Raw genomic sequence first — 922,746 nt, forward strand, 5'->3', positions numbered from 1 at the left:
TACCAGGATCCGATAAATCCTGATTACAAAAGCGCGCTTTCCTTTTTTGTAATCAGGGTTTTTTTGTTTGTCTGCACCCTGTATCAAAAGTGAAAGCGATGATATACAGAAGGGATGTTAGACATGAACTGGAGAGTATATTTATTAGCCGTTTCTACTTTTGCGGTTGGATTAGTTGAGCTTGTGGTTGGTGGCATTCTGCCAAGTCTTGCAGAGGATTTGAATGTGTCTCTTGCAACAGCCGGACAGCTCATTACGGTATTTGCGATTGTGTATGCCATTTCAGCACCCGTGCTGCTGACTGCGACAGCCAAAATCGAACGAAAGCGCCTTTACTTAATCGCGTTATTGGTGTTTACAATAGGAAATGTGTTCACTTATTTTAGTTCGACCTTTGCCCTTGTCATGATATCTAGGGTGTTGATTGCGATGAGTACAGCGCTTGTGGTGGTGTTGTCTTTGACGATCACTGCCAAATTGGTGGAACCAGCGCATCGTGCGAAAGCATTAGGGCTGATTTTTATTGGTATTAGCTCCTCACTTGTTCTCGGTGTACCGATCGGTATTTTTATTACAGAGAGCTTTGGCTGGAGAGTGATGTTTTTAGGAATCAGTATTCTTTCTGCCATATCGATGGTGCTGATCTATTTTCTATTGGAAAAAATGCCTGTTGAAAAAGTGACGCCTCTTAGAGAGCAGATTCGTTCTTTAGGGCATCCGAAAATTTTTAGTGCACACTTGATCAGTTTGTTTATGCTTGCAGGCCATTATATGCTTTATTCTTATTTCACTCCATTTCTGATGGAAGTTCTGCATATGACCCCGTTTTTGATTAGTATTTGTTATTTGATCTTCGGACTTGCGTCTATAGGCGGGAATGGGTTTGGCGGCTGGCTCAGTGACAAACTGGGTTCAGGAAAAGCCATTTTGCTTGTGACTATGGCGTTTGCGATCGTCATGTTTATCCTTCCTTATACAGCGGGGGTGTTCGCGCTCTTTATGGTCATGGTTGTCCTTTGGGGAGCGCTCAGCTGGGCACTGACGCCTGCTTTGCAGAGTTATTTGATTCAAACAGATCCTGTCACGTCTGATATTCAGCAGAGCTTAAATACATCTGCCTTGCAAATCGGCATTTCGATTGGATCTGCGGTTGGCGGAGTCATGTTTACGATGACCGGTTCCTCTGTTGATCTGGCTAAATTCGGTGCTGTGTTTGTACTGATTGCCTTTAGCTGTGCGGTGATTTCGCTGAAGAGACCGCCGCTTTATATGGATCGTCAGCATCATGCTGAATAGCTGCCTATCTTTAGGCAGCTTCAGCGTGTAGACAAACCCTCGCATTCGTTGTCAGTTCTGCGCTCTGGTGCTCACGAATGTCAAATTCGCTCCGCTCCGATGCTCGTCCTTCCTAGACTGCAAAGGTTTTCTATCACGCTGAAATGAAAACAAAGAGCTAAAATAAAGATCATTTTAGCCCTTTTTCAACAATCTGTAGCTGCCTATCTTTAGGCAGCTTTTTTATGTTCATTTCAAATTCACAAGAAAAGTACCTTTCTATTCAAAGACGGCCATTTCACCGATTGGTTGGAAGCCGGCACGTTGATAAATATTTTTGCCGTCTGCTGATGCTTGTAAGATGACACATTTTTGTTTATTCTCTGTCTTGGTCAAAAGGTAATGAAACATGTCACTGCCAAGTCCTTTGCCGCGGTGTTCTGCCCTTGTTATGACATCATAAATACCGTAGCTGTCGTTTGTCTCGAATAATAAGCCTGTTGTGACCGGCTTATGGTGTTCATATCCCACGAACATGCGAGCTTTTGAGTGTAATTTTTTAATCGAAAAACGCTGGAAATAATCTTCTAAGGCGGCGGCCTCAGTCGATCCTTTGAATAGTTCAATAAAGATATGTGTGTAATCAAATAGTGTCTGCTCATCAAGTACTTCCTTGATTGTAAGTGATGAGGATGTGACTGGATCAATGTCACCTGTATGCTCAAGCATCATGATGGTATTGCGTTCGACCTCTTGAAGGTGATAGTCCTTTAATAAATCAGCCCAATCAGGATGGAGTAAACGGTGATCGACCCATGTGCTGAAGATGAGTTTCTGTGACCGCATGTGTTCAATGGCAGCTTTCACTTTTTTTGGATCTTGGATTTGAGCTGATGTCGGTAAGAGCAAATTGAACGTGTCAGTCGATATTTGAGTATTGGATAGAACGAAATCGTCCGATGCAAGGAAGGTTCCGTTCACAGCAGAGGAAAACAGATGTATCTTTTCTTCTAATTGGCGAATGGCCATTAGTTGTTCAGGTTTCATTTAGCTCACCTTTTCATTATGATAAATTGGATGACATCCCCATGATTATAGCATGTGACAGGATGAGGAGAATCTAGTATAAAAGTACATATACAATTTTAAGGTCTGATGGCCTATTATTTTACTAACAACCACATTTCTTTTGACTCCTTTCTTCATTATTAGTACCATTTTATTAACCAGTTAAGAGTGGAGGTTCAGATGGAAACAAAAGAGCAGATTGTATTAAAAGCGATTCAAGATCTGATTATGCATAGGGAAAAGAGACGGAATGATCCAACAGATCCACTGATTACCACGACTGATACACTCAAACAAGAATGGACACTCACACAGCTTCACATTTTATCGATGATTCAAGCCAATCCAAACGAATCAAACAATACATTTCTATCTCAACAACTAAAACTATCAAAGCCAGCTATTACAAAGGCTGTGAAAAAACTAATTGAAAAAGGCATGGTGGACTATTGCCACCGGCAGGGTGATAAGAAATCTGTCTATTATTCTTTGACAGAGGAAGGCAAGCAATTGGCAGCGCTTCATGACGAGCTGCATGAAAAAGCAGTCACGTCCTATTTAGAATTTCTTCAGCAGTTTCATGAGGATGAATTACAAGTAATTGAACGCTTCTTAAAAGCTTGGAAAGAAAAGATATAGATAAAAAACCGAAACCATCGTAAAAAGGAGATGGTTTCGGTTTTTTATGGTAAAATTAACATATATTGATGTTATTTGAAACCATGAAGAAAGGGAGGGAGCTCATTGGAGAAAGAAATGATAGAAAATTATAAAAAATACGTATTCATCATGCCATTTGTGGGATTGTTTGTCAGCGTGCTATTATTTGTTTATTTTTTTGGTATTGCAGGACCTGGAGAACCAATTTGGGCTGCTGCTTTGTATTGTGCTCTGCCCTTTTTGGTGAATACGATATGTTTCTTGCCTGTATGTATTTATTTTAAAGTCAGCAAAAAAAGTGAGGAACATACATGATTGTCGTCAGTGCTTGTCTTGCTGGATTGAAGGTTCGTTATAATGGCAGCCATCGATTAGATCAGCGAATTGAGGAGCTTGTTCAGGAGGGAAAGGCGGTCACAGTTTGTCCTGAGCTGCTTGGCGGCCTTTCCACGCCAAGGCCTCCCGCAGAAATCATTGGCGGAGACGGACATGATGTATTACAGGGCCTCGCCTCCGTGATTGATGTACATGGAAATGATGTCACGGAGATGTATGTAAAAGGTGCGAAAATGGCGCTGGAACAGATTCAGTCTCTGAAAGCGAAGGCGGTTGTGTTAAAAGAGTACAGCCCCTCCTGCGGCAGCCGGATGATTTATCGCGGAGATTTTAACGGGGGGACAAAAGCTGGGGATGGAGTGACATCCGCCTTGCTCAAACAGCACGGGATTCAGGTATTTTCTGAGGAGGATGATTGGACTTCGCTGTTTTTATAGGTGTGCTGAGAATAGGAAGGAGGAGTTAGGTTGAAAAAGTGGATGATTGGTTTAGTCGTCATTATTTTATTAGGAATTGGTATTTATTTTCTGATCAATGCAAAAACATACTCTTTTGATGATGTGGCCTCAATTGATCAAAACAAGGTGACTTCGATTCAAATTGAGCATGATAATGAGCGTGTTATGGTGGAAAAGAAAGCGGATATTCAAAAGTTACTCAAGGAATTTTCGGGTATGAAATTAAAGAAAACGAATGAAACTAAAAAAACTTCAAAAGAGTCTTATTGGATCAGAGTGTATGAGAATGAAAAGGAAACATATGGTCTGACTTTTTACGATCAAACATTTTTAGAAACATATGATTTTTCTAAAACAAAAGATCAAACCAGCGAATATCAAATCGTTGACACCAATCAAGTTGATATAGGAAAATATATCAAATAGCTCAGCCAGAATGTCATGCATGATCAATCGAAAATTCGGGTATAGTGCTTGGTAGTTAAAAATGAAGCGGAGGTTTGTTTGATGAGTGGATTAACAGATACAGTCACATTAGCAAACGGAGTGAAAATGCCGAAGCTAGGCTTTGGTGTATGGCAGGTAAAAGATGGGGATGAGGCTGTAAATGCCGTCAAAGACGCTCTTGAAGCGGGCTACCGCAGCATTGATACAGCAGCCGCCTATCAAAATGAAGAAGGGGTAGGCAAAGCCATTCAGCAATCAGGTATCTCGCGCGATGATCTATTCATTACGACAAAGGTCTGGAATAATGATCAAGGCTATGAATCAACACTCGAAGCCTTTGAAACAAGTATGAACAAGCTGGGATTAGATGTATTAGATCTTTATTTAATTCATTGGCCAGTTGAAGGCAAATATAAAGAAACATGGAAAGCGCTAGAGAAACTATATAAGGATGGACGCGTTCGAGCGATCGGAGTGTGTAATTTCCATCAGCATCATTTAGAGGATTTATTGGAAGAGGCAGAAGTTGTGCCAATGGTGAATCAAATCGAGCTGCATCCGAAGCTGACGCAGGAGCCTTTACGAGACTACTGCAAATCGAAAGGAATTCATGTAGAGGCGTGGTCGCCATTAGGCAGCGGGAAGCTTCTAAACCATCCTGTTCTCCAGGATATCGCGAAAAAACATGACAAGTCAGTAGCGCAAGTGATTCTTCGCTGGGACTTGCAGCATGGCATTATCACCATTCCAAAATCTGTGACGAAGAGCCGAATCATCGAAAACACACAAGTCTTCGATTTCGAGCTGTCCGCACGTGAGATGGGTGTCATTGATCAGCTCAATGAAGATGAGCGCACAGGTCCAGATCCAGATAACTTTGATTTTTAATCGAAGGAAAAGCACAGGTGCGATGCCTGTGCTTTTTTATTTCCCTCATCTTTAGACAGATTTTTGGGGGTGATAGGTCTCAATGATTTGAATGGCGTCAACAATCTGTTCTTTAGAATAGTCCCCAATTAAACAAAAGGTTTCATCTTTACGTGCCGCATGGTTTGCTACCGTAAGTGCCGCTTCTTCCAGTTGAGTTGTCATACCAAGATCGCGCATATTTCTAGGTAATCCGAGAGTTTGGTAGAGTTCAAGTAATTCCTCAACCTCGGACATTCGGTTTTCTGCGGCAAGCTGGACGAGGATGCCATAAGCTACTTTTTGTCCATGTAACACATGATGCGTTTCTTCAATAAATGTCAATCCATTATGAACGGCATGGGCTCCTGCCATTCTTCCATAGCGTCCCCCATAGCCGCCGACTGTTCCTGCTAACGTAATAATCGTATCTGTCACATCTGCGAATGCTTGTGAAAGCTGACCTGTTTTTAAGCTGTTGACAGCTTCTTCACTATGAGAAAGAAGAATGTCTCGAACATATACCGCCTGCTTTAGTGCTGCATGTACCATGAGCGGCAAGGCGCCTTTTGTGTTACGAATAATCGCTTCTGCTTCATACCATTTTGCCAGCGTATCACCAATTCCGCTTTGAAAGTAGGAAAGAGGAGAGGAAAGCAAAAAAGTATGATCAATTAAGGTGAGGTAGCTGGATCGTTTATGATAATCAACTCTCATGAAATTTCCTTTGTCATCATAAATGACGCTGAGAGGTGTAGACGCAGCACATGTGCCGGGAATCGTTGGCACCATCATGACTTCGATTTGAAGAACGTCTGCAACTGATTTTGCGGTATCTAAAATCGTTCCGCCCCCGATGCCGATGATCACATCTGACCCGTTAAGCTCTTCTGCGATCTGTGTGACCGCATTAGGCGAACTGTATCCTTTGTGCTGAATGAAAGGCCACTCGGACGGCAGCTTTGTGTATTGTGAAAAAGCTTGGTATGAATCATATCCTGTCACTACAGCAGGTGACTGAAAAGGAGAAACAAGGGATTCAAGTTCATGATAGATTCCCTTTTGAGAAATAAATTGGTTAGGGCCGCTTCTGACAATATCTTCTGGCTGGATCATGGATCATTGCTCCTTTACACATCATATTGTTCATAAATCATCTCATTTTACAGAAAGTTCTGTCAAATAGTCAAATATATGAGAAGAAAGGCCCTTCCGTTTTATGGAATTAAGCCGCCGACATTGCCTTTAGGTATGTATTTCCTGTATGATAAAGAATGGTATGTTTTGATTAAATTTAAGAGGTGTTTATATAGATGGAAAAACAATATCGCGTTTTACTTTACTATCAATATGTCCCCATTGAGGACCCAGAGACGTTTACAGCAGAGCATTTAGCATTCTGTAAGGAGCTTGGTTTGTTAGGCCGTATCCTCGTATCAGCAGAAGGCTTGAACGGAACGGTTTCTGGAACTATTGAGCAAACGGACAAGTACATGCAAGCGTTAAAAGAAGATCCGCGCTTTGCGTCTATGCCGATCAAAATTGACGAAGCGGATGGTCATGCGTTTAAAAAAATGCACGTCCGTCATCGGAATGAACTAGTGAACCTCAGCCTTGAGGATGATGTGAATCCGTTGGAATTAACGGGGAAACATCTTAGCCCGGTTGAATTTTACGAGCAAATGCAATCACCTGATACTGTTGTGATTGATGCGCGTAATGATTACGAGTTTGATGTTGGTCACTTCAGAGGGGCAGTTCGTCCTGATATTGAGACATTCCGTGAATTACCTGAGTGGATTCGTGACAATAAAGAGATTCTTGAAGGCAAAAAAATCCTGACTTATTGCACAGGCGGCGTACGCTGTGAGAAGTTTTCAGGCTGGTTAAAGCGTGAAGGCTTTGAAGATGTCTCTCAGCTTGACGGCGGAATTGTCACTTACGGAAAAGACCCAGAAGTACAAGGGAAGCTATGGGACGGTCAATGCTATGTGTTTGATAATCGCTTAACAGTACCAGTGAATCAAACAGAGCATGTGGTTGTCGGAAAAGATTTCTTCACTGGTGAGCCTTGCGAGCGTTATGTGAACTGTGCGAACCCTGCATGTAACCGTAAGATGATTGCCACTGAAGAGAGTGAGCATAAGTATATGCGCAGCTGCAGTCATGAATGCCGCACAAGCGAACGGAACCTGTATGTGAAACAGCACAATTTATCTGAAGAAGAAGTTCAAGAAAGACTAGCTGTTATTGAAAAAGAACAAGCGATTTCACAAGGATAGAGGGAACCCCCCTTTATCCTTTTTTTCTTTACATGGCGTGGGTTAGAAGGGAGAGGAAGTCATTTCCTCTATCTTTTTTGTTTTGTTTTTTTCAAAATAAGGGTAAAGGTAGTTATTCAGTCTAATAGATTGAACAGGTGAAAAAGCGCTTTCTTTTGAAATAAGCATGTTCGACTATTTCAGAAAATGAAGAATTGAGAGATAATATAACAGGCGAAAAAAATGAACAAGGGTAAATGTTTATTAGAAGAAATATTTGCCAGTAAAATGAAAAGTGAGCTGCTTTGAAAGAAAGACGCTTGCTTGACACATGCTCTGTATTTTAATCGAAAGGTGTTATGAACATGAATCATTTGCATCGTAGGATGGGAACTTTCGCTTTAATGATGGTAGGTCTTGGCTCAATCATTGGTTCAGGATGGCTCTTCGGTGCTTGGCGTGCGGCTCAAATCGCCGGTCCTGCTGCTATTTTATCCTGGTTGATTGGGATGGTTGTGATTTTATTTATCGCTTTGTCTTATAGTGAACTCGGTTCGATGTTTCCAGAGGCAGGCGGAATGGTGAAATATACGCAATATTCACACGGATCTTTTATTGGGTTTATTGCAGCTTGGGCGAACTGGATCGCCATTGTCTCCGTGATACCAGTGGAGGCGGTTGCTTCCGTCCAGTACATGAGCTCATGGCCTTGGGAGTGGGCAAAGTGGACATCTCATTTGGTTACAAAAGGGGTATTGACGACAGAAGGTCTTATGGTTGCCAGTGTGCTGCTTGTGATTTACTTTCTGCTTAATTATTGGACAGTTGGGTTATTTTCAAAAGCAAATACATTCATTACCGTGTTTAAAATTGTCATTCCAGGATTAACAATTGGTGCGCTCTTATTCGTAGGTTTTCATAGTGAGAATTTTACTTCTGGAACAAGTATTGCCCCTAACGGCTGGGCGAGTGTGCTGACAGCTGTTGCGACATCTGGGATTGTGTTTGCCTTCAATGGCTTCCAAAGCCCGATTAACATGGCCGGTGAGGCAAAAAATCCAGGCCGGTCGATTCCAATTGCCATTGTCGGATCGATTTTCATTGCAACTGTGATTTATGTCCTTTTACAAGTCGCCTTTATCGGTGCTGTTGATCCATCTATGATCGTGAATGGATGGGGTCATTTGAATTTCAACTCGCCATTTGCGGACCTTGCCATTGCGCTTGGTATTAACTGGCTTGTTCTGATTTTATATGCGGATGCGTTTGTGTCGCCTTCTGGTACAGGAATTACGTATACGGCAACGACGTCTCGTATGATTTATGGAATGGAAAAAAACAAATACATGCCAAGTGTGCTTGGCCGTCTGCACCCTATTTACGGCGTGCCTCGTCCAGCAATGTTTTTTAACTTAGCCGTATCGTTTATCTTTCTGTTTTTATTTAGAGGCTGGGGTGTACTTGCAGAAATTATCTCTGTCGCTACACTCATTTCGTATCTGACTGGACCAGTGACCGTCATGACGCTGAGAAAGACAGGGACAGATTTATATCGACCGCTCCGAATAAAAGGACTCAGCATCATTGCTCCTCTCGGTTTTGTCTTTGCCTCATTGACGCTGTATTGGGCAAGATGGCCGTTAACAGGTCAGGTGCTGTTCATTATTCTCATTGGTCTTCCTATCTATTTTTACTATCAAGCAAAAGCGAAGTGGAAAGGCTTCGGCCGCAACTTTAAGGCGGGTGCTTGGATGGTTGTGTACCTGCTTGTGATGATGACGATTTCCTGTCTTGGCAGTGATAAATTCGGCGGTTATAACATCATTCATTATGGCTGGGACATGGCACTGATTACGGTGGTAGCTCTGCTATTTTATATGTGGGCACTCAAAAGTGGATATGAAACAGAGTTTTTAGAGGATGCGAAAAAAATCAATGATGAGCTGCGTGCTTCTCAGAAAGAAGCTGCAGCAACCAAAGAATAAAGAAACGGCTGCCTGAACACTCGGGGCAGCCGTTTTTATTTGGAGGAAAGGTGCATCACATGCCGTTTCAGCCAAGTGGTGACGCCGCGCAAAACGGCCGCTGTGACAAGTGAAATGAGCACATATCTCCAAAGCTGGCCTAAGCCTTGTCCACTCAGCCAGAATACGATGCCTAGAATGATGAGGGTAAACATGAGCAAGAATAAAAATGATGCAGACCAGAAAAAAGATTTCACAGAAGGTCACCTCCTCAGGAGTATTGTATGCAGGCAATTGAAGGAACAGACCAGCTATGAAAGGGTAGAATCATGGTGAAATCTATTGCAAAAGTCAGATAAAAGCACCAAGTGATTTGACAGTTGTGTTAAGATGAGAGCATATTTTGAGTGAAGATTGTGGTTTATAGACGGAGGTGTTTGGGGTTGCAGATACAAAAGGTTCTAAACAATAATGTCATTAGTGTCATAGATGAACATGGAAAAGAAATCGTTGTCATGGGCAGAGGCATCGCTTTCCAGCGACGTCCCGGGGACCCGGTGGACGAATCGTTGATTGATAAAGTCTTCCGCTTGGAGGATCATTCCGTTCACGAGCGGATGAAAATGCTGCTTCAAGAGGTTCCGTATGATGTGGTCAAGGTGACCGAGGAAATGATCCAATATGCACATACAAAGCTGAACCGAAGATTAAACGAAAGTCTGCATGTTTCGCTGGCAGACCATATTCATTACGCCATCGAACGGCTGAAGAAAAATCATCTGATTGAGAATTCGCTTATTTGGGAGATTAAACGCTTATACAAAGATGAATTTCTTGTGGCAAAGGACTGTCTTGAGATGATTGAAGAGCGCCTTCATATTGAACTGCCTGAGGATGAAGCGGGTTTTATTGCCATGCATATCATTAACGCAGAGCTCAATGAGGATATGAATACGACGGTCAATATCACAAAGGAAGTCAATGCCATTCTCACCATTGTGAAATATCACCTCAACATGGAATTTGATGAGGACTCACTCAACTTCTATCGTTTTCTCACGCATTTGCGCTTTTTCGTCCAGCGTCTGATCAATGAAACACTCCTTGTCAGCGAAGATCAGGACTTATATCAGCTCATCAAAGTGAAATATCCGAAAGCATACGATTGCGCAAAGAAAATCGCAGAATATGTCTATCAAACCTATCACCGGGATCTCACATCAGAGGAGATGCTGTATCTATCAATTCATTTGAATCGACTGATCAAACGAGAAAAATAAAGATAGATTTTAAAAGAAAGCGTTGACATGAGAAAAGGTGAGTGGTACTATTTGCTCATAAACATAAAAGAATACGGTTTCACAATGATCGTCTTAGAGGATTGTGACTGTTCGGCAGGCAAAACCTAAACGTTCACTGAAAAAGCGCAACAGCAAGCTGCGACTTTTTTTGGTGCCCGTTTAGGTTTTTATTTTGCCCAAAAACGTATTTTTTTGAAAAAAAGGGGGTTTTTGCATGAGTTATCGTCAATTAGCAGAAGACATTATTAAACACATTGGTACAGAGAAAAACGTTCATTCATTGGTGCATTGCGCCACAAGGCTTCGTTTCACCTTAAATGACAGATCAAAAGCAGATAAAGCGGCCATTGAAAAATTAAATGGCGTCGTTACCGTTATGGAAAGCGGCGGCCAATTTCAAGTGGTCATTGGCAATACCGTACCAGAGGTTTATCGAGAAATTGGAGAGTTTACGAATCTATTAGAGGATTCCGCTGCTTCATCTGCAAAATCAGGTGAAGAGAGCACAAGCCTTTTCGGGAAATTCGTCGACATTGTATCGGGGATTTTCACACCACTTCTCGGTGTCATGGCGGGTGCAGGTATTTTAAAAGGTCTCTTAGGCATCTGTATCAATGCGAAATGGTTATCTCCTGAAGATACGTCGTATCAAATTTTATTTGCTGCATCTGACAGCTTGTTCTACTTCCTGCCATTATTGCTCGCATTCACTTCTGCTAGGAAGTTTAAAGCGAATCCGTTTGTCGCTGTGACGATAGCAGGTGCACTGATTTACCCAACCATTCAAGAATTGTCAAAAGGCGGCGGAGATGTGACATTCTTCGGGATTCCAGTCGTCTTAATGTCTTATACATCTACGGTCATCCCAATCATTTTGGCAGTGTTTGTCATGGGATATATCGAACGTTTCTTTAACAAAGTCATTCATGAAAGTGTCAAAAACTTTATTACTCCACTGATTTTGCTTGTCACGGTTGTTCCGCTGACACTCATCGTATTTGGACCATTTGGTGTGTATGCAGGGAATGGCATTGCAGCTGTTTTGCTGAAAGTATTCTCCTTTAGTCCTACACTTGCAGGTGCTTTAATTGCGATGGCTTGGCAGATTCTTGTCATCTTCGGTATCCACTGGGGACTTGTGCCAGTGATTTTAAATAATATCGCAGTCCATGGGAAAGATCATATCAAGCCGGCCACTGCGCCAGCTGTATTCTCACAAGCCGGTGCTTCAATCGGTGTTATGCTGAAAACAAAGAATAAAAAACTGAAATCACTGGCTGGATCAACAGCAGTTTCTGCTGTGTTTGGGATCACAGAGCCAGCTGTATACGGGGTCACGCTTCGTTTGAAAAAACCATTTATTGCAGCCGTTATCTCTGCTGGGGTCGGCGGTGCGATTATCGGTTATTCACAAAGTATTGCAATTGCGTCAGGCCTTCCAAGTTTACTGACACTGCCGATTTTCTACGGTCAAGGATTTACAGGGTTTATCATCGGAATTTCGGTCTCGTTTGTCCTTTCGATCATCTTAACTTATTTGATTGGATTTAAAGATCCAGTAGATGAAGATGAAACGCCGGCCGCTTCTGCACCGGTAATTGAAAACGAACATGGGGTCAAAGCCGCTCATGTGAAAAGTCCTTTAAAGGGCGAGGTCATCAAGCTGGAGGAAGTGCAGGATAAAGCATTCTCATCTGGTGCACTAGGAAAGGGCGCAGCCATCATTCCATCAGAAGGCAAGCTGTTTGCACCAGTATCAGGAGTCGTGACAACGGTGTTCCCAACAGGCCATGCGTATGGTCTAACTTCTGAAAGCGGAGCAGAAGTACTCATTCACATTGGACTGGATACCGTACAATTAGGTGGAAAGCATTTTACCCCGAAGGTTGTTCAGGGGCAAACCATCACAGAAGGCGAACTGCTTGCTGAGTTTGACATAGAAGCCATCCAAGCAGCCGGCTTGTCCGTCACAACACCAGTGATTATTACCAATTCAGGTGAGTTTAGCGATATCATTGAAACAGAAGAGAAACAAATCACACCAGGGCAATCATTTTTACATCTAGTTTAATCAAAAGGAGGAAGAAATCATGAGATATTCAACACTAGCATCATTTCCAAAAGACTTTTTCTGGGGCGGATCTACTTCCGCCTATCAGGTAGAAGGTGCGTGGAACGAGGATGGCAAGGGGCCTTCTGTCATTGACATGAGAGCAAGTTATCCTGAAGGGACAACGGATTTTAAAGTCGCAAGCGATCACTATCACCGTTATAAAGAGGATGTGAAGATGTTTGCGGAAATGGGCTTGAAGGCTTATCGCTTTTCCATTGCGTGGACACGGATCATTCCAGATGGAGATGGGGAGATCAATCAAAAGGGGATTGAATTCTATCATTCACTCATCGATGAATTGCGCCGCTATGGCATTGAACCAATCGTGACAATGTATCATTTTGATCTGCCTCATGCGCTTCAAGTAAAGGGCGGGTGGTCTAACCGCGGGACAGTGGATGCGTTTGAACGCTATGCAGAGGTGCTATTCAAGGAGTATGGTCAGAAGGTAAAATATTGGCTGACCATTAATGAACAAAACATGATGATCTTACATGGATCAGCGCTCGGTACACTTGATCCAAATTTAGAAAATCCGAAAAAAGAACTGTATCAGCAGAATCATCATATGCTCGTTGCACAGGCAAAAGCCATGACGCTTTGTCATCAAATGCTGCCTGAAGCGAAAATTGGACCAGCGCCAAACATCGCGCTCATTTATCCGGCTTCTCCAAAGCCTGAAGATGTGCTTGCTGCGGCGAATTACAATGCGATCCGAAACTGGCTTTATCTTGATATGGCGGTGTTCGGCCGTTATAACAACCTCGCTTGGGCGTACATGAAAGAAAAAGACATTCTTCCTGTCATCGAAGAGGGAGATATGGATATATTGAAAAGCGCGAAGCCAGACTTCATTGCCTTTAACTACTACACTTCTCAAACGGTTGAAGCGAGTAAAGGAGATGGCAACGACGAATTTGCACGCGGCGGAGATCAGCATTTGAAATCCGGTGAAGATGGCGTCTACAAAGGCGGCAACAACCCATTCTTAAGCAAAAATGCGTTTGGCTGGGAGATTGATCCTGTCGGCTTCCGTTCAACGATGCGCGAGATTTATGACCGCTATCAGCTGCCGCTTATTATCACGGAAAACGGATTGGGTGCTTTCGACAAGTTAGAAGAAGATGGTTCAATCCAAGATGATTATCGAATTGATTATTTAGAAAAACATATCGAACAAATCAAATGGGCGATCACAGACGGCGTCGAGGTATTCGGATACTGCCCATGGTCAGCCATCGACTTAATCAGCACACACCAAGGATGCTCCAAGCGCTACGGGTTCATCTACGTCAATCGCGACGAATTTGACCTAAAAGATCTCAAAAGAATTCGCAAAAAGAGCTCTTATTGGTATGAAACATTGATTCAGCAAAATGGAGAGAACATCGGGAAGTAAATGATGAAAAAGCCAATCACCTTATGCGGGTGGCTGGCTTTTTTTCTGTTCACTTTATTGGCAAGATCATATTGTTCGAGTTGTTCTAACATGTTAGTCTGATGATATATTGTAAAAATTGGATAAAAATCCATTATCAGAAAGGGGCTGTTTATATGATGACGATTTTTTTTATGTTCTTCACATTGTTTTTGATTTTTTATGGTTTGAATTATATAGGACAGAAATTAATTGCGAAGGAATATCCAATGAACCATGGATTGATTGTGACGCTGTCAGCTGTGGAAGGTATTCTTGTTTTCGTCATTGTTGGTGTGAATGCGAAATTTCCGTTTTTATTTACAGTACTTATGTCTGTTCACATCTAACTCTCTACTATTATTATACCCCGAATTTAATGAAATTTATAGACTGTTTCTCGCCCAGATCAGGCCGTATACTGTTATACGCAAGTCAAAAACGATAAGGGGTGTGGCTGTATGAATGACAAGCAAAAGGTGTTAGATCCTGGGCCGTTTTTTCATGGGACAAAAGCGGAATTGAAGATTGGAGATCTGCTTGAACCGCTTTATTTATCCAATTATCAGGATAAAAAATCGAACCATATCTATTTCACCGGAACACTAAACGCGGCCAAATGGGGTGCTGAATTAGCTAGGTCTGATGCGAAAGAAAGAATTTATATTGTAGAACCGTTAGGCGATTTTGAAAATGATCCAAATGTGACTGACAAAAGATTTCCCGGCAACCCAACACGTTCTTATCGATCGAAATCTCCGTTGAAAATAGTCGCAGAATTAGGTTCATGGGAAAGACATTCCGATGAAGAAATCAATCATATGCTGAGCTCCTTAAAAAAATTAAGTGAAGAAGGAAAAAATGTCATCTACGATTGATGATGTATATCTAAATAAAAAGGCCGCCTCATGAACTGGGCGGCCTTTTGTTTGATCTTATTGGAACAACGCATCCATCAGCTCATCAAATGTGTTGGCTTGCTTGAGGGAGTGAATGCGGTCTGGATTGTCTAGTAAATCGACGGCCTGTTCAAAGAATTGGTTCATACAGGCAGCGTCATCCTTATGAATCGCTAATAAAAAGACAAGTGAAACTTGGTCGCCCTGCCAGTCAATTGGCTGTTTTAAGTGTGCGATGGCTACAGAGGAGGTGCCTTCATTTGTGATAAGCGGATGCGGCATTGCAATACCGCTGCCAAGATAGGTAGACGACATTTGCTCACGCTCAAACACCGAGGGCCGAAAAGAAGACGATACTAGCTGATGCGCCTCTAAACGGCTGCATAATATATCTAATACCTCATCCTTGCTGCTTAGATCAGCATTCATGAAAGTCAATCGCTCTTGAAAAAACGCCATCAGCTCTTTTGAGGGTGCCCCGTGTCCATTTAATAAATGAATGACTTCATTCACACGCTGTATATCATGATGTTCAAAAAAGGCGCTGACCTGAATGACTGGTTTCCCCTTTGATGCGAGTGGAACGGTTGTGATGATGACGTCACACGGCAAAGAGGTGCTCATGAGATAATCCTGATAGGAATAGAGCTCAACGATGTCAAGCTCGTGCTGAAAGGCTGCCTTCAATTTAATTTCAAGCAGTCTGGCCGTCCCTAGTCCAGACCCGCATACGATAATAGCTTTCTTTTTTTGCGAGGTGTCGAGCTGACTTCTTTCAAATGAAGCAGCGATATGCAAGGCAACATATGCGGCCTCGTCTTCATTTGGCGTACGCACCAGCTGTAAGGCATTCAGTCCGCTGACAGCCAAATCAAACGGGTAAGGATAGGACGCTTTGATCTCATGCAAAAGCGGATTTTGTAATGATACGCCATATTGGATGCGATTTAATAGCGGCTTCATATGAAGCATCAAGTCTTGCTGCAGGATGCTGTCATCAGCAAAACGATGGCCGCTTGTTTTTTCAATGTGCTGTAGAAAGACTGTAACCGCCTGTTGAACTTCCACTGTCGTCTGATGCTGGGCGGCTTCTTTCCACGTTTGGTTCGCCAATAGATGCATGACTAAGTAATCTGTTTCATCCTCTGATAAGGTCACATAAAAAGTGTCACTCACCTGCTGTATGATTTTTTGTGCAATTCTCATCAAAACTGGTGATCTTTGTGTGCGGACGGTACTGGCGGATATCCGCTGGTTTTTTCGTGTTTGCTGAATCGCAATGGCTAAGTGAATGACTAAATTTTTTAAGGCAATGTCTTTAATGAGCAATGACTCTTGATGCAGGTTCGTCAACACAATAGATCGAATGGTTTCAAGAGATATATCAGGAAAATGGAGCTGCTCCCGCTCGGTGATATGAGAGAGAGCAGGCTCTTCTTCAAGAAGTAAGTCTGCATAGCACGTTCTTTTTTGCAGCTCATCTCCTTCAATCTTTAAGCCAAATCCAGGCTTTGACACAAGGGTCATGCCGTAACGGGCTAACATCTCTCGTCCTTTTTTTAAATCACTGCTGACCGTCATGCGGCTGATAAACAGTTCTTCAGCCAGCTGGTCAATTTTTAAGTAATCTGATTGAAGCAGCAGCTTTCTCATCATAAATCGTACACGCTCTTCTGGCATGACGGGGACAAGAGAGCGGGCAGGAAGCTTTTGCTGATGTAGCCAAAGCAGGAAAGCGTCTTGGTCACTCGTTAAAAGAGTATATCCCTTTCCGCGGATCGTTTTAATCATAGCGCCAGCTTCCTTTAAATACTCATTTGCCTCCTTGATTAAATTGCGAATAGAGCGGTCAGATAAGCGAAAAGAGGCAGTGAGCTCCTCCAGCTTCACGAACCCCTTTGTTTCAAATAGCCGCTGAATCAGCTGATAGGTTCGAGGATCTGCCGTCATCATCATTGCGCGGCTCCTTGCACCTGTAAGGCATCAGTTCCAAGAGCGATGGCGCCCATTAAACCAGATAATCCATCAAAGGATGGTTTTGTGATAATTTCATGTAAAGGCTTTGGCAGCTGCAAATAGCCGCGAAGCCGCTTGTCTGTTTCATCAAGAATAAGCGGCAGCATAGCCGGCTGTTTCATCACGCCTCCACCTAGAATGATGCGTTCTGGTGAAAGGGTTAGCAGCAGGTTAGCAGTCATTTGCCCGAGATAGTAAGCATGAAGTGACCAAGCAGGATGATCCTCTGGCAGCATGGGTGCCAGTGTATGATAGCGTCCTTCTATGGCAGGTCCAGATGCCAGTCCCTCTAAACAGTCATGATGTATAGGGCAGCAGCCTCCGTAAGTGTCATGAGGATGCCGCTGAACGGTGATATGACCCATTTCTGGATGCAGCAATCCGTGAATCAGGCGATGTTCAATATAGGCACCGCCGCCTATTCCAGTCCCAACAGTAATATAGACCAAGGAGGCAGGCTTTTCTGCTTCAGTTGAAAAACGGGCTTCTCCGAGTGCTGCACAGTTTACATCGGTATCAAGCTTCATCGGGAGCCCGAGGGCTTGTTTTAAGGTAGAGAGGAAAGGGAATTGGCGCCAGGCTGTTTTTGGTGTGTCTAAAATCGTCCCATAGCTTGGGCTTTGCTCTTTCACATCGACAGGTCCGAATGCCCCAATTCCAATGGCATCGACACGATGCTTTGTAAAGTAATCGATCACTTGCCGGCATGTTTCATCTGGATTCCCTGTTGCAAAGGAAGTCATGTGTTCAATCGTTCCGTCTGTAGTTCCGTAGCCGCAGACAAATTTCGTTCCGCCTGCTTCAATGCCTCCAATTCGCATGATCAATGCCCTCCATTAAAGAGGGGCGGAATCCATTGGATCCCGCCCCTACATGTTCATTTTTTCTTTACAATGTAGGTTTGTACCTGACAAGGTGTAAGCGGTTCAATGTGTAATGATCCATGTTGTGCTTTGAGTATATGTCCTTCAGGTGTTTCTCCTAAATTCGCTGTTTCTCCGTGTTGTAGAGATGAACTATTGATTGAAGCGGCTGTTTGACGCGTTAAATATGGATTGAAGAGACGAATGACAATGCCTGTTCCGTGCTCTTCTTTTTTCAGAGCGCTTAGAATGGCTCCATCTGTCTCGATGTCAAGCAGGCTATAAGTAGATTGTAAGTCTTCTTTTTCATCTCGGAAAGAGAAAATTAAACGACCGTTTAAAAAGTCTGCCCGCTCGTAGCATTGAACAGGTGTGGTATACCGTTTGGCAAGCTGCGCTAGGTGTCCCTCGCTGACTGCATCCTTGCTATAGTGCATACCAAATGTGAATGACAGTGCACCTTGCAGCTGAGCGTCAGGCGTATCCACAATTTTTTCCCCAGATGCGCGTCCTGGACGGTAAAGAAGGTTTTCTTTCCCCATTTTCCCGAAACAGCGGAAGAGCGTATATGCAATCGTTGTATAGCCTTCTCCTGTGATCTGATATTCTCTCACGCAGTCGGTCAACAGAGCGGCACCATATGCTTCATCACGAAGTGCAGCAAAGGATTGCATCGGTTCAATGGTGATCGGTTTTTCTTCCCAATGTTCATTGTTCCACCATTCAAGCTCTTGCGTCAGCTCTGTTGGGCGTTCAATGGTACCAAACTGTTGATCGCTCAGTGATACGTTTGATGCGATGCCTGTATCAAAAAGAACGCGCAGGCGATGGTCCAATGCATGGTTATCGACATTTACATGAAAACGGATGACAGCATCGTCTTTGTTTAATGCCACCTTCGCTGTGATCGGAAGTGAAGTCGCAGCCAATTGCTGAGAGCGCGCCTCTAGGTCGTAAGGGACAGTGAGCTGAAGCTTGATGGTCAGCTCTTGCTGCAGGCCGCTTTTAGCCACTGAGATGTCTGCTGATGAAAGATCCTTGGATGACACATACAGGTCCTCACGAGGGGGTGAATAGTTGTAGGAATCCCCATCATCTCCGTTGTCTTCAAAGATCATTTGCTCAGAGAATGTCCGGCCAGTTTGCTTATCTGTGATGTCCAGTGATCCGTTGTCATTTGCCGCAATGCGGTAATACGTATTTTCAATCACTCGTCCTTCAGTTTGTTCCCATGCCGATTCGCTTGATTCATCGAAGACCATGCTGACCTGTGTATAACCAACTGATGGTAAGTCGATGGCTTCAATCAGCAGAACGGCTTTCCATACTTGCTTTGGCATGTACACTTCTTTACTTGGGTTAAGAGAAATTTGCTGTGCCAGCACATAATCTGTGACATCGGTTTTGCTTTTCACTGTGTACTGAAGCGTTCGTCCATTTGCATCCTTTAGCATAAATGGACGTTCCGTGATAAAGGTTTCGACTTCAATGACTTCAGAACGCTTTGAAGGCAGGGTATTGAACAAGGTGAATGTGATTTCTTGCTCTGCTTGCAGTCGAATAGCGATGAGACGCATGTGCAAGTCCACAAGATTCTCGGCGATTTCCTTTGCCTGCTTGTAGCGGAAGAAGACGTCTTGATTCGTCGTGTCACTATTACAGCCGCCAATGCTGTCATGCGCTGCATTTTCAAACATGAGGTACCAAATATCACGAACCGTATCATGCGGATAGTCGTGTCCAAGCGAATAGCTGATCGTGAGGATGGGCTCCATCACATTCACGAGATAGTTTTCAATTTGGTTGTTTAAGATTTTTAAATCCGCTCGTGTTGAAAAGATAGATTTATGAATCCGCATATGCTTCGCATGAATGAGCTCTCCGTGTAATGTCTCGAAAGATGTCCGCTCTTTTTTTACTGCTGCAATATAATCTTCTAAGCTGCTGATTTGATAGTGATGCTCGTCAAGTTCATTGGCTTTTTCTAATAAGTCAGGCAGGTTTTTACGGATGGGTGCTTGGTCAAAACCGTTCGGGAAATAGACATTCTTTGTGGTTGCCTTTGCTTGCAGCGCACCAATCTTTTCAGATAAAAAGGCTTGTAAGTCCTCATCCTTCTCAGGGATATTTCCACCGTAGTAGTAGCCGAATGGCAGATTCACAGCAAAGACTTCACTGCCGTCAGCACCGCGCCAATTGAATTCAGTATGGTTCGTCATATGGTCAGAAACGCCGCGCCAAAATGCCGTATCGACAATGCCGAAGCCGCGATAAATTTGAGGCATTTGTGCGGATTGACCGAAGGAATCAGGGACATAGCCGACTTTCATCACGTGGCCGAACTGCTGACAGCGTTCAATCCCATATTGCAGGTTCCGCACAATCGATTCACCTGAAATGACGAGCTGGTCGGTTTGGGTATACCATGGGCCGATGATGAGACGTTTCGCTGTGACAAGCTTTTTGATTCGATTCTCATCCTCTGGACGCCATTTCAAATAATCATCTAATAAGGAAGCTTGGGCATCGAGCATGAAGTAATGGAACCTTTCATCTGTTTCAAGGGTATCTAAGATGTCCATTACGCTTTTCATTAAGTAAATACGGGAGCGGGAGGTGGTGAAATACCATTCCCTGTCCCAGTGAGTATGTGGAATCACATGTACATTGACAGTCATTGATAAACGACACCTTTCTTCGTTCAAATTATCCTTCTAGCACAAGGTCAAAATCGTCTTCTTCTTTCTGCTTCTGATCATGTTCCGGCGTTTTTGGCTCTTTTTTCTCAGAGAAATTCACAAGCAGGTTGGCGCCAATACCGATGACGAGTGCGCCAGTAAGGGCTCCGATTAAATAAGCCCACCAGTTTCCGACTGAGAAGAAGCCGTATAGCCCGCCAATTGGCGGCATGATGTCATGAACTCCTAATAATGCAGCGACCCCGCTTCCAGCAGCACATGCGACAACATTGAGCGGAATCAATTTCAAAGGATTGACGAGGGTAAAAGGGATCGCCCCTTCCGTAATACCGATAATCCCCATGACAAGGCCGCCTCGTCCGGCTTCTCTAAAGGTTGGGGAGAAGTTGCGTTTTCGAATCAATGTCGCAAGCCCGTATCCAAGCGGTGGAATGACAATCGCAATATTGACGAGAATGGCAGGGAGGTAGACACCTGATAGGAAGAGGGCGTTACCAGCCATCCACGCTGATTTATTCACCGGTCCGCCAAGATCGAATCCAATCATCGCCCCTAAAATGAGAGCGAGCGCGAGTGTGCTTGTTCCATCAGCGACCATACCTTTGATCCATTCAATTAATGCCGTGTTCAAAGCACCTAATGGTCCGCCCAGCAGAACTGACATAAGAAGCCCGGTTAAGCCAACGGTAATGAGCGGCAGGATGAGCAGAGGGACGAGCCCGGCTGCAGAGCCTTGAATTTGAATTTTTCTTTTCACAAAAAGAGCAACATATCCTGCGAAGAAGCCTGCAATGACGGCACCAATAAATCCAGCATTAGTTGAGCTGGCGAGGGCACCGCCGATAAAACCGGCTGCAAGGCCTGATTTATCCGCTATGGAATAGGCGATAAATCCAGCAAGCAGGACGTTCATTAAGCCAATACCTGTCCAGCCGACCTGCTCCATTAAATAGGCGCCGTGCAGTATGCCGCCAGCTTCCTTATAGGGGTTTAAATCTGAAACGCCAAACCCTAATCCGACCAGTTTTGCTAAACCAACGATAAGTGAGGCGCCGATGATTACAGGAAGAATATAAGAAATACCGGTCATAAGATGGCCTTCAATGACTTTTAATTTTGCTTTCATTTTGCTTTGCTCCTTTCTATATGGCATTGCTCATGTTTATTGAGATTCAGACTTTTTCTTTTCAACAAGTTCTACAGCTTTGGTGATAATTTGCTCGGCATTTTTTAAGGCACGTCCGATCTCGACACGTACAGTGGGTATGCCTGAGAAGCGTTCCGCATCGTTGATATGCTGATTTGAGGCAATGATGCAGAGGTCTGCCTTCTGCGCTTCCTCTGCTGTAATGCCGTTCACCTGTCCCATAATCCCCTGCTGTTCGATTTTGATCTCGTGTCCGAGCTGTTTACCTGCATTTTCTAACGCTTTGGCTGCCATTGGAGTATGAGCTAACCCTGCTGGACATGAAGTGACACCGACAATTTTCATTGTGTAATCCCCTCTTTCAATTGTTGTTCAATGACGTCGTAATAGTAATCAGCTGTTTGACCTGGTTGAATCTTCTCGATAAAAGCAGGTTCCATTAGACTGGTCGCAATACCTGACAGTAATTTCAGATGTGTGACATTAGCTTCTTCTAGTGGAACGAGCAGTGTAAATAAATAGCTTGTGGGCAAATCGTCGAAGCTTCCCCATTCAATGGGTTGTTCAAGTTCTAAAAAAAGAAGTGAAGCCGTTTGTACAGCGGAGCTTTTTGTATGTGGAATGGCGAAGCCTTGCTGAAGTCCTGTTGAGACTTCGTCTTCGCGTGTCAACAAATCTGCTAATAGCCCCGCCTGATTGTTTGTAATCTGAAGGTCTTCAGCTTTCTCGGAAATGTATTGTAAAATCTCATTCTTTGATCGTCCGTTTACTTGTGTGAAAACATGATCTTTTTGGAACAAGCTGATCCCTTCTCTCTTGTTTGTTAAGCGCTTACAAGTTGATTGTAATGTACTTTTCCGCATGGTTAAATAGCATCATTTTCCGTTTGAAATGGCAAAAAGTTTATGAAGCTATCCGTCTTGCTGACTGAATATCTCAAATCCTAGCTTAAAACGAGTTTAATTATGTAAAAAACAGATTCTACTAAATGTATTTCTGTGATATTCTTCCAAGGTATCATAAAAGATAAGGGGGTCTTTTCATGTTCAAAAAGCAGGTCAAATCCTGTGTGATCGTACTCATGGCCATCATTCTATGTATGGCAGCATTACCTGGATACGAGGCAGCAGCTGCCACTCATGGAACAAGTGTCAATGAAGCCATTGGGTTAAAAAATGGTGAAGTCATCTCAGGTACATTACAGAATGAAAAGGAAGAGTCGTGGTATCAAATCACGCCATCTGCACAAGAGGTGGCAAAACATACCCACATGCAAATTTCTGTGAAAAGTAAACAAGTGCTGTCCGTATCGGTCTATCCAAGTAAGGACAGAGCGATGAAGGATGACACATATTCAAGATATCGCGTGGACACAGCAAGCGGAGAGACAGAGATCAACTTCCCGCATGCATGGTCAGGTCCCTATTATGTCAAAGTGCTCTACTTAGGGTCGGAGGAAGACAGCCGTGATGAGGAAGAGGATGCGGCATATACAATCGGATATAAAGGAGCTAACCTTCCGCCTTCTGAACCTGTTTTTCCTGAAGAAGATGAGCCTGAAATCATCATTATTGAGAAAAAATACGGGCGTGAAATTCTTCAATCGATTCGTACAATTGAAGATAAACGATTCAATGAAACGGCAGAAGGTCAAAAGCTTTCACGTCTGCTCCAAAAGACAAAGCCGTTTCTCAAATCAAAGCTCATCAAACATCAAAAAGAGCAGCAAAAGGTATACAACCATCTGCTCACATTAAAAACACTGCTAAATGACGTAGAGAAAAATGGTGCATTTAGCGGTCATGTCGTAACAAAAAAAGAACAACAGGCGATCGGCTCCCTTTTTGATATGCTCAAAGAAGCAAGTCCGGCATATTTAAAAAAGGAATTAGAAGCCGTCAGTCAAAAAATGGGCATCGATCAGCTTGAAGGAAAATCAGCCGGTTATGTATTAGAGAAACAAAAGCTTGTAAAAGAAGAGAAGGTTAAAACGAATAAGATCATTTTTAAATTAAAGGATGGCCAAACACTTCAATCTGCGAAAAAGAAAATGAAAAGCTACGGCATCCAAGAAAACCGTGTGACCTCACAGTCAGTTAGTCCTTTATTCAAAGGAATGTATGTCTATGATGTGCCAGCAGGGCAAGAATCAGCTGGAAAGACACTAAAAGCAGGCAAAGCGGTCATCAAAAGCACGGCAAGAAAGCTTTCCAGCATGCCGAATGTTGAATTTGCAGAGCCTGTTCAAACCTATCGTGCGCTAAGCAGCGACGCGCAGTATGGTTATCAGTGGCCGTTGAAAAACAGTGCGCAAAACAGCGGGAAAAAAGGCGCTGACGTCAAATTTGAACAAATGAATACACTGATTGGCACAAGCAAAATGAAGCAGACATTAATTGCTGTTGTGGATACAGGTGTAGACAGCCGTTTGACAGATTTAAACGGGACTGTTCGTACAGACTTAGGTGCGAATCTCATTGGACGAAACAAAGATGCGATTGATGACAATGGACACGGTACGCATGTGGCAGGCATCATTGCCGCAAAATCCGATAATCATTACTCAATGGCAGGCCTTAACCAACATACGGGCATCATTCCGGTGAAGGTGCTGGATGCCTATGGCTTTGGCGATACAGAGCATATTGCACTTGGGATCAAACATGCAGTGGACAAAGGCGCAAAGGTGATCAACATGAGCCTTGGCGGCTATTACAGCAGAGTGATTGAATATGCAATGAATTATGCTGCACAAAGAAATGTACTAGTGGTCGTGGCAAGTGGAAATGATGGCGTACCAGAAATGGGCTACCCTGCGACGTCAAAATACGCAATGGCGGTTGGCGCAAGCAACCGTATGGATATTGCCGCTGAGTTTTCAAGCTATGGCAAAGGACTGAGCATGTCAGCACCAGGGTCGGATATTCCGAGCCTCATGCCTGATGGGAATGTCTCATACCTGAGCGGGACATCAATGGCGACACCATATGTAGCAGCAGCAGCAGGGTTACTGCTTTCTAAAAATCCATCCTTAAAGCCAAATCAAGTGAGAAATCTTTTGCAAAGTACAGCAGATGACATCTCATTTAAATCGATTGATGGAAAAGACGACGTTTTCTATGATGAAAACGAGGAGCCAATTGTCGATCCGAAAATCCCAGGAATTGATTGGATGACAGGACATGGCAGACTGAATGCATTTGCTGCATTAAGTGCTGTCGAATTGAATGCATCAGTGAACAAAGTGGAAGATCAGCATCAAAAGGTGACAGGTAAAGCAAAAGCCGGTGCTGCTATTTCTGTGTATAGAGGCAAAACGCTGCTTGGAAAAGGCACAGCAGGCAAAAAAGGAACCTTTAGTGTGAAGATTAAGCATCAGAACAAAAACAAGGTCCTTCACATTAAAATGTCAAAAGGAAAGGCCGCTACGACGCTCAAAACCGTCGTGAAAAAAGGCAAAGCACCAGCTAAACCGAAAGTGAGCAAAGTAACCATTAAAAGTAAAGCGGTCAAAGGGACTGCGGGTGCAGGCTTGACCATTAAAGTGAAAAACAAATCAAAGAAAGTCATCAAAACAGTCAAAACCAATGGCAAGGGCGCATTTACTGCCCAAATCAAGCCGCAAAAAGCCAAAACAGTTTTGTATGTGACCGCATCAGATGTGAGAAAAAGAGAAAGCAAAGCGGTAAAAGTGGTTGTGAAAAAATAAAAAAAGGACTTCCCTTTCTAAAAAAAGGGAAGTTTTTTTGTTTTTAACTGGAAAAATACCAATTAATGTCGATAGTAAAATAGTAGGAAAAAAAAGGAGGATTTATCGATGAAAAAAATCATGTTTGCTTTCGTTCTATCATTGCTTCTCGTATTCCCAACCTTTGCACATGCAGAGGAAACTGGAGCAGTACCAGCATCTGTAGAAGTAACAAGTGTCACAGCAGCCGATAGTGGAATAGTGAATTACGGCTATGGCAATAAATATCGCGTGGGTTCTTATTATCCAGCTACGTTTAAGGGGACACTCAAAGATGCAAGCGGAAACCTCATGCCTAATCAGCCGATCAAGCTTTATTTTGAAGCAGCCATCAAATCTTATGCTCAAACAGCGACAGGCACAACAGACGAGAATGGACAGTTTTCACTAACGTTTCAAGTTCCTGCAGGTGCAGGCTACCAATCATACAATAATGCAGGCTGGTCAACACATTACTACGATATCGTTCCAGTGACGTTCACGTCAAACGACATCAAACTATCTTCAAATGTCACAAGTGTGTACCATTTGGCATATACATCACGTTATTAATCTCATAGAAAAAAGGATGTCATCAGGTGACATCCTTTTCTTTTTGTTAGCAAACCTGCTGGGCGGCAACCGAATGAGTCGATAAACAAACACTCATCAGCCGTTATTCCCAGATTCGATCGAGCGTTTAACTTTTCATCTTGAGCTTTGATAGATAAGAACTTTCACACTTGAACTTTGATCCTTGAACGTTCAGCTTTGAGCTTTTATCAAGGATCATCCTAAGATGATCATCAGATGAGGAGGGAATGACCTTTCCCTCGGAGGTGTTTAGTCCTATCGATTTTCGGCTCACTAACAAAATCAATTAATCAATCTGTATTTTCGTTAGTGTATTGCTTTCAGACAAAGAAAAATCAACTTCCATTTGGAAATCTTCAATTTCTTTCGAAAGCTGTTCAATTTTCACTCGAAGGCGAAGCGGATCGATGATCACCGCCTCATTTTCAGCTAGAAAAGACTTCACGATCTCTTGGTTGGTGGCTGCTTGTGTCTTTCCATCTTTCCCAAACAAGGTCTCTAGATGCTGATCAAGTCTCATTTTCACATCTTCATTCGTTTGTTCAGCTTTGTCGACGCTCTTTGTACACCTGTTTCATTTTCCGTAAATAACGAATATCGTAGTCTATCGACGTCTTTCGTTCAATCGCCTCTGCCACCGTCATACGGACACCCGCCACATCAATCATTGTGGTTGCATTTGATACAACGATGGCTGATTTGATGGCATTCCGGCGTTTGATTAAAGCTCGAATCGATTGATCATCAGCCTTTGCCTTTTTTTCAATCTCTTCTTGATTCTGAAATCCGTGCTGTATATGTTTGCCGATCATCAATCCACCGAGTACGGCTTCATCAACGGTTCGGTTGATTCTTTTATCTAACATTTTCAGTTCACTTAATGCTCTTGTAATGGTCATTTCCATATTCACGACAACTCCCTTGGTTCATCCTGAAATCATAGATTCCTATCATATACCAAAGTGTGCTTCTTTTACTAGCGATATCCTTTTTTGTCAGATGAAAAAACCCTGATGTTTATACACCAGGGTTTTCGCGTTTTTTCTGAATCCAAGCTGTCACGTAATAGGCAGCATAGCAGAGCGCAATGAAAGGAATGCCGCAGATGAGGGCAATCCGCTGATTTGGATCAAAGGCAATGCCGATAACAGATGCAAGACATAGGAGGAAGGCTGCAATCGGAACTACTGGATAGAGCGGTGTTCGAAAGGATAAATCATGAAGCTGTCCGCCTTCCTGTAAAAATCTTTTCCGAAACATAAACTGTGAGGCAGCAATCCCCATCCATACGACCACAACGGCCAGTCCAGAGATTGACACAAGGACAAGGTATACCGTTTCTGGTGCGATCACGCTCGATAGCAAAGAAAGAATACCACCGATCATACTTAAAATGAGTGCATTCAAAGGAATGCCTTTTGACGTCAGCTTCGCCAGTTTTTTAGGAAGTGTCCGTTCCTCAGAAAGCGACCAAAGCATACGAGATGATGCGTATAATCCTGAGTTTGCGGCAGATAAGATCGCGGTCAGGATGACAAAATTCATGAAATCTGCGGCATAAGGAATCCCGATACGATCAAATACCACGACAAATGGGCTTTTGATCACCCCGGCTTCTTCTACTGGAATCAAGCCAGCCAACACAACAATCGTTCCAACGAAAAACAGGACGAGACGCAGGACGGTTGTGCGAATTGCTCTTGGAATGGTCTCGTCAGGATTGACGCTTTCACCCGCAGCAATCCCAATCAACTCCGTACCTGAAAAAGCAAAGTTGACCGCAAGCATCGTCATTAAAATTGGTAAAAAGCCGTTTGGGAAAAGTCCGCCTTCGCCAGTGAAATTAGAAAAGAACGGAGCGGCCTCACCGCCCTTTAATGGGATCAAACCAAACATGGCAGCTCCGCCAAGAATAATAAAGAGAATAATAGCCATCACTTTAATACTGGAAAACCAAAACTCTGATTCTGCAAAAAACTTGACTGTAAATGCATTCAGTAAAAAGATGAGAAGAGCAAAAACACCACTCCACATCCAAACTGAAGTGTCTGGAAACCAGCGCTGCATTAATAGTCCTGCGGCTGTAAATTCCGAACCGAGTGCCACTGTCCATGTCAGCCAGTATAGCCAAGCAACCGTATAGCCTGTACCAGGTCCAATGTATTTTGTTGCATACGTATGAAAAGCCCCTGTGACCGGCATTGCGACAGACAGCTCACCTAAACAAAGCATCACGAGGTAGACAATTAAAGCTCCCACAAGATAGGCAAGAATGGTTCCCGCAGGTCCGGCCTGATTGATGGTATACCCCGAGCTTAAAAAGAGCCCTGTTCCAATGACGCCGCCTAGAGAAAGCATGAACAGGTGTCGGCTCGTCATTTTTCGTTGATATTGTTGTGACTGATCTTTTGCTTGTTCCATGTCTTCCCGCCCTTTTGCTTAGAAGTATGTGTGATGATTCATGATGCTATGATGTGGTTCGTTTTAAGATGTCATTGATATCTTCTGGGGTCGTCCGGCAGCAGCCGCCGATGATATGCGCGCCGTCTTTGTACCATTGATGCGCACATTCCCCAAAAGTAAGATGAGACGTATCTCCGTTCCATACTTTTTCTTCAGGATCATATATTTCACCTGAGTTTGGATATACCACAATCGGTTTGCTCGTTCCCTTTTTCATTTCTTGAATGAGAGAAGTAATAAATTGCGGCGGCGTACAGTTCACGCCGACGGCAGCGATTTGTTCATAAGGCTCAAGCGCCTGTACACATTCTCGTATGGAATCACCTTCACTAATGTGCAGGCCATCCTTTGCGCTGAATGTGATCCAAGCAGATGTCCCGCTGAATTCATCTTGCAGCAGCTTTGCAATGGCAGTTGCTTCAATCAGACTAGGAATCGTTTCACATGCAAGAATATCTGCACCCGCTTCTACTAATGCCTGAATTCTTGGTCTGTGGAAATCAATGAGCGCCTGCTCAGAGAGTCCGTAATTTCCCTTATATTCTGAACCATCAGACAAATAAGCGCCGAATGGCCCCACAGATCCAGCGACAAATGGTTTTGTCCGTCCTTCACGACGCGCTTCATCCTGCCAAAAAAGATCGCGTGCATCTTTCGCTAGAGTGACAGAGCGTTTCATGAGTTCAATCGCTTCTTCTTTTGTATAGCCTTTTTCAGCAAAACCTTCAATCGTTGTTTGGTAGCTGGCGGTTGTTGCGCAGTCAGCACCTGCTTGGAAGTAGTCCAAGTGTACTTGCTGAATCAATTGTGGCTGTTCAATAAGTATTTTGGCTGACCATAAACGATCGTTTAAGTTACAGCCCTTTCGTTCAAGCTCTGTTGCTAATGCACCGTCTAAAATCAAAGGTGCGTGAGCCTGTAAACGGCTTTGAATAGGATTCATCGGAATCAAACAGCCTCCTTTTTAGATCGGAAATAATGGATATGATATGAGGCAGTAGTTTAAATGACTAAAGTGTTTTTGTCAAGGAGAGGAAAAAGCATCGTAGGGCGGAAAAACCCTGAAAACATGCGAGTTTTGATGCATAAAAATGCAGTCAAAATAATAGAAAACCAAGTCATTGACAGCCTCTAAAAAGAGATATATATTATGGAAAGATTGATTTCAGAAAGCTTCATCAAAAGGCGCCGTCTTTTGATTTTTATGTTGTCCAACGACTGTCTTCTTTCGTGCAGAAAGAGGGTTTTTTATATGCTTAAAAAAGGAGGAAAGAAGAAATTGAAAAAATGTGTAAAAGATATAGCGATGATTCTAGTTGGTTCTTTTTTATTTGCCGCAGCAGTGAACATGTTTGTCATTCCGCTTGAATTTGGTGAAGGCGGCGTCACGGGGCTGTCCATTATTTTTTATTATTTGTTTGAAATAGCACCGTGGCTGACGAACCTCGTGTTTAATGCCATCTTACTGCTTGTCGGCTATAAGTATTTAGACAAGAAGACCACGATTTATACTGTGGTTGCCGTCGCAAGTAACTCTCTATTTTTGCACCTGACCACAACATGGGTCGTGAATGTTCATGAATTGATCATTGGAGCGATTTTTGCAGGAATTATCATCGGAATTGGGATTGGTCTTGTGCTCAGAGCAGGTGGAACAACGGCGGGTTCTGCCATTCTCGGAAGAATTGCGAACAAGTATTTAGACTGGAACGTGAGTTATGCCATCTTGTTCTTTGATCTGATCGTTGTATTTGCTTCCTATTTTATTATTGGTGCGGAAAAATTAATGTTTACCATTGTGATGCTGTACGTGGCGACAAAGGTGATGGACTTCGTGATAGAAGGACTTAACACGAAAAAGGCAGTGACGATTATTTCTTCATGCAAAGATGATATTGCGGAAGAAATCAATCACACCTTAGATCGAGGCGTAACGATTTTAAACGGACGCGGTCATTATTCAAAGGAATCGAAGGAAATTCTTTACGCGGTCATTCAAAAGCAGGAGCTCATGCGCCTTAAGAAAATTATTAAGAAAATAGATCGAGACGCATTCGTTGTTGTCCATGACGTACGCGATGTGTTCGGAGAAGGATTTGTGAATATATAAAAATGAAAAGACCCTAAAAAGGGTCTTTTTTTTTATTCTCCATACCTCTTGTCACACAATACTATGTAATGTATAGTATAAATAGTTAGGAGTTGTAAACATGAATGCACAATTAAAAAAAGGATTACTGGAATTTTGTGTACTGGCGGTATTAAAGAAAGGCGATTCCTATGGTTATCAAATCATTAAAGATATGTCCCATTGTATTGAGATTTCAGAATCGACATTGTATCCGATTTTAAAGCGTTTAGAGCAAAACAATTATGTGGAGACCTATTCTCAGGAACATAACAGTCGATTAAGAAAATACTACCGCATGACAGAAAGCGGGCGGGAGCATATGGCGCAGTTTTTAGAGGAATGGGATCAGGTGATGGCGATTTACGACTTTATTTCTGGAGGACAGGGCAATGAATAAAAAAGAATTTTTGAGCAGCCTAAAGAAGCATCTGCATCTTCTAGGCGAAAAAGACAGTGATCGGTTTATCGAATACTACGATGAAATGATTGAGGATTATCAGGAAGATGGCTATAGTGAACAGGAAGCGGTTCAGCAAGTCGGGCAGCCTGCTTTGATCGCTGAAGGGATTATGAAGGAACAAGGTATAAAAACCGTTCAGGTGCCGACGTTTGGAGAAAAAGCGACGAGACTCTCCATTCTCATTTTAGGCTTTCCGTTATGGGGCAGTATTCTAGCAACAGTCTTCCTGCTGATTCTTTCTGTGTATATGGTGATTTGGTGCATTCCACTCGTGACAGGTGCATTGACGCTTACTGGTCTGCTCGGCGGTTTTTGGAGCATCATTGGTTCTCCATTTATTTTTCAGGACGGTTTGCATGTGTTGGTGACGCAGATTGGCGTTGGTATTCTTCTATTAGGTGTCGGATTATTAAGCGGCATAGCCACGGCGTATTTGACAAAGCTATTTGTGCAAATGACTATTCAAACCACTAAGGCATTCATGGGAATGTTTAAAAAGAAGGTCGTGAGAGTATGAACGTGAATGATTTAAAAAAGCAATGCATCAAATGGGGAATCATCTTCACCGTTGCCGGAGGAATTGTCATGACAATTGGTTTTGGACTATCAGGCTTTGATTTAGATGCATATTACAACAATGACCAGAGTAACGTGTTCCGCACCATCAATTGGAGCAAGCCATAATAAATGAAAAAACCCGCTTATGCGGGTCTTTTTTTCGCTCGGGCCACAAAGAAGAAATAACAGCAAAGTGCGCCTAGATCACAAAGCATAATGATCAGACCCATTGGAAAGGCTGTTTGGCTTCCGGCTAGTCCGACAAGAGGTGTCATGCAGGCGCCTAGCAGCATTTGCGCCACACCGATCAGTGCAGCTGCACTTCCTGCATGCGCTCCGTGATGCTGCATCGCAAGAGACGGGGCAGAGGTGCCGACAATTCCAACGCTTGAGACAACAAAAAACAGCGGAATCAGAATACCGTACAATCCTGCATCAATTGAGATCATGAAAAATAAAGTGACTCCCCCTAATGCAGCTGTCAGCAATCCAATGCGAAGGACTTTCTCTTCACCAATTTTCGCAGCAACTCGGGCAAATACTTGTCCAGCCGTGATGATCCCAAGACTATTTACCGCAAAGGCCGCACTAAATCCTTGTGGAGAAAGGTTGAAAATATCTTGAAGCACAAACGGTGAACCAGAAATATAGGCAAACATCGCTGCGAAGACTAGACCTTGTGATAGGGCATATCCAACAAAGAGACGATCGCTCGCTAGAATTTTCATCGCACCTAGGATCTGTTTGAAGCCCCCAGTCTGTCTGCGTTCCGCAGGTAAGCTTTCTTTCAATGAAAACATTGATCTTAGGAGCATTAGCGCTCCGAGGATTCCTAGAAGAACAAACACACCCTGCCACGTCGTGAACCGTAACATTTGTCCGCCCACGATAGGTGCCGCTGCCGGAGCAACCCCATTGACTAACATCAGCAATGCAAAGAATTTCGTCATTTCTGATCCTTCATAATGATCTCGTACGATGGCTCGTGCAATGACAATGCCAGCTGAACCAGCAAGTCCTTGAATCAATCTAAGAAGAATGAACGTCCAAATCGATGTGATCACTGTACAAAGAAGGGATGCCGCAATAAAGATGATCAACCCAATCATCAGCGGTTTTCTTCTGCCGATCGTATCGCTGATCGGACCTGCAATCAGCTGGCCAAGCGCCAGTCCAATGAGACAAGCCATCAGACTGAATTGAGACAACGCCGTGCTTGCTTCAAAGTCACGGGCGATATTAGGTAAAGCAGGTAAATACATATCCATTGCCAGCGGAGCAAGGGCGGTTAAAGATCCGAGCAATGCGGCAAGGAGAAATCGATTTTTTTTCGATTCTTGGGGATAAGATAAAGAACTCATATGATGACAACACTCCTCGTATACTTCCTCAACACAGCATAATGAATCAAGCGTTCCTTTTCAATGAAAATTTTTCAAAGATGATTTCGTGCAAAATGATTGATCTTTCGAATGAGACTCTTTACATTGAATGAGTAGAGAAAAGAGTAAGGTGATCGCATGCAGTGATTGCATGATACGTATATCCATTAATAGAGAGCAGGAGGTGCTGACATGAAGCAGCAAGAGCTGATCATTCGTCAAGCAGTCAAAGAAGATCATGAGGCTATCACACGCGTGCTGATCAAATCCTATGCACAGTATGAGCCTCAATTTACAGAGGAAGGCTGGCAAAATTATTCTGCCGCGCTTGCAGCAGCTGTAGATAATCCGAACATGGAGCTGATGCTTGTGGCGGAGCTTGGCGGCAAAGTCGTAGGGACGCTTCAAATGTTCCGCTCATCAGAGCAAGCGTATGATAAACCCGAAATGGGCATTACATCAGCCATCGTCCGGTTTTTAGGAGTAGATCCCGATGTGAGGGGAAAAGGCATTGCAGAGTCATTGCTGCGTAAAAGTATTGAACTGACGCAATCATGGGGCGAAAATGTCCTGTATCTTCATACATCTGATAAAATGCAGGCCGCCATTCGCTTATATGAACGAATGGGCTTTGAGCGTGCGCTTGATAAAGAATTTGTGAACCAAAATGGTACACATGTCAAGAGCTATCAATATGTGATCAAGAAAGAACAGCCGGCAGGTTCATCAAATCACGCGTAATAAAAGGAAGAGCAAGTCCTGCACGGGCAGCTCTTCCTTTTTTCAATTTACGCCCACAGTGCCAGCGCCCAATATGATACCCCCCAGGATATTAAACCGAACATGACAAAGAATTTTAACATGCGCTCATAAGGAGACAGCTTTCGTTCTCTCTTCGTTTTCACCAGCTGCCAATAAAGGACATAGCCGCAAATCATGAGGATGATTTGTCCAAGCTGTGTAAAGTTTTCAAGAATCGTGATTCCGTTCATTTCTTTCACCTCATCATAGGGCTTCCATAAGTAAATGAGGCAATCCTTTATTTCTTCAGAAAAAATCGGTGTATACTGGAAAGAAACGAGATGTTTAGAGGGAGTTGTGACATGTTGTTTTCGCTGCATGCGGATCGTTGGGATGAAGTCATCGAGAGAAAAATCAAATACGATCAGAAAGTTGTGGAACATACCTGTCAGCTGTTAGATGCACAGGGACAGCAGGCTGTGCTGTTTCACAAGATTGAAGACCCATTTACGATGAGGGCAGGTGCTGGTTTTCTGACCATTCCAAAAGCGAGCTATACGACCGCCTATTATTGGAAGGATCGTCCTTATAACATATATTTCTGGAGAGATGATCAAGGAAAGGAACTAGGATCTTATTTGAATATGGTGGGAGATACACAGTTCAACGGGCAGCTGGTCATGTTTGAAGACCTCATTATTGATCTTCTCGTTCTTCCGAATGGTGATGTCTTTGTGCTGGATGAAGATGAATTGCCGGAGAGTTTAACGGATTTTGAGAACGGCGCAGTACGGCGGGCATTAGAAGGCGTGACGGCTTCGTTAGAAAGCATTCTCGATCAAGTGAGGGCAGATGCCGAAGGGAAATATCATCACAGCTTGTTTGAGCCGATGTTGAGATAGAAAAAACGATTCCTCGCTGAAAGGAATCGTTTTTTTCTGTTAGACCTTAATACGGTTTAATCGTTTTTGTAAATTGGTTTTTGTTTTGGAGGCTTTTAGCTGTTTGACAGCGCTTTGAGCCGCTGCTTTTGTTTTCTTTGTTCGTTTGGCTTCCGCTTTTTTGACCTTTTGTTTAGCATCTGTCACTTTCTTTTGATAAGCGACTTGTTTTTTTACTTTGTCAAGCCGGTTTTGCAGGCTTGTTTTTTCTTTGCCTTTGTTTAGTTTTTTGATGGCCGTTTGAGCACTTTTAATAGCGCTCTGTGTTTTGTTCTTTTCGGCTGCTTTGACCTTTGCACGTGCCGAGCGGATATCAATGGCTGCTTGGACTTTCTTCACCCGTTCTGTGAGTGCTGTTTTTTGCTTGCTTGCAGTGAGCCGGCCAATTCTCGTTTTGGCTTGATTGACATCTGCCTGCTTTTTAGATGTTTCGGCTTTTTTGACAGCACTTGCCGCAGCCTTTAAAAAGGTGGATTGCGTCACATATTGCACGCGGCCATAGCCGAATTGCGGATCCTTCCCTTTTGCACCAAGATCCACTGTATAGCTGCGCAATAAAGTGCGAAGCTGTGCATTTGTTTTCTTCGGATGAAGCTGCTTTAACAGTGCCAGCATTCCTGTGACATGCGGTGCAGCTTGTGATGTCCCCGTTGCATACCAATATTCATTTTTTAAATAAGTGCTGATGACGTTCTCGCCAGGGGCAGAAAATTCAATCCCTTTCCCTGTATTCGAGATAGACGCAAGTTTGTCTTTGTCAGTCGTTGCAGAAACGGCAATGACACTATTGTAAGCGGCAGGGTAGCTAATATGATTCTTTTTTCCATCATTTCCGCTTGCAGCAACCACGAGCAGTCCTTTTTTATAGGCTTCATCTACTGCTGAACGCAAGATGGGGATATTGTCTTCAAAGCCTAAACTTAAATTAATAATGTCCATCTTGTTGGTAATCGCCCAATCGATGCCTCGAAGCAGACTATACAGGTCGCCTTCTCCCTTTTTATCTAACACTTTCACAGCATACAGCTTCACACCAGAAGCAACGCCGACTGTTCCATAATCATTATTAAGCGCACCAATCGTGCCGGCGACATGTGTGCCATGTCCTTCATCATCTTTATAAGAGGATGTGTAGTTCACGAATGATTTACCGCCTGATACCTTTAAATCCTCGTGTGAGAAAATGCCAGTATCTAAAACGGCTACTTTTACATTTTTACCAGTGACGCCTTCTTTTATTGCTTGCTTGATATTTAGTTTTTGCAGATTGTAAGATTTTTGTACCAATGCATCCTGATTAGTAGCAGCGGCTGTTTTCTTCACAGTAGAAGCCGCGAGTTTAACCTTTACGTTTTTTGAGACGTAAGCGATGTTTGGGTCTTTTTTGAGTGAGGTGACCGCTTGTTCATCTGCTGTCACAGCGACAGCGGGAAGATGTATGTACTGTGCGTTCACTTTCTCACTTTCCTCAATCGCTGTTTGTTTTCCTTTTTGATTTTTATAGACGATGATGACATCTGTTTCTTTTGGCGGTGCAGCTGCCTGCGAATGGAAGGGCAAAGCAGTTGTCAACGCAAGAAGAAACGCAATGACGATAAGTAATTTCCTTTTCAATGCGTGGCTCCTCTCATCCGATGACCTCGGTCTTTTTTTCTCTATTATATCGGAGAAAGCAGAGGGATGGGATAGTAGAATTGTCGTCTTGTTCAGAAAGTTATTTTTACAAGTAACCTGAAATTGAAATTCATAGAATTCTAGTAGACAATAGAGACATCATGATAAGAGAAAGAAGGACATGCTGATGAACGTAAAAGAGTATATGACGTATGATGCGGCTGGCTTGGCAGCACTTGTGCAGAATAAGCAGGTAAAGCCCGAGGAGCTTATGCAGGCTGCATTTGATAGATTGAATGAGGTCAATCCAGAACTAAACGCTGTGATACGGACGAGACAAGAACAAGTTTTAAAAAACATCAAGGAGTTACATGAGTATCAGCCATTTGCTGGTGTTCCGTTTGTGCTGAAAAATATATCGCAAGGGATTAAAAATGAACCGCTGACAGCAGGAGCTTTGCTGTTAAAGGATGTAAAAGCAAATTCGGATTCGCACTTTGTTGATCGGTTGAAGCAGGCTGGTTTTCTCATGATCGGACATACAAATACACCGGAATTCGGTTTAAGAAATGTGACAGAGCCTGCGTTACATGGTCCAACGAGAAATCCTTGGAATACAGACTATTCTCCGGGAGGCTCAAGCGGCGGGACAGCAGCAGCTGTTGCAAGCGGCATTGTACCTGCTGGCGGAGCAAGTGATGGCGGTGGTTCCATCCGGATCCCAGCATCCTTTACCGGTTTGTTCGGCCTTAAGCCCACGCGGGGAAGAACGCCGGTAGGCCCAGGCGCAGGAAGGCAGTGGCAAGGGGCTTCCATCGACTTTACACTCACAAAAACAGTACGGGACAGTGCAGCCCTTCTTGATCTACTTCAAGTCATTCAACCTGAAGCTGCTTTCCAAACTCCGTTATACGATGGCAGTTACCAAGAGGATCTGGCGAAACGTACATCTTCTATGCGAATTGCTTACAGCGTAGAATCTCCAGTTGGCACGAAGGTCAGTGAGGAGGCGAAGCGGGCGGTTCAGCAGACAGTGAAATGGTTGAGTGAGCAGGGTCATCAAGTAGAAGAAGCCAAGCCAGAAATTGATGGGGTTCATCTCATGCAGCAATATTACGTGATGAACAGCGGAGAAATGTCTGCGTTATTCACTTCCTTGGCTCGTTCGTTAGGGCGTCCAGTAAAGCCGGAGGAAACGGACATCGTGGCATGGGTGCTGGCGGAGGCTGGCAAGAATGTGACCGCTGCTGCTTATACAGAAAGTCTTGATGCGTGGGATCGGGCTGCTGCACAAATGGCATCATTTCATCAAACCTACGATCTCTATGTGACACCAGCTACTGCCTATTCAGCTCCAAAGGTAGGTGAGCTTATGCATTCAGATCAGGAAACAGCCGCACTTTTACGTGTGTCATCCCTTTCAATGCAAGCACAGCAGGATCTTATTTATGACATGTTCCTCAAGAGCTTGACCTACACCCCATTTACACAGCTTGCCAACTTAACAGGTCAGCCATCAATGAGTGTTCCTGTTCATCTGACTAGCGCGGGCATGCCTTTAGGGGTACAGGTGACAGCACCTAAAGGAAAAGAGGACTGGCTGCTCAGGCTTGCGGCGGAAATGGAGACATCCTCGATTTGGAAAGGAACTAGTCAATTAAATCGATAACGCATGATAAGCGACTTTGGTCTATGGAGGGAAAAGAGTGTCACACGTGAGTACGAAGGACAAAATCATTCAAACGGCAGCACTTCTTTTACGTAAACAGGGATACCATGCGACAGGATTGAATCAAATTATCAGAGAGAGCGGCACACCTAAAGGCTCTCTTTATTATTACTTTCCAAATGGAAAAGAAGAGCTGGCTATTGCATCTGTTGAACACATTAGTCAAAAGGTCATTAATCAAATTGAAGAAGGCTTTGCCTATTCGGATGACCTATATATCGCCATCGATCGTTTTATGACAAAGATCATTCGAGGATTTATGGAGAAAGAAAGTGAAAGAGGGATTCCAATTGTCTTGCTGGCGGCAGAGTCCAAGCCTGAAAACGCGCAGCTTCATGCTGCATGCAAACAAGAAATGATCCGCTGGCAGGAGCTTGTAAAAGAAAAGCTAATGAACAGCGGGTATGAAGAAAACAAAGCAGAAGAGCTGGCTTCTCTTCTTCACTCAATGGTCATCGGGGGTTTATCGATGACCACTGCACTCAAACAAACGACCCCTTTAGAACACGTAAAAAGTTACCTTAGACACTTATTTATGCGAGAAGAGTAAAATCTCTCGCATATTGTCTATCTATTATATCAATTGGTCTATATAATATAGATAGTCAATTTGTCATGAGGAGTGATGGGATGTCGGAGCAACCGCAATCGATGAAGCAATCCGAAGGTACCTCTTTTTATACCGTGTCTGGTTCCGGAAAGCTGTATGGGCTGGAGAATCAGCTTGTTCATATGCTGGCAGAAGCAAATCAAACGAATCAGCTGTTTGAGCTTGCCTTAATCACAGGTAGGAAAGGAGCATATTTCCCGCTGCACTGTCATGAGCACTTATTTGAAACCATTTTTGTGCTGGAAGGAAAGCTTGAAGTGATGCTGGACGGTAAAAAATACATGGCCACAGCCTTTGATTATATTCATATCCCGCCCAAAACGATTCATGGCTACAGAATGCATAGTCATAAAACAAGATTTATTTCATATACGCTGGGCGGAAAAATGACAGATGTCTATCAGCAAATTGGAAAGAGGCTTTTTCAGAATGAATGGTCTATGACTCATCATGCTTTCGATGCAGCCAGTTTTCAGCAGGCTGAAAAAGAAAGCGATATCATCCTGATGCATGGAATCAGAGAACTGTCTAATACAACGAGGCCCTCCGTTTTATTTCATAGTCAGCTTCCTCACGAGGTACAGCCTTATGTATTAGAGGCTGGTGAAGGGAAGCAATACATCATTGATGGCCAGATTCATGAGCTGATTGCAACAGTAGAAACAACAGGAGGCGGATTCAGTCATTTTGTGGTTGAAGGAGCGAAGGAGAAATATTTCCCGCCGCATTATCATCAAGTTCATACAGAAGCAATCTATTGTGTTGAAGGGAAGATGAACCTTCATTTGAACGGAGAGGATATTTGCTTGATGCCGGGTGACTTTGCCTATATCCCGCCGGATACGATTCACTCTTATGAATTTGTGTCTCATTCAAATAAAATGTTGGTTTTGCTGCTTCCAGGAGAAATTGAGCAGGTGTATGAACAGTTTGAAGAATCTCCAAGCCCAAGTATATGTCCTTATTTTATTCAAGAAGGGAACTTCATGTTCGATCGGGAGACTTCAACTCAATATGATTTGTTTTTTGTCGAAAAAGATTAACTGTGTAACGCGTTACACAACATCATGAGTCTGTCGAAACAATCGACAGGCTTTTTTTGTTTTTTGCCACCTCCACATAAATTGCTCATTTGATGAATGAACCATTCATTCAAGGTGAAGCTATGTAAAGATGATTTGAGCTAAAGGAGGAAGTGCATGTGAGAGCTGTTACTTATCAAGGGAAAAATAGCATTGCAGTGAAGAAAGTAGATGCACCGTCGATTCAAGATCGGGAAGATGTGATCATACGTATTACATCAACAGCAATTTGTGGATCAGATTTACATTTGTATCAGGGGAATTTCCCGCTTCCAATCGGCTATGTAATTGGGCATGAACCAATGGGGATTGTGGAGGAAGTTGGCCCGGATGTCACAGCCGTAAAAAAGGGAGACCGTGTCGTCATTCCATTTACAGTTGCATGTGGTAAATGCCAATATTGCGATCATCACTTAGAAAGCCAATGTGACAACTCAAACCCGCACTACGATTCGGGTGGGCTTTTTGGCTATAGTGAGAAATATGGGAACTATCCCGGAGGACAGGCAGAGTATTTACGTGTACCTTTTGGCAACTACACCCCGTTTAAGATTCCAGAGGATTGTGAGCTGGAGGATGAACAATTGCTCTTCTTATCAGATGTCCTGCCAACCGCCTATTGGAGCGTAGAGCACGCAGGTGTGAAAAAAGGCGATACGGTCATCGTGCTAGGCTGTGGTCCTGTTGGGTTAATGGCGCAGCAATTTGCTTGGCAAAAAGGGGCAGAACGTGTGATTGCCGTCGATTACATTGATTACCGCCTGCGGCATGCAAAACGAATGAGCGGCGTGGAGGTCTTTGATTTTACAGAAGATCCCGACATGGGAGAAACGTTAAAGGAGCTCACCAAGGGCGGAGCCGATGTTGTGATTGATTGTGTGGGAATGGACGGAAAGAAGTCGCCGCTTGAAAAAATTGAGCAAAAACTCAAGCTGCAAGGCGGAACGATCGGACCCATTCAAATTGCCACAAAAGCCGTTCGCAAATGTGGAACAGTGCAGATGACGGGTGTGTACGGCGGCCTGTACAACATGTTTCCATTAGGCGCTTTTTTCGCAAGAAACGTCACCCTGAAAATGGGCCAAGCCCCGGCGAGAGGATACATGTCAAAGCTCTATCAAAAAGTGACAAGCGGTGAAATTGATCCTAGAGCGATTATTACTCACAAATTGCCATTAGATGAAGCTGCTCATGCGTACCACATCTTCAATGACAAACAGGATGATTGTATAAAGGTCGTTTTAAAGCCATAAAAAAAGAAGACAAAGAGCTTTTAGCCCTTTGTCAAAAATCTAAAGGCTTAGGAGTATTCCTAAGCCTTTAATGTGTGCTCGTCCATCATTTTTTCGATTAATTCAAAAAATGTTTTTTTATCTTCTTCTGAAAGGTGGTTGAACAATTGATTCACAAGCAGCTGACGATTGTCGATCATTTGTTTAGCAATTTGTTCACCCGATTCAGAGAGTTCAATCCACACAGTACGGCGGTCATTATTATTTCGAGAGCGGATGATCAGTCCTTCGTCTTCTAAGTGATTGAGAGCGGTTGTTGTTGCAGAGGGAGATAATGAAACTTCCTGCAGAATATTTTTCACAGTACATGATTGATGGCGGTAGATGATACGTAAAATAAACCCTTTAACATTCGTGACGTTTTTCGGAATATTTTCTTCATCTATTTGTTTCGTCGCTTTTAAATACTTTGTCAGTGCATGGTCTAACAAACTTGCCTCTAGCTCGAAATGTTGCATTCTCCATACCTCTTTTCCTATTGCATTCGCATTTCCGATCAATTACTAGGTCTATCTTATCATAATAATCATCATGATTTAAACCAAAATGGAAGACGGCTATAAAATTACCTATATTATCAATTAATATAAAGAACAATTCCAAAATGAAATGATTTTACTTTCAGCTGTTTTTATTTTAGAATGTGAATGAGATAAAATCTGCCAACCCAATTCGCTGGAAATTGGCTATTGGAAATCAAACGTTTGGAGATGAAGATATTGAATACTTTACAGGCATTACTCAACGACAGAATGGAACGCTCTTCACAAATTGAGGCGGTAACTGGCGGAGGGGTGTCTTATACATTTGAAGAATATGCAAAACGCATCGACCAGCTTGCTCATTACTTACATCAAAAAGGGATTCGAAAAGGTGACCGCGTTTGCTTTATTTGTCAAAACCATCATCACTTTTCAACGATTATGCTGGCAGCCATTAAAGTAGGTGCAGTCGCAGTTCCGCTTAGCTGGCAGCTTACTTCTTTTGAGCTGGAAGGTATTTTGAAAAAAGCAGAGCCAAAGGCTTTATTTTTTGACCGAGAATTCCGTGACATGATTGCTGCGGTGAATGTGTCTTTAGACAACTGTCTCATGGTGGAATCTGGTGTAAATGCGAAAACAACGCAGCTGTTTGAAGACATATTGGCTTCAAATGATGGCAGTGATCTTGCGGAAGAGGTAACAGAAGAGGATCTAGCGATGATCTTATTTACCTCTGGGACAACGGGGAATCCAAAAGGCTGTATGGTCGGACATGGACGAATCTATCAATTTTTAACAAGACGCGGGAATCGAGGATTTGACTTGAAAGGGAAACGGTACTTGGCAAGTCACCCTCTCTATCATATGAGTTCAATTAATCATCTGATCGCCGCTGCCATTGAGGGGTATACGCTAGTTTTCTTACATGATGCAACACCGAAGCGCATTTTAGAAACGATCGAAAAAGAAAGAATAACGTTCATGATGGCTTTCCCATCAGCTTATACGTACATGCTGGAAGAAATGAAACGCGGTTCGTATGACCTTTCATCCTTTGAAATTGCGATTTCTGGCGGTACGAAGGTGCCGGTCCGTTTGATTAAGGACTACAAAGAAGCAGGCATTCAGATGATGCATGGCTACGGAAGCACGGAAGCATGGGTTGTCAGTGCGTGGCATCCTGCGATGGGCGAGGATAAAATGGGCTCTGCTGGTAAAGTGGATCCAGATGTAGAAGTGAAAATCGTTCATCCTGAGACTGAGGAAACACTGCCAGCTGGAGAAATTGGCGAAGTCGTCATGAGAAGCCCATTTTATTTCTTAGGCTATTATCATCAGCCTGATGCTACTGCGAAGGTGCTCAAAGATGGCTGGTTCCATATGGGAGATGCAGGCTATCTAGATAAAGACGGGTTTCTATTTATCACAGGCAGATACAAAGATGTGATTTTATACGGTGGGGATAATATCTATCCTGATCAAGTAGAAGAAGTCATTGAACAAATTCCAGGTGTGATTGAATCAGCTGTCATCGGGGTGCCGGACGAATTGTATGGTGAAGTGCCAAGTGCATATATCGTAAAAGACGAATCCGCCGATTTCTGCGAAGAAGATGTGGTGAACTATTGTCAGGAACGTTTGGCAGATTACAAAGTGCCATCCATTCATTTCATCAGTGAGCTGCCAAAAAACAAGCTTGGTAAAATCATGAAGAAAGATTTACGTGAATTGGTTGTGAATGCTTAGTACCTATTCTGCTATAATGAAATTTGAATGATTTTTTGTTTTTCTAACGTTTTGGAGGGAAAGGGTTTGCGATATATTCTTCGTAAGAAACACATTCACGATTTGTTGGAACAGAGCAGACAGCAAAAGGTAAAGAAAACGCTGGGCGGGCTCGATCTCACGCTTCTTGGTATAGGGGCAGTGATTGGTACAGGGGTTATGGTGTTAACTGGTATTACAGCGGCTAAAGATGCAGGACCGGCTGTCATTTTCTCCTTTGCGATTGCAGCCATTGTGTGCAGTTTGGCAGCACTTTGTTATGCAGAAATGGCTTCAGCGCTTCCTGTATTCGGCAGTGCGTACATTTATTCATATACGACCATGGGCGAGCTTGTAGGCCATTTAATGGGATGGACCTTATTATCTGTCTATATGCTGACTGCTTCAGCTGTTGCCAGCGGCTGGTCGAGTTATTTCAACAGCCTGCTCGAGGGATTTGGAATTTCGATTCCGCATCAATTTTTAGCGGGGCCGGAGCAAGGCGGATATATGAATCTGCCGGCGATTATCATTGCTTTACTGATTGCGTGGATCTTATCTAGAGGAACGAAGGAAAGTAAAAAATTTAATAATATCATGGTGTTTGTGAAACTCGGTATTATTGTTCTTTTCATTGTAGTAGGCGGCTTTTATGTACAGCCATCCAATTGGCAGCCGTTTATGCCGTTTGGCGCAGAAGGTGTCATTGCCGGTGCTGCTGCTGTGTTTTTTGCCTTTTTAGGGTTTGATGCAATTTCTGCTTCAGCAGAAGAGGTGAAAAATCCGCAGCGGAACCTGCCAATTGGGATCATAGGTTCATTACTTATTTGTACGATCATTTACATTGTCGTTTGTTTGGTCATGACAGGCATGGTGCACTATACACAGCTGAATGTCACAGAGGCTATGTCATATGTTCTGCAAAGTGTACATCAAAATAGTGTGGCTGGTATTATTTCGGTTGGTGCGGTCATTGGATTGATGGCTGTGATTTTCGCCAATAATTATGCGGCAACTCGAATTGCCTATGCGATGGGCCGAGACGGACTTTTGCCTAAAGTGTTTTCAAAAACAAACAAAAGTGATACGCCTGTTGCTAGCATATGGATGATTGGCGGAATGACAGCTGTTATTTCAGGCTTTATTGATTTGAAGGATCTGTCCAACTTAGCGAATATCGGTGCGTTATTAACGTTTGCCATGGTCAGTTTATCTGTGCTTATTTTGAGAAAGACACATCAGCAGCTTGAGAGGGGCTTCAGGGTTCCTTTTGTGCCGGTTTTGCCGATTATATCAATGGGCTGCTGCTTGTTCCTTATGCTCAACTTACCAGGCCGGACATGGCTTTACTTTGGGGTTTGGCTGTTAATCGGTGTCGTCATGTATGCAGCGTATTCAAACAAACATAGTGAATTAGCGAAATCTTCATGAGAAAAAGGTGCAAATCCGTTGACGATTTGTGCCTTTTTTCATACGATTTGGGATAAGCTATAAAAGAGATGGACGGAACAAGAGGAGGATGAGGGATATGATAAGTGTTAGTCCTTATATTGTTGTAGAAGATGTGAAAGAATCTCTTCAATATTATCAAGGGATTTTTGGTGGGGATATTCAGATCTTAAATGAACACCAGGACCGTGTCCTGCATGCTGAATTGCATCTTGGGGAATCACTGCTTCATTTTTCAGATACATTTGGACGCACGCCAAAGCCAGAGAATCTCAGATTGATCATGCAGTTCGACAATGAAGAAGAACTAAAGGCTGTCTATGAAGCGCTGGAAGCTGATGGAGATGTACTGGTCGAATTACAGGATACCTTCTTTGGCGCACTTCACGGACAAGTACAGGATCGGAAAAATGGGTTGATCTGGGTTCTGAATTATATGAAATAGACGAAGACCTTCACGAGTGTGAAGTTTCAGCGTGTAGACAAACCCTCGCATTCGGTGTCAGGTCTGCGCTCCGGTGCTCACGAATGTCCAATTCGCTCCGCTCCGGTACTCGCCCTTCCTAGACTGCAAAGGTTTTCTATCACGCTGAAAAGAAGACAAAGGGCTAAAATCAAGATCATTTTAGCCCTTTGTCAACAATCTGTACCTTCACGAGTGTGAAGGTTTTTTTGTGAGTGTTTTTATTTTCTGAAAAATGGAAAATATGCTATGTTGGAAGAATAAGGACAAGGAGAAGGGTGGCAAAGGAATGGAACAAATTGAGTTTCAATCAATCCAAACAAATGGTGTAACACTTCATACAGCAATGGCTGGACCGGAAAATGGCCCGCTGCTTGTGCTGCTCCACGGGTTTCCTGAGTTTTGGTACGGCTGGAAAAATCAAATCATCCCCTTGGCTGAGGCAGGCTATCGTGTTGTTGTTCCTGATCAAAGAGGCTACCATCTAAGTGACAAGCCAGAAGGAGTCGAATCCTACGTATTAGATAAACTGAGAGATGATATTGTGGGTTTGATCAAGACGCTGAGCCCGAACCAAAAGGCGATTGTCGGCGGACATGACTGGGGCGGAGCTGTTGCTTGGCATTTGGCTTCAACCCGTTCTCAATATGTCGAGAAATTAATCATTGTCAATATGCCGCATCCGCGGGTGATGATGAGGGTTCTTCCTTTTTATCCGCCGCAGTGGAAGAAAAGCTCCTATATCGCTTTTTTTCAGCTTCCGAATGTTCCAGAGGCAGCACTTCAAGAAAATCACTTTCAAAAGCTGGATGAAGCCATTGGGCTGACGGCAAGACCACATTTGTTCACGAAGGAAGATGTCTCAAGCTACAAGCTCGCTTGGACGCAGCCAGGCGCCTTGACCTCAATGCTGAATTGGTATCGAGCCATCAAAAAAGGCGGCTTTGAAAAGCCGATTTCCAAACGAATTCTCGTCCCTGTTCGCATGATCTGGGGGATGGAGGACAAATTTTTAAGCAGAAAGCTGGCGAAGGAAACGATCAAGATCTGTCCAAATGGCCAGCTGATCTTTGTCGACGATGCTTCTCATTGGATCAATCATGAGAAACCAGAGGTCGTCAACAAACTTATACTTGAATTTTTGACATAAAGAAAAAAGCTCTGATCAGTTGACCAGAGCTTTTTTGATTTATCCGATTTGATTCTTTTTCAATGTAGCAGGTTCGTCGTCCCAGCATTCAATTTTCTCATTGTTTGGAACGGCATTTTTATAGAAAACAGGATCTTTGCCTTCTTTTTTCTGTCTCGTGTAGTCCTTCAGTGCTGCGAAGGCGACCTTAGACAGCATGGTAATGGCGATGAGGTTGACGATGACCATGAGTCCCATAAATATGTCAGCTAGTCCCCAAACAAGATCAACTTTAGCAATAGAGCCAAACAAAACCATTCCTATAACAGCAACGCGGTATACGTTTAGCCACATTTTATTAGCTCCAAGGAATTCAATGTTCGTTTCCCCATAGTAATAGTTACCGATTAATGTACTGAACGCGAATAGGAAAATCATGATGGCAAGGAAGCCGGAGGCCCATGGTCCAATATGCTGACTAAGAGAAGCCTGCGTTAATTCAATTCCTTGCAGGTTTGTTGTTTTATACGCATCAGAAAACAGAACAAGGAAGGCAGTGCTTGTACAAATAATTAACGTATCTGTTAACACGCCGAATGCTTGGATTAATCCTTGTTTAACAGGGTGGCTGGTGACAGCTGTTGCTGCTGCGTTAGGTGCACTACCCATACCGGCTTCATTTGAGAAAAGACCGCGTTTAATTCCTTGTAATAAGGCACCGCCTAGCGTACCGCCAGCGAACTGTTCAAACCCGAAGGCGTGTTTCACAATCGTGCTGATGACACCAGGAAGTTCCGTGATATTTGTGACAATGACAAAGAACGCAATTCCGATATAAGCTACCGCAAGCACAACGACAATGTATTCAGAAGCCTTTGCGATCGCTTGGATCCCTTTGAAAATGATCGCTGCAAAAATGACAGCCATCACAATACCGACGGTTAAACGGTCTAAACCAAAGGAGTTTTTAAAAGCGACAGTGATCGTATTTGATTGAACCGCATTAAAGACGATTCCAAAAGAAATCGTAATCAGGATCGCAAATAAAATCCCCATCCAGCGCTTGTTTAACCCTTTTTCCATGTAATAAGCAGGTCCACCGCGGAAGCCTGTTTTGTCTTTTACTTTATATACTTGAGCTAGTGTACTTTCAACGAAACTTGAGGCAGATCCAATAATGGCTACGATCCACATCCAAAAAATTGCGCCAGGGCCGCCAATGGCAATAGCGATAGCAATCCCTGTGATATTCCCTGTCCCTACACGTGCTGCCATACTGATGGCAAATGCTTGGAACGGTGATATTCCCTCTTTTTCTTTTCTTCCTTCCTTCAGGACACGCAACATTTCTTTGATCATTCTTACTTGCAGGAAGCGTGTTCTATATGTGAAGTACACCCCAACACCAAGTAACAGAGCAATCACAATATAAGTCCAAATAAAATCATTTGTATGTGTTAAATAAGATAGCAAAGCTTTTTCGTTCATAACATCACCTCTTCGAATTCATCACTGTTCTTTTTAAAAAATACTGAGATCCCACTCTTTGGCGAGCTTTTTCAGCATCATGACACCGGTAATACTATTTCCGCAATCGTCAATGGCGGGACCGTAAATGCCAATTCCACAGCCTGTCTGAAACGGGAACTCTCTTCTTGCGCTTGGCGGAACGCAAGCCATAATGCCTCCAGACACACCACTTTTGGCTGGAACGCCTACGAAAGCAGCAAAATTCCCAGACGCATTATACATGCCGCATGTCAGCATCAATGCCTTTGTTAGTCTGGCGATATCCTTTGGGATGACTTGGACTTGTTTAAAGGGATGGTAGCCATCACTTGATATAATCAGTCCAATCAAGGCGATGTCCTCTGTTGTGACCTCGATGGAACATTGCTTTAAATACACTTCTAACGTGTCCTCGACATCCGATTCTAAATAATTGGTTTCCTTTAAATAATAAGCAAGTGCCCGATTTCGATGTGCAGTTGCCCATTCTGATTGATAAACCTCTTCATTAACAGAAGGACGCTTACCTATTAAGTTTTCGATTAAATCGAAAATATATGCTAGCTTTTCTGTAGAAGTCTTTCCGGGAAGGATGGAGGATACGGTAATAGCTCCAGCATTAATCATTGGATTAAAGGGCTTCCCTGGTTTGTGCATCTCAAGACGGTAGATGGAATTAAATGCATCACCAGTTGGCTCTACATCTACCCGATCCAAGACGTAAGGTACGCCTCTTCCTAAACAGGCAGCTATAAAGCTGATGACTTTTGAGATACTTTGCAGGGTAAAGGGAACGTCCCAATCACCATATCGTACAGATGATCCATCTGGGCCTATCACGCTGATACCAAGTTGAGAGGAATTCACTTTTCCAAGTGCTGGAATGTAGCCAGCATTCTGCCCGTTTGTGTAATACGGACGTATTTCTTCTGCCCATTGATCAACAGAAGACTGGCATGCGTGTTGTGTATTTTTAGAAATTGCTGTTTTCATACGATTCCTCCAATCAAAAATCAAAAAGTACCCTATTGAATTGGCGGATGACAAAAAATGCGATCAAATAGGCACGAAAACATGTTACACATCTTCAAAGAACTTGTCATGCGCTGCTTGCACCACTCCTTTACACCTAAATATATGTACAAATGAAGGCATTGTCGGCGGAAAAACAAAAAGGGTTTTTAGTGAAAATTCAGAAAACGCTTACATATAGTTTCACTAAAATTGTTCATTCAATTTATCTTGGAAACTACACAATCTGACGTAAATCTACAGAAAAACTTACAAATAAAAATCAGTCTGTCGATTATTGTCGTCAATGCTCAAAACACTGAATAGCTGAAAGGTCACCTTGCTGCCCCGGAGAATAGTCATAAAAAAGGGTTTTGAGGATAAAAGGAGCAGTGAAAATTATTTTTTTGTACATTGTGGAGAAAAGAGACTCCTTGTATACTGTGGCTATGCAAACAGGGGAAGGGATGTCAGTCATTTGAGTTTAAATCAGCTTGTCAAAAAGGACGCATTCATTTTAATTTTTATGATGGTCATTGTGCCGCTTGCAGGAGAGCTGAAGTTTTATCCTGTGAATGAGACGTTTCGCATCAGCTTTGGCGCACCTGCGTTTTTCTTTTGCTTATTACTCTTAAGAAAATCTAGACCGCTATTGCCGGGATTTTTAACAGGCGCAGCTATTGTGCTTTTTCGGGTAGGCTTAGATTTGATTCAGCAGAATGCTGATCTAGCTTCTTCATTTTATCAGCAATTCCCAAGCTTCTTTTTCTATTTCACTTATGCTTTCCTGTTTTTTGCTGTCCGTACAGGACGCTTTAAACAGCGCTCTATTTTCATTGGGATCATCGGTTTGATGATCGAATTAGTTGCTGATTTTGTCGAGCTGTTTGTACAATTTTTAGTGTTTGATACAACGATGACCTTATCAAAGCTGAGCGATATGTTCCTCATTGCGTTTGCTCACAGCTTTGTGGTGATCAGTTTTTTTAATATGATGAAGCTGTATGAGGCGCAATCAAGAGAAAAGCAGATCATGAAACAAAATGAGCATATGATGATGGTCATATCGAATTTATACGAAGAAACGGTGCATTTAAAGAAAACGTTAAAACATACAGAGCATATTACACAGGAATCATACCGGCTTTACCGTCTGCTGCATGAACACGAAGCAGGGAAAAAATTGAGTCAGGAGCTGTTAAAGCTTGCAGGAGAAATTCATGAAGTGAAAAAGGATAATCAGCGTATTTATGCTGGGCTTTCAAAGCTGATTTCGAAGGAAAATATGCAAGACTATATGAAGGCGGAAGAGCTCGTTCAAATTGTGATCCGCATTCAAGAGAAGTATGCTCTATCTCTTGGGAAAAACATCTCCTTTACATCTGATATAAAGGGCATTCATCTGCATGATTATCATGTGTTTATTTTCTTATCGCTGATTAATAATTTAATGGCCAATGCAGTCGAAGCAATAAAAGATACCGGGATGATCTCACTCGAATTGAAAGGAAGTCATGATAAAATAGAGATTCGGATTGAAGATGATGGACCAGGGATTCCTAAAAAAATGAGAGAGATTGTGTTTGATCCAGGGTATACCTCCAAATTTGATGCATTTGGAACACCGTCTACTGGGATTGGCTTATCCTATGTGAGAGAGCTGGTACAAGAGCTTGGCGGTCATATTCAAATCGAACCAAAAGAAACAAAAGGTACAGCATTTCTGCTTGTCCTTCCTATACAAAATTTAATACAGAGAGGGTGAGTGTATGCGATTCTTCATTGCAGATGATGATCGTGCAATACGCTCGATTTTAGGTCAAATCATTGAGGATGAGGATTTGGGAGAGGTCGTAGATGAAGCGGGTGACGGAGTTGGATTAGAGGCACATTCACTGAACCTCAAGAAAGTAGACATCCTTTTGATTGATCTTTTAATGCCTGCTAGAGATGGCATTCAAACCATCCGCCATATCCACCCTGAATTCAAAGGCAAGGTCATTATGATTTCCCAAGTAGAGGCGAAAGAGATGATGGCAGAAGCCTATGAACTAGGGATTGAATATTATATCCATAAGCCTGTCAATCGCATTGAAATCGTCAGTGTGATTCGAAAAGTCATGGAGCGTATCAAGCTGGAAAAATCGATTTACGATATACAAGCTTCTCTTCGCCACGTGCTGCCATTAGAGCCTGTGATTTCTCAAGGTGCGGGCGCTGAGGCGAAGAGAAGGACGATGAAAGAAGCTGGGGAGTTCCTCTTATCTGAGCTGGGAATTGTCGGCGAGAGCGGCTCTAAAGATTTACTGGAGATACTCATCTACTTACATGAAACACAGTCAGCCAATTCTCATGAGGTCAATTTCCCGCCGCTAAAGCAGCTGTTTATCAAAACAGCAGAAAGAAAACTGGCTCATGATGCAACCGATGTAGAGGTGATGCGGGAAGTGAAAGCGGCGGAGCAGCGGATTAGACGAGCTATTCATCATTCCTTGAATCATTTTGCCTCACTAGGATTAACAGATTTCTCAAATCCTAAGTTTGAGCACTACGCGTCGAAGTTTTTCGATTTTACCGATGTCAGCCAAAGAATGAAAGAAATGCAGAAGACATCTTCTCCCGCAGGATCGACGGGCAGAGTCAATACAAAGAAATTCGTACAAATTTTTTATTTTGAGGCAAAGCAGTTATTCGAAGGAATGAGCTGAGGAAAATCTGTTGGTATGATTGGAGAAAATAAACAGAGGAAGTCTGTCTTTCCTATGATCTATCGTGATCTTCAGGTGTTTTTATAATTTAACTGATCATTCTGATTTTTCTTTTTTCTTGAAAATGAAACCCTCCTGTGCAATCGTTTGTTAAAATAGTGAGGTTAGACTAGAATGTCGGAGGTTTTATTTTGGGGAAAATTAAACGAAATGCGCTCTGCCCTTGCGGAAGCGGAAAAAAATATAAACATTGCTGTGGTCAAAAATCAGGCGGAGAACAAACGTCTGAGCTTGTGTTTAAGGAAGCTGTACAAGTCCAAAAGGATTTAATGAATTATGCTTTTTCTAAGCATCAAAGAGCGATCAATCAATTCATTAATGAGTTTTCTTTCCTTGCAGATATGGATAAAGAAACGCAACAAATCTCAGTTTTCCATTTGAGTGTATGGGGCATCTTCTTCCGTCCATTAACTGATCAGAAAGAGAACATTTTCCAAGAATTCCTGACGAAGAAGGCAGAGGATATTACCCGTCCGAAAACAAGACAAGTGGTCCAGTCTTGGACAGACATGGAGCCATCATTGCTTTTATTAAATGAAAAAACGGACGAGTCTCTTTACTTTGAGAATATGATAACAGCGGAGAAGGTTGAAGTAGATGTAAAACCTGATCAAACGGTACTGCCTGAAAAGGGAAGTCTCGTGCTTGGTTTTCCTGTTCAATTTGAAGAAAAGGCAGAGTTTTTCATTCAATATACGATGTTTGCGAAAGAGTTTACAGATACTCTTCTTCTTCAGGTCCGCCAGCTTGTTGACGCATATGAAGCAAATGGAGGAGCGCGCAGCACATTTATGAGAGAATCATTCCCTGATGTGCTGAAGTGTATGTTTGCGAAGCAAGAAGTAGAAGAATCAGAGACACCTGTTCAAACAGAAGGCGATGCAGGTCTATCGGCAGATCGTATGGACTGGGCAAGTGACGTCCAGCTGGAAACTGCTAAGCTGATTGAAGACGGAATGAAGGAGCACGGTGACCAAAGCCTGACAGATGGTGCTTTAACGGTTTGGAAAGCCTACTGTGATCAGAAATCACCTGTGATCCGTAAAGCAGCGTCATTTGCTGCCGGAATCGAATACTACATTCATTCACTTGCAAGCGATGCCCCGCTATCTCAAGCACAAGTAGCGAAAAAGTATGGTATTAGTGCGTCGACTGTATCGAGCCGTTTTAAAGATATCGAAAAAGCGGTGAAAGAAGAGCAAGAGGCGACAGTATAATCTAAAAAAAGACGCGGCACCTTCAGAGGCCAGCGTCTTTTTTTAGATTATCTCGTTTTAATAAAACCACTCATGTACTGCTCAGTATTATAATCGTTGAGGTCAATTTTCCATTGACCCTCCCCATTACGTTTCATTTTCACTTCATATTCAGCTGGGCTTGAAACGGGAGGAAGTTTTTCGAATTCAGATGCGTACATGTTTAAGCTTTTTTTATACAATTCTTCTTTAGAACGGATTTTCCCGTTGTAAAACTCGTCTCTTTGCTTGTCTAGCTTGTCTTTTAAGTTAGAAGCATCAATGCCTGTTACTTGAGCGACAACCTTTGCTTCGTCATCAGAGATGGTTTTCACACTTGTTTCTACTTTCGCTTTATCCTTCATGGTGTTTTGAATGCGTTTGTACATCGACAGAATATCTCGGTCACTCACTTCATTTCCGTATATTCCTGCACTTCTTTTGAAGTCCTTTACAAACATCTCATGGTATTTATTGACGACATCCGATTGGTTGTCACCCGTTAAATCTGCGAATTCATCGTTCTTTTTATCAAAAACAATAATATCGGTATAAGCGGATAACGCTTTTGCTGGGTTATCCAGCTTTTTTGCTGAATCGAGTATTTTGTTTCCATCTAGGTCGATTTGGATGGAATCACTGTTTTTCTTGATGCTGTCCTGATAAACAAACTGATATTTTTTCCCTTTGTCTACTAGGAAATAAAGTGCTCCTGAAAGTGACTTGCCTTTGTTCAATGAACCAAGGTCAAGACGGTCTTTGCTGCCGTAGAATTTTAAATCAGATACTTTGGCATCGTCCTGATAAAGGGAGAAGTCAGAGTTATATAATGAAAGGGCTTTGTCACCTTTATTTGTGATCGTCAGATTGACTTTTAGTACCAATTCATTGTCTCTCAGGGTAGTTGTTGAGTCTTCTGGTAACGTATATTCGTAGCTATTAACTTTTACCTCTGCTGTTTTCGTTGACTTTTGATCAGCGTCGGTTGATTTGGCTGAGCTCTGGCAGGCTGCAGAGATGATCATCACGAATGAAATCATGAGGAGTGCACTTATTTTTTTAAGATTCACAGTTGATGCTCCTTTGCTTTTCTTTCGTCATTTCATTCCCGCTATCTGACTAAGAAAAAAGAAACAGATAGAATGGTATATTCGGGTGTTAAAGGGGAAAATATCCTAATGACGATTTGCACTATTCATTCTATCGAAATTCATTCATGATGAGGAATAGGTTTTAGTCCCTATTTTTGATCATTTTTAACACAATCACCTATAAAATAAGGAATTAAATAAGCACAATATACTAGTTAATAAGTATTGATTTATAGATTTATTTTAGGTTTTAAATGTTTTTTGTATAAAAATCTTGAAGTGAAGGTAGTTTTTATTTCACGAGGCGGTGCCGGATGGCGAAGACGACAGCCTGTGTACGGTCTTGTGCATTGAGCTTTTGTAAAATACGGTGCACATGCGTTTTTACCGTACTTTTGCTGATAAATAATTGATCAGCAATGTCTTCATTCTTTAAGCCATAGGCCATTTGCTGTAATACATCGCGTTCACGTTCTGTGAATGATTCGTGAAGCAGATGAGTGTGATGTGTATCATTTGCCTGCTGAAGAGCTCGTGCCATCATGTGCTCAGAGGCTGCCGTTCGAAAGACAGATTCACCAGCAAAGGCGGTGCGGATGGCCTCAATTAATTCCTCAGGCATTGTATCCTTCAGCAAATAACCGACTGCCCCTGCACGAATTCCGTCAAAGACGTATTCTTCCGTATCAAAGGTCGTGAGAATCACAACTTTTACATCTAGATGCTTTTTTAAAATGTGCTCTGTTGCTGTGATGCCATCCATTCCAGGCATTTGTACATCCATCAGCAGTACGTCTGGAGTGTTGGTCGAGCAAAGCGTAACCGCCTCCTGACCGTCTGACGCCTCCCATATGACGTTAATATCCTCTTGAGCGCTTGCAATATAACGAAATCCTTGGCGGATCAGCGGCTGATCATCAATAATGCCAATCTTAATAGGGTTTGTCATGCCTTGGAGTCCTCCTTGATAGGAATTTGAATATGAATACAGAAGCCGTGCGGCTCGCGTATGGACGTCTTGAGGGAACCGCCTGCTGCGTCACACCGTGCCTTCATGCCTGACAGCCCAAAGCCAAATGAAAGATCTTTTTCGCTGGTCAAATATCCATCGTCTTCAATGTTCATCATCAGCTCATGCTGGTGGTTATATAGTGTAATGGTCATCGCGGTCGCCTTGGCATGGCGAATTGTATTGGTGATGGCTTCTTGTAAAATGCGGTAAAGCAGTTCAGAAACGGAGAGCGGCCATTTTTTATACGTAAGCTGCTCTGTATGAAAGTGAATGTCAAGCTCACCCGATATCTCTCCTTGCTTGATGAGGCTGCGAAGTCCGGCAAGTCCGAGACCTGCATCATCTGACGCCATATGATGAACCACAGAACGAACCTCGGTGAGACAATTTTTGGAAATATTGATCAGCTCCTGAAACGTCTGCTCCATCTGCTCTGGTTCTTCCTGCTTTAAACGGTAGGGCAAAGACTGCAGCTGGACAATCATCGAGGTTAATTGGTGTCCGATGCTGTCATGCAGGTCACGTGCAATTCTGCTTCGCTCCTCCAGCACTGCAAATTGGAGAGATTGAACGGTCGCTTCTTCAAGCTCCATATGCGCCTTTTTCAATTGTTCATGGGCTTCTGATAATTCCTTGTGAACCAATTGCAATTCTCCGAAGTGTTCTTCCTTTAATTCCTGTTCACGCCGCCGCATTCTAGAAATCAAAACAAGTGTATACACAAGCAGCTGGAATAGCGGGAGAGTGATCACCGTGTTCCAAGAAAAATCGTTTACATAATAGCTGATCCCACTGGTGAAAAAGATGATAGCAAATAGATAGGGATGATGCGCCTCTGAAAAACGAAAAGCGATAAAGCCGATCATAAAAAAGGTCAGCCCAATACTGTCTTGAATCTGACCTGTTACCAGCCACAAGAGTTGTGTCAGAATCCACATTAAGAAAAGCATAGAAAATTGCTTCTTAGGTGACAGCTTGCTTTTTGGAAAAAGACAAAGGAGAAACACCAAATAGACGAAGGTTCGAAACACCAATTCGCCTATTGAAAGGGGCTCATACATTTGAATATACATATAGATCAATACAAGGCCTAATACGAATTTTCGCCTTATTTGACCTAAAAGCTTGAGTGGCTGCTGAAGGTTCATATCAAAAACTCCTGTCTGTCAGTTAATAGCAGCAGATGCCTTGATGTTCATATATTTTTTTAAAAGAATAAAACGTAATCCGATCATACTGCCGATTGGAAGGAATGTCAGGCCATTTGCGAAAATAATCAGGGAATGACCGCCATCCTGTACAATTGAACCTACTGTCATCCGGATAAGGATGATTCCAATGAAAAAAAGTGTTCCATAGAGTGAGCTGGCGGCGGTGATACGCCCCGACTGTTGATCATATGTTACTTTGTATAGTTTACCTCTCCATAGCCCGATTGCAAAACCTGTGAGTGCAAAGACAATCATTGCAAGCAGGCTCATCGCCGTAATTTCAATATGCTGGGTAAAGGAATAAGAGAGTGTGCCTAATAAAATGAGCGGTCCTATGAGAAGCCTGATGGGGCGGATTTCTTTTTCCTTGCCTGTTCTTAAAAGCAGAATAATCATAATGATGACAATTTGAATGGTCATGACAAGATCTCCTTTTCGTTTTAGTCTATCTTCATCATACGCATCTTCTATTTTCGCCGCGTCCACCTGCAGGTTGATTTTAGAGAGCGGTATACTTGAATGTTGGAAATGATTCGTGGGAAAATAAGGATGATTATGTAGATAAGGGAGATGAGCTTTTGAAAAAGGTAACGCTTGGACGAACTGATTTGCAGGTAAATCCGATAGGGCTTGGTACGAATGCAGTAGGTGGACATAATTTATTCCCGAATCTTAGTGAGGATGCTGGACGGGAGCTTGTGGAGACGGCTCTTGATCAAGGTGTCAATTTCTTAGATTCTGCTTTTATTTATGGGCTGGGCCGTTCAGAGGAATTAATCGGTGAGATCATTGCCAAAAGAGGCGGCAGAGAAAAGCTTGTCCTTGCGACAAAAGGAGCTCATAAGGAAGTAAACGGGCAAATTGAACTTGATAACAGCCGTGATTTCTTAAGAGAGCAGGTTGAAAATAGCCTGAAACGACTGCAAACTGATTATATTGACTTGTACTATATGCATTTCCCGGATGGACGCACGCCGCTCGAAGAAGTAGCAGGCACATTAAAGGAATTGAAGGATGAAGGGAAAATCAGGGCAATCGGTGCATCAAACCTTGATTTTGAACAGCTTCAAGCCTTTAACCGAGATGGCTACTTAGACGTGCTTCAATCGGAGTATTCTCTGCTGAAACGTCAGGCAGAGCAGGATCTTCTTCCATACTGTGTCGAGCATGGGATTTCCTTTATTCCTTATTTCCCATTGGCATCAGGCTTGTTGACTGGGAAATTTACAAAAGATGCGACATTTGATGATATTCGAGCAAAGGACCCGCTTTTCCAAGGCGATGCTTTCCTTTCAAATCTCGAAAAAGTAGACAAGCTGAAAGCCATTGCTCAATCAAAGAATGCAGAAACAGCACACGTCGCACTCGCTTGGCTCTTAGCGCAGGATGGCATTGATGCTATTATTCCAGGGGCAAAACGAGCAGACCAAGTGCTGCAAAATCTAAAAACAAACGATGTTCAATTAACAGAAGAGGAAATCAATCAAATCGATAAGATCTTCTCTTAACACTAAAAAAAGGTGCAGCTATGCACCTTTTTTTATGACATGGTGAGAGGGATTTTGATGACGAGCCGCAAATTTGGAGAACGGTAAGTGAAATCAAGTGTACCGTCTGCCTTTTCAACAAGCTGTTGAATGATATACGTCCCCATGCCTTGATGATCGCCGCCTTTTGTCGAGCGGCCAAAAGTTTTGAACAAATGATCTAGCACGTGTTTTTCCATACCTTTTGTGCTGTTTTCACAATGGATTAAAAATAGCCCGCTCCGAATAGAAGTCGTGACCGAAATGCTTCCCTCTTTTCCGGCTTGCTTCGCTTCAATCGCTGCATCTAGAGCATTATCAAGCAGGTTGCCAGTAAAACTAACCTGATCCGCCTTTGAAAAAGGAAGCGATGAAAAGGGTGCTTGAAGGTCTAGTGAAAGTGCAATGTCCTCTTTCTCAGCCCGCTCCAAAAAGGAGTGTAGGGTAGAGGCCAAATAAGCATTTTCGCCTTTCATCCATGGGAAATGTTTGACGTATTGCTGAATCAAATCTTTGATCTCACGCTCGTCGTTCGACGAAGAAAAGGCATTTAAATGTCTGGCTGTTTCATGATGTTTACTGCGCATCTCAAGAAGTAATTCGTTGGTTCTTGATTCTGCTTTTATGAGCTCTTGAAGCCGTCCATTTAACTGTTTTTCTGTCTGCATCACCTTCAATGAGAGGATATCAACTGTCACCATCATGATGAGCGCCAAAAGATAGGTCAGCCCATTCGGTTGCGTTACAAACAGCAAAAGACCTGCGCAGGTGATGAGTAGAAAAGCGCCTAATATCACATCACCACTCGTATGAGGCAAAAATCTTTTGTACATGAAAAATGTATAAACACACATCGCGCAAAAGGTAAGAAGCCACAACACAATGGATGTTAACGGCAGAAAGGCTTCAGCAGCTGCATGAAACGCAAGACCTAACCATATGAGGGCATAAATGCGAAATCCAAGATAGAAAGCGTTCACGTTCGTTCTCCTTAAAAATAGTATTTCTTAAAGAATTCTAATTGCTGCTTGGTCATCATGGCTTTTTTATCTGTACCTTCAAAAGACACGATATACGAATTTTTAGCATACGCCGAGAAATTCTTAATGTAATGAATATTGATGATAAACGATCGGTGGGATCGGATAAAATCCTTTTCAGCCAGATCGCCCTTTAACTCGTTTAATGTCTGATAGGTCTGAATATCTCCTGTCGTTGTCACGATAGTTGTTGAGCGGCCCGTTCGTTCAACAAAAATGACATCCTTTTTCTGCAGCACATGAATATCTGACTGCTGTTTAATGAGAAGCCGTCCATGAATGCTTTTCTCCTGCTTGGTGGACATATAACGCTCTAAAGATTTCGCAATTCGATCAGCTTGGTAGGGCTTCATAATATAATCATGTACATTCAAATCAAACGCATGGACCGCATATCCACTGTTTCCTGTCACAAAGACCACATCGACATTCAGTGCGTGAGAGTGAATGAGGTCCGCTAATTCATAGCCGGACATTCCAGGCATTTCAATGTCAGCAAACAACAGATCAATGTCTCCTTTTTTGACCTTCTCATATGCATCCTCTGCTGACTGCGTGACAAAGACAATGTCCACAGCCTCCATCCTGCCTACAATGGCGTGCAGCTTTTCTAAATCTACTCGGTAATCATCGACGAGACCTACTTTTATCATAAAAATCACCTATGACTATTCTTATTATTTGTCTATTTTACCATTTGTTTTTTTGAAATAGATCATTTCAAGACAGAAAAAGGACGTTTCGCGACATTTTTATATCAGGCAGGCATTATTTTTTCTATCATAGACTTAGAAAGTAAAGTTGAAAGGGGCGAACCAAATGATTACTCTCAGCGATTGCAGCTGCTGGTTTAAAGATAAGAAAAAAGTCGTGAAAGCGATGAAACACATGACGTTCTCCGTGAAGGAAGGGGAAGTCGTTGGCATCCTAGGAGAAAATGGTGCAGGAAAAACGACATTATTGCGCGCCGTAGCCACATTATTAGAGCCTACACACGGAACAGTCACTGTCGCAGGCTTTGATACAGTGAAAGAAGCAACAGAAGTGAAAAAACGAATTGGTGTCTTGTTTGGCGGAGAGACGGGGCTTTACGACCGTTTGACGGCAAGAGAAAACCTTGAATACTTTGGCAAATTATATGGCTTAGATCAGCATGAAATCAAAGCAAGAATAGAGGATTTGGCAAAGCGTTTTGGAATGAGACAATATATGGATCGCAAGGTGAAAGGATTCTCAAGAGGAATGAAACAAAAGGTGGCGATTGCCAGAACGTTAATTCATGATCCTGACATTATCTTATTTGATGAGCCGACAACAGGCTTAGATATCACGTCGAGTAATATTTTCAGAGATTTTATTCATCAGCTCAAACAGCAAAATAAAACGATCCTCTTTTCAAGCCACATCATGGAAGAAGTCAGCCAGCTTTGCGACAGTGTGATGATGATTCATCAAGGAGAGCTTGTGTACAAAGGGACACTTCCAGAATTATATGCACAGGAACAAAGTGAAGACTTGAACTATATCTTTATGTCGAAGCTCGCTAGGGGGATTTCATAATGTGGAAAACCGTCTTTTTAAAAGAAATGACAGATGCGCTGAGGGATCGAAAAACGTTGCTCTTAACTGTACTGATTCCTCTTTTGACGATGCTTGGGCTGGTGTTCTTTTATGAAAGCATGATTGCAGATCCAGGGGATAAAGCCTATACAGTCGCCATCAATGAACAGCTTCCAGCGGAAATGAACCAAATGATCAAAGAGGTCAAAAACCTAAACCTTGAAACATTTGATGATCCGCAGCAAGCCGTCAAGGATGGTAAGGCAAATGCTTACCTGGAAATGCCGAAAGAAGCAGGTGATATGCTCAAGCATCAAAAGCCATTCGCCATTAAAATTCATGGATATACGACAGATGATGATTCGGTGATCACGGTTCAAATGCTGCAATCATTGCTGGAGCAGTATCAAAACCAAGTAGTCGAGAAGCGTTTAGCAGCGGATCAAATCGACACGTCCGTTATTCATCCATTTGAAGTGCAATCCGTTGATGTAGAAGAAGGTGATGAAGGGGAAAATGGAGTGACCGCTATGCTGTTGTCGATTCTCCTTCCGATGATTTTGGTAACCTCCGTCATCTCAGGAGCTTTGCCGGCTGCGCTTGATATTGTAGCAGGTGAAAAAGACCGAAAATCAATTGAAGCCTTATTCCTGACACCGGCCAGCAGACTCCAGATTCTCATCGGAAAATGGCTCGCTGTCTCCATGTTCGGTATTTTAAGTGGGATTGTGGCGATCGGGATGCTGCTTCTATCCACTTTGCTCTTTACAGAAAAGCTGAAGCAAGCTCTGAACTTTGGTGATCAAATGTGGAGCATTATCGGCGTCATGTTTGCGGCGCTTATCATCTTCTCCTTCATGGTATCCATGATTGAATTACTGCTCAGTGTGATGTCGGGCTCAGTCAAAGAAGCGCAGTCGTACATGTCCATGATCATTACACTAGGTGTGCTCCCAATGTTCTTTACCATGAGAGCAGGTGCTACGCAGCTAGATACGTATTACTTTGCCATCCCATTCCTTAATATTCATGCGCTGTGTAAGCAATTGATGTTTGGGATCATTGATCCAATGTCCATCGCCCTGACACTCGGCTCCTCGGCACTGGCAGTCGTCATCCTGTTTGTCATCGTCAGAAGCTTGTTTATGAAAGAGAAATGGATGCTTGCGAAATAAAGAAAAACTTGCAGATATGTTCTGCAAGTTTTTTTATATTCAGAGATTCATATAAAAGAGGCTCGCGATAGCATGATGGAAGAGGAAATGATATAATTATCATAATTTTGCCAAATAAAGAAATTCGGGTAGGTCTTATCAAACAGATGACGATGATGTGTTAGGACTATGTAATATATATGCTCAGCAAACACACCATTTTGAAGCCTTTATTTTGGGAAACAGGGTAGGTTTATTAGAATTAAGAAATGCAATAGACAAGGCTTTAGAAACCGGTAGTTCTACTGCAACGTTATTCCCTTCTGATTATGAGGGATATGATGTCTATATTGCTTTAGTAGACGATGAGCAAAGGTTTGAAAAATTAACAACTCCTTATATAGAGGAATACGCACAAGAGGAAGATGCGGTTGATCCAATTGAGATCATTAAAGAATATGAAGCTGAAAAGAGGAATTCATCTTTATAAAATGTTCGCGATATGAAAAAAGCTCGATCTCACTATATTAGCAGCCATTACTATATTTATGGTGGATATCCAGTGGGTGTGGCTGGCGATTTTCTTGCTTTCTTGTCTGTATTTCGGAATCAAATATAGGAAACAACCGAATTAAATTAAGAAAAAACCCCCGGGATCGGGGGTTTTCCTTTAGTTCTTGATGAATTTCTCAACTAAAGAGCTTGTTTTGTAATCGTTCAAATCAAGTTTCCATTGGTCGATATCATTTTTCTTCATGTTGACTTCTACTGTTTCTTCAGAAGATGATGGTCCTAATTTTTTAAACTCATCTGGGTAAATCGAAAGTAAGTATTTTTGCGCTTCATCATAAGAAGCTGAACGGTTTTTGCTGTAGAACTCAGTCGCTTTCTCTTTCAAACGATCGACAAGCGGACTTGCATCGATTGGTGTAAGAGTGACAGTCACGACAGCTTTATCACCACTGATCGCTTTTGTTTTGGTTGATACTTTTGATTTTTCAGCTAATGTTTCTTTCACTGCTTTTAAAAGCTTATCAAGGTTTTCGTCCTTCGCTGAGCTAGAAGAAATACCAGAAGAAGTGATATAGCCTTGCTTGAATGATTTATCAAATTCGTTCACAACAGTTGATTTGTTATCACCTGTTAGTTTTTCGAAATCGTCGTTTTTCTTACCAAAAATCATTACATCAATATAAGAAGAAAGAGCTTTTGCAGATGCTTGAAGTGTATCTGCTTTTTTCATTAAGTCTTTACCTTTAATATCGAACTCTAGTGTTTTGTCATCTTTTTTAGAACCACTGCCTGGCTCTGTGTACACAAGCTGATAGTCTTTTTCTTTATCAACAACAAAGAAAAGACCGCCTTTTGTGACTTTGTCTGCATTTAAAGAGCTTGAAGATAATACTTCGTTGTAGTCATCTGGAGAGATCGTAGATACCTGTGCGTCATCTTGGTAAAGCGTGAAGTTGCTTTTATCAACATTGAGAGGCTCTTTGCTGATATTTTTTACAGATACATTCACTTTTAGTACATACTGATCATCCTGTACAGATGTATCGTATTGAGGTGGTAATGTGTACTCAGCACTTTCTACCTTTACCTCTGCTGCATCAAGAGATTTTTTGGTATCGTTTTCTTTCGCAGCTGTTTTGTCTTTTCCACCACTACAAGCAGCAGCGACAACAGTGACACACAAGATCAGAAGAAACAGGGATAATTTCTTTTTAAACATGGCGTGTTTTCCTCCTCGGGTTTATGGTGAATTTCATTGAAAAGCTGTAGTTCATATCATTCTTTTTGCACAAAAAGAAAAATACTGTATGTTTTTTACTGTAGAATGAAGCGAAAGTACTGTCAATACCTCAGTGCGTTTCAGAGGTTGATTGGCTTCAAGTAGTAAAAATGACACTAAGTTGAGAGGAGAAACTTGTAATTTATTATTTGATATCTCCTGTAGAAACTCAACATTTTATATTTTAAGGTTTTGAGTCGGATTATTGAATAGGTTCAAATGACTGTTTTTGAAGATGATGTCGCAATTAGAAGGATTTTTATGACTTGTAAATGAGTATATAGTAATGAATATTTCTTCCTGTTATGTATATGGTCACTTGGTTTGAGTGTTGTTGGCAGCGAGACACATGTCCAGCAAATTTAGACAGGCTGCCGACACTGAACATGCTTTTTCATGTAAAAATGGCAGTCATCTACACAGAAACACTACATAAAATAAAAGAGAAACGAACTGGAGGTGGATATATGGCAGTGGTAAGAGCGACAAGCTCTGATATTGATTTAATGGCCAGACTGCTGAGAGCAGAGGCAGAAGGTGAAGGGAGGCGAGGGATGCTGCTCGTAGGAAACGTGGGCATCAATCGTTTGCGTGCCAACTGCTCTGACTTTAAAGGGCTGCGTACGATTCCACAAATGATTTATCAGGAGCATGCATTCGAAGCGGTCACGCATGGTTACTTTTATCAACGAGCACGAGAAACGGAAAAAACACTTGCGCGGAGAAATATTAACGGAGAACGTTTTTGGCCGGCAAAATTCAGCCTTTGGTATTTTAAACCGCCTGGCGATTGTCCGGCGACTTGGTACAATCAGCCGTTTGTGGCAAGGTATAAGTCGCATTGCTTTTATCAGCCAACCGCCGAAACGTGTGAAAATGTCTATAATACCTTTTAGCTTGATGAAACGCACAATCCTCTTAGAGTACGAATACAGAGGGTTGTGTTTTTGTTTTTTCCAAAATGGGTAACCATTGTGTATCAACAAGATGAAGCACGTGAATGGAGGAAATAAAGATGTATCAAGATTTAAAAGGGAAAACAGCCATTGTCACAGGCTCTTCAAAAGGAATTGGACAAGCGATCGCATTGCGGTTTGGACAAGAGGAAATGAATGTGGTTGTGAACTATAAAGGCGATGAAGATGGAGCTGAAGAGACCGTACAAGCCATTCAGAAGCACGGAGGTGGGGCGGTGAAAGTACACGCAGATGTCTCCAAAGAGGAAGGCATCCAAGCCATCATGGATACAGCACTGGAGCATTTCGGTACAGTAGATGTATTCGTCAATAATTCAGGCTTCAACGGCGAAGAAGCGCTGCCGCATGAGATGACGCTGGAGCAATGGCAAAACGTCATCGATGTGAACATAACAGGTGCATTTTTAGGCGCAAAGGCTGCGCTCGCCTATATGATGGAGCATGACATCAAAGGGTCTATTTTAAACATTTCCAGTGTCCATCAGGAAATTCCGCGCCCATTCAACGTTCATTATTCCACTTCAAAGGGCGGAATGAATATGATGACGAAGACGCTGGCTCTTGATTATGCCGAAGCAGGTATTCGAATCAACGCGATTGCGCCGGGTACCATGGCAACCGAATCGAATGATGATTTACAGGATGAATTGAAAAAACAAAAGCAGCTTGAGAAAATTCCGATGAGAACCTTTGGTGAACCGAAGGAGATTGGGTCCGCTGCTGCATTCCTCGTTTCTAAGGAAGCGGCATATATCACAGGCACCACCTTATTTGTGGATGGCGGAATGACACTTTATCCTTCTCAAATTAATGATTAATCCAAAAAACATCCGCCTGTTCATCCGGCGGATGTTTTTTGTCCGTAGCGTTGTGCGGCTTTGGCTGTTTTGCCGAGCAGCATCGGATACTTGCTCAGGAAGGAGATACATGGCACCATGAGCAGCAATGTGCCGATCGTATAAAAAAGTGTCCAAGAGAGCTGTGCTGTATCAGCAATATTGATACCAAGTCCATAAAAAACAAATGCTTTCATGATATCGATGCCGGCAAACTGCAAGACAAGAATGACAATAGAATTTCGCCCTAGATACGTCAAAATAGGGGAAGTTTTCAATTTAAAGCTTAAATAAATCACGGCAGCTGAACCGAGTAGAGCACATGCATAGAAAATAAAGAGATCACCGTAGTCGTTGACGCGCATATCGATCCGTGAATTAAAGCTCTGCATGTAAGCCGTCAGCACAAGCAGACCTGTACATAACAGAAGGGTTGGATCTGTTTTTAATTCCACAAACCATTGCTTTGCTAAAAATCCAATTGAATAAAACACAACAGCCGTCAAGGCGACATTGGCGTTCCAAGGAAGACTTTGATCTAAAAGCAAGGTAGAGGCATATCCAGCACCTCCGCAAAGAACAGTCAGCAAGATCACGGCGGTTTTTCCTTTTGAAAGACGATGCATAAAGAAAAATAAAATTTCCACTAAAAAGAGCGTTGTTAAAAACCAAATCGCTGGATTATGTGTGAGTCTTGCTTCATCTGCATTGGATATGAAAATACCTGTAAACGGAACGAAGGGATCAATATCCGTTTGTCCCTTGAATGCGAAGAAGCGGGTAACGGAGAACCAAAATACATACGTAATGATGGAGAAATAGAGATAGGGCAAGAGTAAGCTTTTGGCTTTTTTCTGAATAAATGACAGAGCAGGGGATGAGGATGATCGAAACATCATGCCTGATAGTAAAAAGAAAAGCGGCATATGAAAAGAGTAAATGAATTGCTTGAGCGAATCTGGAATAGGCACATGCGCCATGACCACGAGCAGAATGCCAATTCCTTTAGCTGCATCTACCCAATCGAGTCTCTTTTTCATGTCTGTCATCTCCTTCTTTCTCAGCGGCGTAAACCGGTCATTGAATATGTACCTCTACTATATAAAAGGTACACCTCTTATGCGTTTACAGTTCGCTAACGATTAGAAGACACATTTGCGATCAGATGACAGACGGAAGGATTTTGACATCTTGATGTTACATTTCCCATTTTTTATGACAATGTAAAAAAGAAGCCTGGAAAGCTGGCTTCAAAATAATTCTGCTATTCTCTTGAAGGAACGTTGTTTTTCAATCGGATCAAAGGAATTGTTCAGAATCATGATGTCATCCGTTTGGTAGCGGTCCATCAAGATCTGTAATTGCTCTTTCACCGTTTCCTTCGAGCCGACAATCATCCTCTGGCGGTTTTGCAGCACTTTTTTCTTTTCCTGTGTGGTGTAGTGATAGGCATTTGCTTCTTCTATAGAAGGAACGCGGCTGTCCAGTCCTTTTTCAACACGCAGCAGCCATAAATCTGTACTGCTGGCGATCCTGTCTGCTTCTTCATCGGTTTCACCGCAGATGACAAAGATGGCAAACATAGATTGTGGCTGGCTGGAAAAGACGGATGGAGAAAAGTGTGATCGATACGTCTCAAATGCTTGTGTGCCGCGTGCAGGATGGATAAAGTGGCCAAAAATATAGTTGATTCCAAGCTCCGCCGCCTGCATGGCACTATTTTCTCCCAGCCCAAGCAGCCAAACCGGCGGATGAGCATCAACAAGCGGAGCAGCTTTCACGCCTGCATGCGGATGGCCAGAAGGCAGGCTGTCTGATAAGTAAAAAAGAAGGTCCTTCAGCTGGCGGTCAAACTGAGACAGGTCTTTATGCACGCCGTCCGTCAAAGCGAGTCTCGTCCTTTCAATCCCGCCCGGAGATTTGCCGACACCAATCTCAATCCGTCCAGGATAAAGGGCTTCAAGCTGCCGCGTGACCTCTGCTACTTTAAAAGGACTGTACTGAGGAAGTAAAATGCCGCCAGATCCGGTACGCAAGGTCGATGTATGAGCCGCAATATGAGCCATTAATATTTCAGGCGCTGTACTAGCGAGCCCTCTTGTGCTGTGGTGTTCAGCAAACCAATAGCGCTCATATCCAAGCGTTTCAGCCAGCTGAGCCAGCTGCGTTGTGTGAATCAATGTCTCCTGCGCTGTCTGACCTTTAGGAATGGCGACTTGATCTAATATATGAAGTGATGGCATCATCAACATCCTTTCATCAACATGCTGAATATAAGTATAAAGAAATCCATAGGTGGAAGGAAACGAAAGGGTTTATCCTTTTATCCTTTGCTTTTATCTTTTCTATATCGACATATGAAACCACATCAATACACTCCTTATCAGCAAGAGCTGTTCATCGGGAACTTTCGACAATGTTTCACATGAAACACTTCATTAACGACATGAACCATTTCCAATGTGCATCTTTCGTTAAAAAAATATAAAGTGTTTGAAACCTATCTTGAACATAGATCGTATATACTAGTAAATAGAAAAAAGAGTAAGAGGCTCCAATGTCATTTCATGAATTTTGTCGAATTTTCATGTATGATGATTTTAATAGGGTCCATCGCTTAATAAATAGATTTTTATTATGCTGGAGGAGTGATTGATTTGGCGATTACATTAGAAAAAGGTCAACGTATTGATTTAACAAAAGGGAAAACAGGGCTAACGAATATTCTTGTTGGACTTGGCTGGGACCCTGTATCAAAAGGCGGCGGATTTTTAGGGAAGCTGTTTGGCGGCGGAGGCGGCGCTGATGTTGACTGTGATGCTTCAGTGCTCATGCTGAAAAATGATAAGTTTACGGAAAATAAAGATTTGATTTATTTTGGCAACCTAAAAAGCAAATGCGGCAGTGTGGAGCATACAGGTGACAACCTGACTGGTGAAGGAGACGGAGATGATGAACAAGTCCTCGTCAACTTGAGCAAGGTGCCGGGTAATGTGAATAAATTGGTGTTTGTCGTCAACATTTATGATGCCCTTAGAAGAAACCAACACTTTGGTATGATTCAAAATGCTTACATTCGCATCGTTGATCGTTCAAACAATCAAGAATTAGTGAAATATAATTTAAAAGATGACTATGCAGGAAAAACTTCGTTAATCGTCGGAGAACTTTATCGCCACGAGAATGAGTGGAAGTTTGCGGCGCTTGGAAATGGTACAAATGATGCGAAGCTTGCCGATATTACGAGAAACTATATTTAAACAGAAGGGAGAGGTTCCTAGTGGGAATTTCTTTAGCGAAAGGTCAAAAAATTGATTTAACAAAAACGAATCCGGGTTTAACAAAAGTAGTCGTCGGTCTTGGCTGGGACGTCAATAAGTATGACGGCGGACATGACTTTGATCTAGACGCAAGTGTATTCCTTTTAGATGCGGCAGGTAAAGCAAGCTCTCCATCTGACTTTGTCTTTTACAACCAAACAACTGGCGGAGGCGGAAGTGTCGTACATACAGGCGATAACCGCACTGGCGAAGGGGACGGAGATGACGAGCAGGTCAATGTTGACCTTGCAGCTGTACCAGCAAGTATTGAGAAGATTTCATTTGTCATTACGATTCATGATGCAGAAGCACGCAGTCAAAATTTCGGACAAGTGTCTAACGCATATGTACGTATTTTAAATGCAGCATCGAATGAAGAACTCATTCGCTACGATTTGGCGGAGGATTTCTCAATTGAGACAGCCATTATTGTAGGTGAATTATACCGTCATGGCGGGGAATGGAAATTCTCAGCTGTCGGATCAGGCTATCAAGGCGGTCTTGCCCGCATTGCAACGGACTTTGGCTTAGATATCGGATAACGATAACTTCCTATTTTCAAAGACAGGAGAGATACGAATATGGCGATTCAGCTTTCAAAAGGACAACGTGTCGATTTAACCAAAACCAACCCAGGGCTGACGAAAGTGATGATCGGTCTTGGCTGGGATACGAATAAATATTCTGGCGGAGCCGAATTTGATTTGGACGCTTCGGCTTTCTTGGTGGATGCAAACAATCGTTGTCAGCAAGATACAGATTTTGTGTTCTATAATAACCTTCAGCATCCGAGCGGCAGTGTCACTCATACAGGTGATAACCGGACGGGTGAAGGAGATGGAGACGACGAGCAAATTCTCGTTGATTTCTCGAAAATTCCTGCTAACATTGATCGTATCGGAATTACAGTTACGATCCATGATGCAGAGGCGCGCAGCCAAAATTTTGGACAAGTCTCTAATGCATTTGTTCGTGTTGTAAATGAAGAGGGCGGGGAAGAATTGATTCGCTTCGATTTAGGCGAAGACTTCTCAATTGAAACAGCTGTTGTGGTATGTGAATTGTACCGACACGGAAGTGATTGGAAGTTTAACGCGATCGGAAGCGGATTCTCTGGCGGACTTGCAGCTCTTTGTCAAAATTATGGGTTAGAAGTGTAAATAAGAGAAACAAATCAATTCAAGAGGTGCTGTCAAAAGCTCATATGAGGGCCTTTCCTAAGTGAGAAAGAAACAGCGATCAAGAATAGCAGCAGGCGAAAGCCTGCTGATGCTTCTACACTTATAGGAGGAAAACCAGTTGGACATTTTGAAACATATGTTGGATACATATGCCTCGTTTTTTGATTGGCATATGTGGGCAGAGGTATTAACAGACCCTGTCTCTTGGGGGCTTATTGGGACGCTTGTCGTGCTTGAAGGATTGTTATCTGCAGATAACGCACTTGTATTAGCTGTAATGGTGAAACATTTACCAGAAAAGCAGCGTAAAAAGGCATTAACCTACGGATTAATTGGCGCTTATTTCTTCCGTTTTCTATTCATTGGCGTAGGAATGCTGCTTATTAAGTTCTGGTGGATTAAGGTCCTCGGAGCTGCTTACTTAGCATGGCTTGTTATTAAGCACTTCTGGTTAGGTGACGGCGATGATGAAGCGAAGGAACTGAAAAAAGAAGGCTGGATGGTTCGTGTCTTTGGTGTGTTCTGGGCAACCGTTATTTCTGTTGAAATTATGGACCTTGCCTTCTCGGTTGATAGTATTCTTGCAGCATTCGCTGTATCTGAGGAAGTATGGATTCTACTATTAGGCGGAATGCTTGGAATTCTCATGATGCGTACAGTCGCGCAGTTATTCCTTGTTCTCATTGACCGTATTCCAGAGCTCGAGAATACAGCGTTTATTCTCATCGGGATCATTGCGATCAAAATGGGCTTGAGTGCTGCTCACATTGAAATCCCGCATCTTGTATTCTTTGCGATTATTATCCTAGCATTTATCGGAACGTTTATTGTTCATAAAATCAATAAGAAGAAACATCAAGAAGTGACAAACGAAGCTGCGGCTTCAAAAGAAGAATAGGACGATCAAAAAGGAATGGAGTTGATTAGCGGCTCCATCCTTTTTTGAATCATCAAGTCATTTGTTCGATTTCTCTCAACAACAGGAGGTGGCACAGCATGCGGTATTTTGAGTTTTTATCAGAGGCGAGGCAGCGCGATATTTTTTTCAAACGGCCGGGGGCGATGCATTTGATGACGCCAAGGCACGTACTTGCGCATGCATTAGGTGCTACTTTGTATATGCCTGCGACAAGACAGGATATAGCAGACATGCTGCTGTCGCAGAAATATGAAGCGCTTTGCTCTGTTGTATTTTGTTTAGAGGATGCCATCGGTGATCAAGAAGTGGAAATGGCTGAACAGAATCTAGTGGTACAACTCGCCAAACTGTCGGACAAATTAACGCATACACCTGAAATGGCTGAACAAATGCCGCTTTTATTTATCCGGGTTCGTTCGCCGAAGCAGCTGCTCAAAATGGCAGCTTTGCTTGGTTCATCTCTTCGTTTATTGACGGGTTTTGTATTTCCAAAGTGTTCTATTCATAATGCGAAGGATTATTTGGACAGCTTGAAACAGGCGTCCGCACAAACGAAGACAACGCTGTACGGTATGCCCATTTTGGAAACACCCGATTTATTAGAAAAAGAAACAAGATATACGGTGCTGTCTGAGTTAAAGCAGATCATGCTGAATGATGAAGAATATATTTTGAATATTCGTATTGGGGCAACGGATCTTTGCGGCCTATATGGCATTCGCCGTGATCGCGACACCACCATTTATGAAATCAGATTGATTGCTGATTTGATCACAGATATTATCAATTATTTTGGCCGTTCCTTTGTTGTATCAGGTGCTGTATGGGAGCATTTTGGCTCTGCGCGAAAGGAACAAAAACCATTCATCCGTGCGCTTTCTAAGGGCGGTGAGCTGTCCTTATCTGAATTCGATGACGTACAAGGTTTACTCAAAGAGACAAGACTCGATGTAGCCAACGGCATACATGGAAAGACAGTGATCCATCCAACACATCTCAAGCCAGTGCAAAGCATGTACGTTGTGACAAAGGAAGAGTACTTGGATGCATTAAGCATTCTGGAACATGCTGACGGTACAGTTGGCGTGATGAAGAGTGCCTTTTCTAATAAGATGAATGAAACGAAGCCCCATTACAGGTGGGCAGAGCACATATTAATTAAGTCAGACATTTACGGGGTGTTTCATGAAAATAGAAGCTATATCGACATACTCACAGAATCAGAAGCGGCATACGCTGAACATCTTGGAACATATGGAGGTTGAGCTTGACCTCAAAGAAGGTGCGCTCCAGCTGGAAAAAGAGCATCTTTTTGAGATGGCGGCAAGGGTGAACAAAAAAAGAGCCTTTTTATTCGTTAGTAAGGTGCTTGGAAAGCATATTCCTGTTCATCCAGTAAAACCGCTTCTTGTCTCGGGTCTTTTAGCGATGGCATATGCCAAAGCGCAAACGGGAAAGACGCCCCCGCACCAAGATCTTATCGTCGAGGCACTCAAGACGGATGATCACACGGTGTTAACGGCAGCCTATGAAACACTCAAAGAAGAAAAGCTTTCAGCTGGCAATGTGCCTGTCGTCATCGGCTTTGCGGAAACGGCAACAGCCCTTGGACATGGTGTGTATGATGTGATAGAAGGCGCATCATACATTCATACGACACGTGAACAGCTGCTGGGTCTTGATCCGTCATTGGTATTTGAAGAAGAACATTCGCATGCAACAGATCAGCTTTGTTATGCAGACGAAGCATTACTTCGCACAGACCGCCCCATCGTGTTAGTAGATGATGAAGTCACGACAGGCCGTACAAATATCAACATCATTCGTGACCTTCATGCAAAGTACCCGAGGCATTCTTATACCATTCTTTCCATTTTGGACTGGCGGACGGAGGAGCATGAGAAAGCCATGTGCCAGCTTGAAGAAGAGCTTGGAATTCACATTACATCATTGTCTTTATTAAAAGGGCAGATGATTTTTCGAGGCAAAACGCTCGATGAGCCAGCTTATTCGTATGAGATTGCGGAGCAAGAGAATCAGCCAAGTCTCTCTTTTCACTCTCTTCAATCTTTCTTTAAGCAAGTGCCGTATTCATTTTCTCATGCAGCGAATTCGGCGGGTCATTCGCCATATATACATGAAACGGGCCGTTTTGGTTTAAAGGCAGCAGATACGGAAGCGCTCGACCAAGCAGCTGCTGAAGCGGGATTGAGGCTGCGGCAGGAACGCAAAGGAAAACAAACACTCTGCTTAGGGACAGGTGAGCTGATGTATGTGCCGATGAGACTGTCTGCACACATGGGGCAAGGTGTTCTCTTTCATTCAACAACGAGAAGTCCTATTCACCCAGTCGAAAAGGATGGATACGCTGTCCAAAATGGGTTTACCTTTATGAATCCAGAGGATGCCCGAATTCAGCACTACGTGTACAACATTCCAAAAGGTGAATATGATGATGTATTTCTCTTTTTTGAGAAAAAGGTTTCTCAGGAGGCATTGCTTCCGCTTGTTCACTTATTTGCTGAGCGGCATGTGAAGCATGTGCATATTGTGACTTTATCAGACGAGGTGAAGGTGAATGGCTAATGTGTATACAAAGATGGGGAGCTATCCAGAGCAGGATGTAACCTTCTTACTCAAAGATTTATCCTCTATTGAGATGGAGAAAAGTACAGAAGAGCGGGAGCGTTCAATTCAGAGCGGTGCACATTATTCAGAAATGCTGCCAATTGAGTACAAACCAACGGCATCTTATATGACTTTATTCTATCAATCTCTTGAAGAAAGTAAGGAAAAGGTAGCAGAAGCAGTAGCTGTTGTAGCAGAACAGATTGTGAAGAAGCGAGGCTTCCAAACCGTGCTTTGCAGTTTGGCGCGTGCGGGGACACCGATCGGGGTGCTGATCAAACGATATATTCGAAAGACGTATGGTGTCGATCTGCCTCATTACAGCATCTCTATTATTCGCGACCGCGGAATAGACGAGAATGCACTGCATTATATGCTGAAAGAACATCCAGGTTTTGAAATTGCTTTTATCGATGGATGGACTGGAAAAGGTGCGATTTCGAAAGAGCTCCAAAAAGCTGTTTTTGATTTTGAAAAAAAGTATGGTGTACGTCTCTCGAGTGAGCTGGCTGTGCTGGCAGACCCCGGCTATTGTACACATGTATACGGAACGAGAGAGGACTTTCTCATTCCAAGTGCCTGCCTGAATTCGACGGTGTCTGGACTTGTCAGTCGTACGGTACTAAACAACCGCTGGATCAATGCCGATGATTTCCATGGGGCAAAGTATTATAAAGAGCTGCTCGATGAGGATGTGTCCAATCTGTATGTGGATACGATTGAAGAAGCATTTTCCAGCCTTGAACCAAATGTACAAGAGAAAGCAGAAACCATCCTTACGCAGGGGACGCCGGCAGATTGGCGGGGAATGGCATCCATTGAAGCAATCGGTCAGGAGTTTCAAATTGAAAATACCCATTTGATTAAGCCGGGTGTTGGTGAGACGACCCGCGTGCTGCTTAGAAGAATCCCGTGGAAAATCTTAATTCAGCCTGGATCTCAGGAGAAGCTGAAGCATATTTTGCTTTTGGCTGAGGACAGAGGTGTTCCTGTCATTGAATATGCCAATATGTCCTACACGTGCTGTGGATTAATTCGTCCGCTGGAGCAAACGTCATGAAGACATATGCATTTGCCAGTGATTTAGACCGGACGCTGATTTACTCACATCGAGTGCTTGAGCAGTATGCGTATGAAGGAGAGTACGATTTAGTTGAGGTGCTGGACGAACGGCCGCTTTCCTATATGTCTGTTAAAACGAAAAAATCTTTGCAGACGATTCATCAATCAGGCTGGTTCATTCCAGTGACGACAAGAACAACTGCACAGTATGAACGAATCACTTTCTTTGAGCAAGAGCTTAAACCGGAGTATGCTGTCACAACAAACGGGGGCTGTATTCTTCATCATGGCAAGCCGCTTGAGGATTGGCAGGCCATTGTTGATGAGAGACTTAGGGAGTGTATGCCAGTCAGAGAGATGCTGAGGGCGATCTCCGAGCTTCCAGTTGCGGCATGGGTGAAGCGTACCCGTACAGCAGAGGGAAGATTCCTTTATTTGATTATGAAAGAGGAGTATCTATCTCACATTCCGCTTGCTGAATTGAAGCTGTGGGGCGAGAAGAGAGGCTGGCAGGTTTCTCTTCAGGGACGGAAGCTTTATTTTATTCCCCAGCCGCTTAATAAGTGGGATGCTGTTGCTTTTCTAAAGGACAGGCTGCAGCTAGAATACGTCTATGGTGCGGGTGATTCCCTGTTAGATGCGAGGCTCATTCGTCAGTCAGATATGGGCTTTGCCCCAAGACATGGAGAAGTTCTCGGCTTTCATCCAGAACTTGAGCCGACAGCAGCATCTGGCATGGCCGCAGCAGATGAAATCACCGCTTGTGTCATCAAGCATATGATGAACGTAAAAAAGCCTTCGATTCGATAGCAGAAGTAGAAGGCTGAATGATATGATAGTAGTAGCTTTCGAGAAAATATAGGAGAAAGGAAGGAGCGGCGTGAGTTATAAAGAAATCAATGTCACCCATACACGGGCGGAGCAGGAAGCCTGGAAAAACGTGCTGAAAAAGCCGCTCCCTGAAAGAGACGGTTATGTAAAGGACGAGCATACGTTGTCCTTGCCGCGTCTCGCCGCCCGGGTCCTTGGAACTCCGCATGATGCAACCGATTATTTTATTTATTTACATGAATTATACGAAACAGACGGCATGCATATTTTAAGTGAAACACTCAATCGCCATATTGAGCCGGAGCATTTTCAAGCACTGCAGCGTATTCATTTGATTAACCAAGAAGAAAAGGGATTGTCCGTAAATCGCTTTGTGGCTTTTTTAGATGGTGAACAGCTGATTGTACGCCATCCAAACCCTGTGATGAACCGGCATATCCGTCTTTCATTGATCAAGGTGTTTGAGCATTTCAAGCAGCTGCACGAGGGTGGATTTCAGCATCCTGATTTCCGCCGGGTCCTGCTGGATGTTGTGAAGTTTTCAAATAATCATCTAGGTCCATGGCTGAAGGAAGTCAATATCGAAGAAAAAATGCCGGCTGTTATTTGGTATGGAGAGGCGAATAAAAGTCAGCTTTATTTTCTTTACTATGTCATGCTGATTGGCTGTGATGTTGTCCTATTTCATCCAGAAGGCAAGGATTCGTTCCGCGAATTAGATCCAGAAGAAAAGCTGACTTTTATTGATCAGTACCCGGGAACTTCAAAGCTTGAGCCGTTCCCTGCTGAAAAGCCTGAGAGGAAATCAACGGTGGCGTACCGCTCGACAAGAGAGCTTGAAGAGGTGCTTCACACGGAAGATTCAATGCTCTATAAGCCGTGGCAATTCAGAGATCATACTCCTCATTCCATTACACTCAAGACCACGTATGATGAGCTGTTTTTAATTGCAAAGGAACGATCCTTTATCCGCCCCAATTTCAAAGCAGACCGGGACACGATACAGATTCCAAATCTCTTTGCGAAAATGATGGGTGTCACACGAGACAAGCGTGAATACTGGGATCGCATTCACACGTTAATGGAAGGGAAAGAGACGAAGACCATTCGCCATTTTCCTTTTACGAAAGAAGTGACATCGAATTATCAATTTCATTATCAGCATGCACTTTCTTCTGCTGGAGAGATTGATCCTGACTTATTAATGAAAAGCAATGTGTGGCAGTTTTCTCATCTATATGAGGGTACGCAGCGTGCGATTGCAGAGGCGATATCTCGAATCTGTCAGCATCCGAAGCTATTAAAAGAAGGCAATGAAACCGAATTAGATGTCCGTATTTATTTATTCAAGCAGGTTCTGCATTTAAGCCAGGATCTCATTGAACTGATTCAAACCTTTGATTACGCACAAACCGTACCGAAAGTGATTTTATACCATACGGAATATAATGGTGAGCTGACTCGCTCTGATGCGGCCGCCCTGATTTTCCTAAATGAAATGGGTGTGGATCTCTTCGTATATCATCCGGCGGGATATCAGTGTATCGAACGGTATATCGATGACCAATTATTTGATACCCATTGGCTTGATGAGATGGTCATGAACCAGGAGTTTAAAGAGCCGTCCATCGTTAGAAAGTTATTTCAATCCATTAAAAACCGATAAGGAGATCAAAGCTTATGACAAATACAAACGGAAATGACATCATTTCAATTGATAAAGAGGAAATCACGATTGAGAAGGCAGACGATATTCGCGTTCAGCTTCGAAATGAACCAGAAGTGCAAAATATTGCGAGACAGATCGATGCGAAAAATCAGCTTGAACTTCTTGAATACGGAAAACAGCCGGCCGTTGAAATCTCTAAGTTCTCTGATCGTATCCTTTCAATGATGCGTTCAACAAGTGTCACTGACTCAGGAACAATGCTGACGCAGCTTGGCAAGATTATGGATCGCTTTGATAAAAATGATTTTGACGAACCGAAGGGTGGTTTGTTGTCAAAAATCTTTAAGCGCGGCGGCAGCATGATCGAAAAGATTTTTAGTAAATATCAAACCCTCGGTGCAGAGATTGAAAAAATTAATGTAGAAATTAGTAAATATAAAGATGAAATGACCAAATCGACTGTGACGCTTGAAGAAATGTATGAGCATAACATTCAATACTATATGGAGCTTGAAAAGTATGTCGTGGCCGGTCAAATGAAAATCGAAGAATTAAAGCAATTGGTTCCTTCATATGAAGAAAAAGCAGCTAGTGGAAACCAGCTTGCGCAGATGGAGCTTGATACGCTTCGTAATGGCATTCAAGCGCTTGAAGAGCGTGTGTATGACCTTGATATGGCAAGAATGGTGGCGCTTCAAACAGCACCGCAAATCCGTTTGCTTCAGCGCGGGAATACGAAATTAATCGGGAAGATCAACTCTGCCTTCATCATCACGATTCCAATTTTCAAAAATGGGATCATTCAAGCTGTTACAGCGAAGAGACAAAAGCTTGTGGCTGATTCTATGAGTGAGCTGGATAGAAGAACAAATGAAATGCTGAAACGAAATGCTGAAAACATTTCAAGTCAAAGTGTGGAGATTGCCAAATTATCTGGCCGTCCAAGCATCGACATTGAAACGATCGAATCTTCCTTTAATACAATTGTACAAGGGATGAAAGAGACGAAACAGATCGAAGAAGAGAACAAGCGATTACGCGAAGATGGAACAAAACGTATGCTTGAGCTTCAAGATAATATTAAGCGGGCTGCCCTGGAGTCCTAAAAAAACAAGCTGTCTGTAACTAAAGTTGCAGGCAGTTTTTTTATGAATTTAAATAAAATTTGAGAAAAAAGGTTTTTATGTGACCATTTTCGGGTAAATCCTGTTCAGGGGAATGGTTCGCCCATGATTCAAAAAACCGCTATAACGAGGATTCGACTTATTTTTTAGCATAATTAGGAATTTCCAGTAAAATATTGTCTGATGAGAGGAAATACCCCGTAAAATATGTAGTTTATGAAGCATTCTATAGGATTTACGAGTAATACGGCGTATAAACTCTAATGACCAGACCTCTATATGGAATTCATACATATTGTGGGGAAATAAGCGAATTCTAAAGATTGTTCGCATCATAACGCTTATGTTACGGTTATAAAGATGCTAATTTGGAGGGAAAATATGAATTCTGAAGAGAGAAATATCAAAATCAAGATAAATAATGTATCTAAAATTTTCGGTAAAAATGCTAAAAAAGCATCTCAAATGCTTGAAAAAGGGAAAACAAAAAGAGAAATCCTAAAAGAGACCGGCGCAACTGTTGGTGTCAATCGAGCAAATTTTGATGTTTATGACGGCGAGATATTTGTCATCATGGGGCTATCAGGGAGCGGAAAGTCCACACTTGTGCGGATGCTAAACAGGTTAATCGAACCAACCTCCGGTGAAATATATATTGATGGGGATATGATAACAAATATGTCAAAGGATCAATTGCGTGAAGTCAGACGGAAAAAGATCAGCATGGTTTTCCAAAACTTCGCATTGTTCCCGCACCGTACAATTCTTGAGAACACAGAGTATGGTCTTGAATTGCAAGGTGTAGATAAAGAAGAGCGCAGATCAAAAGCGCTTGAATCTTTAAAGCTTGTTGGACTTGAAGGCTTTGAAGAGCAATACCCAAATCAATTAAGTGGTGGTATGCAGCAGCGTGTTGGATTGGCACGTGCGTTAGCAAATGACCCTGACATTTTATTAATGGATGAAGCATTCAGCGCACTAGATCCATTAATTCGTAAAGATATGCAGGATGAATTGCTTGAGCTTCATACATCTGTAGGAAAAACGATCATTTTCATTACCCATGATTTAGATGAAGCGCTTCGTATTGGTGACCGCATTGTACTCATGAAGGACGGAAATATCGTTCAAATCGGAACACCAGAAGAAATTCTGATGAACCCATCGAATGAATATGTTGAACGCTTCGTTGAAGATGTTGACCTTTCTAAAGTATTAACCGCTGGTCATATTATGAAACGTGCAGAAACAGTTCAGATCGATAAAGGGGCACGTGTTGCGCTTACGCTCATGAAAAACCTTGGGATTTCGTCTATCTATGCAGTAGATAAGAAAAAGCATTTATTAGGTGTTATTTCTGCACAAGCAGCGAAAAAAGCAGCAGAAACGGGAGCGTCGCTTGAAACTGTTCTTGATAAAGAATTTACCACAGTATTGGAATCAACGTATTTAACAGAAATCTTTGATGCAGTGTCTGATGCGGCAAACATTCCAATTGCAGTTGTAGATGAGAAAAACAGAATGAAGGGCATTGTGGTCAGAGGTGCATTGATTGGTGCATTATCAGGTAATGATGAATATATCAACATGTCTTCTAACAAGCTAGAGGAAATTAAGACACAAGAGCCTTCTGCACAGGAGGTAGAATAAGATGTTTAGTATGAGTGATTTACCTAGAATTCCGTTCGCGGATTATATCGATCGATTTGTTGACTGGTTAACATTAACGTTTGGTGGTTTCTTTGATGGCATCACAAATGGATTAGCTGGAACAGTAAATGGAATTGTAGCTGCACTTGGCGTCATTCCATCCATTATTTTAACCCTTATCTTTGCCGGCATTGCTTGGTGGATCAGTACAAGAGGAGTTGCTCTTTTCACACTTATTGGATTTTTACTGATCGACTATTTAGGCTACTGGCATCCAATGCTTCAAACACTTGCGCTCGTTCTGACCGCTGTGGTCATTTCTATCGTGATCGGGGTTCCGATCGGTATTTGGGCATCACAGAAGGAAACTGTGCGTAAAATTGTGACACCTATTTTAGATTTAATGCAGACAATGCCTGCATTCGTTTATCTATTACCAGCGATCTTTTTCTTTAACATTGGGGTTGTTCCTGGGGTTGTGGCATCGGTTATTTTCTCCATGCCGCCAACGATTCGTATGACCATTCTCGGTATTAAACAAGTACCAGCGGATTTAATTGAAGCAACTGAAGCTTTTGGTTCAACGACATTCCAGCGTTTATTCAAAGTTCAGCTTCCACTTGCAACAAAAACCATCTTAGCTGGTATTAACCAAAGTATCATGCTGGCTCTATCCATGGTCGTTATTGCGGCAATGGTAGGTGCACCAGGACTTGGTTCAGAAGTATATAGTGCGGTAACGCAGCTGAAAACAGGTATTGGTTTTGAAGCAGGTATTGCCATTGTTATTGTGGCGATTACACTCGACCGTATTACACAAAATATTAAAACGAAAAAAACCAGGGGGAATGCTTAATGTGGAAAAAGTCTCTCTACATTGGGATGACCGCCCTGCTCGTCTTTTTACTAGCCGCTTGCGGTGCACAATCGGATTCAAATGCAAGTGCAGCACAGCAGGTCAATAAAACGATTATTGGGATTGATCCGGGTTCAGGTATTATGGCTCTAACCGATCAGGCCAAAAAGGATTATGGCTTAGAGGATTGGACGGTTGTGTCTGCATCAAGTGCAGCCATGACGGCAACGCTCAAAAAATCATACGACCGTAAAAAACCAATCATTATCACTGGCTGGAATCCACACTGGATGTTTTCCCGCTATGATTTAAAATATTTAGATGATCCAAAAAAATCTTACGGTGAAGCGGAAGAAATTCATACGATTTCACGTAAAGGCTTTGCGAAGGATCAGCCGGAAGCAGCTAAAATGCTTAGTCAGTTTAAATGGTCTCAAGATGACATGGGCGAAGTCATGATTGATATCCAAGATGGTGTGAAACCAAAGGATGCCGCCTTAAAATATGTGAAAAAACATAAAGACCAAGTAGCGAAATGGACAAAAGGCGTGAAAAAGTCGAATGGTGGAAAAGTGAATCTTGCCTACGTTGCATGGGATAGTGAGATTGCAAGTACCAATGTTGCAGCAGAAGTATTGCGTGAACTCGGGTTTAAAGTAACTTTGACTCAGGTTGAAGCAGGTCCGATGTGGACAGCAATTGCAACCGGAAGTGCGGATGCATCATTATCCGCTTGGCTGCCAAATACGCATAAAACGTATGCAGCGAAGTTTAAAGGAAAATATGATGACCTTGGTACAAGTATGAAAGGTCTTCGAATGGGGCTAGTTGTCCCGACATATATGAAGAACGTAAACTCCATTGAGGATTTGAAAAAATAGTCAATGATGTAGTGGTTCCCTTATAATAGAAGGGAGCATGTTGAAAAAGCAGTCTGCTCAAAAAGCGGCTGCTTTTTTCTTATATAGAAGGATGGAGTTGTCGGGCGATGGATAAGTCAATCATGATTTTTCTGCATGGTGGAGGAGTAAGCAGCTGGATGTGGCAGGAGCAGGTTGAAATATTGAAAAATACGTATGAATGCTTTGCCCCTGATCTCATTGGACACGGGACAAGAGCAAAAGAACAGATATTTTCAATGAATGAAAGCACCCGTGAAGTCATCTCATGGATCAAGGAAAACGCGAATGGCCGTCAAGTGATTCTGATTGGATTTTCTTTAGGTGCGCAGATTGCCGTTGATGTGTTATCAAGAGAGCCGGATATCGTAGACATAGCAGTTATAAATAGCGCTCTTGTAATGCCTTTGCCATGGCTCCACTTCATGGTCAGGCCCCTTTTGCCAGTGACGTATCCATTATTAAAGAAAGATTGGTTTATTCAGCTCCAAGCCGAAAAGATGGGGCTCCCGCAACATGTACTGCATCATTATGCGGCGGAATCGAAACATCTGCAAAAGAAAACCCTTCTTACGATGTTTCAGGAAAACCTCCATTACAAGCTCCCAGACACGTTTCAGCAAGCGAAGGCACGCATTCTTGTCACAGTGGGAGAAAAAGAAAAAGGCATCATGAAACGGTCAGCAAAAAAAATAACGAATTCACATCCGAAGGCAACAGGCGTCGTTGTTCCCGGTATTGGGCATACATTTACTTTTGAAAAGAAAGAACTTTTTACAGAAATGGTCATAAGCTTTATAGAGGCACGTGCATTACCAGTCGAATTAAAGGAAATCCAGTAGCTGCGCCAATCAATAAGTGAAGACGAGCATAAAAGGGGCGCCGGTCTCTTAGAATCTGTATGATATAGGTATAAAACGCTTACAGTTTGTGTGTCCTAGAAGGAGGAGCTATGAGTAAAAACTATATCATATTCGGTGCAAGTCAAGGGTTAGGAGATGCTTTTGTAAAAGGTCTTCCATCAAGTGGAGATACAGTCTGGATTGTGTCGCGAAGTGAACCAAGCAGTTTGAATATAGATGACGGTGTACATAGAATTTGGCTGAAAATCGACTTATCAAGCCAAACACATATCCCTTATATGCTCGAAGCACTTGAGAACAAGACGATTGATGTACTCATCTATAACGTCGGTTTATGGGAAAAACGAGGCTTTGAAGACGATTATTCCTTTGATCACGATCAGCCAGAGGATATTGCACATTTAATCAATGTGAATGTCACCTCAACCATTACGTACATCCAGGCACTGCTTCCTCACGTAAGGAAATCGGAGAATGGAAAAATCATCGTCATTGGCTCAACGGCGGGTCTCGATCATACGAACCTGCTGCAGGTCTCGTTTGTTGCATCTAAATTTGGCCTGCGCGGAATTGTGAATGCACTGAGAGAGCATGTGAGGAAAGATAAAATATCCGTCACCTGTATCAATCCAGGAGAACTTGCGGCGGAGGTTCCGTATGAAGATGGAGCCGAAAAGGCCATCACTCTTTATGATGAAACGAGAATCCCTGTTCAGGATATTGTGGAGCTTGCGAGATGTGTGATTCATTTATCAAGGGTATCTTGCGTGAAAGAAATCAACGTTCCAGCCATGGCAGATCTGAATGCGTAATATAAAGCAGACCACCCGCCCTGAAGAGAAGGCGGGTGGCTTTTTCATTTATGATGAATGCTGCTGGAGTGTTTGATAGACAGCCTCGGTCAAAATTTCAATGCCAGTAAAGATAGCAGAGCGGTCGAAGGTCATATACGGATGATGAAGACCGGGCTTTAAATCACAGCCTAAACCGAGCATCGTGGATTTGATATGGGGAAGCTTTGCTGCGTAAAAGTGAAAGTCCTCTCCACCTGTTGTGACGATCGGGGGATCAAGCTGCTCTTTACCTAAAACCTGTTCAATTGCATGAGACATGATCTGGACAGCTTCTTCATTTAAGGTGGCGGCAGGCAGACGATGGTCTGTTGAAAGTGTAATGGAAGCGCCAAAGGCATCTGCTACAGAATGAACCGCTCTTTCAATTTCTTTTTCTAGTTCATCCATCACTTCGTTTGTTTGTGCCCGTACATCTAATGTAAAAGAGGCTTTGCCTGGGATGATGTTTGAGCTGCCCCCGCCAGCATGTAAATTGGTCATTTTGACAGAATGCGCGACTCTTGGATCGACATGGATATGCGCGAGTCTCTGCACGAGGGTTGAAGCCACTTCTATGACGTTGACGCCAAGGTGTGGACGTGCACCGTGCGCTTCCTCGCCAATAATGGTGCCGACGTAATGATTACTTGATCCGTGCAATATAGCAGGAGCGCAGCGTCCGTTTAATGTTTCTTGGATTGGGCGCACATGTACGCCATATAAGTAATCGACATCTGCGAGCACACCTTTTTCAATCATTTTCAGCGCACCGCCGCCTCTTTCCTCGGCAGGCTGAAAGATGAAACGGATCGTGCCGTTCGGGCGTTCTTTTTCCTTTAATGCCATGAAGGTGCCGAGAGCCATTGTCATGTGTGCATCGTGGCCGCATGAATGATTGGCTTGAAACTCACCATCTACTTCCTGCCAAAGTGCATCAATATCAGCTCTCACAGCGACCACTGGTGCGCCTTCTCCAATTTCACCGATCACCCCTGTACAGTCGTCAAATGTTTGAGTTTTGCAGCCCAATTTTTTCAATATATCTTCAATATAAGCAGTCGTTTCTGTTTCTTCCCAGCTGATTTCTGGATGGGCATGCAAGTGTTCAAAGATGTCTGTCACGGTTTGTTTCATTTCGTTTGTCAAAGTTGTCATGAGAAGCCTCCTTGCTGACAGATAATCTGTCAAAACATTATTTTAGTGAAATAATATTGATCTTAAATATCAACAGTGTTTATAATATAACACATCATTTGATTATTCTGAAAATTAAGTGAAATTCCGATCGGGACAAAGGGGTTTTGACACATGAAAACAGCGACAGTATCAGCACCAGAGAAACAAAAACGAAAACTTCAAATGCCGGATGCGTATGTTCTCTTATTTATGATTGCACTGATTTGTACAATAGCAACGTATTTTGTACCAGCGGGTGAGTTTGACCGAAAGACATCTGGGGAGATCACAACAGCCGTTCCTGGCAGCTATCACCGTATTGATCAATCACCAGTGAGTCCAGTTGGCTTTTTCACAGCGATACAAGAAGGAATGGTAGGGTCCTCTTCTATTATTTTTCTGATTCTATTTACGGGCGGAACCATTGCCATTTTGGAGAAGACAGGTGCTATTAACGGGATGATTCACCATGTCATCAGCCGGTTTCAAACGAAGCAATTATTGTTTATTTGTATTGTTGGGGGATTATTTTCAGTCCTTGGAACGACCGGAATTGTCGTGAATTCTGTCATTGGGTTTATTCCAATCGGCATCATTGTGGCACGATCCTTGAAATGGGATGCTGTAGCAGGAGCCGCTGTCATATACATCGGCTGTTATGCAGGGTTTAACGCAACGATTTTATCTCCATCTCCATTAGGTTTATCACAAACAATTGCAGAGCTGCCGATCTTTTCTGGCATCGGCCTGCGTGTCATTATTTATCTTTGTTTTCTTATTTCTAGTATTGTGTACATCTATTTATATACAAGACGTCTGAAGAATAAAGAAAAGGGAAGCATTCTTGGCGATCAATGGTTTCCTGCTAAGGGGCTTGGCGGAGCCGATGCGGAATCTGTGGACAAGCCTGCATTTACTGGCAGACATAAGCTGATTTTAGCGGTGTGCGGATTGTCACTTGGAGGTTTCTTATATGGCGCACTTCAGCTTGGCTGGACCGATAAGGAAATGGCGGGTGTGTTCATTTTTATGGCTATCATCGCTGGACTGCTCGGCGGATTAGCTGCCAATGATATTGCGAAAACGTTTATTATCGGATGCCAAAGCCTTGTATACGGCGCACTTATTGTTGGGATGGCACGCTGTATTTCGGTCATTTTAGAAAACGGGAAGCTGCTTGATACAGTGGTCAATGGCTTGGCGAGTATGCTGACAGGCTTTAGTCCCATCGCTGGTGCGATCGGGATGTATATTGCGAGTGCGCTTCTTCACTTTTTGATTTCATCAGGATCAGGAGAAGCCGTTGTCTTTATCCCAATTCTTGCGCCGCTCGCTGATTTAATGGGCATCACAAGACAGGTAGCTGTAGAAGCGGTAATGCTTGGTGAAGGGGTGGTCAACTGTATCAATCCGACTTCCGGTGTGTTGATGGCTGTGCTTGCTGCAAGTGGTATTCCTTATGTAAAGTGGCTGCGTTTTATGGTGCCGCTTGCCCTCATTTGGTTTGTCATCGGTCTTGTATTTATTTGTATCGGGGTCATGATCAACTGGGGACCTTATTAAATATGTAGGAAGCTGCCGACGAGCGTTTGGCAGCTTTTTTCTTGTGGAAATATGTATGGAGCGGGCGCTTTGAAAGCACAATAAATGTGTTCACAAATTCGCTACATATTTTTTTTGAGCAGCCCTCTTGCAAAAGTTTGTGAAATGTTGCACAATAAGAATGTGAAATACTTCACATAAGAAAAACAGCCTAGTTTTACTCAGGAGGATGAGATAAATGACAAACGAAAAAGTAAACAAAGTAGCCCTTATTGGAGCAGGTTTCGTCGGCAGCAGTTATGCCTTTACATTAATAAATCAAGCAATCACAGATGAATTGGTTGTCATCGATTTGAATCAAGACAAAGCAATGGGTGACGTGATGGATTTAAACCACGGAAAAGCATTTGCGCCGCATCCTGTGAATACATGGTATGGAGATTATGAGGATTGTAAGGATGCAGATATCGTCTGTATCTGTGCTGGTGCAAACCAAAAGCCAGGTGAAACAAGACTTGACCTTGTTGAGAAAAATTTAAATATATTTAAAGGCATTGTAGAAAACGTGATGAAAAGTGGATTCGACGGTATTTTCTTAGTGGCCACAAACCCAGTCGATATTTTGACATATGCGACTTGGAAATTCAGTGGTCTTCCAAAAGAACGAGTGATTGGCAGTGGTACGACGCTTGATACGGCAAGATTTAGATACATGCTCAGTGAGTACTTTGACGCAGCGGCACACAACGTGCATGCGTACATCATTGGCGAGCATGGAGATACAGAGCTTGCTGTTTGGAGTCATGCGAATATTGGAAGTGTGCCGATTACAGAATTAATGAAGAGAAATGATCAATACAAACAAGAAGACTTAGATGAAATCATGGAAAATGTCCGTCATGCCGCTTACCAAATCATTGAGAAAAAAGGCGCCACTTACTACGGCGTAGCAATGAGTTTAGCCCGCATTACAAGAGCGATCCTGCACAATGAAAACAGCATTTTAACTGTCAGCACTTACTTAGATGGAGAGTACGGAGCAGAAGATGTCTACATTGGTGTACCTGCCCTTGTGAATCGAAATGGCGCAACAGAAGTAATGGAGCTTGCATTGAACGACACGGAGAAAGAAAAATTTGCACACAGTGTGAATGTGTTAAAAGAGATTTTGGCTCCTCATTTTTAATCAATCAAAAGCAACCTATCTGAGCAGAAAAGGATGAATCACTATGTGGCAGCAAATATATGATCCGTTTGGTAATGAATTCGTCAGTGCATTGGTGGCAATGCTCCCAATCTTGTTTTTCCTTCTTGCATTAACCGTTTTTAAGCTAAAAGGTGTTTTAGCCGCTTGTTTTACCTTAATCGTCAGTTTTGTAACAGCTGTTTTCTTCTTTCATATGCCAGTTGAAAAGGCATTATCTGCTGTGCTGCTCGGTATATCTAATGGGCTGTGGCCGATTGGATATATCGTCATCATGGCGGTATGGCTCTATAAAATTGCCGTGAAATCTGGTAAGTTCGATGTCATTCGATCTAGTATTGCAGGAATTTCTCAAGATCAACGTCTTCAGCTCTTATTAATTGGTTTTAGCTTTAACGCATTTTTAGAGGGAGCTGCTGGGTTTGGTGTACCGATTGCGATCAGTGCCGCTCTCTTAACAGAGCTTGGGTTTAAACCGCTGAAAGCTGCGATGCTCTGCTTAATTGCCAATGCTGCGTCTGGTGCATTTGGTGCTGTAGGCATTCCAGTGATTACAGGGGCGCAAATGGGCAATATGACGCCGCTTGCGTTATCTCAAACCCTTGTATATACGATCCCGTTTATTTCATTCTGTATTCCGTTCCTCCTCATTCTGATTGTAGATGGATTCAAAGGAATCAAAGAAACGCTGCCAGCCTTGCTTGTTGTGAGTGGAACCTATGCCATTTTGCAAGCTGTCACAATGGTGACGATGGGACCTGAGCTTGCCAATATTATTTCTGCCTTGGCAAGTATGGGAGTTTTAGCTTTATTCCTTCGGAAATGGCAGCCAAAACACATTTATCGTGAAGAAGGAGCGCCAGATATTGAACAAAAACAAACGTATCGCGGCGTTGAAATACTGAAAGCATGGTCTCCGTTCTATATTTTAACTGCTGTTATTACAGTATGGAGTCTGCCGGCATTTAAAGCATTGTTTGCTGTAGGAGGACCGCTTAACTGGACGACCATTTTAGTGAAAATGCCCTTTTTACATCAGCAAATTGTGAAATTACCACCAATTGCCCAAACGGAAACACCAATTGATGCGATCTTTAAAATTGATGTCATCAGTGCAACGGGTACTGCCATTCTGATTGCGGTCATGCTGACAGGGCTGTTTAGCAGACATATTACATTAACAGAAGGCGCTGTCTGCTTAAAAGCAGCGGTGAAAGAGCTTTGGGTTCCTGTTCTTACTATTTGTTTTGTCATGGGCTTTGCCAACCTGGCAAACTTTGCTGGACTAAGTTCAGCCATTGGACTTGCTCTTGCCAAAACAGGCGATTTGTTCCCGCTTGTCAGCCCGGTGCTTGGCTGGATCGGCGTGTTTATTACGGGATCTGTCGTGAGTAACAACGCCTTATTCGGTAACCTTCAAGCGGTCACTGCTTCTCAAATCGGCTCACAAGCAGGTTTGTTAATTGGGGCGAATACGACCGGTGGTGTGATGGCGAAATTAATTTCTCCACAATCTATCGCTATCGCTACAGCAGCTGTTGGAGAAACAGGGAAAGAATCTGAGCTCTTCAAAAAAACCGTGAAGTACAGTTTCATTCTGCTCGGTATTGTATGTATATGGACATTCATTCTTGCTCAATTTGTATAGGTTGATAGACTAAAAAAGACTGAGAGAAATCTCAGTCTTTTTCTTTATGTAGATTCTCTTGTCACGAGCCGGGTAGGCAGCTGGATATGTTCACGCTGCAATGGTTTTTGGTCTTGCAGGAGTGCGATCATTTGCTGTACAGACCGCTGGCCAAGCTCTACGATCGGTATGTCAATCGTGGTGATCGTTGGAGCTGTCACCTCACATATGTCTTGGTTGTCATAGCCGATGACCGCTAGATCCTTGGGGATTTGATAGCCATATGAAATGGCCTGTTTAATGAGCCCAGCTGCGACTTGATCATTGCCGGTGAAAATGGCATCAGGTTCTTCCTTCATGTGATGGATGACCTCCATTAAGCGAAAGCCGTCTTCAATGGTAAAAGCCTCTCCAAACAGCCAATCGTCTTGCAGCGGCAAACCGTGAGCAGAGAGTGCATCAAGATAGCCCTGTTTCCTTTGCTTCTGCGCTTCACTGCTTTCTGTATCAAAACAAAACCCAATCGATTTTCGCCCCGACCGAATCAAATAGTCCACCGCTTTATAGGCGGCTTCCCGTTCATCGTATCCAATAATCGGGATGTTTGCTGTTTGATGATATTCATTTGCCATGACAATGGGGCCGTTTGTTAAAAATGGCTCGATCTTTTCCCACTGATTTTCTAATGCCCCTAATATGACCCCATCTACTTCTTTTCTTTTTAATAATTGAAGCCCTTCAAGCTCCAATGCTTCTTGATAAAACGTCTGAAGCACGATGGCTTTATATCCTTGATCAAGGGCTTCTTTTGAAATGCCTTTAATCAATTGTGCAAAAAAAGGATGATCCACAGCTGGAACAGACACAGCAATGGTCTTTGTCTGATGTGACCTTAGTGTGCGGGCTGCTGAACTTGGTGTATATTCCATTTCTTTCATCACCTGTAAAATGAGCTGCCGCTTTTCTTCTGACACATATGGGTGATGGTTTAGCACTCTGGAAACGGTGGTGGTTGAAACCCCGCAGCGTTTGGCAATTTCATAAATTGTACACATATTAACAAATCCTTTACACAAAGTTATTGTTCTGAAATCGATAACATCATTTACAATGTGAAACAAGTTAAATATTAACAAAAGGAATTGATTAATTGGAGGGAATGGAATGCAAATATTGACGAAGATATCAGGTAAAAGCAAGGATTATCTTCCTTTGCTGGATATGATCAATCAAGGTGTTCAAGTAAAGGCCGATTCAGTTGAAAAGCATCTAGCAAATGAAAAGCTGGTGACGTTCCTTGAGCAAGATATAGAGCGCACAGGTTTGGAAAAAATTCTCTTCCATTATAAACAAAATAAGGAAAAAAAGATACCGTTTCTGCCAGTTGACAAACTGATTTCAGAAGATGAAATCGATGATATTATGCAGGTGCTGAAGGAAGTATTGAGCTCTGGCCGTTTTACTTCAGGGCCATATATTCCGACGTTTGAAAAGGCGATTGCTGAGTACTTAGGGAAAAAATATGTCATTGCCACGTCAAGTGGAACAGATGCATTGATGATCAGTCTCATATCAGCAGGCGTCCATCCAGGAGACGAGGTGATTTTGCCGGCAAACAGCTTTGCTGCAACAGAAAATGCAGTGCTCGCCATTGGGGCTGTTCCGGTTTATGCCGATATTGATCCTGAAACCTACTGCCTCTCACCGAGTGAAATAGAGAAGCATATCACAGATAAAACGGTATGCATTCTACCGGTTCATTTATATGGAAAGCAAGCGGATATGAAGGAGATTTCGGCGATTGCGAAACAGCATGGGCTGAAAATCATTGAAGACGGCTGTCAAGCGATTGGCAGCAGCGGCCTTGGCGCTTATGGAGATGGACTTGTTCTCAGCTTTAATCCATACAAAAACCTTGGGGTCTGCGGAAAGGCAGGAGCCATCGCTACAAATGATGAGGCCCTAGCGGAAAAATGCATGGAGATCAGCTATCACGGCTTTGAAGCTGGAAAGAAAAATGTCAAACGCAGTGACTACGGCTTTAATTCGAAAATTGATAATTTGCAGGCAGCGATCGGACTTGAACGAATGAAGTATTTAGGATTGCAAAACTTTAAACGTTTTTATTTAGCCAAGCGGTACATTGACCAGCTGCAACCGCTTGAGGATGAAGGATACATGAAGCTTCCGAAGCTGACGGATGATCATGTCTGGCATCTATTCCCGATCAGAGTGCTGAAGGGAGACCGCGATGAACTGGCAGCGAAATTGCTGGAAATGGGCATAGAGACAGATGTCTATTACCCGGTTCTATCGCATCAGCATCAAACAAATCTTGTTTCTCAAAAATATAGACAAACGACACTTCCACACACGGAAAAAGCAGCACAGCAATTACTTCATTTGCCGCTTTATCCAGGAATGCCGCTGCAAGATCAGGAGAAGGTCATCGAGGGGGTTCAACATGTTATCAAGTCTTCCATTCAATAAAAAACTGCTGAATCAGCCGAAGAATCCGCAGTGGATCGTCTTCTGTGACTTTGATGAAACGTATTATTCTCACGGAATGACAGAGGAGCAGAGAGAGGATATCAAGCGGCTGGAAGCCTTTGTAGCAGAAAAGAGTGAAACGGGACAGCTCTTGCTGGGCTGGGTGACGGGAAGCAGTCTCGATTCTGTCACGAGCAAAATGGAAAAAGGCGGTTTTCATCAATTCCCGCATTTCATTGCGTCGAACTTAGGGACTGAGATTGTATATACGTCGGATGCTCATTTTGGACAGCCGGATGCAGAGTGGATGAAGAGGCTGGATGCGCAGGGCTTTTCAGATGAAAAAATCGAAGACATCCTGAAAACTATCCGAGAAAAGGGAATTTCCCTTAGGCCGCAAACGCAGCTGGGCAGCTCAGGGTATAAGAAGAATTTCTATTATCAGGAGCAGGATGAGCGGACGGATCTTCATCATCTATCATTTATCCAAACACTGGCTAAAGAGCGAGGCGTGGCGGTCAACATCAACAAATGCAACCCGCTTGCAGGAGATCCTGAGGATTGCTATGATGTCGATTTTTTACCAGTCGGAACAGGGAAGGATGAAATTGTACGTTTTATGCTGAACCAATATGATTTATCGAAAGATCAAGGATTTGCCTTTGGTGATAGTGGGAACGATTTGCGGATGCTTCAATCCGTCACACACGGTTTCCTTGTCCAAAATGCGACAGCCGAAGCCAAACGGCACCATCACCAAATTTGTCATCATGGGTATGCAAAAGGAATCTATGAAACACTGAAAACAGTGATGTATAAACATGAGGAGGCACATTCATGAAGAAAATTGGAATTGTTGGAGCAGGGAATATTGCAAAAGCACATGCAAGAGCATTATCAACGATCAAAGGTGCAGAATTATCCGGTGTCTATGATTTGCATGAGTCGGTCGCACAGGGATTCATTAAACAGTACGGCGGACGTGTGTATTCAAGTATCGAGACACTGGCAGATGCATCTGATGGGTTGATCATTGCTTCTCCTAATTTTTGTCACAAGGACCATGCCCTTCAGTCGCTAAGAGCAGGACAGCCGATTTTATGTGAAAAACCGATGGCTGTGTCGCTGAAGGAAGCGAAGGAAATGGTGGAGACAGCCAAACAGTTCCAAGTTCAAGCCAGTATGGGCTTTAACTATCGTTATTTATCCTTTGTGAATATATTGAAAAACTTGATTGCTAACGGTGAATTAGGCCGCATTTTAACTGTTAGAACTCATTTTAAGAAAAACAGTGCCCTTAGAAGAAAGACATTTTCATGGAGAGACAGCGGCGAAAGTCTGCGTACGAGCGGTGCACTAGGGGATCTTGGCATTCATTTGATTGATATGCTGTGGTACTTATTTGGCAGTGAAATGAAGAAAGAATCACTTAACACCAAGATGCTGACACATGTAAAGGAAAAAGAAGAGAAAAAGGTTCAGGTGGATGATCATACCGAAATTTTCGGGCAGATGGAGAATCAAGTGTTCTTTCATTTGGTGACATCCAAAAGCACGCAGCCTGAGGAATGTGGATTTAGTGTAGAAGTCGTTGGACATGACAAGGTATTCAAATACCATACGAACATGAAAAACGAATATGAGATCAGTGATGGATTGTGTGTGGAGCGTCATCAAATGCCGCAAACTTTGCTGACAGATCCGCCAAATGAATTTTACGGATGGTCCGATACATTCCGCGATCAGCTGATGCATTGGGTGAATACTGATCCATACCCATCTCATATGAAGGTCGCTGATTTTGAAGATGGTTATCGCGCGCAGGCTGCGCTCAATACATGCTTTGAGAGGGAAGAGGCAGTCGTCTCTGCCCAGGCATATTAAAGAGGTGGAGCGGAGGATGTGATGACTCCGCTCCTTTTTAGAGGAAGTGAAAAGATGAAAAAGGTATTTTATTTTGGCTGTGTCTTTTATTTTTTTATTGGGACCATTCATGTGTTTTTTGGCAGCTTAACGCCTTATTTGCTGTCGAGTTACGATAAAGGCCCCGGGGAATTATCATCTTTAATTTTTTTTCAGTTTATTGGTTTTTTGACAGGCGTTCTGTTATCCCCCATTCTAGTGAGAAAAAAAGGCTATGGCGCTGTGCTGACCATGGGTCTTTTGCTGATGATCGGCTCACTTCTGCTGGGGCTATTGGTGCCGGGCTGGACAACGCTTGTGCTGGCAGGTTTTTTTCTTGGGAGCGGCGCAGGCAGTCTTGAGACAACAGCTGGTGCATATGTCATTTCGATGGCAAATAGTGCAAAGCGAATCAGTATCATGGAGGTCTTTTTTGGATTAGGTGCGCTGTTATTCCCGCTAGTGATTCTGCTGACTGTCACAGAACAGACATGGCAGTATGTGTTTTTATTTCAGGTGGGTGCGCTGACATTTTTCCTTATGCTTTGGCTTGTTTTTATGAACAAACTGCCTCACGGACAGATGGATGCTCCTTCCTCAGAAGGGACGAGGAAACCGTCCTTGCTTGTTGATCGAAATAATCGAATGATTGTGGTGATCATGATTTGCTTTGCCTTTTTCTACGCAGGGATTGAAACGAACTTTGCGAATTTTTTGCCGTCGATCATGCTGGAAAAAGGGGGAGAAAATTGGGGCCTCTTTGCGGTCTCTACTTTCTGGACAGCGATCGTCATTGGCAGAACCGTAATTGCGAGAAAAGCCGATCAGCTGCATCCGCTGCGTTTTTTAAAGCTAAGCGCATCTCTGATGATTCTGCTGCTTGTGATATTCGCTCTGACAACCCACATCACCGCGCAGTTGATTCTCATCTTTTTCATCGGCCTTTGCGCAGCGGGCATGTTCCCAATCGCACTGACAGCATCTGCCTTAATGATTGAAAATGCCATCGATGAGGCGACGAGTTATTTTATTGCAGCCGCAAGCTTAGGCGGAGCCTGCTTGTCCTTTTTGATTGGATTTAGTCTGGAATGGGCAGGAGCGGCAAGTGCCGTCTTTGTATTTGCCTTCTTAGCTGTTCTTCTGTTTGCAGCTGCGATTCAAATGAATCGTTCTAAGAAAAAAGAAACAATACACGCGCAGCAGTCGGCACTGAAAGCAGACCGCTAAGCATCCGCCTGAAATGATGACAAAGGACTTGTACTAAAACGCAGAAAGTTTGAATAACATGTACAAGTCAGCATCAAAAGGAGGACGTCTATGTGGCGGTGTTTTTTGGTTATATATTTTTAGGGTTGTCACTTTCAGCGCCTGTTGGGCCAGTCAATGCAGCCCAAATCGACAGAGGGATTAAAAGTGGATTTTGGCATGCGTGGATTTTTGGTGTAGGGGCTATGGCTGCGGATATTGTCTATATGCTTCTCATCTATTTTGGTGTCGCCCAGCTTTTGACTGCACCTCTTGTAAAAACCTTTTTGTGGCTGTTCGGCTTTTTCGTTTTGACCTATACCGGCATTGAAAGTCTGCGTAAAATCAATTTGCAGGAGAGTCCGAAAAAAGACAGCGAAAACACATCAATTGGCAAATCGTTTATGACCGGATTTTTCATTTCTCTTTCTAATCCGCTCAGTATTTTGTTTTGGCTTGGCATCTATGGCAGCATCTTAGCCAATACGATCGAAAAGTATGGAGCTTCCCAAATGCTCATGTACAGTATGGCTATTTTTATCGGCATGCTGATCTGGGATTTCAGTATGGCGCTGCTTGCTAGTTCGTTTAGGCGTTATTTAAGTGAACGTGTTTTACATGGCTTATCCGTTCTTGCAGGTCTATCTTTACTTGGTTTCGGCGCCTATTTTGGGTATCAGGGGATCATGGCGTTGATTGGGTAGAAAACAGACTGACACATTCAGTCTGTTTCAGCGTGTAGACAAACCCTCGCATTCTTTGTCAGGTCTGCGCTCCGGTGCTCACGAATGTCAAATTCGCTCTGCTCCGATGCTCGCTCTTCCTAGACTGCAAAGGTTTTCTATCACGCTGAATAGAAGACAAAGGGCTAAAATAAAGATCATTTTAGTCCTTTGTCAATAATCTGAAGCAGACTGACACATTCAGTCTGTTTTTTTGTAAGGATTGACAGACATAACACATTCTTGAATAATGGTGGAATATTAAATGGTTTGAAGGAGCTTCTGCTATGCGTATGTTTTTGCCAGTATTCAACTATGTGTGTATGCTGATTTTATCAGTCATCACAGCAACATTCGTTTATACGTTTTTATTCATGCCGCCTGAAGTGGGCTTTAGTTATGTGGAGATGACCAGCCTGTTCATTTTGTCAGCTTATGTCATTTTTGCTGCACCGATTCAGTTTGTTTTACACCGGCATCCTAAGAGGTTTCGAAGCCGTGACTTACTGATTTATTTTATTGCGGCATGGCTGGTTTGTTCGGCTTTGGCTTTATGGATTGATTATGGGCTTGTTGTGTTCATGAGCTATAAAGTCTATCTGTTTAGCTTCTGCGCAGCCCTTATTTATTGGGTGCTGGATTCCGTTTTTTTGATGAATAATCGATCGTAGGTATGGCGAAAGGCTCTCTATTAACTTACACTAGTCTGATCATACATAATAGAATTAAAGAAACAAATACCTGCTCAATTTGAATAGAAACCCCATTTTGTCATGCGCTAGGAAAGTCGTGGAAGGACAGTCACCACAGCCATTTGCACCTCATAGGCTATGGAGAAGACGCTAAAACGAGGTGTAAAGAAATGGCCCAGCTGTATGCAAAAAGTTGCCTTGATCAAAATCTACGATCACTAGAAGAATGGAAGCAGGATGCTTTCACACGATTTGGCAAGATGGTAGGAGATGAAGCCGATACATTCCCATGTGTACCCGGAAGACAGGGATTTTTTCTCGATCATTTACGCTATGGGTTTGTCGGCGACCCTAGGAAAGAGGAAGCGGTTGATGAATTAGCCCAGCTGCTGAGAGAATATCAAGGCTGTGCGAAAGAAACCGGTCAATATGCTTCATTTATCTGTTTTTTTGAAACACCGCAGGACTTACAGGAAAGTTCGCTTGAAGAGTTTGAGCAGCAGTTTTGGTCGCTGCTTCAGCGGCTGCATCATAAAGATGAAGAACCGTGGCCTGAGGAGATCCCATTAGATACTCATCATCATGAGTGGGAGTATTGCTTCCATGGTGAGGCGTATTTTATTTTGTGTTCCACACCTGCTCATAAGCTCAGAAAAAGCCGCCACTTCCCTTATCTCTTGATGGCATTTCAGCCTAGGTGGGTGTTTGAGAAAATGAATGGATCGACCAAGTTTGGACAAAAAATGAGCCAGCTCGTTCGCAAGCGGCTCAAAGCATATGATGAGGTCAGTGTTCATCCATCATTAAAATGGTACGGGGATCCGACCAATCATGAATGGAAGCAATACTTTCTCCCAGATGAAGAGGCGGAGAAACCAGCCTCCGCCAAATGTCCATTTACTGCATTAAAAAACATGATGAAATTATGATGCGGTCTGATCCTGCTTCCACTTTTTCCTCATAAATAGCACCATGATGGCAATCACTGCAATGATCCCAAGGCTGATAAAAAAGCCAGGTCGTCCGCTTGCCTCCGTTAATGTGCCTGATACAGCGGCTCCAATTAAGAGCAGCGCAAGAATCATTTCGCACGTTTGGCGGGTGGATGGCTTGGATAGCTTTTTACTTGAGAACAGAATAAAAATCCATGTGTACAGCAGGGTAAGACCGGCTGCTGTTGTGAGATGCTCGTAGATGTGTTTGGACAAAAAGAGTGCAAGCAAAATCGAGACAATTAAGCCAGCAGCAGTTAAGATAATCGAAGACCATCTCACATGCGATGGATCTTTTTGTTTAAAACAAGCAGGTGCATCTTGATGCTCTGACATTGTGCCGAGCAGCGTTGTGACCGCATAGAGAGAGGCAACCAATGTCGAAAAACCAGCAATAATGAAAATGCCATTAAAGATATGAAGAAAGATCGATAAATGAAACGGCTCTAATGAAGTAATAAATGGACTGCTGTTCTCATTAAAGGCTGTCACTGGGACAAGCAAGAGAGCAAGTCCGATTGAGACGATATAGATGACTGCTAGAATGATCAGCATGACACGTCCAGCTTTTGCCGCATCCTTCGGGTCCTTTAAATGAACCGCCATCAGCCCCATGACTTCAATTCCCCCAAATGCATAAAATGCGTAAATCAATCCATTCCAAAGACCAAGCGGACCAAGAGGCATCCATTCGTGATCCTTGTTAGGCAGATGAAGGGTCGGTTTATGTTCTGTCAAAATGCCGAATAACACAAGCACTGCAAGAATCATAAACAGAAAAATCGCCGCTGTCTTCAGTACCGCAAGAACATTTTCTGTCTTTTGAAAAGAAGAAAGCCCAATGATAATCACAAGAAGGGCAAGAGCGGAATAAATTGCAGAAAACACCCAAAGCGGAACAGAAGGAAACCAGTGGCGGGTAAATAGAGAAATGGCGGTTAACTGACTTCCTGTAATCAGCATTTCTGCAAACCAATACACCCAGCCATTGCTAAACCCTGCCCAGCGTCCGTATGCTTTACGAGCATAGGAACAAAATGACCCTTTATCAGGATTATCAGCTGTCATCGCAGCTAAATGTTTAAAGACGAGATACGTTCCCACTGCAGCAAGCAAAAAGGAGATGCAGACGGAATAACCGGATTTTGTAATGGCGATGCTGGAACCAAGGAAGAACCCAGTGCCAATTGTACAGCCGACTCCGATGAGAGAAAGCTGCCACCAAGATAAAGATTGTTCTTCTTTCAATGCAAGTGCAACACCTTTCTGTTTCAATGACATTAGCTTGTGACCGCCTCTTTTTTTTATACATGATCAAGGGGACATTTTGGGCATACTGTCATGGAAAGGAGTGCATGTGATGAACGGAGAACACGTCATTTTACCAAAGGGAAGACTCGGCTTTCGTTTAGGAAAAGGCCAATGTATGCGAGTGGTTGATGTCGAAGGCCAGCAAGTAGCAGATGTGATGGCCTATCATGAAAAAGATTTTTATGAAAAATTTGACCAAGGTGCGACGATGGACAGTTTGTTCTCGTCTAAAGTGAAAAAAGGCGATAAGCTTTATTCTAATTTATATAAACCGATGTTTACGATCATTGAAGATACAGTAGAATGCCATGATTTATACATGCCCGCCTGCCGGCAAGAGATGTATCAGCTTTTATACGGCCGGACGCACTTAGAGGTCATGCATACATGCTACGACAATTTGCGGACTGCCTTTGAGCCCTTTGGGATTCCAAAGGAGGATATGTACTATCCTTTTAATGCCTTTATGAATACAGTCATTGATGAAAAAGGAAAGCTGTCTGTCGAGCTGCCAAAATCGCTGCCCGGTGACTACATTCGCCTGCGGGCTGAAATGGACCTCATTGTGGCCGTGTCTGCATGTCCTGCTGATATTGGGAAGTGTAATGGATCAAGCTGTACATCCATACGAGTAGAAATCGATTAAAAAAGAAAAGGACCAGTCCATAAAGACGTGGTCTTTTTCACTTGTGAATGTTTGATCATCTAAGAAATAGGGGAACGTCTAACAAAATGTTCTTGATGAAAACATGGTATAATGAAGATTCAAAAAACGTTATTAAATCAATGAATTGTGAGTAAAACCTGTTCTCTTCATGTAGAGGATGCTTAGGAGGAAAAGTGTATGAGTTTGCAGAAAAAGATCAGCCAAGAGTTGCATGTGCAGCCCTCAATTGACCCAAAGCAGGAGATCGAAAAACGGGTTGGATTTCTAAAAGAGTACTTGAAAAAAACTGGGGCAAAAGGATTTGTTCTCGGTATTAGCGGCGGGCAGGATTCAACGCTTGCCGGACGTCTTGCACAGCTTGCTGTCAGTGAGCTTCGTCAAGAAGGAAAAGAGGATGCGGTCTTTATTGCGGTACGCCTTCCGCATGGTGTGCAGCAGGATGAAGATGATGCACAGCTCGCCCTATCATTTATTCAGCCAGACAAGTCGTGGAAATATGATATTGCACCTGCCGTGTCAGCATTCAGTGATCAATATCAAAAGGAAACGAACGGCCCATTGTCTGACTTTAATAAAGGAAATGTCAAAGCTCGCATGAGAATGATCGCGCAATATGCTGTCGGTGGTGAGGAAGGATTGCTTGTCATCGGTACAGATCATGCAGCTGAAGCAGTAACCGGCTTCTTCACGAAGTATGGTGATGGCGGTGCAGATGTTCTCCCGCTCACAGGTTTGACAAAACGCCAAGGACGGGCGCTTTTAGAAGCGCTAGAAGCACCGGAACGCCTGTATTTAAAGAAACCAACAGCCGATCTGCTGGATGATAAACCTCAGCAAACGGATGAAACAGAACTCGGCATTACGTACAATGAAATTGATGATTACTTAGAAGGAAAATCAGTCTCAGATCAAGCAGCAGAAGCGATTGAAAAGCGTTATGTTCAATCAGAGCATAAACGCCAAGTACCTGCTTCCATGTTTGATGACTGGTGGAAATAAAAAGAAACCTCTCCGATGATGGAGAGGTTTTTTTATGTCGAATTTCAAGTGGATTTGACAAAATAACCAAAAATTCATTAAATTAGTAGAACGATATACTTAAGTCCATTTAACTAAATATCGATTTTTTTGATCAAAAAAAGCAAACATAATTAGTTCGATTCACTTAATTTCACTTCTATTGACAGTATTTTCAGAAAAAATAATTGACGAACAAAAAGAATGCGCTTACAATGAAACCACATTCCGAAAAGTGAAATTAGATTCCACTGAATGGAATAAAGGGGTGATTCACCTCCAAATAAGAAGCTAAAGGAATGATTCACACAATGAAAAATCGAAGTGCACTGGAAATTTACAAAGAGGGAGGCGCATGGTGGGAGACTGAGATTAGTCATATTCAAAAAAATTCAATTGAACTACGAGGGTATCCGATTGAAGAACTGATTGGTGAATTGTCGTATCCACAAATGCTCTATTTACTGCTTGTTGGTGAATTATTGGATGATTCAAAAGCAGCTCTTTTTGAAAGTGTTCTTGTCGCAGGTGCGGACCATGGACCAAGAGCGCCATCTATTGCAGCAGCTAGAATGGCGGTGACTTGCGGCATTTCGTTTAATTCCTCTGTTGCAACAGGGGTGAATCTATTAGGTGACATTCATGGCGGAGCCGGAGAGAAGGCCATGCGTATGTTATACGAGGCCAAAGCGGTCTACGATGATCAAAAGGATATACAGGCTGCGGCAAAGCAAGTGTGTCAAACATGGTTAAATCGCAAGGAAAAAATCCCGGGAATCGGCCATCAGCTTCATGATGATGATCCGAGGGTGAGACGTCTATATGAGCTGAGTCACACACATGTCCAGCAAGGTCTTATCAGTGGCACATATTTAAGGTTAGCCGAAGCGATTAGACATGAGCTTGAACAACTGAAAGGGAAGAAAATCACGATGAATATAGATGGTGTATCTGCTGCCATCCAATGTGAATTAAACATTCCAGCAGAAGCAGCAAAAGGCATTTTTTCCTTATCCAGAGGAATGGGCATCGTGGCGCATGCATATGAGGAGCTCACAAAGGGAGCCCTCGTGAAAGGACCTTGTCCGAATGAAGAAAGATTGGTTCGTTATGCAGGACATGGAACGCGGCACTTGAAGGAGGGAGAAAAAATTTGAGTGGTTTAAAAGCGTTGTCATATATAAACGGCGAGTGGCTGGATACCGGTCGTGTGAAAACAGATATCATCAATCCTTACTCAGGAGAAAGGATCGGTACATCTTATCTCGCCTCATCAGAGGACATAGAACAGGCACTTTCTATTGCGCAGCAGGCTAAAAAACAAATAGCGGGAATATCGGCAATCGAACGCTCAAAGCTTCTAACAAAAGCAGCCGCCTTGCTTGAAGAACAAAAAGACCATTTTGCAAAACTGATTTCGCTAGAATTAGGCAAACCGCTTAAAAATACAAGAGATGAAGTTTCGCGATCAATCGAGACACTGGCACAGTCGGCGGAAGAAGCGAATCGATTAATAGGTGAGACCATTCCTGGCAATGTATCATCACGCGGACAGGGAGCAATGGCCATGACATTTAAAGTACCAGTCGGAGTTGTGCTGGCGATTACCCCTTTTAATGCACCGCTCAACTTAATTTGCCACAAAGTCGGTCCGGCCTTTGCGGGAGGGAATGTCATCATTTTGAAGCCCGCACCGCAAACATCAGCTGTTGCCACAGCGTTTGTCGAACTCCTTCTCGAAGCAGGGTTTCCTGAGGCTGGTTTGCAGCTTGTGATTGGCGGGGTCGAGGCCGGGAAACAGTTAGTCACTGATGAAAGAACGAATCTCATCTCTTTTACCGGCGGGGCTGCCGGAGGCGAACACATTACAACCTCTGCGGGATTGAAAAAGGTACTGCTCGAACTCGGAGGGAATGGCGCGACGATTGTTCATCACGATGCAGATATTGAACAAGCCGCATCCATGTGTGCCAAAACAGGCTTTAGTAATTCCGGTCAAAGCTGTATTTCTGTTCAAAGAATTTATGTCCATCAGCAAATGATGCCGTCGTTTACTGAGGTATTAAAACAAAAAGTAGAGCAGCTTGTCGTTGGAGATCCGCTGTCCAGCGAGAGTGATATCGGCTGTATGGTTGATGTCCAGGCGGCAAAGCGTGTTGAGGCATGGATACAAGAGGCAGAGAGCATGGGTGCCCAGATTTTATGCGGGGGGAAAAGAAATGGAGCGAGCATCACACCGGCTATTTTGCTAAACCCTCCGAAACAGGCCAAGGTCGTCTGTGAGGAAGTGTTCGGCCCAGTTGTCAGCATTCTCCCTTATGAGGAGCTGGAGGAGGCAATTAAAGAAGCAAATGATAGCCGATATGGTTTGCAGGCAGGGATCTTTACGAATCAGCTGGATGTGGCGTTGCACGCAGCAAAAGAGCTTGAAACTGGCGGGGTTGTCATCAATGGGACATCGAATTTTAGACTGGATCATTGGCCTTATGGCGGGATTAAGCGAAGTGGCCTTGGAAGAGAAGGTCCGCGTTTCGCCATTGAGGAGATGACCGAAACCAAAATGGTCGTGCTTCCACAGGGTCTGTGAAAGGGGCGTTTGGATGTGAATGCATTTCAGCAAAAGGTAAAAAGTGTGCAGGCAGGCGGTCAGCCAATGATTTGTACGCCGCTCATCGGACAAACAAAGGAAGAATTATTTCATGAGGTCGAGGTGTTAACTGAGAAAAATCCTGATGTGATAGAGTGGCGGGCGGATTTTTTTCATCACCTTCATGACAAGGAACAAGTGATAGAAACCCTTAAGGGAATGGTAGAAAAGGCAAAGGGTATCCCATTTTTATTCACGATTCGCTCTGAAAAGGAGGGCGGCGAAAGTATATCACTCTCAGAAACTGAGAAGGTTTCTCTGCTTGCCGAGCTTTGTTCCACTCAGCTTGTGGACGCCGTTGATTATGAATTGATGCATGATGTGACACATATACAGCAAGTCAGTCAGGCGGCTAAAAGAAATGGGGTCACCTTGATTGTGTCGTATCACGATTTCGAGTGTACCCCTGAGATAGATCGCCTCGTGCAGCTATTCGTCAATGCAGAATCAGTCGGCGCCGACATCGCAAAGATCGCAGTGATGCCGTATTCCTATGACGATGCATTAACACTGCTCTCGGCGACCAGCCATGCGAAAAAGCAGCTGTCAATTCCCGTTATTTCAATGGCAATGGGGGAATACGGGGCTTTTACAAGAATGATTGGCGGACTTTTTGGATCTGTCATGACCTTTGCTGTAGGGAAAGAAAGCTCAGCTCCCGGGCAAGTGGCGATACAGGATTTGAACAATGTTCTATCTATTGTGTTTTCAAAGAATAAGTGAGTAGCAGATTCATAGCTGCACCGAGAGAGGAGAGAAACATGAAGAAGAATATTTCTACACAGGTTATTCAGTACTTAGAAAATCGGGGAGTCGAGCATATTTTCGGTCTCTGCGGTCATACGAATATTGCTTTTTTATCAGCGCTTGAAAAAAGCTCGATTCAATTTGTCAATGTCAGGCATGAACAGATAGCGGCACATGCAGCTGATGGTTATGCGCGGGCAAAGAAACAGACGGCTGTTGTTCTCAGTCATCTAGGACCCGGACTCACCAATGCGGCAACAGGGGTAGCGAATGCAGCACTTGATTCCATTCCAATGGTTGTCATTGCAGGAGATGTCCCAAGTCATTATTACGGAAAGCACCCACATCAAGAGATCAATCTTCATTCCGATGCCTCTCAATACGAAATTTACCGGCCGTTTGTGAAAAGAGCATGGCGAGTCGATATTCCAGAATTATTTCCAGAGATTTTATCAAAAGCATTTCAGTTAGCTGAAAGCGGCCGTCCTGGCCCGGTGCTTATTTCTGTTCCAATGGATGTTTTCTCAAAGGACCTAGATGTGTCCTTGTTTGAACAAATCAACCATCATACACACACCATTGAAAAACCTTCTATTGATGATCAAACGGCCAATCGGATATTGGATCGATTGCTGCAGGCAGAAAGACCGCTCTTATATGTAGGGGGAGGCATTATATTAGCTGATGCAGCTGAAGAATTAAAGGCATTTTCTGACCATCTGAGTATCCCTGTCGCCCATTCTTTGATGGGGAAAGGAGCCATGCCGGATGATCATCCAATGACTCTTGGAATGACAGGGTTTTGGGGGACAAAATTTATCAATGATCAGTGCAAAGAAGCAGATTATATATTGGCTTTAGGCACCCGTTTTGCTGAAGCTGATGCGAGCTCGTGGGAATCAGATTATACGTTCCGCTTCCCATCAACCAAGCTCATTCATATTGACATTGACCCGAATGAAATTGGACGTAACTATCCTGTTGAAATTGGAGCAGTAGCCGATCTTAAGCAAGCCTTGACTGTACTCAATCGAGTGGCGAGAGAGAGACTGCCAAAAGGGCTGGATCGTCCTGAATTGAAAAAGGAAATTGCGTTATATCGTAAGGATTTTCAGGCTAGCAATCTGACGAATGTTCAAGATGAATCCTTCCCAATGAAGCCGCAGCGTATTTTGCAGGAAGTACGGGAAGTATTGCCGCCAGATGCCTTTATTACAACGGATGTTGGCTGGAACAAAAATGGGGTCGGACAGCAATTTCCTGTGCTCACGCCAGGTACCATTTTAACGCCAGGCGGCTTTGCAACGATGGGATTTGGAGCACCTGCCGCACTTGGGGCAAAGATTGCCCAGCCTGACCGTGTTGTTGTGTCACTCGTTGGAGACGGCGGCTTCGGTCAAAATCCATCCGTTCTTGCAACAGCAGTTGAAGAGAACATTCCTGTTGTGTGGATTGTGATGAATAACAGTGCATTTGGAACAATAGCCGGTTTGCAAATGGCGCACTATGAAACGACGTACGGCACTGTTTTCAGAAAAGGTGGAGAAAGCTATTCACCGGATTTTGCTGCCGTTGCGAGAGGTTATGGGATGAAGGGGATTAAAATCACCTCTGCTTCTGAATTCAAAGAAGCTTTAGCTGAAGCCATTGCTTCTCAGGAGCCTTGCGTTATTGATGTAGCGATGAAAAATGATCCTGTTCCTACGGATGGACATTGGAATATTAATGACATTTATTCACCAAATTCAAAGCGCTCACATGTCAGCGTGAATTAAACAGAACGAGGGAGGAATTAACAATGAAAATTAAAGTATTGAATCCGTTTCAAGATGGGAACCCATTATGGTTAGGCTTAGATCGTCCAGAGGAGCAAATGATTCGAAAGGTATTTCAAACCATTACACCAGATACTGTTGGATCAGAGCATATGATGGCGGGTCTCACCATTTTTGAACCGGGGGAAGCAAGTTCAGTGCACAATCACCCGGGTTCAGAGGAATTTGATTATGTGATTAAAGGATCTGGCGAAGTCATTTGTGATGGAGAAAGGCAGTCCTTTAAACAAAATGATTTCATGTTCATTCCAGACGGTGTTCCGCACCAGCATGTCAATACAGGAGATGAACCTTTATGGCTCATTTGGCTCTACACACCGCAAGGGCAGCTTCCAAAGGATTAAAAACCTGCACCGGTAAGCTCTCCTTTTGAATCATCAGGGCTTTCCGGGTCAATCAGAAAGATGAAAAGGGCTAAAATTAGGAATGATTTTAGCCCTTCATCACTTGAATGAAAGGGAGTCAAGCAATGAATATGAATACACCGCTCGAAGGAATAAAAATATTAGACGTCTCTACGATGATTGCTGCACCCTATGGCGCGGTGCTTCTAGGGGATTTTGGCGCAGAGGTCATCAAGGTCGAGATTCCTGGCAAAGGCGATACGCTGCGGCACGTCGGCCCTTTTGCAGATGGGGAACCACTTAGATGGTCAGGTCTCTCGCGGAATAAGAAATCCCTTACACTGGATCTGCACAAAGGCGAAGCAAAGGACATTTTTAAAAAGCTTGCGGGTCAGGTCGATGTGCTGATTGAAAATTTCCGCCCTGGAACACTGGAAAAATGGGGCGTTGGGTACGATGTGTTAAAAGAAATCAACCCTCGTTTAATTATGATTCGTGTATCGGGTTATGGTCAAACGGGCCCGTTTAAGGACAAAGCCGGATTTGGAACACCAGCGACGGCGTTTAGCGGCTTTACATATATTCAAGGGTTTCCAGACCGGCATCCAGTCAGCCCTTCCTTTTCTCTCACTGATTATATTGCTGGCATCTACGTGGCGTTTGCTACTGTGACAGCGATGTATTACAGGGATACATACCCAGAAGGAACTGGGCAAATGGTGGATTTGGCCCTCTATGAATCTGTGTTTCGTATGTTAGAGTTTTTGGTTGCAGAATATGACAAGCTTGGGAAGGTGCGTGAGCGTTCACCGGGGCTGAGCGGACATTCAAGCCCTGCCGGTACCTATGAGACAAAGGATGGTCATTATTTGGTTCTTGTGACGAGTACAGATTCGACCTTCAATCGATTGGCAGAGGCGATGAATCGATTAGATTTACTAGAGAATGAAAAATTTGCGGTCAATGCATCCAGGCTGAAGCATAACAAAGAAATGGATGCGATCGTTTCGCAATGGATCGCGTCGAAAACAAGGGATGACGTATTAGAAATTTTAGATACACATGGCGTACCTGTGAGCCCAATCTTAAGTATTCGAGATATTTTTGAGCATCCACAATTTAAAGCACGAGAGAATATCGTCGAGGTGCATCACCCTCGTCTTGGAAAAGTGAAGGTGCCTGGGATCATTCCGAAGTTTGAAAAAACACCTGGAAGTATCCGTCACATTGCACCTGATTTAGGCGAACATAATTATGAGATTTTAACAAATATGCTTGGCTTAACAGAAGAAGAGTGTAAGCAGTTAGAAGAAAAAGGGGTAATTTAATACGCTCAACCGAACCGCACGCTGCGGAAACAAAGGAGGATGGTTATGAAAGTGCATTCAGAACTGAAGGGGAATGAATTGCAGCCCGTATATGTGAAACCAACGAAAGCCCGTTTTGGCATATTGATTCTGTTGTTTTTTATTACCGCTATTAATTATATTGATCGAGCCAGTGTATCCATTGTTGCTCCTGCGATTCAATCTTCATTGCAATTAAATCCTGCCTTATTAGGCTTGATTTTTTCGGCATTTAGCTGGACATATACAGCGATGCAAATACCAGGCGGTTTTATTCTCGATAAATTTGGCTCAAAGGTAACGTATGGGATATCACTCGTTACTTGGTCTATTTTCACAGGCTTACAGGCGTTTGCGAACAGCTTTGCCTTTTTATTCGGCTGCCGTTTGTTTATTGGGATTACAGAATCTCCCGCTTTTCCTGCAAATAACCGTATTGTTACCACATGGTTTCCAAGGCGGGAACGGGCTTTTGCAACAGGTGTTTATACTGCTGGAGAGTATGTGGGTCTTGCCTTTGCGACACCTCTTCTTTTTTGGATCATGACGACTTTCGATTGGAGAACCGTCTTTATTACGGCAGGTGCGCTCGGTATCATATTTGCTTTCTTTTGGTACAAGTATTATCACGAACCGAAAGAGCATCCGAAGATAAATGAAGATGAGTTAGAATTAATCCGGCAAGGCGATGGGCTGACAGTCGCATCACAGGAGAAGCTGAAATGGGCGGACTTTGCCGCCCTTCTAAAATATCGTAAATTGATCGGGCTTTATATTGGGCAATTCTCTGTTGCGTCTACCCTTTTTTTCTTTTTAACGTGGTTTCCGACCTATTTGGCAGAGGCGAAAAATATGGCGTTTCTCAAGGTAGGTTTTGCTGCTTCTCTTCCTTACATTGCTGCATTCTTTGGCGTCTTGTTTGGAGGTTATGTGTCTGATTGGCTGCTTAAAAAAGGCGTATCAGTGAATGTAGCGAGAAAGCTGCCAGTAGTGGTTGGCTTGCTGATGACGAGTACCATTGTTTTAGCAAACTTTACAACAAATATCCCGCTTGTGCTGACCATTTTATCCATCGCTTCATTTGCGCAAGGACTGTCTAATATCTCTTGGACGATGCTGTCTGAGGTGGCACCGCGGGAAATGGTTGGGCTGGCTGGCGGCGTATTTAACTTTTTTGCTAATTTAGCTGGGATCATCACTCCGCTGATTATCGGATTCATCGTGTCGGCGACAGGCTCTTACAATGGAGGAATTTTATTCGTCAGTTTAGTCGCTTTAGGCGGGGCATTGTCGTACATCTTTATCGTAGGTAAAATTGAACGTATTCAATTAAAACCATAGTGAGAAAGCAAAAGAGAACTCAAGGGTGAGTTCTCTTTTTTATGTATAAAAGATAACGGTGATGATCGCTGCACATGCGATGCCCATGCTGATATAAAGGCTGGCAAACCATATATTCCAGCGAGTGATACGGTAAGGGTTGATCTTCATCAAATCAGCCAATAAGGAGACAGAAACATTAAAAGGGCTAAACATAACAGTTGATGTGCCAGCAACGATCAGCATGATTGCGATCGGAAGAGCAGGCAGCTCATGGATGACTGGCGCCATCATGCTGACTAACAAAGCAAGCGAGACGAGCGGGTGAAAACCGCAAAGGGCGGTGATCAGAAAATACAACCCAATGACACAATAAACCCAAATGGCATGGTCTGATATACTGACAATAAATGCTTGAATCGGCTGCATACTGTTTGTCGCAAGGAGCATATCGACAAAGAAGCCTGCACTTAAAAATAGACACATATAGTTGGAGAGCTGACGGGTTCTTTCTTTCCAATGAGGCACAGAGACAGCGATATATTGTTTTCTTTTTTTGATAATAGAAGAGAATAATAGAGCAAATGGAATAATCGTCAGTACTACAGCGAATAAATAGCCTTTCCCAATCCATGCATCGACAAGTGAGACGACTGTCATAAAACCTAGCAGCATGAAAGCGAGCTGAAGGGTTTTTCGCTTAATTCGATGAGGATTGGCGTTTGTTTCTGAAGACTGAATGATGTTTGGTAATCGTTTGCTTTGACGAGAAAAAAGCAACCAATCTATCGCCAGCACGACGACCATTAAACCAAAAGTAATAGGTGCAATTTGATAATATTTTAGTTTGGTTGCATCAATGGTGACGCTTACCAGCACTTCAACAGGACTCCAGCTTAAACATAATGCATATGACCTCAAGAGGTTGCGTGTATAAAGATGTTGTTTCACTTGTTCTTTTAGAGATTCGAGCGACGGTTTGAGCGATGTATATAGTAAAGGAATCGTCGCGATATTTAAAAACATGCCGAGAATATGAGTGACAAATGAACTCTTGCGATAAAGCTGGTTTGAGCTCGTTGTATGCAGTGTGAGCAGTTTATTTAATTGTGTATCGAAATGTCCAACATGTATGAGAGAATGAATAAAAGGCAGCATGAAAAAGAGAGAAAGCAAGCCCAGCATGGAATGAAAGTGAAGAAAAAACGTATGTAATGGCTGGCCGGATAAGAAGAATAAGAACAACCCAATGATGAGAAATACAGCACCTGTTTTCAAATAAAGCCCATTTGCTTTCTTAAAAGAAATGGTGAGCGAGGCAGCGGCCAGCAGACCAACAAAATAGGAGAGTATAGGAGCAGGAAATAGTTGATGAACAATATATAGACTGATAAGAAGTGTAAAAACGAGCAGGTACATTCAAATATCTCCTCCATCAAATATCTTCAAGTGATTTTATTCCGACTGGTGGAATTTGTTTTCTTTTAGTGGAACGTTTAAAATGGATTATAGCAAAATCGATCGTTGATGTCGATAAGAAATCAAAGGGGAAAAGGAGAAAATGAACATGGCTGATAAAAAGTCAAAAGAAGAATCAGGACTGCGTACAGTTCAGCGTGCTTTGGATATTCTGTATTGTTTTAGTGAAGAACGTCAAGAGCTGACGCTAACGGATATTTCAAAAGAGATGAATTTAGCAATGTCTACGACAACGAGACTGCTCAAGGCGCTTGAAATGAATCATTTTGTGGAGAAGAATCAAGAAACAATGAAATACCGATTGGGTCAAAGGCTTTATCTCCTCGGATACATTGCAGGAAAGTCCATTAAATTGAGAGAACTGGCTAAACCACTCATGTACTTACTTCGTGATGAAACAAAGGAAACCGTCAACCTGTATGTGCTGGATTCAACAAGCAGGGTTTGTATCGAACAAGCGGAAGGGCTGCAATCGATTCGCCATCTTGTCAAGATTGGTGAGAAGCTGCCATTGTACGCAGGTGCAGGCGGAAAGGTATTATTGGCATTTCAAAGTGAAGAATTTCAACAAAAAGTATTAGCGTCTGAGGCTGATCATGTGAAGAGAGATGACTGGCAAGAGGAACGTAAACATATTCTTGACACGTATACTTCTTGCAGTATCGATGAACGAGAGGTAGGATCTGCGGCAGTAGCGGCACCAGTCTTTAACATTCATGGGGAAGTGAAGGCTTGTTTATCCATATCTGGTCCAACCCATCGGTTTACTGAAGAAGTCATTCCTAAGCTGCAGCAAAAAGTGAAAGAACAGGCACAGAGGCTTTCTGAACAGCTCGGCTACGTCGTCAAACACAATTTTTAAGATTGCCTATCTTTTCGCGCTCCATTTATCATATAATAGAAACATTATGTAGCATTCCTTGTCGTAGGGAGGACGTGTCACGACCATGAAAATCAATAGAGAAATTCCTGTAAGACAGCGGAATATTGTCCTCATTGGCTTTATGGGTGTTGGGAAAACAACCATTGGGCAGCTGGTTGCCAAAAAGCTATATAGAGATTTTATTGATGTCGATCAGGAGATTGAGAAAAAGTACAACATGACGATTCCAGAGATGTTTCAGCAAAAAGGAGAAGCATTCTTCAGGCAGGCTGAAAAGGATTATATCGTCGATTTATGTGAACATACACAGCTCAAGATCGTCTCCCTTGGAGGCGGTGCATTCAAACAGGAAGAAATCAAACGCGCCTGCTTGAAGCATTGTACCGTTCTTTTCCTTGACTTGTCTTGGGAGAATTGGAAGCAGCGGCTTGATATTTTAATTGAAAACCGCCCTGTTCTCCACAACCGGACGCTTGATGAGATGAAAGAGCTGTTTGAAGAGCGCCGGGAGATTTATTCTCTTCATAATTCAAGAGTGGAAACAGATCATTTAGAGGCTGAGGAAGTCGCCAATTATATTGTGGACACACTCAAGCTTGGCTGGGATTTATATTCGAAATAAAAAAAGTCTACCGTTTAGGGTAGACTTTTTTTATTTATACGTCCATGTTTGATGACGGATCCAAAAAAAGAAGAGAAAAGATGCTGGTCCTCGTAGATATGATGATGTTTTGACAGTGAAAATGTTTTTATCCTTTATTTGGTTGGGAAAAAGATGATTATACTTCAATCGCTCATGATTGTATATGGGTTAAAATAGTTAATTATATTGGCTTTTAAGGTGGTTTTTGCTTTTAAATTTCTTGTTTTTTATATTTTTCTGCCTGTTTTGGAGTACAATTGGTGAGCACTAAAAAATCCTTCAATCGTTCAATAAGAACGATTGAAGGATTTTTTTCATTTTATGCTGCAACTCTATCCGAAGCAATTTTTATTGAATCACTGTTACTTCCCACATCAAAAGTTGAAAAGGACAGAACGAACACTAGTTAACACTGCTACTGCGAATATAACCCGACTGAGTTTCATTAATAATCTCCCCTTTTTTAATTTTGTTTCTTGCTTCAACGCCAACATATAATATTCACTCAAGCGTTTGAAATCCTGTTTCTGATGAAAAAACTGCGCCACTTCAATAGCATAGTTCTCTAATTCCCCAGATACCAATCATCGGTACCTAGAGTAATATCATATGGAATTGATACATTCAGCTGCTCGATCAGATTGTATACTACTTGACCTACTAAATCACCAACATAAGGTGCTACAACATCCTTGAAGGTGTTTTTTAGTTCAAATGTTAAGTTTTACATAAATGAAAATGGTGATGGAAGCTGATGAACATTTAGGGAAAACTGATCTATCAGATATGATTGCAGAGGCTGAATTGGCAGACAAACACAAAAAAATGTTAGATGTGTTTCTTGCTGATGTTACATGGTCGTTTAAAAACAAGCTGCTAAATCTTTATATTAACAGGTGATGCGATTTAACGTATGTGTCAACGGTACCGGAAAAATGTGAGGATAAGGAGTTGACATATTCAGCGCCACCCAAACCCTCTTGGCATTGAACAAACAACCGTTTGTTCCTGCCTACCGGCGAGGGAGCCCCCGATAATTTTGGGGATGGGGGTTAGATTTTCAATAATATCATTGTTTTTAATTCTAATTTTCTAAATATAAACATAACAGTACATTAACAATAAATATAAGGGGGCGATGGTATGTATTTACCTTATTATTATTATTTACCTAGAAGTTATGAGCCCTGGATTAATCAATATCAACAACACTTCGTGTATTATCCACTTATTCCTTATAATCATTATTATCCATTATCAAATGATTCTCTAGGTAATGAAAGACAAACTTTATATTTACAAGTGCCTGATGAGGTTGAACAAGCTCCAGAAGCTGTCCCGCCAAATTTTAATATCCAGAAGGACTTACCTTGGAACACAATACAAAGTCAAATAAAATCGCAGTATATCGATTATGCAGGGACTATCCAATGTCAAATAATGAATAATTCAGTGAGGTGTGTTTTGTTTTCTGTTCCCAATATTCCAGAATTTAAAATAGGCACGTGCACAAAAACAATTACTAGAAAATTTCTTGGACAGAAAATAAAGATAAAGGTGAGTTATTGGTGTTTACAAAGACGTAAAAGTAAATTTGTTATGTACATTCAGGTTGGAACCAGAGGCATACCTTCTTTAAATTTAAAAAAACGAATACAAGAATGTATAATGCAAACAAAGAAAAGTGCAGAAAATGCAGCCTATAGTACATTTCTAACAAAGTTGCCATTAGGACTTCAAGTAGCTGCATCCGAAGCAATATCAGCTGCCTTATCTGCAGCAATATCAACTTTTAAAACATGTATGATAGGAATCGCAACTGACCTCGAGAAAATTTTAGAGGATGTTCAAAATGTAGAGTATTATCGTAATTTAATTAAAAATCTTAAATTATCATTTCCTTATGAACAGATTGATCGTACTAATTGGGAACCATTCAATTGGCGGTTACCTTCTTATGCTCTTTAATAGAAGTAGGGTTGACTTTTTATGAGTTTGATTGATGAAAAATTTAGGGTTTAATGTAGGTGAAGTTTAAGCAGAGATTGTATTGTTTGTTGGTTGTCGAAGGCGAACGAATAAAAGGGTTGGCTGAATATCGTTACACATTCTACAATATTTTGCCATGACGTTCGAATGACTAGCTTAAAACCCTTATTTCAAGAATTCCACAATTAAATGGATTACACACCACGACATCTTCAAATATAGTGAAGAACTTCAAAAAGACAATCTAAAACACTCATACATAAATAAGGTATGTCTTATGTAACAGGCATCTTTGATTTGGCAATTGAAGAAAATCTTTTATCAGAACACCCAACGAAAAAATTAAAAAACCTAAGTGATATACGAAGAAAATATTAAATTTTGGACACCAGAACAGTTTCAAAAATTTATCACAATATTTGATGACAATAAATACAAAGATTTTTTCAAGAAAACATAAATATACTAATGAAATAAAAATAAATAAAACATTAACAAAAACAAAGCAAGGAAATGATTTCATAATCACGTCTTCCAAAACCTCAAGTTCATATAGAAGCATTGTAGTTAATAAAAAATTATATCTTTACTCAAAGAGTGGAAAGTTCAACAAAAAGAAGAATTAGAGAAATTCGGTATTGAGCAAACAGACAAAACAAGAATTTCAAATTCAATCATAGAACATCAGACAGAACCTATTTAAGTGAATTCATAAAGCACGCATGCGAAAAATACAATCTGGATATCCCACCAATTAATATTCATGCACTTAAACATTCGCATGTCTCTTTGCTCATTAATAGTGGAGAAGACATCTATATTATTTCACAGCGTTTAGGACACAAGAGTACCAGCAAAACTTATGATATATATGGACACCTTTTCCCCAATCGACAAAAAGAACTTGCAAACCGCTAGATGACCTATTTTAATTTCGACCTTGTATCCAGTAACTTTTAGTAAGTGAAGTAAAAAGGAGTATATGCAAGTTTTACAAAAGAGAAATGGCTCATGAAACCCTCATATTTCAAGGCTCATGGGTCATTCGTTGAAATTAACCATCAATCGTTTCATGTGGAAACGAAATATATTCTCATTTTCTTTTTTGAGAAAATAAAATAGTATCTAAATACCTGAAATTTATCCGACACGTATGAGGGTGATTGGAACAGCATTTGCTACAGCGTGGCTTAGGCTGGCCTCAGCGATCGCTCCTATTATGATAGGTTTTATTTTAGAGGTAAGCGGTGTTTCAACTATTTTTATTCTTTTTGCAAGTGTGACGGTAGTGGGAGCAATTCTTGCTTTTAAAATGATAGAAACGCGCGAGAAAGTATTAGAGGATATTGCGCCGTAAGTTACGCGTGCAGTGAAGAACTTATTCCAAAGAGGGTAGGTTCTTTTTTTATTCAGAGGATCTAAAATGCCTCACCTATTTTCGTTCATTTATCATATAATAGAAACATGATCTAGCACTCCTTGTCGTAAGGAGAGATGTGTCACGAACATGAAAAGCAATACCTGTGAGACAGTGAAGATTAAAAAAGTCTACCGACAATGGTAGACTTTTTCTATAAGGTCAATTCTTGATTCCCTGAATCAGTGCAGCTTTTAAACAGAAAGAAATGGGCTGATGGTGTGCATCGAATTGAAGCTGAAACAGCTGCTTTGTGTCAGGGTCTGCGGCTTGAAGGTGGGAAACGATCTCCTTTTGAATATTCTCTGGCGTGCGTCCGCGTATAATCCAGTCCTGATAATCAATATGCAGATCCCAGTAACGAATCTCTTTCTGAGTCAATTGGTTGTCATCGAAAAGCTCTTTCCATTCTGATAATGAGCTTTCCCGCACATGAGAAGGGTCTCTCAGTCTATTTAAGTGATTAATAAATGAATCCTGTGCAGGGTTTTCAGGTGCATAATGGTCGACGAGCAGAAATTGGCCGCCTTTTTTTAAGACTCGGCTGATTTCAGACATGGCTGCCGGAAGGTTTGGAAAGTGGTGAGCAGCAAATCGGCACGTCACTAAATCAAATGATTCATCAGAGAAGGGCAATGCTTCTGCGGCTGCCTGCTCAAAAGTAATGTGGTTCAGGTGGCGTTCTTCCGCAAGTGCTGCTGCAACCTCGATCATTTTTTGCGTGACATCAATGCCGATCCCTTTAGAGATAACGTCTGAAAAGGAAAAAACGGTATGTCCTGCCGCGCAGCCAATATCAAGTAAATGCTCATGTCCCTTCGCATGTGCTGTTGTTTTCATCCATTCCAGCTCTTCTCCGGCTGCAAATATAGGTGAATCTCGATAGTTCTCGGCATTTTGTGAAAATTGGTTCTCGGCTTTAGCATATGGATTCATTTCTTTTCCCCCTTTGTGGTCTCTTTATCGTAGAATTCCTTCTGTTATTTGTCTAAGACATAAAAGATATGACACGGATAGTTAAAACCTATGAGGTGATGAAAGTGGATATACGAATGATGGAATATGTCATTGAAGTGTACCGGCAGCAAAGCTTTACAAAAGCAGCGGATCAACTTCATATTGCACAGCCTTCTTTAAGCCAGCAAATGAAGAAGCTGGAAGAGGAATTAGACACACCGCTATTTATTCGAAAGTATGGACAAGTAACGCCTACACCTCAAGGGAGACGATTCATTAAAAGGGCTGAGAATATTTTGAAGGAAAGAGATGATTTGCTGCGTGAAATGGGAGAAGCAGCTTATGAAATCGGGAAAGAGCTGAACATTGGAGCGCCAGCAGTGACTGGGGGATATGTCTTGCCCGGCTTATTAAAAACTTTTTGTCAAACGTATCCTCATGTCGACGTTCAATTGATAGAAGATTCACCTCGTGAGCTCGAAAAACTTCTATTGGCCGGAAAACTGGATTTGGCCATTTTATCTATGCCTGTCGAGCATGAATCATTGAAAACGAAACAAATGCTGACAGAGCCGCTCCTTCTTGCAGTTCCACAAGCTGCTCAGCCTTGGTTATCAGAGGGATTGAACGAGATCATCAAGCAAGCAGGGCAAAAAGAAATGGTTCCCTTTCAACTTCTTGAAGGTATCCCATTTATTATGCTGAAAGAGGGATACGGTTTTCGGCAAGTGGTCACGGAGCTGTGCCGTCATCACGGTTTTCAGCCAAAAGCGGCTTTTGAAACAAGTCATATTCAAACAGCACAGGCATTGGTCAAAAACGAACTAGGGGTGACCGTTGTGCCGAAAATGGTAATACAAGAGGATAGGAACGGGGTCATTTATTTACAAATTGATTCATGCCCCACCCGCACACTTGTGTTTGCATATGTGGAAGAAAGGTATTTAACGAAAGCCGCTCAAGCCTTCATGGACCTTTATCAGAACCAAGGGAAAGCTTAAACAAACGTTTAATTAAACGCAAACAGCAGGGGAGCACCCTGCTTTAAGATTGGTGACAAAGGGCTAAAATGATCTTGGTTTTAGCCCTTTGTCTTCTTTTCAGCGTGATAGAAAACCTTTGCAGTCTAGAAAGGGCGAGCAGCGGAGCGGAGCGAATTTGACATTCGTGAGCACCGGAGCGCAGACCTGACACCGAATGCGAGGGTTTGTCTACACGCTGAAAGCAGGGGAGCACCCTGCTTTTTAATATAAGTCGAGACGCTGATCCGTCATAACCGGAATTTGCTGTCTGACTTCATCCACTAGCTGAAGATCAATTTCCGCATAATAAATATCTTCGTCATCGTTTGTTTCAAGCAGGATACGACCGAGTGGATCAATTACCATAGAGTGTCCAGGGAATTCCGTGTCTCTGCTTGTGCCTGTTCTGTTAACAGCAATCATAAATGACTGGTTTTCAATCGCTCTTGCGATGAGCAGGCTGCGCCAATGGTCCACTCTTGCTGACGGCCATTGCGCCGTATTGACGAGCACCTTCGCTCCTTTGTTCACAAGTGTTCTGGAAAGCTGCGGGAAGCGGAGATCATAGCAAATCATCGCACCAATCGTTACACCTTCACCATAGTCAAATAAACCAAGCTGATCACCAGCGGTTAAATAGTTATGCTCATCCATTAAGCGGAATAAATGAATTTTATCATAATCTAACAAAAGCTCACCTTGGCGGTTAAAGACATACATCGTGTTGGTGATATTTTCATCTTCTGTTCGCTTATTTAATACACTGCCTGCGATGAGATACACTTGATGCTTGTGGGCAAAGGAGGAGAAGAGCTGTTTTGTGCGTTCACCGTTTACATCCGCAAGCTGATCGGCTTGTTCAAGGGCGTAGCCGGTATTCCACATTTCGGGTAAAATGATCAAATCAGGCTGCTCGCGAACCGCTTCTTCTAAAAACGATGCTGCTTTTTTAAAATTCACTTCAGGTTCTCCAATTTGTACGTCCATTTGGACAAGGGCGATTTTCATACGAGTTCCTCCTTTATTTGCTATATGTCATGTGAAAATCATGAATGTATGTAATGGTTTATTTTAGTCTTCAAGGCCAGTTTCTTTATCATAAAGGTTTCCATCATCTTTGCCAATAGAAATGTCAGAAGGTTTTGTTAAATGGCTTTCTCACTCAAGAAATCGGTGTTATGATACATATAATGAATAAAACAAAGGGGGATACTCGGATATGCAATTGTACGATTTACCACTTGAAGAGCTAAAAAAATATAAACCAAAGAAAACAGCACGCCCTGATTTCTCAGATTTTTGGAAGAAATCACTCGAAGAACTGCGCCAAGTGGAGGCAAAGCCAATACTTGAACCTTATGACTATCCAGTGAAAGGTGTCAAGGTGTACCGCCTGACGTATCAAAGCTTTGGACATTCTAAAATTGAAGGATTTTATGCTGTACCTGATCTAACTGGCCCGCATCCAGCGCTCGTTCGTTTTCATGGCTATAATGCCAGCTATGACGGCGGCATTCACGACATCGTCAACTGGGCGCTCCACGGCTATGCCACATTTGGTATGCTCGTCCGCGGTCAAGGCGGCAGTGAAGATCAGACAGTGACACCAGGCGGTCACGCTTTGGGGTGGATGACAAAAGGCATTTTATCAAAAGAGACCTACTATTATCGCGGTGTTTATTTAGATGCGGTTCGTGCACTCGAAGTCATTCAGTCCTTCCCTGAAGTGGATAAACACCGGATCGGCGTAATTGGTGGAAGCCAGGGAGGCGCATTAGCGGTAGCAGCTGCAGCCCTTTCAGATATTCCGAAGGTCGTCGCGGCAGATTACCCTTATTTATCAAACTTTGAGCGTGCAGTGGATGCGGCATTGGAGCAGCCTTATTTAGAAATCAATTCGTACTTTCGGAGAAATAGTGACCCGGAAGTGGAAGAAAAGGCATTTGAGACATTAAGCTATTTTGACTTAATTAATTTAGCTGGATGGGTCAAACAGCCAACATTGATGGCGATCGGTCTGATTGACAAAATTACCCCGCCATCTACTGTGTTTGCGGCATACAACCATTTAGAAACAGATAAAGACCTTAAGGTATACCGCTATTTTGGACACGAGTTTATCCCGGCTTTTCAAACAGAGAAGCTCTCCTTCTTACAAAAGCACTTGCTCAAATAAAAGAACAAAGAGGCCGCTCTAGGAGGGCCTCTTTTTTAATAACTCGTATTCTGTCTCGTTTTTTCATCAGGTACTAACGCGGTGATAATAAGGGCAAGAGCTGTGATGATATGCAGGATGAATCCAAGTATCGGAATCCAGGCGAGGCAGGATGTGATAATCCCAATGATGCTACCAATCATTGGTCCTTGGTCTCGCTTCGATAAGACGAGTGTGATAATATGCAGAATAAGCATGACCATGAGCGGTGAATAGCCATTGCTAATAATAAATAGTCCTCCGATGACAGGGATGGCAAGACAGGCTTCAAAAATTCCGGTGATCCATTTCATGATGCGAGATATAGACATGAGATCCAACTCCTTTTTCATATATGTCTTATTCGTATTTTACCAAAACGTGAAGAAGTCATGCAGATTTCTATAGAAAGAGTTGATGGATGATGAGAGAGAGAATCAAGGAAGAGCTGAAAATCATCGAAGAAACGTATGACGTGAAAATTTGCCTCGCGGTCGAATCAGGCAGCAGAGCATGGGGATTCCCCTCGACTGATAGTGATTACGATGTTCGTTTTTTATATGTTCCTCGAAAAGAATGGTATTGGGCAATGGAAGAACATCGTGATGTCATTGAACGGCCGATTGATGATGTGCTTGATATCAGCGGCTGGGAGCTTAGAAAGGCACTTCGCTTATTCAATAAATCGAATCCGTCCATCATGGAATGGCTGTCGTCTGACATCATCTATGCTGAATCCTTCTCTTTGGCAAAGCAGCTAAGAGAATTAAAGGATCGAGCGTTTTATCCTGCCGCATTGATGTATCATTACCTCAATATGGCGAAGCGGAATGAAAGCCGGCATTTACGAGGAGAGCAGGTGCGAATCAAGAAGTATTTCTATGTGCTTCGTCCGCTGCTTGCCTGTCAGTGGATTGAACGATACAGGACGGTTCCGCCGATGGACTTTCATAAACTGCTCGAAGAACTAGTGGAGGAAGGTCCGCTTTTAGCGGAAATCCATGAGCTGCTCAAACGTAAAATGGACGGAGAAGAAATGGATGTAGAGAACCGCCTCGCTTATGTCCATCCATTTATCGACAAAGAGCTCGCGCGATTTGATGAATTGGTGAAAAGCTACAATCAGCCGAAAGACAACCTGATGCAAGAATTAAATGAGCTGCTGCAGTCTACCCTTGATGAGGTGTGGGCGTAAGCAGGGAAGAGCCAGCCGGATCGCGGCAGGCTCTTTTTTATCTCTTATTGTGATAAAACCACAAAAAAAGTCAGAATTTTTGTCATCTTCAAATATTGTAGCGGACAGCTTATGAGCTTTACAATAAAGACATAGCTTACAAAGAGTGGGAGGTGCCCTTTATGGAGTCGGTCACAAGAAATTTCTTCTTGTTTTTGTCAAAGAGCAGTCTCTTGAACCATATTGCTCGTAATTGGGGAAGTGCTGTTGCATCTAAGAAAATCATCGGAGGGAAGGACTTTGAGAGTGCCATCCCTGTTATCAAGCGATTAAATGACCAAGGAATGGCTGTGACAGTTGATCACCTTGGTGAGTTTGTCACAAAGGCAGAGATTGCCAATGAACGGACGACTGAGTGTATTCAAACCATTCAGCGGATTGCAGAGGCGGGACTCAATTCCCACGTGTCACTCAAAATGACATCACTTGGCCTGGATATTGACGATGACCTTGTGTATCGCAATATGAAACGTATTTTAGATACGGCAGAGAAGCACCGTATCATGGTGACAATCGATATGGAGGATGAACAGCGCTGTCAAAAAACGCTGGACATTTTTAAAGAGATGAAATCTCAATATGAGTATGTCAGTACGGTCTTGCAGGCGTATTTGTACAGAACAGAAAAGGATCTTGATGACCTAAACAAGCTGAAGCCATTTTTAAGACTTGTAAAGGGTGCCTATAAGGAATCTGCCGAAGTGGCGTATCCAAACAAAAAAGACGTCGATCAGAATTATCAAAAGCTGATCGAAAAGCAATTGCTCTCAGGAAACTATACAGCCATTGCGACACATGACAATCGAATGATTGAGTTCACGAAAAATATTGTGAAAAAACACAATATACAGACAAGTCAGTTCGAATTTCAAATGCTGTACGGCATGAGATCAGAAACGCAGCAGGCACTTGTGAAAGAAGGCTATCAAATGAGGGTCTATACTCCGTATGGACGAGAGTGGTATGGCTACTATATGAGACGTCTTGCAGAACGGCCGGCAAACATTGCCTTTGCTCTAAAAGGGATGACGAGAAAATAATTTGAAACGGGAGCGTGACAAACATGACAACACCTTACAAGCATGAACCATTCACGGATTTTAGCCAGGAAGAAAACCGCAAAGCGTTTGAACAAGCATTAGCTAAAGTAACAGAATCACTTGGTCAAACCTATCCGCTCGTGATCAATGGAGAAAGAATTGAAACGAAAGACAAGATTGTTTCGATCAATCCAGCGAAAAAGGATGAAGTGGTTGGAACCGTATCAAAGGCTGGGAAGGAAGAGGCAGAACAAGCGGTTCAAGCAGCAGCGAAAGCATTCGAAACATGGCGCTACACATCTCCAGAAGAAAGAGCTGGCGTATTATTCAGAGCTGCGGCAAGCATTCGCCGTAAAAAGCATGAGTATTCAGCCCTTCTTGTCAAAGAAGCAGGTAAGCCTTGGAATGAAGCGGATGCAGATACAGCAGAAGCGATTGACTTCCTAGAATATTATGCCCGTCAAATGCTGGAGCTGGCGAAAGGCAAACCAGTGAACAGCCGCGAAGGCGAACGCAATCAATATGTATACACACCAACTGGCGTGACGCTCGTGATTCCGCCGTGGAACTTCTTGTTTGCGATCATGGCAGGAACAACAGTAGCGCCAATCGTCACTGGGAATACAGTTGTTTTAAAACCAGCGAGTGCGACGCCTGTCATTGCAGCCCGTTTTGTGGAGGAGCTTGAGCAAGCCGGTCTTCCAAAGGGTGTTGTCAACTTTGTACCAGGAAGCGGAGCAGAGGTCGGGGATTACTTAGTAGATCATCCGAAAACAAGCCTGATTACATTCACTGGATCAAGAGAAGTAGGGACACGTATCTTTGAACGCGCGGCAAAAGTGCAGCCAGGCCAGCAGCATTTAAAACGTGTCATTGCTGAAATGGGCGGTAAGGATACAGTGGTTGTTGATGAGGATGCAGATGTTGAATTAGCGGCTAATGCCATTTTCACATCAGCCTTCGGGTTTTCAGGTCAGAAATGTTCAGCTGGATCTCGGGCTGTCGTTCACGAGAAGCTGTATGACCAAGTGGTTGAGCGAGTGAAGGAAATCACAGAAACGAAAACAACAGCCAATCCACTTTCTGCGGATGTTTACATGGGACCTGTCATTGATCAAGCGTCCTTTGACAAGATCACGGATTATATCGAGGTTGGCAAACAGGAAGGCCGCTTAGTCACTGGCGGAACGAGTGATGATTCGGAAGGATACTTTATCCACCCGACCATTTTTGCAGATCTTGAGCCAACTTCCCGTTTAATGCAAGAAGAAATCTTTGGACCAGTCTTGGCTTTCTCGAAAGTCTCTAGCTTTGATGAGGCACTTGAGGTAGCCAACAACACAGAATACGGTTTAACAGGTGCTGTCATTACGAATAATCGTGATCACATCAAGCGTGCGAAGCAGGAGTTCCATGTAGGGAACCTTTACTTTAACCGTAACTGCACAGGTGCCATCGTTGGTTACCACCCATTCGGCGGCTTCAAAATGTCAGGAACGGATTCAAAAGCAGGCGGTCCAGATTACCTAGCTCTGCACATGCAGGCAAAAACGATTAGTGAAATGTTTTAATATGGAAAAAGCATGAACCTGCACTGACGGGTTCATGCTTTTTTTGCCTGCTTGCGACTTGTTTCTATACAAATCTGACTGGAAAGAAGTATGATAAATGTATCACTTAATCAGGGAGCAATCGGGATGGAAGAGATATTAGAAAAGCTTCATACATTTTTTGATGTCGATAAATTAATTGCATTTATTAGCGGATATTTAAAAAAACCAGTCATTTTAGAAAGCACAGAGTGTCAGCTCCTTGCTTATAATTCTTACAGCATTCAGCAGTTTGACCCAGTCAATCAGCAAACGATTTTCTCCAAGGAATGTCCGGGGTCTGTGGTCGATTGGTTAAAGAAAACAGGGGTAATTGAGCGGCTTCACAAGGAGTCAAAGCCTTTTTATGTGAGCGGCCATGACGAGCTCGGATTTAATCGGCGGGTGGCTGTGAGCGCCAAGCATAAACAAGAGGTAGTAGGCTTTATTTGGGTGCAGGACATTGAGGACTCCCTCTCTCAGGAGGAGCTGCAATTTTTACACGAAGCGTCCTTTCAGGTTGGAAAAGTGATTTATAAGAATAAGAAACAGCTTGAGAAAAAGGAAGGCAAGATTGAAGAGTTTTTCAAAAAGGTCATGGATGATCATTTTTATACAGAAGAAGAGCTGAAATGGGAGGCTGAGAACTTAAGCATTCCTCTGCCAGCCGTATTTACCGTCATGGTCGTGCACGCTGCCGATAACAAAAGTGAGACGGCAGAAGATGTGAAGGATGTCATTCGAACGTATTTGCAGCTAGAGGATAAGGTGAATCACGTCTATTCGGTTCAAGCAGATATCGTCGTCATATTAGGCAGCCTGTCAGACCGGCACTCACCGAAAGCGACTGCGGCTGATGTCATCGCACATCTGCAATCAAAAACGCATGCACATCCTTCCCCTTTGTATATTGGGATGGGAAGAGAGTATCGTGATGTCATGAAAATGAGTACAAGCCGATTTGAAGCGATAGAGGTCGTCAAGGCAGTAAAAATTGTCGGAGGACAAGAACTGATTCCATATGATTACGAGAATCTGGGGGTCTTCCGGTTTTTAGATTCCATTTACAGCCATCAAAAAAAGAAAAACGACTTCAATCCAGATTTGTTACGCTTGAAGGAAAAAGACCGCGAGAGTCAAACCTCGTTTTTAAAAACGCTGGAAGTCTACTTATTGAATAACTGCAAGCTAAAGCCAGCAGCGGAGCAGTTGTTTATTCATCAAAATACATTAAACTATCGAATGAAACAAATTTTTGACATGACTTCGATCGACTTAAGTCATTTTAGCCAGAGATGTGAGTTATTTATTGAATTGATGCTGATGAAAAAAGATCAATAATGATGATGGAATCCGCAGGTCCACGGGATCACCTGCGGGTTTTCATGTGACATGCGAAAATGGCATACAACTGATGCATTTCGTTGTATGATAGATAAAGATTTTATGAGAAAAGTGAAAGGGGGGCCACCTTTGGGATCAGTCACCTTAGCCATTTTGATTTTCATCTTGACCCTCGTCCTTGTCATTTGGCAGCCAGGACGTGTCACCATAGGATGGTCAGCATGTGGAGGCGCCATTCTTGCACTTGCCTTTGGCGTCGTTCATCTGGGCGATGTGTGGGAAGTCACGCAAATTGTATGGAACGCCACATTTGCCTTTATTGGCATTATTATCATATCGTTAATTTTAGATGAGATCGGCTTTTTTGAATGGGCTGCACTGCATATGGCAAAAGCCGCAAGAGGCAACGGTGTCCGCATGTTTATTTATTTAACATTGCTAGGCGCTGTTGTGGCTGCTTTTTTTGCCAACGATGGAGCGGCATTGATTTTGACCCCAATCGTTTTATCTGTGGTGAGAGCGTTGAAGCTGGATGAGCGCATGGTGCTTCCTTTTGTGATGGCAAGCGGCTTTATTGCAGATACAACTTCTTTGCCATTTGTCATTAGTAACCTGGTCAATATCGTATCAGCCGACTATTTTCATATTGGTTTTCTAGAATATACAGCGAATATGTTCGTGCCAAACCTTGTGTCGCTTGGAGCGAGCATGCTGGTTCTGTATGTGTTTTACCGAAAGCTTATTCCAAAAACCTACGATCTGTCTCAGGCAAAGGAACCGGCATCAGCTATTCGAGATATCCGTATGTTCCGTTTGTCTTGGTATGTGCTCGGCTGTCTGCTTGTGGGTTATTTTGCGGGGGAGCTGATCGGTATTCCAGTGTCCATCATCGTAGGCGGAATTGCCCTTGCTTTCTTGTGGCTGGCGAGAAGAAGTCCGCAAGTGGCGACAAAGCGGGTGATCAAAGAAGCGCCGTGGTCCATTGTGTTTTTCTCGATCGGCATGTATGTCGTCGTATATGGACTGAAAAATGTCGGTCTTACAGAAATATTGGCGGCATGGATCCAGCAAGGGGCATCACATGGCTTGCTTGCAGGAACGATGTTTATGGGCGTGCTTGCCGCAGTGCTGTCCTCTGTGATGAACAATCTGCCGACCGTTTTAATTGATGCGATTGCGATTGGACATACAGATACAGCAGGTGTCATGAGAGACGGACTGATTTATGCCAATGTCATCGGCTCCAACCTTGGACCGAAAATGACCCCAATCGGCTCATTGGCGACATTGCTGTGGCTTCATGTCTTAAAGAAAAAAGGCGTCCATATCTCTTGGGGAGCGTACATGAAAGCCGGAATCATCCTGACCATTCCAACCTTGATTCTCACTTTACTCGGGTTATATGTATGGTTATGGCTCATTCATTAAAAAGAAAAAAGAGCAGATCTCATGGATCTGCTCTTTTTTTTGCTACAGATATTTCGCATAGCGTTTTTCTAAAAAGTCCTGAAGCAATGAGACGACACTGCAAATGCCCCAGTAAATGAGTGCGACCAAAATATACATGGTCATATAATCGAATTCTCGTCCGCCTACAATTTTTGCTTGCTGGAAGAGCTCTGGTACAGTAATCATCGCTGCCAGTGAGGAAGCTTTGATCAAATCGAGCATGACATTGGTCAATGGCGGCAGGGCGATGCGGACGGATTGAGGCAAAATGACACCACGCATCGTTTGCCAATAGCTGAGACCTAATGATTTAGCGGCTTCCACCTGTCCACTTGGAACAGAGGAGAGGGCTGCCCGGTTAATTTCTGCAATATAGGCAGCACTATTAAAGCTGAACCCAATAATGGCGGCAGTGACCGCTGTGAACTCAATGCCGATATAGGGGAATCCAAAATAGAGAATAAACAAAATCACCAGAATGGGCACGCCTCGCATGAATGAGATATACAGCCGTGCAGGCAGCCGAAGAATCCAAGAATTCGCCATTCTGGCAAGAGCGATAAAAAAGCCAAGAATGGTACCAAAAAACATGCTCACAAAGGAAATGAGCAGCGTCAGCCAGATGCCTTTCATAACAAATGGAAATGACGCCTTTGCCAGTGCAGGATTAAATATATATTCTAAATGAATATCTCCCACGATTGCGGCTCCTTATTTGGAAATGTCGACATCTTCGACATCAGCATCAATTTTCTTAGAGACGTCTGCATGATTAAAGAATTTCTCAGAAACCTTTTTCATTGTTCCGTCTTTTTTCATGTCGCCTAATACACGATTTAATTCTTTTTGAAGCTCTTTGTTGTCCTTCTTCATAACAAAACCTTGTTCATTCGGCATGTACTTCAAGTCAGGGTGAATCGTAATATTTAATTTAGGAAATGCAGCAAGAGCCAGTGTCTGCAAGTAATAATCATTTAGAATGACATCAGTACGGCCGTTTGCAACATCCTTTAAGTATTGCTCGTTTGTCGCATTGTCATAAATGACTTCCTTTGCACCGTACTTACGAGCGACATCCATGTAAATCGTTGTGGCAGCCCCTGCTGCTTTCTTTCCTTTTAAATCTTTTAAAGTTTTAATGCCAGATAAATCATCTTTCCGTACGATAGCCGTTCCGTAGGAATATTTATAAGGGGTTGAAAAGGCAAACTTGTCTTTTCTGTCATCTGTGATGTCGATATCATTTGCAGCGGCATCCACTTGACCAGAATTAATGGCGCTCAGCATCCCATCATAGCCCATTTCTTTAAATTCTACTTTCACATCAAGACGTTTAAACGCTTCTTTGACGACTTCTACTTCATAGCCAGTTAATTGATCCTTGCCATTAGAAGTATCATGATAAGAAGTTGGATAAAGGGTGCCTGAAGTTGCAACCACGATTTTCCCTTTCTTTTTAATCTCATCCCACTTTGTGTCTTCAGATTGAGATGAGCCTGATTGACTGCAAGCAGACATGGTAAGGATGAAAGCAGATACAACAAGCATGATCCATATAGGTTTTTTATGATAAAAACGACTCATTTAAGAATCCTCCTCTATTTTTTATACAAAACAAAACATAGCACGCTTTTTCTGTAAGGACAACGTTTTCAGAAGAAAAGTGAAAAAGTAAGAATATTATAAGCAATTTGCGTGTTGATATAATGTATAAAAAAGGAAAGTGAGCGCAAAATAAAGGCGAATAAAGGAGGGAACAACAATGATGAAAAAAATAAGTAGTTTGATCATCTTGTCGATGATGCTGTTATTTGGTTTTCATATAGAAACGGCTCATGGAGAAACACCTCAAATGGAAAAGCGCCCGGTGACACATCAAGTGAAATTAACAGCAGAACAACAAAAACAAATTGAAATCCTTGAGCAGCAAATTCTTTCTAAGCGAAAAGAAGTCATTGAGAAATATGTACAGTACGGCGTGTTAACAAAGGAACAAGGCACACACATCACGAAACGAATGGATGAGCATTACACTCATTTGAAAAAGAACGGATTTGTTCCATTGCTGAAAAAACCACAGCACCATCGCCCATGATAATGATGAAACCGGCAGCGAAGTGCCGGTTTTTTATTGTTGATCAGAAGGTGAGACTTTCCCCATCTTGAGGGACAGAAATGGCTTGATCTGCATGATGCTCTTGAATGTAAGCCTCTAAAGCAGCTCTTGTTAACAAGCAATGATTCACAGCTTCAAGATGACAGGCGACAATTTGAGCTTTTGGCTGAGAACGGTGAATGTCTAGAATCTCTTCCTTGGTCATTGTAATCGGATCGCCTTCTAAAAATTGAGCAGCCCCGCTATTGACCACAATGACGTCTGGCTTGCATGTATTCACAACCTCTTTCGGTTCATCACACCAAACGGTATCACCTGCAATATAAAGGGTAGGTTCATCAGGGTGAGAGAAAACAAAACCGCTCACCTGACCCATCCGCTTCGCCGTTTCTCCCGTCCCATGCTGTCCGCCTGTACGTTTAATATGAACGCCGCAAATGTCCATTTCATCTTCAATGCATGTGACATGCTGAAATCCAGCTTCTTCAACTTCTTTTCGATCCTTCTCCGATTGAGTATAAATTGGCCCATCTTGAGCTAATTTTCTTTTGGCCTCGTCGTCAAAGTGGTCCACATGTAAATGAGTGAGTAAGACAGCATCTGGGTGTAACAGACTGTCTAAATCTATATTTACAGGAAGCTCCACAATAGGATTGTTCAAATGTTGATTGGCTGTATGAGGGAACGGTGGATATGTTCCTTTTGCTGCTAAAAAGGGATCGATTAAAAAAGTTGAATGACCATAGTGAAGGTATAAAGTAGCATTGCGAATGAGTGTAATTTTCATAAAAAGGCCTCCTTTTTTTCTCATTAAGTTTACAGTATATTAAAAGAGTTCTATGTGACAGAGGATCATGAAAGTCTTTCATCGGAAGGGCTTGATTTTTGAAAGAGGTGAGCCAATGCTAGACCAAACAGATATGAATATTTTAAAAGAACTATCAAAGAACAGCCGATTAACGATGAAAGCTCTAGGTGAAAAAGTTCATTTAACCGGCCAAGCTGTTGCAAATCGGGTGTTAAAGCTAGAAGAAGAAGGCGTGATTGAAGCATATACCATTTCAATTGATTGGCAGACACAAAAGACGATTCAAACCTTTTTGCAGCTGTATACCCGTAATCATCATCATGAACCACTTCTGTCGTTTCTTTATAAAAGGGAAGAAATCAAGAATTTGTACAAAATAAGTGGTGAAGGCTGTTATATGGCTGAAGGACATTTCTCCAGTCATGATGAACTTGATCAGTTTTTAACGGAGCTGACGAATTACGCAAATTACAAACTGTCTATTGCGGTTAAACGTCTCATTCATCAGTAATAGAAGAGACGCAGGAGGAAAAGGAACGATGCAAAAATTAATCGAAAATCAAGCTGGGCCGATGACAAAGGAAAGAATCAAAGCAGACTTGGTTCAACTTGGTGTGAAAAAGGGCATGATTTTATGTGTTCACTCATCTTTATCATCAATCGGCTGGGTAAACGGAGGCGCTGTAGCCGTCATACAAGCATTGATGGAAACCTTAACAGAAGAGGGGACACTGATTATGCCGGCACAAACGTTAGAGCTTTCTGATCCCGCCGATTGGATCGATCCGCCTGTTCCTTACTCATGGTGGAAATCGATCAAAGAAACAATGCCTGCATTTGACCCAGCTTACACGACGCCATCAGCAATGGGAAAGGTGGCAGAAACATTTTGGAAATACCCAGGTGTGGCGAGAAGCAATCATCCCAATTTTTCATTCACAGCCTGGGGGAAAAGAAAACATGAAATTCTGAAACACCATGCGCTTTCCTTTGGATTAGGAGAGCATTCGCCTCTTGGCCGCATGTATGATCTTCATGCTCAAGTGCTGCTGCTTGGTGCATCATTTGAGAGCATGACAGCTTTTCATCTAGCTGAATACCGAATTCCTCAGCAGGACCTCATGACAAGAGGAGCCCCTATTTTAGAGAATGGATGGAGGGTATGGAAAGAGTACCAAGATATCATCACAAGAGAAGAACTATTTGAACAGATTGGCCGTGATTTTCTGCAATCAGGAGGCATCCATCAGCACAATCAAGTTGGACTTGCCAGTTCATATTTACTGCCCATGAGAGAATCGGTAGACTATGCGGAAAAGTGGCTTGATCTATACGATCAGTCGTAATCTACACTGTTTGGAAATTTACATAATAAACGTCTTGATCAGGCTGCTGTGAGGTGTAGCAGGTAAGCTGATAGTTTCCTTTTGGAATGGAGAAAGACAGCACATGGGCCATGACGCTTGTGATATAAACTTGATCATTTGTAAGCGTAAAGGGAACTGTTATAGCTCTATCAACCGAGACTTGGGGCTCATCGCTATTTAATGTCACAATAATAGACGCCTTTCCATTATTGATTCCTTCAAAGGAAACTCCTTGATCTCCTGTTGCAAATCCTTGAAGAATGTCCTCATCTGTCCAATCAATAACAGGTGGTGTTTCGCTTCCGGTGTATACCGTGATTTGGTGGTAGGAGATAGATAGGGAATAGGCTTGATTTAAGTGATTCATATAAAAAACTCCTTTATTTAAGAATTTTTGTTGGAACGTGAATGGTTGAAAGAGTGATTCTTGAGGAGAAAGTTAGGCAGCAAGACGATTGTCGCCGTCTTGCGCTATTTGGTGTGGGATCTAGATGTGAAATTGCGAGACCATTGCTTTTAAATCTCCTGCTAAATGGGCAAGCGCTTCTGATGAAGCTGTTACTTCTTCCATTGCAGCAAATTGTTCTTCTGTTAAACCGGCTACTTGCTGTGAATGTTCACTCGTTCGTTTCACGCCTTCTGTAATAGACGCAAAAGACTGTTTCGCATCGTTTGTATAAGCTGCGATTTTTTGTGATGCACTTGATAAATGTTTAATGCCATTCGCCATTTCTCTCATCGACTGCTGGATATCATGAAATGATTCCTCTGTATGAGAGATAAGGACAGCCCCTTGAGCCGCTTCCTCTCTTACTCGTTTGATGGCATTCGTCGAATGAGTCATCTCTTTTTGTATTTCAGAAATGAGATGGGAAATCATGTTTGATGATGCTTGAGATTCTTCTGCGAGCTTTCTCACTTCGTCTGCGACAACAGCAAATCCTTTTCCGTGCTCACCTGCCCGTGCTGCTTCAATTGCTGCATTAAGAGCTAGCAGGTTTGTCTGGCTGGCGATATCTGTAATGACTTTGGAAATATGATCGATTTCAGCTGAACGTGTTTCCAATGCTTGAATCGCTGTACCATTTTCTTCAATTGATTTGGCAATAGACGTCATTTGTGAATGAACTTCACCGATATTGTGTACACCTTTTTGGGCCACTTCTTGTGCGGAGTGACTTCTTGAAGCCATTTGTCCTGCATTTTCAGTGATGTTTGCCAGCTCGTTTGATACTTGAATCATTTTGTGCTCACTAGCTGTCATTTGAGCGGACTGTTCTTCTGAAGATTGTGCCACTTCTTGAATCGTGTAGGTGATTTTTTCTGATGCTGCACTCGTTTCTTCTGCGCTAGCTGACAGCTGCTCAGAGGATGTGGCCACTAATTCAGACGTGTTCATGACATTTAGAATGGTTTGATTTAGTTTTTCACGCATCTTATTGAAATGGCCAGCCAGATCAGACAATTCATCACCAGCAGTATCCGTCACATTGATGGTTAAATCACCTTCGCCTGCACTCTTAATGGCAGAAGCCATATGCTTGAGACGTGCCTGAATCCGCTTAGTGAAAATAGAAATAATGATGACCGAAACGATCAGACTTAACAAAAGGACGATGACAAATTGTATATAGAATGACTGAAGCATTTGTGAAATCATGCTTTGGTTGGCGCCAGTATAAAAAATACCAATTGTTTCGCCTGCTTCATTTTTGATCGGCATATAAGCCGTTTGATAGTCTTTCCCGGCAACATTTGCTGTGCCGTAATAGTTTTCTCCTTTATCTAAAACAGTGGTCTTCACTTCAGGAGAGACTTCTGTACCTACAGCTCGTTTCCCGTTTAACATGACATTCGTAGCAACGCGGGTATTTCCTTGAAAAATCGTGATGGTATCACCGGTATATTCGGCTAATTGGTCAACCAATGTGTCATGATCATTGATTTGCGTATTTCCTTTGAATAGCTTATCCTCTTTAATCTGCCACGAGCCTTCTACTTTTTCATTCAGGTAGGCGTAGCCTAGTTTTAAATCACCTTTTGCTTTTTCAGTTGCCATTTGCTTGATGTTTTCTGTCATCTCGCGATTCACCACATAACCAACAACTGCGGAAAAGATGATGAGGACACTTAAAAAGATCAGCAAAATTTTGGCACCGAGCCTCAGTTTTCCCTTTTTCTTCATGCTTTTTAACTCCTTTAGGTATAAGGTAGGGTATCCCTCCTTAAGGATTATCGGCATGAAAAAAGTGTTTAAAATACCTGCATGCAGTCATGTGAAAATTTTTTTAATATAGAAAAGGGAAAGGCTGCTAATCGATGATAAATTGGATTCTTGTGCCGTCTGGATCATCCGATAATTGATGACTTACCCACGAGCCTGCGCCTCTATTATCAGAAGGGTGTACATATTTGACAGAAGCTCCTGTGCCTCCTTCTTTGCACATCGCCATTGGCCATTCGTCACGATCATACCCGCGCTTTGTTGGAACGCCATGTAATGATCGATCCCTCTGCTCATCACTATTTTTACGGTCAATTGTACAAATAGACGAATGACCTTCATCAATGGCTTCTTCTATGTGCTTGGCTGTTTCGGGATAGCGGTCTGATGGAAAATGAATCGTTTTGTCATAAGATGAATTCGCTGTCTCTTGTTTCCCTTGCTCCAGCTGGATATAGCCTGTTGCTACACCAATAACAATCAATAAAAGCAAGAGAATCATTTTAAGAAGTTTCATAGGTGCTGGCTCTCTTTCTTGTTTGCGTATTTTGTAAACAGAAGTATAGCAGAATTACTTACCAATTTCCCCTGGTTTTGAAAAAACGCCTTTTAAAATTCAAAAAACAGATTTTACAAGATTTCATGCTTTTCATTTTTGTAGAAATTCATAAAAATTTTAATTTTGTAGATCATAAAACGAATATGCTCATTCAAAATGGCTTTATCACTGCTTTTTGAGCTAATTTCAAGAATTTAACACACAGAAATTTCAAAAAAATAAAATTGACTAGACCGATCTGCTTTAATAATATGGAGTCAAATATCAAAAAATGTCGTAATTTATCAAAATATGATTCTAATTACATTGTAGGAGGGAAGTACAAATGGCGGATGTCTCATACCGGCTCGGAATAGACATAGGCGGAACATTTACTGATTTATCGTTGATAAATGAAGCAACAGGGGAGCTGACTGAACTCAAGACACCCACAGTGACTGATGACCCAGCCCAAGGAATTATCAATGGGTTAAATCTTCTAAAAAAAAGAGGTGTTGATTTATCCAACATTCAATACCTCGTTCACGGAATGACAATTGGTCTTAATACATTATTGCAGCGAAAAGGAGCAGGTTTAGCCCTTTTTGTGACAGAAGGATTTCAAGATATATTGTCACTTCAACGTTTACGACTACCCATTCCTTATGACTTCAATTCTCGTTTGCCAGAACCATTGATACCACGGAAGCATGTATATCCAATCTCTGAAAGGTTGATACACGATGGTACGATCAAAAAACCTCTCCATCTGCAGCAGTTAGATGATGCAGTCCAGCATGCTATATCTAAAAAGCTAGCAGGTATCGTCATTTCTTTTTTACATAGTTATCAAAACCCAGTTCATGAATTACAGGCAAAAGCCTATATCAATCATCATTATCCACAGTTAGAAGTCCTTACCTCATCTGAATTATGGCCTCAAATGAGGGAATACGAGCGTACAGTGATGTCTGTTGTTAATTTGTACATTCAACCAAAGGTGAAACAGTATTTGCAAACACTGAAAAGTCGTTTGAAGGAAGAAGGTGTACCAATTTCTCCATACATTACACAATCAAATGGTGGTTTAATGGATGCAGAAAGTGCGGCAACCTCGCCTGTGAAGACTCTCTTTTCTGGTCCGGCAGCCGGTGTCATCGGTGCGGCTAGAATTGCAGCATCATCTATTGAACCCAACCTGATCACTTTTGATGTTGGGGGGACGAGTGCAGATATCTCGATTATTCAAAATGGACAGCCTACAATGGCGCAATCGAATCAGCTTTCAGGCTTCCCAATTATTCTTCCATCTGTTGCGATGTATTCAATAGGAGCAGGAGGAGGTTCGGTAGCATGGATTGATCAGGGCGGACTTCTAAAAGCGGGGCCAGAATCAGTTGGCTCAAACCCGGGACCAGCTTCGTATGGAAAGGGAGAAAAAGCAGCTTTAACTGATGCGTTTCTCATATGCGGTTACCTCAATCAAGAACGTTTTGCCGGAGGACATTTACAATTACAGTTGTCTGCGGCGAAAAAGGCTTTTCAGCCAATTGCTGATCAGCTCAACAAAACGGTTGAAGAAGCGGCTGACCAGCTCATTCAAGTAGCCGTAGCCAATATGTACACAGAATTAAGCAATGTGATGGAGCAGCAAGGGTTTGACCCTAGAGATTTTAGTTTGCTGGCGTTTGGCGGAGCAGGGCCGGTTGTGGCGAATTTCCTTGCGAGAGAAATTCATGCGAAAAATGTGGTTGTTCCTCCAAGTCCGGGTACATTATGTGCGTTAGGTGCTCTGACTGCTGACTTTATTCATGATGCGGTGCTGTCGAAGAAAATATGCTTACAAGACTATTCGATCAACCAACTAAAACAAGATTATGAGAAGCTGTCGCGAAAAGCGACTGATTGGGTCAGCCAGCAAAACATTCAGCATATCAATCAGACATCCATTCTATTATTAGCAGACGCACGTTATCAGGGACAGGCATTTGAGATTGAACTGCCATTATCGATTGATTGGCTAAAGCAGGAACAAAATATACACCAACTCATTGAAGCCTTTCACAAATTGCATCAGCGTCAATATGGTCATAGGGATGATCAGGCAAAAATCGAATTTACTCATTTACGCGTTCGAGTCATAGGCGAGACGCCTCCGCTGCCTTTTTCACCTGTTGATGAAAGCAGCGGACAGTCTTTGAAACCATATGAATATAGACGAATTTTTATTGAAGAAAAAGAATACGAAGCATCGGTTTATAACCGGGATACTCTGTCAGTAGGTTCTATTGTAAATGGGCCTGCCGTTATTGAGCAGGATGATACAACAACATTAATTTTGCCAAACTGGGCAGGCAGCATTGATCCATCAGGTAACTTAGTGATTTCAAAGGAGGCGGCTTTACATGAGAACTGACCCAGCAAAGCTTGAGATGATGCGCAGTTATTTTAATGCGATTGCATCAGGTATGGGGCATGTCATTGAACGGACGTCATTTACGACCTTCGTCAAAGAATCTGCTGACTTTGCGACAGCATTAGCCACGCCATCTGGAGATTTCTTTGTTTATCCGAAGACAGTAGGTGTGACGATCTTTTTAGGGCTGAGTCTAAAAAAAGCGATTGAAGAAAGCGGGCCGATGCAGCCAGGAGACATTATCATCACTAATGATCCTTATACGACAGACGGTTTGGCGACTCACCTTCCAGATGTCCATATCATTAAGCCGATTTTTGTAGATGGTGAAATCGTAAGCTATGCTTGGTCTTTTGTTCATGTCAGTGATGTGGGTGGGCTTGTGCCTTCGAGTATTTCACCGACAGCAACGGATGTTCATCAAGAAGGATTAAGAATTCCGCCAGTGAAAATTTATGAAGGCGGGAAAGAGAATCAAGTCGTACGTACCTTTTTAAGAGCGAACAGCCGCGCTAGTCATCTAAATGATGGTGATATTAATGCGATGATTGCAGCAGTTAATACAGCAGATATTCGGTTAAAAGAAATGATTGAGAAATTTGGAAAATACGAAGTGAAACAAGGAATGATAGACTTGCTGAAGCAAGCTGAGGATCGTGCTGGAAAGGTCATTGAAGCTATACCGGATGGAACGAGTGAATTTGCTGATTATTTAGATGATGATATGATCTCAGACGTCCCTATTCGGTTGAAAATCAAGCTAACGATCAAAGGGAAACGGCTGACGCTCGATTTTTCTGAGTGTGACCCGCAAGTGAAAACAGCCTTTAACCTCGTTACCAATGGTCAGAAGCATTCCTTTCTTTATCAAGGATTGATTAATTACATCATTAGTAAGGATCCTTTTATACCGATTAATGGTGGAATAACGTATCCAATTGACGTGATCTCTCCTAAAGGAACGCTGGTGCATCCAGAATACCCGGCTTCTGTCGGGATTCGTCATTCGATTACGATGAGGCTGTACAATGTCGTGCTAGGCGCCATTGGTAAGCTGTTACCTGAAGCGGTGCCGGCAGCAGGTGCAGGTCAATCTGCCATTGTGGTTCTCTCAGTACCTGATGATCAAACGGGTGGCAGGAAAATGTCCGTTGTCGAACCATTAGGCGGAGGCGGCGGTGCTCAAAATGGTACTGATGGAGTGGACGGTATTGATCATTCGTCAGGCTTTTTGAAGAATACCCCAATTGAGAGTTTGGAACAGCATATTGATATTCATGTTCACCGATATGAACTTCTGCCGAATACAGGTGGAGCTGGTGAAAATCGAGGCGGACATGCGATTGGTTTAAAATTTGAAATGATGAAGCCTGAATCAATGGTGACAGCACGAGGAATGGAACGGATGAAGTTTCAGCCTTGGGGATTAATGGGCGGCCGAGCAGGATCGGTTGGTGAGGTCAAGCTGACCACGGCTAATGGTGAGAAACAAGACCAGCCCAAAATAGATGTTCTGCGACTTGAAAAAGGCGATATCGTTCAATTGATTTCACCAAGTGGAGGCGGCTGGGGGAATCCATTTGCCCGAAAGAAAGAAAAAGTCCTTCAGGAAGTGGAAGCAGGTCTATTAAGTGAAGAGAGAGCGCTGCAGCAATATGGTGTGAAAGTATATTTAGACCAAAATAAATGGAAGATTGATGAGGAGCAGACGAGCAGGGTGCGAGAAAAGGTTGATGTTTCTGCATCTACTGACGTGTGGGATTTCGGAGAACAAAGAGCAGCTTATGAGAAAGTATGGACGGACGAAGCCAGCAGTGAGCTGGCCGTTCAGCTTCGTTCCTATCCGGCTAACGAACGTACGCACTATAAACATGCAGTTCATCAACATTTCAGTCATAGAAATGAGCCGTTAACAAAGGAAGATATTACTCAAGCACTTTGTCAATTGAATGGACAAAAAGGGGGAAATAAATCATGAATAGAAGATTAATTGCTATTTTTGCAGGTATCCTATCAATCGTTGTACTGCTGGCCGCTTGTGGTGGAAATGGAAAGGATCAAGGCAAACAGCAGCAGACTGTGATTGTTGGCGTATATGGAGGCGATTGGGAAAAGAATATCAAACCAATCCTCGAAAAGTTTGAAAAAGATACAGGAATTAAAGTGCAAACCGTCTCTGGGGCGGATTCTGAATGGTTTACAAAATTAAAAGCGTCAAATGGAAAAAATCCACCATATGACTTACTAATCTTACAGCCCGATACGATTCAAAGAGGTATCGCAGCAAACGTTCTTGCGCCTATCGATGAAGATCAAGCGACGAACGTCAAAAAACTTTACCGTTCTGTCCAAAAGAAGCTTACTGTGAATGGAAAACAATATGCAGCAGGCTTTAGTATGGGGCAGCTTGGAATTGCTTATAGAAAAGACCTCGTCAAGCAGGAACCAAACAGCTGGACTGACCTATGGAGCAGTCAGCTGAAAGGGAAGGTAGCCATTTCATCTCCGACTTATTCAGCCGGTTTGCAATTTTTCTCTGCACTTGTTCATGCGCAAGGGGGGACAGAATCAAATCCTAAGGATATTGATAAAGCATTTAAAAGTCTCGCGCAGTTAAAAGGTCATGTAGCTGCTTTTCCAGATAACCCAGGATCGATTCAAACTTTGTTAGAACGTGGGGATGTCTCGGCTGTTCCATATTGGGACGGGCGAGTATTTGCACTTGAAGAAGAAGGAATGGATATTGGTTTCTCATATCCGAAGGAAGGCGCTGTTGCAGCTGTTGCGAGCTGGGCTTTAACGAAGGGAAATCAGCACGAAGAAGCGGCATACAAACTATTAAACTACTTGAGCGGAAAAGAAGCTCAGGAAGCTTTTTCGGAAAAATCTTATTATGGCATGTCGAATTCTGATGTGAAATACAATGACAAGATTAAGGGGAAAGTGAAAGTTGGAGAAAATTATTACAGCAAGCTGACTTGGGTAGATTATGAAACAGCGACCTCTGAGCTTGGCAATTGGACAAATCGATGGAACGAAGTATTAGGCGGAGGAAAATAGGTGATCGCATGAGTGGAATTCATTTAGAACACATCAGTCAGCACTTCGGTGAGCAAATTGCTCTCAACGATGTCAGTCTTACGGTGAATGAGGGAGAGTTTTTCTCCCTTCTTGGTCCTAGCGGCTGCGGAAAATCAACGTTATTAAACATCATTGGCGGTTTTTTAGAACCAACAAAAGGTGTCGTCTATATTGGTGATCAGGATGTGACAGCTTTGCCGCCTTACCAAAGAAAAACAGGTATGGTCTTTCAAAGCTATGCACTTTTTCCGCATCTGACTGTATTTGATAATGTGGCGTACGGGCTAAAGGTTCAAAAGAAAAAGAAGGCGGAAATCAAAGAGAAGGTGATGGAAAGCTTGTCTCTTGTTCAATTAGAGGCATTTGCGAAACGGATGCCCCACCAATTAAGCGGTGGTCAACAGCAGCGGGTAGCGATTGCAAGAGCGCTGGCGATTCAGCCATCTGTTCTCCTTCTTGATGAACCGCTCAGCAACCTAGATGCCAAACTAAGAAAAAACATGCAGACAGAGCTGCGAAATATTCAAAGGAATGTCGGGATTACAACCATTCTTGTGACACATGATCAAGAGGAAGCCTTAAGTCTTTCTGATCGGGTTGGAATTTTAGGAGAGGGAAGAATTCAGCAGATTGGGACGCCTTTAGAGGTGTACCGCCAGCCAAACAATCGATTTGTAGCTGAATTCATCGGACAGGTGAACATCTTTGAGGCTGTGTACAATGAAGCTGATGCGGCATTTACAGTTCCGCATGTAACCCATTCAAACGGTCAGCATCTTCAGCTGCAGGCTGCGGAACATCAAGAGAAGAGGGAGAAGCAACTGCTTATGCTGCGTCCTGAAAGAATCAGCATCTCTTCTGAGCGGGAGGAAGTAAAGCCGAACCATGTATCAGGCGTGCTGTCAGATGTGAGTTATATTGGGCATTCATTACGTTTGGTTGTGGGACTTGATCATGGTGAAATCATTGTCCATGCTTCTGATGCGGCATTTCCCGAGCTGCCTAAAGTTGGAGAAACCGTCCATATCTATTGGCAGCCTGAAGATATCGTTTTCTTAGATTCGAAGGTGCATACGTGATGCGAATCAAGAAAAAGAATCAACGATTTCATTGGTTTATGCTGCTGCCAGCCTGTTTGTTTCTTGTTGTATTTTTACTTGCTCCTCTGGTGATGATGCTCGTTCTCAGTTTTCGCGATGTCGATTCGATGATGAATACATTACAAACGTATAGCTTTTCTCAATATATTCATGTGTTCACGACAGATGCATATGTAAAGGCGATTGGAAGTACTGTGTGGGTGGCTTTGCAGACAACGGTGATTTGTTTATTGATGGCATACCCCGCAGCATACGTGCTCGTCAAAGCACCTAATCCGCGTCTGCGGGCATTTTTCTATATCCTACTTGTGTCGCCGCTTTTGACAAGTGTTGTGATTCGGACATTTGCATGGATTGTTCTTCTTTCGCAAAATGGTCTGATCAATGGCATGTTACTAGATTTACATGTAATTGAGAAGCCGCTCTCGATGCTGTGGAATATGAATGCGGTCATTATTGCCTATGTCCAAGTTATGCTGCCATTTGCAGTACTGCCGATCGCAACAAGCTTAACCGATATGGATCGTCACTTAAGACCGGCTTCTATGAGTCTTGGAGCTGGCCGGATTCGAACCTTTTTTCATGTCACCTTACCACTGACCATCCCAGGCATGGTGACTGGCGCGATCATCGTCTTCTCACTGGCAGCAGGAAGTTATATCACCCCGCTGTTAGTCGGCGGACGGATGCAGCCGCTGCTGCCGCTGTCAATTTATCAGCAGGTCATGCAGGTGTATAATCTGCCTCTTGCTGCAGCTATGTCCTTTACATTATTGGTTTGTGTGCTTGTGGTAGTCAGTCTATTAAGCTATTTATTGAAGCGTTGGGAGGCGAGGATGCATGCGTAAAAAGTCAATAGGTGACCGCTTGCTTTCCATCCTGATTTGGACTGCTGGGTCATTGGTTTATCTTTTTTTAACCATACCTGTTCTTGTGATCGTCCTATCTGCTTTTAGTCCAAATGCCTTTCCTGAATTTCCACCGACTTCGTTCTCTGTTCGCTGGTTTCATGAGGTCGTGTCAAATCCAGAATGGATGGAATCTCTTCGGATCAGTGTGATTCTGCTGTTCATCGTGACGCCTCTCACGGTTCTTTTAGGGACAATGGCTTCGTATGCTTTAGCAAGGCTTTCCTTTAAGGGAAAGGAGGCTGTCCAAGCTTTCATTCTGTCACCTCTCATGATTCCTCAGGTGGTGTTAGGGATTGCGATGCTTTACTTGTTTACGGCTATGGGCTTTACAGGGTCTTTGTGGGCGCTCGTCATTGGTCACGTCATCATTGGTTTTCCCTATGTGGTTCGAACGGTAGGCGTGAGTGTTTCGAATTTAGATCCGCGGCTTGAGCTGGCTTCAATGAATCTTGGCGCAGGACCCATTCGCACGTTTTTTCGAGTCACATTGCCTTTGATTAAGCCGGGAATCATTGCAGGCGGGGTGTTTTCAGCTGTGACGTCATTTGGGGAAATATCGATCAGTTTGTTCGTTTCCTCTCCTCAAACCATTACAATCCCCGTCAGGACCTTTAATTACATTGAGCAGACCTTTGATCCGAGTGTCAATGCGATATCTGTCATATTTATTATCATTTCTATCATTGCGCTGCTCATTATTGAGAAAACGATTGGTCTGTCTAAGGTGATGTAAATATAATGAAGAAACAAGGAGTTGTCATTTGAAATGACAGCTCTTTTTTTGTTGTTTTTACAGTAAAAAAAATTCATTTTTTTAGGGAATATAGTTCTTAAGATTTAAGAATTTGCGGGGAACGCAAGGAGACCTCTATCCTACATTTTCGGTCATATTTTCAAAATTTAAGGGAAAATATGAAATTTTTGCGGTATTTAGTCGATTATTTTCGGTTGAACGCAACTATTATTAGTTATTTTCGGTAAATATCGTCAATTCTCACAGGATCCCTTCGGTATAACGCATGAATCTTTACACCCATTTTTCGGTGAAAAAAACAATATTTTCATATAAAGTGGACGTAAATAGAAAATATCTAAAAGAAAAGAAGAAAAAGGCAAATCTATGGAAACATAGAGACGCAAAGCCATGTCCTAAGGTAAATGATTCTTTTTTTGCTAAGGTCGGCAGGCTACCGAATGAAAATGGGAGTCCCTCCGTTTTATTCGGGGTGGGCTCCTTTTCTGTTAAACCGTCTATTTTAATGAAATAGACTTGGTTCTTTTGATATAGAGGGTGCAGGGTGAAATTGGTGGAGAAAACATAGAAGAGGCGGAGGATGAGAATGAATACAGTTTATTACCCCTTAACACATGCGCAAAAGCGAGTATTCTACACGGAAAGATTTTATCCAGGTACAAGTATTTCTAATTTGGGTGGATTCGCCAGGTTGAGATCAGCATCTGGTCTCGATCCTTCTTTGGTCGTCGATGTGCTTCAAGCGTACATTCGACAAACTGACTCTCTTCGTCTGAGGCTCGTGTATCGAGATGAAGAGGAGGAGCCTGTTCAATATATCAAACCTTATGAAAAACAGCCGATTCGCATGGAAAAGGGCTGGAGTGTAGAGGAGGTAAGGGCTTGGGCAAACGAGCAGATTCGTGAGCCAATGCCATTGATTGACAGCCCCTTGATTGAATTTACGGTGTTTCAAATCAGTGATCAAGAGTGCTGGCTGTTCTGTAAAGCACATCATATTGTCGCGGATGGTATTTCCATCATTTTAATGGGAAATCGCATTATTGACTTATATCATGACATGCTGCAAGGAGTAGACATCTCGCCAGTTGAGGAGATTTCCTTCGTTGATCACATCATGAGTGAGCAGACCTATGAATCTTCTAAACGTTTTCAAAAAGACCAAGCTTTTTGGAATGAGCAATTTGCTCATATTCCAGACTTCGCATCGTTAAAACCGCATAAGGGATACGAGATGAGTTTACATGCGGAGCGATTTTCAGGGGATGTTCCAGATTCTTTAAAAGAGAAGCTTCGTGTCTTTTGTGAAGAGCAGAAAGTCAGCATGCTTTCAATGTTTATGTCCACTGTCTATATTTACTTACATCGTTTTAGCGGTATGGAAGATGTCGTTCTTGGAACCTTTATGGGCAACCGGACGAATGCCAAAGAAAAAAAGATGATTGGGATGTTTGTATCCACGATTCCAATGCGTGCATCTGTTCAAGGGTCGCAATCGTTTCTTGATTTCGTAAAGCAGGTCATGGCGGATCAAATGAAGATCTTACGTCACCAAAAGTACCCTTACAATCTGCTCATGAATGATTTGCGGGAAAGAGAAGGGTTTACAGGACGCCTTTTTGATATTTCTTTAGAGTATCAGGTGATGCAGTGGCAGAAAAAAGAGAATCTGTCGTTCATTACTGAACCGATTTTTAGCGGGAGCGGAATGAATGATATTTCAATACATGTGAAAGACCGCTGGGATACTGATACATTGACCATTGATTTGGATTACCGTACAGATGTATTCACAGAAGAAGAAATGAGTAAGATGTTTGATCGATTCTTGATATTACTAGAAGCGGCCGTCTCTCAGCCTGATCAGCTGATCGGGACACTGCCTTTACTTTCAGCAGGTGAACAAAAGGAGCTGCTGCAATTATCTGAAGGAGAATCGTTTGAAAGGCCAGCAGCAAAACCGGTTCATCACATGTTTGATGAGACAGCCCACAAATATGCAGACCGGACAGCCGTTGTAGCAGAAAATGGAACAATTACTTATGGAGAGCTGCAACAACAGGCAGAAAAGCTGGCTCGTTTTTTACAAATGAAAGGTATCTCACGTGATGTGCCTGTTGCTGTTTTGATGGAGCGGAAGACAGATGCCATGGTAGCAGTCTTCGGCATACTAAAGGCTGGCGGGGCATATGTACCAATTGATCCGGCATTACCTGAGGAGCGCATTCAATTTATTGTGGAGGATTCAGGTGCTTCTATTGTGTTAACAGATGAATCTTTCATTCAAGAGTACCCAGCCCTCTCGGAAAAATTAATCGTGCAGCAGCAAATATTATTAGATGGTGGACAGCTGCCTGAGCTCGTAGAACAGACGGCGCCGGATGATTTAGCCTACATGATTTATACATCGGGTACGACTGGAAAGCCGAAGGGCGTCATGATTGAGCATCTTCAGCTTCATCATTTGGTCCATGCTTTGCATCATGAGATTTATCAAGGGGCGAATGAGCTACAAATGGCGCTTCTAGCCCCATTCCATTTCGATGCATCAGTCAAACAAATCTTTGCTGCCCTTTTATTTGGACATACGCTTCATATCATCCCGCGAGAAACGACGAGAAATGGCATGCAGCTAGCGGCTTATTACAGAAAAAATCAAATTGAAGCGGCAGATGGAACACCGGCGCATGTACAGCTTTTACTTGCTGCGGATTTGGACGGGATGTCATTGACGCACATGCTGATTGGGGGAGAAGCGCTGCCTGCGAAAGCAGCACGTTCACTCATCGAAGCAGTTCGTATGAGTCAGCCTGATTTTACTCTGTGGAATGTGTATGGTCCAACTGAGACGTGTGTGGATGCGGCGGTGCATCGTCTAGATCTCAGTGAGTTGAGTGAACCAACTGAACAGCGCTATGTGTCGATTGGAAAACCGCTTGGTCATCATCGTGTTTATATTTTAAATGAACATGATCAATTACAGCTGCATGGGGCTGCTGGAGAACTGTGCATTGCCGGTATAGGTGTTGGGCGAGGCTATGTGAATCAGCCTGAATTGACGGAGAAGGTATTCACGGCAGACCCGTTTTCTCCGCATGAGCGGATGTATCGAACAGGGGATCTAGTCAGATGGCTTCCAGATGGCACGGTTGATTATCTTGGCAGAATGGACGATCAAGTGAAAATAAGGGGTTACCGCATAGAAACAGGCGAGATTGAAGCGGTAATGGAGCAGGTAGATGGAGTTGATAAAGCTGTCGTGCTAGTGGTTGATGAAGCGGATGGGGAAAAGGCGTTAAGTGCTTACTATCAAGCTCGTCAAAAAGGTGTGTCTGTTGACATGCTGCAAGCGGCTATCAAACATCAGCTTCCAGCTTACATGATGCCGCTTTATTTCAAAGAACTCGATGCTTTTCCACTCACAGTCAGCGGCAAAGTCGACCGTCGTGCACTTGCTGCGTTAAAAGGTGATAGAGCGGTTCATGCTGTTTATACGGCACCTAGAAACGATATAGAAACGAAGCTTGTTCATTTGTGGGAAGACATTCTTGATCAAGAGAAGATCGGTGTATATGATTCTTTCTTCGATCGAGGCGGGCATTCGCTCAAAGCGATGACCGTACTTACACAGGTTCAGCGAGACTTGCAAGTGGAGGTGCCGCTGTCCGTTTTATTTGAACAGCAGACGATTGCTGCTTTGGCTGCTTATATTGAGCAGGCAGAAAAGTCTTCTGAAACGGTGATACCAAAAGCGCCGGCTGCTGATCATTATCCATTGTCGCCTCCACAGCAGCGCGTCTACATGGTGAGTCAATTGGAGCAAAGCACTGCATATCATATGCCTGCTGTTGTGAGGTTAAAAGGAACTCTGCAGCTTGAGAAGCTGACTGAAGCCTTTGACAGACTGATCACACGTCATGATATGCTGCGTACTTCTTTTCATACGATAAAAGGTGTTCCTCGTCAGCGGATAGCATCATCAGTGTCCTTTCAAATAGAACAGCTGACAGGCGGTACGATGGAAGAAAACATGCAGCAATTTGTCAGACCTTTTGATCTTGAGTGTGCGCCGCTTCTTCGAATTGGTTTGCAGTCATTGCATGATCAGGAGCATTTGCTCTTTTTCGATATGCATCATCTGATTTCAGATGGTCTTTCGATCGATTTAATGCTGCGTGAGCTGTCAGATGCTTACGAGGGCTTGGTTAAAGCACCATTGAAGCTTCAATATCAAGATTATGCTGTTTGGCAGCAGCACCAAGGCTTTCAAAAAGAAGAGGCATTTTGGCTGCAAGAATTTTCGGGCGATATTCCGGCTTTACAGCTGCTGACCGATTATCAGCGACCAGCTGTCCAGTCTTTCGCAGGGGATCGTGTCATCAAAGAAATAGATGAAGTGTTAAAGAATCAATTACAGGAGCTTGCAGCAAACCATCACACGACACTGTATACAGTCTTGCTTTCTGCTTACTATACATTGCTTGCCAAATATACAGGTCAAAAGGAATTCGTGGTCGGAACACCGGCTTCAGGGCGTGTGCATACAGATTTGAATGACATGATCGGTATGTTTGTCCAGACACTTGCTTTGCGGTCGGAGGTAGATCCGAATGGAACCATGTCTCAGCTGATTGAGCAAGTAAAGAAAAAGACAATGCAGGCATTTGAGCATCAGCAATATCCATTTGAACGGCTGCTTGAAAAGCTGAATGTGCCAAGAGATTTTAGCCGTCATCCATTGTTTGACACCGTCTTTACACTCGCGCCGGATCATGGAGCAGCCCAGCATATTGGAGACATGCTGGTCGAGGTTGAAGAAACCAATTTCCATATTGCGAAATTTGATTTAACACTGCAAGCGATGGAGTCAGATCAAGGTTTATCCTTTGTACTTGATTACAGTACGGCGCTATTTAAACGAAGTACGGCAGAGCAGATGATGAAACATTATGTTTATCTGCTGGAGCAGATGGTTCAAGCGCCGCAGGAAGCTATTCAATCCTATCGATTACTGTCTGAACAAGAAGCAGAAGCTCAGTTAAATAGGTGGAATCCGTTACCTTCGCCTTATCCAGCAGAAGAAACCATTGTGACGCAGTTTGAAAAACAGGTGCAGCAGCATGGTCATCAGCCTGCATTGCAATGTGAAGATGTGGTTCTTTCTTATCAAGAGCTGAATGACCGAGTGAATCAGCTGGCTCATTATTTGCGTGAAAATGGTTTTGAAAAAGGAATGAAAGCGGCCTTATTCTTTGAACGTTCCAATGAAATGGTGCTCTCTGTTTTGGCTGTGCTTAAGGCTGGCGGTGTCTATGTACCAATTGACCCCGATTTCCCTGATGAGCGCGTGAAGCACTTTTTAACAGACAGCGGTGCACAATTCTTACTGACACATCAAGTGCTGCGCCATTGCTCGGTGCTCACTGCATTTGAGGGAACCATTATAGAAACAGAAGATCAAGCGATTGCTCAGCAGTCAGACAGCCCTATAGATGCTCATATTTTACCTGAGGACTTGGCGAATTTGACCTATACATCAGGTACAACCGGTAAGCCTAAAGGAAATATGGTGACACACCGGAACATTTTGAGAACGGTGAAGCAATCGAATTATCTCACCATTCATCCTGAAGACACAGTGATGAGCCTCTCAAACTATGTATTTGATGCCTTTATGTTTGATGTGTTTGGTGCATTATTAAACGGAGCGAAACTCATTGTTCTGCCAAAGGATCATATTTTAAACATGAATGAGCTTTCTGGAGCGATTGAGAAGGAAAAAGTCAGTATTTTAATGATCACGACAGCTCTTTTTCACTTACTCATCGATATGAAAAAAGACAGCCTGAAAAACGTAAGAAAAGTGCTGTTTGGCGGAGAACGTGCTTCTGTGCCTCATGTAGTGACTGCACTTGAGACAGTTGGGAAAGACAAGCTTGTTCATATGTACGGACCTTCTGAGAGCACAATTTTCACCACATATTATCCTGTGAATCATATTGAGAAGCAGGCGTTATCCATCCCAATCGGAAAGCCAGTGAGTCAAACGGCTGTTTATATTGTAGATGAGTTTGGACATGTTCAGCCGCCGGGTGTGGCGGGAGAGCTATGTGTCGCTGGTGATGGACTGGTGAAAGGATATTATAAGCAGCCAGTATTAACAAACGAAAAGTTTGTCAACAATCCTTTCCGCCCTGAAGAAACCATGTATAAAACGGGCGATCTTGCGCGCTGGCTGCCGAATGGAGATATTGAATTCATTGGACGGATCGATCATCAAGTGAAGATTCGCGGACAGCGTATCGAGCTTGGGGAAATTGAACACCAGCTGCTGCGGCATCCTCAGGTGAAGGAAGCTGTCGTCATTGCTGCTCCGAATGACACGTTATGTGCGTATTTCACAGCAAAAGGATCTGTCTCATTAACTGATTTGCGCGAGCAAGCAGGACGTGAACTGCCTGTATATATGATGCCGGCATTTTTCATGCAATTAGACGAGCTTCCTTTGACGAATAATGGCAAGGTCGATAGGCGGGCGCTGCCGGCACCTGATCTCAGTGAGCAGGGGGCAAATGAATACACCTCTCCTCAAACAGAAACAGAGCGTCTGCTGGCGAACATTTGGGAGGAAGTTCTTGAAGTGCCGCGAATCGGCAGGCATGATCATTTCTTTGAATGCGGAGGCCATTCGCTGCGCGGCATGAAAATGCTAAACAGGCTGTATGAAGAGATGCAGGTGGAGCTCACTTTGAAGTCTTTATTTGAATCCCCAACATTAGAAGCGTTCGCCCTTGCAGTTGATCAAGCGGATCAAACGGAGATCAAGCGAGTAGAAGTTGCCAAAGAGGCGGCCTATTATCCAGTGACATCTGCTCAGAAAAGACTGTTTGTTTTGGAGAAAATGACTGATGCGGAGCAAAGCTATCATATGCCGGCTGCCTTAAAGCTAGAAGGCGTCTTTGATGAAAAACGATTTGAAAAGGCAATTGATCAGCTAGTCCAACGTCATGAAGCTTTCCGAACGAGCTTTGATTTTGTTGAGAATGAACCTGTTCAACGTATTGAAACAAATGTCTCTATAGACATTGAAAAAATTGAACAGAACGGCCGAGACATACAGGAATTAATGAATGACTTTATCAGGCCATTTGATGTAGAAAAAGCGCCTTTACTCAGAATAGGGCTAGTTTCCGTTTCCGTAAATGTCCATTATTTACTGATTGATATGCATCATATCATTTCAGATGGTGCGTCTGTTGGCATTTTAATTGAGGAGCTATCAGCCTTGTATCGGGGAGACAAACTAGAGGAATTACCTGTTCAATATAAGGATTATGCAGTTTGGTCAAAAAGTGAGGCATCTGCTGCGCAAAAAGCAGCTGAAGAGGCATTCTGGCTGGATCAATTAGAAGGGGAACTGCCTGTACTGGCACTGCCGGAAGACCTGCCAAGGCCAAAAGTGCAAACATTCGCAGGAGATCGTGTCTCATTTACAATCGAAGGTTCGCTTAAAGCGAAATTGGACGAACTCGTTAGAGCGCTCAACAGTACGACCTATACAGTCCTGCTTGCTGGCTACAGTATTCTTTTAAGCAAGCTTTCAAGACAAGAGGATATCATCGTTGGTTCTCCGGTTGTTGGCAGAACCCATCCTGATATTCAATCTGTGATCGGCATGTTTGTGAACACGCTGGCACTTAGAACAAGACCAGCAGGACATCAGACAGCTGCTGAATTTGCGTCAAATGTGCATCAGCTTGTGTTAGAGGCAAACGAGCATCAGCTGTACCCATTTGAAGAATTGGTAGATCAGGTGCAAACGGTTCGAGATACAAGCCGCCATCCAATTTTTGACGTGGTATTCTCAATGGAAAATGCGGATATTCGTGATTTATCAATGGATGGGCTTCACATTGTTCCACAGCCATTCGAAGAGAAGATCGCCAAATTTGATTTGACCTTAACTGGAAACGAAACCGCAGATCAAATTGAGCTCGTGTTTGATTTTAATTGTTCTATCTTTCAAAAGACGTCAATTGAAAAGTGGAAAGAATATTTCCTTCATTTGCTGGAACAAATGGTGTCAGCACCAGATCAATCGTTAGATCAAATGCGATTATTGTCACCACAGCAGCAGCAAAAACAGCTGAACGAATGGTCAGGACCTATCCTAGACGTCCCATCAAATCAAACCGTTCATGCCCTGATTAAGGCTAAGGCGCTTGAAGCACCGCACCAAAAAGCAGCGGTCTTCTGCGGAACGAGCTGGACGTATGATGAGCTGAACCATCGGGCGAATGTAGTCGCTTCAAGACTCATCGCAAACGGCACAAAATCAGGAGACCGCGTCGGCATTCTCACCCGCCCATCTCTTGATATGACAGCCGCTGTCCTTGGTGTCCTCAAGGCAGGTGCGGCATTTGTTCCAATTGATGCAGACTATCCAGCGCAGCGTATTGCCTACATGCTGGAAGACTGCGGGGCAGAGGTACTTCTAATGCAAAAAGGACTCACTGCACCATCTTCATTTACAGGTCATGTGTTGTTCATAGAAGATGCGGTAGAAGGAGAAGCTCACGAGATTCAGGTTCATATCAAACCAACGGATCTCGCTTATATGATTTACACCTCTGGGACGACGGGACAGCCGAAGGGTGTCATGGTTGAGCACCAGTCCCTTGTGAATCTTGCATTCTGGCACAATGATGCGTTCCAAGTGACGAAAGACGATCGAACTGCGAAATATGCCGGCTTTGGCTTTGACGCCTCCATTTGGGAGATGTTCCCGACGTGGATCGCCGGCGCAGAGCTGCACATTATCGACGAAGCGATTCGTCTCGATATGATCAAGCTCAATGCTTATTTCAATGAAAAAGGCATCACCATTGCCTTCCTGCCGACCCAGCTATGCGAGCAGTTTATGTCAATGGACAACCATTCTCTGCGTTATTTACTAACAGGCGGAGATAAGCTGAAACAGGTAAAGCCTGTTCCATACAAACTCGTGAATAACTACGGTCCGACTGAAAATACAGTCGTAGCGACAAGCGGAGTCATCGATCCAGAACAAGGCACGATTCCGATTGGAACAGCGATTGCCAATACACGTTTTTACATCATGGGTTCTTTATACGACCTGTCGCCGCCAGGCGTACCCGGTGAGCTCGTCATTGCAGGAAAAGGACTGGCAAGAGGCTACTGGAATCTTCCGGAAGAAACCGACAAACGATTTGTCCCAGATCCATTTTATCCAGGCGAGCGCATGTACCGCACAGGGGATTTAGTGAAATGGACAGAGGATGGCGAGCTGATCTATCTCGGCAGAATAGACCATCAGGTCAATATCCGCGGCTTCCGGATTGAACTGTCAGAAATTGAAGCGCAGCTCCTGACGCTGGATTCGGTCAAAGAAGCCGTCGTGACAACGGTCAAAGATGCGGGTGATCACGACGCCCTTGCCGCTTACGTAATCACGAAGAACGATACAGATACAGAGAACTTAAAAGAAAGTCTAAAACGCACGTTACCAGAATACATGGTGCCATCATGGATCATAAAACTAGACCAATTTCCAATGACGGCCAATGGAAAAGTCGATCTCAAAGCATTGCCAGCACCTGATATCGAAGCGAATCAAACGGTATACGAAACACCAAGAGACGAAGTGGAAACACTGCTTTGTTGCATTTGGGAAGATGTCCTTGGCGTCAGCCGAGTCGGCATTCACGATCACTTCTTCTTCCTTGGCGGAGATTCCATTAAAGGCATCCAAATGGCAAGCAGACTCACGCAAGCGGGCTGGAAGCTCGATATGAAACTTTTATTCCAGTACCCAACGATTGCGGAGCTGCGCCCATATATCGAGGAAGCTGATCAAATGACAGCTGACCAATCACCTGTCGAAGGAGAAGTCATTTTAACACCGATTCAACGCTGGTTCTTTGAACGAAACTTTACGAATCAGCACCATTGGAACCAATCGATGATGCTTCATGCGCCAAATGGTTTAAATGAGAAAAACGTTCAGCAAGTACTGGAACAGCTCATGATTCATCATGATGCCTTGCGAATGGTGTATCCGCTCGAAGAAGGGCGCGTCATCCAGCGTCATCGAGGAATCGAGGAAAATAATGTGGCAATTGATGTGGTGGAAGTAAAAGGAGAGCTGTCACAGCAAATCCAGCAGGTAGAAAAGCTGGCAAATGAAGTGCAGGCGAGTATATCGCTAGCAGACGGGCCTTTAGTGAGACCTGCCATTTTCCGAACGGATCAAGGGGATCATTTATTGCTGGCTGTACACCATCTTGTCATTGATGGTGTGTCATGGCGCATTTTCCTTGAAGATTTCATGGCTCTTTATGAACAGTCGAAGCGCGGGGAAACTCTTACCCTTCCTGAAAAAACACACTCCTTCCAAGAATATGCCCAGAAGCTGACTGAATACGCTGTGTCAGATGAGCTGCTATCGGAAAGAGATTATTGGAAAAAGGTGCTTGCGCATTCCGTTCCTCCACTTCAAAAGGATCATGTCACGGAGGATCAACGAATGCTTCATACACATACCATTCGTTTTACATTGTCTGAAGAGGAAACACGCAGTCTGTTGACGGATGTACATGAAGCCTATCAAACAGAAATCAATGATATTTTGCTGACGGCATTAGGGTTGTCCATGAAAGAGTGGACAGGTGAAGACAGGCACTTTATTCATCTTGAAGGACACGGGAGAGAGGACATCCTCCCTGCGGTCAATGTATCACGGACCATCGGATGGTTTACTAGTATGTATCCTGTGTTATTGGATATGTCGCATGCAGACGATCTTTCTTATCAGATCAAGTATTTAAAAGAGGAACTCAGACACATTCCGAACAAGGGCATCGGCTATGGCGTTTTAAAATACTTAACACCTGACAAGATGAAGGACGATATCGATTTTCAAGTCACACCAGATATCAGCTTTAACTATCTTGGTCAGTTTGATGAACAGATCGGCGGCGGTGAATTGAGGCGTTCTCCATGGCATGCAGGACAATCGCTGAGCCCTGAATCTGAGAAACCTCATGCGCTGGATATTGTTGGTTTCGTAGAACAAGCAATGCTCCATGTGACGATTTCCTATCATCACCTTGAATTCGAAGAACGTACGATCGAACAGTTCAAGGAACTCTTAGAAAAGAATGTGAAGGCACTGATCTCACATTGTCTATCACAGGATGAGAGTCAGATCACACCTAGTGATGTGGGGGATGAGGATCTCACCATGGACGAACTTGAAAAGCTAATGGATCTATTTTAAGCAAAAATGAAGAGGTGGACTTATGAGCAAGCAGAAAATTCAAAAGGTATATCCTTTAACACCAATGCAAGAGGGCATGCTGTATCATGCCATGCTAGACCCTAATTCCTCCTCTTATTTCACACAGCTTGAGCTTGGAATAAGCGGAGATTTTGATCTCGATCTTTTTGAAAAGAGTCTCAATGAACTCGTACGGACATATGACATTCTGCGTACAGCCTTTGTTTATCAGCAATTACAAAAGCCTCGTCAGGTTGTACTGGCTGAACGTCATTTAAATGTGTATAGAGAAGATCTATCTCATCTGAATCATCAAGAGCAGAAAAAGGTATTGGATCAATATAAAAAGCAAGTGAGAAAGCAAGGATTTCACTTAACGAATGATCTGTTGTTGAAAGTCGCTGTTTTTCAATTAAATGAAACAAACTGGCACCTGATTTGGAGCAACCATCACATTATTATGGATGGTTGGTCCATGGGTGTGTTGATGAAAAAACTGTTTCATTACTATGAATCTTATCGGAACGGCCGAACACCGGATCGCTCACAAGGTAAGCCTTATGCGGACTATATCCAGTGGCTTGGAAAGCAAAACAAACAAGAAGCGGAAGACTATTGGACGGAGCGGCTGGATGGTGCTGTTCAGCACCAAGGGCTGCTGCAGCAAAAAGAAGCGAACGGACAATATGACCATCAGGAATGGACGTTTACATGGGACGCTCAAACCGTACAAGCCATTCAAGATGCGGCAAGACAATGCCAAGTGACAGCACCGAACCTTTTTCAGGCTGTCTGGTCCGTTCTTTTAGGCACCTATCATGCAGCAGATGATGTCACATTCGGAACAGTCGTATCAGGCAGACCTCCAAGTGTGTCTGGGATTGAGCGCATGGCAGGGCTGTTTATCAATACGATACCTGTTCGGGTGACATTGGATCAGGAGCAGACTTTCAAACAGCTGTTTCAAACGGTTCAACAGCATGCACTGGAAGCGGAAAACTATGACTTTATGCCGCTTTATGACATTCAGCAGAAAACGGCTGCTGGAGGAAAACTCTTTGATCATTTGGTTGGGTTTGAAAACTATCCTTTAGATCAGGAGCTGTCCGGTGACACCATGTCTGCACGTCTCGGTTTTGCCATTGATGTAAAGGACGGATTTGAACAAACGAATTTCGATCTCAACGTCCTTGTCTATCCTGGTGAAACGTGGACATTGAAATTCAAATACAATGCGATGGCTTTTGAAGAAAAGATCATTGAAAACATATCCAAACATCTGACCAACCTCATGAAGCAAATCATTCACAATCCTGACGTACGTCTTCATGAAGTGACATGTATTACAGAAGAAGAAAAGCAGCAGATTGAAGCATGGAACCAGACGGAGCGAGATTATCCGAAGCATCTGTCCATTCCTGAGCTGCTCGATGAACGTATCAAGGCGCAGCCTGACCATCCGGCATTAGTCGAAGGCGAGCGAACATTCACATACGAAGAGCTTGGACAGGAAATCCGTCGTTTAGCGAGCAGCCTTGTAGAAAACGGCGTTCAGCGGGGGGATGCTGTCGCGGTATATATGAACCGATCAGCAGATGCGGTGATCTCTATTTTGGCCATTTTACATGCAGGGGCTGCTTATGTACCGATTGATCCAGCTCAGCCTGAGGAGAGAATCCGTTGGATGCTTGAAGACAGCGGCGTATCCGTTTTGCTCTATGCTGACAGCCAGCCGCCAGTTGATGAAAGCATCAAAGCTGTTTGTGTGACCGGCTTGTCTCATCACTCACAAGCGGAGTTATCAGTCGAGACGTCTCCATCTCAATTGGCATATATCATGTTCACATCGGGATCAACTGGACGGCCAAAAGGAGTTCAAATTGAGCATCAGCATATTGTGAGGTTAGCATGCTCTCAGGAAAAAATAGGCTTGAACACGTCGGATCGTATGGCGCATACAGGAGCTGTCAGCTTTGATGCGATTACCCTTGAAATCTTCACTACGCTTCTGAATGGGGCGACGCTTTATCCTGTTGACCGTGATACTTTATTGGATATTCACCGATTCGAACAATTTATCCAAACACATCAGATCACAGCGCTCTTTTTAACGACTGGTTTATTTAATCAGCTCGCTCAGCAGCGGCCGCAAATGTTCAAAGGGTTAAAAACATTATTCACCGGCGGTGATGTGATCAATGTAAAAAGTGCGGAGCTTGTGAAAAAGCATCATCCGTCAATTACCTTGCTGAATGTCTATGGCCCAACTGAAAATACAACCATCTCGACCATTTACGAAGTAAGAGGAGATGAAGCGGGCCCGATCCCAATTGGTCAGCCGATCAATCATACGTCAGCTTATATTTTAGATGACTATCAAAGACTTCAGCCAATTGGAGCCCCAGGAGAGCTGTATGTGGGCGGGGATGGTGTTTCAAGAGGGTACATCAAACGTCCAGATTTGACTGATCAAGTATTCATGGCAGATCCTTTTAAGCCGTCAGGACGGATGTATCGAACGGGGGACTTGGCTAGATATGGTGCAGATGGTCAGATTGAATTCCTCGGCCGTGCCGATGATCAGGTGAAAATTCGTGGCTTCCGTATTGAGCTTGGTGAAATTGAATCAGTGCTTCACCAAGAAGCGGGGATAGATGAAGCAGTTGTACTTGTTCAGCAGCTTTCTTCAGATGAAAAGGAAATCATCGCTTACTTCACAGGGTCACTGACAGAAGAAGAGGTACGAGATGTATTCAATCAAAAACTGCCAGCTTATATGGTGCCGCACCATGTGATGAAGCTGGATACCTTTGCGCTGACATCGAACGGGAAGGTAGATCGAAAAGCTTTACCTAAGCCTGACGAAGTGCATCGCGAGGAGATCAAAATCATTCTGCCTGAGACTGAGACAGAAAAGGCACTCGCTGACATTTGGGAGGAGCTTCTTGGGAAAACGGTTGGGGTAGACGAGCATTTCTTCATGGCTGGCGGGCACTCGCTCAAAGCGATGATGATGTCTGCAAAGGTTCAAGAAGTGCTTCAAAAGGAAGTGCCGATTCAAGTGATTTTCGAGAAGCCGACGATTCGCTCATTAGCGGCTTACATCGATCAGGATGGTCAAGAAGAAGCCGGACATCCTATTTTGCCAGCAGAGCAGGCGGACGAATATCCGGTATCACCAGCTCAGCGCCGTTTATATATTTTGCAGACACTTGAACCTGACAGCACGAATTATCATATTCCGATCGTCTTAACGCTTGAAGGAACACTCGAATATCAGCGGCTCAAATCAGCATTTAATCAGTTAATCCAAACACATGAAATCTTAAGAACGAGCTTTCATATGAACGGGGAAGACATTGTCCAAAGGGTGCATGAATGGACTGAATTTGACCTTCCTGTTCATCACATCAAGGAAGAAGAGGCGGAGGCATTTCTTACTGAACGTCAATTGCCATTTGATTTAACAGCAGCACCCCTTTTGCGAGCTCAGCTGCTGAAGGTCAGTGAGAACCGTCATCTTCTCGTCTTGGAAGCACATCATCTCATTACAGATGGCAGCTCCATGAAGACATTCATTCAAGATTTGGCGAAGGCCTACGATGGAGAAGCTCTTGCTGAACGAGCCCTTCATTATAAAGATTACGCTGTCTGGCAGCTAAGTGAAGAAGAAACGGAGAAACAGAAGGAGCATGAAGCGTATTGGCTGAAGCAATTTGAAGGAGATTTACCGGTTTTAGAGCTGCCAACTGATTATCCGCGTCCAGCGGAACGTGATTTTACTGGAGAACGATTCATGTTTGGCTGTGATCAAGCAACGACTCAGCGCATTCATGAACTGCTTCAGAAAACCGATACGACCATGTATATGTTCTTGTTATCTGCCTTTCAAGTGCTTCTTGCCTCCTATAGCGGGCAGGAAGATATCATTGTGGGTTCGCCTGTCGCTGGACGGACACACCCTGATATCCAGGACATGCCGGGGATGTTTATCAACACCATTGCGATGCGCGGAAAACCAGAACAAACCAAAACATTTTTACAGCTGCTTGAAGAAATAAAAGAAACAAGTGTTGACGCTTTTGCATATCAAAGCTATCCGCTCGAAGAGTTAATTGCACATCTTCCATTAGACCGTGATACAACTCGGAGCCCGCTTTTTAGCGTGTCATTTAACATGCAGAACATGGAGGTACCGGCGCTAAAGCTCGGCGATCTGCACATTTCGCCTTATGCCATTCAGCATCACTCGGTCAAATTTGATCTATCTTTAGAAGCATTTGAACGCGAGGGAGCATTAAAGCTGAGCTTTGACTATGCAGCGGCGTTATTTAAAGAAGAGACCGTCCGCAGGTTCGGAACTCACCTCCTGGCGATTATTCGTGAGGCGGTTCGTCATCCAGAGGAACAGATCGGCTTGCTCCATATACTAGATCAGCATGAACAAATAGAGCGTCTGGAGAAAAAAACCGAAGGGCAGACGAATCGTCATGAGCCATTCCATGTCCAATTTTCGCGTCAGGCGAAGGAAACACCGGATGCTATCGCCATCATGGATGATAAAAGAAAACTCACCTACCGCGAGCTTGAGGATATGTCATATGCACTTAGCTGTGAGCTTAAAAAACGAGGCGTAGAGAAAGAACAAACTGTGGCACTGATTCTTGACCGCTCTGTCTATGTCATCGTCTCTATGCTCGGTGTGATGAAAGCAGGAGGAGCGTTTGTTCCGATTGATCCAGCCTTTCCGGCTGAACGAATCCGCTACACATTAGAGGATTCAGGTGCACAAGTCATCGTGACAAATGAGTCTCTAGCAGATTCCTATCAAAATCATAAATCGATTCAAGTGGTGCAGGTTGAACAAGCAGTGCATCAAAGCCATCCACTAGAATTGCCGGAAGTATCGGTTGATCAGCTTGCTTATGTGATTTACACATCTGGGACAACGGGGAAGCCGAAGGGTGTACAGCTCACGCATCGTAATCTATCACACTATGTCAGCTGGCTGATAAATGAGGTGACATTGCAGGAATGTGATCGGACGGCACTGCTTTCTTCTTATGCATATGATCTTGGTTACACAAGCATTTTCCCTGTTTTAAAAGCAGGGGGGACACTCTATGTTCCTCGTGAAGACGTGTATACAGACCCTGTACGTCTGATGCGGTTGATTGATGAAAAAGAGCTGACTTATATCAAAATGACACCATCCTTATTTCATATGATGGCAGATTCTAAGGAACATTCATTTGACGCTTTACGTCTGGTGGTACTTGGAGGAGAACCGGTGATCCCTGAGGATGTTGAGACATTTATGATGCAGCATCCATGCGTGGCAGTCATGAACCATTACGGTCCGACTGAGACAACCATTGGTACAGTGACTAAGCTGATCACAACGCAAGAGCTGGACGCTTTGAAGGAACGATCTTTGATCGGGCAGCCAATTGCTCACACAAGAGCGCTCGTATGCAATCAGCAGCAGCGCCTTGTCCCTTATGGCGCGCCGGGAGAGCTTTATATATCTGGAGAAGGCGTGTCGAGAGGATATTTGAATCAGCCTGAATTAACAGCGGAACGTTTTCTTGAAAATCCATATGATCCTCAAGAGAGAATGTATCGCACAGGGGATTTGGTCAGACAGCATGCAAATGGAGATATTGAGTTTCTTGGACGAGTCGACGATCAAGTGAAAATCCGCGGCTATCGCATTGAGAAACAGGAAATTGAGCATGCCGCACGTGCACTGGCATCTATTCAAGAAGTCTATGTAAAAGTCCTGCACCTGTCCGGGTTGCCGGAGCTTGCACTCTATTACACAGCGCCTGAACACATTGGAACACTGACGTTTAGAGAAAATCTTGCGGAGACACTGCCGGATTATATGATTCCAACGTATTTTGTGAAAGTCGATCACATTCCACTCACCCAAAACGGAAAGGTGGATGCGAAGTCTCTGCCGCTTCCGCATGAGGTGCATATGAACCGTACGGCGCATGTGGCACCAGAAACGGAACTTGAGCGGGCGCTGTGTGACATTTGGTCAGAAGTTCTTGGAGTTGAACAAATGGGCGTTCTTGACCATTTCTTTGAATTGGGAGGTCATTCCCTCAAGGGCATGGTGCTCATTTCGAAGGTGCAAGCGAAGCTGAACAAGCATGTGCCGCTCAAAGTCCTTTTTGAAAAGCCAACCATACGGGCGATGGCAGCCTACTTGGAAGAAACGGATTCTTCAGTGGTGACATCCATTCAGCCGGCGGAAAAGCAAGATTTCTATCCTGTCTCTTCTGCTCAAAAGCGTATGTATGTCCTGCAGCAGCTGCATCCAGAAGCAGTCACTTATCATATGCCAGCCGTTTTAATGATGGAAGGCAGTCTTGATGTAAAGCAGCTGGAAGCAGCGCTTCAAGCCTTGATCGACAGACATGAATCACTTCGGACAGCCTTTGTAGAAATTGACGGCGTACCCGTTCAAAAGGTCTATCGCCAAGTACCGTTTACATTAGAGGTTGATGAAATAGAAGGCGATCAGGAGCAGTCTGTCGTCGAGTCATTCATTACACCATTCTCATTACATCAAGCACCATTAATGAGGGCAAAAGTGGCGAAGCTTTCTGATGAGAAATATGTATTCATGATGGATATGCACCATATCATTGCAGATGGTGTCACACGCAGTCTGCTCATTCAAGAACTCGCAGAGCTGTATGAGAAAAAGACGTTACCGCCAGTTCAGCTGCATTACAAGGATTTTGCAGTATGGCAGCAGGAAGAAAAGCAGCAGGCGCTGCTTGAGAAACAGCGGCAGTATTGGCTGGAGCAATATGCACAGCCGCCGGAAGACTTAGCACTGCCCCTTGATTTTCCGCGTCCTCAAGTTCAGTCATTTGAAGGAGGGCGAGTCGATAGATGGTTGCCTGCTGAAAAGGTGCAGTCCATCAAAACGCTCATGGCGGAAAAAGGTGTGAGCTTGAACATGGTGATGCAAACGGCATTTGCCATTTTCCTTTCCAAATTAACTGGGCAGACAGATATCGTCATAGGCGCTGTGACCGCAGGACGTACGCATGCTTCAATCGAGCGGGTTCCAGGCATGTTTGTCAATACACTGGCTCTTCGAAACGAAGTGCAGCCAGAAGAAACAACAGCGCAGCTGCTTGAAAAAATGAAAGATCGCAGCCTGTCAGCCTATGAACATCAAGAATTCCCGTTTGAGGAATTGGTGGCTCAGTTAGATCTTCCGAAAGACACGAGCCGCAATCCATTGTTTAGTGTCATGCTGACAACAGATGACCGTGACCTGACGTTACCGGATTTGAATGGACTCAAGCTGTCGCAAAAGCAGCAAGATACCGTTCATGCAAAATTTGATATAACGCTCGGTGTATTTGAAGAAAATGACCAAGTGGGCTTGCGCTTTGAGTATGCGGCGGCCCTGTTTAAAAAGAGCACCATTCAGCGCTGGAGCATGTATATTGAAAAAATCATAGACGATATGCTGGCTAAGCTGAATCAGCCAATTTCAGCGCTATCTCTCATAACTGAAGAGGAAAAACGAGAGCTGATCAATAAATGGTCAGGACCACACCTCAACGTTCCGTTAGATCAAACCGTTCATGCCTTGATTGAGGCTAAGGCACAAGAAGCACCGCACCAAAAAGCAGTGGTCTTCTGCGGAACGAGCTGGACGTATAAAGAGCTGAACAGCCGGGCGAATGTAGTCGCTTCAAGACTTATCGCAAACGGCACAAAACCAGGAGACCGCGTCGGTATTCTCACCCGCCCATCTCTTGATATGACAGCCGCTGTCCTTGGTGTCCTCAAGGCAGGTGCGGCATTTGTTCCGATTGATGCAGATTATCCAGCGCAGCGCATTGCGTACATGCTGGAAGACTGCGGGGCAGAGGTACTTCTAATGCAAAAAGGACTCACTGCACCACCTTCATTTACAGGTCATGTGTTGTTCATAGAAGATGCGGTAGAAGGAGAAGCTCACGAGATTCAGGTTCATGTGAGGCCAACAGATCTCGCTTATATGATTTACACGTCCGGGACGACAGGACAGCCGAAGGGTGTCATGGTCGAGCACCAGTCCCTTATGAATCTTGCATTTTGGCACAATGATGCGTTCCAAGTGACGAAAGACGATCGAACTGCGAAATATGCCGGCTTTGGCTTTGACGCTTCCATTTGGGAGATGTTCCCGACGTGGATCGCCGGCGCAGAGCTGCACATTATCGACGAAGCGATTCGCCTCGATATGATCAAGCTCAATGCTTATTTCAATGAAAAAGGCATCACCATTGCCTTCCTGCCGACCCAGCTATGCGAGCAGTTTATGTCAATGGACAACCATTCTCTGCGTTATTTACTAACAGGCGGAGATAAGCTGAAACAGGTAAAGCCTGTTCCATACAAACTCGTGAATAACTACGGTCCGACTGAAAATACAGTCGTAGCGACAAGCGGAGTCATCGATCCAGAACAAGGCACGATTCCGATTGGAACAGCGATTGCCAATACACGTTTTTACATCATGGGTTCTTTATACGACCTGTCGCCGCCAGGCGTACCCGGTGAGCTCGTCATTGCAGGAAAAGGACTGGCAAGAGGCTACTGGAATCTTCCGGAAGAAACCGACAAACGATTTGTCCCAGATCCATTTTATCCAGGCGAGCGCATGTACCGCACAGGCGATCTAGTGAAATGGACAGAGGATGGCGAGCTGATCTATCTCGGCAGAATAGACCATCAGGTCAATATCCGCGGTTTCCGTATTGAGCTGTCAGAAATTGAAGCGCAGCTTTTGACGCTGGATTCGGTGAAAGAAGCGGTCGTGACAACGGTCAAAGATGCGGGTGATCAGGACGCCCTTACCGCTTACGTGATCACGGAGAACGATACAGAGGACTTAAAAGAAAGCCTGAAACGCACACTGCCTGAATACATGGTGCCAGCATGGATCATAAAGCTAGACCGATTTCCAATGACGGCCAATGGAAAAGTCGATCTCAAAGCATTGCCAGCACCTGATATCGAAGCGAATCAAACGGTATACGAAGCACCAAGAGACGAAGTGGAAACACTGCTTTGCGGCATTTGGGAAGATGTCCTTGGCGTCAGCCAAGTCGGCATTCACGATCACTTCTTCTTCCTTGGCGGAGATTCCATTAAAGGCATCCAAATGGCAAGCAGACTCACGCAAGCGGGCTGGAAACTCGATATGAAACTTCTATTCCAGTACCCAACGATTGCGGAGCTGCGCCCATATATCGAGGAAGCTGATCAAATGACAGCTGACCAATCACCTGTCGAAGGAGAAGCCATTTTAACACCGATTCAACGCTGGTTCTTTCAACGAGCATTCAGCGATCAGCACCATTGGAATCTCTCGATGATGCTTCATGCACCAAATGGATTTGACCTTTCCATTACAGAACAAGTCATGAAAAAACTGCTTTCACATCATGATGCACTGCGTATGGTATACAAGCAGGAACATGGCGGCATCCTGCAATACAACCAGCGGGAGCTCATGGAACCGCTGGCGATTATTTCTCATGATGTCTCAAAAGAGCACGACGTGAAAAAGGCTATTTCCACATATTCCAATGAGTATCAGCGTCAGCTGAACCTCGAAACAGGTCCGTTAATGAAAGTGATTTGTTTCCATGCAGAAGATGGCGATCATTTACTCATCGTGACACACCATTTAGTCATTGACGGTGTCTCATGCCGGATTTTACTAGAGGACTTTATGTCTCTATATCAGCAGGCAGTTCAGGGACAAAAGCTTGTCCTGCCGCTGAAAACTCATTCCTTTAAAGAATGGGCAGAGGCCATTGAACGTTATGCACAGTCACAGCCTTTAAAAAGTCAGCAGGAGTATTGGGCAGAAATTGAAAGCAAACCATTAACCGCATTACCTGTTGATCATAAAGTGACGAAAAGAAAAGTTGCCGAAACCAAATCGGTTCAAATGCAGCTGACAGAAACAGAAACTGAGCGTCTTTTGACCGATATTCATCTGCCGTACACAACGGAAATGAACGATATTCTTTTATGTGCTCTCGGTCTTGCTGTTCAAGAGTGGACAGGTGAGTCCCATGTACATGTGCAGCTTGAAGGTCATGGTAGAGAGGATATTTTATCAGGGCTGGATGTCTCTCGCACAATTGGCTGGTTTACGAGTATGTATCCAGTTGTTCTTGAAGCGAAGCCGGATCAGACCATAGCTGATGCTATTAAAGGAACGAAAGAAATGCTGCGGCGTGTGCCAAATAAAGGAATCGGCTATGGGATCTTAAAATACATGACAGCCGCTGAACCGTCAGGGCAGCACGTACATCCTGAAATCAGCTTGAACTATCTTGGACAGATTGATCAGGAAGTGACGACAGAACTCTTTGGACCGTCGACTTATGATATGGGACGACAGGCAAGCCCTGATTCGGAAGCTGTTTATAAGCTGAACCTTAGTGGTCTTGTTCAACAAAATCGATTCATTTTATCTTGTTCCTATTGTGCACGTGAATATGAAGAACAGACGATACAGCAGTTCATGGCATTGTTGAAGGGGAAAATTCAATCCATCATCACCCATTGCTTAGCGCAGCAAGAACGGGAATTTACGCCAAGTGACTTCTCTGCGGCTGACCTTGAAATGGATGAAATGGACGACATTTTTGACATGCTTGAGGAGAAATTGACTTAACAACACGAGATGAATCATAAAAAAGGAAGGGAGGATGAAATAGATGAGTCAATTTAAAAGGGATCAAGTTCAAGACATGTATTATCTGTCACCGATGCAAGAAGGAATGCTGTTTCATACCCTCCATCATCAAGAAAAGGGCTTTTATGTAGAGCAAATGGATATGAACGTTAAGGGCACACTGCGTTATGACTTACTTGAGAAAAGCATGAATATCATCGTGGAGCGGTACGATATTTTTCGTACCGTGTTTCTCCACGAAAAAGTAAAGCGCCCTGTCCAAGTTGTACTAAAAGAACGTCCTTTTACACTTGATGTTGTGGACTTGCAAGATCTTTCTGAAGACGAACAGCTTGAACGTATAGATAAATTCAAACAACAGGATCAGCTGAGAGGATTTGACCTCTCGAAGGATTCTCTCATGCGGGCGTCTGTTTTCCAAACGGGCCCTGCCAGCTATCGCTGGATATGGAGCTATCATCATATCCTTCTGGATGGCTGGTGCTTTGGACTTGTGGTGCAGGAGTTATTTGCGATTTATCATGCACTTTTACATGACGTCCCTTACAAGTTAGCGCCGGTCAAACCATATAAAGAATATATAAAGTGGCTGGAAAAACAAGATAAGCAAGCATCACTTCAATATTGGCAGCAATCATTAGCGGGGTTTGATGGACAATCGACCTTTAAAGAGCAGCGGAAACAGACGAATGAACATGAATTAGGCGAAATTGAATGGTCCATGAGCAAAGAAGAAACGGCCGCTTTATCAGAGTTAGCGCTGCAGCAAAATGCGACGTTAAGCAGTGCGCTTCAATCAGTCTGGTCGGTTCTGCTGAGCAGGTATCAGCGGTCAAATGATGTGCTGTTTGGAACAGTTGTGTCAGGACGTCCGGCAGATTTGGCTGGCGTTGACAGGATGGTTGGCTTGTTCATCAATGTCATCCCAAGAAGAATTCAGCTGACAGATCACATGACATTTCGTGCGCTCCTGTCAGAAACACAGCAGCAGTCTCTTGCAGCCGAGCCGCACCAATATATTCCGATTTATGATATTCAAGCAAAGACAGGTCAGCAGCAGCTCATTGATCATATTGTCGTGTTTGAAAATGTCCCAGCTGCAAAGAAGGACGAGCAAGAGGCACGGTTAGGGTTCACGGTGGAGGACATGAATGTCTATGAAAAATCAAACTATGATCTCAATCTGCTCGCATCGCCTGGAGAAGAATTACTATTGAAGCTTGCCTTTAACCAAAGAGCGTTTGATCCTCAATTTGTTCACACGTTAAAGGAACAGCTCAGCCTATTGATCAATGAGGCGGTCAAGCATCCCGATCAATCGGTTCATACACTCCCATTCGTCACAAAACAGGAAAAACAGCTGATTCTTGAGGAATGGAATGCACCTGAGCTTGAGCATGACCAGCTGTATTTATCGAAATGGTTTGAGCATAATGTCCGCAAACAGCCAAATGCAGTGGCGCTATCAGCAGAAGAGCAGACGATGACATATGCCGAGCTGAATGAACAGGCCAATCGATTGGCAAGGCATTTGCAGAAAAATGGAGCCGAACATCAAACGGTCATCGCCATTTTAGCCGATCGAACGCCTGAACTCATTGTCAGTCTGCTTGCTGTTTTAAAAGCAGGCGCAGCCTATGTGCCAATTGATCCTGATTATCCAGAAAGCCGCATTCAATACATGCTTAAAGACAGCGGAGCAACGCATCTTCTGACTCACTCATCCTTTATTGGTCAGGCGAAGGGACTCGCGTTTGATGGCACGTATCTGTTTGCAGATGATCAGGAGATTTCACTAATGAGCTCAGAGAATCTGCCGCTGGAAGCAGGTTTACACGATACGGCATATATCATGTATACATCAGGCACAACAGGTCAGCCAAAAGGCATCATGACAACCCATTCCAATATTGCCCGGGTGGTCAAAAATACGAACTACTTAACCATTTCAGAAACAGATACACTGCTGTCGCTATCCAACAGCGTATTTGATGGCTTTACCTTTGATGTATATGGGGCACTTTTAAACGGAGCAAAACTTGTCCTGCCGAAAAAAGACACCATTTTAGATATGCACGAACTGACGGAGCTGATTAAAAGAGAAAGCATTTCTGTCATGTTTGTTCCAACTGCTTTATTTAATCTTCTCGTTGATGAAGAAACTGATTGGATGCGCAGTGTGCGCAAGGTGCTGTTCGGAGGGGAACGTGCATCTGTACAGCATGTGAGAAAAGCCTTTGATGTCATGGGGAAAGGCAGACTAATCAATGTCTACGGTCCAACTGAATCAACGGTTTTCGCCACCTATTATCCTGTAGATGAAGCTCCGCCGATCGAAGCTTATTCTATTCCAATCGGAAAGCCGATTAACCAAACGGGTGCTTATATATTGAGCCAGCAAGGACAGCTTCAGCCGATTGGAATGGTCGGAGAACTTTGTCTCAGCGGCAAAGGACTTGCGAAGGGATATTTGAACCGTCCTGATCTGACAAAAGAAGCCTTTATCACACATCCATTTGCTGCGGGAGAAAGGCTGTATCGTACGGGTGATTTGGCTTATTTTCGAGCAGACGGTCTGATTGAGTATGCAGGCAGAGTGGACGATCAGGTGAAAATTCGCGGACACCGAATTGAGCTGACAGAAATTGAAGCCCACCTTCTCATGCATCCAGGCGTAAAGCAAGCTGCCCTTATAACGGATCAGCATGGCTCGTCGCAGCATACAAGACTGCTCGCCTATATGACGTGTGAGGATGAGTGGAAGGACAAAGTGGATGTGATCAAGTCAGGGCTGAAGGAGAAACTTCCGGCATACATGCAGCCTCATGAGCTGATCAGACTTGAGAAAATGCCGCTGACACCAAATGGAAAAGTTGATAAACGTCAGCTGCCAAAGCCAGAGGCGCCTCAAGGAAACCGCCATGTGAAGCTTCCGGCCAATGAGGTAGAACAAAAGCTGCTTGTCATGTGGCGTGAAGTGCTTGAACGAGATGATATCAGTACAGATGACCATTTCTTTGAGATTGGCGGACATTCTTTAAAAGCGATGTCGCTTTTATCAAAGGTGTCGAAGGAATTCGATGTTCAGGTGCCTATTCACTTGCTGTTTGAGACGCCGACAATTGAAGCCATCAGCCGTTATATTCAACAGCAGGATCATGAAGCTGCCGGCTATCTTGTATTCAATGAATCTCAAACTTCAACAGTCTTTGCTCTTCCGCCATTACCTGGCTACGGCTTTATCTATCAGGAAGCCGCCAAAACGCTTGATAGCGTTCGTTTGATCGCCTTTGACTTTATTGAAGCTGATCACCGCATGACGCAATACGTTCAGCATATTCAGCACCTTCAGCCTGAAGGACCGCTGACTTTGATGGGCTACTCTGGCGGCTGCTATCTGGCCTTTGAGCTCGTTCAATCGCTTGAACAAGCAGGACGGACGGTGGAAAAGGTCATTATGATCGATTCCTATAAGAAAATTGGAGAAAGTGATTTAGAAGGACGATCCATCGATGACGATATCGCAGCGATTGTCCATCAATCAAAGCAAAGTGAACTTGCCCAAGAAGAGCTTGTTCAAGAAGCGCTTGCTCAAAAAACGAGGGCCTATTATGAAACATTTGTTAAGGGGGTGAATCAAGGAAAGATACAAGCAGATATTGATTTCATCCAATCAGAAGAGCAAATTGAGATTCCAGATTGGATGGATCATTGGGAAGAAGCGACGACCGGTGCTTATCGCTATTATCAAGGCTACGGTGAGCACGCTGACATGTTCAAAAACAAAGAATGTGCAGCTCAAAATGCCCAGCTGATCCAAAAGATAATTAATCAAAAAAATAGAGAAGCCGTTTTGTAAACTTTAGTTCAGGCAGGGGTGCATATTGGCAGCCCTGCCTGTCAAAAAAGGAAAGGAACTCATATGAAACCATCAATTATGAACGAACCAAATGTACATGAAACAATGGATACGATTTTACAAGATGTACAGAGAACCATTTTACAAACCAACGAAATCGAACGCTTCGCTGTTTTTTCTCGTGAAAAAACCATTCGACCGCGGCCATATCACCTCTCTCATTTATTTCTCGACAATCACATGGAGCAGGAGGCCGCAGCTGAATCGATACAGACGCAAACGGCTTCCCCTGCTTTAGCGGACATGCCGCCCGCCCTTTCCTATGGAGGGGATCTAGATGTTAACGCAGGAGCCCAAACCTTACAGGACGCCTTAACAGAGGCGGCAAAAACGACAAATGGTCTGACTTATATCGTCAATAGTAAGAATGAACTCACGCAATCCTACGCGCAGTTAAAGGAGGACGCTGAGCGGGTTCTGACAGGTTTGAGGGCATTAGGACTTGAACCGGGTGATCCTGTGTTCTTTCAGTTTTCATCCAATCATGCGATGGTAACAGCCTTTTGGGCGTGTGTGTTAGGCGGATTTGTTCCAACACTAGTGTCCGCTGCACCGACCTATCGGGAAATGAATGCCTCCGTGAAGAAACTTCATCATGCGTGGCACCTGCTGGAGCATCCGCTCATTTTAACAGATGACTCGCTGATTGATGAGGTGCAAGGCTTAGCTTTATTGTGGCATACAGACAAGTTACGTGTTGCAGCCGTTGAGCCGATGCTTTCTTTAGAAAGAGATATAGAAACTTATCCCGCGTCACCGGATGATTCAGTCTTTTTTATCTTAACGTCTGGAAGTACAGGGATGCCCAAATGCGTAGAACATTCTCATCGAAGCGTGCTGGCGAATGTCAAAGGAACAGTGGCAGCCAATGGGTTTACACAAGAGGATGTGTCGTTAGACTGGATGCCTTTAGATCATATTGGCGGTATTGTGATGTTTCACCTAGTCAATGTGTACACGGGCTGTGAGCAGGTTCGGGCAAGAACAGATGATTTTATCGCTCAGCCGCTGCGCTGGCTTGACTGGATGGACCGCTACCGTGCAACGAAAACATGGGCGCCTAACTTCGCATTTGCGATGATCAATGATTATGAGAAAGACATTTCGTCAGGATCTTGGGATCTTTCTGCTATGACTTGTATGATCAATGGGGCAGAAGCGGTCGTACCGAAGACGATTCACCGATTTTTACACTTGCTGGCTCCGCACGGCTTAAAGGGAGACGTCATTAGACCGGCATTCGGCATGTCTGAAATCTCTTCAGCCGTTGTCTTCTCTTTTGCGATAGAGCGGGGAGATGAAAGCAGCGGGGTTCTAACCTTTGAGGAAACATCACTCACAGAGCAGCTAAGACCAGCGGAGGCACGTGAGACAGGAACCGTCAGCTTTACAGAGCTGGGAAGACCGATTCCGGGTATCACGATTCGTATCGTGAATCATCAGCATGAGCTTCTTCCCGAAGATCATATTGGCAGTGTGCAAATTAAAGGGCCGACGACAATGAAGGGCTATTACAAGAATGACGAAGCGAATCAAGAAGTCTTTCAAACAGACGGCTGGTTTCACACGGGGGATTTAGGTTTTCTGCACGAAGGAAGGCTGACATTAACCGGAAGAGAAAAAGACATGATCATCATCAACGGGAAAAATTATCACAACTATGAAATAGAAGTCATTGCAGAGGAAGTACCCGGCGTCGAAACGAGCTTTGTAGCGGCCTGTTCCGCCCGGATGGAAGCATCTGCATCCGACGAGCTGATTCTCTTTTTTACACCGAAGCTGTATGAACCTTCTTATATCATGAGGGCAAGTCAGGATATTAAATCCCATATTGCGACAAAAATGGGGCTGTCTGCATCGCGTGTGATTCCTGTCCAGAAGCATGCCTTTCCGAAAACAAGCTCTGGAAAAATAGAAAGGGCACAGCTCAAGAAGCGATGGCAGGAAGGCGAATTTGATGAAATCATCAAGGAGCTGGACATTAGACTTGAAAATGAACACACCTTGCCTGATTGGAGTTTACAAAAGGAGTGGACACCTGCTCCGCTTCATGAAGCTGAAAAACAAACAGCAGGGAACATGGTGATCTTTGCAGACACATTAGGGCTGGCAGATCAATTAAAATCCCTTTCAAGCAATGAACAAACGTATATTACGGTTGAACCGGGTCAAGCATTCACACAACTCACACATACACACTTCATCATCCACCCGAATCGGCCGTCTGACTACGAACAACTCTTTGAGACACTCCGTTCGTATGGCGTTTCGGTGAAACAAATCATTCACCTTTGGAACTACACAACTCAAGAAGACACACTTCATGCAGCGTTGGCAAAAGAAGCACAGAAAACTGGCAGCATGAGTGCCTTATATGTAACAAAAGCGATCGCTGCCTATGAGGAGCCGGTAGAGATCACCTTTGTCTCTGCTCATGCGATGAACTTGCCGGAAGATCAAACACATGATGTGGAGAAAGCAACGACAGCAGGACTGATGACAGCTGTTCAGCATGAATGGCCATTTATCAAGGTGCGGTGTCTTGATTTTTCTCTGACAGAACCCGATGCTGGCCGTTCTCATGCATCATCGATCATGACAGAGCTCACACATGACACAAGCCATCATATCGCCGCTTATCGCGAAGGTGTTCGTTATACTCCTCTTTTAACACCGCTTCATCTAGAAAAAGAACAAAGGGTGAAGAAACCGCCATTTGAATCTTCCGGGCTTTATGTGATGACAGGCGGGCTTGGCGGCATTGGACGAATGCTGAGTGAGCACCTGCTGACATCCTATCAAGCGCATCTTGTGCTGGTTGGAAGAAAGGCGCGAGAGGCTTTATCTGCGGAGCAGCATGACGTATTGATTTCACTTGAGAATCTAGCGGAAAAGCGCGGCGGCACCGTTCTTTATGAAAAAGTAGACATTACTGACGCAAAAGCCATTGAAGCCCTGATTTCAAAACAGGAGACGGCTTTAGGCAAAAGGCTGCATGGCGTTATTCATTTCGCTGGCATTATTCAAGAAGAGCTGCTTCGTGACATGACGTCTGTTTCATTACATGCGATGTACGAAGCGAAGGTATATGGCACGATTTCGCTTCATGAAGCAGCCTCTAAACGGCACAATGTCTTATTCCTTTCCAGCTCGTCAGCTCGAACGTTAAAGGGCGGTATGACCGTTGGCGCTTATTGCGCGGCCAATGAGTTCGTTGAACAATTTGCTCATTATCAGAGGCTGACATCTATTGTAAAGCCGTATTGCTTTAGCTTTAGCATGTGGGATGAGACCGGAATGAGTGAAGGCTCAATGATCAAAGGCATGCTAAAAGAAAGAGGTTATTTCCCGATTCCAAAACGGGCGGGCATTCAAACAATGCTGGCATGCTTGATGACAGATGCTCCTCTCATTTATATCGGGCTGGATCGGTCGAAGCAGGAAATTCAAGAGATGATACAAGGGGAAATACAAACAGAGCAGGCCGTATATGTCTTTTTCAAAACCGATCAAACAAAGGCTTTTGAAGAAAGGCTGTATCAATCCATTTATACGTGTATACAGTCTCGTCTCTCTGGTGAATGTTCCGTCCATCTATATCCTGAAGAATACTGGAAAGAAACAGAGGATGGGATGCCGGACGAAGTGTATTTCAATGAATTAATAGAGGAAAGTGGACATGATTCAGAGGACAGAGCACCTCAAACTAAGACGGAGAAACTTTTGGCACATATTTGGTCCGAACTGCTTGATGTCTCAAACATCAGCTGTGGTGATCATTTCTTTTTACTCGGAGGTCATTCGCTCAAGGCAACGCAAATGCTGTCTGCTGTTAGACAGAAAACGGGATTTGACGTGCCGCTCGCTGTTCTTTTTGAGCATACGAGACTTGGAGAGTTAGCCGACTGGATTGATTCACATGCCAAAGCCGATGAAGCGATTCCGATACGGAAAATAGAAAAGGGTCAGGAGCTTCCGATGTCCTATGCTCAGCAAAGACAGTGGTTTCTCTATCAATTACAGCCTGATCTGCCATTATACAATAATACGATTTCCTTTCGGATGAATGGACCTTTAGATGTAAAGGTGCTTCAGCGCAGCCTGCAGCAAATGGTGCAAAGGCATGAATCACTCAGAACATCCTTTGCAATGAACGGCGATGAACCGGTACAGATCATACATGAGCATATGACTCTTCCAGCGCTTGAGGTTGTCGATGTATCAGATCTTTCATCACAGGAAGAAAAAGAACAAAAAGCGGCTGAGTGGGCGAAAAAAGAAGCGGGCACACCTTTCCGCTTAGAGCATGATGCACTTTTTCGCGCGAAACTAATTCGGCTGTCAGACACAGATCATTTGCTGCTGATGTCCATTCACCACATCGTGTCAGATGGCTGGTCGATTGGCATTGCCGCAAAGGAGCTGTCCGAGTGGTATACAGCGATGATCGAAGGGAGGGAGCCTGATCTCTCACCGCTGCCGATTCAATATGCAGATTACGCACTTTGGCAGAAGGAGTATTTGACGGGAGAAACGCTTCAGAAGCAGCTTTCCTATTGGAAGGAGCAATTTGCGGTACCTGTGGAAGAGTTGATGCTGCCGTATGACTACACGCGTCCGGCCGTTCAATCCTATAGGGGAAAAACGAAAAAATACCGCTTGTCGAAGCCGCTGTCTGACCAGCTGGTTGCTCTTTCTAAAAATACAGACAGCACCCTTTATATGACATTACTTTCGGCTTTCTCTACCTTGCTGCATCGATTGTCTTCACAGGATGAGTTTGTCATTGGATCCGTCATTGCCGGGAGAAATCGGACGGAGATGGAGCAGCTCATCGGATTTTTCGTGAATACACTGGCACTTCGGATTGATCATAGCGGCAATCCAGCTTTCACAGAGCTATTAGAGCGAGTGAAGGAAACAACAATGGGCGCCTATGCGCATCAGGATGTGCCGTTTGAGATGGTGGTAGATGAGCTGAATATTGTACGTGAGGCTGGCAAGCAGCCGCTGTTTCAGGTCATGTTTGTTCTGCAAAACCTGCCCCTTGAAGCTTCTCCGATGGGCGAGGCGACATCCGTTTTAGCCATTGAAGATAACGATACGGCTAAATTTGATCTATCCCTGTTTGTTTTTGAAGGGGCGGAGGGTCTTCAAGTAAAACTGGAGTATGATGCAGACTTATTTTCTGACGACACGATGGATCGGTTCCTTCGTTACTACGAGCAGCTGCTTGCGTGTATTTGTGAAAATCCAGCACAGCCAATCAGACAAATGAATTACCTGCCAGAGAAAGAGAGGGATCAGCTGCTTTATGAATGGAGCGGCAGCACAGAACAACCAGCAGGCCCGCTTCTCATCACAGAACGGTTTGAAGCGCAGGTGAAAAAAACACCTCATGCGATCGCCCTCGAATCTGGGGAAAAACAGTGGACGTATCAGGAGTTACAAGAGAAAGTCGACCGGCTTGCTGCTTATCTGCAGCAGCGAGGAGTGAAGCCGCATGAACCAGTAGGGCTTCTAATTGACAGGTCGCCTGAAATGATTTTTGGGGTGCTGGCGATTGTGAAAGCAGGCGGGGCCTACGTCCCAATTGATCCTGAATATCCAGATGCACGCATTGATTATATGCTGAGGGATACAGGTATTCAGCTGTTACTGACAAAAAATGAATGGCTGAAACAAGTCTCGATCAGTCAATCCGAGCTCATTTGTCTTGATCAGGGGTATGAAGAGTTTTTATCAGAGGCAGAACTCAAGTCTGCTGCTTTAAAACCTAATGGACTCGCTTATATCAATTACACATCAGGATCAACCGGTCAGCCAAAAGGAGTTTTAATTCCGCATCAAGCGGTCATCCGGCTTGTATGTGAAACAGATTATGTCACCCTTAATGAACAAACGCGTATTTTGCAAATCGCGAGCTTTTCCTTTGATGCCTTTACGTATGAAATATGGGGAGCCCTGCTCAACGGCGGAAGGCTGATACTGACCGATCGAAATACGATCTTATCAATGGATACACTGGCTGACACGCTGACATCTTACAAGATCACAACAGGATTTCTGACAGTACCGCTGTTTAACCGATTAACAGAGGAACATCCAGAAGCTTTATCTGGATTCGATGCATTATTGGTCGGTGGTGATGCTTTGTCAGCTGCTCATATCCGTAAAGCGCTGCCGTATCTGCCTGAAGGCCTATTAAACGGCTATGGACCAACTGAGAATACGACGTTCTCCTGTGTGCATCACATTCGGGCAGTGGATGAGGGGCAGACCTCGGTTCCTATCGGTCAGCCAATTGCGTATTCACAGGCCTATGTACTAGACGACCAGCTGCAGCCGGTTCCGCAAGGTGTCATTGGAGAGATCTACGTAGGCGGTACAGGGCTCGCACTCGGATACCTTGGAGATGAAGAAAAAACATCGCAATCATTTATCCCGCATCCTTTCCAAGAAGGAGCGCGTTTATATAAAACAGGCGATATGGGCCGCTGGCTGCCAAACGGCATCATCGACTGCCTTGGAAGAATCGACCATCAAGTAAAAATTCGCGGACACCGCGTCGAATGCGGAGAAATTGAAGCCGCCATGCTGCGCTTTGAAGACATCATAGAATGTGCGGTCATTCCGCATCAGCATGAGAGTGGTCACAAGCGATTGATCGGTTATTTTGTCCAAAAGGGCAGCATGACCACGCAAGACATTCGTTATCAATTAAAAGAAATACTGCCAGATTATATGGTGCCAAGCCTATTAATAGAGCTGGAGGAACTCCCGCTCACGGCAAATGGCAAGGTAGACCAAAAACGTCTCCCGCCGCCAGAGTGGAGACAGGAAGAAGTGGACATACCGGCTGACAGGGCACTCAGTGAGGAAGAACGCTTACTGGAAAAAGTGTGGACTCAGCTGCTCGGTACGCCTTCGATTGGCGTACATGATAACTACTTTGAGCTTGGCGGGGATTCGATTATTGTCATACAAATGGTGGCGCGCTTAGCACAGGAAGGCTACGTCATTCAGCCGAGAGATGTATTTGAAAAACAGACGATTTCACAGCTGGCACTCGCTATGAAAAGGTCAGATGCTGCTGCGTTCTATGATCAGTCGCCTGTCACAGGAGATGTTCGTCTGCTTCCAATCCAATCATGGTTCTTTGAGCAATCAATGACAAACCAAGATTATTGGAATTTATCAGCGCATATGGAATTCAAGCAATCTATACAGCTAAAGCAGCTGACACAGGTTCTCTCAAAAATTGTCGATCATCACGATATGCTGAGAGCGATGTATACAAAAACAGCAGATGGATCATGGATTCAAACCATTCGTGCGCCTGGCATCACCCCTTGTGTCACCTTTTTTGATTTGACGAGTGTTTCTCATGAGGAAGCGCTGGAACAAATCCGCATGGAGACCGCCGCTTGTCAAGAAACGTTGTCATTAGAGCGGGGAGAAGTCATCAAAGCCATTCTTTTTCACACAAGTGATGGTACGTCTGAACTCTTTATCGCTGCCCATCATCTTGTGATGGATGGAATCTCATGGCGCATCATACAGGAAGACCTATTAAATGGACTGAAGCAGCTTGCGGCAGGGCAGGAAATCGCGCTTGCAAAGAAAACTGCGTCCTATCAGCAGTGGGCAGATGCTCTTTATGAATACGCACAAACCGATCAATTACAAGAGCAGGTTCCTTTTTGGCAAAAGATCACGAGCCAAGAGGAAGAGGGTTCTCCTTTTCAAACACCTGCACTTTTCAATATAGAAGAACATGCAGAGATTTTGTCTATTCAATTGACGAAGGATCAAACAGATATTTTACTAAGGCAGGCATCACAAGCGTACCGAACAGAGGTAAACGATTTACTCTTATCCGGACTCACGCAAGCCGTTGGAAAGCCGCTGCTCATAACGTTAGAAGGGCACGGACGCGAGGATTTATTTGAACAGATGGATTTGTCACGAACAGTCGGATGGTTTACAAGCTCTTATCCTATTTTTATTCCTTTTATTCAAACCGATATTGAGAGACAAATCAAAGATGTTAAAGAAACCTTAAGAGCTGTGCCGCAAAAGGGAATCGGCTATGGCTTGCTTCAATACATGACAGCATCTCGTTTACTCAAAAAGGCAGCGCCGCAGATGAGCTTTAATTATCTTGGACAGTTAGATCAAATATACGGTGAAGCACATCTTTATTTAGCAGATGAACGAAATGGACTTGTACATGATCCAAAAGCAGAAAGACAGCATTTGATCGATGTGTACGGATATGTTGTGAACGGTCAGCTTCAGATGAATTTTATGATCCATCGTGAACTGCTTCAGTATGAAGAGGTGCGCCTGTTACCTGAACGGTTCAAAGAAAAAATGAAGGATATTCTGACGCATTGTGTAGAGACAAAAGGCGGCTTTACGCCATCTGATTTTCCAATGGTTCAGCTGACGCAAAAGCAAATCGATGAGCTTCCAGATGGTGTAGTGGATGTGTATCCACTATCTCCAATGCAGCAAGGGATGCTGTTTCATGCATTATTAGATCAAGCGTCACAGGCGTATTTTGGTCAAGTGCATATGACACTCGAAGGCTTAACGGACGGCGCAGCCTATGAAAAGGCATGGAATCTGCTAGTAGAGCGTCATTCGATTTTGCGGACAACATTTGCTTGGGAAGGGCTAAAGGAGCCTGTTCAGTTGATTCAATTAGAAGGAAGTATTCAGCTCACTCAGCACGATGTGCGCCACCTGAGTGAAACGGATCAGAAGGAAGCCATTCAGCAATATTTGCAAACAGATCGGTCAAAGGATTTCAAACTAGAAAATACGGATGAACCGCTGATTCGTATTGCTTTATTCCATCGTGATGAAAACACATGCACGTTTGTTTTTAGCTTTCATCATATTTTAATTGATGGCTGGAGCTTGTTCAGTTTTATTGAAGAATCCTTTTCTTTGTATCGCTCTCTTGTGGATGAACGGGAGGTGGATCTTCCTGCTGTACGTCCATATAAAGATTTTATCGAGTGGCTGCAAAAGCAGGATCAAGAGAAGGCGCTAGAGTTCTGGAAAGGTTATATGTCAGGAGTAGAGGAGGCTACACCGCTTCCAGGAGACGGCGGGCATGCTTCGGATCAAGAAGCAGGTGTTGATCAGCTAAGTATCAAACTAACGCCCGAGATGCAGCAGAAACTCGAAGAGATGACAGGCACGCAGAAGGTGACAATGAGCACCCTGATTCAAACAGCGTGGGGGCTGCTTTTGCATCTTCATTCAGGGTCAGAGGATGTTGTATTCGGAGTGACAGTATCAGGACGGCCGGCGGACTTACCACAGGTTGAAAGCATGACAGGGCTCTTTATTAACACATTGCCGCTCCGTTTGCCGATCACGCCAGAGTGGACCATTTCCAAGCTGCTGGCACATACGCAGGAAACAGTTTTTCAGATGCGGGAATTCGAATATACCGTACTGCCGGATATTCAGCAGCTGACCCACATCCCGAATGGAGATTCATTGTTTAACAGTATTGTCGTGTTTGAAAACTATCCGATTGAATCTATCGAGCCATACGGCGTACGCATTTTAGACATTGCGAGTCATGAAGAAACGAACTATGACCTGACCCTTGTGGCAGTTCCGGGGGAGACGCTGGAGCTGCGGGTCACATACCGCTTCAATCAATATACAGAAAAGCAAATACAATCGCTGATGCAGCAGCTGATCCACACACTTGAAGCCATGACAGAACAAATGGAGACACCCCTCTCTTCCTTCACGATCGTCACGAATGAAGAAAAAGAGCGGATGATCACCGATTGGGCGAAAAATGCACAAGTCAGCGTGCTGTACCCAGATCAAGAAGAGGTCTATTCAGGTGTGCATGATCCTTCCTGTGAAACGGAAATATATGTCCTGAGCGAAGCGCATCAGCTCATGCCGGTAGGATTTCCTGGAGATATTTTTATCGGCGCAAAGGACATCAAAGCATTTTGCGGGGAGCTTGCCGATTGGATGGAGACGCATAAAATTCCGCATCCATTCAAACATCAAACTGGTGAATACCTCTATCCGACAGGGGATGTCGGCGTTTGGACTGAAGAAAACAAGATTCAGATTTTGGATTGGATGTAGGAGGAGAAGAAACGATGTTAGTGAGTAGACGAAAAGGACATGCAGCAAATCATATCGTCAGAATCAACGGAAAACGAATGGATCTCAAAGCATTAGAGCAAGTCATGATGCTTCATTTTCCGCTTAAGGAATGTGCAATCATTCCGAAGAAAAATCAAGAAGGCAGTCTATCGCTTGTGCTATTTGCACAGGCGAAGGACCCTTCGCTGACAAGAGAGGATCTGATGAAAGGTCCGCTTCATCCTCATGAAGTGCCAGCCGCTCTCGTCTTATTACCTTCTTTGCCAAAGACAGAAAGTGGAGCAGTCGACAAAGAGGCACTGCTTTCAATTGAAATCATAGATCAAGAGGAATTAAGAAAGATAGAAGAGCGCACCAAAGCTATAGATGGTGTAGAGGAAGCGGCTGCTTTCATTGAAAGTCAGCCAGAAAAACGAACGCCCTATCACTTAGATGATCTGTTTCCTGATCGACAGCGTACCCAAGGGAATGTACCGCTTTCGAAAAGTGAAGCGAGCGAAACAAAACCATCATCTGTCCATGAGAAGCCGCCCGCACTTGTGTATGGCGGAGATGTGATCAAAAAACCAGGCACACCTGTCACACTGACAGAGGTGCTGATTCGATCAGCCTTTATGTCACCAGACCGCGGGGTGACCTATATGAAAGAAGACGGGCGTACGTTGACCCAAACCTATCCTGAATTACTAACAAGCGCTGAACGGGTTCTGTGCGGTTTAAGGGCAGCAGGACTGACAAACGGTGATCAAGTGTTACTTCAATTGAAAGATCATCAAGATTTTATCACGGTATTCTGGGGCTGTATTCTCGGAGGAATCATTCCGACCCCGGTCTCTGTGCCTCCTGTTTATGATGAAATGAATCAAGGTGTGAATAAGCTGAAGGGCGTGTTTCAGCTGCAAAATGAACCTTTCATTATTACGAATGAAGCAAGTGCTGAGGACATTGCTGGGCTGCGCGAGACATTTGAAGCAAAGGTCATGCCTATCTTAACAATTGAAGCATTGCTGGCGTATGAACCAGATGAACAGCATTATGAGCCGGAGCCGGATGAGCCTGTGCTGCAGCTCCTGTCTTCAGGAAGTACGGGTGTTCCAAAGTGTATCCGTCATCATCATCAAAGCATTTTATCTAGAATTATTGCTTTTGAGCAGGTAAACGGCTTTACACATGAGGATGTGTCGCTTAACTGGATGCCGCTTGATCATGTTGGTGGAATTGTCATGTTTCATGTACATGACGTCTACCTTGGCTGCCAGCAGATTAGTCCATCCATCGATCAATTTATCGAGCGGCCGATGGTGTGGCTGGATTGGGTAGAAACCTACGGTGTCACAAGAACATGGGCACCAAACTTTGCTTTTGCCATGATGAATGAATATGAGGACGACATTCGTAAGGGGTGCTGGGACCTGTCTACTCTGACTTATATCATGAATGCAGCCGAAGCGGTTGTTCCGAAAGTCACGCAGCGCTTCATGCATATCATGGGGCAGCATGGATTAAGCCGTCATGCGATGGTACCTGCTTACGGTATGTCAGAAACATCCTCAGCCATTGTTCAGTCAAAGAAATTTATGCGGAACAGTGAACAGGATGGACAGCTGACGATTGATCAGACCTCGTTAACAAGTGAGATCGAATATGTGACGCACGATCATCCGAACAAGATGACGTTTACAGAAGTCGGCACGCCGATTCCTTCTGTATGGATTCGAATTGTAGATGAGCATCACGAGGTGCTGCCAGAAGATCAGGTTGGGCGCTTGCAAGTGAAGAGTCCAACAATTATGATGGGCTACTATCAAAATGAAGAAGCCAATCAAGAAGTTTTTGCGGAAAACGGCTGGTTTCACACAGGGGATTTAGGTTTTATTCATGAAGGGCGTCTCGTTCTGACAGGTCGAGAAAAAGACATCATTGTTATCAACGGCGCTAACTATTTGAATTACGAAATTGAAGCGGTTGTAGAAGAGGTGGACGGGGTCGAAGTCACCTTTGCCGCTGCGTACGGCATTTATAATCCCGAATCAAGCAATGACACGCTTGCCGTCTTTTTTGTCTCACAAAGGGATTCAATAGAGGAACAAATCGCGATAATTCAACAGATAAGAGAGGCTATCATTCGAAAAATCGGCATAGAGCCCGATCACATCATTCCGGTGAAAAAAGACCAATTTCCAAAAACGGAGAGTGGGAAAATCCAGCGTGCCCAGTTAGGCGCAGCACTAAAAGATGGAGCATTCCGTGACATTGAACAGGCACTGGATCTTGCTTCTGAAAATGAACAAACACTCCCAGACTGGTTTTTCAAACGCATTTGGGCTAAGGAGCATATCGGTCCAACTCAGCCTTTTGCTGACCATGTTCTCGTTTTCGAGGATGAAAAAGGACTTTATCAATCGCTTTACGCACAATTTGAGCAAAAGAAACAGCCATATATTTCTGTGAGAAAAGGGCATGAATTTTTGCGTCTGTCCAAAGGGATGTACCAGATAAATCCGAGAATCAAGGGGGATTACGTCAGGCTCGTTGCCGCACTTGAAGCAGATGAACTAAAGACCGGGCGCATGCTCCATCTGTGGAATGTGTCAGGCAAAGAAGACATCGTGGATCCTGCGCAGTTCAAAGAGCTGCATGCCAGCACGGGTCAATCCATTTTGTACTTGTATCAAGCATTGCGACAAGCAAATAAAGAGCCCATCCGTCTTGTCGTTGTGACAAAAGGCGGTCAATTTGTGAAGCCTGGAGACGATCTTCATGTGGAGAAAACGACGCTTGTCGGTCTGCTAAAAACCATTCCGCAAGAATGGGAAGGAGCAGAGGTGTCTCATCTTGATATTGAAGCGGAGGATGTAGAACAGGATGCCAAGCATATTGCGGAAGAATTGTCTGCGATTCATATAAAAGCAGAGGTTTCTTACCGAAATGGGGACAGATTCGTACCAAAGCTGGAAAAAGTCAATATGATTGAAGCGCCTCAAACAGGAGGATTTTTAGAATATGAAGGTCTTTATTTATTGACTGGAGGACTTGGCGGAATTGGGTTTGAGCTGTCTAAGCAGATGCTCCAATTTGGCTTAAAGCTCGTATTGATTGGACGGACATCTCTGGAAGACAGCTTGGAAAAGAAAGAAGCCTTCTCACAGCTAAAAGATGTTGGTGACGTCATTTATATCCAAGCAGATGTGACCAACTTACGTGACGTCGAACAGGCGATTTATCAAGCAGAAAAGCATTTTGGACAATCGATCCGGGGTGTGCTGCATTTGGCCGGTGCTGGTAATGTGTCTGAGCATTTTCAGCAGGCGGACAAGTATACACTGGCTCATACGTCAGAAGAGGATTTCACAAAAGAAATGTCAGGGAAAGCAGACGGGGCATGGGTCCTGCAGGAAGCCTTTAAGTATGATCCGACAGTACCGTTTGTCTTTTTTGGATCGGTCAATGGCTTTTTTGGCGGCACAACATTTGGGGCATACTCTGCGGCCAACAGCTTTTTAGATGGACTCGCGCACGCTCTCACCTTTCAAGAAGGAAGACGAGCAATCTCTTTGAACTTCAGTATGTGGGATAATCTCGGTTTGTCTAAGGGGCATACCGGAGCAGCTCTCACCGTTCGCAAGGGATTTCAATTGATTGGAAAGAAACAAGGTCTCCATTCATTATGTTTAGGTGTCCGGCTCAATGAAGCGCATCTATTTATTGGTCTGGACGGAGCAAACCCAGACATCGCCGGGTATCTTCAGCCAGCTCCAATACCGGTCTTTGAGAAAAAGCTTTTTTACACCGTTCAGCCTGGCAAAGAAGTGCATGTTGAAGAGATCACGAGCGCCGCAGCAGGCAAATGGGACATTCAGCAAGTACAGGAAATACCGAAAAAACAAGATGGCTTTATTGATCATGAAGCCCTCAAACTGAATCATCACAAAAATGGACAAAGTCTTGAAAAGCAATTACCAGAAACGAAGACAGAGCAGGTTCTTGCCGCCATATGGCAGGACATTTTAGATGTAGATCGCGTGTACAAAGAGGATCAATTCTTCGACCTTGGCGGACATTCACTAAAAGCGACTCAAACCATTTCCCGGATCAATCATGAATTTTCAATGAAGGCGCCTTTAAAAATATTATTTGAAAGCAAACATCTGGCACATCTGGCGCAAATGGTTGATGACATCAAAGGGGCGCCAGCCGTTCAGGAGGCTGAAATTCCAAAGCTTGAAAAGCAAACAAGCTATGAATTGTCTCATGCCCAGAAGCGTATTTGGTTCTTATCCACATTAGAAAAGAGCCATCATTACAATATATTAGGTGCTTGGAAGCTGACAGGACCATTACACATTCAAGCATTAACAAAAGCGATTGGTCTTTTAACAAAACGGCATGAAGCACTTCGGGCAGTATTTAAATCACTTGGCGGCAAGCCGGTTCAACTCATTCGTGAAGACCTTCCGCCATCTGTGACAGTGGCCAATTTCTCGTTATTTAATGAAAAAACAAGAGCGAGAAGACTCAAGCAGCTCATTCAGCAAGAGGCAGAACGTGTCTATGATTTAGAAAGAGGGCCTCTTGCGCAGTGGACGATAGTAGATATGGGCAAGGAGGAGTATTATCTCCTTTGCGCGCAGCACCACATCATTTCAGATGCATGGTCACTCAGCCTGCTCATTCAGGAATTAGAAGTGGCATATGACGCACTGCTTGCAGATGAAACGCCGCAGCTCCCAGCCTTAGAAATCGAATGGACAGACTATGTACATTGGGAGAATGAACAATTAAAGCATCATCAAAAAGACCAAACCTATTGGCTCAATACGTTACAAGGTGAACTTCCAGTGCTGGAGCTGCCGTTTGACCGTCCTCGTCCGCCGGTTCAAACATTTAACGGTGCTACAGAGCAAATTGTACTGGATGAACCGCTTATCCGACGCTTGCAGGCTTTGTCCAAAAAGCAGGGCACGACCTTGTTCATGACGATGCTGTCCGCGTACTACGTCCTGCTTCACAAGCTGTCCGGACAGACGGATATCATCATTGGATCGCCTATCGCGGGCCGGGATGCCAAGCAATCAGAGAAGCTTGTTGGGATGTTTGTGAATACACTTGCGCTGAGACAGGACGTCTCAACAGCAGAGACGTTCGCTGATCTCTTGGAAAACGTGAAAGAGATGACGTTAAAAGCCTTTGAACATCAGCATTATCCATTTGATAAGCTTGTCGATGACCTTTCGTTAGATCGAGATTTAAGCCGGTCACCTATTTTTCAGGCGGCTATGGGGTATGTCACCGATTCGCTCGATGTAAACCTTAAAGGGCTGACAAGTGAACATGTGATGGTCCATCATACAGTATCTAAATTTGATCTCACCCTTCATATATTTGAACAGGAAGAGCAGCTGTCGATTCATGTGGAATACAATACGGATTTATTTGATCAAGAGACCATTCATCGTTATATGAACTATTATCTCCATGTGCTAGATGGCATGACGGCACAGCCTGAGCGTACATTTGCTGATTATTGCTTAATGGACAAAGTGGAACAGGCGGCCATGATTCTAGGAAAAAATCAAACAGATACGCCATATCCAAAGCGGACGCTTCAAGAATTGTTTGAAGAACAGGTGAAGCGTGATCCTTATCGTATTGCCTTGTCCTATATGGATGAACACATGACGTATGAAGCCTTGGATAAGAAGGCGACAAAGCTTGCTGCTTACTTGCAGTCAAAAGGAATTGGACCAGGCTCCCTTGTCCCGATGCTATTTGATCGCTCCTTTGACATGATTGTGTCGGTACTAGGAATCATCAAATCTGGTGCTGCATATGTTCCGATGTCACCTGAATATCCTGATGCACGCATCCGTCTCATCGTTCGTGATACGCAAAGCGATGTGATCATCACTCAGTCTCATCTTGCAGATCGTCTAGTAGGCTTTACAGGTACAAGGATTATCATGGACAAGCCAATACGAGAAACAAATGCAGTGTATCAAAGAGAATCATCGATTATAGGTGAAGACCAGATCGCCTATGTCAATTACACATCAGGATCAACAGGTACACCAAAAGGCGTGATGCTCCCTCATGCAGGAGTTATCCGCTTAGTGAGAGAAACAAACTATATCAAGCTCGGTCCAGATGACAAAATGCTACAGCTCTCAAACTATGCTTTTGATGCCTTTACATTTGAATTATGGGGAATGCTGCTGAATGGCGGTCAGCTGATTCTGCTCCCAAAATATGCAGCACTGAATATGGAAGAATTAACGCAATTCATCAAAACGTATCAAGTGACAGCCAACTGTCTGCCAACCGCATTATTTAATCGACTGGTGGAGCACGATCCAAAAAGTGTGGCAGGCTACCGCACATTACTCGTTGGCGGGGAAGCCATGTCTAGTGAGCATGCACGAAAGGCACTGCCGCATATGGAAGGTGTGCTTGTCAATGCTTACGGTCCAACAGAAAACACGACATTAGCCACAACACATCAAGTCACACACGTGCCAGCAGGCGCAAAATCAGTTCCAATTGGTGTGCCGGTGTCGAACTCAACTGTTGTCATACTGGACGATGCGCTCAATCCAGTACCAGCAGGCGTCAAAGGAGAAATTTATATCGGCGGAACCGGCCTTGCGAAAGGCTACCTTCATGATCCAGAGCAGACAAAGGAGCGGTTTATTGACAATCCTTTTCCTGAACTAAAGGGAGACAAGCTGTATCGTTCAGGCGACCTTGGTACATGGCGGTCAGATGGCACCATTGAATATCTTGGCCGAAAAGATCACCTGGTGAAAATTAGAGGCTACCGAATTGAATGCGGAGAAATTGAGACAGCCCTGCTCAAGCATCCACAAATCAAAGAATGTACAGTCATCGCCAAAACGTATGGCAGCTCAAAACGGCTGGCGGCCTACCTTGTGACAAACGGAGAAAACCCTGTTCCGGGCTGGAAAGCCTTTTTGCAGGAAAGCCTGCCAGGCTATATGATTCCAAGTTACTTTGTCGTACTGGATGAAATGCCGGTGACAACGAACGGGAAGGTTGATCAAAAAGCGCTGCCAGAGCCAACAGAAACAATGTCCCTTTCCCATGATGACGACAAACCTGTCACCGAAACGGAGGAGCGGATTGTCGCCGCTTTCAAGGAAGTGCTTGGTGTGAAGCAAGTGGGTATGCATGATTCCTTCTTTGATCTGGGCGGCGATTCCATTATGAGTATTCAGGCTGTGGCCAAATTAAAAGAAAAAGGTGTTCGTGTTGATCCAAAATGGATTTTCATGCACCCGTCGCCTGCGCAATTAGCCGCACATTTGGACGCAGTGCCAGAAGCCGCTGAGAACGTCGAAAGGTCTCCGAAGGACTACGTGATCGAACTGAAAAAAGGCGATCCAGCCGAACCGAGAATATTCTTTGCGCCGCCTGCTGGTGGAACGGTGATGGGCTATATTGATGTTGCTAAGCTCATGACACATCAAGGTGCTGTGTATGCCTTGCAGTCTCCTGGCCTATATGAGGATGAAGAGCCGCAATTCCTCCATTACACGGAGCTTGTAACCCTTTTTATTGAAGCTATTGAGACGTTCTACCGTCCGGGCATTGACTATCTCGCAGGCCATTCAATGGGCGGGCATCTTGCCTACGGAATGAATCAGCGGCTCTGCCATGCAGGGAAAGCACCGAAAGGGCTCATCATTTTAGATACGGTGCCAGTGCTAAGAGATGAGGCAGATCAGGCACTTCATGCCGATATGAACGAAGAAGAAGTGAAAATGCTCGCGCTTGTCCTTGGAATGGGGAATCTGGTCGGCATTCAGCCAGAAGCTTTACAAGGATTGACCTTCCAAGAAGTAAAGCAGAAAATTCTCAAAGAGGCAGAAAAGGATGAAGTTGTTCATCAATTCATGAATGATCAATATTTAGATAAATATTTGCAAATGCAAACGCATAATACGATCATGTCACAAGCCATTGAATTAGAAAAAGAACCATTCCCTGTGCCATTTTATATTGTCCAAAGCAGTGATCACGCAAGCGATTTCCAGAAGAAGTTCGCAGACTGGGAGGCTTATACGAAAGAGTCGTGCTCGTATTACCACATCAAAGGCGACCATGTCACCATGATGAAAAGACCGCAGGCAGATGAACTTGCACGGATTCTTCAAACGATTATAAAGGGGTAAAGACGTATGAATCAGTTATTGAAAACCTTTGAAAAAAAATCAGATCTCATTCAGCTTATTTGTTTTCCTTTTGCCGGCGGATATTCTGCCTCATACCGTCCGCTCTTTGAACAGCTAAAAGACGTGGCCGAAATCACAGCAGCAGAGCCCCCAGGGCACGGCACCAATCTCATGCCGCTTGAATCAAGCATTGACCGGCTGGCAGAGCTGTACAAAGAAGGACTCACGAACAAATTGAACCGCCCATTTATTCTGTTCGGACATTCAATGGGTGGGCTTGTGGTATACAGACTAACCCAGCTGCTAGAAAAGGAAGGAATTTATCCTGCAGCAGTGGTGATCTCAGCCATTCAGCCTCCGCAAACAAAACGGCAGATGCTGACGCATTTATCCAACGAAGCATTTGTACAGCATATTGCCGAAATGGGCGGGATTCCAAAGGAATTACTAGAGAACAAACCAATGATGGATTACTTTACACCGTCCTTGCGTGCAGACTACCGGGCACTGGAAACCTTCCAGCACACAGATCAATCGATCATCGACACACCTGTTTATTTATTCAATGGGAAGCAAGATGAGAAATGCATGCAGGATGCAAGCGGCTGGCTAAAATGGGCAAAAACCATCGAGCGCACTAATTTCGATGGAGGCCACATGTATATCAACACACACCTTGAGCAATTTGCAGAAGAGATGAGACATGTCATTGAGCTTACAGCCAAGCAGCAATTGATTAGACATTAAAAAGAAAGCGGCCCTCTTTAATGAGGCCGCTTTTACTTATGAATGCTGTTTCTTCACCACATTCCCGCCAATCACCCCGCCAATGACCAGCACCCCTCCGATGAGATGATACCAATCAATCGTTTCGTGTAAAATGAGAACCCCGGCGGCGACCGTGATAAACGCGGATAAATTGTTAAAGATGCTGACCTTTGCTGCTTCTAGCTGTGAGAGTGCATAGTTTGATAAATATGCGGTAAGAAGAGATGAAAGAATACCTAAAAAGAGCATCGACCATACAAAGGATGCTTCTGTAAATGGACTGAAAAACTCCGGCAATGACCCATTGATCGAATGCCGGGTAAGCGCGGCGGCATTGAAAAAGACAAAGCCAAAGAAGGTCATCACAAAGGTGAGTTCGATCACATGGAATCGTTTTGTAATCACTCTGGCAAAAACACTATATGCACTGGATGACAGGGCTGAAAGTAAAATCAGCACATAGCCGATGAAGTGAGAATGCTTGACATCAATTCCCTTCATGACAAAGAGAAGCATCACCCCGCACACAGAAAGAAAGGTAAACAGCACTTGTATCCAAGTCGCACGTTCCTTTAAAAACCAGGCTGCAAGCAGCATTGTCAGAATGGGAATCGTCGCTTGAATGATGCCAGCCTCTGAAGAAGATGTATACATCAATCCCCACACTTGAAAAGCAAAGAACAAAACAGGATAAAGCAAGGAAAACGGTACGATATAAATGAGATCACGCCATTGAATGGATATGCGATACTTTTTTCGTAGAAACGGATACAGCAATAGAGCGGCAGCAAAAGAAACGGTAAAGCGGTGTGCCAATAAATCGATTGGGTTTGCTGATTCTAATGCTATTTTGACAAACAAAAAGGAAAAACCAATGATAGACGCGTATGCGATCGCGGCAGCATACGCTTTTTGTTTTGACATATTCATAACGTGACTCCTTATATGAGCATGCATGCTTCAAATGAATTGACCGGTTCTGTTCTTCTATCGTAATCGGATCATCTAACGTGTACAATAAGAGAACATGATATCTGAACCGGTACAAGGAGGAAAAGGTTTGAGGAAATATGATCAGCTTGTCTTGAGCTTAAAAGAAAAAATGGATTCTGGTGAGTACAGTGCTGGGATGAAAATTCCATCCATTCGCCACTTAGCGGCTCAATATGCAGTGAGTAAAAGCACTGTCATCAAGGCGCTGGATACATTGGAGCGTGAACATCTGCTGTATTCTGTAGAAAGAAGCGGTTATTATGTCGTGAAAACGAAGCAGCGAGCAGACAAGCAGGACGGCACATGGATTGATTTTGCTTCATCTGCACCTGATCCCGTTGTGTTTCCATATGTCGATTTCCAGCACTGCATCAACCAAGCGATCGATTTATATCAAAATGACTTATTTATTTACGGCACAGCCAACGGCTTACCATCACTGCTGCCAGTCATTTCAAAGCGATTAATGGATTATCAAGTGTTTGCTCATCCAGAACAGATCGTCATGACCTCTGGTATTCAGCTCGCTTTATCCATTTTAAGCACCATTCCTTTTCCAAATGGAAAACAAACCATACTAGTCGAACAGCCGGGTTATCACTTATATCTCCAATATTTAGAGAAAAATCAATTGCCTGTGCGCGGAATTCAGCGGACGGAAAAAGGGATCGATCTTATCGAATTAGAGCATATCTTTCGAGAAGAGGAGATTCGTTTTTTCTATACGATGCCAAGATTTCAAAACCCGCTTGGAACGAGTTTATCAAAACGAGAAAAAAGAGCGATTGTAGCCCTTGCTGAGAAATATGATGTCTACATTGTTGAGGATGATTATATAGCAGATTTAGAATTCGACACAAAAAGAGACCCGATCTACTCGTACGATCAGGCTGGAAAGGTCATTTATTTGAAAAGCTTTTCTAAAATCATTTTTCCGGGGCTGCGAACAGGAGCGGTCGTCTTACCTGAAGAACTGATTCGGCCTTTTAGCGAACACAAACGGCTGATTGATATCGACAGCTCCATGCTGTCCCAGGCAGCCTTAGAAATATATTTAAAAAGCGGGATGTTTGAGCGGCATAGAGACAGGATGCGGGCGACCTATCGAAACCGCTCCAAGCAGCTTGTGGCAAGTTTAAAAAATGATCAGAGCGCTTATCAGCTGGGAGAACAGGAGCCGGCTACCCATACACATGTACGTGTCGACCGGTCGATTCCCATGAACCAGCTCATTCAGCAGCTGAAAAAGGCATCTGTTTCCATTCAGCCAATTGACCGCCATTACCTGCAGTCCTATCAAAAGGACCCCATTCTTCAGCTGAACATCTGGCAGGTGAAAGAAGAGCAGATCACACGTGGAGTCGATCTATTAAAGACGGTATTTCAGCAAAGCAAGCGTTATTAAAGGCGGGACAGGACATCACTGCAAGTGAGCCTCTCAACGCTTTCAGCCGCAGCAGACTTTCGTGTGCATACCGCCATTTGGTAGGCAGGGTCAAGTGAGTATGTTTGAACAAAGCAAGGCGCTTCATGATCAGGTAATGTTAACGCAGCCTGTCCATCCTCTGACAGACGGGCTGTAAAGGACGAAAGCCCATAGGATAATCCTTTTCCAGTCAGCTTGATAAAGGCCTCCTTCATTGACCAAAGATGAAAGAAATAGGCTTCCTGCCGTTCTGCCGGCTGTGAGAGTAAATCCTGATACTCATCCGCTGAAAAAAATCGTTTGGCAATCGCCAGATCAATAGGCTTGATTTCCTCAATATCAATGCCCACAGGTGCATCATCTACTGCGCAAACGACCCAATCGCCAGAGTGAGAAAGATTAAAATGAAAAGAAGAAAGCTGCCGGACGACAGGTTTGCCATTGCCCTCTGTTTCAAAAACGATCTGGTCCATAGGCAGCTCGTACATATCATGGATCGTTTGACGAACCAGCACTTCACCTAACAAGGTTCTTCTTGCATCGATCAAAAAACGAAAGCGTTCAGCGGCAGCACGCTTTTCAGCTGAAACAAAGGGTTTCAGACGATCTATTTGTTGTCGTGCATCAATTTCATCTAAGTGTTGTAATTGAATAGCAAATATCTTCATAACAAACCTCTAATTTTTTACATTGATTGTACCATTGGAGAGCGGCGTGCAAAAGGGTCCATTAACGATTTACGATGTGAACACCATTCGGATCAGTTGTATCAACTCCATCAACATCCGTCATGATCACGTCAAGCAGGGAAAGCCGTTCTCCTTTTTGCCAGTGAATGGGCTGATGCAAAGGTGATAGCAGCTGATCGACTTTAGGTGTCTGTGACAAATCAGGAACAGCAATTGTCATAGCATGCAGCGCATCGGTTCCAGTTTCAATGACATCTGTACGGCGCTGTAATTCAAGCCTTAAACGAAGAGGTGTCGAAAGAAACGTTCTCCGTTCCCCAGCTTGGATTGGCCAGTTTAGTTCTTTAGCTTGTGCAAGCAGTTGATCATATTCTTCGTCTGAGACAAGAAAGCCGATGTGATCAAAAAGGACTTTTTTGCTATAGCCAAATGTGATATTGATCTGTCCTTTTCTCATTTCGATGATTCGAAAAGTCGGCTGCTCTTCTCTAAAATCATCCCATGTCAGCGGGGGATGATAGGCGCCATCCTTTGTGAAACGGCCTTTAACCTCAAAGCCTAGCGAACGATATGTTTGTTCTGTCTCTTCAACAAATGGTGTCCAGTAATGATAGTGGAAAAGCTGCATAGGTCTCATCTCCAGTATGTGAATATTCTGTTTATTTATTTTAGCACAAGAAAAGCCATTCTAATTATAGAATGGCTTGCTTTCATCTTGTAAGGGTTTGAACAGGTTTTTCTGCTGTTTTTGTAATGAGCAGCTGCAGGAGCCGTGTTGATTGCGGCAAGGAGAAACGAAGGACAAGACCTGTGAAGATCGCAGTCAAAATCGTTCCAATGCCAATCGGTCCACCGAGCATCCATGCAAACAAAAGCACTGTTAACTCAATGCCATTTCGAACCCACTGTACGTTCAGCCCCGTTTTCGCTGAGATGAGCAGCATTAATGAGTCCCGTGGCCCAGCGCCAAGATTGGCTGAAACATAAATGCCAACGCCATATCCAGAAACAACAACACCTGTAATAAATATATATAAGGCCGGAAAATAACCGTGTGGCGCAGGTAATATCGCATTAAAGAAATCAATAAACACGCCAATCAGCACCATGTTCAGTAATGCGCCGACCTTTGGAAATGATTTCGTAAAAACAGAAGTCAGTGTCACAATGAGTGCACCAATAATGATGGACCACTGTCCAATCGTGAGTCCAAAATGCTGAAACAGTCCGTAGTGGAAAGCGTCCCAAGGACCAATCCCAAGGATCTTCCCTTTCACTGTCAGCGATAGTCCAAAAGCTAGTACGATCAATCCAACAAAATAAAAAAACCAACGTAAAAGATGTTCCCGCTTCAAAAGCTTTCCCTTCTTTCTTAAACACTCGATTTCCATCGTAACATACTCTCACCCCCCTTTAAATGGCTTTGCTCAATTGTAATCGCTTACTTCAAAAAAAGAATTTTGTCGAATTGTAAGGGTCAAAACATCAAAACAGGCAGCAAGACTTTCGGATTGTTTTTTTTAGCAAAAGAAGCCATTAATTTCCGCATTTTAAGAGAAAAAGAAAATAATTCAATATATTTTCCCAAAAAAATAATCTGCACCAATTAAAGAATAATTATCTTTAAATAGAAGAGATTGTATATAAATTATGTCATTAGACCTGTTTGGAGGAAAAGGAAAATGCGGAGGTATACGATAAAAAAGGGCATTTTATTGGAAAAAACATAGGTGAATCAAACATCGAGAAGTGTATGTTACTAAATGACTATTTTTGTCGAAAATAGTCATTTAGTCATGTTGAGGCATTTGAAATGTTACTGATATTCTTTACCAAAGTGTGGGAGGTGAACTGGTACATACCATTACGATATGAAGCGAGAAAAAGGGGAGGTCAAAGAATGAACTTATTAAAAAGAACGAGTCAATTATTTCTTATATTGGTGCTGATCGTTGGAAATCTATTAACGGTCTCACCAGCTGTTACGAAAGCCGCTGGGACGGTTGTTGTCAATAACACGGATTCTTATATTATTGGGAGTAGGCCACTGGTTCTTCAGCAGCTCGATGGAAATAATCCAACAAATGTAAAAGCTAGTGTAGAGGTGAAAGGAATCGATATGGGTGCAGTGAATGGTGTTGCTGTAAGTGATCGAGAAAATGTTGTGTATGCAACTGCAAATAGCACGACCCCTACTCTATATAAAATAAATGCGACATCAGGGCAAGCAGAGAGCGTAACCCAATTACCAGAAGGTGCTTCTAATGCCGTTGTGTATCAAGATAAATATATCTATTCTTATGCTTCTAATGGTGAGTATTTCCTTGGAACATACGATTTAGCTACGGGTCAAAAATCGTCTAAAAAAATTGTCGGATATGACATCGGGTCTGGCGTTGGCGGAGATCTTGTCGTTGATAAGGACGGCTATCTTTGGTTCGCATCAAATGGCAGTGGGGCCATTGCGCAAATGAACCCTGATACAGCAGAAGTCATTCGTGTCATTCCGATTAAAAATGCAGATGGTAAAACGATTGACGGAGGCGTTCGGGGGATTAGCTTTTTGCCCAATGGACAAATGCTATTACAGTCAGGATTAAATGACTCCATTGGCCATTCCACTCTTTTTACACTTGATGCGAAAACATTAAGTACAACATATATGGGCACTGTAGGTGATTCATTATCTTACGATTTAGCTTCGCGGGTTAAGCCAGAATTTGATCCATATCCTCCAGAGCTTGAATCGGAAAAATCAGTTGTTTTACAGAAAAAAGCAGAGGGCAACACAGATGAGAAGCATCCAGAAGTAGGCGACACGTTACTTTATACAATTAAAGCAAAAAATACCGTGCAATATGGTATTGTCAAAAATCTGATCGTATCAGATAAACTGCCAAGCAGCTTAACGTATGTTTCAGGGTCTCTTAAGGTGGATGGAACGAGCGTAACAGATGCAAAAGATCAAGACAAAGGTGATTATACAAACGGCACTGTTTCAGGTCAAATAGGTGACGTGAAAGATACCGATTGGCACACAGTGACATTTGAAGCGACGGTAGGCAAAGGTCAGGCAGGCAAAGATATTCAAAATACCGCGAATGTCAAAGGGGAAAACACACCTCCGGATGAACCAACAACAAACATAGAAATTTACCCGCGTGATCCAAAACTTGAATCAAAAAAATCAGCGGTCTTGCAGAAAAAAGCAGAAGGGAATACAGATGAGAAACATCCAGAAGTAGGCGACACATTACTGTATACCATTCAAGCCCGTAATGCGATTGAAGACAGCGTCATTGAAGATCTTGTGATTTCTGATAAGTTACCTCAAGGGTTATCATATGTACCAAATTCACTTCAGGTAGATGGAAATCCAGTCACAGATGTAAAAGATGATGACAACGGGGATATGACAGACGGAACTGTCACTGGGACGTTCGGTGAAGTGAAAGATGCGAAATGGCATACAGTGACGTTTGAAGTGTCGGTTGACAAAGGTCAGGCAGGCAAAGATATTCAAAATACAGCTAATGTCACAAGCGGCAACACACCGCCAGACGAGCCGACAACAAAAACAGAAATCTATCCGCGTAACCCAAAGCTGACTTCTGAAAAATCAGCAGTTTTACAGAAAAAAGCAGAAGGTAACAAAGATGAGAAACACCCAGAAGTAGGCGATACCCTGCTTTATACAATTAAAACAAAGAATACGATAGAAGACAGTCTCGTTGAAAACTTAGTGATCTCAGATGAACTGCCGGAAGGATTGGCATATGTACCGAATTCACTTCAGGTGAATGGAGATGCAGTCACAGACGCAAAGGATGACGATAACGGAGACTTTACAAACGGAACCATCTCAGGACAATTTGGAGACATTAAGGATACAGATTGGCATACCGTGACGTTTGAAGTGACGGTTGAAAAAGGACAATCAGGCAAAGACATTCAAAATACAGCCAATGTCACAGGCGGCAACACACCGCCAGATAAGCCGACAACAAAAACAGAAATCTATCCGCGTGATCCAAAGCTTGAATCAGAAAAATCAGCGGTTTTGCAGAAAAAAGCAGAAGGTAACAAAGATGAGAAACACCCAGAAGTAGGCGATACCCTGCTTTATACAATTAAAACAAAAAACACGGTAGAAGACAGTCTTGTTGAAAATCTAGTGATTTCAGATCAATTACCAAAAGGGTTGAAGTATGTCACCGGGTCCCTTCAAATTGATGGGGAATCTGTCACAGATGTGAAAGACGACGATAGCGGTGACTACACAGATGGAAAGGTTACAGGTTCTTTTGGTGATGTGAAGGACACGGACTGGCATACTGTGACGTTTGAAGTGACAGTTGAAAAGGGACAGGCTGGTCAAGACATTCAAAACACAGCTGAAGTAACTGGCGAAAACACGCCGCCAGATGATCCAACAACGAAAACAGAAATTTATCCTCGTGAACCAAAACTAGCATCTGAAAAGGCTGCAAGTATTCAGAAAAAGGCAGAAGGCAACAAAGATAAAAAGACACCACAGGTAGGCGATACCCTTCTTTATACAATCAAAACAAAGAATCTTGAAGAAGACAGCATCGTCAACAATCTTGTGATTTTCGATGAACTGCCAGAAGGTCTTGAATACGTCGAAGGATCATTAAAAGTAGATGGACAAGCCGTCACAGATGCAAAAGATGACGACAAGGGAGACTACACAAAAGGTACGGTGACCGGTCAATTTGGCGATATCAAAGATACGGACTGGCATACAGTGACCTTTGAAGCGAAGGTCGCTAAAGGCCAATCAGGTAAAAGCATTCAAAACACAGCCAAAGTAACAGGCGATAATACACCGCCAGACGAACCAACAACCGAAACACACATTGATCCAAGAGATCCAAAGCTTGAATCAGAAAAAACATCAGAAATCTCTCAAAAAGCAGAAGGCAATACCGATGAAAAAGAAGTACAAGTAGGCGACACCCTTCTTTACACGATCAAAACAAAAAATAATGTAGAAGACAGTGTCATCAAAGACTTAGTGATCGCAGATAAACTGCCAGAAGGTCTTGAATATGTTGAAGGGTCGTTAAAAGTAGATGGACAAGCTGCCACAGATGCAAAAGATGACGATAACGGAGATTACACAAAAGGCACAGTCACCGGTCAATTTGGCGATATCAAAGATACGGACTGGCATACAGTGACCTTTGAAGCGAAGGCTGCCAAAGGATCTGAAGGGAAAACCATTCAAAATATCGGAGTCGTGAAGGGTGAGAATGTAGATGAGCCAGACAAACCTGAAAACTCAACGACAGTAGAACCACCAAATGTGCCAGAAGTCCCAGCAAATCCAGATCAACCTTCTGAGCCACAACAGGATACACCTGGTCATCATCTTCCGAATACTGCAACAGCAATGTACAACCTTTTACTAGCAGGATTTGCCCTTGTATTAATAGGTGCATCCCTTATTGTATGGAAAAGAAGAAAAAGAAACGGATAATCGTCCATGGTTCAAAAAATCATCTCAACTCTATTGATTACAGCAGGTATTTGTCTTGTGATCATAGGATATATAAGGATCGTTGATGGACAAAGGCAAGTAGATCAATCTTTCCAGTCTGCACAAGCAGCCATTCAGCAAAAGGGGGAAACGGATTCCCCTTTTGTTCCAAAGGCTGGTGAAACCATTGGACTCTTACACATTCCAAAGTTAAACGCTGAGTTACCAATTGTAGAAGGAACAGAAGCAGAGGACTTGGCAAAGGGTGTTGGTCATTATCATGAGAGCAATTTACCAAATGGGCAGGGACAAATCGTTTTATCTGGGCATCGTGATACTGTGTTTAGACGAACAGGAGAACTTGTGAAAGGGGATCAACTCGTCATTGAGCTTTCATACGGTCGGTTTACCTATGAAATTGAGAAAACAAAGATTGTAAAAAAAGATGATCAAAGTATTATTACACTACAACAGGAAAAGGAAGAACTTGTCCTGACAACATGCTATCCTTTTTCTTTCATTGGTCCTGCACCAAACAGATATATCATATATGGAAAGCGTGTTTAAGCACTGGATCAGCCTGCAACTTATCCTTTCACTAACCGATTAAAGTACTTCATTCCTTGATAAAGAGGGAATTGCCTATATCTAGAGATGCAGGAGGGGGGTCAATTTGTTAAATCAAGACTATGTAAGATATATAGATAACTTTGGAAGAATTGTTCTTCCGACAGATATAAGAAAACGGCTAAAAATTCTTCCGCAAGATTTTATGGAGATTTATCGAGAAGAAGACCAAATTGTGATGAAGCCATATTGGCAGGATAAACCTTGTATCGTCACAGGGGAAGTGACAAACTCCAATAAGGTGCTATCCGGCGGGGTGGTCATCAGTCCAGAGGGAGCGAGACTGCTCCTGCAAGATTTACTGGCGCTACGCCTGCAAAAAGAGATATAAAAAAAGGCTGTTCTCACCACGTGAGAACAGCCTTTTTTCATCATACTGGATTCAAAATCCGGTTTAAGAATTGTTTTGTTCGTTCTTCCTTTGGTCGTTTGAAGATTTCCTCTGGAGGACCTTGTTCGACGATGACGCCGCCATCAATAAAAATCACTTCGTCTGCTACTTCTTGGGCAAACTTGATTTCATGTGTGACAACCGCCATGGTCCAGCCTTCCTTCGCTAGATCCTTCATGACCTTTAAGACTTCTCCGACAAGCTCAGGGTCAAGCGCAGAGGTAGGTTCATCAAAAAGCATGAGCTCTGGCTGAATGGCAAGTGCACGGGCAATCCCGACACGCTGCTTTTGACCGCCTGAGAGCTGGAATGGATACAGATCCTTTTTATCTTCCAGACCGACCTTTTGCAAGAGCTGAATGGCTTCTTTTCGAACCGTTTCCTTTGGACGGCGCTGCACTTGGACAGGGCCTTCCATCACATTTTCAAGCACTGTACGGTGAGGAAACAGGTGATAATCCTGAAACACCATTCCTGATTTCCGGCGTAGCTTCAGCAGATCAGCTGATTTATTTTTTTTCGAAAAATCAATCGAGAAATCATCGAAGGTAAAGGAGCCGCCATTTGGTATTTCAAGTGCATTTAAACAGCGAAGCATCGTTGTTTTTCCTGAACCAGATGGACCGAGGATGGCCACAACCTGCCCTTTGTTGATCGAAAAATCAATCGACTTTAAAATCTCATTTTCACCAAAGGATTTCTTTAAGCCTTTGACTGTTAGCATGTCGTTCCCTCCTTACCTTGCGACATATCGATCAAGTCGTTTTTCAATTTGATGCTGAACGAGCGATAGAATGAAGCAGAATACCCAATAGATGAGGGCTGCTTCCATATAAATAAACAAGATCTGATCCAAGTTCGCCGCAGCAATCTCCTGTGATTTACGGAACATCTCTGCCACGAGAATTTGGGAGGCAAGGGATGTATCCTTCACCAAACTAATGAATGAATTAGAAAGCGGTGGAATCGATACACGTACAGCCTGCGGTAAAATCACGCGGACGAGCGTTTTGCGATGTGTCATCCCAATGGAATAACCTGCTTCCCATTGTCCTTTTGGAACAGACAGGACGGATGCACGGATAATTTCCGACGCATACGCACCTACGTTTAAAGAAAAAGCAATAATGGCACTTGGATATGGATCCAGTGTGATATTAAATGTCGGAAAGAAATAGAAAATAATAAACAATTGCACAAAAAGCGGCGTTCCGCGAACGGCCGACACATAGATGGAGAAAATCCATCTGAGGGCTTTCATTTTAGACATTCTAGCAAGAGCTGTCACAAGCGCGATAAAAATACCAATAATAAAGGCAATGATGGCGAGGGGAATTGTATAATAAATTCCCTGCATCACCATTGGCCAAAAAGATTGCTGAAGAAGATCCCAAGGAATGACGACTCCTAGGATGTTATTTTGTAACATCTTCACCAAACCATTTCTTAGAAATCTTAGCGAGTGTACCGTCTTTTTTCATTTCTTTTAATGCGCCATTCACCTTGTCAACGACTTCGCCGCTGCCTTTTCTGAATGCGAAATACGTTTCTTGAGGATCTCCTGTTTCAAATGCAACTTTTAGGTTTTTGTTACCGCTTGTTTTCAAGTAATTCAATACAGCCAATTTGTCATTGAACGTCAGATCAGCACGTCCTTGCTGAATCAATTGAATGGATTGTGCAAGACCTTCAACGCCTTCAATCTTAGCGCCAGCATCTGTTGCTAGTTTATTGTAGTTACTTGTTAATGATTGTGCTGCTTTTTTGCCTTTCACATCAGATAGTTTCTTGATGTCGTTGTTATCTGATTTTGTCACAACAATAGCTTGAGATGTCGTATATTTATCAGAGAAATCGTATTGATTTTCACGTCCAGTTTTCCCAACTTGGTTCGCTACCACGTCAAAACGTTTTGCATTCAGTCCAGCAAACATACTGTCCCATTGTGTTTCTTTGAATTCAGGTTTTAAGTCAAGACGTTTTGCTACTTCTGTGATGACTTCTACATCATAGCCAGTTAATTTATCTGTCTTTTTGTCATGGAAGGTGAAAGGAGCATAAGTACCCTCTGTTCCGATGGTTAATACACCTTTATCCTGAATGGATTTCCAAAGGTCTCCTGATTCCTTAGACCCAGATTGTTTATTCGCGTTGTCGCTTGCACCAGATCCACATGCCGTGATCAATGCAACACAAGCGCCTAACATAATGGCAAAGAACATTTTTTTCATTTTATTCCCCACTTTTCTTGTTGGTATTTACAACATATGATCTTACAGAGAAGCAACCTAAAAGTAAAGCATTTGAAACTAGCTTGAGCGAATCTCACCAACTTTATGCCCTCAAACGGTCGAACGGACAAACGATAGAACTATACCCAAGTTAAAAGGTGAATAAAACCATACACAAGTTCAAGATGATTAAGATGATTTGATTGGTGGAACGTTAGATAAACGATTCGGGTAAAATATGCTATGATCATCCCAACGAAATTTTCCAATCGATTCAATTGACTTCTAAGAAACAAAAGGGAAGTGTGAACATTTGCATACATCGAAACAAAAACCTGTCATGATCTTAATACACGAAATATACGGAATAAATGATCATATGAAGAGTATGATCCATTATTTCGACAAAGCTGGATTTGAGGTTTATTGTCCTCATTTATTGGGACAGGCGAAGCACTTCCCTTATGTCAGTGAAAATGAGGCTTACGACTACTTTATGAATAAAGTTGGTTTTGATAAGCCGGTAAAGAGTGTACTGAATCTGGCAAAAGAGTTAAAGACGAAGAATGCCGCGATAGATATATTTCTGCTGGGTTTTAGTGTGGGGGCAACAATTGCCTGGCGATGCAGCCAAAATGATCAGCTGTTTAGAGGAGTTATTGGATTTTATGGTTCAAGGATCAGAGATGACGTCGATCTTGCGCCCGCCTGCAAAACGCTGTTATTTTTCCCGGAGATCGAAGCATCCTTTCATCCCAGGGAGATTGCGAGTGTTTTGGAGAAAAAGAAAAAGCTTTGCGTGACAATAGTAGAGGGAGAGCATGGATTCGCCAATCCTTATTCTGCGGCTTTTCACGCTGAATCTAAAAATCGCTGCTTTCAGGAAATAGATGAATTTATCAAAGTGTGTTTGCTAAAAGCAGAATGACTTGTGACAAAAGTGATCATAAGAACTGTCTAAAATGAGACTTGAAAAGAATGAAACGAAACCAGTGTGCAACGATAAAGTTTCATGCTGGTTTTTTTGTGCAATATTTTAGATATATGGCATCCTATCAAATGGTTTGATCCACCACATAGTTGTGCGAACATTACTAAAATAAAGACTTCGAGACAGTGACCATAGAAGGAAGCATATTTATTATAAAAGATGTATAATTAGTAGGTTGTTTTGAAAATGGAATGAATCACATGGAGACATGTTTTGATAACAGAGCATCTTAGAAGAAGGAGGGCATCATTGTGGATGTTGGACAAAATCAGCCTGAACAATTGAAAAGGGCGATGACCTCCCGCCATTTATTTATGATTTCACTTGGCGGTGTCATTGGGACAGGCTTTTTCTTAGGAACGGGCTATACGATTGGACAAGCAGGGCCGGTCGGAGCCGTTCTTTCATATATTGTGGGCGGATTGATCATGTATTTAACCATGCTGTGTCTTGGGGAGCTGTCTGTTGCACTTCCTGTGTCGGGGTCGTTTCATACGTATGCGACGAAATTTGTCAGCCCGGCAGCGGGTTTTGCTGTCGGCTGGATTTATTGGCTCGGCTGGGCAGCAACGGTTGCCCTTGAGTTCTTATCAGCAGGGCAGCTGATGAGGCGCTGGCTCCCGCAAGTGGATGTGTGGATTTGGTGTCTCGTATTCGGACTCTGTCTTTTCTTATTAAATGCCCGGTCAGCGAAAGCGTTCGGGGAGTCGGAATTTTTCTTTTCTACCATTAAGATTATTGCAATTTTACTCTTTATTGGTGTAGGCGGAGCGGCGATGTTTGGGTTTATTGATACAACGAGCGGTGAACCCGCCCCTTACTTCAGCCATTTTGTGAATGACGGGCTGTTTCCAAATGGCCTGCTTGCTGTTGTGGTTACGATGATCACAGTGAATTTTTCATTTCAAGGAACAGAGCTGATCGGGATTGCGGCAGGAGAAAGTGAAAACCCTGAGAAAACCGTTCCCCGTTCGATCCATCAGACCGTATGGCGTACACTTGTCTTTTTCGTCTTATCTATTTTTGTTTTAGCGGGTATGGTGCCTTGGAAGGAAGCTAGTGTGCTGCAAAGCCCATTTGTTACTGTGTTTGAGAGAACGGGCATTCCTTTTGCGGCAGACATCATGAACTTTGTCATTATCATTGCTTTATTATCTGTTGCGAACTCTGGCTTGTATGCATCAACAAGAATGCTGTATTCCTTATCGAAGGAAGGAATGGCAGGAAAAGCATTTAGACGCGTCAATCAGCGCGGTATTCCGATGAATGCCTTACTGCTCACCTTCCTATTTACAGGGATTTCGCTGTTATCCGGCTTCTTTGCAGAGAAAACGGTATTTGCCTGGATCGTGTCCATTGCCGGCATGAGTGCCCAGACAGGCTGGATCACGATTACATTATCGCAGCTGCTTTTCCGTAGAAAATACTTGAAAGCAGGCGGAAAGCTGGAAAACTTAAAATTTAAAACGCCTCTTTATCCGGTGCTGCCGATCATTGCAATTACACTGAATACCATCGTATTGGTCAGTCTTGCCTTTGATCAAGAGCAGCGCATCGGGCTATATGTCGGCGTACCGCTTATGATCATTGGATATGTTGTCTATCACCGCTATGTGAAAAAGCATCAGGCACAAAGTGAGCCGCTGAAGCTGCAAATCAATGGAGATGACGAGATCCGGTTTTAAACCATCAAAAAGAAGCCAACCCAATCGGGAGGCTTCTTTTTTTGATTCAATGAACGCCTTTCATCGCTTTCTTAATCACTGGTGTCAGTAATAGCATCACACCGCATAAAACGATGGCAAGGAATCCGATGATACCGAAATAGACGGTTTCCGGCACTTTATCAAACAGTTTGACTACTTGCGCATTGATCGCCTGTGCCATTGCATTTGAAAGGAACCAAAGGCTCATCGTTTGCGCTGAGAAGGCAGCAGGGGCCAGCTTTGTTGTCGCTGACAGTCCAACTGGTGATAAGCAGAGCTCTCCGATCACGACGAGGAAGAAGCTCAAAACGAGCCATAATGGGCTCACAAGTGTGTTCGGACCGGACATGTATGCAGGAATGATCATGATGATGAAGGATAACCCTGCAAACAAAAGACCGAGTGAGAACTTAATCGGGGTAGACGGCTGTTTCTTCCCAAGTCTGACCCATAACCAAGCAAACACTGGAGACAGCAGCACAATAAAGATTGGGTTCAATGATTGGAACCATGAAGACGCTAGTGTCATCCCAAGGAAATTCAAGTTTGTTCGTTGATCTGCATATGTCGCTAAAATGTTTGAGCCCTGCTCTTGAATCGCCCAGAACATCACGGCAGCAAGGAACAATGGAATATAAGCGAGAACCCTGGATTGCTCCACTGCGCTCGTCTTTTTACTGAAATACATGACAATGAAATAAACAATCGGAATGAGTACACCAAGGGCACTGACAAACCAAGTGAATAGATTAATTGTGAGTGCGCCTGTTTGAATGCCAATGACAGCAAAAATCGCAAGCAAAATCACAACCAATGAACCGTAAATTTTGAAGTTCTTACGTTCGGCAGCTGATAATGGATTGGTCACATAAGTGCCGGCAAGACCAAGGTTCGGTTTTTTTGTGACGACAAATGTAATGAGTCCAACAAGCATCCCAACGGCAGCGAGTGAGAACCCGAGGTGGAAATTCACTTTTTGACCGAGTGTTCCGACAATTAATGGGGAGATAAAGCCACCCATGTTGATCCCCATGTAGAAAATACTAAATCCAGAGTCCCTGCGCGGGTCTGTTTTTGTATACAGGTCGCCAACAATGTTTGAAACGTTTGGCTTGAGAAGACCTGTCCCGATAATAATCAGTCCCATACTAATAAAGAGCGCTGTTGCTCCGCTTGGCAAAGCCAAAATCACGTGGCCAAGCATAATGAAAACTCCGCCATAAAAGACCGTACTGGATGATCCAAATACCCGGTCGGCGAGCCATCCGCCAATCACTCCTGACATATAGACAAGCGCACCGTAGACAGACATGATCGAATTGGCTGTCGTCTGGTCAAAGCCTAGACCGCCTTTTGTCACCTCTGTGTACATATAATAAATAAGCAGTGCACGCATGCCATAATAGGAGAAACGCTCCCAAAATTCAGTGAAAAACAGGGTGTAAAGTCCTTTAGGATGTCCAAAAAACCCTTTTTGAGGAACACTTTTAACAATTTTATCGTGGTCAATTGTAGACATGGCATAGATCCTTTCTTAAAAAAAGAGATATGAGAAAAATGATATTCTTGTATAGTTCTTGTGTCAATATAAAACTATTCTAAAACAGGAAAATGTTAGTTCAATAGGCGTAAAGACTCAAAAAATTAAAAAATTCATTGAAGTAAAAATTATCGGAAAGTTATTCCTGAAGAATTTATTTAAAATTTGAAGCAATGTACAAGCAAACCTTTGACACATGCATAGGATGACGAGAGAACATGTGTGAAAAGGAGTGATTTAGGTTGGGGGAATTGAATGAAGCTGATCTAAAAAAACCTGTTGTCAATGTACTAGATTTTGGCGTAATTGCTGACGGGAAAACGGATTGCACAGCTAAGCTCAATGAATGTTTAGAGTGGACAAAAGCACAGGGGTATTCCCATGTCTGGCTGCCGAGCGGCACGTATTTAATCGATGCGGTGTACAGAGGTGATTCATTTTTTCCTTTTCGAGGTGCGGGTATACGGGTGCCAAGTCATATATGCATTGAGATGGCGTCAGACGCTGTAATAAAGGTAAAATCAAATGATTCATGGGGGTATGCAGCCTTTTATATAGGAAAGGTTCAGCATGTGACCATCCGAGGCGGGCGTATTGAAGGGGATCGTCATGAGCATGTATACAAGCCGCTCCCCGCTGAACGAAGAACCCATGAATGGGGCTTTGGGATATGTATTGAAGGTGCCTCACATGTGGAGGTGAATCATGTCCAAATAAAAAATTGTACGGGAGACGGCATCATTGTCAGTCCCCATGGTTTATTGACAGAGGGTGAACCTTACTCTCCTGCTTCATCTATTGATATTTCTGGCTGCACCATCACAGATTCGAGACGAAACAATATTTCGATTACAGGCTGTGATGGGGTTATTGTGGAGGACTGTCTCTTGGAAAGAGCAGGAGTAAATGGGGTCGAGCCAAGAATGGGTATTGATATTGAAGGCTATGGAGAAAATGCCGTTAATATGGAGGAGCCTTTGAATATTCAGATTCGCAACAACATCGTCAGAGGAGGTGCTGCAAGCTCCATCTATAACTTTAACGGCTATGGTGTGATCATTGAAGGCAATCATACAGATAGCAGTATCTCCTATGGCTTCTCCACCGAAACGATCATTGCCAACAATTTGATTCGTGCAGTAGGAGGAGGTGTGACAAAAGCAGGGATTACGAGCTTAGGCGTCTCACTTGGCCAAACGGAAAACAATGTGATGATTATTGGCAATATGATTGAGGGGTTTGAAAAAGGAATTGATGTGAGAGGAGACAGCGTTCACATTACAGGCAATAAGATTAGTCTTTTTGAAGATGCGGCTGTGTCCGTTTATATGGCGAATCGTATTCTAATAGAAGGAAACCATATTGAATCAGGAACGAATACCGGAAAAAGAAGCGCCTCGCTGCGTATCTATCAATCGGATAGTGTCGTCTTTTCAAACAATACGGTCTACTCTGTTATCGATGCGGCCGTGGTGAGAGGAACGAATATTCTCATCCAGCACAATCAATTCAAAGAATTCAGCAGAGGAATCTGGGTGCAGGAAGGGGAAGCTGGGCTCAACGGCAACCACTTTATTCAAGAAGGACACCCGGAGCTAGATTCTTCGTATACGATCAGTGTCACAGGAAATGCAAAGGCTTTCATCTGGCAAAATCGCTTTAAGCACTATCAAAACTACGCTGTATACAGCAGCACGACGGGGGCATTGGAAATTAAAGATAATTCCTTTGAAGAAACATCCTTATATGTGGTGATGTATATTAAAAATGGTTCGCCACAAATTGGAGATAACCGTTTCTATTTAAATCGATCGATCGGACAGCCGACGGCGATCTTTATTGACCAGGCCGCCTCAGCCCGTGTGCTGCGCAATAACATCATCAATATTTCTCCTCAAAAAGCAATTGCCGTCCGCACCGCCAATTCCACTCATTCTGTCATCGCTCACAACATGCTGGAGCGTAGTCAACTGGTGACACATACCACAGACAGGCTCATCGGAAATATTGAGATTGATACACCGTCATGAGTGTTTGAAATCCCTTATTTTGGAGGTTCAGAAGGCGGTTGACAATCCTGTAAAAAGGGCATATAGTAATAATTATTTTTCATTTTTCGCAACATTTGCCCTTTTTTTTATTAATAAAACCGATTAATTCAATCAGAAAAATGTATCTAAGGACTTCGGTTTGATACATTTAGGATATAGAAAGGATGAAGAACAAGTGTTACAGCCGAAAAGGAAGCTCAAGCTAGGCGTATTCATCGCAGGAACTGGACATCACGTTGCCTCTTGGAGACATCCGAATGCAGTACCAGACGCAGCCATGAATCTAGATTATTTTAAACAATTAGCGAAAAAGGCAGAGGAAGGAAAGCTGGATTTGCTCTTTTTAGCCGACAGTTTATCCATTAATCAAACCTCTCATCCGAACGTATTAACAAGATTTGAACCGCTCACGCTGCTTTCATCTATTGCTGAGTCTACTTCAACCATTGGTTTAGCAGCAACAGCTTCCACTACATACAGTGAGCCTTTCCATATTGCAAGGCAGTTTGCCTCCCTTGATCATTTATCAGGCGGAAGAGCGGCATGGAATGTGGTCACATCTTCTATTGAAGAAACAGCGAAAAATTTTAGCGGAGAAGAGCATTTAGCACACCATAAACGATATGAGCGGGCAGAAGAGTTCGTCGAGGTCGTCAAAGGTCTCTGGGATTCTTGGGAGGAAGACGCCCTTGTCAGAAACAAGGAAACGGGAGAATTCTTCGAATCTAGTAAGCTTCATGAGCTCCAGCACAAAGGTGAGTTCTTCTCAGTAAGAGGTCCTCTCAACGTATCACGCACGCCGCAAGGGCAGCCCGTGATCATTCAAGCAGGATCTTCTGAAGATGGCCAAAAGCTTGCAGCAAAAACAGCAGAGCTCATTTTCACTGCACAAAACGATCTCGACAAAGCGAAGGAATTTTATCAAAGCTTGAAGGGGAAAGTAGAGGCTGCTGGCCGTGCTAGAGAGGACGTCAGCATCATGCCGGGTATCTTTCCGATCATTGCTGATACAGAGGAAGAAGCCCAAGCGAAATATGAAGAATTACAGGAGCTGATTGTTCCTGAGATTGGACTGAGCATTCTGCAAAATTACTTAGGCGGAATTGATCTGTCTCAGTATCCTTTAGACGGACCGCTTCCAGAGATTGATCCAAGCACAACAAATGCGGTGAAAAGCCGTTTTGATCTCGTGATGAATATGGCGAGAAAGGATAACCTGACCATTCGCCAGCTTTATCAATCGGTTGCCGGCTCACGCGGTCATAATATTTTCATTGGAACGCCGCAGCAGCTGGCAGATGTGATGGAAACATGGCTTCGTGAAGAAGCAGCAGACGGCTTTAATGTCATGCCGCCGCTCTTGCCAGAAGGGCTGGATGTGTTCGTAGACCGCGTCGTCCCAATCCTTCAGGAACGAGGCTTATTCAAAACCGATTACACAGGACAAACCTTACGAGAAAATCTTGGATTAACAGAGCCAAAAAATCGCTACACGACATAAGGGTGAGGTGACTAACGTTGGGATACACGTTTCGTCTGGCAACAGAGGCAGATATAGAGGCGCTGCTTGAACTGACAACAAGAGCATACGAGCCAATTCGTGAGCTAGGCATCCAGTTCCAAGCAGCACATGCTGATTTCGCTCTCGTTCAGAAAAATGTACAAAAGAATCTTTGCTATGTGATGGAAGAAAACGGAGAGCTTCTATCCACCTTATCACTCCGTATGCCTTGGGGAGAGCAGCCAGGACCGTTCGGCGTCCCTCATATCTGGTGGTTTGCCTCAGAACCAGCCGCCAAAAAAGGCACAGGCTCAGCCTTGCTGGAATGGGTGGAAACCGAAGTGCTAAGGGATACACTGAAGGTGCCGTACGTGTCGCTCGGTACAGCTGATAAGCATCCATGGCTGATAGAGATGTATGAGCGTAAAGGCTATGTCAGAGCAGGAGAAAAAGATTTAGGCAAAGGTCATATCACGGTTTATTTCAAAAAACAATTAAGATCAGATATCACACAACCATAAGAGGAAGAAGGGTTTACAAACATGAAAAACAAAAAGTGGCTAGTCGTTCTATTTGCAGCAATGCTGGCAGTTTTAGCAGCTTGCGGCGGCAATCAGAGTGAAGGCAAAGACGAAAAAGTGTTAAAAGTAGGCGCTACAGGACAAAGCTATCCGTTTGCTTATAAAGACAATGGCAAGCTTGTCGGATTCGATGTTGAAGTAACAGAAGCCATTGCGAAAAAGCTTGGCTACAAACTAGACTGGCAGCTGAGTGAATTCAGCGGACTGATGGGACAGCTGACGTCTGGTAAGCTCGATACAGTGTCAAACCAAGTTGCCATCACAGACGAGCGTAAACAAACATTTAACTTTACAGATACGTACGCTTACGCAGGAACACAAATCATCGTGAAAAAAGACAACAACGACATCAAAGGTCTTGACGATTTAAAAGGAAAAACAGTGGCGGCGGTTCTTGGCTCTAACCATGCTAAAAACTTAGAGAGCAAAGACCCTGACAAGAAAATTAAGATTAAAACATATGAAACGCAAGACGGCGTATTAAATGAAGTGGCAAATGGCCGCGTAGATGCTTATGTCAACGGACGCAGTGTATTACTTGCTCAAATTGAAAAAACAGGTCTGCCGCTGAAAATCGTAGGCAACCCAATTGTGTATGAAGAAGTAGGCTATCCATTTGCGAAAGATAAAAAGCATGACAAACTAAGAGAAGAATTTAACAAAGCCATCAAAGAATTAAGAGAAGACGGGACACTTAAGAAATTGTCTGAGAAATATTTCAAAGACGATGTGACAGTGCCAATTAAAAAATAACGACAGCGGCGGTGAAGAGCAGACATGAACAAAATTGATTGGCAGTATATGGTGACGGTGTTTCCGACATTGCTTCAATACTTGCCGATAACGATCTTCATGGCGATTGTCTCCATGGTATTTGCCATTATCATTGGTGTGGTATTCGCTCTCATTACGAAAAACCGGATACCTGTTTTATACCAATTTGCCAAGCTGTATATTTCTTTCTTCAGAGCGGTTCCAACCTTGGTTCAGCTCTTTCTCATTTATTTTGGTCTCCCGCAGCTATTCCCTGCGATGACCTCAATGGATGCTTTAACAGCGGTCATTATCGGATTAAGTATTAAGAACTCAGCATACTTAGCAGAAATTTTCAGAGCGGCTCTGAACTCAGTGGATGAAGGGCAGCTTGAGGCATGCTTATCTGTCGGTATGACAAGATGGCAGTCTTACGTTAGAATTATTTTCCCGCAGGCCATTAGAAATGCAATTCCAGCGACGGGGAATACCTTTATCGGTCTTTTAAAAGAAACATCTCTTGCCTTTACGATTGGTGTGGCAGAAATGTTTGCACAAGGGAAGATGATTGCATCGGCGAACTATAAATACTTTGAAACCTATTTAGCCGTAGGGATCGTGTATTGGGTGATGACGATCATTTATAGCTTCCTGCAGGACCTGTTTGAACGAAAAATCAGCAAACCTTACCGGAATTAAGGAGGTGTGGACATGATCAAGCTCACCAATTTGAAGAAATCATTCGGCGACCTTGTCGTCTTAGACGGAATCAATCTCGACGTGAAAAAAGGGCAGGTTGTGGCCATTATCGGACCTTCTGGCTCCGGTAAATCCACCTTGCTGCGCTGTTTAAATTTATTAGAAACACCAGATGAAGGCACGATTGAAATTGGCGATGCAAGGCTCGATGCGTCCAAATTTTCACGTAAAGAAGCCCATCACCTGCGTCAACAAACGGCCATGGTGTTTCAAAACTATAATTTATTTAAAAACAAGACAGCACTGCAAAACATAACAGAATCATTGCTTGTGACGAAAAAAATGACGAAGCAGCAGGCGAATGAAATCGGTATGAAACTGCTGAAGCAGGTAGGGTTAGAGCAAAAGGCTGACAGCTATCCAGTCACGTTATCTGGCGGACAGCAGCAGCGGATTGGGATTGCCCGCGCGTTAGCGGTTGATCCACATGCGATTTTGCTGGATGAACCAACATCAGCGCTTGATCCAGAGCTTGTCTCAGGTGTGCTTCAAGTCATTAAATCCATTGCGATTCAAGAAACAACAATGATTATCGTCACACATGAAATGGCGTTTGCAAGAGAAGTGGCAGACCATGTGATTTTCATGGCGGATGGTCATATTATTGAGCAGGGGACGCCAACTGAGCTATTTGATGAAACAAAGAATGAACGAACGAAACGATTTATCCAAAAAGAAGCAGCGGCTGAAGAAGCATAAGCTGCTTTTTATTCTTTAGAGGGGTGAGTGTCTAGTGAAATCAATAGGAAATGAAGCTTTAAACAAACGTTTGATCAACATTCGCCGAGCGCTTCATGAGCATCCAGAGCTGGCGTTTGAAGAATATGAAACGACAAAGAAACTGCGCCACTGGTTAGAAGAGGAAGGAATCACTGTACTTGATATCCCAGCCCTTCGAACAGGCGTTGTCTGTGAAATCAAAGGAGAACAAGAGGGGCCGACAATTGCTTTGAGAGCCGATATTGATGCACTTCCGATTGAAGAGGCATCTGGTGAACCATTTTCTTCAAAGGTACCGGGTAAAATGCATGCATGCGGTCATGATTTCCATACAGCTTCTATTTTTGGTGCGGCTCTTTTATTAAAAGAGCGGAAACACGAGATCAAAGGAACGGTCCGTATTTTGTTCCAGCCGGCTGAGGAAGTTGCTCAAGGGGCGAAACACGTCATAGAGGCAGGCGTTTTAGATGGAGTCGATGCAATTTTCGGTATGCACAACAAACCTGACCTGCCAGTTGGCACGATTGGCATTAGAGAAAAAGCATTGATGGCGAGTGTGGACCGGTTTGAAATCGATATTAAAGGAACGGGTGGCCACGCCGGTATTCCAAATCACACGGTAGACCCCATTGCCATCAGCGGGCAGATCACAAGCGCCCTTCAGCAAATCGTCAGCCGCCGCATCAGCTCCTTGCATCATGCGGTTGTCAGTATCACACGCATCCAAGGCGGTACATCATGGAATGTCATACCCGACCGTGTTGAGATGGAAGGAACCGTTCGGACCTTTGAGCCTGAAGTAAGAGCGATGATTCCGGAGCTTATGAAACAAATCGTCAGCGGGATTGCAGAAGGTTTTGGAGCAGAGGCTGAAGTGAGATGGCATCCTTATTTGCCTTCTGTCATGAATGATGAGCGTCTGACAAAGGTGGTTGAAGAAACGGCTGGCTCGCTTGACTTACATGTTGTGCAGGCAGAGCAGTCACCGGGCGGAGAAGATTTTGCCCTTTATCAAGAACGCATTCCAGGATTTTTTGTATGGATGGGGACTAGTGGAACGAGGGAGTGGCATCACCCTGCGTTTACATTAAATGAAGACGCACTTCCAGTTTCCGCTGCCTTCTTTGCTGAGCTTGCCGTTCGGGCATTGGAGTCTCGATCATGGAATTAACAAAACAACTGGCAGAAGCAGTGCTTTCTGCTGATCCGCTTCAAGATGAACGGGCCATTCAAATGGCGAGAAATGCACTGTTAGACGCTGCGGCATCAGCGCTTGCTGCGAAAGAGGATGAAGGGATTCAGAAGCTGATGCAGCTTGTTGAACAGGAAGGCGGAACCGCTCAGATTCCTGTCATTGGACAAGGAAAGAAGGTGAGCCGCCAATCCGCAGCGATGCTGAACGGCTACCTCATCCATGCCCTTGATTATGATGATGTGCACTCAGATGTGAGAGGACATCCAAGTGCGGTCATCATTCCGGCGCTGCTATCACAGCTGACAGACGGCAAAGGGTATGGCGAGCGGTTTTTAGCTGCCTATATCACTGGTGTTGAAGTGATGGCAAGACTTGGCGAATCCATCGGCAAGGCGCATTATGAGCGGGGCTGGCATAATACAGGAACACTCGGAGCCATTGCGGCAGTATGCGCGATTGGTTATTTGAAACAAGTCACACGAGAAGAACTGATGAAAGCAATCGGCTTTGCCGGAGCGCAATCAGCCGGAATGCGGAAGCAATTTGGCTCTGATATGAAACCATTACAAGCCGGCTTAGCTGCTAAAACAGCCGTTTGGTCTATGGACTTAGCTTGTTCAGGTTTTGGCGGGAATGACTCGGTTCTTGATGGCGCACTTGGTTTCTTTTCACTCTATGGAGATCTGGAACTTGCGGAAAGCCGTTTACCAGAGGGCTATGGTTCTACATGGCGTATCGTTTCACCGGGGCTGTGGTTCAAAGTATATCCATTCTGCTCAGCAGCCCACCATGCAGCAGATGCGATCCAATCTTTAACGAAAGAGCGGGCTTTCTTGCCGGAGCAGGTGAAACAGATCGATGTCATATTCCCGCCAGGCGGAGATGCAGCGCTTATTGAGCAGACGCCTTTGACTGGAGAAGAAGGACGTTTCAGTGTCGAATACGTCATCGCACTGGCAGTGTTTGGACAGACGCTTACGCTGGATGCCTTTACGAAAAAAACCATTCCATCAGACATGCGGACATGGATGAAGCGGGTAAGCAGAGGATATGATCAAACGATTGTACCTCATTCCGATGCTGTTCCAAAAGGCCGCTTTACGATTGTGAAGCTCACCTTATCTGACGGCACCACCATCAGCAAACGTGTTGATGTTCCGCAGGGAGCACCCGGACACGCGCTATCGACAGATGATATCATGAAAAAATTAAACAGTGTGACAGACGATTCTCATGCCCAGCTTATGCGGCAGGCAGTAGAAGAGGGAAACGATTCTTCCTTTTTGCAGCTTTTGGTATGATCACGAATGAGGCTCATCCATTGAGATGAGCCTTTCTTTATGGAGTCACAAAATCACAACTTATTCATTCTTGGTAAACGTCAATCCAATATGAGCAAGTGCCTGTGGTAAGTCTTTCCGGATGGTGATGTCTTTAAACGATATATTGGATTGAATCGCACTTAAAGCAAGGTCTTGCTTAATGCCCGTTAAAACTGCCGAAATTCCTAAAAGTCTCAGTGTTTGTGCATAGCTGACCAAATATTGAATGCTTTGTTCATTCAGGCTTTTAGTTCCCGATACATCAATGACCAAATGAGAGAGCGACAGCCTGTAGCTTTCCTGTAAAATGGTTTCCAAAATATGCTGAGCACGTGTCTCTTCGATATCACCAAGCAGAGGAAGCACGGCGACAGCATCAACAACAGGTACGATCGGTACAGACAATTGCTTAATCTGCCGGTTAGCACGGTCTAGTTCGAGAACGTAGCTTAATAAAGAAGCCATCGTTTCAAACATATATACATGCTCTTCTGTGAACTGCTTCGGCCTCAAATCAAGTCCGCAAATCGTCCCGTAGTTCGTCCCATCTGTAAAATCAATGGGAACCCCAATAAACGAGCCGCTTTGAAGGTGTTTCGTGACCTCTAAGTATTTAGAACGGTCATCCCTCGAAATGTCAGGGATCACAAGTGTATCCTGATGATCGACCGCCAGCTTGCAAAATGTTTTTTCATAAGGAAGTTCTTCTCCTTCTTCAAGAAGCTGCTCGTCATGATTTAGCACCTTTACAATCTGATTGGTGTTTTGATCATTTTTAGCAATAAACAGTGTATTCACATCAATGAATTGACTCATCATGTTTAAAATACTAGTAGAAGCATCATGAAAATTGCGAAACTGTTTTAATAGTTGTTGACGAGGCATTGTTTTAGGACTCCTTGTAGCTCCGAACATAGGCCGGAACGTGTAGTTGATTTGTCTCTATCATACAAAATCAAATAAGAAATAGATACACTTTAATGCGCAAAAACACTCTGATCGTCGAGATGAAAAAGACTGCCGATCCAAAGATCTGGCAGTCTGCTGATTAAAGAGAGACAGGGACAGTAGACATGGAGAAAAATTCCTCATACAAGGCTTGGACAGCTTCTTTTTCTTGCGCCGCTTTGACGCCAAACATCATGCTGACCTCTGAAGAGCCTTGATTGATCATTTCAATATTGACCTTCGCTTTTGACAGCGCCTTTGCCGCTCTTGCTGTTGTGCCAACATTATGACGCATCGCTTCTCCTACAACCATAATCAGCGAGAGATTTCGCTCTAAAACGACCTCATCTGCATCAAGCACGAACTTCAAGCGGTCTAGCAGCTCCTCTTCAATATGCTGCTCCTCCAGCTGATCCTGTCGTAAAATAATGGTCATATCATCAATGCCAGAAGGTACGTGCTCATACGTAAGCCCGTATTCCTCTAATGTTTGCAGCACCTTACGTCCAAAACCGACTTCTCTGTTCATCAAATATTTACTAATGTAAATGCTGCAAAATCCATTGTCTGAGGCAATTCCAACAACAGGTCCATTTGTATGATCCCGCTGATTTACGATTTTTGTCCCTTTTGCCGACGGGTTGTTGGTGTTTTTAATCTGAACTGGAATACCTGCACGGAAGGCAGGAATAAGTGCTTCATCATGGAACACAGAAAAACCAGCATAGGACAGCTCGCGCATTTCCCGGTATGTCAGCTCTGTAATCTCTTTCGGTTCATGAACGATTGTTGGATTGACGGCATAGACAGCATCGACATCTGTAAAGTTTTCATATACATCTGCCTTCAGGCCATTCGCCAAAATGGAGCCGGTAATATCGGAGCCGCTTCGCGAAAAGGTGACGATGTCTCCCGCTAGACTAAAGCCAAAAAAGCCAGGGAATATAATAATGCCAGAGCGCTCTCTTAATTTGTACAAATGATCATAAGACTCCGGCAGGACTTGCGCTTGGCCAGGCTCATCGCTCACGAACAAACCAGCTTCCTTTGGATTCACATAATGAGCTTCCACACCCTGGTGGCAGAAATAGGCGGCAATGAGCTTAGCGTTATTGTCTTCACCGCTTGCTTTAATGGCATCAAGATAGCACTCAGGGCGGGATGAATCAGCCTGTAATAATGTGTCTAGATCTTGCCTGATCGTATCGATAATGTCTTGACCTAATCCGAGTTCATCCGCTATTGAGGCATACCTCTCGATGACTGCTTCCTTTAAATCATGTGCTTCGCCTAAACGTAAATATTGTTCACCGCAGCTAATTAATAGATCGGTGACCTTCGTATCCGTTGAATGCCGTTTTCCTGGTGCGGAAACAACGACTGCTTTTCGAGCTGGCTCTGCTGTTACAATGTCAAATACCTTTTGCAGCTGCTTGCCAGATGCAAGTGAACTGCCACCAAATTTAACGACCTTCAATGCATACATCTCCTATAGTAAAAATTTTCCCACAAATTGAATAGTTCCTATTATCAACTCTTTTCCTTAAATTATCAAGGTTTTTCTTTACTAGAAATACAAATGTGTTTTCAGAGAGGACGATATTGTATGAGTATATGAAAAAAGAGCCGGCCATATGCCGAGCTCTTTTTCTTATGAAGAAGACGAGGAGGAAGATAGCTCCTGCTTCATCACTTTATTCTCACGTTTTTTTTCCTTTAAGAAAAAAGAGAGGACGAGTCCAATGACCGCAATCAGACCAGAAATGAAGAATGACGTATTCATTCCATGAACGGCCGATTTTAATGGATTGGCCAATTCTGCATTTGCAGCAGAGGTGCTCATGATGGAAACAAGCACAGCCGTTCCAATGGAACCGCCTATTTGTCTCATCGTGTTATTCATCGCTGTCCCATGAGGGATCAAATGAGGCGGTAAAGAGTTAATACCTGCGGTTGTCAACGGCATCATGATCATCCCAACCCCAATTAAGCGAAGCGTGTAGGCGACCGTAATGAGGGCGATTGATGAATCAAGGGTGAGCAGCATAAACGGCAGGGTGGTAACGGTGAGTATCGTAAAACCGCCTAATGCCAGCCCTTTTCCGCCGACTTTATCAAAAATCCGTCCAATAATCGGTGACAGGAGTCCCATGAAGAGAGCACCTGGCAGTAAGATAAGCCCTGTATCAAGTGCAGACAGCCCTCTGACATTCTGCGTATAAAGCGGCAGAATCGTCTCTGTACCAATCAATAAAGCAAAGACAAGCATCCCAAGGAAGGTTGTTAAGCTAAAGATCGCAAATTTAAATACACCAAACTCAAGCATCGGTCTTGTTAAGTTCGACTGGCGCAGGATAAAGAAGAACAAGCTCACAGCGCCGACAATCAGCGAAATGAGAACAGTCGCACTCGTCCATCCATACGTGCCGACACTAGAAAATCCGTAAAGCAGCCCGCCGAAACCGAACGATGACAAGATGACAGATAAGACATCAATACGTGTCTCTCTTTGCTGCGTCACATTTTTCATTAAGAAGAAAGCAAGAATGAGATCAATGATACCGATTGGCAGAACAATATAGAACAAGAACTTCCAGCTGAAGGAGTCAACAATCCAGCCGCCAAGTGTTGGCCCAAGTGCAGGTGCGAACGAAATGACAAGTCCGACCATGCCCATTGCCTGCCCGCGTTTTTCTTTCGGGAAAATGGTTAAAAAGATCGTTTGCATCAGCGGCATTAAAATCCCTGCACCGGCTGCCTGCACGATACGCGCAGCAAGTAACACCGGGAAATTTGTTGCAAATGAAGCAAGAATTGTACCGGCTGTAAAGATGCTAAGTGCCGTTAAAACTAAAGAACGGCTTGAAAATTTCTCAATGAGGAAAGCCGTAATGGGGATGAGAATCCCGTTTGTCAGCATAAAGGCTGTTGTAAGCCACTGTCCTTTGCTGACCTCAATATTGAAATCTTCCATGATATGCGGGATCGCTGGAATGAGAAGCGTTTGGTTTAAAATCGCGACGAATGCCCCAACGAGGAAAATCCCAACAATCACAGATCGATTATACGATGTAGTTGATTGGTTCATGTTATCCCTTCTTTATCTATAAAATGATGTTTTTCAGCTGTGACACGTTTTGTGATAAAACGCTGTTTTTGCCTAAATAATCGAGCAGTGAGCTGACTAAAAAGGTTCTCGGTTCATCCTTTGATAATTCTTGATTGAGTAGCTCATACGCAGAGAGGAGATCGTCTTTTTCTTCTCCGTTTGACAGTGCGTGAAGCTCTTGTTTGATCTTCGTTAAGTACGAGATGACAAGTTTTTCTTCATCATATCCGTCCTGTGAGGAAAACAAATAAGATTCCATAAGCTGATCTGTTAACACAGGCTCAATTGAGCAAGGTTTTTTTGATACACGGTCCATCACACCGATAATCATCTCGGCAGCATTTTCTAATTTGATGTTCTTGTGCTCAATCGCCAGCATTAAGATGAATTCTCTCATTAATCCATTGAGAACAATCACGAGATCCCAGACATAAGGAGCGACGGATTCACCATATGTGCTCAAAATAATGTCTCTGTGCCGCTGCATGATAATGGAGCGTGTCTCGCGTAAGTGTTTAATGACAATAGGCGAATGCTGAGAAAAAGCTTCAAAGGACAGCATGTTCAAAAATTTATGATTCTCTTTAAACTCTTCAAGCTCAAGCTTGATCTTCTTTGTGAATTTTTCCTTTTTGGACAGCGTCGTTTCTGAATGAATGATGCGGGAAATCTCTCTCATTTTGCGCTGATTGTATTTAATCAGTTCTAGTAGAAGAGCTTCCTTTGAATCAAACAGTTTATAAATAGACGCTTTTGATATTTTACAGGCATCGGCAATTGACTGCATGGAGACACTCATATAGCCTTTTTGAGAAAATAATTTCTTTGAAACCCGCAAAATCTCTTCTTGCTTTTCGTTCATCTTCATAAGTCCTTTCCGAATCGGCAAAACCATAGGGTCACAATGGAAACCGAGTGGTCACTTTTGCTATGATAACAAAACCAATGCCCTAAGACAAGAAAATGAACTTAAAAAAATACCCGTCTGCATGACAGGTATTTTATCCTTCCGCATGTGCGGTATATATTTTTGTTTTGCCGTGAAGTTCGATGACCAAAATGTCTTTCTTCAAAGCAGTCTCATTACTCATAGACGTTTGTGAAGCCATATCGTTACTTGACTAGTCAGCTTCAGGTGAATGAATTGTATGTTGGCACAAAATACGATACATTTATTGTATGACGAATCCAAACCATCCAAACAAAGAAGATATGAGACTGATTTCTGTGCTGCACGCATTGGCTGATCCAATCCGGTTAGAAATTGTCCGCTGCTTAGCAGAGGCGGGGGAGAGGACATGCGGCACGTATGAGATGAATATTGCCAAATCCACGCTTTCCCATCACTTCAAAGTGCTGAGGGAGGCAGGCGTCGTGAAAGTGAGAATTGACGGGAAGCACCGTTACTATTCTTTAAGAAAAGAAGACATCGAGACCGCTTTTCCTGGACTCATGTCATCGATTCTAGCTATAGATAAAAAGCGGTGGTAAGCCAGCTGTCTGTGAAGGGCAGCTGGCTGTTTTATTTCCCGAAAATGGCGTCATACAGCCGTTTCACTGCCGGCTGAATATCCTCTTGCTTCATATGTGAGAAGCCGAGGACGAGCGGAACAAAGCCTGGCTGATGCCCCGGCAATTGCTCATCAAGGGTAAAGCGATCCATTCCGTACATTTTCAGCTTTCTTTCTTTCGCTCGCTGTAAAATCTCATGCTGCGTTCGATTTGAGCGAAACTCTGCAATAAAATGAAGCCCGGCATTTTCTCCAATAATCCGCACATTGTCAGCAAAAACCGTATTGAGCTCTTCAATGAGCTGCTTCCGTTTTTCCTCATATAAACCATTCATTCGTTTAATATGCCGTTGATACGCCCCATCTTTTATAAAATGAAGAAGGGTGTATTGTGTAAAAAGATTAGCTGTTTGAATGAAAAAATGCTGTTCCTCCTTATAGCGTCTCAATAAATGCTGAGGCAGCACCATATAGCTTAGCCGCAAGCCGGGCAGCAATGATTTTGAAAAGGTGCCCATATAAATGACTTTGTCATATCGGTCAAGACTTTGCAGCGCCGGAATGCTGTCTGTGCCATATTTAAATTCACTGTCATAATCATCCTCAATGATATAACGATCTGGCTGATCGGCTGCCCAGTTTAACAGCTGAATGCGCCGGGAAATCGGCATAATCACCCCTGTTGGAAATTGATGTGAAGGGGTAATGATCAACACATTCGGCTGTTTTTTTAGAATGTCGCTCATCCGCACACCTTTTTGGTCAATGCCAATCGTTTCAATTTGGTGATGATTGTTTTTCAGCATTTGATAGAGCCGGCGGTAGCCAGGGTTTTCTAGCCCGTATACTTGATCGGCCGGAAGAATGCTTGATAACGAATGGATCAGTGACTGTGTGCCTGCACTTAAAATGAGCTGTTCTGGATAGCATTTGACTCCTCGCGCAAGTCCGATCAGCCGGGCAATCGTTTCCCTCAGCTCATACACACCTTGTGGATGCGGAAGCTCACCGAAGGCATCTTGGTGGAGATGGATCGCCTTTTGTTCACTTTTCAGCCAGCTTTTAAATGGAAAGTTCGCTGTATCGACGGAGATATGTGAAAAGGAATACCAGTCGTCTCGTGCAATCGGTTCTTCCTTTAAATCTACAGGAAGAGAAGAGGGTTTTAGCTGACCAGATTTATGAAACGTTTCTAGTGATTCCACGAAAAACCCTTTGCGTTCAACCGAATATAAATATCCCTCGGCAAGCAGCTGCTGATAGGCGCCATTCACTGAATTAACGCTGACGTTTAATGTATCGGCTAACTCTCGTTTGGACGGTAATTGATCATGCGGCTGAAGGTTGCGGTTTAAGATTTCCCCTTTAATTTTCGTATAAATTTGATGATAAATATATCCGTTTTGCCCTGTTTGATCTAGTTGAATTGTCAGCATCTCATCATTCCATCCTCTCTGATACCATGAAAAAAATGATATTGGTACTTTCTATCATACCAAAAAATATTCAGAATAATAAAAAAGGATATAAAGGGGATGGATGACAATGAGTCAAACGACAACAAACCGTTTTTCAACTGAAGAATGGCAGGGGAAAAGAGATCAATACGTCGCAAGAGGCGTGAGTAATGGCAACCGTCATCTTGCAGCGAAAGGGAAAGGAGCCGAGCTGTTCGATATTGATGGGAACCGATTTATCGATTTTGCAGGCGCCATTGGCACATTAAACGTAGGACATTCACATCCAAAGGTCGTGGAAGCGGTCAAAGCACAGGCAGAGAGCCTGATTCACCCAGGATTCAACGTGATGATGTACGAATCGTATATCGAATTGGCAGAGAAGCTGTGCCATCTCACACCAGGGGATCATGATAAGAAAGCCATTTTTCTTAATTCAGGTGCAGAAGCTGTTGAAAATGCGGTGAAAATTGCACGTAAATATACGAAAAGACAGGCCGTTGTGTCGTTCACAAGAGGTTTTCACGGCAGAACGAATATGACAATGAGCATGACGAGCAAGGTTAAGCCGTATAAATTTGGGTTCGGGCCATTTGCATCTGAGGTGTACCAAGCACCGTATCCTTATTACTATCAAAAACCTGAAGGATTAAGCGATGCTGCTTACGACGAGTACATCATTGATCAATTCAATCAATTTTTCGTCGCAGCCGTTGCACCAGAAACCGTTGCTTGTGTGGTCATGGAACCAGTCCAAGGGGAGGGCGGATTCATTGTGCCATCGAAGCGCTTCGTTCAGCATGTCGCTTCCTTCTGTCAGCAGCACGGGATTGTCTTTGTTGCAGATGAAATCCAAACCGGTTTTGCAAGAACAGGGAAATACTTTGCGATTGAGCACTTTGATGTGGTGCCGGACTTAATCACTGTGTCAAAATCTCTTGCAGCTGGCTTACCGCTGAGCGGTGTCGTTGGCAGAAAAGAACTGCTTGATGCGGCAGATCCAGGGGAGCTTGGGGGAACATATGCAGGAAGTCCGTTAGGCTGTGTAGCTGCACTGGCTGTCCTTGATATCATTGAAACAGAACAACTGAATCAACGATCTGAACATATTGGACAAGTCATTGAGGACAAAGCCAATGAATGGAGAACAGCGTATCCATTCATTGGAGAAGTCCGCCGGTTAGGGGCAATGGCGGCAATTGAAATTGTGGAAGATCAAACAACGCGTACACCAGATAAGAAAAGAGCCGCAGCGATTGCAGCATATGCAAATGAGCACGGGCTGCTTCTTTTAACGGCAGGGATTAATGGGAATATCATTCGCTTCTTAACACCACTTGTCATCACAGATGAGCTGCTTCACGAAGGACTAGGGATCATCGAGGACGCCTTCAAAGCACGCTAAACAACAAAGGGGGATGGTTGTATGCAAAAACAACAAATGGCAAAAACCATGTCGCAGTCTGACGTACTGTTTTTGTCCATTGGTGCAATGCTTGGCTGGGGCTGGGTTGTACTTTCGGGAGATTGGATTTTAACAGCTGGATTTTTAGGCAGTGTGATTGCTTTCGTTATAGGCGGTATTCTCGTCATCTTTATCGGACTTACGTATGCTGAGCTTTCGTCTGCGATTCCAGAGACAGGCGGAGGGCTCGTTTTTGTCCAGCGGGCATTTGGGATGAAAGCAGCGTTCGTCTCAGCATGGGGCGTATTGTTTGGTTATGTGTCTGTGATTACGTTTGAAGCTGTCGCCTTGCCGACCGTCATTGATTATGTGATTCCAACACAGCATGCTGGCTTCTTATGGAATATAGGGGGATGGGACGTTTATTTCACGTGGGTATTGATTGGATCTGGCGGTGCATTGTTTTTAACAGCGCTGAATTACATTGGGGCGAAGCCTGCTGCCATTTTTCAGTCCGTGTTCACAGTGGCTATTATTCTGACAGGTTTTCTCCTTTTAGGCGGCGCAACATTTAATGGAGATTTTGCAAACCTTGAGCCGATGTTTCAAGGCGGGGTTGGCGGTCTTATGGCGGTGTTAGTCATGATTCCCTTTTTATTCGTTGGGTTTGATGTCATTCCGCAAGTAGCGGCGGAGATTAACGCACCAAAAAAAATCATTGGGAGAATCTTGATTATTTCCATCGTGAGTGCGGTCATTTTTTATCTGCTTATTGTTTTTGGGGTAGCTGCTGGAATGTCAAAGGGACAGCTTGAAGCCTCTTCATTAGCAACAGCAGATGCGATGGTTCAGCTTCTCGGTCATCAAGCGTTTGGAACAGTGCTGGTTATTGGCGGTGTAGCAGGGATTGTGACGAGCTGGAATGCTTTTATTATCGGTGCAAGCCGTATTTTATATGCTATGGCGGAAAGAGGTATGATTTCCAAATGGTTTGCGTATATTCATCCAAAGTATAAAACACCGACAAATGCCATTTTATTTCTTGGGGCTTTGGCTTTTTTCGCTCCATTACTAGGGCGCCCTGCCCTCGTATGGATTGTCAATGCGGGCGGTGTCGGAATCATCGTCGGGTACTTAATCGTGTCCATTGCCTTTATGAGACTTCGGAAAACAGAACCTGAGCTGGAGCGTCCATATCGCATAAAATATTGGCGGATGACAGGTGTTTTAGCTATCGGACTGAGTCTTCTTTTCCTTTCATTTTACTTTCCAGGAATGCCGGCCTCCTTATCTTGGCCAGCTGAATGGATATTGCTTTTAGGTTGGGTACTCATTGGGTATATACTATATGTAATGAATCCAAGAACGAAGGAGACGATAGAGCATGACAAACGAACTCAAAGTGTATAATCCTGCAACAGGAGAAGAAATTGCTTCAGTTGCTCAGCATACAAAAGAACAGATCCAAGACGCAATTTCCCGCTCACATAAAGCATTCAAATCATGGGCAAAAACGTCAGCACATGAACGTGCCAATATCATTCGCAAGTGGTTTGATCTGATGATTGAGCATAAAGAGAGGCTTGCGAAAATCATCACAGAAGAAAACGGAAAGCCATATCAAGAAGCATTAGGAGAAATCGTCTATGCGGCTGGTTATATTGAATGGTACGCAGAAGAAGCAAAGCGAATCTACGGCAGAACCATCCCGTCACATACGACGAACAAACGCCTTTTCGTCACAAAACAGCCAGTTGGTCCTGTTGCTGCCATTACTCCGTGGAATTTCCCTGCGGCGATGATTACGAGAAAGGCAGCTCCTGCGCTTGCAGCAGGCTGTACGTTTATTGTAAAACCTGCTGAAGACACACCGCTGACAGCTATAGAACTAGTAAAATTAGGTCATGAAGCCGGCATTCCAGAGGATGCACTGCAATGGGTTGTGGGAGATGGCAAAGAAGTGGGTGAAATCTTCACAGATAGTCCATTGATTCGAAAAATCACGTTTACAGGCTCAACGCCCGTCGGGAAGCACCTGATCAAAAACAGTGCCAGTACAGTCAAACACGTATCAATGGAGCTTGGCGGTCATGCTCCGCTCATCGTAGACAAGGATGCGAATCTTGAACTAGCTGTCAAACAAGCAGTGGCATCTAAGTTTCGGAACGCAGGGCAAACCTGTGTCTGTGCCAACCGCTTAATTGTGCATGAAGACATTCATGAAGCATTTGCGCAAAGATTCAGCAAAGAAGTAGAAAAGCTGAAAGTAGGAAATGGCTTTGAAGAAGGCACATCCATCGGTCCAATTATCAACAAGCGCGGTTTTGATAAAATTGTCGGCCAAATTCAAGATGCAGTGGATAAAGGGGCGAAAGTTCTTGTAGGCGGCGATACGCATTTCGACGATGACAAATCATATTATTTTGTCCAGCCAACGGTTCTTACACATGTGGACCCTTCGATGAACATTATGCATGAAGAGACCTTTGGTCCAGTGGCACCTATTACGACATTCAAAACGTTAGACGAGGCAATTGAATTAGCCAACGATACACCTTTTGGCCTTGCAGCTTATTTCTTTACAGAAAATTATCGGAACGGACTCTACATTTCAGAACATCTCGATTATGGGATCATTGGCTGGAATGATGGCGGTCCATCGGCTGTCCAAGCACCTTTTGGCGGTATGAAAGAGAGCGGAATTGGCCGAGAAGGCGGCATCGAAGGGATCGAGCCTTATTTAGAAACAAAATATGTATCCATTGGTTTAGAAGAATAAACGTGAAAAAGACTGTCAGAGGAATCTCGGCAGTCTTTTTTATGTTATACAGCAGGCGGGAAAAGCTGATCCACCGTTTCTTTCGTTTCTTTCAAAATTTCATGTATGTAATCTGCAGATGCCTGCTCCATGCTGCTGAACAAAAGCCGTTCGACAGGCTGAACGCCAATAAAATTGAAGACTTCAGTATCGGTTGTCATGTGATGGGAGGAGGTGGAAATCTTATTGGAATTAAGAAAAGTCCTCGGTGCATCGTGGGTGTTGATAATGACACCTTTTTTGTGCCGAAGCAGATTTTCAATCTCTCCATCCTCACTGATCTGATAAGCAAAACCTTCAGAAAAGACGCGTTCTACATATCCTTTTAGCATAGCCGGCAAGCCTGTCCACCATATTGGAAAAATAAACGTCAGCACATCCGCTTGCTGAATCAGCGTCTGCTCTCTTTGAATAGCGATTGGGACATCACCGCATTTGATGGCAGCCTTTTCTGCAATGGTAAGCTCTGGCGAAAAACCTAGGGCATAGACATCACGAACAGTCACTTTATGACCATTGTTCAATAGAGTGCTCACAACAAGATCTAATAAGGTTTGATTTAAGCTTTGCTGGGGATGAGCAAATATGATTACATGGTTCATCTCATAGCCTCCTATGTGGTCATCTGTCTCATTATGTCACGCAGCTTTATCCTATTCAATCCTATATTGGTAATAACAAGTTGGGAAAATGGAAAATAATTGATCTTCATAAAAGTAAACAGTGCGATTTGTACATGTGTAAAGGAAGAAAAAGCGATCGTTTCTAAGAAAACGATCGCTCATACACTTTTATTTCTTTCTAAAAGCAAGTCCAAGTGCAATCAGTGCCACGACTAGAGCAGCAATGGACAGACCAAGGACAAGTGGTGAGGAAGAAGCAGTGGCTGTTTCAGAGGCCTTTTCTTCTTTTGGTTTTTCCTGGCCATGTGAATCCGTTACAGTATTAGATGCCACAATGTTTGTAATGGAATGAGGTTTATCAGCATCTTTATCGCCAGTCCATTCAACGACTGTTCCATCCTTATAATATTGATACGCATCCCAAGCAGCTTCACCTGCTTTTTCAGGGTTTTTCGCTACAAAAACGAATTGCTGGAATTGTCCAGCAAGCACACCTTTACCTGTTGCTACCCAAGTCACTCTTGTTACCTTGCCATCTTTCTCTTCAGTTGATGTTTTCCAGCCAGGTACTGGCTCATATTGCTGGAATTCTACGCCTTTAGGAATTGTCACGACAACCTTAGTCGTCGGGCTGTCACTCTCAGAAGGAACCTTTAATGTATAGGTCTCCCAAGCATTTGTCGCAGATGTATCAGGCTTGACTGTTACGTGCGCACTCACAGGAATTGCCAATAAAAATGAAGCGAGAAGCATTGGTAATAAAGCTTTAACGTATTTTTTCATATGTGATAACTCCTTTTAGTTTCTTCTAATAAATGTGGTATCGATATTCTTAAAAGAACCAGTTAACGCATGGATTTCAATTTTCCATGTGCCTTTTTCATTTAATAAGAGATTTTCAGCAGAGAAATGCCCATTTTTTAATCGTTTCAGCTGAAATTCACTCGGTGTCTCATCACCGAATAAAGCCACCTTATGGATCTTGGCTGTTACAGATTGAATATCAGTGATCGTTTCGCCATTCTTCTTTGTAAATGCCACTTCGAATGAGTTTTTCCCCGGGGCATTCGGAGTAATGCTCAAGGACACAATATCACGATGCTCGACCTGATTTGCGCCAAAGAAGGGCTCTGGTGCAGGCGGAGGAGGGCTCGGAATATTGGTAAAGACAGCCGTTAATAACAAAATGGCGATCCCGATCATCCATTCAGCTCGTAAGGAAATGCTGCGTTTCTGCTTCTTTTCCCATCTCAGCATCAAGTAATGCATAAGCCCAAGAAGGCCCATGATGATAAATAAACCAAGCTTGATTAAAAAGGTGCGTCCGTATGCTGATTGGAAAAGAGCGTCAAACGATTGCAAAATAAAGATCGCATTCACAAATCCTGAAAACACAATAAGTCCAACAGAGAGCAGTGCCCAAGGATGAAATGCTGCTAGCGTACTCCGTATGAGCGGCTCATCTTCATTTGGCAGTTTCTTTATCAATAGAAGGACAATGGCTGTTAAACCACCGACCCAAATCGAAGCAGAGATGAGATGGATGAAATCAAGTGATGTTGTGAGTATTTTATTGTCTGTTGCGGCTGGATGTCCGATTTGTGCCTTCAGCCAAAGAAGCACTATGAAGAGAAGCAGTGGAAACAGCCAAACTCGAAAAGAAGAGAAATCCCCTTTTCTCACCGCCACAATCGTCCAGATGGTGAGAAGAACAAATGACGCCATAAGCATCATCCACAGACTACCGCCAGAAGTGGACGCAATCGTTTCTTGTAAAAGCGAAGGCTGAAATGCCCCCCAAAAGGACACGTCTGCCGCTGATTTTGTCTGAATCGGCAGCTGGAACACAAGTGCTCCGCCCATCATGATCAATGACACGGTCAAAAGCCGCTTCATTCGTTTCTCCAATACAGGTGAAATCGTATTCTTAAACCAAAGCAGTCCAAACAAAACTGTCCCAAGGAATAAGCTGAATGACGTATAAAGAGAGGCTTTATCAATAGTTGAAGCCATATCTATGGATTCATCCGTTTGGCCTTGCTCTAATTGGTCAAAACCGCCATCCGCTTTTCCAATACTAAACGGAATCATGCCAGAGACGGAGTGTCCGTCCGCTGATACCGCATTCCACTGAATGGTGTAAATCCCTTTTGGTAAATTCTTTTTTAAAGCTGCTTCCATGATCTTTTGATCTTTAATGACCGTATCTCCTTTATCCACACGATCACCTTTTGCATTTAGCACCTTAATGGCATGAAAGCCGCTTTCAATTCCTTCACTAAATGTGATCGAGACTGAAGGAGGCTGCTGATCCAGCTCTTCATTTGCCGCTGGGTTCGAGCTCACGACGTATGCGTGAGCAAATGCTTCCTTTGGAATGAAAAAAGCGAACATGACCATAAGAAGCAGAAGCCACTTACTATTTTTAAACAAGGTGAATAACCGCCTTTCTACCTATGAAAATGTCTCATGTATCAGAAAGAAAGCGGCAGTAAACTGTGAGTCACAGAAAAAACCGCTCTTCCTATTGTACCGCCCTCTTTAAAAGGTAAACGAAACAAACAGCAAGATGGTTCACTTTTTCTGTGTCATGTCTGCGCAGACATTTCTTAATTGAATAGGTTTGATCAATTATAAGCCTATTCGATTTAAGAAGAGGAAACAAGAAGAGACCATTTGAAAGTTGTGAAATTCCCATGAATTTTGTTTCAAAACAACGGCAGATCAACCTTTTCGCCCCTTTTGTATTGGGATCTGAAGGTATTTTCACATCATTTTTCAATTTTGTCACACACTATGTGACAAAGTGACATTTAGTTTCAATTGAAGAGAAAGTGAAAGCGTTTTACGATAGGCATAAGGGCTTCACTGAATCTTGTTCTTATATCTTTTGACCTATAAAGCCCTAAATAAAGGGAGAGAAGAAAGGAGTTTTCATAGATGCAGGAAAAAAGCGGATTTCGAGTAAAAGTACAGCGCTTTGGAAGCTATTTAAGCGGTATGATCATGCCGAATATTGGAGCGTTTATCGCTTGGGGACTCATCACCGCATTATTCATTCCAAGTGGTTATTTTCCAAATGAACAATTAAATACACTTGTTGGTCCAATGATCAACTACTTGCTGCCGCTCTTAATCGGTTACACAGGCGGGAAGCTCGTATATGACCATCGAGGCGGGGTAATCGGTGCAACCGCTACGATTGGGGTTATTGTCGGTTCGGACATCCCAATGTTTTTAGGCGCAATGATCATGGGACCGCTTGGCGGTTATCTCATTAAGAAAATCGACCAGCTGTTTAAAGACCGAATCAAATCAGGTTTTGAAATGCTGATTAATAACTTTAGTGCAGGTATTCTAGGTGCCATTTTAGTCGCCATTGCTTTCTACGCCATCGGTCCAGTGGTACTAGGCCTGAATAAAGCCCTTGCGGCAGGTGTAGATATCATTGTCAATGCACATTTACTTCCGCTGGCAAGTATTTTCATTGAACCAGCGAAAGTATTGTTCTTAAACAATGCAATTAACCAAGGAATTTTAGGTCCATTAGGGGTGGAGCAAGCGGCGAAGACAGGCCAGTCCGTTCTGTTCTTGCTTGAAACTAACCCAGGACCAGGTCTAGGTGTTCTTCTAGCCTACATGTTCTTTGGGAGAGGGACTGCAAAGCAGTCTGCACCGGGTGCGATTGTCATTCAATTTTTAGGGGGAATCCATGAGATTTACTTCCCATACATCTTAATGAAGCCAAAGCTCATTTTGGCGGTTATTGCTGGGGGAGCAAGCGGCGTTCTGACCTTTACACTGTTAAATGCAGGCTTAAAGGCTGTGCCGTCACCAGGAAGTATTATCGCTCTTATGCTCATGTCACCAAAAGGCGGCCACCTTGCCGTTCTAGCAGGTGTTGTCGTGGCAGCGGTCGTATCATTCCTTGTCGCTTCTGTCATTTTGAAAGCGTCTAAAGCAGTGGACGAAGACTTAACAGCAGCAACTGAAAAAATGCAAGACATGAAAGGCAAGAAAAGTGCAGCAGCAGCTGCTCTTACAGCACAAAAAGAAGGTGCTGAAGCAAGCGAGCAAGCAGCATCTCCAGATGAAATCAATCCAGATAACGTGAACAAAATCATCTTTGCCTGTGATGCAGGAATGGGCTCAAGTGCGATGGGTGCGTCCGTTTTAAAGAATAAAGTCAAAAAGGCAGAGCTAGATATTGATGTAACAAATACATCCATCAGCAACATCCCAGATGATGCCGATGTGGTCTTTACTCATAAAGATTTAACAGATAGAGCCAAGGCAAAACTGCCAGGAGCTGTGCATATCTCAGTTGATAATTTCTTAAACAGCCCGAAATACGATGAGCTGATTGAGAAATTGAAAAAATAACATGACGAAACGGGTTGAGTCCAATTTTTCCTAATTGAACTCCCCGTTTTGGTTGTTTTCTGATTTTCCATTCTAAAAAAGGTGTGTGATCTTTCATGAAACAAGTACTTTCAAAAGACAATATTTTTCTAAACGAACAAGCGGGCTCTAAAGAAGAAGCCATTAAAAAAGCAGGCGAAGTCTTAGTGGCAAACGGTTATGTCACAAGTGATTATGTGGACAAAATGTTTGAAAGAGAAAATATTTCTTCTACATTTATGGGCAACGGAATTGCCATTCCTCATGGAACAGAGGATGCGAAAGGGGCTGTCCTTCATTCAGGAATTTCCATTATCCAAATTCCTGATGGCGTTGAATATGGCGAGGGGAATATTGCCAAAGTTGTATTTGGTATAGCTGGTAAAAACAATGAGCATCTCGATATTCTTTCTCAAATTGCGATTGTCTGTTCAGAGGAAGAAAACGTAGAGCGTATCATTCATGCAAAGGATCAGGATGAACTGATCGCCATCTTTAACGAGGTGAACTAACATGAAGGCACTTCATTTTGGAGCAGGCAATATTGGCAGAGGATTTATCGGATCTTTGTTAAAAGCATCAGGCTTTGAGCTCGTTTTTACCGATGTAAATGAAGCGGTGATCAACGAGCTGAATGAAAAAGGAGAATACACGGTTGAGCTCGCAGCATCAGGGCAGCAGCAAGAAGTAGTCGGTCCAGTGTCCGCTATCAATTCCGCAAAAGATCCAGCTGCATTAACTGAGGCAGTTGCAACAGCTGACCTCATTACAACAGCTGTTGGACCAGCTGTTTTGAACATCATTGCTTCATCGATTGCTGAAGGTTTAAAACAGAAAAAGCCTGATCATATCATCAACATTGTGGCGTGTGAAAATATGATTGGCGGCAGCTCTCATTTAAAGGAAGCTGTTTTCTCTCATTTAACAGCTGATGAACAAGAAGCGCTGTCACACACAGTTGGTTTTCCAAACGCTGCGGTTGACCGCATTGTCCCCATTCAGCACCATGAGGACATTTTGAAAGTATCAGTCGAGCCATTTTTCGAGTGGGTCATTGATGAGACAGGCTTTATTGGAGACGTTCCACAGATCGATGGAGCGACCTTTGTACAAGATTTGACGCCTTATATTGAGCGTAAGCTCTTTACTGTCAACACAGGACATGCACTAGCTGCTTATGTCGGGTACGAGAAAGGCGTTCAAACGATTAAAGAAGCTGTCGATACACCAGAGATTCGTCAAGTGGTCGAAGGTGCACTACACGAAACGGGCAGTTATTTAATCGACACCTATGGCTTTCAAAAAGAAGAACATGATGCGTATATTCAAAAAATCATCAAACGATTTGAAAATGCCTTTATCTCTGATGAAGTCACGCGCGTCGCACGTTCTCCGCTTAGAAAGCTTGGAGCAAATGACCGTTTAATCGGTCCAGCGAAAAAAATCAGACAGCCACAGTATTTAATTAAAGGCATTGTGGCAGCTTTGGCTTACGACTTTACTGAAGACGAAGAAGCTGTTCGTCTGCAGGCATTAAGAAAAGAAAAAGGCATTGAAGGTGTGCTGGAAGAGGTATGTGGACTCTCACCATCAGACGATCTTTATCAAGCCATTCTGAAAGAAACAGCTCGATAATGAGAAAAAATCCCTTTCCAACGTGCGAAAGGGATTTTTTCTATGACTTTTTTAATACTTTTCCCTGCTTGACGATATATAAAGTAAGGGGGAATTTGTACATGAAAAAGAAAGCGTTTGCGTCAAGAAGTGTCTTTTTTCAATTAATGTCTGCCATTATCGTAATCACGATTTTAACGGGCGGACTAGTTGGAACAACGGGGTATTTGTTAGCGAAACATGTCTTAATTGATGCAGGGAAAGCAGATTTAAAGCACATCGTCAGCGGAGCGATGGCCACACTTGAACAGTTGAATGACCGTGTGGAGAAAAAAGAACTGACGCTTGAGCAGGCGCAAGAACAAGCCCGGCTTTACTTGAGCGGGCCCAAAAATGACAACGGGAAGGGATACCAATCTCAAAAATCAGATTTTATCTATAAAAATAAAGGCTATCTGATCGCTTATGGCACTGACTATTCTACCCAGGTTCATCCTGTCAACGACATCGGCGTCATTCCAGATAACACGACCAATCGTCAAAAAATGGTCGCTGGCGCCAATGCAAAAGGTGAGGATGCACACTATGTGACCTATATGGATAAGGACGATGCAACGGGCGAAGAAAAAGAAAAGCTCGCCTATATGAGCCAGTTTACACCGTGGAATTGGAGTGTAGGTATCGCTGTTTTCCAGGACGAATTTTATAAAGAATTAGAGCAGATGAAGCTCTATATTATTCTCATTACAGCGGGTGTCGCCCTTCTGAGTCTAGGCGTCTTTTATTTAGCTGCTCGAGGAAAAGTCAGACTGCTGAAGCAAGTCACTGCTGCTTCAAAGGAAATTGCGGCGGGGAATATTGAACGCACGAGTTTAAAGGAAACAACGGATGAAATCGGACAGCTGGCAAAAGGCTTTAACCATATGTCAGGAGAGCTCAGAACACTGGTGAGCGGTTTACAGGAAACGAGCAGTCAGCTTGTTGAATCAGCGACAGATTTATCGGCGATATCTGAAGAAACCTCAGCCAGCAGTGAAGAAATTGGACGAGCCATCGGAGACATTTCGACTGGAACACTTCATCAAGCATCTGATCTTGAAGAAGCCAATCAACAAATGACCCAGTTTAATCAATCGATTGAGAATGTCAAAGAACAGAGTGATCAAATTAAACGGATTTCCGACCAATCGAGTCAATCATCACAGCAGGGCCAGCAAATCGTACAGCAATTAAAACAATCGAATGAACAATCGATTCAGGCTTCTCAAGGCATTAGAGCAGGAATCGAGCAGTTAAGTACAAAAGTACAGGATATCTCTCAAATCACAGATACGATTGAGAGCATTTCAAATGAGACGAATTTACTGGCACTTAATGCAAGTATTGAGGCAGCACGTGCAGGAGAGCATGGCAAAGGCTTCTCAGTTGTGGCGAGTGAAGTGCGGAATTTAGCTGAACAGACAAAACAATCAGCCGTTCAAATTCAGCAAATGATTCAAGGCATTAAAGAAGAAACGACGGCAACAGCCGGCATCATGTCGAGCACAATGGATCGTTTTGCCGAGCTGGATGAAGCGGTGCATAAAACAGAACATGAATTCAATGCCATCTCTACATTGATTTCACAAACCATCGTTGAAACAAACGCGATGGCAAAAGAGCTGAATACACTGCTGGAGCAAAACGACCTCATCACAAAAGCCATGCACGGCGCAGCACATGTTTCTCAAGAAAATGCGGCGGCGATCGAGGAAATCACTGCATCCACAGACGAACAAGTGACAGCCATCTCTAATGTGGCAAAAGCAGCAGAAAGACTTAATGAGCTTAGCATGCGATTGAATCAGGACATTGCGCGTTATCGTCTGTAAATCAAAGAGGACCGGATGATTTCCGGTCCTGTTGATTAAGAAGATTTTTTAATAATGATAAATGTTATAACAGAAGAGATTATGGAAATAACAGTGTAACAAACTACCCAAAATAAAAAAGAGAAGTTTCCTTCTGCTAAAGTAAACCAAAACACCAAACTTAAGACAAGAGAAACAAGAGGAGAAATCCATATGTTTCTAAAGATACGTGTACCTAATATTCCAATTAGAATCGACAATATTGGCAAGACGAAAATAATTAATAGAACAATAGATCCCACTAGGTTATCCCCCTTATTACTGAATTAATTCAAGTCGTCCCGTTTCCCAATCTTTTTTTGAGTGAATATCGATGGAATTAGTTAATGTTCCCTTCTTTAAATTATATATATCTACATGTCCTATCACATTTTGTTTTTTTTGAGTAGGATACTTGAAAAACGCATACATATTATCTTTAGAGTATTGAATGTTTTGGAGATATTGTTCTTCTTTTGTATCTTTCATAACAAAAGATTTTATTAACTTAAAATTTTTATCATAGATTAATACTTTGCCCTCAGAGGATGGGATAGCAATATTACCATCATGGAGTAATTCAATTTGTGTTGGAGAAAAAGATTTTTGATTAATTGTAATTTCTTTTTTTATTTTTAAATTAGACTTATTAATTAATAAAATTTTAGATTCTTCATTTTGGTTAACCGTATCGGTTAGGGCTAAAGCTATTGTATCAGAGTCTAACTCTTTAAATGCATCTTTTTCGTTACCTTCAATAAAATAAATCTGTTTATTTGGAATACGTTTATCCAAAATAATTTTATTGTTATTTGGATCAAGAACTTTTATGGATAAGTATTCATCGTCATAGTTGGAAAGTATATAAAATTTCCCATCTATTAACCTTGCAGAGTTGAGCATCCCCTTTAACTTTATATGTTGTTTTTTATCATCGTTGTTGTCTGTCCAATAAATAAATTCGCTCTCATACCCTTTATCTGTATAACCGATATTTATATCTTTAAAAACGTATGAGTTGCTAGCATTAATAAAGAAAGATCCTTCATCTTCTGTTGTTTTTGACATACTTTTTAAATTACCTTCTTTTAGTGAACCTGATTTTTTGTTTATGGTAAAATAATCATTACTTCGACTGCTATTAAAATAAATATTATCCTTGCTTTGTGTGCTGGATATAATACTATAACCAGAATTCAATAAACTATCTTTTATACTATTTCCTTTACTATCAAAGTAAATTATTTCAGTACCGGATTTTAATGTATTGGACAGAGAAATAATAAATGATGTATCCTTCATTTTGGTGAATTTTTTCTCTTTTGGGTTATTTTCTGAATTATTGGCTGTACAAGCTGATAAAATTAAAATAACAAATATACTTAAAAAGATACGTTTACTAAACATTTATAGACATCTCCTTAAAGACTAAAACAACCGTATAAGAAATACGATTGTTTTGAGTTAATTATTTTATTTGTTATGTTTAAAAATCTTAGTATTATTTGACTTTACAAGTTCCATTGGAGTGACAATAGTATCCCATTTGATATTATCAATATCTATGCCTTGATTCTTCCATGCTCTCCATGCAAGCTGTGAACAATAGAAACTTTTAGTAGTGTTTTTGTTTAAAAAATTCCAGTTATAAGGTTTTTTATTTGATGCTTGTTTTTCTGCATATTTAGCTGCTCCAATATATTTAGCGTTAGAAGAACCTTTAACCCATAAACCATAAACTTTTTTCTTCGTATTCCATGTATTCGGGTATTTTCTCACACCATCTTGCTTCTTTGGGCTATAACTTTTAGCCCAAGATTCTACAGTATTTGAGCTGTTTTGGGCTACAATTGCTGCATGTCCAACTCCTATTGAGGCGCTTCCAGAGTTAATTTCATAACTAACTAATACATCTCCCTTTGTGCCCATAGATTTTTTAGTAGACAAAGCAGATATTTTATTTTTCTCTACTTTATATTTAGGATAAAGTTTGTCAATTTGTCCTGAAGTTTCAAGCTGTTTGAACTCTTTTTGATCTTTTTTGTATAATTCGTCCCCTTTAGTTTCAGCGAATTTTCGATCATCTTTAGCGGTCTTAATTAATTCAGTAATTTCTTTATCGCTCATTCCTGATATTTTGTGTTGTTTTATTGCCTCTTTTTCTAAAGAATTTGATTCTGCAGCAAAAGATTGCTGAGAAAACCCAATACCAGTAATTAAAAGTGTAGAACATAAAACAGTTTTAAACGTTTGTTTATTTATCATACTAAAATCTCCCTTCAAATTTATAAGTAAAATATACAATAAAAAAACTGCTCTTTAAACCCATATTTTCAATTTTAAGGTTATTTTAAGGTTTATTTTTACTTATATATTTTGAAAGACTTTAAGTATGATTTACACATATTTGTGTAGAGTGCAAAGAAAGTGAGAAGCTTAGACAATAACAAAATTTCTTTTCATTCCACATTGGTAGTTAGTGCTAGTCTCATTTAGGAAGGTATCTATCGTTACTCTTGAATACATCACTTATTGTTACTATGAAAAGCACTGCAAATCACAATCATTGAGCAAACACCGGCGAAAAAAGCATGTTTTTTTCTCATTCTGATTCACTCCCTTCAAAGCCCATTAGGAGACCGCATCACATATTTCAATGAAATGACCATCAGGATCAGACACATAAGCGACCGTTTGACCCCATGGTTTTTTTGCAGGTTCATTGATGATCGAAACCCCTTTTTCCTTCATTGATGCAATCGTTTGCTCCACATCATCCACAACAAAGCCAATTTCAAACGTGTGAGACGCTTGATTTGCTTCAGGGACAGGCAATCCGAGTGCTTCTTTGACATCTTGGCGTGAATTAATCGATAACGTCACGTCTCCAGTGTCAAACTCAACATAGGATTCAACCCTCAATTTTATTGGGAAACCAAGTACTTGCTGATAGAAATGAATACTCGACTCCACATCGTTTACATATAAAATGGTATATTTCATTTTCATGTGAAAAACTCCTCTCTTCATATACGTGTCAAAAACGGAAAGGTTTCCCACTCATTGTACCATATAGGATATAAGGTGTATTTCGTGCCAAAAAAATCAAAATATTTAGCTCGATAGTCTTGAAAAACAAAAAGTGGTGACATATGATAAAATTGTAAAATTAGAAAAAATAGGGGGATCTTACATGTTGAAAAAAATCATGGTGGCTGTCTTGTCTTTAGGTCTTTTACTAAGCTTTACACAAGTCGACACCCACACAGCAGATGCAAAGACAGTGAAGTACAAAAACTGTAAAGCGCTGAACAAGGTATATAAAGGCGGCGTAGCAAAAAGCAAAAACACGAAAAACAAAGGCGGAAAAACAAAGTACAAGCCATATGTATCAAAAGCACTTTATCAAAAAAACATGAAGCTTGACCGCGACAAAGACGGCATTGCGTGTGAACGCTAAGCACATGTGAAAAGACCTGTAATAAGGTCTTTTTTCTATGGGATCAAACTCGTCCCTTTGTGCCAGCTTCCTCTTTATATTAAAATAAAGATAGTTTCAAAAATCGATACAAAGTGAGGTACTCAATTTGTCAACACAAGCTCATAAGAAAGACATCCGATTGATTGCCATTGATATGGATGGCACGCTGTTAAACAGTGAGCACATCATTCCAGAGGAAAATAAACAAGCCATTAAAGAAGCTGAAGCAAAAGGGGTCCATGTGGTCATTAGCACAGGGCGGACACTGATGACATGCCGAGAGCTGGTTGAGCCGCTCAAGTTATCGTCTTACCTCGTGACAGCAAACGGAAGTGAAATCTGGGATTCAAATTTTCAGCTGATCGAACGAGATCTGCTGCATCCTGATCACGTCCAAATGATGTGGGATTTAAAAAATAGGTACGAAACCGATTACTGGGCTTCGACTGTGGATAAGGTGTGGAGAGGTGAATTCCCTGAACGGATTCATGACCATGAATGGCTGAAATTTGGCTTTGATATTCATGATGATGACGTTCGTGAGGAAGTACTCAATACATTGAAAACAAATAAGCACCTAGAGATCACAAACTCAAGTCCAACGAATATCGAAGTGAATGCAGCCGGCATTAACAAAGCGGCAGCTCTTGCAAAAGTAGCAGAACGCATTGGCTGTACGATGGACAACGTCATGTCACTTGGCGACAGCCTCAATGATATGGCCATGATTCAAGAAGCCGGATTAGGCATTGCGATGGGAAATGCCCAGGAAGTGGTGAAAGAGGCGGCTGATTGGATTACGGCTCCTAACACAGAACACGGTGTTGCAAAAGCCATCCAACATTGGGTGCTGTCTAAATAAGGTGCACTTCATTACAAGAAAAAGTGAGAGGACTTTGCCTCTCGCTTTTTTTGTTTTCTCCTAGTTCGAATGTTATGTTTTCTGCCAATTTCATGTGCAGTCTATCCAAAGTTGGTATAATCAATATAAATTCGAATATTCGGACTTTATATTCCGTATTTCGGAACAACAAGGAGGGATTCTATGTATCAAGTGGATATCAACTGTGATTTGGGAGAAAGCTTTGGTCAATACACAATCGGTGCAGACGAACAAATCTTAGAATATGTCACCTCAGCCAACATTGCTTGCGGTTTTCATGCAGGAGATCCAACGGTCATGAGAAAGACAGTTAGAATGGCACTGGATAAAGGGGTTAAAATTGGTGCGCATCCGGGTTTGCAAGATTTGGCCGGCTTTGGCAGACGTCCAATGGCTATCTCCGCAGAGGAAGCCTATGATCTTGTCATCTATCAAATTGGCGCTCTATCAGCCTTTCTCAAGGCCGAGGGCGGCACGATGCAGCATGTCAAACCACACGGCGCCCTCTACAACATGGCAGCTGAAAATACTGAATTATCTGAATCAATTGCGCAGGCTGTGTATGATGTGGATCCAAACCTTGTGTTATTTGGTCTGTCAGGCAGTGAACTTGCGTTAGCAGGTGAACGAATAGGTCTGCAAGTGGCACATGAAGTGTTTTCTGATCGGACGTATCAAACAGATGGGACGCTGACATCCCGCCGCGAACCACATGCACTCATTGAAGAGGATGAACGGGCCGTCCAGCAGGTTGTTCGTATGGTGCGAGAAAGCAGGGTTCGTACAGTTCAAGGAGAAGATATCGAGCTCAAAGCAGATACGGTCTGCATTCACGGAGACGGCAGCCATGCGCTTCAATTTGCAAAAACCATTACAGCGAAGCTAAAAGAAGCCGGGATTCATCTCAAGGCCTTTCAATAAAAATCGTCATCAAAGGGGGAAACAGCATGAAAACAGAGAAAGTCAAACAAATGAAGGCACCAAAGGGGAATCGGTCTATGCTGATGGGCGCTGCCTTTTTAATGGCGACGTCCGCGATCGGACCGGGATTTTTAACACAAACAACCGTCTTCACACAGCAGCTTGCGGCTAGCTTTGGGTTTGTCATTTTGATCTCAATTTTATTAGATATTTTTGCACAAACAAATGTATGGCGCATCATTGCCGTTTCAGAAAAACGAGGTCAGGATATAGCGAATATGGTGCTCCCGGGTCTCGGGTATGTGCTGGCCTTTTTGATTGTCATTGGAGGACTTGCCTTTAACATCGGAAATATCGCTGGAGCTGGTCTCGGTTTTCAGGTGATCTTCGGTGTCGATCCGCGAATCGGCGCAGGGATCAGTGCTGTGATTGCCATTCTCATCTTTGTGATCAAAGAGGCTGGGAAAGCGATGGACCGTTTTACGCAGGCAGCAGGCTTTGTCATGATTGGCCTGATGCTGTACGTGGCGATTTCAACAGCGCCGCCAGTTGGAGAAGCAGCCGTGAGAACATTTGTCCCAGAGACGATTGATATTTTATCCATTGTGACACTTGTGGGCGGAACGGTAGGCGGCTATATCGTCTTTGCTGGCGGGCATCGCTTGCTGGATGCAGGTATTAAGGGGAAGGAAGCACTGCCGCAAGTGACGAAAAGCTCTATTTTCGGTGTGTTAATTACATCTGTCATGCGTGTGGCACTCTTTCTTGCCACATTAGGAGTTGTCTCAAAAGGCTTGCAGATAGATCCATCCAACCCGCCTGCCTCTGTTTTTCAATTAGCTTCAGGAAATATCGGATATAAAATGTTCGGGATTATTATGTGGGCTGCGGCGATTACATCCGTCATTGGAGCAGCATACACATCTGTTTCTTTCTTCAAAACCTTCTCACCAAAAATTGAGCAAAACCAGCGTGGTATCATCATTGGCTTTATTGCCCTCTCGACCCTTTGTTTTATTACGATCGGAAGACCAGTGAACATCTTGATATTAGTTGGAGCGATCAATGCATTGATTTTGCCGCTCGCCCTTGGCACATTACTCGTTGCGGCGTATAAGAAAGACATTGTCGGAGATTATCGGCATCCATTCTTTTTGACAGTGACTGGTGCATTTGTTGTGGTCATTATGGCGATGATGGGCGGCTATACCATCATTAATGAAATCCCGAAACTATGGAGTTGATTCAGATGAATACTTATCAAACATATGAGCCATCACAGATGAGAGAATTGATTCGCGAAAAAAAGATCACAGGACCAACGGCTGGCTTTGCAGAGGGGTTTGCTCAAGCCAATTTAATGATTGTCAAAAAGGAACTTGCCTTTGATTTTCTATTATTTTGTCAGCGGAATCCGGCTGCGTGTCCCTTGCTTGATGTACTGGACCCAGGTGATCCAGTGCCAAGACGGTCGGCGCCTCAAGCGGATATTCGTTCGGACTTTCCTAAGTACCGTATTTACCGAAAAGGGATTCTTGAAGAAGAGGTGACAGATATCACTGCTTATTGGGAGGATGATATGGTTGCCTTTCTCATTGGATGCAGTTTTACGTTTGAGCACGCGCTTATGCTAAATGACATTCCTGTCCGCCATATCGAAGACGGTCATAACGTACCCATGTATCAAACAAATATAGCTTGTGAAAAAGCAGGAGTCTTTCATGGCCCGATGGTGGTCAGCATGAGACCCATTCCGGCGCATCAAGTCACAAGAAGTGTTCAAGTGACATCTCGATTTCCATCAGTGCATGGGGGCCCGATCCATATAGGGGACCCAGCGATGATTGGCATTTCCGATGTAGATCAGCCTGACTTTGGAGAACCATCTGTGATCAAAGAAGGAGAAGTCCCGGTGTTTTGGGCATGTGGTGTGACGCCGCAAGCCATTGTCATGCATACAAAACCCGATATTGGATTACTCATGCACCTGGGCATATGTTCATCACAGATCGAAGAGATCAAAAGCTCGGCGTACTGTAGAAAGAGAGGTGTTCTCAAGTGGCTTTTTCAACGATAAAAGATTCCATCACCTACCACCCGCTGGGAGATGCAGCGATCGTCATCCAAGCTGGAGCTGACATACGTGAGGAGATTCATGCACGTGTTGAGCAGCTGTTTGCATGTATTGAACAGCACCCATTTGAAGGATATGTAGAAGCGGTTCAAGCCTTTACTAATGTGACTGTTTTCTACGAGCCTTATACCGTTCATCAATCGGCCCAGCTTCAAACACATGACCTGTCTCCATATGAATGGGTCAAAGGCTACATTGAACAACTTCTTGAAGACAAATGGCAGGAGGGAGTTCAGGTAAAGCGCCGCATCGTTGACATTCCAGTCTGTTACGGAGGAGCGCTGGGTCCTGATTTAGAAGAGGTTGCCCGTATCAATGGTTTAACGCCAGAGGAAGTCGTGCGTATTCACACTGCGGGCACGTACCTTGTCTATATGATTGGATTTGCCCCAGGGTTTCCGTTTTTAGGCGGGCTGTCTGAAAAGATCGCAGCACCACGCAGAGAAACACCAAGAATGTCCATTCCAAAAGGCTCTGTTGGTATTGCAGGAAAGCAGACAGGCGTTTATCCAATTTCTACACCCGGGGGTTGGCAGCTCATTGGACAAACCCCGCTGCCGCTTTTTCGCCCAGACGATGAAATTCCGAGTCTATTGAAAGCAGGGGACGAGGTCAGATTTGTCCAAATGTCTGAAAAGGAATTTTTCAGCATGAAGGAGGCAGAATGTTGAGTATTCATGTCATCAAGCCAGGGATGTACACAACCATTCAAGATAAAGGGCGTCAAGGCTATCAAAAGTATGGCGTCTTAACGAGCGGCGGCATGGATCCGCTCTCACTTAGAATCGCCAACATTCTCACCGGCAACCAAGAAAACGAAGCCGTGCTGGAAGTCACGTTGATGGGGCCGGGGCCTGTGCTCACATGTGAGAAGGATCAGCTCATTGCAGTCACTGGTGCTGATGTTGAGATTGATATTGATGGAGAGCGGGCACCATTATGGAAGCCGCTCTTTGTTCGATCAGGAAGCACGATTACCTTTGGTCTTTGTAAGAGAGGCTGCCGCGTTTATCTTGCTGTGGCAGGTGGATTTGATGTGGCACCAGTCATGCAGAGCAAAAGCACTTATGTCAGAGCAGGAATCGGTGGACTGAAAGGACGACCGCTTGAAAAAGGCGACATTCTGCCTGTTGGAGAGCCGTCTATCGTAGCGGATCATTTGTTTGATAGGCTGAAAAATAAAGTGAAACAGGCGGGATACGGCGCACCCGATTGGACAGTGAGTCATGATCATTTTTTGCCGCTGCTGAAATCGCCAGTGATTCGCGTGCTGGCAGGCAGGCATCTTTCTTTTTTTCAAGAAACATCTCAAACCGCTTTTTTTGAGCAGCCTTATCAGGTCACACCCCAATCAGATCGTATGGGCTGCCGGCTGAAGGGGGAGCCGGTTCATTTAAAAGAAAAGCTGGAATTGATCTCAGAAGCTGTCGCCTTTGGATCTATTCAAATTCCACCCGATGGCCAGCCGATTATTCTGCTGGCAGATCGGCAGACGACAGGCGGATACCCGCGTATTGGAGAAGTAGCAACTGTTGATCTGCCGCTTATTGCACAGGCGATGCCTGGGGCAAAGCTGTATTTTGAACAAATAGATCACCGGGATGCAGAGCAGGCGTTATTTAAGCAAGAAGCCGAACTGAGGGAGCTGGCCGCAAGAATCAAGCTGGAAGCATTCTCGTTTAGAAAAGGTGAAGAAGATGCAAAACACAAATAAAACGGTTGTGAAATCAATGGAGATTTTGCGGCTGTTTATCGCTCACGATCAATTAACATTAAATGAAATGATCGAGCTTTCCGGTATGCCGAAAACATCTGTTCATCGTATGGCGAGCTCTTTAGCTGATATGGGGCTGTTAGAAAAGCAAGAAACGGGTGTTTATCGATTAGGCTTGATGTTCCTTGAATACGGTCAGCTTGTGGCGGACCGCCTTGATATTCGAAGGATTGCAAGACCATTTATGGAAAGCTTACGGGATGAAGTAGGAGAAGCTGTACAGCTCATTGTTCGTGAAGGCGACGAAGCCATTTACGTGGAAAAGATTGAAGGTACGCAGCCTGTTCGTCTCTACACCGCCGTCGGCAGACGGTCCCCCCTATATGCGGGTGCCTGTGCGAGAAGTATTCTCTCTTTTTTACCAGAGAGCGAGAGACTTGCCTATATTGACTCAATCGAGCTGGGGAAGATCGGAATTGGGACCATCACAGATAAAGAGGTCCTAAGAAACATGCTGGAAGAATCAAATGCACGGGGATATACGCTAAGCTATTCTGAGCTTGAAAACTATACAGCTGCGATTGGAGCCCCAATTTTCAATCATCTGGGGGAAGTGGCAGCAGGTATTAGCATTGCAGGATTTGAAGCAGGATATCAAAAAGAACGCTTACCTTACTTAATTAAACAGGTGAAAAAAGCCGCCAGTGATATTTCGAGGGAATTAGGATTTTCATCTGAACAAATAAAAAGCCAATGACCGTAAAGATCATTGGCTTTTTGCGTGCAGTTATTAGAAAGTTTTTCCTAAAGCTTTCGCACGTTCGATTGCATCTGCTTTAATTTGCTCTGCTTTCGCAGGCTCAGCATTGTGGCCTTCAACGATAAGACCTTCGAAAGAAGGAATTCCGAAGAAGCTAGCGATTGTACCAAGGTAACGGTGACCTGCTTCAAGTTCAGCAGCAGGACCTTCAGAGTAGTATCCGCCACGTGCTTGGATGTGAAGAGCTTTTTTGTCTGTTAATAATCCAACAGGACCTTGCTCAGTGTATTTGAATGTTTTACCAGCTACAGCAACAGAGTCGATGTATGCTTTAAGAACTGGTGGGAATGAGAAGTTCCAAAGTGGTGAAACAAATACATATTTGTCAGCAGAAACGAATTGATCACTTAATTCGTTTAGACGAGCAACTTTCGCTTGCTCTTCAGCTGAAAGTGTATCGAAACCAGCGCCAGATTGAAGTTTGCCCCAGCCAGCGAATACATCTGCATCAATGTGAGGGATGTTTTCTTTGTACAAATCGATATGTACAACCTCGTCACTTGGATTTGCTTCCTTATAAGATTCGATAAATGCCTTAGCAGTAGCCATACTGTAAGAAACTGTTTCATCATGCGGATGTGCAGTGATGTATAAAACTTTTGCCATGTTCATTCAATCCTTTCTGTTTCGGTTATTTTTTTAGCGTATCCCAATGATACACTGAATATGTGGCATCTTTAATCATATTGGAATGCTATGAAAAAGATGTAACAAGCACAGTTACATGAAAACTGATATTTTCATTGTAATCACAATGTAGTTTGAAGTCAAGGTATAAAGTCTCGAAATCAAGATAAAAAGTTTGTAAATTTTTCTGGAACGCGTAAACACGCAGTTTTCAGCGTAAAAAGCCTACTCTTATTGAACAAAAAATCGTTCGATATCGCAAGTAAAGAGTTTGTAAAGGCACTGCATCTCAAAAATAGATGGATGCCCCTAAGTCATCTGCTACAAGCAACTGTTCTCCGAATTCGTATATATAAGAGAAGGCAGGAGAGAGTGAGGGATAAGAGTGGGACGATCCTATGTTGCGATTGGAGATTCCTTAACAGTTGGGGTGGGGGCACGTTTATTTGGCGGAGGATTTGTTCAGCGATTTTGGTGGATGCTTGAAAAAAAGACACATGCACCGGTCGAGCTGTCCGTATTTGCAAAATCAGGGTTAACGACTGATCAGATTTTACAGCTCTTCAAACGGTCAGAGGTGAGACGTGCGATTGCAGCAGCAAACATCATCACCATCACAGGCTGTGGGAATGACCTTGTTCAAGCTGTTCAGCAGTATGAAGAAGGTGAAGATGAAAAGAAACTGCTGCAAGCAGTCATACATTGTCAGGCGAATTTTAGCAAGATGATTCAAGAAATTGCTCAGATCAAAAAAGGGCAGCATCAGCCTTACTACGTATATTTCATGAATTTATATAATCCATTTCCGCAAATACCAATAGCCGGGCGGTGGCTTCAGCAATATAATCAACAACTTCGTTTGCTTGCTGCGAATCCGCATGTAGAAGTTGTGGATGTGTACCGAGCGTTTGAAGGGCATGAAAGAGCCTACTTATCGATTGATCAATTTCATCCGAATCCTAAGGGGTATGAAGCAATGGCAGAAGCATTGTTTAAGGTATACTGTAAACAGCTGTAATCCGTGGGATTGCAGTTTTTTTCATCCTTTTCAATATATGACGGTTTCGATATGATAAAAGAAACGAAGGCGAAAGAGGTGTGGAGGCATGGAGGAGATTAGTGCATATTTTCAAGAGATGACTGGAACGGCTTATGAAGTGGGAAAACAGCAGGCTGTCTGGCTTAAGGAGAACCCGCTGCTAAAGACACAATATATTCGGACAGAACCGGTAACACAACAGGCTGTGAAAGAAACGAAGCAGCTGATCCGTCCCTTTCTTCCTCAATTAGATGAAGAGTTTGCTGGGTTTTGTGATGAAATGCAATTAGATGAGCGTTATTTGACCTTTTTCTATTCATCTCATCTTCAGCCAGGCTGTTCCCACTGTGTGAGGCAGGGGAATATGGCGGCAGGTCAACAAACGGTCATGCTTCGTAACTATGATTTCTCCCCGATTTTTGATGATATGCGTCTTGTGACGACACATGTAAAAGGCTCGGCATATCATACAGGCTCGTCGCTGCTCTTGTTTGGCAGATCTGATGGGATGAATGAGCATGGTCTTTCTGTAACTTTCTCTGCTTGCGGTCCGCCGGTTGGCAATGAACCCGGTTTAAAGCCCCCAGCAGTCGCCGGTTTGCAGGTGTATCATGTGATTCGCTCTGTTCTGGAAACCTATCAAACGGTCGAGGAAGCCATTCGCTCTATCGAGGAAATGCCCGTTGCCTCAAATGTTCACATCATGCTTGCGGATCGAAAAGGAGAGGCGGCTGTGATTGAAATCATTGATGGTCAAAAAAGAGTGAGAAGACCGGAGAGAGGTTATATTGCGGCAACAAATCATCCGGTAGCTGATCAAACAGCAAAAGGGATGACCAAACATCATTCTGTGGTCAGATACGATATGTTAATGGAAGCGTTAAAAGAACAACGATCAAGTGATTCTCTTGTGAAACTGTTCCAGACAGAATATCCTGATGGTCTGGCTGTGCACAATTATGAGGAGCTGTTTGGAACGATGCGAACCGTCATGTTCCGTCCAGAAGAAGGCACAATCGATTATTGCTTTGGCTCTCCAGTATACAATCCGACTTATTCTTTAAAAGCGGGGGGTTCACTGCCTTTTCAAGAACAAAAGGTTCAATTTCATCAAAAGGATTATGGACCGTCATTTTGGAGAAGTGTCTGATGATCCCTTGTTTATATTTTGTCATAGCCGCTGTGCCAAAGTCAGATCAACTAAAGATTGCAATGCTCGTTGAAAGCGTTTTATATTAAGGTGTGACAATAGACCTATTTATACAGAAGGAGGCATTTCATGTACATAACGGCACGAGAACAGAAAGTCATTAAATACATCATTCAGCAAAATCGTTATGTCACCATTCGTGAGATAGCCGATTCTGTTCAGGTAAGTACTAGAACGATCCATAGAGAACTAAAATCCATTAAACCAATATTGAAAGATTATCAACTTTCATTAGATAAACAGCCGGGGAAAGGCTTGAAGGCAGTCGGCGAACAGGAGGATAAACAGCGGCTTCTTGCTCATATGTCAAATGAGGATCAAATCGAATATAGCTCAGATGAACGAAAGCTCTTAATTCTATGTGCGCTGCTTGAAGCGAAGGAACCGGTGAAATTATACACACTCGCAGCTGACTTGCAGGTAACAAATGCGACGATCAGCTATGATTTAGATGAACTGACGGAGTGGATTGCTCCATACGGTTTGCAGCTTATCCGCAAGCGCGGGTACGGCATTGAATTAAAAGGGCCGGAGGAAGCAAAACGAAAAATTGTCGGCAATCTCATTGTTGACCGGCTCGACATTCAATTGTTTTTAGAAACGATTGAAATGAATATCAAACATCGAACGAAAGCAACGGAAAAGGTGTTTGGCGTTGTCAGCAGAGGACAGCTGCTTAAGGTAGAAAGGCTGCTCTTTCATTTGAAAGATCGACTGTCACTCTCCTTATCTGATAGTGCCTATATTGCACTTGTTGTTCACTTAACCTATGCTATCGAACGTATTCAGCTTGGGGAAACCATTCGAATGGAAGAGGAGGAGCTGCTGGAATTAAAGCGGACGAAGGAATTTGAATCATCACTTCGAATGGCAAGAGCGCTTGAACGCATGTTTAATGTGGAGATCCCTGAAGCGGAGGTCGGATATATGACCATCCACCTTCGCAGCGCAAATCGCAGCTTTCAGACTGAATACCGTATTGATGAAATTGAGCTGGATATAGCGCTGAGAACGAAAAAGCTCATTGATTTTATTTCAAATAAAACCGGCTATCATCTCAATGAAAATGATTCATTGTATGAGGGGCTCGTGTCTCATCTTGAGCCTGCCATGAACCGTCTAAAGGAAAAGATGAGAATCTATAATCCGCTCACACAACAAATTAAAAAAGACTACTTTTTGCTGTTTATGGCGATTGAAGAAGGAGTCGAGCGTTTCTTTCCAGAGATTGAATTTCCAGAGGATGAAATTGCCTTTCTTGTGCTTCACTTTGGCTCAGTGCTTGAAATCAAAAAAGAAGAAACAAAAATTCATGCGCTGGTTGTTTGCTCAAGCGGGATTGGTTCCTCGAAAATGCTCGCCTCCCGGTTGAAAAAAGAATTGCCGGAGATCGCCAAATTCGATCTATCCTCTTTGATGGAGCTAAAGGAAATCGATGCATCGAGCTATGACATGATTGTCTCGACCGTTCCGATCCCATATGAGCATATCGATTACATCATGGTCAGCCCGCTTTTAAACGAGGATGATGCTATGCGTGTGAAGGCTCATATTAAACGGAAGATTCCTTATATCATCGAGAAAAAAAGAATAAAAGAACCTCCCGAAGAATTGGCGCAAGAAACCGTTGATATGATGGCGGTGGCAGAGCAGGTGACGAATTATATGTTTGTGATTCGCAGCATCCTGTCCCATTTTACCATCGAAAAAAGAGAGACGATGCCGCAGCATGATGAAACCATTAGGCAGCTGCTTCGTCAGCTTGAAGAGGAAGGATTTATCATACATGCAGATGATGTGGCGGGCGGCCTTTTGGAACGTGAACAGCAAGGCGGCTTAGGCATACCTGGCACTGAATTTGCTCTTTACCATTTAAAGCATACATTCATCAAGGAACCAATCTTTCATATTTATGATCTTGATCAGGCATACGAGGTTAAAAGCATGGATGGCGGGCAGCAGCAGATGTCAAGAATGCTCATGATGCTGGCGCCGCAAGAGCTTGGCAAGGAAGGGTCAGAAATGTTTAGTCTGATCAGTTCATCCATCATTGAAAGTGAAGAAAGCATGGCGCTTTATGGACAAGGAACAAAGGAAAACATTGAACAGAAATTACATCAGCTTTTCTATCAATTTGTCAAAGAGGCAAAGTGGTAAGAAAAAGGCCGAGAGCTTATTCGCTTCTCGGCTTTTTTGCTGTGACACAGACAGCAAGGGTAGGGCGAATTTCTTCATACTCAATAGAAAATTCGTCAAACCCTGCAAACTGCAAGTCATTTAATATGTTTTCACCCATCTCTTTTGTCCGATTGGCGTCAGCTCCTTTTTCTCTTGGCTGCATCACAATAGCGAGTGTCCCGCCTGGTTTTAAGGTGTGATAAAGATTGAGTAAGCCCGTTTTTGGATCATCCCAAATCGTAAAATTGTTAACAGACAGTACTTTGTCATACTGCTCTCCGGGAAGACGTGTTTTCTCGATTTTGCCGACATACAGACGAACCTGTTTGTCTTTTGCCCGTTTGCTGACGCGGGACTGTGCTTGCTCCTGCATGGTGGAAGAAGCATCCAGCCCATCAATGTGAAGGTCTTGATAATGCTTGAGCATATGTTTGATACTGTAGCCGGGTCCATAGCCAATTTCCAGAATGTTTTCACCATCTGTCAAATCTAAGTGGCGGATGGCCCACTGATTCAATGCTTTATTTTCATTTGCCATAATGAGTCCAGCAATGCTTCCGAGCCAGCCTTTTGGTCTGCTAAAGGTTTTCGAAATAGTAGACAGCATGTGAGAACGCTCCTTTTTGATGATCATGTAACCGATTTTTCCCCTCTTCAAACATGCTGATTTTCGGGAACACATCAATACAGCTTCATGATGTTTGAGTGAAAAAATGAGGTGGTAATGAAAGGATACATCAACAAATCAAGGAGGAGCTTACACATGGATTTACGTGATTATTTAACAAATGGCATTCCGCGCCAAACGCAGGATCAGCAGCCAGGCAGTGAAAGAGAAATGAATCCAGCGCCGATCTTTGAGGATGAATCATATCAAGGTTCTGGCAAGCTAAAAGGAAAAGTGGCACTGATTACAGGTGGAGATAGTGGAATTGGACGGGCAGTATCTGTTGCCTATGCAAAGGAAGGTGCACATGTTGCCATTGTGTATTTAAATGAACATGAGGATGCAGAGGATACGCAAAAACGTGTAGAACAAGAAGGCGTCAAATGCTTAACGATTGCAGGAGATGTCGGTGACGAAGCCTTTTGTGAGAAAGCAGTAGAAAAAACAGTTGAAGCCTTTGGTCAATTAGACATTTTAGTAAATAATGCGGCTGAACAGCATCCGCAAGAACGTATTCAAGATATTTCGAGTGAACAGCTTCACCAAACCTTTAGAACCAACTTCTATTCCTATTTCTATTTTACGAAAAAGGCATTGGATTATTTAAAACCGGGAAGCTCCATTATTAACACAACATCCATTAACCCATATAGAGGTAACCCAGTGCTGATTGATTATACGGCAACAAAAGGAGCCATTAACGGCTTTACGCGTTCTATGGCACAATCGCTTGTGAAAGATGGGATTCGAGTGAACGGTGTAGCGCCAGGTCCAATTTGGACGCCGCTCATTCCATCTACATTTGATGAAGACAGTGTGGAAAGCTTCGGAGCAGAAACTCCGATGGGAAGACCAGGACAGCCTGTTGAGCATGTCGGCTGCTTTGTACTGCTGGCTTCTGACGAATCGTCTTATATGACAGGACAGACACTTCATGTCAATGGCGGTTCCTTTATGAATACATGATCTACCGCGGCACCGCCCAGCTTTGATTGGGCGGTGTTTTTAGTATTTCTTGCGATTTTTCTGCACAGATATGACAGACCATACGATTATGCCTACAACAACTGCCGCAATGACAAGTGAGCTCAAATGAAACATCGTTTCATGATGCATGTTCAATTTCTCCCTTCATTGAACCTGTTTTTTATAGCATCAGCCAGAAGGTCTCTTTTTATGAAAAACACATTTCTTTGTTTAATGAATGGGCTGTCGTGGAAACCTACGTATACGGATGAAATTTTGAAGGAGTGAAACGATATGTCTCAAGGAGAATTAAAACAAAAGGTATTAAACCTGTTAGATGAACAAAAGGTGGGAACACTAGCGACTGTTGAACAGGATAAGCCGCATACCCGCTATATGACTTTTTTCCATGAAGGGCTGACGTTATATACACCAACGAGTAAAGAAACACATAAAGCAGAAGAAATTGAAAAAAACCCGAATGTTCATATTCTCATTGGATATTCAGGCGAAGGATTCGGTGATACGTATGCAGAGATTGCAGGCACCGCAGCATTAACCGACGATCCGGAACTGATTGACCGTCTTTGGTCTGATGAGATGGAGAAATGGTTTAAAGGAAAAGATGACCCAAATCTAGTGATCCTGAAGATTGACCCAGCCTCCATTCGTTATATGAATGAAGGAAGCCGTACACCAGCAGAATTATCACTTTAACACTTGCGCAAGCAGGGGGAATGTGTTATAGTTTGATATTAAGTGTTGAAATAAGCAAATAAATAAAGAAAGTAAACTTTCTTTTTTCTATGACATAATGAGAAGCAATAGAGCTTCTACTTGATAAGAACGAGACGCTGTCAAAGCGAACAAACTTATTCTTTTCCTTCTGCCACCGCCCCCCTATAAGAGCGGAAGAATGGAAAAAAGACGTTTTGATTTACAATTCACACTGGCACGGCTTCGGAGCCGTAAGGACGAATGAGAGGTAGGGCTTTCGTTGTCTTGTTATCCAGAACTTCCATGGCGTTTACTTTCAAACGTAGGTTCACTCGGAACACATATGACACACTGATATGATCGAATCTTAATTCATACACTCCGTAACGGAGATTAAACATTGATTATTTATTTGCATGAAAAGAGTAAGGAAAAGGCTGCCATCTATTTGGCAGCCTTTTTCATTAGGTCAAACAATAGAACCCCGAAACCAATGAGCACAAGAAAAGGAAAAACAAAGGTCGCAACCATTCGCATAGCGTCCGCCCCAAAAGGGTTTGACACTAAAAGCAGGCCGATAAATGCACAAATAATCAGAGTGAATAAAGCGAGCTTCATGATCATTTACTTTGTCCTTTTTTCTGATACCGCCAAATCCGCTCAATAAAAAAGAACATGACCGCAAACAAAATAGAAAACATGAACATATCCAGCAGTGTCACGCCTCTATTTGGATGCACAAGACCAAACCAAATGAATTGAAGAACAAAAGAGATCGCAAAATATAGAATCAATTTTTTCATCATTTTCCTCTTTTCACTTATTTTTTTGCCTCTTAAGCCACATCAGCCAAATGATGAAGGAACCAATCACACATGAGAGCAATGTGACAGGCGGCAAGGTGTGCCAGCTAGTCAGCCCCTTTACAAAACACATATAAAAAAAGAAAATGGAAATGGATACGAGTACCCATTGCTTGAACCAGCGAGGGACACGCAGCCAAGCCGCTAGAATGATTGATGATAGCTTATCCAATGAGATAACTCCTTTTTTGAATCTGATTGGATTTTATCGTAAACAACAAAGTTTGTAAAATATGGATTTCAGAGGCTTTGATGGTATTCTTCTAGCATGAAACATTTTCGCTGTACTGACGTATAAGTTTAAGGAACCTCATGAAAGGAAGCGATCAAGTGAAAAGAATACCAATCATCTTCCTCAGATATATTGTCTTCTTTATTCCAGCGATCATTCTTAGTGTCTTGGTGTGGAACCATTACCAAGATGATTTGTCAGATGGGAAAGTAACAGAGTATGACGTCAAAGGAATGTTTACATTTGATGAAGGAAAACGAGTGGTGAGTGCTGTATCAAAAGACCAGCAGCTCCATTTTGCAATGTATGATCCTCAATCAGGAAAAAGAATTAGTGAATGGACCACAGAAAGTGATACGTTTCATGAAATGCTACCATCCATTCAAGGAAACAATCTCTTACTGACTTTAAAAAATAAAGACGGGCAGCTGTTGATCGAGAAACTAACACCAAGCGGAGAAAAGAAAAAGCTCGTTCAAAATACCCTGCAGATTCCCTCATTTCTAAAAACGAATACATACCAATGGAATGGACGGCTCGTATTTACAGGAGAAATGGATGGTGCCGCTGCAGTCATCGGTGAGCTGAAGGATGGTCAGTTTCATGTGCACAATCTAAACGATCTAAAGCTGCCAGCAAGACCCGTTTCTATCGATGTCGTCATGAATTCCTTTAGAGGGCAGACGCCAATTCCTATGTTTGAATTGGCTTTGAAAAATGACCAGAAGGCGTATGTCAGCGGAATCTCAAACGAGAAGCAACAGCTTGGGGTTTATGTCTCCAAAAACGCTGAACCGTTCAGTCTCATTGAAGATAAAGTGGAGCAGCAGCTGGAGAAAACAATCGGGACATCACAAAACTTTGCAGTCGCTGTCGAATCTAACTATCCAAAAAGGGCAAGGAAAGTGAATGCAGAGGGAAGGCTTGGGGAAGTCGTTCCAACACCAAAGCCGATTTATCAAACCTTTATTTACCAGCTTAATGAAGAAGAAGTTCTTCTTGCAGGCTCTACAGCAAAGGACGAAGCAAAAGGCAATCTGACAGGTTATATATATAACCATCGCACGAATAAGGCGACGTCTGCCAGCAAGCTTTTGCAGTCGTTTTCATATGAATCTTTACAAAGAGAAGGGCTCTCTTTCAATAAAAATGTGAAGAGCGACTGGCTCTATTATTCATTCGAAAATCAATTAACGGGTGCATTTGAGACGAAAAGCAAAGAGCTAAAGGAATTTCCTTTGCAAAAGGTCATCTCAATTGAAAACGCCAGTCCGGCCCACCAAACGTCTGTTGATACCTTTACGCAATATGTTATGAAGGGCGGACCGCTCATTCTTAACTGGGCGATATGGATCTTGATCCCGCTATTATTATTTGTGCTAGCGATCTTCCTGCCGCCGATTTTGAGACTGGTGAGGAGAAACAAGATAAAGGACAGTGTCACATTAGAAGCCAATATTGTGTCTGTTAAAGAAACGGGCACCTACATTAACGAACAGCCAGTTGTCAGCATGCGGCTTCAATTTGAATATGAAGGGCAGCGCATAGAAAAGACGGTTAAAACGGTTGTATCCTACACCCAGATACCACAGCCGGGACAGCGTATTGTCATTCACTATGATCCAAAGAAGAAAAAAGCGATGCTCTTAAAAGAGGGTGACTTCTCGCAGCCAAGCGAGCCAAAGTTTATCAAAGGCGCTGTTTTAAGAAACATAGAATCATATGGAACTGTAGGACGAGGCACCGTCTTATCACTCACATTTGAATTAGATCAGAAAACGTATATCATTCCGATGATTCAAGCCGCCGGTTTTGAATTTAGAACAGGAGAAAAAGCCGATCTTGTCGATATCAACGGCCAGCTCAAAATGGCATCCTATGGCCATGAAGTGCGGAATCGATCGGGGAAAGATGTGACGTTAACAGGAACGATTCAGCGTGTGAAGCAATATCCAGTGGCCATCCATGAACAAAAGCCTATTCAGCTTGATGTGTCGGTTTCAAACGGCGATGAGTCCATCACAAAAACGGTCAGCCAATTCATCCCTGATCATATGCAGGTCACAGCCGGCACTCAAATCACGATCCAGACAAAAAAAGAAGAGCTGGATAGAGAAATGGGTCTCATGCAAGAGAAACAAGGAAGTGCAAAAGTGACCAATGTTGAATTTGCTAGCGTCATCGGCAATCTGCCGTTAGCAATCATTCAGGTTGAGAGAAATGGCATGATGTATGAAGTGAAACAGCCAATCGATCCAATCACTAGCGTCTTGCCTGGTGATGAATTATGGGTGGCGTATCACGACATGACGCGTCAAGCAGCCATTGTGAAATATGCATCGATATAAAAAAGCGTTCCCCAGCGTGAAAAAAAGGGCTAAAACGAATGTCGTTTTAGCCCTTTTTGATTAAGCTTTTGTATCATATTGGCGGAGCACCTTATCGTAGGCGAAGTTACCGAAAGGAATGAAAGCCGCAAAAAAACCAGCGATGGACCATTTCAAATGCCAGCGAACTTTAAAAGTCACATATGCCAAAACGAGCATATAGATGACAAACAATGCGCCATGAAGAGAGCCTACAATAGTGACTGCCATCGGAATATCCGCAAAATATTTTAGAGGCATGGCAATTAAAAGAAGGGTTAAAAGAGACATACCCTCAATAAAACCCGCCTGTCGAAGACGGCTAATACTTGTATGCATATACAAATCCTCCTGTATAAAAGCTAGTTTCTCATCTTCTAATATAAACGAAAGATCGTCTGGACATGCTAAAATCTACGAAAAATTCAAAATATGTTCATGGAATGCTTAAAAAATGGGAAAAGCCCTTTATTCTTTGTTTGTTTTAGAGAGTACTTGCTTTAAGTGCATAACATCATGTAATAAGTGCTCTGTCATTGCTTGAACCGCTTCTATGGAGCGGCGCTCTTTTATTTCAGAATAGATGGCTGTATGCTCTCTTTGAATGGTTTCAGCACGAGCCCCGCCGCTAAAATGGAAGATGCGGCAATAGTGAATGAGTGCATTCACGTGATTCAATTGTTTGGATAAGCGGTCATTGTGACTCGCCAAAATGATTTTTTGGTGAAAGGCTTCATGTAACTGGACGATCTCTTTAGATGGCAGCTGCTGCTTGATCGCTTCGTCCGCCTGCGTGAGAACCTGCTCAATTTCATCCATTTCTCTTTGCGAGGCTTCCTTACAGGCAAGCTCAACAGCAAGTGTTTCTAAAGCCACCCGAATTTGATAAAGCTCCTCGACATCTTTTTCTGTTAACGTATAGACGGAATAGCCTGATCGATGATCTGCGATTAAGAGCTCGTCTTTTTCTAACAGCCTCATCGCCTCTCTTACCGGTGATCGGCTTACGCCAAATTGTTTGGCAAGCTGTGTTTCATTGATGCGCTCTCCTGGCTGAAACTGGCCATCAAATATCATTTGCTTCAGCTGTTCATAAAATTGCATGTGATACGGTGCTGGTCTTTCCATCCCGAATGAATTCATCCCATCATTCCCTCTTTTATTCATCATCTTTTGTCTCATGTTATCCAAGTTTTTCCCTCTAGGCAAGCCTGCATCGAAAAGTCAATATCGTACAATCCAAGAGAAAAAGGGTGTGCTACACTAATGATCAGTTCAGTGAAAAGAGGGATCAACATGAACACACAAGAGGAACGAACTGTACATTTTGATCAAGACTTGCAAATAGAGGCGTATCGCTTTCATGGCATCATGCAAAAGTTCCCGAATCATTTTCATACATATTATGTGATTGGATTTATTGAAGACGGTCAAAGACGTTTGATCTGCCAAAATCAAGAATACATCATTGAAAAGGGTGATATTCTTCTTTTCAATCCGTATGATAATCACGCATGTGAACAAATTGATCACAGGACACTCGATTATCGCTGCTTAAATATTGAAGCTGAGGTGCTGGAAAAAATCTTTCAGCACAAGCCGCATTTTAAAGCCCCTGTGTTTTCAAAAAGTGAACGAACAAAGCCGTTATATGATCTACATCAAATGATCACAGAAGAAGCGCCTGCTTTGAATAAACAGGAAACCTTCTATTTCTTGATGAAACAATTGATTGAAGCCTATGCTGATACATCAGGGGAAAAAGTATCAGCCGCACATGCCAACGAACAAAAAGTCCAAGACGTACAGCAATATATCGAAACACACCTCACGGAAAATATCTCGTTAGATGACTTAGGTGAGCTTGTGTCCATGAACAAATATTCATTGCTGCGTGCTTTTACAAAGTTCAGAGGGATTACACCGTACCGTTATTTACAGACAGTCAGAGTGAACTATGCGAAGGAACTTCTCGCCCAAGGAGTGAAGCCTGTAGATGCGGCTGCTGCCGCTGGATTTTCTGATCAAAGTCATTTCAGTCATTTCTTTTCAGAATTTATTGGGCTCACGCCAGGGCAGTATCAGCAAATTTTTGTAAAGCAGGTAACAGCTGATGAAAAATAAACAGCTGCTTGGTCATTTAGCGGCCATGTTCACCATTTTTTTATGGGGATCCACCTTTATCTCTACCAAAATATTATTAACGGCTTTTTCTCCAACAGAGATTTTATTTTTCCGTTTTTTTATAGGGTACTTGGCTCTGGTGATCATCTATCCAGTCACCATGAAGGTGCGAAATAAAAAGCATGAAGGGATGTTTGCGCTGGCAGGTTTATGCGGTGTGGTCTTATATTACTTTTTAGAAAATGTCGCACTTACTTATACGTTCGCTTCGAATGCAGGTGTCATCAGCTCCGTTGTCCCATTCTTCTCTTTTCTATTGGCTTATTTTTTATTAAAAGATGAGCCGCTGCACAGCCGGTTTTTCATAGGCTTTTTCATCGCAATGACGGGAATCGTGCTGATCAGCATGAATGGAATGGCGACGTTTCAATTGAATCCACTCGGTGATGCGTTAGCATTAACGGCCACTATCGTCTGGGCATTCTATTCCATTTTATCGAAGATGATCAACCAATATGGCTACCATATCATTCAGGTAACAAGGCGTGTCTTCTTTTACGGACTGCTATGGATGATTCCACTGATCTGGCATTTTAAAATTCGTTTAGACTGGGAACGGTTGACGAATCCATCGTTTGCCTTCCACTTGCTGTTTTTAGGCCTTTTCGCATCTGCGATTTGTTTTCTGACATGGAGCTTTTCTGTGAAAACGCTCGGTGTGGTGAAATCGAGTGTGTATATTTATGGAGTGCCCATTATTACGATGGTCATTTCAATGATCGTTCTTCACGAGAGATTGACCTTCATGTCTGCGCTTGGAACGGTACTGACCTTAGGAGGTTTGCTGCTTTCAGATAAAAAAAGTGCGGGAAGAAAGAAACAGAAGCCCCGTGTGCTGATGCAGGATAAAAAGGCGCTTTGATCAAAAAAGCGTCTTTTGTCCATTGTAAGAACAGACACTCTCTAGTAAACTCGAATTAAATGGTCGACGGTCGACCGATGACGAAGGGGGAAAAATCAATGAAGCATGTTTCAATTGCAGCAATTCCAGGAGACGGGGTTGGAAAGGAAGTTGTGCCTGAAGCCATCCGAGTTTTGAAAGCGATATCAGATGTGCATGGCGGGCTGTCTTTCACCTTTCAGGATTTTCCGTGGAGCTGTGAATATTATTTAGAGCATGGCGAAATGATGCCAAAGGATGGATTGGAACAACTGAAAGCCTTTGACAGCATTTTCTTAGGGGCAGTCGGAGATGCCAATTTAGTGCCGGATCATGTATCGCTTTGGGGATTGCTGATTAAAATTAGACGTGAATTTGAGCAGGTGATTAACGTTAGACCTGCAAAACAGCTGAGCGGTATTCGCTCCCCGCTTGCTCAGCCAAAGGATTTCGATCTTCTTGTTGTAAGAGAAAACGGTGAAGGCGAATATAGTGAAATCGGAGGCCGCATCTATCAAGGGGAAGATCAGCTTGCCATTCAAAATGCTGTTTTCTCCAGAAAAGGGACAGATAGAGCCATGCGCTTTGCTTTTCAATTAGCAGAAAAAAGACGAAAGCATGTGACAAGTGCAACCAAATCGAATGGAATTGTTCATACAATGCCATTTTGGGATGAAGTGTTTCAAGACGTAGCAAAGGATTATCCAGAGGTGACAGCAGACTCGCAGCACATTGATGCGCTCTCAGCCTTCTTTGTGACAAGACCAGAGAAATTCGATGTGATTGTTGCCAGCAATTTATTTGGCGATATTTTAACTGATCTTGGGGCTGCGATTATGGGAAGTATTGGCGTGGCGCCTGCCGCCAACATCAATGTAAATGGCAAATATCCATCCATGTTTGAGCCTGTACACGGATCAGCCCCAGACATTGCAGGGAAAGGAATTGCCAACCCAATCGGTCAAATTTGGACCGCTAAACTCATGCTTGATCATTTCGGAGAGGAAGAACTAGGTACACACCTGCTCGAAATCATCGAGTCAGTCACAGCAGACGGCTTTTTAACGGCAGACATCGGCGGGGCTTATCAAACACAAGAAATCACAAACGAAATTATCACGCGTTTGAAGAAATAATCCGTTATTAGAACCGCATCTCCACGTCTGCTATAATAAAAGGATGGATAGAAGAAAGAGATGTGAAATCTAGTGTCAAAAACAGTTGTATTAGCAGAGAAACCTTCAGTAGGACGTGACTTAGCGCGTGTACTGAAGTGTCATAAAAAAGGAAATGGTTTTTTAGAAGGAGATCAATACATTGTCACGTGGGCCCTTGGCCATTTGGTCACACTGGCTGATCCAGAAGGCTACGGAAAAGAATTTCAATCCTGGCGTTTAGAGGATTTGCCGATCATTCCAGAGCCGCTCAAGCTTGTCGTCATGAAAAAGACAGGAAAACAATTCCAAGCAGTAAAAGCACAGCTTGCAAGAAAAGATGTAAAAGACATTGTCATCGCAACAGATGCTGGACGTGAAGGGGAGCTTGTCGCAAGATGGATTCTTGAAAAAGCGCATGTGAAAAAGCCGCTAAAACGACTATGGATCTCATCTGTTACGGACAAAGCCATTCAAGAAGGCTTCAAACGACTAAAAGACGGCAGAGAATATGATAATCTGTACCGCTCAGCGGTTGCACGTGCTGAGGCAGACTGGATTGTAGGGATCAACGCAACAAGAGCGCTGACGACCAAGTTCAATGCGCAGCTTTCCTGCGGACGGGTACAAACACCAACGATTGCCATGATCGCCAAACGAGAAGAAGACATTCAGCAATTCCAGCCGAAGCCGTTTTATGGAATGACTGCACAAGTAGATGGACTTACCTTGACGTGGCAGGATGCCAAAACAAAGCAAAACCGCACATTCCAAGAGAATGTCATAAAAGAGCGCTTGGCAGGCTGCAAAGGAAAACCAGCAGTGATCGATGCATTGAAAAAAACAGCGAAAAAAGCTTTTGCTCCAGGGCTGTACGACCTCACTGAATTGCAGCGTGATGCGCATAAACGCTACGGCTTCTCAGCGAAAGAAACATTATCTACGCTTCAACGGTTGTATGAGCAGCATAAGCTTGTAACATATCCGCGTACAGATTCACGATTTATTTCAGCGGATATCGTTCCTACATTAAAAGATCGATTAAAAGGAATGAATGTCAGACCGTACGCTCAGCATGTGAACCGCATTTTACAATCAGGCGTGAAAGCACACAAAGGCTTTGTCAACGATGCAAAAGTGTCAGATCACCATGCGATCATTCCAACCGAGGAAGAACTGTATCCTGGTGCATTAAGTGATAAAGAGCGTAAATTATATGATCTGATTGCCAAACGATTCCTTGCTGTACTCATGAATCCTTTTGAATACGAGGAAACAACGGTGATCGCCAAAATAGGCAGTGAAACATTCACAGCAAAAGGAAAAACTGTGCAATCAGCCGGCTGGAAAGCTGTGTACGATGAATCCTATGAAGACGAGGAATCAGCCGAAGCAGATCAGCATCTGCCGGTACTTTCCGAAGGGCAATCACTTGAAGTACGCCAGCTGAAAGAAACAAAAGGAGAAACGAAACCTCCTGCTCGTTTTAATGAAGCAACCCTGCTATCTGCTATGGAGAACCCAGCTGCATTTATGCAGAATCAGGAAAAGGATTTAGTGAAAACCCTTGGTGAAACAGGCGGACTAGGGACAGTGGCCACAAGAGCCGATATCATTGAAAAACTGTTTAACAGTTTCTTAATTGAGAAAAAGGGCAAAGACATTTTCATCACATCGAAAGGGAAGCAGCTGCTCTCCTTAGTGCCTGAAGACTTAAAGTCTCCTGCGTTAACAGCGGAATGGGAACAAAAGCTTTCTAAAATCGCAAAAGGACAGCTGAAGGCTTCTCAATTCATGAGTGAAATGAAGTCCTATGCAAAACAAGCCGTATCTGAAATCAAACAAACGAACCAAACCTTTAAGCATGACAATGTCACTGGCACCCATTGTCCGGACTGCGGAAAACTGATGCTGAAAGTAAATGGAAAACATGGCACAATGCTCGTGTGCCAAGACCGAGAATGCGGCCACCGTAAAAATGTGGCGAAGAAAACAAACGCACGCTGCCCGAACTGTCATAAAAAGCTCGAGCTGCGCGGAGAAGGCGATGGCAAAATCTTTGCTTGTGTGTGCGGCCATAGAGAAAAACTGTCTGTTTTCGAAAAACGCAAATCACAATCCAATCAAAAGAAAGCCAGTAAGCACGATGTGTCTAAATATATGAAGAAACAAAAGAAAGTGGAAGAACCAATCAATAACGCACTGGCTGAGCAATTAAAGAAATTAAAATTAGATCAATAGTATTATAAAAACCCATGCGGAAACGCATGGGTTTTCCAATGTAATCAAGCATATCGACATATTGTTTTTCTGAAAATGGGAATGTCTATGCGAAAAGACTCGTAATTTGGTATAAAATATTTATTTAAATTTAAACAGAAACAATCTATAATAAATCGTTAGAATGCTAAGAGAACGGGAGTTGAAAGGGGACACGAATGGATACACCCATACATCGCATAGGTATTGTTTTACTCATTGTCATTCTACTAGGTGGATGTACCTGGAAGCAGCAGACGGAATCAGCTTATCCAGTATCACCACAGCCAGTATTGCCCGGAGAATATTTTATTACTCATCACCTCATGACAGATCAAGGCTTGATCCGCACTTCATTTGCAGAGCAGCACATCTACTTATCCGAATCGCTGGGGCTTTGGATGGATTATCTTGTTCGAAAAAAAGACCAAAATTCGTTTGACCAACAATTTGGTGTCCTGCAAGATGAATTTTTACTAGACCATCATCTTCTCAGCTGGCAAATCGAATCTGATCAAAAAAGTAAGGCTAATGCTCTAGTTGATGATTTACGGGTAGTGGCGGCACTTCAAAAGGCAGATCGTTTATGGAAGAATGCAGCGTATCAAACAACAGCAAAAGAAATCGCACAAGCGTTAAAAGACAAAAATATGTATAGAGGCATCTTGTCCGATTATTATGATGCATCAACAAATCGAACTTCACACACAATCACACTCTCATATTTAGACCCAAAAGCAATCAAAGAATTGGAATCCCTCAAAATATTCACGAAACAAATGACGAGTAACCAATTGGCCATTCTAAAACAAGCACCGAGAAAAAAAGGATTCTTTCCTAAATCCTATGACATAAAGAAAAAAGCCTATTCATTTGATCGAGAAATCAATATGATTGATCAACTCTATACGGCTCTACATGCCGATCGTGCAAAGGTGAATACGTCCGCGATCATGAAATGGCTTAAAACGACTTTTACAAAAGAAGGAAAATTGTACGGTAGATATAAACTGAGCACATTGCAGCCAGCAGTGACGTATGAATCGCCTTCTGTATATGCGCTGGTCATCTTGTATGCTCTTAAACAAAACGAACCGGAATTCGCAAAAGAGGTGTATGACCGCATGAAAGAATTACAAATTCAAGATCCTCTCAAGGATTATTATGGAGGGTACATGAACGAAAAAGACACACACTCATTTGACAATTTATTGCCTCTCATTGCAGAAAGGGAGCTTTTTAATGAATCGGTTATTCAGTAATACGTATCGTTTATATTATTCTCTGCTCCTCACGTTTGCAGGTCTTATTTTGTTTATGGGCTACCTTGGCGTACATGATGCAGAGAGCTTTTTGATGATCACACTGACTTTTGTCGTGTTAGGATGCGGGATTTTATTTGGCATCTTACCAGCATTAATTTTTACCTTGCTGATGTTGTTCTTTATAGGAAGTGCTATGTTCTTTACAGAGCTTGGCCACACAACCCCCTTCTTTACCAATCAAACATTGCAAGATGTGGTGATTTGGGGCGCAGCCCTCCTCTTTTTCGCGATTTCAGCAGGAAGCTTGCATGAGCGGATTAAGACGATGCGGCAAACCATTGAACAACAAAAGCAGGCTATGAAACAATTTGTGGCGATTGACTCCACCACTGGATTTGACAATGCAGAACGGATGAGGCTGGAATTGTCTGAGGAAATGAAACGGGCAGAACGCTACAAACAGCCATTCGTATTTATCCTTCTTCACATTCATTATGCAGCAGAATTCAAATCGTTATATGGAGAAAAAGAAATGCAGCACCTATTTCAGCAATTAAGTAACAAGATTCGCGAAAGTGTCAGAGAAACCGATAAGAAATTTCGATTATCTGAAGAACGAATAGGCCTGCTGCTTACTCACACACCAGAAGAAAATGTCTCTGTCGTCCTTGAGAAGCTAAAGGATAAATTGAAAAAGCATGTGCTGTTAAACGGCCGTGAAGTCACCTTGACATTTCATGTCTGTCATTTAACAAGCAGTTCGGATTATCGCACGCCAGAACAATTTTTAGAAGAACTAGAAAAAGAGATGATGATGAATGAACTTTAATTCTTTGATGAAATGCTGCTTGATGATTGCTCTCTTTTTGATTCTTTCGTTTCAATACATGGCTTCAGCCGACGCTCTTGCCAAGCCAGATACCCTGATCGTTTATTCAACAGATTCAGGAGAAGCGACTCCAGCAGTGCATATGCTGGATCTACTCGCTGGACATTTTTCAAAACAGACGACGATTGTATCTGATGAACATTTGGCTGAAAAGAAGATCAGCGAATTTCAGCAAGTCATCTATCTAGGGGAAATAAAGAGAACCTTACCAAAACAGACCATTCGTGTAATGAACGAAGCACAGAAGATCATAGCCATTGGATACAATGCGGAACAGCTGCGCCCATTTTCCGCGCTTACTTTTCACAAACAAGATCACACGAGTCAAATCAAATATACAGATGATAAAGCATACCGTCAGCTAGAGAAAAGGATCAGTGCGTTAACGGTTCAAGGGGCAGACTTGCAAAGGGAATTTCTATTGAAAAAACATAAAGCTGATCTTCCATTTGTGATTCAAACAAAGGAAGGTGCCGCCTATATTGGAATCCTAAATGTCGTGCAGCACAGCGAGCTTCTTGCAGAAGTGCTAGAAAAACGCCTTCCTTCTTCTAATCAACTGACCACAAAATACTTAAGGCTTGGGAACATCAGTCCTGTCACTGACGAAAAGAAGCTGCTTGAGCTTGGACAATACGTATCCACTCAGCATATTCCGTTTCTAATAGCGGTAACCCCTGTTTGGGTGGATCGAACAACAGGCGATGAAGTGACACTGAGTGACCGCCCGAAGCTTGTAAAAGTGTTAAAACAATTGCAAAGCGATGGAGCCAGCATCATTCTCCATGGATTTAGCCGTACGTATCGCACGGAGGATTCTGGTCAGGACTTTGAGTTCTGGGATGCAAAGAATGATCAGTCCATTACGTCAAATGACCCTAAAAAAGCTGAGAAGAAGCAAAGTGAAAGCCATTTTTCGAATGAAAAAGACTTCCATGCTTATACGAGATCGAATCAGCAGCAAGAAACCATCTATACAGAAGAAAAACTGACAAAAGGCATTGAGTTTCTTGCGCAGCAAGGTCTCTATCCACTGGCATTCGAGGTGCCGCATGATGCCATATCTCAACAAGGCTACGAAGTGATATCAAGGCATGTGTCCAGTCTGTTTGGACAGGTACAGCTGTCGGATCATACTTGGAAAACAGCCGGTGCTCCGCCGCTCGTGACGAAACCCGACATGCTTCATGGCATGACTTTATATCCTCAGCAATCAGTAGAGCCAGCGTCTGACGAAGAAGGTTCAAATATTTTAACAGAACAAAAGATTCAATCCATCCAGCATCTTCAATCAGCCGCAATCGGGCTGTCCTATGATGTGGAATCCGGAATAGCTGGATTGCAGAATCTGATGACGCAGATGGATGCAATTCCTTCTAGTGAATGGCTGGATTTAAAGAAAACAAAACAGACAGTCCAAACACCACATGTACAGATCAAAACATCAGGGGATGGACATATTCATGTAGAACAATCCAATAGAGCGGAAACCACAACAGTTAAACGAAGCGGCATGGAAAATATGCTGCGAATTCTCACCGTCGTGGTGATGCTGTTTATTGCGGCATTTGCTTTTTACACATTGTATTTAAGACTGACAATGAAAAAACGTATTTTTAAGGAGAGAAAATTAGGTGGCTGATGTCTTATTTTATCTTTCATTAATACTGATTTGGATCATGCTCCTATACCACATGTTTCTCATGCAGGGCGGCTTTCAGCACTACCTGACCTACGAAAAAGTGCTGCCTGAATGGACGAAACAAGGGAAAGAACTGCCGACCGTCAGCATTCTGATTCCTGCTCATAATGAAGAAGTTGTCATTCGGCAAACGCTAAAAGCAATGGTCCAGCTATCCTATCCTAAACATCTCCTTGAAATCATTGTGATTAATGACAATTCCTCCGATGGCACAGGGGACATCGTGCAGTCATTCAGTGAGCAATATGATCATGTCCATATGATTGAAACGAAACCGCCATTTGCAGGAAAGGGAAAATCAACTGCACTGAATGAAGGCTTAAAGGCTTCAACAGGAGAAGTCATCTGCGTATACGATGCAGATAACATGCCTGAACAAAAGGCCGTCTATCATTTGGTTCTTGGTTTATTGAATGACCCAAAGGCAGGCGCTGTTGTCGGGAAATTCAGGGTCATCAATGCAGCCAAAAATCTGCTGACCAAATTTATTAATATTGAGACCATCTGCTTTCAATGGATGGCGCAAGGCGGAAGATGGAAGTGGTTTGGCATTGCGACAATACCGGGCACCAACTTCGCCATCCGCCGGCACATTTTAGAAGAGCTTGGCGGCTGGGATGTTCATGCGTTGGCTGAAGACACCGAATTAACGATCCGTGTCTATAACCTTGGCTATGTCATTCGATTTTTCCCAGCTGCGATTACATGGGAACAAGAGCCTGAGACATGGAAGGTCTGGTGGCGGCAAAGAACGCGCTGGGCTCGAGGCAATCAATATGTTGTCCTCAAATTTTTAAAGCAGTTTATGAAGCTGAAACGAAAACGAATGATTTTTGATTTGTTTTATTTCTTCTTTACGTATTTCTTATTTTTCTTCGGTGTCCTGCTCTCAAATGGCATCTTTATCGTGAACCTATTTGTTGACCTTCACTTATCTGTAGGGGCTGTTGCACTGATCCTGTGGGGATTGGCCTTCTTCCTCTTTCTAACAGAAGTGATGATTACACTAAGTATTGAGAAAACAGAGCTCACCAAACAAAATATACTCATTGTGGCGCTCATGTACTTCACTTATTCTCAAGTATGGATTGCGCTAGTCGTGTACTCCTTATGTGTAGAGGCAAAGAGCCGTTTATTCAAACAAGAAGTGAAATGGTACAAAACTGAGCGTTACGATCAACAACAAAAGAAAAGCGGGTGACAAATTGAAATCGGTAAAATGGATGATTTTTATATTGATGATATCCCTTGCCATTCAGCCTTTTTTCATGGCGGGTCAAGCAATGGCGCAATCAAATCGAGTACAAGTGAAAGATGACTGGATTCGCTCATCTAAAGGAAGTCAAACGGAAACGCAAGCATTATCAGAAGATGTAGTAACCTTGTATGGACAAGAAGACCGCACTGAATTTTCCTATCAAATAGAGAGAGGAAAAGTTGAGTCTAGCAACCTTACATTAAATATAGAGGCTTCACCATTACTTATTTCGCCATCTTCGTTCACAGTCATGATTGATGGAGAGATTGAAAAGACCATTCCCGTATCAGGGAAAAATCAAAAGAAATCAATTCAAATCAAATTGAACAAAGCGCAATTGAAAAAAGGTTCTCATCAAATTCAGCTCACATTTTATGGCGTGTTAAAAGAAGGTGTGTGTATCAACCAAGAGACACCTGCCAATTGGCTGAAAGTATATCCTGAAAGTGAGCTGGATTTCAAAGGAACTCAAACGAAAGACGTGACGTTAGACAGCTTCCCTTCATTTTTCATTCAAACAGGTGATCAGAAAGAACAAACAGATATTGTGATACCAAATTCACCGGAAGCAGCTGAATTAGAAGCGGCTATGAAAGTATACCGGACGTTGAAAAACAAAGACCGCCAAGCAGACCTCAAACTCGTCCAAGAAAAGGACCTCAAGCAAATTGCTCATCCAACCATTGCTGTGGGAGCAAAAGGAAACTGGGATGGACGAGTGAAATCGATCGAGCAAGCTGCGAAAATGAAAACAGCAAGCAATCAGCTCACATTAGCGGTGAGAACCTTGACAGGAAAGAAAAAAGAACAGCCCATTTTATTTGTCACTGCTAAGCAGCCAAAAACAATTGCTGAAAAAATCAATGTCCTGACTCAACCAGAACTGACAGGTCAGCTCACTGGGACAGATTTACTCCTTCAAAAGGTTACTGTTAAAACATCAAAACCATCTCATCAAATTCGTTTAAAAGATTTTGGTGGTGATGATGTCACGGTTGGAACCAAAAAGACGGCATCTGATCATTACTATTATCCAAAGGCATTGATCGCTCATCAAAAATCAGGAGCTAAACTAAATCTATCATTTAAAAAATCTGATACAGCGAACAAAGCGGAACGCTTAACAGTCATGATCAATAACGAACCGCACGACGTACCGTTAACAAAACTAGGAAACAAAGATGAGAATGGATTCTATCATGTGTCAATTCCAGTAGATTCACAAGTACTCCAAAAGAACGAATATATTGATTTGCAATTTGTTACTACAGGCTTTAAAAACATGGAAGCCTGCAGACATACGGATGAAGAAGGCTGGATTTACATTGATAAGAACAGCTCTCTTCAAATACCAGAAGGGACGACTAGTGATACACCGGATTTAGCTGCATGGCCGCTTCCTTTCACATCAAAAACGCAGCAAGGAAAAACATTGATCATCATGCCAGATCAAATCAAGCAAGAAACGATCAATCAAATGGCGATGCTGACAGAATCATTTAGTCAGCCGGAAGCTGCCCAATATCATTTGATCGAAGCTTCAAATGTGACAAATGATCAATTGAAAGATCACTCTCTCATTTTCATCGGGGGCATTCAAACGTTCTCTCTTTTAAAAGAAAAGGCAGACGATCTCATCGTTCCAGTGAAAAAGGATCAGTATGATGTATCCTCCTTTGGCATGATCAATGAAACGACTGCTCGTATTGTATGGACGCAGCCATCTGTATGGAATAAAGAACAAACAATGACCGTCTTTTCCGGAATGAATGCAGCTGACGCTGATCTTTCACATGAAGTGATTCATTTCCTGCAAACAAATACGGAAACGGCAACAGTTGCAATCGAGAGCAAAAACAAAGACATGTTCTCTAATCATCAAACGGTCAGCAGCACAACAAATGATCTCCCAAAAGATGAAAAGCAAGGCATCAATGATTCTTGGATTTACTTTGCATGTATCGCTGCACTGATTATTTTTGTGGTCGTGATGATTATTTATTTCGTGCGAAAAAACCGCAAAAAGACTGATTGATAAACGATCAAAAGACCTTGAAAAAATGTCTTTACTTTGGTGTTAAACGGGAGTATGATCTCTTTTATAAAAGACCAATCGCTGAATCATTTCGATGAGCGGGGGAACCATTGGTGGTGCAGGACACCACGTGGGGTGAATCCTTTTTAGGTAGGGCAAAGTCTCATGCGCCCGAATCCGTCAGCTAACCTCGTAAGCGTTAAAGAGAGCAAAGACCAACCTGTGATCTAAACAATAGACGCAGGGGCATTCTATTGCCTCTGTGTCTTTTTGGCGATCCATCTTTTGTAACTTAAATCGTTTGACACTAAAGGAGCGGGCATCACATGTACAGTTTGATGAAGCGTATTTTAATTGGGAAACCATTAAAATCACAGGCAGCAGGAGAACAAAAACTATCAAAAATCAAAGCGTTGGCATTATTGTCATCAGACGCATTGTCATCCGTTGCATACGGTACAGAACAAATCTTGATAGTTCTTTCAGTCGTTAGTGCAGCAGCATTTTGGTACTCACTCCCGATTGCAGGTTGTGTATTAATTCTTTTAATGGCGTTAATTCTATCTTACCGCCAGATTATTTATGCTTATCCAGAAGGCGGCGGAGCCTATGTCGTCTCTAGCAGAAACTTAGGTGAAAAACCAGGACTGGTCGCAGGCGGATCATTGCTTGTAGATTATATTTTGACTGTAGCAGTGAGCATATCAGCGGGTACCGATGCCGTCACATCGGCTTTTCCGGCACTATATCCATATCATGTGCTGATTTCAATTGTATTGGTCATCTTGATCATGGTGCTTAACCTTCGTGGATTGACAGAATCGGCATCTATTTTGGCTTATCCCGTGTACTTGTTTGTCATATCACTCCTAATATTAATTGGAGTCGGCGGTTTTAAATTATTAACAGGAGGCGTTCCTCCAGCGCCTGAGCATACAGCGATAGGCACGCATGTACCTGGCATTACATTGTTTCTTTTATTAAAAGCATTTTCGTCTGGCTGTTCTGCACTGACTGGGGTAGAAGCCATTTCAAATACCATTCCATCCTTTAAAAAACCAGCTGCACAAAATGCAGCGAGAACATTATTGATGATGGGTGGATTACTAGCTGTATTATTTGTTGGCGTGACATTGCTTGCGTTTGGTTTTGGCATCTCACCAAAGCCAGAAGAAACGGTTGTATCACAAATTGCATCAGATACATTTGGACGTACATTTTTCTATTATGTCATTCAAGCTGTCACAGCTTTAATCTTGATATTAGCGGCAAACACAGGCTTTTCCGCCTTTCCTTTATTGGCGGTCAACTTAGCAAAGGATAAATATATGCCGCGCATGTTTACTGTAAGAGGGGATCGACTCGGTTATTCTAATGGCATTATCTTTTTAGGTGTAGCTTCTATGCTGCTCATTTGGTTGTTTGATGGGAAAACGGAACACCTCATTCCGCTATATGCTGTAGGTGTATTTATTCCATTTACGTTGTCACAGACCGGTATGTGTGTGAAGTGGATTCGTGAAAAACCGCAGGGCTGGAAAACGAAAATGCCGATCAATATAGTCGGAGCACTGATTTCTTTCACCGTTCTCATGATTCTCATTTTGACCAAGTTCCATCTTGTATGGCCAGTATTTGTTTTCATGCCAATTGTGCTATTGATCTTTCATTCCATTAAAAAGCATTATCTGTCTGTTGGAGAACAACTGCGTTTAATGAATGAAACAGAGCCTGTTGAGATTAAAGGAAATGTGGTCATCGTGCCAATTGCCGGTGTAACACGTGTCGTCGAGCAATCTGTTCAATATGCAAAATCCTTATCAGATCAAGTCATAGCAGTTCATGTATCCTTTGATAAAGAAAAAGATAAGAAAATTGAAGCGGATTGGGAAAAACTGAACAGCGGTGTGCGGCTTGTGATATTGCATTCGTCTTATCGAAGTCTTATTCATCCGCTTGATAAATTTCTTGAAACGGTTGAGGCAAAAGCAAATGCGCATCAATATAAAGTGATGGTGCTCGTGCCTCAATTTATCCCGAAAAAAAGATGGCATACGATCTTGCATAACCAATCTGCCTTTTTATTAAGGTTCCGTCTATTATGGAAACGGGATATTGTGGTCGCCACCCTTCCATATCATTTTAAAAAGTAGCAGCAAGTTGAAACGTTTGATCAAAAGGGTGCGGTGGTATGGAGTAAGAAAAAAGGAGTTTTCTCACATGCCGCAAAGAACCGCAGGAAAAGAAGTAACAGCGCTACTGGAAGAGTGGGGCGTAAAACATATTTATGGAATGCCCGGCGACAGCATAAACGAATTGATTGAAGAGCTTAGGCATGAATCAAGCCAAATACAATTTATACAAACGAGACATGAAGAAGTGGCGGCACTCTCAGCGGCGGCTGATGCCAAACTAACAGGTAAGCTCGGTGTCTGCTTATCCATCGCTGGACCGGGTGCTGTCCACTTATTAAATGGACTATACGATGCAAAAGCAGATGGCGCACCCGTTTTAGCAATTGCAGGGCAGGTTGCGTCGAATGAAGTAGGAAGAGACACATTCCAAGAAATCAAATTAGAGCGGATGTTTGACGACGTCGCTGTCTTTAATCAGCAGGTACAAACAGCAGAAGCTTTGCCTGATTTATTGAATCAAGCCATTAAAGCAGCTTATACCCATAAAGGGGTGGCTGTTCTCACCGTATCAGATGACTTATTTTCTCAAAAAATTAAGCGTAAGCCAGTTTATACATCTCCTCTTTATGTTGAGGGAGAGGTACGGCCAAAGAAAGATCAACTGCTAAAGGCAACACAGCTAATTAACAATGCGAAGAAGCCGATCATCTTAGCAGGTAAAGGATTACGAAATGCAAAAGAAGAGCTTCTTTCATTTGCAGAAAAGGCTGCTGCACCTATCGTCATCACACTTCCTGCAAAAGGGGTTGTGCCAGACAGGCATCCATACTTTTTAGGAAACCTAGGTCAAATTGGAACGAAGCCAGCTTATGAAGCAATGGAAGAGTGTGACCTCTTAATTATGCTTGGAACTTCCTTTCCATATAGAGACTACTTACCAGAGGACACACCTGCCATTCAACTGGATATTAAACCAGATCAAATCGGTAAAAGATATCCAGTAGACGTAGGAATCGTGAGTGACAGCAAGAGTGGTTTGCAGGAACTGACCTCCTACATTGAATATAAAGAGCAGCGTGGTTTCCTTGAAGCTTGTACAGAGCATATGATGAAATGGCGGGAAGAAATGGATAAGGAAAAATCCGTTGCCACATCACCGCTTAAACCGCAGCAAGTCATTGCTAGACTAGAAGAAGCAGTTGAAGACGACGCCATTCTTTCTGTTGATGTAGGGAATGTGACCGTATGGATGGCACGCCATTTTGAAATGAAACAGCAGGATTTCATCATATCCAGCTGGCTTGCCACAATGGGCTGTGGTTTGCCTGGAGCGATCTCTGCTAAGTTAAATGAACCGAATCGTCAAGCGGTTGCTGTCTGTGGCGATGGTGGCTTCACAATGGTCATGCAAGACTTTGTGACAGCGGTAAAATATAAACTGCCGATCGTTGTTGTGATCTTAAACAACAACAACCTTGGAATGATCGAATATGAACAACAGGTAAAAGGAAACATCAATTATGGTATAGAGCTGGAAGATATTGATTTTGCTAAGTTCGCAGAAGCATGCGGCGGCAAAGGAATTTCCGTGTCATCACATGAAGAACTAGCTCCAGCCTTTAGTGCAGCCCTTCAATCAGATAAACCCGTCATTATTGATGTTGCTGTCACCAATGAACCGCCGTTACCTGGGAAAATTACGTACACACAAGCAGCTGGTTTTAGTAAATACTTACTGAAAAAATTCTTCGAAAAAGGCGAGCTGGATATCCCTCCACTCAAGAAAAGTTTAAAACGCTTTTTCTAAACAAAATGTAGTCGGTCCTCTCAAAAGAGGACTGACTTTTTTTAATGAAAGGAAAAAACATTTCAATTATCACTTGTTTTATTTCCTCTAAAAATATATGGAAATTATTTTTGTAACTTAAAGCCTATTTTTCCAATTCGCTGAGAAAGGTAAAATAGACTTTATGATCAATAATGGAGGGAGTGACTTCTTCTGGGCAAGATACTTGATGCAAAAGCACTAACCAGTGCCATGGACACAAGGGCAAAACACTACCAGGAACTCCGCGAACAAATGGTAGATTTAAAAAAGGCATTACAAGGTGTTGCCAACCTCGGTGATGATTTCACTGGGAAAGGAGCCGATAATATTAAAAGTTTCTATAAAGAGCTCGCTGGAAATGTAGACATGTTTATCAGCTTCATTGATAAGCAAAAAGCCTTTCATGAAGGTGTTTCTGGGACACTGGATGATACGAGCTTTGGCGGCGATACCTTTGTAGAAGAACACTTTTTAGACAACGCAGTACATATGGGCATCAAGAATGCTAAAAGCATTGTGAAGGATCAAAAAAAGGCACTCAAAACGATTTTTCAAGACATTGATGACCTCATTTCTCTAGAGGTATTTGATAGCCAAACCTTTGATGAAAAAATAGAAGATGCGGAAGATGAACGAAAAAAGACGGTCAAAGAACTAAGAGAGCTTGATCAAAATTTAAAAGATGAATATGCTTTGTCAGAGACGGAACAGCAAGCTACAATGGCATTGTATGCTGAAATGATCAATGCGACAAATGACGGAAAAGCGATTTCGCCTATGAATTTTGATAAGAAAGCGTATCAAAATAGCGAAATCTACAAGGCAAAGAGCGATATTGAGAAGCAAACTTCTGAATATCTGAAAATCAAAAAAGAACAAGAAGAAGCCCGCAAGATCGCAAAGGAACAAGAAGCCCTCGCCAACCGTCCTTGGTATGAAAAAGCCCTCGATTATGGTGGAAACATCGTGAATGAACTGACTGGCGTGAACGATGCAAAACGTGCCGCAACAGGCGTTGATCCAATCACAGGCGAGGAACTCACCGCAGGACAGCGAGTCGCGGCAGGCGGCATGGCAGCGGCAGGTTACATCCCAATCGTCGGCTGGGCAGGCCGCATTTTCAAAGGCGGAAAAGCCGTCTATAAAACGACCCAAGCCACATCAGTTGCAGTCAGGGCAGTCGACATTTACAAGACATCACAAAAATCCTTTGACGCCCTAAAGACATCCCAAAAAGGTTTATACGGCCTCACCGCCACAAACGGCTTCAGCGAAGCGATCACAGGCCGAGACATGTTTGGAAATAAGATCTCCAAAGAACAGCAGGAAGCGAGTATGAACGCGGCGCTTGGAATGCTTTTGCCGTTTGGGGCTAAAGGGTTTCATGGGAAGATGGGCATTAAGAGTACGAGAGAACTTAAGCATCCAGTTTTAGATAATCCACGAGTAGGTAGTGCATTAAAAGATGATTTTTATCATAGCTTTAATGATATAATTGACAACTACGCAGTTCATTCTAAGAGATTTGATTTACCAAATAGAAAAGGCCATATGGATTCGTTGTATCAAATAGAGGGCTCGGTGGTTAAGTACGAAACCAAATATGTAAAAGTAAAGAACAACGCCCCTGAAATGTTACAGTCGAAAGAAATAAGGAATGGCGTGTTTGAATGGGTGGTAGATCCAACAACGAATACAGTAACCCATAGAACTTTTATACCTGGTGGCAAAGTGACAGGAAAAATAAATCAATGGGGGAAATAGAAAATTGTATAAAACGGATATAATCACGAAAAATGGTTTTGATTGTAACTGGTCTACACTGTTTGTTGGTAGACAGTTTAATTTAATTTCGGCAATAGAAGTAACAAACTATGCTGTTAAATATCTAGAAAACAACCCTAATGTTAACAATGAATTAATCCTTGAATTAGCTTGGGAACAAGAAGAAGTTAAAGTAGATCATATACTTGAGAGCATAGTCTCTGACAAATCATCGGAAGACATGAAGAGAGAGTATCATAAGTGGCTATATAGCACTATGAAAGAGGTTTATACTAATTCAACTGATGAAAACATATTTGAAGAAATTGAAAATATTTTTTCAATCTTTCATACGCCCGAAAATATGTATGATTTTTTTAGAAAAGTTTCAGACGCATTTTATTACCCTCACGATTCACAAAATACAATTAAAGAACTTGTAGAAGAGTTTTTAGAAGATGAAAAGGAATTGATTTTATAACTAGAGAGTTTAATAGAACGATGGACTAATGGTCCATCGTTTTCTTTCATTCATTGCTGGTAAAGAGATTGGTATGATAAAAAATAAAGTAGATTTGTTAGAAAGCAATTGAGGAGAAAACAATGAGTGACCATAAAATAAGCATCCTGCCTGAGAAGTTTGAAAATGAAAATACTGGTGAACTCGTAGAAGGAATTACGATTATGATAGACGGTAAATTAAAAAGATGCTAAAAAATACAACAAACCTGAATGAAACAGTCACCTTGATTTTTACCTGCACAAGCCATTTCATTCCAGTCAGAAATTAATATGTTAAAATAAACCAATAAAAAGGAGCTAAAACCATGCTATGGATTTTCACACAAAACCAGCAAAGTTTCGTTCATGTCCACGAAGTCACTGTAGCCGGCAAAAAGATTGAAGGGATGATCGCAGGAAGCGATACTTGGGTGAAGACGCTCGGTAAGTATGACTCAAACGATCGTGCAGCAGAGGTCCTTCAAGACATTGTGAAAACGATTGAAGCCAATCAAGATGCGACTGTGACTTACAGAATGCCAAATCAATAAAAAAGAAACCACCTTTCCATTGCGAAAAGGTGGTTTTTGTTTATGATGGTGTTTTTGTAAAGGCTAAAAATAAAGGAATGCCTGTGCCGACAAGGGTTGTGGCAAATAGGAACATACCGCAAATGAATAGAAAATGGCTGGCTGAAAAGACAAGTGCCAGAATGAGAAAAACGATGCTGAGTCCTGCCATGCTATATGATGGGACAAAGCGGCGTTTGTAGGTGGCTTTCTTTGTTAAGAATGAGAAGAAAATGCCAAATAATAAAGGGACAATCCATAAGTAAAATAAAATAATAAGAGACATACTTCATACCTCGATTTTTCCTTCTATTTTATCAGATGCTGATCGCAACCGATACTACAAAGCTTCACTTTGTAAAATAATTCATGCAATCGACACAATTACGTGGGCTGATTCATAGAATGCGTTTTTTCTTTCATATATTCAGGCTGCAAAAGGGCGTATACACAATGATCCGTAAAGCGGTCGCCCAGCCATTCACATTGTCTCAAAATGCCTTCAAGCGAAAAGGATAAACGCTCTGCGATGCGTCTGCTCTTCAGGTTATCGACAGCAGCCCTGATTTCAATGCGGTGCAGTCCACAATCTTCAAATAAATAATGAATAACTGCTTTGCACGCTCTTGTCATGATGCCTTTTCCTTGATAGCCTTCTCCGAGCCAATAGCCAATTGAAACAGTCCTGTCGATCCAATGAATTTGGTGGGTGCCGATGATCCCGACAAGCTCTCCATGTGACCAGATGCCCGCTTGAAAACCGTTGTTCTGCAAGGCTTGCTGCATTGCGCCTTGAATGAACGCCATGCTGTCTTCCTCTGTTTTCGTTGAATCCACCCAAAGCATCCATTCACGTAAATGCTCTCTTGACCGCTGGATGAGTAAATATAGACTTCTTGCGTCTCTTGGCTCAAGCAGCCGCATAGCTATCTCTTGATCCTGATAAAAAAACATGTGCCCACATCCTCTCAGGGGAATTTTACCATAACCATATGAAAAGAAAAAGACAGCATCACTACTGTCTTTTACATAAACGTATCCACAATTAAAAAGAGATTGAGTGCGACAACAAGAGCTGCTATCACCCAAGATATTCCTGTTACCCAGCGGGCATTCGTTAATTCGCCCATAATTCGTTTTTTACTTGTAAATAAGATGAGCGGAATTAAAGCAAAGGCAATACCAAAGGATAAGACCACCTGGCTCATCACAAGTGCAGATGTCGGATTCACCCCAGATGCAATGATCACAATAGGGGGAATCATAGTAATCAGCCGGCGGACATACAGCGGAATCCGGTATTGAATAAAACCCTGCATAATGATATCGCCTGACAATGTACCGACAGAAGAGCTTGATAGTCCGGCTACAAGCAGTCCTACACCAAATAAGATAGCTGATGGACCTGCGAGTGTGCTAAAATGCTGGAACGCAACATCCAGATCTTCAACAAAGAGACCATTTTTATAAAATAAAGCGGCTGCCACAATCAACATACTGGCATTGATGGCTCCAGCGACTAGCATCGCAATAAGGATATCTAAAAACTCAAAGCGGAAAATCTGTTTTTTCTCCTTTTCCGTTCTGCCGACGACTCTCCTTTGGGTTAATGCTGAATGTAAATAGATCGCGTGCGGCATCACAGTGGCACCTAAAATTCCGGCTGCAAGCAGTACACTATCTGCGCCATCAAATTTTGGAATGAAAAGCCCGCCTGCGACACTTGCCATATCAGGCTTGGCGACAAAGGTTTGCACAGCGAAAGCGATCACGACAACGAACAGCATGCCAGTGATGCCGGCTTCTAATGCGCGATATCCCCGTCTTTGCAATTCTAAAATCGCAAATGATCCGATAGCTGCAATAATGGATGCTTCAAGCAGCGGGATCCGAAAAAGCAAGTATAAACCAAGTGCAGCCCCGATAAACTCGGCTAAATCTGTGGCAATAATGACGAGTTCGCCCTGAATCCATAAACCGATGGAGACGGGTTTTGGAAACTCTTCACGTGCGATTTCAGGTAAGTTTTTACCTGTCGCTATTCCAAGCTTTGCGGACAAGGATTGGATGAGCAAAGCCATGAGATTTGATATGAGAATGACCCACAAAAGGAGATATCCATATTTAGAGCCAGCCGCAATGTTGGTGGCAAAATTTCCTGGGTCAATATATGCAATGGCAGCGATAAAAGCAGGGCCTAGAAAAGGAAGAAGCCTTCTAAATCCTTTGACCTTACCTTCAAGTGCACGCTCAGCTGCCGCTGACATGTGTGCCTGTGCCTCGATGTATTTGTTTGTCATATGTCATCACCTAGATTCTACAAAGTTTTGCTTGGGCACAAAAAGTTTCCTTGATGCAATTTTTAATCATCATATGCCCATATTCATGAAAAGTCAACTATCTGAACTAATAGGTTTGTTTATCATATGTAAGTGAAAAAAATAGATACCTTGTCAACGAGCAACATAAAAAACACCGCCTCTTAGACGGTGTCCCTACTGCTTCCTCTGTTATTTGTTTTTTAAGATACCCTTGATCCCACACTGCGGAAGATCAGGCTTAAAATAATGACAAAGATCGCTGCTCCTAAGATTGCTGGAATGATCGCAAAGCCTGCCAGACTAGGACCCCACGTTCCAAGTAATCCATGACCAATCCAAGCGCCTACAAACCCGGCAATCATTGAACCGATCCATCCTCCTGGTACACTGCCCCCAGCGAGTGCACTCCCAATGAGACCGATGACAATCGCCACAACTAATGAAATTAGAAATCCTAACATGTTGACCACTCCTCTTTTGTTTGTTTATTAAGCAATAACCGTTTTGAAAAAGATTAAAACCTTTCGGAACCGCTTCAATGTTCTATACGTATGATGGACAAGGATTGTGTATAATAACAGACAAATACTTCAGCGACATCTAAGGAGGCATATGCATGGAGGAAAGAGAGTGGCTAAAAGCACAATTAAAGGAGATTGAAAAATGGGAGAAAGACCAGCAAAAGGTATGGTTTTGGGAGAAACTCAGCCGCCTTCCATTTCAAATGCTGGACAAGCTGACGCCTGCTTTTATTCAGAAAAAAATCGGTGTGCTGCTAGATGAAATGGGTCATTACATTCAGTCTGGCGGTGCCTATTTGACGTCGGAAAAAGGCATCATTCATCAATTTCAAAAGAAGTGTGAGGGCGAATCCATCCAGCGTATAGAGGATATTGGAAAGGCCCCAATCGAATTGATGGATGCCATTAGTGAACATATGGGGAAAAACAGAACGAATCTCGCGACGGTACAAGGTGCGACAACTGGTGTCGGCGGAATGTTTACGCTAGCTGCTGATATTCCTGCGGTCCTGGGCCTCTCTCTGAAAACATTGCAGGATATTGCCGTCACCTATGGCTATGATCCTAAAAACAAAGAGGAGCGGGTCTTCATCATTAAATGCTTGCAGCTGAACTCTGCTGATGTCGTTGGAAAGAAATCGATTCTAAAAGAGCTGAAAAGCTATCATGCATCCGAAGGGAAGCATGAAAACATGATTTCTCAAATCCAAGGGTGGCGTGAGGTCGTCTATAATTACCGGGATTCGTTTGGCTGGAAGAAACTGTTTCAGCTTGTGCCCATTGCTGGGATTTTGTTTGGTGCCGTTTCGAACCGCTCACAATTAAAAGGAATTGCCGAAACAGGCATGATGCAATACCGAAAACGAAGAATTTTAACAAGATTAGAAGAGCTCACGCAGCAAGAACAGAGTGAGTCCGGCGCATAAAAAAATCCCTTATCAAAGGGATTTTTTATTTGCTCTCATCCTCTTCCTGAAAAGCATGAATAGGTGAGTGTTCATAACGTGCACGCAGTTCGCGGATCTGTTTGATGAGGGTAGAGCCGATCGTTTTTTCGGCTTCATCATACAAAGGATCAAGGGCTTTCATCCATTTTTGTCTTTCTGCTGGCGTCAATTCATGAATGGCAATCGGCGATTCACGTTTAATGTCCTCCAGCTGATCTTTGTTCATCTGTTCTGCATGCTTTTCATTCCAAGCCGTTGTTTCTTCCATGGCTTCAAGTAAAATTCGTTTCGTTTCGGGTGTCTGGCGGTCAAAGAAGGATTGATCTGTTAAGACCACATAGCCTAAATACCCGTGATTGCTGATCGTCATATAGTCTTGTATATGATAGAATTTTTTTGAATAAATATTTGAAATGGTATTTTCTTCACCGTCTACTTTTTTGGTTTCTAATAGCTGAAACGTTGAATTAAATGATTCCTGATAGGGCTTTGCGCCAAGGAGTTTGAATTGTTTTTCAATCATGTCGCTTTGCATAATGCGGAGAGACTGGTTTTTTAAATCAGCCGGCTGTTTGATGGGTCCTTTATTAGAGGTAATTTGCTTAAAGCCATTTGTCCAATAAGCCATTCCCTTTAATCCATCTTTTTGCAGCGTGCCAAACAACCTTTGTCCAATTGCACCGTGCAGGCCTTCTTGAACCGCGCTGTAATTTGAAAAAGCAAAGGGAAGATCAAGTGCCAGCCACTCAGGAGACAGCATGCCGAGCTTCGAGGTAGACGGAGCGATAAATTGAACTTGATTCTCTTTGAGTGCATTAATTTCTTCAATATCAGAATAAAGGCTTCCGTTGGAGAAAATTTGAATGCTGATCTTTCCATCGGATTTTTCGTGCACGAGCTCAGCAAATTTCTTTGCGGCAAGTCCTTTGGGTGTATTGTCTGCCACGACATGGCTGAATTTGAACACAAGCTGGTCCTTCAGTCCTGTCTGTTCATCATCAAAGGTTGTCGCTGATTTTGGCATCATATGATAAAAACCAAAGTATAAAGCGGTTACAAAACCGATCATGAGCAAAAGTGTATAAGCGAGTAAATTCTTCATGCGTCAGATCCCCCTTATGTCAAGCATACTTGACAGAGGAAGAATTCGTAAAGATACAGGTGAAAAAATGATGAGAAATCGATTGAAATTACAACAATTATCTATTAGATGGAAGCTTACCATCCTCACATATTTCGTTGTCATTTTCGCCCTTTTAATCGGAGGAATTGTCCTTGTTGGGGGAATTCAGCAAACAGAGGAACGGGAGCTTCGAAAAAGACTCATGAACACGGCGAGAACTGTGGCTGAAATGAATGAGGTGAAGCAGACGTTAGCTGATCAGACAAAGGAACGTGATCGATTACAGCATGCGATCGAAGAGATTCGGATTATTCAAGACGCTGACTACATTGTCGTGATGGATATGGATCATGTGAGATTAACGCATCCAGTGAAAACGAGGATTGGCCAGCGCTCAGAAGGAACTGATGAAGAGCCGGCTTTTGCAGAGCATATTTATTTCTCAGAAGCAGAGGGAGAGCTTGGAACAGCCATCAGAGCTTTTTATCCAGTCAAGGATGATCAATTTAATCAAACAGGGGTTGTGCTTGTAGGAAGAACTCTGCCAAGTATGGCAGATATATTAGGAGAAATGAAGCGCGATATCCTCATGATCCTCCTCTTGACGCTCAGCTTTGGGCTTGTGGGTTCATTTTTACTCGCCCGTCATATTAAACAGCAAATGTTTAAGCTGGAGCCGCATGAGATTGTCAGAATGCTAGAGGAACGCACTGCAACCTTTCACTCTATTAATGAAGGGGTTATCGCCATTGATAATCAGCACATGATTACCATTTTTAATGAGAAGGCGAAGCAGATTTTTGGCGTGACGGGTGATGTCGTGGGCCGGAATATTTGGGATGTGCTGTCTGATACAAGACTTCCTGAAATTATCGATCGCGCAGAACCCGTCTACAATGAAGAAATTCATATGAGCGGAAAGCGGATCATGAGCAGCCGGATTCCGATTGTGATGAAAAAGAAAATCATCGGAGCAGTTGCCATTTTTCAGGACCGGACGGAAGCGGCAAAATTGGCGGAGGAGCTCACAGGGGTTAAGAACTTTGTGGACGGTTTGCGGGTGCAAAACCATGAGCATATGAATAAGCTTCATACGATTGCCGGTCTGATTCAGCTGGGTAAAGCCGATCAGGCGCTCGATCTGGCCTTTCAAACGACAGAGGAGCAGGAACATGTGACGGACTTTCTTCACCGCGTCATAGAGCATGATGCTGTCTCAGGGTTATTGATGAGCAAAATCAGAAGGGGCAAGGAGCTTGGCATCATGGTCGAAGTAGATGAACATAGCTGTCTGCGTGATTTCCCTGAACGGCTTGATCAGCATGATATGACGAAGCTGCTCGGAAATCTCATTGAGAACGCCTTTGCTTCGTATGATACTGTAGAAAGAGACACAAAAGTCATTTCCATTAGTATCGATCAAACGGAGGATGTCCTCGCGATTTTAATTGAAGACAATGGCTCCGGGATCGAAGAAGAAATGATTCCTTCTATTTTCGATAAAGGCTTCACACATGGCAAAGAGGGCGGAACAGGCTATGGCCTGTATATTGTAAAAACGATTATCGACAAAGGGATGGGAAGTGTAGAGGTCACATCAAGCATCGGCATTGGTACCACCTTCTCAATCGAATTCCCAATGACCATAGAGGAGAGAGACAGATGACTCAGATTAAGGTGCTGTTAATTGAAGATGACCCGATGGTGCAAGAAGTGAATAAAGAGTTCATTATGAGTGTTCCTGGCTTTCAAGTAGCAGCCGTCGCTGGAAATGGGGAGCAGGGCATCCAGCTGATCAAAGAGATTCGTCCAGACCTCGTGGTACTTGATGTATATATGCCAAAAAAGGATGGCGTCAAAACGCTGCAAGACATCAGAAAACAGAAGATGAAAGTGGATGTGATTGTCATTTCAGCAGCGAAGGACAAAGAGACCATCGGCATCATGCTTCAAAATGGTGCGCGGGATTATATTATTAAACCATTCAAATTTGAACGAATGAAAGAATCACTTGAAAGCTATAAGGCGTTTAAATCAAAAATCCAAACCGCAGCAGAATTTTCTCAGGAGATGCTCGATGATATCATACGAAAGCCTGCTGTTAAGCAGGAAGATACTTGGCTTCCTAAAGGGCTGAATGTGCATACGATGAACGAAATTAAAGCTTATATGGGCTTGCAGGAAGGCGCCCAGTCTGCAGAGGAAGTTGCTAATGCACTTGGCATAGCCCGTGTCACGGCACGCCGGTATTTAGACTTCCTCGTCAAAGAAGGCGAGCTGAAATTAGATATGCAATATGGGGGGATTGGACGGCCTGTGAATAAATATATCGTACATTCTGACTAAGAGACCAAAAAGACCAAAATGTACGATATGTCCATAAGCTTCACAGCCTTTGATGAAATCGCTATCATTTATCTACAGATAACAGTTAAGCGTTTACATCAAAGGGTGAGGGAGTTGATTTTTTATGAAGAGGCTTTTGAAGAACCTGACATTTCAGGTGATTGCAGCTGTCATCATCGGGATCATTGTCGGGATGGTTTGGCCAAACGTCGGAAAAGAAATGAAGCCGCTTGGTGACACCTTTATCAATGCCGTTAAAATGGTCATTGCACCAATTATTTTCTTAACCATTGTTCTTGGTATTGCCAAGATGGGTGATATGAAAAAGGTTGGAAAAGTTGGGGGAAAAGCATTTATTTATTTTGAAGTCGTCACGACACTTGCTCTGGTCATCGGTCTTTTTGTTGTGAATATCATGAAGCCAGGTGCAGGTCTTGACTATAGCAAGCTTGAAAAAGGGGATGTCTCACAATATACCCAAAATGGCGGACAGGGTATCGACTGGATGGAATTTGTCACACATATCGTGCCATCTAACATGGTTGATGCTTTTGCAAAAGGTGATATTTTACAGGTCTTATTCTTCTCTATTTTATTCGGTGTTGCGCTTGCTGCACTTGGCGAGAAGGGCAAAGGAATCATTGAATGGCTCGATAAGCTGTCACTCGTTTTCTTTAAAATCATTGGATATATCATGCGTGCTGCGCCGCTCGGTGCGTTTGGGGCAATGGCTTATACGATCGGACACTTTGGTTTGGCATCGATTAAACCGCTGGCGAGTCTGATGCTCTCCGTTTATATGACCATGTTCTTGTTCATTTTCGTTGTACTGAACATCATTTGTAAAATGTATGGCTTCAGCCTGCTCGGTTATCTGCGGTTTATCAAGGATGAAATTTTAATTGTACTTGGCACAAGTTCTTCAGAATCCGTGCTGCCAAGAATGATGGATAAAATGGAACGCTACGGGTGCTCTAAGTCTGTTGTCGGTCTTGTCATTCCAACAGGTTATTCCTTTAACCTAGACGGAACTTCAATCTATTTATCAATGGCAGTCGTCTTCTTGGCACAAGTGTTTGGTGTAGACCTGTCGATCGGTCAGCAGATCACTATTATCCTTGTTCTGATGCTTACATCAAAGGGAGCTGCTGGGGTGACAGGAAGCGGATTTATCGTGCTTGCATCTACTCTTGCGGCACTACAGGTCATTCCGTTAGAGGGTCTAGCACTGCTGCTTGGGGTTGACCGCTTCATGAGTGAAGGAAGAGCGATTACAAACCTCATTGGAAATGGAATCGCAACAATTGTTGTCGCGAAGAGTGAAGGTGAATTTGACGAAGCGAAGAGCAAAACAGCACTTCAGGAAATGCGGAATATGAAGCAGGCTGTTTAGTATAAAAACAACCAAAAACCGAAACCTTATGTTCTACATGGGTTCGGTTTTTTTGTGTAAAAAAGAAAAAACAATAAAATTAATACAAATCGTAAGACCTCTTTGACCTTTTATTATATAATTTACAGAAAGATCCGATATAATGTATATCAGATACGATGAAAAATAGACTTTAGTCCTGGCAGGTGTGTAACGTAATGACGGCATTTTTAAAATTGTTCGAAAAACCCGGTGTTAAGCGGTTTTCAGTATTTGTAGTATTAGCCACAGCATTATATCTATTAAGAGGAATGATGAATTTAATTCTTTTGACCTTCATTTTCACCTTTTTGATGAATCGGTTGGAAGAGGTCATTAGAGGCTTTTTAAATCGCTTCCTGAAAATAGGACAGAAATCGGTCATTACCATTTTGTATATTCTTCTGGCTGGCGGATTGACATTTGGCGGATTTGTTTTTGTGCCAATCATCGCCAAACAGGTAGAGCAGCTATTTCATTTAGGAAAGAAAATTGCAGATCATCCACAAGATTTACCCTTCTTTGACGTCATCACGAACGTATTCGGAGATTTCAAAATATCAGCTTTCTTTGAGAAAGGGTTTAATTTCCTCTATACATACATAACCGATTTCAGTACATTCAGTATCCAGGTCATTATGTCCTTAATATTAAGCATGTTCTTCCTGTTCGAAAAAGAACGCCTCATTCAATTCATGAACAAGTTCAAAACGAGTAAAATCTCCGTGTTCTATCATGAAATTGCCTTCTTTGGACGTAAATTTTCCCGAACGTTTGGAAAAGTACTTGAAGCTCAGTTTATTATTGCAACCGTTAATTGTGTGCTAACGACCATCGCGTTAGGCATTATGGGTTTCCCGCAGTTATTTGGATTAGCGGTCATGGTCTTTTTGCTAGGCTTAATCCCAGTAGCGGGTGTAGTGATCTCTCTTATTCCACTCAGCATCATTGCGTATACACTCGGAGGCGGAATGTATGTCCTGTATATTGTGCTGGTGATTGTCATTATCCATGCCATTGAAGCATACTTCTTGAATCCGAAGCTCATGTCAGCTAAAACAGAGCTCCCTATTTTCTTCACGTTTATTGTGCTGATCTTCTCTGAACACTATATTGGCATTTGGGGACTTATTATCGGTATCCCAATCTTTGTGTTTATTTTAGATATCCTTGAAGTGACAAATAGGGAAGAAAGTAATTAAAAAGTTCATATGAACCTGTTTACAATTTTCTAAAAATAAGGTATAAATGGTATGAAAATATCATATTACCACACGCTTAATCCTTCTAAAGGAATGGGGGACCCATGTTTTTGGGGTGAATTTTTCTTATCTGAGAAAAAAGGACATCTCTTCGTCCTAACCCGTCAGCTAACCTCATCAGCGTGAAGAGAGTAGACAGTGGTACATGTATGGACACGCAGGCCCACGAGAAGACTCTCTCGTGGGCTTTTTGACGAGGAAGGGGAGATTTTATTGAAGCTGGCGACGAAAATTATTATTGCCTTGTTTGTAGGTGCAATCACAGGATTGCTGCTCAACCTTTTTGCTCCAGATGTATTCAAAGTGTTAGACCCTTATTTATTTACACCACTAGGTCAAATCTTCTTAAACCTGATTAAAATGCTGGTTGTGCCCATTGTATTCTTTTCGATCACGCTCGGTGTAGCAGGCCTTGGTGATCCGAAGAAGCTAGGCAGAATCGGCGCAAAAACCATTACTTATTTCCTGCTCACTACGACTTTTGCCATCATCATTGGCATCTCATTAGCCTTATTGATCAAGCCGGGAGCCTTCGGCAATTTTGATACAAAAGCGGCTGATTATTCCGCAGAGGAAGCCCCATCAATGGCAGACACACTACTCAACATCATTCCAACCAATCCAGTCCAATCGTTAGTTGAAGGAGACATGCTTCAAATTATCGTCTTCTGTGTATTTTTAGGTCTTGGCATAGCCATGCTTGGTAAAAAAACGGAAGGCTTGCTGAAGCTGTTTGAACAAGGAAATGAATTAATGATGTATCTTGTCGGTGTTGTGATGAAATTTGCACCGTACGGGACATTCGGTTTGATTGCAACGGCAATCGGCAGTCAGGGGCTGGATGCCATGAAAGCGATGGGACTTTACTTCTCGGTCGTGTTAATTGCGCTTATCCTGCATTTCTTCCTGACATATGGATCAACCATTGCTATCTTAGCTAAACGAAATCCAATGGCATTCTTTAAGGGATTTTCACCAGCGATGGTTGTTGCATTTAGTACATCAAGCAGTAACGCAGTGCTGCCGGTATCAATGGAAACAGCGCAAAAGCGTTTAAAGGTGCCAGAGCCGATTTCAAGCTTTGTGCAGCCGCTGGGTGCAACCATTAATATGGATGGCACAGCCATTATGCAAGGTGTTGCGACCATTTTTATCGCTCAAGTGTATGGGGTTGAACTGACGCTTGTTCAAATGCTGACGGTTGTCTTAACAGCTGTTTTAGCAAGTATCGGTACAGCAGGTGTCCCAGGGGTAGGGCTCATCATGCTGGCCATGGTGTTAAATTCCGTGAATCTTCCTGTTGAGGGAATAGCGCTGATCCTTGGTATAGACCGCTTATTAGATATGGCAAGAACCGTAGTTAATATTACAGGTGACGCAGCATGTGCGGTGATTGTTTCTGAAACCGAAAAGAAGCACGAAAAAGAAGCGCCGACACCTAACTTATCACTGTAATAAGCAAGAAGGGCTGACTGGATCAGTCCTTTTTTTCATGGATTGATTTGTCTCGCGTGATATACTTTTTACAGGATGAGCGGTCATAACTGCCGCCACAGGCTTTACATCAGAAGGAGGAACCACTTTGCAGTCTGCTGTTTTAAAAGTAGAGAAAGTCGATAAACTAATTGGCCGGAAAATGATCTTGCAGGATATTTCTATAGACATTGGGCAAGGAGAAATTGTCGGATTACTTGGTCCCAATGGGTCTGGAAAAACAACTTTGATTCGATTGATCGTTGGCTTGATGAAAAAAAACAATGGCAACATCATGATCAATGGATATTCACAAGATGAGGATTTTCTTAAAGCGATGTCATCTGTTGGTGCGATCATAGAAAACCCAGAATTTTATTCGTATTTAACAGGCTTTGAAAACCTTGAAATGTATGCAGCGATGCACGATGGCGTGACGGAGGAACGCATTCAGGAAGTGGTGGAAAGAGTTCGTCTGGAGGATGCCATTCATCAGAAGGTCAAGACGTATTCACTAGGGATGAAACAAAGGCTTGGGATTGCACAAGCTATTTTGCATCGGCCGAACCTGCTCATTTTAGACGAACCGACAAATGGACTGGACCCTGCAGGAATGAAGGAATTCCGGGAGCACTTACAAATGCTTGTAAAGGAAGAAGGAACCTCGGTGTTATTTGCGACGCATTTATTGCATGAGGTAGAGGAGCTATGTGACCGAATGATTATCATTCAAAAGGGACAGATCAAAGCTAGTACTCATCTCCGGGATATGGAGGGGAAAGAGCAGGTGCTGATGAATATTCAGCCAGTAGAAAAGGCGGTCTCATGGCTTGACGCACACGACTATACATATGAACGAAATGGAGCGCGTGTACTGCTTCAACTGAACAAAGAACGTGTGCCAGAGCTGAACAAACAGCTTGTGCTGGCGGGGTTTGATGTACTTGAATTGATGCCTCAAAAGCAGTCAATTGAAGAGGCATTTATGAAATGGACGGAAGGCGGGACGACAGATGCTTAACCTCATCAAGAATGAGCATAAGAAAATCATGAAGAAAAAGATCACACTCATTGCTCTTTTATTGATCGTTGTATTTCAACTGGCCATGGCTCTAACCTTAAAACGAGTCATATCAAGCTTTGGCGGACAAGACACAGTCGCGAACTATTTTGCTTATTCCACGAACGTCGTGTTTATTTTGCAGGTGCTTGCTGTTGTTATTGGCGCGACCTTGATCTCAACAGAGTTTCAGAAAAGGACGATCAAGTTTCTATTGATCCGGCCAAAAACAAGACTGCACATTTTTCTGTCAAAATACATCACACTTGTGCTGACAGTCATTTATTTGTTTGTTTTTTATTATGTTTTGGCTTTTCTATTTGGTCTTATTTTCTTCGGTACTGATTTTGATGAAAGAACAGGGCAATTATTTCAGCATACGTTTGCCGTCATTGGATCTCAGTGGGTGGAAGTGATCATGATGGCAAGCTTTGCTTTTATGTGTTCCAGTTTGTTTAGAAACAGTCTTGTTGCCCTTGTGACCTCGTTTTTTGTTTTATATGCGGCGAAATCACTTGTGCCGATCATGTCTCTCTTAGAAAATCAGTGGGGGAAAATACTCCTTTTCGCCAATACGGACTTTACTCAGTACAGCTTTCAAGGACCGCCGCCTTTTCATGGGATGAGCATTTTGTTTTCTCTATTTATAGTAGGGGCGCATTTTGTTTTCTTTATTGGATCGGCTTGGATTCTTTTTTGGAAACGTGATGTAAATGTGTAAAAATTGTGTCAAATAACAAGAAAAATTCGTGACATCTTTGTGAAAACGAGTCTGTATTTCACGATAACCGGCTGATTTTGTCTTATAATAAGAGGGAGTCATGGAGGTGGCACTATCGTGAAAAATTTCATTACGGCTTTACCAATTTTGCTGCTGCTGTCGTTTTCGTTTGTGTCTTTTGCCTTCCAATTTGATCATCTTGTTTATTTCAGACTAGCGCTGGGGATTTTTTCGTTAGCGGGTCTTTTCTTTCTGTATACACTTAAAAGAAATATGAAATGGTTCATGGTCTATTTATATGCGAGCTGGATCGTTCTTGCTGCCGTCACGACATTTGAGGAACCTGTCTTTTCTCAATTTTTCTTCGGTGGTTTAACGATGACAATGGGTTATCTCACATATATGCTCATTTATTTAGGTATGAAGCAGGACCGTGTAGCGAAATCACATTAAAACAAAAGCCGATAAAATCGAATAACAGATTTTATCGGCTTTTTTATTTTGTTGAAGCAGACAAAAGAGCAGTCAGTGATGACTGCTCCTCTCATAGTTATGATTCACGCCCAGCAGCTGCAAGCTGCTTCTGGTGTTTTTTGTCGATGGTTTCGTAAATACTTTCCATCATTTGAGGATCGCGCATGATGGCCTTTTTGTTCTCTTCAATCAATTGCTGGTAGGTTTTAATTTTCTTCTTAGACATGTGACTCATCGCTCCTTAATAAGAATGGACGTCTATAGGATTTCATATAGATGAAATTGATAATCATTTTCAATTAGTAATTCCATTATACAAAGACAAATGTCAGAAGTAAAGATTCAATTCAGAAAATTCACGTAACCGACATATTCCAAGCTGGTTCGACGCTGCATTCTTTCCCAGGAAATAATGTTGTCGTGACTTGTCGTAAGTGAAACATCAATTTGAAACGTTTTGGCTGTGCAGCTCGTCTTATGAAGAGATTTAAAAAGAAAAAAGACATCAGCAAGAGTTTGCTGATGTCCTTCGTTTCATCAATTAAGAAACGTGCTCTTGAAGAAATTCTGTCACTTCTTCAGGCGATTTTGCATTTGCACTGTGTAAATGACCTGTTTTTTCACCATTTTTGAAAATTAACAGGCTTGGAATGCCCATTACCTGATAAGTTTCAGCTAATTCAGGGAAATCATCTTTATTTATTTCAAACCATTCATGGTGAGCATAAGCTTCTAGGATGTCTGGAATGAACATGTCCATTCTTGTACAGTCAGGACACCATGTTGCAAAGAATTTAACGATGACTTCTTTGTCTGATTGAATCATTTCATTGAATTGTTCAGTACTTGTGATTTTTTTCAATTTGTCACAACTCCTTTTCATTGTCATTTTAATATAAAATAAAGGCGAATGACATACAAATGCTCGGGAGGCGCTTACAACCTTTACAAATCATTTCAATTACGTAACAACAAAAATTAATTAGAGCATTTTTGCTTGAAAGTGATAAGATAGTAAAGATGAATTTTAGTGGGGGGAGTATCCATTGAAAATAAGTTTAGGATTGATTTACGGCGGAAAGTCAGCCGAACATAATGTATCACTGCAAACAGCCCTTGCAGTTACAAAAGCACTTAACACTGAGAAGTTCGATATACATCCAATTTATATTACAGAAGAGGGTGAATGGTTAAGAGGAGAAAAACTCACTGAACCAGTATCAAACGTCAAAATGCTTCAATTTGAACAGAACGCAAAGACGTTTTTACCAACTTCTTTAAATGAAAGCATGTTTCCACAGCCTGCATCGGCTGATGAGAAAATTGATGTTGTCTTCCCGTTGCTGCACGGACCAAATGGAGAAGATGGCACAATGCAAGGATTACTTGAACTGTTAAATATCCCGTATGTCGGCAACGGCGTTCTCGCGTCTGCCGCGGGTATGGATAAAGTCATGATGAAAGATGTTTTTGCACAAGCAGGACTTGCACAAGCAAAGCACCTTTCTTTCAATAAAAAAGACTACGAGAAAGCGACACCAGACAGCTTAGAACAGGTTGAAAAAGTACTGGGCTATCCATGCTTTGTGAAACCTGCCAACATGGGATCAAGTGTTGGAATTAGCAAATGCCGCAGCAAAGAAGAACTGCAGACTGCATTTGACCTCGCTTTCCAATATGATCGTCGTGTGGTCGTAGAAGAAGGCGTCGTTGGAAGAGAAATCGAGATTGGTGTATTAGGCAATGATGAGCCGAAATGCTCTGTCGTTGGTGAGATTGCGCCTAAAACAGATTTTTATGATTACAAAGCAAAATATGAAGACGGCGATACAGATTTGATCATTCCGGCGAGTGTGTCAGAGGATGAATATAAGACGATTCATGACATGGCAATTAAGGCATTTAAAGCCCTCGATGGATCTGGTCTCGTACGTGCAGACTTCTTCCTTACAGAAAAAGGTGAAGTGTTGATCAATGAAGTGAATACAATGCCTGGATTCACACCATTTAGTATGTTCCCATTACTTTGGAAGCACACTGGTGTAGAGTATCCAGAGTTAATTGAAAAGCTGGTGTCACTTGCAATTGAACGCCATCAAGAAAAACAAACCATTAAAACAACTTTTTAATGTGAGCAGCAAGCAGACACTATCCTTAGGTAGTGTCTCTTTTCCTTCAAACGTGAAATGAGAAAGAGAGGCGAAAAATCATGATCAAACGTACAGTGAAACAAATCGCCCAAATGGCTGGTGGAACCCTATCTAATCAAGCTTTTGGCGAAGAACAGATTCACGGAGTGACAACAGATACACGAAAAGTATCAAACGGCGCCCTGTTTATCCCGCTTATCGGAGAACATTTTAATGGTCACACATTTGCTTCGAAAGCAGTGGAGCTTGGAGCATCAGCTGTTCTTTGGAATCAAAAAGAAGCCAATCCGCCAGAAGGCGTTCCGGTAATTCTTGTAGAGGATACACTAGCTGCCCTTCAACAGCTGGCGAAATCATACTTAAAAGAAGAAAACCCTCGTGTTGTCGGTATTACAGGAAGTAATGGGAAAACCACAACGAAAGATATGATTCATTCCGTCTTGCAAACAGCGTATCGAGTTCATAAAACAAACGGTAACTTTAATAATCATATCGGTCTTCCGCTCACCATTCTTGCAATGCCAGAAGGAACCGATATTGCGGTTTTGGAGATGGGCATGAGTGCAAAAGGCGAAATCGAATTTTTATCAGATCTGGCTGAGCCTGATGCGGCAGTCATCACAAATATCGGGGAATCACATATGCAAGATTTAGGATCAAGAGAAGCCATTGCTGATGCAAAATGTGAGATCGTAAAAGGATTAAAAGAAGACGGCATCTTTTATTACTTAGGTGATGAGCCTTTGCTTCGCGAAAGAGCAAGTTCACTTTCTCAGCGTGTGAAAACCTTTGGAGAAGCAGAGGACTGTGATATCAAGGTAACGCACATCAACCAGCTTGCAGAGGGAACAGAATTTCAGGTCGAAGGGTATGCCCAAGGTTTTCTCATTCCTGTATTAGGGAAACATAATGTGAAGAATGCACTTGCTGCTATTGCTATAGGCCAGCATTTTGGGCTGAATGAAAGACAAATTGCCCAAGGACTGATGCAAACGAAGTTGACGGGGATGCGTCTTGAGCTGTTTAAAACAGACAAAGGAATCACTGTCATTAATGATGCGTATAATGCAAGTCCTACTTCTATGAAAGCAGCCATTGATCTTGTGGGAGATATGGACGGTTTCGCCAATCGTATTCTTGTACTTGGAGATATGCTCGAAATGGGCAGTGAAGAAGAAACGTATCATTATGAACTTGGCCGTTACATCAAGCCGGAATTTATTGATCATGTCATGACGTATGGCCGTCTAGGTGCATTCATTGCTGAAGGAGCGAAAAAATCATTCGGGGCTGAGCACGTCTTCTCCTTTATGGACAAAGAGGACCTGAAGAAAAAACTAGCTGAAGTGGCAGGGCCTGACGATGTTGTGCTTGTCAAAGCCTCACGCGGTATGAAATTGGAAGAAGTCATTACTGCACTATAAAAGTGAGAAGGTGACAGAATGATTGGCTGTTTATGTATCCACGGTTTTACGGGTGCCCCTTATGAAGTAGAACCGCTGGCGCAGTATTTAAAACAGACGGCAGATTGGGAAGTGCAGTCTGTCACGCTTCCGGGGCATGGGGATGAGCTTCAGTTAAAAGGCATTCTTTATCAAGAATGGATAGCGACAGCTGAACTCGAACTTTTATCCCTTTATCGAACTTGTGACACCGTGTATTTGATCGGCTTTTCTATGGGCGGAATGATTGCTTCTTACTTAGCAGCGAAGTACCCAGTTGCCCGTCTCGTCCTATTAAGTGCTGCGGCTAAATATGTGAACCCAAAACAAATGATGCAAGACACAAGGCAGATGGTAAAGGAGTCCCTGTCAGGGATCATTGATACAAACCCTTTATATGATCGATATCGCCATAAGCTCACAAGCACGCCGCTGTCAGCTGCGATAGAATTTATGAAGCTGGTAAAGCAAACGAAGAATTCGCTTGAGAAGCTTCATCTGCCTGTGTTAATTGTTCAAGGGGAAAGCGACGGGATTGTGCCTGCTTCAAGTGCAGAATTTATTTATCATAAGGTCCCGTCTCGCCAGAAAGAAATGTTTTATTTGCCCGATTGTAAACATCATGTTTGTCATGAGCCATGTGCCCAGCAATTGTTTGAGAAAGTAGAACATTTTCTAAAAAAAGCAATTTAATATATAGAAAAGCTAAATTGTGGCTAAACTAATATAAATTGAATCCCACTTGTTAAAATTTGCATCATTTTTGTCGAATGAGTGACAGGCATATGGTACAATAGGAAAGAAAAGGTGGTCGATTCGGTTGTTTCAATATGACGGAAAAACCTTTATCCCGCAGTCTAATTCGAGTAACGGAGAAGTATCAGCAGGAACCATATTTCAATATCGTCAGGACGGGAATATATTAACGGGCACATATCAAGGCGGCAGTATTATATCTGGCGTACTTGTAGGAACTGTGAATGAGGATGGAACACTTCATTTTAGATATCACCATGTAAGCAAGGACGGCAGCATGAGAAGCGGGACTTGCAATTCCACTCCAAAGCAGCTGGATAACGGAAAAATTCAACTGTTTGAAAAGTGGAAATGGATGGACGGAGATCAAAGTGAAGGTGAATCTGTCATTGTAGAACAGTAGATATATCCATTTCTGTCTTGTTGAAAAACAAATAGTGTAATGGTAAGATATAAGGTAGGGTAATTCGGGCTTTGTATATAATGGACCTGTCCTTTCAGAAAAGGGCAGTTTTTAATGATCATTCACGAGATTACTGAAACAGCAATTAGAAGGAGTTTGAATAAATTGACTATAACGTTTCAAGATTTTCAATTAAGCGAAAGTCTCATGAAGGCTATTAACCGCATGGGATTCGAAGAAGCAACACCGATTCAAGCAGAAACGATTCCTCTCGGTCTTCAAAATAAAGATGTCATCGGACAAGCACAAACAGGAACAGGAAAAACTGCAGCATTTGGTATTCCTCTTGTAGAAAAAATTGACCCAGCGTCTCCAAATATCCAAGCGATTATCATTGCGCCAACAAGAGAATTAGCGATTCAAGTATCTGAAGAGCTATATAAAATCGGCCAAGACAAGCGTGCACGCGTACTTCCTATTTACGGTGGACAAGATATCGGCCGTCAAATCCGTTCGCTCAAGAAAAATCCTCATATCATCGTAGGGACTCCAGGACGTTTACTCGATCACATTAACCGTCGTACAATGCGTCTTCAAAACGTTGAAACAGTTGTGCTAGATGAAGCAGACGAAATGCTAAACATGGGTTTCATCGAAGACATTGAAGCGATCCTTTCAAATGTACCAAGTGAACACCAAACACTTTTATTCTCTGCGACAATGCCTGCACCAATTAAGCGCATTGCAGAGCGTTTCATGACAAACCCAGAACACGTAAAAGTAAAAGCGAAAGAAATGACTGTATCTAACATCCAACAGTTCTATTTGGATATTCACGAACGTAAAAAGTTTGATACATTGACTCGTCTTCTTGACATTCAATCACCTGAGCTTTCAATTGTCTTCGGCCGTACGAAACGCCGTGTTGACGAATTGACTGAAGCACTTAACCTTAGAGGTTATACAGCTGAAGGAATTCATGGTGACCTGACTCAAGCAAAACGTATGGTTGCGCTTCGTAAATTCAAAGAGGGTTCAATCGATGTGCTTGTCGCAACAGACGTTGCAGCACGTGGACTTGATATCTCAGGCGTCACACACGTGTATAACTTTGACGTACCGCAAGATCCAGAAAGCTACGTGCACCGTATTGGACGTACAGGACGTGCTGGACGTACAGGTATGGCGATGACATTCATCACACCACGTGAAAAAGATATGCTTCGTGCGATTGAGCAAACGACTAAACGTAAAATGGATCGTATGAAAGAACCTACACTAGATGAGGCGATTGAAGGACAACAGCAAGTAACAGTTGACCGTCTACGCACAATCATCAGTGAAAACAACTTGAACTTCTACATGACAGCTGCTGCTGAATTGCTGGAAGATCATGATTCTGTGACAGTGGTTGCAGCTGCGATCAAAATGATGACAAAAGAGCCGGATGCAACGCCTGTTCGTTTAACAGATGAAGCACCGATGATTTCTAAACGTCATCGTAACAACCGCAGTTCTTCTAAACGCAGAGACGGCGGCGGTGGCGGAGGCTACCGTGGAAAAGGCAAGAACACCCGTTCATCTTATGGTGATAAAAAGCGTTCTTCAAATGACCGCAATCGTTCTTCTAACGATCGTCGTCAAAAGAAATCTTATAACAACTAACATACAAGAGCGAATCCTTTGCAGGGTTCGCTTTTTTTAACAGGCTGAAATTGAAACTTTTTAGGCTTTGTTACGTAATATATTGATAGAAAAGTATGAGAATGGGGGAAGAATGTGAGAAAACAGCCGCAACGTCAAATTAGTTTAAATGGTTTAAAGGTATGGCGTCTTCAAAATGGAATTATCTCATTGATTTTCTTACTCATCATCATTGGGGTATTTGTTGCCAGCTACTATTTTCAATGGCCATATTGGATTGGAGCGATCCTTTCTGGTTTATGGGTCTTACAGGTCATTTTTGGCATTTGGCTCATACCAAAAATCCGCCACCACATCTGGCGCTACGAAGTATTCGAAAATGAAATCGAAATACAGCATGGACTCATTCGCGTCACACGTGTAATTGTGCCAATGGTTCGTGTTCAGCATGTTGATACATCTCAAGGACCGCTTTTAAGGCGCTACCGTTTGGCCTCTGTTCAAATTTCGACTGCTGCCACAGTTCATGATATACCGGCGCTAGAATTAGAAGAGGCAGATGAGCTTCGTGATTACATATCTCGTTTAGCAAGGGTGACGGAAGATGATGTCTGAACCAAAACGTGTACACCCCATTTCGATGTTCATTGATTTTATATCAGATGCTGTATCCATGATCAAAAACTTCATTATCCCTTTTTTCGTGTTGATTTTTGTGAACTCGAATTCGAGCATTCGCTTTTATGCATTTATCATTCTTGGTGTGCTTCTTTTATGGAAAGCCGTTTTTACCATTTTAGAATGGAGACGATTCACTTACCGGATGGAAGACGATGAATTTCGTGTGGAATCGGGTGTGATTACGAAAAAGAAAAAATATATCTCGTTAGAACGAATTCAAACGGTCAATACAAGTGAAGGTATTTTCCAGCGGATTTTCGGTTTAGTGCGGGTTCAAATCGAAACGGCAGGCGGAACGGATGGTCCAGAAGTGAGCCTGACCGCGATTACAAAAGCAGAAGCGGAACAATTAAAGCAGTCGATTTTCAACCGGAAGAAAAGCTTGCAGGAAGAAGAAATGACGGATGAAGCAGGTGATCTGAATGGCCATTTGACTGCGCAAAAACCTATGCAGGAAGAAATCAATGTCTCCTATCGTATGGGTGTGCCAGAATTGCTTTTGGCTGCGACCACTTCAAGCGGTATCGGTGTCATTATCTCAGGGTGTCTCGCCATCTACACACAAATAGATGAAATTCTCCCTTTGGACGGGTTCTTCAAGCAGTTCTCTTTTTTAAGCCATGCGAGCATTGAAATCTATGCGATTTTGATATTTCTTGCCGTATTGATCGCTTGGATCTTGAGTGTTGGGGTAACAGCACTTCAGTATGCGAATTTTGCTGCAAAACGAAAAGGGAATGACATCATCATTACAAGAGGGCTCATCGAGAGACATCAAATGACCATTCCACTTGCGAGAATTCAAGCAGTGAAAATCAAAGAGAATATGATCCGTGAGCCTTTTGGTTTTGCGACGGTGATGCTTGTTAGTGCAGGAGGTTCGATTACAGAGAAAGAAACCTCTTCCGTCTTATTTCCGCTCATTCGGAAGAAAAAAATAAATGAATTGCTGTCACAATTCACCGATCATTATCATGTAGCACCAGAAACAGAGCTGAAAAAAGTGCCAAAACGTTCGCTCAAGCGCTACCTGATCTCTTATGGCTTTGTGCCGTTACTTGTAGGTATCATCCTGTCGGTACGCTTTCCGCCATGGGGATATTTGGGACTCATTCCGTTACCGCTTGCTCTATTCTTTGGCTATTTAGCTTATAAACAATCAGGATATACAATCAAAGATTCATTGATTCAAATGACATCAAGAGGCATTGGCAAGACCACTGGCATTGTCTTGAGAAAACGAATGCAAAACTATACGATGACGCAATCTTTTTTCCAAAAGAAAGGCCGGGTCGCCAGTATTCACACCTTTGTGAAATCCTCTGCGCTGCTTGATTCCTTTGGTGTGCATCACCTTGAGGAAGAAGATGCGGCACGTGTATTTGATTGGTATTCGTATGAAAAAAATCAATCGTCTTAAACGAAAAATGTCGATCAGCTCCTGCTTGAGGAGTGATCGACATTTTTTATGAGATTAATAGCGTCTTTTTTTCGAATGGAAAAGCAGCGTAATCGGTGCTAGAATCATACCGCCGATCAATCCAAATAAGTGAGCCATGATATTGATGTTCGAATTGACGAACGTCATGATGACAGAAACAGCAAGAATCGTTAAAATCACTTGTGAATTCCCGCGGTCCATCATGTGCGGTTTAAACAGGACAAGGTATAGATAAACCCCAAACAAACCGAAGATCGCACCAGAAGCGCCAACATGTACATACTCTAAAGGCTCCACCCAATAGGTTCCGAGATTGCCAATGAATCCTGCACCGAGATAAATGATTAGAAATCGAACCTTCCCAAGCAAATGTTCAAGCGCTGGGGCGAACAAGAAAAGGGACATGGAATTGAATAAAATATGCGTGAGACTCCCGTGCAGAAAAATAGGTGTGACGAGACGCCACCATTCCCCAGCTGCTACACCATAATTGAAACCGACGAGATGATCCTGTCCAAGCTGTATAATAGGGATAGGAACCGCAAAAATAAGCCACAGGCCGATTTGTAAAGCAAGGATCGCTGTTACGATTGGATACGATCTAATAAATTGTTGAAAGCTCTCCGTTCGAATAAACATAACAAACCCCTTTTGACTAGATAATGGTAAGTTTATAGTAACACGTTTATGAAGCGAACACTCAAATTAGTACGAGTATCATAGGAGGTACCTCATGATCAAAGGAATAGGCATTGATATTGTAGAGATCGACCGTCTTTCGCGGGTGCTCAGCAGACAGCCCCGTTTACCGGAACGAATTTTGACTTTAAGTGAACAGAACGTCTTTCTTACACTCAGTGAAAAAAGACAGCTGGAATTTTTGGCAGGACGCTTTGCGGCAAAGGAAGCCTTCGCTAAAGCATACGGAACGGGAATCGGTGAGCATTTAAGCTTTCATGACATAGACATTCAAAAAGACGATAAGGGGAAACCCTTCATCAAAAGCGAGAAAGCAGAGGGAGATCAGGTCCATGTGTCGATAACCCATACAAAGGAATATGCTGCTGCACAAGTTTTAATTGAAAGGTTGTCAAGCTAGTCTGCATATTGTTTGTCCCCCCTTCATATATTGGGTAGTGCGATAAGGAAGGGCGAGTTGCTAACAGGCTTTGATGGTTCGCGGTACGCAGTTAACTCTTGAGGCGTACTGTTAAAGTCAAACAAGCGGTTTCTTCCTTTTAACACAATTAACGAAGGGGTTGAAAAGGGTGAGAAAAAGCTTTGTTTTGCTTGTAACGGGAATCCTTTTTGTACTGATTCTCTCCGCATGCGGTCAAAAATCTCAGAAGGATATCGTTGGAGATTTAAACAAAAAGGCAGAGGAAATGACATCATACAAAGCCAAAGCAAAAATGACCATTGAGACAGGAAATGACCCGCAGGAGTACCAGGTAGAAATTTGGTACAAAAAGCCGGAGCTTTACCGTGTCTATTTAGAAAATCCGAAAAAGGATCAGAGTCAAGTCATTTTAAGAAATGGCAATGGTGTGTTTGTGCTGACACCTTCATTGAACAAGAGCTTCCGTTTCCATAGTGATTGGCCGAATAATAGCAGTCAGGTCTATTTATTCGAATCACTTGTGAAGGACATTAAAAATGACAGTGCAGCTCAGTTCAAAGCGAAAGAGTCAAAGTATGTGTTCGAAACGAAGACCAATTATCAGCACAACCAAATGCTGCCTACCCAAGAGATTACCTTTCATAAGAAAACAATGGCGCCTGCCAGTGTGAAAGTGCTGGATAGCGACAAAAAGCCAATGGTGAAAGTGGAATTCTCTCACTTTGAATTCAATAAATCCTTTGACAAAGATGCATTTGATGAGAAGAAAAACATGACACTCTCTCAAATGGATGTTGCCACAAGTGCAGACCCATCTGACAGCTTTGCGGTGAAAACACCAGTTGATATGCCAGAAGGCGTGAAGAAGATGGAAGAGAAAGAAATGACGACAGATGCTGGGAAGCGTTATGTAATTACGTACGGCGGCAAGAAATCCTTCACACTCATTCAGGAAAAAGCGCGAGTAGCTGAAGCATCTACGCCTGTCACGATGAACGGCGAGCCGGTCGATCTTGGTATGACAGTAGGGGTTCTGACAGATCAATCCCTCTCATGGACATCTGACGGGGTTGACTACTTAATTTCCTCAAGTGATCTATCGAAAGAAGAGCTTTTGATGGTCGCAAAGAGTGTAGAAGGCCAGTCAGCTAAATAGGCGAGAGCCTTAAAAAACAACATATCAGCCCTGTGCAAGGGCTGATTTTCTTTGATTTGTTTCACATTATTCTTGATTTTTAGTATCATATGAGGGGATTGAATCATTCAATAGGGAAGTGTGACTGATGGACACAAATGCCTTTTATAGAGACACATGGGCAGAAATTAATTTAACAGCAATCAAGCATAATGTTTCACATATGAAAGATCATATCGGTCAAAATGTTCAATTGATGGCTGTTGTGAAAGCCAACGCATATGGACATGGAGATATAGAAGTGGCAAGAGCTGCCCTCAAAGCAGGTGCAGACTTGTTAGCTGTAGCCTTTTTAGATGAGGCCATTTCTTTAAGAAATCAAGGCATTAAAGCACCGATTCTTGTACTCGGCGCAGTACCGCCGGAGTATGTCAAAACCGCTGTTCGATACAATGTGATCATGACCGCTTACTCCACCAGGTGGCTGAGGGAAATCGTCGATATGATGAAAGGGCAGATGGGACAACCCATTCGTTTTCATTTGAAAATAGACAGCGGAATGAACCGTTTAGGTGTGAAAACGTTGGAGCAAGTCAGCGAAGTAAAGAAGCTTGTCAGCGAGCATTCTTATTTACAGCTGGAAGGAGTATTTACTCACTTTGCGACCGCGGATGAAAAGGATGAGAACTATTTTGATCGTCAGGTCGACACCTTTCAAACCCTGCTTCAGCCGCTTCATACGGAAAAGCTGCTCGTTCATTGTGCCAATAGTGCAGCAGGTTTGAGGTTTAAAGAAGTGTTGTTTAATATGGTTCGCTTCGGCATCAGTATGTACGGGCTGTCACCATCAGAGGAAATCAAAGATGAACTTCCTTTCAAGCTGGAAGAAGCCATGTCTCTTCATACAAAACTCGCCCATGTGAAGCTCATTCAAAAGGGTGAGAGTGTCAGCTATGGGGCGACGTATACAGCTAATCAAGATACATGGATCGGTACGGTACCAGTCGGCTATGCAGACGGGTGGATCCGGAAGCTGGCAGGAACGGAAGTACTTGTTGGCGGTAAGCGCCGGAAGATTGCCGGAAGGATATGTATGGATCAATTCATGGTTGAACTGAAAGAGAACCTTCCGGCAGGGGAGCCAGTCGTTTTGATTGGTGGACAAGGTGAAGAAATGGTATCAGTCGATGAAATTGCCAAAAGGCTTGAAACCATTAACTATGAAGTCACTTGCTCCATTGGCCACCGCGTCCCAAGAGTTTATATAGAGGACGGCAAAAGGGTGCATGTGCGGAATCCGCTTCTTCAAGGCGGGGCAAGCTTTTTCTAAACAGCTTTCACAGGAACGATCGTCAAACTGACATCGTTCCTTTTTATTCTACAAAGAAGGGGTAAACATTCTCCCTTTTTTAGAGATTTTGGAAATACCGTATGATTTTCGGAAAAAAGCGTATAATGTGAAAGAGGAACTCCATTATCATCTTTGATTTACGGGTGAACAGCCGCTTCATGTTCTAATAAGAAATCATGAAAAAACAGCTTTGCTTGCGCATTGAATAATGGTATGATTAGTCTTGGAATGGATCGAAACGGTATCCGTAAGTTTTGTGGAGGTGTATGTTTTTTGTCTGAATCCAGCGCAACAAACGAAATGAAGATTCGACTACCGGAGGCTTTGATGTCTGAAATCGAACGAGTAGCAGAGCAGGATAAGGTAACAAGAAATGAATTGATCTACCGAGCGACAAAAACGTATATTCGTGAACGCAATATTCGACAAAATCGTGAATCGATGAGACGCGGCTACATGGAGATGGCGAAAATTAATCTGAATATCTCTTCAGAGGCACAATACGCAGAATTTGAGGCTGAGAATACAGTTGAGCGATTAGTCAGCGGGGGTTAAACATTTGATTGTTAAACGCGGTGATGTTTACTTTGCTGATTTATCTCCTGTTGTTGGCTCCGAGCAGGGCGGGGTTCGCCCAGTATTGGTGATTCAAAATGACATTGGAAATCGCTTCAGCCCGACTGCTATCGTTGCAGCCATAACAGCCCAAATACAAAAAGCGAAATTACCGACTCACGTCGAAATTGATGCAAAGCGCTACGGCTTTGAACGAGATTCTGTCATTCTCTTGGAGCAGATTCGTACAATCGATAAACAAAGATTGACAGATAAAATCACACATCTTGATGATGAGATGATGGAGAAGGTTGATGAAGCCTTACAAGTTAGTTTGGCTCTTATTGATTTTTAATATGGTGATACTTGGTTGCTCTCTTGGGAGCAACTTTTTTTGTGTTCAATTTTTATTAACGTTATAATGAAGAAAGACTAAAAGAAGTGCTGTTTATGTACGTAGGGGGTAAAACATGTCGAATCATATCGTGTTAGCTTTTGCAAGAGAGCATCGAGAGGAATTACAAAAAGAGTGGACGGACATTTTTAGACGACTCGGAGAAAAAGAAACGGACATGATGCTGAACGACAATATGTATGAAACCATCTGTTCGGAATATGTTCAATTAATCATTACATCTCTTTCAGAAGGGTATGCTGAAGATTTTGAAGAAAAAGTGCAAACTTTTGCTTTAAAAATTGTTCAAATGGGTATATCACTTAAGTTACTGGCAAATGGTCTAACAGAAATCCGTTCACATTTATATCACAAAATGAACGATGACAAAGATACAACAGAAGAAAGTCATGACCTCATCTGGCAAATTGATCGATTCATCTCACCTATTCATAACGAGATCTTAAACCAGTATTCCATCTCATGGGAGAAAACAGTCAACCTTCAAAAAATCGCGCTGCAGGAACTTTCTGCCCCGCTGATCCCAGTATTTGAGCACATTACCGTCATGCCGCTTGTTGGAACAATTGACACAGAACGTGCCAAAAAAATTATGGAGAATCTGCTCAACGGTGTCGTCAAACATCGCTCACAAGTCGTCTTAATTGATATTACGGGTGTACCTGTCGTTGACACAATGGTAGCGCATCATATCATTCAAGCATCAGAGGCTGTGAGATTAGTAGGTGCGAAGTGCTTGCTTGTCGGTATTCGTCCAGAAATAGCCCAAACCATTGTGAACCTTGGAATTGATTTATCTCAAGTTACAACAAAGAATACCCTTCAAAAAGGAATTCAAACTGCTTTGGAAATGACAAATCGAAAAATTGTTTCATTGGAGGGATAACCCAGTGAGAAATCACCCGAAGATTCCAATCTTAAAACTATATAACTGTCTTCTGATTTCGATACAGTGGGAGCTTGATGATCAAACAGCTCTCCACTTTCAAGAAGACTTGCTGAATAAAATTCATGAAACAGGAGCAAACGGTGTTGTCATTGACCTCACATCCGTTGACATGATTGATTCCTTTATTGCAAAGGTATTAGGTGATGTGATCACGATGTCCAAGCTCATGGGGGCGAAAGTTGTATTAACAGGAATACAGCCGGCAGTCGCTGTGACGTTGATTGAACTTGGAATATCGCTTGAAGAAATTCAGACAGCACTAGATCTTGAACAAGGGCTTGAGACACTGAAGCGGGAATTGGGGGAATAGATATGAAAGACCAATCCTGTGTAAGAATATTGACGGAATGGGACATAGTCGCAGCAAGACAATTGGGGCGCAATGTTGCAAAAGAACTTGGATTTGGAACAGTTGACCAAGCAAGAATTACGACGGCCATTTCAGAATTAGCTCGAAACATCTATTTATACGCTGGTAAAGGTCAGATTTGTATAGAAGAAGTGATGGAGCGCGGAAAGCGTGGACTCAAAGTCATCGCAGCAGATGAGGGGCCGGGTATCATGGATATACGTAAAGTAATGGAAGACGGATTTTCAACATCAGGCGGACTCGGAGCAGGTCTTCCGGGCGTCAGACGGCTGATGGATGAATTTAAATTAGATTCTGCACCAGAACAAGGAACGGAGATACAAGCTGTTAAGTGGCTTCGCTAGGAGGGAAACCATGGATTTTAAGGAGGTAATGGAGCAGCGGTACCATCAGCTGCTCAGTCGTTATATCAGTGATTTAACTGAAACATCGCTTTATCAAGCTCAAAAATTTAGCCGTAAAACCATTGAGCATCAAATACCTCCTGAAGAAATAGTGAGTGTTCACCGAAAAGTGATTCAGGAGCTTTACCCTGATTTGCCGGAAGATGTTTTTCATTCACTAGACTTCTTAATTGAAGTCATGATTGGGTACGGACTTGCCTACCAAGAACATTTAACACTCAGAGGCATCCAGCAAGAAATAAAATCTGAAATTGAAATTGCTGCAAATGTTCAGCAAACCCTTCTGGAAACGAAAATTCCAGAAGGAGATACCTTTGATATTGGTGCAATTAGTGTACCGGCAAAACAGATGAGTGGAGATTATTACCACTTTGTGACGGATCACGATACAATCAATATCGCGATCGCAGATGTCATTGGAAAGGGAATCCCGGCTGCGCTCTGTATGTCGATGATTAAATATGCGATGGATTCCTTGCCAGAGTCAGGGAGCGGCCCAACAAAGGTGCTGAAAACCCTGAATCGTGTAGTCGAGCAAAACGTAGACCCAAGTATGTTTATCACGATGTTCTATGGCAGCTATAATAAAGAAACGCATGAGTTTAAATACGCATCGGCTGGTCATGAGCCGGGCTTTTTCTATTGCAAAAAAGAGAACACATTTTACGATTTAGATGCAAAAGGGCTTGTCCTTGGGATCGCACCAGACTTTGACTACAGACAGTACGAGAAGCATTTGGACGCAGGAGACATGGTGATCTTATTCTCTGATGGGGTCACAGAATCCAAGTCAGAGGATGGTTTCTTAGAGCGGGAGGACATCAAAACACTCATATCAGAGCACCTATCCTACTCAGCTCAAGAAATGGTGGATGCCATCTACGCCAGCTTACTCAAACTGCAGGATTTTCAGCTGCACGATGACTTTACTTTACTTGTTCTCAAAAGAAAGGTTTAGAAAGTGAACATGCGGGTATATAAAACTTTAGGAAACAAGAATTTCGAGGTGAATGCATAATGAATATGTCTGTAAAAGAGCATCAAATAGATCAAAAAACGAAAATCAGTGTCAGCGGAGAAATTGATGTGTACTCCGCTCCTGAGCTAAGAGAAACGCTCATGCCTAAAGCTGAGGCGGGAGAGCATCTTGAAATCTGCCTAAAGGATGTTACGTATATGGATAGTACAGGTTTAGGTGTATTCGTTGGGCTGTTTAAAGCGGCTCAAAAAGCAGGTGGCACATTAAAGCTTGAGAACTTGTCAGAACGGCTTGTAAGGTTGTTTGAAATCACTGGATTAAAGGACATCATTGACATTTCTGCAAAGTCAGAGGGTGGGGTACAATGAACGAATCAGTAGATCGAATCGAGATGAAAATACCGGCAAAACCAGAATATGTAGGCATCATTCGTTTGACTCTGTCAGGCGTAGCGAGCCGGATGGGCTATGTCTATGAAGAGATTGAGGACTTAAAAATTGCCGTCAGTGAGGCCTGTACAAATGCAGTTCAGCATGCCTATAAAGGTGAAGACGGCGAAGATGGAGAGGTGGCTGTTCGCTTTCTTGTCTACGAGGATCGTCTAGAAATCATTGTCGCTGACAAAGGCGGTAGCTTTGACTTTAAGCAAAAACAGGAAGACCTGGGACCGTACACATCTGCTCATACGGTGGATCAATTGGCAGAAGGAGGTCTTGGTTTATACTTAATGCAAACATTGATGGATGAAGTCGAGGTGCAAGCAAACTCCGGAGTTACCGTGGCGATGACAAAGTTTTTAAACAGGGAGCGAGTTGACCATGACACAACCATCCAAAACTATGAAACTAACTAAAGATGAAGTAGACCGCCTCATCCAAAGCTATCAAACCAATCAAGACGAGCAGGCGCAGCTCACGCTGGTCGAATGCTATACAAACTTGGTTGATATGCTGGCGAAAAAATATTCTAAAGGAAAAAGCTTTCATGAGGACCTCAGACAAGTTGGCATGATTGGTTTACTTGGCGCCATTAAACGATACGACCCGCTCGTCGGTAAATCATTTGAAGCCTTTGCCATTCCAACCATCATCGGGGAAATCAAACGCTTTTTACGAGATAAGACATGGAGTGTCCATGTACCAAGGCGGATCAAAGAGCTTGGACCAAGAATCAAAATGGCAGTTGATCATTTGACAACAGAGACACAGAAATCACCTAAAGTCCAAGAAATTGCAGAATACTTAGATGTAACAGAAGAAGAAGTACTTGAAACCATGGAGATGGGCAAAAGCTATCAAGCGCTGTCTGTTGACCAAGGCGTAGAGGCTGATTCTGAAGGAAGTACTGTGACGATTTTAGACGTTGTCGGCTCACAGGAAGAGGGCTACGAACGTGTGAATCAAAAAATGATGCTTGAGAGTGTGCTTCATGTGCTGTCGGATAGAGAAAAAGAGATTATCAATCTGACTTACTTGCAAAATAAGAGTCAGAAAGAGACAGGCGATTTACTTGGCATATCTCAAATGCATGTATCGAGACTTCAGCGGAAGGCAGTGAAAAAACTGCGAGATGCATTATCAGAAGATGCGTCTATGGAGCTAGGGTAATGAAACAGATTGAACAGCATGAGCATGTAAACGCCATTATCTATCAATCGAATAAAGAAGGAAAACCATGCTGCGGGGACAGTTTTTTTATTAAAGCAGATGATGAAGAACTAATTTGTGCTGTAGCAGACGGATTAGGCAGCGGCCAGTACGCCAATGAATCATCTTCTTTAGTCAGCGAAATTGTCGAAGAATATGGACATGAGGATGTGGCGGCCCTCATCGACAGATGCAATCAGGCTATGAAAAATAAACGCGGGGCCACTGTGGCCATATTAAAGGTGAATTTTTCCCAGCAGCAATTTACCTATTGTTCGGTTGGCAATATTCGGTTTATCTTGAATGCACCTTCTGGCGACTATATTTATCCACTTCCGACATCAGGATACTTATCAGGGAAACCTAGAAAATATAAAACATACACCTATTCCTACGAAAAAGGATCGATATTCATTATGTATTCAGACGGACTGAATGTGCCAAACATGCGCATGTGTTTAAAGCATGGACATTCAGTTGAAGACATCGCCAAACAGCTTGAAACATACACACAAGACAAAAAGGACGATCTCACCTATGTACTTGGTCAGCTCACGTAAAATAGCTGACCTTTTTTCTGTTTTGCCGGTTTTTTTGATACACTAAAAGAGAAGACACAGTGAGAGGATGCAAAGTATGAAGACATCTGACTTTTTATTGAAACAAATTGCGACAGAATTAAAGCTTTCAACAAAACAAATTGAAAGTGTGATCAAGCTCTTAGAGGATGGCAACACCGTCCCGTTTATTGCCCGTTATCGGAAAGAGCAGACAGGCTCACTGGATGAGGTGCAAATTCAAACCATTTCAGAGCGCTATACATATATTCAAAATGTCACGAACCGAAAAGAAGAAGTCATTCGCTTAATTGCTGAACAAGACAAACTAACCGATGAATTAAAACTGAAAATTGAGCAGGCTCATAAACTGCAAGAGGTCGAAGATTTATACAGGCCATTCAAACAAAAGCGCAAAACAAAGGCGAATGTAGCCAAAGCAAAAGGGCTGGAGCCGCTGGCGGAATATTTACTCACGCTGCCAAGCGATCAGGTCGAGAAGAAGGCAGCTGCTTTTATTAACGAAGAAAAAGAAGTAACAAATGTAGAAGAGGCACTTGAGGGTGCGCAGCACATCGTTGCTGAACAGCTCGCAGATGATCCAGATATGCGAAAATGGATTCGCAGTGAAACGTACCAAAAGGGCAGTCTGGTCACATCAGGAAAAGACGTCGAAAGCGATGAGAAAAACGTCTATGAAATGTATTACGATTATCAAGAGCCAATCAAAAAGATTGTTCCGCACCGTGTACTAGCAGTCAACCGCGGGGAGAAAGAGGGCATTTTAAAGGCAGCCATCGAACCACCTGCTGAAAATATTCGCTTCTATCTCGACAAACAAGTTCTAAAAGGCAGACAGACGACGGCGAGACCGTTTATTGAAGCGGCAATCGATGATGCGTATAAACGCCTCATTCAGCCTTCCATCGAACGAGAAATACGAAAAGAGCTGACAGAAAAAGCAGAGGAACAAGCGATTCATATTTTTGCTGAAAACTTAAGAAAACTGCTGCTTCAGCCGCCGATGAAAGGGAAGCGTGTACTTGGAGTCGACCCCGCATTTCGGACAGGCTGTAAATTAGCTGTCGTGGATGATACAGGCAAAGTCCATCATATTGGCGTCATTTACCCGCATCCGCCCGTGCAGAAAAAAGCGGAAGCGAAACAAAAAGTCAAAGAGATCATTCAATCATCAAACATTGAAGTCATTGCGATTGGAAACGGAACAGCCTCAAGAGAGACAGAACAATTCATTGCAGACTTGATTCAAGAGCTGGATCAGCCGGTGTCTTATTTGATCGTGAATGAAGCTGGAGCAAGTGTATACTCCGCATCAGCGCTGGCACGAGAAGAGTTTCCAGATCTGCAAGTCGAAGAACGAAGCGCCATCTCAATCGCTAGAAGATTACAAGATCCTTTAGCAGAGCTCGTGAAAATTGATCCGAAGTCTGTCGGTGTGGGCCAATACCAGCATGACGTGAGTCAAAAGCAATTAAACAGCTCGTTAACCTTCGTTGTTGAGACAGTCGTCAACCAAGTCGGTGTGAACGTCAATACAGCCTCACAGGCGCTGCTGCAATACGTATCAGGCCTTTCAAAAGCCGTCGCAGGGAATATCATCAAGCGCCGCGAAGAGATTGGGAGATTCACAAGCAGAAAAGAATTGAAGGATATTCCAAGGCTCGGTGCTAAGACATATGAGCAGTGTATCGGTTTCCTTCGCATTACAGATGGACAAGACCCGCTTGATCGTACAGGTATTCACCCTGAGAGCTATAAAGAAACAAAACAGTTTTTACGCATGATCAACATGACACCAGACGATCTTGGCACAGAGCAGTTAAAAGAGAAAATTGCTGAAGTTAAACTGGACGAAGCAGCCCAGCAGCTGGACATTGGGACCATTACACTTCAAGATATCATTGATCAGCTGACAAGGCCTGAGCGCGATCCGCGGGATGAAGTACCAAAACCGCTGCTCAAAACAGATGTGTTGAAATTGGAAGACTTGAAGCAAGGAATGGAGCTGCAAGGAACGGTGAGAAACGTTGTAGACTTCGGCGCATTCGTTGATATAGGCGTAAAGCAGGATGGGCTTGTGCATATTTCTAAGCTAAGCAACCGTTTTGTGAAGCATCCGCTTGATGTTGTATCAGTTGGTGACATTGTGACCGTATGGGTGGACTCTGTTGACCAGGCAAAAGGCCGCGTTGCCCTCTCCATGCTGAAACCAGAGTAAACAAAAAAATGAGGCGCACCTTAGGATGGGGTGTGCCTTGATGTGACTGAATGTTTTTTTCTATAAAAGTACCAGCATTGATTCAGCAATTTGATTTGATAATGATTTTTCTCATAAAATGCCTTCTGCATCTGATTTTTCAGCCAGTTGGGCATCGCCCATTCCTCCTTTGGTCGAAACAGTGGATGTACCTTCAATGTATGCATAGGGGAAATTGTCCCGTTCGAGGTTTTTATAGAAAGGAACGATCTGATTGAACGAGAAAGAGCTACAGCAGTTAACAGAGCACATTTCCCAGCAGTTCTTTGGCAAGACATTCCGCCATCAGGCTGTTTTTAATGACCGGTTAAAAACGACAGGCGGGCGATATTTACTTGGTACACACAACATTGAACTAAACCGCCGATACCTAGAGGAGCATGGACGAGAAGAATTAATCGGAATCATCAAGCATGAGCTGTGTCATTATCATCTGCATCTTGAAGGAAAGGGCTATCAGCATCGCGACCGTGATTTTAAAGCGTTATTAAAGCAAGTAGGAGCCCCGCGTTTTTGTACACCGCTAAAGACCGTACAAAATAAGCGCCGTGCGGGGAAACGCCATGAATATATTTGCACAGGATGCGGCCGGTCTTTTATAAGGAAAAGACGGTTTGATACCTCTCGTTATGTATGCGGCGTCTGCAAAGGAAAATTAAAGTGGCTGCGCACAATCGATTCATTGTGATAAGCATTCCTCTACGGGGATGCTTTTTTTTGTTCCAATTGATGTGTGGACATATTGAGACAAAAAGAGACGCATGTCTCATTTTGTCTCTTTTTTCATCGGTGTGATTCAGACAAAGCCTAAGTGTTTATGCGTCGTCATGTTGGCACGATTTTTGCTTGTATAGAAGTGCAAGCAAAAAAGATAGGAGGTTTTACTAAATGGAAATGGCATTGAGTAAAGAAAAAGCCGTATGGATGTATCAAAAGATGCAGGAAATCCGCCAATTTGAAGACCGGGTGCACACGCTTTTTACAAAAGGAATTTTGCCGGGGTTTGTCCATCTTTATGCTGGCGAAGAAGCTGTTGCCGTAGGAGTCTGTGCTCATCTGAATGAAAAAGACAGTATTACAAGTACACACCGGGGCCACGGCCACTGTATAGCGAAAGGCTGTGATCTAAAAGGAATGATGGCAGAAATCTATGGGAAAGCCACAGGTCTCTGTAAAGGCAAAGGCGGATCCATGCACATTGCAGATTTTGATAAAGGAATGCTCGGTGCCAACGGAATTGTTGGAGGCGGCTTTCCTCTTGCGTGCGGGGCAGCCCTCACAGCCAAATATAAAAAGACAGAAAATGTAAGCGTTTGCTTTTTTGGAGATGGTGCAAACAATCAAGGGACTTTCCACGAAGGAATCAATCTCGCGGCCATCTGGAAACTGCCCGTCATTTTCATTGCAGAAAACAATGGATACGGGGAAGCGACACCATTTTCTTATGCTTCAAGCTGCAAATCAATCGTGGATCGAGCGGCCGGTTATGACATTCCTGGGATTCAAGTAGATGGAAAAGATGTGATGGCCGTTTATCAAGCCGCAGAACAAGCAATTGAACGAGCAAAAAATGGAGAAGGTCCAACATTGATTGAATGCATGACATATCGGAATTATGGCCATTTCGAAGGAGACGCCCAGCGTTACAAAACCAATCAAGAAAAAACAGAACACCAAGAAGAGAGAGATGCGATCGCTCTTTTTAAAAATGAATTAATCAAGCAGCAGCTGCTGACGAATGGGGAGCTATCAAAGATTGAAGCGGCTGTAGCAGAAGCGATAGATGAAGCCGTTACATTCAGTGAAGAAAGTGAATATCCAGATCAGACCGAATTATTGACCGACGTGTATGTTTCGTATCAATAAATCAAAGGGGGAGAGGAAAATGACAAGAGAAATCAGCATGTCTAGTGCATTAAATGAAGCGATTAAACTTGCCATGAGAAGAGACGAGGATGTCATTTTAATGGGAGAAGATGTTGCTGGAGGTGCTCATGTCGATCACTTACAGGATGATGAAGCATGGGGCGGTGTGCTTGGTGTAACGAAAGGAATCGTTCAGGAGTTTGGACGTGAGCGAGTTCTTGACACACCGATTAGTGAAGCTGGCTATGTAGGTGCGGCCATGGCAGCAGCTTCCACAGGGCTAAGACCAATTGCAGAACTCATGTTTAATGATTTTATCGGCACCTGTCTGGACCAAGTGCTGAATCAAGGAGCAAAATTCCGATACATGTTTGGCGGAAAAGCAGAGGTACCGATCACGATCAGAACGACACATGGGGCGGGTTTTAGAGCAGCTGCTCAGCATTCGCAAAGCTTGTATGCGCTATTTACAAGCATCCCTGGATTGAAAGTAGTGGTGCCTTCTTCACCATACGATGCCAAAGGATTGCTGCTGGCAGCCATCGAGGATCAGGACCCTGTCATCTTTTTTGAAGATAAAACGCTTTACAATATCACAGGAGATGTTCCAGAGCGATACTACACGCTGCCGCTTGGTAAAGCAGAGGTGAAAAGAGAAGGCTCAGATGTGACCATTTTTGCGGTAGGCAAACAAGTTCATACAGCACTCGAAGCGGCAGAGCAATTAGCTACACGTGGAATTGAAGCAGAGGTCATTGATCCAAGAAGCTTGTCGCCGCTCGATGAAGAAGCCATTCTAACTTCAGTAGAAAAAACAAATCGGCTTGTCATTGTAGATGAAGCAAATCCAAGGTGCGGAATTGCCGCAGATATTTCTTCTCTGGTTGCGGATAAAGGATTCGATTTACTTGACGCTCCAATCAAAAAAGTGACGGCTCCTCATACACCGGTTCCGTTTTCACCACCGCTTGAAGATATCTATTTGCCGACACCTGATAAGGTTGTGAACACCGTATTAGAGATGGTTGGAAAGAGTCATGACAAGATCTTGAACTAAAGAAAGGAGAGAGGGAGATGGCTGTCGAGGTTGTGATGCCGAAATTGGGCATGTCAATGAAAGAAGGAACGGTATCTGTCTGGAATAAAGAGGTCGGAGAAACCGTAAATAAAGGGGAAAGCATTGCAAGCATCAACTCTGAAAAAATTGAAATGGAGATCGAATCACCTGCAGAAGGAACCATATTGGATATAAAAGTGCCTGAGGGAGAAGGTGTACCGCCTGGCACGGTCATCTGCTATATCGGTGAAGGAAATGAACAGGTCGAGGAAAAGAAAGAAAAAGACCTGCTGCCAAAACAAAAGAAAGTGAGAAAGAAAATCTCCCCTGTGGCACGTAAGATTGCTCAAAGCGCTAATCTGGATATTCATACTTTAGTGGGAACAGGGCCAGATGGGAGAATCACGAAAGCGGATGTGCTTCGGGCACTTCCTGATGAAAAAGAAAACCAACAAAATGAACCAAAGCATCAGCCAGTCAGCATGATGCGGAAAACCATTGCCTCGCGAATGATGGAAAGCCTGCAAACAAGTGCACAATTAACAATAACGATGAAAGCGGATGTGACAAAGCTGACAGCATTACAGTCTGAGTTGAACGAAACAGCCGCAGCACGACACGATATGAAATTAACCATGACCGATTTTGTAGCCAAAGCAGTGATTCTTTCCCTGCTAGAGCATCCTGCAATGAACAGTCAATATCAGAATGATAGAGTCGAAACTTTTGAGTATGTACATCTTGGAATCGCTGCTGCTTTAGATCACGGTCTGGCAGTGCCTGTTATTCGGCATGCGGAAAAACTTTCACTTATTGAGCTGGCGAAGAGTATCAAATCGTATGGCAAAAAAGCACGTGAAGGCAGACTTCTTCACGATGAAATTGAAGGCTCTACCTTTACAATCACTAACCTAGGTGCCTATGGTGTGGAACATTTTACACCGATTTTGAATCCGCCGGAAGCAGGTATTCTTGGCGTTGGCAAAGCGGATCACATGCCTGTTTATCATGGGAATGAATTATGTAAAGGGACGATCCTGCCACTCAGTCTGACATTTGATCACCGCGTGCTGGACGGAGCGCCGGCATCACAATTTTTATCAACTGTTAAAACGTATTTAGAAAATCCAGTATCCATTCTTTTATAGGAAGAAGGTGAATTGAATGACGCTTGTCATTATAGGAGGCGGGCCAGCAGGATATGTGGCGGCAATTACAGCCGCCCGATTTGACAGAGAGGTTGTACTAATCGACCAAGGCCTGTTAGGAGGGACCTGCCTGAATGAAGGCTGTATTCCAACGAAAGCACTTTTGCAAAGCGCCGATATGTACGAGCATGTGAAATCAGCTGGACATTTTGGAATTGAGCTTCCAGGGAAGGAGCCTGTCATTCATTGGGATGCCGTTCAAAAGCGGAAGCGGTCAGTCGTCAAGCAGTTGACTGATGGCGTTCGTTATTTGATGAATAAAAACAAAATCAGCGTGTTAAATGGGAAAGCATCATTTCTTTCAGCTCATGAGCTATTGATAGAAAGTGAAGGGAAATCTGAAATCATTCAAGCCAAACAATTCATTATTGCTACGGGATCAGAACCTGCTGCTTTACCTTTCGCCCCATTTGATAGAGAGTGGATCATTGATAGTAAGGATGCCATGACGCTCCCTTCAATACCAGATTCGCTTTGTATCATTGGTGGAGGGGTGATCGGCTGTGAGTTTGCAAGCATCTTTAGCAGAATGGGATCAAAGGTTGTCATGGTGGAGCAGGCAGCACACATTTTACCTGAAGAAGATCACGATACAGCTAACTGTCTTTACGATCAGCTTCAAAAAGCAGGTGTAGAGATTTTGACATCAGCAGCAGTCAAACAGCTTGATGCAAGCTCAAAAAAAGTGGTCGTTGAGAAGGTTCATGGGGAGCGCTGTGACATCCAGTCTGATCATTGTTTAGTCGCCATTGGCAGAAAGCCGAGGCTGGAAGAGCTGAATCTTGAGCAGATCGGCATTGAATTTGATAGGAACGGCATCTGCGTGAATGAGCATATGCAAACCAATCTCCCGCATATCTATGCGTGCGGTGATGTGACAGGCGGCGTTCAGCTTGCTCATGCTGCTTTTCATGAAGGAACGATTGCGGCATCACATGCATCAGGGGAAGATGTAAAGGTCAATGAACACGTGATTCCAAGGTGCATCTACACGTCTCCAGAAATCGCTAGTGTCGGTTTAAATGAAGAGAATGCTAGAAAACAATATGGGGAGATTCGGATAGGGACATTCGCATTCTCTGCAAATGGAAAAGCACTAATTTTAAATCAGCCAGCTGGTCAAGTAAAGGTCATTGTCGAACCGCAATATCAAGAAATTTTAGGTGTATCCATCATCGGACCGAATGCCACAGAACTGATTGGACAAGCGGCGGTGATGATGCATACAGAGTTGACAGCTGATACATTAGAGCAGTTTATTGCGGCACATCCGACACTCTCTGAGGCGATACACGAAGCCTTGCTGCAAACAAATGGACGAGCGGTGCACTGCTGATAGAGAAACCTTCTATCCGAATGACTTCCTGGGTCAGCCAATAATTGAAAGCGCTTTTATAATTATCTATAATGGATAAAAAGCCCCCAGAGGAGAGGATGGAATGAATCCGACGCCTTGTTATTTAAATACTTGGAAACGTTTTGTTCATGAAGGTTTGCTTGATAGGTCTCGTCTGGATAAGAGAGTGATGGAGTCATGGCACAGATGTAAACAGGCAAATGTGAACCCGTATTTAGATAAAGGACAGTCGTTGTTAGAAAAGGAATTATTCAGTGTTCAAAAAAAGAAGTACTCACTCTTTCTAAATGCCGCTCTTCCTTACTTAAATAAAATCAGTCAGCAATTAAAAGAATCTGACATGATGGCTTTACTCATCGATGCAGATGGTTATGTGCTAAGTCTGACTGGAAGCCAAAGGACGCTGGTCGAAGCGAAAAAAATAAATTTTATGGAGGGCGCGCGCTGGACCGAAGCCGATGTGGGGACGAACGCTATTGGAACGGCACTGGTCATTGGGGAAGCTGTAGCGATCAACGGAACTGAGCATTTTTCAGTCGCTTCCCACCATTGGAGTTGTTCAGCGGCCCCTATTCGTGATGCAGACGGCACGATCATAGGAGTCATTGATATCTCCTGTATGGCGGATCAAAGGCATCCTTTTATGCTTGGGATGGCTTCAACAGTTGCATATGCCATAGAGAGAGAAATTCAGGTCCAGCAAAAAAGGAAAGAGATGGAGCTGATCAGTCATTGTCTCCAGCAGGTGGAAGATGACGAGCCGTATGTTGTCTGTAATGAGAAAAAGCAGATTGTTTTGGCAAGTAAGCCAATTAGAGACCGATTTTCAGACTGGTATGGAATGGATGTTGAGCTGCTCACGGGTGATACATTTGTTACACGGGACAAGCAGATCATTCAGTCAGAACAGGACGGGAAGCTGCTTGGGATGTCTTTTTCGCTTGAAGAAGCAGCAAAGAGCAATATAACCGTTTCTTTTGCTCAATTTCCCGGGGAATCTGGAACAAGTACGGTATTTCAACAGACGCTCAGCAAAATAAAACGAGCGGCACAAACAGATGCAAATGTATATATTTGGGGAGAAACAGGTACAGGGAAAGAACTGGCCGCTCGAGCGATTCACTTAGCTAGTGAAAGACATGAAGGACCGTTTATTGCCGTTAATTGTGGAGCCATACCTGAAAGCCTGTTAGAAAGCGAACTATTTGGTTATGCTGAAGGGGCTTTTACAGGGGCAAAACGTCATGGAGCAAAGGGGAAGTTTGAACAGGCGCAAAAAGGAACGCTCTTTTTAGACGAAATTGGAGAAATCCCTTATGCGATGCAAGTGGCGCTTCTTAGGGTCATTGAAGAAAGGAAAGTCGTACCGCTCGGCGGGACACACGAAATCCCTTTGGATATTAGAATCATTACAGCGACACACCGAAATATGAACGAACTGTTGAAGGAAGGTAAAATACGAGAAGATTTGTATTACCGACTTCATGTCTACCCAATCAACATCCCGCCGCTTAGGGAAAGAAAAGAAGACATTGTTGATTTATATCGTTACTACCAAAAGAAACACCAATGGAATGCAGCATTTCCTGAATCATTTTTTCGTAAGCTTGAAGCGTACCATTGGCCAGGAAATATACGAGAGCTTTTTAATCTGTTTGAACATATAAGGGTACTGTTTCCTAAAGGAGGATGGATTAGTGAATCGCAATATGCGGCGGTATTAGAGGCGATGGATCAGGAAAAGCAGAAGCTGCATCTACCAGAGTATACCGAGAATCCAAAAGAACTCACGTTTAGGGAACGCATTCAAAAGCAAACAGTGATAGACGCACTTCACAAAACGAAGGGCCATGTGTCAGAAGCAGCGAGGTCAGCAGGCGTGCCAAGAAGCACCTTTTACAAGTGGATGCGGAAGTATAAGCTGTCATGAACCCATAAAGAGCGCAGCAGCAAGGAGGCCTTGGTCTTTCAATTAGAGGTCGGGGTCTTTCTGTCATGTCTAAACAGAAAACAAAAAGGAAGGAAGAAAGGCTTGACTGTTATATTAGTATATGTTAAATTATAAAAGTCGTCGCTAATGAGACAGGAATGAAACACTTAAAAATTCTTGACACATTTTTCTGGCATAGATATAATGAAACATGTCTTATTATTCCGCAGTAGCTCAGTGGTAGAGCTATCGGCTGTTAACCGATCGGTCGTAGGTTCGAGTCCTACCTGCGGAGCCATAATGGAGAAGTACTCAAGTGGCTGAAGAGGCGCCCCTGCTAAGGGTGTAGGTCGTGTAAGCGGCGCGAGGGTTCAAATCCCTCCTTCTCCGCCATTATTGTATGGCCCGTTGGTCAAGCGGTTAAGACACCGCCCTTTCACGGCGGTAACACGGGTTCGAATCCCGTACGGGTCATGTTTTGTTTTTTGATTCGTTGGGCTATAGCCAAGCGGTAAGGCAACGGACTTTGACTCCGTCATGCGTTGGTTCGAATCCAGCTAGCCCAGCCATTTTTTATATATGTTTTTCTGCATAGCAGATGAGCCATTAGCTCAGTTGGTAGAGCATCTGACTTTTAATCAGAGGGTCGAAGGTTCGAGTCCTTCATGGCTCACCATTGTCACGCGGGTGTGGCGGAATTGGCAGACGCGCTAGACTTAGGATCTAGTGTCTTTATGACGTGGGGGTTCAAGTCCCTTCACCCGCATTGTTTTTTCAAACAGTGCACTTATGAATATATGAGCACATCATACACGCGGTCGTGGCGGAATGGCAGACGCGCTAGGTTGAGGGCCTAGTGGGTGAATAACCCGTGGAGGTTCAAGTCCTCTCGGCCGCATCTAAGAAACCAAAGTTTGTAGACCTTTGGTTTTTTTTGTATCCTCTAAAGTATAGTTACCAGTCATGATGCGGTTGTTGTCCATAAGAACATCATGAATAAATTCTTTTATTCAGCTTCTAGCTTCCTTTCATTTTTTATATTGTTAAATAAAGGTTTCGATGAGATAATTTGATAAAATGGAATTAAGTTGCATAAGGTCAACTTCAAAAAATTTATAAGCTCATGACCAATTCATGATTATCCAGAAAATACAGCAATTTGTGTCAACATAAAAATTGGTTGACTAAATTAGCCTGTCCCTATAAAACTATTCAATATGAAAAAGGAGTTATAGCATGATAAAAAGGTTTTCTCTAGTTTTACTTACTCTAATGATGTCTATAGTTGTTATGCTAGTGGCTGCTCAAAATTCCCCTGGAGATAATGTCATTTCATTTGATCAGCCTCGCATCTTAATAATATCAATTGGAATAGTGGTTTTTTTATTCATTCCTCCGTTGGTGATGTCTTTTTTCAGTAACTTGATTGTGAGAACTATATCTGGTGTATACCAATGTTTTATTGTTCTCTCTTTTCTGGTACTAATTCCAATAGGATTTTTTATTCCAGATGGCTTTTTGACAATTGTTGTTTCTATCGCAGGAACTTTAGTCAGCGTAGCTAGTCTTATAGTAACTTTAATAATAGATAGGAATAAAAATGTTGAATATTAGCTGAAATAGAAATGACATCAATTTTCTAAGAGTACAGTAATGTTTTCGTTATTACCACTTTTAAATAATACTGACAGATGTCTGAAAAATGGAATGACGTTATGAACTTGTTTATTCCTTTCGAGATTGAACGTCCATTTTGTAGAAAAAATTATCTTAAAGTCAGAGAAGAACAAAATTATGTGGGATCGTTGATTTTGTTCTTTTAAATCCTAAATTGCAATTATTTCCGATTCATGTTACAATAAGAATAATTATTTTTGTTCGGCGTAAAGGATAGCATGAAGAAAGACTTTTCGTCTTGAGGATACTTTGGGCAAGGATAGTATAATACATTGTGTGGTATACGCACGAGGAGGCAACAAACATGGAACAAGGTACAGTAAAATGGTTTAACGCAGAAAAAGGTTTTGGATTTATCGAACGTGAAGAAGGCGACGATGTATTCGTACATTTCTCAGCTATCCAAGGTGACGGATTCAAATCTTTAGACGAAGGTCAAAAAGTAACATTTGACGTAGAGCAAGGTTCTCGTGGAGCTCAAGCTGCTAACGTTCAAAAAACTGCTTAATCTTCATCCTTTTAAAACAGGTTCTCTGTAGAGAGCCTGTTTTTTTATGCTTTCACGCATTTTTTCAATAAAAAACCCTACTCAGCGTACAAGTAGGGAGGTGTTACAAGGTAATCGTAAAAAAATTCATGCTTCAAAGGTTTATCAACAGTATAGCATATTGGATTTACAATATGCGGAATTTGCCTAAATAAATTCTTTTTTTCTTTAATAAATTGAAGGATGGACATGTTCGTAGAGAACTTGTATTCAAAAATGGTGAGTGTGGAAGAGGTTCTTAACAGAAACTTTTGATTTGTTTTTCTGTAATTCCTTTGATGACTTCTAATTCACTTAGCAAAAATTCATGGGCATCATCCAGCATTTTCTTTTCACTTGCATTGAGTGCTTTCTCTTTCCTCATACGCATCAGATCACGCACAACTTCAGCACCTTCTTGGATGTTACCCGTTTTTATTTTGTTTGTGTTAATTGTATGCCGTTCTTTCCATGTCAGTAATTGATCTGATTTGCCATGCTGGAAAATGTGCATTACATTCTTTAAAGCCAGTATATCTGTAACAGGTCTAATACGTGAACCTGACATTTTCCGTGTTGGAATCATTACTTTCATATGACTGATTGACATTTTAATCACATAATACTGTTGTTTTTCATCAGAGAATTCTTTTTCTTCTATGGCTTCAATTATACCTGCTCCGTGCATTGGATAAACAATGTTATCACCAATTTGAAACATATCATCCACCTCCATATAATGTATCTACTTTAAGGGTACCACACTTAGAGGTTAAATAATCAAATTTTTAATAATAACATGTTTATTTATTTGTTGTCAATAAATTTTGTTCTAAAAAAGGGAGGTTATTTTGTGGGAATTTTGGATGTGATTTTTTTCATTTGAACATATCCTCCTCGCTATAAGAAAAACAGGATATCCACAATAACAGCTCGGGTGCCAGCCTTTATATCCGTATCAAGTCATTGAAACGTAAACAGCTGTTTATGAGGAAATCATGTTAAAAAAAGACCAGCCATTGAGCTAGTCTTTCAAAAAAGAATCCGATCATAATGTCGAAATATCAATCACAAACCGGTAACGAACATCACTTTTCAGCACCCGTTCATACGCTTCATCAACTTGATTAGCGTTGATCACTTCAATTTGTGGCGCAATGTTATGAGCAGCTGCGAAATCGAGCATTTCTTGTGTTTCTTGGATGCCGCCAACGAGTGAACCAGCTATGCTGCGGCGGCCGGAAATTAATGAAAAGACGTGGAATTGATCCGGCTTAGGCGGTGCACCGACGTTCACCAAGGTTCCATCTACACGGAGTAAGGACAAATAGGCATCCACGTTAATGTTGGCAGAGACCGTATTGAGAATAAGGTCGTACTGACCGGCTAGTGTCTGAAACGTATCAGGATCACTTGTAGCAAAATAGTCTTTTGCACCAAATGATAGGGCCTCTTCTTTTTTATTCAAAGAGCGGCTCAATACCGTCACTTCAGCGCCTAGAGCACTCGCGAATTGAATAGCAACATGGCCGAGCCCGCCCATTCCGACGATCGCAACCTTTTTGCCAGGGCCTGCCTTCCAGTGCTTTAATGGAGAATAAGTTGTAATGCCAGCACAGAGAAGAGGGCTTGCGGCATCAAGGGACAGTTGATCAGGAATGCTGACGACAAATCGTTCAGTCACGACAATTTTTTGACTGTAGCCGCCATAAGTCGGCTCCCCGTCATAGTCACGGCTGTTATACGTTTGGACGACCCCTTTTGTGCAATACTGCTCGTCTCCATTTTGACAATATTCACAGGTGCCGCAGGAATCCACAAAGCAGCCAACGCCTACACGGTCTCCGATCTGAAACTTCGTCACATCATCCCCTACAGCTGTAACGACCCCAGTGATCTCATGACCTGGAACCATCGGGAAAATGCCGCCGCCCCATTCATCAAAAGCGCTGTGGATATCTGAATGACAGATCCCGCTAAATTGAATATCAATTAAAATATCATGTGGACGAAGCGCTCTTCTTTCAATGGTCGTCCGTTCAAAATTCGCTTTTGCATGTGATACACTTAAAACGTTTGATTGGTGCGTCTGACACATTCTTGATCATCCTTTCAAAAATAAGATTCGATTCTTTCCTCTATACTGTACGTCTTAAAGTGAACTATAAGTCAACAGAAAACCTTCTGTAATAATAAATCCAGGCTGTTACAACATTCTTGATATCAAGAATTGAGCCAAAAGCATCTTGCTTTCTTTTTCAAAATGGAGATGATGAGGAAAGGGAGATCGGAAGGTAAGAGAAAGAAGGAGGGCACAATGAAAATAGCACAAGCAGCAAAACAGCTCGATTTATCCACTGCGACACTTAGATATTACGAGAATATTGGTTTGATTAGGGAAATCAAACGTGACGATCATGGGATTCGTGATTATACGGAGGATGATCTTCAATGGATCGAATTTATCAAGTGTATGAGAAATGCAGGGCTCTCGATTGATGCGCTTAGAGAATATACAGCCTTATTTTTTGAGGATGATGATCATACGTTATCTTCGCGAAAAAACATTTTGGTCAATGAACGAGAAAGACTCGTTCAAAAACAAAAGGAAATCGAAGAGACCATTAAACGATTGGATTTCAAAATAGAAAGTTATGAAGATATTATCCACAATCATGAGAAAAAACTCGCTCATCAGCTGAAAACTCATTCTAATTAAACGAAGAAAAACCTGTGAAAAATCACAGGTTTTTTGATAGAGTTATCTTTTTGTGTAACGCACCCAGTTATAATGTGCGTGGAGCGGGGTAACACCGTTGTAGGAGCCGAGCCATTCATCGACACCTGCACCATTCCACAGGTTCATCATAATTTTCCCTGGTGTTTGAGGAATTTGAGTGGTGGCGGTATGCTTTAATTGTCCATCGACATACCATTTGATAGAGTTTGGCTGCCAGTCAAATGCATACGTGTGATAAGAGTTCGCTGCATCGAAACCAAGGTTGACGATCTTTTCATGATTTCCTACACCATTGGTATAGTAGTTAAACTGTACCTTTGTCGTATCTTTTCCTAGAAATTCAATGTCAATCTCATCCCAAGGCGTGCCATCAGTCGGTCCCGTATAAGTGAAGAAAGAAGAGACGATCCCCACATTTTTGGCTGGCTTCATGTTGACTTCATATAGCCCATAGCCGTAAGTTTGTGTGGAGCGGTTTTCTCCGCAGTCAAATTTATTATAGGCGGGACTTGTGAGCGATAAACGCATTTCACCTGATGAGGTCATCGACACGTTATTTGCACGCCACGTACAGTTAAACATGTTTCCATTCGAGTATCCATCGGCTTTTTGCCATAACCCCGTATTATAGTTGTTAAAAGGTTCATAAAACGATCCACCCGTTTGTGCCGAGGCACCCGCTGTAAATGTGGACAAACTCAAGACTAATCCAGTGACAAGCAGCATCAACATTCGTTTCATACGGTACATATTCGCATTCTCCTCTCCTTTTATGGAAGCGCTTTCTTTATTGATCATACATGATTCTTTCAAAAGGGAAAATCGGTCTAAATAATGATAAACAGTGTGCATTATTTAATAGAATTGAAAGAAGGATCATAAGTAAAAAATAATGATTGACATTGCGGACAGTTGTCCGTAAGATAATATCGGGACAATTGTCCTAAGAAAAACCTAAAGTGTTTTGATTTAACACATAGAGATAAGTGTCATGTGGATGAAGGTAAAGAAGGTGAGCATGGTGGAAAAGGATATTGGGGAGGAAATTGAAGAGATTGCATTCTCCTTGTTTCAAGAATTTGGTGTAGAAAATGTCAGCATGCATAAAATTGCGAAAACAGCTGGTGTTGGGCAGGGTACTCTTTACCGCCGCTACGCCAATAAAAGTGATTTGTGCCTTTCTATCCTTGGGGAGAGATTTGAACAGCTGATACCAGCTTTGCATCTTTACTTGAGCAAAATAAGTGATCAGCCGGTCCGTGAACGTTTGCGCTACGTTCTTGAAGAAATTCATCTCATCGTCGGTCACCATTTAGACTGGATTCGGATGCTCACAATCTCTGGGAGTTTAGAGCAGACAAGTAAAGTGTATGAGAGTCATTACAGTCAATCACTTAGACAAATCATTCGTGATTTGCTTGAAGAAGCGAGAGAAAAGGGAGAAGCGAACATACAGGACATAGAACTGACAACGTTATGTATGTCCTCTCCAATGACGCCTGAGCTCATGTTTTATATACATGAATCCGGCTATTCAATCGAAAGAATCGCTCAATTTGCTGCAGAAAAACAGATTTTATCCGTCTTTCAATAGACATGAAAGTGGCTCATTTCTGACCACCCTGACTTCCTAAGGTTCATCTAAATTGAAAAAGAAAAGGAGCCAACTTAATATGAACAAACAGAAAGCAGCAGCTTCTGACATTCGAACGCTGCCCATAATTATTTCTTTTATCACGGCTGGATTTATTGGCCTGTTCAGTGAAACGGCATTAAACATGGCGCTGAGAAGTTTAACGTTAGACTTTGGAATTGAAGCGACGACTGCTCAGTGGCTGACAACAGGATATTTATTAACACTTGGTATTCTCGTACCGATTTCAGGACTCATTCTTCAATGGTTTACGACAAGACAGCTTTTCATTACATCGCTTGTCTTTTCGATCATCGGAACATTTATTGCGGCGGTTGCGCCGGTCTTTAGTATTTTAATGGTAGCACGTGTCGTGCAGGCAGTCGGTACAGCATTGCTTCTGCCATTGATGTTTAATACGATTTTGGTCATCATCCCGCCTCATAAACGAGGCAGATCGATGGGGATTATTGGTCTTGTGATCATGTTTGCACCAGCAGTCGGTCCAACCGTCTCCGGTCTTATTCTGAAATCGCTGACGTGGCATTGGATTTTCTGGATTTCACTTCCTTTATTAATGGCTGCACTCGTATTTGGTTATATCTTTATGCAAAATATTACAGAACCAACAAGACCGAAAATCGATATCTTATCAATTGTGCTTTCAACCATTGGTTTCGGCGGAATTGTGTATGGCTTTAGCAGTGCCGGTGAAGGCGGCGGCTGGAGCAGTATGCATGTGATCGTGGCAATTGTAGTAGGTGTCATAGGGATTCTTGTGTTCTCCTTAAGACAGTTGAACATGAAAGAACCAATGCTGAACTTAAGCCCGTTTAAATATCCAATGTTTGTCATTGGGTTACTTCTGATTTTAGTGTGTATGATGGTGATGCTGTCTGCTATGATGATTTTACCATTGTATCTGCAAACATCCTTGGCGCTTTCTACATTTACAGCAGGTTTAATGCTATTGCCAGGTGGAATTATCAACGGACTCCTATCTCCAATCATGGGTGGTCTATTTGATAAGTTTGGTCCAAAATGGCTTGTCATTCCAGGTCTTGTCATTGTCGCAGCGACGATGTTTGGCTTTACGAATCTAAGTGTGAATACGTCGATTGGATTCATTGTCACCCTTCATATTACCTTAATGATCGGAATCGCGATGATCATGATGCCTGCTCAAACAAATGGATTGAATCAGCTGCCGCCAGAGCTATATCCGCATGGTACAGCGATTATGAATACATTGCAGCAGGTGTCAGGAGCCATTGGTACTGCGGTCGGTATCTCGATCCTTTCTTCAGGCGCCCGCAGCTTTATGGAAAATGTGTCTGATCCCGCAAATCCGGTGAATCAGCTGCTCGCCTTTACAAATGGCGTCCAGCATGCATTTATCTTTGCAGTGATCATGACGATCATCGGTTTGATTATTGCTTTCTTCATTAAACGAGTGAAGGTAGAACAACAAGTATCATAAGAGAAATGAAAAGCACTGAGGGCATAGCGCCGCAGTGCTTTTTTATTTGCTCAATGCTTGTTTCAAAGAGAGTAAAAACGGGGAGATAGGTAAAAAGTGAACATTGAAAATTTGCTGTTGGTTCAGTAGGAGGAAAAGAGGAAAAGGAAAAGAATGAGTAACTAAGAAATGAATAAGATAGGAGTCTGAGATCATGAACTTAGAAGAACAAATCAAAATCGCTGCGTCATTACGCCAGCCATCTGAAGGTTCATTAGCGAGTCAATCGGAACTAAAGCCAGTAAATCCTCCTGAAGTGAACAAAATGGAATATGACATTCCAACAAGTGCTGGCGAAACAAAGGTGTGGGTATTTAAGCCAGTGAACACACAAAAACAGCTGCTTCCTGTTTTTGTGAATTTACATGGCGGCGGATTTATCATGGGCAGTGCTAAAATGGATAATCCCTGGTGTCCAGTCATTGCAGACCGGGCGCAATGTATCGTCGTCAATGTCGAGTATCAGCTTGCACCCGAGCACCCTTTCCCAGCCGCTCTTCATGAATGCTACGATGTAATGAAGTGGCTGTATGAACATCCTGAGGAGCTTCAAATCGATCGGAATGCATTAGCCATTGGCGGACATAGCGCAGGAGGAAATTTGGCAACGGCTGCTTGTCTATTGAATATTCAAAGAGGAAATACACTCCCAATTGCCTATCAAGTGCTTGATTATCCGCCGCTTGATCTAGCCACTGATCCAGCACAAAAGCCAGCGTTTGAAGAAGCGATCCCAGTTGAATTGGCGAGACTCTTTAATTCCTTCTATCTGCAAGGCCAAGATCCGCACAATCCGCTCGTTTCTCCGGTTTTTGCAGATCGTTCATCCTTAGCACAAATGCCTCCAGCTCTCGTCATCACAGCAGAGAGGGATTCGCTGGCTGAAGAAGCCGAGCAATATGCTGCCAAGTTAAAAGAAGCTGGGGTAGACGTCACGTACAAACAATTTAAAGGCGTTCCACACGGCTTCACGCACGCCGGAGATTTAGCCATAGCTGAAGAAGCTTGGCATCTGATGGGGGATCAATTAAAGAAGGCGTTTGAATAAGAAAAGTAGAGTGATTCAAAAGCACAGGAGACAATGGGCCTGTGCTTTTATTACTGTTTCTGAAAAAGAAAAGTGAATGTAAAAAGGGTCAGATATCTTTCCTCAAGGAATTATCCCTGGCTACTATATGAATAAGACTCATTGGAATTCCATTTACCTTGATGCAGACATTCCATCCTCATTTGTAGAGGAGTTAATCGAACATTCCTACCAATTGGTTTTTCAAAAATGAACAAAAAAATCTCAACATGATATCCTCCAAAATGATTCAAAAGGAAATGACTGAGGAGCTGTCCTAAGTTAGACATGCTGCCCTTTGACTCTCTTCAAAATTGACTTGAGCGAAACGCTGTCGTTATAATTTAACCAGTTAGAAGACGCGAATAGGGGGATTTAAAATGAGTTATACAGTCATTACAGGAGCAAGCTCAGGTATTGGATATGAGGCGGCTCTCGCCTTTGCAGCACGAGGGAAAAATCTTATATTAGCTGCACGGCGGCTTGATAAACTCCAAGAATTGAAGAAGAAGATTCATGATCAATATCCCGATATCAAAGTAGTCATACAGTCAGTCGATTTAACAAACATAGAGCAAGTGTATTCATTTTATGAATCATTGTCAGATTATGAGCTGGATACGTTCATTAATAATGCAGGGTTTGGTCACTTTGGCTCTATAGGAGAACAAGATTTAAGTAAAATAAGGGATATGCTTCATCTGAATATCGAAGCATTAACGATTCTATCCACCTTATTTGTTCGTGATTATGAGCAAGTAGAGGGAGCGCAGCTCATTAACATTTCTTCACGAGCCGGTTATACAGTCGTCGGCAATGCCGTCACCTATTCAGCCACGAAGTTTTACGTGAGTGCCTTTACAGAAGGACTGGCACTAGAGTTGAAAGGAAAAGGAGCCAAATTACAGGCGAAAATATTAGCACCTTCCGCGACAGAATCAGAATTTGCAAAGCGTTCATTGGATGTAGACGAATTTGAATATGAAGGCAATTTCAAGAAATATCATACATCAAAAGAAATGGCAGCTTGTCTGCTTGAGCTTTATGATAGTGAAAAAACAGTCGGTATTGTGGATGGAAAGACATTCGAATTTGAATTAAAAGATCCGATCTTTTCACATGCTGGTACAAGTATGAAATAACGATTCCCATCACTGAGGTAGATTTCCTCAGTGATTTTTTTATGGCATGATTGGCTGTGTGGTCAAGCATAGGAGAAATGTAACAAGTGAAGGCGATTAAGCATTAAAAAATTGCCCTTTGTCACTTTACAGAAAAGGATTTTGTACGTCCTAGGAAGATCGTTCAAAATGGATACCGATTATTTGATGAGAAAAATGCTTTAAAGAAACTAATGAAAAAAACACCTTCGCGTTAGGTGTTTTTTTCATGCATTCTTTGATAAAACAAAGAATCACAAGTCCAGTAGATAAGACTGCTCATGATGATGATGGGTAAAGACGCTTGACTCCCAATTCCATCAATGAAAAAGAGCATGACAACCATTGCAATCAGTAAATACGCAGCTAAATAAAGAGGATGGAAAGCCTTTGGCTGCAAAGAAAACAATAACTGCAAAGGAACCGCAAAGACGAAATAAAAAACAAAAAAGATAGGAATATAAAATATCAGAAACGTAGGCTCAGCTTGAATAGGTGGAAATAAGCAGACAAACAAGCCGAGTAAAATAGAGCTGATGAATAGAGTGATTAGGATTTTGTAAAAGGGTTGAAGCGAATGCAAAATGTATACTCCTTTTTTGTAAAATTTACTATATTTTATCATAAATTCATTAACAAGCATCAGTTATTTTTAAAATACGCCACCTTCAATACTCAACTTAATTACAGCAAATTTAGGTAATAAGAATTGAATAAATCATTAATATAATGCCCTTTTTACCTTTATTTGGTTCTATATCTTTAGCCTCATGCCGATGAATGAAGGTATGGTATAAAGTAAAGCCTATAGAAAGAGATTTAGCCATGAAATCCATCAAATGAGGAAAAGAGATGATCCAATGAACATGACAAAATGGTTAGGTGCTGTCCTTCTTTCTGTTTTATTACTAGTGACAGCAGCCTGTGCGAACACAGGCACTCAAGAGAATACTCAAAGCGAAAAAGAAAACGTATCCAGTGAAACAAAAGAGAAAAACAAAGCGGTTGAAACAGGGAATAAGTCCTTATCAAATATTAAGGTATTAGCCACAGGCGGTACAATTGCTGGCAGTTCGGACAGTGATACAGATACGACGGGCTATAAATCCGGTTCACTTGGCATTGATAAAGTCATTGCTTCAGTTCCACAGCTGAAGGATATTGCAAATGTTACCGGTGAGCAGGTCGCGAATGTCGGCAGTGAAAATGTTGATAACGCTCTTCTTTTAAAATTAGCCAAACGAGTGAATGAACTATTAAAAGATGATCAAGTGGATGGCATTGTCATCACGCATGGAACAGATACACTTGAAGAAACAGCTTACTTTTTACATCTGGTTGTTAAAAGTGATAAGCCTGTGGTGGTCGTTGGCTCAATGAGACCAGCATCGGCAATCAGTGCGGATGGTCCGCTTAACTTGTATCATGCGGTGAAAATTGCATCAGCCAAAGAAGCAAAGGGCAAAGGGGTCATGGTCACATTAAATGACCGAATTGCATCAGCTCGATTTGTTACAAAAACAAACACGACCACAACCGATGCCTTCAAGTCACTTGAGCAAGGATACATCGGAGAAGTTACTGGTGAAGTGGTGTCCTTTTATAACGAACCGACAAGAAAACATACGACTGAAAGTGAATTTGATGTATCAAAGATAAAAGAATTGCCGCAAGTTGATATTTTATACGGCTATCAAAATGATCAAAAATATATGTATGATGCCGCAGTCAAAGCAGGTGCGAAAGGGATTGTCGTGGCTGCAGCAGGAAATGGAACGATGTCTACAGAAGCCATCAAAGGGGCAACAGATGCAGTGAAAAAAGATGTGGTTGTTGTGAGATCAAGCCGTACGGGGAATGGAATTGTCACCCGCGAAAAAACGGATGATGAACATCACTTTGTGTCCTCTGATTCATTAAACCCGCAAAAAGCACGTATTCTGCTCATGCTGGCACTGACGAAGACAAAAGATCCAGTTAAAGTGCAAAGGTATTATGAACAGTATTAATGAAGAAAAAGACCCAAGTCATATTGGGTCTTTTTTTATGCATGTTTCTGATGTTCAGCACGTTCCTTTAAAGAGAGTAAAATATCTCGCCAAATATCGTCTACATCAGTAAGAAAGTGCCCTGCTTGATCTATATAATGGGTTTTGACGTTTGGAATCGCCTGAGCTATTTTTTCTATTTCTACAAATGGAGCCATTGTATCTTCTTTTCCATGCCATACATCAACAGGGATTTGAATATCTTTCATATCGAATGCCCATGGTTTTGAGAGTAAAATGGGTTCACGAATACATTCATCCACCGATTGACGAGTCGCTTCGTATAAATGTGTCATCATCATCTCTAACTGCTCATCGGTTTGAAGGAATTGCCGATCCCATGGATGTAAATGCTTGTTCCCGTTTTTGGCCAGTTTCTTAAATTTCTCTGGTTTGTTCTCAATCATTTTTTTCTGGGAACGATAGCTTGCTTTCAATAGCCAAGGAAACTTCTTACTAAGGAAAAAGGCTAATTTATTTTCTTTTAGCATACTTTTCGGCGGTTTTCCGCATTGAAAAGGGGTTGTGCTTGAGATCAGAGCGGCTGAAAGGACGCGATCCGGCAATTGATAGGCACAACCAGCAGCGAATGCGCCGCCTCCAGATACACCCATCACTGAAAAATGTTGAATGCCAAGATCATCTGCCACTTCCACCACGTCTTTTGCCCAGTCTAAAATTGTGCGGTCAGGTAGAGGGGTGGATAAACCGAATCCAGGTCGATCCAAACAGATGAGACGAATGCCGAGCTTTTGAGAGGTTGGATCATCATCTAAAAACATCACTCTTGATCCAGGTGTTCCATGAAAAAAGAAAATTGGAAACCCCTCAAGATCACCGTATTGAGTCAAACCAATGTACCGGCCATCTTGTAAATGAATGCTTTGCATATTTTCATCCCCTTAATAGTTTAGATAACTTAAATATCAGTGAGAGAAACACCGTATTAAGGTGCTTCTTTCGCAATCTGATAGATTTTTTCGTATAGAGATAGTAATGTTTTTAAATCTTCTTTTGGAAGCTTTGCATAATATTTTTGAATAAGGTGCAATTGAATGTCTTCCGTATTCTTGTGGTAGTCATGGCCCTTTTGAGCAAAATCAACAATGATTTCTCTTCGGTTATGTGGATTAATTTCTCGTTTGACATAGCCGAGCTGCTCAAGCTTTGATACAAGCTGGCTAGCTGCGCTGGCAGAAATCGAAAAGTAATCAGCTAATTCATTGATTGTTCTCGTTTTCGTGCGCAGCAGCTCAAGCGTCAGCTCTTGTTTGGCTGATAAATCTGCATACTCATGTTTTAAAAATCGTTGATACTCTTCTACATAAATTGAGCCTAGAGCATTCGAGTATTCAATGATCTTTTTACCGTAATGAATGATTTCCTCATCCAATGACATCACCTCTCTTCTATTATAGGCAATCTTTATATTTAAGTGAAGTTAAATATAAAGAAGAATTAAATGAATGACGGATATATTTGAAAGGAAATCACCGGTATATCCACTTTTTCATCAAAAAGGGACATAGTATACTTCCCATGACCCCTGCACATTCATAAAATGTGGTTGGTTTGAATTTGAACACGTAGTACACCAAAGTAGCCATGAAAAGGTCGCAGAAGAAAAATACATATAAGTCCTTTTTGGTGATAGCGCAAATGACTGTTTTGTTTGTTTTCACATGGATCACTCCTTATGAAGTCGATGACTTTTTCATTGTATTATAAGGAAAATCCATTTATAATTAAAAAATAAACCAACTGGTCGGTTTTATTTAGTCTGCATGAAGAAATGCAGGGTAGAAAGGGATTGTGACACATGACAAGTACACAAAGCGGGGCTGGAAAGAGTGAGAAGACGAAGCAAAAAATCGTCACCGCTTCACGTGATTTATTTGCAAAAAAAGGTTATTCAGAAACATCCGTGCGCGATATTTTAGAGGCTGCTGAGGTGAGTAAAGGCAATCTCTATCATCATTTCAAAGGAAAAGAGTTTTTGTTTCTTCATATTATGGAAGAGGATCATCGTTTGATGATGGAAACGTGGCAAGAGGAGAAGAAAACACTGAACCGAGCTATCGACAAGCTTGCCGGGTTTGCAGAACTGCTCAGTCAAATGGGCATTAACTACCCATTAATGAGAGCGAGTGAGGAATTTTGTGCCAGTGCCTTTACATCAGACGAAGTCATGGAACGGCTGAACAAGATTGATGTCGATTTTGATGATGTGATGAGAGATATCTTACTTGAAGGAAACAAAGATGGCAGCTGGTCAATCCAGCATGTGGAGTCAAAAGTGAAAATATTACTTTCCGTTTTTTATGGATTAGACGTGTTATATAAAAATGACACCATCGAGCAGAAGAAAGAGTTACAAAAAGAGGCGATCTCATTGTTTATTCACGGAATCAACCATCATGAGTAACAAGTGAGTCAGTAAAGGGGAAACAAACATCATGCAAAAACCGATTCGTGAGCAAAAAGCAGTACTCGTTATTTTATTAAGTAATATATTTATTGCGTTCTTAGGCATCGGTCTCATTATTCCTGTCATGCCGCTATTCATGAATGTCATGCATCTAACAGGAAGTACAATGGGATACCTTGTGGCGGCGTTTGCCGTTGCTCAGCTCATCGCATCACCTATTGCAGGTAGATGGGTAGACCGCTACGGAAGAAAGATTATGATTGTGTCTGGGCTGTTTCTATTCGCATTATCAGAACTCGTTTTTGGTCTTGGTACACACGTGTATGTTCTGTATGTTGCAAGGCTTCTAGGCGGTATTAGTGCGGCATTTATTATGCCGGCTGTCACTGCGTATGTCGCAGATATTACGACCGTTCAAGAAAGATCAAAGGCGATGGGTTATGTCTCTGCGGCCATTAGTACCGGTTTTATCATTGGCCCGGGAATTGGCGGGTTTATTGCAGAATACGGCGTACGCCTGCCATTCTTCTTTGCGGCAGGGATTGCGTTTATTGCCGTTATTTCGTCTATGTTTATGCTGAAGGAGCCTTTAACAAAAGAAGAGCGAGCGAAGCAAATGAATGAAGTGAAAGAATCGACTTTCTTTAAAGATTTGAAAAAATCAATTCATCCAAGCTACCTCATCGCCTTTATCATTGTGTTTGTCCTCGCATTTGGACTATCTGCATATGAAACAGTCTTTAGCTTGTTCACAAATCATAAGTTTGGATTTGGTCCAAAAGATATTGCCGTGATCATTACCGTCAGCTCGATTGTGGCTGTCATCATACAAGTACTTGTGTTTGGTAAACTGGTAAATGCCCTAGGAGAAAAAAGAGTCATTCAGCTATGTCTGATTATCGGGGCTGTCCTTGCTTTCGTTTCAACTGTTGTTTCAGGCTTTTTGGTTGTTCTGATTGTCACATGTGTCATTTTCCTTGCGTTTGATTTATTACGTCCAGCATTAACGACCTTCTTATCTAAAATCGCTGGCAACCAGCAAGGATTTGTCGCAGGAATGAACTCCACCTACACAAGCCTAGGTACGATTTTCGGGCCGGCACTTGGCGGCATCTTATTTGACCAAAATATTCACTTCCCATTTCTATTCGCAGGTGTTGTCTTATTTCTTGGATTAGGCTTAACCCTGATTTGGAAGGGAAAAGTGACAGAAGAGGCAGCGGCAGAATAATGTCATGCAGAAGTAAGAGACCTTTTAACTAAGGTCTCTTTTTTTAATTGCGTTATTGATGCAGAAGAATTCATTTTGCTGAAAAGAGATCTGAATGTCAGCAGCTTTTTCTTTATAATGGAAGGAAAGGAGGAGAAATCGTGCATCTCTTAGAACGGCAAAAGACACCATCAATGAAAAAAGGAATTCGGCAGATTGATCCGGCATATCCAGTGTTTGTAGATGCGGTCATGGATGGTTTTATTCAAGGAAATCTTTATGTAGATAATGAAGCGCATCCGCTTGTTTATTTTCTCGAAGCTTCATGCGGCATTTATTATGTAGCAGGAAGGAGTGAAGCGGAGCTGTTACGCTGCTCAGCCTTTATCGTGGATGTGTACGAAAGGCAGAAAAGACAAAACGGCCGATTTACCATATTTTCAGCAAATCCATTAACAGATGCGATGATGAAAAAATGTCTTGGGTCACATCTGAATGAAATGGAAAGACATGCGTACGTTTATTCACAGGCATATTCTCATGCCACTCAGCCTCATCAAGGCTATAGAGTAGAGCGGACAAATGAGCAGGTGATGACTGCAAGCAGGACTTTTCCTCCCAGCTATTACGAAGCCTATTGGGGAGAAACAGCTCGTTTTCTATCAAAGGGAATCGGGATTGCCATTTTAGATGGAGAGAACGTGGTAAGTGAATGTGTCTCTATTTTTTCAAGTAAGGATCGTGCGGAGATAGATATTTGGACAGATGAAACATATCGAGGAAAAGGTTTGGCACTGCTGGCAGCTCAGCATATGATCAGCATCTGTCTTGAAAAAAAGAGGACACTGCATTGGGATTGCGATGTCCATCACCTAGCTTCAATCAAACTAGCAGAGAAGTTAGGCTTTCAGAGGCTCAAAACCTATCGATTGTTTTATGGTTCAAGATGAGAAGGTTTTGAGATACCAAGCATCCATTGCAGAATGCTCAGAGCCTTCAAGCGGTTCTGAAAGAAGAGAAAAGCCATACCGCTGATAAAGACCTATAGCCGCTGTTAATTCCCGGCGCGTCTCTAAATAACACGTTTCATAGTATGTAGAGGCATATTCCAGCGCCGTATCCATCAGTTTTTTGCCCGCACCTTTTCCTTGTGCTTTTGGACTTAAATAAAGCTTTTGTAATTCACATACTCCATTTGTAAATGGAGCAATCCCTATACCGCCCACAATCTCACCCTGCTCTTCAGCAATCCAATAGGCTGCATGAGTCAATGATTGATAGTATTCGAAAAGCTGGTCAAGTTGGGGGTCAGTGTAGGCTGTTCCTTCAATCGCTAGATTCGCTGATTCTAGTGAGCTGCGGATGATCGCTGCGATATACGGGTTGTCTTTTTGCTCAATGGGTCTAATGTTCATTTGAAGTACCTCCATTGTTATGGGTTAGGAGTTGATATCACATGTTCTGGCTGCAAACCGCCTTTTTTACAATCGTTGTCTTGTGTCTCTCATGGTGGGCAGGGAAAAGACGCCGGCAGCGCCATGCGGGGTTCATTGTCCCTATATGCTTGATTTTATTTGGTTTGGTTTTATTGATTGTCAGTTTCTTTATTGGCAGATGGGAAGGCATGGCGCTTAGTCTAGCGAGTGTCTCTATCGTTCTATCTTCCATTATTTGTTTAATCATCGTCACTGGGATTCAATTTTTTAAAAAAGACGACTTTTCTTAAACAGGAGCATCTGTATTCATCATGTGGTTATATTCTTCACGAAGGATGCCCATGATGATGACATCTGAGTATGTACCGTTGAAATAGAGCGCTTGGCGTCTTTTTCCTTCATATTGAAATCCGGCTTTCTCATAGCTTCGAAAGGCCCTTGGATTGTGGGAAAAGACTTCAAGCTCAAGACGGTTGAGTTCTAATGTGTCAAAGGCAAATGCTTGAACCATACGAACCGCTTCAGTGCCATAGCCCTTTTGAAAATGCTCCGGCCCGTGAAGCGCAATGCGGAAGCTTGCCGTATGATTGATTGGATCAATGTCCACAATCGCCGCATCCCCAATCATCTCTTTCGTGTCTAGCAGACAAATAGCGAAATCTCGTCTGCTGTCATCTTGCAAAAAGCGGGTATAGGCGGAGCGGATTTCTTCTAGTGTGAACGTTTTGCGTGTGCCAGTCATATAAAGTGTCTCTGCATGCTGGCATCCTCTTTGAATACCAGGATAATCTTGCTCTTCAATCGGTCTCAAAAATATACGAGTCATGACGGATCACCCTCCTCTATATATCGAGAGATTTCAATTAAATTCAGATCAGGATCACGGATATAAACAGATTCAATAGGACCTAATGTACCGGTGCGTCTGACCGGCCCCTCTTCAATGGGGACCACTTGCTTCCGGAGGTGCAGCAGCAAACTGTCCATGTCTAAATCGGTGATAAAGCACAAATCATGGGATCCAGGAAGAGGATGAGCCGCTTTTGGCTCAAATTCATGACCAGCTTCATGAAGGTTGATTTTCTGTAAACCAAAACGAAGCGCTTTACGGCCTTCACCAAAAGTTTCTTCCTTCATCCCTAATACGTTTGTATAAAAGCGAATGGTGTCCTCCATATGTTGTACAGTCAACACGATATGATCAAGTCGTCGTATCATCAGTTTCTCCTCCAAGTATGATCATTGATTGAACTGACTCTATTATATCATCACCTGACGAGGATACCTTATTTAATCACGGTTTTATAGCTCCAGCTTTCCAAGGACATTTCCTTTCCGCGCAGTACCCTTTCATCAAACTCCATCCAGCCATTTTTCCGGTAGAAATGACGATTGGCCTCGTTGTGTGTCATCAGTGTGAACAGTCCGCCGCCTTGCCGGGCGATAAAGGGAAAAAGGCATTGCCTTAACATGCGGCTTCCGAGTTTTTTCCCTTGCTCGTCTTTTGCCACGACAAGTGCTTCTAAATACCAGTAAGGCTGCTTTAAGGAAGAACATGCTTTTTTCGCCTCCTTTAACACACGGAACACATGCTGAACCGCCGATATACCGCCAGTGAAGAGCAGCTTTAACCCACCTGACAGCACATAATCCATGACGCCTGGTTCAGGAAGACGCGGATGCTTTAAAAGAGCAGCAGTCACAATTTTTTCGTTCTCAACCCCGACCAAACAGATTTGATGCTGAAAATACACCTTTGTATTGACCAAATGCAGTTGACGAGCGAAAGCAGACCGGTTTTTGACCTTTTCACATAATAGGTCAAAAAATGAATAGTCCTGAAACGAATCATCTAACAACTCTGCCACTTGAGGCAGTTCATCCTCTCTAGCAAGTCTGAAATGAAACATATGATGGTCCTCCTTTACTGAACACATATAGATTATTGAACATGTGTTGATTATAATAAGAAGTAAACCAATCGAACATCGGCAATGGATGAAATCCTGTTCATAAATAGACATTTGGCGCCTGATTGTTCAGCAATGGAGGGGATGTCATGAAGGATAGACGAACAATCAAAACAAAAAGAGCCATTCGGGAAAGCTTTCTTGAGCTGTTAAAGGAAAAGGAAGTGCAGCAGATTACGGTATCAGAGCTATCAAGGAAAGCGGATTTAGGCAGGGGAACCTTTTATTTGCACTATCAAGATGTGTTTGATTTATATGAACAGCTTGAGAAAGAACTATTCGATCAGCTCGGGGGATTATATGATGAAACCTTTCCAAGTCAGGACCCTCTTGATATGCTTTCCTTTTTAAACAAAACGACGGAGTACTTAAAAGAGAATCAATCTATGTTGACGTTATTTGTAAAACCAAATGGCCCAACCACCAATCAATTCAAAGCATTTTTCAAAGAAAAAATCATGAAAGAGTGGCAGCATGATCAGCGGCCGATTACAGAAAATGAACAAATCGAGGCCTCTTTTGTCGTGTCTGGTGTCGTGGGTGTACTCGAGGAATGGATTCATGAAGAAATGACCATTGATGCCGGCAAGCTCGCGCATAAATTATATGAGCTACTCGTCAAGGTGGAACAGGAATCGTAAACATGTATCCTTTGTCTTTCCTTTCTGATACAATTGATTAGAATGTATGTTCTTATTCAGAGAAAGGGAGTGGTGGGTTTGAGTGAGAAAAGGAAGCTGCTTTTTTATGGGGCGATGAGTATCGATGGATATTTAGCGAGAGAGGATCACCGCCTCGATTGGCTGATAGGGACAGAGGGCGAAGAAGAAACGAGCTATGACACCTTTTATGCGTCAGTCGATACGCTGATCATGGGGCGCAATACATATGAACAAGTGCTTCAGCTGTCACCAGATGGGTTTCCTTATGAAGGAAAGACTTGTTATATCATGTCACGTACGTTACAAGACAGTTTGGAAGGAACGCATATCATTCGCGAAGATATCTTATCATTTGTCAAAAAATTAAAGAATGAAACAGGCCGGCATATTTGGATTGTCGGCGGCGGGGGACTGCTTCAATCTTTCATACAAGCAAGATTGGTTGATGAGCTTTTTCTTCAAATCGTACCTGTCATGATTGGAAGAGGAATTCCTCTATTTTCACCGGCGGATCTGGAATCTAGGTTTTCATTACAGGGAGTACATCAATACAAGCAAATTGCTGAAATGCATTTTATCTTAAAAGAAGAGGATCACTGAACCAAGGTGGTCTTTTTTTTATGAAATAAACTCGTTGACAAGAAAATATCCTAGTGTTAGGATAAATTTATCCTAGTTTTAGGATTTCTTGAAAAAGGAGTAGTTGCCATGGTGCAGCATGATCATGAATTAGATTTAAGGCTATTCCGCGTGTGGATGAAAGCCTATCAAGCCCTTTTTACAAATATCCAAAAAGACATTGAACGTTATGATATCGGATTTGAAAACTTTCAAATCCTAGAATTGCTCTACAGTAAAGGGCCTCAGCCTGTTCAAAAAATCAGCGACATCCTGTCAATCCCAAGTGGAAGCATGACATATGTCGTGAACAAACTAGAAAAACAAGAACTGGTGAAAAGGCAATGTGCGCCTTCAGATAAGCGGGTCTTTCATGTACGGCTGACGGAAAAAGGGAAGCAATTGTTTGACGACATTTTCCCTAAACACACAGAGGTCATTTCACAAAATCTAGCCTTTATTGAAATAGAAGAAAAAGAGCAGCTCATTGAATTACTGAAAAAAATCGGTTTAGGTGCAAAACAACTTCGCGAAAAGGGGAAACAAGATGACACTCAGCTTTGATACGTTGGTACGTGAAAGACGATCCGCATCAAATTTTTTGCCAAATATCTCGATTTCGAGAGAAGAGCTTAACAGCATATTTGAAGAGGTCAAGCTGGCACCATCCGCTTTTAACTTACAGCACACACAATATGTTGTCGTCCAAACAGAAGAGCTGAAAGAACAAGTAAGAGAAGCGGCATTTGGACAATATAAAGTGCACTCTGCTTCAGCAGCGATCATCGTACTCGGAGATCCAAATGCTTATGAGCACGCAGGGAACATATATGAAGGCCTAAAAATGCTAGGCATTATCAATGCGCAGCAATATGAAGAAATGGTCAGAGAGACCGTGAGCTTTTATGAGCAGAGAGGAGCAGATTTCCAGAAGGAAGAGGCAATCCGCAATGCTTCATTATCTGCCATGCTGTTTATGCTTGCCGCTAAAAATAAAGGCTGGGATACTTGCCCGATGATCGGTTTTGATCCCGAAACAATGAAAAAGGTATTAAACATTCAATCAGATTTGGTTCCTGTGTTAATGATTACACTCGGAAAAGAAAAAGTAGAGAGCAGACAAGCGAGAGGCTATAGAAAGCCAGTTTCTGAATTTGTGACATATTTATAAGATAGGGGGTTCCCATCATGGAACTAGGAATTAGTACATTTGTTGAAACAACACCCGATTTTCAAACAGGAAAAACAGTCAGTCACGCACAGCGTATTCGAGAAGTAGTAGAAGAAATTATTTTAGCAGATCAAGTCGGTCTCGATGTATTTGGCGTAGGTGAGCATCACCGTGAGGATTTCGCCGCATCGAATCCAGCTGTCGTCTTAGCGGCTGCAGCCACACAAACAAAAAATATTCGTCTGACAAGTGCAGTGACAGTCCTTTCATCAGCAGATCCTGTTCGTGTCTTTCAGGATTTTGCAACGCTGGATGGACTATCAAACGGACGTGCAGAAATTATGGCAGGCCGTGGTTCATTTATTGAATCATTTCCGCTCTTTGGCTATGACCTGGATGACTATGAAGAATTATTTGAAGAAAAGCTTGATTTGCTGCTCAAATTACAGCAGTCAGAGCGTGTCACATGGAGCGGAAAGCACCGCCCGTCCATTCAGGATGTTGGCGTGTATCCAAGACCTGTTCAAGATCCGCTTCCAATCTGGATCGGCAGTGGAGGAAACCGTGAATCCGTCGTACGTGCTGGATTACTAGGGTTACCACTTGTACTTGCAATCATTGGCGGTAGTCCTAGACAGTTCGCACCGCTCGTTCAGCTGTACAAGCAAGCGGCAGTGCACGCTGGACATGACCCTGAGAAATTAACTGTAGCATCACATTCTCATGGATTTGTTGCGGCAGAAACAGACCTGGCAGCAGATCAATTCTTCCCATCTACACAGCATGTGATGAACACATTAGCGAGAGAGCGAGGCTGGGGACCTTATACTCGTTCTACGTTTGATGCAGCCAGAACTTTAGAAGGCGCGCTGTATGTAGGAGATCCAGATACCGTGGCAGAGAAAGTCATTCACCTTAGAAAAAATGTAGGCATCACACGTTTTATGCTTCATGTACCGGTTGGTTCAATGCCGCATGATCAAGTGCTAAAAGCCATTGAGCTATTTGGAAAAGAAGTGGCTCCTAAAGTAAGAGAAGAGGTTGCCCGCTGGGAAGCAGAGCAAAAATAAATAAAAAGGCCGATCAAGAGAATAGGCTTGATCGGCTTTTTCTTATGCTTAAGGATCAATGACACATGGTTTCACTGTAGGACATGAGGCGGCAGAAGCAAATGGTGTGGTCGTCAAAGTGAAGAGGAAAACAAGTTGAAAACAGATGAGCCATTTTTTCATGAAATCACCTCCGTTCACAATTGTTTCACTAGATTGAGATGAGGATAAAAGCATAGAAGTATGTAACACGCTCTATCCAGCATAAGACAATGATATCATAATTTTCAAAATAATTAAAAAATAAACTTACAAAAGTTCTAAATTATGGTATAGTTTATACGTTCAACAAAAAAGGGAGGGATTTTTTTATGAAAAAGGTCATGTCTTCTGTTTTGGTTGGAGCAATTGTCTTAACGGGTGCTGGAGTCACAATTGCTCCAGTGGAAGCAAAGGAGCAAACAAACAGTGAAATAACGGCTCAGGCCAGTCGAACTGTTTCAGTAACAAGAACATATACGACATCAAACATCCCAGAAAGTATTGTATATGCAGAGGATGGCTGGGTCGGGATTTTAAAACAAACCTTTATTAAAGAATTAGGATTAGGAAAATATAGTGTCACATTTACTGGAACAGTGGTACGCGATCCAGGATTTAATTAAATAAAACGCAAAGCTGACAGGTGGACAAGCCTGTCAGCTTTTTTCATGAGGATAATAAAGAATCATTTGCATTCGGACCATTTGTTCCCCGGTTTGTTGATACGTGTGCGTCCGGTCCGCTTTAAAACGAATAGAGTCTCCGGCTTTTAAGGTGTATTGTTCATCACCAATGGATAAATCAAGGACTCCCTCAAAAACAGTGATCAATTCCTCTGTTCCCCCAATGTGTTCACTCGCACGAAGCGACCCGCCTCGATCAATTTCCACTCGGTACATTTCAAATTTCCCCCGGTTATCAAAAGGAAAAGTCGTGTACACACGATATCGTCCGTCGTCCTCAGTTAAAACCTGTGCATCTTCCTTGCGTACTACCTTGATTTCAGGCTGCGGTGAGTGAATGAGCTCACTAAAAGATACTTTTAATCCGTTGGCGATTTTCCACAAAGTCGTGATGGTAGGGGTCGATTCTCCTCTTTCAATTTGTCCAATCATCGTCTTGCTGACACCAGTTAATTCTGCCATCTTTTCGAGGCTCAATTTTTTTTGATCTCTAAGTAGCCTCACATTTTTAGAAATAATCGATTGTACGTCTTCCATGAAAAAAACTCCTTTCTCTATTTACTTTATAAAGACCGAACGTTACAATAAAACACAACATACGCAATAAAGTAATTAAAGTCTATATAACGTATAAGGGAGGCGGCATTTTGATTGTATCCATGTTGATCTATGCTTTTGTTAGCAGCTTTACCCCAGGGCCCAACAACATCATGGCCATGGTCTTTACGAATAAATACGGGGTCAAGCAAACATTTCGCTTTTGTTTAGGTGTGGGTATCGGATTTCTCGTTATTTTGTGTTTGAGCTGCTTCTTTAATCTCATTCTTTATCAAGTGATGCCGAAAATAGGCTGGGTTATGGCGTTCATCGGAGCTGCATACATGATTTATTTAGCGGTCAAAATCATGAAAAGTAAAGGCGGGGATGACGAAACACTTGATCGCTACAATCATTTTATCCCTGGTATGATGCTGCAATTTATCAACCCAAAAGCGATTTTGTATGGATTGACTGTGATTTCAACATTTGTTTTGCCATATGGACAATCTAATATGCAGTATGTCATATGGACGCTGATTCTCGCACTCATTGGCTTTCTCGGTACATTCAGCTGGAGCTTATTTGGCTCTTTGTATAAGCGTTTTTTGACTGCTTACGAAAAACCGTTCCAGTATGTGATGGGGCTGCTTCTGATATACAGTGCGATTTCAATGATATGGGGCTATGTGATGTAAGTAGTCAGGAGCTTGGCCGCTGTCTGCCCATCACAACAGTATCATAATATAATCCGTCACTCAGCCGTTTATCGTTTTTTAATACGCCTTCAATCAAAAAGCCGTGGTTCTCATATAACCGAATGGCTTTTTTGTTCGTTTCCAGCACTTGAAGTGACATCTTCTGAATACCCTGCTGATCTGCCCAGTCGATCGAAGCGGCTAAAAGCTCTTTCCCGATGTGATAGCCCCAAGCATCTTTCTGGATGGCGACGCCAAATGTCACTTTGTGAGCAGATCGCTTGAGTAAATGGCCCTCGCATCTTGAAAAACCGACAATTTTTCCTTCAATAGCAGCGACCAAAAATAAATGCCGGCTTTGTTTAGTATCCTCTTGAATCAAAGCCTCAAATGCTTTTTCATCAAGAAAGGCTTCGCCTGGTTCACGGTCTAAATATTCTGTTTCACCATCGATTTTCAGTCTGAGAGCTGATAACTGCTTGGCATCAGCCGCTGAAGCGGACCGAATATGATAGGTCAACCCACGAACTGTGAATATCTTTTTAGAGATGATCATTAATGAGAACACCCACCCTTCTTTCCAGTATGTCTATCATACCTGAAACGTGTACATCGCACACTCAGATGTTTTGTATCTTTCAAAAAGGCTAAATGAATAGTATCAAACGTGGAGGTGGAACAAATGAGTAAAGAAAAAGGACATATGGATAAAGCGAAAGGAAAAACAAATCAAGTCAAAGGTCAAGTCAAAGAAAAGCTTGGTGAAGCAGCCGATCATCAAAACTTGAAAGCAGAAGGGAAAAAGGATCAAGCAAAAGGAAAGCTTCAAGATAAAAAAGGGGATGTCAAAAATAAGCTGAACGAGTAGAACCGAAACTAGTAGGTTGCTTCATGTATTCCTCATCACATGTCTTTCATCAAAAAAATGAATAGATATGTGAAAAGAATTGATTATACGCTCTCACGATCATCATGTAGACTTGAGAGAGAAGACATAATCAAGGGAGATGGATGAAATGGAGCACGTGTGGGAGAAAGTCGACGAGTATATCACAGACAAGCTGATCCCTAAAGATGATGTATTGGAGCAAACCCTTACTCATAATAAGCAAGCGGGTCTGCCAGAAATTGATGTGTCACCAGCCCAAGGGAAAATGCTTTATTTATTAGCAAAAACGAAGAATGCAAAGCGCATTTTAGAAATCGGGACACTCGGTGGATACAGTACTATTTGGCTGGCCCGTGCTCTTGAAGAGGATGGGGAACTCATCACGTTAGAGGTTGTCAGCCATCATGTACAGATCGCACAGCAAAACATCAGCAGAGCGGGCTTATCAGAACGGGTGAGCATTTTGGAAGGAAAGGCATTAGATACGTTATCTCAGTTAAAAGAGAAGGCTGCACTTCCATTCGATTTGATTTTCATTGATGCAGATAAACCGAACAATCCGAAATATCTGAAGTGGGCGTTAGATTTCTCGAAAAAGGGAACAGTCATTATTGCAGACAATGTTGTCAGAAATGGAGCCGTCCTTCATGACTCTGATGAGGATGAACGAGTACAAGGAACTCGTGAATTTTTCGATTTACTCAAACAAGAGCCGAGAATAGAGGCAACAGCGATTCAAACTGTTGGGGAAAAAGGTTATGATGGATTTGTATACGGAATCGTCAAATGAAACAAAGCTTAACCACATGTGGTTAAGCTTTTTCTTTTAGAAAAACCATCTAGCAGTGCCCATCAGCATGACGCCGACAAGAACAGTAAGTGACAAGCTTTTTGTCCAAACAGCAATGAGTACAGTAGGAGTCAAGACAGCCAGATACATCCAGTGGATAGTGACGCCTGTGCCTGTTGTTGTATGGATGAAGAGATGCTCTGCAATCAAAGCTGCAAAGATACAAATAGGAATAAACGATAACCATTTCAGCACCACTTCAGGCAGCTGAATACTCCGTACAAATATAAAGGGTACGACTCTCGGAATGACGGTGACGATCATACAACCAACAATGAGCCATAACATAAAGCTGCTGATCATTTATCTGTCACCACCCCAATGGTTGCGACAAGTACAGTAGCTATGAGAACAGCCACATGTGATGGAACAAAATGAAGCAGAACAAACATGGCAACGACCATATACAACACAAGCGACAGGCGATGAGTTAACTTATTTTTGGGTACTGTCTGTAACGAAAGGACTAGCAGTGCGGCAAACATCGCTGATAAAGCAAAATCAAGACCAAGCGCTTCAGGATTTGAAATCCAGTGTCCAAAAATGCCGCCAATTATGCAGGCTGCAATCCAGCATAAATACGCCGTTATGTTCAGTCCGTGCATCCACCTGTTATTCAGCTTTCCTTGCTGCGCTAATTTATTCATCGCTACACCGAAGGATTCATCAGTCAGCAAAAGACCGAACCCAATATTTTGTTTCACAGAGTAGCGTGTAAAATGAGGAGCAAGCGTCAGGCTGAGCAATAAATGACGCAGATTCACAATAAATGTGGTGAAAATAATGGCAGAAAGGGGACTCCCTGTCACAAGCAGTGCACAGATAATAAACTGTGAAGCACCTGCGTAAATAAAAATCGATAAAAGCGCAATGTCCCATATACTTAACTGTGCGCTAATTCCAACAATTCCGAAGGCAAACCCAATACTCATATAACCGAGCAGGGTTGGCACACAATCTTTTATTCCCTCAAGAAACGGTTCATGTTCCGTGCTGGGAATGTGTTTCCTCGCTTCAATATCCAACGTCCTCTACTCCTTTTCTCCGTGGCCACCAATAGTTTTACTTACTATATGAAAACGAATTCAGCATGTCAATACCCGTTTATCTTCTATTATATGAAGAAAAATGGTGACAAAAAAGGATTGAAGTCAACGAGAATTTGTTATAAAGTAGTCTGAAAATAAAAACAAATGAGGTGACGACAATGCTATGGAAGCCTTTATTTGAACATGATGTACCAAACACCCTCCGTCCATAACGGAGAGTGATCTCCGTTTGTGGATATGGCGGTCAATATATCCAGTAACGGAGGGGAAAAGATGAAGGAAAAATATATAGGCGCCCTTTACCTAGCAATCGCTGCAAGTATTTGGGGCGGCATGTACGTTGTTGTCAAAGTAACAGTAGCGGTGGTTCCGCCGCTTGAGCTTGTATGGATGAGATATGCTGTAGCAGGAATCGTGCTGGTGTGCACCATCTGGCGCTTGGGCTATTCCTTTCGATTAGATAAAAAAGATATCCCGCTTGTTGTCATGATCGGATTGATCGGAAATTTCCTATCAATTGTGACCCAAGAAATTGGCACCATGTATACGTCGGCACAAATGGGGGCTGTGATTACATCTGCGACCCCTGCTTTTATGGTGCTGTTTGCGTTCTTTCTATTAAAAGAAGCCATGACTGTTCGAAAGTGCGCATCCATCCTGCTTGCGACAGCAGGTGTATGGCTCATGATTGGACCAGTCGCAGTGCAAACAGATGAATTTGTTGGCGGTCTTTCATTAGTTTTCGCTGCTTTAACTTGGGCGCTGATGTCTGTTTTGCTGAAACGAGTTCCAGGAAAATACCCTCAAGTCGTGACGACCACATATGCGATCATCATTGCATTCATTGTCTTAACACCACCTGCTTTATTTCGTTTACCTCATCTAGATGTGGAGCAGATGGCCAGGCCAGAGATTTGGGGCGGTATTCTCTATCTAGGCATCATCTCAACAGCTCTAGCATTCTTTTTGTGGAATAGAGGGCTTCAATTGATGGATGCCTCGAGCGGCGGTCTGTTCTTCTTCTTTCAACCGATCGTAGGGACAGCTCTTGGCTGGCTGCTTTTAGGTGAAGAGATGGGGATACGCTCATTCATTGGGATTCTGTGTATCTTTGCAGGAGTCTATACTGTATTGCGTCAAAAGGAATAAAAGAAGATGTCCCTTTTAACAGGGGCATCTTCTTTATAAATGAGAGAGGGAAAGGGAAACAGGATGATACAATTTCCGCATTTGCAAAAAGGACAAACAATTGGCGTCACAGCACCTTCCTCAGGTGTACAGCCATCTTTGCATGACATGTTTCAGCTTTCATTTGAACGAATGAAACATAGAGGTTATGATGTCATATGTGGAGAGACGGTCTGGCAGCAGGAAAAGGCAAAATCTGCGCCTGCGATAGAACGAGCAAACGAACTTCAGTACATGATGACATGTGAGGAGATTGATCACATCATCCCGCCATGGGGAGGACAGCTGCTTATGGAAGTGTTAGAGCACCTTGATTTCTCATCCATGCAAAAAAAGTGGATTCTAGGATACTCAGATACGAGTGCACTCCTGCTGGCGTTGACATTAAAAACAGGCATTGCTACAGCGCATGGGCCGAACTTAGTAGATCTTCAGGGAGAAGAACTTGATCAAACGACTGTCATGTGGGAAGAAGTACTTTCAACAAAAGGCGAAATGGACATAAGTCAGTTTTCTTCATCTATGTATCAAAAGGAATAGAAGCGTGACGATCCGATTAAACATGTCTTTCATTTAACAGAATCGACCTCATGGCATACGATTGATCAACAAGAAAAGACAGTAAAGGGAAGACTGCTGGGTGGCTGCATTGATGTCATACGTCATTTAGCAGGGACACCTTATGGGGACGTCAAAACTTTTCAGAAAATATTCATAAAAGATGAACCAATTCTCTGGTATTTCGAAAACTGTGAATTAAATGCTGCAAGCGTGAAGAGATCACTTGTTCAATTAAAACTAGCAGGGTGGTTTGATCACTGTTCAGGTATGATGTTTGGGAGAAGTGCAGTAGATGTGCCTGTTGAAGGGTATCAGTATCAGGATGTATATGAAGAATTACAAAAGGAACTACAAATCCCCATTTTTTACGATATAGATTGTGGGCATGTCCCGCCGCAAATGACGCTGATTAATGGGGCTTATGCAGAAGTGCAGCTGCAACCTCAAGGAAAAGCCGTACTAAAGCAAACATTTTTAGCATAAAAAAGGAAAGGGTGAACCCTTTCCTTCATATAACATTACATCCCTTTTGTTTCTTCACCCGCTTTAGGAACTTCCCACGCTGACTCACGGAATACTTTTTCCCATTTAGATACGACAATACATGCTACGGCATGCCCTGGAACATTCACGCCTGTTCGTGCCATATCCATAATTCGGTCAACACCGGCTATGATGGCGACGCCTTCTGCTGGAAGACCGACTGCATGAGCGGTTGCCAAAAGAACAACGAGTGAACCGGATGGCACAGCTGCAATACCTTTACTCGTTAATACAAGAACCAGCATCATCAAAAGCTGCTGTGACAGACTCATGTCTACACCAAACGCTTGTGCAAGGAATACACAGGCAACCGATAAATATAAACTTGATCCATCGCAATTGAGAGAAAGACCAGATGGAATCACGAAGGAAACGATTCTTTTTGGACACCCGTATTTCTCCATTCGTTCCATCAATTGAGGAAGGACAGTTTCAGTGCTCGTAGTAGAGAAGGCAACAAGGAACAAATCCCAAATCATTTTTAATACTTCGAAGTAGTTAAAACGGAAGATCAGTGCGACCAGAGGGAATAAAGCAAAGAGAATAATGAATAATCCTAAAAATACAGTCCCGACAAGCTTCATCATTGGGATTAATAAAACAATGCCATATTGGCCGACAGAAGCAGCCATTAATGCAAGAACCCCAATAGGTGCTGTCACCATCACCATCTGTGTGAGCTTAAACATGATTTGTGCCACTGATTCAAAGAAGGTGAGAACAGGAGCAGAAGCTTTACCGATGCCGCTTGCCGCTACACCAAATAAGATGGCGAAGAAAATGACAGCAAGTAAATCATTCTGAGCCATAACATCGACGATATTGGTTGGAATGATATCTAATACCATTTGTTTAAAGTCAACGACCTTCTCAGTATAACCATCTAATTCCCCAATATCTTTCTTAGCTAATTTAGAGAAATCGAGGCCAACCCCAGGCTTTAGCCCGTTTGCCAATAATAATCCGATCCCAAGAACGATGGTTGTGATGACCTCAAACCAAATGATCGTCTTTAATCCAAGACTGCCCATTTTCTTCATGCCGCCGCTGCCGGCTGCACCAATAACAATGGTAGAGAAAACGATTGGAACAACGATCATTTTAATCAGCCTGATGAATCCATCTCCAATTGGCCTGAGTGCCATTCCGAAGTCAGGGAAGAAATGGCCGATAAGAGCTCCTATCACCAAAGCGATCATGATTTGAAAAGCGATAAACTTTTTCATCATCTCCTACCTCCTTTAAATGTCTGGAAAAGTATTAAGAATTTTCCAATAAATAAAAATTCTATGTGGCCATGTTTTGTCCTCCTTTGTATTTAGAAAGATTTTATTTAAGAATCATTGGAATTATGAAGAAAGAGAAGAAAATAGGGCTATTACATGTCTATTGATCTAAGAAAAAATCAATTTTAAAAAACATGAAACTTTTTTAGAAAAATGTATTGACCCTTTTATGTGATTCATGGTATATTTTTATTCGTCGCTGATGACGTATTTGAAACGCAGACGTTCACACACATGCGGCAAACAAATTTTAAAAAGATGTTGACTTAAGAAAAACGATATGTTAAGATAATTAAGTCGCCTGATTAAGCGCCCGTAGCTCAATTGGATAGAGCGTTTGACTACGGATCAAAAGGTTAGGGGTTCGACTCCTCTCGGGCGCGCCAATACAAACCACGCGGGTGTAGTTTAGTGGTAAAACCTCAGCCTTCCAAGCTGATGTCGTGAGTTCGATTCTCATCACCCGCTCCATTTTGAACATGATCTTTGAAAACTAAACAAGACAAAACGTACCTGTTAATTCGAGTTTTTATTAAAAAAATCCTATGATACTTCATAGGTAGTCAGTCAAACTGGCGAGGCAGGAAATGATCACATGCTAAGTTCGCTACATCGTGTAGCAACGCATGTGTGATATGCATCCTGCATACCTCGGAGAGTTTGATCCTGGCTCAGGACGAACGCTGGCGGCGTGCCTAATACATGCAAGTCGAGCGGACAGAAGGGAGCTTGCTCCCGGATGTTAGCGGCGGACGGGTGAGTAACACGTGGGTAACCTGCCTGTAAGACTGGGATAACTCCGGGAAACCGGAGCTAATACCGGATAGTTCCTTGAACCGCATGGTTCAAGGATGAAAGACGGTTTCGGCTGTCACTTACAGATGGACCCGCGGCGCATTAGCTAGTTGGTGGGGTAATGGCTCACCAAGGCGACGATGCGTAGCCGACCTGAGAGGGTGATCGGCCACACTGGGACTGAGACACGGCCCAGACTCCTACGGGAGGCAGCAGTAGGGAATCTTCCGCAATGGACGAAAGTCTGACGGAGCAACGCCGCGTGAGTGATGAAGGTTTTCGGATCGTAAAGCTCTGTTGTTAGGGAAGAACAAGTGCGAGAGTAACTGCTCGCACCTTGACGGTACCTAACCAGAAAGCCACGGCTAACTACGTGCCAGCAGCCGCGGTAATACGTAGGTGGCAAGCGTTGTCCGGAATTATTGGGCGTAAAGGGCTCGCAGGCGGTTTCTTAAGTCTGATGTGAAAGCCCCCGGCTCAACCGGGGAGGGTCATTGGAAACTGGGAAACTTGAGTGCAGAAGAGGAGAGTGGAATTCCACGTGTAGCGGTGAAATGCGTAGAGATGTGGAGGAACACCAGTGGCGAAGGCGACTCTCTGGTCTGTAACTGACGCTGAGGAGCGAAAGCGTGGGGAGCGAACAGGATTAGATACCCTGGTAGTCCACGCCGTAAACGATGAGTGCTAAGTGTTAGGGGGTTTCCGCCCCTTAGTGCTGCAGCTAACGCATTAAGCACTCCGCCTGGGGAGTACGGTCGCAAGACTGAAACTCAAAGGAATTGACGGGGGCCCGCACAAGCGGTGGAGCATGTGGTTTAATTCGAAGCAACGCGAAGAACCTTACCAGGTCTTGACATCCTCTGACAACCCTAGAGATAGGGCTTTCCCTTCGGGGACAGAGTGACAGGTGGTGCATGGTTGTCGTCAGCTCGTGTCGTGAGATGTTGGGTTAAGTCCCGCAACGAGCGCAACCCTTGATCTTAGTTGCCAGCATTCAGTTGGGCACTCTAAGGTGACTGCCGGTGACAAACCGGAGGAAGGTGGGGATGACGTCAAATCATCATGCCCCTTATGACCTGGGCTACACACGTGCTACAATGGACAGAACAAAGGGCTGCAAGACCGCAAGGTTTAGCCAATCCCATAAATCTGTTCTCAGTTCGGATCGCAGTCTGCAACTCGACTGCGTGAAGCTGGAATCGCTAGTAATCGCGGATCAGCATGCCGCGGTGAATACGTTCCCGGGCCTTGTACACACCGCCCGTCACACCACGAGAGTTTGCAACACCCGAAGTCGGTGAGGTAACCTTTATGGAGCCAGCCGCCGAAGGTGGGGCAGATGATTGGGGTGAAGTCGTAACAAGGTAGCCGTATCGGAAGGTGCGGCTGGATCACCTCCTTTCTAAGGATATATGGAGCAGCGTACGTTTTCGTCTTGTTTAGTTTTGAAGGATCATTCCTTCAAAACATGTCTCTAGCGAGACAGGATTGTTCTTTGAAAACTAGATAACAATAAGTAATACATTCACATTGAATGCAATGCAAAGTTCATCACACATAGTGATTCTTTCTAAAGTAAGAAATGGTTAAGTTAGAAAGGGCGCACGGTGGATGCCTTGGCACTAGGAGCCGATGAAGGACGGGACGAACACCGATATGCTTCGGGGAGCTGTAAGCAAGCTTTGATCCGGAGATTTCCGAATGGGGAAACCCACTGCTCGTAATGGAGTAGTATCCATACTTGAATACATAGAGTATGAGAAGGCATACCCGGGGAACTGAAACATCTAAGTACCCGGAGGAAGAGAAAGCAAATGCGATTCCCTGAGTAGCGGCGAGCGAAACGGGAACAGCCCAAACCAAGAGGCTTGCCTCTTGGGGTTGTAGGACACTCTATACGGAGTTACAAAGGAATGATATAAGCGAAGAGGTCTGGAAAGGCCCGCCAAAGAAGGTAACAGCCCTGTAACTGAAATGTCGTTCTCTCCAGAGTGGATCCTGAGTACGGCGGAACACGTGAAATTCCGTCGGAATCCGGGAGGACCATCTCCCAAGGCTAAATACTCCCTAGTGACCGATAGTGAACCAGTACCGTGAGGGAAAGGTGAAAAGCACCCCGGAAGGGGAGTGAAATAGATCCTGAAACCGTGTGCCTACAAGTAGTCAGAGCCCGTTAACGGGTGATGGCGTGCCTTTTGTAGAATGAACCGGCGAGTTACGATCCCGTGCAAGGTTAAGCAGAAGATGCGGAGCCGCAGCGAAAGCGAGTCTGAATAGGGCGCATGAGTACGTGGTCGTAGACCCGAAACCAGGTGATCTACCCATGTCCAGGGTGAAGTTCAGGTAACACTGAATGGAGGCCCGAACCCACGCACGTTGAAAAGTGCGGGGATGAGGTGTGGGTAGGGGTGAAATGCCAATCGAACCTGGAGATAGCTGGTTCTCTCCGAAATAGCTTTAGGGCTAGCCTCAAGGTAAGAGTCTCGGAGGTAGAGCACTGATTGGACTAGGGGCCCCTACCGGGTTACCGAATTCAGTCAAACTCCGAATGCCGATGACTTATCCTTGGGAGTCAGACTGCGAGTGATAAGATCCGTAGTCGAAAGGGAAACAGCCCAGACCGCCAGCTAAGGTCCCAAAGTATACGTTAAGTGGAAAAGGATGTGGAGTTGCTTAGACAACCAGGATGTTGGCTTAGAAGCAGCCACCATTTAAAGAGTGCGTAATAGCTCACTGGTCGAGTGACTCTGCGCCGAAAATGTACCGGGGCTAAACGTATCACCGAAGCTGCGGACTGTTCTTACGAACAGTGGTAGGAGAGCGTTCTAAGGGCTGTGAAGCCAGACCGGAAGGACTGGTGGAGCGCTTAGAAGTGAGAATGCCGGTATGAGTAGCGAAAGACGGGTGAGAATCCCGTCCACCGAATGCCTAAGGTTTCCTGAGGAAGGCTCGTCCGCTCAGGGTTAGTCGGGACCTAAGCCGAGGCCGAAAGGCGTAGGCGATGGACAACAGGTTGATATTCCTGTACCACCTCCTCACCATTTGAGCAATGGGGGGACGCAGGAGGATAGGGTAAGCGCGGTATTGGATATCCGCGTCCAAGCAGTTAGGCTGGGAAATAGGCAAATCCGTTTCCCGTAAAGGCTGAGCTGTGATGGCGAGCGAAATTTAGTAGCGAAGTTCCTGATTCCACACTGCCAAGAAAAGCCTCTAGCGAGGTGAGAGGTGCCCGTACCGCAAACCGACACAGGTAGGCGAGGAGAGAATCCTAAGGTGATCGAGAGAACTCTCGTTAAGGAACTCGGCAAAATGACCCCGTAACTTCGGGAGAAGGGGTGCTTCTTAGGGTGTTAAAGCCCCGAGAAGCCGCAGTGAATAGGCCCAGGCGACTGTTTAGCAAAAACACAGGTCTCTGCGAAGCCGTAAGGCGAAGTATAGGGGCTGACGCCTGCCCGGTGCTGGAAGGTTAAGAGGAGCGCTTAGCGTAAGCGAAGGTGCGAATTGAAGCCCCAGTAAACGGCGGCCGTAACTATAACGGTCCTAAGGTAGCGAAATTCCTTGTCGGGTAAGTTCCGACCCGCACGAAAGGCGCAACGATCTGGGCACTGTCTCAACGAGAGACTCGGTGAAATTATAGTACCTGTGAAGATGCAGGTTACCCGCGACAGGACGGAAAGACCCCGTGGAGCTTTACTGCAGCCTGATATTGAATGTTGGTACAGCTTGTACAGGATAGGTAGGAGCCTTGGAAACCGGAGCGCTAGCTTCGGTGGAGGCATCGGTGGGATACTACCCTGGCTGTATTGACCTTCTAACCCGCTGCCCTTATCGGGCAGGGAGACAGTGTCAGGTGGGCAGTTTGACTGGGGCGGTCGCCTCCTAAAATGTAACGGAGGCGCCCAAAGGTTCCCTCAGAATGGTTGGAAATCATTCGCAGAGTGTAAAGGCACAAGGGAGCTTGACTGCGAGACCTACAAGTCGAGCAGGGACGAAAGTCGGGCTTAGTGATCCGGTGGTTCCGCATGGAAGGGCCATCGCTCAACGGATAAAAGCTACCCCGGGGATAACAGGCTTATCTCCCCCAAGAGTCCACATCGACGGGGAGGTTTGGCACCTCGATGTCGGCTCATCGCATCCTGGGGCTGTAGTCGGTCCCAAGGGTTGGGCTGTTCGCCCATTAAAGCGGTACGCGAGCTGGGTTCAGAACGTCGTGAGACAGTTCGGTCCCTATCCGTCGCGGGCGCAGGAAATTTGAGAGGAGCTGTCCTTAGTACGAGAGGACCGGGATGGACGCACCGCTGGTGTACCAGTTGTTCTGCCAAGGGCATCGCTGGGTAGCTATGTGCGGACGGGATAAGTGCTGAAAGCATCTAAGCATGAAGCCCCCCTCAAGATGAGATTTCCCATTCCGCAAGGAAGTAAGATCCCTGAAAGATGATCAGGTTGATAGGTCTGAGGTGGAAGCGTGGTGACACGTGGAGCTGACAGATACTAATAGATCGAGGACTTAACCTATATTCTAATGTGAAGCATGAACATTGTTATCTAGTTTTGAGAGAACATTCTCTCCATCAGGTTTGGTGGCGATAGCGAAGAGGTCACACCCGTTCCCATACCGAACACGGAAGTTAAGCTCTTCAGCGCCGATGGTAGTTGGGGGTTTCCCCCTGTGAGAGTAGGACGCCGCCAAGCTTGTTATCTTTATATCATCGCGGGGTGGAGCAGTTCGGTAGCTCGTCGGGCTCATAACCCGAAGGTCGCAGGTTCAAATCCTGCCCCCGCAACCAAAATGGTCCGGTAGTTCAGTTGGTTAGAATGCCTGCCTGTCACGCAGGAGGTCGCGGGTTCGAGTCCCGTCCGGACCGCCATTTTTATGACTTGTAAACGAAAACGTATAGTTTCGTTTTTTTTTATGTCTTTTTCTTTCTACAAGTGCCCAAGTTGCAATGAAATGATTTGTGTTTGGCTACACTATAAGAAAGAATAGATAGATTACCTCAACTCAGCCTGGTTTTTTCACACCAGGCTTTCTTTATATCATTTTTAGTTGGAACTGAGACTTATATTCGCTACACTAATACTAACTGTGTTTGACCTCATGTCTACTTAACCAATTGATTGCAAGAAGGGGCTGTCTTTTTATGGATGAATTTGATCTTATTCGCCGAATCACACCAAAAGATACATATCAGCGCTCTTTGATCATGGGCATCGGTGATGATGCAAGTGTTTATCAACCTCATTCACATTGTGAAGAGGTCGTTTGTGTTGATACAATGGTGGAGCATGTTCATTTTCGTTTTGACTTTTCCACACCATTTGAAGTTGGCTTTAAGGCAGTGGCAGTCAATGTCAGTGATATCGCTGCAATGGGAGGGACCCCAAAGTATTATCTTGTTTCAATTGCGATCCCGCCTCATGGTGATGAGACAATCGTCACGGAACTTTACGAGGGAATGAAAGCGTTGGCTGACTCTTATCATATGGATTTAATTGGTGGAGATACAGTGGCCACCCGCAGTGACTTTGTTATTACCGTGACGGTGATTGGTGAGGTTTCAAAGGGAAAAGCTTGTTATCGTCACAGTGCTCAGACTGGAGACGTTGTCTTTGTCACAGGTGAACTCGGTTCATCAGCTGCTGGGTTATCAATCTTAATGAACAAAGCAGCCCCTTCTAAGGCGGTCGATGCTGATTTTTTTCTTAAGCGTCATAAAATGCCTCAGCCTCATATTGCTGCTGGACACATTTGTTCAAGTTTCCCGCGGGTCACCTTGAATGATGTAAGTGATGGATTAGCGAGTGAGTTGAATGAGATAGCCGAAGCGAGCTGTGTGATGATCGAGATAGAAGCTGATAAGCTTCCAATTCATCCAGATTTACAGGTGCTGCGCAAAGACTGGCTTGAATGGGTGTTATTTGGGGGAGAAGACTTTGTTTTAACTGGTACGATACCAGAATCTAATTGGGAAAGCTTTGAATCGCAATGTCAAAAAGAAGGCATTCAGGTCACACGTATTGGACAAGTCAAAGATGATCAAGCAGCCAGTGTTATGTTAAAAGACAATGATCAACAAACAATGTTAATGAAAAAAGGATATAATCATTTTAAGAAATGAGGTGACATCAACGGTGAAATTAACATGGACGACAAAAGGTGCGGATGAGACGAAACGAATTGCCGCTGCTTTGGCCAAACTTGTGATGCCAGGCGATGTATTGACATTAGAAGGAGATTTAGGTGCAGGCAAAACCACTTTTTCAAAAGGTTTTGCGGAAGGCTTAGGAATTACCCGTATCGTCAACAGCCCCACCTTTACAATTATTAAAGAATATACTGATGGCAGACTGCCACTTTATCATATGGACGTGTATCGCATGGAAGATGCAGATGAAGAGATCGGACTCGAAGAATATTTTGAGGGTGAAGGTATATGCTTGGTTGAATGGGCACATCTTATTGAGCCTCAATTGCCTTCTTCCTATTTAAAAATAGAAATGCTGAGAACAGAACGTGAAGAAGAACGGCATCTCACGTTTGATGCAAAAGGGGAGCGTTATGAGACCCTTTGTAAGGAGATGAAAGAATTTGACCATACTGGCCATTGATACATCAAACCATACACTAGGAATTGCTCTTGTAAGAGATTTCACTGTGATTGGCGAGAGCATTACGTATTTAAAAAAGAACCATTCCGTCCGAGCGATGCCTACTGTTGAAGCATTGATGAAAGAATGTGGTGTATCACCAAGCGAACTAAGCAAAATCGTTGTAGCAAAAGGACCTGGTTCTTACACTGGCGTCAGAATCGGTGTTACCATCGCAAAAACACTTGCGTGGACCCTGTCTATCCCGATATCAGCTGTTTCGAGTTTAGAAACACTTGCGGCAAATGGCCAATATTTTGATGGATATATCTCACCTCTATTTGATGCGAGAAGAGGCCAAGTTTATACCGGACTATATATGTTTGAAAAGGGTAAGATCAAAGAGGTAGAACCAGATCAAAATATCCTGCTCACGGATTGGCTTCATGAACTGAAGCAGACAGGAAAGCCTGTTCTATTTCTTGGGCAAGATGTGCATCTTCATGAAGAGAGCATTCGCTCCATTTTAGGAGAAACGGCTGTACTGGCAGAGGGGACATTTCATAACCCAAGACCTGCAGTGCTTGCATTTTTAGGCGCAGATCGTCCTGCTGAAGATGTCCATCAGCTTGTTCCTAACTATATTCGTTTGGCAGAAGCGGAAGTGAAATGGCTTGAAGGACAAAAATAATCTTAACCTAGCAGAGATTCGACAAATGACAGTAGCAGACATTCCAGAGGTGTATACGATTGAAGTGCATTCGTTTACAGCACCCTGGAAAAAGGAATCGTTTGTGTATGAGATTCTCCATAACCAATACAGCCATTATTTCCTCATCGAAGAAGATAAGAAGCCTGTTGGGTATTGCGGGGTCTGGATTGTCATGGACGATGCACAAATTACGAACATTGCCATTCTCCCTGAGCATAGAGGAAAAGGCTACGGGGAAGCATTGCTTCGACATGTCATGGAATTTTGCAAAGAAAAAAAGACAGATCATCTTTCTTTAGAGGTGCGGGTTTCGAATACACCAGCACAATCCCTCTATGAAAAGCTCGGTTTCAGACCAGCTTCAATTCGAAAGAATTATTATACGGATAATGGAGAAGATGCATTAGTCATGTGGGTGAATATAAATGAGTGAACAAACAGATCGATTCATATTAGGTTTAGAAACAAGCTGCGATGAAACAGCTGCGTCCATTGTCAAAAATGGAAAGGAAATCGTGGCAAATGTGGTGGCCTCGCAAATAGACAGTCATAAACGATTTGGCGGTGTTGTACCCGAAATTGCTTCAAGGCATCACGTGGAGCAAATCACCATCGTCTTAGAAGAAGTGATGGCACAGGCGGGTATGAGCTTTAAGGATTTAGATGCGATTGCTGTCACAGAAGGACCTGGCCTCGTCGGTGCTCTGCTGATTGGTGTCAATGCAGCAAAGGCACTGAGCTTTGCCCATCAAATTCCTCTTGTAGGTGTTCATCATATTGCAGGGCATATTTATGCAAACCAGCTTGTTGATGAATTGGAGTTTCCGTGTTTAGCTCTTGTTGTCTCTGGCGGACATACTGAGCTTGTTTTAATGAAGGAGCACGGATCTTTTGAGGTCATCGGAGAAACATTAGATGATGCAGCTGGAGAAGCGTACGATAAAGTGGCCCGGACGATGGGTCTCCCGTATCCAGGCGGACCTCACATTGATCGGTTAGCGCATGAAGGGGAGCCGACAATTAAGCTTCCTCGTGCATGGCTTGAAGAAGGATCCTATCACTTTAGCTTCAGTGGTTTAAAATCAGCTGTGATCAACACCTTACACAATGCGTCACAAAAGGGTGAAACGATTGCCCCAGAGAATTTGGCCGCAAGTTTTCAAGCAAGCGTCATTGAGGTGCTTGTTGGGAAAACATTGAAAGCAGCAGAAGCCTATGGTGTGAAGCAAGTTGTTCTAGCTGGAGGAGTCGCTGCCAATAAAGGACTAAGAGAAGCTTTAACCTCAGCATTTACGAAGCTGCCAGACGTGAAGGTCATTATTCCGCCATTATCTCTTTGTACAGACAATGCAGCCATGATCGCTGCTGCTGGAACCGTTGCATTTGAAAAAGGAATCAGAGGCGATATGACGATGAATGGCCAGCCAGGGTTATCACTAGTCTCATATGAATGAAAACTCCTGTGGATTACAGGGGTTTTTTATTTTTCGATGAAAGCGATTTATTCACATGTAAACGTTATATATCCACAATTGTTAGAAAATTTTGTTTTAAAATGAAGAGGGTGTGTATAAATATGATCTTTTTTGTGGATATGTGATTAAAACTCTGTGGATAAAGTGGATAAGTCCAAAGTATTTAAGAATAATCAAGAAGTTATTGTGGGTATCGTTGTGGATAATAAATTTTCATTGAAAGAAAAAAGAGTACCCTTAGGGCACTCTTTAAGCTTCTGACAGCTCTTCCCACTCCGCAAAAAGTGATTCCAGCTCTTGATTGAGCGTATCATTTTCTGTCTGAATGTCTTGGACCTTTTCGTGATCTTGAAAAATTTCAGGATCACATAGAAGCTTTTCATTTTCACTGAGCTTTTCTTCAATGACAGCAATACGTTCTTCAATTTCTTCGATTCTGCGCTGCTTTTGTCTTTCTTTCTTTTTCAGCTCTTTTTCTTCCGCATAAGAAAGCTTTGCCTTTTCTGCTTGCTGTGCAGCTTGTATTTTAAGCGGTTCATTTTCTTGAAGTGCCTCCAGCTCTAGTTGTTCATTTTTCTTTTCAAGATAGTAATCATAATCACCGAGATATTCTCTTGTTTCTGTAGGCGAAAGCTCAAATACTTTCGTGGCGAGACGATTGATAAAATAACGATCATGCGAGACAAATAAGATGGTTCCTGGATAATCAATTAGTGCATTCTCTAAAATTTCCTTACTATCTAAGTCCAGATGGTTTGTAGGCTCATCGAGAATAAGAAAGTTGGCTTTTTGGAGCATCAGCTTTGCTAGTGCAAGGCGTGCTTTTTCTCCACCGCTTAATGCATGGACAGGCTTTAAAACGTCATCACCGGAAAATAGGAAGTTTCCTAAACATGTCCGAATTTCTTTTTCATTCATATGAGGATAATCATCCCAAAGCTCATTGAGCACTTTTTTCGAGGATGTCAGTTTGGCTTGCTCTTGGTCATAGTAGCCGATCGTGACATGAGATCCAAAAGTGATCTCGCCTTTTACTGGTGTTAATGTGTTTGTTAACGTTTTTAAAAGGGTTGATTTCCCGATCCCGTTAGGACCAATGAGTGCCACACTATCCTCTCGTTTAATCTGAAAAGAAAGAGAGGATAGGAGCGGTGTTTTTTCATCATAACGAATATCGAGATCATGCACCTTCAGCACATCATTGCCGCTTTGTCTCGTAATATCAAAATGAAAGTTTGCGGATTTTTCGTCTCCTAAAGGCTTATCTAAACGATCCATCCGTTCGAGCTGCTTGCGTCTGCTTTGAGCGCGCTTTGTGGTCGAGGCTCTTGCCAGGTTGCGATCCACGAAATCCTGAAGCTTTGAGATCTCTTCTTGCTGCTTTTCGTAGAGTTTCATATCACGCTCTAGCTGCTCTGCTTTCAGCTCAAGATACTTACTATAGTTTCCTGCAAACTTTTTCATCGAAGTTCTTGAGACTTCATAGACGTGGTTTACGACTTTGTCTAAGAAATAGCGGTCATGGGACACGATGAGAATGGCACCTGTATAATTTTGCAAATACTGCTCCAGCCATGATAAGGTATCAATATCTAAATGGTTGGTCGGCTCATCCAGAATTAAGAGTTCTGGTTTCATTAATAAGAGCTTTCCAAGCGCTAGACGGGTTTTCTGGCCGCCGCTTAAGGATTGGACGGTTGTCTCATCTTCGAAATGACTAAAGCCGAGTCCATGAAGAATGGAGCGGACATCTGCTTCATATTGATAGCCGCCTTGATCTTTAAATTCCTGCTGCAGCCTGTCATAGGTTTTCATAAGGGCATCCAGCTCAGAACCTGTGGAAGAAGCCATTTTCTCCTCAATGGTTCTCATTTCTTGTTCCATCTCTTTTAAATGATCAAAAACCGATAATAATTCGTCTTTTAACGTACGTGTAGACGTTACATCGGTATGCTGTGCTAAATAGCCGATCGATAGGTCTTTTGGTTTGATGATCTCACCTTGCTCGTAAGACATTTGACCGGCAATGATTTTTAAAAGCGTGGATTTGCCTGCGCCGTTACGACCTACAATGGCAATGCGATCCCTTGCTTTGACTTCCAATTTTATATTCGTTAAAACGGTATCAGCGCCAAACGATTTGGACAGCTGATTCACTTGTAGAATCATCATGTAACTTCACCTCTGCTATAATATGTTAAGTGTAGCTTATCAGCAGTAAACCGGCAAATGTTACATACAATCGCCATATTCAAATGAAAGACAGATAGGAAAAAATAGTGTATCATTTGAGTGAGGGAGCGTTGAAAGATGAGTCAATTTAGCCACTTTAACGAACAGGGAAGAGCAAAGATGGTCGACATTAGTGACAAATCGTCTACAGTGAGAACCGCCGTTGCTGTTTCAAGTGTTCGTATGATAAAAGAAGTGTTTCATAAAATAGAGCAACGTGAAATTGGAAAAGGAGATGTGCTGTCTGTTGCACAGGTTGCTGGCATCATGGCAGCAAAGCAAACATCTACCATCATTCCAATGTGTCATCCGCTTGCACTAAAAGGCGTGGATATCTCCTTTCATTGGGAGGAAGACGGAAATGCGCACATCCTGAACATACAAGTACAGGTAAAAACAAAAGGAAGTACGGGTGTGGAGATGGAAGCGCTCACTTCTGCTTCAGTATGTGCACTGACCGTTTACGACATGTGCAAAGCGATTGATAAAGGCATGATCATCGGTCCTACCTATCTAATTGAAAAGACAGGCGGGAAAAACGGTGATTTTCACAGAGCATCTGATATTTAAGTTGGAGGACCTTATATGAATATAGATCAGTCAAAAATTCCACAAGCGACAGCCAAACGTTTGCCGCTATACTACCGTTTTTTAAAAAATCTGCATGCATCAGGAAAACAAAGGGTGTCATCGGCAGAGCTTAGTGATGCAGTCAAAGTGGATTCTGCCACCATTCGCCGAGATTTTTCGTACTTTGGTGCACTTGGGAAGAAAGGGTATGGCTATAATGTCGATTATCTCTTGACCTTCTTCAGAAAGACCCTTGACCAAGATGAAATGACCAATGTCATGCTCATCGGTGTCGGGAATTTAGGGACTGCTTTTTTACACTATAATTTCATAAAAAATAATAATACAAAAATTTCAATGGCTTTTGACGTCAATGAGAGTAAAATAGGAAGTGAGATAGGCGGCGTGCCTGTCTATGATTTGGATAAGCTTGAAGAGCATGTTCAAGAGGTAGGAGATATCCCTGTTGCGATTTTGACAGTACCTGCCGTAGCAGCTCAATCCATTACAGATCGTTTGATTGCCCTTGGCATCAAAGGAATCCTTAACTTTACGCCGGCTCGATTGAATGTGCCGGAACACATTCGAATTCATCATATAGATTTGGCGGTTGAACTTCAGTCTCTTGTGTATTTCTTAAAGCATTACTCTGTTACGCAGGAGGACTGACGAAAAGGGGTAAAGGGGGTGGAGCAAATGGGTCCGATCGGTCCTGGGAGTTTGATTCTGATTGCGATTGTAGCGCTCATTATTTTTGGGCCGAAAAAGCTTCCTGAATTAGGAAGAGCAGCAGGAGATACACTACGTGAATTCAAAAATGCCACAAAAGGCTTAGCTGATGATCAGGAAGAAAAAAAGAAAAAAGAAGATCAGTAGAATAGGATGAGCTTCATGAATGTCAAAGATATGCCGCTTATGGAGCATATTGTGGAACTGCGAAAACGTTTAGTGATCATTGCGATGTTTTTTGTCGCCTTTATGGTGGCTGGTTTTTTTCTCGCGAAGCCGGTCATTGTGTATTTACAAAATACCGATGAAGCGGCAACACTCACGCTGAACGCATTTAAGCTTACAGATCCACTGTACGTGTTTATGCAGTTCGCATTTGTCATTGCTTTGGTTTTGACGTGTCCCGTTATTTTATATCAGCTGTGGGCGTTTGTGAGTCCTGGCTTATATGAAAAAGAAAGAAAGGTGACACTTGCTTACATTCCGATTGCACTGCTTTTATTTTTGAGCGGTGTGGCTTTCTCTTATTTTATTTTGTTTCCGTTTGTCGTCGACTTTATGATGCGAATGTCGAATGATTTAAATGTAGAGCAAGTCATTGGGATTCATGAGTATTTTACATTTCTGATGCAGTTAACACTTCCATTTGGCTTTTTGTTTCAGATGCCCGTCGTGTTGATGTTTCTCACAAGACTTGGTATCATCACACCGATGTTTTTATCAAAAATACGGAAGTATGCCTATTTTGTCCTCCTTGTCATTGCCGCACTTATTACACCGCCAGAGCTTGTTTCTCACCTCATGGTCACCTTGCCAATGCTCGTTTTATATGAAGTGAGCATTATCATTTCGAGAGTGACCTACCGCAAAATGCAGCAAACAGAGGAGAAAGAAAAACATTATGTTTCATAAAAAAGCATCATGATCCAATGAGGATCACGATGCTTTTTCTATTGTATAAGAAATTGATTGATCGCGTGAAAGAGGTGCTCATAATAGGCGGGCACATGCGGGACAAAATCATGAACACCCACTTCGATGCTTTTCTCACGTCGTTCTTCATTTGCATCAACTTGAAAGCCCTCGATTCGAATTCTTTCAAATGTCCCTGTTAACAGCTGCTGCGCATCAAGCAGCTTTGCTCTGTAGAGACCAGCGACTTCTTCTTTCTGTAGATGAACTTCCATGTGCTCAACTTGATTCATATAAAGGTACACATGGCAGAACTCACGATCGATGAACGAAGGCATATGGATTTCATCCTGTATGACACCTGCAAAGGTGAGGTTCTCAAAAGGGATGGAAAGACCAAGTTCTTCTTCTACCTCTCTTAAGCCATCAGAAGGCTGTTCATCTGCGAGAAGATGGCCCGCTGCGGTGATATCAAACAGAGAAGGAAAATCCTTTTTTGCGGGACTTCTTAGCTGAAAATAGAGATATACGGTGTTATGCTCTTTTTTAAGAAGCCAGAAATGAAATGTTTCATGCCAATGGCCTTGGGCGTGGACAACTGAACGAGCGGCAGCTCCAATTGTTTCATGCTGATCATTGAATATACGAAGTTTTTCATGTTCCATGAAGATACATCCTCCATAAAAAAACCATTTTCCAACAGTGGAAAATGGTTTTTAATTTATTTTTGCTGCTGTTTTTTGAGTTTGACAGAGAAGGCAAACATTTTAAGCGCGATATTGATATTATAGGCCGCAAACACCATCAGCAAAATACTGTAAAATGACCACATGTCACCTGGGTTTTGAATGGCCATATAGGTGAAAGCCACACCTACGGCAAAATAAATGATGCCCCATACGACTGGGTTTCTCATGAGAAAAAGCCTCCAATAATCATTTGCATGGTTTGAGATTGTTCTTCAATCATTTTTTTCACTGGCTCAATCTGCACAAGAACGACAAGTGAATTCATCAGCATGTGAGCGCCGATTGGAACAATGATTCGTTTTGTTTTCGCATATAAAAAGGCAAAGGTAAAGCCCATTGCGGTATAGAGCAAGATATGGGGAAAATCATAGTGTACAGCAGCGAAAACCACTGAACTGGCAAGTGCTCCAATGAAGAAATTCGTTTTTTCATAAATCACACCAAAGATGATTTTACGGAAAATGATTTCCTCTAAGATTGGACCAATCAGGGCGATGACAATGACAAGCCAAGGAACGGCATCCATAATGGATAAAATGGTTTGCGTATTTTCTGACTCACGGCCAATGCCGAATGCATATTGTTCAATCGCCCCCGCAATTGATTGTGCAAAGAGGGAAAGAAAGAAACCGCCAATGATCCATGCGATAGCAGAACCGATTGAAACTGGCGCTTCATTTCGCAGTGAAGCTTTTGGGACGGTTCGAAGGATGAGCAGAATAATGATTAATCCGATACAAAAACTGATGATTGTCCACGTTCCTGATAATTTTGAAAGCTCTGTTTGAGTCATCGGTGATTGAATGAATCCCAGCCACTTCATAATGAGCACATAAGGAAACGCAGAAACCTGCACCAATATATACGTTAAGATGATGTACCAATATTGTTTTTTCAAGTAACGAAAACCCCTTTACTAAAAGAACTAGATTTATTGTAACACAAGTCTCCTTTTTCGATGAAAAGGAAAGAATCTGAGATCAAAAAAGATCGTGAAAGCGTAAAAATTTTTAAAGGTTTTTACTTGAAATTGCAGAAGACATTCTTTATTATAATAAATGTGTTAGCACTCTCTGGTGATGAGTGCTAAAAAAGACTACATATAAAAATTGAGGAGGTTGTTTCTTATGTTAAAGCCATTAGGCGATCGCGTAATCATTGAACTCGTTGAATCTGAGGAAAAAACCGCTAGCGGTATTGTTTTACCGGATTCTGCAAAAGAAAAACCGCAAGAAGGTAAAATTGTTGCAGCAGGTTCAGGGCGTGTACTTGAAAGTGGTGAGCGCGTTGCGTTAGAAGTAAGCACAGGCGACCGCATTATCTTCTCAAAATATGCAGGCACTGAAGTGAAATATGAAGGCAAAGAATATTTAATCCTTCGTGAGAGCGACATTTTAGCTGTTATTGGCTAATCACATAAAAAATTGAGATAAATTTTTAAAAAGACTGAGGAGGTTTCGTTATTATGGCAAAAGATATTAAGTTCAGTGAAGAAGCACGTCGCGCGATGTTACGCGGTGTAGATGCACTTGCAGATGCTGTAAAAGTAACTTTAGGACCTAAAGGACGTAACGTGGTTCTTGAGAAAAAATTCGGTTCTCCACTTATCACAAATGATGGTGTAACGATTGCAAAAGAAATCGAATTAGAAGATGCATTTGAAAACATGGGTGCAAAACTTGTGGCTGAAGTTGCAAGCAAAACAAACGACGTAGCTGGTGACGGTACTACGACTGCAACAGTTCTAGCTCAAGCGATGATCCGTGAAGGTCTGAAAAACGTAACAGCTGGTGCAAACCCTGTTGGCGTGCGTAAAGGGATCGAAGAAGCAGTGAAAGTAGCACTTGAAGGCTTGCACGAGATTTCTAAACCAATCGAAGGCAAAGAATCAATTGCTCAAGTTGCGGCTATTTCTGCAGCAGATGAAGAAGTCGGCAGCCTAATCGCAGAAGCTATGGAACGTGTAGGTAACGACGGAGTTATCACAATTGAAGAATCTAAAGGATTCACAACTGAGCTTGAAGTGGTTGAAGGTATGCAATTTGACCGCGGATATGCTTCACCATACATGGTGACGGATTCTGATAAGATGGAAGCGGTTCTTGAAAATCCTTACATCTTAATTACGGATAAAAAGATCACAAACATTCAAGAAATCCTTCCTGTACTTGAGCAAGTTGTACAACAAGGAAAACCATTATTGCTCATTGCTGAAGATGTAGAAGGCGAAGCACTTGCAACTCTTGTTGTGAACAAACTTCGTGGTACATTCAACGCAGTGGCAGTAAAAGCACCTGGATTCGGTGATCGTCGTAAAGCAATGCTTGAAGACATCTCTGTTCTAACTGGCGGAGAATTAATCACAGAAGACCTAGGACTTGACCTGAAATCAACTGAAATCGGTCAGCTTGGCCGCGCGTCTAAAGTTGTTGTGACAAAAGAAAACACAACAATCGTAGAGGGCTCAGGAGATTCTGCTCAAATTGCAGCACGTGTGAACCAAATCCGTGCTCAAGTAGAAGAAACAACTTCTGAATTCGATAAAGAAAAATTACAAGAACGTCTTGCAAAACTAGCTGGCGGCGTCGCTGTCATCAAAGTTGGTGCTGCAACTGAAACAGAACTAAAAGAGCGTAAACTACGCATCGAGGATGCACTGAACTCAACTCGCGCAGCAGTTGAAGAAGGTATCGTATCCGGTGGTGGTACAGCACTTGTGAATGTATACAACAAAGTCGCTTCAATCGAAGCTGATGGTGACGTTCAAACAGGTGTGAACATCGTTCTACGTTCTCTTGAAGAGCCAATTCGTCAAATCGCTCACAACGCAGGTCTTGAAGGGTCCGTTATCGTTGAGCGCTTGAAAAACGAAGAAATTGGCGTAGGCTTCAACGCAGCAACAAACGAATGGGTAAACATGATCGAAAAAGGAATCGTTGACCCAACAAAAGTAACTCGCTCTGCACTTCAAAACGCAGCTTCTGTAGCAGCAATGCTTCTAACAACTGAAGCAGTCGTTGCTGACAAACCAGAAGAAGGCGGCTCAGGCGGCGGAATGCCGGATATGGGCGGCATGGGTGGAATGGGCGGAATGATGTAACACCCTCGAAAACCCCTTGAAATATAGGGGTTTTTGTTATGTCTTCATGAATTTGATCACATGCAATAAAAAGTATCAGGGCTGCTGAATTGAAACCTTTACTGCTTTTCAACCGTTAAAATAAGAGCAAGTGATTTCATGGGTTTTTACCCGATACGGTATTTTAAAAAGAAAAGCGGTGATCATATGGGCTTCACTACATGGGTAGCGATTATTGTTGCACTGGCCGTTGTGTTTGGAGTGTTTGGATCAAAGAAGCGTGATAAATAAAAAACCCACTTCCAATTGGAGGGTGGGTTTTTTATTGCAAATACAACATTAATTGGTTATACTAATTTTAGTTGTTTGTTGTAAATGCAACAAAAGGAGTCGAGGTACATGAAAGAGATTTTGCGGGAGATCGGCGTGATTGCTCGTGCGCTTGATTCCATAAGTAATATTGAATTTAAAGAATACGATTTAACGAAGGGGCAGTATTTGTATCTTGTGCGTATTTGTGAGGAGCCTGGTATCATTCAGGAAAAGCTGGCGGAAATGATTAAGGTGGATCGAACTACGGCGGCTCGGGCTATCAAAAAGCTAGAACTGCATGGGTTTATTGAGAAAAAAGAGGATCGTGTGAATAAAAAAATCAAAAAGCTGTTTCCAACTGAAAAAGGGGAAACGGTCTACCCAATGATCAAACGAGAACATGATTATTCGAATCAAGTGGCGCTCAGTGGGTTTTCTGAGGAAGAAGCGGAACAGATTTATGAGTATCTTCTAAGGGTGCGAAAGAATATAGAAAAAGACTGGGAAGATGTGAAAAAAGGGATAAAGAGAAGCTACTAATTAATAAGGAGGGCGACTTTATGACCGTCAATTTCATTCGGTGCAATGTACAACATGTAAAGGAGCTACAGAAAATAGGGATCAATACGTTTAAAGAAACCTTTCTGGATCAAAACAAAGTGGAACATATCGAAGCTTACGTGAAGACAGCTTTTCACCTAAACCAGCTGTTAAAGGAATTACAGCACCCTTCTTCACAGTTTTATTTTGTTCAAGTGAATGGGGAAGTAGCTGGTTATTTGAAGATCAATATGAATGATGCCCAATCAGAAGAGATGGGGAGTGACGCGTTAGAGATTGAAAGAATTTATATCAAGCAGTCCTTTCAAAAGCAAGGATTAGGCAAATATTTAATCGATCAAGCCATTGAAATTGCGAAAAATCATCATAAACGGGATGTTTGGCTTGGGGTGTGGGAGCACAATAGAGCGGCCATCGCTTTCTATCAAAAGCATGGGTTTGTTCAAACAGGGGTGCACGCCTTTCTCATGGGGGACGAAGAGCAAATGGATTTCATTATGACCAAAACATTGAGGTGATCAAAAAGGGGGAAGGGTACATGCATGTTCCATCATTTTTTCAAGTGAAAGATATGGAGAAAATCAAATCATTTATTCAATCTCATTCATTTGCAACAGTTGTGACGACATCGAATGGAAAGCCCATTGCGACACATATTCCGTTGAGTTTTCATCAAGTTGACGATTCGTATGTGATCTCAGGGCATATGGCGATTGGGAATCCTCAGTGGAAAACGTTTGAAGAGAGCGAGAAGACGCTCGTCATCTTTCAAGGGCCGCATGCCTACATATCCTCTTCATGGTATGAAAAAGAAGCAGTACCAACATGGAATTACCAGGCTGTTCATGTTTATGGAAAGGCGGAACTGCTTGAAAAATCGGAACTGGTTAAGGAATTAACCACAATGCTGGAGACATACGAAACTCACAGAGAACATCCAGTGTTATGGGATACGTTGTCTGAGGAACTGTTAGAGAAGCAAATGAAAGGCATTGTAGGTTTTAAAATCATCATTGATGAAGTTCAGGCAGCTTTCAAATTAAGCCAAAATCGCCACGAAAGGGATTATATCCGCATCATTGAAAAGCTGGAGGCAGAGGGTGAAGTGGAAATGGCTGAGGCGATGAAAAGAGAGTTCCGTGTAAGAGGCTTCTCGAAAGATCAGTTATTCTTATGAAGCGCTAAAAATGAATGAGAACGTTACTTAAACACTTTCTTCTAGGAAAGTGTTTTTTTGTGATGATAAATAAAAAAGCCCTCATCATTCAAGGGCTTTAATGAAACAAATTATTTTACTTTAACTGTGAAGATTACATCTTTACTATTCATGTAATCGTCAGTTGTGACATTTCCAAATTTCAGCTTTAATTCTTTGATATTTTTAATGTTGATCTCTTTGCCCTCAGGAGCTAAGAATTGAATAACACCATCTTGTTTAACGCCACCTTCAACTTCGCCACCAATATCACCATCAGTCATAAACATATTGGCATCTAATTGCATGCTTCCAGCTACAACTTTACCTTGATCTGGATAGAAGTTTAGAACTTTATCTGTCGTATTTTCGATATTCATCCCAACATTGATTCTATCCTTCATAATTTTAATCTCGCCAAGGTTTACTTTCATTCCTTGAGCAGTTGTTTTGTGTTTGCTCGCATTTATTTTCTTTGAACCATCGTCTTTTTTGTTTTTTGATTGTGTTTTTGTGCTTGTAGACTCTTTTTCTTTAGATGCACCTGTAGACACATCTTCTGTTGAGCCGCAAGCAGCCAGTGTAAATGTTAGCCCTAAAGCTAAAAATAAAGCATAGAATTTCTTCAAAATGAAAATCCCCTTTTGTTTAATTTATATAAGCGTCTTGTGCTTATGCTTATATATTGATCATGACTATTATAATAGGATAAAAGTACTTGTAAATCAACAAAAAATGATAAAAATAGAAAATAATTGTTTTGGAGAGTTTTTTATAAACCAGTTAGCTTAAAATTACATAAAATCCACTTCTTGTGACTTAAAACGAACTTGAATTTCCTTATAATAGAATTATTATAAGGGATTGGGAGTGATTGAGATGGAAGGTTCGTCAATCAAGACGGTTAATAGAGAGGATCAACATGAATTCTTGTTTCTGAATATATCTTCAAATACAGTTGGGGCTCTTTCAAAGGAATCTGCTGAGAGGATTCTAAGTGAGAGGGATACCGATGAAATACACCAATTGATGTATGTTCCTATTGAAATTCATGAAGACCTCAAATGGCTGATTCATTCTTTGCATAAAGCCATCATGGATGAAAAAGATGTACGTGTCGTTCTTGAATTGGCTGATCTACTCTATTTCTTTGTTGTCCCTGCTTACAAAGAAGAATTGATGAGCCAAGAAGATTTGTCACACATGGTGAATGATATATTATTTATGTTGGATCTTTGGACAGATGAAAACATAATAGAGTTAGTTGATGCCATTCAATATGAATTACAAAGAGTAGAGAGAAAAGGCTTGTAGAGCAATCTCTACAAGCTTTATTCTCTATTTTTATGCAGTTGTGTTATTGACGACAGGCTCTTTTCTAAACACGCCCATGCAGCCTGCAATGATGATTAATACAGCTGGAAGGATGAAGAACATAGAAATAGAAATAATGCCGCCTACAGCAGATACTAATAATAAAATTCCACCAAGCTTTGCTTTTTTCTTTACAATGACAGATGAGACAATGGCAAGAATAGAGAAAAGCATTGCTGCCCAGCCTAATCCTGTAATTTCACTCGTGCCTGAATCGCTAAATGCTGCATCGATTCCTCCGAAAGCAAGAGCGAACATTGCGCCGAAAAATCCAAAAATACCTCCAATTAAACCTAAAACAAATTCAGTTGTTCTTTTCATGATACTTTCCTCCGATATGTAAATAAGAATTATTGGTACTTAAGAACCAACACAATCTTACTAATCGGCATTCTTTTCATAAAGTTAATAGTTTTGTTAAAAAAAACAAGAAAATCCATAAAGGATTTTCTTGTCCAATTATTGGGCTCTCTCCCAAGTGATTTTTGTTTCATTTGTTTTTTTCGTTCCCTTTGCCAGCACCTTGCCGTTTTCTTGTTTCACGGTGATGTTTAGGTCATAAAAGGAATAGAGGGCGCCGAGGCTGTCATTTTCAGGTTTATGCAGATTGTTTTCTTTTTCAGTTGATGCTCCAATGGCCAGCGTTTTTGCAAAGTTTAAACCGATGACTTCAGCGTAATCACTATTGGTATCAGAGGAAGCCATTACGTTTAAAGAAATGATTTTTTTCTTTTGATCAACGGTGATGTCAGTGTCTTTGATGAGCTTAGACTGCTCCATCACTTCTTTCGTTTCCTTTTGAATGCGTTCATTAATCGTTGGAAGTGCCTTAGATTCTGGTTTTTGTTCTTTTGTCGTATTTGAGCATGCTGCTAGAATGGAGAGACTTGCAACCAGACTCATGAAAACAAGTAGACTTTTTTTCACGTTCGTTCTCCTTTTTTCGTCGAATGTTGTATGTTTATGTTACCACGAATCTTTGTTTTGATTAAAAGAGAAGTGTTGATAAGCTGTGAACAATAAAAAGCACCCAATGGGGGGTGCTTTTTTCTTATTGTGCTGAAAGGCTTGTACTTAATGGGATAGAAGAAATGACGGTGAATTTAGGAGCTGCGGCACCGGATTCTAAATTTTTACGTAAAAGTGACGATTTGATTGACCCGTCCCAATTTTTATAGACACTTCCTGATGTATTTGCACGAAGCTGTACATTCGAAAAGCTTGCTTGTGAATAGCTATTTGTTCCATTATCCTGTACGCCATGTACCATTTTGACAACATCAAGGTTTTTCAGACGGCTAGGGTTGTAAACAGGCTGCTTATAGCGCAATTTCCCATTGACATATAGTGACACCGTGCCATCACCATTGTTGATGAGCTTTAAGTTGACCCGTGCGCCATCTTTAATACTTGTATCGTATTCGCTGTTCCAGTATTTACTGCCGCCTTGTGAGCCGCTGCCTAGAAAAACCTTATAGCCAGAAGACGTTTTTGAAATACCGCTCTCTACAACAGCAGAGCCGAGACCGAGATACCAGTCCGCATAGCCATTTTTAATGGTGGCTGTTTTCGGCAGGACAATATCAGCAGAGATACCTGACCATTTGGCTTCATCTGTTTGCGTCACAATGGCGCCGTGACGAGGACTAGCCGCTGAGGCAGGAAGACTTGAAAACATCAAAACGAAGGCCAAACTTACAATCAAAACGGTGAAACACTTTTTCATGAAAATTCCTCCTTAAATTTGATTCACTTTCATTATATAAAATGAAGGAGGGGGGCTGCTTACAATGTTCTGGCTGTTTATGGTAGTATTTATGAACTTTATCGGTCATAAAGTGGTCAACTTGTATTTGAATTGTAATGTGTCTGTAAAATAACTGGGTTCATCTTCATGTATAATGAGTGCAGAAACCAAAAACGGAGGATTTCTTAATGAATAAAAAGCTTATCACGACAATCGTAACAGTAGCTAGTTTATTTTTAGCATTCAGTTTCTCACATGGAGCAAGTGCAAAAAAAGTAAGCGGCAATATTACTTGGTACAATGGTGTCGGCAAAAAAGGCGCAGATGGAAAAAAACTCGGTCATTGGGATGCAGCAACTAAAATGGGCTTTGACGTACCGAAAAAAGGTACAAAACTAAGAGTGACAACAAAAGCGAAACCACATAAAGTGATTACAGTATATAAATATGATGTAGGCAGAATGCCAAATGCTGTATTAGACGTAAGTCCAAAAGCATTCAAAGCACTTGGGTATAAAACAAGTAAAGGTGTCGTAAAAGGGCATTACACTTATTAATACATAGGCATGCAAAGAAGCGGGAAAAGTTCATTTTCTGGCTTCTTTTCTTGTAGAGAGGGTCTGAAAGGCAATGAAAAAATCAACATGGTGGATCATCACAGTTATTGGCGTCGCAGTGATTGCGGCAGTTCTTTTCTTCATGATGAAGCCGGGGCAAGAGGCGAAACATGCAGGGAAAGTCAAAACAAATCAAGATGCAAAAGACGAATTGCTCGTTTCATTTACAGATCAAAAGTTAAACAATACTTATTACTTGCATGATCGGGCGCTTCATACGGAGAAACTGACAGCATATCCTTCGATTGCTTATGATTCTACGAAACAAGTTTTATATTACACGTATACGGATGAAGACACGCAAAAGGTGAGTATTCGGGAATTAAATGTGAAATCTGAAGAAGAAAAAACACTGTTTACGAGTGATGATTCCATCGACAGTATGAGGCTGTCTGGTGACGGAAAGAAGTTATTTCTAAGGTATAACAAGGATTCTGGAGAGCAATTTTTTGTCGCGTCTTTTGATTTGAACACACACAAAATGAGGGAGCTGTATCCAGAAAAAAGCAAGGATGATACGGTGAGTTCTTTTGCATATGATCCGACTTCAAATGATTTGGCGATCCAGCATTATTCTTTAAAAGAAGATTATCAAAAAACCGATGAAGCGAATGAAAAGGGAAGAGATCCTGAACCAACGACCATGAAGATCACCCTTCAAACAGGTGAGAAGGAGAAACGCATTGCACGTATCTCACAAACGATCAATGATATTTCATTTTCTCCAGATCATAAGAAATTGATTTATACAGAAGTAAAGGTTCGTAAAGAAAAAGAAATATCCTCGATTAAGATGCTTGATGTAGAAACAGGAAAAACGACGACACTCGTTAAAAACAGCCAGGATGTTCATATTTTAAGTGCTGCACAGCCGCAATTTTCTACGGACGGGTCGTCTGTTTATTTCTTAGGTGTTGCAAAAAACGCAAAAGAATTAAAGGATGACACCGGACGAAAGGCGAAGGTAAGAACGATTTTTGAATACAATATGAAGAAGAAAACAGTGGAAGCCGCTTGGGAGAAGGATGGCGGAATCGTTAACAATTTCACTGTCAATCGATAAATGAAACGTTCAGTTATTTATATAACTGGACGTTTTTTTATTTTGTCACTTGAAATGCTGGAGAAATGGTGGATTTATAGAAGGAAAATCAGTTTTTAAGCAGGGATACGAGGGCTATTTTCATATTTTACTTATGTGACAGAAGAAAAGAAAAAGAGTAGTATGAGTGAACATAAAAAAACGAGAGGACTGATGACATCTCGTTTTCTCTGTTTTATTTGTTTTCATCTAATAAGTTCTGAAAGATAAACAGGGCATTAATGGAGTGAGGGAATCCAGCAACCTTTGTACAGTGTTTAATAATCTCCATAATCTCTATGACAGAAAGTCCAATATGTAATGCTTGTTCAAAATGAGTCTTTAAGTCTTCTTCACAATCGCCTTTTGTGATGAGGGAAGATAATGTGCTGATGGCCTTTTGTTTTTCATCTAATATGAAGTGATTGAATTCTTTTTGTTCACTGAGTTCAATGGTTAGTTGTTCAATGTTTGAGCGAATGCTCTCGTTCTCATGGATTGAAAGCTTCTCTCTGTTACCTGCCGCTGTTTCTTGTTTGACCTGGCAAGTCTCTTTTTCTTCATTCAAATTGAACTCCTCCGTTTTTTATCGCAATTTTCCATTTGTTCGTTCATTATGGCTTATGTGCCTTTTGATAGATGTAATGGGTATATAGTAGTATTATCGGTTTGCTGCGTCAACTTTTTAAGTATGGAACGCTCTTCAAAGGAATGATTCATGCGATTTATTTTTCCATTTTGAAAGGGATCATAAAAGGGCTAATGAATGGATGTCCGTTAGCCCCTTTGTAATCAGCAGTTTCATAAGTTCTACGCATTTAGTGGAAGAGTGGTTTCATTTTTACTGAATGATATCCATCGGTCTCATCATGTCATAATCTTCATGTTCTAAAATATGACAATGCCACACATATCGGCCGCTGTATGGAACAAATCGAGCAACGATCCGAATGACTTCACCTGCATGCGCCTGAATGGTGTCCTTGTAGCCTTGTTCATGTAAAGGAGGCGCTTCGTTTGGTCCTGTATACACGATTTCTCCTGTCGATTGATAGACTTCTGTATCAAATGGCCTTCTGTCTAAAACCCTAAATTGAACAAGATGCAAATGAATAGGGTGTGTCCCTCTGGTTGGATTGACGATAGACCAAACCTCTAGACTGCCAAGACGAGGATTTTCTGTGACAGGGTCATTCCAAAATTGGTTATCGAGCAATAGGATAGGGCGGCCGTATTTATCCTGTGTGCCGGTAAGTGTGAGTGTACGCTCTCTATCAGCTCGACTTGGCCGAAGCGCTGGCAGCGGTTTGAAAATTGGACGTAAGGTTTTAGGTACTCTCCCTTTTAGCGGGCGTGTGACTTTGAATTGCATAATGTTCGCATCTGTTTCAGGATTCACATCCTGTCCGCAGCCGGCTGTATTTTTGAGAGTGATCGTTTTGTTTTCGTAAGCTGAAAAGTCGATGATGACATCGAAACGTTCAGCAGGTGCGATGCTAAAGGATTGATGGCGAACGGGTCTTGGCAAAAAGCCCCCATCGGAACCAATTTGCAGGATTGTGGCGTCGTTATCTAGATGCAGCTCGTAAGTTCTAGTATTGGACGCATTTAAAATACGAAAACGGTATTTTCGCGGCTCTACTTCTAAATATGGCCATACTTTTCCATTGACTAAGATCGTTTCTCCACAAAAAAAGGGCACGATGGATGGGTCTGGAATGTCACTGTCCTCTGGCGTGTCGTTTGGTCTGCTAGGATAAAACAGTGAGCCATCTTCCTGAAACGTACGGTCCATAATCATCAAAGGAATGTCATAGTCATCTTTCGGAAGCTCTAAAGACTTTTCAAATGCATCTGAGATCAAATAAAACCCAGCTAAACCGGCGTACACATTTAGTCGTGTCAGTGCCATTGCATGATCGTGATACCACAATGTGCAGGCTTGCTGATGATTGGGATAGACGTAAGTCTCTCTTTCAAAAAAAGGACCGGTTGCTTCAAAGTCCCGTGAAAACCAGGCCTCTGGGTAGCCGTCACTGCTTGCTGGTGTGACGCCGCCATGCAGATGAACGACTGTTTTCACCTCTGGTTCATCGTGATGACCGGAGTGGATGGTGTGATCGACAGGCAGAAAATGTTTCAATGGCAATTTGTTCATCCATTTCACTTTGATCTTTTCATTTCTATTGGCTTTAATGGTTGGACCAGGCAAACTGCCATTATAGGTCCATAGCTTGGTGGGCGGCAGGTCTCTATGAACTTTTAAGAATACCTCCTCCATAGCAATTTCATAATACGTTTGTCTTGGGTTCTTTTTGACGGGCTTCGCGACTTCTGGAATTGGAAGCTCGTCAACAAATTTTTCTAGGTTCATGTTGACTAATCCTCACTTAAATTCAATTTGATACAGTATAAGAGCGGACATCCAAATAGGTGAATAAAATAATAAAACCCGCTTTTCAGCGGGAGAAATTACGGGTGTTTATTTTCAAGCGCCGCATTTGCAGGCACTTTTTTATTCGGTTTAAAGATGAAATAAGCAGCTAGTACACCAAAGGTAATGATACTCGTCAAAATGAGCTGCGGCCGCATGGATTCGATAAACAGCATCGATGCCAAGATGGCGCAAATGACCAAAATGGTAAAGTACGTGAGGTATGGGAACAGCCACATTTTGATTTTGAGCTGTTCTGGATTTTCTTTTTCGATTTTGCGTCGCATTCTTAATTGTGAAACGGCAATGACCAAGTAAACAAGAAGGGCAATGGCACCAGATGCGTTGACTAAGAACAAAAAGATGGTTTCAGGATAAAAGTAGTTCATCATGACAGCAATGTAGGAAAAGAAGGTACCTGCGACTGTAGCCGCTACAGGAACACCACGTTTGCTGATTCTCATAAAGCGTTTCGGCGCTTCGCCTCTTTCTGCTAATGAATAAAGCATTCTGGACGTTGTGTACAAACCGGAGTTTAAACAAGATAAAACAGCTGTTAAGACAATGACGTTCATGACTTGAGCGGCTGATGGAACACCAATGTATTCTAATACCGCAACGAACGGGCTTGTTAAAATACTTGCGGAATTCCAAGGAAGCAAGGTGACAACGACAGCAATTGATCCGACATAGAATACGATAATACGCCATACAACAGAGCGGGTGGCTGTCGTCACAGATTTGACTGGGTCTGCTGATTCACCGGCCGCTATGGCCACAATTTCCGTTCCCATGAAGGAAAAGATGACGACGACAATTCCGAGTAACACAGAGCTGAATCCATTTGGAAGAAAACCGCCGTTCCCTGTTAGATTGGCAAGACCTGAAGTATGATGACCGCCAAAACCAAAGATAAATGCAAAACCAATGAGTAGAAAGAGAATGATGCTGACGACTTTAATTAATGAAAACCAATACTCAAATTCGCCAAAAGATTTAACAGAAAAGATATTTGTTAATGTTAAGAGGATTGTGAGGATAAGACTTGTGAGCCAAACAGGTGCATCTCCATACCAATATTGAATAATGGCAGCACCGGCAATGGCTTCGATGGCGATGACGATCACCCAGAAGAACCAGTATAGCCAGCCGATTGTAAACCCGGCCCATGGACCGATGGCATCGCTCGCATATTGTGAGAAAGAACCGCTTGTCGGATAGGCACATGCCATTTCTCCAAGCATTCTCATAATAAAGATCACCAGAAGTCCGGCAAAAGAATAGGAAAGAATGGATCCAGGCCCTGCAGAATGAATGACAGCGCCGCTACCAACAAATAGCCCTGCCCCAATGACCCCAGCAATGGAGATCATCGAAATATGTCTTGTTTTAAGGTTTTTTTGAAGACCGTTTGTCATGTTGGACATTTCTTTACCTCCAAACATTTCTCATGAATAGAGAATTTGTTTTTAGAATATTTTAAATTTTATCATACTGAATTGTCATTCAGCATTGGACAGGTTATCAAACTGACATTTCAAACCTCTTAACATGATGTTAAAAAGTAGAAAGGATTTGAGAGATTATGTTCCCTCTTTTCCCTCTGTTTATTTTTAAAATAGCATAAAAAAGGAAGGAGGAAAGTTGTGTCCTAAAATAAAATTATTCTGATAATTTATCCAAGAAGAGTGATTTGACGATATGTCCATTTCGAAGAGAAATGGAAAAAGGTTGATAAGAGTAGGTCTTGAGGTCATTTGATCTTGTAAAAATAAGTTTACTTAGGTCAACACATTTCTATGTATCCTATTTTGCTGACATAAGCGAATCATGTTGCTGTAGACCCACACGGGCTTTGCTTTGTAAGATAAATAATAGAAAAGTGATGTGTGAGGAGGCGCGGTTCAGCATGGAGCGCTATAACGAATTAAGACAAGGTGAAACAGGTGCTTGGGTCAGCATCATTGCCTATGTGATCTTATCTGCGGTCAAACTCATTATTGGGTATGTGTTTCATTCAGAGGCTCTTTCAGCAGATGGATTGAATAACACGACGGATATTATTGCATCCCTTGCTGTGTTGATCGGGCTGCGTATTTCTCAAAAGCCGCCTGATGAAGATCATCCGTATGGTCATTTTAGAGCGGAAAATATTGCGTCTCTTGTGGCTTCCTTTATCATGATGCTTGTTGGGCTTCAGGTTTTGCTGAGTGCAGGCAAGTCGCTCTTCTCATCTGAGCATCAAACGCCGGATATGATCGCGGCTTGGACAGCAGCAGGAAGTGCTGTTGTGATGTACGGTGTGTATATCTATAATCGCAATCTGTCCAAACGGATCAATAGCCAGGCTCTTCATGCGGCAGCTGCTGATAATAAATCAGATGCGTATGTAAGTATTGGCACATTTGTAGGAATTATGGCTTCTCAATTTCAGCTGGCATGGATTGATACGCTTGCAGCGTTTGTCATTGGCTTAATTATTTGTAAAACTGCGTGGGAGATTTTCAGAGATGCCTCTCATTCGTTAACAGACGGTTTTCATATAAAAGATATGTCTAAATATAAAGAGACCATTGAAGCAACACCAGGAGTGGGCGATTTAAAGGATATAAAAGCGCGTTATCTTGGAAGTACAGTCCATGTGGATGTAGTGGTTGAGGTCGAGCCTAACTTGAACATAGCAGAAAGCCATGATATTGCAGATGAAATTGAACGCAGAATGAAGCAGGAGCATGATATTTTACACTCTCATGTTCATATGGAGCCAGCAAGTGAGCCGAAAAAAGAGAAGAAGTCTTTTCCATCGTGAGAAGGCTTCTTTTTTATATGTGCTGATGTTATATGCAAATGCGCGTTGTATGGTAAAGTTAGACTATATGAAATTTGACAGAAACGTGATAGGAGGATCAGGATGGCATTTGATGAACCGATGCATTCAGATTTACAAAAAATCGTAGATAACATCAATAAAGTCATGGTTGGGAAAAAAGATATTGCGATATTAAGCCTTGTTGCGATTTTGGCGAAGGGGCATGTGCTGCTAGAGGATGTGCCAGGTGTAGGGAAGACGATGATGGTTCGTGCTTTGGCAAAATCCATTGGCTGTGAGTTTAAGAGAATCCAATTCACTCCTGACCTTTTGCCTTCAGATGTAACAGGCGTGTCGATTTACAATAAAAAGACAAATGAATTTGAATTTAGGCAAGGGCCGATCATGGGGCAGATTATTTTGGCTGATGAGATCAACCGGACCTCTCCTAAAACACAATCAGCATTGCTTGAAGCGATGGAGGAAGGCAGTGTCACAGTGGACGGAGAAACGATGCTACTTGCGGATCCTTTTTTCGTCATGGCGACGCAAAACCCAGTGGAATATGAAGGGACGTATCCGCTGCCAGAAGCGCAAATGGACCGGTTTTTATTCAAGCTGCAGATGGGATATCCGACCATGCTCGAGGAGCTGGAGGTGCTCAACTTGCAGGAGAAAGAATCCCCGATTGATACGCTCCAAGCTGTCATGACAAAGGATCATATCCATGCGTTGCAGCAGGCTGTTCAGACCATTCATGTGGATGCATCCATTAAAGAATATATTGTTGAAATTGCTCAAGCGACGCGTAAACACCCATCTGTTTATCTAGGTGTGAGTCCAAGGGGATCGATCGCCTTGATGAAAGCGGCACAGGCGTATGCACTTTTGAATCAGCGCGATTATGTGATTCCTGATGATGTACAGTATTTGGCGCCTTATACATTACCGCATCGTATGATTTTGACATCAGAAGCGACATATGAAGGGAAGAAGGCGGAGACACTGCTGCGGCAAATGCTTGAGCAAATTGGCGTGCCAGTTCAAAAGTCGATGACTCAATGAAGTCACGTCATCGTTTAGCAGTTTCATTATGGTTACGGGTAATGATGCTCATCATTCTCACTGCGGCAGCCTTTTGTTATGCCATGTTTCAGGGAGGGTTTGTGAGCTGGTTCCTTTTTTATGCATTTTTACCATATGCTTTGTATGCATTGCTGTTTGCACTTGTTCCGCTTCGCGCGACAGCCAAGAGGACAATACAGCAAACCCGCTTGAAGGCGGGAGATGTGCTGTCCGTTGACCTTGAAATCAAGCGGACACATCCATTTCCGTACGTTTACGTCATGATAGAGGATGCTCCGCCAGACACCTTTCACTTAAAGGAACAGATTGAAATGAAGCAAATGCTTTTCCCTTGGTTTCGGAAAACTTGGCGATTTTCCTATCAATTGAATGATGTCATACGGGGAGAGCATCATTTGACAGCAGTTCGAATTAAAACGGGTGATATGTTTGGGTTTGTTGAGAAAGAAATCATCATTCCGTTAGAGAAAAAGCTGCTTGTCTACCCCAAAGTGCTGGATATCCCGGTGGAGCCTGCTGAATCAGTGAGTGAAAATGGAGGCAAAGCGGTTCACTCGTGGTTAAATGAACCGGCCCATGTAACAACAGGCGTACGGGAATATCAGCAAGGAGACCGTTTTGCTTGGGTGGACTGGAAGACAACGGCCAGAAGAGGCCAGCTGATGACGAAGGAATTTGAACAGAATCAAGCAAAGGACCTTGTCGTGTTTGCTGATTTTACTGATCAAGCTGTTTTTGAAACAGTCGTCTCTATTACAGCATCTGTTCTTCAAATGGCTGTGAAAAAAGGCGTGCCGTCAGGTCTTGTCCCTCTAGGAGATCAGGCTGCCTTTCGAGTCGATCAAGGAGAACTTCATTTACAGGACATGATTTATTATTTAACAAGGGTGCAGCAGCAGTCTTCCCGCGCACTAGAATATAAACCGTTAGCAGCGAGTGAGTACCAGCACTCAGGAAAATATGTCGTCACGGGTCAGCTGCAGGAGGAGCTTGCGGCAAGTCTTTTTGGAAATCGAAACAGAAAGAACATCACCGTGCTTTTAGTGAAGAAAGCCGTTGACCATTTGACGACAAAAGAAAAACAGCTTGTAGACCGGCTCAAGGCCTCTGGAATACGCATCACCCTTTTATTTGAAGACCGGCTGCACGAAAGAACTGTGAGGTGACAAACATTTATGCTGCATACGCATCTGCGGCAAAGCCGTTTTGAATTGTTCATCTATTATGCTGTAGCTTTTCTGCTGCTATGGGAGTGGCTTCGTCCACTTCAAGATTTTACAGAGACGAGCCATACGTCTTATTTCATCATTTTTATCGGGCTTACGTGTTTGTTTACGTTCTTTCGTCTGAAGTGGTATGTGACGTTTCCTATTTGTGCTGGACTGATTTTGCTCGCCTTATATTTGATCTTTTATCAATCAGCGCCAGGTTATCCGGCTGCTTTGTTTGCTGATATCAAGGATAATATCACGTTAATGAGCATGGGCATGTGGAGTGACATGTATCCGTCTTTCCGCACATTGTTGTTTTATATTTTGCTGTGGCTGCTTGTCTATTTGCTTCATTATTGGGTGGTCTATCAGCAGCGTATCTTTTTCTTTTTACTGATGACGATTGTGTATGTCACGATTCTTGATACGTTTACGCCATATGATGCGACCTTTGCGATCGTTCGTATTATGGTATTTGGATTTTGTTTGCTTGGATTGCTGTATTTTGATCGACTGCGTTCGGCTGAGGGCGTTCAGGTGTCACAGAAAGCACGTCTAAAGTGGTTTTTGCCCATGCTGGCGCTTGTCCTTCTATCAGCGTCACTCGGCGCTTCTTTGCCTAAATCTGATCCGAAATGGCCCGATCCTGTCCCGTTTTTTAAGGCGGTCACGAATCAAGATGGGACAGCCGGGCAGAATAAAGTGGGATATAGTGCAGATGATTCGGCGCTTGGCGGACCATTTAGTGAGGACCGCACACCTGTCTTTAAATGGAGCGGAAAGGAGCCGTCTTACTTTCGTGTAGAAACAAAAAGTATTTACACAGGAAAGGGCTGGGAGGATGCTTCAAATGATACGAAGTCTACTCGGTTAAAGGACGACACTGTGCCGAATCGGTGGTTTACTGAGCGAGTGAAAACAGAGGTACATGAAACGAGAGTCGATATGGAATCGAACTATCGATTTAATCATGCCGTCTATCCGATTGGTACGATTACGCTGACGCCAATGGAAAATATTCCGCTGCAAATCATGGGCAAAACGGAGAAAATTGTCCCGTCTATGCAAAACCCACCTAAAAATCTGGGGAACTATCAAGTCAGTTTCTTATCTCCTACATTTATCCTGGAAGATTTGCAAAGGATTAAAGTACCGACAAAGAAGCAGGTGAATCAGCAGGTTGGCCGTGAATACTTGCAGCTTCCATCCTCACTTCCAGAACGTGTGAAAACTTTGGCAAACAGCTTAACGGAAACGAAGGACAATATGTATGATAAAGCCAAAGCAATCGAGGATTATTTAGGATCTGCGAAGTTTTCATATGAAACGCAAAATGTCGCTGTGCCTGGTCGTAATGAAGATTATGTGGATCAATTTTTATTTGATACGATGATCGGCTATTGTGATAATTTTTCAACCTCTATGATTGTAATGCTTCGTTCGATCGGAATTCCGGCGAGATGGGTAAAAGGGTATACGTCTGGCCAGTTATATGAAACACAAATGGATGGAAACAATGTGTATGAAGTGACCAATAACAATGCGCATTCATGGGTAGAGGTTTATTTTCCAAACAGAGGCTGGGTCACCTTTGAACCGACAAAAGGATTTACAAACCCAGAGACATTTACGAATGAAGCTGTTTCAAGCGATCAAACGGATGATCAAAAAGAAGAAGAAGATCAGTCTAGTTCTGATGCAAGTGAAGATCAGCAGCAAGACCAGCCGAAGCAGCAGGAGACAGAGCAGCCTGCACAACCAAAGGAACAAACAGCGCAGGCAAAGCCAAATATGGTGCATGTTGGTTGGGTTATAGGTTATGCGGCAGGAGCTATTTTCCTGCTTGGTTTCATCAGCTGGATGCTTTATCGATTCAGAACAAGATGGCTGCCATTCTTTATTGTAAGAAAGGTGAAACGTCTGCCAGAGGATGAAGCATTCTTCTATGCGTATGCAGCTCTATTAAAGCAGCTAGGGCGCAGAGGAATCGAGAAAAAGCCAGGTATGACGCTAAGAGAATTCGCTTCGCTAATTGATGAGAAGAATGGAGATCATCATATGTCAGAGCTGACGCAGTTTTATGAACGTGCGCTCTACCGGCGAGAGGATGCGTCGGCGCTTTGGCAGCAATCGGCAAAGTTATGGGAAAATTTAATAAACAGGAGATAGTCTTGACCGCGTACCTTCCTGTTGTTAGAATAGGTGAATATTAAAACCTTCTAAAATACATGAAATTGAAGCGTTCGGATGTGAGTCTGGGCGCTTCAAAAGCGTGATTCACACTGAGAGCAGGTTTTCTCCTCTCATTTTTTCTGTGCGTTTATAAAAAACTATATTGGACATAGAGGTGACACCATGACAAATTTAGTAAATGAAATGATTTTGGTTCTCGATTTCGGCAGTCAGTACAATCAGCTGATCACACGCCGTATTCGTGAATTTGGTGTGTACAGTGAGCTTCATCCGCACACTTTAACTGCTGAAGAAATTAAAGAAATGGCACCTAAAGGAATCATCCTTTCTGGTGGACCAAACAGTGTTTATGATGAAGGATCTTTCCGCTGTGATGAAAATATCTTTGATCTAGACATTCCGGTTCTAGGCATTTGCTACGGCATGCAGCTCATGACTCACTATTTAGGCGGGAAAGTAGAAGCGGCCAGCCAGCGTGAATATGGAAAAGCAGATATCCATATTAACGGAACACCTGCTTTATTCAAAGACCTTCCAACTGATCAAGTCGTTTGGATGAGCCATGGTGACCTCGTTGTTGAAGTACCAGAAGGCTTTACAGTCGATGCAACAAGTGCACATTGTCCAAACTCAGCCATGAGCTTAGCTGAGAAGAATTTCTATGGCGTTCAATTCCACCCAGAGGTTCGTCACTCTGAGTACGGAAATGACCTATTGAAAAACTTTGTCTTCGGCGTGTGTGATTGCGATGGCAAATGGTCAATGGAGAACTTTATTGAAATCGAAATGCAGAAAATCCGTGAAACAGTAGGCGACAAGCAAGTATTGTGCGCACTAAGCGGCGGGGTGGATTCATCTGTTGTGGCAGTATTGATCCACAAAGCCATCGGCGATCAGCTGACATGTATTTTCGTTGACCACGGTCTTCTTCGCAAAGGCGAAGCAGAAGGGGTTATGAAAACATTTAGCGAAGGTTTCAACATGAACGTGATTAAAGTAGATGCAAAAGATCGTTTCTTAAACAAGCTAAAAGGTGTGTCTGATCCTGAGCAAAAACGTAAAATCATCGGTAACGAATTCATTTATGTATTCGATGACGAAGCGGACAAGCTAAAAGGAATCGACTACTTAGCACAAGGAACACTTTACACAGACATCATTGAGAGCGGAACAGCAACGGCACAAACAATCAAATCTCACCACAACGTAGGCGGTCTTCCAGAAGACATGCAGTTCGAATTGATTGAGCCACTCAATACGCTATTCAAGGATGAAGTCCGTGCCCTAGGTTCAGAGCTTGGGATTCCTGATGACATTGTCTGGAGACAGCCATTCCCAGGTCCAGGACTAGGTATCCGTGTACTAGGTGAAATTTCTGAAGAAAAACTAGAAATCGTCCGTGAATCGGATGCGATTCTACGCGAAGAAATTGCCAACTTCGGCCTTGAGCGCGACATCTGGCAATACTTCACCGTTCTCCCAGACATCCGCAGCGTAGGTGTTATGGGTGACGCAAGAACATACGACTACACAATCGGCATCCGTGCTGTGACATCTATTGACGGTATGACGAGTGACTGGGCAAGAATCCCTTGGGACGTGCTTGAAAAGATCTCAACTCGTATCGTGAATGAAGTGAAGCATATTAACCGCGTAGTGTATGATATTACGAGTAAGCCGCCTGCTACGATAGAGTGGGAATAATCAAGTGACACTCTATACACATGGAAATGTTAATTTTACGCCGTTTAGGTAAAATTCATAAGACTCTCTGGAACCAAAATTCTTCTTTTGAATTGTCTCCAAGATTGTCTCCAAAAACTCTCATCGAATGATTGTCGGTGGGAGTTTTTATTATATGGTTTTCCTATATGAGAGATTTAGTTCAATGTTATAATTAGAAAAAAGTCGTAAAAGGGATGAATAATATGGCAAAGATTGAACCGAAGATTTTTGATGAGTTAAAAATAGCATTATCTTCTTTTGGCGGTAAGTATTTTGTCGGAGAGGAATTAAACCGATCAAAACTTACGGATGATTTACGGAATTATGATGAAGCACTTCTTAGCAAGTTATTTGAAGTGGAATTCATCAAACAGCATTTTATCAAAGAATTTGCAGGGAACAAGCTTTTTCAAATAGACCAGCTTGAGGAAGCAGTACTTTACAACGATTACTGGGACACAAGCTTTACCAAATATGAAAACCGTGTCGGGTTAGCCTCTAAAGGGAAGTTCTTAGAGGACAGCCAAGATGTGGTGTTAGATTTTCCGTTCAAAGATGGTGTGCTTACTGCTTCTATGACAAAGGAAGATAACGAAGACCGATATGACGACGCCTTTCTGAATGAGACAATTGAAAAAGATGAAATCGACAGATTATTTGATAAGAAAATTTTGTCTAACGTAAAACGATTTAACAATGAGGAACACACACATCTAGATACTAAGCCAATTTCTTTTAATATGGAGCAAGACAATCTAATAATCAAAGGAAATAATCTTCTTGCGTTACATACTTTGAAAGATAAATACGTAGGACAAATAAAAATGATCTATATTGATGTACCATACTTTTTCAAGAAAAAGATTGCAGAAGATTCATTCAAGTATAATTCAAATTTTAGAATGAGCACATGGCTCACGTTCTTAAAGAATAGGCTAGAGATTGCTAAACAGATGTTAGCGGACAATGGGTCTGTATGGATAAATATCTCTGAAGATGGGATGCACTATCTCAAAGTATTATCTGATAGCATATTTGGCTCAGATAAATTTGTTGGTACGATTCCTCGAAAGACGCGTAACGGAAAATCTGACGTACCATTTAATCTATCTCAAGACTTTGATTGGCTTCTTGTATACACAAATGGTTTTGAGGGTGATGAAATTGTGGGTCGAAAAGTAGAAAGGAAATACCTAACCACTCCCGATTTTCCTAATCGCCCATGGCGCAAAGCAGATATGACTAGCCAAAGAACGATATATGAGCGTCCAAATTCAAATTTTACAATGGTTAATCCCAAGACTGGTAAAGAATATCCAGTCAACCCTAAGCGTTCATGGGCTGTTACTAAAGATACTTTCCAAGAGTGGTATGAGAATGGAAGTATTGGGTTTCCTGATGATTATGAGTTTATGAGTGGAGATAAGCCATTTAGACGAGTTTTCAAAGATGAGGATGATGCTAAAGAAAAAGCATCTGCAGTATACTCAGACTTCTTATTGAAGTTGTATGATGGTACAACTGTAAATAAATTAGGTAACGATCAGATTGATCTGCTTTTTGGACGTAATGCTTTTGATTATGCAAAACCCGAGGAGTTGTTATATGAAATTATAAAAATTACCACCAAAGAGAATGACATCGTCATGGATTTCTTCATGGGGTCAGCAACTACGCCAGCGGTCGCAATGAAAATGAATCGACGCTTCATTGGTATTGAGCAGATGGACTACATCAATACTGTATCTGTTCCAAGGCTACAAAAGGTTATTGAGGGCGAACAAGGCGGGATCTCAAAAGACGTTGATTGGCAGGGCGGAGGTTCATTCGTCTATGCTGAACTATTTCCTAAGAACATGGGCTACCTTCAAGATGTCATCCACTCAAAGACTATTGATGAGCTTAAATCAGTTTATGAACGCATGCTACTAGGAACTGATACAGAAGAACCTGCTGATATTTCCTTCCGTGCTGATTTATCAAAGATTGATTGGACTGAAGGATTTGATAACAATAAACGGCTGTTAGTTAAATTACTTGATAAGAATGGGCTTTATTTTAACTATTCGGAGATTGATGATAAGAATGTCCGTGACTTAATTTCTGACGAGGACTACGCTTTTAACAAAGCGTTCTATGAAGGTGGTGAGTAATATGGCAAGAGCCAAGAAAACTACTACTAATGCTCTTAGATTTCCCTTAGTTGAACAAGCTAATCAAGCTGAACAAAATTTATTTAGTCAACATCAAGGGTATGTTATTCCAGAGTATATCAATCAAAATCTACTCCATACGTTACGTGATTATCAAGATGAAGCAATGCGCAACTATCACTTTACGCAAACTCAGATTAGCCCTAGTCCTCAACACGTTTTGTTTAACATGGCAACTGGTTCAGGTAAAACGGATTTGATGGCGGGTCTAATTCTCTATCTTTATCAAGAACACAAGTATCAAAATTTCTTATTTACTGTTAATACCAATTCTGTCCTTATGAAAACGAAGGATAATTTGGTAAATGAAAATACTGATAAGTATCTTTTTCAAGAGAAGATCGAGATTGAAGGACAACGAATTTATATTCGACAAGTTGAGCGTTTCCCTCGTGTTCGGCAAAATAATACCATCTATATCAAGCTTTCATCCGTGCAAAAGGTATCAGATGATTTGTTTGTGTTAAAAGAGAACACAATGGGTTTATCTGATTATGAAAATCATCCTGTGGTTGTTTTGGCTGATGAAGCTCATCATTATTCCGCAAGCACAAAATCAGAAAAAGAAGCTGAGAACACTTGGGAATATGCTATCAATAAGATTCTAAGGGCTAGGGATGACAAGGAGCAAAAGAATCTATTGCTAGAGTTCACGGCAACAGTGGATTTTGACAAGGAAGCAATTTACAACAAATATCGTGATAAAGTTGTTTACCGTTATCCGTTAAACAAACTTATGTTTGATGGGTACTCTAAGCAGGTTAAGCGTATTGAAACATCTGCAAGTGATGAAGATAAAATGCTGAACGTGGTTTTACTCTCACAATTCCGAAAATACCGTGCCTATGCTGAGGGAGTCACGGGATCATTCAAGCCCGTGATTTTGTTCAAATCACCAAAAGTTGCAATCTCACTTGAAGCAACAAAAGTTTTTAATGAACTCATTGCCAATCTAAACGTAAGTGATATAGTGTCATTCATCCAACGTCAGCAAGCATTGGATAGTAACGAAAGCTCTGCACTAAAGTTGGCTTATAATTTCTACCTGCAAAATGAAGATGATTTAGCAAAGATTGTTCGTGAGATTAAACAGGACTTTGACCCACGAAATATTTTGAATGCCAACGATGCCAGTGGCAATATGCTTGAAAAAGGTCAGTATGAAGCCTTGAACACGCTCGAAAGCCCTAATAATCTCTATCGTGTAGTTTTTGCTGTGGCAAAACTTACAGAGGGGTGGGATGTGCTCAATCTATATGATATTGTTCGTATCGAAAAAGAAGCAGGCACGAATAAGAACGCTACAATGGTTGAAGCTCAATTAATTGGACGAGGTGCAAGGTATTATCCATTTGAAATTGAAGGTGAGAAAAGCTATCAGCGGAGATATGATAATGATTCTTCAAATAAGCAATTATTTTTAGAAACCCTCCACTACCATACAATGAATGAACCTCAATATTTGAAACAGCTAGTGGGCTCTTTGGAACAAATGGATTTACCAACGGGACAAGATAAGAAAAATCCGCCTATTGAAATTAAAGTTAAACCTTCCTTCAAGAAAACAGATACCTATAAAACAGGGAAAATCTATTATAACGAAGCGGAGGATGTATCGGATGAATGGTTCGATTCTATTGAAAAATATGGCATTAACCATAAGGCGGATATTTCTCGAAGCTTGAACTATGGTAGTCGGGAAGTCTCTTATAAGGCTACTGTTGAAGGTATCGAAACAAAGACAATCGGAGTGGAAAAATTTGATGTTCGTTACATTAAGAAAGCCATTCAACGCCTTGAGTTCTATCAGTTTGATAAATTGAAAAAGTATCTACCACTCCTAACTTCTATGAAAGAATTTATTTATGGAGAGAAATGGTTAAATGCAGGGAATCTGAAGCTTTTCTTGACTGTCCCGAAAGAATACAAAGCGTCAGATATTTCCCCAAATGAGATTTTGAAAGTGACTATCGACCTATTGAAAGAGTATGAAGTGAAATTCAAATCTGGGTATATCAAACAACGTGGAACAAACAAATTTATCGGCTATCCGATTAGAGAATATCTGACAGATTACAAGAAGCGTGTTACAGAGTACGACACCGCAAATCTCTTGATTCAAGCGACTCAAAAGGTTGACGCTTACGAAATGGACGATGAGTTTTACGTTTATGAAAAAGCAATCGTCAACAAGCTAGAATATGAGTTGATTGAACGAATAAAAGCCCATGTGGACGAGTTGAAACAAAAATACAACAAGGGTGTCTATCTATTCCGAATGGATGAGAATATGCACCGTGAGTCAGCCAAAAGTGAAAAAGTTAAACTGCACCAATATGGTTCACGGATCAATCGTGCAGGTGAAACCGTAGACATGCACTTACAAGGATTTCAACCTGACTTTATCTTATTCCTTGAGAATAGCGAGTTTTATTTCCAAATATTCATTGAACCAAAAGGAATGAGTGGTGACAGGTTTGTCAGTGAGCTATGGAAACAAGACTTATTATTGTATATGACTGACCATCAAGCAGAAATGGAATTTGAAGATGATACAAAGAATGTCCGAATTAGTGGGCTGAAATTCTACACTAAGGGTGACGGTCAAAAAACTATGGCTCAACTTGCGGAAATTACTCAGGTGCAGGAAGTACCTGTTTCATCCCCGGCTCAAGAAATATTAGAGTTAACTAGTGGAATGGAGCTGGGTGGTGAGTAAGATGGCAAGAGCAAAGCAAACTTTAGAACTATCCTTTGATAAAACATGTGAGTTAATTTATAAACTTGCTTCAGCTCGGATAAGTCAAAAGTATGATGAATGGAAAAAAGGTCAATCTTATAGCAATGCTATGATTGAATTTTACCCCACTGATAGAAAACTGCTTGGCTATGTTCTGAAAGGCGAAAGTAAAAAAGATAATCCGTATCTATTGACTCCTAAGCTGGTGGAGGTATGTTTAGAAAAACTAGATTTTAACGATAAAAACGAAGTCTACTGGGGGCAGGAGGATGAAATTAGTTTTTATCTTGGAGGCTTGTTCACCACAATACTCTTAGAAATGCAAAAGTATAAAGATTACACGAATAATTGGATGGGAGTCCCTTTGAAAACGGAAAGAGAAATCAGAGATTTCTATTGTAAATTCATACATGACAAAGAAGATGTTTGTGAGTCGCTGAAAGATGATTTTGTTAATTTCACATATAACTCGTACGAATATTTCGAATTAGTTGACGAGGTCGGAGATATTGTAGAAAAATCGGTTGTTCAAAAAGACAGTAATGAAGTCTTAACTTTTCACGAATTACCGAAAAAAATAACATTATATGCGGACAAGATTCTTCTCCCATTCATGAGTGGGATTTGCCTTAATATCTTAATTGATTCCTTTGAAGAAGCTCTAACTGACTAAAAGACAGTATTATATACCATATAGGCCCTCGCTTTGTGCGGGGGTCTTTTTGATTTGCACAGTTCTGCTCCCCCACACATCAGAATTTAAATAATGTCAGTCGCAAGAATTACAACCGGAAGAATCACACGAAAACAGTTGATGGAAAACGGGTGCTTGCTTTAGATGATGATACGCTTGAAGTGTTGCGTATATGGAAAGAACGACAAGCACAACACGGAAATATGGATTTCATCTTCTCCTATGATGGCTTACCCAGGATAAAATCAACGATTGATCGAATTATTGCTCGCTATGCGAAACTTGCAGGTGCTCCAGTAATCAGGCAAAAGGACTACGTCATTCTCACGTAAGCTTTCCTCGGTTTTGGTTGTCTCAAAACGTCTCGGGCACAGTTCGCCAGAAATTACGCTAAAACACTATGCGCATTTGTGGCGCGGGATTGATGATGCTGTCGCCGAATCAATGGCAGGCATTATCAAGATTAAAACTGCAATGAGTAAGCAATTTGTATTTGTCGGTAATCAAACGGTGAAACAATTGTCGTCAAAAGTGTCTCCAAAGTAGTGGAGGCACTCTAGAAATGTAATAACAACAGGCTTTATAAGCCCTACGTGCTCATTGAGTGGGAGTAGTTATAGTAGAGCTAGAAACCTTTGTGTATCAAGGGTTTTTAGCTCTTTTTCATTTATTTCTGCTTTCCTAAATAGTCCACAGTAAATTGATTTTTAGGGGAGGCATCATAGTTTTGCTTTGTCTCTTTAAAGGAGATGATCCCATTTAATTTATTTGTAAGCTACTTCAAAATAAAGAGCTACTGCTTATGGAAGCTTTAGCTAATGGTATCAAAGAAGCGAAAACTATAAAAAATGAATAAACTTTATTTAAAAAAAGAGCTGATAAGATGAGTGATATATCAAACTCAAATGATTGGCTCTGTGTTATTTGCGTCTAGCTCTTGGATTATCGTTATGCTTATTATTAAATCTTTGAATCCCACTTTATTTTTCCTTCCGTTTTAATGCGTTAATGAATCATTCCATCCCTTACACACGTCAATCCATTGTGAATAACCGGAGTGTTTTTCTAATTGTTTTATTGTGAGTTCAATAGCACTGTTACTGCTCCCGCAGGCTGGATAGACTGTCTCAAAACGTTTGAGTGAAATATCTAAATAAACAGAAACGCCATTCTTTATAGCAAAAGGGCATACTCCGCCAATTTCATGACCGACCAAGTCAACGACCTCATGAGGAGAAAGCATTTTAGCTTTTGTTTTAAAATATTCCTTGAATTTTTTGTTATCAACTTTTGCATCGCCAGAGGTCACAATTAAAATAGCTTGTCCATTTACTAGAAAGGAGAGTTTTTTTGCGATTCTTTCAGGTTCGCAGCCCAATGCAGAAGCAGCCAAGTCTACAGTTGCACTAGATACTGAAAATTCTTGAATTCGAGTATCCATATCATATTGTTTAAAATAATCTTTTACTTGTTTGATTGACATGATGATTTCTCCTTTTTATTTGTATTGATTGATGTTTGCTAGACTTTATTATTTAAACGATATTGATGTGGTGTTACGTGATACTTTTTCTTAAATAAACGAATGAAATGCTCTACATTTTGATAACCAACGGCTGCCGCAATATGATCTACTTGTGAATTGCTGCCAGTGAGCATTTCGCAGGCTTTTTCCAATCTTATTTCTTGTCGAATCTCACGAAATGATTTGCCAAGCTTACGAGATATATATTTTGACAGGTAAGACTGTGAAAGGTTAAATTCCTCTGCCATCTCCTGGATTGTTATATGCTCACAACATTGCTGAATATATTGGAGCATTTGAATAATACGTATTTCACGATATTGTTTGACCTGATTTACGTTCATATGACTTGGTTTGAACCTTAATAAAAGACATAATAATATCTCAAACAAATTATTCATAATCAACTGGTAACTAGGAAACCGATTATAATTTTCTGTAAATAGTTGAAGAGAGCAGTCTAGCAAATGTTTATCCAAGTGACTATGGAAAATAAGAATATTTTTATTTTCTTTTATATACAATGCATTCAAAAAGAATTCTGAAATGACATTATTTCCTTTTAACATTTTAAAAAACACTTTTTGAAAAGTACTCTTACGGATCATGATTTGCATGGCGATTGTATTCTCCATTACAATTGGCTTGTGTAGGGTGTCAGGTGGAATAAAGGCAATATCTCCTGATTTTAAAGTCATTTTTTTATCTTCCACTTCTAAACACATCTCATTTTCCAGAACATAGATCATCTCAAAGAAATCATGGATAGCCGACAATTGAGGCATAAAACGGCTATACTTTCTCACTTCGATATCTTTCTCCTGACCTAACCACATGGTATCTTCCTTTTCAAATTCGTTCTGCCCTTTTTGCAAAAATTCTTCAATATATATTTGTTTATGCATTAAATTGTGTTTATCATAATTCTTCAAAAATAATTGCAATGATTGATTGTCATGCTTTTTCTGTTGGTATTGTTGATAAAAAATTTCTTGCTCGTTATATTCTCTTAAATATTGCATCACTTCATGTTTTTCAAGTTTATCTTTTTCCATCTACATCCAAACCTCTAGTTTATTTACTGCAACCACCAGGGCCTTCACTGTTGCTTCTATAATATCTTTATCAATTCCAGCACCCCAATGCATTTTTCCTTGATATGAAATTCCAATCTGTGCACAGGCTTTTGCTTGGGAATCTTTGCCCAAAGAATTCTGTTCATAGACTTCCAAAACATATTCGAGATGAAAATATGCTTTTAACGCATTACTGATTGCATCTAAACTTCCAGTGCCAGTTCCTTGTATTTCAATTTGTTGATCATCTCTCAGCAAAGTTAAGGTAACTTCCTGCTTCTCTCCTTTATGAAATTGATAATCAAGCAGCTGGAAATGAGGGTGATAATCAACATACTGTTCTTTAAAAACATGATATATTTCTTCGACAGACAATTCCTTACTTGCCTGATCAGATACTTTCTTCGCTTCATATCCCATGGCTTCATTCATTTGATAAGGAAGTTGAATGCCATAATTTGTTTCTAGTATATAGCTTATGCCGCCTTTTCCAGACTGGCTGTTGATTCGAATCACATCCGCTTGATAATTCCTCCCCAAGTCAACGGGATCTACTGGGATATACGGAACGTCCCATTTATCAACTTTATTTTCTTTTCTATATTTCATACCTTTAGATATCGCATCTTGATGTGACCCAGAGAATGCGGTGAAAACCATTTCCCCAGAATAGGGCTGCCTCTCAGGAACGGTGATTTTTGTTAGTTTTTCATATTTTTTACGAATCGCTTCTAGGTTATTGAAATTCAATTTTGGATCATAACCTTGTGAATACATATTCATCGCCAAGGTAATCAAGTCTACGTTCCCTGTACGTTCACCGATACCAAATAATGTACCTTCGACTCTTTCTGCGCCAGCTAGAACACCAAATTCTGCATCACTCACCCCAGAGCCGCGGTCATTATGAGGATGAACAGATAATGTCACACTGTCTCGGTAAGACAGATTTTTGTGTATATACTCAATCTGACTTGCAAAGATATGAGGCATTGAATATTCAACTGTTGTCGGAATATTGATGATCGCTTTATGAGCTCGTGTCGGTTTCCAAATATCTAAAACACTATTACAAATATCTAACGCATAATCAACTTCTGTTCCTGGAAAGCTTTCTGGACTATATTGAAAATAAATATCACTATTTGTTTTTTCGGCAAGTTCTTTTACTAAAATAGCTCCATCAATGGCAATTTGTTTAATTTCATCTTTTGTTTTCTTAAATACCTGTCTGCGCTGCGCTTCTGAAGTCGAATTATATAAATGAACAATTGCTTTCGGTACTCCCTTAATGGCTTCGAAGGTTCGGCGGATAATATGCTCTCTCGCTTGTGTGATCACCATAATCGTGACATCGTCTGGAATCATATGATGATCAATCAGTGTCCGTAACAGCCTAAACTCCGTATCAGAAGCAGCTGGAAATGCGATTTCAATTTCTTTAAAACCTATCTCTACTAGTAACTGAAACATTTCTAATTTTTCTTCTAAGTTCATAGGAATAGATAATGCTTGATTACCATCCCGTAAGTCCACACTGCACCATATCGGAGCACTTTCTAATGTTTCTTTCTTCACCCAATCATAAGTAAGCTTCGGTGGCAAAAAGTATTTCTTTTCGTATTTTTTGTGGTTAAACATCATCGATTCCTCCTAGAAAATAGAATATAAAAAAAGCCTTTCATCCCCAATATTTACCTTGGAGACGAAAGACTTCTTCTTACGCGGTACCACCCCTGTTTCATGATAACCATACATTATCATGCCCTTATTCGGATACAGATTGTTTGATCTGATATCCTTCCCATATAACGGTGGGGGGCCGACCTTAACTACATCAATACTTTTAATTTCACTAAGGCAACTCTAAGGTGAGTTCCCTGCCATTTTGTTGTTGCTTCTCATCAACCAGCAACTTTCTGAAAACATTTCGGCAAGTACTATTCCTTATCATCGCATTCTCATTTTTCTGATTTTTTCTATTATACCAAGTCTATAAAAAAGAGATAGTGATAGGGGTATCTTTTTTAATTGATTTTTTTTGTTCTATGGGTGCTTATCTTTAATCCTCTTCACCAAATAAAATTCCGAGGCCACAAATAAAGGTGAGTGAATTCATAGCGAACAATAAAATCGCACCAATTTTTTTCATGACAATGAACCTCCTCTTAAATTCGATCTGCTAGCCTTCAAAATTTAAATTCACTGGTTCATCCTCTAAATGATCCACAGTATTTTGTTCTGTCACGGGGACACTTTCATCTACAATTTTAAAACTAAGTTCGTCCATCCAAATGTGACCTTGACCATGTAGTAATATGCCAAACGCAATGACTTCACTTTTGACTGGAACATCCAATACTACACTAAAATGATTCCAGCCGTTTGTTCCTGTAATGGGGCGGTTCATCATGTTGTCAAACGCAAGAACTTCACCTGAAGAATGGTCAATCCTCATCCATAAACCAGCTGAACCTTTCACATCTTCGCTTTTGACAAAAGCAGAAAATTGAAGGCGTTCTCCACGGTAACGATCAGACTTAATTTGCTGCATCAAGGTCGCGAATCCTCGTGCTTTTTCATCTTTTGATTTCAGGTAAGCTGAGGTAGTACCACTGTGTACAATTCTGTTATCCAGACCTGTTTCATAATCAGATGGTGTTTCTCCCGTCATAATCCAGCCGGTAGGTGTGTTCTTATTTGCAGCCATATTCATTTCCTCCTTGTCAATGACATTCCTTAGTAATCTCCGATAACGTGCGGGTGACATATCATATATCTTCTTAAAGGCTCTAGTGAAGGACTCCTGTGAACTAAATCGATACTGCAATGCAATGTCAATCGCCCGTTGATCCGTATGAATTAAATCCTTCGCCGCTTGGGTCATTCGACGTTCCCTTATATAATCGACAACTGACTTCTTAATCACTTTCTTGAATATACGGTGAAAGTGAAACCTAGAATAACCAGCGTGTTTCGCTAGAGTTTGAAGCGGTAAATCATCTTTCAGATGCTGTTCAATATAATTTAATGTTTCTTGAATCGTTTTCTCATGTTCTTGATAGGACAACCGAGCACCTCCTTGCCTTACGAGTTTAGTATAGCGGAAATGCTCTTTAGGAAACTTGACTTTTTGTGCTGTGTTGTAATATCAGAGGGAGAATTTCCTAACCTAGGTTTAGAGATTGGTATTCATGACGACATCGTCTAGAGACATCCAAACTCAGATCCAGGACTAGGTATCCGTGTACTAGGTGAAATTTCAGAAGAAAATCTAGAAATCATCCGAGAATAAGATTTAATTCTAATGAATGAATTTCCAAATTCGGTCTTGAACGCAACAGCTGGTAATAATTCACGATTGCCTCAGATATCCGTAGCGTAGATTTCGTGGGTAAATCAGGGACATATGACTACAAGATCGATATCTTCCTGTTACATTTATTGATGGTTTGAAAAAAATTCATTGGGGCGTGTTTGTGAAAGTTTTACCTCGTATCGTGAATGAAGTGGAAGCATATTAACCATGGGAGGGGAATAAGAAATAGAAAGCCTATAATTCTTATTTAAATAGATTATAGGCTCTTTTTCTTTTAAAAAAGGCAGTTAGTAAAAATTTAAAAAACTGCCTATACAACCAACTCAGGCATATATGAATTAACTCTATGTACTTTATTATTTTTTGTTGATGTGTAAAATGAATATCTCTGTGTATAATGTTTTCCTTGAATATCGTAAAAAGTAATATCAAATTCCCATTTCAATGATTCTGAAGGTATTATTTCCATTTTATTTCTATCTATAGCAGTCAAATATAAACAAAATTCACTGTGATTATCAACACGTAAAACATCTGTATCAATAGGTTCACTGACTCCTAAAATGTCATAATCATCTTTATGCTTTCGTTGAAAGGCTGTAACTGTACCAATGTGTATATTATTAGGTTTACTATCTTCCTCTAAAATTTTCACATGACAAGAAAAAGCAATACCAGCACCTTGATTTATTATTTTGAAAGGAATAAAGATGTTATCATTGTTTTCTCTTTTCATTTCACCTTCAAATCTATGTATCTGATATTTTGGGATGAGAGATAGGTATGGTAAATGCTTCAAACGCTCAGCTTCTTTATTATTCGCCAATTGTTCCTGGTATTTTTCCTCGTCTTTTTTCAAACTTTCTATATGAAGTTTATGCTGATGTTCCAGTGACCTTATATTTATTTTATTTGTAAAATAAAGAGTTATCCAACATATACCAATAGATACTAGAGGTGGTACTACGATTTTAAAAATTTCTAACATGAAGATACCTTTTTCATTTTGATATTGATGGTTTTCAGGATATTAATGAATGTTTGTGCTTCAAACTTTTTAAACCAGTCTTCTACCCACATGTCGCTTGTTTCTCCTTTTTCTCATAGAATTTTATTCATAATCCCTCTTCAAAATCGCATACATAAACACATCATCAAATCCATTCTGACCAAGCTCATACTCCCGCAATAAACCCTCTCTTACAAAATCAAAGTTCTCCAACAATTGAACAGAAGACTTATTTGCTGGATCAATAATCGCTTCAATCCGGTTCAGGTTCATCACCTGAAATCCATATCGTAACACCGCAGCAATCGCTTCGCTCATGATGCCTTTTCTCCAATGATCGTGGTGTAATTCATAGCCAATTTCGGTGCGGCAGTGCTGTTTTTCTAGATTGAGAAAGCCGCAGCTGCCGATGATGGCTGGGTTGTCTTTTAGAGAAATGCCCCAGCGGATGCCTGTTTGTTCTTTGAAGATGTCGTGATACCACTTGATTTCTCCTTGTGTGTCTTCAATCGTTTCATGAGCATCGATTCCCATGTAGCGGCACACGGTTTCATTGGATAAATAGATGTGCATATCCTCAGCGTCTTCGATCGTCGCTTGTTTTAAGATCAGTCTTTCGGTATGTATTGTTGGAAATGTTTGTGGAAAGTTGATTTTGTTCATTTGGTTATCCTCCATGAGATGTCTTTTGTTCTGTACATGCCTTACAATAAAAAACCCCTTCATTCCTCAGCCAAGCCTTCACCTCTGTCATTCCTTTTCTCTTTGGATAGATCAGCTTGACGTACACTTCTTCGTTTCCTTCTATCTTTTTCTGACAGCTAGCACACGCGGGTTCTTCAAATAGAAACAATAGACTTACTCCTTTTTGTACATATTTCTTCCATTATATCAAATGTTCGACAAAATCTTTGCGGCTCGTTCTTCACTTTCTCTATTTTTATCCGACATATGCTAAGTAAAAGAAATTTCCATTTGTTGAAACCGTTTGAGAGAAAGCTTGCTCTAACAGGTGTAGGAGGTGTGGATGAGATGAAGCAAGTGCGTCTAATTAAAAAAGCACAAAAAGGGAATGTCCCGGCATTTGAGAAATTAATGCTGATGTATCAGGAGCGTTTATATAAAACGGCTTTTCTCTACACAAGAAATAAAGAGGATTCGTTAGATGCTGTTCAAGAGACGGTATTTAAAGCGTTTAAGCATCTATCTGGTTTGAAAGAACCGGCTTATTTTTCTAGCTGGCTGACGAGAATTTTGATTCATACAATTTTTGCGATGAAGAAAAAACAGCAAGATGTTGTTCCGTTTGAACAGCATCATGAGAGCGTTGAGCGACATGATTTTTTAGAAGACAAGCTCGATTTAAAAAATGCACTTGAAGTGTTAGATGAGCAATATCAGCTCGTGATTCAGCTATTTTATTTTCAAGATTATTCGATTTCGATGATGTCTGAACAGATGGGTGTGCCTGAAGGAACGGTCAAAACTCATTTGTATCGCGCAAGAAAGTTATTAAAGCAAACGTTGGAAGAGGAGGAGAGTGTCGATGGAACGAAAAGAAATGAAAAAGCTTTATGATGAGATTGATGTACCAACGGTGGAAGTGACCTCTGCGATTCGCCAAGCCATTGGGGATGTGAAAGCGGAACAGAAAAGACATTGGTTCACATGGAATTGGAGAACGCCAGTATACTCTGCCATTGTTCTCATCGTTCTTTACTTTTCATCAGGTTTTCTTTTTCCTTCTCTTAATACAGCAATGGCACGTGTACCGATTATTGGGCAGTTTTATATGATGTTTCACGATAAAGTTGGAATGGCCCTTTTTCAGAGTGATTTGGTGAAGCATGTCAATGAGGGGGCTGAATCAAGAGGAATTACTGTGAAAGTAAACAGTGTATACTATGATGCCGGGCGTCTTGTTTATACGTTTACTGTCGATCATTTGAATACAAAGGAAGATTCTGTACAATTCATCGTCAGCAACTTAGATCATATAAATGAAAATTTCCAACCGAGTTACGACAATCAGGAATTGAAAAAATTAAAGGATGGCCGATATGTTGGACAAATGGAAGTCTATACAAATGGACAGACAATTAAGCAAGGTCAAAAAGCCCCACTCATCATTTCAAAAATTGGAGATATTGTAGGGAATTGGCGTTTTGAATTACCTGTAGTGAAGCAAAAAACCACTTTATTAGCAGGTCAAAAAGACGTTTCTATTTTAAATGGACGTTATCAAATAAGAAATGTAAAGGTAGAAAACGGAGTGAATGGCTCTGCTATTCAATATGCCATTGATTACAACGGTTTTGCCAAAGATGATAAAGTTAGTATTGATGGAATGAAGGATAATTTAGGGAATGAGTATGAGCTTGAGATTGGAACCGTTTTAAGAAAAAAACAACTGACTCCTGACAAAACTAGAAAAGAACATTTAACCATTTTGAATCAGCCGATCAATTCAAAGGCGACTGAATTGACATTTTACACGAATGTGAGAAACGAACGAGAATACAGCCACATTATTCCTCTTCAGACAAAGCTGCCTGTTCAGTTCAAAACAAAGCATCATGGCATCGGAATCAAAATCAATAAGATAGAGCAAAAAGACCGTTCTGTGATTGTTGATTATCAATTTACTGGAGTAGACCAGAAAGAATTAGATGAGGATGTGATGAAGAATATCGGTGAATTCATTGGATTAGGCGATGTTGAAAAGATGAAATCATGGCCCAATCCACAAGCAGACTATGAAAGCGGATATTACTTGAAGGGGAACCATGCGAAGATGACGAATTTAAAGACAGCTTCCATGCAATCAACCTTTGAATTTGATGATAAGAATTTAGAAACTTTATCATTAAAACATTTTTCTTTTAAAGAATATGGGCTTTACCTTGATTTGTCAGAACTGAATATGTTGGCACCACAGAAAGCGATAAAGGTAACCATTCCAGTCAAAAAAGAAACTTCAAAAGCTAGTCAATAAATAAGAAAGCGAACATGGTTATACATGTTCGCTTTTTGTCTGTTGTTCCACCAGTCGATGACGATTGAACGAATACCTGATCAATATCAACGCCACAAAACTAGCTAATCCACCAATCCAACTTAAATTCGTTACATTTGTATACTGAATAATCACGCCGCCCATTGACGATCCGAGCATCATGCCGATGTTCATAATCGCTGTATTAAAGCTCAGCACGGTTTCTGATGCTTGGGGTTTAAGGGAGATTAGATAGTATTGCTTCGCTGGTGTTGTTGTCCATGTAGCAATGCCCCATATGGCCAGCGTGATCAAGACGCTAATTGTAGAGAATTGCGTAAAAAATAAGGCAAAGAGAGCGAACATCTGGATCATAATGCTGATCGAGATGGTTCGGTTTGGTCCCCATTGATCAACGGCGAAGCCGCCAAAGCGTGAGCCAATAAAAGCAGAAATTCCTAAGACGAGCAAGGCCATGCTTGTCATTTCAAGTGAAAAGCCGGCGGTCTGTCGCAATAAAGGAGAGATATAAGCAAAGACCATCGTGTAGCCTAAAATCCAAAAGGCCGTCGTGGCTAAGCCGCTGATCACTCTGCGGTCTTGAAGAATGTGTAATTGCTGCTTCAATGGCAGATGTGAATGTCCCTCTATGCGTGGCAGCAATTGATAAAGAAGCAAGAAGAGACAAGCAGTACCTAGTGCAATGATGAGAAAAATATAGTGCCAATCCACATGACCTGATAGAAATGTTCCAATCGGTACACCAAGTACGAGTGAAACGGTGAAGCCAGTGATGACGGTCGCCATTGCACTTCCCTTTTTTTCTGGCGGGGCGATCTGCGCTGCATAATTCGTGGCAACGACAATATATAAGCCGCCGCTCATGGCCATGATGACGCGAGAGAGCAGGAGCAGCACAAAATGATGGCTGAAAAAGGCGAGCATATTGCCTAAAATAAACACAAAAATAGCTGATAACAAAACCTTTTTTCGGTTCAGCTTCGACGTTGCCATGACTAAAAAGAGAGCGCCTACTGCATAAAAAAGAGAATAGACAGTGATGAGCTGTCCGGCAGCAGGAATGGAGATGTGTAAATCAACAGCAATGATATCTAGAATGCCGGACACGACGAATTCTGACGTGCCTGTGACAAATGAACCGACAGCTAAAAGAATAATCAATAGCTGATGAGATGTGTTTTTCATTTTGAACCCTTCCTTCATGTTGATGCGTTGTCTTTAGTTTAAATTCCGTGCTAACATAAGTAAAATTGATGTTTTTCATGAAGGAGATGAGTAAATACTCATGAGCTTTGTTCGTTTTGATATTATTGCAAAAGTTGTGGAGCTTGGCAGTTTTACAGCAGCAGCTGAAGCATTAAATATGACACAGTCAGCTGTCAGTCATGCAGTGGCGAATGTAGAGTCAGAGTGGGGTGTGTCTTTATTCATTCGCGACCGAAAAAAGGGCATTATGCTGACGGAGATTGGTCAAACGCTTCTCCCGCATATTAGAGAAGTGTTAAATAGAGTGGAGAAAATCCAGCAAGAAATTGCGTTAACGAAAAATATTGAAACGGGCCTGATTCGTATCGGCACATTTGCCAGTGCCTCTGCTTGTTTATTGCCTAAACTGCTTGTGAGCTATCAGAAAAAACATCCGAAAATCGAATTTAAATTCTATGAGGGAACGTATGAAGAAATATTGGAGTGGCTGGATTCTGGCATCATTGATGTTGGATTCGTTGTAAAGGGTCATGCGGATGAAGCCTTTGATTTAATGCCGCTTATGAAAGATGAGATGGTCGTCGCCTATCACCCAAATCATCGATATGAACAGCAGCCCATTGTGGATATAACAGATTTGGCGGGTGAACCATTTATTATGCCGACTGGCATGTATCAATCACATGTAGAGGATATTTTTTCAGAGGCGCAAATGAAGCCGGCTGTTTTATTTGAAGTTCATGATTGTACGACCATTGCCCGTATGGTCGGGGAAGGACTTGGCGTCACGATAGGTCCGGAGTTATTTTTAAAAACGCAGCAGCTTGTGCATATTCGCCAGCTGAATGTCTCTCATCATCGTGAGGTTGCGCTCGCCTGTCCGTCGCTCTCTCAAGCTTCGCCGGCAGTGAAAGAGTTTTTCCATGTAGCCGAAGCGGTTTTTGCAAAAGAGAAGGATTTGGGGAAGGGTGTATAAAGAACTACATGTGAATTTCCAAATTCGTGTAATAAGACGAATGAAGCGGACATTTCTTTGAAAAATGTTCGCTTTTCGTATTGTGTTTTAAAAATGAAGTTGGTACAATAGACACAGAAATCAAATAGATAGAAGTCGTATAATCGCGGGGATATGGCCCGCAAGTTTCTACCAAGCTACCGTAAATGGCTTGACTACGTCAATTCACACTCGTTTGATATAAATCATGCATTGTTCTTGTTTTATGTCACAGTCTGAATTCACATATGGTAGTCAAGCGTCCCAAAATTGTTGGGGCGTTTTTTATTTGACTAGTGAATGGGGCAGGCTAAAGCAAAAGGACATGAAGGGAGTCAGTTGGCTTGAAACAGTTTTTTCAGTTTGATGAATTAGGTACGAATTACCGCAGAGAGATCATCGGTGGTTTAACCACATTTTTGTCGATGGCTTACATTCTGTTTGTTAATCCGATCACACTTGCATTAGTGTCTGTGCCGGATTTTCCAGATAAATTACGAATTGATCAGGGGGCAGTCTTTACAGCGACGGCGTTAGCTTCTGCTGCAGGGTGTATTCTGATGGGATTGATCGCCAGGTATCCGATTGCGATTGCACCCGGTATGGGTCTGAATGCGTTCTTCGCCTTTTCGGTTGTACTTGGCATGGGCATCAAATGGGAAGCTGCACTTTCAGGTGTGTTTGTTTCAGGATTGATTTTCGTTGCTCTTTCTTTAACAGGTTTCCGTGAAAAAATCATCAATGCCATTCCGGCTGAGCTGAAGCTGGCAGTTGGTGCGGGTATTGGTTTGTTCATTACGTTTGTCGGTCTTCAAGGCTCTGGCATTATCGCCAATAATGATAATACGCTCGTTTCGCTTGGAAATATTCATAGTGGTCCGGTTCTGTTAACGGTGTTTGGTATCGTTGTGACGGTCATTTTAATGGTACTTCGAGTGAATGCAGGTGTCTTCATTGGGATGCTTGTGACAGCTATTGCAGGGATGATTTTTGGTCTTGTGCCAGTACCATCTCAAATTGTGGGAAGTATTCCAAGCTTGTCTCCAACCTTTGGTCAAGCCTTGATTCACTTACCAGAAATTTTCTCTATTCAAATGCTTGTCGTGATTTTAACGTTCTTATTCGTTGGGTTCTTTGATACAGCTGGTACACTTGTGGCTGTGGCAACACAGGCTGGTTTAATGAAGAATAATGAGCTGCCTCGTGCAGGAAGAGCACTTCTGGCGGATTCTTCTTCTATTGTTGTAGGTTCTATTCTTGGTACATCTACAACAACATCTTATGTTGAATCTAGCTCAGGTGTAGCTGCTGGTGCGCGTTCTGGTTTTGCAGCGGTCGTCACAGGCATTTTCTTCTTGCTTGCAATGTTCTTCTCACCACTTTTATCCATCGTTACATCGAATGTGACAGCACCTGCTTTGATCATTGTCGGTGCACTGATGGTCGCTCCGCTGGCGAAGATTGCATGGGATCGTTTTGAAATTGCGGTACCAGCGTTCTTAACGATGATTATGATGCCACTGACATACAGTATTGCAACAGGGATTGCGGTTGGCTTTATTTTCTACCCAATCACCATGATCTTTAAAGGGAAAGCGAAAGAAGTGCATCCAATTATGTATGGATTGTTTGTCATCTTTATTCTATATTTTGCTTTCTTAAATCATTAATCGAACATTTGAAACAGCAGCTCATAGAAGCTGCTGTTTTTTTGTTAAAAAAATCAAAACATAGTTGACTTATAGGAATTATGTGTTTATGATAAAAAGACATAATTCGCTGATTGGATCACCAAAGGCGCTTTGATTTCCTTTTTAATAGAAGGTTTCAGGGTGCCTTTTTTTCTTGCAGACATTTAAAAGGGGAGGAGATGTCTTTTGTCACGCTGGCTTAGACAGGTGATTGAACGAAAAAAGCAGGTGCTGATTCAAAAGCTCCTTTTATGGGGGCATGAAGAAAAACAGGAAGCGCTCATGCATTATACGATTCATGAGCTGGAAAATGAGGTTCTCTATTTAAAAGAGCGAAAACAAAAATAGGGGGATGAGCGATGGATGAACAAAAGCTGAATTATATTTTATCTGCCTTAAAAGGGATCGACTATGGATCAGTGGTCATCACCATTCATAATGGACATATTACACAGGTTGATACGACCAAGAAGACTCGGTTCCCCGCTCATCAGGAGAATCTCCGGGTCCAGCAAGGAAAGCGGAGTCAATATCGTTGACCATGAATTTCAACATTGATAAAAAGCTGATGGAGGCCGTCAGCTTTTTTGTTTTGTCTTATTTTCTCTCCATTTTAAAACCTCTGCTGCCTTTTATCCGTCTATTCGTATGAACGTCAAGGAATCTTGACTGAATAGAGAGACTCCGCTACTTTAAGAGGAGTCATCCGAACAGTTCATGCACTTTTAGCACTGTAAGGATTGGATAGGAGTTGATATGAGATGTTAGAGAAAGATCAAGATCAGGGGACATCTGAAAAGAAAAACGAAGAGTCATCAATAGATCAAGAAACAAGGCAATCCCGCCTCAGCCGCAGCGCTGCAAAACGAGGAAGAACCTCAAAAACAGCGGATGATGAGCGCTCAGCTATACAGCGTATACTGCAAGGTGTAGGAGGCGCGTTTAAGCGGTATGGTTCATATGGACTGGCGATGTTAAAATCACCGAGCCGGGCCATTAATCAAGCGGAAACATTGCGTATGAAGTACGCCTGGATCTCGATTGTGTTATTCAGCGTGTTTTTTGCTTTAGGCAACTATGTTCAATTAAAGGCGTCAAAGACCCGTTTATTAGGCTTTGGCATTCATTATTCTTTTGGTGACGCCTTTTTGAGGATTGCGGTCTTTACACTCATTTTGTTGACATTGATGATGCTTACCGTCTGGATGCTCGGAAAGTACATGCTAAAAGGAAACATATCACTGAAAGAAGTGATCATGAAGTTTGGTGCTGCGCTTGTGCCGGTGTTGGTTTTATCCATCCTTTGGCTTGTATTTGCCATGCTGAATATTCCATATGTGACCGTCATAATATCTGTGATGATGTTTGTCGGCCTCCAGTTGATTGCGGTCGTGCTCTTTCGCTCGATTCAATCGGAGCATGATGCCGTACGTGGAGATTTGATGTATGTGGGCTGGGTCTTTTTATTGGTTGAGCTTGTCATCATTGCGCTGCTCTGGGGCATAGTCGGGGAGTATTTGATTCCATCACTTGTTCCTGTTCGATTTGGATAAAACACACTGAAAACCTCCTTTTTTGAAAAAGGAGGTTTTCATGTTGAGAAGAGAAAAAAACGGGTAAACTCTTGGTAACAAACACCATCCTTGTTGTCGAAAGATATATGTGTTTTGATCGCGTAAATTTGATTGTATCAAGGTATGTTCTCTAGTAGAATATGGGGTGCTTTATTTGATTTTTTAGTGCAGGGGGTTCGAATCGTGCTTCAACAACTTTTATCCAATGCGTTCACCATGGTTTTAATCATTTTAGTGATTAATATTGTTTATGTTTCTTTTTCCACCATGCGTTTGATTTTAACGATGAAAGGCAGACGGTACGCAGCTGCTTTTGCGGGTACGATCGAAATGCTCATTTATGTCATTGGGTTAAGTATCGTTCTAGATAACTTAGATCAAATACAAAATGTCATTGCGTATGCGCTAGGCTATGGGATGGGGATCATTGTCGGGATGAAAATTGAAGAGAAGCTGGCACTTGGCTACACAACTGTTAACGTGATCACAAAAGAATTGGATGTCGATCTCCCAAGACAATTGAGAGAAAAAGGATATGGTGTCACCAGCTGGGTAGCAGGCGGTCTTGAAGGAGACCGGACAGCATTGCAAATTTTAACACCGAGAAAATATGAACTGCAATTATATGAAACGATTAAGACGCTGGATTCAAAGGCATTTATCATTTCATATGAGCCCAAATCGATTCACGGTGGCTTCTGGGTGAAGGCTGTGAAGAAAAGGAGAATTAAAGAATGACCGCAAAACCAAAGAAGAAAAAATTCTATGTGGAAGACAACATGACGATTGATCAAGTGTTGTCCCAGATGGCAGCGGAAGGCTACTCGCCTGTCCGTCGAATGGAGGAACCGATTTTTCAAGAAAAGAAGGAAAATGGGTCGATTCAGATCATTCCGATTGGGAAAAAAATCGTATTTGAAGGAAAAATAGTCTAAATCCGAACATTAAAACGACGACTTCGTAGATTGTTCGATAAATCCGTTGACATCATGAACATCCGTTGTTAAGATAAACATGAAATCAAAACACGAGCCTCATATAATCTTGGGAATATGGCCCATAAGTTTCTACCCAGTTACCGTAAATGACTGGACTATGCAGGATAGTGAACAAAACTGACATGGCGTTTCAAAAGCGAACAGCGCTTACCATGGCCCGGTTTGTGTTGCTTCCTAACATTGCAATACAGACCGGGCCTTTTTGTTCGGCGTTTGACAAGCTGCTTAGGTTTGGGAAGCGTGTCAAACGATACAAAATCGAATAACAGCTTAAAGGTGGGGACAAAATGAAGCCGCTTGTAGGTGTCATCATGGGAAGTACATCTGATTGGGAAACAATGAAAAATGCGTGCGACATCTTAGAGGAATTAAACATTCCGTATGAAAAACAGGTAGTATCCGCACACCGGACACCTGACTTGATGTTTGAATATGCGACTGAAGCAAGAGGTAAAGGACTAAAGGTCATCATTGCCGGTGCTGGAGGCGCAGCACATTTACCGGGGATGGTCGCAGCAAAAACGACACTGCCGGTCATTGGTGTGCCTGTACAATCAAAGGCACTAAACGGGCTTGATTCCTTATTATCCATCGTTCAAATGCCAGGCGGTGTACCAGTTGCTACAGTAGCCATTGGCAAAGCCGGTGCAACAAATGCAGGCCTTCTTGCCGCACAAATGATTTCAGCATTTGATGAAAAGGTCGCAGCTCGCCTTGAAGAAAGAAGAGAGCAGACAAAACAGACTGTACTAGAAAGCAGTGATCAGCTTGGCTAAGCAGACCATTTTTCCAAACGCAACCATCGGGATCATTGGCGGCGGACAGCTTGGCAGATACATGGCTGTCAGCGCAAAGCAAATGGGGTACCGGGCAGCAGTTCTAGACCCAGTCGCACAATCTCCTTGCGGACAGGTTGCCGATAAAGAAATCACAGCCGCATATAGTGACCTTGAAGCGATTCGAAAGCTGGCAGACATCAGCGATGTGGTGACTTATGAGTTTGAAAATATTGATTATGATGCACTCAATCAGCTGAAGGAAGAAGCCTATTTACCACAAGGAAGCGACCTTCTCCTTTTAACTCAAAATCGTGAGACCGAGAAAAAAGGAATTGTAGACGCAGGCTGTGAAGTAGCGCCTTACCGCATCGTTCATGATGAAAAAGAGCTGGAAGACGCAGTGGACGTGCTCGGTTTGCCAGCCGTGCTGAAAACATGCAGAGGCGGCTACGACGGAAAAGGACAGTACGTCATGAAAGAAAAAGGACAGCTTCAGGAAGCAGCTGCACTGCTCACACATGGAACTTGTATTTTAGAAAGCTGGGTTCCATTCCAAATGGAGCTATCAGTGATCGTCACTCGTTCTGTTCATGGAGAGATTGCAGTATTCCCAGTCGCTGAAAACATTCATAAGCATAATATTTTGTTCCAAAGCATTGTACCTGCAAGGGTAGAGAACCGCATTCAGGAGAAGGCGAAAGAACTGGCAACAACACTGGCTGAAAAGCTGGGGCTGGTTGGTACTCTTGCTGTAGAACTGTTCCTGACAAATGACGGAAAGCTGCTCGTCAATGAACTGGCACCACGCCCGCATAATTCTGGTCATTATACACTCGATTTATGTGAGACAAGTCAGTTTGAACAGCACGTCCGCGCTATATGTGGTTTGCCGCTTGGCGGTACAGCCCTTTTATCAGAGGGAATGATGGTGAATTTATTAGGCGATGAAGTGGACATTCCAAAAGAGCATCCTGAGCTTCTCAAAGAAGCGAAGCTTTATCTATATGGAAAGCATGAAGTAAAAGCCGGCCGCAAGATGGGGCATATGACGTTTATGAAACAGCTCGATGATGAGTGGATGACAAACATCACAAAGATATGGACTGAAAGAGATGGAGGAAACGGGAAATGATCGAACGTTACGCACGACCAGAAATGTCAGCAATCTGGACAGAGGAAAACAAATTTAATGCATGGCTTGAAGTAGAAATTCTCGCTTGTGAAGCTTGGGCAGAGCTTGGCGTCATTCCGAAAGAAGACGTTGTGACAATGCGCAAGAATGCAAGCTTTGATATTGGACGTATTTTAGAGATTGAACAAGACACGCGCCACGACGTGGTTGCCTTTACGCGTGCTGTCTCTGAATCTCTAGGAGAAGAAAGAAAGTGGGTTCATTACGGGTTAACATCGACAGACGTAGTGGATACGGCGCTTTCATATCTATTAAAACAGGCGAACGATATCCTGCTCAAGGACATTGAGAGATTTGTTGACATACTAAAAGAAAAAGCAAAAGAGCACAAATATACTGTCATGATGGGCCGTACACACGGTGTACACGCTGAACCGACAACATTTGGCCTGAAGCTTGCTCTTTGGTACGAGGAAATGAAGCGTAACCTAGAACGTTTTAAACAAGCAAAAGCAGGTATTGAATACGGCAAAATCTCTGGAGCTGTTGGCACATATGCGAACATCGACCCGTTTGTTGAGCAATATGTATGTGAGAAACTTGGCATCAAAGCTGCACCAATTTCAACCCAAACCTTGCAGCGTGACCGCCATGCAGATTACATGGCTACTCTTGCTTTAGTCGCAACGAGCATTGAGAAATTTGCTGTTGAAATTCGTGGCCTTCAAAAGAGTGAAACACGTGAAGTAGAAGAGTTCTTTGCCAAAGGACAAAAAGGATCATCAGCGATGCCGCATAAGCGTAACCCAATCGGCTCTGAAAATATGACGGGAATTGCCCGCGTGATCCGTGGATATATGCTGACAGCTTATGAAAATGTACCGCTTTGGCATGAGCGTGATATTTCTCATTCATCTGCTGAGCGCATCATTTTACCAGATGCAACGATTGCACTGAACTATATGCTCAACCGTTTCTCAAACATCGTGAAAAACTTAACGGTTTTCCCTGAGAACATGAAACGCAACATGGACCGCACACTTGGCTTAATTTACTCACAGCGCGTTCTTCTTGCATTAATCGATACAGGCATGGCACGTGAAGAGGCATATGACACGGTTCAGCCAAAGGCAATGGAAGCGTGGGAGAAGCAAGTACCGTTCCGTTCATTAGTAGAAGCAGAAGAAAAAATCACGTCACGCTTAACACCGGAACAAATCGCTGACTGCTTCGATTACAACTATCATTTGAAAAATGTCGATATGATTTTCGAACGTCTAGGTCTTGCGTAAGAAATGGGCCGCCTGCTTGCCAGGCGCCCAATCCTGAAAATTGCCAACATTCAAATTAGGAGGCCAACCTGAATGACTGTGAAACAAGAACTTCTCTACGAAGGCAAAGCGAAAAGAATCTATCAGACCGATGACGAGCATATTTTATATGTCGAATATAAAGACTCAGCTACAGCATTTAACGGCGAAAAGAAAGCCGAAATCGAAGGCAAAGGCAGACTGAACAACGAAATTTCGAGCTTAATCTTTCAAATGCTGCATGAGAAAGGAATCAACAATCACTTTGTGAAACGCCTTACTGAAACAGAGCAGCTCATTCAAAAGGTACAGATTGTTCCGCTTGAAGTGGTTGTACGAAATGTAGTGGCAGGCAGTATGTCAAAACGCCTCGGCATTCCAGAGGGAACGAAACTGGACACACCTTTGATTGAGTTTTACTACAAAGATGATGCGCTCGGCGATCCGCTCATTACAGAAGATCATATCCGCATTTTACATGCAGCGACACCAGAGCAGGTCGAGGAAATGAAACAAATCACAAGACAAGTGAATGAAGAGTTAAAACAAATCTTCTCAGACTGCCATGTGAATTTAATTGATTTCAAGCTTGAATTCGGAATAGATCACGAGAATCGTATTTTGCTAGCTGATGAGATTTCACCTGATACGTGCAGGCTTTGGGACAAAGATACAAACGAAAAGCTTGATAAAGACGTGTTCAGACGAAACCTGGGCGGCTTAACGAATGCATACGAAGAAATTTTCAAAAGACTTGGAGGCCATAAACATGTATAAAGTGAAAATTTTTGTCAGCTTAAAAGAGAGCGTTCTTGATCCACAAGGAAGTGCCGTGCAGCACGCTTTGCACAGCATGTCTTATCAGGAAGTAAAGGATGTCCGTATCGGGAAATACATGGAGCTTGTCATTGAAAAATCAGATCGTGATTTAGACACAGTCGTCAAAGAAATGTGCGAAAAATTACTTGCCAACACGGTGATTGAAGATTACCGCTATGAGGTGGAGGAGGTTGTCGCACAGTGAAGTTTGCAGTGATCGTCTTGCCTGGCTCTAACTGTGATATCGATATGTACCATGCGATTCAAGATGAGCTAGGTGAACAAGTTGAATATGTATGGCACGACGAAACGAGTCTTGACGGATTTGACGGTGTACTCGTACCAGGCGGTTTCTCTTATGGGGATTACTTAAGATGTGGTGCGATCGCCCGCTTCTCAAACATCATGCCGGCGGTGAAAAAAGCAGCTGAGGAAGGGAAACCTGTTCTTGGTGTTTGTAACGGGTTCCAAATTCTTCAGGAGCTTGGCATTCTACCGGGTGCGATGAGACGAAATAAAGACTTGAAATTTATCTGTCGTCCAGTTGAACTCATTGTAGAAAACAACGAAACGCCATTTACAAGCGGTTATCAAAAAGGCGAATCCATTACGATTCCTGTAGCGCACGGTGAAGGCAACTTCTACTGTGATGAAGACACTTTAGCGAAGCTCATTGAACGCGGCCAAATCGCTTTCACTTACGGAGACGATATTAACGGCAGTGTGAATCGTATTGCAGGTGTAACGAATGAAGAGGGCAATGTACTCGGCATGATGCCGCACCCTGAGCGCGCGGTTGATTCATTACTAGGCAGCGCAGACGGACTTAAATTGTTTCAATCTATCGTGAAAAATTGGAGGGACACTCATGTCACTACTGCTTGAACCAAGTCACAAGCAAATTAAAGAAGAGAAATTGTATCAGCAAATGGGATTGAGTGATGAAGAATTCGCTTTAATCGAATCCATTATTGGCAGGCTGCCAAACTACACAGAAACGGGCATTTTTTCTGTCATGTGGTCAGAGCATTGCAGTTATAAAAACTCAAAGCCTGTTTTAAGCAAATTCCCGACAAAAGGAGAGCACGTCCTTCAAGGTCCTGGGGAAGGCGCTGGAATCGTTGATATTGGAGACAACCAAGCGGTTGTATTTAAAATCGAATCACATAACCATCCATCTGCAATTGAACCGTATCAAGGAGCGGCGACAGGTGTCGGCGGAATTATCCGTGATGTATTCTCCATGGGTGCGCGTCCAATTGCTGTATTAAACTCTCTTCGTTTTGGTGAACTGACTTCACCGCGCGTGAAGTACTTGTTTGAAGAAGTAGTGGCAGGGATCGCAGGCTATGGAAACTGTATCGGAATTCCAACAGTCGGCGGAGAGGTTCATTTCGATCAAAGCTATGAAGGCAACCCGCTCGTAAATGCGATGTGTGTTGGATTAATCAACCATGAGGACATCAAAAAAGGGCAGGCAAAAGGTGTCGGCAACACGGTCATGTACGTTGGTGCCAAAACGGGACGTGACGGGATTCACGGTGCAACATTTGCATCTGAGGAATTTTCTGATGAATCAGAAGAAAAACGCTCAGCTGTTCAAGTCGGTGATCCGTTCATGGAAAAACTGCTGCTTGAAGCGTGCCTTGAAGTCATCAAAAACGATGCACTCGTTGGAATTCAGGATATGGGAGCGGCTGGCTTAACAAGCTCAAGTGCGGAAATGGCGAGTAAAGCAGGTTCTGGTATCGAGATGAATCTAGATCTCATACCGCAGCGTGAAACAGGCATGTCCGCATACGAAATGATGCTGTCTGAATCTCAAGAAAGAATGCTTTTGGTCATTGAAAAAGGCCGTGAACAAGAAATCATTGATATTTTTGAAAAATACGATCTTGAAGCGGTATCAGTCGGTCATGTGACAGACGATAAAATGCTTCGTTTACTTCATCAAGGTGAAGTGGTATGTGAGCTTCCTGTTGATGCACTTGCAGAAGAAGCGCCGGTTTATCACAAGCCGTCAAGTGAGCCTGCATACTATCGTGAGTTTTTAGAAACAAAAGTTGAAGCACCTGCTATCACAGATGCAGCCGAAACGTTAAAGCAGCTCCTTCAGCAGCCAACAATTGCAAGTAAAGAATGGGTTTATGATCAATATGACTACATGGTTCGGACAAATACAGTCGTTGCACCAGGCTCCGATGCGGGCGTTTTAAGAATCCGCGGAACGAAAAAAGCCCTTGCGATGACAACCGATTGTAACGCACGTTATCTTTACCTTGATCCAGAAGTCGGCGGGAAAATCGCAGTCGCAGAAGCAGCACGCAACATTGTGTGCTCAGGCGCTCGTCCGCTTGCAGTAACAGATAACCTGAACTTCGGTAACCCAGAGAAACCAGAAATTTTCTGGCAAATAGAAAAATCTGCTGACGGTATTAGCGAAGCATGCCGCAAGCTAAGCACACCAGTTATTGGTGGTAACGTCTCTTTATATAACGAATCAAATGGAACAGCCATTTACCCAACACCAGTCATTGGAATGGTTGGTTTGGTTGAAGACACAGCTCATATTACGACGCAGTCGTTCCAGCAGGCTGGCGATGTGATTTTCGTCATTGGTGAGACGAAGGAAGAATTTGCAGGCAGTGAGCTTCAAAAGATGACAGAAGGCCGTATTTACGGAAAAGCACCGGAAATTGATTTGGATGTAGAGCTCACGCGTCAGGAAGCCCTTCTTGCTGCGATTCAAAACGGACTTGTTCAATCAGCACACGATGTGTCTGAAGGCGGTCTTGGTGTCGCACTTGCTGAAAGTACATTTGGAACAGATGGTCTTGGCGCTCATATCCAAATTGATTTAAACAGCGAAGCTTCATTATTCAGTGAAACACAGTCACGTTTTGTCGTCACAGTGAAACCAGAGCACCGCGAAGCGTTTGCTGCGGCTGTCAAAGATGCGAAAGAAGTTGGAACGGTCACAAATGATGGTGTATTCACTGTCAAAAATCAAGAAGGACAACAATGGATTCATGCAGCGGTCAACGAGCTTGAACGCGCATGGAAAGGAGCGATCCCATGCTTGCTGAAATCAGAGGCTTAAACGAAGAGTGTGGCGTCTTTGGGGTTTGGGGACACGAAGAAGCCCCGCAAATCACATATTACGGATTGCATAGCCTTCAGCACCGAGGACAAGAGGGTGCGGGAATCATTGCAACAGATGGTGAAAACCTGACGGCACATAAAGGCCTTGGACTGATTACGGAAGTCTTTCAAAACGGTGAGCTAAAGGATCTGAAAGGCAAAGGAGCGATCGGACACGTTCGGTATGCGACAGCAGGCGGAGGCGGCTTTGAAAATGTGCAGCCCCTCTTCTTCCGCTCGCAAAACAACGGCAGTCTAGCCCTTGCTCATAATGGGAACTTAGTGAATGCAACGCAATTAAAGCAGCAGTTAGAGAACCAGGGGAGTATATTCCAAACATCTTCTGACACTGAAGTGCTCGCTCATTTAATTAAGCGCAGCGGCTATGTTGAATTGAAAGAGCAGATCAAAAATGCCTTGTCCATGCTTAAAGGCGCATATGCTTTCTTAATTATGACGGAAACAGAAATGATTGTGGCACTTGATCCGAACGGCTTACGTCCGCTTTCACTTGGTATGCTTGGGGACGCGTATGTTGTTGCTTCTGAAACATGTGCATTTGATGTTGTCGGTGCCACGTATTTACGAGATGTGGAGCCTGGCGAAATGCTGATCATTAATGATGAAGGCCTGAAATCTGAACGCTTCTCCATGAACATTAACCGCAGCATGTGCAGCATGGAATACATTTATTTCTCAAGACCTGACAGCAATATCAACGGCATCAACGTGCATAGTGCGAGAAAGAACCTTGGCAAAAAGCTTGCCGAGGAAGCGCATGTCGAAGCAGATGTCGTGACAGGTGTACCAGATTCGAGTATTTCTGCAGCAATTGGATATGCCGAAGCAACAGGTATTCCATATGAGCTCGGTTTAATTAAAAATCGTTATGTCGGACGGACCTTTATCCAGCCGTCTCAAGCATTGCGTGAGCAGGGCGTGCGCATGAAGCTGTCAGCTGTGCGCGGGGTCGTCGAAGGAAAACGTGTCGTGATGGTGGATGATTCCATCGTACGCGGAACTACGAGCCGCCGCATTGTGACGATGCTAAGAGAAGCGGGTGCGACGGAAGTCCATGTCCGCATTAGTTCACCGCCAATCGCACATCCATGTTTTTATGGAATTGATACGTCCACACATGAAGAGCTGATTGCTTCTTCTCATTCAGTGGAAGAAATTAGACAGGAAATCGGTGCAGACTCCATTGCATTTTTATCTGTAGACGGTTTAATGGACGGGATTGGCAGGAAGTATGATGATCCGCAGCGCGGTCAATGTTTAGCATGCTTTACTGGGAAATACCCGACTGAAATTTATGAAGATACTGTTCTTCCGCATGTGAAGGAAACAGCACTGACGAAATAATCGAATAAAGGAGCAGCAGTCAAGATGATTTGATATGCTGCTCTTTCATTCTGCTGAAAATAAATGGAAGAGAAGCAGCTAAAAGGAGTGAATGGGATGTCAGAAGCATATAAAAACGCCGGTGTCGACATCGAAGCAGGATACGAAGCCGTCAAACGAATGAAAACACACGTAGAACGTACAAAAAGAGCAGGCGTCATGGGTGCTCTAGGCGGATTTGGCGGTATGTTTGATTTATCTGAGCTGCCATACAAAAAGCCCGTTCTTGTCTCAGGAACAGATGGTGTCGGAACAAAATTAAAGCTTGCCTTTTTAATGGATCAACACGATACGATCGGTGTTGATGCCGTGGCAATGTGTGTGAACGATGTGCTGGCACAAGGGGCAGAGCCGCTCTTTTTCTTAGATTACTTAGCAGTTGGTAAAGCAGATCCGATAAAAATTGAATCAATCGTCAAAGGTGTGGCTGACGGCTGTGAGCAGTCTGGTTCAGCGCTTGTCGGCGGAGAAACAGCAGAAATGCCGGGTCTTTACACAGAAGATGAATATGATATTGCTGGTTTTTCAGTAGGCGTCGTTGAAAAGGATGAAATCGTGACAGGAGAGAGCATTAAAGAGGGGCACTTGCTTATTGGACTCAGCTCAAGCGGAATTCATAGCAATGGATACTCCCTCGTTCGTAAAGTATTGCTGGAAGACGCTGGTCTGGATCTGCATCAAACGTATGAACCTTTTACAAGACCGCTTGGAGAAGAGCTGCTTGAACCGACCAAAATTTATGTGAAGCCTGTTCTCAAACAAGTGAAAGCTGGCAAGATTGACGGCATGGCACATGTGACAGGCGGCGGCTTTATTGAAAATTTACCGCGTATGCTGCCTGAAGGGCTTGGCGTTGAGATTGATAACGGCTCATGGCCAGTACCGCCAATTTTCTCCTTTATTCAAGAAAAAGGACAGTTAAAGGCAGAAGAAATGTTCAACGTGTTTAATATGGGCATTGGTTTTGTCTTAGCGGTAAAAGAAGATGACCTTGTCGAAGTGATCAGAGGACTTGAAGAAGACGGAGAGAAAGCATTTCTCATCGGCCGTGTTCAAAAAGGAGAAGGTGTCACATTCGGCGGTGGAAGCCTCTCATGAAGAAGTTTGCGATCTTCGCCTCTGGAAGCGGGACGAATTTTCAAGCCATTATGGATTCATTAAAAAAAGAACAGTGGCAGGCAGAGGCCGCCATTGTGATTTGTGATAAACCGGGTGCAAAGGTGCTGGAGCGTGCTGAGAAAGAGGGCATTCCTTCCTTTGCCTTTACCCCGAAGGCTTTTCCGAATAAAGCCGCTTTTGAACAAACAATCATTGAACAGCTTAGGCTGCATGAAGTGGAATGGATTTTCCTTGCTGGGTATATGAGACTGATTGGTCCGACATTACTTGAAGCATTCAGAGGGAAAATTGTCAATATTCATCCGTCCTTGCTGCCTGCCTTCCCAGGGCTGGATGCCATTGGCCAAGCCTATCAAGCAGGCGTCAAAGTGGCAGGCATCACTGTCCATTTTGTCGATGAAGGTATGGATACCGGCCCGATTATTGACCAAGCCGCGATTTATATCGAACAAGGGGAAGAGCTTGAATCGATTGAAAAAAGAATGCATGAACTAGAACACACACTATATCCAAAAGTGATCAAATCACTTTTAGAATTATCTTAATGAGGTGACGAAGGCATGACGATCAAACGCGCATTAATCAGTGTTTCCGATAAAACGAATCTTGTACCTTTTGTGAAAGAATTAACAGAACTTGGCGTTGAAGTGATTTCAACTGGAGGTACACACAAGCTTCTTCAAGAGAACGGCATTGATGTCATTGGAATTTCAGAAGTCACTGGATTCCCTGAAATCATGGATGGACGACTCAAAACACTTCACCCGAACATTCATGGCGGGCTTTTAGCAGTGAGAGAAAACGATGAGCATATGGCACAGATTGAAAAGCATGGCATTCAGCCGATTGATCTTGTTGTCGTGAATCTCTATCCATTCAAAGAGACGATCTCAAAAGACGATGTGACGTATGAAGAAGCGATTGAAAACATTGATATTGGCGGACCGGGAATGCTTCGTGCAGCATCAAAAAACCACCAAGACGTCACAGTGATTGTCGATCCTCGTGACTATGATACAGTCATCCAGCAAATCAAAGAAGGCGGCGTGTCACTCGAGAAAAAACGTGAGCTCGCTGCCAAGGTATTCCGTCATACGGCTGCATACGATGCTCTGATTGCGGATTACTTAACAAACTTTGTGGGCGAAACAGAGCCAGAACAGTTCACTGTCACGTTTGAGAAAAAACAATCCCTTCGTTATGGAGAAAACCCGCACCAAGCGGCGACTTTCTATGAAAATGCTCTTCCAGCCAAAGGTTCTTTGGCTACTGCAAAGCAATTACATGGAAAAGAACTTTCCTACAACAATATCAAAGATGCAGATGCAGCTCTCCAAATTGTACGTGAATTCACAGAGCCGGCAGCTGTCGCTGTGAAGCATATGAACCCGTGCGGCGTTGGTACAGGAGAAACAATTGCAGAAGCATTTGACCGAGCATTCAAGGCAGATGAAACTTCTATTTTTGGCGGCATTGTGGCACTTAACCGTGAAGTAGACAAACAAACGGCTGACGTGCTGCATACGATTTTCTTAGAAATTGTCATCGCCCCATCGTTCAGCCAAGAAGCACTTGACGTGTTAACGGCGAAAAAGAACCTTCGTCTATTAACATTAGATGTAGAAGCAGATCTCGGAAAAAAAGAAAAACAGCTGACAAGTGTCCATGGCGGACTGCTTGTTCAGGATATTGACACGTACGGATTAGAGGAAGCAACCATCTCTATTCCAACGAAAAGAGAACCAACAGAAGACGAATGGAAAGACTTAAAGCTAGCTTGGAAAGTCGTCAAGCATGTGAAATCAAATGCTATTGTCCTTGCGAAAGATCAAATGACAGCAGGGATCGGTGCTGGTCAAATGAACCGTGTGGGCTCAGCTAACATTGCCATTGAGCAAGCAGGTGAAAAGGCAAAAGGAAGCGCACTAGGCTCTGATGCATTCTTCCCAATGGGCGATACAGTGGAAGCTGCTGCAAAGGCAGGCGTCACAGCGATCATTCAGCCAGGCGGATCTATTCGTGATGAAGAATCGATTCAAAAAGCAGATGAATACGGCATCGCCATGGTCTTCACTGGCGTTAGACATTTCAAACATTAAGGGGATGACAGTGTGAACGTACTAATTATCGGCAGAGGCGGAAGAGAGCATACCATCGCATGGAAAGTGAATCAAAGTGAACTTGTCAGCCAAGTATTTGTCGCACCCGGCAATGATGGAATGACAGATGCTGCGAAGCTTGTACCAATCGACGAAGGCGATCATGAGTCATTAATTCGTTTTGCAAAAGAAAACGAAATCGGCTTAACCATTGTCGGTCCAGAGGTTCCTTTAATCGCAGGTGTCGTTGATGCATTTGAAGAAGCAGGTCTAAAGGTATTTGGACCGAATGCAAAAGCTGCGGTCATTGAAGGCTCAAAGGAATTTGCAAAAGATTTAATGAAGAATTACGATATCCCGACGGCTGCTTACGCTGCCTTTACATCGTTTGAAGAAGCAAAAGCATATGTGGAAGAAAAGGGTGCGCCGATTGTTATTAAAGCAGACGGGCTTGCCGCAGGAAAAGGCGTCACAGTGGCCATGACGCTGGAAGAGGCGGTCGATTGTCTGCATGATTTCTTAGAGGATGAAAAGTTTGGCGATGCAAGTGCATCTGTCGTCATCGAAGAATTTTTAACAGGCGAAGAATTTTCACTCATGGCTTTTGTCAACGGAGAAAAGGTGTACCCGATGGTGATTGCGCAGGATCACAAACGGGCCTTTGAAGATGACAAAGGGCCGAATACCGGCGGGATGGGCGCTTATTCACCAGTTCCGCAAATTTCAGATGAAGTCGTCCAAAAAGCGGTGGAAGATGTCGTCAAACCGGCAGCTCGCGCGATGGTGCAGGAAGGGCGTCCATTTACAGGCATTTTATATGCGGGCTTAATGCTGACACCAGAAGGCTCAAAGGTGATTGAATTCAATGCACGCTTTGGCGACCCTGAAACGCAGGTGGTTCTCCCTCGTCTTGAATCAGATCTAGTCCAAGTATTCCTCGATATTCTTGATGGAAAAGATGTGGACTTGCAGTGGAAAGACACTGCGGCTGTCAGTGTGGTTCTTGCATCAGAAGGATACCCAGAAGACTATGCAAAAGGGACGCCGATCGGTGCCTTGCAAACGACTGTCTCTGATGTTGTGACCTTCCACGCAGGAACAAAAAAAGAAAACGATCAATTCGTCACAAATGGCGGCCGTGTAGCGAATGTAACCGCATTTGACGACACATTTGAAGCGGCAAGATCAAGAGTGTATGAAGCGGTTGAAGAAATCATACAGCCAGGTCTATTTTATCGCCGTGACATCGGTGCCCGTGCGCTGAAGGCTGCAGGGAAGAACGTTTAATCAAAACACCTTTCTATCTGACGAGATGGAAAGGTGTTTTTTGTTCATGAGAAGGGATGATGATTGAATATGAAGAAGTAGTATGGGATGACGAGTTTATGAGGAGGCAGCATGGTCATTCAAGGAATCATTCTATTTGCAATTGTGTTACTTATTTTATTTATACTGTTTTCCAATCTCCTCATGTATGAAGCGAGAAAGCAAAACAAAGCCAAAAAAGGCTCAGCCATTAGGTATATGATCATGTCGATTTTTCCTGGTATCGTCATTGTTTCATTTTCCATTTGGATTTTTTTTATTAGCTGATTTATAAGAGAGGATGAGTATATGGTGCAATTGAAGGAACTTGCAAACGAGCGTTTTTCTGCCTCGATCTGTATTGATTCATTTAATGAGCGCATCCGTTTGGATGACTACAGCGGCAGGGTGCGGGATGTGATTCAGTCGGTTCTTCAGGAAGCTGCAGACTGCAAGGCTTCTAAGGTCATTGTGAAAGTCAGGCGTGAGCATATGCCTCTTTTTTTAGAAAAAGGCTTTCGGCTTGAAGGCGTGTTTTCTCATTATTTTCTTGGAAGTGATGCGTACGGCATGTCGCTCTTTCTGACGGAGGATCGGATGAACAGCCCGTATTGGCTGAAGGAAGATGAAATTGTTGCGTCTATTCAGGAAAAGCCTCTCAAAAAAGACCAAGGCACGTGGCAGGATGAGTATGTGATGAGGAAAGCGGATACGCAGGATATTCACAAGCTGGCAAAGCTCTATGATACCGTTTTTGAAACGTATCCTACGCCAATGAATGAGCCAGATTACATCCAAAAGGTGATGGAGGAAGGGACCGTCTTTTATGCCGTTGAACATGACGGGCACATTGTGAGTGCGGCATCCGCTGAAATCAATGCGCCGTATGGTCATGCGGAATTAACAGATTGTGCGACCCTTCCATCATACAGAAAACTAGGATTCATGCATCATTTGATTCTAGCACTCGAAAAAGAACTTCAATCCATGCACATCTATGTCTTTTATTCTCTCGCACGTGCACTGTCCTATGGAATGAACCAAGTGTTTTATCAGCTCGGCTATACGTATACCGGGCGTTTCCAAAACAACTGCTATATTTTTGACAAAATTGAAGATATGAATCTATGGGTGAAAACGCCGAATGAATCATGAAATGGTTCTCATCTGATCAAGCAGACCAGATAAGCGGTACGCCATGATACTGAGCTGCAGCTTCATCCGGTCATCCGTGGATTTGAGGCTGCAGCCTGTTCTCGTTTCAATTTGTTTTAAGCGATAGCTTAATGTATGCCTGTGAATAAACAATTCCCCCGCAGATTTTTGAATATTTTCATTGTGTGCCAAATACACTTCGAGTGTATGGATCAGGTCAGCCCCCTGTTTTTTCGTATAAAGCAAGGGACTTAACAGCTCCACGTAAAAGTCATGCAAATTCATACCCGCTTCATTCATTTCAAGCAGCATCCCGTATAAGCCGAGCTTCTGATAATGAATGATGCATTCGTCTGTCTTTAAAAGTGGAAGAAGCCTTGCTGCATACTGTGCTTCCTTCGCGCTTTTTGAAAAGAGACCGATCTGGTCATAGGCTCTCCCGATGCCAATCACAATCGGATGGACGGGAAAAAAATAAGACCAAGTGCTCCGGCACTCCTCTGCTGCACGATACCACTCCGCTTCTTGAAATGCTTTTTTTCCTGCTGGCGTAAGAACAAAAATGGAATCGAGCCTTGTTTTAAGTAAAAAAGGAATATGTCGGCGTTCAAATATCGACGTGAGCAATTGAGACAGGCGCTGCATCATTTGGTGATCGAGCTGTGTGTGCTGATGCTGAAATTGAAAGTAGATGACCACCTGCTCATCGCTCATATCATATTGCAGCTTTGTTGCCTGTTCGACCACATAGCTTTCTTCTGTGTATTGCTGCTGCAAAATATCATCTAACAAATGACCTTGCATTTGGTTTTCTGTATCTTGAATGGCTTTTTGCTTCAGCCATTCAATCGCATACACCGCCCCGGCATGCTCGATGGCAATCGCGTCGAGATGATGCCACGCATCCTTTTTCTTTAAAGATACAATAAATCCGAAAATATCGCCCATCGCAATCACTGGACATGCAGCGAGGACAAACGCACCGCACGTGTCATAAACGAGCCTTCCTTTCTCCTCAGCCTGCTTGAGAAGAGGCGTCGTTTCGATTGGTTCATGATCTGTCAGAAAGCCAAAAGCAGGAGCGTACGTCACTTCATCTTTTATGAGATGAGCTGCTGTTTGATGTAAAAAAACATCAAGCACAACGATGTTCGCCGAAGTGAGATGTGCCAGCTCATCTGTAATTTGTGTGACATTTTTATTGCTGACATTTAAATGAGTCAGTCTTTGGTGAATGGCTGAAGAATATTTAAGCTGATGGAGCTGGCTGCTGACGATTTGCTCTAGGACGGCTTTTGTAATGTCTGAGAAGTTGACATGTGAAGGAATCTCGATGAGTGGAATGCCGCTGTTTTTGGCAGCTTCGATCAGTGATGCCGGAATTTCTGTTAAGTATACGCCTTTATAAATCGCAATGGCTGATAGACGATGAGATTGAATCAGCTCCTCAAGCCGGGTGCGCCTTTCCCTATTGTCTGCAAGCCCAAAGCCGGTTGTGACGAGCAGCTCCCCTTCTGAAAGCCTTGAAGTATCTTCGATAATTTCCACAATGGTCACCCACTGAATGAGGCGGTCCAGTCCATTTTCCCCAGCAAGCAGCTTTGTTTCCTTCATGATATCGAGCGAGAGTGCATCTTTGACGAGAATCGCCATAGACTCATGACCTCCTTTTGAACACTCTTATACACGATGTATAAAAAATACGTGTGAAATTCGGGCATGTGGCGAATGGAGGATGACTGCCCTCTTGATTAAGCTAATCTTATAACAAGTATACAAAATTTTCTTGCGATTCATGAAAAAAGAAAGATGCAGCTGCTGACGAGAGAGGGAGGAATGACAAAGTGGAGACCCGGGATTACTTAATCAAACCGATGTTGAATCAGCATTATCCTGTGGCTGTGAAAGGAGAGGGGATTTATTTATATGATCGGGACGGGAAAAAATATTTAGACGGCTCATCGGGTGCTGTCACGGCAAGTATTGGACATGGCATACGAGACATCATTGATGCCATGACAGAGCAAGCGGAAAAGGTGAGCTTTACGTACAGATCACAATTCACAAATGAACCAGCAGAAGAACTTGCCTATGAATTGAGTACGCTCTGCCCAGGGAACCTGAACTGGTCTTTTTTTGTCGGAAGCGGATCAGAGGCAACAGAAACCGCCATGAAAATTGCCATTCAGCATTGGCAGGAGCAGGGGAAGGCTGAGAAGAATCACATCATTTCAAGATGGATGAGTTATCATGGCATCACACTCGGTGCGCTGTCGATGTCAGGGCATATTGCAAGGAGAGAGCGCTTTGAACCACTGCTCGAAAAACACCCGGTGCTGTCTCCGCCATACAGCTACCGTTCGTGGCTGCCAAAGGAAGAAAGCAAGCAGGTCGAATGGTATGTACAGGAATTTAAAACTGTCATCCAGCGTATAGGAAAAGAGAGGATTGCGGCTTTTATTGCAGAGCCGATTGTTGGAGCAGCGGGCGCGGCGCTTGTTCCGCCAGATGGATATTTTGCGGCGATGAAGCGAGTTTGTGAGGAAAACGATATTTTAATGATTGCAGATGAAGTCATGACAGGCTTTGGACGAACTGGGAAAATGTTTGCCATGGAACATTGGGGCGTCGTACCAGATATTATGGTACTCGGAAAAGGCATGAGCGCCGGCTATTCACCAATTGCAGCAGCTGTCTCAGCGGATCATGTGATTGCACCGATTCTCAGCGGTTCGGGCTCTGTGATGGCAGGCCACACTTATAGCGGCAACCCGCTTTCAGCAGCCGTCTCACTGGCTGTCATTCGATACATGAAAAAACACCAGCTTTCAGAACGGGCTGATCTGTCTGGCCGATATTTAATGAATGCTTTAAAGGATTTGCAAACAAAACATTCCATCATAGGGGATGTGAGAGGAAAGGGACTGCTCATTGGCATTGAGTTTGTCGCAGACCGATTATCGAAAACACCATTTCCTGTCCATGCTCAAATGACGCATTTAGTTGTGGAGACGGCCAAGCAAAATGGTTTGCTTGTTTACCCAGCAAGCGCTGGAGAGGATGGTGTGGGAGGTGCAGCGGTCATGATCGCACCGCCGCTTTCCATTACGCAGCAGGAGATGGATGAACTGATTCATTTATTCGGGCAGACAATGACGCAGGTCGAGCAAGAAGTCATCAATCGAGGGTTTTTCCCATCTGCCATGTAGGGAGGAAAGATGATGAACAAAACAGCGAACTTTGATCAAGTCATCACGCATTTTAGAGACGGAATGACCATCATGTTTGGCGGCTTTGGCGGTGTGGGGTCCCCGCCATCATTGATCGATGCCATTTTAGAAGCCAATATCAAAGACCTGACATTGATCGGAAACGATGCAGGCTTCCCGCAAATCGGTGTTGGCAGGCTGATCACAGAAGGAAGAGTGAAGAACATCATTGCCTCTCATATTGGCTCAAATCCAATTGCCGGGCAGAAAATGCAGGCAGGTACACTAGACGTTCTTTTTTACCCGCAGGGCATCCTGGCAGAAAAGATCAGGGCAGGCGGGATGGGTTTAGCGGGCATTGTGACAGATGTCGGCATGGATAGCCTCAATCTTGATGAGAAACAATTGGTTCAGCTGGATGGAAAGAAGTATATTCTTGAGCCTGCACTGACTGCAGATATCGCGATTGTGAATGCCCTCAAAGCAGATGAAGCAGGCAATCTGATTTTTGATAAAAGTGCACGGAATACAAACCCGATTGTGGCGATGGCAGGAGACTGGACCATTGCGGAGGTAGAAGAGATTGTGCCTGTGGGCGGGCTTCATCCAGAGGAAATCGTCACACCAGGCGTATTTGTGAACCAGATCGTGCAATCAAAAGGAGTGAACTGGACATGGGCATGGGAGACATCGATTTAAGACACCGCATAGCCAAACGCGCGGCACAGGAAATTGAAGATGGGATGATCGTCAATCTTGGGATCGGCATCCCGACCCTTGCAGCTGAATATATCCCAGCACATTACGAGGTGTGGCTGCATGCAGAAAACGGCATTATGGGAGCAGGCGGTTCACCAGCACAAGGGGAAGAAGATCCGAATTTGTGCAATGCCGGCGGTTTTCCCATTACGTTAACAAAAGGCGGCTCATATATGGACAGCACAACCGCTTTTGGCATCATTCGCAAAGGGATGCTGGATATGACCATTTTAGGTGCACTTGAAGTCAGCAGTCATGGGGATCTTGCCAATTGGATTGTGCCAGGGAAACGAGTGCCGGGTATGGGTGGAGCCATTGAACTTGCGCAAAAAGCGAAAAAGGTGGTGGTCGTGATGAGCCACCTTGATAAACATGGACAATCTAAGATAAAAGCAGCCTGCACGCTGCCTTTAACAGCTAAGTCTTGTGTGGACCTGATTATTACGGATATGGCAGTCATTGAGGTCAAATCACAGCTGCTCATTTTGCGTGAAGTCATGCCGCCGTTTCAGCCGGAAGATGTCATGAGGGCGACAGAGGCGCCGCTCATTTTAGAGCCTGATGTCAAATCTGTTGTGTAGAAAGGATGACCGACTTGCAGCCAACCACACGTATCAGAAACTGGATGAAAGAGCATAAGGAGGAAGCCGTAACGCTTCTTCAGCAAATGGTGCAATGTGACAGCACACAAGGAAATGAGCAAGAAGTACAGCAAATCGTAGCAAATAAACTTTCTGCCATTGGCTTTGATGTTGACATGTGGGACATTGGCGGAGATGCCTTGCTGAACCACCCGTATTTTTATTCCCCGAGGCGTTCCTTTAAAGGAAGTCCCAATGTCGCCGGACGATTGAAAGGTAAAGGAGGCGGCAAATCTATTTTATTAAATGGGCATGTGGATGTTGTCCCGGCAGGAGATCACAAACAATGGACATATCCGCCCTACAGCGGGCATATCATAAACGGGAGACTTTATGGACGCGGGGCAACAGATATGAAAGGTGGAAACGTTTCTTTACTCTTTGCACTTGAGGCACTGCATGCGCTTCAGATTCCGCTGAAGGGAGATGTTGTGTTTCATAGTGTTGTCGAAGAAGAGAGCGGCGGTGCAGGCACCCTTGCAGCCATACTAAGAGGATATACCGCAGATGCAGCCATCATTCCAGAGCCAAGTCATATGAAAATCTTTCCGATTCAGCAGGGATCTAAATGGTTCAGGCTGCATATTAAAGGAAGGGCTGCTCATGGCGGAACAAGATATCACGGCGTTTCTGCTATTGAAAAGAGCACGATTGTCCTTTCACATATAGCGGCACTTGAAGAAGAAAGAAATCAGCGAATCACCGAGCCGCTGTTTCAGCATATCCCAATCCCGATCCCAATCAATATCGGGAAAATTCAAGGCGGTGATTGGCCATCCTCTGTAGCAGACCTTGTCACAATGGAAGGCAGGCTCGGGGTGATGCCCGGTGAAACGGTAGAACAGGCAGAGAAGGAATTAGAAAATTGGATGGCAGGACTCGGAGAAAAAGATGAATGGTTCCAAGAGCATCCTGTTGAGGTCGAATGGTTTGGTGCAAGATGGCTTCCGGGTTCAATCGATACAGATCATCCGCTTTTAGGTTTATTGAAGGAACAATATGAAGCGGTCATGAAGCAGCCGCCGAAAATCGAAGCAGCCCCTTGGGGAACGGACGGCGGATTACTGTCACAGGCAGCAGGTATTCCGATCATCGTGTTTGGACCGGGAACAACGGAGCTTGCCCATTTTCCGAATGAATCCATTGACATTGAGCATGTGATTGAAGCAGCTGAAATTATTGCAGGGACAATGGTCGAATGGTGTGAAGCAGCGGAATGAGATGAAAATGATCACAAAAAAGAAGGCTGCCTTACTCAGCCTTCTCTTTATGTGTGTCCTGCTGCTCACACATATATGTCACTGGACAAAAACGAAGAATGCCAGATCCCAGTTTCATACCGCCAAACATGATGCCCAAAAGCAGCATTTTACTCCATGGTTTTCTAGCATATAAGGATCCAGCCACAGTACATATTGTCATTCCGCAGGCAATTCTAATGAGCGCTTCCATTAAGCCGAGATTAGGTTTCATTGAAGGTGAATCTCCTTTTTTAAATTATTTTAAGTGTGATTTCAAGAAATTGTAACGTTTCATTAATGCGTAACGTAGTTCGTTATGTTACGATAGGGCTAATACAAATGAAGGAGAGTATGTGAATGTCCGAACGTACTTTTAATTGGAGAAACAATGACATCCGCACACAAATCGATGTAGTCGACTCAAAAATAGTTCCAACACTCCTTTTAACGAATGGACTCGTGCTTAACCCGTTTTTGAAGCAATGGGTGAAGGCAAATATTTGGATACATGATGATCGAATTGTTTATGTCGGAGCAGAGCTTCCTCAAAATAAATCAGCTAAACGTGTGATTGATTGTGAAGGGAAATACATTGTGCCTGGGTATATAGAGCCTCACGCGCATCCGTTCCATATTTATAATCCCCAATCACTTGCAGAATATGTGTCTCAATTTGGCACAACAACGATGGTCAGCGATAACTTATTTCTTCTTTTGCAAAGCAATGAAAAGAAAGCGCTTTCCACCCTATGTGAATTAAAAAAGCAGCCATTTCAGTATTTCTGGTGGTCCAGATACGATCTTCAAACGGAAGTCAGATATGAAGATGAGATGCTGCCAGTCAACTACCGGAAGGAATGGATTGATCATCCTGACGTCCTCCAAGGCGGCGAATTAACAAGCTGGCCAAGATTGATGGACGGTGATGATCTCATTTTATATTGCATGCAAGAAACAAAGAAGCAGAGAAAACGAATTGAAGGGCATTTCCCTGGAGCTTCTGAGAAAACGCTAACAAAAATGAAGCTGTTTGGCGCGGACAGTGATCATGAAGCGATGAATGCCGACGATGTGTTAAAACGCTTGTCCCTTGGCTATCATGTTTCATTGCGGCATTCTTCCATCCGCCCAGATTTAGTGAACATTTTAAGAGAACTGCATGAGCGTGACTTTAGACACTATGATCACTTTTTCTATACAACAGATGGTGCTGCCCCTCACTTTTATGAGGAAGGCATGATTAACCGTTTGATTTCGATTGCCCTTGAAGAAGGCGTGCCGATCATTGATGCGTATAATATGGCGACATTTAACATTGCAAAATACTATCAAATTGATGATTTATTAGGCGTTGTTGGCCCAGGCCGGCTGGCATCTTTGAATATTTTAGATGATCCAATGAACCCAAATCCCGAAACGGTCATATCTAAAGGGGTTATCCTCAAATTAGATGGCGAGAACCAGCATCAATTCCAAGAAACAAAATGGGAAAATGGCGGGCTTGCTCCATTAGATTTAAGCTACGACCTCACGATGAGTGATTTGCAATTCTCTATGCCGCTAGGTGTGAAGATGAGAAATGCTGTCATCATGGAGCCTTATACAGTGGAAATTGATAACTCAATCAACCAGCTGTCATGTGACCATGATCAAAGCTTCTTTAGCCTGATTGACCGAAAAGGTGAGTGGCGTGTGAATACGATGCTAAAAGGGTTCGCAAATAAAGTGCAGGGCTTTGTCAGCTCATTTTCGCTCACGGGTGATATTTTAGTGATCGGGAAAAATAAAGAAGATATGATGCTGGCACATAAGCGGATGAAAGAAATTGGCGGGGGAATCGTACTCACAGAGAACGGGAAAATTTTGCACGAAATCCCGCTGCAATTATCAGGCTGTGCATCGGCTGAACCGTTTGAGACTGTTCTTCAGCAGGAACAAACATTACGCGAGCTGCTCATTGAGCGCGGCTATCCATTTGACTGCCCAATTGATACACTTGTCTTTTTCCAAAGTACACATTTGCCGTATATTCGAGTGACACCAAGAGGAATATTTGATGTCATGAAAAAAACTGTACTCTTTCCGTCTATAATGCGTTAAAATATAACAGAGTGGAGCTGTATCATCTTTGCCGCATTTCTGACTGCTGTTATAGGGCAGAAGTGAGCCATGGTTCTCTTCACTGCCATGTAAGTGATCATGATCTTATGTGGAGCTGTTGACAAAGCAGAGGGCTTTGACATGACGAATGAAGTACTCTAATTGTAAAATGAATTTGCCGGTTACGCTGACCGGCCAACATATTTTGAATAACCCGAGCAAGGCGGGGCGCATATTTGTGGTCTCGCCGAGCTTTCCGTAAAGCCTGTATATGAGGGCAGAAGACCTAACCAAGCAGAATTCATCTTTATACCGGAAGCAAACAAGTTTGTCAGATTGTCATACAAGGAAAATGACAGAACTTGTCGAATTTGTTTACGATAAAGAAGCTTCGGCTTACGAAAGAACCTGACGGCATTTTCAGCGTAGAACCAAACCTGTCATGATCTGTTCAAAGCTCATTGCTGAGGTTTTAAAAAAATTAGTCAGGAAAGATACCGCTTTCTTAGAAGAAGATCGTGCGAAGCGGTGTGGCAATAGTAAAGGAGAAGATGTATTAAGATGCAAATTGATAAATTAAGGGGCAAAAGCTTAGATCAGTTATTCAACTCCATCTTATCCCTTAAAGACCTGGAAGAATGTTATCGATTCTTTGATGATTTATGTACCATCAATGAAATCCAATCTTTATCACAGCGTCTTGAAGTAGCGCGTATGCTTCGTGAGGGAAACACGTATCATAAAATTGAGACGGAAACAGGTGCAAGCACTGCAACCATCTCACGTGTCAAACGCTGCTTGAACTATGGCAACGATGCCTATACGATGGCACTTGACCGCGTAGCAGAACAGCAGGAAAATAACGAAACAAAATAAAGCAGCTTTCACTGTAAACAATCCTTTTCACGAAAAATGGACTTGTTTGCAGTTTTTTTATGAAAAGGCGGGCAGGGGCTGATAAAGTGTCCCTGTTTTTTTACTTTAGCTCGCCCATCAACCATCTTTCTCCTTCATAGGAGATGCCGTCTTCGCTTGAGATGATTTCCTTAAACTCTACTGTTTGCAAACTTAGTACGCGATTGATCAAAAATATTAACAAAAAAGGCGCGTTTCCGCACCTTTTCGAGCTAGACAGATGGCTGTGTGCCTGAGAACATCGGCACTTCGCTTGTCTCGCCATTCTCTTGTCTAAAAATAATATGTTTTTCATTAAAATGAATAGGCGATTCTAGACCCGCAGCTGCGGATAAATTAAACAAACCTTCTCTAAGAGACAGGATATAATTGCACACTCGGTATTTTTTTTCTTCAATCGATAAACCCTTTTGCAGCTTTGGATCAGTCGTGGCGACCCCGACCGGGCATTTATTCGTGTGGCAGACTTGGGCGCGAATGCATCCGACTGAAAACATGAGACCTCTGGCAATATTCACAAAGTCAGCTCCCATTGAAAGGGCAATCGCAATTTTATCAGGCGAGAGAAGCTTGCCAGAAGCAAAGAGCTTCACCTGATGTCTGACACCGTATTCTTTCAATATTTGATGAACCATTGGGAGCGCCGTGAAAATCGGCAGCCCTGCGGAATCCGCCAATTCATGAAAGGACGCCCCTGTACCGCCTTCTCCGCCATCCACTGTAATGAAATCAGGGTGTTTCCCGCTTTTTTTCATATAGCTGGCGAGCTCTTCAATATTTTCTTTATGTCCGACAACAAGTTTGATTCCAACTGGCTTTCCGCCTATACTCCGCAGCTGTTCAATGAAATCAAACATGTCAGGAATGGAGTGGAACATCTCAAAGCGGTTTGGGCTGTCAATGGATTGGTGAGGCGGCAATTTACGGATATTCGCTATTTCTTCCGTCACCTTTTCGCCGTCAATATGACCGCCGCGTGTTTTTGCTCCTTGTGCCAGCTTGAGTTCAAATGCTTTGACTTCCTCGTGTTCGCTTTTTTTCTTGAATTCTTCAAAGGAAAATGCGCCATCCTCTGTTCTAACGCCAAATAAACCAGGCCCAATCTGGCAAATGATATCTGCGCCGCCTTTGAGGTGATAAGGAGAAAGCCCGCCTTCACCTGTGTTCATCCACGTCCCGCCGGCCATTTTTAATCCTGAAGATAGAGCTGTAATCGCCCTGTCGCCTAAGGAGCCGTAGCTCATGGCAGATTGACCGATCAGTCCTTTCACATGGAAAGGCTTTTGACATGTATGTTCGCCAATGACTTGTACATCCTCTTGATGAAGAAAGTAAGGATTTGCTTCGACTTCTTTGACATGTTCACTTCTTCTCAGTAAATTGTCTTGATCAATCTGATACACTTTCGTTTTGATTTTTTCAGATTGATCGATGCGAAGTTCATTTCGCTGCTTTGGAAACAAAACGTTTCGAATGTAATAGCCTGGCTTGTCAAAATCACGTTTTGATCCAAAGCCCATCGTCCGGCTTTTGTACTTCCCTGACATGACCGCCTGCTCGTATTCTCTTCTTGAGAAGGGCAGTTCCTCTCGGTCATTCAGAAACAGATATTGGCGAAGCTCAGGTCCTATTTTTTCAAAGATAAACCGCAGCTTTCCAATGACCGGATAATTTCGCAGAACTGAATGTTCTTCTTGTTTTTCATCCCTCATCCAAATCCAGATCAATAGAATGATTGGGATGATCAAACAAATGACTAGCAATGCGCCGATGACAATTAAAGTTGTTGTCACGAAGATCCCCTCTTTTCTCTTTCATTGCTGTTGTTATTCCACTTTTTAATGAAAGAGAAACCACATCAGCATATTGTGACGTTTAGAAATGAAAAGGCGGGGTAACTTACAAATAAGATCATAAGGGGAGGGAACATACATGAATAAGCGTCCAAATGCGTATGTACTTGCAGGATTAGGGGTTGGAGGAGCTGTGTTATTAGCGGTAAAAAATAAACAGCATCTGAAAAAATGGGCAGGCATGTTCCGGTCAGATGAAAAGGTTCCTGAAAAAGCCGGCCACCCAGATCCATTAGATATCCAAGACAACAAGATGGTCGACGAAGGGGCCATGACATCCGTCCATTATTTTAATGAAGTGAGACAATAATTTGAAAAAACCGTTTTGAAAGATCAAAACGGTTTTTTCTTGTTTATCATTTGACGTTATATCGAATTGGATCGACAATAGTAAAACCGATCAGCCCATTGTGATCAGGTGTTGAGAATTGGAATTCAACGCCTGACAGTTGATAGGTTGAGAGAATTTCCTGATCCGTCAAACGTAAAGAAAGCTCATCCTCATAAACCGGTGTGTTCCGCAGGACTTCGGATTCTTCTGAAAATAACTCCAAGCCAGCCACTCGGCCCTCTTGGTCGATATCTACATTGACACATTCATTGACATCTAATTCAATGGTTTCTTTGATTTTCATATGCTCCGCTTGCGGGGTGATATAGATGTATCCGATGTCTATATTTTGTTCATATGTAATCGTTCTTTTCAACTGAGTCACCTCTGCTTAATAGATGGTTTTTAAATCTATAGTAAAATATTCCTTTATTGTATAATAGCATGTGACAAAGTGCCAAAATAACAACCTCTTTCAGCTCCTCTTCTAGTGGATTTTTTATCTATTCTCCAGCAATTTTATGTAAAGTCACGATCACCCATTTTCAAAAGAATGAAACTTTTAGCTAAAGGAGGTTACCCATTTTTTGCGGCCTTTGATTTTGTTATAATATTTAAATGGAATGAAACGAATGGAGGAACGTTTTTCATGTATGATGTTACCGAGTGGAAGCATGTCTTTAAACTCGATCCAAATAAAGAAATTTCCGATGAACAGCTAGAAGCGATTTGCGAATCTGGGACGGATGCCATATTGATTGGCGGAAGTGATCATGTGACAGAGGACAACGTGCTTCAATTGATGTCAAAGGTCCGCCGGTTTCTAGTGCCATGTGTGCTCGAAATCTCCACACATGAGATGATTGTGCCTGGCTTTGATCTGTATTTCATCCCGACCGTTTTAAACAGCTCTCACCCTGACTGGATTGTTGGGCTGCACAAGGACGCAATGAAGGAATTCGGTGATTTGATGTCAATGGAAGAGATTGTGCCTGAAGGTTATGTCATCTTAAATGAAGATTGTAAAGCGGCCAAGCTCACAGAGGCAAATACAGCGCTGGATATCGATGACGTCAGGGCATATGCAAGAGTGGCAGAGTATTTGATGAAGCTGCCCATTTTTTATCTGGAATACAGCGGAACGCTTGGAGACATAGAGCTTGTCAAAGAAACAAAAGCAGTGCTTGATGAAACAGTTCTTTTTTATGGCGGCGGCATTAAGAACGCTAAGCAGGCAAAAGACTTCTCCCAGCATGCAGACGTCGTGGTTGTAGGAAACGTCATTTATGACAATTTCAAAGAAGCTCTAAAGACAGTCGAAGCAGTCAAAAAGTCATCATAGTCAAATAAGACGAAACGGGTTAAAATAGAACATAAGTTCGAATTGGCGGTGAATGGAATGAATGAAATATCGAATCATCTATTAGAAGGGCTGAATGACGCGCAGAAAGAAGCAGTCAAAGCAACAGACGGTCCTCTATTGTTGATGGCAGGAGCAGGAAGCGGGAAGACACGGGTGCTCACACATCGAATTGCCTACTTAATGGCAGAAAAGCATGTGGCGCCGTGGAACATTTTAGCGATTACATTTACAAATAAAGCAGCACGTGAAATGCGTGAACGTGTCCAGGCAATTTTAGGGCCTGGCGCAGATGACATCTGGATCTCTACGTTTCACAGCATGTGTGTCCGTATTTTAAGACGCGATATTGACCGTATTGGTGTGAATCGCAACTTCTCTATTTTAGACACATCTGACCAGCTTTCAGTTATTAAAAACATTTTAAAAGAACGGAATATCGATCCTAAAAAGTTTGACCCGCGCAGCATTTTAGGTTCCATCAGCAGTGCAAAAAACGAACTCATTGACGCAGAGGAATACGCCAAAACAGCGGGTGATTTCTATGATCAAGTGGTCAGCGATGTCTATACAGATTATCAAAAGCGTTTACTCAAAAACCAATCACTCGACTTTGATGATTTAATTATGATGACAATTCGTCTGTTTGAGCGCATTCCTGAAGTATTAGAGCACTATCAGCGGAAATTCCAATACATTCATGTGGATGAGTATCAGGATACGAACAGAGCACAGTACATGCTTGTGAAACTGCTCGCGCAGCGCTTTCAAAATATATGTGTTGTCGGTGACTCGGATCAGTCTATTTATCGCTGGCGCGGAGCGGATATTACAAACATTCTCTCCTTTGAAAAAGATTATCCATCCAGTGAAGTGATTCTGCTTGAGCAAAATTACAGATCGACGAAACGCATTTTGCAAGCCGCAAATACGGTCATTCAAAACAATGCAAACCGGAAGCCGAAAAATCTTTGGACAGAAAATGATGAAGGAGCGAAGATTGCCTATTATCGTGCAGATAATGAATTTGGTGAAGGACAATTTGTCGCAGGAAAGATTCGTCAGCTTCATCAGAGCGGAAAGCGCAAATTATCCGATTTTGCGATCCTTTACCGGACAAATGCTCAGTCTCGTGTCATAGAGGAAACGTTAATGAAAGCCAACATTCAGTACAATATTGTCGGCGGCACGAAGTTCTATGACAGAAAAGAGATCAAAGACATTTTGGCATACTTACGCCTAGTGGCAAACCCAGATGACGATATTAGTTTTGCGCGAATTGTCAACGTACCAAAGCGCGGAATCGGGGCGACATCTGTTGATAAAATTGCAGCATATGCGGAGATGAATGACCTGTCTATGTTTGAAGCACTTGGTCAGGTGGATTTCATTGGACTGAGTGCACGGGCAGCCAATGCGCTTGATGAGTTCAAACAGCTCATTGATCAAATGACGAACATGCAGGACTATTTATCTGTCACTGAATTAACAGAAGAAATTCTAGAGAAAACAGGCTATCGTGAAGCGCTGAAGCTCGAAAAAACGATTGAAGCACAAAGCCGCTTAGAAAATATTGACGAGTTTCTATCCGTCACTAAGAATTTTGAAGAACAAAATGAGGACAAGTCACTTGTGACCTTCCTGACAGATCTCGCCCTCGTCGCAGACATTGATAAGCTGGATGAGAATGAAGAAGAAGATCAGGATGCCGTCATCTTAATGACACTTCACGCCGCAAAAGGTCTAGAATTCCCTGTTGTTTTCTTAATGGGAATGGAGGAGGGTGTCTTCCCGCACAGCCGTTCATTAATGGAAGATGCAGAGATGGAAGAAGAGCGCCGCCTCGCTTATGTAGGCATCACACGGGCTGAAGAAGAGCTTTATTTATCAAGTGCAAAAATGAGAACACTTTTCGGCCGGACAAACATGAACCTTGAATCAAGATTCATTCGAGAAATACCAGCCGATTTATTGGACAACCTAAATGAGAAAAAAGAAACAAAAACACCGTTTGGCCAAACAAGAGAAAGACCGCAAAGACGGGGACCTGTCTCACGTCCGCAAACTCAAACGATTCAAAACACAGGCGGCGGCAGTATTGGCTGGGCTGTGGGCGATAAAGCGGCCCATAAAAAATGGGGCGTTGGTACGGTTGTGAGTGTGAAAGGCAGCGGAGACAGCACAGAGCTTGATATTGCGTTCCCAAGCCCGACAGGCATTAAACGTCTTCTCGCAGCATTTGCACCAATCGAGAAGCAATAAACTGATAGGACAAAACGGATGAATTGAAAGGAAGAAGCAGATGGATAAAGAAGCAGCGAAACGCCGGATCGAGGAACTGCACCAGATTTTGAATCAATACAACTACGAATATCATACACTTGATCGTCCAAGTGTTCCTGACGCTGAATATGATGCGCGGATGCGTGAGCTGATTTCTCTGGAGGAAGAGCACCCTGATTTAAAAGCAGCGGATTCTCCTTCACAAAGAGTAGGCGGCGCTGTTTTAGACGCCTTCCAAAAAGTGCGTCACGGCACACCGATGCTCAGCCTTGGGAATGCGTTTAATGAACAGGACCTTCTTGATTTTGACCGCCGGGTTCGTCAAGCAGTCGGTGACGATATCGCATACAATGTCGAGCTGAAAATTGATGGACTCGCTGTTTCTCTCCGTTATGAAAATGGCGTGTTTGTCCGAGGAGCGACACGCGGAGATGGAACAACGGGGGAGGATATTACTGAAAACCTCAAAACGATTCGTTCCATCCCGCTTAAAATCAAACGCCCTCTGTCGATTGAAGTGAGAGGCGAGGCATTTATGCCAAAACCTTCTTTTGAAGCATTAAATGAAAAAAGAATACAAAACGAAGAAGAGCCGTTTGCAAACCCGCGTAATGCGGCTGCAGGTTCACTTCGTCAGCTTGATACGAAAATTGCAGCGAAACGAAACCTTGATATATTCGTCTACAGTATAGCGGAGCTTGATGAAATTGGTGTTGAAACGCAAAGCGCAGGACTTGATCTTCTCGACGAACTTGGCTTTAAAACAAACAAAGAAAGACGGATGTGCCAAACGATCGAAGAAGTCATCGACCTCATTGAAACATTAAAAGTAAAGCGTGCCGATTTTTCATATGAAATCGATGGAATTGTCATTAAAGTCGATTCACTGGCTCAGCAGGAAGAACTCGGCTTTACAGCAAAAAGCCCGCGCTGGGCGGTTGCGTACAAGTTTCCGGCTGAAGAGGTCGTAACGAAGCTGCTTGATATTGAACTAAGCGTCGGGCGTACAGGCGTAATTACACCAACAGCGATTCTTGAGCCTGTCAAAGTAGCAGGGACGACAGTGCAGCGTGCATCTCTTCATAATGAAGATTTGATCAAAGAAAAGGATATTCGCTATTTTGATCAGGTGATTGTGAAAAAAGCCGGCGATATTATTCCTGAAGTCGCAGGTGTCCTTGTCGATCAGCGTACAGGCGAAGAAAAGCCGTTTCACATGCCAACTGAATGTCCAGAGTGTCATAGTGAGCTGGTGCGAATCGAAGGCGAAGTGGCCTTGCGATGCATCAATCCAGAATGTCCTGCCCAAATACGTGAGGGTCTCATTCACTTCGTTTCCCGTAATGCAATGAATATTGATGGGCTTGGCGAGCGGGTCATTACACAGCTCTTCAAGGAACAGCTCGTTTCTCGTGTGTCAGACCTTTACCGTTTAACGAAAGAAGAGCTCATTCAGCTTGAACGAATGGGCGAAAAATCTGTCGACAATTTACTGCGTTCGATTGAGCAGTCGAAAGAAAACTCTCTTGAGCGTTTACTATTTGGACTCGGCATTCGATTTATTGGTTCAAAGGCGGCAAAGACCTTGGCGATGCATTTCGAAAACATCGATCAATTAAAGCAAGCAACGAAAGAACAATTACTTGAAGTCGACGAAATTGGTGAAAAAATGGCTGATGCCGTCGTCACGTACTTTGAGAAAGAAGAAATACTCGATCTGCTGAACGAACTAAAAGAGCTTGGAGTCAATATGACCTATACAGGGCCAAAGCCGGTAAAAGCAGAAGAAAGTGATTCCTATTTTGCAGGAAAAACCATTGTGCTGACAGGAAAGTTAGAAGAAATGGCTCGAAACGATGCAAAAGCAGCGATCGAAGCATTAGGCGGCAAGCTGGCAGGCAGTGTGAGTAAAAAAACAGATCTAGTCATTGCCGGAGAAGCAGCGGGGAGTAAGCTGACAAAGGCAGAAGAACTCAATATTGAAATTTGGGACGAAGCTAAAATGCTCGAGGAGCTAAAGAAATAAGAGGAGTGTTTTCTATTGAAAAAGTTGTTATTGCTGCTGACAATGCTCACACTGGTATTGTCAGCGTGTGCACCTTTTGGGGGAAAGGAAGAGGAAGAGGTCACACAAAAAACGGATGAAACGAAGGAAACAAAGGAAACAGCCATCATCCCGATGTACAATATCTCAGACTCCTATTACAAAATGGTGCTGCCGTTTAAACAAGGAGCTGCGAGAGGTTTAACAGCGGAGCGTCTCAACACACGCTTGGACATTGATGAATTTGAAACAGGACTCATGCGCCTCGCAACAGAGTCATTTAATACAAACGACTATCTTTTCCAAGAAGGACAGCATTTAGATGAGGACACCGTTCTCAGCTGGCTGGCACGCAAAAAAACAGGCAGTGATCTGAAAAAGGCAGAAAAAGAAGATAAAGACTTTAAGAATCTAGGCTTAAATCCTGCTCTTCCAAACTCAGGTTCAACAAAGTCTAAAAATGAAAATAGTCCTATCTACTTAGCTTCGATGCTAGAGCATAATTACTTAATTCGAAAAGACAAAAACAGCTTACAGCTTGGCGGAGTTGTCATTGGTCTTGCACTGAACTCTGTTTATTATTACCGTGAAAAGATCGGTGACCCGCAGCAAGAGGTGACCATCGATTCATCGAAAAATTCAAAGAAACTTTTGGCAGAGGGTGAAAAAATCGCTGAACAAGTGGTTAAGCGCATTCGTCAAATGGACGGACTGCAAAAAGTGCCTGTCATGATTGCCCTTTATAAGCAAGCACCAAAATCATCTATCGTTCCAGGTAACTTTATCGCCAAAACGGATGTGAAAGCAGGCTCTGCTGATATCGGAAATTGGGATACGCTCAATGAGGAGAATGTATTCTTCCCTTCAGATAATGCGAAAAGCAGCTACAAAGATGATTCAGAGCGATTTGACCGCTTCAAGACAAAGGTCGAAGACTACTTCCCGAATTACACTGGTGTTGTAGGAAAAGGCTTTTACAAAAACGGCAACCTGCAAAAAATGAAAATCGAAATTCCAATGCAGTTCTATGGAAAAACGGAAGTCGTAGCCTTCACACAATATTTAACCGGTGAAGTCATGGATTATTACAAGAGTACCAATATTGAAATCAACATCACATCTTCTGATCAACAAGAAGCCCTGATCACGAAAAATGCTGAAGACAAAGAACCGACTGTTCATATATATGACTAAATAAGAGGGATTTCCAAACTCTTGTCAAAATATTAGTAGAAACCAAGAAGAAAGGCAGGTATGTTGATGCTCGTATAATGCTGATTACCGTCAAGAACATTTAAAAAGACGATAAAGGAGAATCAGCATGCATAAAGAAGTAAAAGCACGATACGATGAACAGAAAGTCTTAAAGAAAGCGGCTCACTTGTATAAATTTCAGCTTGACCAAGTCACATTTCTAGCCGATGCAGAAAATTATGTGTATGAATATAAGGCAATGAATGGGGAGAATTATATATTAAAAATCACCCATACCATTCGTCGTTCACCCACATATATTTTAGGAGAAATGGACTGGATTCGATTCCTGTCTCATCATGGTATTTCCGTAGCAAAGCCGATTTCATCAGCAAGAGGAAAAGACGTTGAAACCATTCCTGATCAAGCCGGAGGCGCATTTTTACTCCGTGTGTATGAAAAAGCACCGGGGAGAAAAGTGAATGAAGGAGATTGGAATGGGGAGCTGTTTGAAGCGTTAGGGTCCTATACAGGACGAATGCATCAAATAACAAAACGATATCAAGTAAAAGATCCTCTTTATAAGCGTCAAGAGTGGTATGAAGAGGAGCAATTAAAGCTTGATCAATATATTCCGTCTGATCAAACGGTTGTTTTGCGAAGAAAAGATGAACTGATGCAAAAGCTTCACCAGCTCCGAATTTCGAAGGATGTGTATGGGCTGGTGCATGCCGATTTGCATCACGGGAACTTCCATTATCATCAAGGAGAGATTATCGCATTCGATTTTGATGATATTGGATATCACTGGTTTATCAATGATATTAGTATTTTGCTATACAATGTTCTTTGGTATCCAGTGATTCCATATGATGATAAAGCTGAATTTACGGCAGAATTTATGAGTCATTTTTTAAAAGGCTATCGACAGGAGAATGAGCTTGATGACGCGTGGCTGGCAACAATCCCTGATTTTCTCATGCTGCGTCATATGCTTATTTATGGGCTTTTACATCAAGCATTTGATCTCCAAACAATGACTTCTGACCAAAAAGCCATGCTGTCATGTTTTCGAAAGGAAATTGAGCAAAAAACACCAATTACTCCTTTTGACTTTCAACAGCTGGCCCGATAAAAGAAACCCCTTGCTGTGTCAAACAGCAAGGGGTTTTTTATGACTACACCGTATCACACTTCACGCCAACGACGCCTTCTAGATCTTTAATATCAAAGTACACATCGGTTGTATAGCGGTCTTTATGCACTCGTACACGTACTTCCATGATCGGATAGTCCTTTTCTTTTAAATCATCAATTCGTACAGAATGAATGCGGATATTGAGGGCTTTCATTTCTTTTAAAATATCGGTCATGCGGTTTCGGTCAGAAAGAGACATTCTGATGCGGATTTCTTTTTCCTGCAGACGAATCGGTCCGATCCGCTGGAAGAGCCATGGCAGGAATTCGACACTAATGAGAATAAAGAAAAGACTGAGGAAGGCTTCTTTATAAAATCCTGCACCTGTTGCAACCCCCAGTCCTGCTGCTCCCCATATCATCGCAGAAGTCGTGAGTCCTGAGATGACATCATTGCTTTTTCGAAGAATCACACCTGCTCCAATAAAACCAACACCAGATATAATTTGCGCCGGTAACCTGAGTGGGTCCATTTGAAGCTTAGAGACTCGAGGGAAATTGTAGGCTGCATCAATGCTGATGATGGTTAAGACGCAGGAGCTGACAGCAATGACAATACACGTTTTTAAGCCGAGGGGCTTTTTCTTCAGCTCTCGTTCAAGCCCGATAATCAGACCGATTAAGGTGGCCACGGCTAATTTTAAGACTGTATCCCATTCAATTGTCCAAAACATGCGTATCGCTCCTTTCACTTCATGTACGTTTCACAACATGTATATGATCTTCTCACAGCCCATATGGCTGCACAACTCTTATTTTATTCAGTTTCTGAAGAAAGAAAAGCTTTTTATTTTATTTAAAAAGAGAGTCATCCGCATAGGGCAGATGACTCTTCAATTCTTTATTTTGTTTCTTCTTCAAGATGATCTTCCATTTTGTGAAATAGCTGTTTTGATGCTTTTGACGGCTTACTTGTCAATAAGCTCACAATAATGGCAGCTAATCCACTAAGGGTAAAGCCTGGAATCATTTCATAAATACCTGTGGCATGGTTGAGGCCTGTTGTAATCCATGTCAGAACCACAACTGCACCAACGATCATTCCAACTAGGGCACCGTGATGATTCATTCGTTTCCAGTATAGGCAAAGCAAGATGACTGGACCAAATGAAGAACCAAATCCTGCCCAAGCATAACCGACAAGGTCAAGAATGGTGTCACTTGGGTTAAGTGAAAGGCAGAGAGCAATCACAGCGACAACGAGTACAGACATCCGGCCAATCATGACGAGCTCTTTGTCTGATGCTGTTTTTCTAAAGAACGTTCTGTATAGATCTTCTGTCATGGCACTTGCTGTGACAAGCAGCTGAGACGAAATTGAACTCATAATCGCAGCTAAAATGGCAGAAAGTAAAAATCCAGTGATATATGGATGGAACAATACTTTAGAAAAAACGATAAAGATGGTTTCAGGATCAGCAAGATTCATACCCGTTTCATGAACATAGGCAACACCCACTAAACCGACAGACAGTGATCCAATCACTGAAATAATCATCCAGCTCATTCCAATTCGGCGTGCTGGTTTTAAATCTTTAACAGACGTAATGGCCATAAAGCGCACGATAATATGCGGCTGTCCAAAGTAACCTAGTCCCCAGGCAAGGAAGGAAATAATGCCAATGACGCTCGTTCCTCTAAAAATATCAAGCAATTTAGGGTCAATCTGTTGAATATCTTGGAATGTAGCAACAGGTCCGCCTAATTGTGTAAAGGCAACGATCGGCACGAGCACTAATGCTAAAAACATGATAGCTCCTTGGACAAAGTCCGTTAAGCTCACTGCCAAAAATCCGCCGAACAATGTATACAAAATGACAATACTTGACGTCAAAATCAGTCCAAACATGTAGTGAGCACCGAATGCTGACTCAAATAAACGTCCGCCTGATACCATCCCAGACGATGTATACAGCGTAAAGAAAATTAAAATGATGACGGCTGAAACAGCTTTTAATAAAGCAGATGATCCTTTGAATCGTTTATCAAAGAAATCAGGAATCGTAATCGCATCATCCGCAATCTCTGTATAAGAACGTAAACGAGGTGCAAGAATGAGGTAGTTCAAGTAAGCACCAACGATTAAACCAATCGCAAGCCAGGCTGTCGATAAACCTGTTTTATACATCTCACCTGGCACACCCATCAGCATCCATCCGCTCATGTCCGCAGCACCTGCTGAAAGGGCCGTAACGAATGGGCCAAGCCCGCGTCCGCCAAGCATATAATCATTTAAATCATGTGTTTTCCTGAATGCATACCAGCCAATGGCAAGCATCCCGATAAAATAAATAGATAAGGAAATTGTAACTTCAATACTCATTTTGTGTTCTCACCTTTTTCGTATTAATTTGACATCACCTCAATCAAAATATACAGAAGAGCGATGGCAGCTTTTTTGCTTGACTGTCCCGCTCACTGCTATGGTTACTTAACCTAACAGAGTATTCCCAAGTGATCAACCTGCCTAAACCTCTTCATTTTGAAGAAAAAATGGACAGATCGGTGATAAGAACCAGTATGTAAGCGATTACAAAAATAAACAAAAGTAAAAATTTTCTGAAAAATAAAAAGTCACCTGATGAATATTTCATTTATTGGTTTGATAAGAAGACGTTTTCAAGAAAACGAACCTTTCACCGCACCTTCGTAAAGTTGCTTTAGAACAGTAAAATTTGATATGATAAAGTGTATATGACTTATGATCATGACCACGAGTACGCATCATTTTTGGAGGTGAACCTGCATGTCAAGAATTTCAATAGAAGAAGTCAAGCACGTTGCCCATTTAGCAAGGCTTGCGATTACAGAAGAAGAAGCTGAGATGTTTACAGAACAGCTTGATAGCATCATTTCATTTGCAGAGCAGTTAAACGAGGTAGATACGGAAAACGTTGAACCTACTACACACGTATTAAAAATGAAAAACGTCATGAGAGAAGATGTTCCGAATAAAGGTCTTTCCATTGAGGCAGTCGTCAAAAACGCGCCTGATCATAAAGACGGTTATATTCGTGTGCCATCAATTTTGGACTAAAGGAGGCCCGAGACATGTCACTGTTTGATCACAAAATTTCTGAATTAAAAGAGCTTTTACATAAAAAGGAACTGTCTGTTTCTGATTTAGTGGACGAGTCTTATAAACGAATCAATGAAGTAGACGGGAAAGTACAAGCATTCCTTGCACTGGACGAAGAAAAAGCACGTGCGTATGCAAAGGAATTGGACGAGGCAGTTGGTGAAAAGGACGAGCTTGGCCTATTGTTCGGTATGCCGATCGGTGTGAAAGATAACATTGTTACAAAGGATTTGCGTACAACAGCTTCAAGTAAAATCCTGCAAAACTTTGATCCGATTTATGATGCAACCGTTGTGAACCGCTTAAGAGACGCAGAAGCAGTCACAATCGGTAAATTAAATATGGACGAATTCGCAATGGGATCTTCTACGGAGAACTCAGGCTACAAAGCGACGAAAAACCCATGGAATTTAAACACCGTTCCAGGCGGATCAAGCGGTGGATCAGCAGCTTCTGTTGCAGCAGGTGAAGTACCGTTCTCACTTGGTTCAGATACTGGCGGTTCTATTCGTCAGCCGGCATCTTTCTGCGGGGTTGTCGGTCTTAAGCCGACATATGGCCGTGTATCCAGATACGGATTAATCGCATTTGCTTCATCATTAGACCAAATTGGTCCGATTACACGTAATGTAGAGGACAACGCATATGTTCTTCAAGCAATTGCTGGTGTCGATCAAATGGACGCAACAAGCGCAAATGTCGATGTCCCAGATTTTCTTTCTTCATTAACTGGCGACATCAAAGGCTTGAAAATTGCTGTGCCGAAAGAATACCTTGGCGAAGGTGTTGGCGAGGAAGCAAAAGAATCTGTTCTTCAAGCGTTAAAAGTATTAGAAGGACTTGGTGCTTCGTGGGAAGAAGTGTCTCTTCCGCATTCTAAATACGCGCTTGCGACTTACTACTTACTGTCTTCTTCAGAAGCATCTGCAAACCTTGCTCGTTTTGACGGCATCCGCTATGGCTACCGTACAGATAATGCAGACAACTTGATTGATTTATACAAAAATACTCGTTCTGAAGGCTTCGGAGACGAAGTGAAGCGCCGCATCATGCTTGGTACATTCGCGCTAAGCTCAGGATATTACGATGCGTACTATAAAAAAGCGCAAAAAGTCCGTACATTGATCAAAAAAGACTTTGAAGATGTTTTCGAAAAGTATGATGTCATTGTAGGACCAACAACGCCGACTCCTGCATTTAACATTGGTGAAAAGACAAGCGACCCGCTAACCATGTATGCAAACGATATTTTAACGATCCCTGTTAACCTTGCAGGCGTTCCAGGAATCAGTGTGCCTTGTGGGTTTGCAAATGGCCTTCCGTTAGGACTGCAAATCATCGGCAAGCACTTTGACGAAGGAACAGTGTACCGCGTGGCTCACGCTTTTGAGCAAGCAACAGATCATCATAAAGCAAAACCTGAACTGTAAGGGGTGAATCAGAATGAACTTTGAAACGGTAATTGGACTTGAAGTCCACGTAGAGCTAAAAACACAATCGAAAATTTTCTCAAGCTCGCCGACACCTTTTGGTGCAGCTGCCAACACGCAAACAAGTGTCATCGACCTTGGTTATCCTGGCGTACTGCCTGTACTGAACAAAGAAGCGGTGAACTTTGCGATGAAAGCGGCCATGGCGCTGAACTGTGAAATCGCAACAGATACAAAATTTGACCGTAAAAACTACTTCTATCCTGATAACCCAAAGGCGTATCAAATTTCTCAATTTGATAAACCGATCGGTGAAAACGGCTGGATTGAAATTGAAGTAGAAGGCAAAACAAAACGAATCGGTATTACGCGTCTCCATTTGGAAGAGGATGCAGGGAAACTGACGCACACAGGCGACGGTTACTCACTCGTCGATTTCAACCGTCAAGGCACACCGCTTGTTGAAATCGTATCTGAGCCAGACATTCGCACGCCAGAAGAAGCGTATGCTTACTTAGAAAAATTAAAATCCATTATTCAATATACAGGCGTTTCTGACTGTAAGATGGAAGAAGGCTCACTTCGCTGTGATGCCAATATTTCTCTTCGCCCAATCGGCCGTGAAGAGTTTGGTACAAAGACAGAGCTCAAAAACTTGAACTCATTCGCTTTCGTACAAAAAGGCCTTGAATTCGAAGAGAAGCGTCAAGAGCAAGTATTGCTTTCTGGCGGATTGATCGAACAGGAAACCCGCCGTTATGACGAAGCGTCTAAAAAGACGATCCTGATGCGTGTCAAAGAGGGATCTGATGATTACCGCTACTTCCCAGAACCGGATTTGGTGGAACTGTACATTGATGACGAGTGGAAAGAACGTGTAAGAGCATCGATCCCAGAGCTTCCAGACGAGCGCCGCAAACGCTATATCGATGAGCTTGGACTCCCTGCATACGATGCAATGGTACTCACGCTGACGAAAGAAATGTCTGATTTCTTTGAAGCGACCATTTCAGAAGGTGCAGAAGCGAAGCAAGCATCGAACTGGCTCATGGGTGAAGTATCTGCTTACTTAAACTCTGCTCAAAAAGAGCTGGACGATACAAAGCTAACGCCGCAAGGACTTGCTGGCATGATCAAGCTTATTGAAAAAGGAACAATTTCCTCTAAGATTGCGAAAAAGGTATTCAAAGAGCTCATTGAAAATGGAGGAGATGCAGAAACAATCGTCAAAGAAAAAGGACTTGTCCAAATTTCTGACGAAGGTGCACTGCTCAAACTTGTCACAGAAGCACTTGATAACAACCCGCAATCCATTGAAGACTTTAAAAATGGTAAAGACCGCGCGATTGGTTTCTTAGTCGGACAAATCATGAAAGCATCGAAGGGCCAAGCTAACCCGCCGATGGTGAACAAGATTCTCCTTGAAGAAATCAAAAAACGCTAAATCGCAAAAAACCGCCTGATGAAACAGGCGGTTTTTTTGCTTGAAATGACAGGGTCTTAACATAGATTCAGACCACCGCCGTATATCAATTTAGAGAATCTTTTCTTATAATGAAGCATAAGCGAAAGTGCACATTCGAAGGGGGAAAGGTGAGCTAAATCGAAAAACAGCACGACATGTTACTGAAGAAACAGCTTCAATTGCTCCACTGCTCTTAGAACAGCAGGCTCCTCACACTTTTCTAAATTTGTCAGCATTCCTTGGATGACTGGCTTTCGAGGCTCAGCTTTTGCCAGCTCTTCTTCAATCACTTCAATGGATACAACGGTATCATCTGAAAGCAGATGCTCAATCTTTAACAAGCGAAGCTCCTCTTGAAGGGAAACAGCACTCGGCGCTTCATCATCCCAAATGCTTTGCTTCAAAATCGGCTTCGTCTGAGAACGAAGCAAGCCGTGAACCAGATCATCAAACCGTTCGAGTATAAAGGATGAGAGCTCATCAAATGATAATTTCATTTGATCCTGTAAAAGCAGAACCTGCACATATGATTGGATAATTCCTTGAATCATGACTGACAGGTCAGTTATATATGGTTCGATTTCCTGTCCATAAGTGGTCAAGATGGAAATTTGAATTTCATCGTTCATTTGCTTTTTCACAGTTTTTGAATACTTTTTAATCTGCTGGTTTTCCGGAATAATGTTCTCGCTGAGGATCAGAATGATAAAATCCTTGTTCTCAGCAAAATGCTGAAACTGTTCAGCGATTTGTTTCTGAAAGATCTCTCTCGGCGCGAGATGCTGATTCTCTTTTCGAATCATTTCGATAGTTTGCATCGAAGTGTCGATATAATATTCAAACGCTCGGTTGAAAAGCTGTTCTTTTGATTTGAAATGTAAATAAAATGCGCCTTTTGATATTCCGCATTCATCTGCAATTTCCTGAATGGTCGTAGAAGAAAAACCCTTTTTCGCAAACAATTGGATGCTTGCTTTAATGATTTTTTCTTTTTTTTCGTTCATGAAATAAGGCCCCTTCAGCTTTAGAATGTTACGTCAAACGCAAGTGAAATGGTTGACGGCATTGTATATCACCGTTTATTATGATATAGAATGACCAGTCAGTCAATACATAAAGGAAAATGGAGGATATAATGAATTCGATCATCAATTTTGTATTAAAGAATAAGTTCGCTGTATGGCTCATGACGATTATCGTAACAGTTGCTGGTCTATATGCCGGATTGAATATGAAACAAGAATCAATCCCTAATATCAACACGCCAGTCATTACGGTTTCTACAACGTACCCTGGCGCAACGCCGGACGAAGTATCAGATAAGGTGACAGATCCAATTGAAAAATCGATTCAAAACCTCAATGGGGTCAGCGTGGTCACTTCTAATTCATTTGAAAATGCATCATCCATTCAAATCGAGTACGATTACAACAAAGACATGGATGAAGCAAAAAAGGAAATTGAAGATGCGATTAGCAATATCGATTTCCCTGAAAATGCAGAAAAACCTAAAATCGCACGCTTTAGTATTAATGCGATTCCAATCCTAGCTCTTAGTGTCTCTGGTGATAAAGAATCATTACAAGACCTTACACAAAAAGTAGAAAATGATCTCGTTCCTTCACTTCAAGGATTAGACGGTGTCTCTTCTGTCGAAACTTCAGGACAGCAAATCAAAGAAGTAGAATTTTCGTTTAAACAAAAGAAATTGAAAGAATACGGTCTAGATGAAGATACCGTCCAAAACATGATCAAAGGCTCTGATGTGAATGTACCATTAGGTCTATACACATTTGGCAACAAACAAAAATCAGTTGTCGTGGACGGCAATATTTTAAGCGTCAAAGATTTGAAAAACATGCGTATTCCAGTCACACCAAGTGCAGGCGGCGGTGCGGGAAGCGCTGGAGCTGGAGCACCTTCTAACGGCTCAGAAAACCCAGGTGCGCAAGGTGCGGAGCAGCAGGCTGGAAGTGCAAGTCAGCAGCAAGCAGCAGCTCAGCAGCAAGCAGGTGCAGCAAGCAGTCAATCTGTAGAGCTGCCGACGATCAAGCTATCTGAGATAGCAGATATTAAAGTCGTAAAAGATGCAGAATCGATCTCTAGAACGAACGGAAAAGACAGTATCGGTCTGCAAATTGTTAAAGGCTCTGATGCCAACACAGTGAGTGTAGCAGAAGAAGTGACAAAAGAGCTTGAGAAATTTAAAAAAGACAACAAAGGCATCAAAGTAAGTACCACATATGATCAAGCAGGACCGATTAAAGAGTCTGTCAGCACAATGCTGAACAAGGCGATCATCGGAGCAATCTTTGCGATCATTATCATTATGTTGTTCCTTCGAGATATCAAATCAACATTAATTTCGGTCATTTCCATTCCGTTATCTCTGTTGATTGCTGTTTTATTATTAAATCAGCTGGATATTACATTAAATATCATGACACTTGGTGCCATGACCGTCGCCATTGGGCGTGTTGTCGATGACTCGATAGTGGTCATAGAAAACATCTATCGACGAATGGCATTAAAGGATGAACCATTAAAAGGCAAGGCACTCGTCAGAGAAGCCACAAAAGAAATGTTTATCCCGATTATGTCTTCGACCATTGTGACAATTGCAGTATTCTTACCGTTAGCATTAGTAGGTGGAATGATTGGTGAACTATTCATCCCATTTGCCCTAACGATTGTGTTTGCGTTACTTGCTTCACTGCTTGTCGCCATTACAATTGTTCCAATGATGGCACACAGTCTATTTAAAAAGAATCTCTACGGCACAGCGAAAAAAGTAAAAGAACATAAACCAAGCAAACTTGCTGGCGGTTATAGACGTGTACTTAATTGGACACTCAACCATAAATGGATCACATCAGGAATTGCCATTCTTATGCTTGTCGGAAGCTTATTCTTAGCACCACTTGTCGGTGTCAGCTTCTTACCACAGGAAGCAGAGAAAACGGCCATGGTGACATACACGCCAGAGCCTGGACAAACGAGAGAGCAAGCAATTGATGAAACGAAAAAAGCTGAAGATTATTTGATGAAACGTGACCATGTCAATACAGTTCAGTATTCACTAGGCTCTTCAAATGCCATGACAGCAAGTGTTGGCGGTAACTCTAACGGTGCGTTATTCTTCGTACAATATGATGATGACACGCCAAACTTTGATAAAGAAAAAGACCGCGTGGTCAAAGCCCTGCAAGATAAAGCATCTAAAGGGGAATGGAAATCACAAGACTTCTCATCTGCTGGTGCAAGCAATACGGTGACGTACTATGTGTACGGGGATAAAGCAAGTGATATTGAAGGCACAGTAAAAGATGTTGAGAACATCTTAAAAGATGAGAAAAACCTGAAAAATGTCAGCACAAGCTTATCTGAGAAATACGATGAATATACATTTAATGCAGATCAAGAAAAACTAGCGAAACTAGGTCTAACTGCTTCACAAATCGCTCAAGCGATTGCACCTCAAAATAGCGAAACAACACTGACGAAAGTCACAGAGGACGGCAAAGAACTTGACGTGAAGCTTCAAACGGAAAAAGATGAATATAAGAGCAAAAAAGATTTAGAAAATAAAAAGATCACCACACCAACAGGGCAAGAAGTCCGAATTGGTGATGTCGTAAAAGTAAAAGATGGTTCGACAGCAAATACGGTGACAAAACGTGATGGGAAAATCTACGCAGAAGTGTCTGGTGACATGACAACAGACGACGTCTCAAGTGTAACGCAGGATGTTCAGAAGAAAGTCGACAAGCTTGATCTAAAATCTGGCGTAACGATTGACACAGGCGGCGTAAGTGCGGATATTGAGGAATCCTTTACACAGCTTGGCCTTGCAATGCTTGCAGCGATTGCCATTGTGTATCTCGTTCTCGTCATCACATTTGGCGGAGGACTTGCACCATTTGCGATTCTCTTCTCACTGCCATTTACGATTATTGGCGCACTGCTTGGATTGTTTATAGCAAAAGAAACCATCAGCTTAAATGCCATGATTGGATTGCTCATGCTGATCGGTATCGTTGTAACAAATGCCATTGTCTTGATTGACCGCGTGATTCATAAAGAAAAAGAAGGTCTCTCAACAAGAGAAGCATTACTTGAAGCTGGAACAACAAGATTACGCCCGATCTTAATGACGGCACTTGCGACGATCGGTGCACTGCTGCCACTCGCATTAGGATTTGAAGGCGGAAGCCAGATCGTATCAAAAGGACTTGGCGTAACCGTAATTGGCGGGTTAACAAGTTCTACACTTCTCACATTGGTCATCGTGCCAATCGTGTATGAAATGTTAAGCAAGTTTAGACGTAAGAAAAAGTACGCAGAAGAAGAATAAGAGGAAGCCCCGCTCATTGGCGGGGCTTTCAGCGTGTAGACAAACCCTCGCATTCTTTGTCAGGACTGCGTGCCGGTGCTCACGAATATTAAATTCGCTCCGCTTCGGTACTCGTCCTTCCTAGACTGCAAAGGTTTTCTATCACGCTGAAAAGAAGACAAAGGGCTAAAATAAAGATCATTTCAGCCCTTTGTAAATTATTTGAAAGCCCCGTGTATTGGTGGGGCTTTTTTTTATTTTGAAATCTGACAAACAGCTTTTCTCATAAGCTCTTCAAATGCGTGGAAAAAGGCATCACGATCGACATGGTCAATCACTTGAATTGATTTTCCATCTGGATGCTCTTCGGTGCGTCCTTGTCTAGGCGTCTCGGTATAAACGATTGCGTTCACTTTTTTTGAGCGAGTAAATGATGAGGAAGCAAGAGTGATCGTTGTCAGCACGTCCCATAAGTAGTAAGTCGAGTTCGTTTCATGATGAATGAGCGGCGGACAAAAGGCGTAGCATTGTCCGATAAAATCTATTCCAATATGAGAACGAAGAGAAGCCCAGCGCTGACGTACATCAAGTGTAAGCGGGACTTGATTTGTACTTTCAAGTGCGACCATTTCAATAGGGAACGGTTCCTGAAAGACAGTGCTCACAGCATAAGGGTCCCAAAATGCATTCCATTCTGCTGTCCCGTCATGCTCGGGTTCTTCAACATTGCCTTTTTCAAGGAACGTGCCGCCCATCCACACCAATTTCTCAATTTTATTAGAGATTGAAGGATCTTCTTCTAAAGCACGTGCCAGATCAGTGAGCGGACCAGTAAAGAGCAGGGTGACAGGTTCTTTTGCCTTCTTAACCGTTTCAATCAGGTGAAGGTGTGCTGGCAGCTTGGACACCTTTGTATCAACAGTGCCTTTTTCATTTAAAATTGGCAGAGCATCTACATAAAAAGCATGCATACGCCACTCCTTCGGAAATGGATTGACGCCTCTAGAAGTTGAAGCAGCAACTTCAATTTCATAAGGACTGAAGCGATCAATGATTTTTTGAGATGCACTGAGAGCAGGCTCTAAATAACAATCAGCAGGAATCACAGACATTCCGATGACTTTCAGATGTTCCATTTGAAGGAGAAGAAATAAAGAGACGAGGTCATCAACACCGCCGTCATGATTAAAATAGACAGGCTTTTTCATCGCATATCATCCTTTACAGCGTTTTCTTTTATCTTATCAGAATGCTTTCTTGCTGCGGGAAATGTGGTAGGAGATTTCACATATTAGGTGGTTGTTTTGTTGCCATTTTCAAATCTCATAGTATAATTAAAGGTTGTTAGTGGTGAAAATAGATTGCATAATGAATATAGGATGATGATGAATGAAACGTGCTCGAATTATATACAATCCGACATCTGGGCGTGAACTCTTCAAGAAGAATTTACCGCAGGTTTTGCAAAAATTTGAACAAGCTGGCTATGAAACTTCTTGTCATGCGACGACATGTGCAGGAGATGCTACGCAAGCAGCAGAAAAAGCCGCACAGAGAGATTTTGATTTAATTGTAGCAGCAGGTGGAGACGGCACGATCAATGAAGTCGTCAACGGACTAGCACCGCTTGAAAAAAGACCGAAACTAGGAATTATTCCAGTTGGAACGACAAATGACTTCGCAAGAGCACTTGGCATTCCACGAGAAGGTGTTTTAAAAGCGACAGATGCCATTATTGAGGGTGTAGCGAAGCCGCTTGATATCGGTAAAGTCAATGGCCATTATTTTATTAATATTGCTGGCGGCGGCCGGTTAACAGAGCTCACCTATGAGGTGCCTAGTAAGCTGAAGACCATGCTTGGACAGCTTGCTTATTATTTAAAAGGCATGGAGATGCTTCCTTCTATCCGCCCGACAGAAGTCGAAATTGAATATGACGGCAAATTGTTTCATGGAGAAATCATGCTGTTTCTTGTTTCACTCACAAACTCAGTAGGCGGGTTTGAAAAACTAGCGCCAGATTCCATTTTAGATGATGGGATGTTTGACCTGATTATTCTAAAGAAGGTCAATTTAGCAGAAGCCATTCGAGTGGTCAGCCTTGCTCTTAGAGGCGAGCATATTCATGATAACAATGTCATCTACGCAAAAGCGAATCGCGTGAAGGTAGATGTAAAAGATAAAATGCAATTGAATTTAGATGGTGAATACGGCGGCATGCTGCCAGGTGAATTTGAAAACCTGTATCGCCATATTGAATTTATTGTGCCAAAAGCAACAGCTGAAAAAATAGGGTGAAGACTGAACTTGGTTCCTTATGGCGGCCAAGTTTTTCTTTGCAAATGAGGTGATAAAATTGGTGAAAATGAAACCGCCTGTTGAAAAGAATGAATACTACAATGTAACCTTCGAAGACTTAACGCATGAAGGTGCAGGTGTAGCGAAAATTGAAGGATTCCCTGTCTTTGTACCGAATGCCCTTCCTGACGAACAAGGGAAAATCAAAGTCACACGAGTCAAAAAAGGATTTGCTTTTGGACGACTTATGGAGCTGACAAAGGAAAGTCAGCACAGGCAAGATGCGCCATGTCCCATTTACAAACAGTGCGGCGGCTGCCAAATTCAGCATATGAGCTATGAAGGCCAGCTGCTATTTAAACAGAAACAAGTAAAGGACGTTTTAGAGCGGATCGGCAAGCTTGATATGAGCCGTGTAAAAGTTCATCCTGTACTCGGCATGGAAGACCCTTGGAATTACCGAAACAAAGCACAAGTTCCAGTTGGCGAACGAGAAGGCGGACTTGTTGCAGGTTTTTATCAGCAGCGTACCCATGAAATCATTGATATGGAAAAATGTTTGATTCAGCAGTCAGAAAACGACGAAGTGGTACAGGCAGTAAAAGACATATGCAATGCGTTTGGCATCAAAGCATATAACGAAGAGCGGCACAAAGGCTGGCTGCGTCATGTGATGGTTCGCTACGGTATGGCAACAGGTGAAATGATGGTTGTGTTTGTGACTAGAACAGCTGACTTTCCGCAAAAGCAGCAGGTGATTGAGCAGATTATAGCACGCTTCCCACACGTTCGGTCAATTGTACAAAACGTGAATTCAAAGAAAACAAATGTCATTTTCGGAGACGAAACAACCGTTTTATGGGGCGAAGAATACATTTATGACACGATTGGCGACATCAAATTTGCCATTTCAGCCCGCTCATTTTATCAAGTGAACCCAGCCCAAACAAAGGTACTTTACGACAAAGCGCTTGAATATGCAGAGCTACAAGGCGAAGAAACCGTCATCGATGCTTACTGTGGAATCGGTACGATTTCCTTATTTCTCGCACAAAAAGCAGGCAGAGTATATGGGGTTGAAATTGTTCCAGAAGCAATTGAAGATGCAAAACGCAATGCTGCCTTAAACGGAATCAACAATGTTGAATTCGCAGTCGGTGAAGCAGAAGCGGTTATTCCGAATTGGTACAAAGAAGGCATTAAAGCAGATACATTAGTCGTTGATCCGCCAAGAAAAGGCTGTGACGAAGCACTGCTTGACACCATTTTAAAGATGAAACCAAAACGAGTTGTTTATGTTTCCTGTAATCCTGGGACGCTTGCTCGTGATTTGCGCATTCTTGAAGATGGCGGGTATGTGACAGAGGAAGTGCAGCCTGTGGATATGTTTCCGCATACCAACCATGTAGAATGTGTAGCAAGTCTTGTGATTAATCAGTAATATATTGTGACATCCCGATTCTGTGAAAAACATTGATATCGGGATGTTTTTATTTTTGTATGTTCAATCGGCCTAAAAAATGATATTTGGAAGTGGAATTAATATTTTTATCCCGCAATTCATCACCAAATGTCCTTTTTTGCAATTTTGCACGGTTCATATTAAAGTATATAATGATAAAAATTGCTGAAAGAATTTACAGAAGGACATGCCCTTTAGGCGCTATGTCATGAGAGGAATTGGATGAAAGATGAGTAAAAATTTCTGGCGTGATTTACCGCGGCCATTTTTTATATTAGCACCAATGGAAGAAGTGACAGATGTTGTGTTTCGTCATGTTGTGAGTGAGGCGGCGAGACCGGATGTGTTTTTTACAGAGTTTACGAACAGTGAGAGCTATTGCCATCCTGATGGCATTCAAAGTGTGAAGGGGCGTTTAACGTTTACAGAGGATGAGCAGCCGATTGTTGCTCATATTTGGGGAGACAAGCCTGAGAACTTTAGACAGATGAGCATTGGAATGGCGGAGTTAGGATTTCAGGGGCTTGATATTAATATGGGCTGTCCTGTCCCGAATGTCACGCAAAACGGAAAGGGCAGCGGATTGATTCTTCGTCCAGACGTTGCGGCAGAGCTGATTCAAGCGGCAAAAGCAGGGGGATTACCTGTCAGCGTCAAAACAAGACTTGGTTTTACCGAAGTCGATGAATGGCGCGGATGGCTTAGACACATTTTGGAGCAAAACATTGTGAATTTATCGATCCACCTTCGCACAAGAAAGGAAATGAGCCAGGTGGATGCGCATTGGGAGCTCATTCCTGAGATCAAAAAACTTCGTGATGAAGTAGCACCTGATACTCTTTTGACAATCAATGGTGATATTCCTGATCGTGAAACAGGCTTAAAGCTCGCTGAACAGTATGGAGTGGACGGTGTGATGATTGGGCGCGGGATTTTCCATAACCCATTTGCTTTTGAAAAAGAGCCGAAGGAGCATACAAGTGATGAACTGCTCGGTCTTTTAAGATTACATCTTGATCTCCATGATCAATACTCATCACTAGGTTTGCGTCCATTCAAGGCACTGCACCGCTTCTTTAAGATTTATGTGAAAGGATTCAGAGGAGCGAGTTTCTTAAGAAATCAATTAATGAACACATCATCAACAGATGAAGTGCGTGCAATGCTGGATGAATTTGAAGCGAGAAATCAAGAACAATCATGACCAACAAGAGGAGGGGGAACCCTTCTCTTTTTTTGTAAATAGGACTATTAAACTAGTTATTATAAATGGTGAAATGAGATAGAAATAACAATTGGAGGTATTTTATTTGAACCCATTTTGGGATAAAGATAGAGAAAGCGAAGAAACATTTAAGAAAATCAATGAGAAAGGCATTGCAAAAGCGGAAAAGAAGCTAGGCGTCATCCTGCCAGATACATATAAGCAACTGATTCTCGAACAAAATGGCGGTTATACCCTGCATAACGCTTTTCCAACGGATCAGCCGAATGGATGGCAGAGGATCATGTGTCATTTGATCATTTAAGAGGAATTGCCAAAAATGAAGGCATTATGGATAGTGATTATTTAATAGAAGAATGGGAATTGCCTGAGGGCCTTGTGCTCATTTGTGGTGATGGTCATACGTGGATTGCATTGGATTATAGAGAAACGAAGGAAGATCCACCGATTCACTACTTTGATCTAGAAGATGAGACGGATTTTAAATTAGCGGATTCGTTTGATGAACTGCTTGCTGGGCATTATACTGCTGAATAGGAAAAGGCAGCCGCAAGTAGATATATTTCATTAAAACCGTTGTTATACAGTATTTTTTGAGAGAGACAAAAGAGTCTCTCTTTTTTTGCGAAGCAATATGGATTCTCTCTCCAAAACTGTACCTGTTATGTTTAAGTCCTATTATTCAATTGGTTCACTTTCCACTCACTAAATTTTCTGACGATAATATCTGCCACAATGTAAAATGGCAGAAAGCTGGAGTTGTCCACTTTGTTATATAAGGGAAACGGGGTGCTGCTTACATAGATGTTAAACATGGCATTTTGTGCAAGGAGGTTATTCCTTAAAGTGGTCATGCTGATAAATTTGATATGTCTTGTTTTCACCAATTGAATGATTTCATCTAAATTCTTCGATTCACCTGATAAGGAAATGATAAATAAAAGGTCATCCTCACCAAATTCAATGATTCCATCTGTTAAGTCCCGCTTGCTTCGTAATACTTGAGATTTCTTATGCAGTGACCATAGCTGCCGCTGTACATCATTGGCCAAATCGAGCTGTGCTGTTCCTGTCCCATAAATATAAATATACGGTGCACGATCAATCAGTTGATTTAATTGATGAAAGTCCAGCTGCTCCATATATTTTCTAGTCTGCTGGATATCTTGATCGAGCAGCTTCATTAAATCTTGTGTTGTCTCTTCAGTGAAAGCATTTAATTTCACATAAGACTTTAAGTCGCTGTAGCCGTCGAACCCTATTTTCTTGGCAAGCCGATGGATGGATGAGATGGAAGTATGAGCATAACGAGCAAGGTCCTGAATTTTCATTGTCTTCATTTCTTCAAGATGATCATGGATCGTTTTAATAATGTGCAGGTCATTCTTATTTAAATCTTCGAAGTATTCATTTACCAGCTTGTCCAGTATCATGCGATGTGCCCTCCAACATGAAAATATTTTCTTCCTGTGAAAATATAATCTAATGTTACAACTTGATTTCTAAATACGTCAAACCTATTGGTTTTTGTAAGCGCTACCTTTACAGTGGTGTTATGGATCAAGCAAAGGGGTTATGCTTATGAATGCAATCAAGCGGTTTGGCAGTGCTATGGTAGTTCCTGTACTTTTATTCGCGTTTTTTGGTATTGTTGTCGGTCTCGCGACTTTATGTAAGAATCCAGCGATTATGGGGGAAATGGCTGCAGAAGGTACGATGTGGTACAAGGTTTGGTCACTGATTGAAAGCGGAGGATGGACGATTTTCAATCATATGGAGCTGGCCTTTGTGATTGGATTGCCCATCTCACTTGCAAAAAAAGCGCAAGCACGTGCGACGCTCGCAGCTTTGATGATTTATCTTGTATTTAACAATTATATTCATGCTATTTTGACACTTTGGCCGTCTGCTTTTGGCGTTGATTTATCGCAAGGTGCCGAGAACGTAGCGGGTGTAAAAGAAATTGCGGGTATACCTACGCTGGATACAAGTATCATTGGTGCGGTGATGATATCTGGAATCGTCATTTGGATCCATAATCGTTTTTATGATCAAAAGCTGCCTGAAATGCTTGGTATTTTCCAGGGGCTTGTATTTGTTGTCATCATCGGATTCTTTGTGATGATTCCTATTGCTTTTATCGTTGCTTTTGTATGGCCCTATGTTCAGCAGGGGATTCAATCTCTTCAAGGGTTTATGGCACAGTCTGGTTATATTGGTGTCTGGCTGTTTCATTTCTTGGAAAGGGTGTTAATTCCAACAGGACTTCACCATTTTATTTATACACCTTTTGAGTTTGGTCCAGCGGCTGTAAATGGGGGGTTAAAACCATATTGGATTGCTCACTTAAATGAATTTGCGTCCTCCACTTCCGATTTGAAGGATCTTTATCCATACGGATTTTTATTGCATGGGAATATTAAGATGTTCGGCTGTTTAGGGATAGCTTTAGCCATGTATTTTTCTACACCGAAAGAAAACAGAAAAAAGGTTTTGGCATTGGTATTACCGGCCACATTAACAGCCATATTTGCCGGAATTACAGAACCGCTTGAATTTACATTCCTATTTCTCGCGCCTTATTTATTTGTGATACATGCACTTCTTGGTGCGACCATGGTGACAATTATGAATATGTTTGGTGTTGTTGGAATGATGGGTTCCGGGCTTATTGAAATAGCTGCATTGAACTGGATTCCGCTCTCTTCAAATCATGGAGGGACTTATCTGATCCAAGCGATGATTGGACTTCTCTTTACAGCAGTGTATTTTGTCATCTTTAGATGGATGATTGTGAAATTTGATATTCCATTACCAGGACGAAAACACGAGGAGGAGACGAGGCTATATACAAAACAAGATTATGAGAATGCTCATAAAAAAGGTCATGACCGAAAGGAAGCGCCCGTTTATGCGTCTGAGTATGAAGAGAAAGCCGTTTATTTCTTAGAAGGCCTTGGCGGTAAAGAAAACATTAAAGATGTGACAAACTGTGCCACACGTCTGCGTATTACAGTGATTGACCCTAGCTTGGTGAAAGATAGGGACTACTTTACAAAAAATAAATGGGCACACGGCATGGCGAAAAGTGGTCAAAGCATTCAAATCATTGTTGGCTTAAGTGTACCGCAAGTAAGAGAGTCCTTTGAGACAAAACTTTCATTAGATTGAAAAAGGAGCTGGATATCATGAAAAAATTTAATATTACCATCGCTGGAGGCGGAAGTACATTTACACCGGGGATCATTTTGATGCTGTTAGACTATCTAGAGGAGTTCCCAATTCATACAATTAAACTCTATGATAATGATGAAGCTAGACAAAAGACGATTGCAGATGCATGTGAGATTATGTTAAAAGAACGAGCACCAGAAGTGCGATTACTGGCAAGCACGGACCCAGAAGAAGCCTTTACTCAAGTCGATTTTGTGATGGCACATATTCGTGTCGGCAAATATGCAATGCGTGAATTAGATGAGAAAATTCCATTGAAGCATGGAGTCGTCGGACAGGAAACATGCGGTCCAGGCGGAATAGCTTACGGGATGCGGTCCATTCCAGGTGTATTAGAACTTGTCGATTATATGGAAAAATACTCACCTGAAGCTTGGATGTTAAACTATTCGAACCCTGCAGCGATAGTAGCAGAGGCAACACGTAAGCTAAGGCCGAATGCCAAGATTTTAAACATATGTGATATGCCAATTGGCATCGAAGAATTAATTGCAAAAAATTTAGGCTTATCTTCGCGGAAAGAACTAGAAGTCGATTACTATGGTTTAAATCATTTTGGCTGGTGGACAGATATTCGAGATAAAGCTGGAAATAGCTTAATGCCTGAGGTGATTAAACATGTAAGCCAGCATGGTTATGCAACAGATGGAACATCTGAGCTAGAACAGCAGAAGAGCTGGAACAGCACATTAAAAAAGGCCAAAGATATTCAAGCGCTTGATCCAAAAACGGTACCGAATACGTATTTGAAATACTATCTATTTCCAGATGAAGAAGTGGCACATTCAAATATCGAGTTCACGCGTGCCAATGAAGTGATGGAGGGGCGGGAAGCTTTTGTTTTTAGTGAATGTCAGGCCATCATTGATAAAGGAACTGCAAAGGAAACAAAGCTGACCATTGATGAGCATGCTTCCTATATCGTTGATTTGGCACGAGCCATTGCTTTTAATAAAAAGGAACGGATGCTGATGATCGTAGAGAACAATGGCGCTATTAGGAACTTTGATCCAACAGCCATGGTTGAAATTCCTTGTATCGTTGGCAGCAGCGGTCCAGAAAAATTAGTAGTTGGAGAGATTCCTAGATTTCAAAAAAGTCTCATGGAGCAGCAAGTGGGCGTAGAAAAATTAGTAGTAGAAGCATTTGAAGAAGGATCCTATCAAAAACTATGGCAGGCCATCACATTATCGAAAACGGTGCCAAGTGCTAAAGTAGCAAAAGATATTTTAGACGACTTAATTGTGGCAAATCAAGCATTTTGGCCAGAGTTAACATAACACGAGAATAAGCAATATGGGCGTGACAGCGCTCATATTGCTTATTTGTTTTTTCAACCGATGTATTGTAATGGAGACAAAAAGCTCCCTTACCAAAAGGGGGCCGCCATTCCTTACTCTGCGCTCTCCTCAACCTCACGGCTATCCTCTGTTTCACCAATATAAATAGGGCCGTTTGCGTGGTCGATTCGGATTGGCCATTCGTATGGGATTTGAAGTCGTCTAGCAATGGCTCTCCAGAATTTTGTGGAATCCAATTCGAATTCTTGGAAGTCTTTTAATAAGTCTTTGTAAGACGAGCCATCAAATTGAATGAACATATCTTGAAGGCGCATGAACGCGACGTGTCTCACTTCAAGTGCTGCTGCGGCTTCCATTTCTTCTTCTGTTGCTTCTCCGATGATTGTACCTGCCGGCGGAAGCATATCGTATACGTTAAATTCCTCTTCTTCTTCGTGTGCTGCATTGTGCTGCTGATCTGACATTTTTCTTCACTCCTTCTCGTTCTCAATCAAAACTTTATTTCGTGCTTACTTCTATTATCGGAAGGAAATGTGAAATGTGGAATGAAAAGTGGAGCAGATTCACAACTCTTGCTTTTTTCTCTTGAATCATCTATGATCAATTACAGATATAAAAGGTCTATAATAGATGGAAAGGAGTTTCCTCATGAAATATTCTAAAGCAACCAACTATGCGCTGCATACGATGGTGTTTTTAACTCTTGCGCCAAAGGGTAAAGCGATTGGCGTTGAGCCTCTTGCTAAGATGCAAGACCTTTCACCAACCTATCTATCCAAAATTTTAACAAAGCTTGTGAAGGCGGGACTGATTGAATCAACACCTGGTGCAAAGGGAGGGTACACCCTTATTAAACGAAAGGAAGACATTTCTTTTTTAGATGTCATTCAGGCTGTAGAAGGGCAAACGAATTTATTTCGCTGCTCTTTAGAGCATGACTCCTTCATGCCTCATGATGGCTGTTTGATTGAACAAGTTATGCAGGATGTTGAAACGAAAATGCAGGAGACATTAAGTCAAAAACGGTTAATTGATATTGCGAACCAACTTGAGCAAACAGAAAAAAATCCATTTTTCAACGTGTGATTTTTTTGAACTGATTATAGATATTATTAGTCTTTAAAATCTTTAATAAAAAAGGAGAGATTGATATGTTATTAGATTGTGCCATTATCGGAGGCGGGCCAGCCGGATTAAGTGCAGCACTTGTTGTAGGAAGAGGCAGAAAGCAGGTCATTGTATTTGATGATGAGCTGCCAAGAAATCGAGTGACGCAGGAATCACATGGATTTATTACAAATGATGGAATGACACCGTTTGAAATCAGACAAGCGGGAGAGGCAGATCTTCAAAAATATCCTCATATCCAAATCAAACGAAGTCAAATTGTTGATATACAAAAGAAAGAGGAAAGCTTTACGTTACTAACACACGAGGGGGATGCATTCGAAGCGAAAAAAATCATTTTGGCAACTGGATTGCAGGATATACTGCCAGAGATCGAAGGAATTCATGATGTGTACGGAAAAACATTGTTTAGTTGTCCTTTCTGTGATGGATGGGAATTAAAGGAGAAAGCACTTGCCCTCATTGCAGAGAATCAGCGAGCCTTGCACATGGCTAAACTTCTTTCCAATTGGACAAAGGATTTGATCGTGTTTACGAATGGGCACATGTTAGCTGAAGAAGACAAGACGCTTCTGACGGCACATTCTATTCAAGTCATTGATGTGCCAATTGTGTCGATTGATCATGACAATGGGCAGCTGCGCACTCTCCAGCTTGCGAATGGGGAGATAGTGAATAGGGAAGGCGGTTTTGTCGCAAGTGAATTCAAGCAGTCAGCCCCATTTGCCGAAAAGCTTGGCTGTCAAATGACGAAGAATGCGGGTATTGAAACAGATATTCTTGGACGTACAACCGTCAGTGGTGTCTTTGCATGTGGTGATAATTTAGGCGGTCCTGCTCAGTTAGTTCTCGCAGCAGCAGCTGGAAGCCAGGCAGGAATGGGCGTCATTCATGAACTTGTGCAAGAAGAATTTCAAGAAAAAACATCTCTATGAAAAGAGATGTTCAGTGGTGAGCGATTTTCCGTTTTGCTAAGACGTGAGCTGTCCATTCAAAAAGTGCGTAGATGACAAAGAAGATCAGGATCCAGCTGCTGACATCGACCCATACATTGGTGATCTGAATGATGTTCGCTTGATCAAGTCCAGCCTGTATCCACATGGTGATCAGTGCTGTAAGGAACACTTGTAAAAACCATTTTTTCAATTGGCCACACCTCCATCTCTTTCTATCATATAAGAAATGACAGTTCATTTCCAATTGTTTCCCTATATGTTTCAACGGTAAAATGAAAAATAAAACGAGTGAAAGGAAAGCAAATGAGTGGTCAAACAAATATGTTTCTAAAAAGTCATTTTCCTCATCTTATCCTCACGCCGCCGCTTTTTTATGAGTGGCCTATCGGGCTTCGGTTTGAATTGGCAGATTGGTCATTAGGAAAAGAATCGATTGTATTAGAAAAAGCGGGGGATCGTGCTTTAGAGATTGTGAAATATGCTTTTGATCCAGAAGACGAGATGCTGCTTGTAACGGATGTGTATACAGAACATGAACATGAATTAACGAAGCGTCAGCTCTTGGTTTATCAAAAATATGTCAATCGGAAAATGCGTTACCGATTGCGTCATGAGCTTTTGACCTATGTACGTCCAGAAATAGAAGATTCACTGACAATAGAGAGATTTACACTCAAATGCCAGCTGCAAGACATTCGATTGCGTCCGCTTCTCCATGCGATCTGCCAGGAAGACTTCTATGCACCGAATCAAATCTTGAAGGGGAAGCATGGTTATGAAATTTTCCTAATGAATCTCTCGAAAAAAATGATTTTTCACTTATATGATGATCGAGGCTGTGATCTCATTGCGGCAGATCCAGAGCGTTTAAGACCAGTCTATGAAGGCTTACAGCACTGGCTATTAGACTATGATCGCCCTCAGATGGACCGCGTGTTTGCAGCGAAATAAGAAAAACCGCACTTTCGACAAGTGCGGCTTCTTTTTATGCTTCTACTTTATTGAAGAACTGCGGCAAATATTCTTTGTGTGCTTCTAGCATTTCATCTAGGATGCTTTTTGCAATGGCATCTGATGGGACAAGCGGGTTGATGGTCATTGCGACAAGAGCTGTGTTGTAATCGCCTGTCACGGCTGCTTCAGCAGCTACACGTTCAAAGGATTTAATTTGAGAAATGAGTCCTTTGACAGCGACTGGCATTTCACCAACAGCAATTGGTTTAGGACCGTCTTTTGTGATAACACAGTTGAGTTCAACCGCAGAATCATTTGGAATGTCACTAATAGCCCCATTATTAATGGTGTTTACAGGCTGAATGTCATGCTTGTCGTTATAAATGGATGCAATTAAGTTACAAGCCGCATCACTGTAGTAGGCACCGCCTCGTTTTTCAAGCTGTGGCGGTTTGATGTCGAGATCAGGGTCTTTGTAAAGCTCGAACAAATCATTTTCTAATGCGCGAACGACCTCAGCACGAGTTCCTTCATTTGCTGCTGCTTTCTTTTCCTCAGCCAGCATATCACTTGTTTTGTAGTAGTAGCGGTGATACGGACAAGGAATGACGCCAAGCCCTTTTAAGAAATCAGCATCCCACGGAATCGCTTGAATGTTGTTCATTGACATGCTGGAGTTTGGATCAGCCATGTCTTCAATGACTTGATCCATGATGCTTTTGCCGTCTAAGAATACATTGAGTCCAAAGACCATATGGTTTAATCCAGCAAAGCTGACTTCGACTCTGCTTGCGTCGACACCAAGCCCTTTGGCGATTCCCATGCGAATGCCGATCGGCACGTTACATAAACCAACGACTTTGCGATGGTTTGAATAACGAAGAACGGCTTCAGTAACCATACCAGCTGGATTTGTGAAATTCACAAGCCATGCATTCGGGCAAAGCTCTTCAATATCTTTGACAATATCAAGAATGACAGGAATGGTGCGAAGTCCTTTGAATAGACCTCCTGGACCATTTGTTTCTTGACCAATGACATCATATTTTAAAGGAATGCGTTCATCCTTCATACGTGCTTCAAGAAGTCCGACACGGAATTGTGTTGTGACAAAATCAGCATCTACAAGTGCTTTCCTGCGATCTAATGTTAAATGAACCTCGATTGGGAGCCCTGCTTTTTTGACCATGCGTTTTGCAAGATTTCCGACGATCTCAAGCTTTTCTTTTCCCGCTTCAATATCAACGAGCCAAAGTTCGCTAATCGGAAATTCATCGTATCGTTTAATAAATCCTTCTACAAGCTCTGGTGTATAGCTTGATCCTCCGCCAATTGTGACAACCTTTAATCCTTTTGCCATGCTCTGCACCTCCGAATAATGTAACGCGCAATGTTATAATAGAGAAAAGTCTTTTTTATTGTGTACATCAATAGCTTATCGTGAGAGCATCGCGTGCGTAAATGACTTCAGCGTCTTTAGGCAAGGGTGCCCTATTTAGAGATTTGTTACATAAAAGAAACACATTGTGACATGTTGTTGGAGAAAGGGGAAGTCAGATGTTTTCAAGTGAGGTCATTTCCAGCTTTAATGAACTAGAAAGCGCTTTATACCGATATATCATGGAAAACAGTGAAAAGGTCGTGTACATGAGAATTCGAGACCTTGCAAATGCTGCACATATATCCACCTCGTCTGTCCTTCGCTTTTGCCGAAAAGTAAATTGTGATGGCTTTTCAGAGTTTAAAGTGAAGCTCAAAATGTATTTAGAATCAGAGCAGACACCTTCTTTAAAAAGCACACAGCACTTTCTATATGAATTTATTGAACGAACATTAAAGGGAGACTTTGAGGGGAAAATTAAGGAGGCAGCGAAGCTCATTGCTGAGGCAAAAAATGTGCTGTTTATTGGGACTGGCAGTTCTGGCATTTTGGCGCAGTATGGGGCGAGGTACTTTTCAAGTCTTGAGAAATTTTCATTTTACATCAACGATCCGTTTTTCCCGATGAATATGCAGTATTTAGACAATAGTGTCACCATTGTGCTGTCTGTATCAGGGGAGAACAGTATTACGATTGATCATATTTCGAAGTTAAAAAGAGAAGGCAGCACAATCATTAGTATTACGAATAACCAGCACTGCACGATTTCGCGCATTTCAGATTTAAATATTGCCTACTACGTCACAGATGAACGGGTCCACAGAGCCAATATCACCACACAGACGCCAGTTGTGTATATTTTAGAAGCCATGGCCCGTGACATGTTTGCGATGTTAAAAGAAAAGTAAAAGAGCCGCTGCATACATCAGCTGCTCTCTTTTTTCTGCTTCATAAAAGCAAGGATGGCAATGCCGGAACAGACGAGCACAAACAGACCGCCTAGCAAATACACAGACCTCGCCCCGTATACATCTGCAATCAATCCAACAAAGAAAATAGACAAACCGACCGATACTGAAGAAAGGACGTAGTGAGCCGAATACACCTTTGATAAATCACGTACTGGCGTTTCCGTTTGAAGAATGGTTTGCTGCGAAACATCTCGGATTTGATAAGCAGGCCCCATCAAAATACAAAGCAGCAAAGCAAGCCACGGGAGGCTGTTCAGTGAATAGACAATGGTCAGCACTGCATAAATGAATGAACCAGCTGCCATAAAGAGGAGAAGCTGTTTTTGGATAAACTGACTCATCCATGCAGCTAAGAGCCCGCCTATGATGGCACCTGTATAATAAGCGGCATTGATAAATCCCCACCATTCCTCACCTTGCTTTAAATCATGGGTGACAAAAGCAAGCGTAATTGCTCCGATCCACACAGCACCCGCAATATTTTCACAAACATCCATAAATGTCAGGGTGCGCACCGTTTTATTTCTCCAAATGATCGTCCATCCATCTTTGAAGCTGTTCATCTTATTTGCCTTTCGAACCGTCTCTTCTTGCTTGAGAAGAGGAAAGACAGGGATGAATAATAGATAAGACAACACAATCATGACACAAGTGATCCACATTAAATAAAATGGCCCGATCCATAGGACGAGCATTCCAGTGAACGAATAGCCGGCGATTTGAATCATTTGATGTAAAATGGAGGCTGTACTGTTTGCTTTCACAAGCTGATTTGCTTTCACAAGCATCGGCATGATGGCCTGCATTAAAGGACTGATGAACCCGCCTGTGAGGGAAATCAAAATAAGCGCACTAAACAACCAGACCATGTGCTGCTGAAACAAATGAAATTGGGCTGTAAACACGATGAGCATCCCAAGACGTAAAAGCGGGACCCATTTTAATAGGCGGCCAGCTTGAAAGTAATCGGTTAAAACAGGAGAGAAGAGCCCAGCCAATAGCTGGCATATTGTTCTAATCAGCGGAAATACAGCCGCATAGGCAACAGATTGTGTATCTTGATAAATGACAAACGTGATCGTCATCACAAATAAAATATCACTCAGCATGAGAAGGCTTTTACTGCTTGTATAACACCAAAACTTGTTTCCCATATCAAACCGGCTCCTTTTCAAAAACAAGTTTAGTATAGCATGGTGATGAAGGGTCCATAGGCTTTCCATTGAAAAATACATCTTAAGGATGAGAAGATTGTGATAAGCTAAATGAAGGACATTGTAAGGAAAGGGGTTCAATCGATTGAAAAAATTACCGGCTCATGACTTTTTGGACAAACACGAGATCCCATATGAGATCAAAACATTTTCTGCCGAAACAGAGAAGGGAGCAGCAAATGTAGCGGCAGCTCTTGGTTTTCGTGAAAGACAAATGATTAAAACATTGATTTTTGAAACAGGAGAAGGAGAGCAGCTGCTTGTGATGGTTGGTGCTGACCAGCATATTAAGTCAGGGAAACTAAAGAAAGCCGCCGGCTCCCGTAATATTAAAATGGCTTCACCGGAGAAGGTTCTTGAAGTGACGGGCTATCGAATTGGCTCGATTCCGCCGTTTTGCTGGCAGCCAGAAGGATTCCGCACCATTATTGAGGCTTCGTTATTAGAAGAGGAGATATTAGGTGTTGGGGCAGGCGAATGGGGAAATGAAATCCTCATCACCCCAGAACAATTAGTGAAAGCCTCAAAAGCTGTACCGTTTGACATCGTGCAGCCAGCCGAATAGAAAAAAAGTGCCTGTTTCAGAAGCAGGCGCTTTTTTAATTGGCAGCAGGCGTAGTAAATGGACCGATACCTTTCATTTGCAGGAAGGCATCCACGGTTCTATTTTCTTCAAGATCATTCGCCCGTTTGCACACAACAACCGGTCTGACGATCTCAATGCCTTCAATGTACACGCGCCCAATTTCTTGCCGCTTGAGACTGCCATGAACCGCATCACGGGGAACAAGTGTGATGCCATATCCAGCTTTGATCATTTGAATCGCTTCATGAACACCGCTGAATTGTAAATCAACGGTTGGTTTTTTGATCCCTTTCGAGGTAAATAATGAAAAGAGCTTATCTCTTGTGGAACTGCCTTCTTCACGCATCAAAAAAGGCTCCTGACTCAGGCGCTCTAGCGGGACAGTTTTTCCGTTCAACGGATGGTCTGCCGGCACAATAAAATCATAGCTTAAATTCGTTAAATGAGAGGTGAGAATCTCCTCATGGTGCAGATCCTCGATCACAGCGATGGCCACATCTGATTCATATTGAAGCAGGCTCTCTAAAACTTGAGCGGAGTTTCCGCTTTTTAATTCAATTTCTGTCTGTGGTGAAGATGTTTTAAAGGCAGCAAGCCAATCTGGCAGTAAAAAGTTAAGTGGTACATAGGTAGAAGCGATGCGGAGCCGCCCCTTTTTTCCGTTTTGTAAAAGTGTGATCTGATATTCTACTTCTTTTTCAGCCTCGAACACTTGCCGGGCATAAGGGTATAGAATTTTCCCCATTTCCGTAAGTGTAATGCCTCTGCCATTTCGTTTAAAAAGACGGAAACCGATCTCATTTTCAATGCTTCTAAGCTGAGCCGTCACAGCAGGCTGTGTCAATGACAGTACGTCTGCTGTTTGTGTAACGCTTTTTGTCTCTGCGACCTTTGCAAAAATCCGAAGGGCATGTAAATTCAACTTTGCACCACCTATCAATTATTTTGATGGTTTAATCAAAAACATTCATTAGATTTATTATAAGGCATCGCTTATTGTAAAGATAGCGAAGGGGGAAGGGAAATGGATCATCGTCGAAAGCAAGTGGTGTCAATATCGCTTATCACAGCATTTGCACTGATTGGGGATTCAATGCTTTATATTGTTCTTCCGATTTATTGGAAAGAGATTGGTTTATCGTCTATTTGGGAGGTCGGGCTGCTGCTGTCCATTAACCGATTCATCCGCATCCCGCTAACGCCTGTCGTTTGGTGGCTCTATCGGTTTGTCCCAATGAAGACTGGTGTATTGATCGCTATTTTGATTGCTTCAGTGACCACGATGCTATATGGTGTGAGTGGTTTTTGGCTGCTGCTGATCTGCCGCTGCGCTTGGGGGCTGGCATGGACGTTATTGCGTATGAGTGGAATGAGATTAATTGCTGAGATGGAGGAAAGCTCTCAAGGGCATTATACGGGCATTTATAATGGACTTTACCGGCTTGGCAGTTTATTCGGCATGTTATTTGGCGGAATATTCGCCAGCCTGATGGGCTTCCAGTCCATGACGTTAGTTTTTGGTTTACTCACATTACTAGGGGTCATTTTTTATGTCTCTTTGGATGAGATTGAAAAGGGAGAAGAGGGGCAGGTGTATCAAGTCATCAAACAGAGGTGGCTTGCACGGGATGTTGTAAAAGTATTAATGACAGGTATGCTGATCGCACTTGTGATACAAGGGTTATTCGCATCAACACTCAGTCATGTCATTGAAGCAAGGATCGGTCATGGTGAATTTGCTCTGTTCGGCTTTGTTATCGGAGCTTCGGCTTTAAGCGGAATCATTCAAGCGCTCAGATGGGGATGGGAACCATTTGTCGCACCGAAAACAGGCAGATGGTTTGATCGTCTTGTGATGAAGGAACGAACGCTTTGCTGGATGTTTCTTTCATTTGGAGGTCTCAGTTTTCTAGCGGTCATGCTGAAGGTAAGCGGCTGGTTTCTTGTGATGCTGCTTTTGATCCAGCTCCTCTCAACAATCTTAACGACATTAACGGACACGCTTGCTTTTCAAAAAGCGTCTGCTCAAACAGATAAAAACCGCTTCCTCGCAAGCTATTCCTTTGTTCAAGATATGGGAGCGGCTTTAGGACCCTTGTGCGGGTATACGATGATTCAGTTTTTTGGATCAAGCAGCGTCTTTTGGCTGATGCTCATCATAAGCTTATTGCTTGTCAGCATGTGGGCAAGAGGCAGGGAGCTGCATGTTTCTTCTGATCCAGCGTAATAAATCAAGCGTTATACAAAAAACTGCCTCATGCGCTGAATGCAAGAGGCAGTCATGTTTTTTTATTCTAGATCTGAATCATAGGCTTTTTGCGTCAGCTGGCTGACCACCTCTTTTAACCCATTTGGTTTATGAAACTCAACAGGTGTGCTTCCCTTTTCGAAGACGATTTGATCTGCTTCAACGAGCACGACATATCGATTGTTGAGCTTTGCAATATGGATTGATTGGCCAAAGTCTGCTAGAAGACCTTTGATTTCCGTTTCGCCTAGACGCATTTTCATTGTGATATCAGGGGTTTGTTCAACAATATGGGAGGCCGCTTGTGTGATCTGTTCTGTATCGAGTGTTTCTCTAATTTCTCGCTTTTCACTCGCTTCCCATATTTCAAGATCCTCTTCAAACTGCTTTAATTCTTCACTTTCATCCTGTAATGTTTCAAAAACCTGTTCCTGTACCATATTCATGACCTGTGATTTCATGATTTCAGGCATGGATTCACCGTATTCGACGAATTTCAAAAAGTCCTCAAAATAACGAGCGTGTGAAGATTGATGAATTTTCACTTCAGCTTCCTCAGTCATGCCCTCTTCTGGCATAAACGGGTATTGAATTGATTTCATGTTTTTTGTCGTAATGGCCATTTCGACTTTTCTAATCAAGGTAGATGTATCAGCGATAGAAGCCACTTTCTGTTCGAAATCGCATTTCATAATAAAGACAAAGGAATCATCGAAATACTTTTTTGGAACAGCAGAAGCAACTAAAAAAACGCCGCCTCTGACAGCACTTGTATCTAAATATGTGCGAACAAACTGTTCACTGCATTCATTAAACAATTCTTTTGTATCTGCAAATCTCGTTTGATGAAATAGGTTGTAGTTGGGATTTGAATCGAGCTCATGACCGGGTTCTACAATAAATCGGCCAATTTTGGTCGGTACTTGTTCAGATTTAGGGTGTCTGTCCACTTTTCGTTTGACGATTTTTTTCAGCTCACCGTCTAAAAAGTCCTTCAGCTCACTTTGTTCAAATTCTTCTTGATCTAGTGTTTGATAATGTTTAAACCGTTTATTTGCTTGTTCATCTTTGCCTTCGATTTCCACGACAAAGAATGAGAGAAAACGTATCGTAAAATCCATTGATAGGTCACCACTTTTTCTTCTTCGGATATGTTGAGTATAGAAAAAGGAGTGAAAATCGTCAACGAATGGAGAAATATCGTGTCATTATTTCCCGAGAAATGTTTATTGAAAAACACTTGATAATAATTATCATTCTTGATAGAATGATAAAAGAAAAGAAGGAACCTGCCAGTTCCTTCATCTCAGAGAAAAATAGATTATTTTGTTTCAAATGTTTCGCAATCAGTTTCAGTATTACGAGTCACTTCAGTCATCGTGTTTTTACCAATTTTAATGGTAGAAGCGGTACAGCTGTTTTCAGCCCAAAAACGGCAAGAGTTCACTTCACAAAGAACGTTTTGTGCCATGGGAATTCACCTCCGTGATTCATATTGAGAATGAAGCAAGCTGCCACTTGAATTCATTCAATCTAGTAGTCTCTTTGTAGAAAGAGGCTGTTTGTGCTGATTATGCACATGTTTATCATACCATCTACCCTGAAAATATACAATTTAAACTTTGGAAGAGCGAGAATATGAATCTCGCTCTTTTTTTATTTGTAAAAATAGTTAAATGCTAGGTGGCACACTCTCTCATTTCGACATATGAATAGAGTAGATTCAAAACCTGATGTCGGACAAAGTATGAGGGTACATGTACTGATTTTCCGCATAAAGATAGGGTTTTAATCAAAAATCTTCATAGAGAGATGAGGGGAGAAGATGAAAGCAGTCATTCTCTGCGGAGGAAAGGGAACGAGAATGAGTGAGGTCACACAAGCGCTTCCTAAACCACTTGCTATGATCGGAGACCGGCCTATACTATGGCATATTATGAAAATCTATCAGTATTACGGTGTAGACGAATTTATCCTATTGCTTGGATATAAAGGAGAGAAGATCAAAGAGTACTTTCTGAACTACGACTGGCAGCATCACAGCATGCAGCTCGATATGGCGACAGGAGAAATGAAGCTTTTAGGTAAATCGGAAAACTGGAAAATCACCTTTTTAGATACAGGTGAAAATACGATGACAGGCGGACGTTTAAAGCAGGCACAGGATTACATTGGTGATGAGACCTTTATGATGACGTATGGTGATGGCCTGGCTAATATCAATATGTTTCATTTGCTGAAACGTCATCAGGATCTTGGAGCAGCTGCGACTGTCACAGGCATTGAAAAGAAGTCCCAGTACGGGACACTGAAGGTGTATAACGGGATGGCACAATCCTTCTCTGAGAAGACAGACAGTATCGGGATGATCAATGGAGGATTTTTTGTGTTGTCTTCAAAGGTATTTGATTATTTGACAGACGATGATCAATGCGTGTTTGAAGCAGAGCCTCTTCAAAACCTGGCGGATGATGGAGAGCTTGCCGTTTATGAGCATCACGGATTTTGGACAGCAATTGATACGTATAAAAACCTGAAGGAAATCAACGACATGTGGACAGATGGAAAACAACCATGGAAGGTTTGGTGACAGCATGAGCGGATTTTGGAATGGAAAGAACGTATTTGTAACTGGATGTACAGGGCTGTTAGGGAGCTATCTCGTTAAGGAATTGATTGATCAAGGGGCAAACGTGACTGGACTTGTGCGTGATCAGGTGCCTAGGTCGAATTTATATCAAGGCAGTCAATTTGAAAAAATGAATGTGGTGCAAGGCGCATTAGAGGATATGCAGACGATTGAACGTGCGTTAGGAGAATATGAAATTGACACCGTCTTCCATTTGGCTGCCCAAGCCATTGTTGGGGTCGCGAACAGACATCCTGTTTCTACATTTGAAGCGAATATCTTAGGGACATGGAATGTGCTGGAGGCTTGCAGAAGACAGCCGCTCATCAAACGAGTGATCGTGGCATCAAGTGACAAAGCATACGGTGATCAAGAGCAGCTTCCATATGATGAAGACATGCCGTTAAACGGGAAACATCCGTATGATGTCTCAAAGAGCTGTGCAGATCTCATTTCTCATACGTACTACAACACATACGGTCTTCCAGTTTGTATTACACGCTGCGGTAATTTATATGGAGGCGGGGATTTGAATTTCAACAGAATCATTCCGCAAACCATTCAGCTTGTGTTAGAAGGAAAGGCGCCGGAAATTAGAAGTGACGGGACATTTATTCGTGATTACTTCTACATTGAAGATGCAGTGAAGGCTTATTTGCTGCTAGCTGAGAAGATGGAGGAAAAAGGGCTGGCGGGAGAAGCCTTTAACTTTAGTAACGAGATTCAACTGACAGTGCTAGAGCTTGTGGATAAGATTTTAAAGGCAATGGGAAGTGAACTGAAGCCTCGTATTTTGAATCAAGGAACACATGAAATTAAGCATCAATATTTGTCAGCAGAGAAAGCGAGAAAGCTGCTTGATTGGAAGCCTGATTACTCCATTGATGAAGGCTTAGAGAAGACGATTGAATGGTACCGCGAATTCTTTCAAAAATAGAGGTGTAAATAGATGAACAGCATATATTGTACGGTTCTTTCAAGTGGAAGACTTTATCAAGCCATTGCGTTTTTCTTATCGTTGAAGCAAGTAGAAGATGATGCTGTCATCAAGACGTTATGTATGGATGATGCTGCATTTGATTTGCTTCATCAAATGAATTTTCCGCATGTGGATCTTGTTCATGTACGGGAGCTCGAAACACCAGAGCTGCTGGAGAAAAAAGAGGAACGGGATGCATCCGAATATTGCTGGACCTTAAAGCCGATTTGGATTGAGTGGTTATTTGAACAGGAGCAGGCAGAGAGCGTGACCTATCTTGATGCGGATTTGTTCTTTTATGAGAGCCCTCAGGTGATTTTTCAACATCAGCCGAATGCTTCTGTTTTAATTTCGAGAGGGGATATTGTCATTCCAAGCTTTGATGCAGAGGAAGTGAAGATGCTTCAGAAGCTTTTAGGACGCTATAACTCAGGCTTTCTGCATTTTAAAGGAGATGAAGCCGGACGAAAATGCCTCAGCTGGTGGAAAGAAGAATGCTTAAAAGAATGTAGAAATGCACCGGGAGAAGGCAAGTTTGGCGATCAAGGATATCTAGATCATATGCCGAGGCTGTTTGACAAAGTAGAAGATATTGAGACAAAAGGCGTGAATATTGGTCATTGGAACTATGGGCAGCATTCTTATCGGGAGGAGAATGGACGTATTCTTCTGGAGGATGGGCACCCGCTCATTTGCTATCATTTCAGCGGCTTTCGGATTGTGAGTAAGGATGAGATGCAGCAAATTCATGAAAAAGGACGAAATGACCTGCCGTTTTTCCAAGAAGCCTATCGGGAAGTGCTTCGCCATGTGATTGAATCTGTGGAGCAGGTCGATCCGCTGTTTAACGGCTATGCCAAACGGGAGGAGGATGACGCATGAACGAAAAGCCAAAGGTAAGCGTCATTATTCCAAGCTATAATGCCAAAGAGCGTTTAGAAGGAAGCCTTTTTTCCTTAACGCTTCAGGAAACAGATATTCCATTTGAGGTCATTGTTGCCGATAATGGCTCAACGGATGGCACGATGGAAATGCTTGAGAATATTGAGGTGAACTTCCCGTTTAAAAAAGTGCGCATTCCTGTCAATCAAGGGATTGCAAAGGGACGTAATCATGCCATTCGCGAGGCGGAGGGGGATCTGCTCATTTTTCATGACAGTGATATGCTGGCAGAACCGAGATTTATTCAAAAGCATGCAGAGGCTCATGCTGACAGGGAGAATCTTGTCATTTGCGGTGTGTGCTGGAAGCGGATTTATCGCTATTTTTACACAGCTTTTGATAAGGATCATATGAAGCGGTTGAAAAAGCAAGGACTGTATAAACGGAAAATGGAGGACAAAACGCCTCTTTTATCATTGGAAGAAGTCGAAAATGGTGCATTTCTAGAGAAAAGCTTCGATTTGCAGTCTGAGTTTATTGATATCCTGAAAGACATTTTGGAAACGTACCACTATGATTTAGGTTCTTATGAGCTGCCATGGCGCTTTTTTATTACAAATAACTCCTCTGTTAAACGTAAGCATGTCATGGCACTAGGGATGTTTGATGAAGATATCGTTCGGTATGGATTTGAGGATTATGATTTAGGAATTCGACTGAATCAGCTTGGTCTCTCCTTTGAATTGCGAGAGGATATTATGAGTGTGCATCAAGAGCATCCAAGTAATTTAACGTCATTTGATGACATCAAATACAACATTTTGTATATGTGTGAGAAGTATAACAATATTGATTCCATTGATGTCCATTTGGCTTTCTCTGGTCCGTTTTCTCACACTGTGACAAATGATATTGTGAAAGAAGTTCGGCAGCTGCGTGAGAATCCAGCATTTGATGACCTGTTATCCTATTTTTTAGAGCTGCTTCATTTGATCACAGAGCGGAATGTAGGCATCAAGCGGGATAAAAAAGATATGCTGACAGCCAAGCATGTTCCTTTGAAAAAGCTGGCAGAAGCGGCGCAGCTTGCACGTGAGGAGTATGGCTGCATGGTGCTTGTAGAAGCCATTCAAGGGCTGACGAAAGAGCTGTTGCGCGTTGATTTGTTCCAAGTGGATGTGTTGTAAATGGCGTCTTATCACTTTACAACCATTGTGTCGAATACCCATGTTTTTAAGCTTTTGGCGCTGATTCATTCGCTTGAACAAAACGCTCATGCCTTTAAGCTGTCCGTTTTATGTGCAGACCCTTTGGCTTATAAGGTATTAAAGGAGTTCCCTCACCCGCATGTTCAATATGAACAGCTTGAGGACATTGAAGATGATACGCTGCGAAAGGCAAAAGAAGATCGAACGTTTCATGAGTATTGCTGGACGTTAAAGCCTGCTTTTCTGCTCAACATTCTTGAGTCCTCAGATGCGGATTATCTTGCCCATCTGGATACGGATTTGTATTTTTATCATGATCCGGAGGCGATTTTTGCAGAGAATCCAAGCGCTCATTTATTTTTGACGGATCATATGAATTCCAAGCGGTTCTATCATTTTTATGAGTTGTCTGGCCGCTTTAATACAGGGTTTGTAGGCTGTCGTAACACAGATGTTGCCATACAGGCAGTCACGCAATGGAAAGAAAATTGTCTTGCCCATTGTACAGTAGAAATGGATACAGAAAAAAAGACGTACGGAGATCAGCGGTATGTGGAAAGATGGGTTGATGATTTTGAAGGGGTTCATATCGTTGCATCTAAAGGAGCCAATGCGGCGATTTGGAACATTGAAAACTACAAGCTTTCAGTTGTAAAAGGAGATATGTATCTCGACGAATGTCCACTCTTGTTCTATCATTTTTCTGCCTTTACGATCATTGACGAGAATACCTTTAACCTTAATTGGTATTACTATATGAAAGAACAGAAGCTTGTGGATCATTTGTATATTCCGTATGCCGACTTGGTTCATCAAAAGATTAAGCAGGTGCAAAAGGTATTTCCAGAATTTAAGCAAGGATTTATTGCGAAGAAGCATGTGCCTGACACGCATTTTTATGAGAGATGAAAAACCGCTCATTGATTGAGCGGTTTTCTTTTTATGATTCATTCCATTTAGAAATGGTTTGGTCGCTAGGAAGTAGGAAGGCTAGGATGCCTAATATCGGTAAAAAGGCAACACCGATCATGGTAGGCGTTAAGCCGAAGGCATCAATGAATGAGCCGAGGGCAACCGATCCGATTGCACCCATACCAAACGCAAGCCCAACAGTTAAACCAGACATTGTGCCAATTTTCCCGGGAAATAGTTCTTGGGCATAAACCACGGTAACAGAGAAGCTTGATGTCAAAATGAGCCCAATCAGCCCGAGTAAAACATAAGCAAAAACCGGTCCGGCAAATGGCAGCAGCAGGGCAAGCGGGAAGGATGCCAATAAGGAAACTAAAATCACGTTTTTCTTGCCAAAGCGGTCTGCAAGCGGCCCGCCTAAAAATGTCCCAATTGCACCTAGAATAAGAAATAAGAAGATATAAGTCTGTGATTCTTTAATCGTCAAACCGTATTGTTCAATCGCATAAAATGCATAGAAATTCGAAATGGCATTTCCATACCAAGAGCGGGCAAAGATGAGAAAGACGATAATGCCAAGTGCAATGAGTGCTGATTTACGATGAATATCAGATCTGACAGCTTTTGCAGGAGCTTTTTTCGCTTCGGCCCGAATGGTTTGAAGCCTTCCTGCGTACCATCTTGAAATATAAAGAAGGAAACCAACCGCCAACATTCCAACAATCGTAAACCAAGCCACGCCTGTCTGACCGAGCGGGACGAGCATTAATGCAGCGATAAGCGGAGCAAAGGCTTGACCTGTATTCCCGCCTACTTGATAGATGGACTGGGCAAGACCTCGTCTTGGACCAGCTGCCATGTTGGCAACACGGGAGCCCTCTGGATGGAAGATCGCAGAGCCGAGTCCGATAAAGACAACGCAAAGCAGAATGGTGGCAAACGACGGGGCAAACGCGAGTCCGAATATACCAACAGCACTTGAAAATAAAGCAATCGGAAGTGCATAAGGCATCGGCCGTTTATCTGTGTACCAACCAATAGCTGGCTGCATCACGGAGGAGACCATATTTAATGTAAAGGCAATCAGCCCTAATTGTGTAAAGGTCAGCCCCATTGAGCGTTCCAAAATAGGGAACATCGCAGGAATAACAGCTTGTAATGTGTCGTTCAGCATATGACAAATACCAATAATCAATAAGATGGGATAAACCGTTGAGCCGGTAACAGAATGTTGGGGTTTATCCTTTGTACGAGCAGCAATGGCCAATGAGACTTCCTCCCTTCATTTATCTGTTTTCTGTTTTTTGCATTCTTCTCATTTTATTCATAAGGTGAACTATAAAACAATAGCAAATTGTCATGATTTAGAAAAAAAGAGACACAAGCATTTGATTGAGCTTGTGTCTCTAAAGAGTTATTTGTAAAAAGAAGCAATCACAGGCTTCATTTTTTGAACGACGAGTCCACTGCCGCCGCGGTTTTTCACCCCTTCGATCATGCCGACGAGGACATAATCTTCTTTTTTAGGATTAAACGCAAGTAAAAATCCATTTTCGGTGCCGTCTGTTGCACCTTGTTTGCTTTTTAACTCTGCCGTTCCCGTTTTAGCGGCAATATCCGCTCCTTCGATTTGTAAGGAGTGGGCTGTTCCGTTTGGACTGGTCACGACCTTAGTCAATGCATCTTTCACTGTGTTTGCCGAGCCTTCTTTGATGATTTGTTTTGGTGAAGCTGTTTTTTCATCTTGAATCACTCGAGGATAGACAAGCTTGCCTCCTGTAGCAAATGGAGAATAGGCATGTACTTGTTCAATCGGTGACATGAGTAATTCGCCTTGCCCATACGCCGAGTCAGCCAGTAAGATATCCGATTGAATGCCATCGTTCGATACTTGTGCAGGTTTCATTGTAAATGGCATGTGTAAATCTTCGCCAAATCCAAATGTTTTCACTTTTTTCTCGTAGGTGTCTTTGCCTATTTCGAGTGCTTCCTGTCCAAAATAAATATTGTCTGAGTACACAAGGGCATCGACCATATTTACTTTTTCTTTATCGTGAACCCGGGTGATGCGATAATTTCCCCAAGATTGATCCTTTTGCCATTTCAGTCCGTGAATGGTGCGCACTTTGTCAGGCTTTGTGACACCTGTTTCCAGCCCAATGGCGGCTGTAATGGTTTTGAATGTGGACCCTGGTGCATACCGGCTCGCATATCGAGCTTGGAATGGAAGGTCTGGATTTTCACTGTATGCCTGATATTGCTTAGGTGTAATCCCGTTTGTCATGAGATTGACATCGTAGGAAGGGGTGCTGACAAGTGCTAATAGATCACCTGATGATGGATTCATGATCGTGACGGCCCCTTTTTCACCTTTCAGCTGATCATAGGCTTTTTTCTGTAAAGAAGCATCAATCGTCAGCTTCACTGTTTTTCCATCTTTTCGAGCTGATTTTTGCAATGTTTCTTCAATGCCTGTTTCATCATGGACGATGAGAATGCTTCCGCCATCTTGTCCGCGTAAGTTTTTGTCAAATGTGAATTCAAGGCCGGTTTTGCCGATGATTTGATCCGCCTTTAATGCTGGATTTCTTTTGATATCATCCGCATTTGCTTTTCCTACATATCCGGTGAGATGAGCGGCGGCTTTGTTATATGGGTAGTAGCGCATTTCCTTTGATTGATAGGTAACGCCATTGACGTCCTTTGGAATTGGCTTTTGTTTTAACATCGATTTGAGCGGGACAAACGTGTCGTCTGTGACCCATGCTTGTTTCAGCTGATTGTTGATTAGTTCTTCCTCTATATCAAAAGCTTGGCTGATTTTTTTGATATTGCGTTCTTTTTCTTCTCCTGTTCCGAGCTTGCCCGGGATGATGCCAAGTGCGTTTCCACCAGTTGTTTCAGCCAGCGTACGTCCTTTGCGGTCGACAATGTTTCCGCGGACAGCAGGGTCTGATTTGACCTTGATGGTATCTCCTTTTTCCATTTGCGGGAAGATGAGATTTGGTTTCCAGTCCACTTTCCACTTGTCATCTTCTTCGGAGAGAATGCCCTTGTAAGACAGCTTATGCAGCTTGCCAAGAAACGTTTTCATCGTTACATCATAGGAAAATTGATACCCATTTCCTTTGTCCTGTTTTTCAACGTTGAGCTTTGATATGTTCAGATCATAAGCTCCAATGCCGTTGAAAATATTGTCGTATTTTTCGGCTAGTTGTTTTTTTGAAAAGTCATTGGCTTTCAAAGATGCACTTGTCACCTCATCTGCCAGCTTCGTAAAGTCTTTCTTCTCCATATGTTTCGTAAAGCTTTGAGCGGCTTTTAAAGCCTCTTTTTCTTTTGAGAAAAGAGTATCTTTTAAGAAAAAGAAAGCAGCAGCAACTACGATGATGCTAAGAAGAGGGATGATGACTTTTTTCTGTTTCCAAAATGATTTCTTTTGACCCGTATACAATGAAAACACCTCAATTTTTGATTAGATCCTCTATATTTTACAGTGATTGGTCGTGATTTGTATAGTTTCTCATAGAAACCTAGCTAAATAGATAAGAAAAACGACCTGTGATTTATCGTTTAGGATACCCAATTTTATTAATAATATCTAAGTCCTCTATTGAAGAAAAAGGTGAAATCATTTATGGTACAGACCTAGCCCTGTATTACTCACAGTAAAAGACAAATTTAAAATTCTTAAAAGATACGTAGCTAGATATCAGAAGATAATCCTTACAGCCAATTCTTAATTTACATTTATGGCGGGTGTAAGCCAATTAGAACGTGATATTATCCAATGCTTAAGGTCTGCTTGAGATACCATGATGCAGTAAAGCTTTATAAAGAGGAAAATAAAATTGTAAATCAAATGTGTGAAATGACAAATCTGTGTAAAGCTTCAATTAGAAAGATATCGGAAAGAAATTGATGAGTTATACCAAAAATCACAAGTATATCATCGGAAATAAAACTCATATAAAGGTGGAATTATATGCCTAAAGTAGACAATTTGTTATCCATTTTATGGATGCTTCGTTCGGATAAAAAAATAACTGCAAAACAAATTTCAGAAAAGTTAGAGATGAATATAAGAACTGTGTATCGTTATATTGATACACTTTCAACGAGTGGTGTACCTATTATTTCAGAACCAGGACATAACGGTGGATATAGTTTATTGAACAATTTTATAGAGGCCCCTCTATTTTTTGATTTTGAGGAGATGACTTCACTATTTCACGCTGCTGTTTTTGCAGAAGAAGCCGGATATTATGGAGATGAAGCGCTAAAAAGGGCCATTTCAAAACTTAGTAAACACTCAAATCAAGAGCAAGAAACAAAGGTAAACCAACATATAACTAGTCTTGAAGTAATAAGTCGAACCCCTTCAATCTCTTTGGAACCTTCTTTAAAGAAGTTGGAAAAGGCCATAGCAGACGCATACACGGTGAAAATTCTTTACAATAAAAGTGGAGAAAAGCAATTACATCATAGGTGTGTCGATCCATACAGAATAATCTATTGGAATAATAAGTGGTATGTGATTGGATTTTGTCATCTTAGGAATGATATGCGTAGTTTTAGAGTAGATCGAATTGAAAGTCTAATGCTGACAGTAAATCATTTTGACCAGAAAGAAAATTTTTCAGCACGTGACTTTTTTATAAACAGTCTCCTACCAACTTTAGAAGATAAGGAAGAGATTATTTCTTTGGTGATTCATGGGGATAAAAATGTATTGGCTGATATTTGCCAACATTGGTTTTTAGGACATTATTTACAAGAACGGACTTCAGATCAAGCAGTTTTTCTTCTTCCAAAAGATATGATACATACATATGTACCTTATTTACTTTTACCTTATAATAAATCTATTAAAGTTGTTGAGCCAATTAGTCTTAAGAAAAGAGTTATTGAAGTTTTGTCGGATTTAATAAAATTTTACCAAGTATGATAACTTCCCTGACGTTAACTGTCAGGGAAGTTATTTTATAATAGCTATATCAATTGTGAATGGAAGGTGATTGGATGCAAACAAAAAAAGTTTATCTATATGTATTTGATACGATGTCTGACTGGGAATATGGATATTTAATCGCTGAACTAAACTCAGGTAGATATTTCAAAAAAGATTTAGCACCTTTAAGAGTAATTACAGTAGGAGTTAATAAAGAAATAAAGACTACTATGGGAGGTTTGAGCATAAAACCAGATATTTCCCTTGAAGAATGTAATCTTGAGAGCAAAGATCTTTTGATTTTACCAGGAGGGACGACTTGGGGTGAAAAAATTCACCAACCTATCTTGGGAAGAATTGGTCAAGCTTTAGAGCTTGGCACAATTGTTGCTGCAATTTGTGGTGCAACTGACGGGCTCGCGAATATGGGATACTTAAATACTAGAAGGCATACAAGTAATAACTTAGAATATACTAAAATGGTTTGTCCTAACTATAAAGGAGAGAAGTTCTATGAGTTGGCACCTGCGGTATCTGATGCGAATTTAGTTACTGCATCAGGAATAGCTCCTTTAGAATTTGCAATGGAAGTGCTGAAAAAAATAGAAGTATTTGCACCAGATGCTTTACATTCTTGGTATAACCTAAATAAGACACATCAATCTGAATATTTCTTCCGATTGATGAATTCAATAAATAAATGAGGTAACGGAAAAAGCTCAATTTCACTACTTTGATTTTTAGAGAAGTGGAGCTTTTTATTTTGGACTTGTCTTATCGTTTGTGATACTGCCCCGATTGTACTAAAAAGCCGAGCACATTAAGAAGATGAAGGCTTTGATCGAATCGAGACAACCGGTGTTTTTGTTTCTTTTGGCTTCGGTGTTTGTGTTGATTTTTTGATGCATGTGTCCTTTGGCGTGTAATAGGTTGCCCCAATATTGAGCCTGCCTTGAAGCTGGTCAATAGAAAGCTCCCCAAATTCTAAATGGTAGTCAATTTTGTCCACTCGCAGGGATTCGATATGGATGTGTGTATCCTCTGAGACAGGAGCAGCTGGTGCAGACATTTTTTGCTCAAGAGCGGCGAGTCTTTTTTCTAGCTCAATGACAGATGGGGATGGATTGGATTCAATTTTTTTAAAGAGTGATTGAATGAAATGTTTCAAGTAGACCACAACCTTTTCTTCCGCCTTACTCTAGTCTATGGAAAAGCTGCCCCGTATATACTTATAGAGATGACAAGAAAGGGGAGAAGCATATGCTGCCTACTCAGATTCACATTGCCCATATGAAAACGAATTCCATTGGCACAGGATCATCTATGACGTTTGGCTCGACGTTTGTTCGCAATCATTGCAGTACGATCAAACGAAACAATGGCTTTGGGGAACAGAATGCTGATGGCGTGATCACGATCCTGCCAATTGAAACAATTGATGATCGTGATCAAATAGACGCAGTGAGTATCAATATTCGTCATCTATGATGATAGCCGTCGCTTTTCCTTCATCCTTTTGCAGGCGGATGTAAAGTACACCGTCTTTAAAGGCAGCATTCATTTGACCAAGAATCATTTCTGGAAGGCGGATTTTCTTTTCAAACGGACCATACTTCCCTTGCTTTTGGCGAAAGTCCTGTTCGTTAAAAAAGGAAAAACGCTGTCCTTTCACAACCAAATATTCACCATATGATAACACCTGAACATCTTCCTTTCGGTAGCCAGGCAAATAAATTAAATATTGAATTTCTGCATGGGTTTCCACCATGTCGATTGGAGGAAACGACGCATCTGATCCCCGCTGATCCTGCTGTGTGAATGTAAATGGAGATGGACCGTTTGCCATAAAGGGGGATCTTTGCTCATCATCGAAGATCATTTTCCAAAAATCATCTCCATGCATTTGCTGGGCAATATCCATCCACTGCTTCATTTTTTCGAAGTCCATGTGAAGACCTCCCGTTAACATACTTGATGGGTGCTTGCATATACCTATAAAAAGGAGGTTTATCTGTGGTTCAACCAACTCCATATATCAATATTAATATTTTCATGTTAAAAATTAATTCCTTTGAAAATGCGTCGGCGGTGAATGTCGGACAAAATTTGTTAGCAGAGTGGCAAAACTCAGATAAAAAAAATCAGGGTTACGGACAGAATTTTGGAGATGCCAGCGGTTTTGTCGGTACAAAAAGCCATGTAGATGATCGAGATCAAGTGGACTCACCTGCCTCTTTTTCACCAGCAGCTAAACCCATTCAAAGGAAGTGACGTGTGATGTTATTCTCACCCTCAGTCGTCAATGTCGGTGCTTTTAAAATCAATGCAATGGATCGGGGTGCATCACTGACGCTAGGACCTTATCAGCAGATTGATTATTTTCTCTCAATGAAAATGAACCAAGGTTTTGGTGAGGACAATGGAGATTGTTCACCGCTTGTCATTCCGATTTCAAGCGTGCTAGATCCAGATATGGTGGACTCAAATTCAGTCAAAAACAGCGTGATTTAAGCAAAAAAAGAGACCGGGAATCCCCGTGTCTCTTTTCTAATGTGTTTCATTGAGATGGCTTTTTCTTCTTGCATAGGTGAAATAGACAACAACACCGATGGCGATCCAGATGAGGAAGGCTCTCCATGTGACCCAAGAAAGTGTTGTCGCAAGTGTGATACAAATGATCGCGCTGATAATTGGAAGCACAGGCACGAATGGCACTTTAAACGCAGCTTTAACATTCGGGTGTTTTTTTCGCAATATGATGACCGCAATGGAAATCACCGTAAAGGCTGCAAGTGTTCCGATACTGACTAAATTCGCAAGCGTCGATAAATTCACAAAACCTACGATACATGCTGCGACTGCCCCTGTCAGCCAAGTGTTGGCAACAGGAGTTTGTGATTTTGGATGAACCTTTGAGAAAACCTTTGGCATAAGTCCATCGCGGCTCATCGCAAAGGTTAAGCGAACCTGTGCATAGACCAAGGCAATGAGTACCGTTGTAATCCCAATAATGGCACCGGCTGATATGATACCCGCCACACTATTCAGACCGACCACTTGAAGAGCAAATGCGACAGGATCACTGACATTCAGTTTCGTATAGTGAACCATGCCTGTTAAGACAAAGGAAACCCCGATGTATAAAATGGTACAAACACCGAGCGCTCCCATAATCCCAATCGGCATTGCCTTTTGCGGATTTTTGACCTCTTCCGATGCATTGGCGATTGCATCAAATCCGAGGTAAGCAAAAAAGACTGTTGCTGCGCCTGCGATCACGCCCTCAAATCCCATTGGCATAAACGGTGTCCAGTTTTCAGGTTTGACGTAAGCAAAGCCTGAAATGATAAAGAGAAGGACGATGGCAATTTTGATCAGCACAATAATGTTATTCAGCTTTGTGCTTTCTTTGACGCCTCTTGAGACGATAAAGGTGATGAGCAAAATAATGAGTGCGCCTGGAAGGTTAAAGACGGCCCCGTCAGCGGCTCCAGGTGCAGCTGATAAAGCCTTCGGTATGTGCAGGCCAAATCCGCTGAGCAGTGATTGAAAATAGGACGACCATCCACTTGCTACAGCAGAGAGCGCAATGACATATTCAAGCATGAGATCCCAGCCCATTAAAAAGGCGAGAAATTCTCCAAGTGTTGCGTAGGAATACGTATAAACGCTTCCTGACACAGGAATGGATGAGGAGAATTCAGCGTAGCAAAAAGCAGCAAGGGCGCATGCAATTGCAGCCAAAATAAAAGATATAATAATCGCAGGTCCCGCATCATTTGCCGCAGCAACCCCCGTAATGACAAAGATTCCAGTCCCGACCACACAGCCAATGCCAAGCAAGATTAAATCAAACGTATTTAACGAACGGCTGAGCCGCTTTGTTTGACTTTCAAGCATGAGCTGGTCGAGAGATTTTTTTCTAAATAAAGAACTCATGTTGACCTCCTAATGGATAAATCTTTTCGTAAGACGAATGTTAGTATATGCGCAAATGACAATTTAGTCAATTGGTTGAAAAACGCTTTAAATCACTAAAGTGTTAAACGTCACAACCGAATAAGTGTATAAAAAGAGACATCCGCCGTGAGATCGAAGGCGGATGTGGTAACAGACGATCTATGTCTGATCAGCAAATATTTTTTCATTGTACATGACACTTGGATGAGTCGGATGATGGGCGGAGGAGGCATGGTGATGTATTTTGGCTTGCTCCAGGTCGCCGAGCTGATAATAACAGTAGCAAAGCTGAAGGTGAGGATACCATGTTTTATATTGTGTAAGTGTGAAGGCTGTTTCGTTTTCAGGAGCCTTCAGCGCCTGCTCATACCAAAAGATGGCTGCCTGATGTTTATTTTGTATTTTTAGATGATCCCCGATCCGGCAGCAAAATTCTGGCCGGGGCTGATCATATAAGAAGGAACGTAATAAGGAGGATAAGGCCGCTTCCTCAAAGCCTGCCGCATAATAGCAGTCCGCTAAATATTGGCATGTGCGAATTTCATCCTCAATCCAGCACTGTTTTGTGTTTAAAAATTCATGATAAAAACGAATCGCTCTGACATGCTGCCCATTGTCTCTTAATTCATTGGCAAAATAAAAGAGATCACGGGGCGTCATGTCCTCTCCTTTTGCCAGCATGTCTTCATAAATTCGCAAGTTGCGCCCAGGCTCACCAGCAGTTGTTTTCTTGCGTTTTTGATGTGTGACGGCGATATCTGCTGGAAAGATGTTTCCATACACTTGAAGAAACTCATGAACGGCCCCGTACCACTGAAAGTTTAAGGAACGCTTCACAAGGCGATTTCTTCTATATTTGAAATTGACTTGACCGCTTTCATCGAAGCCCACATGATAAAACATCGAAACGGCATCCACTGAGGGATCAAGTGTCTGCTTGAGTTGAAGCAGTTTTTGGCGGTCTTCTTCAAGCAGAACATCGTCAGCATCGAGCCATAAAATATACTCTTTCGCTGCATGTGAGAAAGCAAAGTTACGTGCTTTTGCAAAATGCTGCACCCATTCAAAATCCAGCACCTTTGCTGAAAAGGAATGAGCGATCTCTTTTGTTTGATCTGTTGATCCCGTATCAACGATGATTATCTCATCGACAATGTCTTGAACAGAAGAAAGGCATTCCGCCAGCACTTCCTCTTCATTTTTCACAATCATACATAAGCTAATGGTTATCATCTTTAGATCACCTCTTCATAGTGTATCGAGCATCAAAAGGAAACATTCTTTTCAGCAGCGGGTTTTTTAAAACTAGTTTTCTGCTACTGGCTGATTTAAAATAAAGGAAGAATCTATGTAAGGGCTGATAAAATGAGTTTATTGAATGTTGAAGGATTATATAAAACCTATGGCGAGAAAACGCTGTTTGATCATATTTCGTTTCATATAGAACCGAAGGAACGCATCGGATTGATTGGACCAAATGGTACAGGGAAGTCAACACTTCTAAAGGTCATCGCGGGACTTGAATCGTTTGAGGAAGGTGACATCACGAAAGCAGGGACACTTGATATCGAATTTCTTGAGCAAGATCCTGAAATGACCGGAAATGAAACGATTCTTGACTACATTTTTTCTGGAACGGCACCAATGATTCAAACGATGAAGGCGTATGAACAGGCACTCGCCGATTTAGAGCATGACCCGCAAAATGAGGCAAAACAAGAGGCGCTGATGCGCATGCAAAATCGAATGGATCAGGAAGATGCTTGGGATGCAAACCTTTCAGCTAAAACGGTTTTGACAAAGCTTGGCGTGAAAGATGTGAGCCGCTCTGTACATGCATTGTCAGGCGGACAGAAAAAACGTGTCGCCATTGCTAAAAATTTAATTCAGCCTGCAGGTTTGCTGATTTTAGATGAGCCAACCAACCACCTTGATAATGCCACCATTGAATGGCTTGAAGGATATTTGAGTCAATACAGCGGTGCTGTCATCCTCGTGACGCACGATCGTTATTTCTTAAACCGGGTGGCCAATCGGATTTATGAGTTAAATCAAGGGCAGCTTTATACGTATAAAGGAAATTATGAAGTCTTTTTAGAAAAAAGAGCGGAGCGGGAAGCAGAGGCTCAGGTGAAAGAAACGAAGCGTCAAAACTTGCTTAGACGAGAGCTTGCATGGCTGAGACGAGGAGCAAAAGCAAGAACGACAAAGCAGAAAGCACGTATCGGCAGAGTCGAAGAGCTGAAAGATCAAAAAGGACCTGATGCGAAGGGAGAGCTTGATTTTGCCATCGGCTCGCACCGCTTGGGGAAACAAGTGATAGAGGCAGAAGACTTATCAATTTCATTTGCTGGCCAGACCCTTGTGGAGCGGTTTACAGATTTAGTCGTGCCGGGTGATCGTATCGGATTCATCGGACCGAATGGAGTCGGCAAAACCACTCTGCTGAACTGTCTAGCGGGTAAGATTGAACCGACCTCAGGACAATTGACCATTGGACAAACCGTTCGTATTGGCTATTACACGCAGGATCACAAGGAAATGAATGATGAGCTGACCATCATTGAGTATATCAAGGAAACAGCTGAAATCGTCAAGACGTCTGATGGCGTTATTGTCACAGCAGAGCAGATGCTGGAGAGGTTCCTTTTTCCAAGATCGATGCAGCGGACGTATATTCGTAAGCTGTCAGGGGGAGAACGCCGCAGATTGTATTTATTGAAGGTCTTAATGGAAGAGCCGAATGTTCTCTTTTTAGATGAGCCGACGAACGACCTTGATACAGAGACCCTCAGTATTTTAGAGGATTATTTAGAGCAGTTCCCTGGCGTCGTCATCACCGTGTCCCATGATCGTTATTTCTTAGACCGAGTGGTTCACCGTCTGCTTGTCTTTGAAGGAAATGGGCGCATTTCACACTTCCAAGGTGCTTACAGCGATTATATGGAACAGGAAAAAGAGCAGAAGCGGACAGAGACAAAGCCTGCTGAGAAACAAGTAGAAGCCGCACCTAAAAAGAGAAAAAAACTTTCTTATAAAGATCAGCTTGAATGGGACGGGATTGAAGACCGGATACAGGCATTAGAGGAAAAACATCAGCAGCTCGAAACCAGCATTGTAGAAGCAGGAAGTGATTTTGGAAAAATTCAAGAGCTGATGGACGAACAAAAAGCCGTTGCGGAAGAACTAGAACAAGCAATGGACCGCTGGACAGAATTGTCGCTTATGATTGAGGAATTGAATGAATAAAGATGTGGAAATAAAAAACCTGTAGAATCGCTCTACAGGTTTTTTTGATAGGAGCATTTGGCATACGCATCATGCTGGTGAATGGATTCCTCATTACGGCACTCGATTTGAAAGCTTTTAATCCATGGCTGCTCATATAATTCGATGGCAATTAATCTTGTGATATCTTCTACAAAGCGCGGATTTTCATAAGCCTCTTCCGTCACTTTCTTTTCATCAGGTCTTTTGAGCACGGGATAAAGCGGTGCGCTCGCATTGGACTCGATGATATGTAAAAGAGCGGCCTTGATATCGTCAGGATGCGATGCTTGTTCAAATAACCCTACTTGAATGGAAACAGATCCGCGCTGATTATGTGCACCATATTCACTGATTTCTTTGGAACAAGGACATAATGTCGTGACCTGTGCATCGCAGCCAACGTGACAGGTCCATCCGTCCTTTTCATGAAAATGGACGTCATATTGGACAGTCGCATGCATCAAGCCTGACTGACCGGTGACTGGGCTCTGTTTTTCCATGTACCATGGAAAGGCAACTTGAATGGAAGCAGAGGGCTGATCCATTTTCCGGGCGAGCGCTGCCGTCCATTCTTTTAGGGCATTCACATTAAGCGGCTTGCTGCTCTCATAAAACGAGTGCAGCTGTTCAGTGAGACGGCTCATATGAATGCCTTTTTGATGAGCTGGCAGGGATGTACTCAGTGTAAACTCAGCTGTAGTTGTCTGGCGTTGTGGTGCTGTTTTAGATACGATATGCACCGGATAGGACATGCGGCAGATCCCGACTTGTTCAAGATGAAAATAAAAGTTTTGCTCTGTTTTTTGAATGTCCGTCATGTCCTCTTTTTGCCAAGGCTTTGTGCCAAGACTTGGCGGTACAGATCCGAATAGCTGATGCCGTTCTTCTTTAGATGGAAAAGAGCGCATATAGTACCTCCTTTAAATCGTAATTATTCCTATTTATTTTGCGATAAAACAGGAAGGAAATCAAGGGTTAAAACTTTGACGTTTACGTTAAGGTTATAAAGGTGTATAATAAAACATGAATTGATGAGCAGGAGGCACTGGTGATGGAATGGATGAAAATTGATCAAGTGGCGAAAAGAAGCGGACTGACAAAACGGACGATTCGTTTCTATGAAGAGATTGGTTTATTATCAGCACCAAAGCGGACAGAGGGCGGAGTCAGACTTTACTCAGAGGACGACATGGAAGAGCTAGAGAAAGTGATGCAGGCAAAAGAGGTACTCGGCTTTTCTTTACAGGAGCTTCAATCGTTTATGGAAATCGGAAAGCAGCTAGAGCTGAATAAAGAAGGCTACTTGCTGTCGCTTGATCCGAAGGAACGATTAGAGAAGCTGTTAGATATTGAGGCGCAGCTGACTGTGCAGCATCAATTGATTTCAAAAAAGCTTGAAACCATTCAATCCTTTAAAAAGGATCTTGAAGCGATGAAAGAAAGAGCGGCTCATGCAATTGAGCAATTACAAAAATAAACACCTCTGCGTGTTTATTTTATTTTGTCAACATTTGAAGGAAAGGTTCTGATGGAATGAAGGAAGAAGAAGTGTTGAAACAGCGTACAAGTCTGCTTAGGCAGCCAAAAGCCGTTTGGGCTGTTGCCTTTGCATGTGTGATTTCGTTTATGGGAATAGGACTCGTTGACCCGATCCTGCCAGCCATTGCATCACAATTACATGCATCTCCAAGCCAGGTCTCTCTTTTATTTACTAGCTACTTACTTGTGACCGGCTTTGTGATGTTTTTTACCGGTTTTATTTCTAGCCGGATTGGTGCGAAATGGACGTTATTAGTAGGACTCATTTTTATTATTGTTTTTTCTGCTTTAGGAGGTACTTCTTCAACGATTAATGAATTAATTGGCTTTAGAGGCGGATGGGGCATCGGGAATGCTTTATTTATTTCAACTGCACTCTCTGTCATTGTCGGTGTGTCTGTTGGAGGAAGTGCGAAGGCCATTATTTTATACGAGGCAGCACTAGGTCTTGGGATTTCGGTTGGACCGCTGCTTGGCGGTGAGCTTGGAACAATTTCTTGGCGCGGGCCTTTCTTTGGCGTTGCCGTGTTAATGCTTATCGCTCTTTTAGCGATTACCTTTATGCTTCCACCTATGCAAAAGCCGCAGAAAAAAGTGAAATTATTTGAGGCTGTCGGGGCGTTAAAATATAAAGGACTTTTAACGATGGCATCTGCCGCTTTCTTATATAATTTTGGTTTCTTTGTGCTTTTAGCGTATTCACCATTTGTGCTCCATCTTGATGAGCATGGACTTGGTTATGTCTTTTTTGGTTGGGGGCTATTTTTGGCTGTGACCTCCGTCTTCTCCGCACCGGTCATTCATCGCAAACTTGGGACATTGACCTCGCTGGTGGTTTTGTTTGCTTCGTTTGCTGTGATTTTATTCGGCATTGGAATATGGACGTCTCATATTGTGGTCGTGATCTGCGGAATTGTCATTGCTGGGGGAATTCTCGGTATGATCAATACGGTGCTCACGACAGCTGTGATGGGGTCAGCACCGGTTGAACGTTCAATTGCTTCATCCTCTTACAGCGCTGTACGGTTTATTGGGGGCGCGATCGCTCCTTGGATTGCCGGAGTTCTCGCTGAATCCTATACAGCAAGTACACCTTACTATGTCGGGGCTGGTGTTGTTCTTCTAGGCATGATTATTCTGCTCCTTGGACGTAAGCATTTGGTGAATATCCAAGCAGGTCATTAATTAGAAAAAAGTTCAGCGTGTAGACAAACCCTCGCATTCGGTGTCAGTTCCTGTGCGCCGATGCTCACGAATGTCAAATTCGCTCCGCAAAGGTAGCCGTCCTTCCTAGACTGCAAAGGTTTTCTATCACGCTGAAAGAAGACAAAGGGCTAAAATAAAGATCATTTTAGCCCTTTGTCACAATCATCTAAGCCTTATATCTTTTGAAGATATAAGGCTTTTTTGTCGTTATAATACTTTTGTCGTCCAAGATTCGCAATTCCATGTTTCAGTTGCCACATCTTGATAAAATTCAGGCTCGTGAGAAATCAATAAGACGCTGCCTTTATATTCTTTTAAGGCGCGTTTTAGTTCTTCTTTTGCATCGACATCTAAATGGTTTGTCGGCTCATCGAGAACAAGTAAGTTGGTTTCTTCGTTGATCAGCTTACAAAGACGGACCTTTGCTTTTTCTCCTCCGCTTAATACAGACACACGGCTTTCAATATGTTTTGTCGTTAATCCGCATTTTGCAAGAGCGGCTCTGACTTCATATTGCGTGTAAGAAGGGAAGGTGCTCCATACTTCTTCAATACAAGTATTGCTGTTTTGCTCTTTTACTTCTTGCTCAAAGTAGCCAATATGCAAGAATTCTCCACGTTCCACCTCACCAGAAATAGGTGTGATTTCCCCAAGAAGACTTCGGAGCAGCGTCGTTTTTCCGATACCGTTAGCACCGTACAGCGCAATTTTTTGCCCGCGTTCCATTTTCAAATTCAATGGGCGGGAGAGCGGTTCATCATAACCAATGACCAAATCTTTCGTTTCAAAAATCAGTTTCCCAGACGTACGTGCCGGTTTAAAGTGGAATTCTGGTTTTGGCTTTTCTGCTGCCAGTTCAATCATATCCATCTTATCCAATTTCTTTTGACGGGACATCGCCATATTTCTTGTGCTGACACGTGCTTTGTTTCTTGCGACAAAATCCTTTAGTTCAGCCACTTCCTGCTGCTGTCTTTTATAGGCTGCTTCGAGCTGCTGCTTTTTGACTTCGTACACTTGTTTAAATTGGTCGTAATCACCAACATAGCGCGTGAGCTCTTGATTTTCAACATGATAAATCAAGTTAATAACACTGTTTAAAAACGGAATATCATGTGAAATGAGGATAAACGCATTTTCATATTCCTGTAAATAACGCTTCAGCCATTCAATATGCTGCTCATCCAAATAGTTGGTCGGCTCATCGAGAAGGAGAATTTCTGGCTTCTCTAACAGCAATTTTGCTAGCAGGACCTTCGTACGCTGACCGCCGCTGAGCTCCGTCACATCACGGTCCAGTCCAAGATCCGTTAACCCAAGACCTCTTGCAATCTCCTCGACCTTAGAATCAATGATATAGAAATCATTGTTTGTCAGTGCGTCCTGAATGACGCCAACTTCCTCTAACAGCTTTTCCAGCTCATCAGGATCGGCTTCACCCATTTTGCCATAAATGTCATTCATTGCGGCTTCCATGGAGAATAAATAATGGAATGCATCCTGAAGGACTTCACGGATCGTTCTGCCCTTTTCTAGCACGGTATGCTGATCAAGGTAGCCGACACGGACATTTTTCGCCCATTCGACTTTTCCTGCATCTGGCTCCAGCTTGCCAGTAATAATATTCATAAACGTTGACTTTCCTTCACCGTTGGCGCCGATTAAGCCGACATGCTCGCCTTTTAATAAACGGAAGGACACTTCGTGGAAAATGGCTCTGTCGCCAAAGCCATGACTTAAATCTTTAACAGATAATATCATTTTTTACACCTCAAATAGATTCAAAACGGCTAGTGCCTCTCATGATTATATCGAACTGTCCGGCTCGATAAAAGCATCAAAAGAAAAATTGCGTTTCAAAGCTGATTTTGAGATACTAAAGGATAGATTGAATGAGGATAAAGGAGATCGACATGACGGAAAATTGGGCATTTTTGAAAGAAGCAAAGCCATTTATTCAGGAAAATTTTCAAGCGGCTGGCTTCGAAAAACCAACAGCTATACAAGAAAAAACAGCAGAGTGGATTACGGAGAAGCGTGATGTGATCGCAGAATCGCCAACTGGGACGGGGAAGACACTTGCGTATGTACTGCCGCTTTTAAATAAAATTGATGTCAATATCAAGCATCCGCAAGTCTTAATCTTGGCACCTTCAAGAGAGCTTGTGATGCAAATCTTTGATGTCGTGCAAGAGTTCAAACAAGGATCAGACATCAAAGCGGTTTCCTTGATTGGTGGAGCGAACATCAAGAAGCAGCAAGAAAAACTAAAGAAACATCCGAACATCGTTGTGGCGACACCGGGCCGAGTACAAGAATTAATCAAAATCAAGAAACTGAAAATGCATGAAGTCAAAACGATTGTATTAGACGAAGCAGATCAGCTTCTTGTGCCAGAGCATATGAAAACGATCCAAGGGATCATTAAGTCCACATTAAAAGAAAGACAAATCCTTTGTTTTTCTGCAACGTTGAAAGAAGAAACCGTTCAGCTGATCAAAGAAATGACATCTGAACCAGAAGTATTGAAAATTGCTAGAAGCGAGGAAGAAGCGCAGAAAGTGGGTCACTATTATCTGTTATGTGATCAGCGTGACAAAGTGAAACTGCTGCAAAAGCTATCACGGCTTGAGGACATGCAGGCGCTCGTTTTTGTGCGTGACATTACGAACTTAAGCATTTATGCAGAGAAATTAGCGTACCATCATGTCGACCTTGGTGTCCTTCATAGTGAAGCAAAAAAAGCTGAACGTGCTGTGATCTTGAAATCATTTGAACAGCGTGAATTCCCGCTCCTCCTTGCAACAGATATTGCAGCAAGAGGAATCGATATTGATGATCTGCCATATGTGATTCATGCAGATATGCCAAATGAAGAGGGCTACATCCACCGTTCAGGCAGAACCGGACGCGCAGGAAAAGAAGGCGCAGTCATCAGCCTTGTCACACCTCAAGAGCAATCAATGCTGAAAAAAATGGCGAAAAAGCTGAATCTTTCGCTTGAAGAAATTGTGTATAAGCAAGGCCAGCTGCACCTTGCGCCCAAGCAGGCATAAGAAAAGGACCCTCCATTATTGGCAGGGTCCTTTTTTATTATGAAATTTTGACAAGCTGTTTTCCCACATTTTCTCCTTTGAATAGTCCAAGGAATGCGTCAGGAATGTTGTCAAAGCCTTCAATGATTGTTTCTTTATATGTGAGTTTGTCTTCTTTTACCCATTGTGCGAGATCCTTCGCTGCCTCTCCAAAACGATCTGAATAGTTGCCAACGATGAAGCCTTGCATCAATGCGCTTGTTTTGATGAGTTTTGTTTGCACACGCGGCCCGATGTCCTCGCTTGCGCTAATGTTATAAGAAGAAATTGCGCCGCATACTGGAATGCGTGCAAAACGGTTCAAATGATTCATCACCGCATCTGAAATCTCGCCGCCTACATTGTCAAAGTACACATCAACGCCGTTAGGACAGGCTTTTGCAATGGCATCATCTAAATCATTTGTTGTTTTATAATTAATCGTTTCATCAAAGCCCAATTCTTTTAAATAAGCGAGTTTATCATCAGATCCGGCAATTCCAACGACGTGTGCGCCTTTGATCTTAGCGATTTGTCCTACAACAGAACCAACAGCTCCTGCGGCTCCAGAGATGACAACCGTCTCGCCTTCTTTTGGCTGGCCAATCGCAAGCAGGCCGAAGTAAGCGGTTTGCCCTGGCATGCCCAAAATGCCTAAATAATAGGACAATGGCGCAATGGACGGATCAATTTTAGTCAGAGATTCAGCTTTGGCAGTGGAATATTCTTGCCATCCAAGGAATCCAAGGACAAAATCACCCTTTTCAAATTGAGGCGATTTCGACTCAACGACTTCTCCGACGACACCGCCCTGAATCACTTCATTTAGCTTGAACGGAGGTGTATAGGATTTTGTATCCTGCATTCGTCCTCTCATATAAGGATCTACAGAAACATATTTCGTTTGAATCAAGACCTCTCCATCTTGCGGCACAGGTATATCTACTGTTTCAAAATGAAAAACATCTTTTGTAGGTAATCCTTTTGGACGTTTAGCTAATTGAATTTGCTTTTGTTGACTCATGTCAAATCCTCCCTTTCACTTACAGCCTAGATTTACATTAACATGATGCTTCTTTTCGTTCAAAACATACGGTCTTTTCAAAACACACACAAAAAAGCAGCCGCCATCTCATCGAAGGGACTACTTTTTCTGAAAAGATACAGAGAGGAGCGGCGGGAGACAGCCAAACAGCTGATACACATCCGCATCACGTTCTTTTAACAAATATTCGTTTGCATTTTGCATGGAGGCTTTCATCATATCGCGCGTCACAAAAGGAAAAAGGATATTCAAATATGAGGACAACATGTCTTGTGGATCTTGTTCAATTGACTCGATATCTCCAATGTTAATAATGATGGAAAAGAGATAATCAATGGAGATGTGAAAGTGCTGTTCGGCAAACAATGTAAGCGGCTTTGTATTTGCTTCTTCAGGATTCCACTTTTGAAAAAGCTGTTTCACCAAATCACTGACAACCCAAGCATTAAACTGCTGCTCCGCTGAAAAGTAATACATCAGCTCTCCCTCATTTCTAGCCTCCAGTATAAGAATTGTACAACAAATCAACAGGATTGAACATAATAATTCAGAAAATTTAGTCATTTTTACAGGATTTTTGTCAAAAATAAGTCGATAGACATAGTATGTCTTTCAAGAAAATTGGATGTGCTCGTGGAAGGTTTAATGTCAAAAGTGACGGGTAAAAGATTCGTAAGACGTTAAAGGAGGAATATAAAATGAAACCTGTTGTAAGAGAGTATTCAAATGATGAAACACTTCAAAAAGATGTAGAGCAATTAAAGGCACTCGGTGTTGCAAGAGAGGACATTTATGTTCTGTCCCATGACGATGATCGAACAGAGCGTATTGCAAATAATGCAGATGCCAATACGATTGGCTCAAGAGAAGTTGGAATCAAACATGCGGTTGGGAACATCTTTAGTAAAAAGGGTGATGAGCTCCGCAATAAAATTCATGAAATTGGTTTCTCAAAAGAAGAAGCTGAGACATTTGAAGAACATTTAGACGAAGGGAAAGTCCTTCTCTTTGTCACAGATCATGAAAAAGTGAAAAACTGGGCGTAAACGCCAACCGAAAAAGCCTCTTACTTTTGTAAGGGGCTTTTTTTCATGCTTCCATGTCTGAAAGAGAGACATATATCTTTTTTACGATAATAAGTAAATACAGAAGTATGGAATAAATAGTAAACTCTCTAATTGAAAATGCCGTTATACCAATGAAAATCATGGAGAATCAAAAAAAATAGTCGAAATATCACAAAAAACCATTCGGGAAATAATCATTGTATCTTTCTATTTTGATTTAAAATTAAATAAAAAACTTGTGTAATTTAGTAGATAAATTTCTTAGTTCTATTGGTTTAAGTTGTATTTTTGTGTAGAAATAAGTGTTTTAAGGTCAAAAAACCACGAAAAATACCTGTATTTTCAATTAGAAATTCATTTTAATGTTTAGGAAATAATTTGTTGACAAAATAAACTAAAAACAATATATTTGGCTTAATCCAGTCATTATGGAATTAGTTGTTAAATTTCTGGCGGGTTTATTCCAAGCATAATCTAGTGAAAGGAGGTGGCAAGAACAAAGGCGTAAGCGCCTCTTAGATACAAAAATGTCTACTAGAACAGAACAAATCGTCGTTTACTTGAAGAAAAAATGATCGCCATTCTAAACAGTAGATTGATCTTTCTACTAAAAGCATAGTGTAAGAGATTGAAAAAGACGTTAAGTCCTTATAAAAAAGAGAAAGCGGTTTCACTAAGAAATGTGAGTTGATCGAACGGTAAAGGAGGTGAACTCATATGAAAAAAAGAGAGAACAAGCTGAGGCGATGCGGCCCTCGAACGGCTGCATATGAGGATGAATGCTGAAAAAGAAGAGTGAACATGTGGGGTGCTTCTCTCCTTTTTCAGAAAAACAGACTTTCCTAAAAAATCCATCTTTCATTTTAACATAAGGTTTTTGGCTTGAAAACCACCTTTGCCCGAAAAGAAGATTGTGAATTGAAGGAGGTTTCATGATGAAAAAGGCTTTGTACCATGAAGACAGTGGATTGTATTTAGAAAATATGCGCATGGCATTCCAAGAGCATTATGAGCAAAGAACAGATATGTGGTCTACTGATCCATCCTTAACAGACGCAGCAGTGATGTCATTAAAGGCATGGCGTTCAAGGGAAAAGAATGCACTTGCTTCTGTGCTGGATATCGGGTGCGGCAACGGCCGTGCACTAGAACATTTAAGCGGGCTTTCCGGATATGTCGGTATCGACCTGTATGAGCATGAGGAGTGGGAAGGGTTACAGAAAAGAGAAACAGTTCCTGTCCATTTTGTTCATCAAGATTTTATGTCATGGTCCATGGATCAGGGACGCGGGATGCAGTTTGATTTAATTTTAGATCATGGCTGCTTTCATCATCAACATCCTGATGATCATGAACGTTATTTAAAACAGGTCTCTTCTTTACTTCATGAAGGCGGTGTCTTTTCACTTGTTGTCTGGGGAGAACAGTGGAAAACAGGATTAATCGGAGAAGATGGCCGTTTCCATTTTTCATTTTCAGATTCTCAGCTTGGCGAAAAAATTTGTACATCAGGTCTTGAGCTTGTATCCATATCACCGTTACAAGCGAAGGCCGGAATAAGCCAGCATCATGTCATTGCCGTCAAAATCTAGTACAAAGGTGAGTGATTCAAAGCTAGCAGAGGTGTTCATGGGAAGAAAGAGCGTCTATCAATCAAGGGCGTTTGCTGCTCTGACAGAAAATAAAGCATATGAACCAAGATTTCTGCTCCTTTGTACTGGAAAAGGACAAGGTCTAAAGCGATGAGAGACACTGCACATCCATTTCTTTCTGCGGGAGCACACAAGCTGAGGGAGTGCGTACACATATTCATCACTCCATCACTGCGCTATGGGAGTCGATTTGGGTGCAGTGATGAATAGGGGGGAGACAAATGAACAAGTTTGTAGATGAATTACAATCAATGATTCATCATTTTACCTTTCAAGAAAAACACTATTTGCTCGTGGGGCCTGTGAATCTGCCAATTTCCATTCAACATGAAGAAGTGCCATTTAAGTGGTATGCCTTCGCGCCTGTTGAACGGGATACAAAACCAACGATCGAATCTATTGTCCAAATGAGTACCGCGCAGCAAACCTTTTCCTCTTGTCTCTTATTTGGCGACTTTGAAAATGAACGGCCGCCGCTTGTGCGAATCCATAGTGTCTGCCAAACAGGGGATGTGTTTGGGTCACTGAAATGTGATTGTGGTCCACAGCTTGCATTATCGCTGAAGAAAATCACCGATTACGGAAAAGGCATGCTTGTGTATATGGCCAATCAAGAAGGTCGGTCTATTGGGCTGATGGCAAAAGCGTTGACGTATAAATTACAGGAGATGCAGCTGGATACTTTTGAAGCCAACCGCCTGATCGGCTGCGGGGATGATGATCGGCATTACGAGGAAGCAGCAGCTGTTTTGCACTATTTAAACAAAGGGAAACCATTGCATTTACTAACGAACAATCCAGATAAAGTCGATTCTATTGCAGCTTACGGTCTTCCTGTTTTGCGGTTTGATCATACGGTCGAAGCCTCTCTCTACAATGAAGCCTATTTAAAGGCAAAAGCAGCCTCAGGGCATATGGTCGATGAGAAGAAATTAATTAATCAATAGACGAGTTTATTGAAAGAAGGCGGGAGAAAAGCGTGAAACCTGATATCAATTGGATTCAAATCCCAAGCGGTTATGCAACGATTGGAAGTAATGAAGAAGATATGAAAAAGGCAGCAGAATTCTGGAAGGACAAGCTGCTCAATCCAACCTACGGCCGTGAGAAAAAATTTCAAAAGTGGCTGTACAAAGAATTTCCATCCTATCATCCGTATATCAACGAATTTTTTATCTCAGATACGGTCGTCAGCAATGAATTGTATCAAAGCTATTGTGATGAAACAGGCCAGACATACCCAGAGAGTTTAACGAACGAAGAGCTTGGCGGGGGAAAAGATCATCCAGCTTGGGGCATGGACATTGAGGAAGCCTTCTCGTTCTGTCAGTGGCTGAGCGGGAAACTTGGGATTGATGTTTCGATTCCTACTGAAGAAGAATGGGAGTATGCTGCCCGGGGAAACACGAGAAATCAATACCCGTGGGGAGATGAGTTTGATCCTTCTTACTGCAATACGCACGAATCAAATATTGAAAAAACGACCCCTGTCCGTCATTACGAAAAGGGCCGATCCTTATTTGGTCTTTATGATATGGGAGGCAACGTCGAGGAATGGGTCAACACCAAATATCACGTATATGAAGGCGGCATCGAGGTCGTCGATGATTTAACGGAAACACTCGGAAATGATTACTACATTTTAAAGGGCGGCTCCTTCGCAAGAGGCGGAGATTTATGCAGAGTCGCAAGAAGACACGGGAAGCACCCAGATCCCGTTTTTCGATTTACTGGTTTTCGTTTAGTGACTCGTCAAAAACAACATATAAAGGTGGGAGTGTAAAACCATGCATAGAGGACCAATTACATCTGTTTTATCAACTCAGCACGACCAAATTGTTTACACTGGCGGCTATGACCGCTGTATTTATCAGTGGAACCGGGCGACGGGAGAAGGAACGTTTATTGGCAGTCACGAGCATATCATTAATTCTATATCTCTTTCAGAAAACGGAAAGTATTTAGCGAGTGCATCGTCAGACTATACGATTCAATTGTATGATACAGGCACAAATACCCGAATCCGCACGTTGTTTGGTCATGCAGATGATGTAGAAGCCGTCGCTTTTGCGAAGCAGGATACTTTGCTTGTATCCGTGTCCAGAGATAGAAGATGCTTAGTCTGGGATATCGAAACGGGCGCTATTTTAAGAGAATTCCATGGCCATAGCAAAGATGTATTAGCTGTATGGATACATGGTGATAAAGCTTATACAACAGGTGATGATGGATATGTCCTTGTATGGCTGTATGAAACCGGAGAAATTGTAGGGGAAATCGGCCCGTTTGATTATGAGCTCGATACGATCAGTGGCAGCAATCAAAAAGAAGTATTCGCACTTGGCAGAGATGATGGCACTGTTATTATTTACGATGCAGCTACTTTACAGGAGAAGAAAATCATCAAAGCCCATTTACAGGGCGTCAAGCGCGTGAATTTTTCTCCAAGCGGCAATTACTTGCTGACAGCAGGCTACGACCATTTAATTAAGCTGTGGAATTATGAAACAGGTGATTTAGTCGATACACTGCTGCCTCATAAATATCAGTGGGAGCGCTCACTTGTCTGGACAGAGGATGAGAAGTCAATACTAGGAGCCAGCTTTGGAAAGACATATTGTGAATGGTCGATCGAAAAGGGCAAAGTCGTATCAGATGAGATCGAAATGGCGACACCATCTATCAATGATATTGCGCTGACTGATGCGGGTGATATCATTACCGCATCCGATGATGGAAAATTCAGAAAAAATGGGATTGAAATTGCCAAATCGACGGGCGTTTTAACAAATGGAGTAGCTGTTGCACGGGATGGAAGCTATTATGCGTGGGGAGACCATGCAAGTCAGGTGCATATTGTTCATGAGTCATTACAGCAAATGGTTTCGTTTGATCTTAACACAGGTCCGGTCAACAGCGTGTATTTCCACGAGGAGGATCGTCAATTTTATATTGGGACTTACGGCGGTTATGTACATGTCATTTCGACAGAACACTTAAAGGAAATCGGCCGTTCCAAAGCACACGATTGTGCAGTTAAAGCATTAAAGGTAGAAGGAGATCTTATCATCACAGCAGCAGTTGAAGGAACCATTTGTCTTTTAGATAAAAAGAGTTTGTCCTTAAAAGCGGAGTACATTGGTGCGACAGAGCTGTTAAATGATGTCTTTATTGATAGTAAACGAGACCGTATCGCCATTGTCAGCCGCGACAAGAATGTGAGATTGTTTGATTTGCATACAGGAAGAATTTTAGACCAGCATAACGAACACCAGTATTCGATTAAATCGGTCACAGTCACAGACTCAGGCTATATTGTAAGCGGTGATTATTGGGGCTATATCGTTGTGTGGAATCCAGAGCTGGATGTCAACACCGGCCCAATTAGAATTGCCCAAAATGGGATTAGTGCCATCAGACAATTAGGCAATGATGTATATGCAAGCTCATATGACGGCGGGATTTATCACGTTCGAGAAGATGGGACGCATACCGAAGTACTACGCTTATTTGAACAATTTCCGAAAGAAGTAATCTCTCATTAAGAAAAAGAATGTAAGCGGGGGATTCTCATGATAAGTGTTTGCAAGGAACATATGAAAAAAGGTCTGTCTGTACTCAATTGTCCGCATGTGCTCCTCATTAATAAATATGAATGTCGCAAATGCTGTTTTTGTAAACAACGAGCATCTTATAAACTTTTTTATTCCTTGCCTTACTATGATCGATCTGAAAAGAAACGGATGGAAAAAATATAGCACATGAGAATAGAACTCCTTCATTCCCTGAAGGAGTTCTTTCCCTTGAAAGAGAGGAAAGGAGACTTACATGAAAGACGATGTTTTTTATATGAAGCTAGCGATTGCCAACGCAAAGGCCATGAAAGGACAAACCTCGCCAAATCCGCTTGTCGGGGCAGTGGTAGTCAAAAAAGGTGAGATCGTTGGAATTGGTGCTCACATGAAGGCGGGCGAGCCGCATGCTGAAATTCATGCGCTGCAAATGGCAGGAGAAAAGGCGAAGGGGGCTCATCTATATGTGACGCTCGAACCTTGTTCGCATCATGGAAAAACAGGTCCTTGCTCAGAAGCCATTATAAAGAGCGGGGTGAAACGTGTGGTCATTGCCACTGGGGACCCAAATCCACTTGTAGCAGGTAAAGGGGTCACGATGTTGAAACAAGCAGGGATAGAAGTAGAAGAAGGGATATGTAAGCGGGAAGCGGACAGCTTAAATCTTCCTTTTTTTCATTCGATACAATCAGACCTTCCGTATGTCATATTAAAAACAGCCATTTCATTAGATGGGAAAATTGCAACAGCTCATCAAGAAAGCAAATGGATTACAGGGACAGAAGCGAGGAATGAAGTGCAGCAATTACGTCAAGAAGCAGATGCTGTGATAACAGGCGTCGAAACCATTATTCAAGATGATGCAGGTCTTATTGTAAAAGATTCATTCGTGACACAGCCCATTCGTGTCATTTTAGATTCCACCTTAAGGATTCCGCTTCATGCGAAATGTTTAAATGATCATATGGCAGAAACCATCATTTGTACCTCAAACAAGTATGATCAAAAAAAATACCATCAACTGGTGCAAAAAGGACATCAAGTATTTGTCACAAGCGGAGAAAATCGGACAGATCTTCATGCGGTGTTACGTATGCTGAAAAGGCGCTCTGTGATGTCGGTGCTTGTAGAGGCGGGAGGGAGTGTGAGCGCATCCTTTTTAGAAGCGTCACTTGTGAACGAAGTCATTATTTATATGGCACCATTATTAATTGGAGGGAAAGATGCACCTACTTTCTTTGAAGGAGAAGGTACGAAATCATTAAAAGAAGCCATCCGGCCGGTAGATATGGATTATAGTATGGTAGGAAAAGATTTAAAAATGACGATGAGACTTTAATGAAAGAAGGACCTTGTGCATAAAGTGCAAGGTCTTTTGATTATTTTAAAAAAATAAAAGTGTACATACACCTTTCCCAGTCATGATGAATACGATGGATGGGGGTGATTCCATGAAAAGATGTAGGCAATGTGGTAAGACATATCCAACTCATTCGACAGACCACTACCAAAAAGGAAGCTGGTATGATGCGTATAAGGATGATGGCTGGGAATGTGATAGTTGTAAAAAAGGGATATCAGAAAAGCCTAGGAAACCAGTAAAAAATCCTTGCTGCGGAAAAGATCCTTGTGTTTGTGTGATTCAAGGTCCGCCAGGCGGGAGAGGAAAAAGAGGCCCAGCAGGTCCAGCGGGTGCAGTGGGTCCAGCGGGTCCGGCAGGCCCAGCAGGTCCAGCAGGTCCAATCGGTCCAACAGGCGTAGGTTTAACAGGCATCTTGGCATTTGATCCAGCAGTAGCACCAACCTACCCAGTAGGGCAAGTGGTGACATACGATGGCAGTACGTACGTCGTCAATTCAGTACCTCCATTAGGTACACCGGATACGTCGGCAGATTATACATTATTAGCTGCAGCGGGGGAAACAGGTACAGGGCCAACAGGTGTCACAGGAGATCCAGGTCCAACTGGAGCCACAGGCGCCACCGGCGTGGGTTTAACGGGAGTCGTACCGTATGATGCTGCAGCAGCGCCAGGATACCCATTGGGGCAAGTGGTGACATATGAAGGTGGAACATATCTTGTGAACACAGCATCACCAACAGGTACACCAGATACATCACCAGATTATACGTTATTAGCAGCCGCAGGCGCGACTGGCGTTACAGGCGCTACCGGTACGGGTGCAACTGGAGCAACGGGGGAAATTGGTCCAACCGGAGTTACTGGCGTCACGGGAGCAACGGGGGAAATTGGTCCAACCGGAGCCACCGGCGTCACGGGAGCAACAGGAGAAATTGGCCCAACTGGAGCCACCGGTGTCACGGGAGCAACAGGAGAAATTGGTCCAACCGGAGCCACCGGCGTCACGGGAGCGACGGGAGAAATTGGCCCAACCGGAGTCACTGGCGTTACGGGAGCAACTGGGGTAACTGGTGATACGGGCGCAACAGGTGCAACAGGGATCACAGGAGCGACGGGAATCGGCTTAGCCGGCGTCACAGCGTTTGATCCAGCGGCAGCCCCAACGTATCCAGTAGGTCAAGTGGTCACGTATGAAGGTGGAACCTATGTCGTGAACACAGCACCACCAACAGGAACACCAGATACATCACCAGATTATACGTTATTAGCAGCCGCAGGCGCGACTGGCGTTACAGGTGCAACCGGTACAGGAGCGACGGGAGCAACAGGCGTTACAGGAGCAACGGGGGAAATTGGTCCAACCGGAGTTACTGGCGTCACGGGAGCAACGGGGGAAATTGGTCCAACCGGAGCCACCGGCGTCACGGGAGCGACGGGAGAAATTGGCCCAACCGGAGCCACCGGTGTCACAGGTGCAACTGGGGTAACTGGTGATACGGGCGCAACAGGTGCAACCGGGATCACAGGAGCGACGGGAGTAGGCTTAGCCGGCGTCACAGCGTTTGATCCAGCGGCAGCACCGACATATCCAGTAGGTCAAGTGGTCACGTATGAAGGTGGAACCTATATCGTGAATACGGCACCGCCAACAGGCACACCAGATACGTCACCAGATTATACGTTATTAGCAGCCGCAGGCGCGACTGGCGTTACAGGTGCAACCGGTACAGGAGCGACGGGAGCAACAGGAGAAATTGGCCCAACCGGAGTCACTGGCGTCACGGGAGCAACGGGGGAAATTGGTCCAACCGGAGTTACTGGCGTTACAGGAGCAACGGGGGAAATTGGTCCAACCGGAGCCACCGGTGTCACAGGTGCAACTGGGGTAACTGGTGATACGGGCGCAACAGGTGCAACCGGGATCACAGGAGCAACGGGAGTCGGCTTAGCCGGCGTCACGGCGTTTGATCCAGCGGCAGCCCCAACGTATCCAGTAGGTCAAGTGGTCACGTATGAAGGTGGAACCTATATCGTGAACACAGCACCGCCAACAGGCACACCAGATACGTCACCAGATTATACGTTATTAGCTGCCGCAGGCGCGACTGGCGTTACAGGTGCAACCGGTACAGGAGCGACGGGAGCTACAGGAGTGACTGGAGCGACCGGTGCAACTGGAATAACCGGAGCTACGGGAGAAACAGGGGTTACCGGAGCAACCGGTGCAACTGGATTAACCGGAGCGACGGGAGAAACAGGGGTTACCGGAGTAACCGGTGCAACTGGAATAACCGGAGCGACGGGAGAAACAGGGGTTACCGGGGTTACCGGAGCAACCGGTGCAACTGGAATAACCGGAGCCACGGGAGAAACAGGGGTTACCGGAGCTACGGGAGCAACAGGAGTTACCGGAGCCACCGGAGTCACAGGAGCCACAGGTCTAACCGGCGCAACCGGAGCAACAGGAGTGACCGGTGTAACGGGTATTACAGGTTTAACTGGAGCAACGGGTGTAACCGGTGCAACAGGAGCCACCGGAGTCACAGGTACAGGAGCCACAGGAGCCACCGGTCCAACAGGAGTGACAGGATCGAGTGCGATCATTCCGTTTGCATCAGGTACACCTGCTGTCCTGACAACAATTGCAGGCGGTCTTGTTGGAACATCCAGCTTGATCGGATTTGGTAACTCAGCGACAGGTGTCAGTATTTTTGGCGGAGTAATTGATTTAACAGGCGCTGCAGGCACTTTACTCAACATGGCGTTCTCAGTTCCGAGAGCTGGGACGATCACGTCATTTGCAGGCTATTTCAGCACAACAGCAGCTCTTTCTTTAGTCGGCACGAGTATTACCGTAACGGCTAGTCTATTCGCTTCACCGACACCAAATAACAGTTTCACTCAAGTAGCGAGTGTCACATTAGCACCAGCTTTAACCGGTGTTTTAACGCTGGGTGTGATTGCAAACGGTATTGCGACTGGTCTAAATGTACCAGTCACACCGGAAACACGATTGCTTGTTGTATTCTCCGCATCAGCTACAGGTCTATCCTTAGTGAATACCGTAGCAGGCTATGCGAGTGCTGGTTTATCGATCACGTAATAGGCATACAGGGACGACTCGATTTTGAGTCGTCTTTTTTGTTTGAAAGAATTTTCTCTTAACTTAGTAAGAAAAAATGATATCATTTTCTTAGAGTCTATTCGGGTGAATCTACTGAATTAGGGGTTGTAGCGGTGAGGATGGGCAAAAGGAAAGTCACTTTACAAACGAAAATTTTGGGGTTAATTATCGGGCTTTTGCTTGTTGTCATTGCATTATTAACCATTTGTTTTGGTTTTCTGCAGACATCAGAAAGGCAGGGACAAGCTGAACAGCTGGCGGTGCAGACCGCTAGAACAATATCATATATGCCGCCCATTAAAGCATCGGTGGCTCTATCAGCGTCCCAAAATGAAGAACAGGCAGTGCTTGAGCAAATGAAGGAGCAAGTAAGAGCACATGCCATCTTCATTACCAATCGAAAAGCAAAGGTCCTTGTTCATACGAATCATGAGGACGTAGGAAAGACCATCAGTGTATCGGAAGGAAGAAGTACTCTCTTATTTGGAGGAACTTCCATATCAACTGATGATTCTAATGGTGAAACCGTTGTCAGAGGCAGTGCACCCATTATGAAAGAAACAGAAGGGCATGAAGAAATTATCGGCACAGTCACCGTCGAATTTTTAAAAAAGGAAATCGATCAAGCGACAGCTCATCAGCTATTGAAGCTTAGCTATATTGCCCTTCTTGTGCTCTTGCCAGGCATATTCGGTGCGATTTTTTTAACGAAGAGTATTCGCAAAGATACATTAGGGCTTGAGCCGCATGAAATAGCTTCGTTGTATCGAGAAAGAGAAGCGATGCTGCTCGCTATAAAAGAAGGGATCATTGCGTTTGACCAGAAAGGCGCGATTACGATGATGAATACATCAGCTGAGCACATGCTGCGCGTCTCATCAGAGCTGCCCCTTCATATTGATCAAGTCTTGCCAAATGCCAAACTTCTTCTCTATTTAAAGTCAGAGACGATTGAACCTAACATCGAAACCGTCGTCAATGATAAAACCTATGTCTTAAATGTGAAAAAAGTAATGCAGGAGAATCGAGTATTCGGAGGGATTGTGAGCTTCAGGGAGAAAACAGAGCTGACGAAGCTGCTGGATACATTAACAGAGGTCAGCCAATATTCGGAAGACCTGAGGGCACAAACGCACGAATTCTCAAATAAGCTGTACGCCATCTTAGGCCTGCTTGAGCTGAAGCAAGTCGATGAAGCCATCGACTTAATTAAAGAAGAATATCATCTGCAAAACCGTCAGCACGATTTACTCATGAAGCAGATTCGTTCTCCTAAAATACAAGCCATCTTACTTGGCAAGTTAGGGAAAGCATCTGAGAAAAAAGTCCATTTCCACATTGATGAAAATAGCTCACTAGAGCCGCTCCCAGCTCATTTAAGCCTATCTCACTTTATCACCATCATTGGCAATCTCGTAGATAATGCTTTTGAAGCTGTATTAAATAAGGAGAAGCGCAAGGTAGACCTGTTCATCACAGATATTGGGTTTGATATTATCATAGAAGTGTCAGATTCAGGTGATGGAGTGAATGAAGAGGAGCTCTCACAGATTTTCACAAGAGGCCATTCGTCAAAGGGAGAAGGACGAGGCTATGGGCTTGCAAATGTGAAAGAAGTGTTGGACGAGCTTGGGGGCTGGATTGAAGTTGCGAACCAAAAAGAAGGCGGTGCCATCTTCACTGTATACATACCGAAAGGCACAAAGGGGGAATAGATGGTGATTAAGGTACTCATTGCGGAGGATGATTTTCGAATCGCTGCCATTCATGAATCTTATATACAAAAGATAGAAGGATTTAAGGTCGCTGGAAAGGCAAAGAGTGCAAAGGATATGTGGGAGGCGCTCCAGAGGGAACAAGTGGATCTCATCTTGCTTGATGTCTATATGCCTGATGAGCTCGGCACAAACCTGCTGCCGCTTTTAAGAGAACGCTATCCTGAAGTAGATGTGATCATTATCACGGCTGCAACGGAAACGACGCTTTTAAGAGATGCGCTTCATTACGGAGTGGTTCATTATTTAATCAAACCGGTGACCGCACAAAAGTTTGCACAAGTTTTAACCGAATATAAAGAGAAGAAAGACATCATCAATTCAAAAGATGAAGTCAATCAAACGATGATCGATCTGTTTTTTGGGCAGATGCAGGAAGAGCCAAAACAAAGGGATGACAGAGATCTTCCTACAGGCATCAATTCACTGACCTTGGACAAAGTGAAAACATTGATGGCATCCGAGATTAGCGGAATTACAGCAGAAGAACTCGGGGAAAAGATGGGCGCATCACGTACAACGGCGAGACGGTACGTAGAGTATCTCGTGACAACAGGGGAATGCCGGGCAGAGCTTGCATACGGAATCATTGGCAGACCTGAACGTAAATATTATCCTGCCAAACAAGCGGAGTCATAAAAGATGAAAAAAGGAATACTTTTTGTGATCGTGCTCTGCCTTTGTATGACGCTCACCTTTAATGAAAAAAAGGCCGGTGATTCTTTCCTGCAGCAAAGCTCCTTATATATTGTGGTGTCGGGTGTACCAGAGGGGGGATTTGACCAAACGGCTCAGGTGATGAAATCAGTGCTTGAACAAGAGAAGCTGGTGAACCGGCCTGTGAACATTCTTTATCAAAGAGGCGGAACGGTGGATAAAGGATGGACATACATGATGGAGCGAGAAGCCAACTATATCAGTTTAAATTCAAGCTTATTGTTAAGCCGTAATTTGCTTGGCAGCAGTAACGTGACGATGAATGATGTGACACCGCTGGCAATCCTTGCAGAAGAGTGGCAGGTCGTCGCAGTCCCAGTGGATTCTCCTTTTTCAAATGGGAAGGAGCTGTTACACGCACTTAAGAAAAAACCAGATTCCTTAAAAATTGGGTTTGCCCCTGATTTTGGAAATGATGATCAAATCTCATTCGCCCGGGCAGCAGAAATGGCAGGAATTGATCCATATCGCATTCAATTTTTGAAATTTGACAGTGCAGATGATTTATTTCAGGCGCTCATCGACCATGAGGTGGATGCAGCAACGACTACCATTACAGAGGTTCGTCATGATTATGAAAAAAAGAGGCTGAAGCTCGTAGCGACGACAACCAGCCAGCGCTTAGATGGATTTGAAGATGTGCCGACATGGAAAGAGCAGGGCATTCCGCTCATCTTTTCCCATTGGCGCGGTGTGATGGGCCCAAAACAAATGAGTCAGCATGAGGTTCGTGAATGGGATCAGCTTCTTCAAAAAATGACGAAAACGAAGTCCTGGAAAAAGCGATTAAAGCAAAAGGGCTGGACAAGTCGTTATATGAACAGCAAAGAGGCAAAGGTCTTTATGGAAGATCAATTAAGGCAATATGAGCAATTGATACAAGGAGAACAAGCGGTCGAGTGAGACCGCTTCCAGATGTAGACAAACCCTTGCATTTGGTGTCAGTTCTGTGTGCTGGTGCTCACGAATCTCATATTCGCTCCGCTCCAGTACTCATCCTTCCTAGACTGCAAAGGTTTTCTATCACACTGAAAAGAAGACAAAGGGCTTAAATAAACCCTTTGTTTTTTTCATGGAATTAAAAAGCCCAATGTTTGAACAAAATGAACAAAAAGCATTTATCGACCGAAAAAGAATTAAAATTCATAATATTTACTTCAATTCTCACCTCAGATATGATGACAAAAAGGGTTGGAAATGGGATACCAACACATTAATGAAAGCGTATACAACATAAGGGGTGAACAATATGTTAGCAATCTTAGGATTTCTTATGATGATTGTATTTATGGTTTTGATTATGACGAAACGTATGTCTGTTTTAACGGCATTGGTGTTAACACCAATTGCATTTGCTCTTATTGCAGGTTTTCATTTTACTGAAATTTCAGACATGATTGTCAAAGGCGTGCAGCAAGTCGCACCAACAGCGGTCATGATCATGTTTGCGATTTTGTACTTTGGCATTATGATTGATGCGGGTTTATTTGACCCAATGGTGGCGAAAATTTTAAAAATCGTTAAAGGCGATCCATTAAAAATCGTTGTCGGAACAGCTGTCTTGACGATGCTTGTTGCACTTGATGGTGATGGAACGACAACGTATATGATTACAACAACAGCGATGCTTCCACTATTTACGCTGCTTGGCATCCGTCCAATTATTTTAGCGGGTATTGCCGGGGTTGGCATGGGAATTATGAATACAATTCCATGGGGAGGAGCTACACCTAGAGCGGCGAGTGCACTTGGCGTTGATCCTTCACTTTTATTTGGACCAATGATTCCAGTCATTGGTGCAGGGGTTCTCAGTATGATTATTGTTGCTTATTTTCTTGGAAAAGCCGAAAGAAAACGCCTTGGTGTGATTGAACTTGACCAGCCGATTCATGCAAATGAAATGGCAGCGGCACTGCAAGATGACATCAAACGGCCGAAGCTTTGGTGGTTTAACCTGGCGCTGACTTTGTTATTGGTGCTGCTGCTTGTATCAGGTAAAGTCAGCTTAACTGTTCTATTTGTTCTTGCTTTCTGTGTGGCGATTATCGTGAACTATCCGAACTTGGACCAGCAGCGTGAGCGAATTGCGGCTCACTCAACAAACGTTTTAGCCATTGCTTCGATGATTTTTGCGGCAGGTGTTTTTACAGGTATTCTAACTGGAACGAAAATGGTCGATGAAATGGCGATTTCGATTGTATCTGCAATTCCAGAGCAGCTGGGCGGCTTTATTCCAGTCATTGTCGCATTAACAAGCGGGCTCTTTACTTTCTTTATGCCGAATGATGCATACTTTTACGGCGTACTGCCGATCCTATCAGAAACAGCGGCAGCATATGGTGTCGATAAAATTGAGATTGCCAGAGCTTCTATTATTGGTCAGCCGATTCATATGTTAAGTCCACTTGTTCCATCGACTCATTTACTTGTTGGACTTGTTGGGGTATCACTGGATCAGCATCAGAAATTTGGGATGAAATGGGCTGTGCTGGCAGTCGTCGCTATGACCGTCATGGCGGTTCTCATTGGGGCCATTTCCATCTGGTAAATAAAAAAGTGTCTGCTGCGGGCAGGCACTTTTTTTAGGTCATATTGCCGACCAGGCTCCATTCATTTGCCCTAGACAAAGACAAGCCTGTTCCTCCAAAAGATTTATTTTTGAAAAATACTGACACTTTTGCTGTTTTTTTCTTTATAATGCAAATCAACGAAGGGAGAGGATAGCATGTCCAAACGAAAAGGCACGATTCTTTTTGCTGCTGCATGCCTCTTAGCAGGCAGTTTGTCGATGGTGAGCCCAGCTTCAGCTCATGCCGAAACCCCTTATTATGGAAAGAGTTATGAACAGCCGGCTTCAGTGAAAAAGCTATACCCTGAGCCTGACGAGACGTTTGATACCCCTGCCTTTCAGAAAAAAGGAGAAGCATTTACGACCCAAGAAGAGCTACAAGCTTTCTTACGAGACATTGTCCGCAAAAGTCCTTACGCCACGCAGAGACAGATTGGAACATCCATTGAAGGCAGATCCATTCCGGCTCTGTACTTTACAAAGGATCGCTCCATCACGCCACTTTCAAAAAAGCCAACCATCTGGCTCCAAGCACAAATACACGGAAATGAACCAGCCTCCGGTGAATCTGCTCTCGTCATTGCAAAACGATTAGCAGGTGAAGAAGGAGAGCGTATACTCAATCATGTCAATATCATCATTTTCCCAAGAATCAATCCTGATGGTTCTTATGCGTTTGACCGCAGACTGGCAAACGGATTAGACGGAAACCGTGATCATATGACATTAGAATCTCCAGAACTGACAGCCCTGCATCAAGAATTTAATCGGTATGCGCCAGAAGTGGTCATTGATGCCCATGAATACGATGTGGGTCAAAAGCAGTTTGAAAATATCGGTTCATCAGGCGCTCTCAAATATCATGATTTGCTTATTCTTTCAGGGAAGAATCTAAATATTCCAGAAAGCATCCGGCTGACATCAAATGAGTTGTATGTAAACGGAGTTCGTGAAACGCTGACAAATAAAGGGTTTTCTAACGATTTGTATTATACAAACACAAGAGGAAAGGATGGAAAGATCGACATCTATGAAGGTGGAACGGATGCGCGAATTGGCCGTAATGCCCTTGCACTTTCGCCAGCCCTGTCATTTCTTGTAGAAAGCAGAGGGATTGGGATTGGAAGAGAGGATTTTGCCCGCCGCGTCGCTGCCCAAGTAGCCACCCATGAAAAAATCATTGAAACTACAGTGAAACATGCCAAACAGGTGAAGCAGCAAATGGTGACGGAGCGGCTGAAGCTGGTCAAAAAAGGACTGCTGCCAAATGATGATGATCAGGTAGTCATTCAAGACGATTTCAAAGCATCTGTCAATGACTCGCTGGAAATGGTTGATATTGAGAAGGGACAAACGACTCAAGTTCCTGTACGCTTTCACAGTGCGAGCGATGCTGTTCCCGTCTTAACAAGAGAACGGCCGACAGCTTATCTCATTCTTCCGGGGCATGAAGGAGTAGAAAGGAAACTCAGAACATTAGGATTAAAAAGTGTCACATTGCCGGCTGGCATGAAAGTGCCGGTACAAGCCTATCAAGTGACAAAGCGAGAGGAAAAGAGCAAAACAGATATTCAGCTTGAAACAAAACTCGTTGACAAGAAACGCCAGCTGCCAAAAGGAACAAAGGTATATGTCACGGCACAGCCGCAAACCAATTTGCTCTCACTTGCCCTTGAACCAGAATCAAAGGACAGCTATATGTCATCAGGGTTTATTGCTTCAAAAGCAGGTGATGAACTGCCAGTCTACCGTTTCATGCTTCCAAAAAAGACGTTAGGCATTCAATAAAAAGGACTAAAATGATAGCCTTTTATCAAATGTAAAAGCGGCACTAGGCGTGCCGCTTTTTTTATTTTCGTCCAGCTCTTATTTCATCTGTCATGCCTTCATATGGTGCTTCTGCGATAATGGTTTCGTCATTCACACCTGCATGATGGATATACGTAATGTCCGCAAATTCTGGGACAACATATTTCGGATAGGTTTCGTATTTTTCACGAGATTCTTTCATGAGATCGATGTAGTCATTTTGATAGCAGACGGTGATGTCTGGACGTTCATGCACCCATTTTGGGAAGAAGATGACGCCATGCATGCGTTTTTCTTCAGGCATAAAGTTCAGAGAGACGTCTGTACCAGTTGGTTCTGTCCAAGAGACTTTGTATACGCCTTTTGTCAGCTTCACAATATTTACTTCTTGATCACGGACCCAGCGACCTCCAACCATTCCGCTATGAATGCGGTAATCAATGGTGTGATCGTTTTTAATGTAAATCTCATATTCCCAGCCATTTTCATACGTATAAATCATATGAAGTCCAACGAATTGATCCATGTTTATTCCTTCTTTCATTAGAATGATGTTTTTTCAAACATGTTGTGATTTACATATTTATTTTAAAGTCTATGGTATACTATTGTCAAAGAATAAGCGTTGGAGGCACATCATGAGAGTACTAAAATATGCCATTCTTGGCTTGCTGGATCAGCATGAGCTGACGGGATACGATATCACGAAACATTTTAAGGATTCCCTTGGACAGTTTTGGAGTGCGAAACACAGTCAGATTTACCCTGAGCTGAAGCGTCTTACAGAGGAAGGATTTATTGAATTTGATATTCACATACAAGGAAAAAAGCTGGAGAAGAAGGTCTATCAAATCACAGCGGCAGGAAAAGAGGAATTGCGTCAGTGGTTAAAAACAAAAGATCCGATTCCGGAAACAACAAAGGATGAATTCATGCTCAAAACCTTTTTCATCTCCTCCATGGACAAAAAAGAAGCGGCTGACCTGTTTGCCTATCAACTGTTAGAGCGCACCAAGAAAGTAGATGTGCTGGAACAGAAGCTGCACGCTTTGACAGAGGAAGACCCTTCTGCTGAATCGCTGCATTCAGCTCAATTTGGGCATTACTTAGTGCTGACAAGGGCAATTGAAAGAGAAAAAGGCTATGTCTGCTGGCTCCAAAAGACCCTTAAACGTATTGATTCATCTATGGTCTAAGGACAATGGTCGGATGATATGATAAAAAATGGTTTGAAACGAGTGAATTTATCAATAGAAACCGCTACAATGGATATATTCGTATTAAAGTGAGGCGAGTATGTTTGAGTAATCAAGAAGCGTTGTGGAATGAAGCAGAAGCTTTTATTTCTGTATGCTATGAAGAATTAAACAAGTCAAATGAAGAGAAAGCAGCACGTCTGCATGAAATAAAAAAAGAAATTGAAACTGAAGGAATTTATACGCATACACTAGAGGAATTAGCTCACGGGGCGAAAATGGCATGGCGCAACAGTAACCGCTGCATTGGCCGTTTGTTTTGGTCGACCCTGCAAGTGCATGACTGCCGGCATGTAAAGACAGAGGATGAGGTGAAGGAGGCGCTCTTTCATCATATTGAGTATGCGACAAATGGCGGGAAAATCAAACCGTCCATTACGGTCTTTCCCCCAGAGAAGAACAGGCAGAAGGAAGTCGTCATTTATAATCATCAGCTCGTTCGTTATGCAGGCTATGAAACTGAATATGGCATCATCGGCGACGAGGCATCTCTTGAATTAACAAAATTATGTGAAGAACATGGCTGGAAAGGGGAGGGCACACATTTTGATATTCTGCCTCTCATGTTTCAGCTAAAAGATCAGCCGCCTGTTCTGTATGAGCTTCCGAAAGAAATCGTCCAAGAGGTAGAGATCACCCATCCTGAATACGATGAATTCCGTGATTTAGGACTGAAATGGTATGCGGTTCCAATTATTGCTGATATGAAATTAGAAATTGGCGGTATTCATTACAATGCTGCACCGTTTAATGGCTGGTATATGGGCACAGAAATTGGTGCACGCAACCTAGCGGATGAAAACCGCTACAATATGCTGAAAAAAGTCGCTTCTCTTTTAGGACTGGACACAACCAAGAATTCGTCCCTTTGGAAGGATAAAGCCATTGTCGAATTGAACGAGGCGGTTCTCCATTCTTATCGCGAAGCAGGGGTGACCATTGTTGATCATCACACAGCAGCACATCAATTCAAGCAGTTTGAAAAGCAGGAAGAAAAGGCTGACCGCAAGCTGACTGGGGACTGGACATGGCTGATTCCCCCAGTATCACCAGCTGCTACCCACATATTCCACAAGAATTACGACAATACCATTGTGAAACCAAAATATTTTTATCAGGACAAGCCCTATCACAGGACAGAAAAAGCCTAGCGAGAGCTAGGTTTTTTTATTATCTTATTCGAAAATCCTGATAATGAGCAAGCTCAGTGAGCGGCTCCATTTGCATGTCGGTGACTTTTGAAAAAGGACTTCCTTTCCGGACAGTCTCTAAGAAATCAATCACTTTCTGCTGCTCACCCTCTACCTTTAACTCGACATGACCTTCATCTGTGTTGCGTACCCAGCCTTTCATTCCACGATTGACAGCTTCTCCCTGAACAAAATAACGAAAGCCGACTCCTTGCACACGTCCTTTTACAATGGCGTGATAATGAATCATGATCATCACTCCTTTTTTCACATCGTACCATAGCCTGCATCTGATCTTCACGCCTCGACTATGATTTGATTGTCAAACGATGTAAAATAAAAGCCAGTAGACAACCAAAGGAGATGGCCATCGTGGGACAAAAGAGATACGACATAGAAGGAATCCAAGTAGGACAGCCTATCATTACCTATGCGAATGGAAAAGAAATCAAAACAGCCATCAACAAAAGGCGCATTCATGAGCCTGTGTATTTAAGTCAGGTCAATTTTGAAGGAGATGGTCAGGGGGATTTGGTTCATCATGGGGGTTATGATAAAGCCGTCTGCGTCTTTCCGTATGATCATTATGCTCACTTTGAACAATTTTTAGGGGGTCCATTACAGGAAGCTGCCTTTGGCGAGAATGTAACAGTACGCCAGCTAGTCGAAACGAATGTGCATATTGGCGATGTGTTTCAGCTTGGAGATGCATTTGTTGAGGTGAGCCAGCCAAGACAGCCTTGTGTGAAATTGTCTCTTAAGCATGGCAACATGAAGCTTGTAAAGGAAGTGCAAAAAACAGGATATACAGGCTTTTATTTACGTGTATTGAAAGAAGGCATGGTGCCGCCTGATGCATCGCCAGTACTAGTAGAAAAAGCGTCCCATCACATTACGGTCCATGAGGTCAATGAAGTCAAATATCGTCAAACAAGTCCAGAGAGACTGAAAGCCGTTCTTGAAGTAGATGCCTTAGCAGATGTGGTCAGGAAGTCTTTAGAAAAACGAATTCAGCACATTTAAAAAAAGCCGTACATCAGCTTAAGATGTGCGGCTTTTCTAAGCTTATGAGCTGCGTTTCTTTTGCTCAAGAAGATTTGCAAGGAAATATGTTTTTAAGCTTTGAAGCTTTCTTCCTTCATGCTTGGTCACACCAAGCTTCTTTAATTCTTCGACATACCAGCCTTTGCTACCATAATGCATGATAGAAAACTCCTTTCAATTGAAACTGCCTGCATTGTAACATCTCAAAAAAGAGGTGAAAAGCGTGCAGGTGTCAAGAAATGAAAACTGATTCTATCTGCCTATGATCCATGTATATGCTGGAAATATTGATTTATGAATTTGGCGGGTTGAGGGTAACGAGGATCATGCCGACCGTCATAATCATGATGATAACACCAAGATAGGTCATCATGGATTGTTTTTTCTTAATCCCTACAACCGTTAAGATAATACTTTCGATGAAAAAGATAACACCTATGATGATGAACCACATATCAAATAAGACCCCTTTCGCATATCTTTGCCTATTTTACCACAGGCTTTTTTGTTTAGTCGTGACAGATTCGTGAAACGGGCATGAAAAAATCCCCTCCAGTTAAGGAGGGGACCCGCTTGGCTTACAGCTTTGTTAAAATAATCGGTTCGTCTTTAGTAATCACAATCGTATGTTCAATCTGTGCCACTAGACTTTTATCTGGTGTTTTAAATGTCCAGCCATCATCAGCCTGATAAATCGATTCAGCATTTGTTGAAATGAAAGGTTCAAAGGCAATGACTGTGCCATTTTTAAACAAAGCATTATCGAATGGATCATAGTAGTTCAAAATATGGTTGGGAGCTTCATGCAGATTCTTCCCAATGCCGTGTCCTGTCAGGTTTTTAATGACAGTAAATCCTTGTTCTTTCGCTGTATTGTAGACCGCACGGCCAATTTGGTTTTGTCTTTTACCGGCTTTTGCATGCTTTAATCCTTCAAGGAACGCATCCTCCGCACACTTACATAATGCTTCAAGACGAGCATCACCTGTTCCTAAAACGAATGAAATACCTGTATCGGAATAATATCCGTCAAGCTCTGCTGAGATATCAATGTTCACGAGGTCGCCCTCTTGTAAAATGGTTTTTTCACTAGGGATACCGTGTGCAACTTCATCGTTTACGCTGATACAAGTGGTACCAGGAAAGTCATATTCCTTTTCAGGTGCTGAATTGGCACCGTGCTCTTCTAATATTTTTTTCCCAATCAAATCTAATTCTTTTGTAGACATGCCTGGTTTCGCTTGGCTTTTCATTTCTTCTCTTGCCAAAGCGACAATTCGGCCGACTTTTTTTAAGGCTTCTAACTCATGATCATGTTTGACAATCACTGTTCATTCCCGCTTTCTATATCTTCATTCTATTCAATAGCTTACCACATTTTACGCAAAAAGAGTAAAGAGCGGAATTCAAATGGATGTGGACAAATTGGTATAGATAACTAGACGTGCATATGATATATTTTTTATGAACATCATGAATGATTTTGGTCATGATGATGACAAAGGGGGGAAATCAGATGGTGTTTCAGTTTTTTCAAAAGCTAGGAAAATCATTTATGCTTCCAATCGCTGTACTTCCAGCAGCAGGGATTATTTTGGCCATTGGGCGGGAGGATGTATTCAATATCCCGTTTATTCATGCGGCAGGGAATGCAATTTTTGCGAACTTGGCTTTAATTTTTGCAATGGGTGTAGCGATTGGTATTTCAAAGGATGGGAACGGGGCAGCGGCATTATCAGGAGCGATCTCTTATTTTATTTTGTCAGCCGGTACAACGTCGATCAACTCAACCAACAATATGGGGGTATTGGGCGGTATTTTATGCGGGCTTTTGGCAGGTTATGTTTACAATAAATTTAAGGATACGAAACTGCCGGAATACTTAGGTTTCTTTAGCGGAAGGCGGCTTGTGCCTATTATGACGGCACTTTTCACCATTCTATTAGCAGCCGTTTTCGGATATGTATGGCCTCCGATTCAAAGTGTGATCAATGATTTAGGAGAATGGATTTTAAGTCTTGGTGCAACAGGTGCAGGGCTGTTTGGTTTCTTTAACCGATTGCTCATTCCATTAGGACTTCACCATGTCTTGAATAACTTATTTTGGTTTCAATTCGGGGAATTCAGCGGGGCAACAGGGGATTTAGCGCGATTCTTTAAAGGAGATCCAAGCGCGGGTGTCTTTATGACCGGATTCTTCCCAGTGATGATGTTTGGTCTGCCAGCGGCATGTCTAGCCATGGTTGTAACTGCAAAGCCTGAGAAGCGAAAAGCAACAGCTGGTCTGATGATTGGGATGGCACTTACATCATTTATAACAGGGATCACTGAACCAATTGAATTTTCTTTTATGTTTTTATCTCCACTTTTATATGGTGTCCATGCTATTTTGACGGGGCTTTCGCTTTTTATTGTAAACACTCTTGGGATTCATAGCGGATTTGCCTTTTCAGCAGGTGCGATTGATTACGTCTTAAGCTTCGGTATTGCGCAAAAGCCGATCTTGCTTCTTGTAGTAGGAATCATTTATGGCGTCGTGTACTTTGTCGTTTTCTATTTCCTCATTAAACTATTAAAGCTGAAAACACCAGGCAGGGAAGATGATGACATGGAAGATATCGCAGCGGATGATACGGTGACGGCAGGAGGAGCGAGTATGCTCGTAGAGGGACTTGGCGGCAAAGACAATATCACCACGATTGATCATTGTGCCACACGTCTTCGCTTAACAGTAGAGGATACAAATTTATTAAATGAAGGTACATTGAAAAAAGCAGGTGCCAAAGGGGTCCTGACTTCTGGAAAAACAACCGTACAAATCATCATTGGAACGAATGTAGAATTTGTCGCAGATGATCTCCGTAAGGAAGTCGATCGAGATTAAAAAAAACGTTCAGCCAGGTCAAATGGGCTGAACGTTTTTTTGTTTACGCTGTTCGATCACCAGTACAATGCTGATGACAACAAGTAAAAACCACGAACTGATTTTACCAAGATGGACGAGAGACCAAGCATGCTGCTGATTTGGATATTGCCATGCGCCTAAAAAGGTCGTGACATTTTCGGCCACCCAAATAAAAAAGCCAATCAGGAGAAATGAAACAACAAGCGGCATTCGAAAGGAAGATGGACCAACCTGAAACGAAACCGACGTTTTCCGAAACACAACAACAAGCAGACATGTCAGCCACCACCTGACATCATAGAGCCAGTGATGCGTAAAGAAATTGAGATAAATGCACAAACTGATGCCAATTGAAAGAAATGGATGAGGCCAGTCGGCCACTTTTACATGAAGTCGTGAAAGTGCCTGATAAATATAACTTGCCACACTCGCATACATAAAGCCGCTATAAAGTGGAACCCCAAATATTTTTGTATAAGCTTCTTCAGGGTAGGACCAAGAGCCCATATGTACTTTATACACTTCTAAACAGATTCCTATGAGATGAAATAGACAAATGACCTTTAGCTCCGCCCAAGTCTCCAGCCGCAGCGTCAGCATCAGGATCTGAGCTGCGATGCAAAGCAGTAGAATGAAATCATACCGGTGAAGAAAAGGAATAGTCACCGTCTTTGATAGGGCAAGCGCCGCAAAGATCATGACGGGGAATAGACATGAGATGGCTTGTAAATAAGCAAAATGAAATAGTGTTTTCATACAAAATTAAACCCCTTTTTACTGTCTGAAATGACTTAGACGGTTTTAGCAAGGGAAAAGTTTACCTCAACTAGATATTCATGAACAATTTGTGAATATGTATGTGAAAAAGATCACAAATTGGATATAGCATAGTATAATAAGATCATAAAGAAAATGTGAAATATTTCACATAATTTAAAAGGAGGCATCATCATGTTTACAAAATTCTTACAAACGAATGTATGGGCAGCCGTTATCCTTTTGGCAGCAAGACTTTATATCGGATGGACTTGGCTGACATCTGGTATTGGAAAACTAACAGGTGGATTTGATGCATCAGGCTATTTGCAATTTGCAATATCTGAACCTGTCGTCAAAGATGGTCATCTAGTGTATCCGTTCTATGTATGGTTTTTAGAAAATGTCGCTTTGCCAAATGCCGGACTATTCAGTGCCATGGTCATGTGGGGAGAAATCTTAGTAGGCCTAGGATTAATTGTTGGATTGTTTACAACAACGGCAGCCTTTTTTGGAAGCGTGATGAATGTCTCTTTCTTACTAGCTGGAACTGTCTCTGTGAACCCGCTGCTTCTGCTCATAGCCATCATTATCATGGCAGCGAAAGGGAATGCAGGCAAATTTGGACTTGATTATGTCGCAGGTCCAGTCCTCAAAAGAACAATGAAAAGAAAGCCGCAGTTAGAAGTGGCATCATAATAAAGAAAAGCATCCTGAGCACAAGCTCAGGATGCTTTTTTATTTAAGAATCGGCTTTAATGAGGTTGATATGCAGGACGGTGAGCTCATGCTGACTCATATCTGGATCATGGCCTACGATAAATTCGAGTTCATAATCACCGGTTCGATACACATATTTTTTCTCTTTTGTCTGAGGAATGGTACTCACTGAATCCGCTGGTCCAAGCTGTTTCTTTAGTAACGAAGGGGTCATACCGCCGATATTTGTTTCTTTTTCTACATTTGTACCGAAATAACGGATTTCATCAATTTTGCCTTTTGCATCATAGTGAAAAGCAAATCCGGGATTTCCCATTTCCGCATGATACAAATCAAAGCTGCTTTGACCTGTTTCTGGATATGGATGTCCGAGCTGATGATGAACGTCTTTTTTTGTTTGAACGCCTATTTTCAGTCCCTTCGCATAGTAGGGCATTTGTCCTTTATGTGCCAGCTTATAAATGCTGTTAAGCGCGGCTTTTGGACCTTGAGGAACGGATTGCTCTGCTGCTGGTTTAATCATGGCGTGTGCTGAGACCGCAGGGCTGAAACCGAATAGGGCCGATGAAGCAAGTGAGGCAGTTACGACAAAAGTTGCTGTTTTCTTCATGATAAATCCCTCCTTCTTCTCCTATACCCGGGGCCATCATGATCAAACGTGAAAAGAACCAGCTGATCAAGGATCGGCTGGTTCTTAGCATGAGAACGTTATTTTGAAGAAGAGCTGGATTCATCTTTGGCGGAAGAGGAATCCTTTTCATCCTGTACTTTCTTTGTATAGTCATAATCGTTGCGGTCAATCGGTGTAAAGCCTTTAGGCTTGTAGAAACGGAGTAAATCTTCGGTGACAATCTTATCAGATGTCTCCAGCATCTTTTTCACCGTTTCATTTTCTTGCGATGCCTTGTCAGTTGGCTCGATTTTCTCGCCTGTTTTGTTGCTGTAATAGTTATTGCCTACTTTCGTGTAGTCCTTAGACACGAAGTCACCGTTTCTAAATGGCACAAGCTCTTTAAAGTTCTTCGATAAGATATCAGAACCAGACATTAAATAGTTCTTCGTATCATCGCCAAGCAGGTGCAGAAGAGTTGGTGCGACATCGACTTCACCAGAGTATTTATGAATCTGTCCGCCTTTTACGCCAGGAACATGGATAAAGAGCGGCACACGCATGAGCTGCGCATTTTCATAATCTCCAATTTTTTGCCCTGTCACTTTTTCCATCGCTTCATTATGATTTTCAGAAATACCGTAATGATCTCCGTACATAATAACGACGGTATTGTCATAGAGACCTGACTTTTTCAAATCGTTGAAGAACTGTTCAATCGCTTCATCTAAATAATGAGCCGATTGGAAGTAGTTATCGACGACAGAGTCACCGAAATCACCAGGCTCGAAATCAGTATCACCTTCATCCATTCCAAATGGGAAATGGTTCGATAAGGTAATGAATTTCGAATAAAACGGCTGCTTCATGTTTTTAAGAATTGGCATCGATTCTTTGAAGAACGGTTTGTCTTTCAGTCCATAGTTCTTCGTATCCTGCTCGTTCATATCGTAGTACTCAGAATCGTAAAATCTGTCATATCCAAAGGATTTAAACATTTCATTACGGTTCCAGAAGGTTTTCGTATTTCCATGGAATTCTGCTGACGTATATTGATCCTTCTTCAAAATACCAGGAAGTGCTTGATATGTGTTTTGCGCCTTGTTAATAAAAACAGAGCCCTGTGATAATGGGAATAACCCAGTATCCATCATAAATTCAGCATCAGACGTTTTTCCCTGTCCTGTTTGATGGAAGAAGTTATCAAAGTAAAACGTTTTGTTGTCGTGTGCCAATGAATTAAGGAATGGCGTTACTTCTTTTCCATTGACCTTATAATCAATGACAAAGTTTTGCAGAGATTCAAGAGAAATTGTAATGACGTTCATGCCTTTCGCTTTCCCGTAATAAGCAGGGTTAGGATCAGCGCTGTTCGCTTTTAAATAGTTCTCTACATCTGTCACGTCATTTGAATTTGCCAGAGCACGCTGGCTGTTTGATTTCACATTTTGAATGGCATCAAACACAGTAAAGTTATAAGCGCCTAAATATTTAACTAAATAATTGCGGTCGAACGATCTTGATAAAAGCTCTGGACGATCGATCTCTGCAGCCACTAAGTTTAAAACAAAGATCACAACAGAGGACACAAGGACGAGTCTAAACGATTTTGACTTTTGAACAGGTACAGTGGCTGTACTTGTTTGCTGCTGCCTTTTCATGCGGACTGCAAGTACGATCAAAATGATTGTATCAATAAAGTAAAACACATCAGTCCAACGCATGAGTGAAAATGCACTATCACCTAATTGTCCGCCATTCGTTCCTGCCTGCATCACTGTAGGCAGCGTGATAAAGTCATTGAAGAATCGATAGTACACGATGTTTGCGTATAGTAAAAAAGACATGAAAAAGTGAATCACAATGATAGCGGCAGGCTGCCATTTTTTCTTGAACAATAAAGCAAAGCCAAGAAAGAACAAGCTGGAGCTAATAGGATTCACGAAAAGCAAAATATGCTGAAGCACATTTGATATACCAAGTTTAAATTCGATTAAATACGCTGAATACGTTTTGAGCCATAGTAAGACGGCTGCAATCAGAAAGAAGCCGAGACCTCTTTTTTGAATAAATGTTTTCATATAAACACTCCTTTTCTCCGTTAAACGGAAGAGGCGGAACGAAAGAAAACGAACCATTAGAATATACCACGAAATGCACAAATAGAAAAGTCATAACCAGTGAAGAGCCTTTGGAAGCCTGTCCGAGCAATAAAAGGGGAGAAAATGAAAATATTCGCCCATCGAAAAACTTTTTATGAAAATCGACCTATTAATGACAGAAAATTCAGTAATTTTCCAGTTGCTATATCAATAAAACAGGTAAAAAGACACAAGTCTAAAGAATTAATTTGATTTCTACAATGGTCATTTAGAGAGTATTTCCATTGTTTCTTAATGTTTATGCAGGTTAAGCAAAAAAAATGAGCCATGGAATGGAATAAGACGGTGGATAAAAATTCCTCTCATAAAATATATCAATATATTTTTGTGTTTCACGAAAATAATGGTTTTCATGTGTTTTTTAAGGGTTTTATTTATTTTAATAAGTGAACAAATTATCTAAATATACTTAAGTGAACATATTGAGACTATAAACTTCTGAATTGGGGTCGATATAGACAGTGACAGGAAATCTTCCATTGAAAGGATTGATAGTATATGACTGTACGAGCAGAGAACCTCGTTCAGAACTGGTTTCCGAGTGAGGACGGAAATGCAGGAGAGCGTAAAGAACTCATCAAATTGATGGAGCAGATCATTTCAGGGGTCGATGACCTGAAAGATCCCAACCGTGCACACCTTAAAGGTGAAAAGAATCGTGGGGAGGACTTTTACAAAAAGCTTACTGAAACAAGTCAAATTCCGATGAACGGCCAGCAAGCGGAACTTGTGAATGAAGAATTACTGAAGCTTTTACATAACCATCCATACCACACCAAGTATTTCTTCACGAACATTTTGCCAATGGCAAGTACACCAGGAATTTTAGGCATGCTGACAGCTATGCTGGTAAACGGAAACAACCTATGGGATGTTTATGGACCAGCAGGTGCGGAAGCTGAGGTCAGAGTGGTCTCAATGATGTCTAAGCTCATCGGATATGATCCAAATGTGAGCGGGGGATACACAACATGGGGAGGTCAAGGAGCGATTTTTTCAGGACTTCGTTTAGCGATCGCAAAGGCTGCGCCGGAGTCACTGCGAAAAGGAGTTCCGCAAAATCTTTATGCGTTTTGTTCTGATGCTGCACATTACAGCCTATTTAAGTCAATGGAAGCAACAGGACTTGGCACAAACAACTTAATCAGAATTAAGACGAATAAAGATCATTCAATGGATATGGAAGATTTGCGTTGTCAAATGGAACGTGTTGCACAGGGTGGCGGGATTCCCGTTTATATTGTTGCAACAACCGGAACAACAGATGCCATTGCAATTGATGATGTAAAAGGGGTACGTGAAACAGCAGAAACGATTGCTGAAAAGTATGATCTGAAGGTGCCGCATATTCATGCAGATTCGGCGCTGGGTGGATTCTTTGCTTTCTTTAATGAGTATGATGTATCGGAAAACCCGCTGCAATTCTCAGACGGTGTTCTTCGTATGCTAAAAGAAATCAAAGCGAAATTCCAGCATCTGTCTCTTGCAGACTCGATGTGCTTTGATTTTCAAAAGCTTGGCCAAACACCTTACACATCCAGTTTATTCCTAGTGAAAAACGCTGCTGACTTAAAGCGTTTGGACCTGGAAGAACAGGAGACACCATATGTTGGCCATAGAGGCTACGGGGAATACCATACGGGTTATACACTGGAATGCTCAAGAATGGGAAGCTCGATCAGTATGCTGAGTGTGCTCTTAACGTTTGGGATTGAAGGCTATCAGCGCTTGCTCGGTCAATTCTTAGAAGTGAACCTTGCCTTCAGAGAAGCACTTAGTCGGGAAATTCCGCAAGCAGAAGTCGTGAATGATGACAACGTCGGAATGGCTACATTATTTAGAATTTACCTAGACGGCTCACCGCGTTTTCAAGAAGAGATTTCTGGCGAAGCGACTTCAATCGAAATTGAGCGGAACAATGAATTGAACAAAATGCTGTTTGAAAAGCTTGGAGAGAAAAGAGATGAGATGTTCTTTGGCGATACAACGAAGTTTTTACTTGTCAACTCGAAAGAAGGCCAAGAATTCTATCTAAGTGTTAGTAAGTTTTTTGTCATCTCACCTTATACGTTACCAGAGCATATCCCTCATATCGTATCTTATTTAAAAGATGTGATTGCATCTGTTTGTGGACAATTTGAAAATGTACATGCTTAAATCAAATCTGAGAGTGGAGATGTAGGAAAAAATGGCGAAACAAAGGAAATTTGGAGGATACACGATATCCTCTAAAATCATGTCAGTCGTTACCGTAACATTACTCGCAACCGTTGCATTATTCGTTCTAACCTTTTATCTAGTCAGCCAGGATTTATCATCCCAGTTATTAAAGCAATTTGATTATCGATTAACAACAGATATTGATACTGCCAAAAAAGAAATCGATAACATCGATGGAAACGTGCTCAGCATTAGCGGGAAGGATGACCCCATTTATGCCGAGATTAAAACGAAATTCACAGAGCTTCAAAAAGATCATACGCTTGAGAACTTATACGTGTTATCTAATAAAGGCGGTAAAGAAAGAATTATCGTATTAACTGGAGAAGACAATGATTTTGACCAGGATTATGCATTTTCAGATGAGATGAAACAAGCTCTTTCTGAAGATAAAATGGTCAAAAGTGATATTTACAAAGATTCATTTGGTACACATAAATCAGTCTTTTTGCCAATCAAGGATTCAGGCGGTGAGCTGACAGGGATTTTAGGCATTGATTTAGATGCGTCTGTCGTGCCTCAAACAACGCAGAAGCTGACGATCTATATCACAGTGGCATCTGCCATTGTGCTCATCGGTGGATTACTCTTCTCATACTTTATGGGAAGAAGAATTGCGAAACCAGCACGTTCATTGATGGAATCAGCGAACCGAATTGCTGACGGTGATTTAACTGGTGTGGTAGAGGTTGAAAGTAAAGACGAGATCGGCCAGCTTGCCGCATCCTTCCAAAAGATGCAGGGGCGGATCAAAGAGCTCATTTCGAAAATCTCACACTCATCTAGTGAAGTGTCGAAAATGTCTTCACAGCTTCGTACGGTGACGAACGAATCGAGTCAAAGTGCGCAGCAAGTATCAGAAGCCATGACGAATATGAGTGAAGGAATCAATGATTCTGTCGCAAATATTACGGATTGTACGACATCCGTTGCTGAGATCGATACGCAAATCGAAGGTGTCACAAAAGAAGTTGATGAAATGAAATCTGTTTCATCTAACGTACAAGAGCAGTCAGAATCTGGTCAAAAATTAGTGAACCATGTGCTTGATCATCTGAATATGCTACATGACAAGATGACCAACTCAAAGCAGGCAGCAGAAGAATTACAATCTCATTCAACGGAGATTGAAAGTGTCATCTCGATTATTACAGACATTTCAGCACAAACGAATCTGCTTGCACTGAATGCTTCCATTGAAGCGGCACGTGTTGGAGAAGAAGGAAAAGGCTTTGCTGTTGTGGCAGATGAGGTGCGCAAGTTAGCTGAGCAATCAGCGGATGCGGCTAAAACCGTTTCAGACCTTGTCATCGGTACACAGGAAAACAGTCAGCGCGTTCTTGAAAGCGTAGAGGAAAGCAGTAAAGCAGTGGAAGAAGGACGTGAGCAAATGGAAGGCACGTCACAAAACTTCGCTTTGATTTACGACGGTGTGTCCCAGTTTTCAAGAAGAACGAACAATTTGCTTGCTTCTATTAAGCAAGTTGAGAAAGCATATCAAACGATTTCTACATCGATTGAGCAAATTTCTGTTGTATCGGAAGAACATGCAGCCAGCTCTCAAGAAGTGGCGGCAGCAACAGAACAGCAAAGTGCTGGTATGCAGCAAATTTCAAGTGCGATTGAACAGCTCTCTGATATGTCGGATGACTTAGCACAAATGGTCTCAACCTTCAAAGTCGACAATAAATAACGAGAAAGGGCTAAAATATTTTAGCCCTTTTTCTCTTTTCAGCGAAGAAGGGACGAGCACCTGAGCGCAGGATAGACACCGAATGCGAGGGGGTGTCTAGATGCTGAACCTGGCTCTTGTGAGAGAGCCAGCTTTTTTGCTATGCTTAATCAAATACTTGCGGCGAAAGGAGAAACGCTATGGATTTTGCGCAGAGATTATCAGAAGAACGGATCAAAAAAGCGATGGATAACGGGGCTTTTGAAGGATTATCTGGCTTTGGGAAGCCTCTGCCAAAAGATGATGCTGCTCATGTACCAGAAGAACTTAGAATGGGCTACCGCATCATGAAAAATGCCGGATTTGCTGGGGAAGAAACAGCGCTGAAAAAAGAACTCATGACTGTCAAAGAGCTGCTTCGCTCCAGTATAGACGGAGAGGAGAGAAAAAAGCTGTCTCTCATATGTGAAGAAAAACAAAAACGTCTGGATGAACTTACATCTAAGCGCCAAACTTTTGCCCGTCCAGCTTCCTCCTTTTATAAAAATAAGGTCTACGAGAAATTAACGGAGCATAAAAAAAGATGATGACACGCTGCCTCTCCCTGAGCACATTGAGGGGGCTTTTTTTATGTAAGCGCTACATTTTGTTGTTGACTACATGTATATACAAATATAAAATAAGAATCAAACATGTATATACAAGTTTTTTGGTTCTTTTTTCTTATATAAAAAAACGATCTCGGAGGGGATAGTATGGCTGATTATCAGGCAGCAGCAGATCAGATTGTGAAAGCCATCGGCGGCAAAGAAAATATTGATCAAGCGACACATTGTGTGACAAGGCTGCGCTTTGTGCTGAAAGATGAAGGTAAGGTGGATGAGAAAGCACTTGAACAAATTGAAGAAGTGAAGGGATCTTTCTCAGCGAACGGTCAATACCAAGTGGTGATCGGCCAAGGGGTCGTCAATCGAGTATATGCCGAAATGGTGAAACAGACGGGGATTGGGGAAGCCACAAAAGAGGACGTGAAGCGTGCCTCTGATCAGAAATTGAATCCATTGCAGCGTGCTGTGAAAACGCTTGCGGATATCTTTATACCGATTCTTCCTGCCATCGTCACAGCCGGTTTATTAATGGGAATTAATAATATTTTAACAGCTCCTGATATTTTCTTCGATCAAAAATCGATTGTGGATGTGTATCCGGCATGGGCTGATTTAGCGAATATGATCAACTTAATTGCAGGCACTGCCTTCACCTTCCTGCCAGCATTAATTGGCTGGTCAGCTGTGAAGCGGTTTGGGGGGAATCCGCTTTTAGGAATGGTCCTTGGGCTAATGCTTGTACATCCAGACTTGTTAAACGCATGGGGCTATGGAGCGGCTGAGAAGACCGGTGACATTCCTGTTTGGAACTTGTTTGGACTTGAAGTGCAGAAGGTAGGCTATCAAGGACAGGTTCTTCCGATACTCGTTGCCTCTTATTTACTTGCAAAGCTCGAATTATTTATTACAAAACGGACACCTGAAAGTATTCAGCTTTTAGTTGTTGCACCGATTACGTTATTAGTCATTGGATTTTTGTCATTTATCGTCATTGGACCTGTTACCTTTGCAATCGGTAATGTTTTAACATCTGGACTTGTAGCCGTCTTCCAGCAATTCGCAGCACTTGGCGGTCTATTATACGGCGGACTGTATGCAGCATTAGTCATTACAGGAATGCACCATACGTTCCTCGCTGTGGATATTCAATTGATTAACTCAAAGCTGCACGGCACGTTCCTATGGCCAATGCTTGCACTGTCCAATATCGCTCAAGGATCAGCTGCACTGGCAATGATGTTTGTCTTAAAAGATGAAAAGCAAAAAGGACTTTCGCTGACATCAAGTATTTCTGCTTATTTAGGAATTACCGAACCGGCGATGTTTGGGGTCAATCTGCGTTATCGATTCCCATTTATTTTTGCACTGATCAGCTCAGGATTAGCCGGTATGTTTATCGCCTCTCAAGGGGTGCTGGCAAGCTCAGTTGGTGTTGGAGGCATTCCAGGAATCTTCTCCATTATCCCGAAATATTGGGGGGCATTTGCAATTGGAATGGTGATTGTACTCATCCTCCCATTCATCGGTACTCTTTTATATGCAAAACTAAAAAAGAAGAAGGATTTTTCAGAAGAACTTAACTAGTGGTGGTGAAGGAAATTGAATCAGCAATCAAATGAACCATGGTGGAAAAAAGCGGTTGTCTATCAAATTTATCCGAAGAGCTTTTTAGATACAACGGGCTCTGGTACAGGGGATATCAATGGCGTGACGAAAAAGCTTGATTACATCAAAGAGCTTGGGGCGGATTGTATTTGGCTCACGCCAATGTATGAGTCCCCGCAGCATGACAACGGCTATGATATTAGTGATTATACAAAAATCCATGACATGTATGGCACAATGACAGATTTTGAACGCATGCTGAAGGAAGCGCATGAGAGAGGAATACGGGTCATCATGGATCTAGCCGTTAACCATACATCTATTTTCCATGAGTGGTTTCAAGCCTCGCGTGAGTCAAAGGATAACCCTTACCGAGATTATTATATTTGGAAGGAGCCAAAAGCGGACGGATCTCCTCCGAACGATTGGCAGTCGAAATTTGGCGGCCCAGCCTGGGAACTAGACGAAATAACAGGAGATTATTATCTCCATTTATATGATGTCACTCAGGCGGATCTCAATTGGGAGAAGGAAGAGGTGCGCAGGAAAGTATATGACATCATGCACTTTTGGTTTGAAAAAGGAATTGATGGGTTCAGGCTGGATGTCATCAACAACATCTCAAAGGATCAGCGCTTCTTAGATGATGCTGGACAATCTGTGCAAGGCGACGGCCGCATGTACTATACGGATGGGCCGAGAATTCATGAATTTCTGCATGAAATGAACCAGGAGGTTTTTTCGAAATACGATAGCATGACAGTTGGAGAAATGTCTTCAACGAATATCGCAGACTGCATTCGGTATACAAGACCTGATCGGCAGGAGCTGGATATGACGTTTAACTTCCATCATTTAAAGGTGGATTATCCAAACGGCGAAAAATGGGCGATCGCACCATTTGATTTTCAAGAGTTGAAGTCGATTCTGTCTGAATGGCAGACGAAAATGCATGAGGGCGGCGGCTGGAATGCGCTGTTCTGGTGCAATCATGATCAGCCGCGTATCGTCTCAAGGTATGGTGATGATGACACGTATCATCAGCAATCAGCGAAGATGCTGGCGACCACGATTCATCTGATGCAGGGGACTCCTTATATTTATCAAGGTGAGGAAATTGGCATGAAGAATCCTCGCTTTGAGGACATTTCGTCTTACCGTGATATCGAATCACTCAATATGTACGAAGTCATGCTTGAAAAGGGAAAATCAAAGGAAGAAGCACTCGCCATTTTACAGGTCAAGTCAAGAGATAATGCGAGAACTCCAATGCAGTGGACCTCAGAGAAGAATGCAGGCTTCTCAACAGGAACGCCTTGGATTGAGCCAGCCGATAACGACATTTCGGTCGAAGCTGCGTTAAAAGACCGGACGTCCATTTTCTATCATTACCAAGCCCTTTGCAGACTGCGTAAAGAACTTGATGTGATCACATATGGCAGCTTCTCCTTACTTTTAGCAGAAGATCCAAAGATTTTTGCTTATGTTAGAGAAAGCAAGAATGAGAAGCTCCTCGTGATCAACCACTTTTATGCAGGGGAGGCGGACTTTACGCTACCTGATGAGCTTGTGCAGGCTGTAGATGAGATGGAGGGGCAAGTCCTGTTATCCAATTATGAGGATGTGCCGGCACATATCAAGGGATTTACGTTGCGCCCATATGAGTCAATCGTTTATCATTTAACCAAACGCTAGAAAATGGGGCGGAGGGAAAATGAAAGAGAATAAGTTTCGAGTGATTTATGATCAGCTCGCAAGACGAATTGAGCAAGGTGAATGGCAGGATAAAGGCATCCTCCCATCAGAGCATGAACTTTCTATCATGTACGACACGTCCCGGGAGACGGTGAGAAAGGCATTAAATATTCTTGTGCAAAATGGCTATATTCAAAAAATCCGCGGGAAAGGTTCTGTATTGCTGAATCGGGAGAAAATGCAGTTTCCTGTATCAGGTCTTGTCAGCTTTAAAGAGCTTTCCCAAACGCTTGGCCGAAAGACGGTCACAACAGTTCATGAATTTGGTTTAATCAAACCGGATCAGTATATTCAGTCTCAGCTGAAAATTGATGAACAGACAGACGTCTGGAAAGTCATTCGATCTCGCAATATTAGCGGGGAAGAGGTGATTTTAGACAAGGACTACTTTTTGCAAAAGCATGTCGAAGTATTGTCTAAAGACATATGCGAAGGATCAATCTACGAGTATATTGAGGGAGAACTCGGTGTATCGATCAGCTATGCTCAAAAAGAATTTGTGGTAGAGCCATGTACAGAAGAGGACGCCAAGTACCTTGATTTGAAGGGATTTGACCATGTCGTTGTGGTAAAAAATTATGTGTTCTTAGAGGATACGAGTCTATTTCAATACACAGAAAGCCGTCACCGATTAGACCGCTTCAGATTCGTCGATTTTGCTAGAAGAGAAAAAACGGACAGAGCCTAGGCTCTGTCCATTTCAGGTTTTGGAGAAGCGGGGATATACACAACGAAAAAATCTTGATTTACAGGAGGAAAAATGATTAGACTGAATCGACCACTAAAATTACGGGATTTAGAAATTTTTAGCGTGATGAAAGATCATCGAATATTATGTTACGTCATCATTGAAGATACGCGAAAACCGTTTACGGAAGAAGATCGAAAACTAGTTCCATTATGTTATATGGATGAAGAAGATATACAAGCGTATTTGAATGTTTTTCATATTTCCATTATCAATGATGAAAAATTAAGTGAAGAAGATTTAACTCTTGTTCAATCGTATTTTGCTGAATTTGTAAATAATACGAATGTAACGAATTTTATTACGAGAGATTATGTTCAAGAGGATTTATATGCCGTCGATGATGAAGATGACATCACATTCTTCAATAGAATGCTGCGTCATATAGGATCAGATGAGGTGAAACAATTTGATAAACGCAATTGGATTTATTTATCCCAAGATTGAGATGAGAAAAGACAGAGCATAGGCTCTGTCCTTTTCTTTTAGGATGATACATTTTTTCTTGTACGCTTGCGCTGGTAGTAATATAGGATACCGCCTGAGGCAAGCATGAGTACGCCAATCAATACAGCTGTATACATCATTGTTGCTGTATTCGGGAGTGTGCCGCCTGGGAGTCCGGTTCCATCTTGGTTTGGATCTGTACCTGTACCTCCGCCTGGCGCTGATGTACCGCCGTCTCCGCCAGTTTGATCTGGCGTTGTTCCAGCTGCCCCGCTTTGGTTGAGTACGGTATATTCGCTGAAGTGTTCAGTTTGACCTGATACGACACCATTTTCGAACGATCCGTTACTTGTTTTTGCATAACGGTTTTTCTTGCGGTCTACATAATATACACCAGGTTTCTTCGCCTTTTGAGGCTCATCTAATGTAAAGGATAGTGTGACAGGATCTTTAAAGGTAGAAACCTTTTTCTGATCTTGTTTGATTTGGAAATCATACGTATCCGTTAATGCATTTTTCACCTTATCCGTCTTTGTCATCCATATATCTGCGCTTTTCTCGGACAAGTTAGAGAGCGGTAATGCGAGTCCCACTTTGTCATGATAGATGGTGACGTTTGGATCTTGCTCTCTTTTCTTCAGCTCGGCTACCTGCGCTTTTGATAGAGACAATTGAACGTTTTTTGCTTCGCTCGCTTTGTCTAAATAGAGCAATGCTTTGTTTGTATGCTGCACATACGTTTGGAATTTCTCATCATCTTGAATGTCATAGGTGCCTTTTCCTTTCGCACGCGGAAGGAACACTTCTTTCACCCTGTGATCGATGACAGGAGAAATATGCCCGCCGTCTGCCTGTTCAATTTGCTCTTTGAAGATTTCATAGTCAACATAGCCTAAGTCTTCGCCGTGAGAGGCTTCTGTAAAGACACTGTAGCCATCTCCGCCTGTGCCAACAAATGCGTTTGTTGCCACGCGGTATGTTTTCTTATCATCAATGTCTGTTAGTTTGCCGTTTTCGTCTTTCAGTTTGACATCAATGAGTCTGCTGCCAGCTGGTTTACTCAGTGTAAACGTATATTCAATGCCGGCTACATGAGGGAATGCGCCGCCGCCTTCCTCAATGCCTGAAAGCCCTTGTTCGAGTGCTTTCTTAATTTGGCTGCCTTTTAGATCTGCGACATAGAGTGTGTTTCCAAATGGCATGACCGTTAAAATATCACCTAAAGTGATATCTCCTTTTTCAATGCTGCCTCGAATTCCGCCGCCGTTTGTGATGGCAAGATCAGCACCAGCAGATTCTTGCGCTTTCTTCAGCATGCCGTCAGCAATAAAGTTCCCAAGGTTCGTTTCCTTTGCACGGACATGCTCGCGTTGTCCATCTAAGAGGACATCAGCAGACCCGACTTTTTCCGTTTTTAAATCTTGAATATCTGCCTTGTACTGATCGAGGATCGCTTTTGCATCAGCATCTTCTTTGACAGAGTCATCGGTGGTGATGAGATCAAAAGAAGATTCCTTTGGCTGTACGACTCCTTTTTGATTAAAGGCCACGTCTACTTTTCCTAAAAATTGTCCGTAGTCTTTTACCTGTGCGACAATCGTTGGTTCTTTCTTATTGACGACCTTTAATTTTTCAACAAGGGTGTGCGTGTGACCGCCAATGATTAAATCAATACCATCTACTTTTTGAGCAAGCTCAAGGTCACGGTTATAGCCAATGTGTGTTAAAGCAATGATTTTGTTGATTTTTTCTTCTGTTTGAATCGTGTTGACTGTTTCTTTTGCTTTCTTGTATGCATCCTTGAATTGAATGTTAGGACCGCTGCTGGATGTAATGGCCGTGTCTTCAGTGGTTAAGCCGAATACAGCCACCTTTTCACCGTTTACATCAAGCAGGATGTATGGGTATATCCCAGCTTCTTTTTTCTCACCAGCTTTAAATGTCGCTGGCTTTTTCACTAAGCCGCTCAATTGTTTTTCCTTAGAGACATCAACGTTTGATGACACAATCGGGAATGCAGGCTTTTCAAATTGGTGACGATTTTTCGCATCTACATCTGAAGCATCACCCGTCAGGAATTGACGAAGAACAGAAGGACCTTTGTCAAATTCATGATTACCAAATGTCATGGCATCATATTTCATTAAGTTCATTAGTTTTAGGTCGGCAAGTCCTTGCCATTTTGTGAAATATAGGTCACCAGAGAAGACGTCTCCAGCATCTAATAAAATGTTGTTTTTGCTTTCGGCTCGAACTTCTTTAATCTTTGTTGCACGTCTTGCTGCATCATCAAGGTGGGCATGTGTATCGTTTGTATGCATCACTGTTAAATTCCAGTTGTCTGATGCAGGCGGTTCTGTTGTGCCATCCTCTTTAAAGGCTAGCTTGTACACGCCAAGACCATCTGTGCTGGCTTTACGAACAAAGTCTACGCTGCTTGATTTTTCAGCAAACGGCTTAGCTAAAAGAGAAGATTCGAATGTGACTGTTGCGCCTTTGATTGGTGCAATGGACCAGTTTTGATCCGCACTTGGGTTGATGGTTTTTTGTTCGATAATATAATCCATCAGTACTTGGCGGTTCTCATCAGCTGAGGCAAGCACCACTTTATCTTGCGTCAGATGCGGGAAGCCTCCGCCGCCAGAAGCTCGATAGTTGTTCGTCACGACTAAAAATTCTTGATTGTCAGAGACTGGTTTCCCGTTGTAGGACAGGTTTTTGATGCGGTTTGCATTTGCATTGACAAGGGTGCCTGTTGTGCTGTACTTAGCAGGCTGCGTCACATCGACTTGATAGGTGACACCATCGATCACATCAAAGTTATACGAGCGGTATTCTTCGTTTAAAATAGGCTGTTCATTTGAATCGTTTGGTTTGATTTGATTAAACTGTCCGGCAGACATCTCGAGCCAGTCTTTGACTTCACTGCCTCTCAGTTTGACAATCTGCACGGTGTTATCGTAAAGGTAGAGATCGCCGATATTTTTAATCGCTAAATCACCTTTTGCGATATTCGTATAATAATTCACACCGTTTCGACCGCCGGCTTTAAACGGGGCGCCTGCAGATAAAATCGGTAAGTTTTTGTACGCGGTATCCTTCATTTTTTCTTGTGCATACCATTTTTGTGCATCTGTCACAATTTGAATAGAAGGGTCATCCATCACTTGAGCAAAAAAGCTGTTAATGTCTGCTTCTGTTTTACCGACAGGTTTTCTCACATAATCAAGTGTGTTTTGATGAGTTGTTTGAATGGCATCTTTCACAGTGCTGTTTTGAGAAGTGACTCCTGCAACAGATTCAATCTTTCCTGTTCCGTCTGTGACCTTCCATTTGCTGCCGTCAGGCTCTAATGTTAAATCAATGACTCCGAGGTAGCTTCCCCAGTTTTTTGACATGACGACTGGAATGCCGTTGATGGTTCCTTTTGAGACATCGAATTTGTCGACGCCGCTATATTCAGCGCTTGGGAATGTGCCGTGCTGGTGGCCGGACACGATCGCATCGATGCCTTTTGTTTTCGTGGCAAGATCAAAGATCATATTTTCTGACCCTTTAGGCGAAGCGGTTTTTTCAATTCCTGTATGGGCAAGAGCGACGATGATATCTGCCCCTTTTTCCTTCATTTCAGGAATGGTTTCATTGGCAGATTCGACGATATCCTGCACTTGAACTTGTCCATCTAAATGTTTCTTATCCCACGTCATAATTTGCGGTGGAACGAATCCTATGTAACCGACTTTTACAGTTTGTGAAGCTCCGTTTGCATCTTTAAAGGTTTTATCTTGGATCACATAAGGCGTAAAACGGTGTTCTCCATTTAATTTTTTGACGTTCGCATTGACAATCGGGAAGTTAGCGCCGGCAATGGTACCATCAAGAAATGATAATCCGTAGTTAAATTCATGATTGCCAAGTGTTCCTGCATCGTATTTTAGTTTGTTGAGTGTATGAATAATGGGGTGAACCTTTGTTTGATTGATGATACTGTCTTTCTCATTTTTGTAAACGTATTCTCCAAGAGGGGTTCCTTGAATCAGGTCTCCGTTATCAACAAGGAGTGTATTTGGATTTTGTGACCGGTGCTTTTCAATCAGCTCGGCTGTTTTTGCTAAGCCAAACTCATTTGTTTCTTTGTCACTGTAATAATCATAATTCATCATGTTCGCATGAACATCCGTTGTGGCTAAGATGCTGACTTTTACGGCATCGCCGTTTTCTATTGCTGCATGAGTAGGTACTGCTGGGAGAATGAGACTAATCATCATAATGGAAGTGAGCAGAATAGACAGGTTTTTCCTTCGTTTAGACCTATGTGCTTGCTTCTTCACCTGATCTCCGCCTTTCAAATTTTTTTGACCACAATACCTATTGTAGAAATGTTTCGTTAACTTTTGTAGTTATTTTTTGCAGATTATTGTAAAGATAACATAAATCATACGAATTACCTTGTTGAGGGAATATAAATAAGTCTAAATGCTTATTTTCATCATAAGGGGTTTTCTGATCGGGATAGGATGTTTGATTTCAATGTACCCGGGTATAGTGTGTAGTGTAACGATAATCAAGCAGGAGGGTTTCTACATGGGTAAGAAAATTGCAGTTGTATTAACAGATTACTTTGAGGATGTTGAATTCACCGAGCCTGCAAAAGCCTTTAAAGATGCAGGCCATGAGGTCACAGTGATTGAAAACGAAAAAGGAAAAACAGTGAAAGGGAAGCAAGGAGAAGCAGAAGTGAGAGTGGATGCGTCCATTGATAACGTGAAGCCTGAAGACTTCGATGCACTTCTGATTCCTGGCGGGTTCTCCCCAGACATTCTGCGTGCAGATGATCGCTATGTCCAATTCACAAGAGCATTTATGGACGAGAAAAAACCAGTATTTGCGATCTGTCACGGACCGCAATTGCTCATTACAGCGAAGACGCTGGAAGGCAGAGGCGCGACTGGCTATACATCCATTCAAGTAGATATGGAAAACGCAGGCGCAAAATTCCAAGATGAAGAAGTTGTCGTTTGTCAGGATCAGCTTGTGACAAGCCGTACACCTGATGACATTCCAGCATTTAACCGTGAATCATTAAAACTGCTCGCAAAATAAGCAGTTTTGACAGGATAAACAAAGCCAGCACCTTGCGGGGTGCTGGCTTTTTCTGCGCATGGATGGAAGAAAGCGGCGTAAACCGCAATCCAGTTTCCTTTGCACGATTATTTTCTTAAGTTTTTTAGCTCGCTTGCGATGGCTTGCATTTCACTTGGGCTGAATGAAGATTTTTTCATCACCATTTGGTGTAGAAATTCAATATCTTCGTACTTGTCTGGACTGAAGTCCTCGGCTTTGATGACTCCAATGTTCAGCATATTTAACTTTTGCGAAATGTCTTCAATCAGCTGATTGACTTCAGCCGCTTTTTGCTCTGACAAGGGCGGCACGTCCTTTCCTGCATATGTGTTGAATAATATGTCTATTTTAACAGAAATGCAAAAGAATAAAAGGGCTATTAAGACGACACCGAGATGTTTTTCTCCTTTTTCTCCTGCTTGATCTTATCAATGATTCGTTTAGATTCAAACACGACAACCCCAGATAAACCGATGAGGCCGATCAAGTTAGGAACAGCCATCAGTCCGTTTAGCATATCCGCCACGCCCCAGACGAAATCATTCTTAAACACGGCACCGAAAAAGACAGCAATAACAAACACAACACGATAATACATCACATATGAATCTTTCACCAAATATGTAAAGCATTTTTCGCCATAATAGGACCAGCCAATAATGGTGGAATAGGCGAATAAAAGTAAGCCGATTGCAACAATGATTGAGCCGATTGGACCAAGGAAATGAGCAAAGGATAACGAGGTGAGTGCATCACTTTTTTCTGTGACGTACATATCGGCCATGACAATTGTGATCCCTGTAATGGAACAAACAATCATCGTATCAATAAAGACTTGCGTCATTGACACAAGCGCTTGACGAGCAGGCATATCTGTTTTGGCAGCAGCTGCAGCGATTGGTGCAGAACCAAGACCCGCTTCATTGGAAAATACCCCTCTCGCCACACCCCAGCGGATTACGGTACCGATTGCACCGCCTGCAACGGCTTGACCTGTAAATGCATCCGTAAAAATGAGCCCGACGGCACTTGGGACAAGATCCGCATTCATGACAAGAATGATCAGTCCGCAAATGACGTAGAATAAAGCCATGACCGGTACAAAAATAGCCGTCACACGGCCAATGCTTTTAATCCCGCCTAAAATCACGAGGGCAGTAAAGGCCGTAATAATAATGCCGGTGATCCATGTTGGAATTTGAAAGGTTGAATTCATGACACCAGAAATCGAATTTGACTGCACGAGATTCCCAATCCCAAAGGCAGCCGTAGCGCCAAAAATAGCAAACAGCACCCCTAGCCATTTTTGCTTCAAGCCATGCTCCAAATAGTACATCGGCCCGCCGGACATTTCCCCTTTTTCATTTTTGACACGGTATTTCACTGCGAGAACAGCTTCAGCATATTTTGTCGCCATTCCAAAGAACGCTGCAAACCACATCCAAAACACAGCGCCTGGTCCGCCGGCAATGACAGCAGAGGCGACCCCTACAATATTTCCCGTTCCAACCGTTGCAGCAAGGGCTGTCATTAATGCTTGGAAGTGAGAAATATCACCTTCTGATGTCTTATCTTGCTTTGAAAATGCCAGCTTAAGCGAATAGGGGAGCAGCCTAATTTGAATGAAGAGCACGCGAAAGGTAAGGTAAATCCCTGTCCCCACGATCAAAAACAAAAGCGGCGGTCCCCATAATACATCATTGATACTGCTGACAATCTGTTCTACCCATCCCATATGTATCCCCCTTTATTTGTTTATTTCTCCTAAAGTGTCACCTTTTTTTGTATAATGTGTCAATGCCGATGGGAGTTTTTCTTGCAAAGTTTTCAAAAGAAAAAGGGCTTGATATGATAGAGAAAAGGTTTCCGAAAGCAGTTCTTAGGGAAAAGATAGGAGGAGAATGAAGGATGATTCATGTATTATTCGTATGTCTTGGCAATATTTGCAGATCACCGATGGCAGAGGCCATGTTTAGAAAACGAGTAGAAGATGAGGGGCTAAGCGAGCACTTTGTCATTGATTCAGCAGGCATTGGCGGCTGGCATCAAGGCAGCCCTCCGCATGAAGGAACACGAAAGCTGCTTGATGAAAAAGGGATCAGCTATGAAGGGATGTCCGCAAGACAAATCATAGATGAGGACATCACAGCATACGACTATATCATTGCGATGGATGCTGAAAATGTAGGAGCACTTCGCAGTATAGCCGGCTATGGGAAACATCACTTTATTGGCCGTCTTCTTGACTTTGTTGAAGACGACGATCGAGATGATGTGCCAGACCCTTATTACACTGGAAACTTTGAGGAAGTACATGATTTAATTGAAAAAGGAATTGATCGTTTTTTGACGTATGTAAAAAAAGAGAAACACCTTTAACTGAAAGGAGATCAGACGAGATGGAAGAAAAAAATCAAATCATGCTTCGAGGAGCTGTGATAGGAGCAGCTTGCGGCGCACTGCTGACATTATTTCATCGGCCAACGAGAATCGCGCTCAAAGACAAATGGGATGACTGTCAGGAAAAGCTGGCGGAATACCGTCAGGAGCCAGCCAGAATTTCTGCTTGTATGAAAGAAAAAATGGAAGAAACGAAGCAGCTGATGCGAACAGTCTCAGATGATTTGTCATTTTTAAATGAACAAGTCAATCAGTTAAAGGAAACAACCCCAAAAGTATTAGAGATTATTGAAGAAACAAAGGATCACGAAATAGAAAGATTGATCATTGGAGATGAGGCGTATGGGTTTTATTAAAGCGTTAATTGAACGCTTTTTGCTGCATGAAGGACCGGCAAAATCTGCTGAGCTTGCTTACTTCTTTTTGCTTTCATTATTTCCGTTTCTCATCTTCGTGCTGACGCTCGTTGGATATTTGCCGCTGACGTCGAAGGATGTCCTAAGCGTCATCTCTGGTTATGCGCCAGAAGGAGCGCTTTCGATGATTGAATCCATTGCCGAAGAGACACTGAACAGCCGTAACGGCGGATTGCTGTCATTCGGGATTATTGCCGCCCTTTGGTCTGCATCTAACGGGATTAATGCCGTCGTCAGAGCATTTAACCATGCTTACGAAGTTGAGGAAAATCGTTCCTTCATTCTCGTACGTTTAACATCCATCATCTTAACGATAGCAATGGTTCTCACGATTATTTTTGCCTTAATGCTGCCTGTCTTTGGAAAAGAACTTGGCTTATTTCTCGCTGAATTAGTCGGGCAGTCAGATGCCTTTCTCACCATTTGGACGGCCATGAGGTGGATCATTAGCCCGCTGATTTTATTGATTGTGTTTACAGCCTTGTACTATTTCGCCCCGAACATTAGACTGAAATTGAAATTTGTTCTGCCAGGCGCCATTTTTGCCTCAATTGGATGGATTTTGGTGAGCATGCTGTTCTCATTTTACGTAGGCGAGTTTGCGAATTACAGTGCGATGTACGGAAGTATTGGGGGAATCATTATTTTAATGATCTGGTTCTATTTAACCGGCATCATGATTATCCTTGGCGGCGAGCTCAATGCGCTTTTACATAAGCGTAAAATCGTACCAGGCAAGGTGTGAAGAAATCTGGGCATCCTAAAGAAGAACGAACATGTTCAATCTTGATGGATGGGGGAATCACATATGTCCAAACAATCGAAAAAAGGCGGAAGCAACACGAAACAAAACAAAGGCCATCAGCCAAAGCACAAAACAAGCGGCAGTGCAAACGGGCAAAATGGTTATCATTAAATGAAAAAACTCCTCTGCATAGGTGCAGGGGAGTTTTTATTTCGATAATCGTATATATCGCTTAAGGATAAAAGCTGTATCAGGTTTTGACTGGTAATGAGGATCATGCTGAAATCCTGCGTTTATTGCTACACGTTCACTTCTGACATGGCCAGCAGGGCAAAAAATTTCAAATCCATCCACTTTAGGAGCAAAGGTTTCTGTCATAGATTTGACGATGGTTGTCACAATGCCCTGTCCTTGCGCGTCTTCATCAATCCAATAACCGATATTGCCTAATTGTTGATTAAATGTCAGACGGAACACACCGATTAATTGCTCGTTCAGCTGAATGCCAGCTTCCAACCCTTTTTGTTCATTGTAGGTGGTTTGAGTTGATTGAATAAACGTTTTTACAGCTTCTACGCTTTGGCATCGATGAACCCAAGGCAGCCACTCCCCTAAATGGGCCTTATTCTTTTGAATAAGGCTAAATAGTGAGTCGGCATCATCTAATTGTAGAGATGCCAAAGTTAATTCATTTGTGATGTGATATGTAAACAACGATTGATCCCCCATTTTAGTGACTTTCCAGCACTGCCTGCGTTCTCCCAAATCGAACGCAGCAAAACACAAATAATATGACGATGCTGACAAGGTAGAGTAAATTCATTCCTTCAAACGTTTGCACAAAGAATCCTCCGAGTACCGGCCCGAGAATACTGCCTGCACTAAACGCCATCCCGCACATTAAATTCCCGGCGGGAAGAAGATGCTTTGGCAATAAGTCGGTCATAAAACTGATACCAAGCGAGAAGGTAGAGCCTACAGCCATTCCAGCGATAAAGAAACAGATGGCCACAGCCAAAACGGATTGAATGAAAATTCCTGCCAAAAGGAAAAAGAATGATCCAGCGAGTGTCACACATAAAATGATGCGGCGCCTGCCAAACCGGTCACTAAGCATCCCAAGAGGAAGCTGAAAGACAATGCTCCCAATGGCAAACGCAGGTAAAATAAACGCAACTGCATCTACTGTCACACCGCTCCTGAGTGCATACACAGGGAAGTTACTATTAAGCGTCGTTTCTAAAAAGCCGTAGCAAAATGGCATCATAAAGGCGACCCAGCCAAATTGAAAGGCCTTTTTAAAGCGCTTCAAACTGTTTGTCTGCTCTGACGTTTGCACTTCGCCTGTATCTGGATATGTATTTTTTAAAACAAACACAAGCAGCCAAATACATAAACTAACGGCACCAGAAACAATAAAAGGCAAGGCTGGATTGATCTCAATGAGCGGCGTTAAAAAAGGGCCTGCGGCAAAACCGAGTCCAAATGATAATCCATACAATGAAATATTTCGTCCGCGATTTCTTGATGATGAAGCATAGGTCACCCACGTCTGTGTAGAGAAATGCAGCATATGGTCACCAATCCCGATCATGAGCCGGAGGAAGAACCAGACGACATAAGATTCAAAAAACACAAAGCTGAACAAGCTTAAAAAGACAGCAGCGCCTCCAATGACGATTAACGGCTTAAATCCAAACCGGCGAAGCGGTGCTTCCATAAAAGGAGACGCAAGCAGCACACCGAGATATAAGCCTGTGGCATGCAGGCCGTTTAACGTAGGAGAAGTACCGGCATGTTCAAAGATAATGGAAATGACAGGAAGTAATGCACCCTGTGAAAAACCAGATACGGATACCAGTAAAATTAAAATCATAAAGTGAATTCTCGACATAAGATGCTCCTTACAAGTTCATGCTTTCATCGTACAATGGAACCAGAGGGGTTTCAATAGAAAGGTGGAAAAGGAATGAAGCTGACATACGAAAAGGATCATTGGAACGCACTTATTGAGGACAGGCAGCTGCCTATTTCAGGAACAGAAGAACTGGGGTACCGCCCATCTCAATTGCTCACCTCAGCCATTGCAGGCTGCTTTGGAGAAATGCTCATTCATGTATGCCGTAAAAAGCGAATATCCTATGAAGGGATGACGATCACACCTGAAACGACAAGGGCAGGAGCTGTAAACAACATTTCCTGCATTCATTTACATATCTTATTTGAAGACATCAATACATCTGATGAACAAATCGATAAAATGATCACCCTTGCATTGAAGCACTGCTCTATGGTGCAGTCCGTGAAAGAGAGTATTGATATCACCTTCTCACACGCGCGAATCTAAAATGTATACGATGACGGCACTCACGAAAGAATAACAGTCAGACATATGTAAAGGAGAATGGCTGTATGAATCGTTTATTTCTTGTGATTGTCGCAATCGGTGTTCCGCTATCGGTGATTGGCAGTTTTCTTCATTTCCCGCAGGTCATCATGTTTACCGTTTATTGTATCGCCATTATTGGTCTTGCTAGTTTTATGGGAAGAGCCACAGAAAGTCTTGCCATCATTGCGGGACCTAGAATTGGCGGACTTTTAAACGCCACATTCGGAAATGCAGTGGAATTAATCATATCGTTTTTTGCCTTGAAGCAAGGACTGACGGCCATCGTACTTGCTTCATTAACTGGATCAGTCATCGGAAATTTACTGCTTGTGGCGGGGCTGTCTTTTTTTGTTGGCGGATTAAAATATAAGCGCCAAGTGTTCAATGTCCATGATGCAAGGCACAATTCAGGCTTGCTCATGTTTGCCATCATTGTAGCGTTTGTCATTCCAGAAGTGTTTTCGATGGAGATGGCAGAGAATAAGCAGTTTGTTTTAAGCATTGGGATCAGCATTGTGATGATTTTGCTTTATGTCGCGGCGCTCTATTTCAAACTGGTCAGCCACCGCGGAGTCTATGTTGCTAAGCAGGAGAGTATGCAAGGTGAAGCGGAGACGGAAGAAGAAACACCTGAATGGTCTGGAAAGTTTGCCACTGTCATTTTGCTGCTTTCGACGATCGCAGTTGCGTACATTTCAGAGCGCCTTGTTCATACTTTTGATACGGTAGGAGAACAGTTTGGCTGGAGTGAGCTGTTTATCGGTGTCATTATTGTGGCCATCGTCGGCAACGCAGCAGAACATGCCTCAGCTGTCATCATGGCGTATAAAAACAAAATGGATGTAGCAGTGGAAATTGCCTTTGGCTCCACACTTCAGGTTGCTATGATGGTCGCGCCAATCCTAGTCATCAGCTCGCTATTTTTTAATAAGCAGATGCCGCTCATTTTCTCCTTGCCAGAGCTCATTGCGATGGCATCCTCTGTGCTGCTCACGGTCATTTTATCTAATGACGGGGATACAAACTGGTTTGAAGGCGCCACATTACTCGCTGCCTATTTTATTATGGCGATTGGATTTTTCCTTTTATAATCTTTTGTGGATAAGGGACGTCTTTGCGGAAAATACTATGGAAAAATGAATGAGAAAGAGTGATGATATGAAAAAGATGCTCCGCATCATGTTTGTTGTTCTCTTATCCTTAAGTTTTCTATACAGCTTTTCAGCGGAGGCGGCAAAGCCATTTAAAGTGCCATCCTCTGTCGCCAGTATCTCCAAGGAGAATACGTATCCCAACGCGTCACAGGATCAGCCGCTGCTCCAGCCGAGCGAGCTGACGGCTGAATTGTTCAAAACAACAAGTGTATCGATTGAGAATACGCATTTGATTAAAATGCTGAATGAATCCAGCATTTCAGGGACGCCATTAGCTGTTGGATACCGTGCGACCATTTTCCTCGGGAGATGGGCGCTGAGCTACGATTCAAACGAAACGGTCGCCAACTGGGAATACAAAAAAGTGAATACGAACCACATTGATAACAGAGGCGGCAACAAAACAGCCATTGGAAAATACGTTCAAAAGCAGCAAGTGAAAGTAAGCGGCGGCCTCACAGCAAAAGTGCCGAACCCAGAAGATGTAAAAACATTGATGATGCAAAAAGCGATTCAAAAAACAAAGCTGCCCCTCGCTTTTGACACCGTGATTGGTGCAGGAACAAAACGAGATCAGTCATACCACGTCTCTCCGAAAAAAGCAGCATCGCTTCATGCCTATGCACCAGCGATTAACGAAAAAGGTAAGGTCACATACGGAGAAGTGTACCTTGTACTAAAAGGAAATAAACGAAAACTTGTCGTGAAAAACGTGACCTCACAAGGAATCGGCGCTTGGATACCTGTTCAGGATCACTTGACGTTTGGGTTTCAAGGGATGAATTAAACAAACAAAACCTCTTTCATGATGAAAGAGGTTTTGTTTATAAATTGTTAATATTTATTTTACTCCTCATTGAAATAGCTAAAGTCAATTTTTTTTAAAATAAATTTCTCCCTTAAATTAACACCTATATCGTAATCAATCATTAATTTTGCTAATCGTTCACCATCAATTAGGATAATTTTTTTACTTTGTAGTCTATCTGCATAATCAATTGCATTTTTAGTAAAATGAGAAGTAGTTATAAAAACACCTTTTTTTGCGCCCATGTCATCCAGGGCACCTGAAAAGCTTTGAACAAGTTCTCTACCTATAGAATTATCCCATCGTTTTGCTTGTAAATAAATATTATCTAAGCCAAGTTTGTCTTCTTTTATAACACCATCAATACCACCATCGTTAGTTTTACCAGTAATTTTCCCGTCGCCATAACCCATAGCCATAAGTAGTTCAACTATTATATATTCGAGCTTTCTCCAATGTGCTTTTTTAATCTGTTGCAAGAGTGATTGTGCCAGTTCTTTCCTTAACTCACCTGACTTTTCTGACATAATTTCAAATGGATCAATTACTTCTTCAATGTCTTCTAATTCTTCTTCCATTTCTTTTTGATTATCATCTAACAAATCTAAACCCATTGATGTTATTTGGTATGTAGCTTGACTAATTTCTTCTATATAGTTTGAATTTTTAAGACTGTATCTAGCACTACGTATTCTTGTAATAAAAATTGAATCTTTACTGTTTTCGTAGGATCGAGATCTTTGTTCTTCAGTTAAATTAAACAACTTAGTCAATTCATCTGTTATATAACTAGAGGTATAGGGTTTACGATCTTTTATTACGTTAAGAAATGTTATGATAATTTTTTTAGTTGATGGAATATCATTTGTACTAGAACTAAAACTATTAATTAAATCTTTAATATCTGTATCCTTCTTAGGAAAGCCTTTATCAATAAATAATTCTTGCATTTCTTTCATTGAAAATATTTCACTGAGTTGCTTAATTCTTTTTAAAGCGTCCACTGATTGTTGAGTGAAAGAAATTGAATTACCTCGTTTGACACTTGGAATATATTCTTGGAAAAAATTAATCCAACGTCTTCCGCCACTTTCTGACCAGCCTACAGCTTCGGATAACTTCGTTTTCGTTAAATATTCCATTAAGCACCTCGTTGTTTATTTTTATTAAAATTATACATTATTTCCTTTAATTTCTGTTATTTATTTTAAAAAAACAGACCTTTAAAAGGTCTGTCTCAATTTCCTTATTCCCCTAAATCCACATTATGATAAACCTGCTGCACGTCTTCAAGCTCTTCTAATACATCGATCAGCTTTTCAAATTGTGCTTTCGATTCATCGTCTAATGTCACTTCGTTTTGCGGAAGCATTGTGATTTCAGCGACAGTGAATTCTTCTACGCCGGCTTGTTTGAATGCTTCTTGTACTTGATGGAATTGATCTGGTTCAGCGTACACAATCACCGTTTCATCTTCTTCCATGATGTCACGTACATCAACGTCTGCTTCCATTAATAGCTCAAGCGTTTCTTCTTCGCTTTTCCCTTCGACACCGATGACAGCTGTTTCGTCAAACATGTAGGCAACAGAGCCGCTTACGCCCATGTTTCCACCGTTTTTCCCAAATGCTGCTCGAACATCTGAAGCTGTCCGGTTTACGTTATTGGTGAGGGCGTCAACGATCACCATTGATCCGTTTGGACCAAATCCTTCGTAGCGCAGCTCATCGAAGTTCTCTTCCGCACCGCCTTTGGCTTTTTCAATGGCACGGTCCACAATATGTTTTGGGACACTATATGTTTTTGCACGTTCTAGGACAAAACGAAGTGCTTGGTTTGATTCTGGGTTTGGCTCACCTTGTTTGGCAGCCACATAGATTTCACGCCCGAATTTTGCGTAAATACGACTTGTACTGGCATCCTTTGATGCTTTCTTTTCTTTAATGTTGTTCCACTTACGACCCATCTTATTCACTCTCTTTCACTTAGAAAATACACAGTATGAGGGTCCCCATGCTGCATGAAATCATTCTGCTATCTATTATACATGAATCAGTCAAGAGGATAGAAGTCAGAGGGCTGAAGTGAAGAAAATTGTTAGCAAATGTGCCCAAGCGTTTCAAGCATTTCATGTTTTTCGTGAGCCCGAGTCAGCTCGTCACATCGAATGATCCTGCCATCTAATAAGGTGAAAAGAGCTGTGACATCTATTAAACCCCCGTCTCCGCTTGCGAGTTCAACATGTACCGTGTAACGAAAACACGCCTGCTGCGTTTCTTCATCAAATAACACATCATGAAAGGTGGGGATCACAAGCTGTGTTGTCATTTCTTTTAATGTGGATAGATGCTTTTTAAATTCATCAAGCGTGGAAATCTTCCCATCGGTCACTTGCTGATAGTCAGGTGAAAAATAAGTCTCCACCTTTTTTACATCGAACTTGGTTAACACCTCTTGATACATCTCCTTGATGAAAGAAATTGCTTCTGTTTTTGTCATTCCATACATCCTCTCTTTTGTTAACTGATTAACTAAATAACATTATAATTAACTGGTTAACAAAAAACAAATAAAAAAATAACCCCATCATATATGAGGTTATTTTGCAGGCTGGGGATAAGCGAGATCCTCAAGCAATTTGACATCATGCTGATGAAGTTGTTTGATCATTTCTTTTCGCACAGCGAGGGCGGCGTCGAAGTATTTTTCGTCTTCGACCATTCCCTTTACTGTGATTTCAATTCCGCGATTCAGCTTATTCAGACCCATAATTCCATGAACTTGAAAGGGTTCAATGGCGTTTTGAAATTCGTCTTTTTTAAGAAAATCATGATGCATTTGATTTAAATTGTCACATGCTGTTTCAAGTGCTTGAAAGGCGATATCTGGGTTTTGATTCGCGCTAATTAACACAGATTCCGTAATCCGCATGTAGTGCATGTTATAGTTTTGGATTTGACGGATATCCCCGTTAGAAATGGTTAACAGCTTGCCGCTCCATTCTCTAATTTGCAATGAGCGGAGACCAATCTCTTCAATGGTTCCATTAAAGAGGTTATTCACGGTCACATAATCCCCTTTATGAATCTGACGTTCATAGATAAGAAAAACGCCTGCTAGAATATCACGAATCAGCGTCTGGGCGCCAAAACCGATGACGATCCCAGCAACACCAGCACCCGCAAGAATTTTCCCAAAGTCATGAAAGAACAGAGAAATGACATAGAGCACAAAGCAAATCGAAGCGGTGTATTGCGTGACCGATTTGACCAAGCTCTCGATCGTTTTCTTCTTCTTGTCCTCTATAAACTCAGTTCGTTTAAAGAAAATTTGAAGGGCTTTGTTAATCATAAAGACAGCAAGCCAAAGAATGAGTCCAACAAGGAGAATTTCAATGTATTTGTTTTTGACCACTGTCAGAAATGTATCGTCCATCTATCGGTTACCCCCTGGCTGTACGAGAAGTAAAATCAACATCTTGATAATAGCTGTTTTTCACTAAAACATTCGGACCGAGGCACTGCACGCTTGGGCAATGACAATTCAGTTCTTTTGCTAATTTTGTGTCCATCCAGCGTGTATAGGCTGATTGCAATGTATCAGTTGCAATGTTTCCAAGCGGCGGAGTATCGCCAAAGTCTGTCACAATAATATTCCCATCAAAAATATTCACATTCAACCGTGAACGTCCATCAGGGTCATTTCGTACCGTGACATTTTTCTCCTGGCGCAATCGGTTGAGGAGTCGCTGGTCTTCTTCATCTGTGCTGCATGAATAAAATGGCAGGGTGCCAAACAGCATCCATGTGTTTTGATCACGAATATCAAGCAGCTGATGAATCGCATCCCGCATTTGCGGAAGCGTCAATGATTCAAGGGCGCTGGCGAAATCACTTGGGTACATCGGGTGAACTTCGTGGCGCTGGCATTTCATTTCCTCGACGATTTGCCGGTGGATGTGTTCGATATATGGAAGCGTGCGCTTATTCAGCATGGTTTCAGCGGATACGGTCACACCCGCTTTGACAAGTGCCCGGCTATTTTCAATCATGCGGTTAAATAATTTCTCGCGCTGCTCAAAGGTTGGTTTTCGATCCATCATGGCAAAACCGACCGTTGCAAACTCTTCGACAGTGCCCCAGTTATGTGAAATGTGAAGGACATCTAAGTATGGAATAATTTCTTCATATCGCGCCAAATCAAGGGTTAAATTTGAATTGATTTGTGTACGGACACCGCGTTCATGGGCATACTTTAATAAAGGAACGACATATTCCCGTACAGATTTAAGAGAAAGCATCGGCTCTCCGCCTGTAATACTAAGTGAGCGCAGGAGCGGAACTTCATCTAAACGGCGAAGCAGTAAATCTATCGGCAGCGCATTCGGGTCTTTAGGCTGTAAGGTATAGCCGACCGCACAATGCTCACATCTCATGTTACACAGCGTTGTTGTCGTAAATTCAATATTAGTCAGCTTCATTTCTCCGTAATCCTGCACATCGAGATAGGCTTCCCAAGGGTCGTATGCAGGTGTGATCGGACGAAGTGCTGTTTTTTGATTCATGGTATCTATCTCCTTTTCATTCGGGCAAACGTAGACCCGCCAACAATTAATTTTAAGCCTCATCACGGTTATACGCAAGAGGGACACAATTGATTTACAAAGGAAAAAAAGATAAGCTATAAACAAATGCTAAAGGGAGTGTATCGATGGGGAAGGCAGCAGACAGCAAAGAGCAGCAGGTTGATTATTTAAAGAACCGATTAGATATGTTTATGAATGTGATTGATTCATTAGATCCTGAATCAACAGACGTTGAGGATATAGACAGACTGATCCAGATGATTGACGACCTGGAAGCGAAATATGAACGGTTTAAAAATGATTGGAAGGAAGAATAGCTCGCGCGGTGCGGGCTTTTTTCTTTAAATTGGCAGGTGAATCGGTGTATGAGTCTCGGTCTTATTCTGCACAATAGAAGAAAAACCGGGAAGTGACGTAAATGAAAAAATTCATGCTGATCTGTTTATGTGCGCTTTTTGTTTCCATGCCTCTCTCAGAAGCGGAAGCCGTGTCTAATAAGCCCATTAACTGGGGATTTGCGAAAAGTAAAGAGCACAGGCCGCCGGATGCGGGCAAAGAATTGACGGCACTCTTAAAAAAGTATGATGCGTTCTATTTAGGCAACACGAAAAAGAAAGAGATTTATTTTACCTTCGACAATGGCTATGAAAATGGGTACACACCCAAGATCTTAGACGTGCTGAAAAAACATCAAGTACCAGGCACCTTTTTTGTGACAGGTCATTTTGTAAAGGACCAGCCGGGGCTTGTCAAACGTATGGCAGAGGAAGGTCATATCATTGGCAACCATTCTTATCACCATCCTGATTTAACAACAAAGAGTACAAAAGAAATCAAAGAAGAACTGGACCGTGTCAATGAAGATGTGTACAAAATCACAGGAAAACAGGATAACCTCTATCTTCGTCCGCCGCGCGGTGTGTTCAGTGAAAGGGTATTAAAAGAAACAAAACAGCTCGGCTACCAAACCGTTTTCTGGTCAGTGGCGTTTGTGGACTGGCATATCCATCATCAAAAAGGAAAACAGTATGCTTACGATCAAATGATGAAGCAGGCGCACCCAGGTGCCATTTACTTACTTCATACCGTCTCAAGAGACAATGCCGAAGCGCTGGATGATGCCATCACCGCTCTGAAAAAACAAGGATATTCCTTTAAAAGTCTAGACGATCTCATGCTTGAAAAAGTATGGCATCTGCCACAGCTATAGAAAGAAGCCTGCAGAAGACCTGCAGGCTTTTTGATTTTCCCTCTCTGATTTTACGCTGAAACTAAAGAGAGTGATGAGGTGAAAAAAGAGTCAAACACTATTTAAAAATCCTAAACCACCCTTTATGTTTAAACCACAAAAGCATCCCCGAGACGAGGAGACCCATAAAAATCAGCACGCCAAAATAGCCGTATTTCCAATGTAATTCTGGCATGTTGTCAAAGTTCATTCCGTACACCCCTACAATAAAGGTTAGTGGAATAAAAATGGTCGATACAATGGTCAATGTCATCATGATCGCATTCATCCGGTTAGAATTCAGCGTCTGATAGCTGTCTCGCAAATCGGCTGTCATATCACGGTTTGACTCAACGATCTCGGTTAACTTCAAAAGATGATCATAAATATCATTAAAATAAGCATGGCGGTTTGGATCGCTTTTCATCATATTTGTGTTCACAATACGATATAAAAGGTCCCTCATCGGGATAATCGTTCTTCGCAGTTTGAGCAAATCGGATCGAATACCAAATACTTCGTTCATCAGCGTGCCATACGTTTTATGCCCTTCTTCATCCTCAATTTCATTCAGCCTGTCTTCAATTTGATAAATAATAGGGAAATAATCATCAACAAGCTCATCAATCAGCATGTAGGCAATATGCTCAGGTCCGCTGTTTCTCGCTTTATCAGAGCCTTTGAGCTTTCGAATCACACGTTCAACGTACGGCGCTTCTTTCAAATGAAAGGTCACGATATAGTTTTCACCAACAAACAGATCGACTTCCTCAGAACGAAGCGTTTTTTGATTAAGGGCATGCAGCACGAAAAACAAATATCCTTCATAAAAATCAAGCTTGGGCCGCTGTAAATAATGAAAACAATCTTCAATCGCGAGTGGATGGAAATGAAAATATTCCTTTAAAAGCGCTGCTTCCTTTTCCGTTGGCGCATGAAAATCAATCCAATACCAGGCGATATCGGGGCTTGAAAGCTGCTGCAATGTTGCATGTTCAATCAAGTCGCCGTTTTTTGTCACTGCAAGTTTTCTCAGCATGTGCACCCCTCCAGACTTGCATTATATCATGAAGCAGCGCCGGTGAACTTATACGTTTTCTTCATAAAAAAAGCCGATCTCATTTTTGAGATCGGTTCAATGTGCGTGTATGATTGATGGATAAAACCGAGAATTAAGGGCGACGGAAGTTGACGAAACCACCATTACGGTCGAACCAGCCTCTAAATGCCCAGTTGATGTAGCCGCCGTCACCTTTGTTTGTGAAAGATCCATTTTCAAATACCCAGACTCCGTACGTAATACTTCCGTATTTCACAGTAGCAAACGTTTTGACGCCGTTGAAACGAGTCTCATAACCTTGGCTTAAGTTAAATACCATGACATTGTATTTTGCGCCGGCAGCATAGAAAGCAGACTCCATTAATCCTTTGACAAAGCCTTCACGGTTTGTGTTAGCATTTGCAGCATTGATTAATGCATTTGCAATACCAAGTACATCAAAGTTAATATTAACGTTTCCTGCAGTTGTAGATGCCTTACCTTCAGCAGCTTTGTTTAAGACAGTTTGCTGAAGTGTAGTAGAAACAGGTGCTGAAGTTTTTGGCTCAGCAGCGTCAGCGAATACTGGCAGTGTCGAAGAAACAGCAGTGGCAAGGGCAACAGAAAGAATTGTTTTTTTCATTGGTCGGATCTCCTTTGTTTTTAAATTTTGGGTCTTCTTTTTTGTAAAATGTGAAACTAAGTGAAGCCGGTCATCAATGAGGTAAATATGTTCCTGCAAGATAAAACAAATGATTGCCTAATCCGCTAATTTCTTTGTTCACCTCCTTGATATGTCATAATTATACAAATATTTTTTGAATGGAGGATATCACCCAGAGGTTCTATTTCTAATTTAAGGAAAATGAGCCTAAAATGTTGAAGGATGCTGTCGAATTTTAGCTGAATTCGACTAAAAACTTTCATCTATCCAAAAGGAGAATGACCACAAATAAGGAAGATATAACTGATAAATTCTTGTACTCTTTATGTTTAAAAGTATTCAATCTAGAGAATCATTCATGCAAAATGAAACAATCACATCTGCGTATGTTTGCAGAAAGGAAGAGGACATGTATGTGGGAAAAACAGCTTGCGGTAGAGCCGCCGTATCATTTCGATCAAGTGCTTAGACGCTTATCAAGTGATCCATTAAAAGCAGTCGATTTGAGTCAAAGAGAAATCAAAGTGCCGATCAGATTAGAGCAAAAACCGTACGTGGTCATCGTTCAAGCTACTGGAACAAAGGATGCGCCTATGTTCCGGGTGCGATCAAACGGCCCAGAGGAACCCCTTCTTTCTGAGGTGAAACGGATATTTGGCATGGAGCATCAATTACACATGATTCAAGACCATTTTTCTCAAACCAATCTAGCGCCCATTTTTGAGCAGCATATTGGAACGCCGCTCATGCTGGATTTTCATTTATATCATTGTTTAATGAAATGCATCATTCATCAGCAGCTTAATCTTTCGTTTGCTTACGAGCTCACGAAACGATTTGTCCATACGTACGGCGAGCAAATAGAAGGTGTATGGTTTGATCCTTTACCAGAAACCATTGCCTCTCTTGAAACAGATGATTTGAGAAAGCTTCAATTTAGTCAGCGAAAAGCAGAATATGTCATCGATGTATCGAAACGAATTGTGAGCGGCTCACTTTGTTTAGAGGAATTACACGATTTATCTGATCTGGAGGTGGAAGAGCGATTGCTTCCGATTAGAGGGATCGGCCCTTGGACGGTTCAAAATGTGCTCATGAATGGGCTTGGAAGACCAAATCTTTTTCCGGTGGCAGATATCGGCATTCAAAACGCAATGAAACGTCATTTTAACCTGCCTGAAAAACCGACAAAAGATGAAATGGCAGCGCTAAGCAAGGAATGGACCCCATATTTAAGCTACGCTTCTTTATATTTATGGAGAAGCATTGAGACAGATAAATAACGGAAAGGAATTTTCTCTCTTTGTCTAAGACGTGATATACTAATGAGATGGAATAAAATGAAGACAACCTATTAAGGGTTCAAATAGAACGGAGAGAATAAAGTGAAAGAAAAACAGCAAGGTGCCCTTTTGCAAAAGGGACAGCAGTTCCCGCTTACCATTAAACGCCTTGGCATTAATGGTGAAGGGGTCGGTTATTTTAAAAAGCAAGTGGTCTTTGTCCCAGGCGCGCTTCCGGGTGAGGAAGTGGTGGTTGAAGCAACGAATGTCCAAGCAAAATATGCAGAAGGCACAGTCAGAAAAGTGCGAAAGCGCTCCGAGCATCGAGTCAAACCGCCATGCCCAGTATACGAACAGTGCGGCGGCTGTCAGCTGCAGCATCTGGCGTATGAGCAGCAGCTAAATGAAAAGCGTGATATTGTCATTCAATCAATGGAGCGCCATACAAAGCTAGCGGTTGAAAAGCTTGATATTCGGCCAACGATCGGCATGGAAGATCCGTGGCATTACCGAAACAAAAGTCAGTTCCAAGTAGGACGTTCTCACAGCGGAGACATCATTGCAGGACTTTACGGACTGAATTCTCATAAGCTTGTACCGATCAAGGAATGTATCGTGCAGCATCCAAAAACGAACAAAACAACAGGCGTTGTCCGCAAAATTTTAGAGAAGTTCGGCGTATCTGTCTACAATGAACGGACAAGAAAAGGCGACGTACGCTCGATTGTCGTGCGTGTCGGTTTTGAAACAGGGGAAGTACAAGTCGTTCTTGTCACATCAAAACCTGAATTTCCAAAGAAAAAAGAAATCGCAGAAGCCATTCAAAAACGTCTGCCTGAAGTGACGTCCATTATGCACAATATCAATGGAGAAAAAACATCAGTCATCTTCGGCCATAAAACATCTCACCTAGCTGGCAATATGGTCATTCAAGAATTTTTAGGAGACGTCTCCTTTGAATTGAGTGCTCGTGCTTTCTTCCAATTGAATCCAAAGCAGACGCTAAAGCTTTACGATGAAGCGAAAAAAGCGGCCAAACTGACTGGAAAAGAAAAGGTTGTCGATGCGTATTGCGGTGTTGGGACCATTGGGATGTGGCTCTCAGATGGCGCCAAAGAAGTACGAGGAATGGATGTCATCAAAGAATCGATTGATGATGCCAAGAAAAATGCCAAAAAACACGGCATGAAAAACGCGACCTATGTAACAGGAACAGCTGAACATTGGCTGCCAAAATGGGTCAAAGAAGGCTTCCGTCCTGACGTCATCGTCGTCGACCCGCCAAGAACAGGCTGTGAGCGCACCTTCTTAGACACCGTCAAACAAGTCAAACCAAAACGCTTTGTCTACGTCTCTTGCAACCCATCCACACTAGCAAAAGACCTTGAATACATGTCAAAAGACTATAAGATCGAATACATGCAGCCAGTTGATATGTTTCCGCATACGGCTCATGTGGAGACCGTTGTATCAATGGCTAGAGTGTAAAAAAGTGAAGTAAATAAAACTGTCCGTGATTTGAATACTGGTGTCTAGCTGGTAGGATGATCACGGATTTTTTTTTATACTGTTCCATAGGTGTCGATCAGAGTAAACCATATGAATGAATAGAGGAGGATAACGATGAGTCAATTCGAGAGTCTAACAAAATACATACCGATGCTTCAGGAGGATCGTATAGGAGAATGGGTGATCGACCAAGAAAATGATGGAACAGCTGAACGCCCAATCCAGATGCCTTTTGTCCATTATTCCGAAACGATCCGTCACTTTATCGAAGATGTCTATATCTTTGCGGAACAACATCAAGAGCTGGAGCTTATCCGCTACAGAGAAATCCTCAAAGAAAATGGCATTGAAGGTGGACCGAATGATTTGGAGAATGTGGACATTTCAAATTTAAATGTGCAGTGTGTACTTGCACTCATCATGGGAGTGGTGAGAGCTGAGCGGTTTTGCGATGGTGCCGTATTCAATTCTTTTAAAAGTGGAACCATCTTAAAATGGCTTGAAAGATTGAAAAACCTAGATGTATGAAATCTAGGTTTTTTATTTCTGAAACGAGATTACTAGAATGTGAATTGCTCTGCTTCTTGACGAAATAAATCAAGCAGCAGCTGCTTGGTCTTTTCCAGAGATAGATGGGGTTCCTTATGAGTTAAGATTCCTATCGGGATAAAAGGGTCCTCCATTTCAATTGGAACTTTCACAAATTCGTCTGACAATAGAGTAGAAGAAAGGACAACTCCGACAGAGGGGAATTTCTTTAGAAATGATGGAATCGCTGAAATCTGGCTGATGGTGTAAGTGAACGGCTCGACATTTATTCTTGAGAGTTCCTTTTGTAATTTTATGTGATAAAAACAACTTTCCCCGCCAATAATCAAAGGCTGTTCATAAAGATCCTTGATCAATGAAATCGGTCCAACTTGATCTGCCTGCTGTTTTGCGATAATAAAAGACATTTCCTCCTTGTACAACTCCTCAAACGGAAGTGTATTCATCACTGGTTCCCCTGAAATGGCAAAATCGAGCTCTCCCTTGAGCAGAAGCTTGTGAAGAAAGTCTGTATTACCAATGATAAAGTGGCATGTGATATTCGGTTTTTGCCTCCTGAATGTTTGAAGGACGGAAGGAAGAATAGTGGCAGCAATTGGTTCTATGACGCCTATATTCAAGGTTCCGATTTCTTCTTTTTGGAGTTTTTGTGATTGCTCTAATACAAAATGCCAATGGAGTATCAGCTGATCAATCTCTTTGGCAAACAATTGTCCTGAAGGGGTTAATTCAGCCTCCCATCCTCTTACAAACAATTGAAATCCTAACTCCTGTTCTAATCGTTTGATCTGATTCGTTATGGTCGACTGTGCATAATTCAATTTTTGAGCGGCTTTTGAGAATGTCCCTTCCTGAATGATGGCTTGAAATGCTTTTAACTCTTTTAAGTCCATTTCTAATAATCTCCATTCGATATATGAATACAATTTTATATATTATTCAATTATATAAAACGAGTATTGGGATGTAAAATGAATGTAGACAGAAAAAAGGAGATGACATTCATGCCATTTGTAAAAGTCAGCTATATGGAAAATGCGTACGATACTGAAAGCTTAGCTTCTGTTAGCCAAACGATCATGAAGGCTCTGGTGAAAGAATTTCAAGTTCCTAAAAAAGACTACTTTCAGGTATTCAGTTCACATAAGAAAGAAGAATTTTTTTATGATCCCCATTATCTTCTTCGTCATGAAAGAGATCATCGTCTTTTATATATCCAAATTACATGTGGTGCGGGTAGAACCGAGGAACAGAAGCAGTCTTTATATATGGAAGTAGCTGACCAGTTATATTGCCAGCTTCATATCCCGAAAGAAAATGTATTCATAATGCTGAATGAGACAAGCTTGGAGAATTGGTCCTTTGGAGAAGGACTTGCTCAGATGATCAAGTAACAGAACGAATGAAAGGGGAAATAGTTATGCATCAACCAATCAAGTCAACTGTGAATTTAACCCTCGGAGATTTTGCTCCAGCATTTGTTGAGTACTCCGAAAAAGTTCTCTTTGGGGATTTGTGGCGAAGAGAGGAACTTTCGCTAAGAGATCGAAGTATGATTACAGTCTCAGCCTTAGTAAGTGCGGGCAGCCTGAATCAGCTGGAATATCATTTACATCTCGCCAAAGAAAATGGTGTCACGAAGAACGAATTGATTGAAGCAATCACCCATCTTAGTTTTTATATCGGATGGCCTAAAGCAGCTTCAGCACTAGAAGCGGCTAAACATATTTTGGAGGACGAATAAAATTCATCAAACAACGAGCCCTATTTGAAATAGGGCTTTTTATATGCGATAAATTGTATTTTAAAATCTCCTGTTGACTTTCCCCTTTACTGAAAGGTTTATACTTTGATCAGATCAACAAAACGGAGGAGATGCAGGATGTTCAAAATCGGTGATTTTTCTATGTTAAGTAAAGTCCCTGTCAAAACCTTAAGGTATTATGACCAAATAGATTTATTAAAGCCTAAGCAGATCGATCAAGATTCTGGATACCGGTATTATTCAGCTGAGCAGCTGCTTGAGGTCAATCGAATTTTTCTGTACAAGGAATTAGGTTTTACGTTAAAGCAAATGGGACAGCTTCTTCGTGAAGATATTTCTGTCGAGCAGATTCAGGGCATGTTTCTCTTGAAAGAGAGTGAGATTCAGCAATTGATCGAGAGAGAACAACAGAAATTAGCGCGTATTAAGGAGCGGATGCACCTCATCAAACGAGAGGGGTGTGTTGAAAAAGCGCAGGAGGTTATCATCAAATCGGTTGAAAGCAAACGCATCATGTCTTTTCAATCCAACGGAACTGTTGACGAAATTCCAACATTCTTTCAAACGTTTCATCATTTGTTACATAAACATCCGCAAGAATTGAACTCTGAGCCGCAAATCGTGCTGTGGAGGGAATCAATTGCTCAAGAAAGTGAGTTCGAATTTGAGGTGGGGTATTCCGCGAAAGCGATAAGAGGCTCTCTGCCTAAATGCATCACGATGCGTACGTTACCGGCTGAAGAAACCATGGCGACGCTCTTATTTCATTCAGATTCTCCATTTGCACAAACTGCTTGTGTTGACCTGGCGACATGGATCGAACATAACGGATACCGCGTGAAAGAAGATCAGCCGGGCCGAGAGATTTATTACCCGTTGGCTGAAAATGAAGAAGGAAGACTCATTGAAATTCAAATTCCCATTCAAGTATAAATCGTCTACATTGCCCAAAGGAGAAAAGCGACTATGAAAAATAAAGCCGTTGTGTATTTACTTGCTTTAGCAGCCTTTTTAATTGGAACGATCGAATATATCATTACAGGAATTATTCAAATGGTCGCAGATGATTTACAGGTCACGACATCTGCTGCTGGTTTATTGGTCACATCATTAGCGCTCTCAGCAGCAATCGGCGCGCCGATTGTCATTGCACTGACCATCAATATCGACCGCAGAAAAATATTATCATGGATGCTGATCATTTTTACTTTAAGTAATATCATCACAAGTGTCAGCCATTCGTTTGAAATGGTGCTGATGACTAGGGTTTTACAAGGAATTAGTGGGGGGACGGCCATTGTGGTGGCAATGGCTGTGGCTACTCGCCTTGTCGAACGAGAAAAAAGAGGAACAGTGATTGGCATCATTTTAATGGGATTAAGCAGCTCCTTAGTTTTAGGTGTTCCAATCGGGACATTTCTAAGCAGCTTGATTGGATGGAAAGCATTATTCGCAGCTATTGGATTGATCACGCTCATTCCGCTGATTGTTGTGTATAGGCGCATCCCTTCTATGAAAGAACAAGAACCGGTGACGCTAGGTATGCAATTATCGATATTAAAAGATAAGAGAATTTTGCTGGCAGTGGCAGTTACACTCTTTTATGTAGGCGGATATTCCACTTTATTTACCTATTTAACGCCCTTCCTGCAAGAATCAGCAAACCTTAGCATAACAGAAATCAGCGGCATTTTATTACTAGCGGGAATATGCAGCTTTTTGGGCTCCAGTCTTGGAGGGGTTGCAGCAGATAAAAAAGGCCCAACATTCACGATTTTCTCCGGAATTATTCTACAAATCATCATGCTTATGCTGCTGGCATTTGTGTCAGGGAATCTCGTGGTCATGGTGGCGGTGATCATGATATGGATGATTGCTACATGGAGCACATCTCCAGCTCAGCAGCTGTATCTCGTCACACTTGTACCCAAATCTCCTGATATCGCATTAAGTGTCAATACATCGTTTATTCAATTCGGATTTGCTTTAGGCTCGGGGTTAGGAGGGCTTGTATTGAGCAGGACATCTATATTGCACCTAAGCTGGATCAGCGCTGGAACGGTTCTTCTCGCTTTACTCATGACCATCTTGATGGTGGCGTTTGACAGAATCTCTCAGCAGAAGAGTTTGAAGGTGATGGAGCAAGGTAGATAACATGATCGATTCACTAGTGAACATACAAATTTAGTATTGTATTGTGGGAATTACTTATTTCGGGTAGTTCCTTGGCCCATTTCGTGGGCTTTTTTTATAAAAATTCTTATCTCTGCAGTTCTGCTTTATTACTTCTGTAAATACCTGATCTCCTTGTCATACTTTTGAATGAAATTGACTCAATAGAATTGACGTAAGAACCATGAATAGGTGAAGATGAAATAAACTGTAAGATAAAGGGAGACGGATGATGATACATATCATATTTGGGGCGGCAGCTGCCGGTAGTTTAAAACAAGCAGTACGTGAAATGAAGCAAGATCAAATAGATGATATCATCGCTTTTGATGATATTTATTCGATTGGACCACTTCTACATTTACACGAACATAAAGGACAAGCGAACCGTATAGAATGGCTGCGTAATGTGATGTCAAATGAATTTGGCTATTTTGATGACTTGGTCAACGATCAGCATAAAATGCTTCAACAAATAAAGGAGATAAAAGCAGGCAGTCGTATTCTCATCTGGACAGGCAGTAATGCCCATGAGCAAATTGGCTTGCGATATGCCGTCTATTTATTAAAAGAAAAAAGGGTTGAATTGTCTGTAATCAATATAACGATAGCATTTGATCAGCTGTTCAATACAAATACAAGAAGAATGGATATTCGACATTCCGGAGAAATTGCATCTGAAAAATTTAAAATTTTGTACGAGAGTAAAGAGCATATTCACACAGTGACAAAAGAAGAAAGAGAAAGATTACAAAACGAATGGCTTTCATTTGCTAAAGAAAATCATACGCTGCGGATATGGCAAAAAGGACAAACGATCAGCGTACCAGAAGATGAATTTGATGCTTATTTAGTGAAAATGGCTAAGCGGCTTCATCAGTCCGCGCCAGAAGAGGAGTACATCGTAACTCCACGCCTGATAGGGGAAGTCATTGGTCATTTAGATCAGTATATCGGGGATGATTTTATTGAGTATCGACTTAAGATATTAATTGATCAGGGGATTTTTGACATGAAAGGAAAACGAACTTCCATGCGTTATTACTCGATTAAACTGACAGAGTTCGGTCAGAATTTCAAAAAATGGGTATGCTGTCGAGAGTTTGTAGATCATCCTTTTGTGAAAATTGAAGGAGATTACGGTAGTGAACCCTTTCATTGCGGGCATTGTCAATGTCATTTAGAAAGAGATGATGTACCAGTAAGCGATACCCTTTTCTCAAAGATTTGGAATTGGAATGTACAGTATGGTCGCTGGTTTGACGAAGAAACCGATGATTTGCTGCCAAATGGCGTAGACATGGAAAGGAAGTTCAATCAAGAAGGAGAGCGTATCACGAAAGAAGTGAAACGTGAATTATCTCCTGCGTATCAAATTGAATACAGCCCAAGTGAAATGACGAGATATTTTATTTAAAACAATAGAATTAATTAAGTAAATGTAGGTTTTCTAAGAATTAGACATTCGTTGAACTGATGGAAATGAATGTTTAATTCTTATTTTTTATTTATGAAAGAATTTAAGATCCGCAGAAAAACGGAATCTGCAATGGAAAGGGAAAATATTGAAACATTTTTTCGGTAAAATCGTAATAAAGATAGAGCGTTCAACAGAAACATTTAAAACGGAGAGGAGTATTACATGGAACAAGCTGCACTGAAAAAAATGAGGACGAAACAAGTAGTTACCTCTAATTTGCTATTTGGCATGATGATCTTGATTTTTTTTGTTTTGATTCAAAAAGTTGAGATTCAATTTACATATTTCTTTCTTTGTTTAGGAATCTTCATGCTCCTTCAAGGCATTTACGGCTTGATCAAAAAAGGATCAACAAAGTCTATCATTCCCATATTTGAGCAGGTAGCCATTTATGAAAAAGAGAAATTGGGAAAAGAGTGGGAGAAAGAACAAAGAGTGGAAAATATTTGGAAATTGATATTGAGCGGACTAATGTTCTTCCAGTCATTTAGTTTTCAAACGATGCAAGATCCATTTTTTCATATAGAACCTAAGTTTCTCATTTTCTTATTTGTTATGGCTCTAGCCATTATCAATATAAGCATGCTCTTTCGCTTTAGAAAAATCGACCGATCGACGGAAGCGCATGGATTAAAAGGCTTTACAAAGGAATCAAACATGATGGCAATGGCTTTAGGATTATTATCAGTGATTGTCATATTCGGATTTATCGTCATCTTTTTTCTTCCATAAAACAGAATGTTGAGGTGAAACAAATGAATGCAAACATTCAACAACTGATCGATCAGACAAAGGCGAAATTTGGTTTAGATCTTTACTATTTAAAAAGACACAGTTTTCATCGCTACGTCAATATGTTCAATGAAACGGTTTATACATTGAATATGGAATGGTTTCCCTCTCATGAAGCTGAACCCGAGGACGATGATCTAAACCCGGACGGCACAGCTGTGATTGACGTGAACTTAAATACAGGCCAAGCTGAATCGGTTATTTTTGTCATGGACAAAACCTTCGCGAAGAATGGTGTCACGTTTAAGAGACCTTATCCAGCTTATGTCATTCAATGGATCGAACAAGAAACAGGATTGGTCTATGGTGAGCATTTTCACATGCATCAAAAGGAGAAAGGGGAACTTTTTTTCGAAGAAGCAATAGATGGTGTGAAAGTGACGCCTTCAGGCAGAATCGAAGTGAAATGGGATGAACATGGGCAGCTCATTCACTATATACATCGAGGGCCATTTATGGCAAAAAAACGACTAAAAACTGAAGAATATGTGCTTTCCATTGATAGGATCGAGGATTTAGCCCAGCAGCAAGTGCAGCGGTTTGATTGGCCATTCTTCGAGCAGAATCGAATCCGCCCTATATATGCGTTAGAAGAAATTTATGTCAAGAACGATGGAACAGGAACGATACCGTTTGAAATTGGACGTGAAGAAACACATTGTATACACATGAATCAGGTGATGGAGTGGAATGAACCGTTAAACAAAGGCTTTGAAAAAAAGGAAATCGATATAAACGAGGACATTACTGCTGAACAAGCCTTGTCACTGGAGCCTTCACCAGATACCTTCCCAATCTCAAAAGAAGAGCAAGCTGCGTGTATCAAAGCGGTTCGAACCTTTTTGGCACAAAAATATTCAAAGGATACAGGGAAGTGGGTGCTAAAAACACTCCACCGTGATCATGGCTACATCCAAGCGATATTAAAAACGAATGAGCAAGAAGGCTGTGGTTTTATGGATAAGATCAAGGTCTTCATTGATGCCAGCACTTTTGAAGTCATTAATTACATAGATAAAAAAGAGATGTTTCAAGTATGCGGGATACTCAATCCATCTCAAACAGTTAGTGAAATCACCATATCTCCGAAAGAAGCCTTTGAAACATTGAGAGAGCGCCTCGAACTTACACCCATCTACGTCTATGACGATGTGCAAAAACAATATGTTTTATGCGGAAAGCTCGACTGTCATGAAGGCGTTGATGCAGTGAGCGGTGAAGTGTTCTCTTTGACAGACCTTTCATAACTTCTAAAAGAACAGTGAGCAGCTGTTCTTTTTTGCCCATCTCCCTCTTTTTTGAAGAAAAATGGAATTTTGTAGAAGGAAGTTGTCGTTTCATCACGAAAGAAACAGATAAGAATATGATCATAGGTCCATCGGTTGGAATTCGTATTTCATATAGTAAACGTCATACATATTGAAAACCCATTGCAGTAAAGTTGATCTACAATCTTTTAGAGGAATTCGTGTCTCTAGTAGTAAGCGAAACTAGGCGGACTAAGATCATAGGATGAGTTGAACATGTTTGTTTTTAGGTAAGCTTAAAGCCATAAATAGAAGAAAGTGAGGATATCTACCTTGAGTACATTGGAAGTGTTTCGTCAGTTTTTGGTTGACCATTATCCTGCGTTACAAGATGAGCTTTGGCTGAAAGATGTTGATACCCTTCGAATCTCTCCTATTCTTCATCCCTTTCTGAAAAGCAAGCTGCCAGAAGGAATCGAAAAATTCACTTGTGTCCTATTCACGCAGCAGACAGATCAAACCGCTGCACCGCTCAAAGTCTACCTTTTATTAGATGAATATGAGCAATCGCTTTACGCCATTGATTTGATGAATGAACAAATAGCGCTTCATTAATACAGAAGCAAAAAAGCTGCTTGAGAGCTCCTCAGCAGCTTTTCTTGTGAATATTAGTTTGTCATATCAACCAATCTTGAGTGCAAGTTGTCCAATTCTTTCTTTGTTGGAAAAGAGCTGATCAGCAGCGTAGGCCGTCCTAGTTGATTAGGAAGCTCAGTATCGGTCACAATCATATCAATCCCAAGTCGATCCATTGTCAGTTCATTTAATGTATTTTCTGGACTTGTGAAAATATGAATGAGAGGAGGCAATCTTAATTTAATTAAATCTGCAATCAACAAACTATGATTATAACCTAATGTTGAAATGACAAAAATGTTCAACACGTTTCTCCGATCCATTTCCAAATGAACAAGCCCCCTCCAGTTAGAAGTAATGATTCGAATCAACTCTCGTTCATTTTTCACAAAAGAAGCAAGTATATCGTCTGTTTTTAACTCTTGGATGATATGAGTAATCCTCGAATAGAAGTAAGGAAGCTGTTTTTTTACCTCTGATAAATACCTCGATTTCTTTTTGAAAAGGAATCCATCTCTTACGGTAATTTCCCTAGAATACACATAATATTGGAGAAGAATCAGTGTCATCACCTTGCGATTAGCTATCTCTTGATGAAAAATCAACTCCAATTGATTGATAAAGGAATGAATAGCTTCGAAGAGGTGTGGTGTATGCGATTGAAAGAACGTCAATTTTTCTTCGACAGTTTCAATTGATTTATAATGGCCAATAGCTGGTTCAATCAACAGTAAAAAGACAAATTCGTGACGATCCAACGTAACACCAAAAGTGTCCTTTGTCATTTGGCAAACGTGTTCTTCCAAGTTTTTGATTTGATTATAGATACCTTTAGCTGTAGCTGTTTGTTTTTCCTTATCCATTGAGTACCTATAATTGCGTCGTATTGAAAAATTTTTCCTCACTCGGTGTATGGAAACGGCGAGCCATAGGCAAAATTTATCTATAGCCACATCAGGTAGATTGACTTCGAGCACCTGAAATAGCTTTTGTAAAAAATCAACTGCATCTTGCTTTTGAATATCATCGAATGGCCAAAGCCTGCTTCCATAGACTTCAAACAAAAATTCCACAAACAATTGACGAATCTCCTTTTCATTTCCATGGAACTGCATACTATCTGGTCGTAACTCAATGTCATACGAGATAAGAAGCGAATTGATTTTATGAATGGTGTTATACAATGTGGATCTACTGATATTCAGTGTGTCCATCCATTCATAGAAAGACCTGTTTTGTTCAAAGAAAACGCCGTCAATCAATCGAATTTCAATCGTATCTTTTAGAATTTCTTTGATATAGTAGTCGACTCGTATCGTCTGTGTATAACAAATGGATATGCCTTGTCTTGGCTTTATGTGGATTAACGGCTCTCCGTTCTCTGTTTGGAACGACTTCATTTGTTCTAAATCGCTTTGAATGGCACGAACCGAACCGATTTGTTCATTCGATATCTCTTGTAGGCTCCACCACTTGTCTTTTGATACAAGCAGTTTTAAAATTTTTATCCATCTCTTTGATTTATTATCAATGAGCTCCATTAAACAACTAACTCCTTCCCTTGGCTTGCCTCTATATTATGAAGTTCACTTAAAGAATATTTGATTTTCTAAATAGGCATAAAATGATTTTAATGTTTAGGCTATAAATCGTTTTGTCTTCACTTTTGATGATAAAAGAGAAAAAAATTAGACGAAAACAAATGTTAAGCGTTGATTCTCCATATTTTTCTTTTAAAAGGTGATAAATGAGCCATGAATCCTATAAAAATGGATCATTTTAGATATTTTGTTTATTTTTTTGCTGATGAAACGGTAAATGTAAGAATAAAACGCAGCAGCTTTTTGATTACCATATGAAAGGGAGTAGAAAGGAATGCGATTTATATAATGCTGAACTGACTCACCTTACATACGATATGATACATGCTTGTTTCATATGAACGAACCATATGTGAATACATGCTTATATATGCATGTACACATCGTTTATTGTTCATTCCAGTATAAATATAAAAATTCACATTTAATCTTTTCACGATCCTCTCACTATTCCCCATTTCTATAGACCCCAATCCATTTACTCAATCCACTACTCATGATGACCTTTCAAGCTCATGATTGATCAACTCATTTTATTCATAGGGTCTTAAGGTGCAATTTTTAGAAAATATTGATCAGAAGCGGGGTGATTGATCTGACAGTATACGAATGATTTTTTTATCGTTGTTGAAAATTAATTTTAGAAAAGGGTGGATGTATTGAAAAGAATATTGTCGCTGGCACTCATTACAGTGCTAGTCATACAGTCTAGTATATTAGGAATCTTGCCTTTAGCAGGGGCACAAGCAAAAGAAATTCAAGAAAACATTTATGGGGATATTGAGTTTGCTGATAGCGAAGGCAATAAGTTATCAAGCATGGAAGATCAGCAAGTAAGAAAGGCCACTGTACATTGGTCTATAAAAGGAATTGATCTAAAAAAACAATATCCGTATGGTCTCACTCTTCCTTCAGCCATCCAGGTAGAGAAGGAGCAGAAGGAACCCATTACTGTGGGTGACATACCTGTTGGCGAGTATACCGTTTCAAAACAAAATGAAGTGACGGTGAAATTTAAAGAAGATGTTGAGATCGATCCAAATTTAGAAGGATCAATTGACATCGATGTCACAAGTATAAATCAGCAAGAAGAGAAAACAAAGCAAAATAAGGGTGAAGAAAGCCTTCCAAAAGATGACTCAATCTCATCTGAGAAAGATAAAGCTTCTAACAATCAAGAAGCCGTTCAAACGAAACAAAACGATGAAGATGAATTACTAAAAAACAAAGTGAGCGTATCTAAGCGTGCAGGGCTGCAAAGTGTTTCAAAACAAATGCTGATACAAGAAAATCTCCTCACTGATGCGAAATTAATCTTTGAAGATCAGGAAGGAAATTCAGTTGAAAAGCCTGACATCAACTCGCTTATTTCCATTAACTATGAGTGGGCCATCCCGAATGGGCATAGCTATAATGGCGGGGATGAATTCCATTTCAAGGTTCCAGAGGAATTAGTGATTTACGAAAAAATCGATCGTCTTGAGATGAAATTTAATCAGGCAACCATTGGTTATTTTTCTGTAGATGAAAGCGGAAATGCCTCCATCGAGTTCACTGATTTTATTAAACAATATTCAAATATTCATGGAACACTTCAAGTGTGGACGCAATTAGATAAAAAAACTGTCATTACTGAAGAAAAAGAAGTGGTCATTACCCCGATTGAAGGAAAGGATAAAATATCAATCCCGATTCAATACATTCCAAATGGCCCAAATGTCTCTAAAAAGGGAGAACCAAATCGAACTTACAATGCTGAAACCATTCAATGGACAGTAGATTTTAATATGGATTTAGAAGATGTGAAACAAGCGAAACTGTTAGATCCGATTCAAGAAGGTCAGGCGTTGAAAAAAGATTCAATTAAGCTTTATCGTATTGATACAAAGCTAAATGGCGAAACATCGATTGGTCAGCTGCTTGACGAAAACCACTACACAATCGGCCAAACAGCAGATGGTCAAAATTTCACGATTGAATTTAAAGATGACGTTCATCTAGCTTACCGTTTAATGTATGAAACGGATATTACGAATCAGGATCAATCTGCATTTCGTAATAAAGCGTCCCTTGTTTCTGGTGATAAAGTGATCAGTTCAGCAGAAGGAACAGTGAATGTGACAAGAGGCAGTCCTTTAAATAAAAAAGCCGCTCACTACGATCCAGTCACACAAACAATTACATGGGAAATTCGATATAACTATAACGAAAAAAAGCTGGCTCAAAAGGACGCTTTGTTAGAAGACTACTTTAACGGCACACAGGCGCTGATTTCTGATTCATTTCAAGTCAAAGAAGTCACAATTGATCAAAATGGCAACGAAGCAGGGACTAAAGCGTTTGAAAATTATGTAGTTCAACCTCAAAAAAAGGATGAACAAAACGGGTTTACCTTGCAATTCAATCAAGATATTCAATCAGCTTATCTCATCACCTATCAAACGAAAGCAGCCGAGCGGATTTTTGAAGCTGAAGAGATTATCAATACTGTAACAGCTGGCAAAGAGAGCAAACAAGGGAAGCAAAGAATTGACCAGCAAATCCTAACGAAAAGTCATGGAACACCGAATTACAAGAACAAGACCATTCCATGGCGTATCACCTTCAACAAAGATCAACAAATGATGAACAATCTAATATTAAAAGATACGTTTACAAACGAAGGATTGACGCTGCAAAAAGATAGTTTAAAAGTAACGACAGGCAATTCAGTGCTTGAAGAAGGCACAGACTATCTAATAGTTGAACATGCAAATGGATTTGATATTCAATTTATGAAAGAAATAAACACAGAACATACCGTCACATATACAACGGCTTTTGATTATGAAAAAAGAGCAGATAAGGATCAAAAGAACCTGCGTAATCATGTAAAGCTTGAATGGGTAAATGAAGATGGCAAGGATTTGACGAAGGAAAATCAATCTATCTTCACGCCTGACACATACACGCAGTCAAATGGATTCAAGAACGGAACTTATGATGCAAAGAAAAAAGAGATCACATGGAATATCGGTGTGAACTATAACTTGAAACATTTAGAAGAGGCGAAAATCGAGGATTTCATTCAAGGAAATCAGCGTTTGCTTAAAGATTCAATCACCGTTTACTCGCTTGATTTACAAGGCGGGGAAAATGGAGCAGAAGAAAAAGAGGTATTAGCGAAAGAACATTATGACATCAAATTCCTTGAAAATGAAAAGGGAGAAACAGGCTTCGAAGTCATTTTCAAAAAAGCCATTGATTCCCCATACAAAATCACGTATCAAACAAGTGTTGAAGGAATGGATTTAGTACAGAAAACCTACGATAATAAGGCGACCCTTTATGATGGACAGACAAAAGAATCAGACGTGAATGCTGTAGTGTCCATTCCAAATGGAGGGAAATACACGAGCAAATCAGGAAATCAACAAGGGAAAGTCATTGATTGGAAACTGAATATCAACTTTGGTCAATCAACTGTCCAAGATGCGACGATTATAGATCATCCAAGCAGTAACCAAGCCATAATAGAAAACTCATTTCATCTCTATTCGACGACAATAGATGAAAAGGGGCAAGTGGCAAAAGGAGAAGAGCTGGAAAAAGGGAAGGATTATGAGCTAGACCTTGAATTCGATCCAGATTCTTTTCAAATTAAATTTAAAGAAGAAATCACGAGACCATATATTTTAGAATACCAATCTCTCATTTTAGATAAAGTGGGAAGTACACTTCAAAACGAAGTAACGTTTAGAGGTGAAAATGTAAAAGAAATCAAAAAGGAATCCGAAGCTTCAATTGTGGTGAAACGCACCGCTGGCATGGGAGATGGCACAGGATCGATTGGTGCTTTAACCGTTAAAAAGGTAGATGCGAGTAGTGGAAAAGCGCTAAAAGGAGCAAGCTTCTCTCTGACAGATGCTGCGAGTGGCATCGTCATTGGTACAAAGACAACAGATGAAGAAGGAGCTCTTCGATTTGATCGTCTTCTGTATGGTGATTATATCGTGACAGAAGAGAAAGCACCTGATGGTTATATTAAAACCAAGGAACCGATCCATGTCACGATTGATCAGCCTTACGAATCAGGAGATCAAGCGAAAACAGGAAATAGCATGACGGTGCAGAACCAAGAAATCCGCCAGCATGTCAAGTTAACGAAAAAAGACAAAGAGACGGGTGCAGCATTAGAGAATGCAGAATTTGAACTGAAAAATGAATCTGGAGAGACCGTCCAAACCGATTTGAAAACGGACGAAAAAGGAGAAATCCTTTTCAAACATCTTGAGCCAGGTTCCTATTATTTTGTTGAGACAAACGCACCGAAAGGCTATCAATTAAATCAGCAAAAATGGCCGTTCACCATTAAAGAAAATCAAACAGAAATAACGACTGTCACCGCAGTAAATGACATCATCAAAGGCTCAGCAGAATTGAGCAAAATAGGTGAAGGCGGAGAGCGACTAGAAGGTGCACAATTCAAGCTTTTAGATAAAGATGGGCAAGAGCTGCAAAAGTCGCTTGTCACAGGAGAAAATGGCAAAATCACGATAAACGAACTAAGGCCGGGTACGTATCAGCTCGTTGAAACAAAAGCACCAGATGGTTATGTATTAGATGAAACGCCAATCAAATTTGAAGTACCACTTGATCCAAAGGAACCAGTCGTCATTTCGCAAAAGAACCTATATGAGACAAGTGCATTAGAAGTGTTAAAAGAAGGGGAAGATGGCAAGAAGCTTCAAGGTGTTCGATTTGAAGTCTTGGATCAAAATGACAAAGTTGTGCGTAAAGATTTGACAACAGATGAAGATGGGAAGATTTTGGTCGACAACCTCAAACCGGGCAAATATCAGCTCGTGGAGACAGAGAGTGTTGATGGTTACCAAAAGAATAATAAACCTTATTCTTTTACCATCGAAATCGCACAAAAAACACCAGCAGAGATCAAAGTGATCAATGATCTCAAAACTGGATCTGTTCAGCTCACGAAGCTCGGTGAAAAGGATGATGATGTGCTTGAAGGAGCAGAATTTAAGCTTATAGATGCAAATGGAAAAGAGATAAAAACAGGTCTCGTCACTGATCAGAACGGGAAGATCATCGTCAACGATCTGAAACCTGGAACCTATCAGTTTGTTGAAACGAAGGCTCCATTCGGTCATGAGCTCGACGAAACACCTGTCACTTTTGCTATTCCATTTAATCCTGAGAAGCTGGTTAGTGTGACAAAAGAAAATAGCCGCACTACAGGCGGAGTGCTGCTGCACAAAAAAGGCGAAGATGGGAAATCATTAGAAGGAGTTGTCTTTGACCTATCTGATGCTAAAGGAAAGATAGTGGCAGGAGGAGAAGGGATTACAACCAATCAGGATGGAAAGATTACCTTCACAGGTTTAAAACCTGGAACCTATCAATTTGTTGAAAGAAAGAGTCTTGAAGGCTATGAATTGAGTACGAAACCACTTGCCTTTCAAGTTGAATTAGGTCAAAAAGAATTGATTCAAGTGGAGGCCATCAATCAGCTCAAGAAAGGTTCTGTAGAACTCACCAAAATAGGGGAAGAAAAAGAGAGATTGAAAGGCGCAGAATTTACCCTTTTCAATGACGATGGTAAAGAATTGATGTCAGGTTTAACAACCAATGAGAAAGGCATTATCAGTGTCAACGATTTGAAACCAGGCGCTTACCAATTGGTTGAAACGAAGGCTCCTTTTGGACATAAACTTGATGCAGAACCAGTAGACTTTAAGATTGATTTCAATCCTAAACAACTGGTGAAAGTGACAAAAGAAAATATTCGGACGACAAGTGCTGTGCAGCTTCAGAAAAAAGGAGAAGATGGTCAGTTGCTCAATGGAGTGACCTTCGATCTGCTTGATGAGCACGATCAACGTATAAAGAAAGACTTGAAGACAGATAAAAACGGTCAACTAACAGTCGATCAACTGAAGCCAGGCACCTATCGATTTGTCGAAACAGCAAGCATTGCCGGCTATGAATTGGATCAGACACCTGTCACCTTTACAATTCGATTAGGTCAAGACAAACCATCAAAAGTAGAAATGATTAACAAGCTGACGCCGGGAGCAGTGGAACTGACCAAAGTGGATGATGAGGGACATACGCTGGAAGATGCAGAGTTTGCTCTTCTGAGTAAAGAAGGAAAAACGTTGAAGAAATCACTTGTAACGGACCAAAAAGGCAAGCTTCACATCAACGATTTAAAACCGGGACAATATCAATTCGTTGAAACGAAAGCACCTCATGGCTATCAATTGGATCATCAGCCGATCCTATTCACAATTGAGAAAAATCAGCAGAAGCCGCTTCAATTAACAGCGAAGAATCACTTGATCTTAGGAAGTCTGCGTATCATAAAGGTAGACCAGCAGACAGATAGAACCTTAAAAGGGGCAGCCTTTGACATTCGTACAAAAGCCGGGAAAACCATAAAATCTGTGACAACAGGAAAAGACGGAGAAGCCATTGTCAAAGGGCTTAAACCTGGAGAGTATCTACTCACAGAGACGAAAGCACCGGATGGTTATGTAGCTTTAAAGAAACCGCTCGCTTTTACAATTCAAATGGGCGAAGTGGAGATCAAGACAATGATTGTGAAAAATGCACCAGTGAAGAATGAAGAGGACCACACGAATCCTCCAGCCTCAGATAAAGGGGATCAGCATCCGCCTCATGACTCAAACGGTGAGCTGCCAAAGACTGGTGAAGAATGGCTGCGTTATTTGATGTATGCAGGGATTTTACTAGTAGCTTCTGGAACTGTTCTTCTTGTTGTCAGAAGAAGAACCATTCAGTAAAAGGAAGGAACGAGTGTATTGATGAAAAAAAGAACCTTATTAGGCAGCTTTTTGGTGGTCACGGGGCTGATGCTCATCTCCGTTCCTTTTCTATATGAGTGGCGAACTTCTCAAGAGACAGCAGCAATGGAACAGGCATTAAAGATGATTAAAGAAAATGACAGTGATGCCCTTTCTTCTATTCCACATTTAACTGTGTCAGAAGAAGACCTGCGAGATGTGATGGAGCTAGAGATCCCGTCAATTGATTTAAACGAAAAAGTGCTTCCTGTTACATCAAAAGAAAATTTAGGTATAGCACTGACTCAAATTAAATCTCATCAAATGCCAGGTGAAGGGAATTTCACGATTGCAGGGCATAGAGGGTATAGAGGCGATCGTCTTTTCCGTCAGCTGCCAGAGGTGCCTAAAGGAGAAAAAGTTGTCTTACATCATCAAGCTGAAACATACGAATATAAAATTGTCAGCTCAGCTACGATTGAACCGACAGATGTGGATGTACTAAAGGATCGCGGGAAAAATGAACTGACATTGATCACTTGTACAATTGATGGTCAGAAACGATTTGTCTTAAAAGGAATACGAATCAACGCTTCAAAGGGTGAGCAGCCATCGGATGTATAACACCAACATAATAAATGATGGATGCGATGGAAAAGCAGCGCTCACGACCGATATGTTACACCAATTGTTATCAGAGCATTATCCAGCTTTAAAAAACGAACGTTGGGATGTTGATGTAGATACAATTCGGGCTTCGCCTATTCTCCACCCTTTATTAAAAAGAAAGCTGCCAGTTGGTATTGAAAAATTCACCTGTGTTTTGTTCGCGCAGCAGACAGCAGCTTTTGGAGAGCCTTTGATTGTGTACTTTTTATTGGATGAGAAAGGCGAATCGATTTACGCAATGGATTTCTTGCTTGAGCAGCAAGATACCCATTAAACGAGAAATAAAAAAGAGGCTTTGATGAACGGGTTCGATTTTAAGGTAGAAAAATAAAATCAGTCATATCATGAGGACTCTAATTCGGATAAGAATTAGAGTTCTTTTATTTATATATAGGCATTTTACTAACTTTATTATCTACTAAAATTAGCATATCAATTGGTAGAAGTCCGCTGCCTAGCAGATAGTCTCCAATGACTGCTCCATATTTTAGATGATAAAGATTTTATAAAATGGATTGAAAACAGAGGTCATAATCACGATTGACGACCAAAGAAGATCATCTAGTTTTTATCCCTTCCCCTGTTTCTTCAGAAGAAATATCAGAAAGTGCTAAAGATAATAATGTGTTGACTCCAAAATACTGATAAAATTTATTTAGATATTCCCTAATTATAGGTGTGGAGGTAGAAGAATGCTAACAGAAGACCCCCAATATATTTTTCATCATGATAAACGACCAGAAGTTGCTCATGATTTAGCAAATGTAGATGGAAATTCCACTGAGTTGTTAATCACAGGAAAAACAAAAAATATTGAAAGATTGAAATCTTTTTCTAATCTGACGAAATTGTGGATTTACAAAGTGAATCAAAAGGAATTCAATACGATCTTGAGCTTAGTTAATCCCAAAATGCTCTATATGCGTGAACTGAGAGTAGAAGATTTATCAATCATCAGTTCTCTTAAAGATGTTGAGGTATTGGCACTTGAATGGAATACAAAGGCACAAAGTTTATGGGATTTATCAAAAAACACTTTTTTAAAAACTTTATCCATAACAGATTTTTCAAAGTTGAATGACATAGCCCCTTTGCAGAAAAAAACTGATTTAGAATGGTTAGAATTGTCAGGCGGTCTTTTTAATTCATTAAACTTAAATACTCTTCAACCTTTAAGATACCTCAAGAATTTAACATATCTGTGTTTATCAAATATAAAAGTGAAGGACGAGTCTTTAGAGCCGATATCGGAATTAGTGGGACTCAAGGAACTTGAAATTTCGAACCAATTCCCGACAGAAGAATATGCCAGGTTATCCGTAACCCTCCCAAATACGAAGTGTGATCGTTTTGCGCCATACATCTTTTTATCAAGTCCTATTGTAGATAAAGATGTGATGGTGATTGGAAAGCGAAAACCGAAATTAAATTCAAAAGTTGATGGGGCAAAGCTGCAAAAATTCGAAGAACAATTTAAAGCGTACCAAGAAAAGTATATAAATTAACTTAAAAAGCAATGGAACATCAATTCCATTGCTTTTTCTATTGCTAATGTAATGGCTAATACCATCATAAATTTTTACTTTCTTGTGATTCAATTACGCAAACAACTTCAGCCCAACCACACCAATCACAATCAGCAGCAAGCTGAGTATACGAATCAAGTTTTTCGGCTCTTTAAATAGAATCATATTAAACAAGACAGAGCCCGCTGTTCCAAGTCCAATCCAAACCGTATAGGCAACGGAGACTTGAACGGAAGAAAACGAGGCGTATAAAAACAAAAAGGATAAGGCAAACCCGCCGACAAATAAAATGCCTGTCGTGAATTGCTTTTTCTTACTAAACATATTGAGGCCAATGGTGCCGCCGATTTCGCAGGCAGAGGCCAACAGTAGAAAAAACCAGCCCATTTATACCGCTTCTCCTTTCTGCTCATGTGCATCTCCATCAGACACTTTCAGTCCGATAATTCCGAGAATTAAAATGCCCATAAATAAGAGCTTTTCTAATGAAAACGAACCGCCAAACAGCGCATAATCCATCAAAGATGTACCAATCGTTCCAACTCCGGCAAACACGGCGTACACGGTCCCTGTCGGCAGCTTCTCGCAGGCCTTCATTAAAAAATAAAAATCAACTGGGATCAGGCAGATAATGACCGCCCATTCCCACACAGCATCAGCTCTATTTAAACCAAACACCCAAAGTAATTCGAATAAACAAGTGAGTGCAACATACATCCAGCTTTTTTTCATCGTATTTCCTCCTAAAACTTAAAAAATGACGATTCGTCATTTCGAAACCAAAAAAGAGCGTACAGCAAGTGCTGTACTAAGTTAAGGTGTCTCTAAGCCAAGTGCGTAAAGAAGAAATTGCTTCACCTCTCGCTTTTGAATCAGAACCTCTTCTGTATCTGTTTCCGTAAATAAGTACATTTGCTCAGCAGAAGATTCAAGTAAACCGATAATGAATTTGGCTGCATATTGACAGTTCAAATTCGCACGGACCCTTTTGTCCTGCTTTGCTTTTTCTAAAAAAGCAGCGACCCATTTGTAAATTGGCTCATAAATATCTTCCCATTCCTTTAAATGCTCGGTGGCGGCTAAGCCTGAGTAGGTCAGGGCAAGGACATCACGGTATTGCCTTGTAAAAGCGAAAATGAATTCAACAAGCGCATCTGCTTGATCGAGGACATCTGCATGCTGAGTTAATTCCTTTTCGATCGCAGGCACCATCTGTGCGATCAAATGTTCAGCGATAGCAGGCATGACGGAAAGCTTTGAAGGAAAATATAAATAAAACGTTCCTTGCGCTACTCCTGCTGCTTTCACAATATCCGAAATGGTCGTCTTTTCGATTCCTTTTTCTTTAAACGCATCAATCGCAGCAAGCATAATCTTTTCTCGTTTCGACATATCATCACCGGCCTTAACTGACTGAATGTCATTCAGTTTAGCGGGAAAATGACGATTTGTCAATATGGTTTTCTCTTCATTGAATGTGAGAATAAGTGATGAATAGATGCGGGCAAGCCTGAATAAGCTGTAAATATGGTCAAGCATCATCATGTGAGAAAGGGGCAGCTTTCTGTATGACATCCAGTGCTATGTTTTCCATTGCTTATTTTCTCCTGCTCGTCCCGCTCTATTTACATATGAGATACAGACAGGCAAAAAAGCACAATCGTTTTATTTATTTGCGGACAGAATTGGTTCTTGCCAGTCTGTTTATTTATACGAATGTTTTATTATATTTGACGGTCTTTCCAAATCGTTTTTCCGCCCCAAGAGATCAGGTGAGTGTTAATCTCTTGCCTTTGCAGTCCATTTATCAAAATCTTCACGCCTACCATCACGGCTATCCAAATCTTGTCTTTTTAAATTTAGCAGGCAACATATTGTTATTTGTACCACTCGGTTTTTTTCTATATCAAGCCTTCCGAACCATGCGCTGGCAAAAGGCGGTTCTTGGTGGCTTTCTCCTGTCAACCATGATCGAATTGCTCCAATGGATGTTCTCACAATCTGGTATCATTACAAGAAGCAGCGATATTGATGATATTCTTTTAAATACACTTGGCACAGCGCTAGGCTGTATCGTGTATCAGATCTATCGAAAAAGGAAGGAGAAAACCTGAGTGAAGCGAGTTTGTATCATTCCATGTGGCGCGAAGAAAATTTGGGACGTCGATCCAGAAGCAGGGAGCCAGCCGGCGAACCTCGTTTATTTAAGTCCGCTGCATCAGCGTACGAAAAGCTATGCCCAAACGTTTTTTTCAGACTGGATGATCTTATCAGCGAAGCACGGGTTCTTAAAGGCAGATGATATCATACATGAAAATTATGATGTTGCTTTTGGTACACCGCATGCTAAGCAGATCACACGAGAAGAACTGAGCCAGCAATTTCATCAAAAAAATCTTTTCGCATATGATGAATTGGTGGTACTAGGTGGAAAGAAATATCGAAAAGTGATCGACCCTTTATTACAGCCTCATCAAAAAGCAAATTATCCGCTGGCTCCATATAAAGGAATTGGCTACATGCTTCAGGCGTTACATCAAGCAGTGGAATCAAAAATAGAACTTCCGCCGCATATTTAACACATTCACATCTACCGGTAAGCAGGGTTTTGATCTTTAAAAAGAGAATAATTGAAATAGCGATGCTGATTGTTTCATATCTTTTCAGCAGCCACTAGGATGCCCGTATCGCTCGGGTGAAGTGGCTCAATGAAAAAGGGAGGCGTATGAACATGACAACCATCTATTTAGCTGGTGATTCGACCGTTTCATCATATCCAGATCGTCCTGTTCAAGGAGGATGGGGAGAGTTTTTACACCGCTATACAGCGCAAGGGGTGAACGTCGAGAACCGTGCCATTGGTGGAAGAAGCTCAAAAACATTCATTGAAGAAGGACGCCTTGATGACATATTGGCTGACATTCAGCCAGGAGACTGGCTTTTCACACAAATGGGGCACAATGATGCTTCCAAGGAAAAGCCTGAGCGGCATACAGATCCTTTCACGACGTATAAAAGCTACCTGTCTCAATATATTCATGGAGCAAGAGCAAAAGGGGCAACACCACTTTTACTCACGCCAGTCGGCCGTTTTCATGAAAAAGACGGAGAATTTATCAATGATTTTCCTGATTATTGTGCCGCTATGAAAGAATTAGCTGATGAAGAAGAAGTCCTTCTCGTTGATTTAAATACGGCAAGCCTTCAGTTTTATCAAATTTCTGGTATAGAGAAAACGACCTCTTACTTTATGCTGTCAACAGGAATTGAGGACCGCACGCACTTTACAAAAGAAGGCGCAGATGCGATTGCAAGACTTGTTTCTCTTGAATTAAAAGACCTTGGTTTAACCATTGTGTGATGGATGACAGGACGAGTGAGCGCTCGTCCTGTTCTTTTTTTGTAGAAAGCTATTGATTCCCTTCACTAGAGTAGACTACAATAGGTACATATGATAATGAGAATCAATATCGCTGAAAAATAGATCATTCGATGGAAAACTGGAGGGATCTCAAATGACAGATCAGCTTGAATTGTTTGACGTCACCATTATTGGCGGCGGTCCAGCAGGCATGTACACCGCCTTTTATAGTGGGATGCGGGACTTAAAGACGAAGGTACTTGAGTACAACGAAAGCCTTGGCGGGAAAATCCTTCTTTATCCTGAAAAGGTCATTTGGGATGTCGGCGGTTTGCCGCCAACAAGAGGAGAACAGCTGATACAGCAGCTGGAAACACAGGCGAAAACATTTGAACCAGAGATTGCACTGAATCAAAAAATCACGTCATTTGAGCGAGATGAACATAATCATATTTTGCTGACGGCTGAAAATGGTGATCGTCATTTGACAAAGACCCTCATATTAGCGATGGGTCACGGCATTCCAGTTCAGCGGAAACTTGAAATCGAGGATGCAGACCGCTATGAAGTGACAAACCTTTATTACACTGTCCAGGAGCTTAAGACATTTGCAGGGAAGCGGGTTGTGATTTCTGGAGGCGGCGACTCAGCGGTTGACTGGGCCAATGCTCTTGCACCGATTGCTGAAAGTGTCACCGTCGTGCATCGCCGTGACATGTTTGGCGGACATGAGAAAAACGTCGCCAACATGAAGGCAACTTGCAAACGAATTTTAACCCCGCATGAACTAACAGAGCTGCATGGTCAAGGCGACAAAATTGCTGCGGTCACCATTCAAAACATAGAGACAGGTGAAAAAGAACGAATCGAAACAGATGCTGTGATCGTCAATCACGGGATGAAAGGCGATTTAAGCGTGCTATCAGAATGGGGCCTCAAGCAAGGTGAATGGGGACTGATCGAGGTTAATGAAAAAATGGAAACCAATTTACCGGGCGTCTATGCGGTAGGCGACTTGTGTACACATAAAAGCAAGGTCCGCTTAATTGCCGGCACGTTTGTTGATGGAGTCAATGCACTGAATAGCGCGAAGCTTTACATCGAACCAGAAGCTGAAAAAGTGGCGTACGTTTCCTCTCATAACGAACGCTTTAAAGAGAAAAACAAAGAATTACAAACGGCTGGAGCTCGTTAAATCATTCAAATAACATAGCAAAAGTGCTGCCCGCATCGCATGTGGCAGCACTTTTTATAATGGGTCCATTAACTGCGAGGCGCAAATAACATCACACTGACTCCAGCCAAACAAATCAAAGCACCCATCCAGTCATATAGATCAGGTGTTTTTCGATCGACCCACCAGCCCCAGAATACAGCAAGAATGACAAAAACACCGCCATAGGCAGCATAAACCCGTCCGAAAGTCGGGAACTGCTGGAAGGTTGGAATGATGCCATATGCAACCAAGATGAGGCTGCCGGCGATTCCGAAGCTGACAGGCTTTGCTTCACGCAGCCAAAGCCATACCAAATAGCCGCCGCCAATTTCTGCTAAACCTGCTAATAAAAAAAGAACAATCGTCACCATCATATACGGACACTCCAATTTCTCCAATTTACACCCTATTATGACATGAGGAAAGAATGCGTTCTACCTCAATTGAATTGAGAGGGAGACGAGAGTTTGCTAAAATCAGCTGATCAGAGAGTGGTCACACATGGATTCTTGACTTTTGTACCACGAGTGATCCAAATGGTCTGTTATGTCGTAAAGTAAGTACATTCTCATGAGGAGCACACTTCCCTTTTTCAGCGCTCTTTTTTTCTCCTTGAAAAAAGAGTAAAGTACAAGGTAGGCTTATTTCAGTAAATCGAGTGATAAGCAATACGTGAAGGATTTCATGATGAATACGCATGCTCTTTCTCATGAAAAAGGAAGGAGATGACCATGGACACATTGCAAGATTTTGAGCTGTATCAAAAGATCAAATATGATCGTCACAAGCCCTCGCTTGAAGTGCTGTACGATCGCTATGAACGTGTGTTATATTCGTTTATTTATAAAATGACTGGCAACCGTGAGCTCGCGGAGGAAGTGCTTCAAGAGGTCTTCATCAAGCTCTGGCGCGGCATAGGAGAATATCATACGGATAAAGGGAAATTCTCCTCGTGGTTATTTATGATGTCACGCAACACGGCCATTGATCTCATAAGAAAGAACCGGAATGAAACGGCTTTGGAAGATGAGCAGATTGAATATTTAGCTGATCATCAAGAAGATATATCAAAAGAAGTAGAATGGAACGAGGAAAAACAAATCATACGTGAAGCAGTATCTACATTGTCAAAAGAACAGCAAACCATCATAGAAGATGTCTATTTTAAAGGGATGACACAAAAGAGCATCGCGGACAAGCTGGGCATCCCTATTGGTACGGTAAAAGGAAGGGTTCGATTGTCATTGAAGCATTTGCGATCGAAACTGTCTCGCGGAGGAAAGGAGGAAGAGGCATGACTCAGTGTAAACATCAAGTGATTGATTATTTCAACGGGCATTTACAAGGAGAAGAAAAAACGCAATTTGAAGAGCACATCAAGCACTGCTCAGCTTGCAAAGAAGAGCTTGAAGAATTAACATTGCTCATGTCTGACATTCCATTTCTAGCAGGTGACCAAACACCTCCGGCAGGGATGAAAGACCGTATTTTACCCCAGGTGTTTGAAGAAGAGACAGTCGAAGAAAAGAACAGCCATAAAAAAGAGCTCAAGGCTGCACCTGAGCCAAACGAAATCAAACCGCTGCAAAAGAAACGAAACCAGTGGCTCTTACCGCTCGTTGCGGCACTGCTTCTCATATCAGCAACTGGAAATGTGTATTTCTTATCGAATGGAAAAGAACAGGCGGAAGAACCTGTCAGGGTTGTTGCCACAAAATCATTGGCATCGGCCGCATCACCAAAAACGACAGGTGCTTTTTCAGTAATAGAGCATAACGGTAAAAAAGAACTTGTGGTGAGTGCAGACGGCTTAAAGGGTCAGCTTGAATCATCTGCTGTTTATCAAGTGTGGCTTATTAAAGGAGATCAGCCGGTTCCAGCCGGTGCCTTTAAAACAGATAACAAGGGGGAAGGAACCGTCACCTATGCGTTATCTGAAAAAGAAGCAGGCGAATCATGGGATACCGTGGCTGTTACACTTGAACCGAAAAAGGATAACAAGCTCCCGCAAGGCCCTGTCGTACTAAGCGCTGCTTTTTAAGTTTGATTCATGAAAAGGATGCCTTCTTGGGGCATCCTTTTTTGATAGCGAAGGGGAACATTTTGGCAATTGAAACGTAGTACATACGGAGGTGAAACACATGAAAACATCTATAGAAAAAGACCTATTTCTCTTATCAGTCAGACACGCATTGATTGCCATTTATTTTCTTGTGATCCCATTTGCAGTCCCCATTTTTTATCACCCATCTCCTTTATCGATAGCGCTTATTGCACTATTTATAACTCATAACTTAGCAGAAAGTATCATTTGGTTCTACAAATCGAGAAAAATTAGAAAGCACCAGTCTGGTGATTTATTAAAACGCGGGCAGCTCCTTAGCCAGCTCGTGCAAAGAGTTGAACAGCTCATCATCCTCGGTTTTGTGATTCTTTTGATCACTGAATGGATACAAGGAAGGGCGGATCTATCTACACTCTCATTCACTCTTTTTCTATTGACCGTTGTTTTTCTCCAGCACGTCCAGTTTTATTACGTTCAGCTATTTTTTAAAACGAGCAGCTGGTTCACTTATGTTCCTTCTTTGCAAAAGGCACGTCCTTCATACATGGCGAGGGAGCGAAACGCCCTGAAAAGGTCATAAATGTGCTGTCATTCGTTTGATCCAGCCATAAACATCAGAAAATTATGATAAAATGTGGAAAGAATGGAGAAGGGGAGTGCGAACGAGTGAAAGCAGTTGGACTATTGGAGTATTTGCCGATTGAGCATGAGCAAAGCCTGATGGATCAGGAGGTCGAAAAGCCTAAAGCGTCTGGCAGAGATGTACTGGTGAAGGTAGAAGCTGTGTCCGTGAATCCAGTTGATACAAAGGTGAGATCACCGAAGGATCAGAAGGAAGAAAAACTGAAAATACTAGGCTATGATGCAAGCGGTACGGTTGTTGAAGTGGGTGAATCGTGTACATTGTTTCAGCCAGGTGATCACGTATACTATGCGGGAGATATTACGCGTCAAGGCTCGAATAGTGAATACCAGCTTGTGGATGAACGTATTGTGGCGAAAAAGCCTGCCAATCTATCCTTTGCAGAAGCAGCCGCAATGCCCCTTACAACAATTACGGCTTATGAGGCTTTATTTGACCGGATGCATATGAAGCGGAATGCTGAAGGCTCAACCTTGCTGATCATTGGTGGTGCAGGCGGTGTTGGTTCTATCGCCATTCAACTAGCTAAATTAACGAAGGCAACTGTGATCGCTACCGCATCAAGACCAGAAACAAAAGAGTGGTGTCTGTCCTTAGGTGCCGATCATATCATTGATCATCATCAGCCGCTTTTAGCGCAGCTAGAGGAAAAAGGAATCGGCGAAGTGGATTTTATTTTATGCTTAAATGATACAGATGGACATTTCAAAGGCATGGCAGAAGCCATCAAACCGCAAGGAACGATCTGTACCATTGTCGAAAACCAGCACAACCTAGACATTCAATTACTCAAAAATAAAAGTGCGGCATTTGTTTGGGAATTCATGTTCACACGCCCTATGTTTGAAACAGCGGACATGATCAAACAGCATGAGCTTTTGACAGAGGCGGGTGAGTTATTTGAGCAGGGAAAAATAACGCATACTTTAACAAAGGTTCTCAGTCCGATCAATGCTGCTAACTTGAAGCAGGCACATCAAACACTTGAGCATGGAAAGATGATTGGCAAATTTGTACTTGAAGGATTTGAGAAAGGGGAGAACGTATGACGTCATTACAATATCCGATTGGCTTATATGAACCGGTTGAAACAAAAACGAAAGCACAGCTTGAAGCATGGATTGATCAGCTGGCTGCAATCCCCAAAGAGTATGAAGCGGTGACCGCACCGCTTACAGATGCTCAGCTTGATACACCTTATCGGCCGGGAGGATGGACTGTTCGTCAGCTCATTCACCACGTAGCAGACAGCCATCTGAATGCATACTTACGATTCAAACTTGCTTTGACAGAAGATACACCGGACATACGTCCATATGATCAGGAGGGATTTGCCTCACTTCCTGACAGCAAGGCGCCCATTAGTTTATCCCTGCCTTTGATCAGCAGTCTGCATCGCAGGTGGGTCACTTTACTGCGGGGAATGTCAGAGGATGACTTCAACGCTTCTTATTATCACCCTGCCGATCAACAAACGGTGTCCTTATATAATGCAGCAGGAATGTACGTTTGGCATTCAAAACATCACCTTGCCCATATCACGGAATTAATCAAAAGAAATCAGTGGAATTAAAGGAGTAAACGCATGTCTGGTAGAAGAATTGTCGGCGCCATGTTTATCTGTATGGCGGGATTGTTTTATATAGCGAAATATGTTCTTTTTGAGATACGTTATAGTAACAGCTTAGGCTCAGAAAGAACGATTGAGGAACTTGAACAGCTGCTTCCTGGCGGTACGTGGATTAGCATCTTTTTTCTCATCATTGGCTTAGCCTATCTTTTATGGGATGACAGGGAAGTTCTTCAAAAAAATTTCGTCCTCTCAGATAAACAAGTAGAAGAAATAAAAAAGACGGACCTCAAGTGACCGTCTTTTTTCCTTTTCATATTTAGCCGCGTTCAGGACGCAGTGCTTTTTCTAAGATAGCAAGGCCTTCATTGACTTTTTCTTTTTCCTCGTCATTGAGCCGCTGCAGGGAATTTTTGATTTTTTCGTGTCCTTTTTGATAAATACTTCTGAAAATATTTTTCGCTTCCTCTGTCAGCTCTACGACAATGATTCTCCGGTCACGCTCAGAGTGCTTTCGCACGACAAAGTTAGATTGTTCTAACCTGTCAAGCAGGCCTGTCATATTGGACAAAGAAGCGCCCATTTTTTCAGCGATTTCGGATACTTTGAGAGAGCCATGGTTATTGAGCAGCATGAGCACCTTCATTTGAGGCATACTCATATCAAGCTTCATCCATTCAGAAACATCTCCAAGACCTGCAGCTGTGAGCACTTTCATATAAAGAACCCATGTCTTTTTTTCTTCTGGAGATAGAATCTCTTCTTTTAATACGGTGGTGTCATGAATATTATATTCCACGCTTGTTCACTTCCTTTAAGCGGCTCTTTTTCTTTATATTACTGATTTTTACTTCTAATTGAAAGGTTCGTCAAGCTTTTAAATGTTAAACTGCATGAATCAAGTGGTATTTGTTGTATAATAATGTTCAGTTGAAATAATGAAGCAACCTAGAAAGTTGGGAAAAACATGTGGAACAAAAAAACGGGTATGACGATCTTAAAAATGCTTTTTCCGATCGTCATTATCCTTGTCTTAATCTTCGTTGCGAAGCAGGAGCTGAGCGGACTTTCCATTAAAAAGACGTTTTATATTATTGACAGCTTGAACCGAATGGACTTGTTTATTCTTGTCTTTCTTGGACTTGTCGCGGTTTTATCGATGTCCTTATATGATTTTATTTTACGAAAAAGCCTGAATATGCCGATCAGCGGCTGGAAAACGATACGCATTTCATGGATTGCGAACTCCTTTAACAGTGTTCTTGGATTTGGCGGTCTATCAGGAGCAGGGCTTAGAACGCTTCTCTATAAGGAGTACATAACAGATACGAAAAAATTGCTGAAAGGCATTGCCCTTTTGACTTCCTCTGTCCTTTTGGGCTTATCTATTTTCAGTGATTTGATCTTGGTCAGGGTGCTTCCAGTTGAAAGTATTATCAGCCAGGAGCCGTGGCTATGGGCATTTGTCATTATCTTTGCCTGTATTGTACCGATATATATCGTCATGGCATCCATTCGAAAAAGCTCGATTGAGAGCGGTGAAAATGGACTGAAGCATCCAATTTACGCTTATATCGGGGCATCGTTTTTAGAATGGCTGGCAGCTGGACTTGTCATGTACATGGCTGTCGTCTCTATGGGGATGAATGTCGATGTCCGAATAGTCTTAGGTGTATTTGCGATTGCGTCAATCGGCGGTTTAATCAGTATGGTTCCGGGCGGCTTTGGTTCGTTTGACCTTATCTTTTTACTGAGCATGCAATACATTGGTTTTGATAAAGAGATGGTGCTGACGGCGCTCGTCTTGTACCGTTTCGTGTACTCGATTTTCCCGTTTATTTTAGGGCTTTGTCTAGCTGCTTACGATTTAACGGGAACGACGCTTAGACGTCTTGAAGGCAATCCGAAAATGGCACCTGCCATTGAAACAACGAACGTTTTAATTGTTTTGCACCGTGCTTTATTAATCCGTTTATTGTACGGATCTTTATCGATTTTAACCTTTGGAAGCGGCTTGCTTATCATGGCATCTGTTGTGCTTCCAGTCGATCGATTAGGTGTGATTACCAGCATTCCGCGCTTTCTGTTATCAGGATTTAATGGTCTTTCTTTAATGTTCGGAATCATTCTGATGATTTTGTCCATTGAAGTGTATAAAAGAACGAAAAGATCGTACGTGCTGACAATGATCTCCTTAGCAGGCGGTTTTGTGTTTACTTTGTTAAAGGGGTTTAACCTCAGTCTGATCTTTATTTTGCCAGTCATCATGGCTGTGTTTTTCTCTCTTCGAAATCAATTTGTGAAGCAGCAGGCACCTTACTCCTTAAATCAGTTTGTGACGGCTGCCGCTGGTTATTTATTCGTGCTCTTTAACTATAATGTGATTGGCAACTTTATTTGGACAAAAATCGGGCATTTCTTGAGTAAGGATTACTTGGTGCATAATGAACGGCATATCACGATGACAAGCATGATCGCTCTCATCGGTGTACCGCTTTTCTTCTTCATTAGTAAATTGATTTTTAATAAGAAAGCCTTTCCGATTGGAGAAAAAGCAGATGATGAAAAATTAAAAACGTTTTTAGAAGAAAAGGGCGGAAATGCCCTCAGTCATCTTGGCTTTTTAGGCGACAAAAAACTATTTTTCTCAAGTGATGGAGAAGCGATGCTTCAGTTTGGGCGAATTGGCCGCTGCGTCATTGTGCTCGGAGATCCATCTGGACGTGAGGCGTCTTATCCGCTTGTACTTGAAGAGTTTTTACAGGAGACAGAAAAAGCCGGCTACCGCGTCGCTTTTTATCAAGTAGAACGAGAAGGGATGGCTCTTTATCATGACTTAGGCTTTCACTTCTTTAAGCTTGGGGAAGAAGCCATGGTCGATTTAGAAACGTTTACTCTGTCAGGTAAGAAAAAATCAAATTTACGAGCTGTGGCGAATAAATTTGAACGAGAAGGCTACACCTTTGAAATGCTGGAACCTCCCTTTTCAAATGAGTTGATCTCAACCTTAAAACAGATCTCTGACAGCTGGCTCGGAAAGAAAAAAGAAAAAGGATTTTCGCTCGGTTATTTTCAAGAAGACTATCTTCAAAAAGCACCGATTGCGATTCTAAAGGATGAGCAAGGGCAGATCATTTCCTTTGTATCATTGATGCCGATGTATCAAGAAGGGGAGATTTCCATCGATTTAATGCGTCATATGCATGATGCACCGAACGGGATGATGGATGCGCTGTTTATCCACCTGTTTCAATGGGCGAAAGAAAGAGGCTACAAATCGTTTAACATGGGAATGGCACCTTTATCGAATGTGGGGACGTTCCATCAGTCCTTTCTCACAGAGCGTTTGGCGAGTGTTATTTTCAACAATGTCAGATACATGTACAGCTTCAGCGGTTTACGGTCATTTAAACAGAAATATAAGCCCGAATGGCGCGGGAAATATTTAGCGTATAAAAAGAATACGTCACTGCCTGTCACAATGGTGCTTGTCACCAAGCTGATCGGGATGGACCCAAATCGAAAGCGGCGTCCATAAACCAAAAGACCTTTACCTTTCACTAGGTGAAGGTTTTTTTAGACAAAAGAATAGCAAAAGTGGTAAAGTTGAAGGGTAAGGGGGATGTTCATATGACATTAAATGAATGGTTTACAAAGGGATTAGCTGAACGTACATATGTACACAACATGGAGAAAAACCGGGAAAATCTGCTCACGGTGTACAACCAGTATGCAATTCATCAAAAAGAAAAAGAGCTGCTTCAAAAGCTGCAAAAGAAAAAGCTCCGAGCGCTTGTCATCACAGCGGATTGGTGCGGAGATGCGATGGTCAATGTCCCGATTTTCATGCGTATTGCAAATGAAGCACTCATTGATGTGCGCTATTTCATTCGGGATGAGAATCTAGACCTGATGGATCAGTATTTAACGAACGGGACCGCAAGATCGATTCCGATTATCGTCATCATTGATCAGGACGGGAATGAAGTGGGCAAATGGGGACCTCGCTCAGCAGAAGCACAGCGCTTTGTCGATGAGAAAAAACCGGACAAAGATGCACCTGATTTTGAAGAAGCTTTTCAAGTATTTGCGAAAGAAGCCGCACATCACTATACGACCGACCGTTACTTATGGAAAGATATTGAGAAAGAAATAGTAGAAGTTTTGGCAAAAATATAAACCAAAAGACTACTTCGCCGCAATGGGAAGTAGTCTTTTTTTATCTTGTTTTTGCGTTTTACCTACAAAACCACCGCATAAAGATGTAGAAAACCGCAGAATTCTATCAAATACCGCAGAAAACCGCAAAGCACCACGATTTTCCCAACCACTTTTAGTTGAAAAACCTCATATATGCCATAAAATCAATGATTTTGCCCTTATCCAAAGGCTCATATAACGCACAATGGTTGGCTTTTTCCCAATACAAGAGGCCCAGCAACTATAGTAATCTAGTTGTAATCTCCTTTGAACGAACTAAAAAAATGACGGAAAAGGACAGGCGATCAATTTATGAAAAAAATCATTTATCTCGATCAAGAAAAAAAGAAGCTCGCTGAATCGAAAAAAAGAGAACAGCGTTCCATTAAATCACTGAGGCTGCTTGTGTTTTATGACGGACAAAGTCCTGCATGTGCAAAAATGATTGATTTATTAAGATCACTCGATTGGAAAAATCGGATTCACTTTGAATCCTTTAGACACTCGCAGCTGCTCAGGCTGAATAAAATCAGTGAAGAGAAGGCGGAAAAACGAATCGTGTCTATTTCTTTAGCCAAAAATCAGAAGAATTCAGGGATTTATACTTGGCTGCGTATGGCCTGCCATATCCCTGCTTTATGGGGAACGGTCCCATTCATCTTGCTCAGTATTTGGCTTGGCTTTGGACAGCATGCGTACGATTTCTTTGCAAAAAGACGGTATATTCATTCTGTCAAACGGGTGAACCATCATGACACAGATCAACAAGAGACCATTTAATAAATAGAAAAAGCATGACCTTCGATCGGCAGAAGGTCATGCTTTTTTGTAATAGGGAAGATATCCCGCTAAATGATCAAGAAGCTTCTTTGTATAGGACTGATACGTCTGCTCATCAAGCTCAGCACCTGCATAGGTAAGTAAGGTTCTAAGAGCAAACAAATATTCACTGTGCAGCTCATTGTGTTCAAAGTAAGGAAGGGCTGCTTCGACCAAATAGGTTTTCAAATCAAGAGGGTTTTCCTCAATCATCAATTTATAGATTTTGATCATATATAAACAGTTTGGCTGAATACGAGGCTGTTTTAACAGCTCGTGTATGTAGGGAAGTGCTTTTTTGCGGTCATATTCAGCATATAGTGTCGCAATCTCATATAGCGTTTCACAGTAACGATCTTCTATCTGTTCTTGATTAAAGTAATTGAGTGAATCTAGTAAATAAGGCACAGCTGAAGAGAAATCACCTTCACGTTTTAAGAGCACCCCGTAATAAAAATAAGCGGACATTTTAATAAAGGCATCAGGGTGAAGGGACGTGTGCAAAATCACTTCCTTTATATATTTCTTCGCAGTTTGATAGGCTTTTAGTTCAAGTGAGATCACGCCGTGAATAAGTGTACAGTGAATAATCCGCTTGAAATTGTTCTTTTGTCTATATAAATCCATCGCTTGATGTGTCGCTTCAAGCGCATCACCCAGCTGTCCCAAGTTTCCAAGTGCTTTTGCATAGTGATAATACAAATCACTTTGTTCAACTGAAGCGTAGGAAAAGCAGCTTTCAAGCTTTTTCAGCCCATCTTCAAGCTGACCAATTTTAATTTGATGAATGCCGTCAAGATATTCAAAAATTTCTTTTTCCGTTTCAATAAAGGTTTTTTCGAATTTTTTGAGCACGCGGTGTGTTTTTAAGGCAAGCGGCTGTTTATCCGTTAGTAAATAAAATTGAAATAAAGACAAATGATACTGAATGCCTAAATCGAGCGAAAAGAACTGCTCCTCGTGCTGAATGATCATTTCTGCATTTTGTTCAGCTTGATCGAGAGCATAGAAATACATATTCATTTGAAACTCATCCAAAAGTGACAGCAGATGACGCGCCTTTTGTGACAGCTTTTCTTGGCTGATGCCAAGCCGTTCAAGCAGCAGATTGATCGTATCTTGATTGGCCTCCTTTGAGCCATTTTCAATTTTACTTAAATGAGAGACAGAACAAATTCCTTCTGCCAATTCAGATTGGGTCATATTTTGTTTATAACGGTAGAGTTTAATGATTTGTCCAATATTGATTTTCATTCCATCCAGAAGCCTCCCTTCCAATCATGGTTGAAAGCCTTTTGACAAAAAAACAAGATCAGACAAAATGGGAATACTTGAAAATCATTTCATCATCTTGGCTTTTTTCTCAAAATTTGTTTAAAACGTAATATGATTGTAACATTACTTGAAAAAGTCAAACAACTATTTAGCAGACGGGGAGAAGAGATACTTGATTTGCAACTGCACGCGATGACGTTTATAATGTGAATGAGAATCAATTTCAATTAAGTTGATTGAAAGGATGACATTTATGCCAGAAATGAAACAACAAACAGAAGCGTTAACGGTTCGAGACGCTGTCAGATATAGACGATCGATTCGAAAATTCAAAGACACACCGGTGACGATTGAGCAGCTTCAGCCGCTATTAGAGGATGCAGTCTATGCACCTAATCATAAAATCACGGAGCCGTGGCGCTTTTTATATGCGGTGACGGATGAAGCCAAAGCGACTTTTGTAGAGCGCTTCATTGCTTTCTTTCAGCGCAACAACCCAGATGCAAAAGAAGAAAAAATCAATCAATACAGAGAATACTTTTCTAAGGTTCCGGCGCTTTTACTTGTCGTGCTAAAAGAAGACGAGAACCCTGTAGTGAGAAATGATGATTTTGCCGCTGTCAGCGCGCTCATTCAAAATCTTCAGCTACTTGCGTGGGATCAAGGGATCGGTATGGTATGGAAGAGCGGACGTATTTTATACGACAAAGGCTTTCAACAAGACATGGGATTAAAGGAAAACGAACGGTTTGCTGCGATCCTTCATATAGGTTATCCAGAAGAGGTGCCTGAGGAAAAATCACGCCAGAAAGCATCAAGTCTTCTTACTGAAATCAAATAAAAGAAAAGCAGACCGCTGAATAAGGTCTGCTTTTTTACTTATTGTTTTTTGGCGCGCTGATCGGCTGCTTTCATACGTGCCATTGCTTTTACGTCATTCGGATCTGCAAGTTCTTTGGAAAATTCAACATATTCGCCATCCGTCTCTTGTGCCGCGAGCTCGTGGTTGGATTTTTTGTGTTGGTCTTTTTTCAAAGCCTTTCCCTCCTTTACAAGATCACTTTAGTTATGTGCTTGTTGGAGGGGAATATCCGCCTTATTTGTTTCTTTTTTCTGCTGCTCTTTCCGCTTTTTTGAATTCCTGCTGATACAGGACTTCCTGGGTTTTCTTCAGCTTCGAAGTTGGCTGGTGTTCTTTTTTCTTCATCAAAATCGCTCCCTCATCTCATTTCTAATAGGATGGGTGTTTTTGACAACATTTATTCCCCAGATTGCAAAATCGCTTCTTTTAGTTCAGGGTGCAAAAAGTCATAAGAAGAGAGCAGTGCTTTTTTTGGCAGAGCACGCTGGCCTTCTAAAACAAGTAATGACATTTCACCAAGTGCCGTTTTGATCACAAAAGATGGCACCTTCAGCCAATGGGGGCGGCGAAGGGCAGAAGCAATGGTTTGTCCAAGCTGTTTCATTTGAACAGGATTCGGTGATGTCGCATTGAGCGGACCTGACAGGTCGTCATGATGAATCGCATAAGCAATGAGATGTGCCACATCCTCAACATGAACCCATGAAACCCATTGCGAGCCAGAGCCAATTGTCCCGCCGGCAAACAGCTTGTAAGGAAGTGTCATCAGCGGCAATGTGCCTTTTTCGCCCAACACGACGCCAAAGCGTGTGTAGACCGTACGAATGCCGAGGGCTTCAATCTTTTGTCCCTCAGCCTCCCAAAGCCTTGATGTATGACTTAAGAAATCAGAATCCGCAGGAGGTGATTCCTCCGTAAAATCTCCTGTTTGAGATGTGCCATAAATCCCAACAGCACTTGCTTGAATCAGTACAGATGGTTTTGATTCCTGCGCTTCTATAATGCGTTTTACCTCTTGTGTTGATTTGAGACGGCTGGAGAGGATGTCTTCTTTTGCCTTGTCTGTCCAGCGTGTAAAAATGGATTTTCCAGCAAGGTTAATCCATACATCGATGGCAGGCAATTCATGCTCAGGCGCAGCACCTTCGGTCAGCCACTGCACATAATGTAAATGATTTTGTTCGGATTCCTTTGGATTTCTTGTTAAAATATATAGATGATGTCCCTCAGCAGCGAGCACTTTTGTGACATGCTGGCCGATAAAACCGGTTCCTCCGGTAATGGCGATATTCAATTGACATCTCTCCTCTCATATACATACCTATATCTTTCACGATTTTGAATCAGAAGAAACATCCTGACTGTTTTGGAAAAGGAGTGATTACAGGATGCCTTATATTACAAAAATTTCTGCTCAGAAAAACAATACCGAGCGGGTCAACATCTTTCTTGATGAAAAGTACGCCTTTAGCGTTGATTTAGATGTGCTCGTCCAGCACGATTTGAAAAAAGGAAAAGAGCTGGACGAAGCAGATATCATTGAGATTCAATTCGGTGATTCAGTGAAAAAAGGATTTCAGCAGGCAGTTGATTATTTATCCTACCGCATGAGATCAGTGAAAGAAGTCACCGATTATTTAACGAAAAAAGAAATCCCTGCACCTGCTATTAGTGAAATTATACACAAATTAAAGCATTATAAGTATGTAAATGATCTTGAATTTGCAGAAGCCTATGTCAGCACCCACCGGAAAACGAACAGCAAAGGACCGTCCGTCCTAAAAAAAGAATTGAAGCTCAAGGGGATAGACGATGACACGATTGAACAGGCGCTGTCTCAATACCCTGATGACCTACAGCTGGAGGAAGCGGTAAAGCAGGTTCTCAAACTTGTCAAAAAAGAAAAAAATCGTTCTGCAAAAGAGATCGAGCAGCGCATCAAGCTGCAGCTGCAGCGAAAGGGATTTTCGTTTGAGATCATTGATAAAGCCCTTCAAGAAGCCTATGATGGACAAGAAGAGGAAAAGGAAGAAGAAGCCCTCCTTTATATGCTGGAGAAGGCAAAACGCAAGGTAGGATATGACGGATCATTTGAAAAGAAGATGAAAGTGAAGCAATTTTTATTCAGAAAAGGCTTTGATCTCGATACAATTGATCACGTTTTAGACAAAGGGGAATGACAGATGGAAAAACGCTATAGTGAGATGACAGAATATGAATTGAAGCAGGAGATTGCCGCCCTTTCTGAAAAAGCACGAAAGGCTGAGCAGCTTGGCATTGTGAATGAATACGCAGTTTTAGAACGGAAAATTGATATGGCGAAAGCCTATTTATTAGATCCAGCCTTGATTCAAACGAAAACAACTTATCAAATCAAAGACACAGACGAAGAGTTTTATGTAGAATATCTAAATGGCGTTTTTGCGTGGGGATACAGAATATCGGCTCCAAATCAGGAAGATGCCCTGCCGATTTCAATGCTGACGCAAAAGGACTGATCCAAGTGATCAGTCCTTCATCGTGTAGACAAACCCTCGCATTCGGTGTCAGGTCTGCGCTCCGGTGCTCACGAATGTCAAATTCGCTCCGTTCCGGTGCTCATCCTTCCTAGGGCTGCAAAGGTTTTCTATCACGCTGAAAAGAAGACAAAGGGCTAAAATAAAAATCATTTTAGCCCTTTGTCAACAATCTGAAGGACTGATCCAAGTGATCAGTCCTTTTCTTTACTTCGAACGCTGCTTACGGACGTTGTTCTGAAGTACGATGTCGTGCTGCGTTTGCTGCGTTTCTCCATTGACCTGAGAGGCAGAATGCTTTGCATTTGCCCATGGTTGAGGGTAAGCGGTTGTCCTTAATTGAACAAAGTCTGCCATATACGATTTCCCATTTGAACTCATATCTCAAGCACTCCCTTTGGAAAAATTAGCGTTTCCCTGATGCCCTCATACGTTCCTGTGGACGTGTATTCGTTTCACCATTCGGCCGTTTAGACGCATAAGCATCTGTAGCGCCTGGTTCGCCTTCAAACTTGTGATTTACCTGATTTGGAAAGCCTTTTGCTTTATTACGCATATCGATTCCCTCCAAACAATACAAATCATTTGCGTCTTTTGAAGACGTAAGGGTAGTATATGAAAAAAGAAGTTTTTTTAAAAAGGCACTTTCTGCTAGATGAAGGAGGAACAGGCATGGAACAATACTTTGAGCGACTAACAGAACAACTTATGGAAAAAAACAATATGCTGACATATGACGAAGCACGTACATGGGTAGAGCTGCTTTGGAGTGATTTTGAAACGACCTATGCAAAGGCTGGCCGTAAGTATAAAGGACAGGAAACAACAGAACGAATTGTCCAAGAGTGGATCGAGAGCTACGGAGCGCAGCTGCATTTATTTCAAAATAAACAATCAAAGGCAAACGAGCATCTGCAACAAAACAATCGAGGGCTGCTTCACTAAAAAGGCTGCCCTTTCACTTCCATTCATCTTTTTCAATAAATAGGAAAATATATAAATGAACAAACAATTTTATGAAACAATACCCAGTCTGTGATCAAAATTACAGGCTTTTTACAATGATTAAACTTAAAATTACATTAAATTCATCCTGCTGAAAATCAATGGAAATAAAACTCTGATATAATGAAACGATTAAAGAGACATGTAATTTATGGATAATAAAAAAGGGTTTCGTTTTCTGACAAAAAAGGAATAATGAACATATCAGACTATGTGAAAAAAGTGAAGAGAAGGTGCGATATGGAACGGGAACTGCTCTCTGTTATAATTCCTTCTTACAATGAAGGTGAAAACATCAGACGAATCTTTGAGGCACTCGAGGAAGAGTTTCGCGATTTTCATTATGACTTTGAAATCATCTTTGTGAATGATGGAAGCAAAGACAACACGCTTCAATACATGAGAGAGCTCTCTCGAAAAAGTGCAAAAGTTAAATATATTTCCTTTTCGCGTAACTTTGGAAAGGAAGCCGCTATTTTGGCAGGTCTTGAACATGCAAAAGGAGCAGCTGCGATTATTATGGACGCCGATCTGCAGCACCCGACGTATTTAATTCAGGACTTTGTCAGGGGATATGAAGAAGGCTATCATCAAGTCATTGCCAAACGGAATCGTAAAGGTGACAGCAAGCTGCGCTCTTACCTGTCATCCATGTACTATAAGGTGATGAACAAGGTAGTAGAAGTGGACTTGCGTGATGGTGTCGGAGATTTCCGTTTAATTTCACGCCAAGCCATCGATGCATTGCTTCAGCTGAAAGAGGGGAATCGTTTTTCGAAAGGGCTTTTTTGCTGGATTGGGTTTGAAGAAAAGGTCATCTATTATGAAAATGTAGAAAGACAGCATGGTGATACAAAATGGTCACTGAAGAAATTATTTAACTATGGCATAGATGGCGTCATTTCCTTTAACAACCGCCCGCTGCGAATTTGTTTTTATACTGGCATACTGATCTTATTTCTCTCATTGATTTACATCGTGGCCACCTTTATTCAAATCGTCAGAACGGGCATTATGGTGCCGGGTTATTTTACTTTAATATCGGCTGTGCTGTTCCTCGGAGGTGTCCAGCTTTTGAGTCTAGGTGTGATTGGAGAATATATTGGCCGTATCTATTATGAAACGAAAAAGAGGCCGCATTATTTAATCCAGGAATCAAATGTGATGGAACAAGAGACAAGCTCAAAGGAACAAGACCGAGTGTTAACACAGTTATTTAAATAACGTGGAGTCAAATAACCGGCAAGCACGAATCGCTTGCTGGGTTGTTTTGTTTCAAAGAAAAGTGGATCTTTTGTGGAAAGGATTTAGATGATGAAACGTAGATGGATAATGATAGGAATGTGCCTCATTCTCGCTTTATTAGGACACTCCTTTTTCTTATATGAATATAAGCAAGGCCGGTATATGACAGGAGATGGAGACGGAATCTCACAAATGCTCCCATTTAAAAAGCTGCTTTACGATGAATACGTCAAAGGGAACTTCTTTTATTCCTATCAATTCGGTCTAGGCGGCGGTACATATACGCAATTAGGTTATTATTTCACAACGTCGACTGTCTTTATGGTCACAGTCGCTGTCGTCTGGCTGATGAATGCGCTTCATCTCATCCAGTCAACGGACATTCATTTCTGGGCAAATGCCGTCATTTGGCTGAGTGTGATCAAGCTGACGCTTATTCTTTTCATCGCTTACCGTGTGCTTCTTTCAATGGTTCAGCATAGGCTGAGCGCATTAACAGGAGCCGCAATTTACGGATTGTCTATTGTGTATTTTCGGCATCAAACATTTTGGGAGTTTTTCACCGACAGTATGATGTGGCTCCCGCTGCTTGTACTTGGGGTTGAACGGATTTTCAAAACAGGTAAGCCGGCTTGGTTTATTGCGGCGTGCAGCCTGATGCTTATCAACAATTTTTACTTTGCTTATATTCATTTTATCTTTTTAGCGATCTATCTTGTCTTCAGATATATCATCAAGCTTCGAAGTGAGGAGAACGGGTGGAAGGTGTTCTGGACGCTGGCGGTCTCTACGCTGTTATCCTTTGGAATCAGTGCCGCCTTTTTTGTCCCGTCTGTCTATGGCTTTCTTAATAATATAAGGCCGCCATATGATCAATCCATACCTTGGTTTGATCTGCATGATCATCTGCTGTTTACAAGCAGGGTGTATTTATTACCTGTGATCTTTCTCATTTGTATGTTCCTCGTTCCGCTTTACCGGAACAGGTGGTTTTTCATGTTTACATCGATCAGCGTTCTGCTCATTGTTTTTCACTACAGTCCAAAGATGGCGAGCGTGTTTAATGGTTTTTCAGCACCGCAATACAGATTTGAGTACATTCTTGCCTTTACAGTTGGAGCGGTCGCAGCTATCACCATCAAGCATTTCTCGCAAATCGAGTGGAAGTGGAAAAAGCGTGCGGTCTTAGGCGCTTGGATCGTGTTTCTTCTCGCAGTCATCTTAACAGAACGAGCAAAGGGAAATATGGATGTTGTTGTATTTACAGGCATAGGACTGCTTGTGATCAGCTTGTTTTTCCTTTTGATTCATGCGGAAAAACGCCAGCACCTTCGTCTCTTTTCAGCTGTGCTCATCGTTGTCAGCTTACTGACAGCAGGCGTGTATCAGCAGGGCTACTTATCTGAAAGAAGCAATATTAAGAGCGTATCAGATACGTATCTGAATAGTGAGGCTTATGCTGGACATGAGCAAATGAAGCTCATTCAGCAGATTCAAAGCCGCTCTTCAAAAGATCCGCTTGCCCGGATTGACTGGATGAACGGCGTGCGCAACAACACCCCGTTATTTGAAGGCTTTCAAGGCATGAGTGCGTATTCAAGTATATTGAATCAGCATTTACTCAATTTCTACTGGAATGACCTGCAAATCGATATGGGACGGGAAAGTGTCAGCCGTTATGCAACAATGGGGGACAGGGCGAATTTATACAGCCTGACCTATGGAAAGTATTATATGAGAACGAGCGCGATGCCTTACTCACCGCCAGCTTATTTTAAGCCTATATTGGAAAGCGAGCATTATAAAGTGTATGAAAATACACGGCCGCTGCCATTTGCAAGAACAACAAGCACCGTTTATTCAGAAGAATCCTTAAAGGATGCCTCAGCACTTGATAGGGAGCATGCGATGCTGCAAGGTGTGGTTTTAGACAAAAAAGGAAACGCTGAAATTGAGCACGCGCCAGATCGAGTCAAGGATACAAATATTCATACGATACAAGCCATATACGAACATGGCGTGCTTGATGTATACGGAGAAACAGGCGGCCTGAATATCACGCTGCCAGATGATATGGCCCGCGCTGGTGATGTGTATGTGAGCTTTTATGTGAAGCGGACAGACCGAAACGAAGGATTTCAGTTATCTGTTGATCACTACGTCACCTCACGAAAAAGCAATACATCCATCTACAAAACAGGCGTCAATGAAGTGACGATTCGAGTCCCTGCGGAAAAAATCCTTTCCATTCGAGTACCAAAAGGGACGTATGAGCTGAGTCAATTAAAGCTATATCAAGAGCCTTACCGCGTCCTAGAGAAGGCATATGAAAAAGAAAAACAGGATCATGGCAGCCAGCAAGTAAAGCTCGAAAACAACCGCTTTACGATTTCATATGATAACAAACGCGGCGATGATTATATGGTTCTGCCAGTACCATATGAAAAAGGCTGGGAGCTCACGGTGAACGGACAGCAGACCGATATTGAACAATCCAATTACGCCTTTATCGGTTTTCCAATAGAAAAAGGCAAAAACGAGATTGTGTTAACCTACTATCCGCCTTATATCAGAATTCTCGCGTTGATTTCACTCGTCAGTTTGATTGGTGCGATCTTATATGCACGGAGAAAACACAAGAAACACCACTTTTCATCATAAGTGGTGTTTTTTTATCTTTCATCTCATACATATGTTTCTTCTTCCCATTTAATATGGTATTCGTTCATCTTTCGATCAATATCGTGTTGAATATTCATATGCTGAAATAACGCATTTAACTCTTCTGTCCTCGTTCTTCGATCCTGTTCATAATAATAGAACGCATCTCGATAATCATGATCCCTCAGCATCTTTGCTATGACCATCGCATCTTCTAGACTATATGATGCTCCTTGACCAACAAAAGGATTAGCCGTATGTACAGCATCACCTACAAGAACAACACGTCCTTTTGACCACACAGAGAGGTCCTTGATTTCATAAATACTTCTTGGGAAAAACATCTCTGTATGATCGATCATGTCAAAAAGGTGCTTCGGAATATTCCAGCCTTCCATTTGTTGATATAATAACTGTCGAATGGTTTCTTTGCTGGCTTTCTCAAAATGTATTGCAGGTAATTTTTCAGGACGTTGCGAGAAAGCCTGCCATAAAATATTCAATTGATTTGTCGGATGCGCTTTTCCAAAAATGAATTGAAAGTGTTCATCATTGTAAAAATAACTCGTTGCCTCCTCTAAGACAAAATCCTTCACATAGGATACCCCTTGAAGTCCCCAAAAACCGCTATAGTCTAATTTAGCATTAAATGCAACCGCTTCTCTTGTTTTCGAAAAAGTCCCATCTGCTCCTATTACAATATCACCTGTTATCACAGTTTCATCTTCAAAAAGAACCTGAACGGAATGAGGCTGCTGTTTGATTGAGGTTAACTTTTTGTTGTATTTCACTTCGATTCCTTGTCGTTCAACTTCCTTTAAAAGGACGGTTATGATTTGTGCTCTCATGACGTTGATCAAAGGGGCATGATGATATTTTTCGCTATGATTGTTAAAGATTGCTTCCACTTCATTTTCACTGTTTATTTGCTGGATCCTCTTTATCACTGCTGCATTTGCTATCACTTCATTTTTACACCCGATTTCATCCAAAATCTTTACCCCATTTGGAGACAGTAAAAAACCTGCGCCTGTTTCTAATTCTTCATCTGACCTGCTTTCATAAATCGTACTTTCCATTCCAGCCTTTTTTAAAAATAAAGAAGTAGCCAATCCTGCTACACCACTGCCAATAATGATCACTTTTTGAGATTTCATCATTTTTCCTCCCTCCATACAAACAGACCGGTCGGTTTATTTTAGTGCAAAAAAATAGGCTTTTTCATGTAGGACAGCGTATGACAATTCCCCCTTTTCATTTGGTAATTAAAGTATATCATAATATGTTTTAAATAATATCGCAAGGATGAACCCTTCCAATTTCTGATCAGCTTCTTTTAAATAAAGTTAAAATAAACCTCAGGAGGATAACAAAACATGAACAAAGACACCGTGATACAACACTATGAACACTCCATTGAATGGGCAAAATCGCTTATGGAAGTAACAGACGAAGAGTGGTGCAGAGCGATCGCTGATGGAAAATGGAGTACGGCTGAAATTATCGCCCATTTCGTTCCATGGGATGAATTTATTTTAAAGGCTCGACTAAAGGAATTTTGGAACGATCGGCCGTTACCGCAGGCACCTGATGTGCACAAAATGAATCAACAGTCAGCTGAAAGAGCGAGAAAGGAAAAGAAAAGCGAGACGATCGGTCGATTTATTGCTGTCAGAACAGAATTACTTCAAGAAATGAAGAAAATCGAACCATCTCGCTGGAATGAACCCTTTTTTATTGGTCGAACCAAGCTGACGTTATTCAGTTACTTTCAAGGGCTGATGGAGCATGATATCCATCATATGAAGCAAATCAAAGAAGCACTCTCGTCAGAAAGAGAGTAGAGTCATGAAGCTTCTTTCTCAAACGAAAACGTCGCATAATCAAACAAAAAATGAAACAACCAAAGGCTTAGGGCAAAGAGGATTTCCTCAGAAGTAGACAGTAAAATGCCGCCTACCAATTCATCTGATAAATAGACAGCACCCCAAATAAACAAAAGATGAATTGAAATGGCATAGAAAACGATAGAGCATTTTTTGGAACGGCATTTTCTCACAACTCTCATGAGCACATGCTCCACATGCTCAAAGGATATCCCAAGTACCACATAGATGCCCATAAATAAAAGCATCGATAAAATCGATTGATAAAAAGCACCAGTCAAATGAAAGAACAGCACACAAAACAACAAAAATATGTAACAGACAGCCGACGCCGCCATGAGCCATTTCAGCCCTTGCCATAAAGCGTGAACAGATTGCTGCATAGGTGAACAAACACTCCTTTACATGAAGATACCTGCAAAAAGGACAGCCTTTTTGCAGGAAGTCATACGTTAATCCTCTTTTTTAGGCGCAGCGATCACAGGATGTTTTTCAGTATCAAGCAGTTTTAAGAAATCTTCACCTTGATCTAAATGATCAAGAACAAGCTGTTTCGGTGTGACCGCAAGCCACTGATTCAGTGAAATGTCTGCATAATGATCGCTCTTAAAGATTTCTAAGAAATAAAGCGGTTCGTCGCCTGTATTTTCTACATAATGCCCCATCGCAAATGGCACATAGCCAACGTCTCCCGCCTGATAGTTGAAGGTTCTCGCATGTCCATCAGAAGCAAATACCGTCATTCGTGCCTTTCCAGAAATAAAATATTGCCATTCATCCGTATTTGGATGCCAGTGCAGCTCTCGGATAGCACCTGGATCAACTTTCACAAGAGCGGATGCAATCGTTTTAGACGCTTTGAAATTGGTAGAGTCTGCAATCCACACTTGTCCGCCGCTTGACGTAATCGGCTCCTGTTTTAACAGCTCATATTTAAAGGAATTCGGGACTTCTCCTTGCTCTGTTTTCACCTTGTCACATTCAAGGGAACCAGGAATTCCTTTTTGGAAAATATACTTTTCTTTCTCTGGCAGCTTGTCAAACTGCTCTTTTGTCATACCGAAGTTCTTAAGCACGACTTCCTCTGGCGTGTGGGCAAGCCAATCGGTTACTTGGAACGTACTATTTTCTGAGAAAGACCCATCATCAAACACAAGCAAGAATTCAGCTCCCGGTTCAAGTGCTTGGATAGAGTGCGGCAGGCCAGAAGGGAAGTACCACAAATCACCCTCTGTCACATCCTCTGTAAAATTGCGCCCCTCTGCATCAACCGATGTAATCCGGGCTTCCCCATAAATCATGTACGCCCATTCCGCTTCCTTATGCCAGTGTAGTTCACGAATCGCACCAGGCTTTAGCCGCATATTGACAGATGCAAGACTTTTAGAGATCGGCAGTTCGCGGACTGTTACCTCTCGGGCATAGCCGCCTTTTTCTAAACGATTGTGTGTATCAGAAAAAGAATATTTCAGGTTGGAGACCGTTCCATGATCGGTTTCTGGCGGCGTGAGCATATCTGGATTTTGTCTGTCCCGCTCGAGATTACGTGGAATTTTGACCGTTGCTCCTTTTTCTCCTCGAATCGGCTGTGGTATTCCATTTTGCTTTTCACTCATGATAAAATCCCCTTTCAACATCGTATTGTGTGAGGTGACAAAAGGCCTTTCATTTCGCCCTCGTTTACATAAGGTGAAACGAATCAAGCGGATGTCAATCTGATTCATCATTTTTTTGAGCAGCGACTAATCGTTGGATGAGCTTGCTTAACTCATCAAACTTTCGTTCAAAGCGTGTCAGCAAGTATACTGTCAAAATGGCAGGGAAGCCAGCCTGACCGAGCTGCTTCAGCCATTCCTCTGAAAAAAAGGTCTCCATTTGTCTCACCTCCCAGCGGATGCTCGTCTTCTATATAAGTGGTATGAAAGAAGAAAAAGGAAAGCAGAGGAGGAGAAAATGAATCATTAGACCCGTTTCACGAAGTTTACTTTTTTTAACTTTTGTCCACTTAATGCTAGTAGAGGGAACAAAGGGGAGGATGCACATGGATTATCGGCTGTTATTGAAAGCAAAATGGAAGGAAATCATTGATCACCCGCTCATTCAGCAGTTTTTAAGCAACCCGAAAAACGAGCAGCTGCTCCAGCAAGTTATGGAAGAGCCAAACGAGGAAAATGCCAAAAAACTAGATTCCGAGTTCAAACAGTTCTATCAGAAAATCCGCATCATCAAGTATATCTCCACAATGATACGCATCTTTTCAGTCGACTTTGACAAACGAGTAAAAAAGAAGCAGCAGCGTTTTCCGCTCATACTCGATCATCCTGATACGCAAGAAGTGAAAGACCCTGTTCAAACAGATACGTATGAAGCCGTGCTCTTCAACCAGCAAGACCTAGGGGAGCATCTGCAAGATCAAACATTGTACAAGGCCTACCAGCAGCTCACAGACAAACAAAAAATGGTCTTAACCCAAATCTATGTCGAAGGTCAAACGATGAAGGAAATAGCCGATCAGTTAGGCGAAACAAGACAAAACATCTCAAACATTCACAAAAAAGCACTCAACAAACTAAAAGAAGAAACAGGGGGAGATGTCCGTGCACGAAGACAAAATGACCAATGGAGAAATGGAAGAACTCATTGAAACCTTCACACCCATAATCAAAAAGAAACTACAAAACACGGCATATCAAGAAAGAGAAGACCTCGAACAAGAACTCTATATCAAACTCATCGAAAAAGTAGACTGGCTGATTTACCAAGAAGGACCTGGATTTTGGGAGTTTATTGTGGAATATATGACGAAGATGTAAGAGTGAAGCACAAAAAAAGACTCGCTCACACAGAGCCGAGTCTTAATTTTTTTTGTAGTTTTTCTTCACTGAAAATCCAGCCGGTATAGGAATTTTTGATTTGGTGGTCCATGTCGATATGGCAGATCGCGACGAAAGGATAGTGACCTTTGCTGCGGTAGCGCAAATCAATGAACCGCACTTCATAATGATCCTTGTATTTATCTACTTCCCACCGGTAGACAGGGGAGAAGGAGAGAAAGGCTGAAATGTTTTCATCTTGTTTGGCAATTTTCATAATTTCAGTATCAGGGACCGGCACACGGTTAAAGGTGTCTAAAATGACGACTTCTCCATTCATGCTGCGCCCAACATGGAAAGAGGATTTACATTTCACGGCAATGCGCCATTGTCTGAACTTCATTGTAGGCGAAATAATAATCTCTTCAATTTCATCGAATCGTGCACGCAGCTGACGTTTAATCTGAAGCTGCATGATGACCCTGACGATATAGTAACAGAAAATCACGGCGTACAGCGTTATGAACGTATAGCCGGGATGACCGCCAATCGCCCAAACGACAATGGCGACAATGTGTGTAAAAAAGATGAATGGATCAAACGTATTAATGATCCCAAGTGCTACCCATTTCTTTGAAAATGGACGAATGGCCTGTGTGCCGTATGCATTGAAAATATCGACAAACACGTGAAGCACAACGGCTAATAGTGTCCATAACCAGAGGTGAAGTAAATTCGCCCCAGGCACAAATGGGAAAATCACAGCCGGAATCAGCAATGACCAAAACAGTACAGCTGGAATGGAATGTGTAAATCCTCGGTGATTTCTTATATAAACCGCATTATTTTTTAGTTTTAGCACAGTATCAATGTCTGGTGCTTGGGAGCCGGCGATGGTCGCGATCATCACGGCGTGTGCCATGTGTGGATCTGCGCTGACGGCTGGATCTAAAAGTGCAAGTCCCCCAAGAGAAATGCCCATTACTACATGAGTACCAGTGTCCAATTGATTACCTCCTAGTTGTCATGCTTAGGAACAATCATACAAAGTATACGTCTCCAATCAAGACTATGTGCAAAATCACTTTTGCTTTATCCCGATTTAATGTAACATGTTAACGTATCTACAAACAGTATACAACAAATAAGGTTCTATTCAGAACGTTAGCCCTCGGTCCAATGAGAAGGAGTATAGATATGAAAGACATTCAAGAAAAGCTGGACCGCAAAGATATTGCGGGCTTTCAGCATGATTTAATTGATTGGTATGAAAAAGAACAACGAACATTGCCATGGCGTGAAAATCAAGATCCATACCGCGTCTGGGTATCAGAAGTGATGCTTCAGCAAACGAGAGTGGATACGGTCATTCCGTACTTCAACCGGTTTATGGAGCAGTTTCCGACGGTGAAGGATCTCGCTTTAGCTGATGAAGAAAAGGTCATGAAAGCATGGGAAGGTCTTGGCTACTACTCAAGAGTTCGTAATTTACAGGCAGCTGTGAAAGAAGTATATGAATCCTACGGCGGCATTGTCCCTAATACGAAAGAGCAATTTTCAAAGCTCAAAGGTGTAGGCCCGTATACGAGCGGCGCAGTACTGAGTATCGCCTATAACAAGCCGTATCCTGCGGTAGACGGCAACGTGATGAGGGTCATTTCTCGTATTTTGTCCATATGGGATGATATTGCAAAGCCCAAAACGAGAAACATTTTCGAATTCTCGGTCGATCAGCTCATTTCCCGGGAAAAGCCGTCAGAATTTAATCAAGGGTTGATGGAGCTTGGTGCGCTCATTTGTACCCCAACATCCCCTGCCTGCCTCATTTGCCCTGTGAACATGCATTGCTCGGCATTCGAGGAAGGCGTTCAGCATGAGCTCCCAGTGAAAAGCAAAAAGAAAAAGCCGACTGCAAAATCAATGGCAGCAGCGGTGTTATTTGATGACGCAGGCAACCTATATATTCATAAGCGGCCAAGTACAGGCCTCCTTGCGAATTTATGGGAATTCCCTAACATGGAAACCATGAAGGGAAGAAAAACGGAAAAAGAGCAGCTCATTGATTTCTTAAAAGAGGAGGCAGGTGTACAAGCTGAGCTTGGTGATTTAGAAGGCACCATTCAGCATGTATTTACCCACCTCATCTGGAATATTTCTGTTTTCTTTGGACGAGTTACCTCTGTATCCGATGACACGAAGCTGAAAAAAGTCACAACAGAAGAATTTGAGGCATATGCTTTGCCAGTCTCACACCAAAAAATTTGGAAGCTGGCACTTGAGCAGCCTAGTCGTATTTAACCGTTGTACCGTGGGTATAATCAGCTTCATTTCGGTGCAGACCCCCGCGGTCTTCGATTTCAGAAATGATTTCTCGATACTTAGATTGCCCTTCTTCATTCAAATAAGGTAAAATTTGTTGGAAAGCATGATGAAAGTAAGCAAGCTCAGTATCTTTCCATTGATCCTTGGACATCATGCCAAGCTGGCTTAAATCGCGTCCGACATACATGAATGTAACCTCCTAATAGGAACTTTCCTATTAGTGTGAAGCGAATGAACGAAAACTATTCAAATCAGGAGATGAACCATAATGAGTCAACGTAAATGTGCATTAATTACAGGAAGCAGCAGAGGAGTAGGGAAAGAAGTAGCTCTCCGCCTCGCTGAAAAAGGATATGACATTGTCATTAACTATGCGAGAAGCAAAAAAGCCGCACTTGAAACAGCGGAAGAAATTGAAGCGATGGGTGTTAAAACATTGGTTGTCAAAGCCAATGTAGGCCAGCCTGAGAAAATCAAAGACATGTTTCAGCAAATCGACGAAACCTTTGGCCGTTTAGATGTATTTGTGAACAATGCGGCATCAGGTGTTCAGCGTCCTATTATGGACCTTGAAGAAAATCATTGGGACTGGACAATGAATATCAATGCGAAAGCCTTGTTATTCTGCGGACAAGAAGCCGCGAAACTAATGGAGAAAAACGGCGGCGGACATATCGTCAGCATTAGCTCTCTTGGCTCTATTCGCTATCTTGAAAATTACACAGTAGTCGGCGTGTCAAAAGCAGCACTAGAAGCTTTGACACGTTACCTTTCTGTTGAGCTGTCACAAAAAAATATCGTCGTCAACGCCGTATCAGGCGGCGCGATCGATACCGATGCACTCAAGCACTTCCCGAACCGTGAAGAGCTTTTAGAAGATGCGAAGAAAAACACACCTGCCGGCCGAATGGTGGAAATTAAAGACATGGTCGACAGCGTGGAATTCCTTGTATCAGGCAAAGCAGACATGATTAGAGGCCAGACGATTATTGTGGATGGCGGACGTTCTTTGCTTGTTTAAAAAAATCATGAATAGGATCTGCACCTTCTGCACAAATTAATGTGCGTGGAGGTGATAATGATGGATCAACAACAAAACAAAACAAACGCGCAACAAGTGAAGAAACAAAACCAAGCTTCTGCACAAGGCGGTCAATTTGGTACTGAATTTGCTAGTGAGACTGACGTACAGCAAGTAAAAAAATACAACCAAAAAGCTGAGCAAAACAAACAACAAAACAGCTAATCACTGAAACAAAGGAAAGCACTTCATATACGAATGAAGTGCTTTTCTTTTTTGCCTCTCATCACCATCCGACAAAACCTGTAAAACCTCTACATAAACAGTCAAAGGATTTCTTCTTTCTTTCAAGAAATGGTATACAGACAAAAAGTGGATTCGATGAAAAGGGAGGAGTTAGATGTCTGATTTCGATCAGCTTGTAAAAGAACAAATGCAGCTCATGGATCAGCTGCTCGATGTGCAGGGAGAACTCGATCTATGCTTAGAAACAGAAAAACAATTGCAGCAGGATGAAAAAAAAGAAGAGTGGCATAGGCTTTGTGATCAGATCAAACAGAAACGTGAGGAACTGCAAAAAGTGCAAACCTTATTTACAAAACAGACAGAAGAGGTCATCAACTCATATAAACAGATGGAAAAGAGTTCTAGCGTGATGTAAGTCAGTGTGCCGTTCAATTGGGTTGAATGGCTTTTTCATTTCATTTTTTAATGATGTAACGGTATAATATAATAGAGACATGTTTAGTTGGGAAATTAGGTCTTTGGACTGTTAGGTTTGTTTGTTATAGAAAGTAGGGGAGAAAATATGGGCTATCCCAAGGAAGGAGAAACCATCCAAATTCAAAGCTATAAACATAATGGCTTGATCCACAGGATTTGGAATGAAACCACCATTCTGAAAGCAACGGAATTGTGTATCATTGGTGCAAACGACCGTACAATGGTGACTGAATCCGACGGCCGTACTTGGATGACGAGAGAACCGGCTATTTGCTATTTCCATGCAAAACAATGGTTTAATGTAATTGGGATGCTTAGAGATGATGGGGTATATTATTACTGCAACATCAGCTCTCCTTTTGCGACAGATGATGAGGCAATTAAGTATATTGATTACGATTTAGACGTCAAAGTCTTTCCAGACATGACGTACAATATTTTGGATGAGGACGAATATGCAGATCATAAGAGGCAGATGAATTATCCAAAAGAAATCGATAGTATCTTAAGAGAGCATCTGAATACATTACTGCATTGGATTCACCAGCGGAAAGGTCCGTTTGCGCCTGAATTTGTGGATATGTGGTATGAACGTTTTTTACATTATACAAAATAAGCAAGAGCATCAAAAAACCTGTTTGGCTTTTTAGGCTAACAGGTTTTTGACTGCGTACGGATAAGAGGCACTGATAGATTGGGAAGGAGATTTACATGGGGGTCATTAAACGCTACATGGCTTTTGTAACACCGTATAAAAAACAGATTGCATTGACAATGGTCATCGGAATGATTAAGTTCTCGATTCCCTTAACCTTGCCTCTGCTTTTAAAGTATGTCATTGATGATGTCATTCAAGGCTCGGGGTCAGCTGAAGAAAAGACATCAACTCTACTGATCATAATGGGAATCATGCTCGTATTATTTTTAGTGTTGAGGCCGCCTGTTGAATACTATAGACAATACTACGCTCAGTGGACAGGCAGTAAGGTATTATTTGATATTCGGGAAAAACTGTTCTCGCATATTCAAAAGCTAAGTCTTCGTTATTATGCCAACACGAGAACAGGAGAAATTATTTCAAGAGTGATCAACGATGTGGAGCAGACAAAGGAATTTGTCATCACAGGGCTCATGAACATTTGGCTGGATATGATGACTGTACTGATCGTGATCGCTATTATGTGTACACTGGATCTGAAGCTCACCATCGTGTCTGTCATTATTTTTCCGCTCTACGCGTTTGCAGTAAAGTATTTTTACGGACGGCTTCGCAAGCTGACAAAAGAGCGGTCACAGGCGCTGGCTGAAGTGCAAGGGCACCTGCATGAGCGGGTACAAGGAATGCCGGTCATTCGCAGCTTTGCGATTGAAGAATATGAACAAGAGAATTTTCATGATGAAAACAAAAATTTCTTAAACAAAGCAATCAACCATACGAATTGGAACGCCAAAACATTTGCCGTCGTCAATACCATCACTGACATTGCACCGCTGTTAATCATTGCATTTGCTGGCTACACGGTGATTAATGGATCGCTTTCGATTGGGACCATGATCGCCTTTGTCGGCTATATTGACCGGATGTACAATCCGATTCGCCGTCTCATTAACTCATCCACGACTTTAACCCAGTCGGTGGCATCAATGGATCGGATCTTTGAGTTTATTGATGAGCCATATGAGGTCACAGACCGGCCGAATGCAAAAGAAGCCAATCATTTAAAAGGAGAGGTAGAGTTTAAAAATGTGTCGTTTCGTTATGAACACACGCAGGAAGAGATTCTGCACAATATCTCCTTGAAAGTAGAAAAAGGACAAACGGTTGCGCTTGTAGGAATGAGCGGTGGAGGGAAGTCGACACTCGTCAGCTTAATTCCAAGGTTTTATGATGTCACAAACGGGTCACTTGAAATTGACGGCATTGATATCAAAGAGTACAAAGCAAGAAGTCTTCGAAATCAAGTCGGAATGGTGCTGCAGGATACATTCCTATTCAGTGACACGATTAAAGAAAATATTGCGGTTGGTGACCCTGAAGCACCTTTTGAAAATATCGTGTCGGCTGCAAAAGCGGCAAATGCGCATGATTTTATTATGTCTCTTCCTGAAGGATATGACACGAAAGTAGGAGAACGGGGCGTGAAGCTGTCAGGCGGACAAAAACAGCGGATTTCCATTGCAAGGGTATTTCTTAAAAATCCACCGCTTTTGATTTTAGACGAAGCGACGTCCGCACTTGATTTAGAAAGTGAGCATTACATTCAAGAAGCGATGCAAAAGCTGGCGAAGGATCGCACAACCTTTATTGTCGCACACAGATTATCAACCATTACACATGCTGACCAAATTGTGGTCATGGAACAAGGCGAAATTGTGGAAAAAGGAACACACGAAGAATTAATGAACCAAGCCAGCCACTATCGTCATTTATTTACCATTCAAACTTTAAATTAGTAGAAGCCTATCCGATTCTAGCGGATAGGCTTTTTTATGCTTGTCAAAAACATGACATATTTCCCAGCTTGTCTCAATACAATTTTAAAAAGTATGACGGGGTGGTGAATATGTGAAAGAACAAGACGTGCTGCTAGATGTCAAACAGCTGTCCATTGCGTTTCAGCAGAAAAAGCAAAAAGTGCCCATCGTCCATCACATATCGTTCTCGATTCAAAAAGGGGAAACGTTAGGAATTGTGGGCGAATCTGGCTGCGGGAAAAGTATCACAAGCATGTCATTAATGGGTCTGAATCAGCAAACCGATACAACGGGCGAGGTTCATTTCGAAGGGCAAAATCTGCTGTCACTTTCAGAGAAACAGTGGCGAGAGATAAGAGGAAATGACATTTCGATGATTTTCCAAGAGCCAATGACCTCTCTGAACCCATTAATGACCATCGGCAAACAAATGACGGAAGCCCTTTTCACACATCAAGCAATCGGTCAGAAAGAAGCAAAAGCGAAGGCGATTGATCTGCTTCAAACAGTTGGATTGAAGCAAGCAGAATCACTGCTTAGAAAATATCCACATGAATTATCAGGCGGTATGCGCCAGCGTGTGATGATTGCAATGGCAATGCTTTGTCACCCAAAGCTTATGATCGCTGATGAACCGACAACTGCACTTGATGTGACCATTCAAGCGCAAATCCTTCGTCTGCTCAAAAAGCTGAACGAAGAGATGGACACTGCTATTTTATTTATTACCCATGATCTAGGCGTCGTGCGGCAAATATGCCAGCGAGTCATGATTATGTATGCCGGTCGAATTGTAGAAGAAGGAACCGTTGACCATATTTTTCAAAAACCTCTGCATCCCTACACGAAAGGTCTTTTCGCCTCAGTTCCATCGTTTAAAGAGAAAAAAGAAAAGCTCATCTCTATTGCAGGTCATGTGCCTAAGCCAGGGGCCATCCGGTCCGGCTGTCAATTTGCACCACGCTGCCCATATCAAATGGCGCAATGTCTTGAAAAAGATCCAGCCTTACAATCCATTGAACAGAATCACCGCGTGGCATGTTTTCTAATGGAAGGAGGAGAAGACACTGAGTCACCCACTTTTGCAAGTGAATCAGCTGACAAAACGGTATGACACAGCCGCTTTTTTTTCTAAACATAAACAATCGACTTTGGCTTTAAATCAAGTGTCCTTTCACGTGAAGGAAGGAGAAACGCTTGGCATTGTTGGTGAATCAGGCTGCGGGAAATCAACACTTGGCAAAAGCCTAATGAGATTGACTGAACCGACGTCAGGCTCTATTCAATTAAAAGGGCAGGAGATCACCCTTCTAAAAGAACGAGATATGCGTTCCTTAAGAAAAGACATTCAAATGATCTTTCAAGATCCATATGCTTCTTTAAATCCAAGAATGAAAATCAAAGATATTTTAGAGGAACCACTGATTGTCCATCAGCATGGGACGAAAGCAGAAAGACGGAAACGGGTAAAAGAGATGCTGCACATTGTTGGATTTGATCCTTCCTACGGAGAACGTTATGCGCATCAATTCAGCGGCGGGCAAAGGCAGCGTATCGGTATTGCTAGAGCACTTATTACGCACCCAAGTCTTGTCATTGCCGATGAACCAGTTTCGGCTTTGGATGTATCCGTTCAAGCGCAAATTTTGAATTTGATGCTTGAATTGCAAAAGACGCTTTCTCTGACGTATCTGTTTATTTCTCACGACCTTGGGGTTGTCAGATATATGAGTGACCGGATCGCCGTCATGTATGCTGGGCGCATTGTCGAGATGGGGCCTGCCGAAGATGTGTTTCACAGTCCGCTTCATCCCTATACGTCGCTGCTTCTGAAATCCATTCCACATATGGATCACGTACTAGAGGCGCAAGATGTGGCAGCAGAAGAGACCACAATGACGGAACGCGGCGGCTGTCCTTTCTACAAAAGGTGTCCAAAAAGATGGGAGAAATGCCTGAAAGCAGTTCCTGCTTTGTATGAGGAGGCACCGGGGCACGCAGCCGCGTGTTATTTATATCAAAAGGAGGAACACAATGAAGAAGACATGGTTATTCAGTAGTTTCATTTTTGTGCTGGCACTGGCGCTCTTTTTAGGGGGATGCTCGTCTTCACCGACATCAGAAGAAAAGGCAACAAAAGATACCCTCGTATTTGGCAGAGGGGGAGATTCCACTTCACTAGATCCAATCACAACAACAGAAGGCGAAACCTTTAAGGTCACAGAGAATATATTTGAAAAGCTCTTGAATTACGGTGAGAAAGACACGACCATCCATCCTGGCCTCGCAACAGAATGGGATGTTGCAAAGGACGGAAAATCATACACGTTCTACTTAAGAGAAGGTGTGAAATTTCACGATGGCACAGACTTTAACGCAGAAGCAGTGAAATTCAATTTTGAACGCTGGATGAATGGAGACGCAGAAAAGTTTCCTTACTATGGGATGTTTGGCGGCTATAAAAAAGATAAAGGGCATGTCATTAAAGACATCATCGTCAAAGGCGAGCATGAAATTGAATTTCAGCTGAAGCGCCCGCAGGCGACATTTCTCAAAAACATTGCTATGTCACCATTTGGCATCGCAAGTCCAGCGGCTGTTGAAAAAAGCGGCGATTCATTTAGAGAAAATCCAGTGGGGACAGGACCATTCAAGTTTAAAGAGTGGAAGCAAAACGACCGTATCGTGTTAGAAAAAAACGAGGATTATTGGCAGAAGGATAAACCAAAGCTGAATCAAATCATCTTCCGCTCCATTCCAGAAAACTCTGCTCGTTTAAATGCCCTTAAAACAGGCGAGATCGACTTAATGGATGGCGTGAATCCGTCAGATTTAGATGGCATTAAAACCGACAAAGCACTCCAGCTCTTTGAAAGACCATCGATGAACGTAGGCTATATCGGACTGACTGTCACAAGAAAGCCGCTTGATAACAAGCTCGTTCGTCAGGCACTCAATTATGCGGTCGATAAAGAATCGATTATTGAGTCATTTTATGGCGGACTTGCTGAGCCAGCAAAAAATCCATTGCCGCCTGCTTTAGAAGGCTACAATGACGACATTGAGCCATATCCGTATGATCCAGAAAAAGCGAAAGAACTATTAAAAGAAGCGGGCTTCCCTGACGGCTTTCGCATCAAGCTTTGGGCAATGCCTGTACCGCGTCCATACATGCCAGATGGAATGAAGGTAGCAGAAGTCATTCAGTCAAATTTTGAAAAGGTCGGCGTCAAAGCAGAAATTGTGACATATGATTGGGCGACCTATTTAGATAAAGCAAGTAAAGGGGAAGCAGATGTGTTCTTATTAGGCTGGACAGGGGACAATGGCGATCCTGATAATTTCATCTACACTCTGCTGGACAAAGACAGCATTGGCGGTAACAACTATACATTCTTCGAAAATGATAAAATGCATGACATTTTAATTGAAGCGCAAACAGACACAGATCAAAAGAAACGAAATGAGCTGTATAAAAAAGCGCAGGAAATCATTCATGACGAAGCGCCTTGGATTCCATTGGTGCATTCAATTCCAATGCTTGCCGCATCTAATGATTTAAAAGGCTACCAGCCGCATCCAACTGGTTCAGAAGCTTTAACTGACGTGTATTTCGAATAAGCAAATAAGGGAGATCTTGTATCTCCCTTATTCAAACAAAGAAAAAGGCGGTGAAAGCTGTTTGTTTGCTTATTGTATGAAGCGGGCAGGAATGCTCATCCCAGTACTGATCGGAATGACATTGGTCGTGTTTTCAATTATTCGTTTTATACCTGGAAATCCAGCGCAGGTCATCTTAGGACAGCGGGCAACGAAAGAGGCAGTAGAACAATTAACGATCCAGCTCGGTTTAGATCAGCCATGGTACGTTCAATACGGTCATTATATGCTAGGCCTTTTAAAAGGGGATTTAGGAACTTCCATTCGAACAGGAGCGGCTATTGCCCAGGAAATGAAGCCCTACTTATTTGCGACGTTAGAATTGACCTTTTTTGCCATGGTGCTGGCGATTGTGGTGGGAGTGAATGCCGGAATCATTAGTGCTTGGTTTAAGCATTCTTTCTTTGATTATGCCGCGATGTTTATTGCACTCATCGGAGTGTCCATGCCGATTTTCTGGTTAGGTTTAATGGGGCAGTGGCTGTTCTCGATCGAATTAGGTATTTTGCCGACAACAGGCCGAGAAGATGTAAGGAATCCAGTCGAGTCGATCACGTATATTCATACACTGGACACGCTTTTGCAAGGCCGGTTTGATCAATTCGCTGACAGCATCAAGCATTTGATCTTACCAAGTACAGCACTCGCAACAATTCCTGCTGCGATTATTGCGAGAATTACAAGGGCAAGTATGCTGGAAGTGCTTCATTCAGACTTTATTCGAACAGCAAAAGCAAAAGGAGTACGTTCATTTTTTATCATTTATCAGCATGGCCTGAAAAATGCGCTCATTCCGGTCTTGACGATTATTGGTCTTCAGACGGGCCTCTTGCTTGGTGGAGCGATTTTAACAGAAACCATTTTTGCTTGGCCGGGAATCGGACGGTATATATATGACGCCATCAGTTATCGTGATTACCCAGTCATTCAAACAGGTATTCTTGTCGTTGCGCTTATATTTGTCCTGATCAATTTCATTGTGGACATCTTGTATGCGGTTATTGATCCAAGGATTAAATATTAGGGAGGGAGAGTGACAATATGGAAGCACAAAAAGAGCTTGAACCACCTCAGACAAAAGATGAACGCTCTCAATCATTGATTCTTGAATCAATGAAGCAGTTCTTTCAGCACAAGCTGGCGGTCATTGGCAGTGTGATTGTCTTTTTATTTCTGATCCTAGCGATCTTTGCACCGCTCATTGCTCCTTATGGAATCAATGAGCAATCACTTGGTGAGCGATTTAGTGCCCCTTCAGCTGCGCACTGGTTTGGTACGGATGATTTCGGCAGAGATATATTTTCAAGAGTTATGCATGGAGCACGGATTTCCTTATGGGTCGGTTTCTTCTCGGTTCTCGGGTCTGTCATTTTAGGCACACTGCTTGGATTGATAGCGGGCTATGGCGGAAGAGTGCTAGATGCTGTGATCTCCAGACTGTTTGATATTTTACTCGCTTTTCCTAGCATTCTATTAGCGATTGCTATTGTCTCCATCCTAGGCCCCTCCTTACAAAATGCCCTTATTGCCATTGCGATTATTAATGTCCCAACTTTTGGACGGCTCGTTCGTTCAAAAGTGCTTAGTATAAAACAAGAAGAATACGTTCTGGCAGCAAAGGCGGTTGGGATGTCACACCGCCGCATCGTACTGCGTCACATTCTGCCAAATAGTATGGTGCCAGTCATCGTACAGGCAACGCTAGCGATCGGAACCGCAATCATTGAGGCAGCGGCTTTAGGCTTTTTAGGATTGGGTGCACAGGCGCCAAGTCCAGAATGGGGGAAAATGCTCGCCGATGCGAGACCTTATCTCGTTCAAGCCCCTTGGACATTATTCTTCCCAGGAATAGCGATCATGCTGACGGTTCTAGGCTTTAACCTGATGGGGGATGGATTAAGAGACACACTGGATCCTAAAATGAAGAAAATAAAATAAGACCGATTCTAGGAATCGGTCTTTTCTGTTTATGCTTCTTTTTCTTCTGTCTCAATTTCACTATCTTTTGGGTGATACGTCTGGAAGCTTGTAATCAATGTATCTAAATGCTCTAATTCATCACGGTATTCGATGATGCTGGACATGACATTCAGCATGTTGTAATCGAGTAAGTCGTTTTCTTGGTTTTGCTGATGCTGAATAAATGATTTCGTTAACGTCTCAAGGCGAAGAGAGCATTCATTTTGAAATTCATCATCCTGCGGCTTCATTTTTCCGACGAATTTCATCAATGTGCGCTCATGCCAATACAGTAAATAATCAATTTCATCCGTTAAGCTTTCCCTGAAATGCTCTGGCATTAAATGAATTTCATTTTCTAATTTATGAAGCTTTTTCAGCAAATACAGAGCGCGATTCGATGTCATAATGGCCTGCCTGAACAAAACAAGCTTTCTTGATTTGACATACGTGGTTTTCTTTAAATAGCTTCGTTCTTCTTTGTATAGCAAGTAAATATGATCTAATTTGATCATGCGTTCTTTTATTTGATCGATGTCATCCTTTAATGTGGAATGATCAGTAGACTGTCTGGAGCTCAGACGGATCCATTTTAAAATCTCCTCCGTATTTTCCATAATGTGATGAACAAGTTTTGTTTCATATTTTGGCGGCAGGAAGATTAAATTCACTAAAAATGAAGAAAGAACTCCTAACACCACAGTAGCTGTTCGGATTAGGGCAAAGGAAAGGAAATGATCCCCTGCACTTTCTAAAATCGCGATGACGGTTACAAGTGCAATCGGAATCGTGTGTTCAATCTTCAGCTTTAAATTAATGGCGATGACCATGACGGCGGTTAAACCGATAATGACTGGTCCTGTGCCAAAAAGCAGACCGAACGTAATGGCAAGCGCTGCTCCAATAATATTGGCTTGCACTTGATCAACAATGGTTAAAAAAGATCGATAAATAGATGGCTGGATAGCAAATACAGCTGCAATTCCCGCGAAGACGGGCGTTGGCAACCCAAGCCATGTTGCCAGGTAAAGCGCGAGTACAATGGCAATACCAGTTTTTAAAATACGGGCTCCAAGTTTCATTGGTTTTGTCCCTGCATTCCTTTCTTTTCGATAATAGATGATCACTCGTCATTTATCATTCATATTTTGATGAAACAACTAAGTAATATACAGCGGTCTTCCGAAATATTCAAGTGATTTTTGAAAGTTCATGAAAACATCAAAAGAAGGTATTGAGAAGAAATGTAACAGATTCGCACGCTTTTGACAAACAAGAGCTGGTAAATAAAAAAACAGGCGCATGTTTTTACGCCTGTTTGGGACTTCATTATGATTGTTTCAGCTGTGCAAATGCATGATCTACTGCTTGCAGCGTCTCAGAAATATCTTTTTCAGTATGTGCGATCGTTAAGAACCAAGCTTCATATTTAGAAGGAGCGAGGTTAATGCCTTGCGCGAGCATTAATTTGAAGAAACGGGCAAACATTTCGCCATCCGTATTTTCAGCCTGCTCGTAGTTCACAATCGTTTCTGTTGTGAAATAAATTGTGAGCGCTCCTTTTAAGCGATTCACTGTAATATCTACTTGATGCTTTTTGGCATGGGCTAAAATGCCTTCTTCTAACATAGCGCCAAGCTGATCAAGACGCTCGTAAACGCCGTCTTCTTTTAACAATTCCAAGCAGGCAATACCTGAAAGAATGGATGCAGGGTTTCCTGCCATTGTGCCAGCTTGATAGGCTGGTCCAAGCGGGGCAACTTGTTCCATAATTTCTTTTTTACCGCCGTAAGCGCCGATAGGAAGTCCGCCGCCAATAATTTTTCCTAATGCAGTGAGGTCAGGTTTTACTTGAAGCAAATCCTGTGCACCGCCATACATAAAGCGGAAAGCGGTAATGACTTCATCATAAATCACCAGTGCGCCTTTTTCATGTGTGAGGTCATTGACCTGCTGCAGGAAACCGTCCTTAGGTTCTACGATGCCAAAGTTCCCGACAATTGGTTCGACAAGGACAGCTGCTATTTCATCTCCCCAGCGATCTAATGCTTCTTTATAGCTGTCAATATCATTAAATGGAACGGTAATGACTTCATTGGCGATACTCTTTGGTACGCCTGCGGAATCGGGTGTTCCTAAAGTGGAAGGACCAGAGCCTGCAGCCACTAGCACAAGATCAGAGTGGCCGTGATAGCATCCGGCAAACTTAATGATTTTTGTTCTGCCTGTATATGCGCGAGCCACTCGAATTGTTGTCATCACCGCTTCTGTACCTGAATTGACAAAACGAACTTTGTCTAAAGCAGGCATGGCTTCCTTCAGCATTTTAGCAAAAGTGACTTCATGCTTCGTTGGTGTTCCGTAAAGGACACCTGTTTCAGCCGCTTTCGTGATGGCTTTTGTAATATGCGGGTGGGCGTGTCCTGTAATAATTGGACCGTATGCTGCCAGATAATCGATATAGCGGTTTCCGTCAACATCCCAAAAATAAGCGCCTTCTCCTCTTTCCATCGCAACGGGTGAACCGCCGCCTACTGCCTTATATGAACGAGACGGGCTGTTGACACCCCCAACAATGTGCTCCAGCGCCTCTTGATGTAATTTTTCTGATTCTGTGAATTTCATAAATAGCCTCCTATCTCAACGTATCACGTCGTCTATCATTATTTTAACATGCCGATGCAAGCGTCCTTAGTTGAATATCCTCTCAAAATTGGATAGGCTAATTAAAAAATAGGTTGGAGGGATTGTGTCATGACAATCGAAGTAGGGCAGCAAGTACCTGACATTGAATTAACCGGTGACAATGGGGAGAAAGTAAAGCTTTCTGATTTTAAAGGAAAACATATTGTTCTTTATTTCTATCCAAAAGATATGACACCAGGCTGTACAACAGAAGCATGTGATTTCCGCGACCGCCATCAAAGCTTTGCAGAATTAGATGCTGTCATTATCGGCGTAAGCCCAGACAGTCAGGACAAGCACCAAAAGTTTAAAGAAAAACATGATTTGCCGTTTCTTCTTCTTGTAGACGATGAACAGAAATTGTCTGAAGCCTTTGGGGTATGGAAGCTGAAAAAGAATTTTGGCAAAGAATATATGGGAATCGAGCGTTCAACGTTTCTTATTAATAAAGAAGGCACGCTTGTGAAAGAATGGCGAAAAGTAAAGGTAAAAGACCACGTAGAGGAAGCGCTTGAGGAATTGAAAGCTCACGCTTAATATCCTCACAGGATGAGATCGGCAGTCATGCCGGTCTTTTTTGTAAAGAAGAATAGGTAAAAAAGAGGATTGTAATTGACAAAGTTTCGGCTCTGGGGGTACACTATTTATAAAGATTATAATATAAGAATATTTTTGAAGAGAGGTGCATGATGAAATGGCTGCTCACGAACTAAAAGACGCTTTAGATGCTCTAAAAGAAACCGGTGTTCGAATTACTCCGCAGCGCCATGCCATCTTGGAGTTTCTCGTAAATTCTATGACACACCCAACCGCGGACGATATATATAAAGCACTTGAAGGAAAATTTCCAAACATGAGTGTCGCAACGGTTTACAACAATTTACGAGTCTTCCGGGAATCTGGATTAGTAAAGGAATTAACGTATGGTGATTCCTCAAGCCGATTTGATTTTGCGACATCTGACCACTACCATGCGATTTGTGAAAACTGCGGAAAAATCGTAGATTTTCACTATCCTGGCCTTGATGAAGTTGAACAGCTTGCATCCCATGTGACAGGCTTTAAAGTCAGTCATCATCGCTTGGAGATCTATGGAACTTGTCAAGAATGTGCGAAAAAAGAAAATCATTAATGAAAAAGCTGACCGTTTAAAAGGTCAGCTTATTTTTATGACTTTTTTCGATTGTAGGATTCATCAAACTCTTTACCTTCTAATGCTGGATCAAGTGTAAGCGGCTCCCTGCAATGCATGCACATGTCAACCCGCCCAAGCACTTTTGTTTCCTTCTCACAGCCTGGACAAACGACACGTACTGCCTTCGTAGAAAGCATACCAATCCAAAAGTAAACGGCTGTACTTAATCCAATCGATAAGACGCCAAGCAGCATAAAGAAAGTCGACAGCCAAATCGATTCCTTGAAGAACACACCGATATACATGATCAGAAAGCCAACAAAAACCAAACTAAGTGCAAATGTTCTGATTTTATTAATCTTACTGGAGTATTTCGCCATCCCTAGTCCCCCTTATCTCCAATATAGCACATTTTACCTTTCCGTTTGAATTAGTTATAGAGTTTTGTGAATAAATTGCTTATAATGATTCAATGATCTTTTTTCATGTATTGAAGGAATTTTGATTCTATGAGGAGAAATACATAGCATTAGAGAAGAACCTTACACCCGAGTATTGGAGGAATCACTATGGAAAATCTTCTCCGTCCTATTTATCAAGAGAGAGCAAGCCATCCAGACACATTAGCTGTGATTATAGTAGAAAGAAGACATAAAGTATCTTCTGAGACGGATAACTTTGATGCAGCACTTTTGGTCATCGTAAAAGAAGCGGAAGAGCCGTTATTTATCAAGCACTATGAATCCGATCACCAAACAGCTTCTTTAAATGTTGTCACAGATGATCAACTGAAGGAATGGATTACCCTCGGCACTAACCGCCGAATCATCGATTGGATTTTGAATGGAAAAGTCCTGTTTGATCGAAATGAATATATCTTCAACTTAATTGATGAACTAAGTACATTCCCGTTTTCAAACCGCAAGCTCAAAATCGGTTTAGAATATGGCAAGCTCATTCGCAGATATATAGAAGGAAAAGCATTTTTTGAGTCAAATCAATTCCTCGATGCATATAATTCCATTGTGCATGCCCTGCATCACCTAGCACGTATTGAAGTAATTGATAAAGGCTTCCACCCAGAAGTGACCGTTTGGAACCAAGTGCGTCATATGGAACCTGAAGTATACAAACTTTACTCAGAACTGATTGAAAGCCATGAAAGTCTGCATAAACGTTTGGAACTTTTATTTTTAGCAAATGATTTTTTGATCCATTCAAAAGCGGAAATTGGTGCCGCTCATTTGCGTCATGTCATGGAACAGAAGGATATATGGCTTTTTGGTGAGCTTCTTGCACACCCAGATCTAAAGTATTTCACGCCTGACCTTAGCGTCATGATTGATTTCTTTGTGGAAAAAGGAATTGTTCAAGTGGAGCCGATTGAGACAAAGGGACAAAAAATCTATCATCGAGGATATTTTGTGAAAAAAGATATTGACGCATGAATATTATGATGGTATATTATTAAACGTCGCTAATGAGCAACTGAGTTGCTTTGAAAGAAAAGCTGACAAAAAGAAATTCTAAAAAACGCTTGACGCACACGGCGCTCAAATGTTATATTAAGAAAGTCGCCTCTGAGAGACGACGAAGATGATCTTTGAAAACTAAACAAGACAAAACGTACCTGTTAATTCGAGTTTTTATAAAAAAATCCTATGAAACTTCATAGGTAGTCAGTCAAACTGGCGAGGCAGGAAATGATCACATGCTAAGTTCGCTACATCATGTAGCAACGCATGTGTGATATGCATCCTGCATACCTCGGAGAGTTTGATCCTGGCTCAGGACGAACGCTGGCGGCGTGCCTAATACATGCAAGTCGAGCGGACAGAAGGGAGCTTGCTCCCGGATGTTAGCGGCGGACGGGTGAGTAACACGTGGGTAACCTGCCTGTAAGACTGGGATAACTCCGGGAAACCGGAGCTAATACCGGATAGTTCCTTGAACCGCATGGTTCAAGGATGAAAGACGGTTTCGGCTGTCACTTACAGATGGACCCGCGGCGCATTAGCTAGTTGGTGGGGTAATGGCTCACCAAGGCGACGATGCGTAGCCGACCTGAGAGGGTGATCGGCCACACTGGGACTGAGACACGGCCCAGACTCCTACGGGAGGCAGCAGTAGGGAATCTTCCGCAATGGACGAAAGTCTGACGGAGCAACGCCGCGTGAGTGATGAAGGTTTTCGGATCGTAAAGCTCTGTTGTTAGGGAAGAACAAGTGCGAGAGTAACTGCTCGCACCTTGACGGTACCTAACCAGAAAGCCACGGCTAACTACGTGCCAGCAGCCGCGGTAATACGTAGGTGGCAAGCGTTGTCCGGAATTATTGGGCGTAAAGGGCTCGCAGGCGGTTTCTTAAGTCTGATGTGAAAGCCCCCGGCTCAACCGGGGAGGGTCATTGGAAACTGGGAAACTTGAGTGCAGAAGAGGAGAGTGGAATTCCACGTGTAGCGGTGAAATGCGTAGAGATGTGGAGGAACACCAGTGGCGAAGGCGACTCTCTGGTCTGTAACTGACGCTGAGGAGCGAAAGCGTGGGGAGCGAACAGGATTAGATACCCTGGTAGTCCACGCCGTAAACGATGAGTGCTAAGTGTTAGGGGGTTTCCGCCCCTTAGTGCTGCAGCTAACGCATTAAGCACTCCGCCTGGGGAGTACGGTCGCAAGACTGAAACTCAAAGGAATTGACGGGGGCCCGCACAAGCGGTGGAGCATGTGGTTTAATTCGAAGCAACGCGAAGAACCTTACCAGGTCTTGACATCCTCTGACAACCCTAGAGATAGGGCTTTCCCTTCGGGGACAGAGTGACAGGTGGTGCATGGTTGTCGTCAGCTCGTGTCGTGAGATGTTGGGTTAAGTCCCGCAACGAGCGCAACCCTTGATCTTAGTTGCCAGCATTCAGTTGGGCACTCTAAGGTGACTGCCGGTGACAAACCGGAGGAAGGTGGGGATGACGTCAAATCATCATGCCCCTTATGACCTGGGCTACACACGTGCTACAATGGACAGAACAAAGGGCTGCAAGACCGCAAGGTTTAGCCAATCCCATAAATCTGTTCTCAGTTCGGATCGCAGTCTGCAACTCGACTGCGTGAAGCTGGAATCGCTAGTAATCGCGGATCAGCATGCCGCGGTGAATACGTTCCCGGGCCTTGTACACACCGCCCGTCACACCACGAGAGTTTGCAACACCCGAAGTCGGTGAGGTAACCTTTATGGAGCCAGCCGCCGAAGGTGGGGCAGATGATTGGGGTGAAGTCGTAACAAGGTAGCCGTATCGGAAGGTGCGGCTGGATCACCTCCTTTCTAAGGATATATGGAGCAGCGTACGTTTTCGTCTTGTTTAGTTTTGAAGGATCATTCCTTCAAAACATGTCTCTAGCGAGACAGGATTGTTCTTTGAAAACTAGATAACAATAAGTAATACATTCACATTGAATGCAATGCAAAGTTCATCACACATAGTGATTCTTTCTAAAGTAAGAAATGGTTAAGTTAGAAAGGGCGCACGGTGGATGCCTTGGCACTAGGAGCCGATGAAGGACGGGACGAACACCGATATGCTTCGGGGAGCTGTAAGCAAGCTTTGATCCGGAGATTTCCGAATGGGGAAACCCACTGCTCGTAATGGAGTAGTATCCATACTTGAATACATAGAGTATGAGAAGGCATACCCGGGGAACTGAAACATCTAAGTACCCGGAGGAAGAGAAAGCAAATGCGATTCCCTGAGTAGCGGCGAGCGAAACGGGAACAGCCCAAACCAAGAGGCTTGCCTCTTGGGGTTGTAGGACACTCTATACGGAGTTACAAAGGAATGATATAAGCGAAGAGGTCTGGAAAGGCCCGCCAAAGAAGGTAACAGCCCTGTAACTGAAATGTCGTTCTCTCCAGAGTGGATCCTGAGTACGGCGGAACACGTGAAATTCCGTCGGAATCCGGGAGGACCATCTCCCAAGGCTAAATACTCCCTAGTGACCGATAGTGAACCAGTACCGTGAGGGAAAGGTGAAAAGCACCCCGGAAGGGGAGTGAAATAGATCCTGAAACCGTGTGCCTACAAGTAGTCAGAGCCCGTTAACGGGTGATGGCGTGCCTTTTGTAGAATGAACCGGCGAGTTACGATCCCGTGCAAGGTTAAGCAGAAGATGCGGAGCCGCAGCGAAAGCGAGTCTGAATAGGGCGCATGAGTACGTGGTCGTAGACCCGAAACCAGGTGATCTACCCATGTCCAGGGTGAAGTTCAGGTAACACTGAATGGAGGCCCGAACCCACGCACGTTGAAAAGTGCGGGGATGAGGTGTGGGTAGGGGTGAAATGCCAATCGAACCTGGAGATAGCTGGTTCTCTCCGAAATAGCTTTAGGGCTAGCCTCAAGGTAAGAGTCTCGGAGGTAGAGCACTGATTGGACTAGGGGCCCCTACCGGGTTACCGAATTCAGTCAAACTCCGAATGCCGATGACTTATCCTTGGGAGTCAGACTGCGAGTGATAAGATCCGTAGTCGAAAGGGAAACAGCCCAGACCGCCAGCTAAGGTCCCAAAGTATACGTTAAGTGGAAAAGGATGTGGAGTTGCTTAGACAACCAGGATGTTGGCTTAGAAGCAGCCACCATTTAAAGAGTGCGTAATAGCTCACTGGTCGAGTGACTCTGCGCCGAAAATGTACCGGGGCTAAACGTATCACCGAAGCTGCGGACTGTTCTTACGAACAGTGGTAGGAGAGCGTTCTAAGGGCTGTGAAGCCAGACCGGAAGGACTGGTGGAGCGCTTAGAAGTGAGAATGCCGGTATGAGTAGCGAAAGACGGGTGAGAATCCCGTCCACCGAATGCCTAAGGTTTCCTGAGGAAGGCTCGTCCGCTCAGGGTTAGTCGGGACCTAAGCCGAGGCCGAAAGGCGTAGGCGATGGACAACAGGTTGATATTCCTGTACCACCTCCTCACCATTTGAGCAATGGGGGGACGCAGGAGGATAGGGTAAGCGCGGTATTGGATATCCGCGTCCAAGCAGTTAGGCTGGGAAATAGGCAAATCCGTTTCCCGTAAAGGCTGAGCTGTGATGGCGAGCGAAATTTAGTAGCGAAGTTCCTGATTCCACACTGCCAAGAAAAGCCTCTAGCGAGGTGAGAGGTGCCCGTACCGCAAACCGACACAGGTAGGCGAGGAGAGAATCCTAAGGTGATCGAGAGAACTCTCGTTAAGGAACTCGGCAAAATGACCCCGTAACTTCGGGAGAAGGGGTGCTTCTTAGGGTGTTAAAGCCCCGAGAAGCCGCAGTGAATAGGCCCAGGCGACTGTTTAGCAAAAACACAGGTCTCTGCGAAGCCGTAAGGCGAAGTATAGGGGCTGACGCCTGCCCGGTGCTGGAAGGTTAAGAGGAGCGCTTAGCGTAAGCGAAGGTGCGAATTGAAGCCCCAGTAAACGGCGGCCGTAACTATAACGGTCCTAAGGTAGCGAAATTCCTTGTCGGGTAAGTTCCGACCCGCACGAAAGGCGCAACGATCTGGGCACTGTCTCAACGAGAGACTCGGTGAAATTATAGTACCTGTGAAGATGCAGGTTACCCGCGACAGGACGGAAAGACCCCGTGGAGCTTTACTGCAGCCTGATATTGAATGTTGGTACAGCTTGTACAGGATAGGTAGGAGCCTTGGAAACCGGAGCGCTAGCTTCGGTGGAGGCATCGGTGGGATACTACCCTGGCTGTATTGACCTTCTAACCCGCTGCCCTTATCGGGCAGGGAGACAGTGTCAGGTGGGCAGTTTGACTGGGGCGGTCGCCTCCTAAAATGTAACGGAGGCGCCCAAAGGTTCCCTCAGAATGGTTGGAAATCATTCGCAGAGTGTAAAGGCACAAGGGAGCTTGACTGCGAGACCTACAAGTCGAGCAGGGACGAAAGTCGGGCTTAGTGATCCGGTGGTTCCGCATGGAAGGGCCATCGCTCAACGGATAAAAGCTACCCCGGGGATAACAGGCTTATCTCCCCCAAGAGTCCACATCGACGGGGAGGTTTGGCACCTCGATGTCGGCTCATCGCATCCTGGGGCTGTAGTCGGTCCCAAGGGTTGGGCTGTTCGCCCATTAAAGCGGTACGCGAGCTGGGTTCAGAACGTCGTGAGACAGTTCGGTCCCTATCCGTCGCGGGCGCAGGAAATTTGAGAGGAGCTGTCCTTAGTACGAGAGGACCGGGATGGACGCACCGCTGGTGTACCAGTTGTTCTGCCAAGGGCATCGCTGGGTAGCTATGTGCGGACGGGATAAGTGCTGAAAGCATCTAAGCATGAAGCCCCCCTCAAGATGAGATTTCCCATTCCGCAAGGAAGTAAGATCCCTGAAAGATGATCAGGTTGATAGGTCTGAGGTGGAAGCGTGGTGACACGTGGAGCTGACAGATACTAATAGATCGAGGACTTAACCTATATTCTGATGTGAAGCATGAACATTGTTATCTAGTTTTGAGAGAACATTTTTAAAATATCTCTTGATTTATTTTCAATACATAGTATAATATCTTTTGTCACTAAATTGTCTGGTGATGATGGCGAAGAGGTCACACCCGTTCCCATGCCGAACACGGAAGTTAAGCTCTTCAGCGCCGATGGTAGTTGGGGGTTTCCCCCTGTGAGAGTAGGACATCGCCAGGCTTTCTTCATTCCGCAGTAGCTCAGTGGTAGAGCTATCGGCTGTTAACCGATCGGTCGTAGGTTCGAATCCTACCTGCGGAGCCAATTTGGAGAGCTGTCCGAGTGGCCGAAGGAGCACGATTGGAAATCGTGTAGGCGGTAACCCCGTCTCAAGGGTTCGAATCCCTTGCTCTCCGCCACAATTTACATAATAAAGGGCCCGTTGGTCAAGCGGTTAAGACACCGCCCTTTCACGGCGGTAACACGGGTTCGAATCCCGTACGGGTCACCATTTTTATAGAATATACACCAGCATTTTTTATTCGGAGGATTAGCTCAGCTGGGAGAGCATCTGCCTTACAAGCAGAGGGTCGGCGGTTCGAGCCCGTCATCCTCCACCATATCTTTTATATCGTCGCGGGGTGGAGCAGTTCGGTAGCTCGTCGGGCTCATAACCCGAAGGTCGCAGGTTCAAATCCTGCCCCCGCAACCAAAATGGTCCGGTAGTTCAGTTGGTTAGAATGCCTGCCTGTCACGCAGGAGGTCGCGGGTTCGAGTCCCGTCCGGACCGCCATTTTTCAAAAGAATACTTGGCTCGGTAGCTCAGTTGGTAGAGCAACGGACTGAAAATCCGTGTGTCGGCGGTTCGATTCCGTCCCGAGCCACCACTATTTGCCGGTGTAGCTCAACTGGTAGAGCAACTGACTTGTAATCAGTAGGTTGGGGGTTCAAGTCCTCTTGCCGGCACTGTTTTTCAAAAGTGGAGGGGTAGCGAAGTGGCTAAACGCGGCGGACTGTAAATCCGCTCCCTCCGGGTTCGGCGGTTCGAATCCGCCCCCCTCCACCATTTTTTATTTTCATAGGGGCATAGTTTAAAGGTAGAACAGAGGTCTCCAAAACCTCCGGTGTGGGTTCGATTCCTACTGCCCCTGCCAATTTTCTTAATATGATTCATAACATCTATGGCGGTTGTGGCGAAGTGGTTAACGCACCAGATTGTGGCTCTGGCACTCGTGGGTTCGATTCCCATCAATCGCCCCATTTTATTATTGGGCTATAGCCAAGCGGTAAGGCAACGGACTTTGACTCCGTCATGCGTTGGTTCGAATCCAGCTAGCCCAGTTGATGTGCGGAAGTAGTTCAGTGGTAGAACACCACCTTGCCAAGGTGGGGGTCGCGGGTTCGAATCCCGTCTTCCGCTCCAATAATGGCGGCATAGCCAAGTGGTAAGGCAGAGGTCTGCAAAACCTTTATCCCCGGTTCAAATCCGGGTGTCGCCTTTTTTGAAAAGACTGCCGGGGTGGTGGAATTGGCAGACACACAGGACTTAAAATCCTGCGGTAGGTGACTACCGTGCCGGTTCAAGTCCGGCCCTCGGCACCATGTTTTTTAATATAAGATGCGCTCTTTAATGATCATGCCGGTGTGGCGGAATTGGCAGACGCGCACGACTCAAAATCGTGTTCCTCACGGAGTGCCGGTTCGACCCCGGCCACCGGTATCTAGTTTTAGATATTCTTTATTGTCGTCAATTACAGAAGAATTAAGGAATATCAACGTTTAAAACGTCTTTCTACAAATTGTAGGAGGACGTTTTTTATTTGTTTTTTAGCTGCTTCTTCATACGACAAAATTACTTCAAATCGCGTTCACTGCTGAAAGGGTGAATTAGCTAAGAGGAACATATTAAGGAGATTAACTTTTACTTTATTGATGGTTGCCTTATTATTAAACTAAAGGGGCAGGATAATTGAAGAAGGATTGGATAAATTGTACACAAGAGGTGTTGTAATGATTACGGTTAAAAATGCTGAAAGTTATCTTAAAGATAGCATTGGTGAAGATAACGATGATATAAAAAAGGTTTGGGAAACATTTAAGGCTTTTTCAAAGGTGACAGTTGAGGGCGAAGAAGATAAAGAAATTTTATTTCAGTGTGGTGTCTATGATTTTACAGGAGAGGAACTATTTCATTTTGACTTTGTACGTCAGTTTACAGTTTATGAAGAAGATGAATATTCTCACATGGAACAACTACACTGTGAATTTTTATTTAAACCAACAAGCGAGTTAAAAAAGTTAAAGGTGGTAGAAGAATGGTCAATGGATTATGACGATATCGATCATTTTTTTAATCATATTGAAAGTATTCATGAGTTTAAAATACCTTTGAGTTTAAAGCCGATAAAATTAGAAATATATCAGGAAGAACTTTAATTCTTTTCATTAACAGGGGCTTTACTTTAAGAGGGTATACCTTGCCTTTTTAGAATAATTTATCACGGAGTGCTGGTTCGACCCCGGCCACCGGTATCTTTTAAAATTTTCATGATTGGTTTTTCCATGAACCTAACGTTTCACCCTCGTGGTAAAACGTTTTTTTGTGGTTTAAATGAGTAATTTAGATAAAAAATAGGAACCTATTAGAAAATAATGAGTATGTACTTCTTTTGGCAGAATAATCTTTAGATGATTTGCAACATTTGATAAGATACATTTAACCATGTAAGGAAACAAAATGGAGCAGCACATTCACATAAAACAGTTGTACTACCTTTGAGTAACTAAATGAATATTTGTGGTTACATACACATCTTTAGCTGACATCAACATGGTGACCCAGTTTGAGGGGAGAATTTATGAAAAAACAAAATGATCATGAGGAGTTATTGACAGGTGGCAATGTCTCGAACGTATATCGTTCTGGAGATACGGTTCGTCGAGAAGTAAAGTCAGACAATATCAATATACGAAAGCTGCTAAAGCATTTAGAAAAAAAGAATTTCTCCTATGCTCCAAAGTTTTTAGGGGTTGATGAACAAGGTAGAGAGATATTGTCCTTTATTGATGGCGTGGCCGGTCATGATCCTTTAAAAGAATACATGTGTACTCACGATGTTTTAAAAGAAATAGCGAGCATGTTAAGGCTTTATCATGATGCTGTTCAGGACTTCTCCATTTCAGATGATTGGGAACGAATGGACAATACGCCTAACAACATAGAGATTGTTTGCCATAATGATTTTGCGATGTACAACATCATTTTCAAGGATAAAAAACCAGTAGGGATTATTGATTTTGATGTAGCTGCTCCTGGTCCAAGGCTTTGGGATATCGCATATACCCTTTATACATGTGTGCCTCTCAGTAGATTTTTTCGCACTGAAACAGGGGAGGTCGTGAATTATCTTTCATTAGACCATGCAGACCAGATAAAGCATAGAGTCAAACTGTTTTTTGAATCTTATGGCGAGGAAATAGCAGAAGATTATTTGGATATGGTGCTGCTTCGTTTAGAAGGGTTATGTCAGTATATGAAACGACAAGCGTGTGAGGGTGATATCGCTTTTCAAAACATGATTCAAGAAGGATATCTTGAACATTATCAAAAAGACATTCAATTTATTCATGAACATAGAAAAGAATGGATGTAAAGAGGCGGCGTTGTGATCATGCAAACGAAGACGATATTACAGGCTATCATTCAAGACGAGGGAGTAAATGATTATCCTCTTTTTAGACAGTACTGTGTGAGAAAAGAACAGGGTCTGCGTAAAGATGCGCTAAACTTTCTTCAGTCCTTTATTGAAGAGATGAAGGAGAACGATTTTGAAGAACAGCGTGAATTTGCTGCTTGGCTGTTTCAGTGGATTGAACGGTTTGAGGATGATCATCATCTGCTTGTGTATCCGCTGGTAAATGAGGTGATCCAGCCTGTTTTTCAAACGTGGGAGAAAGTTGACCCATTGGATGTAAGACCGTATCGCTGGCAAGGTTTGTTTGTACATCAGGGAGAAGGGCTGCCTCATTTATTGAAGGCACTAGAGCTTGGGGGCAGCAAGGAACAGCGTGTGATTGTTCAAATTTGTGAAATCTATTTATCGGCCTTGTGGTATTCGTTTCACCATATACATGAAGATCTTTATTTAAGCACCTATGAGAAGGATCAAGAGAGAATTCAAGGGATTGAAAATGTTATGATGCTGATTCAAAATAAAAGAATTCGTACCAATGTTCAAAAACAAGCCGTCTATTATGGCCAGCTTTTAAAGGACTGGATGGCGTTTCAGCAGACGGAGACAAGAGGCTTTATGACATGGTGTGCGGAGCGTAAGAAACCGTATGAGTGGGTAGAGGCATTTTATTATCAGCAATAGATGAGAAAACGGCAGAGTTCATTCTGCCGTTTTTTAATGCCATATTCGCTTTGTTTCTATATGATCTGGACTAAAATATTTCAGAATATAGACATCTGGATTGCTTAGTTTCTTCCACTCCTCGAATCCAATCGTTGGATCAGCGTGTTTAAGAAGCAGGCTCATGATATTGCCATGTGTGACGAATAGGGTATGATCTTTTTCTAATTTTATTTGTTCGTGTAGTGCTTCTACAATACGATTCATGGCTTCTTGGCTCGATTCTCCGCCTTCACAGGTCATATGTAAGTCTGTAAAACTGAGCTTTAGCTTCTCAAACCAATCGTCTATTGGTTTGCTGCTTAATACACGTTCAGAGAGGCGCTGATCGATTTTTATCTCGAGCTGTTTTGCATGAGCAAGGGGCTCAGTAGTTTGGATCGCTCGTTTATAAGGACTTGAGATAATTTGATTGAGATGAATGCTGGAAAAAAACTGTGCCAGTTCATGAGATTGAGTGATGCCTTGTGGGGTTAAAGCTGCAGCTTTAGATTGTCCATCTGCTTGGCAGTGTCTGACGATATAATATGTTTTCATTGGATACACCTTTCATTGAGTATAAAAAAATCATCCAGTATTGGATGAGAATTTACGAAGATCTAGGTAAGCTTGTTCGTATCTGTTTCTTTATAGGGATCTGTGAGCTTGGAGGTCAGGTCTAGGTTGAACAAAAAATCATCGACGGTGTCTGTGCCAAAGGGAAGTGTGGAGAAGTTGACTGGGATGCTGTCTTCTTGCTTTTCTGAAGTGATTTGCTGTGCAGGCTGCTTTTTTCTCCAGTTCTTAAATAAGCGCATGTGAGGCCCCCTTTTCTTTGAAAAAGATGGATTTATACATAATATACGGGGAGAGTTGTCCAGGCGTCAAATGTTTTCTTCAAAAGGAACGATTCAATTGATAAACAAGAGCCACAGGAAAGTGCGGCTCTTGTTGTCAGTTTAGAATGCGCGTTGTAATGCTTGCAGTAATTTACGTTCGCATCTTAAGTTGTATCGCTTCTTATGGAGTTTCTCCGTTTTAAACCTGCCTATGACACGTCGAACATCGGGATCATAAATGATGAGCTCCCTGCAAGTTTGTTCATGTAATAGTGTTTGAAACCAGCTATATTTTTTGAGATGTGCTGCGTTCCTCGAGATCTCCTCTTCATCCACTTGTAGAAAAGGGATATACACAGCAAGTGAAAAGATGTCTAGAATGAATCCCATTTTGCTGCCTCCTTTCATTGTTACTCATTACGTTTAGGAGAAGGCGAGGTTTCATTCAATAAACATTAAAAACAATCCCAGTGCATAAACCATTCTTTTGATTCTTGGTCATAATAGAAATACATCGTGCCGTTATCACCAATCATGAAACGAGGTTTTTCTTCTGAGGCGATTTGGAGCATGAATTCGCCTTGTTGTTGATGGGGCGGGGATTGAATATACGCCCCATATCCACCGATTTTTGTGAACGAATAATTTGTGTATTGATTAAAGAAGTGGTCTGTCGCTTCTTCACTTTCGTTTACTTCTGTTAGGTCCACATATGACCATGCCTCTTCCCAGCAAGGGAAGTCCCTTTGCTCACTTTCGTTCCATTGGATTTGAAAAGCTTTGAGCCCTCTCACTTCTTCAGGAGTTTCAGCTACTTCTAAACCTTCGATTGATGAATATTCAATGAGCTTCCAGCCTTCACCGTTTTTGGTGAGATCAATCGGAAGTGTATTCTGATTAAGAAAAATTTGAATCAGCTTACATTCATTGAAGCCGTTCATTCCTCCTGGCACTTCTGGTAAATAAATTTGTAAAATCGGAATCATGGCTCCATCTTGATCTATCGGCCAGCCTTGATTAGGATCGATGAAAAAATGACCTGCAAACCAGCTGTGTACAGCTGGATCAGGACGGAAGCCGCCAATTTTGGCGATGGCTGGCGTTTTCCCGATTAGATTTAATTCTTGAAAAGCTTTGATTTCCATGGGTTATTCCTCCAGCCTTTAGCCTGCAATGTGTGCATCATGAAATGTGCCATTTATATTTCCTGTGACAATAATGACATGACCCCAAAATAAATCACCGTCATGATAGTAGACTTCAAACTCTCCCTCAGGGTAAACATGCAGGCTTTCAATTGAAATGCGGTTTATAAATTGATTCAGTGTGAGTTCTTCTTGCTTTTCAGCTGATTCGTCCTGTTCCTGCCAATCCTTTGCTAGATCTATCAGCTGATTTGCGGCAAATGATTTAATAGAAGAATCCCATTTGGCCTGTTCTTGCATGAGGTGGTTTGCTGTTCGAAGAGAGTCATTTATTTTTTCATCTTCTTCGAGGTTAAAGTAGAGAAGGCACTCTTCATTGCTCCATTGGATGGTTTTTTCAAATAAGTCTAGTCCTTTTACTAACTCAAAGGTGCCAAGTGTATCATCATGATAATACACAGGCTTTTGGGCTTCTTCTAAAATTTCTTGAAGCGCTTGATCCTGTGTATCTGTATTGATTAAAGATACAAGCATGAATTCACCTTCGCCTTTTCGAACCTGAAGTGTAACGATTGATTCTTTATGTAATTGTGCCTGTTTTTCCCTTAATCCCTCGTCATCTGTTAGCCAGCAAAGTCTTACATTTTCGGTTATGATATGACCGTTTTCTTTCCAAGCAATCAGTGGAATAGAAGCGGTCCAAAGAGGTGCCTGGCCTGCTTTTCCTGCCCCTACGCCAGAAGGTCCTGTAACAGCAATGATAGTGACTACATCTTCTGAAAATCTCTCTTCAAAAGTGTTGATTTGTTTGTTAATCTTCATGTGATGTCCTCCAGCCTGATTTTTTTGTCATGAACATATAAGTGTTGTGATCAAGTTCTACCTCTTTATCACACCGCACATCAGTAGGGGAAATCAAGCTTTTTTTGTTTAAAACTGTTTTTTTAGGGAGGTACATGGATTAATGGAGGTTGAGTCACAATAAAAGAAGCAAGGATCGAATTTTGTATAAATTTAGGTAAATGAGTCGAAAAGCCTAGGTGATTCTTCCTTTTCTTTATAATTACTTTGACACGAATAGATGAAAAAAGTAAAGTAATACTGAGTGATTTACAAAACCTTCTTCATCCACTAAAACATGAAGTGTGCGTAAATTTAATGTAAATGGATATTTTTCCTTTTATTTACTCGTATTTTTTTTGAAACTTATGATGCTTCTCATTCGTTATATTAAAGGAGCGCATGTATCCGGCGGAGACAGAGCATCGGCATGCTTGGCGAAGAAGATTTACATTTGCAAAATGAATGTAAATTTTTTATGATTTCATTTATATCAGAACGATGATAAGAAAGAAGAGGTTTTATGAAAAAAATATTTGCAAACAAATATAGCTTTTTTGTTTTGGCTGTCCTTTTATTCTGGGCTAAATCGTACACAGCCTACAAAATGGACTTTAATTTAGGAGTAAAAGGTTCTTTTCAAGAGGGGCTTCTCTTATTGAATCCATTTAGTTCAGCCATCGTGTTTTTTGGACTTGCTCTCTTTTTGAAGGGGCGTAAATCTGCCATTGTTTTAATTGTTATTGATTTTATTATGACCGCACTTTTATATGCAAATGTAGCGTATTACCGTTTCTTTGATGACTTTTTGACTTTCTCAACAATGAAGCAGGCAGGAAATCTTGGGGGAGGCATGACTGGCGGTGTGCTAGCAAGCATTAAGCCGCATGACCTTTTATACTTCCTTGATATTATCATTTTGATTGCGATTGTCATTTGGAGACCAGAAGTGAAGAAGTTCCAAATGAAAAAGACGTTTGCACTGCTAATTGTAGCTGCAGGTATTGGACTGTTCTTTGTAAACCTTCATTTGGCTGAAAAGGATCGTCCAGAATTATTAACGAGAACCTTTGATCATAAGTATGTTGTCAAATACTTAGGTGTTTATAACTATACGATTTATGATGGGGTACAAGCAGCACAAAACGCAACACAGGTAGCAAATGCAAGCAGTGAAGATTTAACGGATGTTGTGAACTATACGTCATCTCACTATGCGAAGCCAAATGCAGAGTATTTTGGTAAAGCAAAAGGCAAAAACATTATTAAAATTCATTTAGAAAGCTTCCAGTCTTTCTTAATTGACTACAAATTAAATGGAGAAGAAGTGACTCCATTCTTAAACAAACTGGCTCATGGGAAAGACGACTTTACGTATTTCGATAACTTCTTCCATCAGACAGGTCAAGGGAAGACATCAGATGCTGAGCTGATGATGGATAATAGTATGTTTGGCCTGCCAGAGGGAGCAGCATTTGTTACAAAGGGTGAAAATACCTTTCAATCACTACCTGCCATCCTAGATCAAAAAGCAGGCTATACGAGTGCAGTACTTCATGGGGACTATAAATCTTTCTGGAACCGTGACACGATTTATAAACATATGGGAATTGATCAATTCTTTGATGCTTCCTATTACAACATGGATGAAGAAAACCTTGTGAATATGGGTCTGAAGGATAAACCGTTCTTCAAAGAATCAATTCCAATGCTAGAATCAATGAAAAAGCCATTTTATGCACATTTAATGACACTGACAAATCACTATCCATTTAATTTAGATGAAAAAGATGCGACAATCGCTAAGGCAACAACTGGCGATAAAACAGTCGATAACTATTTCCAAACAGCAAGATATTTAGATGAGTCATTAGAGCAATTCTTCAAAGACTTGAAAAAATCAGGTATGTATAAAGACTCAGTCATTTTATTATATGGTGACCATAACGGTATTTCTGAGAACCATAACCGTGCAATGAGTGAAATTCAAGGGAAAGAAATCACTCCTTATCAAAATGCACAAAACCAGCGTGTTCCGCTCATGATTCGTATTCCTGGTAAGAAGGGCGGCGTGAACCATACGTATGGTGGTGAAGTCGACGTTATGCCAACACTTCTTCACTTACAAGGTATCGATTCAAATGAATTCGTGAATTTTGGAACAGACTTATTCTCTAAAAAGCATGATGAGACTGTTGCCTTCCGTAATGGAAACTATGTGACACCGAAATACACACTTGTCGATAATACCGTTTATGATACGAAAACAGGTAAAGTGGTGAAACAAAATAAAAAGACAGAGGCGATTAAAGCCCGTGTTGATAATCAGTTAAGTCTTTCAGATAAAGTGCTCTATAGGGATCTACTTCGATTCCATAAGTTATCTGATTTCAAACCAGTGAATCCATCGGATTATTTCTATGGTAAAGCAAACAAAGAAAAAGAAGCGGATTCTTCTGCTAACTAACTGAGTTTTGGGCAAGCACAGAAAGGTGCTTGCCTTTTTCTCTCTCTTCGCTTGATTTGTTGGCAAAATATGTTTATATTTAGGGAGAAACAAGCGTGACGCCGGCTGGCAGCTGGTGACACACATTTCGTCCTTGGGGAATTCAGGAGGAGCTTATGACAACAAATACAAAAACACAAAAAAAGAAATCAGAATTATGGGGCTGGATCAAAGCCATCTTAATCGCATTTATTGCTGTTTTTATCATTCGGAACTTTTTATTCGCACCGTATATTGTGAAGGGGACTTCTATGGACCCAACACTGCATAACACAGAGCGGGTGTTTGTGAATAAAACGGTTGATTATTTCGGTGATTATAAACGGGGACAGATCATTGTTCTTGATGGGGAAGACCGCAGCACTCATTATGTCAAACGATTGATTGGTTTACCTGGTGATAAAATTGAAATGAAAAATGATCAGCTATATGTTAATGGAAAAAAAGTGGCGGAGCCTTACTTAGCGTCAAACAAAAAGAAAGCAGCTGCAGATGGCACCTTGCTGACACCTGATTTTGGCCCTTTGACTGTTCCAAAAGGAAAGTACTTTGTCATGGGGGACAACCGCCAAAATTCAATGGACAGCCGCAACGGCTTAGGTCTTTTTACAAAGCGTGATATTCAAGGAACTACCTCATTTGTATTTTATCCTTTCCAAGACATTCGATTACTCAATCATTAATAAACAATAAAAAAGCACACAGCCGTGTGCTTTTTTCTATGTCATTGTCATTCAGACTGACTTTTTGTCATCGCCTGTTCAAGATCTGCAAGAATATCTTCAATCGCTTCTGTTCCAACAGATAAACGAATGAGCTCTGGTGTGACACCTGTCGCTTTTTGTTCTGCCTCGCTTAATTGCTGATGCGTTGTGCTGGCAGGGTGAATGATGAGGGATTTAGAATCACCCACGTTTGCGAGATGGGAGAAAAGCTGGACAGAATCAATGAGCTTTTTACCTGCTTCGCGTCCACCTTTAATACCGAATGTGAGGATCGCGCCTTGTCCTTTTGGTAAATAGGTTTGAGCAAGCTCATATGATTCGTGACTTTCAAGACCTGGATAGCTTACCCAATTGACAAGAGGGTGATCCTGTAAGAATTGTGCTGTTTTCAAGGCATTTTCACTATGCCGCTCAAGACGAAGGTGTAATGTTTCTAAGCCCTGCAGAAGTAAAAATGAGTTGAATGGCGACAGAGCTGCCCCTAAATCACGTAATAGCTGTACTCGTGCTTTTGTGATATAAGCCGCTTCTCCAATTGCTTCTGTATAGGTCAGCCCGTGATAGCTTGGATCTGGTTCAGTCAGCCCTTTAAACTTATCGCTGTCAGCCCAAGGGAATCGGCCGCTATCAACGATGACGCCGCCAATTGATGTACCATGGCCGCCAATAAATTTCGTCGCTGAGTGGACGACAATGTCTGCACCAAACTCGATAGGTCTTAATAAATAAGGGCTGGCGAGTGTATTGTCAACAATAAGCGGGATATGATGCTTGTGTGCAATGGCTGAGATGGCTTCAATATGTAAAATGTCGCCTTTTGGATTCCCAATGCTCTCTGCATAAACTGCCTTTGTTTTGTCAGTGATCGCTGCTTCGAGTTCTTCAAGGTTGGATGAATCGACAAATTTTACAGTAATTCCGAGTTTTTTGAGTGTATGGGCAAATAAATTGTAGGTGCCGCCATAAAGACTGCTTGAGGAAACGATTTCATCTCCGGCTCCTGCGATGTTTAAAATAGAATAAGTCGTCGCTGCTTGTCCAGAAGAAACAGCAAGTGCACCAATTCCACCTTCAAGCTCAGCGATACGCTTTTCAAATACGTCATTTGTAGGGTTCATAATACGTGAATAAATATTTCCCGGTTCCTGAAGACCAAATAAATTCGCTGCATGCTCACTGTCTCTAAAACCAAATGAGCTCGTTTGGTAAATAGGCACGGCTCTTGAATAGGTCGCTGAATCAAGCTCCTGACCTGCGTGAATGGCTTTTGTTTCTAAACGAAATGGACGTTCTTCTGACATGTGTGTATCCTCCTTTTGTTAGATAAAACCAACTGTTTTGATAAGAAATATTTAATAAGACTATAAATCTTGTTCCCTGCTCGGTCAATCATTTTTTAGATAAATCTGAAAAAACAATAAATATAGTTGACAGGTAGGAATAGTGTGTATTAACATGAGCATACTGAAAACACGAACAAGAATGGCTGATCGGTCAACCGAAGGCTCTATCACTCAAATATGAGTGAAGAGCCTTTTTTTATTTGAATGAGAAAGGATGAAGAAGATGGAAAAAAAGAAAAAACGAAAAAAATACAGAAAACATATGGATCTGACACTCGATATCTTGATTGAGCGGAACAAATATGAGATTTACAGTAACAAGGAACGAATAGAAGCGATTTACGATCGGATTGATGAAAAGCATACAAGGACAAAATAATCATTTTATAAATTTGAGTTGATTTATGGGATTAATATGATTTAGGATGGTGCTAACAAATCAATATGATTAGCTGATCGGACAACGCGAAGGCTCTTATCTCTTTTTTGGGATAAGGGCCTTTCTGTGTATTTATCTGATTGTAAGAGGAGTGGAGGTTTCAATGACGATTTCAATTGATATTGTGGATAAATCCTTTTGGAAAGACAAACAGACCATTCGGGTACTTGAAGACTTAAGATTGAGCATTATTCCCGGTGAATTTGTAACAGTGATAGGTCCGAGCGGATGTGGGAAAAGTACATTGCTAAAGATCATAAGCGGCCTCGACACAGCGTATGATGGGCGAATTTTGATAGGAGGCAGACGGATCACAGAACCAGGAATGAAACAGGGCTTTATCTTTCAGGAACACCGCCTGTTTCCATGGCTGACGGTTGAAGAAAACATAGCGGCCAATTTCAATTTAAAACAACAGGATGTACGCCGCAAAGTGGATGAATTGATTGAAATTGTTCGATTAAAAGGATTTGAACATGCTTATCCACATGAGCTTTCAGGAGGAATGTCACAACGGGTTGCCATTGCGAGAGCACTCCTTCGTGATCCGGAGATCTTATTGCTGGATGAACCATTTGGTGCACTGGATGCATTCACACGAAAACACTTGCAGGATGTGCTGCTGGACATTTGGCAGGAGAAAAAAACAACGATGATGCTCGTAACTCATGATATTGATGAATCGATTTATTTAGGAAATGAAATTGTGCTAATGCAAGCGAGACCTGGCCGAATCCATAAGATTCTTCCTGTGAACCTGCCTTTTCCGCGTGATAGAACGTCAACCGCTTTTCAAAGCTTAAGACAAAAGGTGCTTTCAGAATTTGAGAAAACAGATGAATTGTTACTAACCGATGGCTTAGGGATTTAGGGAGGGGAAATCGCATGAAAAAGAAACAAATGATCGTTATCTTTTTGAGTCTGCTGCTTGTTTTAGCAGGGTGTGATCAAGCAGCAGACGGCTCGGAAAACAAGGTGAAAGAAATTAGGATTGGGATTCAGCAAAGTTTGAGCCCGCTGCTTTTAGCAAAGGAAAAGGGGTGGTTTGAACAATCATTTGAAAAAGAAGGAGTGAAGGTAAAGTGGGTGGAGTTTCAAAGTGGACCTCCCCAATTTGAAGGACTTGCTGCAAATCAATTAGATTTCACGCAAGTTGGAAACTCACCTGTTATAGCAGGTCAGGCAGCTGGTATTGATTTTAAGGAAATTGGTTTATCTCAGGATGGGCTGAAAGCGAACGGTATTTTAGTGAATAAGAACAGTGAGATTCAAAAAGTAGAAGACTTAAAAGGGAAAAAAATTGCTGTCGCTAAAGGGAGCAGCGGCTTTGACTTTTTATACAAAGTATTAGATCAGGCAGGTTTATCTGCGAAGGATGTTCAGATCATTCAGCTTCAGCCAGATGAAGCGATATCAGCATTTGAAAATGGGTCCGTTGATGCTTGGTCGATCTGGGAGCCGTTCTTATCACTTGAAACGATAAAGAAAGGAGCAAAGCTGCTGGTGAATGGGGAAGCGACCGATTTATATTCTCCAGGTTTCACACTTGTTCGAACTCAGTTTGCTGATCAGCATCCTGAACTAGTGGTGAAATTCTTAAAGGTATATGACCATGCGGTGAAGTGGCAGAAATCACATCCAGAAGAGGCTGTTACTCTATATGCGCGTTTAAAAAATTTAGATAAGAAGGTTGTCACACAAGTATTAAACAATACGGAGCCACTCAATAAGCCCATTTCTAAGAAGATCATCAATGCCCAGCAGCATACCGCTGATTTTCAATACAAAAAAAAGGCGATCCAGCGGAAAATTGATGTTAATCAGGTTGTAGATAATTCGTTTATTGAAAAAATGCTGAAAGAGGAGATGGATGAATGAAAGCTGTATCGAATCCGGCTTTAGCATCTAAAATCGAGCGGTCAAAGAAAAAAAGGAGAAAAGCTTCTTCTTTATATAAGTTAAAGGGACTGGTATTACCTGTTCTACTTATTGCGGTTTGGCAGATCATAGCTGGTTCTCAAATCGTTTCTTCCACTGTCTTGCCTTCGCCTGTCTTGATTGCAGAATCCTTTCGAGAGTTGATTCGTTCTGGTGAACTGTTTGGCCATCTATACATCAGCCTTTATCGAGCGATATGTGGATTTTTGCTAGGGGGAGGCTTAGGTCTTTTGCTGGGCGTATGCGTAGGGTTTTCTAAAAAAACAGAGCATTATGTAGATCCGACCTTGCAAATGCTGAGAACCGTTCCACATTTAGCGGTCACTCCTTTATTCATCCTCTGGTTTGGTTTTGATGAAACAGCGAAAATTTTATTGATTGCACTTGGGGCTTTTTTTCCGATTTATATTAATACGTTTCTAGGTATTCGCAGTGTAGATAATAAGCTGTTTGATGTGGCTCGCGCCTTAGAGTTTAATGTGTATCAAAGCATCACAAAGCTGATTTTACCGGCTGCTCTTCCTCATATTCTTCTGGGCGTGAGACTGTCATTAGGAATTGCTTGGCTTGGTTTAGTGGTAGCTGAGTTGATGGGTTCAAGCAGCGGGGTCGGCTATATGATTATGGATGCAAGGCAATTCTCTCAAACGGATAAAGTGTTTGTAGGAATTATCATCTTTGCAGTAGTAGGTAAGCTGACAGATTCATTTGTACGTCTGTTAGAAAAGCGTCTGCTCAAGTGGCGCACTAGTTATCAAGGTGAATAATAAAAGGGGGCGATGTTATGAATATTTTATGGTTTATTCCAACGCATGGAGACGGCCGTTATTTAGGATCAGCAAAAGGGGCAAGACAGGCAGACTATCCATATTTTAAACAGATTGCTCAAGCAGCTGATCAGCTTGGTTATACAGGGGTCTTGCTGCCTACTGGGAGATCCTGTGAAGATCCATGGCTGACGGCAGCTGCTTTAGCTGCGGAAACCACTCATTTAAAGTTTCTCGTGGCTCTTAGACCAGGGCTGATGCAGCCGTCTGTTGCTGCTAGAATGACGTCTACATTAGATCGTCTTTCAGGCGGGAGACTGCTGATTAATGTGGTAGCAGGGGGAAGTAAAGAGGAGCTTGAAGGAGATGGGCTGTTCATTTCTCATGATGAACGCTATGAGGCAACAGAAGAGTTTTTGACGATTTGGAAGCGGTTATTGAAAGGAGAAAATGTACAATTTCATGGCAAACATCTACAAGCAGAAAATGGCCGCCTGTTATTCCCACCAGCTCAAACCCCCCATCCACCAGTCTTTTTTGGCGGATCATCAGCAGCAGGAATTCAAGCAGCCGCCAAGCATACAGATGTTTATTTAACTTGGGGCGAACCGCCTGCACAAGTGAAAGAGAAAATTACACAAGTGAAGAAGCAGGCTGAAAAGGAAGGAAGAACGGTGAAGTTTGGCATTCGTCTTCATGTGATTGTGAGAGATACCGAAGAGGAGGCATGGCAGGCAGCGGAACATCTGATTCGTCATTTAGATCAAAAAACCATTGATGAGGCGCAAAAAGTGTTACAGGGGATGGACTCAGTGGGTCAAAGACGAATGGTGGAATTGCACCAAGGGAGGAAAGACAAACTTGAAATCAGCCCAAATCTTTGGGCAGGCATTGGTTTAGTACGCGGCGGTGCAGGAACAGCACTCGTCGGAGATCCGCAAACAGTAGCAGATCGTATCATAGAATACCAGTCTCTAGGCATTGATACATTTATATTTTCTGGATACCCGCACCTAGAAGAAGCTTATTATTTAGCAGAGCTTGTTTTCCCGCTCCTTCCATTTAAGAGATCCGGGGATACAGGACTCTCTGTGCCAGCCGGTGAAATCATTGGGAACAATCATTTTCCAGATGCAGCCTCTGCTGCTAGTTCCTCATAAATTTGAAAAAGCAAAGCAGTCTGACATGGCTGCTTTGCTTTTTTTCATAGAATAGGCGAGTCATTTGTTGTGTAGTGCTGAACAAGGTAAGGGCTTTTTTCCCAATCGATTTTCTTGTATATACATATTTTTAGAGTCAAGAGAAGAAGGAAAATGTGCTCACTCTTTTATCGGAATGATCAGTAAATATTTCATAATTGGCATTATTGCGACATATAATCAGGACTTTTATATCTGATATATCGGGGGAATTCTTTCTATCTCACAAAAAAGAAAGAATAAATATGATAGATGATAAATATGGACTATTTGAAAAAAAGAAGAAAAAAGATGGCGCAAATGACATTAAATGGGTTTTGTGGTTCTTATGGGGTGTCAAAATCTAGTAAATAAGAGAGGGTTTAAACAGATGAAAGTGAATAATTGAATAAAAAGTCACATTTTAATCAAATGTATGTTCGGTCAAAAATGGGATGTTCTGTAGATGTTTGGCGTGTGACGCCTATGATACGATCATCATAAGCTGGGAGGTGAAAAGTATGACTTATGCAGCGCCGCAAGTTGACTATTCCACTATGGAACCTGCTATTATGGACCAAGCTTGGTTCTTAGTATTTGTTGCTGTCCTTCTTGGATTGGGAGCAACAGTCGTTCTAGGAGCAGCAGTTTGGTGTATCGCAAACGGCAAGGGTAGCTTTACAGGAGCCGTTCAGTGGGAAAGTGGCTTAAAAGTCAAAATTGAATGTAAGTAGCTATACTTAGGATTCATCTTTTTGCTTCTTAGATAAGACACCAGGGCTAAACCGTCTGTGGCGGGCGGTTTAGCCTGATCTGTTTTAAAGAATATGCAGACACTTGGAGGTTATATGTTTACGATCGAGAATTTAACCAAGACGTATAAAAATAACGTGACTGCTGTCAATGATTTTCATTTAAAGATCGACCCTCATCAAATCGTTGCTGTTGCTGGACCGAATGGTTCGGGTAAAACAACGATGATTAACTGTATACTCGGCATTATTAAGCATACAGAAGGAAGGATTCACTTGCAGGACGTCCCAAATGATGAACCATCCTTTAAAAAACAAGTAGCCTATGTTCCAGATGACCTGCTGCTCCCTGAAGCATTGACTGGTGCTGAATATTTAGATTTTGTTTCTTCTATGTATGAATGTAAAACAATTCACAGAAGAAATCAACTAATTGAACTGTTTGATATGGACTCGGCTTTATCAAGACCGATCGAAACCTATTCACATGGGATGAAAAAAAAGACACAGCTAATTGCTGCATTTATGCTTGATAGTCAATTGGTGATCATGGATGAGCCCTTTAGAGGACTTGATATTGAAGCGGTTATAAACACAAAGAAACTGATGAAGCGGTATGCCGAGCACCATGGTGCGATCTTGCTTTCAACGCATGATATGCTTTCAGCGGAAGAGCTGTGCCACAAAATCGCCATTATTTCTAAAGGAAATAAAATGGATGAAGGGACGGTCTCAGCCTTAAAGGAGAAGTATCAATCAAGCACACTGGAACAGGTGTTTCTGAAAGCTTCAATGTTAAGTGATAGGGGTGCACATTTTGATGAAATCATTAATCATTTCTAAAATGATGCTTAAAATGTGGCAGCAGGAGATGTATAAGCTCTTTGATACTCAAACGAAGCGAATCATTGTGGTCTTATTCTTTTTGTTTGCCGTTACAATGGGAGCCATTATCGGATACAGCTTTACAGGTGTCTTTATGAAGGCTTTCTTAAATGGAGATGAACGTTCACTTGGATTACTTGTCGTGTCAATGGCGATCAATGCCTCTATTTTTACAAGCTTGTTATTCGTTTTGATCAAGGTCAGAACACCTGAACAAGACCGGTTTTCTATGCAGCTCAGCTGGTTCCCGCTCTCTACCTTTCAGAAAAGTTTTGGATACTTCATTCCGATGGTGACAGTGGTGGCAGGGCTTGTTTTATTTTTTATCGGCATTCTGCTTTTACCTAATTTTATTGCCCAGGGAATTGGTATTTTTTTTATCTTCACTTTCTTTTTGATGGTGCTTTTGCAGTCGCTTTTTGTCTTAATGCTGCTCCAGTTTATTTACAATATCACTTATTTACTCGTTTTGAAATTAAAATTACCGTTGCAAAAATTTGCAGCGATATTTGTTTTATTGGCACTGGTCGTGGCGTATGGATTGACGCATTTTGATATTAGTCAAATTCAGCAATCATATATTCAGTTTGATTATCATTTGATGTATTTGACAGCTCCGTTTTTCCTAGCGGCACAAGGAATGCCTCCTGAAGGGGTAAATTATGCCATTTTGATTCTGTTCATCCTCTTATCGGCAGGCGGGGCATTTCTTTCTCTTGCGATGATGCCGATTATGGCAGAGAAAAAAGCGCTAACCTTTTTACACAAGCTGCCGTTCTCTTCTTCAAAGAAGTGGTCGCTTATTGTGAAGGAAATGAAGTCACAGGTGCGAAATGAAGAAAACATTTTAAACTTTCTTATTCTCCTCATTGTGATCTTATTCGTCCGTTATCAGTTTGGATTCCGCTTTGAAGATGAAGCATTTTTTGTTCTATGCGCTCTTGCTGGTTTAACAGCCTTCAATTCGTTTGGCAACGATAAACGAATGCTGGGCATGTATAAAACATTTGGTCTGAGATCTTGGGAAGTGGCTTTATATAAATTTATCGGCCTTCTGCTCGTAGGTGTACTGCAAATTGTTTTATTCATGCTGACAACGCTGACGCTTCCTGATCAGATTTGGCACGCACTGATTGGTGCCGCTGTGTTATGCAATGCGACTGCGCTCTTTTATGTGGTAGGTATTTTACTTCCTCTTGATCGAAACAATCCCTATACAGGTATTTTTTCATTTGGAGCGCTTATTTTACTCATGATTCCGATTGTTTTTATTGGAAACTATGTCATAGGGGCGTCTAGTCAAGCGCTTCAGTGGCTGCTTATGGCTGCATTTGAGGGGCTGCTCATCTTTGCCATATACAAAGGTTTTTCATGGAGGTATTCACATGATTCAACTTCTTAACAATAAGCTAAAGGTTGAGCGGGTACCGGCACTAGCGCCGTATGTGACCTTACAAAAGAGGCATCTCACGGATACGCAGTATGGAAGCACACTCCCGATCAATGAAAGTGCCTATCATATGTTAACGAAAGTGGACGGTAGAAGAACTGAAGCGAGTATTACCGCAGAGCTCGCCGATTTGTTTCAGGTCGATGAGTCGGTGATTGCTCGTGACTTTTATCAGCTGATGATGGGATTGAATCAGCATCACTTGCTGTCTATTCATTATCATTCACCATATCGGATTGTGACAGCCTGCTGTCAATTTTTCAAGCAGTATCAAGTCAAAATGAAGGAACGATTTGATTGTACTGGTCACTCGTTCCTTCACATTTTTGGGACGGCTTTGCTCATGGTGACACGTAAAATCATCTTTTTCTGGATGCTTTTCATGGTCATGGCAGGGATCGCTTTTTTATTCATTCCTGATCCGTCGATTGCAGCCATTGCGATTTATTTTACGATTATTTATTTCGGGTTAATTACCGGAACCGCCTTACATGAGGCGGCACATGGCTATGCGCATCGAAAATTTGCAGGGCGGGATGGGCCTCAAGGCTTTTTTGCGAGTGACATGATGTCAGTGAAGTTTGTAAGGCCCGTATTAGATCCATTTCAGAAAAAGCAGGTATGGATTACGCTGCTTGGTCCGCTTGTTCCCGGTGTGATTGGCGCAGCAGGCATCATTGTGACCATTTTATTTCTAAAAGAAAACCCGGTTTCGACAGGATTTTTCATTTTTTCAATCACGTATTTTATTCAATTACTCTATCTTCTTCCGTTTATGGGGGATGGTAAGTCCATTATGAAGCAGCTATTGCTTGGGGGAATGGGAGGACAACGATCATGAACGTACAGGCGATGAAACAAGGCGCGATAGTTGGTAGTTTTCTAGGATTTTTAGGCTTTCCGATGCTGACAATCGGCGTACTGTTCTATCATTTATTTCAATCAAAAACGAACGATGCTTTATTATTTAACAGTCTCGCTTTTGAAATGGAAGGCTCTTCCGCATTTACTTTTCAGATCAAGCCAAACTTTTTTATTTATATGATGGTGATTTTTGCTGTGAGTTTTCTCATTGTGGCATTCCTATCAGCCATGAAACAGAAAAAAGCAAAAGGTTAGGAGAATTCTCTTAACCTTTTTTTAGTATAATAGGAAATAAAAAGCACCAAAGGAGATCACAATGTTTAAAAAATGGAGCATTCTTTTCTTCACAGTTTTTCTATTAGCTGGATGCGGCGAGAAGGCCGAAGAAACCACGACAACCGAGAAGACGGTTTCGACCATAAAAACAGAGTCTGCCACTAAAAGCCAAGTAACCATCGAACAAATGAAACTCTCAAAAAAAGAAAAAAACTTACTAGAAGCAGCAACGGCTAATGAAAAGGTGGCTCTGACACTGAAAGGATTAACGAAGAAGAATAAGAGTATTACGTTTATCGGGAGTCATTACAAAAATGGACGATTAGTGAATAAGGAAGCATCATCTGCTACCTTTTCTTTACACCAGGATGGAACCGACCAAACGGTGAATGTACTTCTTCAATTACATCATGAGAAAGATACATATGAATCACAATTTAGTATTTGGTCAAATAAAAAGAATGATGGGATGACGAAAGCGACATCAAGCTTCCCGTTCAAAGTAAGTGACTATGTATTTTCTGCACAATCTGAAACTGTCAAAGTTGCTTCTGGAGGAAAGGCACTGATTGCGTATACAGCGGCGATGGGGAAAGACGGGGGTTCAACAATATTTGAAGAGATTGAGGAGAATCCAAAGCAAGCACTGAAGAATAAGTCACATGCATACTTATTTTATATCCAGCTAGATAAATAACTATCGTAATATATACGGAGAATATGAAGTTTTTTGACGAAAAATTTTCATATTCTCTTGACGAATTGTTAAGAAAGTTGTAACATAATAAAAGTCAACGCGATGACGTTGCTTTTAAAAGATTGATGCGGGTGTAGTTTAGTGGTAAAACCTCAGCCTTCCAAGCTGATGTCGTGAGTTCGATTCTCATCACCCGCTCCAATACATAATTTTGTTTATAACGCAGTATTTCGTTTCTTAGATAAACGAAGTGTTGCGTTTTTTATTATGTCAGTATAATGTGAAAAAGCACTGTCAGGCTACAGTGCTTTTTCAATGAGTTCATATTTGCTTTCTCCGCCATGTATTTGTACAAACATCTTCGTCAAGGATTGAATAAGAGCTTCACTCTTTTCCCGGGAAATAGATGGCGGGAAAAGGATGATTTGAAGAATGTTCTTTGTGTCTTGAGAAATTTGTGCTTTACTTGCTTGAGAAAATAATCCATTCAATCCTGCGCTGTCCTGCCATTCGATGTCACCAGCCTCATGTTTTGCCAGTAAAAGCGGTCCTTTGATGCGATCGGCATCTAATGTCAGGATAGGTAAGAAATATTTTAGTGAGAAAAATATCGACAAATCCTGTACGGAATTGGTCGAGTCAATAAATTGTTCCTTTTGGATGTTAGAAAGAAGTGGAAGGAAAGGAACGTCTTTTAAAAGATCCGTCCATTCTTTGATGGCTGGTACTTCTTCTAAGACTTTATCTTCGTATTCAAAAAATAAAGATTCTTGAAATAAGCGTAAGCGGCCTTTTAACATTTGAGGTGATGTACCCACTTCAATATGTGAATATTCAATCTGCCCAACATGGATAGACGGGTTTTGAGGTTGAGAAATTTCCATATGTATCTTCACAGTGACTCACTCCAATCGGTCATGATACACTCGTATTATACTGAAAACAACAGAAGAAACAAAGAAAGGAGGTTTGCAAGGTGATTCATGTTGGAGAATTAAAAGAAGAATTGATTCAATATGCGAAAGAAATTGGTGTCGATAAAATTCGATTTGCAAGTGCCGATACATTTGATTCATTAAAGGACCGCCTCATCTTACATGAATCGTTAGGGTATTTGTCAGGTTTTGAAGAGCCTGATATTGAAAAAAGGACAAACCCTTCTTTGCTGCTTCCGAAGGCCAAATCAATTGTTGCGATAGCGCTCGCGTATCCTTCCAAAATGAAAGATGCTCCTCGAAGTACAAAGGATGCGAGACGGGGAATTTTTTGCCGGGCTTCATGGGGAACAGATTATCATGTTGTGCTGAAAAAAAAGCTTGATATGCTCGAAGAATTTTTGCGAAGCAAACATGTTGATATACGGACAAAATCAATGGTGGATACAGGAGAATTGTCTGATCGTGCTGTAGCGGAACGTGCTGGCATTGGTTTTAGTGCAAAAAACTGTATGATTATCACGCCAGAGTTTGGATCTTATGTGTATTTGGCTGAAATGATCACAAATGTCCCATTTGAACCGGATGAGAAAATTGAAGACCAGTGCGGAACTTGTAATAAATGTGTGGATTCGTGTCCAACGGGTGCGCTGGTGAATCCAGGACAGCTGAATTCTCAGCGGTGTATTTCATTTTTAACGCAGACAAAAGGGTTTTTACCTGACGAATTTCGTTCGAAAATAGGGAATCGATTGTACGGGTGTGATACATGTCAAACTGTCTGCCCGATCAATAAAGGAAAAGACTTTCATCTGCATCCTGAAATGGAGCCGGACCCTGAAATTGCGAAGCCGCTGTTAAAGCCGCTTCTGACGATCAGCAATCGTGAGTTTAAGGAAAAATACGGTCATGTTTCAGGTTCATGGCGGGGGAAAAAGCCCATTCAGCGGAATGCAATTTTGGCACTCGCTCATTTTAAAGATACATCTGCCTTACCAGTGTTAATTGAGTTGATGCACAAGGATCCAAGACCGGTCATTCGGGGAACGGCTGCTTGGGCAATTGGTAAAATTGGCGATGATCAGCAGCTCCCAGAGCTGGAAAAGGCCCTTGAGCGGGAAAGTGATGAAGAAGCGAAAGAGGAGATTGTGAAAGGGATTGAGCTTTTACAGACACCTTTAAATACTAAATAACATCCCTGTGAACATAGAATGAACCAAACAAAGATTTTAAAAAATGTTTGGTGGTGTCTGTGTGAAACAATTATTAGAGAAAACTTTAGAAGACAGGCTGGCGTATTTAATCAATGACCGTGCAATCAAACAGCCGCAGCTTATGTCTGATGTGGAAGCAGTAGAGCGGAAAAAAGAGCTTTTTGCTAGAAGACAGGTTGAGATTGTGAAGGCGAAAGCAAAAACAAAACTTCTCGATTCAGCCATTCAAGATGATGGGGCTCAGCATGTGCAGTACCTTGCTCATCTCACATATGTATGCAAGGATGTAGACGATTCTTTTTATTTAGAGGAACAGGTGGAAAAAAGAGAAGCGTTTCTTTATAACAACATGCTTGTTAAAGATCGGATGATGTTAGAAGAGCGGCAAAGCGAAGAGCATATGGATGAGCGCTTTCAGACCGAAGAACAATTCGGGAGAGCCTTTCATTATGACCGGCGGGCAGCCGTGAAGTATGCGGAGACATATTGGAATAAACGGAATCCAGCCTATAAAAACTTTGAAGATAACTGTACAAATTTTATTTCACAATGTTTGAAAGCAGGGAACGCGCCAACGAGAGGGTATCCAAACCGCGGGTCTGGCTGGTGGGTGCGTCCGCATACGTGGAGCTATAGCTGGACGGTGGCTCATTCGATGAAAAATTATTTAGCGAATTCGAAAGCGGGTTTGAGAGCAAAGAAACTCAAAGAAGCCCACGAGCTTCAAATTGGTGATGTCATTTGCTACGATTTTGAAGGTGATGGAAGGTATAATCATACAACCATTGTCGTTGATCATGACAAAGGCGGAATGCCTCTTGTGAATGCACAGACGTATGACTCCCGCATGCGTTATTGGTCATACGAGGATTCGACAGCCTATACACCTGCTATTCGATATATGTTTTTTCACATTTTGGACGATGCCGCGAAGGATAGTTAGTGGTATAATGTTGAGCGGAAATGAAAATTAGAGGTGAACTTTTTTGGGACTTCATGTCGTTTTATATCAACCAGAGATTCCAGCTAATACTGGAAATATTGCGCGTACATGTGCAGCAACAAATACAACCCTTCATCTGATTCGTCCGCTTGGTTTTTCGACAGATGACAAAATGCTGAAGCGTGCAGGACTCGATTATTGGAAATATGCCAATGTGGTCTATCATGATTCACTTGATGAATTATTTGAGGCACATCCGAAGGGGCAATTTTTCTATATCACAAAATTTGGCCAAAAGCCGCATACAACATTTGATTACTCTCAGCTGGATGAAGACTATTTCTTTGTGTTTGGAAGAGAGACAAGTGGATTGCCAAAAGATTTGATTGAACAAAATATGGACCGTTGTCTTCGTTTACCGATGACAGAGCATGTTCGTTCTTTGAATCTGTCGAATACGGCAGCCATTCTTGTATATGAGGCACTTCGCCAGCAGCAATACCGCGATCTCATATAAGATCATGATTAAAAGCCGAGATACTGATCTCGGCTTTTTTATGTGAGTTAAGAAACAGAAAGATGAAAAATATGACTTAATTATACTTTTTTTGACATGTTAAAAAATAGGTAGTATGATAGATTGTGATCACGTTTTCAAAAAATGATGAATCCATTAGGAGGAATAATGAGATGAAAAAGCTACTGATCACTAGTGCCATTAGCTCAGCAATTTTAATGGGGACGCTTCCAGTCAGTATTCCAGGACTCTCTCAGACGCAGGAGATAGAAGCAGCGCAGTTATCAAAAGGGATTGGCGGGCGTACTTATATCAATAGTAACGGATCCATATTGGTCACAAAAATTCAACTCCCTTCCACAATGAGTGTGTCAAATGGTACAGCTTATATTTATTCTGGATTCACAGGTTCAAAAGAAGCGGATATTGGTCTTCAATACAGTTCAACCTATAATGTGTGGAAACCTACGATGAAAGTAGGAGCAAATAATCAAGAGACATATATCGAAGGAAAAGATGACTTCACGTATACAAAGGGATTTAAACCTGGAAGTACTGTTCAAATGACGATTTATAAAAATTTGAATGGGCATACAAGAGCGACGTTCTGGGGCACAAATAATGTTGGTTATACCGGCCGCATTATTACAGAAATTCAAAACTCAAACATTGGCTCTGTGACCAAGTGGAAACTACTGTCGACGGTAGCAGTAACTGACGATATTTATCGAAAAGACATTCGGGCGAATTTCTCTACTCGTTTTACTGACATCACATTGGATAATCGTGCCGTTACACCTGTGGTCGATACGCAAGACTTTACGAAGGTTCAGGTGTCAGGGAATACAGTGAATATGCAAGTGCTGAAAACAACGAACTAAATGAAAAAGGATGTTCCGCAAATGGAACATCCTTTTTTTCATTTACCAGGCTTGCCTTCGTAGCCAGCAGTGAAAATGGATACTAAAAACGTAATGATGACGCCCATCATAATGACCGTTCTCATATAAGCTCCCCCTTATCCCTTTGTTCCGTTCGCTGCCTGTTTCATATGATGTGAAGTTCACCTTGAAAAGCAGGAGAAGAAAATCATTTTTCTCCTATTTTTCCTTTATTATGAAGGGTCTTGCGGATGGTTGTCAATTCAGTTTGCCAATTCGTCATTTTGAAGAACGAAAGCATGTAATAGGACGCCTCCGCATAGATTGTAAAACAGTATCTGATTTCTAGCTTCAATCTTGAAAGAGGAGGTTCATATGGATATTTTAAAGAAAATCGAACAGCACAGAGAAGAAGAGCAGCGTCTCAAATGGGAAGGCACATTCAGCGATTATTTAGACATTATTAAGGAAAATCCACTTGTCGCTCAATCTGCTCATTCTCGCGTTTATCATATGATTAAAGACAGCGGGATTGAAGAAGAGAATGGGGTCAGAACCTACAAATTTTTTGATCAGGAGCTGTTTGGGTTAGAGGAATCACTCGAAAGATTAGTGGAGGAATATTTTCACCCTGCTGCAAAGCGGCTGGATGTCAGGAAGCGTATTTTATTACTGATGGGACCAGTAAGCGGGGGCAAATCGACGCTTGTCACTAGATTGAAAAGAGGACTTGAAGAATATTCACTCACAGATCATGGCGCAGTTTATGCGATCAAAGGCTGCCCGATGCATGAAGATCCGCTTCATCTCATTCCGCAAAATCTGCGGGAGGATTTCTATAGAGAATATGGGATTCGTGTGCAGGGGAATTTGTCGCCTCTGAACATGATGAGACTAGAAGAGGAATATGGCGGCAGAATTGAGGATGTAAGGGTCGAGCGGATCTTTTTCTCTGAAGATAAACGGACCGGCATTGGTACCTTTAGTCCGTCTGATCCGAAATCTCAGGACATTGCCGATTTAACAGGAAGCATCGATTTTTCAACCATTGCTGAATTTGGATCAGAGTCAGATCCCCGCGCCTACCGCTTTGATGGAGAACTCAATAAAGCAAACCGAGGGATGATGGAGTTTCAGGAGATGTTAAAGTGTGATGAGAAATTTCTCTGGCACCTTCTGTCATTAACGCAGGAAGGAAATTTTAAGGCAGGAAGATTCGCCTTAATTAGTGCAGATGAATTGATCGTCGCCCATACGAATGAAACCGAGTACCGGTCGTTTATTTCAAATAAAAAGAACGAGGCGCTCCATTCAAGAATTATTGTGATGCCAATTCCTTATAACTTAAAGGTCACAGAAGAAGAACGCATTTATCATAAAATGATTTCAGAAAGTGATGTCTCAGATGTGCATATTGCCCCGCATACGCTGAAGGTAGCAGCAATGTTCTCCATTTTGACGAGACTGAAAGAGCCGAAGCGTTCTGATATTGATTTGGTGAAAAAAATGCGTCTGTATGACGGAGAAAGTGTCGAAGGCTTCCAGTCAGTCGACATTGATGAGATGAAAAAGGAATTTCATGACGAAGGGATGAGCGGAATTGATCCGCGGTATGTGATTAACCGAATTTCATCTACCATCATTCGAAAGAATATGGAATCGATCAATGCACTGGATGTCCTTCGCTCCTTAAAAGAAGGGCTCGATCAGCATCCGTCTATCTCCAGCGAGGATCGGGAGCGTTATTTGAATTTCATTTCAGTCGCGCGAAAAGAGTATGATGATATTGCGAAGAAGGAAGTGCAAAAGGCCTTTGTGTATTCCTATGAGGAGTCTGCGAAAACGCTGATGGATAATTACTTAGATAATGTCGAGGCATACTGCAATAAAAACAAGCTGCGTGATCCGTTAACGGGTGAAGAAATGAATCCTGATGAAAAGCTCATGCGTTCAATTGAGGAGCAGATCGGCATTTCTGAAAACGCCAAAAAGGCATTTAGAGAAGAAATTCTGATTCGTATCTCGGCTTATGCGAGAAAGGGAAAACGCTTTGATTATAATTCACATGAGAGATTGCGGGAGGCCATTCAGAAGAAGCTGTTTGCTGATCTAAAAGATGTGGTGAAAATCACGACATCGACGAAGACACCGGATGAACAGCAGCTGAAGAAGGTCAATGAAGTAGTGGCTAGATTAATTGATGAGCATGGCTATAATTCAACAAGTGCAAATGAACTTTTAAAATATGTAGGCAGTCTTCTGAATCGATAATAAATGAAGGAGGCATTATTGGCGCATCAGCACCGGTAATGTCTTTTTTAGAAATGATCGTCAACTTGGATGACGAGCAGCATAGGATAAAGGAATCGATGGCTAGAAGAATTGTGCAAATAGGTGAGGAGGGGGATGGATGTCCCGGCAAGAAAAAAGTCAGTTTATTGTGTCTCAGGAAGACTGGTCCCTCCATCGAAAAGGCTATGACGACCAGCAGCGTCATCAGAAAAAAGTCAAAGAGGCGATTAAAAATAATTTGCCGGATCTTGTTACAGAAGAAAGCATCATCATGTCGAATGGAAAAGATGTTGTGAAAATTCCGATCCGTTCATTAGATGAATATAAAATTCGGTATAACTACGACAAAAATAAACATGTGGGTCAAGGCGATGGAGACAGCGAGGTTGGCGATGTTGTTGCGCGTGACGGCTCAGACAGCAAGCAGGGTCAAGGAAAGGGGCAGGGTGCTGGAGATCAAGCTGGTGAGGATTATTACGAAGCAGAAGTCTCATTAATGGATCTCGAGGAAGCACTGTTTCGTGAACTGGAGCTGCCAAACCTCAAGCAAAAGGAGCTTGACGACATCATTGTTGAACAAATTGAGTTTAACGATATTCGCAAAACCGGGTTAACAGGAAATATCCACAAAAAACGAACGATGCTGTCGGCATTTAAACGAAATGCGATGACAGGCAGTCCTTCCTTTTATCCGATTTACCCAGAGGATATCAAGTATAAAACGTGGAATGAAGTGACCAAACCAGAGTCGAAAGCTGTCGTTTTGGCGATGATGGATACGAGCGGAAGTATGGGGCTTTGGGAAAAATATATGGCGAGAAGTTTTTTCTTTTGGATGACACGTTTCTTACGGACAAAGTATGAGACGGTCGATATTGAATTTATTGCCCACCATACAGAGGCGAAGGTGGTAGACGAAGAACATTTCTTCTCACGGGGTGAGAGCGGGGGGACCATTTGCTCGTCTGTCTATCGAAAGGCACTAGAGCTCATAGACGAACGATACCCGCCGTCGCGATATAATATTTATCCTTTTCATTTTTCTGATGGTGACAATTTGACCTCAGACAACGCCCGGTGTGTGAAACTTGTTTCTGAGATCATGAAAAAAGCCAATTTATTCTGCTATGGTGAAGTCAATCAATACAACCGGCATTCTACGTTAATGTCAGCATATAAACACATTCAGGATGAGAAATTTAAGCATTATATTTTGAAGCAAAAATCAGACGTTTTTCTCGCACTAAAAAAATTTTTTCAGCAGGAAGAAGTTCATTCATAACGAGCACATTTGAAAAAACCTTTCAGCATAAGGGCTGAAAGGTTTTTTGTGTGGAGAAGGAAAGGATCGCCAAAAAAAAAGTAAAACTTTCTCTTTGACATTTCAATTTTCATTTATTAATATTTAATCTTGTTAAATATAAGTTTTTCAAAAAAGATGCCGATCGTCTTTTCTTCTTTTTCTGCTCTTTGCTCATAAGTGAACAATAAGTATAAATGGGCTGCACACCATGATAGGGGCGGGAGTAGAAGAAGGGAAAAGGACAGAGTGTTGAGCTTGTTTCATATTCTGTCAGATGATGGGCATTCTAAGTTTGCTAAAGCAGATGACACTATATTTTTATACATGAAAGGAGAAACAAAACATGAACAGAGGGCGTTTATTGCTAACGAACATTATTGGCCTTATTGTGATTCTTGCCATTATTGCCGGAGGTGCTTATTACTACTATGAAAGCACAAACTTTGTCAAAACAGATGAGGCAAAAGTGACAGGTGACATGTATCAAATTACAGCACCAGCAGCTGGACAAATCAAAGGCTGGGATATCAACGAAGGTGACGAAGTGGAAAAAGACAGCACAGTTGCAAAAGTTGAAGGACAAACAAAAACAAACATTAAAGCAGTGGCTGATGGCACATTAGTTAAAAAAGAAGTACAAAACAATCAACAAGTGCAGCCTGGTACAGTTCTTGGTGAAACAATTGATTTAAGCAAGCTTTACATCACAGCAAATATTAAGGAAACAGATATTAAAAACATTGAAAAAGGCGACAAAGTCGACATCGTTGTAGATGGAGATCCTGATACAACATTTGAAGGAACTGTTGAACAAATTGGTTATGCGACAAACTCAACATTCAATATGCTGCCAGCAACTAATTCAAGTGGCAACTATACAAAAGTAACGCAAAAAGTAGCAGTGAAAATTTCAATTAAAAATCCATCAGACAAAGTGCTTCCAGGTATGAATGCTTCTGTCAAAATTTCATCTTAATGATGATTGATATCAAAATATGAAAGGAGGTTGTCTGAGATGGCAAATCAACCTGCAGCGACAAAACAGGGAACAGGCTCCTTGTCTTTACTGATCATTTTAATGGCCGGTTTGTTCGTAGCGATTTTAAACCAAACTCTTTTGAACGTAGCTATGCCCCATTTAATGACAGAATTTAATGTGAGTGCAACGACGATTCAGTGGCTGACAACAGGCTACATGCTTGTCAACGGTGTGCTGATTCCGTTGTCTGCGTTTTTAATCACACGTTTTGGACAGCGCAGCTTATTCCTAGTGGCTATGATCTCGTTTACACTAGGTACATTTATTTGCGGCATTGCGCCAAACTTTTCAACGATGCTTATCGGCCGTTTGATTCAGGCTGTCGGCGGCGGTATCTTACAGCCGCTCGTTATGACAACAATCCTTTTTATTTTCCCTCCGGAAAACAGAGGGAAAGGAATGGGGATTTTTGGTCTTGCGATGATGTTTGCTCCTGCAGTAGGACCAACATTATCTGGTTACATTATTGAACATTATTCTTGGCGTATTATGTTTTATGGACTTGTGCCAATCGGTGCGATTGTCATTATCGCGGCTTTCTTTATGTTTAAAAATATTGTAGAGCCTAAAAAAATCAAGCTGGACAGTCTTGGTGCGATTCTTTCAATCGTCGGTTTTGCTTCCCTTTTATACGGAGTGAGTGAAGCAGGAAGTGATGGTTGGACAGATCCGATCGTCTTATCTACGATTATTATTGGTGCGATTGCGATCATTCTCTTTATTTTCCAACAGTTGAAAGTTGATAATCCGATGCTTGATTTCCGCGTATTTAAATACAGCATTTTCTCATTATCAAGTGTCATTAACATCATTATTACGGTTGCTTTATATACGGGGATGTTCTTACTTCCGATTTATCTGCAAAACCTCGTTGGGTTTACGGCATTGCAATCTGGGCTATTAATGCTTCCAGGGGCACTTGCGATGCTCATTATGTCCCCGATTTCAGGGATCTTGTTTGATAAATTTGGACCTCGTCCGCTTGCCATTGTGGGGATGCTCATTACCGTTGTCACGACGTATGAGTTTACGAGGCTGACCATTGATACTTCCTATAGTCACATTGTGCTCATGTATGCAGTACGCGCATTTGGTATGTCACTCTTGATGATGCCGGTTATGACAGCAGGGATGAACCAATTACCTCAGCACTTAAACAGCCATGGTACAGCGATGTCTAATACATTAAGACAAATTAGTGGTTCCATCGGTACGAGTTTGATCACAACGATTTATACGAATCGGACGACATTCCATTATTCCAATATGGCGGATCAAACAAATACTGCGGACCCGTTCTTTATGAATTCATTCCAGGCGGCTGTATCGAATGTGATGCATCATATGGGCATGACAGCAGAAGCTGCTCAAAAATATGTATCTACCCAGCTCTTTACAAAAGCACAGGTTGATTCAAACGTGATGGGCATCAACGATGCTTACATGTGGGTGACATTATTCTGTGCGGCTGGTGTCATTCTCAGCTTGTTCCTGCGAGATGTTCGTAAGGATAAAAAGCGAAAAGAACAGCAGCATAAGAAACAAGAAATATCACTGCTTCCGGCACCTAAGGAAGCTAACCAGGATGCAAGATAAGTGTGGAGGGACCGTACATGAAAATTTATGTTGTATACGATAGTGAAGGTGACCATACAAAAGCACTTGCAGAAGCGATTGCAGCAGGCGCAGGTGAAACAGAGCAAGCTGAAGTATTCATTGATCACGTGAAAGATGCAGACATTCGCAAGCTCGATCAAATGGATGCGATCATTTGGGGCTGCCCTGGTCACTTTGGTACCATTAGTTCTGGGTTAAAGACATGGATTGACCGTCTCGGCTACTTATGGGCAGAAGGAAAACTAATCGATAAAGTCGGTGCTGTTTTCTGTACAACTGCTACAACACACGGCGGTTTAGAAATGACAATGCATAATTTGATTACACCAATGTTCCACCAAGGAATGCTTGTTGTCGGCCTTCCTGGAAATGTTCCAGAGAATGCTTTATACGGCTCTTACTATGGAGCTGGTGTGACATGTCCGATCGATTCAGATGAATTGATTTCGACTGAAGGCATTGAACTTGGAAAAGCACTAGGAAGACGTGTAGCATCAGTCACTGCATCATTTAAGCGATAAGGAGAGGGTTCTTTTGGCGACGATTATTGTAGCGTTAGTAGCTGCTGTTCTAGTCATTATTGGATTAGTAGCGTTCAATGTCAGACACGCATCAGCCGATAAGGAAGAGATCAAAGAAGATGTCTCCAATCAGCCTGACGTGCCGCATAGCGAGCCAGAAGCTGTGGCGAGACCTGTAGAGCCTGAAGTTGAAAAAAAAGCGTCAGAGCCTTCTCGAACGGATGATGCTGCGTCTGGCGACGATTTCTATAGACAGGCGCTTCAAAAGTTTAAACAGCCAGAACCACCTGTCAAAGAAGAAGAACCAGAGACAAAAATGAATGATGATATGTATCGTTCTGCTTTGCAGAAGCTAAAGCAGAAGGACAAATAAAAAAGAGAACCTCTCATCAGGTTCTCTTTTTTTATGGCACAAAAAAACCGCCGGCAGAAGCCGGGCGGTTTTCCTTCACTCTATAAAGTGCTAAAAGAGCAGATGCTCTTAAATTACGCTTTGTTAACGTTAGCAGCTTGTGGTCCACGGTTACCTTCAACGATTTCGAAAGAAACTGATTGACCTTCTTCTAAAGTTTTGAAGCCTTCGCCTTGGATAGCAGAGAAGTGAACGAATACATCGTCTTGACCTTCTACTTCGATGAATCCGAAACCTTTTTCAGAGTTGAACCATTTTACTTTACCTTCTAACATGAAATTTCCTCCTAAAGCGATCTTAACGCTTAAATTCACTATTCTTGCTCTTACACAAACTTCAAAGACGAAAACTCTTTCAAAACTTTCTTCTTAAAGATGATACGAACAAAAATAATTACCTTTACTTTACCAGTGTTTGCGGGAAAAAACAACTGTTATACGAAAACTTTTTTAAAAATAATTAGTGCTAACAAATTGAGGAAAATGCCTATGTCAAATGGTCTTTTTTTCTCTCTGAAAAGCTCACTTGATTTCGGCCAGACTCCTTCGCTTTATAGAGCTCCTGGTCAGCTATAATTGGTAATTGCTTGATGTCTGCACTCGTTCCATGAGAATAAGCACATCCAATTGATACCGTAGTGTGAATGGACATACCATTTTTTAAATAAATCGGCTGATCGGCTATTTTTTTTCGTAAGCGTTCTGCAATCTGCCATGTTTTTTCAATTGTACAATTTGGTAGAAGGACAGCGAATTCTTCACCGCCAATCCGACCAATATAATCAGAGCTTCTTGTGTTTTTAATCAGCCTTGTACCGATTTCTTTTAAAACAATATCTCCCTCATGATGCCCATATTGATCATTGATGGTTTTGAAGTAATCGATGTCTAGGTAAATAAGGGACATTTGATGGATAGGCTGCTTCAACTTCTTAGTAAAAGCTTCTCTTAATACCTCATCGAACTTCCGTTTATTTAAAACACCTGTTAAAAAGTCATAATGAGCTTGGAATTTATATAAATTTAACAGCTGATATGCTTTTGTTTGATGTTCAATGACATAAAAGTTAAACAATCCAGCAATATATGAGAAAATCCAATATGTAGAATGCAGCTGAAATGATGTCTCATGCACGATCAAGATGAACAGGCTTGTGGCAACCACATTACCAATCGTAATGGATAACAGCATTTTCACAACATGATTCATATGACTCTCTGCAATCAAAAAAGAAGAGGCTGCGATAAACATCATGGAAAAAATATTGATGGAAGAAGCGATGTTGGCTTCAATTAATAATCGGCCAATGATCACAATAAAAGCTGCAATCATTGTTTGGGCGATGCCTCCATAAAAGGCTGTTAAAATAAGGGGAATATGTCTTAAATCGATGATCGCTGGTCCTGTTTTAATAGAGAAGAACATTAAAAGGACACCGAGTAACCCAGAAAGCATGCCTTTGCATATTTGTCTGAGCAAGGTATCTTCTTTCTTCAGAAAATTCTCTTTAAACACAAGCATAAATAAATAATGGAAAGTGACAAGAATTGTTAAATTAATAAAGAGGTCTCTTAGCAAAATAGAATCACCTTTTTAAAATTACTAAAATTTGTTGCAAAAGAAAAGGGGAAAAAGGATAATTAATAAAAATTTTAATGATGAGGAATTGAAGAAAATGCGGGGAAAACGCTTTCCAGATCAAACGGACTGGCTTTCTTTTTTTGAAAAAATGCCAGATGCCGGATTTGAAAAAGAAATGCCGGTTGAATATCAAGATTTGACGTTTCGGTTCGAGAATCAGGAGGAGCGATTTGTTGTGAACATGTCGCTTGCTATGCAGGAGTTTACCTTAAAGGTCGTTCGAAAAAAGACCGAATCCGTTTTTGGAATATATGATTTTAAAACAGTCCAGCATGTAGAGATTAAAAAAGATCGGAAGGAAGAAAAGGAGCTGTTGCTGATATTAGAGCATCATGACGACTTCATCACAACAATCGAAATCACATTTCTACCTTCCTTTTGTCTTATGGTCAAAGAACATTTTTCAGGAGAATAAACAGGAGCCTCTTTTTATGAAGGCTCCTGTTTTATTATTTGTGCTCGATGTCATTGATGACTTGCTGGATCGATTCATCATCCATCACATTCATCACACTTTCATCAATGTGAAGAGATTGCGCATAAGATTCTCTTGGCTGATGAGTTCTTGATGGTGATTGGTGCTGGTTCGTTTGATTTGGCTGGACAGCTGTGAATGCCTGCTTGATCATTTGGCCAACTTCACCTGTTCCTTTTGATTCCTTATGTGAGCGGGACTCATGACGAGATGAATCTTGGTGCTGATGGTTTGCGCCTTTCATCATTGAAGACATATTCATTTGTGTCATGCTTTTCAGTCTTCTTCGTAAAACCGGGGAGAATAATGCAATGATAGCTGTTGATACTGCGATCATTGCGCCAGTGCTCATACCTTTTCTTTTTTTAAACAAACGAATCCCTCCATTTGATCGTGATGATCTTTCATCAAGTTTAGGATGACCAATCACAGCTGAATTATGAATTCATTTTGCGGAAAGAGAGGATATGTGCATAAAAAGCCGGCTGGATGAAAAACCTATGAGCAAAAGGAGGGAATAATTGATGAATAAGAAATGGATGCTATCTTTACTGCTCGTGCCAACATTAATCACCGCTGGGTGTGGAATGAACAACCAAGGCGATGAGCGTAGAGGAACAATGAAAAGGCAGTATGAAAATGTCACATATAAAAATGACAACATGAGACAGGATCAGCCAGATGTTCAAACACCTCAGAAGGTCAAAGTGGCAGATAAGGCGTCAGAGCTTGTAGCCAATATGTCTGAAGTGAAGACAGCAAACGTGCTTGTCACAGGAAAAAATGCATTTGTTGCCGTTGTACTTGAAGGCAATAAAAGCGGTGATGTGACGGACGATCTGAAAAAGAAAATTTCAGACAAAGTCAAATCAACGGATCAACAAATCGACAACGTGTATGTATCTGCTAATCCAGACTTTGTCGATCGTATGCAAGGTTATGGAAAACGTATTAAAAGCGGAGAGCCGATTTCAGGATTTTTCGATGAATTTACTGAAACGGTTAGACGTGTCTTCCCTGAATCAAAATAGCTACGACAAAAGCCGTATGTCATATGCGGCTTTTTTGTTTGGAACCGCACCTCGCGCACCTGACTGCATAAAGTAAAAAATATATCACCTCTTGTTGATCTTTGTTTCTTCATAGAGAGAGAAAGAGAGTGCAGGATGAATTCAGGTGGGGAGCAAATGAAAGCAGGGCCGTCATTGATTCATAAAAAACTTGTAAGCGGGATGATTGCAGCAGGTCTGATTTTTTATGCTTTCACCGCGTACTTGATTTATGTTGCGTTTCAGCTGACAGGACAATATTTGGAGCAGTCTTCTCCTAAAACGGTTATCACGGAGGGACTCAATAAGCAAGTCTATGAACATATTCGAATCTACTATGCAGAGGAAGAGGATGCTTTTGTTGATCTGACAATAGAGGCCATGAAGCAGGCAGAGAAGAGGACAGCGTCAGTGTTTCAATTTGAAGCTGACAGACCTTTAGACGTTATTTATTTTGATGATAAAGAGACGATCGAACAAATTGCTGGTATTAAGCATATTACGGGATTTTACTCCGATCATGATCAAATGATTGGGTTATATCCAGATAAACGGGAAGCATTATTGAAGAAAGAGACACTGCCTTTATACTTTTTCAATACGCTTTTTATTCATGAGTATGCTCATTTTGTTTTCTATGAAAAGGTCCATTCATATGAAGTATCTCCAGGCATTTTTCCGCTTTGGTTCCACGAAGGAACAGCAGAGTGGACGGCCTATGACGTGTTAAATGCTACGTCTGAACGTTTCGATGTGATTCCCTTCCAATCTCTTTATTCTGATCAAGACTGGCAGAACTCCCGGGTAACGTATGAGACAGATGTCTATTTACAAAGCTATTATATGATCTATGAGCTGGTGCAGCTTTACGGACGAGACGTCATACATGAGATCATGGAGGAGACTGCGAAAACGGGCCAATTTGCTAGCGGTTTTGAACAGGCGACGGGGGAGAGGCTCACAGATTTTGAAGAACAGTTTAAAGTGATGTATCAAAGAAAAAATGGCTGACCAGAGAAGGGGTCAGCCGTTTTTTTAATGAAGCGGTTTTTGTTGATCTGCCTTGCTAGGAGGCATTTGAACCTGCCCCTGAAGCGGTGCAAAAGCTGACGTCATGGCTGTCATATCTTGTTTGGAAAGCTGAGGAACTTGATAGTAGCCATGCTTGTTTTGATACAAGAAAATTTCATATGCCATTTCGATAAAGTTCGGAATCTGCGCAGCAAGCACACGTCTGACAACAGGATTTGTTACTTCTAATGCGGACATGGAAAGTAGCCCAGCGTGTGATTTGACTAGGCTGAGCATATGTCCTGTGATGCCTAAGTCTTTTACATCCTGTAATGACTGATTCGGCTTCTTCGGCTGAGAAGGTTTGATTCCGTATGTCACTTGTGTGTGTTCTTTCATCATATAAGTAGCGGTTTCTTCACTAGGCTTTTGGCCTGTAGAAAAACAATCTACAGTGACATTGTACTGTGATAAAACGAACTGATATTGTCGATCCAGGATGTCGCATAATGCAGGATCTTGAATAAATTGCCGCAGGATCATATATTGATCCAAAATATTAATCGTGCCGGCTAAAATTTCATGTAAATCGAATAACTCATGCCCGCCATGGTTGAGCTCAGGCTGCTGAGCGCTTCCTTGAAACATTGGCTGCTGATCGTTTTGCATTGATATTCCTCCTTCTGTTTATACAATCTGTTTTAATGTGAGGATATTTTCTCGTTTTCATGCAAAAAACATTATTTACAATTAGAGGGTTTTCTTTCTTTTTGTCGAAAAAAAGTATCAGACGAATGAACATGGGGGTACCAGATGCAGGACAAAATCATTAATCGTTTGATAGAAGACGAACATGTGCAGGCACCAGTGATCGGCATCGGTGTTTCGCCGTTTGAACAGCATCATCTTGAGGCTTTTTTTCAATCGTTGCCACATGAATTAAATGCCTCTTTTATTGTTGTGCAAAATCACGTGACAGGCGATTGTATAACAGATTTGGAAGCACTTGTTTTACCGATTGGCTACCGGGCAAAAACGATTAAACATGGTGAGAAAGTCATGAAGAAGACCATCTATTTTTGTCCGCAGCATGCGGCTGTGACGTTAACAGAAGATCATCGGCTTCATGTATCTGAGCAGCTGCCAACAAACAAGGGATGCTCTGTCGACTCGCTTTTTAAGTCACTTGCCAGTGTTCAAAAGGAAGAGGCGTTTGCGATCTTTTTTCAAAAAGGTCATTGTGTGGGGAGTGGATTGCTTCGGTTGGTTGAGCAAGGCGGTACAGCGTTATCGTGCAGTGAGGTAGAGAGTGGTTTTGACAGCATGTATCATCACACATTCAAAAATCCATCCACCCTTGCAGCTTATATGGCCAATATCATCAATGTCCCGCATGCGGATGAGACGGATCCAGCTTTACTAAGAATCATTGAACGTCTCGAAATGTATAAAGGGATTGCCTTTTCAACCTATGAAAAGAAAAGGCTGCTTTCTGTTATTCAAAAACGCATGCGCACTGCAAACGAACCGATGTCATTATTAACAGAGTACGATCGTTTATTAGAAAGAGAACCAGATGAGCTTGACCGCCTGCATGCCCAGCTCCTAAGCGGCACGACTGCTTTCTTTAGAGATATGGAGGCTTTTCGAGTATGTGAACAGAAGGTGATCCCGTCAATCATTGACCATTCGATGAACAACGGGAAATCTCGGTGCCGAATTTGGATTGCGGGATGTTCGACAGGGGAAGAAGCTTATTCTTTTACGATTTTATTTTTAGAAGAAATGAAGCGAAGAGATGTGTCCATTGAACTTCAAGTCTTTGCGACAGATATCAACCGAAAAGCCATTCAAATAGCTAGTAAAGGTCTTTACTCGATAGAGTCTATGGCAAGCATACCGGAAAAATGGCGGGCGCGATATTTCGAAAAAAAAGGTGACGCTTTTATTGTGAAGCAGTCGCTTAGAAAACATATTGTTTTTGCTCCTCACAATTTATTGATTGATTCACCTTTTATCCACCTCGATTTTATCAGTTGCCGAAATGTTCTGATGTACTTTGAGCCAGAAGTACAAAAACGAGTATTATCCCGATTCCAATATGCTTTAAAAGATCAAGGGGTGTTAATCTTAGGGCCAAATGAAACTGTTCCCAATATTCCTCGATTGTTTCAATTGTTCAATGAGAAGTGGAACATTTACACCTATTCAAATGTTCCTGCATCTAGTGTCCCTTGGGTATATGACGCTCGTGATGCCGAGTTAAAAAAGCGAGCTGCACAATATATGGAAGAAGTGGGCGGAGAATATGACGCATGCATGGTGATCAATGATTGTGACAAAATTCTGGCGATGTCAAATGGGGCCTATTCCTTTTTAGACCGTACAGAAGTGTCAGATCAATCATGTGAATATGTCACACCTGATTATTTGAAAGAGATGTTGAGTCAAACCTTTCAAAAGGTATGGACGGACGAGACAGAGGTTGTGTTTCAGCATGTCCTCATTTCGGAAAAAGGAAAAAAACAGTATGCGGATTTTATTGTAAAGAGTTTTGATCACCGTTTTAAAGGGGTATACGTCATTCTCATTCGAATGAATGAGAGAGGGAAAATTCAAAAGAACAGCAGGGAAAAAGGGATGCCAGATCAGAATTCAGTTTATCAGCAGCGTATTGTCGATTTAGAAATTGAACTCAATGAAATTAAACAAAAAGAGCAGGAGGCAAGGGCTCAATTAAAAGTGAAAAACACGCAAATAGCGGAGCTTGAGAAAAAACATGAACATTTTATTAATATCATAAACAACTTAAGGGTAACAAGGGAAGAACTGTATAGACCTTCTGTTAAGCCTCAGCTTGCGACGTTGTTTGTGGACCGGGACATGAATATTCGCTATTACACTCCTACAGCCGCCTCTTTATTTACTTCAGCACAAATAAGGCAACAGCAATCCTTTCAGGCGATGGCTAAAAAGCTTACACAGGAAACACTCTATCATGACATACAATCGGTTATCTCGGACAGGCGCGTCATCGAACGAGAAATTGAAACGAATGAAGGAGAACAATTTACTGTTCACATCACACCTATCTTTGATCAAGATCATGAGGGAGCGGTGATGACGTGGATTAAAATGACGGAAATGACAAAAATCAAACAGTCACTCCATCTAGCGGTAACAGCACTGGATAACAGCCATATCCATATTGTTGTTGCAACTGAGGAAGGGGTCATTCAATGCGTGAATCAGCGCTTTTGCCAGTTTGTACAGCAGCATGAATATAACCTGATCGGCAAAGATATTTTTTCTGTCTATCATTCGCTGTGTCAATGTGATGATTTAGAAAAGCAATGGGACGTTTGTTTAAAAGAAGGCAGCTGGACTGGTGAGCTGTACTTTCAGGATTTATCAGGCCGTGAACGATGGGAGAGAGTCTCTTTACACCGAATTGATGATCCTGACAAAATGCAGTCAACCGTGATGCGGATTTCAGAGGACATTACCAATCAAAAGCAGTCAGAGAAGATGCTGATGAAGTCCGAGATGCTGTCCGCAGTTGGTCAGCTTGCAGCCGGCATCGCCCATGAGATACGAAACCCGCTGACGTCGTTAAAGGGATTTTTACAGCTGATGATTCAAAGTAAGAAATATCAGAAGGATTATGCAGATGTGATGATGTCTGAATTTAATCGGCTTGAAGCCATTATTAATGAATTCCTTGTGCTCTCTAGAAGCAAATCGGTGAAATTTGAGCCGGTACATGTCAATCTTCTGCTCGAAGAAGTGATCATGGTCGTTGAATCACAGGCGGTTTTAAAAGGCGTGTCTATTCAGAAGAATTTGTCTCCGTCGCTGCCAAACATTCAAGGTATACCAAATGAGCTGAAACAAGTTTTCTTAAACATTCTTAAAAACGGTATTGAAGCGATGGATGGTGTGACAGGTGTCATTCAAGTCACATCCGTATTGGAACATAATCAGATGATGCTGATTTTTGAAGACCAAGGTAAGGGCATACCAGAAGAAGAACTAGGGAAACTGGGTGAACCTTTTTATACAACGAAAGAAAAAGGGACTGGTCTTGGTTTAATGATGACGATTAAAATCATTGAAAGCCATGGCGGCAGCATTCGTTTTGAAAGCAAAAGCTTTGAGGGGACACGAGTGATTATTACGTTTCCAATGAGCTGACAGACATAAGATTTACAAGAAATCCATCTACCATCAATATTTACTTAGTACACTATGATAGATAAAGCTCGGAAGGGGAGGGTCTAATGAAACGTGTTCGATCCATTCGAATGATCTGCTGTCTGGTTTTAGTGATCTTTAGTCTGCAATCCTTACTGCCTGGCATGATTACAGCAGAACAAGCCATTGCGTCTGAAAAGAAGGAAACGGTTTGGAACCAAAAGAAGCCAATGAAAATCAAGAAAGCCCGTCTGCTGATCGGAGAAACGGTGACGGTGAGTGGAATTGTGACAGCAGACCAATCGGCTATAGGCAATGGGAAACTGTCAACGTACATTCAAGACAAATCAGCAGGAATCAATATTTATTCAGCACAGCCCAACAACTTCCCAGAACTGAAAACAGGCATGAAGGTGACAGTAACGGGGAAGATCACGTCTTATAAAGGACTGATTGAAATTGTGCCGGATCGAGGTGCCCTGAAGGTAGATGCTGTCAATCAAACCTTGCCAAAGCCAAAGCGAGTCTCACTGAAACAACTAGAAACGGATCAGGCACATAAACATGAAGGAAAACTTGTGAAGGTCAAAGGCTATGTTGAATCAAAGCCAGAGCAGCCGGCTGGCGGTGGATATAATGTCGTGATCATTGATAAAAAATATCACAGCACCATCCTTAGAGTGATGGTGGATACAAGTGCCATTGATGAAGTAAAGACAGGGAAATGGTATGAGTTTACAGGAGTTTTAAGCAGATATGATACGCTGCAGGTGCTTCCAAGACACAAGGGTGATGTCAGTCTGCTGAAACGCCAGCCAAAGCCGCCAAAAATCAAGAAAGAATACGAGGCAACGGTTGACCGGGTAGTGGATGGTGATACGATTCATTTAAAGAAGCCTGTGCTTGGTACAACAAAGGTGCGCTTTGTGAATATGGACACGCCGGAAACGTATCATAAGCCAAAAAATGAATTAGATCAAAACCAGCTGCGTTTTGGACAGAAGGCGGCGGACTATTTAAATACGCTGCTTTCAAGCGGAGATAAAGTCACATTAAAGATTGGTCCTGAAGCGAAGGACGACTATGGACGTCTTTTAGCTCAAGTGAAAACCAAAAAAGGGGTCAATACGAATTTAGAGCTTGTGAAAAAAGGATATGCTCCTACGTATTTCATCTGGCCGGTTGGAGATGAAAAGGACTATCAGATGTTCCAAAAAGCGGTCAAAGAGGCGAAAGAAAAAGGGCTGGGCATTTGGAATGAAGCGGATCCGCTGCTGGAACAGCCGTTTGAATTTAGAGCACGTGAACAGAAAAAAGGACTGACACGCTACGTCGGTGATTCATCAGCGAAAACCTACGTATCGCCTGACAGCTGGAAAGAAATCGCTGTAGATAAACGCATCTTTTTTGCTTCAAAAGAAGAAGCAGAACAGGCTGGCTATCAGACGGCAGAGGAAGCTGAGGAAGTCCCATTAACCATTTTAAGCATGAATGATTTACACGGGAAAATTGATCAACAATACGAGCTGGATCTAAAAGGTGATGGCAATAAAGGAACGTATGGACGGATGGATTATGTGGCGGCTTATATGAAACAAAAACAAGCAGCAAACAAAAATACGATCACAGTTCACGCCGGAGATATGATTGGGGGCAGCTCTCCAATATCGTCTCTTCTGCAGGATGAACCAACTGTTGAACTCATGGAGAACATTGGCTTTGATGTTGGCACGGTCGGCAACCATGAATTTGATGAAGGGGTGGACGAGCTATTACGGATCATAAATGGCGGAGATCATCCTAAAGGCACAAAGGGATATGACGGACAGAATTTTCCGCTCGTTTGTGCAAACTGTGAATACAAGGATACAGGTAAACCACTTTTACCTGCTTATGAAATCATGGATGTCGAGGGAATTCCTGTAGCATTTATCGGTGTTGTGACAAAGTCAGCCGCAGGAATGGTGATGCCAGAAGGGATTAAAGACATTCAGTTTACAGATGAAGTCAAAGCCGTTAATGAAGCCGCGAAGGAATTAAAACAAAAAGGGATCAAAGCCATTGCGGTCTTAGCTCATATGACAGCCTCTCAAAATGGAGATACCATCACTGGAGAAAGTGCGAAGCTTGCCAAAGAAGGCGATGATGAAATTGATGTCATCTTTGCGGGGCATAATCACGAAGTGGTAAACGGAGAGGTCAATGGGAAATTAATTGTCCAAGCCTTTGAATATGGGAAGGCCGTTGGCGAAGTCAATGTAACACTTGACCGCAAAACGAAGGATATTGTCAAAAAGAGTGCAAATATCCAGTATGTAGACCAGTCTGGTATTGAAAAGGACAAGGAAGCAGCCGGCATCTTGGCTCATTACGGAAAAGAAGTTGAGCCGATTATTAGTGAGGTAGTTGGAGAAGCTGGTGTCAAAATGGAAGGCGGCTATTCAAATGATGGAGATACGCCGCTCGGTAATTTGATTGCTGATGGTATGAGGTATTCTATGAATAGTGATTTTGCCATGATGAATGGCGGCGGCATCAGGCAAAACCTTGAAAAAGGGCCGATTACGTGGGGAGATCTGTTTAATATTCAGCCTTTTGGCAACGTCTTAGTTAAACTTGAGATTAAGGGGAAAGACTTGGCTGAGATCATTGAAGCGCAAATTTCTCCTCAATTTGGACCAGATTATAGCATTTCGGGTTTTTCATATTCCTATGATCCGGTAACATATAAAGTAGTCGACTTAAAGCTGCCAGATGGATCAGACGTTGCGCTCGATCAAACGTATACACTCACGGTGAATAACTTTATGGCAACTGCAACTGGCAGTAAGTATGCACCGATAGGAAGGCTGGGGAAAAATCCTGAAACAGGTCCAGAGGATTTAGAAGCCACTGTCGCTTTTGTGAAGAGCTTTGAAGGAGCTTCCATTGTGTATCAAAAAGAGGGACGCATTCAAAAAGCAAAACAAGAAGAAAATGCAGCAAGCTAAAGAGCGTTTCATCTAAGAGAAATGTAACAGGTAAAGGAGTTTAAGCATGAAAAAGTGGCTTGCACTTACTGTGATGACAGCAGGAATTGTCTTGCTCGGCTGGGGAATTTGGCAAATCGCCTCTACACACCTTCAAACAGCACAATCATTAGAAGCCGCGAAGAAATCGGTAGCGGACGATCAAAGGATGTCAAAGAAGCAGTTTTCTCCTGAAGTGGGGAAAGCCTCTGGCATCCTGACGATTCCGAAATTAAAAGCAGAGCTTCCCATTGTCGAAGGGACAGATGCGGATGATCTTGCCAAAGGAGTCGGGCATTACAAAGGCAGTTATTACCCTGATCAAAAGGGACAAATCGTCCTATCTGGCCATCGTGACACGGTATTTCGCCGAACAGGTGAGCTGGATATTGGGGATCAGCTGAAAATCACTGTGCCGTATGGTGAGTTTCTTTATGAAATCACACATACGAAAATCGTGGATCAGCATGATACATCCATTATTACTTTGCAGAATGAAAAAGAAGAGCTCGTGTTAACGACATGCTATCCATTTCATTTCGTCGGCAATGCACCAGAGCGATATATTATTTATGCAAAAAGAGCATCTGTCTAATGAAGAAAGAGCCTGCATTTAATCAGCAGGCTCTTTTTTTAATGAATGATCTCGTCCATGAGCTGAGCCATATCTGGTGGAAGCGGTGCTTCTATGCTCAGATGCTCACCTGTAAAAGGATGTGTCATGTCTACTTGTTTGGCATGGAGAGCGCATCTGTTGATATGATGGCGAGCACCGCCATAAAGTGAATCCCCGGCTAAAGGATGCCCAAGACTGCTAAGATGGACACGAATTTGATGTGTTCTTCCGGTCTCAAGTTGCAGCTTAACCGCTGTCATTTGCAGACGTTTATTAGTGTCCATAACCTGAAAATGAGTCACAGCACTTTGACCAGTAGGAGAGATTCTCCGTCTGACGGCATGATGCTTGTCACGGCCGATCGCTGCATCGATCGTGCCTTTCTTTTTCTTGAAAAGTCCTTCTGCGATAGCGATGTAAGTTCGGTTGATCGTTTTTTTAGAAAGCATTTGATCAAGTACTGCATGAGCTAATCTGTGTTTAGCAAAAATGACCGTGCCGCTTGTGTCTTGATCGAGTCTGTGAATATGTCTCACTCGCTTTTCCTCGCCATTTGCTTGAAAATGAAAGGCCACAAGGTTTGCCAGTGTGCCCGTTTGTCCCTTTTCATTCGGGTGCGTTGGTCGTCCAGCGGGCTTTTGCACAATCAATAAATGCTCGTCCTCAAAGAGCACCTCTAATTCACCATATTCTGGCGTCACATCACTTTCTTCCGTTTCAAATAAATCGATCAGGATGTGATCGCCTGTACTGACTTTTGCCGCGTGATGGGCAGGCTTTTGATTTAAACGTATTTTTTGATGCTCCATCCAAAAATGGATAATCGGTTTTGAGGCCGATACTGCTGTTTTTAAAAACTGACTAAGTGAAGTGTCATGATGCTGCTTACCTGCTTTTAGTGAGAGCGTGTGCCCGTTAATATTCATAATATCCGTTCCTCTCTTTGGGTATATATAGGAAACACTTACCTTGGCGAACGCCTTTTTTTCTGTGCTATTCTGAATGGAGAACTAACGACAGAGAGGTAGATGCCACGTGAGAATAATGAAAGCTGCTACAGACCTGCAAGAGCAGGCAATTGAAGAAATATCAAAGGATGTTGAAGATCTTCTATCCCATGCTGTCGGTGAAAACCCAGCTGCGCGTCAACAAGAACGCCCGCTGACCTTTGTTGAAGGGGTTTATAACGGAACGATGGACGATGCTTTTCGTATTTTATCGGGACTTCAGCTATTACATACCATTATTGTAAAACCTAAACGCCATATGACAAAGCGTGATCGTGAGCTATTCGAGCGAAACCGTGAGCAGGTCAATGCATGCGGCTTTTCTTTTCCGTTTGATTTAGACGATTTTGCCAGCCGCCGCCTTCAAAATGCGTAAAAGTTGGTGTGAACTTCCTTGTTAACTTACAAGGCTGCCGCACATACTATTTTTAAGGGAACGGAGAAACCTTTAGATCTGTAATACCAAACCCGCTCTTTTTCAACATTGCCTATTTCTCCACGAATCGGAGCGCTTGGACCTCTTGCAGAATAAACCGAACACGGGTAGGAGCCTGACAAAATGGTACAGGCTCCTTTTATACATAATTATTTTAGCAGACATTCATCTTTGAAAGTCAATTTTATTCACGATATGATAGCATTGAGTATCATATTAAAGACTTTCGTAAAAAAAGGAGTGGCCTCGTTGGTAAAGGCGATTATATTTGATTTTGACGGATTAATTTTAGATACAGAAACACATGAATATGAAGTTTTACAAGAAATGTTTGCAGAGCATGAGTCGGAGCTGCCTCTTTCTGTATGGGGTAACGTCATCGGGACTCAGGCGGGCTTTAAGCCTTTTGAATACTTAGAAAAGCAGCTAGGAAAGACGCTCGATCATGAGGCACTCACAGCGGACCGGCGTTCTCGTTTTCAAAAGAGAATGAAGGATGAATCAGCACGACCTGGCGTAGAAGCTTATTTACAGGCAGCGAAGGAGCTTGGAATCAAGATTGGACTTGCTTCCAGCTCAGACTATAAATGGGTGTCTGATCACCTGAAGCAAATTGGTCTTTTCGATTACTTTGAATGTATCCGTACGTCAGATGATGTGGAAGAAGTCAAACCTCATCCAGAGCTTTATTTGCAAACCGCAAGCTGCTTAGGTGTAGAGCCAAAGGATTGTGTGGCATTTGAGGATTCAGTGAATGGATCAATTGCTGCCAAACGGGCAGGCATGAAATGCGTCATCGTCCCAAACAAAGTGACGAGCACGCTGCAGTTTGAAGAATATGATGTCAGATTAGAATCCATGGCTGAAATCGAATTGCTCCAGCTATTCCATCAGCTTGAAAAAGAGGATCAGTAAGGGGGCAAAAACATCATGGCAGAAAAACTCGATTTAACGCGGTTTGAAAAAAGAATGGTGATCCGTAATATCCGGGAAGAAGATATTGACCGAATCATCGCCTTGCAGGAGGTATGCTTTCCGGGCATGGACCCTTGGAAACGAGAGCACCTTGAAAGCCATCTTGAGCATTTCCCAGAAGGTCAGTTTTGTGCTGAATTTGAGGGAGAAATCATTGGCTCTTGTTCAAGTTTATTAATTAACTTTGATGAATACGATGACCGTCATACTTGGCAGGACATCACAGATGATGGGTACATCACTAACCATAATCCAGATGGGATGAATATGTATGGAATTGAAGTGATGGTTAGTCCTGAATACCGCCGCATGAAAATTGGCCATCGTTTATATGAAGCAAGAAAAGACTTAGCGAGAAGATTAAATTTAAAAAGCATCATCATTGGCGGACGCATCCCGAATTATCATAAATACCAAGAGGAAATGACGCCTCGTCAATATGTGGAGCAGGTCATGCTTCACCAAATTTATGATCCTGTTTTATCTTTTCAGCTGTTAAATGAATTCAGCCTCATGCGGATCAATCCGAATTACTTGCCGGATGATAAGGCATCGAGCACATATGCGACGTTAATGGAATGGAATAATGTTGATTATCGTCCGCAATCGAAAAGATTTTATAAATCGGCGTTCCCAGTTCGCATTTGCGTCATTCAATATGCGATGAAACAAATTCATTCCTTCGAGGAATTTATGAATCAGGTGGAGTATTATGTTGATGTCGCATCAGATGCGTCAGCTGACTTTGCCGTATTCCCAGAAATTTTTACAACGCAGCTCATGTCTTACTTAGAGGAGCGCTCCCCAAGTCTTGCAGTTCAGCGGATCACGGAATATACCGAGGATTACATTAATTTGTTTACAGACCTTTCTGTGAAGTACAACATTAACATCATCGGCGGATCACATTTCGTTGAAGAGGAAGGGAAAATCTACAATATCGCTTATTTATTTAGACGTGATGGAACAATTGAAAAGCAATATAAGCTCCATATCACACCGAATGAAAGAAAATGGTGGGGGATTTCAGCAGGTGATCAGGTTCGGGTATTTGATACAGACTGCGGTAAAATTGCGATCCAAATTTGCTATGATATTGAATTTCCAGAGCTTGCTCGGATTGCAGCTGATAAAGGAGCGAAAATTATTTTTACGCCGTTCTGTACAGAAGACCGTCAAGGCTATTTAAGAGTGCGTTACTGTGCACAGGCTAGAGCGGTTGAAAATCAGATTTATACCGTGATTTCAGGAACTGTCGGAAACCTTCCGCAAACCGAAAATATGGATGTCCAATATGCACAATCAGCGATTTTTGCCCCATCTGACTTTGAATTTGCAAGAGATGGAATTGTAGGAGAGTGTAATCCGAATATAGAAATGGTTGTCGTTGGCGATGTCGATTTAGAAATTTTAAGAAGACAGCGGCAAGATGGAACGGTACGTCAGCTCAAAGACCGAAGAAGAGACGTGTACCATATTGAATATAAGAAATAATGAAGGAAGCGCCTATTGTTGAGGCGCTTCTTTTGATGACATCAGATTTTTTCAATTGACAAAGGGATGCTGGAGAAAAAGCCGAATATACTGAAAGGAGATTATGTGTTCAAAAAGGAGAGGAACATGGGGCGACAATCTAAACATTTGTATATCAATTTGCCGGTAAATCATGTGAAGGAATCTATCGCTTTTTTTGAGCGGCTGGGTTTTGACTTTGAGCAGCAGTTCACGAATGATCAGGCGGCCTGTTTGGTCATTGATGACACGATCACCGTCATGCTGTTATCTCTTAGGCATTTTCAATCCATTTCAGAGAAACAATTAGTGGATGCAAAAAAAGCATCAGAGGTGATAATCTCTATGCGCGTTCATTCACGGGAAGAGGTCGATGAGCTGGTGGAGCAGGCGATGGCAGCAGGCGGGTCACCGTTTAAGGAAAAGCAGGATCATGGGTACATGTATGGCTGGAGCTTTCAGGATCTTGATGGTCATTTGTGGGAAGTATTCTATATGGATGAAGAGAGAAGCGGCCTTTCATAAGGGTGCTTCTTTTTTATTGTTTAACAGTGGTATGATAATGAGGAAGAATAGGAATTCATCTAGAGAAAAGTAGGTGCAGCATGGAGTTTTTACTTGTCTTACTGCCAGTGTTCGGTATCTTTCTTATCGGATATATTGGGCAGAAGGCCATTGGTTTTGACATACATACGCTCTCATCAATGTCTTTATATTTAATGTCACCATTTCTTGCGTTTGAAACCTTTTATCAAAACAAAGTATCGATGGACTATGTGTACCTATCTATTTTTGTCGTCGGACTTTGTCTTTCACTTGTTTTATGCGTTTTTATTTTATCTCGTATTTATGGTTATTCGAATGAAATGTATTGTGCCATGATTCTGTCGTCAGCCTTTATGAACAATGGGAATTACGGCACACCCGTTGTCCTGCTTGTCTTCGGAGCTGCTGGTTTAGATATTGCCATCGTTTTAATGGTACTGCAGCAGCTTGTCATGAGTACAATCGGTATGTATTATGCAGCAAAGGGCGGAGAGGATGCAGGAGATGGAAAGGTTGTGCTGAAAAAAGTGCTGCGTATGCCGGTTGCATATGGGGCACTCCTCGGTCTATTATTTCAGCTGCTTGATCTTTCATTACCTAGAGAGGTGATGACGGGTGTCCAGCTTGTGGGGGATGCCGCCATACCGACGATTATGCTTATTTTAGGCATGCAGCTCGCCGTCATTTCTTTTAAGCAAGTGGATTATCGAAATATTTCTTATGCTGTATTGCTGAAGCTGTTTATCTCACCTCTCATCGCATTTGGTTTTACGCTCATTTTACCGGTAGATGATTTGGTGAAACAAATTATGATCTTAGTTGCAGCCATGCCGACAGCAGCAAATACCACGCTGATGGCTGTACAATTTCGAACGAAGCCTGAGTTTGTCTCAAGCACGACATTTCTCAGTACCGTTTTAAGCATCGTGACATTACCAGTTTTATTATGGATTTTATCTATGCACCCTCTGGGATAGGGGATAGGCGGCAAAACAAAGGGGGACATATCAATGAATGCAGATGTTCATTTTCAAGTGAGTGATGTGTTGAAAACAAAGTATTTTGCCCATGCAAAAGTGTTAGCAGGAGAAAAGGGATTGTTTCGGCAGGTCAAATGGGTCCATGTGCTAGAAGTGCCTGCTGTAGAAGATTTGTTAAATGGGGGAGAGCTCATACTAACAACAGCCGCAGGCTTTCATGATCAATTGGATGTGTTTCAAGCATTTTTAAAACAGCTGATCGATTCTGGTGCGGCAGGCTTGTGTATTGAATTTGTTCCGCTCAGATTCGATGTGCCGGAAGAACTGATTGCGTATGCAGAAGAAAGAGATTTTCCGCTGATTCTGTTTACAAAAGAAGTGAAATTCGTCAACATTACACAGCATCTCCATACGAGGATGATTGAACGCCAGTATCAAATGATGGCTGATTTAGAAGCACTGTCATCAAAGCTGAATGAGCTTTTGCTGACTCCGCATCCGCAGATGGATATTTTGGATCAAGTGTATCAGCACGTAAGGGGCATTCTTTTACTTATTCCTGTTCAGGGGGAGCCGATTATTTTATGTGATTCCTCTAAACAAACCGAAGAGCTGGTCATGAATTATTTACAGTTTGCTTCCTTGCCAAAAGGATATGAAGTGACCAAAAAAGAAGTGCTTGCACTCAAGCAGACATTTGCAGACCTTGTGCTCATTCATCAAACAAACACACTCTCAGAATTCGAACTGCTCGTTATGGATAAAGGAGCAAATGCTCTTGCCCAGCAAACGCTAAGAGAGCTTTATACAGAAGAATTGAAGAAGACAAAAGAGAACGAATGGCTGCAAAAATGGTTCCAAGAAGAGCATTCAGAAAGAGATATTTTAGAGCATCTTGAAGAAACAGAAGGATTGAAAAAACCAACCGGCTGTGTGGTCATGCTCTTTCAAAAGCATCATCAAATCGAAGAAATTGCAGGAAATCTTTATTTTCTCGTATCGTGCCGCTCCATCTTTCAGCGAGCAGGTTTCCACTTGATTCCGTATGAGCATCAAGGACAAACCTTGTTTATTTTATTGAACACGAGAAAGAAGGAGGACTGGAAAGAGCGTGCAGAGAAGGCGGCAGCTGACATCAAACAATTGTATGATCGGGAGCAGCCCCGCGGAACTGTGATCAATTTTGGCATCGGTCCATATTGTGAACAGTTTCAGCATATGAGAAAAAGCTATCAAGCAGCCAAAGAAGTGCTGCATATAAAGAAAGTGATGCCCCAGCGGGTGGAAAGCCCATTTTATCAAGATTTGCATATGCTCCGTCTTATGCCTGTCATGCAGGAAAGCGGACTGCTTGAATGTATGGTGAAAGAGTATTTGGAGCCTGTGATTTTATATGATAAGCAAAATAGCGGAAGACTCTATCAAACGCTGAATATCTTTTTACAGACAAACGGTTCTAAAAAGGAAACTGCAAGCCGGCTCTATATTGTCAGGCAGACCCTTTATCATAGACTCGATAAACTGCATGCATTGCTTGGCGAGGATATGATGCAGGCACCAAAACGACAGGCGCTTGAATTTGCGATTCTTGCATATGAATTCCTGCAAGGAAATCGCCGTTAACAAGGTATGTTAGATTTGCTAAGGCAACCGAGTAGAGTGTCTTATGGTTCTTTTCAATCAGTTGACGATCTGTCTAATGTAATCAGCCCGTCCCCTTTTTTATAATGAAAGTAACGATTGGTTCTCTCTTACGGGCGGCCTAGTTTCAGTTTCATATGCCTCCCTTTTCATCCATATAATGAATGGAGAGGCAGTGTGCTGCTGAACCGGTCTAAGCTTCTTTAATGATGAAAACGGATACATGGGGGCGGGAAGATGAAAATACATGAGCAGGCTCAAAATCTTCAGGCGAAAGATGATCAGTTGATCTGGCATCATATGAAAGGGACAAACAAGGAAAATGAAAGCATGGTCATTCACGAGGCAGAAGGCGCATGGGTGACTGATATTCATGGGAATCGCTATTTAGACGGGATGTCAGGTCTTTGGTGTGTAAATGCCGGTTATGGCAGAAAAGAGCTGGCAGAAGCGGCATATAAGCAGCTAAATACAATGCCTTACTATCCGCTGACGCAAAGCCATGTGCCTGCGATTCAGCTGGCTGAAAAGCTAAATGAATGGCTTGGCGGGGACTATGTCATCTTCTTTTCTAACAGCGGTTCTGAAGCCAATGAAGCCGCATTTAAGATCGCCAAACAATATCATGCGCAAAAAGGAGAGAGCACAAGAACAAAGTTCATCTCCAGGTATCGGTCGTATCACGGCAATACAGCAGCAGCCCTTGCCGCAACCGGGCAGGCGCAGCGTAAATATAAATATGAACCATTAGGTCAAGGCTTTATCCATGTCGCACCGCCTGATATGTATCGTCATCCTGAGGATCAAGATACATTGGCAAGTGCGGCGGCAATCGATCAAGCCATGACGTGGGAACTAAGTGAGACCATTGCTGGGGTCATTATGGAGCCGATTATTACGGGCGGCGGTATCTTAATGCCTCCGAAAGGGTATTTGAAGAAGGTCAAAGACATCTGTGAGGCTCATGGAGCGCTTCTCATTGTGGATGAAGTCATCTGCGGATTTGGCCGGACAGGGAAGCGGTTTGGTTTTATGCATGAAGATGTAAAGCCGGACATCATCACAATGGCAAAAGGGATCACAAGCGGCTATTTACCTCTTTCTGCAACGTGCGTGAAACGAGAAATTTATGAAGCGTACGCAGGGGAAGATACGTATGACAGGCTGCGCCATGTAAATACATTTGGCGGTCACCCTGCTTCTTGTGCGGTTGCACTTGCCAACCTAGAGATCATGGAAAACGAGAAATTAGTAGAACGGTCTGACACGCTTGGGCAAGACATGCTCGAACGTTTGCAAGAGTTAAAAGAGCATCCATTTGTCGGTGATGTCAGAGGGAAAGGCCTGCTGTTTGGAATTGAGCTTGTCCAGGATCAACAGTCCAAAAAACCAGCTGATCCACAGGTTGTCGGTCAATTGATTGCTGAATGTAAAAAACGCGGACTGATCATCGGGAAAAATGGTGATACGGTTGCCGGCTATAATAACGTTGCCCAGCTTGCACCTCCGCTAAATATAACAGCCGAAGACGCTTCATTTATTATCAACACGCTAAAAGAAAGCATGGCACAGTTATAGCAGAGAGATTTCTCTGCTTTTTTCTATGGGAAGAGCACATACATTAAGATCTGCTAGGTGAAATCGGCATTGGATACACTAGGTGTATTGAAAAATAGAAGAGATTCTATTACTGTTAGGAGAAGACTGAACCAAAACACTTAGAAGGAGACGGCATATGAGTTTTCATGATCAACCCATTCTACCTGCTGTTCGCAATATGAAGCAATTTGAGGAATTTTTAAAAAGTCCATTTACATATGGGGTCTTACTTGATGTCCATTTAGGCCGGCTAAAGGGCATCATGAATGAGGCAAATGCTCATCATAAAAAAATGTTTGTTCATGTCGATCTCATTCACGGGATCAAACATGATGAGTATGGAACGGAATTTATTTGTCAGGAAATGAAGCCGGCAGGAATTATTTCTACTAGGTCTTCTGTCATAGTAAAAGCCAAGCAAAAGAAGGTATATGCCATTCAGCGAATGTTTTTACTTGATACAAGTGCCATGGAAAAAAGCATGGAGTTCGTAGGGAAACATCGCCCAGATTTTATTGAAGTATTGCCAGGGGTTGTGCCGGATTTAATTACAGAAGTGCGCGAGCGAGCTGGTATTCCAATATTTGCAGGCGGGTTTATCCGCACAAAAGAAGATGTAGAAAGAGCACTTGAAGCAGGAGCTACAGCTGTGACAACATCGAATACAGCCCTTTGGAAAGCGTTCCAAAAGTGAAAAAGATAAAATGTGAAAATTGATTGACAACGTTTTCATCCTCTGATACTATAGCACTAAGTTAATATCATGTGATGGAGAAACGGAGATCCACAACAGCGCTTTACTAGGTGACAAATGACCCTGATGTAAAGTATGTTTGTTGTGGATCTTTTTTCTTTATCTTTTTTACACATTCATAGGGGATGGCAACTGAACCAGAGGAGGAATTTTCATGACACCATTTTGGGGTGAAGTCGTAGGTACAATGCTTCTCATTATTTTTGGAGGCGGTGTATGTGCGGCAGTCAATTTAAAGAAATCGCTCGCATATCAGTCCGGCTGGATTGTAATCGCTTTCGGATGGGGATTTGCAGTAGCCATAGCAGCTTATGCAACAGGTGGAATCAGCGGAGCGCATTTGAATCCAGCACTAACAATTGGGCTTGCGCTTGAAGGAAGTTTTCCTTGGGCTGATGTACCAATGTATATTGCCGGTCAAATGTTTGGCGCATTAATAGGAGCTATTATTGTCTTTTTACATTACTTACCGCACTGGAAAGCAACAGACGATCCAGGTGCAAAGCTGGGTGTATTCTCAACTGGTCCTGCGATTCCGCATACTTTTGCAAACGTACTTAGTGAAGTCATCGGTACATTTGTATTGGTTCTAGGAATCTTAGCGATTGGTGCAAATAAATTCGCAGACGGAATCAATCCGCTGATTGTTGGATTCTTAATTGTGGCAATTGGTCTTTCATTAGGTGGAACAACTGGTTATGCAATCAATCCTGCACGTGATTTAGGTCCGAGAATTGCACATGCGATTCTGCCGATTCCAGGTAAAGGTCCATCGAATTGGAAGTATGCTTGGGTGCCAGTCGTTGGTCCAATTTTAGGCGGCGCATTTGGCGGTGTTTTCTACAATGCAGCCTTTAAAGCGAACATCACTCCAGCCTTTTGGATTGTAAGCGTTATTTTAGTTGTGGTATTGTTAGGACTCTATGTCTCTACGAAAAATCAAACAAATGCTGTAAATGAAAGTATGTAAGGGGAGGAAAACATCATGGCAAAAGAAAAATATATTCTCGCTTTAGATCAAGGGACAACAAGCTCAAGAGCGATCTTATTTGATCAAGAAGGCAAAATTGCCCATACAGCTCAGAAGGAATTTAATCAATATTTTCCGAACCCAGGCTGGGTAGAACATAATGCAAATGAAATTTGGAGCTCTGTTCTATCCGTCATTTCAACTGCTTTAATTGAATCAGGCATTGAAGCAGATCAAATCGCCGGTATCGGAATTACGAACCAGCGTGAGACAGCAGTTGTTTGGGATAAACATACAGGCGCACCCGTTTATAATGCAATTGTTTGGCAGTCTAGACAAACGTCTGGCATTTGTGAAGAGTTAAAAGCGCAAGGACACAATGAAACGTTTAGAAATAAAACGGGTCTTCTCATTGATGCTTATTTCTCAGGGACAAAAGTAAAATGGATTTTAGATAATGTAGAAGGTGCTCGTGAGAAAGCAGAAAATGGTGACTTGCTGTTTGGCACAATTGATACATGGCTCATTTGGAAGATGACAGGCGGTCAATCACACGTTACAGATTACTCCAACGCGTCAAGAACATTAATGTTCAACATTTACGATCTGAAATGGGATGAAGAATTACTTGATATTCTTGGCGTACCTGCTTCTATGCTTCCAGAGGTGAAACCATCCTCACACATCTATGGTGAAACAACAGACTATCACTTCTTCGGCAGAAATATCCCGATTGCAGGAGCGGCGGGAGACCAGCAGTCTGCACTATTCGGTCAGGCTTGCTTTGAAGAAGGAATGGCGAAGAACACGTATGGTACAGGATGTTTCATGTTGATGAATACAGGGGAAAAAGCAATTAAGTCGGATCATGGTTTACTAACGACAATTGCATGGGGCATTGACGGTAAAGTTGAATATGCTTTAGAGGGAAGTATTTTCGTAGCTGGTTCAGCGATTCAGTGGCTGCGCGACGGACTGAGAATGTTTAAAGACTCAAAAGACAGCGAAGCCTATGCAAAGCGCGTTGAGTCAACAGAGGGCGTATATGTCGTTCCAGCATTCGTTGGTCTAGGCACACCATACTGGGACAGTGATGTCAGAGGCGCTGTATTCGGATTAACACGCGGTACTTCTAAAGAGCACTTTGTCCGTGCAACATTAGAATCACTTGCTTATCAAACGAAGGATGTTTTAGATGCGATGGAAAAGGATTCAAACATCTCATTAAAAACGTTGCGTGTGGATGGCGGAGCTGTAAAGAATGATTTCTTAATGGGCTTCCAAAGTGATTTGCTGGATGTACCAGTAGAGCGTCCAGAAATTAATGAAACGACGGCACTCGGTGCGGCCTATCTTGCGGGAATAGCAGTTGGCTTCTGGAACGACCGTTCAGACATTGCAAAACAATGGAACCTTGACAAGCGCTTTGACCCTAAAATGGAAGAGGACAGCCGCGACTCGTTATACAGCGGGTGGAAAAAGGCTGTAAAAGCAGCTCAAGCTTTCAAATAAACCAAAAGTATGGTATACTTCAAGTAAGTTAATAGAACGGTTGGAGAACTGGAGAGACCGCAGGCACCGAAGTGTAGAAATACGCTTTGGGTGTTTGCGGTCTCTTTTTCTTTACCGTACAACATGGGAGGAACAAGAGATGACTTTTTCTAGCTTAGAAAGAGAACAAATGCTGCAGGAAATGACAAAAAAACCATATGATGTGTTTATCATTGGTGGGGGTATAACAGGCGCTGGTACAGCACTTGACGCGGCTTCACGCGGAATGCGTGTCGGCCTTGCAGAAATGCAGGATTTCGCAGCAGGTACGTCTAGCCGCTCAACGAAACTAGTGCACGGCGGACTTCGTTATTTAAAACAATTTGAAGTGAAAATGGTCGCAGAGGTCGGTAAAGAGCGTGCCATTGTATACGAAAATGGTCCTCATGTCACAACGCCAGAATGGATGCTTCTTCCGATGCATAAAGGCGGGACATTTGGTAAGTTTTCAACCTCTATTGGACTTAGAGTGTATGACTTTTTAGCTGGCGTAAAGCATAGCGAACGCAGAAGCATGCTAAGTGCAAAAGAAACACTTGAAAAAGAACCGCTTGTCAAAAAGGACGGCTTAAAAGGCGGCGGCTACTATGTTGAATACCGTACAGATGATGCACGCCTCACAATCGAAGTCATGAAAGAGGCTGTGAAATTTGGAGCGGAGGCGGTCAACTATGCGAAAGTAAAAGAATTTATTTATGATAAAGGCAAAGTGGTTGGTGTTGTCATTGAAGATGTCATGACACAGAAAACCTACGATGTGTATGCGAAGAAGATCGTCAATGCGACAGGTCCATGGGTAGATCAGCTGAGAGACAAGGACCACTCAAAAGAAGGAAAACACTTACAGCATACAAAAGGAATTCACTTAGTATTTGACCAATCGGTCTTTCCATTAAAACAAGCGATTTACTTTGACACACCTGATAAACGTATGGTCTTTGCCATTCCAAGAGAAGGCAAAACGTACGTTGGAACAACAGATACAGTGTACAAAAAACAGCTGGAACACCCGCGTATGACAAAGGCCGATCGTGACTATGTCATCCAAGCGATTCAGTACATGTTCCCTGATCTCAATATTACAGAAAAAGATGTAGAATCCAATTGGGCCGGTCTTCGTCCGCTCATTCATGAAGAGGGCAAGGATCCTTCAGAAATTTCTCGTAAAGATGAAGTGTGGACATCATCTTCAGGCTTAATCACCATTGCTGGCGGTAAATTAACAGGCTACCGTAAAATGGCTGAGCATATTGTCGATCTAGTACGTGATGGACTGAAACAGGAAACGGGCAAAGATTATGGACCATGTAAAACAAAACATATGCCAATCTCAGGCGGCCATGTAGGCGGATCTAAAAACATGGCAGCCTTTGTTCAAGCGAAAACAGCAGAAGGAGCATCTGTTGGTTTAACAGAACCGATTGCACAAAAACTAGCTGAAAAATATGGCTCAAATGTCAGCAGTCTCTTCAAACGTGTCGAGCAGCTTCAAGGGGAAGCAGACAAACGAAATATTCCAGCGTATGTACTGGCAGAGCTTGTCTATGCGATTGAAGAAGAATTAGCCGTTACTCCTGTTGACTTCTTCTTAAGAAGAACAGGAAGCCTATTATTTAATATCAATTGGGCAAAAATATATGCACAGCCAGTCATCGATTATATGGCAGAACGTTTTGGCTGGGATGAAGCAGCAAAACAGAAATATCAAACAGAATTAGATCAACTATTCCATGAAGCAGTCGTACCGCTTGATGCTGAATAAAAAGAAGACAAAGGGCTAAAGCAAGATCATTTTAGCCCTTTGTCAAACAATCTGAAAGCCGATCATGTATCGGCTTTTTTTATTTGTGCAGCATTTTTTTCAACTGCTAATGATAAAGCATGACATAAAGGATGATTCCATATAAAATAACAGTAGATGTTATTTTATTGATGATAAGAGCTGGGGAGGACGACCATGAGTTGGAAGACGAATTATGAGCGATGGATCAATGAGAAGCACCTGGATACTGAACTAAAGGAATGGCTGGAGACGCATCAAGATGACCACCAGGCCCTTGAAGACTGTTTCTACAAAAACCTTGAGTTCGGCACTGGAGGAATGCGCGGTGAGATTGGTGCAGGCACGAACCGAATGAATGTGTACACTGTTCGTAAAGCATCAGCAGGTCTTGCTGCGTATATTGCGAAACATGGAGAGGATGCAAAAAATAGAGGCGTCGCCATTGCATATGATTCACGCCATAAATCGCCTGAATTTGCGATGGAAGCAGCCAAAACACTTGCTTCACAGGGCATTCAAACGTACGTATTTGATGAATTGCGTCCGACACCAGAGCTCTCCTTTGCGGTTCGTGAGCTGCATGCATTTGCTGGAATCGTCGTGACAGCAAGTCATAATCCACCAGAATATAATGGCTATAAAGTGTATGGTGAAGATGGCGGGCAGCTGCCTCCATTTGAAGCAGATCAAGTCATTCAAGAAGTAGATGCAATTGAAAATGAACTGTCGATTTCAGTTGATTCTGAAGAAACGTTGAAACAGCAAGGGCTGATCAAAATAATCGGAGAAGAAATCGACCATGCCTATATTGAAAAATTAAAAACCATTAGTGTGCACCCTGAGCTGGCACATGAGGTCGATGTCAAAGTCGTGTTTACTCCGCTTCATGGGACAGCCAATCACCCTGTCAGAAACGGGCTGCAGGCTCTTGGATATCAGCATGTCACTGTTGTGCCTGAGCAGGAAAAACCAGATCCACAATTCTCAACAGTGACCTCGCCGAATCCAGAGGAGCATGCAGCATTTGAGTACGCCATCAAGCTTGGTGAAAAACAAAATGCAGATATCCTCATTGCCACAGACCCAGACGCTGACAGGTTAGGCATTGCGGTCAGAGATCACGAAGGAGAATTTACCGTCTTAACAGGCAACCAGACAGGCGCCCTGCTGCTTCATTATTTATTGTCTGAAAAACAAAAGCTGGGTCAATTGCCGCCTCGTCCCGTTGTGATGAAAACCATTGTCACAAGTGAGCTTGGGCGCGCTGTAGCATCAGCTTTTGGTGCCGACACGATAGACACACTCACAGGCTTTAAATTTATTGGAGAAAAAATTAAGCAGTTTGAAAAGAGCGGAGAATACACGTTTCAATTCGGTTATGAAGAGAGCTATGGCTATTTAATCGGTGACTTTGCCCGAGATAAAGATGCGGTGCAAGCGGCACTTTTAGCCGTTGAAGTTGCTGCTTTCTATAAAAAGCAGGGCAAGTCCTTGTACGATGCGCTTGTCGATATTTTCAAGCAGTTTGGATTTTACCGGGAAGGATTAAAGTCGTTAACCTTAAAAGGAAAAGAAGGAGCAGAGCAGATTTCAGCGATCCTTCATACCTTTAGAACAAATCCGCCAGCTGCCATCGCAGGGCAGCGCATCACAGTGATTGAGGATTATCAATCAAGTCAAAGACAACTTGTGGCTGAAAAGAAAGAGGAAACCATTCACCTGCCAGCATCAAATGTGCTGAAATATTTCCTTGAGGATGGTTCTTGGTTCTGCTTAAGACCTTCCGGCACTGAGCCTAAAGTGAAATTTTATATTGCAGTCAAAGGCACGTCTTTAACAGATAGTGAAGAAAAGCTAAAGCATTTGTCAGAAGAAGTGATGAAAGTCGTTTATGATATTGTGGAAGAAACAGCGAAATAACGAAAGACAAGGCCATCGTGTATGAATGCATGATGGCCTTTTCTCAGCCAAAAGGATGAGAAGAAATCATTCTTTTGGAGAAAGAGCGACGAGGGGGCTCATGGTATAATGAGCGTAATGATAAGTGAAGGCTGCAAATGCCGGGGGTAAACAGTATGGGAGAATACCAAGAGAAGGTTGAAACATTAAAAACGTTAAAAGAAATTGCTGAAAAGCTAAATGAAGGCATGGAAATGAAAGAAACGCTTCATGAAGTGCTCCAAATGCTGATGGATGTCACAGGCTTTCATTCAGCATGGATTTATTTTATAGAAAAAGACGGGTCATATGAACTGATGGCAGAGGTTTCCTTACCTGAAGCACTTGCAAAGCATCAAAAGCAGCTCATGTGTCAAAATGATTGTTATTGCATCAACCGATACACAAAAGGCTCGCTGCAATCAGCCACCAATATTATTAACTGCAAACGGATTGAAACGGCAATTGAAGAAAAGCTTGGGGATACAGAAGGAATTACTCATCATGCGACCGTACCGCTAAAAGCGTGTAAGCGTACGTTCGGCTTATTAAATGTGGCGGCAAAAGGAAAAGTCACATTTACGCAAGAAGAGCTGAATTTGCTTGAAAGCATTGCACTTCAAATTGGCACCGCCATTCAGCGGATGAAGCTTGTGCAAAATGAACAGCAGCACGCACTTCTGGAAGAAAGAAACCGGCTGGCACAGGACTTGCATGATTCTGTCAACCAAATGCTGTTCTCTGTGAGTCTGACTGCTAAGGCTGCACGGCAAATGACAAGCGATCAACACCTAGGGGAAATGATTGATTTTATTCAGCATTTGTCACAAGATGCTCTGATTGAAATGCGGTCACTCATTTGGCAGCTGAGACCCAGAGGCCTTGAAAAAGGGTTTACGACAGCAATTGAAGAGTATGCACAGCTTTTAGGATTACGCTGCACTTTATCTTTATCAGGCTGTATAGAAATGGACCATTCTCACAATGAAACTTTGTTTCGGGTATGTCAAGAAGCGCTCAATAACTGTCAAAAACATGCGGAAGTAGAAGAAGTCGAGGTCAAGCTTGAGCAATCAAAAGACACGTTGGAGATGAAAATCATTGACCACGGAAAAGGTTTTCAATATGACGAGCAGATGAGCCTTCCTTCACTTGGGCTGAAAGGGATGTCTGACCGCATCCGAAGAGCAGGTGGTACATTTTGTATCCATTCAGAGTTAGGTAAAGGAACTACGATTCATGTAAAAGTGCCATTTTCACAAGAAAGGAAGGGATCGTCATGAGAGTTGTCATTGCAGATGATCATCATATTGTGAGAAAAGGGCTTGTGTTTTTCTTGCAGACACAGTCTGATGTGGACATCGTTGGTGAGGCGTCCAATGGGCAAGAGGCATTAGAGGTTGTCAGAGAAACCCGGCCTGACATTGTCTTAATGGATTTGTCTATGCCTGTAATGAATGGCATTGAGGCAACGAAACAAATGACGCTGGAAATGCCGGACTCCCGCATTGTGATCCTGACAAGCTATGCGGATAAAGATTATGTCATTCCCGCCATTCAAGCAGGGGCGAAAGCCTATCAATTAAAGGATGTAGCACCAGAAAAGCTGCTTTCGACCATGATTGAAGTTCAAAATGGCACCTACCAGTTAGATGGTCATATCACGACCTTTCTCGTGCAGCATCTGACAGAGCCAAAAGAGCAGAAATGGGCATTGATGAAAGAGCTCACCAATAGAGAGCGAGATGTCTTATTTGAGATTGCAAAAGGCAAAAGCAACAAAGAAATTGCCTCATCGCTGTTTATTTCTGAAAAAACTGTCAAAACGCACGTATCTCATGTATTATCAAAATTAGAGCTGGCAGATCGAACCCAAGCGGCTCTGTATGCAGTGGATTATCAAAAAAATCAGCCGAAAGAGCTGCTATGACAAAAGGAGATCTAGGCGTCATGCTAAAACTTTTAAGCGCACATTCAATTCAATGAATTGAATAAAAAAGAGAAGCATGAACAGTCTAATTTCTAATAGATAAAAGACTTGATGAGTGTATGCTCATCCAGTCTTTTTTATTTTAAAGGAGGTGATGAACCGGTCAATCACAGGTGAATGTAAAATAGGAGGGGATCTAGTGGAGGCATATGAATTAGTAAGTGATTTTCGTCATGATGACAAATTAAAAGAGAACTTGAATAAGCTTGCGATCCATACATTATCTCTAACGCTTCCCATTACAGCGCACTGCTAATTGTATATAAAAGGGAAGGGCTAAAAAAAATTCATTTTAGCCCTTTTTCTTTATGTGTACATCGGTTGTGAATAAACTTCAGAAGCAGCAGCCTCTGAAGCATGATCAATGTACTGCAGGAGCCCATATAAACATTTTTCAACATCTGCATTGTTCCGGTTAAATTGATACGCATGTAAGAAATGCTCAATACGTTTCGAGAGCAAATCATCTTGCGTACGTACCATAAGAATAAGTAAATTATCCCATTGCGAGCGATGCGTATAATAAAGTGCTTTATCATAATCCGCCACATTCATTAAACCTTCTCCTTTCCCTTGAGAAGTCTTCATTAGTTTGCGCGGATCATATCGACTTTTTCAGGGGAAAAGTTGGTGTCCGCATCAATCGTGTACCGGGAATTATAGGCTGAATAATTGCTTCATGTATGAAAAAGGACCGGCCAGCTAAACCTAAACAAAACATATATGAAAGTGAGTTCAATGATATCATGCAGCCGAAATGGTGGATGCTTATTGCAGCAGGAATCGTTTTGCTTGGCAGTTTGATGATTCATCCTGCATCAAAAGCAGCAGTGCAGCCGTTTGAAAATTGGGAAAGACTTGCGTACACAGCGTTTAAAGATGAATATAAAGGTGCCGCTTTAAATGATTATCATTACATTGGCCGGACAGAAGTGAATGATGAGCAGACAAAAGATGTGTTTCGCGTCACTGTAAAGGAAGGATCAACTCGCTTTGCCGCACATGCAGAAATTTATTTTCATCCGGTGACTGGTCATTTGATTAGTATTAACGTGTTTCGACTATAAAGAAGTACCTTTTTTTGTAAAGGGTGCTCGAGGCGTTCAGTCAAAAAAGACAAGGGGCTAAAATAAAGATCATTTTAGCCCTTTGTCCAACAATTTTTTTCGAAATGGAATTATTTCATGCTACCTTGAAGATAAGCGCGAATATCCACACCAAGTGAATCTGCTAATCGCTGGCCGTAATCTTCATCGGCACGATAGAAGTTGCAGATTGCAAGTAATTTTGTTTGGTCATTCACATCTTTCAAATCAGCTGTTAGGTTTTTAATCAATGCTTGTTTCTCTTCTTCAGAGTAGCTTCGATATTTTTCTCCAGCTTGTTTGAAATCGTTCGGTTTTTCAATTTTTTGTCTCACCATACGGTCACCGTGAAGAACTGGCTCACTTTCTTTGTAGTGAGGGTTTTCTTTTGGCTGATCGGCATAACGGTTTGGTTCATAGTTAATATGACCGCTTGGACGAGTCGTTGTCATAAAGCCATCCTGCTGGTTATTGTGTACAGGTGCATAAGGGCAGTTAACCGGAATGCGCATGTAGTTCGCACCAAGTCGGTGGCGCTGCGTATCAGGATATGAGAACAGACGGCCTTGAAGCAGTTTATCTTCAGATGCCTCAATTCCTGGAACAAATGCACTTGGCGTGAAAGCAGACTGTTCTGTTTCAGCAAAGAAGTTTTCAGGATTGCGGTTGAGTGTCATGCGTCCTACTTTTTGAAGCGGGTAATCTTCCTCGCTCCACGTTTTTGTTGGGTCACATGGATCATAATCAAGTTCATCATAATCGCTAAGCGGCATAAGCTGAACATATAAGTCCCATGCTGGGAAGTTGCCTTTTTCAATGCGGTCATATAAATCTCTTGTCGCATGCTGGAAATCGTTTGCTTGAATTTCCGCTGCTTCTTCCATAGATAAGTTGCGAATACCTTCAGAAGGTCTCCAGTGATATTTTACATATTTTGCTTCGCCGTATTTATTCACCCATCTAAATGTATGCACACCAGAACCGCGCATTTCAGCATAGCTTGCAGGGATTCCTTCATCAGAGAAAAGCCATGTGAGCATATGAGTGGATTCAGGCGTTAAGGTCATAAAATCCCAATAACGGTCAGGATCTTGAATATTGGTTACAGGATCTGGCTTGAGAGAGTGAACCATATCAGGGAATTTCAATGCATCACGAATAAAGAAGATCGGCAAGTTGTTACCAACGAGATCATAGTTGCCTTCTTCTGTATAAAATTTGACAGCAAAGCCGCGCGGGTCACGCAATGTTTCAGGTGAACCTTTCGGATGAATAACGGTGGAGAAGCGAACAAAAACGTCTGTTTGTTTTCCTTCTTCACTTAAGAAGGCTGCTTTTGTATGTTTCTCCATGCTGTTTTCTACTTCAAACACACCGTAAGCGCCGGCGCCTCTTGCATGAACGACGCGCTCTGGAATACGTTCACGATCAAAGTGTGCGAGTTTTTCAATCAAATGGTAATCATCAAGAAAGGTAGGTCCGCGGTGACCAGCTGTTCTTGAGTTTTGGTTATCGCCAACAGGCACGCCTTGGTTCGTTGTCAAATTTTTATGATTTGAATTTGTCATTCTTTTCTCCTCCTGTAAACAAAAAAGTGTTTTCTAGCAATCTATATACCCTAATTATATTGAATCAAACATGATAGTCAATATTTATTTATAATAATTTTAAATAAATTATTATTACAAGAAGGTAAAGAAAAAGACGAAAGAATAAATTCTTTCGCCTTAAAGCAGGAGCTCTCTAAGAGCATCTTTGTTTTGTGTTAAATCGTTTAGTGTGTATCGGTCTAGAACGCTTAAATAAGCAGTGAGTGCTTCATGAAGTACATGCTTTAATGAACAAATTGGGGAGATGATGCAGCTGTTTTTCTTTGGATCAAAGCATTCAACCATGACTAAATCATCCTCTGTATAACGGACAACCTCTCCAATATTAATGCTTTCTGGGCTTTTTCCAAGCCTGATCCCGCCATTTCTTCCGCGAATCGTTTCCACATACCCGCGTTTTCCAAGATGATAAATCACCTTTGTCAGATGATTTTTAGAAATGCCATAAACATCGGCGATCTGCTGAATATTTGACAGTTCATTATTTTCTCTCGAAGCTAAATAAATGAGTACCCTTAATGAGAAATCTGTGTAATTCGTAAGTTTCATTTTGACGACCTCTAAACCTAATAGAGTTTTGTATCATCGTAACACATTTTAGACAAAAACTGTTCGAGAAAGTGTAAAATGTGACAACATTTAAAACATGTATTATAAATATTGCTTTTAGAGACTGTCATCCATTACGATAAAGATGTATTTAAAATACTTCTTTTGAAAGAAGGAATGACGATGTTATCTAAAGATCAAATGAATGCAATAAAGCAATCAGCTCCTCTACTAAAAGCCGAGGGAACCAAACTTGTCACTGTTTTTTATCAAAATATGATTCGCCAGCACCCAGAGCTGCTCAATCAATTTAATAAAACAAATCTGATGAACGGAAGTCAGCCAGAGGCACTTGCTGCGACACTATATCAAGCTGCACTGCACATTGATCGATTAGAAGAATTACTTCCTGCGGTCAAACAAATTGCCCATAAGCATGTCAGTGTCATGGTCAAAAAAGAACAATACCCAATTGTCGGATATCACCTGATTGAAGCGATGAAAGATGTGTTTGGCTTAAGAGAAGAAGATGCCACTTTATTAGCTTGGAAAGCTGCATATGACATCATTGCGAATATTTTCATTACCATAGAAGCAGAAATGATGGATGAAAATGTGAAACAGACAGGCGGATGGGCAGATGTGAAGCCGTTTGTGATTAAGAAAAAGAAGCAAGAATCTCCATCGCTTATCTCTTTTTATTTAGTACCAGAAGATGAATCAGAGCTGCCATTGTATCAAGCAGGCCAATACATTACGGTTCAGGCAGATATGCCAGGAGAAGCCTATATGTGCAGCAGACAATATAGCTTATCAGACGAGCATCATCCATCTTATTACCGTATTACAGTGAAGCGTGACGGTCATGTGTCTACATTTTTGCATGATGAAATGGAAGAAGGGGACGTTCTTCAAGTGAGTATGCCGCAGGGAATGTTCTGCTTGCAAGGAGACACAAAAGAGCCTGTTTATTTCATCAGTGCTGGGTCTGGTGTCACACCAATGATTGGTTTAGTGAAAACTGCCGCACAAAACAGTCAGACATTCACGATGATTCATGCAGATCGATTAGAGGATGTAAATGCTTTTGAAAATGAGTTTGAACGCGTTCTAGCTTCAGCTTCCCATGGGCGCATCATCCTATGTAACGAACAATTTGCGCAGTCTGGAAAGGGTGAGCTTGTTGAGAAAGCGTCTTCCCGCATTGACCGTCCATTTCTTCAATCGGTGATCGGAGAAGGGAAAGGCCAATTTTATCTATGCGGTTCCCCGGTGTTTACACAGGAGATCATTCATATTTTAAAAGAGCTTGGAATTCCATCGCGCAATATTCATTTCGAAGCATTTGGCGGGCAATCCACAAAAGAAATGGAAGTCGTCTAAACGGTTGGCGGAACATCATGTTTTTTTACATACGCTCATATAGTAGGGATAAGTCCGATGAGGAGGGATGGTTTCCTTGAGCGTATCTGAAAAACGTCTTTTACAAAGAGCGATTGATGAAATTACAGAAATTGCAGAAGGATTTGGTCTAGATTTTTATCCGATGAGGTATGAAATCTGTCCCGCGGAAATTATTTATACGTTCGGTGCATATGGAATGCCAACACGATTCAGCCACTGGAGCTTTGGGAAGCAATTTCATAAAATGAAGCTTCATTATGATTTAGGATTAAGCAAAATTTATGAACTGGTGATCAATTCAAATCCTTGCTACGCCTTTCTACTAGATAACAATACGCTCGTTCAAAATAAATTAATTGTGGCTCATGTATTGGCACACTGTGATTTCTTCAAAAATAATTGCCGTTTCCAAAACACAAAACGAGATATGGTCGAAAGCATGTCAGCAGCGGCAGAGCGGATCAAAGAATATGAGCATATCTACGGAACAAAAGAAGTCGAAGCCTTTTTAGATGCCGTATTGGCTATCCAGGAGCATATTGATCCGTCTCTTGTTCGATCAAAATTAAGCTGGAATATGGACGATGAAGAAAGTGAAGATGATAAACCAAAACGTCAAACGCCTTATGATGATTTGTGGGGAATGGATGAGCCGAAAATGCGTGAGAAAAAGAAAACCGTTAAGCAGTTTCCGCCAAAGCCTGAAAAGGATCTTTTACTCTTTATTGAAGCGCATTCCCGGGAGCTGGAGCCATGGCAGCGGGATGTTCTTACCATGCTGAGAGAAGAAATGCTCTATTTTTGGCCGCAGCTGGAAACAAAGATTATGAATGAAGGCTGGGCATCGTATTGGCACCAGCGGATTATGCGGGAGCTTGATTTGGATTCAAGTGAATCGATAGAATTTGCGAAATTAAATGCAGGTGTGGTGCAGCCATCTAAAACAGGCATCAATCCTTACTATTTAGGGCTGAAAATTTTTGAAGATATTGAAGAACGCTATAACAACCCATGTGAAGAATTAAAAAAAGCAGGGGTCACAGAAGGATCTGGCCGCAGTAAAATGTTTGAAGTCAGGGAAATTGAATCGGATATTTCTTTTATTCGAAACTACTTAACGAAAGACCTTGTGATGAGAGAAGACTTGTACTTGTTTCAAAAGCAGGGGAGAGATTATAAAGTCATTGATAAAGAATGGAAGGCGGTTCGTGATCAGTTAGTCAGTATGAGAGTGAATGGCGGCTTTCCGTATTTGACCGTGATCGATGGCGACTATTTAAAAAATAACGAACTTTATATCAAGCATTGGTATGAAGGCATTGAACTTGATCTGAAATACTTAGAAAAAGTCCTTCCGTATTTATATCAGCTGTGGGGAAGAAGTGTGCATATCGAGTCAGTTCTTGAAGGAAAAGAAGTGATGTTTTCTTATGATGGAAAAGGGGTTCATAGGAAATATCTCGCTTAATGATCATAAAAAAAGATGTCCTCAAACGGACATCTCTTTTATGTGACTGGGGCTGGATTAAATAGACACAAATCGTTATGAATCCCCCAATGATCGGCCCATGTTTCTTTCCGGCCGCTGGCGATATCTAGTATATAATGAAACAGGTCTGTACCGACTTCCTCGATTGTTGCTTCTCCGGTTGCAATACGGCCGGCATCAAAATCAATAAGATCCGGCCATTGTGTCTGTAAGCTGGTTTTCGTAGAAACTTTTATTACAGGTGCTGCTGCTAGGCTGTATGGAGTTCCTCGTCCTGTTGTGAAAATTTGTACATTCATACCAGAGGCGAGCTGCAGTGTTCCGCAAACAAAATCGCTTGCCGGCGTTGCAGCAAATATCAGCCCTTTGGTGGCCGCTTTCTCACCAGGCCCAATCACACTAGATATTGGACTTGTGCCAGATTTGGCGATAGAACCAAGCGCCTTTTCTACGACATTGGATAAACCGCCTTTTTTATTTCCTGGGGAAGGATTTGCACTTCTATCTGCTTGACCTCTGCTTAAATAGTCATCGTACCATTTCATTTCCCGTATAAGTGCCTGCCTCGTTTCTTCATTCAAAGTTCTTGGAGTTAATAGGTGAATGGCATCACGCACTTCTGTCACTTCTGAAAAAAGAACCGTTGCTCCTGCTTTGACAAGGAGGTCTGCTGCATATCCAACGGCGGGGTTTGCTGTTACACCTGAGAATGCATCGCTTCCACCGCATTGTAAGCCTACCACTAAATCCGATACAGGACATGGGACGCGTGTCCGCCTATTGAGTTTCTTTAGTTTGTGCTCTGCAGCCTTCAGAATGGAGGTAATCATTGAAGAAAAGCCTGATTCCTCCTGTAATGTTAAAATATCGTCTTGCCGCTCTTCTGACACAATGCGTGATGGTATGAGTTTTTCACAGCCTAATCCAATGACGAGCACTTCTCCGCCAAAGTTCGGATGTGTGGCTAAGTTTTGGATGGTTCTGATCGGAATGACCGCATCTGGTGCATGAATGGCCACACCGCAGCCGTATTGGTGGTGGAGGGGAATTACGTCATCCACATTTGGATATTTCGGCAGCAGATCTTCCTTGATTTTTTTGACCGCATAGTCAAGAACCCCAACGACACATTGCACGCTTGTTGTAATCCCGAGAATATTTTTAGTACCAACAGAATGATCTGGATTTCGGTATCCCTGAAATTCATAACCATCAAGCTTTTTAAGCGGAGGACCGCTGTATGTTAGGCATGATAATTTGTCTAAAGGAGGAGGAGCTGGCATTTGAACGAGCTCTTCTTTCACCCAGCTTCCCTGTATGATGGTTTCGTTAGCGTATCCAATGATTTCACCATATCGCACAATTGGTGCATGCTGTTCAATTGTCTTAAGTGCAACTTTATGCCCTTGAGGGATGCGTTCAGTTAACGTCAATCCACTTGAAAAGCTGGTGCCAGCTGGTAGTCCGCCATCATTTACGATGATTGCTACATTATCCTTTGAACTTACCTGAATATATAGGGGTGCTTCCTTTGCTTTTTGATTCAAGAGATCACTCCTTTGAAAGCGTTGTCTTTTTAAGGGGAGAGGAAGCATATCCGCTTCCGTATCATGGCGTTTGATTTAATCCTTTTAAAATCTTATCACGTACAAACTTCAAATGTTCATGCATATGGAAGTGTGCTTGATATGGGTCTCTAAGCTGAAGAGCTTCATAAATTTTCTGATGATAATTAACGGTCACGTTTTTTTCTCGATAAGGAATTTGGCTGTCAATCTTGGCGTGTGATACTAAAAGCGCCTGAATCATGCCTTCAACAACTGGATTGTTTGCACTTAAGGCAATAATCCGGTGGAATTCTTTATCGGCTTCACCATAGTTGTTATCTGTACTTTCCTCAATCATTTCAATGGTTCTTTCTAATTTTTTTAATTCTTCATCACTAATTTTCTCAGCAGCAACGGTGACAAGGCCTAGTTCTAGTACCATACGAGCTTCTAGAATGGCTGGTAAATTATCTTGAGCCAGTGCGAGCATAACTGAAAATGGCTGATTGCTAATTTTATCATTAAAATATGTACCGCCTCGTGTTTTTCTAGTGATAACGCCTAATGTTTCAAGAGAACTTAAAGCTTCGCGCAACACAGGGCGGCTTACCGATAAAATATCCATGAGTTCCATTTCTGTTGGCAGTTTGTCACCAGCTTTTAATTGTCCGCTAGACAATAAATGAACGATACGTTCTATGACTTGTTTTGCTAATGTTTTTCGATTCACTGTTTCAAATTTAAGTTCATCCATACTTTCATTCACGAGTCATTCTCTCCCTTCAGTTGTTCAATTGTAAGACAAAATGAAGGGGAATACAATCATTTACAGTCAAACTACCGAATCAAACACGGTTTTTTCGGGTCGAATGTCCAGCCATTCATGAGATATTGCATCTGAATGGCATCATTTCTTGCACCAAGCTTCATTTGTTTATATAAACGGTTGGCTTCCTCTATCTTTTCTAGATCAATTTGAATACCCAGCCCGGGTTCTTGTGGCACTTTGACACGACCTTCTTTGATTGAAAGTGGGTTCCTTGTTAAATGCTGGCCATCTTGCCATATCCAGTGGGTATCAATCGCTGTTATATGACCTGGTGCAGCAGCGGCAACGTGTGTAAACATGGCCAGGGAAATATCAAAATGGTTGTTTGAGTGTGATCCCCAAGTCAAGCCGTTATCATGACACGTTTGAGCGACTCTAACTGAACCTTCCATTGTCCAAAAGTGCGGGTCCGCCAGTGGAATATCAACTGCATGTAATTGGATGGCGTGTGACAATTGACGGAAATCAGTTGCGATCATATTTGTAGCCACTTGAATGCCGGTAGCTCGTTTGAATTCGGCCATAATTTCTCTTGATGAGAATCCGTCTTCTGCTCCACATGGATCCTCTGCATATGCAAGCACATGTTGTTTTCCTTTGCAAAGCTGAATGGCTTCATCAAGAGACCACGCTCCATTAGGATCAAGTGTGATGCGAGCATTTGGAAAACGTTTTGAAAGAGATTCTACAGCTTCCATCTCTGCTTCCCCGGAAAAGACACCGCCTTTTAACTTGAAATCCTGAAATCCATAGCGTTCATAAGCCGCTTCAGCCAAACGGACAATGTCCATCGGTGTTAGTGCTTTTTGACGCCTTAGCCGGAACCAGCTGCAAGATGAATGATCTTCTTTCAAATAGGGGAGAGGGGTTTTCATTTGATCCCCTATGTAAAATAAATACCCAAGCATGTCAACGACCTGTCTTTGTTGACCTGTTCCTAATAAAGAGGCAACCGGTTCTTCTAAAAATTGACCTAATAAATCCAAGAGAGCCGCTTCTATCGCTGTAACAGCATGTATTGTTGTCCGTAAGTCAAAGGTTTGATTGCCTCTCCCGCTTCTATCGAGGTCTTGATATGTTTGCTGCACCGATTGCAGGATGGCATGATATTGCCCAATTGGTTTTTGGAGGACAAGTCTGGCGGCTTTTTCAAGTGTTTGTCGAATGTTTTCACCGCCGGGAACTTCTCCGACTCCTTGACGGCCACTGCTGTCTGTTAGTATGACAACATTTCTTGTGAAAAAAGGTCCATGCGCTCCGCTTAGATTCAAAAGCATACTGTCATAGCCGGCAACAGGAATCACCTTCATGTCAGTAATGTAAGGGAGATTGTTTGCTCGTTCCTTTTTGACTTCTTTTAAGTATTGATTCATATATATCCTCCTTTATATAAAGCGCTTTCAAATGGAGCTGGATGGGACTTGGGCCGGAGGTGTTGAAGGGGGTTCTTTTAACTTCACACGTTTAATGGGACCCACAAGGAATAAATAACTTAAGATTGCAATAACGGCATTACTGCCGACAAAGACGAGCGCACCACTGAAAGAGCCTGTCGCATTGACAATATATCCAATGATAATGGGTGTTGTAATGGATGCAATGTTGCCAAAGGTATTAAATAAACCGCCGCTTAACCCGGCACATTCCTTTGGGGAGGTATCTGATACAACGGCCCAGCCAAGTGCACCGAATCCTTTTCCAAAGAAAGCAAGCGACATAATCGCAACAACAATCCATGAAGACTCTGTATAGTTGCAGATGATCATACTGCATGAAAGAAGCATGCCGATAATAATGGGTGTCTTTCGTGCGAAAGTAAGCGATTTCCCGCTTTTTAATAAAAAATCGGATAACAAGCCGCCAAGGATTCCGCCTAAAAAACCGCAGAGAGCTGGCAGGGAAGCAACAAAACCTGCTTCGAGAATGGACATTCCTTTTGCTTGAACCAGATACACAGGAAACCACGTCAAGAAAAAATAAGTGAGGGTGGTAATGCAATATTGAGCAATATAAACCCCAATTAACATCCGATTTGAAAGTAATTGTTTCACGTATGGCCATTTGGATTCTTTGTTTTGCTGGCTCTTTTCATCGTCCATTGAGGTCAAAGCCCCGCCTTTTGATATGTAATCGAGCTCTGCTGCGTTAATTTTCGGGTGTTGTTTTGGATTATAGACGGTTTTTATCCAAAGAAAAGACAGCAAAATACCGAGGATTCCCATAACAACAAAAACAGAATGCCATCCTAAAGAATGTGTAAGCCAGCCCATAATTGGAGAGAAAATGACAAGCGCAAAATACTGAGCTGAATTAAAGAAAGCAGAAGCTGTTCCACGTTCAGAACTAGGAAACCATGCAGCCACTACACGGCTATTGCCTGGAAAGGAAGGAGCTTCCGCCAGCCCTACTAAAAATCGCAGGGTAAAAAGGAGAATAATCGCAGTACCCGCTGTAAAAAAACCTATGGCACCTTGAAACAATGTAAACAAAGACCAAAAGAAAATACTGCAGGCAATCACCATTTTAGAACCGAATTTATCCAATAAATAACCGCCAGGCAATTGGCCAATGACATATGCCCAGCCAAAAGCAGAAAAGACATAACCCATTGATACAGAGCTAAGACCAAGGTCATGTTGAACAGAATCTCCAGCAATAGAGAGGGTAGCACGATCTGCATAATTGACAGAAGTGACAAGAAACAGCATGAAGACGATAAACCAGCGGACAGACGTTTTTTTATCAGTTTGTGAAGCATGGAAGAGGTTATTTATCATCATTTCTTCTCCTTTTCTAAAATAGAGAATTGAGGAGGGCAGATGCCCTCTCAAATGCTTCAATTTTACGATTTAATGAAAACGGTTTGAATGGCTGTAAAGAATTCCTTTGCCGCTTCTCCTTGTTCACGAGAATGAGAGCTTGATTGTTTCATTCCACCAAATGGTGCCTGTAACTCTACACCAGCACTTTCTGCATTAATTCTAATGAGCCCAGCTTGGATATTCTGAATAAAGGACAGCATACGACCGATATTTTGTGTGAAAATAGAAGCGCTTAAGCCAAAAACCACATCATTGGCAATGTGAAATGCTTCATTGATATCTTGCACTTTGATTAAAGCAATGACAGGACCAAATATTTCTTCTTGAGCGATGGTCATGTCTGAGGTGACATGTTCGAAAATAGCAGGCTCAATAAAATAACCATTCTGATAATCACCATCTGTTAATGGTTCCCCGCCAAAAAGGAGGGTGGCACCTTCTTTTTTTCCAGTTTCAATATAGGAAAGGCATTGATCAAGCTGCTGTTTGCTTGCGATCGGACCCATCCATACGTCTTTTTTTAAACTGTCCCCAATAGTGATCTCTTGCGTTTTTTGAACGAGTTTTTCTTTAAAGGCATCATAGATGTCTTCTTGGACAATGACTCGGCTCGTTGCTGTACATTTTTGTCCAGTTGACCGGAAGGCTCCTGTAATGGCTGCTTCTACCGCAAGATCAAGATCCGCATCATTGGCTACGATAACGGGGTTTTTTCCTCCCATTTCAAGCTGATACTTAATCCCGCGATCAAAGGCTTTTTGACCGATGGCTTTACCCGTTGCATTTGATCCAGTAAATGTAATTCCTTGGATATTTGGATGTTCAATCATTCCTTGACCTACGACAGCTCCCGATCCTGTGACCATATTGACTACTCCTTTTGGAAGGTGGGCATCTGCAAAGCAGGCCATGATTTTTGCGCAAGTAACGGCAGTTTCTGTCGCAGGTTTAATGACGACCGTGTTCCCATAAATGAGTGCAGGAGCCATTTTCCAAATAGGGATGGCAATAGGGAAATTCCAAGGAGAGATGATGCCTACAACACCTAATGGAACTCTTTTAGTGAACATGAGTGCCTCTCGGTCAGTAGAAGGGATGACATCGCCTTCTTTGCGCATTCCTTCGCCGGCATAGTAGCGGAGAATGGCTACACCGCGTGCCGCTTCTCCTTTTGCCTCAGGCAGAGTTTTACCCATTTCTTTTACAGCAGTAATGGCAATGTCATCGAGACGTTCTTCCAGCAAATCAGCTGCTTTATAAAGATATTGTCCTCGTTCTGCACCTGATAAATCTCGCCACATCGTCTTTGCTTCATGAGCTGCAGTGATGGCTGCGTTTACATCTTCGAGACTTGAGCGCTGCACATATCCAGCAGCCTCCTCTTTGTCGGCAGGATTTTGAATGGGGATCACTTCTCCTGTGGAAGCCTTTACCCATTCACCATTGATATAATTGAAGTACGTTTTTTGTTTCACTGAAGTGGACATAATATGAGCTCCTTTCTTTCGTTAATTCACAGCCGCTTTTTTCGGGAAGCGTTCCATTGCGTGCTGTAAAATGTTCTCTAGTTCTTGATAGTGTTCTTTTTCTACAGGAACAACAGGCGGTCTTGCTGAATTGCGGACAGAATGTCCCATGATGTTCATGCCGGCTTTAATGAGTGAGACGGCATAGCCCTTTCTCTGTTGGCGAATCCGGTTAATCGGTAGAATAACAGTTGTGTAAATGTCCTTGACCGTTTCTTGATCACCCGTTTTTAGTGCGTGATAAAACATTCTTGAGATGTGCGGGATATAATTAGAAATTGCGGAGGAATAAGAATGAAAACCAATCGGTAAGTAAGCCGGCATTGTGACCTCTGCCATAGGCAATCCATTTATATAGCTGAGCCTGCTGCCTATTGTATAGGAAAGATTCACGTTTAAATCCATATCACCGACCCCATCTTTTACACCAACAAGCTGTTCAAAAGAAGTGAGCCGTTTGATTTGCTGCACAGAAAGAACAGCATTATCTCGTTGATATAAGATGGCATTTAGGTTTGTACTTTCTATAATGGTTTTGGCGTATTCATATAGTCCTTCTTGTTCACCATGAATTAAATAAGGAGGGAGTAATAAGTAACCGTCAACGCCTTTTTCCTCGGAAATTTTCGCCCACTCCAGTGCAGTATTTAAATTTCCGCCAACTCCTGAATAAACAGGAACTTGACCACCGGCAGCTGCAAGTGCCACATCAATCATTTGCTCGTACTCTTTTTGACTTATAGACTGAAATTCTCCCGACCCACATGCAATAAAAATGGCATCGAGCCCTTCGTCTAGTAAGAATTGAATGTTTTGAAATAGTGCTTCCTCAGAAAGCTGACCATTTGCTTGAAAAGGAGCGATAGGAAAACCTAATATGCCTTCTGGTGCTCTTCTACCTTGAATCATAGCTAAAAACCTCCTGTAATTTGTTAAAAAGAAAGGTAAGCGCTACCAAAAACTCTTTTGTTTAATTGTAAGACAAATAAACAATTTGTCAATATCTTTATTTTCAGAAATTTCAACTGGAAGATTGAACAATAAAAAGAGCAGGCATTTTCTACACCTGCTCTTACAATGTTCTTCGTTTTATTGATGAAGTAATTTAAAGATATGTTTCGCTTGATCTGTATTTTCCATCAGACCTTTTAGCTGCTGGCTTGTTGGGCCATACGCAAAGAATGGCACTTCGTCACCGGTATGACCAGATGTTGTCCAGCCTGTATGTGATCTCGTGTTGATCACTTCTTCAATCGCATCATCAATTTTAACAGTATCCTTTGTTTCAGCGGCCTTTTGAATAGATGCTGTTTCTTCTTTTGTGAAATCAAGATTGATATATTTTTTCAGCGCTGACTCAACAGTCATGCCGCTGACAATTTTGTTTGCGATAAAGTCAGGCGTTTTTTTCGCTGCTTTTACCGGTTTGTAATCCCAGCTGCCTGAACCGTCTGCTCCGAAGGAAAGTCCGCCAGTTGAATGATCTGCGGTCGTGATGACTAACGTGTTTTTATCCTTTTTCGCAAAACGAATCGCTTCTTCAAATGCTTTTTCAAAATCCTTCATTTCGCTCATTGCACTGACAATATCATGATCATGACCAGCCCAGTCAATTTGACTGCCTTCGACCATAAGGAAAAATCCTTTTTTGTTTTTAGACAGCTGTTTGATAGCTGAGGATGTCATATCTTGCAGGGAAGGGGTCGTTTGATCACGATCAATGGCTTTATCGAGACCTCCATCAGCAAAAATGCCTAACACTTTTTCATTTTTGTTTTTTTGTAAGGCGGCTTTATTGGTGACATAATCATAACCGGCTTGTCTGAATTCCTTCGTCAGATCACGATCCTTTCGGACAAAATCGACAAGTCCTCCGCCAAGCATGACATCGACTGTATGCTGTTTTCCGATTTTCTCATCGAAGAAGTCATCAGCGATGGCTGCAGTGTTTTTCCTAGACACATCGTGAGCGGCATACGCAGCAGGCGTAGCATTTGTTAATTCAGATGTCACGACAAGACCCGTCGATTTTCCCTTTCGTTTGGCTTCTTCTAAAACGGTTTTTAGTTTTTTGCCGTTTTTGTTTACACCAATGGCATTGTTGTATGTCTTTTTACCAGTGGCCATGGCTGTACCAGCTGCTGCTGAATCGGTAATGTTACTTTTAGAGTCGTCAGGGTATGTTTTATGCATGCCAGTGAGGTAAGGGTCAAACGCTGTTTGCTTTGAAAGGTCACCGTTGTGTTTAAATGAGCGGTAAGTTGAAAGATAAGGTGTTCCCATGCCATCTCCAATCAGCACGATCACATTTTGCACGTCATTTTTCGGCTTCTTTTTAGCCTCAGCTTTGTCAGCTTGTCCAAATTCAATCCCTGAAAAAATGCCAATCGATAGCACAGATGCTGCTGCCACTGCAGCAATTTTCGTTTTCGAGCTTTTCAACACACTCATTCATTTTGCCTCCTCATTGTTTATGTATCGCTCTTACGTTTACAATGGTAGAGCAGAAGTGTGGATTCCTCTTTACAGCACCGTAAAGTTCACTTTAAAATTGTAAAGGTCCACTTTACATAGAATGAACCAAAAAGAGAAATGAATGTATCATTTATCCATGACAAGATGCGATTATTTTGTCATGATTGTGTAATAAAAATGAAATAAAAAGAACCCTAAAAAAAAATAAATTTTGCCGAATTAATAAGCATAATGTCGTAGGAAGTCAAGACTATTTCTTCTGGTATTTGATCCTTATAATAGGGAGTAGATAAAAATTCGGATCAGATAGATACATACAGGAGGAACAAATGAAAAAACAATTGATCACAGCTGCAAGTGCAGTTCTACTTGGGACGACATTATTTGCCGGCGCTGCCTCAGCACAATCAGTAAAAGTTCAAAAAGGTGACTCTCTTTCTGTTCTAGCGAAAAGATACAAAACAAGCGTGAGCAAAATTAAATCAGACAATAAGCTGAAATCTAACGTGATTTATGTTGGACAAACCTTAAAAGTGAATGGCACTTCTTCGAAAAAAGCAGTGAAGACATCAAAAACAACAACAAAAGTAAAAACGGCTTCAGCAACTGCCACTCATAAAGTTGTCAAAGGTGATACATTATCTAAGATCGGCAAAAAATACGGGATGACTGTGAAAGAGTTGAAATCGTTAAATAAACTTAAAACAGACCTCATTAAAATCGGGCAAAAGCTAAAGGTGAAAAAGACGTCTAAAGTAAAGGCGAAACCTGTGAAAGAAAAAACAGTCTCTACTTCTTCCTTAAACACGTCTAAGCTCATAGCAGATGCTAAAGCGCAAAACGGTACTCCATATAGATGGGGTGGAACGACACCGAAGGGCTTTGATTGCAGCGGATTTATGTGGTATATCATTAACAAACAAAAAAAGATTTCAAGACAAACAACTGAAGGTTTCTGGGGATCGATGAAAAGTGTATCCAAACCAAAGGCTGGAGATTTTGTCTTCTTTACAACGTATAAATCGGGTCCATCTCACATGGGTGTCTACCTTGGGAACAATAAGTTTATCCATGCTGCTTCTGACGGTGTAACGATCAGTGATATGACATCAAGCTATTGGAAGCCTATTTATCTTGGAGCGAAAACATTTGTAAACTAATTCATTTTAAGAGACTGCTATGAAGCAGTCTCTTTTTTCATATATCATTTGTGCCGCAGAACTGGTCTTTTTCTCATAGATCACTATCGGTCTAAAGGCTTTAAAATAACATAATTGTGACCCCGCTTTTAAAAAAAGGGTCTTATTTTTGTTGAATAATAAGTATATGAAAAAAATATAATCTTCCATGTTGTATCATAAATAGAGGGAGACAAACTATCAATTGAATAAGGATTGAAGAAAATCTAACCGTTTTATTGACAATATTTTCGTTGATATATAAGAATTTCCACTCTATTTTTTAAAAAAGTGTTTTCATTTTTTAATTTTCATATATAATAATTTTACGCCACCAATTTATTGCGCTAAATTTAATCTAAATATTCAGAAAATATTGTGAATTATATGAATGTGGCGTCTTTAGACTGATACTAAGTTTTGGGAGTGATGGTATGAGCAATTCGTTGTTTAGAAAAAAGAGCATTTCAGAGCTCATTGCGGCAACACAAGGGGAAAAAGCATTAAAAAAGGAATTGGGTTCATTTGATTTAACCATGCTGGGCATTGGAGCCATTATCGGGACAGGGATATTTGTTCTAACAGGTACAGGAGCCGTCACTGCGGGGCCAGGACTTGTGCTATCATTTGTCATCGCAGGTCTTGCTTGTTTGTTTGCAGCACTGTCATATGCGGAATTTGCTTCCACAGTGCCTGTATCAGGGTCTGTGTATACATTTACGTACGCATCAATGGGGGAATTTCTAGCATTCATCATTGGCTGGGATTTAATATTAGAATATATGCTGGCCGCTAGTGCCGTTTCAGCGGGCTGGTCAGGCTATTTTGTGTCTTTTTTAAATGGGATAGGGATTCATATACCAGTTGAGTTAACAGCAGCTCCAGGTGGTTTAAAGGGGCACGTGACATATTTTAATCTTCCAGCATTTATTATTTTAATGGTCATCACCTTCCTGCTGTACTTTGGTATTAAAGAATCAAAACGAGTAAATAACATCATGGTTATTATGAAAATTGCTGTGATTCTGCTCTTTATTTTAGTCGCTGTGAAATATGTAAAACCTGAAAACTGGACACCATTCGTTCCATTTGGGACATCAGGGGTCTTAAGTGCAGCAGCCCTAGTATTCTTTGCATTTATCGGGTTTGATGCAGTTGCTTCTGCGGCAGAGGAGACAAAAAATCCATCACGTAACCTGCCTAGAGGAATTATTACTTCTTTATTGATTTGTACGCTGCTTTATGTCGTTGTCAGTGCGATTATGACGGGCATCGTTCCTTTTATGAATTTTGAAGGAGTATCACATCCAGTGTCTCTCGTTTTACAAGTAGCCGGACAAAACTGGGTGGCTGGTATTGTGGATGTCGGAGCGATTCTAGGGATGACAACCGTGATGCTTGTCATGCTGTACGGCCAGACACGCGTGATGTTTGCTATGTCTCGTGATGGCTTGGTGCCAAAGGTATTATCAAAAGTTCACCCAAAGCATAAAACTCCTTACATCAATACATTGTTCTTCGGTACATTGTCAGCATTAATGGGTGGATTTATTCCACTTGATGAGCTGGCAAGTTTAGTGAACATCGGGACACTTTCAGCATTCATTTTGATATCAGTGGCGGTCATTGTGATGAGAAAAACGCAGCCGGACTTACCGAGAGCCTTCAGATGCCCGGCAGTTCCGCTTATTCCGATCTTAGCTATTCTATCTTGCGGATTGCTCATTTATAAGCTTGGTGCAATCACCTTTGTACGTTTCTTAATCTGGCTTGCCATTGGGCTGGTTGTGTATTTCTTATATTCAAGAAAGCATTCAGAATTGAATAAAAAATAAATGAAAAAAGCCCGTGATGCTTGGCATTAGTCAAGTAACACGGGCTTTTGCTTTTGAGTGCTGATTAAAAACCTAATTGAAGATCGACATCGATTGATACGATGGCATAGACACAAACAATGACAAAGATATTCAGTACGACACCGAGGAAACCTGGACCCGTACGGCCTTTTTTAATGAACAGTTCAATAATGCCAAATGGAACTGCGGCCATTGCAAAAGGAAGCATTTGAAAAGAATAAAATGTCACGTTGCTGATAATGGCGAGGTTTAGCATGAGCAGGGATAATATCGCTGTGCCGACAGAAATCCAGCCAAATACATTATGCTCTTTAAAAATTCTTACCAATTCCATAATTCCACCTCGCTCACTTTTGCCGTTTTAATGCGTTTTGTCTTTACAAATTTCTCAATCTCTTTTGAAGGCCCAGTGACCACAGAGCCATAAACCGTGACGCCATTTTGATCGATATAGCGTATACGATTAGACAGGTCAAGATCAGGTCTGCCAGAGATCGTTGTTGCCCATGTCGGGTGCTGATTAACATAAGCAAGGGCATCTTTGAATTGATCTACCTCAGTTTTTGATGTGTGCTGAAGCTCTTTTAAAAATTCAGAGTCCTTCCCAGGAAAGCCGATTGGCCGCTGATTTCCACTTAATGAATCCTCTGTTTTAATCGCATTCCACAGCACTTTCATATCGTATTTTTTAGCAAAGGAATAAACATCCTTTGGTGTGTAAGCTCTGTCATAGGATACATACACTTCACTTACTGTTCCTTCAGGAAGCTTGTCTAACGTAGTGAGTGTTTGTTTTTTTGAGGCATCTGCCTGCGCCGAAGGATGGGTAAAGAAACCCTCCGTTTCGCGTGCGCTGTCACCATAATAAGAGATGGTAGGCTGCTTTAATTTATCGAAAAACATCTCGATTTGTTCGCTGCCAATAGCTTCTGTTTTATTGCCAATTTGCTTTTGCAGCTTCAATTCGGTGTTCATCCCAAAAAGTTTGACCTGACCTTTTAAATCCTTCATATCAATGGCCACGTTTGGTTTGGTTAAAGCGACGGTGACAGCTGCTGTTTCCATGAAGTGATTGCCTTTGCTCTCGGCGCCGCCAACGCCGTAGTATAAATAACTTCCTAATGTACAAAGCGGTAAAATAATGAGTGTCGATATGACAGCAAGTACGGAAATACGTAAATATGACTTTCTTTTTCCGTATTGTAAAATGGCTTTTTGCTTCTCAGGACTGATGGAAAAATCTGTCCAATCTGAGTCGTTCAGTTCCTGGCTTAAGCGTTTTTCGTTTTCTTCAAGTTCTTCTTCAAACGCTATCATTTCTTCCTCATTCATCTCACCATTATTATATTGTTCCCATCGCTTGTTAAACTCTTCATTCATCATTAACACCTCTGTTGTAAAGTGCTTTTAGGCGCTGCCTTGCACGAAATAAAACACTTTTAAAATTTGCTTCAGTAATATTCATGACCTTGGATGCTTCCTTGTAATTTAGCTCTTTTAAATAATACAATGTCAACGCTTCCTTGTAGTTATCTGGAAGCTGCTCCAAATACATGGTGAGAACTTCCTTTATTTCAACCTGTTCAGCAGGGCTTTGTACAGACGTTTGTAAAAGACCGCCAATGAGGTCATCCGATATGGTCACTTCTTTTTTATGTTTCCTGACATAATCAATAAAAGCATTTCGTGCCACCTGAAATAACCAAGGTTTCACTTTGCTATGGTCGTAGGAATGAATATGTATATACGCACGCATAAAGGTTTCCTGCAATAAGTCTTCTGCCAAATGTTTGTCTTTTGTCATGGAGAGCAGAAACCTGTAAACATCGTTCATATACATTTGATAAATTTCATCGATCGTCACTGATTTTTCTCCCCTCTATGTTATACACGCATAAGAAAGGCATAAAGTTGCACGAAACTTCTCATTACCGTACATTACTCATTTCTTTCGCCGAATCAAAATCATTTCTCCTTATCATAGCGAAATTTGCATCATTTATAAAGTATTTTCAATAGAACAAATCAGGAAAAAACATCGAAAAACGACAAAATTGGACACAATTCCTATTCTATTCTCCCCTAAAACCTTGTGCTTGAATACAGTCAGAACGTTCATTTTAAACGAAAAAAATAGGGAGGATTGGACTGCGTACAAATTTTTAGTACCAGGTAATAAAAAATTTGTTATAATAGAGACAAATCCTTCATTCTTCAAACAAAGGAAGTGCACTATGTATAAATTTTCAGGCTATACCGTCAAATTATTATTTGGTCTCCGAGGTGGAATCAAAGTATATCAAAAAGAGAATCTGCCAACTGATCGGGGTTTTGTCATTGCTTGTACACATGAGGGTTTTGTGGATGTTCTTGCATTAGGCGCAGGAATTCTTCCGTTTGAGATCCACTACATGGCGAAAAAAGAATTGTTTGCAAATAAATGGATCGGTGGATTTTTAAAAAAGATTCATGCCTTTCCAGTTGATCGAGAGAATCCTGGGCCAAGCAGTATTAAAACGCCCATTAAATTATTAAAAGAGGGAAAGATCGTTGGGATTTTTCCAAGCGGCACACGTACTACAGAGGATGTTCCTTTAAAAAGAGGAGCGGTTACCATTGCGCAGCTCGGTAAAGCGCCAATTGTTCCAGCCGCATACAAAGGACCTTCAAATGCGAAAAGCCTTTTCAAAAAAGGGAAAATGCGCTTAATCATCGGTGAACCGATTGAGCTGTCTGAATTTGACCATCTGCCGCCAAAAGAAAGATTAGGTGCCATGACAGAAGTATTAAACACAAGAATCAAAGAGCTAGAAGCTCAATTAATGGAAAAGGCATAAGAAAAACGACCGCTTGCTTAGGCAAGGGTCGTTTTTGTCTTAAGAAGCGCCTTCTTCAGCTGCTTCTAATAACTGTTCATTTAACTTTTTTACTTCGATGTATGCCACATGGTGTCCATCGACTTCATTAATAATAAATTCATAGCCTTGTTCACGAATGGCGTCATTTTTCTCTACTTCATATTTCTGAGTAAGGAACCAGCCGCCGATTGTGTCGACCTCTTCATTATCAAGCTGTATACCTAATAGCAGGTTGACTTGATCAACAAGAACCTTGCCATCAAAGATGTAATGGTCTTCTCCAAGTTTACGCACTTCGTTGATTTCATCAATGTCGAACTCATCACGAATTTCACCAACGATTTCTTCAAGGATGTCTTCAACAGTGACAAGACCTGCTGTACCGCCATATTCATCTGATAAAATGGCCATGTGTACACGTTCACGCTGCATTTTGAGCAGTAAATCATGAACAGGAACCGTTTCAATCACATGAATAATCGGATTTACAAACTTTTCGATCGTATCGCTTGTAGAGCACTCACCGCTAATGCAGGCAGTGAGAACCTCTTTAATGTTAAGAACACCGATAATGTTGTCTTTGTCGCCATCTTCAATTGGATAACGTGTATATTTCTCTACCTTTGTTACCTTCAGCATTTCCTCAATGGTAATATCATATGGGAAGCTGACAACTTCGGTACGAGGAATCATAATTTCTTTCGCCAGACGGTCATCAAATTCGAAAATTTTATTTACATATTTGAATTCAGACTGGTTAATCTCGCCGCTCTTATAGCTCTCTGATAAAATAATCCGCAATTCTTCCTCAGAGTGCGCCATGTCATGCTCAGATACTTGCTGAAGACCGAACGCTTTCGTTAACAAACGAGCAGATCCATTTAATACCCAAATAAACGGGAACATCACTTTGTAAAAGATCATCAGTGGTCTAGCAAAAAGAAGGGATACTTGCTCAGCCTTTTGAATGGCGAGTGTTTTCGGTGCAAGTTCTCCAACGACAACGTGTAAAAACGTCATGATACTAAACGCAATAATAAAAGTGACAATAGAACTAGCTGATTGAGGAATGGACAGCTCTGCAAAGAGCGGCGCAAGCATATGCGCAATTGTTTCTTCCCCTAACCAACCAATACCAAGGGCGGTAATGGTAATACCAAGCTGACAGGCTGATAGGTACTCATCAAGATGAGTCGTTACATGCTTGACAGCAACTGCTGTTTTATTACCTTCTGCGATTAACTGATCAATTCTTGAGCTTCTTAAGCGAATGATCGCAAACTCTGATGCAACGAAAAACGCGGTTAAAGCTATAAGTAAAGCGACTATGAGTAAATTAACTATGTCCAATTAAGGCCTTCGTTCTGACTTTGAGAACGAAGGTAACACCTCCTGTTTAGTAAAAATTTTAACTTAACAGCAGTAAAAATGATTGGACAGCCGTCATTTTTTCAGGAGTAAGCTGCTCTTTTAGTTTTTCACGTTGTTCTGGCTGAAGCTGCTTACAACGTGCCAAAATGCGGTCCATATGCTCATTCATCCGATCGATATCAGAGGTTAAATGGACAAGTTCATCATGATCTTCCTTTTGAGAAGGGAATTGTTCATCTAATCTGGATTTGATGTCAGAAAGAGCCAATCTCTGCTGTTTGCAAAGAACGATTAATTGTAATCGTTTTAAAGCATATTCATCGTAATAACGATAATTTGAGCAAGATCTAACAGGCGCAAGCAAACCTAGATTTGTATAATAATCTACAGTTCGTTTCGTCACCTGTGCAATCTGTGCTAGTTCACCAATACGATACTTTTTCTCAGCCCCATCTGAACATCTCCTCCTAACCGTCACGTTATAGTTTATGAAAATAGTTTAATATAATTCTAGTCTGAAACACAAGTTAATTGTTCATATTTCCTGCCAATAAGAAGAAACAGAGGAGGATTTCCCTCAATTTAGTCAGTCATGTCAAAAACAGCATGATGATACAGGAATTTTCAGATTATTTATGGTAAGATAAAATGAATACCGTTTCATATATATGTAGAGAGGCGGAATTTTACGTGAACCGGAGGTGGTTAAGTGGGGCCCTCAATGTAGTCTTATTTAATCAGTTAACCGTTTTGCAAAACATAACATCATCAATCAGGAGGTGACTCCTTGTTCTTCTAAGAAAGAGCAAGGTTAAATGGACGATATTGTTAATCTGAGTATAGTCGGTGTTTTGATTGCTTTAACAGCTTTCTTTGTTGCATCTGAATTTGCCATAGTAAAGGTGAGAAGTTCAAGAATTAATCAGCTTGTTGCCGAAGGGTCCAAAAAGGCCATCATGGCGAAAAAGGTGACATCAAGGCTAGATGAATATTTGTCAGCCTGTCAGCTCGGTATTACAGTGACATCCCTTGGTTTAGGGTGGATTGGTAAGCCGGCTGTGAAAGAACTTTTGGTTCGAGGTTTTGGTTTGACAAACATTCCTGATTCAGCAATCAGCCTGATCTCAGCAACACTTGCGTTCTCTATTATTACCTTTTTGCATGTAGTTGTAGGTGAGCTTGCACCAAAAACGCTTGCCATTCAAAAGGCGGAAAAAATGACGCTATGGCTGTCTGGCCCGCTGCATGCATTTTATATCCTTATGTTCCCTTTCATTTATGTGTTAAACGGATCAGCCCGTTTGCTAACTAAAATGATGGGCATCGATATGGGGTCTGAAAAAGAACATTCCCATTCTGAAGAGGAATTGAAGATTTTATTATCTGAGAGCTTAAAAAATGGGGAAATCAACCCATCAGAATATAATTATATGAACAAGATTTTCGATTTCGATAATCGAATTGCCAGAGAGATCATGATACCGCGGAGAGAAATTTGTGCGATTCCAGAAGATATGCCGTTAGATGATATCCTCGCCATCATGACGCAGGAAAAGTATACACGTTTCCCTGTTTTTTCAGGAGATAAAGACCATGTCATCGGCATGCTGAACAAAAAGCAGCTCTTTGCAGATCTTGTGTATCAAGGAGAAAAAGATCAACTGAAAATTCAAGATTATATATATCCAGTGATTGAGGTCATCGACACGATTCCTATTCAAGAGCTTCTCGTTAAGATGCAGCGTGATAGAATGCATATGGCGATCTTAACTGACGAATATGGCGGAACGTCTGGACTTGTCACAACGGAAGATATTTTAGAAGAGATTGTCGGAGATATTCGAGATGAATTCGATGAAGATGAGCAGCCAGTTATTCAAAAAAGAGCCGATCATCATTATGTTTTAGATGGCAAAGTGAGATTAGATGAAGTTCAAGATTTGATCGAGATCTCTTATCATGATGAGGAAATTGATACAATCGGCGGACTCATCTTAAAAGAGAATATTGATATCAGAGAAGGACAATCCGTCTATCTTGATGATATTCGAATGAAAGTGCTGGAAATGGATGGACGCTACGTTAAAAAGATCGATTTGAAAAAAGGCGTCACATCGTCAGAAAAAGGCAGCGCACGCACTGGGCTTGATATAAAGGAGCCGCTTTTAGTAAACGAAATGACCTTGAGCGAAAAATAAGCTCAAGGTTTTTTTAGGTATTTAGTCTCTTTTATACGAATATATGTTCGGTATATAATAAGAACAAACGTTCGATAGAGGGGGATGGACATGCTTTGGTATGAAACAGCAAGTATCACGGAGAAAAAAACCTCAATGAAACGAATTGAGTTTCATTTAAAGAATTTCAAAAATTATCAAGCAGCAATCTTAAATATCGAAAGGCAGCTTGAAAAAAGAAGCCCGCATCATCTCGACCACATAACACGGAAAAAGTTAGAAGAACAAAAAAGTCAGTATGAACTCATCGTTGCTTGTATTGAAACGGCATTAAAAGAGTTGGACGAAATAGAGCAGCAGCTCATCGATTACAAATATTTTCGAGATTGGCGGATGGCAAAGTGTGCAATGGAAATTGGCTATAGTGAAAAAACACTCTTTTTGATGAAGCGCCAGCTCATGGATCAGCTGCTCATCAGCTTAGCCGCCATTACCAATATTTAAAAAAGATGCTGTCCTATTTGATAAAACGCAGCAAAGAGACATAAAGACCCGATGATTGTGACCAGCAAGTAGACAGCAAGAAGTCCAATTTGCCGCTCATGCAGCATGGACGCAGCTTCTACACTAAATGTAGAGAATGTTGTAAAACCACCGAAAAACCCAGTACCAATGATCATAAGCAGCGGATCATTGTCAGACACTGCACCTGTCAGTAAACCTAAACCGGCAGCGCCGAGTAAGTTGATGAGAATAATACTATACGGAAAACGAGTATGAAACTTGGTTTTCTGAATCGATTGACTGAGGAAAAAACGAAGGGCACTGCCCATCCCGCCGGCAACAGCTGTATAAAATACAATCATTTATCTGCTTCCTTTCGGCTGCTCATTTTGTTGAAAGAGGCGCTGAGCGGTGATCAGTCCACATAAGGCAGCGCCCACTCCAGCAATCACTGAGAGTAGAATGTACATGATACTTGATGTGAACAGTCCATCCTGTAATAAGAGAACCGTTTCTTTAGAAAAAGTGGACATTGTCGTAAAACCACCGCAAAATCCTGTTCCGATCAATGCAGCAAGATATTTTTTTCCTTTCCGAAACATAAAATATCCTGTTGAAAAGCCAAGGAACAGACTGCCTGTCATGTTTTCAATCAGTGTTGCATAGGGGAATGTCTGGCTGACAACGGATTGGCTAAGTTCATATCTGCAAAGGGTACCAACCAATCCACCGATAAATACGGCGAGATATGCTTTCATTTAATCATTTCTCCTTTAGAAAAAATGGCGGGTGATCCGTCACCACTCCATTAATGAGGTATGTTTTCATCCTGTCGGCTGTTTTTTGATCTTTCACTGTCCATATAAAGACATCCATTCCAAATGAGTGGATGCGGTCAATCCACCATCTGTTGATCATCGTTTTCTTCATATTAAGGCAATTCGCAAAGGAGCTGTACTCCGCTAATTTCCTTTTCGTCAGTTTAAAGGCAGAGGGTTTTATAATAAAAGCTGTTCGAAGAGAAGGGGCGTAAGCTTTGACTCTTTGAAGTGCATTGGCATCAAAAGATTGAACCATGATGTGACGGGAATAGGCAAACCGGTTGATGATGTCGACAACTGCCTTTTCAATCCCAATCTGCCGTTTTGGATGCTTGATCTCAATCAGTATCCCGACACGATGAGTGTACCTTTTAAGAATTTCCTGTAAGGTGGGAATTCGTTCGTTGGCGTACTGTGAATCAAACCAGCTTCCTGCATCCAGTTTCTTCAGCCGATCAAGTGTATAACTTTTCACTAAGCCGCTTCCGTTAGTTGTTCGATTAACGGTATCATCATGGATGACGGCTACGTGCTGATCCATTGTCAGCTGGACGTCTAACTCAATATAATCCGCACCTTGCTGAACAGCTAAATCAAATGCGGCGATTGTATTTTCTGGGGCAGCGCTTGAAGACCCTCTATGCGCGATAATATACACATGCTCCAGCTCCTGACATAAGTTCTGGTCTTATCATATCAAATTTTTGCTGTTTTTCCTTCTTTACTATATGGAACGAGGGAGAGCTGTATGTAATGGAACATGGCGTGTGGTGAGAAAGCATCGTGTATAAAAGGTGAAAAGTTGCAGGAATATCCCAAGCTCTTATTGAGTAAATCTGAACTACATCATTTTTTCTTCGATCAATTTTGTCCAAATCGTCAGCGTTCGTCAAAATATTAGTGCTTTCGTCATGTTGACTGAAAATTCTGATGTTTTATAATGATGAAAAGGAGGCGAGATGATTGGGTAAAGGGAGAATTAGAGTGGAAGAACGTATTAAGGCTGAAACGGATGCTGAAATGTTTAAAGCGACTCTCCTTGATCAGGCTCAGAAGAAAAAGTAGTTTGCTGCCCGTCGATATGTCTCTAGCCAAAATTTCATATTTGAACTTCATGCCTCGGGATCAGTCCCGAGGCTTTTTATGTAGAGGTCAGACATTTAAGAGAGGACATGAACGAAGGTTATATTATAAACTAGAGAGGATTGTTTTAAAGGAGAGAGACAGACATGTTTACACAAAAATGGATGGATACATATTTTACAGTAGATATTGCGATCCAAATTGGTATTAGCCTTTGTATTTTATTGCTTTTTTTATTGCTTCGGAAAGTATTTACGAAGTATTTATTTCAGCTTCTGTTTAGGCTGACGAATCGGTCTAAAACGGAGGTCATTAACCAAATTGTTGTGGCATTTGAAAAACCAGCCAGGCTGTTTTTCGTGGCACTTGGTTTATATTTTGCGTTAAGACAGGCACCATACTTTGAGCATCATATGGATATCATCGTTAAATTGTATAGATCTTCTATTATATTAATGCTGACGTGGGGGCTTTGTAATTTAACCGCTGCATCTTCTTTCTTGTTTCAAAAGGTCAATTCGAAATTTGAATTAGATATGGATGATATTTTAGCACCATTTTTATCAAAGGTACTTCGTTTCATTATTATTGCACTGAGTATTAGCGTCATTGCACAAGAATTTAATTATGACGTAAATGGACTTGTGGCAGGGCTTGGTCTAGGTGGTCTAGCATTTGCGCTCGCTGCTCAGGATACAGTGGCTAACTTTTTTGGAGGGATAGTCATCATTACGGAGAAGCCTTTTACGATGGGCGACTTTGTGGAGACACCAAGTGTACTTGGGACTGTGGAGGACATTACATTTCGAAGCACAAGGTTTCGAACACCTGCTGAAGCCGTCGTGACCGTTCCGAATTCTACGCTTTCTAAGGAGCCAATCACAAACTGGACAAGAATGAATAAACGTCAGATTACGTTTTCTGTTCGCGTTTCCTACAATACACCAAAGGAAAATATTGATCAGTGTATTAAGCGTCTCAAACAGATGCTTCACGAGCATGATGGGGTGCATAAAGAGACGATTATGGTAAATCTCGATGTACTGGCAGACAGCTATTTGAACTTGTTTTTCAATTTTTACACAAACACGACAGCTTGGTCTGAAAACCTTGATATTAAGCAGGATATTAACTATCGCATCATAGATATTTTCCACGAGGAAGGCGTAGAATTTGCTTTCCCTGGTCAGGCCATTTATATGAAACAAAAAGGTGAGAAGCAGCTGGGTGAATGAAGGAGGAATGGTGCGTGGATCAAACAAAAGTGAAAGCACTAAGAGAGAAATTATCACAGGCTTCACATATCACAGTACTCTCAGGTGCAGGTATGAGTACAGAATCGGGTATTCCTGATTTTAGATCAACGGGTGGTCTGTGGACAGAAGATACTTCCCGCATGGAGGCGATGAGCCGGTCCTACTTTTTATCAAACCCTCATCAATTCTGGCCGAAATTTAAGGATTTGTTTCAAATGAAAATGAGTGGAGAATACGAACCAAATAGCGGGCATACCTTTTTAGCCAGCCTTGAGCAACAAGGGAAGCATGTGGATATTTTTACCCAAAATATTGACGGTCTTCATAAAAAGGCGGGAAGCCAGCATGTATATGAACTCCATGGCTCCATTCAAACGGCTACTTGTCCATCGTGCCAGGCGGTATATGATCTGCCTTATTTATTGAAAGAAGAGGTGCCGGTCTGTCAAAGGGTTTCCTCAGACGGCAGTACGTGTGGACGTGTGCTAAAAACAGATGTTGTCCTATTTGGCGATATGGTCAAACATTTAGACCAAGTGGAGACATCACTTCAGAAAACGGACATGCTCCTCGTCATGGGGACTTCCCTGGAGGTAGCGCCAGCAAGGTATATTCCAGAAGATGCAGCTCATGATCCTTCCATCTTCATGGTGATGATGAATTTGAGTGAAACAGAATTCGATCCGCTCTTTGATCTTGTCTTTCATGAGCGAATTGGCGATCTCGTGAAAGCTTTATAAATCATTAAAAAACCCGCAACCTAAAGGTGCGGGTTTTACTTTATTGCTGCAGCGGCTTCATTGTTTCATCAAGGACTTCAAATGTATAGCCCTTTGCCTTTAGCTGCGTGATTAAGCTGCTTAAGTATTTTGCCGTCGCCGGCTGATCATGCATTAAGATGATTTTTGGTTCTTTTGGATATTTTGTCTCCAGCACTTGCAGCTGATTTAATACCTCTGGTACATATTTTGAGCTTTTATATTTCCAGTCAAGACTGTCAATGGTCCAGTCCCAGTAGACAAAGCCTTTTTGTTTTAAACGTGCTTTTTGCTGATCGGTTAAATTTGGGGTGCTGCCATAAGGTGTTCTTACAAGATGGGTATACTCACCTGTGACAGAAGCCAAAATGCGCTGATCTTCCTTCATCTCGTTAACAGGAGAATCACTTTTTTGATAAAAGCGTTTCACATCATGGGTAATACCATGAAGCCCTAATTGATGACCTTCTTGATGGAGTCTTTTCACAGCTGCCGGGTGTTCTTTAATCTGCGGTCCGAGCATAAAGAATGTGGCTTTCACTTGATGCGCTTTTAGCACATCTAACAGCTGATTTGAAGTCGCTGATGGACCATCATCAAAGGTTAAAAAGATCGTTTGATCCGTTATATGTTTATTTGAATGGATCTTAAAATGTGCATCTAATGTTTTCCGAGAAGCATCTTTTGCTTTCATACTAGTACTTGTGTCCCTAAATTGACTGCTCGCAGACAATTTCGCCGGCTGATCTGCTGCCTGCATATTGGTTTTGGACATATCCCAAATAAAAAAGAGGATTAGTGTCAGGATGACAAAACCAATCGCCTTTGAGAGCAGCATTGTGTTTGAAGGTGTCTGTTTTTTTTTAACCCGTTGCATTACAATCGCTCCAATAAATCAAAAATTTGTGTCGAATCATGTAGTGGATTCTGTCTTATTTCGCTGTTTTTTGTCGTGTTTATATGGAGTAAGTATACAGGAAAAAAGAGCCTATGAATATAGAAGATGCTAAAAAATTGGAATCTTTTTGGTTATCAAACTATATTTGTTACAATAGAAGGTTATCCATTTCATACGATGTGAAATAATTCTGAATAATCATTGAAACGAACCCATTTATCCGCTAAGATAGCATCAGATTCAACCATTATTGCAAAGCGAAGGGGAGATTCCATATGAAAATATTGTACAATGGAGATTTCATTGAAAAAAAGGATGCACATGTTGATATTGAGGACAGAGGCTATCAATTTGGTGACGGAGTCTATGAGGTCATCCGTGTATACAATGGTACTTTGTTTACGTTAAAGGAACATACAGAGCGTCTGTTCAAGAGTGCAAAGGAAATTGGCATTCATCTGCAAGGTACAGTATCAAATATGGAAGAAAAGTTACAACAGCTCGTCGCTCACAATCAATTAACAGATGGCGGTGTGTATATTCAAGTCACGCGGGGTGTCGCCCCTCGTAAACATCAATATAGTGATTCTCTTACTCCTCAAATCACGGCATATACGTTCCAGGTGAAAAAGCCTGTTCAAGAGCAGAAAGCTGGGGCAAAGGCCATTTTATCTGAGGATCTTCGCTGGTTAAGGTGTGATATCAAAAGCTTAAATCTTTTATATAACATCATGGAAAAGCAGAAAGCATCTGAAGCTGGTGCGTTTGAAGCAATCCTTGTGAGAAACGGTTTTGTGACCGAGGGAACCTCCTCGAATGTATATGCCGTGATTGATGGCGTGATTCGTACTCATCCTGCAAACAATCTCATTTTAAACGGCATTACTCGTAGAAAGCTGCTGGAGGTATGTGAGGAAGAAGGATGTACGGTTGAAGAAACTCGTATAAGCAAAGAAGAACTGCTGCGCGCTCAGGAAATCTTCATCAGCTCGACGACAGCTGAAGTTATTCCGATTGTTGAAATAGATGGCGAGCCCGTAGGGGAAGGCGTTCCAGGAGAGCTGACAAAGCGCGTACAGGAAGGCTTCCAGCAAAAAATTAAACATGAAAGTGAAGCATCCATCTCTTCATAAATAAAAAAGGCTGTAAACCAATGTTTACAGCCTTTTGTGATGCATTTATTTCACAATAAGCACAGGTATATCTGATTTTGCTGATAACTTTTCACTCACACTGCCAAACAGCATTTTTTTCAATCTGCTTTGGTCACGTGCTCCCATGACGATGAGGTCTGCTGATATTTCCTCCGCATATTCGATAATCGCTTCTGCTGGTTCTCCTTCTACAATTTCAATGGCAGCCTCAAACTGCTCCTCATTTAAAAGCATTCGTGCTTCCGCAACGACCTCTTCTGTATGGTCTTCAAAAATCAAGGGACTTTGCTGTTCATCGTGAGGTACATATACAGGGGGAGTTTGAAGATCTGCCGTACCGCCGCCGATATAAGCTCCGCCAGTCATTGGGCGCGGTGCATCAAACACCTGTCTGTCTGTTTTGCCATCATGTGCATAGGTAACGGTCAGCTTGGCATGCAAGGTTTTAGCTAAAGCGATTGCCTTTTTTAATGCTTTCTTACTGTCTTCATGTCCATCAAACGCTACGACCATCCGATCAGCTTGAAACAATGTCCTCATTCCTTTCAAAAGGAGTCTTTACACTCATGGTATACCCGTTAATAGAAAAAGATACACATGAAGGAGAATGATTTTTGTTAGAAAATTTCATTTATTGAAAAATATTTATTGACAAAATAGTGACAGCCGCTATAAGATAAAAAAAGATTCAAGAGCCAAAAGGAGGAAATGTCATGTGCAACATTGGAAGAATGAAACCAAACTGCATGAATGGGTTGATTCACGTGACAATTACACCTTCATTGGTCATTGAAAAGGAACTCGTCTGTTCCAATTGATCGGATGAATCAAGGCGTATGTTGCGTATTTGTCAACATGCGCCTTTTTACATGACGAAAAGAGGCGTACCAGCAAGCTGGTGGCCTCTTTTTTTGTTGAATTCATTTCGCATTTCGAAATAATGGGATGGAGATCAACGAATAAATGAAGAGGAGTGAAAGCATGTGAACATGCCAAAATCAAGACAAATGACAAAAGCTCAAAAAACGAAACAAGGTGACTTGCAGGAAAATTTAGAAAGCGGCTAGCTTGAAAAGGAGAGACAAACATGTTTTCAGTATTTGCGAAATTAGGCTGGTTCTTTAAACAAGAGTGGAGGCGTTATACGATTGCTATTACGCTCCTGCTCATTGTGAATGTGCTTGAAATGCTGCCGCCAAGATACCTTGGCCAGGCAGTTGATGACATTCGTTCTGGTCAATTTACAACATCCAGTATTGTGTTTTATGTGACCATTTTTTGCTTACTAGGTGTCGTCGTCTATACACTTACATATTTTTGGATGTATCAGTTATTTGGCGGCGCAAATGTCATGGAGCGTGTGATGCGCGGGAAACTGATGCGCCACTTGCTTAAGATGACGCCTACCTTTTATGAAAAGAAAAAAACAGGCAACTTAATGGCATTAGGTACAAACGACTTGAATGCTGTGGCCTTAACAACAGGCTTTGGCGTTCTGACCTTGGTTGATTCCACTGCTTATATGCTGATGATCTTCTTTACGATGGGGCTGACGATTAGCTGGAAATTAACCTTAATGGCGATTATTCCTATGCCGCTGATGGCGCTCTTGATTGCGTTTTATGGAAGCAAAATCCATGAGCGCTTTACAGTCGCTCAAGATGCATTTGGTGATATGAACGATCGCGTTCTTGAATCAGTGGCAGGTGTCCGGGTCATTCGCTCTTTTGTGCAGGAGAAACAAGATGTCGAACGCTTTCGAGAAATGACAGATGATGTATTTCAAAAAAACATGCGAGTGGCGATCATTGATTCTTTGTTTGAGCCGACAGTGAAATTACTTGTGGGGATCAGCTACTTAATCGGAATCGGCTACGGAGCATACCTCGTGTTCCAAAGTGATTTAACCATTGGGGAGCTTGTTGCATTTAACGTCTATCTTGGCATGATGATCTGGCCAATGTTTGCGATCGGCGAATTGATTAATATTATGCAAAGAGGAAATGCGTCGTTAGACCGGTTAAATCATACACTCAGCTACAAGCCGGACGTAACAGATGCTGCTCAGCCGAAAACGTTACAAGAGCCTGGAGATATTGAGTTCGATCATGTGACATTCAGGTATCCAACTTCATCTAAAGATAATCTCATTGATGTGTCCTTTACTGTACGAAAAGGGCAGACGATTGGGATTACAGGCAAAACGGGAAGCGGCAAAACGACCATTGTCAAACAGCTTTTGCGCCAGTACCCGGCAGGTGATGGGCAAATCTTGCTATCAGGTGTTCCAATCCAAGACATTGAATTAGATCAGTTATTTCAATGGATTGGATACGTACCGCAGGATCATATACTTTTCTCAAAAAGCGTGGAACAGAATATGCGCTTTGGTCATCGTGACGCGAAACAAGATGAGTTAGCACAAGCAATCAAAGATGCTTATTTTGAAAAGGATTTACGCCTTTTGCCAGAGGGTCTGGAAACCATGGTTGGGGAAAAAGGTGTGGCGCTGTCAGGCGGACAAAAACAGCGAATATCCATTGCACGTGCTTTATTAATTGATCCAGACATTTTAATTCTGGATGACTCATTATCTGCGGTAGATGCAAAAACAGAAACCGCTATTTTAGAAAATCTAAGACAAAACCGTCATGGCAAAACGACGTTTATTACAACTCATCGCCTATCAGCTGTTGAACATGCGGATCTCATTCTTGTCATGGAAGAGGGACGCATTGTCCAAAAGGGCACACACAACGAGCTCATCCAGCAGGATGGGTGGTACAAGGAACAATTTTTGCGTCAGCAGCTGACAAATCAGCTGGAAGGAGGGGATGAGGCATGACAACAGGAAGAAGACTCCTTGCCTACGCACTCCTATATAAGAAAGTATTGTCTGTTGCCTTAATCTTTCTAATGATTGCAGTTGGTGCTGAGCTGACAGGGCCGTTTATTGGGAAGAAAATGATTGATGATCATATTTTAGGTGTAGAAAAACCGTATGTCGAGGTCAATGAAAAGACAGACAAAACCGTTTATTACCAGGGAAATAACTATATACGAAGCGATCGATTAAATAATGGAATGGATTCTGGAAAGCAAATCAATGTAGTGCAAGTCGGGTTCGGTTACTATTTTGTGAATGAGCCGATTCGTTTTGATGGAAACAGAAAAATAGCGGGAGATCAGCTCACCATTGATAATGGGAACGAGCGTGAAACCTATGAGGTAAAGCGTTTATCAAAAGAGGAGATTTTCGCTTTTTATCAGCCAGAAATCAGTGGTTTGGTGCAGCTTGTTCTATTTTATCTAGGACTGCTCATCGTTGCGATTTTCTTTCAGTATGGGCAGCATTATTTGCTCCAGAGGATTGCAAATCGAATTATTCAAAAAATGAGGGTAGACGTATTTGAGCACATCCAAACACTGCCGATCCGATATTTTGATAATTTACCGGCTGGAAAGGTTGTCGCGAGAATCACAAATGACACGGAAACCATTCGTGATTTATATGTAACAGTCCTTGCTAATTTCGTGACGAGTGCCATTTACATGATTGGGATTTACATTGCCATGTTTTTGTTAAATGTAAAGCTGGCACTCATTTGTTTGGTCGCAGTACCGATTATTTTCCTATGGTCGATGACTTACAGAAAGTTTGCATCAGTGTACAATCACCGCATTCGTTCGATCATCAGTGAAATCAATGCCAAGCTAAATGAAGCCATTCAAGGGATGACAATCATTCAAGCGTTTCGTCATGAAAAAGCGACGCAAGAGGAATTTGATGAGCTGAACAACAATCACTTTCGATATCAGCGAAAGATGTTGCATTTAAATTCACTTCTTTCACATAATTTGGTTAACCTGCTGCGAAATTTAGCATATGTGGCACTCATTTGGTATTTTGGCGGTGCTTCGTTAAGTGCGACAGGCATTGTGTCCATTGGTGTGCTCTATGCGTTTGTTGATTATTTAAATCGATTGTTTCAGCCGATTACAGGCATTGTGAATCAATTCTCTAGGTTAGAATTAGCAAGGGTTTCATCGGAGAGGGTTTTCCGATTACTAGATGAACCAGGAACAGAAGTGGAAGAGCCTGTTCAGAAGAAGCTGGAGGGACACGTTCAGTTCAAAGATGTCACCTTTGCTTATAATGAAGGGAAAAATGTCTTAAAGAACATTACGTTTGAAGCAAAGAAAGGTCAAACGGTTGCACTTGTGGGGCATACTGGTTCTGGGAAAAGCTCGATCATGAACTTGCTGCTGCGTTTTTATGACATTCAGCAAGGAGACATTCTCATAGATGGCGAAAGCATTTATGATCAGTCGCGCCAAACGCTGCGTAAACAAATGGGCATTGTGCTGCAAGACCCGTATTTATTTTCTGGAACAATTGCTTCCAATGTAAGCTTAGGAAATGAAGACATCAAAAGAGAAACCATTGAATCTTCATTAAAGCAAGTAGGCGCAGCAGAGTTATTGAAGCACCTGCCAGAAGGTTTTGATGAACCAGTCGTTGAAAAGGGAAGCACCCTTTCCTCAGGGGAACGTCAGTTGATTTCATTTGCGCGCGCATTGGCGTACGATCCAGCGATATTAATTTTAGATGAAGCCACAGCCAACATTGATACAGAAACAGAAGCGATCATTCAACGGGCACTTGATGTAGTCAAAGAAGGACGGACGACTTTTGTGATTGCTCACCGATTATCCACTATTAAGAAAGCCGATATGATCTTGGTGTTAGAAAAAGGTGAAATCGTCGAGCGTGGCAGTCATGAACAACTCATGCAGCAAGAAGGGCTGTATGCACAAATGTATGAACTGCAAAAAGGTGCTGTTGCCAACAGCTGATGAATAGTAGAAAAAAGAGCCTCTTCCAATTGAATGAGGCTCTTTTCCTTTGCATAAAAAAGTCGGAGATTCTGTTCTCGACTTTTATTGATTATATTGTTTGGACAGGCTGCATCATCAATAAGCGATGCCGACGCGTTGATGTACAAACTCCTTCGAATTTAACTGCTGATATAAAAAGTGTGCGGTATCTTCAACTGAAATTTTCTTTCCATCTATAGGGAGAAAATCTTTCTCATAGCGATATGACCGTGTCACTTCTCCATCTGGTAAATAGGTTGGACAAATAATGGTCCAATCTAGATCAGTCGATTGAAGGATTTCAAACGCTTTCGCATGCTCTTTAGCTGCTCGGGAAGTGGTCCGTCTTGATTCATTTGTTTCAAAACGATAGAGCTCCGGCTGCTTTCTTGCTTTTAAAATACCTGCTGTACCAATTGTAATAATTCTAGATGTATTTGTTTGCTTCATGGCTTGTACGATATGCTCCATTGAAACAGATAATGTATCGTCACCATCTGTTGATAGACAGCTCACAACAATATCTGCTCCTTTGATTGTCTCAAGCACATCTTCCCGATTTCTTGAATTGCCGGTGACTTGAAACATACCCGCAAGCATTTCTTCTCGGTTTGTTCGAATCAATGAACGAACCATGTAACGATCATCTACTTGAACGAAACGAAGAAATGCTTGTCCTACACGTCCATGAGCACCGAAAAGAGCTATTTTCATCTGTTCGATCCCTCCACTACATACTATAAGTGAAAAGGGCACAAAATGGTACAACTTTTATGTGATGCTTTTTTTATATAAATGAAAGGACCGAATACTATGAGCATATTCACATAATAGAGAGATACCTACAAATTGTAAAAGTTCAAAGTTCATACCAGAAATAATGTCCATGAAGATCCGCTCCTTTCTACTACATGATATGAGCTGAAAGGAGTTTGGTGAGGGATAAAAACAAAAAAAGAAGACACCATAAGAGGTGCCTTCTATGATCCAAATATGAAATTAAGCTTTTGTTCCGCCAAGATTTTGTTGAGCGAAAGACACAAGACGTTTTGTAATTTCTCCACCAACTGAACCGTTAGCACGAGATGTTGTTTCTGCTCCAAGGTTTACACCAAATTCAGAAGCGATTTCGTATTTCATTTGATCGATCGCTTGCTCTGCTCCAGGAACTAGTAATTGGTTTGAACTATTAGAATTTGCCATGATGTGATTCTCCTTTTTGTATATGTTTTGTTTTTTTGGTTGGGTTTGCTGGAATCGCACCAGCGAAATGATCAAGTCATTTGCCACTTGGCGAAACCCAATGCCGTAACTGCTTTGTACTAAGTATTATGGTTATTTCCGAAAAAAACATACGAGAAAAGAACATGGTAAATGTTGTGTTAACATACAAAAAACCATCACCCAATGATGAGTGATGGCGCTGCTTATATATCTTCTTATTCTGCTGAGCGGATGCGCAGCTCCGTATCCGCATCAAAGAAATGGGCTTTGTTCATATTAATCGCAAGAGGGATAGACTGTCCGGCCTGTACATCGGTACGAGAATCAACACGTGCAATAAACGATTGATCATCGATAGAAGAATAAAGCATCGTTTCTGCTCCCATTAATTCAGCTACTTCTACATCAGCATTAATTTTTGTGCCTTCAGACGCCTCTATAAATACTGGTTCATCGTGAAAATCTTCTGGTCTGATGCCTAAAATGACATCCTTTCCAATATAGCCTTGGCTGCGTAATACTTTCATTTTTCCTTCTGGTACACGAATATGTGTTTTTCCAACCGCAATGGCACCGTCAGAGAGCTTTCCTGTGAAAAAGTTCATCGCAGGTGAGCCGATAAATCCACCTACAAACACATTCTCTGGGTTTTCATATACATCTTTCGGCGCTCCAACCTGTTGAATAAATCCATCTTTCATGACAACAAGGCGGGTTGCCATTGTCATGGCTTCAGTCTGATCATGTGTCACATAGATAAATGTCGTTTGCAGACGCTGATGAAGCTTAGAAATTTCAGCACGCATCTGAACACGGAGTTTTGCATCTAAATTAGAAAGCGGCTCATCCAAAAGAAAAACCTTTGCATCACGTACAATTGCTCTGCCAAGTGCAACACGCTGCCTTTGACCGCCAGACAGTGCTTTTGGTTTCCTGTCTAAATATTGCTCAAGCCCTAATATTTTAGCGGCATTTCGAACCCGCTCATCAATTTCTGCTTTCGGAAACTTCCGAAGCTTTAATCCAAAAGCCATATTATCGTACACATTCATATGAGGATATAATGCATAGTTTTGGAAAACCATTGCGATATCCCGGTCTTTCGGTGCTACATCATTCATCCGTTTTCCATCTAACAAAAAGTCTCCTTGTGATATTTCTTCTAGACCTGCAATCATGCGAAGGGTTGTTGATTTTCCGCAGCCTGATGGACCAACAAACACAATAAATTCTTTATCTTCTATATGTAGATTAAAGTTGTCTACTGCTGTTACCTTGTTATCGTACACTTTGTAAATTTGATTCAGCATCATTTCAGCCATTAGCTGTCAGCCTCCCCAGTCCCTCTTTTTTGAAAGCGCTTTACTAGTAAATAAAGTGTATAAAATGAGGAAGAGTCTGTAAATGGACAACGTGCACAACATCCTATTTTCATTTTTGGGCAGGGTGCTCATGTCTTCGTTCTTTATGAAAGATCGAGTAGAATCATCATCAAATAAGCAGCTGATGCTTCTGGAAAATGTCGTATATCTAGACCAGTGCGCTCAATAAATTTATCAATTCGATATTGAAGACTGTTTCTGTGAACATATAACGCTTTTGCTGCCTTGGATGCGTTTAAATTACATTGCATATAGGTCATGAGAGTGCGATAAACATCCCGGTCAAAGACCGCTTCTTTAAAAGCATCTGAAATAGCGTGAGAGAGTGCAGGTGCATCATAACAAATGAACGATGGCAGCCATTGATAAAATGTGGCAGCTCCTGATCTAAGCTTTTCTCGCTGCATATGGCATAAAAAGAGCTGTTGTTCATTTAATAACCTCATCTGTAAATGGTCATTAGGCAAATGCAGCTGTCCTTGCATAAAGACTGAGTCTGTTAAAAAATCACTTGTAATAGCCAGAGACAAATCATTTAACTGATCTAATTGACTGTTTTCTGATGTGGCGTTTGGTTGAATCAGCATAGCTGTTTCAGGGCCTGTCCATATGAAATGAGTATGTTCGAGGCTGTTATTCACAGCCTCTTTTATTTGCTGTCTTTGTTCTTCTTGATGGATCATTTGAAAATAATAAACACGGACGGGATGTTGGACAGTTAGTGGTTTGTTTTCAAAAAGATAGCTGAACCATTTTTGTTCATCCTCGGTCTGCGCTTTTTGAAATAGATCAATTGGTGTAAGAAAAGAGTTGAGAAGAAGTGTTTCTCTTTCTGAAAGCTCCGATTTGTTTACTCCAAATATTTCACCTTCGTCTGTTTGATACCAAAGAATATGTTTGTCATGAGTAGGTGTGCTGATGATATGGTTTCCGTAAACAAGTTTTAATTTTTCTAACATGGCGGGGCTCCTTAAACAGTTTAATCATAGACATGGAACAGCATTAATTCGTGGATTTCTTCTTTTAAAGTTGGTTCTACTTCATGGGGCGGAAGCTGAGAGCCCCATTCAATGTCACCTGTTTTGTGGTAGATGCCTTCATAGTGCGCACCATTGTGGAAAAAGGATATTTTCCAGCCTGGCAATTGTGCTTTTTTAAAAAGGGGTTTCCATTGAAAATGAGAAATCATATCATCATTGCCTCCTTGCTTTTATTGATGAAACAATAAATAAACACGACAACACGGAAACAACCTTGAACTTGATTTTATTGTATCTCATCTCATGAAAAGAGCATAGAAAAAGCATAAATTTAAGTGTACGACAAATGACAAAAATACAGTCAGTAGACGTTTGCGTGATCTGAAGTTGTGAGTGCCGTTTTTGAAAGGTAAGATGCGTAATCCATGATACTTTTCCCAATCATCCATTCTGATTTTTTCAAAGAGACATGCTGGAAAATCTCTCGGCCAGGGCGAGAATTAGCTTCGAACATCCAAATTGCACCTGTTTGATCAATGCCTAAGTCAAAACCGATTTCACCGATATGCCCGGACATTTTTTTATCTATCACCTGGCTGAGCATGATGGCAGTATGAGAAAGCTGCTGTAAAATCTGCAAACGTTTCTTTTCTTCTGGAAAGACAGCATAAAGTGTTTTCACCGTTCCCCCGTGTAACTGGTGAGTCGTGATGTTATGATCTCCAGAAACCTTTGCTGCTGCTGCTGTGACTATCCAATCACCTTCTTTATTTTTATTCGTATGAACTCTGAAATCCATCGGTTGATTGTCTATTTGAAGAAGCTCAATGCCTTGTTGTGCAATAAATTCATGAATTGCATGATCTTTTCGCAGCTTTTGAACAAACTGATCTATTGAATCATATGGAATAGACCTTCCCGAATTTGAGTATACAGTGATTCCGTGATTTTCCTTCTTTAACTGATAAATACCGTCTCCATGACTTCCGTTTGTCGGTTTTAAGTATATAATTTGATGCAGGTGGAGAAGTGTTTCAATTTTAATTAGAGCGTCCACGGGATCTAATTGTACAGAATGTGGGAGTAAGGACCATGTTTTTTCATCTGTTAATAGCTGTTCATGAATCTCCCATTTATTAAAAAAGTAAGGATTGAACCAAGGGATATCATAGTCTTGAGTGAGTTTTCGCTTCGTTTCTTGTATGAGTGCCGACTGAGCAGCTTTTCTATTTGGAAGCCGGTCATAAATGACTGACGGAAGGGGAAGCTGTTTTTTAACCCATGAATCTTGCTGGTACAACAGTCCTTCTACAATTCCTTTTTCCCAATCAATCGAATGTGACCCAAAAAGATAGGCAAAACCAGGATGCTGCCTGAAAGAGTGCAGCAGTTTGATAAAAAATTCTGATCTCGTTCCCAATGGCTGTGTACTTTGCTCAAAACCCGCAGTGAAAATGCCCATCAACGGCCCTATAAAAAGTGTATGGTCAATGATGATCACATCAGCTTTTGATTGGTAAGGAATCAGTAATCCTCTGTATAGATCTTCAGATAATAAAATTTTATTTGGATGCAGATGATAGGAAATGTTGAAGCCATCTACTAAACGGGACCCTAGAGCAAGAGAATAGATGGCATCTTTCTGTTTATAATGGACGGGAAGATGAATTGTTTTTTCACTTGTGAGGTGTGGGGCGATGATGCAGCGATTTCTGTTCATAAGAAACCTCCTTCGGTTGAGACTTTATCGTTTGCGCATGTTCAAGAATGGTACGAATCAATTGGTGTTCCTTCTCAGGGTAAGCTTTTAAAAAAGCGGACCGCCCTGGCTTTGATCTGATATTTGATATGAAAAGTCTGCCTTCATTTGAATGAAGTAAGTCTACTGCGAATTCAAAGCAAGGAGAGTAAGTTTTATCTATATAAGCTGGGATTGATGCCTGAATGGATGCAATATCATCTAAAAGGAGTTCCTTGATGTGTGGCTGCAATGTATTTAGATAGTGTTCAAAGCCTATCACAGGAGCTGATTTTTGTGTATGACTTAAAAGACTATTTTCTGCAGGTGATTTTGTGTGAATTCCCATGCGTTTCCATTGATTTTGTGAATCTTTCATAAGGAAAATCTTGATTTCATTGAATAAAATTTCTTTTTGATCATTCGTGTTGAAAAATTGAAGGAAATACCGGCCTGCATATTTTTTGCACCAGCGCTCCAGCTCTGACGTACGAGAAAATGTAATGGTTTGATTGGAACTTAGCTGAACGGTAAATGTTGATTTGCCATCAAAGGAAATGAAGTAAGTAGATGCTGCATGCTGATGGGAGAGAGGCTGCATTCTACAATAACCGCCAGCCCCGCATTCCCTTACCATATTGATCAGGTCTGAGGGCTCTTTTAATATAAAGCAGCCAGGTAAATATGGCTGTAAAGCAGAGCGGAGACGGAGCTGCTCAAATAGCACCATTTTATTTGAAATGCCGGTATTCAAAAAATCCGTTTTTGGATATTTTTTTAGCCATTCCATGATGGGTTTTGCTTTTTTAGATTGTGCGTCATGCCGGTAAAGACATCGGTCATAAATCAAGTCGGGAATCGGAAATTGTGCGCCTACAAACCCTTGGCCATTCGTATATGTTTGGCCTTGTATCAAATTTGAAGCCGGCTTTAAATCAAATGGTGTAAAACGAACAACCACTAAACGATAAGAAGAGGCAGCTTTGGCGAGCTGCCGTGTGAATGCCTCTTCATACTGCGGAGAAAGGCTCGCAATACCTAATGTTGTCATTAAAAAACACCTTCTTTTCAACTTCTTTTTTTTACCATCACAAAAACATTTTTTTATGATTTTACATAAAGCTTACGCTCCTTTATCATTACGACAGATCGCTTGATCATATGTCTCGCTGCATGCTTCATTTGCTTGGGAACTTGACAACAACTATAATACGTATAGATCAAAACAATAAACCTCGGGTGTTGTTTGAAAGGTAGATGACGACTTTGAATATATTCACAACGTTTATCTTTATGATTGTTATCGGCGCAGTCATAGGAGCAGCGACAAACCATCTTGCAATTAAAATGCTTTTTCGGCCTTATAAGCCATATTACTTATTCGGAAAACAGCTTCCATTTACACCAGGGCTTATCCCTAAAAGAAGAGACGAAGTAGCCAAGCAGGTTGGTGTCATGGTTATGGAGCATTTGCTCACGCCAGAAGGTATTCAAAAGCGATTTGAATCATCGGAGGCAAAGCAGGAGATCCTGCGTACAGTCCATCAATATATTGACAAAGGCGCAAATATGGAGATCACCGTATTCTCCCTGCTAGAAAAATTCGGCGTTTCACAGGCTGATGTCAAAGCAGATAGATGGCTCCATCAGTGGTCTGACCAGAAGCTCGCTTCATTGCTTGAAACATATAACGAGCAAACTTTATCTGAATTGCTCCCGGTAGAAGTGGAAACCAAAATATCATCAAAAATTCCAGATGCAGCAGATTATATTTTAAAGAGAGGCATTCATTATTTTGAAAGTGATGAAGGCAAAGCCAGGCTTGGCAATATGATTGATGATTTCTTAAAAGAACGGGGAATGCTTGGCAGTATGGTCCAAATGTTTCTAGGGAATTCAAGCTTAATTGACCGTGTGCATCCAGAAATTATCAAGTTCTTAAGAAATGCAGAAACAAAAAGATTTTTATCAGATTTGCTTGTTCAAGAATGGGACAAGGTGAAGCTATTTTCTCTTCATGAGCTTGATGAAAAATGGAATGTGAAGGAACTTATTTTTAGTGTGAAAAATCAATTGCTTTCTCATTTCTCTACAAAGCTGATATTAGACAAACCAGTTGGAACATATGTCAGTGCTGTAGCGGATGACCTTAAAACACATTTTGCGCCAGTGTTGATTGATAAGGGGATCGAAGCGGCTTCAAATGCTTTAGAGAGTCTGCTTGCAAAGCTGCAATTTGAAGATATCATTCGTGAACAAATTGAACTTTTCCCGCTTGAAAAAATGGAAGAGCTTGTAGTCAGCATCTCTAATAAGGAGCTGAAGATGATAACATTTCTAGGCGGTCTTTTAGGCGGGATGATTGGTGCTATCCAGGCTGTTTTTGTGGCGCTATTCTAAGAGAAGCTATAGAAATTTTAATGAATTCATTGTATATATGTGAAACGAAAGCCATAGTTTGTTATAGTGGAGTGGTGTCCGCCGATCATATCGGTGATAACGGATAGAAAGGAGACATAACATGTCTGTAAATCTTTATGATGTTGCATATGACCTTGAAAAAGCATTGCGTCATAGCGAAGAATATTCAACTTTAAGAAATCTTTATGATGAGGTAAACGCCGATGAGTCCTCTAAAAGAATGTTTGAGAACTTCCGTGACATTCAAGTAAACCTTCAACAAAAACAAATGACTGGTCAAGAGATCACACAAGAAGAAGTGGAGCAAGCTCAAAAAACAGTTGCTCTTGTTCAGCAGCACGATAAAATCTCTCAGTTGATGGAAGCAGAACAACGTGTGAGTGTTCTTATCGGTGAATTAAATAAAATTATCATGAAGCCACTTGAAGAGCTTTATGGGAATCCAGAAGAAAACTAATGGAAAGGGCGATGTCATTCGCCCTTTTTTGTTTTATCTTTTCTCCTCAATATCTTTTAAAAAAAGGTTGTCGAAGCACATAAATTCTGCGATAATACTTATATTGAAAGTGCTTTCAAAAGGCGCTCTCAAGGGACAATTGGGTGCGTTTCACTTGGGATTTATGGCGGTGAGCCAAACGAGAGAGAAGCGCTTCTGGGAGAAACGCAAAGCATCATAAGGGGATCTGATATAAGCAATGCTTTGGTGTGTAAATGATAAGGGGATCATGGGGAGCTTCATCACTCCATTGTAACGCATCCAAACCATACATAAAAAAAAGCCTAGGGGTAGGCTTTTTTTATTTATCCATCTATTCATAACCTGGGGCTCTTTCAACTGCATGTTCTAAAGCACCAAGCTAGGGCATATCCTCATCGTAAGTACAGTCATCAAGAAGGGGGATGCCTCAGTGTCAAAAAAACTACTTGCACTCAATATAGATGGGACGTTACTTCGTTCCAATGGTAAAATCCATTCTGCTACAAAAGAAGCTGTGGAATATGTAAAGAAAAAAGGGGTTTACGTGACGATTGTCACCAACCGGCATTTTCGTTCCGCTCAAAAAATTGCCAAGGCGTTGAAGATTCCAACATCAACCCTTGTGACGCATAGTGGTGCATTTATCGCCGATAAACTCGATGAACCGCTTCATGTGAAAAAATTAACGGAAGAAAAGACATTTAATCTTGTGCAAATCCTTGAAAGCTTCGATTGTAATGTCCGCTTGCTGCATGAAAAATTCTCGATCGGCAACCGGAAAAAAACGCAGTCTCAGCTGATGGGAAAGACGCTTATTCATCCGTCTGATCCAATTTTCTATCCCGTTCAATTTGTTGAATCGTTAAGTGATATGCTGATGGATGAACCAGTCAGTACTCCAGTGATTGAAGTATATTCGACTGCGGAGCTTCAGCCTGAGATTCACAGGACCATTCAACAAGCATTCCCATCTGTTGATCTTATTAGGATCAGTGATGAGAAAATGAATATTGTATGCAAAGGGGTTTCGAAGGAAGCGGGACTTTCTCTTTTAACCTCTGCACTCGGTTTTACTTTAGAAGATACAGTCGTCATTGGTCATGGAACAGATGACATTCCAATGCTTGAATTGGCTGGTTTAGGTGTTGCTATGGGAAATGCCCCCAATGATGTCAAACGTAAAGCCGATTGGGTGACGCGCTCGCATGATGAACAGGGTGTGGCTTATATGATCAAGGAATACTTTAGAATGCAGCAAAGAGAAGGATTTTTACATCAATTCGATATTAAGAGATAATACAGTGAAGGCCCTGTCAATCAAGAAATGACAGGGCCTTTGTCTGTTCCCTTCATTGCTTTTCCTACATGAATTTTGTAAAATGAAACAAGTTTGAAGATAAAGGTGATATGATGCGAATTTTAATTAAAGGGCTGTCAGATGAACGATTTCATCGCCCGCTTGTCAATATAGCCAATTTATTTGAAGAAGATAGTGAAGTGATGTTTGATCCAAGTGAATTGGATGATGGTTTGGTCATGGTATTTAACTGGAAGGAAGAAAATGGCATGGTGGAAGCATCTGGTCATATCGATGGATCAGACATCACCAGTCGTTTTTCGCGGGATGTCCCAGAGAGCTTGAACGATAAGGAGCGCTGGAAACAAATCAAAAACACAGTGCTGTCTGTTTATTTACACTTGCTTCAGGAGCACACAGGAATGACACAAAAGTGGGGCATTCTCACAGGAATACGTCCTACGAAATTGCTTCATAAGATGCTGAGAGAAGGCATGTCAAAGGAAGATGCACATGCGGCATTAAAGCGTGATTACTTGATTCATGATGAAAAAATCAATTTGATGCAGGAGATTGTCGATCGTCAGCTTCAAGCCATTCCAGATCTGTATGACCTTCAGCAGGAAGTGAGTATTTATATTGGTATTCCTTTCTGCCCCACAAAATGTGCTTATTGCACGTTCCCTGCTTACGCCATTAAAGGACAAGCTGGCAGAGTGGGAACGTTTTTGTTTGGTCTGCATTATGAAATGCAAAAAATGGGCGCATGGCTAAAAGAACACGGGATCAAAGTGACGACCGTTTACTTTGGCGGAGGCACGCCAACGAGCATTACAGCGGAAGAAATGGATTTGCTGTATGAAGAAATGTACCGCTCGTTCCCAGATGTGAAGCATATACGGGAAGTGACTGTCGAAGCAGGGCGTCCTGATACGATTTCGCCTGATAAGCTAGAGGTGCTAAACCGCTACAATATTGACCGGATTAGCATTAACCCGCAATCGTATGAGAATGAAACACTAAAGGCTATTGGCCGGCATCATAGTGTCGAAGAAACGATTGAAAAGTATCACTTATCAAGACAGTACGGCATGAATAATATCAATATGGACTTAATCATTGGATTGCCGGGAGAAGGGCTCAAAGAATTTCAGCACTCCTTGCAGCAGACTGAAGAGCTCAAGCCTGAATCTTTAACCGTGCATACACTCTCCTTTAAAAGAGCATCTGAAATGACGCGCAATAAGGAGAAATATCAAGTAGCCGACCGAGAAGAAATCACACGTATGATGGATGAAGCGATCACTTGGACGAAAGCACATCATTATCACCCATATTATTTATATAGACAAAAAAATATTTTGGGGAATCTTGAAAATGTCGGGTATTCATTAGATGGACAGGAAAGTTTGTATAATATTATTATCATGGAAGAAGTACAGACAATCATTGGCATTGGATGCGGTGCAGCAAGTAAATTCATTGATCCACGATCAGGAAAAATTACGCAGTATGCCAATCCAAAAGATCCAAAATCGTATAATGACCGCTATGAACACTATACAGAAGAGAAAATTCAATTCCTTGAATCATTATTTGTTTCTCACGTTTAAACACTGCGATGACGCAGTGTTTTTTTCATTTGTAAAAGGGTATATAAGTGATAAAAAGTTAAAGCAGGTGTACATATGATAGATGTGATCGGAATTGGGATTGGGCCCGCAAATTTAGGGTTGGCCGCTTTGTTAGAGGAGTATGAGGATGTCTCATGCTGTTTTTTTGAACAAGAGTCTGAGTTTGCCTGGCATCCTGGTATGCTGATCAAAGGAACGGATTTGCAAGTTTCCTTTTTAGCAGACCTTGTCACAATGGCGAATCCAAGGAGCAGGTATACATTTTTAAATTATTTACATGAAGCAAATAGACTTCACCGGTTCTATACATTTGAACAGTTTGATATCCCGCGGAGAGAATTCAATGAGTATTTATCATGGGTGGCAGGAGAATTAGACAGCTGTCAGTTCGGGATGAAGGTAGAAGAAGTGACGGACTGCCAAGAAGGCTACCTTGTGAAAGTCAGACGGCTGAACGATGGATCGCTTTCTGAATATCGTGCAAAGCATGTCGTGTTAGGCACAGGAAGCAAACCAATGATTCCAGTCGATGTGCCTGAAGCAGCATACCCATATGTGACCCATAGCAGCCGTTATTTAGATCAGCAGAAAGCACTTCATGAAGCTGAGTCGGTGGCGGTAATCGGCTCAGGGCAGAGTGCAGCTGAAATTTTCTTAGACCTGCTTCAGCATCAAAAGAAAGGACAGCAGCTTTCATGGTTTACGCGTTCTAGTGAATTTAGAGAGCTGGAGACGGCAGAACTTGGCCAAGAGCTTTTTACACCAAAGTATGTCGAGTATTTTCATTCGCTTCCTTATGAAGAACGTATGAACACATTGCCCAGGCTGACAGGATTAAGAAATGGCATCGATGCATCAACGCTTTCGCGCATTTATCAGGAGTTGTATCATCGCTCCGTTTCAGGTGAAGAGCCATCTGTGCTCATTCAGCCAATGACCGAGCTTGAAGCGATTCAAAGAGGAGAGCATCAGCCTTTGGAGCTGCATCTCAAGCAGTGGCAGCTGAAGAAAGAAAAAAGCATAACTGTAGATCACGCTGTATTGGCTACAGGATACACACCGAATATTCCTGAATGGTTTAGCGCATTTGAACCTTTGATTGAATGGGAAAGTGATGAGCATTTTAAAGTGACAGACGACTTCAGGCTTGTGTTCAAAGACAAGCGTTCAAATCATTTCTTTACATTCACGAATCTTGATCATTCTCATGGAACAGCGGCGACCAATTTGAAACTATCGATTTACCGCAACCAGAAAGTCATTCGAACCATTCGCGGTGTCGAGGAAGCGCCAGTCAAACAAGAAACTGCATTTCAGCAATTTGAATAAGACATAAAAAAGGGCCCAAGCATAGGGCCCTTTTTCATTAGATCGTCGTTTCTTTTTTTACTTTTGGTTTTTCAGGTTTCCATTTGAAGATTTTGTTTAGGATTTGATAGATTTTTTTAGATTCTTTCGTTACGAGCGGTCCTAAGATCGCAAGGATTAAGACATACAATGCAGCAAAGGGCTTCAAAGTAGCGGCAAGTCCGCCGGCGATGCCAAGCTCGGCAACAATGATTGAAAACTCTCCTCTCGATACGATGGTTAATCCAATATTAGAAGAGGCTTTATGAGAAAATCCAGCTCTCCGTCCAGCGAACATTCCGGCAGTGAAGTTCCCAATTAAGGTAAGAATCACAGCGCCGATCGCAAGCCAGAAGGCATCACCCAATGTAAACGGATCGATACTGAGACCAAAGCTGAAAAAGAACATCGCTCCAAAGAAATCTCTAAACGGAACCACGAGATGCTCGATGCGGTCTGAGTGCTCTGTTTCTGAGAAAACAAGACCAAGTAAGAGAGCTCCAATAGCCTCTGCTACATGAATTGTTTCTGAAAAGCCAGCGACAAAGAACAAAGCGGCAAAAATCACAATGATGAACACTTCGTTCGAACGGATATCAAACAACTTATTTAATAGTTTTGGCAGCTTCCGCGCAATGATAAAGAAAAGCATCATATAACCAAAAGCGATTAAAATCGATAATAAGGCACCGCCAACAGTAGTGGCATCTCCAAGGACAAGACCTGATACGACGGATAAATAAACGGCAAGGAAAATATCCTCAAACATAATAATCCCTAGAATTAACTCTGTTTCAGGATTCGCCGTTCGTTTCAAATCGACAAGGACCTTGGCCACAATGGCACTTGATGAAATGGTGATCACCCCTGCCATAATGAGAACCTCAAGGAATCCAAACCCTGTGATAAAACCGTAGAGCAGTCCTAAGCTGAAGTTGATCAAAATATAAATAGATCCGCCGACTGCAATAGATTTACCCGATTTAATGAGTTTTCCGACAGAGAACTCAAGCCCAAGATAGAAAAGAAGGAACAGGACGCCCATTCTGCCAAAAAACGAAATAATCTCCGTGCTTTCGATAAATTTCAAATCAATGATCCCGATAGTTGGAGCATGCGGCCCAACAATCATTCCGAGGACAATGAGAAAAGGGATGATAGAAAATTTAATTTTATTGGCGATTAAGCTGGCGATGGCGATAAGAATTAGCGCCGTCCCAACTTCAAAGACTAAATGATCCATTCATCACTCTCCCCCTCTAGAAAGAAAATCACGTACCAATCGCTTCAAGTGTTTTCTTTCGCCCGAAATGACCATCGTATCATTTGCTTGAATAATCGAATCGGCACCAGGGTTGAGTAATTTTTCATTTGTATGTTTAATGATCGCAATCACGGTGACTTCATAATTTTGTCTCACATCTAAATCACCGAGTGTATGTCCAACCGCTTTTGCACCTTTTTCCACTTTAAACCATTCAATGATCAAGTCGTTGAAGGCCATTTCAATGGTTTCTAGTGCCTGCGGTTTATACACCATACCGCCGATAATAGCAGCGATTTGCCGGGATTCAGCATCATCGAGTGAAATGGTAGACAGCACTTCATCTGGATCATCATCGTCAAAACGATAAATTTCCCGTCTGCCATCATCATGAATCACAATCGTCATCTTTTCTCTATTTCTCGTTTCAATTTCAAATTTCTTTCCGATCCCAGGAAGATCATTTTCTTTAATGTTCATTTTATCCCTCCGAATTTGATAGGCTGTGTTTTTCAAATAGTAAATGCGGATGAAATAAAATGAATCAGTAGAGGTAATTAGATTGATACATAACGGGGATCGCACACTTCATTTCCAAAAAACATAGATCAATGGACAATGCAGCTGATGGGGCAGGCTTTGGCAGAAAAGTCTTGGCATCCGCCCTTGATAATCTGTCCTTCAACAGAATGGATGAAGCATGTTTTTTTGAAAACGAAGGTGTCTTCACAGCATTGATTTCTTCATCATAAATGGATGGAGAAATCAGGCTAGGTATACTCGCTTCTGCCTGTGAAGCAAAAACGACATTTGAAAAAGGAGAAAACATGACGATGAAGCTAACCAATATCATGATGGAACATCTGATCAATCATCCTCCTCCTTTCAAATTTATTTTCTTTCTTTTTTTACTATATAAAAATATATTTCTTGTTTCAATCATTATGCTTATTTTAGTATCAATTGATCTTGAAATTTTTTATTTAGAGAAAAAGGTTTTACATGATGGAAATGGAAGTAAGTGATGAGCTTTTAAAAGAAGAGGGGGATGGATGATGACATATATCAATTGTCAGTTAGACGGGGATGTTTTTGAAATCGTTTTCAATAGGCCTGAAGCTTATAATTCTTTTCATGTGGACATGTTTGCTGAATTCAAAGAAGCATGTGATGCAGCGGAGGAAAGCAGTGCAAAAGTCGTTGTCATCAAGGGAGCAGGAAAAGGATTCTCAGCAGGCGGAGATATTGGGATGATGCTCAAGCAGGAAAGCGAAGAAGATTTCCATCGTGTGATGGATTTGATCGAGGGAATTACACTTTCTCTAGCTAGTATGAAAAAAGTGACGATTGCGCTTGTTCACGGGTCAGCAGCAGGCCTCGCTTTTAGCTTTGCCCTAAGCTGTGACTACTTGTTTATGCATCAGGATGCAAAACTCGCCATGAATTTTAATGGAGTAGGATTAATTCCAGATGGCGGGGGGCATTTTTTCCTCACAAAAAGAGTGAGTGAGCAAACCGCTAAACAATTGATTTGGAGCGGACAAAAGCTGCCGGCTGAAGAAGCGTTAAAGCTGCGCCTTGCAGACGGGGTGTTTCAGGATGAGGTCGATACGTACCAAAAAGTGTGTGTGAAGCCATTTATGAACATGCCGCTTCAAGCCTTTATCGAAACAAAGATGATCTATTTCCAGCAGTCAGAATCAAAGCTCTTAGCAGTTCTTCAAAAAGAGAGAGCAGCACAGGCAAGACTGAGAAAAAGTCATGATCACAAGGAAGGTATACAGGCCTTTTTAGAAAAAAGACGTCCTGTCTTTCAAAAAGCATAAATGAACATGAGGCCGGCGGAAGCCGGCTTTTTTAACGTTCAAATAAAAGCAGCTTCCCTGCTTGATCAACGAGTCGATGAGAATGCTTTGTGTATTGCTGTTCCATTAAGCGATGACGTCCTAATTCCTTTGCCTTCTCGTCACTATCCGCTGTGATTTTTTCATTTAATAAAGTCTCACCCGACCGGTCAAATACGGTTAAAAAGTATGTCTTCTCCATTCCTCATCTTCCTTTCCTCTGTTTTTAATGTAATTAAACATGGAATAAGACAAAACCTCTTTTTTAGCCCTTAAAAATGTGTTTTTTAGATTGAGAGTGATAGAACGTGCATTCGTAAAAATGGCATGATAAAATATGGACAATGACAGTATCGGACAAGGAGATAGACGTTTGACTAAGCTCACCTTTATTCATGCCGCAGATTTACATTTAGACAGTCCATTTGCAGGAATGTCGACTATACCTAGTTCTATATTTAAGCGGCTCAAAGAAAGTACATTTCAAAGTGCTAAGAACATCTTTGATCTCGCCGTTGCGCGGGAGGTAGACTTTGTGCTGCTGAGCGGTGATTTATTTGATGAATCCAATCGCAGCTTAAAAGCACAGCTGTTTTTAAGAAATCAGTTTGTAAGACTGCAAACGCACGGGATTGAAGTCTTTATTATTTATGGGAATCATGATCATTTAGGCGGTGAATGGACACCGATTGAGTGGCCCGAGAATGTACATGTCTTTTCGAGCAGTACACCAAGTGAGCACTCCTATTATCGAGGGGATCAGCTTGTCGCGAGTATTTATGGGTTTAGCTACAAAGAGCGGGCTGTCTATGAAAATATGACATCTCATTATGTCAAAACAACAGATGCTGCCTATCACATTGCGATGCTTCACGGCACATTAGCCGGACAAGAAGGACATGATGCATATGCCCCATTTCAGCTGCAGCAGCTCATAGCGCGGGATTTCGATTATTGGGCGCTTGGACATATACATAAAAGAGCCCTTTTGCATGAAGACCCATATATAATTTACCCTGGTAACGTGCAGGGCAGACATATAAAAGAAACGGGAGAAAAAGGCTGTTACTTGATTCACCTCTCCGAAGATTCACGGGCAGCGGATTTTATCAGCTGTGCAGATATCATCTTTGAGAAACTGGCAATAGACATCACAGAAACAACTCATATGACGGATCTTGTCACACTTGTGGAAGGCAAAATCAATGAGCTGAAAGAGGAAGGCGTTCCTCATTTTGTGAGAATTGAATTGACAGGTGATGCGCCTTCTTACTTTGAGCACACGCAGCTTGAGGTCCTCGAAGAGCTGATGACTGTTTTTCATGAGCAGGAGGAAGATGAAGATGTGTTTGTTTGGGTGATGTCAATTGATTGCCGAACAAACGAGGATGTGATTGATCCAGAAGATTCCTTTTTGAAGGAACTAACGGCAGAAATTGCACAGTTTGAGTCATATGAAGAGCTGCTTTCACCGATCAAGCGTCACCCAACCTACAGGAAGTCAGGAAAAGTGCTCACAAAAGAGGATGAAGTGGATATAAAAGAAGAGGCACAAAGGCTGCTGACGGAACAGCTGAAGCAATTATGAGAAAAGGAGAGGTATGATGAAAATACGTTCACTCCATATAGCGAATTTCGGGAAATTTTCAAATCGAACCTTTCACTTTTCTGATGACGGTTTTCAGCTAGTTTACGGCCTGAATGAATCGGGGAAAACGACATTGAAGGCGTTTATTGAGTCGATGTTATTTGGTTTTTCAAAAAACAAGATATACAAGCCGAAACAAGGATCTTTCTATGGCGGCTCCCTCACTTGCTTAGATGAGGAGTTAGGTGTCATTCACATTGAGAGATCGTCCGATCGAGGCGGTCAAACGCAGGTGTTTTTACCGAATGGTGAAGTGAAAGATGAAGCATTTCTACGAACTCTTTTAAAGGGAACAGATCGCAGATTATTCCAATCAATCTATTCATTTGATGTGTTTGGACTGCAAAATGTCCAAGCCTTAAACGAAGATCAAATCGGTGAATTTCTCCTTTTCTCAAGTTTATTTGGCTCAGATGCTGCCTCCAAGATGGATAGCAGGCTGCTTAAGCAGCAGGAGCAGCTGTTTAAACCAAATGGACGCAAGCCGGAATTAAACCAGCAGCTTGATCGTTTAAAAGAGCTGGCTGCCCAGCTGAAACAAGCTAGATTGGCAGAAGGCCGTTATACAGAAAAAAAACGGGAGCATTCTGAATTAATAGAGACGATCGCAGCGCTTCAAAAGGAAATGAAGCAGACAGAAGAACAGATTCAGCAGTTAAACGAACACATTCGACTTTATCCCATGATAGAGAAGAAGATGGAGTTAAAAAAAGAATTAGCCCGTTATCCAGAACGAGTCAAACGCTTTAGAGCAGAAACAGAGCATGAATTAGATAAATTAGAATCACACCTTCACCCGAAAAAGGCTCAAATGACTGCACTAAAGCAAAAATTAGATCATTTGCAAACCTCGCTGGCACAAGTTCAGCTGCTTCATGACAAGGATACATTACTGGAGATGAAGCGTGTCGTTGATGAATCTTCTCATGCTGAACGTGTCAAAAACCGCTTAGCAGAATGTAAAGCAGAACGTGATTCATTGAAACAAAAAATGGACGAAGCCGCAGCGAAGCTAAAGTGGCAGCGTTCAGTCAAGCTTGAGCAGATTGACGACTCCCTTGAATTTGAGTGGGAATTAAAGGAGGCTGTCAGCCACTACGTTCGTTTAATGGACAGAAAGGCACAGCTGGATGACCGGTTTGATCATGCAAGACATGAGCTGGAAGAAGCGGAAACCGCTTTAAAAGGATTAAAGGAACAGCAGGCCAAATCGCATAGTACAGTGGAAACTGGGGAAACAAGAGCAAAAGAGAAACAGGTTCATTCCCGGGCGTGGTTATTTCCTGTGATGGTGATATTTGATGCTGCATTTCTGCTTGTCCTTTTCTTTTTAACAGAGTGGTGGGTTACTTTCTTATTTGCAGGGTTTTCTATTTTTGTCTTCTTTGCTATTTACCCATTTTTGAAATCGACACAGGTGAAACAGGGAAGCGGCGGGGGAACATTCGATTCCTTCCAAGTACAGGAAGCTTCAGCTGAAACGCTTGTGAGGCAGAAGGAGCTTTTGTACGAAAGGATCATCCGGCAATATGAAGACTGGGAGCAGGAGCTGGAACCTGTCCAGCAGCAAGTAGAGGAAAAGAAAAGACAGCTGGGCTTGTCCTCAGAGCTTTCTTTCCTAGTAGAAGCCTTCCTTATCCTGAAGCAGTTAAAAACGAATACAGCGGGATATGAGGAGCTTAGCCGGGAAATAGACGAGCTTGCCGGCCAGCAGTCCAATTATGAGCAAAGGGTGGAAGCGTTAAGCAGTCTTCTGCAGCGAAAGGAAGGCACCATTCAAGAGAGCATCTCGGCCTTTCAAGAGATATTGAAAGATGAGGCGAAAAGAGAAAAAGAACGTCAGACATTGGATGTATCGATTCAACATGTGAAACAGCAGATCACGACACTGGAAGGGGAAATTGACTATTACGAAAAACAAATGGACGCGCTTTTTCGTCAAGTAGAGGCAGAGTCCAAAAAAGATTACCAAATTCTTTCCCATCTGTCGAAAGAATATCGGGAACGGCTTTCCCATTTGCAGCAGCTGAATCAAGAGCTGCATAGAAGCGGCTGCTTTGATGAGGAAGAATCGATTGTTCGTAAAGGATTGCGCCTTCTTGAAGAAGAGTGTGCGGAAGCAAAGCAGCACCTGAATAACATACAATCGAATGCGGCGAATATGGAAAAACGTCTGGCAGAACGAGCAGTGGAAATCCGGCAAATAGAAGCTTCAGGTACGGTGTCTGAGTTGACTCATCAGCTTTCAGCTGAGCAGGAGCATGCAAAACACCTTGCGAAAAAATGGGCGGCGATTCAGCTTGTCCGCTCCGTCATTCGAGAAAAATTGAATGAACATAAAGAAAAAAGGCTGCCAGCACTGCTGCAAACAGCTTCCCGCTTTATTCAGCCGTTAACGAATGATCGATATGAAGCCATTTTATTTTCACCCGAGGATGACCGGCTGATCGTGAAAAGGATGGATGGACGAATATTCCGACCAGAAGAGCTCTCGCAAGCAACATGTGAACAAGTCTATCTGGCCATTCGTTTTGCACTCGCCTTGTCTCATCAGCAGGAATGTCAGCTTCCGTTTATGATGGATGACAGCTTCGTTCATTTTGATCATGTTCGTCTAGGAAGAGTACTGGAGTTGATGAATGAACTCACGCGTTATGAAACACAGCTGTTTTATTTTACCTGTCATCAGCATATGATGCAGGCAGCTGAAGATGGACAGATTACGAGTTTAGCAGTTGAATGATTGACAAATAATGACTTATGTTATACTTATATGAGCAGAAACATGGAAGGAGCTTTTATTGAATGGCTAAAGGGATCATGACCTATGATGTCGGCGAACAAGTTGACCTGCATTTATTAATTAAATCATCTACTAAAGGAATTGCAAGTAATGGCAAACCATTTTTAACGCTCATTCTTCAAGATCAAAGTGGAGATATTGAGGCGAAACTATGGGATGCAAAGCAGAATGATGAAATCACCTATGGACCGCAAACCATCGTGAAGGTAGTAGGCGACATTCATCATTATCGCGGGAGGAATCAGCTGAAGCTTAGGAATATACGCCCTGTTGCTGAAAACGAGCAAATTCGAATTGATGACTTTCTCGAAACAGCTCCTATTCCAAAACACGATATGATGGATACGATTATGCAATATATCTTTGATATGAAAAACCCTAATATTCAGCGTGTTACAAGGCATTTGCTGAAGAAATATGGACAGGAATTTGCTGATTATCCAGCAGCGACAAAAAATCATCACGAATTTGTCTCTGGACTCGCCTACCACGTCGTGTCTATGCTGCATTTAGCAAAATCCATTGTTGACCTATATCCATCACTAGATCGAGATCTTTTATATTCAGGTATCATTCTTCATGATTTAGGGAAAGTCAAAGAGCTTTCGGGCCCAGTCTCCACGACATATACTGTGGAAGGGAATTTAATTGGCCACATTTCCATTATGGTGACAGAAATTGCGAAAGCTGCGGAAGAGCTTAGCATTGATTCAGAGGAAATTCTTATTTTACAGCACTTAGTCCTGAGTCATCATGGAAAAGGAGAATGGGGCAGCCCGAAACCACCAATGGTAAAAGAAGCTGAAATTCTCCACTATATTGATAATTTAGATGCGAAAATGAACATGATGGATCGTGCGCTTGAGCATGTGAAACCAGGAGAATATACAGAACGTATTTTTGCACTTGAGAATCGTTCGTTTTATAAACCAACCTTCCATCACGAATAATCATGTCAAAACGTCCGTTTATGCGGGCGTTTTTTTTCATAACTTGTCTTCTTTTCGCATAAGCATGTAACACAAAGGAAGAGAGGAATGTCCTTAAGAAAAGGAGGCGATGAAAAAATGTTGTTTTTTCCGTGGTGGGTGTATGCATGTATCATCGGCATTATTTTCTGTGCGTATAAATTAATGACAACAGCCAAAGAGGAGCAAGAGATGGATCAATCCTTTATTGAAAAGGAAGGAGAAATTTTTATCGAGCGAATGGAACAGGAAAGAGAGCGCAGACGTCAGGATCAGCAGGTGAAAAGATCGCAGGATACTGCGGCACATGAAGATCATTCGATTGCTTAATCTCGTCATACAAAAACCCCTCTGCACGATGACGGCAGAGGGGTTTTTTGTGATTACTGGCCTTGTTGAGGCTGCTGATTTTGTGCAGGCTGTTCAGATTTTTCTTTGAACGTTTTTTGAAGCTCTTTATCTTTTACTTTCACATCAGCATCTTTTACTAATTTGTTTAAGATGTTTTGGATTTCATTTGTGTCTGCTTGTTTTTGGTCAAGCAGTTCTTTTTTCAAGTCCGCTTTCATGTCATCATATTTACCGCGTTCTTCAGTCTTTTTAATGATATGGTAGCCGAATTGGGATTTTACTGGCTTGCTGATTTCATTTACTTTTAGTTTGAAAGCAGCTTTGCTGAAGTTCTCGTCCATTTGGCCTTCTTTTGCGAACCAGCCTACATCGCCGCCTTGTGCTGCTGAAGCAGTATCAGTTGTATATTCAGAGACAAGGGCATCCCATTTTTCACCTTTATCTAATTTCTTTTCCACTTCGTCAGCTGTTTTCTTATCAGCTACTAAAATGTGGCTTGCCCGGATTTTTCCTTTAAGGTCATCGTAATACGATTTTACTTCTTTATCAGTGATTTTGATGTTAGCTTTGGCAGCCTTTTGAGTCAGCAGCTCATATTTCACTTGATCTTTGATGTAATCTTTACCGAATTCATCTTGAAGCTGTTTTAAACGATCTTCACCAAGTGTCTTTTTATATTCTTCCAATTTCTTATCAATTTCTTTATCAGATACTTTGTATTTGTCAGCAAGAACCTTTTGTTGAACAAGTAGGTTTAAAGCATCTCCACCTGCTTGTTTCTTAAGAGTAGTATAAAGTTCTCCTTTTGTGACATCTCCTGATTTTGTTGTGGCGATCACATCTTTATCACCGCTACTGCATGCGCCAAGAGTTAAAACACTTACTGCTGTTACAGCTGCTAAAGCCATTTTTTTCATTCAAAAAACACTCCTAATCTTTCCAATTTATTTATCATTGCTTGTATCATAACATATTGTGACACGCTGTAAAAAGAAATGCAAATGGAAGGGCATTCGTCTAGTCAAAAAATTGCGCGCGACATACACATATAGTGATCACAAAAAGGAGGCTGAATTATATGGGAGCAGGATATTCTAATGGGTTTGCTTTATTGGTCGTGCTATTCATTTTGCTGATCATCGTTGGTGCAGCATATCTTTACTAATTAAATCGCTGTGACAGAAGGGAGCCGTCCTGCCGTGCGTGAGGGCGGTTCTTTTTTCAAACGATGACAGGTGCCTAAACGTTTTTTATTTTTCTGCATACACTGAGCTTAGAACAGAGGAAGAACTGGCAGGAGGTGTTTTCACATGGGAGGAGAAGTCTTTGCTGGCGGTTTTGCACTAGTCGTCGTATTATTTATTTTATTGATCATCATCGGTGCATCTTGGATTTGCTAATGAAAATATACACAAAAAGCTGCCCTCAAACTGGCAGCTTTTGCTTTGATCTTAAATGGAAATGGTAATTTCAACAAATGATGAGATAAGTAAGATCAGTATCGATACATTGATAAAGCGAAACACCTTATCTTGCCGTTCTTCAGGAATCTCTCTGACAAGGCATAATGTATTAGTAAGCCTGTTTATTGAATACACAATAAACGCGGCAAAGACGATGAAGTAAAATAAAACTATCGGAGATCCCCCCTCTCTATGCTATTCCCATACTACATTACCAAATTTTTTATGAAAAAGATAGAAGTTGGCTTTAAAAACCTCATGATGAGGAAGTTTGGTCAACTAAAATATCAAACTCGTCTTGAGCTTGATCGATGATGCAGGATTTAGGTGCTTTGAGCAGCTTCCATGCAAATAAAAAGTCAGGCAAACAATAGCCTGCATGTATACTTGCGATGATGATAAAATAGTGTGCGTACATAGGAAACGCCACGCCTAACAAAAAGTAAACCGGTGAGATGACACAAAACGGGCTGAGAAGTGAAAAAAGCATCACTTTCTTAGGCACGCGCTGCCAGCAATTTCGTTTCATCAATAGCGTCATTTTTTTCTTATTTTTCATCACTGGGATCAAGTGAACCACACGGTGGACAAGCAATGTCACAAGTAAGAGCACGGCAAAAAGCGGTGCGTTATGGCTGCTTAGCCGCGTTTCAGGATGAGTCAGTTGAAAACATAAAAATGCCATAATGAAAAAAAGGATAGCAAGACTTATGGCTGAAATCATCATTCTCGTATAACCATAATCCTTTTCAAGATTAATGGTCTTCCAACAATTCATTTTTCATCCTTCCAATCTAAAAATCGAATTGAATATCTCAAGATAATTTACTCTTCCTGAGGATAAAAATCAATGGTTTTGATGAAAAAAAATAAAATGGTGCCTTCATATGGAATAAAGAGAGGAAACTTTGGATTTTTCAAGAAAAAAGAACAGAAGGGGGAGGTTCGTCTCTTTCGTCAATGAGTAATTTCGGCTAAAATAGAAGGACTAAGAGAAAGAGGGAACGTACATGAGTATTGAGGAACGAATGAGCCAGCTTGAATATTACATGGAACTTTTATTGACGGCAGCCGATATGAGCCGTTATCCATATTATGCGTTATTGATCAGGCAGCGTGTATCGAAAGAAGAGGCAGAGGAAATTGAGCGTATTTGTGCTGAGCTTTCAGAGGAAATGGATAAGCAAAAAGCACAAGGCTACGTCATGTTTGACGATCTCCTTGCGCTCTTTGCGGGACAGTTAATTGAAAAGCTGGATGTTCATGAGACGATATTTGCTTTGCATGATCAGGGGCTGTTTCAGCCGCTAATGAATGAATTTATAAAGATCATTAAACAATTTGATTTGTTTTAGCCGCTTTTTCTGCTGCCTCAGCTGAGTTTTCAAGTTCCTCAGTCTTTTTTGTGACTTTTCCTCGCTCATTCAAAAAGTCCTTCTCAATGTTTGAAAACGATTTCTCAAAAATCTCCATGAAATCCTCACCATAAATGTTTCGGATAATACACATCATTTCTAAAATCTCAGGGAACTTTCCGTAAATGTCATGGAGCGGCTGTGCGCCTTTGACAATACCAGTTCGTGCCGGGTCATAATCTTCGAGTAGTTTATGGAATGTCTCTTCGCCTTTTGGCGTTAGCTCAATATACGTATTGCGCTTATCGTTTAACTTTTTAGAAAATTTTAAAAATCCTCGTTCCTCCAGTTTCTTGGAGAAGTTAAACGCCGTTGATACATGCATGACGCCAAACTTTGCAATTTCTGATATTGAAGCTCCTTTTAATTGATACGCAATCCACAAAATATGATGTTCATTGATATTTAGGTTATACGGTTTGATCCACTGCTGCCAGTCCTTTTCAATGGATTTCCAAAGAGCTTTGCTCAATTGGGCCATTCTTTGACTGAATAAAAGTGCTTCTTTTACATCGAAAGGCTGTTCCGAATGATTCATCCATTTCACCTACTTCTCTTTTTCTTGTAATTCTATTATGCCAATAAAATAAAGATTAATAAAGCTGAAAATTCAAGAATTTTTAAAAGTCATGAAAAACATTGTCAAAATAACCTTTTTTCAACAAAAAAAGTGCGGGATACGCACCCCGCACACTTTTGTAAACGAATATTTTTTTGTGAGTATATTAGTTTTGTAAGGTTTTCTCCAGTTGTTTGAGCTTTTCTTCAATTTCCTGAATTTCCTTTTGTAAGTCCTGCTGATGAGGTTTGATTTCTTCGCGCCATTGCTGAATCGATGTTTGCAATTCAGACCCGACTTCTTTAATCACCTCTGCGCTTTCTTTTGCTGTTTCCACAATTTGCTCTTTTAAAGCTTGTCCATCTCTTTTTAATTTTGTCAGCGTATCTTCGAATTTGTCATAGCCGTCTTTCACTTTTCCGCGCACATCTCTGCCAGAAGAGGGAGTCGTCAGGAGCACTGCCGCACCTCCGAGGAGACCGCCTACAAATAATCCTGTTAATAAAGAACGTCCACTAGCCATTCAAATCACCTCTAGTCAAATTTTACACATTCGCATGTTCTCTCTGAGCTGACGATCAGCTTCATTGAACTTCCATACATAGCTTGCTTTATTTTAGCATACTTTTGAAGAAAAGGGAGGGGAGAAGGTTGTCTGTCTTTCTGTTCGTTTTTATGTGTATCGGCATCGTTTTTACAGTTGGTTCTATTCATTATGCAAGACAGCTTGGGTATGCAGGGTCTTATCCGCCAAAACATGTCTTAAAGCAAAAAGCACTTGTGTGTGCGGCTGGTGCAGGGATTTCACTCCTCATTTTGCTGCTGACCCTTTTTCTTTTATAAAAGCATGAAAAAAACCTCTTCATCTATCATGAAGAGGTTCCAGCGTGTAGACAAACCCTCGCATTCTTTGTCAGTCCTGCGTGCTGGTGCTCACGAATATCAAATTCGCTCCGCGCCAGTACTCGTCCTTCCTAGACTTCAAAGGTTTTCTATCACGCTGAAAAGAAGACAAAGGGCTAAAATCAAGATCATTTTAGCCTTTATCAACAATCTGAAACCTCTTCATCTATCATGAAGAGGTTCAGTTATTCGTTAAGCAACTTCTATCATTCTTGCACGTCTCAAAATGGACTGAGCAATTGGGAAGACAAATACCATAGCAATGGTATTAATCACGGCTGCTGGCAGGACCACGCCCACAAGAAGTGCCGGTAATGCAGCTGGCAGTCCAGTGATCAGTAAAGCGGCAGATAGGAAAATCACGCCGGATACGATGGTTCCAATCGCAGTTAACACAGCGGTCAGCACCACTTTGTTCTTTATCTTTAAGCAAGATAAGAAAAGGGCTAGGAAGATAAAGGCTGTCACTGGTTTATCAATCATATTCGGAATTTGTCCGCCTGGGAATCCCGTTGTTAATGCAGAAATCACGCCAGTCACTAGCGCAATCACGACAACATGCTGAACCTTTGGGAAAAGGATGATGCTTAAAAACATCATGACCAGCATCATATCAGGTTTCATTCCGAAAAAGATGGGCGGGAAAATCGTATGCAAAACAGCTCCCATTGCTGCAAGCAATGACATAATCACTAATTCTTTTGTTTTCATTTCTATGCTCTCCTCTGCTAAGCTCTTATAGGACTCTCCAATAATATGGCTCATCATTCATTGCAAGAGTCATGACTTTATATTTCTCGTTATTATAACAAATTTATTTCCCTATAGAAAAGCCTTTTTACTCATTTTCTTGCTGGAACTTTTTCATAAAGTCCGCAAGCTTTTGGCAGTCTTCTATTGAGACCGCATTGTAAATAGATGCTCTGCATCCGCCGACAGAACGGTGGCCGGCAAGTCCAACCATTTGCTCTTGCTTTGCTTTTTCCACAAAGGAAGAAGTAAGTGCATCATCACGAAGAGTAAAGGTGACGTTCATATGAGAACGGCTGTCAGCACGCGCATGTCCTTGATAAAAACCGCCGCTTTGATCAATGGTATCATAGAGAATGCCTGCTTTTTGTTCATTGCGTTTTTCCGCTGCTTCTACACCGCCAGCATGTTTGACATGCTCAAGGACAAGTGACAGCATATAAATCGCAAAAGTCGGTGGTGTATGATAAAGAGAATTGGCTTTTGCGTGTGTTGAATATTTTAATATTTTTGGCGTGCTGCTTTTCTCTTTCTCTAATAAACGTTTGCGCGCAATCACAATCGTGATACCTGAAGGCCCTAGGTTTTTTTGTGCCCCGGCATAGATGAGATCAAATGAAGAAACGTCTATTTTTTTGCTGAGAATATCACTGGACATATCCGCAATGAGCGGGAGTGACGTGTTTGGGAACGTTTTCCACTGAGTGCCGAAGATCGTATTGTTCGATGTGATATGTAAGTAAGCGCCATCTGTTAAACCGGATGCATCTACTTCTGGAATATACGAGTAGTTGTCATCTTCACTTGAAGCAAGCACAGATGTCTGCCCAAACCCTTTTGCTTCTGACAATGCTTTTTCTGACCAAGCGCCTGTTTGAATGAAATGAGCTGTTTCGCCTTCATGTAAGAAGTTCATTGGAATCATCGCAAATTGAAGACTAGCTCCGCCTTGTAAAAAGAGGACTTCATAATCTTCTGGAATGTCCATCAGTTCCACTAAAAGCGCTTTTGCTTTATTGTGGACTGCTTCATATTCACCGCTGCGATGAGAAAGCTCCATCACAGACATCCCAGTTTGTTTAAAATCAACAAGTTCTTCCTGTGCTTTTTGAAGCACTTCTAGCGGCAATGCCGCCGGACCAGCATTAAAATTCGTCGTTCGCTTCATCACAATCTCTCCCTATTTCTCGCGTTAATGGATCAAAAGATAAAACCATCCTATCACAAATTTGAAGCATTTGGACAAAAAAATTGAATCGTTCAAAATATCTTACTATTAAAAGGCGGAAGCGGTGAAAAGGGGTGAAAATAAGAAAAACCTCATCTGTTAAGATGAGGTAAGCCGCGTGTGGATGGCAGAAGAAATGTCTTTTAAATCCTCTGACGTGTATTGATCTTGATGTGATTTCCATACGGCACCAAAGCCATCACCTTTTCCGTAGCGCGGAATGATGTGCATATGGTAATGGAATACCGATTGTCCGGCTTTTTCACCGTTGTTGTTCAGGAGGTTTAACCCGATTGGTTCAAATTCCTGTTTGATCGCCCTTGCAATTTTCGGAATCGCTTGGAAGTAGTGGTTAGACACTTCTGGTGTCATCTCATAGATGTTTTCTTTATGTATTTTCGGGATTACAAGGGTATGTCCTTTTGTTACTTGGCTGATATCAAGAAAAGCCAATACATGCTCGTCTTCATATACTTTTGCACATGGAATGTCTCCATCAATGATCTTGCAAAAAATGCAGTCGCTCACGCCATGTCACTCCTCATTATTTTTCCTTTATCGTATCACAAAAAGAAGCAAAAAAGAAAACAGGACAAGCGAACTCCTTTGGTCGCTCATCCTGCTCCTGCAGAAGAAATGCTGATGCTTTCATTCGAATGCCTTTTGAATTCTCTATTTACTGAAATAAAGAATTCATATGCCTGCTATTTCTGCCGTAAACACCTCATTTGACGTTTTGGTTTGTCGTATACATATTGTATAGGACACAAAAATCAAGAATCAGTGAAGCAAAACAGAAGCTAAGGTTTTTAGATGAAAAACCAACTTGTCATGCGGTTCTTTGCCTTTAACAAACACCTCATTTACTTATTGGTCATCAAGTTCATTTCTTCTACATACATTATGATGACCAAAGCGCCTATTTTTTATTCATGACTCGTCTATAGGTAAACATTTCAAATTATCATTCGTTTTTGTTACTATAAAGGAAAAAAGAAAGAAAGGAACGAATTCATGTCCCTTCTCACTGTAAAAGATGTAACGGGTGGATATACGAAGAATCCCGTTCTAAAAAATATTTCATTTGAATTAGAAAGAAATCAAATCGTCGGTCTCATTGGCTTAAACGGGGCGGGGAAAAGTACAACCATCCGCCATATTATCGGGCTCATGAAACCGCATAAAGGTGTCATTGAATTGAATGGACGAACTCTTCAAGACGACCAAGAGGCGTATCGTTCACAATTTACATTTATTCCTGAAACACCTGTTTTATATGAAGAATTAACGCTAAAAGAGCATTTAGAGCTGACAGCGATGGCTTACGGTCTATCAAAGGAACAATTAGACGAACGCCTGCCATCATTGCTGAAAGAATTTCGAATGGAGAAACGGCTGAAATGGTTCCCTGCTCATTTTTCAAAAGGAATGAAGCAGAAGGTCATGATTATGTGTGCATTCCTTGTGGAACCAGAGCTGTATATCATCGATGAACCGTTTTTAGGGCTTGATCCTCTTGCGATCAATGCACTGCTTGAACGGATGAATGCTGCGAAGAAAAATGGCGCTAGTGTCCTGATGTCAACGCATATTTTGGCGACAGCTGAACGCTATTGTGATTCCTTTATTATTTTGCACGAAGGGGAAATCAGAGCGAAAGGAACGCTGGCAGAGCTGAGAGAACAGTTCAATATGAGAGATGCGACACTCGATGATCTTTATTTGGAATTAACAAAGGAAGAAAGCTATGAGTAAAACAACACAAACCATTTGGAAATCAAGACTAGAGGAACACGTACAAGAAACAAGAAAATACTTAAAATACATGTTCAACGATCATCTTGTCATTGTGCTCATTTTTTTCCTTGCAGGCGGAGCAAGCTGGTACAGCAGCTGGCTTAAACATATTCCGGCTCACTTCCCATCCTACTGGGTGATGGCAGTTGTTTTCTCATTGGTACTCACAAGCTCATACGTACGTACGTTGATTAAAGAAGCCGATCTCGTGTTTTTGCTTCCTTTGGAAGGGAAGATGGAGCCTTACCTAAAACAAGCGTTTAACTTTAGCTTCATTTCTCAGCTGTTTCCTCTCATTGCTGTATCCATTGTCGCACTTCCGCTTTATTCGGCGGTGTCTTCAGGAGGCATCACGGGATATATGCTGATACTGGCGCAAATGATCTTAATAAAGGGCCTGAATACAGCCATTCAATGGAGAATCACATATTTTCAAGGAAAACACGTGAGATGGCTCGATGCAGCTCTTCGTTTTCTGTTAAATGTGATGTTGATCTACACCGTCTTACAGGCAGCCTATGCGATTGCAATCGTTTTTTATCTTATCTATGGTGTATATCTCGTCTACTTAACAAATGCAGTGAAAAAACAGCCCTTTCAATGGGAAATGCATATTTCTGATGAATTAAAACGTAAGCAGCGCTTTTATCGTTTGGCAAACTTATTTACAGATGTGCCTCACTTAAAGAAACAGGTGAAAAGAAGAGCATATATGGACTGGATTTTGAAGTTTGTTCCTTACGATCAGCGTAAAACTTTTTCTTATATGTATGTGAGGGCGTTTGTACGCTCAAATGATTATTTTGGTCTGGTGTTTAGATTAACGGCCGTGTTTGTCCTGATTATTTTGTATACAGGTGCAGCAGGCTGGGTGGGTGCGTTACTTGTCTTGTTCACAGTATTTATCACAGGTGTACAGCTTGTGCCGTTAACGAAGCACTTTGCTCATCTTTCATTACAGGCACTTTATCCAGTTTCTCAAAAAGAAAAGGATCGAAGCTTTTTTGTTCTCGTCCGTAATGTGCTGATCATCCAATCAATCTTGCTGAGCTGTGCGGTACTTCCAGCGGGAGGCTGGCAGGGAAGCGGACTTGCCTTTCTTATTTCTTTAGCATTTGTGCTTGTCCTCTTTAAGCCTTACGTACAAAGCAGGTTAAAAAAGATGAGATAAGTGGAGATTACAGCGAGCGTATGATGACATCAAGGAGGGAACCGGATGAATGCAGCTGAACGAGAGTTGTATGAAGAAGCCATTCTTTTTCAAACACGTTTTTTAAGAAAACCTTCAAAGATCGAACGGTTTTCAAAAGGAGTTCAGCAGCATGTGAACCGCCGAATTCCTGCCAGGTTTCATCAAGTCATCACAAGTGCAGTCAAAACAATGGTTGAATCCACCGTATCAGGATCACACTTCACTTCATTTTCAGTGATTGATGAACAATTATCTATTGTAGAACGAAATGAACTGGCTAAGGATAAAGTGAAGTATTACCAAAAGGCGGCTGCCATCGAAGGGGTTGGAACAGGTGCAGGCGGTTTATTCCTCGGAATGGCAGACTTTCCGCTGCTGTTAAGCATAAAGATGAAATGCCTTTATGAGCTGGCGTGTATTTATGGCTTTGATTTATCTCAAAAGGAGGAAAGACTCTTTTTGCTCTGTATATTTCAGCTCGCCTTTTCCAGCAGTGCCCATCGTCAAAAAATGATGAAGATCATAGATGATTGGGAAACGAGCCGCGAGGAAATGGATTGGTACAGCTTTCAGCAAGAGTATCGAGATTACATTGATCTTGTAAAGCTGTTTCAATTAATGCCGGTCGTCGGAGCCGCTGTTGGCGGGGTGGCGAATCATCAGCTGACAGGACAGCTCGGAGAGGTCGCACGCCATGTGTTTCACTTGCGAATATTGAAAGAAATGAAATAGAAAAGCCGCTGAGGACAGCGGCTTTTTTTATTCATTGTAGGAAAGAACGGCGTTCGCGAGTACCTTTGCTGCAATAGGCATTGCTTTTTCGTTGATATCAAACTTTGGATGATGATGTGGATACACGTCCTGGCTGTTTTCCGGCATGGCGCCTGTGTAGAAGAAGGTACCAGGGACATGCTGAAGGTAGTAAGCAAAGTCTTCTCCGCCCATTTGGGTTTCCGCTTCTTTTACTTCTGTGACACCTTCTGTCTGGTTTGCGATGCCAGCAATATATTCCGTCGGCTTTGGATGGTTTTTGACAGCAGGGTATCCTCTGACGTACTCATATGTGTAGGAAGCATCATGCATCTGGCATACCCCTTTTACCACCTGTTCAATTTCTCGTTCGATAATATGCCGTGCACTTTCTTCAAAGGATCGTGCAGTACCAGTTAAAACAGCTGAATCTGCAATAACGTTAAAGGCATTCTCTGCTACAAAACCTCCAACAGAAACAACAGCAGAATCAATCGGATTGACTTTACGTGCAACGACTTGCTGCAGGTTTGCGACGATTTGTGAACCGATGAGTACGGCATCTTTTGTTAAATGAGGCTGAGCGCCGTGTCCGCCTTTCCCTTGGACTTGAATGGAGAAACGATCGGCCGCTGCCATAAAGTTCCCGCTTTTATAAAGAATCGTGCCACAAGGCTCTGAAGACCAAAGGTGCGTACCGAATATCACATCGACACCGTCTAAACAGCCGTCTTCAATCATTGGTTTTGCACCGCCGGGAGCATATTCTTCTGCATGCTGATGAATGAGGACGATCTTTCCTTTTAATTGATCACGATGCGTATGCAAGACTTTTGCTAATACAAGAAGTGTCGCAGTATGCCCATCGTGACCGCACGCATGCATCACACCAGGCTTTGTTGATTTGTAAGGTACATCTTTTTCATCGTGGATGGGAAGTGCATCAAAATCAGCTCTGAGGGCAATGGTTGGTCCCGGAGAAGCTCCTTCAATAAAAGCGAGTACGCCATGACCGCCCACCTTGGTGCGCGTAGGTATTTGTAATGTATCATAGTAGCTGGCGATGAAAGCGGCTGTTTCTTCTTCCTGAAAAGAAAGTTCAGGATTCATATGGAGATGGCGTCTAATTTCAACCATTTCCTCATAATGTTCATCAAGACGTTCATTGATGCTTTTTTGTAAAGTGGATATTGTCATTGAATCGAAAACCTCCTTCATGCTCTTTTACTGATTGTATGGTAATTGTTAGAATCTTTCAACAGAAGAGGATTTCGTGGTCAGTAGCAAAAGGTCATTTTACATAAAAGTCGAAGTTGATATGAAGCAGGGAAAGGGAGGAGTAGCGTTGGGAAGCTGTCCAAATTGTTCAAAAACATTTTCTTTCGTCGAAAAATTTCATTTATCACATACGAAAATGATGATGTGTCCAAGCTGCCGGCATCAAATTAAAGAAACATTTCTCTCAAAAATGAGTTTTTTCATGATCTGCTTGATTCCACTATTGGTGCTGCTGATTCAATTGAAAGGTGCTTCACCTATGTTGAAGTGGCCGGTCTTATTAGGTTGGATATTGCTGAATTTCTATGTGCTTCAGCCGATCATTCATCGGTACGAGCTGAAATCAAGCTCATAAAATGAAGAGCCCATCGACTGGGCTTTTTTTGATGAAAAAAAGAAGTGCTGAGAGCAGCACTTCCTTAATTGTCTGTGACGGCATGATAGGATGTGAGGTAAGCTGGACGAGAGAAAATGGAGCCTGTATCCTCGTGTGGCTGAAAGAATGCTTCTGATTCTTGAAAGTCTTGAAATAAGTCCTCTGATTCCCAAAGTGTCAAAATCAAATAAACTTCTTCATCTTTTTGCGGTCTTAAAACGCGAATAGCCTGGAAGCCGCGCTGATGTTCTGAGATGTTCGTCTTTTTCTGAAAGGTGGATTCAAACAGTGCTCTGCTTTCAAGCTTAACAGGGATATGATTCAAGGTGACGAAACCAGATTGGACAAGCGCGCCTTTCGCATAAATCACATCATAGGCATGAGGGGCTTTAAATACAGTCTCACCCTCCGTTTCATGAAAAAGAGCTGCTTGTTCTTTTCCGACCATATAAAGCAGATTTTCCAGATGGTGTTTCTTTGCGATTTTATGCAAAAAATCTGCTGTTCCATATGTAATATAGAAATTCATCTAAACCGCCTCCTGCTTGATAGTATAACAAAAGAATGATATATAATTCTTTGGCAGTCAATCCATAAAACATATTATGAAGCAATACATCCCATACTATCCGTATAAAGGAATGAGGTGACCTAATTTGAAGAAAAAGAAGATAATCATTCCATTAGTCATTGCAGGAAGTACAATCGTACTCTCATTTATTGGCTATCTGACGATTTTATTTTTAGGACATTATGTCATAGATGAAAAGAAGCTTGTTTTTCACGCTTCCTCCAAAATCATTGATCAGAATGGAAAAGAACTCACAAGCATGTATTCAGAAAATCGGGATCCTGTGTCATTAAAAGAGGTGCCTGATAAAGTAGCAAAAGCTTTTGTGGCTGTTGAGGACAAGCGTTTTTATGAGCATCACGGCATTGATGCACAGTCTATTTCAAGGGCGGTTTATCGAGATATATTAGCAGGAGGGAAGGTAGAGGGCGGCAGTACAATCACCCAGCAGCTCGCAAAAAATATTTTTCTCACAAATGACAAAACCTTTCTTCGAAAAACAAAAGAAGTCATTATTGCCATTAACTTAGAAAGAGATTATTCAAAGGATAAGCTGCTTGAGATGTATTTGAATCAGCTATACTTTGGCCATGGTGTTTATGGTATTCAGGCAGCAGCCAATTATTACTTTAGTAAGGATGTCAAAGATTTAACGGTCAGCGAAGGTGCCACACTCGCTGCGATGCCAAAGGCACCATCTTCTTATTCGCCTGTTTTACACCCTGATAAAAATAAACAAAGGCGGGACACCATCCTGAATTTAATGAACGAACAAGGATATTTGTCTTCAACAGAAACAGTAGAAGCAAAAGGGAGAACACTAGGCATTCATTTGAAAAAGAAATCAGAAACGCCTTGGGTGGACAGCTATGTTGATCTCATCATTAAAGAAGCAGAGTCAGAGTATGCCATTTCACATGAACAATTGCTTCAAGGCGGCTATACCATTACAGTTCCGATTGATATGAATCTGCAAAAAACCGCATATGATGCGATGAAGAACAACCGTTATTTCCCGGGAAAAAGCGGTTCTCCGGAAGGCAGCGCCGTATTCATTGATAACGAGTCTGGCGGAGTGAAAGCAGCCATCGGTGGACGAGAATATCAGGCGAGAGGCTACAACAGGGTGACAGCTGTTAGGCAGCCTGGATCTGTTTTTAAGCCGATCGCGGTCTACGGTCCGGCAATGCAGGAGAAAAAATTCAGACCTTATTCATTGCTTGAAGACAAAGAAAAAAGCTATGACGGCTATTCACCAAAGAATTACGATGGGCAGTATGAAGGAAGGGTCACAATGGTGGATGCCCTCATGAAAAGTAAAAATACCGCTGCTGTGTGGACGTTAAGCCAGCTGGGCATTGACACGTCGAAATCATATCTTGAGAAAATGGGGATAGATATCTCGGATAAAGGACTAGCCATGGCGCTTGGCGGTTTAGAAAAAGGAGTTTCTCCATTACAGATCGCTGGAGCCTTCCATACATTTGCAAATGAAGGCGTATATAAAAAGCCTTTCTTCATTCAGAAAATCACCAATGATGAAGGAGAAACTGTAGAAAAGAATCGTGGTAAGCAAGAACGAGTGTTTAGCGTGCAGAATGCTTGGAATATGACAAGAATGCTTCAGCAAGTCGTCAAAGGCGGGACAGCCCAGAGCGGTTCATACGCTGGAGATTTAGCAGGTAAGACAGGTACGACCACATATTCAGGTGTGAAAGGTGCAACAAAGGATGCTTGGTTTGCCGGCTATACGCCTAGTACAACGGGTGCGATTTGGATGGGGTATGACAAAACCGATAACAGTCACTATTTAACCGGCGGCAGTCAATTCCCGGTGCAGCTGTTTAAAGATATTTTAACAGCAGCTCAAATCACCAATGAAACGTTTGAAAAACCAGAGGGGATAAAAGAGCTCGAGTCGCCTATCCATTTAGAGGGACTATCAGGATTTGAAGCCCGCTATGCGTTTAAAATCAAAGGATTGTTTACATTAGAGCTGTCTTGGGACAATCAAGAGGATAAACGCGTTGAATACCGCATTTATGAAAAGAGAAATGGAAGCGAGACGCTGATCGACACAGTGACAGGCGTGGGCAGCTATACAATGCCGTATGCCAATGTATTTTCAAATGCAGAGTATAAGGTTGTTCCATATAATACCCAAACGCAAGAAGAAGGCGAAGGCAGTCCATATGTCAAGCCAGAGGCTTTTGGACGTTAATATTCGGCGATTTTTTGAACATTGAGCCGCTTTAGTATACCGTGCCTTGAAAAAACGGTATAGTAAAAGCAGGTTTGAGCCTTGTACAAAAAGAGAGTATAAGGCGAAAGGTGGAATGAAAGGTAATGGGAAAAACGAAGGTTTTTAATGACACGTTCTTAAAGGCGTGTAAAGGGGAAAAAACAGACCATGTACCAGTTTGGTATATGAGACAGGCAGGACGCTCACAGCCTGAATATCGTGCCCTTAAAGAAAAATACGGGCTATTTGAAATTACGCATCAGCCAGAGCTATGTGCTTATGTAACGAGACTTCCTGTAGAACAATATGGTGTAGATGCCGCTATTTTATATAAAGATATTATGACCCCGCTTCCGGCTATTGGAGTGGACGTAGAAATTAAAAATGGAATTGGACCTGTGATTGATGCACCGATTCGATCTAAAGCAGATATCGAACGTCTTGGGGAACTTCATCCTGAAGAAGACCTGCCATATGTGCTTGATACCATTCAGCTTTTAACGAAGGAGCAGCTGAATGTTCCGCTTATCGGTTTTGCTGGCGCACCATTTACGATGGCAAGCTATATGATTGAAGGCGGCCCATCTAAAAATTATCATAAAACAAAGGCACTGATGTACAGTGATCCTGAGGCGTGGATGCTGCTTATGAACAAGTTAGCTGATATGACGATTACGTACATACGCGCGCAGGTAAAAGCCGGGGTCAGTGCATTTCAAATTTTCGACTCATGGGTTGGTGCTTTAAATGCAGCAGATTACCGGACATTCATTAAGCCTGTCATGCAGCGAATTTTCACAGAGCTGAAGTCTGAAAACGTCCCAATGATCATGTATGGAGTTGGAGCAAGCCATTTAGCGAAAGACTGGCATGACCTGCCGCTTGATGTGGTTGGACTGGATTGGCGTATGAGTGTAGACGAAGCAAGAAAAGAAGGGCTCACAAAAACGTTACAGGGGAACCTTGATCCAACCATTTTACTTGCTCCTTGGGAAGTCATTGAAGAGAGAGCAAAAGCTATTTTAGATCAAGGAATGAAATCAGATCACTTTATCTTTAACTTAGGTCATGGGGTATTTCCAGATGTTTCACCAGATACGTTAAAGAAGCTGACAGATTTTATTCACGATTATTCAGCGAAACATAAAAAATCATCCATCTAAACTATTTCAAATGATCTGAAGGAGTGTTGGTTGTGGAGAAAAAGAAAATGGGACTTCTTGTCATGGCATATGGCACCCCATATAAAGAAGAAGATATTGAGCGTTATTATACACATATCCGCAGAGGCAGAAAGCCGGAGCCAGAGATGCTGCAAGATTTGATGGATCGCTACAAGGCAATCGGCGGTATTTCTCCTTTATCAAAAATTACCGAACAGCAGGCAAATGGTTTGTGTGATCATTTGAACGACATCCAAGACGACATTGAATTTCATGTCTACATTGGCTTAAAGCATATTGAGCCGTTCATTGAGGATGCAGTTGCAGAGATGCACAAGGACGGCATCACAGAAGCAGTGAGTATTGTTCTTGCGCCGCATTTTTCAACCTTTAGTGTGAAATCGTATAACAAGCGTGCACAAGATGAGGCAGACAAGCTTGGCAATCTGAAGATTACGTCTGTGGAAAGCTGGTACGATGAGCCGAAGTTTGTGGACTATTGGGTGAAACAAGTGAAGGATACGTATGCATCGATGAGTGAAGAGGAAAGAGAATCAGCCGTACTCATTGTGTCTGCACACAGCCTTCCTGAAAAGATTATTGCAGCAGGAGATCCATATCCTGATCAGCTCGCACAATCTGCCAAAATGATTGCAGAAGGTGCAGGAATTGAACATTATGAAATTGGCTGGCAAAGTGAAGGCAACACGCCTGATCCATGGCTTGGACCAGACGTTCAAGACTTAACACGGGACCTATTCGAACAAAAAGGCTATAAAACGTTCGTATATGTGCCTGTTGGATTTGTCGCTGACCATCTTGAAGTGTTATACGACAACGATTATGAATGTAAAGTCGTGACAGATGAAATCGGTGCAGCCTACTATCGTCCAGAAATGCCAAATGCGAAACCAGCATTTATTGATGCCCTCGCAACTGTCGTATTAAAGAAGCTTGACGAAAGCAAGTAATTATATAAAAGAAGGCGATCCTATGCATGACAATCAAAAACACCTTGTCATCATTGGCGGTGGCATCACTGGTTTAGCCGCCGCCTTCTATTTGGAAAAGGAAGTCGAAGAAAAAGGTCTTCCCATTCAAATATCTCTTATTGAAGCGAGCCCTAGGCTAGGTGGAAAAATACAAACATTATATAAAGACGGCTACATCATTGAACGTGGACCTGATTCATTTTTAGAAAGAAAGGTCAGTGGACCGCAGCTGGCGAAGGATGTGGGTCTCGCAGATCAGCTCGTCAATAATGAAACAGGGCAGGCATATGTACTAGTCAATGAAACTCTTCACCCGATGCCAAAAGGCGCTGTCATGGGTATTCCAACTCAAATCAGCCCATTCATCACAACCGGTCTTTTTTCAGTTGCAGGAAAAGCGAGAGCCGCAATGGATTTCGTCTTGCCAAAAAGCAAGCAAACAGAAGATCAGTCGCTCGGTGAATTTTTTAGAAGACGTGTCGGTGATGAAGTAGTTGAGAATTTAATCGAACCTCTTCTATCAGGCATTTATGCAGGTGACATTGACCGTCTCAGCTTAATGTCCACCTTCCCGCAGTTTTATCAAACAGAACAAAAGCATCGCAGTTTGATTCTTGGGATGAAAAAATCACAGCAGCATGCGAAAGCGCAGCAAGTGACAGCGAAAAGACAAGGGCAGTTCCAAACGATCAATCAAGGACTGCAAGCGCTTGTTGAAGCAGTAGAAAGCAAGCTCAAGCTGACAACGATTTATAAAGGGACAAAAGTGCAGCAGATTGAAAAAACAGATGGGGGCTACGGTGTGCAGTTAGACAGCGGTCAAACGCTTTTTGCTGATTCAGCCATTGTGACAACTCCGCATCAATCGATCTATTCCATGTTTCCAAAAGAAGCAGGGCTTGAGTACTTGCATGATATGACATCTACTTCTGTTGCAACGGTGGCACTCGGTTTTAAAGAAGAGGATGTTCATAATGAATATGACGGTACTGGTTTTGTCATCTCAAGAAACAGTGATTTCTCTATTACAGCCTGTACGTGGACGAACAAAAAATGGCCGCATACAGCTCCTAAAGGAAAAACGCTATTGCGTGCCTATGTAGGGAAAGCTGGCGACGAATCAATTGTCGAGCAATCAGACCATCAAATTGTCAGCATCGTGCTGGAGGATTTGAAAAAAATCATGGATATTAAAGCAGATCCAGAACTGACGACAGTGACTCGCTGGAAGACGAGCATGCCGCAGTATCACGTCGGTCATCAAAAAGCTATTTCGAACATGCGAGAAACGTTTAAGCAATCATATCCTGGTGTTTATATCACAGGTGCTGCTTTTGAAGGTGTCGGAATCCCTGATTGTATTGATCAAGGAAAAGCTGCTATTTCAGAAGCTTTATCTTACCTATTTTCATAAAAAAACAACTCCCTTTTCTGTCATGGAAAGGGAGTTTTTCATGTTCGAATCAATCGAAAAGAGTTGGGAATCATAAATGTGAACAAAGTTGTTGCATCCGGGGAAAAGGGTGTGGTATATTACTTTCTGTACTTAATGACCAAAACGTTCAAATAGTCATTTTGGGAGTGAGATCATGAGTGTTGATAGGAGACAAATGATTTTAGACGGGGCTACGAAGGCATTTACTCAATTCGGGTATAAAGCCACCACAATGGACCTTGTGGCGAAGCTTGCCAACGTCGGAAAAGGAACCATTTATACCTTTTTCAAAAACAAAGAAGAGCTGTTCGATGAAATTTTCACATCCCTTTTAATGGAGATGAGGAAAATTGCGGATGAAGCAATGGATGAGGAAAAAAGTTTCTCTGAAAACCTTCACTTAGCACTCTTTGCAATATTGGAATTTCGAAAAAACCACCAGCTCACAATCAAAATCTTTCAGGAAAGTGCGGAGCTTGGCACGTCAGCGGTCAAGGAAATGATTGAGAAGATGGAGCAAATGATCATTCGCTATATCAAAACGAAAGTAAAAGAAGCGATTGATAAAGGCGACATTAAGCCATGTGATCCTGAATTGACTGCATTTGTGATGGTGAAACTATATATTGCACTTATTTTTGATTGGGAAAAGCGATACGAGCCTTTAACAAAAGAAGAGGTGGCCGAGTCGCTGGAACTTTATGTACTCAAAGGACTTTTAGCAGCACCATAATTTTTTTTTAGTTCAAATGACCAAATTCTAAATTTAGTCATTCATCTATGGGAGGAAAACAGCAATGAATTTAATTCGGAATCAATGGAAAGACATTGTGACGAGCAAAAAACTACTGATCCCGATTTTAGCTGTCTTATTTATTCCGCTGATTTACAGCGGTGTATTTTTAAAAGCGTACTGGGATCCATATGGTACAGTCGATCAGTTGCCTGTAGCGGTTGTCAACTTGGATGAAGGCAGTCATTATGACGGGAAGACACTGCATGTCGGCGATGATTTAGTGAAGGAATTAAAGAAAAACGATAATTTCAAATGGAACTTTGTCGATAGTGAAGAAAAGGCAGTGAAGGGATTAAATAATGAGGATTATTATCTCGTCGTGGAAATACCAAAGGATTTCTCGAAAAATGCAAGTACAGTCCTTGATAAGCATCCAAAAAAATCGAATCTGAAATATTATACGAATCCAGGCGCCAACTATGCGGCGTCACAAATTGCGAATAATGCCATTATCAAATTAAAAGATTCGGTTTCAAAGGAAGTCACAAAAAATTATGCAGAGGTCATTTTTGATAACTTCAAAACGATTGCAAAAGGCTTAGATCAAGCAAGCGATGGTGCGAAGAAAATTGATGACGGAACAAAAAATGCAAAAGATGGCAGTAACAAGTTAAAGGACAATTTAGCAAAATTGGCTGAAGGAACGTTAACCTATAGCGAAGGTGTTCATCAGTTTGCTGGTAAAATGGGTGAACTGAACACAGGGATACAATCTCTTGACAGCGGACTTGGCCAGCTCTTAACAGGCTATCAAACCATCGATCAGAAATTTGGAGAGCTTGGTACAGGAATTGATACATTGACTGAAGGGTTAAACACAAGCCGTGAAGGTCATCAGCAGCTCGCTTCTAAAATGCCGCAATTCACAGCGGGTATTGAGCAGCTAAACAACAAAGCACAATCTTTTTCAGAAAAAATTGAAGCAGTAGAAAAAGTCTTGTCGTCACCAGAATTAGCGAACCTTGAAAAGATGGCGCCTAAACTCGATCAGGTGAAAAAAGACGCAAAAACGTTTAGTACAAAACTTGCTTCATTAAAAGAAGCGCTATCGAATCGAGATGCTAAAGTAAAAAGCATCATCCAAAACAGCTCAATGACAGATGAAGAGAAAAAGGCGGCAATGGATCAGCTTGACAGTCTGCCTAAAATCGAACTGCCAGATCTGTCTGGACTTGAACAAAGCTTAGCGGCCTTGCAGGAACTGCCTGATGCAAGTGAGGTTCAATCTGCGGTTGCTTCTGCAAAAGCTCAGCTGCAGCAAGTCAAACAGCTGCCAAAGAAAACGGAACAGCTGTACACATCTACAGTCGCGATACAAAATGCGATTGATCAAATGACATCTGGTACGAATAAATTGTATCAAGGTGCACTTAAGCTCCAAACAGGTCAAGGCCAATTACAAGATGGTCTGCAAACAGCAAATGGAAAGCTGGATACAGCGAAAAGCGGTGCAGATAAGCTTGCGAATGGTTCAAGCCAGCTGAGTGCAGCGTTAAATAAGCTGGAAAGTGGTTCAACGAATATCCAAAGCAACACATCTAAGCTTGCTGAAGGCTCAAAATCACTCGATAAAGGATTGGGAGATTTAAAGAGCGGTACAGGTAAGCTGTCCGATAAATTAAAAAGTGCCGCTGATGAAACAGGAGAAATTGATGCGGGTCAAGACAATTACAATATGATTGCGAGTCCCGTGAAAACAGAAAATGATACAGCGAAAAAGATCGATAATTATGGTACAGGGCTCACACCTTATATTTTATCGATGGGACTCTTTGTAGGGGCTCTCATGCTCACCGTTGTATTCCCAATGAAAGACCCTGCTGGACGCCCTAGAAACGCGTTTGAATGGTTTTTCAGCAAATATAGCGTACTCCTCTTTGTCGGTATCCTGCAAGCAGTCATTGCAAGCTCCATGCTCATCTTTGGGCTTGGTCTTGAGGTGGAAAGCCTCTGGCGCTTCTATCTCTTTGCGATTATCGTCAGTCTGACATTCTTAGCGATCATTCAGCTGCTGGCGACAACTATGGGGAACCCAGGACGCTTCATTGCCGTTATTATCTTGGTTCTTCAGCTCGCAGCAAGTGCTGGTACATTCCCGCTTGAACTTGTGCCGAAATTCTTCCAAGTCATTCATAGTCTGCTTCCAATGACGTATACAATCAACGGATTTAGAACGATCATTGCAAGCGGTGATGACAGCTATTTATGGCACCAAGCAGCGATCCTTGGAACAGTTGCGATCATCATGATGGCGGCAACTACAGCATACTTTGCTTGGAACGTAAGAAAAATGAAACAGGACGAAGCTTAATTCATGAATCCTTTCTCTTTATAGAGGAAGGATTTTTCATTTGAAATTAGACATCTCGAACCTGAAGCGATATATTTTAAGAAGAGATGCTGAAAAAGGCATACATGGAAGGAATTGCTTTCAGATAAAGGAGGAAATGCCGAATGACAACTGAAGTAAACGAAACCGTTCAGCTGATTCAAAAGCTCGTATCAATCCCAAGTCCATCAGGAAATACGGAAAAAGTGATCGGCTTTGTTGAACGTTTTTTACAAGATTTAAATATTGAGACAAAAAGAAATCGAAAAGGCGGATTAATTGCCACAATCAAAGGGACAGATGACAAAGAACACCGCATGCTGACAGCGCATGTCGATACGCTCGGTGCGATGGTTAAGGAAATTAAATCAAATGGACGGCTTCGTCTTGCACTCATTGGAGGCTTTCAATATAACTCAATTGAAGGCGAATATTGTGAAATTGAAACAGCATCAGGCCATACATACACAGGGACCATTCTTATGCATCAAACATCCGTTCATGTTTATGCGGATGCTGGAAAAGCGAAACGAAACCAAGAAAATATGGAGATTCGTCTCGATGAAAAAGTGAAAAATGCAGACGATGTCAAAGCACTTGGCATTCAAGTAGGGGACTTTATTTCATTTGATCCGAGAGTGGAAGTGACGTCTTCAGGGTTTATTAAATCAAGACATCTTGATGATAAGGCAAGTGTTGCGCTGCTTTTGCGGCTCATCCACCGGATTCAAAAGGAAAACATCACATTGCCGCATACGACGCATTTTTTAATTTCCAATAATGAAGAGATTGGCTACGGCGGCAACTCGAATATTCCAGAAGAAACAGTGGAATATCTCGCTGTAGATATGGGTGCGATCGGTGACGGTCAATCGACAGATGAATACAGTGTATCGATTTGTGTAAAGGATTCGAGCGGCCCTTATCACTATGGATTACGCAAGCATTTAGCTGCATTAGCAGAAGAGAACAACATTGATTACCGCCTTGATATTTACCCTTATTATGGCTCTGATGCATCAGCAGCCATTAGAGCAGGGCATGATATCATTCATGGACTGATTGGTCCTGGTATAGATTCCTCGCATGCTTTTGAAAGAACACATGAAGATTCACTTGTCCATACAGCGGATCTCCTTTACTACTATGTTCAATCACCATTAATCACAGCATAAAAAAAGAACCCCTGATAGATGGGGTTCTTTTTGGTTAGCTTGAAAGCTGTGTTGGCTCAGGTGCCTCTTGTCCAGTCATCACACGATGTCCTTTTTCAGGGTCATACTGCCCTTCCCATTTAGACATGACAACAGCTGCAAGTGCATTTCCTGTTAAGTTGACAACAGTCCGCGCCATATCCATGATACGGTCCACACCTGCAATAAATGCAAGACCTTCAGCAGGTACACCGATCGTTCCTAATGTCGCGAGTAATACAACAAATGAAGTACCAGGAACGGCAGCCATTCCTTTAGATGTTACCATCAGCACAAGAACTAGTGTAAGCTGCTGGACGATCGTGAGGTCAATGCCATATACCTGTGCAAGGAAAAGCGCAGCAATGGCTTGATACAAGACGGAGCCGTCCAGATTAAACGTATAGCCGATTGGGATAACGAACGAAACAATTCCTTTTGGACATCCGATGCGCTCCATTTTATCCATAACTCTTGGTAAAACTGTTTCAGAGCTGGATGTACTAAAGGCAAGAAGCATTTCGTCTTTCATGTAAGCAAGAAATCTGAAAATATTGACGCCAATCATCTTTCCGATAATTCCGAATACAACGATAAGGAAGAGAGCGAGCGCAAAATAAACAAGACCTACAAGCTTACCTAATGAAATGAGAGATTCAAGACCAAATTTTGATACGGTCACACCAATGAGTGCAAATACACCAAATGGTGCAGCTTTCATCACAACATTGACGACATGGAACATGGCATGTGATACACCCTCGAAGAAGGCGAGCACTGGTTTACCGCGTTCGCCAATCGCTGAAACGCCAAGTGCAAATAGCACAGTGAAGAAAATAATCGCAAGCAAATCACCTTCCGCCAATGATTGGAAGAAGTTCGTTGGAACGATATGAAGGAACGTATCAGCAACTGATTTGCTGCTTTGCTCTTTTTCCGTTTCAACATACTGGCTAATATCTTGCTTTTCCGTATTTCCAAAGTCAACGCCTGCACCAGGCTGTACAAAGTTTGCAAGCACAAGACCAAGGACAATCGCAAATGTTGTGATAATTTCAAAATAAAGAATGGTTCTAAAACCTAGTTTCCCTACTTTTTTACCATCACCCGCACCTGCAACACCTAAAATTAAGCTGGATACGACAATTGGTATGACAATCATCTTGATGAGCCTTAAGAAGAAGTCTCCAATTGGTTTTAAGTATGTCTCGACACCTGGGTTACCGAAAAAGATTGCCCCAACAACAACACCGAGAATAAGACCGATTAGGATTTGAGTAGCCAATCCAAATTTTAATTTTTTCATAGATTTCCTCCCTAACATATTCATTAAAGGAATATTCCCACCATATTAAGTTTTAATATATGAATTAAAGTATAACTAAATTTAAAGAGGTTCGTCCACGATTAAATTATATTAAGAAAATACAAAATTATTAGAAAAAATAGACATTTAGAACCCCCTCCATTGTTTCGAGTCAATAAAAAGTGTCTTCAGAACTAAAAGTCATCATATGAAAATACTAAAAAACCCTTTTGTGACGAGGGTTTTACCTTTTTACCTATTTTTCAGAAAAAATAAAAAGCACCTTTGACTCCAACTGATGACGGAGGAAAAAAGTGCTTTTTCATTCAATTTATTTCCTTATTTAAGATAACTTACTTGTGAGCATTCCTCACATTCATTACCGTAACACTCGTGCTGTTCCATTAAATCATTTCCACATTTTGTGCATTTCTTTGAGGGCAAATTTCTAAAAAACTCTGTGATTTTTCCCAGCATTTGTCATCCTCCAATACGATTTGTTGCTATTATTGTATTATAACAGATTAATAATTGTCAATCTGTTTTGTAACAATAGGCAGGAAGAATGCTTTTTCCTTGAAAAATGGGTATATTGTAAGAAGGGGATTTTTAGAAAAGGAGGGAAAAATGACGTTGAACTTAACCGTGATTGGATGCTATGGAGGGTTTCCGGCAGCTGGTGAAGCGACATCAGGCTACCTTTTTGAATCAAATGGCTTTCGTCTTCTTGTAGACTGCGGAAGCGGTGTTCTTTCAAAGCTGCAGCAATACATTGATATAGAAGAACTAGATGCTGTTCTCCTTTCTCATTATCACCACGATCATATTGCTGATATCGGACCACTCCAATATGCAAAGCTAGTGGGATATCATTTAGGAAAAAGCAGCGGCCCGCTTCCGATCTATGGACATACTGGTGATCAAGAAGCATTTGGACGGCTTTCTGATGATGTACATACAAAGGCAAAGCCTTACCAGCCAGAAGAAAGGATTGAACTCGGACCCTTTCAAATTGATTTTTTGAAAACGGTTCATCCGGCAGAATGCTATGCGATGAGAATTCAGGCAGAAGATGCTGTGGTCGTGTATACAGCAGACTCAAGCTATCAGGAGGCATTTATTCCATTTAGCAAGGGGGCAGATCTGCTCATTGCCGAAAGCAATTTTTACGCTGGACAAGATGGATCAGGTGCCGGACATATGAACAGTACGGAAGTAGGGAAGATTGCAAAGGAAGCAAATGTTGGGGAACTCATCATCACCCATCTGCCCCATTTTGGACGTCATAAAGACCTAGTCAATGAAGCACAGGCGTTATATACTGGCAGTATAGAGCTTGCCCATTCAGGGCTTAGATGGAACAAGGAAGGAAGATAGAGATGCTGTTTATCGATAACGAACAACATTATGATCCAATGATTAATTTGGCAATTGAAGAATATTGCTTAAAATATTTAGATCCAGAAGAAACATATTTGCTGTTTTACATCAATCAGCCGTCGATCATTATTGGAAAGAACCAAAATACAATAGAAGAAATCAACACAAAGTATGTGGAAGACAATGGAATCAAAGTCGTGCGCCGCTTATCCGGCGGTGGTGCAGTTTACCATGACAAAGGGAACTTAAACTTCAGCTTTATCACAAAAGATGATGGAGACAGCTTTCATAACTTTAAAAAGTTCACAGAGCCAGTTATCAAAGCGCTTGAAAAGCTAGGCGTTAAAGCTGAATTGAGCGGCAGAAATGACATCATGGCAGATGGACGTAAAATTTCTGGAAATGCCCAGTTCGCAACAAGAGGACGTATTTTCAGCCACGGCACACTGCTATTTGATTCAGAAATTGAACATGTCGTTTCGGCTTTAAATGTGAAAAAAGAAAAGATTGAATCAAAAGGCATCAAATCAATTAGAAGCAGGGTTGCCAATATTAGTGAACTGATGGATCAAAAAATGACAACAGAAGAGTTTAGAAAAATTCTTTTAAGCTACATTTTTGATACAAATGGGGACGTGCCTCAATATCGTCTGACTGAAAAGGATTGGGAAAAGATTCACGAGATTTCCCGAGATCGCTATCAAAAATGGGAATGGAACTATGGCCGTTCACCGAAATTTAATTTGCAGCATTCTAAGAGATTCCCTGCAGGCTCCATTGATTTGCGATTAGAAGTGAAAAAAGGGATGATCCAGGATTGCAAAATCTTTGGTGATTTCTTTGGCGTAGGAGATATTGCCGATATTGAGAAGCGGCTCATTGGCCAGCAATATGATCGTAAAACGATCAGTGACGTCTTAGAAGATATGGACATGCGTCACTATTTCGGCAACGTATCAAAAGAGGATTTTCTTGATTTGATTTATTAATCGCGGGAAAGCACTGCTAGGCATAGCAGTGCTTTTTTGATTGAAGGAAATGAAAGCGATTTACATTTGATCTTGTGGATTTTTTCGATTGTCGATTATAATAGAAAGGAGGAATGTTCGGCCATAAAATGAATGGCCATTCATTCATTGATGACATGTAAGGGGTGGGAGAATGGATTTGATCAAAAATCTTCAGCAGACGGCGATGACGAAGGGAGAAAATATCGCATTGATCTTTGAAGGAAAGAAGTGGACCTATCGAGAGCTGATGACAAGTATCGAGCGTTTTGCAGATGGATTAGTGAGCGAAGGGGGGTTTCAAGCCGGGGATCATATCGCGCTTATTTTAGGAAATTCACCGCATTTTGTCATTTCTTTTTTTGGCGCATTAAAGGCAGGGCTTGTCGTTGTGCCTATTAACCCAACATACACACCTAGTGAAATTGGATATATGCTCATCACAGGTGATGTTAAAGGTATTGTTGCGCCTGAACAGCTTCTGCCAGTGTACGAGCAGGTGTATGAGCAGCTTCCTTCCATTGAAAGAGTCATTATTTGTGCAGAAAATGAAGCGGCGTGCAGATCAAGCTTCAAGGAAGTATCTGATCGGCTTGTTTTCTTTGGAAAGCTTGTGACAGGTGCTGCGAATGAAAACGTACACCCTTCCATTCAGCCAGATGATACCGCTGTTATTTTATTTACATCTGGCACGACAGGAAAACCAAAAGGTGCCATGCTGACTCATTTCAACCTTTATTCAAATGCCAGAGATGTCGCTGAGTATTTATCGATTGATAAAAAGGACAAGGTCATTGCCGCTTTGCCAATGTTCCATGTATTTTGTTTAACAGTCTGTATGAATGCGCCGTTGATTCATGGTGCGACGATTTATGTCTTGCCGCATTTCAGCCCGTCAGAGCTTTTGCGCATGATGGAAAAAGAGAAGCCAACGCTATTTGTTGGTGTGCCCACCATGTATAACTATTTGTACCGACAGGAGGGGCATAATGAAGCGATGTCATCTGTGAGGATCTGTATATCAGGCGGTGCCTCAATGCCTGTTGCCTTACTGCATGGCTTTGAGAAAAAGTTCGGAGTTACGGTCCTTGAGGGCTATGGGTTATCAGAGGCATCTCCAGTGACTGCATTCAATCCTCTTGACGGAAAAAGAAAACCGGGTTCTGTCGGAACTGACATTATGAATGTGAAGAATAAAATTGTGACTGAACTTGGAGAAGAAGTCGGTCCTAATGAAGTCGGAGAGCTGATAGCAAAAGGGCCAAACATCATGAAAGGCTATTATCAAATGCCAGAAGATACGGAAGCTGCACTAAGAGACGGCTGGCTGTATACTGGCGATTTGGCGAGAAGAGATGAAGACGGATATATTTACATTGTCGATCGGAAAAAGGATATGATTCTTGTTGGCGGTTATAATGTTTATCCAAGAGAAGTAGAAGAAGTACTATATCAACATGAAGGTGTAGCAGAAGCCGTTGTCATCGGTGTGCCAGACCCAAACACAGGAGAGGCAGTCGTCTGTTACATTTCCCCTAAGAAACATGCTCACATCAATCAAGAAGACATCATCACACATTGTTCACGCTATTTAGCAAAATATAAGCAGCCCCAAACGATCCATTTCATAGATGATATTCCTAAAAACACAACTGGTAAAATTTTAAGAAGAGCGCTAAGAGAAAAGTATCAAGCAGAAGAAAGTAAATAAAAAAAGGGAGTCTCTGATGAGGAGGCTCCCTTACAAATCCCCGCAATTCAAGGTTTTCTCTCAAAGACATTTTATTTTAGCTCTTTTGAATGGCTTCTTTTAACTGTCTCTGAAAAGAATTCGACTGTTTTTGATTCAGTTCATAAAACGTTCCATCAACTAAAAAAACGACCTGTGATCGGTTGGTCCAAAGCTGGAAGGTGGTGCCGTTTGTTCGTCCGAACATCACCTTGGCGATATAATCAGGCTTTTTTAAATTTTTCTTGAGATGATTGCTTGTTTGTTTGCCTTTATTTAATTCTTCAATTAAATCTTCTGCTGTGTCCTTATCATCTATTTCATAAGAGATTGATTCATTCGCAGGTGAGAGCAGCAATTTTTCTGCTCGATTCTCATCAAAGATTTCGCTCGTCCGGCTGAACACATAAAAGAAAGTGATTAATAAAAGTCCAAAAATCACAACTCCTGCAAGGATTTTCTTCATTTTGATCCTCCAACTTACTGTTTTACATGTAGCTTCTCCGATTTTTGAGCCGCATAATCATTTTTTTCGCGAAAGCTTTTTCAGATGGGGCATGCTATGATGGAGCCACATGAGACAGGTTCTAAACGAAAAAATGCGCGACTAGAATAGAGAGAGGGATGGAAGGGAGGCTGACCTGTGCGAGTACGTAAATGGATAGCTCTTGTAACGGTAGCATACATATTGTACGGTCTTTTTATTTATTCGTATTTGTTTCTAATGGGGGATTCATCGGTACCTGAAAGTATAAAAGAGACAAGTGCAGATCCGCATACTTTTATGACAAGCCATGAGCTTGTGATCAGTGAGAATTTCTCGAACATACGGAACCTGCTGTATTTCATAACCATCCCATTAGATTGGTATGTCTTTTTTCTTTTGCTCATTTCAGGGTTTTCACGGAAAATAGCAGACTGGAGCTTGGCAGCAGCCCGTTTCAAGTTTTTAAGCAAACTTGTGTATGTGTTTGTGCTGTCACTTTTAACAATGATCATTTCATTCCCAATTAAATGGATTGGCTATCAGCTGTCTTTACACTACGGAGTATCTTCACAAAGTACGGCAAGCTGGTTGAAAGATCAAACACTGGATTTTTGGATTCAATATCCGCTCCTTGCCCTTTGTGCTATTGTGTTCTTTTGGCTGATTCAAAAGAGAAGAAAGCGCTGGTGGCTGTATGCGTGGTGTTTGACAGTCCCAGTTACGCTGTTTCTCTTCTTTATACAGCCGGTCGTCATTGATCCGTTATATAACAATTTTTATCCACTAAAGGATCAAGCCCTAGAGAAGAAGATATTAACGCTGGCAGACAAAGCGCATATTCCGGCAGATCATGTATACGAGGTCAATATGTCTGAAAAAACGAATACGATGAACGCTTATGTCACAGGAATAGGTGAAAATAAGCGTATTGTCTTATGGGACACAACACTGCAAAAGCTGAAAGACCGAGAAATTTTATTTATCATGGCGCATGAAATGGGACATTACGTCATGAAACATGTCTATATTGGGTTAGCAGGATACTTAGTGCTGTCACTGGCCGGATTTTTTGTAATCGACCGTCTTTATTTTTATCTTTATCAAAAAGGAGCAGCCTCATTTCGACTCAAGGTGTCTAACGACATCGCTGCTCTTCCGCTTCTTTTAATCATCGTATCCATGCTGTCATTTGCAGCTTCACCTTTTACAAATGCAGTGTCAAGGCATCAAGAACGGGCAGCCGACGAATATGCGGTGAACATGACAAAAGACGGGAATGCAGGCGTAACGTCTTTTCAAAAGCTTGCAAAATCAGGGCTCTCCCAGGTGAATCCACCATTTCTAGTGAAGATTTTCCGCTATGGACACCCGACCATGATGGAAAGAATTATGGATATGGAAAAAGCAGCGGAAAAAGAGAAAACGCCGAAAAAGCAGGAATAAATAAAATCCGGCTGGATCAGCCGGATTTTTATTATCACATTTGGATTAGTTAGAAGCCGCTTGAACGTTGATTAACCCTTTTCCGTAATAGAATGAGTCACCAAGCGGTGTTGCCGTGTTTTCTAAGCGCTGGCGAACCTGAGAAGTTGATAGATTCGGATACTTAGAAAGGATAAGCGCTGCTGCTCCTGCTACATGAGGAGACGCCATAGATGTTCCAGTATAAGAAGTGTATCCACTGCTTGGCACTGTACTTAAAATAGAAGTACCAGGTGCAGAAACATCTAATTCAGGACCTGCGCTAGAAGATGAGTTTCTGACATTGTTACTGTTTACATTGGCAACAGCAATTGTAGAATCGTATTTTGCTGGATAGCCAACGGTGCTAGTAGAGCCAAATGAACCTGAATTTCCTGCTGCGGCAACGACAACTACTCCGCGGTTATTCGCTGTGTCAACAGCATTTTTAAGCGCTGTGGAGCCGTTTGGTCCGCCTAAGCTCATATTGATGACATCCATGTTATTCGCTACAGCCCATTCAATACCGCTAATAATCCAGCTGTATTGTCCGTCGCCATTACGGTCTAATACTTTCACAGCATATAGGGAAGCGCTTGGAGCGACCCCAAGAACACCAATTGTGTTATCAAGGGCAGCAATGGTTCCTGCTACGTGAGTTCCATGTGATTGAAAGTCTTGGGTGGCATTTGGCTCTGAAGGGACGAAGCTCGCACCGCCTGCAACATTTAAGTCAGGGTGTGCAGCGTGGATTCCAGTATCAAGGACAGCTACTTTGACATTAGCACCTTTATAACCTTGAGCGTGTACAGCTGGAGCTTTGATTTGAGGGATTCCATAAGGGACGGTTTGTGCATATGCTTCTGCTTTATGGTCTTCTTCTACGTAAGCAATGCTAGGGTCATGTTCAAGTTTCTTGGCGGCTTGTTCGGACATTTTCACTTGCGCAGCATTAATGAGGCGGTATTGTTTTTCTAGTTTTCCACCATTTTGAACGACAGCTTGTTTCTTAGAGCTGTTTGTGGTGGCAGAGGCTTTAAAACCAACAATATAGCTTTTTTCACTATCTGTTTTGGAGACCGTTTCGGCATTTGCCATGGATCCTCCAAACCCTGCTGAAAACAGAAGAGGGACAGCCAATAAAACACTTGTCATCACATTTTTCTTTTTCACGCACATTCCACATCCCTTTTTTCTTATTTCAGAATAATCATCCGTAGTCTATAAGAATGAACCGTTTGATTATTCTGTATATTCAGTTTAAGGGAAGTAGGCAAATAAGAGTAGACCCGAATTTTTGTGAAAGTCCTAGCGAAAATTGGGGAATTAAGTCACTTGGAACTGGTGGTAAAATATGTTTATTCTATCATTTCAGCGATGTTCTATTAAAAAGGGAGTGTGCTTTTTTTCTCATGATCCATTTCCGGTTAAATATTCGATACCCGAAAAGCCATAAAATAGGTAGAATCGTCTAGCATCTATTTCGAATTTCGATATAAAAAAATATTATTTTATCATTGTTTTTGCCATAAAAAAGAACCTGCTCAGATAACAGGCTCTTTAAGAAGGGGCGGATTGAGTTAAATGGCTGACCACGTTGTAATCACGGACCTTCCATTTACCATCTGACCATTCCACATAATTTAAGCAAGCATTAACAAGTCTCGTGTTCTGTAGCCCCATATGTTCATCTGCCAAAGTGGTGAGTAAAGCATGGATAGCAGCTCCGTGAGCCACGATCAGGACATGTTGATCTGGATAGGCGGCTCTGACTTTCTCAATACCTTCTAGCATTCGGTTTTGAATCGTCTCAATTGGTTCCATATTTGGATACTGTTTATCTGGAAACAGCTTCTGACGCTCCTCAAACGACATGCCTTCAGCGTCACCATAATCTCGTTCTATAAAATCATCCATGATGACAAGTGGAGCATGGACATGATTTAAAATCAAGTGTGCCGTTTCTTTTGCCCTTGTTAGTGGACTGGAAATGACAACATCCCAATGGACATCCTTTAAGTAAAGTCCAGTTTGTTCAGCCTGCCATTTACCTGTGTCGTTTAAAGGGATATCTGTTCGTCCTTGAATTCGTTTCGCTGCATTCCAATCTGTTTCCCCGTGTCTGACTAGGCAAATTGTTGTCAATCAAATCCCGCCTTTTCTATCTTTTCTTCTATTATACTAAAGCAGAAGAAAAAAGACTGTATTAGCGATTTGTCAGGCTTGTTAAGGATTCGACGGAGCTTGCAACTTGAGACACCGTTTGTTTGACTTCCTTCAATTCGTTAAGGAAAGTCTGAAGGTCAATTTCAATTTTTCCGTTTTGGTTTTTGCTTAAGTTCATGCTGCTGACGATATCATCGAAGAGTGAATTGATTTGTGTCATTTTTTCTTTACTGTCTGTCACAAGTAAATTCACGTCCGCAATGTGCTGAGAGACAATGGCGATTTGTGAATTGGTATTGTTGACAAGTTCAGATACAGTTGAAACCGTTTTCTTTGTGTCCTCTGATAATTTGCGCACCTCGTTTGCAACGACAGCAAAGCCTTTTCCATGTTCTCCTGCTCGTGCAGATTCGATTGAAGCATTTAAAGATAACAAGTTCGTCTGCTCTGCAATGCCTGTGACAATCCCAAAGATTTGTTCAATTTGTTTGGCGATTTCCTCAAGACGCTTAATTTCTGTTTCAATCTTCGTCATGCTGCCATCAATCTGATTCATTTGTGTTTGCTGAATTTCTAATTCTTTTTTACCGCCGATTGATTTTTCTTCGACCTGTGCTGAAATTTGTGTTCCAGCTTGTGACATGTCCGCCATCTCATCCGATTTTGAGACAAGCTTGTCGACCGCACTTGTTGTGTTTGAGAAGAGCGAAGCAAGCGAATTTGAAGTCTCTGTGATTTTTGTATGAAGCTCCTGCTGCTGCTCTTCTGCTTCATCACGAATTTTAGAATATTCATTTTGGAATGTATCTAGAACAAGCTGCTGCTCTAAATTTAAAATTTTCGTCGTCGCTTTGACCGCTGTCTGATATTCTTTGAAATCTTGGATATGGTTAGCGAATAAATCCATAATTGATAGCAGAAGGTCTTGGAATGCTGCCATGTACCATTTAGGCTGGAGTCCAATCCGTAAATGAACTTGCGCAATTTTAATGCGTTTTGCCACATAGGCTTCGTCAATCACGCCTGCAAACATTTCGCTAATATGAATGCGGAGTGTTTTTTTCAAACGATCGACAGAACTATTGTCTTGAATGATATGCATCAAGGAAGACTCGACTTCTAAATTTTTATAAAACTTATCAACAATATGTGCAATATCATCCTGAACAATTGGATTGAGCTGCTTTAATATCAATAGGTCATGCTGCGTCAGGTCAATCATTTTGATTTGTTTGGCGATGTCCGTATTGTTCGAGAAGTTGATTCGTTTTATCCCATCATCCTGCTGTGTGAAAAAAGCAGTGTTTTTTCTTTTCGGTTCTTTTTTAAATAACAATGTGTTTGTCCCCCCATAATCATCAAAAATATCAGACTTTATGTTTTTTATCGGATAATATTGGATTTTTTAAAGGGGGGGACGAGTGAAATTTTACTGTTCTTTATATGACCTTTTTAGTGGTTTTTTAGCAGGGCCTTCTACTACTTCTCCAGTAATGGAAAAACGTGAACCGTGACACGGACAGTCCCAAGTGCGGTCACTATTATTCCAAGCCACTTCACAGCCTAGGTGAGTACATGTTGTATCGACTAGAAAGACATTCCCATCCTCTGATTTATAGGCGCCGCACTTTTTATGTTCATACGAGATAATGCCGCCCTCACCTGGTTTTAAATCATCGATTGTTTGATCAGTTCGTTTGAATTTACCACTGATCAGCTTGGCAGCGACATTGGCATTTTCTTTAACGAAATCTTTGACGAAAGAGTCAGTAACAGGTCTTGATGGCGTAAAGATTGATTCGTATGGATTCGATTTACCTTCAATTAAATCACCGATAAGAGTGGCAGCGACGTGGCTTGTAGTCATGCCCCATTTTCTAAAGCCGGTTGCTACAAAGATATTCTGGTGGTGTTTGGTCAGGCGGCCAATGTAAGGGATTTGATCCATTGTGACCATATCGTGGGTTGACCAGCGATACAGCACTTCTTCTATTCCGAGGGTGGCATCTCCAAACGTTTCTAGTCCTTCATAGTGAGCGGATTCATCTCCGCCTTGTCCTGTTTTATGGCCTTCTCCTCCGATGAGGACTACTTCTTCTCCGTCCCATTCTGCCGTTCTTAAAGAGTGAGCAGGCTGGTCAATTCCTAGGTACATTCCGTCTGTGAGTGGTTTGGTTGTTTTAGCTGCTACGACATAGGATTGCTCTGGATGAATACGGGTGAAATAAAGTCCTTTTCCATCATAAAAAGGAAAGTGTGAGCATGAAATGACATAGCGCCCTGTCAGATGATATCCGCTTTTTGTGACGACAGCAGGGCGGTTCCCTTCTTTTACATCAACAGCGGTTGTTTGTTCAAAGATACGTACACCTCGCTCTAGGAGCTTGTCGATTAGCGCATTGAGATAATGAAGGGGATGAAACTGTGCCTGATTGGTCATCGCAAGGGCTGCTTTAATGTCAGCGTCAAAAGGAAGCTTTGTTTTCCATTCCCGGTCAATACCAAGCTGTTTGTAGGCATCTAATTCCTTCTTTAACTTTTTTACACCGCTTTCTTCCTTTGTATAAAGGTAAGCATCTTTTATCTCTAGCTGACAATCGATGTCGTGCTCTTTGATACGAGCTTGAATGAGGTCTTTTGCTTTCTCATTTGCTTCTACATACAAACGTGCTTTTGGCATCCCAATTTGTTGAATCAGCTCATAATAGTACACATCATGCTGTGAGGTGATTTTAGCCGTTGTGTGTCCGGTCGTGCCTTGCAGCAATTGTTCGGCATCAATGATGATCACATCTAGTCCTCGCTCTGTCATTTCAAACGCCGCAGCGATACCGGTAATACCGCCGCCGACAATGATCACATCTGCTGTGAGATCTTCACTGACAGCAGGAAAAGAATGCTTCTGACTATCCGCCAGCCATAACGATTTTGCCTGTTCCATTCCTTTATGTTCTTGTTCCATGTTGTCGCCTCCAATGATTTGTTGTGTATAATTTTTCCACAATGCTGAAAATCATACATCTGAAAGGAAACAGGGGCGTCATACATAAAAAAGCAGCCAGCACATAAAAATAAACAAGATAAAAGGAAGGAGTGGACTAACGTGTCAACAAAGCAGCCGAAGAAAACATTACCGCCTCAGCACCAAAATGAACGTCCGGGTCTTGAATATAAAATGAACCCTAGACCTGTCTTTGATCGTGAGGTGCAGAATAAAAAGTTAGCAGGAAAAACAGCCATTGTGACAGGTGGAGACAGCGGGATTGGAAGAGCAGTCTCTGTTTTATTTGCGAAGGAAGGTGCCAATGTCGCCATTGTTTACTTAAGTGAACATCGTGATGCCGAGGAGACGAAGGACTATATTGAGAAAGCGGGAGGCCGTGTCATCTTAATTGCAGGTGATTTAGGGGATGAGGCTTTTTCTAATGAGGTCGTCAAAAAAACAAAAGATGCCTTCGGTTCCATTGATATTTTGGTGAATAACGCCGGGGAACAGCATCCACAAAAAAGCATTGAGCAAATTACCTCGCATCAGCTTCTTCGGACGTTTCAAACGAATATTTTTGCCATGTTTTATTTAACAAAGGCTGTTCTTCCTCATTTAAAAAAAGGAAGCAGTATCATTAATACAGCCTCTGTCACCGCCTATAAAGGGCATGAAACATTGATCGATTATTCATCCACAAAAGGGGCGGTCGTCACCTTTACGAGATCATTATCTTTATCGCTCATTAAACAAGGGATTAGAGTGAATGGAGTAGCTCCCGGTCCTATTTGGACACCGCTGATTCCCTCAACCTTTACGGAAAAAGAAGTCTCTGAATTTGGCGGAGATGTCCCAATGGAACGTCCTGGTGAGCCAGTAGAGCTTGCGCCAAGTTATTTATTTTTAGCGAGCGAAGACTCATCTTATATGAATGGACAAATGCTGCATGTGAATGGCGGGACCATTTTAAATGGATAAACAAAAAACTTGCGGTAAAGAGACGAGTTACTGTCTCTCTGCCGCAAGTAAAATCATCATGATTGATGTAAGCAGTGTTCTGCATATTGAGCTGACAAGTCATTGAATCGCTTTTCATCACGCTGATCCAGTGCCTTATCAATCTCTTCTCTTAGGAAGGTTAAGCGCTGTTTATAAAGCGCCTCATCTAAAACCATTTGAATATAGATGTCTAAAATGGTGACGCCGTTTTCTTCGGTTTTTTGGGTGTTGCGGGACTTCATGAGCTCAGCATACGTTTTTTTCTCTTTCATAAAGAATCCCCCCGATGCCTTTTTTATAGTATATGGATTGGCGGAGAAAAAATCAACAAAAATTTATAATTTTTAGACAATTTATTTTTGAGCAGAATCGACACCTCTTGTCCAATCGACAGGATGTGATATATCTTTAAAAATGGCTTTTCGATAGATCGAATGGACTAAAAAATATGATAAAAAGATGATTTTTAATAAATTTTGAAAAAATCCTGTCGTTTCTTATATGTTGGTGATAGATTAATAGTATCTCAAATAACCAAATATTAACACAGGAGGAAATGAAGTGTCAGGAATTAGTGAAACACCTTTAGATTCATACGTCATTAATCAAACAACAATGGCGGTCCTTCCAGTTGAAGAAGGAAAAAGAGTATATTCAAAAGTTATAGAAAGAGAGACAAGCTTTTACGTTGAATTAAAGCCCCTGCAAATTATTGAACGCAGCTGCAGATTCTTCGGCTCAAGCTATGCAGGCAGAAAGGCGGGAACATACGAAGTAACAGGAATTTCTCACAAACCCCCAATTGTGATTGACTCATCCAATCATCTGTATTTTTTCCCAACCTATTCATCCAACCGTCCTCAGTGCGGCTGGATCTCCCACAAATACATTCATACCTTCCAAGAATCATCCCTCGGAGACACGGTGGTCACCTTTACAAACGAGCAAGCCGTCAAACTTGATGTCTCATATAAATCATTTGAGAGTCAGGTGCACCGGACAGCATATCTCCGAACGAAATTTCAAGATCGTCTCGATGGAGGTCTTCCGAAGAAACAAGAATTTATGCTGTATCCAAAAGAACAGCAGCTCAATCTCGTATACGATTTTATATTAAGGGAGCTTCGAAACAAATATTAGTCAAAAGCCAGCGGCAGAGCAGCCGCTGGACCTCTTATCCAGCATGAATGAAATGCAAAAAGGCGCCGCTACATCATAAAGAAGAATTCATTGAAACCAAATACGTATGTCTCGTCGTCTATTGGTTGTTTGGGAAATGACAGGGAAATGTGAATCCTTAGACATATTTTCATTCATTTATCCATAAATCACAGAAGAGACACGAGCTTGTCTGTTACAATAAAAGAAATCTTATGTGGTAAAGGATGCTTATATTTGACCGATATGAACGAATGGGATGAAGAAATGGAGGCTCTGTATGAAAAAACAATCACATTTGGTGCTGCTATTTATCCTAACTTTGACATTACTAGCAGCCTGTCAGCAAGCAGGTCAGCCGCCTTCAAAGCAAGACACAAAAGAAGCTGCTTATGAACAATGGGTGCAGTCTTATATGGATGAGTTAAATAAAGCATATGAAAATATGACCGATCAGTTTATCTCAGATGGACATGGAAAGATCCAAACAAATAAAAAATTGACAGAAGCGACGAAAGCATTTGATCGTGTGATTCAAAAAGGGCTTGATCATCAAGAAGTTCCAGCTGCTTATCAAAAGGCCGATCAACAATTAAAGACAGGCCTTGCTTCATTTGAAAAAGGGATCAGTAAGGTGGAAAAGCTCTTGAAGCATCCTGATCAAGAAAAGCTGTTTATTTCCGCTACCCTTCATTTTCAGGATGGCTTGCAGCAGACAGCCGCATTTATGGAAGAAGTAGGTCAGATTCAGCAATCATCCTAAAAAAGCTTGGAAGTAAACCTTCCAGGCTTTTTTAGATGTGAAGGATTTTCTTTAAACGGCGTACGCCCTCTTGAATCATGCTTTCGTCCGTACAGGCGAATTCTAGCAGTAATCCCTTTCGAAACAATAAGGACTTAATGGATAAATGCCAACGCCAGCTTCTTTTGCTGCCTTCCTCATTTTGTTGATCTCAGGGGTCAGGCAGAAACAAAAGTAAGATGTCCATCTTTCTCTTTCTCTTCCAATTCGTTTAAAATATAGAGAAGAGAGGGGAAGATGAACATGAAAAAAGTGCAGCTTGATGGCGCAGCGTGCAGGTCGCAAGAAGAGCTTCATGACCAGCTAAAAACAGTTTTACACCTTCCTGACTATTATGGGAAAAACCTTGATGCCCTTTGGGACTGTTTGACAGGAGAGGTGACTCTTCCAGTTGAACTGACATGGGTGAATTTTCAAACGAGCAAAGACGCTCTTGGTGATTATGCTGAGAACTTGCGTCAGTTATTTCAAGAAGCAGAAGAAGAACTGAATGGACGATTTCAATTGAATATTCAATAAGAGAAAAAGCAGCCGCTGCCGCAGGCTGTTTTTTTGAGTTTTCGTCTTTTTTATACTGCTATTGAATATTTCACTAGATGTGATAATATATGAACTGTCGCTTAATTGATAATGATAATCATTTATGGCGGATAGAGCTTGATAGAAAGTGAGAAACCTGTATGAAGTTGTATCAATTAAGTTTGTTATTTGTATGTTTGGCATGTATATCTCTGTTTGTCGGTGTACAGGATCTGTCCATTTTAGAACTGTTTCATTTAACAGATGAACAAGTGCACACGTTAGTTTCAAGCCGCCTCCCGCGTCTCGTGAGTATTGTGCTTGCTGGTATGAGCCTTAGTTTATGCGGCTTTATTATGCAAAGCATGACGAGGAATAAATTTGTTTCACCAACCACTGCAGGAACGATGGATTGGGCGAAGCTTGGTATTTTAGCAGCAATGCTTGTTTTTACACATGCGAATCCGCTTATGAAAATGGGGATTGCGTTTCTATTTACTTTAGCTGGAAATCTTCTTTTCTTAAAAATCCTGCGGCATATCAAGGTGAACGATACGATTTATGTACCATTAGTCGGCTTAATGTTTGGGGGGATTGTCAGTTCAATATCTACGTTTATAGCCTATAAATATGATTTGATCCAAAACGTATCCGCATGGCTTCAAGGGGATTTTTCTCTTATTGTCCAAGGGCGTTATGAACTGCTCTATGTGAGCGTTCCACTATTGATCATTGCGTATTTATATGCTGACCGCTTTACAGTGGCAGGCATGGGCGAGAGCTTTGCTGTCAACTTAGGTTTAACGTATAAACGTGTGATGGCAGTTGGTTTGGTGATCGTTTCAATGATTACGTCTGTCACCATTTTAACTGTCGGGATGCTGCCATTCCTTGGATTAATCATTCCGAATATTGTTTCGATCTATCGCGGCGATCACTTGAAAAAAAGCCTCCCTCATACAGCTTTACTAGGAGCTATTTTTGTTCTGATTTGTGATGTGCTCGGAAGGGTGATCATTTATCCATATGAAATATCAGTTGGGCTCATGGTAGGCATCATCGGGAGTGCGATCTTCCTGTACATGTTATTAAGGAGGAAACGCTATGCATAAGAAACGTATATTATGTCTAATTGCAGCCATTGCAGCCGTGTTGATCGTAATTTTTATTACCTTTCAAATGGGGTACTGGCCGTACACAGTCCCAAGCCGTTTAAAGAAAGTGCTTGCGATGACATTAACGGGAGGCGCGATTGCCTTTTCATCTGTTGTCTTTCAAACTTTGACCAACAATCGAATCTTAACGCCGAGCATATTGGGTTTAGACGCACTGTACTTGTTTTTGCAAACAGCGATTATTTATGTGTTTGGGTCGACTCATTTAATGATCGTCAATAAGAATCTTAATTTTTTCCTTTGCGTTGGGCTGATGATTCTATTTTCTGTACTGCTGTATACAGTCATGTTCAAACGCAAAAATAAACACATTTTCTTACTTCTGCTTGTTGGAATTGTGTTTGGGACATTGTTCAAAAGTCTTTCTTCGTTTATGGAAATGCTGATCGATCCGAATGAATATCAGGTCGTACAGGATAAATCGTTTGCAAGCTTTAATCACATGAACACGGACATCTTACTGATTGCTTCTGTTTTATTTGCGGCGCTGTGTGTTTACATTTTGACATTCCGCTCCAAATTAGATGTCATGTCTCTTGGTAAGGAGCATGCGGTAAATCTAGGCATTGACTATGACAGCATCACAAAAAAGATGCTGATCGTGATAGCTGTCCTTGTGTCTATCGCAACGGCACTTGTCGGACCAATTACGTTCCTCGGCTTACTTGCCGTAAACGTCGCACGAGAGCTTTTTCGGACATACCGGCATACATACTTGCTATTAGGCTCTTTTTTTATCAGCGTGATTGCCCTTGTAGGCGGGGAATTTCTTGTAGAAAAGGTATTTACTTTTCAAACGCCGCTTAGTGTGTTGATTGATTTAGTCGGCGGACTGTATTTTATTTATTTACTGTTAAAGGAGAGTCGTTCATGGTCTTGATGAAGGGCGTCAGTAAGGCGTATAACGGAAAAACAGTGCTTCACGACACAACGATCAGTGTGAAAAAGGGACAGCTGACGTCTCTCATTGGTCCGAATGGTGCGGGAAAAAGCACGCTTTTATCCATCATGAGCCGGCTGATTCAGCCAGACTCAGGTGCAGCTTATTTAGAAGACAAGCCATATAGTGCATACCCTCCGCAGGAACTTGCAAAGAAGATGAGTATTTTAAAGCAGGCCAATCATATGAATGTGCGGCTGACCGTTCGGGAGCTTGTCAGCTTTGGCCGTTTCCCTTACTCGCAGGGTCATCTGACAAAAGAGGATGAGAAGATGATTGATGTGTCCCTCCAATACATGAAGCTTGCCGATATCCAGCATCAATATGTAGATGAACTGAGCGGTGGACAAAGACAAAGAGCTTTTATTGCAATGGTGCTGGCGCAGGATACAGATTATATTTTCTTAGATGAGCCTTTAAACAATTTGGATATGAATCATTCTGTCGAGATGATGAAGCTCTTTCAGCAGCTCGTCAAAGATCTTGGGAAAACAATTGTTGTGGTTCTTCATGATATTAACTTTGCCTCTGTGTATTCCGATCATATCGTCGCCTTAAAAGATGGACAGGTCATTAAAGAAGGTGGAGTGGACGAAGTGATTCAAACAGATGCACTTGAACAAATTTATGACATGCGCATACCGATTGAAGTTATTCGTGGTGAGCGCATTTGCTTATATTTTTCTTAAAAAAATGAAGAGGTGATCACATATGAAAAAATGGATATGGATAATGACTGTATTAACAGCGATCGTGGTACTCGCTGGCTGCGGAAATCAAGGACAAACAGAAGGAATTAAAGAAGAAACTGTGACGGTAAAAGACATGCTGAATAAAGATGGTGTAAAGATCAAGAAAAACCCGAAAAAAGTGGTCGTGTTTGATATGGGAAGTCTTGATACTTTAGACAAAATAGGTGTGAATGTAACAGCTTTACCGAAACAAGCGGTGCCTAAATATTTATCAAAATATGAAGGAGACAAATATGAAAATGTCGGCGGATTAAAAGAGCCGAACTTTGAAAAAATTGCAGAAATTAAGCCGGATTTAATCATTATCCAGCACCGTCAAGCAGATGCATTCGATGAATTTTCTAATATTGCCCCTACGATTTATATGGATGTAGACAATGCCAATTATATGGAATCATTTAAAAAGAATGCCAAAACTTTAGGCAAGGTTTTTGATAAAGAAGACAAAGTTAAAGAAGAACTTGCAGCCATTGATCAAAAAGTGGATGCTTTAAAGAAAGAAGCAAAAGAGTTAAAGAAAAATGGGCTGGTGATCATGGCGAACGACAGCAAAATGACAGCGTTCGGACCTAAGTCAAGATACGGTCTCATCCACGATGTGTTTGGTATCACACCGGCAGATCAAAAGCTTGAGCCATCTGATAAACACGGTCAAAGCATTTCGTATGAATACATGGTCAAAACGAACCCAGACTATCTATTTGTCGTTGATCGAGGCGCAGCGATCGGAGAAGAAACGTCTGCGAAACAGCTTGTTGAGAATGATTACGTGAAATCAGTCAAAGCGATCAAAAACAACCATGTGGTGTATTTGAACTCTGACATGTGGTATCTATCCGGCGGCGGGCTTGAATCATTATCTGCCATGATTGGTGAAGTAAAACAAGGTATTAGCCAAAAATAATGAACGAAAGCTGCTCATCTTGAGCGGCTTTTTTATTGTGGATTCATAAAAATATGTTGCGTGCAGGAAACTTTCATCAAAATATGTTATAGTGGAACCTACATTGATAGACTAAGATAGAGTGAGGGTTCGGAAAGGATGAAGGAAAAAAGATCAAAAAGAAGACTAAGGCCTTGGGTAAAAGCCGTGCTGTTTATCATGGCATTTGTCATGGTGATGGCAGTGTCCGTGACTGGATACGCATACTATAAAATTTCAAAAGCGTCGAATAAGGCGCAAGTATCATTAGAAAGAGGAGACACCTCGCAAAAGCGTGTGAAAGCTTTTGATCCAGGAAAGGACAGCTTTTCGGTGCTGCTGCTTGGAATTGACAGCCGTCCAGGTGAAACGGTAGATGAAGCAAGAAGTGATGCGGTCTTACTGGCGGCGGTGAACCGAACAGACAAAACCATTAAGCTTCTCAGTATTCCTCGTGATTCTTATGTAGATATACCGGGAAGAGGATATGATAAAATTGCTCACGCCCATGCGTTTGGGAGTGCAGATTTGTCAGTCAAAACGGTCGAAAATTTGTTGAACATTCCTGTAGACTATGTGATTTCAGGGAACTTTAAGGCGTTTCAAGACATTGTGGATGAGCTAAATGGAATTGACGTAACGATTGAAGATGAAAGCATCGCAAAACAGATGGAAAAGGATTCAAAGGGAAAAGTTCAAGTGCAAACAGGCACTCATAGATTGAATGGCGAAGAAGCTTTGGCCTTTGTGAGAACGAGAAAGGCTGATAGTGATCTCATGCGCGGAAAGCGCCAAATGGAAGCACTTCAAGCCATATTTGAAAAATCTAAATCGATTTCTTCGATCCCGTCATACGACAACATCATTGATACGCTTGGTGATAATGTCTCAACCAACCTTTCCATGAAACAGTTCATCGGTCTTTTTCCATTACTGAGCTCATTGAAATCAGTGGATACGATTCAGCTAAAGGGCCATGATTATCAGCCTGGGAATGTGTATTACTTTGAGTTAGATGGACCAGGATTAGAAGAAGTTAGAACAGAGCTGAGAAAACAGCTTGAATTATCATAAATAAGAAGGAGCCTGCCGCCGCGGCAGGCTTTTTTTGCATGGGTACCGCGCCGCATTTCAGCAAGAAGTTAATTTGCTTGATGCAGAAAATATGCAGTCAGCAGTTCCTCTACCCGGTGACGTATACGCGGATTAAAGTATTTATGCTTTTCTTCATAGCCATTTATGATAAATAGATACGTTGTAAATCCTTCATCGTGTTCAATTTGCTGTACTTTCATATTTTCTTTACGTAAATGCTGCTTCAGTTCGTAAAGTGCTTTCTGTGCTTCCTTTAACACAGAGGTCACAAGCTGAATGTATGGTTCATTTAGTTTAAATGTTTGATGTTGTTTTAAGTGTGTCAGGTCACGATTGAGGATGGAGATGACCATTGGAAGAAAGATGGCCTGTTCCATCATCTGAAGCTGTATTCTTGATAGTCTTGTCATGTCCAAGCCTGCTTTCTTTATGAATAGAACAAATGTTCTTGTTTATTATATCGAATGAGTCAAACAATCTCAAGGGGGCGAGTGGGATTCATTTGTATATTTTTATGTTTTCCATGTAAAATGAAATGTAGACAAACCTTGAAGGAGTCAAACAAGTTGACATCATTTCTTTCTCTATTTACTCATGAAAATATCACATCATTTTTTGAAAGCTACAAGGCTTTTGGACCAATTGTCGCTATATTGCTTCCTCTGATTGAAGCATTTCTTCCGTTTTTACCACTTGTGGCGTTTGCGGTGGCCAATGCAAATGCATTCGGCCTTTGGGAAGGCTTTTTATTAACCTGGATCGGTGCAAGTGCAGGGTCTATTCTTGTCTTTTTACTGATCAGAAAATTTGGACAGATGAGAATGCTGAACTTTATCAGCAGACACCCTTCCATTAAGAAATTGATGCTTTGGGTAGAGAAGCGGGGATTTGGTCCGTTATTTATTTTACTCTGCTTTCCTTTTACACCTTCTGCGGCTGTCAATGTTGTCGCAGGCTTATCAAGAATTAGCATGTGGCAATTTTCATTAGCTGCTTTAGCTGGTAAGTGTGTCATGCTCTTTATCATTAGTTTTATCGGTTATGATCTTTCTGCTTTAGTAAAGAATCCGTTAAGAAGTGTTTTTGCGGTTCTAGTTATCGTTTTATTATGGTATGTTGGAAAGAGAGTAGAAAATAGGTTGAATATTCGAATGAGCAAGCGTGAGGACAAAGGAGGCTCTTAATGAAAAAGAAGCCATTGCTGTGGTTGATGATTATTACATGCATCGTCTTATTGTTCCAGGTAAAGAATTTCATGTTTGTGAAGTATAAAGTAGAAGGGGTTAGTATGGACCCTACATTTACAGATGGAACAGAATTATTAATCAACAAGTTCTCGCCAAAACTCACGAAAATTAGCCGGTTTGATTATGTGTTATTTCACGGACCCAAAAATCAAATTTTGATCAAACGGGTCATTGGGCTCCCAGGAGAATCGATCAAGTATGTAGATGATCAGTTATTTGTCGATGGGGAAAAATGGAAAGAACCCTATTTAAAAGAGCAGAAAAAACATAAAATGGGGAATGTCCTGACTGGAGATTTTCAGCTGAAAGCTATCACAGGACAAGATAAAATCAAAAAAAACCATTACTTCGTGATCGGAGATAACCGAATACATAGCTTCGACAGCCGGCATTTTGGAACGATTTCAAAGGATCAAGTAGTTGGTGTCAAAAGAAATCAGGATGAATAAAAGAAGAGGCGCTCTGCACATGCAAAGCGTCTCTTTTTTTATTTTGCGGCTTTATATTCAGGATGTCTTTTTGCCCAGACATGATGTAAGAATCGAAAAAACGGTGGCAGCATCGCAATGACAAGAATGATTCTAACGACTTGTACAGCTACTACAAAGGTTGAATCCTCATGGAGTGTGACTGCTGTTGTTGCCATTTCTGCAATACCGCCAGGCGAAAAGGCAAGAATGGCTGTAATGACAGAAATGCCTGTGACCTCTGCAATGGCAATTGAACTGAGAACCGTTGCAGCAATCAGTCCAGCTGAGCTGACGACGGCCACAATTAACGTGTTTTTTAGCCCGACAAACATCTGTTTATTCATTTTTGAACCGATGGTTGCACCTAGAAATACCTGTGACGCGATATTCGCTTGTGCTGGCCAGTAAGGAATCAAATCATGACCTATGAGCGCACCTGCACCTACTTGAAGAGCTGCAACTCCTAACATACTGCCAATCAGCCAAGGGGCAGGGAAATGAAGACGAACCGCGAGGCGTGACATAAGCCAGGCACCTAAAATAAGTGCGATACTCCACGAGATATTTGACAGGGTGAAAACGCCGGATGAAAAGGCGCTCCCTTGCACGGTTGCAGCTGCATCCGCTGGATTTTTTGTATTTAAATAGAACACCGTAAATGGGATGGTGAGTACCACCATTAATACACGTGTTGTTTGTACGAGACTGACAACGGCTGTATTTGCTCCAACCTCTTGGGCAATCCCTGGCATAGCAGATAAACCGCCTGGTGCTGTTCCGACAAAACTGGTCAGCATATCTGTTTTACTCAGCTTCCATAAGGCAAAGCCAGAGAGCATCGCCAGTAGAATAGAAAAAACGAGCATGAAACTCACAGGGAGCCAATGTTCAGTGAAAATATGAAGAACTTTCATGTTCATTTTCTGTCCGAGTTCGATTCCGAGAATAAATTGACCAAGGAGTAGCCATCTGCTGTGGATACGCAAGGTGTTGTTTCCTTTACGCTGAAACAGGGCGGGACGTCGCATGGCAATAAATGCAGCCGTGATTAATGTTCCGATCATCCAGCCAATAGACATTCCTGTTAAAGACAAAAGAAATCCACCTAAACCGCTTATCGCGATCAAAATGAGATCGGTTCGAAGGCTGTTTCCTTGTTTCATCACATGTAAACCTTCTTCCTATAAATTTGTTCAGTAAGTGAAATGTTGTTATCTTCACTATAATACAAAAGTCTCTATAAATAAAATACGAATTTTTTTACCAATTTCATAAGATTATCTTATCGAGAATCAGATTGCCTATTGATATAAATAGGTTCGTAATTTTTACTAAGAAGCAAGGTAATATGCAACGATTTTCCCCTATTTTGGTTATCTGTTGACTATCATTTTCAATTACACTACAATCCTTAGTGTGAGGTGATGACATGAAAATTCCTTCTTTTAAATATAATGAAAAGGGATTGAATCGCTTTTTCGGTCCTTTAGAGGGAAGGATTATGGAGATCCTTTATCAAGGTGAGGGTATGCCGATTAAAGAAGTGCAGCAGAAGCTGTCAGATGAGAAGCCGATTAATTTCAACACGGTGATGACTGTGCTGAACCGCTTAACCGAAAAGGGAATTGTCGAGAAGAAAACAAAAGGGCGTTCATCTATTTATAATCCCATTTTAACAAAAGAAGAATTTCTAAATGAGCAGACAAAATGGATTACCCAAGGGCTGATGGACGATTTTGGTCCACTGGCAGTGAATCATATGGTGGATGCAATTGAAAGTGCTGACCCTGAATTACTCAAAGTGCTTGAAGCAAGGCTGGCATCCAAAAAAGAGGAGCAGCAAAATGAATAAAATGAAATCGAGCCTGCTGTTTTTAGGCGGTATATTGATTGGTTTAACGATTTTTTATCAGATGGGTTATTACGTGCTTTCAAGCTTTTTTGGCTGGAATCAAGCATATAATCTTATTCATGTATGCCAATCTGTTCTCGAATTCTATGGATTCACTCCTTTGAAATATTTTCTAGATGCTTTAGTCCTCTACACACTGGGATTTGCGATTTTCTATATGACGAAGCAAATCAAAACGTACATTCAATTCAAGCAAAATCTGATGCTTGCAGTCGATTACCACTGGACCGAATCTTTATCTGAGAAATATGCAAATGACATCATTGTGTTTCATTGTCATGAACCGCTTGCTTTTGCCATGGGGATGCTTCACCCAAAGGTTTACTTATCAACGTCTCTCATGGACATGCTGGATGAAGAGGAGATTGACGCTGTTGTTTATCATGAATTACACCACAAATACAGCTATGATCCTTTAAAGGCTTTCACATTCTCAATGCTCACAAAAGTCATTTGGTACATTCCAGTGTTAAAGCATATGAGACAAAGCTATTCCGTTTTTCGTGAAGTGATCGCAGATGACTATGCGATTCGGCAGACAGGCACTGAGCTTGGAGTAGGGCAAGCCCTTTTGAAGCTGATTAAAAAGAGAACGCAGTTTCAAAAACAAACGAAGTTTGCGGTATCCTTTGGAGATCGGGCATTGAATTTAAGAATACAGAAGATCTTAAATCCAACATACAATATTCCTTTCAATGTACCCATCATTCCCATTGTCACATCAACCATTCTCATGGTGGCCTTAATGATTATGCTTAACCTAAATTACTAATTTTTTTTACTTATTAACATTACATTATGTAGTGTAAAAACAGGAGGAAATCACTATATGAAAACGAATCAAGAAATAGGAACACTTTTTGTACGTGTTATTTTAGGTATTATCTTCTTTCTACACGGACTTCAGGCATATCAAGGAGGTCTGGGGGGAACAGCGGCATTCTTTGGACAAATCGGTGTACCGGAATTTATGGCCTATATTGTAAAGACAATTGAGCTGGTCGGTGGTATCGCCTTGATTTTAGGTCTAGGAACACGTATTTTCGCAGCATTATTTGTACCAATTATGGCTGTGGCGATTATTACGGTTGGTTTTTCTAAAGGATTTGTTGGCGGTTATGAATTTGAACTATCGCTGCTTGTCATGGCCCTTTATTTAACACTCAGCGGCAGTAAGATGCTGTCCATTGATGGGTTGCTAAAACATCAGCAGCAAAGCAATGAAGCAAAATTTCATTAAACGATCATGAAAAAAACTCCTTCTGCTATTTGTGGCAGAGGAGTTTTTTTATTTATCAAATTGTCGTTTTCACGTTTGAAAAAGTGAAAGAGATAAGGGATTTATTGAGAATAGTATTTTATTTGATAGATTGAATGAACAAAAAGCCGATTTCATTTTTTGACGGAACATACGATCTCCTATTAAAATAGGACTATCTAAGACACATGGTGCGTTAAAAGATATAAAAACCATACAGCATGCTGCTGTTCATCTTGAGCGATACGTTTCATCAGCTCTTTTGTTCCTTGATCCCGGACATAATCTGATATCTTTAAGTAAAAATCAACCGTTCTTTGTTCATCTTTAAATGCGAAAAGAAGCCCTTCTCTAAATTGATCTGGACAAGGTTCTGTTACGCTTGGTTTGTGATTTTTACCTGTTAAAGAATAATACAGCTTTGAAAATAGTTGATAGTGTCTGACTTCATCCTGGCGTATTTCTTGAATGATTTTTTTTGCCTCAGGAGTTTTTGCTCTTTGAGCAAGTTTTTCGTAGCATTGGATCGCAGAATATTCACCATTGATTGCTTTTTCAAGGTCTGAAATGATTCTTGTGTTTTGGCGCATGTCATATGGCGGGTAGTCGTAATAACCGTAATACATGATATTGCCAGCCTCCTTTGAGTTCATGATGGTTTATGATATGAGAAGAGTAAGGAAAGGTGCCTATATCTTTTTAGGAAGGAGAAGGGGAAAATAGCTATTTACTTTTATTTTCGCTAGAATATGAGTACATAAGAAAGGTGTTGTGGAGCGTGGAGATTCAGTTTTTAGCAGGCAGATCGGGGAGTGGAAAAACGACTGCAATCTTAGAGGAAATCAAAGAACAGCTTCGGCTTGATCCGTTGGGTCCGCCAATCATTTTTTTAGTCCCGGATCAAATGACATTCTTAATGGAATACGAGCTTGCAAAAACGTCTGAAGCTGGCGGGATGATCAGGGCCAAAGTATTTAGTTTCACGCGTCTTGCTTGGTCTATTTTACAGCAGACTGGCGGAGCGAACCGGCAATTTGTGACAAGCACAGGAATTCAAATGCTTTTAAGAAAAGTGATTGAAGAGGAGAAAGAAAAGTTTAAGGTATTCAAAAAAGCGAGTGATAAGCCGGGGTTTGTCGAGCAAATCGAAAAGACGATGGCTGAGTTCAAGAGATATTGCATGCTGCCTGAGGATATTGAAAAAATTTCATTATCGAGCATGCATTCAGAGTATACAGAAGAAAGACGGGCAGCCGAGAAATTGCATGATCTGCATGTTCTTTATCAGCAGATGGAGCAGCATTTACAAGATGAATATGTGCACTCAGAAGACTATTTGACGCTTCTCACGGAGCAAATTCCTTTATCTGATGAAATAAAAGGAGCACACATTTATATAGATGGTTTTTATCAATTTACACCGCAGCAGCTTCTCGTCATTGAACAGCTTCTGCTGCATGCTGAGAAAATAACGGCTGCTTTCACAGTGGATCGTTCCTATCATGATAAACAGCCAAATGAACTTGATTTATTTCGTATGACAGGTAAAACGTATTTCCAGCTCTATCAGCTTGCTAAAGAGTGCGGCGCGTCCATTTCTGAGCACATTTTGGAGAAAAATAACCGTCATCTTCATACGCCGGATCTTGCTTATTTAGAACGGCAATATGAGCAGAGACCGGTGAAGCCATATCAGGAAATAACCCCTCATCTCACAGTGTCTAAAAGTGCGAGTAAACGAGCTGAAATTGAGGGAGTAGCGAGAGAAATTCTTCATTTAGTGAGAGAAGAAGGACTTAGACTGCGAGATATTTCGATTGTAGCGCGGCATGTAGACGACTATAAAGATACGTTAAAAGAGGTTTTTCGAGATTACGATATTCCATTTTTTATTGATGGAAATGAATCGATGCAGTATCATCCGCTCATTGAATTAATTCGTTCAAGCTTGGATGTCATAAAAGGAAACTGGCGTTATGAGGCCGTGTTTCGCTGCGTGAAGACAGAGTTCTTATTTCCGCTCGAACTTGCCAAAAACAAAGCGAGAGAACAGGCAGACCAGCTTGAAAACTACTGTATTGCTTATGGTGTAAAAGGAGAACGCTGGACAAACGGTTCCCGTTTCCATTACAGGCGATTCCAATCCTTAGATGAGGATTTTGGACAAACAGATCAAGAAATTGAAATGGAACAGATGCTGAATGATGTAAAGGAATGGATCGCACTGCCGGTTTTCCAATTGCAAAAAAGGCTGAAAAAAGCGCAAAAGGTAAAAGACATGGTAGAGGCAGTTTATGTCTTCTTAGAGGAAATACAAGTGCCGGATAAACTTGAAAAGGCTAGGCTGGAAGCTGAAGAAGCAGGTAGATTAGCTGAAGCCATGCAGCATGGACAAGTATGGGATGCTGTTATTCAATTAATGGATGAATTTGTTGAAATGCTCGGTGAGGAGGAGCTCTCATTTCCTTTATTCCAACAGATGATGGATACAGGATTGGCCTCTTTAAAATTCGCTTTAATTCCGCCTTCACTCGACCAAGTATTTATCGGAAGTATGGATTTATCGAGAATGTATCAAGTGAAGTGTATGTTTATCATTGGGGTAAATGATGGCGTTATTCCCGCACGTCCTTCTGACGAAAGTGTTTTGTCTGAGGATGACCGGGAGTGGTTAAAACGAGCAGGAGCAGAACTCGCAGAGACAGGAAAAGAACGGCTGCTAGATGAGCAATTTTTAATTTACCAGGCGCTGTCGAGTCCATCTCATCATTTGTATCTGTCTTATTCAGTGTCAGATGAAGAGGGGCGCTCTCTATTGCCTTCGCCTCTTATCAAGTATTGTCAGGAGCTTATGCCAAATCATGAGCATGCTTTGTATGTGTTAGACCCGGAACAGCTGGATGACAAGGAGCAATTAAAATTTGTAGCGAATGAGCATGTCTCGTTATCGTATACTGTCTCGCAGCTGCAGCAATGGCTCAGCCAATACCCCATCAGTGGTGTATGGTGGAGTGTCTATAATTATTTGATGACGTCATCTCATCGGGATGTATCAAAAAACATCTTGTCGAGTTTGTTTTTTACAAATCGAGCGAAGCGCTTAAAACCTAACGTCACAAAAGAACTTTATGGTGATCACATTCAAGGCAGTGTTTCAAGAATGGAGAAATTCAATGCGTGTGCATTTTCTCACTTTGCTTCCCACGGGTTAAAACTAAAGGACCGGCAATTTTATAAATTGGAAGCACCCGATATCGGCCAGCTGTTTCACTCGGCCTTAAAGCATATTTCAGATACGCTTGTTGAACAAAAAAAGGATTGGAAAAACCTAACGAAGGATGACTGTGTCAACTATTCAAGACATGCAATCGAACAGCTTGCACCGCGTCTTCAAAAGGAAATCCTATTAAGCTCTAACCGGCATGCTTATATTAAAGAAAAGCTCCAGAAAATCTTGATTCGAGTCTCTTCTATATTAAGTGAGCATGCAAGAGTGAGTGGATTTTCTCCCGTTGGGCTTGAGTTAGGCTTTGGCGGCCAAGGGCCACTTCCGCCGTTTACTTTTCAATTGAAAAATGGCTGCACGATGGAGCTTGTCGGAAGAATTGACCGGGTGGATAAAGCAGAAGGTTCAAAAGGGCTGCTGTTGAGAATCGTCGACTACAAATCGAGTGAGAAAGGCCTTGATCTAGCAGAAGTATACTATGGGCTGGCCTTGCAAATGCTCACATACTTAGACCTGACGATTACGTATTCAAAGGAGTGGCTCGGTGTAGAAGCAACGCCAGCTGGCATTTTATATTTCCATATTCATGATCCGCTCATTCAAGCACCGATTCCGCTTGCAGAGGATGAAATCGAGCAGGAAATATTCAAGAAATTTAAAATGAAAGGTCTTTTGCTTGAAGATGTAGAAGCGGTAAAGCTAATGGATCAAACGCTTGAATCAGGAAGATCACAAGTCATTCAAGCTGGCTTGAAAAAGGATGGGTCTTTCCGTTCTGACTCTGCTGTTTTAAGTGAAGATCATTTCCATATACTCACACAGCATGTTCGGCGCACGTTTGAAGAGGCAGGCGAAAGAATTACAAATGGCGAGGTAGCCATTAATCCATATAAATTGAAGGATCAAACACCATGCCGCTTTTGTTCATTTAAGTCTATTTGCCAATTTGATGAATCGATAGAGGATAATGAATTTAGAGTGCTTTCATCTGAAAAGGATGATGTTGTGATAGACCGGATCAAAAAAGAAGGGGATCAGTATGCAAATACCAAAACCGAATAACAGTACTTGGACGGATGACCAGTGGGAAGCCATCGTTTCAGAAGGACAAGATATCCTTGTTGCGGCGGCGGCAGGGTCAGGTAAAACAGCTGTTTTGGTTGAACGGCTGATTCGAAAAATGACTCGTCCTGAGGATCCAGTTGATGTGGATCGTCTGCTCGTTGTGACTTTCACAAATGCATCTGCGGCAGAGATGAAGCATCGGATCACAGAAGCACTTGAAAAGGAATTAGCTAAGAACCCCGGGTCCCTTCATATGAGAAGACAGCTGTCGCTCATGAATCGTGCCAATATTTCCACCCTGCACTCCTTTTGTTTGCAGGTTTTGCGCACCTTTTACTATGAGATTGACCTTGATCCAGGCTTTCGTTTGGCTGATCAAACAGAAGGAGAATTATTAGGAGATGAAGTGTTAGATGAACTGTTTGAGGATGAATATAAGGCTGGAAAGCCAGCGTTCTTTGAACTGGTTGATCGTTACACTTCTGACCGTCATGATTTAGATTTGCAATGGCTTGTGAAGAGAATTTATGAGTTTTCCAGATCTCATCCTTCACCTGAACAATGGATGAGGGCATTCCTTTCTCTTTATGATGTAGATGCTCAAACAAAAGTAGAACAATTACCGTTTTACCCATATATCAAAGAGGACCTTTCTCTCGTTTTTCGAAGCTGTCTTGAACTGCTCGAACGAGCTCTCGCCCTATCAAAAGAACCGGGTGGCCCCGCGCCGAGAGCAGAAAATTTTATAGATGATTTAGAGCAGATCAATGAATTAATCAGGCACCAAGATGATTTTGAGAAGCTTTACGAGCTTTTGCCAAACATCAATTTTAAAAGGCTCAAAACATGTAAAGGGGACGAATATGATCCTGTGCTGTTAGAAAAAGCCACAGATGCACGCAATCAAGCAAAAAAACAATTAGAAAAGCTCAAAGATGAATACTTTATGCGCAGTCCCGCCCAGCATTTGAACAGTTTAGCTGAAATGAAGCCGGTGGTCGAAACACTTGTGGAGCTTGTCATCCAATTTGGACAGCGTTTCGAAAGAGCGAAGCAAGAAAAATCAATCGTGGATTTTTCGGATTTAGAGCATTATTGCTTACGCATTTTAGCAGAGCAGGACGCGGAAGGAAATTTGATTGAAACAGAAGCGGCCAAGTACTATCAACAGCAGTTTGAAGAAGTGCTCGTTGATGAATACCAGGATACAAACCTTGTACAGGAAACGATTTTAAGGCTTGTATCTAAAGGGGAACATGCTGCAGAGGGCAACCTGTTTATGGTTGGTGATGTAAAGCAGTCCATTTATCGTTTTAGACTGGCTGAGCCTATGCTCTTTTTAAACAAATATAAACAATTTACACCAGACGGCAAAGAAACAGGGAAGAGAATTGATTTAAATAAAAACTTCCGCAGCCGTTCAGATGTGTTAGACAGTACGAACTTTTTGTTCAAACAGCTGATGGGGGAAACAGTTGGAGAAATTGATTACGATGAACAAGCTGAATTAAAGCTTGGAGCTAGTTATCCAGAAAGCGAAGATACAACGACAGAAATGCTTCTTGTACATTTAGATCAACAGGAAGCAGAAACTGACGAAGAGCGAGAAGAACTAGAGACCGTACAACTAGAAGCGAGAGTCATTGCTAAAAAAATAAGAGAATTGGTGGAGCAGCCATTTCAAGTGTACGATGCAAAACAGCAAATGACCCGTAACTTGCAGTATCGGGACATTGTGATTTTACTTCGCTCCATGCCTTGGGCTCCGCAAATGATGGAGGAATTGAAGAAGCAGGGAATCCCTGTGTATGCGAATCTTTCCTCCGGTTATTTTGAAGCAACAGAGGTGTCTGTGATTCTTTCTCTGTTAAAAGTCATCGATAATCCATATCAGGATATCCCGCTTGCAGCTGTATTAAGATCACCAATTGTTCATTTAGACGAAAATGAAATGGCACTGATTCGCACGAGTGATAAAAAAGGCACTTATTATGATGCTGTGAAGGCATTTATGAGTGTGACTCATTCAGATCACCCTACATGCAAAAAACTAGAACGGTTTTTCAGGTTGCTGCGTAAGTGGCGTGATTTCTCCATGAATCATTCAGTAGCGGAATTGATTTGGGAAGTATACCGCGATACGCAGTATCTAGATTACGTTGGCGGGATGCCTGGAGGCAAGCAGAGACAGGCGAACCTCCGTGCTCTTTATGATCGAGCGAAGCAGTATGAAAAAGCTGCCTTTAGAGGGCTGTTCCGTTTTCTTCGTTTTATCGAAAGAATGCAGGAGCGTGGAGATGATCTTGGTGCGGCAAAAACGTTCAGTGAAACAGAGGACGTTGTTCGCATGATGACGATCCACAGCAGTAAAGGATTAGAATTTCCAGTCGTCTTTACCGCAGGACTCGGCAGAAACTTTAATATGATGGACTTAAACCAGTCCTACTTGCTTGATAAAGAATTAGGCTTTGGAAGCAAATATATTCATCCAGAGCTGAGAATTAGCTATGCAACATTACCGCTTGTGGCGATGAAAAAAAAGATGAGGAAAGAGCTATTATCTGAAGAGCTGAGAGTTCTATATGTAGCGCTCACAAGGGCTAAGGAGAAATTATTTCTGGTCGGCTCTGTCAAAAATCAGGTGAAGGCATTAAGCAAATGGCAAAATGCTGCAACCGGAGAGGACTGGCTCCTCCCTGATTTTGAACGTTATCAATCGAAAACATACTTAGATTTTATTGGTCCTGCTCTCATCCGTCACCAAGCAATGTCATCTATTTTAGAAGAAACAGGTGATGTTGTTCTGTCACACCCATCAGCATTCACGATCTCATTTACTCAAGCTTCCGATCTTCTAAAAGAAGATATGTCACTTGAAAAGAAGCAGCAGGACGAGGTGGTACAAGCTTTGATGGAAGGTCTGCCTGTTGAAAAATATGGTGATGCTGATGAGAAAGTAGCAGAGAGACTTTCATGGAGATACCCATACCTAGCGGCCTCACAAGTCGGCACAAAGCAGTCAGTTTCCGAGATAAAAAGAATGAAAGAAATACAGGATGAGTATAGTGTTCCTTCTTCTCTTCGAAAAGCCCGTGCCACGATGTATGACCGGCCGGCTTTCATGAAGAAAAAAACACTCACTGCCGCAGAGCAAGGCACCGCAATGCATACAGTCATGCAGCATATTGCGCTTCCTTCTGACGAGCCCTTCGATGAAATCCGTATACATCAGCTGCTCGATTCCTTACAGCAGCGAGACTTGCTAACAAATGAACAAGTCCAGTCAATTGATCAAGAAGGAATTGCAGCTTTCTTCTCTACTTCTATTGGTCAAAAGCTGCGGAAAGCGGACTGGGTGAAACGAGAAGTGTCATTTAGTATGGTGTTACCTGTTAAAGAGGTATACAGCCATATTGATGCAGAGGGGGAGCCTGTCCTTATTCAAGGGATGATTGACTGTTTATTTGAAACGGATGGAAAACTATATTTACTAGATTATAAAACAGATAGAGTGCAAGGCAGATATACAGGCGGTCTTGAAGCAGCTGTACCTATATTGAAAAAGCGCTATGAAACTCAAATAGCGTTATATGCAAAAGCAGTAGAACGTTTAACAAACAGAACATTAGAGGAGAAAATTCTTTATTTCTTTGATGGTAATTTAGAAATTTCATTATAAATGTATCGGAATGAGAGGTGAATCACATGAGGATTCTGCATACGGCAGATTGGCATTTAGGAAAAACCCTTGAAGGCCGGAGCCGGCTTGATGAGCAAGCACAGTTTTTAGATGAGCTGTATCAAATCGTAAAAGACGAACACATTGATGTCATTGTCATGGCTGGAGACGCCTTTGATACAGTGAATCCGCCTGCTAGAGCAGAACAGCTTTTTTATGAAAGTCTATCCGCCTTATCAGATAAAGGAAAACGTCAGGTCGTGGTCATCTCAGGCAACCATGATAATCCGGATCGACTATCTGCCGCATCTCCTTTAACTAATGATCAGGGGATTCATTTAATTGGTTATCCGACAAATGACATCATCCGCGTCGATGTTCCTTCTTCAAGTGAACGTTTATCCATTGCAGCACTCGCTTATCCGTCTGAAGCGAGACTAAACGAGGTGCTGGCTGAAACATTTGAAGAGAAATTGCTTCGCGATCATTACAATTTAAAAATACAGCAAGCGTTCCAACATTTAAGCACTCAATTTCAAGCCGATACGGTCAATATCGCAACGAGCCATATTTATGTGGCAGGAGGAAGTCAAACAGATTCAGAAAGACCGATTGAAGTAGGCGGTGCATATACCGTTGCGGCAGAAAGCCTGCCAGAAGCAGCCTGCTATGTGGCCCTTGGTCATTTGCACCGCCCGCAAACCATCAAGCGTGCCAAAACGATTGCCCGCTATTCCGGGTCGCCTCTTGCTTACAGCTTTTCTGAATCAGGGTATGCCAAATCAGTCACGATTGTAGAGGCAAAACCTAATGAAAAAGCAAGCTGGAAAGAAGTGTTGTTATCAAGCGGCAAACCACTTGTGAAATGGAAGGCAACTGAGGGACTGAGTCAAGTGCACGAGTGGCTGGATGAAAAACGGGATCTTCAGGCATGGATTGATTTAGAAATTCATTTAACAGATCAGCTCTCCATAGAAGAGATCCATCAGCTCCGAAAGCAGCATAGCGGGTTTGTCCATATTAGACCGAAATTTAAAGAACTTCAGCAAGTGGAAGAACAAAAGCAAGCCGAAAAGCTCTCAATCGAGGAGCGGTTCGTGAAATTTTATGAGCGCCAGACAGGCGGCGGTCTTCCTGATGAAAAAACAGTCAAGCTGTTTTTGGAGCTCGCCAATGAAATGCAAGAGGAGGAAGCGACTTGAAGCCGATTACGCTAACCATTAAAGGACTTCATAGCTTCAGAGAAGAACAAACAATTGACTTCAGCTCATTATGTGATGCAGGTGTGTTTGGCATTTTTGGACCGACAGGCAGCGGAAAGTCGTCCATATTAGACGCCATGACCCTGGCACTTTATGGCAAAGTGGAACGTGCGTTAAATAATACACATGGTATTTTGAACCAAGCGGAAGAGAAGCTGTCAGTTTCCTTTACGTTCGCTTTACAAAAGGAACACCACATTTCTTATAAAGTCGAACGTGCTTTCAAGCGGGCAGATGAAATGAAAGTCAGAACGACACTATGCCGTCTGATTGAAATTGGGGATACACAGACAGTTCTTGCAGATAAAGCGAGTGAGGTCAATCGTAAAATAGAAGAATTACTCGGGTTAACCATTGATGATTTTACGCGAGCGGTTGTCCTGCCTCAAGGGAAGTTTGCAGAATTCCTTTCCCTAAAAGGAGCCGATAGACGACAAATGCTACAGCGTTTGTTTAACCTGGAAAAGTATGGGGATCAGCTCGTTAAACGTTTGCGCGCAAAAGCGCAGAATCAGTATGGACAAAAAAATGAACTGCTTGCTGAGCTGAATGGCTTAGGAGAAGCTGGCCCAGAGGCGCTCGCAAAGGCAAAGGAAGCGGCTGAGCAGGCAAAGGCTATTTTTCATGAGAAAAAACAAGCACGGGATGAAGCGTTCACTGCTTTTACAAAGGCGCAAACAATTTGGCAGTATCAAAAGGAACGAGAAGCCTATGAGACGGAACTAAACCATCTGAATCAACTGGCACCATCAATGGAAGAAAAAAAGGCCAAGCTTCATATTGCTGAGCAGGCAGAGGCATTAAAGCCTTATGCGGATGCATTAACAAAGGCTGAAAATCAGCTTTCTCAAGCATTAAAAGAGAAGCAGGAAGCAGAAAATCAGCTATTGCATCAACGAACGATCTATGATCAAATGACGCAGAACTATGAGCAAGCAAGGCAAAAGAAAATAGAAACTGAGCCAGAACTTCTTCAAAAGAAAGAGCAGCTGCTTCAGCTAAAGGAAATTGAACGGAAAAAAGAGGCGGCTCTTCAGGAAAAGACGGCAATCGAACAGCGAAAAAACGATACAGCGCAGCAATTATTACAAAAAAAAGAAGAAGCAGACAATCTCCAATCTTTGTTAGAACGTGCACTGGCAAAACAAACACAGCTGAAGCGTGAGCTGGAGCAATTACAAGTCTCTGTAAAAGAACGGAAAAGTGTACAGGATGCTTTGCGTTTAAGCGAAAATGTTCAAAGAATACACCAAAGCATACACAAGGAAGAACAAAAGATGGAGGAGCTCAAAAAGCGATCAACACAGACCGCAGCAGCATATGAAAAGCTTCAAAAACAGCAAAAAGACCATCATGAAAAAATAGACCAATCGTTTCAAGCGATTGAACAGCTCTATTTCTATGTATGTGAATTCGAACGGGCTTTTACAGAATGGAGTAAAAGAGAACAAAGTCAGAAGCTCGCAAAATTAAAACAGCGTGATGCTGTTAGGGCGGCAGAATTAAGAAAAGAATTAGCGGCAGAGCTCGTAGATGGTGAGCCATGTCCTGTTTGTGGATCGATTCATCATGATCCAAAGGCATTGGAAAACAATGACCATGAAGAAACAGTGGCACAAATCGATGAAGTGATTCAACGGATGGACACAGAGCTCAAGCAGGCAGAGGAATATACAAGAGACATGTATGCCGCCAAGCAGTTATTGGAAACGCACGCCAATCAATTAGTAAAGCAGTTTGCCTTTTTATCTCAGAAAGCTCCAGGTGCGGAAGTTGCAGCAGCAGTAGAAGCAGTGCAAAAGCCGGAGTCCTTGCAGTATCTCATGCAAGAATGGAAAGGCTTGAAACAAGATATTCAAGAAGTTGAACGTAAACGAGCTCGTTTAATGGATGAAACATACGATCAAGCAGCAGAGATAAGCAAGACGAAAGATCAAATGACATTTGATCAGCAGCGTATCGAAGAATTAGACGGGCTGATCAAGGAGCTTCAATCTGAGCTTTCAGAGCAAACGTCTCAATTTGAACAGGCCTTCCCGCACTTTACATTGCACCAAGTACAAGAGATGCAAAAGCAGATCGACGAAAAGGACCAGCAAGCGGAAGGCTATAAAGAGCGTATTGAGAAAAGTATTTCATTTTTGGAAGAAAAACAGCAGGCAAAAGAACAGCTGCAAACAGCCATATATGATGTAGAGAAGGAACTTGATAAACTAGCGCATCAGCTAGAAAGCCAGCAGCAGCTCATTTATCAATATGAAACAGATTTAGGGAGATATCCATTGAAAGCTGTCTCTATTTCTGAAGAGCTGATCGAGGTTGAACACACGCTTGCTCGTCTCAATGAAATGGAACAGCAATCGTACAAGCAATTACAGCATGCGCAGGAGCTCTTTAGTGAAGCACAAAGTCATTTTTCAAGCTGTGAGCGTCAGCTTCAAGAGGCTGACCGGAGAAAACAAGAAGCAAGTGCAGCATGGGCTAAAGAATCGGAGTCTTCTCCTTTTGATAAGCCTCAAGAGATTGAATCTGCTTTTATGAATCAGGCAGTACGTCACTCGGTTAAACAGGAAATTGACGAATTTGAGGATAAAAGAAAGCAATGTGCCGCAAACTTAAAGCGAATTTCTGAGCTGCTGAAAGATGAGTCACTAGATGAAAAGCAGTGGTCTGATATTCAACTGAGGAAAGAAGCGGCAGAGAAGGCATTGGAAGAAGCAACAGTGATGAGCGGCTCTGCATATGAACATCTGCGTGTAATGGAAGAGAATCACCAGCGATTTGCAAGTATTCATGAACGCTTGGCGGAGCTGCAGCAAGAAATTGATCGGCTCGATAAGCTGCAAACCGTGTTTAAAGGAAATACATTTGTTGAGTTCTTAGCAGAAGAACAGCTGGAAAGTGTCAGTCGTGATGCATCTGCCCGTCTTGGTATTTTGACAAGACAAAGGTATGCGATTGAAGTTGATTCAGAAGGCGGCTTTGTCATGCGTGATGATGCGAATGGCGGTGTCAGACGTCCAGTGTCCAGCTTGTCCGGCGGGGAAACCTTCCTGACGTCGCTTGCGCTTGCACTAGCTCTTTCAGCGCAGATTCAGCTGAGAGGTGAGTTCCCGCTGCAATTCTTTTTCCTTGATGAAGGCTTTGGTACCCTTGATCAAGACTTGCTCGATACAGTGATTACCGCATTAGAGAAATTACAGTCTCAAAACTTAGCTGTTGGTGTCATCAGCCATGTGGAAGAATTGAAAATGCGGCTGCCGAAAAAACTGATTGTCCATCCAGCAGATCCAAGCGGGAAAGGGACAACAGTCTCAATGGAATTAATGTAAATATTGAGGTGATGACACGGTGGCAAAGCAAACAATTGGATTATGTGAGATGTGCGGAAGACAAGATGTCCTGCTCACAGAACATCACTTAACGCCAAGAGAAGAGGGCGGGGCTTTTTTACCGACTGCCTTCCTATGCATCCCTTGTCATAAACAAGTACATGCCCTCTTTACAAACCAGGAGCTTGCCGCACGTTTGAATACAATTGATGCGCTGAGGCAGGATGAAAAGCTTGCTTCGTACATCAAATGGATTCGGAAACAGCCGGCAAGCAAGCTGGTCAAAACGAAAAAATCGAGACAGCGCAGAAAAAAATAAGCATAAAAAAGCGCTCCTCTATTTGAAATGGGTGTAGAGGAGCTGCTTTATGCATTGCCTACCATATTCTGATCATTTAAGTCAGGATCCACATAGTTGGTGGCGCTAATGCCATTATTTAATATCAAGAAATCTCCGGTATTCCCCGCTCCAGAGCCTAAAGCAGATTTTGACGAACTTTTAGGCGACAGGTAGAATGAGTCACCGACGTTTACGACGCCTCCAGAAATAGAGTTAATGTAAATGGGTCCGACAATTGCTGGCATAATCGACATCCTTTATTCGAAGTCATATCACCATCATATGCGCAGGTAGGTCCATTTGTGAGTTTTGCGGACTTTCATCATTGCTAAACAGCTCTCTAATATGCTTCACTCGCGCAACGCCATTCATTCTACAAGTAGAGCCGATTTGATAGACAGAGGACGATGATACCCCTTCTACATGGATTGAAGACACTTTAATCACAGGCTTTTCATGGTAAAATGCCGTTCTCACTGATCGTTCTGGCAGCATCAATGGAATGGGCTCATAATACACTTCAAATTCTTTCGCATCTAAATTTTCTGCTTCATAGCCATAAAACAAACTAATGGTTCGTTGAACAGCTAAAACCTTGACTGCCGGGCACAGCTCTTGTGTATCACCAATTTGAACCACACTCGAAATCCCGACAGAATTCACCTTTGAGAACTTCACTTTAGATGTGCGCTTGATCATTATCGAGGTGCCAGAGGAACAAACGGGCCAATAATCAGCGATTCTGGCGGTGTATCGAAAATCGAGGATAATTGTACATGGTCTGTGTCCCCGATGATAAACAGGGAAGAGGACGAAACCCCGACTACTTTAATGCTTCCGGTCTCGATGTTGCGGTTGACAACTGTGAAATTCATCCGTTTTCCTCTCCTTTCGTTTCACTTGGAATATGGGCTAAAAAGTGCTCAATCGCCCGCTTTACATCATGCTTCACATATTCAGCAATTTGCTCTGAACGCTGCAGCGGTGTCATTTCTTCCCGGTGTGGCAGCTGTCCCGCATAGTATTTGATCCTGCTGTCAATTTGCTTTCGAATATCCTCAATGATATGGTGTTTGTTGCTTTCATCGAGGGACCCTTCATATCGCTGTTCTAGTTCTTCAAGAAGTTCTGGAGCTTCTTCATTTAAAAATGCATCGACAAGCTGCCGTGTTTGATTGAAAAATTGATCAGCCATTTCTTGCTGCATCATTCCAATTCCCGGGGTTGTTGTTTGGCCCACTTCAAAGTTTTGAACACTGTTTGGATCAGATGGATTGAGGCCGATATTCAGCGTTCCTTCCAGCCGTTCGATTTTCAGTTGATCAAATTGATAATCAATCCGTTCAATATTCGTTGTCGGTTTATCTTTGATCATTTGTATTTCCTGCTGAAGCTCGTTAAGCCTTTTTTCAAGCATCATGATTTGTTGCGAGTGTTTTTGAATGATGCCATATACCTGTGAAGCGTTGCTCTGATAATCATACATTTACATACACCTCCGGGGATTGCAGATGACTTAAGTTGTTGGTGACTGAAGCGGTACAAAAGGTGCTGTGCTTGCGCCTTGAGATTCTTCAATTCCTTGTGTACCTGCTGCGGCAGGCGCTGCTTCTACGTAGCTTCCCGTGTTATACAGGTTGGAAAGGGCCTTGATGGATCCAGCACTCCCAATTTGCAGAACAGAGGAGTTACTTACAGACTCTACACGTAAATAATTAATTTGTATCGCTTGATTAATATAGAAGTTCAACGGATCCTCACTCCTTACAAGTTACCAACAAGCGGTTGATCAATGACATCACTGTCGTACGTATTTGTCACACTTTTGTAGTTGCTAATTCGCAATTGATCACCAGTATTAAAACTGCCTGCGCCAGCAAACGTTTTAACCTGACTATTTGGAGAAATAGTGATGCAGTCTCCAACATGAACGACTCCGCTCGTTCCGACGGCATTTACTTTAAAGGCTCCCACAATAGCCGGCATAGCGGTGCACATCCTTTATAAAATTAGGGCACTTGTTTTGGGCGTTTCACCATAGCTTATGATGGGTCTTTTAATGTGTGATTGTCTTTTTGAAAGCTTTTGATGAGAGGAATTAGATGTATGGTTTACCCTTTTTTTGAGCAATCTTTAGAGGTGGATTTGATGCCTTTATTTAAGAGTGTGTCAAGCTCTTGACTGCACCTGATCGTTTCTTCGGCATTCATCCCGAATTTTTTTGCAGTCTCAATTAAATGTAATCTTTTTTGTTCAATTTCATAATTGATCATAACGGACGCCAACTCTCACATTTTTTATCAAATAGAAGGATATGGTTAGTATACCCTATTTTTCTATAAAAAAAGCTGTTTCGTCAATATGAGTAATAAAGTGACAAAATTCGAAAGTGTTCTTACGTACCAAAAATCTCTTTTTTGATCTCAGTCTGTAAATAACGTCGTCTTTTGTTGATATATTGCCGGATTAAGTCTCTTTCAGACTGCAAGACATCTTTTCGATCTTTCGTATATGGATCATCTCCAATTCGATTCTCAATCGATTCATGCCATTTCTCGATGACTGGGCAGAGCCGGTCTTCTACAAAATGTGTATCGAGTACATGCTGGAAAAGTGTGTAATAGGCTCTTTTAAACGAAGGGATATCTAGTAATCTAGCAGTTAATGTATTAAACCCGTTTACTGGGATATAATCAAACGGCATTTCTTCTCCATGAATGTCACGACCCCATGTTGCATCATAATCCCAAGGAAGTACTTGAAACCTCCCTTGTTCATTTACATAAAGAGCGTAGTTATGAACAAAACCATCAAAGTTTTGTGTGCATACCACACCGATGAGCCAGCGGAAATACTGTGTCACATCTAGGTATTGTTCAATTTTTTCTGCAAAAGTGTCATCTTTCGCTGTGTTGAGAAAGTAAATAAATTCGCTCAGCCGCTGATCATGTTGAGAAGTCCCCGTTTTTTTCTCATATCCGAGAAGAAGGTGCTTTTTTGGTTTTTTATCAAAAGAACTCAAAAGGGAGAAGTTCGCGTCATCATCAACCGCATAATAAATGCCGCCTCCTGAAAGCTGCCGTTTTTGAAGAAAGAACTCATCGACAGATTCTATTTTCAAATAAATCCCTTCTTTTCTTCCATTTATGGTGAGAAACACATGAGAAGCGGCTGGGCTATGCACCCCCATCTGCTCAAAGAAATAAAAGGACAGCCTGTTTCGGATAAACGACGGATCATTGTACTCTGCATTTAAATGAAAGATGGATTCGCCTTGTCTTTGTTTTGGCTTTCGGTATTCAATTTGATAGGACTTTTTCTTAAGCTTTCTAATGTGCGATCCGCGGTATGAAGCATAAATATGTGATTTGGTTTGGCCGGTTTTTAGAATAGCTTCAACAGGTTCATCGTTCCAAATGTCTTTTTTTAATTCAATCAGGTCCTTTGGATGAATCCACATATCAAGTTGTTTTAAAGGTTCTGTGTTCATATGTTCATCAGCCTCCTATATGCTCTTCTTTACGATATGAAAGTGAAGGAATGTCCTGTACCGGCTGGTAGGTATTCATGGAGTTTTCAAGGAAAGAGGCATTCGTCACGAACACTTGTCTACCGAATCTCGTAACATAAAGCAGAGAAGATAAACAGCTTTGTCTGTTTGTTTTGTCGAAGATAGACTGGGAGGGGAATTGTTCGTGAGTACATTTGATCATTCACACATTGAACATGCAGTAGCTTCACTTCGAAGTGAGGGACGTGATCATCACTTAGATCGTGAACCAGAATCGAGACGTTCGCATAAGTCAGCTCGTTCTCGTCATTCAAGTCGCGGTCATTGGTTCTTTGGCGGTGGTGGACGCCGTAAATCACGCCGCAGTAAAAAAAGCTACAGAAGCTATCGTTCAAAGAAAAGTTATCGCTCTAAGAAAAGCTATCGTTCGAAGAAAAGCATGAAGAGTAAAAAGTCATATAAAAGCAAAAAATCTTACAGAAGCAAAAAGAGCGAACCGAAAAAGTCACATCGCAGCAAATGCAGATCTCATCATAAGAAGAGCTGCCGCAAGTCACACCGCAGCAAATGCAGATCGCACCATAAGAAGAGCTGCCGCAAGTCACACCGCAGCAAATGCAGATCTCATCATAAGAAGAGCTGCCGCAAGTCACATCGCAGCAAGCACAGATCCCACAATAAGAAGAGCCGAAAGTCGCGCCGCAGCCATCGATCTAAACGTTCTCATCACCATAAGCGCAGCCGCTCTTGCCGAAGATGTGGAAAGAAGTCGCATCGTTCCAGAAATAGAGGAAATGTTGAGCGTAAATGGGATCAAGGGAACATGTGGGAGTACCGCCGTTTCCGCTAAGCATTCAATCATCATTTTTGAAACCCTTTTTAAAAGAGAGTATGATAAAAAAGGGTTTTTTTTATTTCGTAGAGAAATAAAATGAGACATCATAACTTAGCGAAATGAAGATTGTGAGGGGAAGACATGAAGTTTTTTACAGGTGAGATACATAGCAGCATGTTTATTGGGGTAGTCATTGATGATGAATGGGTGATGGACGTCAAAAAGGCAGAAGCCAAATTATTTGAGCTTGAGACACTGCCAAACTCTTTATCTGAGTGTATCAAAATGGGGGACAAGTTTGTTGAACATGTAGGACAGCTTCTTGATTGGGCTGAGAAAAAAGAAGAAGACCGCGGTTCTTATGTATATCCGCTTTCGGACGTGAAACTCCATGCGCCGATTCCAAAGCCGTCTAAAAACATCATGTGTGTCGGAAAGAATTATCAAGACCATGTCATGGAGATGGGAAGTGCGGCGGATATTCCTAAAGACGTGATGATTTTTACAAAGGCACCTACTTCTGTCATTGGACACGAAGCGGACATTCTTCTTCATGAAGGTGTGACCAGTGAACTGGATTATGAAGGAGAGCTTGCCATTGTGATGGGCAAATCAGGGAAAAACATTGCTCCTGAAGAGGTCCAAGATTATATATTCGGTTACACCATTTTAAATGATGTGACGGCAAGAGATTTGCAGAAAAAACATAAACAATTTTTCATTGGCAAAAGCTTAGATACAACCTGCCCGATAGGACCTTATATCGTTCATAAGTCAATGATCGAGGATCATGGTGCGCTCCATGTGGAAACAAAGGTAAACGGAGAGGTTCGTCAGTCTGCCAGTACGGAATTAATGATCTTCACAATTGAAGACATTGTCTCCACTCTTTCAAAAGGGATGACATTAGAAGCGGGTGACATCATTGCAACAGGTACACCTTCTGGGGTAGGGAAGGGCTTTGAACCGCCTAAGTTTTTAGCTTCTGGAGATCGAATTGACATCACAATTGAGCCGATTGGAACGCTGACAAATCACGTCAAATAAAGCGCGTGATGACACAGGATTGTCGCTTTGTGTTCGACTTATTTCGTGGTACGATGAGAAGGTACTTGTTCTGATAAAGGGGGAAATCACAAATGGGAACACATTTACATATCACAGCATGGGTGCTGGGGATTATTTTATTCTTCGTAGCCTTTGCTCTTGCAGGTAAAAACGACAAAGGCGCTACAATTGTGCACATGATCGTTCGCTTATTCTACTTGATCATTATCGCAACAGGCGTAGAATTGTATGTTCGCACAGGAATGAAAATTCCAGGTTTCGGGGGCGAGTATATTGGAAAAATGATTCTCGGTATCCTCGTGATCGGTTTCATGGAAATGGTCCTAGTGCGCAAGAAAAAAGGAAAATCGGTGACTGGTGTGTTGATTGGGTTTATCGTATTTGCGATTGTGACCATTCTTCTCGGTTTACGTCTGCCGATCGGTTTCCATATCTTTTAATATAAAAAGGGCATTGCTTATACGAAGCAGTGTCCTTTTTATGTGGCATCAAATTGTGAAACGATCCGTTGTCCGTCTGAAGTGGTCCATTCAAAACGAATGTGGCTGGCTGCAGGCTCATAGTGACATTGAAGTGCAAGTGATTGCGTATCTGTCGAAAACTGAAAGAAAGAGACGCGCTGCATTGAATAAAAGGAGGAGAAGACACAATCATAGACGGAAAAACCAAGCTGCTCTACCTGTTCAAGGATGTGATCAAAAACGTTTTCCGGTACGAACATGAGAAGATCAAGCCATCCTTTGGCAAGGGACGCCGTATATTGAATGTTTTCTCCTCCCTGTACTTCTATTAGCTGCCCGTTTTCATGAAGAATCATAGAACCGAGCAATTCCCCTTTTGTCCATTGGTCATTTTCCTTCAAACAGATCATTGTGCTTTGAAGACTTTCTGGCAGCATGATCTCTCCTTCTTCATCTTCAATCAGACAATGCCCGTTTTCAATGAGCAAATACCCGTTACACCATCTTCGGCTGCAGCGTTCAAGCTGCTTCATTCGATTTTCCATTTGCAAAAGCTCCTTTCTTCTTTCTTTTCTTACCAAATCAAGCTTGTCCTATACGCCGGGAAAAAAGGACAAATCAACTATCAAGGAAACGATGCATAAACTAAGAAAGGCTGAATGAGAACACTTGAGGAAAAACGGATGGGAGCTGATGATGATGTGTGGAATTACAGGCTGGGCAGACTTTAAAAAGCAGCTCATCCAACAGGATCATGTAATCAATCAAATGACAGATACATTATCTAAAAGAGGGCCAGATGATACAAATACGTGGAAAAGTGAGCACGTTCTTTTCGGGCATAAAAGGTTAGCGGTGGTAGATGTAGAAGGCGGAAAGCAGCCGATGACATATACACATCAAAACCATGCTTATACGATTGTATACAATGGAGAGCTCTATAACACGGAGGATATAAGAAAAGAATTATTAAAAAGGGGGCACCGCTTTCTTGGGCATTCTGATACAGAAGTTCTTCTTCATGCCTATACAGAATGGAAGGAAGAGTGTGTCTCCCATTTTAATGGCATTTTTGCATTTGTGATCTGGGATAGTGAGCGTGAATTGTTATTTGCAGGGAGAGACCGGCTAGGCGTCAAGCCATTTTTCTATACAGAACGTCATCATTCCTTCTTATTTGGTTCAGAGATCAAAGCACTTCTTGCTCACCCTGATATCAAAGCAAAAGTCGATTATGAAGGGCTGTCGGAGATCTTTGGCTTAGGACCGTCAAGAACACCAGGTCAAGGAGTGTTTAAAGGGATAAAAGAGCTGAGACCTGCACATGCCTTGACCTTTTCAAAAGACGGACTGCGCGTGTGGAGATATTGGAATGTCAAAAGCAAGGAGCATACCGACTCACTTGATGACACCGCACAGCACATTAAGCATCTCTTTACAGATGCCGTGACAAGACAGCTCGTCTCTGATGTGCCTGTATGTACATTTTTATCTGGTGGCGTCGATTCTAGTGCCATTACTGCCATTGCCGCTAAGCACTTTGAGAAAATAGGGGAAGCACCGCTTCATACGTATTCCATTGACTACGAAGGAAACGATCAATTCTTTGAGGCAAATCAATTCCAGCCGAATGCTGACGGCCCATGGATTGATCAAATGACAAAAGCGTTTCAAACGAATCATCACAGCTGTATCATTGGACAAAAAGAGCTCGCTTCCTATCTGAAGGAAGCCGTTGAGGTTCGAGACTTACCGGGTATGGCAGATATTGATTCTTCCTTGCTTTGGTTTTGCCGAGAAATTAAAAAGGACTTCGTTGTTGGCTTGTCAGGTGAATGTGCTGATGAAATCTTTGGCGGCTACCCTTGGTTCCATATGGAAAATGAAACGAATGGTTTTCCGTGGATGAGATCGACTGAAGCGAGAACTCAGCTCCTGCAAGACTCGTGGCAAAAAAAGCTGTCACTTAAGGAATACGCGCAAAGCAAATATGAAGAAACGGTGGCAGAAACGCCTCTTTTAGATGGAGAAACTGGCGTTGATAAAGCCCGTAGAGAACTTTTTTACTTAAATATGATCTGGTTTATGACAACACTGCTTGATCGAAAAGATCGAATGAGTATGGGGGCTAGTCTTGAGGTACGTGTGCCATTTGCAGATCATCGTCTTGTCGAATATGTGTGGAATATTCCTTGGGAAATGAAAATGCATGGAAATCGTGAAAAAGGGGTTTTACGAAAAGCATTAGAGGGAATTTTACCGAATGAAGTGCTTTATCGAAAGAAGAGTCCTTATCCGAAAACACATCATCCAGCCTATACTCAGGCTGTGAAAGAGATGCTAACAGACTGCCTCGCGCAAAAAGACTCTGTACTTCACGAATTTTTAGACCCACATCAATTAAAGCAGCTGATTGAAACGGAAGGAGCTTCTTTTCATGTGCCATGGTATGGCCAGCTTATGAAGGGCCCGCAGTTGATTGCCCATCTTGCACAGATTCATCATTGGTTTGAAACGTATCGAATTGATATAGAAGCGTAATAAAGGGTCGGCTTTCTTGCACTTGTTGAAAGGAAGCCGGCTTTTTTGATACATAACATGAGACTTTTTGAGCACATCAAAAGTTGATCTAATCTTTCTAATTTGTATAATTAACTTAAAGTGAATTAATTTGGAGGAAAAAGGATAATGAAAATCATTGTGATCGGAGCGGGACCAGGGGGCCTTGCAGCAGCTATGATGCTTCAAAGCAAAGGACATGATGTTCATGTATACGAAAAACAGCCCTTTGTTGGCGGGCGTAACGCTAAGTTTCAACTTGGTGATTTCACGTTTGATACAGGTCCTACCTTTCTCAGCATGATTCATATTGCAGAGGAGCTGTTCACCTTTGCTGGTAAAAATCTTTATGACTATATTGATGTGATTGAATTAAAAGAGATGTATAGATTAATATTTCAAGACAATCAGCTCGATATGATTCGGGATCGCGATGAAATGTACAAACGATTAGAAGCCTTTGCACCTGGTGAGGGCGAAGGGTATCTAAGATTTATGAAGGATACAAAGCGCAAAATGGATCGTTTGACACCAATTCTACAAAGTAAAATGGACCGCTTTCATCATTACCTTCGCCTGAAGGTGATCAAAGCATTTCCACAGCTTTCACTAAATAAAAGTTTGTATGATGTGCTGTCAGACTATTTTTCGAATGAATCAGTGAAATATGCTTTTACATTTCAATCAAAGTACTTAGGAATGTCCCCGTGGGAATGCCCTGGTGCGTTCTCGATCCTTTCGTTTATGGAACATGACACAGGTGTATTTCATCCGAAGGGCGGTGTCAATCAGCTGTCAGAAGCGATGGCAAAGGCCGCGCTTGAAGCTGGAGCAGAGATTCATCTGTCAGCTGGCGTTGAAAAGCTGCTCACGGAGGGAAGGAAAGTAAAAGGCATTCGTTTAGAATCTGGGGAAGAAATACAAGCAGATGAGGTTGTCGTCAATGGAGACTTTGCACATGTGATGACAAAGCTTGTCGAGCCAGGACTCTTAAAGAAATACAGCGAGAAGAAATTAAAAAAGAAAAAATTCTCTTGCTCTACCTTTATGCTTTATTTAGGACTGGATACCATATATGATGAGCCGCATCATACCATCGTTTTTTCCGATGATTATGCTAGATTTGTCAAAGGCATTACGAAGACATATGAGCTGCCAGATGACCCGTCTATTTATATTCAAAATGCAAGTGTAACCGATGACTCACTTGCTCCAAAAGGAAAATCAGCTCTTTATGTGCTGGCTCCAGTTGCCAATAACCAAAGCGGTATTGATTGGGAGGCGCATCAAGATGAATTTAGAGAGCTTGTGCTGGATACATTGGAGCGGAAAACGGGCTTTCAGAATGTGAGACAGCATATAGAAGTCGAGCGGATGATCACACCGAAGCAATGGGAGGAAGACCTTTACGTATATGAAGGAGCTACATTTAACCTCGGCCACCAGCTGACGCAGATGATGGTCCTAAGGCCGCACAATGAATTTGATGAATTAAAGCACTGCTGGCTCGTTGGAGGAGGAACACATCCAGGAAGCGGACTGCCAACCATTTTAGAATCAGCACGTATCACGACAAATGCCATTCTTAAAAAAGAGAAACATTCACACAAAACAATGCCGCATCAAGAAAAGGGGAGCGCCTCATGAAAAAACATATATTAATTGCAGGCGGCGGTATTGGCGGAATGATCTCAGCGCTTTATTTAAAAAAAGCGGGACATGATGTCACCCTTGTCGAAAAAAATGAACGGCTTGGCGGGAGACTTGCTTTTGTACGTGAGAAAGGATATAAAGTAGATGAAGGTCCGACCATTGTCCTACTTCCTGACATGTTAAAAGGCATTTTACATGAGGTAGGAATTGACGATTCATCTCTTGATCTGCTGCAGCTTGATCCGCTGTACACAATTCAATATCAAGATGGAACCTCCTATACGAAATACTCTGATGCACTTCGTCAGCTAGATGAAATCAGACGTGTATTTCCAAAGGAAGATCAAGGGTTCCTGAGGTTTATGGAAGAAATGACAGACCGGTTTCAAGAAGGGCAGCAAGCCTTTCTAGAAAAATCATTTCACGAAAAACGTACATTTTTTACAAAAGCGAATATGAAGATTTTAATGAAATTAAAGGCGTATCGAACGGTACAAAGTGCTCTGAAAAAATATTTCTCAGACGAACGCCTGCGAGATGCATACGCACTTCAAACCCTCTATGTTGGGGGAAACCCGTATGAAGCATCGGCTATTTATTCGCTTGTGTCCTATAGTGAGCACGCGCATGGAATCTACTATTTAAAAGGAGGCTATGCGAGTTTAGTAGATATATTGGAAGGGCAGCTCATCAAAATGGGTGTGCATGTAAGAAAAAATGAAGAAGTCACGCAATTGGTGTTTGAGGGGAAACGGGCAGTCAAAGCTAAAGTAAATGATGAATATGAAACCGCTGATGCATTTGTGATCAATGGAGATTATCCAGCTGCGTTAAAACAGCTTGGTTTAGACGAACAAGATCGCCGGAAATACGTGCCGTCCTCTGGCTGTGTGATGGTGTATCTCGGGTTAAACAAGATGTATCATGAAGCACCTGTTCATCAATTTTTTATGGGAGAACACTTTGATCAGCATATGAAAGAAGTTTTTCAAACGAAAACGATTCCTCAAGACCCGTCGTTTTATACATTTAATCCATCGATCATTGATCCATCTCTTGCCCCAGAAGGTTGCAGTGTTCTATACATGCTCGTTCCCGTTCCTTCAGGAGATCATATCAACTGGGAAGAGGAGACAGAGTTTGTCGAGAAGATGGTGGATGTCCTTGAGAAAAGAGGCTTTCCGAGATTGCGAGAGTCGATTGTCTGGAAAAAGGTCAGAACACCAAATGATTCCTTGCGAGAAGGATTGTTTGAAGGCGGCAGCTTTGGACTTGCGCCTAATTTGTTTCAATCAGGTGTCTTCCGCCCGCAAGTGAAGGTCAGTGAGACAGATAATCTTTATGCGGCAGGTGCTTCCATCCATCCGGGCGGCGGGGTGCCGATCGTGATGCAAAGTGCGAAGCTTATGGCTTCTGTACTACTAAAAGATTTGAATGATAGAAAGGAAGTGAAGCTAAGTGGTTGATGTACAAACAGCATTAAAAGTGTGTGAGGAAACCATTCAAACCCATTCAAAAACGTTTTACCGGGCCTTTTCCATGCTGCCTAAAAAGAAAAGACAGGCCGTCTGGGCCGTATATTCCTTTTGCCGTAGAGCAGATGACATTGTAGATGAATCCCCTTCGCCAAAAGAGGACCTTGCATCCTTTCGGGTTTCGTTTGATCGATTTTTACAAGGTGAGGTAGACCGGAATGATCCAATATGGGTGGCGCTAGAGCATACATTTCAAGAGTTTCGGATGGATGAAGCCCCGTTCCGTGACCTGCTCCAAGGACAGGAGATGGATTTAGAGCAGCAGCGATACGAAACGTTGGATGAACTGCTCATCTATTCCTATCATGTTGCTAGTACAGTTGGGCTTATGCTCCTTCCCATTATTGCACCGCGTAAAAAAGAGCAGCTAAAAGAAGCAGCCATTTCGTTAGGGATTGCTATGCAGCTCACCAACATCCTTCGAGATATCGGCGAAGATCAGGCTGAAAGAGACCGCATTTATTTGCCAAAGCAAGTGATGGATCAATTCGGGTACACAGAGCAAGAATTGCAGGAAGGGATTGTGAATCAAGCCTTCCAGCACGTCTGGGAGTACATTGCCTTTGAGGCAGAGGCATACTACGAGGAGTTTTTTGACCATCTTCATGAATTCCCGCTCTATTCACGAATACCGGTGAAAGCAGCAGCCTACTTTTATAAAGCCATTTTAGATAAAACAAGAGAAAACGAATACCGCGTCTTTACAGAGCGAGCATTTATTTCAAAACAGGAAAAAGCACTTATTTTAGAAGATATTACGTAAAAAAGGACTGCACCCGCAGTCCTTTTTATGTGGAAGAAAAACGATACTCCGTCCATACTCTGGAACGCCAGCGCCTATACATGAAGATACCTCTTACCCATTCATCCACAATAAAAGAAATCCAAACCCCGATGAGCCCCATTTCAAACTGAATGCCTAACAAATAAGCGATCGGAAGCCCAATTCCCCACATTGAAATCATCGCCATATACACTGGAAACTTCGCGTCACCAGCAGCCCGCAATGAATTAATAATGACCATATTAAAAGAGCGTCCCGGCTCTAAAATGATCGTCAATAGGAGAAGTGTGGCGGCGATTTCAATGATTTCACGATTGCTAGTGAAAAAGGTAAGCAAATGCGTCGATGATAAAGATAAAGCAGTGGAAGAAAGAAGAGAGATCCCAATGGCCCAGTATAAGCTTTTCATACATCTGCGGTAGGCAGCATCAAATTCTTTCGCTCCAATATGGCGCCCGATTAAAATCTGTGTCCCTTGGCTAATCGCTGCACCAAACAACATAATAAACATCATCAAATTTTGAGTGTAGACCTTTGCGGCTAAAGCCTGCGTTCCCATAAATGTAATAAACAGTGTAATAATCATTTGAGAGCCGTTATAAGAAAGCTGCTCTCCAGCAGAAGGAATGCCAATTTTCAGCAGCTTTTTTAAATGCGTCCGCTGGATGTGAAACATACTCTTCAGTGAAAAGCGCAATCCAATTCGGCGGCGGACAATGAGGATCATCGCCATCAATCCGATCAAACGAGCCAGCGAGGTTGAAAAGGCAACACCCATGACACCTAATACAGGAAAGCCAAACGGACCAAAAATGACCAAATAATTGCCGGCAACGTTTAGCAAATTCATTCCGATGGTGACATACATCGTGTCTCTTGTATATCCGTAGCTTTTTAAAATAGCACTATACGTCATAATGAGTGCTTGAATAAAAGAAAGCAGGCCGACAATTTGTAAAAAGACCGCCGCATCCGGCATGAGTTCACTTGATAAGCCCATCATGTGCAGGATTGGAACAGCTAACACAAACATGAGGAGACTAATGACAAAGCTGATCAAGAAGTTGGTTCCTAGTGAGACATAGGCGACTTGAGTCGCTTCCTGCTTGCGGTCAGCTCCTAAAAGCTGCGCAATCACAATGGTCGTTCCTGTTGTAATGAAGCTGAACATGACAATTAATAAATTCAGGAGCTGGTTGCTTACACCTACTGCGGCCACACTGTTATCGGAGTATTGGCTGAGCATAAGTGTATCAGCGCTCCCCATGAGCATATATAAAGAGATTTCGATAAAAATAGGCCAAGTTAATGCAAATAATGAAGGGTGTGTTTTCTCATCTTTGGCTTGAACCTTTTCATATGACAGGGTTTGAGATTTCATCACATAGCCCCCTTTCGTATAAATCCGATTTATAGTGTACCGTGCATCGACTATAATAAGAAGAGATGAAACCGAAACTTATTGGAGAAATCCGACTTCATAAGGGGATGAATATGGATCGATTTATTACATTTACTGTACCGCCGTTTCCTATTTATATTGCTTCAGGTAAAGGGGTATTTCATCAAGGAGAAAGACATATCTCAAGAACCTTCACTGTATTTGATCTGCTCTATGTCACAAAAGGTGAACTATGGATGACAGAGGGCGAGGAGGCTTTTCATGTAAAAGAAGGTGAATATATGATTCTCTCACCGGGCCTGTCTCATGGTGGACATCTGCCGTGTGAAGAGGAAACGCACTATGAGTGGCTGCATTTCTCAATTGACCGATTTGAGCTGACGAACCGGCCGAGAGAACACTGGATTGATATGAAACAAAATCAAGCGACCTTCGAAAAGCCGGCAACCTATGAATTTAGTCTGCCCCGTTTAGGAAAAGTGAAAGGGCGAAGTGTGTTAAAAAAACATCTTTCAGCGATGAGAGCACTAAATCATGATGCATCTGAACTTCCGCTGAAAAAACAGCTATTATTTGAGGAAATGCTCATTCACCTGCAAAAGGAAGCATTCCATATTCCAAGTGCAAAGGAGACTGTCGCATCAGAAGTGGTTCATTATCTTGAGCATCACTTTATGGAGAAATTACACATGGAGCAGCTTGCAGAGAAACTGCACTATCATCCTGATTACATGACAAGATGTATGCAGACGGTGTATGGATTGACGCCAAACCAGTACAGCCATCGTCTCAAAATCGAAAAAGCCAAAAGCATGCTGGCCTCAACGAATGAAAAAATCGCTGCCATTGCAGATCATGTAGGTATTGACGACCCTACTTATTTTTCTAAGCTGTTTCGGCAAAATGAAGGCATGACGCCGATTGAATACCGTCATTTAGCAAAAAGAACAACAAAGTAAAGGAACGTGAACAGATGAAAAAAGAAAAGGAAGAGCTTGTGAACATACGTCCATTAACCGAAACGGACTTAGAGACGGTGTGGCATTTAAAATTTAAAGCATCAGACCAGTCCTATCGAAAATGGAATGCCCCTTATTTTTATGAACACGAAATCCCGCTTGCTGCATTTAAGAAACGGTACTTACAGGAAGAATCCATTCCCCAAAAGCTATATGGCATTGAAATAGATGGTGATATCAAAGGCACCGTATCATATTATTGGGAGAATGAACGTACGAGGTGGCTTGAATGCGGCATTATCATTTATGATTCACGCTTTTGGAGCGGGGGTATTGGGACAAAGGCATTAAATCTTTGGATTGATGTGTTATTTACGTATATTGATATCCCTCGAATTGGTTTAACAACTTGGTCAGGTAATGAACGGATGATGCGGTGCGCAGAGAATTGCGGATTTATCCTTGAGGGGAGACTGAGAAAGGTCCGTTATTATCAAGGGGTTTATTATGATTCAATGCGCTACGGAATGTTGAGAGAAGAATGGAGAAGCCTTCCGCGGAACAATGATAAAATATTTTAGGACAAAAGTATCGTATGTTTGAATAAACTGAAAAAAATCGGTTTTTCAAGCGAATAATAGAAAATGTGTTTTTTTTACATAAGGGGGAATTTAAATATGAGATTAACGGGTCTATTCGTTTCACTTGCTGTTGCCATCTATTTATGGTTTGATGCGCCAAAACATAACAAAGACAAATGGCTGTGGGCCATTTTAGGCGTGCTATTTAGTACCATCGTACTCGGTATTTATTTGATCAAGACAGAGAGGAAGGGGCTGGGCTGGACGATCTTGATTTTAACCATCTTGTTTTATCTCATGCTGCTCATCTCTGTTTTGATCGGTGTTATTCTTTTTTATCAGGCGCCTTCATGAAGAAGGGCCTTTTTCTTTTACCTTTTGAGCCGGTACACCAGCAATGACGATCTGCTGTTCATGAAAGGAACGATTCACCACGGCATTTGCTCCGATTGAAATATGATTTGCAATATAAATGTCTCCAAACAGCTTAGCACCGGGGCCAATCCATACGTGATCTCCAATGGTTGGGACATCCTTTTCGGAATGGTTTTGGCCAATATTCACCCCTTGATGAATATCACAAAATGCCCCAATTTTTGCGTGCTTATTCACAATTAAGAGACCACTATGATTGATTCTAAGGCCGGGGCCAAAGACGCCAATCGGAATATCAAAGCCAAGCTGCACGCCTTTCTTTTTATGTAAACAGCGATAAAACCATTTGCGCAGTAGAGCGCCGCTATTAGAATAGTATTCATATTTTCGTAAATACCTTTGATATTTCCATATATCGTCCCCAAACCACTTTGGTCTTCTGCGCGTAATCGCTAATGCTTTCTTATCCTGCGTTAAGTAATGGTGAAGATCGTGCTTTGTAAAAATCATCAAATTCCCCTCCATCCCTTTATGTTTCAGAGAAATTATACCATCAAAACCATTTATATCAAGAAAAAATGATGTTACTTCTTCAATTTTCTACCTTCATTTCATCCAAATTTCTTCATAAAATGAGCGCTTTAAGTTGAATAGAACAAAAGAACCAGGAAGAATGATTTGTAATTTTTTTCAATATCAAATCGTCTCATGCGTTCCATCTCCTTATGGCAGTAAGGTTTGTAAAAATTACTCGAAAATACTCATTAAAAAGAGAATATTGCATTCATATGCTTTTTGAATCATCTTTTTGAATACAATTGACTTTCCTATCTCACATCCTCTAGGCTAATAAATGAAAATGATAATCTTTATCAATTGGAGGAGTGTTTTATTATGTCCATCAAAACCGTTTCTAAAAATCAGCAATTTTTAGAGCAGCAAAGTCAAAGAGAATCTAATGCAAGGTCTTACCCGAGACGGTTCCCATTAGCCATGCAAAAAGCCGAGGGTATGATCGTGACAGATGCAGATGGCAGAGAGTTTTATGACTGTCTGGCAGGCGCAGGAACACTTGCACTTGGTCACAATCATCCGGTTGTTATAGAAGCTATTGAACGTATGCTTCATGAAAAAAGACCATTGCATACGTTGGACATAACCTCAGAAATTAAAGAAGAGTTTGTGAATGAAATTTTTTCTCACCTGCCAGAAGAGTTTGCAAAGAGAGCAAAAATTCAATTTTGTGGACCAACTGGCGGTGATGCCATAGAAGCTGCGATTAAATTAGTCAAGACAGCGACAGGTAATCGTTCCATTCTTTCTTTCCACGGTGCTTATCACGGTGCGACACATGGCACGATGTCATTAAGCGGAAATTTGTCTCCAAAGGAAAGAGTGCAAGGGTTAATTCCAGATGTGCATTTCATGCCTTATCCATATGAATATCGCTGCCCATTTGGCATTGGCGGGAAAGATTCACACCGTATTTCCAGTTCTTATATTGAGCGTGTATTAAATGATCCTGAAAGTGGTATTCTTCCGCCAGCAGGTATGATCTTTGAAGCTGTGCAAGGTGAGGGAGGCTCAATTCCAGCATCTATTGAATGGATAAAAGAAATGAGAAGAATCACAAAAGAAAAAGGCATTCCGCTCATTATCGATGAGGTTCAATCAGGCATTGGCCGAACAGGTAAGATGTTTGCCTTTGAACATGCAGGAATTGTGCCAGACGTTATTGTATTATCTAAAGCCATTGGTGGAAGCCTGCCGCTTTCAGTTGTGATTTATGATCAAGATTTGGATCAATGGAATCCAGGTGCACACATTGGCACATTTAGAGGAAATCAAATGGCGATGGCTGCAGGAACTGCTACGCTTAAATTTATAAAAGAAACCAATCTGCTTGATCATGTAGACCAGTTAGGGAATCGCATGCAGGCTTATTTAAAAGACATTCAAAAAAATGTACCTGCTATTGGTGATGTTCGAGGAAGAGGATTAATGATTGGTGCTGAAATAGTCAATCCAAATGAAAAGCAGGATGTGGATGGAAGTTATCCAGCAAATCCTGAGCTAGCCAGTCTCATTCAAAAGAATTGCTTCGACAAAGGCTTAATTGTAGAGACAGGAGGCCGTTTCGGTAGCGTCATTCGATTCTTACCGCCATTGATCATGACAGAAGAACAGCTTGAACAAGTCATCGCTATTTTCAAAGAGGCCGTTTACGATGCAATCAACTAAAGCTTCTGTGGATTCATTATTTATCAATCAAAGCCAGCTTGGAAGAGAGTCCTTCCGAGCGGCTCTTCATACATCTATCGACAGCTTACTAGATCAGTGGCAAAAAGACCAAGGTCCATACAGCGGAATATTGCCTGGGAAATTAGCGGCTAGTGTCGAATCCTTATTTCAGCTTCAACCGTCTGGCGAATCAATGGAATCTGTCTTTCAAGATATACAGCAGCACCTTTTGCCGCATCTCGTTGATGTATCGCATCCTAAATGCTTGGCACATTTGCATTGTCCGCCGCTTATCCCTGCACTTGCCGCAGAGGTGATAGTGAGCTCCTTTAACCAATCAATGGATTCCTTCGATCAAAGCGGTATTGCATCTTTGGTTGAGGAGGAAATTTTAAAGTGGCTATGTGCGAAGTTTTCTTATGGAAATCTAGCAGATGGGACATTTACGAGCGGTGGCACCCAATCTAACTACATGGGACTGCTTCTTGCAAGAGATGCATTTTGTGAAAACACATGGCAATGGAATGTTCAGCAGAAAGGCTTGCCGAGTGAGGCTCACCGCATGAGAATTCTTTGCTCTAAGAATGCTCACTTCACTGTGAAAAAATCTGCATCCCAGCTAGGCTTAGGGGAGCAGGCAGTTGTTCTAGTAGAGACAGATGAGCATCACCGCATGGACCTCAACGATTTGAAGAAGAAACTTGTTGAATTAAAGGAACAGGATCTCCTGCCTTTTGCGGTAGTGGCGACTTGCGGGACAACTGATTTTGGCAGTATTGACCCGGTTCGAGATGTGTATGACATCGTCAAGCCATACGGTCTATGGATTCACGCAGATGCTGCCTACGGCGGAGCGCTTGTATTAAGCGAAACCTACGGGAATAAATTAGACGGTATTGAACTTGCTGATTCCATCACAATTGACTTTCATAAACAATTTTATCAGCCGATCTCCTGCGGAGCATTTTTGCTGAAGGATAAAAGACATTTTGGTTTGATTCATTATCATGCAGATTATCTCAATCCAAAGGAAGATGAACTGGATGGAATACTACATCTTGTCCATAAATCTGTGCAAACGACGCGCCGGTTTGACGCACTGAAATTGCTTCTTTCTCTTCGTCTGATTGGGGAGGAAGGGTTTGGTGACATCATTGACCATACCATTGATTTTGCGAAGGATGTGGCCGCGCTTATCGAGAGAAATGATCACCTTGAAGTGATCAATCCTGAACCAGAAATCAATGCAGTTGTGTTTCGATTTAAGGGGGCGGATGACATCAATAAAATCATCCATCGAACGTTATTCAAATCAGGAACTGCTGTCATTGCGAAAACAGTGGTGGATGGTCAAACATGCTTAAAATTCACTTTGTTAAATCCGAGAACGACAATCACACATATTGAGGAAATCCTTTCTGACATCGTTGATATCGGGATCGCTCATATTCAATCCGGGAGGGTACTACGTTGAGTCAATATAAACAAATGGCTGAAAATGCAACTATGCAAAGCTTTTTAAACTGTTTTTTACGTGAAACAGGAATCGATCGATCTGCAAAAAAAGAGACGAAAGCAGATGGTTCGCTTGTATTCGTGGCAAAACTAGCAAAGCAAGACCTTGAGCTTGTGATTCCGATCCGATATTTTTCATCTGTAGGCCGCCATCTCTTTGATTTTCCGATTCGCTTTCGTCCAAGTGGCAGCGAAAAAGAGGGAACGATCGTCGATTACACGACACTTGTTGCTTTATGTTCAAAGGAGCTTCTCATTGCATATGGCCGCACTGATGCAGAGGATGAATTCATGCTTCGCATCATTTTAAGCTGCCGAAATATTGAACGATTCTTACGGGAGAGAGAAAGTGATCAAGCTGCTTTATCTCAAGCTGATTTTGAGTACATCGAGGCCGAGCAGTCACTTCTCCTTGGACATTTAACACATCCTACACCAAAAAGCAGACAAGGGATGACAGAAGAGGAGGAAGCCGTCTATTCTCCTGAGCTGAAAGGAGCTTTCCAGCTTCATTACTTTAAAGCGCACCATTCGATTGTGCTTCAGGATTCGTCTATTTCACAATCTGCGGCAAGCCTCATGTTAGAAGAGCTTTCGCGTCAGGTGCCAGAAGAAACAGAGAGACTGAATAGGTTAACAGAAAACGGAGAATTTGTGCTCATTCCGATTCATCCGCTGCAAGTCAAAGTGGTCATGGAGAAGGCATTCGTGAAGCGTTATATAGAGGAGGGGAAACTGACTTATTTAGGACCGCTCGGGTCTGAATACACAGCGACCTCATCCTTTAGAACGGTCTATCAAAAGGATTCTGCTTACATGCTCAAATTCTCTGTTCCTGTGAAAATTACGAACTCTTTACGTATCAATAAACAAAAGGAATTGGATCGAGGAGTAGAGATGTCCCGCATCTTAAAAACAGATTTAGGCGTTTCTTTATATGAAAAATTCTCTGGATTCCATGTCATTGAAGATCCTGCATATCTCTCTATTCGAGGAGATGAAGCGGAATCTGGCTTTGAAGTGGTCATTCGTCAAAATCCATTCTTGCATCGTGAAAAAGGCGCAAGCTTAATTGCTGGGCTATGTCAGGATCATGCGTACGGAGGAAAATCGAGATTAGCAGGAATTATTCATAAACTTGCAGATTCAGAAGGCCGGTCAACAGAAGCGGTCAGCCAAGATTGGTTTAAACAATATTTGACCATTTCGTTAAAACCGATGCTCTGGCTGTTTGAAACGTATGGTCTTGCACTCGAGGCCCATCAGCAAAATGCTGTTGTGCAAATGAAGGATGGTTATCCAGAGACTTTCTATTATCGTGACAACCAAGGCTACTATTATAGTGAATCAAAAAAAGATAAGCTCGCAGATCTAGTTCAAAACTTGAGTGTAAGAAGTGAAACCATTTGTGCGGATGATGTAGCCGTTGAGAGACTCCGTTATTATTTCTTCTTTAATCATTTATTTGGTCTCATTAATGGCTTTGGCACAGAAGGTCTAGCAAAGGAAGAAGATTTGCTGGCACTCGTGAGAGATACATTGCTCGCTCATGAGGAGACGTACGGAGCATCTGATCTGACTAACAGCCTTCTCCGCTCAAAAGAACTTCCTTCAAAAGCGAATTTGCTGACACGATTTGAAGATATGGATGAGCTGACAGGATCTCTGGAAACACAGTCTCGTTACACGGCTGTCTTAAATCCGCTCTTTTTACATAAGGAGGCGCTGATTGGATGAGGCATCGCATCAGGTTTATTCGTGCTGAATATGAAAGAGATGTCCAGCTTGTCCATAAGTGGATGCAAGAAGAGTACGTTCACCCATTTTGGCATTTGAATATTCCGTTTCCTGATTTTGAAAAGCATTTTTATCAGGCCATACATGATCCGCATCAAACTCTTTATTTAGGCACGATTGATGGGACGCCAATGAGTTATTTTGAGGCTTACAACGTCAAAGGGGATATCATTGAATCCTACTATGAGCCTTCTCCGCATGATCAAGGCATCCACCTGTTAATAGGGGAGCCGGATTATGTGGGAAAAGGATTTGCTGCGCCGCTCCTTCAGGCAATGACAGCATTTCAATTTGAGCAGAACAAACGAACAGAAAAAATCGTTGCTGAGCCGGATATTCGCAATGAAAAAATGATTCATGTATTTGAAAAATGCGGCTTCGAACGTGTGAAACCAGTCACTTTACCCGATAAAACAGGTCTTTTGATGTTTTGTGATCGAGAACGATTCGAAAGGAAGTATAACCATGACGCGGTTCAACAAGCAAAATAATATAGTGGATGTAATTGGGATCGGCATTGGCCCGTTTAACCTCGGGCTTGCCGCATTATCTGAAGAGGTAAATGAAATCGACGCTTTGTTTTTTGAAAGAAGTGAAGCCTTTCACTGGCACCCAGGGATGCTCATTGAAGGGACAACACTGCAAGTCCCATTTTTAGCGGACCTTGTCAGCATGGCAGATGTGAAAAGCAAATATAGCTTCCTCAACTATTTGCAGGAACAAAACCGTTTGTATTCATTTTACTTTCTAGAAGACTTCCATATCCCGCGCAAGGAATACAGTCATTATTGCCGCTGGGTCGCTGACCAGTTAGACTCTTGCCGATTCGGCATGAATGTCGAATCTGTCTCACTGATCGAAAAGGCAGGGGAAAAGCGGTATGAAGTGCATGTCCGTCATGTAAAGGACCAAACTGTAGAGGTGTTTGAAAGCAAACATCTCGTCTTAGGAATTGGCACGCAGCCGGCGATACCCGCATCGCTCCAGCCAGCTTTAGGAGAGAAGGTTTTTCACTCAGCTGACTATTTAAAACGAAAGAAAGAAGGCTGTTTCAAAGGGAAATCTGTGACAGTTATCGGCTCTGGTCAAAGTGCGGCAGAAGTGTTTTATGACATTTTATCAGATGATGAGGCGAAGGATATTCACTGGTTCACACGGTCAAAAGGATTTTTCCCAATGGAATATTCAAACCTTGGACTTGAGTATTTCTCCCCTGACTATATTGATTTCTTTTATGAGCTTCCGCAAGCCAAAAAGGATGCGTTATTAAAACAGCAAGACTTGCTGTATAAAGGTATCAGTTCGGCGATGATTCGTGATATTTATCATTTGCTTTATGAACGTTCTGCCTGCGGAAACCAGCTGAACACAGTGCTTCAAGCCATGACAGAGGTCAACCTGATTGAGGAAACAGCGGGCGGGTTATCACTTTCATGCACGCAATGGGTCAAGGAAGAATCCTTTACACATGAAACGGATATTGTCGTATTGGCGACTGGCTACCAATCCGTTCTGCCGCCGTTTATCAACCCTATTTCTCATTACATTCAATGGGATGATCAAGGACGTTTCCAAGTTGAACGTGAATATCGTTTGAAAACAAATACGATGGGTGAAAATGATATTTTTGTACAAAATGCAGAGCTTCATACACATGGGGTCGGCGCTCCAGATTTGGGGCTGGGGGCTTATCGAAACAGTGTGATCATCAATGAACTTGCTCGTCAAACCGTGTATCCACTTTATCAAAAGCATGTCTTCCAGACATTTGGTACACACAAGAACGCACACACATTTGAAGAAATCAAAGGATAAGGAGGATGAAGCGATGAGTGTACAAGATGAATTGAAAAAAGCGGTGAATCCTGCTGCTTGGAAAAAGGCAAACCAGCGAATGGTGGCAAAAATGCTGTCTGAATATATGTATGAGGACATGCTTCATCCTGTTGAGCTGGATTGTAAGGATGGCATCGCGCAGTATGAATTAATCATTCACGAACATAAGAAATATCGTTATCTGGCAAAACCTCGGTTGTTTGATAGTTTTGATACAATCGCTGAATCAATTGAGTGCTGTCAAGATGGAAAATGGTCAAAGGATGTCAGTGCCATTGTGTTTTTACTAGACATTCAGCCGATCATTCCAATGTCTTCTGATACAACAGGCCATCTTATCAAAGAGCTTCACCATACTTTGTTAGCCGATGTCCATTTGCTGTCGAAAAAAGCACTTCGTGCGGATGAACTGACAGATACGGATTATGCATGGATTGAAGGAGAAATGACAGGCCATCCTTGGATTGTGTATAACAAAGGACGTATAGGATTCAGCTACGATGATTACTTAGCTTATGCACCAGAACGGCAGGAATGTGTGCAGCTGTCTTGGATTGCTGTACATAGAGAGCTTGCGACATTCCATGCAGTCGATCATGAAAACTATGAGCAGGTGATCGCCAAAGAATTAGATGAAGTCACGATTCGTCAATTTCAGCGTGTGTTAAAGGATGAAGGACTGAATGCAGCTGACTATTATATGATGCCTGTCCATCAGTGGCAGTGGACGCATATGATTATTCAGCATTTCCCGGAAGATTTGGCCTTGCGCCGGATTGTGTATTTGGGAGAGGGACTGGATCAATATATCCCGCAGCAGTCGATCAGAACCTTTACAAATATCTCAAACAAAGGCAAGCATCATATTAAACTGCCAATGAGTATTTTAAATACACTCGTGTACCGTGGACTCCCATCAGAACGTACGGTCATTGCCCCGCGCATTACAGCGCATATTAAAGGGATTGCCGATCAAGACTCATTTTTATCTGATGTCTGCCGCGTCATTTTACCAGGTGAGAATGCAAGTATCAATGTCGATCATCCATACTACAGCAAACTGCCTGGTGCGCCGTATCAATATCTTGAGATGCTCGGTGTCATTTTTAGAGAAAGCATTTATACGTACTTAGAAGAAGGGGAGAGCCCTGTTACACTTGCGGCACTCACTTATGAGGATCATGAAGGTGAGCCATATATCAAGCAGCTGATTGAAAAATCAGGTCTCTCAGCAAAAGAATGGATGGCGAAGTTTTTCCATGTCGTGATGCCGCCGCTGCTGCACTTTATGTATCAATACGGCACAGTCTTTTCACCGCATGGGCAAAATACAATTCTTGTGTTAAAAAATCATCAGCCGCATCGTTTGGCGATCAAAGATTTCGTTGATGATGTGAATATAAGTGACCAGCCGCTGCCTGAATTAGCTTCATTAGAAGAAGATTTAAAAGAAGTGCTGCGCAGTGAGCCGCCAGAAGGTCTGGTGCAATTTATCTTTACAGGATTATTTATTTGCAATCTGCGTTATGTATCCAACGTATTAGACAATCACAATCTGTTAGATGAAACGACTCTTTGGCGTTTGCTTGCTGAAGAAATTCAGCAGTATCAAAATCAATTCCCGCAGCTAAAAGACCGTTTTGAATTATTTGATCTATTCCAGCCGAAGCTGACAAAGCTTTGCTTAAATCGTAATCGAATGATTGATTATGGCTATGGAGATGGAGATGACCGCCCGCATGCATCAGAGCATGGGAAGGTCACAAATGCACTCGCTCATGTTCTTTCGTCAGTTGGGGAGAAGTAATAGAAAAGCTGTAGACATCAAGTGTCTACAGCTTGTTTGTTTTTTAAGAAAATGCTTGAGAGGCAAGGAAATAGAAAAGGGCGGGATCATTCAGTTTTTCTTTCCCGCGAATCATCATAAAATGCGCTACGTTTGTTTTTGTAAATCCTGCTTCAACAAGTGTTTCATGCAGGCGTTCAGCAGTTTCTTCCTGCATATCTAAACGAATTGCGCCTGAATAAGACGAGATGAGTGATTGGATAAGCGAGAGAGCGGTTTGTTCATCGTTTGCTGTAAGCGGTCCAATCATTAGATTAGCAGGGGTTTCGATGCCAAAGGCAAATCCAGTTGTTTCATGGTGCTCATTCTTTGCAATCAGCCGGAACGATGCTCGTTCCATTCGCTTTCTTATAAAGCTTGATCGATTGGTGCCTGCACCTTTTTCGTCAAGTGCTTCAATAGACGGAAGGTCTGCTCCATCAGCAGGAGAAAGGTGAATCCCGCCTGACACACGAAAAGCCGCTGGATTCGTGGTCTGTGCTTTGTATGTATGAATGTAGCCGGCCGTTTGAAATCCAATTTTTTCGTAAACGGGCTGTCCTTGTACAGTAGCAGTTAAAACGACAGGAACGCTTTGATCGCTTCTGCGAAGCAGGGTGTCAATCATTTTCCGTGCGAGGCCTAAGCCGCGATGTGTCTCAGATACAATAACGGCACCAATTGATGCTGCTTTATCATATTGGAAAAGTCCTGCACATGAGATCACTTGTCCATCTGTTGTTGAAAAACCTGTAAAATATCCGTTTGTTAAAAGAGATGTAAGCTCATCCGCATTGTAATCAGGCCAGTCGACCTCTTTTGACAATGCGATAAGATCGGGTATGTCATCAAGTGTTAAAGTTCGTTGTACAACGTTTTCCAATACACGCAACTCCTTCTTAGCTGATTTCATCTATATGTATCGTACCATATGAAGGCATAAGAAAAAGGAAAATCCTTTTCGTCTCAGCGTGTATCAAAAAAGAAGAACCCCCAATGACGGAGGGTCCAGTCTTAATGAACATTAAAATATCGAGCTTCAGGGTGGGAAACGACGATCGCTGAAACAGATGCTTCAGGTTCCATCATGAATCCTTCTGTCAGATGGATGCCGATTTTTTCAGGCTGAAGCAGCTTGAACAGCTTTTCTTGATCCTCAAGATTTGGACACGCTGGATAACCAAAGGAATAGCGCTGCCCTTGATATTTCGCTTGGAATCGTTTTTCCATTGTAAAATCGATTGGGTCAGCGAATCCCCATTTGTCACGAATCACTTGGTGGGTTCTTTCAGCTAATCCTTCTGCAAGCTCAAGTGCCAGAGCTTGGACAGCATGCATTTTTAAATAATCTCCTTCCTGCTTAAATTGCTGCGCGACCTCGCGTATACGCGCGCCGGCTGTGACGGCGAATAAGGCAATATAATCTTTCTCGTTTTCATCACTTTTCCGTACATAATCAGAAATGGAGCGGTACGGGAGCTTCTCCTGCCTTGGAAATTGGAACGTTTCAATGATGCGGTCAGGCTCTTCGGGATCATAAATATGCAAATCATTTCCGTCTGAACTGGCAGGGAAGAATTGATACACAAATGCTGGCGCAAACCAGTTTTTCTCTCTGCCTTCGTTTAGAAGATCTGTGACAAGCTGTTTTAATTCCAATGCTTTTGGGTGCTTTTCAGCTAATAAGGTTTTGATCTTTCCCTTTAAGCCGAGATGATGACCAATAAGCATTTGTTCATTCACATAAGGCATAATATGATGCAAATCGATGTCCCTCACATAATGGCGTGCGGTATTTTCTGGCGTAAATACCGGTGCCTTCGGGAGTGCTGCGCGTTTTTCTAGTAATTCTATGACAGCTTTCGGCTGCTTTCCTTCTTTTTCCTTGAAAGGTGCCGCTGGCTCTTCTTGCGGTTTTGTTTGAAATTGAAGAGGATTCGCTTTTAACTCATTGGCTAATGATAGTCCGTCCATCGCATCTTTTGCATAAAGAACAGGTCCATCATAATGAGGCGAAATTTTCATTTTCGTAAATTTACGAGAAAGGGCAGCACCGCCGACCAAAATAGGAACAGAAATATTGGCTTTTTGTAAATCTTGAGCGGTTAGTACCATTTGCTGTGCGGATTTTACAAGTAAGCCTGATAATCCAATCATATCTGGTTTTTCCTTTTGCACAGCTTCAATCAATGTTTGAGGTGTCACCTTGATGCCGAGGTCGACCACCTGAAAGCCGTTATTGCTCAAAATGATGTCGACGAGGTTTTTCCCGATATCATGGACATCTCCTTTTACGGTCGCAAGTAGAATCTTTCCTTTCCCGCTCGCATGCTGCTTTTCCATATATTGCTCAAGAAACGAAACAGATGCTTTCATGACCTCAGCCGATTGAAGCACTTCGGCTACAATCAATTCGTTTTGATTAAAAAGACGACCAACTTCAGCCATTCCCTGCATTAACGGGCCATTGATGATATGAAGCGGCGATTCATATTGCTCCAAAGCAAGGGATAGGTCATCGACGAGACCTTCTTTCGTTCCCTCGACGACATAGAGCGCCAGCCTTTCTTCAAGTGATAAGGAGATCTTTGGTTTTTTCTCCGTTTTCTTTTTGCCGCGGTAAAATTGGGTGAATTCAGCCAGTGTTTGATCATTTGTTTCATAAAGCAAGGTTTCAGCTAGTTTGATTTCTTCCTTTGGAATGGAAGCGAAGCGTTCAAGCTTTTCTGTATTGACAATGGCATAGTCAAGCCCTGCTTGCACGCAGTGATACAAATAGACGGCATTTAAGATTTCTCTGCCAACAGGCGGAAGTCCGAAAGATACGTTGCTGATGCCTAAAATGGTGAGGCACTCAGGCAGGGTTTCCTTAATCATTTTAATGCCTTTGATCGTTTCTTCAGCGGCGCCAATATATTGCTCGTCTCCAGTGCCTACGGGAAAGACAAGCGGATCAAAAATGATGTCACTTGCGGGAATACCATATTTCTTTGTTAGTAAATCGTGAGAACGTACAGCAATTTCAAGCTTTCGTTCTGCTGTCACCGCCATTCCTATTTCATCAATCGTGCCAACAACAAGTGCACCGCCATATAGCTTCACAAGAGGAAGAATCTCTTCAAAGCGTTCCTCGCCATCCTCAAGGTTGATGGAATTGATGATGGCTTTCCCTTGAGAGTAGGTGAGTGCCTTTTCAATCACGTGTTTATCCGTTGAATCAATGACAAAAGGGGCTTTCACCTTTTTCATGGCTTCTTGTAAAAAGCCTTCCATGTCTGCTGCCTCATCACGGTCTGGATCGGCGAGACACACATCAACAACGTGAGCGCCATTTTTCACTTGAGCACGAGCAATTTCTGCTGCTTCTTCAAACTTTTGTTCCGCAATGAGCCGTTTGAATTTGCGAGAACCAATGACATTGGTCCGTTCGCCTACAAAAAGAGGACGCATCGAATCCTCATAAATAAGAGGCTCAATTCCTGATACGGTATGCTGCGGTGATTCGCGGTTGATATGACGCGGCTGAAGCGTGCGTACTTCATCTGACAATGCTTGAATATGCGCAGGTGTAGTCCCGCAGCAGCCGCCGACAATATTTAACCAGCCTTCCTTAGCAAAGGCGGCGATTTTTTTAGCAAGAGAGGCAGGGGATTCGTGATATTGGCCTTCTTCATCTGGGAGACCAGCATTCGGATAGCAGCTCACCGCTGACTTTGCAATGGAGGAGAGCGTGCGGATGTGGTCTGTCATAAATTCTGGACCAGTCGCACAGTTCAGGCCCACACTGATGGGTTTCATATGCTCAAGAGAGATATAAAAGGCTTCGATATCCTGACCAGCAAGGGTGGTGCCCATCGGTTCAATCGTACCTGATACCATGAGTGGTAATTGAATGCCGGTCTGCTGAAAGGCTTCCTGAATCCCTTTGAATCCAGCTTTTACATTCAGCATATCTTGGCTTGTTTCTAAAAGAAGGGCATCACACTTACCGTCAATCAGAGCGCGGGCCTGTTCTTCATAGTTTCTGACGAGCTCACTAAAGGTTGTGCCGCCTGTTACAGATAATGTTTTCGTTGTCGGGCCCATTGCGCCTACAACAAAACGAGGCTGCTCCGGTGTAGAGAAACGGTCTGCTTCAGCCTTAGCCAGCTGCGCAGCTCGAACATTGAGTTCATAGGCAAGATGGCCAAGCCCATATTCATCAAGGACGAGCTCTGTCGCGCCGAACGTATTTGTTTCAATGAGGTCAGCATTTGCTTCGAGGTACTCCCTGTGGATCTTAGAGATGATGTGAGGGGCTGTCACATTCAAATACTCGTTACAGCCCTCATACTCTTCTCCGCCAAAGTCCTCTGCTGTCAGGTTGGCGTTTTGAATCATTGTGCCCATTGCTCCATCAAGGACGAGAATGCGTTTTTTGAGCTGTTCAGTGATAGTTGACATGGACGTTAGACTCCTTTTCTTTCTGATGGATGTAGGTGGTCAGTTCTGCTGTTAAATCTGATCGAAGGAAAGGAGTAATTAAATAAATGCCATTAAACAATTCGCAGGCTGTATCTAATAAAGAGCGGGCAATCGCCAAGCCTTCTGCTCGCTGCTTTTCTTTATCCTCGCCAGCTTTGGCCATAATGTCACGAATAGAATCAGATAATTTGATGCCTGGAATTTCGTGATGAATAAATTCTGCATTTCGGCTGCTTGTTAACGGCATAATGCCGATGTAAATCGGTTTATCCAAGTGGCGGCTTTCCTCATGAATTTTCACAAGCTGTTCCTCAGAATAAACAGGCTGTGAAATAAAATAATCAGCACCGTATTCGATTTTTTTCTCAAGACGTTTGACTGCTTTATCAATATGGCGCACATTTGGGTTAAACGCGCCAGCCACTGAAAAATTGGTCTTTTTGCCAAGGGGTTTTCCTGAGAAAGAAAGGCCTTCATTAAATTGTTTGATGAGACGAATCAAATCAAAGGAGGTTAAATCATAGACAGATGTTGCACCTGGGAAGTCTCCAATTTTAGATGGATCGCCTGTGATCGCTAAAATATCGGTTAATCCAAGGGTGTCGAGCCCCATTAAATGAGATTGAAGGCCAATCAAATTACGGTCGCGGCATGTGATATGAACAAGAGAACGCATATCGAGCTGCTGCTTTAATAATGCGCCGCAAGCGACATTGCTAATGCGCGGAGTCGCAAGAGAATTATCGGCTAACGTCAATGCATCAATGCCAGCATCCTTTAATTCATTTGCAGCAACGAGAAATTTTTCAAAGTTCAGCTTCTTCGGCGGATCAAGCTCTACGATAATCGAACGTTTTTTCACAGCCAGCTCATCAAGACCTGGCTCAGTGCGCTGATCTTGAATGGAAATGATTTCCTCTTTTAACACCTTCACTTCTTTTTCAGTGATCGGTGCTAAATCTTTGACCGCTTCAGCCATTGCGCTAATATGCTGAGGTGTTGTTCCGCAGCAGCCTCCGATAATACGTGCGCCCTGATTTCTAAATTCAAGTGCACTTTTTCGGAAATACTCGTTATCGGTATCATAGACGAGTCTGCCTGCTTCAAGAGAGGGAAGACTGCTGTTAGGATAGACAGATAAATGCGAATTTTCCAAAAGTGGAACGCCTTCGAGTGCCTGAATCATGTGATAAGGGCCCAGCCGGCAGTTGATGCCGACAACATCTGCACCAAGAGATGATAACTCAGATAAACCATCCTTCAGCGGGGTACCATCCTGCAAAACGCCTTGTTCATGCATAGAGACGTTCATGACAATCGGAAGAGTCGTTTCTTTGCGGGCAATTTGGAGAACAGCCTTTGCTTCTTCTATGTCATAATACGTTTCAAGCAACAATCCGTCAGGTTCTTCATTTAATAGGATGTACAGCTGCTCTCTAAAGCTTCGTTTGATTTCTTCTATAGAGTAGGCATTTTTGTTAAACGTCCGAATGCCGCCAATTGTTCCGAGTACATAAGCAGAGCCTGCGGCTGCTTTTGCAATTTGTACTGCTTTTGTATTGATGCGTTTCGTTTCTTCCTCTAAGCCGTAGCGGGATAGTTTAATATAATTCGCGCCGTATGTGTTCGTTTGGATGATGTCAGCGCCAGCCTGCACATATGCCTCGTGAACGCGTTTCACTTCATCCTCTTTCGATAAATTTAATTCTTCAAAGCAGCGGTCAATGCCGTAAGAGTATAAAAGTGTTCCCATCGCTCCGTCAGCTATCAGTACGCGGTTTTGTAAGTCTTGTAATAGGCCCATTGTATTCCTCCTTATTTCTATGTAACAAAAAAAGCCTTCTGATAAGAAGAAGACTTTTTGGCTGTATCGTAATTCTTCTCCTTATCTTCCAAGCAGTTGCTTGCTGGATTTAGCACCTTGGTCATAGAAAATAGATTTCTACTACACCGGTTGCTGAGGCTTCACAGGGCCAGTCCCTCTGCCTCTCTTGATAAGAAAGCAATATGAACATGTCAATGAATTGAACTTCCATCAACTGTAACGAAAAATGCAGAAATAATCAATGGAAAATTTGAAATTTATCGAAAATTTATAAATTGGACATCAATCGGCAAATCAGCCTTGCGCATAAGAGAAATCACCTCTTGTAAATCATCTTTATTTTTCCCTGTCACACGCACTTGGTCATCCTGAAATTGTGATTTCACTTTGATGCCAGACTGCTTGATAAGCGCGTTAATCTTTTTGGCGTTGTCTTGATCAATCCCGCTGATGAGCTTCGCACGCTGGCGCACTGTACCGCCTAGGGCATGCTCAGTTTTTCCATAATCGATATTTTTAGTTGGAACATTTCGTTTGATCAGCTTTGTCACAAGCACATCTTTTAGCTGCTCAAGTTTGAAGTCATCATCAGAGATGAGAACGAGCTCTTCTTTTTCGAGAGAAATATCACTTTTACTTCCTTTAAAATCATAACGGTTTTTAATTTCTTTCAGTGCTGCTTGAACAGCGTTTTGCACTTCAGGCAGTTCAACCTTCGATACAATGTCAAATGAGCTTTCTTTTGCCATCACACATGACCTCCAAGTTTAGATATTGCGTCTATTTTATCATGCAAATGGCAGAAGAAGAAAACTTTATCAAAGAGTACAGCCGCCAGCCGTATAAATCGTGTCCAGTTTGTCCACTTTAGCTAACAGAACTAGAGATGTTCATGCGGGGAGAAGTATAGTAGAATAGAGTGAATCAAAAGATGAACGAACGCTCTTTTATGGGCAGATAGGAAGGAAGAGAACATGAGACCAGGTGAGCAACTGACCTTGCAAATAGAGAATGAAATGGAATACGGCTACTTTTTGACAGACGGTGAAGATTCGGTCCTCTTACACCGCAGTGAAATGACAGAAGATATTGGTGACCGAGATGAAGTAGAGGTCTACTTATATGTAGATCATGAAGAAAGACTCGCTGCCACGATGAAAATACCTACAATTAACGCACATACATACGGCTGGGTAGAAGTCGTGGACGTGGTAGAAGACATGGGCGCATTTGTCGATGTTGGGCTGTCAAAGGATGCACTTGTTGCAACAGAACACCTCCCGCCTTTTGAGGAAGCATGGCCGAAAAAAGGAGACAAACTCTACTGTATGCTGAAAGTCACAAGCTACGGCAGAATGTTCGCAAAACCAGCCACAGAAGACGTGATCAGTGAATTGTTCACTGAGGCACCAGAAACCTTAATGAACAAAGAAATCACTGGAACAATTTATCGTTTAATTGCGACAGGTTCCTTTATGCTGACAGATACAGGCGTGAGAGGGTTTATTCACCGCACGGAACGAAAGGAAGAGCCAAGATTAGGATCGACCGTTACAGGACGCGTCATTGCAGTGAAAGAGGATGGAACCGTAAACGTTTCTCTGCTTCCTAGAAAACAGGATGCATTATCTGTCGATGCAGAAGAAATTTTAACCTATATGAGAACAAGAAACGGCGCCATGCCTTATGGAGACAAAAGTGATCCAGAGGATATTCGCGAAAGATTTCAAATGAGCAAGGCAGCCTTTAAACGAGCACTAGGTCATCTCATGAAAAATGATCTAGTTTACCAAAAAGAAGGCTGGACATACGAGAAAAAGTGAGCATTTGCTCACTTTCAGCGTGTAGACAAACCCTCGCATTCGCCCGCAGGTCTGCGCTCCGGTGCTCACGAATGTCAAATTCGCTCCGCTCCTGTGCTCGTCCTTCCTAGACTGCAAAGGTTTTCTATTACGCTGAAAAGAAGACAAAAGGCTAAAATCAAGATCATTTTAGCCCTTTGTCAACAATCTAAAAGTGAGCATTTGCTCACTTTTTTATTTTTGTTTTAAATAATGGATTTTTTCTATGAAAAAAGTCATGAAAAACCTTCACTATATCATTGAAACAACGCCCCTCAAATCCGATAAAAAAGGAGTAAGGATGATAAAAGGAGTGTGTTTTTGGATGAAAGTGAAAATATCATTACTTCTGATGGCAGCCATGCTTATGGTGCTCGCCGCATGCGGTAATCAACAGGAAGGGGCGCCAAAATCAACTGCGAAGCATATTGGCGTTATGCTCACAGATGATGGTCTTGGTGATCAATCATTTAACGATTCATCATTTAAAGGATTAGAAAAAGCACGTGATGAGCTTGGCATTGAATTTGATTATAGAGAAATTGCAGAAACTGATACATATGAAAAAGGGCTGACAGAGCTAGTGAAAGATGGAAATGATCTCATCATTGGTGTAGGTTTCAGTATGCAAGAAGACCTAGAAAAAGTCGCGAAGAAATATCCGAAGAAGCAGTTCCTGCTTATTGATGCCGTATCTGAGCTGAAAAATGTGACCTCTGTGACGTTTAAAGAAGAGCAAGGCAGCTATTTAGCGGGAGCACTTGCTGCAATGACAACGAAAAGTGATGTCATTGGATTTGTTGGCGGTGTTGACGCAGATGTCATCCATCGTTTTGAAAAAGGATTTCAAAAAGGCGCCAAATCAGTCAATCCGAAAATCAAGATTTTATCTACCTATGCCGGTACGTTTAGTGATGCAGGCAAGGGGAGTAAAATAGCCAAAGACATGATCAAAAAGAAAGCAGACGTTTTATATGCCGCAGCCGGCTACTCAGGTGTCGGTGTATTAAAAGAAGCACAGTCACAGGGTAAATATGCTATTGGTGTAGACAGCGATCAGTACTATACTGCTGAAAAAGCGGTCATTTCGTCTATGGTGAAAAAAGTCGATGAAGTGGTCTATCAATTCAGCGAACAGCTCGTTAAAAACAATCAAATGAAAAGCGGGCATGTTGTCTATGACTTAAGCAATGATGGAATCGATATGGCAAAAATCCGGATCCTGAAAAATGCTGAGACACTGACTAAAAAATTAAATGGTCTGAAGCAGACGCTTCTAAAAGAAGAGGGGGACGCATCATGAGCTTACGCGTCAAAATTTTACTCAACTCACTTATCTCACTTCTTTTAGCAGTAGGCGTTATCGCCTTTATCATTGTCAGCATGACAAAAATCCAATCATCAAATGAGACAGATGTCCAAACCTTATTAAATGTACAAAAAACGAAGGCAAGCTTTGAAAGTGTCGAGCAAGCCATGACCAATTATTCGATGACACTCTCAGATGAACAGCTAGAGATCGTTCAAAACGATATTTCTACAGCAAAAAAACAGCTGCAAACGTTAAACAAACATGCAGGAAATATGAACAAAGAGGCATTAACAAGGTTAAATTCAAAATATGACACGTGGACCAAGGAAGCCAACAATGCCATTGGTGAAAAAAACGCATCGGATGCAAGACGTGTGGCAGCAAGAATTGATGGCGTTTTAAACGATGTGCATACGATGAATAAAAGGGCAGAAGAAGCGTATAAACAAAATCTAGAGGCTGCAGCAGACAATGTCCAATGGATTATCACAAGTGCACTCGTCTCAGCCCTCACACTGATTGTCATTGCCGTCTTTTTGAATATTGGATTAACGCGATCCATCGTGACACCCATTAAATCACTATCCTACAGAGCAAAGCAGATCGCAGAAGGCAACCTTGCTGTGGAGCGGATGGATATTCAGCGCAAGGATGAAATCGGCGACTTGAATGAATCCTTTAATCAAATGACAGATCAGCTGATTAGTCTGATTAAAGAAATCAGCAATGTCTCAAGCCGAGTAGAGACATTCTCGATCCACCTGAATGATGAAAACAAAAAGATGATGGAGTCTGCGAATCAAGTATCTGTTTCGACAGACGAAATGGCCAATGGATCACAAGCGATTTCAGAAGATCTCCAGCACGGCGTCAGCTTGATTGAGAAAATGGACCAGCATGGACGTAAAAATTCCGAACGCTCACAAACGGTCATCCGCAGTACAGAGGATGCCATCGAAGCCGTAGAAAGCGGAAAGCACACGTTAACAGAAACAAAAAAAGCGATTGAAAAAAATACACATGCGACGAGACAAATCGAAGAATCAGCAGGAGAATTCACGCAATACGCCAGCGGAATCTCGGCCATGGCCAAAACGGTTTCTGACATTGCGGACCAAACAAACCTGCTTTCCTTAAACGCAGCCATTGAAGCGGCAAGAGCAGGTGAAGCTGGAAAAGGCTTTGCCGTTGTAGCAGATGAAATTCGCAAGCTTGCTGATGAATCGTCTAATGCAACAAGACAAATCTTTGACATGGTCAGTCATATTGAAAGAGGCATTCAATCCATTAGTCAAACTGTTCAAGAAGGGGTCAAGCTTTCACTTCAGCAGCAGGATGCGATGGACAAAACCTCACACTCCTTTGAAGATATAGAAACAAAAGCGCAGCATATTAAACAAGAAATGGCGGTCTTAAATGACCAAATTATGCAATCAACAGAACTTGGCGGACAAGTACTGCACTCGATTGAAAATATTAGTGCAGTGGTAGAAGAAACAGCAGCTGGCAGCGAAGAAATTTCTGCCTCAGCCAATGAACAGCTGCAATCGTTCCATCAAATGAACAAACAGGTCGAAGAATTGATGAGTATGACGGCAAGGTTAAATGAAACCGTCCAGCGATTTAAACTTTCATAAGAAAAGCACCCTTCCCGTGTTGTGTCAGGGAAGGGTGCTTTTTATGATCATTTGCCTGTAAAAAAGATCGCAAGCGTACTAGGTCCTGAATGGGACCCAACAGCGGCGCCGATGATCTGAATATCAATTTCCTTTGGATGAAATTCGGCTTCGATCAGCTGTTTCATGTCTTCCGCCAGTGCAGGATCATCACCATGACTAATACCAACCGTTTGGTTCGTCCAATCCGTTCCGCGTTCTTTCATTAGTTCAATAATGCGTTTCAGCAACTTTTTACGTCCGCGGATTTTTTCAAGCGGGATGAGTTTTCCATCTTCGACATGTAAAATGGGCTTAATGCTTAACAAACCGCCAACAAATGCGGACGCTTTACTGATTCTTCCGCCTCTTGCTAAATACGATAAATCGTCTACAGTAAAAATATGTTGTAAAGATTCACAAAAATGCTTTACAGACGTTTCAATTTCTTGTATTGTATTTCCGTCAATGGCAAGTGATTGAGCGTGTTTGACAGCAAGCCCATAGCCGAGTGAAGCGCATTTAGAATCAATGATTCGTAAATCAAAATCAGGGTATTCTTCCTTCACTTCGTTTGCCATCATCACAGCTGTCTGGTATGTACCTGAAAGCTCTGATGAAAAAGCGACATAGATGGCAGATGTATGGGTTTGAGCGGCAGAAACAAAGGTTTCCTTGATCCGGTTTGGTGAAGCCTGTGACGTTTTTGGACTGGCTCCTTGTCTCATCGCATCAAATACTTGTTTTGGTTCAATGGTGATCAAATCCTCTAATTCCTGCTCGCCAAGCAATACGCGGAGCGGAATGAGCGTTATGTTATGTTCATCATAATAAGAAAGAGGCAGATCAGCAGCACTGTCTGCTATGATATGAACAGTCATATAAATCCCTTCTTTCTAAAAAATAAGCCATATTTTACATCTTTTTAGCCTAACTATATCATAGAAATCATCTTTTCGTGTTCAAATTCTAAATTTTAGGGAAAACCATAGAGAGAATGGTAAGTGGAGGAATGACAACATGTTCATTGGAGAAGCAAAAAAACTCATTGTCGTCGTTATTGGTGCATTACTCAATGCGATTGGACTGAATTTATTTTTAATCCCAGCTGACGTATATGCAAGCGGTTTTACAGGGGTAGCCCAGCTGTTATCCAGCTTAATCGATCAATATGCGCCATTTTATGTATCTACAGGGATTCTATTATTTATTTTAAACATTCCAGTCGGTATTTTAGGCTGGATGAAAGTTGGCCGTTCCTTTACTTTGTACAGCATCATCAGTGTTGCACTGACGACCATTTTCCTTGGCATTTTACCAGAAACGAGTGTTTCCCACGATATTTTATTAAATGCTGTGTTTGGCGGTGTCATATCCGCAGTAGGGATTGGGATTACGCTCAAATACGGGGCATCGACAGGCGGACTAGACATTGTTGCTATGGTTTTAGCTAAGTGGAAGGATAAACCAGTTGGCACGTATTTCTTCATTTTAAATGGAATCATCATTTTTACAGCAGGATTATTACAAGGTTGGGAGAAAGCATTATATACCCTTGTCACATTATATGTGACCACAAGGGTCATTGATGCCATCCATACAAGACATGAGAAGCTGACCGCTATGATTGTCACGAAGAAAGCAGATGAAATCAAAGAAGCCATTTACGGAAAAATGGTCAGAGGCATTACGACTGTACCTGCAAAAGGCGCATTCACCAACGAGCAAAAGGAAATGATGGTGATCGTTATTACAAGGTATGAGCTTTATGAACTTGAACAAATTATTAAAGAAGTCGATCCAAAAGCCTTTACAAATATTGTGCAGACAACCAATATTCTTGGATTTTTCAGACGAGATTAAAAGGTGGGTAGCAGATGAAAAAAGGGTTTGTGCTTCTCCTCATTCTATTGGTTTTAGCCGCTTGTGGACAACAAAAAAAGGATGAACCAGACAAGGAGGTATCCGGTCAAATGGGAGAAAAAACGGTTGAGCTCACAGTAGACCCCGTCCAGAAAGGTTCTTCAGTTCAATTTAACATGTCACTGAAAAATGAATCAGATCGAGATTTTGAATTTACTTTTAACACAAGCCAAAAATTCGAGCTTAGTGTGTATGACGAAAACGGGAATGAACAATACCGCTATTCGAAAGACCGTATGTTCACACAGGCCATCCAAACTTTTGTGCTGAAAAAAGGCGAGGCCTATGATTTTCAAGATACATGGTCAAACGGTGTAAAGCCCGGAACATACGAAGCAGTCGTAACGTTTAAAGGAAAAGCAGAAGGGCTGAAACAAATCACGGAGAAGAAAACATTCCAAGTCAAATAAGCGAGAATCGGAAAAAGCTGTCCACATTAGGTGAACAGCTTTTTTTATGTTAGAGATCATCGAGCAAGTCTTGGAAGGTATGCAACTGGTTTCTTTCTGCATCTGTCGAATTGGCAAATGCAGAGGATACGGCATTTTTCGCTCGCTTGACTGCCTGCTGACGCTCTAACCCAGATGAAAATGAAGAAGTAAGAGCTTCTTCAGTAAACGATTTGGCTTGATCAAAAAGTTCGTTTCTCACAATGAACCTCCAGAAGCATCAGTCTTCATATTTCCTCTGTCTGACGCTTCTTCAAGTGTCGAACGATAAGGAAAACGTGCGTCATGAAGACTGACTGAATCTTTACCTTGTTGTATAAAGCGTTTCGATTTGCTTCTTTTACCCATTCGGAATCCGCCCCTTTACACAAGCTGACAGGACAACCTGTCTAACGGTAGTATGCCCGCTTTCATCTGCTATGTATGAATGGAAAAATTAAAGCGAGAAGTAATTCGTTAGAAACTTTGCAATCCCATCTTGTTCATTTGTATCAGTGACTTCATTTGAGACACGTTTCACGGCATCAATTCCGTTGCCCATTGCTACACCGCATCCAGCAAATTCAAGCATTTCTAAATCATTGTCTTCATCTCCGAATGCCACAATCCGCTCCTTAGGAACACCGTAATAATCACTAATCTTTTGCAGTCCAACGGCTTTGTTCATGCCTGTTTTAATGATTTCAATCACGTGCCACGGGGCAGCCCAGCGCCTGTGATCAATCACTTTTGCATGGACATCTGATAAATAGCTTCGAATGGCTCCAACGTCCTCTTCTTTTGCATGAATTAACACGCTCGTCACATTCTCTCCAAGGTTGTCCCTAAGGTCTCCAACAGTGACTTTGTTTGCATTCATATTAAAGATATCAATGAGTTTTTCATCATGATAATGGAAATACAAATCGTCTAACACTTCAGCTAAGACATTATGCACTTTATATTCTTCACTAATGTCTACAAGCTGTTTGACTACTTGAAGATCAAGTGACGTATGAAATCTGCCCCATTTTTCATCAAGAGGATGATGGACAAACGCTCCGTTAAAATTCACAATGGGTGAATCAAGCTGTAATTGCTGATAATAAGGAGAGCTGGAACGAAATGGCCGGCCTGTTGATATACAGACGTGATGCCCGCTGTCTCTCACTTTTTGAATGACGTCAAGTGTATGCGCAGAAATGGTTTTATCATCTTTTAATAATGTGCCATCCAGGTCAAGTGCGATTAGATAAGGTTTAGTCTCCATAAAATCTCCTTTGATCTGTAAGTGATAGGAGGCAATTCATGTTAGCGCCTCTTTCTATAGTGTATCTTTATCACATCTTTGTTGTCTACATGTTAAAATAAACAAAGACGGGAATGATAAAGGAGGATTCATAGGCTGTGATCACCATTGATGAGCAAATTACGCGCGATATTCCATTTTTACATATCGTAAAAGCTGAAAATAAAGACAAACCGCTGCCGCTTGTATTTTTTATTCACGGATTTACAAGTGCACGCGAGCATAATTTACACTTTGCCTTCCATTTGGCGGAAAAAGGCATGAGAGTCATTTTACCTGACTGTGCTTATCATGGTGTAAGATCAGAAAACCTCAGCTTAGAGGAACTGGCATCAAAGTTCTGGGAAATTGTCCTGAACGAAATTCGTGAAATCGATATACTCAAAACATACTTTCAAGAAAAACAATTGATTGAAGCCGATCTGATAGGCGTTGCGGGTACATCCATGGGCGGCATCACCACCTTTGGTGCACTTGCCAAGCATGATTGGATCAAAGCCGCTGTCAGCTTGATGGGAAGTCCAAACTATACGACATTTCTAAAAGCACAAATCATGGACATGCGTCACAAAGGGTTGATGAAAGACATTACAGACGAAGAGGTTCATCTGCAATTAGACGCTCTGCGCCCATATGATTTAACGCTGCAAACAGATCGATTAAACAAAAGACCGCTGTTATTCTGGCATGCAGAAAACGATCCTGTCGTCCCTTACCGGCACGCAAAAACTCTATATGATGAGTTAGTAGCCACACAATATAAGCAGGATCCGCATCTGATTCGTTTTATCACTGATGGACAAGCTGGACATAAGGTCTCAAGACAAGCGATGTTCGAAACGATTGACTGGTTTGAGACACATCTGAAAAGCACAAACGTTTAGTCATAAGAAAAAGTACGTTATACTAATGGAAAAAGGAGTGGATATCATGGATGAAGCATTGAAAGAAAATATTTTAGGCGCCCTAGAACAGGTGATTGACCCTGAGCTGAATGTCGACATCGTCAACCTTGGACTTGTCTATGATGTCGATCTTGATGAGAATGGAAAAGCGGATATCACCATGACCTTAACATCAATGGGTTGTCCTCTTGCACCAATTATCGTAGATGAAGTCAAAAAAGCATTAAGTGATCTTCCAGAAGTAAAAGAAACAGAAGTTCACATCGTATGGAATCCCCCTTGGACACGAGACAAAATGTCAAGATACGCAAAAATCGCGCTCGGTATTCAATAAGCACAAAATGAAAAATGCCTGGTATGAGTTAAACTCATGCCAGGTTTTTTTATGAAAAATTAAGGTGGAGGAAGAGAGTAGCTTGATATAATGGATGTAATTTTATAGAACGGAGTACCTATCATGAAACAAAAATGGCTATGGATCGTTCTTTTGATCGTATATGCTGCTGCATTTCTTATATCAATCACTATACGAGAAGGCCAAGTACACAAAAAAAAGGATCTTGAGGCTTTTACTGATGTCAGTCATCTCATGCCTGTCAAAATCAAAAAAGTTGTTCAAGGGAAAGAGATAGACACGTTAAAAGAAGTATTGAAAGAAGCAAAAGCTAAACACCTGCCGATTTCTATTGCCGGAAAACAGCATAGTATGGGCGGCCACACATATTATGAAAACGGCATCGTGCTCGATATGACGGAATTCCGCCAGATTTTAGCGTTTGATCCAAAAAAGAAAACGATTCGGGTTCAAAGCGGTGCTACATGGGATGATATACAAAAATATGTGAATCCATATGGCCTAGCTGTGAAGGTGATGCAATCGCAGAATATCTTTACAATTGGCGGATCTTTAAGTGCAAATGCACATGGACGTGACATTCGCTACGGGTCACTCATTGATACGGTACGTTCTTTTAGGCTGTTAAAAGCAAATGGTGAGATTGTCACAGTAAAGCCAGGTGATGATTTGTTTTCTGCGGTCATTGGGGGATACGGATTGTTCGGTGTCATTTTAGATGCTGATCTTTCTTTAACAAAAGATGAATTATATAAAATGGAGACAACCTCTCTAGATTACGATGAGTATACGGATTATTTTCAAAAGCATGTCAAACACAATAAAGAAGTACGCATGCATCTTGCCAGAATCTCAACAGCAAAAACAAACTTTTTGAAAGAAATGTATGTGACGAATTATTCCCTCTCTTCAGATCAAAAAAACGAATCATATCAAGAGCTGAAAGAAGATCAACTCGTTATGCCATTGAAATTTATGCTCGGCCTTTCCAGGAGATTTGATATGGGGAAAGATCTGCTCTGGAATTTGCAAAAGAAGTATTTCCTAAGTCAAAATGATCAGCTGATCACAAGAAACAATGTGATGCGTTCTGATTCTGCCTTTTTGGAATATAAAAATGAGTCAGACACAGATGTGCTGCAGGAATATTTCGTCCCAGTTGACCGTTTTCGTGCGTACATCGATGACATGAGAGCCTTTTTACAACAGGAAGATTTGAATCTAATGAATATCACAATCCGCTACGTTCAAAAAAATGAAAAAGCGGATCTCTCATATGCGAAACAAGATATGTTTGCCCTTGTGCTTTTAGTGAATTACGGGTTCGAAAAAGAAGAGAAGGCGGAAGCAGAGCGGATCATTCGAAAAATGACAGATATCACGCTGCGGCACGATGGAAGCTATTACTTACCGTACATGCCTTATCAAACGAAGGCGCAAATGAAGCGGGCTTATCCTAAAACCGATGTATTTTTCCAAAAGAAAAAACAAGCAGATCCAGATGGCACGTTTACCAACTACTTTTATGAGAGGTACAATACACAATGAATGCAAAAGCAATGAAATGGTTCGTCTACTCTCAAAGTCTGCTGTTTTTCGCCAGCAGTTTGATATTCCCCTTTTACATTCTTTTTATTAAAAATGTTGGATCAAGCTATTCACAGTTTGGACTCGCCTATGGTCTGTTTGGTTTAAGCGGTGCGTTTATTCATTTACTTTTAGGAAAACTGCCGGAAACCACCGACAGGCGGCTCTTTTTAATCATTCATTCGTTCGGTATGGCGTTTCTTTTGCTGCTTTTTCCGCATATAACAGAAGTGGAGCAAGTGTATATCATTCAGCTTGCACTTGGTGCGCTGGGCGGCTTTCAAAAACATGGGGAGAAACTGCTTGTCACTGATCTGACAACAAAGAACAAAAGAATGAAAGAAGTCGGTCACTATCATTTTTGGACAGCCCTATTTTCATCCATTGCCATTATGCTTGGCGGCCTGTTTGCTGATTTCTTTACCGTTTACTTCATTTTTTATGCAAGCTCCATATTATATTTATGCAGTGCACTCATGGTCCTCTATATCAAAAACGAAAGATAAATCCGCATGTCTCATGAACATATGCGGTTTTTTTGTTGAAAAAAAATGAAAACAAATATTAAATATACAATTGAATTAATTTTTATACATGTTATAATGTTAAATAATTTCACAAAGATCAAGAGGGTGTATTGACGTTGAAAATAGGTATTATAGGTGCTACAGGGTACGGTGGTGCGGAATTGGTTCGTATCTTCAAGCATCACCCGCATGTGGAGGAATGTATATTGTATTCATCAAGTGGTGATGGGCAATCATACAGTCAATCTTATCCGCATCTGACAAACATGACCGACCAAACATTAAAAGCCATTGACCCGGCTGCCATTGTGCAAGAGACAGATGCTGTGTTTTTAGCGACACCAGCAGGCGTATCTAGTGAACTGACACCAAAGCTGATGAATCAAGGAGTGCCGATCATTGATTTATCAGGTGATTTGCGCATTCAAGATGGAGCAACCTATGAAGCTTGGTATAAACGAAGGGCAGCGGATGCAGCATCTGTCCAGCAAGCGGTGTACGGTTTATCCGAACTGAATCGTGACAAAATTCAACAGGCTGAAGTGATTGCCAATCCGGGCTGCTTTCCTACCGCAGTTCTTCTCGGTTTAGCACCGCTCATCAAACAGAATGTCATCGATGAATCCATGATTATAATAGATGCAAAAACAGGGGTGTCCGGTGCCGGACGATCTGCCTCGCTTGGCACGCATTTTTCAGAACTAAACGATAACTTTAAAATTTATAAGGTGAATGAGCATCAGCATACGCCAGAAATAGAGCAAATATTAAGAGAATGGAATCCGCAGACGGCGAACGTCACATTTTCTACGCATCTTGTCCCGATGACAAGAGGGATTATGGCGACGATGTATACACAATTAAAAACAGATGCCACAAAAGAAGAATTGAAGAAGCGAATGAAAGACTTTTATGAAGATTCCTATTTTGTCAGAGTGAGAGATCACGGCGTTTATCCACAAACGAAAGAAGTATACGGCAGTAACTTCTGTGATATTGGCTTTCATTTAGATGAGCGAACAGGGAGACTGACAATCGTGTCGGTCATAGACAATCTCATGAAAGGCGCGGCCGGCCAAGCGGTTCAAAACTTCAACATCATCAAAGGCTTACATGAAGAGGCGGGCCTCACAATGACACCTCTTTATCCATAAGAGAACAGGGGAGACAACAAACATGATCGAATTGAATGAAAAAAGCATTGTTAAAATAGACGGTGACGTATCATCACCAAAAGGCTTTGAAGCGAAGGGGATTCACATTGGTTTGCGCTATTCAAAAAAAGACCTTGGCCTCATCGTCAGCGAAGTACCAGCAGCAAGTGCAGCGGTCTACACACAAAGTCACTTTCAAGCTGCGCCTCTCAAAGTCACACAACAAAGCTTAAAAAAGACTGGACAATTAAAAGGTGTCATTGTCAATAGTGCTATCGCCAATGCATGTACTGGTGAGCAGGGATTAAAAGACGCATACGACATGCAGGCAGCCTGTGCAGATATGTTAGGTGTAGCACCTGATTACATTGCTGTTTCTTCTACTGGTGTCATTGGGGAATGTCTGGAGATGGATAAAATCAAAAAGGGCATCGCCGATTTAAAAGAAGCAAAAGCCGAAAAAGGCCATTTTGAAGAAGCGATCTTAACGACAGATACTGTCATTAAAAATACAGCATACACTCTTACGATAGACGAAAAAGAGATTATCATTTCAGGAGCAGCAAAAGGCTCTGGCATGATTCACCCGAACATGGCGACAATGCTTGGCTTTGTCACAACAGATGCAAATGTTGAACAGGAAGCCTTACAGCAAGCGCTTCGTGACATTACGGATGTGACCTTTAATCAAATTACCGTCGATGGAGAAACTTCGACAAACGATATGGTGCTCGTGATGGCAAATGGCATGGCAGAAAACGATGTACTCAATGAAGAGCATCCAGAGTGGCCATTGTTTAAAGAAGGATTAAAACTAGCTTGCGAGGATTTAGCCAAAGAGATTGCGAGAGATGGAGAAGGCGCAACAAAATTAATTGAAGCGAAAGTCGCTGGTGCTAAAAATAACTTGGAAGCCGGCATCATTGCAAAAAAAATCGTTGGTTCAAGTCTTGTTAAAACTGCCGTATATGGTACGGATGCCAACTGGGGACGAATCGTTGGAGCCATTGGTCATAGCGCAGCATCCGTCACACCGGAAGAGGTAGAAGTCTATTTAGGCGGACAATGTTTGTTCAAACGCAATGAACCGCAGCCATTCTCAGAAGAGGAAGCAAAAGCATATCTAGAGCAGGATGAGATTACGATTTTCATTCAAATGAGTGAGGGGAATGGTGAAGCAGCAGCATGGGGCTGTGACCTTACCTATGATTATGTGAAAATTAACGCGAGCTATCGCACATAAAGAAGGAGATAGACATGAATAAAACGATCGTGTTCAAGTGTGGAGGCAGTGTCATTCGAGAACTTTCAGATACCTTTTATGAAAATGTCCGCTCACTTCAAGCCGCTGGATTTAAACTGGCTATCGTGCATGGCGGAGGACCTGAAATCACCGACATGCTGCAAAAATTAGAAGTGAAAACAGAATTTGTTGACGGGCAACGTAAAACAACGAAGCCTGTGTTAGAGGTAGCCGAAATGGTTCTTTCGGGAACGGTCAATAAATACTTTGTGTCAGAGCTCGCAAAGCATGATATTTCATCTGTCGGCGTATCCGGTAAAGATGGGCAGATGCTTGTCGCCGATTTCCTTGATCAAGACGTTTACGGGTACGTTGGCGAAATCAAAGAAGTTCATCCAGAGATGGCAGAAGCACTCATGGAAAAACAATTCATTCCTGTGATTGCGCCGCTGTCTATGACGGAAGAATGCCAAACCTTAAATGTGAATGCCGATTTAGCAGCATCAGCTGTCGCCGGAGCCATGAAGGCTGATAAGCTTATGTTTGTCACAGATGTTGAAGGCATTTTAAAAAATGGTGAACTATTAGATGTCGTCACCGAACAAGAAGCCCTTTCACTCATTGATGAAGGCATTATTTCCGGGGGAATGATTCCAAAAGTACAATCCGCATTGAGTGCTTTATCAGGTGATGTGGATGAAGTGATGATCGTAAATGGCAAAGGCAGTATCTTTACAGGAGAAACCTTTAAAGGAACAAGAATTGTGAAACAAAAGGAGGCGGTCCTGTGAGTCATCTCTTTCAAACTTATGGTCGGTGGAATGTTGAAATTAAAGAGGCTGCAGGTTCTTGGGCAGTCGATACAAATGGAAAAAAATATTTAGACTTTATACAAGGCATTGCGGTTACAAATTTAGGCCACAATCACCCAAAGGTCAATGAAGCCATTAAGGAACAGCTTGACCACGTCTGGCATGTTTCAAATCTATTTGAAAATGGACTGCAAGAAAAAGCAGCAGAAAAGCTGGCAGAAAACAGTTCAGGGGATCTCGTGTTTTTCTGCAATAGCGGGGCAGAGGCAAATGAAGGTGCCATTAAATTAGCACGTAAAGCGACAGGGAAAACAAATATCATTACATTTTTGCACTCTTTCCATGGGCGCACGTATGCTGGTATGGCTGCGACAGGCCAAGATAAAATCAAAACTGGCTTTGGCCCTATGCTAGAAGGCTTTCACTACGTACCGTTTAATGATCCAGACGCTATGTCAGCGTGTGAAGTCGATGATGTGGCAGCGGTGATGCTGGAGGTTGTGCAAGGTGAAGGTGGAGTGAATCCAGCGACACCAGAATTTCTAGAAGCCGTTCAAGCATTTTGCAAAAAGCATGAAGCACTGCTGATTGTAGATGAAATCCAAACCGGCATCGGTCGAACAGGAACAGCATTTGCGTACGAAGAGACGTGTCTTGACCCTGATATTATCTCTTCGGCAAAAGGGTTAGGAAGCGGCTTTCCAGTTGGTGCAGTCATAGGGAAAAAAGCTCTAGGAGATGCATTCTCGCCAGGTTCACATGGTACAACATTTGGTGGAAATATGCTTGCCATGGCGGCTGTGAATGCGACACTCGATGTCATTTTCAAAGAAGAGTTTCTTTCAGAAGTGAAAGAAAAGGGTGATTACCTGTTAGAAAAGCTGCAAAATGTCAAACAGCTGAATATCGTAAAAGAAGTGCGGGGAAAAGGATTGATGGCAGGTATTGAATGTGATCAGCCAGTCGCCGGCTATATCACAGCTCTTAGAGAACAAGGGCTGCTGGTGCTTCCAGCTGGTCCGAATGTCATTCGTTTATTACCTCCGCTGAATGTGAAGAAAGCAGAGCTGGATCAAGCGATCGAAACAATTGTTCAAGTATTAGCCAATAAAACAGTTTCGGTGTAAATTTTTTTTACAAACAAACGTATAAAAATGCATTTATATCATTAATTATTCAATTTTGGGGTGACATAAGCATGAAGGGTTATTTAAATTTAGAAGATGGAGCCTCTTTTGAAGGAGATCTGACAGGAGAAGCTGGCATCACAGGTGAAGTGGTCTTTTTTACAGGTATGACAGGTTATCAAGAGGTGCTCACAGATCCTTCCTATAAAGGTCAGATCATTGTTTTCACTTATCCGCTGATCGGAAATTACGGCATTAACCATGAAGACTTTGAGAGCAAGAAGCCTCAAGTAAAAGCGGTAGTTGTTTACGAGGCAGCAGAGCATTTTTCACATCATCTTGCAGCGGTCAGCTTAAAAGAATATTTACAAAAGTGGAATATCCCGCTTCTGACACATACAGATACGCGCGCAGTTGTGCAAAACATCCGGGCAAATGGAACGATGAACGCTGTGCTCAGTGTAGACGAAAACGAAACACCGCCTGCAATGAAACAAGACAATGTCGTCGAACAGGTGACAGATAGCGAGATCTACACACAAGGCAGCGGTGAGGAGCATGTGGCGCTCATTGATTTTGGCTTTAAAAAATCAATTGCAGATTCGCTTGCAGCGCGCGGCTGTAAAGTAACCGTCATTCCATATAAACAAATGGAAAAGGTATTTGAGATCAAGCCGGATGCGATCCTCTTGTCAAACGGACCTGGAGACCCGAAAACCATGACACCGTATTTAAAAACAATTCATGACATCATGATGTCATTTCCGACACTTGGGATCTGCCTAGGTCACCAATTAATCGCTCTTGCACTTGGCGGAGATACGTATAAGCTGCCATTTGGCCACAGGGGAGCGAATCATCCTGTCCAGGATACAGAATCCAAACGTGTCTTTATGACAAGTCAGAACCATAGCTATGTTGTGAATGAAAAAAGCATGAATGACAAAGAAGTGGATGTGAAATTCCTTCATGTCAATGATGGATCTGTAGAAGGGTTCATTCATAAAGAAAAGCTGATTATGTCAGTTCAATTTCATCCAGAAGCACACCCAGGGCCTGCTGAAAGTGAATGGGTATTCGATGATTTTATTGAGAAAGTGAAACAAGCAAGGAGAGAAGTCGCACATGCCTAAAGATCAAAGCATACAAACCATTCTAGTCATCGGGTCTGGTCCAATCATCATTGGTCAGGCAGCAGAATTTGATTACTCAGGAACACAAGGATGTATGGCCTTAAAAGAAGAAGGCTACAAAGTCATCTTAGTGAATAATAACCCAGCAACCATTATGACAGACGAGTCATTTGCTGATGAAATCTATTTTGAACCGCTTTCAGTTGATTCAGTGACAAGAATTATTGAAAAGGAAAAACCAGATGGTCTTTTAGCCAACCTTGGCGGACAGACGGCTTTAAACCTTGCTGTCGAGTTAGAAAAAGCCGGTGTGCTGAAAAAGCATGGGGTGACCCTGCTCGGAACGTCAGTTGAAACCATTGAAAACGGTGAAGATCGAGAGAAATTCCGTGCTCTCATGAAGCATTTGAACGAACCTGTGCCGGATAGTGAAATTGTGGATAATGCGGAAGATGCTCTTCAATTTGCAAAAGAAGTCGGCTTCCCAGTCATCCTAAGACCAGCATACACACTTGGCGGTAAAGGCGGCGGAATCGCTCTAACAGAGGAGGCGTTTAAGCCGCTCATTGAAGGAGCTCTTTTAGCGAGTCCGATTCACCAGTGTTTAGTTGAAAAAAGCATAGCTGGCTTTAAAGAAGTCGAATATGAGGTCATGAGAGACCGTCAAAATACGTGTATCACGGTATGCAACATGGAAAATATCGATCCAGTTGGTGTGCATACAGGAGACTCGATTGTCGTTGCACCTTCCCAAACATTAACGGATCAGGATTATCAAATGCTCCGTTCAGCGAGCCTGAAAATCATTTCAGCGCTGGATGTAGTCGGCGGCTGCAACATTCAATTTGCCCTTGATCCACTCAGTAAAGAATACTTTGTCATTGAGGTGAATCCTCGGGTCAGCCGTTCTTCTGCTCTTGCATCAAAAGCAACTGGCTATCCGATTGCGAAAATGGCAGCTAAGCTTGCGGTGGGTTATACGCTAGACGAATTGAAAAACCCGCTTACAGGTACAACCTATGCTAGTTTTGAGCCGGCACTAGATTATGTTGTCGTGAAATTCCCGCGCTGGCCGTTTGATAAATTTAAACAGGCAGACCGTCAATTAGGCACAAAAATGAAGGCGACTGGTGAAGTCATGGCGATTGATCGGAATTTAGAGTCAGCCATTCAAAAAGCAGTTGCATCACTTGAAATTAAAACGAAGGGCTTCCACCTGCCAGAACTGAAAGAGCAATCGACAGAACTTTTATTTGAACTTATCAAAACACCAGACGATCGCCGGTTTTTCGCTGTTATGGAGCTTCTTTCAAGACAAGAAACGGTTGAAACGATTCATCAAACGACGAAAATCGATCGATTCTTCTTACATGTGTTCCAGAATATGATTACGCTCGAACAAGAATTGAAAGATCTTAAGGGGACGCTATCAAAAGATACCTTGAAAAAGGTAAAGGAAAAGGGTTTCCTTGATGAAACGATTGCTCTGCTTACGGGTCACACGGAAGAGTCAATCAGGCAGCTTCGTCAAGAATACGGCATTGCTGCTTCATTTAAAATTGTCGACACATGTGCGGCGGAATTTGATGCTAAAACGAATTACTTCTATTCCACCTACTTCGGCAAAAGCGATGGTGAACATCAAGAAAAAACAAAGCAGCGTGCACTCATCATTGGCTCTGGTCCAATTCGAATCGGGCAGGGGGTCGAGTTTGATTATAGCGCTGTTCATGGCGTTCTGACCTTGCAAAAGCTTGGATTTGAAACCATCATGATGAACAACAATCCAGAAACAGTCAGTACTGATTATGAGATTGCAGATCGTTTATATTTTGAGCCGATTACATTAGAGCACATCCTAAACGTTGTGGAAGCAGAACAAATTGATTTTGTCATTGTCCAATTTGGCGGACAGACTGCGATCAACGTCGCAGAAGGCTTAGAAAAAGCCGGTGTCACATTGTTAGGTACGTCCTTTGATACGCTGGATGCACTTGAAGACCGCGATTTATTCTATCAGCTTCTTGATGAACTGAATCTTCCTCACGCAAAAGGAGATACGGCTCATTCAAAAGAAGAAGCACTCGTACATGCGAAAAGCATCGGTTACCCTGTATTAATTCGCCCATCGTATGTCATTGGCGGAATGGGAATGATCGTTGTTCAGTCAGAAGCACATTTGGCATCACTGCTTGATCAGCCAGATCATTTGCCATACCCAATCTTAATTGATGAGTACGTCACGGGAAAAGAAATTGAAGTGGATCTTATTTCTGACGGAAAAAAGGCGTTCATTCCAACCATCGTAGAACATATTGAGAAAGCGGGCGTGCACTCAGGTGACAGCTTTGCCATTTTACCAAGTATCTCAATCAGTGAAGACATCAAACAGCAGGTGCATACCGCGTCTGAACAAATAGCGAAGAAATTATCATTCAAGGGCATTATGAATATCCAATTTGTCATCAAAGGGGATCAGGCGCTTGTATTAGAGGTGAATCCGCGGGCAAGCCGGACTGTACCAGTCGTCAGTAAGGTAATGGGCATCGATATGATCCCAATGGCCACTCAATTATTAGCTGGTGCGTCGCTTGAAGAACTAAACCCTGCAACGAAAAACAAAGGGGGGACAGCGGTCAAATTCCCAGTGTTCTCATCACATGCCATTCAAGATATCGACCTCAAGCTGACACCTGAAATGAAAGCGACAGGAGAAGGAATGTGTGTAGGCAAGAACGCCGAAAGCGCATTGAAAAAAGTATTTGCGCCGATCTGGAAGAAAAAAGGAAGCCTTTTTATACAAGGCAGCGAGCAATTGATAGATGAAGCGAAGCATGCAGGCTTTGACGTCTGGACTGGCAGCTTTGAATCTTGGCTGCAGAATGAAGATAAATCCCTTCATATTCATTTAGGAGAAGATGAAGAGGCAAAAGAGCAGCGTGTAAAAGCACTCACACACGGCGTTCAAGTCCTAACCGAATATGAAACAGTTCAAGCATTCCTGCAAGGAAAAAATGGAGATGTATCACCAGTATCGCTCCATGAATTATATAAAAAGGAAGTGACGGCATGAGTCAAGTCGACGTGCAACCGGCATTATACGGAAAAGACTTTTTATCATTAAAAGATTTCTCAATCCATGAGATTGCATATTTAATTGAAAAAGCGGAAGAAATGAAACAAAACCCATATCAAGATTTATTCAAAGGAAAAACGTTAGCGATGATCTTTGAAAAATCTTCAACTAGAACCCGTGTCTCGTTTGAAGCGGGGATGACGCAGCTAGGAGGACATGCGCTCTTCCTCAGCTCAAATGATTTGCAAATTGGCAGAGGAGAAACCATCAGTGATACAGCGCAGGTGCTGTCTGGTTATGTCGACGGTATTATGATTCGAACCTTTGAACATGAGAAGGTTGAAGAGCTTGCACAATACGCGTCTATTCCAGTCATTAATGGATTAACCGACTACTCACATCCATGTCAGGCGCTTGCTGATTTATTAACCATTAAAGAAACAAAAGGTACTTTAAAAGGAATCAAAGTGGCTTATATCGGTGACGGAAATAACGTGGCGCACTCCTTGATGGTCGGCTGTGCGCAGCTAGGCTGTGACATTGCGGTTGCATCACCAAAAGGCTATGAACCACTTCAAGAAGTCACAGACACTGCCCGTGAGTTTGCAAAACAATCAGGGGCAGAAGTGACCGTGACAACAGATCCTGTTGCAGCTGTAAAAGATGCAGATGTTATTTATTCAGATGTGTTTACAAGCATGGGGCAGGAAGCAGAAACAGAGAAACGTCTTGCTGAATTTAAAGAATATCAAGTCAATAACGAACTGATGAGTCATGCAGCAAAGGATTATATTTTCCTTCATTGTCTCCCGGCACATCGCGGGGAAGAAGTGACGGCAGATATTATTGACGGGCCGCACTCAAAAGTATTTCAACAGGCAGAAAACCGCCTGCATGTGCAAAAAGCGTTAATGAAAGAACTTATGTATCAACTATCCAAATAAATCCAAGTGTCCCTGACTCGTATGAGCAGGGACTTTTTGCATAAAGGATTGGAGAGGCAAGGGACGGGACATAATAACATCAATCGAGAAAGGAGGATGAAAATGGGTCAGCAGCATCAGTTTAAATCAGGGAATAAAGCACCGAATAATGGTGTGTATATCGAGATCGGTGAAACTGGCAGTATGGTGAAAGATCCTTTAAAGATTAAGCTTAAAGCAGGCGACGTCTTTCCTGATAACTCGAACCATAATCGTGTTTGGACCTACCAAAGAAAGCCGTAAGCAATTGACTAAGAGTCAGCAGGAATAAGACTTTAGAGGCATGTGTCATGCCTCTTTTTTCTTTATAATAAAAAACAATTAAGTTCAAATTTTCAAATAAATAGTATGAAAAAGAGAGAACTTAAGGTAAAATATGTAATATATTGTTGAAAGGATTTGTGTGATGGAAAAGATGAATCTCAGTGAAAGTGTTTGGAATAAACGCTTCACCTCATTATTCATATCAAGACTCATTAAAAACACAGGGGAAAGTTTTGCTTTTACATCCGTCCTTTGGCTATTGATTTTAAGAGGGGATGGAGCGCTCGGTACAGGACTTCTTCTAGCAGTAACGGTTCTCCCTTCATCTTTGTTAGCCCCAATTTTAGGACCTCTTATGAAAAAGCACCATTTGTCTAAATGGATGTTCGCTTCAGATGTTGTTCGAGCAACAATTGTACTCATTATTCCACTTCTGCACTTTTCGCATCTATTGCCTCTATGGTTATTGATTTCATTAATGGTTATTCAATCGGCAACAGGTGCAGCATATAATCCAGCTTCGGTGGCGATCTTACCGCAGATTGTTCCAAAGCATCTCATTCAAAAAGCAAATGCAATCCTGCAATCTTCTTTTGAGATTGTTGCACTTGCAGCAGTCATGGTAGCTGGTCTTTTGGTTAAATTAATTGGACCTGCAGATACTCTGCTGATCACCACTGCTTTATTTGTGATTTCTGGTCTGTTTATTATCGGGGTCAAACTAAAGAAAACCGATGAAGAAAAAGCAGCGGGCATTAAACAAGCGAAGAATACATATTTGTATAACTTAAAAAGAGGGTTTCTCGTTGTCAAAAACCACCACATTTTATTTGCGCTCACGCTGTATTGTATTTTAATGAATGTCGCAGCAGCTCCGTGGCAGGCACTGTCAGCGGTATACGTAGCAGAAGCGCTGCAAAGCGACTCCATGGTGTATTCCATTTTAAGAGGTGTTGCCGCAGTTGGCGCGTTTATGATGGGCTTTGCTCTGGCAAAGGTGAAAATTAAGAGATTTGGTTTGTTCTTTATTGTCGCTGGCATGATTGAAGGGGCTGCATTCTTTATGACAGGGATGAGTACATGGCTGCCGGTTGTTCTGCTTGCTTCCTTTATTTTCGGAGCTGCTGTCAGTGCGATCAATGTGCCGGAAATGGTCATTATTCAAACATCTGTTGACCAAGAGGATCAGCCGCAAGTATATGCTGTGATCAATGCCTCATCAAATGTCTTTCTCCCGCTTGCAGCTGTCGTATCAGGCGTCCTGGCAGAAAGATTTGGAGCGGGACCTGTCATTGCTGGCGGAGGAATCCTTGAAATTTTATCAGGTATCGCGATCTTCCTGTTTACAGGGCTTGCGAAAAGCCATTTGACAGAGGGCAAACAGAAGTCCGAAACCGTCGAGGTATAAACAATAAAAACCCCCTGTATGTTTAAGGCAGGGGGTTTTAGCGTGCCGCAATCACTCTGAAAAGAAAGAAAAAAGAGCTAAACATCAATTTAGCTCTTTTTCACAAGTCATATTAAGAATGTTTTGTTGAACTTTCCGTTTCTTTCATTGGACTTACTTCAGCAAAGATGAATAAAATAACCGTAAACACAACTGCAAGAATGGAAGTGAGCGTAAAATCATAAGCAGCTCCATTCATAGAGGCAACGATGTAACCAGCCATATGTGTCAGCAGAAAAGTCCAAATGAGGGTGATAATATAATGCATAATCCCACCGTCCTTTATGTAACAATCTATTGATTATCATACCATAGATGCAAGTGAAGGGAAAAGACTGTTTTCCGCCTTTATGTGACCATTTTAAGACCTTCTGCTATAAAAATAAAAAGAATTCTTCTGTCTTTAGGGGATTTCCTTATTCCTACAAGAGTTGTTGTTCATATCATAGAAAGCAGAATCACTGAAAGGAGGCTGGCCATATGGGTGTAAGCGAACGTTTTTTCCAGCTTGGTTCCCAGTGGAACATCATTCACCTTCCTCAAAAACCAAATGGCTTTGGCATTCTAATCCTCGGTGACCGAAATCACTTTGTGCAGGAAAATACATCATTCTGGCTTCAGCATTATGGAAGAAACCAGCTTTTAACTGCCTTAAAGGATGAAGGATATACATTGTTTAATAGTCATCTTCATGGGAATCACTGGGGATGCGAAGATGCTGTTTTTAGTGCCAAGCAGCTCGTGCATCACACACTAAAACAAGAAATATTAAACCGGGAAATTCATGTGCTCGCAGAGGGAATGGGTGCACTTGTTGCTATGAGCCTTGCTGAGGAGATGCCTGAAGTACTAAGGTCCATTGCGATGGTGAATCCATGTCTGAATCTGGATGCACAACGAGAAAGAGAAAAGGAACACAAATTCTTTTATAAGCAGCTGCTCAAAGAGTTAGCAGAGAGCTATGGCTGTTCTGAAAAGGAAGCTGAAACGTATCCACTGCCTTCTTGTCCTGTTCATTCTGCTCATGTACCGATTCATATATGGCAAAGGCTAAACGGCGCACCTTATGCATATGAACTTCACGCAAAGCCTTTTATTGATCAGCATATGAAAAATCCAGAACATTGTCAGGTCGATCTCACGCTGCATATGTTTGATCATCCGAGAAGAATCTTTCAATCCATTCACAAGTTTTATAAATCGCATGAAAGAGAATTGTGATGAATAGGATGATAACAGCCCTTCATAGAAAGGGCTCTTCTTTTTATTCGATATTAAAAAAGGGGACGTGAACATGGAAACAGGACTGATCATAGGTGCAGATGAGTTTTTTGGCCTGACACTTTGTGAATATATGATGAAAGAGGGCATTCAAGTGGATATCACGCGTCCTCATGATCTTAAAGAAGAACAAAAGGCACTGTTAGAAGAGCGGATGATGTGGCTGGGCAGAAATGATCTCGTTCGTGTCATTGACCTTCAGGATAGCAAAGACACGTATGACCTCATTTTTATTCAATCAGAGGAACCGCATAACAGGCAGAAAGACATCAAAGCAGAGCATGGCATGTACCAGATTCTTTATGAAAAACCTGAAAACGAATCAGCGAAACAGAATGTGCCGGCAGTTATTCTTCCTCGCATGTTCGGACCATGGACACTCAATGAAGATCAAACAAAGCGTGCAGATTCACTTTTTGTAGAAGATGTGGCAAAGGAATTGTTACAATGGGCTTCGGACACAGGTCAAAGACAGGACATGACGTATGAATTGAAGGTAGAAAGCCAAACAGATGACAAACAAGCAGAAGACATGATTGCAGAATGGAAAAGACAAAACTCAACATTTTTCGACAAAAAGCAAGAATGATCTTCCATCTTATCTTTTTTCAGTATAAAATAAACCTATATTTAACATACAGGTTCATCACTGCATGTTGTAAAAGGGAGTTGAACATGGCATGAAGTACCAGCGGCTTGTCATGATCTTTTCGTTCCTTCTTCTATTATCTGCCTGCTCGCAGGCGCCTTTAAAAGGAAAAATTGAGAAGGTGGGTTTACTCGTCCCCGATACGATCAATGATCAAGTTTGGGGAACGAAAGGTTATAAAGGCTTATTAAGTATCCAATCAACATTTGGTGTAGATGTTTATTATAAGGAAGGAATGGTCGACAAGGAGAAAATCGTTGATGCCATTGAAGAATTCCATAAAAAAGGAGTCAATTTAATTATTGGCCATGGCAATGAATACAGTGAAATTTTTAATTTGATCAGTGAAGATTATCCAAACATACAATTTATTACGGTCAATGGAAACAAGCCTCAGGCGGGCAATGTCACAAACGTGACGTTTAAAGGTGAAGCGATGGGCTTTTTCGGAGGCATGACAGCTGCACATATGTCAAAAACAAAAAAGATTGGTATTCTTGCTACATATGATTGGCAAAGTGAAGTAGACGGCTTTATCAAAGGAGCAAAATATCAAGATGAACATGTACAAGTATTAGCAGAATTTGTCGAAAACTGGGATGATGCTGACAAAGCGGTGGAGCTCTATCAAAAATTAAAAAAGCAGGGCGTTGATGTTGTGTATCCAGCAGGTGATGGTTATAATATCCCTGTCATTGAACAAATCAAAGCCGATAATTTATCAGCGATCGGGTACGTCACCGATCAATCCAACCTCGGCAGCCATACAGTTTTAACGAGCACTGTACAGCATGTTGATAAGGCGTACAGTATCATTGCAAAGAAGTTTAATGAAGGCAAGCTAAATGAACAAGATGAGTACTCCTTTGATTTTAAAGAAGGAGTGGTCGAGATGGGGAAATTTAGCTCCACCATTGACGACGCTTTTGTGAAAGACATTGAAAGTGATATTGCGTCTTACAAAAAAACAGGAAAACTGCCAAATGAAAAGTGAGGAGACGACGACATGCAGCACGAAAAATCGATGGAATTTTTACAAATTGCCATGAAGTATTTTCCGCAGGCGAAGGAAGAGTTAGATAAAGCAGGGATTCAGCTTGACCCTGAAGCACTTCAGCCGCTTCTAACATTATTTACATCTGTCATGCAGGAAGCATACGAGCTTGGAAAAGCAGATGCAGAAGATGCAGAATCAGAAAAAGCCACAGAATAGTGGCTTTTTTTATGATAATTTTTTCTTGAAGGCACTAATCATAGGGCCAACATCTTTAAACACAGGCTTCAGCTCATCAATGGAGTTCATAATGTTCCCAATTTGATTCATGACATGCATGTAGTCAATTGAATCCTCACTTGAAGATGTCTCCGCACGTTCCTCCTTTGCCTCTGTCTTGCTTTTCTCCTTCTCAATCGGCTGTCCAAACATCATTGCTGAGAAAATATCTTTTTGTGCCATATCACATGTTCCTTTCTACTATTGGTATATATCATTAATCTATGAAAAAAGTGAGAGGAAAGGTTAGACGTTTGTATTGCCAAGAAGAAAAAAATAAGGTAAAATTAGTACCAGATACTAATATAAGATCACAATATCACATGCTCGTATGAGTAAAAGGAGTCTTATTCAATGAATGCTGGAATTATTGGCCTTGGCCGCTATATACCTGAAAAAGTATTAACAAATCATGATTTAGAAAAAATGGTTGAAACTTCTGACGAGTGGATTCGTACTAGAACAGGTATAGAAGAAAGAAGAATTGCATCTGATGATGTCAATACATCTCATATGGCGCTTGCTGCTGCAAAAAAAGCATTAGCTGCCGCAGATGTGGCTGCAGAAGATATCGATATGATTCTTGTGGCGACAGTCACGCCAGATCAAGCATTTCCGACAGTTGCTTGCATGATTCAAGAGCAGCTCGGTGCACATAAAGCATGTGCAATGGATATTAGCGCTGCGTGTGCTGGCTTTATGTATGGGCTTGTTACTGGAAAACAATTTATCGAATCAGGAACTTACAAACACGTGCTTGTTGTCGGTGTAGAAAAGCTTTCTCGCATTACAGACTGGGATGACCGTAATACTGCTGTTTTGTTTGGAGATGGAGCTGGAGCTGCTGTGCTGGGAGAAGTCAGCGAAGGCAAAGGAATTCTATCATTTGAACTTGGAGCAGATGGAAGCGGCGGGAAGCACTTGTACTTAGATGAAAAAGATCATACAATCATGAATGGACGAGAAGTATTTAAATTTGCTGTAAGACAAATGGGAGAGTCAAGTGTAAATGTCATTGAAAAAGCTGGACTATCAAAAGAAGACGTTGATTTCTTGATCCCGCATCAAGCAAATATTCGCATTATGGAAGCAGCACGCGAACGCTTAGAGCTTCCAGTTGAAAAAATGTCGAAGACGGTTCATAAATATGGAAACACATCAGCAGCATCCATTCCAATTTCACTATGTGAAGAAATCGAAGCCGGAAAAATTCATGACGGCGATGTGATTGTAATGGTTGGTTTTGGTGGCGGATTAACTTGGGGCGCAATCGCTATGCGATGGGGCCGATAAAAGAGTGGGGTGCACAAATTAATGGATAAGAAACGAGTAGTTGTTACAGGATTAGGTGCTTTGACACCTCTTGGCAACGATGTAGAGTCAACATGGAAAAATGCTTTAGCGGGTGTATCAGGGGTTGGACCGATTACACGTGTCGATTCAAGTGAATATACCGCAAAAGTAGCGGCAGAACTAAAAGATTTTAACATTGAAGATTACATGGAGAAAAAAGAAGCGCGAAAAATGGCACGCTTCACACAATATGCAGTTGTTGCAGCTCAAAAAGCGCTGGAAGATTCACGTCTTGAAATCACAGATGAAATCGCACCGCGTGTTGGTGTATGGGTTGGGTCTGGTATTGGCGGGCTTGAAACATTTGAAGAGCAGTTTGAAGTGTATTCAAATAAAGGGGCAAGACGCGTCAGTCCATTCTTCGTCCCAATGATGATTCCTGATATGGCGACAGGCCAAATCTCTATTGCACTTGGCGCAAAAGGGGTTAACTCTTGTACGGTGACAGCATGTGCAACAGGAACAAACTCGATTGGTGATGCATTTAAAGTTATTCAGCGCGGAGATGCAGATGCAATGATCACAGGCGGAACAGAAGCGCCATTAACAAAAATGTCGTTTGCAGGTTTCTGTGCGAACAAAGCCCTTTCGACAAATCCTGATCCAAAGACAGCAAGCCGTCCGTTCGACAAAAACCGTGACGGATTTGTCATGGGTGAGGGTGCAGGGATTATTGTTCTTGAAGAACTTGAGCATGCCTTAAAACGTGGTGCGACCATTTATGCAGAAATCGTTGGTTATGGTTCAACTGGAGATGCCTACCATATTACAGCACCAGCTCCAAATGGAGAAGGCGGCGTCCGTGCAATGAAAGAAGCGATTCGAGATGCAGGGTTGTCTGTGGAAGATATTGATTATATCAATGCCCACGGTACAAGCACACCTTACAATGATAAATTTGAAACAATGGCGATAAAAGAAGTGTTCGGAGAGCATGCGAACCAGCTTGCGATCAGTTCGACAAAATCAATGACAGGTCACTTACTTGGCGCAGCAGGCGGAGTAGAAGCCATTTTCTCTGTTCTTGCGATTAAAGACAGCGTCCTTCCTCCAACCATTAATCTTGAAACACCGGATGAAGAATGTGATCTTGATTATGTAGCAAATGAAGCACGTTCAAAAGAAGTACAAGTGGCTTTAAGTAACTCACTTGGTTTTGGCGGGCATAATGCGACAATTATTTTCAAAAAATACGAAGCGTAATACTTTCTGAGAAAGCGGCGGTCGATAAACAGATCGCCGCTTTTTTGCATATGATGAAAATGGAGGTGTTCAGCGGTATGGGTCTGATCAATACACAATATCTCATTCATCAATCATCATCATTTCAGGAGCTTGCAGCGCGCTTTGTTCCTTATTTTAAAGGGGCCGAGGAAAAAGAATGGTCGTCTATCCTCGCTCACCTGCAGCATCACGGGATGGTTCGGTCTTGGAGCTCGTGCAAAAACATGATCGACAAGCTCAAGGAAAAAGGGTACTTCAAGCTTGTCATGAAAGAATATCAAACGCTTCAAAAGCAGTGGGAAGGTCCAGACATTCCTGTGTTTATTTTACCTGTCAACGAGAGCAGCAGAGAAATCAGAGAGCAATTTTATTATCAATCCGGCATGGCATTTGATGACAAGGTCTTTCTTTTTTTGTCTCCAAATACCCCGAAGGAGCGAATCGGTACATTGCTGACTCACGAATATCACCATGTATGCAGGCTGCATTTTCTCTCAAAAGAAGAAAAAGACTTTACATTCCTCGATACAATCATGATGGAGGGGCTCGCTGAATATGCTGTGTATCATAGATATGGAGAAAACTATACAGCGAAATGGACCACCTTCTATAGCGAAGAACAGCTTCAGCGTATGTACAAGAAATGGGTATCCAGTCATCTTGATCAAAGAGTCCAGGACGACGAAAGGCTGATACAGAATCTTCTTTATGGAAAAGGGAACTACCCTAAAATGCTTGGTTATGCTACCGGGTTTTATATTGTGAAAAAATATTTCAATGAGCACCGAATCAGCGAGGAGTCTATGATTGCAGAGCCAGCAGAAACCTTTTTAAAGGCGATAGAATCACAAAGTGAATAATTCACATAAAAAGAGACATATTACAAATTTACTAAATACTTCTTGATTTCGTCATAGCGATGTAATAATATACAAATAATTCTTTTTATTTTAAAAAGACGGAATATTCAGGTTCAATTCTATTGATCTATGGAGAAAGGGGCGAATGAATGAGCACGCTGCTTGAAGTGCAAAACTTAAAAACATATTTTTTTCGAAAAAAGGAACCGATACCTGCTGTGGATGGCGTTGATTTCAGCATCAACAGAGGAGAAACTGTCGCATTAGTCGGTGAGTCTGGTTCTGGCAAAAGTATTACGTCCTTATCTATTATGGGTCTGATTCATGGAACGGGTGGGAAAATTATGGACGGTTCCATCAAACTTGATGGAAAGGACCTTGTTACATATAGTGAAAAGGAATTATGCAACATCCGCGGTAATGATGTATCTATGATCTTTCAGGAACCCATGACCTCACTTAATCCCGTCTTAACCATCGGAGAACAAATAACAGAAATCCTCATCTATCACAAAAAACTTTCAAAAAAAGAAGCGGTCAAAAAAGCGGTTGATCTGCTGAAGCTTGTTGGTTTTTCCCGCCCGGAGCAAATCATGAAAGATTATCCGCATCGTTTATCAGGCGGCATGCGGCAAAGAGTGATGATTGCCATAGCGTTAAGTTGTGACCCGAAGCTTCTCATTGCAGATGAACCAACAACTGCCCTGGATGTGACCATTCAAGCACAGGTACTCACATTAATGAAAGATTTATGCTCTACCTTTGGTACATCTATTCTTCTTATCACACATGATTTAGGTGTCGTGTCTGAAGTTGCAGATCGAGTGATTGTCATGTACTGCGGACAGGTTGTTGAAAATGGGACTGTTGAAGAGTTGTTTGAACAGCCGCTTCATCCTTACACAGAAGGGCTGCTTGAATCGATTCCTGTCATTGACGGAGACATACAGCCGTTAACAGCCATCAAAGGGAATGTTCCTGCGCCAGATCAGCTTCCAGCCGGCTGCCGCTTTGCTCCTAGATGTCCGCAAGTGAAGGAACGCTGCCTGGGAGAACTGCCTAAGCTGAGAACATTTGAAAATGGCAGAAGCGTCAGATGTTTCTTATATGAGGAGGCAGACCACACATGACCCTTGCTCAAAATCAAACACAAATAACGGAATTACCAGAGAAAGAAACGATCCTTGAACTGAAACAGATTCGAAAGCATTTTCCGATTAAAGCGGGCGTCTTTCAAAAGAAAGTCGGTGCAGTGAAAGCTGTTGACGGCATAGACTTGAAGATTTATAAAGGTGAAACGTTAGGTATTGTCGGGGAGTCAGGATGCGGGAAATCCACACTAGGCCGGACAATGATCCGCCTATACGAACCAACAGACGGTCAAATTTTTTTTAAAGGGCAAGACATCACGCGCGTATCAGAATCAAAGCTAAGACAATCTACACGAAAAAACATCCAAATGGTTTTTCAAGATCCCTTTGCATCACTCAACCCTAGAAAAACACTTCGAAGCATCATCAAAGAACCCTACAAAACACATCACTTATATTCCTTAAAAGAAAGAAATGAAAAAGTAGAACAGCTTTTATCAAAGGTAGGTCTTCATCCAAGCTTTGCGAACCGCTATCCCCATGAATTTTCAGGCGGGCAGAGGCAGCGGATCGGCATCGCTCGTGCGCTTGCCATGAATCCCGACATGATCATCGCAGATGAGCCTGTATCAGCACTTGATGTATCCATTCAGGCGCAGGTTATTAATCTGATGGAGGAGCTTCAGGAGGAATTTGACCTTACCTATCTATTTATCTCTCACGATTTAAGTGTGGTCAGGCATATTAGCGATAGAGTCGGCGTCATGTATCTCGGCAAAATGATGGAGCTTGCCGATAAGCATAGTCTGTACGATGACCCGCTCCATCCGTATACACAGGCTCTGCTTTCTTCCGTTCCTGTCACCCGTAAAAAAGGGCAGGTGAAAAGAGAACGCATTATGCTCCAAGGCGATCTGCCGAGTCCTGCAAATCCGCCAAAAGGCTGCGTATTTCACACAAGATGCCCGCACGCGAAAGAAATCTGTAAAGAAAAAGTACCAGCATTTCAGGAATTAAAAACGAACCACTTTGTTGCCTGCCACCTCTACAACGCTTGATCAAGCTTGTATGATCTCATCTTTGAGAGGGGGGATGAAACAGGATTCGATCATTATTTTTAAAAAAGAATAGGGGGAATTGTCTATGAAAGGTAGAAATAGAAAGTCCATTTTGGTCAGTTTACTGCTGATCTTTACATTAATCCTTGCTGCTTGTTCTGGTGGAAATAAAACGTCTGGAGACAGTGGAAAGAAATCCACAGGTAAACCGGTACAAGGCGGCGATCTTGTCATCGGTTCAATTGCAGAGCCAACATTATTTAACTCGCTGTATTCTACAGATGTGGCAAGCTCTGATATTGAGGAAAGAATCTACAGCTTCTTACTTCAAACAGACGGAAAGCTCAACCCTCAGCTATCGCTGGCAGAGGATATTAAAGAATCTGATGACGGCAAGCAGTTTGATGTCACCATTAAAAAAGGTGTGAAGTTTCATGATGGTGAAGAACTGACTGCTGATGATGTTGTGTTTACATACAGCATTCCAATCAATAAGGACTACAACGGGGAGCGCGGATCAGGCTTTGAAGTTTTAGAGTCTGTTAAAAAGACAGGGGACTACTCGATCGAATTCAAGCTCAATAAAAAAGATCCGTATTTTTATAATGTCACACTAGGAAGCTACGGTATTTTACCTAAGCATATTTTAGGTGATGTGCCTATAAAAGATCTCGGTGAAAACGAATTTAACCGAAAAAAACCAATCGGTTCTGGTCCATTTAAATTTGCAGAATGGAAAGAAGGAGACTACGTCAAACTAGAAGCCTTTGACGATTATTGGGATGGACGTCCTTACCTTGATACTGTCACAATTAAAACAATTCCTGATCAGAATGCAGCGATTGCCCAGCTGTCAGCAGGAGATATTGATTTCTTTGCTGTCCCAGGCTCCGAGCTGCAAACAGCTGAAAAAGTGAGCAACATTAAAATCGAATCTGATCTAGGACTCAATTATTCATACATTGGCTGGAACCAGAAAAATGAACTCTTTAAAAGTAAAAAGGTCCGCCAAGCGCTGACACATGCTATTGATCGTCAAACGATTGTTGACCAAGTGCTAGATGGAGACGGCAAAGTAGCCAACATTCCAGAAAGTCCGCTGTCTTGGAACTATCCAAAGGATGAAAGTGTGCCAGTGTTTGAATTTGATCAAGAAAAAGCGAAAAAGATGCTGAAAGAAGAGGGCTGGGAGGATACAGATGGAGACGGCTATCTTGATAAGGATGGCAAGAAATTCTCCTTTGTCATAAAGACCAACCAAGGAAATAAAGTTCGTGAAGATATCGCTGTCGTTGTCCAGCAGCAGCTCAAAGAAATCGGTGTGGAAGCAAAGCCGCAAATTGTGGAATTCAGTGCACTCATTGAGCAGACGACACCGCCTAAGTGGGATTATGATGCGCTGCTGCTCGGCTGGAGCCTTGCGACATTCCCTGATCAATTCAGCATATTCCACTCAAGCCAGTCTGAAAAAGGCTTAAATAACATCTGGTATAAAAATAAAGAGGTCGATAAGCTGTTAGTCGATGCTAAAAACTTAAGCGATCGAAAAGATTATTCAAAGGCATATGAAAAAATTTATAAACTGATCGCAGAGGATCAGCCGTATACGTTCCTTTACTATGCCAATTCACATCGCGCTATGCCATCTAATCTTCAAGGCTACTCTTACCACCCGAAAGATGAGTATTACAAAATCGAAAAATGGTGGCTTGAACAGTAGGCTGATAGTGAAGAAGGGGGGATTCTCCCCTTTCAACGTGAGAACAATCTCTTGCATTCGGTGTCAGTTCTCTGCGCGGGTGCTAAAAAGATCACTTCGTTCGCTCCGCATCAGCATGAGAATTCAAGGGTTTTCAGATCACGCTGAAAAGAAGACAAAAGGCTAAAATAACATCATTTTGGCCTTTTTTTCACAGAATGGCGATCCGATGAAAAAGGAGTTGTGCATATGGTTACATATATCATTAGAAGGACATTGCTCTCCATTCCCATTTTATTAGGGATTACCATCTTGTCCTTTGCCATTATGAAAGCAGCACCAGGCGATCCGATGTCACTCATGATGGATCCTACTATTAGTGCGGCAGACCGGGAAGCCTTTATTGATAAGTACGGCTTGAACGATCCTGAATATGTGCAATATATGAAATGGCTTGGCAATATGCTTCAAGGTGACTTTGGCACATCCATTGTCAAAAAGGGAACACCCGTGGCTGATTTGATTTTTGCCCGGCTGCCAAATACCCTCATCCTCATGATCTTTTCTACAATAGTTGCCCTGCTGATCGCCATCCCATTTGGTGTTCTTTCAGCAAAACGTCCATATACAAAGCTTGACTATGGCATTACGGTTACATCTTTTATCGGACTGGCTATTCCAAACTTTTGGTTTGGTCTCATCCTCATTATGGTTTTATCCGTGAACTTAGGGTGGTTTCCAACTGGCGGAGTTTCTACCTTGAATGCCGATTTTAATGTGTTAGACCGGCTCCATCATATCATTTTACCTGCCTTTGTTTTAGCAACGGCTGATATGGCAGGGCTGACCCGGTACACAAGGTCGAGTATGCTTGATGTGATGAGGCAGGATTACATTCGCACAGCAAGAGCGAAAGGCTTTAGAGAAAACAAAGTCATTTTTAAGCATGGTTTAAGAAACGGTCTTATGCCTGTCATAACGATTTTCGGATTAATGATACCATCTTTTATTGGCGGCGCAGTCGTGGTGGAACAAATCTTCACCTGGCCTGGACTTGGAAAGCTGTTCATTGATTCTGCCTTTTCGAGAGATTATCCGGTCATTATGGCAATGACCGTTATTTCCGCAGTGCTTGTGGTGGTTGGAAATTTAATAGCGGATATTTTATATGCGATCGTTGATCCGCGTATTGAATATTAGAAGGGAGCTGAAACACAATTGGCACAGCCTAATATGGGAACACCTCCTGTTGATATCAAATTAAAGGAGGGCCTTCCGCCAAAGCCTGAGACGATGCTGCGTTTGTTTTGCGAGAAATTTTTCAAAAATAAATTGGCGGTTGCCGGCTCCGTGATCTTATTGATCATTATTTTTTCTGCCATTTTCGCTCCAGTGATCGCTCCATATGCACCAGAGCATCAAGATTTATTGAAGCGGCTCCAGCCGCCGAGTGCTGAGCATTTTATGGGCACAGACAAGTTTGGCCGTGATATTTTCTCAAGGGTGCTATATGGCGCGCGGGTCTCTTTATTGGTCGGTTTTGTCTCGGTGGTTGGTGCAATCACTATTGGAACTGTCGTTGGCGCGGTCGCGGGGTATTTCAAAGGGTTTGTTGATTCCTTGTTAATGAGGTTTGTGGATGTCGTCTTGTCGATTCCAGACATTTTTCTATTGATCACGCTCGTCACCATTTTCAAACCGGGCATTGATAAATTGATTTTAATCTTTGCTTTGACAGGCTGGACAACAACCGCCAGGCTCATACGCAGTGAATTCTTATCACTTCGAACAAGAGAATTCGTCCTCGCGGCGAGAACCATTGGAACGAAAAATCATGTCATCATCTTTTCGCATATTTTACCGAACTGTATCGGTCCTATTATTGTATCAGCTACATTAAAAGTAGGCTCCGTCATTTTAGCTGAATCAACGCTCAGCTACCTTGGCTTTGGTATTCAGCCGCCAACGGCAAGCTGGGGCAACATGCTGCAAGATGCACAAAATTTCTCGATTATGGTGCAAGCGTGGTGGTACCCGCTTTTCCCAGGTTTACTCATTTTGCTGACTGTTTTATGCTTTAATTTTTTAGGAGATGGGCTGAGAGATGCGCTTGATCCTAAAAAGCTGAAATAAAGTTTAAAGGGGCTCTGCGGTTCCTGAACGAAAGAAAGACATGAAGCCATCATATACTCACCTTGAAGTTTTGATAAAGTTGGAATAATTTCTCTATCCCTTGCCCATACTGTGGACAACAGTTTTTATAAAGTGAGGGATTGGTTATGTTATTTCTTCATGACGTATGGGTGAATTGGTTTGAAGGGGAAGAAAATGGCTACAATGTGTGTCATTTTCATGAGTGGCGTAAGGAGGACAGCGTTGAACTGTTAGATCAAGTGCCTTTACTTAAGGTGCAGAGTCCTTTGTTTGATTACATAGAAAATGATCTTTCAGAGCTGCCAAAGACGCTGCTAGAGTCTGTATTTGAGAAATCTTATATACGAAAAAATCATGAACGCCGTAAATTAGAGTATTGCTTTGTGGTCACAGACGGCATTCGAATTATTGCTGTAGATACGATTGGATATTCCATACCTGTGAGAAAAAGCCGCTTGATCCCAAGGCAAGAGCAATTGGTGTATGAAATGGTGAAAGATGTGAAGGCAGAGGAATATGAATTTTCTAAGGACAGCCTTGAATCGACGAAAGAGTATCACATTCTATCACTGCCGCCGCAGCATATCAGCGGATTAACGAGAAAAGAAAGACAGCTGAAACAGCTGATGTTTATGGCGCTCGATCAATTAAAAGGGCTCAAAAACAGGGCGGAGATTGCGTATTGGTATACGGAATGGAACCCGCGCATGTACAACCAAATCAAACGAATGTCTTTCGAAGAGATTTGGAACATGCTTTACAATGAAACGATTGATGGGTGGTCAGAGAATCATTTAGCCTTCTGTGAAAAAATGATTAAAGGACAGCCTTTTTTCGAAAAGCTTTGGGAAATGGAAAACGAATCAAAAGTAAATTAGAAAAAGCTTGCAGCGAGTCGTGCTGCAAGCTTTTTTATTTGCGTTTTCTGCCAAGACCCATCGCATTCTCCATTTTTTTCAGCATTTTGTTTGCTGCGCGGTTTGCTTTTTCAGCACCTTCGTCTAGAATGCGGTCAAGCTCGTCTGATTCAATGAGTTCATAGTATCGATCTTGAATTGGTTTTAAAGCATCAACGACAACGTTCGCAAGATCTCCTTTAAACTCACCATATCCTTTGCCTTCGTACTTTTGCTCCAGCTCTGCAATGGATATGTTGCCTAATACAGAATAAATCGTCAGCAAGTTGGCTATACCAGGCTTGTTCTCTTTGTCATACCTCACGATGCCTTCTGAATCCGTCACAGCACTTTTAATTTTCTTTTCAAGCTGCTTTGGTTCATCTAATAAGGTAATGAAAGATTTTTGGTTCGGATCGGATTTGCTCATTTTTTTCGTTGGATCTGTTAAAGACATAATCCGTGCGCCTTCTTTTGGAATTTTCACTTCAGGCACAGTGAAGATGTCATTGTACTTTCGGTTAAAGCGTTCAGCGAGCGTTCTAGTCAATTCAAGATGCTGCTTTTGGTCTTCTCCAACAGGGACTAAATCAGTACCATATAATAAGATATCGCCAGCCATTAATGGGGGATACGTTAATAGGCCTGAAACAACTGCTTCTTTACCAGCGGATTTGTCCTTAAATTGGGTCATTCTTTCTAATTCCCCAATATAAGCAACACATTGAAGCATCCATCCTGCCTGGGCGTGAGCAGGTACCTCTGATTGGATAAACAATGTCGCTTTCTCTGGATCAAGACCAACAGCTAAATAAAGAGCTGCTAAGCTTCTAATATTTTGACGGAGAGCTAATCGGTCCTGACTCACTGTAATCGCATGTTGATCGACAACACAAAAATAGCCATTATAGTCATGCTGCAAATCGACAAATTGCTTCATTGCTCCAATATAGTTCCCTAATGTGACAGAACCGCTCGGCTGAATGCCTGAAAAAATTGTCTTCTTTGTCATACTAAAACCTCTTTTCTTCAATATAAAAAGGCCCACCCATCACTTTTCAACAGAAAAGGGACGAATGAACCGTGGTACCACCCTTGTTATTTCACATAGAAATCACTCAAGACGTTGATAACGGAGACTACTCCGTCTAAGCCTACTCACTTTTTTAGAAGTGTTCGGTTAGCTGCTCCAAAGCCCATTCCATACATGCCATTATCTGCTCACACCGGCCGCAGACTCTCTGTAAATGGTGAATATATGTACTCTTCTTTTTCATCGCAACAATATGTCTATCTATTATAAAGGATGACCATGAAAAAGTCACGAAGCCCTTATGTGACCTTCTCATCATGCCTATTGACACTTAAAATTTTAGATAAAATAACAAATATCTGTCAGAATTTTTTAAAAAAGGATGATTAATTATATGTATAAAACATTATTCCTGCTGAATTTGTTAAATTATTTTAATCAATTTACGCTTTAATTTGTTGAAGTGATTGAGACTTTAGTTTATAAAAATCCCTCTTTATCCCCATTTACGTTTTTAAAAAATATATGAAATTGATATTGCAATAAATTATTCTATTCATTATAATGAATTTGTTCACACGTTTGTGCTAGGCTCTTTACATAGTGAAAATTCAGAAAAAACAAAAGAAATAGAAAGTAAGCTATTCAGGGACTTTTTTACGCTATTTCTTAAATCTGAATCTCATCTTCTATCGAGACCTTTGAACTAAAAACATATTATAAGGGGGAATACAGTTGAAAAAGCGTTGGTCTGTTGTTACTTTAATGCTTATTTTCACACTTGTATTAAGCGCTTGTGGTTTCAGCGGAAACAAATCAGGCGACAGCACGAGCAGTTCTGGAGAGGCTAAAACAACATTAAATGTGAATATCTCCACTGAGCCTTTTTCTCTACATCCGGGATTGGCAAATGATTCAACTTCAGGTAGTGTCATCCGTCAGACTTTTGAAGGGTTAACAAGAATTAACGCTGAAGGAAAGCCAGAAAATGCAATGGCTTCTGATATCAAAACAAGTGCTGATGGTAAAACTTATACATTCACACTTCGTGATGCAAAATGGTCTAATGGCGACCCTGTAAAAGCAGAAGATTTCGAATATGCTTGGAAATGGGCATTAGATCCTAAAAATGAATCTCAATATGCTTACCAGCTTTACTATATTAAAGGTGCTGAAGCAGCGAACAAAGGGAAAGCGAAAGTTGCTGATGTTGGCATTAAAGCTAAAGACGACAAAACGCTTGTAGTTGAGCTAGAAAACCCAACACCGTTTTTTACTGAACTAACTGCATTCTATACTTATATGCCAGTCAACAAAAAAGTGGCTGAAAAGAATAAAAACTGGTACACAAATGCTGGTGAAAACTACGTATCTAACGGACCATTCGTTCTTTCTAAATGGAAACATGGCGGTTCTATCACGCTTGAAAAGAACAATGAATACTGGGATAAAGATACTGTGAAATTGAAAAAAATCAACATGTCTATGATCAAAGATACAAACACTGAGCTTAGCATGTTCAAAAAAGGCGAGCTTGACTGGGCTGGTTCTCCAACTGGAAGCCTTCCAACTGAGTCTTTAAAAACATTGAAAAAAGAAGGCGGTCTGAAAATCCAGACGATCGCTGGTATCTATAACTACAAATTCAACACAGAAGTAAAACCTTTAAACAATGCAAACATCCGTAAGGCCCTTGCATACTCAATCAACCGTCAAGCGATCGTTGACAAAATTACGCAAGGTGAACAAGTTCCAGCAATGGCAATCGTTCCACCAACAATGGAAGGATTCACAGATAACAAAACTGGCTACTTCAAAGATCACGATGTAGATACAGCTAAAAAGCTTCTTGAAAAAGGTGCGAAAGAATTAGGTTATAAGTCTGTTTCTGATCTTCCAACATTGAAACTTTCTTACAACACAGATGAAGGCCACCAAAAGATTGCACAAGCAATTCAAGAAATGTGGAAAAAAGATTTAGGTGTGAAAGTTGAACTTGATAACTCTGAGTGGAACGTATACATCGACAAAATCCACAGCGGAGATTACCAAATCGGACGTATGGGCTGGTTAGGTGACTTCAACGATCCAGTGAACTTCCTTGAGCTTTACAAAGATAAAGACGGCGGAAACAACGACACTGGATGGGAAAGCAAAGAGTACAAACAATTGTTGAATGATTCTGCAAAAGAAACAGATAAAACGAAGCGTGAAGAAATGCTGAAAAAAGCAGAAGAAATCATCATCAACGATATGCCTATAGCACCAATTTACTTCTACACTCAGCTTTGGGTACAAGATCCAAAACTTAAAGGTGTAGTTGTATCTGGACTAGGTGATGTTCAATACAAATGGGCACATTTCGAAAAGTAAGAGTAATAGTGTAAGAGATCTACGGCAAGGATCTTAAGGTATATGGAGGATGTCTCTCCATATACCTTTCTTGCTGATTAGAGAAATTGTTGTAAAATCATGGAGGTGCAATTCCGTTGCTTAAATATATCGGTAAGCGATTAATATATATTTTAATCACACTGTTTGTTATTGTAACTGCAACTTTCTTTCTCATGCAGGCAGCACCTGGTGGTCCATTCTCTGGTGAGAAGAAACTTCCTGCTGAAATTGAAGCAAACCTAAACGAGCACTACGGATTGGACAAGCCCTTATTTGTTCAATATGTAAACTACCTAGGTTCAGTTGCAACATTAGATTTTGGTCCCTCATTTAAATATAAAGGACAAACCGTAAATGACTTAATCAGTTCTGGATTCCCCGTTTCCTTTACCCTCGGAATTGAGGCAATTCTCCTCGCATTAGCATTTGGTGTATTGTTTGGGGTCCTTGCAGCGCTCTATCATAACAAATGGCAAGACTATACGATTGCCATTTTAACGATCTTTGGAATTTCAGTTCCAAGTTTCATTTTAGCGGCGCTACTACAATATGTATTTGCATCTGAGGCAAGTATTATAGCGATCTTCCCAGTTGCAGGATGGGAGTCTTGGGCAAGCACCGTACTACCTTCTATTGCACTTTCCTTCATGCCAATGGCATTTATCGCTAGACTTGCACGGTCAAGTATGCTTGAAGTACTAAATAGTGACTACATTAGAACGGCTAGAGCGAAAGGATTAACAAAATCTGCTGTGACGATCAAACACGCCATCCGAAACGCATTGTTACCTGTTATCACATACATGGGACCAATGGCTGCTTCAGTTTTAACAGGTAGTTTTGTCGTTGAGAAGATTTTTGGTATTCCTGGCTTAGGCTCTCACTTTGTCACAAGCATTACAAACCGTGATTACACCGTCATCATGGGTGTCACAGTCTTCTACAGTATTATTCTATTAATCAGTATTCTAGTCGTTGACGTCCTCTACGGTATTATCGATCCTAGAATTAAACTGACGAAGGCGAAGAAAGGGGTCTAACACATGGAAGAGATGAGAAAAGATTTATTTGTGCCTGCGACAGCTGACGCAGCAGAATCTGAAAAAATTTCTAAACCTAGTCTATCTTTATGGAAGGATGCCATGCTTCGCTTCCGTGCCAATAAACTTGCAATGGTTGGACTTACAATCATTTTTATTATCGTGATGCTGGCCATCTTTGTTCCGATGTTTTCTAAATACGATTACTCTACGACTGATTTGCTGAATGCTGACCAGCCGCCTTCAAAAGAACACTGGTTTGGTACAGATGATTTAGGACGTGACATGTTTGTCCGTACATGGGTCGGGGCAAGAATTTCGATCTTTATCGGGCTTGCTGCAGCGGTGCTTGACGTGATTATCGGTATTATCTGGGGAAGTATTGCTGCATTCAAAGGCGGCCGTACAGATGAAGTGATGATGCGTATCGCAGACGTTTTATGGGCAATTCCAACACTATTAATGGTTATCTTAATGATGGTTGTTCTGCCAAAAGGATTATTAACGATTATCCTCGCCATGACAGTCGTAGGCTGGATTAACATGGCACGTATTGTTCGGGGACAGGTTTTACAATTAAAGAGTCAAGAATACGTTCTTGCAGCACAAACATTAGGTGCGAAAACATCTAGACTTTTATTTAAACACTTAATTCCAAACTCAATGGGACCAATCCTTGTGACGATGACATTAACGATTCCTTCTGCTATCTTCACAGAGGCATTCCTAAGCTACCTAGGGCTTGGTGTACCGGCTCCGTTAGCGAGCTGGGGAACAATGGCGTCTGACGGAATTCCAGCCATGACGTATTACCCTTGGAGATTATGGTTCCCAGCCGCATTTATCTGTATTACAATGTTTGGTTTTAACGTGGTTGGAGACGGACTAAGAGACGCTTTAGATCCGAAGTTGCGTAAATAAGGAGTGATTAGGATGGAACGTGAACGTATTCTAGAGGTGAAAGACCTTGCAATCTCATTTAAAACATATGGTGGAGAGGTTCAAGCCATTCGTGGTGTGAACTTCCACTTAAATAAAGGCGAGACACTTGCTATTGTAGGTGAATCTGGCTCTGGTAAAAGTGTGACATCACAAGCGATCATGAGATTAATTCCGATGCCGCCAGGTTATTTCAAGCGCGGACAGATCCTGTTTGATGGCCAAGATATTGTCAAGAAAACTGAAAAACAAATGCAAACCATTCGAGGAAAAGACATCTCAATGATCTTCCAAGATCCGATGACGTCTTTGAATCCAACGATGAAAGTGGGGAAACAAATTACAGAAGTGCTGTTCAAGCATGAACAAATTTCAAAAGAAGCGGCTGAAAAAAGAGCCATTGAACTATTGGAGCTCGTTGGAATTCCAATGCCCGAAAAAAGAATTAAACAATATCCGCACGAATTTAGTGGCGGGATGAGACAAAGGGTTGTCATCGCCATGGCGCTTGCTGCAGATCCAAAGCTGCTGATTGCCGATGAGCCGACGACTGCACTTGATGTAACAATTCAGGCACAAATTTTAGAATTAATGAAAGAAATTCAGCAAAAGGTTGACACTTCGATTATCTTTATTACGCATGATCTAGGTGTTGTTGCCAACGTCGCTGATCGTGTAGCTGTTATGTATGCAGGACAGATTGTGGAGACAGGGACTGTCGATGAAATTTTCTACAATCCAAAGCATCCGTATACATGGGGACTTTTAGCATCCATGCCGAGTCTTGACACAGATGGCGGAGATGAAGGAAAGCTGACTGCCATTCCAGGAACACCGCCAGATCTGACAAACCCGCCGAAAGGAGATGCATTTGCACTCCGCAGCGATTATGCAATGAAAATTGACTTTGAACAAGAACCGCCAATGTTCAAAGTATCAGATACGCATTATGTGAAATCATGGCTACTTCATCCGAATGCACCTAAAGTTGAACCGCCTGCTTCTGTAAAGGCGAGAATGCGTGAACTAGAAGGTAGCTACGAAAAACCTGTATTAGTAAAAGAGGGTGAATAGCATGGCAGAAAAACTGTTAGAAATCAAAAATTTGAAGCAGCATTTCCATACAGCAAGAGGAACTGTGAAAGCAGTTGATGGGGTTTCATTTGATATTTACAAAGGTGAAACGCTTGGTCTTGTAGGTGAGTCTGGTTGTGGTAAATCCACTACGGGCCGTTCGATCATTAGACTTTATGATGCGACAGATGGTGAAGTTCTTTATAAGGGAGAAAATGTACACGGGAAGAAATCAAGACAAAAAATGCTTGAGTTCAACCGTCAAATGCAGATGATCTTCCAAGATCCATATGCTTCACTCAACCCTAGAATGACAGTGCTTGATATCATTGCAGAGGGCATCGACATTCATGGCCTTGCAAAAACAAAACAGGCGCGTAAAGAGCGTGTGTACCAATTACTTGAAACTGTTGGCTTGAACAAAGAGCACGCGAACAGATACCCGCATGAATTCTCAGGCGGTCAAAGACAGCGTATCGGAATTGCACGTGCATTAGCAGTAGAGCCGGATTTCATCATCGCCGATGAACCAATCTCTGCATTAGACGTGTCGATCCAAGCGCAGGTCGTCAATTTATTGAAAGAGCTTCAAGAGGAAAAAGGTTTAACGTACTTATTCATTGCCCATGACTTGTCCATGGTAAAATACATCAGCGATCGTATCGGCGTGATGTATTTCGGAAAATTGGTTGAGCTGGCACCAGCGAATGAATTATACGAAAACCCGCTTCATCCATATACAAAATCATTGCTGTCTGCGATTCCGCTTCCAGATCCTGATTATGAGCGTAACCGCAAACGAATCAAGTATGATCCATCTGTTCACAAAGGAACAAACACCGAGTTCCGTGAAGTGAAGCCAGGTCACTTTGTGAGCTGCACAGAGGAAGAATTCAAAGAGCTACAGGCGAAACAATCATAAGAAGGAAGAAGCACTGCTAAGTCAGTGCTTCTTTTTTTTATTTTACAAAAAAAGAAGATGATGGTAACTTTTAGTTAAGTACAAGCAGATACCGGAGGAAATCAAATGTTAAATTGGAAAACCTTTCGTTATTCATTGCTTCATGTTCTCATTGTATTCGTACTTTTTTCAACGTCTTTTTTCAGGAAACCAAACGGAGGAAAGTGGATGCTCGCGTTTATGGTACTCATTGGGATTGTGTCTTTTTCAATGGAATATATGCTTAACCGAAAGACAAGCGGTCAGAAGCATAAAGCATGGCGCGTAAAATATCTTTATTTCATTATGCTTCAAATTGCGATGACAATTATCCTGTTTGTCTGTATTCAACTCGTCATGAATCGTTCGTTATAAAACTTTTTTTGCATTAATTGAAAAAAAGTGAAACTACTTAAGACTTTGCTGCGTCTTACTAGTACAGGCGTTTAAATAGCAGGAAATCGGGAATATCTAAGGAAGTGGTTCTTAACTATAGCATAAGGAGCAGATCCATGAATTGGTATGAAAAGCTCAGTGAATACTTCCCGATAGAAGAAATGAAGTCAAAAGAGCATATGGAAGCTTTATTAAAGGAAAGAAGTGATATTTATCATAAGGAAGAAGGACCTCATCATGTGATGATGTACGCCGAATTTGATTCTTTCATCTTTATTGATTATTTATTTGTTTCCAAAGATGCAAGAGGTGAAGGCCTCGGGTCAAAGCTTATTCATAAGCTGAAGGAAAAAAAGAAACCGATCTTGCTTGAGGTTGAGCCTGTAGATGAAGATGATGCAGATACTGCAAAACGCCTAAAGTTTTACCAAAGAGAGCACTTCAAGCATGCAGAATCAATCGGTTATAAACGCAGGTCACTTGCAACAAATGAAGTGAACCGCATGGAAATTCTTTATTGGTCGCCTCTTACAAATCATGAGGAAGAGATCATGGAAGCCATGAGGAAGACCTATGAACGAATCCATACGTATAAAGATGAAGAATGGTATGGACAATCGTATGAGGATGTTGATGATGTATTGAAGATCATTGAAAATAGAAAGCAAAAAAATATTTTCGATCATCTCGAGTAAATGAGAATGTTCTGACATCCAGCAGCACGACAAAATGAATGAAATTGTCTAGTTTTTGTCACAAAAATTGCAAGAAAATCTGTTCACACTTACTTTTTTATAGTATAATCACTATAAAGATTACTTATTTAGAACAATTTTAATTTAAGAATACAGATCAATATTCATTCTACAAATTGAGGAGTGAAGATTTATGGTAACATTATACACATCACCAAGCTGTACATCATGTAGAAAAGCAAGAGCGTGGTTAGAAGAGCACAATATCCCATATCAAGAGAGAAACATTTTTTCTGAGCCTCTTTCAATCGATGAAATCAAAGAAATTCTTCGAATGACAGAAGACGGTACAGACGAAATTATCTCAACACGTTCAAAAGTATTCCAAAAACTAAATGTCAATGTTGAGACAATGCCGCTTCAACAATTGTATAAACTAATCAATGAGCATCCAGGTCTTTTGCGTCGTCCAATTATCTTGGATGAAAAAAGATTACAAGTTGGGTACAATGAAGATGAAATTAGACGTTTCTTACCAAGAACGGTTCGTACATTCCAACTAAGAGAAGCTCAGCGACTTGCTAACTAATAAAAACATAAAAAGCTGCCGATCATTTGGCAGCTTTTTTTATTTATTTTCAGCCGTTTGTTCGTAAAAGAGGCTCGCTAATATGACCACTATGACGGTTAAAAACGGAAGCATCAATTCAAGCGTGGCATGCTGTGCCATAAATTCAGCCAATTTCACATCACGCACAATCATTTCACCCCCTGTAAAGGCCAAGAGAGCACTTCCTCCGTATAAAAGAAACGGAAATTTTGTTAAAGCTGCATGAATCAGCTTGCTTCCCCAAATAATAATCGGTACAGAAATCATGAGGCCAAAAGCGGTCAGAAGCATGTTGCCTTTTGCTGCACCTGCAACTGCGATGACATTATCAAGTGACATAAAGAGGTCAGCAATCACAATGGTTTGAACCGCACGCCAAAGGGAGCCGCTGCTCTTTATCCGAATCGATTCCTTCTTTTGTTCAATTAACAGATTGTATCCTATATAAAGGAGAAAAAGACCGCCAATAAACTGCAAATAAGGGATAGTCAATAAATAAACGGCGGCACCAGTCATTGTAATTCTCATCAACACGGCTAAAAGAGTGCCGATCCAAATGGCTTTATTGCGTTTGTCATGTGATAAACTGCGACTCGCCATCGCAATAATGAGCGCATTATCTCCGCCTAAAATTAGGTCTATGCCAATAATCATCAATAAGGATACGATCCACTCTGTTTCCATCTATTTCACCTCATGTCCCAAATAGAGCTCGTACAACCAATATATGAGGACAATTCAAATATATGTTTCTGCAAGTTTTCTCTGCAAAAAATGCGTTTTTATTTCTTTTATTCATGTTTTATCATAAAATAGACAGTACGAAGCAATACCTCAATTCTTTAAACGGTTAACATGTAGACGGAACGGGTAAAGTGTAGTAAAGTACTATTAATTGGGAGCTTGTATGTCCCTTCAACATCTTATATAGAAGGGAAGGTTGGCAAAATGGAAATCGAAAGAATAAATGAACATACAGTCAAATTTTATATTTCCTACGGTGATATTGAAGATCGCGGATTTGACCGTGAAGAGATCTGGTACAATCGTGAGCGCAGTGAAGAGCTGTTTTGGGAAGTAATGGACGAAGTGCACGAAGAAGAAGAATTTGCAGTAGAGGGACCGCTTTGGATTCAAGTACAGGCACTTGACAAAGGTCTTGAAATTGTCGTGACAAAAGCCCAACTTTCTAAAGATGGACAAAAGCTCGAATTGCCGATTCCAGAAGATAAAAAAGATCAAACAGATGAAGAAAGCTTAGACGCACTGCTTGATGATTTTCATAAAGAAGAGCAAGATCAAGAAGACCATAATGAGAAGGACAAAAAACTTCAACTTCAATTCGTATTGAAAATGGATGACTTTGAAGATTTGATTGCACTTTCTCAATTAAATATGCAGGATTTTACCACAAGTTTATATTCGTTTGAAAACCGTTATTATCTATATGTTGACTTCCACGAGGATTTGTCAGATGAGCAAGTGGAGAATAAGCTCAGCATTTTGCTTGAATATGCTCATGAATCAGTGGTCAGCATCTACAGACTGAAAGAATACGGTCAGCTGATTATCGAAGGGAATGCCCTTGAAACGATTCAACAGCACTTCTCGTAACTAACAAAAAGTCGATTTCTATAGAGGAATCGGCTTTTTTATCTGAATGAATAGGTAAATAAAGAGATCGGCAAGGAGAAAAATGAAATGAGAAATGTAGTCAAAGTTCTATTTTTTCTAATCATTACGGTAGGTGCTTATTTAATCATCCAATTGATTGTCGGTGATTTAGCGGTAAGTGTATTAAGTTCTGTGAGTGTTCTATTTACTTTATCGATTATTTTCATCGGATTTGTTATTTTCTTGGAGAACCGGAATCCGTCTCAAACGATTACATGGCTTGTCCTGCTTGGCAGCTTTCCGTTATTCGGCTTTTTGTTCTACATTTTCTTTGGACGCAATATCAAAAAGCGCCGGCTGTTTGAAAAGAAGGCGGTATTGGACGAGAAGTTAATTCAGGAAGATGAACGTATCCATAGAGAAGCGATTGAAAAAATGACGCATATGGGTGATCATCAGCAGCTCTTATTTAAGCTGGCCCACAGACTCGGACATACTCCTATTACATATCGCACGTCCTCTAAAGTCTTAACCAATGGTGAAGAAACATTCTCTCATATTTTTGAAGAGATTAAAAAAGCAACTCATCACATTCATTTAGAATATTACATTCTCCGCCACGACGACCTTGGCCAAGAATTAAAGGACATTCTCATTGAAAAAGCGAAAAATGGCGTGATTGTCCGCTTTTTATATGACGATGTAGGAAGCTTAAAGCTCTCCCGTCAATATATTGCTGACCTAGAAAAGGCTGGCGTTCAGATCGTTCCGTTTTTACCAGTAAGGCTCCCCCTTTTAAATAATAAGATCAACTTCCGAAATCATAGAAAAATTGTCGTAATTGATGGGGAAGTGGGTTTTGTCGGCGGGCTTAACATTGGAGACGAATACATGGGCAGAAGCAGACAATATGGATTCTGGCGTGATACTCATTTGATGATTAAGGGCGAAGCTGTTCGTGACCTCCAGCAGATTTTCATGCAGGATTGGTACTATATGACGAATGAAAGATGCTCTGGTGTGGACTATTTCAAAGATTTCAGCCACCTTGAGAGTACAACAGAAGGCGTACAAATGATTGCTGGCGGGCCTGACAAGCAGTGGGAGGTCATTAAAAATCTTTTTTTCTCCATGATCATCTCCGCCAAAAAGTCCATCTGGATCGCTTCACCGTATTTTGTGCCGGATGATGATATTTTGTCCGCATTGAAAATTGCCGCATTGAGCGGAGTAGATGTACGGATTATTGCTCCAAAGAATCCAGATAAACGGATCGTTTTCCATGCATCTCGTTCATACTTCCCGGAGCTTCTTGACGCAGGAGCAAAGGTATACGAGTATGATCAAGGCTTTATGCATAGTAAATTTATTATTGTGGATAGCGAGCTGGCTTCGATAGGAACGGCAAACATGGATATGAGAAGCTTTCATTTGAACTTTGAAGTGAATGCCTTCCTCTATAAAACAAAAAGCACCGAGAAGCTCGTCAATGATTTCTTAGGTGATTTAGAGCAGTCACATGAAATTGTTCCAGAAGAGTTTGCAAAGAGACCCTTGGGGGTCAGACTGTTTGAATCAACAGCAAGATTATTATCACCACTTTTATAAAGATTGTATTTTCCCCCTTTTCTATAAGGGGGATTTTTGATTTTACTAAGGAAATGATCAGTAAAATCATCTTTTGACACGATAAAAATTCATTTTGTCTATTCGCTTCCTTAAAGACGAACAAGCTATAATACGCTCATCAAAGAGCGAGGGGCGAACTGAATGAATGCAGCAATTATGGATAACGGTAAGCTTATCCGAATGACACATCATCTATCGAAAAGCCGTCTGGAGCATGTAAGAACGACGTGCAAATTTTATTGTCCTGAGTGCAGGGAGGAGGTGCAATTAAAGCTAGGGGAGCATCGTGTCTATCATTTTGCGCATAAACAGCTGACAGCATGTCCGCTAGCTTCAGGCGAAACGGCTTATCATCAGGCGGGAAAGGAAGCCATTATGAATTGGCTGAAGGGGCTTGGACATAAACCGGCGCTGGAAAAGTATATGTCAAATATTCATCAGCGTCCTGATGTGACCGTCTCTATAGGAAATGAAAACTATGCAATTGAATTTCAATGTGCAAATATTTCCCGGCAAGAGCTTCGCAGAAGAACAGCAGGTCTCCGCGAGGCAGGGCTCTTTCCCATATGGATGATAGGGGCAAATCGTTTAAACCGAAAATCTGCCCAGCTTTTTTCTTTCTCCTCCATTCATTGGGGAATTTTAAGGGAATCAGAGGAAAGGCGCTTGATTTTTTTCTGCCCGATCCAGAAAAGGTTCATCCATCTTGATCAATTCCTCGTGTTTCAACCAACGAAAATATGTGCGGCCATGACTGTCAGACCACCTTCAGCATACCGTGATATTCCGGCACTTCTATCTCTGCCTTCCAGCAAGCGTCAAGTAAACCAACAATGGATTAAATGTATACAGCAATTTAGGCAGCGTCCTCCTCGCAGTTTATCAAATGAAAGCAAACGTTTGAGAAATATTTTTTATGAGCATCATCATACGGCATTCCCTTTTTTGCCAACTGAATTATTTATTCCGGTGCAAGAAGCGTATATCTTTACAAGTCCCGTGTATGTTTGGCAAGGGTGTCTCTATGATTGGATGATGCGGAAAAAAGGAAGCGGAAGAGTGACGATTCAACAGCTGATGATGGAAATCAATCGCTGTGTGCAAATGAAAGAAGTGAAACTCCGATATGGCGATGTTTCAAGAGAAGAAATAAAAGAGGTGGTCACTGCATATGTAAATGCGCTTGTAAGACAAGGGTTTTTACATATGACGAAAGAGGGTAATTATGAAGTATCGTCGAATCAAATGCCTATACGAACACTAGATGAAGTGTTAAAACGAGATGCTTTCTTATTTCATTAGCATGTTTCATGACCACTTTGATCATGATAAGAAAAAGGTGGTGTTGCTATTGAATCAAAAGAAACGCTTTTTCCTCATTTTTTTAGTCTGTTTGGTATTTATTTCTGCATATGATTTGACAAATATAGTTCAAAACAAAGAAGATAAATACAACACCAATTTCTTTCACTTTCCGAAAGGTTGGTTCAACACAACTCATGCAAGGGGGATTCATATGACTTCACAAAACAAAAACAATCATTTACCAGACAGAAGCGAAGTAAAAGAAGAAAACAAATGGCGTCTTGAAGATATTTTTGAAAGCGTCGATGCATGGAACAAGGAATTCGAAGCGGTCAAAAAAGAAATTCCGAAGCTGGCCCAGTTTAAAGGCAAGCTGGCCCATTCTGCTGATGTTCTGTATGAAGCCCTCACCTTTCAGGATCAACTTTCTGAAAAGCTTGGCAAGCTTTATACATATGCGCACATGAAATATGATGAAGATACAACGAACTCATCATTTCAGGCGTTAAATGATAAGGCATCGAATCTATTTACACAGCTGTCTAGTACATCTGCTTATATTGTTCCAGAGATTTTATCGATCCAAGAAGATAAATTGCAGCAATTCATACTAGAAAAAGAAGAATTAAAACTGTATTCACATGCTCTCGAAGAAATTAATAAAGAGCGTCCACATATTTTAAGTGAGGAGCAAGAAGCTTTATTAGCTGAGGCATCTGAACCACTTTCATCTTCATCTACTACCTTTAGTATGTTTAACAACGCCGATATTTCGTTTCCTTCTGTAAAGGATGAGAATGGAGAGGAAAAGAAAATTACCCACGGCAACTTCATCACATTTTTAAATAGTGATGATCGTGAAGTGAGAAAGAATGCCTTTAAAGCTGTGTATAAAACGTATGATCAGTATAAGAATACACTTGCTTCTACACTGAGCGGTTCGATTAAAAAGGATAATTTTTATGCAAAAGTGCGAAATTACAAATCCGCAAGAGAAGCAGCATTATCACGAAACAGCATCCCGGAAGAAGTATATGACAATCTAATTGATACAGTTCATCAATATTTACCGTTATTACACCGCTATATTGAATTACGTAAAAAGGTATTAAAGCTTGATGAAGTGCACAATTACGACTTGTATACACCACTTGTGAAAGATGCTGGCATGAAGCTCACCTATGATGAAGCAAAGGATTATATGCTGAAAGGGTTAGCGCCATTAGGAGAAGAATATGTGTCCGTGTTAAAAGAAGGACTCGACAATCGCTGGGTAGACGTTTATGAGAATAAAGGGAAACGAAGCGGTGCTTATTCATCTGGGAGCTATGGTACAAATCCATATATCCTCATGAACTGGCAAAATAATATTGATAATTTGTTTACACTCGCTCACGAATTTGGGCATTCTGTACACAGCTACTATACAAGAAAGCACCAGCCATATCCGTATGGAAACTATAGTATCTTTGTAGCTGAAGTGGCTTCCACTACAAATGAAGCGTTACTAGGCGAATACCTGCTCAATCATTTAGACGATAAAAAGCAGCGTTTGTATGTGTTAAACCACTTGTTAGAAGGATTTAGAGGAACAGTATTCAGACAAACGATGTTTGCTGAGTTTGAGCATCTTATTCATGTGAAAGCACAAGAAGGAGAGGCTTTAACGCCAGAATTTATGACAAACCTTTATTACGACCTGAACAAGAAGTACTTTGGTGACGGCATGGTGGTTGATAAGGAAATTGGATTAGAGTGGACGAGAATCCCTCATTTTTATTACAACTATTATGTGTATCAATACGCGACAGGCTATAGTGCGGCGCAGGCATTAAGCAAGCAAATCTTACAAGAAGGAAAACCAGCGGTAGAGCGCTACACCGATTTCCTTAAAGCAGGAAGCTCTGATTATCCAATCAATGTGCTGAAAAAAGCAGGGGTTGATATGGCTTCTAAAGAACCAATCGAAGCAGCATGTCAATTGTTCGAAGAAAAACTAAAAGAAATGGAAGAGCTCATCTCCAAAACAGGTGAGTAATGAAAAGACTTCTGTCAGACGTGTGAGTGCTATCTCATCTTTTGACAGGAGTTTTTTTCTCATAAAAAAAGACCTCTTCAGATGTCGAGGCCGTTCCTTGTCAATCATCAACCTTTAAAACCTCTAAAGGTCTTACGGTGATTCATTCGATAAAGCGTAAAAAGAATCGAAGCAAATAAGAGTGGAGACGTCAAATAAAGAGGAAGCATCTTCATTAAGCCTAATATATTTAAAAAGAAACATAAGCCAATGGCAACAAGTCCAATAGTTGTGCTGCGCATGCAGATCCCCCCCATTTTTTTGTTACTTTTACTATATGAAAGTGACAACCCTCTTATGTTTTGTGACAAAAATATGAACATATAGTATATCTGTTGTCATAAGTCGACAAAATTTGATATACTACAGATGTGAAATTAATCACATACAAACATTACCCCTTTGTTTGACCGTGAAAAATTTCTCCCATCCCCTTTGTTGTCGTTAAGACATAGTGAAACCGCGCTTATCCCGGCGCGGTTTCTTCGTACTTATAAATAGAACGAACGTTCCTGATGGAGGTAAAGAAAAAACATGGGTCAGCACCCATGTTCATTCTCACAGCGATAGACATCAAGATCTGTATGGTGATCATTCTCTTTATAGCGCCAAAACATTTCTTGCTGCACTTGTACACGTTCTACCTTTTGAGCGAAAGCCAGCTTCTTCATTTCTCGTTCAACTTCTTCAAGCGTCAAGTCATAGACAACGGCTATCTCTTTTGCAGAAGCAAATTGAAAGTAAGCAATAAACCATTCAATTGGAGGTCGTTCTGAAGGTGTTGGTTTTTCGCCAATCATTTCAAAAAGGATTTCCTCGTATATATCATAAGAGTAGGCACCTGAAATTTTTAATCCTTCATCTCCATTTACGGTATTAAAAAAGGCGAAGGTTGGAAGCTCAGAAACGTCCATTTCAGCTGCAATTTTCATATCACATTGTAGGGCTTTAACAGCACTTTGAGAATGAATGTCACGCTGGAATTCTTCGATGTCCAGACCAGCATTTTTTGCATTTTCTAGCAGCACCTGCTCACTTGTGACATCCTGCTGATGGCAAAAAAGTGATTCTTGAATGAGACGCAAAAATTTCATTCCGCATTTTCTACCTTGAAGCTCCGCTGCTTTTAGTGCGAGTGAGGCGAGGTAGGGTGACGTCACAATTTGTTCAGACAGCATTTGTTCTTTTTTGGTCTGTGTTTTAGTGGCAAATTTCCCCCATGCTTCAGTCAGTAAATGCTTCTTTCTTTTCCGATTCAATGCATTAATACTAGAGCTTGTTACCGTTCGTAAAGTGAAAAAACGGCCATATTTCATTTTTAATTTTTTAATGGATGGCTCTAATAACCAGCAGTCTGGGCTTAGAGGATCAATGAATACATAGATTTCAATCGGCTTTTGAGGATGTCCGTGACAGTGTGAGAAATATTGATCGTGCGTATTGCAGCTCAAGATCGTCCATCCTTTTCAGGTGTTTGGTTGACCATATGGCGAGCCGTCAGAGAAAGCCGCTCAAATAAAAAGTCACGAATATCGCCGGTTAGTCCTACTTGATCCATTGCATCCTCCATGCATCCAAGCCATGCGTCAGCCCGTTCCTCAGTAATCGGAAAAGGGAGATGTCTCGCCCGCAGCATTGGGTGGCCATGCTCCTCTGTATAAAGCGGTGGTCCGCCTAAATATTGCGTTAAGAACTGCTTTTGTTTTCTTGCTGTTTCTTTTAAGTCATCCGGGAAAATAGGATGAAGCAAAGGATGACACTTTACATTTTCATAAAAAGTATCAACAAGTTGCGATAGAAGTTCCTCTCCAACCGCTTCGTAAGGTGCGTTAAACGATTGTACCATGTTGACTACTCCTTTTACTCGTAGTTAATAGGATGTCTCACCCTATTGCGAATTTCATTTATTTCAAAAGTGATATTCAGTTTGTTCTATTTTATTGTTTCTATTCTTGTACTTATTTTAACAACCTCAACTCGATTCCACAAACAAACCGCTTTGGTCTGCTCGAAATAAAGAGAGAAACGGATTCCGTGATCAATTGACCATATCATAACACATTCAGTCAAAAAAGGGGGAAAAGCGACATACAAAAAACCGAAGAGGTTATTCTCTTCGGTTTAAGCGAAATATTGAGCTGTGATTTTCTTTACATAATTTTGTGTTTCTTTAAATGGAGGAATGCCTCCGTATTTATCTACATTTCCTGAACCTGCATTATAGGCAGCTAAGGCAAGTGAGATATTTCCGTTATATTTATTGAGCATTTGTTTTAAATACTTCGTTCCGCCTTCAATGTTTTGGGATGCATCAAAGGCATTGTTGACGCCAAGTGATTTAGCAGTAGATGGCATGAGCTGCATGAGTCCAAGCGCACCTGCATGACTGACAGCATTCGAGCGATAGCCGGATTCCTGCTTGATGACCGCGTGAATCAGTTTTTCAGGAACGCCATGCTTTTGAGCCATTTGTGACACGATTTGATTAATCTCTTTTGATGATGAGCCGCTTGAGACTGCCTTTTGAAGCGGCGGTGTGTAGCTGTTGTTTAAGACATTTCCAATGCCATTCGCTGTATTTAATTGATTGTCATTTGCATATAAAGATTGGGCCTCAAGCTGATCACTGCCGGAAGTGGCAGATAAATATGGGTTTGTACGCGCATATTGCGTGTTTGGAGCCGTTGATGGATCCGTGCCCAAAAAAGCTGAGATGGAAAGCGGGAGACGTGATAATTCCGATCCGCCTAAAAAATCTTGCAGCAGCGACTGAAATGAAGCTTGGGCATTCGATTCTTGACCCCCAGACATTTGCGTTTGTGCTGGATCTGTCTGTAACGTTTTAAGCGCTTGAAGCTGCATAAAGGATTGAAGTTGATTAACGTTCATCATGTTCCTCCTTCAAGGAATTCATCTATTCTGTGTTTTCATTTTTTCTTCATAAAAACGAACGACTTTGTTTTTTGTGTTTCGTACTGGAATATGAAATTTGCGGAGCAATGCGGAGAAAGCGGCTTGTCCGATTTCCAGGTCGCTCACTTCAAATTCAAGTTCATAGTCCTCTACTGTTAAATATCGGCTGTGATCCAAAACAATTAAGCCTTCTTGGATCATTTTTTCTGCTCTTGACGTTTCAAGTGAACCAAAGTACACAATTTGATCCTTTTGAATGTTCAGGTGGTCTAATCTGTCTGCAACTTCACCTTCTGGCAGCTTAAAATCGTCAAGTTGAGAAGGGGGAGCAATCGTTTGGTGGGTTTCGAGCAAGCCTATTTCATGTGGTTCCTTTAATGTGAGCACCCATTGACCGTTTTTTTCTCTCATTCTTAATGCAGCCAATTGAGATTTTATATCAAATTGAGGTGTATCAAAATAATAGTTGGTTTGCGTATGGAAATCCGCATCCTTCAATTGAAAATGCTGTTTCAGCTGTTCAAATTCTTCTTTCATTAATAATTGCTTTAGTTCGATTTCAATTTCCTGTGCCATTTTGACATCAACCTTTCATTAGAGGAAATATGATTATTGTACATGAAGTGTGTTCAACATGTAAAAGACTGTTTTTTTCTCTCTATTTTCTTTAGGTATGGACCAAAATGAATGAAGAATCTTGGGAAAGGATCATTTAAAAGAGAAAAACAGGATTTTCTCAAAAAGTTCGGTTTATCAATATTGAACTTGATATGATAAAATAAAGCTGTACTTTGTTGTAAAGGAGATCATGATGCAAAACAGAATTGAAATCACAGAAGCAACTTTAAAAGAAGACAGGCTGATTTTGACAATCCAGTCAGAAGAGCAAATCCAAAAAGCAAAAGCATCAGGACAAATGCTTGTTGATTCTGATCACTTTGCGTTCGTTTACATACTTGAAACCGAGGAGTCCTTTTCGTATCTTATTTTAGGGGAACATACATGGGCTCCATTAAAAGAAGCAATGAATCGTGACATCCCTGTCTATTTGGCATCAGATGAACATTCACTGGAACTCATTCAGCTTCAACAGGAATTACATTATTTAATCGACAATATTAAAGACAATGCCAATTACGGAGATATGGAAGAGAAAGTGAAAAGCACATTCCTCTGAAATAATTAGGTATATGGAATTGGGGGAAGTTTCATGGACAAAAAACAATGGGATCAATTCCTCGCACCGTATAAACAAGCAGTCGAAGAACTAAAAGTGAAACTAAAAGGCATTCGAAAGCTGTATGAATTCGAGGATGACCATTCACCAGTAGAATTTGTCACAGGCCGAGTGAAACCCGTTGCCAGCATATTAGAAAAGGCAAAGCGTAAAAACATCCCGATGCATGAGATTGAAACGATGCAGGATATTGCTGGGCTTCGCATTATGTGCCAGTTTGTAGAAGATATACAAGTCGTGAAAAAAATGCTCCAGTCACGTAAAGATTTTGTGGTTGTAGATAAACGCGACTATATTGCAGAACATAAAGAAAGCGGATACCGCTCTTACCACCTTGTTGTGTTATATCCGCTGCAAACCGTAAGCGGAGAGAAACAGCTCCTCGTCGAAATCCAAATTCGTACGCTTGCGATGAACTTTTGGGCGACCATTGAGCATTCTCTGAATTATAAATATAGCGGGAACATCCCGGAGAAGGTCAAGCTGCGCCTTCAAAGAGCATCTGAGGCAGCTTCTCGTCTCGATGAAGAAATGTCCGAAATTAGAGGGGAAATTCAAGAAGCACAAGTGGCATTTTCCCGGAAAAAGAAAAACGACAGCTGAGCCAGTTTGATCAAATATGATGCTGCCCTCTCATAGCAGCAAGGTGAAAAAGGAGAAGAATTCATGAAATTTGCAGTTTCTTCAAAAGGGAATTCTGTATCTGACACGCTCAAAAGTAAAATTCAGACTTACTTATTGGATTTTGGTATGGAACTAAATGAAGAGGAACCGGATCTTGTCATTACGGTTGGTGGAGACGGCACCCTTCTTTATGCGTTTCACCGTTATAGCGATCGTCTAAATGAAACGGCTTTTGTCGGTGTTCATACAGGTCATCTTGGCTTTTATGCTGACTGGGTGCCGAGTGAAATTGAAAAACTCGTCTTAGCCATTGCGAAAACGCCTTATCATATTGTGGAATATCCGATCTTAGAAGTCATTGTCAGATACAACGACGGCGGCAGAGAAGAGAAATATTTAGCAATGAATGAATGTACAATTAAAAGCATGGAAGGGACACTTGTGGCAGATGTTGAAATCAGAGGTCAGCTGTTTGAAACATTTAGAGGTGACGGTCTTTGTCTGTCTACACCATCTGGCAGTACGGCCTATAATAAGGCACTGGGTGGCGCCATTATTCACCCTTCCATTAGAGCCATTCAGCTGGCAGAAATGGCTTCAATCAACAACCGAGTGTTTCGGACGGTCGGTTCACCGCTTATTTTGCCTGACCACCATACTTGTGTGATTAAGCCGAGGAATGATGTCGATTTTCAGGTGACCATTGATCATTTAACACTGCTTCATAAAGACGTCAAATCCATTCAATGCCGGGTGGCAGACGAGAATGTCCGTTTTGCCAGATTTAGACCGTTTCCGTTTTGGAAAAGGGTGCAAGATTCCTTTATCGGAAAAGGAGAATAAGAAAGAGGTTGTTCCCGCTGGAATACTTTACGTTAAACAAAACCATAACAGCCAAAGAAGAAGGGCTGCTTTTAAAGGAATATTTAATTGATCTTGGCATTTCGAAAAGAATGCTGACAGATATTAAGTTTGCTGGCGGTGACCTCCTCATTAATGGAGAGCATGTTACCGTGAAGTGCGAACTGCATGAAGGGGACAGGCTCACCATTTTATTTCCCGAGGAAAAAGTGAGTGAAGGACTAAAGCCTGCACCGATTCCGCTTGATATTATATTTGAGGACGAGCATGTTCTTGTGCTGAATAAAAGGCCGTATATTCCTTCAATCCCTTCTCGGGAGCACCCTGAGCACAGTATTGCGAATGGATTGCTGCATCATTATGCCAAGCAGTCTGTTCGGCATACGGTTCATTTGGTGAACCGTCTTGATCGTGACACATCTGGCGTCATGCTTGTGGCGAAGCATCGCTTTGCCCATAGCCTTTTATCAAAGGCGCAAAAAAGTGGAGCGGTTAAGCGAACATACAGAGCGTTTACACATGGCATGATCACAGAAAAACATGGAACGATCGCTGCAAAAATTGCCCGAAAAGGGGATAGTATCATCGAGCGGATGGTTGATGATACTGGGCAGGACGCAGTGACGCATTATTCCGTGCGAGCGATAATCGCTGAGTTGAACATGTCGGATGTGTCTCTCTCGCTTGAAACCGGGAGAACACATCAAATTCGTGTTCATATGCAATTTCTTGGGCATCCGCTCATCGGAGATACGCTGTATGGCGGAACGACCGAGCGGATAGACCGGCAGGCACTGCATAGTGAGACGCTTGTGTTTCCTCATCCGATGACAGGTGAGCAAATGACATTTTCAGCCCCGCTTCCTGATGACATGAAATCCTTGCTTCTTTAAATAGAGAAACCCGGTCACCTGCAGCGCAGGTCCGGGTTTTTTATCATGTGAAATGCTGAAACCTTGAATCGTCATAAGGCATAGATGAAGGAACAGAGACTGTTTTAAGCTCAGGGTATGTGAGGGCAGACAGCTGGTTGCCAAATACGCAGCCTGTATCAATATTGACGGTTCTGCCAACGAATCGAGGTTCTTTCACTGGTGTATGGCCGTACACAATCCACGGTTTTCCGTGATACTCCTTTGCCCAGTCCTTCCGAACAGGCCGTCCATCTGGCCATGTTTCTCCTGTGACGGCACCAAATAATAGATAGGACCGCATCTGTTTATTCGGCTTTTTTCCAATATCCTTTTCCTTCATCGCTGCGTGTGCAATGATCAGCTCATCAGGAATGAGTACATCATAAAGCGGAGCCTTCTCGAATAACTGCTTAAATTCATGGGACAATTTGTTTTGTTCATGAATTGGCAGTTTTTTTATTTCGTTCACTGTGGTTTCGATGCCATGAAGCAATTTGACGGGATTTCCTTTTAAGTAACGATAAAGCTTAAAGCAATGGTTGCCAGGTACATAGCGGATTGCGCCGTGTGAATAGGCATGAATGACAAATCGCATGACGTCTACTGACTGAGGTCCACGATCTGTTAGATCACCAACAAGGGCCAGCGTTCTCTTATCAGGATGGACGGGTAATCCATGTTTGAGTTCGTATCCTAGTTTGTGTATGAGGGTAAGCAGCTCTTCGTAGCAGCCGTGGATATCGCCAATAATATCGAATTTCATAAGGTTTCCTCCTGATTTTTTTCATCCATTCGTCGGATATAAAGAAGTTTGAATTTTAGAAAATATAACGAATGGCTTTCATTTCATTTGGGCAATTGTTAGAATCAATGCTTTAACGTAAGACTTAAAAAATTAAACATGAATGTTAGGAGGCTTTAGCCAATGGAGCATACATCTGTTTCATCACTCGTTGTCGTTATCATTGTCGCCTTTTTTACCCCTATTTTATTGCACCGATTTAAGCTGACCATTCCGGTCGTTGTAGCTGAAATCATCATGGGGCTCATCATTGGGAAAAGCGGTCTTCAACTGGTTGTCGAACATGATGCGTGGTTAGATACATTATCCATGCTCGGTTTTATTTTTCTGATGTTTTTAAGTGGTCTTGAAATAGATTTTTCTTCTTTTGAGTCAAAGAAGAAAGCACGAGAACTTCCAAATGGTTTAAAAGAACCAAATACATTTAAAGCTGCCACCATTATTTTTCTTGGGGTATTTTGTATTTCTTTTATTCTGTCCTATGCGTTTGTACTCGCAGGGTTTATCCAAAATGCCTTTTTAATGACGCTCATTATCTCTACCATCTCATTAGGCGTAGTGGTTCCAACTTTAAAAGAGGAAAAGTTGATGCAGACAAATATCGGTCAAATCATTCTGCTTGTAGCTGTCATTGCTGATTTGGTCACGATGATTTTACTTGCTGTGTTTTCCTCCATTTATGGAGATGGAACAGGGAACATGTGGCTCCTGCTCTTATTATTTGCTGCAGGCATTCTTCTTTATTTATTTGGCCGCGTATTTAAGACAAAGTCAATTTTTCAGTCGATGTCTAAAGGGACCGTGCAAATTGGGACAAGGGCAATCTTTACTCTCATTATAGTCTTAGTTGCCTTATCTGAATCACTCGGGGCTGAAAATATTCTTGGGGCGTTTTTAGCTGGCGTGCTTGTGTCCCTTCTTTCGCCAAATAAAGAGCTCGTTCAGCAGCTGGACTCATTTGGCTATGGATTTTTAATCCCGATCTTTTTTGTGATGGTCGGAGTAGATCTGAATATATGGGCACTGTTTAAGGACCCAAACATCATGATCATGATTCCGCTGCTGTTTATTGCGCTGCTTATAAGTAAGCTCATCCCGATTCTTTATTTGAAAAAATGGTATGACATGAAAAAGGTCATTGGCTCCGGCTTTTTATTAACTTCAACGCTATCTCTCGTCATTGCAGCTGCGACGATTGGTGAGCGGCTCGGTGTCATTGATCATAAAATGTCAGGGGCGCTGATTTTAGTTGCTGTGCTAACGAGTATTTTAACACCTGTTTGGTTTAAAGCGCTGTTTAAAAAAGAACAAGCGGCAATCCATAAGAAGCGTGTGACCTTTATTGGAGCAAATCAGCTGACCTTACCTGTCACACTTGACTTACATCAGGATGAATATGACATTCGGATTTTGCATGTTTTTCAAGAAAATAAAGAAGCACTGCTGGCAGACTCTATCTTTGAAGTCGAATCAATTGAACAATACGACGATGAGACGCTGAGAAAGGCAGGCGTCGGCCAAGAGGATGTCCTAGTCGTCGCAACAGGCAGTGAGACGAAAAATAAGGAAATTGCTTTATTTGCAAAAGAAGAAGGAGCGAAACAAGTCATTGCAAGTGTCAACAAAGCAGAGGCGGAGCTGACATTGAAGGAAGCGGGAATTGATACGTTTTCTACTTTCTTGTCATCTAAAACGGTGCTAAGAGCTTTGATTGAAGCACCTGATGCGATTCGATTGCTAACAAATGAGGATTCTTCTTTGTATCAAATTCAAATGAACAATCATCGTTATCATAATGTCATGCTGAGAGAATTTCCTTTCACCGGTGATTTGGTATTTGTCCGTATTTTCAGAGGGATAGACAGCTTAGTACCGCATGGAGATACGACACTCAGAAGCGGCGACCGTGTGCTTGTATCGGGCTCCCGGGAATATGTGGCAGGACTAAGAGCCCAATTAGAATGACAATGAACCCTTGACCAATGAACAATTCCTGATTAAGATAGAGGTACAACATCATATATTTGATCCACTAGGGGAGTCCTTTAAAAGGGCTGAGATAAAAGTGTTCACTTTTAGACCCTCATTACCTGAACAGGTTCATACCTGCGTAGGGAAGTGGTGCGGTTTTTGACTATGCTTTTTACAAATTCCAAGCCACTTTCCACGCGGAAAGTGGCTTTTTTATATGGAAAAACAGGAGGAGAGGAACATGACGTTTTCAACAGAATGTAAAGAGGCTGCAGCAGCATGGTGGAATGGAAGCTTTACACATCCTTTTGTCAAAGGGATTGGAGATGGCACACTTTCACTCGATCGTTTCACCTATTACGTGATGCAGGATTCGTATTATTTAACTCATTTTGCAAAGGTGCAGGCATATGGAGCGGCGATTAGTGAGGACTTACATACGACGGGCAGAATGGCGTATCATGCCCAGGGCACGTATGAAGCAGAGCTGTCGCTGCATAGGAAATTTACAGAGCTTCTGCAGATTTCTGATGAAGCCATTGAGAACTTTAAGCCTTCTCCCACTGCTTATGCGTATACCTCTCATATGTACCGATCTGTAAAAAGCGGTCGGTTTGAAGAGATTTTAGCCGCGTTATTACCATGTTACTGGCTCTATTATGAGGTAGGTGAAAAGCTGAAACAAACAACACCTGACCATCCAATTTACCAAGAATGGATTTTGACATACGGAGGCGATTGGTTTAAGGAACTCGTCTTCGAACAAGTGAACCGCTTTGATGAACTAGCAGAAAAAGCACCAGACCATGTACGGGCCAATATGAAAGAAAATTTTGTGATTTCAAGCTATTACGAATATCACTTCTGGGAGATGGCGTATCAAAAAGAAATGTGGCAAACAGCATGCTTAGATGGGGTTGGTGCAAATGGAACTCCACGCAGTGACAAATGATTCGTTTCCTGCGGATGAACTGATCAAACAAATAAAAGCCATAGCGTCTGAAGTGGATTTTATTCATATTCGGGAAAGGTCTAAAACAGCAAGTGAGCTTGTTGATCTCGTGAAGAATCTCCTTTTAGAAGGTGTGCCGAAAGAAAAGCTCGTCATCAATGACCGAGTAGACGTTGCGCTGCTTACCAATATTCACAGGGTGCATCTACCGGGCCACAGCTTTTCGCCAAAAGAACTGCGAAAAAAATTTCCTCACCTTCATGCGGGAGTATCTGTCCATTCGATAGAAGAAGCGAAAGCAGCAGAGAAAAATGGAGCAGAGTATGTCATGTTTGGGCACGTATATGCCACCTCTTGTAAACCAGGACTTCAGGCAAGAGGTGTACAGCTTGTGAAGAAACTGACTTCTGCACTAACGATTCCAGTGGTGGCCATCGGCGGGGTGACCCCAGAACGAGTTCCAGAATTGAAACAAGCAAATGTGAAAGGAATTGCTGTCATGTCTGGGATTTTTGCTCATCATCAGCCGCGTATGATGGCACAAGCATTTTCTGAAAAGGTAAAGGAGAATCCTTATGAAAAAGCATTATGACGTTGCAATCATTGGTGGTGGAATCATAGGGGTCTCCATCGCCTATCACCTTGCAAAAGCAGGAAAACAGGTGGTCTTATTTGAAGCGAATGAGATAGGGAAGCAAACGACAAGTGCGGCTGCCGGGATGCTCGGTGCACATGCTGAAGGAGAGGGTCATGAGGATGTTTTCTTTCAGGCAGGCAGAGCAAGCCAGGCATTGTACGAAAAATTAAAAGTCGATCTTCTTCATGAATCAGGCATTGATATTCGAACTTCAGCGGGCGGTATCATGAAGGTCGCCTTTACAGAAGAAGAGAAACAAGCCCTTTGCCGGATGCAGCATTTGTCTACATTTAAATGGCTTGACGCAAGCAGCGTAAAAAAATGCATGCCTCAAGTTACAGATCACATGCTGGGAGCAGGTTTGATTGAAGAGGATGTGCATGTGGAACCTTACGCTGTATGCAGGGCTTTATGGCAGGCGGCTGTCCGGTACGGGGCAGATGTGAAAGAGTGTACACCTGTGATCGAAGTGAAGCGGGACAAAGAAGCGTTAACTGTCAGAACAACGAAGGGCACATTCACATGTGATGACCTGACAGTCGCAAGTGGTGTATGGTCTGGCCGTTTTTTTGAAGAACTCGGATTATCTCATTCTCTTTATCCAGTAAAAGGGGAATGTGTGTCTGTATGGAATAATGGTCCGGCGCTCGCACACACCATTTATCATGATCATTGTTATATCGTTCAGCGAGATAGCGGAAAGCTTGTTATCGGCGCAACAATGAAGCCAAACGAGTGGCAGGCTGTTCCAACGCTTGGCGGCATGGAAGCTGTGATTCAAAAGGCGTCTCAGCTTATGCCTTCTATTAAGGAGATGCCGATTGAAGAGTGCTGGGCAGGCCTTCGTCCGGCGACAAACGATCGGCATCCTTATATCGGAAGACATCCAGAAGACAAGCGTATTCTTTTTGCTGCAGGGCATTACAGGAACGGTATTTTACTAGCGCCGATTACTGGAGAAATCATTCGTGACCTGATATTAGACGAACCGGTCAAAGAGGAATGGCTTCATGCGTTTCGTATTGGACGAAAGGAGGCACTATTCGTATGAAGATTCAATTGAATGGCAGAATCGTTGATTTCGATCAAGAGAATGGAACGATCTATGATCTGCTATCAGCCTATCAGCTTGAAAACCGTGTGGTGATCGTTGAAAAGAACCATGAAATCATTGATAAAGAAGCGTTTCAACAAGTAGAAATTCAACCAAATGACACGATTGAAATCGTTCATTTCGTAGGAGGAGGATGATCCAATGCTGCACATTGGCGGAAAAACATTCACATCAAGACTATTACTAGGAACAGGAAAGTACCCATCATTTGAGGTTCAAAAAGAAGCGGTGAACGTATCGGAAGCCGAAATTTTAACCTTTGCTGTCAGAAGAATGAACATATTCGAAGCATCTCAGCCTAATTTTTTGGAGCAGCTTGATTTATCAAGATATACGCTGCTTCCCAATACAGCTGGTGCAAGTACAGCAGAAGAGGCAGTGCGTATTGCCCGTTTAGCAAAGGCTTCTGGGCTTTGTGACATGATCAAGGTAGAAGTCATTGGCTGTTCAAGGTCTCTTCTGCCAGATCCAGTTGAAACATTAAAAGCATCTGAAATGCTGCTCGAAGAAGGATTTATCGTGCTGCCATATACATCTGATGATGTGGTGCTGGCAAGAAAATTAGAAGAACTCGGTGTCCATGCCATCATGCCTGGTGCTTCACCGATTGGTTCAGGCCAAGGTCTGTTAAACCCTCTGAACCTCTCATTTATAATCGAGCAGGCGAAGGTGCCGGTCATTGTTGATGCTGGCGTAGGTTCTCCGAAGGATGCAGCTTATGCGATGGAGCTTGGAGCTGACGCTGTATTACTAAATACCGCTGTCTCTGGTGCAAAGGATCCTGTGAAAATGGCAAAAGCAATGAAACTCGCGATTGAATCAGGAAGACTAGGCTATGAGGCAGGACGTATTCCCCTAAAAAACTATGGGACAGCGAGCAGTCCACAGGAAGGAATGCCGTCATTTTGAGCACTCGTTATTCACGCCAAGAGCTTTTTCAGCCAATTGGAACAGAGGGGCAAAAGCGGCTAAATGACTCAAAGGCAGTTATTGTTGGAGCGGGGGCACTTGGAACCGCAAGTGCTGAAATGCTCGTTCGTGCCGGCGTTGGATCTGTTACCATTTTGGACCGAGATTATATTGAATGGAGCAACCTTCAGCGCCAGCAGCTCTACACGGAGCAAGACGTGAAGGATCGGCTGCCAAAAGCTGTGGCGGCTGAAAAAAGACTCAAGCAAGTAAACAGTGATGTGCACATCAAAGGAATCGTAATCGATGTGACTGCTCACAATATTGACGAACTTGTCAGCGGGGCTTCAATCATTGTCGATGCAGCGGATAATTTTGAGGTGAGAATGATCGCAAATGATGCCGCTGTCAAACATCAAATTCCTTTCCTTTATGGGGCCTGTGTAGCAAGTTACGGCATTCAATTCACTGTGATTCCTGGTGAGACGCCGTGTTTACACTGTCTGCTTGAACATTTACCCGCACAAGGCATGACATGTGATACAGCAGGTATCATCAGTCCAGTTGTGCAGCAGGTGGCCGCATATCAAGTGGCAGATGCACTTAAATATTTAACGGGACATCAAGTGACGCCAATTTTAAAATCCTTCGATTTATGGAAAAATGAACGGTCTGATATTCGATCGGCCGCGTCTTTAAAGAAGAAGCAATGTCCAAGCTGTGGACTGAAGACGTATCCATTTCTTTCATATGACAAGAGAGCGAAGGCAGATGTACTATGCGGCCGCAATACGGTACAAATCCGCAGTGCAGCAGAAACACCGCCGCCTTTACATGAAGTTGCTCTTCGGTTAAAGAAAGCAGGAATGGATGTGCTTGAGAATCCATATTTGCTTTCGTGTCAAAAGGATGAATTTAAACTTGTCTTATTTAAAGATGGCAGAGCACTTGTTCATGGTACGAATGATATTGCCAAAGCAAGAACTATTTATCATCAATGGATTGGCTAATGAGAGGTGTGAAGAAATGATCAAAAAAGCATTCACAATCGCGGGTTCTGATTCTGGCGGCGGAGCAGGCATTCAGGCAGATTTGAAAACCTTTCAGGAGCTCGGTGTGTACGGAATGTCTGCGATCACAGCGATTACTGCGCAAAACACACTAGGTGTTCACGGGATATACCCGCTTTCAATTGAGGCGTTAGAGCGTCAAATAGATGCAGTGGCAGAAGACTTACTGCCAGATGCCGTCAAAACAGGGATGCTGTGGAGTGCAGACATGATCAAAATCGTAGCTGAAAAAACGGTTCAATATGAAATGAAGCTGATTGTAGATCCAGTCATGATCGCAAAAGGAGGAGCCTCTTTATTAAATGAAGATGCGGTCTCTGCGATGAAAACACACTTGCTGCCTGTCAGCTATGCTGTAACACCGAATCTTCCTGAGGCAGAAGTACTAACAGGCATACGTATTCAGACGAAAGAGGACCGCTATGTGGCAGCGGAGCGTCTTTATGAGCTTGGCACGAAACATGTCGTGATCAAAGGCGGCCATGGTCCATCTGATGGGATGATTTCAGACCTGCTGTATGATGGAAAAGGCTTTATTGAAGTCACAAATGAACATATTGATACACCGCATACACATGGTACAGGCTGCACGTTTGCAGCAGCATTAACAGCTGAAATTGCGAAAGGATATTCGATGAAGGAAGCCTTTGAAACAGCAGAAACCTTTGTCCATGAAGCCATTAAATTCCCTTTACGTATTGGATCTGGACATGGGCCTACGAACCATTTTGCTTATCAGCAAAACAGAATCAAACGATAACGGAATCGAACCGTCTTCACTTGTGAGGACGGTTTTTTCGCGAAAATGAAACTTTCTTTCAGCGGAAATTGTCATTCTCTTATGATCTGTGATAATATTATGATCAGGTACTAATACTATGTCTTGAAAAAATAGGAGGCTTTATTACATATGAACTTTTCTTTAGAAGGCCGTAATATCGTGGTGATGGGTGTTGCCAATAAACGAAGCATCGCTTGGGGAATTGCCCGCTCACTTCATGAAGCTGGAGCTCGTTTGATTTTTACTTATGTTGGAGATCGTCTTGCTGAATCGGTAAAAGAGCTGGCAAGCACACTTGAGCGTGATGATTCAATTATTCTTCCATGTGACGTGACAAGTGACGAAGAAATCGAAAAATGTTTCGCTGCAATTAAAGAAAAAGTACAAGTCATTCATGGCGTTGCGCATGCCATTGCATTTGCAAACAAGGAAGAGCTTGTTGGCGAATACTTGAACACGAACCGTGAAGGTTTCCTTTTGGCGCACAACATCAGTGCATACTCATTAACTGCTGTAGCAAAAGCAGCACGTCCATTAATGACAGAGGGTGGAAGCATTGTGACGCTTACATACCTAGGCGGAGAGCGTGTTGTATCAAACTACAACGTAATGGGTGTAGCGAAAGCATCACTTGAAGCAAGTGTGAAATATTTAGCAGCTGATTTAGGCGCAGAAGGCATCCGCGTGAACAGTATTTCTGCTGGTCCAATTCGTACGTTATCTGCAAAGGGCATCAGCGGCTTTAATACCATTCTGAAGGATATTGAAGAGCGTGCACCGCTCCGCCGTACAACAACTCCTGAAGAAGTTGGCGATACAGCTCTATTCTTATTCAGTGATCTATCTCGCGGCATGACAGGTGAGAATCTGCATGTTGATTCTGGCTTCCATATCATTGCCCGCTAAACGAATACAAGACTTGCAGCATACCGATGAAGGGTATGCTGTTTTTTTATTTTTCTTCTGATTTGAGGCCTCCGTTCATATATATAAGGAATGAATCATTCGGGAGGGATTAGTATGTCAAATAAAGGTGATGAGAATCAAAAGCCACTGATGTATATTGTTCAGCCGAGCTATCAAGAATCAAAGCCGGCCATGCAAAATATTGTGAGAAAGCGAAAGAAATCAGAAAAACAGCCAGAAAGTGAGACCACTGCAAAAGACGTGATCGAAGAAAGCAAGCAGGAGGAACCTGCAGCTCAAGAAATAGAGCATAAAAAAGAAGCCGAGCCGCCTAAACTTCAACATGAACGAGATATAACACAAGAAGCTGAGTTTACAGAAGAACAAGAGATCCCACAAGAAGCAGGGCCTGCACAGGAACAAGAGGATACACAAGAAGCCGAGCCTGCGCAGGAACAAGAGATCACACAAGAACCAGAGCTCATACAAAAGCGAGAGCCTCAAGAAGAAGAGGGAAACCAGCCAGAAGGTGTCTTTCATGAAACAAAAGAAGAACCAAGAAGAAAACGAGTGAAAAAGCCTTTAAGTCAGATGAGTATTGATGAAAAAGTCGATTTTCTCACAAGACTGCCTCATAATATGCCAAGGGCTCTTTGTCTGATTGAAGCTGATGGTAAAACATATCGAGGGATCATCATGGATCGAAAAGATGATACTGTGATCATTCGTACAGCAGGCGGGGGAAATCCAGTCGAATTAGCGATTGCTGAGATTTCTTCCATCCACCCGCTAGGTTTTTAATTAATAAAAAAAGTCCCATTTAGGGACTTTTTTTGTTAGCAGTTACGATTGATGAGTCTTGGGTTTAGGCACTCGATTGCGCAGAAGCAGTTAAGGTCTACTTCAACACAATACTTCGATTTTTCTAATCGGAACACATCACATAGGGAATCTTTATCTGTAAAATCTAAAATATGACGGTCTTTGTCAAATGCGATAAGCAAGCTGAGTGTTGCACAGTGATCACAGATATGTTCGACTCTGAAAAATGCAGTACTGAAGCAAGGGCCTGCATCTACTTCTCCGACGTTTCCGAATGCGACGAATGGTTTTGATTTGGATGTAAAGAGAACAAACGGGACAGTGTCACCTAATGAATGTGATGGAGAAAGGAGATTGCTGTAACAGCTGGTCGGGCAATCTTCTTTGACAGCATTTTGCAAGTCGCTAATGTTTTCAACAGCCTCTGTTACACAGCTCCATGAATGATTGCGGCTCATATTCAACCCTCCTATACTAGGAAATTTGTTTGAGTGTTTGAGCACTGTCATCATCTTCAAGCTATCTTTGCCGGCTCGTGCATCTACTTTTAACCAATGCGGAAGCAGCCGCTTCTTATGCTGACTGCTCCGCATGATTGGCTGTCATTCGTGAGGAAGGGGATGCTTTGATTCATGACAAGTTAGATGAGCGGCCTGTTGATTTAGCCGTGGTGATGATGCTTTTTATCTTTTGATGGCATGACTCTGTCGACAAGCTCTGGGTTTAAGCATTGGATTGCGCAGAAGCAGTTTAGATCAACCTCAATACAAAAGTCCGTTTTTTCTAGACCAAAGAAGTCAGGGTCACAAGGGTGACACACGCTTAGCGTATGTCCGTGTACATCAACAGGTCTTAATACAGATAACGTAGCACAGCAGTCGTGTAATTTTTCAACCCGGAAGAAAATAGATTCGAAGCATTGGCAATCGTCAACGAATCCTCCAATGTTTCCGAAAGTAGAGAACAACCCGCCCTTTTTATCAAAAAGTAAAAACGGAATCGTATCTTTTCCAGAAACTGTTGGGCTTAATAAATTACTGTAGCAGCTCGTAGGACATTTATCTTCTACAGCTTCCTGCTCTGCTAAAATCTTATCAACCGCATCGCATACACAGTTTTCATCATGTCGGCCATGGTGTTTTCCGCAGCTCATGGATTTCAGCTCCTTTAACAAGGTATTTGACTTTAGTCCTTAACAACATATGTATGCGCCCTCTAGTTGGTGTGGGTAAATGACCATTTATATTTGTTGTATTTTGATAAAAGGAAAAGCAGAGCTTTTCGCTCTGCTTTTGGACATTAGAGGATGCCGATTGCAACGATTGTCGCAACAAGAGTTTGTGTAAGTGTTTGGATTGCGATAGAGATGTCCGCATCGATTGTAGAGACTGTAACGTTTCTTGAATTTTCGATGACAAGTTTTTGGCGGTTTGTTTGTTTGTGAGTAGCAGCTTGTAAGAGATCCTGCGTGACGCGGTCTGCCAAATCACCGTCTGCGATTGAGATGTTTGTAATCGTGATGATCGCTGTTTGAATCGCTACTTGGATAGATGCTGCAACCTGTGCATCGACAGAAGATACGTTAATGTCACAAGAGTCTCTGACGATAATGACTTCCTCAGATGTCTGCTTTGTGAAGCTTACTTGATCCAAGTCTTGTAAGACATCTTCATCATCATAATAGTCGTCACAAAGTGCTTTTCTTTCATAGTTGCAATCGTCGTGGCGTTCGTGGTATCTGTGGTGTCCGTGGTGTGAACAGTTACGATCTAGAGCGACCCAAGAATATGGTTTAGAATCCATTTCTATTCCTCCTTCCGTTTACTTTATTAAATGCTGGAATGCGTGGTTTTGTCTCGGGCATTTACCCTAGCAGGCAACCCATTTTTATTTAATCGTTATTACGCTGCGCATTACGACGCTGCTGAATACGATTTCGAAGTGAGTTTCGATTTGGACGTACTTTTGGTTCAGGCACTACTTCTTCCGGCTGTTTTGCTGCCTCAGCCTGCCTTTTTTTCTCCTGCTGCTGTTCTACGAAATCATTTGCTTTCTTTTGTAAGTCCTCGACTAATTTCAAAATCATTCTTCTTTGATCGTCTGAAATTTTTGCTTTCTGATCATCAGTGATATTGTTTTTGTTTAACACATCACTGACAAGAAGACTTGTTAATGGATCAATATCAGTATTGATTTGAAACTCCTTTTTTTCGTTCTCTTCAGCCACGATGATTTCACCTCTTTCATACGTCATTAGAAAAAGAAAGGGTCAAAGAATGCCGGCTTCAACTAAGAGCACATTCAATGTTTGAGTGAGAATTTGGACGGAGTTCATAATGGATGCATCTGATAATGTAATCGTAATGTTATAGCAGTTGATGATTTGAATCACAGTTTTCTTTTGGACTTCCACTTGTTGTGTGGATAAAAGCTGGTCTGTGATGTCAGCAGCCAATTCATCGTCTGGTACAAGAATTTGGATTAAAAGAGTAATGATTGTCGTTACGGTCGCTTGAAGGGAGAGTGCGGCAGTTACATCTGTTTTATGAATTGTGACATTTTCGGAATCTTTGATCTCAATGAAATCATCATAATTGCTGATTAATTCGTTTAACAGTTGTGTATATAATGTTTCAGCACTTTCTTCAATAGACAATACTTTCACTCCTTTCTTATCTATACATTATTTAATGCAACAAGGACGCAAGGTGGAATCGGAAAGTGTGAAAAAGTACAACCCAATTTTATTTCCGCTCGATTCATCATGACGGTCTTTTTTCTTGCATATATAAAGAAAGGACGGAAAAAGAAGAAAGAAGGAGGTGGAGGCTCCCTGAGCGGTGCTTTGTCATTTGTCGTGTTTGCCCTCGCATCCTTTAGACTGACGAGACTGATTGTGTTTGATACCATTACTGCGCCATTCCGCCGTCTATTTCATGAAGAACAGGAAGAGGTAAACGAACAAGGTGAGGTCGAAACATATATCATCATTAAAGGGGAAGGACTGCGGTCTTGGGTTGGAGAACTGTTAAGCTGTTATTGGTGTACTGGCATATGGTGCACTGCTGCCTTACTTCTGATATACATACTTTTTCCTGTCATCAGCATGTGGCTTAATTTATTATTAGCGATTGCCGCAGCAGCAGGCATCATTGAAGCGATCGTCTCGAAGCTTGTGAAATAAACAGGCATTCTGATCAGACACGCTTTCAATAAATGCATATACTATCATGGAATAGGAAAGGAAGGGTTGCGATGAAACCAACTGAAACGCCGTCACATATGCTTCAAGGTTATCCAGCGCAGTCAAATCAACAATCTGTATATACGAAGAAAATCAAAAAAAATGGCTGCGGCTGTGGAAACAAAAAGAAACCTCAATAATAGAAGAGAAAAACAAAAGCCGGATTTATCCGGTTTTTTTGTTGCCTTTTTTTGAGTGGTGCATATGTAAGAGAGAAGGGGTGACCAGAATGGATGCATTCGAACAATTAATCGGTTCCTTGTTCACTAAACCCCATGATGGGAAAGAACAAGCGCACGAAAAGGCTGAAATGGATCTAACGGATAAAGCGAATGATCTTGAGGAGCACTTAAAAGCATTTGGCGTGAAGATGGAGGCTTTTGCGAAAGAAACAGAAGCATTCATGGTGCGTCATAGAGAGGCAGATTACATCTTTAAACAGCAGAAATAAAAATTCCGCACTTTTTTATGTGATCGTCCAAACCATTTCTTGCATTTTTCATACTTTGTAAGGGAGAAGAGGAGGTGCTTAAATATGAGTTGTTACGGTGGCGGTTCTTGCGGCGGCTACGGCGGTGGCTACGGCGGCGGATATGGATCAACATTTGTTCTTGTCGTTGTGCTTTTCATCCTTCTAATCATCGTTGGTGCTTCTTTCTTTAACTACTAAACAGTAAGAAGGTGAGGGAAGCAAGGGGGAAGCCTTTTGCTTTCCTTTCTCTTTGGTCAAACAAGGCTTTAGGATAGGCACATATCCCGCCTATTTTCATATAGTAAAGTGATTACTCCACAAAGAGGAGGCAAATGAATGGATAATAAATTCTTTAAAAGCGTAGAAAACAAAACCGGTGTGAATATGAATGATGTGTTTAAACTTGCAGGTTCTTTGCAAAATGCCAACTTTAAAGATGAGAATACCGTTCGAGGTGTCATTAAAAAAGTAGCGCAGCTTGCGAACAAACGTGTACCTAAAGAAATGGAAGACAAAATCGTTCAATCGATTACAAGTGGAAAAGAAAAGCTTGATTTCAATACAATCGCTAAAATGATGAACAACAAAAAATAAACAACAGGCTCTCCGTTTAAAGGGGGGCCTGTTGTTTTTGCGTAAATAATTCACGGTTTTTCTTTAGAAGAGGATATAAAAAGCGAGAACGATGGGCCGTTTTTCCTCGTCTAAATGATGGAACAGACAGATAAAGAGATTGTTCAGCTCTTGTCATGGCCACGTATAATAAACGGCGCTCTTCTTCCAGCGCTTCTTCATCACCGTTTCTGAGTTCATCCAGTGAGAAATCATGGGGCAGTGCCCCGTCGACCACACAAGTGATGTATACTGTCTGGAACTCAAGTCCCTTTGCGCGATGGATCGTCATGAGCTGAACACCGGGTTCATCTGTTTTTTCCTTTTCGGCAGACTTCATATGTTCGGCATGTGCGAGAAAGGCTTCAATCGTTTCAAAGCGTTTGGCGGCTGTTTTCACATCACGTACATCATCCGCTCCTTTTTCAAGTACATTCGTATCGTTCACCCGTTTTTTTAAGTAATCCCCGAGTCCCATCTTTTGTTCAATAAATGTCACTGCGTCCGATGGCTTTAACGTCCGTAACGTTCGGAACAAAGGAACAATTGATTGCAGCTTTTTCCGCTGAAACGGCTGTATATCTGTCAGTTTTCCGAGCGCTTCTACCATTGAGCAATCTTCTGTGATGGTCAGTGCCTTTAGTGTATTCAGGGTTTGCTGCTTTAAAAAGAAAACCGGCAGCAGCTGTTTTATGGCGGCCACATCATCTGCATTCTGACTTAAAGAAAGAAAGGCGAGGAGAACCCGAACCATTCGTCTGCTGTAGAAGGCTTTGACGCCGGCATCCGTTTCATACGGAATGGCCGATTGATGCAGCCGTTCATAAATCGCACGGCCGCCTGTGTTCGTTCGAAACAGCACGCAGAAGTCATTCGGATTTGCACCGTTTTTAATTTTCTCCTGAATATCTGCGACAATCATCGTCGCTTCCTCTTCTTCGTCATATGGATAGAAGAGCGTCGGGGGAATTTTCTCCGCGCGCACGGCTTTTAACGTCTTCTCATAACGATGCTGATTTTTCTTAATAATCGCATCAGCACTTGCGACAATCGTATGGTGAGACCGGTAATTCGCATGTAAATGGACGATCTGAGCAGAAGGATAGTCTTGTTTGAATTCAAGAATGAAAGCAGGATTGCTCCCTCTAAAGGCGTAAATGGCTTGATCATCATCACCTACACAAAATAACTGCTCTGATTCTCCGGCTAAAAGCTGAATCAATTGATATTGTACTGGATTAATATCCTGAAATTCATCCACTAAAATATACTGGAATCGTTCTTGATACCGTTTTAGCAGTTCGGGCTGTTCTGTCAGCATATGTAAGCAGGCAATCGCCATATCATCAAAGTCAAATTGCTGATTGTCTCGTTTTTGCTGTTCATATGATTGATAGATCGTCCACATGTGTTTTTCCTTTTCATCCTTCAAATCAGGAAGTTCACCTGGTAAAAAGGCATTTTTCCAATAGCCGATCGATTGCAGTACTTGATCAGTAGGGTAGTCTTTTTCATCAAGCCCTTCATTCATTATGGCTTTTCGAATGTATTGCTCCTTTTGCCAGTCAAACTTGATCAGATGCTGGCCGTTCCATTTGCTTGCGTCATCGTGAAGCAGCATTTTATAAAAAAGACTGTGGAAGGTGCCTGTCACTACTTGGCTGGCTTGTGAAGGATGAAGCTGGTATTGCTTGCGCAGTCTTTCTTTCATCTCACTGCTCGCTTTTGTGGTGAAAGTTACGAGTAAAATATGGTGAGCAGGAATATGATGATGGGACATGAGATAAGCCGCTCTAGCCGTCAGGACTCTTGTTTTCCCGCTGCCGGCACCAGCCAGCACAAGCATCGGACCATCTAAATGTGTGACAGCTTGAAGCTGCGGTGTGCTAAAGGTGATATGCGGGAAGAGGTCGATCGTATGAACTTCTTCATTCTCTTCTAAATGTAAGGCGTCGCTAAATTGAATCGACCTTGGTTCCTGCCAGTCATATGATTCGCTCGTTTGCGAGATGATCTGTTTGCCGGTTGGAAAACGGAAGCCGCCAAGTTCTTTATAAGAATCCCTTTCCTCTTGTTCTGCCGTTTTATTGTGATCTGCTTGTTCTTCAGCTTTTTCACAAATCTCTTGCTGAGACATGTGCTTATGAATAAAGGCAGGTTCATCATGTATATTTAATCTAAAAAAGACCGGTTGTCCGCAATATGGGCAGAATAATTGTCCTTTTTTTCCCTCGTCATGGAGGAATTGATAGTGTTCTCTCGAATACGTATGTAATGAGATCGTTCGATCATGTCGTCGTGCGCATTTCAAAGCTAGTCCTCCAATAGTCAATCAATCTTAAAATGAAACACATCTAATCATATCAAATGAGGCGTGTTTCAAACAGTCATAATTAGGGAATAGTAGAGTAAGAGAGAAGCAAAGGAGGCGTTCTTGATGGGATATATAGCCCCGATTCAGCCGGATCTGTATTTTCAGTATATCAATCGTCCAGCTCCTCAGGATAAGGAAGACTACGCGAAAGTAACAAAGGTTACCCGCACCTTTCATGACAAGATTTACAGAGAGCTGGAGAAAAAAGAGGACTTAGTGACAGAAGCGGAAACGAAAGTACAGCAAAAAAAGCGGGAACGCTTTGTACGAGATATGTTTATGGAGGAAGGCAAGGGCGTTCATATCAATACGTATATATAAATGATTGCGCTTTCTTCCTTTGGCGAACGATAATGAAAAAGAAAAAGCCAGGGCATCTTGAATGCCCTGGCTTTTCTTTTGGTCAAACAGACAGTGTTTTTGTCATTTTGACATGTTTGATTCCTGCTTCTTCAAACGGTTCAGAAACCGCTTTGTAGCCTTTCTTTTCGTAGAAAGGAAGAGCTTGGATTTGGGCATGCATAACCGCTTCTTTTGCTCCATTAGCAACCGCTTCTGTTTCTAGCGCCTCTAATAGCTTGTGGCCAAGGCCGAAGGAGCGCGCCTCTTTTAACACACAAATTCGTTCAAGCTTTGCCTTTGATCCCTCAATGATCCGCAGTCTAGCGGCCGCCTGAGGCTTTTTGTCATCATTGTAAATGACAAAATGGGTGGCTTTGTCTTCTAGTTCATCTATTTCGATCTCTATTGGAACTTCTTGTTCTTTTACGAATACTTCTTTTCGAACGTAATATGCATCTTCTCGTTGTGTTTGTTCTGTTGCGATGACTGTTTTCAAATGTCTTTAACCCTCTTCTCCTAAAATAAATGTTTCATAGACGGTCCAAGATCCGTTCTCTAATTGATATAAAAGGTGGAAGCGATCCACTGTTTCTTCATGGTCAATCTTTCTCAGCTTTAATGTGCCAAGTACGTCTGAATGCTCATCATCTGATAGTTTTTGAGCGACTGTCACATGCGGAACAAAGGCATATTCAGGTGTGCCGGCAAGTGGATCTGCGTACAATCTTTCATTGAGCGCCATGATGTCCTCGTTCGGTTCTACTTTCATATAAATGACGTTGTTTACAGGAGCGAATGAACTGAATTTTTTAATACGTAACGTAATAGGAGAAGCATTTTTTGCATAATCTCTTAACGTTGAGACGACCTCAGCCGCTTCTAGATCCGTTAATTCAAAAGGTGTTCTTAATGTTAAATGAGGCGGTATGAGTGCATAGTTCGGATCATAACGCTTCCGGTAAGAGTTCGCAATATCTTGCAATTTTTTTGATGGAAATATAACAACTCCGTATTTCATCATGTTCCCTCCTGAATAAGAAAGTATTTATTATTGTTTATTATAACAAAATTCAGTTGATTAACGAATATGGGAGCATTCTTTTTAACGAAGGCGCAATGAGCGGCTGCCAAAACGTCCATTTATGATCCCCTTCGAATGTCTCAAATAAATAATCCGCACCAGATTGTTCAAGAAGGGCCTTTAAATCTTCGTTCGGCTGAACAAAATCAAGCACCTGGCCATCTGTTGTTTTCACAGCCGTTTCCTCAAGCCCAATTTGATGGATAATGGCATAATGAGAAAGGGCTGTCGACTGTTTGACGGCTTCTAGAACCGACTCGTCAACGTAAGGGGACTGCAAAATCAGCCCGCCAAATAAAGAAGGATAATCAATGGCTGTCATGAGAGAAATCGTCGCACCAAGTGAATCACCAATAAACGTACGTCCTGATCCAATTTGATAGGTTGGAAAGTGTTGATCAATATAAGGAACCAGTTCATTTGCTAAAAAGCGTTTATACGCTTCAAACTTTGTGCCGTCTGGATGATACGTGTTTCGTCTTTCTGTGACATTTTCATAAGGGACACCAATGATAATCGTGCGTTCCATTTCTTTGTTTTGCATCAATTCTTCTGCCTGTCTGCCTATTTTGCCTAGGCGGAAATAATCATGACCATCCTGGGCAATGATGACATGATATGTATAAAGGGGGGAGTAATTGACTGGCAAATAGATCAAAATGGTCATGTCCGCCCCAAGTTCTTTTGACTGTAAGGTTTCTTCTTGAATGATTCCTGTTTTCTTCACCATAATCCATTCCTCCAGCTAACCAAATTCATCATAAAGTGAAACGTTTCCATTCATTGTAACATGAAAAACAGCATTGTTCCTATATGCTAACATGCAATCAAATCGTATAACATCCATTCTGTTATAAAATACAGAAAATTTTAATTAATCATGTCATTTCCCCTTGAAAAATGAGATTTAATGGGTTACAGTATTAAGAATTAGAACAGACAGACAACACATTCTTATCGTGAGAGGTGGAGGGACTGGCCCTTTGAAACCTCAGCAACCGGTATGCATCACTTCATGTGATGTACCAAGGTGCTAAATCCAGCAAGCAGCTTTTTTGCTTGGAAGATAAGAGGAAGCGATTAAACCCCTTCTTCTTATGAAGAAGGGGTTTTCTGTTTTGAAATCAGATTTTTACTTAGGATGGTGTCAAATGACAGAACATGTGGAAACGAAATTAGCGCAGATTGGAAACCGTAGCGAAGAGGTGACTGGCACTGTCAGTCCTCCCGTTTATCTTTCGACAGCATACAGACATAGAGGCATAGGGGAATCTACAGGATTTGATTACATTCGAACGAAAAATCCAACAAGACAGCTCGTAGAGGATGCAATTGCTTCACTCGAAGAAGGGACGGCCGGTTTTGCCTTCAGTTCGGGAATGGCGGCAATCCAAACGATCATGGCTCTATTTGAAAGCGGAGATGAACTCATCGTCTCTTCAGACCTATATGGCGGTACATACCGTTTGTTTGAAAACGAATGGAAAAAGTACGGCCTGCGTTTTCTTTATGATGATTTTTCAGATGAAGACTGTTTACGCTCTAAAATCACGCCAAACACAAAAGCGGTCTTTATTGAAACACCGACAAATCCACTGATGCAGGAAGCTGATATTCAAAAAATAGCGAAGATTGCAAAAGATTATGGCGCTTTGGTGATTGTCGATAACACCTTTTACACACCAGTCTTGCAAAAGCCCATTACGCTTGGAGCGGACATTGTCATTCATAGCGCAACCAAATATTTAGGCGGACATAATGACGTTCTTGCAGGGCTTGTGGTGACAAAAGGAGAGCAGCTGTCTGAAGATATGTTCCAGCATCAAAACGCGATTGGAGCGGTTCTATCACCATTTGACTCATGGCTTTTAATGAGAGGAATGAAAACACTGGCTCTTAGAATGCGCCAGCACGAGGCAAATGCGAAGGAGCTGGCACAGTTTTTAGAGGAGCAGCCAGAAATTCAAGATGTCCTTTATCCAGGAAAGGGAGGCATGCTGTCATTCCGAGTAGCCAAAGAGGACTGGGTCAATCCATTTTTGAAGCAGCTGAAAACGATTTGTTTTGCTGAAAGCCTTGGCGGAGTCGAAAGCTTCATTACGTATCCTGCAACACAAACGCATATGGATATTCCAGAAGAGATTCGCATTGCAAACGGTGTATGTAACAAGCTGCTCCGTTTCTCTGTTGGCATCGAGCATGTAGATGATCTGAAATCAGACCTAAAACAGGCACTATCACAAGTAAAAGAGGAGGTACACGCCAAATGACCACACACGATTGGACACTCGAAACACAACTCGTTCATAATGCGTTTAAAACAGACCGTTCAACAGGTGCAGTCAGTGTACCGATTCAGCATGCATCCACATTTCATCAAAGCAGCTTCGATGAATTTGGCCAATATGACTACTCCAGATCGGGAACTCCGACACGTCAAGCATTAGAGGATACGATTGCAGCGCTGGAAGGAGGAACGAGAGGGCTTGCCTTTGCATCAGGCATGGCTGCTATTTCAACCGCTTTTCTTCTATTATCAAAGGGAGATCATGTCCTTGTCACAAGAGATGTGTACGGCGGGACTTTCCGAATGATCACTCAAGTTCTTTCAAGATTTGGAATTGAGCATACCTTCGTGGACATGACGGATTTGAATGAAGTCAAAAGAGGCATTCAATCAAATACAAAGGTCATTTACATGGAAACACCGTCAAATCCAACACTAGGGATTACAGATATTGAAGGTGTCGTCCAGCTTGCGAAAGAGCATGGCTGTCTGACTTTCTTAGATAATACGTTTTTAACACCTGCGCTTCAGCGTCCGCTGGACCTTGGTGTTGACGTTGTTCTGCACAGCGCAACGAAATTTTTAAGCGGCCACAGTGATGTGCTGTCAGGCTTAGCCGTGGTGAAAGATAAGAAGCTGGGAGAGGAACTCTATTCACTGCAAAACTCCTTCGGTGCAGTCCTTGGCGTGCAGGATTGCTGGCTCGTGCTAAGAGGATTAAAAACCCTTCAGGTCAGATTAGAAAAAGCAAGCCAAACGGCATATGAACTCGCTACATTCCTCAAAGAACATCCTGCGGTGAAAAAAGTATACTACCCAGGCTTAGATGACCATCCGGGTGCAGATATTCAGCGAAAGCAAGCAAGCGGAGCAGGAGCCGTTCTCTCATTTGAACTAGAAAACCAAGCGGCTGTCAAAGAATTGGTGGATGCCGTTACATTACCTGTATTCGCCGTCAGCCTCGGCGCCGTTGAATCGATTCTGTCATATCCAGCCAAAATGTCACATGCGGCTATGCCAAAAGAAGAAAGAGAAAAAAGAGGGATTACAGATGGGCTGCTTCGTTTAAGTGTCGGAGTTGAAAACGGAGAAGACCTCAAACGCGACTTCAAACAAGCACTCGATCAACTAAAGCCCGTCCTTGTGAACCAATCATAAAGAAGGAGAGAAAAAAGCCGGCACAGCCGCCGGCTTTTTGACCTTTTTTGAACAAAACCATTGACGGCTTAATATGATGGTTATATAATAGAGACTGTCAGTAACAGAAAGCCCAGAACTGATACATAACCCGATTCCGTAGCTCAGCTGGGAGAGCGCTACCTTGACAGGGTAGAGGTCGCTGGTTCGAGCCCAGTCGGAATCATCGTTTAAACCCTTGCGTAGCAAGGGTTTTTTGTTTTTTTGACAACGAATTTTTGTTCTGTTTCTTTTGATTGGCGACGAACTTTATCCGTCAGATTGTTTTTCAGTTGGCAGGAGGTTTTGACTGATTGCCTAACGATCTTCTCGCCTTTACCAGATCATCAATTGTTGGATTCTTACGAAAGCGACTCATACGATAAATCTTTCTCTCAAGATAAAACATACAATCACCACCAAAAACAATTTAATAGAATATAAGTTCGTGAAAGGTGTTTTATTAAATGACACTAGGAGGAAATAAACTTTGAAATCTTTTTGGGAAATAGACGATGAAGGTTACTATACGTTAAAAAAGATCACCGCAGAAGAAGTAGCTAAGGCTGAAAAGAAACTAGGAATCACTTTGCCAGATACATATAAAAAGCTCATATTAGAACAGAATGGCGGTTATATAGTTCATAATGCTTTTCCAACCACTCACTCTAATTCATGGGCTGAGGATCATATTCAATTTAATCATCTTTTAGGAATTGCAGAAGGTGAAGGAATTATGGATAGTGCCTACTTAATAAAAGAGTGGGAGCTGCCAGAAGGGCTTGTTTTGATTAGCGGGGGTGGCCATACATGGGTAGCAATGGATTATAGAAAAACGAAAGAGAATCCCCCAATTCACTTTTTTGATGTAGAAATGGAAGAAGACTTTAAGTTGGCAGATTCTTTTGACGAGTTTATGGAAGGTCTTTATACAGCTGAGTACACTGTTGATGAGGAAGCAGCAGAGGGTGAATATGAACTTCATGAAGATCATATAAGTAAAGAAGAACTTGAAGCCATATTTGAATTGGACGTCCTTGATGAAGGTAATCTGCATAAAATTCAATATTACCCAATGGTTGATTTGAACGAAATTGAATGGTTTTTTAAAAAGATGCAATATCATATTGAAAAAACAAAAGATGAAGATGCGCTTTATCAAGTAGCTGATACGATTCTCTGCATTTTCTTATTAAATCAAAATATGCCGATTAACGAAAAAATTAGTGAGGTTCTGGATCAAATTGTTAAATTTTTAGAAAAAAATAAAGATCCACTTATAGTAAATCAAGGAGAACAAATTGCTATGCAAACAAGTTTCCTTTAATAAGCTTTGAGCATGCAAAGACAGGCCATACTGGTGAAGATCTATCTGGGGAAGCATGAAATAAAATGAATATCATTTTGCCGTCCAAAGGGACGGCTTTTTTCAATAGAAACAGTTAACTGGATATACAACACCTCAAAACGTATAGACAAGATAGATAGGGACTATTCATTAGATTAGAAGTTATCTATACGCTCCATTGCTTTATCAAAACCTTCATAGTCAATACTTGAATTATCTATACAAAAAGAATTTAATTACTTCGATTTTTCTCTCCCCAATCACATAACTGTTCTAAAATTGGTAAAAGTGTTTCTGCCTTATTTGTAAGACTGTATTCCACTTTGGGGGGGACTTGTGGATATTCCTTTCGTATAATCATCCCATCTGCCTCTAAATCTTTAAGTTGTGCACTCAATGTTTTAAAGGTAATCGTTCCAAGTCTCCTTTTCATATCATTAAAGCGAACGGGTTGATTTTCCGAAAGGAGATACAGAATTAGCATTTTCCATTTGCCTCCTATAACTGATAAAGTATATCCAAAAGGTGTCTCTTGGATATTACCCGTTTTTCTATAATCGGCCATACTCATATTGACACTATCCTTTCTGGTAGTAACTATCTAAATAGTGCGTACTTTTTTTCTCTCTATATTCATTTTATACTTACTTTACTTTGAAATAAAGGAGAGAAAACGATGACTAATATTAAAACCTACAATCACAATCTATGGGATCACGGTATTACCCAAGGATATAGCGTTAAAGGAATAATCTATATTTCAGGTCAATTTTCATACGATAAAAATGGTATGTTCGTTGGTAAGGAGAATATTGAAGCTCAGACTCTGCAAACATTTGAGAACCTTGATCGGGTATTGGTGGAATTGGGAGCTACGAAATCCAACATTGCATATGTTGAAATTTTTCTAACAAATCCACAAGAACACTCCGAAACGGTCATAGATCTATTCAAGGAATACTTAGGTCAACACAGACCAGCTGGCAGTCTCATTGGTGTGACATATCTGGCTTTCCCAGAGCAATTGATTGAAGTCAAGGCTATCGCACACACTGATTAAATATGTTATCATTTGACCAATTCTCAATATCAATACAAGGGATAGAATAAGGATTCGAGCTAAACAATCTATGATGATTAAAATGAACAAACTATGCTAGAGTAATGCCTTACAGTATTTTTCTAACCTCAAAAGGTAGCGGAAAAAATGGGATAGACGGCTACTTTGGAGCAAAAATAGAAAATGCGGTCAAACGATTCCAGCTCTTGCATGCTTAGAGCTGATGGTATCTATGGTCCGAAGACAAAAGCAGCTCTTCAAAAAGCATTGAAAATAAGTAAAACCCCCTGTCCTGTGTAGGATAGGGGGTTTTTATGTTTTAAATGATTTAACTCTACTTGTGGTCAAAATTTAATGTTTTGGATTTGTAAACAAAAGTTTTACACCAAAACCTACTAAAACTAGTCCTGTTATTCTGTCAATGGTCATTTGAACTTTTGTTGATAATAGGAATTTCCTGATGTATCCAAGCAGAAATACAATCGTCGTAAACCACAGTATAGATAATAGGGCATAAATAGAGCCCATAATGACAAATTGAAGGCTAGTATTGAACTGTGGTGTAACGAATTGAGGTAAAAACGTTAAAAAGAATATAGCAACCTTTGGATTTAAAGTATTTGAAATTAAACCTTGTTTAAAAGCAGATTGTTTTGGAACTACAACATCATGAAAAGATGTATCGTCTTTTTTTTTCTTGTTGACGAAAGAAGACACGCCTAGATATATAAGGTAAATAGCACCTAAATACTTAATGATTTCAAACGCTAAGGCAGACTTCATTAAAATTAAAGAAAGTCCAAATGCTGCGGCAAGTGTATGAATGAGAGCGCCAGATGTAAGACCTAATGCCATCTTCATCCCATCAGATTTTCCTGTTCCGATGGTTCTTTTAGTAATTAACGCAAAATCAACTCCAGGAGAAGCAACGACAAATAAGGTAACAAGAAGGAAAGTCACAAAGTCATTCATCTCCTCACATCCTTTCAAAAGTGATAATACATACTAACGCAGAAACATTTTCATTGCAACATGAGAGTGCCTTAATTAGCAAAAACATCGAACTAATGAATAAGTAAAACCCTTGGCCATAAAGGTCAGGGGTTTATTTCGGTGTTTATTTTTCAGGAGACGTTTTTCTGAAATCCTTATTCACTATGTTTGATCCAAAAAAACAAAGGCTCCAAAAGGTGTGTCCAGTTTAAGAGGTTATTTGCAAAATATATAGACTTTTTGCGAGAATCCTCCGAAATGTAATACGGACTTTAAATATTTTCATTTATAATTCTCTATTTGTCTATACTTTTCATATCGCTGTTGTATTAGCTCTTCCGAAGATAATAGTATCAATTGTTTTAGAGATGAGGCGATTGCAGATTCAATCTTTTTTGCCTGTGATTTTATATCATTTTGTGCTCCACCTTTCATTTCAGGAATGATTTCATCAATAATTCCTAACTGTTTTAAATCTTTTGCTGAAATTTTCATATGTTCAGCAGCTTCTGGAGCATACTTAGCGTCCTTCCATAGGATAGATGCTGCTCCTTCTGGCGAAATTACTGAGTACCATGAATACTCTAACATATGGATATGGTTACCGACACTAATGCCAAGAGCTCCACCACTTGATGCCTCTCCAATTACAATACAAATAATTGGCACTTTAAGTGTAGCCATTTCCAATAGATTTCGAGCTATCGCTTCAGAAATTCCACGTTCTTCAGACCCTTTCCCTGGATAGGCGCCTATTGTATCAATAAATGTAATAATAGGGCGATTAAATTTATCAGCTTGTTTCATAAGTCTTAGCGCTTTTCTATATCCTTCTGGATGTGACATTCCAAAATTTCTTTCTATATTTTCCTTTGTACTTCTACCTCTTTGATGACCAATAACCGTAACGGGCATTCCTTTAAATTTTGCAATACCACCTATCATTGCTTTATCATCACCATATAATCGATCACCATGAAGTTCGAAAAAGTTTGTAAACAATAAAGGTATATAATCCAATGTCGTGGGCCGGTTACGTAGCCTTGCAATTTGAACTCGTTGAAAAGGTGTAAGATTAGAATAAATTTCATCTTGCATTTTATTTAAACGTTTTTCTAATAAATGAATTTCTGACGATAAATCTACATTATTTTCTTTCATCATTTTCTTTAATTCATCAAATTTCTCTTTTAGTTCAATAATAGGACGTTCAAAATCCAAGCTCATTTTATCCTCCAAAGGTTATGATTTACCTCACTCTAATCAAAAGACTTAGAAATAGAATCAATAAATAATTCAAAACCATCCACAACTATTTTTTGTTCTGATTCTGATAAATTATTGAGGATACGTTGATAAAATGTAAGGGATTGTTCTCTTAAGCGATTAACAGTAATGTGTCCTTTTTCTGTGAGGTGCAGAAAAAGTTCTCTTCTATTTTTTTCATTTACTTCACGATAAACAAGCCCCTTTTTTACTAACTTATCTACTAATCTACTTACAGTTGAAGTCTCTAATCTAAGTTTATTGGATAGTTGCCAAACAGTTAATTTTTCCGCCTCTAGTTCCTCTAACGCCATCATTTGAGAAGTTGGTAGAGGTTTTTCAAATGGTCCATTGGGCAAATTTTGAGATTCAAAAACCCCAGTTATTATAATCATTTTCTTAATATCTGTTCTTAGTTTTAAGGCATCTTCTCTTTTCAAAAAGGTCACCCTCCTACAATTCATGTATCATACATCAATTGTATTATACATGAATATGATTTTTTCACAAGCTTAACGTAAGCCAATATGACAACATGGACGAGATATTTCTTCTTGTTAAATGTGTCTAATTTGTGAAATTAACAATTTCCACAAACTAAAATATATGGAAGTTCAGTCTATAGTAGGTAACATAATACTCATTGTTATGGCGAGTATCTAGTCTCGTAAAAGTGACAAGAATAATCATTTTGCATGAATAGGAGGAGATTTTATGATGATTATTGCCATAACTGATGTTACGTACGGTAGTAAAGTTAGAGAGCCAAAAGGTGCTCTGCGTTACTACTAAACACATGCCTTAGAAATCGAAAATTCTAAGGAAGAGCTTCTCATTCAAATGGACTTTACAGATTAGCTCTCGAAAAAAATTACACGGAGGTAATAGGAAATGAGAATTAACCACAATATCGCAGCACTTAACACATTGAACCGTTTGTCTGCAAACAACGGTGCGAGCCAAAAGAACATGGAGAAACTTTCTTCTGGTCTTAAAATCAACCGTGCAGGAGATGACGCTGCAGGTCTAGCAATCTCTGAAAAAATGCGTGGACAAATCCGCGGATTAGAAATGGCATCTAAAAACGCACAAGACGGTATCTCTCTTATCCAAACAGCTGAAGGTGCATTGACTGAAACTCACTCAATCCTTCAACGTGTTCGTGAACTAGTCGTTCAAGCTGGAAATACTGGTACACAGCAAGGTGAAGACTTAGCTGCAATTAAAGATGAGATTACAGCGCTTGTTGAAGAGGTCGATGGTATTTCTAATCGTACTGAGTTTAATGGAAAAAAATTATTAAATGGTACGTTTAATGGAACAGGCACACCAGAAGTTCCGCCGACAGATCCAGATGATCCAAGTACAGGTACACCTGCAACTGAAGGTGATGCTTTAGTATTCCAAATTGGTGCAAATGCTACACAACAAATTAAGGTAAACATTCAAGATATGAGCGCTGCTGCTTTAGGCGTTACTGACGCAGATGGTGCAGTCGAGACAGGTAAATCTGTTAAAGATATCGATGTTTCTAAATTTGAAACAATCGCAGCTGATGACGATGGTGGATTTGATGATCAGTTAGCAATCGTTGATGGAGCTATTAAGCAAGTTTCTGCACAACGTTCTAAACTTGGTGCAGTTCAAAACCGTCTAGAGCACACAATCAACAACCTTGGTGCTTCTGGCGAAAACTTAACGGCTGCTGAATCTCGTATCCGTGACGTTGACATGGCAAAAGAAATGAGTGAGTTCACGAAGAACAACATTCTTTCTCAAGCTTCTCAAGCTATGCTTGCTCAAGCGAATCAACAGCCACAAAACGTACTTCAATTATTACGTTAATAAACCAAAAGCCCCTATATAAAGGGGCTTTTTTTGTTTGTCTTTATTCAGTTCGATGTCTTATTTTATAGATCGTTCTAAAAGCCACTTCATACGACAAATAATATTACTATCCAACTAACCAAATCTGCCCAAATATTTGACATGTTAATCATGCCGAACTGACTTAATCTCGATTGAATTACAAGGGAGATTCAAGCAGTAATAAACACAGACTCTTTTTCAACATCAGTTCCAGCCAATGATTCTAAATGTTTTTTGATTTCTAATGAAATATCTTTTGGTAAACCATCATTGATAACTTTGGATTCATCAAAGGAGAAAGTTTCAGTTGATTTCACCTTGACAGGGTAGAGGTCGCTGGTTCGAGCCCAGTCGGAATCATATAAAAAGACGTTAATACAGAGCCATTCTTGAGATATTCGAGAGTGGCTTTTGTATTTCTCTGTGTTGGTCATTATCCTGTTTTTCACAAACAGAGAGCTACATAAAGCAGCTCCCTGACAAGTAATCAATCTTTCTTTTTTTTGTAGTCTTTTATTAAGCTTGAAATAGTTAAACCCATTACACCAAAAGCGACTACATAAAATGAAATATTTGTAACAGGTGTATCGATTTTTCCTAAAATCAACACAATAGCGATAATAGCGGCGGGTAAAGTGATTAACAAACCTTTGGATGCCTTATTTTCCTGTGTCACTAGCCGAGCACCTCCTTGATGTTTCACCATTTAGGTGTGTTTTAGTTCATTTTAAAAAACGAACAACATGATGGTTTTTGCAACCCACCATGCTGCATTTTCACTTCCAGTCACTTTAAGAGCGCCTGTATAGTGTTCGAGAGTGATTAAAATGGTTTCTAACCCTGTTACACCGCCTATCATTACTTTCAATTTTGTTGGTAATTGGACATAAGCTCCTTTTATTGCTTTTATAGCAGATGTGAATTTACCGTGTAGAGCAGCTTCTCCGTTTGGTTTGGACTCTTCTTCTTTTTTTGCTTTTTTGAACTTTGCTGTTTCTTCTTCATTGAGATTCCAATACTGTGCAAACTCATCTATTGTAGGCTCTTTTGATTGATCAAAAGAAGTTTTTACAGATCAATAAAAAAAAGGACTGTTCTTTTTCGAGAGCTTTAGTAGCATTTGCTTCTGCAAAAGGTGTGTATATAAAAACAGAAATTCCTGCAACCGTTGATAAGATTAACCCTTCGAAAAAACTTAGTTTTTCCATAATAAACTTCTACTTTTGAATATATTTTAGAAAATTAGGCTTTCAACGAATGTAAGGCTAATTTAGTAATGCAATATTTTGTTTTAGCTGTTAGAAATATTCCTCCTATTTTAATGAATGTTATCATTTGTAAATAAAAGAAGTAAATAGGTTATTTGTTATACGGTTTGAACGGTAGAATATGCATGCATATTAATGATGAAAAACATGAATAACAAAAAAATGTAAACAACAAAGATTAAGAATAAAGAGGTAACATTTTTAGTTCTTAAAAAACGAAGGAATACCGGAGGATAAAAAGCGTCTGTAGTAACGGTAGAAGTGTATTAGAGGTGTCACTGTGGTAATGACAGAATTCTATACCTTGACAGGGTAGAGGTGACGGTTCGATCCATCGTAAAGAATTCTTCTTTGTTAAAGATTAAAGAAGCAATCAGTAAAAAAATATGAAACTATTTTATTTCCTCATCCATCACTTTCTTATATTTTTCAAACTCAGAATCCTTCATTTCTCCGTTCATTTGAAGCAGGAAGTTCCCTTTTGAATATGTGTGAGAGAAGAACATAAATCCAGCATTTCCCAACTCATCATAATATGATTTGGCCTGGTTAAGGTCAGTTTCATTTCCAAATTTAAAAATCCTTCCACCAGCATTTTCACCTAAAGAAGGAATGAGAATCCTTTTTCCTTCTTCTCTTATATTTCCAAACTCTTTTCGTTCAAGATCAGTTGGTTTTTCTGCTTCAAGCCCAGCACTTTTGAAAGCTTCAATCACGTTGTCTGTGGTGGCTGTCTTTTAGTAGATGCTGCACTGCTACAAGCTGTTAACAATAATAAACATGTAAAAAATAATACAAAATATTTCTTCAACGTTCAGGTGAATACACATTTGATAAAATAATTAGCGAGGGGGAGAAAGATATGAAGTCATTTTTACTAATTGGACAATCAAATATGGCGGGGCGCGGCTTCAAACATGAAGTGCCTCCGATTTATAATGAAAGGATCATGATGCTGCGAAATGGTAGATGGCAAATGATGACTGAACCCATTCATTTTGATAGGCCGGTAGCTGGCGTAGGACTGGGGGCTTCCTTTGCGGAGGCTTGGTGTAAGGATCATGAAGGAGAGAAGATTGGCCTTATTCCTTGTGCAGAGGGTGGCAGTTCCATTGATGAGTGGTCGCCGGATGAAGCATTATTTCGTCATGCAATAAGTGAAGCTAAATTTGCAAAGGAAAGTAGCGAATTGGCAGGGA

Annotated in this window: 855 protein-coding genes, 29 tRNA genes, 6 rRNA genes, 13 pseudogenes, 9 riboswitches and 2 other annotated features (2 of these 914 cut by a window edge); of the genes and pseudogenes, 615 read left to right on the forward strand and 288 right to left on the reverse strand. The window is 42.1% G+C overall.

The window, feature by feature from the left end; genetic code table 11:
* Positions 1–46, forward strand: a riboswitch (purine riboswitch); it begins 54 nt to the left of the window's first position.
* A 77-nt stretch (positions 47–123) separates the two neighbouring features.
* Positions 124–1,296: an MFS transporter gene (locus MHB66_RS01315; RefSeq protein WP_046313662.1), complete on the forward strand. Its 1,173-nt coding sequence runs from the start codon at positions 124–126 to the stop codon at positions 1,294–1,296.
* Positions 1,297–1,554: 258 nt separating this feature from the next.
* Here the strand turns inward: MHB66_RS01315 and MHB66_RS01320 are convergent, their stop codons facing one another.
* Positions 1,555–2,322 carry a GNAT family N-acetyltransferase gene (locus MHB66_RS01320; RefSeq protein WP_046313664.1) on the reverse strand — a complete coding sequence of 256 codons (768 nt, stop codon included), beginning with the start codon at positions 2,320–2,322 and terminating at the stop codon, positions 1,555–1,557.
* A 201-nt stretch (positions 2,323–2,523) separates the two neighbouring features.
* Between MHB66_RS01320 and MHB66_RS01325 the strand changes: the two genes are divergently transcribed.
* From MHB66_RS01325 to MHB66_RS01345, 5 genes are all read left to right on the forward strand, one after another.
* A complete protein-coding gene (locus tag MHB66_RS01325; RefSeq protein WP_034283105.1) occupies positions 2,524–2,982 on the forward strand; it encodes a MarR family transcriptional regulator in 459 nt (152 codons plus the stop codon).
* 105 nt (positions 2,983–3,087) lie between these two features.
* Positions 3,088–3,318, forward strand: a complete 231-nt coding sequence (locus MHB66_RS01330; RefSeq protein ID WP_046313666.1) for a hypothetical protein — start codon at positions 3,088–3,090, stop codon at positions 3,316–3,318.
* Positions 3,315–3,776 (forward strand): DUF523 domain-containing protein, encoded by a 462-nt coding sequence (locus tag MHB66_RS01335; RefSeq protein WP_046313668.1) that lies wholly within the window; start codon positions 3,315–3,317, stop codon positions 3,774–3,776. The genes MHB66_RS01330 and MHB66_RS01335 overlap by 4 nt, the downstream gene beginning before the upstream one ends.
* Positions 3,777–3,806: 30 nt before the next feature.
* On the forward strand, positions 3,807–4,223 hold the full coding sequence (locus tag MHB66_RS01340; RefSeq protein ID WP_046313670.1) for a DUF5301 domain-containing protein: 417 nt from the start codon (positions 3,807–3,809) through the stop codon (positions 4,221–4,223).
* 81 nt (positions 4,224–4,304) lie between these two features.
* The gene (locus MHB66_RS01345; protein WP_034283114.1) at positions 4,305–5,132 is read left to right on the forward strand and encodes an aldo/keto reductase; all 828 of its coding nucleotides are present in this window, start codon (positions 4,305–4,307) and stop codon (positions 5,130–5,132) included.
* A 51-nt stretch (positions 5,133–5,183) separates the two neighbouring features.
* Here MHB66_RS01345 and MHB66_RS01350 read toward each other — a convergent pair whose 3' ends face one another.
* The gene (locus tag MHB66_RS01350) at positions 5,184–6,266 is read right to left on the reverse strand and encodes an iron-containing alcohol dehydrogenase family protein (protein WP_046313673.1); all 1,083 of its coding nucleotides are present in this window, start codon (positions 6,264–6,266) and stop codon (positions 5,184–5,186) included.
* A 197-nt stretch (positions 6,267–6,463) separates the two neighbouring features.
* On the opposite strand from MHB66_RS01350, the gene MHB66_RS01355 reads away from it, so the two are divergent.
* Positions 6,464–7,432: a rhodanese-related sulfurtransferase gene (locus tag MHB66_RS01355; RefSeq protein ID WP_039176148.1), complete on the forward strand. Its 969-nt coding sequence runs from the start codon at positions 6,464–6,466 to the stop codon at positions 7,430–7,432.
* 344 nt (positions 7,433–7,776) lie between these two features.
* The gene (locus tag MHB66_RS01360) at positions 7,777–9,396 is read left to right on the forward strand and encodes an APC family permease (protein WP_034283122.1); all 1,620 of its coding nucleotides are present in this window, start codon (positions 7,777–7,779) and stop codon (positions 9,394–9,396) included.
* 35 nt (positions 9,397–9,431) lie between these two features.
* Here the strand turns inward: MHB66_RS01360 and MHB66_RS01365 are convergent, their stop codons facing one another.
* The gene (locus MHB66_RS01365; protein WP_034283125.1) at positions 9,432–9,632 is read right to left on the reverse strand and encodes a hypothetical protein; all 201 of its coding nucleotides are present in this window, start codon (positions 9,630–9,632) and stop codon (positions 9,432–9,434) included.
* Positions 9,633–9,818: 186 nt separating this feature from the next.
* Between MHB66_RS01365 and MHB66_RS01370 the strand changes: the two genes are divergently transcribed.
* The 5 genes from MHB66_RS01370 (at position 9,819) to arr (ending at position 15,084) form a co-directional block, all read left to right on the forward strand.
* Positions 9,819–10,655: a PRD domain-containing protein gene (locus MHB66_RS01370; RefSeq protein WP_024424409.1), complete on the forward strand. Its 837-nt coding sequence runs from the start codon at positions 9,819–9,821 to the stop codon at positions 10,653–10,655.
* Between the two features lie 235 nt (positions 10,656–10,890).
* Positions 10,891–12,747 (forward strand): beta-glucoside-specific PTS transporter subunit IIABC, encoded by a 1,857-nt coding sequence (locus MHB66_RS01375; protein ID WP_034283128.1) that lies wholly within the window; start codon positions 10,891–10,893, stop codon positions 12,745–12,747.
* A gap of 19 nt (positions 12,748–12,766) precedes the next feature.
* Complete coding sequence (locus MHB66_RS01380; protein ID WP_034283130.1) at positions 12,767–14,188, forward strand: glycoside hydrolase family 1 protein; 1,422 nt, start codon at positions 12,767–12,769, stop codon at positions 14,186–14,188.
* A 155-nt stretch (positions 14,189–14,343) separates the two neighbouring features.
* The gene (locus MHB66_RS01385; protein WP_024427440.1) at positions 14,344–14,556 is read left to right on the forward strand and encodes a hypothetical protein; all 213 of its coding nucleotides are present in this window, start codon (positions 14,344–14,346) and stop codon (positions 14,554–14,556) included.
* 111 nt (positions 14,557–14,667) lie between these two features.
* On the forward strand, positions 14,668–15,084 hold the full coding sequence (gene arr, locus MHB66_RS01390; RefSeq protein WP_034283133.1) for an NAD(+)--rifampin ADP-ribosyltransferase: 417 nt from the start codon (positions 14,668–14,670) through the stop codon (positions 15,082–15,084).
* A gap of 57 nt (positions 15,085–15,141) precedes the next feature.
* Here the strand turns inward: arr and MHB66_RS01395 are convergent, their stop codons facing one another.
* From MHB66_RS01395 to MHB66_RS01420, 6 genes are read right to left on the reverse strand one after another with little or no spacing between them, the layout of a single operon-like run.
* Entirely contained in the window at positions 15,142–17,061 is a 1,920-nt protein-coding gene (locus MHB66_RS01395) for a PTS sugar transporter subunit IIA (RefSeq protein WP_046313680.1), read from the reverse strand.
* Positions 17,058–17,942 (reverse strand): ROK family protein, encoded by an 885-nt coding sequence (locus MHB66_RS01400; RefSeq protein WP_046313682.1) that lies wholly within the window; start codon positions 17,940–17,942, stop codon positions 17,058–17,060. Before MHB66_RS01400 ends, MHB66_RS01395 begins: the two co-directional genes overlap by 4 nt.
* 56 nt (positions 17,943–17,998) lie before the next feature.
* Complete coding sequence (gene mngB, locus MHB66_RS01405; RefSeq protein WP_046313684.1) at positions 17,999–20,662, reverse strand: mannosylglycerate hydrolase; 2,664 nt, start codon at positions 20,660–20,662, stop codon at positions 17,999–18,001.
* Positions 20,663–20,690: 28 nt separating this feature from the next.
* Positions 20,691–21,809, reverse strand: a complete 1,119-nt coding sequence (locus MHB66_RS01410; protein ID WP_046313686.1) for a PTS fructose transporter subunit IIC — start codon at positions 21,807–21,809, stop codon at positions 20,691–20,693.
* A gap of 36 nt (positions 21,810–21,845) precedes the next feature.
* Positions 21,846–22,175 (reverse strand): fructose PTS transporter subunit IIB, encoded by a 330-nt coding sequence (locus MHB66_RS01415; protein ID WP_046313689.1) that lies wholly within the window; start codon positions 22,173–22,175, stop codon positions 21,846–21,848.
* Positions 22,172–22,630: a PTS sugar transporter subunit IIA gene (locus tag MHB66_RS01420; protein ID WP_046313691.1), complete on the reverse strand. Its 459-nt coding sequence runs from the start codon at positions 22,628–22,630 to the stop codon at positions 22,172–22,174. Before MHB66_RS01420 ends, MHB66_RS01415 begins: the two co-directional genes overlap by 4 nt.
* A gap of 242 nt (positions 22,631–22,872) precedes the next feature.
* Here MHB66_RS01420 and MHB66_RS01425 point away from each other — a divergent pair, with 242 nt between their 5' ends.
* The gene (locus tag MHB66_RS01425) at positions 22,873–25,539 is read left to right on the forward strand and encodes a S8 family peptidase (protein WP_046313693.1); all 2,667 of its coding nucleotides are present in this window, start codon (positions 22,873–22,875) and stop codon (positions 25,537–25,539) included.
* A gap of 108 nt (positions 25,540–25,647) precedes the next feature.
* On the forward strand, positions 25,648–26,130 hold the full coding sequence (locus tag MHB66_RS01430; RefSeq protein ID WP_046313695.1) for an Ig-like domain-containing protein: 483 nt from the start codon (positions 25,648–25,650) through the stop codon (positions 26,128–26,130).
* A gap of 307 nt (positions 26,131–26,437) precedes the next feature.
* Here MHB66_RS01430 and MHB66_RS01435 read toward each other — a convergent pair.
* The 3 genes and pseudogenes from MHB66_RS01435 to mmuM all read right to left on the reverse strand — a co-directional run bounded on the left by MHB66_RS01435 (position 26,438) and on the right by mmuM (position 29,557).
* Positions 26,438–27,056, reverse strand: a pseudogene (locus MHB66_RS01435) (hypothetical protein).
* 112 nt (positions 27,057–27,168) lie between these two features.
* Positions 27,169–28,572 (reverse strand): S-methylmethionine permease, encoded by a 1,404-nt coding sequence (gene mmuP / locus MHB66_RS01440; RefSeq protein ID WP_046313697.1) that lies wholly within the window; start codon positions 28,570–28,572, stop codon positions 27,169–27,171.
* Positions 28,573–28,618: 46 nt separating this feature from the next.
* Positions 28,619–29,557 carry a homocysteine S-methyltransferase gene (gene mmuM / locus MHB66_RS01445; protein ID WP_046313830.1) on the reverse strand — a complete coding sequence of 313 codons (939 nt, stop codon included), beginning with the start codon at positions 29,555–29,557 and terminating at the stop codon, positions 28,619–28,621.
* Positions 29,558–29,893: 336 nt separating this feature from the next.
* Between mmuM and MHB66_RS01450 the strand changes: the two genes are divergently transcribed.
* The 4 genes from MHB66_RS01450 to MHB66_RS01465 all read left to right on the forward strand — a co-directional run bounded on the left by MHB66_RS01450 (position 29,894) and on the right by MHB66_RS01465 (position 31,889).
* Positions 29,894–30,724, forward strand: coding sequence for a YitT family protein (locus MHB66_RS01450; protein WP_034283328.1), 831 nt, complete (start codon positions 29,894–29,896; stop codon positions 30,722–30,724).
* A 100-nt stretch (positions 30,725–30,824) separates the two neighbouring features.
* The gene (locus tag MHB66_RS01455; protein WP_024424392.1) at positions 30,825–31,142 is read left to right on the forward strand and encodes a PadR family transcriptional regulator; all 318 of its coding nucleotides are present in this window, start codon (positions 30,825–30,827) and stop codon (positions 31,140–31,142) included.
* Positions 31,135–31,722, forward strand: coding sequence for a DUF1700 domain-containing protein (locus MHB66_RS01460; RefSeq protein WP_046313699.1), 588 nt, complete (start codon positions 31,135–31,137; stop codon positions 31,720–31,722). The genes MHB66_RS01455 and MHB66_RS01460 overlap by 8 nt, the downstream gene beginning before the upstream one ends.
* Positions 31,719–31,889, forward strand: a complete 171-nt coding sequence (locus MHB66_RS01465; protein WP_169737558.1) for a hypothetical protein — start codon at positions 31,719–31,721, stop codon at positions 31,887–31,889. Before MHB66_RS01460 ends, MHB66_RS01465 begins: the two co-directional genes overlap by 4 nt.
* A gap of 17 nt (positions 31,890–31,906) precedes the next feature.
* Here MHB66_RS01465 and MHB66_RS01470 read toward each other — a convergent pair whose 3' ends face one another.
* Positions 31,907–33,124 (reverse strand): multidrug effflux MFS transporter, encoded by a 1,218-nt coding sequence (locus tag MHB66_RS01470; RefSeq protein WP_046313701.1) that lies wholly within the window; start codon positions 33,122–33,124, stop codon positions 31,907–31,909.
* Positions 33,125–33,337: 213 nt separating this feature from the next.
* Between MHB66_RS01470 and MHB66_RS01475 the strand changes: the two genes are divergently transcribed.
* Positions 33,338–33,886 carry a GNAT family N-acetyltransferase gene (locus MHB66_RS01475; protein ID WP_034283161.1) on the forward strand — a complete coding sequence of 183 codons (549 nt, stop codon included), beginning with the start codon at positions 33,338–33,340 and terminating at the stop codon, positions 33,884–33,886.
* A gap of 47 nt (positions 33,887–33,933) precedes the next feature.
* Here the strand turns inward: MHB66_RS01475 and MHB66_RS01480 are convergent, their stop codons facing one another.
* Complete coding sequence (locus MHB66_RS01480; RefSeq protein WP_041116516.1) at positions 33,934–34,137, reverse strand: hypothetical protein; 204 nt, start codon at positions 34,135–34,137, stop codon at positions 33,934–33,936.
* A 111-nt stretch (positions 34,138–34,248) separates the two neighbouring features.
* On the opposite strand from MHB66_RS01480, the gene MHB66_RS01485 reads away from it, so the two are divergent.
* On the forward strand, positions 34,249–34,788 hold the full coding sequence (locus tag MHB66_RS01485; protein WP_200896504.1) for a DUF402 domain-containing protein: 540 nt from the start codon (positions 34,249–34,251) through the stop codon (positions 34,786–34,788).
* A 39-nt stretch (positions 34,789–34,827) separates the two neighbouring features.
* On the opposite strand, the gene MHB66_RS01490 is transcribed toward MHB66_RS01485, so the two are convergent.
* The gene (locus MHB66_RS01490) at positions 34,828–36,441 is read right to left on the reverse strand and encodes a S8 family peptidase (RefSeq protein WP_046313704.1); all 1,614 of its coding nucleotides are present in this window, start codon (positions 36,439–36,441) and stop codon (positions 34,828–34,830) included.
* A 187-nt stretch (positions 36,442–36,628) separates the two neighbouring features.
* Here MHB66_RS01490 and MHB66_RS01495 point away from each other — a divergent pair, with 187 nt between their 5' ends.
* From MHB66_RS01495 to MHB66_RS01510, 4 genes are all read left to right on the forward strand, one after another.
* On the forward strand, positions 36,629–38,110 hold the full coding sequence (locus MHB66_RS01495) for an amidase (protein WP_046313834.1): 1,482 nt from the start codon (positions 36,629–36,631) through the stop codon (positions 38,108–38,110).
* Positions 38,111–38,147: 37 nt separating this feature from the next.
* Complete coding sequence (locus MHB66_RS01500; protein ID WP_235362383.1) at positions 38,148–38,720, forward strand: TetR/AcrR family transcriptional regulator; 573 nt, start codon at positions 38,148–38,150, stop codon at positions 38,718–38,720.
* Between the two features lie 80 nt (positions 38,721–38,800).
* Complete coding sequence (locus MHB66_RS01505; RefSeq protein WP_046313706.1) at positions 38,801–39,823, forward strand: quercetin 2,3-dioxygenase; 1,023 nt, start codon at positions 38,801–38,803, stop codon at positions 39,821–39,823.
* A 158-nt stretch (positions 39,824–39,981) separates the two neighbouring features.
* Positions 39,982–41,115 carry a zinc-dependent alcohol dehydrogenase gene (locus MHB66_RS01510; RefSeq protein WP_024424382.1) on the forward strand — a complete coding sequence of 378 codons (1,134 nt, stop codon included), beginning with the start codon at positions 39,982–39,984 and terminating at the stop codon, positions 41,113–41,115.
* A 59-nt stretch (positions 41,116–41,174) separates the two neighbouring features.
* On the opposite strand, the gene MHB66_RS01515 is transcribed toward MHB66_RS01510, so the two are convergent.
* Positions 41,175–41,612 carry a MarR family transcriptional regulator gene (locus tag MHB66_RS01515; RefSeq protein WP_012008812.1) on the reverse strand — a complete coding sequence of 146 codons (438 nt, stop codon included), beginning with the start codon at positions 41,610–41,612 and terminating at the stop codon, positions 41,175–41,177.
* Positions 41,613–41,873: 261 nt separating this feature from the next.
* Here MHB66_RS01515 and MHB66_RS01520 point away from each other — a divergent pair, with 261 nt between their 5' ends.
* From MHB66_RS01520 to MHB66_RS01535, 4 genes are all read left to right on the forward strand, one after another.
* Positions 41,874–43,382, forward strand: coding sequence for an AMP-binding protein (locus MHB66_RS01520; RefSeq protein ID WP_046313709.1), 1,509 nt, complete (start codon positions 41,874–41,876; stop codon positions 43,380–43,382).
* Positions 43,383–43,448: 66 nt separating this feature from the next.
* Complete coding sequence (locus MHB66_RS01525) at positions 43,449–44,831, forward strand: amino acid permease (RefSeq protein WP_046313711.1); 1,383 nt, start codon at positions 43,449–43,451, stop codon at positions 44,829–44,831.
* 97 nt (positions 44,832–44,928) lie between these two features.
* Positions 44,929–45,294, forward strand: coding sequence for a VOC family protein (locus MHB66_RS01530; RefSeq protein ID WP_025092526.1), 366 nt, complete (start codon positions 44,929–44,931; stop codon positions 45,292–45,294).
* 307 nt (positions 45,295–45,601) lie between these two features.
* Entirely contained in the window at positions 45,602–46,462 is an 861-nt protein-coding gene (locus MHB66_RS01535) for an alpha/beta hydrolase (protein WP_041116522.1), read from the forward strand.
* Between the two features lie 39 nt (positions 46,463–46,501).
* On the opposite strand, the gene MHB66_RS01540 is transcribed toward MHB66_RS01535, so the two are convergent.
* Together MHB66_RS01540 and MHB66_RS01545 are read right to left on the reverse strand one after the other, a co-directional pair.
* Positions 46,502–47,929, reverse strand: a complete 1,428-nt coding sequence (locus tag MHB66_RS01540; protein ID WP_046313714.1) for an alanine/glycine:cation symporter family protein — start codon at positions 47,927–47,929, stop codon at positions 46,502–46,504.
* Between the two features lie 33 nt (positions 47,930–47,962).
* Positions 47,963–48,943 carry a glutaminase gene (locus tag MHB66_RS01545; protein WP_024427212.1) on the reverse strand — a complete coding sequence of 327 codons (981 nt, stop codon included), beginning with the start codon at positions 48,941–48,943 and terminating at the stop codon, positions 47,963–47,965.
* Between the two features lie 496 nt (positions 48,944–49,439).
* Here MHB66_RS01545 and MHB66_RS01550 point away from each other — a divergent pair, with 496 nt between their 5' ends.
* The 3 genes from MHB66_RS01550 to MHB66_RS01560 all read left to right on the forward strand — a co-directional run bounded on the left by MHB66_RS01550 (position 49,440) and on the right by MHB66_RS01560 (position 52,946).
* A complete protein-coding gene (locus MHB66_RS01550) occupies positions 49,440–50,726 on the forward strand; it encodes a sensor histidine kinase (protein WP_034283184.1) in 1,287 nt (428 codons plus the stop codon).
* Positions 50,727–50,730: 4 nt separating this feature from the next.
* Positions 50,731–51,669, forward strand: coding sequence for a response regulator (locus MHB66_RS01555; RefSeq protein WP_034283187.1), 939 nt, complete (start codon positions 50,731–50,733; stop codon positions 51,667–51,669).
* A 191-nt stretch (positions 51,670–51,860) separates the two neighbouring features.
* Complete coding sequence (locus tag MHB66_RS01560; RefSeq protein ID WP_342490569.1) at positions 51,861–52,946, forward strand: SEC-C metal-binding domain-containing protein; 1,086 nt, start codon at positions 51,861–51,863, stop codon at positions 52,944–52,946.
* Between the two features lie 47 nt (positions 52,947–52,993).
* On the opposite strand, the gene MHB66_RS01565 is transcribed toward MHB66_RS01560, so the two are convergent.
* From MHB66_RS01565 to MHB66_RS01580, 4 genes are all read right to left on the reverse strand, one after another.
* A complete protein-coding gene (locus MHB66_RS01565) occupies positions 52,994–54,034 on the reverse strand; it encodes a DUF4352 domain-containing protein (RefSeq protein WP_034283192.1) in 1,041 nt (346 codons plus the stop codon).
* Between the two features lie 313 nt (positions 54,035–54,347).
* Positions 54,348–55,004: a response regulator transcription factor gene (locus MHB66_RS01570; protein WP_046313723.1), complete on the reverse strand. Its 657-nt coding sequence runs from the start codon at positions 55,002–55,004 to the stop codon at positions 54,348–54,350.
* Positions 55,001–56,215, reverse strand: coding sequence for a sensor histidine kinase (locus MHB66_RS01575; protein WP_046313726.1), 1,215 nt, complete (start codon positions 56,213–56,215; stop codon positions 55,001–55,003). Before MHB66_RS01575 ends, MHB66_RS01570 begins: the two co-directional genes overlap by 4 nt.
* Positions 56,216–56,233: 18 nt before the next feature.
* Entirely contained in the window at positions 56,234–56,698 is a 465-nt protein-coding gene (locus MHB66_RS01580) for a DUF1453 domain-containing protein (RefSeq protein ID WP_231293948.1), read from the reverse strand.
* A 158-nt stretch (positions 56,699–56,856) separates the two neighbouring features.
* Here MHB66_RS01580 and MHB66_RS01585 point away from each other — a divergent pair, with 158 nt between their 5' ends.
* On the forward strand, positions 56,857–57,786 hold the full coding sequence (locus tag MHB66_RS01585; RefSeq protein WP_024424368.1) for an aldo/keto reductase: 930 nt from the start codon (positions 56,857–56,859) through the stop codon (positions 57,784–57,786).
* 32 nt (positions 57,787–57,818) lie between these two features.
* On the opposite strand, the gene MHB66_RS01590 is transcribed toward MHB66_RS01585, so the two are convergent.
* Both MHB66_RS01590 and MHB66_RS01595 read right to left on the reverse strand, forming a co-directional pair.
* Positions 57,819–58,784: a GHKL domain-containing protein gene (locus tag MHB66_RS01590; protein ID WP_046313731.1), complete on the reverse strand. Its 966-nt coding sequence runs from the start codon at positions 58,782–58,784 to the stop codon at positions 57,819–57,821.
* A gap of 11 nt (positions 58,785–58,795) precedes the next feature.
* A complete protein-coding gene (locus tag MHB66_RS01595; RefSeq protein WP_046313733.1) occupies positions 58,796–59,497 on the reverse strand; it encodes a LytTR family DNA-binding domain-containing protein in 702 nt (233 codons plus the stop codon).
* A 166-nt stretch (positions 59,498–59,663) separates the two neighbouring features.
* On the opposite strand from MHB66_RS01595, the gene MHB66_RS01600 reads away from it, so the two are divergent.
* From MHB66_RS01600 to MHB66_RS01610, 3 genes are all read left to right on the forward strand, one after another.
* Positions 59,664–60,404, forward strand: coding sequence for an ATP-binding cassette domain-containing protein (locus tag MHB66_RS01600; RefSeq protein WP_025092774.1), 741 nt, complete (start codon positions 59,664–59,666; stop codon positions 60,402–60,404).
* A complete protein-coding gene (locus tag MHB66_RS01605) occupies positions 60,404–61,579 on the forward strand; it encodes an ABC transporter permease (protein WP_046313735.1) in 1,176 nt (391 codons plus the stop codon). Before MHB66_RS01600 ends, MHB66_RS01605 begins: the two co-directional genes overlap by 1 nt.
* 157 nt (positions 61,580–61,736) lie before the next feature.
* Complete coding sequence (locus tag MHB66_RS01610) at positions 61,737–62,048, forward strand: hypothetical protein (RefSeq protein ID WP_046313737.1); 312 nt, start codon at positions 61,737–61,739, stop codon at positions 62,046–62,048.
* A gap of 180 nt (positions 62,049–62,228) precedes the next feature.
* Here MHB66_RS01610 and MHB66_RS01615 read toward each other — a convergent pair whose 3' ends face one another.
* On the reverse strand, positions 62,229–63,290 hold the full coding sequence (locus tag MHB66_RS01615; RefSeq protein ID WP_034283205.1) for a DUF4352 domain-containing protein: 1,062 nt from the start codon (positions 63,288–63,290) through the stop codon (positions 62,229–62,231).
* A gap of 527 nt (positions 63,291–63,817) precedes the next feature.
* On the opposite strand from MHB66_RS01615, the gene MHB66_RS01620 reads away from it, so the two are divergent.
* Positions 63,818–64,246, forward strand: a complete 429-nt coding sequence (locus tag MHB66_RS01620; protein ID WP_024424361.1) for a cell wall hydrolase — start codon at positions 63,818–63,820, stop codon at positions 64,244–64,246.
* A 119-nt stretch (positions 64,247–64,365) separates the two neighbouring features.
* On the forward strand, positions 64,366–65,145 hold the full coding sequence (locus tag MHB66_RS01625) for a glucose 1-dehydrogenase (protein WP_034283207.1): 780 nt from the start codon (positions 64,366–64,368) through the stop codon (positions 65,143–65,145).
* A 20-nt stretch (positions 65,146–65,165) separates the two neighbouring features.
* Here MHB66_RS01625 and MHB66_RS01630 read toward each other — a convergent pair whose 3' ends face one another.
* Together MHB66_RS01630 and MHB66_RS01635 are read right to left on the reverse strand one after the other, a co-directional pair.
* Positions 65,166–66,203 (reverse strand): acyltransferase family protein, encoded by a 1,038-nt coding sequence (locus tag MHB66_RS01630; RefSeq protein WP_046313738.1) that lies wholly within the window; start codon positions 66,201–66,203, stop codon positions 65,166–65,168.
* Positions 66,204–66,413: 210 nt separating this feature from the next.
* Complete coding sequence (locus tag MHB66_RS01635) at positions 66,414–67,406, reverse strand: LLM class flavin-dependent oxidoreductase (RefSeq protein WP_046313741.1); 993 nt, start codon at positions 67,404–67,406, stop codon at positions 66,414–66,416.
* A gap of 414 nt (positions 67,407–67,820) precedes the next feature.
* On the opposite strand from MHB66_RS01635, the gene MHB66_RS01640 reads away from it, so the two are divergent.
* The 15 genes from MHB66_RS01640 to MHB66_RS01710 all read left to right on the forward strand — a co-directional run bounded on the left by MHB66_RS01640 (position 67,821) and on the right by MHB66_RS01710 (position 82,977).
* Positions 67,821–68,423 (forward strand): TerD family protein, encoded by a 603-nt coding sequence (locus tag MHB66_RS01640; protein WP_034283211.1) that lies wholly within the window; start codon positions 67,821–67,823, stop codon positions 68,421–68,423.
* Positions 68,424–68,443: 20 nt separating this feature from the next.
* On the forward strand, positions 68,444–69,025 hold the full coding sequence (locus MHB66_RS01645) for a TerD family protein (RefSeq protein WP_039176267.1): 582 nt from the start codon (positions 68,444–68,446) through the stop codon (positions 69,023–69,025).
* Between the two features lie 39 nt (positions 69,026–69,064).
* The gene (locus tag MHB66_RS01650) at positions 69,065–69,643 is read left to right on the forward strand and encodes a TerD family protein (RefSeq protein ID WP_007498343.1); all 579 of its coding nucleotides are present in this window, start codon (positions 69,065–69,067) and stop codon (positions 69,641–69,643) included.
* Between the two features lie 139 nt (positions 69,644–69,782).
* Positions 69,783–70,562: a TerC family protein gene (locus MHB66_RS01655; RefSeq protein WP_034283214.1), complete on the forward strand. Its 780-nt coding sequence runs from the start codon at positions 69,783–69,785 to the stop codon at positions 70,560–70,562.
* A gap of 98 nt (positions 70,563–70,660) precedes the next feature.
* Positions 70,661–71,848 (forward strand): HpcH/HpaI aldolase/citrate lyase family protein, encoded by a 1,188-nt coding sequence (locus tag MHB66_RS01660; RefSeq protein ID WP_034283217.1) that lies wholly within the window; start codon positions 70,661–70,663, stop codon positions 71,846–71,848.
* Positions 71,838–73,169: a phosphoribosyltransferase family protein gene (locus MHB66_RS01665; protein WP_046313743.1), complete on the forward strand. Its 1,332-nt coding sequence runs from the start codon at positions 71,838–71,840 to the stop codon at positions 73,167–73,169. The genes MHB66_RS01660 and MHB66_RS01665 overlap by 11 nt, the downstream gene beginning before the upstream one ends.
* Positions 73,162–74,271: a cysteine protease StiP family protein gene (locus MHB66_RS01670; protein ID WP_046313744.1), complete on the forward strand. Its 1,110-nt coding sequence runs from the start codon at positions 73,162–73,164 to the stop codon at positions 74,269–74,271. The genes MHB66_RS01665 and MHB66_RS01670 overlap by 8 nt, the downstream gene beginning before the upstream one ends.
* Entirely contained in the window at positions 74,268–75,083 is an 816-nt protein-coding gene (locus MHB66_RS01675) for an HAD family hydrolase (protein ID WP_046313747.1), read from the forward strand. Before MHB66_RS01670 ends, MHB66_RS01675 begins: the two co-directional genes overlap by 4 nt.
* A gap of 70 nt (positions 75,084–75,153) precedes the next feature.
* Positions 75,154–76,770 carry a YceG family protein gene (locus tag MHB66_RS01680; RefSeq protein WP_041116552.1) on the forward strand — a complete coding sequence of 539 codons (1,617 nt, stop codon included), beginning with the start codon at positions 75,154–75,156 and terminating at the stop codon, positions 76,768–76,770.
* Positions 76,771–76,784: 14 nt separating this feature from the next.
* The gene (locus MHB66_RS01685) at positions 76,785–77,879 is read left to right on the forward strand and encodes a toxic anion resistance protein (RefSeq protein WP_034283225.1); all 1,095 of its coding nucleotides are present in this window, start codon (positions 76,785–76,787) and stop codon (positions 77,877–77,879) included.
* A 399-nt stretch (positions 77,880–78,278) separates the two neighbouring features.
* A complete protein-coding gene (gene opuAA, locus MHB66_RS01690; protein WP_034283228.1) occupies positions 78,279–79,547 on the forward strand; it encodes a glycine/proline betaine ABC transporter ATP-binding protein OpuAA in 1,269 nt (422 codons plus the stop codon).
* Between the two features lie 10 nt (positions 79,548–79,557).
* Positions 79,558–80,403: a glycine/proline betaine ABC transporter permease subunit OpuAB gene (gene opuAB / locus MHB66_RS01695; RefSeq protein WP_034283343.1), complete on the forward strand. Its 846-nt coding sequence runs from the start codon at positions 79,558–79,560 to the stop codon at positions 80,401–80,403.
* A complete protein-coding gene (locus MHB66_RS01700) occupies positions 80,403–81,284 on the forward strand; it encodes a glycine betaine ABC transporter substrate-binding protein (RefSeq protein WP_034283229.1) in 882 nt (293 codons plus the stop codon). The genes opuAB and MHB66_RS01700 overlap by 1 nt, the downstream gene beginning before the upstream one ends.
* Before the next feature lie 107 nt (positions 81,285–81,391).
* Positions 81,392–82,144, forward strand: a complete 753-nt coding sequence (locus tag MHB66_RS01705) for an alpha/beta hydrolase (RefSeq protein WP_046313749.1) — start codon at positions 81,392–81,394, stop codon at positions 82,142–82,144.
* Positions 82,145–82,254: 110 nt separating this feature from the next.
* A complete protein-coding gene (locus MHB66_RS01710; protein ID WP_046313751.1) occupies positions 82,255–82,977 on the forward strand; it encodes an SDR family oxidoreductase in 723 nt (240 codons plus the stop codon).
* Positions 82,978–83,025: 48 nt separating this feature from the next.
* Here MHB66_RS01710 and MHB66_RS01715 read toward each other — a convergent pair whose 3' ends face one another.
* A complete protein-coding gene (locus MHB66_RS01715) occupies positions 83,026–84,153 on the reverse strand; it encodes a M20 peptidase aminoacylase family protein (protein ID WP_034623963.1) in 1,128 nt (375 codons plus the stop codon).
* Between the two features lie 153 nt (positions 84,154–84,306).
* Between MHB66_RS01715 and MHB66_RS01720 the strand changes: the two genes are divergently transcribed.
* From MHB66_RS01720 to MHB66_RS01730, 3 genes are all read left to right on the forward strand, one after another.
* On the forward strand, positions 84,307–85,737 hold the full coding sequence (locus MHB66_RS01720; protein ID WP_046313754.1) for a YfcC family protein: 1,431 nt from the start codon (positions 84,307–84,309) through the stop codon (positions 85,735–85,737).
* Positions 85,738–85,954: 217 nt separating this feature from the next.
* The gene (locus MHB66_RS01725) at positions 85,955–86,902 is read left to right on the forward strand and encodes an L-lactate dehydrogenase (RefSeq protein WP_034283234.1); all 948 of its coding nucleotides are present in this window, start codon (positions 85,955–85,957) and stop codon (positions 86,900–86,902) included.
* Positions 86,903–86,945: 43 nt separating this feature from the next.
* Positions 86,946–88,568, forward strand: a complete 1,623-nt coding sequence (locus tag MHB66_RS01730) for an L-lactate permease (RefSeq protein ID WP_041116558.1) — start codon at positions 86,946–86,948, stop codon at positions 88,566–88,568.
* 44 nt (positions 88,569–88,612) lie between these two features.
* On the opposite strand, the gene MHB66_RS01735 is transcribed toward MHB66_RS01730, so the two are convergent.
* Positions 88,613–89,602: a LacI family DNA-binding transcriptional regulator gene (locus tag MHB66_RS01735; RefSeq protein ID WP_046313756.1), complete on the reverse strand. Its 990-nt coding sequence runs from the start codon at positions 89,600–89,602 to the stop codon at positions 88,613–88,615.
* A gap of 109 nt (positions 89,603–89,711) precedes the next feature.
* Between MHB66_RS01735 and MHB66_RS01740 the strand changes: the two genes are divergently transcribed.
* The 7 genes from MHB66_RS01740 (at position 89,712) to MHB66_RS01770 (ending at position 96,527) form a co-directional block, all read left to right on the forward strand.
* Entirely contained in the window at positions 89,712–91,037 is a 1,326-nt protein-coding gene (locus MHB66_RS01740) for a DegT/DnrJ/EryC1/StrS family aminotransferase (RefSeq protein WP_046313757.1), read from the forward strand.
* Positions 91,012–91,878 carry an HAD-IIB family hydrolase gene (locus MHB66_RS01745; protein WP_046313759.1) on the forward strand — a complete coding sequence of 289 codons (867 nt, stop codon included), beginning with the start codon at positions 91,012–91,014 and terminating at the stop codon, positions 91,876–91,878. The genes MHB66_RS01740 and MHB66_RS01745 overlap by 26 nt, the downstream gene beginning before the upstream one ends.
* Positions 91,875–92,921 carry a Gfo/Idh/MocA family oxidoreductase gene (locus tag MHB66_RS01750; protein WP_024424339.1) on the forward strand — a complete coding sequence of 349 codons (1,047 nt, stop codon included), beginning with the start codon at positions 91,875–91,877 and terminating at the stop codon, positions 92,919–92,921. The genes MHB66_RS01745 and MHB66_RS01750 overlap by 4 nt, the downstream gene beginning before the upstream one ends.
* A gap of 54 nt (positions 92,922–92,975) precedes the next feature.
* Positions 92,976–94,166 (forward strand): MFS transporter, encoded by a 1,191-nt coding sequence (locus MHB66_RS01755; protein ID WP_046313761.1) that lies wholly within the window; start codon positions 92,976–92,978, stop codon positions 94,164–94,166.
* 92 nt (positions 94,167–94,258) lie between these two features.
* Complete coding sequence (locus tag MHB66_RS01760) at positions 94,259–94,888, forward strand: LysE family translocator (protein WP_024424337.1); 630 nt, start codon at positions 94,259–94,261, stop codon at positions 94,886–94,888.
* 305 nt (positions 94,889–95,193) lie between these two features.
* Positions 95,194–95,577 (forward strand): UPF0715 family protein, encoded by a 384-nt coding sequence (locus MHB66_RS01765; RefSeq protein WP_034283242.1) that lies wholly within the window; start codon positions 95,194–95,196, stop codon positions 95,575–95,577.
* A gap of 191 nt (positions 95,578–95,768) precedes the next feature.
* On the forward strand, positions 95,769–96,527 hold the full coding sequence (locus MHB66_RS01770) for a YqcI/YcgG family protein (protein WP_034283243.1): 759 nt from the start codon (positions 95,769–95,771) through the stop codon (positions 96,525–96,527).
* Here the strand turns inward: MHB66_RS01770 and MHB66_RS01775 are convergent.
* Complete coding sequence (locus tag MHB66_RS01775; protein ID WP_046313762.1) at positions 96,522–97,871, reverse strand: amino acid permease; 1,350 nt, start codon at positions 97,869–97,871, stop codon at positions 96,522–96,524. The two genes, MHB66_RS01770 and MHB66_RS01775, sit on opposite strands and share 6 nt — an antisense overlap.
* 79 nt (positions 97,872–97,950) lie before the next feature.
* Here MHB66_RS01775 and MHB66_RS01780 point away from each other — a divergent pair, with 79 nt between their 5' ends.
* The 9 genes from MHB66_RS01780 to MHB66_RS01820 all read left to right on the forward strand — a co-directional run bounded on the left by MHB66_RS01780 (position 97,951) and on the right by MHB66_RS01820 (position 107,845).
* Entirely contained in the window at positions 97,951–98,547 is a 597-nt protein-coding gene (locus MHB66_RS01780) for an urea carboxylase-associated family protein (RefSeq protein ID WP_034283248.1), read from the forward strand.
* A 198-nt stretch (positions 98,548–98,745) separates the two neighbouring features.
* Positions 98,746–99,567 (forward strand): ammonia-dependent NAD(+) synthetase, encoded by an 822-nt coding sequence (gene nadE, locus MHB66_RS01785; RefSeq protein ID WP_046313765.1) that lies wholly within the window; start codon positions 98,746–98,748, stop codon positions 99,565–99,567.
* Between the two features lie 317 nt (positions 99,568–99,884).
* Positions 99,885–100,742 (forward strand): citryl-CoA lyase, encoded by an 858-nt coding sequence (locus tag MHB66_RS01790; RefSeq protein WP_080769807.1) that lies wholly within the window; start codon positions 99,885–99,887, stop codon positions 100,740–100,742.
* Positions 100,739–102,172 carry an aldehyde dehydrogenase family protein gene (locus tag MHB66_RS01795; protein ID WP_046313767.1) on the forward strand — a complete coding sequence of 478 codons (1,434 nt, stop codon included), beginning with the start codon at positions 100,739–100,741 and terminating at the stop codon, positions 102,170–102,172. Before MHB66_RS01790 ends, MHB66_RS01795 begins: the two co-directional genes overlap by 4 nt.
* A 9-nt stretch (positions 102,173–102,181) precedes the next feature.
* Positions 102,182–102,955, forward strand: coding sequence for a type I 3-dehydroquinate dehydratase (gene aroD, locus MHB66_RS01800; protein WP_046313769.1), 774 nt, complete (start codon positions 102,182–102,184; stop codon positions 102,953–102,955).
* Positions 102,956–102,993: 38 nt separating this feature from the next.
* Positions 102,994–104,754, forward strand: a complete 1,761-nt coding sequence (locus MHB66_RS01805; RefSeq protein ID WP_034283256.1) for a thiamine pyrophosphate-binding protein — start codon at positions 102,994–102,996, stop codon at positions 104,752–104,754.
* Positions 104,755–104,777: 23 nt separating this feature from the next.
* Positions 104,778–105,158: a cupin domain-containing protein gene (locus MHB66_RS01810; RefSeq protein ID WP_041116575.1), complete on the forward strand. Its 381-nt coding sequence runs from the start codon at positions 104,778–104,780 to the stop codon at positions 105,156–105,158.
* A 125-nt stretch (positions 105,159–105,283) separates the two neighbouring features.
* On the forward strand, positions 105,284–106,486 hold the full coding sequence (locus MHB66_RS01815; protein WP_080943496.1) for a CoA transferase: 1,203 nt from the start codon (positions 105,284–105,286) through the stop codon (positions 106,484–106,486).
* 45 nt (positions 106,487–106,531) lie between these two features.
* Positions 106,532–107,845 carry an MFS transporter gene (locus MHB66_RS01820; protein ID WP_046313771.1) on the forward strand — a complete coding sequence of 438 codons (1,314 nt, stop codon included), beginning with the start codon at positions 106,532–106,534 and terminating at the stop codon, positions 107,843–107,845.
* Positions 107,846–107,884: 39 nt separating this feature from the next.
* On the opposite strand, the gene MHB66_RS01825 is transcribed toward MHB66_RS01820, so the two are convergent.
* The gene (locus MHB66_RS01825; protein WP_046313773.1) at positions 107,885–109,243 is read right to left on the reverse strand and encodes a hypothetical protein; all 1,359 of its coding nucleotides are present in this window, start codon (positions 109,241–109,243) and stop codon (positions 107,885–107,887) included.
* Positions 109,244–109,391: 148 nt separating this feature from the next.
* Here MHB66_RS01825 and MHB66_RS01830 point away from each other — a divergent pair, with 148 nt between their 5' ends.
* The 6 genes and pseudogenes from MHB66_RS01830 (at position 109,392) to MHB66_RS01855 (ending at position 114,175) form a co-directional block, all read left to right on the forward strand.
* Positions 109,392–110,165 (forward strand): IclR family transcriptional regulator, encoded by a 774-nt coding sequence (locus MHB66_RS01830; protein WP_046313775.1) that lies wholly within the window; start codon positions 109,392–109,394, stop codon positions 110,163–110,165.
* A gap of 85 nt (positions 110,166–110,250) precedes the next feature.
* Positions 110,251–110,808, forward strand: coding sequence for a shikimate kinase (locus MHB66_RS01835; RefSeq protein ID WP_003214270.1), 558 nt, complete (start codon positions 110,251–110,253; stop codon positions 110,806–110,808).
* A gap of 741 nt (positions 110,809–111,549) precedes the next feature.
* Positions 111,550–111,729, forward strand: a pseudogene (locus MHB66_RS01840) (hypothetical protein); the annotation flags it as partial.
* 243 nt (positions 111,730–111,972) lie between these two features.
* The gene (locus MHB66_RS01845; protein WP_046313780.1) at positions 111,973–112,797 is read left to right on the forward strand and encodes a hypothetical protein; all 825 of its coding nucleotides are present in this window, start codon (positions 111,973–111,975) and stop codon (positions 112,795–112,797) included.
* 57 nt (positions 112,798–112,854) lie between these two features.
* A pseudogene (locus tag MHB66_RS01850) lies at positions 112,855–113,101 on the forward strand (hypothetical protein); the annotation flags it as partial.
* A gap of 855 nt (positions 113,102–113,956) precedes the next feature.
* Positions 113,957–114,175 carry an MFS transporter gene (locus tag MHB66_RS01855; protein WP_268748727.1) on the forward strand — a complete coding sequence of 73 codons (219 nt, stop codon included), beginning with the start codon at positions 113,957–113,959 and terminating at the stop codon, positions 114,173–114,175.
* A gap of 222 nt (positions 114,176–114,397) precedes the next feature.
* On the opposite strand, the gene MHB66_RS01860 is transcribed toward MHB66_RS01855, so the two are convergent.
* Positions 114,398–115,171: a class I SAM-dependent methyltransferase gene (locus MHB66_RS01860; RefSeq protein ID WP_046313786.1), complete on the reverse strand. Its 774-nt coding sequence runs from the start codon at positions 115,169–115,171 to the stop codon at positions 114,398–114,400.
* Between the two features lie 116 nt (positions 115,172–115,287).
* On the opposite strand from MHB66_RS01860, the gene MHB66_RS01865 reads away from it, so the two are divergent.
* The gene (locus MHB66_RS01865) at positions 115,288–116,193 is read left to right on the forward strand and encodes a LysR substrate-binding domain-containing protein (RefSeq protein ID WP_046313788.1); all 906 of its coding nucleotides are present in this window, start codon (positions 115,288–115,290) and stop codon (positions 116,191–116,193) included.
* Between the two features lie 243 nt (positions 116,194–116,436).
* On the opposite strand, the gene MHB66_RS01870 is transcribed toward MHB66_RS01865, so the two are convergent.
* Complete coding sequence (locus tag MHB66_RS01870) at positions 116,437–117,222, reverse strand: carbon-nitrogen family hydrolase (RefSeq protein WP_046313790.1); 786 nt, start codon at positions 117,220–117,222, stop codon at positions 116,437–116,439.
* 211 nt (positions 117,223–117,433) lie between these two features.
* On the opposite strand from MHB66_RS01870, the gene MHB66_RS01875 reads away from it, so the two are divergent.
* Positions 117,434–118,390, forward strand: coding sequence for an acetylxylan esterase (locus tag MHB66_RS01875; RefSeq protein WP_046313792.1), 957 nt, complete (start codon positions 117,434–117,436; stop codon positions 118,388–118,390).
* A gap of 35 nt (positions 118,391–118,425) precedes the next feature.
* On the opposite strand, the gene MHB66_RS01880 is transcribed toward MHB66_RS01875, so the two are convergent.
* Complete coding sequence (locus MHB66_RS01880) at positions 118,426–118,740, reverse strand: hypothetical protein (RefSeq protein ID WP_024424319.1); 315 nt, start codon at positions 118,738–118,740, stop codon at positions 118,426–118,428.
* Positions 118,741–118,832: 92 nt separating this feature from the next.
* On the opposite strand from MHB66_RS01880, the gene MHB66_RS01885 reads away from it, so the two are divergent.
* The 5 genes from MHB66_RS01885 to MHB66_RS01905 all read left to right on the forward strand — a co-directional run bounded on the left by MHB66_RS01885 (position 118,833) and on the right by MHB66_RS01905 (position 125,043).
* Complete coding sequence (locus tag MHB66_RS01885; protein ID WP_046313841.1) at positions 118,833–119,603, forward strand: nucleotidyltransferase domain-containing protein; 771 nt, start codon at positions 118,833–118,835, stop codon at positions 119,601–119,603.
* Positions 119,604–119,764: 161 nt separating this feature from the next.
* Positions 119,765–120,682 (forward strand): proline dehydrogenase, encoded by a 918-nt coding sequence (locus MHB66_RS01890; RefSeq protein ID WP_046313794.1) that lies wholly within the window; start codon positions 119,765–119,767, stop codon positions 120,680–120,682.
* 23 nt (positions 120,683–120,705) lie between these two features.
* Positions 120,706–122,253: an L-glutamate gamma-semialdehyde dehydrogenase gene (gene pruA, locus MHB66_RS01895; protein WP_046313796.1), complete on the forward strand. Its 1,548-nt coding sequence runs from the start codon at positions 120,706–120,708 to the stop codon at positions 122,251–122,253.
* Positions 122,254–122,379: 126 nt separating this feature from the next.
* The gene (locus MHB66_RS01900) at positions 122,380–123,612 is read left to right on the forward strand and encodes a helix-turn-helix domain-containing protein (RefSeq protein ID WP_034283288.1); all 1,233 of its coding nucleotides are present in this window, start codon (positions 122,380–122,382) and stop codon (positions 123,610–123,612) included.
* Between the two features lie 132 nt (positions 123,613–123,744).
* The gene (locus MHB66_RS01905; RefSeq protein ID WP_046313799.1) at positions 123,745–125,043 is read left to right on the forward strand and encodes an arsenic transporter; all 1,299 of its coding nucleotides are present in this window, start codon (positions 123,745–123,747) and stop codon (positions 125,041–125,043) included.
* A 42-nt stretch (positions 125,044–125,085) separates the two neighbouring features.
* Here MHB66_RS01905 and MHB66_RS01910 read toward each other — a convergent pair whose 3' ends face one another.
* Together MHB66_RS01910 and MHB66_RS01915 are read right to left on the reverse strand one after the other, a co-directional pair.
* On the reverse strand, positions 125,086–125,763 hold the full coding sequence (locus tag MHB66_RS01910; protein ID WP_034283291.1) for an amino acid ABC transporter permease: 678 nt from the start codon (positions 125,761–125,763) through the stop codon (positions 125,086–125,088).
* 12 nt (positions 125,764–125,775) lie between these two features.
* Entirely contained in the window at positions 125,776–126,648 is an 873-nt protein-coding gene (locus tag MHB66_RS01915) for a transporter substrate-binding domain-containing protein (RefSeq protein ID WP_046313802.1), read from the reverse strand.
* A 181-nt stretch (positions 126,649–126,829) separates the two neighbouring features.
* Between MHB66_RS01915 and MHB66_RS01920 the strand changes: the two genes are divergently transcribed.
* Positions 126,830–127,159, forward strand: coding sequence for a YckD family protein (locus MHB66_RS01920; RefSeq protein ID WP_024424311.1), 330 nt, complete (start codon positions 126,830–126,832; stop codon positions 127,157–127,159).
* 43 nt (positions 127,160–127,202) lie between these two features.
* On the opposite strand, the gene MHB66_RS01925 is transcribed toward MHB66_RS01920, so the two are convergent.
* Positions 127,203–127,967, reverse strand: a complete 765-nt coding sequence (locus MHB66_RS01925) for an MBL fold metallo-hydrolase (protein ID WP_046313804.1) — start codon at positions 127,965–127,967, stop codon at positions 127,203–127,205.
* A gap of 115 nt (positions 127,968–128,082) precedes the next feature.
* Here MHB66_RS01925 and MHB66_RS01930 point away from each other — a divergent pair, with 115 nt between their 5' ends.
* Positions 128,083–128,499 carry an Lrp/AsnC family transcriptional regulator gene (locus tag MHB66_RS01930; RefSeq protein ID WP_180951418.1) on the forward strand — a complete coding sequence of 139 codons (417 nt, stop codon included), beginning with the start codon at positions 128,083–128,085 and terminating at the stop codon, positions 128,497–128,499.
* Between the two features lie 28 nt (positions 128,500–128,527).
* Positions 128,528–129,334, forward strand: a complete 807-nt coding sequence (locus tag MHB66_RS01935; protein WP_046313806.1) for an AAC(3) family N-acetyltransferase — start codon at positions 128,528–128,530, stop codon at positions 129,332–129,334.
* Position 129,335: 1 nt separating this feature from the next.
* On the opposite strand, the gene MHB66_RS01940 is transcribed toward MHB66_RS01935, so the two are convergent.
* From MHB66_RS01940 to MHB66_RS01950, 3 genes are all read right to left on the reverse strand, one after another.
* On the reverse strand, positions 129,336–129,722 hold the full coding sequence (locus tag MHB66_RS01940) for a competence protein ComJ (RefSeq protein ID WP_046313809.1): 387 nt from the start codon (positions 129,720–129,722) through the stop codon (positions 129,336–129,338).
* A 120-nt stretch (positions 129,723–129,842) separates the two neighbouring features.
* Positions 129,843–131,540, reverse strand: coding sequence for a methyl-accepting chemotaxis protein (locus MHB66_RS01945; RefSeq protein WP_046313811.1), 1,698 nt, complete (start codon positions 131,538–131,540; stop codon positions 129,843–129,845).
* A 127-nt stretch (positions 131,541–131,667) separates the two neighbouring features.
* The gene (locus MHB66_RS01950; protein ID WP_046313814.1) at positions 131,668–132,096 is read right to left on the reverse strand and encodes a NucA/NucB deoxyribonuclease domain-containing protein; all 429 of its coding nucleotides are present in this window, start codon (positions 132,094–132,096) and stop codon (positions 131,668–131,670) included.
* Positions 132,097–132,463: 367 nt separating this feature from the next.
* Here MHB66_RS01950 and MHB66_RS01955 point away from each other — a divergent pair, with 367 nt between their 5' ends.
* The 12 genes from MHB66_RS01955 to MHB66_RS02010 all read left to right on the forward strand — a co-directional run bounded on the left by MHB66_RS01955 (position 132,464) and on the right by MHB66_RS02010 (position 185,429).
* Positions 132,464–134,533 carry a hydantoinase/oxoprolinase family protein gene (locus MHB66_RS01955; protein ID WP_046313816.1) on the forward strand — a complete coding sequence of 690 codons (2,070 nt, stop codon included), beginning with the start codon at positions 132,464–132,466 and terminating at the stop codon, positions 134,531–134,533.
* Positions 134,523–136,511 carry a hydantoinase B/oxoprolinase family protein gene (locus MHB66_RS01960; RefSeq protein WP_046313819.1) on the forward strand — a complete coding sequence of 663 codons (1,989 nt, stop codon included), beginning with the start codon at positions 134,523–134,525 and terminating at the stop codon, positions 136,509–136,511. The genes MHB66_RS01955 and MHB66_RS01960 overlap by 11 nt, the downstream gene beginning before the upstream one ends.
* Positions 136,508–137,593: an ABC transporter substrate-binding protein gene (locus MHB66_RS01965; RefSeq protein ID WP_046313820.1), complete on the forward strand. Its 1,086-nt coding sequence runs from the start codon at positions 136,508–136,510 to the stop codon at positions 137,591–137,593. The genes MHB66_RS01960 and MHB66_RS01965 overlap by 4 nt, the downstream gene beginning before the upstream one ends.
* Before the next feature lie 8 nt (positions 137,594–137,601).
* Complete coding sequence (locus MHB66_RS01970; RefSeq protein ID WP_220554160.1) at positions 137,602–138,693, forward strand: ABC transporter ATP-binding protein; 1,092 nt, start codon at positions 137,602–137,604, stop codon at positions 138,691–138,693.
* Positions 138,693–139,562, forward strand: coding sequence for an ABC transporter permease (locus tag MHB66_RS01975; RefSeq protein ID WP_046313825.1), 870 nt, complete (start codon positions 138,693–138,695; stop codon positions 139,560–139,562). The genes MHB66_RS01970 and MHB66_RS01975 overlap by 1 nt, the downstream gene beginning before the upstream one ends.
* Complete coding sequence (locus MHB66_RS01980) at positions 139,555–140,358, forward strand: ABC transporter permease (protein ID WP_024424298.1); 804 nt, start codon at positions 139,555–139,557, stop codon at positions 140,356–140,358. The genes MHB66_RS01975 and MHB66_RS01980 overlap by 8 nt, the downstream gene beginning before the upstream one ends.
* A gap of 368 nt (positions 140,359–140,726) precedes the next feature.
* A riboswitch (cyclic di-GMP riboswitch) is annotated at positions 140,727–140,820 on the forward strand.
* A gap of 145 nt (positions 140,821–140,965) precedes the next feature.
* On the forward strand, positions 140,966–151,678 hold the full coding sequence (locus MHB66_RS01985; RefSeq protein ID WP_251180355.1) for a non-ribosomal peptide synthetase: 10,713 nt from the start codon (positions 140,966–140,968) through the stop codon (positions 151,676–151,678).
* A gap of 22 nt (positions 151,679–151,700) precedes the next feature.
* Complete coding sequence (locus MHB66_RS01990) at positions 151,701–162,395, forward strand: non-ribosomal peptide synthetase (RefSeq protein ID WP_251180356.1); 10,695 nt, start codon at positions 151,701–151,703, stop codon at positions 162,393–162,395.
* Between the two features lie 43 nt (positions 162,396–162,438).
* A complete protein-coding gene (locus MHB66_RS01995; RefSeq protein ID WP_046313863.1) occupies positions 162,439–166,275 on the forward strand; it encodes a non-ribosomal peptide synthetase in 3,837 nt (1,278 codons plus the stop codon).
* A 63-nt stretch (positions 166,276–166,338) separates the two neighbouring features.
* Positions 166,339–176,472 carry an amino acid adenylation domain-containing protein gene (locus tag MHB66_RS02000; protein ID WP_342490570.1) on the forward strand — a complete coding sequence of 3,378 codons (10,134 nt, stop codon included), beginning with the start codon at positions 166,339–166,341 and terminating at the stop codon, positions 176,470–176,472.
* 14 nt (positions 176,473–176,486) lie between these two features.
* Complete coding sequence (locus MHB66_RS02005; RefSeq protein ID WP_046313867.1) at positions 176,487–184,682, forward strand: non-ribosomal peptide synthetase; 8,196 nt, start codon at positions 176,487–176,489, stop codon at positions 184,680–184,682.
* A 6-nt stretch (positions 184,683–184,688) separates the two neighbouring features.
* Positions 184,689–185,429, forward strand: coding sequence for an alpha/beta fold hydrolase (locus MHB66_RS02010; protein WP_034284180.1), 741 nt, complete (start codon positions 184,689–184,691; stop codon positions 185,427–185,429).
* A 36-nt stretch (positions 185,430–185,465) separates the two neighbouring features.
* Here MHB66_RS02010 and MHB66_RS02015 read toward each other — a convergent pair whose 3' ends face one another.
* Positions 185,466–186,380, reverse strand: coding sequence for a DMT family transporter (locus MHB66_RS02015; RefSeq protein WP_046313870.1), 915 nt, complete (start codon positions 186,378–186,380; stop codon positions 185,466–185,468).
* Between the two features lie 130 nt (positions 186,381–186,510).
* On the opposite strand from MHB66_RS02015, the gene MHB66_RS02020 reads away from it, so the two are divergent.
* Positions 186,511–187,848 carry a PLP-dependent aminotransferase family protein gene (locus tag MHB66_RS02020; RefSeq protein ID WP_046313872.1) on the forward strand — a complete coding sequence of 446 codons (1,338 nt, stop codon included), beginning with the start codon at positions 186,511–186,513 and terminating at the stop codon, positions 187,846–187,848.
* On the opposite strand, the gene MHB66_RS02025 is transcribed toward MHB66_RS02020, so the two are convergent.
* From MHB66_RS02025 to MHB66_RS02035, 3 genes are all read right to left on the reverse strand, one after another.
* Positions 187,845–188,537, reverse strand: coding sequence for a 4'-phosphopantetheinyl transferase superfamily protein (locus MHB66_RS02025; RefSeq protein ID WP_046313873.1), 693 nt, complete (start codon positions 188,535–188,537; stop codon positions 187,845–187,847). The genes MHB66_RS02020 and MHB66_RS02025 overlap by 4 nt on opposite strands.
* 61 nt (positions 188,538–188,598) lie before the next feature.
* Entirely contained in the window at positions 188,599–189,186 is a 588-nt protein-coding gene (locus MHB66_RS02030; RefSeq protein WP_046313875.1) for a hypothetical protein, read from the reverse strand.
* An 82-nt stretch (positions 189,187–189,268) separates the two neighbouring features.
* Entirely contained in the window at positions 189,269–189,913 is a 645-nt protein-coding gene (locus MHB66_RS02035) for a YitT family protein (RefSeq protein WP_046314013.1), read from the reverse strand.
* Between the two features lie 545 nt (positions 189,914–190,458).
* Here MHB66_RS02035 and MHB66_RS02040 point away from each other — a divergent pair.
* The 3 genes from MHB66_RS02040 to MHB66_RS02050 all read left to right on the forward strand — a co-directional run bounded on the left by MHB66_RS02040 (position 190,459) and on the right by MHB66_RS02050 (position 195,019).
* The gene (locus MHB66_RS02040; RefSeq protein ID WP_046313877.1) at positions 190,459–194,061 is read left to right on the forward strand and encodes an isopeptide-forming domain-containing fimbrial protein; all 3,603 of its coding nucleotides are present in this window, start codon (positions 190,459–190,461) and stop codon (positions 194,059–194,061) included.
* Between the two features lie 6 nt (positions 194,062–194,067).
* On the forward strand, positions 194,068–194,628 hold the full coding sequence (locus MHB66_RS02045; protein WP_046313879.1) for a class D sortase: 561 nt from the start codon (positions 194,068–194,070) through the stop codon (positions 194,626–194,628).
* A gap of 106 nt (positions 194,629–194,734) precedes the next feature.
* The gene (locus tag MHB66_RS02050; RefSeq protein ID WP_034283768.1) at positions 194,735–195,019 is read left to right on the forward strand and encodes an AbrB/MazE/SpoVT family DNA-binding domain-containing protein; all 285 of its coding nucleotides are present in this window, start codon (positions 194,735–194,737) and stop codon (positions 195,017–195,019) included.
* A gap of 40 nt (positions 195,020–195,059) precedes the next feature.
* Here MHB66_RS02050 and MHB66_RS02055 read toward each other — a convergent pair whose 3' ends face one another.
* From MHB66_RS02055 to tcyA, 3 genes are read right to left on the reverse strand one after another with little or no spacing between them, the layout of a single operon-like run.
* On the reverse strand, positions 195,060–195,803 hold the full coding sequence (locus MHB66_RS02055; protein WP_024424287.1) for an amino acid ABC transporter ATP-binding protein: 744 nt from the start codon (positions 195,801–195,803) through the stop codon (positions 195,060–195,062).
* A gap of 12 nt (positions 195,804–195,815) precedes the next feature.
* Positions 195,816–196,508: an amino acid ABC transporter permease gene (locus MHB66_RS02060; RefSeq protein WP_024427294.1), complete on the reverse strand. Its 693-nt coding sequence runs from the start codon at positions 196,506–196,508 to the stop codon at positions 195,816–195,818.
* Positions 196,495–197,310 carry a cystine ABC transporter substrate-binding lipoprotein TcyA gene (gene tcyA / locus MHB66_RS02065; protein WP_046313883.1) on the reverse strand — a complete coding sequence of 272 codons (816 nt, stop codon included), beginning with the start codon at positions 197,308–197,310 and terminating at the stop codon, positions 196,495–196,497. Before tcyA ends, MHB66_RS02060 begins: the two co-directional genes overlap by 14 nt.
* Before the next feature lie 313 nt (positions 197,311–197,623).
* On the opposite strand from tcyA, the gene MHB66_RS02070 reads away from it, so the two are divergent.
* Entirely contained in the window at positions 197,624–198,238 is a 615-nt protein-coding gene (locus tag MHB66_RS02070; RefSeq protein ID WP_046313885.1) for a dienelactone hydrolase family protein, read from the forward strand.
* A gap of 356 nt (positions 198,239–198,594) precedes the next feature.
* A complete protein-coding gene (locus tag MHB66_RS02075; RefSeq protein WP_046314015.1) occupies positions 198,595–199,986 on the forward strand; it encodes an amino acid permease in 1,392 nt (463 codons plus the stop codon).
* 46 nt (positions 199,987–200,032) lie between these two features.
* Here MHB66_RS02075 and MHB66_RS02080 read toward each other — a convergent pair whose 3' ends face one another.
* Positions 200,033–201,526 carry a peptide MFS transporter gene (locus MHB66_RS02080; RefSeq protein ID WP_034283771.1) on the reverse strand — a complete coding sequence of 498 codons (1,494 nt, stop codon included), beginning with the start codon at positions 201,524–201,526 and terminating at the stop codon, positions 200,033–200,035.
* A 263-nt stretch (positions 201,527–201,789) separates the two neighbouring features.
* Here MHB66_RS02080 and MHB66_RS02085 point away from each other — a divergent pair, with 263 nt between their 5' ends.
* From MHB66_RS02085 to MHB66_RS02120, 8 genes are all read left to right on the forward strand, one after another.
* Complete coding sequence (locus MHB66_RS02085; RefSeq protein WP_046313887.1) at positions 201,790–203,577, forward strand: right-handed parallel beta-helix repeat-containing protein; 1,788 nt, start codon at positions 201,790–201,792, stop codon at positions 203,575–203,577.
* Positions 203,578–203,773: 196 nt separating this feature from the next.
* A complete protein-coding gene (locus MHB66_RS02090; protein ID WP_041116658.1) occupies positions 203,774–205,099 on the forward strand; it encodes an LLM class flavin-dependent oxidoreductase in 1,326 nt (441 codons plus the stop codon).
* A 17-nt stretch (positions 205,100–205,116) separates the two neighbouring features.
* Positions 205,117–205,620: a GNAT family N-acetyltransferase gene (locus MHB66_RS02095; RefSeq protein WP_024427303.1), complete on the forward strand. Its 504-nt coding sequence runs from the start codon at positions 205,117–205,119 to the stop codon at positions 205,618–205,620.
* Between the two features lie 21 nt (positions 205,621–205,641).
* Positions 205,642–206,433: an amino acid ABC transporter substrate-binding protein gene (locus MHB66_RS02100; RefSeq protein ID WP_034283775.1), complete on the forward strand. Its 792-nt coding sequence runs from the start codon at positions 205,642–205,644 to the stop codon at positions 206,431–206,433.
* Between the two features lie 24 nt (positions 206,434–206,457).
* Entirely contained in the window at positions 206,458–207,132 is a 675-nt protein-coding gene (locus MHB66_RS02105; RefSeq protein WP_024427305.1) for an amino acid ABC transporter permease, read from the forward strand.
* A 12-nt stretch (positions 207,133–207,144) separates the two neighbouring features.
* Positions 207,145–207,891, forward strand: a complete 747-nt coding sequence (locus MHB66_RS02110) for an amino acid ABC transporter ATP-binding protein (RefSeq protein WP_041116660.1) — start codon at positions 207,145–207,147, stop codon at positions 207,889–207,891.
* Positions 207,892–207,925: 34 nt separating this feature from the next.
* The gene (locus MHB66_RS02115; RefSeq protein WP_046313889.1) at positions 207,926–209,083 is read left to right on the forward strand and encodes an amidohydrolase; all 1,158 of its coding nucleotides are present in this window, start codon (positions 207,926–207,928) and stop codon (positions 209,081–209,083) included.
* Positions 209,074–210,408, forward strand: coding sequence for an MmgE/PrpD family protein (locus MHB66_RS02120; RefSeq protein WP_046313891.1), 1,335 nt, complete (start codon positions 209,074–209,076; stop codon positions 210,406–210,408). Before MHB66_RS02115 ends, MHB66_RS02120 begins: the two co-directional genes overlap by 10 nt.
* Before the next feature lie 60 nt (positions 210,409–210,468).
* Here MHB66_RS02120 and MHB66_RS02125 read toward each other — a convergent pair whose 3' ends face one another.
* The 4 genes from MHB66_RS02125 to MHB66_RS02140 form a co-directional block, all read right to left on the reverse strand.
* Complete coding sequence (locus MHB66_RS02125; protein ID WP_046313893.1) at positions 210,469–211,314, reverse strand: GAF domain-containing protein; 846 nt, start codon at positions 211,312–211,314, stop codon at positions 210,469–210,471.
* 163 nt (positions 211,315–211,477) lie between these two features.
* A complete protein-coding gene (locus MHB66_RS02130; RefSeq protein ID WP_046313895.1) occupies positions 211,478–212,854 on the reverse strand; it encodes an aspartate kinase in 1,377 nt (458 codons plus the stop codon).
* A 174-nt stretch (positions 212,855–213,028) separates the two neighbouring features.
* Complete coding sequence (locus tag MHB66_RS02135; RefSeq protein ID WP_046313897.1) at positions 213,029–214,465, reverse strand: MDR family MFS transporter; 1,437 nt, start codon at positions 214,463–214,465, stop codon at positions 213,029–213,031.
* A 16-nt stretch (positions 214,466–214,481) separates the two neighbouring features.
* Positions 214,482–215,348 (reverse strand): TetR/AcrR family transcriptional regulator, encoded by an 867-nt coding sequence (locus tag MHB66_RS02140; RefSeq protein ID WP_231293950.1) that lies wholly within the window; start codon positions 215,346–215,348, stop codon positions 214,482–214,484.
* 317 nt (positions 215,349–215,665) lie between these two features.
* Between MHB66_RS02140 and MHB66_RS02145 the strand changes: the two genes are divergently transcribed.
* Positions 215,666–215,977, forward strand: a complete 312-nt coding sequence (locus tag MHB66_RS02145; protein ID WP_034283858.1) for a metalloregulator ArsR/SmtB family transcription factor — start codon at positions 215,666–215,668, stop codon at positions 215,975–215,977.
* Positions 215,978–216,008: 31 nt separating this feature from the next.
* Here the strand turns inward: MHB66_RS02145 and MHB66_RS02150 are convergent, their stop codons facing one another.
* Positions 216,009–217,433, reverse strand: coding sequence for a PLP-dependent aminotransferase family protein (locus MHB66_RS02150; protein ID WP_041116672.1), 1,425 nt, complete (start codon positions 217,431–217,433; stop codon positions 216,009–216,011).
* A gap of 109 nt (positions 217,434–217,542) precedes the next feature.
* On the opposite strand from MHB66_RS02150, the gene gabT reads away from it, so the two are divergent.
* The 3 genes from gabT to MHB66_RS02165 are packed head-to-tail and all read left to right on the forward strand — an operon-like array spanning position 217,543 to position 221,638.
* A complete protein-coding gene (gene gabT / locus MHB66_RS02155; RefSeq protein WP_041116674.1) occupies positions 217,543–218,859 on the forward strand; it encodes a 4-aminobutyrate--2-oxoglutarate transaminase in 1,317 nt (438 codons plus the stop codon).
* Positions 218,860–218,880: 21 nt separating this feature from the next.
* Positions 218,881–220,269: an APC family permease gene (locus MHB66_RS02160; RefSeq protein WP_046313900.1), complete on the forward strand. Its 1,389-nt coding sequence runs from the start codon at positions 218,881–218,883 to the stop codon at positions 220,267–220,269.
* Positions 220,244–221,638 (forward strand): NAD-dependent succinate-semialdehyde dehydrogenase, encoded by a 1,395-nt coding sequence (locus MHB66_RS02165; RefSeq protein ID WP_046313902.1) that lies wholly within the window; start codon positions 220,244–220,246, stop codon positions 221,636–221,638. Before MHB66_RS02160 ends, MHB66_RS02165 begins: the two co-directional genes overlap by 26 nt.
* A gap of 44 nt (positions 221,639–221,682) precedes the next feature.
* Here MHB66_RS02165 and MHB66_RS02170 read toward each other — a convergent pair whose 3' ends face one another.
* From MHB66_RS02170 to MHB66_RS02180, 3 genes are all read right to left on the reverse strand, one after another.
* On the reverse strand, positions 221,683–222,279 hold the full coding sequence (locus MHB66_RS02170; protein ID WP_034283793.1) for an NAD(P)H-dependent oxidoreductase: 597 nt from the start codon (positions 222,277–222,279) through the stop codon (positions 221,683–221,685).
* 189 nt (positions 222,280–222,468) lie between these two features.
* Positions 222,469–223,083, reverse strand: coding sequence for a DUF1775 domain-containing protein (locus MHB66_RS02175; protein ID WP_046313903.1), 615 nt, complete (start codon positions 223,081–223,083; stop codon positions 222,469–222,471).
* 15 nt (positions 223,084–223,098) lie between these two features.
* Positions 223,099–224,733, reverse strand: a complete 1,635-nt coding sequence (locus MHB66_RS02180) for a copper resistance CopC/CopD family protein (RefSeq protein WP_046313905.1) — start codon at positions 224,731–224,733, stop codon at positions 223,099–223,101.
* Between the two features lie 507 nt (positions 224,734–225,240).
* On the opposite strand from MHB66_RS02180, the gene MHB66_RS02185 reads away from it, so the two are divergent.
* The 4 genes from MHB66_RS02185 (at position 225,241) to MHB66_RS02200 (ending at position 230,186) form a co-directional block, all read left to right on the forward strand.
* Complete coding sequence (locus MHB66_RS02185) at positions 225,241–226,683, forward strand: PTS mannitol transporter subunit IICB (RefSeq protein ID WP_046313907.1); 1,443 nt, start codon at positions 225,241–225,243, stop codon at positions 226,681–226,683.
* A 95-nt stretch (positions 226,684–226,778) separates the two neighbouring features.
* A complete protein-coding gene (locus MHB66_RS02190; RefSeq protein ID WP_046313909.1) occupies positions 226,779–227,213 on the forward strand; it encodes a PTS sugar transporter subunit IIA in 435 nt (144 codons plus the stop codon).
* 1 nt (position 227,214) lies between these two features.
* Entirely contained in the window at positions 227,215–228,336 is a 1,122-nt protein-coding gene (locus MHB66_RS02195) for a mannitol-1-phosphate 5-dehydrogenase (protein ID WP_046313911.1), read from the forward strand.
* Positions 228,337–228,437: 101 nt separating this feature from the next.
* The gene (locus tag MHB66_RS02200; RefSeq protein WP_046313912.1) at positions 228,438–230,186 is read left to right on the forward strand and encodes a methyl-accepting chemotaxis protein; all 1,749 of its coding nucleotides are present in this window, start codon (positions 228,438–228,440) and stop codon (positions 230,184–230,186) included.
* A 35-nt stretch (positions 230,187–230,221) separates the two neighbouring features.
* Here MHB66_RS02200 and MHB66_RS02205 read toward each other — a convergent pair whose 3' ends face one another.
* The 4 genes from MHB66_RS02205 to MHB66_RS02220 all read right to left on the reverse strand — a co-directional run bounded on the left by MHB66_RS02205 (position 230,222) and on the right by MHB66_RS02220 (position 233,213).
* On the reverse strand, positions 230,222–230,467 hold the full coding sequence (locus tag MHB66_RS02205; RefSeq protein ID WP_080701244.1) for a DUF2651 family protein: 246 nt from the start codon (positions 230,465–230,467) through the stop codon (positions 230,222–230,224).
* 16 nt (positions 230,468–230,483) lie between these two features.
* Complete coding sequence (locus MHB66_RS02210) at positions 230,484–231,611, reverse strand: hypothetical protein (protein WP_046313914.1); 1,128 nt, start codon at positions 231,609–231,611, stop codon at positions 230,484–230,486.
* A 66-nt stretch (positions 231,612–231,677) separates the two neighbouring features.
* Positions 231,678–232,469: a septation ring formation regulator EzrA gene (locus tag MHB66_RS02215; protein ID WP_034283804.1), complete on the reverse strand. Its 792-nt coding sequence runs from the start codon at positions 232,467–232,469 to the stop codon at positions 231,678–231,680.
* A 366-nt stretch (positions 232,470–232,835) separates the two neighbouring features.
* On the reverse strand, positions 232,836–233,213 hold the full coding sequence (locus MHB66_RS02220) for a VOC family protein (protein ID WP_046313916.1): 378 nt from the start codon (positions 233,211–233,213) through the stop codon (positions 232,836–232,838).
* 184 nt (positions 233,214–233,397) lie between these two features.
* On the opposite strand from MHB66_RS02220, the gene MHB66_RS02225 reads away from it, so the two are divergent.
* The 8 genes and pseudogenes from MHB66_RS02225 (at position 233,398) to MHB66_RS02260 (ending at position 240,094) form a co-directional block, all read left to right on the forward strand.
* Complete coding sequence (locus MHB66_RS02225) at positions 233,398–233,664, forward strand: excalibur calcium-binding domain-containing protein (RefSeq protein ID WP_080943500.1); 267 nt, start codon at positions 233,398–233,400, stop codon at positions 233,662–233,664.
* Positions 233,665–233,791: 127 nt separating this feature from the next.
* Complete coding sequence (locus MHB66_RS02230) at positions 233,792–234,547, forward strand: Cof-type HAD-IIB family hydrolase (RefSeq protein WP_024425552.1); 756 nt, start codon at positions 233,792–233,794, stop codon at positions 234,545–234,547.
* Positions 234,548–234,730: 183 nt separating this feature from the next.
* Positions 234,731–235,489 carry a 5-oxoprolinase subunit PxpA gene (locus MHB66_RS02235; RefSeq protein ID WP_046313918.1) on the forward strand — a complete coding sequence of 253 codons (759 nt, stop codon included), beginning with the start codon at positions 234,731–234,733 and terminating at the stop codon, positions 235,487–235,489.
* Between the two features lie 26 nt (positions 235,490–235,515).
* Positions 235,516–236,733: an NRAMP family divalent metal transporter gene (locus MHB66_RS02240; protein ID WP_034283809.1), complete on the forward strand. Its 1,218-nt coding sequence runs from the start codon at positions 235,516–235,518 to the stop codon at positions 236,731–236,733.
* A 5-nt stretch (positions 236,734–236,738) separates the two neighbouring features.
* Positions 236,739–237,529: pseudogene (locus MHB66_RS02245) on the forward strand (putative hydro-lyase).
* An 18-nt stretch (positions 237,530–237,547) separates the two neighbouring features.
* On the forward strand, positions 237,548–238,294 hold the full coding sequence (gene pxpB, locus MHB66_RS02250; RefSeq protein ID WP_046313919.1) for a 5-oxoprolinase subunit PxpB: 747 nt from the start codon (positions 237,548–237,550) through the stop codon (positions 238,292–238,294).
* Positions 238,291–239,337: a biotin-dependent carboxyltransferase family protein gene (locus tag MHB66_RS02255; RefSeq protein ID WP_046313921.1), complete on the forward strand. Its 1,047-nt coding sequence runs from the start codon at positions 238,291–238,293 to the stop codon at positions 239,335–239,337. Before pxpB ends, MHB66_RS02255 begins: the two co-directional genes overlap by 4 nt.
* Complete coding sequence (locus MHB66_RS02260) at positions 239,321–240,094, forward strand: IclR family transcriptional regulator (protein WP_034283816.1); 774 nt, start codon at positions 239,321–239,323, stop codon at positions 240,092–240,094. Before MHB66_RS02255 ends, MHB66_RS02260 begins: the two co-directional genes overlap by 17 nt.
* Positions 240,095–240,127: 33 nt before the next feature.
* Here the strand turns inward: MHB66_RS02260 and MHB66_RS02265 are convergent, their stop codons facing one another.
* A complete protein-coding gene (locus tag MHB66_RS02265; protein WP_034283819.1) occupies positions 240,128–240,763 on the reverse strand; it encodes an FMN-dependent NADH-azoreductase in 636 nt (211 codons plus the stop codon).
* Between the two features lie 406 nt (positions 240,764–241,169).
* On the opposite strand from MHB66_RS02265, the gene MHB66_RS02270 reads away from it, so the two are divergent.
* The 3 genes from MHB66_RS02270 (at position 241,170) to MHB66_RS02280 (ending at position 245,190) form a co-directional block, all read left to right on the forward strand.
* The gene (locus MHB66_RS02270) at positions 241,170–241,802 is read left to right on the forward strand and encodes a GDSL-type esterase/lipase family protein (RefSeq protein WP_046313923.1); all 633 of its coding nucleotides are present in this window, start codon (positions 241,170–241,172) and stop codon (positions 241,800–241,802) included.
* A gap of 88 nt (positions 241,803–241,890) precedes the next feature.
* Positions 241,891–242,973, forward strand: a complete 1,083-nt coding sequence (locus MHB66_RS02275; protein ID WP_046313925.1) for a C45 family peptidase — start codon at positions 241,891–241,893, stop codon at positions 242,971–242,973.
* 129 nt (positions 242,974–243,102) lie between these two features.
* On the forward strand, positions 243,103–245,190 hold the full coding sequence (locus MHB66_RS02280) for a transcription antiterminator (RefSeq protein WP_046313927.1): 2,088 nt from the start codon (positions 243,103–243,105) through the stop codon (positions 245,188–245,190).
* Between the two features lie 16 nt (positions 245,191–245,206).
* Here the strand turns inward: MHB66_RS02280 and MHB66_RS02285 are convergent, their stop codons facing one another.
* The gene (locus MHB66_RS02285; protein ID WP_046314021.1) at positions 245,207–245,818 is read right to left on the reverse strand and encodes a class I SAM-dependent methyltransferase; all 612 of its coding nucleotides are present in this window, start codon (positions 245,816–245,818) and stop codon (positions 245,207–245,209) included.
* A 156-nt stretch (positions 245,819–245,974) separates the two neighbouring features.
* Here MHB66_RS02285 and MHB66_RS02290 point away from each other — a divergent pair, with 156 nt between their 5' ends.
* Positions 245,975–246,844, forward strand: coding sequence for an SDR family oxidoreductase (locus MHB66_RS02290; RefSeq protein ID WP_034283829.1), 870 nt, complete (start codon positions 245,975–245,977; stop codon positions 246,842–246,844).
* Between the two features lie 294 nt (positions 246,845–247,138).
* Positions 247,139–247,561: a pyridoxamine 5'-phosphate oxidase family protein gene (locus MHB66_RS02295; RefSeq protein ID WP_046313929.1), complete on the forward strand. Its 423-nt coding sequence runs from the start codon at positions 247,139–247,141 to the stop codon at positions 247,559–247,561.
* Between the two features lie 444 nt (positions 247,562–248,005).
* On the opposite strand, the gene MHB66_RS02300 is transcribed toward MHB66_RS02295, so the two are convergent.
* The 3 genes from MHB66_RS02300 to MHB66_RS02310 are packed head-to-tail and all read right to left on the reverse strand — an operon-like array spanning position 248,006 to position 248,596.
* Positions 248,006–248,185, reverse strand: coding sequence for a hypothetical protein (locus MHB66_RS02300; protein WP_046313930.1), 180 nt, complete (start codon positions 248,183–248,185; stop codon positions 248,006–248,008).
* Positions 248,182–248,364, reverse strand: a complete 183-nt coding sequence (locus tag MHB66_RS02305; protein ID WP_046313932.1) for a hypothetical protein — start codon at positions 248,362–248,364, stop codon at positions 248,182–248,184. The genes MHB66_RS02300 and MHB66_RS02305 overlap by 4 nt, the downstream gene beginning before the upstream one ends.
* A 13-nt stretch (positions 248,365–248,377) precedes the next feature.
* Complete coding sequence (locus tag MHB66_RS02310; RefSeq protein WP_041116719.1) at positions 248,378–248,596, reverse strand: hypothetical protein; 219 nt, start codon at positions 248,594–248,596, stop codon at positions 248,378–248,380.
* Positions 248,597–248,754: 158 nt separating this feature from the next.
* Here MHB66_RS02310 and MHB66_RS02315 point away from each other — a divergent pair, with 158 nt between their 5' ends.
* The gene (locus MHB66_RS02315) at positions 248,755–251,004 is read left to right on the forward strand and encodes a hypothetical protein (protein WP_235362389.1); all 2,250 of its coding nucleotides are present in this window, start codon (positions 248,755–248,757) and stop codon (positions 251,002–251,004) included.
* 60 nt (positions 251,005–251,064) lie between these two features.
* Here MHB66_RS02315 and MHB66_RS02320 read toward each other — a convergent pair whose 3' ends face one another.
* Complete coding sequence (locus tag MHB66_RS02320) at positions 251,065–251,361, reverse strand: DUF3817 domain-containing protein (protein ID WP_034664017.1); 297 nt, start codon at positions 251,359–251,361, stop codon at positions 251,065–251,067.
* A 129-nt stretch (positions 251,362–251,490) separates the two neighbouring features.
* Complete coding sequence (locus MHB66_RS02325) at positions 251,491–252,165, reverse strand: GntR family transcriptional regulator (protein WP_046314023.1); 675 nt, start codon at positions 252,163–252,165, stop codon at positions 251,491–251,493.
* A gap of 153 nt (positions 252,166–252,318) precedes the next feature.
* Here MHB66_RS02325 and MHB66_RS02330 point away from each other — a divergent pair, with 153 nt between their 5' ends.
* The 14 genes from MHB66_RS02330 (at position 252,319) to MHB66_RS02395 (ending at position 271,427) form a co-directional block, all read left to right on the forward strand.
* The gene (locus MHB66_RS02330; protein ID WP_046313936.1) at positions 252,319–253,146 is read left to right on the forward strand and encodes an AraC family transcriptional regulator; all 828 of its coding nucleotides are present in this window, start codon (positions 252,319–252,321) and stop codon (positions 253,144–253,146) included.
* Entirely contained in the window at positions 253,136–254,068 is a 933-nt protein-coding gene (locus MHB66_RS02335) for a DMT family transporter (protein ID WP_046313938.1), read from the forward strand. The genes MHB66_RS02330 and MHB66_RS02335 overlap by 11 nt, the downstream gene beginning before the upstream one ends.
* Before the next feature lie 98 nt (positions 254,069–254,166).
* A complete protein-coding gene (locus MHB66_RS02340; RefSeq protein ID WP_046313940.1) occupies positions 254,167–255,222 on the forward strand; it encodes a tartrate dehydrogenase in 1,056 nt (351 codons plus the stop codon).
* A gap of 72 nt (positions 255,223–255,294) precedes the next feature.
* The gene (locus MHB66_RS02345; protein WP_041116726.1) at positions 255,295–257,481 is read left to right on the forward strand and encodes a DNA topoisomerase III; all 2,187 of its coding nucleotides are present in this window, start codon (positions 255,295–255,297) and stop codon (positions 257,479–257,481) included.
* A 197-nt stretch (positions 257,482–257,678) separates the two neighbouring features.
* Positions 257,679–258,761, forward strand: a complete 1,083-nt coding sequence (locus MHB66_RS02350) for a glycosyl hydrolase family 8 (RefSeq protein WP_046313942.1) — start codon at positions 257,679–257,681, stop codon at positions 258,759–258,761.
* Complete coding sequence (locus MHB66_RS02355; protein ID WP_046313943.1) at positions 258,742–259,593, forward strand: diguanylate cyclase; 852 nt, start codon at positions 258,742–258,744, stop codon at positions 259,591–259,593. The genes MHB66_RS02350 and MHB66_RS02355 overlap by 20 nt, the downstream gene beginning before the upstream one ends.
* A complete protein-coding gene (locus MHB66_RS02360; RefSeq protein ID WP_046313945.1) occupies positions 259,583–261,295 on the forward strand; it encodes a DUF2334 domain-containing protein in 1,713 nt (570 codons plus the stop codon). Before MHB66_RS02355 ends, MHB66_RS02360 begins: the two co-directional genes overlap by 11 nt.
* On the forward strand, positions 261,288–262,556 hold the full coding sequence (locus MHB66_RS02365) for a glycosyltransferase (protein WP_024427352.1): 1,269 nt from the start codon (positions 261,288–261,290) through the stop codon (positions 262,554–262,556). Before MHB66_RS02360 ends, MHB66_RS02365 begins: the two co-directional genes overlap by 8 nt.
* Before the next feature lie 4 nt (positions 262,557–262,560).
* Positions 262,561–264,648, forward strand: coding sequence for a cellulose biosynthesis cyclic di-GMP-binding regulatory protein BcsB (locus MHB66_RS02370; RefSeq protein WP_046313947.1), 2,088 nt, complete (start codon positions 262,561–262,563; stop codon positions 264,646–264,648).
* A 69-nt stretch (positions 264,649–264,717) separates the two neighbouring features.
* Positions 264,718–264,862, forward strand: a riboswitch (cyclic di-AMP (ydaO/yuaA leader).
* A gap of 112 nt (positions 264,863–264,974) precedes the next feature.
* Positions 264,975–266,801 (forward strand): APC family permease, encoded by a 1,827-nt coding sequence (locus MHB66_RS02375; RefSeq protein WP_034283853.1) that lies wholly within the window; start codon positions 264,975–264,977, stop codon positions 266,799–266,801.
* A 67-nt stretch (positions 266,802–266,868) separates the two neighbouring features.
* Entirely contained in the window at positions 266,869–268,590 is a 1,722-nt protein-coding gene (locus MHB66_RS02380) for a pyruvate oxidase (protein WP_046313949.1), read from the forward strand.
* Between the two features lie 192 nt (positions 268,591–268,782).
* Entirely contained in the window at positions 268,783–270,375 is a 1,593-nt protein-coding gene (locus MHB66_RS02385; RefSeq protein WP_268748728.1) for a T7SS effector LXG polymorphic toxin, read from the forward strand.
* 4 nt (positions 270,376–270,379) lie between these two features.
* On the forward strand, positions 270,380–270,856 hold the full coding sequence (locus MHB66_RS02390; protein WP_034284336.1) for a DUF2247 family protein: 477 nt from the start codon (positions 270,380–270,382) through the stop codon (positions 270,854–270,856).
* A gap of 346 nt (positions 270,857–271,202) precedes the next feature.
* A complete protein-coding gene (locus MHB66_RS02395; RefSeq protein WP_034283982.1) occupies positions 271,203–271,427 on the forward strand; it encodes a hypothetical protein in 225 nt (74 codons plus the stop codon).
* Between the two features lie 40 nt (positions 271,428–271,467).
* Here MHB66_RS02395 and MHB66_RS02400 read toward each other — a convergent pair whose 3' ends face one another.
* The 4 genes from MHB66_RS02400 to MHB66_RS02415 all read right to left on the reverse strand — a co-directional run bounded on the left by MHB66_RS02400 (position 271,468) and on the right by MHB66_RS02415 (position 274,227).
* Positions 271,468–271,731, reverse strand: coding sequence for a hypothetical protein (locus tag MHB66_RS02400; RefSeq protein WP_008346966.1), 264 nt, complete (start codon positions 271,729–271,731; stop codon positions 271,468–271,470).
* Between the two features lie 98 nt (positions 271,732–271,829).
* Entirely contained in the window at positions 271,830–272,399 is a 570-nt protein-coding gene (locus MHB66_RS02405) for a GNAT family protein (RefSeq protein WP_034283978.1), read from the reverse strand.
* Between the two features lie 71 nt (positions 272,400–272,470).
* Positions 272,471–273,745, reverse strand: coding sequence for an Nramp family divalent metal transporter (locus MHB66_RS02410; RefSeq protein WP_046313953.1), 1,275 nt, complete (start codon positions 273,743–273,745; stop codon positions 272,471–272,473).
* Positions 273,746–273,966: 221 nt separating this feature from the next.
* Positions 273,967–274,227 carry a GlsB/YeaQ/YmgE family stress response membrane protein gene (locus MHB66_RS02415; RefSeq protein WP_024427360.1) on the reverse strand — a complete coding sequence of 87 codons (261 nt, stop codon included), beginning with the start codon at positions 274,225–274,227 and terminating at the stop codon, positions 273,967–273,969.
* Positions 274,228–274,382: 155 nt separating this feature from the next.
* Between MHB66_RS02415 and MHB66_RS02420 the strand changes: the two genes are divergently transcribed.
* Entirely contained in the window at positions 274,383–275,213 is an 831-nt protein-coding gene (locus MHB66_RS02420) for an EcsC family protein (protein ID WP_034283975.1), read from the forward strand.
* A gap of 25 nt (positions 275,214–275,238) precedes the next feature.
* Here the strand turns inward: MHB66_RS02420 and MHB66_RS02425 are convergent, their stop codons facing one another.
* Positions 275,239–276,336 carry a DctP family TRAP transporter solute-binding subunit gene (locus MHB66_RS02425; RefSeq protein WP_041116739.1) on the reverse strand — a complete coding sequence of 366 codons (1,098 nt, stop codon included), beginning with the start codon at positions 276,334–276,336 and terminating at the stop codon, positions 275,239–275,241.
* 82 nt (positions 276,337–276,418) lie between these two features.
* Here MHB66_RS02425 and MHB66_RS02430 point away from each other — a divergent pair, with 82 nt between their 5' ends.
* The 8 genes from MHB66_RS02430 to MHB66_RS02465 all read left to right on the forward strand — a co-directional run bounded on the left by MHB66_RS02430 (position 276,419) and on the right by MHB66_RS02465 (position 285,083).
* Positions 276,419–278,023, forward strand: a complete 1,605-nt coding sequence (locus MHB66_RS02430) for a sensor histidine kinase (protein WP_170825884.1) — start codon at positions 276,419–276,421, stop codon at positions 278,021–278,023.
* A complete protein-coding gene (locus tag MHB66_RS02435) occupies positions 278,020–278,703 on the forward strand; it encodes a response regulator (protein ID WP_034283970.1) in 684 nt (227 codons plus the stop codon). Before MHB66_RS02430 ends, MHB66_RS02435 begins: the two co-directional genes overlap by 4 nt.
* Before the next feature lie 124 nt (positions 278,704–278,827).
* Positions 278,828–280,096 (forward strand): C4-dicarboxylate transporter DctP, encoded by a 1,269-nt coding sequence (gene dctP / locus MHB66_RS02440; RefSeq protein WP_041107478.1) that lies wholly within the window; start codon positions 278,828–278,830, stop codon positions 280,094–280,096.
* 197 nt (positions 280,097–280,293) lie between these two features.
* Positions 280,294–281,316 carry an AI-2E family transporter gene (locus tag MHB66_RS02445; protein WP_024425375.1) on the forward strand — a complete coding sequence of 341 codons (1,023 nt, stop codon included), beginning with the start codon at positions 280,294–280,296 and terminating at the stop codon, positions 281,314–281,316.
* A 63-nt stretch (positions 281,317–281,379) separates the two neighbouring features.
* A riboswitch (cyclic di-AMP (ydaO/yuaA leader) is annotated at positions 281,380–281,513 on the forward strand.
* A 76-nt stretch (positions 281,514–281,589) separates the two neighbouring features.
* On the forward strand, positions 281,590–282,831 hold the full coding sequence (locus MHB66_RS02450) for a dicarboxylate/amino acid:cation symporter (RefSeq protein ID WP_034283966.1): 1,242 nt from the start codon (positions 281,590–281,592) through the stop codon (positions 282,829–282,831).
* A 127-nt stretch (positions 282,832–282,958) separates the two neighbouring features.
* Positions 282,959–283,870: an ABC transporter ATP-binding protein gene (locus tag MHB66_RS02455; RefSeq protein WP_046313956.1), complete on the forward strand. Its 912-nt coding sequence runs from the start codon at positions 282,959–282,961 to the stop codon at positions 283,868–283,870.
* Complete coding sequence (locus MHB66_RS02460; RefSeq protein ID WP_041116743.1) at positions 283,863–284,630, forward strand: ABC transporter permease; 768 nt, start codon at positions 283,863–283,865, stop codon at positions 284,628–284,630. Before MHB66_RS02455 ends, MHB66_RS02460 begins: the two co-directional genes overlap by 8 nt.
* Positions 284,631–284,747: 117 nt before the next feature.
* Positions 284,748–285,083: a hypothetical protein gene (locus tag MHB66_RS02465; protein WP_017366657.1), complete on the forward strand. Its 336-nt coding sequence runs from the start codon at positions 284,748–284,750 to the stop codon at positions 285,081–285,083.
* A 97-nt stretch (positions 285,084–285,180) separates the two neighbouring features.
* On the opposite strand, the gene fbpB is transcribed toward MHB66_RS02465, so the two are convergent.
* A complete protein-coding gene (gene fbpB, locus MHB66_RS02470; protein WP_065215285.1) occupies positions 285,181–285,330 on the reverse strand; it encodes a Fur-regulated basic protein FbpB in 150 nt (49 codons plus the stop codon).
* A 315-nt stretch (positions 285,331–285,645) separates the two neighbouring features.
* Complete coding sequence (locus MHB66_RS02475) at positions 285,646–285,966, reverse strand: thioredoxin family protein (RefSeq protein WP_034283964.1); 321 nt, start codon at positions 285,964–285,966, stop codon at positions 285,646–285,648.
* 184 nt (positions 285,967–286,150) lie between these two features.
* Between MHB66_RS02475 and MHB66_RS02480 the strand changes: the two genes are divergently transcribed.
* The 7 genes from MHB66_RS02480 to MHB66_RS02510 all read left to right on the forward strand — a co-directional run bounded on the left by MHB66_RS02480 (position 286,151) and on the right by MHB66_RS02510 (position 293,600).
* Positions 286,151–287,233 carry a D-alanine--D-alanine ligase gene (locus MHB66_RS02480; protein WP_041107469.1) on the forward strand — a complete coding sequence of 361 codons (1,083 nt, stop codon included), beginning with the start codon at positions 286,151–286,153 and terminating at the stop codon, positions 287,231–287,233.
* 80 nt (positions 287,234–287,313) lie between these two features.
* Complete coding sequence (gene murF, locus MHB66_RS02485) at positions 287,314–288,678, forward strand: UDP-N-acetylmuramoyl-tripeptide--D-alanyl-D-alanine ligase (RefSeq protein ID WP_046313960.1); 1,365 nt, start codon at positions 287,314–287,316, stop codon at positions 288,676–288,678.
* An 18-nt stretch (positions 288,679–288,696) separates the two neighbouring features.
* Positions 288,697–289,389, forward strand: coding sequence for an alpha/beta fold hydrolase (locus tag MHB66_RS02490; protein WP_024427369.1), 693 nt, complete (start codon positions 288,697–288,699; stop codon positions 289,387–289,389).
* Positions 289,390–289,516: 127 nt separating this feature from the next.
* Complete coding sequence (locus tag MHB66_RS02495) at positions 289,517–289,855, forward strand: glutamate synthase (protein ID WP_046313963.1); 339 nt, start codon at positions 289,517–289,519, stop codon at positions 289,853–289,855.
* A 165-nt stretch (positions 289,856–290,020) separates the two neighbouring features.
* Positions 290,021–291,520 carry a DEAD/DEAH box helicase gene (locus MHB66_RS02500; protein WP_034283956.1) on the forward strand — a complete coding sequence of 500 codons (1,500 nt, stop codon included), beginning with the start codon at positions 290,021–290,023 and terminating at the stop codon, positions 291,518–291,520.
* A 114-nt stretch (positions 291,521–291,634) separates the two neighbouring features.
* Positions 291,635–292,114, forward strand: coding sequence for a PH domain-containing protein (locus tag MHB66_RS02505; protein WP_024425383.1), 480 nt, complete (start codon positions 291,635–291,637; stop codon positions 292,112–292,114).
* Positions 292,104–293,600 carry a PH domain-containing protein gene (locus MHB66_RS02510; RefSeq protein WP_046313966.1) on the forward strand — a complete coding sequence of 499 codons (1,497 nt, stop codon included), beginning with the start codon at positions 292,104–292,106 and terminating at the stop codon, positions 293,598–293,600. Before MHB66_RS02505 ends, MHB66_RS02510 begins: the two co-directional genes overlap by 11 nt.
* Before the next feature lie 54 nt (positions 293,601–293,654).
* Here the strand turns inward: MHB66_RS02510 and MHB66_RS02515 are convergent, their stop codons facing one another.
* Entirely contained in the window at positions 293,655–294,260 is a 606-nt protein-coding gene (locus MHB66_RS02515) for a rhomboid family intramembrane serine protease (protein ID WP_041116754.1), read from the reverse strand.
* 94 nt (positions 294,261–294,354) lie between these two features.
* Here MHB66_RS02515 and acpS point away from each other — a divergent pair, with 94 nt between their 5' ends.
* The 14 genes from acpS to MHB66_RS02585 all read left to right on the forward strand — a co-directional run bounded on the left by acpS (position 294,355) and on the right by MHB66_RS02585 (position 305,341).
* Positions 294,355–294,720 (forward strand): holo-ACP synthase, encoded by a 366-nt coding sequence (gene acpS, locus MHB66_RS02520; protein ID WP_046313968.1) that lies wholly within the window; start codon positions 294,355–294,357, stop codon positions 294,718–294,720.
* Positions 294,721–294,880: 160 nt separating this feature from the next.
* Entirely contained in the window at positions 294,881–295,897 is a 1,017-nt protein-coding gene (locus MHB66_RS02525) for an outer membrane lipoprotein-sorting protein (protein ID WP_098677666.1), read from the forward strand.
* A gap of 127 nt (positions 295,898–296,024) precedes the next feature.
* Entirely contained in the window at positions 296,025–297,206 is a 1,182-nt protein-coding gene (alr, locus tag MHB66_RS02530) for an alanine racemase (protein ID WP_046313970.1), read from the forward strand.
* A gap of 294 nt (positions 297,207–297,500) precedes the next feature.
* Positions 297,501–297,782 (forward strand): hypothetical protein, encoded by a 282-nt coding sequence (locus MHB66_RS02535; RefSeq protein WP_003214273.1) that lies wholly within the window; start codon positions 297,501–297,503, stop codon positions 297,780–297,782.
* Between the two features lie 4 nt (positions 297,783–297,786).
* A complete protein-coding gene (gene ndoA, locus MHB66_RS02540) occupies positions 297,787–298,137 on the forward strand; it encodes a type II toxin-antitoxin system endoribonuclease NdoA (protein ID WP_024425388.1) in 351 nt (116 codons plus the stop codon).
* Positions 298,138–298,252: 115 nt separating this feature from the next.
* The gene (locus MHB66_RS02545) at positions 298,253–299,083 is read left to right on the forward strand and encodes an RsbT co-antagonist protein RsbRA (protein ID WP_046313972.1); all 831 of its coding nucleotides are present in this window, start codon (positions 298,253–298,255) and stop codon (positions 299,081–299,083) included.
* Between the two features lie 4 nt (positions 299,084–299,087).
* Positions 299,088–299,456 carry an RsbT antagonist protein RsbS gene (gene rsbS, locus MHB66_RS02550; RefSeq protein ID WP_003214235.1) on the forward strand — a complete coding sequence of 123 codons (369 nt, stop codon included), beginning with the start codon at positions 299,088–299,090 and terminating at the stop codon, positions 299,454–299,456.
* 2 nt (positions 299,457–299,458) lie between these two features.
* A complete protein-coding gene (locus tag MHB66_RS02555; protein ID WP_024427376.1) occupies positions 299,459–299,860 on the forward strand; it encodes an anti-sigma regulatory factor in 402 nt (133 codons plus the stop codon).
* Between the two features lie 10 nt (positions 299,861–299,870).
* Positions 299,871–300,878, forward strand: coding sequence for a PP2C family protein-serine/threonine phosphatase (locus tag MHB66_RS02560; RefSeq protein WP_024425391.1), 1,008 nt, complete (start codon positions 299,871–299,873; stop codon positions 300,876–300,878).
* Between the two features lie 59 nt (positions 300,879–300,937).
* Positions 300,938–301,267, forward strand: coding sequence for an anti-sigma factor antagonist (locus MHB66_RS02565; RefSeq protein WP_024425392.1), 330 nt, complete (start codon positions 300,938–300,940; stop codon positions 301,265–301,267).
* Complete coding sequence (gene rsbW, locus MHB66_RS02570) at positions 301,264–301,752, forward strand: anti-sigma B factor RsbW (RefSeq protein ID WP_034283945.1); 489 nt, start codon at positions 301,264–301,266, stop codon at positions 301,750–301,752. The genes MHB66_RS02565 and rsbW overlap by 4 nt, the downstream gene beginning before the upstream one ends.
* Positions 301,718–302,506 carry an RNA polymerase sigma factor SigB gene (gene sigB, locus MHB66_RS02575; RefSeq protein WP_024427378.1) on the forward strand — a complete coding sequence of 263 codons (789 nt, stop codon included), beginning with the start codon at positions 301,718–301,720 and terminating at the stop codon, positions 302,504–302,506. Before rsbW ends, sigB begins: the two co-directional genes overlap by 35 nt.
* Entirely contained in the window at positions 302,506–303,105 is a 600-nt protein-coding gene (locus MHB66_RS02580) for a PP2C family serine/threonine-protein phosphatase (protein ID WP_034283944.1), read from the forward strand. The genes sigB and MHB66_RS02580 overlap by 1 nt, the downstream gene beginning before the upstream one ends.
* 76 nt (positions 303,106–303,181) lie before the next feature.
* Positions 303,182–305,341: a Tex family protein gene (locus MHB66_RS02585; RefSeq protein WP_046313974.1), complete on the forward strand. Its 2,160-nt coding sequence runs from the start codon at positions 303,182–303,184 to the stop codon at positions 305,339–305,341.
* Positions 305,342–305,361: 20 nt separating this feature from the next.
* Here the strand turns inward: MHB66_RS02585 and cmpA are convergent, their stop codons facing one another.
* Entirely contained in the window at positions 305,362–305,496 is a 135-nt protein-coding gene (gene cmpA / locus MHB66_RS02590; RefSeq protein WP_008346893.1) for a cortex morphogenetic protein CmpA, read from the reverse strand.
* Positions 305,497–305,594: 98 nt separating this feature from the next.
* Here cmpA and MHB66_RS02595 point away from each other — a divergent pair, with 98 nt between their 5' ends.
* From MHB66_RS02595 to MHB66_RS02665, 15 genes are all read left to right on the forward strand, one after another.
* The gene (locus MHB66_RS02595) at positions 305,595–306,068 is read left to right on the forward strand and encodes a SprT family protein (protein WP_046313976.1); all 474 of its coding nucleotides are present in this window, start codon (positions 305,595–305,597) and stop codon (positions 306,066–306,068) included.
* Positions 306,069–306,268: 200 nt separating this feature from the next.
* Positions 306,269–307,246 carry a thiamine pyrophosphate-dependent dehydrogenase E1 component subunit alpha gene (locus MHB66_RS02600; protein WP_034283940.1) on the forward strand — a complete coding sequence of 326 codons (978 nt, stop codon included), beginning with the start codon at positions 306,269–306,271 and terminating at the stop codon, positions 307,244–307,246.
* 19 nt (positions 307,247–307,265) lie between these two features.
* Entirely contained in the window at positions 307,266–308,303 is a 1,038-nt protein-coding gene (locus MHB66_RS02605; protein ID WP_046313978.1) for an alpha-ketoacid dehydrogenase subunit beta, read from the forward strand.
* Positions 308,304–308,320: 17 nt separating this feature from the next.
* Positions 308,321–309,451, forward strand: coding sequence for a dihydrolipoamide acetyltransferase family protein (locus MHB66_RS02610; protein WP_046313979.1), 1,131 nt, complete (start codon positions 308,321–308,323; stop codon positions 309,449–309,451).
* 16 nt (positions 309,452–309,467) lie between these two features.
* Positions 309,468–310,847 (forward strand): dihydrolipoyl dehydrogenase, encoded by a 1,380-nt coding sequence (gene lpdA / locus MHB66_RS02615; RefSeq protein ID WP_046313981.1) that lies wholly within the window; start codon positions 309,468–309,470, stop codon positions 310,845–310,847.
* A gap of 103 nt (positions 310,848–310,950) precedes the next feature.
* Positions 310,951–312,798 (forward strand): sigma-54-dependent Fis family transcriptional regulator, encoded by a 1,848-nt coding sequence (locus tag MHB66_RS02620; protein ID WP_046313983.1) that lies wholly within the window; start codon positions 310,951–310,953, stop codon positions 312,796–312,798.
* Between the two features lie 223 nt (positions 312,799–313,021).
* Positions 313,022–313,096: transfer RNA gene (locus MHB66_RS02625), tRNA-Asn, on the forward strand.
* Positions 313,097–313,100: 4 nt separating this feature from the next.
* Positions 313,101–313,191 (forward strand) — tRNA-Ser (locus MHB66_RS02630).
* A 9-nt stretch (positions 313,192–313,200) separates the two neighbouring features.
* Positions 313,201–313,272 (forward strand) — tRNA-Glu (locus tag MHB66_RS02635).
* A 20-nt stretch (positions 313,273–313,292) separates the two neighbouring features.
* Positions 313,293–313,367: transfer RNA gene (locus tag MHB66_RS02640), tRNA-Gln, on the forward strand.
* A 31-nt stretch (positions 313,368–313,398) separates the two neighbouring features.
* Positions 313,399–313,474, forward strand: a tRNA-Lys gene (locus tag MHB66_RS02645).
* A gap of 7 nt (positions 313,475–313,481) precedes the next feature.
* Positions 313,482–313,564 (forward strand) — tRNA-Leu (locus MHB66_RS02650).
* Positions 313,565–313,612: 48 nt separating this feature from the next.
* A tRNA-Leu gene (locus MHB66_RS02655) sits at positions 313,613–313,696 on the forward strand.
* 338 nt (positions 313,697–314,034) lie between these two features.
* Positions 314,035–314,412 (forward strand): hypothetical protein, encoded by a 378-nt coding sequence (locus tag MHB66_RS02660; RefSeq protein WP_034284113.1) that lies wholly within the window; start codon positions 314,035–314,037, stop codon positions 314,410–314,412.
* 367 nt (positions 314,413–314,779) lie between these two features.
* Positions 314,780–314,983: a cold-shock protein gene (locus tag MHB66_RS02665; RefSeq protein WP_003214229.1), complete on the forward strand. Its 204-nt coding sequence runs from the start codon at positions 314,780–314,782 to the stop codon at positions 314,981–314,983.
* A gap of 277 nt (positions 314,984–315,260) precedes the next feature.
* Here MHB66_RS02665 and MHB66_RS02670 read toward each other — a convergent pair whose 3' ends face one another.
* Both MHB66_RS02670 and MHB66_RS02675 read right to left on the reverse strand, forming a co-directional pair.
* Positions 315,261–315,722 (reverse strand): CarD family transcriptional regulator, encoded by a 462-nt coding sequence (locus MHB66_RS02670; RefSeq protein ID WP_101677100.1) that lies wholly within the window; start codon positions 315,720–315,722, stop codon positions 315,261–315,263.
* A 327-nt stretch (positions 315,723–316,049) separates the two neighbouring features.
* Positions 316,050–317,099: an NAD(P)-dependent alcohol dehydrogenase gene (locus MHB66_RS02675; RefSeq protein ID WP_046313986.1), complete on the reverse strand. Its 1,050-nt coding sequence runs from the start codon at positions 317,097–317,099 to the stop codon at positions 316,050–316,052.
* A 219-nt stretch (positions 317,100–317,318) separates the two neighbouring features.
* On the opposite strand from MHB66_RS02675, the gene MHB66_RS02680 reads away from it, so the two are divergent.
* Complete coding sequence (locus tag MHB66_RS02680) at positions 317,319–317,720, forward strand: MerR family transcriptional regulator (RefSeq protein ID WP_008346757.1); 402 nt, start codon at positions 317,319–317,321, stop codon at positions 317,718–317,720.
* 42 nt (positions 317,721–317,762) lie between these two features.
* Here MHB66_RS02680 and MHB66_RS02685 read toward each other — a convergent pair whose 3' ends face one another.
* Positions 317,763–318,491, reverse strand: coding sequence for a glycoside hydrolase family 16 protein (locus MHB66_RS02685; protein ID WP_046313988.1), 729 nt, complete (start codon positions 318,489–318,491; stop codon positions 317,763–317,765).
* A gap of 271 nt (positions 318,492–318,762) precedes the next feature.
* Between MHB66_RS02685 and MHB66_RS02690 the strand changes: the two genes are divergently transcribed.
* The 6 genes and pseudogenes from MHB66_RS02690 to MHB66_RS02715 all read left to right on the forward strand — a co-directional run bounded on the left by MHB66_RS02690 (position 318,763) and on the right by MHB66_RS02715 (position 325,128).
* Positions 318,763–319,335 (forward strand): TetR/AcrR family transcriptional regulator, encoded by a 573-nt coding sequence (locus MHB66_RS02690; protein WP_046314028.1) that lies wholly within the window; start codon positions 318,763–318,765, stop codon positions 319,333–319,335.
* 79 nt (positions 319,336–319,414) lie between these two features.
* Positions 319,415–320,854 (forward strand): DHA2 family efflux MFS transporter permease subunit, encoded by a 1,440-nt coding sequence (locus MHB66_RS02695; protein WP_046313989.1) that lies wholly within the window; start codon positions 319,415–319,417, stop codon positions 320,852–320,854.
* Between the two features lie 193 nt (positions 320,855–321,047).
* Positions 321,048–321,941 (forward strand): alpha/beta hydrolase, encoded by an 894-nt coding sequence (locus tag MHB66_RS02700; protein ID WP_046313991.1) that lies wholly within the window; start codon positions 321,048–321,050, stop codon positions 321,939–321,941.
* A gap of 103 nt (positions 321,942–322,044) precedes the next feature.
* Positions 322,045–322,173: pseudogene (locus MHB66_RS02705) on the forward strand (MmcQ/YjbR family DNA-binding protein); the annotation flags it as partial.
* Between the two features lie 166 nt (positions 322,174–322,339).
* Positions 322,340–323,101, forward strand: a complete 762-nt coding sequence (locus MHB66_RS02710; protein ID WP_046313993.1) for an SDR family NAD(P)-dependent oxidoreductase — start codon at positions 322,340–322,342, stop codon at positions 323,099–323,101.
* An 878-nt stretch (positions 323,102–323,979) separates the two neighbouring features.
* Positions 323,980–325,128, forward strand: a complete 1,149-nt coding sequence (locus MHB66_RS02715) for a type II asparaginase (RefSeq protein WP_046313995.1) — start codon at positions 323,980–323,982, stop codon at positions 325,126–325,128.
* A gap of 35 nt (positions 325,129–325,163) precedes the next feature.
* Here MHB66_RS02715 and MHB66_RS02720 read toward each other — a convergent pair whose 3' ends face one another.
* The gene (locus MHB66_RS02720) at positions 325,164–326,057 is read right to left on the reverse strand and encodes an alpha/beta hydrolase (RefSeq protein WP_046313997.1); all 894 of its coding nucleotides are present in this window, start codon (positions 326,055–326,057) and stop codon (positions 325,164–325,166) included.
* 56 nt (positions 326,058–326,113) lie between these two features.
* The gene (locus tag MHB66_RS02725) at positions 326,114–326,566 is read right to left on the reverse strand and encodes a helix-turn-helix domain-containing protein (protein ID WP_034284102.1); all 453 of its coding nucleotides are present in this window, start codon (positions 326,564–326,566) and stop codon (positions 326,114–326,116) included.
* Positions 326,567–326,986: 420 nt separating this feature from the next.
* Here MHB66_RS02725 and MHB66_RS02730 point away from each other — a divergent pair, with 420 nt between their 5' ends.
* The 3 genes from MHB66_RS02730 to MHB66_RS02740 all read left to right on the forward strand — a co-directional run bounded on the left by MHB66_RS02730 (position 326,987) and on the right by MHB66_RS02740 (position 329,755).
* A complete protein-coding gene (locus MHB66_RS02730; protein WP_034284099.1) occupies positions 326,987–327,592 on the forward strand; it encodes a TetR/AcrR family transcriptional regulator in 606 nt (201 codons plus the stop codon).
* 31 nt (positions 327,593–327,623) lie between these two features.
* Positions 327,624–328,826: an MFS transporter gene (locus MHB66_RS02735; RefSeq protein ID WP_046314001.1), complete on the forward strand. Its 1,203-nt coding sequence runs from the start codon at positions 327,624–327,626 to the stop codon at positions 328,824–328,826.
* Positions 328,827–328,966: 140 nt separating this feature from the next.
* Positions 328,967–329,755 carry a GNAT family N-acetyltransferase gene (locus MHB66_RS02740; RefSeq protein WP_046314003.1) on the forward strand — a complete coding sequence of 263 codons (789 nt, stop codon included), beginning with the start codon at positions 328,967–328,969 and terminating at the stop codon, positions 329,753–329,755.
* On the opposite strand, the gene MHB66_RS02745 is transcribed toward MHB66_RS02740, so the two are convergent.
* Positions 329,747–330,220, reverse strand: a complete 474-nt coding sequence (locus MHB66_RS02745) for a GNAT family N-acetyltransferase (protein ID WP_034284091.1) — start codon at positions 330,218–330,220, stop codon at positions 329,747–329,749. The two genes, MHB66_RS02740 and MHB66_RS02745, sit on opposite strands and share 9 nt — an antisense overlap.
* A 41-nt stretch (positions 330,221–330,261) precedes the next feature.
* Here MHB66_RS02745 and MHB66_RS02750 point away from each other — a divergent pair, with 41 nt between their 5' ends.
* Positions 330,262–330,531, forward strand: a complete 270-nt coding sequence (locus tag MHB66_RS02750; protein ID WP_034284090.1) for a YesK-like family protein — start codon at positions 330,262–330,264, stop codon at positions 330,529–330,531.
* Here MHB66_RS02750 and MHB66_RS02755 read toward each other — a convergent pair.
* From MHB66_RS02755 to MHB66_RS02765, 3 genes are all read right to left on the reverse strand, one after another.
* A complete protein-coding gene (locus tag MHB66_RS02755; RefSeq protein WP_034284087.1) occupies positions 330,528–331,067 on the reverse strand; it encodes a GNAT family protein in 540 nt (179 codons plus the stop codon). The genes MHB66_RS02750 and MHB66_RS02755 overlap by 4 nt on opposite strands.
* Positions 331,064–331,459: a VOC family protein gene (locus tag MHB66_RS02760; protein WP_024425420.1), complete on the reverse strand. Its 396-nt coding sequence runs from the start codon at positions 331,457–331,459 to the stop codon at positions 331,064–331,066. Before MHB66_RS02760 ends, MHB66_RS02755 begins: the two co-directional genes overlap by 4 nt.
* Positions 331,460–331,527: 68 nt before the next feature.
* The gene (locus tag MHB66_RS02765) at positions 331,528–332,151 is read right to left on the reverse strand and encodes a GNAT family N-acetyltransferase (RefSeq protein ID WP_046314005.1); all 624 of its coding nucleotides are present in this window, start codon (positions 332,149–332,151) and stop codon (positions 331,528–331,530) included.
* Positions 332,152–332,300: 149 nt separating this feature from the next.
* Between MHB66_RS02765 and MHB66_RS02770 the strand changes: the two genes are divergently transcribed.
* From MHB66_RS02770 to MHB66_RS02795, 6 genes are all read left to right on the forward strand, one after another.
* Positions 332,301–332,852, forward strand: a complete 552-nt coding sequence (locus tag MHB66_RS02770; RefSeq protein ID WP_034284083.1) for a TetR/AcrR family transcriptional regulator — start codon at positions 332,301–332,303, stop codon at positions 332,850–332,852.
* Between the two features lie 78 nt (positions 332,853–332,930).
* Positions 332,931–333,473, forward strand: coding sequence for a dihydrofolate reductase family protein (locus MHB66_RS02775; RefSeq protein ID WP_034284082.1), 543 nt, complete (start codon positions 332,931–332,933; stop codon positions 333,471–333,473).
* Positions 333,474–333,581: 108 nt separating this feature from the next.
* A complete protein-coding gene (locus MHB66_RS02780) occupies positions 333,582–334,055 on the forward strand; it encodes a MarR family transcriptional regulator (RefSeq protein ID WP_034284080.1) in 474 nt (157 codons plus the stop codon).
* Complete coding sequence (locus MHB66_RS02785) at positions 334,039–334,662, forward strand: nitroreductase family protein (protein ID WP_034284077.1); 624 nt, start codon at positions 334,039–334,041, stop codon at positions 334,660–334,662. The genes MHB66_RS02780 and MHB66_RS02785 overlap by 17 nt, the downstream gene beginning before the upstream one ends.
* A gap of 17 nt (positions 334,663–334,679) precedes the next feature.
* Positions 334,680–335,732 carry an LLM class flavin-dependent oxidoreductase gene (locus MHB66_RS02790; RefSeq protein ID WP_024425426.1) on the forward strand — a complete coding sequence of 351 codons (1,053 nt, stop codon included), beginning with the start codon at positions 334,680–334,682 and terminating at the stop codon, positions 335,730–335,732.
* A gap of 350 nt (positions 335,733–336,082) precedes the next feature.
* Positions 336,083–336,376, forward strand: coding sequence for a hypothetical protein (locus MHB66_RS02795; RefSeq protein ID WP_046314009.1), 294 nt, complete (start codon positions 336,083–336,085; stop codon positions 336,374–336,376).
* Between the two features lie 33 nt (positions 336,377–336,409).
* On the opposite strand, the gene MHB66_RS02800 is transcribed toward MHB66_RS02795, so the two are convergent.
* Positions 336,410–336,973, reverse strand: coding sequence for an XRE family transcriptional regulator (locus MHB66_RS02800; protein WP_034284073.1), 564 nt, complete (start codon positions 336,971–336,973; stop codon positions 336,410–336,412).
* Between the two features lie 110 nt (positions 336,974–337,083).
* Here MHB66_RS02800 and MHB66_RS02805 point away from each other — a divergent pair, with 110 nt between their 5' ends.
* The gene (locus tag MHB66_RS02805; RefSeq protein ID WP_024425429.1) at positions 337,084–337,671 is read left to right on the forward strand and encodes a LysE family transporter; all 588 of its coding nucleotides are present in this window, start codon (positions 337,084–337,086) and stop codon (positions 337,669–337,671) included.
* A 4-nt stretch (positions 337,672–337,675) separates the two neighbouring features.
* Here MHB66_RS02805 and MHB66_RS02810 read toward each other — a convergent pair whose 3' ends face one another.
* The gene (locus tag MHB66_RS02810; protein ID WP_034284071.1) at positions 337,676–338,227 is read right to left on the reverse strand and encodes a GNAT family N-acetyltransferase; all 552 of its coding nucleotides are present in this window, start codon (positions 338,225–338,227) and stop codon (positions 337,676–337,678) included.
* Between the two features lie 126 nt (positions 338,228–338,353).
* Between MHB66_RS02810 and MHB66_RS02815 the strand changes: the two genes are divergently transcribed.
* Both MHB66_RS02815 and MHB66_RS02820 read left to right on the forward strand, forming a co-directional pair.
* The gene (locus MHB66_RS02815) at positions 338,354–338,539 is read left to right on the forward strand and encodes a CsbD family protein (RefSeq protein ID WP_034284069.1); all 186 of its coding nucleotides are present in this window, start codon (positions 338,354–338,356) and stop codon (positions 338,537–338,539) included.
* A gap of 148 nt (positions 338,540–338,687) precedes the next feature.
* On the forward strand, positions 338,688–339,350 hold the full coding sequence (locus MHB66_RS02820; protein ID WP_034284068.1) for an O-methyltransferase: 663 nt from the start codon (positions 338,688–338,690) through the stop codon (positions 339,348–339,350).
* Between the two features lie 36 nt (positions 339,351–339,386).
* Here the strand turns inward: MHB66_RS02820 and MHB66_RS02825 are convergent, their stop codons facing one another.
* Both MHB66_RS02825 and MHB66_RS02830 read right to left on the reverse strand, forming a co-directional pair.
* Entirely contained in the window at positions 339,387–339,713 is a 327-nt protein-coding gene (locus MHB66_RS02825; protein ID WP_034284067.1) for an AzlD domain-containing protein, read from the reverse strand.
* Entirely contained in the window at positions 339,710–340,435 is a 726-nt protein-coding gene (locus MHB66_RS02830; RefSeq protein ID WP_046314011.1) for an AzlC family ABC transporter permease, read from the reverse strand. Before MHB66_RS02830 ends, MHB66_RS02825 begins: the two co-directional genes overlap by 4 nt.
* A 297-nt stretch (positions 340,436–340,732) precedes the next feature.
* Between MHB66_RS02830 and MHB66_RS02835 the strand changes: the two genes are divergently transcribed.
* Positions 340,733–341,608 (forward strand): DMT family transporter, encoded by an 876-nt coding sequence (locus MHB66_RS02835; protein ID WP_034284064.1) that lies wholly within the window; start codon positions 340,733–340,735, stop codon positions 341,606–341,608.
* Between the two features lie 63 nt (positions 341,609–341,671).
* Positions 341,672–342,691 (forward strand): annotated as a pseudogene (locus MHB66_RS02840) (S66 peptidase family protein).
* Between the two features lie 35 nt (positions 342,692–342,726).
* On the opposite strand, the gene gltP reads toward MHB66_RS02840, so the two are convergent.
* Positions 342,727–343,977 (reverse strand): glutamate-aspartate/proton symporter GltP, encoded by a 1,251-nt coding sequence (gene gltP / locus MHB66_RS02845; RefSeq protein WP_024425437.1) that lies wholly within the window; start codon positions 343,975–343,977, stop codon positions 342,727–342,729.
* A gap of 369 nt (positions 343,978–344,346) precedes the next feature.
* On the opposite strand from gltP, the gene MHB66_RS02850 reads away from it, so the two are divergent.
* The 12 genes from MHB66_RS02850 to tsaD all read left to right on the forward strand — a co-directional run bounded on the left by MHB66_RS02850 (position 344,347) and on the right by tsaD (position 353,586).
* Positions 344,347–344,423, forward strand: a tRNA-Arg gene (locus MHB66_RS02850).
* A gap of 11 nt (positions 344,424–344,434) precedes the next feature.
* Positions 344,435–344,508, forward strand: a tRNA-Gly gene (locus MHB66_RS02855).
* Between the two features lie 177 nt (positions 344,509–344,685).
* A 16S ribosomal RNA gene (locus MHB66_RS02860) occupies positions 344,686–346,234 on the forward strand.
* 182 nt (positions 346,235–346,416) lie between these two features.
* Positions 346,417–349,347 (forward strand): 23S ribosomal RNA (locus MHB66_RS02865).
* Between the two features lie 61 nt (positions 349,348–349,408).
* A 5S ribosomal RNA gene (gene rrf, locus MHB66_RS02870) occupies positions 349,409–349,524 on the forward strand.
* Together the 16S, 23S and 5S rRNA genes with 4 tRNA genes alongside form the textbook arrangement of a ribosomal RNA operon.
* 18 nt (positions 349,525–349,542) lie before the next feature.
* Positions 349,543–349,619 (forward strand) — tRNA-Met (locus tag MHB66_RS02875).
* Positions 349,620–349,623: 4 nt separating this feature from the next.
* Positions 349,624–349,700, forward strand: a tRNA-Asp gene (locus tag MHB66_RS02880).
* 273 nt (positions 349,701–349,973) lie between these two features.
* On the forward strand, positions 349,974–350,951 hold the full coding sequence (gene thiL, locus MHB66_RS02885) for a thiamine-phosphate kinase (protein WP_034283028.1): 978 nt from the start codon (positions 349,974–349,976) through the stop codon (positions 350,949–350,951).
* 13 nt (positions 350,952–350,964) lie between these two features.
* On the forward strand, positions 350,965–351,441 hold the full coding sequence (tsaE, locus tag MHB66_RS02890; RefSeq protein ID WP_034283027.1) for a tRNA (adenosine(37)-N6)-threonylcarbamoyltransferase complex ATPase subunit type 1 TsaE: 477 nt from the start codon (positions 350,965–350,967) through the stop codon (positions 351,439–351,441).
* On the forward strand, positions 351,422–352,111 hold the full coding sequence (tsaB, locus tag MHB66_RS02895; protein WP_024426737.1) for a tRNA (adenosine(37)-N6)-threonylcarbamoyltransferase complex dimerization subunit type 1 TsaB: 690 nt from the start codon (positions 351,422–351,424) through the stop codon (positions 352,109–352,111). The genes tsaE and tsaB overlap by 20 nt, the downstream gene beginning before the upstream one ends.
* Before the next feature lie 25 nt (positions 352,112–352,136).
* Positions 352,137–352,565: a ribosomal protein S18-alanine N-acetyltransferase gene (rimI, locus tag MHB66_RS02900; RefSeq protein ID WP_034283048.1), complete on the forward strand. Its 429-nt coding sequence runs from the start codon at positions 352,137–352,139 to the stop codon at positions 352,563–352,565.
* The gene (tsaD, locus tag MHB66_RS02905; RefSeq protein WP_046314204.1) at positions 352,558–353,586 is read left to right on the forward strand and encodes a tRNA (adenosine(37)-N6)-threonylcarbamoyltransferase complex transferase subunit TsaD; all 1,029 of its coding nucleotides are present in this window, start codon (positions 352,558–352,560) and stop codon (positions 353,584–353,586) included. Before rimI ends, tsaD begins: the two co-directional genes overlap by 8 nt.
* A 270-nt stretch (positions 353,587–353,856) precedes the next feature.
* On the opposite strand, the gene MHB66_RS02910 is transcribed toward tsaD, so the two are convergent.
* Entirely contained in the window at positions 353,857–355,779 is a 1,923-nt protein-coding gene (locus tag MHB66_RS02910) for an ABC-F family ATP-binding cassette domain-containing protein (RefSeq protein WP_034283021.1), read from the reverse strand.
* Between the two features lie 138 nt (positions 355,780–355,917).
* Here MHB66_RS02910 and moaC point away from each other — a divergent pair, with 138 nt between their 5' ends.
* The 4 genes from moaC to tatC are packed head-to-tail and all read left to right on the forward strand — an operon-like array spanning position 355,918 to position 358,050.
* Complete coding sequence (moaC, locus tag MHB66_RS02915) at positions 355,918–356,409, forward strand: cyclic pyranopterin monophosphate synthase MoaC (protein ID WP_024424463.1); 492 nt, start codon at positions 355,918–355,920, stop codon at positions 356,407–356,409.
* A gap of 15 nt (positions 356,410–356,424) precedes the next feature.
* A complete protein-coding gene (locus MHB66_RS02920) occupies positions 356,425–357,078 on the forward strand; it encodes a redox-sensing transcriptional repressor Rex (RefSeq protein WP_008355687.1) in 654 nt (217 codons plus the stop codon).
* Positions 357,079–357,105: 27 nt separating this feature from the next.
* Entirely contained in the window at positions 357,106–357,285 is a 180-nt protein-coding gene (locus MHB66_RS02925) for a twin-arginine translocase TatA/TatE family subunit (RefSeq protein WP_008355689.1), read from the forward strand.
* Between the two features lie 6 nt (positions 357,286–357,291).
* Positions 357,292–358,050: a twin-arginine translocase subunit TatC gene (gene tatC, locus MHB66_RS02930; protein WP_098676753.1), complete on the forward strand. Its 759-nt coding sequence runs from the start codon at positions 357,292–357,294 to the stop codon at positions 358,048–358,050.
* Between the two features lie 38 nt (positions 358,051–358,088).
* Here tatC and MHB66_RS02935 read toward each other — a convergent pair whose 3' ends face one another.
* Genes MHB66_RS02935 through MHB66_RS02945 form a run of 3 tightly spaced genes read right to left on the reverse strand, consistent with a single transcriptional unit; the run spans position 358,089 to position 359,697 of the window.
* Positions 358,089–358,715 (reverse strand): NUDIX domain-containing protein, encoded by a 627-nt coding sequence (locus MHB66_RS02935; protein WP_046314200.1) that lies wholly within the window; start codon positions 358,713–358,715, stop codon positions 358,089–358,091.
* Between the two features lie 56 nt (positions 358,716–358,771).
* Positions 358,772–358,966 carry a YdiK family protein gene (locus tag MHB66_RS02940; RefSeq protein WP_003213897.1) on the reverse strand — a complete coding sequence of 65 codons (195 nt, stop codon included), beginning with the start codon at positions 358,964–358,966 and terminating at the stop codon, positions 358,772–358,774.
* Complete coding sequence (locus tag MHB66_RS02945; RefSeq protein WP_024424466.1) at positions 358,963–359,697, reverse strand: CPBP family intramembrane glutamic endopeptidase; 735 nt, start codon at positions 359,695–359,697, stop codon at positions 358,963–358,965. Before MHB66_RS02945 ends, MHB66_RS02940 begins: the two co-directional genes overlap by 4 nt.
* A 229-nt stretch (positions 359,698–359,926) precedes the next feature.
* On the opposite strand from MHB66_RS02945, the gene groES reads away from it, so the two are divergent.
* The 6 genes from groES to MHB66_RS02975 all read left to right on the forward strand — a co-directional run bounded on the left by groES (position 359,927) and on the right by MHB66_RS02975 (position 363,928).
* Positions 359,927–360,211, forward strand: a complete 285-nt coding sequence (groES, locus tag MHB66_RS02950) for a co-chaperone GroES (protein WP_024426730.1) — start codon at positions 359,927–359,929, stop codon at positions 360,209–360,211.
* A 53-nt stretch (positions 360,212–360,264) separates the two neighbouring features.
* Complete coding sequence (groL, locus tag MHB66_RS02955; protein ID WP_024424467.1) at positions 360,265–361,899, forward strand: chaperonin GroEL; 1,635 nt, start codon at positions 360,265–360,267, stop codon at positions 361,897–361,899.
* 138 nt (positions 361,900–362,037) lie between these two features.
* Positions 362,038–362,169: a hypothetical protein gene (locus tag MHB66_RS02960; RefSeq protein ID WP_255290936.1), complete on the forward strand. Its 132-nt coding sequence runs from the start codon at positions 362,038–362,040 to the stop codon at positions 362,167–362,169.
* Between the two features lie 108 nt (positions 362,170–362,277).
* The gene (locus tag MHB66_RS02965) at positions 362,278–362,730 is read left to right on the forward strand and encodes a MarR family transcriptional regulator (RefSeq protein WP_041116013.1); all 453 of its coding nucleotides are present in this window, start codon (positions 362,278–362,280) and stop codon (positions 362,728–362,730) included.
* Positions 362,731–362,750: 20 nt separating this feature from the next.
* Positions 362,751–363,269 carry a GNAT family N-acetyltransferase gene (locus tag MHB66_RS02970; protein WP_046314197.1) on the forward strand — a complete coding sequence of 173 codons (519 nt, stop codon included), beginning with the start codon at positions 362,751–362,753 and terminating at the stop codon, positions 363,267–363,269.
* Between the two features lie 20 nt (positions 363,270–363,289).
* Complete coding sequence (locus MHB66_RS02975) at positions 363,290–363,928, forward strand: FMN-binding negative transcriptional regulator (RefSeq protein WP_046314195.1); 639 nt, start codon at positions 363,290–363,292, stop codon at positions 363,926–363,928.
* Between the two features lie 110 nt (positions 363,929–364,038).
* On the opposite strand, the gene MHB66_RS02980 is transcribed toward MHB66_RS02975, so the two are convergent.
* On the reverse strand, positions 364,039–364,575 hold the full coding sequence (locus MHB66_RS02980) for a hypothetical protein (RefSeq protein WP_046314192.1): 537 nt from the start codon (positions 364,573–364,575) through the stop codon (positions 364,039–364,041).
* Between the two features lie 250 nt (positions 364,576–364,825).
* On the opposite strand from MHB66_RS02980, the gene MHB66_RS02985 reads away from it, so the two are divergent.
* The gene (locus tag MHB66_RS02985) at positions 364,826–365,260 is read left to right on the forward strand and encodes a hypothetical protein (protein ID WP_024426725.1); all 435 of its coding nucleotides are present in this window, start codon (positions 364,826–364,828) and stop codon (positions 365,258–365,260) included.
* A 30-nt stretch (positions 365,261–365,290) separates the two neighbouring features.
* Here the strand turns inward: MHB66_RS02985 and MHB66_RS02990 are convergent, their stop codons facing one another.
* The 3 genes from MHB66_RS02990 to MHB66_RS03000 form a co-directional block, all read right to left on the reverse strand.
* Positions 365,291–365,641 (reverse strand): DUF4064 domain-containing protein, encoded by a 351-nt coding sequence (locus MHB66_RS02990; RefSeq protein WP_025092751.1) that lies wholly within the window; start codon positions 365,639–365,641, stop codon positions 365,291–365,293.
* Between the two features lie 138 nt (positions 365,642–365,779).
* Positions 365,780–366,247, reverse strand: a complete 468-nt coding sequence (locus MHB66_RS02995) for a hypothetical protein (protein ID WP_046314190.1) — start codon at positions 366,245–366,247, stop codon at positions 365,780–365,782.
* 124 nt (positions 366,248–366,371) lie between these two features.
* Positions 366,372–367,046, reverse strand: a complete 675-nt coding sequence (locus tag MHB66_RS03000; protein WP_024424477.1) for a hypothetical protein — start codon at positions 367,044–367,046, stop codon at positions 366,372–366,374.
* 209 nt (positions 367,047–367,255) lie between these two features.
* Here MHB66_RS03000 and MHB66_RS03005 point away from each other — a divergent pair, with 209 nt between their 5' ends.
* A complete protein-coding gene (locus tag MHB66_RS03005) occupies positions 367,256–367,624 on the forward strand; it encodes an RlpA-like double-psi beta-barrel domain-containing protein (protein WP_024424478.1) in 369 nt (122 codons plus the stop codon).
* 73 nt (positions 367,625–367,697) lie between these two features.
* Positions 367,698–368,747: a hypothetical protein gene (locus tag MHB66_RS03010; protein ID WP_046314188.1), complete on the forward strand. Its 1,050-nt coding sequence runs from the start codon at positions 367,698–367,700 to the stop codon at positions 368,745–368,747.
* Between the two features lie 214 nt (positions 368,748–368,961).
* On the opposite strand, the gene MHB66_RS03015 is transcribed toward MHB66_RS03010, so the two are convergent.
* From MHB66_RS03015 to gabP, 3 genes are all read right to left on the reverse strand, one after another.
* Complete coding sequence (locus MHB66_RS03015; protein WP_034282883.1) at positions 368,962–369,333, reverse strand: carboxymuconolactone decarboxylase family protein; 372 nt, start codon at positions 369,331–369,333, stop codon at positions 368,962–368,964.
* 273 nt (positions 369,334–369,606) lie between these two features.
* Positions 369,607–371,139, reverse strand: coding sequence for a multicopper oxidase domain-containing protein (locus tag MHB66_RS03020; protein ID WP_046314186.1), 1,533 nt, complete (start codon positions 371,137–371,139; stop codon positions 369,607–369,609).
* Between the two features lie 98 nt (positions 371,140–371,237).
* Positions 371,238–372,626, reverse strand: a complete 1,389-nt coding sequence (gabP, locus tag MHB66_RS03025; RefSeq protein WP_046314183.1) for a GABA permease — start codon at positions 372,624–372,626, stop codon at positions 371,238–371,240.
* Between the two features lie 482 nt (positions 372,627–373,108).
* On the opposite strand from gabP, the gene MHB66_RS03030 reads away from it, so the two are divergent.
* The 9 genes and pseudogenes from MHB66_RS03030 to MHB66_RS03070 all read left to right on the forward strand — a co-directional run.
* Positions 373,109–374,008: a cation diffusion facilitator family transporter gene (locus tag MHB66_RS03030; RefSeq protein ID WP_046314181.1), complete on the forward strand. Its 900-nt coding sequence runs from the start codon at positions 373,109–373,111 to the stop codon at positions 374,006–374,008.
* A 102-nt stretch (positions 374,009–374,110) separates the two neighbouring features.
* Complete coding sequence (locus MHB66_RS03035) at positions 374,111–375,073, forward strand: MoxR family ATPase (protein WP_046314179.1); 963 nt, start codon at positions 374,111–374,113, stop codon at positions 375,071–375,073.
* 101 nt (positions 375,074–375,174) lie between these two features.
* Positions 375,175–376,260 carry a DUF58 domain-containing protein gene (locus MHB66_RS03040; RefSeq protein ID WP_235362390.1) on the forward strand — a complete coding sequence of 362 codons (1,086 nt, stop codon included), beginning with the start codon at positions 375,175–375,177 and terminating at the stop codon, positions 376,258–376,260.
* A gap of 9 nt (positions 376,261–376,269) precedes the next feature.
* Positions 376,270–378,474 (forward strand): transglutaminase domain-containing protein, encoded by a 2,205-nt coding sequence (locus MHB66_RS03045; RefSeq protein ID WP_046314175.1) that lies wholly within the window; start codon positions 376,270–376,272, stop codon positions 378,472–378,474.
* A 186-nt stretch (positions 378,475–378,660) separates the two neighbouring features.
* The gene (gene guaA / locus MHB66_RS03050) at positions 378,661–380,202 is read left to right on the forward strand and encodes a glutamine-hydrolyzing GMP synthase (protein WP_046314173.1); all 1,542 of its coding nucleotides are present in this window, start codon (positions 378,661–378,663) and stop codon (positions 380,200–380,202) included.
* Between the two features lie 224 nt (positions 380,203–380,426).
* Positions 380,427–382,376, forward strand: a complete 1,950-nt coding sequence (locus tag MHB66_RS03055) for a site-specific DNA-methyltransferase (RefSeq protein ID WP_046314170.1) — start codon at positions 380,427–380,429, stop codon at positions 382,374–382,376.
* A gap of 1 nt (position 382,377) precedes the next feature.
* Positions 382,378–385,155 carry a DEAD/DEAH box helicase family protein gene (locus tag MHB66_RS03060; RefSeq protein WP_046314168.1) on the forward strand — a complete coding sequence of 926 codons (2,778 nt, stop codon included), beginning with the start codon at positions 382,378–382,380 and terminating at the stop codon, positions 385,153–385,155.
* A 1-nt stretch (position 385,156) separates the two neighbouring features.
* A complete protein-coding gene (locus MHB66_RS03065) occupies positions 385,157–385,849 on the forward strand; it encodes a hypothetical protein (protein ID WP_046314167.1) in 693 nt (230 codons plus the stop codon).
* Between the two features lie 98 nt (positions 385,850–385,947).
* A pseudogene (locus MHB66_RS03070) lies at positions 385,948–386,416 on the forward strand (site-specific integrase); the annotation flags it as partial.
* Between the two features lie 121 nt (positions 386,417–386,537).
* Here the strand turns inward: MHB66_RS03070 and MHB66_RS03075 are convergent.
* From MHB66_RS03075 to MHB66_RS03110, 8 genes and pseudogenes are all read right to left on the reverse strand, one after another.
* Positions 386,538–386,645 (reverse strand): annotated as a pseudogene (locus tag MHB66_RS03075) (hypothetical protein); the annotation flags it as partial.
* A gap of 222 nt (positions 386,646–386,867) precedes the next feature.
* Complete coding sequence (locus tag MHB66_RS03080) at positions 386,868–387,353, reverse strand: YbaK/EbsC family protein (protein WP_046314165.1); 486 nt, start codon at positions 387,351–387,353, stop codon at positions 386,868–386,870.
* 38 nt (positions 387,354–387,391) lie between these two features.
* Positions 387,392–388,450: an AraC family transcriptional regulator gene (locus tag MHB66_RS03085; protein ID WP_046314163.1), complete on the reverse strand. Its 1,059-nt coding sequence runs from the start codon at positions 388,448–388,450 to the stop codon at positions 387,392–387,394.
* Positions 388,451–390,112, reverse strand: a complete 1,662-nt coding sequence (locus tag MHB66_RS03090) for a 2-isopropylmalate synthase (protein WP_041116050.1) — start codon at positions 390,110–390,112, stop codon at positions 388,451–388,453.
* A 57-nt stretch (positions 390,113–390,169) separates the two neighbouring features.
* Positions 390,170–390,434, reverse strand: a binding site (T-box leader).
* Between the two features lie 219 nt (positions 390,435–390,653).
* A complete protein-coding gene (locus tag MHB66_RS03095; RefSeq protein WP_041116051.1) occupies positions 390,654–391,541 on the reverse strand; it encodes an AraC family transcriptional regulator in 888 nt (295 codons plus the stop codon).
* Between the two features lie 559 nt (positions 391,542–392,100).
* Positions 392,101–392,778, reverse strand: coding sequence for a hypothetical protein (locus MHB66_RS03100; protein ID WP_046314161.1), 678 nt, complete (start codon positions 392,776–392,778; stop codon positions 392,101–392,103).
* 123 nt (positions 392,779–392,901) lie between these two features.
* Positions 392,902–393,462: a GNAT family protein gene (locus MHB66_RS03105; protein ID WP_046314159.1), complete on the reverse strand. Its 561-nt coding sequence runs from the start codon at positions 393,460–393,462 to the stop codon at positions 392,902–392,904.
* A gap of 4 nt (positions 393,463–393,466) precedes the next feature.
* Entirely contained in the window at positions 393,467–393,652 is a 186-nt protein-coding gene (locus MHB66_RS03110; protein WP_046314157.1) for a hypothetical protein, read from the reverse strand.
* A 179-nt stretch (positions 393,653–393,831) separates the two neighbouring features.
* Between MHB66_RS03110 and MHB66_RS03115 the strand changes: the two genes are divergently transcribed.
* Entirely contained in the window at positions 393,832–394,377 is a 546-nt protein-coding gene (locus MHB66_RS03115) for a sigma-70 family RNA polymerase sigma factor (RefSeq protein ID WP_046314155.1), read from the forward strand.
* Positions 394,346–395,794 (forward strand): DUF4179 domain-containing protein, encoded by a 1,449-nt coding sequence (locus MHB66_RS03120; RefSeq protein ID WP_046314153.1) that lies wholly within the window; start codon positions 394,346–394,348, stop codon positions 395,792–395,794. Before MHB66_RS03115 ends, MHB66_RS03120 begins: the two co-directional genes overlap by 32 nt.
* An 18-nt stretch (positions 395,795–395,812) precedes the next feature.
* On the opposite strand, the gene MHB66_RS03125 is transcribed toward MHB66_RS03120, so the two are convergent.
* On the reverse strand, positions 395,813–397,000 hold the full coding sequence (locus tag MHB66_RS03125) for an MFS transporter (RefSeq protein ID WP_046314151.1): 1,188 nt from the start codon (positions 396,998–397,000) through the stop codon (positions 395,813–395,815).
* A 100-nt stretch (positions 397,001–397,100) separates the two neighbouring features.
* Between MHB66_RS03125 and MHB66_RS03130 the strand changes: the two genes are divergently transcribed.
* From MHB66_RS03130 to ablB, 21 genes are all read left to right on the forward strand, one after another.
* Entirely contained in the window at positions 397,101–397,997 is an 897-nt protein-coding gene (locus MHB66_RS03130; RefSeq protein WP_046314149.1) for a LysR family transcriptional regulator, read from the forward strand.
* A gap of 115 nt (positions 397,998–398,112) precedes the next feature.
* Positions 398,113–398,214: riboswitch (purine riboswitch) on the forward strand.
* A 145-nt stretch (positions 398,215–398,359) separates the two neighbouring features.
* A complete protein-coding gene (locus MHB66_RS03135; protein WP_024424502.1) occupies positions 398,360–399,685 on the forward strand; it encodes an NCS2 family permease in 1,326 nt (441 codons plus the stop codon).
* Positions 399,686–399,892: 207 nt separating this feature from the next.
* The gene (locus MHB66_RS03140; protein WP_166644707.1) at positions 399,893–400,054 is read left to right on the forward strand and encodes a hypothetical protein; all 162 of its coding nucleotides are present in this window, start codon (positions 399,893–399,895) and stop codon (positions 400,052–400,054) included.
* Positions 400,055–400,065: 11 nt separating this feature from the next.
* Positions 400,066–400,245 carry a YezD family protein gene (locus tag MHB66_RS03145; protein ID WP_024424503.1) on the forward strand — a complete coding sequence of 60 codons (180 nt, stop codon included), beginning with the start codon at positions 400,066–400,068 and terminating at the stop codon, positions 400,243–400,245.
* A 222-nt stretch (positions 400,246–400,467) separates the two neighbouring features.
* On the forward strand, positions 400,468–401,259 hold the full coding sequence (locus MHB66_RS03150; RefSeq protein ID WP_046314147.1) for a hypothetical protein: 792 nt from the start codon (positions 400,468–400,470) through the stop codon (positions 401,257–401,259).
* Positions 401,260–401,463: 204 nt separating this feature from the next.
* Positions 401,464–402,018, forward strand: a complete 555-nt coding sequence (locus tag MHB66_RS03155) for a DUF2179 domain-containing protein (RefSeq protein WP_024424505.1) — start codon at positions 401,464–401,466, stop codon at positions 402,016–402,018.
* Positions 402,015–402,215 (forward strand): NETI motif-containing protein, encoded by a 201-nt coding sequence (locus MHB66_RS03160; RefSeq protein WP_012009137.1) that lies wholly within the window; start codon positions 402,015–402,017, stop codon positions 402,213–402,215. The genes MHB66_RS03155 and MHB66_RS03160 overlap by 4 nt, the downstream gene beginning before the upstream one ends.
* 79 nt (positions 402,216–402,294) lie before the next feature.
* Positions 402,295–402,396, forward strand: a riboswitch (purine riboswitch).
* Positions 402,397–402,565: 169 nt separating this feature from the next.
* Positions 402,566–403,054: a 5-(carboxyamino)imidazole ribonucleotide mutase gene (gene purE / locus MHB66_RS03165; RefSeq protein WP_024424506.1), complete on the forward strand. Its 489-nt coding sequence runs from the start codon at positions 402,566–402,568 to the stop codon at positions 403,052–403,054.
* Entirely contained in the window at positions 403,047–404,189 is a 1,143-nt protein-coding gene (purK, locus tag MHB66_RS03170) for a 5-(carboxyamino)imidazole ribonucleotide synthase (protein ID WP_046314145.1), read from the forward strand. Before purE ends, purK begins: the two co-directional genes overlap by 8 nt.
* Positions 404,186–405,481, forward strand: coding sequence for an adenylosuccinate lyase (gene purB / locus MHB66_RS03175; protein WP_008355754.1), 1,296 nt, complete (start codon positions 404,186–404,188; stop codon positions 405,479–405,481). Before purK ends, purB begins: the two co-directional genes overlap by 4 nt.
* 72 nt (positions 405,482–405,553) lie before the next feature.
* Positions 405,554–406,276, forward strand: coding sequence for a phosphoribosylaminoimidazolesuccinocarboxamide synthase (gene purC, locus MHB66_RS03180; protein WP_046314143.1), 723 nt, complete (start codon positions 405,554–405,556; stop codon positions 406,274–406,276).
* Complete coding sequence (purS, locus tag MHB66_RS03185) at positions 406,269–406,523, forward strand: phosphoribosylformylglycinamidine synthase subunit PurS (protein WP_003214349.1); 255 nt, start codon at positions 406,269–406,271, stop codon at positions 406,521–406,523. The genes purC and purS overlap by 8 nt, the downstream gene beginning before the upstream one ends.
* Positions 406,520–407,203, forward strand: coding sequence for a phosphoribosylformylglycinamidine synthase subunit PurQ (gene purQ / locus MHB66_RS03190; protein WP_024426699.1), 684 nt, complete (start codon positions 406,520–406,522; stop codon positions 407,201–407,203). The genes purS and purQ overlap by 4 nt, the downstream gene beginning before the upstream one ends.
* Positions 407,187–409,418 carry a phosphoribosylformylglycinamidine synthase subunit PurL gene (gene purL, locus MHB66_RS03195; RefSeq protein WP_025092621.1) on the forward strand — a complete coding sequence of 744 codons (2,232 nt, stop codon included), beginning with the start codon at positions 407,187–407,189 and terminating at the stop codon, positions 409,416–409,418. The genes purQ and purL overlap by 17 nt, the downstream gene beginning before the upstream one ends.
* On the forward strand, positions 409,394–410,824 hold the full coding sequence (gene purF / locus MHB66_RS03200; protein ID WP_024424615.1) for an amidophosphoribosyltransferase: 1,431 nt from the start codon (positions 409,394–409,396) through the stop codon (positions 410,822–410,824). Before purL ends, purF begins: the two co-directional genes overlap by 25 nt.
* A 96-nt stretch (positions 410,825–410,920) precedes the next feature.
* A complete protein-coding gene (purM, locus tag MHB66_RS03205) occupies positions 410,921–411,961 on the forward strand; it encodes a phosphoribosylformylglycinamidine cyclo-ligase (RefSeq protein ID WP_024424511.1) in 1,041 nt (346 codons plus the stop codon).
* Positions 411,958–412,527: a phosphoribosylglycinamide formyltransferase gene (purN, locus tag MHB66_RS03210; RefSeq protein ID WP_046314139.1), complete on the forward strand. Its 570-nt coding sequence runs from the start codon at positions 411,958–411,960 to the stop codon at positions 412,525–412,527. The genes purM and purN overlap by 4 nt, the downstream gene beginning before the upstream one ends.
* A 15-nt stretch (positions 412,528–412,542) precedes the next feature.
* The gene (gene purH / locus MHB66_RS03215; RefSeq protein ID WP_024426697.1) at positions 412,543–414,081 is read left to right on the forward strand and encodes a bifunctional phosphoribosylaminoimidazolecarboxamide formyltransferase/IMP cyclohydrolase; all 1,539 of its coding nucleotides are present in this window, start codon (positions 412,543–412,545) and stop codon (positions 414,079–414,081) included.
* 12 nt (positions 414,082–414,093) lie between these two features.
* A complete protein-coding gene (purD, locus tag MHB66_RS03220; RefSeq protein ID WP_046314136.1) occupies positions 414,094–415,368 on the forward strand; it encodes a phosphoribosylamine--glycine ligase in 1,275 nt (424 codons plus the stop codon).
* 111 nt (positions 415,369–415,479) lie between these two features.
* Positions 415,480–415,674, forward strand: coding sequence for a hypothetical protein (locus MHB66_RS03225; protein ID WP_046314134.1), 195 nt, complete (start codon positions 415,480–415,482; stop codon positions 415,672–415,674).
* Between the two features lie 21 nt (positions 415,675–415,695).
* Positions 415,696–416,541, forward strand: a complete 846-nt coding sequence (gene ablB / locus MHB66_RS03230) for a putative beta-lysine N-acetyltransferase (RefSeq protein WP_046314130.1) — start codon at positions 415,696–415,698, stop codon at positions 416,539–416,541.
* On the opposite strand, the gene MHB66_RS03235 is transcribed toward ablB, so the two are convergent.
* Positions 416,536–418,194 (reverse strand): PucR family transcriptional regulator, encoded by a 1,659-nt coding sequence (locus MHB66_RS03235; protein ID WP_046314127.1) that lies wholly within the window; start codon positions 418,192–418,194, stop codon positions 416,536–416,538. The two genes, ablB and MHB66_RS03235, sit on opposite strands and share 6 nt — an antisense overlap.
* Before the next feature lie 191 nt (positions 418,195–418,385).
* Between MHB66_RS03235 and MHB66_RS03240 the strand changes: the two genes are divergently transcribed.
* Genes MHB66_RS03240 through MHB66_RS03255 form a run of 4 tightly spaced genes read left to right on the forward strand, consistent with a single transcriptional unit; the run spans position 418,386 to position 422,370 of the window.
* On the forward strand, positions 418,386–419,750 hold the full coding sequence (locus MHB66_RS03240) for an aspartate aminotransferase family protein (RefSeq protein WP_046314124.1): 1,365 nt from the start codon (positions 418,386–418,388) through the stop codon (positions 419,748–419,750).
* Between the two features lie 12 nt (positions 419,751–419,762).
* Positions 419,763–420,449 (forward strand): CoA transferase subunit A, encoded by a 687-nt coding sequence (locus MHB66_RS03245; protein ID WP_046314121.1) that lies wholly within the window; start codon positions 419,763–419,765, stop codon positions 420,447–420,449.
* On the forward strand, positions 420,425–421,090 hold the full coding sequence (locus MHB66_RS03250; RefSeq protein ID WP_041116079.1) for a 3-oxoacid CoA-transferase subunit B: 666 nt from the start codon (positions 420,425–420,427) through the stop codon (positions 421,088–421,090). The genes MHB66_RS03245 and MHB66_RS03250 overlap by 25 nt, the downstream gene beginning before the upstream one ends.
* Before the next feature lie 14 nt (positions 421,091–421,104).
* Complete coding sequence (locus tag MHB66_RS03255) at positions 421,105–422,370, forward strand: peptidase (RefSeq protein ID WP_041116081.1); 1,266 nt, start codon at positions 421,105–421,107, stop codon at positions 422,368–422,370.
* A 31-nt stretch (positions 422,371–422,401) separates the two neighbouring features.
* Here the strand turns inward: MHB66_RS03255 and MHB66_RS03260 are convergent, their stop codons facing one another.
* Positions 422,402–422,623: a DUF2892 domain-containing protein gene (locus MHB66_RS03260; protein ID WP_024424522.1), complete on the reverse strand. Its 222-nt coding sequence runs from the start codon at positions 422,621–422,623 to the stop codon at positions 422,402–422,404.
* Positions 422,624–422,748: 125 nt separating this feature from the next.
* Here MHB66_RS03260 and MHB66_RS03265 point away from each other — a divergent pair, with 125 nt between their 5' ends.
* Together MHB66_RS03265 and MHB66_RS03270 are read left to right on the forward strand one after the other, a co-directional pair.
* Positions 422,749–424,491, forward strand: coding sequence for an adenine deaminase C-terminal domain-containing protein (locus MHB66_RS03265; protein ID WP_024426688.1), 1,743 nt, complete (start codon positions 422,749–422,751; stop codon positions 424,489–424,491).
* A 561-nt stretch (positions 424,492–425,052) separates the two neighbouring features.
* Complete coding sequence (locus tag MHB66_RS03270; protein ID WP_024424524.1) at positions 425,053–425,367, forward strand: YerC/YecD family TrpR-related protein; 315 nt, start codon at positions 425,053–425,055, stop codon at positions 425,365–425,367.
* Positions 425,368–425,618: 251 nt separating this feature from the next.
* Here the strand turns inward: MHB66_RS03270 and MHB66_RS03275 are convergent, their stop codons facing one another.
* Positions 425,619–427,199, reverse strand: coding sequence for an FMN-binding glutamate synthase family protein (locus MHB66_RS03275; RefSeq protein WP_046314119.1), 1,581 nt, complete (start codon positions 427,197–427,199; stop codon positions 425,619–425,621).
* 139 nt (positions 427,200–427,338) lie between these two features.
* Here MHB66_RS03275 and MHB66_RS03280 point away from each other — a divergent pair, with 139 nt between their 5' ends.
* Positions 427,339–427,569: a hypothetical protein gene (locus tag MHB66_RS03280; RefSeq protein WP_046314118.1), complete on the forward strand. Its 231-nt coding sequence runs from the start codon at positions 427,339–427,341 to the stop codon at positions 427,567–427,569.
* A 46-nt stretch (positions 427,570–427,615) separates the two neighbouring features.
* Here MHB66_RS03280 and MHB66_RS03285 read toward each other — a convergent pair whose 3' ends face one another.
* Positions 427,616–427,975, reverse strand: coding sequence for a DUF2283 domain-containing protein (locus tag MHB66_RS03285; protein WP_231293956.1), 360 nt, complete (start codon positions 427,973–427,975; stop codon positions 427,616–427,618).
* Between the two features lie 264 nt (positions 427,976–428,239).
* Here MHB66_RS03285 and MHB66_RS03290 point away from each other — a divergent pair, with 264 nt between their 5' ends.
* The 5 genes from MHB66_RS03290 to MHB66_RS03310 all read left to right on the forward strand — a co-directional run bounded on the left by MHB66_RS03290 (position 428,240) and on the right by MHB66_RS03310 (position 435,606).
* Complete coding sequence (locus MHB66_RS03290) at positions 428,240–428,932, forward strand: heptaprenylglyceryl phosphate synthase (protein WP_046314114.1); 693 nt, start codon at positions 428,240–428,242, stop codon at positions 428,930–428,932.
* A gap of 57 nt (positions 428,933–428,989) precedes the next feature.
* Positions 428,990–431,212: a DNA helicase PcrA gene (pcrA, locus tag MHB66_RS03295; protein WP_041116090.1), complete on the forward strand. Its 2,223-nt coding sequence runs from the start codon at positions 428,990–428,992 to the stop codon at positions 431,210–431,212.
* 40 nt (positions 431,213–431,252) lie between these two features.
* Complete coding sequence (gene ligA, locus MHB66_RS03300; RefSeq protein WP_046314111.1) at positions 431,253–433,259, forward strand: NAD-dependent DNA ligase LigA; 2,007 nt, start codon at positions 431,253–431,255, stop codon at positions 433,257–433,259.
* Between the two features lie 42 nt (positions 433,260–433,301).
* Complete coding sequence (locus MHB66_RS03305) at positions 433,302–434,471, forward strand: CamS family sex pheromone protein (protein WP_231122822.1); 1,170 nt, start codon at positions 433,302–433,304, stop codon at positions 434,469–434,471.
* A 127-nt stretch (positions 434,472–434,598) separates the two neighbouring features.
* The gene (locus MHB66_RS03310; RefSeq protein ID WP_034282815.1) at positions 434,599–435,606 is read left to right on the forward strand and encodes a phosphotransferase; all 1,008 of its coding nucleotides are present in this window, start codon (positions 434,599–434,601) and stop codon (positions 435,604–435,606) included.
* Between the two features lie 43 nt (positions 435,607–435,649).
* Here the strand turns inward: MHB66_RS03310 and MHB66_RS03315 are convergent, their stop codons facing one another.
* Positions 435,650–436,348: an MgtC/SapB family protein gene (locus tag MHB66_RS03315; RefSeq protein WP_169510856.1), complete on the reverse strand. Its 699-nt coding sequence runs from the start codon at positions 436,346–436,348 to the stop codon at positions 435,650–435,652.
* 161 nt (positions 436,349–436,509) lie between these two features.
* Positions 436,510–437,991, reverse strand: a complete 1,482-nt coding sequence (gene putP, locus MHB66_RS03320) for a sodium/proline symporter PutP (protein ID WP_034282812.1) — start codon at positions 437,989–437,991, stop codon at positions 436,510–436,512.
* A gap of 423 nt (positions 437,992–438,414) precedes the next feature.
* Here putP and gatC point away from each other — a divergent pair, with 423 nt between their 5' ends.
* From gatC to gatB, 3 genes are read left to right on the forward strand one after another with little or no spacing between them, the layout of a single operon-like run.
* A complete protein-coding gene (gene gatC, locus MHB66_RS03325; protein WP_024424549.1) occupies positions 438,415–438,705 on the forward strand; it encodes an Asp-tRNA(Asn)/Glu-tRNA(Gln) amidotransferase subunit GatC in 291 nt (96 codons plus the stop codon).
* 14 nt (positions 438,706–438,719) lie between these two features.
* Positions 438,720–440,177: an Asp-tRNA(Asn)/Glu-tRNA(Gln) amidotransferase subunit GatA gene (gatA, locus tag MHB66_RS03330; RefSeq protein ID WP_024424550.1), complete on the forward strand. Its 1,458-nt coding sequence runs from the start codon at positions 438,720–438,722 to the stop codon at positions 440,175–440,177.
* A 13-nt stretch (positions 440,178–440,190) separates the two neighbouring features.
* Positions 440,191–441,621: an Asp-tRNA(Asn)/Glu-tRNA(Gln) amidotransferase subunit GatB gene (gene gatB, locus MHB66_RS03335; RefSeq protein ID WP_024424551.1), complete on the forward strand. Its 1,431-nt coding sequence runs from the start codon at positions 440,191–440,193 to the stop codon at positions 441,619–441,621.
* A gap of 179 nt (positions 441,622–441,800) precedes the next feature.
* Here the strand turns inward: gatB and MHB66_RS03340 are convergent, their stop codons facing one another.
* The gene (locus MHB66_RS03340; protein WP_046314105.1) at positions 441,801–442,646 is read right to left on the reverse strand and encodes a TetR/AcrR family transcriptional regulator; all 846 of its coding nucleotides are present in this window, start codon (positions 442,644–442,646) and stop codon (positions 441,801–441,803) included.
* A 131-nt stretch (positions 442,647–442,777) separates the two neighbouring features.
* On the opposite strand from MHB66_RS03340, the gene MHB66_RS03345 reads away from it, so the two are divergent.
* On the forward strand, positions 442,778–445,996 hold the full coding sequence (locus tag MHB66_RS03345; protein WP_046314103.1) for an efflux RND transporter permease subunit: 3,219 nt from the start codon (positions 442,778–442,780) through the stop codon (positions 445,994–445,996).
* 233 nt (positions 445,997–446,229) lie between these two features.
* On the opposite strand, the gene MHB66_RS03350 is transcribed toward MHB66_RS03345, so the two are convergent.
* A complete protein-coding gene (locus MHB66_RS03350) occupies positions 446,230–447,183 on the reverse strand; it encodes a nucleoside hydrolase (protein WP_046314100.1) in 954 nt (317 codons plus the stop codon).
* 181 nt (positions 447,184–447,364) lie between these two features.
* On the opposite strand from MHB66_RS03350, the gene MHB66_RS03355 reads away from it, so the two are divergent.
* The 4 genes and pseudogenes from MHB66_RS03355 to MHB66_RS03370 all read left to right on the forward strand — a co-directional run.
* Positions 447,365–448,273, forward strand: a complete 909-nt coding sequence (locus MHB66_RS03355) for a diacylglycerol kinase (RefSeq protein ID WP_024424554.1) — start codon at positions 447,365–447,367, stop codon at positions 448,271–448,273.
* 61 nt (positions 448,274–448,334) lie between these two features.
* Positions 448,335–449,714 carry a 23S rRNA (uracil(1939)-C(5))-methyltransferase RlmD gene (gene rlmD / locus MHB66_RS03360; protein WP_046314212.1) on the forward strand — a complete coding sequence of 460 codons (1,380 nt, stop codon included), beginning with the start codon at positions 448,335–448,337 and terminating at the stop codon, positions 449,712–449,714.
* A gap of 250 nt (positions 449,715–449,964) precedes the next feature.
* Entirely contained in the window at positions 449,965–450,939 is a 975-nt protein-coding gene (locus MHB66_RS03365) for a tRNA-dihydrouridine synthase (protein ID WP_046314096.1), read from the forward strand.
* 106 nt (positions 450,940–451,045) lie between these two features.
* Positions 451,046–451,494, forward strand: a pseudogene (locus MHB66_RS03370) (SMI1/KNR4 family protein); the annotation flags it as partial.
* 134 nt (positions 451,495–451,628) lie between these two features.
* Here the strand turns inward: MHB66_RS03370 and MHB66_RS03375 are convergent.
* Complete coding sequence (locus MHB66_RS03375) at positions 451,629–452,393, reverse strand: MurR/RpiR family transcriptional regulator (protein WP_046314093.1); 765 nt, start codon at positions 452,391–452,393, stop codon at positions 451,629–451,631.
* Positions 452,394–452,541: 148 nt separating this feature from the next.
* On the opposite strand from MHB66_RS03375, the gene MHB66_RS03380 reads away from it, so the two are divergent.
* Complete coding sequence (locus MHB66_RS03380) at positions 452,542–454,131, forward strand: alpha-glucoside-specific PTS transporter subunit IIBC (RefSeq protein WP_046314091.1); 1,590 nt, start codon at positions 452,542–452,544, stop codon at positions 454,129–454,131.
* Between the two features lie 17 nt (positions 454,132–454,148).
* Positions 454,149–455,474, forward strand: coding sequence for a 6-phospho-alpha-glucosidase (locus MHB66_RS03385; protein ID WP_046314088.1), 1,326 nt, complete (start codon positions 454,149–454,151; stop codon positions 455,472–455,474).
* Positions 455,475–455,587: 113 nt separating this feature from the next.
* On the opposite strand, the gene MHB66_RS03390 is transcribed toward MHB66_RS03385, so the two are convergent.
* The gene (locus MHB66_RS03390; RefSeq protein ID WP_046314086.1) at positions 455,588–455,959 is read right to left on the reverse strand and encodes a hypothetical protein; all 372 of its coding nucleotides are present in this window, start codon (positions 455,957–455,959) and stop codon (positions 455,588–455,590) included.
* Between the two features lie 184 nt (positions 455,960–456,143).
* Here MHB66_RS03390 and MHB66_RS03395 point away from each other — a divergent pair, with 184 nt between their 5' ends.
* Both MHB66_RS03395 and MHB66_RS03400 read left to right on the forward strand, forming a co-directional pair.
* Positions 456,144–456,581: an Rrf2 family transcriptional regulator gene (locus MHB66_RS03395; protein ID WP_034282786.1), complete on the forward strand. Its 438-nt coding sequence runs from the start codon at positions 456,144–456,146 to the stop codon at positions 456,579–456,581.
* A 65-nt stretch (positions 456,582–456,646) separates the two neighbouring features.
* Entirely contained in the window at positions 456,647–457,558 is a 912-nt protein-coding gene (locus tag MHB66_RS03400; RefSeq protein WP_046314083.1) for an NAD(P)/FAD-dependent oxidoreductase, read from the forward strand.
* A 10-nt stretch (positions 457,559–457,568) separates the two neighbouring features.
* Here MHB66_RS03400 and MHB66_RS03405 read toward each other — a convergent pair whose 3' ends face one another.
* Positions 457,569–457,769: a hypothetical protein gene (locus MHB66_RS03405; RefSeq protein WP_046314081.1), complete on the reverse strand. Its 201-nt coding sequence runs from the start codon at positions 457,767–457,769 to the stop codon at positions 457,569–457,571.
* A gap of 113 nt (positions 457,770–457,882) precedes the next feature.
* Here MHB66_RS03405 and MHB66_RS03410 point away from each other — a divergent pair, with 113 nt between their 5' ends.
* The gene (locus tag MHB66_RS03410) at positions 457,883–458,530 is read left to right on the forward strand and encodes a DUF3885 domain-containing protein (RefSeq protein ID WP_046314079.1); all 648 of its coding nucleotides are present in this window, start codon (positions 457,883–457,885) and stop codon (positions 458,528–458,530) included.
* A gap of 34 nt (positions 458,531–458,564) precedes the next feature.
* Here MHB66_RS03410 and MHB66_RS03415 read toward each other — a convergent pair whose 3' ends face one another.
* The gene (locus MHB66_RS03415) at positions 458,565–459,893 is read right to left on the reverse strand and encodes a 6-phospho-beta-glucosidase (RefSeq protein WP_024424565.1); all 1,329 of its coding nucleotides are present in this window, start codon (positions 459,891–459,893) and stop codon (positions 458,565–458,567) included.
* Positions 459,894–460,090: 197 nt separating this feature from the next.
* On the opposite strand from MHB66_RS03415, the gene MHB66_RS03420 reads away from it, so the two are divergent.
* The gene (locus tag MHB66_RS03420) at positions 460,091–460,822 is read left to right on the forward strand and encodes a MurR/RpiR family transcriptional regulator (protein ID WP_046314076.1); all 732 of its coding nucleotides are present in this window, start codon (positions 460,091–460,093) and stop codon (positions 460,820–460,822) included.
* A gap of 17 nt (positions 460,823–460,839) precedes the next feature.
* Here MHB66_RS03420 and MHB66_RS03425 read toward each other — a convergent pair whose 3' ends face one another.
* The gene (locus tag MHB66_RS03425; RefSeq protein ID WP_046314073.1) at positions 460,840–462,039 is read right to left on the reverse strand and encodes an MFS transporter; all 1,200 of its coding nucleotides are present in this window, start codon (positions 462,037–462,039) and stop codon (positions 460,840–460,842) included.
* Between the two features lie 145 nt (positions 462,040–462,184).
* On the opposite strand from MHB66_RS03425, the gene MHB66_RS03430 reads away from it, so the two are divergent.
* Positions 462,185–462,664 carry a YbaK/EbsC family protein gene (locus MHB66_RS03430; RefSeq protein ID WP_034282772.1) on the forward strand — a complete coding sequence of 160 codons (480 nt, stop codon included), beginning with the start codon at positions 462,185–462,187 and terminating at the stop codon, positions 462,662–462,664.
* 34 nt (positions 462,665–462,698) lie between these two features.
* Here the strand turns inward: MHB66_RS03430 and MHB66_RS03435 are convergent, their stop codons facing one another.
* Positions 462,699–463,607 carry a LysR family transcriptional regulator gene (locus MHB66_RS03435; protein WP_046314071.1) on the reverse strand — a complete coding sequence of 303 codons (909 nt, stop codon included), beginning with the start codon at positions 463,605–463,607 and terminating at the stop codon, positions 462,699–462,701.
* Between the two features lie 102 nt (positions 463,608–463,709).
* Here MHB66_RS03435 and MHB66_RS03440 point away from each other — a divergent pair, with 102 nt between their 5' ends.
* The gene (locus tag MHB66_RS03440; protein WP_046314069.1) at positions 463,710–464,912 is read left to right on the forward strand and encodes an MFS transporter; all 1,203 of its coding nucleotides are present in this window, start codon (positions 463,710–463,712) and stop codon (positions 464,910–464,912) included.
* 62 nt (positions 464,913–464,974) lie between these two features.
* Here the strand turns inward: MHB66_RS03440 and MHB66_RS03445 are convergent, their stop codons facing one another.
* Positions 464,975–466,054 carry a DUF3900 domain-containing protein gene (locus MHB66_RS03445; protein WP_046314067.1) on the reverse strand — a complete coding sequence of 360 codons (1,080 nt, stop codon included), beginning with the start codon at positions 466,052–466,054 and terminating at the stop codon, positions 464,975–464,977.
* A gap of 200 nt (positions 466,055–466,254) precedes the next feature.
* Entirely contained in the window at positions 466,255–466,404 is a 150-nt protein-coding gene (locus tag MHB66_RS03450) for a DUF1540 domain-containing protein (protein WP_072367870.1), read from the reverse strand.
* 354 nt (positions 466,405–466,758) lie between these two features.
* On the opposite strand from MHB66_RS03450, the gene rfbF reads away from it, so the two are divergent.
* Genes rfbF through MHB66_RS03475 form a run of 5 tightly spaced genes read left to right on the forward strand, consistent with a single transcriptional unit; the run spans position 466,759 to position 471,540 of the window.
* A complete protein-coding gene (gene rfbF / locus MHB66_RS03455) occupies positions 466,759–467,523 on the forward strand; it encodes a glucose-1-phosphate cytidylyltransferase (RefSeq protein ID WP_034282763.1) in 765 nt (254 codons plus the stop codon).
* A gap of 4 nt (positions 467,524–467,527) precedes the next feature.
* The gene (locus MHB66_RS03460; protein WP_025092661.1) at positions 467,528–468,499 is read left to right on the forward strand and encodes a GDP-mannose 4,6-dehydratase; all 972 of its coding nucleotides are present in this window, start codon (positions 467,528–467,530) and stop codon (positions 468,497–468,499) included.
* Positions 468,500–468,511: 12 nt separating this feature from the next.
* Complete coding sequence (locus MHB66_RS03465; RefSeq protein ID WP_046314065.1) at positions 468,512–469,423, forward strand: putative nucleotide-diphospho-sugar transferase; 912 nt, start codon at positions 468,512–468,514, stop codon at positions 469,421–469,423.
* Positions 469,420–470,610, forward strand: coding sequence for a glycosyltransferase family 2 protein (locus tag MHB66_RS03470; protein WP_046314061.1), 1,191 nt, complete (start codon positions 469,420–469,422; stop codon positions 470,608–470,610). The genes MHB66_RS03465 and MHB66_RS03470 overlap by 4 nt, the downstream gene beginning before the upstream one ends.
* Complete coding sequence (locus tag MHB66_RS03475) at positions 470,611–471,540, forward strand: putative nucleotide-diphospho-sugar transferase (protein ID WP_046314059.1); 930 nt, start codon at positions 470,611–470,613, stop codon at positions 471,538–471,540.
* Between the two features lie 31 nt (positions 471,541–471,571).
* Here MHB66_RS03475 and MHB66_RS03480 read toward each other — a convergent pair whose 3' ends face one another.
* Positions 471,572–472,810: an MFS transporter gene (locus MHB66_RS03480; protein WP_024426656.1), complete on the reverse strand. Its 1,239-nt coding sequence runs from the start codon at positions 472,808–472,810 to the stop codon at positions 471,572–471,574.
* 147 nt (positions 472,811–472,957) lie between these two features.
* Positions 472,958–474,997 carry a penicillin-binding transpeptidase domain-containing protein gene (locus tag MHB66_RS03485; RefSeq protein WP_046314057.1) on the reverse strand — a complete coding sequence of 680 codons (2,040 nt, stop codon included), beginning with the start codon at positions 474,995–474,997 and terminating at the stop codon, positions 472,958–472,960.
* Positions 474,998–475,215: 218 nt separating this feature from the next.
* Between MHB66_RS03485 and MHB66_RS03490 the strand changes: the two are divergent.
* The 3 genes and pseudogenes from MHB66_RS03490 to MHB66_RS03500 form a co-directional block, all read left to right on the forward strand.
* Positions 475,216–475,465: pseudogene (locus MHB66_RS03490) on the forward strand (recombinase family protein); the annotation flags it as partial.
* 63 nt (positions 475,466–475,528) lie between these two features.
* Positions 475,529–476,491: a YafY family protein gene (locus MHB66_RS03495; RefSeq protein WP_046314053.1), complete on the forward strand. Its 963-nt coding sequence runs from the start codon at positions 475,529–475,531 to the stop codon at positions 476,489–476,491.
* 74 nt (positions 476,492–476,565) lie between these two features.
* Positions 476,566–477,198 (forward strand): type 1 glutamine amidotransferase family protein, encoded by a 633-nt coding sequence (locus MHB66_RS03500; protein ID WP_034282747.1) that lies wholly within the window; start codon positions 476,566–476,568, stop codon positions 477,196–477,198.
* 116 nt (positions 477,199–477,314) lie between these two features.
* On the opposite strand, the gene MHB66_RS03505 is transcribed toward MHB66_RS03500, so the two are convergent.
* Complete coding sequence (locus MHB66_RS03505) at positions 477,315–477,662, reverse strand: hypothetical protein (RefSeq protein ID WP_046314051.1); 348 nt, start codon at positions 477,660–477,662, stop codon at positions 477,315–477,317.
* 92 nt (positions 477,663–477,754) lie between these two features.
* Here MHB66_RS03505 and MHB66_RS03510 point away from each other — a divergent pair, with 92 nt between their 5' ends.
* Positions 477,755–477,982: a hypothetical protein gene (locus tag MHB66_RS03510; protein WP_039177063.1), complete on the forward strand. Its 228-nt coding sequence runs from the start codon at positions 477,755–477,757 to the stop codon at positions 477,980–477,982.
* Here the strand turns inward: MHB66_RS03510 and MHB66_RS03515 are convergent.
* Positions 477,963–478,442: an Hsp20/alpha crystallin family protein gene (locus MHB66_RS03515; RefSeq protein WP_024424582.1), complete on the reverse strand. Its 480-nt coding sequence runs from the start codon at positions 478,440–478,442 to the stop codon at positions 477,963–477,965. The genes MHB66_RS03510 and MHB66_RS03515 overlap by 20 nt on opposite strands.
* Before the next feature lie 65 nt (positions 478,443–478,507).
* On the opposite strand from MHB66_RS03515, the gene MHB66_RS03520 reads away from it, so the two are divergent.
* Together MHB66_RS03520 and MHB66_RS03525 are read left to right on the forward strand one after the other, a co-directional pair.
* A complete protein-coding gene (locus MHB66_RS03520; protein ID WP_003213975.1) occupies positions 478,508–478,765 on the forward strand; it encodes a hypothetical protein in 258 nt (85 codons plus the stop codon).
* 6 nt (positions 478,766–478,771) lie between these two features.
* Positions 478,772–479,005: a hypothetical protein gene (locus tag MHB66_RS03525; RefSeq protein WP_034282744.1), complete on the forward strand. Its 234-nt coding sequence runs from the start codon at positions 478,772–478,774 to the stop codon at positions 479,003–479,005.
* 36 nt (positions 479,006–479,041) lie between these two features.
* Here the strand turns inward: MHB66_RS03525 and MHB66_RS03530 are convergent, their stop codons facing one another.
* Both MHB66_RS03530 and MHB66_RS03535 read right to left on the reverse strand, forming a co-directional pair.
* On the reverse strand, positions 479,042–480,433 hold the full coding sequence (locus MHB66_RS03530) for an amino acid permease (protein ID WP_024426650.1): 1,392 nt from the start codon (positions 480,431–480,433) through the stop codon (positions 479,042–479,044).
* 180 nt (positions 480,434–480,613) lie between these two features.
* On the reverse strand, positions 480,614–481,687 hold the full coding sequence (locus MHB66_RS03535; protein WP_041116142.1) for a glycosyltransferase family 2 protein: 1,074 nt from the start codon (positions 481,685–481,687) through the stop codon (positions 480,614–480,616).
* 132 nt (positions 481,688–481,819) lie between these two features.
* On the opposite strand from MHB66_RS03535, the gene MHB66_RS03540 reads away from it, so the two are divergent.
* Positions 481,820–483,703 (forward strand): ABC-F family ATP-binding cassette domain-containing protein, encoded by a 1,884-nt coding sequence (locus MHB66_RS03540; RefSeq protein ID WP_041116144.1) that lies wholly within the window; start codon positions 481,820–481,822, stop codon positions 483,701–483,703.
* Between the two features lie 32 nt (positions 483,704–483,735).
* Here MHB66_RS03540 and folE2 read toward each other — a convergent pair whose 3' ends face one another.
* Positions 483,736–484,632: a GTP cyclohydrolase FolE2 gene (gene folE2, locus MHB66_RS03545; RefSeq protein ID WP_041116146.1), complete on the reverse strand. Its 897-nt coding sequence runs from the start codon at positions 484,630–484,632 to the stop codon at positions 483,736–483,738.
* Positions 484,633–484,775: 143 nt separating this feature from the next.
* Here folE2 and MHB66_RS03550 point away from each other — a divergent pair, with 143 nt between their 5' ends.
* On the forward strand, positions 484,776–485,201 hold the full coding sequence (locus MHB66_RS03550) for a MerR family transcriptional regulator (RefSeq protein ID WP_024424586.1): 426 nt from the start codon (positions 484,776–484,778) through the stop codon (positions 485,199–485,201).
* A 56-nt stretch (positions 485,202–485,257) separates the two neighbouring features.
* Positions 485,258–486,448 carry an MFS transporter gene (locus MHB66_RS03555; RefSeq protein WP_041116148.1) on the forward strand — a complete coding sequence of 397 codons (1,191 nt, stop codon included), beginning with the start codon at positions 485,258–485,260 and terminating at the stop codon, positions 486,446–486,448.
* A gap of 228 nt (positions 486,449–486,676) precedes the next feature.
* Here MHB66_RS03555 and MHB66_RS03560 read toward each other — a convergent pair whose 3' ends face one another.
* Positions 486,677–488,230: an ABC-F family ATP-binding cassette domain-containing protein gene (locus MHB66_RS03560; RefSeq protein WP_024426645.1), complete on the reverse strand. Its 1,554-nt coding sequence runs from the start codon at positions 488,228–488,230 to the stop codon at positions 486,677–486,679.
* 152 nt (positions 488,231–488,382) lie between these two features.
* On the opposite strand from MHB66_RS03560, the gene MHB66_RS03565 reads away from it, so the two are divergent.
* The gene (locus tag MHB66_RS03565; RefSeq protein WP_024426644.1) at positions 488,383–489,525 is read left to right on the forward strand and encodes a DEAD/DEAH box helicase; all 1,143 of its coding nucleotides are present in this window, start codon (positions 488,383–488,385) and stop codon (positions 489,523–489,525) included.
* A 37-nt stretch (positions 489,526–489,562) separates the two neighbouring features.
* On the opposite strand, the gene MHB66_RS03570 is transcribed toward MHB66_RS03565, so the two are convergent.
* Together MHB66_RS03570 and MHB66_RS03575 are read right to left on the reverse strand one after the other, a co-directional pair.
* Positions 489,563–490,567 (reverse strand): NADP-dependent oxidoreductase, encoded by a 1,005-nt coding sequence (locus MHB66_RS03570; RefSeq protein ID WP_024426643.1) that lies wholly within the window; start codon positions 490,565–490,567, stop codon positions 489,563–489,565.
* Positions 490,568–490,687: 120 nt separating this feature from the next.
* Positions 490,688–491,065, reverse strand: a complete 378-nt coding sequence (locus tag MHB66_RS03575) for a YfmB family protein (RefSeq protein WP_024426642.1) — start codon at positions 491,063–491,065, stop codon at positions 490,688–490,690.
* A gap of 221 nt (positions 491,066–491,286) precedes the next feature.
* Here MHB66_RS03575 and MHB66_RS03580 point away from each other — a divergent pair, with 221 nt between their 5' ends.
* The 12 genes from MHB66_RS03580 (at position 491,287) to MHB66_RS03635 (ending at position 508,215) form a co-directional block, all read left to right on the forward strand.
* Complete coding sequence (locus MHB66_RS03580) at positions 491,287–491,634, forward strand: general stress protein (RefSeq protein ID WP_041116151.1); 348 nt, start codon at positions 491,287–491,289, stop codon at positions 491,632–491,634.
* A 956-nt stretch (positions 491,635–492,590) separates the two neighbouring features.
* The gene (locus MHB66_RS03585; RefSeq protein ID WP_046314045.1) at positions 492,591–493,247 is read left to right on the forward strand and encodes a methyltransferase domain-containing protein; all 657 of its coding nucleotides are present in this window, start codon (positions 492,591–492,593) and stop codon (positions 493,245–493,247) included.
* Positions 493,248–493,528: 281 nt separating this feature from the next.
* Positions 493,529–494,254 (forward strand): GTP cyclohydrolase II, encoded by a 726-nt coding sequence (locus tag MHB66_RS03590; RefSeq protein ID WP_034282729.1) that lies wholly within the window; start codon positions 493,529–493,531, stop codon positions 494,252–494,254.
* 32 nt (positions 494,255–494,286) lie between these two features.
* Positions 494,287–495,090: an SUMF1/EgtB/PvdO family nonheme iron enzyme gene (locus MHB66_RS03595; RefSeq protein WP_041116153.1), complete on the forward strand. Its 804-nt coding sequence runs from the start codon at positions 494,287–494,289 to the stop codon at positions 495,088–495,090.
* A 4-nt stretch (positions 495,091–495,094) separates the two neighbouring features.
* Positions 495,095–496,852, forward strand: a complete 1,758-nt coding sequence (locus MHB66_RS03600) for a WD40 repeat domain-containing protein (RefSeq protein WP_041116155.1) — start codon at positions 495,095–495,097, stop codon at positions 496,850–496,852.
* Between the two features lie 283 nt (positions 496,853–497,135).
* Positions 497,136–498,218 carry a bifunctional diaminohydroxyphosphoribosylaminopyrimidine deaminase/5-amino-6-(5-phosphoribosylamino)uracil reductase RibD gene (ribD, locus tag MHB66_RS03605; RefSeq protein WP_024426637.1) on the forward strand — a complete coding sequence of 361 codons (1,083 nt, stop codon included), beginning with the start codon at positions 497,136–497,138 and terminating at the stop codon, positions 498,216–498,218.
* Between the two features lie 112 nt (positions 498,219–498,330).
* Complete coding sequence (locus MHB66_RS03610; protein WP_251180360.1) at positions 498,331–501,345, forward strand: exosporium glycoprotein BclB-related protein; 3,015 nt, start codon at positions 498,331–498,333, stop codon at positions 501,343–501,345.
* Between the two features lie 140 nt (positions 501,346–501,485).
* Entirely contained in the window at positions 501,486–503,081 is a 1,596-nt protein-coding gene (locus MHB66_RS03615; protein ID WP_041116157.1) for a sensor histidine kinase, read from the forward strand.
* A 3-nt stretch (positions 503,082–503,084) separates the two neighbouring features.
* On the forward strand, positions 503,085–503,780 hold the full coding sequence (locus MHB66_RS03620; RefSeq protein WP_046314340.1) for a response regulator: 696 nt from the start codon (positions 503,085–503,087) through the stop codon (positions 503,778–503,780).
* A 3-nt stretch (positions 503,781–503,783) separates the two neighbouring features.
* A complete protein-coding gene (locus MHB66_RS03625; protein ID WP_046314227.1) occupies positions 503,784–504,761 on the forward strand; it encodes a tripartite tricarboxylate transporter substrate-binding protein in 978 nt (325 codons plus the stop codon).
* Positions 504,762–505,107: 346 nt separating this feature from the next.
* Positions 505,108–506,406 carry a citrate:proton symporter gene (locus tag MHB66_RS03630; protein WP_046314229.1) on the forward strand — a complete coding sequence of 433 codons (1,299 nt, stop codon included), beginning with the start codon at positions 505,108–505,110 and terminating at the stop codon, positions 506,404–506,406.
* A gap of 177 nt (positions 506,407–506,583) precedes the next feature.
* Positions 506,584–508,215 carry a M14 family metallocarboxypeptidase gene (locus MHB66_RS03635; protein ID WP_046314232.1) on the forward strand — a complete coding sequence of 544 codons (1,632 nt, stop codon included), beginning with the start codon at positions 506,584–506,586 and terminating at the stop codon, positions 508,213–508,215.
* 61 nt (positions 508,216–508,276) lie between these two features.
* On the opposite strand, the gene MHB66_RS03640 is transcribed toward MHB66_RS03635, so the two are convergent.
* Positions 508,277–508,762 carry a phenolic acid decarboxylase gene (locus tag MHB66_RS03640; protein ID WP_008341777.1) on the reverse strand — a complete coding sequence of 162 codons (486 nt, stop codon included), beginning with the start codon at positions 508,760–508,762 and terminating at the stop codon, positions 508,277–508,279.
* A gap of 112 nt (positions 508,763–508,874) precedes the next feature.
* On the opposite strand from MHB66_RS03640, the gene MHB66_RS03645 reads away from it, so the two are divergent.
* Both MHB66_RS03645 and MHB66_RS03650 read left to right on the forward strand, forming a co-directional pair.
* On the forward strand, positions 508,875–509,432 hold the full coding sequence (locus MHB66_RS03645; protein ID WP_041116163.1) for a PadR family transcriptional regulator: 558 nt from the start codon (positions 508,875–508,877) through the stop codon (positions 509,430–509,432).
* A gap of 104 nt (positions 509,433–509,536) precedes the next feature.
* Entirely contained in the window at positions 509,537–510,643 is a 1,107-nt protein-coding gene (locus tag MHB66_RS03650; protein ID WP_046314234.1) for a nitric oxide synthase oxygenase, read from the forward strand.
* Positions 510,644–510,662: 19 nt separating this feature from the next.
* Here the strand turns inward: MHB66_RS03650 and MHB66_RS03655 are convergent, their stop codons facing one another.
* Complete coding sequence (locus MHB66_RS03655; protein ID WP_034283670.1) at positions 510,663–510,932, reverse strand: acylphosphatase; 270 nt, start codon at positions 510,930–510,932, stop codon at positions 510,663–510,665.
* A 122-nt stretch (positions 510,933–511,054) separates the two neighbouring features.
* Here MHB66_RS03655 and MHB66_RS03660 point away from each other — a divergent pair, with 122 nt between their 5' ends.
* Positions 511,055–511,705, forward strand: coding sequence for an MOSC domain-containing protein (locus tag MHB66_RS03660; protein WP_046314236.1), 651 nt, complete (start codon positions 511,055–511,057; stop codon positions 511,703–511,705).
* A 42-nt stretch (positions 511,706–511,747) separates the two neighbouring features.
* On the opposite strand, the gene MHB66_RS03665 is transcribed toward MHB66_RS03660, so the two are convergent.
* The 3 genes from MHB66_RS03665 to map all read right to left on the reverse strand — a co-directional run bounded on the left by MHB66_RS03665 (position 511,748) and on the right by map (position 513,054).
* Positions 511,748–511,885 carry a YflJ family protein gene (locus tag MHB66_RS03665; RefSeq protein ID WP_064497716.1) on the reverse strand — a complete coding sequence of 46 codons (138 nt, stop codon included), beginning with the start codon at positions 511,883–511,885 and terminating at the stop codon, positions 511,748–511,750.
* A gap of 133 nt (positions 511,886–512,018) precedes the next feature.
* Positions 512,019–512,180, reverse strand: a complete 162-nt coding sequence (locus MHB66_RS03670) for a hypothetical protein (RefSeq protein ID WP_087976421.1) — start codon at positions 512,178–512,180, stop codon at positions 512,019–512,021.
* 124 nt (positions 512,181–512,304) lie between these two features.
* The gene (gene map / locus MHB66_RS03675; protein ID WP_024424611.1) at positions 512,305–513,054 is read right to left on the reverse strand and encodes a type I methionyl aminopeptidase; all 750 of its coding nucleotides are present in this window, start codon (positions 513,052–513,054) and stop codon (positions 512,305–512,307) included.
* A gap of 188 nt (positions 513,055–513,242) precedes the next feature.
* Here map and nagE point away from each other — a divergent pair, with 188 nt between their 5' ends.
* Entirely contained in the window at positions 513,243–514,610 is a 1,368-nt protein-coding gene (gene nagE / locus MHB66_RS03680) for an N-acetylglucosamine-specific PTS transporter subunit IIBC (RefSeq protein WP_034283672.1), read from the forward strand.
* Between the two features lie 18 nt (positions 514,611–514,628).
* On the opposite strand, the gene MHB66_RS03685 is transcribed toward nagE, so the two are convergent.
* On the reverse strand, positions 514,629–515,387 hold the full coding sequence (locus tag MHB66_RS03685) for a DUF817 domain-containing protein (RefSeq protein ID WP_046314238.1): 759 nt from the start codon (positions 515,385–515,387) through the stop codon (positions 514,629–514,631).
* 195 nt (positions 515,388–515,582) lie between these two features.
* Between MHB66_RS03685 and MHB66_RS03690 the strand changes: the two genes are divergently transcribed.
* On the forward strand, positions 515,583–516,086 hold the full coding sequence (locus MHB66_RS03690) for a DoxX family protein (RefSeq protein ID WP_034283676.1): 504 nt from the start codon (positions 515,583–515,585) through the stop codon (positions 516,084–516,086).
* Between the two features lie 43 nt (positions 516,087–516,129).
* Here the strand turns inward: MHB66_RS03690 and MHB66_RS03695 are convergent, their stop codons facing one another.
* Together MHB66_RS03695 and MHB66_RS03700 are read right to left on the reverse strand one after the other, a co-directional pair.
* A complete protein-coding gene (locus tag MHB66_RS03695; RefSeq protein WP_046314241.1) occupies positions 516,130–516,717 on the reverse strand; it encodes a YjgB family protein in 588 nt (195 codons plus the stop codon).
* Between the two features lie 98 nt (positions 516,718–516,815).
* Positions 516,816–518,798: an LTA synthase family protein gene (locus MHB66_RS03700; RefSeq protein ID WP_046314243.1), complete on the reverse strand. Its 1,983-nt coding sequence runs from the start codon at positions 518,796–518,798 to the stop codon at positions 516,816–516,818.
* A gap of 579 nt (positions 518,799–519,377) precedes the next feature.
* Between MHB66_RS03700 and MHB66_RS03705 the strand changes: the two genes are divergently transcribed.
* From MHB66_RS03705 to MHB66_RS03735, 7 genes are all read left to right on the forward strand, one after another.
* A complete protein-coding gene (locus MHB66_RS03705; RefSeq protein ID WP_046314247.1) occupies positions 519,378–521,036 on the forward strand; it encodes a pyridoxal-dependent decarboxylase in 1,659 nt (552 codons plus the stop codon).
* Between the two features lie 31 nt (positions 521,037–521,067).
* The gene (locus tag MHB66_RS03710) at positions 521,068–522,792 is read left to right on the forward strand and encodes a methyl-accepting chemotaxis protein (protein WP_041116177.1); all 1,725 of its coding nucleotides are present in this window, start codon (positions 521,068–521,070) and stop codon (positions 522,790–522,792) included.
* A gap of 179 nt (positions 522,793–522,971) precedes the next feature.
* Complete coding sequence (locus tag MHB66_RS03715; protein WP_041116179.1) at positions 522,972–523,358, forward strand: DUF1992 domain-containing protein; 387 nt, start codon at positions 522,972–522,974, stop codon at positions 523,356–523,358.
* A 168-nt stretch (positions 523,359–523,526) separates the two neighbouring features.
* On the forward strand, positions 523,527–524,963 hold the full coding sequence (gene treP, locus MHB66_RS03720; RefSeq protein WP_046314249.1) for a PTS system trehalose-specific EIIBC component: 1,437 nt from the start codon (positions 523,527–523,529) through the stop codon (positions 524,961–524,963).
* A 15-nt stretch (positions 524,964–524,978) separates the two neighbouring features.
* A complete protein-coding gene (gene treC, locus MHB66_RS03725) occupies positions 524,979–526,679 on the forward strand; it encodes an alpha,alpha-phosphotrehalase (protein ID WP_046314252.1) in 1,701 nt (566 codons plus the stop codon).
* A gap of 19 nt (positions 526,680–526,698) precedes the next feature.
* Entirely contained in the window at positions 526,699–527,427 is a 729-nt protein-coding gene (treR, locus tag MHB66_RS03730) for a trehalose operon repressor (protein WP_024425854.1), read from the forward strand.
* A 72-nt stretch (positions 527,428–527,499) separates the two neighbouring features.
* Positions 527,500–527,934, forward strand: coding sequence for a hypothetical protein (locus MHB66_RS03735; RefSeq protein WP_046314255.1), 435 nt, complete (start codon positions 527,500–527,502; stop codon positions 527,932–527,934).
* A gap of 38 nt (positions 527,935–527,972) precedes the next feature.
* On the opposite strand, the gene MHB66_RS03740 is transcribed toward MHB66_RS03735, so the two are convergent.
* A complete protein-coding gene (locus MHB66_RS03740; RefSeq protein WP_046314257.1) occupies positions 527,973–532,265 on the reverse strand; it encodes a multifunctional 2',3'-cyclic-nucleotide 2'-phosphodiesterase/3'-nucleotidase/5'-nucleotidase in 4,293 nt (1,430 codons plus the stop codon).
* Between the two features lie 253 nt (positions 532,266–532,518).
* On the opposite strand from MHB66_RS03740, the gene MHB66_RS03745 reads away from it, so the two are divergent.
* Complete coding sequence (locus MHB66_RS03745) at positions 532,519–533,037, forward strand: type 1 glutamine amidotransferase domain-containing protein (protein ID WP_041116188.1); 519 nt, start codon at positions 532,519–532,521, stop codon at positions 533,035–533,037.
* 107 nt (positions 533,038–533,144) lie between these two features.
* Here the strand turns inward: MHB66_RS03745 and MHB66_RS03750 are convergent, their stop codons facing one another.
* Both MHB66_RS03750 and MHB66_RS03755 read right to left on the reverse strand, forming a co-directional pair.
* A complete protein-coding gene (locus tag MHB66_RS03750; protein WP_003214000.1) occupies positions 533,145–533,360 on the reverse strand; it encodes a DUF1128 domain-containing protein in 216 nt (71 codons plus the stop codon).
* 77 nt (positions 533,361–533,437) lie between these two features.
* Positions 533,438–534,793, reverse strand: coding sequence for a sodium:alanine symporter family protein (locus MHB66_RS03755; RefSeq protein WP_041116190.1), 1,356 nt, complete (start codon positions 534,791–534,793; stop codon positions 533,438–533,440).
* A 173-nt stretch (positions 534,794–534,966) separates the two neighbouring features.
* Here MHB66_RS03755 and MHB66_RS03760 point away from each other — a divergent pair, with 173 nt between their 5' ends.
* Genes MHB66_RS03760 through MHB66_RS03770 form a run of 3 tightly spaced genes read left to right on the forward strand, consistent with a single transcriptional unit; the run spans position 534,967 to position 536,619 of the window.
* Complete coding sequence (locus tag MHB66_RS03760) at positions 534,967–535,437, forward strand: low molecular weight protein-tyrosine-phosphatase (RefSeq protein WP_024425273.1); 471 nt, start codon at positions 534,967–534,969, stop codon at positions 535,435–535,437.
* Positions 535,438–535,457: 20 nt separating this feature from the next.
* On the forward strand, positions 535,458–535,814 hold the full coding sequence (locus MHB66_RS03765; RefSeq protein ID WP_342490571.1) for a YtxH domain-containing protein: 357 nt from the start codon (positions 535,458–535,460) through the stop codon (positions 535,812–535,814).
* A complete protein-coding gene (locus MHB66_RS03770; protein WP_024425272.1) occupies positions 535,801–536,619 on the forward strand; it encodes a YhjD/YihY/BrkB family envelope integrity protein in 819 nt (272 codons plus the stop codon). Before MHB66_RS03765 ends, MHB66_RS03770 begins: the two co-directional genes overlap by 14 nt.
* Positions 536,620–536,826: 207 nt before the next feature.
* Here MHB66_RS03770 and MHB66_RS03775 read toward each other — a convergent pair whose 3' ends face one another.
* On the reverse strand, positions 536,827–537,333 hold the full coding sequence (locus tag MHB66_RS03775) for a GNAT family N-acetyltransferase (RefSeq protein WP_041116192.1): 507 nt from the start codon (positions 537,331–537,333) through the stop codon (positions 536,827–536,829).
* A gap of 16 nt (positions 537,334–537,349) precedes the next feature.
* Positions 537,350–538,513 carry an MFS transporter gene (locus MHB66_RS03780; protein ID WP_046314260.1) on the reverse strand — a complete coding sequence of 388 codons (1,164 nt, stop codon included), beginning with the start codon at positions 538,511–538,513 and terminating at the stop codon, positions 537,350–537,352.
* Positions 538,514–538,588: 75 nt separating this feature from the next.
* Here MHB66_RS03780 and MHB66_RS03785 point away from each other — a divergent pair, with 75 nt between their 5' ends.
* From MHB66_RS03785 to MHB66_RS03795, 3 genes are all read left to right on the forward strand, one after another.
* Positions 538,589–538,966, forward strand: a complete 378-nt coding sequence (locus MHB66_RS03785; RefSeq protein WP_046314262.1) for an OsmC family protein — start codon at positions 538,589–538,591, stop codon at positions 538,964–538,966.
* A 65-nt stretch (positions 538,967–539,031) separates the two neighbouring features.
* Positions 539,032–540,099 carry a calcium/proton exchanger gene (gene cax, locus MHB66_RS03790; RefSeq protein ID WP_046314263.1) on the forward strand — a complete coding sequence of 356 codons (1,068 nt, stop codon included), beginning with the start codon at positions 539,032–539,034 and terminating at the stop codon, positions 540,097–540,099.
* 88 nt (positions 540,100–540,187) lie between these two features.
* On the forward strand, positions 540,188–540,949 hold the full coding sequence (locus MHB66_RS03795; RefSeq protein WP_235362392.1) for a YfkD famly protein: 762 nt from the start codon (positions 540,188–540,190) through the stop codon (positions 540,947–540,949).
* A gap of 59 nt (positions 540,950–541,008) precedes the next feature.
* Here the strand turns inward: MHB66_RS03795 and MHB66_RS03800 are convergent, their stop codons facing one another.
* From MHB66_RS03800 to yfkAB, 5 genes are all read right to left on the reverse strand, one after another.
* Positions 541,009–542,112, reverse strand: a complete 1,104-nt coding sequence (locus MHB66_RS03800; RefSeq protein WP_052712410.1) for a restriction endonuclease — start codon at positions 542,110–542,112, stop codon at positions 541,009–541,011.
* A gap of 104 nt (positions 542,113–542,216) precedes the next feature.
* A complete protein-coding gene (locus MHB66_RS03805; protein WP_024425262.1) occupies positions 542,217–542,936 on the reverse strand; it encodes a YebC/PmpR family DNA-binding transcriptional regulator in 720 nt (239 codons plus the stop codon).
* A 131-nt stretch (positions 542,937–543,067) separates the two neighbouring features.
* On the reverse strand, positions 543,068–543,469 hold the full coding sequence (locus tag MHB66_RS03810) for a nuclear transport factor 2 family protein (protein WP_046314267.1): 402 nt from the start codon (positions 543,467–543,469) through the stop codon (positions 543,068–543,070).
* A 99-nt stretch (positions 543,470–543,568) separates the two neighbouring features.
* Positions 543,569–544,405, reverse strand: a complete 837-nt coding sequence (locus MHB66_RS03815; protein WP_024425846.1) for a mechanosensitive ion channel domain-containing protein — start codon at positions 544,403–544,405, stop codon at positions 543,569–543,571.
* 7 nt (positions 544,406–544,412) lie between these two features.
* Complete coding sequence (yfkAB, locus tag MHB66_RS03820; protein ID WP_046314269.1) at positions 544,413–545,534, reverse strand: radical SAM/CxCxxxxC motif protein YfkAB; 1,122 nt, start codon at positions 545,532–545,534, stop codon at positions 544,413–544,415.
* A 146-nt stretch (positions 545,535–545,680) separates the two neighbouring features.
* Here yfkAB and MHB66_RS03825 point away from each other — a divergent pair, with 146 nt between their 5' ends.
* Together MHB66_RS03825 and pdaA are read left to right on the forward strand one after the other, a co-directional pair.
* Positions 545,681–545,872 carry an SE1561 family protein gene (locus tag MHB66_RS03825; protein WP_012009274.1) on the forward strand — a complete coding sequence of 64 codons (192 nt, stop codon included), beginning with the start codon at positions 545,681–545,683 and terminating at the stop codon, positions 545,870–545,872.
* Between the two features lie 101 nt (positions 545,873–545,973).
* Positions 545,974–546,765 (forward strand): delta-lactam-biosynthetic de-N-acetylase, encoded by a 792-nt coding sequence (pdaA, locus tag MHB66_RS03830; RefSeq protein ID WP_024425844.1) that lies wholly within the window; start codon positions 545,974–545,976, stop codon positions 546,763–546,765.
* A 97-nt stretch (positions 546,766–546,862) separates the two neighbouring features.
* Here pdaA and corA read toward each other — a convergent pair whose 3' ends face one another.
* The gene (gene corA, locus MHB66_RS03835) at positions 546,863–547,822 is read right to left on the reverse strand and encodes a magnesium/cobalt transporter CorA (protein WP_034283707.1); all 960 of its coding nucleotides are present in this window, start codon (positions 547,820–547,822) and stop codon (positions 546,863–546,865) included.
* Positions 547,823–547,955: 133 nt separating this feature from the next.
* Complete coding sequence (locus tag MHB66_RS03840; RefSeq protein WP_024425256.1) at positions 547,956–548,465, reverse strand: hypothetical protein; 510 nt, start codon at positions 548,463–548,465, stop codon at positions 547,956–547,958.
* 434 nt (positions 548,466–548,899) lie between these two features.
* Here MHB66_RS03840 and MHB66_RS03845 point away from each other — a divergent pair, with 434 nt between their 5' ends.
* The 3 genes from MHB66_RS03845 to MHB66_RS03855 all read left to right on the forward strand — a co-directional run bounded on the left by MHB66_RS03845 (position 548,900) and on the right by MHB66_RS03855 (position 551,806).
* On the forward strand, positions 548,900–549,769 hold the full coding sequence (locus tag MHB66_RS03845) for a DNA-3-methyladenine glycosylase (protein ID WP_046314272.1): 870 nt from the start codon (positions 548,900–548,902) through the stop codon (positions 549,767–549,769).
* A 102-nt stretch (positions 549,770–549,871) separates the two neighbouring features.
* Positions 549,872–551,257 carry a 23S rRNA (uracil(1939)-C(5))-methyltransferase RlmD gene (gene rlmD, locus MHB66_RS03850; RefSeq protein WP_046314274.1) on the forward strand — a complete coding sequence of 462 codons (1,386 nt, stop codon included), beginning with the start codon at positions 549,872–549,874 and terminating at the stop codon, positions 551,255–551,257.
* A gap of 135 nt (positions 551,258–551,392) precedes the next feature.
* Complete coding sequence (locus MHB66_RS03855) at positions 551,393–551,806, forward strand: DUF6508 domain-containing protein (protein WP_046314275.1); 414 nt, start codon at positions 551,393–551,395, stop codon at positions 551,804–551,806.
* Positions 551,807–551,838: 32 nt separating this feature from the next.
* Here MHB66_RS03855 and MHB66_RS03860 read toward each other — a convergent pair whose 3' ends face one another.
* A complete protein-coding gene (locus MHB66_RS03860) occupies positions 551,839–552,720 on the reverse strand; it encodes a LysR family transcriptional regulator (RefSeq protein ID WP_046314278.1) in 882 nt (293 codons plus the stop codon).
* 111 nt (positions 552,721–552,831) lie between these two features.
* On the opposite strand from MHB66_RS03860, the gene MHB66_RS03865 reads away from it, so the two are divergent.
* The 8 genes from MHB66_RS03865 to MHB66_RS03900 all read left to right on the forward strand — a co-directional run bounded on the left by MHB66_RS03865 (position 552,832) and on the right by MHB66_RS03900 (position 559,898).
* Entirely contained in the window at positions 552,832–553,221 is a 390-nt protein-coding gene (locus MHB66_RS03865; protein ID WP_046314280.1) for a tautomerase family protein, read from the forward strand.
* A gap of 26 nt (positions 553,222–553,247) precedes the next feature.
* On the forward strand, positions 553,248–553,571 hold the full coding sequence (locus tag MHB66_RS03870) for a carboxymuconolactone decarboxylase family protein (protein WP_046314282.1): 324 nt from the start codon (positions 553,248–553,250) through the stop codon (positions 553,569–553,571).
* A gap of 138 nt (positions 553,572–553,709) precedes the next feature.
* Entirely contained in the window at positions 553,710–554,525 is an 816-nt protein-coding gene (locus MHB66_RS03875) for a MerR family transcriptional regulator (protein WP_046314284.1), read from the forward strand.
* A 33-nt stretch (positions 554,526–554,558) separates the two neighbouring features.
* A complete protein-coding gene (locus tag MHB66_RS03880) occupies positions 554,559–555,746 on the forward strand; it encodes an MFS transporter (RefSeq protein ID WP_046314287.1) in 1,188 nt (395 codons plus the stop codon).
* A 250-nt stretch (positions 555,747–555,996) separates the two neighbouring features.
* Complete coding sequence (locus tag MHB66_RS03885) at positions 555,997–557,181, forward strand: DUF1835 domain-containing protein (RefSeq protein ID WP_041116227.1); 1,185 nt, start codon at positions 555,997–555,999, stop codon at positions 557,179–557,181.
* A gap of 225 nt (positions 557,182–557,406) precedes the next feature.
* Positions 557,407–557,976: a hypothetical protein gene (locus tag MHB66_RS03890; RefSeq protein WP_034283720.1), complete on the forward strand. Its 570-nt coding sequence runs from the start codon at positions 557,407–557,409 to the stop codon at positions 557,974–557,976.
* 23 nt (positions 557,977–557,999) lie between these two features.
* A complete protein-coding gene (locus tag MHB66_RS03895; protein WP_041116229.1) occupies positions 558,000–559,283 on the forward strand; it encodes a hypothetical protein in 1,284 nt (427 codons plus the stop codon).
* A gap of 333 nt (positions 559,284–559,616) precedes the next feature.
* Positions 559,617–559,898, forward strand: a complete 282-nt coding sequence (locus MHB66_RS03900) for a hypothetical protein (RefSeq protein WP_024425245.1) — start codon at positions 559,617–559,619, stop codon at positions 559,896–559,898.
* 53 nt (positions 559,899–559,951) lie between these two features.
* On the opposite strand, the gene MHB66_RS03905 is transcribed toward MHB66_RS03900, so the two are convergent.
* On the reverse strand, positions 559,952–561,460 hold the full coding sequence (locus MHB66_RS03905) for a helix-turn-helix domain-containing protein (RefSeq protein ID WP_046314289.1): 1,509 nt from the start codon (positions 561,458–561,460) through the stop codon (positions 559,952–559,954).
* 710 nt (positions 561,461–562,170) lie between these two features.
* On the opposite strand from MHB66_RS03905, the gene MHB66_RS03910 reads away from it, so the two are divergent.
* The 4 genes from MHB66_RS03910 to MHB66_RS03925 all read left to right on the forward strand — a co-directional run bounded on the left by MHB66_RS03910 (position 562,171) and on the right by MHB66_RS03925 (position 570,500).
* On the forward strand, positions 562,171–568,326 hold the full coding sequence (locus tag MHB66_RS03910) for a SpaA isopeptide-forming pilin-related protein (protein ID WP_342490572.1): 6,156 nt from the start codon (positions 562,171–562,173) through the stop codon (positions 568,324–568,326).
* Between the two features lie 21 nt (positions 568,327–568,347).
* Positions 568,348–568,950, forward strand: a complete 603-nt coding sequence (locus MHB66_RS03915) for a class D sortase (RefSeq protein WP_046314346.1) — start codon at positions 568,348–568,350, stop codon at positions 568,948–568,950.
* Complete coding sequence (locus MHB66_RS03920) at positions 568,943–569,269, forward strand: hypothetical protein (RefSeq protein WP_046314293.1); 327 nt, start codon at positions 568,943–568,945, stop codon at positions 569,267–569,269. Before MHB66_RS03915 ends, MHB66_RS03920 begins: the two co-directional genes overlap by 8 nt.
* 418 nt (positions 569,270–569,687) lie before the next feature.
* The gene (locus tag MHB66_RS03925) at positions 569,688–570,500 is read left to right on the forward strand and encodes a leucine-rich repeat domain-containing protein (RefSeq protein WP_046314295.1); all 813 of its coding nucleotides are present in this window, start codon (positions 569,688–569,690) and stop codon (positions 570,498–570,500) included.
* A gap of 93 nt (positions 570,501–570,593) precedes the next feature.
* On the opposite strand, the gene MHB66_RS03930 is transcribed toward MHB66_RS03925, so the two are convergent.
* The 3 genes from MHB66_RS03930 to MHB66_RS03940 all read right to left on the reverse strand — a co-directional run bounded on the left by MHB66_RS03930 (position 570,594) and on the right by MHB66_RS03940 (position 571,913).
* Positions 570,594–570,908 carry an SMR family transporter gene (locus MHB66_RS03930; protein ID WP_046314297.1) on the reverse strand — a complete coding sequence of 105 codons (315 nt, stop codon included), beginning with the start codon at positions 570,906–570,908 and terminating at the stop codon, positions 570,594–570,596.
* Entirely contained in the window at positions 570,909–571,253 is a 345-nt protein-coding gene (locus MHB66_RS03935; RefSeq protein ID WP_034283735.1) for an SMR family transporter, read from the reverse strand.
* Positions 571,254–571,334: 81 nt separating this feature from the next.
* Entirely contained in the window at positions 571,335–571,913 is a 579-nt protein-coding gene (locus tag MHB66_RS03940) for a TetR family transcriptional regulator (protein ID WP_046314349.1), read from the reverse strand.
* 176 nt (positions 571,914–572,089) lie between these two features.
* Here MHB66_RS03940 and MHB66_RS03945 point away from each other — a divergent pair, with 176 nt between their 5' ends.
* The 4 genes from MHB66_RS03945 (at position 572,090) to MHB66_RS03960 (ending at position 575,077) form a co-directional block, all read left to right on the forward strand.
* Entirely contained in the window at positions 572,090–572,635 is a 546-nt protein-coding gene (locus MHB66_RS03945) for a VanZ family protein (RefSeq protein WP_034283737.1), read from the forward strand.
* Positions 572,636–573,100, forward strand: coding sequence for a DUF6884 domain-containing protein (locus MHB66_RS03950; RefSeq protein WP_041116240.1), 465 nt, complete (start codon positions 572,636–572,638; stop codon positions 573,098–573,100).
* Between the two features lie 152 nt (positions 573,101–573,252).
* Positions 573,253–573,882 carry a rhamnogalacturonan acetylesterase gene (locus tag MHB66_RS03955; protein WP_025093483.1) on the forward strand — a complete coding sequence of 210 codons (630 nt, stop codon included), beginning with the start codon at positions 573,253–573,255 and terminating at the stop codon, positions 573,880–573,882.
* 154 nt (positions 573,883–574,036) lie between these two features.
* Positions 574,037–575,077, forward strand: a complete 1,041-nt coding sequence (locus tag MHB66_RS03960; RefSeq protein ID WP_034283741.1) for an NAD(P)/FAD-dependent oxidoreductase — start codon at positions 574,037–574,039, stop codon at positions 575,075–575,077.
* Positions 575,078–575,145: 68 nt separating this feature from the next.
* On the opposite strand, the gene MHB66_RS03965 is transcribed toward MHB66_RS03960, so the two are convergent.
* Positions 575,146–575,472, reverse strand: coding sequence for a YnfA family protein (locus MHB66_RS03965; RefSeq protein WP_034283743.1), 327 nt, complete (start codon positions 575,470–575,472; stop codon positions 575,146–575,148).
* 357 nt (positions 575,473–575,829) lie between these two features.
* Between MHB66_RS03965 and MHB66_RS03970 the strand changes: the two genes are divergently transcribed.
* The 6 genes from MHB66_RS03970 to MHB66_RS03995 all read left to right on the forward strand — a co-directional run bounded on the left by MHB66_RS03970 (position 575,830) and on the right by MHB66_RS03995 (position 579,673).
* Positions 575,830–576,396 (forward strand): sigma-70 family RNA polymerase sigma factor, encoded by a 567-nt coding sequence (locus MHB66_RS03970; RefSeq protein ID WP_034283744.1) that lies wholly within the window; start codon positions 575,830–575,832, stop codon positions 576,394–576,396.
* Complete coding sequence (locus MHB66_RS03975; RefSeq protein WP_046314299.1) at positions 576,393–577,139, forward strand: anti-sigma factor; 747 nt, start codon at positions 576,393–576,395, stop codon at positions 577,137–577,139. Before MHB66_RS03970 ends, MHB66_RS03975 begins: the two co-directional genes overlap by 4 nt.
* Positions 577,140–577,239: 100 nt before the next feature.
* A complete protein-coding gene (locus MHB66_RS03980) occupies positions 577,240–577,743 on the forward strand; it encodes a hypothetical protein (protein WP_046314302.1) in 504 nt (167 codons plus the stop codon).
* An 86-nt stretch (positions 577,744–577,829) separates the two neighbouring features.
* Positions 577,830–578,855 (forward strand): zinc-binding alcohol dehydrogenase family protein, encoded by a 1,026-nt coding sequence (locus tag MHB66_RS03985; protein WP_046314304.1) that lies wholly within the window; start codon positions 577,830–577,832, stop codon positions 578,853–578,855.
* On the forward strand, positions 578,852–579,379 hold the full coding sequence (locus MHB66_RS03990; protein WP_041116246.1) for a YfiT family bacillithiol transferase: 528 nt from the start codon (positions 578,852–578,854) through the stop codon (positions 579,377–579,379). The genes MHB66_RS03985 and MHB66_RS03990 overlap by 4 nt, the downstream gene beginning before the upstream one ends.
* 12 nt (positions 579,380–579,391) lie before the next feature.
* Complete coding sequence (locus MHB66_RS03995) at positions 579,392–579,673, forward strand: hypothetical protein (protein ID WP_034283749.1); 282 nt, start codon at positions 579,392–579,394, stop codon at positions 579,671–579,673.
* Positions 579,674–579,695: 22 nt separating this feature from the next.
* On the opposite strand, the gene MHB66_RS04000 is transcribed toward MHB66_RS03995, so the two are convergent.
* A complete protein-coding gene (locus tag MHB66_RS04000; RefSeq protein ID WP_024425228.1) occupies positions 579,696–580,175 on the reverse strand; it encodes a MarR family transcriptional regulator in 480 nt (159 codons plus the stop codon).
* Positions 580,176–580,343: 168 nt separating this feature from the next.
* Here MHB66_RS04000 and mprF point away from each other — a divergent pair, with 168 nt between their 5' ends.
* From mprF to MHB66_RS04015, 3 genes are all read left to right on the forward strand, one after another.
* On the forward strand, positions 580,344–582,914 hold the full coding sequence (gene mprF / locus MHB66_RS04005; RefSeq protein ID WP_034283750.1) for a bifunctional lysylphosphatidylglycerol flippase/synthetase MprF: 2,571 nt from the start codon (positions 580,344–580,346) through the stop codon (positions 582,912–582,914).
* A 92-nt stretch (positions 582,915–583,006) separates the two neighbouring features.
* A complete protein-coding gene (locus tag MHB66_RS04010) occupies positions 583,007–583,555 on the forward strand; it encodes a thioredoxin family protein (RefSeq protein WP_034283751.1) in 549 nt (182 codons plus the stop codon).
* 333 nt (positions 583,556–583,888) lie between these two features.
* Complete coding sequence (locus MHB66_RS04015; protein WP_041116252.1) at positions 583,889–584,356, forward strand: DUF393 domain-containing protein; 468 nt, start codon at positions 583,889–583,891, stop codon at positions 584,354–584,356.
* Positions 584,357–584,392: 36 nt separating this feature from the next.
* Here the strand turns inward: MHB66_RS04015 and MHB66_RS04020 are convergent, their stop codons facing one another.
* The gene (locus tag MHB66_RS04020; RefSeq protein ID WP_034283753.1) at positions 584,393–585,649 is read right to left on the reverse strand and encodes a transcriptional regulator; all 1,257 of its coding nucleotides are present in this window, start codon (positions 585,647–585,649) and stop codon (positions 584,393–584,395) included.
* Positions 585,650–585,923: 274 nt separating this feature from the next.
* Here MHB66_RS04020 and MHB66_RS04025 point away from each other — a divergent pair, with 274 nt between their 5' ends.
* Positions 585,924–586,511 (forward strand): nitroreductase, encoded by a 588-nt coding sequence (locus tag MHB66_RS04025; protein ID WP_046314306.1) that lies wholly within the window; start codon positions 585,924–585,926, stop codon positions 586,509–586,511.
* Positions 586,512–586,549: 38 nt separating this feature from the next.
* Here MHB66_RS04025 and MHB66_RS04030 read toward each other — a convergent pair whose 3' ends face one another.
* From MHB66_RS04030 to MHB66_RS04040, 3 genes are all read right to left on the reverse strand, one after another.
* Positions 586,550–586,705: a YfhD family protein gene (locus MHB66_RS04030; protein WP_024425223.1), complete on the reverse strand. Its 156-nt coding sequence runs from the start codon at positions 586,703–586,705 to the stop codon at positions 586,550–586,552.
* 61 nt (positions 586,706–586,766) lie between these two features.
* Positions 586,767–586,877: a YfhE family protein gene (locus MHB66_RS04035; protein WP_017358836.1), complete on the reverse strand. Its 111-nt coding sequence runs from the start codon at positions 586,875–586,877 to the stop codon at positions 586,767–586,769.
* Between the two features lie 52 nt (positions 586,878–586,929).
* Positions 586,930–587,826 carry a TIGR01777 family oxidoreductase gene (locus MHB66_RS04040; protein ID WP_046314308.1) on the reverse strand — a complete coding sequence of 299 codons (897 nt, stop codon included), beginning with the start codon at positions 587,824–587,826 and terminating at the stop codon, positions 586,930–586,932.
* Between the two features lie 94 nt (positions 587,827–587,920).
* Between MHB66_RS04040 and recX the strand changes: the two genes are divergently transcribed.
* Both recX and MHB66_RS04050 read left to right on the forward strand, forming a co-directional pair.
* On the forward strand, positions 587,921–588,712 hold the full coding sequence (recX, locus tag MHB66_RS04045) for a recombination regulator RecX (RefSeq protein ID WP_024425808.1): 792 nt from the start codon (positions 587,921–587,923) through the stop codon (positions 588,710–588,712).
* Positions 588,713–588,715: 3 nt separating this feature from the next.
* On the forward strand, positions 588,716–589,030 hold the full coding sequence (locus MHB66_RS04050; RefSeq protein ID WP_046314310.1) for a YfhH family protein: 315 nt from the start codon (positions 588,716–588,718) through the stop codon (positions 589,028–589,030).
* 225 nt (positions 589,031–589,255) lie between these two features.
* On the opposite strand, the gene MHB66_RS04055 is transcribed toward MHB66_RS04050, so the two are convergent.
* A complete protein-coding gene (locus tag MHB66_RS04055; RefSeq protein ID WP_008360604.1) occupies positions 589,256–589,429 on the reverse strand; it encodes a YpzG family protein in 174 nt (57 codons plus the stop codon).
* Positions 589,430–589,454: 25 nt separating this feature from the next.
* Entirely contained in the window at positions 589,455–589,604 is a 150-nt protein-coding gene (locus MHB66_RS04060) for a small, acid-soluble spore protein K (protein WP_003217849.1), read from the reverse strand.
* 116 nt (positions 589,605–589,720) lie between these two features.
* On the opposite strand from MHB66_RS04060, the gene MHB66_RS04065 reads away from it, so the two are divergent.
* The 3 genes from MHB66_RS04065 (at position 589,721) to MHB66_RS04075 (ending at position 593,959) form a co-directional block, all read left to right on the forward strand.
* Complete coding sequence (locus MHB66_RS04065) at positions 589,721–589,993, forward strand: YfhJ family protein (RefSeq protein WP_024425219.1); 273 nt, start codon at positions 589,721–589,723, stop codon at positions 589,991–589,993.
* A 300-nt stretch (positions 589,994–590,293) separates the two neighbouring features.
* The gene (locus MHB66_RS04070) at positions 590,294–591,277 is read left to right on the forward strand and encodes a glycosyltransferase family 2 protein (protein WP_024425218.1); all 984 of its coding nucleotides are present in this window, start codon (positions 590,294–590,296) and stop codon (positions 591,275–591,277) included.
* A gap of 87 nt (positions 591,278–591,364) precedes the next feature.
* Complete coding sequence (locus MHB66_RS04075) at positions 591,365–593,959, forward strand: YfhO family protein (RefSeq protein ID WP_342490573.1); 2,595 nt, start codon at positions 591,365–591,367, stop codon at positions 593,957–593,959.
* A gap of 23 nt (positions 593,960–593,982) precedes the next feature.
* On the opposite strand, the gene MHB66_RS04080 is transcribed toward MHB66_RS04075, so the two are convergent.
* A complete protein-coding gene (locus tag MHB66_RS04080; RefSeq protein ID WP_046314352.1) occupies positions 593,983–595,116 on the reverse strand; it encodes an NAD(P)/FAD-dependent oxidoreductase in 1,134 nt (377 codons plus the stop codon).
* A 219-nt stretch (positions 595,117–595,335) separates the two neighbouring features.
* Here MHB66_RS04080 and MHB66_RS04085 point away from each other — a divergent pair, with 219 nt between their 5' ends.
* On the forward strand, positions 595,336–595,803 hold the full coding sequence (locus MHB66_RS04085) for a DinB family protein (RefSeq protein WP_046314314.1): 468 nt from the start codon (positions 595,336–595,338) through the stop codon (positions 595,801–595,803).
* 2 nt (positions 595,804–595,805) lie between these two features.
* Here the strand turns inward: MHB66_RS04085 and MHB66_RS04090 are convergent, their stop codons facing one another.
* From MHB66_RS04090 to MHB66_RS04100, 3 genes are all read right to left on the reverse strand, one after another.
* Positions 595,806–596,228 carry a regulatory YrvL family protein gene (locus tag MHB66_RS04090; RefSeq protein ID WP_041116264.1) on the reverse strand — a complete coding sequence of 141 codons (423 nt, stop codon included), beginning with the start codon at positions 596,226–596,228 and terminating at the stop codon, positions 595,806–595,808.
* Positions 596,229–596,297: 69 nt separating this feature from the next.
* Positions 596,298–597,461 (reverse strand): oxalate decarboxylase family bicupin, encoded by a 1,164-nt coding sequence (locus MHB66_RS04095; protein WP_024425215.1) that lies wholly within the window; start codon positions 597,459–597,461, stop codon positions 596,298–596,300.
* 94 nt (positions 597,462–597,555) lie between these two features.
* Positions 597,556–597,720, reverse strand: a complete 165-nt coding sequence (locus MHB66_RS04100) for a YvrJ family protein (RefSeq protein WP_073204399.1) — start codon at positions 597,718–597,720, stop codon at positions 597,556–597,558.
* Between the two features lie 166 nt (positions 597,721–597,886).
* On the opposite strand from MHB66_RS04100, the gene MHB66_RS04105 reads away from it, so the two are divergent.
* Both MHB66_RS04105 and rsoA read left to right on the forward strand, forming a co-directional pair.
* Entirely contained in the window at positions 597,887–598,489 is a 603-nt protein-coding gene (locus tag MHB66_RS04105) for a sigma-70 family RNA polymerase sigma factor (protein ID WP_046314317.1), read from the forward strand.
* Positions 598,437–598,658, forward strand: coding sequence for a sigma-O factor regulator RsoA (rsoA, locus tag MHB66_RS04110; protein WP_046314320.1), 222 nt, complete (start codon positions 598,437–598,439; stop codon positions 598,656–598,658). Before MHB66_RS04105 ends, rsoA begins: the two co-directional genes overlap by 53 nt.
* A gap of 25 nt (positions 598,659–598,683) precedes the next feature.
* Here rsoA and MHB66_RS04115 read toward each other — a convergent pair whose 3' ends face one another.
* The gene (locus MHB66_RS04115) at positions 598,684–599,664 is read right to left on the reverse strand and encodes a metal-dependent hydrolase (protein ID WP_046314324.1); all 981 of its coding nucleotides are present in this window, start codon (positions 599,662–599,664) and stop codon (positions 598,684–598,686) included.
* Between the two features lie 191 nt (positions 599,665–599,855).
* Here MHB66_RS04115 and mutY point away from each other — a divergent pair, with 191 nt between their 5' ends.
* Complete coding sequence (gene mutY, locus MHB66_RS04120; protein ID WP_046314326.1) at positions 599,856–600,956, forward strand: A/G-specific adenine glycosylase; 1,101 nt, start codon at positions 599,856–599,858, stop codon at positions 600,954–600,956.
* On the opposite strand, the gene MHB66_RS04125 is transcribed toward mutY, so the two are convergent.
* Positions 600,943–601,167, reverse strand: coding sequence for a hypothetical protein (locus MHB66_RS04125; RefSeq protein ID WP_003217808.1), 225 nt, complete (start codon positions 601,165–601,167; stop codon positions 600,943–600,945). The two genes, mutY and MHB66_RS04125, sit on opposite strands and share 14 nt — an antisense overlap.
* Positions 601,168–601,248: 81 nt before the next feature.
* On the opposite strand from MHB66_RS04125, the gene fabL reads away from it, so the two are divergent.
* From fabL to MHB66_RS04175, 10 genes and pseudogenes are all read left to right on the forward strand, one after another.
* A complete protein-coding gene (gene fabL, locus MHB66_RS04130; protein ID WP_024425211.1) occupies positions 601,249–602,001 on the forward strand; it encodes an enoyl-[acyl-carrier-protein] reductase FabL in 753 nt (250 codons plus the stop codon).
* A gap of 75 nt (positions 602,002–602,076) precedes the next feature.
* Positions 602,077–602,226, forward strand: a pseudogene (locus tag MHB66_RS04135) (gamma-type small acid-soluble spore protein); the annotation flags it as partial.
* Positions 602,227–602,401: 175 nt separating this feature from the next.
* Positions 602,402–602,662: a YgaB family protein gene (locus MHB66_RS04140; protein WP_034284208.1), complete on the forward strand. Its 261-nt coding sequence runs from the start codon at positions 602,402–602,404 to the stop codon at positions 602,660–602,662.
* 147 nt (positions 602,663–602,809) lie between these two features.
* Positions 602,810–603,340, forward strand: coding sequence for a DUF402 domain-containing protein (locus MHB66_RS04145; protein WP_024425209.1), 531 nt, complete (start codon positions 602,810–602,812; stop codon positions 603,338–603,340).
* A gap of 95 nt (positions 603,341–603,435) precedes the next feature.
* Positions 603,436–605,178, forward strand: coding sequence for an ABC transporter ATP-binding protein (locus MHB66_RS04150; protein WP_046314329.1), 1,743 nt, complete (start codon positions 603,436–603,438; stop codon positions 605,176–605,178).
* A 112-nt stretch (positions 605,179–605,290) separates the two neighbouring features.
* Positions 605,291–606,313: an ABC transporter ATP-binding protein gene (locus MHB66_RS04155; protein ID WP_046314331.1), complete on the forward strand. Its 1,023-nt coding sequence runs from the start codon at positions 605,291–605,293 to the stop codon at positions 606,311–606,313.
* The gene (locus tag MHB66_RS04160) at positions 606,282–607,259 is read left to right on the forward strand and encodes an ABC transporter ATP-binding protein (RefSeq protein WP_080708071.1); all 978 of its coding nucleotides are present in this window, start codon (positions 606,282–606,284) and stop codon (positions 607,257–607,259) included. Before MHB66_RS04155 ends, MHB66_RS04160 begins: the two co-directional genes overlap by 32 nt.
* On the forward strand, positions 607,234–608,820 hold the full coding sequence (locus MHB66_RS04165; protein WP_046314334.1) for an ABC transporter substrate-binding protein: 1,587 nt from the start codon (positions 607,234–607,236) through the stop codon (positions 608,818–608,820). The genes MHB66_RS04160 and MHB66_RS04165 overlap by 26 nt, the downstream gene beginning before the upstream one ends.
* A gap of 61 nt (positions 608,821–608,881) precedes the next feature.
* The gene (locus MHB66_RS04170) at positions 608,882–609,883 is read left to right on the forward strand and encodes an ABC transporter permease (protein WP_046314355.1); all 1,002 of its coding nucleotides are present in this window, start codon (positions 608,882–608,884) and stop codon (positions 609,881–609,883) included.
* A 17-nt stretch (positions 609,884–609,900) separates the two neighbouring features.
* Positions 609,901–610,797, forward strand: a complete 897-nt coding sequence (locus MHB66_RS04175) for an ABC transporter permease (protein ID WP_046314337.1) — start codon at positions 609,901–609,903, stop codon at positions 610,795–610,797.
* A gap of 29 nt (positions 610,798–610,826) precedes the next feature.
* Here the strand turns inward: MHB66_RS04175 and MHB66_RS04180 are convergent, their stop codons facing one another.
* Together MHB66_RS04180 and MHB66_RS04185 are read right to left on the reverse strand one after the other, a co-directional pair.
* Positions 610,827–611,900: an aromatic acid exporter family protein gene (locus tag MHB66_RS04180; RefSeq protein ID WP_034284217.1), complete on the reverse strand. Its 1,074-nt coding sequence runs from the start codon at positions 611,898–611,900 to the stop codon at positions 610,827–610,829.
* A gap of 247 nt (positions 611,901–612,147) precedes the next feature.
* Positions 612,148–613,443, reverse strand: a complete 1,296-nt coding sequence (locus MHB66_RS04185; protein ID WP_034284215.1) for a glutamate-1-semialdehyde 2,1-aminomutase — start codon at positions 613,441–613,443, stop codon at positions 612,148–612,150.
* Positions 613,444–613,572: 129 nt separating this feature from the next.
* Here MHB66_RS04185 and bcp point away from each other — a divergent pair, with 129 nt between their 5' ends.
* The gene (gene bcp / locus MHB66_RS04190) at positions 613,573–614,040 is read left to right on the forward strand and encodes a thioredoxin-dependent thiol peroxidase (protein WP_024425791.1); all 468 of its coding nucleotides are present in this window, start codon (positions 613,573–613,575) and stop codon (positions 614,038–614,040) included.
* A 157-nt stretch (positions 614,041–614,197) separates the two neighbouring features.
* A complete protein-coding gene (perR, locus tag MHB66_RS04195) occupies positions 614,198–614,635 on the forward strand; it encodes a peroxide-responsive transcriptional repressor PerR (RefSeq protein WP_012009347.1) in 438 nt (145 codons plus the stop codon).
* A 35-nt stretch (positions 614,636–614,670) separates the two neighbouring features.
* Here the strand turns inward: perR and MHB66_RS04200 are convergent, their stop codons facing one another.
* The gene (locus MHB66_RS04200) at positions 614,671–615,018 is read right to left on the reverse strand and encodes a YgzB family protein (RefSeq protein WP_024425201.1); all 348 of its coding nucleotides are present in this window, start codon (positions 615,016–615,018) and stop codon (positions 614,671–614,673) included.
* A gap of 189 nt (positions 615,019–615,207) precedes the next feature.
* On the opposite strand from MHB66_RS04200, the gene MHB66_RS04205 reads away from it, so the two are divergent.
* From MHB66_RS04205 to MHB66_RS04315, 23 genes are all read left to right on the forward strand, one after another.
* The gene (locus MHB66_RS04205) at positions 615,208–616,086 is read left to right on the forward strand and encodes a nucleotidyltransferase-like protein (RefSeq protein ID WP_024425790.1); all 879 of its coding nucleotides are present in this window, start codon (positions 615,208–615,210) and stop codon (positions 616,084–616,086) included.
* A gap of 316 nt (positions 616,087–616,402) precedes the next feature.
* Positions 616,403–617,951 (forward strand): 16S ribosomal RNA (locus MHB66_RS04210).
* Between the two features lie 182 nt (positions 617,952–618,133).
* Positions 618,134–621,064, forward strand: a 23S ribosomal RNA gene (locus MHB66_RS04215).
* Between the two features lie 109 nt (positions 621,065–621,173).
* Positions 621,174–621,289, forward strand: a 5S ribosomal RNA gene (rrf, locus tag MHB66_RS04220).
* A gap of 9 nt (positions 621,290–621,298) precedes the next feature.
* A tRNA-Asn gene (locus MHB66_RS04225) sits at positions 621,299–621,373 on the forward strand.
* A 4-nt stretch (positions 621,374–621,377) separates the two neighbouring features.
* Positions 621,378–621,468: transfer RNA gene (locus MHB66_RS04230), tRNA-Ser, on the forward strand.
* Between the two features lie 17 nt (positions 621,469–621,485).
* Positions 621,486–621,560: transfer RNA gene (locus MHB66_RS04235), tRNA-Glu, on the forward strand.
* Between the two features lie 33 nt (positions 621,561–621,593).
* Positions 621,594–621,669, forward strand: a tRNA-Val gene (locus MHB66_RS04240).
* Positions 621,670–621,684: 15 nt separating this feature from the next.
* Positions 621,685–621,761, forward strand: a tRNA-Met gene (locus MHB66_RS04245).
* 4 nt (positions 621,762–621,765) lie between these two features.
* Positions 621,766–621,842: transfer RNA gene (locus tag MHB66_RS04250), tRNA-Asp, on the forward strand.
* 18 nt (positions 621,843–621,860) lie between these two features.
* Positions 621,861–621,936: transfer RNA gene (locus MHB66_RS04255), tRNA-Phe, on the forward strand.
* A gap of 6 nt (positions 621,937–621,942) precedes the next feature.
* Positions 621,943–622,015: transfer RNA gene (locus tag MHB66_RS04260), tRNA-Thr, on the forward strand.
* 15 nt (positions 622,016–622,030) lie between these two features.
* Positions 622,031–622,115 (forward strand) — tRNA-Tyr (locus MHB66_RS04265).
* 14 nt (positions 622,116–622,129) lie between these two features.
* Positions 622,130–622,203 (forward strand) — tRNA-Trp (locus tag MHB66_RS04270).
* A 30-nt stretch (positions 622,204–622,233) separates the two neighbouring features.
* Positions 622,234–622,309 (forward strand) — tRNA-His (locus MHB66_RS04275).
* Positions 622,310–622,318: 9 nt separating this feature from the next.
* Positions 622,319–622,390: transfer RNA gene (locus tag MHB66_RS04280), tRNA-Gln, on the forward strand.
* A 7-nt stretch (positions 622,391–622,397) separates the two neighbouring features.
* Positions 622,398–622,472: transfer RNA gene (locus MHB66_RS04285), tRNA-Gly, on the forward strand.
* Positions 622,473–622,477: 5 nt separating this feature from the next.
* Positions 622,478–622,548 (forward strand) — tRNA-Cys (locus tag MHB66_RS04290).
* A 14-nt stretch (positions 622,549–622,562) separates the two neighbouring features.
* Positions 622,563–622,651, forward strand: a tRNA-Leu gene (locus tag MHB66_RS04295).
* Positions 622,652–622,687: 36 nt separating this feature from the next.
* Positions 622,688–622,769: transfer RNA gene (locus MHB66_RS04300), tRNA-Leu, on the forward strand.
* A gap of 290 nt (positions 622,770–623,059) precedes the next feature.
* A complete protein-coding gene (locus MHB66_RS04305; protein WP_046310300.1) occupies positions 623,060–623,485 on the forward strand; it encodes a hypothetical protein in 426 nt (141 codons plus the stop codon).
* A 422-nt stretch (positions 623,486–623,907) separates the two neighbouring features.
* Positions 623,908–624,702 carry a phosphotransferase gene (locus tag MHB66_RS04310; protein ID WP_046310302.1) on the forward strand — a complete coding sequence of 265 codons (795 nt, stop codon included), beginning with the start codon at positions 623,908–623,910 and terminating at the stop codon, positions 624,700–624,702.
* Positions 624,703–624,720: 18 nt separating this feature from the next.
* Positions 624,721–625,425, forward strand: a complete 705-nt coding sequence (locus MHB66_RS04315; protein ID WP_041117208.1) for a hypothetical protein — start codon at positions 624,721–624,723, stop codon at positions 625,423–625,425.
* A 33-nt stretch (positions 625,426–625,458) separates the two neighbouring features.
* On the opposite strand, the gene MHB66_RS04320 is transcribed toward MHB66_RS04315, so the two are convergent.
* The 5 genes from MHB66_RS04320 to MHB66_RS04340 all read right to left on the reverse strand — a co-directional run bounded on the left by MHB66_RS04320 (position 625,459) and on the right by MHB66_RS04340 (position 628,249).
* The gene (locus MHB66_RS04320) at positions 625,459–626,001 is read right to left on the reverse strand and encodes a histidine phosphatase family protein (RefSeq protein ID WP_034282317.1); all 543 of its coding nucleotides are present in this window, start codon (positions 625,999–626,001) and stop codon (positions 625,459–625,461) included.
* A gap of 62 nt (positions 626,002–626,063) precedes the next feature.
* Complete coding sequence (locus tag MHB66_RS04325) at positions 626,064–626,261, reverse strand: hypothetical protein (RefSeq protein WP_034282315.1); 198 nt, start codon at positions 626,259–626,261, stop codon at positions 626,064–626,066.
* A 141-nt stretch (positions 626,262–626,402) separates the two neighbouring features.
* Positions 626,403–626,672 carry a hypothetical protein gene (locus MHB66_RS04330; RefSeq protein WP_034282314.1) on the reverse strand — a complete coding sequence of 90 codons (270 nt, stop codon included), beginning with the start codon at positions 626,670–626,672 and terminating at the stop codon, positions 626,403–626,405.
* Between the two features lie 65 nt (positions 626,673–626,737).
* A complete protein-coding gene (locus MHB66_RS04335) occupies positions 626,738–627,427 on the reverse strand; it encodes a DUF1963 domain-containing protein (protein ID WP_046310308.1) in 690 nt (229 codons plus the stop codon).
* An 18-nt stretch (positions 627,428–627,445) separates the two neighbouring features.
* Positions 627,446–628,249, reverse strand: a complete 804-nt coding sequence (locus MHB66_RS04340; protein ID WP_046310310.1) for a DUF2262 domain-containing protein — start codon at positions 628,247–628,249, stop codon at positions 627,446–627,448.
* A 541-nt stretch (positions 628,250–628,790) separates the two neighbouring features.
* On the opposite strand from MHB66_RS04340, the gene MHB66_RS04345 reads away from it, so the two are divergent.
* Both MHB66_RS04345 and lepB (MHB66_RS04350) read left to right on the forward strand, forming a co-directional pair.
* Positions 628,791–630,734, forward strand: coding sequence for an LTA synthase family protein (locus tag MHB66_RS04345; RefSeq protein ID WP_024427404.1), 1,944 nt, complete (start codon positions 628,791–628,793; stop codon positions 630,732–630,734).
* A gap of 155 nt (positions 630,735–630,889) precedes the next feature.
* Positions 630,890–631,456, forward strand: a complete 567-nt coding sequence (lepB, locus tag MHB66_RS04350; protein ID WP_041116900.1) for a signal peptidase I — start codon at positions 630,890–630,892, stop codon at positions 631,454–631,456.
* A 47-nt stretch (positions 631,457–631,503) separates the two neighbouring features.
* Here lepB (MHB66_RS04350) and MHB66_RS04355 read toward each other — a convergent pair whose 3' ends face one another.
* Entirely contained in the window at positions 631,504–632,799 is a 1,296-nt protein-coding gene (locus MHB66_RS04355; RefSeq protein ID WP_034282308.1) for a homocysteine synthase, read from the reverse strand.
* Positions 632,800–633,064: 265 nt separating this feature from the next.
* On the opposite strand from MHB66_RS04355, the gene MHB66_RS04360 reads away from it, so the two are divergent.
* The 12 genes from MHB66_RS04360 (at position 633,065) to MHB66_RS04415 (ending at position 642,288) form a co-directional block, all read left to right on the forward strand.
* The gene (locus tag MHB66_RS04360) at positions 633,065–633,220 is read left to right on the forward strand and encodes an FbpB family small basic protein (protein WP_029707817.1); all 156 of its coding nucleotides are present in this window, start codon (positions 633,065–633,067) and stop codon (positions 633,218–633,220) included.
* 163 nt (positions 633,221–633,383) lie between these two features.
* Positions 633,384–634,151 (forward strand): ABC transporter ATP-binding protein, encoded by a 768-nt coding sequence (locus tag MHB66_RS04365; protein ID WP_041116904.1) that lies wholly within the window; start codon positions 633,384–633,386, stop codon positions 634,149–634,151.
* 14 nt (positions 634,152–634,165) lie between these two features.
* Positions 634,166–635,158 (forward strand): aliphatic sulfonate ABC transporter substrate-binding protein, encoded by a 993-nt coding sequence (locus MHB66_RS04370; RefSeq protein ID WP_046310317.1) that lies wholly within the window; start codon positions 634,166–634,168, stop codon positions 635,156–635,158.
* Entirely contained in the window at positions 635,155–635,985 is an 831-nt protein-coding gene (locus tag MHB66_RS04375; RefSeq protein ID WP_046310320.1) for an ABC transporter permease, read from the forward strand. The genes MHB66_RS04370 and MHB66_RS04375 overlap by 4 nt, the downstream gene beginning before the upstream one ends.
* 17 nt (positions 635,986–636,002) lie before the next feature.
* Positions 636,003–637,145: an FMNH2-dependent alkanesulfonate monooxygenase gene (ssuD, locus tag MHB66_RS04380; RefSeq protein WP_046310322.1), complete on the forward strand. Its 1,143-nt coding sequence runs from the start codon at positions 636,003–636,005 to the stop codon at positions 637,143–637,145.
* A gap of 539 nt (positions 637,146–637,684) precedes the next feature.
* The gene (locus MHB66_RS04385; RefSeq protein ID WP_024425336.1) at positions 637,685–637,897 is read left to right on the forward strand and encodes a hypothetical protein; all 213 of its coding nucleotides are present in this window, start codon (positions 637,685–637,687) and stop codon (positions 637,895–637,897) included.
* A 114-nt stretch (positions 637,898–638,011) separates the two neighbouring features.
* On the forward strand, positions 638,012–638,758 hold the full coding sequence (locus MHB66_RS04390; protein WP_025093295.1) for an ABC transporter ATP-binding protein: 747 nt from the start codon (positions 638,012–638,014) through the stop codon (positions 638,756–638,758).
* The gene (locus tag MHB66_RS04395) at positions 638,736–640,202 is read left to right on the forward strand and encodes a hypothetical protein (RefSeq protein WP_034282304.1); all 1,467 of its coding nucleotides are present in this window, start codon (positions 638,736–638,738) and stop codon (positions 640,200–640,202) included. The genes MHB66_RS04390 and MHB66_RS04395 overlap by 23 nt, the downstream gene beginning before the upstream one ends.
* Positions 640,186–641,091 (forward strand): PqqD family protein, encoded by a 906-nt coding sequence (locus MHB66_RS04400; protein WP_046310330.1) that lies wholly within the window; start codon positions 640,186–640,188, stop codon positions 641,089–641,091. The genes MHB66_RS04395 and MHB66_RS04400 overlap by 17 nt, the downstream gene beginning before the upstream one ends.
* Positions 641,088–641,369, forward strand: coding sequence for a hypothetical protein (locus tag MHB66_RS04405; RefSeq protein WP_024425332.1), 282 nt, complete (start codon positions 641,088–641,090; stop codon positions 641,367–641,369). The genes MHB66_RS04400 and MHB66_RS04405 overlap by 4 nt, the downstream gene beginning before the upstream one ends.
* A 61-nt stretch (positions 641,370–641,430) precedes the next feature.
* Positions 641,431–642,087, forward strand: a complete 657-nt coding sequence (locus MHB66_RS04410; protein ID WP_046310332.1) for a hypothetical protein — start codon at positions 641,431–641,433, stop codon at positions 642,085–642,087.
* 127 nt (positions 642,088–642,214) lie between these two features.
* Positions 642,215–642,288, forward strand: a tRNA-Gly gene (locus MHB66_RS04415).
* Positions 642,289–642,386: 98 nt separating this feature from the next.
* Here the strand turns inward: MHB66_RS04415 and MHB66_RS04420 are convergent.
* Positions 642,387–642,983, reverse strand: coding sequence for a hypothetical protein (locus tag MHB66_RS04420; protein ID WP_235362171.1), 597 nt, complete (start codon positions 642,981–642,983; stop codon positions 642,387–642,389).
* Positions 642,984–643,066: 83 nt separating this feature from the next.
* Here MHB66_RS04420 and queG point away from each other — a divergent pair, with 83 nt between their 5' ends.
* The 10 genes from queG to MHB66_RS04470 all read left to right on the forward strand — a co-directional run bounded on the left by queG (position 643,067) and on the right by MHB66_RS04470 (position 653,722).
* A complete protein-coding gene (gene queG / locus MHB66_RS04425) occupies positions 643,067–644,215 on the forward strand; it encodes a tRNA epoxyqueuosine(34) reductase QueG (protein ID WP_024427417.1) in 1,149 nt (382 codons plus the stop codon).
* A gap of 61 nt (positions 644,216–644,276) precedes the next feature.
* Positions 644,277–645,179, forward strand: a complete 903-nt coding sequence (locus MHB66_RS04430) for an amidase domain-containing protein (RefSeq protein WP_046310336.1) — start codon at positions 644,277–644,279, stop codon at positions 645,177–645,179.
* A 43-nt stretch (positions 645,180–645,222) separates the two neighbouring features.
* Positions 645,223–645,696, forward strand: a complete 474-nt coding sequence (gene trmL, locus MHB66_RS04435; protein WP_034282301.1) for a tRNA (uridine(34)/cytosine(34)/5-carboxymethylaminomethyluridine(34)-2'-O)-methyltransferase TrmL — start codon at positions 645,223–645,225, stop codon at positions 645,694–645,696.
* Between the two features lie 173 nt (positions 645,697–645,869).
* Positions 645,870–646,577: a YrpD family protein gene (locus MHB66_RS04440; protein ID WP_034282300.1), complete on the forward strand. Its 708-nt coding sequence runs from the start codon at positions 645,870–645,872 to the stop codon at positions 646,575–646,577.
* A gap of 375 nt (positions 646,578–646,952) precedes the next feature.
* Positions 646,953–648,848 (forward strand): PrkA family serine protein kinase, encoded by a 1,896-nt coding sequence (locus MHB66_RS04445; protein ID WP_024425326.1) that lies wholly within the window; start codon positions 646,953–646,955, stop codon positions 648,846–648,848.
* Between the two features lie 139 nt (positions 648,849–648,987).
* The gene (yhbH, locus tag MHB66_RS04450; protein ID WP_034282299.1) at positions 648,988–650,151 is read left to right on the forward strand and encodes a sporulation protein YhbH; all 1,164 of its coding nucleotides are present in this window, start codon (positions 648,988–648,990) and stop codon (positions 650,149–650,151) included.
* Between the two features lie 364 nt (positions 650,152–650,515).
* On the forward strand, positions 650,516–651,148 hold the full coding sequence (locus tag MHB66_RS04455) for an HlyD family efflux transporter periplasmic adaptor subunit (protein ID WP_024425324.1): 633 nt from the start codon (positions 650,516–650,518) through the stop codon (positions 651,146–651,148).
* 39 nt (positions 651,149–651,187) lie between these two features.
* Positions 651,188–652,807, forward strand: a complete 1,620-nt coding sequence (locus tag MHB66_RS04460) for a DHA2 family efflux MFS transporter permease subunit (RefSeq protein WP_041116922.1) — start codon at positions 651,188–651,190, stop codon at positions 652,805–652,807.
* Between the two features lie 17 nt (positions 652,808–652,824).
* Positions 652,825–653,349, forward strand: a complete 525-nt coding sequence (locus MHB66_RS04465) for a flavodoxin family protein (protein ID WP_024425322.1) — start codon at positions 652,825–652,827, stop codon at positions 653,347–653,349.
* A gap of 13 nt (positions 653,350–653,362) precedes the next feature.
* The gene (locus MHB66_RS04470) at positions 653,363–653,722 is read left to right on the forward strand and encodes a hypothetical protein (RefSeq protein WP_034282297.1); all 360 of its coding nucleotides are present in this window, start codon (positions 653,363–653,365) and stop codon (positions 653,720–653,722) included.
* 113 nt (positions 653,723–653,835) lie between these two features.
* On the opposite strand, the gene cspB is transcribed toward MHB66_RS04470, so the two are convergent.
* Both cspB and MHB66_RS04480 read right to left on the reverse strand, forming a co-directional pair.
* Complete coding sequence (cspB, locus tag MHB66_RS04475; RefSeq protein ID WP_008349061.1) at positions 653,836–654,036, reverse strand: cold shock-like protein CspB; 201 nt, start codon at positions 654,034–654,036, stop codon at positions 653,836–653,838.
* Positions 654,037–654,247: 211 nt separating this feature from the next.
* Entirely contained in the window at positions 654,248–655,339 is a 1,092-nt protein-coding gene (locus tag MHB66_RS04480; RefSeq protein ID WP_046310341.1) for a diguanylate cyclase, read from the reverse strand.
* 97 nt (positions 655,340–655,436) lie between these two features.
* Between MHB66_RS04480 and MHB66_RS04485 the strand changes: the two genes are divergently transcribed.
* Positions 655,437–655,817: a hypothetical protein gene (locus MHB66_RS04485; RefSeq protein WP_046310343.1), complete on the forward strand. Its 381-nt coding sequence runs from the start codon at positions 655,437–655,439 to the stop codon at positions 655,815–655,817.
* Between the two features lie 34 nt (positions 655,818–655,851).
* Here MHB66_RS04485 and MHB66_RS04490 read toward each other — a convergent pair whose 3' ends face one another.
* Positions 655,852–656,250 (reverse strand): hypothetical protein, encoded by a 399-nt coding sequence (locus MHB66_RS04490; RefSeq protein WP_024426613.1) that lies wholly within the window; start codon positions 656,248–656,250, stop codon positions 655,852–655,854.
* A 151-nt stretch (positions 656,251–656,401) separates the two neighbouring features.
* Here MHB66_RS04490 and MHB66_RS04495 point away from each other — a divergent pair, with 151 nt between their 5' ends.
* Both MHB66_RS04495 and MHB66_RS04500 read left to right on the forward strand, forming a co-directional pair.
* On the forward strand, positions 656,402–656,908 hold the full coding sequence (locus MHB66_RS04495) for a YhcN/YlaJ family sporulation lipoprotein (RefSeq protein ID WP_034282294.1): 507 nt from the start codon (positions 656,402–656,404) through the stop codon (positions 656,906–656,908).
* 156 nt (positions 656,909–657,064) lie between these two features.
* Entirely contained in the window at positions 657,065–657,937 is an 873-nt protein-coding gene (locus MHB66_RS04500; protein ID WP_046312191.1) for a hypothetical protein, read from the forward strand.
* Positions 657,938–657,961: 24 nt separating this feature from the next.
* On the opposite strand, the gene MHB66_RS04505 is transcribed toward MHB66_RS04500, so the two are convergent.
* Positions 657,962–658,606, reverse strand: a complete 645-nt coding sequence (locus MHB66_RS04505; RefSeq protein WP_034282292.1) for a spore coat protein — start codon at positions 658,604–658,606, stop codon at positions 657,962–657,964.
* A gap of 144 nt (positions 658,607–658,750) precedes the next feature.
* Here MHB66_RS04505 and MHB66_RS04510 point away from each other — a divergent pair, with 144 nt between their 5' ends.
* From MHB66_RS04510 to MHB66_RS04520, 3 genes are all read left to right on the forward strand, one after another.
* Positions 658,751–662,131: a CheR family methyltransferase gene (locus MHB66_RS04510; RefSeq protein ID WP_046310346.1), complete on the forward strand. Its 3,381-nt coding sequence runs from the start codon at positions 658,751–658,753 to the stop codon at positions 662,129–662,131.
* Positions 662,132–662,217: 86 nt separating this feature from the next.
* Positions 662,218–665,121 (forward strand): 5'-nucleotidase C-terminal domain-containing protein, encoded by a 2,904-nt coding sequence (locus tag MHB66_RS04515; RefSeq protein WP_046310348.1) that lies wholly within the window; start codon positions 662,218–662,220, stop codon positions 665,119–665,121.
* A gap of 46 nt (positions 665,122–665,167) precedes the next feature.
* Positions 665,168–665,734: a class D sortase gene (locus tag MHB66_RS04520; protein WP_046310350.1), complete on the forward strand. Its 567-nt coding sequence runs from the start codon at positions 665,168–665,170 to the stop codon at positions 665,732–665,734.
* A gap of 38 nt (positions 665,735–665,772) precedes the next feature.
* On the opposite strand, the gene MHB66_RS04525 is transcribed toward MHB66_RS04520, so the two are convergent.
* Entirely contained in the window at positions 665,773–666,681 is a 909-nt protein-coding gene (locus MHB66_RS04525; RefSeq protein ID WP_046310354.1) for an RluA family pseudouridine synthase, read from the reverse strand.
* Positions 666,682–666,790: 109 nt separating this feature from the next.
* Between MHB66_RS04525 and MHB66_RS04530 the strand changes: the two genes are divergently transcribed.
* The 14 genes from MHB66_RS04530 to MHB66_RS04595 all read left to right on the forward strand — a co-directional run bounded on the left by MHB66_RS04530 (position 666,791) and on the right by MHB66_RS04595 (position 683,377).
* Entirely contained in the window at positions 666,791–667,138 is a 348-nt protein-coding gene (locus MHB66_RS04530; protein ID WP_041116937.1) for a DUF5365 family protein, read from the forward strand.
* 309 nt (positions 667,139–667,447) lie between these two features.
* Positions 667,448–668,113, forward strand: coding sequence for an HAD family hydrolase (locus MHB66_RS04535; RefSeq protein ID WP_034282284.1), 666 nt, complete (start codon positions 667,448–667,450; stop codon positions 668,111–668,113).
* Positions 668,114–668,128: 15 nt separating this feature from the next.
* Positions 668,129–669,667, forward strand: a complete 1,539-nt coding sequence (locus MHB66_RS04540; protein WP_034282283.1) for a bifunctional GNAT family N-acetyltransferase/carbon-nitrogen hydrolase family protein — start codon at positions 668,129–668,131, stop codon at positions 669,665–669,667.
* Positions 669,668–669,793: 126 nt separating this feature from the next.
* Entirely contained in the window at positions 669,794–670,210 is a 417-nt protein-coding gene (locus MHB66_RS04545; RefSeq protein ID WP_046310357.1) for a VOC family protein, read from the forward strand.
* Positions 670,211–670,290: 80 nt separating this feature from the next.
* Complete coding sequence (locus MHB66_RS04550) at positions 670,291–671,208, forward strand: AEC family transporter (RefSeq protein ID WP_046310359.1); 918 nt, start codon at positions 670,291–670,293, stop codon at positions 671,206–671,208.
* 33 nt (positions 671,209–671,241) lie between these two features.
* On the forward strand, positions 671,242–672,834 hold the full coding sequence (locus tag MHB66_RS04555; protein ID WP_046310361.1) for a PucR family transcriptional regulator ligand-binding domain-containing protein: 1,593 nt from the start codon (positions 671,242–671,244) through the stop codon (positions 672,832–672,834).
* Between the two features lie 255 nt (positions 672,835–673,089).
* Complete coding sequence (locus tag MHB66_RS04560) at positions 673,090–674,430, forward strand: aspartate aminotransferase family protein (protein WP_046310363.1); 1,341 nt, start codon at positions 673,090–673,092, stop codon at positions 674,428–674,430.
* Between the two features lie 157 nt (positions 674,431–674,587).
* Complete coding sequence (locus MHB66_RS04565; protein ID WP_024425304.1) at positions 674,588–675,145, forward strand: glycerol-3-phosphate responsive antiterminator; 558 nt, start codon at positions 674,588–674,590, stop codon at positions 675,143–675,145.
* Between the two features lie 214 nt (positions 675,146–675,359).
* Positions 675,360–676,175, forward strand: coding sequence for an MIP/aquaporin family protein (locus MHB66_RS04570; protein WP_046310366.1), 816 nt, complete (start codon positions 675,360–675,362; stop codon positions 676,173–676,175).
* Positions 676,176–676,190: 15 nt separating this feature from the next.
* Positions 676,191–677,687, forward strand: a complete 1,497-nt coding sequence (glpK, locus tag MHB66_RS04575) for a glycerol kinase GlpK (protein WP_034282273.1) — start codon at positions 676,191–676,193, stop codon at positions 677,685–677,687.
* Between the two features lie 139 nt (positions 677,688–677,826).
* Complete coding sequence (glpD, locus tag MHB66_RS04580; protein WP_046310368.1) at positions 677,827–679,488, forward strand: glycerol-3-phosphate dehydrogenase; 1,662 nt, start codon at positions 677,827–677,829, stop codon at positions 679,486–679,488.
* A gap of 195 nt (positions 679,489–679,683) precedes the next feature.
* Entirely contained in the window at positions 679,684–681,429 is a 1,746-nt protein-coding gene (locus MHB66_RS04585; RefSeq protein ID WP_034623906.1) for a phospho-sugar mutase, read from the forward strand.
* 155 nt (positions 681,430–681,584) lie between these two features.
* Positions 681,585–682,730, forward strand: coding sequence for a GAF domain-containing sensor histidine kinase (locus MHB66_RS04590; RefSeq protein WP_046310371.1), 1,146 nt, complete (start codon positions 681,585–681,587; stop codon positions 682,728–682,730).
* Positions 682,727–683,377, forward strand: coding sequence for a response regulator transcription factor (locus tag MHB66_RS04595; RefSeq protein WP_024425298.1), 651 nt, complete (start codon positions 682,727–682,729; stop codon positions 683,375–683,377). The genes MHB66_RS04590 and MHB66_RS04595 overlap by 4 nt, the downstream gene beginning before the upstream one ends.
* A 366-nt stretch (positions 683,378–683,743) precedes the next feature.
* Here the strand turns inward: MHB66_RS04595 and MHB66_RS04600 are convergent, their stop codons facing one another.
* A complete protein-coding gene (locus MHB66_RS04600; RefSeq protein ID WP_046310373.1) occupies positions 683,744–683,992 on the reverse strand; it encodes a YhdB family protein in 249 nt (82 codons plus the stop codon).
* Between the two features lie 248 nt (positions 683,993–684,240).
* Between MHB66_RS04600 and MHB66_RS04605 the strand changes: the two genes are divergently transcribed.
* Positions 684,241–684,504, forward strand: a complete 264-nt coding sequence (locus MHB66_RS04605; protein ID WP_224426432.1) for a YqzG/YhdC family protein — start codon at positions 684,241–684,243, stop codon at positions 684,502–684,504.
* Positions 684,505–684,614: 110 nt separating this feature from the next.
* Here the strand turns inward: MHB66_RS04605 and MHB66_RS04610 are convergent, their stop codons facing one another.
* Together MHB66_RS04610 and MHB66_RS04615 are read right to left on the reverse strand one after the other, a co-directional pair.
* Entirely contained in the window at positions 684,615–686,090 is a 1,476-nt protein-coding gene (locus MHB66_RS04610) for a catalase (protein ID WP_024426596.1), read from the reverse strand.
* A 159-nt stretch (positions 686,091–686,249) separates the two neighbouring features.
* Positions 686,250–686,681 (reverse strand): Rrf2 family transcriptional regulator, encoded by a 432-nt coding sequence (locus MHB66_RS04615; RefSeq protein ID WP_024425294.1) that lies wholly within the window; start codon positions 686,679–686,681, stop codon positions 686,250–686,252.
* A 183-nt stretch (positions 686,682–686,864) separates the two neighbouring features.
* Between MHB66_RS04615 and MHB66_RS04620 the strand changes: the two genes are divergently transcribed.
* Entirely contained in the window at positions 686,865–688,064 is a 1,200-nt protein-coding gene (locus MHB66_RS04620; protein WP_046310376.1) for a globin domain-containing protein, read from the forward strand.
* Positions 688,065–688,140: 76 nt separating this feature from the next.
* Entirely contained in the window at positions 688,141–689,553 is a 1,413-nt protein-coding gene (locus tag MHB66_RS04625) for a SpoVR family protein (protein ID WP_041116958.1), read from the forward strand.
* 38 nt (positions 689,554–689,591) lie between these two features.
* Here the strand turns inward: MHB66_RS04625 and garD are convergent, their stop codons facing one another.
* From garD to MHB66_RS04660, 7 genes are all read right to left on the reverse strand, one after another.
* Positions 689,592–691,169, reverse strand: coding sequence for a galactarate dehydratase (gene garD, locus MHB66_RS04630; protein WP_046310379.1), 1,578 nt, complete (start codon positions 691,167–691,169; stop codon positions 689,592–689,594).
* A 13-nt stretch (positions 691,170–691,182) separates the two neighbouring features.
* Entirely contained in the window at positions 691,183–691,887 is a 705-nt protein-coding gene (locus MHB66_RS04635) for a FadR/GntR family transcriptional regulator (RefSeq protein WP_034282256.1), read from the reverse strand.
* A 71-nt stretch (positions 691,888–691,958) separates the two neighbouring features.
* The gene (locus MHB66_RS04640; protein ID WP_034282254.1) at positions 691,959–693,323 is read right to left on the reverse strand and encodes an enolase C-terminal domain-like protein; all 1,365 of its coding nucleotides are present in this window, start codon (positions 693,321–693,323) and stop codon (positions 691,959–691,961) included.
* A 27-nt stretch (positions 693,324–693,350) separates the two neighbouring features.
* On the reverse strand, positions 693,351–694,727 hold the full coding sequence (locus tag MHB66_RS04645; protein ID WP_046310382.1) for an MFS transporter: 1,377 nt from the start codon (positions 694,725–694,727) through the stop codon (positions 693,351–693,353).
* Between the two features lie 65 nt (positions 694,728–694,792).
* Positions 694,793–696,259, reverse strand: a complete 1,467-nt coding sequence (gene gucD / locus MHB66_RS04650) for an alpha-ketoglutaric semialdehyde dehydrogenase GucD (protein ID WP_034282252.1) — start codon at positions 696,257–696,259, stop codon at positions 694,793–694,795.
* A gap of 21 nt (positions 696,260–696,280) precedes the next feature.
* Positions 696,281–697,207 carry a 5-dehydro-4-deoxyglucarate dehydratase gene (gene kdgD / locus MHB66_RS04655; protein ID WP_046310385.1) on the reverse strand — a complete coding sequence of 309 codons (927 nt, stop codon included), beginning with the start codon at positions 697,205–697,207 and terminating at the stop codon, positions 696,281–696,283.
* Positions 697,208–697,387: 180 nt separating this feature from the next.
* A complete protein-coding gene (locus tag MHB66_RS04660; RefSeq protein WP_046310387.1) occupies positions 697,388–698,749 on the reverse strand; it encodes an alkaline phosphatase in 1,362 nt (453 codons plus the stop codon).
* Between the two features lie 353 nt (positions 698,750–699,102).
* Here MHB66_RS04660 and MHB66_RS04665 point away from each other — a divergent pair, with 353 nt between their 5' ends.
* Both MHB66_RS04665 and MHB66_RS04670 read left to right on the forward strand, forming a co-directional pair.
* Positions 699,103–699,933 carry a C40 family peptidase gene (locus tag MHB66_RS04665; RefSeq protein ID WP_041116968.1) on the forward strand — a complete coding sequence of 277 codons (831 nt, stop codon included), beginning with the start codon at positions 699,103–699,105 and terminating at the stop codon, positions 699,931–699,933.
* A 452-nt stretch (positions 699,934–700,385) separates the two neighbouring features.
* The gene (locus MHB66_RS04670; RefSeq protein WP_034282247.1) at positions 700,386–701,786 is read left to right on the forward strand and encodes an amino acid permease; all 1,401 of its coding nucleotides are present in this window, start codon (positions 700,386–700,388) and stop codon (positions 701,784–701,786) included.
* A 64-nt stretch (positions 701,787–701,850) separates the two neighbouring features.
* On the opposite strand, the gene MHB66_RS04675 is transcribed toward MHB66_RS04670, so the two are convergent.
* From MHB66_RS04675 to MHB66_RS04685, 3 genes are read right to left on the reverse strand one after another with little or no spacing between them, the layout of a single operon-like run.
* Positions 701,851–702,141: a hypothetical protein gene (locus tag MHB66_RS04675; RefSeq protein WP_024425288.1), complete on the reverse strand. Its 291-nt coding sequence runs from the start codon at positions 702,139–702,141 to the stop codon at positions 701,851–701,853.
* Complete coding sequence (locus MHB66_RS04680; protein WP_046310389.1) at positions 702,129–703,187, reverse strand: anti-sigma factor; 1,059 nt, start codon at positions 703,185–703,187, stop codon at positions 702,129–702,131. The genes MHB66_RS04675 and MHB66_RS04680 overlap by 13 nt, the downstream gene beginning before the upstream one ends.
* Complete coding sequence (locus MHB66_RS04685) at positions 703,180–703,671, reverse strand: sigma-70 family RNA polymerase sigma factor (protein ID WP_024425287.1); 492 nt, start codon at positions 703,669–703,671, stop codon at positions 703,180–703,182. The genes MHB66_RS04680 and MHB66_RS04685 overlap by 8 nt, the downstream gene beginning before the upstream one ends.
* Before the next feature lie 370 nt (positions 703,672–704,041).
* Between MHB66_RS04685 and MHB66_RS04690 the strand changes: the two genes are divergently transcribed.
* A complete protein-coding gene (locus tag MHB66_RS04690; RefSeq protein WP_024425286.1) occupies positions 704,042–704,644 on the forward strand; it encodes a 1-acyl-sn-glycerol-3-phosphate acyltransferase in 603 nt (200 codons plus the stop codon).
* A gap of 39 nt (positions 704,645–704,683) precedes the next feature.
* On the opposite strand, the gene MHB66_RS04695 is transcribed toward MHB66_RS04690, so the two are convergent.
* Both MHB66_RS04695 and MHB66_RS04700 read right to left on the reverse strand, forming a co-directional pair.
* The gene (locus MHB66_RS04695) at positions 704,684–706,015 is read right to left on the reverse strand and encodes a hemolysin family protein (RefSeq protein ID WP_034282244.1); all 1,332 of its coding nucleotides are present in this window, start codon (positions 706,013–706,015) and stop codon (positions 704,684–704,686) included.
* 58 nt (positions 706,016–706,073) lie between these two features.
* Positions 706,074–706,514: a MerR family transcriptional regulator gene (locus MHB66_RS04700; RefSeq protein ID WP_034667702.1), complete on the reverse strand. Its 441-nt coding sequence runs from the start codon at positions 706,512–706,514 to the stop codon at positions 706,074–706,076.
* A 337-nt stretch (positions 706,515–706,851) separates the two neighbouring features.
* Between MHB66_RS04700 and MHB66_RS04705 the strand changes: the two genes are divergently transcribed.
* Both MHB66_RS04705 and MHB66_RS04710 read left to right on the forward strand, forming a co-directional pair.
* Positions 706,852–708,234: a hemolysin family protein gene (locus MHB66_RS04705; protein WP_041116973.1), complete on the forward strand. Its 1,383-nt coding sequence runs from the start codon at positions 706,852–706,854 to the stop codon at positions 708,232–708,234.
* A gap of 90 nt (positions 708,235–708,324) precedes the next feature.
* Entirely contained in the window at positions 708,325–708,717 is a 393-nt protein-coding gene (locus MHB66_RS04710) for a hypothetical protein (RefSeq protein WP_046310392.1), read from the forward strand.
* Here MHB66_RS04710 and crcB (MHB66_RS04715) read toward each other — a convergent pair.
* The 3 genes from crcB (MHB66_RS04715) to MHB66_RS04725 are packed head-to-tail and all read right to left on the reverse strand — an operon-like array spanning position 708,714 to position 710,196.
* Positions 708,714–709,079: a fluoride efflux transporter CrcB gene (gene crcB, locus MHB66_RS04715; protein ID WP_034282241.1), complete on the reverse strand. Its 366-nt coding sequence runs from the start codon at positions 709,077–709,079 to the stop codon at positions 708,714–708,716. The two genes, MHB66_RS04710 and crcB (MHB66_RS04715), sit on opposite strands and share 4 nt — an antisense overlap.
* Positions 709,080–709,475: a fluoride efflux transporter CrcB gene (gene crcB, locus MHB66_RS04720; protein ID WP_046310394.1), complete on the reverse strand. Its 396-nt coding sequence runs from the start codon at positions 709,473–709,475 to the stop codon at positions 709,080–709,082. It lies immediately after the preceding gene.
* 4 nt (positions 709,476–709,479) lie between these two features.
* Positions 709,480–710,196, reverse strand: coding sequence for a glycerophosphodiester phosphodiesterase family protein (locus MHB66_RS04725; RefSeq protein ID WP_046310396.1), 717 nt, complete (start codon positions 710,194–710,196; stop codon positions 709,480–709,482).
* A gap of 305 nt (positions 710,197–710,501) precedes the next feature.
* Between MHB66_RS04725 and MHB66_RS04730 the strand changes: the two genes are divergently transcribed.
* The 3 genes from MHB66_RS04730 (at position 710,502) to MHB66_RS04740 (ending at position 712,617) form a co-directional block, all read left to right on the forward strand.
* Positions 710,502–710,603, forward strand: coding sequence for a YhdX family protein (locus MHB66_RS04730; RefSeq protein ID WP_017360338.1), 102 nt, complete (start codon positions 710,502–710,504; stop codon positions 710,601–710,603).
* Positions 710,604–710,767: 164 nt separating this feature from the next.
* Positions 710,768–711,856 carry a mechanosensitive ion channel family protein gene (locus tag MHB66_RS04735; protein WP_046310398.1) on the forward strand — a complete coding sequence of 363 codons (1,089 nt, stop codon included), beginning with the start codon at positions 710,768–710,770 and terminating at the stop codon, positions 711,854–711,856.
* Positions 711,853–712,617 carry an NAD-dependent protein deacylase gene (locus MHB66_RS04740; protein WP_196769435.1) on the forward strand — a complete coding sequence of 255 codons (765 nt, stop codon included), beginning with the start codon at positions 711,853–711,855 and terminating at the stop codon, positions 712,615–712,617. The genes MHB66_RS04735 and MHB66_RS04740 overlap by 4 nt, the downstream gene beginning before the upstream one ends.
* 40 nt (positions 712,618–712,657) lie before the next feature.
* On the opposite strand, the gene MHB66_RS04745 is transcribed toward MHB66_RS04740, so the two are convergent.
* Entirely contained in the window at positions 712,658–713,512 is an 855-nt protein-coding gene (locus MHB66_RS04745; protein ID WP_046310400.1) for a polysaccharide deacetylase family protein, read from the reverse strand.
* Positions 713,513–713,808: 296 nt separating this feature from the next.
* Here MHB66_RS04745 and dat point away from each other — a divergent pair, with 296 nt between their 5' ends.
* Complete coding sequence (gene dat, locus MHB66_RS04750; RefSeq protein ID WP_041116980.1) at positions 713,809–714,666, forward strand: D-amino-acid transaminase; 858 nt, start codon at positions 713,809–713,811, stop codon at positions 714,664–714,666.
* 45 nt (positions 714,667–714,711) lie between these two features.
* Here dat and MHB66_RS04755 read toward each other — a convergent pair whose 3' ends face one another.
* The gene (locus MHB66_RS04755) at positions 714,712–715,218 is read right to left on the reverse strand and encodes a universal stress protein (RefSeq protein ID WP_034282233.1); all 507 of its coding nucleotides are present in this window, start codon (positions 715,216–715,218) and stop codon (positions 714,712–714,714) included.
* A 556-nt stretch (positions 715,219–715,774) separates the two neighbouring features.
* Here MHB66_RS04755 and MHB66_RS04760 point away from each other — a divergent pair.
* Both MHB66_RS04760 and MHB66_RS04765 read left to right on the forward strand, forming a co-directional pair.
* Positions 715,775–717,532, forward strand: coding sequence for an ABC transporter transmembrane domain-containing protein (locus MHB66_RS04760; protein WP_034282232.1), 1,758 nt, complete (start codon positions 715,775–715,777; stop codon positions 717,530–717,532).
* On the forward strand, positions 717,529–719,544 hold the full coding sequence (locus MHB66_RS04765) for an ABC transporter ATP-binding protein (protein ID WP_046310402.1): 2,016 nt from the start codon (positions 717,529–717,531) through the stop codon (positions 719,542–719,544). The genes MHB66_RS04760 and MHB66_RS04765 overlap by 4 nt, the downstream gene beginning before the upstream one ends.
* A 117-nt stretch (positions 719,545–719,661) precedes the next feature.
* On the opposite strand, the gene MHB66_RS04770 is transcribed toward MHB66_RS04765, so the two are convergent.
* The 7 genes from MHB66_RS04770 to MHB66_RS04800 form a co-directional block, all read right to left on the reverse strand.
* Complete coding sequence (locus MHB66_RS04770; protein WP_034282230.1) at positions 719,662–720,279, reverse strand: NAD(P)H-binding protein; 618 nt, start codon at positions 720,277–720,279, stop codon at positions 719,662–719,664.
* 285 nt (positions 720,280–720,564) lie between these two features.
* Positions 720,565–720,768: an alpha/beta-type small acid-soluble spore protein gene (locus tag MHB66_RS04775; RefSeq protein ID WP_024425744.1), complete on the reverse strand. Its 204-nt coding sequence runs from the start codon at positions 720,766–720,768 to the stop codon at positions 720,565–720,567.
* Positions 720,769–721,004: 236 nt separating this feature from the next.
* Positions 721,005–722,111: a sn-glycerol-3-phosphate ABC transporter ATP-binding protein UgpC gene (gene ugpC, locus MHB66_RS04780; protein ID WP_046310404.1), complete on the reverse strand. Its 1,107-nt coding sequence runs from the start codon at positions 722,109–722,111 to the stop codon at positions 721,005–721,007.
* Between the two features lie 143 nt (positions 722,112–722,254).
* Positions 722,255–723,130, reverse strand: coding sequence for a helix-turn-helix domain-containing protein (locus MHB66_RS04785; protein ID WP_046310406.1), 876 nt, complete (start codon positions 723,128–723,130; stop codon positions 722,255–722,257).
* A 20-nt stretch (positions 723,131–723,150) separates the two neighbouring features.
* Positions 723,151–723,360 carry a YheE family protein gene (locus tag MHB66_RS04790; protein WP_003211787.1) on the reverse strand — a complete coding sequence of 70 codons (210 nt, stop codon included), beginning with the start codon at positions 723,358–723,360 and terminating at the stop codon, positions 723,151–723,153.
* A 152-nt stretch (positions 723,361–723,512) separates the two neighbouring features.
* A complete protein-coding gene (locus MHB66_RS04795) occupies positions 723,513–724,871 on the reverse strand; it encodes a YheC/YheD family protein (RefSeq protein ID WP_046310410.1) in 1,359 nt (452 codons plus the stop codon).
* On the reverse strand, positions 724,828–725,940 hold the full coding sequence (locus MHB66_RS04800; protein ID WP_046310412.1) for a YheC/YheD family protein: 1,113 nt from the start codon (positions 725,938–725,940) through the stop codon (positions 724,828–724,830). Before MHB66_RS04800 ends, MHB66_RS04795 begins: the two co-directional genes overlap by 44 nt.
* A 215-nt stretch (positions 725,941–726,155) precedes the next feature.
* Here MHB66_RS04800 and MHB66_RS04805 point away from each other — a divergent pair, with 215 nt between their 5' ends.
* The 5 genes from MHB66_RS04805 (at position 726,156) to MHB66_RS04825 (ending at position 732,048) form a co-directional block, all read left to right on the forward strand.
* Entirely contained in the window at positions 726,156–727,289 is a 1,134-nt protein-coding gene (locus MHB66_RS04805) for a DUF445 family protein (protein ID WP_024426577.1), read from the forward strand.
* Between the two features lie 121 nt (positions 727,290–727,410).
* On the forward strand, positions 727,411–727,767 hold the full coding sequence (locus MHB66_RS04810) for a YlbF family regulator (protein WP_024425750.1): 357 nt from the start codon (positions 727,411–727,413) through the stop codon (positions 727,765–727,767).
* Positions 727,768–728,218: 451 nt separating this feature from the next.
* Positions 728,219–729,085: a Cof-type HAD-IIB family hydrolase gene (locus tag MHB66_RS04815; protein ID WP_039177545.1), complete on the forward strand. Its 867-nt coding sequence runs from the start codon at positions 728,219–728,221 to the stop codon at positions 729,083–729,085.
* 113 nt (positions 729,086–729,198) lie between these two features.
* Positions 729,199–730,698, forward strand: coding sequence for a coproporphyrinogen III oxidase (locus MHB66_RS04820; protein WP_046310416.1), 1,500 nt, complete (start codon positions 729,199–729,201; stop codon positions 730,696–730,698).
* Positions 730,699–730,773: 75 nt separating this feature from the next.
* Positions 730,774–732,048 carry a SidA/IucD/PvdA family monooxygenase gene (locus MHB66_RS04825; protein ID WP_046310418.1) on the forward strand — a complete coding sequence of 425 codons (1,275 nt, stop codon included), beginning with the start codon at positions 730,774–730,776 and terminating at the stop codon, positions 732,046–732,048.
* A 37-nt stretch (positions 732,049–732,085) separates the two neighbouring features.
* Here MHB66_RS04825 and MHB66_RS04830 read toward each other — a convergent pair whose 3' ends face one another.
* The 3 genes from MHB66_RS04830 to MHB66_RS04840 all read right to left on the reverse strand — a co-directional run bounded on the left by MHB66_RS04830 (position 732,086) and on the right by MHB66_RS04840 (position 734,201).
* Positions 732,086–733,309 (reverse strand): cation:proton antiporter, encoded by a 1,224-nt coding sequence (locus MHB66_RS04830; RefSeq protein ID WP_034282218.1) that lies wholly within the window; start codon positions 733,307–733,309, stop codon positions 732,086–732,088.
* A gap of 3 nt (positions 733,310–733,312) precedes the next feature.
* Entirely contained in the window at positions 733,313–733,810 is a 498-nt protein-coding gene (locus tag MHB66_RS04835) for a cation:proton antiporter regulatory subunit (RefSeq protein ID WP_024425442.1), read from the reverse strand.
* A 64-nt stretch (positions 733,811–733,874) separates the two neighbouring features.
* Entirely contained in the window at positions 733,875–734,201 is a 327-nt protein-coding gene (locus MHB66_RS04840) for a potassium:proton antiporter (protein ID WP_235362175.1), read from the reverse strand.
* Between the two features lie 181 nt (positions 734,202–734,382).
* On the opposite strand from MHB66_RS04840, the gene MHB66_RS04845 reads away from it, so the two are divergent.
* Positions 734,383–735,156 (forward strand): enoyl-CoA hydratase, encoded by a 774-nt coding sequence (locus MHB66_RS04845; RefSeq protein ID WP_051627350.1) that lies wholly within the window; start codon positions 734,383–734,385, stop codon positions 735,154–735,156.
* Between the two features lie 31 nt (positions 735,157–735,187).
* Here the strand turns inward: MHB66_RS04845 and MHB66_RS04850 are convergent, their stop codons facing one another.
* A complete protein-coding gene (locus MHB66_RS04850) occupies positions 735,188–735,376 on the reverse strand; it encodes a YhzD family protein (protein WP_041117003.1) in 189 nt (62 codons plus the stop codon).
* A 171-nt stretch (positions 735,377–735,547) separates the two neighbouring features.
* Here MHB66_RS04850 and MHB66_RS04855 point away from each other — a divergent pair, with 171 nt between their 5' ends.
* From MHB66_RS04855 to MHB66_RS04870, 4 genes are all read left to right on the forward strand, one after another.
* On the forward strand, positions 735,548–736,762 hold the full coding sequence (locus MHB66_RS04855; RefSeq protein ID WP_046310423.1) for a DNA repair exonuclease: 1,215 nt from the start codon (positions 735,548–735,550) through the stop codon (positions 736,760–736,762).
* A 16-nt stretch (positions 736,763–736,778) separates the two neighbouring features.
* Complete coding sequence (locus MHB66_RS04860) at positions 736,779–739,565, forward strand: AAA family ATPase (RefSeq protein WP_046310425.1); 2,787 nt, start codon at positions 736,779–736,781, stop codon at positions 739,563–739,565.
* 62 nt (positions 739,566–739,627) lie between these two features.
* Entirely contained in the window at positions 739,628–740,575 is a 948-nt protein-coding gene (gene yhaM / locus MHB66_RS04865; protein WP_024425447.1) for a 3'-5' exoribonuclease YhaM, read from the forward strand.
* 117 nt (positions 740,576–740,692) lie between these two features.
* A complete protein-coding gene (locus MHB66_RS04870; RefSeq protein WP_046312195.1) occupies positions 740,693–740,923 on the forward strand; it encodes a sporulation YhaL family protein in 231 nt (76 codons plus the stop codon).
* Positions 740,924–740,976: 53 nt separating this feature from the next.
* Here MHB66_RS04870 and MHB66_RS04875 read toward each other — a convergent pair whose 3' ends face one another.
* Positions 740,977–741,861: a peptidylprolyl isomerase gene (locus tag MHB66_RS04875; protein WP_046310427.1), complete on the reverse strand. Its 885-nt coding sequence runs from the start codon at positions 741,859–741,861 to the stop codon at positions 740,977–740,979.
* A gap of 161 nt (positions 741,862–742,022) precedes the next feature.
* Here MHB66_RS04875 and MHB66_RS04880 point away from each other — a divergent pair, with 161 nt between their 5' ends.
* Both MHB66_RS04880 and MHB66_RS04885 read left to right on the forward strand, forming a co-directional pair.
* Positions 742,023–742,109 (forward strand): YjcZ family sporulation protein, encoded by an 87-nt coding sequence (locus tag MHB66_RS04880; RefSeq protein WP_008361129.1) that lies wholly within the window; start codon positions 742,023–742,025, stop codon positions 742,107–742,109.
* A 145-nt stretch (positions 742,110–742,254) separates the two neighbouring features.
* Complete coding sequence (locus MHB66_RS04885) at positions 742,255–742,344, forward strand: YjcZ family sporulation protein (protein WP_017360317.1); 90 nt, start codon at positions 742,255–742,257, stop codon at positions 742,342–742,344.
* Between the two features lie 51 nt (positions 742,345–742,395).
* Here the strand turns inward: MHB66_RS04885 and MHB66_RS04890 are convergent, their stop codons facing one another.
* Positions 742,396–742,581 carry a hypothetical protein gene (locus MHB66_RS04890; protein WP_072368131.1) on the reverse strand — a complete coding sequence of 62 codons (186 nt, stop codon included), beginning with the start codon at positions 742,579–742,581 and terminating at the stop codon, positions 742,396–742,398.
* Between the two features lie 82 nt (positions 742,582–742,663).
* Positions 742,664–743,185: a DUF3267 domain-containing protein gene (locus MHB66_RS04895; RefSeq protein ID WP_034282208.1), complete on the reverse strand. Its 522-nt coding sequence runs from the start codon at positions 743,183–743,185 to the stop codon at positions 742,664–742,666.
* 232 nt (positions 743,186–743,417) lie between these two features.
* On the opposite strand from MHB66_RS04895, the gene MHB66_RS04900 reads away from it, so the two are divergent.
* On the forward strand, positions 743,418–743,762 hold the full coding sequence (locus MHB66_RS04900; RefSeq protein ID WP_024426566.1) for a YhaI family protein: 345 nt from the start codon (positions 743,418–743,420) through the stop codon (positions 743,760–743,762).
* Here the strand turns inward: MHB66_RS04900 and MHB66_RS04905 are convergent.
* Both MHB66_RS04905 and MHB66_RS04910 read right to left on the reverse strand, forming a co-directional pair.
* Positions 743,740–744,360 (reverse strand): HTH-type transcriptional regulator Hpr, encoded by a 621-nt coding sequence (locus MHB66_RS04905; RefSeq protein ID WP_034282207.1) that lies wholly within the window; start codon positions 744,358–744,360, stop codon positions 743,740–743,742. The genes MHB66_RS04900 and MHB66_RS04905 overlap by 23 nt on opposite strands.
* A 187-nt stretch (positions 744,361–744,547) precedes the next feature.
* A complete protein-coding gene (locus MHB66_RS04910; protein WP_024425453.1) occupies positions 744,548–744,904 on the reverse strand; it encodes a YtxH domain-containing protein in 357 nt (118 codons plus the stop codon).
* A 128-nt stretch (positions 744,905–745,032) separates the two neighbouring features.
* Here MHB66_RS04910 and MHB66_RS04915 point away from each other — a divergent pair, with 128 nt between their 5' ends.
* Positions 745,033–745,224 carry a hypothetical protein gene (locus MHB66_RS04915; RefSeq protein WP_041117013.1) on the forward strand — a complete coding sequence of 64 codons (192 nt, stop codon included), beginning with the start codon at positions 745,033–745,035 and terminating at the stop codon, positions 745,222–745,224.
* A 252-nt stretch (positions 745,225–745,476) separates the two neighbouring features.
* Here MHB66_RS04915 and MHB66_RS04920 read toward each other — a convergent pair whose 3' ends face one another.
* The 3 genes from MHB66_RS04920 to MHB66_RS04930 form a co-directional block, all read right to left on the reverse strand.
* Complete coding sequence (locus tag MHB66_RS04920; RefSeq protein WP_024425455.1) at positions 745,477–745,995, reverse strand: tryptophan transporter; 519 nt, start codon at positions 745,993–745,995, stop codon at positions 745,477–745,479.
* A 127-nt stretch (positions 745,996–746,122) separates the two neighbouring features.
* Positions 746,123–747,202, reverse strand: coding sequence for a 3-phosphoserine/phosphohydroxythreonine transaminase (serC, locus tag MHB66_RS04925; RefSeq protein WP_034282206.1), 1,080 nt, complete (start codon positions 747,200–747,202; stop codon positions 746,123–746,125).
* A 159-nt stretch (positions 747,203–747,361) separates the two neighbouring features.
* Positions 747,362–747,790, reverse strand: coding sequence for an HIT family protein (locus MHB66_RS04930; protein WP_024425457.1), 429 nt, complete (start codon positions 747,788–747,790; stop codon positions 747,362–747,364).
* Positions 747,791–748,276: 486 nt separating this feature from the next.
* Between MHB66_RS04930 and MHB66_RS04935 the strand changes: the two genes are divergently transcribed.
* From MHB66_RS04935 to MHB66_RS04945, 3 genes are read left to right on the forward strand one after another with little or no spacing between them, the layout of a single operon-like run.
* On the forward strand, positions 748,277–749,017 hold the full coding sequence (locus tag MHB66_RS04935; protein ID WP_046310435.1) for an ABC transporter ATP-binding protein: 741 nt from the start codon (positions 748,277–748,279) through the stop codon (positions 749,015–749,017).
* Positions 749,010–750,230: an ABC transporter permease gene (locus tag MHB66_RS04940; protein WP_046310437.1), complete on the forward strand. Its 1,221-nt coding sequence runs from the start codon at positions 749,010–749,012 to the stop codon at positions 750,228–750,230. The genes MHB66_RS04935 and MHB66_RS04940 overlap by 8 nt, the downstream gene beginning before the upstream one ends.
* A gap of 45 nt (positions 750,231–750,275) precedes the next feature.
* Positions 750,276–750,983, forward strand: a complete 708-nt coding sequence (locus MHB66_RS04945) for an EcsC family protein (protein ID WP_046310440.1) — start codon at positions 750,276–750,278, stop codon at positions 750,981–750,983.
* A gap of 27 nt (positions 750,984–751,010) precedes the next feature.
* On the opposite strand, the gene MHB66_RS04950 is transcribed toward MHB66_RS04945, so the two are convergent.
* Positions 751,011–752,198: a M20 family metallopeptidase gene (locus MHB66_RS04950; protein WP_046310442.1), complete on the reverse strand. Its 1,188-nt coding sequence runs from the start codon at positions 752,196–752,198 to the stop codon at positions 751,011–751,013.
* A 283-nt stretch (positions 752,199–752,481) separates the two neighbouring features.
* Between MHB66_RS04950 and MHB66_RS04955 the strand changes: the two genes are divergently transcribed.
* Positions 752,482–752,634 carry a hypothetical protein gene (locus MHB66_RS04955; protein WP_224426392.1) on the forward strand — a complete coding sequence of 51 codons (153 nt, stop codon included), beginning with the start codon at positions 752,482–752,484 and terminating at the stop codon, positions 752,632–752,634.
* A 64-nt stretch (positions 752,635–752,698) separates the two neighbouring features.
* Here the strand turns inward: MHB66_RS04955 and MHB66_RS04960 are convergent, their stop codons facing one another.
* On the reverse strand, positions 752,699–753,184 hold the full coding sequence (locus MHB66_RS04960) for an antibiotic biosynthesis monooxygenase (RefSeq protein WP_034282197.1): 486 nt from the start codon (positions 753,182–753,184) through the stop codon (positions 752,699–752,701).
* Between the two features lie 127 nt (positions 753,185–753,311).
* Here MHB66_RS04960 and MHB66_RS04965 point away from each other — a divergent pair, with 127 nt between their 5' ends.
* The 7 genes from MHB66_RS04965 to MHB66_RS04995 all read left to right on the forward strand — a co-directional run bounded on the left by MHB66_RS04965 (position 753,312) and on the right by MHB66_RS04995 (position 763,358).
* Positions 753,312–755,447 (forward strand): PBP1A family penicillin-binding protein, encoded by a 2,136-nt coding sequence (locus MHB66_RS04965; protein ID WP_041117024.1) that lies wholly within the window; start codon positions 753,312–753,314, stop codon positions 755,445–755,447.
* 125 nt (positions 755,448–755,572) lie between these two features.
* On the forward strand, positions 755,573–756,631 hold the full coding sequence (hemE, locus tag MHB66_RS04970) for a uroporphyrinogen decarboxylase (protein WP_041117026.1): 1,059 nt from the start codon (positions 755,573–755,575) through the stop codon (positions 756,629–756,631).
* A gap of 32 nt (positions 756,632–756,663) precedes the next feature.
* Entirely contained in the window at positions 756,664–757,602 is a 939-nt protein-coding gene (gene hemH / locus MHB66_RS04975) for a ferrochelatase (RefSeq protein WP_046310445.1), read from the forward strand.
* A gap of 22 nt (positions 757,603–757,624) precedes the next feature.
* A complete protein-coding gene (hemY, locus tag MHB66_RS04980) occupies positions 757,625–759,037 on the forward strand; it encodes a protoporphyrinogen oxidase (RefSeq protein WP_041117028.1) in 1,413 nt (470 codons plus the stop codon).
* A 175-nt stretch (positions 759,038–759,212) separates the two neighbouring features.
* Complete coding sequence (locus tag MHB66_RS04985) at positions 759,213–759,791, forward strand: TetR/AcrR family transcriptional regulator (protein WP_041117030.1); 579 nt, start codon at positions 759,213–759,215, stop codon at positions 759,789–759,791.
* Between the two features lie 64 nt (positions 759,792–759,855).
* Positions 759,856–762,165 carry a YhgE/Pip domain-containing protein gene (locus MHB66_RS04990; RefSeq protein WP_046310447.1) on the forward strand — a complete coding sequence of 770 codons (2,310 nt, stop codon included), beginning with the start codon at positions 759,856–759,858 and terminating at the stop codon, positions 762,163–762,165.
* Between the two features lie 143 nt (positions 762,166–762,308).
* The gene (locus tag MHB66_RS04995) at positions 762,309–763,358 is read left to right on the forward strand and encodes a M42 family metallopeptidase (RefSeq protein WP_046310449.1); all 1,050 of its coding nucleotides are present in this window, start codon (positions 762,309–762,311) and stop codon (positions 763,356–763,358) included.
* A gap of 34 nt (positions 763,359–763,392) precedes the next feature.
* Here MHB66_RS04995 and MHB66_RS05000 read toward each other — a convergent pair whose 3' ends face one another.
* Positions 763,393–764,682 (reverse strand): cation:dicarboxylase symporter family transporter, encoded by a 1,290-nt coding sequence (locus MHB66_RS05000; protein ID WP_034282190.1) that lies wholly within the window; start codon positions 764,680–764,682, stop codon positions 763,393–763,395.
* A 339-nt stretch (positions 764,683–765,021) separates the two neighbouring features.
* Entirely contained in the window at positions 765,022–765,159 is a 138-nt protein-coding gene (gene yhfH / locus MHB66_RS05005; protein ID WP_008359029.1) for a protein YhfH, read from the reverse strand.
* 156 nt (positions 765,160–765,315) lie between these two features.
* Here yhfH and MHB66_RS05010 point away from each other — a divergent pair, with 156 nt between their 5' ends.
* From MHB66_RS05010 to MHB66_RS05020, 3 genes are all read left to right on the forward strand, one after another.
* The gene (locus MHB66_RS05010) at positions 765,316–766,059 is read left to right on the forward strand and encodes an MBL fold metallo-hydrolase (protein WP_046312197.1); all 744 of its coding nucleotides are present in this window, start codon (positions 765,316–765,318) and stop codon (positions 766,057–766,059) included.
* 2 nt (positions 766,060–766,061) lie between these two features.
* Positions 766,062–767,051 carry a lipoate--protein ligase gene (locus MHB66_RS05015; protein WP_024425472.1) on the forward strand — a complete coding sequence of 330 codons (990 nt, stop codon included), beginning with the start codon at positions 766,062–766,064 and terminating at the stop codon, positions 767,049–767,051.
* Between the two features lie 172 nt (positions 767,052–767,223).
* Positions 767,224–768,780: a fatty acid--CoA ligase family protein gene (locus MHB66_RS05020; protein WP_046310453.1), complete on the forward strand. Its 1,557-nt coding sequence runs from the start codon at positions 767,224–767,226 to the stop codon at positions 768,778–768,780.
* Positions 768,781–768,856: 76 nt separating this feature from the next.
* On the opposite strand, the gene MHB66_RS05025 is transcribed toward MHB66_RS05020, so the two are convergent.
* On the reverse strand, positions 768,857–769,264 hold the full coding sequence (locus tag MHB66_RS05025; RefSeq protein ID WP_034282188.1) for a hypothetical protein: 408 nt from the start codon (positions 769,262–769,264) through the stop codon (positions 768,857–768,859).
* A 177-nt stretch (positions 769,265–769,441) separates the two neighbouring features.
* On the opposite strand from MHB66_RS05025, the gene MHB66_RS05030 reads away from it, so the two are divergent.
* Positions 769,442–770,728, forward strand: coding sequence for a M48 family metallopeptidase (locus MHB66_RS05030; RefSeq protein ID WP_034282187.1), 1,287 nt, complete (start codon positions 769,442–769,444; stop codon positions 770,726–770,728).
* Between the two features lie 45 nt (positions 770,729–770,773).
* Here the strand turns inward: MHB66_RS05030 and MHB66_RS05035 are convergent, their stop codons facing one another.
* From MHB66_RS05035 to MHB66_RS05050, 4 genes are all read right to left on the reverse strand, one after another.
* Positions 770,774–771,919, reverse strand: coding sequence for a S8 family peptidase (locus MHB66_RS05035; RefSeq protein ID WP_041117216.1), 1,146 nt, complete (start codon positions 771,917–771,919; stop codon positions 770,774–770,776).
* 387 nt (positions 771,920–772,306) lie between these two features.
* Positions 772,307–772,891 (reverse strand): histidine phosphatase family protein, encoded by a 585-nt coding sequence (locus MHB66_RS05040; protein ID WP_024426547.1) that lies wholly within the window; start codon positions 772,889–772,891, stop codon positions 772,307–772,309.
* A 61-nt stretch (positions 772,892–772,952) separates the two neighbouring features.
* Entirely contained in the window at positions 772,953–774,248 is a 1,296-nt protein-coding gene (locus MHB66_RS05045; RefSeq protein ID WP_024426546.1) for a globin-coupled sensor protein, read from the reverse strand.
* Between the two features lie 93 nt (positions 774,249–774,341).
* The gene (locus MHB66_RS05050) at positions 774,342–775,874 is read right to left on the reverse strand and encodes an FAD-dependent oxidoreductase (RefSeq protein ID WP_041117038.1); all 1,533 of its coding nucleotides are present in this window, start codon (positions 775,872–775,874) and stop codon (positions 774,342–774,344) included.
* A gap of 141 nt (positions 775,875–776,015) precedes the next feature.
* Between MHB66_RS05050 and MHB66_RS05055 the strand changes: the two genes are divergently transcribed.
* Entirely contained in the window at positions 776,016–776,876 is an 861-nt protein-coding gene (locus MHB66_RS05055) for an SDR family oxidoreductase (RefSeq protein ID WP_034282185.1), read from the forward strand.
* A 56-nt stretch (positions 776,877–776,932) separates the two neighbouring features.
* On the opposite strand, the gene MHB66_RS05060 is transcribed toward MHB66_RS05055, so the two are convergent.
* Positions 776,933–777,169, reverse strand: coding sequence for an IDEAL domain-containing protein (locus MHB66_RS05060; RefSeq protein ID WP_008348804.1), 237 nt, complete (start codon positions 777,167–777,169; stop codon positions 776,933–776,935).
* Between the two features lie 289 nt (positions 777,170–777,458).
* On the opposite strand from MHB66_RS05060, the gene MHB66_RS05065 reads away from it, so the two are divergent.
* From MHB66_RS05065 to MHB66_RS05100, 8 genes are all read left to right on the forward strand, one after another.
* Positions 777,459–778,037, forward strand: coding sequence for a competence protein ComK (locus MHB66_RS05065; protein ID WP_041117040.1), 579 nt, complete (start codon positions 777,459–777,461; stop codon positions 778,035–778,037).
* Positions 778,038–778,335: 298 nt separating this feature from the next.
* Positions 778,336–778,818, forward strand: coding sequence for a hypothetical protein (locus tag MHB66_RS05070; RefSeq protein WP_041117042.1), 483 nt, complete (start codon positions 778,336–778,338; stop codon positions 778,816–778,818).
* 282 nt (positions 778,819–779,100) lie between these two features.
* Positions 779,101–779,376, forward strand: coding sequence for a barstar family protein (locus MHB66_RS05075; RefSeq protein WP_041117044.1), 276 nt, complete (start codon positions 779,101–779,103; stop codon positions 779,374–779,376).
* A gap of 161 nt (positions 779,377–779,537) precedes the next feature.
* Entirely contained in the window at positions 779,538–780,488 is a 951-nt protein-coding gene (locus MHB66_RS05080; RefSeq protein ID WP_041117046.1) for an ABC transporter permease, read from the forward strand.
* Positions 780,481–781,431 (forward strand): iron chelate uptake ABC transporter family permease subunit, encoded by a 951-nt coding sequence (locus MHB66_RS05085; protein ID WP_046310457.1) that lies wholly within the window; start codon positions 780,481–780,483, stop codon positions 781,429–781,431. Before MHB66_RS05080 ends, MHB66_RS05085 begins: the two co-directional genes overlap by 8 nt.
* Entirely contained in the window at positions 781,422–782,180 is a 759-nt protein-coding gene (locus tag MHB66_RS05090) for an ATP-binding cassette domain-containing protein (RefSeq protein WP_041117050.1), read from the forward strand. Before MHB66_RS05085 ends, MHB66_RS05090 begins: the two co-directional genes overlap by 10 nt.
* Before the next feature lie 22 nt (positions 782,181–782,202).
* On the forward strand, positions 782,203–783,147 hold the full coding sequence (locus tag MHB66_RS05095) for a siderophore ABC transporter substrate-binding protein (RefSeq protein WP_046310460.1): 945 nt from the start codon (positions 782,203–782,205) through the stop codon (positions 783,145–783,147).
* A gap of 138 nt (positions 783,148–783,285) precedes the next feature.
* Positions 783,286–784,239, forward strand: a complete 954-nt coding sequence (locus MHB66_RS05100) for an LCP family protein (RefSeq protein ID WP_034282168.1) — start codon at positions 783,286–783,288, stop codon at positions 784,237–784,239.
* A gap of 68 nt (positions 784,240–784,307) precedes the next feature.
* Here MHB66_RS05100 and MHB66_RS05105 read toward each other — a convergent pair whose 3' ends face one another.
* Entirely contained in the window at positions 784,308–784,670 is a 363-nt protein-coding gene (locus MHB66_RS05105) for a hypothetical protein (protein WP_034282166.1), read from the reverse strand.
* A gap of 156 nt (positions 784,671–784,826) precedes the next feature.
* Between MHB66_RS05105 and MHB66_RS05110 the strand changes: the two genes are divergently transcribed.
* On the forward strand, positions 784,827–785,444 hold the full coding sequence (locus MHB66_RS05110) for a TVP38/TMEM64 family protein (RefSeq protein ID WP_024425492.1): 618 nt from the start codon (positions 784,827–784,829) through the stop codon (positions 785,442–785,444).
* Positions 785,444–785,956: a signal peptidase I gene (lepB, locus tag MHB66_RS05115; RefSeq protein WP_041117054.1), complete on the forward strand. Its 513-nt coding sequence runs from the start codon at positions 785,444–785,446 to the stop codon at positions 785,954–785,956. The genes MHB66_RS05110 and lepB (MHB66_RS05115) overlap by 1 nt, the downstream gene beginning before the upstream one ends.
* A gap of 38 nt (positions 785,957–785,994) precedes the next feature.
* Here lepB (MHB66_RS05115) and MHB66_RS05120 read toward each other — a convergent pair whose 3' ends face one another.
* On the reverse strand, positions 785,995–787,140 hold the full coding sequence (locus tag MHB66_RS05120) for an AbrB family transcriptional regulator (RefSeq protein ID WP_034282161.1): 1,146 nt from the start codon (positions 787,138–787,140) through the stop codon (positions 785,995–785,997).
* A 266-nt stretch (positions 787,141–787,406) separates the two neighbouring features.
* On the opposite strand from MHB66_RS05120, the gene MHB66_RS05125 reads away from it, so the two are divergent.
* From MHB66_RS05125 to MHB66_RS05135, 3 genes are read left to right on the forward strand one after another with little or no spacing between them, the layout of a single operon-like run.
* Positions 787,407–787,829 carry a BlaI/MecI/CopY family transcriptional regulator gene (locus tag MHB66_RS05125; RefSeq protein WP_034282159.1) on the forward strand — a complete coding sequence of 141 codons (423 nt, stop codon included), beginning with the start codon at positions 787,407–787,409 and terminating at the stop codon, positions 787,827–787,829.
* Positions 787,822–788,661, forward strand: coding sequence for a M56 family metallopeptidase (locus tag MHB66_RS05130; protein WP_041117056.1), 840 nt, complete (start codon positions 787,822–787,824; stop codon positions 788,659–788,661). The genes MHB66_RS05125 and MHB66_RS05130 overlap by 8 nt, the downstream gene beginning before the upstream one ends.
* Positions 788,662–788,718: 57 nt before the next feature.
* Complete coding sequence (locus MHB66_RS05135; RefSeq protein ID WP_034282155.1) at positions 788,719–789,129, forward strand: DoxX family protein; 411 nt, start codon at positions 788,719–788,721, stop codon at positions 789,127–789,129.
* Between the two features lie 197 nt (positions 789,130–789,326).
* Here the strand turns inward: MHB66_RS05135 and MHB66_RS05140 are convergent, their stop codons facing one another.
* Positions 789,327–789,773, reverse strand: a complete 447-nt coding sequence (locus tag MHB66_RS05140) for a ferritin-like domain-containing protein (RefSeq protein ID WP_046310463.1) — start codon at positions 789,771–789,773, stop codon at positions 789,327–789,329.
* Positions 789,774–789,925: 152 nt separating this feature from the next.
* Between MHB66_RS05140 and addB the strand changes: the two genes are divergently transcribed.
* The 5 genes from addB to MHB66_RS05165 are packed head-to-tail and all read left to right on the forward strand — an operon-like array spanning position 789,926 to position 802,030.
* Positions 789,926–793,435, forward strand: a complete 3,510-nt coding sequence (gene addB, locus MHB66_RS05145) for a helicase-exonuclease AddAB subunit AddB (protein WP_046310466.1) — start codon at positions 789,926–789,928, stop codon at positions 793,433–793,435.
* Positions 793,413–797,117, forward strand: coding sequence for a helicase-exonuclease AddAB subunit AddA (gene addA, locus MHB66_RS05150; RefSeq protein ID WP_046310469.1), 3,705 nt, complete (start codon positions 793,413–793,415; stop codon positions 797,115–797,117). The genes addB and addA overlap by 23 nt, the downstream gene beginning before the upstream one ends.
* Positions 797,118–797,143: 26 nt before the next feature.
* Positions 797,144–798,319 carry an exonuclease subunit SbcD gene (sbcD, locus tag MHB66_RS05155; protein ID WP_046310472.1) on the forward strand — a complete coding sequence of 392 codons (1,176 nt, stop codon included), beginning with the start codon at positions 797,144–797,146 and terminating at the stop codon, positions 798,317–798,319.
* Positions 798,316–801,711: an SMC family ATPase gene (locus tag MHB66_RS05160; protein WP_046310474.1), complete on the forward strand. Its 3,396-nt coding sequence runs from the start codon at positions 798,316–798,318 to the stop codon at positions 801,709–801,711. The genes sbcD and MHB66_RS05160 overlap by 4 nt, the downstream gene beginning before the upstream one ends.
* Positions 801,712–801,730: 19 nt before the next feature.
* Positions 801,731–802,030 carry a hypothetical protein gene (locus MHB66_RS05165; RefSeq protein WP_034282144.1) on the forward strand — a complete coding sequence of 100 codons (300 nt, stop codon included), beginning with the start codon at positions 801,731–801,733 and terminating at the stop codon, positions 802,028–802,030.
* 47 nt (positions 802,031–802,077) lie between these two features.
* On the opposite strand, the gene MHB66_RS05170 is transcribed toward MHB66_RS05165, so the two are convergent.
* The 9 genes from MHB66_RS05170 to MHB66_RS05210 all read right to left on the reverse strand — a co-directional run bounded on the left by MHB66_RS05170 (position 802,078) and on the right by MHB66_RS05210 (position 806,427).
* Positions 802,078–802,296, reverse strand: coding sequence for a spore germination protein (locus MHB66_RS05170; RefSeq protein ID WP_003211468.1), 219 nt, complete (start codon positions 802,294–802,296; stop codon positions 802,078–802,080).
* Positions 802,297–802,318: 22 nt separating this feature from the next.
* Positions 802,319–802,750: a spore germination protein GerPE gene (locus MHB66_RS05175; protein WP_041117063.1), complete on the reverse strand. Its 432-nt coding sequence runs from the start codon at positions 802,748–802,750 to the stop codon at positions 802,319–802,321.
* Positions 802,750–802,926 carry a germination protein GerPD gene (locus MHB66_RS05180; protein ID WP_003210893.1) on the reverse strand — a complete coding sequence of 59 codons (177 nt, stop codon included), beginning with the start codon at positions 802,924–802,926 and terminating at the stop codon, positions 802,750–802,752. The genes MHB66_RS05175 and MHB66_RS05180 overlap by 1 nt, the downstream gene beginning before the upstream one ends.
* A complete protein-coding gene (locus tag MHB66_RS05185; protein ID WP_041117065.1) occupies positions 802,923–803,537 on the reverse strand; it encodes a spore germination protein GerPC in 615 nt (204 codons plus the stop codon). Before MHB66_RS05185 ends, MHB66_RS05180 begins: the two co-directional genes overlap by 4 nt.
* Before the next feature lie 30 nt (positions 803,538–803,567).
* Positions 803,568–803,801, reverse strand: a complete 234-nt coding sequence (locus MHB66_RS05190; protein ID WP_003210877.1) for a spore germination protein GerPB — start codon at positions 803,799–803,801, stop codon at positions 803,568–803,570.
* A gap of 14 nt (positions 803,802–803,815) precedes the next feature.
* Positions 803,816–804,037, reverse strand: a complete 222-nt coding sequence (locus MHB66_RS05195; RefSeq protein ID WP_003211745.1) for a spore germination protein — start codon at positions 804,035–804,037, stop codon at positions 803,816–803,818.
* Between the two features lie 125 nt (positions 804,038–804,162).
* A complete protein-coding gene (locus tag MHB66_RS05200) occupies positions 804,163–804,324 on the reverse strand; it encodes an aspartyl-phosphate phosphatase Spo0E family protein (RefSeq protein ID WP_029707539.1) in 162 nt (53 codons plus the stop codon).
* A 122-nt stretch (positions 804,325–804,446) separates the two neighbouring features.
* Positions 804,447–805,541, reverse strand: a complete 1,095-nt coding sequence (locus tag MHB66_RS05205; RefSeq protein WP_046310481.1) for a CotH kinase family protein — start codon at positions 805,539–805,541, stop codon at positions 804,447–804,449.
* Positions 805,542–806,211: 670 nt separating this feature from the next.
* Positions 806,212–806,427 (reverse strand): hypothetical protein, encoded by a 216-nt coding sequence (locus tag MHB66_RS05210; RefSeq protein WP_046310485.1) that lies wholly within the window; start codon positions 806,425–806,427, stop codon positions 806,212–806,214.
* Positions 806,428–806,538: 111 nt separating this feature from the next.
* Between MHB66_RS05210 and MHB66_RS05215 the strand changes: the two genes are divergently transcribed.
* Positions 806,539–807,444 carry a fumarylacetoacetate hydrolase family protein gene (locus MHB66_RS05215; RefSeq protein ID WP_034282137.1) on the forward strand — a complete coding sequence of 302 codons (906 nt, stop codon included), beginning with the start codon at positions 806,539–806,541 and terminating at the stop codon, positions 807,442–807,444.
* 92 nt (positions 807,445–807,536) lie between these two features.
* Positions 807,537–807,905 carry a YisL family protein gene (locus tag MHB66_RS05220; RefSeq protein ID WP_046310488.1) on the forward strand — a complete coding sequence of 123 codons (369 nt, stop codon included), beginning with the start codon at positions 807,537–807,539 and terminating at the stop codon, positions 807,903–807,905.
* 38 nt (positions 807,906–807,943) lie between these two features.
* Here the strand turns inward: MHB66_RS05220 and MHB66_RS05225 are convergent, their stop codons facing one another.
* Positions 807,944–808,471, reverse strand: coding sequence for a DUF2777 family protein (locus tag MHB66_RS05225; protein ID WP_041117073.1), 528 nt, complete (start codon positions 808,469–808,471; stop codon positions 807,944–807,946).
* Positions 808,472–808,625: 154 nt separating this feature from the next.
* On the opposite strand from MHB66_RS05225, the gene asnB reads away from it, so the two are divergent.
* The 4 genes from asnB to MHB66_RS05245 all read left to right on the forward strand — a co-directional run bounded on the left by asnB (position 808,626) and on the right by MHB66_RS05245 (position 814,436).
* Entirely contained in the window at positions 808,626–810,467 is a 1,842-nt protein-coding gene (asnB, locus tag MHB66_RS05230; RefSeq protein ID WP_041117075.1) for an asparagine synthase (glutamine-hydrolyzing), read from the forward strand.
* A 147-nt stretch (positions 810,468–810,614) separates the two neighbouring features.
* Positions 810,615–812,132 (forward strand): phytoene desaturase family protein, encoded by a 1,518-nt coding sequence (gene crtI, locus MHB66_RS05235; RefSeq protein ID WP_046310490.1) that lies wholly within the window; start codon positions 810,615–810,617, stop codon positions 812,130–812,132.
* Positions 812,129–813,604 carry a phytoene desaturase family protein gene (gene crtI / locus MHB66_RS05240; RefSeq protein ID WP_034282128.1) on the forward strand — a complete coding sequence of 492 codons (1,476 nt, stop codon included), beginning with the start codon at positions 812,129–812,131 and terminating at the stop codon, positions 813,602–813,604. The genes crtI (MHB66_RS05235) and crtI (MHB66_RS05240) overlap by 4 nt, the downstream gene beginning before the upstream one ends.
* Positions 813,597–814,436, forward strand: coding sequence for a phytoene/squalene synthase family protein (locus tag MHB66_RS05245; protein ID WP_046310493.1), 840 nt, complete (start codon positions 813,597–813,599; stop codon positions 814,434–814,436). The genes crtI (MHB66_RS05240) and MHB66_RS05245 overlap by 8 nt, the downstream gene beginning before the upstream one ends.
* 25 nt (positions 814,437–814,461) lie before the next feature.
* Here the strand turns inward: MHB66_RS05245 and MHB66_RS05250 are convergent, their stop codons facing one another.
* On the reverse strand, positions 814,462–815,838 hold the full coding sequence (locus tag MHB66_RS05250; protein ID WP_034282125.1) for an MATE family efflux transporter: 1,377 nt from the start codon (positions 815,836–815,838) through the stop codon (positions 814,462–814,464).
* 113 nt (positions 815,839–815,951) lie between these two features.
* Here MHB66_RS05250 and MHB66_RS05255 point away from each other — a divergent pair, with 113 nt between their 5' ends.
* The 3 genes from MHB66_RS05255 (at position 815,952) to MHB66_RS05265 (ending at position 817,753) form a co-directional block, all read left to right on the forward strand.
* Positions 815,952–816,818 (forward strand): AraC family transcriptional regulator, encoded by an 867-nt coding sequence (locus MHB66_RS05255; protein WP_041117083.1) that lies wholly within the window; start codon positions 815,952–815,954, stop codon positions 816,816–816,818.
* 14 nt (positions 816,819–816,832) lie between these two features.
* Positions 816,833–817,399, forward strand: a complete 567-nt coding sequence (locus tag MHB66_RS05260) for a GNAT family protein (RefSeq protein ID WP_041117085.1) — start codon at positions 816,833–816,835, stop codon at positions 817,397–817,399.
* Positions 817,400–817,495: 96 nt separating this feature from the next.
* Positions 817,496–817,753 carry a hypothetical protein gene (locus MHB66_RS05265; RefSeq protein ID WP_024425086.1) on the forward strand — a complete coding sequence of 86 codons (258 nt, stop codon included), beginning with the start codon at positions 817,496–817,498 and terminating at the stop codon, positions 817,751–817,753.
* Here the strand turns inward: MHB66_RS05265 and MHB66_RS05270 are convergent.
* Entirely contained in the window at positions 817,748–818,284 is a 537-nt protein-coding gene (locus tag MHB66_RS05270; protein ID WP_046310499.1) for a serine acetyltransferase, read from the reverse strand. The two genes, MHB66_RS05265 and MHB66_RS05270, sit on opposite strands and share 6 nt — an antisense overlap.
* A 384-nt stretch (positions 818,285–818,668) precedes the next feature.
* On the opposite strand from MHB66_RS05270, the gene MHB66_RS05275 reads away from it, so the two are divergent.
* The 6 genes from MHB66_RS05275 to MHB66_RS05300 are packed head-to-tail and all read left to right on the forward strand — an operon-like array spanning position 818,669 to position 826,970.
* Positions 818,669–820,015, forward strand: coding sequence for an aspartate aminotransferase family protein (locus MHB66_RS05275; RefSeq protein ID WP_024425084.1), 1,347 nt, complete (start codon positions 818,669–818,671; stop codon positions 820,013–820,015).
* On the forward strand, positions 820,002–821,489 hold the full coding sequence (locus MHB66_RS05280; protein WP_046310503.1) for an aspartate aminotransferase family protein: 1,488 nt from the start codon (positions 820,002–820,004) through the stop codon (positions 821,487–821,489). The genes MHB66_RS05275 and MHB66_RS05280 overlap by 14 nt, the downstream gene beginning before the upstream one ends.
* A complete protein-coding gene (locus tag MHB66_RS05285) occupies positions 821,486–823,267 on the forward strand; it encodes an IucA/IucC family protein (RefSeq protein WP_046310505.1) in 1,782 nt (593 codons plus the stop codon). Before MHB66_RS05280 ends, MHB66_RS05285 begins: the two co-directional genes overlap by 4 nt.
* A complete protein-coding gene (locus MHB66_RS05290; RefSeq protein ID WP_046310508.1) occupies positions 823,264–823,818 on the forward strand; it encodes a GNAT family N-acetyltransferase in 555 nt (184 codons plus the stop codon). Before MHB66_RS05285 ends, MHB66_RS05290 begins: the two co-directional genes overlap by 4 nt.
* Positions 823,793–825,142: a lysine N(6)-hydroxylase/L-ornithine N(5)-oxygenase family protein gene (locus MHB66_RS05295; RefSeq protein ID WP_046310510.1), complete on the forward strand. Its 1,350-nt coding sequence runs from the start codon at positions 823,793–823,795 to the stop codon at positions 825,140–825,142. Before MHB66_RS05290 ends, MHB66_RS05295 begins: the two co-directional genes overlap by 26 nt.
* A gap of 13 nt (positions 825,143–825,155) precedes the next feature.
* Positions 825,156–826,970, forward strand: coding sequence for an IucA/IucC family siderophore biosynthesis protein (locus tag MHB66_RS05300; protein WP_046310512.1), 1,815 nt, complete (start codon positions 825,156–825,158; stop codon positions 826,968–826,970).
* Between the two features lie 43 nt (positions 826,971–827,013).
* Here the strand turns inward: MHB66_RS05300 and MHB66_RS05305 are convergent, their stop codons facing one another.
* From MHB66_RS05305 to MHB66_RS05320, 4 genes are all read right to left on the reverse strand, one after another.
* Positions 827,014–827,871, reverse strand: a complete 858-nt coding sequence (locus MHB66_RS05305; protein ID WP_046310514.1) for a GNAT family N-acetyltransferase — start codon at positions 827,869–827,871, stop codon at positions 827,014–827,016.
* A 131-nt stretch (positions 827,872–828,002) separates the two neighbouring features.
* Complete coding sequence (metH, locus tag MHB66_RS05310; protein ID WP_046310516.1) at positions 828,003–831,431, reverse strand: methionine synthase; 3,429 nt, start codon at positions 831,429–831,431, stop codon at positions 828,003–828,005.
* On the reverse strand, positions 831,415–833,256 hold the full coding sequence (locus MHB66_RS05315; RefSeq protein WP_046310518.1) for a bifunctional homocysteine S-methyltransferase/methylenetetrahydrofolate reductase: 1,842 nt from the start codon (positions 833,254–833,256) through the stop codon (positions 831,415–831,417). Before MHB66_RS05315 ends, metH begins: the two co-directional genes overlap by 17 nt.
* A gap of 78 nt (positions 833,257–833,334) precedes the next feature.
* Positions 833,335–833,453: riboswitch (SAM riboswitch) on the reverse strand.
* Between the two features lie 81 nt (positions 833,454–833,534).
* The gene (locus tag MHB66_RS05320; protein ID WP_012009527.1) at positions 833,535–834,026 is read right to left on the reverse strand and encodes a YajQ family cyclic di-GMP-binding protein; all 492 of its coding nucleotides are present in this window, start codon (positions 834,024–834,026) and stop codon (positions 833,535–833,537) included.
* 225 nt (positions 834,027–834,251) lie between these two features.
* On the opposite strand from MHB66_RS05320, the gene MHB66_RS05325 reads away from it, so the two are divergent.
* The 3 genes from MHB66_RS05325 (at position 834,252) to MHB66_RS05335 (ending at position 838,067) form a co-directional block, all read left to right on the forward strand.
* A complete protein-coding gene (locus tag MHB66_RS05325) occupies positions 834,252–835,100 on the forward strand; it encodes a S1 RNA-binding domain-containing protein (protein ID WP_025093387.1) in 849 nt (282 codons plus the stop codon).
* A gap of 343 nt (positions 835,101–835,443) precedes the next feature.
* Complete coding sequence (locus tag MHB66_RS05330; RefSeq protein WP_024425075.1) at positions 835,444–836,421, forward strand: BMP family ABC transporter substrate-binding protein; 978 nt, start codon at positions 835,444–835,446, stop codon at positions 836,419–836,421.
* Positions 836,418–838,067, forward strand: a complete 1,650-nt coding sequence (locus MHB66_RS05335; RefSeq protein WP_342490574.1) for a methyl-accepting chemotaxis protein — start codon at positions 836,418–836,420, stop codon at positions 838,065–838,067. The genes MHB66_RS05330 and MHB66_RS05335 overlap by 4 nt, the downstream gene beginning before the upstream one ends.
* Positions 838,068–838,114: 47 nt before the next feature.
* Here MHB66_RS05335 and MHB66_RS05340 read toward each other — a convergent pair whose 3' ends face one another.
* Positions 838,115–838,966, reverse strand: coding sequence for a DegV family protein (locus MHB66_RS05340; RefSeq protein ID WP_046310522.1), 852 nt, complete (start codon positions 838,964–838,966; stop codon positions 838,115–838,117).
* 139 nt (positions 838,967–839,105) lie between these two features.
* Between MHB66_RS05340 and MHB66_RS05345 the strand changes: the two genes are divergently transcribed.
* Together MHB66_RS05345 and MHB66_RS05350 are read left to right on the forward strand one after the other, a co-directional pair.
* The gene (locus tag MHB66_RS05345; protein ID WP_024425072.1) at positions 839,106–839,948 is read left to right on the forward strand and encodes a YitT family protein; all 843 of its coding nucleotides are present in this window, start codon (positions 839,106–839,108) and stop codon (positions 839,946–839,948) included.
* Positions 839,949–839,962: 14 nt separating this feature from the next.
* On the forward strand, positions 839,963–840,418 hold the full coding sequence (locus tag MHB66_RS05350) for a BsuPI-related putative proteinase inhibitor (protein ID WP_024426502.1): 456 nt from the start codon (positions 839,963–839,965) through the stop codon (positions 840,416–840,418).
* A gap of 49 nt (positions 840,419–840,467) precedes the next feature.
* On the opposite strand, the gene MHB66_RS05355 is transcribed toward MHB66_RS05350, so the two are convergent.
* The 3 genes from MHB66_RS05355 to MHB66_RS05365 all read right to left on the reverse strand — a co-directional run bounded on the left by MHB66_RS05355 (position 840,468) and on the right by MHB66_RS05365 (position 841,706).
* On the reverse strand, positions 840,468–840,659 hold the full coding sequence (locus MHB66_RS05355; RefSeq protein ID WP_024425070.1) for a DUF3813 domain-containing protein: 192 nt from the start codon (positions 840,657–840,659) through the stop codon (positions 840,468–840,470).
* On the reverse strand, positions 840,656–840,805 hold the full coding sequence (locus tag MHB66_RS05360; protein ID WP_024425069.1) for a hypothetical protein: 150 nt from the start codon (positions 840,803–840,805) through the stop codon (positions 840,656–840,658). The genes MHB66_RS05355 and MHB66_RS05360 overlap by 4 nt, the downstream gene beginning before the upstream one ends.
* A gap of 88 nt (positions 840,806–840,893) precedes the next feature.
* Entirely contained in the window at positions 840,894–841,706 is an 813-nt protein-coding gene (locus tag MHB66_RS05365) for a Cof-type HAD-IIB family hydrolase (RefSeq protein WP_046310525.1), read from the reverse strand.
* A gap of 137 nt (positions 841,707–841,843) precedes the next feature.
* On the opposite strand from MHB66_RS05365, the gene MHB66_RS05370 reads away from it, so the two are divergent.
* From MHB66_RS05370 to MHB66_RS05430, 13 genes are all read left to right on the forward strand, one after another.
* Positions 841,844–842,629, forward strand: coding sequence for an alpha/beta fold hydrolase (locus MHB66_RS05370; RefSeq protein WP_034282104.1), 786 nt, complete (start codon positions 841,844–841,846; stop codon positions 842,627–842,629).
* 46 nt (positions 842,630–842,675) lie between these two features.
* Positions 842,676–842,984, forward strand: a complete 309-nt coding sequence (locus MHB66_RS05375) for a metal-sulfur cluster assembly factor (protein ID WP_024425066.1) — start codon at positions 842,676–842,678, stop codon at positions 842,982–842,984.
* Between the two features lie 123 nt (positions 842,985–843,107).
* Positions 843,108–844,553, forward strand: a complete 1,446-nt coding sequence (locus MHB66_RS05380; RefSeq protein ID WP_041117108.1) for an FAD-binding oxidoreductase — start codon at positions 843,108–843,110, stop codon at positions 844,551–844,553.
* Positions 844,550–845,098: an MFS transporter gene (locus tag MHB66_RS05385; protein ID WP_034282100.1), complete on the forward strand. Its 549-nt coding sequence runs from the start codon at positions 844,550–844,552 to the stop codon at positions 845,096–845,098. Before MHB66_RS05380 ends, MHB66_RS05385 begins: the two co-directional genes overlap by 4 nt.
* A 137-nt stretch (positions 845,099–845,235) precedes the next feature.
* Entirely contained in the window at positions 845,236–846,273 is a 1,038-nt protein-coding gene (gene argC, locus MHB66_RS05390) for an N-acetyl-gamma-glutamyl-phosphate reductase (protein ID WP_041117110.1), read from the forward strand.
* A gap of 22 nt (positions 846,274–846,295) precedes the next feature.
* On the forward strand, positions 846,296–847,516 hold the full coding sequence (gene argJ / locus MHB66_RS05395; protein WP_046310529.1) for a bifunctional ornithine acetyltransferase/N-acetylglutamate synthase: 1,221 nt from the start codon (positions 846,296–846,298) through the stop codon (positions 847,514–847,516).
* A gap of 14 nt (positions 847,517–847,530) precedes the next feature.
* Positions 847,531–848,307, forward strand: coding sequence for an acetylglutamate kinase (gene argB, locus MHB66_RS05400; RefSeq protein WP_025093396.1), 777 nt, complete (start codon positions 847,531–847,533; stop codon positions 848,305–848,307).
* The gene (locus tag MHB66_RS05405; protein ID WP_041117114.1) at positions 848,304–849,455 is read left to right on the forward strand and encodes an acetylornithine transaminase; all 1,152 of its coding nucleotides are present in this window, start codon (positions 848,304–848,306) and stop codon (positions 849,453–849,455) included. The genes argB and MHB66_RS05405 overlap by 4 nt, the downstream gene beginning before the upstream one ends.
* A gap of 71 nt (positions 849,456–849,526) precedes the next feature.
* Entirely contained in the window at positions 849,527–850,588 is a 1,062-nt protein-coding gene (locus tag MHB66_RS05410; RefSeq protein WP_046310532.1) for a carbamoyl phosphate synthase small subunit, read from the forward strand.
* On the forward strand, positions 850,581–853,661 hold the full coding sequence (locus tag MHB66_RS05415) for a carbamoyl phosphate synthase large subunit (protein WP_046310534.1): 3,081 nt from the start codon (positions 850,581–850,583) through the stop codon (positions 853,659–853,661). The genes MHB66_RS05410 and MHB66_RS05415 overlap by 8 nt, the downstream gene beginning before the upstream one ends.
* The gene (gene argF, locus MHB66_RS05420) at positions 853,658–854,608 is read left to right on the forward strand and encodes an ornithine carbamoyltransferase (protein ID WP_046310537.1); all 951 of its coding nucleotides are present in this window, start codon (positions 853,658–853,660) and stop codon (positions 854,606–854,608) included. Before MHB66_RS05415 ends, argF begins: the two co-directional genes overlap by 4 nt.
* A 102-nt stretch (positions 854,609–854,710) precedes the next feature.
* A complete protein-coding gene (locus MHB66_RS05425) occupies positions 854,711–854,890 on the forward strand; it encodes a YjzC family protein (protein WP_008348517.1) in 180 nt (59 codons plus the stop codon).
* A 163-nt stretch (positions 854,891–855,053) separates the two neighbouring features.
* Positions 855,054–856,319 (forward strand): MFS transporter, encoded by a 1,266-nt coding sequence (locus MHB66_RS05430; protein WP_046310541.1) that lies wholly within the window; start codon positions 855,054–855,056, stop codon positions 856,317–856,319.
* A 112-nt stretch (positions 856,320–856,431) separates the two neighbouring features.
* Here MHB66_RS05430 and MHB66_RS05435 read toward each other — a convergent pair whose 3' ends face one another.
* Positions 856,432–856,626 (reverse strand): YjzD family protein, encoded by a 195-nt coding sequence (locus MHB66_RS05435; RefSeq protein ID WP_003211779.1) that lies wholly within the window; start codon positions 856,624–856,626, stop codon positions 856,432–856,434.
* Positions 856,627–856,838: 212 nt separating this feature from the next.
* On the opposite strand from MHB66_RS05435, the gene MHB66_RS05440 reads away from it, so the two are divergent.
* From MHB66_RS05440 to MHB66_RS05455, 4 genes are all read left to right on the forward strand, one after another.
* Complete coding sequence (locus tag MHB66_RS05440) at positions 856,839–857,579, forward strand: hypothetical protein (protein WP_024425057.1); 741 nt, start codon at positions 856,839–856,841, stop codon at positions 857,577–857,579.
* A gap of 73 nt (positions 857,580–857,652) precedes the next feature.
* On the forward strand, positions 857,653–858,228 hold the full coding sequence (locus tag MHB66_RS05445; RefSeq protein WP_024426490.1) for a hypothetical protein: 576 nt from the start codon (positions 857,653–857,655) through the stop codon (positions 858,226–858,228).
* Positions 858,229–858,319: 91 nt separating this feature from the next.
* Positions 858,320–859,282 carry a BMP family ABC transporter substrate-binding protein gene (locus MHB66_RS05450; protein ID WP_024425055.1) on the forward strand — a complete coding sequence of 321 codons (963 nt, stop codon included), beginning with the start codon at positions 858,320–858,322 and terminating at the stop codon, positions 859,280–859,282.
* Positions 859,283–859,294: 12 nt separating this feature from the next.
* Positions 859,295–859,501, forward strand: a complete 207-nt coding sequence (locus MHB66_RS05455) for a ComZ family protein (RefSeq protein WP_046310543.1) — start codon at positions 859,295–859,297, stop codon at positions 859,499–859,501.
* A gap of 9 nt (positions 859,502–859,510) precedes the next feature.
* Here the strand turns inward: MHB66_RS05455 and MHB66_RS05460 are convergent, their stop codons facing one another.
* Complete coding sequence (locus MHB66_RS05460; protein ID WP_034282082.1) at positions 859,511–859,744, reverse strand: hypothetical protein; 234 nt, start codon at positions 859,742–859,744, stop codon at positions 859,511–859,513.
* A gap of 171 nt (positions 859,745–859,915) precedes the next feature.
* On the opposite strand from MHB66_RS05460, the gene MHB66_RS05465 reads away from it, so the two are divergent.
* The 9 genes from MHB66_RS05465 to MHB66_RS05505 all read left to right on the forward strand — a co-directional run bounded on the left by MHB66_RS05465 (position 859,916) and on the right by MHB66_RS05505 (position 869,878).
* The gene (locus MHB66_RS05465) at positions 859,916–860,854 is read left to right on the forward strand and encodes a beta-ketoacyl-ACP synthase III (protein ID WP_034282079.1); all 939 of its coding nucleotides are present in this window, start codon (positions 859,916–859,918) and stop codon (positions 860,852–860,854) included.
* A 21-nt stretch (positions 860,855–860,875) separates the two neighbouring features.
* The gene (gene fabF / locus MHB66_RS05470) at positions 860,876–862,117 is read left to right on the forward strand and encodes a beta-ketoacyl-ACP synthase II (RefSeq protein ID WP_034282078.1); all 1,242 of its coding nucleotides are present in this window, start codon (positions 860,876–860,878) and stop codon (positions 862,115–862,117) included.
* A 77-nt stretch (positions 862,118–862,194) separates the two neighbouring features.
* Positions 862,195–862,998, forward strand: a complete 804-nt coding sequence (locus MHB66_RS05475) for a DUF2268 domain-containing protein (protein WP_024425050.1) — start codon at positions 862,195–862,197, stop codon at positions 862,996–862,998.
* 149 nt (positions 862,999–863,147) lie between these two features.
* A complete protein-coding gene (locus MHB66_RS05480; protein ID WP_046310546.1) occupies positions 863,148–864,128 on the forward strand; it encodes an ABC transporter ATP-binding protein in 981 nt (326 codons plus the stop codon).
* Positions 864,125–865,147 (forward strand): dipeptide ABC transporter ATP-binding protein, encoded by a 1,023-nt coding sequence (locus MHB66_RS05485; protein ID WP_046310548.1) that lies wholly within the window; start codon positions 864,125–864,127, stop codon positions 865,145–865,147. Before MHB66_RS05480 ends, MHB66_RS05485 begins: the two co-directional genes overlap by 4 nt.
* Positions 865,148–865,232: 85 nt before the next feature.
* Positions 865,233–866,867, forward strand: a complete 1,635-nt coding sequence (locus MHB66_RS05490) for a peptide-binding protein (protein WP_046310550.1) — start codon at positions 865,233–865,235, stop codon at positions 866,865–866,867.
* 228 nt (positions 866,868–867,095) lie between these two features.
* Complete coding sequence (locus tag MHB66_RS05495; RefSeq protein ID WP_046310552.1) at positions 867,096–868,046, forward strand: ABC transporter permease; 951 nt, start codon at positions 867,096–867,098, stop codon at positions 868,044–868,046.
* Positions 868,047–868,079: 33 nt separating this feature from the next.
* A complete protein-coding gene (opp4C, locus tag MHB66_RS05500) occupies positions 868,080–868,979 on the forward strand; it encodes an oligopeptide ABC transporter permease (RefSeq protein ID WP_080769820.1) in 900 nt (299 codons plus the stop codon).
* 146 nt (positions 868,980–869,125) lie between these two features.
* Positions 869,126–869,878 carry a YjbA family protein gene (locus tag MHB66_RS05505; protein WP_024426484.1) on the forward strand — a complete coding sequence of 251 codons (753 nt, stop codon included), beginning with the start codon at positions 869,126–869,128 and terminating at the stop codon, positions 869,876–869,878.
* Between the two features lie 34 nt (positions 869,879–869,912).
* Here MHB66_RS05505 and trpS read toward each other — a convergent pair whose 3' ends face one another.
* The gene (trpS, locus tag MHB66_RS05510) at positions 869,913–870,908 is read right to left on the reverse strand and encodes a tryptophan--tRNA ligase (protein WP_046310554.1); all 996 of its coding nucleotides are present in this window, start codon (positions 870,906–870,908) and stop codon (positions 869,913–869,915) included.
* A gap of 53 nt (positions 870,909–870,961) precedes the next feature.
* Positions 870,962–871,182, reverse strand: a binding site (T-box leader).
* 482 nt (positions 871,183–871,664) lie between these two features.
* Here trpS and MHB66_RS05515 point away from each other — a divergent pair.
* From MHB66_RS05515 to spxA, 8 genes are all read left to right on the forward strand, one after another.
* Positions 871,665–873,302, forward strand: a complete 1,638-nt coding sequence (locus tag MHB66_RS05515) for a peptide ABC transporter substrate-binding protein (RefSeq protein WP_034282068.1) — start codon at positions 871,665–871,667, stop codon at positions 873,300–873,302.
* Positions 873,303–873,418: 116 nt separating this feature from the next.
* Positions 873,419–874,363, forward strand: coding sequence for an ABC transporter permease (locus MHB66_RS05520; RefSeq protein WP_024425044.1), 945 nt, complete (start codon positions 873,419–873,421; stop codon positions 874,361–874,363).
* 3 nt (positions 874,364–874,366) lie between these two features.
* Positions 874,367–875,284 (forward strand): ABC transporter permease, encoded by a 918-nt coding sequence (locus tag MHB66_RS05525; RefSeq protein ID WP_024425043.1) that lies wholly within the window; start codon positions 874,367–874,369, stop codon positions 875,282–875,284.
* Between the two features lie 3 nt (positions 875,285–875,287).
* Positions 875,288–876,376 (forward strand): ABC transporter ATP-binding protein, encoded by a 1,089-nt coding sequence (locus MHB66_RS05530; protein ID WP_087975602.1) that lies wholly within the window; start codon positions 875,288–875,290, stop codon positions 876,374–876,376.
* A 1-nt stretch (position 876,377) separates the two neighbouring features.
* On the forward strand, positions 876,378–877,298 hold the full coding sequence (locus MHB66_RS05535) for an ATP-binding cassette domain-containing protein (protein WP_024425041.1): 921 nt from the start codon (positions 876,378–876,380) through the stop codon (positions 877,296–877,298).
* A 105-nt stretch (positions 877,299–877,403) separates the two neighbouring features.
* Positions 877,404–877,691 (forward strand): hypothetical protein, encoded by a 288-nt coding sequence (locus MHB66_RS05540; protein WP_046310556.1) that lies wholly within the window; start codon positions 877,404–877,406, stop codon positions 877,689–877,691.
* A gap of 137 nt (positions 877,692–877,828) precedes the next feature.
* Positions 877,829–878,407 (forward strand): GNAT family N-acetyltransferase, encoded by a 579-nt coding sequence (locus MHB66_RS05545; RefSeq protein ID WP_034282062.1) that lies wholly within the window; start codon positions 877,829–877,831, stop codon positions 878,405–878,407.
* A 193-nt stretch (positions 878,408–878,600) separates the two neighbouring features.
* On the forward strand, positions 878,601–878,996 hold the full coding sequence (gene spxA / locus MHB66_RS05550; protein WP_003211421.1) for a transcriptional regulator SpxA: 396 nt from the start codon (positions 878,601–878,603) through the stop codon (positions 878,994–878,996).
* Between the two features lie 39 nt (positions 878,997–879,035).
* Here spxA and MHB66_RS05555 read toward each other — a convergent pair whose 3' ends face one another.
* Complete coding sequence (locus MHB66_RS05555) at positions 879,036–879,701, reverse strand: TerC family protein (protein WP_034282060.1); 666 nt, start codon at positions 879,699–879,701, stop codon at positions 879,036–879,038.
* A 264-nt stretch (positions 879,702–879,965) separates the two neighbouring features.
* On the opposite strand from MHB66_RS05555, the gene mecA reads away from it, so the two are divergent.
* The 4 genes from mecA (at position 879,966) to pepF (ending at position 885,603) form a co-directional block, all read left to right on the forward strand.
* Positions 879,966–880,631 (forward strand): adaptor protein MecA, encoded by a 666-nt coding sequence (mecA, locus tag MHB66_RS05560; RefSeq protein ID WP_024425038.1) that lies wholly within the window; start codon positions 879,966–879,968, stop codon positions 880,629–880,631.
* A gap of 87 nt (positions 880,632–880,718) precedes the next feature.
* Positions 880,719–882,239 carry a cardiolipin synthase gene (cls, locus tag MHB66_RS05565; RefSeq protein WP_034282056.1) on the forward strand — a complete coding sequence of 507 codons (1,521 nt, stop codon included), beginning with the start codon at positions 880,719–880,721 and terminating at the stop codon, positions 882,237–882,239.
* Positions 882,240–882,401: 162 nt separating this feature from the next.
* Positions 882,402–883,562 carry a competence protein CoiA family protein gene (locus tag MHB66_RS05570; protein ID WP_046310560.1) on the forward strand — a complete coding sequence of 387 codons (1,161 nt, stop codon included), beginning with the start codon at positions 882,402–882,404 and terminating at the stop codon, positions 883,560–883,562.
* 214 nt (positions 883,563–883,776) lie between these two features.
* Positions 883,777–885,603: an oligoendopeptidase F gene (gene pepF / locus MHB66_RS05575; protein WP_282707040.1), complete on the forward strand. Its 1,827-nt coding sequence runs from the start codon at positions 883,777–883,779 to the stop codon at positions 885,601–885,603.
* A gap of 107 nt (positions 885,604–885,710) precedes the next feature.
* Here pepF and MHB66_RS05580 read toward each other — a convergent pair whose 3' ends face one another.
* The 5 genes from MHB66_RS05580 to MHB66_RS05600 form a co-directional block, all read right to left on the reverse strand.
* The gene (locus tag MHB66_RS05580; protein WP_024425034.1) at positions 885,711–885,884 is read right to left on the reverse strand and encodes a hypothetical protein; all 174 of its coding nucleotides are present in this window, start codon (positions 885,882–885,884) and stop codon (positions 885,711–885,713) included.
* 297 nt (positions 885,885–886,181) lie between these two features.
* Positions 886,182–887,093, reverse strand: a complete 912-nt coding sequence (locus MHB66_RS05585; protein WP_046310562.1) for a ClpXP adapter SpxH family protein — start codon at positions 887,091–887,093, stop codon at positions 886,182–886,184.
* Positions 887,090–887,488, reverse strand: a complete 399-nt coding sequence (locus MHB66_RS05590) for a thiol management oxidoreductase (RefSeq protein ID WP_046310565.1) — start codon at positions 887,486–887,488, stop codon at positions 887,090–887,092. The genes MHB66_RS05585 and MHB66_RS05590 overlap by 4 nt, the downstream gene beginning before the upstream one ends.
* 275 nt (positions 887,489–887,763) lie before the next feature.
* Entirely contained in the window at positions 887,764–888,531 is a 768-nt protein-coding gene (locus MHB66_RS05595; protein ID WP_046310567.1) for a lytic transglycosylase domain-containing protein, read from the reverse strand.
* 21 nt (positions 888,532–888,552) lie between these two features.
* Positions 888,553–889,131, reverse strand: coding sequence for a CYTH domain-containing protein (locus tag MHB66_RS05600; protein ID WP_034282049.1), 579 nt, complete (start codon positions 889,129–889,131; stop codon positions 888,553–888,555).
* 235 nt (positions 889,132–889,366) lie between these two features.
* Between MHB66_RS05600 and MHB66_RS05605 the strand changes: the two genes are divergently transcribed.
* The 4 genes from MHB66_RS05605 (at position 889,367) to MHB66_RS05620 (ending at position 892,170) form a co-directional block, all read left to right on the forward strand.
* Positions 889,367–889,732, forward strand: a complete 366-nt coding sequence (locus tag MHB66_RS05605) for a hypothetical protein (protein ID WP_034282045.1) — start codon at positions 889,367–889,369, stop codon at positions 889,730–889,732.
* A gap of 33 nt (positions 889,733–889,765) precedes the next feature.
* Positions 889,766–890,395, forward strand: a complete 630-nt coding sequence (locus MHB66_RS05610) for a GTP pyrophosphokinase family protein (RefSeq protein ID WP_024425028.1) — start codon at positions 889,766–889,768, stop codon at positions 890,393–890,395.
* Between the two features lie 63 nt (positions 890,396–890,458).
* Positions 890,459–891,259, forward strand: coding sequence for an NAD kinase (locus tag MHB66_RS05615; protein WP_003211364.1), 801 nt, complete (start codon positions 890,459–890,461; stop codon positions 891,257–891,259).
* A gap of 8 nt (positions 891,260–891,267) precedes the next feature.
* Positions 891,268–892,170: an RluA family pseudouridine synthase gene (locus MHB66_RS05620; RefSeq protein WP_046310570.1), complete on the forward strand. Its 903-nt coding sequence runs from the start codon at positions 891,268–891,270 to the stop codon at positions 892,168–892,170.
* Positions 892,171–892,213: 43 nt separating this feature from the next.
* Here MHB66_RS05620 and prpE read toward each other — a convergent pair whose 3' ends face one another.
* The gene (prpE, locus tag MHB66_RS05625; RefSeq protein WP_046310572.1) at positions 892,214–892,954 is read right to left on the reverse strand and encodes a bis(5'-nucleosyl)-tetraphosphatase PrpE; all 741 of its coding nucleotides are present in this window, start codon (positions 892,952–892,954) and stop codon (positions 892,214–892,216) included.
* Between the two features lie 162 nt (positions 892,955–893,116).
* Here prpE and MHB66_RS05630 point away from each other — a divergent pair, with 162 nt between their 5' ends.
* From MHB66_RS05630 to MHB66_RS05675, 10 genes are all read left to right on the forward strand, one after another.
* Complete coding sequence (locus tag MHB66_RS05630; protein ID WP_046310574.1) at positions 893,117–894,958, forward strand: monovalent cation:proton antiporter family protein; 1,842 nt, start codon at positions 893,117–893,119, stop codon at positions 894,956–894,958.
* 59 nt (positions 894,959–895,017) lie between these two features.
* Positions 895,018–895,127, forward strand: a riboswitch (TPP riboswitch).
* Between the two features lie 78 nt (positions 895,128–895,205).
* The gene (gene tenA / locus MHB66_RS05635; RefSeq protein WP_046310576.1) at positions 895,206–895,916 is read left to right on the forward strand and encodes a thiaminase II; all 711 of its coding nucleotides are present in this window, start codon (positions 895,206–895,208) and stop codon (positions 895,914–895,916) included.
* Positions 895,891–896,508: a thiazole tautomerase TenI gene (tenI, locus tag MHB66_RS05640; RefSeq protein WP_046310578.1), complete on the forward strand. Its 618-nt coding sequence runs from the start codon at positions 895,891–895,893 to the stop codon at positions 896,506–896,508. Before tenA ends, tenI begins: the two co-directional genes overlap by 26 nt.
* Positions 896,492–897,604: a glycine oxidase ThiO gene (gene thiO, locus MHB66_RS05645; protein ID WP_041117143.1), complete on the forward strand. Its 1,113-nt coding sequence runs from the start codon at positions 896,492–896,494 to the stop codon at positions 897,602–897,604. Before tenI ends, thiO begins: the two co-directional genes overlap by 17 nt.
* Positions 897,601–897,804 (forward strand): sulfur carrier protein ThiS, encoded by a 204-nt coding sequence (gene thiS / locus MHB66_RS05650; RefSeq protein WP_024426466.1) that lies wholly within the window; start codon positions 897,601–897,603, stop codon positions 897,802–897,804. Before thiO ends, thiS begins: the two co-directional genes overlap by 4 nt.
* Positions 897,805–897,808: 4 nt before the next feature.
* The gene (locus MHB66_RS05655) at positions 897,809–898,576 is read left to right on the forward strand and encodes a thiazole synthase (protein WP_046310581.1); all 768 of its coding nucleotides are present in this window, start codon (positions 897,809–897,811) and stop codon (positions 898,574–898,576) included.
* Positions 898,573–899,586 (forward strand): thiazole biosynthesis adenylyltransferase ThiF, encoded by a 1,014-nt coding sequence (locus tag MHB66_RS05660; RefSeq protein WP_046310583.1) that lies wholly within the window; start codon positions 898,573–898,575, stop codon positions 899,584–899,586. Before MHB66_RS05655 ends, MHB66_RS05660 begins: the two co-directional genes overlap by 4 nt.
* 16 nt (positions 899,587–899,602) lie before the next feature.
* Complete coding sequence (thiD, locus tag MHB66_RS05665; RefSeq protein ID WP_046310584.1) at positions 899,603–900,406, forward strand: bifunctional hydroxymethylpyrimidine kinase/phosphomethylpyrimidine kinase; 804 nt, start codon at positions 899,603–899,605, stop codon at positions 900,404–900,406.
* Between the two features lie 150 nt (positions 900,407–900,556).
* The gene (gene fabI / locus MHB66_RS05670) at positions 900,557–901,333 is read left to right on the forward strand and encodes an enoyl-ACP reductase FabI (protein ID WP_024425017.1); all 777 of its coding nucleotides are present in this window, start codon (positions 900,557–900,559) and stop codon (positions 901,331–901,333) included.
* A 114-nt stretch (positions 901,334–901,447) separates the two neighbouring features.
* On the forward strand, positions 901,448–902,134 hold the full coding sequence (locus tag MHB66_RS05675; RefSeq protein ID WP_046310586.1) for a CotO family spore coat protein: 687 nt from the start codon (positions 901,448–901,450) through the stop codon (positions 902,132–902,134).
* 35 nt (positions 902,135–902,169) lie between these two features.
* On the opposite strand, the gene MHB66_RS05680 is transcribed toward MHB66_RS05675, so the two are convergent.
* The 5 genes from MHB66_RS05680 to MHB66_RS05700 form a co-directional block, all read right to left on the reverse strand.
* A complete protein-coding gene (locus MHB66_RS05680) occupies positions 902,170–902,613 on the reverse strand; it encodes a CotY/CotZ family spore coat protein (protein ID WP_041110159.1) in 444 nt (147 codons plus the stop codon).
* A gap of 203 nt (positions 902,614–902,816) precedes the next feature.
* Positions 902,817–903,308, reverse strand: coding sequence for a CotY/CotZ family spore coat protein (locus MHB66_RS05685; protein WP_003211658.1), 492 nt, complete (start codon positions 903,306–903,308; stop codon positions 902,817–902,819).
* 146 nt (positions 903,309–903,454) lie between these two features.
* Positions 903,455–903,958 (reverse strand): spore coat protein, encoded by a 504-nt coding sequence (locus tag MHB66_RS05690; RefSeq protein ID WP_041117155.1) that lies wholly within the window; start codon positions 903,956–903,958, stop codon positions 903,455–903,457.
* 88 nt (positions 903,959–904,046) lie between these two features.
* A complete protein-coding gene (locus tag MHB66_RS05695) occupies positions 904,047–904,382 on the reverse strand; it encodes a hypothetical protein (protein ID WP_024425013.1) in 336 nt (111 codons plus the stop codon).
* A 42-nt stretch (positions 904,383–904,424) separates the two neighbouring features.
* Positions 904,425–904,820, reverse strand: coding sequence for a spore coat protein (locus MHB66_RS05700; RefSeq protein WP_231506869.1), 396 nt, complete (start codon positions 904,818–904,820; stop codon positions 904,425–904,427).
* A 168-nt stretch (positions 904,821–904,988) separates the two neighbouring features.
* Here MHB66_RS05700 and MHB66_RS05705 point away from each other — a divergent pair, with 168 nt between their 5' ends.
* The 5 genes from MHB66_RS05705 (at position 904,989) to MHB66_RS05725 (ending at position 906,465) form a co-directional block, all read left to right on the forward strand.
* A complete protein-coding gene (locus tag MHB66_RS05705; RefSeq protein WP_034621823.1) occupies positions 904,989–905,339 on the forward strand; it encodes a DUF1360 domain-containing protein in 351 nt (116 codons plus the stop codon).
* A 71-nt stretch (positions 905,340–905,410) separates the two neighbouring features.
* A complete protein-coding gene (locus tag MHB66_RS05710; RefSeq protein ID WP_259279657.1) occupies positions 905,411–905,539 on the forward strand; it encodes a hypothetical protein in 129 nt (42 codons plus the stop codon).
* A gap of 89 nt (positions 905,540–905,628) precedes the next feature.
* Positions 905,629–905,850, forward strand: coding sequence for a hypothetical protein (locus MHB66_RS05715; protein ID WP_024426458.1), 222 nt, complete (start codon positions 905,629–905,631; stop codon positions 905,848–905,850).
* Positions 905,851–905,934: 84 nt separating this feature from the next.
* A complete protein-coding gene (locus MHB66_RS05720) occupies positions 905,935–906,069 on the forward strand; it encodes a YjcZ family sporulation protein (protein WP_034282023.1) in 135 nt (44 codons plus the stop codon).
* 138 nt (positions 906,070–906,207) lie between these two features.
* Entirely contained in the window at positions 906,208–906,465 is a 258-nt protein-coding gene (locus MHB66_RS05725) for a stage VI sporulation protein F (RefSeq protein ID WP_008348417.1), read from the forward strand.
* A gap of 16 nt (positions 906,466–906,481) precedes the next feature.
* Here the strand turns inward: MHB66_RS05725 and MHB66_RS05730 are convergent, their stop codons facing one another.
* Positions 906,482–908,794, reverse strand: a complete 2,313-nt coding sequence (locus MHB66_RS05730) for an ATP-dependent helicase (protein WP_046310590.1) — start codon at positions 908,792–908,794, stop codon at positions 906,482–906,484.
* Between the two features lie 126 nt (positions 908,795–908,920).
* On the opposite strand from MHB66_RS05730, the gene MHB66_RS05735 reads away from it, so the two are divergent.
* Positions 908,921–909,178 (forward strand): hypothetical protein, encoded by a 258-nt coding sequence (locus MHB66_RS05735; RefSeq protein ID WP_003210759.1) that lies wholly within the window; start codon positions 908,921–908,923, stop codon positions 909,176–909,178.
* Positions 909,179–909,260: 82 nt separating this feature from the next.
* Here MHB66_RS05735 and MHB66_RS05740 read toward each other — a convergent pair whose 3' ends face one another.
* The 3 genes from MHB66_RS05740 to MHB66_RS05750 are packed head-to-tail and all read right to left on the reverse strand — an operon-like array spanning position 909,261 to position 911,010.
* Positions 909,261–909,695, reverse strand: coding sequence for a GNAT family N-acetyltransferase (locus MHB66_RS05740; RefSeq protein ID WP_046310592.1), 435 nt, complete (start codon positions 909,693–909,695; stop codon positions 909,261–909,263).
* Positions 909,696–909,701: 6 nt separating this feature from the next.
* Positions 909,702–910,217, reverse strand: a complete 516-nt coding sequence (locus MHB66_RS05745) for a YjcG family protein (RefSeq protein WP_024426454.1) — start codon at positions 910,215–910,217, stop codon at positions 909,702–909,704.
* 52 nt (positions 910,218–910,269) lie between these two features.
* On the reverse strand, positions 910,270–911,010 hold the full coding sequence (locus tag MHB66_RS05750; protein WP_046310594.1) for an esterase family protein: 741 nt from the start codon (positions 911,008–911,010) through the stop codon (positions 910,270–910,272).
* 221 nt (positions 911,011–911,231) lie between these two features.
* Positions 911,232–911,353, forward strand: a riboswitch (SAM riboswitch).
* A 78-nt stretch (positions 911,354–911,431) separates the two neighbouring features.
* On the opposite strand from MHB66_RS05750, the gene MHB66_RS05755 reads away from it, so the two are divergent.
* The 4 genes from MHB66_RS05755 to MHB66_RS05770 all read left to right on the forward strand — a co-directional run bounded on the left by MHB66_RS05755 (position 911,432) and on the right by MHB66_RS05770 (position 915,070).
* Positions 911,432–912,550 carry a methionine biosynthesis PLP-dependent protein gene (locus MHB66_RS05755; protein WP_046310595.1) on the forward strand — a complete coding sequence of 373 codons (1,119 nt, stop codon included), beginning with the start codon at positions 911,432–911,434 and terminating at the stop codon, positions 912,548–912,550.
* Positions 912,547–913,725 (forward strand): cystathionine beta-lyase, encoded by a 1,179-nt coding sequence (gene metC / locus MHB66_RS05760; RefSeq protein ID WP_041117167.1) that lies wholly within the window; start codon positions 912,547–912,549, stop codon positions 913,723–913,725. Before MHB66_RS05755 ends, metC begins: the two co-directional genes overlap by 4 nt.
* A 132-nt stretch (positions 913,726–913,857) precedes the next feature.
* A tRNA-Val gene (locus MHB66_RS05765) sits at positions 913,858–913,930 on the forward strand.
* 303 nt (positions 913,931–914,233) lie between these two features.
* Complete coding sequence (locus tag MHB66_RS05770) at positions 914,234–915,070, forward strand: SMI1/KNR4 family protein (protein WP_046310598.1); 837 nt, start codon at positions 914,234–914,236, stop codon at positions 915,068–915,070.
* A 253-nt stretch (positions 915,071–915,323) separates the two neighbouring features.
* Here MHB66_RS05770 and MHB66_RS05775 read toward each other — a convergent pair whose 3' ends face one another.
* A complete protein-coding gene (locus MHB66_RS05775) occupies positions 915,324–915,662 on the reverse strand; it encodes a helix-turn-helix domain-containing protein (RefSeq protein WP_025093428.1) in 339 nt (112 codons plus the stop codon).
* Positions 915,663–915,767: 105 nt separating this feature from the next.
* Between MHB66_RS05775 and MHB66_RS05780 the strand changes: the two genes are divergently transcribed.
* Together MHB66_RS05780 and MHB66_RS05785 are read left to right on the forward strand one after the other, a co-directional pair.
* Entirely contained in the window at positions 915,768–916,151 is a 384-nt protein-coding gene (locus tag MHB66_RS05780; RefSeq protein ID WP_034282012.1) for a RidA family protein, read from the forward strand.
* Positions 916,152–916,282: 131 nt separating this feature from the next.
* A pseudogene (locus tag MHB66_RS05785) lies at positions 916,283–916,451 on the forward strand (peptidoglycan-binding domain-containing protein); the annotation flags it as partial.
* 51 nt (positions 916,452–916,502) lie between these two features.
* Here MHB66_RS05785 and MHB66_RS05790 read toward each other — a convergent pair.
* From MHB66_RS05790 to MHB66_RS05800, 3 genes are all read right to left on the reverse strand, one after another.
* Positions 916,503–917,123 carry a LysE family translocator gene (locus MHB66_RS05790; protein WP_046310600.1) on the reverse strand — a complete coding sequence of 207 codons (621 nt, stop codon included), beginning with the start codon at positions 917,121–917,123 and terminating at the stop codon, positions 916,503–916,505.
* A gap of 303 nt (positions 917,124–917,426) precedes the next feature.
* Complete coding sequence (locus MHB66_RS05795) at positions 917,427–918,371, reverse strand: acetyl-CoA carboxylase carboxyltransferase subunit alpha (RefSeq protein WP_046310602.1); 945 nt, start codon at positions 918,369–918,371, stop codon at positions 917,427–917,429.
* 32 nt (positions 918,372–918,403) lie between these two features.
* Positions 918,404–918,850: a MarR family transcriptional regulator gene (locus MHB66_RS05800; protein ID WP_046310603.1), complete on the reverse strand. Its 447-nt coding sequence runs from the start codon at positions 918,848–918,850 to the stop codon at positions 918,404–918,406.
* Between the two features lie 451 nt (positions 918,851–919,301).
* On the opposite strand from MHB66_RS05800, the gene hag reads away from it, so the two are divergent.
* Entirely contained in the window at positions 919,302–920,255 is a 954-nt protein-coding gene (hag, locus tag MHB66_RS05805; protein WP_046310604.1) for a flagellin Hag, read from the forward strand.
* Positions 920,256–920,449: 194 nt separating this feature from the next.
* On the opposite strand, the gene MHB66_RS05810 is transcribed toward hag, so the two are convergent.
* The 3 genes and pseudogenes from MHB66_RS05810 to MHB66_RS05820 all read right to left on the reverse strand — a co-directional run bounded on the left by MHB66_RS05810 (position 920,450) and on the right by MHB66_RS05820 (position 922,358).
* Positions 920,450–920,713, reverse strand: a complete 264-nt coding sequence (locus MHB66_RS05810) for a hypothetical protein (protein WP_046310606.1) — start codon at positions 920,711–920,713, stop codon at positions 920,450–920,452.
* Between the two features lie 53 nt (positions 920,714–920,766).
* Positions 920,767–920,955 (reverse strand): hypothetical protein, encoded by a 189-nt coding sequence (locus MHB66_RS05815; RefSeq protein ID WP_046310608.1) that lies wholly within the window; start codon positions 920,953–920,955, stop codon positions 920,767–920,769.
* A 984-nt stretch (positions 920,956–921,939) separates the two neighbouring features.
* Positions 921,940–922,358, reverse strand: a pseudogene (locus MHB66_RS05820) (stress protein).
* A gap of 51 nt (positions 922,359–922,409) precedes the next feature.
* Between MHB66_RS05820 and MHB66_RS05825 the strand changes: the two are divergent.
* Positions 922,410–922,746, forward strand: the beginning of a protein-coding gene (locus MHB66_RS05825) for a sialate O-acetylesterase (protein ID WP_046310609.1). 494 nt of this gene lie beyond the right edge of the window; the window shows 337 of its 831 coding nt (coding positions 1–337); its start codon is at positions 922,410–922,412; its stop codon lies off the right edge, out of view.

This window comes from Bacillus sp. FSL L8-0167, assembly GCF_038630295.1.
In the GTDB taxonomy this organism is placed as follows: domain Bacteria; phylum Bacillota; class Bacilli; order Bacillales; family Bacillaceae; genus Bacillus; species Bacillus safensis.

Bases quoted from the DNA above. Each gene is read 5' to 3' on its own strand.
- MHB66_RS05135 (WP_034282155.1), top strand. From the start codon at position 788,719: ATGAAAACGAATCAAGAAATAGGAACACTTTTTGTACGTGTTATTTTA.
- garD (WP_046310379.1), bottom strand. From the start codon at position 691,169: ATGCTTCCTCTCCCCTTAAAAAGACAACGCTTTCAAAGGAGTGATCTC.
- MHB66_RS01815 (WP_080943496.1), top strand. From the start codon at position 105,284: ATGAATATGAATACACCGCTCGAAGGAATAAAAATATTAGACGTCTCT.
- MHB66_RS04595 (WP_024425298.1), top strand. From the start codon at position 682,727: ATGAGAGTTGTCATTGCAGATGATCATCATATTGTGAGAAAAGGGCTT.
- MHB66_RS02125 (WP_046313893.1), bottom strand. From the start codon at position 211,314: ATGCCTCGTCAACAACTATTAAAACAGTTTCGCAATTTTCATGATGCT.
- MHB66_RS03555 (WP_041116148.1), top strand. From the start codon at position 485,258: ATGAAGGAAGAAGAAGTGTTGAAACAGCGTACAAGTCTGCTTAGGCAG.
- MHB66_RS05675 (WP_046310586.1), top strand. From the start codon at position 901,448: ATGTCAAATAAAGGTGATGAGAATCAAAAGCCACTGATGTATATTGTT.
- MHB66_RS01725 (WP_034283234.1), top strand. From the start codon at position 85,955: ATGACAAACGAAAAAGTAAACAAAGTAGCCCTTATTGGAGCAGGTTTC.
- MHB66_RS05385 (WP_034282100.1), top strand. From the start codon at position 844,550: ATGAATGCAAAAGCAATGAAATGGTTCGTCTACTCTCAAAGTCTGCTG.
- MHB66_RS02970 (WP_046314197.1), top strand. From the start codon at position 362,751: ATGACCGTCAATTTCATTCGGTGCAATGTACAACATGTAAAGGAGCTA.
- MHB66_RS05460 (WP_034282082.1), bottom strand. From the start codon at position 859,744: ATGGCACAAAAAGATATTTTCTCAGCAATGATGTTTGGACAGCCGATT.
- MHB66_RS04645 (WP_046310382.1), bottom strand. From the start codon at position 694,727: ATGATAAATAACCTCTTCCATGCTTCACAAACTGATAAAAAAACGTCT.
- MHB66_RS04440 (WP_034282300.1), top strand. From the start codon at position 645,870: ATGAAAAAGCTACTGATCACTAGTGCCATTAGCTCAGCAATTTTAATG.
- MHB66_RS04705 (WP_041116973.1), top strand. From the start codon at position 706,852: ATGGACGATATTGTTAATCTGAGTATAGTCGGTGTTTTGATTGCTTTA.
- MHB66_RS03160 (WP_012009137.1), top strand. From the start codon at position 402,015: ATGACCGCAAAACCAAAGAAGAAAAAATTCTATGTGGAAGACAACATG.
- MHB66_RS04200 (WP_024425201.1), bottom strand. From the start codon at position 615,018: ATGGCGAAATACTCCAGTAAGATTAATAAAATCAGAACATTTGCACTT.
- MHB66_RS03280 (WP_046314118.1), top strand. From the start codon at position 427,339: ATGAATAAGCGTCCAAATGCGTATGTACTTGCAGGATTAGGGGTTGGA.
- MHB66_RS01545 (WP_024427212.1), bottom strand. From the start codon at position 48,943: ATGAAAACAGCAATTTCTAAAAATACACAACACGCATGCCAGTCTTCT.
- MHB66_RS02725 (WP_034284102.1), bottom strand. From the start codon at position 326,566: ATGTCATTGGATGAGGAAATCATTCATTACGGTAAAAAGATCATTGAA.
- MHB66_RS03080 (WP_046314165.1), bottom strand. From the start codon at position 387,353: ATGTCAATCAAACAAGTAAAAGATTATTTTAAACAATATGATATGGAT.
- MHB66_RS01930 (WP_180951418.1), top strand. From the start codon at position 128,083: ATGCTAGACCAAACAGATATGAATATTTTAAAAGAACTATCAAAGAAC.
- MHB66_RS03085 (WP_046314163.1), bottom strand. From the start codon at position 388,450: ATGGAAAAAGATAAACTTGAAAAACATGAAGTGATGCAATATTTAAGA.
- MHB66_RS03710 (WP_041116177.1), top strand. From the start codon at position 521,068: ATGGCGAAACAAAGGAAATTTGGAGGATACACGATATCCTCTAAAATC.
- pepF (WP_282707040.1), top strand. From the start codon at position 883,777: ATGACTTCACAAAACAAAAACAATCATTTACCAGACAGAAGCGAAGTA.
- MHB66_RS02745 (WP_034284091.1), bottom strand. From the start codon at position 330,220: ATGAACATTAGACCCATTGAGCAAAAAGACAACCCGTATATCGCAGCG.
- MHB66_RS02355 (WP_046313943.1), top strand. From the start codon at position 258,742: ATGAATCGGTTATTCAGTAATACGTATCGTTTATATTATTCTCTGCTC.
- MHB66_RS05070 (WP_041117042.1), top strand. From the start codon at position 778,336: ATGAAAAAACAATCACATTTGGTGCTGCTATTTATCCTAACTTTGACA.
- MHB66_RS01320 (WP_046313664.1), bottom strand. From the start codon at position 2,322: ATGAAACCTGAACAACTAATGGCCATTCGCCAATTAGAAGAAAAGATA.
- purS (WP_003214349.1), top strand. From the start codon at position 406,269: ATGTATAAAGTGAAAATTTTTGTCAGCTTAAAAGAGAGCGTTCTTGAT.
- MHB66_RS03565 (WP_024426644.1), top strand. From the start codon at position 488,383: ATGACGGAAAATTGGGCATTTTTGAAAGAAGCAAAGCCATTTATTCAG.
- MHB66_RS05810 (WP_046310606.1), bottom strand. From the start codon at position 920,713: ATGACCAACACAGAGAAATACAAAAGCCACTCTCGAATATCTCAAGAA.
- MHB66_RS03305 (WP_231122822.1), top strand. From the start codon at position 433,302: ATGCTCACACTGGTATTGTCAGCGTGTGCACCTTTTGGGGGAAAGGAA.
- MHB66_RS04385 (WP_024425336.1), top strand. From the start codon at position 637,685: ATGACTTATGCAGCGCCGCAAGTTGACTATTCCACTATGGAACCTGCT.
- fabF (WP_034282078.1), top strand. From the start codon at position 860,876: ATGGATAAGAAACGAGTAGTTGTTACAGGATTAGGTGCTTTGACACCT.
- MHB66_RS03005 (WP_024424478.1), top strand. From the start codon at position 367,256: ATGAATAAAAAGCTTATCACGACAATCGTAACAGTAGCTAGTTTATTT.
- MHB66_RS03495 (WP_046314053.1), top strand. From the start codon at position 475,529: ATGCCTAAAGTAGACAATTTGTTATCCATTTTATGGATGCTTCGTTCG.
- MHB66_RS04325 (WP_034282315.1), bottom strand. From the start codon at position 626,261: ATGCGCTTATTTAAGAACTGGAGAAAAAAGCAGCCTGCACAGCAAATC.
- MHB66_RS03570 (WP_024426643.1), bottom strand. From the start codon at position 490,567: ATGAGTCAACAAAAGCAAATTCAATTAGCTAAACGTCCAAAAGGATTA.
- MHB66_RS02800 (WP_034284073.1), bottom strand. From the start codon at position 336,973: ATGGAAGACGTACAATCGATTATTTCTAAAAATGTGAGGCTACTTAGA.
- MHB66_RS01350 (WP_046313673.1), bottom strand. From the start codon at position 6,266: ATGATCCAGCCAGAAGATATTGTCAGAAGCGGCCCTAACCAATTTATT.
- MHB66_RS04095 (WP_024425215.1), bottom strand. From the start codon at position 597,461: ATGAGTGAAAAGCAAAATGGAATACCACAGCCGATTCGAGGAGAAAAA.
- MHB66_RS03755 (WP_041116190.1), bottom strand. From the start codon at position 534,793: ATGGGATGGGTAGAACAGATTGTCAGCAGTATCAATGATGTATTATGG.
- purH (WP_024426697.1), top strand. From the start codon at position 412,543: ATGACGATCAAACGCGCATTAATCAGTGTTTCCGATAAAACGAATCTT.
- MHB66_RS03560 (WP_024426645.1), bottom strand. From the start codon at position 488,230: ATGATATTATCTGTTAAAGATTTAAGTCATGGCTTTGGCGACAGAGCC.
- tsaD (WP_046314204.1), top strand. From the start codon at position 352,558: ATGAGTGAACAAACAGATCGATTCATATTAGGTTTAGAAACAAGCTGC.
- purB (WP_008355754.1), top strand. From the start codon at position 404,186: ATGATCGAACGTTACGCACGACCAGAAATGTCAGCAATCTGGACAGAG.
- MHB66_RS03920 (WP_046314293.1), top strand. From the start codon at position 568,943: ATGTATAACACCAACATAATAAATGATGGATGCGATGGAAAAGCAGCG.
- MHB66_RS04795 (WP_046310410.1), bottom strand. From the start codon at position 724,871: ATGAACAGAAATCGCTGCATCATCGCCCCACACCTCACAAGTGAAAAA.
- MHB66_RS02695 (WP_046313989.1), top strand. From the start codon at position 319,415: ATGAACAAACAGAAAGCAGCAGCTTCTGACATTCGAACGCTGCCCATA.
- MHB66_RS03990 (WP_041116246.1), top strand. From the start codon at position 578,852: ATGACGTCATTACAATATCCGATTGGCTTATATGAACCGGTTGAAACA.
- MHB66_RS05535 (WP_024425041.1), top strand. From the start codon at position 876,378: ATGGCAGAAAAACTGTTAGAAATCAAAAATTTGAAGCAGCATTTCCAT.
- corA (WP_034283707.1), bottom strand. From the start codon at position 547,822: ATGCTGAGAAAACTTGCAGTGACAAAAAACGGCGACTTGATTGAACAT.
- MHB66_RS05455 (WP_046310543.1), top strand. From the start codon at position 859,295: ATGCAGCACGAAAAATCGATGGAATTTTTACAAATTGCCATGAAGTAT.
- MHB66_RS04765 (WP_046310402.1), top strand. From the start codon at position 717,529: ATGACAACAGGAAGAAGACTCCTTGCCTACGCACTCCTATATAAGAAA.
- MHB66_RS03960 (WP_034283741.1), top strand. From the start codon at position 574,037: ATGACAGATCAGCTTGAATTGTTTGACGTCACCATTATTGGCGGCGGT.
- MHB66_RS03640 (WP_008341777.1), bottom strand. From the start codon at position 508,762: ATGGATCAATTCGTTGGACTTCATATGATTTATACGTATGAAAATGGC.
- MHB66_RS04090 (WP_041116264.1), bottom strand. From the start codon at position 596,228: ATGCAGCAATCTGTTCACGCTTTATGGCAAGGGCTGAAATGGCTCATG.
- glpK (WP_034282273.1), top strand. From the start codon at position 676,191: ATGGCAAAAGAAAAATATATTCTCGCTTTAGATCAAGGGACAACAAGC.
- MHB66_RS04550 (WP_046310359.1), top strand. From the start codon at position 670,291: ATGGAGTTTTTACTTGTCTTACTGCCAGTGTTCGGTATCTTTCTTATC.
- pcrA (WP_041116090.1), top strand. From the start codon at position 428,990: ATGAATGAAATATCGAATCATCTATTAGAAGGGCTGAATGACGCGCAG.
- MHB66_RS04455 (WP_024425324.1), top strand. From the start codon at position 650,516: ATGAACAGAGGGCGTTTATTGCTAACGAACATTATTGGCCTTATTGTG.
- MHB66_RS03745 (WP_041116188.1), top strand. From the start codon at position 532,519: ATGGGTAAGAAAATTGCAGTTGTATTAACAGATTACTTTGAGGATGTT.
- MHB66_RS05365 (WP_046310525.1), bottom strand. From the start codon at position 841,706: ATGGAGACTAAACCTTATCTAATCGCACTTGACCTGGATGGCACATTA.
- MHB66_RS01480 (WP_041116516.1), bottom strand. From the start codon at position 34,137: ATGAACGGAATCACGATTCTTGAAAACTTTACACAGCTTGGACAAATC.
- pdaA (WP_024425844.1), top strand. From the start codon at position 545,974: ATGAAAAAATTCATGCTGATCTGTTTATGTGCGCTTTTTGTTTCCATG.
- MHB66_RS01720 (WP_046313754.1), top strand. From the start codon at position 84,307: ATGAAAACAGCGACAGTATCAGCACCAGAGAAACAAAAACGAAAACTT.
- MHB66_RS02510 (WP_046313966.1), top strand. From the start codon at position 292,104: ATGATGTCTGAACCAAAACGTGTACACCCCATTTCGATGTTCATTGAT.
- MHB66_RS02320 (WP_034664017.1), bottom strand. From the start codon at position 251,361: ATGCATACAAGTATTAGCCGTCTTCGACAGGCGGGTTTTATTGAGGGT.
- MHB66_RS02715 (WP_046313995.1), top strand. From the start codon at position 323,980: ATGAACATGACAAAATGGTTAGGTGCTGTCCTTCTTTCTGTTTTATTA.
- MHB66_RS04410 (WP_046310332.1), top strand. From the start codon at position 641,431: ATGTTTAAAAAATGGAGCATTCTTTTCTTCACAGTTTTTCTATTAGCT.
- MHB66_RS03250 (WP_041116079.1), top strand. From the start codon at position 420,425: ATGGGCATGGGAGACATCGATTTAAGACACCGCATAGCCAAACGCGCG.
- MHB66_RS03800 (WP_052712410.1), bottom strand. From the start codon at position 542,112: ATGGAATATTTAACGAAAACGAAGTTATCCGAAGCTGTAGGCTGGTCA.
- MHB66_RS02395 (WP_034283982.1), top strand. From the start codon at position 271,203: ATGCTATGGATTTTCACACAAAACCAGCAAAGTTTCGTTCATGTCCAC.
- MHB66_RS04995 (WP_046310449.1), top strand. From the start codon at position 762,309: ATGACAACTGAAGTAAACGAAACCGTTCAGCTGATTCAAAAGCTCGTA.
- gatA (WP_024424550.1), top strand. From the start codon at position 438,720: ATGTCACTGTTTGATCACAAAATTTCTGAATTAAAAGAGCTTTTACAT.
- serC (WP_034282206.1), bottom strand. From the start codon at position 747,202: ATGAAGCGAACGACGAATTTTAATGCTGGTCCGGCGGCATTGCCGCTA.
- MHB66_RS05680 (WP_041110159.1), bottom strand. From the start codon at position 902,613: ATGAGCCGCAATCATTCATGGAGCTGTGTAACAGAGGCTGTTGAAAAC.
- MHB66_RS02490 (WP_024427369.1), top strand. From the start codon at position 288,697: ATGATTGGCTGTTTATGTATCCACGGTTTTACGGGTGCCCCTTATGAA.
- MHB66_RS02460 (WP_041116743.1), top strand. From the start codon at position 283,863: ATGCTTAACCTCATCAAGAATGAGCATAAGAAAATCATGAAGAAAAAG.
- MHB66_RS03375 (WP_046314093.1), bottom strand. From the start codon at position 452,393: ATGATACTGGACAAGCTGGTAAATGAATACTTCGAAGATTTAAATAAG.
- MHB66_RS02835 (WP_034284064.1), top strand. From the start codon at position 340,733: ATGAAGGAAAAATATATAGGCGCCCTTTACCTAGCAATCGCTGCAAGT.
- MHB66_RS03010 (WP_046314188.1), top strand. From the start codon at position 367,698: ATGAAAAAATCAACATGGTGGATCATCACAGTTATTGGCGTCGCAGTG.
- MHB66_RS04880 (WP_008361129.1), top strand. From the start codon at position 742,023: ATGGGAGCAGGATATTCTAATGGGTTTGCTTTATTGGTCGTGCTATTC.
- MHB66_RS04165 (WP_046314334.1), top strand. From the start codon at position 607,234: ATGAAGAAGACATGGTTATTCAGTAGTTTCATTTTTGTGCTGGCACTG.
- MHB66_RS03795 (WP_235362392.1), top strand. From the start codon at position 540,188: ATGTTTGTTGTTCTCTTATCCTTAAGTTTTCTATACAGCTTTTCAGCG.
- MHB66_RS03930 (WP_046314297.1), bottom strand. From the start codon at position 570,908: ATGGGCTGGTTTTTTCTACTGTTGGCCTCTGCCTGCGAAATCGGCGGC.
- MHB66_RS02720 (WP_046313997.1), bottom strand. From the start codon at position 326,057: ATGCAAAGCATTCATTTACAAGATGGCCGGTACATTGGTTTGACTCAA.
- ugpC (WP_046310404.1), bottom strand. From the start codon at position 722,111: ATGGCTGAAATGATGCTGAATCAAATTTACAAAGTGTACGATAACAAG.
- MHB66_RS03825 (WP_012009274.1), top strand. From the start codon at position 545,681: ATGGGGAAGGCAGCAGACAGCAAAGAGCAGCAGGTTGATTATTTAAAG.
- MHB66_RS04985 (WP_041117030.1), top strand. From the start codon at position 759,213: ATGAGTGTTGATAGGAGACAAATGATTTTAGACGGGGCTACGAAGGCA.
- MHB66_RS04710 (WP_046310392.1), top strand. From the start codon at position 708,325: ATGCTTTGGTATGAAACAGCAAGTATCACGGAGAAAAAAACCTCAATG.
- MHB66_RS05715 (WP_024426458.1), top strand. From the start codon at position 905,629: ATGGATGCATTCGAACAATTAATCGGTTCCTTGTTCACTAAACCCCAT.
- MHB66_RS02415 (WP_024427360.1), bottom strand. From the start codon at position 274,227: ATGTTAGGATTTCTAATTTCATTAGTTGTGGCGATTGTCATCGGTCTC.
- MHB66_RS05600 (WP_034282049.1), bottom strand. From the start codon at position 889,131: ATGGCACAGGAAATTGAAATCGAACTAAAGCAATTATTAATGAAAGAA.
- MHB66_RS04615 (WP_024425294.1), bottom strand. From the start codon at position 686,681: ATGAAACTTACGAATTACACAGATTTCTCATTAAGGGTACTCATTTAT.
- MHB66_RS04080 (WP_046314352.1), bottom strand. From the start codon at position 595,116: ATGAAATCTCAAAAAGTGATCATTATTGGCAGTGGTGTAGCAGGATTG.
- MHB66_RS02235 (WP_046313918.1), top strand. From the start codon at position 234,731: ATGTATCAAGTGGATATCAACTGTGATTTGGGAGAAAGCTTTGGTCAA.
- mngB (WP_046313684.1), bottom strand. From the start codon at position 20,662: ATGACTGTCAATGTACATGTGATTCCACATACTCACTGGGACAGGGAA.
- MHB66_RS03290 (WP_046314114.1), top strand. From the start codon at position 428,240: ATGTATGATGTTACCGAGTGGAAGCATGTCTTTAAACTCGATCCAAAT.
- MHB66_RS05490 (WP_046310550.1), top strand. From the start codon at position 865,233: ATGAAAGGTAGAAATAGAAAGTCCATTTTGGTCAGTTTACTGCTGATC.
- MHB66_RS01995 (WP_046313863.1), top strand. From the start codon at position 162,439: ATGAGTCAATTTAAAAGGGATCAAGTTCAAGACATGTATTATCTGTCA.
- MHB66_RS04935 (WP_046310435.1), top strand. From the start codon at position 748,277: ATGTCCCTTCTCACTGTAAAAGATGTAACGGGTGGATATACGAAGAAT.
- MHB66_RS05320 (WP_012009527.1), bottom strand. From the start codon at position 834,026: ATGGCAAAAGAAAGCTCATTTGACATTGTATCGAAGGTTGAACTGCCT.
- MHB66_RS02280 (WP_046313927.1), top strand. From the start codon at position 243,103: ATGTACATAACGGCACGAGAACAGAAAGTCATTAAATACATCATTCAG.
- MHB66_RS05445 (WP_024426490.1), top strand. From the start codon at position 857,653: ATGGAAACAGGACTGATCATAGGTGCAGATGAGTTTTTTGGCCTGACA.
- MHB66_RS03700 (WP_046314243.1), bottom strand. From the start codon at position 518,798: ATGAAAACATTTATTCAAAAAAGAGGTCTCGGCTTCTTTCTGATTGCA.
- MHB66_RS01985 (WP_251180355.1), top strand. From the start codon at position 140,966: ATGAATACAGTTTATTACCCCTTAACACATGCGCAAAAGCGAGTATTC.
- MHB66_RS05415 (WP_046310534.1), top strand. From the start codon at position 850,581: ATGCCTAAAGATCAAAGCATACAAACCATTCTAGTCATCGGGTCTGGT.
- MHB66_RS05000 (WP_034282190.1), bottom strand. From the start codon at position 764,682: ATGAAAAAATTAAAATTTGGATTGGCTACTCAAATCCTAATCGGTCTT.
- recX (WP_024425808.1), top strand. From the start codon at position 587,921: ATGCCTTATATTACAAAAATTTCTGCTCAGAAAAACAATACCGAGCGG.
- hemE (WP_041117026.1), top strand. From the start codon at position 755,573: ATGGGAAAAACGAAGGTTTTTAATGACACGTTCTTAAAGGCGTGTAAA.
- MHB66_RS03875 (WP_046314284.1), top strand. From the start codon at position 553,710: ATGTTCAAAATCGGTGATTTTTCTATGTTAAGTAAAGTCCCTGTCAAA.
- MHB66_RS04060 (WP_003217849.1), bottom strand. From the start codon at position 589,604: ATGCGTAATAAAGCAAAAGGCTTTCCAAATCAGGTAAATCACAAGTTT.
- MHB66_RS04605 (WP_224426432.1), top strand. From the start codon at position 684,241: ATGATTCATCCTGCATCAAAAGCAGCAGTGCAGCCGTTTGAAAATTGG.
- MHB66_RS03785 (WP_046314262.1), top strand. From the start codon at position 538,589: ATGAAGCTGACATACGAAAAGGATCATTGGAACGCACTTATTGAGGAC.
- MHB66_RS04565 (WP_024425304.1), top strand. From the start codon at position 674,588: ATGAGTTTTCATGATCAACCCATTCTACCTGCTGTTCGCAATATGAAG.
- MHB66_RS03395 (WP_034282786.1), top strand. From the start codon at position 456,144: ATGAAATATTCTAAAGCAACCAACTATGCGCTGCATACGATGGTGTTT.
- fbpB (WP_065215285.1), bottom strand. From the start codon at position 285,330: ATGTCTAAGAAGAAAATTAAAACCTACCAGCAATTGATTGAAGAGAAC.
- MHB66_RS01675 (WP_046313747.1), top strand. From the start codon at position 74,268: ATGAAGACATATGCATTTGCCAGTGATTTAGACCGGACGCTGATTTAC.
- MHB66_RS05215 (WP_034282137.1), top strand. From the start codon at position 806,539: ATGAAGTTTTTTACAGGTGAGATACATAGCAGCATGTTTATTGGGGTA.
- MHB66_RS03390 (WP_046314086.1), bottom strand. From the start codon at position 455,959: ATGTCAGATCAGCAGCACAATGCAGCACACGAAGAAGAAGAGGAATTT.
- MHB66_RS05015 (WP_024425472.1), top strand. From the start codon at position 766,062: ATGCTGTTTATCGATAACGAACAACATTATGATCCAATGATTAATTTG.
- MHB66_RS04495 (WP_034282294.1), top strand. From the start codon at position 656,402: ATGAATAAGAAATGGATGCTATCTTTACTGCTCGTGCCAACATTAATC.
- MHB66_RS03770 (WP_024425272.1), top strand. From the start codon at position 535,801: ATGGGTTTTATTAAAGCGTTAATTGAACGCTTTTTGCTGCATGAAGGA.
- MHB66_RS02735 (WP_046314001.1), top strand. From the start codon at position 327,624: ATGCAAAAACCGATTCGTGAGCAAAAAGCAGTACTCGTTATTTTATTA.
- MHB66_RS01845 (WP_046313780.1), top strand. From the start codon at position 111,973: ATGTATTTACCTTATTATTATTATTTACCTAGAAGTTATGAGCCCTGG.
- MHB66_RS03915 (WP_046314346.1), top strand. From the start codon at position 568,348: ATGAAAAAAAGAACCTTATTAGGCAGCTTTTTGGTGGTCACGGGGCTG.
- MHB66_RS01570 (WP_046313723.1), bottom strand. From the start codon at position 55,004: ATGACAAACCCTATTAAGATTGGCATTATTGATGATCAGCCGCTGATC.
- MHB66_RS05425 (WP_008348517.1), top strand. From the start codon at position 854,711: ATGGGTCAGCAGCATCAGTTTAAATCAGGGAATAAAGCACCGAATAAT.
- MHB66_RS02605 (WP_046313978.1), top strand. From the start codon at position 307,266: ATGACAAGAGAAATCAGCATGTCTAGTGCATTAAATGAAGCGATTAAA.
- MHB66_RS04055 (WP_008360604.1), bottom strand. From the start codon at position 589,429: ATGAGTTCAAATGGGAAATCGTATATGGCAGACTTTGTTCAATTAAGG.
- MHB66_RS04515 (WP_046310348.1), top strand. From the start codon at position 662,218: ATGAAACGTGTTCGATCCATTCGAATGATCTGCTGTCTGGTTTTAGTG.
- MHB66_RS02195 (WP_046313911.1), top strand. From the start codon at position 227,215: ATGAAGGCACTTCATTTTGGAGCAGGCAATATTGGCAGAGGATTTATC.
- MHB66_RS04375 (WP_046310320.1), top strand. From the start codon at position 635,155: ATGAAAGCTGTATCGAATCCGGCTTTAGCATCTAAAATCGAGCGGTCA.
- MHB66_RS01460 (WP_046313699.1), top strand. From the start codon at position 31,135: ATGAATAAAAAAGAATTTTTGAGCAGCCTAAAGAAGCATCTGCATCTT.
- MHB66_RS01615 (WP_034283205.1), bottom strand. From the start codon at position 63,290: ATGTTTAAAAAGAAATTATCCCTGTTTCTTCTGATCTTGTGTGTCACT.
- MHB66_RS04835 (WP_024425442.1), bottom strand. From the start codon at position 733,810: ATGAACATTAAAGAAAATGATCTTCCTGGGATCGGAAAGAAATTTGAA.
- MHB66_RS05140 (WP_046310463.1), bottom strand. From the start codon at position 789,773: ATGTATTACGGTTATTACGACTACCCGCCATATGACATGCGCCAAAAC.
- MHB66_RS04365 (WP_041116904.1), top strand. From the start codon at position 633,384: ATGACGATTTCAATTGATATTGTGGATAAATCCTTTTGGAAAGACAAA.
- argJ (WP_046310529.1), top strand. From the start codon at position 846,296: ATGATCGAATTGAATGAAAAAAGCATTGTTAAAATAGACGGTGACGTA.
- MHB66_RS01630 (WP_046313738.1), bottom strand. From the start codon at position 66,203: ATGAAAAAGAGACTCGATTGGGTAGATGCAGCTAAAGGAATTGGCATT.
- MHB66_RS03500 (WP_034282747.1), top strand. From the start codon at position 476,566: ATGCAAACAAAAAAAGTTTATCTATATGTATTTGATACGATGTCTGAC.
- sigB (WP_024427378.1), top strand. From the start codon at position 301,718: ATGACACAACCATCCAAAACTATGAAACTAACTAAAGATGAAGTAGAC.
- MHB66_RS01670 (WP_046313744.1), top strand. From the start codon at position 73,162: ATGGCTAATGTGTATACAAAGATGGGGAGCTATCCAGAGCAGGATGTA.
- mmuP (WP_046313697.1), bottom strand. From the start codon at position 28,572: ATGGAACAAGCAAAAGATCAGTCACAACAATATCAACGAAAAATGACG.
- argF (WP_046310537.1), top strand. From the start codon at position 853,658: ATGAGTCAAGTCGACGTGCAACCGGCATTATACGGAAAAGACTTTTTA.
- MHB66_RS02290 (WP_034283829.1), top strand. From the start codon at position 245,975: ATGGATTTACGTGATTATTTAACAAATGGCATTCCGCGCCAAACGCAG.
- MHB66_RS02305 (WP_046313932.1), bottom strand. From the start codon at position 248,364: ATGAAAAAATTGATTCTATATTTTGCGATCTCTTTTGTTCTTCAATTC.
- MHB66_RS04015 (WP_041116252.1), top strand. From the start codon at position 583,889: ATGAAAAAAATCATTTATCTCGATCAAGAAAAAAAGAAGCTCGCTGAA.
- MHB66_RS05655 (WP_046310581.1), top strand. From the start codon at position 897,809: ATGCTGCACATTGGCGGAAAAACATTCACATCAAGACTATTACTAGGA.
- purE (WP_024424506.1), top strand. From the start codon at position 402,566: ATGAAGCCGCTTGTAGGTGTCATCATGGGAAGTACATCTGATTGGGAA.
- MHB66_RS03935 (WP_034283735.1), bottom strand. From the start codon at position 571,253: ATGAAAAAAAGCTGGATGTATGTTGCACTCACTTGTTTATTCGAATTA.
- MHB66_RS04745 (WP_046310400.1), bottom strand. From the start codon at position 713,512: ATGCAACGGGTTAAAAAAAAACAGACACCTTCAAACACAATGCTGCTC.
- MHB66_RS05605 (WP_034282045.1), top strand. From the start codon at position 889,367: ATGCAAAACAGAATTGAAATCACAGAAGCAACTTTAAAAGAAGACAGG.
- MHB66_RS02060 (WP_024427294.1), bottom strand. From the start codon at position 196,508: ATGTTACAAAATAACATCCTAGGAGTCGTCATTCCTTGGGATCTTCTT.
- MHB66_RS04860 (WP_046310425.1), top strand. From the start codon at position 736,779: ATGAAAATACGTTCACTCCATATAGCGAATTTCGGGAAATTTTCAAAT.
- MHB66_RS04340 (WP_046310310.1), bottom strand. From the start codon at position 628,249: ATGAAGATTAACAAACAAATCAACACTTTTGAAGAGAGATTTTCAGAA.
- MHB66_RS02190 (WP_046313909.1), top strand. From the start codon at position 226,779: ATGAAACAAGTACTTTCAAAAGACAATATTTTTCTAAACGAACAAGCG.
- MHB66_RS04690 (WP_024425286.1), top strand. From the start codon at position 704,042: ATGTATAAATTTTCAGGCTATACCGTCAAATTATTATTTGGTCTCCGA.
- MHB66_RS03805 (WP_024425262.1), bottom strand. From the start codon at position 542,936: ATGGGTCGTAAGTGGAACAACATTAAAGAAAAGAAAGCATCAAAGGAT.
- MHB66_RS02080 (WP_034283771.1), bottom strand. From the start codon at position 201,526: ATGTCTACAATTGACCACGATAAAATTGTTAAAAGTGTTCCTCAAAAA.
- MHB66_RS05380 (WP_041117108.1), top strand. From the start codon at position 843,108: ATGAAACAAAAATGGCTATGGATCGTTCTTTTGATCGTATATGCTGCT.
- MHB66_RS04105 (WP_046314317.1), top strand. From the start codon at position 597,887: ATGGATTATCGGCTGTTATTGAAAGCAAAATGGAAGGAAATCATTGAT.
- MHB66_RS03860 (WP_046314278.1), bottom strand. From the start codon at position 552,720: ATGGACTTAAAAGAGTTAAAAGCATTTCAAGCCATCATTCAGGAAGGG.
- MHB66_RS05725 (WP_008348417.1), top strand. From the start codon at position 906,208: ATGGATAATAAATTCTTTAAAAGCGTAGAAAACAAAACCGGTGTGAAT.
- MHB66_RS03535 (WP_041116142.1), bottom strand. From the start codon at position 481,687: ATGATAACCATTAGCTTATGTATGATTGTGAAAAATGAAGAGGAAGTG.
- MHB66_RS04570 (WP_046310366.1), top strand. From the start codon at position 675,360: ATGACACCATTTTGGGGTGAAGTCGTAGGTACAATGCTTCTCATTATT.
- MHB66_RS04555 (WP_046310361.1), top strand. From the start codon at position 671,242: ATGAATGCAGATGTTCATTTTCAAGTGAGTGATGTGTTGAAAACAAAG.
- MHB66_RS02375 (WP_034283853.1), top strand. From the start codon at position 264,975: ATGTACAGTTTGATGAAGCGTATTTTAATTGGGAAACCATTAAAATCA.
- glpD (WP_046310368.1), top strand. From the start codon at position 677,827: ATGACTTTTTCTAGCTTAGAAAGAGAACAAATGCTGCAGGAAATGACA.
- MHB66_RS03610 (WP_251180360.1), top strand. From the start codon at position 498,331: ATGAAAAGATGTAGGCAATGTGGTAAGACATATCCAACTCATTCGACA.
- ablB (WP_046314130.1), top strand. From the start codon at position 415,696: ATGGTGCAATTGAAGGAACTTGCAAACGAGCGTTTTTCTGCCTCGATC.
- MHB66_RS03055 (WP_046314170.1), top strand. From the start codon at position 380,427: ATGGCAAAGATTGAACCGAAGATTTTTGATGAGTTAAAAATAGCATTA.
- MHB66_RS01360 (WP_034283122.1), top strand. From the start codon at position 7,777: ATGAATCATTTGCATCGTAGGATGGGAACTTTCGCTTTAATGATGGTA.
- yhaM (WP_024425447.1), top strand. From the start codon at position 739,628: ATGGCTAAAGGGATCATGACCTATGATGTCGGCGAACAAGTTGACCTG.
- MHB66_RS04955 (WP_224426392.1), top strand. From the start codon at position 752,482: ATGATCTGCTTGATTCCACTATTGGTGCTGCTGATTCAATTGAAAGGT.
- MHB66_RS04320 (WP_034282317.1), bottom strand. From the start codon at position 626,001: ATGAAAACATATTATATCGTCAGACACTGCCAAGCAGATGGACAATCT.
- tenA (WP_046310576.1), top strand. From the start codon at position 895,206: ATGACGTTTTCAACAGAATGTAAAGAGGCTGCAGCAGCATGGTGGAAT.
- MHB66_RS04910 (WP_024425453.1), bottom strand. From the start codon at position 744,904: ATGGCTAGTGGACGTTCTTTATTAACAGGATTATTTGTAGGCGGTCTC.
- MHB66_RS02680 (WP_008346757.1), top strand. From the start codon at position 317,319: ATGAAAATAGCACAAGCAGCAAAACAGCTCGATTTATCCACTGCGACA.
- MHB66_RS05755 (WP_046310595.1), top strand. From the start codon at position 911,432: ATGACAGAACATGTGGAAACGAAATTAGCGCAGATTGGAAACCGTAGC.
- MHB66_RS01735 (WP_046313756.1), bottom strand. From the start codon at position 89,602: ATGTGTACAATTTATGAAATTGCCAAACGCTGCGGGGTTTCAACCACC.
- rsoA (WP_046314320.1), top strand. From the start codon at position 598,437: ATGTCCGTGCACGAAGACAAAATGACCAATGGAGAAATGGAAGAACTC.
- MHB66_RS02185 (WP_046313907.1), top strand. From the start codon at position 225,241: ATGCAGGAAAAAAGCGGATTTCGAGTAAAAGTACAGCGCTTTGGAAGC.
- MHB66_RS02420 (WP_034283975.1), top strand. From the start codon at position 274,383: ATGGAGGAAAGAGAGTGGCTAAAAGCACAATTAAAGGAGATTGAAAAA.
- MHB66_RS01740 (WP_046313757.1), top strand. From the start codon at position 89,712: ATGCAAATATTGACGAAGATATCAGGTAAAAGCAAGGATTATCTTCCT.
- MHB66_RS02920 (WP_008355687.1), top strand. From the start codon at position 356,425: ATGAATATAGATCAGTCAAAAATTCCACAAGCGACAGCCAAACGTTTG.
- MHB66_RS02660 (WP_034284113.1), top strand. From the start codon at position 314,035: ATGATAAAAAGGTTTTCTCTAGTTTTACTTACTCTAATGATGTCTATA.
- MHB66_RS04875 (WP_046310427.1), bottom strand. From the start codon at position 741,861: ATGAAAAAAATGGCTTTAGCAGCTGTAACAGCAGTAAGTGTTTTAACT.
- MHB66_RS03525 (WP_034282744.1), top strand. From the start codon at position 478,772: ATGTTATTCTCACCCTCAGTCGTCAATGTCGGTGCTTTTAAAATCAAT.
- MHB66_RS02580 (WP_034283944.1), top strand. From the start codon at position 302,506: ATGAAACAGATTGAACAGCATGAGCATGTAAACGCCATTATCTATCAA.
- treP (WP_046314249.1), top strand. From the start codon at position 523,527: ATGGCTGATTATCAGGCAGCAGCAGATCAGATTGTGAAAGCCATCGGC.
- MHB66_RS03815 (WP_024425846.1), bottom strand. From the start codon at position 544,405: ATGGACGATACATTTCTGACAGTGGTCAAAAACAAATACATTGAAATT.
- MHB66_RS01865 (WP_046313788.1), top strand. From the start codon at position 115,288: ATGATGGAATATGTCATTGAAGTGTACCGGCAGCAAAGCTTTACAAAA.
- MHB66_RS01955 (WP_046313816.1), top strand. From the start codon at position 132,464: ATGGCGGATGTCTCATACCGGCTCGGAATAGACATAGGCGGAACATTT.
- MHB66_RS01775 (WP_046313762.1), bottom strand. From the start codon at position 97,871: ATGTCATTGAAACAGAAAGGTGTTGCACTTGCATTGAAAGAAGAACAA.
- MHB66_RS01665 (WP_046313743.1), top strand. From the start codon at position 71,838: ATGGAGGTTGAGCTTGACCTCAAAGAAGGTGCGCTCCAGCTGGAAAAA.
- crtI (WP_034282128.1), top strand. From the start codon at position 812,129: ATGAAAAAACATATATTAATTGCAGGCGGCGGTATTGGCGGAATGATC.
- MHB66_RS04905 (WP_034282207.1), bottom strand. From the start codon at position 744,360: ATGAATCATTCGGAACAGCCTTTCGATGTAAAAGAAGCACTTTTATTC.
- MHB66_RS05440 (WP_024425057.1), top strand. From the start codon at position 856,839: ATGGGTGTAAGCGAACGTTTTTTCCAGCTTGGTTCCCAGTGGAACATC.
- MHB66_RS05085 (WP_046310457.1), top strand. From the start codon at position 780,481: ATGCATAAGAAACGTATATTATGTCTAATTGCAGCCATTGCAGCCGTG.
- MHB66_RS05290 (WP_046310508.1), top strand. From the start codon at position 823,264: ATGAGGCATCGCATCAGGTTTATTCGTGCTGAATATGAAAGAGATGTC.
- MHB66_RS01875 (WP_046313792.1), top strand. From the start codon at position 117,434: ATGCAATTGTACGATTTACCACTTGAAGAGCTAAAAAAATATAAACCA.
- MHB66_RS03630 (WP_046314229.1), top strand. From the start codon at position 505,108: ATGTTAGCAATCTTAGGATTTCTTATGATGATTGTATTTATGGTTTTG.
- cspB (WP_008349061.1), bottom strand. From the start codon at position 654,036: ATGTTAGAAGGTAAAGTAAAATGGTTCAACTCTGAAAAAGGTTTCGGA.
- MHB66_RS01900 (WP_034283288.1), top strand. From the start codon at position 122,380: ATGGAAGAGATATTAGAAAAGCTTCATACATTTTTTGATGTCGATAAA.
- MHB66_RS02820 (WP_034284068.1), top strand. From the start codon at position 338,688: ATGGAGCACGTGTGGGAGAAAGTCGACGAGTATATCACAGACAAGCTG.
- MHB66_RS05590 (WP_046310565.1), bottom strand. From the start codon at position 887,488: ATGGTACAATCGTTTAACGCACCTTACGAAGCGGTTGGAGAGGAACTT.
- MHB66_RS03840 (WP_024425256.1), bottom strand. From the start codon at position 548,465: ATGAAAAAAACAATTCTTTCTGTTGCCCTTGCCACTGCTGTTTCTTCG.
- MHB66_RS04790 (WP_003211787.1), bottom strand. From the start codon at position 723,360: ATGATTTCTCATTTTCAATGGAAACCCCTTTTTAAAAAAGCACAATTG.
- mprF (WP_034283750.1), top strand. From the start codon at position 580,344: ATGTGGAACAAAAAAACGGGTATGACGATCTTAAAAATGCTTTTTCCG.
- MHB66_RS05630 (WP_046310574.1), top strand. From the start codon at position 893,117: ATGGAGCATACATCTGTTTCATCACTCGTTGTCGTTATCATTGTCGCC.
- MHB66_RS02975 (WP_046314195.1), top strand. From the start codon at position 363,290: ATGCATGTTCCATCATTTTTTCAAGTGAAAGATATGGAGAAAATCAAA.
- MHB66_RS05570 (WP_046310560.1), top strand. From the start codon at position 882,402: ATGAATGCAGCAATTATGGATAACGGTAAGCTTATCCGAATGACACAT.
- moaC (WP_024424463.1), top strand. From the start codon at position 355,918: ATGAGTCAATTTAGCCACTTTAACGAACAGGGAAGAGCAAAGATGGTC.
- MHB66_RS02770 (WP_034284083.1), top strand. From the start codon at position 332,301: ATGAAGGATAGACGAACAATCAAAACAAAAAGAGCCATTCGGGAAAGC.
- MHB66_RS05100 (WP_034282168.1), top strand. From the start codon at position 783,286: ATGAAGGAAAAAAGATCAAAAAGAAGACTAAGGCCTTGGGTAAAAGCC.
- MHB66_RS02985 (WP_024426725.1), top strand. From the start codon at position 364,826: ATGGAAGGTTCGTCAATCAAGACGGTTAATAGAGAGGATCAACATGAA.
- MHB66_RS03615 (WP_041116157.1), top strand. From the start codon at position 501,486: ATGGGCAAAAGGAAAGTCACTTTACAAACGAAAATTTTGGGGTTAATT.
- MHB66_RS05710 (WP_259279657.1), top strand. From the start codon at position 905,411: ATGAAACCAACTGAAACGCCGTCACATATGCTTCAAGGTTATCCAGCG.
- MHB66_RS03810 (WP_046314267.1), bottom strand. From the start codon at position 543,469: ATGACAAAAACAGAAGCAATTTCTTTCATCAAGGAGATGTATCAAGAG.
- MHB66_RS03905 (WP_046314289.1), bottom strand. From the start codon at position 561,460: ATGGAGCTCATTGATAATAAATCAAAGAGATGGATAAAAATTTTAAAA.
- MHB66_RS01485 (WP_200896504.1), top strand. From the start codon at position 34,249: ATGTTGTTTTCGCTGCATGCGGATCGTTGGGATGAAGTCATCGAGAGA.
- MHB66_RS03670 (WP_087976421.1), bottom strand. From the start codon at position 512,180: ATGTGGTTCATCATCATAGGTGTTATCTTTTTCATCGAAAGTATTATC.
- MHB66_RS01425 (WP_046313693.1), top strand. From the start codon at position 22,873: ATGTTCAAAAAGCAGGTCAAATCCTGTGTGATCGTACTCATGGCCATC.
- MHB66_RS05080 (WP_041117046.1), top strand. From the start codon at position 779,538: ATGAAGTTGTATCAATTAAGTTTGTTATTTGTATGTTTGGCATGTATA.
- MHB66_RS03955 (WP_025093483.1), top strand. From the start codon at position 573,253: ATGACAACCATCTATTTAGCTGGTGATTCGACCGTTTCATCATATCCA.
- MHB66_RS03060 (WP_046314168.1), top strand. From the start codon at position 382,378: ATGGCAAGAGCCAAGAAAACTACTACTAATGCTCTTAGATTTCCCTTA.
- MHB66_RS05275 (WP_024425084.1), top strand. From the start codon at position 818,669: ATGTCCATCAAAACCGTTTCTAAAAATCAGCAATTTTTAGAGCAGCAA.
- MHB66_RS03845 (WP_046314272.1), top strand. From the start codon at position 548,900: ATGTGGGAAAAACAGCTTGCGGTAGAGCCGCCGTATCATTTCGATCAA.
- MHB66_RS02150 (WP_041116672.1), bottom strand. From the start codon at position 217,433: ATGCTGACAATTCAACTAGATCAAACAGGGCAAAACGGATATATTTAT.
- MHB66_RS01750 (WP_024424339.1), top strand. From the start codon at position 91,875: ATGAAGAAAATTGGAATTGTTGGAGCAGGGAATATTGCAAAAGCACAT.
- MHB66_RS04510 (WP_046310346.1), top strand. From the start codon at position 658,751: ATGCAGGACAAAATCATTAATCGTTTGATAGAAGACGAACATGTGCAG.
- tatC (WP_098676753.1), top strand. From the start codon at position 357,292: ATGAGCTTCATGAATGTCAAAGATATGCCGCTTATGGAGCATATTGTG.
- MHB66_RS05375 (WP_024425066.1), top strand. From the start codon at position 842,676: ATGGATGAAGCATTGAAAGAAAATATTTTAGGCGCCCTAGAACAGGTG.
- MHB66_RS03995 (WP_034283749.1), top strand. From the start codon at position 579,392: ATGTCTGGTAGAAGAATTGTCGGCGCCATGTTTATCTGTATGGCGGGA.
- MHB66_RS02335 (WP_046313938.1), top strand. From the start codon at position 253,136: ATGAAAAATAAACAGCTGCTTGGTCATTTAGCGGCCATGTTCACCATT.
- MHB66_RS02435 (WP_034283970.1), top strand. From the start codon at position 278,020: ATGACTCAGATTAAGGTGCTGTTAATTGAAGATGACCCGATGGTGCAA.
- MHB66_RS05255 (WP_041117083.1), top strand. From the start codon at position 815,952: ATGGATCGATTTATTACATTTACTGTACCGCCGTTTCCTATTTATATT.
- MHB66_RS01355 (WP_039176148.1), top strand. From the start codon at position 6,464: ATGGAAAAACAATATCGCGTTTTACTTTACTATCAATATGTCCCCATT.
- MHB66_RS04330 (WP_034282314.1), bottom strand. From the start codon at position 626,672: ATGGGATTCATTCTAGACATCTTTTCACTTGCTGTGTATATCCCTTTT.
- yhbH (WP_034282299.1), top strand. From the start codon at position 648,988: ATGTCCCGGCAAGAAAAAAGTCAGTTTATTGTGTCTCAGGAAGACTGG.
- MHB66_RS04670 (WP_034282247.1), top strand. From the start codon at position 700,386: ATGAGCAATTCGTTGTTTAGAAAAAAGAGCATTTCAGAGCTCATTGCG.
- treR (WP_024425854.1), top strand. From the start codon at position 526,699: ATGAAAGAGAATAAGTTTCGAGTGATTTATGATCAGCTCGCAAGACGA.
- MHB66_RS03260 (WP_024424522.1), bottom strand. From the start codon at position 422,623: ATGAAACCTAATCTCGGCTTAATGGAAGCGCTCATTAGAATTGCCTGC.
- MHB66_RS04065 (WP_024425219.1), top strand. From the start codon at position 589,721: ATGGAACAATACTTTGAGCGACTAACAGAACAACTTATGGAAAAAAAC.
- MHB66_RS04125 (WP_003217808.1), bottom strand. From the start codon at position 601,167: ATGTATGTCGGACGCGATTTAAGCCAGCTTGGCATGATGTCCAAGGAT.
- MHB66_RS01830 (WP_046313775.1), top strand. From the start codon at position 109,392: ATGGCTGATAAAAAGTCAAAAGAAGAATCAGGACTGCGTACAGTTCAG.
- MHB66_RS01600 (WP_025092774.1), top strand. From the start codon at position 59,664: ATGATTACTCTCAGCGATTGCAGCTGCTGGTTTAAAGATAAGAAAAAA.
- MHB66_RS01455 (WP_024424392.1), top strand. From the start codon at position 30,825: ATGAATGCACAATTAAAAAAAGGATTACTGGAATTTTGTGTACTGGCG.
- MHB66_RS05410 (WP_046310532.1), top strand. From the start codon at position 849,527: ATGAAGGGTTATTTAAATTTAGAAGATGGAGCCTCTTTTGAAGGAGAT.
- MHB66_RS02340 (WP_046313940.1), top strand. From the start codon at position 254,167: ATGAAGCATGTTTCAATTGCAGCAATTCCAGGAGACGGGGTTGGAAAG.
- MHB66_RS05340 (WP_046310522.1), bottom strand. From the start codon at position 838,966: ATGACTGTTCATATCATAGCAGACAGTGCTGCTGATCTGCCTCTTTCT.
- opuAA (WP_034283228.1), top strand. From the start codon at position 78,279: ATGAATTCTGAAGAGAGAAATATCAAAATCAAGATAAATAATGTATCT.
- MHB66_RS01765 (WP_034283242.1), top strand. From the start codon at position 95,194: ATGCGTATGTTTTTGCCAGTATTCAACTATGTGTGTATGCTGATTTTA.
- lpdA (WP_046313981.1), top strand. From the start codon at position 309,468: ATGACGCTTGTCATTATAGGAGGCGGGCCAGCAGGATATGTGGCGGCA.
- MHB66_RS04145 (WP_024425209.1), top strand. From the start codon at position 602,810: ATGGGCTATCCCAAGGAAGGAGAAACCATCCAAATTCAAAGCTATAAA.
- gabT (WP_041116674.1), top strand. From the start codon at position 217,543: ATGAGTCAAACGACAACAAACCGTTTTTCAACTGAAGAATGGCAGGGG.
- MHB66_RS04845 (WP_051627350.1), top strand. From the start codon at position 734,383: ATGATGACATATATCAATTGTCAGTTAGACGGGGATGTTTTTGAAATC.
- lepB (WP_041117054.1), top strand. From the start codon at position 785,444: ATGAAAAAGAAGCCATTGCTGTGGTTGATGATTATTACATGCATCGTC.
- MHB66_RS03150 (WP_046314147.1), top strand. From the start codon at position 400,468: ATGTTAGAGAAAGATCAAGATCAGGGGACATCTGAAAAGAAAAACGAA.
- MHB66_RS02120 (WP_046313891.1), top strand. From the start codon at position 209,074: ATGGAATTAACAAAACAACTGGCAGAAGCAGTGCTTTCTGCTGATCCG.
- MHB66_RS03380 (WP_046314091.1), top strand. From the start codon at position 452,542: ATGAATGCAATCAAGCGGTTTGGCAGTGCTATGGTAGTTCCTGTACTT.
- MHB66_RS02765 (WP_046314005.1), bottom strand. From the start codon at position 332,151: ATGTTTCATTTCAGACTTGCTAGAGAGGATGAACTGCCTCAAGTGGCA.
- MHB66_RS03655 (WP_034283670.1), bottom strand. From the start codon at position 510,932: ATGATTCATTATCACGCCATTGTAAAAGGACGTGTGCAAGGAGTCGGC.
- MHB66_RS02620 (WP_046313983.1), top strand. From the start codon at position 310,951: ATGAATCCGACGCCTTGTTATTTAAATACTTGGAAACGTTTTGTTCAT.
- MHB66_RS01880 (WP_024424319.1), bottom strand. From the start codon at position 118,740: ATGTCTATATCTCGCATCATGAAATGGATCACCGGAATTTTTGAAGCC.
- MHB66_RS02425 (WP_041116739.1), bottom strand. From the start codon at position 276,336: ATGAAGAATTTACTCGCTTATACACTTTTGCTCATGATCGGTTTTGTA.
- MHB66_RS04360 (WP_029707817.1), top strand. From the start codon at position 633,065: ATGGAAAAAAAGAAAAAACGAAAAAAATACAGAAAACATATGGATCTG.
- ssuD (WP_046310322.1), top strand. From the start codon at position 636,003: ATGAATATTTTATGGTTTATTCCAACGCATGGAGACGGCCGTTATTTA.
- MHB66_RS04610 (WP_024426596.1), bottom strand. From the start codon at position 686,090: ATGACAAATTCAAATCATAAAAATTTGACAACGAACCAAGGCGTGCCT.
- MHB66_RS01685 (WP_034283225.1), top strand. From the start codon at position 76,785: ATGACAAATACAAACGGAAATGACATCATTTCAATTGATAAAGAGGAA.
- MHB66_RS03635 (WP_046314232.1), top strand. From the start codon at position 506,584: ATGTCCAAACGAAAAGGCACGATTCTTTTTGCTGCTGCATGCCTCTTA.
- MHB66_RS01980 (WP_024424298.1), top strand. From the start codon at position 139,555: ATGCGTAAAAAGTCAATAGGTGACCGCTTGCTTTCCATCCTGATTTGG.
- MHB66_RS02925 (WP_008355689.1), top strand. From the start codon at position 357,106: ATGGGTCCGATCGGTCCTGGGAGTTTGATTCTGATTGCGATTGTAGCG.
- MHB66_RS05060 (WP_008348804.1), bottom strand. From the start codon at position 777,169: ATGAAAGAGAAAAAAACGTATGCTGAGCTCATGAAGTCCCGCAACACC.
- MHB66_RS02215 (WP_034283804.1), bottom strand. From the start codon at position 232,469: ATGATAAATAAACAAACGTTTAAAACTGTTTTATGTTCTACACTTTTA.
- MHB66_RS02295 (WP_046313929.1), top strand. From the start codon at position 247,139: ATGTCTCAAGGAGAATTAAAACAAAAGGTATTAAACCTGTTAGATGAA.
- MHB66_RS04085 (WP_046314314.1), top strand. From the start codon at position 595,336: ATGAACAAAGACACCGTGATACAACACTATGAACACTCCATTGAATGG.
- MHB66_RS05220 (WP_046310488.1), top strand. From the start codon at position 807,537: ATGGGAACACATTTACATATCACAGCATGGGTGCTGGGGATTATTTTA.
- MHB66_RS05505 (WP_024426484.1), top strand. From the start codon at position 869,126: ATGTTATTTCTTCATGACGTATGGGTGAATTGGTTTGAAGGGGAAGAA.
- MHB66_RS02935 (WP_046314200.1), bottom strand. From the start codon at position 358,715: ATGGAACATGAAAAACTTCGTATATTCAATGATCAGCATGAAACAATT.
- MHB66_RS03575 (WP_024426642.1), bottom strand. From the start codon at position 491,065: ATGTATTACTTTTCAGCGGAGCAGCAGTTTAATGCTTGGGTTGTCAGT.
- MHB66_RS01625 (WP_034283207.1), top strand. From the start codon at position 64,366: ATGTATCAAGATTTAAAAGGGAAAACAGCCATTGTCACAGGCTCTTCA.
- MHB66_RS05735 (WP_003210759.1), top strand. From the start codon at position 908,921: ATGGGATATATAGCCCCGATTCAGCCGGATCTGTATTTTCAGTATATC.
- MHB66_RS03885 (WP_041116227.1), top strand. From the start codon at position 555,997: ATGATACATATCATATTTGGGGCGGCAGCTGCCGGTAGTTTAAAACAA.
- MHB66_RS05775 (WP_025093428.1), bottom strand. From the start codon at position 915,662: ATGAGTATGGCCGATTATAGAAAAACGGGTAATATCCAAGAGACACCT.
- kdgD (WP_046310385.1), bottom strand. From the start codon at position 697,207: ATGATTCAAGGTAGAAGAGCACCAGAAGGCATATTAGGTTTTCCTATC.
- MHB66_RS01375 (WP_034283128.1), top strand. From the start codon at position 10,891: ATGAGTTATCGTCAATTAGCAGAAGACATTATTAAACACATTGGTACA.
- MHB66_RS02360 (WP_046313945.1), top strand. From the start codon at position 259,583: ATGAACTTTAATTCTTTGATGAAATGCTGCTTGATGATTGCTCTCTTT.
- MHB66_RS03510 (WP_039177063.1), top strand. From the start codon at position 477,755: ATGCTGCCTACTCAGATTCACATTGCCCATATGAAAACGAATTCCATT.
- MHB66_RS04070 (WP_024425218.1), top strand. From the start codon at position 590,294: ATGGAACGGGAACTGCTCTCTGTTATAATTCCTTCTTACAATGAAGGT.
- MHB66_RS04990 (WP_046310447.1), top strand. From the start codon at position 759,856: ATGAATTTAATTCGGAATCAATGGAAAGACATTGTGACGAGCAAAAAA.
- MHB66_RS05540 (WP_046310556.1), top strand. From the start codon at position 877,404: ATGTTAAATTGGAAAACCTTTCGTTATTCATTGCTTCATGTTCTCATT.
- tcyA (WP_046313883.1), bottom strand. From the start codon at position 197,310: ATGAAAAAAATGTTCTTTGCCATTATGTTAGGCGCTTGTGTTGCATTG.
- MHB66_RS01770 (WP_034283243.1), top strand. From the start codon at position 95,769: ATGGCCCAGCTGTATGCAAAAAGTTGCCTTGATCAAAATCTACGATCA.
- MHB66_RS02000 (WP_342490570.1), top strand. From the start codon at position 166,339: ATGAAACCATCAATTATGAACGAACCAAATGTACATGAAACAATGGAT.
- MHB66_RS04620 (WP_046310376.1), top strand. From the start codon at position 686,865: ATGTTATCTAAAGATCAAATGAATGCAATAAAGCAATCAGCTCCTCTA.
- MHB66_RS03705 (WP_046314247.1), top strand. From the start codon at position 519,378: ATGACTGTACGAGCAGAGAACCTCGTTCAGAACTGGTTTCCGAGTGAG.
- MHB66_RS01805 (WP_034283256.1), top strand. From the start codon at position 102,994: ATGAAGAAGAATATTTCTACACAGGTTATTCAGTACTTAGAAAATCGG.
- mmuM (WP_046313830.1), bottom strand. From the start codon at position 29,557: ATGAATCCTATTCAAAGCCGTTTACAGGCTCACGCACCTTTGATTTTA.
- MHB66_RS04870 (WP_046312195.1), top strand. From the start codon at position 740,693: ATGTTGTTTTTTCCGTGGTGGGTGTATGCATGTATCATCGGCATTATT.
- MHB66_RS02160 (WP_046313900.1), top strand. From the start codon at position 218,881: ATGCAAAAACAACAAATGGCAAAAACCATGTCGCAGTCTGACGTACTG.
- MHB66_RS04850 (WP_041117003.1), bottom strand. From the start codon at position 735,376: ATGGAGAAGACATACTTTTTAACCGTATTTGACCGGTCGGGTGAGACT.
- MHB66_RS02760 (WP_024425420.1), bottom strand. From the start codon at position 331,459: ATGATACGACGACTTGATCATATCGTGTTGACTGTACAACATATGGAG.
- MHB66_RS01635 (WP_046313741.1), bottom strand. From the start codon at position 67,406: ATGCCATCACTTCATATATTAGATCAAGTCGCCATTCCTAAAGGTCAG.
- MHB66_RS02750 (WP_034284090.1), top strand. From the start codon at position 330,262: ATGTTCTGGCTGCAAACCGCCTTTTTTACAATCGTTGTCTTGTGTCTC.
- MHB66_RS05180 (WP_003210893.1), bottom strand. From the start codon at position 802,926: ATGAATTTCACAGTTGTCAACCGCAACATCGAGACCGGAAGCATTAAA.
- MHB66_RS01890 (WP_046313794.1), top strand. From the start codon at position 119,765: ATGGAGTCGGTCACAAGAAATTTCTTCTTGTTTTTGTCAAAGAGCAGT.
- gabP (WP_046314183.1), bottom strand. From the start codon at position 372,626: ATGTCCAACATGACAAACGGTCTTCAAAAAAACCTTAAAACAAGACAT.
- MHB66_RS04950 (WP_046310442.1), bottom strand. From the start codon at position 752,198: ATGACAATATCCACTTTACAAAAAAGCATCAATGAACGTCTTGATGAA.
- MHB66_RS01430 (WP_046313695.1), top strand. From the start codon at position 25,648: ATGAAAAAAATCATGTTTGCTTTCGTTCTATCATTGCTTCTCGTATTC.
- MHB66_RS03465 (WP_046314065.1), top strand. From the start codon at position 468,512: ATGAACAGCATATATTGTACGGTTCTTTCAAGTGGAAGACTTTATCAA.
- MHB66_RS01660 (WP_034283217.1), top strand. From the start codon at position 70,661: ATGCGGTATTTTGAGTTTTTATCAGAGGCGAGGCAGCGCGATATTTTT.
- MHB66_RS03445 (WP_046314067.1), bottom strand. From the start codon at position 466,054: ATGGATTTTACGATACGTTTTCTCTCATTCTTTGTCGTGGAAATCGAA.
- MHB66_RS03440 (WP_046314069.1), top strand. From the start codon at position 463,710: ATGGATCATCGTCGAAAGCAAGTGGTGTCAATATCGCTTATCACAGCA.
- MHB66_RS03340 (WP_046314105.1), bottom strand. From the start codon at position 442,646: ATGAACGAAAAAAAAGAAAAAATCATTAAAGCAAGCATCCAATTGTTT.
- MHB66_RS02560 (WP_024425391.1), top strand. From the start codon at position 299,871: ATGGATTTTAAGGAGGTAATGGAGCAGCGGTACCATCAGCTGCTCAGT.
- MHB66_RS03020 (WP_046314186.1), bottom strand. From the start codon at position 371,139: ATGAACCTAGAAAAATTTGTTGACGAGCTTCCAATTCCAGAAGTCGCG.
- MHB66_RS01385 (WP_024427440.1), top strand. From the start codon at position 14,344: ATGATGACGATTTTTTTTATGTTCTTCACATTGTTTTTGATTTTTTAT.
- MHB66_RS04525 (WP_046310354.1), bottom strand. From the start codon at position 666,681: ATGAATATTAACGGGCACACGCTCTCACTAAAAGCAGGTAAGCAGCAT.
- MHB66_RS02825 (WP_034284067.1), bottom strand. From the start codon at position 339,713: ATGATCAGCAGCTTTATGTTATGGCTCATTGTTGGTTGTATGATCGTC.
- MHB66_RS03625 (WP_046314227.1), top strand. From the start codon at position 503,784: ATGAAAAAAGGAATACTTTTTGTGATCGTGCTCTGCCTTTGTATGACG.
- MHB66_RS05745 (WP_024426454.1), bottom strand. From the start codon at position 910,217: ATGAAATACGGAGTTGTTATATTTCCATCAAAAAAATTGCAAGATATT.
- fabI (WP_024425017.1), top strand. From the start codon at position 900,557: ATGAACTTTTCTTTAGAAGGCCGTAATATCGTGGTGATGGGTGTTGCC.
- MHB66_RS02220 (WP_046313916.1), bottom strand. From the start codon at position 233,213: ATGAAAATGAAATATACCATTTTATATGTAAACGATGTGGAGTCGAGT.
- metH (WP_046310516.1), bottom strand. From the start codon at position 831,431: ATGTCAACTATCACTGAACAGCTCAAAAAACGCATTCTCGTCCTTGAT.
- MHB66_RS04405 (WP_024425332.1), top strand. From the start codon at position 641,088: ATGAACGTACAGGCGATGAAACAAGGCGCGATAGTTGGTAGTTTTCTA.
- MHB66_RS04885 (WP_017360317.1), top strand. From the start codon at position 742,255: ATGGGAGGAGAAGTCTTTGCTGGCGGTTTTGCACTAGTCGTCGTATTA.
- MHB66_RS01920 (WP_024424311.1), top strand. From the start codon at position 126,830: ATGAAAAAAATAAGTAGTTTGATCATCTTGTCGATGATGCTGTTATTT.
- MHB66_RS02755 (WP_034284087.1), bottom strand. From the start codon at position 331,067: ATGACTCGTATATTTTTGAGACCGATTGAAGAGCAAGATTATCCTGGT.
- MHB66_RS04370 (WP_046310317.1), top strand. From the start codon at position 634,166: ATGAAAAAGAAACAAATGATCGTTATCTTTTTGAGTCTGCTGCTTGTT.
- addA (WP_046310469.1), top strand. From the start codon at position 793,413: ATGCAAATACCAAAACCGAATAACAGTACTTGGACGGATGACCAGTGG.
- MHB66_RS01945 (WP_046313811.1), bottom strand. From the start codon at position 131,540: ATGAAGAAAAAGGGAAAACTGAGGCTCGGTGCCAAAATTTTGCTGATC.
- MHB66_RS02710 (WP_046313993.1), top strand. From the start codon at position 322,340: ATGAGTTATACAGTCATTACAGGAGCAAGCTCAGGTATTGGATATGAG.
- putP (WP_034282812.1), bottom strand. From the start codon at position 437,991: ATGAGTATTGAAGTTACAATTTCCTTATCTATTTATTTTATCGGGATG.
- pruA (WP_046313796.1), top strand. From the start codon at position 120,706: ATGACAACACCTTACAAGCATGAACCATTCACGGATTTTAGCCAGGAA.
- MHB66_RS05790 (WP_046310600.1), bottom strand. From the start codon at position 917,123: ATGAATGACTTTGTGACTTTCCTTCTTGTTACCTTATTTGTCGTTGCT.
- MHB66_RS01990 (WP_251180356.1), top strand. From the start codon at position 151,701: ATGAGCAAGCAGAAAATTCAAAAGGTATATCCTTTAACACCAATGCAA.
- MHB66_RS05120 (WP_034282161.1), bottom strand. From the start codon at position 787,140: ATGAAACAAGGAAACAGCCTTCGAACCGATCTCATTTTGATCGCGATA.
- MHB66_RS04185 (WP_034284215.1), bottom strand. From the start codon at position 613,443: ATGAAATTCACAGAATCAGAAAAATTACATCAAGAGGCGCTGGAGCAC.
- MHB66_RS02675 (WP_046313986.1), bottom strand. From the start codon at position 317,099: ATGTGTCAGACGCACCAATCAAACGTTTTAAGTGTATCACATGCAAAA.
- MHB66_RS02410 (WP_046313953.1), bottom strand. From the start codon at position 273,745: ATGACAAACAAATACATCGAGGCACAGGCACACATGTCAGCGGCAGCT.
- MHB66_RS02015 (WP_046313870.1), bottom strand. From the start codon at position 186,380: ATGAATATGTCAAAACAAAAAGCGTATGCTGCCGCGATCGCATACGCG.
- bcp (WP_024425791.1), top strand. From the start codon at position 613,573: ATGACAATCGAAGTAGGGCAGCAAGTACCTGACATTGAATTAACCGGT.
- MHB66_RS01335 (WP_046313668.1), top strand. From the start codon at position 3,315: ATGATTGTCGTCAGTGCTTGTCTTGCTGGATTGAAGGTTCGTTATAAT.
- MHB66_RS01925 (WP_046313804.1), bottom strand. From the start codon at position 127,967: ATGAAAATTACACTCATTCGCAATGCTACTTTATACCTTCACTATGGT.
- MHB66_RS02025 (WP_046313873.1), bottom strand. From the start codon at position 188,537: ATGAAGATATTTGCTATTCAATTACAACACTTAGATGAAATTGATGCA.
- MHB66_RS01790 (WP_080769807.1), top strand. From the start codon at position 99,885: ATGATTCACACAATGAAAAATCGAAGTGCACTGGAAATTTACAAAGAG.
- lepB (WP_041116900.1), top strand. From the start codon at position 630,890: ATGACAACAAATACAAAAACACAAAAAAAGAAATCAGAATTATGGGGC.
- MHB66_RS03855 (WP_046314275.1), top strand. From the start codon at position 551,393: ATGAGTCAATTCGAGAGTCTAACAAAATACATACCGATGCTTCAGGAG.
- MHB66_RS01730 (WP_041116558.1), top strand. From the start codon at position 86,946: ATGTGGCAGCAAATATATGATCCGTTTGGTAATGAATTCGTCAGTGCA.
- rimI (WP_034283048.1), top strand. From the start codon at position 352,137: ATGACAGTAGCAGACATTCCAGAGGTGTATACGATTGAAGTGCATTCG.
- MHB66_RS02105 (WP_024427305.1), top strand. From the start codon at position 206,458: ATGAACAAAATTGATTGGCAGTATATGGTGACGGTGTTTCCGACATTG.
- MHB66_RS05175 (WP_041117063.1), bottom strand. From the start codon at position 802,750: ATGATCAAGCGCACATCTAAAGTGAAGTTCTCAAAGGTGAATTCTGTC.
- MHB66_RS05525 (WP_024425043.1), top strand. From the start codon at position 874,367: ATGGAAGAGATGAGAAAAGATTTATTTGTGCCTGCGACAGCTGACGCA.
- MHB66_RS05345 (WP_024425072.1), top strand. From the start codon at position 839,106: ATGTTCATTGGAGAAGCAAAAAAACTCATTGTCGTCGTTATTGGTGCA.
- MHB66_RS01975 (WP_046313825.1), top strand. From the start codon at position 138,693: ATGCGAATCAAGAAAAAGAATCAACGATTTCATTGGTTTATGCTGCTG.
- MHB66_RS02780 (WP_034284080.1), top strand. From the start codon at position 333,582: ATGGTGCAGCATGATCATGAATTAGATTTAAGGCTATTCCGCGTGTGG.
- MHB66_RS02960 (WP_255290936.1), top strand. From the start codon at position 362,038: ATGGGTTTTTACCCGATACGGTATTTTAAAAAGAAAAGCGGTGATCAT.
- MHB66_RS03120 (WP_046314153.1), top strand. From the start codon at position 394,346: ATGGAACGAAAAGAAATGAAAAAGCTTTATGATGAGATTGATGTACCA.
- MHB66_RS02170 (WP_034283793.1), bottom strand. From the start codon at position 222,279: ATGAACCATGTAATCATATTTGCTCATCCCCAGCAAAGCTTAAATCAA.
- MHB66_RS05225 (WP_041117073.1), bottom strand. From the start codon at position 808,471: ATGGAAAATCGAATGAAGCAGCTTGAACGCTGCAGCCGAAGATGGTGT.
- MHB66_RS01965 (WP_046313820.1), top strand. From the start codon at position 136,508: ATGAATAGAAGATTAATTGCTATTTTTGCAGGTATCCTATCAATCGTT.
- MHB66_RS04345 (WP_024427404.1), top strand. From the start codon at position 628,791: ATGAAAAAAATATTTGCAAACAAATATAGCTTTTTTGTTTTGGCTGTC.
- trpS (WP_046310554.1), bottom strand. From the start codon at position 870,908: ATGACAAAGAAGACAATTTTTTCAGGCATTCAGCCGAGCGGTTCTGTC.
- groES (WP_024426730.1), top strand. From the start codon at position 359,927: ATGTTAAAGCCATTAGGCGATCGCGTAATCATTGAACTCGTTGAATCT.
- MHB66_RS03945 (WP_034283737.1), top strand. From the start codon at position 572,090: ATGACATCCAGTGCTATGTTTTCCATTGCTTATTTTCTCCTGCTCGTC.
- MHB66_RS04770 (WP_034282230.1), bottom strand. From the start codon at position 720,279: ATGAAAATAGCTCTTTTCGGTGCTCATGGACGTGTAGGACAAGCATTT.
- MHB66_RS01555 (WP_034283187.1), top strand. From the start codon at position 50,731: ATGCGATTCTTCATTGCAGATGATGATCGTGCAATACGCTCGATTTTA.
- MHB66_RS04500 (WP_046312191.1), top strand. From the start codon at position 657,065: ATGAAAGCAGGGCCGTCATTGATTCATAAAAAACTTGTAAGCGGGATG.
- opuAB (WP_034283343.1), top strand. From the start codon at position 79,558: ATGAGTGATTTACCTAGAATTCCGTTCGCGGATTATATCGATCGATTT.
- MHB66_RS03645 (WP_041116163.1), top strand. From the start codon at position 508,875: ATGAGAGTACTAAAATATGCCATTCTTGGCTTGCTGGATCAGCATGAG.
- MHB66_RS02300 (WP_046313930.1), bottom strand. From the start codon at position 248,185: ATGATCATGAAGCTCGCTTTATTCACTCTGATTATTTGTGCATTTATC.
- MHB66_RS05280 (WP_046310503.1), top strand. From the start codon at position 820,002: ATGCAATCAACTAAAGCTTCTGTGGATTCATTATTTATCAATCAAAGC.
- MHB66_RS01885 (WP_046313841.1), top strand. From the start codon at position 118,833: ATGAGAGAGAGAATCAAGGAAGAGCTGAAAATCATCGAAGAAACGTAT.
- MHB66_RS04075 (WP_342490573.1), top strand. From the start codon at position 591,365: ATGATGAAACGTAGATGGATAATGATAGGAATGTGCCTCATTCTCGCT.
- MHB66_RS04900 (WP_024426566.1), top strand. From the start codon at position 743,418: ATGAGTATTGAGGAACGAATGAGCCAGCTTGAATATTACATGGAACTT.
- MHB66_RS05545 (WP_034282062.1), top strand. From the start codon at position 877,829: ATGAATTGGTATGAAAAGCTCAGTGAATACTTCCCGATAGAAGAAATG.
- MHB66_RS01870 (WP_046313790.1), bottom strand. From the start codon at position 117,222: ATGAAAATCGCCCTTGTCCAAATGGACGTACAAATTGGAGAACCTGAA.
- MHB66_RS02165 (WP_046313902.1), top strand. From the start codon at position 220,244: ATGACAAACGAACTCAAAGTGTATAATCCTGCAACAGGAGAAGAAATT.
- MHB66_RS04660 (WP_046310387.1), bottom strand. From the start codon at position 698,749: ATGAGTGTGTTGAAAAGCTCGAAAACGAAAATTGCTGCAGTGGCAGCA.
- mecA (WP_024425038.1), top strand. From the start codon at position 879,966: ATGGAAATCGAAAGAATAAATGAACATACAGTCAAATTTTATATTTCC.
- MHB66_RS02555 (WP_024427376.1), top strand. From the start codon at position 299,459: ATGAAAGACCAATCCTGTGTAAGAATATTGACGGAATGGGACATAGTC.
- MHB66_RS01380 (WP_034283130.1), top strand. From the start codon at position 12,767: ATGAGATATTCAACACTAGCATCATTTCCAAAAGACTTTTTCTGGGGC.
- MHB66_RS01465 (WP_169737558.1), top strand. From the start codon at position 31,719: ATGAACGTGAATGATTTAAAAAAGCAATGCATCAAATGGGGAATCATC.
- MHB66_RS03580 (WP_041116151.1), top strand. From the start codon at position 491,287: ATGAAACCTGTTGTAAGAGAGTATTCAAATGATGAAACACTTCAAAAA.
- MHB66_RS05330 (WP_024425075.1), top strand. From the start codon at position 835,444: ATGAAAGTGAAAATATCATTACTTCTGATGGCAGCCATGCTTATGGTG.
- MHB66_RS03540 (WP_041116144.1), top strand. From the start codon at position 481,820: ATGAGTTTATTGAATGTTGAAGGATTATATAAAACCTATGGCGAGAAA.
- MHB66_RS03030 (WP_046314181.1), top strand. From the start codon at position 373,109: ATGGAGCGCTATAACGAATTAAGACAAGGTGAAACAGGTGCTTGGGTC.
- MHB66_RS04800 (WP_046310412.1), bottom strand. From the start codon at position 725,940: ATGACAACATTAGGTATTGCGAGCCTTTCTCCGCAGTATGAAGAGGCA.
- MHB66_RS05270 (WP_046310499.1), bottom strand. From the start codon at position 818,284: ATGATTTTTACAAAGCACGATCTTCACCATTACTTAACGCAGGATAAG.
- MHB66_RS05125 (WP_034282159.1), top strand. From the start codon at position 787,407: ATGAAAATTCCTTCTTTTAAATATAATGAAAAGGGATTGAATCGCTTT.
- MHB66_RS05360 (WP_024425069.1), bottom strand. From the start codon at position 840,805: ATGGGTAAAAGAAGCAAATCGAAACGCTTTATACAACAAGGTAAAGAT.
- MHB66_RS04445 (WP_024425326.1), top strand. From the start codon at position 646,953: ATGGATATTTTAAAGAAAATCGAACAGCACAGAGAAGAAGAGCAGCGT.
- hag (WP_046310604.1), top strand. From the start codon at position 919,302: ATGAGAATTAACCACAATATCGCAGCACTTAACACATTGAACCGTTTG.
- MHB66_RS02795 (WP_046314009.1), top strand. From the start codon at position 336,083: ATGAAAAAGGTCATGTCTTCTGTTTTGGTTGGAGCAATTGTCTTAACG.
- MHB66_RS02790 (WP_024425426.1), top strand. From the start codon at position 334,680: ATGGAACTAGGAATTAGTACATTTGTTGAAACAACACCCGATTTTCAA.
- MHB66_RS04175 (WP_046314337.1), top strand. From the start codon at position 609,901: ATGGAAGCACAAAAAGAGCTTGAACCACCTCAGACAAAAGATGAACGC.
- MHB66_RS05615 (WP_003211364.1), top strand. From the start codon at position 890,459: ATGAAATTTGCAGTTTCTTCAAAAGGGAATTCTGTATCTGACACGCTC.
- MHB66_RS04205 (WP_024425790.1), top strand. From the start codon at position 615,208: ATGGAAAATCTTCTCCGTCCTATTTATCAAGAGAGAGCAAGCCATCCA.
- MHB66_RS03265 (WP_024426688.1), top strand. From the start codon at position 422,749: ATGTCCGAACGTACTTTTAATTGGAGAAACAATGACATCCGCACACAA.
- MHB66_RS01475 (WP_034283161.1), top strand. From the start codon at position 33,338: ATGAAGCAGCAAGAGCTGATCATTCGTCAAGCAGTCAAAGAAGATCAT.
- MHB66_RS05580 (WP_024425034.1), bottom strand. From the start codon at position 885,884: ATGCGCAGCACAACTATTGGACTTGTTGCCATTGGCTTATGTTTCTTT.
- gucD (WP_034282252.1), bottom strand. From the start codon at position 696,259: ATGTCCACTTCAGTGAAACAAAAAACGTACTTCAATTATATCAATGGT.
- opp4C (WP_080769820.1), top strand. From the start codon at position 868,080: ATGGGAACACCTCCTGTTGATATCAAATTAAAGGAGGGCCTTCCGCCA.
- MHB66_RS02110 (WP_041116660.1), top strand. From the start codon at position 207,145: ATGATCAAGCTCACCAATTTGAAGAAATCATTCGGCGACCTTGTCGTC.
- crtI (WP_046310490.1), top strand. From the start codon at position 810,615: ATGAAAATCATTGTGATCGGAGCGGGACCAGGGGGCCTTGCAGCAGCT.
- MHB66_RS04305 (WP_046310300.1), top strand. From the start codon at position 623,060: ATGATTACGGTTAAAAATGCTGAAAGTTATCTTAAAGATAGCATTGGT.
- MHB66_RS02600 (WP_034283940.1), top strand. From the start codon at position 306,269: ATGGAAATGGCATTGAGTAAAGAAAAAGCCGTATGGATGTATCAAAAG.
- purM (WP_024424511.1), top strand. From the start codon at position 410,921: ATGTCAGAAGCATATAAAAACGCCGGTGTCGACATCGAAGCAGGATAC.
- gatC (WP_024424549.1), top strand. From the start codon at position 438,415: ATGTCAAGAATTTCAATAGAAGAAGTCAAGCACGTTGCCCATTTAGCA.
- fabL (WP_024425211.1), top strand. From the start codon at position 601,249: ATGAGTCAACGTAAATGTGCATTAATTACAGGAAGCAGCAGAGGAGTA.
- cmpA (WP_008346893.1), bottom strand. From the start codon at position 305,496: ATGCCCAACTGGCTGAAAAATCAGATGCAGAAGGCATTTTATGAGAAA.
- MHB66_RS05195 (WP_003211745.1), bottom strand. From the start codon at position 804,037: ATGCCGGCTATTGTGGGAGCCTTTAAAGTAAATGCCGTCGGAACGAGC.
- MHB66_RS05260 (WP_041117085.1), top strand. From the start codon at position 816,833: ATGAAAAAAGAAAAGGAAGAGCTTGTGAACATACGTCCATTAACCGAA.
- gatB (WP_024424551.1), top strand. From the start codon at position 440,191: ATGAACTTTGAAACGGTAATTGGACTTGAAGTCCACGTAGAGCTAAAA.
- MHB66_RS03585 (WP_046314045.1), top strand. From the start codon at position 492,591: ATGAAAAAGGCTTTGTACCATGAAGACAGTGGATTGTATTTAGAAAAT.
- MHB66_RS04395 (WP_034282304.1), top strand. From the start codon at position 638,736: ATGAAATCATTAATCATTTCTAAAATGATGCTTAAAATGTGGCAGCAG.
- MHB66_RS02965 (WP_041116013.1), top strand. From the start codon at position 362,278: ATGAAAGAGATTTTGCGGGAGATCGGCGTGATTGCTCGTGCGCTTGAT.
- MHB66_RS01495 (WP_046313834.1), top strand. From the start codon at position 36,629: ATGAACGTAAAAGAGTATATGACGTATGATGCGGCTGGCTTGGCAGCA.
- MHB66_RS05090 (WP_041117050.1), top strand. From the start codon at position 781,422: ATGGTCTTGATGAAGGGCGTCAGTAAGGCGTATAACGGAAAAACAGTG.
- MHB66_RS04100 (WP_073204399.1), bottom strand. From the start codon at position 597,720: ATGGAGACCTTTTTTTCAGAGGAATGGCTGAAGCAGCTCGGTCAGGCT.
- cls (WP_034282056.1), top strand. From the start codon at position 880,719: ATGAGAAATGTAGTCAAAGTTCTATTTTTTCTAATCATTACGGTAGGT.
- MHB66_RS01575 (WP_046313726.1), bottom strand. From the start codon at position 56,215: ATGAACCTTCAGCAGCCACTCAAGCTTTTAGGTCAAATAAGGCGAAAA.
- MHB66_RS03550 (WP_024424586.1), top strand. From the start codon at position 484,776: ATGGAATGGATGAAAATTGATCAAGTGGCGAAAAGAAGCGGACTGACA.
- MHB66_RS01620 (WP_024424361.1), top strand. From the start codon at position 63,818: ATGGCAGTGGTAAGAGCGACAAGCTCTGATATTGATTTAATGGCCAGA.
- MHB66_RS02405 (WP_034283978.1), bottom strand. From the start codon at position 272,399: ATGTTTTTTTATCAGGATCAAGAGATAGCTATGCGGCTGCTTGAGCCA.
- rsbW (WP_034283945.1), top strand. From the start codon at position 301,264: ATGAACGAATCAGTAGATCGAATCGAGATGAAAATACCGGCAAAACCA.
- groL (WP_024424467.1), top strand. From the start codon at position 360,265: ATGGCAAAAGATATTAAGTTCAGTGAAGAAGCACGTCGCGCGATGTTA.
- MHB66_RS05610 (WP_024425028.1), top strand. From the start codon at position 889,766: ATGGACAAAAAACAATGGGATCAATTCCTCGCACCGTATAAACAAGCA.
- MHB66_RS01410 (WP_046313686.1), bottom strand. From the start codon at position 21,809: ATGAAAGCAAAATTAAAAGTCATTGAAGGCCATCTTATGACCGGTATT.
- MHB66_RS03035 (WP_046314179.1), top strand. From the start codon at position 374,111: ATGGCATTTGATGAACCGATGCATTCAGATTTACAAAAAATCGTAGAT.
- MHB66_RS03780 (WP_046314260.1), bottom strand. From the start codon at position 538,513: ATGTCGAGAATTCACTTTATGATTTTAATTTTACTGGTATCCGTATCT.
- MHB66_RS01515 (WP_012008812.1), bottom strand. From the start codon at position 41,612: ATGCAACATTTCGAGCTAGAGGCAAGTTTGTTAGACCATGCACTGACA.
- arr (WP_034283133.1), top strand. From the start codon at position 14,668: ATGAATGACAAGCAAAAGGTGTTAGATCCTGGGCCGTTTTTTCATGGG.
- MHB66_RS02665 (WP_003214229.1), top strand. From the start codon at position 314,780: ATGGAACAAGGTACAGTAAAATGGTTTAACGCAGAAAAAGGTTTTGGA.
- MHB66_RS05450 (WP_024425055.1), top strand. From the start codon at position 858,320: ATGAAGTACCAGCGGCTTGTCATGATCTTTTCGTTCCTTCTTCTATTA.
- MHB66_RS02700 (WP_046313991.1), top strand. From the start codon at position 321,048: ATGAACTTAGAAGAACAAATCAAAATCGCTGCGTCATTACGCCAGCCA.
- MHB66_RS01820 (WP_046313771.1), top strand. From the start codon at position 106,532: ATGAAAGTGCATTCAGAACTGAAGGGGAATGAATTGCAGCCCGTATAT.
- MHB66_RS01595 (WP_046313733.1), bottom strand. From the start codon at position 59,497: ATGATAAAAGTAGGTCTCGTCGATGATTACCGAGTAGATTTAGAAAAG.
- MHB66_RS04335 (WP_046310308.1), bottom strand. From the start codon at position 627,427: ATGGAAATCAAAGCTTTTCAAGAATTAAATCTAATCGGGAAAACGCCA.
- MHB66_RS01835 (WP_003214270.1), top strand. From the start codon at position 110,251: ATGAAAATCAATAGAGAAATTCCTGTAAGACAGCGGAATATTGTCCTC.
- crcB (WP_034282241.1), bottom strand. From the start codon at position 709,079: ATGATTGTATTTTATACAGCTGTTGCCGGCGGGATGGGCAGTGCCCTT.
- MHB66_RS04675 (WP_024425288.1), bottom strand. From the start codon at position 702,141: ATGGAATTGGTAAGAATTTTTAAAGAGCATAATGTATTTGGCTGGATT.
- MHB66_RS03530 (WP_024426650.1), bottom strand. From the start codon at position 480,433: ATGAGTTCTTTATTTAGAAAAAAATCTCTCGACCAGCTCATGCTTGAA.
- MHB66_RS01315 (WP_046313662.1), top strand. From the start codon at position 124: ATGAACTGGAGAGTATATTTATTAGCCGTTTCTACTTTTGCGGTTGGA.
- murF (WP_046313960.1), top strand. From the start codon at position 287,314: ATGATCAAACGTACAGTGAAACAAATCGCCCAAATGGCTGGTGGAACC.
- MHB66_RS01400 (WP_046313682.1), bottom strand. From the start codon at position 17,942: ATGCGAATTGGAGGCATTGAAGCAGGCGGAACGAAATTTGTCTGCGGC.
- MHB66_RS03690 (WP_034283676.1), top strand. From the start codon at position 515,583: ATGTTTACAAAATTCTTACAAACGAATGTATGGGCAGCCGTTATCCTT.
- MHB66_RS05130 (WP_041117056.1), top strand. From the start codon at position 787,822: ATGAATAAAATGAAATCGAGCCTGCTGTTTTTAGGCGGTATATTGATT.
- MHB66_RS02565 (WP_024425392.1), top strand. From the start codon at position 300,938: ATGAATATGTCTGTAAAAGAGCATCAAATAGATCAAAAAACGAAAATC.
- MHB66_RS05690 (WP_041117155.1), bottom strand. From the start codon at position 903,958: ATGGATTCTAAACCATATTCTTGGGTCGCTCTAGATCGTAACTGTTCA.
- MHB66_RS03880 (WP_046314287.1), top strand. From the start codon at position 554,559: ATGAAAAATAAAGCCGTTGTGTATTTACTTGCTTTAGCAGCCTTTTTA.
- ligA (WP_046314111.1), top strand. From the start codon at position 431,253: ATGGATAAAGAAGCAGCGAAACGCCGGATCGAGGAACTGCACCAGATT.
- MHB66_RS03115 (WP_046314155.1), top strand. From the start codon at position 393,832: ATGAAGCAAGTGCGTCTAATTAAAAAAGCACAAAAAGGGAATGTCCCG.
- MHB66_RS03310 (WP_034282815.1), top strand. From the start codon at position 434,599: ATGCATAAAGAAGTAAAAGCACGATACGATGAACAGAAAGTCTTAAAG.
- MHB66_RS04810 (WP_024425750.1), top strand. From the start codon at position 727,411: ATGTCTGTAAATCTTTATGATGTTGCATATGACCTTGAAAAAGCATTG.
- MHB66_RS03695 (WP_046314241.1), bottom strand. From the start codon at position 516,717: ATGAAGAAAACAGCAACTTTTGTCGTAACTGCCTCACTTGCTTCATCG.
- MHB66_RS02275 (WP_046313925.1), top strand. From the start codon at position 241,891: ATGGAGGAGATTAGTGCATATTTTCAAGAGATGACTGGAACGGCTTAT.
- gltP (WP_024425437.1), bottom strand. From the start codon at position 343,977: ATGAAAAAGTTTATCGCTTTTCAAATCATGATCGCTTTGGTGATAGGA.
- MHB66_RS02140 (WP_231293950.1), bottom strand. From the start codon at position 215,348: ATGAACGAAAAGCAAGAAGAGATTTTGCGGGTTTCAAAGAAATTATTT.
- MHB66_RS04460 (WP_041116922.1), top strand. From the start codon at position 651,188: ATGGCAAATCAACCTGCAGCGACAAAACAGGGAACAGGCTCCTTGTCT.
- MHB66_RS02145 (WP_034283858.1), top strand. From the start codon at position 215,666: ATGACGAATCCAAACCATCCAAACAAAGAAGATATGAGACTGATTTCT.
- nadE (WP_046313765.1), top strand. From the start codon at position 98,746: ATGAGTTTGCAGAAAAAGATCAGCCAAGAGTTGCATGTGCAGCCCTCA.
- MHB66_RS03735 (WP_046314255.1), top strand. From the start codon at position 527,500: ATGATTAGACTGAATCGACCACTAAAATTACGGGATTTAGAAATTTTT.
- MHB66_RS05185 (WP_041117065.1), bottom strand. From the start codon at position 803,537: ATGTATGATTATCAGAGCAACGCTTCACAGGTATATGGCATCATTCAA.
- MHB66_RS05685 (WP_003211658.1), bottom strand. From the start codon at position 903,308: ATGAGCTGCGGAAAACACCATGGCCGACATGATGAAAACTGTGTATGC.
- MHB66_RS04010 (WP_034283751.1), top strand. From the start codon at position 583,007: ATGACATTAAATGAATGGTTTACAAAGGGATTAGCTGAACGTACATAT.
- MHB66_RS02730 (WP_034284099.1), top strand. From the start codon at position 326,987: ATGACAAGTACACAAAGCGGGGCTGGAAAGAGTGAGAAGACGAAGCAA.
- MHB66_RS04485 (WP_046310343.1), top strand. From the start codon at position 655,437: ATGCGGGGAAAACGCTTTCCAGATCAAACGGACTGGCTTTCTTTTTTT.
- MHB66_RS05495 (WP_046310552.1), top strand. From the start codon at position 867,096: ATGGTTACATATATCATTAGAAGGACATTGCTCTCCATTCCCATTTTA.
- MHB66_RS01860 (WP_046313786.1), bottom strand. From the start codon at position 115,171: ATGAATCCATATGCTAAAGCCGAGAACCAATTTTCACAAAATGCCGAG.
- MHB66_RS04830 (WP_034282218.1), bottom strand. From the start codon at position 733,309: ATGGATCATTTAGTCTTTGAAGTTGGGACGGCGCTAATTCTTATCGCC.
- MHB66_RS05025 (WP_034282188.1), bottom strand. From the start codon at position 769,264: ATGAAGAAAATCCTTGCAGGAGTTGTGATTTTTGGACTTTTATTAATC.
- MHB66_RS05200 (WP_029707539.1), bottom strand. From the start codon at position 804,324: ATGATCAATTATGAAATTGAACAAAAAAGATTACATTTAATTGAGACT.
- spxA (WP_003211421.1), top strand. From the start codon at position 878,601: ATGGTAACATTATACACATCACCAAGCTGTACATCATGTAGAAAAGCA.
- MHB66_RS01395 (WP_046313680.1), bottom strand. From the start codon at position 17,061: ATGATGATGACGGCAGATCCTCGAACCTATCAGCTGATTCAGCGGCTA.
- MHB66_RS05205 (WP_046310481.1), bottom strand. From the start codon at position 805,541: ATGAACACAGAACCTTTAAAACAACTTGATATGTGGATTCATCCAAAG.
- MHB66_RS01810 (WP_041116575.1), top strand. From the start codon at position 104,778: ATGAAAATTAAAGTATTGAATCCGTTTCAAGATGGGAACCCATTATGG.
- MHB66_RS01415 (WP_046313689.1), bottom strand. From the start codon at position 22,175: ATGAAAATTGTCGGTGTCACTTCATGTCCAGCAGGGTTAGCTCATACT.
- MHB66_RS03765 (WP_342490571.1), top strand. From the start codon at position 535,458: ATGGAAGAAAAAAATCAAATCATGCTTCGAGGAGCTGTGATAGGAGCA.
- MHB66_RS03970 (WP_034283744.1), top strand. From the start codon at position 575,830: ATGGACACATTGCAAGATTTTGAGCTGTATCAAAAGATCAAATATGAT.
- thiL (WP_034283028.1), top strand. From the start codon at position 349,974: ATGGATGAATTTGATCTTATTCGCCGAATCACACCAAAAGATACATAT.
- asnB (WP_041117075.1), top strand. From the start codon at position 808,626: ATGTGTGGAATTACAGGCTGGGCAGACTTTAAAAAGCAGCTCATCCAA.
- MHB66_RS03365 (WP_046314096.1), top strand. From the start codon at position 449,965: ATGAGTAAAAATTTCTGGCGTGATTTACCGCGGCCATTTTTTATATTA.
- MHB66_RS05475 (WP_024425050.1), top strand. From the start codon at position 862,195: ATGGGTCTGATCAATACACAATATCTCATTCATCAATCATCATCATTT.
- MHB66_RS04590 (WP_046310371.1), top strand. From the start codon at position 681,585: ATGGGAGAATACCAAGAGAAGGTTGAAACATTAAAAACGTTAAAAGAA.
- MHB66_RS04680 (WP_046310389.1), bottom strand. From the start codon at position 703,187: ATGAATGAAGAGTTTAACAAGCGATGGGAACAATATAATAATGGTGAG.
- MHB66_RS04505 (WP_034282292.1), bottom strand. From the start codon at position 658,606: ATGCAAAACGATCAGCAGCCAATGTTTCAAGGAAGCGCTCAGCAGCCT.
- MHB66_RS05170 (WP_003211468.1), bottom strand. From the start codon at position 802,296: ATGCCAGCAATTGTCGGACCCATTTACATTAACTCTATTTCTGGAGGC.
- MHB66_RS04400 (WP_046310330.1), top strand. From the start codon at position 640,186: ATGATTCAACTTCTTAACAATAAGCTAAAGGTTGAGCGGGTACCGGCA.
- MHB66_RS05295 (WP_046310510.1), top strand. From the start codon at position 823,793: ATGACGCGGTTCAACAAGCAAAATAATATAGTGGATGTAATTGGGATC.
- purC (WP_046314143.1), top strand. From the start codon at position 405,554: ATGACTGTGAAACAAGAACTTCTCTACGAAGGCAAAGCGAAAAGAATC.
- MHB66_RS05435 (WP_003211779.1), bottom strand. From the start codon at position 856,626: ATGCATTATATTATCACCCTCATTTGGACTTTTCTGCTGACACATATG.
- MHB66_RS03685 (WP_046314238.1), bottom strand. From the start codon at position 515,387: ATGAAAACACTATTTCATTTTGCTTATTTACAAGCCATCTCATGTCTA.
- MHB66_RS02225 (WP_080943500.1), top strand. From the start codon at position 233,398: ATGTTGAAAAAAATCATGGTGGCTGTCTTGTCTTTAGGTCTTTTACTA.
- MHB66_RS01755 (WP_046313761.1), top strand. From the start codon at position 92,976: ATGAAAAAGGTATTTTATTTTGGCTGTGTCTTTTATTTTTTTATTGGG.
- MHB66_RS04760 (WP_034282232.1), top strand. From the start codon at position 715,775: ATGTTTTCAGTATTTGCGAAATTAGGCTGGTTCTTTAAACAAGAGTGG.
- MHB66_RS04540 (WP_034282283.1), top strand. From the start codon at position 668,129: ATGGCAGAAAAACTCGATTTAACGCGGTTTGAAAAAAGAATGGTGATC.
- MHB66_RS01915 (WP_046313802.1), bottom strand. From the start codon at position 126,648: ATGAGTCGTTTTTATCATAAAAAACCTATATGGATCATGCTTGTTGTA.
- MHB66_RS05465 (WP_034282079.1), top strand. From the start codon at position 859,916: ATGAATGCTGGAATTATTGGCCTTGGCCGCTATATACCTGAAAAAGTA.
- MHB66_RS03105 (WP_046314159.1), bottom strand. From the start codon at position 393,462: ATGAACAAAATCAACTTTCCACAAACATTTCCAACAATACATACCGAA.
- MHB66_RS05795 (WP_046310602.1), bottom strand. From the start codon at position 918,371: ATGAGCTTGGATTTTGAACGTCCTATTATTGAACTAAAAGAGAAATTT.
- rfbF (WP_034282763.1), top strand. From the start codon at position 466,759: ATGAAAGCAGTCATTCTCTGCGGAGGAAAGGGAACGAGAATGAGTGAG.
- MHB66_RS01940 (WP_046313809.1), bottom strand. From the start codon at position 129,722: ATGAATCACTTAAATCAAGCCTATTCCCTATCTATCTCCTACCACCAA.
- MHB66_RS03345 (WP_046314103.1), top strand. From the start codon at position 442,778: ATGAATTCGATCATCAATTTTGTATTAAAGAATAAGTTCGCTGTATGG.
- MHB66_RS01715 (WP_034623963.1), bottom strand. From the start codon at position 84,153: ATGACAACTTTGACAAACGAAATGAAACAAACCGTGACAGACATCTTT.
- MHB66_RS03235 (WP_046314127.1), bottom strand. From the start codon at position 418,194: ATGGCGATTCTCGTCAAAGATGCACTCTCGCTCGATATCATGAAGGAA.
- MHB66_RS02075 (WP_046314015.1), top strand. From the start codon at position 198,595: ATGACCTCCCGCCATTTATTTATGATTTCACTTGGCGGTGTCATTGGG.
- MHB66_RS05050 (WP_041117038.1), bottom strand. From the start codon at position 775,874: ATGGAACAAGAACATAAAGGAATGGAACAGGCAAAATCGTTATGGCTG.
- MHB66_RS01325 (WP_034283105.1), top strand. From the start codon at position 2,524: ATGGAAACAAAAGAGCAGATTGTATTAAAAGCGATTCAAGATCTGATT.
- MHB66_RS02010 (WP_034284180.1), top strand. From the start codon at position 184,689: ATGAATCAGTTATTGAAAACCTTTGAAAAAAAATCAGATCTCATTCAG.
- MHB66_RS03090 (WP_041116050.1), bottom strand. From the start codon at position 390,112: ATGTTTAACCACAAAAAATACGAAAAGAAATACTTTTTGCCACCGAAG.
- MHB66_RS05210 (WP_046310485.1), bottom strand. From the start codon at position 806,427: ATGATGATTGAATGCTTAGCGGAAACGGCGGTACTCCCACATGTTCCC.
- MHB66_RS05315 (WP_046310518.1), bottom strand. From the start codon at position 833,256: ATGGGCCTATTACAAGACTTACAAAACCGCGTACTGATAGCTGACGGA.
- MHB66_RS04600 (WP_046310373.1), bottom strand. From the start codon at position 683,992: ATGAATGTGGCGGATTATGATAAAGCACTTTATTATACGCATCGCTCG.
- MHB66_RS03125 (WP_046314151.1), bottom strand. From the start codon at position 397,000: ATGAAAAACACATCTCATCAGCTATTGATTATTCTTTTAGCTGTCGGT.
- MHB66_RS03065 (WP_046314167.1), top strand. From the start codon at position 385,157: ATGGCAAGAGCAAAGCAAACTTTAGAACTATCCTTTGATAAAACATGT.
- MHB66_RS04960 (WP_034282197.1), bottom strand. From the start codon at position 753,184: ATGAATTTCTATATTACATATGGAACAGCAGATTTTTTGCATAAAATC.
- MHB66_RS02240 (WP_034283809.1), top strand. From the start codon at position 235,516: ATGAAAACAGAGAAAGTCAAACAAATGAAGGCACCAAAGGGGAATCGG.
- MHB66_RS01780 (WP_034283248.1), top strand. From the start codon at position 97,951: ATGAACGGAGAACACGTCATTTTACCAAAGGGAAGACTCGGCTTTCGT.
- MHB66_RS03270 (WP_024424524.1), top strand. From the start codon at position 425,053: ATGCAAATTGATAAATTAAGGGGCAAAAGCTTAGATCAGTTATTCAAC.
- MHB66_RS04945 (WP_046310440.1), top strand. From the start codon at position 750,276: ATGAATGCAGCTGAACGAGAGTTGTATGAAGAAGCCATTCTTTTTCAA.
- MHB66_RS05485 (WP_046310548.1), top strand. From the start codon at position 864,125: ATGACCCTTGCTCAAAATCAAACACAAATAACGGAATTACCAGAGAAA.
- yhfH (WP_008359029.1), bottom strand. From the start codon at position 765,159: ATGCTGGGAAAAATCACAGAGTTTTTTAGAAATTTGCCCTCAAAGAAA.
- MHB66_RS03045 (WP_046314175.1), top strand. From the start codon at position 376,270: ATGCTGCATACGCATCTGCGGCAAAGCCGTTTTGAATTGTTCATCTAT.
- MHB66_RS03940 (WP_046314349.1), bottom strand. From the start codon at position 571,913: ATGTCGAAACGAGAAAAGATTATGCTTGCTGCGATTGATGCGTTTAAA.
- MHB66_RS05265 (WP_024425086.1), top strand. From the start codon at position 817,496: ATGAGATTAACGGGTCTATTCGTTTCACTTGCTGTTGCCATCTATTTA.
- MHB66_RS04665 (WP_041116968.1), top strand. From the start codon at position 699,103: ATGAAAAAACAATTGATCACAGCTGCAAGTGCAGTTCTACTTGGGACG.
- MHB66_RS03890 (WP_034283720.1), top strand. From the start codon at position 557,407: ATGGAACAAGCTGCACTGAAAAAAATGAGGACGAAACAAGTAGTTACC.
- MHB66_RS02990 (WP_025092751.1), bottom strand. From the start codon at position 365,641: ATGAAAAGAACAACTGAATTTGTTTTAGGTTTAATTGGAGGTATTTTT.
- guaA (WP_046314173.1), top strand. From the start codon at position 378,661: ATGACAAATTTAGTAAATGAAATGATTTTGGTTCTCGATTTCGGCAGT.
- MHB66_RS05075 (WP_041117044.1), top strand. From the start codon at position 779,101: ATGAAAAAAGTGCAGCTTGATGGCGCAGCGTGCAGGTCGCAAGAAGAG.
- MHB66_RS02030 (WP_046313875.1), bottom strand. From the start codon at position 189,186: ATGCAGCTTTTCCACTATCATTACTGGACACCATTTGTTGAAGAGACA.
- MHB66_RS03715 (WP_041116179.1), top strand. From the start codon at position 522,972: ATGGATTTTGCGCAGAGATTATCAGAAGAACGGATCAAAAAAGCGATG.
- MHB66_RS01710 (WP_046313751.1), top strand. From the start codon at position 82,255: ATGAGTAAAAACTATATCATATTCGGTGCAAGTCAAGGGTTAGGAGAT.
- MHB66_RS03980 (WP_046314302.1), top strand. From the start codon at position 577,240: ATGAAAACATCTATAGAAAAAGACCTATTTCTCTTATCAGTCAGACAC.
- yfkAB (WP_046314269.1), bottom strand. From the start codon at position 545,534: ATGAATCAAAAAACAGCACTTCGTCCGATCACACCTGCATACGACCCT.
- MHB66_RS04310 (WP_046310302.1), top strand. From the start codon at position 623,908: ATGAAAAAACAAAATGATCATGAGGAGTTATTGACAGGTGGCAATGTC.
- MHB66_RS04180 (WP_034284217.1), bottom strand. From the start codon at position 611,900: ATGAAACTTGGAGCCCGTATTTTAAAAACTGGTATTGCCATTGTACTC.
- MHB66_RS04640 (WP_034282254.1), bottom strand. From the start codon at position 693,323: ATGAATCAATACTTAAAAGAAGTCAAAAAGGAACGAGCAAACAATCTC.
- MHB66_RS05780 (WP_034282012.1), top strand. From the start codon at position 915,768: ATGACTAATATTAAAACCTACAATCACAATCTATGGGATCACGGTATT.
- MHB66_RS01470 (WP_046313701.1), bottom strand. From the start codon at position 33,124: ATGAGTTCTTTATCTTATCCCCAAGAATCGAAAAAAAATCGATTTCTC.
- MHB66_RS04520 (WP_046310350.1), top strand. From the start codon at position 665,168: ATGAAAAAGTGGCTTGCACTTACTGTGATGACAGCAGGAATTGTCTTG.
- MHB66_RS03760 (WP_024425273.1), top strand. From the start codon at position 534,967: ATGATTCATGTATTATTCGTATGTCTTGGCAATATTTGCAGATCACCG.
- MHB66_RS04465 (WP_024425322.1), top strand. From the start codon at position 652,825: ATGAAAATTTATGTTGTATACGATAGTGAAGGTGACCATACAAAAGCA.
- MHB66_RS03470 (WP_046314061.1), top strand. From the start codon at position 469,420: ATGAACGAAAAGCCAAAGGTAAGCGTCATTATTCCAAGCTATAATGCC.
- MHB66_RS04735 (WP_046310398.1), top strand. From the start codon at position 710,768: ATGTTTACACAAAAATGGATGGATACATATTTTACAGTAGATATTGCG.
- MHB66_RS03425 (WP_046314073.1), bottom strand. From the start codon at position 462,039: ATGGGAAACAAGTTTTGGTGTTATACAAGCAGTAAAAGCCTTCTCATG.
- MHB66_RS03475 (WP_046314059.1), top strand. From the start codon at position 470,611: ATGGCGTCTTATCACTTTACAACCATTGTGTCGAATACCCATGTTTTT.
- MHB66_RS01605 (WP_046313735.1), top strand. From the start codon at position 60,404: ATGTGGAAAACCGTCTTTTTAAAAGAAATGACAGATGCGCTGAGGGAT.
- MHB66_RS02285 (WP_046314021.1), bottom strand. From the start codon at position 245,818: ATGCTGTCTACTATTTCGAAAACCTTTAGCAGACCAAAAGGCTGGCTC.
- MHB66_RS03965 (WP_034283743.1), bottom strand. From the start codon at position 575,472: ATGATGGTGACGATTGTTCTTTTTTTATTAGCAGGTTTAGCAGAAATT.
- MHB66_RS02055 (WP_024424287.1), bottom strand. From the start codon at position 195,803: ATGCTAACAGTCAAAGGCTTAAAGAAATCCTTTGGTGAAAATGAGATT.
- MHB66_RS05250 (WP_034282125.1), bottom strand. From the start codon at position 815,838: ATGAAATCTCAAACCCTGTCATATGAAAAGGTTCAAGCCAAAGATGAG.
- argB (WP_025093396.1), top strand. From the start codon at position 847,531: ATGAATAAAACGATCGTGTTCAAGTGTGGAGGCAGTGTCATTCGAGAA.
- MHB66_RS05430 (WP_046310541.1), top strand. From the start codon at position 855,054: ATGGAAAAGATGAATCTCAGTGAAAGTGTTTGGAATAAACGCTTCACC.
- dctP (WP_041107478.1), top strand. From the start codon at position 278,828: ATGAAGAGGCTTTTGAAGAACCTGACATTTCAGGTGATTGCAGCTGTC.
- MHB66_RS04050 (WP_046314310.1), top strand. From the start codon at position 588,716: ATGGAAAAACGCTATAGTGAGATGACAGAATATGAATTGAAGCAGGAG.
- MHB66_RS04150 (WP_046314329.1), top strand. From the start codon at position 603,436: ATGGGGGTCATTAAACGCTACATGGCTTTTGTAACACCGTATAAAAAA.
- MHB66_RS03925 (WP_046314295.1), top strand. From the start codon at position 569,688: ATGCTAACAGAAGACCCCCAATATATTTTTCATCATGATAAACGACCA.
- MHB66_RS03450 (WP_072367870.1), bottom strand. From the start codon at position 466,404: ATGGCACAAAACGTTCTTTGTGAAGTGAACTCTTGCCGTTTTTGGGCT.
- MHB66_RS04140 (WP_034284208.1), top strand. From the start codon at position 602,402: ATGTCTGATTTCGATCAGCTTGTAAAAGAACAAATGCAGCTCATGGAT.
- cax (WP_046314263.1), top strand. From the start codon at position 539,032: ATGAATCGTTTATTTCTTGTGATTGTCGCAATCGGTGTTCCGCTATCG.
- MHB66_RS05105 (WP_034282166.1), bottom strand. From the start codon at position 784,670: ATGACAAGACTATCAAGAATACAGCTTCAGATGATGGAACAGGCCATC.
- MHB66_RS05095 (WP_046310460.1), top strand. From the start codon at position 782,203: ATGAAAAAATGGATATGGATAATGACTGTATTAACAGCGATCGTGGTA.
- MHB66_RS03100 (WP_046314161.1), bottom strand. From the start codon at position 392,778: ATGTTAGAAATTTTTAAAATCGTAGTACCACCTCTAGTATCTATTGGT.
- MHB66_RS03600 (WP_041116155.1), top strand. From the start codon at position 495,095: ATGCATAGAGGACCAATTACATCTGTTTTATCAACTCAGCACGACCAA.
- MHB66_RS04545 (WP_046310357.1), top strand. From the start codon at position 669,794: ATGGGGCGACAATCTAAACATTTGTATATCAATTTGCCGGTAAATCAT.
- MHB66_RS05300 (WP_046310512.1), top strand. From the start codon at position 825,156: ATGAGTGTACAAGATGAATTGAAAAAAGCGGTGAATCCTGCTGCTTGG.
- MHB66_RS03415 (WP_024424565.1), bottom strand. From the start codon at position 459,893: ATGGCAAAAGGATTAAAGGTTGTCACAATTGGCGGAGGATCAAGCTAT.
- MHB66_RS02175 (WP_046313903.1), bottom strand. From the start codon at position 223,083: ATGAAAAAATACGTTAAAGCTTTATTACCAATGCTTCTCGCTTCATTT.
- MHB66_RS04020 (WP_034283753.1), bottom strand. From the start codon at position 585,649: ATGAAAATCAATATTGGACAAATCATTAAACTCTACCGTTATAAACAA.
- MHB66_RS04390 (WP_025093295.1), top strand. From the start codon at position 638,012: ATGTTTACGATCGAGAATTTAACCAAGACGTATAAAAATAACGTGACT.
- MHB66_RS02005 (WP_046313867.1), top strand. From the start codon at position 176,487: ATGTTAGTGAGTAGACGAAAAGGACATGCAGCAAATCATATCGTCAGA.
- MHB66_RS02670 (WP_101677100.1), bottom strand. From the start codon at position 315,722: ATGTTTCAAATTGGTGATAACATTGTTTATCCAATGCACGGAGCAGGT.
- MHB66_RS03665 (WP_064497716.1), bottom strand. From the start codon at position 511,885: ATGCATTATGGTAGCAAAGGCTGGTATGTCGAAGAATTAAAGAAGCTT.
- purF (WP_024424615.1), top strand. From the start codon at position 409,394: ATGCTTGCTGAAATCAGAGGCTTAAACGAAGAGTGTGGCGTCTTTGGG.
- MHB66_RS04940 (WP_046310437.1), top strand. From the start codon at position 749,010: ATGAGTAAAACAACACAAACCATTTGGAAATCAAGACTAGAGGAACAC.
- MHB66_RS04820 (WP_046310416.1), top strand. From the start codon at position 729,199: ATGCGAATTTTAATTAAAGGGCTGTCAGATGAACGATTTCATCGCCCG.
- MHB66_RS03400 (WP_046314083.1), top strand. From the start codon at position 456,647: ATGTTATTAGATTGTGCCATTATCGGAGGCGGGCCAGCCGGATTAAGT.
- ribD (WP_024426637.1), top strand. From the start codon at position 497,136: ATGAAAGACGATGTTTTTTATATGAAGCTAGCGATTGCCAACGCAAAG.
- MHB66_RS05750 (WP_046310594.1), bottom strand. From the start codon at position 911,010: ATGGTGAAGAAAACAGGAATCATTCAAGAAGAAACCTTACAGTCAAAA.
- MHB66_RS02785 (WP_034284077.1), top strand. From the start codon at position 334,039: ATGACACTCAGCTTTGATACGTTGGTACGTGAAAGACGATCCGCATCA.
- MHB66_RS01950 (WP_046313814.1), bottom strand. From the start codon at position 132,096: ATGAAACTTCTTAAAATGATTCTCTTGCTTTTATTGATTGTTATTGGT.
- MHB66_RS02610 (WP_046313979.1), top strand. From the start codon at position 308,321: ATGGCTGTCGAGGTTGTGATGCCGAAATTGGGCATGTCAATGAAAGAA.
- MHB66_RS02350 (WP_046313942.1), top strand. From the start codon at position 257,679: ATGGATACACCCATACATCGCATAGGTATTGTTTTACTCATTGTCATT.
- MHB66_RS03350 (WP_046314100.1), bottom strand. From the start codon at position 447,183: ATGAAAAAGCCTGTCTATTTTAATCATGACGGCGGTGTTGATGACCTC.
- MHB66_RS04785 (WP_046310406.1), bottom strand. From the start codon at position 723,130: ATGTTAGAAAAATTAAAACTTGTTTACGGAAACCATATCATCAGCACA.
- MHB66_RS05555 (WP_034282060.1), bottom strand. From the start codon at position 879,701: ATGGAAACAGAGTGGATCGTATCCTTATTGATGATTATTGGCATAGAC.
- dat (WP_041116980.1), top strand. From the start codon at position 713,809: ATGAAAATATTGTACAATGGAGATTTCATTGAAAAAAAGGATGCACAT.
- purN (WP_046314139.1), top strand. From the start codon at position 411,958: ATGAAGAAGTTTGCGATCTTCGCCTCTGGAAGCGGGACGAATTTTCAA.
- MHB66_RS03895 (WP_041116229.1), top strand. From the start codon at position 558,000: ATGAATGCAAACATTCAACAACTGATCGATCAGACAAAGGCGAAATTT.
- MHB66_RS01505 (WP_046313706.1), top strand. From the start codon at position 38,801: ATGTCGGAGCAACCGCAATCGATGAAGCAATCCGAAGGTACCTCTTTT.
- MHB66_RS01580 (WP_231293948.1), bottom strand. From the start codon at position 56,698: ATGACCATTCAAATTGTCATCATTATGATTATTCTGCTTTTAAGAACA.
- MHB66_RS01535 (WP_041116522.1), top strand. From the start codon at position 45,602: ATGGAACAAATTGAGTTTCAATCAATCCAAACAAATGGTGTAACACTT.
- MHB66_RS02200 (WP_046313912.1), top strand. From the start codon at position 228,438: ATGAAAAAGAAAGCGTTTGCGTCAAGAAGTGTCTTTTTTCAATTAATG.
- MHB66_RS05350 (WP_024426502.1), top strand. From the start codon at position 839,963: ATGAAAAAAGGGTTTGTGCTTCTCCTCATTCTATTGGTTTTAGCCGCT.
- alr (WP_046313970.1), top strand. From the start codon at position 296,025: ATGGACACAAATGCCTTTTATAGAGACACATGGGCAGAAATTAATTTA.
- MHB66_RS04585 (WP_034623906.1), top strand. From the start codon at position 679,684: ATGAGTTGGAAGACGAATTATGAGCGATGGATCAATGAGAAGCACCTG.
- MHB66_RS02045 (WP_046313879.1), top strand. From the start codon at position 194,068: ATGGTTCAAAAAATCATCTCAACTCTATTGATTACAGCAGGTATTTGT.
- MHB66_RS02445 (WP_024425375.1), top strand. From the start codon at position 280,294: ATGACGGCATTTTTAAAATTGTTCGAAAAACCCGGTGTTAAGCGGTTT.
- MHB66_RS02685 (WP_046313988.1), bottom strand. From the start codon at position 318,491: ATGTACCGTATGAAACGAATGTTGATGCTGCTTGTCACTGGATTAGTC.
- MHB66_RS01745 (WP_046313759.1), top strand. From the start codon at position 91,012: ATGTTATCAAGTCTTCCATTCAATAAAAAACTGCTGAATCAGCCGAAG.
- purL (WP_025092621.1), top strand. From the start codon at position 407,187: ATGTCACTACTGCTTGAACCAAGTCACAAGCAAATTAAAGAAGAGAAA.
- perR (WP_012009347.1), top strand. From the start codon at position 614,198: ATGGCTGCTCACGAACTAAAAGACGCTTTAGATGCTCTAAAAGAAACC.
- MHB66_RS02380 (WP_046313949.1), top strand. From the start codon at position 266,869: ATGCCGCAAAGAACCGCAGGAAAAGAAGTAACAGCGCTACTGGAAGAG.
- metC (WP_041117167.1), top strand. From the start codon at position 912,547: ATGACCACACACGATTGGACACTCGAAACACAACTCGTTCATAATGCG.
- thiO (WP_041117143.1), top strand. From the start codon at position 896,492: ATGAAAAAGCATTATGACGTTGCAATCATTGGTGGTGGAATCATAGGG.
- MHB66_RS02210 (WP_046313914.1), bottom strand. From the start codon at position 231,611: ATGTTTAGTAAACGTATCTTTTTAAGTATATTTGTTATTTTAATTTTA.
- MHB66_RS04035 (WP_017358836.1), bottom strand. From the start codon at position 586,877: ATGAAGAAAAAAGAACACCAGCCAACTTCGAAGCTGAAGAAAACCCAG.
- MHB66_RS03590 (WP_034282729.1), top strand. From the start codon at position 493,529: ATGAACAAGTTTGTAGATGAATTACAATCAATGATTCATCATTTTACC.
- MHB66_RS02265 (WP_034283819.1), bottom strand. From the start codon at position 240,763: ATGGCAAAAGTTTTATACATCACTGCACATCCGCATGATGAAACAGTT.
- MHB66_RS03245 (WP_046314121.1), top strand. From the start codon at position 419,763: ATGAACAAAACAGCGAACTTTGATCAAGTCATCACGCATTTTAGAGAC.
- MHB66_RS02330 (WP_046313936.1), top strand. From the start codon at position 252,319: ATGAACACACAAGAGGAACGAACTGTACATTTTGATCAAGACTTGCAA.
- MHB66_RS05325 (WP_025093387.1), top strand. From the start codon at position 834,252: ATGAGACCAGGTGAGCAACTGACCTTGCAAATAGAGAATGAAATGGAA.
- MHB66_RS01960 (WP_046313819.1), top strand. From the start codon at position 134,523: ATGAGAACTGACCCAGCAAAGCTTGAGATGATGCGCAGTTATTTTAAT.
- MHB66_RS02400 (WP_008346966.1), bottom strand. From the start codon at position 271,731: ATGTCTCTTATTATTTTATTTTACTTATGGATTGTCCCTTTATTATTT.
- mutY (WP_046314326.1), top strand. From the start codon at position 599,856: ATGAAAGACATTCAAGAAAAGCTGGACCGCAAAGATATTGCGGGCTTT.
- MHB66_RS02910 (WP_034283021.1), bottom strand. From the start codon at position 355,779: ATGATGATTCTACAAGTGAATCAGCTGTCCAAATCGTTTGGCGCTGAT.
- MHB66_RS01705 (WP_046313749.1), top strand. From the start codon at position 81,392: ATGGATAAGTCAATCATGATTTTTCTGCATGGTGGAGGAGTAAGCAGC.
- MHB66_RS04560 (WP_046310363.1), top strand. From the start codon at position 673,090: ATGAAAATACATGAGCAGGCTCAAAATCTTCAGGCGAAAGATGATCAG.
- MHB66_RS05335 (WP_342490574.1), top strand. From the start codon at position 836,418: ATGAGCTTACGCGTCAAAATTTTACTCAACTCACTTATCTCACTTCTT.
- hemY (WP_041117028.1), top strand. From the start codon at position 757,625: ATGCATGACAATCAAAAACACCTTGTCATCATTGGCGGTGGCATCACT.
- MHB66_RS01970 (WP_220554160.1), top strand. From the start codon at position 137,602: ATGAGTGGAATTCATTTAGAACACATCAGTCAGCACTTCGGTGAGCAA.
- MHB66_RS03865 (WP_046314280.1), top strand. From the start codon at position 552,832: ATGCCATTTGTAAAAGTCAGCTATATGGAAAATGCGTACGATACTGAA.
- MHB66_RS01540 (WP_046313714.1), bottom strand. From the start codon at position 47,929: ATGAACGAAAAAGCTTTGCTATCTTATTTAACACATACAAATGATTTT.
- MHB66_RS03870 (WP_046314282.1), top strand. From the start codon at position 553,248: ATGCATCAACCAATCAAGTCAACTGTGAATTTAACCCTCGGAGATTTT.
- MHB66_RS04355 (WP_034282308.1), bottom strand. From the start codon at position 632,799: ATGTCAGAAGAACGTCCATTTCGTTTAGAAACAAAAGCCATTCACGCA.
- MHB66_RS02260 (WP_034283816.1), top strand. From the start codon at position 239,321: ATGCAAAACACAAATAAAACGGTTGTGAAATCAATGGAGATTTTGCGG.
- folE2 (WP_041116146.1), bottom strand. From the start codon at position 484,632: ATGCGCTCTTTTCCATCTAAAGAAGAACGGCATCAGCTATTCGGATCT.
- MHB66_RS02040 (WP_046313877.1), top strand. From the start codon at position 190,459: ATGAACTTATTAAAAAGAACGAGTCAATTATTTCTTATATTGGTGCTG.
- MHB66_RS02325 (WP_046314023.1), bottom strand. From the start codon at position 252,165: ATGAATTCATTCGGGATGGAAAGACCAGCACCGTATCACATGCAATTT.
- MHB66_RS04825 (WP_046310418.1), top strand. From the start codon at position 730,774: ATGATAGATGTGATCGGAATTGGGATTGGGCCCGCAAATTTAGGGTTG.
- MHB66_RS03355 (WP_024424554.1), top strand. From the start codon at position 447,365: ATGAAACGTGCTCGAATTATATACAATCCGACATCTGGGCGTGAACTC.
- thiS (WP_024426466.1), top strand. From the start codon at position 897,601: ATGAAGATTCAATTGAATGGCAGAATCGTTGATTTCGATCAAGAGAAT.
- MHB66_RS03225 (WP_046314134.1), top strand. From the start codon at position 415,480: ATGGTCATTCAAGGAATCATTCTATTTGCAATTGTGTTACTTATTTTA.
- MHB66_RS01530 (WP_025092526.1), top strand. From the start codon at position 44,929: ATGATAAGTGTTAGTCCTTATATTGTTGTAGAAGATGTGAAAGAATCT.
- MHB66_RS01650 (WP_007498343.1), top strand. From the start codon at position 69,065: ATGGCGATTCAGCTTTCAAAAGGACAACGTGTCGATTTAACCAAAACC.
- MHB66_RS05595 (WP_046310567.1), bottom strand. From the start codon at position 888,531: ATGAACGTTAATCAACTTCAATCCTTTATGCAGCTTCAAGCGCTTAAA.
- MHB66_RS02810 (WP_034284071.1), bottom strand. From the start codon at position 338,227: ATGATCATCTCTAAAAAGATATTCACAGTTCGTGGGTTGACCTATCAT.
- tenI (WP_046310578.1), top strand. From the start codon at position 895,891: ATGGAACTCCACGCAGTGACAAATGATTCGTTTCCTGCGGATGAACTG.
- MHB66_RS03130 (WP_046314149.1), top strand. From the start codon at position 397,101: ATGAGCTTTGTTCGTTTTGATATTATTGCAAAAGTTGTGGAGCTTGGC.
- MHB66_RS03460 (WP_025092661.1), top strand. From the start codon at position 467,528: ATGAGCGGATTTTGGAATGGAAAGAACGTATTTGTAACTGGATGTACA.
- acpS (WP_046313968.1), top strand. From the start codon at position 294,355: ATGATCAAAGGAATAGGCATTGATATTGTAGAGATCGACCGTCTTTCG.
- MHB66_RS02940 (WP_003213897.1), bottom strand. From the start codon at position 358,966: ATGAGAAACCCAGTCGTATGGGGCATCATTTATTTTGCCGTAGGTGTG.
- MHB66_RS01935 (WP_046313806.1), top strand. From the start codon at position 128,528: ATGCAAAAATTAATCGAAAATCAAGCTGGGCCGATGACAAAGGAAAGA.
- MHB66_RS01345 (WP_034283114.1), top strand. From the start codon at position 4,305: ATGAGTGGATTAACAGATACAGTCACATTAGCAAACGGAGTGAAAATG.
- MHB66_RS02585 (WP_046313974.1), top strand. From the start codon at position 303,182: ATGAAGACATCTGACTTTTTATTGAAACAAATTGCGACAGAATTAAAG.
- nagE (WP_034283672.1), top strand. From the start codon at position 513,243: ATGGTGTTTCAGTTTTTTCAAAAGCTAGGAAAATCATTTATGCTTCCA.
- MHB66_RS04895 (WP_034282208.1), bottom strand. From the start codon at position 743,185: ATGAATTGTTGGAAGACCATTAATCTTGAAAAGGATTATGGTTATACG.
- MHB66_RS04315 (WP_041117208.1), top strand. From the start codon at position 624,721: ATGCAAACGAAGACGATATTACAGGCTATCATTCAAGACGAGGGAGTA.
- MHB66_RS05720 (WP_034282023.1), top strand. From the start codon at position 905,935: ATGAGTTGTTACGGTGGCGGTTCTTGCGGCGGCTACGGCGGTGGCTAC.
- thiD (WP_046310584.1), top strand. From the start codon at position 899,603: ATGATCAAAAAAGCATTCACAATCGCGGGTTCTGATTCTGGCGGCGGA.
- MHB66_RS03145 (WP_024424503.1), top strand. From the start codon at position 400,066: ATGGATGAACAAAAGCTGAATTATATTTTATCTGCCTTAAAAGGGATC.
- MHB66_RS02545 (WP_046313972.1), top strand. From the start codon at position 298,253: ATGTCGAATCATATCGTGTTAGCTTTTGCAAGAGAGCATCGAGAGGAA.
- MHB66_RS05020 (WP_046310453.1), top strand. From the start codon at position 767,224: ATGGATTTGATCAAAAATCTTCAGCAGACGGCGATGACGAAGGGAGAA.
- MHB66_RS03515 (WP_024424582.1), bottom strand. From the start codon at position 478,442: ATGGACTTCGAAAAAATGAAGCAGTGGATGGATATTGCCCAGCAAATG.
- sbcD (WP_046310472.1), top strand. From the start codon at position 797,144: ATGAGGATTCTGCATACGGCAGATTGGCATTTAGGAAAAACCCTTGAA.
- MHB66_RS04775 (WP_024425744.1), bottom strand. From the start codon at position 720,768: ATGGCAAATTCTAATAGTTCAAACCAATTACTAGTTCCTGGAGCAGAG.
- MHB66_RS04740 (WP_196769435.1), top strand. From the start codon at position 711,853: ATGAAGGAGGAATGGTGCGTGGATCAAACAAAAGTGAAAGCACTAAGA.
- MHB66_RS01825 (WP_046313773.1), bottom strand. From the start codon at position 109,243: ATGTACCTGCTCGTTTTTACACTTCTTATCAGTCTATATATTGTTCAT.
- MHB66_RS03975 (WP_046314299.1), top strand. From the start codon at position 576,393: ATGACTCAGTGTAAACATCAAGTGATTGATTATTTCAACGGGCATTTA.
- MHB66_RS03410 (WP_046314079.1), top strand. From the start codon at position 457,883: ATGAGTGGTCAAACAAATATGTTTCTAAAAAGTCATTTTCCTCATCTT.
- MHB66_RS04920 (WP_024425455.1), bottom strand. From the start codon at position 745,995: ATGAAAACAAAAGAATTAGTGATTATGTCATTGCTTGCAGCAATGGGA.
- MHB66_RS02515 (WP_041116754.1), bottom strand. From the start codon at position 294,260: ATGTTTATTCGAACGGAGAGCTTTCAACAATTTATTAGATCGTATCCA.
- MHB66_RS05480 (WP_046310546.1), top strand. From the start codon at position 863,148: ATGAGCACGCTGCTTGAAGTGCAAAACTTAAAAACATATTTTTTTCGA.
- MHB66_RS03000 (WP_024424477.1), bottom strand. From the start codon at position 367,046: ATGAAAAAGTGTTTCACCGTTTTGATTGTAAGTTTGGCCTTCGTTTTG.
- MHB66_RS02135 (WP_046313897.1), bottom strand. From the start codon at position 214,465: ATGAACCAATCAACTACATCGTATAATCGATCTGTGATTGTTGGGATT.
- MHB66_RS02100 (WP_034283775.1), top strand. From the start codon at position 205,642: ATGAAAAACAAAAAGTGGCTAGTCGTTCTATTTGCAGCAATGCTGGCA.
- MHB66_RS01700 (WP_034283229.1), top strand. From the start codon at position 80,403: ATGTGGAAAAAGTCTCTCTACATTGGGATGACCGCCCTGCTCGTCTTT.
- prpE (WP_046310572.1), bottom strand. From the start codon at position 892,954: ATGAAATTCGATATTATTGGCGATATCCACGGCTGCTACGAAGAGCTG.
- MHB66_RS03420 (WP_046314076.1), top strand. From the start codon at position 460,091: ATGTTTTCAAGTGAGGTCATTTCCAGCTTTAATGAACTAGAAAGCGCT.
- MHB66_RS04025 (WP_046314306.1), top strand. From the start codon at position 585,924: ATGCCAGAAATGAAACAACAAACAGAAGCGTTAACGGTTCGAGACGCT.
- MHB66_RS03385 (WP_046314088.1), top strand. From the start codon at position 454,149: ATGAAAAAATTTAATATTACCATCGCTGGAGGCGGAAGTACATTTACA.
- MHB66_RS02815 (WP_034284069.1), top strand. From the start codon at position 338,354: ATGAGTAAAGAAAAAGGACATATGGATAAAGCGAAAGGAAAAACAAAT.
- crcB (WP_046310394.1), bottom strand. From the start codon at position 709,475: ATGAAAGCATATCTCGCCGTATTTATCGGTGGATTGGTTGGTACCCTT.